General features: G+C 66.2%; 736 protein-coding genes, 13 tRNA genes, 2 rRNA genes and 1 riboswitch (2 of these 752 running past the window's edge). Of the genes, 316 read left to right on the forward strand and 435 right to left on the reverse strand.

Annotated elements, in window-relative coordinates; genetic code table 11:
• Positions 1-569, reverse strand: partial view of a transcriptional regulator GcvA gene (gene gcvA / locus K3M67_RS09750; protein WP_285831378.1) — the 5' portion only. 334 nt of this gene lie to the left of the window's left edge; 569 of the gene's 903 nt are visible here — the first part of the coding sequence; it begins with the start codon at positions 567-569; its stop codon lies beyond the left edge, outside the window.
• An 88-nt stretch (positions 570-657) separates the two neighbouring features.
• Between gcvA and K3M67_RS09755 the strand changes: the two genes are divergently transcribed.
• Genes K3M67_RS09755 through purU form a run of 3 tightly spaced genes read left to right on the forward strand, consistent with a single transcriptional unit; the run spans position 658 to position 4,001 of the window.
• Complete coding sequence (locus tag K3M67_RS09755) at positions 658-1,686, forward strand: 2-oxoadipate dioxygenase/decarboxylase family protein (RefSeq protein ID WP_285831379.1); 1,029 nt, start codon at positions 658-660, stop codon at positions 1,684-1,686.
• Between the two features lie 2 nt (positions 1,687-1,688).
• Positions 1,689-3,101 (forward strand): succinylglutamate-semialdehyde dehydrogenase, encoded by a 1,413-nt coding sequence (gene astD / locus K3M67_RS09760; RefSeq protein WP_285832922.1) that lies wholly within the window; start codon positions 1,689-1,691, stop codon positions 3,099-3,101.
• Positions 3,102-3,134: 33 nt separating this feature from the next.
• Positions 3,135-4,001 (forward strand): formyltetrahydrofolate deformylase, encoded by an 867-nt coding sequence (purU, locus tag K3M67_RS09765; protein ID WP_285831380.1) that lies wholly within the window; start codon positions 3,135-3,137, stop codon positions 3,999-4,001.
• Between the two features lie 11 nt (positions 4,002-4,012).
• Here the strand turns inward: purU and K3M67_RS09770 are convergent, their stop codons facing one another.
• The 6 genes from K3M67_RS09770 to K3M67_RS09795 all read right to left on the reverse strand — a co-directional run bounded on the left by K3M67_RS09770 (position 4,013) and on the right by K3M67_RS09795 (position 8,873).
• Positions 4,013-4,177, reverse strand: coding sequence for a hypothetical protein (locus K3M67_RS09770; protein ID WP_157102592.1), 165 nt, complete (start codon positions 4,175-4,177; stop codon positions 4,013-4,015).
• Positions 4,178-4,371: 194 nt separating this feature from the next.
• A complete protein-coding gene (locus K3M67_RS09775) occupies positions 4,372-4,752 on the reverse strand; it encodes a VOC family protein (protein WP_285831381.1) in 381 nt (126 codons plus the stop codon).
• A gap of 382 nt (positions 4,753-5,134) precedes the next feature.
• Complete coding sequence (locus K3M67_RS09780; protein WP_285831382.1) at positions 5,135-5,350, reverse strand: DUF2093 domain-containing protein; 216 nt, start codon at positions 5,348-5,350, stop codon at positions 5,135-5,137.
• 11 nt (positions 5,351-5,361) lie between these two features.
• Positions 5,362-6,765 (reverse strand): NAD(P)H-dependent flavin oxidoreductase, encoded by a 1,404-nt coding sequence (locus K3M67_RS09785; protein WP_066862890.1) that lies wholly within the window; start codon positions 6,763-6,765, stop codon positions 5,362-5,364.
• A gap of 91 nt (positions 6,766-6,856) precedes the next feature.
• Positions 6,857-8,002, reverse strand: coding sequence for a glycosyltransferase family 4 protein (locus K3M67_RS09790; RefSeq protein ID WP_066862098.1), 1,146 nt, complete (start codon positions 8,000-8,002; stop codon positions 6,857-6,859).
• Positions 7,995-8,873 (reverse strand): alpha/beta fold hydrolase, encoded by an 879-nt coding sequence (locus K3M67_RS09795; RefSeq protein ID WP_066862095.1) that lies wholly within the window; start codon positions 8,871-8,873, stop codon positions 7,995-7,997. The genes K3M67_RS09790 and K3M67_RS09795 overlap by 8 nt, the downstream gene beginning before the upstream one ends.
• Before the next feature lie 37 nt (positions 8,874-8,910).
• Between K3M67_RS09795 and K3M67_RS09800 the strand changes: the two genes are divergently transcribed.
• From K3M67_RS09800 to K3M67_RS09830, 7 genes are all read left to right on the forward strand, one after another.
• Positions 8,911-10,308: a protein adenylyltransferase SelO family protein gene (locus K3M67_RS09800; protein ID WP_285831383.1), complete on the forward strand. Its 1,398-nt coding sequence runs from the start codon at positions 8,911-8,913 to the stop codon at positions 10,306-10,308.
• 142 nt (positions 10,309-10,450) lie between these two features.
• Positions 10,451-11,884: a succinylglutamate-semialdehyde dehydrogenase gene (gene astD / locus K3M67_RS09805; protein ID WP_285831384.1), complete on the forward strand. Its 1,434-nt coding sequence runs from the start codon at positions 10,451-10,453 to the stop codon at positions 11,882-11,884.
• Between the two features lie 85 nt (positions 11,885-11,969).
• Entirely contained in the window at positions 11,970-12,785 is an 816-nt protein-coding gene (gene cobA, locus K3M67_RS09810) for a uroporphyrinogen-III C-methyltransferase (RefSeq protein ID WP_285831385.1), read from the forward strand.
• A complete protein-coding gene (locus K3M67_RS09815) occupies positions 12,782-13,078 on the forward strand; it encodes a DUF2849 domain-containing protein (protein ID WP_066862086.1) in 297 nt (98 codons plus the stop codon). The genes cobA and K3M67_RS09815 overlap by 4 nt, the downstream gene beginning before the upstream one ends.
• A 2-nt stretch (positions 13,079-13,080) precedes the next feature.
• Positions 13,081-14,712 (forward strand): nitrite/sulfite reductase, encoded by a 1,632-nt coding sequence (locus K3M67_RS09820; RefSeq protein ID WP_066862083.1) that lies wholly within the window; start codon positions 13,081-13,083, stop codon positions 14,710-14,712.
• A gap of 143 nt (positions 14,713-14,855) precedes the next feature.
• Positions 14,856-15,296, forward strand: coding sequence for a DUF934 domain-containing protein (locus K3M67_RS09825; RefSeq protein ID WP_066862082.1), 441 nt, complete (start codon positions 14,856-14,858; stop codon positions 15,294-15,296).
• Entirely contained in the window at positions 15,289-16,080 is a 792-nt protein-coding gene (locus K3M67_RS09830) for a phosphoadenylyl-sulfate reductase (protein ID WP_066862079.1), read from the forward strand. Before K3M67_RS09825 ends, K3M67_RS09830 begins: the two co-directional genes overlap by 8 nt.
• A 106-nt stretch (positions 16,081-16,186) precedes the next feature.
• Here the strand turns inward: K3M67_RS09830 and ligA are convergent, their stop codons facing one another.
• The 18 genes from ligA to rimP all read right to left on the reverse strand — a co-directional run bounded on the left by ligA (position 16,187) and on the right by rimP (position 34,893).
• Positions 16,187-18,304 carry an NAD-dependent DNA ligase LigA gene (gene ligA / locus K3M67_RS09835; protein ID WP_285831386.1) on the reverse strand — a complete coding sequence of 706 codons (2,118 nt, stop codon included), beginning with the start codon at positions 18,302-18,304 and terminating at the stop codon, positions 16,187-16,189.
• 22 nt (positions 18,305-18,326) lie between these two features.
• Positions 18,327-18,701, reverse strand: coding sequence for a putative quinol monooxygenase (locus K3M67_RS09840; RefSeq protein ID WP_285831387.1), 375 nt, complete (start codon positions 18,699-18,701; stop codon positions 18,327-18,329).
• A gap of 65 nt (positions 18,702-18,766) precedes the next feature.
• Positions 18,767-20,431 carry a DNA repair protein RecN gene (gene recN, locus K3M67_RS09845; RefSeq protein ID WP_285831388.1) on the reverse strand — a complete coding sequence of 555 codons (1,665 nt, stop codon included), beginning with the start codon at positions 20,429-20,431 and terminating at the stop codon, positions 18,767-18,769.
• A gap of 146 nt (positions 20,432-20,577) precedes the next feature.
• Complete coding sequence (locus tag K3M67_RS09850; RefSeq protein WP_066862880.1) at positions 20,578-21,366, reverse strand: outer membrane protein assembly factor BamD; 789 nt, start codon at positions 21,364-21,366, stop codon at positions 20,578-20,580.
• 56 nt (positions 21,367-21,422) lie between these two features.
• A complete protein-coding gene (locus tag K3M67_RS09855; RefSeq protein ID WP_066862883.1) occupies positions 21,423-22,442 on the reverse strand; it encodes a sensor histidine kinase in 1,020 nt (339 codons plus the stop codon).
• A 162-nt stretch (positions 22,443-22,604) separates the two neighbouring features.
• Complete coding sequence (gene pnp, locus K3M67_RS09860) at positions 22,605-24,935, reverse strand: polyribonucleotide nucleotidyltransferase (protein ID WP_285831389.1); 2,331 nt, start codon at positions 24,933-24,935, stop codon at positions 22,605-22,607.
• A gap of 175 nt (positions 24,936-25,110) precedes the next feature.
• Positions 25,111-25,380: a 30S ribosomal protein S15 gene (rpsO, locus tag K3M67_RS09865; protein ID WP_066862064.1), complete on the reverse strand. Its 270-nt coding sequence runs from the start codon at positions 25,378-25,380 to the stop codon at positions 25,111-25,113.
• A gap of 16 nt (positions 25,381-25,396) precedes the next feature.
• On the reverse strand, positions 25,397-26,311 hold the full coding sequence (gene truB / locus K3M67_RS09870) for a tRNA pseudouridine(55) synthase TruB (protein WP_285831390.1): 915 nt from the start codon (positions 26,309-26,311) through the stop codon (positions 25,397-25,399).
• Positions 26,312-26,342: 31 nt separating this feature from the next.
• Positions 26,343-26,921, reverse strand: a complete 579-nt coding sequence (locus K3M67_RS09875) for a thymidine kinase (protein WP_285831391.1) — start codon at positions 26,919-26,921, stop codon at positions 26,343-26,345.
• A gap of 10 nt (positions 26,922-26,931) precedes the next feature.
• The gene (locus tag K3M67_RS09880; protein ID WP_066862877.1) at positions 26,932-27,825 is read right to left on the reverse strand and encodes an alpha/beta hydrolase family protein; all 894 of its coding nucleotides are present in this window, start codon (positions 27,823-27,825) and stop codon (positions 26,932-26,934) included.
• A complete protein-coding gene (locus K3M67_RS09885; protein WP_232313872.1) occupies positions 27,825-28,202 on the reverse strand; it encodes a type II toxin-antitoxin system VapC family toxin in 378 nt (125 codons plus the stop codon). Before K3M67_RS09885 ends, K3M67_RS09880 begins: the two co-directional genes overlap by 1 nt.
• Positions 28,203-28,207: 5 nt before the next feature.
• Positions 28,208-28,489 (reverse strand): AbrB/MazE/SpoVT family DNA-binding domain-containing protein, encoded by a 282-nt coding sequence (locus tag K3M67_RS09890; RefSeq protein ID WP_066862052.1) that lies wholly within the window; start codon positions 28,487-28,489, stop codon positions 28,208-28,210.
• Positions 28,490-28,520: 31 nt separating this feature from the next.
• A complete protein-coding gene (gene rbfA, locus K3M67_RS09895; RefSeq protein ID WP_066862049.1) occupies positions 28,521-28,922 on the reverse strand; it encodes a 30S ribosome-binding factor RbfA in 402 nt (133 codons plus the stop codon).
• A gap of 176 nt (positions 28,923-29,098) precedes the next feature.
• On the reverse strand, positions 29,099-31,714 hold the full coding sequence (infB, locus tag K3M67_RS09900; RefSeq protein ID WP_066862047.1) for a translation initiation factor IF-2: 2,616 nt from the start codon (positions 31,712-31,714) through the stop codon (positions 29,099-29,101).
• A gap of 84 nt (positions 31,715-31,798) precedes the next feature.
• A complete protein-coding gene (locus K3M67_RS09905; protein WP_066862045.1) occupies positions 31,799-32,476 on the reverse strand; it encodes a DUF448 domain-containing protein in 678 nt (225 codons plus the stop codon).
• A gap of 63 nt (positions 32,477-32,539) precedes the next feature.
• Entirely contained in the window at positions 32,540-32,776 is a 237-nt protein-coding gene (locus K3M67_RS09910) for a tautomerase family protein (protein ID WP_066862043.1), read from the reverse strand.
• Positions 32,777-32,782: 6 nt separating this feature from the next.
• Positions 32,783-34,354 carry a transcription termination factor NusA gene (nusA, locus tag K3M67_RS09915; protein ID WP_066862041.1) on the reverse strand — a complete coding sequence of 524 codons (1,572 nt, stop codon included), beginning with the start codon at positions 34,352-34,354 and terminating at the stop codon, positions 32,783-32,785.
• A gap of 14 nt (positions 34,355-34,368) precedes the next feature.
• Positions 34,369-34,893 carry a ribosome maturation protein RimP gene (gene rimP / locus K3M67_RS09920; protein ID WP_285831392.1) on the reverse strand — a complete coding sequence of 175 codons (525 nt, stop codon included), beginning with the start codon at positions 34,891-34,893 and terminating at the stop codon, positions 34,369-34,371.
• Positions 34,894-35,079: 186 nt separating this feature from the next.
• Here rimP and K3M67_RS09925 point away from each other — a divergent pair, with 186 nt between their 5' ends.
• From K3M67_RS09925 to K3M67_RS09935, 3 genes are all read left to right on the forward strand, one after another.
• Positions 35,080-36,213, forward strand: coding sequence for a PQQ-dependent sugar dehydrogenase (locus K3M67_RS09925; protein WP_285831393.1), 1,134 nt, complete (start codon positions 35,080-35,082; stop codon positions 36,211-36,213).
• Between the two features lie 62 nt (positions 36,214-36,275).
• Positions 36,276-36,410, forward strand: a complete 135-nt coding sequence (locus K3M67_RS09930) for a type II toxin-antitoxin system Phd/YefM family antitoxin (RefSeq protein WP_285831394.1) — start codon at positions 36,276-36,278, stop codon at positions 36,408-36,410.
• Between the two features lie 29 nt (positions 36,411-36,439).
• Positions 36,440-36,709, forward strand: coding sequence for a PIN domain-containing protein (locus K3M67_RS09935; RefSeq protein ID WP_353051175.1), 270 nt, complete (start codon positions 36,440-36,442; stop codon positions 36,707-36,709).
• Positions 36,710-36,786: 77 nt separating this feature from the next.
• Here K3M67_RS09935 and pyrG read toward each other — a convergent pair whose 3' ends face one another.
• From pyrG to tpiA, 3 genes are all read right to left on the reverse strand, one after another.
• On the reverse strand, positions 36,787-38,418 hold the full coding sequence (gene pyrG, locus K3M67_RS09940) for a CTP synthase (RefSeq protein ID WP_066862030.1): 1,632 nt from the start codon (positions 38,416-38,418) through the stop codon (positions 36,787-36,789).
• Between the two features lie 90 nt (positions 38,419-38,508).
• On the reverse strand, positions 38,509-38,889 hold the full coding sequence (gene secG / locus K3M67_RS09945) for a preprotein translocase subunit SecG (RefSeq protein WP_066862027.1): 381 nt from the start codon (positions 38,887-38,889) through the stop codon (positions 38,509-38,511).
• 145 nt (positions 38,890-39,034) lie between these two features.
• Positions 39,035-39,796 (reverse strand): triose-phosphate isomerase, encoded by a 762-nt coding sequence (gene tpiA, locus K3M67_RS09950; protein ID WP_066862025.1) that lies wholly within the window; start codon positions 39,794-39,796, stop codon positions 39,035-39,037.
• A gap of 202 nt (positions 39,797-39,998) precedes the next feature.
• Here tpiA and K3M67_RS09955 point away from each other — a divergent pair, with 202 nt between their 5' ends.
• On the forward strand, positions 39,999-41,948 hold the full coding sequence (locus K3M67_RS09955; protein ID WP_066862022.1) for a SurA N-terminal domain-containing protein: 1,950 nt from the start codon (positions 39,999-40,001) through the stop codon (positions 41,946-41,948).
• Between the two features lie 19 nt (positions 41,949-41,967).
• Positions 41,968-43,485 (forward strand): anthranilate synthase component I, encoded by a 1,518-nt coding sequence (gene trpE / locus K3M67_RS09960; protein WP_198162968.1) that lies wholly within the window; start codon positions 41,968-41,970, stop codon positions 43,483-43,485.
• Between the two features lie 15 nt (positions 43,486-43,500).
• Here trpE and K3M67_RS09965 read toward each other — a convergent pair whose 3' ends face one another.
• The 3 genes from K3M67_RS09965 to K3M67_RS09975 all read right to left on the reverse strand — a co-directional run bounded on the left by K3M67_RS09965 (position 43,501) and on the right by K3M67_RS09975 (position 45,187).
• The gene (locus K3M67_RS09965; RefSeq protein ID WP_285831396.1) at positions 43,501-44,226 is read right to left on the reverse strand and encodes an extensin-like domain-containing protein; all 726 of its coding nucleotides are present in this window, start codon (positions 44,224-44,226) and stop codon (positions 43,501-43,503) included.
• Positions 44,227-44,229: 3 nt separating this feature from the next.
• Positions 44,230-45,045 (reverse strand): NUDIX hydrolase, encoded by an 816-nt coding sequence (locus K3M67_RS09970; RefSeq protein ID WP_285831397.1) that lies wholly within the window; start codon positions 45,043-45,045, stop codon positions 44,230-44,232.
• Between the two features lie 66 nt (positions 45,046-45,111).
• Positions 45,112-45,187: transfer RNA gene (locus K3M67_RS09975), tRNA-Ala, on the reverse strand.
• A 239-nt stretch (positions 45,188-45,426) separates the two neighbouring features.
• On the opposite strand from K3M67_RS09975, the gene K3M67_RS09980 reads away from it, so the two are divergent.
• Together K3M67_RS09980 and K3M67_RS09985 are read left to right on the forward strand one after the other, a co-directional pair.
• Entirely contained in the window at positions 45,427-46,350 is a 924-nt protein-coding gene (locus K3M67_RS09980) for a DUF2171 domain-containing protein (RefSeq protein WP_066862013.1), read from the forward strand.
• A 113-nt stretch (positions 46,351-46,463) separates the two neighbouring features.
• Complete coding sequence (locus tag K3M67_RS09985; protein WP_066862006.1) at positions 46,464-46,802, forward strand: DMT family protein; 339 nt, start codon at positions 46,464-46,466, stop codon at positions 46,800-46,802.
• Between the two features lie 4 nt (positions 46,803-46,806).
• Here K3M67_RS09985 and K3M67_RS09990 read toward each other — a convergent pair whose 3' ends face one another.
• The 6 genes from K3M67_RS09990 to K3M67_RS10015 form a co-directional block, all read right to left on the reverse strand.
• Positions 46,807-47,058 carry a hypothetical protein gene (locus K3M67_RS09990; protein ID WP_285831398.1) on the reverse strand — a complete coding sequence of 84 codons (252 nt, stop codon included), beginning with the start codon at positions 47,056-47,058 and terminating at the stop codon, positions 46,807-46,809.
• A gap of 256 nt (positions 47,059-47,314) precedes the next feature.
• Entirely contained in the window at positions 47,315-48,346 is a 1,032-nt protein-coding gene (queA, locus tag K3M67_RS09995; protein WP_285831399.1) for a tRNA preQ1(34) S-adenosylmethionine ribosyltransferase-isomerase QueA, read from the reverse strand.
• Positions 48,347-48,370: 24 nt separating this feature from the next.
• Positions 48,371-49,120, reverse strand: a complete 750-nt coding sequence (locus K3M67_RS10000; protein WP_285831400.1) for a peptidylprolyl isomerase — start codon at positions 49,118-49,120, stop codon at positions 48,371-48,373.
• Positions 49,121-49,230: 110 nt separating this feature from the next.
• Positions 49,231-49,743, reverse strand: a complete 513-nt coding sequence (gene coaD, locus K3M67_RS10005) for a pantetheine-phosphate adenylyltransferase (protein WP_066861999.1) — start codon at positions 49,741-49,743, stop codon at positions 49,231-49,233.
• A 3-nt stretch (positions 49,744-49,746) separates the two neighbouring features.
• Positions 49,747-50,661: a polyprenyl synthetase family protein gene (locus K3M67_RS10010; protein ID WP_066861997.1), complete on the reverse strand. Its 915-nt coding sequence runs from the start codon at positions 50,659-50,661 to the stop codon at positions 49,747-49,749.
• Positions 50,662-50,665: 4 nt separating this feature from the next.
• Entirely contained in the window at positions 50,666-50,920 is a 255-nt protein-coding gene (locus K3M67_RS10015) for an exodeoxyribonuclease VII small subunit (RefSeq protein ID WP_066861995.1), read from the reverse strand.
• Between the two features lie 214 nt (positions 50,921-51,134).
• Here K3M67_RS10015 and K3M67_RS10020 point away from each other — a divergent pair, with 214 nt between their 5' ends.
• Positions 51,135-51,518, forward strand: coding sequence for a hypothetical protein (locus tag K3M67_RS10020; protein WP_066861994.1), 384 nt, complete (start codon positions 51,135-51,137; stop codon positions 51,516-51,518).
• A gap of 258 nt (positions 51,519-51,776) precedes the next feature.
• Here the strand turns inward: K3M67_RS10020 and K3M67_RS10025 are convergent, their stop codons facing one another.
• Positions 51,777-52,196, reverse strand: coding sequence for a putative quinol monooxygenase (locus tag K3M67_RS10025; protein WP_285831401.1), 420 nt, complete (start codon positions 52,194-52,196; stop codon positions 51,777-51,779).
• A 67-nt stretch (positions 52,197-52,263) separates the two neighbouring features.
• Here K3M67_RS10025 and purL point away from each other — a divergent pair, with 67 nt between their 5' ends.
• From purL to K3M67_RS10045, 4 genes are all read left to right on the forward strand, one after another.
• Complete coding sequence (gene purL, locus K3M67_RS10030) at positions 52,264-54,453, forward strand: phosphoribosylformylglycinamidine synthase subunit PurL (protein ID WP_285831402.1); 2,190 nt, start codon at positions 52,264-52,266, stop codon at positions 54,451-54,453.
• Between the two features lie 115 nt (positions 54,454-54,568).
• Complete coding sequence (locus tag K3M67_RS10035) at positions 54,569-54,724, forward strand: GIY-YIG nuclease family protein (protein ID WP_232313847.1); 156 nt, start codon at positions 54,569-54,571, stop codon at positions 54,722-54,724.
• A gap of 147 nt (positions 54,725-54,871) precedes the next feature.
• Complete coding sequence (locus tag K3M67_RS10040) at positions 54,872-55,276, forward strand: hypothetical protein (RefSeq protein ID WP_285831403.1); 405 nt, start codon at positions 54,872-54,874, stop codon at positions 55,274-55,276.
• A 118-nt stretch (positions 55,277-55,394) separates the two neighbouring features.
• Positions 55,395-57,032, forward strand: a complete 1,638-nt coding sequence (locus tag K3M67_RS10045; RefSeq protein WP_285832923.1) for a glycoside hydrolase family 43 protein — start codon at positions 55,395-55,397, stop codon at positions 57,030-57,032.
• Here the strand turns inward: K3M67_RS10045 and K3M67_RS10050 are convergent.
• Complete coding sequence (locus K3M67_RS10050) at positions 56,990-57,763, reverse strand: methyltransferase domain-containing protein (RefSeq protein WP_066861979.1); 774 nt, start codon at positions 57,761-57,763, stop codon at positions 56,990-56,992. The genes K3M67_RS10045 and K3M67_RS10050 overlap by 43 nt on opposite strands.
• Before the next feature lie 151 nt (positions 57,764-57,914).
• Between K3M67_RS10050 and K3M67_RS10055 the strand changes: the two genes are divergently transcribed.
• The 3 genes from K3M67_RS10055 (at position 57,915) to bfr (ending at position 60,015) form a co-directional block, all read left to right on the forward strand.
• Positions 57,915-59,156 (forward strand): DUF418 domain-containing protein, encoded by a 1,242-nt coding sequence (locus tag K3M67_RS10055; RefSeq protein WP_285831404.1) that lies wholly within the window; start codon positions 57,915-57,917, stop codon positions 59,154-59,156.
• Positions 59,157-59,215: 59 nt separating this feature from the next.
• Entirely contained in the window at positions 59,216-59,386 is a 171-nt protein-coding gene (locus K3M67_RS10060; RefSeq protein ID WP_066861972.1) for a (2Fe-2S)-binding protein, read from the forward strand.
• Between the two features lie 149 nt (positions 59,387-59,535).
• Complete coding sequence (bfr, locus tag K3M67_RS10065; RefSeq protein WP_066861968.1) at positions 59,536-60,015, forward strand: bacterioferritin; 480 nt, start codon at positions 59,536-59,538, stop codon at positions 60,013-60,015.
• A gap of 97 nt (positions 60,016-60,112) precedes the next feature.
• On the opposite strand, the gene K3M67_RS10070 is transcribed toward bfr, so the two are convergent.
• Positions 60,113-60,520, reverse strand: coding sequence for a (deoxy)nucleoside triphosphate pyrophosphohydrolase (locus K3M67_RS10070; RefSeq protein ID WP_285831405.1), 408 nt, complete (start codon positions 60,518-60,520; stop codon positions 60,113-60,115).
• An 82-nt stretch (positions 60,521-60,602) separates the two neighbouring features.
• On the opposite strand from K3M67_RS10070, the gene K3M67_RS10075 reads away from it, so the two are divergent.
• The gene (locus K3M67_RS10075; RefSeq protein WP_285831406.1) at positions 60,603-60,788 is read left to right on the forward strand and encodes a Flp family type IVb pilin; all 186 of its coding nucleotides are present in this window, start codon (positions 60,603-60,605) and stop codon (positions 60,786-60,788) included.
• A 139-nt stretch (positions 60,789-60,927) separates the two neighbouring features.
• Entirely contained in the window at positions 60,928-61,089 is a 162-nt protein-coding gene (locus tag K3M67_RS10080) for a Flp family type IVb pilin (RefSeq protein ID WP_019051700.1), read from the forward strand.
• A 61-nt stretch (positions 61,090-61,150) separates the two neighbouring features.
• Here the strand turns inward: K3M67_RS10080 and K3M67_RS10085 are convergent, their stop codons facing one another.
• The 5 genes from K3M67_RS10085 to K3M67_RS10105 all read right to left on the reverse strand — a co-directional run bounded on the left by K3M67_RS10085 (position 61,151) and on the right by K3M67_RS10105 (position 66,609).
• Positions 61,151-62,629, reverse strand: a complete 1,479-nt coding sequence (locus K3M67_RS10085) for a M48 family metalloprotease (protein WP_285831407.1) — start codon at positions 62,627-62,629, stop codon at positions 61,151-61,153.
• A 74-nt stretch (positions 62,630-62,703) separates the two neighbouring features.
• Entirely contained in the window at positions 62,704-63,648 is a 945-nt protein-coding gene (locus K3M67_RS10090; protein WP_285831408.1) for an acetyl-CoA carboxylase carboxyltransferase subunit alpha, read from the reverse strand.
• Positions 63,649-63,659: 11 nt separating this feature from the next.
• Positions 63,660-64,592, reverse strand: a complete 933-nt coding sequence (locus tag K3M67_RS10095) for a tyrosine recombinase (RefSeq protein WP_285831409.1) — start codon at positions 64,590-64,592, stop codon at positions 63,660-63,662.
• A gap of 2 nt (positions 64,593-64,594) precedes the next feature.
• The gene (locus K3M67_RS10100; RefSeq protein WP_285831410.1) at positions 64,595-66,415 is read right to left on the reverse strand and encodes a hypothetical protein; all 1,821 of its coding nucleotides are present in this window, start codon (positions 66,413-66,415) and stop codon (positions 64,595-64,597) included.
• Positions 66,416-66,420: 5 nt separating this feature from the next.
• Entirely contained in the window at positions 66,421-66,609 is a 189-nt protein-coding gene (locus K3M67_RS10105; protein ID WP_285831411.1) for a hypothetical protein, read from the reverse strand.
• Between the two features lie 97 nt (positions 66,610-66,706).
• On the opposite strand from K3M67_RS10105, the gene K3M67_RS10110 reads away from it, so the two are divergent.
• Positions 66,707-67,255, forward strand: coding sequence for a shikimate kinase (locus tag K3M67_RS10110; protein ID WP_285832924.1), 549 nt, complete (start codon positions 66,707-66,709; stop codon positions 67,253-67,255).
• On the forward strand, positions 67,246-68,352 hold the full coding sequence (gene aroB, locus K3M67_RS10115) for a 3-dehydroquinate synthase (RefSeq protein WP_285831412.1): 1,107 nt from the start codon (positions 67,246-67,248) through the stop codon (positions 68,350-68,352). The genes K3M67_RS10110 and aroB overlap by 10 nt, the downstream gene beginning before the upstream one ends.
• A 261-nt stretch (positions 68,353-68,613) precedes the next feature.
• Here the strand turns inward: aroB and rpmE are convergent, their stop codons facing one another.
• The 12 genes from rpmE to rpsB form a co-directional block, all read right to left on the reverse strand.
• Positions 68,614-68,838: a 50S ribosomal protein L31 gene (rpmE, locus tag K3M67_RS10120; RefSeq protein ID WP_066861944.1), complete on the reverse strand. Its 225-nt coding sequence runs from the start codon at positions 68,836-68,838 to the stop codon at positions 68,614-68,616.
• Between the two features lie 187 nt (positions 68,839-69,025).
• Positions 69,026-69,502, reverse strand: a complete 477-nt coding sequence (fabZ, locus tag K3M67_RS10125; RefSeq protein ID WP_066861942.1) for a 3-hydroxyacyl-ACP dehydratase FabZ — start codon at positions 69,500-69,502, stop codon at positions 69,026-69,028.
• Positions 69,503-69,508: 6 nt separating this feature from the next.
• Complete coding sequence (locus K3M67_RS10130) at positions 69,509-70,165, reverse strand: OmpH family outer membrane protein (RefSeq protein WP_066861939.1); 657 nt, start codon at positions 70,163-70,165, stop codon at positions 69,509-69,511.
• On the reverse strand, positions 70,165-72,813 hold the full coding sequence (gene bamA / locus K3M67_RS10135; RefSeq protein WP_066861937.1) for an outer membrane protein assembly factor BamA: 2,649 nt from the start codon (positions 72,811-72,813) through the stop codon (positions 70,165-70,167). Before bamA ends, K3M67_RS10130 begins: the two co-directional genes overlap by 1 nt.
• Before the next feature lie 87 nt (positions 72,814-72,900).
• Positions 72,901-74,034 (reverse strand): RIP metalloprotease RseP, encoded by a 1,134-nt coding sequence (gene rseP, locus K3M67_RS10140; protein ID WP_285831413.1) that lies wholly within the window; start codon positions 74,032-74,034, stop codon positions 72,901-72,903.
• Positions 74,031-75,188, reverse strand: coding sequence for a 1-deoxy-D-xylulose-5-phosphate reductoisomerase (locus K3M67_RS10145; protein ID WP_285831414.1), 1,158 nt, complete (start codon positions 75,186-75,188; stop codon positions 74,031-74,033). Before K3M67_RS10145 ends, rseP begins: the two co-directional genes overlap by 4 nt.
• A complete protein-coding gene (locus K3M67_RS10150) occupies positions 75,185-75,964 on the reverse strand; it encodes a phosphatidate cytidylyltransferase (protein ID WP_285831415.1) in 780 nt (259 codons plus the stop codon). The genes K3M67_RS10145 and K3M67_RS10150 overlap by 4 nt, the downstream gene beginning before the upstream one ends.
• 4 nt (positions 75,965-75,968) lie before the next feature.
• Entirely contained in the window at positions 75,969-76,709 is a 741-nt protein-coding gene (locus K3M67_RS10155) for an isoprenyl transferase (RefSeq protein ID WP_066861911.1), read from the reverse strand.
• A gap of 44 nt (positions 76,710-76,753) precedes the next feature.
• Entirely contained in the window at positions 76,754-77,311 is a 558-nt protein-coding gene (gene frr / locus K3M67_RS10160) for a ribosome recycling factor (protein WP_066861909.1), read from the reverse strand.
• A gap of 7 nt (positions 77,312-77,318) precedes the next feature.
• Positions 77,319-78,044: a UMP kinase gene (gene pyrH, locus K3M67_RS10165; RefSeq protein ID WP_066861907.1), complete on the reverse strand. Its 726-nt coding sequence runs from the start codon at positions 78,042-78,044 to the stop codon at positions 77,319-77,321.
• Between the two features lie 230 nt (positions 78,045-78,274).
• Positions 78,275-79,201 (reverse strand): translation elongation factor Ts, encoded by a 927-nt coding sequence (gene tsf, locus K3M67_RS10170; protein ID WP_285831416.1) that lies wholly within the window; start codon positions 79,199-79,201, stop codon positions 78,275-78,277.
• 111 nt (positions 79,202-79,312) lie between these two features.
• Positions 79,313-80,071 carry a 30S ribosomal protein S2 gene (gene rpsB, locus K3M67_RS10175; RefSeq protein ID WP_066861903.1) on the reverse strand — a complete coding sequence of 253 codons (759 nt, stop codon included), beginning with the start codon at positions 80,069-80,071 and terminating at the stop codon, positions 79,313-79,315.
• A gap of 231 nt (positions 80,072-80,302) precedes the next feature.
• On the opposite strand from rpsB, the gene K3M67_RS10180 reads away from it, so the two are divergent.
• Positions 80,303-80,554 carry a hypothetical protein gene (locus K3M67_RS10180; RefSeq protein WP_443018168.1) on the forward strand — a complete coding sequence of 84 codons (252 nt, stop codon included), beginning with the start codon at positions 80,303-80,305 and terminating at the stop codon, positions 80,552-80,554.
• Positions 80,555-80,557: 3 nt separating this feature from the next.
• Here K3M67_RS10180 and K3M67_RS10185 read toward each other — a convergent pair whose 3' ends face one another.
• Positions 80,558-81,286, reverse strand: coding sequence for a CDP-alcohol phosphatidyltransferase family protein (locus K3M67_RS10185; protein WP_285832925.1), 729 nt, complete (start codon positions 81,284-81,286; stop codon positions 80,558-80,560).
• A 208-nt stretch (positions 81,287-81,494) separates the two neighbouring features.
• Positions 81,495-82,229, reverse strand: coding sequence for a phosphatidylserine decarboxylase (locus K3M67_RS10190; protein WP_066861897.1), 735 nt, complete (start codon positions 82,227-82,229; stop codon positions 81,495-81,497).
• A gap of 160 nt (positions 82,230-82,389) precedes the next feature.
• Between K3M67_RS10190 and K3M67_RS10195 the strand changes: the two genes are divergently transcribed.
• Together K3M67_RS10195 and K3M67_RS10200 are read left to right on the forward strand one after the other, a co-directional pair.
• Positions 82,390-83,613 carry an NADP-dependent isocitrate dehydrogenase gene (locus K3M67_RS10195; protein WP_066861894.1) on the forward strand — a complete coding sequence of 408 codons (1,224 nt, stop codon included), beginning with the start codon at positions 82,390-82,392 and terminating at the stop codon, positions 83,611-83,613.
• A 109-nt stretch (positions 83,614-83,722) separates the two neighbouring features.
• Positions 83,723-85,336 (forward strand): bifunctional GNAT family N-acetyltransferase/carbon-nitrogen hydrolase family protein, encoded by a 1,614-nt coding sequence (locus tag K3M67_RS10200; RefSeq protein WP_066862863.1) that lies wholly within the window; start codon positions 83,723-83,725, stop codon positions 85,334-85,336.
• A gap of 601 nt (positions 85,337-85,937) precedes the next feature.
• Here the strand turns inward: K3M67_RS10200 and nagZ are convergent.
• The 4 genes from nagZ to K3M67_RS10220 all read right to left on the reverse strand — a co-directional run bounded on the left by nagZ (position 85,938) and on the right by K3M67_RS10220 (position 90,222).
• A complete protein-coding gene (nagZ, locus tag K3M67_RS10205) occupies positions 85,938-86,951 on the reverse strand; it encodes a beta-N-acetylhexosaminidase (protein WP_285831417.1) in 1,014 nt (337 codons plus the stop codon).
• A gap of 85 nt (positions 86,952-87,036) precedes the next feature.
• Positions 87,037-87,753 (reverse strand): SPOR domain-containing protein, encoded by a 717-nt coding sequence (locus K3M67_RS10210; protein WP_066861890.1) that lies wholly within the window; start codon positions 87,751-87,753, stop codon positions 87,037-87,039.
• A gap of 19 nt (positions 87,754-87,772) precedes the next feature.
• A complete protein-coding gene (gene argS / locus K3M67_RS10215; RefSeq protein WP_285831418.1) occupies positions 87,773-89,500 on the reverse strand; it encodes an arginine--tRNA ligase in 1,728 nt (575 codons plus the stop codon).
• Between the two features lie 113 nt (positions 89,501-89,613).
• Positions 89,614-90,222, reverse strand: a complete 609-nt coding sequence (locus K3M67_RS10220) for a hypothetical protein (protein WP_066862861.1) — start codon at positions 90,220-90,222, stop codon at positions 89,614-89,616.
• A gap of 188 nt (positions 90,223-90,410) precedes the next feature.
• On the opposite strand from K3M67_RS10220, the gene ispH reads away from it, so the two are divergent.
• The 4 genes from ispH to K3M67_RS10240 all read left to right on the forward strand — a co-directional run bounded on the left by ispH (position 90,411) and on the right by K3M67_RS10240 (position 93,421).
• Positions 90,411-91,370: a 4-hydroxy-3-methylbut-2-enyl diphosphate reductase gene (gene ispH, locus K3M67_RS10225; RefSeq protein WP_285831419.1), complete on the forward strand. Its 960-nt coding sequence runs from the start codon at positions 90,411-90,413 to the stop codon at positions 91,368-91,370.
• A gap of 3 nt (positions 91,371-91,373) precedes the next feature.
• Positions 91,374-92,351 (forward strand): homoserine kinase, encoded by a 978-nt coding sequence (thrB, locus tag K3M67_RS10230; protein ID WP_285831420.1) that lies wholly within the window; start codon positions 91,374-91,376, stop codon positions 92,349-92,351.
• Positions 92,352-92,435: 84 nt separating this feature from the next.
• Positions 92,436-92,882 carry a ribonuclease HI gene (gene rnhA / locus K3M67_RS10235; protein ID WP_285831421.1) on the forward strand — a complete coding sequence of 149 codons (447 nt, stop codon included), beginning with the start codon at positions 92,436-92,438 and terminating at the stop codon, positions 92,880-92,882.
• A gap of 95 nt (positions 92,883-92,977) precedes the next feature.
• Positions 92,978-93,421, forward strand: coding sequence for a hypothetical protein (locus K3M67_RS10240; protein WP_285831422.1), 444 nt, complete (start codon positions 92,978-92,980; stop codon positions 93,419-93,421).
• Positions 93,422-93,470: 49 nt separating this feature from the next.
• On the opposite strand, the gene K3M67_RS10245 is transcribed toward K3M67_RS10240, so the two are convergent.
• Genes K3M67_RS10245 through K3M67_RS10255 form a run of 3 tightly spaced genes read right to left on the reverse strand, consistent with a single transcriptional unit; the run spans position 93,471 to position 95,754 of the window.
• Positions 93,471-93,647: a YegP family protein gene (locus tag K3M67_RS10245; protein ID WP_285831423.1), complete on the reverse strand. Its 177-nt coding sequence runs from the start codon at positions 93,645-93,647 to the stop codon at positions 93,471-93,473.
• Positions 93,648-93,670: 23 nt separating this feature from the next.
• Positions 93,671-94,774: an NAD(P)/FAD-dependent oxidoreductase gene (locus K3M67_RS10250; RefSeq protein ID WP_084439178.1), complete on the reverse strand. Its 1,104-nt coding sequence runs from the start codon at positions 94,772-94,774 to the stop codon at positions 93,671-93,673.
• On the reverse strand, positions 94,771-95,754 hold the full coding sequence (locus K3M67_RS10255; protein WP_285832926.1) for an alpha/beta fold hydrolase: 984 nt from the start codon (positions 95,752-95,754) through the stop codon (positions 94,771-94,773). The genes K3M67_RS10250 and K3M67_RS10255 overlap by 4 nt, the downstream gene beginning before the upstream one ends.
• A gap of 51 nt (positions 95,755-95,805) precedes the next feature.
• Here K3M67_RS10255 and K3M67_RS10260 point away from each other — a divergent pair, with 51 nt between their 5' ends.
• The 8 genes from K3M67_RS10260 to K3M67_RS10295 all read left to right on the forward strand — a co-directional run bounded on the left by K3M67_RS10260 (position 95,806) and on the right by K3M67_RS10295 (position 103,431).
• Complete coding sequence (locus tag K3M67_RS10260) at positions 95,806-96,279, forward strand: A24 family peptidase (protein ID WP_066861828.1); 474 nt, start codon at positions 95,806-95,808, stop codon at positions 96,277-96,279.
• A gap of 51 nt (positions 96,280-96,330) precedes the next feature.
• Positions 96,331-97,344, forward strand: a complete 1,014-nt coding sequence (cpaB, locus tag K3M67_RS10265; protein ID WP_066861824.1) for a Flp pilus assembly protein CpaB — start codon at positions 96,331-96,333, stop codon at positions 97,342-97,344.
• Between the two features lies 1 nt (position 97,345).
• The gene (locus K3M67_RS10270; protein ID WP_066861821.1) at positions 97,346-98,842 is read left to right on the forward strand and encodes a type II and III secretion system protein family protein; all 1,497 of its coding nucleotides are present in this window, start codon (positions 97,346-97,348) and stop codon (positions 98,840-98,842) included.
• 16 nt (positions 98,843-98,858) lie between these two features.
• A complete protein-coding gene (locus tag K3M67_RS10275; protein WP_066861818.1) occupies positions 98,859-99,518 on the forward strand; it encodes a CpaD family pilus assembly protein in 660 nt (219 codons plus the stop codon).
• Position 99,519: 1 nt separating this feature from the next.
• Complete coding sequence (locus K3M67_RS10280; RefSeq protein ID WP_066861815.1) at positions 99,520-100,803, forward strand: nucleotide-binding protein; 1,284 nt, start codon at positions 99,520-99,522, stop codon at positions 100,801-100,803.
• 61 nt (positions 100,804-100,864) lie between these two features.
• Entirely contained in the window at positions 100,865-101,863 is a 999-nt protein-coding gene (locus K3M67_RS10285; RefSeq protein ID WP_285831424.1) for a type II secretion system F family protein, read from the forward strand.
• Between the two features lie 17 nt (positions 101,864-101,880).
• Positions 101,881-102,870: a type II secretion system F family protein gene (locus K3M67_RS10290; protein WP_066861808.1), complete on the forward strand. Its 990-nt coding sequence runs from the start codon at positions 101,881-101,883 to the stop codon at positions 102,868-102,870.
• Positions 102,871-103,002: 132 nt separating this feature from the next.
• Entirely contained in the window at positions 103,003-103,431 is a 429-nt protein-coding gene (locus tag K3M67_RS10295) for a DUF2147 domain-containing protein (protein ID WP_285831425.1), read from the forward strand.
• Between the two features lie 85 nt (positions 103,432-103,516).
• On the opposite strand, the gene K3M67_RS10300 is transcribed toward K3M67_RS10295, so the two are convergent.
• From K3M67_RS10300 to K3M67_RS10310, 3 genes are all read right to left on the reverse strand, one after another.
• A complete protein-coding gene (locus K3M67_RS10300) occupies positions 103,517-105,118 on the reverse strand; it encodes a phytoene desaturase family protein (protein WP_285831426.1) in 1,602 nt (533 codons plus the stop codon).
• Entirely contained in the window at positions 105,115-106,281 is a 1,167-nt protein-coding gene (locus tag K3M67_RS10305) for an aromatic ring-hydroxylating oxygenase subunit alpha (protein WP_285831427.1), read from the reverse strand. Before K3M67_RS10305 ends, K3M67_RS10300 begins: the two co-directional genes overlap by 4 nt.
• Before the next feature lie 107 nt (positions 106,282-106,388).
• On the reverse strand, positions 106,389-107,384 hold the full coding sequence (locus K3M67_RS10310; protein WP_285832927.1) for a bile acid:sodium symporter family protein: 996 nt from the start codon (positions 107,382-107,384) through the stop codon (positions 106,389-106,391).
• A gap of 102 nt (positions 107,385-107,486) precedes the next feature.
• Here K3M67_RS10310 and K3M67_RS10315 point away from each other — a divergent pair, with 102 nt between their 5' ends.
• Positions 107,487-108,245 (forward strand): enoyl-CoA hydratase-related protein, encoded by a 759-nt coding sequence (locus K3M67_RS10315; protein ID WP_066857955.1) that lies wholly within the window; start codon positions 107,487-107,489, stop codon positions 108,243-108,245.
• Here the strand turns inward: K3M67_RS10315 and K3M67_RS10320 are convergent.
• Positions 108,242-109,141, reverse strand: a complete 900-nt coding sequence (locus tag K3M67_RS10320; protein WP_285831428.1) for a DMT family transporter — start codon at positions 109,139-109,141, stop codon at positions 108,242-108,244. The two genes, K3M67_RS10315 and K3M67_RS10320, sit on opposite strands and share 4 nt — an antisense overlap.
• Positions 109,142-109,168: 27 nt before the next feature.
• Here K3M67_RS10320 and K3M67_RS10325 point away from each other — a divergent pair, with 27 nt between their 5' ends.
• Entirely contained in the window at positions 109,169-109,756 is a 588-nt protein-coding gene (locus tag K3M67_RS10325; RefSeq protein WP_285831429.1) for a helix-turn-helix domain-containing protein, read from the forward strand.
• Between the two features lie 34 nt (positions 109,757-109,790).
• On the opposite strand, the gene K3M67_RS10330 is transcribed toward K3M67_RS10325, so the two are convergent.
• Positions 109,791-110,105 carry a hypothetical protein gene (locus K3M67_RS10330; RefSeq protein WP_285831430.1) on the reverse strand — a complete coding sequence of 105 codons (315 nt, stop codon included), beginning with the start codon at positions 110,103-110,105 and terminating at the stop codon, positions 109,791-109,793.
• Positions 110,106-110,177: 72 nt separating this feature from the next.
• On the reverse strand, positions 110,178-110,687 hold the full coding sequence (locus K3M67_RS10335; RefSeq protein WP_066858112.1) for a MarR family winged helix-turn-helix transcriptional regulator: 510 nt from the start codon (positions 110,685-110,687) through the stop codon (positions 110,178-110,180).
• Positions 110,688-110,812: 125 nt separating this feature from the next.
• On the opposite strand from K3M67_RS10335, the gene K3M67_RS10340 reads away from it, so the two are divergent.
• The 3 genes from K3M67_RS10340 to K3M67_RS10350 all read left to right on the forward strand — a co-directional run bounded on the left by K3M67_RS10340 (position 110,813) and on the right by K3M67_RS10350 (position 113,289).
• Positions 110,813-110,887: transfer RNA gene (locus tag K3M67_RS10340), tRNA-Gln, on the forward strand.
• 62 nt (positions 110,888-110,949) lie between these two features.
• Positions 110,950-111,960, forward strand: a complete 1,011-nt coding sequence (locus tag K3M67_RS10345; RefSeq protein ID WP_285831431.1) for an aspartate carbamoyltransferase catalytic subunit — start codon at positions 110,950-110,952, stop codon at positions 111,958-111,960.
• 105 nt (positions 111,961-112,065) lie between these two features.
• The gene (locus K3M67_RS10350) at positions 112,066-113,289 is read left to right on the forward strand and encodes a dihydroorotase (RefSeq protein ID WP_066858108.1); all 1,224 of its coding nucleotides are present in this window, start codon (positions 112,066-112,068) and stop codon (positions 113,287-113,289) included.
• Positions 113,290-113,343: 54 nt separating this feature from the next.
• Here K3M67_RS10350 and K3M67_RS10355 read toward each other — a convergent pair whose 3' ends face one another.
• The 5 genes from K3M67_RS10355 to K3M67_RS10375 form a co-directional block, all read right to left on the reverse strand.
• On the reverse strand, positions 113,344-114,033 hold the full coding sequence (locus K3M67_RS10355; protein WP_066858105.1) for an aspartate/glutamate racemase family protein: 690 nt from the start codon (positions 114,031-114,033) through the stop codon (positions 113,344-113,346).
• Positions 114,034-114,116: 83 nt separating this feature from the next.
• The gene (locus K3M67_RS10360; protein ID WP_066857941.1) at positions 114,117-115,538 is read right to left on the reverse strand and encodes an NAD(P)(+) transhydrogenase (Re/Si-specific) subunit beta; all 1,422 of its coding nucleotides are present in this window, start codon (positions 115,536-115,538) and stop codon (positions 114,117-114,119) included.
• A complete protein-coding gene (locus tag K3M67_RS10365) occupies positions 115,538-115,822 on the reverse strand; it encodes an NAD(P) transhydrogenase subunit alpha part 2 (RefSeq protein ID WP_066857938.1) in 285 nt (94 codons plus the stop codon). Before K3M67_RS10365 ends, K3M67_RS10360 begins: the two co-directional genes overlap by 1 nt.
• Before the next feature lie 108 nt (positions 115,823-115,930).
• Positions 115,931-117,055: an NAD(P) transhydrogenase subunit alpha gene (locus K3M67_RS10370; RefSeq protein WP_285831432.1), complete on the reverse strand. Its 1,125-nt coding sequence runs from the start codon at positions 117,053-117,055 to the stop codon at positions 115,931-115,933.
• A 33-nt stretch (positions 117,056-117,088) separates the two neighbouring features.
• Complete coding sequence (locus tag K3M67_RS10375) at positions 117,089-117,214, reverse strand: aa3-type cytochrome c oxidase subunit IV (protein WP_066857932.1); 126 nt, start codon at positions 117,212-117,214, stop codon at positions 117,089-117,091.
• 154 nt (positions 117,215-117,368) lie between these two features.
• Here K3M67_RS10375 and K3M67_RS10380 point away from each other — a divergent pair, with 154 nt between their 5' ends.
• Both K3M67_RS10380 and K3M67_RS10385 read left to right on the forward strand, forming a co-directional pair.
• A complete protein-coding gene (locus K3M67_RS10380; protein WP_066857929.1) occupies positions 117,369-118,817 on the forward strand; it encodes a sigma-54-dependent transcriptional regulator in 1,449 nt (482 codons plus the stop codon).
• Between the two features lie 47 nt (positions 118,818-118,864).
• Positions 118,865-119,497, forward strand: a complete 633-nt coding sequence (locus K3M67_RS10385) for a hypothetical protein (protein ID WP_285831433.1) — start codon at positions 118,865-118,867, stop codon at positions 119,495-119,497.
• Between the two features lie 6 nt (positions 119,498-119,503).
• Here the strand turns inward: K3M67_RS10385 and K3M67_RS10390 are convergent, their stop codons facing one another.
• The 3 genes from K3M67_RS10390 to K3M67_RS10400 are packed head-to-tail and all read right to left on the reverse strand — an operon-like array spanning position 119,504 to position 121,658.
• Entirely contained in the window at positions 119,504-120,307 is an 804-nt protein-coding gene (locus K3M67_RS10390; protein ID WP_285831434.1) for a hypothetical protein, read from the reverse strand.
• A complete protein-coding gene (gene cutA / locus K3M67_RS10395; protein WP_066857919.1) occupies positions 120,304-120,621 on the reverse strand; it encodes a divalent-cation tolerance protein CutA in 318 nt (105 codons plus the stop codon). The genes K3M67_RS10390 and cutA overlap by 4 nt, the downstream gene beginning before the upstream one ends.
• Positions 120,618-121,658, reverse strand: a complete 1,041-nt coding sequence (locus K3M67_RS10400) for a COX15/CtaA family protein (protein WP_285831435.1) — start codon at positions 121,656-121,658, stop codon at positions 120,618-120,620. Before K3M67_RS10400 ends, cutA begins: the two co-directional genes overlap by 4 nt.
• Positions 121,659-121,798: 140 nt before the next feature.
• Here K3M67_RS10400 and K3M67_RS10405 point away from each other — a divergent pair, with 140 nt between their 5' ends.
• The 5 genes from K3M67_RS10405 to K3M67_RS10425 all read left to right on the forward strand — a co-directional run bounded on the left by K3M67_RS10405 (position 121,799) and on the right by K3M67_RS10425 (position 129,182).
• Entirely contained in the window at positions 121,799-123,838 is a 2,040-nt protein-coding gene (locus K3M67_RS10405) for a hybrid sensor histidine kinase/response regulator (RefSeq protein WP_285831436.1), read from the forward strand.
• A 128-nt stretch (positions 123,839-123,966) separates the two neighbouring features.
• On the forward strand, positions 123,967-125,769 hold the full coding sequence (locus tag K3M67_RS10410; protein WP_066857910.1) for an IlvD/Edd family dehydratase: 1,803 nt from the start codon (positions 123,967-123,969) through the stop codon (positions 125,767-125,769).
• A gap of 155 nt (positions 125,770-125,924) precedes the next feature.
• Positions 125,925-127,502 (forward strand): aldehyde dehydrogenase (NADP(+)), encoded by a 1,578-nt coding sequence (locus K3M67_RS10415; RefSeq protein ID WP_285831437.1) that lies wholly within the window; start codon positions 125,925-125,927, stop codon positions 127,500-127,502.
• Positions 127,499-128,422 (forward strand): Gfo/Idh/MocA family protein, encoded by a 924-nt coding sequence (locus K3M67_RS10420; RefSeq protein WP_285831438.1) that lies wholly within the window; start codon positions 127,499-127,501, stop codon positions 128,420-128,422. The genes K3M67_RS10415 and K3M67_RS10420 overlap by 4 nt, the downstream gene beginning before the upstream one ends.
• Before the next feature lie 16 nt (positions 128,423-128,438).
• The gene (locus K3M67_RS10425) at positions 128,439-129,182 is read left to right on the forward strand and encodes a FadR/GntR family transcriptional regulator (RefSeq protein WP_066857901.1); all 744 of its coding nucleotides are present in this window, start codon (positions 128,439-128,441) and stop codon (positions 129,180-129,182) included.
• Positions 129,183-129,225: 43 nt separating this feature from the next.
• Here K3M67_RS10425 and urtE read toward each other — a convergent pair whose 3' ends face one another.
• The 5 genes from urtE to urtA all read right to left on the reverse strand — a co-directional run bounded on the left by urtE (position 129,226) and on the right by urtA (position 133,939).
• Entirely contained in the window at positions 129,226-129,942 is a 717-nt protein-coding gene (gene urtE / locus K3M67_RS10430; protein ID WP_285831439.1) for an urea ABC transporter ATP-binding subunit UrtE, read from the reverse strand.
• Positions 129,939-130,697 carry an urea ABC transporter ATP-binding protein UrtD gene (urtD, locus tag K3M67_RS10435; protein WP_066857895.1) on the reverse strand — a complete coding sequence of 253 codons (759 nt, stop codon included), beginning with the start codon at positions 130,695-130,697 and terminating at the stop codon, positions 129,939-129,941. Before urtD ends, urtE begins: the two co-directional genes overlap by 4 nt.
• Positions 130,694-131,722, reverse strand: coding sequence for an urea ABC transporter permease subunit UrtC (gene urtC / locus K3M67_RS10440; RefSeq protein ID WP_285831440.1), 1,029 nt, complete (start codon positions 131,720-131,722; stop codon positions 130,694-130,696). The genes urtD and urtC overlap by 4 nt, the downstream gene beginning before the upstream one ends.
• Positions 131,715-132,602: an urea ABC transporter permease subunit UrtB gene (gene urtB, locus K3M67_RS10445; RefSeq protein WP_066857892.1), complete on the reverse strand. Its 888-nt coding sequence runs from the start codon at positions 132,600-132,602 to the stop codon at positions 131,715-131,717. The genes urtC and urtB overlap by 8 nt, the downstream gene beginning before the upstream one ends.
• A gap of 122 nt (positions 132,603-132,724) precedes the next feature.
• The gene (urtA, locus tag K3M67_RS10450; RefSeq protein WP_066857889.1) at positions 132,725-133,939 is read right to left on the reverse strand and encodes an urea ABC transporter substrate-binding protein; all 1,215 of its coding nucleotides are present in this window, start codon (positions 133,937-133,939) and stop codon (positions 132,725-132,727) included.
• 138 nt (positions 133,940-134,077) lie between these two features.
• Between urtA and K3M67_RS10455 the strand changes: the two genes are divergently transcribed.
• A complete protein-coding gene (locus K3M67_RS10455; RefSeq protein ID WP_285831441.1) occupies positions 134,078-134,932 on the forward strand; it encodes a peptidylprolyl isomerase in 855 nt (284 codons plus the stop codon).
• Positions 134,919-135,914: a HupE/UreJ family protein gene (locus tag K3M67_RS10460; RefSeq protein ID WP_285831442.1), complete on the forward strand. Its 996-nt coding sequence runs from the start codon at positions 134,919-134,921 to the stop codon at positions 135,912-135,914. Before K3M67_RS10455 ends, K3M67_RS10460 begins: the two co-directional genes overlap by 14 nt.
• Here K3M67_RS10460 and qhpE read toward each other — a convergent pair.
• The 10 genes from qhpE to K3M67_RS10510 form a co-directional block, all read right to left on the reverse strand.
• Positions 135,848-136,573 carry a subtilisin-like serine protease QhpE gene (qhpE, locus tag K3M67_RS10465; RefSeq protein WP_084439004.1) on the reverse strand — a complete coding sequence of 242 codons (726 nt, stop codon included), beginning with the start codon at positions 136,571-136,573 and terminating at the stop codon, positions 135,848-135,850. The genes K3M67_RS10460 and qhpE overlap by 67 nt on opposite strands.
• Positions 136,566-138,269: an ABC transporter ATP-binding protein gene (locus K3M67_RS10470; RefSeq protein WP_285831443.1), complete on the reverse strand. Its 1,704-nt coding sequence runs from the start codon at positions 138,267-138,269 to the stop codon at positions 136,566-136,568. The genes qhpE and K3M67_RS10470 overlap by 8 nt, the downstream gene beginning before the upstream one ends.
• Entirely contained in the window at positions 138,266-139,258 is a 993-nt protein-coding gene (locus K3M67_RS10475; RefSeq protein ID WP_285831444.1) for a hypothetical protein, read from the reverse strand. The genes K3M67_RS10470 and K3M67_RS10475 overlap by 4 nt, the downstream gene beginning before the upstream one ends.
• A gap of 40 nt (positions 139,259-139,298) precedes the next feature.
• Entirely contained in the window at positions 139,299-140,402 is a 1,104-nt protein-coding gene (locus K3M67_RS10480; protein WP_285831445.1) for a YncE family protein, read from the reverse strand.
• A gap of 8 nt (positions 140,403-140,410) precedes the next feature.
• Entirely contained in the window at positions 140,411-140,773 is a 363-nt protein-coding gene (gene qhpC, locus K3M67_RS10485) for a quinohemoprotein amine dehydrogenase subunit gamma (protein WP_066857874.1), read from the reverse strand.
• Positions 140,770-142,218 (reverse strand): quinohemoprotein amine dehydrogenase maturation protein, encoded by a 1,449-nt coding sequence (gene peaB, locus K3M67_RS10490; protein ID WP_066857871.1) that lies wholly within the window; start codon positions 142,216-142,218, stop codon positions 140,770-140,772. The genes qhpC and peaB overlap by 4 nt, the downstream gene beginning before the upstream one ends.
• Positions 142,215-143,942 (reverse strand): quinohemoprotein amine dehydrogenase subunit alpha, encoded by a 1,728-nt coding sequence (gene peaA, locus K3M67_RS10495; protein WP_285831446.1) that lies wholly within the window; start codon positions 143,940-143,942, stop codon positions 142,215-142,217. Before peaA ends, peaB begins: the two co-directional genes overlap by 4 nt.
• Before the next feature lie 131 nt (positions 143,943-144,073).
• Positions 144,074-145,540 (reverse strand): agmatinase family protein, encoded by a 1,467-nt coding sequence (locus tag K3M67_RS10500; protein WP_285831447.1) that lies wholly within the window; start codon positions 145,538-145,540, stop codon positions 144,074-144,076.
• A gap of 16 nt (positions 145,541-145,556) precedes the next feature.
• A complete protein-coding gene (locus K3M67_RS10505) occupies positions 145,557-146,909 on the reverse strand; it encodes an agmatinase family protein (RefSeq protein WP_285831448.1) in 1,353 nt (450 codons plus the stop codon).
• The gene (locus tag K3M67_RS10510; protein WP_232313692.1) at positions 146,909-148,492 is read right to left on the reverse strand and encodes an agmatinase family protein; all 1,584 of its coding nucleotides are present in this window, start codon (positions 148,490-148,492) and stop codon (positions 146,909-146,911) included. The genes K3M67_RS10505 and K3M67_RS10510 overlap by 1 nt, the downstream gene beginning before the upstream one ends.
• Positions 148,493-148,724: 232 nt before the next feature.
• On the opposite strand from K3M67_RS10510, the gene K3M67_RS10515 reads away from it, so the two are divergent.
• The 9 genes from K3M67_RS10515 (at position 148,725) to K3M67_RS10555 (ending at position 158,394) form a co-directional block, all read left to right on the forward strand.
• Complete coding sequence (locus K3M67_RS10515; RefSeq protein ID WP_285831449.1) at positions 148,725-151,094, forward strand: TonB-dependent receptor; 2,370 nt, start codon at positions 148,725-148,727, stop codon at positions 151,092-151,094.
• Positions 151,095-151,248: 154 nt separating this feature from the next.
• Positions 151,249-152,166 (forward strand): YihY/virulence factor BrkB family protein, encoded by a 918-nt coding sequence (locus K3M67_RS10520; protein ID WP_285831450.1) that lies wholly within the window; start codon positions 151,249-151,251, stop codon positions 152,164-152,166.
• Positions 152,167-152,229: 63 nt separating this feature from the next.
• A tRNA-Trp gene (locus tag K3M67_RS10525) sits at positions 152,230-152,305 on the forward strand.
• A 171-nt stretch (positions 152,306-152,476) separates the two neighbouring features.
• Positions 152,477-152,683 carry a preprotein translocase subunit SecE gene (gene secE, locus K3M67_RS10530; RefSeq protein WP_285831451.1) on the forward strand — a complete coding sequence of 69 codons (207 nt, stop codon included), beginning with the start codon at positions 152,477-152,479 and terminating at the stop codon, positions 152,681-152,683.
• Between the two features lie 115 nt (positions 152,684-152,798).
• Positions 152,799-153,335, forward strand: a complete 537-nt coding sequence (gene nusG / locus K3M67_RS10535; RefSeq protein ID WP_066857858.1) for a transcription termination/antitermination protein NusG — start codon at positions 152,799-152,801, stop codon at positions 153,333-153,335.
• 275 nt (positions 153,336-153,610) lie between these two features.
• Positions 153,611-154,042 carry a 50S ribosomal protein L11 gene (gene rplK / locus K3M67_RS10540; RefSeq protein WP_066857855.1) on the forward strand — a complete coding sequence of 144 codons (432 nt, stop codon included), beginning with the start codon at positions 153,611-153,613 and terminating at the stop codon, positions 154,040-154,042.
• A gap of 4 nt (positions 154,043-154,046) precedes the next feature.
• Entirely contained in the window at positions 154,047-154,745 is a 699-nt protein-coding gene (gene rplA, locus K3M67_RS10545; RefSeq protein WP_066857852.1) for a 50S ribosomal protein L1, read from the forward strand.
• Between the two features lie 307 nt (positions 154,746-155,052).
• Positions 155,053-156,804 (forward strand): DEAD/DEAH box helicase, encoded by a 1,752-nt coding sequence (locus K3M67_RS10550; RefSeq protein WP_066858087.1) that lies wholly within the window; start codon positions 155,053-155,055, stop codon positions 156,802-156,804.
• 51 nt (positions 156,805-156,855) lie between these two features.
• Complete coding sequence (locus K3M67_RS10555) at positions 156,856-158,394, forward strand: cryptochrome/photolyase family protein (protein WP_285831452.1); 1,539 nt, start codon at positions 156,856-156,858, stop codon at positions 158,392-158,394.
• A 4-nt stretch (positions 158,395-158,398) separates the two neighbouring features.
• On the opposite strand, the gene ybaL is transcribed toward K3M67_RS10555, so the two are convergent.
• From ybaL to K3M67_RS10570, 3 genes are all read right to left on the reverse strand, one after another.
• A complete protein-coding gene (gene ybaL / locus K3M67_RS10560) occupies positions 158,399-160,045 on the reverse strand; it encodes a YbaL family putative K(+) efflux transporter (protein WP_285831453.1) in 1,647 nt (548 codons plus the stop codon).
• 105 nt (positions 160,046-160,150) lie between these two features.
• Positions 160,151-160,276, reverse strand: coding sequence for a hypothetical protein (locus tag K3M67_RS10565; RefSeq protein WP_269747226.1), 126 nt, complete (start codon positions 160,274-160,276; stop codon positions 160,151-160,153).
• Between the two features lie 54 nt (positions 160,277-160,330).
• Complete coding sequence (locus K3M67_RS10570; protein WP_285831454.1) at positions 160,331-160,717, reverse strand: hypothetical protein; 387 nt, start codon at positions 160,715-160,717, stop codon at positions 160,331-160,333.
• A gap of 196 nt (positions 160,718-160,913) precedes the next feature.
• Between K3M67_RS10570 and rplU the strand changes: the two genes are divergently transcribed.
• The 3 genes from rplU to K3M67_RS10585 all read left to right on the forward strand — a co-directional run bounded on the left by rplU (position 160,914) and on the right by K3M67_RS10585 (position 162,361).
• A complete protein-coding gene (gene rplU / locus K3M67_RS10575; RefSeq protein ID WP_066857843.1) occupies positions 160,914-161,213 on the forward strand; it encodes a 50S ribosomal protein L21 in 300 nt (99 codons plus the stop codon).
• Positions 161,214-161,245: 32 nt separating this feature from the next.
• Positions 161,246-161,515, forward strand: coding sequence for a 50S ribosomal protein L27 (gene rpmA, locus K3M67_RS10580; protein WP_009822431.1), 270 nt, complete (start codon positions 161,246-161,248; stop codon positions 161,513-161,515).
• A 273-nt stretch (positions 161,516-161,788) separates the two neighbouring features.
• Positions 161,789-162,361, forward strand: a complete 573-nt coding sequence (locus tag K3M67_RS10585) for a GNAT family N-acetyltransferase (RefSeq protein ID WP_066857840.1) — start codon at positions 161,789-161,791, stop codon at positions 162,359-162,361.
• Positions 162,362-162,437: 76 nt separating this feature from the next.
• Here K3M67_RS10585 and K3M67_RS10590 read toward each other — a convergent pair whose 3' ends face one another.
• Both K3M67_RS10590 and K3M67_RS10595 read right to left on the reverse strand, forming a co-directional pair.
• Positions 162,438-162,974: a GNAT family N-acetyltransferase gene (locus K3M67_RS10590; RefSeq protein ID WP_066857837.1), complete on the reverse strand. Its 537-nt coding sequence runs from the start codon at positions 162,972-162,974 to the stop codon at positions 162,438-162,440.
• A 112-nt stretch (positions 162,975-163,086) separates the two neighbouring features.
• Complete coding sequence (locus tag K3M67_RS10595) at positions 163,087-163,938, reverse strand: metal-dependent hydrolase (protein WP_066857834.1); 852 nt, start codon at positions 163,936-163,938, stop codon at positions 163,087-163,089.
• A gap of 54 nt (positions 163,939-163,992) precedes the next feature.
• Between K3M67_RS10595 and K3M67_RS10600 the strand changes: the two genes are divergently transcribed.
• From K3M67_RS10600 to K3M67_RS10615, 4 genes are read left to right on the forward strand one after another with little or no spacing between them, the layout of a single operon-like run.
• On the forward strand, positions 163,993-164,610 hold the full coding sequence (locus K3M67_RS10600) for a TetR/AcrR family transcriptional regulator (protein ID WP_066857831.1): 618 nt from the start codon (positions 163,993-163,995) through the stop codon (positions 164,608-164,610).
• A gap of 30 nt (positions 164,611-164,640) precedes the next feature.
• Positions 164,641-165,741, forward strand: a complete 1,101-nt coding sequence (gene obgE / locus K3M67_RS10605) for a GTPase ObgE (protein ID WP_066857828.1) — start codon at positions 164,641-164,643, stop codon at positions 165,739-165,741.
• A 31-nt stretch (positions 165,742-165,772) separates the two neighbouring features.
• Positions 165,773-166,903, forward strand: a complete 1,131-nt coding sequence (gene proB / locus K3M67_RS10610) for a glutamate 5-kinase (RefSeq protein ID WP_285831455.1) — start codon at positions 165,773-165,775, stop codon at positions 166,901-166,903.
• A 23-nt stretch (positions 166,904-166,926) separates the two neighbouring features.
• Entirely contained in the window at positions 166,927-167,823 is an 897-nt protein-coding gene (locus K3M67_RS10615; RefSeq protein ID WP_285832928.1) for an NAD-dependent epimerase/dehydratase family protein, read from the forward strand.
• 18 nt (positions 167,824-167,841) lie between these two features.
• Here K3M67_RS10615 and K3M67_RS10620 read toward each other — a convergent pair whose 3' ends face one another.
• Genes K3M67_RS10620 through radA form a run of 3 tightly spaced genes read right to left on the reverse strand, consistent with a single transcriptional unit; the run spans position 167,842 to position 170,267 of the window.
• Positions 167,842-168,363: a hypothetical protein gene (locus K3M67_RS10620; protein WP_285831456.1), complete on the reverse strand. Its 522-nt coding sequence runs from the start codon at positions 168,361-168,363 to the stop codon at positions 167,842-167,844.
• A 3-nt stretch (positions 168,364-168,366) separates the two neighbouring features.
• Positions 168,367-168,888, reverse strand: a complete 522-nt coding sequence (locus K3M67_RS10625; RefSeq protein WP_066857822.1) for a CvpA family protein — start codon at positions 168,886-168,888, stop codon at positions 168,367-168,369.
• 11 nt (positions 168,889-168,899) lie between these two features.
• Complete coding sequence (gene radA, locus K3M67_RS10630; protein WP_285831457.1) at positions 168,900-170,267, reverse strand: DNA repair protein RadA; 1,368 nt, start codon at positions 170,265-170,267, stop codon at positions 168,900-168,902.
• An 88-nt stretch (positions 170,268-170,355) separates the two neighbouring features.
• On the opposite strand from radA, the gene K3M67_RS10635 reads away from it, so the two are divergent.
• Genes K3M67_RS10635 through K3M67_RS10645 form a run of 3 tightly spaced genes read left to right on the forward strand, consistent with a single transcriptional unit; the run spans position 170,356 to position 173,936 of the window.
• The gene (locus tag K3M67_RS10635; protein ID WP_066857819.1) at positions 170,356-171,054 is read left to right on the forward strand and encodes an endonuclease/exonuclease/phosphatase family protein; all 699 of its coding nucleotides are present in this window, start codon (positions 170,356-170,358) and stop codon (positions 171,052-171,054) included.
• Positions 171,055-171,105: 51 nt separating this feature from the next.
• On the forward strand, positions 171,106-173,439 hold the full coding sequence (locus K3M67_RS10640) for a patatin-like protein (protein ID WP_066857816.1): 2,334 nt from the start codon (positions 171,106-171,108) through the stop codon (positions 173,437-173,439).
• A 29-nt stretch (positions 173,440-173,468) separates the two neighbouring features.
• The gene (locus K3M67_RS10645) at positions 173,469-173,936 is read left to right on the forward strand and encodes a hypothetical protein (protein WP_285832929.1); all 468 of its coding nucleotides are present in this window, start codon (positions 173,469-173,471) and stop codon (positions 173,934-173,936) included.
• A gap of 26 nt (positions 173,937-173,962) precedes the next feature.
• Here the strand turns inward: K3M67_RS10645 and K3M67_RS10650 are convergent, their stop codons facing one another.
• Positions 173,963-174,253, reverse strand: coding sequence for a 4a-hydroxytetrahydrobiopterin dehydratase (locus K3M67_RS10650; protein WP_285831458.1), 291 nt, complete (start codon positions 174,251-174,253; stop codon positions 173,963-173,965).
• A 99-nt stretch (positions 174,254-174,352) separates the two neighbouring features.
• Here K3M67_RS10650 and K3M67_RS10655 point away from each other — a divergent pair, with 99 nt between their 5' ends.
• From K3M67_RS10655 to K3M67_RS10680, 6 genes are all read left to right on the forward strand, one after another.
• Positions 174,353-174,748, forward strand: a complete 396-nt coding sequence (locus K3M67_RS10655) for a metallopeptidase family protein (RefSeq protein ID WP_285831459.1) — start codon at positions 174,353-174,355, stop codon at positions 174,746-174,748.
• Complete coding sequence (gene ccmA, locus K3M67_RS10660; protein ID WP_285831460.1) at positions 174,745-175,344, forward strand: heme ABC exporter ATP-binding protein CcmA; 600 nt, start codon at positions 174,745-174,747, stop codon at positions 175,342-175,344. Before K3M67_RS10655 ends, ccmA begins: the two co-directional genes overlap by 4 nt.
• Positions 175,341-175,988 (forward strand): heme exporter protein CcmB, encoded by a 648-nt coding sequence (locus K3M67_RS10665; protein WP_066857805.1) that lies wholly within the window; start codon positions 175,341-175,343, stop codon positions 175,986-175,988. The genes ccmA and K3M67_RS10665 overlap by 4 nt, the downstream gene beginning before the upstream one ends.
• Before the next feature lie 333 nt (positions 175,989-176,321).
• Complete coding sequence (locus tag K3M67_RS10670) at positions 176,322-176,579, forward strand: hypothetical protein (RefSeq protein WP_285831461.1); 258 nt, start codon at positions 176,322-176,324, stop codon at positions 176,577-176,579.
• Between the two features lie 102 nt (positions 176,580-176,681).
• Positions 176,682-177,578, forward strand: coding sequence for a DMT family transporter (locus K3M67_RS10675; RefSeq protein WP_285832930.1), 897 nt, complete (start codon positions 176,682-176,684; stop codon positions 177,576-177,578).
• Positions 177,579-177,646: 68 nt separating this feature from the next.
• Complete coding sequence (locus tag K3M67_RS10680; RefSeq protein ID WP_285831462.1) at positions 177,647-178,603, forward strand: cupin-like domain-containing protein; 957 nt, start codon at positions 177,647-177,649, stop codon at positions 178,601-178,603.
• A 21-nt stretch (positions 178,604-178,624) separates the two neighbouring features.
• Here K3M67_RS10680 and K3M67_RS10685 read toward each other — a convergent pair whose 3' ends face one another.
• Positions 178,625-178,903, reverse strand: a complete 279-nt coding sequence (locus K3M67_RS10685; protein WP_066858068.1) for a chorismate mutase — start codon at positions 178,901-178,903, stop codon at positions 178,625-178,627.
• A gap of 104 nt (positions 178,904-179,007) precedes the next feature.
• Between K3M67_RS10685 and K3M67_RS10690 the strand changes: the two genes are divergently transcribed.
• Together K3M67_RS10690 and K3M67_RS10695 are read left to right on the forward strand one after the other, a co-directional pair.
• Positions 179,008-180,036, forward strand: coding sequence for a polyprenyl synthetase family protein (locus K3M67_RS10690; RefSeq protein WP_066857793.1), 1,029 nt, complete (start codon positions 179,008-179,010; stop codon positions 180,034-180,036).
• An 88-nt stretch (positions 180,037-180,124) separates the two neighbouring features.
• Positions 180,125-180,904 (forward strand): TSUP family transporter, encoded by a 780-nt coding sequence (locus K3M67_RS10695; protein WP_066857790.1) that lies wholly within the window; start codon positions 180,125-180,127, stop codon positions 180,902-180,904.
• Positions 180,905-180,934: 30 nt separating this feature from the next.
• Here K3M67_RS10695 and K3M67_RS10700 read toward each other — a convergent pair whose 3' ends face one another.
• Positions 180,935-182,545: an ATP-binding protein gene (locus tag K3M67_RS10700; protein ID WP_066857786.1), complete on the reverse strand. Its 1,611-nt coding sequence runs from the start codon at positions 182,543-182,545 to the stop codon at positions 180,935-180,937.
• A gap of 148 nt (positions 182,546-182,693) precedes the next feature.
• Here K3M67_RS10700 and hrpB point away from each other — a divergent pair, with 148 nt between their 5' ends.
• From hrpB to K3M67_RS10725, 5 genes are all read left to right on the forward strand, one after another.
• Positions 182,694-185,135: an ATP-dependent helicase HrpB gene (gene hrpB / locus K3M67_RS10705; RefSeq protein ID WP_066857783.1), complete on the forward strand. Its 2,442-nt coding sequence runs from the start codon at positions 182,694-182,696 to the stop codon at positions 185,133-185,135.
• Positions 185,136-185,191: 56 nt separating this feature from the next.
• Positions 185,192-185,470, forward strand: coding sequence for an ETC complex I subunit (locus K3M67_RS10710; RefSeq protein WP_066857780.1), 279 nt, complete (start codon positions 185,192-185,194; stop codon positions 185,468-185,470).
• A gap of 180 nt (positions 185,471-185,650) precedes the next feature.
• On the forward strand, positions 185,651-185,896 hold the full coding sequence (locus K3M67_RS10715) for an acyl carrier protein (RefSeq protein ID WP_066857777.1): 246 nt from the start codon (positions 185,651-185,653) through the stop codon (positions 185,894-185,896).
• A 110-nt stretch (positions 185,897-186,006) separates the two neighbouring features.
• Positions 186,007-187,239 carry a serine palmitoyltransferase gene (gene spt, locus K3M67_RS10720; RefSeq protein WP_066857775.1) on the forward strand — a complete coding sequence of 411 codons (1,233 nt, stop codon included), beginning with the start codon at positions 186,007-186,009 and terminating at the stop codon, positions 187,237-187,239.
• A 121-nt stretch (positions 187,240-187,360) separates the two neighbouring features.
• The gene (locus tag K3M67_RS10725) at positions 187,361-189,352 is read left to right on the forward strand and encodes an ATP-binding protein (protein ID WP_285831463.1); all 1,992 of its coding nucleotides are present in this window, start codon (positions 187,361-187,363) and stop codon (positions 189,350-189,352) included.
• Here K3M67_RS10725 and K3M67_RS10730 read toward each other — a convergent pair.
• The 28 genes from K3M67_RS10730 to K3M67_RS10865 form a co-directional block, all read right to left on the reverse strand.
• Complete coding sequence (locus K3M67_RS10730) at positions 189,309-190,187, reverse strand: hypothetical protein (protein ID WP_066857769.1); 879 nt, start codon at positions 190,185-190,187, stop codon at positions 189,309-189,311. The two genes, K3M67_RS10725 and K3M67_RS10730, sit on opposite strands and share 44 nt — an antisense overlap.
• A gap of 83 nt (positions 190,188-190,270) precedes the next feature.
• Positions 190,271-190,915, reverse strand: coding sequence for a DUF938 domain-containing protein (locus K3M67_RS10735; RefSeq protein ID WP_285831464.1), 645 nt, complete (start codon positions 190,913-190,915; stop codon positions 190,271-190,273).
• Positions 190,912-192,486, reverse strand: coding sequence for an aminomethyl-transferring glycine dehydrogenase subunit GcvPB (gene gcvPB / locus K3M67_RS10740; RefSeq protein WP_066857763.1), 1,575 nt, complete (start codon positions 192,484-192,486; stop codon positions 190,912-190,914). The genes K3M67_RS10735 and gcvPB overlap by 4 nt, the downstream gene beginning before the upstream one ends.
• Positions 192,483-193,841 carry an aminomethyl-transferring glycine dehydrogenase subunit GcvPA gene (gene gcvPA / locus K3M67_RS10745; RefSeq protein WP_066858065.1) on the reverse strand — a complete coding sequence of 453 codons (1,359 nt, stop codon included), beginning with the start codon at positions 193,839-193,841 and terminating at the stop codon, positions 192,483-192,485. The genes gcvPB and gcvPA overlap by 4 nt, the downstream gene beginning before the upstream one ends.
• Before the next feature lie 114 nt (positions 193,842-193,955).
• Positions 193,956-194,327, reverse strand: a complete 372-nt coding sequence (gene gcvH, locus K3M67_RS10750) for a glycine cleavage system protein GcvH (RefSeq protein WP_066857760.1) — start codon at positions 194,325-194,327, stop codon at positions 193,956-193,958.
• A 65-nt stretch (positions 194,328-194,392) separates the two neighbouring features.
• Positions 194,393-195,544, reverse strand: coding sequence for a glycine cleavage system aminomethyltransferase GcvT (gcvT, locus tag K3M67_RS10755; RefSeq protein ID WP_066857756.1), 1,152 nt, complete (start codon positions 195,542-195,544; stop codon positions 194,393-194,395).
• A 173-nt stretch (positions 195,545-195,717) separates the two neighbouring features.
• A riboswitch (glycine riboswitch) is annotated at positions 195,718-195,818 on the reverse strand.
• A gap of 97 nt (positions 195,819-195,915) precedes the next feature.
• Positions 195,916-197,070: a deoxyguanosinetriphosphate triphosphohydrolase gene (locus K3M67_RS10760; protein ID WP_066857753.1), complete on the reverse strand. Its 1,155-nt coding sequence runs from the start codon at positions 197,068-197,070 to the stop codon at positions 195,916-195,918.
• Between the two features lie 91 nt (positions 197,071-197,161).
• On the reverse strand, positions 197,162-199,054 hold the full coding sequence (locus tag K3M67_RS10765; RefSeq protein ID WP_285831465.1) for a tetratricopeptide repeat protein: 1,893 nt from the start codon (positions 199,052-199,054) through the stop codon (positions 197,162-197,164).
• Between the two features lie 128 nt (positions 199,055-199,182).
• Positions 199,183-200,610, reverse strand: a complete 1,428-nt coding sequence (gene ftsZ / locus K3M67_RS10770; protein WP_066857747.1) for a cell division protein FtsZ — start codon at positions 200,608-200,610, stop codon at positions 199,183-199,185.
• 105 nt (positions 200,611-200,715) lie between these two features.
• A complete protein-coding gene (gene ftsA / locus K3M67_RS10775; RefSeq protein WP_066857744.1) occupies positions 200,716-201,999 on the reverse strand; it encodes a cell division protein FtsA in 1,284 nt (427 codons plus the stop codon).
• 5 nt (positions 202,000-202,004) lie between these two features.
• Positions 202,005-202,949 carry a cell division protein FtsQ/DivIB gene (locus tag K3M67_RS10780; protein ID WP_285831466.1) on the reverse strand — a complete coding sequence of 315 codons (945 nt, stop codon included), beginning with the start codon at positions 202,947-202,949 and terminating at the stop codon, positions 202,005-202,007.
• A complete protein-coding gene (locus tag K3M67_RS10785) occupies positions 202,942-203,892 on the reverse strand; it encodes a D-alanine--D-alanine ligase (RefSeq protein WP_285831467.1) in 951 nt (316 codons plus the stop codon). Before K3M67_RS10785 ends, K3M67_RS10780 begins: the two co-directional genes overlap by 8 nt.
• Before the next feature lie 115 nt (positions 203,893-204,007).
• Positions 204,008-204,907, reverse strand: a complete 900-nt coding sequence (gene murB / locus K3M67_RS10790; protein ID WP_285831468.1) for a UDP-N-acetylmuramate dehydrogenase — start codon at positions 204,905-204,907, stop codon at positions 204,008-204,010.
• A complete protein-coding gene (locus tag K3M67_RS10795) occupies positions 204,904-205,101 on the reverse strand; it encodes a hypothetical protein (RefSeq protein WP_066858057.1) in 198 nt (65 codons plus the stop codon). Before K3M67_RS10795 ends, murB begins: the two co-directional genes overlap by 4 nt.
• A complete protein-coding gene (gene murC / locus K3M67_RS10800; protein ID WP_285831469.1) occupies positions 205,101-206,528 on the reverse strand; it encodes a UDP-N-acetylmuramate--L-alanine ligase in 1,428 nt (475 codons plus the stop codon). The genes K3M67_RS10795 and murC overlap by 1 nt, the downstream gene beginning before the upstream one ends.
• Positions 206,525-207,691: an undecaprenyldiphospho-muramoylpentapeptide beta-N-acetylglucosaminyltransferase gene (gene murG, locus K3M67_RS10805; RefSeq protein ID WP_066857732.1), complete on the reverse strand. Its 1,167-nt coding sequence runs from the start codon at positions 207,689-207,691 to the stop codon at positions 206,525-206,527. The genes murC and murG overlap by 4 nt, the downstream gene beginning before the upstream one ends.
• Entirely contained in the window at positions 207,688-208,890 is a 1,203-nt protein-coding gene (locus K3M67_RS10810) for an FtsW/RodA/SpoVE family cell cycle protein (RefSeq protein ID WP_066857729.1), read from the reverse strand. The genes murG and K3M67_RS10810 overlap by 4 nt, the downstream gene beginning before the upstream one ends.
• 39 nt (positions 208,891-208,929) lie before the next feature.
• The gene (gene murD, locus K3M67_RS10815) at positions 208,930-210,324 is read right to left on the reverse strand and encodes a UDP-N-acetylmuramoyl-L-alanine--D-glutamate ligase (RefSeq protein WP_066857726.1); all 1,395 of its coding nucleotides are present in this window, start codon (positions 210,322-210,324) and stop codon (positions 208,930-208,932) included.
• Positions 210,325-210,328: 4 nt separating this feature from the next.
• Entirely contained in the window at positions 210,329-211,402 is a 1,074-nt protein-coding gene (gene mraY, locus K3M67_RS10820) for a phospho-N-acetylmuramoyl-pentapeptide-transferase (protein WP_066857723.1), read from the reverse strand.
• Entirely contained in the window at positions 211,402-212,793 is a 1,392-nt protein-coding gene (locus K3M67_RS10825) for a UDP-N-acetylmuramoyl-tripeptide--D-alanyl-D-alanine ligase (RefSeq protein ID WP_066857720.1), read from the reverse strand. Before K3M67_RS10825 ends, mraY begins: the two co-directional genes overlap by 1 nt.
• Before the next feature lie 34 nt (positions 212,794-212,827).
• Positions 212,828-214,270: a UDP-N-acetylmuramoyl-L-alanyl-D-glutamate--2,6-diaminopimelate ligase gene (locus K3M67_RS10830; RefSeq protein WP_066857717.1), complete on the reverse strand. Its 1,443-nt coding sequence runs from the start codon at positions 214,268-214,270 to the stop codon at positions 212,828-212,830.
• On the reverse strand, positions 214,270-215,973 hold the full coding sequence (locus tag K3M67_RS10835) for a peptidoglycan D,D-transpeptidase FtsI family protein (RefSeq protein WP_066857714.1): 1,704 nt from the start codon (positions 215,971-215,973) through the stop codon (positions 214,270-214,272). The genes K3M67_RS10830 and K3M67_RS10835 overlap by 1 nt, the downstream gene beginning before the upstream one ends.
• On the reverse strand, positions 215,973-216,623 hold the full coding sequence (locus tag K3M67_RS10840; protein ID WP_066857711.1) for a colicin transporter: 651 nt from the start codon (positions 216,621-216,623) through the stop codon (positions 215,973-215,975). Before K3M67_RS10840 ends, K3M67_RS10835 begins: the two co-directional genes overlap by 1 nt.
• Positions 216,620-217,582, reverse strand: coding sequence for a 16S rRNA (cytosine(1402)-N(4))-methyltransferase RsmH (gene rsmH / locus K3M67_RS10845; protein WP_066857708.1), 963 nt, complete (start codon positions 217,580-217,582; stop codon positions 216,620-216,622). Before rsmH ends, K3M67_RS10840 begins: the two co-directional genes overlap by 4 nt.
• Positions 217,579-218,076 carry a division/cell wall cluster transcriptional repressor MraZ gene (locus tag K3M67_RS10850; RefSeq protein ID WP_285831470.1) on the reverse strand — a complete coding sequence of 166 codons (498 nt, stop codon included), beginning with the start codon at positions 218,074-218,076 and terminating at the stop codon, positions 217,579-217,581. The genes rsmH and K3M67_RS10850 overlap by 4 nt, the downstream gene beginning before the upstream one ends.
• Positions 218,077-218,248: 172 nt before the next feature.
• Complete coding sequence (locus tag K3M67_RS10855) at positions 218,249-219,475, reverse strand: motility-associated ABC transporter substrate-binding family protein (protein ID WP_285831471.1); 1,227 nt, start codon at positions 219,473-219,475, stop codon at positions 218,249-218,251.
• A gap of 32 nt (positions 219,476-219,507) precedes the next feature.
• Complete coding sequence (locus K3M67_RS10860; RefSeq protein ID WP_285831472.1) at positions 219,508-219,816, reverse strand: hypothetical protein; 309 nt, start codon at positions 219,814-219,816, stop codon at positions 219,508-219,510.
• Positions 219,817-219,857: 41 nt separating this feature from the next.
• A complete protein-coding gene (locus K3M67_RS10865; RefSeq protein ID WP_066858051.1) occupies positions 219,858-220,853 on the reverse strand; it encodes a cysteine synthase A in 996 nt (331 codons plus the stop codon).
• 223 nt (positions 220,854-221,076) lie between these two features.
• Here K3M67_RS10865 and K3M67_RS10870 point away from each other — a divergent pair, with 223 nt between their 5' ends.
• Positions 221,077-222,024: a cell wall hydrolase gene (locus K3M67_RS10870; RefSeq protein ID WP_285831473.1), complete on the forward strand. Its 948-nt coding sequence runs from the start codon at positions 221,077-221,079 to the stop codon at positions 222,022-222,024.
• A 365-nt stretch (positions 222,025-222,389) separates the two neighbouring features.
• Positions 222,390-222,518, forward strand: a complete 129-nt coding sequence (locus K3M67_RS10875) for an entericidin A/B family lipoprotein (protein ID WP_066857699.1) — start codon at positions 222,390-222,392, stop codon at positions 222,516-222,518.
• Positions 222,519-222,629: 111 nt separating this feature from the next.
• On the opposite strand, the gene K3M67_RS10880 is transcribed toward K3M67_RS10875, so the two are convergent.
• From K3M67_RS10880 to K3M67_RS10910, 7 genes are all read right to left on the reverse strand, one after another.
• Positions 222,630-223,148, reverse strand: coding sequence for a DUF2239 family protein (locus tag K3M67_RS10880; protein ID WP_285831474.1), 519 nt, complete (start codon positions 223,146-223,148; stop codon positions 222,630-222,632).
• Between the two features lie 66 nt (positions 223,149-223,214).
• The gene (xth, locus tag K3M67_RS10885; protein ID WP_066857696.1) at positions 223,215-223,991 is read right to left on the reverse strand and encodes an exodeoxyribonuclease III; all 777 of its coding nucleotides are present in this window, start codon (positions 223,989-223,991) and stop codon (positions 223,215-223,217) included.
• 115 nt (positions 223,992-224,106) lie between these two features.
• Positions 224,107-224,433 carry an iron-sulfur cluster insertion protein ErpA gene (gene erpA, locus K3M67_RS10890; protein ID WP_066857693.1) on the reverse strand — a complete coding sequence of 109 codons (327 nt, stop codon included), beginning with the start codon at positions 224,431-224,433 and terminating at the stop codon, positions 224,107-224,109.
• Positions 224,434-224,512: 79 nt separating this feature from the next.
• Positions 224,513-225,244, reverse strand: a complete 732-nt coding sequence (locus K3M67_RS10895; RefSeq protein ID WP_198162852.1) for a M23 family metallopeptidase — start codon at positions 225,242-225,244, stop codon at positions 224,513-224,515.
• Between the two features lie 106 nt (positions 225,245-225,350).
• Positions 225,351-226,148, reverse strand: coding sequence for a ferritin-like domain-containing protein (locus tag K3M67_RS10900; RefSeq protein WP_198162855.1), 798 nt, complete (start codon positions 226,146-226,148; stop codon positions 225,351-225,353).
• A 23-nt stretch (positions 226,149-226,171) separates the two neighbouring features.
• Positions 226,172-226,633, reverse strand: a complete 462-nt coding sequence (gene bcp / locus K3M67_RS10905; protein WP_066858040.1) for a thioredoxin-dependent thiol peroxidase — start codon at positions 226,631-226,633, stop codon at positions 226,172-226,174.
• Entirely contained in the window at positions 226,633-229,323 is a 2,691-nt protein-coding gene (locus K3M67_RS10910) for a bifunctional [glutamine synthetase] adenylyltransferase/[glutamine synthetase]-adenylyl-L-tyrosine phosphorylase (RefSeq protein WP_285831475.1), read from the reverse strand. The genes bcp and K3M67_RS10910 overlap by 1 nt, the downstream gene beginning before the upstream one ends.
• A gap of 116 nt (positions 229,324-229,439) precedes the next feature.
• On the opposite strand from K3M67_RS10910, the gene K3M67_RS10915 reads away from it, so the two are divergent.
• Positions 229,440-229,625 (forward strand): hypothetical protein, encoded by a 186-nt coding sequence (locus K3M67_RS10915; protein WP_325232297.1) that lies wholly within the window; start codon positions 229,440-229,442, stop codon positions 229,623-229,625.
• Between the two features lie 93 nt (positions 229,626-229,718).
• Positions 229,719-230,048 (forward strand): hypothetical protein, encoded by a 330-nt coding sequence (locus K3M67_RS10920; RefSeq protein ID WP_066857679.1) that lies wholly within the window; start codon positions 229,719-229,721, stop codon positions 230,046-230,048.
• A 54-nt stretch (positions 230,049-230,102) separates the two neighbouring features.
• Here K3M67_RS10920 and ypfJ read toward each other — a convergent pair whose 3' ends face one another.
• The gene (gene ypfJ, locus K3M67_RS10925; RefSeq protein ID WP_066857676.1) at positions 230,103-230,981 is read right to left on the reverse strand and encodes a KPN_02809 family neutral zinc metallopeptidase; all 879 of its coding nucleotides are present in this window, start codon (positions 230,979-230,981) and stop codon (positions 230,103-230,105) included.
• Between the two features lie 144 nt (positions 230,982-231,125).
• On the opposite strand from ypfJ, the gene K3M67_RS10930 reads away from it, so the two are divergent.
• The 6 genes from K3M67_RS10930 (at position 231,126) to K3M67_RS10955 (ending at position 238,833) form a co-directional block, all read left to right on the forward strand.
• The gene (locus K3M67_RS10930) at positions 231,126-232,319 is read left to right on the forward strand and encodes a patatin-like phospholipase family protein (RefSeq protein WP_285831476.1); all 1,194 of its coding nucleotides are present in this window, start codon (positions 231,126-231,128) and stop codon (positions 232,317-232,319) included.
• Positions 232,316-233,107 (forward strand): 3-hydroxybutyrate dehydrogenase, encoded by a 792-nt coding sequence (locus tag K3M67_RS10935; RefSeq protein ID WP_285831477.1) that lies wholly within the window; start codon positions 232,316-232,318, stop codon positions 233,105-233,107. The genes K3M67_RS10930 and K3M67_RS10935 overlap by 4 nt, the downstream gene beginning before the upstream one ends.
• Before the next feature lie 652 nt (positions 233,108-233,759).
• Entirely contained in the window at positions 233,760-235,268 is a 1,509-nt protein-coding gene (locus tag K3M67_RS10940; RefSeq protein WP_285831478.1) for a S10 family peptidase, read from the forward strand.
• Between the two features lie 222 nt (positions 235,269-235,490).
• Positions 235,491-236,501: a DUF2279 domain-containing protein gene (locus K3M67_RS10945; protein ID WP_285831479.1), complete on the forward strand. Its 1,011-nt coding sequence runs from the start codon at positions 235,491-235,493 to the stop codon at positions 236,499-236,501.
• Between the two features lie 92 nt (positions 236,502-236,593).
• Complete coding sequence (locus K3M67_RS10950; protein ID WP_285831480.1) at positions 236,594-237,949, forward strand: amidohydrolase; 1,356 nt, start codon at positions 236,594-236,596, stop codon at positions 237,947-237,949.
• A 5-nt stretch (positions 237,950-237,954) separates the two neighbouring features.
• A complete protein-coding gene (locus K3M67_RS10955) occupies positions 237,955-238,833 on the forward strand; it encodes an alpha/beta hydrolase family protein (RefSeq protein WP_285831481.1) in 879 nt (292 codons plus the stop codon).
• A 45-nt stretch (positions 238,834-238,878) separates the two neighbouring features.
• Here K3M67_RS10955 and bdcA read toward each other — a convergent pair whose 3' ends face one another.
• Positions 238,879-239,592, reverse strand: a complete 714-nt coding sequence (gene bdcA / locus K3M67_RS10960; protein ID WP_285831482.1) for an SDR family oxidoreductase — start codon at positions 239,590-239,592, stop codon at positions 238,879-238,881.
• A gap of 71 nt (positions 239,593-239,663) precedes the next feature.
• Between bdcA and K3M67_RS10965 the strand changes: the two genes are divergently transcribed.
• Entirely contained in the window at positions 239,664-240,257 is a 594-nt protein-coding gene (locus tag K3M67_RS10965) for a TetR/AcrR family transcriptional regulator (protein ID WP_066857661.1), read from the forward strand.
• 6 nt (positions 240,258-240,263) lie between these two features.
• On the opposite strand, the gene K3M67_RS10970 is transcribed toward K3M67_RS10965, so the two are convergent.
• The 5 genes from K3M67_RS10970 to K3M67_RS10990 all read right to left on the reverse strand — a co-directional run bounded on the left by K3M67_RS10970 (position 240,264) and on the right by K3M67_RS10990 (position 244,181).
• Entirely contained in the window at positions 240,264-241,253 is a 990-nt protein-coding gene (locus K3M67_RS10970; protein WP_066857658.1) for a nucleotidyltransferase domain-containing protein, read from the reverse strand.
• A complete protein-coding gene (locus K3M67_RS10975; protein WP_285831483.1) occupies positions 241,250-242,113 on the reverse strand; it encodes an HprK-related kinase A in 864 nt (287 codons plus the stop codon). Before K3M67_RS10975 ends, K3M67_RS10970 begins: the two co-directional genes overlap by 4 nt.
• Positions 242,110-242,397, reverse strand: a complete 288-nt coding sequence (locus tag K3M67_RS10980; RefSeq protein WP_285831484.1) for an HPr-rel-A system PqqD family peptide chaperone — start codon at positions 242,395-242,397, stop codon at positions 242,110-242,112. Before K3M67_RS10980 ends, K3M67_RS10975 begins: the two co-directional genes overlap by 4 nt.
• A 62-nt stretch (positions 242,398-242,459) precedes the next feature.
• Positions 242,460-243,620 carry a glycosyltransferase gene (locus K3M67_RS10985; protein ID WP_285831485.1) on the reverse strand — a complete coding sequence of 387 codons (1,161 nt, stop codon included), beginning with the start codon at positions 243,618-243,620 and terminating at the stop codon, positions 242,460-242,462.
• 120 nt (positions 243,621-243,740) lie between these two features.
• Positions 243,741-244,181 carry a hypothetical protein gene (locus tag K3M67_RS10990; protein WP_066857646.1) on the reverse strand — a complete coding sequence of 147 codons (441 nt, stop codon included), beginning with the start codon at positions 244,179-244,181 and terminating at the stop codon, positions 243,741-243,743.
• 100 nt (positions 244,182-244,281) lie between these two features.
• On the opposite strand from K3M67_RS10990, the gene K3M67_RS10995 reads away from it, so the two are divergent.
• The 7 genes from K3M67_RS10995 (at position 244,282) to phoB (ending at position 251,590) form a co-directional block, all read left to right on the forward strand.
• Positions 244,282-245,568 (forward strand): ATP-binding protein, encoded by a 1,287-nt coding sequence (locus K3M67_RS10995; protein WP_285831486.1) that lies wholly within the window; start codon positions 244,282-244,284, stop codon positions 245,566-245,568.
• 91 nt (positions 245,569-245,659) lie between these two features.
• Entirely contained in the window at positions 245,660-246,724 is a 1,065-nt protein-coding gene (locus K3M67_RS11000; RefSeq protein ID WP_502958903.1) for a substrate-binding domain-containing protein, read from the forward strand.
• 7 nt (positions 246,725-246,731) lie between these two features.
• Positions 246,732-248,126 (forward strand): phosphate ABC transporter permease subunit PstC, encoded by a 1,395-nt coding sequence (pstC, locus tag K3M67_RS11005; RefSeq protein ID WP_066857643.1) that lies wholly within the window; start codon positions 246,732-246,734, stop codon positions 248,124-248,126.
• Positions 248,126-249,370 (forward strand): phosphate ABC transporter permease PstA, encoded by a 1,245-nt coding sequence (gene pstA, locus K3M67_RS11010; RefSeq protein ID WP_066857640.1) that lies wholly within the window; start codon positions 248,126-248,128, stop codon positions 249,368-249,370. Before pstC ends, pstA begins: the two co-directional genes overlap by 1 nt.
• A gap of 8 nt (positions 249,371-249,378) precedes the next feature.
• Complete coding sequence (gene pstB, locus K3M67_RS11015) at positions 249,379-250,167, forward strand: phosphate ABC transporter ATP-binding protein PstB (protein WP_066857638.1); 789 nt, start codon at positions 249,379-249,381, stop codon at positions 250,165-250,167.
• 22 nt (positions 250,168-250,189) lie between these two features.
• Entirely contained in the window at positions 250,190-250,885 is a 696-nt protein-coding gene (gene phoU, locus K3M67_RS11020) for a phosphate signaling complex protein PhoU (RefSeq protein ID WP_066857636.1), read from the forward strand.
• A gap of 3 nt (positions 250,886-250,888) precedes the next feature.
• Positions 250,889-251,590 carry a phosphate regulon transcriptional regulator PhoB gene (phoB, locus tag K3M67_RS11025; RefSeq protein ID WP_066857633.1) on the forward strand — a complete coding sequence of 234 codons (702 nt, stop codon included), beginning with the start codon at positions 250,889-250,891 and terminating at the stop codon, positions 251,588-251,590.
• 439 nt (positions 251,591-252,029) lie between these two features.
• Here the strand turns inward: phoB and K3M67_RS11030 are convergent, their stop codons facing one another.
• The 5 genes from K3M67_RS11030 to recR all read right to left on the reverse strand — a co-directional run bounded on the left by K3M67_RS11030 (position 252,030) and on the right by recR (position 255,198).
• Positions 252,030-252,782 carry a hypothetical protein gene (locus K3M67_RS11030; protein ID WP_285831488.1) on the reverse strand — a complete coding sequence of 251 codons (753 nt, stop codon included), beginning with the start codon at positions 252,780-252,782 and terminating at the stop codon, positions 252,030-252,032.
• A 174-nt stretch (positions 252,783-252,956) separates the two neighbouring features.
• Positions 252,957-253,259: a hypothetical protein gene (locus K3M67_RS11035; protein WP_066858021.1), complete on the reverse strand. Its 303-nt coding sequence runs from the start codon at positions 253,257-253,259 to the stop codon at positions 252,957-252,959.
• Between the two features lie 272 nt (positions 253,260-253,531).
• Complete coding sequence (gene def, locus K3M67_RS11040; RefSeq protein WP_066857627.1) at positions 253,532-254,062, reverse strand: peptide deformylase; 531 nt, start codon at positions 254,060-254,062, stop codon at positions 253,532-253,534.
• Between the two features lie 54 nt (positions 254,063-254,116).
• Positions 254,117-254,518, reverse strand: coding sequence for a VOC family protein (locus K3M67_RS11045; protein ID WP_285831489.1), 402 nt, complete (start codon positions 254,516-254,518; stop codon positions 254,117-254,119).
• An 83-nt stretch (positions 254,519-254,601) separates the two neighbouring features.
• A complete protein-coding gene (recR, locus tag K3M67_RS11050) occupies positions 254,602-255,198 on the reverse strand; it encodes a recombination mediator RecR (RefSeq protein ID WP_066857621.1) in 597 nt (198 codons plus the stop codon).
• A gap of 53 nt (positions 255,199-255,251) precedes the next feature.
• Between recR and fmt the strand changes: the two genes are divergently transcribed.
• Together fmt and truA are read left to right on the forward strand one after the other, a co-directional pair.
• Positions 255,252-256,160 (forward strand): methionyl-tRNA formyltransferase, encoded by a 909-nt coding sequence (gene fmt / locus K3M67_RS11055; protein WP_066857618.1) that lies wholly within the window; start codon positions 255,252-255,254, stop codon positions 256,158-256,160.
• A 4-nt stretch (positions 256,161-256,164) separates the two neighbouring features.
• Positions 256,165-256,920 carry a tRNA pseudouridine(38-40) synthase TruA gene (gene truA / locus K3M67_RS11060; protein WP_285831490.1) on the forward strand — a complete coding sequence of 252 codons (756 nt, stop codon included), beginning with the start codon at positions 256,165-256,167 and terminating at the stop codon, positions 256,918-256,920.
• Between the two features lie 31 nt (positions 256,921-256,951).
• Here truA and K3M67_RS11065 read toward each other — a convergent pair whose 3' ends face one another.
• Positions 256,952-257,671: a queuosine precursor transporter gene (locus K3M67_RS11065; RefSeq protein WP_285831491.1), complete on the reverse strand. Its 720-nt coding sequence runs from the start codon at positions 257,669-257,671 to the stop codon at positions 256,952-256,954.
• 84 nt (positions 257,672-257,755) lie between these two features.
• Between K3M67_RS11065 and K3M67_RS11070 the strand changes: the two genes are divergently transcribed.
• The 3 genes from K3M67_RS11070 (at position 257,756) to K3M67_RS11080 (ending at position 259,602) form a co-directional block, all read left to right on the forward strand.
• Positions 257,756-257,832, forward strand: a tRNA-Arg gene (locus tag K3M67_RS11070).
• Between the two features lie 464 nt (positions 257,833-258,296).
• A complete protein-coding gene (locus K3M67_RS11075) occupies positions 258,297-258,971 on the forward strand; it encodes a glutathione S-transferase family protein (protein WP_285831492.1) in 675 nt (224 codons plus the stop codon).
• A gap of 4 nt (positions 258,972-258,975) precedes the next feature.
• Positions 258,976-259,602, forward strand: coding sequence for a hypothetical protein (locus K3M67_RS11080; RefSeq protein ID WP_285831493.1), 627 nt, complete (start codon positions 258,976-258,978; stop codon positions 259,600-259,602).
• Between the two features lie 78 nt (positions 259,603-259,680).
• On the opposite strand, the gene ndk is transcribed toward K3M67_RS11080, so the two are convergent.
• The 3 genes from ndk to K3M67_RS11095 all read right to left on the reverse strand — a co-directional run bounded on the left by ndk (position 259,681) and on the right by K3M67_RS11095 (position 262,068).
• Positions 259,681-260,103: a nucleoside-diphosphate kinase gene (gene ndk, locus K3M67_RS11085; protein ID WP_066857605.1), complete on the reverse strand. Its 423-nt coding sequence runs from the start codon at positions 260,101-260,103 to the stop codon at positions 259,681-259,683.
• A gap of 82 nt (positions 260,104-260,185) precedes the next feature.
• A complete protein-coding gene (locus K3M67_RS11090; RefSeq protein ID WP_285831494.1) occupies positions 260,186-260,623 on the reverse strand; it encodes a DNA polymerase III subunit chi in 438 nt (145 codons plus the stop codon).
• Positions 260,623-262,068 (reverse strand): leucyl aminopeptidase, encoded by a 1,446-nt coding sequence (locus K3M67_RS11095; RefSeq protein ID WP_066857599.1) that lies wholly within the window; start codon positions 262,066-262,068, stop codon positions 260,623-260,625. The genes K3M67_RS11090 and K3M67_RS11095 overlap by 1 nt, the downstream gene beginning before the upstream one ends.
• A gap of 163 nt (positions 262,069-262,231) precedes the next feature.
• Here K3M67_RS11095 and K3M67_RS11100 point away from each other — a divergent pair, with 163 nt between their 5' ends.
• The 4 genes from K3M67_RS11100 (at position 262,232) to rsmA (ending at position 267,822) form a co-directional block, all read left to right on the forward strand.
• Complete coding sequence (locus K3M67_RS11100) at positions 262,232-264,517, forward strand: LPS-assembly protein LptD (RefSeq protein ID WP_502958878.1); 2,286 nt, start codon at positions 262,232-262,234, stop codon at positions 264,515-264,517.
• Positions 264,518-264,604: 87 nt separating this feature from the next.
• Positions 264,605-265,990, forward strand: coding sequence for a peptidylprolyl isomerase (locus K3M67_RS11105; RefSeq protein ID WP_066857593.1), 1,386 nt, complete (start codon positions 264,605-264,607; stop codon positions 265,988-265,990).
• Positions 265,968-266,990 (forward strand): 4-hydroxythreonine-4-phosphate dehydrogenase PdxA, encoded by a 1,023-nt coding sequence (pdxA, locus tag K3M67_RS11110; RefSeq protein WP_066857590.1) that lies wholly within the window; start codon positions 265,968-265,970, stop codon positions 266,988-266,990. The genes K3M67_RS11105 and pdxA overlap by 23 nt, the downstream gene beginning before the upstream one ends.
• The gene (gene rsmA / locus K3M67_RS11115) at positions 266,983-267,822 is read left to right on the forward strand and encodes a 16S rRNA (adenine(1518)-N(6)/adenine(1519)-N(6))-dimethyltransferase RsmA (protein WP_285831496.1); all 840 of its coding nucleotides are present in this window, start codon (positions 266,983-266,985) and stop codon (positions 267,820-267,822) included. Before pdxA ends, rsmA begins: the two co-directional genes overlap by 8 nt.
• A gap of 2 nt (positions 267,823-267,824) precedes the next feature.
• Here rsmA and K3M67_RS11120 read toward each other — a convergent pair whose 3' ends face one another.
• The 10 genes from K3M67_RS11120 to glmU all read right to left on the reverse strand — a co-directional run bounded on the left by K3M67_RS11120 (position 267,825) and on the right by glmU (position 277,202).
• Complete coding sequence (locus tag K3M67_RS11120; protein ID WP_285831497.1) at positions 267,825-269,372, reverse strand: M56 family metallopeptidase; 1,548 nt, start codon at positions 269,370-269,372, stop codon at positions 267,825-267,827.
• Complete coding sequence (locus tag K3M67_RS11125) at positions 269,369-269,737, reverse strand: BlaI/MecI/CopY family transcriptional regulator (RefSeq protein WP_066857581.1); 369 nt, start codon at positions 269,735-269,737, stop codon at positions 269,369-269,371. The genes K3M67_RS11120 and K3M67_RS11125 overlap by 4 nt, the downstream gene beginning before the upstream one ends.
• A 370-nt stretch (positions 269,738-270,107) precedes the next feature.
• Complete coding sequence (gene tatC / locus K3M67_RS11130) at positions 270,108-270,887, reverse strand: twin-arginine translocase subunit TatC (protein ID WP_066857578.1); 780 nt, start codon at positions 270,885-270,887, stop codon at positions 270,108-270,110.
• On the reverse strand, positions 270,884-271,315 hold the full coding sequence (gene tatB / locus K3M67_RS11135; protein ID WP_066857575.1) for a Sec-independent protein translocase protein TatB: 432 nt from the start codon (positions 271,313-271,315) through the stop codon (positions 270,884-270,886). The genes tatC and tatB overlap by 4 nt, the downstream gene beginning before the upstream one ends.
• Before the next feature lie 26 nt (positions 271,316-271,341).
• Positions 271,342-271,593 (reverse strand): twin-arginine translocase TatA/TatE family subunit, encoded by a 252-nt coding sequence (locus K3M67_RS11140; RefSeq protein ID WP_066857572.1) that lies wholly within the window; start codon positions 271,591-271,593, stop codon positions 271,342-271,344.
• A gap of 28 nt (positions 271,594-271,621) precedes the next feature.
• Positions 271,622-272,215, reverse strand: coding sequence for an SMC-Scp complex subunit ScpB (gene scpB / locus K3M67_RS11145; protein WP_066857569.1), 594 nt, complete (start codon positions 272,213-272,215; stop codon positions 271,622-271,624).
• Entirely contained in the window at positions 272,212-272,943 is a 732-nt protein-coding gene (locus tag K3M67_RS11150) for a segregation and condensation protein A (RefSeq protein WP_066858015.1), read from the reverse strand. The genes scpB and K3M67_RS11150 overlap by 4 nt, the downstream gene beginning before the upstream one ends.
• Positions 272,944-272,996: 53 nt before the next feature.
• Positions 272,997-274,820 (reverse strand): glutamine--fructose-6-phosphate transaminase (isomerizing), encoded by a 1,824-nt coding sequence (gene glmS, locus K3M67_RS11155; protein WP_285831498.1) that lies wholly within the window; start codon positions 274,818-274,820, stop codon positions 272,997-272,999.
• A gap of 118 nt (positions 274,821-274,938) precedes the next feature.
• Complete coding sequence (locus tag K3M67_RS11160) at positions 274,939-275,802, reverse strand: metallophosphoesterase (RefSeq protein WP_066857563.1); 864 nt, start codon at positions 275,800-275,802, stop codon at positions 274,939-274,941.
• Complete coding sequence (gene glmU / locus K3M67_RS11165) at positions 275,799-277,202, reverse strand: bifunctional UDP-N-acetylglucosamine diphosphorylase/glucosamine-1-phosphate N-acetyltransferase GlmU (RefSeq protein ID WP_285832931.1); 1,404 nt, start codon at positions 277,200-277,202, stop codon at positions 275,799-275,801. Before glmU ends, K3M67_RS11160 begins: the two co-directional genes overlap by 4 nt.
• Before the next feature lie 207 nt (positions 277,203-277,409).
• Between glmU and K3M67_RS11170 the strand changes: the two genes are divergently transcribed.
• Entirely contained in the window at positions 277,410-278,078 is a 669-nt protein-coding gene (locus K3M67_RS11170; RefSeq protein ID WP_066858012.1) for an HAD family hydrolase, read from the forward strand.
• Positions 278,075-278,836 (forward strand): enoyl-CoA hydratase/isomerase family protein, encoded by a 762-nt coding sequence (locus K3M67_RS11175; RefSeq protein WP_285831499.1) that lies wholly within the window; start codon positions 278,075-278,077, stop codon positions 278,834-278,836. The genes K3M67_RS11170 and K3M67_RS11175 overlap by 4 nt, the downstream gene beginning before the upstream one ends.
• A 26-nt stretch (positions 278,837-278,862) precedes the next feature.
• Here K3M67_RS11175 and K3M67_RS11180 read toward each other — a convergent pair whose 3' ends face one another.
• The 9 genes from K3M67_RS11180 to K3M67_RS11220 form a co-directional block, all read right to left on the reverse strand.
• Complete coding sequence (locus K3M67_RS11180; RefSeq protein ID WP_066858009.1) at positions 278,863-279,153, reverse strand: hypothetical protein; 291 nt, start codon at positions 279,151-279,153, stop codon at positions 278,863-278,865.
• 141 nt (positions 279,154-279,294) lie between these two features.
• Complete coding sequence (gene lpdA, locus K3M67_RS11185) at positions 279,295-280,695, reverse strand: dihydrolipoyl dehydrogenase (RefSeq protein WP_285831500.1); 1,401 nt, start codon at positions 280,693-280,695, stop codon at positions 279,295-279,297.
• A gap of 143 nt (positions 280,696-280,838) precedes the next feature.
• Positions 280,839-282,086, reverse strand: a complete 1,248-nt coding sequence (odhB, locus tag K3M67_RS11190) for a 2-oxoglutarate dehydrogenase complex dihydrolipoyllysine-residue succinyltransferase (protein WP_066857551.1) — start codon at positions 282,084-282,086, stop codon at positions 280,839-280,841.
• An 8-nt stretch (positions 282,087-282,094) separates the two neighbouring features.
• Entirely contained in the window at positions 282,095-284,890 is a 2,796-nt protein-coding gene (locus K3M67_RS11195; RefSeq protein ID WP_285831501.1) for a 2-oxoglutarate dehydrogenase E1 component, read from the reverse strand.
• 89 nt (positions 284,891-284,979) lie between these two features.
• Entirely contained in the window at positions 284,980-285,864 is an 885-nt protein-coding gene (gene sucD / locus K3M67_RS11200) for a succinate--CoA ligase subunit alpha (protein ID WP_066857545.1), read from the reverse strand.
• 99 nt (positions 285,865-285,963) lie between these two features.
• Positions 285,964-286,926: a malate dehydrogenase gene (mdh, locus tag K3M67_RS11205; RefSeq protein WP_285831502.1), complete on the reverse strand. Its 963-nt coding sequence runs from the start codon at positions 286,924-286,926 to the stop codon at positions 285,964-285,966.
• Between the two features lie 325 nt (positions 286,927-287,251).
• Entirely contained in the window at positions 287,252-288,364 is a 1,113-nt protein-coding gene (gene zapE, locus K3M67_RS11210) for a cell division protein ZapE (protein ID WP_285831503.1), read from the reverse strand.
• Positions 288,361-288,822 (reverse strand): PaaI family thioesterase, encoded by a 462-nt coding sequence (locus K3M67_RS11215; RefSeq protein ID WP_066857536.1) that lies wholly within the window; start codon positions 288,820-288,822, stop codon positions 288,361-288,363. Before K3M67_RS11215 ends, zapE begins: the two co-directional genes overlap by 4 nt.
• Position 288,823: 1 nt before the next feature.
• Positions 288,824-289,612 (reverse strand): succinate dehydrogenase iron-sulfur subunit, encoded by a 789-nt coding sequence (locus K3M67_RS11220; RefSeq protein ID WP_066857530.1) that lies wholly within the window; start codon positions 289,610-289,612, stop codon positions 288,824-288,826.
• Positions 289,613-289,812: 200 nt separating this feature from the next.
• Here K3M67_RS11220 and K3M67_RS11225 point away from each other — a divergent pair, with 200 nt between their 5' ends.
• The 3 genes from K3M67_RS11225 to K3M67_RS11235 are packed head-to-tail and all read left to right on the forward strand — an operon-like array spanning position 289,813 to position 292,443.
• A complete protein-coding gene (locus K3M67_RS11225) occupies positions 289,813-290,892 on the forward strand; it encodes a CDP-glycerol glycerophosphotransferase family protein (RefSeq protein WP_285831504.1) in 1,080 nt (359 codons plus the stop codon).
• A gap of 4 nt (positions 290,893-290,896) precedes the next feature.
• The gene (locus K3M67_RS11230; protein ID WP_066857524.1) at positions 290,897-292,000 is read left to right on the forward strand and encodes a CDP-alcohol phosphatidyltransferase family protein; all 1,104 of its coding nucleotides are present in this window, start codon (positions 290,897-290,899) and stop codon (positions 291,998-292,000) included.
• Entirely contained in the window at positions 291,997-292,443 is a 447-nt protein-coding gene (locus K3M67_RS11235; protein ID WP_285831505.1) for an HIT family protein, read from the forward strand. The genes K3M67_RS11230 and K3M67_RS11235 overlap by 4 nt, the downstream gene beginning before the upstream one ends.
• A 137-nt stretch (positions 292,444-292,580) precedes the next feature.
• Here the strand turns inward: K3M67_RS11235 and K3M67_RS11240 are convergent, their stop codons facing one another.
• Both K3M67_RS11240 and K3M67_RS11245 read right to left on the reverse strand, forming a co-directional pair.
• Positions 292,581-292,871 (reverse strand): RNA-binding S4 domain-containing protein, encoded by a 291-nt coding sequence (locus K3M67_RS11240; RefSeq protein WP_066857518.1) that lies wholly within the window; start codon positions 292,869-292,871, stop codon positions 292,581-292,583.
• Entirely contained in the window at positions 292,864-295,659 is a 2,796-nt protein-coding gene (locus K3M67_RS11245; RefSeq protein WP_285831506.1) for a helicase-related protein, read from the reverse strand. Before K3M67_RS11245 ends, K3M67_RS11240 begins: the two co-directional genes overlap by 8 nt.
• A gap of 224 nt (positions 295,660-295,883) precedes the next feature.
• Here K3M67_RS11245 and K3M67_RS11250 point away from each other — a divergent pair, with 224 nt between their 5' ends.
• Both K3M67_RS11250 and K3M67_RS11255 read left to right on the forward strand, forming a co-directional pair.
• Complete coding sequence (locus tag K3M67_RS11250; RefSeq protein ID WP_285832932.1) at positions 295,884-297,413, forward strand: M23 family metallopeptidase; 1,530 nt, start codon at positions 295,884-295,886, stop codon at positions 297,411-297,413.
• A gap of 66 nt (positions 297,414-297,479) precedes the next feature.
• Positions 297,480-298,262 (forward strand): nucleotidyltransferase family protein, encoded by a 783-nt coding sequence (locus K3M67_RS11255; protein WP_066857513.1) that lies wholly within the window; start codon positions 297,480-297,482, stop codon positions 298,260-298,262.
• A 7-nt stretch (positions 298,263-298,269) separates the two neighbouring features.
• On the opposite strand, the gene K3M67_RS11260 is transcribed toward K3M67_RS11255, so the two are convergent.
• The gene (locus K3M67_RS11260; RefSeq protein WP_066857511.1) at positions 298,270-299,580 is read right to left on the reverse strand and encodes a lipopolysaccharide biosynthesis protein; all 1,311 of its coding nucleotides are present in this window, start codon (positions 299,578-299,580) and stop codon (positions 298,270-298,272) included.
• A 167-nt stretch (positions 299,581-299,747) separates the two neighbouring features.
• Between K3M67_RS11260 and K3M67_RS11265 the strand changes: the two genes are divergently transcribed.
• The 3 genes from K3M67_RS11265 to K3M67_RS11275 all read left to right on the forward strand — a co-directional run bounded on the left by K3M67_RS11265 (position 299,748) and on the right by K3M67_RS11275 (position 301,789).
• Complete coding sequence (locus tag K3M67_RS11265) at positions 299,748-300,518, forward strand: phosphocholine cytidylyltransferase family protein (protein WP_285831507.1); 771 nt, start codon at positions 299,748-299,750, stop codon at positions 300,516-300,518.
• Between the two features lie 154 nt (positions 300,519-300,672).
• Complete coding sequence (gene fdxA, locus K3M67_RS11270; RefSeq protein ID WP_066857505.1) at positions 300,673-301,011, forward strand: ferredoxin FdxA; 339 nt, start codon at positions 300,673-300,675, stop codon at positions 301,009-301,011.
• A gap of 250 nt (positions 301,012-301,261) precedes the next feature.
• Entirely contained in the window at positions 301,262-301,789 is a 528-nt protein-coding gene (locus K3M67_RS11275) for a CarD family transcriptional regulator (protein ID WP_021317558.1), read from the forward strand.
• A gap of 102 nt (positions 301,790-301,891) precedes the next feature.
• Here the strand turns inward: K3M67_RS11275 and K3M67_RS11280 are convergent, their stop codons facing one another.
• The 10 genes from K3M67_RS11280 to K3M67_RS11325 form a co-directional block, all read right to left on the reverse strand.
• Positions 301,892-302,134 (reverse strand): hypothetical protein, encoded by a 243-nt coding sequence (locus K3M67_RS11280; protein ID WP_066857502.1) that lies wholly within the window; start codon positions 302,132-302,134, stop codon positions 301,892-301,894.
• A gap of 80 nt (positions 302,135-302,214) precedes the next feature.
• Entirely contained in the window at positions 302,215-302,718 is a 504-nt protein-coding gene (locus K3M67_RS11285; RefSeq protein ID WP_066857498.1) for an asparaginase domain-containing protein, read from the reverse strand.
• Between the two features lie 62 nt (positions 302,719-302,780).
• Positions 302,781-303,593 carry a pyrroline-5-carboxylate reductase family protein gene (locus K3M67_RS11290; RefSeq protein WP_285831508.1) on the reverse strand — a complete coding sequence of 271 codons (813 nt, stop codon included), beginning with the start codon at positions 303,591-303,593 and terminating at the stop codon, positions 302,781-302,783.
• Positions 303,594-303,601: 8 nt separating this feature from the next.
• Entirely contained in the window at positions 303,602-304,108 is a 507-nt protein-coding gene (locus K3M67_RS11295; RefSeq protein WP_066857492.1) for a type III secretion system chaperone family protein, read from the reverse strand.
• Positions 304,109-304,150: 42 nt separating this feature from the next.
• Positions 304,151-304,450 carry an accessory factor UbiK family protein gene (locus K3M67_RS11300; RefSeq protein WP_066857489.1) on the reverse strand — a complete coding sequence of 100 codons (300 nt, stop codon included), beginning with the start codon at positions 304,448-304,450 and terminating at the stop codon, positions 304,151-304,153.
• A gap of 40 nt (positions 304,451-304,490) precedes the next feature.
• Positions 304,491-305,039, reverse strand: a complete 549-nt coding sequence (locus K3M67_RS11305; RefSeq protein ID WP_285831509.1) for a TspO/MBR family protein — start codon at positions 305,037-305,039, stop codon at positions 304,491-304,493.
• A 24-nt stretch (positions 305,040-305,063) separates the two neighbouring features.
• Positions 305,064-308,168, reverse strand: coding sequence for an efflux RND transporter permease subunit (locus tag K3M67_RS11310; protein ID WP_066857486.1), 3,105 nt, complete (start codon positions 308,166-308,168; stop codon positions 305,064-305,066).
• Positions 308,169-308,172: 4 nt separating this feature from the next.
• Positions 308,173-309,216: an efflux RND transporter periplasmic adaptor subunit gene (locus K3M67_RS11315; protein ID WP_285831510.1), complete on the reverse strand. Its 1,044-nt coding sequence runs from the start codon at positions 309,214-309,216 to the stop codon at positions 308,173-308,175.
• A gap of 96 nt (positions 309,217-309,312) precedes the next feature.
• Positions 309,313-310,050, reverse strand: coding sequence for a TlyA family RNA methyltransferase (locus tag K3M67_RS11320; RefSeq protein ID WP_285831511.1), 738 nt, complete (start codon positions 310,048-310,050; stop codon positions 309,313-309,315).
• Positions 310,050-312,089, reverse strand: coding sequence for a protein-disulfide reductase DsbD family protein (locus K3M67_RS11325; RefSeq protein WP_285831512.1), 2,040 nt, complete (start codon positions 312,087-312,089; stop codon positions 310,050-310,052). The genes K3M67_RS11320 and K3M67_RS11325 overlap by 1 nt, the downstream gene beginning before the upstream one ends.
• A 77-nt stretch (positions 312,090-312,166) precedes the next feature.
• On the opposite strand from K3M67_RS11325, the gene K3M67_RS11330 reads away from it, so the two are divergent.
• Positions 312,167-313,834, forward strand: coding sequence for an alkaline phosphatase family protein (locus tag K3M67_RS11330; RefSeq protein WP_066857473.1), 1,668 nt, complete (start codon positions 312,167-312,169; stop codon positions 313,832-313,834).
• 34 nt (positions 313,835-313,868) lie between these two features.
• Here K3M67_RS11330 and epsC read toward each other — a convergent pair whose 3' ends face one another.
• From epsC to K3M67_RS11370, 8 genes are all read right to left on the reverse strand, one after another.
• A complete protein-coding gene (gene epsC, locus K3M67_RS11335; protein ID WP_066858001.1) occupies positions 313,869-314,876 on the reverse strand; it encodes a serine O-acetyltransferase EpsC in 1,008 nt (335 codons plus the stop codon).
• A gap of 89 nt (positions 314,877-314,965) precedes the next feature.
• Positions 314,966-316,297: an ATP-binding protein gene (locus K3M67_RS11340; protein WP_232313689.1), complete on the reverse strand. Its 1,332-nt coding sequence runs from the start codon at positions 316,295-316,297 to the stop codon at positions 314,966-314,968.
• A gap of 8 nt (positions 316,298-316,305) precedes the next feature.
• Positions 316,306-317,016 carry a response regulator gene (locus K3M67_RS11345; protein ID WP_066857466.1) on the reverse strand — a complete coding sequence of 237 codons (711 nt, stop codon included), beginning with the start codon at positions 317,014-317,016 and terminating at the stop codon, positions 316,306-316,308.
• A gap of 235 nt (positions 317,017-317,251) precedes the next feature.
• Positions 317,252-318,097, reverse strand: a complete 846-nt coding sequence (locus K3M67_RS11350) for a TorF family putative porin (RefSeq protein ID WP_066857463.1) — start codon at positions 318,095-318,097, stop codon at positions 317,252-317,254.
• 249 nt (positions 318,098-318,346) lie between these two features.
• Complete coding sequence (locus K3M67_RS11355; RefSeq protein WP_066857460.1) at positions 318,347-319,843, reverse strand: SulP family inorganic anion transporter; 1,497 nt, start codon at positions 319,841-319,843, stop codon at positions 318,347-318,349.
• 3 nt (positions 319,844-319,846) lie between these two features.
• Positions 319,847-320,545 (reverse strand): carbonic anhydrase, encoded by a 699-nt coding sequence (locus K3M67_RS11360; RefSeq protein WP_066857457.1) that lies wholly within the window; start codon positions 320,543-320,545, stop codon positions 319,847-319,849.
• A gap of 188 nt (positions 320,546-320,733) precedes the next feature.
• Positions 320,734-321,444, reverse strand: a complete 711-nt coding sequence (locus K3M67_RS11365) for a response regulator (RefSeq protein ID WP_285831513.1) — start codon at positions 321,442-321,444, stop codon at positions 320,734-320,736.
• A gap of 256 nt (positions 321,445-321,700) precedes the next feature.
• Entirely contained in the window at positions 321,701-322,216 is a 516-nt protein-coding gene (locus K3M67_RS11370) for a hypothetical protein (RefSeq protein ID WP_232313698.1), read from the reverse strand.
• Positions 322,217-322,454: 238 nt separating this feature from the next.
• On the opposite strand from K3M67_RS11370, the gene K3M67_RS11375 reads away from it, so the two are divergent.
• The 17 genes from K3M67_RS11375 (at position 322,455) to K3M67_RS11455 (ending at position 341,275) form a co-directional block, all read left to right on the forward strand.
• Positions 322,455-323,423: a magnesium and cobalt transport protein CorA gene (locus K3M67_RS11375; protein ID WP_285831514.1), complete on the forward strand. Its 969-nt coding sequence runs from the start codon at positions 322,455-322,457 to the stop codon at positions 323,421-323,423.
• Between the two features lie 673 nt (positions 323,424-324,096).
• Entirely contained in the window at positions 324,097-325,488 is a 1,392-nt protein-coding gene (locus K3M67_RS11380; RefSeq protein ID WP_066857448.1) for a sugar transferase, read from the forward strand.
• A complete protein-coding gene (locus K3M67_RS11385; RefSeq protein ID WP_285831515.1) occupies positions 325,485-325,811 on the forward strand; it encodes a hypothetical protein in 327 nt (108 codons plus the stop codon). The genes K3M67_RS11380 and K3M67_RS11385 overlap by 4 nt, the downstream gene beginning before the upstream one ends.
• A gap of 178 nt (positions 325,812-325,989) precedes the next feature.
• The gene (locus K3M67_RS11390) at positions 325,990-327,267 is read left to right on the forward strand and encodes a hypothetical protein (RefSeq protein WP_232313688.1); all 1,278 of its coding nucleotides are present in this window, start codon (positions 325,990-325,992) and stop codon (positions 327,265-327,267) included.
• A gap of 22 nt (positions 327,268-327,289) precedes the next feature.
• Positions 327,290-328,117, forward strand: coding sequence for a polysaccharide biosynthesis/export family protein (locus K3M67_RS11395; RefSeq protein ID WP_285831516.1), 828 nt, complete (start codon positions 327,290-327,292; stop codon positions 328,115-328,117).
• Entirely contained in the window at positions 328,114-329,532 is a 1,419-nt protein-coding gene (locus K3M67_RS11400) for an ATP-binding protein (RefSeq protein WP_066857437.1), read from the forward strand. Before K3M67_RS11395 ends, K3M67_RS11400 begins: the two co-directional genes overlap by 4 nt.
• On the forward strand, positions 329,529-330,887 hold the full coding sequence (locus K3M67_RS11405; RefSeq protein WP_066857434.1) for a GNVR domain-containing protein: 1,359 nt from the start codon (positions 329,529-329,531) through the stop codon (positions 330,885-330,887). The genes K3M67_RS11400 and K3M67_RS11405 overlap by 4 nt, the downstream gene beginning before the upstream one ends.
• On the forward strand, positions 330,884-331,789 hold the full coding sequence (locus K3M67_RS11410) for a P-loop NTPase family protein (protein ID WP_066857431.1): 906 nt from the start codon (positions 330,884-330,886) through the stop codon (positions 331,787-331,789). The genes K3M67_RS11405 and K3M67_RS11410 overlap by 4 nt, the downstream gene beginning before the upstream one ends.
• Entirely contained in the window at positions 331,786-332,592 is an 807-nt protein-coding gene (locus tag K3M67_RS11415; protein WP_084439003.1) for a WecB/TagA/CpsF family glycosyltransferase, read from the forward strand. The genes K3M67_RS11410 and K3M67_RS11415 overlap by 4 nt, the downstream gene beginning before the upstream one ends.
• The gene (locus K3M67_RS11420; RefSeq protein ID WP_066857428.1) at positions 332,585-333,892 is read left to right on the forward strand and encodes a polysaccharide biosynthesis protein; all 1,308 of its coding nucleotides are present in this window, start codon (positions 332,585-332,587) and stop codon (positions 333,890-333,892) included. Before K3M67_RS11415 ends, K3M67_RS11420 begins: the two co-directional genes overlap by 8 nt.
• Before the next feature lie 4 nt (positions 333,893-333,896).
• A complete protein-coding gene (locus tag K3M67_RS11425) occupies positions 333,897-335,273 on the forward strand; it encodes an O-antigen ligase family protein (protein ID WP_285831517.1) in 1,377 nt (458 codons plus the stop codon).
• Positions 335,266-336,207 carry a glycosyltransferase family 2 protein gene (locus tag K3M67_RS11430; RefSeq protein WP_285831518.1) on the forward strand — a complete coding sequence of 314 codons (942 nt, stop codon included), beginning with the start codon at positions 335,266-335,268 and terminating at the stop codon, positions 336,205-336,207. The genes K3M67_RS11425 and K3M67_RS11430 overlap by 8 nt, the downstream gene beginning before the upstream one ends.
• Complete coding sequence (locus K3M67_RS11435) at positions 336,204-337,166, forward strand: glycosyltransferase family 2 protein (protein WP_285831519.1); 963 nt, start codon at positions 336,204-336,206, stop codon at positions 337,164-337,166. The genes K3M67_RS11430 and K3M67_RS11435 overlap by 4 nt, the downstream gene beginning before the upstream one ends.
• The gene (locus tag K3M67_RS11440; RefSeq protein WP_285831520.1) at positions 337,163-338,131 is read left to right on the forward strand and encodes a glycosyltransferase family 2 protein; all 969 of its coding nucleotides are present in this window, start codon (positions 337,163-337,165) and stop codon (positions 338,129-338,131) included. The genes K3M67_RS11435 and K3M67_RS11440 overlap by 4 nt, the downstream gene beginning before the upstream one ends.
• Positions 338,128-339,276: an endo-1,4-beta-xylanase gene (locus K3M67_RS11445; RefSeq protein ID WP_285831521.1), complete on the forward strand. Its 1,149-nt coding sequence runs from the start codon at positions 338,128-338,130 to the stop codon at positions 339,274-339,276. The genes K3M67_RS11440 and K3M67_RS11445 overlap by 4 nt, the downstream gene beginning before the upstream one ends.
• The gene (locus K3M67_RS11450; RefSeq protein WP_285831522.1) at positions 339,273-340,358 is read left to right on the forward strand and encodes an acyltransferase family protein; all 1,086 of its coding nucleotides are present in this window, start codon (positions 339,273-339,275) and stop codon (positions 340,356-340,358) included. The genes K3M67_RS11445 and K3M67_RS11450 overlap by 4 nt, the downstream gene beginning before the upstream one ends.
• Positions 340,355-341,275 (forward strand): glycosyltransferase family 2 protein, encoded by a 921-nt coding sequence (locus K3M67_RS11455; RefSeq protein WP_285831523.1) that lies wholly within the window; start codon positions 340,355-340,357, stop codon positions 341,273-341,275. The genes K3M67_RS11450 and K3M67_RS11455 overlap by 4 nt, the downstream gene beginning before the upstream one ends.
• Here the strand turns inward: K3M67_RS11455 and K3M67_RS11460 are convergent.
• Positions 341,260-342,636: a glycoside hydrolase family 16 protein gene (locus tag K3M67_RS11460; protein ID WP_285831524.1), complete on the reverse strand. Its 1,377-nt coding sequence runs from the start codon at positions 342,634-342,636 to the stop codon at positions 341,260-341,262. The two genes, K3M67_RS11455 and K3M67_RS11460, sit on opposite strands and share 16 nt — an antisense overlap.
• A 228-nt stretch (positions 342,637-342,864) precedes the next feature.
• On the opposite strand from K3M67_RS11460, the gene K3M67_RS11465 reads away from it, so the two are divergent.
• The gene (locus K3M67_RS11465) at positions 342,865-343,233 is read left to right on the forward strand and encodes a YciI family protein (protein WP_285831525.1); all 369 of its coding nucleotides are present in this window, start codon (positions 342,865-342,867) and stop codon (positions 343,231-343,233) included.
• A gap of 262 nt (positions 343,234-343,495) precedes the next feature.
• Here K3M67_RS11465 and K3M67_RS11470 read toward each other — a convergent pair whose 3' ends face one another.
• From K3M67_RS11470 to K3M67_RS11500, 7 genes are all read right to left on the reverse strand, one after another.
• The gene (locus K3M67_RS11470) at positions 343,496-344,569 is read right to left on the reverse strand and encodes a nucleotidyltransferase family protein (RefSeq protein ID WP_285831526.1); all 1,074 of its coding nucleotides are present in this window, start codon (positions 344,567-344,569) and stop codon (positions 343,496-343,498) included.
• Complete coding sequence (locus K3M67_RS11475) at positions 344,556-345,665, reverse strand: phosphoenolpyruvate carboxykinase (ATP) (protein WP_285831527.1); 1,110 nt, start codon at positions 345,663-345,665, stop codon at positions 344,556-344,558. Before K3M67_RS11475 ends, K3M67_RS11470 begins: the two co-directional genes overlap by 14 nt.
• A gap of 679 nt (positions 345,666-346,344) precedes the next feature.
• A tRNA-Arg gene (locus K3M67_RS11480) sits at positions 346,345-346,421 on the reverse strand.
• Positions 346,422-346,458: 37 nt separating this feature from the next.
• Positions 346,459-346,950: a DUF1178 family protein gene (locus K3M67_RS11485; RefSeq protein ID WP_066857398.1), complete on the reverse strand. Its 492-nt coding sequence runs from the start codon at positions 346,948-346,950 to the stop codon at positions 346,459-346,461.
• Positions 346,947-347,777, reverse strand: coding sequence for a carbon-nitrogen hydrolase family protein (locus K3M67_RS11490; protein WP_285832933.1), 831 nt, complete (start codon positions 347,775-347,777; stop codon positions 346,947-346,949). The genes K3M67_RS11485 and K3M67_RS11490 overlap by 4 nt, the downstream gene beginning before the upstream one ends.
• Positions 347,778-347,782: 5 nt before the next feature.
• Positions 347,783-348,040 (reverse strand): glutaredoxin 3, encoded by a 258-nt coding sequence (gene grxC, locus K3M67_RS11495; RefSeq protein ID WP_066857394.1) that lies wholly within the window; start codon positions 348,038-348,040, stop codon positions 347,783-347,785.
• 63 nt (positions 348,041-348,103) lie between these two features.
• A complete protein-coding gene (locus K3M67_RS11500; protein ID WP_285831528.1) occupies positions 348,104-348,865 on the reverse strand; it encodes a ComF family protein in 762 nt (253 codons plus the stop codon).
• A 41-nt stretch (positions 348,866-348,906) separates the two neighbouring features.
• Between K3M67_RS11500 and K3M67_RS11505 the strand changes: the two genes are divergently transcribed.
• Positions 348,907-349,758 carry a class I SAM-dependent methyltransferase gene (locus K3M67_RS11505; RefSeq protein ID WP_285831529.1) on the forward strand — a complete coding sequence of 284 codons (852 nt, stop codon included), beginning with the start codon at positions 348,907-348,909 and terminating at the stop codon, positions 349,756-349,758.
• A gap of 26 nt (positions 349,759-349,784) precedes the next feature.
• Here the strand turns inward: K3M67_RS11505 and K3M67_RS11510 are convergent, their stop codons facing one another.
• A complete protein-coding gene (locus K3M67_RS11510) occupies positions 349,785-350,663 on the reverse strand; it encodes a metallophosphoesterase family protein (RefSeq protein ID WP_285831530.1) in 879 nt (292 codons plus the stop codon).
• A 71-nt stretch (positions 350,664-350,734) separates the two neighbouring features.
• Here K3M67_RS11510 and K3M67_RS11515 point away from each other — a divergent pair, with 71 nt between their 5' ends.
• Positions 350,735-351,631 (forward strand): diacylglycerol/lipid kinase family protein, encoded by an 897-nt coding sequence (locus K3M67_RS11515; RefSeq protein ID WP_066857380.1) that lies wholly within the window; start codon positions 350,735-350,737, stop codon positions 351,629-351,631.
• Between the two features lie 43 nt (positions 351,632-351,674).
• Here K3M67_RS11515 and K3M67_RS11520 read toward each other — a convergent pair whose 3' ends face one another.
• The gene (locus K3M67_RS11520) at positions 351,675-352,832 is read right to left on the reverse strand and encodes a GNAT family protein (RefSeq protein WP_066857981.1); all 1,158 of its coding nucleotides are present in this window, start codon (positions 352,830-352,832) and stop codon (positions 351,675-351,677) included.
• A 146-nt stretch (positions 352,833-352,978) separates the two neighbouring features.
• Here K3M67_RS11520 and K3M67_RS11525 point away from each other — a divergent pair, with 146 nt between their 5' ends.
• Positions 352,979-354,046: a fatty acid desaturase family protein gene (locus tag K3M67_RS11525; RefSeq protein WP_066857377.1), complete on the forward strand. Its 1,068-nt coding sequence runs from the start codon at positions 352,979-352,981 to the stop codon at positions 354,044-354,046.
• A gap of 184 nt (positions 354,047-354,230) precedes the next feature.
• Here K3M67_RS11525 and lptG read toward each other — a convergent pair whose 3' ends face one another.
• Together lptG and lptF are read right to left on the reverse strand one after the other, a co-directional pair.
• Positions 354,231-355,331, reverse strand: coding sequence for an LPS export ABC transporter permease LptG (gene lptG, locus K3M67_RS11530; protein WP_066857979.1), 1,101 nt, complete (start codon positions 355,329-355,331; stop codon positions 354,231-354,233).
• Between the two features lie 4 nt (positions 355,332-355,335).
• Positions 355,336-356,544, reverse strand: a complete 1,209-nt coding sequence (gene lptF, locus K3M67_RS11535) for an LPS export ABC transporter permease LptF (RefSeq protein WP_066857375.1) — start codon at positions 356,542-356,544, stop codon at positions 355,336-355,338.
• 129 nt (positions 356,545-356,673) lie between these two features.
• On the opposite strand from lptF, the gene K3M67_RS11540 reads away from it, so the two are divergent.
• Positions 356,674-357,168, forward strand: a complete 495-nt coding sequence (locus K3M67_RS11540) for a DUF2141 domain-containing protein (RefSeq protein WP_066857372.1) — start codon at positions 356,674-356,676, stop codon at positions 357,166-357,168.
• A gap of 9 nt (positions 357,169-357,177) precedes the next feature.
• On the forward strand, positions 357,178-358,146 hold the full coding sequence (locus tag K3M67_RS11545) for a diacylglycerol/lipid kinase family protein (RefSeq protein ID WP_285831531.1): 969 nt from the start codon (positions 357,178-357,180) through the stop codon (positions 358,144-358,146).
• A gap of 192 nt (positions 358,147-358,338) precedes the next feature.
• Here K3M67_RS11545 and grxD read toward each other — a convergent pair whose 3' ends face one another.
• From grxD to K3M67_RS11575, 6 genes are all read right to left on the reverse strand, one after another.
• A complete protein-coding gene (gene grxD / locus K3M67_RS11550) occupies positions 358,339-358,671 on the reverse strand; it encodes a Grx4 family monothiol glutaredoxin (RefSeq protein WP_066857367.1) in 333 nt (110 codons plus the stop codon).
• A 60-nt stretch (positions 358,672-358,731) separates the two neighbouring features.
• Entirely contained in the window at positions 358,732-358,965 is a 234-nt protein-coding gene (locus K3M67_RS11555; RefSeq protein ID WP_066857360.1) for a BolA/IbaG family iron-sulfur metabolism protein, read from the reverse strand.
• A 29-nt stretch (positions 358,966-358,994) separates the two neighbouring features.
• The gene (locus K3M67_RS11560) at positions 358,995-359,318 is read right to left on the reverse strand and encodes a DUF1476 domain-containing protein (RefSeq protein WP_285831532.1); all 324 of its coding nucleotides are present in this window, start codon (positions 359,316-359,318) and stop codon (positions 358,995-358,997) included.
• Positions 359,319-359,376: 58 nt separating this feature from the next.
• On the reverse strand, positions 359,377-359,988 hold the full coding sequence (leuD, locus tag K3M67_RS11565) for a 3-isopropylmalate dehydratase small subunit (protein WP_066857354.1): 612 nt from the start codon (positions 359,986-359,988) through the stop codon (positions 359,377-359,379).
• A gap of 109 nt (positions 359,989-360,097) precedes the next feature.
• A complete protein-coding gene (gene leuC, locus K3M67_RS11570) occupies positions 360,098-361,549 on the reverse strand; it encodes a 3-isopropylmalate dehydratase large subunit (RefSeq protein WP_066857351.1) in 1,452 nt (483 codons plus the stop codon).
• 100 nt (positions 361,550-361,649) lie between these two features.
• A complete protein-coding gene (locus K3M67_RS11575) occupies positions 361,650-362,336 on the reverse strand; it encodes a glutathione S-transferase family protein (protein ID WP_285831533.1) in 687 nt (228 codons plus the stop codon).
• 210 nt (positions 362,337-362,546) lie between these two features.
• On the opposite strand from K3M67_RS11575, the gene K3M67_RS11580 reads away from it, so the two are divergent.
• Positions 362,547-364,355, forward strand: a complete 1,809-nt coding sequence (locus tag K3M67_RS11580; RefSeq protein ID WP_285831534.1) for a DUF885 domain-containing protein — start codon at positions 362,547-362,549, stop codon at positions 364,353-364,355.
• A gap of 283 nt (positions 364,356-364,638) precedes the next feature.
• On the opposite strand, the gene K3M67_RS11585 is transcribed toward K3M67_RS11580, so the two are convergent.
• Positions 364,639-366,231 (reverse strand): isocitrate lyase, encoded by a 1,593-nt coding sequence (locus K3M67_RS11585; RefSeq protein ID WP_285831535.1) that lies wholly within the window; start codon positions 366,229-366,231, stop codon positions 364,639-364,641.
• Positions 366,232-366,372: 141 nt separating this feature from the next.
• Between K3M67_RS11585 and K3M67_RS11590 the strand changes: the two genes are divergently transcribed.
• On the forward strand, positions 366,373-367,782 hold the full coding sequence (locus K3M67_RS11590; protein WP_066857341.1) for a helix-turn-helix domain-containing protein: 1,410 nt from the start codon (positions 366,373-366,375) through the stop codon (positions 367,780-367,782).
• 396 nt (positions 367,783-368,178) lie between these two features.
• Complete coding sequence (locus tag K3M67_RS11595; protein WP_285831536.1) at positions 368,179-370,077, forward strand: acyltransferase family protein; 1,899 nt, start codon at positions 368,179-368,181, stop codon at positions 370,075-370,077.
• A 3-nt stretch (positions 370,078-370,080) separates the two neighbouring features.
• Here K3M67_RS11595 and K3M67_RS11600 read toward each other — a convergent pair whose 3' ends face one another.
• Entirely contained in the window at positions 370,081-370,974 is an 894-nt protein-coding gene (locus K3M67_RS11600) for an N-formylglutamate amidohydrolase (protein WP_285831537.1), read from the reverse strand.
• A 134-nt stretch (positions 370,975-371,108) separates the two neighbouring features.
• Here K3M67_RS11600 and cpdR point away from each other — a divergent pair, with 134 nt between their 5' ends.
• The gene (gene cpdR, locus K3M67_RS11605) at positions 371,109-371,486 is read left to right on the forward strand and encodes a cell cycle two-component system response regulator CpdR (protein ID WP_066857337.1); all 378 of its coding nucleotides are present in this window, start codon (positions 371,109-371,111) and stop codon (positions 371,484-371,486) included.
• 4 nt (positions 371,487-371,490) lie between these two features.
• Here cpdR and K3M67_RS11610 read toward each other — a convergent pair whose 3' ends face one another.
• Positions 371,491-372,822, reverse strand: a complete 1,332-nt coding sequence (locus tag K3M67_RS11610; protein WP_066857334.1) for a dicarboxylate/amino acid:cation symporter — start codon at positions 372,820-372,822, stop codon at positions 371,491-371,493.
• Positions 372,823-372,951: 129 nt separating this feature from the next.
• On the opposite strand from K3M67_RS11610, the gene K3M67_RS11615 reads away from it, so the two are divergent.
• Positions 372,952-373,026 (forward strand) — tRNA-Val (locus tag K3M67_RS11615).
• Positions 373,027-373,127: 101 nt separating this feature from the next.
• Positions 373,128-373,754, forward strand: coding sequence for a 5'-methylthioadenosine/S-adenosylhomocysteine nucleosidase (locus K3M67_RS11620; RefSeq protein ID WP_285831538.1), 627 nt, complete (start codon positions 373,128-373,130; stop codon positions 373,752-373,754).
• On the opposite strand, the gene K3M67_RS11625 is transcribed toward K3M67_RS11620, so the two are convergent.
• The 4 genes from K3M67_RS11625 to petA form a co-directional block, all read right to left on the reverse strand.
• Positions 373,755-374,291, reverse strand: a complete 537-nt coding sequence (locus tag K3M67_RS11625; RefSeq protein ID WP_066857328.1) for an adenine phosphoribosyltransferase — start codon at positions 374,289-374,291, stop codon at positions 373,755-373,757.
• A gap of 76 nt (positions 374,292-374,367) precedes the next feature.
• Positions 374,368-375,216: a cytochrome c1 gene (locus tag K3M67_RS11630; RefSeq protein ID WP_066857321.1), complete on the reverse strand. Its 849-nt coding sequence runs from the start codon at positions 375,214-375,216 to the stop codon at positions 374,368-374,370.
• Positions 375,217-375,230: 14 nt separating this feature from the next.
• Positions 375,231-376,523 (reverse strand): cytochrome b, encoded by a 1,293-nt coding sequence (locus K3M67_RS11635; RefSeq protein WP_066857319.1) that lies wholly within the window; start codon positions 376,521-376,523, stop codon positions 375,231-375,233.
• 11 nt (positions 376,524-376,534) lie between these two features.
• Positions 376,535-377,101 carry a ubiquinol-cytochrome c reductase iron-sulfur subunit gene (gene petA, locus K3M67_RS11640; protein WP_066857316.1) on the reverse strand — a complete coding sequence of 189 codons (567 nt, stop codon included), beginning with the start codon at positions 377,099-377,101 and terminating at the stop codon, positions 376,535-376,537.
• Between the two features lie 206 nt (positions 377,102-377,307).
• Between petA and K3M67_RS11645 the strand changes: the two genes are divergently transcribed.
• From K3M67_RS11645 to K3M67_RS11655, 3 genes are read left to right on the forward strand one after another with little or no spacing between them, the layout of a single operon-like run.
• Complete coding sequence (locus K3M67_RS11645; RefSeq protein WP_066857313.1) at positions 377,308-377,766, forward strand: tRNA (cytidine(34)-2'-O)-methyltransferase; 459 nt, start codon at positions 377,308-377,310, stop codon at positions 377,764-377,766.
• Positions 377,763-378,653, forward strand: coding sequence for an oxygen-dependent coproporphyrinogen oxidase (gene hemF / locus K3M67_RS11650; RefSeq protein ID WP_285831539.1), 891 nt, complete (start codon positions 377,763-377,765; stop codon positions 378,651-378,653). Before K3M67_RS11645 ends, hemF begins: the two co-directional genes overlap by 4 nt.
• A gap of 5 nt (positions 378,654-378,658) precedes the next feature.
• Entirely contained in the window at positions 378,659-379,258 is a 600-nt protein-coding gene (locus K3M67_RS11655; RefSeq protein WP_285831540.1) for a GNAT family N-acetyltransferase, read from the forward strand.
• Here K3M67_RS11655 and K3M67_RS11660 read toward each other — a convergent pair.
• Positions 379,240-380,034, reverse strand: coding sequence for a DUF7847 domain-containing protein (locus K3M67_RS11660; protein WP_066857304.1), 795 nt, complete (start codon positions 380,032-380,034; stop codon positions 379,240-379,242). The two genes, K3M67_RS11655 and K3M67_RS11660, sit on opposite strands and share 19 nt — an antisense overlap.
• Before the next feature lie 81 nt (positions 380,035-380,115).
• Between K3M67_RS11660 and lipB the strand changes: the two genes are divergently transcribed.
• From lipB to K3M67_RS11675, 3 genes are all read left to right on the forward strand, one after another.
• Positions 380,116-380,835 (forward strand): lipoyl(octanoyl) transferase LipB, encoded by a 720-nt coding sequence (lipB, locus tag K3M67_RS11665; RefSeq protein ID WP_285831541.1) that lies wholly within the window; start codon positions 380,116-380,118, stop codon positions 380,833-380,835.
• A gap of 63 nt (positions 380,836-380,898) precedes the next feature.
• Positions 380,899-381,189 (forward strand): hypothetical protein, encoded by a 291-nt coding sequence (locus tag K3M67_RS11670; RefSeq protein ID WP_066857298.1) that lies wholly within the window; start codon positions 380,899-380,901, stop codon positions 381,187-381,189.
• A gap of 103 nt (positions 381,190-381,292) precedes the next feature.
• Positions 381,293-381,985, forward strand: coding sequence for a hypothetical protein (locus tag K3M67_RS11675; protein WP_285831542.1), 693 nt, complete (start codon positions 381,293-381,295; stop codon positions 381,983-381,985).
• 97 nt (positions 381,986-382,082) lie between these two features.
• Here K3M67_RS11675 and queE read toward each other — a convergent pair whose 3' ends face one another.
• The 26 genes from queE to K3M67_RS11805 form a co-directional block, all read right to left on the reverse strand.
• Positions 382,083-382,730, reverse strand: a complete 648-nt coding sequence (queE, locus tag K3M67_RS11680; RefSeq protein ID WP_066857293.1) for a 7-carboxy-7-deazaguanine synthase — start codon at positions 382,728-382,730, stop codon at positions 382,083-382,085.
• 3 nt (positions 382,731-382,733) lie between these two features.
• The gene (queC, locus tag K3M67_RS11685) at positions 382,734-383,435 is read right to left on the reverse strand and encodes a 7-cyano-7-deazaguanine synthase QueC (protein WP_066857290.1); all 702 of its coding nucleotides are present in this window, start codon (positions 383,433-383,435) and stop codon (positions 382,734-382,736) included.
• A 47-nt stretch (positions 383,436-383,482) separates the two neighbouring features.
• Positions 383,483-383,887, reverse strand: coding sequence for a DUF3617 domain-containing protein (locus tag K3M67_RS11690; protein WP_285831543.1), 405 nt, complete (start codon positions 383,885-383,887; stop codon positions 383,483-383,485).
• A gap of 153 nt (positions 383,888-384,040) precedes the next feature.
• Positions 384,041-384,913: an Hsp33 family molecular chaperone HslO gene (hslO, locus tag K3M67_RS11695; protein WP_198162854.1), complete on the reverse strand. Its 873-nt coding sequence runs from the start codon at positions 384,911-384,913 to the stop codon at positions 384,041-384,043.
• A 127-nt stretch (positions 384,914-385,040) separates the two neighbouring features.
• Positions 385,041-385,970 (reverse strand): ornithine carbamoyltransferase, encoded by a 930-nt coding sequence (gene argF / locus K3M67_RS11700; RefSeq protein WP_066857283.1) that lies wholly within the window; start codon positions 385,968-385,970, stop codon positions 385,041-385,043.
• Positions 385,971-386,072: 102 nt separating this feature from the next.
• Positions 386,073-387,269 carry an aspartate aminotransferase family protein gene (locus K3M67_RS11705; protein ID WP_066857275.1) on the reverse strand — a complete coding sequence of 399 codons (1,197 nt, stop codon included), beginning with the start codon at positions 387,267-387,269 and terminating at the stop codon, positions 386,073-386,075.
• Between the two features lie 161 nt (positions 387,270-387,430).
• Positions 387,431-387,826: a flagellar export chaperone FliS gene (locus K3M67_RS11710; protein WP_285831544.1), complete on the reverse strand. Its 396-nt coding sequence runs from the start codon at positions 387,824-387,826 to the stop codon at positions 387,431-387,433.
• A gap of 17 nt (positions 387,827-387,843) precedes the next feature.
• The gene (gene fliD, locus K3M67_RS11715; RefSeq protein ID WP_066857269.1) at positions 387,844-389,259 is read right to left on the reverse strand and encodes a flagellar filament capping protein FliD; all 1,416 of its coding nucleotides are present in this window, start codon (positions 389,257-389,259) and stop codon (positions 387,844-387,846) included.
• 81 nt (positions 389,260-389,340) lie between these two features.
• On the reverse strand, positions 389,341-389,790 hold the full coding sequence (locus K3M67_RS11720; RefSeq protein WP_066857266.1) for a hypothetical protein: 450 nt from the start codon (positions 389,788-389,790) through the stop codon (positions 389,341-389,343).
• A gap of 56 nt (positions 389,791-389,846) precedes the next feature.
• Positions 389,847-390,995, reverse strand: a complete 1,149-nt coding sequence (locus tag K3M67_RS11725; protein ID WP_285831545.1) for a glycosyltransferase family 87 protein — start codon at positions 390,993-390,995, stop codon at positions 389,847-389,849.
• A gap of 8 nt (positions 390,996-391,003) precedes the next feature.
• Positions 391,004-392,140, reverse strand: coding sequence for a flagellar type III secretion system protein FlhB (gene flhB / locus K3M67_RS11730; protein WP_285831546.1), 1,137 nt, complete (start codon positions 392,138-392,140; stop codon positions 391,004-391,006).
• Position 392,141: 1 nt separating this feature from the next.
• Positions 392,142-392,924: a flagellar biosynthetic protein FliR gene (gene fliR, locus K3M67_RS11735; protein WP_066857259.1), complete on the reverse strand. Its 783-nt coding sequence runs from the start codon at positions 392,922-392,924 to the stop codon at positions 392,142-392,144.
• Positions 392,925-392,934: 10 nt separating this feature from the next.
• A complete protein-coding gene (fliQ, locus tag K3M67_RS11740) occupies positions 392,935-393,207 on the reverse strand; it encodes a flagellar biosynthesis protein FliQ (protein ID WP_066857256.1) in 273 nt (90 codons plus the stop codon).
• Positions 393,208-393,243: 36 nt separating this feature from the next.
• Positions 393,244-394,020, reverse strand: coding sequence for a flagellar type III secretion system pore protein FliP (gene fliP, locus K3M67_RS11745; RefSeq protein ID WP_443018151.1), 777 nt, complete (start codon positions 394,018-394,020; stop codon positions 393,244-393,246).
• 85 nt (positions 394,021-394,105) lie between these two features.
• Positions 394,106-394,369, reverse strand: a complete 264-nt coding sequence (locus K3M67_RS11750) for a FliO/MopB family protein (RefSeq protein ID WP_066857252.1) — start codon at positions 394,367-394,369, stop codon at positions 394,106-394,108.
• An 86-nt stretch (positions 394,370-394,455) separates the two neighbouring features.
• Complete coding sequence (fliN, locus tag K3M67_RS11755) at positions 394,456-394,791, reverse strand: flagellar motor switch protein FliN (RefSeq protein ID WP_066857250.1); 336 nt, start codon at positions 394,789-394,791, stop codon at positions 394,456-394,458.
• Positions 394,788-395,672, reverse strand: a complete 885-nt coding sequence (locus tag K3M67_RS11760; RefSeq protein WP_066857247.1) for a flagellar motor switch protein FliM — start codon at positions 395,670-395,672, stop codon at positions 394,788-394,790. The genes fliN and K3M67_RS11760 overlap by 4 nt, the downstream gene beginning before the upstream one ends.
• Positions 395,673-395,727: 55 nt before the next feature.
• Entirely contained in the window at positions 395,728-396,348 is a 621-nt protein-coding gene (locus K3M67_RS11765; protein WP_066857244.1) for a flagellar basal body-associated FliL family protein, read from the reverse strand.
• A 28-nt stretch (positions 396,349-396,376) separates the two neighbouring features.
• Positions 396,377-398,188, reverse strand: a complete 1,812-nt coding sequence (locus tag K3M67_RS11770) for a flagellar hook-length control protein FliK (protein ID WP_285831547.1) — start codon at positions 398,186-398,188, stop codon at positions 396,377-396,379.
• A gap of 2 nt (positions 398,189-398,190) precedes the next feature.
• Complete coding sequence (locus K3M67_RS11775; protein ID WP_066857236.1) at positions 398,191-398,616, reverse strand: hypothetical protein; 426 nt, start codon at positions 398,614-398,616, stop codon at positions 398,191-398,193.
• Positions 398,613-399,941 carry a FliI/YscN family ATPase gene (locus tag K3M67_RS11780; protein WP_285831548.1) on the reverse strand — a complete coding sequence of 443 codons (1,329 nt, stop codon included), beginning with the start codon at positions 399,939-399,941 and terminating at the stop codon, positions 398,613-398,615. Before K3M67_RS11780 ends, K3M67_RS11775 begins: the two co-directional genes overlap by 4 nt.
• Positions 399,938-400,570 carry a FliH/SctL family protein gene (locus K3M67_RS11785; protein WP_066857232.1) on the reverse strand — a complete coding sequence of 211 codons (633 nt, stop codon included), beginning with the start codon at positions 400,568-400,570 and terminating at the stop codon, positions 399,938-399,940. The genes K3M67_RS11780 and K3M67_RS11785 overlap by 4 nt, the downstream gene beginning before the upstream one ends.
• Positions 400,563-401,579: a flagellar motor switch protein FliG gene (gene fliG / locus K3M67_RS11790; RefSeq protein WP_066857230.1), complete on the reverse strand. Its 1,017-nt coding sequence runs from the start codon at positions 401,577-401,579 to the stop codon at positions 400,563-400,565. The genes K3M67_RS11785 and fliG overlap by 8 nt, the downstream gene beginning before the upstream one ends.
• The gene (gene fliF, locus K3M67_RS11795; RefSeq protein ID WP_285831549.1) at positions 401,572-403,314 is read right to left on the reverse strand and encodes a flagellar basal-body MS-ring/collar protein FliF; all 1,743 of its coding nucleotides are present in this window, start codon (positions 403,312-403,314) and stop codon (positions 401,572-401,574) included. Before fliF ends, fliG begins: the two co-directional genes overlap by 8 nt.
• 3 nt (positions 403,315-403,317) lie before the next feature.
• Positions 403,318-403,677, reverse strand: coding sequence for a flagellar hook-basal body complex protein FliE (gene fliE / locus K3M67_RS11800; protein WP_066857225.1), 360 nt, complete (start codon positions 403,675-403,677; stop codon positions 403,318-403,320).
• A gap of 13 nt (positions 403,678-403,690) precedes the next feature.
• Positions 403,691-404,950, reverse strand: a complete 1,260-nt coding sequence (locus K3M67_RS11805) for a sigma-54 interaction domain-containing protein (RefSeq protein WP_285831550.1) — start codon at positions 404,948-404,950, stop codon at positions 403,691-403,693.
• A gap of 316 nt (positions 404,951-405,266) precedes the next feature.
• Between K3M67_RS11805 and K3M67_RS11810 the strand changes: the two genes are divergently transcribed.
• The 3 genes from K3M67_RS11810 to mdoH all read left to right on the forward strand — a co-directional run bounded on the left by K3M67_RS11810 (position 405,267) and on the right by mdoH (position 409,735).
• Positions 405,267-406,082, forward strand: a complete 816-nt coding sequence (locus K3M67_RS11810; RefSeq protein ID WP_066857212.1) for a flagellin N-terminal helical domain-containing protein — start codon at positions 405,267-405,269, stop codon at positions 406,080-406,082.
• A gap of 220 nt (positions 406,083-406,302) precedes the next feature.
• The gene (locus K3M67_RS11815; RefSeq protein WP_285831551.1) at positions 406,303-407,787 is read left to right on the forward strand and encodes an OpgD/OpgG family glucan biosynthesis protein; all 1,485 of its coding nucleotides are present in this window, start codon (positions 406,303-406,305) and stop codon (positions 407,785-407,787) included.
• 61 nt (positions 407,788-407,848) lie between these two features.
• Complete coding sequence (gene mdoH / locus K3M67_RS11820) at positions 407,849-409,735, forward strand: glucans biosynthesis glucosyltransferase MdoH (protein WP_285831552.1); 1,887 nt, start codon at positions 407,849-407,851, stop codon at positions 409,733-409,735.
• 29 nt (positions 409,736-409,764) lie between these two features.
• On the opposite strand, the gene K3M67_RS11825 is transcribed toward mdoH, so the two are convergent.
• From K3M67_RS11825 to K3M67_RS11860, 8 genes are all read right to left on the reverse strand, one after another.
• Positions 409,765-410,496 (reverse strand): sigma-70 family RNA polymerase sigma factor, encoded by a 732-nt coding sequence (locus tag K3M67_RS11825; RefSeq protein ID WP_066857206.1) that lies wholly within the window; start codon positions 410,494-410,496, stop codon positions 409,765-409,767.
• A 14-nt stretch (positions 410,497-410,510) separates the two neighbouring features.
• Positions 410,511-412,631 carry a flagellar biosynthesis protein FlhA gene (gene flhA, locus K3M67_RS11830; RefSeq protein ID WP_066857203.1) on the reverse strand — a complete coding sequence of 707 codons (2,121 nt, stop codon included), beginning with the start codon at positions 412,629-412,631 and terminating at the stop codon, positions 410,511-410,513.
• A 9-nt stretch (positions 412,632-412,640) separates the two neighbouring features.
• Complete coding sequence (locus K3M67_RS11835; protein WP_285831553.1) at positions 412,641-413,459, reverse strand: lysozyme family protein; 819 nt, start codon at positions 413,457-413,459, stop codon at positions 412,641-412,643.
• 150 nt (positions 413,460-413,609) lie between these two features.
• Entirely contained in the window at positions 413,610-413,918 is a 309-nt protein-coding gene (locus K3M67_RS11840) for a hypothetical protein (protein ID WP_066857198.1), read from the reverse strand.
• Between the two features lie 22 nt (positions 413,919-413,940).
• The gene (gene flgM / locus K3M67_RS11845) at positions 413,941-414,219 is read right to left on the reverse strand and encodes a flagellar biosynthesis anti-sigma factor FlgM (RefSeq protein WP_066857196.1); all 279 of its coding nucleotides are present in this window, start codon (positions 414,217-414,219) and stop codon (positions 413,941-413,943) included.
• A 46-nt stretch (positions 414,220-414,265) separates the two neighbouring features.
• Positions 414,266-414,868, reverse strand: a complete 603-nt coding sequence (locus K3M67_RS11850) for a flagella basal body P-ring formation protein FlgA (RefSeq protein ID WP_502958879.1) — start codon at positions 414,866-414,868, stop codon at positions 414,266-414,268.
• A gap of 34 nt (positions 414,869-414,902) precedes the next feature.
• Complete coding sequence (locus K3M67_RS11855) at positions 414,903-415,412, reverse strand: flagellar motor protein MotB (protein WP_285831555.1); 510 nt, start codon at positions 415,410-415,412, stop codon at positions 414,903-414,905.
• Positions 415,409-416,077, reverse strand: coding sequence for a MotA/TolQ/ExbB proton channel family protein (locus tag K3M67_RS11860; RefSeq protein ID WP_285831556.1), 669 nt, complete (start codon positions 416,075-416,077; stop codon positions 415,409-415,411). Before K3M67_RS11860 ends, K3M67_RS11855 begins: the two co-directional genes overlap by 4 nt.
• A gap of 251 nt (positions 416,078-416,328) precedes the next feature.
• Here K3M67_RS11860 and flgB point away from each other — a divergent pair, with 251 nt between their 5' ends.
• The 15 genes from flgB (at position 416,329) to rplL (ending at position 427,969) form a co-directional block, all read left to right on the forward strand.
• The gene (gene flgB, locus K3M67_RS11865) at positions 416,329-416,697 is read left to right on the forward strand and encodes a flagellar basal body rod protein FlgB (RefSeq protein ID WP_285831557.1); all 369 of its coding nucleotides are present in this window, start codon (positions 416,329-416,331) and stop codon (positions 416,695-416,697) included.
• A gap of 2 nt (positions 416,698-416,699) precedes the next feature.
• Positions 416,700-417,110 (forward strand): flagellar basal body rod protein FlgC, encoded by a 411-nt coding sequence (gene flgC, locus K3M67_RS11870; protein WP_066857185.1) that lies wholly within the window; start codon positions 416,700-416,702, stop codon positions 417,108-417,110.
• On the forward strand, positions 417,107-417,766 hold the full coding sequence (locus K3M67_RS11875) for a flagellar hook assembly protein FlgD (protein WP_066857183.1): 660 nt from the start codon (positions 417,107-417,109) through the stop codon (positions 417,764-417,766). Before flgC ends, K3M67_RS11875 begins: the two co-directional genes overlap by 4 nt.
• Positions 417,767-417,811: 45 nt before the next feature.
• Positions 417,812-418,654, forward strand: coding sequence for a flagellar hook-basal body complex protein (locus tag K3M67_RS11880; RefSeq protein ID WP_285831558.1), 843 nt, complete (start codon positions 417,812-417,814; stop codon positions 418,652-418,654).
• 27 nt (positions 418,655-418,681) lie between these two features.
• Positions 418,682-419,425: a flagellar basal body rod protein FlgF gene (locus K3M67_RS11885; RefSeq protein WP_066857177.1), complete on the forward strand. Its 744-nt coding sequence runs from the start codon at positions 418,682-418,684 to the stop codon at positions 419,423-419,425.
• 81 nt (positions 419,426-419,506) lie between these two features.
• Positions 419,507-420,295 carry a flagellar basal-body rod protein FlgG gene (gene flgG, locus K3M67_RS11890; RefSeq protein ID WP_066857175.1) on the forward strand — a complete coding sequence of 263 codons (789 nt, stop codon included), beginning with the start codon at positions 419,507-419,509 and terminating at the stop codon, positions 420,293-420,295.
• Positions 420,296-420,303: 8 nt separating this feature from the next.
• Positions 420,304-420,984, forward strand: a complete 681-nt coding sequence (locus K3M67_RS11895) for a flagellar basal body L-ring protein FlgH (RefSeq protein WP_285832935.1) — start codon at positions 420,304-420,306, stop codon at positions 420,982-420,984.
• 14 nt (positions 420,985-420,998) lie between these two features.
• Positions 420,999-422,096 (forward strand): flagellar basal body P-ring protein FlgI, encoded by a 1,098-nt coding sequence (locus K3M67_RS11900; protein ID WP_285831559.1) that lies wholly within the window; start codon positions 420,999-421,001, stop codon positions 422,094-422,096.
• Entirely contained in the window at positions 422,096-422,440 is a 345-nt protein-coding gene (locus tag K3M67_RS11905; protein WP_066857164.1) for a rod-binding protein, read from the forward strand. Before K3M67_RS11900 ends, K3M67_RS11905 begins: the two co-directional genes overlap by 1 nt.
• Entirely contained in the window at positions 422,437-423,774 is a 1,338-nt protein-coding gene (gene flgK, locus K3M67_RS11910) for a flagellar hook-associated protein FlgK (RefSeq protein WP_066857161.1), read from the forward strand. The genes K3M67_RS11905 and flgK overlap by 4 nt, the downstream gene beginning before the upstream one ends.
• Before the next feature lie 18 nt (positions 423,775-423,792).
• Positions 423,793-424,638: a flagellin gene (locus tag K3M67_RS11915; RefSeq protein ID WP_066857157.1), complete on the forward strand. Its 846-nt coding sequence runs from the start codon at positions 423,793-423,795 to the stop codon at positions 424,636-424,638.
• A 126-nt stretch (positions 424,639-424,764) separates the two neighbouring features.
• The gene (motA, locus tag K3M67_RS11920; protein ID WP_066857154.1) at positions 424,765-425,628 is read left to right on the forward strand and encodes a flagellar motor stator protein MotA; all 864 of its coding nucleotides are present in this window, start codon (positions 424,765-424,767) and stop codon (positions 425,626-425,628) included.
• Between the two features lie 3 nt (positions 425,629-425,631).
• A complete protein-coding gene (locus K3M67_RS11925) occupies positions 425,632-426,681 on the forward strand; it encodes a flagellar motor protein MotB (RefSeq protein WP_285831560.1) in 1,050 nt (349 codons plus the stop codon).
• A gap of 327 nt (positions 426,682-427,008) precedes the next feature.
• Positions 427,009-427,524, forward strand: coding sequence for a 50S ribosomal protein L10 (gene rplJ / locus K3M67_RS11930; protein ID WP_066857148.1), 516 nt, complete (start codon positions 427,009-427,011; stop codon positions 427,522-427,524).
• Positions 427,525-427,594: 70 nt separating this feature from the next.
• Positions 427,595-427,969: a 50S ribosomal protein L7/L12 gene (rplL, locus tag K3M67_RS11935; RefSeq protein WP_066857144.1), complete on the forward strand. Its 375-nt coding sequence runs from the start codon at positions 427,595-427,597 to the stop codon at positions 427,967-427,969.
• Positions 427,970-428,122: 153 nt separating this feature from the next.
• On the opposite strand, the gene K3M67_RS11940 is transcribed toward rplL, so the two are convergent.
• The 6 genes from K3M67_RS11940 to pabB form a co-directional block, all read right to left on the reverse strand.
• Positions 428,123-429,238 (reverse strand): zinc-binding dehydrogenase, encoded by a 1,116-nt coding sequence (locus K3M67_RS11940; RefSeq protein WP_285831561.1) that lies wholly within the window; start codon positions 429,236-429,238, stop codon positions 428,123-428,125.
• Positions 429,239-429,318: 80 nt separating this feature from the next.
• Positions 429,319-429,993: a peptide-methionine (S)-S-oxide reductase MsrA gene (msrA, locus tag K3M67_RS11945; protein ID WP_285831562.1), complete on the reverse strand. Its 675-nt coding sequence runs from the start codon at positions 429,991-429,993 to the stop codon at positions 429,319-429,321.
• A complete protein-coding gene (locus K3M67_RS11950) occupies positions 429,977-430,129 on the reverse strand; it encodes a hypothetical protein (protein WP_285831563.1) in 153 nt (50 codons plus the stop codon). Before K3M67_RS11950 ends, msrA begins: the two co-directional genes overlap by 17 nt.
• 295 nt (positions 430,130-430,424) lie before the next feature.
• Positions 430,425-431,627: a pyridoxal phosphate-dependent aminotransferase gene (locus K3M67_RS11955; protein WP_285831564.1), complete on the reverse strand. Its 1,203-nt coding sequence runs from the start codon at positions 431,625-431,627 to the stop codon at positions 430,425-430,427.
• A 200-nt stretch (positions 431,628-431,827) separates the two neighbouring features.
• Positions 431,828-432,451 (reverse strand): aminotransferase class IV, encoded by a 624-nt coding sequence (locus K3M67_RS11960; protein WP_066857132.1) that lies wholly within the window; start codon positions 432,449-432,451, stop codon positions 431,828-431,830.
• A 31-nt stretch (positions 432,452-432,482) separates the two neighbouring features.
• A complete protein-coding gene (gene pabB / locus K3M67_RS11965; RefSeq protein ID WP_066857129.1) occupies positions 432,483-433,652 on the reverse strand; it encodes an aminodeoxychorismate synthase component I in 1,170 nt (389 codons plus the stop codon).
• A gap of 116 nt (positions 433,653-433,768) precedes the next feature.
• Between pabB and K3M67_RS11970 the strand changes: the two genes are divergently transcribed.
• The gene (locus K3M67_RS11970; RefSeq protein WP_285831565.1) at positions 433,769-434,152 is read left to right on the forward strand and encodes a DUF983 domain-containing protein; all 384 of its coding nucleotides are present in this window, start codon (positions 433,769-433,771) and stop codon (positions 434,150-434,152) included.
• Between the two features lie 48 nt (positions 434,153-434,200).
• On the opposite strand, the gene K3M67_RS11975 is transcribed toward K3M67_RS11970, so the two are convergent.
• Positions 434,201-434,638 carry an acyl-CoA thioesterase gene (locus tag K3M67_RS11975; protein WP_066857969.1) on the reverse strand — a complete coding sequence of 146 codons (438 nt, stop codon included), beginning with the start codon at positions 434,636-434,638 and terminating at the stop codon, positions 434,201-434,203.
• A gap of 254 nt (positions 434,639-434,892) precedes the next feature.
• On the opposite strand from K3M67_RS11975, the gene K3M67_RS11980 reads away from it, so the two are divergent.
• The 5 genes from K3M67_RS11980 (at position 434,893) to K3M67_RS12000 (ending at position 442,171) form a co-directional block, all read left to right on the forward strand.
• Positions 434,893-437,190 (forward strand): TonB-dependent receptor, encoded by a 2,298-nt coding sequence (locus K3M67_RS11980; RefSeq protein ID WP_285831566.1) that lies wholly within the window; start codon positions 434,893-434,895, stop codon positions 437,188-437,190.
• A gap of 22 nt (positions 437,191-437,212) precedes the next feature.
• Positions 437,213-438,556, forward strand: coding sequence for an alkaline phosphatase family protein (locus K3M67_RS11985; protein ID WP_285831567.1), 1,344 nt, complete (start codon positions 437,213-437,215; stop codon positions 438,554-438,556).
• A 373-nt stretch (positions 438,557-438,929) separates the two neighbouring features.
• On the forward strand, positions 438,930-440,177 hold the full coding sequence (locus tag K3M67_RS11990; RefSeq protein WP_285831568.1) for a YceI family protein: 1,248 nt from the start codon (positions 438,930-438,932) through the stop codon (positions 440,175-440,177).
• Positions 440,178-440,293: 116 nt separating this feature from the next.
• Positions 440,294-440,671, forward strand: coding sequence for a Rap1a/Tai family immunity protein (locus tag K3M67_RS11995; RefSeq protein WP_325232349.1), 378 nt, complete (start codon positions 440,294-440,296; stop codon positions 440,669-440,671).
• 129 nt (positions 440,672-440,800) lie between these two features.
• Entirely contained in the window at positions 440,801-442,171 is a 1,371-nt protein-coding gene (locus tag K3M67_RS12000; protein WP_285831570.1) for a class II 3-deoxy-7-phosphoheptulonate synthase, read from the forward strand.
• Between the two features lie 45 nt (positions 442,172-442,216).
• Here K3M67_RS12000 and K3M67_RS12005 read toward each other — a convergent pair whose 3' ends face one another.
• Entirely contained in the window at positions 442,217-442,375 is a 159-nt protein-coding gene (locus K3M67_RS12005) for a hypothetical protein (RefSeq protein WP_285831571.1), read from the reverse strand.
• Between K3M67_RS12005 and K3M67_RS12010 the strand changes: the two genes are divergently transcribed.
• A complete protein-coding gene (locus tag K3M67_RS12010) occupies positions 442,376-442,885 on the forward strand; it encodes a hypothetical protein (protein ID WP_285831572.1) in 510 nt (169 codons plus the stop codon).
• Positions 442,886-443,341: 456 nt separating this feature from the next.
• Here K3M67_RS12010 and dapE read toward each other — a convergent pair whose 3' ends face one another.
• Positions 443,342-444,499, reverse strand: coding sequence for a succinyl-diaminopimelate desuccinylase (gene dapE / locus K3M67_RS12015; RefSeq protein WP_502958904.1), 1,158 nt, complete (start codon positions 444,497-444,499; stop codon positions 443,342-443,344).
• Between the two features lie 63 nt (positions 444,500-444,562).
• Between dapE and K3M67_RS12020 the strand changes: the two genes are divergently transcribed.
• Together K3M67_RS12020 and K3M67_RS12025 are read left to right on the forward strand one after the other, a co-directional pair.
• The gene (locus K3M67_RS12020; RefSeq protein WP_066865371.1) at positions 444,563-445,006 is read left to right on the forward strand and encodes a cupin domain-containing protein; all 444 of its coding nucleotides are present in this window, start codon (positions 444,563-444,565) and stop codon (positions 445,004-445,006) included.
• Positions 445,007-445,011: 5 nt separating this feature from the next.
• Complete coding sequence (locus K3M67_RS12025) at positions 445,012-446,049, forward strand: S66 peptidase family protein (protein WP_285832936.1); 1,038 nt, start codon at positions 445,012-445,014, stop codon at positions 446,047-446,049.
• Positions 446,050-446,053: 4 nt separating this feature from the next.
• On the opposite strand, the gene K3M67_RS12030 is transcribed toward K3M67_RS12025, so the two are convergent.
• From K3M67_RS12030 to K3M67_RS12045, 4 genes are all read right to left on the reverse strand, one after another.
• Positions 446,054-446,638 carry a histidine phosphatase family protein gene (locus K3M67_RS12030; RefSeq protein WP_285831574.1) on the reverse strand — a complete coding sequence of 195 codons (585 nt, stop codon included), beginning with the start codon at positions 446,636-446,638 and terminating at the stop codon, positions 446,054-446,056.
• A 5-nt stretch (positions 446,639-446,643) separates the two neighbouring features.
• Positions 446,644-447,453: a 3-deoxy-manno-octulosonate cytidylyltransferase gene (gene kdsB / locus K3M67_RS12035; RefSeq protein WP_285832937.1), complete on the reverse strand. Its 810-nt coding sequence runs from the start codon at positions 447,451-447,453 to the stop codon at positions 446,644-446,646.
• Positions 447,450-448,295, reverse strand: coding sequence for a KpsF/GutQ family sugar-phosphate isomerase (locus tag K3M67_RS12040; RefSeq protein ID WP_285831575.1), 846 nt, complete (start codon positions 448,293-448,295; stop codon positions 447,450-447,452). Before K3M67_RS12040 ends, kdsB begins: the two co-directional genes overlap by 4 nt.
• Positions 448,296-448,751: 456 nt before the next feature.
• Complete coding sequence (locus tag K3M67_RS12045) at positions 448,752-449,753, reverse strand: NAD-dependent epimerase/dehydratase family protein (protein ID WP_066865382.1); 1,002 nt, start codon at positions 449,751-449,753, stop codon at positions 448,752-448,754.
• 147 nt (positions 449,754-449,900) lie between these two features.
• Between K3M67_RS12045 and K3M67_RS12050 the strand changes: the two genes are divergently transcribed.
• Positions 449,901-451,031, forward strand: a complete 1,131-nt coding sequence (locus K3M67_RS12050) for a GNAT family N-acetyltransferase (RefSeq protein ID WP_285831576.1) — start codon at positions 449,901-449,903, stop codon at positions 451,029-451,031.
• Positions 451,028-451,897 (forward strand): cupin-like domain-containing protein, encoded by an 870-nt coding sequence (locus K3M67_RS12055; protein WP_285831577.1) that lies wholly within the window; start codon positions 451,028-451,030, stop codon positions 451,895-451,897. Before K3M67_RS12050 ends, K3M67_RS12055 begins: the two co-directional genes overlap by 4 nt.
• Here the strand turns inward: K3M67_RS12055 and K3M67_RS12060 are convergent.
• The 3 genes from K3M67_RS12060 to bla (K3M67_RS12070) are packed head-to-tail and all read right to left on the reverse strand — an operon-like array spanning position 451,875 to position 454,456.
• Positions 451,875-452,942 (reverse strand): GNAT family N-acetyltransferase, encoded by a 1,068-nt coding sequence (locus K3M67_RS12060; protein WP_285831578.1) that lies wholly within the window; start codon positions 452,940-452,942, stop codon positions 451,875-451,877. The genes K3M67_RS12055 and K3M67_RS12060 overlap by 23 nt on opposite strands.
• A 44-nt stretch (positions 452,943-452,986) precedes the next feature.
• Complete coding sequence (locus K3M67_RS12065; RefSeq protein WP_066865527.1) at positions 452,987-453,352, reverse strand: Mpo1-like protein; 366 nt, start codon at positions 453,350-453,352, stop codon at positions 452,987-452,989.
• A gap of 45 nt (positions 453,353-453,397) precedes the next feature.
• Positions 453,398-454,456: a class A beta-lactamase gene (bla, locus tag K3M67_RS12070; RefSeq protein WP_066865530.1), complete on the reverse strand. Its 1,059-nt coding sequence runs from the start codon at positions 454,454-454,456 to the stop codon at positions 453,398-453,400.
• Positions 454,457-454,538: 82 nt separating this feature from the next.
• Here bla (K3M67_RS12070) and ung point away from each other — a divergent pair, with 82 nt between their 5' ends.
• The gene (gene ung, locus K3M67_RS12075) at positions 454,539-455,252 is read left to right on the forward strand and encodes a uracil-DNA glycosylase (RefSeq protein ID WP_066865393.1); all 714 of its coding nucleotides are present in this window, start codon (positions 454,539-454,541) and stop codon (positions 455,250-455,252) included.
• Positions 455,253-455,365: 113 nt separating this feature from the next.
• On the forward strand, positions 455,366-455,719 hold the full coding sequence (locus K3M67_RS12080; protein ID WP_066865396.1) for a glycine zipper 2TM domain-containing protein: 354 nt from the start codon (positions 455,366-455,368) through the stop codon (positions 455,717-455,719).
• 145 nt (positions 455,720-455,864) lie between these two features.
• On the opposite strand, the gene rpoZ is transcribed toward K3M67_RS12080, so the two are convergent.
• Entirely contained in the window at positions 455,865-456,209 is a 345-nt protein-coding gene (gene rpoZ / locus K3M67_RS12085; protein WP_066865398.1) for a DNA-directed RNA polymerase subunit omega, read from the reverse strand.
• Between the two features lie 122 nt (positions 456,210-456,331).
• Between rpoZ and K3M67_RS12090 the strand changes: the two genes are divergently transcribed.
• A complete protein-coding gene (locus tag K3M67_RS12090) occupies positions 456,332-457,534 on the forward strand; it encodes a phospholipase D-like domain-containing protein (protein ID WP_502958880.1) in 1,203 nt (400 codons plus the stop codon).
• A 30-nt stretch (positions 457,535-457,564) separates the two neighbouring features.
• Here K3M67_RS12090 and K3M67_RS12095 read toward each other — a convergent pair whose 3' ends face one another.
• From K3M67_RS12095 to ald, 6 genes are all read right to left on the reverse strand, one after another.
• Positions 457,565-457,933: a hypothetical protein gene (locus K3M67_RS12095; RefSeq protein ID WP_066865404.1), complete on the reverse strand. Its 369-nt coding sequence runs from the start codon at positions 457,931-457,933 to the stop codon at positions 457,565-457,567.
• Positions 457,934-458,105: 172 nt separating this feature from the next.
• On the reverse strand, positions 458,106-458,666 hold the full coding sequence (locus K3M67_RS12100; protein ID WP_285831580.1) for a hypothetical protein: 561 nt from the start codon (positions 458,664-458,666) through the stop codon (positions 458,106-458,108).
• Entirely contained in the window at positions 458,663-460,012 is a 1,350-nt protein-coding gene (locus K3M67_RS12105) for a sensor histidine kinase (protein ID WP_066865410.1), read from the reverse strand. The genes K3M67_RS12100 and K3M67_RS12105 overlap by 4 nt, the downstream gene beginning before the upstream one ends.
• The gene (locus K3M67_RS12110; RefSeq protein ID WP_066865413.1) at positions 460,005-460,718 is read right to left on the reverse strand and encodes a response regulator transcription factor; all 714 of its coding nucleotides are present in this window, start codon (positions 460,716-460,718) and stop codon (positions 460,005-460,007) included. The genes K3M67_RS12105 and K3M67_RS12110 overlap by 8 nt, the downstream gene beginning before the upstream one ends.
• Before the next feature lie 101 nt (positions 460,719-460,819).
• A complete protein-coding gene (locus tag K3M67_RS12115) occupies positions 460,820-461,650 on the reverse strand; it encodes a sulfite exporter TauE/SafE family protein (protein ID WP_066865416.1) in 831 nt (276 codons plus the stop codon).
• Positions 461,651-461,993: 343 nt separating this feature from the next.
• On the reverse strand, positions 461,994-463,109 hold the full coding sequence (ald, locus tag K3M67_RS12120; protein ID WP_285832938.1) for an alanine dehydrogenase: 1,116 nt from the start codon (positions 463,107-463,109) through the stop codon (positions 461,994-461,996).
• Positions 463,110-463,265: 156 nt separating this feature from the next.
• Here ald and K3M67_RS12125 point away from each other — a divergent pair, with 156 nt between their 5' ends.
• Positions 463,266-463,739, forward strand: a complete 474-nt coding sequence (locus K3M67_RS12125) for an Lrp/AsnC family transcriptional regulator (protein WP_285831581.1) — start codon at positions 463,266-463,268, stop codon at positions 463,737-463,739.
• Here K3M67_RS12125 and K3M67_RS12130 read toward each other — a convergent pair.
• A complete protein-coding gene (locus tag K3M67_RS12130) occupies positions 463,723-464,616 on the reverse strand; it encodes a peptidylprolyl isomerase (protein WP_285831582.1) in 894 nt (297 codons plus the stop codon). The genes K3M67_RS12125 and K3M67_RS12130 overlap by 17 nt on opposite strands.
• Before the next feature lie 147 nt (positions 464,617-464,763).
• Between K3M67_RS12130 and K3M67_RS12135 the strand changes: the two genes are divergently transcribed.
• A tRNA-Ser gene (locus tag K3M67_RS12135) sits at positions 464,764-464,854 on the forward strand.
• A gap of 91 nt (positions 464,855-464,945) precedes the next feature.
• Here K3M67_RS12135 and K3M67_RS12140 read toward each other — a convergent pair.
• Complete coding sequence (locus K3M67_RS12140) at positions 464,946-465,902, reverse strand: LysR family transcriptional regulator (protein WP_285831583.1); 957 nt, start codon at positions 465,900-465,902, stop codon at positions 464,946-464,948.
• Between the two features lie 110 nt (positions 465,903-466,012).
• Between K3M67_RS12140 and K3M67_RS12145 the strand changes: the two genes are divergently transcribed.
• Positions 466,013-466,765 (forward strand): 3-oxoacyl-ACP reductase family protein, encoded by a 753-nt coding sequence (locus K3M67_RS12145; protein WP_285831584.1) that lies wholly within the window; start codon positions 466,013-466,015, stop codon positions 466,763-466,765.
• A 193-nt stretch (positions 466,766-466,958) separates the two neighbouring features.
• Here the strand turns inward: K3M67_RS12145 and K3M67_RS12150 are convergent, their stop codons facing one another.
• The 3 genes from K3M67_RS12150 to K3M67_RS12160 form a co-directional block, all read right to left on the reverse strand.
• Positions 466,959-468,191, reverse strand: a complete 1,233-nt coding sequence (locus K3M67_RS12150; RefSeq protein ID WP_285831585.1) for a calcium-binding protein — start codon at positions 468,189-468,191, stop codon at positions 466,959-466,961.
• 263 nt (positions 468,192-468,454) lie between these two features.
• Positions 468,455-468,706, reverse strand: coding sequence for a hypothetical protein (locus K3M67_RS12155; RefSeq protein WP_285831586.1), 252 nt, complete (start codon positions 468,704-468,706; stop codon positions 468,455-468,457).
• A 21-nt stretch (positions 468,707-468,727) separates the two neighbouring features.
• Positions 468,728-469,003, reverse strand: coding sequence for an HU family DNA-binding protein (locus K3M67_RS12160; RefSeq protein ID WP_066859534.1), 276 nt, complete (start codon positions 469,001-469,003; stop codon positions 468,728-468,730).
• A 264-nt stretch (positions 469,004-469,267) separates the two neighbouring features.
• On the opposite strand from K3M67_RS12160, the gene K3M67_RS12165 reads away from it, so the two are divergent.
• The 8 genes from K3M67_RS12165 to K3M67_RS12200 all read left to right on the forward strand — a co-directional run bounded on the left by K3M67_RS12165 (position 469,268) and on the right by K3M67_RS12200 (position 479,986).
• Positions 469,268-470,938 carry an MFS transporter gene (locus K3M67_RS12165; RefSeq protein WP_066859535.1) on the forward strand — a complete coding sequence of 557 codons (1,671 nt, stop codon included), beginning with the start codon at positions 469,268-469,270 and terminating at the stop codon, positions 470,936-470,938.
• A gap of 109 nt (positions 470,939-471,047) precedes the next feature.
• Complete coding sequence (locus K3M67_RS12170; RefSeq protein ID WP_066859818.1) at positions 471,048-472,082, forward strand: LacI family DNA-binding transcriptional regulator; 1,035 nt, start codon at positions 471,048-471,050, stop codon at positions 472,080-472,082.
• Between the two features lie 53 nt (positions 472,083-472,135).
• Positions 472,136-472,738 (forward strand): TetR/AcrR family transcriptional regulator, encoded by a 603-nt coding sequence (locus K3M67_RS12175; RefSeq protein WP_443018159.1) that lies wholly within the window; start codon positions 472,136-472,138, stop codon positions 472,736-472,738.
• A gap of 381 nt (positions 472,739-473,119) precedes the next feature.
• Positions 473,120-473,515: a hypothetical protein gene (locus tag K3M67_RS12180; RefSeq protein ID WP_285831587.1), complete on the forward strand. Its 396-nt coding sequence runs from the start codon at positions 473,120-473,122 to the stop codon at positions 473,513-473,515.
• Positions 473,512-474,774, forward strand: coding sequence for an efflux RND transporter periplasmic adaptor subunit (locus K3M67_RS12185; RefSeq protein WP_285831588.1), 1,263 nt, complete (start codon positions 473,512-473,514; stop codon positions 474,772-474,774). Before K3M67_RS12180 ends, K3M67_RS12185 begins: the two co-directional genes overlap by 4 nt.
• A gap of 117 nt (positions 474,775-474,891) precedes the next feature.
• Positions 474,892-478,086 carry an efflux RND transporter permease subunit gene (locus K3M67_RS12190; protein ID WP_285831589.1) on the forward strand — a complete coding sequence of 1,065 codons (3,195 nt, stop codon included), beginning with the start codon at positions 474,892-474,894 and terminating at the stop codon, positions 478,084-478,086.
• Positions 478,087-478,097: 11 nt separating this feature from the next.
• A complete protein-coding gene (locus tag K3M67_RS12195; RefSeq protein WP_285831590.1) occupies positions 478,098-479,504 on the forward strand; it encodes an efflux transporter outer membrane subunit in 1,407 nt (468 codons plus the stop codon).
• A gap of 89 nt (positions 479,505-479,593) precedes the next feature.
• Positions 479,594-479,986, forward strand: coding sequence for a GtrA family protein (locus K3M67_RS12200; RefSeq protein ID WP_066859541.1), 393 nt, complete (start codon positions 479,594-479,596; stop codon positions 479,984-479,986).
• Positions 479,987-480,020: 34 nt separating this feature from the next.
• Here K3M67_RS12200 and K3M67_RS12205 read toward each other — a convergent pair whose 3' ends face one another.
• The 4 genes from K3M67_RS12205 to K3M67_RS12220 form a co-directional block, all read right to left on the reverse strand.
• Positions 480,021-480,614: a nitroreductase family protein gene (locus tag K3M67_RS12205; RefSeq protein WP_066859542.1), complete on the reverse strand. Its 594-nt coding sequence runs from the start codon at positions 480,612-480,614 to the stop codon at positions 480,021-480,023.
• 85 nt (positions 480,615-480,699) lie between these two features.
• On the reverse strand, positions 480,700-480,864 hold the full coding sequence (locus K3M67_RS12210; RefSeq protein WP_157102538.1) for a hypothetical protein: 165 nt from the start codon (positions 480,862-480,864) through the stop codon (positions 480,700-480,702).
• A gap of 382 nt (positions 480,865-481,246) precedes the next feature.
• On the reverse strand, positions 481,247-482,104 hold the full coding sequence (locus K3M67_RS12215; protein ID WP_285831591.1) for an SMP-30/gluconolactonase/LRE family protein: 858 nt from the start codon (positions 482,102-482,104) through the stop codon (positions 481,247-481,249).
• Positions 482,104-483,282, reverse strand: coding sequence for an aldose epimerase family protein (locus K3M67_RS12220; RefSeq protein ID WP_285831592.1), 1,179 nt, complete (start codon positions 483,280-483,282; stop codon positions 482,104-482,106). The genes K3M67_RS12215 and K3M67_RS12220 overlap by 1 nt, the downstream gene beginning before the upstream one ends.
• A 121-nt stretch (positions 483,283-483,403) precedes the next feature.
• On the opposite strand from K3M67_RS12220, the gene K3M67_RS12225 reads away from it, so the two are divergent.
• Positions 483,404-484,711 carry a sugar MFS transporter gene (locus K3M67_RS12225; RefSeq protein ID WP_066859545.1) on the forward strand — a complete coding sequence of 436 codons (1,308 nt, stop codon included), beginning with the start codon at positions 483,404-483,406 and terminating at the stop codon, positions 484,709-484,711.
• A gap of 96 nt (positions 484,712-484,807) precedes the next feature.
• Here K3M67_RS12225 and K3M67_RS12230 read toward each other — a convergent pair whose 3' ends face one another.
• Complete coding sequence (locus tag K3M67_RS12230) at positions 484,808-485,572, reverse strand: FadR/GntR family transcriptional regulator (protein WP_198162917.1); 765 nt, start codon at positions 485,570-485,572, stop codon at positions 484,808-484,810.
• 186 nt (positions 485,573-485,758) lie between these two features.
• Between K3M67_RS12230 and araD1 the strand changes: the two genes are divergently transcribed.
• The 13 genes from araD1 to K3M67_RS12295 all read left to right on the forward strand — a co-directional run bounded on the left by araD1 (position 485,759) and on the right by K3M67_RS12295 (position 501,507).
• Entirely contained in the window at positions 485,759-486,751 is a 993-nt protein-coding gene (gene araD1, locus K3M67_RS12235; protein WP_066859546.1) for an AraD1 family protein, read from the forward strand.
• Between the two features lie 5 nt (positions 486,752-486,756).
• Complete coding sequence (locus K3M67_RS12240; protein ID WP_066859547.1) at positions 486,757-487,683, forward strand: Gfo/Idh/MocA family protein; 927 nt, start codon at positions 486,757-486,759, stop codon at positions 487,681-487,683.
• A gap of 59 nt (positions 487,684-487,742) precedes the next feature.
• Positions 487,743-489,311 carry an alpha-N-arabinofuranosidase gene (locus K3M67_RS12245; RefSeq protein WP_285831593.1) on the forward strand — a complete coding sequence of 523 codons (1,569 nt, stop codon included), beginning with the start codon at positions 487,743-487,745 and terminating at the stop codon, positions 489,309-489,311.
• A 79-nt stretch (positions 489,312-489,390) separates the two neighbouring features.
• Complete coding sequence (locus tag K3M67_RS12250) at positions 489,391-490,449, forward strand: arabinan endo-1,5-alpha-L-arabinosidase (RefSeq protein ID WP_066859549.1); 1,059 nt, start codon at positions 489,391-489,393, stop codon at positions 490,447-490,449.
• A gap of 35 nt (positions 490,450-490,484) precedes the next feature.
• Positions 490,485-491,912 (forward strand): glycoside hydrolase family 43 protein, encoded by a 1,428-nt coding sequence (locus tag K3M67_RS12255; protein ID WP_285831594.1) that lies wholly within the window; start codon positions 490,485-490,487, stop codon positions 491,910-491,912.
• Positions 491,913-492,167: 255 nt separating this feature from the next.
• Entirely contained in the window at positions 492,168-494,978 is a 2,811-nt protein-coding gene (locus K3M67_RS12260) for a TonB-dependent receptor (RefSeq protein ID WP_285831595.1), read from the forward strand.
• 130 nt (positions 494,979-495,108) lie between these two features.
• Positions 495,109-497,121 carry an MGH1-like glycoside hydrolase domain-containing protein gene (locus K3M67_RS12265; RefSeq protein ID WP_285831596.1) on the forward strand — a complete coding sequence of 671 codons (2,013 nt, stop codon included), beginning with the start codon at positions 495,109-495,111 and terminating at the stop codon, positions 497,119-497,121.
• Positions 497,122-497,209: 88 nt separating this feature from the next.
• Entirely contained in the window at positions 497,210-497,881 is a 672-nt protein-coding gene (locus tag K3M67_RS12270) for a TetR/AcrR family transcriptional regulator (RefSeq protein WP_066859553.1), read from the forward strand.
• Between the two features lie 118 nt (positions 497,882-497,999).
• Positions 498,000-499,175, forward strand: coding sequence for an amine dehydrogenase large subunit (locus K3M67_RS12275; protein WP_285831597.1), 1,176 nt, complete (start codon positions 498,000-498,002; stop codon positions 499,173-499,175).
• Between the two features lie 2 nt (positions 499,176-499,177).
• A complete protein-coding gene (locus K3M67_RS12280) occupies positions 499,178-499,708 on the forward strand; it encodes a MauE/DoxX family redox-associated membrane protein (RefSeq protein WP_066859555.1) in 531 nt (176 codons plus the stop codon).
• 1 nt (position 499,709) lies between these two features.
• Positions 499,710-500,312 carry a thioredoxin domain-containing protein gene (locus tag K3M67_RS12285; RefSeq protein WP_285831598.1) on the forward strand — a complete coding sequence of 201 codons (603 nt, stop codon included), beginning with the start codon at positions 499,710-499,712 and terminating at the stop codon, positions 500,310-500,312.
• Between the two features lie 23 nt (positions 500,313-500,335).
• Positions 500,336-500,881: a methylamine dehydrogenase light chain gene (locus K3M67_RS12290; protein WP_066859557.1), complete on the forward strand. Its 546-nt coding sequence runs from the start codon at positions 500,336-500,338 to the stop codon at positions 500,879-500,881.
• Positions 500,882-500,970: 89 nt separating this feature from the next.
• The gene (locus tag K3M67_RS12295) at positions 500,971-501,507 is read left to right on the forward strand and encodes a cytochrome C (RefSeq protein ID WP_232313776.1); all 537 of its coding nucleotides are present in this window, start codon (positions 500,971-500,973) and stop codon (positions 501,505-501,507) included.
• Between the two features lie 117 nt (positions 501,508-501,624).
• Here the strand turns inward: K3M67_RS12295 and pip are convergent, their stop codons facing one another.
• Positions 501,625-502,566 carry a prolyl aminopeptidase gene (gene pip, locus K3M67_RS12300; protein WP_285831599.1) on the reverse strand — a complete coding sequence of 314 codons (942 nt, stop codon included), beginning with the start codon at positions 502,564-502,566 and terminating at the stop codon, positions 501,625-501,627.
• A 49-nt stretch (positions 502,567-502,615) separates the two neighbouring features.
• Here pip and K3M67_RS12305 point away from each other — a divergent pair, with 49 nt between their 5' ends.
• Complete coding sequence (locus K3M67_RS12305) at positions 502,616-503,788, forward strand: nucleoside hydrolase (RefSeq protein ID WP_066859559.1); 1,173 nt, start codon at positions 502,616-502,618, stop codon at positions 503,786-503,788.
• A 50-nt stretch (positions 503,789-503,838) separates the two neighbouring features.
• Complete coding sequence (locus tag K3M67_RS12310) at positions 503,839-504,597, forward strand: class I SAM-dependent methyltransferase (RefSeq protein WP_285831600.1); 759 nt, start codon at positions 503,839-503,841, stop codon at positions 504,595-504,597.
• A gap of 169 nt (positions 504,598-504,766) precedes the next feature.
• Here the strand turns inward: K3M67_RS12310 and K3M67_RS12315 are convergent, their stop codons facing one another.
• Positions 504,767-505,009, reverse strand: a complete 243-nt coding sequence (locus K3M67_RS12315) for a GIY-YIG nuclease family protein (protein WP_353051146.1) — start codon at positions 505,007-505,009, stop codon at positions 504,767-504,769.
• A 166-nt stretch (positions 505,010-505,175) separates the two neighbouring features.
• Here K3M67_RS12315 and K3M67_RS12320 point away from each other — a divergent pair, with 166 nt between their 5' ends.
• The 3 genes from K3M67_RS12320 (at position 505,176) to K3M67_RS12330 (ending at position 509,337) form a co-directional block, all read left to right on the forward strand.
• Positions 505,176-505,880 carry a 2OG-Fe(II) oxygenase gene (locus tag K3M67_RS12320; RefSeq protein ID WP_066859560.1) on the forward strand — a complete coding sequence of 235 codons (705 nt, stop codon included), beginning with the start codon at positions 505,176-505,178 and terminating at the stop codon, positions 505,878-505,880.
• Between the two features lie 179 nt (positions 505,881-506,059).
• Positions 506,060-508,840: a TonB-dependent receptor gene (locus tag K3M67_RS12325; protein WP_502958905.1), complete on the forward strand. Its 2,781-nt coding sequence runs from the start codon at positions 506,060-506,062 to the stop codon at positions 508,838-508,840.
• A gap of 77 nt (positions 508,841-508,917) precedes the next feature.
• Positions 508,918-509,337 (forward strand): response regulator, encoded by a 420-nt coding sequence (locus K3M67_RS12330; protein WP_066859562.1) that lies wholly within the window; start codon positions 508,918-508,920, stop codon positions 509,335-509,337.
• Between the two features lie 47 nt (positions 509,338-509,384).
• Here the strand turns inward: K3M67_RS12330 and K3M67_RS12335 are convergent, their stop codons facing one another.
• On the reverse strand, positions 509,385-509,918 hold the full coding sequence (locus K3M67_RS12335; protein ID WP_066859563.1) for a peroxiredoxin: 534 nt from the start codon (positions 509,916-509,918) through the stop codon (positions 509,385-509,387).
• A gap of 30 nt (positions 509,919-509,948) precedes the next feature.
• Complete coding sequence (locus K3M67_RS12340) at positions 509,949-510,338, reverse strand: VOC family protein (RefSeq protein WP_285831602.1); 390 nt, start codon at positions 510,336-510,338, stop codon at positions 509,949-509,951.
• Between the two features lie 99 nt (positions 510,339-510,437).
• Between K3M67_RS12340 and K3M67_RS12345 the strand changes: the two genes are divergently transcribed.
• The 4 genes from K3M67_RS12345 (at position 510,438) to K3M67_RS12360 (ending at position 513,484) form a co-directional block, all read left to right on the forward strand.
• Positions 510,438-510,950 carry a hypothetical protein gene (locus K3M67_RS12345; protein ID WP_285831603.1) on the forward strand — a complete coding sequence of 171 codons (513 nt, stop codon included), beginning with the start codon at positions 510,438-510,440 and terminating at the stop codon, positions 510,948-510,950.
• Between the two features lie 69 nt (positions 510,951-511,019).
• The gene (recF, locus tag K3M67_RS12350) at positions 511,020-512,090 is read left to right on the forward strand and encodes a DNA replication/repair protein RecF (RefSeq protein ID WP_285832939.1); all 1,071 of its coding nucleotides are present in this window, start codon (positions 511,020-511,022) and stop codon (positions 512,088-512,090) included.
• A gap of 105 nt (positions 512,091-512,195) precedes the next feature.
• The gene (locus tag K3M67_RS12355) at positions 512,196-512,726 is read left to right on the forward strand and encodes a CHAP domain-containing protein (protein WP_285831604.1); all 531 of its coding nucleotides are present in this window, start codon (positions 512,196-512,198) and stop codon (positions 512,724-512,726) included.
• Positions 512,727-512,803: 77 nt separating this feature from the next.
• Positions 512,804-513,484: a CHAP domain-containing protein gene (locus K3M67_RS12360; protein WP_066859568.1), complete on the forward strand. Its 681-nt coding sequence runs from the start codon at positions 512,804-512,806 to the stop codon at positions 513,482-513,484.
• A 42-nt stretch (positions 513,485-513,526) separates the two neighbouring features.
• On the opposite strand, the gene K3M67_RS12365 is transcribed toward K3M67_RS12360, so the two are convergent.
• The 7 genes from K3M67_RS12365 to K3M67_RS12395 form a co-directional block, all read right to left on the reverse strand.
• Positions 513,527-513,802 carry a DUF3297 family protein gene (locus K3M67_RS12365; protein WP_066859569.1) on the reverse strand — a complete coding sequence of 92 codons (276 nt, stop codon included), beginning with the start codon at positions 513,800-513,802 and terminating at the stop codon, positions 513,527-513,529.
• A 53-nt stretch (positions 513,803-513,855) separates the two neighbouring features.
• Positions 513,856-514,698 (reverse strand): S1 family peptidase, encoded by an 843-nt coding sequence (locus K3M67_RS12370; protein WP_066859570.1) that lies wholly within the window; start codon positions 514,696-514,698, stop codon positions 513,856-513,858.
• 4 nt (positions 514,699-514,702) lie between these two features.
• Positions 514,703-515,125: a DUF350 domain-containing protein gene (locus K3M67_RS12375; protein ID WP_066859571.1), complete on the reverse strand. Its 423-nt coding sequence runs from the start codon at positions 515,123-515,125 to the stop codon at positions 514,703-514,705.
• A 115-nt stretch (positions 515,126-515,240) separates the two neighbouring features.
• Positions 515,241-515,546 carry a hypothetical protein gene (locus K3M67_RS12380; protein ID WP_285831605.1) on the reverse strand — a complete coding sequence of 102 codons (306 nt, stop codon included), beginning with the start codon at positions 515,544-515,546 and terminating at the stop codon, positions 515,241-515,243.
• A gap of 102 nt (positions 515,547-515,648) precedes the next feature.
• Entirely contained in the window at positions 515,649-516,890 is a 1,242-nt protein-coding gene (locus K3M67_RS12385) for an SAM-dependent methyltransferase (protein WP_285831606.1), read from the reverse strand.
• A gap of 31 nt (positions 516,891-516,921) precedes the next feature.
• Entirely contained in the window at positions 516,922-517,668 is a 747-nt protein-coding gene (locus K3M67_RS12390; protein WP_285831607.1) for a molybdopterin-binding protein, read from the reverse strand.
• On the reverse strand, positions 517,665-518,384 hold the full coding sequence (locus K3M67_RS12395; protein ID WP_066859575.1) for a cytochrome b/b6 domain-containing protein: 720 nt from the start codon (positions 518,382-518,384) through the stop codon (positions 517,665-517,667). Before K3M67_RS12395 ends, K3M67_RS12390 begins: the two co-directional genes overlap by 4 nt.
• Before the next feature lie 313 nt (positions 518,385-518,697).
• Here K3M67_RS12395 and K3M67_RS12400 point away from each other — a divergent pair, with 313 nt between their 5' ends.
• Positions 518,698-519,207 (forward strand): outer membrane protein, encoded by a 510-nt coding sequence (locus K3M67_RS12400; protein ID WP_066859576.1) that lies wholly within the window; start codon positions 518,698-518,700, stop codon positions 519,205-519,207.
• A 69-nt stretch (positions 519,208-519,276) separates the two neighbouring features.
• Here the strand turns inward: K3M67_RS12400 and K3M67_RS12405 are convergent, their stop codons facing one another.
• The 3 genes from K3M67_RS12405 to K3M67_RS12415 form a co-directional block, all read right to left on the reverse strand.
• Entirely contained in the window at positions 519,277-519,699 is a 423-nt protein-coding gene (locus tag K3M67_RS12405) for a hypothetical protein (RefSeq protein WP_285831608.1), read from the reverse strand.
• An 80-nt stretch (positions 519,700-519,779) separates the two neighbouring features.
• Positions 519,780-521,039: a dual-specificity RNA methyltransferase RlmN gene (rlmN, locus tag K3M67_RS12410; protein WP_066859831.1), complete on the reverse strand. Its 1,260-nt coding sequence runs from the start codon at positions 521,037-521,039 to the stop codon at positions 519,780-519,782.
• 37 nt (positions 521,040-521,076) lie between these two features.
• Positions 521,077-521,577, reverse strand: coding sequence for an invasion associated locus B family protein (locus K3M67_RS12415; protein WP_285831609.1), 501 nt, complete (start codon positions 521,575-521,577; stop codon positions 521,077-521,079).
• 172 nt (positions 521,578-521,749) lie between these two features.
• Here K3M67_RS12415 and dnaN point away from each other — a divergent pair, with 172 nt between their 5' ends.
• Complete coding sequence (gene dnaN, locus K3M67_RS12420; RefSeq protein ID WP_066859579.1) at positions 521,750-522,874, forward strand: DNA polymerase III subunit beta; 1,125 nt, start codon at positions 521,750-521,752, stop codon at positions 522,872-522,874.
• 91 nt (positions 522,875-522,965) lie between these two features.
• A complete protein-coding gene (locus K3M67_RS12425) occupies positions 522,966-525,584 on the forward strand; it encodes an EAL domain-containing protein (protein ID WP_285831610.1) in 2,619 nt (872 codons plus the stop codon).
• 32 nt (positions 525,585-525,616) lie between these two features.
• Here the strand turns inward: K3M67_RS12425 and K3M67_RS12430 are convergent, their stop codons facing one another.
• The 5 genes from K3M67_RS12430 to bla (K3M67_RS12450) form a co-directional block, all read right to left on the reverse strand.
• Positions 525,617-526,732, reverse strand: a complete 1,116-nt coding sequence (locus K3M67_RS12430; RefSeq protein ID WP_285831611.1) for a TonB family protein — start codon at positions 526,730-526,732, stop codon at positions 525,617-525,619.
• Between the two features lie 55 nt (positions 526,733-526,787).
• Positions 526,788-530,387, reverse strand: a complete 3,600-nt coding sequence (locus K3M67_RS12435) for an error-prone DNA polymerase (RefSeq protein WP_285831612.1) — start codon at positions 530,385-530,387, stop codon at positions 526,788-526,790.
• Entirely contained in the window at positions 530,384-531,997 is a 1,614-nt protein-coding gene (locus K3M67_RS12440) for a Y-family DNA polymerase (RefSeq protein ID WP_285832940.1), read from the reverse strand. Before K3M67_RS12440 ends, K3M67_RS12435 begins: the two co-directional genes overlap by 4 nt.
• Positions 531,879-532,715 carry an ImuA family protein gene (locus K3M67_RS12445; RefSeq protein ID WP_285831613.1) on the reverse strand — a complete coding sequence of 279 codons (837 nt, stop codon included), beginning with the start codon at positions 532,713-532,715 and terminating at the stop codon, positions 531,879-531,881. Before K3M67_RS12445 ends, K3M67_RS12440 begins: the two co-directional genes overlap by 119 nt.
• Positions 532,716-532,790: 75 nt before the next feature.
• Positions 532,791-533,678: a subclass B3 metallo-beta-lactamase gene (gene bla / locus K3M67_RS12450; protein WP_285831614.1), complete on the reverse strand. Its 888-nt coding sequence runs from the start codon at positions 533,676-533,678 to the stop codon at positions 532,791-532,793.
• Between the two features lie 104 nt (positions 533,679-533,782).
• Here bla (K3M67_RS12450) and K3M67_RS12455 point away from each other — a divergent pair, with 104 nt between their 5' ends.
• Positions 533,783-534,652, forward strand: coding sequence for a LysR family transcriptional regulator (locus tag K3M67_RS12455; RefSeq protein ID WP_285831615.1), 870 nt, complete (start codon positions 533,783-533,785; stop codon positions 534,650-534,652).
• 166 nt (positions 534,653-534,818) lie between these two features.
• On the opposite strand, the gene greB is transcribed toward K3M67_RS12455, so the two are convergent.
• Positions 534,819-535,304 (reverse strand): transcription elongation factor GreB, encoded by a 486-nt coding sequence (gene greB, locus K3M67_RS12460; protein WP_285831616.1) that lies wholly within the window; start codon positions 535,302-535,304, stop codon positions 534,819-534,821.
• 80 nt (positions 535,305-535,384) lie between these two features.
• Positions 535,385-537,472, reverse strand: coding sequence for a lytic transglycosylase domain-containing protein (locus K3M67_RS12465; protein WP_285831617.1), 2,088 nt, complete (start codon positions 537,470-537,472; stop codon positions 535,385-535,387).
• A gap of 99 nt (positions 537,473-537,571) precedes the next feature.
• Here K3M67_RS12465 and dapA point away from each other — a divergent pair, with 99 nt between their 5' ends.
• The 11 genes from dapA to K3M67_RS12520 all read left to right on the forward strand — a co-directional run bounded on the left by dapA (position 537,572) and on the right by K3M67_RS12520 (position 550,571).
• Entirely contained in the window at positions 537,572-538,450 is an 879-nt protein-coding gene (dapA, locus tag K3M67_RS12470; protein ID WP_066859591.1) for a 4-hydroxy-tetrahydrodipicolinate synthase, read from the forward strand.
• Between the two features lie 42 nt (positions 538,451-538,492).
• On the forward strand, positions 538,493-538,975 hold the full coding sequence (gene smpB, locus K3M67_RS12475; RefSeq protein ID WP_066859592.1) for an SsrA-binding protein SmpB: 483 nt from the start codon (positions 538,493-538,495) through the stop codon (positions 538,973-538,975).
• Positions 538,975-539,568: a DUF2062 domain-containing protein gene (locus tag K3M67_RS12480; RefSeq protein ID WP_066859594.1), complete on the forward strand. Its 594-nt coding sequence runs from the start codon at positions 538,975-538,977 to the stop codon at positions 539,566-539,568. The genes smpB and K3M67_RS12480 overlap by 1 nt, the downstream gene beginning before the upstream one ends.
• A gap of 45 nt (positions 539,569-539,613) precedes the next feature.
• The gene (locus tag K3M67_RS12485; protein WP_066859595.1) at positions 539,614-542,040 is read left to right on the forward strand and encodes a hybrid sensor histidine kinase/response regulator; all 2,427 of its coding nucleotides are present in this window, start codon (positions 539,614-539,616) and stop codon (positions 542,038-542,040) included.
• A gap of 132 nt (positions 542,041-542,172) precedes the next feature.
• A complete protein-coding gene (locus K3M67_RS12490) occupies positions 542,173-542,529 on the forward strand; it encodes a response regulator (protein WP_066859596.1) in 357 nt (118 codons plus the stop codon).
• 493 nt (positions 542,530-543,022) lie between these two features.
• On the forward strand, positions 543,023-544,096 hold the full coding sequence (gene recA, locus K3M67_RS12495) for a recombinase RecA (protein WP_066859597.1): 1,074 nt from the start codon (positions 543,023-543,025) through the stop codon (positions 544,094-544,096).
• Positions 544,097-544,399: 303 nt separating this feature from the next.
• Positions 544,400-545,191 carry a transglutaminase-like domain-containing protein gene (locus K3M67_RS12500; RefSeq protein ID WP_066859598.1) on the forward strand — a complete coding sequence of 264 codons (792 nt, stop codon included), beginning with the start codon at positions 544,400-544,402 and terminating at the stop codon, positions 545,189-545,191.
• Between the two features lie 61 nt (positions 545,192-545,252).
• Positions 545,253-545,897 carry a hypothetical protein gene (locus tag K3M67_RS12505; RefSeq protein ID WP_285831618.1) on the forward strand — a complete coding sequence of 215 codons (645 nt, stop codon included), beginning with the start codon at positions 545,253-545,255 and terminating at the stop codon, positions 545,895-545,897.
• A gap of 480 nt (positions 545,898-546,377) precedes the next feature.
• The gene (locus tag K3M67_RS12510) at positions 546,378-547,613 is read left to right on the forward strand and encodes a TCR/Tet family MFS transporter (RefSeq protein ID WP_066859600.1); all 1,236 of its coding nucleotides are present in this window, start codon (positions 546,378-546,380) and stop codon (positions 547,611-547,613) included.
• An 81-nt stretch (positions 547,614-547,694) separates the two neighbouring features.
• Positions 547,695-549,254 carry a glutamine-hydrolyzing GMP synthase gene (gene guaA / locus K3M67_RS12515; RefSeq protein WP_066859601.1) on the forward strand — a complete coding sequence of 520 codons (1,560 nt, stop codon included), beginning with the start codon at positions 547,695-547,697 and terminating at the stop codon, positions 549,252-549,254.
• A gap of 144 nt (positions 549,255-549,398) precedes the next feature.
• Entirely contained in the window at positions 549,399-550,571 is a 1,173-nt protein-coding gene (locus K3M67_RS12520) for an aminotransferase (protein WP_066859602.1), read from the forward strand.
• Here K3M67_RS12520 and K3M67_RS12525 read toward each other — a convergent pair.
• The 3 genes from K3M67_RS12525 to K3M67_RS12535 form a co-directional block, all read right to left on the reverse strand.
• On the reverse strand, positions 550,526-551,038 hold the full coding sequence (locus K3M67_RS12525; RefSeq protein ID WP_285831619.1) for a hypothetical protein: 513 nt from the start codon (positions 551,036-551,038) through the stop codon (positions 550,526-550,528). The genes K3M67_RS12520 and K3M67_RS12525 overlap by 46 nt on opposite strands.
• Before the next feature lie 69 nt (positions 551,039-551,107).
• A complete protein-coding gene (locus K3M67_RS12530; RefSeq protein WP_066859606.1) occupies positions 551,108-551,893 on the reverse strand; it encodes an SDR family NAD(P)-dependent oxidoreductase in 786 nt (261 codons plus the stop codon).
• Positions 551,894-551,960: 67 nt separating this feature from the next.
• Positions 551,961-552,791, reverse strand: coding sequence for an alpha/beta fold hydrolase (locus K3M67_RS12535; RefSeq protein ID WP_066859609.1), 831 nt, complete (start codon positions 552,789-552,791; stop codon positions 551,961-551,963).
• Between the two features lie 128 nt (positions 552,792-552,919).
• Between K3M67_RS12535 and K3M67_RS12540 the strand changes: the two genes are divergently transcribed.
• The gene (locus tag K3M67_RS12540) at positions 552,920-553,903 is read left to right on the forward strand and encodes a GlxA family transcriptional regulator (RefSeq protein ID WP_285831620.1); all 984 of its coding nucleotides are present in this window, start codon (positions 552,920-552,922) and stop codon (positions 553,901-553,903) included.
• 125 nt (positions 553,904-554,028) lie between these two features.
• Positions 554,029-555,510 carry a DNA recombination protein RmuC gene (locus K3M67_RS12545; protein WP_066859611.1) on the forward strand — a complete coding sequence of 494 codons (1,482 nt, stop codon included), beginning with the start codon at positions 554,029-554,031 and terminating at the stop codon, positions 555,508-555,510.
• Between the two features lie 59 nt (positions 555,511-555,569).
• Here the strand turns inward: K3M67_RS12545 and lepA are convergent, their stop codons facing one another.
• Positions 555,570-557,375: a translation elongation factor 4 gene (gene lepA, locus K3M67_RS12550; protein WP_066859613.1), complete on the reverse strand. Its 1,806-nt coding sequence runs from the start codon at positions 557,373-557,375 to the stop codon at positions 555,570-555,572.
• 165 nt (positions 557,376-557,540) lie between these two features.
• Between lepA and K3M67_RS12555 the strand changes: the two genes are divergently transcribed.
• Positions 557,541-558,353, forward strand: a complete 813-nt coding sequence (locus K3M67_RS12555) for a CsgG/HfaB family protein (protein WP_285831621.1) — start codon at positions 557,541-557,543, stop codon at positions 558,351-558,353.
• Positions 558,354-558,404: 51 nt separating this feature from the next.
• On the opposite strand, the gene K3M67_RS12560 is transcribed toward K3M67_RS12555, so the two are convergent.
• The 29 genes from K3M67_RS12560 to rpsL form a co-directional block, all read right to left on the reverse strand.
• Entirely contained in the window at positions 558,405-559,448 is a 1,044-nt protein-coding gene (locus tag K3M67_RS12560) for an acyltransferase family protein (RefSeq protein ID WP_285831622.1), read from the reverse strand.
• A gap of 132 nt (positions 559,449-559,580) precedes the next feature.
• On the reverse strand, positions 559,581-560,117 hold the full coding sequence (locus tag K3M67_RS12565) for an SRPBCC family protein (RefSeq protein WP_285831623.1): 537 nt from the start codon (positions 560,115-560,117) through the stop codon (positions 559,581-559,583).
• Positions 560,118-560,152: 35 nt separating this feature from the next.
• Positions 560,153-560,809 (reverse strand): adenylate kinase, encoded by a 657-nt coding sequence (locus K3M67_RS12570; RefSeq protein WP_285831624.1) that lies wholly within the window; start codon positions 560,807-560,809, stop codon positions 560,153-560,155.
• A 50-nt stretch (positions 560,810-560,859) separates the two neighbouring features.
• Positions 560,860-562,224 (reverse strand): preprotein translocase subunit SecY, encoded by a 1,365-nt coding sequence (gene secY, locus K3M67_RS12575; protein WP_066859620.1) that lies wholly within the window; start codon positions 562,222-562,224, stop codon positions 560,860-560,862.
• Between the two features lie 192 nt (positions 562,225-562,416).
• Positions 562,417-562,950, reverse strand: coding sequence for a 50S ribosomal protein L15 (rplO, locus tag K3M67_RS12580; protein WP_066859622.1), 534 nt, complete (start codon positions 562,948-562,950; stop codon positions 562,417-562,419).
• Between the two features lie 158 nt (positions 562,951-563,108).
• Positions 563,109-563,285 carry a 50S ribosomal protein L30 gene (gene rpmD, locus K3M67_RS12585; RefSeq protein ID WP_066859625.1) on the reverse strand — a complete coding sequence of 59 codons (177 nt, stop codon included), beginning with the start codon at positions 563,283-563,285 and terminating at the stop codon, positions 563,109-563,111.
• Positions 563,286-563,290: 5 nt separating this feature from the next.
• Positions 563,291-563,992, reverse strand: a complete 702-nt coding sequence (gene rpsE / locus K3M67_RS12590; protein ID WP_084439096.1) for a 30S ribosomal protein S5 — start codon at positions 563,990-563,992, stop codon at positions 563,291-563,293.
• Between the two features lie 2 nt (positions 563,993-563,994).
• Positions 563,995-564,348: a 50S ribosomal protein L18 gene (rplR, locus tag K3M67_RS12595; protein ID WP_066859630.1), complete on the reverse strand. Its 354-nt coding sequence runs from the start codon at positions 564,346-564,348 to the stop codon at positions 563,995-563,997.
• 1 nt (position 564,349) lies between these two features.
• A complete protein-coding gene (gene rplF / locus K3M67_RS12600; RefSeq protein WP_066859631.1) occupies positions 564,350-564,883 on the reverse strand; it encodes a 50S ribosomal protein L6 in 534 nt (177 codons plus the stop codon).
• The gene (rpsH, locus tag K3M67_RS12605) at positions 564,883-565,278 is read right to left on the reverse strand and encodes a 30S ribosomal protein S8 (protein WP_066859632.1); all 396 of its coding nucleotides are present in this window, start codon (positions 565,276-565,278) and stop codon (positions 564,883-564,885) included. Before rpsH ends, rplF begins: the two co-directional genes overlap by 1 nt.
• Positions 565,279-565,290: 12 nt before the next feature.
• Entirely contained in the window at positions 565,291-565,596 is a 306-nt protein-coding gene (rpsN, locus tag K3M67_RS12610; protein WP_007707881.1) for a 30S ribosomal protein S14, read from the reverse strand.
• A gap of 52 nt (positions 565,597-565,648) precedes the next feature.
• Positions 565,649-566,221, reverse strand: a complete 573-nt coding sequence (gene rplE, locus K3M67_RS12615) for a 50S ribosomal protein L5 (RefSeq protein ID WP_066859633.1) — start codon at positions 566,219-566,221, stop codon at positions 565,649-565,651.
• Positions 566,221-566,532, reverse strand: coding sequence for a 50S ribosomal protein L24 (gene rplX, locus K3M67_RS12620; protein ID WP_066859634.1), 312 nt, complete (start codon positions 566,530-566,532; stop codon positions 566,221-566,223). The genes rplE and rplX overlap by 1 nt, the downstream gene beginning before the upstream one ends.
• Positions 566,532-566,900 (reverse strand): 50S ribosomal protein L14, encoded by a 369-nt coding sequence (gene rplN / locus K3M67_RS12625; RefSeq protein WP_007686569.1) that lies wholly within the window; start codon positions 566,898-566,900, stop codon positions 566,532-566,534. The genes rplX and rplN overlap by 1 nt, the downstream gene beginning before the upstream one ends.
• Positions 566,901-567,076: 176 nt before the next feature.
• Entirely contained in the window at positions 567,077-567,340 is a 264-nt protein-coding gene (gene rpsQ / locus K3M67_RS12630; RefSeq protein WP_009820639.1) for a 30S ribosomal protein S17, read from the reverse strand.
• 12 nt (positions 567,341-567,352) lie between these two features.
• Complete coding sequence (gene rpmC / locus K3M67_RS12635) at positions 567,353-567,556, reverse strand: 50S ribosomal protein L29 (protein ID WP_066859635.1); 204 nt, start codon at positions 567,554-567,556, stop codon at positions 567,353-567,355.
• Between the two features lie 3 nt (positions 567,557-567,559).
• The gene (rplP, locus tag K3M67_RS12640; protein WP_285831625.1) at positions 567,560-567,991 is read right to left on the reverse strand and encodes a 50S ribosomal protein L16; all 432 of its coding nucleotides are present in this window, start codon (positions 567,989-567,991) and stop codon (positions 567,560-567,562) included.
• A 21-nt stretch (positions 567,992-568,012) separates the two neighbouring features.
• Complete coding sequence (gene rpsC / locus K3M67_RS12645) at positions 568,013-568,708, reverse strand: 30S ribosomal protein S3 (protein ID WP_007686574.1); 696 nt, start codon at positions 568,706-568,708, stop codon at positions 568,013-568,015.
• Positions 568,709-568,712: 4 nt separating this feature from the next.
• Positions 568,713-569,099 carry a 50S ribosomal protein L22 gene (rplV, locus tag K3M67_RS12650; RefSeq protein ID WP_066859636.1) on the reverse strand — a complete coding sequence of 129 codons (387 nt, stop codon included), beginning with the start codon at positions 569,097-569,099 and terminating at the stop codon, positions 568,713-568,715.
• Positions 569,099-569,377, reverse strand: coding sequence for a 30S ribosomal protein S19 (gene rpsS, locus K3M67_RS12655; protein ID WP_066859638.1), 279 nt, complete (start codon positions 569,375-569,377; stop codon positions 569,099-569,101). Before rpsS ends, rplV begins: the two co-directional genes overlap by 1 nt.
• A gap of 5 nt (positions 569,378-569,382) precedes the next feature.
• Positions 569,383-570,219: a 50S ribosomal protein L2 gene (gene rplB, locus K3M67_RS12660; RefSeq protein WP_066859655.1), complete on the reverse strand. Its 837-nt coding sequence runs from the start codon at positions 570,217-570,219 to the stop codon at positions 569,383-569,385.
• A 10-nt stretch (positions 570,220-570,229) separates the two neighbouring features.
• The gene (locus tag K3M67_RS12665) at positions 570,230-570,547 is read right to left on the reverse strand and encodes a 50S ribosomal protein L23 (protein WP_066859658.1); all 318 of its coding nucleotides are present in this window, start codon (positions 570,545-570,547) and stop codon (positions 570,230-570,232) included.
• Positions 570,540-571,163 carry a 50S ribosomal protein L4 gene (rplD, locus tag K3M67_RS12670; protein WP_066859661.1) on the reverse strand — a complete coding sequence of 208 codons (624 nt, stop codon included), beginning with the start codon at positions 571,161-571,163 and terminating at the stop codon, positions 570,540-570,542. Before rplD ends, K3M67_RS12665 begins: the two co-directional genes overlap by 8 nt.
• Before the next feature lie 3 nt (positions 571,164-571,166).
• Positions 571,167-571,922, reverse strand: a complete 756-nt coding sequence (rplC, locus tag K3M67_RS12675; protein ID WP_066859663.1) for a 50S ribosomal protein L3 — start codon at positions 571,920-571,922, stop codon at positions 571,167-571,169.
• Positions 571,923-572,194: 272 nt separating this feature from the next.
• On the reverse strand, positions 572,195-572,503 hold the full coding sequence (rpsJ, locus tag K3M67_RS12680; protein ID WP_007686587.1) for a 30S ribosomal protein S10: 309 nt from the start codon (positions 572,501-572,503) through the stop codon (positions 572,195-572,197).
• Between the two features lie 205 nt (positions 572,504-572,708).
• Positions 572,709-573,899, reverse strand: coding sequence for an elongation factor Tu (gene tuf, locus K3M67_RS12685; RefSeq protein ID WP_066859665.1), 1,191 nt, complete (start codon positions 573,897-573,899; stop codon positions 572,709-572,711).
• 136 nt (positions 573,900-574,035) lie between these two features.
• Positions 574,036-576,108 (reverse strand): elongation factor G, encoded by a 2,073-nt coding sequence (gene fusA / locus K3M67_RS12690; RefSeq protein WP_066859667.1) that lies wholly within the window; start codon positions 576,106-576,108, stop codon positions 574,036-574,038.
• A gap of 157 nt (positions 576,109-576,265) precedes the next feature.
• Positions 576,266-576,736 carry a 30S ribosomal protein S7 gene (rpsG, locus tag K3M67_RS12695; protein ID WP_021227559.1) on the reverse strand — a complete coding sequence of 157 codons (471 nt, stop codon included), beginning with the start codon at positions 576,734-576,736 and terminating at the stop codon, positions 576,266-576,268.
• 18 nt (positions 576,737-576,754) lie between these two features.
• Entirely contained in the window at positions 576,755-577,126 is a 372-nt protein-coding gene (gene rpsL, locus K3M67_RS12700) for a 30S ribosomal protein S12 (protein ID WP_004208728.1), read from the reverse strand.
• 350 nt (positions 577,127-577,476) lie between these two features.
• Here rpsL and K3M67_RS12705 point away from each other — a divergent pair, with 350 nt between their 5' ends.
• From K3M67_RS12705 to K3M67_RS12715, 3 genes are all read left to right on the forward strand, one after another.
• Positions 577,477-579,765: a putative bifunctional diguanylate cyclase/phosphodiesterase gene (locus tag K3M67_RS12705; RefSeq protein WP_285831626.1), complete on the forward strand. Its 2,289-nt coding sequence runs from the start codon at positions 577,477-577,479 to the stop codon at positions 579,763-579,765.
• Between the two features lie 166 nt (positions 579,766-579,931).
• Complete coding sequence (locus K3M67_RS12710; protein ID WP_285831627.1) at positions 579,932-581,113, forward strand: M23 family metallopeptidase; 1,182 nt, start codon at positions 579,932-579,934, stop codon at positions 581,111-581,113.
• Positions 581,094-581,477, forward strand: a complete 384-nt coding sequence (locus K3M67_RS12715) for a bactofilin family protein (RefSeq protein ID WP_285831628.1) — start codon at positions 581,094-581,096, stop codon at positions 581,475-581,477. Before K3M67_RS12710 ends, K3M67_RS12715 begins: the two co-directional genes overlap by 20 nt.
• Positions 581,478-581,656: 179 nt before the next feature.
• Here the strand turns inward: K3M67_RS12715 and K3M67_RS12720 are convergent, their stop codons facing one another.
• The 9 genes from K3M67_RS12720 to yajC all read right to left on the reverse strand — a co-directional run bounded on the left by K3M67_RS12720 (position 581,657) and on the right by yajC (position 590,402).
• Entirely contained in the window at positions 581,657-582,040 is a 384-nt protein-coding gene (locus K3M67_RS12720; protein WP_285831629.1) for a YkvA family protein, read from the reverse strand.
• Entirely contained in the window at positions 582,040-583,548 is a 1,509-nt protein-coding gene (locus K3M67_RS12725) for a YifB family Mg chelatase-like AAA ATPase (protein ID WP_285831630.1), read from the reverse strand. Before K3M67_RS12725 ends, K3M67_RS12720 begins: the two co-directional genes overlap by 1 nt.
• A gap of 20 nt (positions 583,549-583,568) precedes the next feature.
• Complete coding sequence (locus K3M67_RS12730) at positions 583,569-584,243, reverse strand: RlmE family RNA methyltransferase (RefSeq protein ID WP_285831631.1); 675 nt, start codon at positions 584,241-584,243, stop codon at positions 583,569-583,571.
• Entirely contained in the window at positions 584,240-585,358 is a 1,119-nt protein-coding gene (locus tag K3M67_RS12735) for a Ppx/GppA phosphatase family protein (RefSeq protein ID WP_066859687.1), read from the reverse strand. The genes K3M67_RS12730 and K3M67_RS12735 overlap by 4 nt, the downstream gene beginning before the upstream one ends.
• Before the next feature lie 176 nt (positions 585,359-585,534).
• Positions 585,535-586,959, reverse strand: a complete 1,425-nt coding sequence (locus K3M67_RS12740; protein ID WP_285831632.1) for a M20/M25/M40 family metallo-hydrolase — start codon at positions 586,957-586,959, stop codon at positions 585,535-585,537.
• Between the two features lie 93 nt (positions 586,960-587,052).
• Positions 587,053-587,394 (reverse strand): Mth938-like domain-containing protein, encoded by a 342-nt coding sequence (locus K3M67_RS12745; RefSeq protein WP_353051176.1) that lies wholly within the window; start codon positions 587,392-587,394, stop codon positions 587,053-587,055.
• A 47-nt stretch (positions 587,395-587,441) separates the two neighbouring features.
• Entirely contained in the window at positions 587,442-588,440 is a 999-nt protein-coding gene (gene secF / locus K3M67_RS12750; protein WP_066859690.1) for a protein translocase subunit SecF, read from the reverse strand.
• Positions 588,441-588,459: 19 nt separating this feature from the next.
• Positions 588,460-590,058 carry a protein translocase subunit SecD gene (secD, locus tag K3M67_RS12755; protein ID WP_285831633.1) on the reverse strand — a complete coding sequence of 533 codons (1,599 nt, stop codon included), beginning with the start codon at positions 590,056-590,058 and terminating at the stop codon, positions 588,460-588,462.
• 8 nt (positions 590,059-590,066) lie between these two features.
• Positions 590,067-590,402 carry a preprotein translocase subunit YajC gene (gene yajC / locus K3M67_RS12760; protein WP_066859696.1) on the reverse strand — a complete coding sequence of 112 codons (336 nt, stop codon included), beginning with the start codon at positions 590,400-590,402 and terminating at the stop codon, positions 590,067-590,069.
• Between the two features lie 184 nt (positions 590,403-590,586).
• Between yajC and K3M67_RS12765 the strand changes: the two genes are divergently transcribed.
• A tRNA-Pro gene (locus K3M67_RS12765) sits at positions 590,587-590,663 on the forward strand.
• A 59-nt stretch (positions 590,664-590,722) separates the two neighbouring features.
• On the opposite strand, the gene K3M67_RS12770 is transcribed toward K3M67_RS12765, so the two are convergent.
• A complete protein-coding gene (locus K3M67_RS12770; protein ID WP_066859699.1) occupies positions 590,723-591,214 on the reverse strand; it encodes a hypothetical protein in 492 nt (163 codons plus the stop codon).
• 172 nt (positions 591,215-591,386) lie between these two features.
• On the opposite strand from K3M67_RS12770, the gene K3M67_RS12775 reads away from it, so the two are divergent.
• A complete protein-coding gene (locus tag K3M67_RS12775; RefSeq protein ID WP_066859701.1) occupies positions 591,387-591,941 on the forward strand; it encodes a glycoside hydrolase family 108 protein in 555 nt (184 codons plus the stop codon).
• Positions 591,938-592,204, forward strand: a complete 267-nt coding sequence (locus K3M67_RS12780) for a 3TM-type holin (protein ID WP_066859704.1) — start codon at positions 591,938-591,940, stop codon at positions 592,202-592,204. Before K3M67_RS12775 ends, K3M67_RS12780 begins: the two co-directional genes overlap by 4 nt.
• 7 nt (positions 592,205-592,211) lie before the next feature.
• Here the strand turns inward: K3M67_RS12780 and K3M67_RS12785 are convergent, their stop codons facing one another.
• Positions 592,212-593,090 carry a LysR family transcriptional regulator gene (locus K3M67_RS12785; protein WP_066859707.1) on the reverse strand — a complete coding sequence of 293 codons (879 nt, stop codon included), beginning with the start codon at positions 593,088-593,090 and terminating at the stop codon, positions 592,212-592,214.
• 113 nt (positions 593,091-593,203) lie between these two features.
• Between K3M67_RS12785 and scpC the strand changes: the two genes are divergently transcribed.
• A complete protein-coding gene (gene scpC / locus K3M67_RS12790) occupies positions 593,204-594,715 on the forward strand; it encodes a succinyl-CoA:acetate CoA-transferase ScpC (protein WP_285831634.1) in 1,512 nt (503 codons plus the stop codon).
• A 509-nt stretch (positions 594,716-595,224) separates the two neighbouring features.
• Here scpC and K3M67_RS12795 read toward each other — a convergent pair.
• The 10 genes from K3M67_RS12795 to coxB form a co-directional block, all read right to left on the reverse strand.
• Positions 595,225-595,668, reverse strand: a complete 444-nt coding sequence (locus K3M67_RS12795) for a hypothetical protein (protein WP_325233493.1) — start codon at positions 595,666-595,668, stop codon at positions 595,225-595,227.
• A gap of 154 nt (positions 595,669-595,822) precedes the next feature.
• Positions 595,823-596,692, reverse strand: coding sequence for an RsmD family RNA methyltransferase (locus K3M67_RS12800; protein ID WP_066859845.1), 870 nt, complete (start codon positions 596,690-596,692; stop codon positions 595,823-595,825).
• A gap of 10 nt (positions 596,693-596,702) precedes the next feature.
• A complete protein-coding gene (gene thrC / locus K3M67_RS12805; RefSeq protein WP_066859716.1) occupies positions 596,703-598,103 on the reverse strand; it encodes a threonine synthase in 1,401 nt (466 codons plus the stop codon).
• Between the two features lie 44 nt (positions 598,104-598,147).
• Complete coding sequence (locus K3M67_RS12810) at positions 598,148-598,813, reverse strand: SURF1 family protein (RefSeq protein ID WP_285831635.1); 666 nt, start codon at positions 598,811-598,813, stop codon at positions 598,148-598,150.
• A gap of 88 nt (positions 598,814-598,901) precedes the next feature.
• Positions 598,902-599,732, reverse strand: coding sequence for a cytochrome c oxidase subunit 3 (locus K3M67_RS12815; RefSeq protein ID WP_066859721.1), 831 nt, complete (start codon positions 599,730-599,732; stop codon positions 598,902-598,904).
• Positions 599,733-599,770: 38 nt separating this feature from the next.
• Positions 599,771-600,346: a cytochrome c oxidase assembly protein gene (locus tag K3M67_RS12820; RefSeq protein WP_066859724.1), complete on the reverse strand. Its 576-nt coding sequence runs from the start codon at positions 600,344-600,346 to the stop codon at positions 599,771-599,773.
• Positions 600,346-600,483, reverse strand: a complete 138-nt coding sequence (locus K3M67_RS12825; RefSeq protein WP_198162920.1) for a cytochrome c oxidase system small membrane protein — start codon at positions 600,481-600,483, stop codon at positions 600,346-600,348. Before K3M67_RS12825 ends, K3M67_RS12820 begins: the two co-directional genes overlap by 1 nt.
• Positions 600,480-601,400 carry a heme o synthase gene (locus tag K3M67_RS12830; RefSeq protein ID WP_285831636.1) on the reverse strand — a complete coding sequence of 307 codons (921 nt, stop codon included), beginning with the start codon at positions 601,398-601,400 and terminating at the stop codon, positions 600,480-600,482. Before K3M67_RS12830 ends, K3M67_RS12825 begins: the two co-directional genes overlap by 4 nt.
• A gap of 134 nt (positions 601,401-601,534) precedes the next feature.
• Positions 601,535-603,202: a cytochrome c oxidase subunit I gene (gene ctaD / locus K3M67_RS12835; protein ID WP_066859730.1), complete on the reverse strand. Its 1,668-nt coding sequence runs from the start codon at positions 603,200-603,202 to the stop codon at positions 601,535-601,537.
• A gap of 18 nt (positions 603,203-603,220) precedes the next feature.
• Positions 603,221-604,228: a cytochrome c oxidase subunit II gene (gene coxB, locus K3M67_RS12840; RefSeq protein WP_285831637.1), complete on the reverse strand. Its 1,008-nt coding sequence runs from the start codon at positions 604,226-604,228 to the stop codon at positions 603,221-603,223.
• A gap of 289 nt (positions 604,229-604,517) precedes the next feature.
• Here coxB and pyrE point away from each other — a divergent pair, with 289 nt between their 5' ends.
• From pyrE to K3M67_RS12870, 6 genes are all read left to right on the forward strand, one after another.
• Entirely contained in the window at positions 604,518-605,099 is a 582-nt protein-coding gene (gene pyrE, locus K3M67_RS12845; protein WP_285831638.1) for an orotate phosphoribosyltransferase, read from the forward strand.
• A gap of 3 nt (positions 605,100-605,102) precedes the next feature.
• The gene (locus tag K3M67_RS12850) at positions 605,103-605,834 is read left to right on the forward strand and encodes a pyridoxine 5'-phosphate synthase (protein ID WP_066859739.1); all 732 of its coding nucleotides are present in this window, start codon (positions 605,103-605,105) and stop codon (positions 605,832-605,834) included.
• A complete protein-coding gene (acpS, locus tag K3M67_RS12855) occupies positions 605,831-606,232 on the forward strand; it encodes a holo-ACP synthase (protein ID WP_285831639.1) in 402 nt (133 codons plus the stop codon). Before K3M67_RS12850 ends, acpS begins: the two co-directional genes overlap by 4 nt.
• Positions 606,233-606,261: 29 nt before the next feature.
• Positions 606,262-607,143, forward strand: coding sequence for a signal peptidase I (gene lepB / locus K3M67_RS12860; RefSeq protein ID WP_198162926.1), 882 nt, complete (start codon positions 606,262-606,264; stop codon positions 607,141-607,143).
• A 22-nt stretch (positions 607,144-607,165) separates the two neighbouring features.
• On the forward strand, positions 607,166-608,230 hold the full coding sequence (locus K3M67_RS12865; protein WP_066859744.1) for an AI-2E family transporter: 1,065 nt from the start codon (positions 607,166-607,168) through the stop codon (positions 608,228-608,230).
• 102 nt (positions 608,231-608,332) lie between these two features.
• Positions 608,333-608,662, forward strand: a complete 330-nt coding sequence (locus K3M67_RS12870; RefSeq protein WP_285831640.1) for a hypothetical protein — start codon at positions 608,333-608,335, stop codon at positions 608,660-608,662.
• A gap of 60 nt (positions 608,663-608,722) precedes the next feature.
• On the opposite strand, the gene K3M67_RS12875 is transcribed toward K3M67_RS12870, so the two are convergent.
• Together K3M67_RS12875 and rpsU are read right to left on the reverse strand one after the other, a co-directional pair.
• The gene (locus K3M67_RS12875; protein WP_066859750.1) at positions 608,723-609,301 is read right to left on the reverse strand and encodes an FKBP-type peptidyl-prolyl cis-trans isomerase; all 579 of its coding nucleotides are present in this window, start codon (positions 609,299-609,301) and stop codon (positions 608,723-608,725) included.
• An 80-nt stretch (positions 609,302-609,381) separates the two neighbouring features.
• Positions 609,382-609,588, reverse strand: a complete 207-nt coding sequence (gene rpsU, locus K3M67_RS12880) for a 30S ribosomal protein S21 (RefSeq protein ID WP_021226581.1) — start codon at positions 609,586-609,588, stop codon at positions 609,382-609,384.
• A gap of 225 nt (positions 609,589-609,813) precedes the next feature.
• Here rpsU and K3M67_RS12885 point away from each other — a divergent pair, with 225 nt between their 5' ends.
• Positions 609,814-610,572 carry a class II aldolase/adducin family protein gene (locus K3M67_RS12885; RefSeq protein WP_285831641.1) on the forward strand — a complete coding sequence of 253 codons (759 nt, stop codon included), beginning with the start codon at positions 609,814-609,816 and terminating at the stop codon, positions 610,570-610,572.
• Positions 610,573-610,603: 31 nt separating this feature from the next.
• On the opposite strand, the gene K3M67_RS12890 is transcribed toward K3M67_RS12885, so the two are convergent.
• Together K3M67_RS12890 and K3M67_RS12895 are read right to left on the reverse strand one after the other, a co-directional pair.
• Positions 610,604-614,185 (reverse strand): hydantoinase B/oxoprolinase family protein, encoded by a 3,582-nt coding sequence (locus K3M67_RS12890; RefSeq protein WP_285832942.1) that lies wholly within the window; start codon positions 614,183-614,185, stop codon positions 610,604-610,606.
• Between the two features lie 184 nt (positions 614,186-614,369).
• Positions 614,370-614,921, reverse strand: a complete 552-nt coding sequence (locus K3M67_RS12895; protein WP_066859757.1) for an outer membrane protein — start codon at positions 614,919-614,921, stop codon at positions 614,370-614,372.
• Positions 614,922-615,237: 316 nt separating this feature from the next.
• Between K3M67_RS12895 and K3M67_RS12900 the strand changes: the two genes are divergently transcribed.
• Both K3M67_RS12900 and K3M67_RS12905 read left to right on the forward strand, forming a co-directional pair.
• Positions 615,238-615,867 (forward strand): peptidase, encoded by a 630-nt coding sequence (locus K3M67_RS12900; RefSeq protein ID WP_066859760.1) that lies wholly within the window; start codon positions 615,238-615,240, stop codon positions 615,865-615,867.
• Complete coding sequence (locus K3M67_RS12905) at positions 615,867-616,556, forward strand: hypothetical protein (protein WP_285831642.1); 690 nt, start codon at positions 615,867-615,869, stop codon at positions 616,554-616,556. The genes K3M67_RS12900 and K3M67_RS12905 overlap by 1 nt, the downstream gene beginning before the upstream one ends.
• A gap of 62 nt (positions 616,557-616,618) precedes the next feature.
• Here K3M67_RS12905 and K3M67_RS12910 read toward each other — a convergent pair whose 3' ends face one another.
• Positions 616,619-617,071: a peptidylprolyl isomerase gene (locus K3M67_RS12910; RefSeq protein WP_066859766.1), complete on the reverse strand. Its 453-nt coding sequence runs from the start codon at positions 617,069-617,071 to the stop codon at positions 616,619-616,621.
• 146 nt (positions 617,072-617,217) lie between these two features.
• On the opposite strand from K3M67_RS12910, the gene mgtE reads away from it, so the two are divergent.
• Positions 617,218-618,657, forward strand: coding sequence for a magnesium transporter (gene mgtE, locus K3M67_RS12915; RefSeq protein ID WP_285831643.1), 1,440 nt, complete (start codon positions 617,218-617,220; stop codon positions 618,655-618,657).
• A gap of 26 nt (positions 618,658-618,683) precedes the next feature.
• A complete protein-coding gene (locus K3M67_RS12920; RefSeq protein ID WP_285831644.1) occupies positions 618,684-619,082 on the forward strand; it encodes a DUF1489 family protein in 399 nt (132 codons plus the stop codon).
• A 76-nt stretch (positions 619,083-619,158) separates the two neighbouring features.
• Here the strand turns inward: K3M67_RS12920 and K3M67_RS12925 are convergent.
• A tRNA-Thr gene (locus K3M67_RS12925) sits at positions 619,159-619,233 on the reverse strand.
• Positions 619,234-619,349: 116 nt separating this feature from the next.
• On the opposite strand from K3M67_RS12925, the gene K3M67_RS12930 reads away from it, so the two are divergent.
• Positions 619,350-619,499, forward strand: coding sequence for a hypothetical protein (locus K3M67_RS12930; protein WP_285832968.1), 150 nt, complete (start codon positions 619,350-619,352; stop codon positions 619,497-619,499).
• 14 nt (positions 619,500-619,513) lie between these two features.
• Here the strand turns inward: K3M67_RS12930 and K3M67_RS12935 are convergent, their stop codons facing one another.
• A complete protein-coding gene (locus K3M67_RS12935; RefSeq protein ID WP_285831645.1) occupies positions 619,514-621,295 on the reverse strand; it encodes an aminopeptidase P family protein in 1,782 nt (593 codons plus the stop codon).
• Positions 621,296-621,405: 110 nt separating this feature from the next.
• Here K3M67_RS12935 and K3M67_RS12940 point away from each other — a divergent pair, with 110 nt between their 5' ends.
• Both K3M67_RS12940 and K3M67_RS12945 read left to right on the forward strand, forming a co-directional pair.
• Entirely contained in the window at positions 621,406-623,478 is a 2,073-nt protein-coding gene (locus tag K3M67_RS12940; RefSeq protein WP_285831646.1) for a S9 family peptidase, read from the forward strand.
• Positions 623,478-623,870, forward strand: a complete 393-nt coding sequence (locus K3M67_RS12945; protein ID WP_285831647.1) for an acyl-CoA thioesterase — start codon at positions 623,478-623,480, stop codon at positions 623,868-623,870. The genes K3M67_RS12940 and K3M67_RS12945 overlap by 1 nt, the downstream gene beginning before the upstream one ends.
• Positions 623,871-623,917: 47 nt before the next feature.
• Here K3M67_RS12945 and paoC read toward each other — a convergent pair whose 3' ends face one another.
• The 3 genes from paoC to paoA are packed head-to-tail and all read right to left on the reverse strand — an operon-like array spanning position 623,918 to position 627,722.
• Positions 623,918-626,122 carry an aldehyde oxidoreductase molybdenum-binding subunit PaoC gene (paoC, locus tag K3M67_RS12950; protein WP_285831648.1) on the reverse strand — a complete coding sequence of 735 codons (2,205 nt, stop codon included), beginning with the start codon at positions 626,120-626,122 and terminating at the stop codon, positions 623,918-623,920.
• On the reverse strand, positions 626,119-627,075 hold the full coding sequence (locus tag K3M67_RS12955) for an FAD binding domain-containing protein (protein ID WP_066859789.1): 957 nt from the start codon (positions 627,073-627,075) through the stop codon (positions 626,119-626,121). The genes paoC and K3M67_RS12955 overlap by 4 nt, the downstream gene beginning before the upstream one ends.
• Positions 627,072-627,722, reverse strand: coding sequence for an aldehyde dehydrogenase iron-sulfur subunit PaoA (gene paoA / locus K3M67_RS12960; protein ID WP_285831649.1), 651 nt, complete (start codon positions 627,720-627,722; stop codon positions 627,072-627,074). The genes K3M67_RS12955 and paoA overlap by 4 nt, the downstream gene beginning before the upstream one ends.
• 334 nt (positions 627,723-628,056) lie before the next feature.
• Between paoA and K3M67_RS12965 the strand changes: the two genes are divergently transcribed.
• Positions 628,057-628,131, forward strand: a tRNA-Gly gene (locus tag K3M67_RS12965).
• A gap of 610 nt (positions 628,132-628,741) precedes the next feature.
• Here the strand turns inward: K3M67_RS12965 and K3M67_RS12970 are convergent.
• The 21 genes from K3M67_RS12970 to mnmA all read right to left on the reverse strand — a co-directional run bounded on the left by K3M67_RS12970 (position 628,742) and on the right by mnmA (position 649,536).
• Positions 628,742-629,023: a phage integrase central domain-containing protein gene (locus tag K3M67_RS12970; protein ID WP_285831650.1), complete on the reverse strand. Its 282-nt coding sequence runs from the start codon at positions 629,021-629,023 to the stop codon at positions 628,742-628,744.
• 1 nt (position 629,024) lies between these two features.
• The gene (locus K3M67_RS12975; protein WP_285831651.1) at positions 629,025-629,273 is read right to left on the reverse strand and encodes an Arm DNA-binding domain-containing protein; all 249 of its coding nucleotides are present in this window, start codon (positions 629,271-629,273) and stop codon (positions 629,025-629,027) included.
• A gap of 169 nt (positions 629,274-629,442) precedes the next feature.
• A tRNA-Phe gene (locus K3M67_RS12980) sits at positions 629,443-629,518 on the reverse strand.
• A 49-nt stretch (positions 629,519-629,567) separates the two neighbouring features.
• Entirely contained in the window at positions 629,568-629,762 is a 195-nt protein-coding gene (locus K3M67_RS12985; protein ID WP_285831652.1) for a DNA gyrase inhibitor YacG, read from the reverse strand.
• A complete protein-coding gene (locus K3M67_RS12990) occupies positions 629,752-630,741 on the reverse strand; it encodes a ribonuclease (protein WP_285831653.1) in 990 nt (329 codons plus the stop codon). Before K3M67_RS12990 ends, K3M67_RS12985 begins: the two co-directional genes overlap by 11 nt.
• A gap of 62 nt (positions 630,742-630,803) precedes the next feature.
• Positions 630,804-631,376, reverse strand: a complete 573-nt coding sequence (locus K3M67_RS12995) for a Maf family protein (protein WP_285831654.1) — start codon at positions 631,374-631,376, stop codon at positions 630,804-630,806.
• Between the two features lie 12 nt (positions 631,377-631,388).
• Positions 631,389-631,607: a translation initiation factor IF-1 gene (infA, locus tag K3M67_RS13000; protein WP_003049127.1), complete on the reverse strand. Its 219-nt coding sequence runs from the start codon at positions 631,605-631,607 to the stop codon at positions 631,389-631,391.
• A gap of 57 nt (positions 631,608-631,664) precedes the next feature.
• On the reverse strand, positions 631,665-632,954 hold the full coding sequence (locus K3M67_RS13005; protein WP_066861052.1) for an adenosylmethionine--8-amino-7-oxononanoate transaminase: 1,290 nt from the start codon (positions 632,952-632,954) through the stop codon (positions 631,665-631,667).
• 32 nt (positions 632,955-632,986) lie between these two features.
• Positions 632,987-633,583: an OmpA family protein gene (locus K3M67_RS13010; RefSeq protein WP_285831655.1), complete on the reverse strand. Its 597-nt coding sequence runs from the start codon at positions 633,581-633,583 to the stop codon at positions 632,987-632,989.
• Positions 633,580-635,391 (reverse strand): cation:proton antiporter, encoded by a 1,812-nt coding sequence (locus K3M67_RS13015; protein ID WP_285831656.1) that lies wholly within the window; start codon positions 635,389-635,391, stop codon positions 633,580-633,582. The genes K3M67_RS13010 and K3M67_RS13015 overlap by 4 nt, the downstream gene beginning before the upstream one ends.
• A 114-nt stretch (positions 635,392-635,505) precedes the next feature.
• Positions 635,506-635,922 carry a DUF4168 domain-containing protein gene (locus K3M67_RS13020; protein WP_285832943.1) on the reverse strand — a complete coding sequence of 139 codons (417 nt, stop codon included), beginning with the start codon at positions 635,920-635,922 and terminating at the stop codon, positions 635,506-635,508.
• Positions 635,923-636,140: 218 nt separating this feature from the next.
• Positions 636,141-638,195: a M13 family metallopeptidase gene (locus tag K3M67_RS13025; RefSeq protein WP_285831657.1), complete on the reverse strand. Its 2,055-nt coding sequence runs from the start codon at positions 638,193-638,195 to the stop codon at positions 636,141-636,143.
• A gap of 109 nt (positions 638,196-638,304) precedes the next feature.
• Positions 638,305-638,934, reverse strand: coding sequence for a dethiobiotin synthase (bioD, locus tag K3M67_RS13030; RefSeq protein ID WP_066861040.1), 630 nt, complete (start codon positions 638,932-638,934; stop codon positions 638,305-638,307).
• Entirely contained in the window at positions 638,931-640,055 is a 1,125-nt protein-coding gene (locus K3M67_RS13035) for an 8-amino-7-oxononanoate synthase (protein WP_285831658.1), read from the reverse strand. Before K3M67_RS13035 ends, bioD begins: the two co-directional genes overlap by 4 nt.
• 48 nt (positions 640,056-640,103) lie before the next feature.
• On the reverse strand, positions 640,104-642,044 hold the full coding sequence (locus K3M67_RS13040; protein ID WP_353051177.1) for an alpha/beta hydrolase family protein: 1,941 nt from the start codon (positions 642,042-642,044) through the stop codon (positions 640,104-640,106).
• Positions 642,045-642,136: 92 nt separating this feature from the next.
• On the reverse strand, positions 642,137-644,260 hold the full coding sequence (locus K3M67_RS13045; protein WP_285831660.1) for a sodium-translocating pyrophosphatase: 2,124 nt from the start codon (positions 644,258-644,260) through the stop codon (positions 642,137-642,139).
• A 259-nt stretch (positions 644,261-644,519) separates the two neighbouring features.
• Positions 644,520-645,434, reverse strand: a complete 915-nt coding sequence (thiL, locus tag K3M67_RS13050) for a thiamine-phosphate kinase (RefSeq protein WP_285831661.1) — start codon at positions 645,432-645,434, stop codon at positions 644,520-644,522.
• Between the two features lie 160 nt (positions 645,435-645,594).
• Positions 645,595-646,044, reverse strand: coding sequence for a transcription antitermination factor NusB (gene nusB / locus K3M67_RS13055; protein ID WP_066861028.1), 450 nt, complete (start codon positions 646,042-646,044; stop codon positions 645,595-645,597).
• Between the two features lie 85 nt (positions 646,045-646,129).
• Positions 646,130-647,419 (reverse strand): histidinol dehydrogenase, encoded by a 1,290-nt coding sequence (hisD, locus tag K3M67_RS13060; protein ID WP_285831662.1) that lies wholly within the window; start codon positions 647,417-647,419, stop codon positions 646,130-646,132.
• A complete protein-coding gene (gene hisG / locus K3M67_RS13065) occupies positions 647,409-648,071 on the reverse strand; it encodes an ATP phosphoribosyltransferase (protein ID WP_285831663.1) in 663 nt (220 codons plus the stop codon). Before hisG ends, hisD begins: the two co-directional genes overlap by 11 nt.
• A gap of 358 nt (positions 648,072-648,429) precedes the next feature.
• The gene (mnmA, locus tag K3M67_RS13070; RefSeq protein ID WP_285831664.1) at positions 648,430-649,536 is read right to left on the reverse strand and encodes a tRNA 2-thiouridine(34) synthase MnmA; all 1,107 of its coding nucleotides are present in this window, start codon (positions 649,534-649,536) and stop codon (positions 648,430-648,432) included.
• Positions 649,537-649,688: 152 nt separating this feature from the next.
• Between mnmA and K3M67_RS13075 the strand changes: the two genes are divergently transcribed.
• The 3 genes from K3M67_RS13075 (at position 649,689) to K3M67_RS13085 (ending at position 650,851) form a co-directional block, all read left to right on the forward strand.
• The gene (locus K3M67_RS13075; protein WP_066861014.1) at positions 649,689-649,988 is read left to right on the forward strand and encodes a hypothetical protein; all 300 of its coding nucleotides are present in this window, start codon (positions 649,689-649,691) and stop codon (positions 649,986-649,988) included.
• Between the two features lie 103 nt (positions 649,989-650,091).
• The gene (sciP, locus tag K3M67_RS13080) at positions 650,092-650,391 is read left to right on the forward strand and encodes a CtrA inhibitor SciP (RefSeq protein ID WP_066861011.1); all 300 of its coding nucleotides are present in this window, start codon (positions 650,092-650,094) and stop codon (positions 650,389-650,391) included.
• 205 nt (positions 650,392-650,596) lie between these two features.
• A complete protein-coding gene (locus tag K3M67_RS13085; RefSeq protein ID WP_013848281.1) occupies positions 650,597-650,851 on the forward strand; it encodes a GlsB/YeaQ/YmgE family stress response membrane protein in 255 nt (84 codons plus the stop codon).
• A 67-nt stretch (positions 650,852-650,918) separates the two neighbouring features.
• Here the strand turns inward: K3M67_RS13085 and K3M67_RS13090 are convergent, their stop codons facing one another.
• The gene (locus tag K3M67_RS13090; RefSeq protein WP_066861008.1) at positions 650,919-651,167 is read right to left on the reverse strand and encodes a GlsB/YeaQ/YmgE family stress response membrane protein; all 249 of its coding nucleotides are present in this window, start codon (positions 651,165-651,167) and stop codon (positions 650,919-650,921) included.
• 242 nt (positions 651,168-651,409) lie between these two features.
• Between K3M67_RS13090 and K3M67_RS13095 the strand changes: the two genes are divergently transcribed.
• The 3 genes from K3M67_RS13095 to K3M67_RS13105 all read left to right on the forward strand — a co-directional run bounded on the left by K3M67_RS13095 (position 651,410) and on the right by K3M67_RS13105 (position 657,216).
• Positions 651,410-652,579: an efflux RND transporter periplasmic adaptor subunit gene (locus tag K3M67_RS13095; protein ID WP_066861088.1), complete on the forward strand. Its 1,170-nt coding sequence runs from the start codon at positions 651,410-651,412 to the stop codon at positions 652,577-652,579.
• A gap of 115 nt (positions 652,580-652,694) precedes the next feature.
• On the forward strand, positions 652,695-655,862 hold the full coding sequence (locus K3M67_RS13100) for an efflux RND transporter permease subunit (protein WP_066861005.1): 3,168 nt from the start codon (positions 652,695-652,697) through the stop codon (positions 655,860-655,862).
• An 88-nt stretch (positions 655,863-655,950) separates the two neighbouring features.
• Positions 655,951-657,216, forward strand: coding sequence for a DUF445 domain-containing protein (locus K3M67_RS13105; RefSeq protein WP_285831665.1), 1,266 nt, complete (start codon positions 655,951-655,953; stop codon positions 657,214-657,216).
• 93 nt (positions 657,217-657,309) lie between these two features.
• Here K3M67_RS13105 and K3M67_RS13110 read toward each other — a convergent pair whose 3' ends face one another.
• Positions 657,310-657,891 (reverse strand): EF-hand domain-containing protein, encoded by a 582-nt coding sequence (locus K3M67_RS13110; protein WP_285831666.1) that lies wholly within the window; start codon positions 657,889-657,891, stop codon positions 657,310-657,312.
• 211 nt (positions 657,892-658,102) lie between these two features.
• Here K3M67_RS13110 and K3M67_RS13115 point away from each other — a divergent pair, with 211 nt between their 5' ends.
• The 6 genes from K3M67_RS13115 to ribH all read left to right on the forward strand — a co-directional run bounded on the left by K3M67_RS13115 (position 658,103) and on the right by ribH (position 662,825).
• On the forward strand, positions 658,103-658,798 hold the full coding sequence (locus K3M67_RS13115) for an energy transducer TonB (protein WP_502958906.1): 696 nt from the start codon (positions 658,103-658,105) through the stop codon (positions 658,796-658,798).
• 77 nt (positions 658,799-658,875) lie between these two features.
• Positions 658,876-659,373, forward strand: a complete 498-nt coding sequence (locus K3M67_RS13120; protein ID WP_066860995.1) for a hypothetical protein — start codon at positions 658,876-658,878, stop codon at positions 659,371-659,373.
• A gap of 5 nt (positions 659,374-659,378) precedes the next feature.
• On the forward strand, positions 659,379-660,362 hold the full coding sequence (ribD, locus tag K3M67_RS13125) for a bifunctional diaminohydroxyphosphoribosylaminopyrimidine deaminase/5-amino-6-(5-phosphoribosylamino)uracil reductase RibD (RefSeq protein ID WP_269747259.1): 984 nt from the start codon (positions 659,379-659,381) through the stop codon (positions 660,360-660,362).
• A gap of 59 nt (positions 660,363-660,421) precedes the next feature.
• A complete protein-coding gene (locus K3M67_RS13130) occupies positions 660,422-661,036 on the forward strand; it encodes a riboflavin synthase (RefSeq protein ID WP_285831667.1) in 615 nt (204 codons plus the stop codon).
• 70 nt (positions 661,037-661,106) lie between these two features.
• Entirely contained in the window at positions 661,107-662,390 is a 1,284-nt protein-coding gene (ribB, locus tag K3M67_RS13135) for a 3,4-dihydroxy-2-butanone-4-phosphate synthase (protein WP_285831668.1), read from the forward strand.
• A gap of 12 nt (positions 662,391-662,402) precedes the next feature.
• Entirely contained in the window at positions 662,403-662,825 is a 423-nt protein-coding gene (gene ribH, locus K3M67_RS13140) for a 6,7-dimethyl-8-ribityllumazine synthase (RefSeq protein WP_066860983.1), read from the forward strand.
• Between the two features lie 63 nt (positions 662,826-662,888).
• On the opposite strand, the gene K3M67_RS13145 is transcribed toward ribH, so the two are convergent.
• On the reverse strand, positions 662,889-663,983 hold the full coding sequence (locus tag K3M67_RS13145) for an alkene reductase (RefSeq protein WP_285831669.1): 1,095 nt from the start codon (positions 663,981-663,983) through the stop codon (positions 662,889-662,891).
• A gap of 69 nt (positions 663,984-664,052) precedes the next feature.
• On the opposite strand from K3M67_RS13145, the gene K3M67_RS13150 reads away from it, so the two are divergent.
• The 6 genes from K3M67_RS13150 to ssb all read left to right on the forward strand — a co-directional run bounded on the left by K3M67_RS13150 (position 664,053) and on the right by ssb (position 669,253).
• Complete coding sequence (locus K3M67_RS13150; protein ID WP_066860982.1) at positions 664,053-664,934, forward strand: DMT family transporter; 882 nt, start codon at positions 664,053-664,055, stop codon at positions 664,932-664,934.
• Between the two features lie 68 nt (positions 664,935-665,002).
• Positions 665,003-665,665, forward strand: a complete 663-nt coding sequence (locus K3M67_RS13155) for a COQ9 family protein (RefSeq protein ID WP_066860979.1) — start codon at positions 665,003-665,005, stop codon at positions 665,663-665,665.
• 87 nt (positions 665,666-665,752) lie between these two features.
• Positions 665,753-666,010 (forward strand): FeoA family protein, encoded by a 258-nt coding sequence (locus K3M67_RS13160; RefSeq protein ID WP_066860976.1) that lies wholly within the window; start codon positions 665,753-665,755, stop codon positions 666,008-666,010.
• On the forward strand, positions 666,007-667,881 hold the full coding sequence (gene feoB / locus K3M67_RS13165) for a ferrous iron transporter B (protein ID WP_285831670.1): 1,875 nt from the start codon (positions 666,007-666,009) through the stop codon (positions 667,879-667,881). The genes K3M67_RS13160 and feoB overlap by 4 nt, the downstream gene beginning before the upstream one ends.
• Before the next feature lie 141 nt (positions 667,882-668,022).
• The gene (locus tag K3M67_RS13170; RefSeq protein ID WP_285831671.1) at positions 668,023-668,595 is read left to right on the forward strand and encodes a hypothetical protein; all 573 of its coding nucleotides are present in this window, start codon (positions 668,023-668,025) and stop codon (positions 668,593-668,595) included.
• Positions 668,596-668,668: 73 nt separating this feature from the next.
• Positions 668,669-669,253: a single-stranded DNA-binding protein gene (gene ssb / locus K3M67_RS13175; RefSeq protein ID WP_066860968.1), complete on the forward strand. Its 585-nt coding sequence runs from the start codon at positions 668,669-668,671 to the stop codon at positions 669,251-669,253.
• 98 nt (positions 669,254-669,351) lie between these two features.
• On the opposite strand, the gene K3M67_RS13180 is transcribed toward ssb, so the two are convergent.
• The 3 genes from K3M67_RS13180 to K3M67_RS13190 all read right to left on the reverse strand — a co-directional run bounded on the left by K3M67_RS13180 (position 669,352) and on the right by K3M67_RS13190 (position 671,105).
• Positions 669,352-670,230: a UTP--glucose-1-phosphate uridylyltransferase gene (locus K3M67_RS13180; protein ID WP_066860965.1), complete on the reverse strand. Its 879-nt coding sequence runs from the start codon at positions 670,228-670,230 to the stop codon at positions 669,352-669,354.
• 88 nt (positions 670,231-670,318) lie between these two features.
• Positions 670,319-670,762, reverse strand: a complete 444-nt coding sequence (locus K3M67_RS13185; protein WP_066860962.1) for a hypothetical protein — start codon at positions 670,760-670,762, stop codon at positions 670,319-670,321.
• Between the two features lie 169 nt (positions 670,763-670,931).
• Positions 670,932-671,105, reverse strand: coding sequence for a DUF1674 domain-containing protein (locus K3M67_RS13190; protein WP_066860959.1), 174 nt, complete (start codon positions 671,103-671,105; stop codon positions 670,932-670,934).
• A gap of 87 nt (positions 671,106-671,192) precedes the next feature.
• Between K3M67_RS13190 and htpX the strand changes: the two genes are divergently transcribed.
• The 6 genes from htpX (at position 671,193) to K3M67_RS13220 (ending at position 676,855) form a co-directional block, all read left to right on the forward strand.
• Positions 671,193-672,116, forward strand: coding sequence for a zinc metalloprotease HtpX (htpX, locus tag K3M67_RS13195; protein ID WP_285831672.1), 924 nt, complete (start codon positions 671,193-671,195; stop codon positions 672,114-672,116).
• Positions 672,116-672,430: a hypothetical protein gene (locus tag K3M67_RS13200; RefSeq protein ID WP_066860953.1), complete on the forward strand. Its 315-nt coding sequence runs from the start codon at positions 672,116-672,118 to the stop codon at positions 672,428-672,430. Before htpX ends, K3M67_RS13200 begins: the two co-directional genes overlap by 1 nt.
• A 25-nt stretch (positions 672,431-672,455) precedes the next feature.
• Positions 672,456-673,790, forward strand: a complete 1,335-nt coding sequence (locus tag K3M67_RS13205; protein ID WP_285831673.1) for an RsmB/NOP family class I SAM-dependent RNA methyltransferase — start codon at positions 672,456-672,458, stop codon at positions 673,788-673,790.
• 54 nt (positions 673,791-673,844) lie between these two features.
• Positions 673,845-674,336 (forward strand): diguanylate cyclase, encoded by a 492-nt coding sequence (locus K3M67_RS13210; RefSeq protein WP_066860947.1) that lies wholly within the window; start codon positions 673,845-673,847, stop codon positions 674,334-674,336.
• A 90-nt stretch (positions 674,337-674,426) separates the two neighbouring features.
• The gene (rpe, locus tag K3M67_RS13215; protein ID WP_066860944.1) at positions 674,427-675,089 is read left to right on the forward strand and encodes a ribulose-phosphate 3-epimerase; all 663 of its coding nucleotides are present in this window, start codon (positions 674,427-674,429) and stop codon (positions 675,087-675,089) included.
• Between the two features lie 14 nt (positions 675,090-675,103).
• Positions 675,104-676,855 carry a heparinase II/III family protein gene (locus K3M67_RS13220; protein WP_066861082.1) on the forward strand — a complete coding sequence of 584 codons (1,752 nt, stop codon included), beginning with the start codon at positions 675,104-675,106 and terminating at the stop codon, positions 676,853-676,855.
• 22 nt (positions 676,856-676,877) lie between these two features.
• On the opposite strand, the gene K3M67_RS13225 is transcribed toward K3M67_RS13220, so the two are convergent.
• On the reverse strand, positions 676,878-677,267 hold the full coding sequence (locus K3M67_RS13225) for a gamma-glutamylcyclotransferase family protein (protein WP_285831674.1): 390 nt from the start codon (positions 677,265-677,267) through the stop codon (positions 676,878-676,880).
• Between the two features lie 342 nt (positions 677,268-677,609).
• Between K3M67_RS13225 and K3M67_RS13230 the strand changes: the two genes are divergently transcribed.
• Complete coding sequence (locus tag K3M67_RS13230; protein WP_066860937.1) at positions 677,610-677,795, forward strand: PspC domain-containing protein; 186 nt, start codon at positions 677,610-677,612, stop codon at positions 677,793-677,795.
• Positions 677,796-677,922: 127 nt separating this feature from the next.
• Here K3M67_RS13230 and K3M67_RS13235 read toward each other — a convergent pair whose 3' ends face one another.
• Both K3M67_RS13235 and K3M67_RS13240 read right to left on the reverse strand, forming a co-directional pair.
• Positions 677,923-678,060: a hypothetical protein gene (locus K3M67_RS13235; RefSeq protein ID WP_198162945.1), complete on the reverse strand. Its 138-nt coding sequence runs from the start codon at positions 678,058-678,060 to the stop codon at positions 677,923-677,925.
• A gap of 69 nt (positions 678,061-678,129) precedes the next feature.
• A complete protein-coding gene (locus K3M67_RS13240) occupies positions 678,130-678,870 on the reverse strand; it encodes a DUF72 domain-containing protein (protein ID WP_066860934.1) in 741 nt (246 codons plus the stop codon).
• A gap of 131 nt (positions 678,871-679,001) precedes the next feature.
• Here K3M67_RS13240 and K3M67_RS13245 point away from each other — a divergent pair, with 131 nt between their 5' ends.
• Positions 679,002-679,238, forward strand: coding sequence for a DUF2061 domain-containing protein (locus tag K3M67_RS13245; protein WP_066860931.1), 237 nt, complete (start codon positions 679,002-679,004; stop codon positions 679,236-679,238).
• A gap of 6 nt (positions 679,239-679,244) precedes the next feature.
• Here the strand turns inward: K3M67_RS13245 and K3M67_RS13250 are convergent, their stop codons facing one another.
• The 11 genes from K3M67_RS13250 to recJ all read right to left on the reverse strand — a co-directional run bounded on the left by K3M67_RS13250 (position 679,245) and on the right by recJ (position 691,415).
• Entirely contained in the window at positions 679,245-679,913 is a 669-nt protein-coding gene (locus K3M67_RS13250; RefSeq protein ID WP_066860928.1) for a peptidylprolyl isomerase, read from the reverse strand.
• A gap of 93 nt (positions 679,914-680,006) precedes the next feature.
• A complete protein-coding gene (locus tag K3M67_RS13255) occupies positions 680,007-680,306 on the reverse strand; it encodes a hypothetical protein (RefSeq protein ID WP_285831675.1) in 300 nt (99 codons plus the stop codon).
• Between the two features lie 105 nt (positions 680,307-680,411).
• Positions 680,412-681,101, reverse strand: coding sequence for a response regulator (locus tag K3M67_RS13260; protein WP_285831676.1), 690 nt, complete (start codon positions 681,099-681,101; stop codon positions 680,412-680,414).
• A complete protein-coding gene (locus tag K3M67_RS13265) occupies positions 681,098-683,767 on the reverse strand; it encodes a DUF4118 domain-containing protein (RefSeq protein ID WP_285831677.1) in 2,670 nt (889 codons plus the stop codon). The genes K3M67_RS13260 and K3M67_RS13265 overlap by 4 nt, the downstream gene beginning before the upstream one ends.
• Positions 683,764-684,366 (reverse strand): potassium-transporting ATPase subunit KdpC, encoded by a 603-nt coding sequence (gene kdpC / locus K3M67_RS13270; protein ID WP_285831678.1) that lies wholly within the window; start codon positions 684,364-684,366, stop codon positions 683,764-683,766. The genes K3M67_RS13265 and kdpC overlap by 4 nt, the downstream gene beginning before the upstream one ends.
• A gap of 13 nt (positions 684,367-684,379) precedes the next feature.
• Complete coding sequence (kdpB, locus tag K3M67_RS13275) at positions 684,380-686,410, reverse strand: potassium-transporting ATPase subunit KdpB (RefSeq protein ID WP_285831679.1); 2,031 nt, start codon at positions 686,408-686,410, stop codon at positions 684,380-684,382.
• A gap of 13 nt (positions 686,411-686,423) precedes the next feature.
• Entirely contained in the window at positions 686,424-688,127 is a 1,704-nt protein-coding gene (gene kdpA, locus K3M67_RS13280) for a potassium-transporting ATPase subunit KdpA (RefSeq protein ID WP_285831680.1), read from the reverse strand.
• 16 nt (positions 688,128-688,143) lie between these two features.
• The gene (gene kdpF, locus K3M67_RS13285) at positions 688,144-688,233 is read right to left on the reverse strand and encodes a K(+)-transporting ATPase subunit F (protein WP_066860912.1); all 90 of its coding nucleotides are present in this window, start codon (positions 688,231-688,233) and stop codon (positions 688,144-688,146) included.
• A gap of 103 nt (positions 688,234-688,336) precedes the next feature.
• Positions 688,337-689,185: a TorF family putative porin gene (locus K3M67_RS13290; protein ID WP_285831681.1), complete on the reverse strand. Its 849-nt coding sequence runs from the start codon at positions 689,183-689,185 to the stop codon at positions 688,337-688,339.
• Between the two features lie 285 nt (positions 689,186-689,470).
• Positions 689,471-689,545: transfer RNA gene (locus K3M67_RS13295), tRNA-Glu, on the reverse strand.
• A 103-nt stretch (positions 689,546-689,648) separates the two neighbouring features.
• On the reverse strand, positions 689,649-691,415 hold the full coding sequence (gene recJ / locus K3M67_RS13300; RefSeq protein ID WP_285831682.1) for a single-stranded-DNA-specific exonuclease RecJ: 1,767 nt from the start codon (positions 691,413-691,415) through the stop codon (positions 689,649-689,651).
• A gap of 150 nt (positions 691,416-691,565) precedes the next feature.
• Between recJ and K3M67_RS13305 the strand changes: the two genes are divergently transcribed.
• Positions 691,566-693,674, forward strand: coding sequence for an autotransporter assembly complex protein TamA (locus K3M67_RS13305; protein ID WP_285831683.1), 2,109 nt, complete (start codon positions 691,566-691,568; stop codon positions 693,672-693,674).
• Positions 693,674-697,885: a translocation/assembly module TamB domain-containing protein gene (locus tag K3M67_RS13310; RefSeq protein WP_285831684.1), complete on the forward strand. Its 4,212-nt coding sequence runs from the start codon at positions 693,674-693,676 to the stop codon at positions 697,883-697,885. Before K3M67_RS13305 ends, K3M67_RS13310 begins: the two co-directional genes overlap by 1 nt.
• A gap of 10 nt (positions 697,886-697,895) precedes the next feature.
• Here the strand turns inward: K3M67_RS13310 and metW are convergent, their stop codons facing one another.
• Together metW and metX are read right to left on the reverse strand one after the other, a co-directional pair.
• Complete coding sequence (gene metW, locus K3M67_RS13315) at positions 697,896-698,489, reverse strand: methionine biosynthesis protein MetW (protein WP_066860899.1); 594 nt, start codon at positions 698,487-698,489, stop codon at positions 697,896-697,898.
• On the reverse strand, positions 698,486-699,622 hold the full coding sequence (gene metX, locus K3M67_RS13320; RefSeq protein WP_285831685.1) for a homoserine O-acetyltransferase MetX: 1,137 nt from the start codon (positions 699,620-699,622) through the stop codon (positions 698,486-698,488). Before metX ends, metW begins: the two co-directional genes overlap by 4 nt.
• A 66-nt stretch (positions 699,623-699,688) precedes the next feature.
• On the opposite strand from metX, the gene K3M67_RS13325 reads away from it, so the two are divergent.
• The 4 genes from K3M67_RS13325 to K3M67_RS13340 all read left to right on the forward strand — a co-directional run bounded on the left by K3M67_RS13325 (position 699,689) and on the right by K3M67_RS13340 (position 703,779).
• Positions 699,689-700,648 (forward strand): 2-hydroxyacid dehydrogenase, encoded by a 960-nt coding sequence (locus tag K3M67_RS13325; protein WP_285831686.1) that lies wholly within the window; start codon positions 699,689-699,691, stop codon positions 700,646-700,648.
• A gap of 260 nt (positions 700,649-700,908) precedes the next feature.
• The gene (locus tag K3M67_RS13330) at positions 700,909-701,223 is read left to right on the forward strand and encodes a hypothetical protein (RefSeq protein ID WP_285831687.1); all 315 of its coding nucleotides are present in this window, start codon (positions 700,909-700,911) and stop codon (positions 701,221-701,223) included.
• A 536-nt stretch (positions 701,224-701,759) separates the two neighbouring features.
• Positions 701,760-702,869: a histidinol-phosphate transaminase gene (hisC, locus tag K3M67_RS13335; RefSeq protein WP_285831688.1), complete on the forward strand. Its 1,110-nt coding sequence runs from the start codon at positions 701,760-701,762 to the stop codon at positions 702,867-702,869.
• Positions 702,870-702,873: 4 nt separating this feature from the next.
• Entirely contained in the window at positions 702,874-703,779 is a 906-nt protein-coding gene (locus tag K3M67_RS13340) for a prephenate/arogenate dehydrogenase family protein (protein ID WP_285831689.1), read from the forward strand.
• Here K3M67_RS13340 and K3M67_RS13345 read toward each other — a convergent pair.
• From K3M67_RS13345 to ftsE, 4 genes are read right to left on the reverse strand one after another with little or no spacing between them, the layout of a single operon-like run.
• Entirely contained in the window at positions 703,740-704,462 is a 723-nt protein-coding gene (locus K3M67_RS13345) for a lysophospholipid acyltransferase family protein (RefSeq protein WP_066860879.1), read from the reverse strand. The genes K3M67_RS13340 and K3M67_RS13345 overlap by 40 nt on opposite strands.
• A 12-nt stretch (positions 704,463-704,474) precedes the next feature.
• A complete protein-coding gene (locus tag K3M67_RS13350) occupies positions 704,475-705,005 on the reverse strand; it encodes a YdcF family protein (RefSeq protein WP_285831690.1) in 531 nt (176 codons plus the stop codon).
• A complete protein-coding gene (locus K3M67_RS13355) occupies positions 705,002-705,907 on the reverse strand; it encodes a cell division protein FtsX (RefSeq protein WP_285831691.1) in 906 nt (301 codons plus the stop codon). Before K3M67_RS13355 ends, K3M67_RS13350 begins: the two co-directional genes overlap by 4 nt.
• Positions 705,907-706,617 (reverse strand): cell division ATP-binding protein FtsE, encoded by a 711-nt coding sequence (ftsE, locus tag K3M67_RS13360; protein WP_066860870.1) that lies wholly within the window; start codon positions 706,615-706,617, stop codon positions 705,907-705,909. Before ftsE ends, K3M67_RS13355 begins: the two co-directional genes overlap by 1 nt.
• A gap of 156 nt (positions 706,618-706,773) precedes the next feature.
• On the opposite strand from ftsE, the gene K3M67_RS13365 reads away from it, so the two are divergent.
• Positions 706,774-707,631, forward strand: coding sequence for a zinc-ribbon domain-containing protein (locus K3M67_RS13365; protein ID WP_066860867.1), 858 nt, complete (start codon positions 706,774-706,776; stop codon positions 707,629-707,631).
• A 22-nt stretch (positions 707,632-707,653) separates the two neighbouring features.
• On the opposite strand, the gene K3M67_RS13370 is transcribed toward K3M67_RS13365, so the two are convergent.
• Both K3M67_RS13370 and K3M67_RS13375 read right to left on the reverse strand, forming a co-directional pair.
• The gene (locus tag K3M67_RS13370) at positions 707,654-708,556 is read right to left on the reverse strand and encodes a pirin family protein (protein ID WP_502958881.1); all 903 of its coding nucleotides are present in this window, start codon (positions 708,554-708,556) and stop codon (positions 707,654-707,656) included.
• Positions 708,556-708,855: a BolA family protein gene (locus tag K3M67_RS13375; RefSeq protein WP_285831693.1), complete on the reverse strand. Its 300-nt coding sequence runs from the start codon at positions 708,853-708,855 to the stop codon at positions 708,556-708,558. Before K3M67_RS13375 ends, K3M67_RS13370 begins: the two co-directional genes overlap by 1 nt.
• Before the next feature lie 45 nt (positions 708,856-708,900).
• On the opposite strand from K3M67_RS13375, the gene K3M67_RS13380 reads away from it, so the two are divergent.
• Positions 708,901-709,518 carry a J domain-containing protein gene (locus K3M67_RS13380; protein ID WP_066860858.1) on the forward strand — a complete coding sequence of 206 codons (618 nt, stop codon included), beginning with the start codon at positions 708,901-708,903 and terminating at the stop codon, positions 709,516-709,518.
• On the opposite strand, the gene K3M67_RS13385 is transcribed toward K3M67_RS13380, so the two are convergent.
• A complete protein-coding gene (locus K3M67_RS13385) occupies positions 709,519-709,800 on the reverse strand; it encodes a DUF1294 domain-containing protein (protein WP_285831694.1) in 282 nt (93 codons plus the stop codon).
• Positions 709,801-710,017: 217 nt separating this feature from the next.
• Here K3M67_RS13385 and cobS point away from each other — a divergent pair, with 217 nt between their 5' ends.
• The 5 genes from cobS (at position 710,018) to K3M67_RS21970 (ending at position 714,641) form a co-directional block, all read left to right on the forward strand.
• Positions 710,018-711,025, forward strand: a complete 1,008-nt coding sequence (gene cobS / locus K3M67_RS13390; RefSeq protein ID WP_066860852.1) for a cobaltochelatase subunit CobS — start codon at positions 710,018-710,020, stop codon at positions 711,023-711,025.
• Positions 711,026-711,058: 33 nt separating this feature from the next.
• Entirely contained in the window at positions 711,059-711,481 is a 423-nt protein-coding gene (locus K3M67_RS13395) for an OsmC family protein (protein WP_285831695.1), read from the forward strand.
• Positions 711,478-712,260 carry a tyrosine-protein phosphatase gene (locus K3M67_RS13400; protein ID WP_285831696.1) on the forward strand — a complete coding sequence of 261 codons (783 nt, stop codon included), beginning with the start codon at positions 711,478-711,480 and terminating at the stop codon, positions 712,258-712,260. Before K3M67_RS13395 ends, K3M67_RS13400 begins: the two co-directional genes overlap by 4 nt.
• Complete coding sequence (cobT, locus tag K3M67_RS13405; protein ID WP_285831697.1) at positions 712,257-714,083, forward strand: cobaltochelatase subunit CobT; 1,827 nt, start codon at positions 712,257-712,259, stop codon at positions 714,081-714,083. The genes K3M67_RS13400 and cobT overlap by 4 nt, the downstream gene beginning before the upstream one ends.
• Before the next feature lie 87 nt (positions 714,084-714,170).
• Positions 714,171-714,641 (forward strand): GreA/GreB family elongation factor, encoded by a 471-nt coding sequence (locus tag K3M67_RS21970; protein ID WP_066860841.1) that lies wholly within the window; start codon positions 714,171-714,173, stop codon positions 714,639-714,641.
• Positions 714,642-714,706: 65 nt separating this feature from the next.
• Here the strand turns inward: K3M67_RS21970 and K3M67_RS13415 are convergent, their stop codons facing one another.
• The 3 genes from K3M67_RS13415 to K3M67_RS13425 all read right to left on the reverse strand — a co-directional run bounded on the left by K3M67_RS13415 (position 714,707) and on the right by K3M67_RS13425 (position 716,218).
• The gene (locus K3M67_RS13415; protein ID WP_066860839.1) at positions 714,707-715,198 is read right to left on the reverse strand and encodes a Dps family protein; all 492 of its coding nucleotides are present in this window, start codon (positions 715,196-715,198) and stop codon (positions 714,707-714,709) included.
• Between the two features lie 110 nt (positions 715,199-715,308).
• Complete coding sequence (locus tag K3M67_RS13420; RefSeq protein WP_285831698.1) at positions 715,309-715,875, reverse strand: TMEM165/GDT1 family protein; 567 nt, start codon at positions 715,873-715,875, stop codon at positions 715,309-715,311.
• A gap of 16 nt (positions 715,876-715,891) precedes the next feature.
• Positions 715,892-716,218 carry a hypothetical protein gene (locus K3M67_RS13425; protein ID WP_066860833.1) on the reverse strand — a complete coding sequence of 109 codons (327 nt, stop codon included), beginning with the start codon at positions 716,216-716,218 and terminating at the stop codon, positions 715,892-715,894.
• A 189-nt stretch (positions 716,219-716,407) separates the two neighbouring features.
• On the opposite strand from K3M67_RS13425, the gene rpmG reads away from it, so the two are divergent.
• Complete coding sequence (gene rpmG / locus K3M67_RS13430; protein ID WP_021226203.1) at positions 716,408-716,575, forward strand: 50S ribosomal protein L33; 168 nt, start codon at positions 716,408-716,410, stop codon at positions 716,573-716,575.
• Between the two features lie 197 nt (positions 716,576-716,772).
• On the opposite strand, the gene K3M67_RS13435 is transcribed toward rpmG, so the two are convergent.
• Together K3M67_RS13435 and K3M67_RS13440 are read right to left on the reverse strand one after the other, a co-directional pair.
• On the reverse strand, positions 716,773-718,635 hold the full coding sequence (locus tag K3M67_RS13435; protein ID WP_066860830.1) for a PhoX family protein: 1,863 nt from the start codon (positions 718,633-718,635) through the stop codon (positions 716,773-716,775).
• Between the two features lie 157 nt (positions 718,636-718,792).
• Positions 718,793-719,155 carry a response regulator gene (locus tag K3M67_RS13440; protein WP_198162944.1) on the reverse strand — a complete coding sequence of 121 codons (363 nt, stop codon included), beginning with the start codon at positions 719,153-719,155 and terminating at the stop codon, positions 718,793-718,795.
• Positions 719,156-719,215: 60 nt separating this feature from the next.
• On the opposite strand from K3M67_RS13440, the gene K3M67_RS13445 reads away from it, so the two are divergent.
• The 5 genes from K3M67_RS13445 to K3M67_RS13465 are packed head-to-tail and all read left to right on the forward strand — an operon-like array spanning position 719,216 to position 722,473.
• Positions 719,216-719,503: a DUF3572 family protein gene (locus K3M67_RS13445; protein ID WP_066860824.1), complete on the forward strand. Its 288-nt coding sequence runs from the start codon at positions 719,216-719,218 to the stop codon at positions 719,501-719,503.
• A complete protein-coding gene (locus K3M67_RS13450; protein WP_066860821.1) occupies positions 719,500-720,156 on the forward strand; it encodes a hypothetical protein in 657 nt (218 codons plus the stop codon). The genes K3M67_RS13445 and K3M67_RS13450 overlap by 4 nt, the downstream gene beginning before the upstream one ends.
• Positions 720,153-720,617 (forward strand): RidA family protein, encoded by a 465-nt coding sequence (locus K3M67_RS13455; protein ID WP_066860818.1) that lies wholly within the window; start codon positions 720,153-720,155, stop codon positions 720,615-720,617. Before K3M67_RS13450 ends, K3M67_RS13455 begins: the two co-directional genes overlap by 4 nt.
• Positions 720,618-720,621: 4 nt before the next feature.
• Positions 720,622-721,347 (forward strand): glycerophosphodiester phosphodiesterase family protein, encoded by a 726-nt coding sequence (locus K3M67_RS13460; RefSeq protein ID WP_066860815.1) that lies wholly within the window; start codon positions 720,622-720,624, stop codon positions 721,345-721,347.
• Positions 721,340-722,473, forward strand: a complete 1,134-nt coding sequence (locus K3M67_RS13465; RefSeq protein WP_066860812.1) for a GNAT family N-acetyltransferase — start codon at positions 721,340-721,342, stop codon at positions 722,471-722,473. The genes K3M67_RS13460 and K3M67_RS13465 overlap by 8 nt, the downstream gene beginning before the upstream one ends.
• Position 722,474: 1 nt before the next feature.
• On the opposite strand, the gene K3M67_RS13470 is transcribed toward K3M67_RS13465, so the two are convergent.
• The gene (locus K3M67_RS13470; protein WP_066860809.1) at positions 722,475-722,771 is read right to left on the reverse strand and encodes a hypothetical protein; all 297 of its coding nucleotides are present in this window, start codon (positions 722,769-722,771) and stop codon (positions 722,475-722,477) included.
• Between the two features lie 209 nt (positions 722,772-722,980).
• On the opposite strand from K3M67_RS13470, the gene K3M67_RS13475 reads away from it, so the two are divergent.
• Positions 722,981-724,252: a multidrug effflux MFS transporter gene (locus K3M67_RS13475; RefSeq protein ID WP_066860806.1), complete on the forward strand. Its 1,272-nt coding sequence runs from the start codon at positions 722,981-722,983 to the stop codon at positions 724,250-724,252.
• A gap of 45 nt (positions 724,253-724,297) precedes the next feature.
• Here K3M67_RS13475 and K3M67_RS13480 read toward each other — a convergent pair whose 3' ends face one another.
• Positions 724,298-725,878 (reverse strand): amino acid permease, encoded by a 1,581-nt coding sequence (locus K3M67_RS13480; protein WP_066860803.1) that lies wholly within the window; start codon positions 725,876-725,878, stop codon positions 724,298-724,300.
• Positions 725,879-726,012: 134 nt separating this feature from the next.
• On the opposite strand from K3M67_RS13480, the gene pgeF reads away from it, so the two are divergent.
• Positions 726,013-726,774 (forward strand): peptidoglycan editing factor PgeF, encoded by a 762-nt coding sequence (pgeF, locus tag K3M67_RS13485; RefSeq protein ID WP_285832945.1) that lies wholly within the window; start codon positions 726,013-726,015, stop codon positions 726,772-726,774.
• Between the two features lie 103 nt (positions 726,775-726,877).
• Here pgeF and K3M67_RS13490 read toward each other — a convergent pair.
• The 3 genes from K3M67_RS13490 to K3M67_RS13500 form a co-directional block, all read right to left on the reverse strand.
• Positions 726,878-726,954: transfer RNA gene (locus tag K3M67_RS13490), tRNA-Met, on the reverse strand.
• A gap of 110 nt (positions 726,955-727,064) precedes the next feature.
• Positions 727,065-727,179 (reverse strand): 5S ribosomal RNA (rrf, locus tag K3M67_RS13495).
• Positions 727,180-727,326: 147 nt separating this feature from the next.
• Positions 727,327-730,077 (reverse strand): 23S ribosomal RNA (locus K3M67_RS13500) (it continues 44 nt past the right edge of the window).

Raw genomic sequence — 730,077 nt, forward strand, 5'->3', positions numbered from 1 at the left:
AACAGGTCGGCCGGCGTGCGCAGCGGATGGGCCGCCAGCCAATCAGGCGCGCAGACCGGCACCGCTTCCTCACGAAACAGGAAGTCCATCGAGACACCCGGCCAGTCCGCGGCGACACCGAAATGGACAGCCGCATCAAATTCTTCATGGCCAAAGTCGAAGGGTTGCGAGCGGGCGGCGAAGTCGATCACCAGGTCGGGATGGCGCGCGGTCAGCAGAGGCAGGCGCGGCGCGAGCCAGCGCATCCCGAAACTGGGCAAAGTCGCGACCCGGAGCGCGGTTTGCGACGGCCGGGCCGACGCCCTGGCCGTAGCGCGGCGGATGCTGTCGAGCGCGGGCAGCAATTCGTCCGCATAGGTCCGCCCCGCCTCGTTCAGGCGCACCCGCCGCCCGATCCGGTCGAACAGGGGTGTCTGGAGCATGTCCTCCAGCTGCGCGATCTGGCGGCTGACCGCGCTCTGGGTCAGGCCGATCTCCTCGCCTGCGCGGGAAAAGCCGCCATGGCGCACCGCCGCCTCGAAAGCGGTCAGCGTGTTCATCGGCGGCAGCCATTTGCGGGAAACGCTCATTCCAAACTCGCATCAATAGATGACAGGTCGCCATTTTGAATATGCTGACTATCCTGCGATAAGAGCGGTGTCATCCCGGAGCATGTAAATGTCGAATGAGAATACGGGCAGCATGGAGACACTGGTCGTCGCGACGCTGGGCGCCACCGCGGGCCGGCGGACCATGGCCATGCTGGCGATCGACCCCCTGCTGCTGGCCGAGCGCGGTGAGACGGTATCCCGCGCCGCCTTCGCCATGGCCCTGACCGTCGCGCTGTTCCACGACCTGCTGGGCCGGGTGCCGAGCGGCGCGGCCTATGTCGCCGACACGGTGGCACGCGGCGGCACGATCCTGTTCGACCATGGCGCGCTGCGCTCTATCCGCTTTGCCGAAGGCGCGACCGGCGCATTGCCCGGCGGCGAGGACGCCTTCACCCGCATCTTCCTGCCGCTGGGTTATGAGATGGCGGCCATCTATCCGCTCGACCGGCTGAAGATGACCGGCCGGGCCTATCGCCATATCGACTTGCCCGAGGCGATCCCCCAATTCTTCCTGTCCGAACTGCATGTCGACCGCTTCGACGCGGAGTTCGGCGCAGCGGCCCATCGCATATTCGACAGCAGCCGCGACCCGCTGGACGATCGCGCCAGGGCCGTCCTCGCCCGCTATGCCGCCCGCGAAGCTGTCCAGATCGGTGACGCGATCGCCGCCCTGCCGGTGATCCTGTCCGCCTTCGACCGGCAGCATGAGCCGCCCGCCTTCGACGATTACCAGCTACTCCTCTCCCGATCCAACGAAGCGGCCTGGATCGCGACCGAAGGCAATGGCTTCAACCATGCGACCGACCGGGTGCCGGACGTCGCCACCCTTGCCGACCGGTTGAAGGCCGAGGACCGGCCGATGAAGGAGCGCCTGGAAATTTCCGCCAGCGGCCGGGTGCGCCAGACCGCCTTCCGCGCCGACAGCGTCGAACGCCTCTTCGCCGATGGCGAACTGCGCCGGGTGCCAGGCTCCTTCTACGAATTCATCAGCCGCGACGTCGATCCCGAAACGGGCCGGCTCGACCTCGCCTTCGACACCGGCAACGCAACCGGCATCTTCGCCATGACCAGTGCGCTGTCGGGCGCTTCACGGTGACGATGATGCTCCAGTCCTTCGATCCGGCGTCACGCGAACTGGTCTGGGAAGGGCCGGTCGCGAATGCGGAGGATTGCCGCCGCGCCATCGCCGCCGCCCGCGCCGCCCTGCCCGGCTGGCGCGCGCTGCCCGTGGACGACCGCATCACCGTCGCCCGGCGCTATGCCGCGATCCTGGGCGAGCGGCGCGCGGCGCTGTCCGAACTCATTTCCCGCGAGACGGGCAAGCTGCTCTGGGAAAGCGACGCCGAAGTCGGGTCGATGATCGCCAAGGTCGACGTGTCGACCAAGGCCCATGCCGAACGCACCGGCGAGCGGAGCGCCGACATGCCGTTCGGCCGCGCGGTTCTGCGCCATCGCGGCCATGGCGTGATGGCGGTGCTCGGTCCCTATAATTTTCCCGGCCACCTGCCCAATGGCCATATCGTCCCCGCCCTGATCGCGGGCAATGCGGTGGTGTTCAAGCCATCGGAGATCACCCCCGCCACCGGCGCGGCGATGGCCGACGCCTGGGCGGCGGCGGGCCTGCCCGACGGTCTGCTGACCGTCTTGCAGGGCGGCCGGGCGACCGGAGAAGCGCTGGTCGCGGGCGACATAGACGGGCTGCTCTTCACCGGATCGGCGGGCGCCGGGGCGGCGCTGCGCCGGGCGCTGGTGGACCGGCCGCACGTCATCATGGCGCTGGAACTGGGCGGCAATAATCCGCTGATCGCCTGGGACTCACCCGAAGCCGCCGCGTCGATCATCGTCAACTCCGCCTTCGTCACCACCGGCCAGCGCTGTTCCTGCGCCCGCCGCCTGATCGTGCCCGAAGGATCGGTCGGGGACGCGATCGTCGAGGCGACCGCCGCGCTCGCGGCGCAACTGCCGATCACCGCCTGGAACGAGCCGGGCGAGGCCTTCATGGGGCCTCTCGTGTCCGACCAGGCCGCCGCAGCGGCGCATCGGGCGGTCAGCGACCTGATCGCGCGCGGCGCACAGGTGATCCGCCCGTTCGACGGAATCGAGGGCCATAGCGCCGCCTTCGTCACTCCCGCCCTGCTCGACATGACCGGCATCAAGGCGCCGGACGCGGAGATTTTCGCGCCGGTCCTGTCGGTCATCCGGGTGCCCGATTTCGACGCCGCGATCGCCACCGCCAATGCGACCAGCTTCGGCCTGTCCGCCGGCCTGATCTCGCAGGATGAGGCACTCTGGCGGCGGGTGGTCGAGGAAAGCCGCGCGGGCGTGGTCAATCGCAACCGGCCGACGACCGGGGCGGCGGGCAACATGCCCTTCGGCGGCCTCGGCGCATCGGGCAATCACCGCCCCAGCGCCTATTATGCCGCCGACTATTGCGCCTATCCGATCGCCAGCTTCGAGGCCGACGAAGTCGCAGCCGTGCCGGTTAACGGCTTGAACATCACACAGGCTTAGGGCAACGGCAGCGCATCATCCGCGGAGGGGCCGTTGCCAAATCCTGTCGTTCCATCCTGGGTTCTGACCCTGGTCTGCGCCGATCGCGTCGGCATCGTCGCCGCCGTCAGCCGCTTCCTGGCGGAGCGCGGCGGGTTCATCACCGACAGCCAGCAATATGCCGACCGGGAGGCCGACCTCTTCTTCATGCGCGTCGCGTTCGAAGCGACCGACGAGCGGATGCGCGATACCGACGGGCTGCGCGCGGACTTTGCCGGGATCGGCGAACAATTCGCGATGGGCTGGGTGCTGACCGCCGCCAGCCACCGGCCCCGGATGCTGATCGCCGTATCGAAGGGATCGCATTGCCTGGCCGACCTGCTGCATCGCTGGCAGACGGGAATGCTGGCGGTCGACATCATGGGGGTGGTGTCGAACCATCCCGACATGCGCCGCATCACCGAATGGCATGGCATCCCCTATCATGAGCTGCCCGCCAATGGCGACAAGGCGGCACAGGAAGCCGCGCTGCTCGACATTTTCGACCGCAGCCGGTCCGACTATCTGATCCTCGCGCGCTACATGCAGGTGCTGTCGGAGGAACTGGTCGAGCGACTGGCGGGACGCTGCGTCAATATCCACCACAGCTTCCTGCCCGGCTTCAAGGGCGCCCGTCCCTATCACCGCGCGCATGAGCGCGGGGTCAAGCTGATCGGCGCGACCGCGCATTTCGTCACCGCCGACCTGGACGAGGGGCCGATCATCGAGCAGGCGGTCGAGCGGATCGACCATCGCGCCACCGCCGACGACATGGTCCGCATCGGCCGCGACATCGAGGCGCAGGTGCTGGCGCGCGCCGTCGGCTGGATCGCCGACCGGCGCGTGCTGCTGAACGGCGGCAAGACGGTGGTGTTCCGGTAGGTTCCCGTCCGTTAAAGCCCCAGCCGCTCCCAGAAATCGTCCGCCTTGATCGTAGCGCTGGGCACCGGCTTGCGCTCGGCGCTCGCCCAGGACGAATGGGGCAGAAAGACATGGGCGGCCGCCGAGCGGGCGGGGCTGCGCTGTTGCCGGCGCGAACTTATGGTCTTGCGTGTCATCGTCTTCTCCTGATCAAGGGAACACGACACCTGGCGAAGTCGCCTGGGGAACCGTGCGCTTTAGCCGTTGGTGACGCGGAGCAAGCTGACATCCTTCAAAAGCCGCGAAGCGCCGGGCGCTCGCCGCTCTATCTAGTCATTCGGTAGAGAAAGTCCAAATAGCTTTGCTTGGCCAGGTGCCAGCCTGGCTTGGGTCAGGACAGCCGGTGCAGCGCGCACAGCTTGTTGCCTGACGGATCGCGCAGATAGGCAAGGTAGAGCTTGCCGAAGCCGCCTTCCCGCACGCCGGGCGGATCTTCGCAGGCGGTTCCACCGGCGGCAAGGCCCGCGGCGTGCCAGGCATCGGCCTGTGCGGGCGAGTCCATGGCAAAGCCGATCGTCCCGCCATTGGCATGGCAGGCCGGCTGGCCGTCGATCGGCCTGCTGACCATGAACAGCGCGCCCTTGTGCAGGTAAATCAGGCGCCCCTTGTCATCGACCATAGCGGCTTTGCCGCCCAGCGTCGCAAACAGCGAATCGTAGAAGGCCCGCGACGCGTCGATGTCATCGGTCCCGACCATGACATGGCTGAACATGCCTCTCTCCCCAAGTTTCTCAAAGTAAGCGCGGCCGCAGGACAGGCGGCAGCGAGGCGCGACGCTGAAGGCAGGAGACGATCGACGGTTCATCATGAACCGTCAGGAGAGGGATCAGGATATGACGCTATACAGGAACCAGCCGACGATCAGCAGGCTCGACACGATGCAGATACGATCACCAAAAATGTCGATACGAGACATTAGTAAACATCCTTCCACCCTTGGGCGATCTTTCGTCGCCTCTGTGGAAAGACTACATCAGTTTTACGGCAAGCGGAACAGCAAAATTGCGGCGGATCGCCCCGTTGGGACGGCGAACCGCTCATCCGTGCCTCTTGAAATGGTCAGGGCCTAACGCACCGCCCCAACGCTCGCCCTTTCAGCCCCAGGCCGCCCCGCGATGGCGCAGAAAGGCGCGAGTCGCCTCCTGCGCGCCGACATAGGCTTCCTGGAACTCGGCGCTCCAATATTTGAGGTCGTCGAGGTCGATTCGCGAGCCCGAGACGGCGCAGACCACGAACTGCCCCGGCCGCACGATATCGAAATGCGGTGTCTCATAATGAAGCACCGCCAGCCCCTGAATATCCGCATTCATCCCGGACGCCATCAGTCGCCGGTCAGGATGCGGTCGACCAGCTGCTTCACGGTCGGCACAAACCCGTTCGAGTAGAAGGGGTCCTGCTTGAAGCGATAGGCGGCATGGCCGGCGAACAACAGATTCTTGTCGAGGTCGCCGCCATGGACCGATTCCTGGAGCGACTTCTGGATGCAGAAGCTGCGCGGATCGGCGAGGCGGCCGGTCGAGTTGGTCTCACTGTCCATCCAGCTGGAGAAGGCGCATTGGCTGAGGCAGCCCATGCAGTCGGTCTGGTCCTTGCGGATTTCCGCCTTCTCTTCCTCTGTGACGAAGACGAGCGTATTGTCCGGCGTCTTGAGCGCGGAGGTGAAGCCCGCGCCGAACCATTCGCGGGCACGCTGAAGGTCACCGAGCGTCACCCAGAAATTCTTGCCCTTCACGCCGACGTCGAGCTGGTGGGTATGATCGCCCGCCTGTTCGGTGCTGAAGGGAATCTGCCGGTCCGAACGCGCTTCGAGCGAGCGCAGGAAAGGATTGCGGATCGCCGAGCTGTAGAAGCCGGTCGGCGAGAAACGGTGCAGCAGCACGTCGCCCGGTTCCAGCTGCATCAGCCGGTCTTTCCAGAGCTGCGGGATCGGGCTTTCCTGCGTCAGCAGCGGGCGGGTACCGAACTGGAACATGATCGCGCCCAGTTCGGGATTGTCGATCCAGTCGTTCCAGTCCTTGAGCGCCCAGACGCCACCGGCCATCACGATCGGCACATCGTCCGAAATGCCGCCTTCGCGCATGGTTGCGCGCAGGTCACGGACGCGGGGATAGGGGTCCTGCGGCGCGCGCGGGTCTTCCGCGTTGGAGAGGCCGTTATGGCCGCCCGCGAGCCAGGGGTCTTCATAGACGACCGCCGCCAGCCATTCCGATGCCTTGGAATAGGCGCGTTTCCACAGCGCGCGGAAGGCGCGGCCGGAGGAGACGATGGGGAGATAGCTGACATTGTAGGAGGCGGCGATCTCGCTGAGCTTGTAGGGCATACCCGCGCCGCAGGTGACGCCCGCGACCATGCCCTTCGTCTTTTCGAGCACGCCGTGCAGCACGCGCTGGGCGCCGCCCATTTCCCACAGCACGTTGATGTTGATCGCGCCCTTGCCGCCGGCGATCTCGAAGGCGCGCTTCACCTGCTCGACGGCACCGTCGATGGCATAGGCGATCAGTTCCTCATGCCGGTCACGACGGGTGCGACCATGATAGATCTGGGGGATGACGTTGCCGAAGCTGTCATAGCTGTCGGCGTTGACCGCAGACACCGTGCCGATGCCGCCGGCAGCCGCCCAGGCGCCCGAACTGGCATGGTTGGACACGGCAACGCCCTTGCCGCCTTCGACCAGCGGCCAGACTTCGCGGCCACCATAGACGATGGGCTTCAACCCCTTGAACAACGACATCTCCTGCGCAACGGCCCGGCCCCCTCGACCGGGTAAAAAGCGACCCTATAGCAGCTTTGGCTGTCTATGACGAATTTCGCGCGCCCTAGCGCAAAATCATGGGGCTGGCCAGTGCCTCCCCGTACAGGCGTGCATAGGCGTTTACCATCTGCTCCTCGACATAGTCGCGCTCCGCGCGCTGCCGGTTGGCGGCGCCCAGGCGCGCGCGCAGGTCCGGGTCGGCCGCCAGCGCGCCCAGCGCATCGGCCAGCCCCGCCTCGTCCGGCACGACCAGGGGGCGGTTTTCGGGCGCGACCATATTGGCGACGTCGCCCACATCCATGGACGCGACCGGCACGCCGGCCGCCATCGCTTCCACCAGCGAGATCGGAAACTGCTCGCTGTCGGAGGACAGGGCAAAGATGTCGAACAGGCCGACGAAGCGCCAGGGGCGGTCCATGAAGCCGGCGAGGTGGAGGTCGTCCAGACCATGGGCGGCGGCTTCGGCCAGGATGGCGTCGCGCTCCGGCCCCTCGCCCACCACCACAAGTTGCAGCCGGTCCCGATGCGCGGCGACCGCGCGGACGAGGCGCGGGATATTCTTGACCGGGCGCAGTCCGGCAAGCGTCCCGACCAGCAGCTTGCCGGGGGAGCGGACAAGGCCGGGAATGGCGTCCGGCGCGGGCGGCGCGGCGTAGCGGGCGACGTCGATGCCGTTGCGGATCAGATGGACCCTGCCCTCCGGTTGCTTCCACACCTGCCGGGCGATCCCCTCCAGCCGGGCCGAGGGCACGACCAGCGCATGGGCGTGGCGCAGCGCCAGACGGCGATAGAGATTGCGCCGGGGGTTGAGGCCCGCCGCCTCGTCGGCGTTGAAGCCATCTTCATGATGGACCAGCGGCGGCATCATGGACAGCGAACTGGACAATTGATGGGCCATGACCGCATCCATCGCCCCCCAATTGTAAGTCAGTATTAAATCAAATCTTTTCAGATATTTAGCTATATTCCGGAAGCGCACATAGCCGGGACGGCCGGCCATGGCCGGCGCATCGGGAAAGTCGACCGGAACATGCGCGCCGATCGCCGCGCGCGCGCCCATCGCATCCGGCGCGGCGCTGACGATGCTGTGCCGCGCCCGATCGCCCCAGATGTTCATCAGCCGGATGGCGCGGGCTTCCTTCCCCCCCAGGGTGAAGCTGCCATGGACGTGGAGGATATGGGGCCGGGGCTGGCCGGAACCATCAGCCATGGAGGACGCGGCTCAGCAGCCGGTCGATGGCGGCGACGCTTTCCGGCTCGTCGAGCGCGGGGGCGTGGCCGACATGGGGGATGGTCGCCAGTTCGGCGCTGTCGCCCATGTCCCGCACCATGCGTTCCGCGGTGGCGGCGCCGAGCAGGTCGGACCGTTCGCCGCGCAGCAGCAGCGTCGGGATGCCGGCGAAGGCCTGCATCACCGGCCACATGTCGACGCCCGCCTCGCTGCCCATGGCGCGGATGGGTTCGGCGATCTTCATGTCATAATCGAGCACCACGCGGCCGCCGCTGTTGAGGCGATAGAGGCGCTTGGCCATGGCGATCCATTGTTCCAGATCATAGCCGGGATAGACATCCGCATTGGCCTCCGCCAGCGCGCGGGCGGCATGGACCCAGGTCGGGTGCGACTGGCCGACGCCGACATAGGAGCGGATGCGCGCCAGCCCCGCATCGTCCAGCGTCGGGCCGACATCGTTGAGTAGCGCGCCCGCCAGCCATTCGCGCTGGGTAGCGGCGATCAGCATGGTGATGATGCCGCCCAGCGAGGTGCCGATCGCAACGAAACGGGTGATGGCAAGGTCGGCGAGCAGACGGCTGATGTCCTGCAAATAGGTGAGCGGGACATAGGTCATCGCGTCCTTGGCATAGGCGCTTTCGGCGCGACCGCGCATGTCCGGGCAGATCAGGCGCCATTCGCCCGCCAGCCGGCCGGCCAGCGGCTCGAAATCGCGGGCGTTGCGGGTCAGGCCGGGCAGGCAGAGCAAGGGCGGGCGCCCGTCATCGCCGCCCCCCTCGGCTGGATAGTCCCGATAATGAAGCCGCAGCCCGTCGGGTGACCACCAATATCCGTCCTTGTAGCCGGTCAAGCTTGATCCTTCCGCCCTCACTCCCTCATATCGCCATATGAACCAGACGCCGCAAGCCGCCAAATATCGTCCCGCCACCGAAATCGACGCGCTGATGCCGGACATTGCCGATCCGGTCGCCGCGGCGGACTTCCCGCAGACGATCCTGCGCTACCGCAATGACCGGGCGGCGGCGGCGGTGGGGCTGGACGGGCTGAGCGACGCGCAATGGATCGCGCATTTCGGGCGCTTCGCGCCGCTGGAGGGCAGCCTGCCCCGGCCGCTGGCGTTGCGATACCATGGCCATCAGTTCCGCCATTATAATCCCGACATCGGCGACGGGCGCGGATTTCTGTTCGCGCAAGTGCGGGACGACAGGGACCGGCTGCTGGACCTGGGCACCAAGGGATCGGGCCAGACGCCCTATAGCCGCTTCGGCGACGGACGGCTGACGCTGAAAGGCGGCGTGCGCGAGATATTGGCGACAGAAATGCTGGAGGCGCTGGGCGTCCACACGTCCAAGACCTTTTCGATCATCGAGACGGGCGAGGCGCTGGAGCGCAATGACGAGCCTTCGCCGACGCGCGGCGCCGCGATGGTGCGCCTGTCCCATTCGCATATCCGCATCGGCAGCTTCCAGCGGGCAGCTTTCCACGAAGACAAGGCGCTGTTGGAGAAGCTGACCGACTATGCGCTGACGCGGCTCTATGGCGAGACGCCGGGGGACAATCCGGCCGCGCAACTGCTGGGCCGGGTGGTCGAGCGGACCGCCGACCTGGCGGCGAGCTACATGATCGCGGGCTTCGTGCATGGCGTGCTGAACAGCGACAATATCAATGTGACGGGCGAGAGTTTCGACTATGGGCCTTGGCGCTTCACGCCGCTGTGGGACGCTGGCTTCACCGCCGCCTATTTCGACCATCAAGGGCTTTATGCCTTCGGGCGGCAGGCCGAGGCGATCCATTGGGACGTCGCGCAGCTGGCGGTGTCGCTGCGCCCGCTGGTGGAGGCGGAGCCGCTGATCGCGCAACTGGAGCGTTTCCCGACGCTCTATGGGGAGGCGATGCAACGCCGTTTCTGCTGGCGGATGGGCGTCGAGCCGGGGGCCGAGCCGGGTCCGATGATCGAGGCGGCGGTGCGCGGCATGGTGACGACAGGCACCGGGATCGACGTTTTCTTCCATGACTGGCGCGGCGGCACGGCGCGCGACGGCGCGTCCTATGGCGACGCGGCCTGGGCGCCCTTCCGCGTGGCGATCGCGGATTTCAGCGCGTTGCCCGGAGCGAAGGACCATGACTATTGGGCCGACGAGGTTCCCTGCTCCATGCATATCGACGAGGTCGAGGCGATCTGGAGCGCGATCGACAAGGAGGACAACTGGGGTCCGCTGCACGCCAAGGTCGCCGCGATCCGGCGCATGGGCGAAGCGCATGGGGATGCGCCGGCGGTGGCGTGACGCGGGCGCAGGCTTCACCCCGTTGAAGATAGTCCGTCATAGCCAGCGCAGCGGCGTATCAGGATAGAGCCATCGGCCTCCAGGACGCGCCCATCATCCCCCTCTTCTTTCGTTAACCAATTTCCGGCATATCATGGCGCAAATGTCCGCGTCGCTTACATCCCATGAACCCGCAACCGGCGCCCTGCTGTGGCAGGGCGAGCCAGGCGATGTCGATGCCGAGGTGGCGCGCGCCCGCGCCGCCTGGCCGCGCTGGGCGGCGCAGCCCATCGCCTATCGGATCGAGACGCTGCGACGCTTCGTCAATGTCGTTCGCCGCAACGAGGAGGCGCTGGCCGACCTGATCGCGCGCGAGACGGGCAAGCCGCTGTGGGACGCGCGCTCCGAGGTCGCCGCCGTCATGGGCAAGGTGGACATCAGCGTCGCCGCCTATTCGGAACGCACCGGGCAAAGGCGGCTGGAGGCGGCGCTGGGCGCGCGCCAGTCCGTGCGGCACAAGCCCCATGGCGTGATGGCGGTGCTTGGCCCCTATAATTTCCCGGCGCACCTGCCCAACGGCCATATCATCCCAGCGCTGCTGGCGGGCAATGCGGTGGTTTTCAAGCCGTCGGAAAAGACGCCGGCCGTGGGCGAGATGCTGGTGAAGCTCTATCATGAGGCGGGGGTGCCGATCGATGCGGTGCGGCTGCTGGTCGGCGGGTCGGACGCGGGCAAGGCGTTGGCCGCCCATGCCGATGTCGGCGGGATATTGTTCACAGGATCGGCCCAGACGGGCATCGCGATCAACCGGCAGTTCGCGGCGCAGCCGTCCAAGATCCTGGCGCTGGAGATGGGCGGCAACAATCCGATCGTCGTGTGGGACACGCCGGAAATCCATGCCGCCGCGACCATCGTCATCCAGTCCGCCTTCCTGAGCAGCGGCCAGCGCTGCACCGCCGCCAGCCGGCTGATCGTCCGGGACAGCCTGGCCGACGCGCTGATCGCGGAGGTCAAGAAGCTGGCGGACCGGCTGATCGTCGACCATCCCCATGCCGACCCCACGCCCTATATGGGTCCGGTGATCGACAATCAGGCCGCCGACGGGCTGACCGAAAGCTTCCTCTGGCTGATGAGCAACGGCGGCCGCCCGATCAAGCATATGGTCCGGCCGCAAAAGGGCCTGCCCTTCCTGACGCCGGCGATCATCGACGTGACCGGCATGAAGGAGCGGCCCGACGTCGAACTGTTCGGACCCTTGTTGCAGGTGATCCGCGTGGCCGAGTTCGGCGATGCGATCGCGGAGGCGAACAACAGCCGCTATGGCTTGGCCGCGTCGCTGGTCGGCGGGTCGCCCGAACAATATAGCCAGTTCTGGTCGAACATCCGCGCGGGCGTGGTCAACTGGAACCGGCCGACCAACGGCGCTGCGTCCAACGCGCCGTTCGGCGGGGTCGGCGTGTCGGGCAATCACCGGCCAAGCGCCTATTATGCCGCCGATTATTGCGCCTATCCGGTGGTGTCGGCCGAGATCGAGACGCCGCGCGCTTCCATCGGCGTGGGGCTGAAGGACATCGATGTCAGCGCCATGGGCGACTGACCGCCGGGCCCGCAAAAACTTTTCCTAATCCCCGCCATACCCATTCTGAATTGAACTCGCGCGGCGCTTTCGCCATGTGGCGACCATGGCTGACAATGCACCTGCTACCGTTCACCTGGTGGGCGCGGGACCGGGCGATCCGGAACTGCTGACCATCAAGGCCGTGCGCCTGATCCGCGACGCGCGGGTCATCGTGCATGACGGGCTGGTTTCCGACGAGATATTGGCGCTGGCCGGGCCGCAGGCGGAACTGATTTCCGTCGCCAAGCAGCGCAGCCGCCATTCGATGCCGCAGGACGCGATCAACGCGCTGCTGGTCCGCTGCGCGCTGGCGGGCGAGCCGGTGGTGCGGCTGAAGGGCGGCGATCCCTTCATTTTCGGCCGCGGCGGCGAGGAAGTGGACGCCTGCCGCGCGGCGGGCGTGCCGGTGGAGGTGGTGCCGGGCATCAGCGCGGCGATCGGCAGCGCGGCGGCCGCGCAGCTCCCCCTCACCCATCGCGAGGCGTCGAGCGCGGTCACTTTCGTCGCGGGCCAGTGCAAGGGATTGTCCGACCAGGACTGGTCGGGACTGGCGGGGAAGGGCCGCACGCTCGTCATCTATATGGGCGTCGCGACGGCGGCCGACATTGCCGACAAGCTGATCGCAGACGGCGTGTCACCGGCGATCCCGGTGGCGGTGCTGGAAAATGGCACGCGCGCCGACATGCGCAGCTTGCGCACCCTGCTCGCCGACCTGGGCGACATGGTGGCGCGGGAGAAGGTCGTCAGCCCGGCGCTGATCGTGGTCGGCGACGTGGCGGCCCATGCGCTGGCGCGTGACGTGCTGATCGCGTGTCGCGATGCAGCCGGGACTATGGAAGGCGCGGCAACGACTGCGCCGGATGGGAAAAGGGTAGAATGAAGATATTGACGGGCAATGACCTGGTGAGCGGCGACGTCATCTGGTGGGCGGGCGACGGCTGGTCGCGCCAGGTGGGCGACAGCGTCGATGTGGGCGAACATGGCGACGACCTGGCCCGCACCGAGGAAGCCGCGCTCCGCGTGGTGGGCGCCTATGTGATCGACGCGACCGTCACGCAGGACGGCGTGCGCCCGGCCCATATCAAGGATCGCATCCGCGCGCTGGGGCCGACCGTGCGTCCCGACCTGACCCTGAAACCGAATGACGCCGATGCCGGCAACTGGGTGATCTGACCATGTATCGCTACGACAGCTACGACCAGTCCATCGTCGACGCCCGCGTCGAGGAGTTTCGCGACCAGGTGCAGCGCCGCCTGACCGGCGCGCTGACCGAGGACCAGTTCAAGCCGCTGCGGCTGATGAACGGCCTCTATCTGCAACTCCACGCCTATATGCTGCGCGTCGCCATCCCCTATGGCACGCTGAGCGGCAAGCAGATGCGCAAGCTGGGCGAGATCGCGGCGAAATATGACCGGGGCTATGGCCACTTCACCACGCGCCAGAACCTGCAATATAACTGGATCAAGCTGGCCGACGCGCCCGACATCCTCGCCGAGCTGGCGACGGTGGAGATGCACGCCATCCAGACCAGCGGCAATTGCATCCGCAACATCAGTTCCGACCAATATGCGGGCGTGAGCGCCGACGAGGTGGCGGACCCCCGCCCCTGGGCCGAACTGCTGCGCCAATGGTCGAGCTTCCACCCGGAATTCACCTATCTGCCGCGCAAGTTCAAGATCGCGGTGGTCGCCAGCGACGAGGACCGCGCGGCGATGCGGCTGCACGATATCGGCCTGAAGCTGGTCGAGCGTGACGGCGTCATCGGTGCCGAAGTCTATGCCGGCGGCGGCATGGGCCGCACCCCGATGGTCGCCCCGCTGATCCGCGACTTCGTGCCGGAAGAGGAGATCATCTCCTATCTGGAAGCCTGCCTGCGCGTCTACAACCGCTATGGCCGCCGCGACAACAAGTATAAGGCGCGGATCAAGATCCTGGTCCATGAGATCGGCGTCGAGGAATATAAGCGGCAGGTCGAGGAAGAGTTCGCCCATATGCGGACGCTGGGCCTCAACCCGCCGAGCGAGGAACTGGACCGCATCCGCGCCTTCTTCGCCGCACCCGCCTATGAAACGGGCCTGAGCGGAGAGATCGACCGCAGCGATCCGGCCTTCGCCTTGTGGGTCGACCGGCAGGTCGCGGCGCACAAGGCGCCCGGCTATGCGATCGTCAATATCAGCCTGAAGCCGCTGACCGGAATCCCCGGCGATGCGTCGGCCGAGCAGATCGCGCTCGTGGCGGACCTGGCAGAACGCTATAGTTTCGACGAACTGCGTGTGACTCATGCGCAGAATCTCGTCCTGCCGCATGTTCGGAAGGCCGACCTCCACGCCATCTGGCAGAAGCTGGACGAAGCGGGGCTGGCCGAGGCGAACCTGGACCTCATCACCGACATCATCGCCTGCCCCGGCCTCGATTATTGCGCGCTCGCCAACGCCCGCTCGATCCCGCTGGCACAGAAGATCGCGCAACGCTTCGCCGATGCCGAGCGTCAGGCGGAACTTGGCGAGTTGAAGCTCAAGATTTCAGGCTGCATCAACGCCTGCGGCCACCATCATGCCGGCCATATCGGCATATTGGGCGTCGACCGGAAGGGCGTGGAGAATTTCCAGCTGCTGCTCGGCGGGTCGGGCGCGGAGGATGCTTCGCTCGGCCAGATCACCGGCCCCGGCTTCTCCGAGGACGGCGTGGTCGACGCGATCGAGAAAGTCACGGACATCTACCTGGCCCAGCGCGAAAGCGGCGAACGCTTCCTCGACACCTATCGCCGCATCGGCATGAAGCCGTTCAAGGAGGCGATCTATGGTTGAGTTGTCGTCTCGAAAAAAAATCTTTGTCGTTTCCGCGAAGGCGGAAACCCATCTCCTGAGCGATCCCCAGCCGCAAGGTCAGGAGGTGGATTCCCGCCGCCGCGGGGATGACGGGATGGGTCAAATGGACGGAGGCTTTTAGGATGGTTGAATTTCTGTCGTTCCGCGAGGGCGAAGCGGGCCAGGAACCGGCGGTCACGGTCGAATCCTTCACCGGCCAGTCCAACGCCACCGCCGTCCGCATCGAACCGGGCGAGGATGCCCGCGAACTGCTGCCCTATCTCGACCGGCTGTCGCTGGTCGAGGTGAACTTCCCGGCCTATGGCGACGGGCGCGGCTATTCGGCCGCGCGCATCCTGCGGGAAGCGGGCTATCAGGGCGAATTGCGCGCCGTGGGCGACGTGCTGGTGGACCAGATCAACGCGATGCGCCGCTGCGGCTTCGACAGTTTCCACCCCGTCAAGGCGCTGGATGACGCCGCCGTGGAGCGCGCGCTCAACCGCTATGCCGACGTCTACCAGAAGGCGATCGACGGCCGCAGCCCGGTGTGGGCGAAGCGGCACCCGGAGAAAATAGATGGCTGAACCTGCCCGCCAGATTGATGTGATCGATGCGCGCCCCGCCTTTACCCAGGGGCAAGCCGACGCGCTGAACGCGCGGTTCGAGGGCGTCGATACGCTGACCATGCTCAAGACCGTGTTCGCAGAAGGCCTCGCCGGCAATGTCGCCGTCGTCTCCTCCTTCGGCACGGAGAGCGCGGTGCTGCTCGATCTGGTGGCGAAGGCGGACCCGACCGTGCCGGTGATCTTCGTCGACACGCTCAAGATGTTCGCCGAGACGCTGAACTATCGCGATACGCTGATCGCGCGGATGGGCTTCACCGACAGTCGCACGGTGACGCCGCTGGCGGACGTGATCGCGAAGAAGGACGAAACCGGGCTGCGCTGGTCCTACGATCCGGACGGGTGCTGCGAAATCCGCAAGGTCGAGCCGATGAAGCGCGCCAAGGATGGCCTCGACGCCTGGATTTCGGGCCGCAAGGCGTTCCAGTCGGTGACGCGCCAGAACCTGCCCCGGTTCGAGGTGGAGGATGGCCTGCTGAAGCTCAACCCGCTGGGCGACTGGACCAAGACCGACCTGGAAGCCTATTTCGCCGAGCATGACCTGCCGCGTCACCCGCTGGAAAGCCAGGGCTATCTGTCGATCGGCTGCGAACCCTGCACGTCCAAGGTGCTGCCGGGCGAAGACCCGCGCGCGGGCCGCTGGCGCGGCTGGGACAAGGTGGAATGCGGCATCCACTCGCCGGTTTCGCCGATCCCGGTGCCCGTCGCCGACCCGGACGATCCGGCGAACATGCCGGTCTTCTGAGGGGACGGGATTTACGCTACCCGGCTTGGGGAAAGGTCGCCTTTGGCGGCCTTTTTCCTGGCCGCCCTTACCTGCTTCACGTGCCCCAAAGACCCGGGAGTCCGGCTTATCCCGCCGCCTTCACGATTTCCGCCCATGCCTCTTCTGTGATGACTTCGATGCCGAACGCCGTCGCCTGCTTGAGCTTGCTGCCCGCCCCCGGCCCGGCCACGACCAGATCGGTCTTCGCACTCACTGATCCCGCCGCCTTCGCGCCCAGCCGTTCGGCCTGTGCCTTGGCCTCGTCGCGGCTCATGGTTTCGAGCTTGCCGGTGAAGACGACAGTCTTGCCCGTCACCGCGCTGGCGGTGGTTTCCACGACATAATCGGGTGGCGACACTTCAGAGAGAAGATCGTCCCAGACCGCCTGATTATGCGGTTCATGGAAGAAGTCGGCCAGCGCATGGCCCACCGCCGCGCCGACATTTTCAACGCCGATATGCTCGGCGATCGCCTTGTCGCGCTTCGCCTGTGTTTCGGCCGGGTCGGCCATGTCGCGCAGGGCGATGATCTCCTGCGCCAAGGCGCGGATGCCGGCGAGCGTCGTGTAGCGCTTGAGCAGGTCACGCGCCGTGACCGCGCCGACATGGCGGATGCCCAGGCCAAAGAGCAGGCGCGCGGCGTCCGGCGCGCGCTTGGCCTCGATCGCGGCGAGGAGATTATCGACCGACTTTTCCTTCCAGCCTTCGCGCGCCAGAAGATCGGCGCGATGCCGTTTCAGGCGGAAGATGTCGGCCGGCTCGGTGATCCACCCAAGGTCGAGAAATTCCTGGATGCTTTTTTCGCCCAGCCCTTCGATGTCGAGCGCGGCGCGGCTGACGAAGTGGCGCAGCCGCTCGAACCGCTGGGCCGGGCAGATGAGGCCGCCGGTGCAGCGATAATCGACTTCCTCCTCCTCGCGCACCGCTTCGGAGCCACAGACCGGGCAATGGGTCGGGAAGGGAAAGGCCGCTCGCACTTCGTCGCGAGTCAGATTGTCGACCACCTGCGGGATGACGTCGCCCGCGCGCTGGACGATGATGCGGTCGCCGGGGCGGACGCCCAGGCGCGCAATCTCGTCAGCATTGTGCAACGTGACGTTGGAGACGACCACGCCGCCCACGGTGACGGGGGTGAGGCGACCGACGGGGGTCAGCTTGCCGGTGCGGCCGACCTGGATGTCGATGGATTCGAGCGTGGTCTGCGCGCGTTCGGCGGGGAATTTATGGGCGATGGCCCAGCGCGGGGCCTTGGCGACGAAGCCGAGGCGCTGCTGCCAGTCGAGCCGGTCGACCTTGTATACGACGCCGTCGATATCGAAGGGCAGGTCGGCGCGCGCGGCCTCTATGCCCCGATAATGGGCGATGAGAGCTTCGAGGCTGTCGACGCAGGCGAGCATGTCGGAGACGGGCAGGCCCCAGGAAGCGATCGCCTGCATGACGCCCAGTTGGGTGTCGGCGGGCAGTGCGCCATGGGCGCCCCAGCCATGGGCAAGGAAGCGCAGCGGGCGGCTGGCGGTGACGGCCGCGTCCTTCTGGCGCAGCGACCCGGCGGCAGCGTTGCGGGGGTTGGCGAACTGGCGCGCCTTGTCCGGGTCGTCGGCTTCGGCGAGGAGGCGCTGGTTGAGCGCCACGAAATCGGCCTTCGCCATATAGACCTCTCCGCGCACTTCGAACAGGTCGGGGATATTGGAGCCGGTCAGGCTCTGGGGAATATCGGCGATGGTGCGGACATTGGCGGTGACATCCTCGCCGGTCGCGCCGTCGCCGCGCGTCGCGGCGAGGACCAGTTCGCCCTTTTCATAGCGGAGCGAACAGGAGAGGCCGTCGATCTTCGGCTCGGCGGTGAGCGCGAGCGGCGCATCGTCGGGCAGCGCAAGGAAGCGGCGGACGCGGGCCAGGAACTCTGCGATGTCCTCGTCCGAAAAGCCGTTGTCGAGGCTCATCATGCGGACGGCGTGCGGCACCTTCTTCAGCGCGGAGGTGGCGGCGGCGCCGACCTGGGCATTGGGCGAATCGGCGCGGATCAGGTGCGGGTAGGCAGCCTCCAGCGCGTTGTTTTCGCGGATCAGCGCGTCATAGGCGGCGTCCGTGATCTCCGGCGCGTCCTGGTCATGATAGAGGCGGTTATGCTTCGCCACTTCGCGCGCCAGGCGCATCAGGCGGTTGGCGGCTTCGGCTTCGGTGAGGGTCGCGGGGTCGGTCATGGGGGATGCTTTAGCGCCGGCTTCAGATTCCCGCCACCGGCACGGTATCGAACCGTTGCCCGAAGCCCGCGATGATGGGCCGCGCCTGGGCGATGGCGGCGCGGACGGCAGGGAGTTTGAGGGAGGCGGCATGGCTTTCGCGGCTGTCCCAGACTTCGGTGATCCAGATCGCGTCGGGATTGGCGCTGTCGAACGCCACGACATAGGAGAGGCAACCGGGCATCGCGCCGGTCGCTTCCGCGAGGATGGCGGCCAGTTCGTCGCGCTTGCCGGGAAGGCTCAGCATCTGGCCGATCAGGCCGTAGCGGGGCTTTGCCTCCTGCGCTGCGGCGGGGATGGCGGTGGCGGCGATCGCGGCGGCGGCGAGGCCGAGCATGTCTCTGCGATCATGGGTCATGCGCCTTCCCTTTTCCTCATGGGCCGTTCGTTTCTCGACTTCGCTCGAAACGGACGGCCGTCTCTCTAAACCCGCTCCAGCAAGCGTTCCGCCTGCGCCCTTGCTTCCGCCGTGATCTCCGCGCCGGAGAGCATCCGGGCGATTTCCTCGCGCCGTTCGGCTTCGTCCAGCGCGTGGACGCCGGTGCGGGTGACGGTGCCGTCGCTGGACTTGGCGATCAGCATATGGCCCGCGCCGCGCGCGGCGACCTGCGGACTGTGGGTGACGACGAGGATCTGGTTGCTGCGGGCGAGGCGCGCGAGCCGCTCCCCGATGGCGTCCGCGACTGCGCCGCCCACGCCCCGGTCGATCTCGTCGAAGATCAGCGTGTCCGCCCCGCCCCGTTCGGCCAGCGCGACCTTGAGCGCGAGGATGAAGCGGGACAGTTCGCCGCCGCTCGCGATCTTCGCCAGCGGGGCGAAGGGCGCGCCGGGGTTGGTCGAGATTTCGAACTCGACCCGGTCCATGCCCTGCGCGCTCCACTGCCCCTCGTCCAGTTGCGCGACGACGGTGCGGAAGCGGGCCGCGTCCAGTTTGAGCGGCGCCAGTTCGCCCGCCACGGCGGCGTCGAGGCGGCCGGCGGCCAGTTGGCGTTCGGCCGACAGCGCCTGCGCGGCGGCGCGATAGGCGGCGGCCTTCTTCGCGACCTCCTTTTCCAGCGCGGCGATATGCTCCTCCCCGCCCTCGATGGCGGCGAGTTTCGCGGCCATCTCGTCGCGCAGGGCGGCAAGATCGTCGGGCGCGACCTGATGCTTGCGGGCAAGGCCGCGCAAGTCGAACAGCCGCGTCTCGATCGCGTCGAGGCGGGCGGGATCGAAGCTGAGCGCTTCGGCGGCCTCGGCAAGCCGATCCTCCGCCTCCCCCGCTTCCACCACGGCGCGGTCGAGCGCTTCGAGCACGGCGGTCAGCAGCGGCTCTTCCCCGGCGATGCGGTCGATCCGGCGCGCGGCCTGGCGCAACTGGGCCAGGCCACCGTCGGAGCCGGCCAGGCAATCGGCAACGGCGGAGAGGTCGTCGGCGAGGCGCGCGCCCTTCTGCATATTGGCCCGCTCCTCGGCCAGCGTCGCTTCCTCGCCGGCTTCGGGCGCGAAGGCGCGCAGTTCCTCGACCGCGTGCGTCAGATAGTCGCGGTCGCGCGCGGCGTTGGCGACGATCGTGCGCGCTTCGGCGAGCGCGGTCGCCGCCATGCGCCAGGCGGCATGGCCGGACGCGACCGCTTCGGCCTCGCACCGGCCATAGCTGTCCAGCAGCGCCCGGTGGCCGCGCGGGTTCAGGAGGCCGCGATCGTCATGCTGGCCATGGATTTCGACCAGGGCGCTGCCAAGGTCGCGCAGCAGCGCCGCCGAACAGGGCTGGTCATTGACGAAGGCGCGGCTGCCGCCATCGGCCTTCACCAGCCGGCGGATCAGCAGCGGCTCGCCCGGCTCTATGTCGATGCCATTATCCGCCAGCAGCGCGGTGGCGCGATGGTCGGCGGCCGGCGGCTCGAAGCTGGCGACGACGCTGGCCTGCGCTTCGCCATTGCGGACGAGGCCGCTGTCGGCGCGCGCGCCCAGCGCCAGGCCCAGCGAATCGAGCAGGATCGACTTGCCCGCCCCCGTCTCTCCGGTCAGCACGGAAAGGCCCGCGCCGAACTCCAGGTCCAGCGCCTCGATCAACACGACATTGCGGATGGCGAGCGCGGTCAGCAAGACACCAGACTCCCCCCTCCTTTACAAGGAGGGGCCGGGGGTGGGTGCGCCGCGTCAGCGGCGCTCGATAACATGAAGGCCGGACGCGCGCTCCGCTCGCGACCCACCCCTAACCCCTCCCTGGAAGGGACGGGACCATGTTGGATTCAAGCCTTGCCGCCATGTTCCTGCATCAGCTTGTAGCTGCGTTCATACCATTTGGTGCCGGGATAGTTGCGGCCCAGCACGGCGGCGGCCTTCTGCGCTTCGGCGGGGATGCCGAGCGAGAGATAGGATTCGACCAGTCGCTCCAGCGCTTCGGGCGTGTGGGTGGTGGTCTGATATTTGTCGATCACGGTGCGGAAGCGCAGCGTGGCGGCGAGCCACTGGCCGCGACGCTGATAGAAGCGGCCGACCTCCATCTCCTTGCCGGCGAGGTGATCGTTCACCAGATCGACCTTCAGCCGCGCGTCGGCGGCATAGCGTGTGTCGGGATAGCGGCGGATCAGTTCGCCCAGCGCGTCCATCGCCTGGCTCGTGATCTTCTGGTCGCGGGTGACGTCGGCAATCTGCTCATAATAGCAGAGCGCGATCAGATAATAAGCGTAGGGCGCGTCCTTGTTGCCGGTGTGGATCGACAGGAAGCGCTGCGAGGCGGAGATCGATTCCGCATAGTCGCGGTTCATATAATAGCTGAAGGCCGACATGAGCTGCGCCCGGCGCGCCCAGGGCGAATAGGGATGCTGGCGCTCCACTTCGTCGAACAGGGCAGCGGCGAGCTTGTACTGGCCGCGATCGAGCCGCGCCTTGCCGCTGTTGTAGAGGGTCGACACGTCACGGGCGACATAGAGGGTGTCGGCCTTGTTCTTCGATGTCGAGCAGCCGGTCAGCACGGGCGAGGCGATCAGGACCAGGGTGGTGGCCGCGCCTATGCGCGTCAGGGTTTTCGTCAGCATGGGCCGGGTCATAGCCGAGCGGATCGCCGTCGCCAAGCGGCAGAATGGCCGGGCGTTCAACCGGCCATGCGAAGCGGCAGGTCGAGCCGCGCGACAGCCCCCTTCGGGCTTCCCGGTTCCAGCATGAAACGCCCGCCCAGCTGCGCCGCGAGCGCATGGGCGATGCGCAGACCGAGGGATTCGCCCTGCCCCGGCTCGAAACCGGATGCGATCCCCTGCCCATCGTCGGCAATGCGCAGCGCGAGTCCGTCCTCCCGCCTCGTCAGCGTCACTTCTATGCGCCCCGGCCGGTCGGGCAGGCCATGTTCGATCGCGTTGGCGACCCCTTCGGCGACGATCAGCGCGAGCGGCACGCAGACCTCCGGGTCGAGCGCGAGATCGGCGGGCGCGTCGAGGTGGAGGCGAATATCGTCGCGGCCGCTGGCGTCGAGCAGGTCGGCGGTCAGCGTCGCGAGGAAGGCGCGCATGTCCTGCCCCTTGCGCTCAGGATCGTAGAGCGCGCGGCTGATCCGGCCGACCAGCGCGAGCCGGGCGGAGGCATCGTCGAGCGCGCGCCGGGCGACATCATGATCGACATGGCGCCGCTGGAGCGAGAGCATGGCGGCGACGACCTGAAGATTGTTGGACACGCGATGCTGAAGCTCGTGAAACAGCAGTTCGCGATTCTCCGCCAGCGCCCGGCTGCGTTCGCGCTCCACCGCCAGATTATAATTGGCCCGCTGCATGAAGTGGATGAGGATGATGTCGACCACGACCACGGTGGTGTAGAAGAACAACGCCACCGCCACCGCAGGATCGAGCGCCAGCCGGTGGAAGGGCGGGATGAAGAAATACCAGGACAGGAGGCCGCACAGCAGAGCCGCGAAAATGCCGGGTCGCACGCCGAACAGGAAGGACGAGAGGATGACCGCGGGAAAGAAGGTGACGAAGGGATAGCCCTGCGGCAGCAGCGGTTCGGCAGCCATGCGCAGCAGCATCGCCGCGCCGCAGAAGATCAGCGTCAGCCCATAGGCATAGACCGGCCGATCGAGGACGAGCGGCAGGCGTTCGACAAAGCGCTCATTCCTCCGCTGCATCATGATCCCCGGACAAGTGTCGTTACAGTATCAAAACTTTAGGCGAGCGCATTGATCGAAATCAGTCGATCCTCGCACCACCCCAAAAAAAGGGCGTCCGGATCAACCGGACGCCCTGATTTTTATCGCTTCGTCGCGGGCCAGCCGGCCCACGGCAGCGGATCAGTCCTGGGTCAGGAAGTCGGGCAGACCGGCGCTGGAGCCGTCGTCGTCGCCCTTGCCGCCTTCGTTGCGCGGGCCACGGTCACGGCGCGGGCCGCGATCGCCGCCCCGGTCACCACCGCGACCACCACGGTCGCCGCCGTCACGGCGCGGGCCGCGACCACGGTCGCCGCGATCCCCACGGTCGCCGCGCGGTTCGCGCGGTTCGCGGGCCGGACGGGTGTCTTCCAGTTCCTCTCCGGTTTCCTGATCGACAACGCGCATCGACAGGCGAACCTTGCCGCGCGGATCGATCTCGAGAACCTTGACCTTCACTTCCTGGCCTTCCGACACGACGTCGGTCGGCTTTTCGACGCGCTCATTCTTCATTTCGGAGACGTGGACGAGACCGTCCTTGCCGCCCATGAAGTTCACGAACGCACCGAAATCGACGATGTTGACGACCTTTCCGGTGTAGACCTTGCCGACTTCCGCTTCCTCGACGATGCCGAGAATCCACTTCTTGGCGGCTTCGATCTGGGCGATGTCGGACGAGCTGATCTTGATGATGCCCTCGTCGTCGATGTCGACCTTGGCGCCGGTTTCCGCGACGATCTCGCGGATGACCTTGCCGCCGGTGCCGATGACGTCACGGATCTTCGACTTGTCGATCTGGATCGTCTCGATGCGCGGGGCATGGGCCGACAGCTCGGTGCGGGTCGAGGACAGCGCCTTGCTCATCTCACCCAGGATATGGGCGCGGCCTTCCTTGGCCTGGCGCAGCGCGACTTCGAAGATTTCCTGCGTGATGCCGGCAACCTTGATGTCCATCTGCATGGTGGTGATGCCCGCTTCGGTACCGGCCACCTTGAAGTCCATGTCGCCCAGATGATCCTCGTCGCCCAGAATGTCGCTGAGGACAGCGAAATTCTTGCCTTCCAGGATCAGGCCCATGGCGATGCCCGACACCGGACGCTTCAGCGGAACGCCCGCGTCCATCATCGACAGCGAACCGCCGCAGACCGTCGCCATCGACGACGAGCCGTTGGACTCGGTGATGTCGGAGAGGACACGGATGGTGTAGGGGAACTCGTCCTTGGTCGGCAGGACCGGGTGCAGGGCGCGCCATGCGAGCTTGCCATGACCGACTTCGCGACGGCCCGGCGCGCCGAAGCGGCCGACTTCACCAACCGAATAGGGCGGGAAGTTATAGTGCAGCATGAAGCTTTCATAATGAACGCCGACCAGGCCGTCGATCATCTGCTCGGCGTCCTTGGTGCCCAGCGTGGTGGTGCAGATCGACTGCGTTTCACCACGGGTGAACAGCGCCGAACCATGGGTGCGCGGCAGGAAGCCGACCATCGCCTCGATCGGGCGGATCTGGGTGGTGGTGCGGCCGTCGATGCGCTTGCCGTCCTTGAGGATGGCGCCGCGCACGATTTCCGCTTCCAGCTTCTTGGTCAGCTTGATGCCGGCCATCACGGTCTGGGCGTCGAGACCTTCCTCGGTGAACCAGGCCTTCGCCTTGGCGCGGGCTTCGTTCAGGGCGTTGGAGCGGGCCGACTTGTCGGTCAGCTTGTAGGCGGCCGTGATGTCCTTGCCGATCAGCTTCTTCAGCTTCTTCTTCAGGTCATCCAGGTCATCGCCCTTGGCGACGGCCCACGGATCCTTCGCTGCCTTCTCGGCCAGCTCGATGATGGCTTCGACGATCTTCTTCGACGCTTCGTGCGCGAAGAGGACGGCGCCGAGCATGACGTCTTCCGACAGCTCCTTGGCTTCGGATTCGACCATCATCACGGCATTGTGGGTGGCAGCGACGACCAGGTCGAGTTCGCCGGTCTTCACTTCGTCGAGCGACGGGTTCAGCTGATATTCGCCATCCTTGTAACCGACGCGGGCGGCGCCGATCGGACCCAGGAACGGCACGCCCGACAGGGTCAGCGCGGCCGACGCGGCGATCATCGCCACAATGTCGGGCTCGCTTTCGCCGTCGAAGCTCAGAACCTGAGCGATGACGTTGATTTCGTTATAGAAACCTTCAGGGAACAGCGGGCGGACCGGACGGTCGATCAGACGGGAAACCAGCGTTTCCTTTTCCGTGGCGCCACGCTCACGCTTGAAGAAGCCGCCCGGAATGCGACCGGCGGCCGAATATTTTTCCTGATAGTGGACGGTCAGCGGGAAGAAGTCCTGCCCTTCCTTCACCGACTTGGCGGCGGTCACGGCGCACAGCACCACGGTTTCGCCATAGGTCGCCAGCACGGCGGCGTCGGCCTGACGCGCGATACGGCCGGTTTCGAGGGTCAGCGTCTTGCCGGCCAGCTCGATTGATACCTTCTTTACATCGAACATAGATTTTTCCTTCGCCCGCGCGGCCCTATTGCCGGGCGGGGCCTGTGTTGCGGACTAACCGGCCCGCTGCGGTGTCGGGGCATCGTCTGGCCCCTTGAATGAAACAGGGCGCCGAATTGCGCCCTATTCCAGAATCGGAAACGGCCCCGAATGGGGCCGTCCCTTTGTAGCAGGCTTACTTGCGCAGGCCCAGCTTGGCGATGAGGTCGTTGTAGCGACCCGCATCCTTCTTCTTGAGATAGTCCAGCAGCGAACGGCGCTTGTTGACCAGCATCAGCAGGCCGCGACGGCTGTGGTTATCCTTGTGATGACCCTTGAAATGCTCGGTCAGGTTCGAGATGCGCTCCGACAGGATCGCAACCTGGACTTCCGGCGAACCGGTGTCGCCTTCGACGCGGGCATGTTCCTTGATCAGCGCTTCCTTGCGCTCAGCAGTAATCGACATCGGCTTCCTTTCTGATTTAGAGATTAAAGCCGCGCACCACCCGGATTTCCGGGCCACTGGCCTCCACCAGCGCGACGGGCGTTTCGCCCTCCATCGCCAGTAACAAACCGGTATGCGGTTTCCCCACGAGCACCTTCCCCTGTCGGAGAGCCAGCGCGTCATCGGGAGAGACTGCGAGAGCCGGGATGTCGTCCAGCCCCGCCGTCAACGGCAGCATTAGCCCACCGATGCCGCCGCCCCTAGCAGCTTCGTCCAATTTGTCCAGCGAAATCGCGGAATCCAGGGTGAACGGCCCGGCCTTCACCCGGCGCAACATGGTGACATGGCCGACCGTGCCGAGCGCCAGAGCGATGTCGCGGGCAAGCGAACGGATATAGGTGCCCTTGGACACATGGGCGGTAAGGGTGATCTGGCCCAGCCGTTCGTCGTTTCCGTCCTCGCGGGGATGGCAAAGCCGCAGACCGTGGATCGTCACCGATCGCAGCTTCATCTCGACCGCCTCCCCCTTGCGGGCGAGGTCGTAGGCGCGCTGGCCGCCGATCAGGATGGCGCTATAGGCGGGCGGCGCCTGCTCGATGGGGCCGGTGAAGCGCGGCAGGATCGCTTCCACCTGCGCCAGCGTGGGCCTGTGATCGCTCTCCACAATCACCTTCCCCTCCAGATCGAGCGTGTCGGTCTGGACACCGAAAGCGACAGTGAAATCATAGATCTTGTCGCTGTCGAGCATCCGGCCCGCCAGCTTCGTCGCCTCCCCGATCGCGATCGGCAGCACTCCGGTCGCCAGTGGATCGAGCGTGCCGCCATGGCCGACCTTCCACTTGCCCGCTCCGCCCAGAATCTCCCGCTGGATGCGCAGCGCGCGCTTGACCGCGCTGACCGCCTGGGTCGAACCGAGGCCATGGGGTTTGTCGAGGATGATCCAGCCGTGCATGGCGCGCCTGTAGAGCGGCGAGCCGCCGCTGTCAGCCCTGCATCTGCTCCACGAAATGGCGGCGGCACAAGGCGAGGTAGCGGTCATTGCCGCCAATTTCGGTCTGGTCGCCCTGCCGGATCGCCCTCCCCTGCCCATCGACACGCAGGTTCATGATCGCCTTGCGCCCGCATTCGCAGATCGTCTTGATCTCGCTCAGCGTGTCGGCGAGGCCCAGCAGCGCGGCGCTGCCGGGGAAGAGCTGGCCCTGGAAATCGGTGCGGATACCGTAGCAGAGGACCGGAATATTGAGCCGGTCGCAGACACCGCCCAATTGCCAAACCTGCGCCTCGCTCAAAAACTGCGCCTCGTCCACCAGCACGCAGGACAGCGACGTCGCGTCATGCTGCGCGGAGATGGCGGCGAGCATGTCGGTTTGGCTGTCGAACAGATGCGCCGGCGCCTCCAGCCCGATGCGCGACACGATCCGCCCCTGGCCATAGCGATCGTCCACCGCCGCAGTCCAGAGCATCGTGTCCATGCCGCGTTCGCGATAGTTGAAGTCCGATTGCAGCAGGGTTGTCGATTTGCCAGCATTCATCGAGCTGTAGTAGAAATAAAGCTTCGCCATCGGCGTTGGATTAGCGGATTGTGGGCGCGACGCCAGCGAGGAAACGAACCAGCGCATCGGCGAGCGCGATCCGCTTGTCGGAGAAGCCATGATCGGTCGGCCAGACCATCAGCCGGGCGTCGGGATTGGCGCCCTGCGCGTCGGCGGCGACCTTGCGCGCCATGGCGCCGATGCCCCGCTCCGCGCCGATGATGGAGAGCGGGCGGCGGCCATAGCCGGCGAGGCGACGGCCGAGGTCGAACTTGGCGCCGTCGGCCCTGATCTCGCCGGTCAGGCTGTCATAGGTCGCGCCGGCCAGCGGCGGCAGGTCGCCTGCCACCTCCGCCTTCCAGTCCGCCTCGCCTTCCGGCGTGGCGAGCGCGGCGACGGTCTGCGCCGGATCCCAGGGATCGATCAGGAACAGTCCCGCGACGCGCGGTTCGGCTGCGGCGGCATCGGCGGCCATGAAGCCGCCCATGCTGTGCCCCGCCACCACGATCGCGCTGGTGTCGATGCGATAGCGGGCCACGGTCGAGGGCTGTTGCAGGAACTGGAGCGCGGCGAAGGCATCTTCCGAGGCATTGCCGAAGGAGAAGCGGCCGGGGCTGCCCCAGCTGCCGCGATAATGGAGGGTCAGGACGTTCCACCCGGCGCGACGCGCGGCCTGGGCAAGGTCCAGATTCTGCTCATTGCCCGGAAAGCCGTGAAGCAGCAGCAGGGTAGGATGGATGCCCGCACCGGCGGCGGTATAGAGGACGGCGTTCATCGCGCCATCCTGCGCCGGGATGACGAAGGCGCTCATGCCGGCGGGATAGGCGGCGTCGGGCCGCGGATCGGTGACGACGGCGGGATGGATGGCGGGGTCTTTTGCAAGGGCGGGGGCGGCAACCGCACAGGCCAGGATCATGACGGAGGGAAAACGCATCATTTCGGAACCTCGATTGCTACAGGCGGATCGGCCAGCTTGCGGAAAGCCTCTCCATCAAACGTCACGAATGCTTCGGCACCGTTCGCGCCAAGAACATGAATGGCATCGGCAATGTCCGCGCCGGCGCGAAACTGCGCCACGGCCCATCGAACGCCGTTGCCCTGCTCCACCTCGACATTCGGCAGGTCCATGATGTCGGACAAAATGTCGGCCAACGCCAGACGCCCCACCTTATACCGGCCACCCAGCAGCCAGGCCGTTTCAAGCATGACGGTAAGGGGAATGAAGATGCCTTCGGCGATCAGGGCGTCCGCGATCTCGGCCTGCCGAACATCATCCCGGACCAAGGCCCGAGCCAGGATATTCGAGTCCACCGCCTTCAACGATCGCTATCCTCGGCCGCCTTGCGCCAGCACTCCGCGATCGTCTCGTTCATTTCCTCGATCGTCACCGTCGGGCCATCATAATGGATGCGCGCCCGGATGCCGGCCATGATCTCTTCAAAGCTGCGGCCGGATTTGCGGTGCTGCGGCTTCAGGAATACGCCGCCGCCCATGGGCACGACGTCCAGCACCTGCCCCGGCGCAAGCCCGAGCTGGTCGCGTACATCCTTGGGGATGACGACCTGACCCTTTGCCGACAATGTGGTCTTGCCGCTCATCACGGTAAGATGCGTCTTACCGTTGCCCGAGTCAATCTTCGCCCTCGTCCTGCGCCAGGTCGCGGGCGACCTTTGGGTCGCGGAGCAGCTTGTCGATATGGCTGCCCTCGTCGAAACTCTCGTCCGCCAGGAATTTGAGCCTGGCCGCATATTTGAGGCGGATGCGGTGCGCGACTTCGCGCTGGAGATAGGCGGTGTTCGTGCGCAGCGCCTTGAGCACCGCCTCCTCATCCTGGCCCAGCAGCGACTTTATGAAGACGGTGGCGTGGCGCAGGTCGGGCGACATGCGGACTTCGGTGACGCTGACGACATGCCGGGCCAGCACATCGTCATGCACGTCGCCGCGCTGAAGAATGTCGGACAGGACATGGCGCACCTGCTCGCCCACGCGCAGCAGGCGGACGGAGGGGCCTTCGGGTTGTTGTTGAGCCATAAATCATCCCTCCCGCTTGCGAGTTCCGGGTGAACCGTGCCCGCATGGTCAGGTCGGTCCGGGATACTGACCGACCCGGACCGGGCCGGGGATGGGCTCCTCCCACCGGCCTCTGCAATTCAGGAGAGGGCGAGCCCACCCCCTGCCCCCTCCCGCGCGCGGGAGGGGGCCATGGATTACAGCGTGCGCTGGCGTTCCTCGACCTCGAACAGTTCGAGCGTATCGCCGACCTTGATGTCGTTCGTGTCCTGAAGCACGGCACCGCACTCCATGCCGGCGCGGACTTCGGACACATCGTCCTTGAACCGGCGCAACGACGCGATGTGGGTGCGCGACACGATGACATCGTCGCGGGTAAGGCGCGCCGACAGACCCTTGCGGATGATGCCGTCCATGACGAGCAGACCCGCCGCCTTGTCCTTCTTGCCCGCCGGGAACACCTGGAGCACCTCGGCACGACCCACGATCGTTTCGATGCGTTCCGGCGCCAGCTGGCCGGCCATTTCGCCGCGGACTTCCTCAAGCAGGTCGTAGATCACGTCATAATAGCGCAGCGAGATCTTCTCGCGCTCCGCCAGCTGACGCGCCTTGGCGTTGGGACGGACGTTGAAGCCGATCAGCGGCGCGCGGCTGGCGGCGGCCAGCGTCACGTCGCTTTCGGTGATCGCGCCGACACCCGAATGCAGGATGCGGACCTTGATCTCGTCGGTCGAGATGCGGTTGAGCGACGTCACGATCGCTTCGACCGAACCCTGCACGTCGCCCTTCACCACCACCGGATATTCGATGACGGTCGTGTTCAGCGCCGAGAACATATGTTCGAAGCTGGTCGGGGCAGCCGTGGTGCGCTTCTTGGTCGCCTGTTCCTGACGATAGGCGGCAACTTCGCGGGCGCGGGCTTCATTCTCCACGACGGTGAGCTGGTCGCCCGCCATCGGGACGCCGGAGAGACCCAGAACCTCGACCGGGGTCGAGGGACCGGCGGTCTTCACCTGCTGTCCTTTGTCGTTGATCATCGCGCGGACCTTGCCGCTTTCGGACCCGATGACGAAGGTGTCGCCGATCTTGAGCGTGCCCTTGCGGACCAGAACGGTCGCGACCGCGCCGCGACCCTTGTCGAGCTGCGCCTCGATCACATTGCCTTCGGCGGCGCGATCGGGGTTGGCGGTCAGTTCCATGACCTCGGCCTGCAGCAGGATCTTTTCGATCAGTTCGTCGAGGCCGGTCTTCTTGAGCGCCGAAACCTCCACGTCCTGGACGTCGCCGCCCATGTCCTCGACCACGATCTCCTCGCTCAGCAGGCGCTCGCGCACCTTCTGCGGATTGGCTTCGGGCTTGTCGCACTTGTTGATCGCGACGATCATCGGGACGCCAGCTGCCTTGGTATGGTTGATGGCCTCGATCGTCTGCGGCATCAGGCCGTCATCGGCCGCCACCACCAGGATGACGATGTCGGTGACGTTGGCGCCGCGGGCGCGCATTTCCGAGAAGGCCTCGTGGCCCGGCGTATCGAGGAAGGTGATGACATCACCCCCCTTGGTCTTCACCTGATAGGCGCCGATATGCTGGGTGATGCCGCCGCTTTCGCCCGCGACCACGTCGGTCCCGCGCAGCGCGTCGAGCAGCGAGGTCTTGCCATGGTCGACGTGACCCATGATGGTCACGACCGGCGCACGGGGCTTCAGCGTTTCAACAGCGTCGACTTCGCCTTCCATGCCGATTTCGACGTCGGCATCGGACACGCGCTGGATGCGGTGGCCGAATTCCTCGACCAGCAATTCCGCCGTATCCTGATCGATCGGCTGGTTGAGCGTGACAGCGGTCCCCATCTTGAACAGGGCCTTCACCAGGTCCGCACCCTTTTCGGCCATGCGGTTGGCGAGTTCCTGCACCGTGATGCTTTCCGGCACGATCACGTCGCGCGACTGCTTCTCACGCTGCTGGGCGCCGCCGGCATAATGAGCGCGACGCTCCTTTTCGCGGGCGCGCTTCAATGCGGCGAGCGAGCGGGCACGGGCGCTGTCGTCGTCCGCGAGCGCGCGGGTGACGGTGAGCTTGCCGGCCTGACGGCGATTGTCCTCGCCCTTCTTGGCGCGATCGGGCTTGGCCGGTTCGGGACGCTTGATCGGGGTGACGGGCGTGAAACGGCGCGGCGGCGGCACGGCCGACCCGGTGGTCGCCGGCTTCTGTTCGGCAGCGGCAGGCGCGGCTTCCGCCGGAGCGGCGGCGGCCGGAGCCGGCGCGGCTTCCTCGACCGGAGCGGCCGGCGGGTTAGCGGCGGTATCGGCGGCCCTGGTGGCTTCCTCCGCCTGACGGGCGGCTTCGGCCTCGGCGGCTTCGGCAGCGAGGCGGTTTTCCTCGGCGCGGCGCTTCTCTTCCTCGGTTGCGGCCAGACGCTGGGCATCCTCGCGACGACGCGCTTCCTCAAGCGCGTTCATGCGGGCTTCCTCAGCCTCGCGCAGCAGCTTGGCCTGCAATTCCTGACGCGACATCAGGCTCTGCGGCGGTGCCTGGCGCACCGGAGCGGGCTGCGGCGCACGGGCCTGCGGCGCGGGTGCGGCGGGACGCGGCGCGGCGGGCGCGGGGGTCGGGTCCGTCTGGGGCGCAGCCGCAGGCGCGGCACCGGTCGTCTCACCGGGCTTGCCCAGGATGCGGCGCCGCTTCACCTCAACCACGACCGTATTCTTGCGGCCATGGCTGAACTGCTGCTGCACCTGGCCGGATTCCACGGTCCGCTTGATGCCCAGCGGCTTGCGACCCAGAACCGGCTTGTCTTCCTTGCTGTCACTCATACGATCGAACTTAACCCTTCACTTCCGCTCCGGCCGGAAAGGCCCGCCGGCGCCCTTATTTCTCGATGCTGATCCGGCCAATGCTCATTCGAGCCGATGCTCGTCAGGGACGGCCGGCGCATCAGCGGAGACATGCTCCCCATGCACAGGCGCCCCGTTAGCGCAACCCAGATAGCTTTCCAAGCGGCCTATGGCCGCGCGCAGGCGCGAAGCAGCCCGCGAGTCGGTCACCGCAATATGGACGACATTATCCCGCCCCATTGCCATAGATAGGGCATCGCGGTCCACAGGCAAGGTGATGCCGGCCAAATCACTGCCCTCCGCTTCCCGGCCGACCCGCAGGGCCTGGTCCAGTTTGCGGTTGCCGTCGGCCGCCGCATCGGCGGCGTGGAGCAGCAATTGGACCTGCCCCTTGCGGCAGGCGACGTCGATCTTTTCCGATCCGGTGAGCAGCATGGACGCGCGCGCCTCCAGCCCCAACCGATCGAGCAGCGCCTTGCGCAGGCCCGACTCGATCATCTCCGGCAGGGTATCGGGAATCTGGAGCGTGCCGTCCTTGAAGGAACGGGCGAGCGCGGCCTTGAGCTTGCCCTTGGCGAGAGCGGTTTCCAGTTCGGCGCGGCGGACGCCGATCCACGCGCCCCGCCCCGGCGCCTTGGCGCGGAGATCGGGAAGCACCTGCCCCTCCGGCCCCACGGCCAGGCGGATCAGCATGTCGGGATCGGCGCGGTCGCCGGTCAATATGCATTTGCGTTCGGTCATGCGCGCTCCTCCGCCAGAACGGAAGAAAGGGCAAGTCCAACGCTGTGGTGAGCGCCTATTCTCTCATCGGGGAGTGACCGCAGCATTGGCGTCCTCCCTTGGTGAAGAGGGCGCGTCGCGGTCGGCGAGCAATTGCCCGCCGGCTGCGTAATTTTCGGTCGAGATTTCCGAGATCACGATCTGCACGGCAGCCGCCGGCTTCCCCAGCCGCTCCACGAGCGACCGGGTGACGTCAGCGACGATCGCGGCTTTCTGCTCGCGGGTCGCGCTGCCGGCCAGGCGGATGTCGACAAAAGGCATGGTGGCTCAGGCTTCCTCTTCGAACCAGTGGGCGCGGGCGGCCATGATGATCTCATTGCCCTGTTCGTCGGAGAGGCCATAGGCCGCCAGGATGCCGCCCTTGTCATCGCTGCTGCTGTCCGACTTGCGGCGGCGCTGGTCGATACGCTTCTTCTGCACCAGCTCGTCGGTGGCGAGGTCGGCGAGATCGTCGAGCGTCTTGATGCCCGCCTTGCCCAGCGTGACCAGCATCGCTTCGGTCAGATGCGGCATGTCGGCCAGCGCATCCTCGACGCCCAGCGCCTGACGCTCTTCGCGCGCGGCGGCTTCGCGACGGTCGAGCGCTTCCTGCGCGCGGCTCTGCAACTCGGCGGCGAGATCTTCGTCGAAGCCCTCGATCCCGGCCAGTTCCTCGACGCTGACATAGGCGACTTCTTCCAGCTCGCCGAAGCCTTCGGCCACCAGCAGCTGCGACAGTGTCTCGTCCACGTCCAGTTCGTTCTGGAACAGTTCGGAGCGGGCGACGAATTCCTTCTGGCGCTTCTCGCTGGCGTCGGCCTCGGTCATGATGTCGATCGCCTTGCCGGTCAGCTGGCTGGCGAGGCGGACATTCTGGCCGCGGCGGCCGATGGCGAGGCTGAGCTGATCGTCGGGAACGACGACTTCGATGCGCTCTTCTTCCTCATCGATGACGACGCGGGCGACCTGGGCGGGCTGAAGCGCATTGACGACGAAGGTGGCGGTATCTTCCGACCAGGGGATGATGTCGATCTTTTCGCCCTGCATCTCCTGCACGACGGCCTGGACGCGGCTGCCCTTCATGCCGACGCAGGCGCCGACCGGGTCGATGCTCGAATCGCGGCTGATGACGCCGATCTTGGCGCGGCTGCCCGGATCGCGGGCGGCGGCCATGATGGTGATCACACCGTCATAGATTTCGGGGACTTCCTGCGCGAACAGCTTCTTCATGAATTCGGGATGCGCGCGGGACAGGAAAATCTGCGGCCCGCGATTTTCGCGGCGCACGTTCAGCACGACCGAACGAATGCGGTCGCCGACGCGGACGACTTCGCGCGGAATCTGCTGGTCCCGGCGGATCACGCCTTCGGCGCGGCCCAGATTGACGACGACATGGCCGAATTCGACCGACTTGACGACGCCGGTGATGATCTCGCCCACGCGGTCCTTATATTCTTCATACTGGCGCTCGCGCTCTGCGTCGCGGACCTTCTGGAAGATGACCTGCTTGGCCGACTGGGCGTCGATGCGGCCCAGGTCGATGGCGGGCAGCGGATCGACGATGAAGTCGCCGATCACGGCGTCCTTCTTCAGCTTCTGCGCCTGCTTGAGGTCGACCTGCTTGAAATAATCCTCGACCACCTCGACCACTTCGACGACGCGCCACAGGCGCAGGTCGCCGCTGTCCGGGTCCAGCTTCGCGCGGATGTCGTTCTCCGCGCCGTAGCGGGCGCGCGCGGCGCGCTGGATCGCATCTTCCATCGCCTCGATGACGATGGCCTTGTCGATCATCTTTTCCGATGCCACCGAATTGGCGATGGCGATCAGTTCGGCCTTGTTGGCGGAAATGGCGTTGGCCATGACGTTATGAACCCTTATTCTTCGGTTTCAAACTCGTCCGCCCCATCGGAGGAGAGCGGCATACTAGCAGCAATCAGCCTGTCGGTCAGCACCAGCTTGGCGTCGCCCACAAGCGCGAAAGGAATGGAGACGTCACCCGCCTTGGCGTCGGCGAAGAGGATATCCTCGCCCTCCACGCCCTTGAGGATGCCGCGAAAGCTCTTGCGACCCGACACGATCTCCGTCGCGCCGATCTTCGCCTCATGCCCGGCCCATTCGAGGAAATCGTGCAGGCGGGTGAGCGGCCGGTCGATGCCGGGCGAGCTGACTTCGAGGCGATAGGCGTCCTCGATCGGGTCGGCTTCGTCCAGCACGTCCGACAGGCGGCGCGAGATGGTCGCGCAATCCTCGATCACGAGCTGCCTGGTCGACGGATTTTCGGCCATGATCTGGAGCGTATATTCGTCGCCCGACCCGAACAGCCTGACGCGCACGAGGGCAAAGCCCAGGGCCTTCACCTCGGGTTCGATCAGCGCGGTCAGTTCGGCGATGTCCGCCATGCAGTCTCCAGACAAAATATGCAGCTTCTTTCGCGCCGCAGGCTCTCCGCCTGCGACCCTGACATGTTTGACGATGTAAGGAAGCAAGGGCGATATAGGCATGGTACGGGAAATCTGCAACATTATTCGTCTCGGATCATTTCACCCGCATAATCCCGCGCCGCAGCCCCGACATGGAGACGAAAGATGCGCCATTTGACGCTCGCCGCCCTGCCCCTCCTCCTGATCGCCTGTTCGGGCGAGGGCGCCAACAGTCAGACGCCGGCGTCGGCCGAAAAGCCGTTCAAGACGTCCGTCATCGCCGATTTCGATTCGCCCTGGGCCATGACCTTCCTGCCCGACGGCCGCGCGCTGGTGACGGAAAAGAAGGGCGAGATGATCCTGTTCGATCCGAAGAACGGGACCAAGATTCCGGTCGCGGGCATCCCCGCTGTGGACAGCGCGGGACAGGGCGCGCTGATGGACGTGGTGCTGTCGCCGACTTTCGGCACGGACAAGGCGGTCTATTTCAGCTTTTCCGAAGAACGCGACGGGCTGAAGGGCGTGGCGCTGGCCAAGGGCGCGTTCAATCAGGCGAGTGACGGCACGACCAGGCTGGACGGCGTGCAGGTGATCTTCCGCGCCAACCCCTATGTGACGGGCAACGGCCATTATTCCGGCCGCATCGCCTTCTCGCCGGACGGCAAATATCTTTTCTTCACCAATGGCGAGCGCCAGAAATTCGATCCGGCGCAAGACCCCAAGGCGACGCTGGGCAAGGTGCTGCGCCTGAACCCGGACGGCACGCCCGCGGCGGGCAATCCTCTGGCCGCCAAGGGCTTCAACCCCGCCATATGGTCCTATGGCCATCGCAACCTGTTGGGCATCGCCTTCGACAAGGATGGACGGCTGTGGGAGCAGGAAATGGGGCCGAAGGGCGGCGACGAGGTGAACCTCATCAAGCCGGGTCTCAACTATGGCTATCCCAAGGTGTCGAACGGCGACCATTATGACGGCCGCGACATTCCCGATCACAAGGCGGGCGATGGCTATGAAGCGCCCAAGCTGAGCTGGAACCCGGTGATTTCGCCGGGCGGGCTGATCCATTATTCGGGCGACCTGTTCCCGCAATGGAAGGACAGCCTGTTCATCGGCGGGCTGTCCAGCCAGAGCCTCGTCCGGGTGAAGCTGGACGGCGAGACGGCGGAAAAGGCAGACCAGTGGGACATGGGCGCGCGCATCCGCGAGGTCGAGCAGGGACCGGACGGCGCGCTGTGGCTGCTGGAGGATGGCGACGACGGATCGCAGGGGCGGATGCTGAAGCTGACGCCGGCGGGGTGACGGCTTGAATGGGACCATCGAACGGTCCATCTTCAGCGGCAATCGCAACGGGAACGGTGCCGATGAAGGTTTCCGTGACCGACGCCAAGGCGCAAATGACCGATCTCTTCCGCCGCGCCGAAGCGGGGGACGAGGTCATCCTTACCCGTCACGGCCATCCTGCCGTGCGCCTGGTTCCGGTCAAGATGCGTGCCTGACCGTCCTTCGACAGCAAGACGACATCGCTATCTCGGCGGCAACCCTTACGAAGATGCTCATCGTTGCAGGCCAGCGGGGCATAGCAGCCGAGGCTGAAACGCCTATTGCCGGTCTGGACGTCGAAATCGTTCCCGTGACCCCCGCTTCCGCGCGGCGCGCCGCTGCCGCCTATGCCCGATGGGGCAAGGACGTGCATCCCGCCAGCCTCAATTTCGGCGACTGTTTCGCCTATGAGCTGGCCAAGACGCGCGGCTGTCCATTATTGTCGTGGGCGGCGATTTCGCGCAGACAGACGTGATGCCGGCCCTCTGATCCTCCCGCATTCCGACGGCGCAGCCCGAGACCAAAAACGGGGCCATCCGGCCCCGTTTCCATTTACACCAGCCGGCTCTGCTTGACCGCCGCCTGAATGAAGCTGGCGAAGAGCGGATGCGGGTCGAAGGGCTTGGATTTCAGTTCCGGGTGGAACTGCACGCCGACAAACCAGGGATGGTCGGGCCGCTCGACGATTTCCGGCAGCGTGCCGTCCGGCGACATGCCCGAGAAGATCAGGCCGCCCTTTTCCAGCGGCTCGCGATAGCCCGCATTCACCTCATAGCGGTGGCGGTGCCGTTCGCTGATCTCGGTCGCGCCATAGACGCCCGCAACGACGCTGTTACCGTCGAGCCTGGCGGGATAGGCGCCCAGGCGCATCGTGCCGCCCAGGTCGGTTTCGGCGGTGCGCTTCTGCAGGCCTTCCTTGCTCATCCATTCGGTGATGAGGCCGACGACCGGCTCGGACGTCTCGCCAAACTCGGTGGTGGACGCGTCGGCGATACCCGCCGTGTTGCGCGCGCCCTCGATGCAGGCCATCTGCATACCGAGGCAGATGCCGAAGAAGGGCACGTTGCGTTCGCGCGCGAACTTGACCGAGGCGATCTTGCCCTCCGACCCGCGCACGCCGAAGCCGCCGGGGACGAGGATGCCGTGCATCGGTTCGAGGCTGGCGACGAGATCCTCGCCCTTCTCGAACAGCTCAGCGTCGATCCACTTGATATTGACCTTCACCCGGTTGGCGAGGCCGCCATGGTGCAGCGCCTCGTGCAGCGACTTGTAGGCGTCGAGCAGGCCGACATATTTGCCGACCACGCCGATCGTCACTTCACCCTCGGGATTGAGCTGGCGATCCATGATGTCGTCCCAGCGCGCCATGCTGGGCGCGGGCGCATCCTTGATGCCGAAGGCGCGCAGCACTTCCTCGTCCAGTCCTTCGGCATGATATTGCTGGGGCACGGCGTAGATGCTGCTGGCGTCCAGTGCGGGGATGACCGCTTCGGGACGCACGTTGCAGAAAAGCGCGATCTTGCGGCGCTCGCTTTCGGGCAGCGGATGTTCGCAGCGGCACAGCAATATGTCGGGCTGGATGCCGAGCGAGGTCAGTTCGCGCACGCTGTGCTGGGTCGGCTTGGTCTTCAGCTCGCCGGCCGCCGCGATATAGGGCACCAGCGTCACATGGACGAAGATCGACTGGCCGCGATCGAGGTCGTTATGGAGTTGGCGAATCGCCTCCATGAAGGGGAGCGATTCGATGTCGCCCACCGTGCCGCCGATTTCGCACAGGACGAAGTCGAGATCTTCGGTGTCGGCCAGCGCGAAGGCCTTGATCTCGTCGGTGACGTGCGGGATGACCTGCACCGTCGCGCCCAGATAGTCGCCGCGCCGTTCGCGCTGTATGATCGTCTGGTAGACGCGGCCCTGCGTCACATTATCCGACTGACGCGCCGAAACCCCTGTAAAACGCTCATAATGGCCAAGGTCGAGGTCGGTTTCCGCCCCATCGTCGGTCACATAGACCTCACCATGCTGATACGGGCTCATCGTGCCCGGATCGACATTGAGATAGGGATCGAACTTCCGGATGCGAACACGGAAACCTCGCGCCTGCAACAGAGCTGCAAGCGAAGCGGCCATCAGGCCCTTGCCAAGCGAGGAGACCACGCCGCCGGTGATGAAAATATACCGCGCCATGGGAGTGGAGGCTTAGCCTTTCGGAACAACAAAGGGCAAGCGCGCGAATCCACGCGCGCTTAAAAAAAGATCGAAAGATCGGTGAGGTGGTTAGTTGGCGAGCGGAACCGCGCCGTTGGCCGCCGGGGTCGGCGCCGCAGCCGCATTGCTGGCCGCACCGGCCAGCGGATCAGCATTCGCCGGCGCCGGGGCGCCCTGCGTCGCCGGAGCCTGACGCACCAGCGAGGTATCGATGTCGCTCGGCGCATGGCGCACCGAGGCGATGACCGCCATGACGATCGACAGCAGCACGAAGATGCTGGCGAGCACGGTGGTCGACCGGGTCAGGAAATCCGCCGCGCCGCGCGCCGACATCAGCCCCGCCGGGCTGCCGCCCACGCCCAGGCCGCCGCCTTCCGACTTCTGCATCAGGATGACGGTGACCAGCAGGGCGGCGATGATCGCCTGCACGACGAGGAGGAAGGTGAACATTGGGCTGTTTCTGTCCGGTGAAGGAGTGCGTTGGCGCGCACATAGCGATGATGGGGCGCGGGGGCAACCTTGTCCGCCCTTCCCTCCTCACACCGACATCCGTTCGCTTCCCGACTTCGCTCGAAGCGAACGGATGTGTCGATCATCAGGCCGCGGCCGCCATGCGCTGGTCGGCCGCCTCGATGATCGGGGCGAATTTCGCCGCGGTCAGGCTGGCGCCGCCGACCAGGCCGCCATCGACGTCGGGCACGGACATGAGTTCGACCGCATTGTCGCCGTTCATCGAGCCGCCATAGAGAATCCGCACCTTGTCCGCCTCTTCGCCGATCCGGCTCCTGAGCGCGGCGCGCAGGGCGGCGTGCATGGAGGCGACCGCCTCGATCGTGGGGATGCGTCCGGTGCCGATCGCCCAGATGGGTTCATAGGCGACCGCCAGCCAGTCGGCCGACGCGCCTTCGGGCAGCGATGCGAGCAGCTGCGCCGACACCACTTCCTCCGCCCGACCGGCGTCGCGTATGTCGATCGTCTCGCCGACGCAGAGGATGACGTTGATGCCCGCCTTGTGCGCGGCGACCGACTTGGCGGCGATGTCGGCATTGGTCTCGCCGCGCGCCTCGCGCCGTTCGCTGTGGCCGGTGATGACCCAGGTGGCGCCCGCCTCCGCCAGCATTTCGGCCGAGAGCGATCCGGTATAGGCGCCGCTCATGTCCATATGGCAGTTCTGCGCGCCGATGAACGCCGCGCCGCGCCGCTCCGATCCCGCCATGATGAGCGTGGCGGGCAGGCAGAGGCCCACCTCCACCGCCGGATGCGCCGCGGCCACCCGGCCGATCGCCTCCACTTCGCCCAGATGCGCGCGCATCCCGTTCATCTTCCAGTTGCCGACAACCAGCTTCCGCCTGTTCATCCGCGTGATTTCCCTTGTGGTTATTGCTGCACGTCGCCCCCGCGCCTCCGTCACCGGGCTTGCCGCCCCGCGTCTCCCCGGAAGAACGGGAACTGGAGAAAGCCGATGAACGGCGCTCACGCATTTGTCCAGTGCAAGCCTTGCCGCCGCGCCGTTCCGCCCTTAAAGCGGGCCGCCACACAGCCGCAGTACCGGGTCCCCCATGCTTTCTGTCTTTCGCAGCTTCATCCGCTCCAAGTTCGGCGCGCTCTTCGCGATCCTCTTCCTGGGGGTCATCGCCGCCGCCTTCATCCTGGGCGACCTGACCAGCGGCCAGTTCGGCAACAGCCTGGGCGGGGGCGGCACGGCCGCCTCGGCAAAGGGCCACAAGCTGAGCCAGGGGGAGTTTCAGGACCGGGTGCAGCGCGTGTTCGAAAATGCGCGCCGCTCCAATCCAGGCCTCCAGATCGCCGATTTCTTCGCGCAGGGCGGCGCGGCACAGGTCTATGACCAGCTTGTCGCATCGCTGACGCTGCGCGCCTTTGCCGACGATCAGGGCGTGCATATCTCCAAGCGGCTGGTCGACGCGCAGATCGCGCAGATCCCCGCCTTCCAGGACGCGGCCGGCAATTTCAGCCAGGAGAATTTCCGCCAACTGCTGATCCGCGAGCGGCTGACCGAACAGGCGCTGCGCGACGATATCAGCCGCGAGATCCTCCAGCGCCAGCTGCTGGCCCCGATCGGCCTGGGCGCGCGTCCTTCCGAAACGCTGGTGCTGCCCTATGCGTCGCTGCTGCTGGAAGCGCGCCAGGGCACGGTCGCCGCGATCCCGGCGGTCGCCTTCCTCGACGAGAAGAGCCCGACCGACGCGCAGCTGGCCGATTATTACAGGAAGAACAGCGCCCGCTTCACCATCCCCGAACAGCGCCGCATCCGCTATGCGGTGGTCGACGCCGCCCGCTTCGCCCAGGCGTCGCAGCCGTCCGAGGCGGAGATCGCCGGCTATTACAACCAGAACAAGGCCGCCTATGCGGCGAAGCAGAACCGCAGCATCGAGCAGCTGGTCCTGCCGACGCAGGCGGGTGCGAAGGCGATCGCCGATCAGGTGAAGGCCGGCAAGACCCTGGCCGTCGCCGCGCAGGGCGCGGGCCTTGCGGTGTCGACCGCCGCCGACCAGAGCCGCGAGGCGCTGACCGCATCGGCCAGCAAGGCCGTGGCCGACGCCGCCTTCGCCGCCAGGCAGGGCGAACTGGTGGGACCGGTGCGCGGATCGCTCGGCTGGCTGCTGCTGCGCGTCACCGCGATCAACGAGACGCCGGCGCGTCCACTGGCCGCCGTGCGCGGCGAAATCGTCGAGACGCTGCGCGCGCAGAAGGAAAAGCAGCTGCTCGCCGACTTCACCGGCAAGCTGGAGGACCAGATCGCCGATGGCGGCACCTTCGAGGAAGTGGTGAAGGATAATGGCCTGACGCTGGCGACCAGCCCGGCGCTGCTGTCGACCGGCAAGCAGGTCAGGGACCAGGCCTATGTGGTGCCCGCCGACATCCAGCCGCTGATCGCCCCCGTCTTCGCGATGAGCGCCGACGATGACGCGCAGCTGGTGCCGATCACCCCGGACAAGCGCTATGCGCTGGTCGCGCCGGGCGAGATCATCGCCGCCGCACCCCCGCCGCTGGCCGAGGTGAAGCAGCTGGTGCTGGCGCAGTACAAGCTCAACGCCGGCAACCAGAAGGCAAAGGCGCTGGCCGAGCAGATCCAGGCGAAGGTCGCCAAGGGCGCGAAGCTGGCCGACGCCATCGCCCAGGCCGGCGTAAAGCTGCCCGCGCCGCAGGTGCTGGGCGGCCGCCGCGCCGACATCATGCGCGGCGAACAGCGCCCGCCGGCCGAGGTCGCGATCCTCTTCTCGATGGCGGCCAACACGGTCAAGACCCTGCCGATCGGTCAGGATCGCGGCTATTTCGTGGTCCAGCTGAACAAGATCGAGCGTGGCGACGCCAAGGGCCAGCCCCAGCTGCTGGCGCAGGTACGCGACCAGCTGGGCGAAGTGATCGGCCAGGAATATGGCCAGCAGTTCGAGCGCGCGGTCGAAAAGCAGCTGGACGTTACGCGCAACGCCAATGCCGTGGCGCAGGTGCGCCAGGCGCTGGCCGCGACCAACAGCGGCGACCAGTAAGATGGCGGCCAAAGGGGCAATGGGCATCGGGGGCTTGGACGGCGTGACGAGTGCGCGCGCGGCTCTGGCGCGGGGCGAATCGGCCCTGGTGTGGCGGCGGCAGATCGCCGACACCGACACGCCGATCTCCGCCGCGCTCAAGCTGTTCGAGTCCGATCGCGGCGATTATCTGCTGGAATCGGTCGAGGGCGGCGCGGTGCGCGGCCGCTACAGCCTGATCGGCCTAGCCCCCGACCTGGTCTTTCGCGCGCACGGCCAGAGCGCCGAGATCAACCGGCAATGGGCGACCGACCGCGACGCCTTCGTGCCCGAACAGGCCGGCGCGCTCGATGCGCTGCGCGCGCTGGTGGCGGAATGCCGGGCGGAGATGGACGCCGCGCTGCCCGCTGCGCTCGCCTGCCTGGTCGGCTATTTCGGCTACGAAACGGTTGGGCTGGTCGAAAAGCTGCCCCGCCCGGCGCCCAATCCGATCGGCGTACCCGACATGCTGTTCGTGCGGCCGACCGTGATCCTGATCTTCGACCGGCTGGCCGATCAGCTCTATATCGTCTCGCCGGTGTGGAAGGGCAGCTTCGCCGATGCCGAAAAGGCGATCGAGGCGGCACTTGAGCGGATCGACGCCACCGCCGCGCGCCTCGCCGCGCCGCTCCCCCCCCTGCCCGCACCGGCCGACATCGCTGACGTGGAAGTGACGCCCGTGCTGGAACCGGGCCGCTATGCGCAGATGGTGGACGCGGCCAAGGACTATATCGTCGCGGGCGACATCTTCCAGGTGGTGCTGGCCCAGCGCTTCACAAGTCCCTTCACCCTGCCGCCGATCGCCCTCTATCGCGCGCTGCGGCGGATCAATCCGTCGCCCTTCCTCTATTATCTCGACCTGCCAGGCTTCGCGCTGATCGGATCGTCACCGGAAATTCTCGTCCGCGCCCGCGATGGCGAGGTAACGATCCGCCCGATCGCCGGCACCCGCCCGCGTGGCAAAAGCGCGGTCGAGGACGCCGCCAATCGCGAAAGCCTGCTCGCCGATCCCAAGGAACGGGCCGAGCATCTGATGCTGCTGGACCTGGGCCGCAACGATGTCGGCCGCGTCGCCGCCGCCGGAACGGTGACGGTCACGGAAAGCTACAGCGTCGAATTTTACAGCCATGTCATGCACATCGTGTCCAACGTGGTCGGCCGCCTCGCGCCCGACAAGGATGCGATCGACGCACTGTTCGCGGGTTTTCCGGCGGGCACCGTTTCGGGCGCGCCCAAGGTCCGAGCCTGCGAGATCATCGCGGAACTGGAGCCGGAAACGCGCGGCGCCTATGCCGGCGGGGTCGGCTATTTCGGGCCGGACGGCAATATGGACAGTTGCATCGTGCTGCGCACGGCGGTGCTCAAGGACGGGATCATGCACGTCCAGGCGGGCGCGGGCATCGTCGCCGATTCGAACGCCGACTATGAGCAGCGCGAATGCGAGGCCAAGAGCGGCGCGCTGCTAGCCGCGGCGCGCGAGGCGGTGAGCGTGGCGCGGGATGCCGGGTTCGGGCAGTAAGTCACACGGCCTTCGTTAGCGACACGCCCGCCATCCCATCGCGCCGCGTTCCGCCTGGTCGAGGTGGAAATGATCGCGATGGGCGGCATTGTAATCAGGTGACAGCACCGTCGAGAACAGGTCGCACGCCCCGTCGCGCACTGCGCGCAGGAAAGCCGCGTCCTTCCCCTCCCCCTTCCAGTCGTTGACGAGGCTGACCTGCCGCCCGTCCGCCAGCACGAAGGCCGCCACGTCGATCGCGTCGGCGGTGGCATGTTCGCTGAAATCGCCCTGGCTGCGGCCGTACATGCGGCGACAGCTATAGCTGCCGAAATGGCGAATGCTGCGGACCGGCTGGCCATAGATGCGCTGGGCGGCGGGCTGTACCACCTGCCATTCCCACAACCTGAACGCGGCCGCCACCGGACAGGACGGCGCGACTGACGCGGGCGACAGGGCGATGGCGTCCGCTTCCCCTTTCAGCCGCACCGCGTCGGCATAGGCGCACTGACCGTCGCCGCCCGGCTTCATCGCCACATAATCGACGCCGGCCCGGTCGAGCAGTGCCCGGCACCGGGCCGTATCGCCGGTCAGCGCGGCCAGCTTGCGCCCGGTGAAAAGCCCGACCGGCTGCGCGAGGTCGAGGTCGGTCCAGGGCAGATCCTGCGGCCGCTGGCGCAGCCAGGCATGGCCGAGGAACAGCAGCAGCAGCGCGCCACCCAGCAGGACGACACGACGAAGGGTCAGATGAAGTTTCCGCATCCCCTAAGCACGCCGGACCTGCCGCATGGGTTCCGACGTAACCGGATAGCCGAGATGATCGGGGATGCAGAGATGCGCCTCCCCGTCCCGCTCCTCCTTCCATGGCCGCACCTTCTCGACCGGAAAGGCCGCCGCATGGGCCACCAGATCGGCGTGGGAGGCGAAGGGCGCCAGCCGCTCCAGATTGCGCCGGGTGGGAAAGATGATCCTTCCCTCGCCCGCGTCGCAGCGCGCCAGCACCTCGGCCGCGCTGCTCCAGAGGAGCCGCACATTCTCGGTCGAATCGACGCTCGCCATCTGCCCCTCCGGCGCGCGGGCCAGGTAGAAACGCGTGTCGAACACCCGCGCGGCCCGCTCGAAGGGCGCGGGGTGCCAGCGCGCGAAGGGGGTCAGCGCTTCGAACGCGATGCCCAGGCCATGCCGGTCCAGCAGATCGCCGAGCGGCCTGCCGTCATGCAAGCCATCGCGCAGCCGCAGCACCGATGCGGCGTCCACCAGCCCGGCCAGACCGATCCCCAGCCCCGCTTCCTCGATCGTCTCGCGAATCGCGGCGATGCGGGCGGCCGCCTCGTCCGGCGCCAGGTCATGGTCGAGCCGCGCGGCCAGCGCATGGTCGGCCTCGTCCACTGCGCCGCCGGGAAAGACCAGCGCGCCGGCGGCGAAAGCCATGGTCGACGCCCGCTCCACCATCAATATTTCGGGTGGCAATATTGCGGGCGGCAATATTTCGGGGGACAATATCGCGGAGGGCGCGGCCGGCCGGTCGCGCAGGATCACCACCGTCGCGGCGGGACGGCCCGCATCATCTTCATCTGTCATGGAAACCGCTCTAGGCGCTTGCCGCACGGGCGGTAAAGTCCTTCGGATCAACCCCGGTGAGGAGGTTGGTGGAGCCTAGGGGGATCGAACCCCTGACCTCGTCATTGCGAACGACGCGCTCTCCCAGCTGAGCTAAGGCCCCTGAAGGAGCGCTGCCTATAGGCGAGGCTTTTGGGCCTTGCAACGGTCTTTTGCCGAAAAAATCGCGGCCATTGCTGATCTCGATCAAGGGGCAGGAAGCGCCCGCGATTCCCGCGCGGCGAGGCGGTGTCTCAGCCAGACATTACTCCTGCGTAACGCCCGGAACGATGGCCCCGCCCGGCCATTGATGCCCCGACGACGCCGATAATGCGTCGCCAGGACAGACCAAGGAGAAGGACGATGGGTTATCAAGGCGGACGCCGCTATGGCGAGGATCGCTATTCGGCCGGCTGGGACCGCGGAGACCGGTATCGGGCACAGGGCGACCGCGATGATCGCAGCTCCCGCTACGGCACGCGCGGCCAGTTCGGCGGCCCGGACTATCGCCGACCCCCGGCCGACTATGATTATGAGGAACGCGGCTTCCTCGACCGCGCGGGCGACGAGGTTCGCAGCTGGTTCGGCGACGAAGAGGCCGAACGCCGGCGCGAATATGACGAATATTACAACCGCCCCTATGGCGACCCGCGCGACCAGTCGAGCCGGCTGGGCTATGCGTCGGCGGCGCGCAGCGACTATCTGCCCAATCGCGGCCATGCGCCCTATACCGGCGAACGCAGCGGCTTTGGCAGCGAGGATCATGGCCAGCGCATCCGCGCCTATGGGCCGACCCAGGACTATGGCGCGCATCATGACAGCAACTATCACAGCTGGCGCCAGCAACGGATCGACGAGCTCGACCGCGACTATGCGGAATATCAGCGCGAACATCGCGACCGCTTCAACAGCGAGTTCGGCAGCTGGCGCACCCGCCGCAGCGAACAGCGCCAGGCGATCAGCCAGGTGCGGGAACATATGGAAGTGGTCGGCAGCGACGGCGAGCATGTCGGCACCGTCGACAAGCTGCGCGGCGACCGCATCATCCTGACCAAGAATGACGAGGATGCGGGCGGCGTGCATCACTCCATCCCGTCCAGCTGGATCAAGTCGGTCGATGCGACCAAGGTGACGCTGGAAAAGACCGCGAGCCAGGCGCAGGACGCGTGGCGCACCGAGCGGGAGCAGAATGCCCTGTTCGGTGATCGTGACGAGGATCGCGGTGGCTGGAGCAGCGAGGGCACGGCGAGCAGCACGACCGGCTATGGCGGCAACCGCTATCGCTGATCGCGGATGATGAATGGAAGGCCCGGTCGGCATGACCGGGCCTTTTCCATGCCCGCTTGCGCGCGCGGGCCGGACAGTGCCAAAGCGTCGACCCCGTCCCGTGCGAGAGATTGATGCCGACCCTGATCCTGCTGGCCCTGTCCAACCTGTTCATGACCGTCGCCTGGTACTGGCATCTGAAGGGCGGCATGAACAAGCCGATTCTGCTGGTCATCCTGATCAGCTGGGGCATCGCCTTCATCGAATATTGCCTGGCGGTGCCCGCGAACCGCATGGGTTACGCGCAGGGCTGGAGCGCGGGCCAGCTTAAGGTCGCGCAGGAGGCGATCGCGCTCATCATCTTCGGCGGCTTCATGGTGACGGTGCTGGGCGAGCCGCTGCACTGGCGCCATCTTGCCGCCTTCGCCTGCATCATGGGCGCGGTGGGATTCCTGTTCGTGGGCCGGGGCTGACCGTTCAGGGGGCTGCGCGCAATGGCTTTGGCGCAGAACCGGCGGACGGCTCCGGTCGATCGCCATGCACGCCGCCATAGGTGCTGAACTGCTCCAGCGGCAGCGCCGTCCCGCAAAAGGCGCATTCCGCGACCATCCGACCGACGATCCAATGCTGCCGCGTGCAGGCCGGGCAGCGGTTGGTTTCCCCGCTATGATACAGAGGGATGAATCCCCTGGCGAATGACGGCCGCGCCGTCCCGAATGCAATCTGCATATACCCTCCTCCTCTGAACGCCTGAGAGCTTCAACGCGCGAGACGGAAAAGGTTTCACTTGCGAACCAGATATTCCGCGCGTGCCGCCATGGCGGCACTATACGCGCGAATCGCGCGTGTCCGCGTGAGAAAAGCGCTCTGCCTCTTCGTGAGTATGGCCGAACCGGTCGAACGGGCGAGCGGAGCCGCTGTCAGCGAACCCGCCGGCGGGCGACAGCGGTCTCCGGGCAGGAATGCGACGGCTTGCGCTCGCCCGTCACCTCGGCAGGAGCAGGCTGGAATCCCCGTAGGAATAGAAGCGATAGCCCGTCGCGATCGCGTGGGCGTAGACCTCTTGCATCCGTTCGCGGCCCATCAGCGCGGACACCAGCATGAAGAGCGTCGACTTGGGCAGGTGGAAATTGGTCATCAGCCCGTCCACCGCGCGGAAGCGATAGCCGGGCGTGATGAATATCCGCGTCTCGTCGGCGAAGGGGCGCAGCAGGCCGTCCTCGCCGCACGCGCTTTCAAGCAGGCGCAGCGACGTCGTGCCCACCGCGATCAGCCGCCCCCCGGCTGCGCGCGCGGCGTTCAGGCGCTCGGCTGTCGCGGCGTCGATCCGGCCCCATTCGGCGTGCATCCGGTGATCGTCGGTATCGTCGGCCTTGACCGGCAGGAAGGTGCCCGCGCCCACATGCAGCGTCAGCGTTTCGGTCCTCACGCCCGCCGAGCCGATCGCGGCCATCAGGTCGGGGGTGAAATGCAGCGCGGCGGTGGGCGCGGCGACGGCGCCATCCTCGCGCGCGAACATGGTCTGGTAATCGCGGCGGTCGCGGTCGTCGGTCGGGCGCTTGCTGGCGATATAGGGCGGCAGCGGCATCCGGCCCGCCCGCTCCAGCAGGACTTCCACCGGCTCCTCGCCCTCGAAATCCAGCGTCACCCCGCCATCCTCGTCGCGCGCGCCCGCGATGGCCGTGACGCCCGCACCGAAATCGATGCGGTCGCCCGCGCGCACCCGCTTGGCGTTGCGCAGGAAGGCCTGCCATTGCCGCAGCCCCTGCCGCTTGTGCAGGGTCGCGCCGATCCTCGCCTGGCCGCGCATCCCCTCCAGCTGGGCGGGAATGACCCTGGTGTCGTTGAACACCAGTACGTCGCCGGCGCGCAGCAGCGACGGCAGGTCGCGCACGACATGGTCCTGCATGGCGCCGTCGCCGGGCACCAGCAGCATCCGCGCGCTGTCGCGCGGGGAAGCGGGCCGGAGCGCGATATTCTCCGCCGGCAGGTCGAAATCGAACAGGTCTACGCGCATGGCTGGACGGCCGGACGAACCGGCTTATTTCCGCTTCGGCGCAGGCGCGGCGGGCGTGTCGATGATCGATGGCGCCGACGACGGCGGCGGCGCGGGCAGCGCAGTGACCGGCGGCTTGCCGTCGCTTTCGATCGACGCCTGGAGGATCAGGGTCGGGTTGGCCGGCGGTTCGCCCTGGGCGATCGCGTCGACATATTGCATCCCTTCGATCACGCGGCCGAAGACGGTATATTTCTTGTCGAGCTGCATCCGGGGCAGCAGCACGATGAAGAACTGGCTGTTGGCGCTGTCCTCGCTCTGGGCGCGGGCCATCGACACCGTGCCACGCAGGTGGGGCATCGGGTTGAATTCGGCCTTGAGGTCGGGCAACTGCGAACCGCCGGTACCGTCGCCCTTGGGATCGCCGCCCTGCGCCATGAAGCCGGGGATGACGCGGTGGAATTTCAGGCCGTTATAAAAGCCCTGACGCGTCAGCTCCTTGATCCGATCGACATGGCCCGGCGCGATGTCGGGACGCAGCTGGATACGCACGCGGCCGCCGCTCGACAGGTCGAGATCCCAGATATTCTGCGGGTCGGCCGGCACGGTGGCGGGCGGCAGCTTGACCGTCGGGTCGGAACCCAGCGACTTGGCGTTTTCCTGCGCGCGCGCGGCGGCTTCCGACTTCTTCAGATCCTCTGCATTGCCGCCACCGCCGCCCTGGGCATAGGCGAGGCCGGACGCGGTGAGGGCGAAGCCGATCGCCACGGTCTTGAGCGCGCGAGTGAAACGCATGGGGTAAGACATTCCTTGATCTCTTGTCGCCTGGGGGCAAGGCGCCCTGATAGCGCGCTGATCGCGATTGGCAACTGAACGCAGGCTGAAACGGGTTCAGGCGGCGTTTTTCAGCCCTGCCCCTTGCGGCCGAGCTGCGCGACCCGCGCCACCACCTCGTCGCGCACGACGGGGCCGACGAACTTGTGGATCGGGCCGCCATACAGGGCGATTTCCTTGACCAGCCGCGACGCGATCGGCTGGAGCGAGACGTCCGCCATCAGGAAGACGGTTTCGACCCGGCCGTTGATCTGCTGGTTCATCCCCGCCATCTGATATTCATATTCGAAGTCCGCGACAGCGCGCAGGCCGCGGATGATGACGCTGGCCCCCTGCGATTCGGCAAAGTCCATCAGCAGCGAATTAAAGCCTGTGACGACGATCTCCGCATCGATGCCCGCACATTCGCGGCGCACCATCTCCAGCCGCTCCTCGTCAGAGAACATGGGCGACTTGGCGATGTTGGTGGTCACGCCGATCACCAGCTTGTCGACCAGCTTCGCGCCGCGCCGGATGATGTCCATATGCCCCAGGGTGATGGGATCGAACGTGCCGGGATAGACGCCGATGCGCTGTTTCGTCATGGCCTAGCGGTCCCTTTCCACGATATAGTCGGCAATGGCGCGCAGCAGGTCGGCCTCCGCGCCGAAATTGTGAAGATGCGCCTTCGCCTGGGCGACCAGCATGTGCGCCCGTTCCCGCGCCGGCTCGACGCCGAGCAGCGAGACGAAGGTTTCCTTGCCCGCCGCCGCATCCTTGCCAAGCGCCTTGCCGGCCAGCGCCTCGTCCCCCTCCACGTCGAGCAGGTCGTCGGCGATCTGGAAGGCGAGGCCGATGTCGCGGGCATAGCCATGCAGCCGGGTGCGCGCATCGTGCGGCAGGCGGGCCATGATCGCGGCGGCATCGACACAGACGGCGATCAGCGCGCCGGTCTTGAGATTCTGGAGCCGCGTCACGGTAGCGAGGTCGAAGCGGGTCGTTTCCGCTTCCAGGTCCATCATCTGCCCGCCGGCCATGCCCGCCGGGCCGCTGGCGAGCGCCAGTGCCTTCACCAGTTCCACCCGCACGAAGGGGTCGGGATGGGTCTCCTCGTCGGCGAGGATCTGGAACGCCAGATCGTGCAGGCAGTCGCCCGCCAGGATCGCCGTTGCCTCGTCAAAGGCCTTGTGAACGGTCGGCTTGCCCCGGCGCATGTCGTCATCGTCCATCGCCGGAAGATCGTCATGGATCAGCGAATAGACATGGATGCACTCGATCGCGAGGCCGACCCGGAGCGCCGAGTCGCGGGAAATGTTGAACAGGTCGCTCGCCGCCTGCACCAGCAGCGGGCGCAGCCGCTTGCCGCCGCCGATCGCGGCATGGCGCATCGCTTCATAAAGGCGGCGGCGCGGATCGTCGGGTACCGCCAGCAGCCGGTCGAAAGCGGCGTCGATCTGCTGCGCGACGATGGTCGCGCGCGTCGTCACCAGTGCGGCCGCGGAGACGCCCCCTCCCCCCTTCATGCGATCAGTCCGCGCCGAAAGGCTGCGCGCCGGTCACTGCGCCGCTGGCATCGACCGTCAGTCGGCTGATCCGCGCCTCGGCCGCCTGGAGGCGATCGGCGCAGCGCTTGCGCAGTTCCTCGCCCCGCGCATAGAGCGAGATCGACTCGTCCAGCGGCACGTCGCCGCTTTCCAGCCGGCGGACGATCTGTTCGAGCGCGCGCAGCGCATCCTCGAACGACAGGGTTGCGGGATCGGGGTTGGAAATGTCCTCAGCCATGCCCCTGCATTGGCCGCGCCCCGTCCGCCGGTCAAGCCCGGCGCAGCCAATTATGACCGATCGCTCCGGGCCGACCGGCAATAAGGCGTTCGCCCCTTGCCCGGTCCGCCTGCCTCGTCATCAAACAGTCATGACGCCATATCAGGGGGCATGGCGGGAAAACCGCTATTTTGCGTTGACGCACCATGTCGCCCATGCACATAGAAGGACCGCTATGAAATCTCATCTCCCCCTGATCGCCGTTGCCGCCGTCGCGCTGCTGTCCGCCTGCAACAAGAATGACGAACCCGAAGTCGTGGGCGGCCCGGCCGACCCCATGGCGGCCCAGCTCGCCAACGCAGCGCCGGTCGAACTGCCGCCGTCGGTCAAGGCCAACAAGCAGTTCCGCTGCAAGGACAACAGCCTGTTCTTCGTCGACTTTATGAGCGACGAAAAGACCGCGATCCTGCGCACCGAAAAGAACGGCGCCCCCACCGCGCTGAAGGCTGCCGAAGCCGGTCAGCCCTTCACCGCCGAGGGCGGCTATGAAATCAAGGGTTCGGGCGACGACGTCACGATCACCGTGCCGGGCAAGGGCGCACAGGCCTGCCACGTCTGAGACGGGGCTTCCCTTTTGGTTCAAGCGGGCCGGACCTTCCCCAAGGTCCGGCCTTTTTCTTGGGCGGGATCGGGACGCGATTTGGCGACGAGAGTCGATCGCCCGCAACGCCGGACCTAATCCGGGATCGGCCCTCTTCGTCGGCTGCGCCAGAAAGCGGGCTCCGGATCAGGGCGGGCCTGAGGAGCATGTATGGCAGCAAGCGACCATTAGCGGACTTTGACGGCTTGCTTAGCTCGCTCAAAGAGCTGACCCGAATTAGGTCGAACGTGACTCAGCGACATCATAGACCCGCAAATTACGGTCCCCAATGCCGAGGCTTGGCCAAGCGGCTCGCCATTCATTGAGATGGGAAGCGGCAAAGTGCCGGTCGAGCGCGGTCTGATCGACCCACATTTCTTTTACATGGATGAGACCCGGCTCGAAGACGTCTTCCGCGTAACCATACTCTATACAGCCTTCCTCAGCGCGACTAGCATCAGCCATTCGCTTCATAATCGGGCGAGCGGCCTCCATATTTTGGGCAGGCAGGCGAACGGTTCCTACGATAAGCAACATGACGCGGATGTATACTGGCAGTGAAACGATGGAAAGACTGTCCGAGTTGGTCGTCTCTCGATCTGATAGCCGCCTGTCCGCAAACCACCCCTTCTCGCCATGCGCGGCACGCTTCGCCAATCATCCGAAGCCCCATCCTGCACGCCCACCATTGTGATTCGCGCACGCCCTCGCTAAAGGCGCGCTCATGTCCAGCACCGCCACCCAGATCACCCCGGAAGTCGTCGCCGAACATGGCCTCAGCCCGGAAGAATATGACCGCGTCCTGCACGCCCTCGGCCGGGTACCGAACCTGACCGAACTCGGCATCTTCTCGGTCATGTGGTCGGAACATTGCAGCTATAAATCCAGCCGGATTCACCTGAAGAAGCTGCCCACCACCGGCCCGCAGGTCATCTGCGGCCCCGGCGAAAATGCCGGCGTGGTCGACATCGGCGACGGCCAGGCCGCCATCTTCAAGATGGAGAGCCACAACCACCCCAGCTACATCGAACCCTATCAGGGCGCGGCGACGGGTGTCGGCGGCATCCTGCGCGACGTGTTCACCATGGGCGCGCGCCCGGTGGCGAACATGAACGCGCTGCGCTTCGGCCGCCCCGACCACCCGAAGATGAAGCATCTGATCGCGGGCGTGGTCCATGGCATCGGCGGCTACGGCAATTGCGTGGGCGTGCCGACCGTAGGCGGCGAGGTGAATTTCCACCCCGCCTATGACGGCAACATCCTGGTCAACGCGATGACCGTGGGCGTCGCCGACACCGACAAGATCTTCTATTCGGCAGCCAGCGGCGTCGGCAATCCGATCGTCTATGTGGGGTCGAAGACCGGCCGCGACGGCATCCATGGCGCGACCATGGCCTCGGCCGATTTCGGCGACGACGCCGATGCCAAGCGCCCGACCGTGCAGGTCGGCGACCCGTTCACCGAAAAGCTGCTGATCGAGGCGTGCCTGGAACTGATGGCGTCCGACGCGATCGTCGCGATCCAGGACATGGGCGCGGCGGGCCTCACCTCCTCCAGCGTCGAGATGGCGTCGAAGGGCGGCGTCGGCATCCAGCTCAACATGGACGACGTGCCGCAGCGCGAAACCGGCATGACCGCCTATGAGATGATGCTGTCGGAAAGCCAGGAGCGGATGCTCATGGTGCTCAAGCCCGGCCGCGAAGCGTTCGCCGAAGCGATCTTCCGCAAGTGGGAGCTGGACTTCGCGGTCATCGGCCATGTCACCGATACCGGCCGCATGGTGCTGGTCCACAAGGGCGAGACGGTGTGCGACATTCCGCTCGCCCCGCTGGCCGACGACGCGCCGCTCTACGACCGTCCTTCGATGCCGAAGGACGACTACAAGCGCTGGGCCAATGTCGCGCCGCTGGGCGAGATCGCCGAGAGCGCGGATATCGGCGCCGATCTGGTGACGCTGATGGCGTCGCCCGACATCGCCAGCCGTCGCTGGATCTGGGAGCAATATGACCATATGGTCGGCGCCGACACGGTGCAGCGTCCCGGCGGCGACGCCGCGGTCGTGCGCGTCCATGGCACGCGCAAGGGCATCGCGATCAGCACCGACTGCACCCCGCGCTACTGCTATGCCGATCCCTATGAGGGCGGCAAGCAGGCGATCGCCGAATGCTATCGCAATCTGAGCGCGGTCGGATCGACCCCGCTCGCCGTCACCAACTGCCTCAACTTCGCCAACCCGCAGCGCCCGGAGATCATGGCGCAGCTGACCGGCTGCCTCGACGGCATGGGCGACGCCTGCCGCGCGCTCGACTTCCCGATCGTGTCCGGCAATGTCAGCCTCTACAATGAATCCAAGGCGACTGGCGGCGGCTCGGCGATCCTGCCGACACCGGCGATCGGCGGCATCGGCCTGCTCAAGGATGTCGACGTGATGGCGACCGTGGCGTTCAAGAATGAGGGCGACGCGATCTGGCTGATCGGCGGGCCGGACGGCGCGTTGGGCACTCACCTCGGTCAGTCGATCTGGCTGCGCGAGATTGCCGGTCGTGAAGCGGGCGACGCCCCGAAGGTCGATCTCGCAGCCGAGCGGACCCATGCCGACACCGTCCGCGCGCTGGTCGCGGCGGGCCAGGTCAACGCCGTGCATGACGTCGCCGATGGCGGCCTGCTGGTGACGATCGCGGAAATGGCGCTCGCCGGCGGGATCGGCGCGACGCTGGAGGTGGCGCTGACCACGGCTTCGGCCTTCGGCGAGGATCAGGGCCGCTATGTCGTCGCGGCCCCGGCCGGCGTCGAGATTGCCGGTGCGGTGAAGATCGGCACGACCGGCGGCGACAGTGTCGCGGGCGTCCCGCTCGACATGCTGCGCACCGCGCATGAAGGCTTCTTCCCTGCGCTGATGAACAACGAACTCTAACGACACTCGTCGTCCCCGCGCAGGCGGGAACCCACTTCTCGTCGCGCAACCGGAGTGCAGAAGGCGCGCTGGGTTCGCGCTTTCGCGGGAACGACGGAGAGGGTAGCCTTGTGCGATGCGCATCCGCCAGCATCGCACAGGTGTGGTTCCCGGCTTCCCGCAGGACTATGGCGTCAGGCAGCTGATGTGGTTCGAGCAGCATGGCTCGATGGATGAAGCGATCCTGCGTGAAAAGCGGCTCAATGGAACCGCGCCTGGAAGATGGCGCTGATCGTAGAGTTGAATCCGCATTGGGACGACTTGACGATTGGCCTGGGTTTCGAGCGGTTGCCTGACTGACGCGCGATCGTTCCCGCTTGCGAGGAGGGCGCTGTGATGATGCTGTGCCGCGCGCCATCATAACAACGGAGGGCGAGACATGACCACCGGCTATTCCGGCACCCCGCTGGCCAGGAAGCTCAGCCTCAAACCCGGCCTGCGCGCCTGGTGGGAGGATATGCCCGCCAGCGTCGCGGCGGAGATTGGCGACAGCGGCGTCATTCCCCTGCCCGCACCGGAAGCGCCGATCGACGCCGCCCATATCTTCGTCAGCGACCGCGCGACCATGGCGGCCCGGATCGCGGCGCTGCGGCCCCTGCTCGCGCCCACCGGCTTCCTGTGGGTCAGCTGGCCCAAGAAAGCGTCCAGGGTGCCGACCGATATCACGGAGGGCGTCATCCGCGCGGCCGTGCTGCCCACGACCGACCTGGCCGATGTGAAGGTGTGCGCCGTCGATGCCGTCTGGTCCGGCCTCAAGCTGATGATCCGCAAATCGGCGCGCTGACGCTCCTGTTTTTGATAGCGCTATCAGTTCCACTCTCCTATGCTCGCGCGAAAGGAAAGGGAGAGGGATTTTGCGCACAGCGTCACGCGCGGTCTTTTGGTTGCTCGCCACCATCGCCATGCCGGTCGTCACGGAACCGGCGGTTGCCGGACCGGCCCGGTTCGACGATTTCCGCTATGACGGCCGCGCCCAGGAGCAGGTGACGCCCGGCCCCGGCGACTATCGCAATCCCATCCTGTCGGGCTATTATCCCGACCCGTCCATCACCCGCGTCGGCGACCGCTATTATCTCGTCAATTCCTCCTTCGCCCATTATCCTGGCCTGCCGATCTTCACGTCCACCGATCTCGTGAACTGGCGCCAGATCGGCAATGCGATCGACCGCCCCGACCAGTTCGACTTCTCCGGCAAGCGCATCACGCTGGGCATTTTCGCGCCCGACATCTCCTTTCACGACGGCCTGTTCTACCTGGTGGGAACCTGCGTGACATGCGGCGGAAATTTCGTCATGACCGCGCCCGATCCGGCCGGACCATGGTCGAAGCCCAGCTGGCTGCCCTTCGAGGGGATCGACCCGTCCATCTATTGGGAGGGCGACCGCGCCTTCATCGTCAACAACCGGGCGCCGGCGGAGCCGGCCCGCTATGACGGGCATCGCGCCATCTGGGTGCAGGAATTCGACTGGCGCAACCTCCGCATGACCGGCCAATCGACCCAGATCGTCAATGGCGGCGTCGACATCGCCCGCAAGCCCGCGTGGATCGAAGGCCCGCACCTGCTGAAGCGAGAAGGCTATTATTACCTGATCGCGGCGGAAGGCGGCACCGGCGACCAGCATAGCGAGGTGGTGTTCCGGTCCCGCGGCCTGCGCGGTCCCTACACCCCCCATGCCGGCAACCCCATCCTCAGCCAGCGCAGCCTGGACCCCGCACGCCCGCATCCGGTGACGTCCGCCGGCCATGCCAAGCTGGTGCAGACTGAGGATGGAGACTGGTGGGCGACCTTCCTCGCCACCCGCCCCTATGGTCCCGACCTCTACAATATCGGGCGCGAGACCTTCCTTTTGCCCGTGACGTGGCGCGACGGCTGGCCCCATATCCTGCCCGAAGGCCAGCCCATCCCCTATGCGGCACCGCGCCCGCGCCTGCCCGCGGGCTCCACCGGCACGCCGCCAACGAGCGGCGATTTTTCCTATCGCGATGACTTCAGCAGCCCGCGGCTCGGCCCCGCCTGGATCGGCGTCCGCACGCCGATGCGCCCCTTCTACCGGCTGGAGCAGGGCGCTCTGGTGCTGGATGGCGCGACCGCCCTGGGCGACCTGTCGGCCGCACCTGCCTTCATCGGGCGACGCCAGCAGCACCATGTCGCGACCGTCTCGACCCGTCTCGACTATCGCCCCGATGCCGAAGGCGACCGGGCCGGGCTGATGGCGGTCCAGTCGGACCGCAACTTCCTCTTCTTCGGCATCATGCAGAGCGACGGAGCGCCCCATATCGTCCTGATGGCGCGGGAAGGATCGGACAGCGACCGGCTGATCGCCTCCGCCCCGGTCGATCCGTCCATGCCCCTCACCCTGTCTCTCGCCATGGATGGCGGCCGGATGCGCGCCAGCTATGCAAGCGGCGGGGCGGAGAGCGTCCTCGCTTCCGATGTCGATATCCGATTCCTCAGCACCAAGCTGGCCGGCGGCTTCGTGGGCACGATCATCGGCCCCTATGCCTGGAACGCGCGCGTCACCCGGCCGAGCAGCAACTGATAGACGTCGCGGCCGCCCGCCGCGTCATAGGCGGCCATGACCCGGCGCAGCGCGGTCGGCCCCAACGGGCGATGCCCTTCGCCGGGCACCACCGCGCCGATCCCCTTGAGATGGGCCAGCAGCGCGCGCGCGCCCTTGCCCTCCAGCGCCACCGTCTCCGCGAAGGCGAAGGCATCGTCCTGCCCCGCCAGCATCGCGCGCAGGGCATCCAGCGAGGGATAGTCCGGCACCCCGCTTGCCAGCCCGGCGGCGTCATGGGCGGCCCGCCAGGCGGCGAAGCTGCCCCGCCCCATGGTCGAGAAGATCAGGCTGCCCCCCGGCCGCAGCAGCCCCGCGAGCCGCGCGATCGCGGCCGGCAGGTCGTCGAACCACTGGAAGGCGAGGCTGGACAGGATCAGGTCGAACCATGGCCCGTCGAAGGACGGCGCTTCGCCATCCATCGTCAGGAATGTGCCCGCGATCCGGCCGTGCGACGCGGCCTGTTCCAGCATGGCGGGCGAAATGTCGGTCGCGATCAGGTCCGCGCCTGGCCAGCGCGCCTGTATCTCGCGCGTCAGCAGACCCGTGCCGCACCCGATTTCCAGGATACGCGCCACGCCGCCGGGCCGCTGCCGCCGGGCGAGGTCGGCCACCAGCGACGCGGCCAGCCGCTGCGGCCCGGCATGAGCCTCATAATGCTCGGCCGCCGCACCGAAGGCGTCGCTTATCCGTCGCTTGCGGCCATCGTTCATGGCTGGCGCATTTTCCGTTCACCGTTCACGGTCCACGCCTTGGAAAATGCGGCCACAAAGAACAAGAGCCTTTCCACCTTTTGTGGAAAGGCTCTAGGCGGATGGCAGAGCCTCGGCGCTCTGACCAGCCCGTTCAAGGAAACGCCGCCGCATGACCGCATCCCCCCGCATTCCCGCCATGGACGTGCTGCGCGGCTGCGCCGTGATGGCCATCATGTGGATGAACATCACCGCCTTCGCCCTGCCGCAGAACGCCTATTTCAACCCCGCGGTGGCGGGGCCGCTCTCGGCCGGCGACATCGGCTTCTGGGCGGTCAGCCTGATCTTCGTCGATGGCAAGATGCGCGGCCTGTTCGCCCTGCTGTTCGGTGCATCCATGCTGCTGCTGATCGACCGGGAGGAGATGGCGGGCCGCGATGGCCGGCGGACGCAGATGATTCGCGCCTTCTGGCTGTTCGTCATCGGCTGCGCCCATTTCTTCCTGCTCTGGTGGGGCGACATATTGCGCGTCTATGCGATCGTCGCCCTCTTCGCCCTGCCCTTCGCGGGGCTGGAGCCGCTGGCGCTGGTCAAGCGCGCCTTCCTCTTCTTCCTGTTCCAGTTCCTGCTGCTGGCCGCGTTCATCGGCAGCCTCTATCTGTGGGGCCATGCCGCCGCCGGGGCGGACGCCAGCGCGGCGATGCGCGAGGGCTTCACCGGCTTCATGGCCGCCCTGTCCGATCCCGCCGACCCGGCAACCCAGGCCGAAATCGCCACCTATCGCAGCGGTTTCACCGCCATCCTGCACATGAAGCTGGCCGCCTTCCCCGGCGACTGGCTGTGGGGACTGCTGTTCAACGCGTTCGAGACGCTGGGCTTCATGCTGCTCGGCATGGCGATGCTGAAGGGCGGCTTCCTGACCGGAAACTGGGATATGGAGCAATATCGCCGGACTGCCCGCCATTGCTTCCTGATCGGGGTGCCGCCGATGGCCGCGCTGGCGCTCTGGGTGTGGTGGAGCGGATTCGCGCCGCTCCCCACTTATGGCGCGGCGCTTGCCTGGTCGCTGCCCTTCCGCATCCCGCTGACGGTCGGATGGGCGGCGCTTATCCTCTGGCTGCTGGCGCGGCACCGGGACAGCGCGCTGGTCGGCCGGATCGCGGCGGCGGGACGGATGACGCTCAGCAATTATCTGGGCGCCAGCCTCGTCATGACGGCGATCTTCTATGGCTGGGGGCTTGGCCTGTTCGGCCATGTCCGGCCGGCGCTGCTGCCGTTGTTCGTGGTCGGCGCCTGGGCGGCGATGCTGCTCTGGTCGCAGCCTTATGCGACTCGCTTCGCCATGGGACCAGCCGAATGGCTGTGGCGCAGTCTCAGCCATGGTGCAGTGCAAAAGATTCGCAGGAGCAACTGATTACTATTGCGACCTATTATCACCTGCGCTATCTCTCCTTCATCAGGAGAAGAGCCGCGATGGTCGTCTGCGTTTGTAATGCCATTCGAGAAAAGGATCTGCGGGAAGCCGCGCGCGATGGCGCCGATACGCCCTGCAACGCCTATGCCCGTTTCGGCCGCCGGCCCAAATGCGGCCAGTGCGTATCCTTCGCCCGCACCATCATCGCGGCGGAACGCGCATCCGCCTGATAAAATTGCAAATCAAGCGCACCAGCCAATCGCGAAGCCGACGCAATAGCGCAGCAAAAAAGCCCTGATTTTCAAGGGTTTTCGACTTAACAGATGCCTGCATTAGGCTTATAATCCCGGCGTTCCCGAAACAGCCGGAGTATAGCGCCATGAAAGGCGACCCGAAGGTCATCGACTTTCTGAACGAGGTCCTCAAGAATGAGTTGACCGCGATCAATCAATATTTCCTCCACTATCGGATGCTCAACCATTGGGGCATCGAGAAACTGGCCAAGTTCGAATATTCCGAATCGATCGACGAGATGAAGCACGCCGACAAGGTGGCGGAGCGCATCCTGTTCCTCGACGGCCTGCCCAATTTCCAGCTGCTCGGCCGCCTGAAGATCGGCGAGACGGTGGAGGAAATCCTCAAGGCCGACCTCGAACTGGAATATGAGGCGCTGCCGGTGCTGAAGGACGCGATCGCCTATTGCGAATCGATTCGCGATTATGTCAGCCGTGACCTGTTCCAATATATCCTCGAAAGCGAGGAAGAGCATGTCGACACGCTGGAAACCCAGTTCGAGATGATCGAGCGCATGGGCATCCAGAATTATATCCAGTTGCAGAGCAAGGCTGCGGAGGACTGACCAGCCCTTCCGGCTTGGTCCGACCGCGTCGGATCACGCCCCTGCGACTCATGCCCGGGCGAGGCCACCTTCCGGCGGTGGGCCTCGCCCTTTTTCGTTACAGCAGCGCTTCCAGCAGTCCGATCAGCGGCAGGTCCGCCGGCGGCATGTCCAGCCCGTACATCTGCGCGGGGCGCGCCCATTTGAGCGCCGTCGCATGGCGCGGCTCGGGCTGTCCCCGCCATTTGCGGCAGACATAGAGCAGCAGCAGCAAATGGCGATCGCCCAGCGGCTCGCTGGCGAACGTCGCGGGTGCCAGGCAGCTGGCATGGGTCTCGATGCCCAGTTCCTCCTCCAGCTCGCGCACCAGCGCCGCCTCCGGCGTTTCGCCCGACTCGACCTTGCCGCCGGGAAATTCCCACAGGCCCGCCATGGACCCGCCCGGCGGACGCTGCTGCAACAGCACGCGGCCATCGGCATCGATCAACGCCACGGCAACGACGAACAGGGGAGAAATGGGCGTCATATCGGTCCGGATGAGAGGGCTTTGTTAACCCTGGCTGCTTTACACGTCTGTCGGGGACTGTCTGTAGCGAACTGGGGAAATGATGCGCGGGCTTTTCGAAATCATCACCCGTCGAGGGCTGTTGCGGTGCGAACGCGGCGCGACCGCGGTCGAATATGCCCTTATCCTCGCCATGGTCGTACTCGCCATGATTACCGCACTCACCAGTGTCGCCAACAAGACGATCGGGATGTGGAACAACGTCGCGACCGAAGTAACGAAGCATTAACCATCAATATCTGACAGCTTCGTTCATCCCATTAAGCCTTTTTCAACCGAGCTGTTCTAATTCCGTCCTTGCTGACCACGAATTACCAAGCGGGGCGGCCGGGTAGTTTAACGGAATAATCCATTCAAGGAGACGTCACATGCAGTTCATCCGCAAGATGCTGAAGAATGAAAAGGGTGCCACCGCGATCGAATACGGCCTGATCGCCGCTCTGATCGCCGTCGCCGCCATTGGCGCGATGACCAGCCTGGGCTCCAAGCTCAGCAACACCTTCGACAACGTCTCGGGCAACCTGAAGTAAGCCCTGGGACAATTGACGAGAAAAGGGGCGGCGGACGCGAGTCCGCCGCCCCTTTTCGTTGTCACCAGCCGATGATCTTCACTTTTTGCCCCGGTCGCAGCGCGGCATTGGCGGCCAGCCCGTTGATCGTCCGGAAACGCTCCACGGGATAGTCGCTATAGGCCATGCGGCGGCTGAGCGACTGGACGGTGTCGCCGGATTTGACAGTCACCAACTGGACGCGACGCGGCCGGATCGCCGCCGCCTCCTGGCTCGACAGGCGCTGAAGCGATTGCACCATCGGCGTAAAGGGGCCGATGCCCTGCCCTGCCGGCGTCAGCAACAGGAAATGATAGGCGCGCCCACCACCAAAATCATAGGCGAAGACGGTCGCGTCGACCTGGCTCGACTGGGTCGAGGCGCGTACCGTGCGCCAGGCGGCGGGGATGCCCCCAACCGTCGTGCGGCTCACCTCACCTGCGGGCACGCCGCCATCGCTGCCGCCCAGCCGGGCGAAGACGCTGTCGACATAAGCCGCCAGATTGCCCGAATAGGGCGCGGCGCCGAACTGCGCCTGCCCGCCCGATCCGGTGATCGACACGGCGTCCGTACCATTTTCCATGCCGAAGCCGCTGGGCGCCGTGAAACTCAAACGCAGGTCCGGATGGCGAAAGCGGTTGCCCTCGATCACGCCCTGCCGGGGATCATCGCCATAGAGGACGCCGTTCACGGCATTGAGGAAGGCGTCGCGATTGCGCACCGTGCTGCCGGCGCGAGTCGCGGCCGCCGCCTGTGCCGCCCGGTCCACGCGTGAGGCCGGGTCGGGGTGCGTGCTGGCCCATTCGGGCATGGACCGGGCGCTGCCGGCCAGTTGCGCGTCCAGATTGCTCTGCGCCGCCAGCGAGGCAAGCATTTCGGAGAGGGCGCGGGGATCATAGCCGGCCGACGCGAGATAGCGGATGCCGAGGTCGTCGGCCTCATATTCCTGGCTGCGGGAAAATTTGAGGGTCAAAAGCTGGCTGCCCGTGCCGATCCCCTTCTGTACCAGCCCGGCCAAGCCCGAATCGCCCAGCAACGCGCCGGCCAGAACGCCCAGCAGCGCCCCGCCGATGGCATTGCGCTGTGCGGCCTGCTGGCGCCGCTGGCCATGCTGGGCGGCGACATGACCGACCTCATGACCCAGCACGCCCGCCAGTTCCGCCTCGTCATTCATCAGCGCCATCAGCTGGCGCGTGACATAGACATAGCCGCCGGGGATGGCGAAGGCGTTGTTCACCGGGCTGTTGAGCAGGGTAACGGTGAAATCGCTCTGCGCGTTGGAAAGGCCGGACTGAACCGCGATCCGGCGCCCGACCGTCTCCACATAGCGCGCCTGCGGCCCGGCATAGGCGCCACCAAATTCCTTGAGCAGTTCGGGGTGCTGCTTCGCGCCGCTCGCCTTGTCCTGCTGGCTGATGGACGACACGGTGCGAATCGCGCGCTGCTGCCCGATCACCACCGGCGCGCTCAACCCCATCGCCAGCACCGCCCCCGAGCAGCCCAACGCAATCTTCCAGTTCATAAACCCTCACCCTTCGACGTTACCGGCACGTAACGAGCGAAAATGGCGGGCTGTTCCCGAAAAAGCGAGGGAAGTCAGACGCCGATGGCGAGGAATTTGTCGGCGCGGTCGGTACGCAGCGCCTGCGCGCTCATGCCATCGAGCGAATCCAGTTCCGCCTCGATCGCCGTGCCGAGGCTGGCGATCGCCTGCACGGGATCGCGATGCGCGCCGCCCACCGGCTCGGCCACGATGCGATCGATCACGCCCAGCAATTTCAGATGCTGCGCCGTCACCTGCATCGCGGTCGCCGCGTCGCTCGCCTTGTCGGCGGTCCGCCACAGGATCGATGCGCAGCCTTCGGGCGAGATCACCGAATAGACCGCATGTTCAAACATCAACACGCGATTGGCCGCCGCCAGCGCGATCGCGCCGCCCGATCCGCCTTCGCCCACCACGGCCGCGACCATCGGCACGCCCAGCGCCAGACAGGCTTCCGTCGACCGGGCGATGGCTTCGGCCTGGCCGCGCTCCTCCGCCTGCACGCCCGGAAAGGCGCCCGACGTGTCGACCAGGGTCACCACCGGCAGGCCGAAGCGATCCGCCAGCTCCATCAGGCGGATGGCCTTGCGATAGCCTTCGGGTTTGGCCATGCCGAAATTGTGGCGCACGCGGCTGGCCGTGTCGTCGCCCTTCTCGTGACCGATCACCATGACCTTGCGCTCGCCCAGCGTCGCGAAGCCGCCGATGATCGCCTGATCGTCGGCAAAGGCGCGGTCGCCGGCAAGCGGCATGAAATTGTCGAACATGCCCGCGACATAGTCCTTGAAATGCGGACGGTCGGGATGCCGCGCCACCTGGGTCTTCTGCCAGGGCGTCAGCTTCGCATAAGTGTCCTTGAGCAGCTTCGCCGCGCGCTGTTCCAGCGTCGCGATCTCGCCGTCGATGTTGATGTCCCCCACGCTGGCGGTGGCGCGCAGTTCGACAATGCGCGCTTCCAGCTCAGCGATCGGCTTCTCGAATTCCAGAAAGCTTACCATGGCGCCACGCGTTACGGTGCTGGCGCTTCGCCGTCAACGCGGCGATGCGCGTTCCTTGTCGGCATGGTCGCGAGCGGATGGCGTCGGTTGACCAGCTCGACCAGCCGCCGGCTGTCGACATGGGTGTAGATCTGGGTCGTGCCGATGTCGGCATGACCCAGCATCGCCTGCAAGGCGCGCAGGTCCGCCCCGCCTTCCAGCAGATGGGTCGCGAAGGCGTGGCGCAGCACATGGGGGCTGACCCGTTCGGGCGCGATGCCGGCGGCGGCAGCCAGCGCCTTGACCAGCTGATAGAGGCGGATGCGGCTCAGATGGCTCTTGCCCGACGGGAACAGCCAGGGGCTGTCCGCCGCCACATGGGGCAGCCAGGCAGCGACGGCGGCGCGCGCGCGGTCGGAAATGGGCACCAGCCGCTCGCGCGCGCCCTTGCCCTTGAGGATGAGGAAGGGCCGGTCGGCGGCCAGCGCCCGGCGCGGCAGCGATACCAGCTCGGTCGCGCGCAGGCCCGATCCGTAGAGGAGTTCGATCAGCGCGGACAGGCGCAGGTCGAGCGGCGCGGGATGCTCCACGTCGATCCGCTCGGCGATCAGCGCGAAAAAACGGTCGACTTCCGCGGTGGACAATATCCTGGGCAGGGATCGCCGCGTCACCGGGCGGGGCAAGGCGGCGGAGGGATTGTCGGCGCGCAATCCTTCCTCTTCAAGAAAACCGTAGAAGGCCCGCAAAGCGGACGTCTTGCGCGCGACGGAGGACGCCGCCAGTTCCGCCCAGGCCGCCGCCAGCGTGCCCAGCCCGTCGCGGGTGGCGCCCGCAAGGCCGCCCAGCACGTCACCCGCACCCGCCAGGTCAGCGCGATAGGCCAGCAGCGTGTTGCGCGACGCGCCGCGCTCCGCCGCCATCATTTCGAGGAAACGGTCGACCAGGGCGGCATCCTCCTGCCCCATGGTCAGATGCGGCTGATCGCCTCGGCGGCGATCATCCGCGCCTCCGGGTCCAGCCCGACCCGGTGGAGCGCGGCGACGACATGATAGAGATGTGCGGGCGGCAGGTGAGTCCAGTCCTGCCCCTGCATCCCCACCGCGACGAGCAATGCCACCGTCGCCTTTTCGCCCCGCTGCGCCGCCGCGCCGATGGCGCGCGCCCAGCGGCTGTTGGGGGCGAGCGCCACGCCATTGTCCTGCGCCAGCGCGGCGCCATCCTGCGGCGACAGGCGCGCCAGGCCGGCGAGGGCGGCGATCAGCATCCGCCCCTTTTCCGGCCCGACCTCGCCGACATAGGATGATACGCGGCCGGAACTGATATCCACCACCGGGCTGGGTGCGCCGACGGCCAGCAGCGCCCAGAATTGCGACGCGCCCTCGCCGTCCAGTCGGCCGATCGCCTGCGCCCAGCGCGCGGCATTACGGTCATAGCCGGCGGTCAGCATGGCGGCGACCAGATTGGCGGCATCCTGCGCCGAAGCCTGCGCGACCGGCAGCGCGGCGGCGGCACGCGCGGTGGCGATCAGGCCGACATAGTCGGGCTTCGCGCCATCCTGCCACCAGCTCTGCATCCCCCCGATCCGGTCCGCCACTGTCGCGCCCGCATAGGCGGCGCGCAGCGCCTCGATCTTGTCCGCGATATCGGCGGGCGCATCCCCGTCACTGCCCAGCTGGCCATAGAAGCCGACCAGCGCCGCATTGGAAAACACTCCCAGCCGCGCGGCAATATCCACCCCCGGCTGCCGCCGCAGCGCCGTCAGCGCCGGCGCGCGCGCTTCCCAGGCGCGGACATGCTGCCCCGCCGTGGCGTAGAGATCCTCGGGTATCTCGACGTTGAGCGCGGTCGCCAGGCCATAGCGCCAGGCCGTGAGCCGATCGACGCCGTCCCATTCGATCTTGACCGAGCGGCGGGCATTGAAGCCGGTGCCGACGACCTTTTCCGCCAGCCGATAGTCGATGCCGCGCACCACCCCGCGGCGCTGCGCCTGGTTGAGCGCGCCGCTCGCCATGCCCTGATCGCCCGACAGCGCCGGGCAGATCGCGCGGGTCATGTCCCAGCCCGGCTCCTTGGAGAAACGTAGCGCCCCTTCCGACAGCGGGCACAGGCCCGCCGGGTCCGCGCTCGCCAGATAGGTCTGCATCGCGATGGCATAGAGGCGCGGGCTGTAGCGGTCGGAATCGACGCTCTGCATCATCAGCCGGGCGCTGTCCGCCTCGCCCATGCGCAGCAGCAGCCAGGCGCGCTCCGCCGCCCAGTCCGCGCCGTCGATGCCGCGCGGCGTGTCGGTCGCGCTCAGCAAGGCGCGGCGCAGCAGGATGGAGGCCCAGCGCGACACGATCGGCGCATGGGTCTGCCGCATCAGCGCCGCCAGATATTGCCCCGATTCCCGGCCGAAGGCGTCCGGCTCGAAACCGCGTGTCTGCGGCGTCAGCGGGCCGATTCGGTCGAGCGAGCGCCGCGCCGTGTCGGGCAGGTCATATTTGGCCTTCTGCGCCGCCAGTTCCTCGGGGGTCAGTTCCGCCTCGGCCGCGTTCGTCGCGTCGGCCGCCAGCGACAAGTCCGGCAACCCCTGGTCGGGCAGCGGCTGGACCATCGGCGCGGCGGGCGATCCGGGCGCGGGCTGCGCCGGTCGCGCAGGCTGCGGCGCGGCCGCCGGGGCTTCGGGCGCATCGCCGAAGCCGGGGGGCAACAGCGATTCGGGCGCCTGCTGCGCCACCACGGGCAAGGTCAGCGCAAGCGCGAAGCTGCCCAGCGCCCATTTGGCATTCGCCCGCGGCCAGCGCATCCGCCTTACTGACCCAGTTTCTCGGCGGGGATGATCTTTTCGACGCGCTGCTGCGGCTTTTCCCCGCCGCGCGACCAGAAAAAGGCGAGCAGGGCGGCGACCAGCAGGACAAGGACGATGGGAATGATCGGCAGGCGGCCGCCGCGGCGACGCGAACTGCCTTCGAAACTGCTATAGTTGCGATTATTCTTCATAGGTCCTTGGCTTAGCTGGCCGGGCCTGCAAGGCCGGGTGAACAAAGAAAAGATGCGATTTGCCTCTGCGACGGCTGGCTGTATAGCCCCCCTCGCCATGCAGCGAAACAGCAAAATCCCGGAGAGCCAGGCCCGGCGCGGTCCCATCGTATTGGTGGGCATGATGGGCGTGGGCAAATCGACGGTCGGCCGCCGGCTGGCCGCGCGCCTCGGCCTCAGCTTCGTCGATGCCGACGAGGAGATCGAGAAGGCCGCCGGCATGAGCGTGACCGAGATTTTCGAACGCTATGGCGAAGCCTATTTCCGCGACGGCGAGCGGCGGGTGATCGCCCGGCTGATGGACGGCGCGCCCAAGGTGATCGCGACCGGCGGCGGCGCCTTCATGCAGGACGAGACGCGCAAGCTGATCCTGGAACAGGCGACGGCCGTGTGGCTGGACGCCGACATCGATGTGCTGGTTGACCGGGTGGGCCGCCGCGAAAGCCGGCCACTGCTCAAGAATCGCGATCCGCGCGTGGTGCTGACCGAACTGGCGGCGGTGCGCAACCCGGTCTACGCGCTTGCCCCCATTCATGTGAAGAGCATCGCCGCCCCGCACGAAGTCGCGGTCGAGCGGATCATGGAGCAATTGACGGCATGGCATTAGTCCGCGTCGCGCTGGACGCGCGCAGTTACGATATCGTCATCGAACAGGGCGCGCTGGATCGCGCCGGCGAAACGCTCAAACCCTATGCGCGCAAGGGCCGGCTGGTGGTCGTGACCGACGCCAATGTCGCCGCGACCCAGTTGCCCCGGCTCGACGCCAGCCTTCGCGCGGCGGGCATCACCGTCGAACCGATCATCCTGCCGCCGGGCGAACAGACCAAGAGCTGGCGCTATCTGGAACAATTGCTCGACGCACTGCTAGCCCTGGAGATCGAGCGCGGCGACCATGTGATCGCGCTGGGCGGCGGCGTGATCGGCGACCTGGTGGGTTTCGCCGCCTCGATCCTGAAGCGCGGCTGCCATTTCATCCAGCTGCCGACCACGCTTCTGGCGCAGGTCGATTCGTCGGTCGGCGGCAAGACCGCGATCAACGCAAAGGCGGGCAAGAACCTGATCGGCAGCTTCTACCAGCCCGCCCTCGTGCTGATCGATCCGTCGACGCTCGACAGCCTGCCGCCGCGAGAAACCCGCGCCGGCTATGCCGAGGTGGTCAAATATGGCCTGATCGACGACCCGGACTTCTTCGCCTGGTGCGAGAGCGATGGCCATCGCCTGCTGGCGGGCGACCCGCAGGCGCGCACTTATGCGATCGAACGCAGCGTCAGCGCCAAGGCCGCGATCGTCGCCGATGACGAGCGCGAGACGTCGGGCCGCCGCGCGCTGCTCAACCTGGGCCACACCTTCGGCCACGCGCTGGAGGCGGACACCGGCTTTTCCGACATGCTGCTCCATGGCGAAGGCGTCGCGGCGGGCATGGCTCTCGCCTTCCGCTATTCGGCGCGCCTTGGCCTCTGCCCGCAGGCCGACGCCGATCGCGTCACCGCCCACCTCCAGGCCGTGGGCCTTCCACACGACCTCGCCACCGCCCATGTCACCGCCGACGGCGCGGCACTGGTCGGCCATATGCTGCACGACAAGAAGATGGCGGCCGGCACCCTGCCCTTCCTCCTGGCGCGCGGCATCGGAGCGACCTTCCTGTCGAAGGATGTCGTGCTGGATGATGTGACAGCGTTCCTGGACGAGGAACGGGCCGCCTGATCGCCTCAAAGCGCGCCCCTCGAAGGCGCAAAGCCGCGGTGCAGGAAGCGGACAGAGGCCGACAGTCAGGCGCGGTGCGACGCCGCACGAAAGCGGCCATCCCTTTAATTACCGTCATCCGAGCGACAAGGAGGAAGGATTTTATATCCGCCTGCACGGGGATGACGAGACGAGTGATGCGCGTCCGCTCACCACCATCATCGCGACAAACAAAAAGGGCGCCTCGCGGGCGCCCTTTCCGTTTCAACCATCGAAGGCCGATTACTTCTTCAGCGTCAGCCCGCCGAAACGCTTGTTGAAGCGCGCCACCTGGCCGCCGGTGTCCAGCTGGCGGTTGCCGCCCGTCCAGGCCGGGTGCGACTTCGGGTCGATGTCGAGCGCCAGCGTGTCGCCTTCCTTGCCCCAGGTCGAGCGGGTCTGGAAGGTGGTGCCGTCGGTCATCTGGACCGTGATCAGGTGGTAGTCGGGGTGGGTATTGGCCTTCATGGCGATATGCTCCTTCGATGGCCGGTTTCCGACCGGCCGGATGCGTGAAAATGCGAAGGCGCGCCGTTAGCGGTTTGCGCGCGGATTGGCAAGAATAAAGGCGTCATCCCGGCGAAGGCCGGGATTTACGGCCAAGACGCGGCAGCCGCCCTGCGACCCCGGCATTCGCCGGGGGGACACGCAGCCCTCAATCCTTGGGCGGATCGGTGATCATGGCGACGAAATTGGCTTCCGACGCCAGTTTGCCGTCGATCATTGCCTTGCCGCTGAACTTGCAGATGGCGCCGCGATTCTGCGTCACTTCGACATGCAGGTCGAGCAGGCAACCCGGCTCCACCGGCGAGCGGAATTTCGCGCCGTCGATGCTCATGAAATAGACGAGCTTGCCCGAATCGGCCAAGTTCATCGATTCCACCGCCAGCACGCCCGCAGCCTGCGCCATCGCTTCCACGATCAGCACGCCGGGCATGATCGGCCGGGTCGGGAAATGCCCCTGAAAGAACGGCTCGTTCACCGACACCGCCTTGATCGCGTGGATCGACTGGCTGGGCACCAGCGAGACCACGCGGTCGATCAGCAGCATCGGATAACGGTGCGGCAACGCGGCCATGACCCGACGGATATCCATCGGGCCACGCGCGGTCGATTCAACCTCTCCCGTCATCGTCTATCAGCGCGACTTGGGCGCCTGCGCCGGGGCTACCGGAGCGGCAGCGGCCGCACCGGCCTGACCCTGACGGCCCGGCTGCCAGCCGGCCGGCGGGGTGATGCCGACGCTGGGCACCAGCGCATTGAGTTCGGTCACGACCGACTGGGTGATGTCGACGGTCGGCTGGTAGGAGACGGTCGCCTCGGGCGAAAGGACCAGGTCGACCTTCGCCTTGGTCATCGCGGCCTTGAGCGCGTCGGAGAGCTTCGCGGTGATCTGCTCCTCGACATAGGCGTTGGCGATCGCGATCGGCTGGCCCATGCGCTGCAGTTCGGCCTGCGCGGTCTGCTGCGACTGCTGGAACTGCTGATACTGGGTCTCGATCGCCGGGGTCGGCTTGCCGCCGGCGGCCTTGAGCGCGGCCTGGAGCGCGTCGCCCTTGGTCTTGAGGTCGGTGTCGATCGCCGTCTTGCGCGCGTTGAACGCGTCGATCTGCGGCTTGTAGGTGGTCTGCATCTGGGTGCGCGCGGTGGTGTAGGCAGCGCTGGTGCCCACGGCGCGCTGCAGGTCGGCGACGGCGATGCCGGTCTTCGACTGGGCGGCGGCCGGAACGGCGGTCAGGGCCAGAGCGGTCATCGGCGCGAAAACGAGCGCCGCGGCTTTAACGATGGTCTTCATCAGAATTGGGTCCCTACATTGAAGGTGATGAGCTTGTTGTCGTCCCCTGGTTCCTTGAGCAGGGCCTTGGCGATGTCGATGCGGAACGGGCCGAAAGGCGAGTTCCAGTTGACGCCGAAGCCCACCGACAGACGCGGCTTGAGCGTGTCGCCGAGATATTCTTCCACGAAATTGCCGCCGGCAAAGCTGTAGTTGACCGGACAGACCGGCGCATAGGGCGTGCCGTCCGCCTTGACGGTCGTCCCCGATCCCGACGTCGGCGAGCAATAGCCGGCAAACTGGATCGTTTCGGGATTGCGCAGACCCGCTACAGCGCCGGCATCCATGAAGATCGAAGGGCGCAGGCCCATTTCGCGTGCACCCGAACCCAGCGGAATCTCCACCTCGGCGCGGGCGAGATAGTAGATCTTGCCGCCCAGCGCGTCGTCCGAGACATTGTTGTTGCTGTTGTTCTTGATGTAGTTGCCGGTGGCCGTGCCGTCGGAATCGGTTTCCGCCTGGAGGTAGAAGCGCTTCACGCGCGGACCGACACCGCGAATGTCGAAGCCCCGGAACTGCGGTTCGCCCAGGAAGAAGCGATCGACCAGACGGATCTTGTCCACCAGGTCGCCGGCCGCGTCGCGACGCTCGCCTTCCAGGCTGTGGATATAGCCGCCCTCGCCCGACAGCGAGAAGATGAAGCCGCTACCCAGCGGGAAATATTTGGCGGCGCTGATGCGGGTCTTCACATATTTGACGTCGCCCCCCAGCCCGGCAAAATCCTGGCTCAGCACGATATTATGGCCGCGCGTCGCCCGGATACGATTGTCGCGCGTATCGTAGATCAACGAATAGCCGAGCGAAGAGGTCGTGCGCTTGCCGATGGCGTCGCAGAGATAGCGGCCGGCCAGCAGCGGGTCGCATTCGGTATCGCCGTCGCCGTCCGTGTCGGAATAATAGGTGTCCTGATCCAGCGTCGTATTGTCGAAGTTCAGCTGATAGCGCAGCGCCAGCGACATATATTCGGTGATCGGCACGCCCGCGCGCAGCTGGAAGCCGGTCGACGTATTTTCATAGGTCGTGTCGCGGTCATTATTGGTCAGATAGCGGAAGCTGTTGAGGTCGCGGCGATAGATGTCGCCGCCCAGCGCGATATTCTTGTCCATGAAATAGGGTTCGGTGAAGCCCAGTTCGATGGATTTGGAATAGGCCGAATAATTGACCGAGGTGCGCAGTTCCTGACCCTTGCCGCGGAAGTTGCGCTGGGTGATCGATGCCGCGACGATGAAGCGCTCCAGCGACGAGAAACCCGCCGAGAGCGACAATTCGCCGGTCGATTTCTCCTGGACGTTGGTTTCCAGCACGATGCGGTCGGGCGCGGAGCCGGGCTTCTGCTCGATGTCCAGCTTTTCCTGGAAGAAGCCCAGCGAGTTGATGCGGTCCTTCGAGCGCTTGACCAGGAAACTGTTGAACGCGTCGCCTTCCGCCAGGCGGAATTCGCGGCGGACCACCTTGTCCTGCGTCAGCGTGTTGCCGTTGATGTCGACCCGCTCGACATAGACGCGCGGCGCGTTGGCGATACGGAAATTAATCCCCATCGTCAGCGATTCCTTGTCGCGGTTGAAATCCGGCGACACGTCGGCGAAGGCATAGCCGAACAGGCCCGCCGTCTCGCTCAGCGTGTCGACCGTGTCCTCGACCTGCTTGGCATTGTACCAGTCGCCCTTCTTCATCGGCAGGCGCTTGGTCAGGCTGTCCCCCGACAGGTCGCGAATGTCCGATTCGACCTTCACGTCGCCAAACTTGTAGCGGTCGCCTTCCTCGACGACATAGGTGATGATGAAGTCCTGCTTGTCGGGCGTCAGTTCCGCAACCGCGGAGATGACGCGGAAGTCGGCATAGCCTTCGGTCAGGTAGAATTGGCGCAGCTTCTGCTGGTCATAGGCCAGCCGGTCGGGATCATAGCTGGTGCCCGAGGAAAAGAGGCGGAACCAGCGCGACTGCTTCGTCACCATCTGGCTGCGCAGTTCGCCGTCCTTGAACTTGTCGTTGCCGATGATGTTGATCTGGCGGACCTTGGACTTGGGCCCTTCCGAGATTTCGAACACGATATCGACGCGGTTCTGGTCGAGCTGGACCATCTTCGGCTCGATCGTCGCGGCGAAGCGACCCTGGCGGCGATACAGCTCGACGATGCGGGCGACGTCGGCGCGCACCTTGGACCTGGTATAGATCTGGCGCGGGGCCAGTTTTATTTCGGGACGGATCTTGTCGTCCTTCAGGCGCTTATTACCTTCCAGGACGATGCGGTTGATGACGGGGTTTTCCTTCACCTCCACCGTCAGCGCGCCATTGTCGTTGCGGATCTGGACGTCGGCGAACAGCTCCGTCTCGTACAGGTCGCGCAGCGCCTGATCCAGGCTCTCCTGCGTGTAGGGCTGGCCGGTGCGCAGCTTGGTGTAGGAAAGGACGGTGTCCGGCTCCAGGCGCTGGGTGCCCGTTACCGCGACGCTGCGCACGGTGCCCTGCGGCGCGACGGCGGGCGCGGTTACGGCGGGCGCCGGGGCGGCGGCGTCCTGCGCCATGGCCGGGGCCATCGGCAGGCCCGCGATCATCGTCGTCGCCAACAGGGCCGCGACGACCGGGCGCTGCCTGTTGCTGCTGTTCATCGCTGTCACCCGCTTCACCTCAAACTCGAATAAAATGTTTCCGCCGCAACAGACGACGCCAAACGGCGCTTCCCTGCCCGATGCGCGTCAGCCGATCAAGCCGGAGAGGCTCTTCCAAAGGCCGAAAGACGATAAATCGTTGAAAGTCACCAGCAGCATCATCGCCATCAGCAGCGCCAGACCCGACCGATAGGCCCATTCCTGGGCCGCTGCGCTCACCGGCCGCCGCTGCACCGCCTCGATCCCGTAAAAGAGCAGATGCCCGCCATCCAGCATGGGAATTGGCAAGAGATTGATGAACCCCAAGTTAATCGAGATGAGCGCGGCGAAGAAGATGAAGCTTTCCAGCCCCAGCGTCGCCGCCTGTCCCGACACCTGCGCGATCTTCAGCGGCCCGCCCAGTTCCTTCACCGACCGGCCGCCACCCAATATCTGGCCCAGCGTCTCGACCATGGTGCGGACGATCTGCCCGGTCCGCTCGATCGCGACCACCGGCGCGCGCAACAGGCTGACCGGCTCGATCACCGGGGCGCCGGGCGCCAGGCCAAGCCGCCCGATATTGAACCTGTTGCCGAACCCGTCATCCTCGCTGACGCTGCCGATCATGCCCTGCTTGACGATACGCTGGCCGGCACGGTCGATCACGATCTCGACCGGCTCGCCCGGCCGGATCTGGGCATAGAGGCGGATGTCGTCGAAGGTGGCCATCTCGCGGCCGCCCAGCGAGACGATGCGGTCGCCCGCGACGATGCCCGCCACCGCCGCCGCGCTGCCCGCCTGCACCTGCCCCGCCACCGCAGGCGTGCGGCTTTCGCCATGGACGAAGGCGAAGGTCGCCAGGATCAGGATCGCGAACAGGAAATTGATCGCCGGCCCCGCCGCGACGATCGCCGCGCGCTGCCACAGCGGCTTGGCGGGGAAGCTTTCCGCCCGTTCCTTCGCCGGCATTTCCAGCCAGGCCGGATCGGTCATGCTCGCCGCGTTCATGTCGCCCTTGAAGCGGACATAGCCGCCCAGCGGCAGCGCCGCGACGCGCCAGCGGGTGCCACGCCGGTCCACCCAGGCGAACAGTTCCGGGCCGAAGCCGATGGAAAAGGCCTCCGCCTTCACCCCGCACCAGCGCCCGACCAGATAATGGCCCAGCTCATGCACGAAGACGAGCGGCCCTATGACCGCCACGAAGGCGAGCACGGTCATCAGGAAACCGGGATTCTGGATCAAGCCGTCAATCTTTCCATCACTTCGCGCGCCTGTCGGCGCGCCTGCGCGTCGGCGGCCAGCACATCATCGATCGCCGATGGCCGTGCCGCGCTATAACGCTCCAACACATCCTCCACAATCATGGCAATATCAAGGAAGCCGATGCGGCCGTCCAGGAAGGCCGCGACCGCGACCTCGTTGGCGGCATTGAGGATGGCAGGTGCCGCGCCGCCCTCGGTCGCCGCCGCGCGGGCCAGGCGAAGGGCAGGAAAGCGTATCGGATCAGGCGCTTCGAAGTCGAGCCTGCCGATCCGCGCGAGGTCGAGCGGCTGGCAGGGCGTCGCGATCCGGTCGGGCCAGGCGAGCGCATGGGCGATGGGGATACGCATATCGGGCGAACCGAGCTGTGCCAGCGTCGAACAGTCGCGATATTCGACCATCGAATGGATCACCGACTGGGGGTGGACCAATATCTCGATCCGGTCCAGCCCGACCGGGAAGAGATAGGCCGCCTCGATCAGCTCCAGCCCCTTGTTCATCATCGTCGCGCTGTCGACGCTTATCTTCGCGCCCATCGACCAGTTGGGATGGGCCACCGCCTGGGCCGGGGTGATGTCAGCCATCTCGGCCCGGCTACGGGTGCGGAACGGGCCGCCGCTGGCAGTCAGGATGATCCTGGAGACGGTATCCAGGCTGCTGCCTGCAAGGCACTGGAAGATAGCATTATGTTCGCTGTCCACCGGCAGCAATGTCGCGCCCGCGTCGCGCGCCGCCTTCATCATCAGCCCGCCGGCCGATACGAGCGATTCCTTGTTGGCCAGCGCCACCGTGCCGCCAGCCTTGAGCGCCGCCATGGTCGGCTTGAGCCCCGCGCAGCCAACGATCGACGCCATCGTCCAGTCCGCGCCGCGCGCCGCCGCCTCGACCAGCGCATCCTCGCCCGCCGCCGCCTCGATCCCCGAACCGGCCAGCGCGTCCTTTAGCGCGCCGTAGAGCCGCTCCTGCCCGATCACCGCGACCTGTGCGCCCGTCGCGCGCGCCTGCGCCGCCAAACCGTCCACATCGCTGTTGGCGGTCAGCGCGACGACGCGATAGGCATCGGGATCGCGCCGGACGAGGTCCAGCGTCGACAGGCCGACCGATCCGGTGGCGCCAAAGATCGAAACGTTCTTCATCCGCCCTGCCCCAGCACAAGATAGATCAGGGCCGCGAGCGGCGCGGCGGCGACCACGCCGTCCAGCCGGTCCATCACCCCGCCATGGCCCGGCAGCAGCGTGCCGCTGTCCTTCACGCCCGCCCGCCGCTTCATATGGCTTTCCAGCAGGTCGCCCAGCTGCGCCGCCACCGCCAGCAGCCCGCTCGCCGCCGCCAGCTGGATCGGCAGGCCCGCGAAGCGGTGCAGCAGGAAACCCAGCACCAGCGCCGCCAGCACGCCGCCAGCCAGCCCCGACCAGGTCTTGGACGGGCTGATGCGCGGCGCCAGCTTCGGTCCGCCAATCGAACGGCCGGCGAAATAGGCGCCGATGTCGGTCGCCCACACCAAGGACAGCGCCCAGAAGGCGAGCAGCAAGCCATAGGCATAGGGTTGTTCCGCCCGCAGGAACTGGAGCGCGGTGATCGGCACGCAGATATAGGGGATGCCGAGCGCCAGCTTCATGTTGCGGCTGGTGAAGGCCACGAAGAAGAAGCCCGCCGCCCCGGCCATCAGCACCGGCCAGTCGATCCCGGCCGCCAGCGGACAGAGCAGCGCCAGCGGGATCGACACGGCGAACATCGCCGCCTTGCGCTGGTCTGCGCTCGCGCCGGTCAGGTCGCCCCATTCGCCTTGCATCAGCACGCCCGCCACCACCAGCAGCAGCCAGAACAGCAGTCCGCCCGCCAGCAGCGCGCCGAGCGCCACCGCGATCAGCGCGACGCCGACAATGGTGCGGGTGCGCAATTCGCTCGTCATAGGATCACAATCCGCCGAACCGGCGGTCCCTCAGGCGGAAGGCGTCCAGCGCCTGCCCCAACGCGCGCCCGTCAAAGTCGGGCCACAGCATGTCGGTGAAATACAGCTCGGCATAGGCCGCCTGCCACAGCATGAAATTGCTGAGCCGCTGCTCTCCGGAGGTCCGGATCAGCAGGTCGAGCGGCGGCAGGTCGGCGGTGTCCAGTTCGGCGTCGATCGCGGCGATGCCAATATCCTGCGCCGCCAGTTCCCCCTTTGCCACCCGATCGGCCAGCCGCTGCGCCGCGCGCACCATCTCGTCCTGGGCGCCATAGTTGAGCGCGATCGCGATCACCGGGCCGCTGTTGGCCGCGGTGCGCGCCATCGCATTCTCGATCAGTTCGACCAGCGCGGGTTCGAGCGCGCGATAATTGCCGATCACCCGCAACCGCACCCCATTGGCGTGGAACTCGTCCAGGTCCGACTGGATGAAATGGCGCAGCAGCCCCATCAGGTCCGACACCTCGGTCGCCGGCCGCTTCCAGTTCTCCGACGAGAAGGCGTAGAGTGTGAGGCATTCGAGGCCCATCTCCTGCGCCGCGCGCGCTACACGGCGCACCGCCTCCACGCCGGCGCGATGGCCGGCGATGCGGGGCAGCAGCCTTTTCTTCGCCCAGCGGCCATTGCCGTCCATGATAATGGCGACATGACGCGCGCCATGGGCCGGCGCGGCGCTGGGCAGATCGGACTTGGCTTGTGTGGCCATCAGAAGGACATGCGTGCTTTGGCCGCGAAAGGAAAGCCCCCGGCTTACTGGCCGAGGATTTCCTTTTCCTTCGCGCTCGCCGCCGCATCGATATCCGCGATGGTGGCGTCGGTCAGCTTCTGGACTTCGGTTTCCAGCCGCTTGCGCTCGTCTTCGCTGATCTCGCCCTTCTTTTCGTCGGTCTTCAGGCTGTCCATGCCATCGCGGCGGACGTTGCGCACGGCGACGCGGGCGCCTTCGGCATATTTGCTGGCGAGCTTGGCCAGTTCCTTGCGGCGCTCCTCGGTCAGGTCGGGGATCGGCAGGCGCAGCGTCTGACCGTCGACGATGGGGTTGAGGCCCAGGCCCGCCGAGCGGATCGCCTTGTCGCACGGGCCGACATTGCTCTTGTCCCACACCTGGACCGACAACATGCGCGGTTCGGGCGCGGAGACGGTCGCGACCTGGTTCAGCGGCATGTGCGCGCCATAGACCTCGACCGTCACCGGATCGAGCAGCTGGATGTTGGCGCGGCCGGTGCGCAGGCCCGACAGGTCGCCCTTCAGCGATTCGAGCGCCCCCGCCATGCGGCGTTCGAGGTCGGCTTTGTTATATTGCGGCATGATCTTCTCAACGCTCCTGATTTTTCACGATCGTCGCGACACCCTGCCCGGCCAGCACGGTCGCCAGATTGCCGGTTTCGCGGATGTTGAACACGACGATGGGGATATTATTCTCGCGGCACAACGCGATGGCGCTGGCGTCCATGACCTTGAGGTTATCGTTCAGCACCTGGTCGAAGCTGATCTCGTCATAGCGGACGGCATCGGCCACCTGCTTGGGATCAGCATTGTAGACGCCATCGACGCTGGTGCCCTTGAACAGCGCGTCGCAGTTCATTTCGGCCGCGCGCAGCGCCGCAGTGGTGTCGGTGGTGAAGAAGGGGCTGCCCGTGCCCGCCGCGAAGATGACGATCCGGCCCTTCTCCATATGGCGCTCGGCCTTGCGGCGGATGTAAGGCTCGCACACCGACGCCATCGGGATCGCCGACTGGACGCGGGTGTCATAACCCAGCTTTTCCAGCGCATTCTGCACCGCCAGCGCGTTCATGACGGTGGCCAGCATTCCCATATAATCGGCGCTCGCCCGGTCGAACCCCTTGGCCGCGCCGGCAAGGCCGCGAAAGATATTGCCGCCGCCCACGACCACGCACAGCTCGAAGCCGGCATCCTTGGCCGCGGCGATCTCACCCGCGACACGGGCCACGGTTTCCGGCTCGATGCCGAACTGCCCCTGCCCCATCAGCACTTCGCCGGACAATTTCAACAGGATGCGCTTGTAGGCGGGCCGGGTCATGCGGGGCAAGAATCCTTATAAGTGGCAGGGAAAGCGGCCGGACATTAGAGGGGCGAAACCGGGATGCCAAGGGGCGTTTGTCGCCGACAGCGCCCTCTTCATAGGGAAAGGTCCGGCAACGCCGCAAGGCCGGGGTGGGCAACCGACGCCGCCGACGAATAGCGCCAACGAAAAAGGGGCGCCCCTTGAGGACGCCCCTTCCCTTTTCCGTACCGCTTGCGCGGGGGCGATCAGACGCCGGCGGCCGCCGCGACTTCCGCCGCGAAGTCGCTGACTTCCTTCTCGATGCCTTCGCCCAGCTGGAAGCGGACATAGTTCTTCAGCGTGATCGACGCGCCGGCATCCTTGGCGGCCTTGGCGACGACGTCGGCGACCGGCGTCTTGTTGTCCATCACGAACAGCTGCGACAGCAGGGCCTGTTCCTTGGCGAACTTGGCGACCGCGCCATCGACCATCTTGGCGACGATTTCGGCGGGCTTGCCCGATTCGGCGGCCTTTTCGGCAGCGATGGCACGTTCACGCTCCAGCAGCGCCGGGTCGATGTCGGCGGCCGACAGCGCCAGCGGGAAAGCGGCGGCGATGTGCATGGCCAGCTGCTTGCCCAGCGGCTCCAGAACGTCGGCGGGCGCATTGCCTTCCAGCGCGACGAGCACGCCGATCTTGCCCAGGCCCGGCGCGGCCGCGTTGTGGACGTAGGGAACGACGACGCCTTCGGTCACTTCGACATGGGCGACGCGACGGACATTCTGGTTCTCGCCGATGGTCGCGATGTTGGCGACCAGCTTTTCGGCGACGGTGCCGCCCGACGGATAGGCGGCAGCCGACAGCGCCTCGGCATCGGCCGCGCCGGTTTCCAGCGCGACGGCCGAAACGGTGCGAACGAAGTCCTGGAACTGTTCGTTCTTGGCAACGAAGTCGGTTTCGCTGTTCACTTCGACCGCGACGCCCTTGGTGCCGGCGACGACGACGCCGACCAGGCCTTCAGCGGCGGTGCGGCTCGACTTCTTCTGCGCGGCGGCGAGCCCCTTGGCACGCAGCCAGTCGGTCGCAGCCTCGATGTCGCCATTGGCTTCGGTGAGCGCCTTCTTGCAGTCCATCATGCCCGCGCCCGAACGGTCGCGCAGTTCCTTGACGGCGGCAGCGGTAATCTCGGCCATGTTTCGGCTCCTAATAGTGGATGTTTCAAATAAGCGAGGCTTAGACAGGCGTTAGGGCGCGTCCCCGAAGAGCGCGCCCTAGCCTGTCATTCTTGCAGTCTTGCGACGCTGTTAGGCTTCGGCGACGACCTCTTCGGCCATCGGCTCGTCCAGCGCGCCCAGATCGACGCCCGAAGCCTGCTGCGCACCACGGTTGCCCTTGGTGGCGGCGGCGGCAATGGCGTCGCAGTAGAGGCGGATGGCGCGGCTGGCGTCGTCATTCGCCGGAACCGGGAAGGCGATGCCGTCGGGCGAGACGTTCGAATCGAGGATCGCGACGACCGGGATGCCCAGCGTGTTGGCTTCCTTGATCGCCAGTTCTTCCTTGTTGGCGTCGATCACGAACATGACATCGGGGATGCCGTTCATGTCGCGGATGCCACCCAGCGACAGTTCCAGCTTCTCGCGCTCGCGGGTCATCTGGAGGACTTCCTTCTTGGTGAAGCCGTGGGTGTCGCCCGACAGCTTTTCCTCGAGGGTCTTCAGGCGCTTGATCGAACCCGAAATGGTCTTCCAGTTGGTGAGCATACCGCCCAGCCAGCGATGGTTGACGAAGTGCTGGCCCGACTTGCGGGCAGCGTCCGCGATCGGATCCTGCGCCTGGCGCTTGGTGCCCACGAACAGCACCTTGCCGCCGGCGGCGACGGTCGCCGACACGAAGTCGAGCGCGCGGCCGAACAGCGGCACGGTCTGCGACAGGTCAAGGATGTGGATGCCGTTGCGCTCGCCGAAGATGTACGGCTTCATGCGCGGGTTCCAGCGGTGGGTCTGGTGGCCGAAATGGGCGCCAGCCTCGATCAATTGGTGCATGGTGACGACAGGTGCCGCCATAATATTTCTCCTTCCGGTTGCTACCTCTGGGAATCAGGAACCCGCCAAGACCTTCAAGGCCGGACAAGGCACCGGATATGTCGATTCCCATGTGGAATGGGCGCGCACTTAGACGCGAAAAAAAGCAAATGCAAGGGTTGACGCCGTTCTTCCATGAGAACATAAAGGGAACAGACGGAACAAATACGGTCAACCGCCGTTCATGCCGTCATAGTGAGCCATGCCGTGCAAATGGCAAGACAGAAAGTGATCGCCATGTTCACTCTTGTTGCTGCGACCCTGTTTTCCGCCGCCTTCCTGCTGGCGGTCGCCACCATCGCCTGGATGTTCGCGGCCTATCATGACAAGATGGTGGCCGCCCTGCTGTTCCAGCCGATCCCGCAGACGCCGCAGGTCTACCATATCCGCGTCAGCCGCCCGCGCGTGACCCACGGCCTGCGCAAGGCCAGCCTTCCCCTTCCTGCCGGCGGCCTGACCGCCTGACCGTCAGGCGGCGCCCGCCGCCGCCTCACGCTGGCGCCTGACCTTGGCGTAGGACAGGATGCCGAAGGGGATGAGCGCGATATAGCCGGCGCACAGGATCAACAGGGTCAGCCAGGGGTCCGTCACCAGCAACGCCGCCATCAGCCCCGCCACCGCGATCGCCTCCAGCCGGATGCGCTTGCGCAGCCGCAGCGCCGACCAGCTGTAGGTCGCGATGTTGGAGATCATCAGGAACGCGGTGAAGGCCGTCCAGGGCGCGACCACATACCAGGCGCGGAAAAACGCCTCGCCCGTCACCAGCCAGAGATAGAGCGGCACGAAGGCCAGCCCCGCGCCTGCGGGTGCGGGAACGCCGGTCAGGAAGCCCGCCGATTTGTGCGGCTGCTCGTCGGCGTCGATATTGGCGTTGAAGCGCGCCAGCCGCAGCGCGCAGGACAGCGCATGGGCCAGCGCGAAGATCCAGCCGAATTTCGGCATGGCGTGCAGCGACCACAAATAAAGGATCAGCGCCGGGGCGACGCCGAACGCGATCGAATCGGACAGGGAATCGAGTTCCGCGCCGAACCGGCTCTCGCCGCGCAGCAGCCGCGCGATCCGCCCGTCCAGCCCGTCCAGCACACCCGCGAACAGGATGGATAGCACCGCCCGCTCCCAATCGCCCGAAATGCCGTAGCGCACGCCGGTCAGGCCGAAGCACAGCGCCATCGCCGTCACCGCATTGGGCGCCAGCATCCGCAGGGTGATACCCCGCCGCAGCCCCGGCGGCACCGCGCGACGCTGGCGGCTCATGGCGCCACCGTCACGGCGCTGGCCCCGACCGAAGTTTCCGTCTGCCCCGAGCGTGTCGAAGGGCTCTTCCTCGCGGACGCATGGCGCGAGGAAAGAGCCGGGGCTTCGACTGGCGCGGCCCGAACGGCGACAGAGGCAAGGTCCATCAGGATCACTGCTGGATGCCCGCCACGACGCGGCGGTCACCGATCTGGCCCAATATGGTTTCGCCCGCGACGGTACGCTGGCCCAGGATCACGCGCGGCGCGGTCCCGGCGGGCAGATAGACATCGACGCGGCTGCCGAAACGGATGAGGCCGATGCGCTGTCCCGCCGCGACCATGTCGCCGGGCTTGACGAAGGGCACGATACGCCGCGCCACCAGGCCGGCGATCTGGGTAAAGCCGACGCGCAATCCGTCATGCCGCTCGACCAGGATATGCTGGCGCTCATTATCCTCGCTCGCCTTGTCCAGGTCCGCGTTCAGGAACTTGCCCGAAATATAGACCACCGACTTCACCGTCCCGCCGATGGGGGTGCGGTTGATATGGACGTCGAACACGCTCATGAAAATGGACACGCGGATCAGCGGCTGGTCGCCCAGTCCGTTGGCGCCCGCCATCTCGCGCGGCGGCGGCACGCGCTGGATCAGCGTCACCAGGCCATCGGCGGGCGCGATGATCGCGCCTTCGTCCTGCGGCACCGCCCGTACCGGATCGCGGAAGAAGGCGAATACCCAGATCGTCACCATGACCATCAGCCAGCCCAATATCTCCCATCCCACCAGGAACAGGAGGCCGGTGATCGCAGCGGCGATCAGGCCGAACTTCATCCCCTCCGGATGGACCGAAGGGAAGCGCCATTTGACATTGCCGCCAGCGGCAATCGTGATCTCGTCATTCTCCATGGGCACCGTCTTTAGGGAGAGACTGTTGCGCTGACAACGACCGATCCCGGTCGGGGGTCCATCGGCGGCAGATTCATGGCCCTGGGCAGTTGAACATTGCCGCCGCTTTCCTTAGGGGCGTCCCATAATTCCACCCAAGAGAAGAAGGCGAATAGGCGCTATGGCGAAGATCAAGGTGAAAAACCCCGTCGTGGAGATCGACGGCGACGAAATGACCCGGATCATCTGGGAATGGATCCGTGAGCGCCTGATCCTGCCCTATCTCGACATCGACCTCAAATATTACGACCTGTCCGTCCAGAAGCGCGACGAGACCAACGACCAGATCACGATCGATTCCGCCAACGCGATCAAGCAATATGGCGTCGGCGTGAAGTGCGCCACCATCACCCCCGACGAACAGCGCGTCGAGGAATTCAACCTCAAGTCGATGTGGAAGTCGCCCAACGGCACGATCCGCAACATCCTGGGCGGCGTCGTGTTCCGCGAACCGATCGTCATCTCCAACGTGCCGCGCCTCATCCCCGGCTGGACCAAGCCGATCGTCGTGGGCCGTCACGCCTTTGGCGACCAGTATCGCGCCACCGACTTCCGCGTGCCCGGCGCCGGCAAGCTGCGCCTGGTGTTCGAGGGCAATGACGGCGAAGTGATCGACCGCGAAGTGTTCGACTTCCCCGGATCGGGCGTCGCGATGGCGATGTACAATCTCGATGATTCGATCCGCGACTTCGCCCGCGCTTCCTTCAACTATGGCCTCAACCTGAAGTGGCCGGTCTATCTCTCGACCAAGAACACCATCCTCAAGGCCTATGACGGCCGCTTCAAGGATCTGTTCCAGGAAGTGTTCGAGACCGAGGGCTTCGCGCAGAAGTTCAAGGACGCCGGCATCGTCTATGAGCATCGCCTGATCGACGACATGGTCGCCTCGGCGCTCAAGTGGAGCGGCGAATTCGTGTGGGCGTGCAAGAATTATGACGGCGACGTCCAGTCGGACCAGGTGGCGCAGGGCTTTGGCTCGCTCGGCCTCATGACCTCGGTCCTGCTCTCGCCCGACGGCAAGACCGTGGAAGCCGAAGCCGCGCACGGCACCGTCACCCGTCACTATCGCCAGCACCAGCAGGGCAAGGCGACCTCGACCAATCCGATCGCCTCGATCTTCGCCTGGACCGGCGGCCTCAAGTTCCGCGGCAAGTTCGACGACACGCCCGATGTGGTGCGCTTCGCCGAAACGCTGGAGAAGGTCTGCATCCAGACCGTCGAAAGCGGCGCGATGACCAAGGATCTGGCGCTGCTGATCGGCCCGGAACAGGCCTGGATGACCACCGAACAGTTCTTCGAGGCGATCCGCTCCAACCTCGAAACCGAAATGGGCAAGTGGAACTGAGGGCACGGAACTGATCCGGCCCCTTACGGTTTCAATACGGTAACGGAACGAGGCGGCGCCGCATCCCGGCGCCGCCTTTTTCATGGGCAGGAACGAACGGGAGACGATTGTGACGACCACCGCGAAGAAGCGCCTCGAAGTCCGCGCCGCCGTGCCGACCGACGTGCGCGGCATCCAGCGGCTGATCGCCCGCGCCTATCCCGGTATGCCCAATTATTCGCTCGCCACCATCCGCGGCCAGATCAACAATTTTCCCAATGGCTGCTTCGTCGCCCTCTATGACAACAAGGTGGTGGGCTATTGCGCGACCATGCGCGTCAGCAAGAGCATGGCCTTTTCCCCGCATGACTGGGAAGAGATCACCGCCAACGGCTTCGGCACCCGCCACAGCGCGGCGGGCGAATGGCTCTATGGCTATGAAATGGCGGTCGATCCCAAGCTGCGCGGCCTGCGCATCGGACAGCGCCTCTACGACGAGCGCAAGGAACTGGCGGAGGAACTCGACCTGCACGGCATCGTCATCGCCGGCCGGATGCCCGGCTATGCCCGCGCCAAGCGCCGCGTCGGCAGCCCGGCCGACTATCTCGACAAGGTGATCCAGGGCAAGCTGCGCGACCAGGTCATCAGCTTCCAGCTCAAGAACCAGTTCGAACCGCTGGGCGTGCTCGAAAACTATCTGCCCGAGGACAAGCAGTCGGACGGCCACGCCGCCCATCTGGTTTGGCGCAACCCCTATGTCGATCCCGACGAGGCGCCAGAAATGCGCGTGCCGCGCGGCGTCGAGAGCGTCCGCCTCGCCACCTGCCAGTTGCAGGCCCGCGCGGTGCAGGATTTCGACGAATTCATCCGCAACATCGAATATTTCGTCGATGTCGCCGCCGATTATCGCTCGGACTTCATCGTCTTTCCCGAACTCTTCACCCTCCCCCTCCTCTCCTTCGAGACGAAGAAGCTCAATCCGGTCGAGGCGATCGACAGGCTCACCGGCTACACCCCGCGCCTGACGAAGGAACTGACACGGATGGCGCTGGAATATAATATCAACATCATCGGCGGATCGCATCCCACCCGCGCCGATGATGGCGACATTCAGAATATCGCCTATGTCGCCCTGCGCGACGGATCGGTCCACACCCAGGAAAAAATCCACCCGACGCCGAACGAAGCCTTCTGGTGGAACATCAAGGGCGGCGACGCGCTGGACGTGATCCAGACCGACTGCGGCCCGATCGGCGTGCTCATCTGCTATGACAGCGAATTTCCCGAACTGGCCCGTCGCCTGGTCGACCAGGGCGCGCGCATCATCTTCGTGCCCTTCTGCACCGACTCGCGCCTGGGCTATATGCGCGTGCGCTATTGCGCGCAGGCCCGCGCGATCGAAAATCAATGCTATGTCGTGATGTCCGGCAATGTCGGCAATCTCCCGAACGTCGACAATATGGACATTCAATATGCCCAGAGCGCGATCCTGACGCCCTGCGACCTGCCCTTCGCCCGCGACGGCATCGCGGCCGAATCCACCGAGAATGTCGAAACGCTCACCATGGCGGACGTGAACCTCGCCGACCTCAGCTGGGCGCGGGCGGAAGGCACGGTCCGCAACCTGCGCGACCGGCGCTTCGACCTCTACCATATCGACTGGGACAGCAATCCCGACCACGGCCATGCGCCCAGCGGCGGCCCGGTCCCGGCGGGCGGGCATAATTCACCGGGCGGCGGGTAAGGGGCACATCCGTTCGTCCCGTGCGGTACGGATCGATCCTGACGGTGTTGAAACGACCAAAGTCGGTCATTCAATTGCAAATAAATCTGTTCCAGAACCGGACTAAGCAGGATTTCGTTCCGGTCCATATAGGGGGTCAGGAACAGCCCACGCAGAAGGCAAATCTGAAAAGTTACCCCACAGGTTCCACTTTCCATTAGCCGGATCAAACGATGCTAGTCCCCATTGGGGCGGATCAGGCCAGCCAAACCAATCCCGATCAATCAAAAACAACACTTCATTGCCGAACTCGGCAACGAACCCCGTTCCCATCTTTCGCGCCCAATCGTGGTCGTCTCCGAGTGCAGATACCGCGGGCCAGTCGTTCAAGCCCGCGCGCCGCCAAGTAAGTGGCCAGCTTGCGCGTTCGCGATACCCCTTCTTCATAGAACGAGATCGCAAAAAGCCCAACTTCCATGGGTTTGATTCCCAAAACATTTGCGATTGGGCCTCTCGTGTCCGGTTCGCCTCCATTATGCTCCGAAAGCGTACGGGCTGCTACCCACCCCTTCTCGTCGTTGCATTACAGCCCCATCCGCAACAGCCGGCCCTGCCGCCGGGATCAGGCCACCACCGGAGCCAGCAGTTGGTCCCGCGTCGCGAGCAGTTGCTCCAGCGGCGGCTGCTCGCTGCCGCGCGTCACGCTGGCCATGGCGCGATCGAGCCGGGCCCTCGACGCCGGGTCGATCTCCGGCAGGGCCGCCGCAATCCCGACCATGTCGTCCATCCGTCCCCAGCAGTTGAGCGCCAGGTCGCATCCGGCGGCGACGACACCCGCCGCCAGTTCGGCGATGCTGCCGCGGAGCGCCTTCATGTCGAGGTCGTCCGACATCAGCAGGCCGGTAAAGCCGATCCGTTCGCGGATGATCTCCCCGATCACGGTCGGGGAAAGACTGGCGGGCCGCTCCGCGTCCCAAGCGGTGTAGACGACATGCGCCGTCATCCCCATCGGCGCGTCGCGCAGCGTGCGGAACGGCGCGATGTCGGTTTCCAGCGCGTTGAGGTTCGCATCCACCACCGGCAATTCCAGATGGCTGTCGACCAGCGCGCGGCCATGGCCCGGCATATGTTTGACGATGCCGACCACCCCGCCCTCGGCCAGCCCCTCCAGCACGGCGCGGCCCAGAGCCGCCACCCGCATCGGCTCCGCACCCAGCGTCCGGTCGCCCATGATGTCGCTCGCGCCCTCCTGCCGCACGTCGAGCAGGGGCAGCGCATCGACGGTGATGCCCGCTTCCGCCAGCGTCAGCGCGATCGCCCGCGCATTGGCGTGCGCGGCCGCGATCGCGCTGGACGGCGCGACATCGTAGAGCCGGTCGAACAGCGCGCCGGGCGGGAAGCTGGGCCAGACCGGGCCTTGCATCCGGGTGACGCGGCCGCCCTCCTGATCGATCATGATCAGCAGGTCGTCGCGTCCATGGAGGGACCGAAGATCGTCTGTCAGGGCGCGCAGCTGCGCCCGGTCGACGATATTGCGCTTGAAGAGGATATAGCCCGCCGGCTCCGCCTCGGCGAAGAAGGCGCGCTCGTCGGGGGTCAGGGTTTCGCCGGCCAGGCCGAAGATTACGGGCTTCATGCGCCCGATCCTAGCGCCGCCCGCGCCCCCTGTCGAAGCGCAAATGGCGGGGCGACCATAACCAGCGGTCGCCGCCGGCCCTCGTTCAGTTCACCACCATGCAGCTTTCGCCCGCGACCTTGAGCTTGCCGCAGATCATGCTCGCCTGGGCGCCCGCGCTGGCGCGCAGGCGATAGACGGTGCCGCCGCCGACCTGCGCCTCTTCGATCGTGGTGGCGAGCGGGGCGAGATAGGCGAAGCGCTTGGACAGGCGGCTCCAGCCATCCTTGGCCACCGCCGCGCTGCCATAGGCGCCGAGCTGGATCGTGCCGCTGCTGGCGGTCGCGCGGGGCGCCGTGGCCGGCCGGGCGGCGGTTTCGTCGGCGACGCGGGCCGACACACTCTGCCCGGCGCGCGGGGCGACGGCGGGCCTGGCATTGGCGGGCGCGGGCGCGGTGCCGGTGATCGGCGCCTCGGGCACGCGGCTCGGATCGATCCGGCCGTCACGCGCCACGCCTTCGCTCGCGGCATAGCTGGCGTCGCCCTCACCGTCGAACTTCTTGGCGTCGGCCTCCTGCGCCGGGATCTTGTAGTCCCCTTGGGGCGCCGCGATCAGCTTCCCTTCGCCGGCCGCGCCGCCGCTGCGGTTCTGCACCCACCAGACGCCGGCCACGACAGCGCCGATCAGCGCCAGCCCGACCAGGATCAGCCCCAGCAGGCGCAACGGCGACAGCCGTTCCTCCTCCTCGTCCATGGCCGGCTCCAGCCAGGGCAGCCGATCCTCGTCATCCAGATCGAGTCGACCGCGCGCATAGTCGCCCATCGTCAGAAAACCTCGCTTGTCACTGCATCTCGGTCAGGGCGGCCACGCCCATCAGGGCCAGGCCGTTGCGGATAATCTGCCCTATTCCCTGGGCCAGGAAAAGGCGGCTAGCCGTAATCGCCGGTTCATCGGCCAAAATGACACGCGCGCGCGGATCGTCATTGCCCATGTTCCACCAGCCATGGAAGGCTGATGCCAAGTCATTGAGATAGAAAGCGATCCTGTGCGGCTCACGAGCCTGCGCCGACCCTTCTACCACGCGGGGGAACTGCGCGGCGAGCTTGACCATCGCCAGCTCCGCCGTCCCAAGAAGGGACAGGTCGGGCGCGGGCAGGTCGATCCCAGCCTCCTGCGCGCGGCGGCCGAGCGAGGAAATGCGCGCATGGGCGTACTGGACATAGAAGACCGGGTTGTCCTTCGATGCCTCCACCACCTTGGCGAAATCAAAGTCCATCTGCGCGTCCGCCTTGCGCGTCAGCATGGTGAAGCGGACGACATCCTTGCCTACTTCCTTGACCACGTCCGCCAGAGTCACGAAATTGCCGGCGCGCTTGGACATCTTCACCGGTTCGCCGTCGCGCAGCAGGCGGACCATCTGGATCAGCTTGACGTCGAAGCGTGCCCGCCCTTCCGTCAGCGCCGCGACGGCGGCCTGGATGCGCTTCACCGTCCCTGCGTGGTCCGCGCCCCAGATGTCGATCAACTGGTCAGCGCTCTCGGCCTTCTGGTAATGATAGGCCATGTCCGCGCCGAAATAGGTCCACGACCCGTTCGACTTCTTGATCGGCCGGTCCTGATCGTCGCCGAATTTGGTCGAGCGGAACAGCGGCAATTCCACCGGCTCCCAGTCGTCGGGCAGCTCGCCCTTGGGCGCTTCCAGCACGCCGTCATAGACCAGGTCATGCGCGCGCAGCCAGGCTTCGGCTTCGTCCGGCTTGCCCGCCGCCTGCAATGCGGCCTCCGACGAAAAGATATCGTGATGGATGCCCAGCAGCGCCAGGTCGCTGCGGATCATGTCCATCATCCTCGCCACGGCGAAGGTGCGGAACGTCACCAGCCAGTCGCCCTCCGGCGCGCCCACGAAGCGGTCGCCATATTCGGCCGCCAGCGCCTGCCCTACCGGGACCAGATAGTCGCCCGGATACAGCCCCTCGGGAATCTCGCCGACATCCTCGCCCAGCGCCTCGCGGTAGCGAAGATGCGCCGACCGGGCGAGCACGTCCACCTGGCCGCCCGCGTCATTGATATAATATTCGCGGATCACCTTGTGCCCGGCATATTCGAGCAGCGTGGCGAGCGCGTCGCCCACCACCGCGCCGCGGCAATGGCCCATGTGCATCGGCCCGGTCGGGTTGGCCGAGACATATTCGACGTTGACGGTGACGCCCTGGCCGAAGTCGGAACGGCCATAATCCGCCGCGTCGGCGTGGATCGCAGCCAGTTCCGCGCGCCAGGTGGCGTCTGTCAGGGTCAGGTTGATGAAGCCGGGACCGGCGATGGCGGCGCTTTCGACCTCATCCAGCGCCTGGAGCCTGGTAACGATCGCATCGGCCAGCGCGCGCGGATTGGTGCCGGCGGGCTTGGCCAGCACCATTGCCGCATTGGTGGCCAGGTCGCCATGCGACGGATCGCGCGGCGGCTCGACCGTCACCGGCTTGCGGTTGAGCCCGGCGGGCAGTACGCCATCGGCCTCCAGCGCGTCGAGCACGGCATCGAGATGGGCGGTGAAACGGGTATAAAGGGACACGGGCAGTTCCTCGAAAAGCTGTAGACCCGTTCGGGCCGAGCCTGTCGAAGCCCCGTTCTTTTAAGAAGTACGGCCCTTCGACAAGCTCAGGGCGAACGGCATTGGGTTCGCTCTCAGCGGGTCGCGTTATATCGGAGCTGGTCCTGGGTCAGGTTGAAACCCACGAGCAGCTCGAAACTGGTTCGCTGCAACGCCGCCTTGACGTCGGGCTGGGCGAAGGGATCGATTGCGGCGTCGGCATCGCCGGCCTTGCGCTTCTGCGTGATCTTCTGCTGGATGTCGGCCGGCAGCGTGGCGGCGGCCTTGTCGACATAGGAACCGGCCTTGGCCTGCGCGCTGGCACGATATTCGCCCGCCGCGAAGTTCAGCGTCACCTGCCCCACCCGCTTGGCGACCACGGCATTGCCGCCGCGCACCACGGCCGAGAAATAGGGCAGCACCACCTGCCGCGCCGCGCTCGCGTCGCTGCGGCGCCCGTTCACGGTGAAGCTCGCCTCGGTGTAGAATTGCGCGCCGTCCGCGCAGGTCGAACGCAGGTTGGTGATATTCGCCACCACGTCGATCGCCGCGGCATCCGTGCTGCCCGCCGGATTGAACAGGGTGATGTCACCGGTCTGGGCCGGTATCGCCGCCGTCGGACAGGCCGACCGCACAGCGACGATGCCGCCCGTCGCGTCGATCTCGCCCCGGCGCGAACAGCCTGCAAGGGCCAGGGCCAGCATCGATGTCAGGGCGATATGGGACAATTTCACAGGCAGATATTCCTTCGCACGCCTTTTCAGCCCGATGGCCATCGGGCCAGAAGCTTTGCGCTTCCTTATCCATCCCCCGCGCGCCACGCAACCGCCCATCCCCTCCAACCGCAAGGAAGCGGCTTTCCTCCGGAAGAACATTCGCCTAAGCGGCAGACATGACCGATGCGCCCGCAGCCCTGCCGCCCATGACCCTGCTGATCGCCGCCCCGCGCGGCTTCTGCGCCGGGGTCGACCGCGCGATCATCATCGTCGAAAAGGCGATCGAGAAATATGGCGCGCCTGTCTATGTCCGCCATGAAATCGTCCACAACAAATTCGTGGTCGACGGCCTGAAGGCGAAGGGCGCGATCTTCGTCGAGAGCCTGGATCAGGTGCCCGACGGCGTGCCCGTGGTCTTTTCCGCCCATGGCGTGCCCAAGGCGGTACCGGCCAAGGCAGAACGGCGCGGCCTCGACTATCTCGACGCCACCTGCCCGCTGGTCAGCAAGGTCCATCGCCAGGCCGAACGCCAGGTGGACGCAGGCCGCCACATCCTCTTCATCGGCCATCATGGCCATCCGGAGGTGATCGGCACCTTTGGTCAGGTGCCAGAAGGCACTATGACCCTGATCGAAACGGTCGAGGATGCCGAGGCCTTCGCGCCCGCCGACCCCGACAACCTGGCCTTCCTGACCCAGACGACCTTGTCGGTGGACGACACCGCCGCGATCGTGGCGGCGCTCCAGCGCCGCTTCCCGTCCATCAGCGCACCCAAGGGAGAGGACATCTGCTATGCCACCTCCAACCGCCAGACGGCGGTCAAGGCCATCGCCGCGCGGTGCGACGCCCTTTACGTAATCGGTGCGCCCAACAGTTCCAACTCACTTCGGCTGGTGGAAGTGGCGCAGCGCGAAGGCACGCCCGCCCGCCTGATCCAGCGCGCCGACGAGATCGATTTCGACTGGCTGGCGCATGTGGGCACGCTGGGCCTGACGGCGGGCGCTTCCGCGCCCGAAGTGCTGGTGCGCGAAGTGGTGAACCGCATCGCCACGCGCTTCACCGTCGTCGAGGAGCAGGTGGAAACGGCGCGCGAAAGCATCGCCTTCAAGCTGCCCCGCGGACTGGAGACGGCCTGAGCCATGGCAGTCTACACCCACGTCCCCGCCGAGGATATCGACGCCTTCCTCGCGCGCTATGACGCCGGCCGACTGGTATCGGCCAAGGGCATTGCCGAAGGGGTGGAGAACAGCAATTATCTGCTCGAAACCACCGGCGCCGACGGACATGGTCATCGCTATATCCTGACCCTCTATGAAAAGCGGGTGGACGAGGCCGACCTGCCCTTCTTCATGGACCTGCTCGACCATCTGGGCGCGCGCGGCTGTCAGGTTCCGCGCTTCATCGCCGATCGCGAAGGCCGGCGGCTCCAGCAATTATCGGGCCGCCCCGCCTGCCTGATCGAGTTCCTGACCGGCATTTCCGTCACCGAACCCACCCCCGGCCAGGCGCGCGCCGCCGGCGTGGCGCTGGGCGAACTGCACAAGGCGGCGCAGGGCTTTGCGGGCGAACGCCGCAACGCGCTCGACAAGGATGGCTGGCACGCGCTGGCGGCCCGATGCGGCGACGATTTCGACGAGATCCAGCCCGGCCTCGCCGCGCGTGTGGCGCAGGAACTCGCCTTCCTCGACGCCCATTGGCCCGCCGACCTGCCCCGGTCGGTGATCCATGCCGATCTGTTCCCCGACAATGTGCTGATGCTGGGGGAGGAGGTGACGGGCCTCATCGACTTCTATTTCAGCTGCACCGACATCCGCGCCTATGACCTGGCCGTCACCCACAGCGCATGGGTGTTCAGCAATGACGGCGCGACCTGGTTCGGCGATCGCGCGGCGGCGCTGGGTGCGGGCTATGCCCGGTCCCATGGCCTGACCGAGGCCGAGCGCGCCGCCTTCCCGATCCTGTGCCGGGGCGCGGCCCTGCGCTTCCTGCTGACGCGCGCCTATGACTGGATCAACACGCCGGCCGATGCGCTGGTGACGCGGAAGGACCCGCTTGCCTATCTGCGCCGGCTGGACTTCTACGCGAAGGCCGATCCGGCGGAATTGCTGGGCGCCTGAGAAACAACATCCGTTCGCTTCGGGCGAAGTCGAGACGCGTCAAGCGCCGTTCTAGACACGCGCGACCCGAACGGAGGAGACATTATGACCGACCTTCCGACCGTAGACATTTTCACCGACGGCGCCTGCAAGGGCAATCCCGGCCCCGGCGGCTGGGGCGCCGTGCTGCGCTTTGGCGACACGGAGAAGGAAATCTCCGGCGGCGAGGCGCAGACCACCAACAACCGCATGGAGATGATGGCCGCGGTCGAGGCGCTCAACACGCTCAAGAAGCCGTGCCGCGTCACGCTCCACACCGACAGCAAATATGTGATGGACGGCATCACCAAATGGGTCTTCGGCTGGCAGAAGAAGGGCTGGAGGACCGCCGACAACAAGCCGGTCAAGAATGTCGAGATCTGGCAGGCGTTGCTGAAGGCGGCGGCGCGCCATCAGGTGACGTGGAAATGGGTGAAGGGCCATGCCGGCCACCCCGAAAACGAACGCGCCGACCAACTCGCCTGCGCGGCAGCAGAGACGTTCCGGAAATAGGACGGACCACCGGCGGGCCGGAAGGACCAAAGGCCAAAGCCCGCGCGGCTCCGGACTCTGCTGGCGGGCGGCCTTCTGACTGACAGGCTTTGCGCATGGAACTCAAATTTGTGAAGCGCTCGGGCAAATATGACGAGTTGACCATCCTTCGAGACGAGGGTGCGTCAGAGACGATCCCATGCCCGAAACAAGGCATCATTCCTCACGACATGGTCCATTATGCGGTGGAAAGCGTGCTCGCCCATGGCGGCTTCCTGTCGCTGTTGAAAGACGGTCAGGCAGCGGATTTCACGGCGGGCGGCGAGGACAATGAAGCCGCCGTGGAGCGACTGGTCGAAGCATTGCAGGCTGAAATGTGGGGCGGGCACGTGTCGGCGGCGGATTTGCTCGCCACCTATCGGCACGCCTGCGATGCACGGGGCCATGGCAGCGTGCCAATATCCGGTAATGATGTCGAAGCCATACGCGTCCGGCTTGACGAGTTGACGGCGCGATGGGCGGCGCTTGCGGTGAACGAAGGGCTCTCCTTGCGCTTCTGATGCGCGCCCCCATGCACGGGGAACGACCAGCGCGCGTCCGACGCCCCGCTTATTCCGCCTCTTCGACCGGCGCGCCGGGGCCGTTCTTCAGGATGGAATCGATCGCGTTCTTCGCGCCAGCCTTGGAACTGTAGCCTTCGGTCCAGAAGATGACCTCGGCATTATATTTGAACTTGGCGACGAACTCGCCGGCCTTGTTCTTCTCGATCACGAACTTGTGGGCCATGTCCATTCTCCCGGCTTGTTGCGCTACCGAAACCGACCCGGACCATAGGCAGCCGCGTCAATGCTGGCAACCGCTTCCGGCATCGCCGATCCGGTCAGCAGCGCAGCCCCCAGCAGCGCCGCGGCTGGCGCGGTCTGGATGCCGAACCCGCCCTGCCCCGCGAACCAGAAGAAGCCGGGCGCGACCGGATCGAAGCCATAGACCGGCGCACGGTCGGGCGCGAAGCTGCGCAGCCCCGCCCATTTATGCTCGATCCGTCCGATCCGCCAGTCGACCGCCTCCTCGAACCGCGCGATCGCCTCGGCCACGGCCAGTTCCTCGGGCGCGGCGTCGCAGGGTGGCGATGGCGTCTCGTCATGCGGGGTCAGCCAGATGCGCCCCGGCCCGTCCGGCTTGAAATAGAAGCGCGACCGCAGGTCCATGATCAGCGGCAGGTCGGGCGAGGGCAGGTCGGGCACCTGGAGTTGCACGACCGTCCGTCGCAGCGGCGCGATGCCGACCGGCGCCACGCCGCTCAGCCGCGCCACCGCGTCGGCCCAGGCGCCCGCCGCATTGACCAGCACGCCGCATCCGACCGGCCCGTCGCGCGTCTCGATCCGCCAGCCGCCGTCCGCCGCCCGCGCGCCCAGCAGCGCCGCGCCCAGCCGCACCTCGCCACCCAGCCGGCGGAAGCGGCGCAGGCAGGCCTGATGCAGCGCGGCCACGTCGATGTCCTGGCAGCTCGCCTCCATCACCCCCAGCGTCCAGTCCGGGCGCAGTCCCGGCACCAGCGCACACGGATCGACCGGGCGGAGATCGACCTTCCCCGCGAACTGCGCGATCAGCGCGTCGCGCAGCGGCGCGTCCTCCGCGCGCCCAACATGCAGCGTCCGGCGCGGCGACAGGAAGCTGCCCTCATGGAAATCGGGGTCCGGCGCAGCCAGCAGCGGCCCCGACGCGGTCGTCAGCGGCTGTACCACCGGGCCGCCATAGCTTTCCTCCCAGAAGGCGACCGACCGCCCGGTGGCATGATAGCCCGCGCGCTCCTCCATCTCCAGGATCAGCACCCGCGCATCGGCGGCGAGCAGCGCGCCCAGACTCGCGCCGGCCATGCCGCCGCCCACGATCACGATGTCGAAATGGGTCAATTCGCAATCTCGTCCCGCGCAGTCTCGTCCAGAAAGGCCTCGATCCGGTCCAGAGCGTCGCACCGAACCGGGTCCAGCTCGCGCAATATCTCGTGCGCGGCCTCCCGCCCATAGATATGCAGTCGCGCGTCGGGAAGCCGCGCCGCCACCTGCCGGATCGCAGCGGTCGACACCAGCCGATCGGCCTCGCTCGCCAGGATCAGCAACGGACAGGCGACCTGCGCGACCCCCGGCCCCTCGGCCAGCGCCCGAGTCGAATCGAGCGCCTGCGCCACCCAGTTCCAGCTCGGCGGCCCCAACGCGATGTCCCGACTATGGTCACGCCACCATAGTTCGTCGGCATAGCGGGCGGGATCATGGGTCAGTCTTTTCTGGCGCATCCGCCGTTGCCGCTCGCTATCCTCCTTCTGCGTCCAGGCGCGCCGGTCGCCCCGTCCCATGGCTACCATCAGCCGCGCGACCGCCACCGCCAGCCAACGCGGCATCGGCGCGCTGTGCAGCCCCAGCATCGGCGCGACCAGCACCGCGGCGTCGGGCGGCGGCATCCCCTCCGCCAACGCGCGCAGCAGCATATGGCCGCCCATCGAATGGCCCAGCATCACCGCCGGCCCCTGCCCTTCGGCGCGCCAATCGTCCGCCAACGCCCGAAAATCACTGATATAATCGGCAAAATCCCCGACATGGCCGCACATCGGATCATCGGTCAGCCGTCCCGATCCGCCCTGCCCGCGCCAGTCGAAGCTGGTCACGGCCCAGCCGCGCCGCGCCATATGATCGATCACCTCCAGATATTTCTCGATCATGTCGCCACGGCCGTTCAGCAACAGCATCCGTCCGCGCGTACCCGAGCCCAGCCGGTAGCGGCGGATCGCCCAGCCATCGGACGCCTGCCAGTAATCCAGCCGCCCGCCCATCGGCCAGGCGCGCCGATCGAAAGCGGCGGCGGGAGGGTAAGCGGAGCGGAAATCGGGCGAATCCATGCCGTCCATGGTTACGGTTTGGTAAGCCATGCGGTCTAGGGAATAGTGCCCATGTTGGGGGAATATTTCCGGCTGGCGCTGATGATCGCCCTGGGCGCGCTGCTGATCGCGGCGGCGATCACCGATCTGCGTTCGCGCATCATCTCCAACCGCCTGAACCTGGCCGTGGCGCTGCTGGCGCCACTCTGGTGGCTCGCGAGCGGGCTGGACCCGTGGCCCGGCATGGCCCTGCAACTGCTGGCCGGCGCCCTCGTCTTCATGGTCTTCGCCGCGCTCTTCGCGATCGGCATGATGGGCGGCGGCGACGTCAAACTGCTGGGCGCGCTGGCGCTCTGGTTCCCGTGGCAGGCGATGCTCAGTCTTATCGTGCTGATGGCACTGCTGGGCGGCCTGGTCACGTTGGTCACGCTGCTGCACCATCGCTGGGCGAAAAGGCCCGGCCAACCCGAAATACCCTATGGAGTCGCCATCTCGATCGCAGCCCTGTGGCTGATTGGCGAACGATATCTTAACCATTTTGCTTGATGAGTGGAGCACTGGGGGCAGTGCTGCCGCTTGAGGGAGGCGAGTTTCGTCATGGATGCTAAGAAGATCGTGCTGCTGGTAGGCGCGCTGATCATAGCCGTTACTACAGCCCTGCTTGCGCGCAGCATGTTGAGTTCATCCAGCGCGCCACAGGTCAATGCCGCCGCCATGCCGGCGGAAGCGGACCTGCCGCATGTGCTGGTCGCGACCAAGGCGCTGCCGGTCGGCACCATCCTGGATGCGGAAAGTTTCCGCTTCCAGCCCTGGCCCAAGGATCTGGTCGAACAGGCCTATTATCTGCGCGGCCAGGCCGATCCGGCCAAGCTCGCCGGCTCGGTCGTGCGGACCGCCATCTCGGCGGGCCAGCCGCTGACCCAGGGCGGACTCGTCAAGCCGGGCGACCGCGGCTTCCTGGCCGCCGCGCTCGGGCCGGGGATGCGCGCCGTCACGGTGCCCGTATCGGCGCAAAGCTCGGTCGCCGGCTTCGTCTTTCCCGGTGACCGGATCGACCTCGTCCTGACGCAGAGCGTGTCGGGCGGCGGCGACGGCGCCCCGCTCAAGGTGTCCGAAACCATCCTGCGCAACCTGCGCGTGCTCGCCACCGACCAGCGCATGGATGCGATGGGCGCCGACGGCAAGCCCGTGGTTCAGACCTATTCCAACGTCACGATCGAAGTGACGCCCAAGATCGCGGAGAAGATCGCGGTCGCCCAGACGATCGGTTCGCTGTCCATGTCGCTGCGCTCGATCGCCGACACCGCATCGGAACTCGACGCCGCCATCGCGGGCACCGATGTCGACCTGCCCGACGGCGCCAGCCCGACCTCGGAAAAGGCGATACTGACCAAATTGGCCTCGCGCCCGGTCGATCGCGGCTCCACCTATTCCACCGGCGCCGACGTGTCGCGCTACCAGCGCAGCTCGGTCCCGGCCAAGGCCGAAGCGCCCGTGCCGGCCATGGCGGCCGCCAACGGCGCGCCCATGGGCACCGTCGCCTTCAGGGGGCCGGTGATCCGCGTGGCACGGGGCACCAACGTGACCGAAGTTCCGGTCGGGGGGAAGTAAGATGAAGATCCTGCATCATCGCGCCATGCGCGCCGCCGCCCCCGCCATTGCGCTGGGCCTGGCCGCCGCGACGCTCGCCACGCCGGTCACGGCGCTCAACGCGGCTCCTTCCGCCAGGCAGGACAGTGCGATCCTGATGTCGGTCGGCGGCAGCCGGGTGGTCAACCTGCCGGCGCGGATGTCGGACGTGGTGATCGCCAACCCGGAGGTGGTCGACGTCCATGTCCGCTCGCAGAACCAGCTCTACCTGATCGCCAAGAAGGCCGGTGAAACCACCGTCTTCGCCACCGCGCCCAACGGCAAGGTGCTGTTTTCCGGCACCGTGCGCGTCGGCAACAACATCACCAGCGTGGACGACATGCTGCATGTCGCGATGCCCGACGCGAACATCGCCGTGAACAACATGAACGGCATGGTGCTGCTGACCGGCACGATCAAGGCGCCCGAAGACGCGGCCGAGGCCGAACGCCTCACGCAAGCCTTCGTCGGCAAGGAGGTGACCGTCGTCAGCCGCCTGCGCATGGCGACCCCGCTCCAGGTGATGCTCCAGGTCAAGATTTCCGAAGTAACCAAGGATATCGGTCACAAGATCGGCACCAATTTCACCAGCATCGACCGCTCGGGCGGCAAGGTGCTCGGCAGTGTCGGCGGAGGCCTGCGCGATTTCGCTCAGTTCAATGCAGATGACAATAGCTGGGAATTCACGACCCCGGTGGACGGCGGCTACAGCCTTGGCGGCGTCGCACGCATCCTGGGCATGGACATTGCCGGCGCGCTGGACCTCGCCGAATCGAGTGGCCTCGCCACCGTTCTGGCGCAGCCCAACCTGACCGCGCTATCGGGCGAAACCGCCAGCTTCCTGGCGGGCGGCGAATATCCCTACACCGTCAGCAACGGTACCCAGGGCAACAGCATCGAATTCAAGCAATATGGCGTGCAGCTGGCCTTCACGCCCACGGTGCTGGCCGACGGCCGTATCTCTCTGCGCGTCCGTCCGACCGTGTCGAGCCTCGACTTCTCGATCAACGCCAATGTCCCCGCGCTCAAGAGCCGCACCGCCGAAACCACGGTGGAGCTGGGTTCGGGCCAGGCCTTCATGATCGCGGGCCTGCTCAACAACGAGGCTGCGAACAATATCAACAAGGTGCCGGGCCTGGGCAACCTGCCGATCCTGGGCAGCCTGTTCAAGTCGCGCCAGTTCCAGCGCAACGAGACCGAACTGGTGATCGTCGTCACCCCCTATCTGGTGAAGCCGGTCAATGCATCCGACATCCATTTGCCGACCGACGGCTTCCGCAACGCCAATGTGGGCCAGGGCCTGTTCCTGCAACAGGGGCATGACGGGGTGAGCGGCGCCCGGCCGGCCATGCCCAGCCGCGCCCCCGGCGCGCCGATGCCCACGCCCGGCCCGGAAGCGTCCCTGCCCGCGGCCCCGCTGGCCCGCGCCGACCGGAAATCGGGCAAGAATGCCAGCGCCGCCCCCGGCTTCAGCTTCTGACGGAAGGATGAAAGACATGACTTCCCCTCTCCAGACCCGTCTGTCGATCAGGACGCTGGGTGCGCTGGCCGTGCTGGCGCTGCCGCTCGCGGGCTGCATGACCGACAGTCCCAATCGCAGCGTCGAATCCGTCCACCAGCCGGTGGTCAGCTACGCCAGCTATACCTTCGACGTGCAGGCCGGCCCCGGCGACACGCTGACCCCGGTCGAGGCGGGCCGCCTCGCCGACTGGTTCGCCTCGATCCGCCTTGGCTATGGCGATCAGGTGGCGATCGTCTCCGACGCCTATTATGGTCCCGCATTGCGTGAAGGCATCGCCGATGTCGTGGCGCGCCACGGCCTGCTGGTGGGCGAGGACAGCTCGGCGGTCGCCGGCGCCGCGCCGCAGGGCAGCGTCCGCCTGATCGTGCGCCGCGCGTCCGCCAGCGTGCCGGGCTGCCCGGACTGGAGCGACAAGCAGGAAGCCGACATGAACCTGGGCGCCTCGGCCAATTATGGCTGCGCGCTCAACGGCAACCTCGCCGCCATGATCGCCAATCCGGAAGATCTGGTCCGTGGCCAGAGCAGCGACAGCGACCTGCGCACCGCCACCTCCAACCGCGCGATCTCCACCTATCGCGACAAGCCGCCGACGGGCGCAGGCGAACTCAAGCAGATAACCGCGGGAGCCCAGTAACATGAACGCACCCTGGAAACCCGGCGCGGGCCTGCGCGATCCGTTCCACGCCTTCGTCTGCGACGATCATAGTTTCGACATGCTGCGCGCGGTCACTGCCGAAATGGGCTGGGCACCCGAAAAGGTGAACAAGGGCGGGATGCGCAACGCGGTCCAGAGCCTGTCGATCACGGCATCGCCGCAGATCCTGTTCGTCGACATGTCCGAAAGCGGCGATCCGCTCAACGACATCAACAGCCTCGCCGAAGTGTGCGAACCCGGCACGGTGGTGATCGCCGCCGGCCAGGTGAACGACGTGCGCCTCTATCGCGATCTCATCGCCAGCGGCATCCAGGACTATCTGCTCAAGCCCTTCGGCGCCGACCAGTTGCGCGACGCGCTGGCGCAGGCGCAGGCGGTGTTCATGGCGCCGCGCGACGCGGGACCGGAACGCCCCCATTGCACCATGGCGGTGGTGGGGACGCGCGGGGGCGTGGGCGCCTCCACCGTCGCGACCTCGCTCGCCTGGATGCTGTCGGAAAAGAAGAAGCGCCCGACCGCCCTGCTCGACCTCGACGTCCATTTCGGCACCAATGCGCTGGCTATGGACCTGGAACCGGGCCGTGGCCTGACCGACGCGATCGAAAATCCCAGCCGCATCGACGGGCTGTTCATCGAACGCGCGATGGTGCGGGCCAGCGACACGCTGGCGATCCTGTCGGCCGAAGCGCCGATCAGCCAGCCGATGCTGACCGACGGCGGCGCCTTCTACCAGCTGCTGGAGGAATTCCGCCTCGCCTTCGAATGCAGCGTCATCGACCTGCCGCGCAACATGCTGATCCAGCATCCGCACCTGATGAGCGACGTCAATCTGACGCTGGTCGTGACGGAACTGACGCTGGCGGCGGCGCGCGACACGATCCGCATCCTGTCCTGGCTCAAGACCAACGCGCCCCAGTCGCGCGTGGTGGTCGTCGCCAACCGCGTCCATCCCGGATCGCCGGAAATCAGCCGCAAGGATTTCGAACAGTCGATCGAGCGCAAGGTGGATGTCCTCATCCCCTTTGACCTGCGCATCGCGTCGCAGGCGGCCAAGCTCGGCAAGACGCTCGCCGAAACCGCCAAGGGCAGCAAGGTCGGCGCGGCCTGCGCCACCCTGCTCGACGAAGCGCTGGGCGCGGCGGAGGCCGATGACGGCGGTGCCATCAAGCCGACGGCGCGCAAGGGGGACTCCCTGCTCGGCAAGATCGACTTCAAGAGCATGATCCCGTCGCGCCGCAAGGACAAGGCCGCGCTGGAAGATTGACGGTGCGCCGCCGCCCGGCGGCCGCCCCTGAAGGACAGGCCCACGAAGGACAGGCAAAGAGATGGACGGCAATTTCCTGTTGATAACGGTGCTGGTGGCGACGATGCTGGGCCTCGTCCTGGTCGCCTTCGCCGGTCCGTCGCCGGACAAGGCGCGCAAGCGCCGTGTCGCCCTGATCCGTGGCCGTCACAGCGAATCGGCCGAGGCACTACTCGAAGCGCGGATGCGCAAGGCCATTTCCAACCGGCCGACCGGCACCGAAGCCAAGATGCTGGTGTCGCTGATCCCCAATCCGGACAATCTGGCCAAGCGCATCAAGATGACCGGCCGGAAATGGACGCTCAGCCAGTATATGACGGCCTGCGCCGTGACCTTCCTGGTCATCACCGCCTTCCTGATGCTGCGCGGCTTTCCCTTTCTCTTCGCGATGATGGTGGGCCTGGCCGCGGGCCTGGGCCTGCCGCACTGGTGGGTCGGTCGCCTGATCGCCAGGCGGATCAACCAGTTCACCGTCAAATTGCCCGATGCGCTCGAACTGCTGACGCGCGGCCTGCGCTCGGGCCTGCCGATCGCCGAGACGCTGGGCATCGTGTCGAGCGAAATTCCGGGGCCGGTGGGCGAGGAATTCAAGCTGATCACCGAACGCATCAAGATCGGCCGGACCATGGAGCAGGCGCTTCAGGAAACCGCAGATCGCCTCGGCACGCCCGAATTCCAGTTCTTCGTCATCACCCTGTCGATCCAGCGGGAAACCGGCGGCAACCTCGCCGAAACCCTGTCCAACCTCGCCACCGTGCTGCGCCAGCGCGCCCAGATGAAGCTCAAGATCCGCGCCATGTCCTCCGAATCCAAGGCATCGGCCTATATCATCGGCGTCCTGCCCTTCCTGGTGTTCGGCATGATCTGCTACATCAACTTCAACTATATGAGCCCCTTCTTCACCCCCGATCCGGCGGGTATTTTCGGGCTATCGCTGATGCAGGTGATCGGCATCGGCGGCATGTGCTGGATGGCGATCGGCGCCTTCATCATGGCCCAGATGGTCAATTTCGAGATTTGATGGGGAGCGATTAGATCATGGACGCACCCACCCCCGCCGGCACCCTGTTCGGCATGACCGCCACCGATTTCGGCACCCTGCTTGCGGGCCTTGCGACGCTCGCCGTCCTCTTCGCCCTCTATGCCGTGATGACGGTGCGCGACCCGATGGCCAAGCGGGTCAAGGCGCTGAACGAACGGCGCGAACAGCTCAAGGCCGGCATTACCGCCTCCACCGCCAAGCGCCGCGCCAAGCTGGTGCAGAAGAACCAGACGACGGACCAGATGCGGTCCTTCCTCTCCAGCCTGAAGGTGTTGCAGGACGACCAGCTCAAGGACGCGCAGATCCGGCTGGCGCAGGCCGGCATCCGGTCGAAGGATCTGGCGGTCGCCGTCATCTTCGGCCGCATGATCCTGCCGATCGTAATCGGCGGCGCCGCCGCGATCCTGCTCTATGGCGTGGGCATCGAACCCGAATGGGGACCGGTAAAGCGCTTTTTCGCCTTCGCGGTCGCGCTGCTGCTCGCCTACAAGGCGCCCGACATCTATATCGACAACAAGGTGCAGAAACGGTCGGCCGCGATCCGCAAGGGACTGCCCGATGCGCTCGACCTGTTGGTCATCTGCGCCGAGGCGGGCCTGACCGTCGACGCCGCCTTCAACCGCGTCGCGCGCGAACTGGGCAAGGCCTATCCCGAACTGGGCGACGAGTTCCAGCTGACCGCGATCGAACTGTCCTTCCTCACCGAACGGCGCATGGCGTTCGAAAATCTCGCCACCCGCGTGAAGCTGGATGCGGTCAAGGGCGTGGTCACGACCATGATCCAGACCGAGAAATATGGCACTCCGCTGGCCAGCGCGCTGCGCGTACTGTCGGCCGAGTTCCGCCACGAACGCATGATGCGCGCAGAGGAAAAGGCCGCCCGCCTGCCCGCGATCATGACGGTGCCGCTGATTCTCTTCATCCTGCCGACCCTGTTCGTGGTCATTCTGGGTCCGGCCGCCTGCTCGATCAGCACCGCTTTCTGAAAAATGGGTCGCGGCCGGGGCGCTTGCCGTAGCGTCCCGGCGACCCCGCCACCGTCCGAGCGATAAAGCGCTGGAATGACCGGTTTTCCTCCTCTATTTCCGCTAACGTAAGAGGAAAGAAGAGAGGATCGCATGACCATCATCCGCACCACCGCCGGCCTTACTGCCGTCGCGCTGGCCAGCCTCGCCGCCCTGCCCGCCCAGGCGGCGCAGCCCGTCACCGGCCGCTGGGCCACGGTGGACGGCAAGGCGATCGTCCACATCGCCCCCTGCGGCCGCCAGCTTTGCGGCAGGATCGAACGGATCGTGAAGCCCACCCCCGGCCGCCCGCAGACCGACATCAGGAACCCCGACCCTGCGCTGCGCGCCAAGCCGCTGGTCGGCCTGGCCCTGCTTTCGGGCTTCACCGACGCCGGCGACATCTGGAAGGGCACGATCTACGACCCGGAAAGCGGCAAAAGCTACAGCAGCAAGGTCAGCCGCAACGGCGACGGCACATTGAAGGTGCAGGGCTGCATCGCCTTCTTCTGCAAGACCCAGACCTGGACGGCCGTGCGATAGGACGAAGGCCGGCTGGCGAGCAGAAGCGGACAGTCAAGCGCGGTGCGATGCCGCTCGAAAGCGGCCATCCCATATTACCGTCGCTCTATCGCCACCGCCGCCAGATCGCGCCGTCCCTCAACACTTCCCGCGCCGCATTATGCCCCGGCGCGCCGGTGACGCCGCCGCCCGGATGGGTGCCCGCGCCGCACATGTAGAGGCCCTTCACCGGCCCGCGATACGCGCCATGGCCCAGCACCGGGCGCGCCGCCCACATCTGGTCCAGCGTCAGGTTGCCATGCATGATGTCGCCGCCGACCAGCCCGAATTTGCGCTCCAGGTCCAGCGGCGAGTGGATCTGGCGCGCGATCACGCTCCTGGCAAAGCCGGGCGCGTGTTCCTCCACCGTCGCGATGATATGGTCGGCCGCCGCCTCCCGCTCATCGTCCCAACTGCGTCCGTCCGGCAGTTCGGGGGCGAATTGCTGGCAGAAGAGGCTCGCCACATGGCATCCCTCCGGCGCCAGGCTGTCGTCGATGGTCGACGGGATCAGCATCTCGACGATCGGCTGCCTTGACCAGCCGTCCCGCTTCGCGTCCAGAAAGGCGCGGTCCATATAGTCCAGCGTCGGCGCGAGGATGATGCCCGACCGGTGATGCTCCCCCGCGCCCGGCAGGCAGGTGAAGTCAGGCAGCGCGGACAGCGCCACATTCATGCGGAACGTACCCGACCCGGCCTTGAACGCGCCGATGCGCCTCACGAAATCGGCCGGCAGGTCACTCTCCACCATCATCCGCTGGTAGAGCAATTTCGGCCCGACATTGGCGATCACCACGCCCCCCATCACCTCTTCGCCGCTCTCCAGCCGCACGCCGACCGCGCGCGCGCCATCGACCAGGACGCGCTCGACCGGCGCCTCCAGGCTGATCTCCACGCCCATCGCCTGCACCACTTTCGCCATGATCTGCGTGATGGCGCCCATGCCGCCGACCGCATGGCCCCATGCGCCCTTCCTGCCGTTCACCTCGCCGAACACATGGTGCAGCAGGACGTAAGCGCTGCCCGGCGTGTCGGGGCTGGCATAATTGCCGACCACGGCATCGAACCCGAAGGCGGCCTTCACGGCGTCGCTTTCGAACCATGAATCGAGGAAACCGCGCGCCGACTTGGTGAACAGGTCCAGCACGTCGCGCTGCTGCTCCAATCCCAGGCCAGCCACCCGCCGCCCCTGCTTCACCGCCTCGACGACCATCCCAAGCCCGTCGCCGACATTGGGCGGGCTTTTCAGCACCAGCTCGCGCAGCACATCCGCCACCACTTCCAGGGCCTCGTAATAGGCGGGCAGCGTCGTGGCATCCTTCGCGCTGAACTTGCGGAACTCCGCCTGCGTCCGCTCCAGCCCGCCCCCCAGCTTGAGGTAGCCGCCATCGGGCTGGGGCAGGAAATTGCTGATCGGCCGCTCGATCACGCGATAGCCATGTGTCGCCAGCTTCATGTCGCGGATGACCTTGGGATTGAGCAGGCTGACCGTGTAGCTGGCGGTCGAGTTGCGGAAGCCGGGATGGAACTGCTCCGTCACCGCCGCCCCGCCCACGACATCGCGCCGCTCAAGGATGCGAACCCTATATCCTGCCCGCGCCAGATAGAAGGCGCAGACCAGACCATTATGCCCGCCCCCGATGATGACGGCATCGTAGGATTTGCTCATGCCAGCTTGCTCCACCCCATCCCCGGCGCGTGATGCTGCCGCGCCTCCGGGATCAGATCGCGCACCCGTCCGCAAAAATGGCGCAGCGCGACTTCCTGTTCGCTCAATGGACCGACGGTGAAGCTGGCCGACGCCATCCCCGCCTGCACCCGGCCGACCAGCTCCGTATCCTCGGCATTGACCTGCCGGTTGATCCGCCAGTTGAGGTAGCGCGCCGCTTTCATGTCCCGGCGGTCATCGGGCAGGGCGTAGCTGATCTCGCGGATCAGCGTCTGCGTCGGCGAAACCGGCAGCCACTGCATGAAATCGACCTGGTCGGGATAGATGTCGAAGGCGAAATTCGGCCAGAGCTTGAAATAGGTCCACAGCCGCTGCCGATCGGGCGGCAGGTGCGGCACCGGGGGCAGGAAATGCTGATAGGCGCGTTCGGACAGGTTTGCCGAAGGACGGTCCAGAATCGCCCCCCACATCTTGTCGGCATGGGGGGACGCCTCGACGCCATAGCCATCGCCCATCAGCCGTTTCAGCCCCGGATGCGCGACCGCGATATGCAGCCCGTCGGAATAATTGTCGCCGATATTCTTCCAGTTCACGGCCCGCGGCCGCACCGTCACCCGCCCCAGCGCGCGGAGGTCCGCGAAGCGATAGGGAGCGATGTCCTGTGCATAGGGCGCCATCATCTGCGCCACCGACGGCCCGCCATCATCCTCCAGCCGCACGAACAGGAAGCCCTGCCAGCTCTCCACCTCGACCGGGACCAGTCCATGATCGGCCAGGTCGAACCCCGCGCCATAGCTGGCCTTCATCGGCACGCCGGTCAGCCGCCCGTCCGTCTCATAGGTCCAGCCATGATAGGGACAGACCAGCTTCTTCGCGCAGCCGCTGGCCTCATCGACGATCCGCGCGCCCCGGTGGCGGCAGACATTGGTGAAGCCGCGCACCACCCCGTCATCGCCGCGGATGATCAGCACGCTTTCGCCGATATAGTCCAGCCTTTGGAAATCGCCGGACGCGGCGAGGTCGCTTTCATGGGCGACGATCTGCCAGGACGGGCGGAAGATGCGGTCCACCTCCACCCCGAAAAATTCGGCGTCGGCATAGGTCCAGGCCGGCAGGCTCCATCCCGCATCCGGGTCCGTCCGGTCTTGTCCCGCCTGCTCCACCTGCGTCGCCCCTCAATTTTACGTATGTATAATATTAGGCGTGCAAAAAGTCGATTCAGCTGTCCATTTCGCTGTCATTTTTTTGCCCGTGGACCGCTGGCCGACGCTCATTCAGCGGGCGCAGGCTTTGCTTCGACCAGCGCCTGCGCGCCATAGCGCCGCGCCAGCAGGGCGCAGGCCATCAACTGGATCTGGTGGAAGATCATGATCGGCAGCAGGATCGGGCCGACCACGCTTGCCGGGAACAGCACGCCCGCGATCGGCACGCCCGACGCCAGGCTCTTCTTGGACCCGCAGAATTGCAGCACGATCGCGTCTTCCCGCGACAGGCCCAGCATCCGCCCCAGCGCCAGCGTGAAGAGCAGGATCACCGCCAGCATCGCGATGCCGATCCCCGCCAGCACCAGCAGTTCCTGGCTCGATACTGTCGACCATAGCCCCTCCACCACGGCGGCGGAGAAGGCGGCATAGACTACCAGCAATATCGACCCCCGGTCGACCCGACCCAGCATCGCCTTGTGCCGCGCCACGAATCCGCCGATCCACGGCCGCATCAGATGGCCGACGACGAAGGGCAGCAGCAATTGCAGCACGATCCCCTCGATCGACGCGAGCGAGACCAGGCTCCCGCCCCCAACCCCGCTCCGCTGCATCAGCAGCGCGACCAGCAGAGGCGTCAGGAAAATGCCCAGCAGGTTGGAAAAGGAAGCGCTGACCACCGCCGCCGCCACATTGCCCCGCGCGATCGCGGTGAAGGCGATGGAGGATTGCACCGTCGATGGCAGCAGCGTCAGGAACAACAGCCCGGCCCGCATGTCCGCGGGCACGAACCCGAATCGCGCCACGATCAGCCCCAGAATCGGGAAGGCGAGGAAGGTCGTGCCCAGCGTCGCCAGATGCAGTTTCCACGCCCGCGCCCCGCTCCAGATCGCTTCGCGCGACAATTTGGCGCCGTGCAGGAAAAAAAGCAGCACGATGCCGGCATCCGCCACCGCGCCCGCAATATCGCCCCCCCGCCCCCGCGCCGGCAGGACCGACGCTAGGGCAACGGTCGCGACCAGCAGCAACAGGAAGGGATCGAGAGCTTGGCGCAGGCGGTTCATCATCATGTCCGGGCGATCGGCGATATCGCGAGGGGGATAGACGGGGCGCCCGGCCTGCGCCAACAACTTCCCCTTGTGCATAGACAAGGAGAGGCTGCCGCCATGAGCGAGCATATCGCGATCATCGAGGACCAGGGCATCATCGAAATCCACATCGACCGCGCCGACAAGAAGAACGCGCTGACCGGCCCCATGTATCGCGCCATGACCGCCGCTCTGGCCGATGCCTCCGCCCGCGCGGACATCGGCGCAGTGCTGTTCGCGGGCCGGGGCGACGCCTTCTGCGCGGGCAACGACCTCAAGGATTTCATGGCCGGGCCGGAGGGCGGCGCGGCCGCCTTCGACTTCATCCGCGCCATCGCCGCCTTCGACAAGCCGATCGTCGCCGCTGTCCAGGGGCTGGCCGTGGGCGTCGGCACGACGATGCTGTTCCACTGCGACCTGGTCTATGCCGCCCCCGACGCGCGCTTCGTCATGCCCTTCGTCAATCTGGGCATCGTGCCCGAAGCCGGCTCCAGCCTGCTCGCGCCCGCAACCATGGGCCATGCCAAGGCGGCGGCGATGCTGCTGCTGGGCGAACCGATGGACGCCGACAGCGCCGATCGCGCCGGCCTCGTCACCGCGATCGTGCCCGGCGACGCCCTGCTCGACCATGCTCGCTCCAAGGCGACGGCGCTGATGCGCAAGCCGCCCCAGGCGCTCGCCGCCACGCGCCGCCTGATGAAGGGCGATCCTGCCGCGCTGACCGCCCGGATCGAGGAGGAAGCCCGCCTGTTCCGCCAAACCCTCGCCTCTCCGGAAGCCCAGGAAGCCTTCGCCGCCTTCTTCGAAAAACGCGCCCCGGTGTTCCGGCGGGGCTAATCCGGCTTCCGCCCGAAGCGGATCTCGCTCACGATCACCGCCGCGACGATCAGCAACCCGCCCAGCAGCGCCATGGGCGGCAGCCGCTCGCCCGCGATGCGGCCGATGATCCCGGCCCATACCGGCTCGCCCGCATAGATCAGCGTCGCCCGCGTCGGCGACACGCTGCGCTGCGCCCAGTTCATGACGAACTGGATCAGCGCCGTCATGGCCCCCAGGCCGCAGGCCGACAGCAGCACCGTCCAGGAAAAGGGCGGCACGCTCTCCCCCGCCGGAACCATGCAGGCGAAGGCGAGCAGGGCCGTCACCGCCAGCTGCACCAGAGTCACCCGCGCGACATCGACCTTGCCCGCCCACAGGCTGATGAAGATGATCTCCAGCGCGATCGCCAGCGTGCTGACCAATGTCAGCGCCTCACCCTTGCCCAGGGCCAGCCCCTCGCCCGGCGCGGCGATCAGCATCAGGCCGATGAAGGCCAGCGCCACACCGATCCAGCTCGCCAGACGAGGCGGCCGCCGCAGGATGATCCATTGCAGGATGGGCACCAGCGGCACATAGGCGGCGGTGATGAAGGCGGACGTGCTGCTGCTGATCGTCTGCAATCCCCAGGTCTGGAGCGAATAGCCGACGAAAATGCCGACCCCGATCATCAGCCCCGCCAGCAACTCCCGCGCAGTCAGCCCGCGGAGCGCCGGCAGGGCGAAGGGCAGCGCCATCAGCGCCGCAGTACCGAACCGCAGGCCGACGAAGAAGAACGGCCCGGTCATCTGCACGGCATTATGGACGATCAGGAAGGTGCCGCCCCACAGGATCGTCACGCCGATGAGCGCAAGTTCGGGGCGGCCGATCATCAGGTGGTTCCGGCCGGGCTTGTCCAGGGCAGCATTGTGCAACATAATGCACAACGCCCTATGAGCACTATATTGCACAGTCAAGATGCGCCGGCGCCAGCCGATGCCCCGGAACGCCCCGACGTACTGGCCCATGTCGCCGGTAATGTTCGTGCGTTCCGCATCGAACGCGGCTTCAGCCAGGAGGCGCTGGCGGCGCTGGCCGGGGTCAGCCGACGGATGATTTCCGGTATAGAAAGCGGCGAGGCCAATGTGAGCCTCTCGACGCTTGACAGGCTCGCGCAGGCGCTGGGAGTCAGTTTCTCAGCGCTGGTCCGCCCGTCCGGGATGCGCGACAACAGCCGCATCGACACTCTCGCCTGGCGCGGCGGCAACCCCGACAGCCGCGCCACCTTGCTCGGCACCGTGCCCGCCACGCGGGAAGCGGAACTCTGGACCTGGTCCCTGGGTGTGGGTGAAACCTATCGAGCCGAGGCCGACGCCGCCAACTGGCATGAAATGCTCTATGTGGTGGAAGGCGCGTTGACGGTGGAGATGGAAGGGGCGACGCCCAGGAAGGTGACGGCCGGCGACTTCCTGATCTTCAGCAGCGACCGCCCCTATCGCTTCGCCAATCATGGAACGACGCCGGTCCGCTTCGTCCGCAATGTCGTCTTCTGACGTTGCTTCTGACGCCAGCGGGCGTCATCCAGCCTCATTCATTCCTGAGATCGCTGCCTGCCTTCTCCAGCGATTCGCCGACATCCCGCTTCGCTTCGCCTGCCTCGCGCCTGGCGTCATCCGCCGCCTCGTCTGTCGCGGCTCCGATTCTGTCGGCGCCATTGTCAATCGCCCGGCCTGCATCCTCAAGCCCATTGTCGATCTTCGCGCCGGCACGGTCGACCGCGCTGGTCACGTCGTTGCCGATCGCCGATCCGGCATTTTCCAGATTGTCCTGCGCCTTTTCCGAGCAGGCGGACAGGCCGGCCGCAGCCAGCACTGTCAGCCCGGCGAGAAGGGATTTACGCATATTTGGCTCCTCTTGCGCGTATCGTGGAGCCGCTTAAAGCGCAGGAATGACGATAAGGTTGCGTCAGGGCAATCACCCCCCGCGCAGGCCGAACACCATGGATCGATCGCCTTCGGGGATCAGCCCTTCGAGCACGCGCCAAAAACCGGTGACGGACCCCTGCCCCGCCTGGGCATAGGCCGCCGCCATCTTCTCGCGCAGCGCGCGGAACAGGTCCGCCTCCAGCGCCTTTCCGGCCGGGCTGAGCCGCAGCAATTTCTGCCGCCGGTCGCTCGGCCCCGTCCGCGTCTCGATATAGCCGCGCTCGACCAGGTCGTTCAGCACCCGCCCCAGCGACTGTTTGGTGATCGCCAGCAGCCGCAGCAATTCCTTGACCGTGAGGTCAGGCTGGCGCGAAATGAAATAGAGCGCGCGATGATGCGCCCGCCCCAGCCCTTGCGCCGCAAGCCCCTCGTCGATCGAACGGGTGAGCGCGGAATAGCCGAAATAGAGCATCTCGATCCCCCGCCTGATCTCATCCTCGCGCAGGAAGAGCGGGGAGGCAGGGGAAATCTGGGTGGAAGGCGCGTTGGAAACCGACATGGGGGGCTTATGATCCGGCGAAAGGGCGAAACGCATATTGGCGTCATCAAACTAGCATGACTAGGCTTTCCTTTCGCCGATCACACGTTATATGGCGGTCCGCGTCGACGATCCGTCGACCCTGCTGGGGCGTAGCCAAGCGGTAAGGCAGCGGTTTTTGGTACCGCCATGCGGAGGTTCGAATCCTCCCGCCCCAGCCAGTTTCCCGACCATCCTTCCGCCACCTTGCCCTCCCCGCGACGCTGGCCTAAAGGCTCGGCTCATGCCCGACATCTTCATTCCCGACGCGTCGCCCCAGTCCCCCGGACCGGAGTTGACCGGCAAGGCGCTGTTCCCGCATCGGCACCTGCTTTCGATCGCCGATCTCAAACCCTGGGAAATCCGCTTCCTGCTCGATGAGGCCGAACATTGGGCGCAGGCCAACAAAGGCCGCGCGCGCAAGCATGATGACCGGCTGGCGGGCATGACCCAGATCAACGCCTTCTTCGAAAACAGCACCCGCACATTGCTGTCGTTCGAGATCGCCGGCAAGCGGATGGGCGCCGATGTCGTCAACATGCACGCGGGCCAGTCCAGCGTGAAGAAGGGCGAGACGCTGATCGACACCGCCATGACCCTGAACGCCATGGCCGCCGACGTCATCGTCATCCGCCATGCCAGTTCAGGCGCGGTGGCGCTGATCGCGGACAAGGTCGACTGCCCGGTCCTCAATGCGGGCGACGGCTGGCACCAGCACCCGACCCAGGCGCTGCTCGACGCGCTCACCATCCGCCGCCGCAAGGGCGGGTTCGAAGGACTGGTGGTCGCCATCTGCGGCGACGTGCTGCACAGCCGCGTGGCGCGTTCGAACATGCTCTGCCTCGCCGCGCTGGGCGCGCAGGTGCGCGCGGTCGCCCCGCCCACGCTGCTGCCGCCGGAGGTAGAGATGCTGGGCGCGACACCCTATACCCGCATGGACGACGGGCTGGATGGCGCCGACGTGGTAATGATGCTGCGCCTCCAGAACGAGCGTATGGATGGCGCCTTCATCCCGTCGGCCCGTGAATATCATGCCCTCTACGGCCTGACCCCCGAGCGGCTCGCCATTGCGAAACCCGACGCGCTGGTCATGCACCCCGGCCCCATGAACCGGGGCGTGGAGATCAGCAGCACCGTGGCCGACCATCCCGAACGATCGGCGATCACCGAGCAGGTGGCGATGGGCGTCGCGGTACGCATGGCCTGTCTGGACGTGCTGACGCGCGGTGCGCGCGGCGTGGAGGGATGGGCTTGACCATCTCGACGAACAAGCTGGAGGGATGAGCTTGATGGCTCCGAACAATTCTTCTCGTCCTTGCCGCCTGCGCGGGGATGACCTTGTCCATAAGAGGTGCGGCGCGTGACGAAGATCGCCATCATCAACGGCCAGCTGGCCGATCCGGCGGCCGATGCGCTCACGCCCGGCGCCGTGCTGATCGAAGGCGACCGGATCGTCGCCAGCGGCGCGATCCACGTCCCATCCGATGCAGAACAGGTGGATGCGCAGGGGCTGGTGGTCGCGCCCGGCCTGATCGACCTCGGCGTCTTCGCCACCGACAAGCCGGCCTTCCATTTCGGCGGCATCACCCGCGCGGCGCTGATGCCCGACCAGCGCGCCCCGCTGGACGAGGTTGGCCTGATCCGGCAGGCGGCGCGCGCGGGCAAGCCCGATTTCTGGGTCCACCCGATCGCGGCGGCGACTCGTGGCCTTCAGGGTGCCGAAATGGCGGAGATCGGCCTGATGCAGGCGGCGGGCGCGAAGGCAGTCGGCACCGGCCGCCAGTGGATCGCCGATTCGGGCGTGATGCTGCGCGTCCTGTCCTATGCCAGCGGCCTCGGCCTTACCCTGATCGCCCATGCCGAGGATAGCGGCCTGACCGCCAAGGCCGTGGCGACCAGCGGCGAGACCGCGACGCGCCTCGGCCTGCCCCATGCCCCGGCCTGCGCCGAAGCGATGGCGATCGCGCGCGACATCATGCTGGTGCGCGAAACCGGCGCGTCGATCCATTTCCGGCTGGTGACGACGAAGGCGGGTTTCGACCTGATCCGCGCGGCCAAGGCGGAGGGACTGAAGGTCACCTGCGGCATCAGCCCCGCCTATCTTTTCCTCAACGATCAGGCGGCGACCGACTTTCGGACCTTCGCCCGCCTGTCGCCGCCGCTGCGGTCCGAAACCGACCGGCAGGCCAGCCTGGCCGCGGTCGCCGACGGGACGGTCGATGTCATTACCTCCAGCCACGACCCGCGCGGGCCGGAAGACAAGCGCCTGCCCTTCGCCGACGCCGCGCCCGGCATGGCGGGGGCGGAAACACTGCTGGCCCTGTCGCTCAACCTGGTGCGCGACGGGCATGTGACGATCAACCGGCTGATGACGCTGCTCTGCGCCAATCCGGCGCGCATCCTGGGCGTCAATGCCGGCAGCTTCGCTGCGGGGAGCGCCGCCGACCTGATCTTCATCGATCCCGACACGCCCTGGATCGTGGATTCGGGCAAGATGGCGGCCGCCGCGGGCAATACGCCCTTCGACCGGCTGCCGGTGCAGGGCCGCGCGCGGCGGATCATGAAGGGCGGCGCATTCCTTTAGCCGCTTTCCCGGGTGAGAATAGGGGCGGCCTGACGGATCAGCCGCCCGCCACCCTCATCCCAGTATGAAGTCGACCCCCGCCTTGGCGTGGATGCTGGTGCAGTCGTAGATCGGCACGACATTGGCCTTCACGTCGACGATCAGTTCCAGTTCGGTGCAGGCCAGCACCACCGCCTGCACATGCTGCTTGGCGATGTCGGTCAGTTCCGACTTCATATAGCGCTCGGACTCGCGGCTGATCTTGCCCACGGTCAGTTCGTCATAGACGATGCGGTCGATCCGCTCCGCCATCTCCATGTCGGGCGGCAGCAGCGACACGCCATGCGCGACCAGCCGCTGGCGGTAGAATTTCTCCACCATCACGTTGCGCGTGCCGATCAACGCCGCTTTCTCGACGCCGTCCGCCTGCATCTTCTTCCCCACCCGCTCGGCGATATGGAGGATGGGGATGCCGACCGCGCTCTGCACCCGGTCGTAGACACGGTGCATACTGTTGGCGCAGATCAGCAGCGCACCCGCGCCCGCCGTCTCCAGCCGGCGGGCCGCGTCGATCAGCTTGACGGCGGCATTGTCCCAATCCTCTTCGGTCGCGCAGCCGGCGACGGACGCGAAGTCGAGACTTTCGATCAGCAGCGGCGCACTGTGCTGGCCGCCCAGCGCGCGATGCACGGCCTTGTTGATGATCTCATAATAGCGGGCGGTGGAGGTCCAGCTGAGACCGCCGATCAGGCCAAGCTTGTGCATATGTTCCCCGCAATCCCCGACATGAAAAAGAGACGGACGGGCGCCCCGCCCTGCCGTCCCTTCATGGTTAAGGGAAGCGATGCTTAGTGGGCAAGCCCCTTCACGATCTCCTCGACCATCTTCTTGGCGTCGGCCAGCAGCATCATGGTGTTGTCCATGTAGAAGACCTCATTGTCGACGCCGGCATAGCCCGCGCCGCCCATGGAGCGCTTCACGAACAGCACCGACTTGGCGTTGGCCACGTCCAGGATCGGCATCCCGTAGATGGGCGACGTCTTGTCGGTCTTGGCCGCCGGGTTGGTCACGTCGTTGGCGCCGATGACGAAGGCGACGTCGGCCTGGCCGAACTCGCTGTTGATGTCCTCCAGTTCGAACACTTCGTCATAGGGGACGTTCGCTTCGGCCAGCAGCACGTTCATATGGCCGGGCATACGGCCCGCGACCGGGTGGATCGCATATTTGACGCTGACGCCTTCCTTCTTGAGCAGGTCGCCCATCTCGCGCAGCGCGTGCTGCGCCTGGCTGACCGCCATGCCGTAGCCCGGCACGATGATGACGCTGTCCGCCTGTTTCATCAGGAACGCCGCGTCTTCGGCGCTGCCGCGCTTGTAGGGACGATCGACCGCCGCCGCGCCGCCGCCCGACGGGCCGCTTTCCGCGCCGAAGCCGCCGGCGATCACGCTGATGAAGCTGCGGTTCATCGCCTTGCACATGATGTAGGAGAGGATCGCACCCGAACTGCCCACCAGCGCGCCGGTGATGATCATCGCGGTATTGCCCAGGGTGAAGCCCATGGCGGCGGCGGCCCAGCCCGAATAGCTGTTCAGCATCGACACCACGACCGGCATGTCCGCGCCGCCGATCGGGATGATCAGCAGGAAGCCGATGACGAAGCTGAGCGCGGTCACGGTCCAGAAGATCCAGGGCGACTGGTCGGTCACGAAATAGGCGATGAGGCCCAGGATCGCGGCCAACGTGCCCAGGTTGATGATATGGCGGCCGGGCAGCATGATCGGCTTGCCCGACATGTTGCCGTTGAGCTTGAGGAAGGCGATGACCGACCCGGAGAAGGTGATCGCGCCGATCGCGACGCCCAGCCCCATCTCGATCCGGCTGGCATTGTGGATCTCGTCCGTCAGCGGATCGAGAATGCCGAAGGCGCCGGGATTGAGATAGGCGGCAGCGCCCACCAGCACGGCGGCCATGCCGACGAGGCTGTGGAAGGCGGCGACGAGTTGCGGCATCGCCGTCATCGCGATCCGCCGGGCGATCAGGAAGCCGATGCCGCCGCCAACGATGATGGCGCCGACGATCTCGGGCAGGCTGACCACATCATGGGTGTAAAGCGTGGTCACGACCGCGATGGCCATGCCGACCATGCCCATGCGGTTGCCGCGTCGGCTGGTGGCGGGGCTGGACAGCCCGCGCAGCGCCAGGATGAAGAGGATGCCGGCGATCAGATAGGCGAGCGCCACGAAGGGAGAGACAGGAGCCAGCTCGTGCATCACTTGCGCTCCTTCTTCTTGTACATCGCCAACATGCGTTCCGTGACCGCGAAGCCACCGAAGATGTTGACCGATGCGAAGACCACCGCGACCAGCCCCAACACCTTCGCCGCAATGCTGCCCGCCTCCGCCGACGCGACCAGCGCGCCGACGATGATGACCGAGGAAATGGCGTTGGTGACCGCCATCAGCGGCGTGTGGAGCGCGGGCGTCACCGACCAGACCACATAATAGCCGACGAAGCACGCCAGCACGAAAATCGACAGGATGGAAATGAAGTCCATCGTTCCTACTCCCTGTTCGTCCCGCCTCGCTGCGACCGGACGTTCCCGCGCGGCCCGCCCCCTCGGCAGACCCACGCCCCTATAGTCAGTTCGGGACCAAGCCCGCGATCAACTTGACAGCAACCGCTCGTTCACCACTTTCCCGCCCTGCGTAAGGCGGATCGCGTTGCCGATTTCCTCGTCCAGCACCGGGGCATTCTTGTCCTTGTCCCAGAAGGCCGACAGGAAATTATAGAGGTTGCGCGAGAAGAGCGCCGAGGCGTCGGTCGCGAGTCGGGAGGGCACGTTGCGATGACCCACGATCCGGACGCCGTGGCGCTCGACCACTTCGCCCGCTACAGCGCCCTCGACATTGCCGCCCTGCTCGACCGCCAGGTCGACTATCACGCTGCCGGGTTTCATCGTCGCGATCTGCGCGTCGGTGATGAGGCGCGGCGCAGGACGGCCTGGGATCAGGGCGGTGGTGATGACGATGTCCTGCTTGGCAATATGGGCCGACACCAGTTCGGCCTGCGCGGCTTTATATTCGTCGGACATTTCGGTGGCATAGCCGCCGCTGCCCTCGCCCTCGATGCCCGCGACCTTCTCCACGAAGATCGCCTTGGCGCCGAGCGATTCAATCTGCTCCCTGGTCGCAGCGCGGACGTCGGTAGCGGACACCTGCGCGCCCAGACGCCGCGCGGTGGCGATCGCCTGGAGGCCCGCGACGCCCACGCCCATGATGAAGGCCTTGGCCGCCGACACAGTGCCGGCCGCCGTCATCATCATCGGGAAGGCCTTGCCATATTCGGCGGCGGCATCGAGCACCGCCTTGTAACCGGACAGGTTCGACTGGGACGAGAGAATATCCATCGACTGGGCGCGGGTGATGCGGGGCATGAACTCCATCGCCAGAGCCTCGAACCCGGCTGCCGCATAGGCATCGACCCGCGCGCGCTCGCCAAAGGGGTTGAGCCCCGCCGCGATCCAGGCGCCAGACTTCGCACCGGCCAGGCTTTCGGGCGCCGGTCCCTGCACGCCCAGGATGATGTCCGCGCCCGCGACCGTCGCGCCCCGATCGGCCACCGCCGCGCCCGCCGCCGCATAGTCGGCGTCGGCGATCGACGCCGTCAGCCCGGCGCCGGCCTCGACGGCGACATCGGCGCCCAGCGCCTTGAACTTCTTAACCGTCTCGGGCGTCGCGGCGACCCGTCGTTCGCCCGCCGCCTGTTCTTTCACGATTGCTATTTTCATGTTGTCGCACCCCTCCCGGTCACGATCGTCAGTTCAGCCCGAAATCAGCAGCACCACGATAGCCGCCACGATCACGCTGGCGATGGTTCCCCACTTCATCAGGCCGACAAAACCATGATAGGTTTCGTTCGCGCTCTGGATATGTCCTTCGTTCGACATATTCGCTCCTCTTCCTGTGCTTTTCGCGGCCCACCTCTTATCCTGTCACCTCCCCCCCCTCAACCCGGCGACCGACAAGAAAATCTTTCGCAGTTAAGCACGCCTTTACCGCTGTCCCTTAGCGTCGGTCGCCTGTTGCATTTGAGGGGTAGAGATGGCGCGCGACGGCGTACCGATGCTGATGCTGATCGACGACGAGCCGGCTCAACGGCGACTCGTTTCCGCCCTCGCATCCCGCGCCGGATGGCGCACCATCTTCGCGCAGGACGGCGAAACCGCCATCGCGATGCTGGGAACGCAGGACGGGATGCGGCTCGACGCCATCATCCTCGACCAGTGGAGCCCCGATTTCGACCCCTCCGGCCTGATCCGCGAGATTCGCGCACGGCGCCCGGCGCTCCCCATACTGGTCCTGACCGCGCATAATCATGTCTCCAGCGCCGTCGACGCCATGCGCGCCGGCGCGACAGATTATCTTTCCAAGCCGATCGCGCCCGAACGGCTGCTCGCCGCGCTGAACGCCACGGTCGCCGAAGGCGGCGCGACCGGCGAACTGCGCCCCCTGACAGAGAAGATCAGCGCGCCCCTCTCCTTCGAGGATGTGGTCGGCGCCGCGCCCCAGTTTCGCGCCGCCCTCGCCATTGCGGCCAAGGCGGCGCGCGCCCGCGTACCCGTGCTGATCGAAGGGGAAAGCGGTGTCGGCAAGGATGTGATCGCGCGCGCGATCCACGCCGCCTCGCCCCGTCACAAGCAGGCGATGGTGACCGTCAATTGCGGCGCCATTCCGACCAACCTGGTCGAATCGGAACTGTTCGGCCATGAACGCGGCGCCTTCACCGGCGCCTTCGACCGGCATGTCGGCAAGTTCGTAGCGGCCGACATGGGCACGATCTTCCTCGACGAAGTCAGCGAGATGTCGCTCGACGCGCAGGTGAAGCTGTTGCGCGTGCTCCAAGACGGCGAAGTGCAGCCGATCGGCGCCCGTCGCCCGGTGCATGTCGATGTGCGCGTGATCGCCGCCACGAACCGGCGACTCGCCGAAGAGATAGAAGCCGGTCGCTTCCGCGAGGATCTTTATTATCGCCTCAACGTCGTCCAGCTGACCGTTCCGCCGCTGCGGGAGCGGATGGGGGACATACCGGCACTCTGCCGCCATCTGCTCGCCCGCATCGCGACCCAGCCGGGCCTGCGCAGCCTGGGCCTCACCGACGATGCGCTCTCGCTGCTGATGCAGCATCCCTGGCCGGGCAATGTCCGCCAGTTGCAGAACGCCCTCTTCCGCGCCGCCGTGCTGTGCGAGGGCGATGCGCTCACCCCGCTCGACTTCCCCCAGATCGCGGTGCAGATCCGCGCCGGAGAGGTTGCGGATCGCATCGCCGCACGCCCGCGCGCGATCACCCCGCCCCATCGCGACGGCGCGGGCATCACCCTGTTCGAGGGCGACGGCCATGTCCGCCAGCTGGCGGAGATCGAAGCCGACGTCATCCGTCTGGCGATCGGCCATTATCGCGGTCGCATGACCGAAGTCGCGCGGCGGCTGGGCATCGGCCGGTCCACCCTCTACCGCAAGCTCGCCGAACTGGGCATCGACAGCGCCGCCTGACCGTGTGCGGCGTTGAATTCTGCCCCCGCCTATGCTTTGGACGGGGCATGAAACATGTCGCCCTCGCCGCCTGCCTGCCCATCCTGCTGCTTGCCGCCTGCGGTCGCACCGAACCCGTCGCGGATATGCCGACCCAGGAGGAACTGGCCGCCGCCGCCAATGCCGCGGCCGCCAATGCGATCGCCAGCCAGCAGCAGGACGATGCGCCGGAAAGCCGCAACTATGTGAATGTCGAACGGGGCTTCTCGATCACCCTTCCCGAAGGCTGGGTGATGGACAAGAGTGCAAGCACGGCCGATGGCATCGTCTATCAGGACCCCGGCGCCGGGGCCGACGTGCGTGTCTTCTGGCAGAAGAATGACGGCGACCAGACGTTGCAGCAGATCGTGGAGTCGGTCAGCAACGGCGCGGAAGGCGTGGATGGCGATTTCGTCGGCGACAATGAATATCGGGGAACCGCCAATGACGGCGAAGGCAATAATGTCGCCATACGCCTGCTCAGGCAGCCCGACGGTTCGATCGTGACGGCCACCTTCGTCTATCCCGAAATGCTGAGCGAACAATATCAGGGCATTGCCGACCGGCTGCTGACCAGCCTGCGCATCTTTGCGCCCCGCGACCAGGCCGAAGCGGCCGCCGGCGCGCCCGGCAATGCCGCCAACGCCGTCGCCGCCCCCTGATCCCGCTCAGCGCGCGACCTCCGCTTCCCGCAGATCGCGCGTTTCGGTGAGCGCCCTTGGTCCCAGCGTGAGTTCACGGGTCTGTTCCTCGACCAGCCCGCTCCGCGTCGAAAGACCATAGCGCACCGCCACCTGCACGCCGTCCCCTGCCAGCCTTTCTTCCAGCAGGACCTTTTCGCCCTGGCGGTCCTCCATCCGCAGCACGCCTTCGACATTGACCGGGCGCCCCAGCGGCGATCCCGCCATGGTACGCACGCCACGCCCGGCCGCCCCGTCCTCGACATCACCCCCGGCGAACAGGAACAGCGGCAGATATTCGCCGGCCAGCAGCGCCAGCCGTCCTTCGGCGGACAGGCCGGTGAAAAGCGCCTTCACCGCGCTGGCGGCGCGGTGTCGCGGCGATCCCGGATCGAAACCCTCCAGCATCCGCTCCTGCCCCTGGCTCACCACCGCCCAGACGTTGTCGATGTCGTCAAGCGCGATGATCCTGCCCCTGGCGTCCAGGCGGAAGGCCATCTCCACATCGATGAGCGGCGTCAGTGCGGCGCGGAAGGATTCGGTTGCGGCGGACGGCGCGTCACTGTCGATCTTTCGCAGCGTGGCGCGCAGCACATAGCCTTCGCCCGCCCGCTCGAACCGGAGGCGGCGCGTGGCGGAAAAACGGCTCTTCTGCCCGTCGACGGTGCGATCCTGCTCGATCCGGTAGACCAGGTCGCGCCCGACCGGCGGGACGAAGGGAATGGCGACCTTCTCCGCAGCCGCCGGCTGCGCCAGGATAATGCACAGCGCCGCCATGCCCCATATTCTCATCGCGTCTGCTCCCCGATCCAGCCGGCAAAAGCGGCCGAAGCCCGCGCATCCATCTGGATGATGGCGGGCCGTTCATAGTCGTGCAATTCGGCCAGCCGCGCCTGCAAGGCTGCGCCCTGCGCGACGCCGGTCTTGAACAGGACAGGGATCTCGGCCGCCTGTTCGATCCTGCCCTTCCATTCATAGATCGAGGTGCAGGGCGCGCCGATATTGGCGCAAGCCGCCAGTTTCTCCTCGACGATCTGGCGCGCCACGCGCCGGGCGTCCTCGGCTGATCCGAACAGCGTATAGACCAGCATGATCGCCTCGCTCATGCGCCGGGCCGTCCGATGGCATGGGCTCCCCAGGCGGCCGACGCCACCACCAGCGCACCCACCGCCTGGTGCAACACCGCCAGCGGCAGCGCGATCCCGCTGACCACCGTGGCGATGCCGAGCAACACCTGCGTTCCCACCGTGGCGTTGATGGCAATCGACGCGCCGCGATGCCCCGCCCGCCTGGCGCGCCGCGCCAGCAGGACCAGCAACGCCGCCACAACCCAGGCCCACCAGCGATGGATGAAGTGGACCAGATAGGGATCGGAGGAAAGCGTCGACCAGAAGGACCCCATCCAGCTGATCCCATCCGGCACCAGATAGTCGTTCATCAAGGGCCAGGTGCTGGAGACATAACCGGCATCCAGCCCCGCGGTGAAGGCCCCGAACAGGAGCTGCACGAACAGAGCGGTCAGTGCGAGCATCGCGAGGAGCCGCAGCCGTGCCGGCCGCGCTGCCCGATTGCGCGTCAGCGCCAGCAGGTCGAGCGCGGTCCAGATCAGGCCGCCGATGATGAAGAGCGCGGTCAGCAGGTGCACCGCCAGCCGATAATGGCTGACATCGGTGCGTACCGACAGGCCCGACTTGACCATCCACCAGCCGATCGCCCCCTGCAGCCCGCCCAGCGCCAGCAACGCGACGAGCCGCCAGCCATAACCGGCCGGAATCGCACGCTTCCATGCGAACCAGGCCAGCGGCAGGGCGAAGGCGATGCCGATCAGCCGTCCCAGCAGCCGGTGCGCCCATTCCCAGAAGAAGATGAACTGGAAATCGCCCAGACTCATGCCCCGGTTGATCTCCCGATATTCGGGGATCTGCTGGTAGAGGCGGAACGCCTCCATCCACTGGTCATGGGTCAGCGGCGGGATGGCACCGGTGATCGGCTTCCACTGGGTGATGGACAGTCCGGATTCGGTCAGGCGGGTGATGCCGCCCACCACCACCATGCAGAAGACCAGCGCGGCCACGGCGAGCAGCCAGCGAGCGATGGCGCGCGGCGCGGGCCGGGAGGACGAGCGAAAGGCGGATCCAGTCATCGGCGGTGTCATGCGCGCGCGCCTTGTCCGTTTCAAGAGTGCAGATGAGGACAAAAGGTCCGGGGGCGCACGCGCGGTGGAAACAATTGCGCACATGGACGTATCGGATCGACGATCTCAACGATAATATAGAGATGAGGATGAACCCCGTGTCCGGATTAGCCGAGAGAATCGCCGCGCAGGGACCGCTGGGCAAGCTCACCGCGGCCCTCGACGGCGCGTCGCCGCTCGGGCCGGTCGACGGCTGGTCGCCCATCCTCGTTTCCACAGTCCAGCTGATGCTGTCATCCCGGGCGGAAATCGTGCTCTTCTGGGGGCAGCAGCTCTGCGCCCTGTACAATGATGCCTATGCGCCCACCATCGGCGACAAACATCCGCATGCGCTGGGGCGTCCGGCGCGGGACGGCTGGGCCGAACTGTGGGACGATCTGGGGCCGTTGCTGCAATCGGTGCTGGAGCAGGGCAAGACGATCCACGCCAAGGATCGCCCCTTCTATATCGAACGCGACAAGGGACGCGGGGAGGAAGTGTTTTTCGACATTTCCTATTCGCCCGTGTTCGAAGCGGACGGCTCGATCGGCGGCGTGTTATGCATCGTCAGTGAAACCACGCGCCGCGTCCTGGCCGAGCGGCAGACGACAGCCGAGCGCGATCGGCTCTGGTCGCTGGCCCGCGACCCTTTCCTGATCACCGACACGAATGGCATCTGGCTCGCCGCCAGCCCGGCCTGGAGCGACATATTAGGCTGGCCGCTCGACCAGTTGGTGGGGAGCGACGCCCGATGGATCGAGCATCCCGACGACATCGCCCGGACGCGCGCGCAATTGGGCGACATCCTGTCCGGTGACGCGTCGCCCCGATACGAAAACCGCTACCGGACCACAGACGGTCTGTACCGCACCTTCAGCTGGACCTCCGTTCTTGACGGGGACCGTATCTATTGCGTCGCCCGCGACGTCACCGAGCATCGCGCCGAAGCCCGCGCCCGCGCCGAGGCCGAGGCCGCGCTGCGCCAGGCGCAGAAGATGGAAACGCTGGGCCAGTTGACCGGCGGGGTCGCGCACGACTTCAACAATCTGCTCCAGGTCGTCACCGGCAATCTGGAACTGCTGCAACGCAGCCTGCCGACGGACCCGCCGCGCCTCAAACGGGCCGCGGACAATGCCATGGCCGGAGCGGAGCGCGCGGCGATCCTGACCCAGCGCCTGCTCGCCTTCTCCCGCCGCCAGCCGCTCAGTCCGCAGCCCATGGACCCCAACCGGCTGATCGCCGGCATGTCCGATCTGTTCCAGCGGACACTGGGCGAGACGATAGAGGTCCGCAGCGTGCCGCAGGAGGGTGCCTGGACGATCGAGGTCGACCACAACCAGATGGAGAATGCGCTGCTCAACCTGGCGGTCAATGCGCGCGACGCGATGCCGGGCGGCGGCAAACTCGACATCGAAATAGACAATATCGAGATCGATTCCGCGCAGGCCGTGCGCGACGGCGAGATGCCGCCCGGCCAATATGTGCGGATCAGCCTGTCCGATAGCGGCGCGGGCATGGACGCCGACACGCTGCGCCATGCGGTCGAGCCATTCTTCACCACCAAGGATGTCGGGCGCGGCACGGGCCTGGGCCTGTCCATGGTCTATGGCTTCATCAAACAATCTGGCGGCCATTTGCAGGTCTATTCCGAACCCGGCCAGGGCACCTGCGTCAAGCTCTACCTGCCCCGCCATCATGGCGTGCCGCCGGTCGAGAACAGCGACGAGCCTACCCCTCCACAGACGATCGGCGGCACGGAGACGATCCTGCTGTGCGAGGATGACGACAATGTGCGCGCCTATTCGGCCGCTGTTCTGCGCGATCTGGGCTATCGGGTGGTGGAGGCCGGCGATGCAGCGCAGGCGCTCGGCGCGCTCGGCATCGCGACGCACCCGATTGACCTGCTCTTCACCGATGTCGTGCTGCCCGGCGGCATGAGCGGCGCCGATCTTGCCCGCGAAGCGCATATCCGCGCCCCGGACCTCAAGATCCTCTTCACCACCGGCTATGCCCGCAACGCCATCATCCACCAAGGTCGGCTCGAGGCGGGCGTCGAACTGCTCACAAAGCCGTTCACCTATTCCGAACTGGCGGCGAAGGTGCGCGCCATGCTGGACCGCCATCCGGGCCAGGCGGATCAGCGGCCCTGATCCGCCGCGCCTTGTCGTGCCGAATTTCCGCCTTTTCCGCGCCATGCATCCTTGAAATAGTATTTGTATGAGTATATCGGAGAGGCGAGCGCGCATAAGCGCCCCGTCTTTTTCGTCAGGATGCCCCAATGAGCGATTCGCCCAAGACTGCCCCCAAGCTGCGCAGCCGCGCCTGGTTCGACAACCCCGACAATATCGACATGACCTCGCTCTATCTGGAGCGCTACCTGAATTTCGGCTTGAGCCTTGAGGAACTGCGTAGCGGCAAGCCGATCATCGGCATCGCCCAGACCGGCAGCGACCTCAGCCCCTGTAACCGCCACCATATCGTGCTGGCCGAACGTATGCGCGAAGGTATCCGCGAAATGGGCGGCATCGCGCTGGAATTTCCGGTCCATCCGATCCAGGAAACCGGCAAGCGCCCGACCGCCGGCCTCGACCGCAACCTCGCCTATCTGGGCCTGGTCGAAGCCATTTACGGCTACCCGCTGGACGGCGTCATCCTGACCACCGGCTGCGACAAGACCACGCCCGCGCTGCTGATGGCGGCCGCCACCGTCAACATTCCCGCGATCGCCCTGTCGGTCGGCCCGATGCTGAACGGATGGCACAAGGGTGAGCGCACCGGGTCGGGCACGATCGTGTGGCATGGCCGCCAGTTGCTGGCCGCCGGAAAGATCGATGAGGAAGGTTTCATCAAGCTCGTCGCCTCCTCCGCGCCCTCGACCGGCTATTGCAACACCATGGGCACGGCATCGACCATGAACAGCCTCGCCGAAGCGCTGGGCATGATGCTGCCCGGTTCGGCGGCGATCCCCGCCCCCTATCGCGACCGTCAGGAAGCCGCCTACCGCACCGGCAAGCGCATCGTCGAAATGGTGCATGAGGATCTCAAGCCCTCCGACATCATGACGCTCGATGCCTTCCACAATGCCATCCTCGTCAATTCGGCGATCGGCGGGTCGACCAACGCGCCGATCCACCTCGCCGCCATCGCCCGCCACATGGGCGTCGACCTGCCGCTCAAGGATTGGGAGACGGTCGGGCACAAGGTGCCGCTGCTGGTGAACCTCCAGCCCGCAGGCGAATATCTGGGCGAGGATTATTATCGCGCCGGCGGCGTCCCCGCCGTCGTCAGCCAGTTGATCGAACAGGGGCTGATCCGCGAAGGCGCGATGACCGTCAATGGCAAAACCATGGGCGAAAATTGCAAGGGCGTGGAGATCGAGGATGAAAAGGTCATCCGCCCCTTTGGCCAGCCGCTCAAGGAAGAGGCCGGCTTCCTGGTCCTGTCAGGCAATCTTTTCGACGCCGCGGTCATGAAGACCAGCGTCATCAGCGAGGAATTCCGTCAGCGCTACCTGTCCAACCCCGACGATCCGGAGGCCTTTGAAGGCCCGGCGGTCGTGTTCGACGGGCCGGAGGATTACCATCACCGGATCGACGATCCGGCGACCGGCATCACCGCCGACACCTTGCTGTTCATGCGCGGCGCCGGCCCGATCGGCTATCCGGGCGCGGCGGAAGTCGTGAACATGCGTCCGCCCGCCTATCTCATCACCGAAGGCGTCAGCGCCCTGCCCTGCATCGGCGACGGCCGCCAGTCGGGCACCAGCGGCAGCCCTTCGATCCTGAACGCCTCGCCCGAAGCGGCGGCGATGGGCGGTCTTGCCCTGCTGGAAACCGGCGATCGGGTCCGCATGGACTTGAAGGCCGGCACGGTGAACGTGCTGATTTCGGACGAGGAACTGGAAGCGCGCCGGGCCAGGCTGGTCGCCGAGGGCGGGTATAAATATCCGGCTTCGCAGACCCCGTGGCAGGAAATCCAGCGCTCGGTCGTCGGCCAGATGAACACCGGCGCGATCCTGGAGGGCGCGGAGAAATATCAGCGTATCGCCCAGACCATGGGCCTGCCGCGCGACAACCATTGATATCGGCACCGAGCCATTGAATCAGGCGGGGCGGCACGCCATCTGACGGCCGCCCCATCCTCCCGATTTTTGCATCGCTTGTGCCGGAAAACGAACCGTCCTTTCCCGGCGCGATCGTCTAGCCAGACCTTTCTGAACCCCTTCAGGAGAAGACCATGTTCAACGGAGCCATCCTCATCGGCGCGAGCGAGCGCCAAGGCGGCGAGCCTTTCTACGCCATAAACCCGGCCACCGGCGCGAAGGGCGATGTCGCCTTCTCCAGCGCCATGCCCGCTGAAGTCGAGGAAGCCGCCGCGCTGGCCGACGCCGCGTTCGAAAGCTTCTCCACCCTGTCGCCCGAAGCCCGCGCAACCTTCATGGAAAGCGTCGCCGACAATATCGTCGCGATCGGCGACCTGCTGATCGAAACCGCCATGGCCGAAACCGGCCTGCCGCGCGCCCGCCTGGAAGGCGAGCGTGGCCGCACCGTCGGCCAGCTGCGCCTGTTCGCTTCCTATGTGCGCCTGGGCGACTGGCTGGACGCCACCATCGACAAGGCGCTGCCGGAGCGCGCGCCACTGCCGCGCGCGGACCTGCGCCGCGTCAACCATTCGGTCGGCCCCGTGGCCGTGTTCGGCGCGTCCAACTTCCCGCTCGCCTTCTCGGTCGCGGGTGGTGACACCGCCGCTGCCTTCGCCGCCGGCTCGCCCGTCGTCGTCAAGGGCCACAGCGCCCACCCCGGCACCGGCGAACTGGTCGCCCGCGCCATCCAGGCGGCGGTCAAGAGCTGCGGCCTGCATGAAGGCGTCTTCTCCTACCTGCCGGGCAACAACCGCGCGCTGGGCGGTTCGCTTGTCGCCGATCCCCGGATCAAGGCGGTCGGCTTCACCGGCTCGCGCGGTGGCGGCACGGCGCTGATGAAGATCGCCGCCGAACGCCCTGAACCGATCCCGGTCTATGCCGAGATGTCGTCGATCAACCCGGTCGTTCTGCTGCCCGGCGCCCTTGCTTCGCGCGCCGAAGCGATGGGCACCGCGTTCGTCGGTTCGCTGACCATGGGTTCGGGCCAGTTCTGCACCAACCCCGGCCTGGTGATCGCGCTCGACGGCCCGGATCTCGACACGTTCGTTGCCGCCGCCGCTGCCGCCCTGTCGGGCGCCGCGCCGCAGGTCATGCTGACGCCGGGCATCCACGACGCCTATGAAAAGGGCGTGGCCGCCCTCGCCGGCGCGCCAGGCGTCACCACCGTCGCCCGCGGCACCGATCCGGAAGGCTGCAACCGTGGCCAGGCCGCCTTCTTCTCGACCGACAGCGCGACCTTCTCGTCCAACCCGGTCCTCGCCGAAGAAGTGTTCGGTTCGTCGTCCGTGCTCATCCGCTGCTCCAGCATCGAAGAGATCATCGCGACCATCGCCGGCCTGGAAGGCCAGCTGACCGCAACGCTCCAGATCGGCGAAGGCGATGAAGGCGACGCGGCGAAGCTGCTGCCTACCCTGTCGCGGAAGGTGGGTCGCATCCTGACCAACGGCTGGCCCACCGGCGTCGAAGTGACCCATGCTATGGTCCATGGCGGTCCCTTCCCGTCGACGGCCGACGGCCGTTCGACATCGGTCGGCACGCTGGCGATGATGCGCTTCCTGCGCCCCGTCTGCTATCAGGACGTGCCCGACGCGCTGCTGCCCGCCGCGCTTCAGGACGCCAACCCCTGGGGCCTGACGCGCCGCATCGAAGGCAAGCTGGAAGTCGCAGCATGACGATCCGGGCAGGTCTGGTAGGCCTCGGCAAGATCGCGCGCGACCAGCATCTGCCCGCGATTCTGAAGGTCGACGGCATCGATCTGGTCGCCGTCGCCAGCCGCAACGCGCAGGGCGAGGGGGTGAATAACTACCCCGACCTCGGCGCGATGCTGGCGGGCGAGCCGGACCTCGATGCCGTCATCCTCTGTCAGCCGCCGCAGGTCCGTTATTCTGCGGCCCGGCAGGCGTTGCTGGCAGGCAAGCATGTCTTCCTGGAAAAGCCGCCGGGCGCGACCGTTTCCGAAGTGGAGGCGCTGACCGCCCTCGCCAAGGCGCAGGGGGTCACGCTCTATGCCAGCTGGCACAGCCGCTACGCCGCCGCCGTGGCGCAGGCCAAGGGCTGGATCGCCGAACGGACGATCCGGCGCATTTCGATCCAGTGGCGCGAGGATGTCCGCCACTGGCATCCCGGCCAGCCCTGGATCTGGGAAGCGGGCGGCTTCGGCGTGTTCGATCCTGGCATCAACGCCCTGTCGATCCTGACCGAGATCGTGCCCGAACCCGTCACCGTCCTTTCCGCCAGCCTCGAGGTGCCGGAAAACAAGGACGCGCCGATCGGTGCGACCCTGGCCATGGCGACGGCGTCCGGCGCGCCGATCGACACCGTGTTCGACTGGCGCCAGACCGGCCCGCAGACCTGGGACATCGCGGTCGAGACCGACACGGGCAGCCTGCTCCTGTCCGAGGGCGGCAACACGCTGCGGCTCGACGGCGAGGTGCAGCTGAAGGCGCCGGACGAGGAATATCCGGCCATGTATCGCCGTTTCGTCGGCCTGGTGGCGGACAAGGCGATCGACGCCGACACGGCGCCGCTGCGGCTGGTGGCGGATGCCTTCCTTTGCGGACGGCATTGCCCTACGGCTGCTTTCGAGGATTGATTTACAGGAGGCAGGATTGGGGAGCGAGCGCAAGGACGGACCGGAACGCAAGTTCGGATCGGACGAAAGCTCGCTCCGCATCCATCAGGCGATCGCCCGCGATCTGGGCACCGCCATATTGACCGGAAAGCACAAGCCGGGCGACCTGTTCGAGGGCGAGATCGAGGCTGCCGAGCGCCTCCATGTCTCCCGCACCGCCTATCGCGAGGCAGTGCGTATCCTGATCGCCAAGGGGATGCTGGAAAGCCGCCCCAAGGCCGGCACCCGTGTGCTGCCGCGCGCACGCTGGAACGTGCTGGACCCCGAAATGCTCGCCTGGATGTTCGCGGGCGAGCCGGACAGGGACTTCATCCGCGACCTGTTCGAACTGCGCGGCGTGATCGAGCCGGCGGCGGCCGAATTCGCCGCCCGCCGTCGCACCGACGGACAACTGGCGATCATGGACGCGGCCCTGGCGGAAATGGAGCGCTATGGCCTCTCCACCCCCGAAGGCCGGGCCGCCGACCAGCGTTTCCATAACGCGATCCTGGCCGCCACGCATAATGATGCGCTGGAGGCGCTGGCCAGTTCGGTGGGAGCCGCGGTCAGCTGGACCACCACCTTCAAGCATCGCAAGAAGCTGTTGCCGCGCGACCCGCTGCCCGACCACCAGGCCGTCCACCGCGCCATCGCCGCCCGCGACACGGCGGCGGCGCGCAACGCCATGGCGGAACTGCTGCGGCTTGCGCTGGCGGACATGGACATCGCCCTGTCAGAATAGGCGATCAGTTCATCCGTCCCCTGCAAGGAGCGGATGGACGTCCCTAAATCTGCACCAGATGCGCGACATCCTTCGCGCTTTCGTCGGCGATACTGCCCTGGCGGATGATCCGGCCATTCTGCATCGCGCTGTAGCGGTCGGCGAAGCGCCAGACGAAATCGAGATATTGTTCCACCACCAGCACCGTCATGCCCAGTTCGTCGCGGACATGGACCAGCGCCGCCTCGATCTGCTGCACGACATTGGGCTGGATGCCCTCGGTCGGCTCGTCGAGCAGCAACAGGCTCGGCTCCCCGGCCAGCGCCCGGCCGATGGCAAGCTGCTGCTGTTCCCCGCCCGACAGGAAGCCTGCCGCACGGGTTCGGATGTCCCAGAGCTTCGGGAAAAGATCGAAGATATGCTGCGGCACCTTCGCCGACCCTCTGCCCCGTCCGGCGAGCGCGGACAGGCCGGTCTCCAGATTTTCCATGACGGTCAGCTGCGGGAAGACATGGCGGCCCTGCGGCACGAAGCCGATGCCGGCGCGCGACCGCTTGTGCGCGGGGAAGCTGCCAATGTCCTGCCCGTCGAATCGGATCGTGCCGCCGACCGCCGGGCGTGTGCCCATGATCGCATGTAGCAAGGTCGTCTTGCCGACGCCGTTGCGGCCGATCAGTGCCATCACCTGCCCCCGCTCCAGCGTCAGGTCGACGTCCCACAGCACCTGGCTCTGGCCATAGGCGCTCGACAGGGCGGTGATTTCGATCAGCGGCGCGCTCATGCGGTATGGCCCAGATAGACGGCGGCGACTTCCGGGTCGGCGCGGACCTCGGCGATGCTGCCCTGCTTGAGGAACTTGCCCTGGTGCATGACGGTGACGGGGGCGGCGAGTTGTTCGACGAAGCTCATGTCATGGTCGATGACGAGGACGGTCCGGCTGACGCCGAGGCCATGGATCAGTTCCGCCGTGCGGCTGGTTTCCGCCGGGCCCATGCCCGCGGTCGGCTCGTCCAGCAGCAGCAGTTGCGCGCCGGTCGCCACGACCATCGCGATCTCCAGCCATTGTTTCTCGCCATGGGCGAGCGTCCCTGCCTCTACCCCGGCCCTGTGGGTCAGGCCGACGCTATCGAGCGCTTCCTCCACCGCCTGGCGTTCCTCCGCCGGGATGCCGGTGCCCAGGCTCTTCCACCAGCGCCGGTCGCGCCGTGCGGCCAGCGCCAGATTGTCGCGCACACTCAAGGTCGGCAGCACGCCGGGCGCCTGGAACTTGCGGCAGATGCCGCGCGCGACGATCTGCTGTTCGGGCAGGCGCTGAATCTCCTCGCCCCTGAAGATCACGCGGCCGGTGCTGGGGCGCACCCGGCCGATAATCGTGTCGCAGAGCGTCGACTTGCCCGCGCCATTGGGGCCGATCACCACGCGGGTCTCGCCCCGGTTGAGCGTCATGCTGAAATTGTCGAGCGCCTTGAAGCCGCTATAGTCGATAGTCACGCCATCGACGCTGAGCAGCAGGTCGGAAACGGCCGAACCGCTCATGCCGCCCTCCCCTTCGCGAGGCCCGCAAGACCCTGCGGCAACAGGGTAACGACGAAGATGAAGAGCGCGCCCATCAGGTAGAGCCACAGTTCCGGGAAGGCGCTCGATACCGCGTCGCGCGCAAGGTTGACCAGCAGGGCGCCGGCGATCGCGCCGGCCAGGCTGTAGCGCCCGCCGATCGCCACCCACACCACCATCTCGATCGAGGGCACGACACCGATCAGCGCGGGCGAGACGACGCCGGCATGGAGGGTGAAGAGCGCGCCGCCGATCCCGGCCAGCATCGCTGCGATCGCGAAGGCGACGACCTTGAAGGGCGTGGGGCTATAGCCAAGGAAGCGGACGCGATTTTCGCCATCGCGCGCAGCGCGGAGCAATATGCCGAAGCGCGAGCCGAGCAGCCAGCGCAGGCCGACGAAAGCCGCGCAGAGGATCGCCAGCGTCACCCAATAGAGGGTCGAGCCGGTGCCGGGGCTGGCAAGGCCCACGCCGAAGACCGAATAGAAGTCGGTGAGGCCGTTGAAGCCGCCGGTCACATCCTGCCGGCTGATGATGAGGGTGGAAAAGGCCAGCGCCAGCGCCTGGGTGATGAGCGCGAAATAGGTGCCGCCCACCCGCCGGTGGAACACGGCCCAGGAAAAGAGCGCGCCCGCCAGCGTGGGCACGATCAGGATCGCGGCGATGGTGAACAGGGGACTTGCGAACGGTTCCCACCAGAAGGGCAGGCTGTCCCGGCCGCTCCAGACCATGAAGTCGGGAATCTCGCCCTGCGGCAGATCGGCCAGCTTCATGTGCAGGGCGATGGCATAGCCGCCAAGGCCGAAAAAGACCCCCTGCCCGAGGCTTAATATGCCGCCATGCCCCCAGATGAGGACGAGGCCGAGCGCGAGGATGCCCATCGCCATGAAGCGCGCGAGCAGGTTGAGGTCATAGGCTGACAGGGCGAAGGGCGCGATAAGTCCCAGCGCCAGCAGCGCCCAAGGCAGGAACGGCTTTATCGGATCGAGGCGGGAGAGGTCAGGCATCGAGCTGGCGGGTCTTTACGGCGATCACGCCTTGCGGGCGGACCTGGATGAAGAGGATGACGAAGACGAGCAGCAGCATCTGTGCGACGCTGACATCGACGAAAATCTGCGCGAGCGCGGCGAACAGGCCGAGGATGATCGCGGACGCCGTCGTGCCCACGATGCTGCCGAGGCCGCCCATCACCACGACCAGGAAGGCCGGGATGATGTAGCTTTGCCCGACATTGGGCGTGACCGGGCCGAGCAGGGCCAGCATGACGCCGGCAAGCCCCGCGACGCCCGAGCCAAGGCAGAAGATGGTGAAGTCGACGCGCCTGACGTCGATGCCGCAGGCGGACGCCATCATCCGGTCCTGATTGACGGCCCTGACCAGCAGGCCGATCCGGGTCTTGAGCAGCAGCAGCGCAAGGCCGCCCAGCACCAGCGCGGCGATGAGGATTATGAAAAGTCGCGCTGACGGAAGCGTGACTCCCGCCAGGGTAAAGCTGCCCGTCAGCCATTCGGGCGCGCGCACCTCCACGCCGATCGCGCCGAACAGGTCGCGCGCGCCCTGTTGCAGGATCAGGCTGACGCCCCATGTCGCGAGCAAGGTATCGAGCGGGCGCGCGGACAGACGGCGGATCAGGGTCGACTGTATGAGGCCACCCATCGCCGCCGCGCCGACGAAGGCGACCGGAATGGCGAGGAGGATGCCCGCCGCGCCGGGCACGACGAGCAAGGTCATCCAGGCGAGATAACCGCCCAGCATCAGCATCTCGCCATGCGCCATGTTGATGACGCGCATCAGGCCGAAGGACAGCGCCAGCCCCAGCGCCGCCAGCAGATAGAGCGAGGCCAGCGAAGCGCCGTTGAACAGCTGGTTGAGGAAAAGGGCGTCCATGATCTATGTTTCCGTTCGCCCCGAGCGAAGTCGAAGGGCCTGCCAGAGCGAAGCGAAGGCATCTCGCTCCATCCGATAAAGGAGTTCGGCAGGCTCAGTCCGAACAGGGGTTCGGGGCATCGTTACAGCTTGCAGCTCTTGCCGGGGAAGGCGAGCGCGTCATAGGGTTCGGGCGCGATGTCCTTGCCGCTGTCGGCGATGATCTCGAACTGGCCGTCGCCCTTCAGCTTGCCGATATAGGCCTTCTGCACCAGGCTCTGGTTGGCGGCGAAGCTGACCGTGCCCATCGGCGTGTCGAAGCCGCCGAGCGTGGCCGCGGCCTTGCGCACGGCATCGGGATCGAAGCTCTTGGCCTTCTCCACCGCCGCCTTCCACGCGTAGACGTCGAGATAGCCATGGACCATCGGGTCGGTGATCGCGGCATCCTTGCCGAATTTCGCCTGATAGGCGGCGATGAACCTGGCGTTCGCATCCCCGGGCAGGCTCTGGAAATAATTCCAGGCGGCATAGCTGCCCTCGACCAGCGCCGCGCCCATCGCCTTGGCTTCCTGCTCGCCGATGGAGAAGGACATGACCGGCATGGTCTTGGTGCTGATGCCGGCCGCCTGCAACTGCTTGAAGAAGGCGACGTTGCTGTCGCCGTTCAGCGTGTTGATGATGATCGCCGGCTTGGCCTGTGCGATTTTCGCAATGACCCCGGAAAAGTCGGTGCCGCCCAGCGGCACATAGGCTTCGCCCAGCACCTTCATCCCGCCCTTCTCGATATGCTTCTTCAGGATCAGGTTGGCGGTGCGGGGATAGACATAGTCGGACCCGACCAGGAAGAAGCTCTTGTGACCCTGCGCCACTGCCCATTCTAGTGCCGGCAGCGCCTGCTGGTTGGGCTGCGCCCCCGAATACATGATGTTGGGCGAACATTCATTGCCCTCGAACTGCACCGGATACCAGAGCAGGTTCTTGGTCCGCTCGAACACCGGCAGCATCGCCTTGCGGCTGGCGGAGGTCCAGCCGCCGAACACGGTGGAAACGCCGTCGCTCTCGATCAGCTTCGACGCCTTCTGCGCGAAGGTGGAGGGATCGGACGCGCCATCCTCGACCAGGGCGTTGATCTTCTTGCCCATTACGCCGCCGGCCGCATTGATCTCCTCGATCGCCAGCATCTCGGCATTTTTCACCGTGATCTCGCTGATCGCCATCGTGCCCGTCAGCGACTGGAGCACGCCCACCGAGACGCTGTCGCCAGCGGGGGCGCCGGCATTGCCGCCGCCGCCCGAACAGGAGGCCAGCGCCAAGGCACCGGCAGTGGTGGCAAGCAAGAGCAGCTTGGAACGGATCATGATGTGAATGTCTCCCCTGGCTGGCCACATGCGGCGGCGCAGCAAATCGGTCCCCCAAAGGCTATGGAAAGGCGGCAAACCCCCGTATGCGTCATTTGACGTAGGCTTCAGACGGCCGGTTCCCGGTAAAAATGCGCCATGAACAACGGGGCAGACGTGATGGATAGTGCGGCAAGCGCGACCGGGCCGAACGCGCGACCGGCGCCGATGCGGTTCGGGGGAAAAGTCCTGCGCGACCCGCTCTTCGCCTTCCTATTGGCCGGGGTCGCATTGTTCGGCGGCTATCATGTCGTCCAGCGGCTGGAAAAGCCGCCGGTCATCTTCACGCCGGACATCGAGCAGGCGCAGGTGGCCGATTGGGAAACGCTGACCGGCCGGAAGGCGAGCGCTGCCGACCGCGCGAAGTTGAAGGCCGATTATATCGCCGAGGAATTGTTGTTCCGCGAAGCCATCGACCGCAACATGCACCTGACCGACGGGGAGACGCGCAAGCAGCTGGTCGACAAGGTCCGTTACCTGATCGCCGGTGCTCCGCCCGAACCGAGCGAGGAACAGCTGGTCAACCATTATGCCGGACATCTGGACCTGTACCGTGCCGAACCACGCACCAGCTTCACCCAGATTTTCCGGCAGCAAAAGCCCACCGACGTGGCCCTGCTGCTCGCCCAGCTGAATGCGGGCGAGACGATCGGCGGGGACGATTTCTGGCTGGGCCGCGATTTCCCGCGCTATGGCGATTCGATGGTGCGCGGCATTTTTGGCCAGGATTTCGTCGAGCAGCTGAAAGACGCTCCCGAGGGCCGCTGGTTCGGCCCCATCCAGTCGCCGCGCGGCTGGCATTTCGTCAGGAGGGGGGAACGCATCCCATCCGCCATGATCCCCTTTCCCGCGATCAGGGACCAGGTGCGGCAGGATTATATGATCGCCCACAGCAATGCCGCGATTCAGCAGGCGCTGGCGGGCCTCAAGGAAAAATTCGATGTGGCGCAATAGCCTCGCCATCCTCCTTCTTGCCCTGGCGACGCTGGCGCCCGGTACGGCGATGGCCGACATCTTCCTGTCCGCCGACTTCGCGCTGACCCGCGGCGAAGACCCGAACAGCTACGAATTCACCGCCGCCGTCCCCGAAGCCGTGGGCCAGCCCGCACCGCTCCGCCTGCCCGACGGATGCCGGCAGACCGGGATGAGCCGCCAGACCAGCGGCGGCCGCGCCCAATATGCCTATGAACTGGCCTGCGATCGGCCCTTTGTGGCGGGCGACGTCATCCAGACCCCCTGGAAGGCCGATGGCGGCCGCTTCGTCACCAATGTCATGGGCAGCCAGGTCGACCGCAGCCTGACCGGCGACGCCAGCGGCATCGCGGTACCGGTCGGCGAGACCGCCGCCACCGCGCGCTCGATCGGACAGATCGCCCCGGAATTTCTGGCGCAGGGCGTCTGGCATATCTGGCTGGGCTGGGATCATCTCGCCTTTGTCCTCTGCCTCGCGCTGCTCGCGCGCGGGCGCCCCCTGCTATGGCTGGTGAGCGCCTTCACTGCGGGCCACTCCCTCTCGCTCGCCATCGCCTTCTTCGAACTGGTGCGCGTGCCGGTGCCCCCGGTCGAGGCCGCCATCGCCCTGTCGATCGCCTTCATGGCGCGGGAGGCATTGCTGGTCGGCGCGGGGGAACGGGCCTTCGCCTTCAAGCGCCAACTGATCGTCGTGTCGCTTTTCGGCCTGCTGCATGGACTGGGGTTCGCCACGGCGCTGGGCGAACTGGGCGTGCAGGCGGACGAAAGGCTCCCCGCGCTGGTCTTCTTCAACCTCGGCGTGGAGGCGGGGCAATTGCTGTTCGTCGGCGCGATCGTGGCGACGCTGGCGGGGCTGCGCGCCCTGTCGCTGGCGGCCCCGGTGCGGAGCGCCGCCCTCTATGCGGTCGGCGCGATCGGCTGTTTCTGGATGGTCGAGCGGGTCATGGGGTTCGGCATCGCCTGACCGAGATGGCGGGCGACCTCCGGCCGTCCGCCGCCCGCCACAAGGCCGCTCATGTTCGCAACAGCGAAACTGACACCATGGAGGTTGCGCCGCTGCGGTACGCCGGGGATCGGCCTGGGATGGCCGGAGGCGTAGGCCAGCCCGTCCCGCACCCTATGCCGGTCGCGGGGACAAGCCCAATCCAGCGACACGCCCAGCACCTGCGGAAGACTGCCCGGATAGCAGGGCGTCCCATCCGCCTCGCGCGCGGCGACGATCAGCACGCCCGCCGCCAGCGCTCGGTCGGCCGCCGCCGCGAACAGGTCGCGATGCGCCGGGTTCATCGTGCCGAGGCTGAGGTTGATGAGGTCGACGCGCGCCGCCAGCGCCCGGTCGATCGCCGCCACCAGCGCACGCGCGGTCGTGCGCAGCGAGTCGTGAAAGACCCGGATCGGCAGGCACAGCGCATCGGGCGCATGGCTCTGGATCGCGGCGGTGACGGCCGTGCCATGGCCCAGGGCGTCACAACTGTCCATGTCGCTGTCGGACCCGTCCGGCGCGATGGCGAAACCGGGCAGCAGCCGCGCCGCGTCGATATGCGGATGGGCAGGATGCGCGCCGCTGTCGATGATGGCGATGCGGATCGGATCAGGTGCAGGATCAAGTGCAGCATCAGGCATGGGCGAGTTGCGCGCGCGCCATCATCCGCGCCGATCCCTGCTCCAGCCGGATGATGTGGTCCGCCATGTCGGCCAGCGCCGGCTTGTGGGTGATGACGATGATCGTCGCATCGGGCAGCGCCCCGCGCAGCCGGCCGGCGACAAGTTGCTCAGTCTCCCCGTCCAGCGCCGAAGTCGGCTCGTCGAGGATCAGGATGCCGGGTCGACGCAGCAGCGCGCGGGCCAGCACGATCCGCTGCCGCTCCCCGGCGGACAGCGCCGCGCCCCTTTCGCCCGCGCGGGTTTCATAGCCTTCGGGCAGTCGCGCGATGAATGCGTCCAGCCCCGCCGCATGGGCCGCCGCCTCGATCTCGGCCCGCGTCACATCGGGCATGGCAAAACCGATATTGGCGGCGATCGTGTCGTTGAACAGCCAGGGCGCCTGATCGACCAGGATGATTTCCCGTCGCAGGTCATCGAGGGCGTAGTCGCGCAGGTCGCGGCCATCGACCATGATCCGGCCGCTGTCGGGGTCGAGATAACGGACCATCAGGTCGGCCATGGTCGATTTGCCGACGCCGCTGGGGCCGAGGATGGCGCAAAGACTGCCGGCCGGGATCGTCAGGTCGACATCGTGCAGCACCGCGTCGCGGTCATAGCGCATCGCGACCCGATCGAACCGCATGTCCCCGGCCCGCACCAGCGGCACGGCATCGGCCCGCTCCACCACATCGGGCTTCGTATCGAACAGCTCGAAGATCCGTCCCAGCGATACCCGCGCCGAAGCGAGGCCGGAGGTCAGCCCCATCAGCGTCTGGATCGGCGACAGGAGGCGCATATGATAGGTCATGAAGGCGACGAGCGTGCCGATGCTCATGCCGCCCTCTATGATCCGCCAGCCGCCATAGAGGATCACCGCCGATGTCGCAGCCGTCATCAGCGTGCCGGGCAGCGCCCCGGTCATGAAGGACGCCACCTGCATCTTCAGCATCGCGCCGATGAAGGCGTCGTTCTTCGCCTTGAAACGCGCCACCTCATGCTCGCCCGCGCGCAACGAGGCGACCACGCGCATCCCCATGACCGTGTCGACCAGCAGGCTGCCAAGGTCCGCCCCCCGCTCCCGCATGTCGCGGGTGAGGGCGGTAAGGCGGCGCTGATAATAAGCGAAGGTCGCGAGGCTGGCCGGGACCAGCACGACGCTGACCAGGAACAGCCGCCAGTCGAGCCAGAGCATCATCGCGACGCAGCCGACGAAGAAGAGAAGGTTGCTGACCACCGAGAGCAGGCTGTCCGACGCGACCCGTTGCACGCCGCTGACATCGCTGTTCATCCGGGACACGAGATCGCCGAGCCGGAAGCTGCCATAGAAGCGCGGCGACAGGGTCTGGAGATGCCGCAACAGCGCCGCGCGGATGTCGTAGAGCATCGCCGCCGATAGCGCGACATAGCGATAGCTGGCGAGGATATTGACCGCAAAGCCGGCGATGGTGACGCCGATCATGATTGCCGCAATCTCGATCAACGCGCCCATGTCGCGCTTGAGCAGTGCCTGGTCGATCATCAGCTTGGACAGATAGGGCTGCGCGAGGCCCAGCGCAGTCGAGAGCAGGCTGATCGCCAGCACGACGAGCAGCGCGCCGCGATAGGGCCGTAGAAAAGGCGCGAGCCGCCGGTAGGTGCGCCAGTCGGCGACAGGAGGCTGTATCTGGGGTGTCATGCCGCCGCCTGCCGCGGCGCCAGGCGAAAGCCGTCGAGCAGGAAGCGCGGCTCGGGCATTCTGGCCAGCAATGCGGTGCAATGACGATGCCCCTCCATCAGCGCCTCATGCTGCGCACACCACCAGTCGCCCTTGCCCCCATTGGCATAGAATTGGGCGCACAACAGCAGATGCCGCCGCATCGCCGCGATCAACATGGATTGATAATGGCCGAGCAACGCTGCCCGGTCCCCGCCTTCGGCAATGGCGGTGACGACGGCAGCGGCAAGGATCGCCTCGCGCACCGATTGCGCGGTGCCGTCACCGCAGATCGGGTCGAAACCGAGCGCCACCGTGCCGCAGGCCAGCCAGTCCGCATCCTGGAGCGGCAGATGCAGGCGCGGCGCGGCGAGGAAGGGCGTGGACACCGCCCCCACGGCGTCCACGACCGGCGCGATCAGCGCGCTCTGCCCCAGCAGCGCCTCGATCGTGCCCCCCACCCCCAGCAGCCAGCCCGCCCCGGCCTGCGCCGGCACCAGATAGAGCCAGCCCCCTGCGACCGCCTCGATCCGCGCCTCGTCCCCGCAGGCGGGATCGCGCAACCTGACCCTGGCGGCCACCGCATGGCGCTCGCCGAAGAGGCGCATGTCGCCCAGTGGCAGGGGCGGCGCGGTGTGGATGGTGAAATCACCAGCGCCGGCACCCGACTGGCCGACGACCGGCAAGGCCGCCTGAACCTCCTCTTCCGACGCCAGCGCCGCGCCATGCGGCACCACCACCGGCGGTCCGCCCCACGCGACAACCCGCCGCTTGACGCGCGGGCGGTCGGCAAACAGGTCCGGCCGATCGAACACGCCACGGATCAGGCCCAGGGCCGGGTCGCTCAGCATGATCGTCGGCACGGACGGGCGGCGGATGTCCTCGATTGCGACCCGAAGGCCCGCGCCAGTCAATATATGCGCGCATCCGCTGGCGGCGATGCCGCTGCCCCGGATGGCGATGGACGTCATCGTTCCCCCGCCGAAATCTGGCAGAGCTTACCCGGACCCGTCATTCCACCGCGACCATGCCGGCGCCGGTGGTGTCATTGCCCAGATCCCAGGTGGTTTCCAGCTTCAGCGTCTTCGCGTCATAGACTTCGATGTCATAGCTGGCGCCGTAGATATAGAGCTTGGTCCCATCCATCGACATGCCGAAGCGGAAGCGCGAACGGCAGGGGAATTCGGCCTTGTCCACCACGGAGTTGGTCGCCATGTCCATGTGCCAGAATTCGCAGCGCTTGTTGCCGAGCTTGCCGTTGGTGACCACTGTATAGGCCTGCTTCCCGTCGGGCGTCATCTGAAGTCCCGCCATGCTTTCGGGCGCGGGGCCAATCGGCGTGAAGTCGAACTGGCGGCTGTTGAGATCGAAGCGGGCGAGGCCGAACATCTTGTTGTGGATATAGGGGTCGGCCGCGTTAAACAGCGACACGAACTGGCCGGGCGTGCGGATCGTGTCGATCGCACCGCCGAAACCGACATTCTCCAGCCCCGTCCCCTCTGGCTTGGCGAGGTCGATGCGGTCGACCACCTTGAGCGTCGCGGTGTCGAGGATCACCACCTTCTCGCCGAAGGCATAGAGGAACTTGCCGTCCGGCGAAATCTTGTACGCGGCCCGCCAGCCACCACCGCCACGCTCATCCTCCTTGTCCAGTTCGATCGTGCGAACGACCTTCTGGAGCTTCAGGTCGATCACACCCCAACTCGGCTTCCCGACGGTATAGCGGTCCATACCTTTGTCGAACCGGGTCAACATCGTGTAGAAATAGCGGCCGGTCGGGTCGGCCGTGCCGCCCCAGAAGCGATAGCGGGTGACGCCGTCATTCAGGCTGAACTTGTTGACCACCTTGCGCGTCGCGGTGTCTATCACCTCGATCCCGCTGGTGGTGATGGTTGTCACATAGATGCGCTTGCCGTCGTCGGACAACAGCATCGATGTCGGCAGGCCGGTATCGAGCTTGATCTTGCCCGTGACCGCCGCCTTGCCTTCGTCGAAGACCAGCAGTTCGTCGGGATAGGACCCCATGAACAGGGTCGAGGCGGACGCCGGGAGCGTGGCCAGAACGGAAAGCCCTGCGGCGAGCCCGGCGGCGAGGACAGTACGGAATGTCGGCATGGCGCGCCTCACGGGAAAACGAGGTCGAGGTTGCGCCAGTCCTTGGTGGCCGTGGCGCAGTTGCTGGCCCAGTCGGGCGAGTAGTTCACATGATCGGGCACCTGGACCGGCCAGAAGCAGGTGACATAGCAGTCGTAGATGTCGCGCTCGACCGGCTGGCACAGGCCCGCCGTGCCGCCGCCCGCATCCACTTCCCAGCCGGGCGAGAAGGACAGGGTGCAGCCCATCGGCACATGGGGGCGCGGCTGCTGCTGGAGGGCGACGACATCCTCCTCCATGTCGGCGGGCGACGCGAGCGCCGCCGCCTCGATCTGCGTCACCGCCTCGTCGATCGCGCGCGCCTTTTTGTTGATGGCACGAAGATGCTTCATGACAGGCCCTTTCGTTCAGCGAAGCGTTCGAGGAAGCCGGGGTTCTTCACGGCCAGCACGCCGTAGATGCGCAGGCAGGTGTCGGTCCATTGCCGGATCCAGTCGCAATAATGGAGGTTGGCGTGGCCGGTGTCGCCATAGCGCACGAAGGCTTCATGATGGCATCCACCGGCACAGAGCGGCCGCGCCCAGCAGCTCTGGCAGTCATATTTCGCCTCGACATGGCCCTTTTTCAGGAATTCGCCCTGCTTTACGCGGTCGATGCCGCTAGAGACATGTCCCATCACATGCGTGTCGGCGTCCGTGAAGCGGTGGCAGGGCGACAGATCGCCCGAAGGGCTGACGCCCATCAGGCCCAGGCCGGCGCCGCAGGGATGCGACTTGTTGACGCCGGAGATCAACTCGCTGATCGTTTCGCTGACATTGGTGAAGCCATGGGATTCGCCCCGCAGGGCATGGTCCAGCCACTCGTCCGCCAGCAGGGTGAACTGCGCCAGGACGCTGTCCATCCCATTGTCGTCCAGCGAATAGGCGCGCTCCTCGCCGGTCGTCACCGGCGCGAAGCCGACTTCGTGGAAGCCCAGATCGTCCTTCAGGTGGCGGAAGATACGGACGACGTCGGTCACGCCCTCCGTCAGCGTCACACGGGCGGTGATGGCGCGGGTCTTGTGATGGGCGATCAGCGTGCGCAGGCGCGGCTCGATCACCGCATAGCTGCCCTTGCCATTCTTGTAGACGCGATGCTTGTCCTGCACTTCGGGCGGGCCATCCATGGAGACGGTGACGCCGATCCGGTTGTCCGACAGGAAGGTCACGATCTCCGGCGTCAGCAAGGTGGCGTTGGTGGTGAGGCTGTAGGTAATCCCCTTCCCCGCCGCAGCCGTCGCGCCGTTGGCATAGTCCACCACTTCGCGCAGCAGCTTGAAGTTCATCAGCGTCTCGCCGCCGAAGAAGGTGATATGCACCGCCTTGCGCCCGACCGCCTCGGCGATCAGCAGGTCGACCGACGCCTTGGCCGTTTCCAGCGTCATATATTTGGGCTTGCCCGCCGGCGTGGCGATCTTGTCCGCGCCGAATTCATAGCAATAGGTGCACGCCAGGTTGCACTGGTTGGTGACGTTGAGCACCAGCGCCTGCAACGGGAAGTCGACAGGCGGCGCCTGCGGCATGACCGGGGCGGCGACGCCCAGCTGGATCAGGCGCGCGGCGCGCAGTTCGCGCACCAGCGCCTCCGCCTCGGCCGGGTCGCTGCCATCGCTGGTCAGTTCGCGGATCAGCGCGGCATGGGTCAATTCCCGCCCGTCGAGCCGGCCCAGCACCCGCTGCACATCGGCATCCACCTCGAAGATGGCCCCTGCGCTCACCAGATAGACGAAGGTGCTGCCGCCGGCCTCGAAGCCATGATATTCGGCGCGGGCATAGGCGGGCGCCTGCATGACGGTCATCGCGACACCTCCGGCTGATCCCATTTCTGATAGGCCGGGACGGTCACGACCATGTAGGACCGGGCGCTCAGCGGTTTGCCGAACTTGTCCTTTTCATGCCTGGCGGTGGCGACGACCCAGACCTCGCCATAATTGTTGCGGCCAAAGCGGCGCTGCGGGTTCGGCCCTTCGGTCGAGGGGGTGAAGAAGGCGGCGGGGCTGAGCGCGCCCACATATTTGGTATCGTCGTCATAATAGACCGACATGAATTCCTGCATCGCCCAGTCTGCCTCGACCGGACCAACGGCGATGTCGTCGGCGGTGTTGGGCTTGCCATCGAGGCCGTTTTCGTAGCCGATCGCCTCGAACTGCTGATAGCCCTTGGGGAATTTGACCCCGCCCAGTCGCGCCAGCGCGGTTTCGGGCGTCGCCTTGATATAGTCGATCCTGTGGAAGACCGGGTAAGCCTGTTCCAGCACCGCGCCGGCGATCGCCACGTCGCGCTGGCCGGATGCCGCGCCCGCCGCCACGTCCGCCGTCACCACCAGTTCCTTCGGGCTGGCCGACACAATCTTCGTCACGGCGACGCCCGCGCCCAGGTCGATGTCGGCCGCAGTGGGCGAAGCAGGAAGATTATGCCCCAGGATGCGCAGTCGCACGCCCTTCGTCCCCGCCTTCACCGGCCCCGGCGTCACCGCCAGGATCGCGGGCGCGGCGGTGGCGCGCACCAGCTTCACGTCATAGCCGAATTCCTGATAATCACCCCAGAACCAGCGGCCCTGCGCGCTCTGCTGGTCGGGCGCGAACCACATCGCCTCGCGCGCCGCGCTGCCCAGATCATCGGGCTTTGCCGCTGCGTTCCCCTTCGACGAGCCGCGCCAGCTGTAGCCGGCATAGACGATGCCGGTGCCACTGCGGCTAATCGTGCCGCCGTCGGTGAGCGAACGGAGCGTCGCGCTGGTCGTAAATTCGTCGGCAGCCTTGCCCGGCGCGACATCCAATTCGCCTATGAACCTGCCCTTGCCCGGCACCGAGGCGACCACCAGCCACTGGCCCGCCAGGCGCGGATTGCGCTGGCGCGCGCTCCAGGCGGCCCATTCGGGGGTGTGGAGGCCCGCGACCTTGGGCAGATAGGTCAGCGCATATTCGCCGCGCGTCAGCTTGTCCTTGGGATCGCGGCCAACGGGCTGCTCGCTGTCCTCGGCCGGACGGCGATATTGGGCGTCGGCCTGCGAATAGAGGGCGACGTGCAGATCCTGAAGCTGCTTCCATTCCAGCTTCGACCGGCGCCAGGACAGGGGCTGGGCATAGCTGTGGCAGGCTGCACAGGCGCCGCGCATCGTCTCGTTGGGAATATTGGTCTCGTCCAGCGTCCGCTTTTCGGGCAGATACATGACGGTCCGGGCTTCCTCCGGCGCCAGGCCGTGCGAGGAGGAAAGCGACTTGACGATCGCCCGGCTTTCCTCGGGCGTGATCGACAGGCCATTCAAACGCACCATGCGCTTGATCGCCTGCGCCCAACCCTCCGGCGTGGTGCGGACCCAGCTTATGCGGGACAGATTGCCCTTGTCGTCGCCGGTGTGGCAAGTCCCGCACTTTTCCTTGACCAGCGGGTCGGCGACGGGGATGCCCGCTTCCGTCTCCTTCATCGTCGCACCGTCCGGGCCGCCATCAGCCTGAGCGAACACGACCGACGCGGAGAATAGCGCAGCCAGGCCAAATTTCGTGACGGGAAGCCGCTTCACCCTGTATGTCCCCCTTGGCGTCCGGCCTCTTTGCCTGGACGCTGTGAAAGCCTAGGCAGGCGCTCGCGCGGCGCCATTGCCCAAATGACGTATGGCCCCATGGCAATCCGCCATGAGAATCTTGACGGCCGTCAGGATTTCTTTTTCGGACCGTAATAATCGTCCTGCCCATGTTCGGACGATACCGGGTTCCAGTAGCGCGGGGGCAGCCCCTTCTTGCGCATGGCGATGCCGGTCAGGCAGGCGTTCAGCAGATAATTGCTGTTGAGCGCGGTCTTGTAGCTGGTGTCGAGATAGGGCGCGACTTCGACGATATCGATGCCGGCAATATCATTTTCGGCACAGAGCCGCCGCATGATCGGCTGCGCCTCGCGCATGGTGAGGCCGCCCGGAACGGGCGTGCCGGTGCCGGGCATGAAGGCGGGATCGAGCACGTCGACATCGAAACTGATCCACAGCTTCTTCGCCTTCTGCCGCGCTTCGGCGATGGCGCGGTCCATCACCTTGTCCCAGCCCCATTTCTCGACCTCCACCATCGTGTGGTAGCGCATCCCCTTGTTGCGCATCCAGCCGAAGGTTTCGAGGTCGGGGCCGCGCGCGCGCAGTCCGACTTGGATATAATCCTGTGGCCGCACATGGCCTTCATGCAGCACGCGGTAGACGGGCGATCCATGGGTGATCCAGTGGACGCCGTTGCGGCCGACATCATAATGGCTGTCGAAATGGACGACGCTGACATTGCCCTTGCCATGCACGTCGGCGGCGGCCGCGACATTGGGATATTCGAGGCTGTGGTCGCCGCCGATGACGATCGGGATCGCGCCGGTCTGGGCGATTTCGCGGACCATTTCGCGCACATGGGCGACGCTGCGTTCGGTCGAGTTCTGGTCGATGGCGATGTCGCCATAATCGACGATCTCCAACGCAGAGCTGGGGTTGATCATCGCATACATGTCGTTGCCGCCCGCGCCGCCGGTCATGCGCAGAGCGCGCGGTCCGTCGATCGCGTTGCGCCAGCCCGACCCCATGTCGAGCGGGGCGCCGACGATCGCGACATCGACCTTGCCTGCCTTCAGGTCTTCCGGCGTCATCGCCACCGGCGCGCCCGCGAAGGTCGCAAAGCCGCCGCGGCGCCCGCCGATATAGCGGCCAAGGTCCATGGGGCCAGCGTCGCGCTTCGGGTCCATCACCAGCGGGCGCTTCGCCTTCCAGGCGTTGAACCAGGCGGACCGGGTGTCGAGCGGGATCGTCTTGGCGTCCCGCCCTTCCTTATATTCGACCTGCGCGTGGAGCGCCGCGATCGCGTCGATATAGGCGATCAGTTCCGCTGCCGGCATGGTGCGGATTCGATCGAACAGCGCGTCCTTTTCCACGTAGCGGCCAGTGCGCCCTTCCCGAATGAGCGCGACCTTTTCGGGCGCGATGCCGGACAGCTTCGCCATCACGTCAGCCGGAATTTCGACGGGCTTGGGTTCGCCCATAATGTCTTCCTGCGGGATCGGCGCGGGCGGGTTGGGCGTGTCGAAACCCGCCACCACGGCCGATGCGGCCGCCGCCGCCGCCATGCTCCATCCGCTTATCGCATTGATCGATGGCATGGCCGCCCTCCCCGGTTCAGCGCTTGGCGGTCTTGACCGGCGTCGCGCCCGTCTTGCGCATCGCAATGCCGGACAGGCAGGCGTGCAGGATATAGTTGGCGCTCATCCGGCTGACATAGGTCGGGTCCAGGATCGGCGCGGCGTCGAGCAGGTCGAAGCCCACCACCTTCGTCTGGGCGCAGATCTGGCGCACCATCGGGATCGCTTCGCGCATCGTCAGCCCGCCCGGCACCGGCCGGCCGGACGCCGGGGCATCGCCGGGATCGAGGACACTCATGTCGAAGGAGACGAAGACATTGTCCGGCCCCTTCTTCAGGCCGGCGACCAGATCATTCGTGACCGACTGCCAGCCCTTGTCCTGGATGGCGGCGGTCGGGACGATCTTCGCGCCCGCTTCCGCCAGCCGCTTCTGCACGGCGGGGCCGGCGTCTCGGCCATGCAGGCCGACGAGGGTCACATCACTGCCGCGCAGCAGATTCTGCTCCAGCAGGCGGGTGAGCGTCTGGTTGTCGGAGATCATGTGATCGCCGTTCAGTTCGGCATCGGCATGGGCGTTGAACTGGACCAGCGCGACCTTGCCCGCGCCATAGGTGTCGACCATCGCCGCGACATCCGGGAACATGATCGTATGGTCGCCGCCGACGATGAAGGGAATGGTGCCCACGCTCGCCATTTCGGCGATCATCGCGCGGATATGGTCGAGACCGCGATCGGGCGCCATATAGTCAGGCGTCAGGTCGCCATAGTCGGCGATGGAGAGGACCAGACCCGGATCGATCCCGCCATCGGCGTCGGCGCCGACCAGCCCGTCCATGCCACGCAGCGCCATCGGCGCGTGCTTGGCATCACGCCAGCCCGAGGAGAAGTCGAGCGGCACGCCGACAAAGGCGACCTCCACCTTGCCCGCGACCAGATCCTCCTTGCGGATCGCGACGGGCGCATCGGCGAAGGTCGGCACGCCGCTCTTCTGATACATATAGCGTTTCAGGCTGAACGGACCGTCGTCACGCTTCAGCTTGTCGAACATCTTGGGGCGCAGCGTGGTACCGGCATTCCAGCCGCGCGCCTGCGGATTGAGCGCGATCTCCGCCGGATCGCGACCGGCCTTGTACCGGCTGTCCTCGACCACCGCCATCAACGCGGTCGCATAGGCATCGACATCGGCGGCAGCGCGCCCGGCGAGCGCCACCTGAACCTTCTCGGGCGTCAGGCCGAAGCGCTCCAGCGTCGCGGGGTCGGACAGAAACGCCTTTTTCTCCGGCGCCAGGCTGGCGAGCGGATCGCTTCCTTGCGCCAGAGCGGGGCCGAACAGGGCTGCGAGCGCAAGGGCAAGCGCGGCGCCGCGCGCCGGCAGGGTGGAGCGTGCCATCAGTTCTTCTTCCCATAATAGGCGTCCAGGCCGTGATCGACGGAGACAGGGTTAAGATAGCCGGGCTTCAGCCCCTTCTTGCGCATGGCGATGCCGGCGAGGCAGGCGTTCAGCAGGAAATTGCTGTTGAGCGCGGTCTTGTAGCTGGTGTCGAGATAGGGCGCGACTTCCACGATATCGATGCCGGCAATGTCATTCTGGGCGCAGAGGTTGCGCATGATGGGCTGCGCCTCGCGCATGGTGAGGCCGCCGGGAACCGGCGTGCCGGTGCCGGGCATGAAGGCCGGATCGAGCACGTCGACATCGAAGCTGATCCACAGCTTCTTGGCATTTTCCCGCGCTTCCTTGAGCGCGCGGGCCATCACCTTGTCCCAGCCCCATTTCTCGACTTCGACCATCGTGTGGTAGCGCATCCCCTTGTTGCGCATCCAGCCGAAGGTTTCGAGGTCGGGGCCGCGCGCGCGCAGCCCGACCTGGATATAGTCGCTGCCGCGCACATGGCCTTCGGAGAGGACGCGATAGACCGGCTGGCCATGGTCGAGCAAATGCACGCGCCCGCGCCCGATGTCATAATGGCTATCGAAATGGATGACGCTGACATTGCCCTTGCCATGCACGTCGGCGGCCGCCGCGACATTGGGATATTCGAGGCTGTGGTCGCCGCCGATGACGATCGGGATCGCGCCGGTGCGGGCGATTTCCCCCACCATCTCGCGGACATGATCGACGCTGCGCTCGGTCGAGTTCTGGTCGATGGCTATGTCGCCATAGTCGACGATCTTGAGCGCGGCATTGGGATTGATCATCGAATACATGTCGTTGCCGGCCGCGCCGCCGGTCATCCGCATGGCGCGCGGCCCGTCGATCGCGTTGCGCCAGCCCGACCCCATGTCGAGCGGGGCGCCGACGATCGCGACATCGACCTTGCCCGCTTTCAGGTCTTCCGGCGTCATCGCCACCGGCGCGCCCGCGAAGGTCGCAAAGCCCCCGCCCCAGCCGCCGATATAACGGGTCAGATCGACCGGACCGGGATCGCGCTTCGGGTCGAGCGCGGCGGAACGCCGGACCTTCCACGCGTTGAACCAGGGTGATCGGGTGTCGAGCGGGATCGATGCCTGATCGCGCCCGGCCTTGAACTCGACCTGGGCGTGCAGCGCCTGCATCGCGTCGATATAGGCGCTGATCTCTTCGGCCGTGCCCTTGCGGATACGCTCGAACAGGGCGTCCTTCTCGACATAGCGGCCGGTGACGCCGCTTTTCAGGAAATCGACCTTCGCCTTGTCCACGCCGGCGAGCTTCGCCGCGATATCCTCGGGCAGTTCCAGCGGCTTGGGCCGCCCCATATCATCTTCCAGCGGCGTCTGCGGCGCGGGCGTGCCGGCGTTGGGAAGACGGGACGGCAGGTCGCCCGCGACCGCGGCGCCGATGGCCGCGATCCCGGCCATGCTCCACCCGGTGATGGCGCTCATAGACGGCATGTCATTCTCCGGCCCGGCGGCCCTCCATTGGGCGACGCGGGCATAGGCAGCGGGAAAGGGACGGAAATTCCCGCCGCTCCAGCCATGGGTAGGCGGCAGGAGCACCGCATCCCAATGGGGCATTTGACGTAGGACCGGCCCATGTGGGGAGAGACGGACAAGCTACGTCAAATGCCCCATGTTTGACTGGCTGCGCGCTCCATAGCCTGACCACCATGCCAGAAAAGCACGAGGCGGCGGTCCACGCCGCCCGCCGCGCCGTTGCCGCCGCACAGGCGGGACGTCCGATCCGGGAGGGGATCATGGCTGGAAAGACATTGGAAAAAAGGGGAACACCATGTCGTATCGCGCAAAGCTCAAAATGGGACTCTTGTCCGCGACGATCATATCCGGCGCGGCCGCGGCCATGCCCGCCATGGCGCAGACCGCCGCGGCCGCCGACGAGGGCGATGTGATCGTCGTCACCGGTACCCGCCGCAGCACCACGCTGATGGAAACGCCGATCAATATTTCGGCCGTGGGCGCGGAGGAGCTGGCGGCGCAGCGGATCGACGACATTCGCGACATCGCGGCCTTCACGCCGGGCATCACCATCACCGATACCGGTCCGCGCGGCGCGGGCACCATCATCATGCGCGGGCTGTCCGCCGACGACAGCAGCGCGGGCGGCAACAACAGCGACAATGCCATCGGCATCTATCTGGGCGACGTACCGCTCTACACCGACTACAAGCTGATCGACCTCGAACGGGTGGAGACGCTGCTCGGTCCGCAGGGCACGCTCTATGGCCTTGGCACGCTGGCGGGCGCGGTCCGCTACATCCCCAACCGGCCCGATCCGACGAAGTTCAGCGGCGAGGCCTATGGCCGCCTCTATGACGTCGCCCATTCGAAGGGCATGGGCTATGTCGGCTATGGCGTGCTCAACCTGCCGATCGTCCAGGACGCGATCGCTTTCCGCACCGTCACCGGCTATTATTACGACCCCGGCTTCATCGACTATCCCTATCTGCTGAAGGAGCCGGGCGTGTCCCTGCCGCAGCCGGGCGACACGTCGAACCCGATGGGCACCGACGCGCAGCAGAGCGCCAATTTCGCGGGCAAGAAGGATCTGAACTTCGAAAAGACCTTCACCAGCCGCAACCAGCTCGGCTTCGTCAGCCCCGACTTCCAGGCCTATTTCACCTACGCCTATCAGGAAACGAAAACCGACGGCCGCCAGGCCACCGGCGCGGGCGTGGTGGGCGAAGGCAAATATGAGGCGCCCTGGCGCTACAAGGAACCGTCGAAGCGCATGTCACACCTGATCTCGCTGGAGCTTCAGGGCAATGTCTACGACGTGGCGCAGGCGATCTTCGTTTCGGCCTACACCAACAAGAAGCAGCGCAGTTCGACCGACGTGACCGACCTGCTGCTCGACCTCGACTATGATTATGAACTGTTCCCGTCCTTCTCGGGCTATACCCGGTCGCGCGGCGCGGAAGAACAATATAACCAGGAAGTCCGCCTGGTTTCGACCCATGGCGGGCCGTTCAGCTGGGTGATCGGCGGCTTCTGGAACCGCCTCAACACCAGGTCCGACTATCGCGAGATCGTGCCGGGCTATCCCGCCTGGGCAGGCATCAACCGCCCCGACGAGGTCGAATATGCCTCCTACGTCAACACCAAGACCGACGAGAAGGCGGTGTTCGGCGAGGGCAGCTTCAAGATCACGCCGGAATGGCAGGTCACGGCCGGCGTCCGCTATTTCAAATATAGCGCCGACGTCATCGGCGGGACCGCGCTGCCGCTGTTCCAGGCCTATCCCAACATCAACTTCCGCTCGCGCGCCGGATCGACCAGCGACGACGGCACGGTGTGGAAGTTCAACAGCTCCTACAACATCACGCCGGACCTGATGGTCTGGGGCACCTATTCGAAGGGCTATCGCATCGGCGGCGTCAACCGCGTCGCGCCCTGCGTCCTGCCGCTGCCGGCCGGACAGAATCTGTGCGCCCTGCCGAGCGAACTATTCTATGGCCCGGACAAGGTCAAAAACGCCGAAATCGGTGTCCGCGCCCAGTTGTTCGAGCGCAAGCTGTCGATGAGCCTGTCGGCGTTCCGCGTTAAGTGGGACGGTATCCAGCTGTCGGGCCAGACGGTGAATGGTGCCATCGGCATCACCACCAATGGCGGCGCGGCGATTTCGAAGGGCGTCGACTTCTCCTTCAGCGCCAAGCCGATCGACGGCCTCACCATCCGGGGCAACTACAGCTATCTCGACGCGCATCTGACCGAGGACGTGCCGGCGCTGCTGTCGATCGCGGGCGGCGATCTGGTCGATGTCCTGGCAGGCGACCGCCTGCCCGGATCGACCAAGAACAGCGGCGCGATCGGCGTCAGCTACGACATGCCCATGGGCGACAATATGCTGAACCTGGGCTGGACCACCACCTATACCGGCGGCATCTACACCCGTCCGGGCCTGCGGGGCGGCGGCGAACGGCTGCCGTCCTACATGATGAGCCGCGCGAACATCACCTACAAGACCGACATCTATGAAATCGGCCTGTTCGCGAACAACATCTTCGACAAATATGCCATCACCGGCGTCAGCAACGACCTGACCCGTTTCGGCCTGGTCAATGACGGCATCATATCGCGCTATTATGCCCGGTCGGTCGCGCAGCCGCGCGTCATCGGCGTCGAGGGCCGCGTGAAGTTCTGATCGTCCGCGCATGACCGATCGCGGGGGCGCTCTTCCATTCGGAAGGGCGCCCCTTTTTTCTGCTCGTCATGTCGGGCGGCGGGCGGCATCCGCTGCCGCATGGAACCAGCCTTCCCCTTCGCGCGCTTGCCCCGATCAACGGCAAGGGGCGATGATGAGCATAAGGATAGCGCAACAGGTGCATGTCGATGCGCCGTGGAAGATCCCGCCACGTGCCTGGTGGGAGATATCGAAGCGCGTCTGGATCGCCACGTCCGCCAATCATCTGGGGCTGTTGTCGGCGGGCGTCGCCTATTACGCCTTCCTGTCGATCGCGCCGCTGCTGGCGGCGGTGGTGCTGACCTATGGCCTGATCGGCGATCCCGCGCTGGTGCAGCGGCACATGGCCGCCATCGTCACCGTGGTGCCCCGCGATGCGGCGACCATCATCAATGACCAGTTGATGGGCGTCGTATCGGCCGCCAAGGGCACGACCGGCCTCGGCCTGGTGCTGGCGCTGAGCCTCGCCCTCTATGGCGCCACCCGCGCCGCCTCGGCGATCATGGAGGCGCTCAACATCGTCTATGCGCGGAAGGAAGAACGCGGGATCATCGCCTTCTACCGCGTGTCGATCGGCATCACTTTCTCGGCCGTGCTGGTCGTCGTGTCGGGGGTCGTCACCGCGACGGTCATTGGCCTGATCCAGACGCTGCTCACCGGCTGGGGATCGGGGGTTCTCCTGGCGATCAAGGCGGTGACATGGGTCTGCGCGGGCCTGCTCGCCAGCCTGATCTTCGCGCTCATATACCGGTTCGGTCCGAACCGGCGCAAGGCGCAGTGGCAATGGCTGACGGTCGGATCGGCCACGGCCACGGTCTGCTGGCTGCTGGTGACTCTGGGCGTGTCCTTCTATGTCTCGCGCTTCGGCAACTACAACGAAACCTACGGTTCGCTGGGCGCCGTGGTGGTGCTGCAACTCTGGCTGTTTGCCTCTTCCTATGTCGTGCTGCTGGGCGCGCAGATCAACGCCGAGGCGGAGCGGCAGACCAGCGCCGACACGCAGGTGGCCGGGCCGATGCAAAAAGCCGCATAATGGCGCTTGCCCTCCCCTTCCTGCCACGCTAAAGCGCCCTCCTTCGCTGGCTAGGGCCAGTGCAGGAGTGTAGCTCAGTTGGTAGAGCGTCGGTCTCCAAAACCGAATGCCGTGGGTTCGAGTCCCTCCACTCCTGCCAAGCGAACTGGCCGCGAACCCTTGAATTGCAAAGGGTTCGCGGCTAAGTCCGCAGGCGAAATTGGTCGCGGAGCAAGCGGCCGCACCCCCGGACGCCAGACAGGGCGGGATCGGGAGGGCGGACTGTTGCTTCGCGAATTGGCGTTGGTATCGAAGTTTGAGAAGGCAGGCGATGGCGAAGGTTTCTCCCGGCGAATTCGTCAATCAGGTGAAGACCGAGGCATCCAAGATCGTCTGGCCGACCGGCCGCGAGACGGTCATGACCGGCGTTATGGTCGTCATCATGACCACGCTGCTGGGCCTCTTCTTCTTCGGCATCGACACGTTCTTCGGCGCGATCGTCCAGTGGCTGCTGGGCCTCGCCGCCGGTCGGGCCTGATATTGCCGGGCCTGGGTTCTTGATTGCCGCGATTTCTCAAGTGAAATCGCAGACGCGAGTTTGATTGGCGCGATTTCTCAAGTGAAATCGCTCTGTGGGAGTTTGAAACGGTAACATGGCGCGCTGGTACATCATCCACGCCTATTCGGGCTTCGAGAACAAGGTCAAGGAATCGATCCTGTCCGAAGCCGAGCGCATGGGCCTCTCCCAGTTGGTCGAGCAGGTCGAGGTGCCCACCGAGACCGTGACCGAAGTGAAGCGCGGCAAGAAGGTGCAGGTCGAGCGCAAGTTCATGCCCGGCTATGTCCTCGCCAAGCTGAACATGAACGACGACATCTACCACCTGGTGAAGAACACGCCCAAGGTGACGGGTTTCCTGGGTTCGAGCGGCAAGCCGCAGGCGATCAGCGAAAGCGACGCCGCCCGCTATTTCGGCGCCCAGAAGGAAGCCGAAGCCGCCCCCAAGCACAAGGTCAATGTCGATTACGAGATCGGCGACAGCGTCAAGGTGCTCGACGGCCCCTTCGCCAGCTTCAACGGCGTGGTCGAGGAACTGGATTTCGAAAAGAACCGGGTCAAGGTGTCGGTGTCGATCTTCGGTCGCGCCACCCCGGTCGAACTGGACTTCGAGCAGGTCGAACTGTCGAAGTAAGAGCCGCATCGCGGATTGCAAAAGGGTCGCCAGCCACCGGGCCGGCGGCCCTTTTTGCTGGAATTCTCACCGACCGGGGGCTGCGCCGGGGGTTCAGCTTCCTTTTTCGCAAGCCCCCTTCCCTTTGGACCGGAACATCGCTATAGGCCCGCGCTTCCGTGCTGCCCCCAAGGTGGCCGGACATGTGCGGGAGGCCTTTTTCGGAAGGCCGTTCGACCGCTAAACTTGAACCGGCGGATATGTTCGCAGATCCGCCAGCTACAGAGTGAGTGAACATGGCCAAGAAGATTACGGGCTATATCAAGCTCCAGGTGCCCGCCGGAGCCGCCAACCCCTCGCCGCCGATCGGCCCTGCCCTGGGTCAGCGCGGCGTGAACATCATGGAATTCTGCAAGGCGTTCAACGCCTCGACGGAAAAGATGGAAAAGGGCACCCCGCTGCCGACCATCATCACCGTCTATGCGGACCGCTCCTTCACCTTCGTGACGAAGCAGCCGCCGGCCACCTATCTGATCAAGAAGGCCGTCAACCTGAAGTCGGGTTCCAAGGAACCGGGCAAGGTCGTCGCCGGCAAGATCACCCGCGCCCAGCTCGCCGAAATCGCGCAGACCAAGATGGTCGACCTGAACGCGAACGACATCGACGCGGCGACGAAGATCATCGAAGGCTCCGCTCGCGCGATGGGCCTCGAAGTGGTGGAGGGCTAAGACCATGGCAAAGCTGACGAAGAAGGCGAAGGCCCTGGCCACTGCCATTGACAAGGAAAAGCTGCACGGCGTCAACGAAGCGCTGGGCCTGATCAAGACCCACGCGACCGCCAAGTTCGACGAAAGCGTCGAAATCGCGATCAACCTGGGCGTCGATCCGCGTCACGCCGACCAGATGGTCCGTGGCGTCGTCACCCTGCCCGCCGGCACCGGCAAGGACGTCCGCGTCGCCGTGTTCGCCCGTGGCGACAAGGCTGATGCAGCGACCGCCGCTGGCGCCGACGTCGTGGGTGCCGAAGACCTGCTCGAATCGATCCAGGCCGGCAACATCGACTTCCAGCGCGTGATCGCCACCCCCGACATGATGGGTCTGGTGGGTCGCCTGGGCAAGGTGCTTGGTCCCAAGGGCCTGATGCCGAACCCGAAGCTGGGCACGGTCACCCCGAACGTCGCCGAAGCGGTCAAGGCTGCCAAGGGCGGCCAGATCGAATTCCGCGTCGAAAAGGCGGGCATCATCCATGCTGGCCTCGGCAAGGCGAGCTTCTCGGCCGAAGACCTGCGCAAGAATTTCGATGCCTTCGTTGACGCGATCGTCAAGGCGAAGCCGTCGGGTTCGAAGGGCAAATATGTCCGCAAGATCGCCCTGTCGTCCTCGATGGGCCCGGGCGTCAAGGTCGACGTGGCGGAAGTCGCCTCGATCTGATTTTTGCGCTATAGATGATAGGCAGGCCTCCTTCCTCGGGAACGTGGGAAGGAGGCCTTCCTGTTTTTTGAATCATCCTCCCCTGTTCGGGGGCGATGGCGGCACGCAGTGCTGACGGAGGGGTGCTCCTCTCTCGACAGGGGGACACCCCTCACCACCCGCCAGGCGGGCGGTCCCCCTCCCCTGGCAGGGGAGGATTTTGGAACCGGAGGCCTGACCTGCCTTCGGGCTTCCCGTGCGGAAGCATGAACGGTCTTTCGTATCCGTCGGGAATGGCGGGTCGCTTTTACCGATGGAAAACAAAAATATGGCATTTGAAACTCTCCCCGCTCTCCTGTCGCAGGCGTTGACCGCCAAGGGCTATGAGGCGCTGACCCCCGTCCAGAGCGAAGTCACGCAGGAAGAAGCGCATGGGCGCGACCTGCTGGTGTCGGCGCAGACCGGATCGGGCAAGACCGTCGCCTTCGGCCTCGCCATGGCGGGCGAACTGCTGGGCGACGCCGACCGCCTCCCCATGCCGGAAAAGCCGCTGGCGCTGGTGATCGCGCCGACGCGCGAACTGGCGTTGCAGGTCAGCCGCGAACTGGAATGGCTGTACGGTGCCGCGCGCGCGCGCATCGCGACCTGCGTGGGCGGTATGGACGCCGCCAAGGAACGCCGCAACCTGAGCCACGGCACCCATATCGTCGTCGGTACGCCGGGCCGCCTGCGCGACCATCTGGAGCGCGGCGCGCTGGACCTGTCGGCCGTGCGATCCGTCGTGCTCGATGAAGCCGACGAGATGCTGGACATGGGCTTCCGCGAGGATCTGGAGGAGATTCTCGACGGCGCACCGGAAAGCCGCCGCACCCTCCTCTTCTCGGCCACCATGCCCAAGCCGATCGTGGCACTGGCCAAGCGCTACCAGCGCGACGCGCTGCGCATTTCGACCATGAGCGAAGAGCGCGGCCATGGCGACATCAGCTATCAGGCGGTGACGGTCGCCCCGTCCGACATCGAGAATGCGGTGGTCAACCTGCTGCGCTATCATGAGGCGGAAACGGCGATCCTGTTCTGCGCCACGCGCGACAATGTGCGGCATCTGCACAGCAGCCTGACCGAGCGCGGCTTTGCCGCCGTGGCGCTGTCGGGCGAGCATAGCCAGAATGAACGCAACCATGCGTTGCAGGCGCTGCGCGACAAGCGGGCACGGGTGTGCGTGGCGACCGACGTCGCCGCACGCGGCATCGATCTGCCCTCTCTGTCGCTGGTCGTCCATGTCGAGTTGCCGCGCGACGCCGAGACGATGCAGCACCGTTCGGGCCGCACCGGACGTGCGGGCAAGAAGGGCACCGCCGTGCTGATCGTGCCCTATCCGCGTCGCCGCCGCGTCGAATCGATGCTGCGGGGCGCGAAGATCCCGGTCGAATGGGGCAACCCGCCGAGCAGGGAAGCGATTCTGGAGCAGGACAATGCCCGGCTGCGCACCAGCCTGATGGAGAAGGCGGAACTGGACGAGGCCGATTGGGCGCTGGGCGCCGAACTGCTGGCCGAGAAGAGCGCCAAGGAAATCGCCGCCATGCTGGTCAGGAGCGCCCGCGCTGCGCTGCCGGCCCCAGAGGAACTGCTGGACCGCAGCGAGGCGCCCGTGCGCCAGGAAGGGCCGCGTCCGGGATTTGAGGACACGCAGTGGTTCCGCATGGACATCGGCCGTCGCCAGAATGCCGATCCGCGCTGGATCCTGCCGCTGATCTGCCGTCGCGGCCATGTGTCGCGCCAGGATATCGGCGCGATCCGCATCACCACCAACGAGACGATGTTCGAAATCCCGAAGGCGATCGCGAGCCGCTTCATCGCGTCGGTCAAGCGCACCGGCGAGGCGAATGACGAAGGCGCCGACGTGGCGTTCGAGGCCATCGACGGCGCGCCGCGCGAACAGGCGCGCGAGCATAAGCGCCAGGGCGCCCGTCCCAATGATCGCGGCCCGCGTCCGGGCGGTCCGGGCGGCTATGCCCCCCGTCCGTTCAAGGGCGGACCGAAGCGCCCGGGCGGCCCCGGCGGACCGCGCAAGCCGCGCTGATTCCCCTTCGGGCATGTAGGATAAAGGCGGGCCGTCGATCATTCCGTGGGGATGATCGACGGCCCTCTTCTTATTCCGGTCCTTGGCGACCAGCTGACACCCGACATCGCCGCGCTGCGCGATGCCGACAAGGCGGACAGCATCGTGCTGATGATGGAGGTGGCGGACGAAACCACCTACGTGCGGCATCACAAGGCGAAGATCGCCTTCCTCCTGTCCGCCATGCGTCATCATGCCGAGGCGCTGCGGGCGCTGGGCTGGACGGTCGACTATGTGCGGCTGGACGACCCCGCGAACAGGGGCAGCTTCACCGCCGAGGTCGCCCGTGCGATCGAAAGGCACCGCCCCCACGCCATCCATGTGACCGAGGCGGGCGAATGGCGGGTGCGCGCCATGCTGGAAGCGTGGGAAGAGTGCTTCGCCATTCCCGTGACCATCCATGAGGATGATCGCTTCCTCTGTTCCCATGCGGAGTTCGACACATGGGCGGCGGCGCGGCGCCAGTTGCGGATGGAATATTTCTATCGCGACATGCGCCGCAAGACCGGGCTGCTGCTGACCGAGGAAGGCGCGCCGGAGGGCGGACAATGGAATTATGACGCGGAGAACCGCAAGCCCCCGCCCGCACGCGACCTGCTGATGCCCCGGCCGATCCGCTTCCGACCCGACGCCGTGACACAGGCGGTGCTGGACATGGTGGCGGTACGCTTCGGCGACCATATCGGCCGGCTCGACCATTTCCATTTCGCGGTGACGCGGGACGAGGCGATACGACAGCAAAAGCGCTTCCTGGACGAAGGGCTGCCACGGTTCGGCGACTATCAGGATGCGATGCTGACCGACGAGCCGTTCCTGTGGCATTCGATCCTGTCGCCCTACCTCAACGCCGGGCTGCTCGACCCGCTGGAACTCTGCCGGGAGGTGGAGGCGCGCTATCGGGCGGGCAAAGTGCCCCTGAACGCGGCAGAGGGCTTTATCCGGCAGATTATCGGCTGGCGCGAATATGTGCGCGGCATCTATTGGCTTGAGGGGCCGGACTACGCCAAGCGCAATGCCCTGCGGGCGACCCGCAACCTGCCGGGCTTCTACTGGACCGGCGAGACGGACATGCACTGCCTGTCACAGGCGATCGGCCAGACCATCGACCATGGCTATGCCCATCATATCCAGCGGCTGATGATCACCGGCAATTTCGCATTGCTGGCCGGGGTCGACCCGCACCAGGTGCATATCTGGTATCTGGAGGTCTATGCCGACGCCTATGAATGGGTCGAGCTGCCCAACACGCTGGGCATGAGCCAGTTTGCGGATGGCGGCCTGCTGGCGTCGAAGCCCTATGCGTCGGGCGGCGCCTATATCAACCGCATGTCGGACTATTGCGGGGCGTGCCGATATGATGTGAAGCGCCGGGTGGGCGAGGATGCCTGCCCCTTCAACGCGCTTTACTGGGATTTCCTGGCACGCAACGCGGGCATGCTCGCGCGCAATCCACGGCTCGCCATGCCCTATCGCAACTGGGACCGGATGACCCAGGAAGACCGCGCCGCCACGCGGGATCAGGCGGCGCGCTTCCTCGATACGCTCGACTAGATGGTCACGCCACCCCGCACAAAGTGAGCATCCTGGCCGCCAGTTCGCGTTCACCCATCACCACATGGGGAACGCCCAGCGCCTCCAGATGGGCGACCTCCGCGTCGCTATGGGCGCGGGCGATGACCTGAAGGTCGGCGTTCAGGCGGCGCGCATGATCGTGGATGGCCCCGCCCTCATAGCCTTCGGGCACCGCGATCAGCAGGTGGCGCGCCTCGCGGATACCCGCCGCGAGCAGATGCCTGTCCTCCAGCGCGTTGCCCTTCACGACCGACAGGCCGGCCTCTTCGGCTTCGTCCACCCGATCCCCGTCGCCTTCCACGACAACGAAATGGACATGTGTTTCGACAAGGCGCCGGGCGATCAGCTTGCCCACCCGGCCGTAGCCGACCAGGATGACATGGCCGATGGCAGGCGGCGCCGGACGACCGGAGGGCTGGCCCGCGTCCGCGCCCTCATCCTCCTCCTCCTGCTGGTGCTTGCGCACGATCATCGAGAAGAGGATGGGATTGAGGAAGATCGACGCCAGCGCGCCGGCCAGGATCAGGTCGCGGGCTTGCGCCGGCAACACCCCCAGCCCCGCGCCCAGCGACGCCAGGATGAAGGAAAATTCGCCGATCTGGGCGAGGCTCGCCGCGATGGTGAGCGCGGTTACGTTGGGATGGCCGAAGGCGCGGACGATCCCCCAGGCGGCGATCGACTTGCCGATGACGATGATGAGAATGGTGGCGAGCAGCGGCAGGGGCTGCTCGACCACGATCGCCGGGTTGAAGAGCATTCCGACCGACACGAAGAAGAGCACGGCGAAGGCGTCGCGCAATGGCAGCGTCTCTTCAGTCGCGCGACGGCTCAGGGGGGTTTCGCCCAGGATCATGCCGGCGAAGAAGGCGCCGAGCGCGAAGGACACGTCGAAGGCGGCCGCCGCGCCGAAGGCAACGCCCAGCGCGATGGCGAGGACCGCCAGGCGGAACAGCTCGCGCGATCCGGTATGGACGACCCAGTGCAGCGCCCAGGGGATCACGCGGCGGCCCACGATCAGCATCACCGCGACAAAGCCCACCACCTTGAGCAACGTGCCGAGCAGCGGCCCGATGAGCGCGGACGCACCCGCTCCCTCGGCGCCGTTCATCACGCTGGCAAGCGCGGGGAGCAGCACCAGCGCAAGGACCATCACCAGATCCTCGACGATCAGCCAGCCGACCGCGATGCGTCCGCGCCGGGTTTCGACCAGGTCGGCGCCCTGCAAGGCGCGCAGCAGGACGACAGTGCTGGCGACGGACAGGGCAAGGCCGAATACCAGGCCGCCCATGACGGGCCAGCCCATCAGATGGGCAAGGCCCATGCCGAGCAGGGTCGCGACCGCGATCTGGACCAGCGCGCCGGGAACGGCGATGGCCTTCACCGACAGAAGGTCTTTCAGGGAAAAATGGAGGCCGACCCCGAACATCAGCAGGATGACGCCGATTTCGGCCAGTTCATTGGCAAGGCCGGCATCGGCGACGAAGCCGGGGGTAAAGGGACCGACCATGATGCCGGCGACGAGATAGCCGACCAGCGGCGAGAGCTTCAGCCGATGGGCGATCGCGCCCATGATGAAGGCGACGACGAGACCGGCGACGATGGTGCCGATCAGGGGTGTGTGATGGGGCATTTTTGCCTTTCGATCCGGTGGCCGGCCGTTGGGGCGTGCGTCCGGCGGGAAATGAGCAGGATATCGGCGCTCTCCCGACCTCCGTCGGTCATGGAGACGTGCTTTTCAGTCGACGACGATCATCATCGCGGCGAGGGCCATAGCGGCGGCGCCAAGGCCCGCCATGACGAGGGGCATGAACCACCAGGGCGGACGAGAGCGACGGCCGCGGCGCAGGCTCTTGCGAGGCATGGGATGACTCCTCTTGCGACCAGGTGCCCGCGCGTGACGGGCGGGTTCGATCCGTCAGAAGGAGGCGGGCGGCGCCCTGGCAAGATGCGCGCGCACGAGCGGCGGGCGCGGGAGGCGGGGGGCCGCCGGCGGGGCGGACAAGGCGGGCAGAAACCGCCAGACGCCCACGATCGCCATGATCGCCAGTCCCAGGATCGCCACCGGCGGCCACCCGTCGCCATCCGGGCGGATGGGCGGGACCGCCTGCGCGGCGGATGGAGCGCGGGCCTTGAGCACCACGTCGCTGGTCGCGGGATTGAAAGCGGAGCCGGTGGCGCGGCTGAGCGGCGGACCGAGCGGCGCGAGAGCCGACAGCAACGTGACGGCGATGAGGGTCCACAGGGCGGCCAGAATTGCGGCGCGGGGGATCGCGCCCCTTCCCTTCCGCCTTTTCCTGCCCATATGCTGCATCTCGCCGCCAAATCCCTTGGTTCCACAGGAGATAGGGGCGGACGGGCGTGAAAACCAGTGCCGAAACCGACCCGCATCGGTTGACAGGTGCGAGTCATTCCACTAACGGGCCACATTCCCGCGCGGGTCGACAGGATTTGTCCTCGAAGATCTGCGTAAAGCAGATTTGAACGAGAAGAGACAAGCCATGTTCGCTATCGTGCGCACGGGCGGCAAGCAGTATCGCGTCGCCGCCGGAGACAAGATCGTCGTTGAAAAGCTGGCTGGCGAAGCCGGCGACAAGGTCACGCTGGACGACGTCCTGCTGGCCGGTGAAGGCGGCGACCTGAAGGACGCTGCCAAGCTGACCGTCGCGGCGGAAATCATCGCGCAGGCGAAGGGCGAGAAGGTCATCGTCTTCAAGAAGCGCCGCCGCCACAATTATCGCCGCAAGAACGGCCACCGCCAGAACCACACGATCCTGAAGATCGTGTCGATCGGCGCCTGAGCCACTAGCTGAAGATTCGAGGAGTTTAGGTCATGGCACATAAGAAAGCTGGCGGTTCGTCGCGCAACGGTCGCGATTCCGAGTCGAAGCGCCTTGGCGTCAAGAAGTTCGGCGGTCAGGACGTGATCGGCGGCAACATCATCATTCGCCAGCGCGGCACCCGCGTGTATCCGGGTCGCAATGTCGGCATGGGCAAGGATCACACCCTCTTCGCCCTCGGCGAAGGCAAGGTGGTATTCCACACCGGCAAGCTCGGCCGCAAATATGTGTCGGTAGACGCAATGGCCGAAGCGGCAGAATAACGGACGACTGATGACGGGTCGTCCTTCGATAGGGGCGATCCTCCCGGCGTTCGGACCTTCCGTCTGATGCCGGTGTCCGAGGGAACAAGGGGCGCTCCTCACCTATGAGGGGCGCCCCTTTTCCGTTGGGCGAAATCTCCCTCAAAAATCCCTCAAGTCTTTGGAACTCAACGCCTTCTCGCGCGTCCTGCGGGCGGGGAATCATCCAGAGGCAAGTCGTCGTCAAGCCGTCATCATTGGCGGTTAACGGCGCGCAGAAGAGGAGAGACGAGAATGTTCGCCCGTACCCCCCGCCTGCTGCTGCGTCCCGGCTGGATGGAAGACGCGCAGGCCCTGGCCCTGGCCATCAACGACCCGGCGGTCGCGCGCAACCTGACGCGCGTCCCCAGCCCCTATGGGCCGGACGACGCCGAAGCCTTCCTGGCGCTGCCGCAACATCCGCGCCTGCCCCGACTGCTCGCCTTCACACGCACCCAGGGCGCGCCGCGCCTGGTCGGTGGATGCGGAGTCCATCTGGACGAGCAGGGCGCGCCCGAACTGGGTTACTGGATCGCCCGCCCCTATTGGGGGCTGGGGTTCGCGACCGAGGCCGCGCGCGCGGTGCTGGACATGGCGCGGGCGAACGGCATCCGCGACATAAAGGCCGGGCATTTCATCGACAATCCCGCGTCGGGCAACGTCCTGCGCAAGCTGGGCTTCCACTTCGCGGGACGAATCGAGAAACGCTACAGCCTGGGCCGCGACGCACTGGTCGATTGCCTGATGTTCGACGAAGGCGAAGGCGGGCGAATGAGCGCCGATCCCGCAATGGATCTCTATGGGGATGCGTTGCCGGTGGCGGCTTGAGCGCGACACCCTATCGATGATCGTCCTTCCCGCCATCGCGGGAAGGACGGCGTGACAATATGTCGCGACGATCCCCTTAGCGGGGAGGATGTTTGGGGCGGTCGAACACCCGTGTCGGCCTGCCCGCAAGTTCCGTATCGACCAGCGCATGGAAACCCAGCTTTTCCGCGACCTTGATGGACGCCAGATTGTCCGGGTCGATGATGCAGCGGAGCGAGGGCGCATCGAGATGGGCGTCCGCCCAGTCGAGAACGGCGTGCATCGCTTCAGTGGCGATGCCCCGGCCCCAGGCCTCTGGCGCCAGCACCCAGCCCGCCTCCGGCACGCCTTCCAGTTCGGGCAGGCCGCGTTCGGCGCTGAGCAGGCCGGCCTCCCCCAGGAAAGCGCCGCTGTCCCGCTCCTCGATCACCCACATGCCATAGCCCAGCATGGACCACATGCCGGCATAGCGCAGCAGGCGGAACCACACCGCCTGCGCGTCCTGCGTCACGCCGCCGATATGGCGCACCACGTCGGCGTCCCCCCATAATTTGCGGCAGGCGACATAATCCTCCACCCGATGCGGGCGGAGGATCAGGCGGATGGTTTCCAATGTCGGAGCGTCAGTCGTCACTTTATCCTCGCGGCGACCACTATATCCGTTCGGGCCGGGCCTGTCGAAGCCCTGCCCTGCCCGACGCAAGAAAAATCCTGCGCGACGGCCGTCAAGGCAGGCCTATCGCCCTTCAGGCGACCGAGGGCAAGGCGGCGGGCGGCCGCGCATCGGCATAGGGCGTATCGGCCAGAGCGATCAACGCGCGATCATCGACCCGCCAGGGATGGAAGCCGGGCAGGAAATAGCCGAGCCACGGACGCGCCACGCGACGCAATATGCCCGGCCGCACCAGCGCGTAATGGAGCAGCCCGCCCCAGGCGCGCCGTCCGGTGATGCCGTCCTGCCGCAGCAATTCCATCATCCCGCGGGCGCGATGATGGAGAAAATTCCTGGTTACGACCAGCATCATCAGCGACTTGACCCACCAGCGCCGGAAGCGCGTCCAGTCGCGCGTGGCGTGCATCCAGGTATCGCAGGCGACGCCCTTATGCTCGATCTCCTCGATGGCGTGCCATCGCCACAACGCGGCGATCTCCGGGTCGGCGCCGTCCAGATGGCGCGGGTCGCTCAGCAGTTCATGGGCGAGGATGGCGGTGAAATGCTCCAGTGCCATGGTCGCCGCCAGGCTGTCGATCGGGGGACGCCGCTTCGCCATGTCCAGCACCAGGGTCACGTCGGCGTCGAGGCGCGACACGTCATAGCCATGATCCGTCACCTGCCGGTTGAAGGCGAGATGCTCGCGGCTATGGACGACTTCCTGGCGGATGAAGGCGGCGATCTCGCCCGCCAGCCGGTCCGGCACGCCGTCGCGGAAGGCTCGGACGCTATCGATGAAATAGGCTTCGCCGCGCGGGAAGGTGATCGACAGGGCGTTGAAGAAAGCCGTGGCGATCGGATCGCCATTCAGCCAATGTCGGGATGCGGCGCGATCCCGCCCGAAGCGGCGATCACGCGGGGTAATGGTGAGTTCGGTCGGGGTCATGGGGACGCCTCCGTTGCTTACTTACACTGATGTAAATATGGACAACTGACATAGATGTCAATAAAGCGCGCACGCCTCAGCCCCGATGAAAGCCGCCTCGTCGCCGTCGAGGCGGCGCGCGACCTGCTGATCGAGGCGGGGCCGCAGGCAGTGACGCTGAAGGCCGTGGCCGGCCGGGTCGGGCGGACCCACGCCAACCTGCTGCATCATTTCGGATCGGCCGCGGGATTGCAGAAGGCGCTGGCCGCGCATCTGGCCGATACCATCACCACCAAGATCGGCGAGGCGGTGGATGCGGCGCGGCGCGGCGAACTGGCGCCGCGCATCATCGTCGACATGACATTCGACGCGTTCGACCGCGAGGGCGCGGGCGCGCTGGCAAGCTGGATGCTCGCGTCGGGCAATGAGGATGCGCTGGACCCGGTGGTGGACGCGATCCACCGGCTGGTCGACAAGCTGGCGGCAAGCGCCCTCAGCCCGAACATGGCCGAGCTGATCCGGGAGAACACGCTGATGCTGGTGCTGCTGGCGCTGGGCGATTCGCAGCTGGGGGGCGCCATGGCAGGGGCGCTTTGCCTGCCGCGCGAAAAGGCCCGCGAGATCGCAACCCGCAGCCTGACATTCGCGTTGATGCAGGAAGCCGCGACGATTGCCGCGCAGGCCAAGGTTTAACTTTTCGCGATTAGGCGTTATGGGCGCGCCATGCATTTTCTCGATCAAGCCAAAATCTATATCAAGTCCGGCTGGGGCGGCCCCGGCGCGGTCAGCTTTCGCCGTGAAAAATATGTCGAATATGGCGGCCCGGACGGCGGCAACGGCGGCAAGGGCGGCGACATCATCTTCGAGGCCGTGGCCGGCCTCAACACGCTGATCGATTTCCGCTACACCCAGCATTTCAAGGCGCAGCGCGGCCAGCCGGGCATGGGCAAGAACCGTTATGGCGCGGGCGGCAACGACCTGGTCATCAAGGTGCCGGTCGGCACCCAGATCCTGTCCGATCCCCAGCCGATCGAGGGCAGCGAGGACGAGGACGGCTATCCCGACTTCGAGGAGCAGGAAGTGCTCGCCGACTTCACCGAGGTCGGGCAGCGCGTCACCTTCCTGCGCGGCGGCGACGGCGGCCGGGGCAACCTGTCCTACAAGACCAGCACCAACCGCGCGCCGCGCCAGCATGGCACGGGCTGGCCGGGGCAGGAAATGTGGGTGTGGCTGCGCCTCAAGCTGCTGGCCGATGTCGGCCTGGTCGGAATGCCCAATGCAGGCAAGTCGACGCTGATCAACCAGGTGACGAACACCAAGGCGAAGGTCGGCGCATACGCCTTCACCACCACCAAGCCGCAGCTGGGCGTGGTGCTGCACCGCGACCGCGAATTCGTGCTGGCCGACATTCCGGGCCTGATCGAGGGCGCCGCCGAGGGAGCGGGCATCGGCGACCGCTTCCTGGGCCATATCGAGCGCTGCCGCGTTCTGCTGCACCTGATCGACGCGACCGGCGACGATCCCGTCGACGCCTTCCGCATCGTGACCGACGAACTGGCCGCCTATGGCGGCGGACTGGAAGACAAGCCGCAGATCGTGGCGCTCAACAAGGGCGACCTTCTGGGGAAGGAACTGATGGAGGACATCGCCGCACAACTGCGCGAGGAAGCGGGCGTGGAGGACGTGTTCATCATTTCCGGCGCGACCGGCGAAGGCGTCGGCGCGCTGATGGACGCCGTGCTGCCGATGCTGGATCAGGACGCCGAGGATGAAGAGGATGAGGATGGCGGCGAGGAAGGCGAAGCCACCTGGTCGCCGATCTGACCGCGAATAGGCTAAACGGATATTCAGTCCCGTGACCAACCCCCTCTCCGGTTTTCCCCCTGAACTTGTCCGTCGCCTGGTCATCAAGATCGGGTCGGCCCTGCTGGTCGATCCGGCCGGCGAGGTGCGCGTCGACTGGCTGCGCACGCTGGTCGCTGATGTCGCGATCCGCAAGGCGGCGGGGCAACAGGTCATCATCGTGTCGTCGGGCGCGATCGCGCTGGGCGCGCGGCGGCTGAAGCTGCCCAAGGGCGGGCGCGGCAGCCTGGAAGACGCGCAGGCGGCGGCAGCCACCGGGCAGATCGCCCTGTCGCAATGCTGGGCCAGCCTGCTCGCGGAAAAGGGCATTACCGCCGCGCAGATGCTGGTGACGCTGGACGATCTGGAGAACCGGCGGCGCTACCTCAATGCATCGGCGACGCTGGAGCGGCTGATGGCATTGGACGTCGTGCCGGTGGTCAACGAGAATGACAGCGTGGCGACGGCCGAGATCCGCTTCGGCGACAATGATCGGCTGGCGGCGCGTATCGGACAGGCGGCACGGGCTGACGCGGTTGCGCTGCTTTCCGATGTGGACGGGCTTTACACCGCCAATCCGCACGCCGATGCCAGCGCCATGCTGATAGAGACAATCGAGACGATCGACGCGCGGATCGCGGCGATGGCGGACGGCGGTTCGGCGTCGGGCATGGGTTCGGGCGGCATGGTGTCGAAGATCCAGGCCGCGCGCATCGCGACCGGCGCGGGCGCGCACCTGGCCATCATTTCGGGCAAGGTCGATGCGCCGCTGTCGCACTGGGCGAATGGCGGAAAGGGGTCGATTTTCCTGGCGGCGCAAGCGAAAGGCGCGCGCAAGGGCTGGCTGGCGGGTCGCCTGACGACGCGCGGGCGGCTGATCGTGGACGCCGGCGCGGAGAAGGCACTGGGCAAGGGCAACAGCCTGTTGCCCGCCGGCGTCGCGCGCGTCGAGGGCGTGTTCGATCGCGGTGACGTTGTCGACATCGTCGCGCAGGATGGCCGGGTGATCGCGCGCGGGCTGATCGAATATGACAGCGAAGCGGCAGGGAAGATCGCCGGTCGCCGCAGCGAGGAGATCCCCGTGCTGCTGGGCGAAATGCCACGGTCGGTGCTGGTCCATCGCGACCATATGGCGATGATCTGACCATGACCCCCTTCCGGATTGCAATGACCGGCGCGACGGGGTTCGTCGGCGCCGAAGTGCTGGAGCAGGCGCTGGGCGAAGGACTGCGCGTCAACGCGCTGACTCGCCGGGCGCAGCCGCCGCGCGCGAAGCTGAAATGGGTGCCGGGGTCGCTGGAGGATGCTGCCGCGCTCGACACGCTGGTGCGCGACGCCGACGCGGTGGTGCATATCGCGGGCGTCGTGAATGCGCCCGATCGCGACGGGTTCGAGGCCGGCAATGCGCGCGGCACCGTGGCGGTGGTCGACGCGATGCGCCGGCGCGGGATCAGGCGGCTAGTGCATGTGTCCTCGCTGGCGGCGCGCGAACCGAATCTGTCCGACTATGGCTGGTCCAAGGCGCTGGCCGAACGCCATGTGAAGGCGAGCGGCCTCGACTGGACGATCGTGCGGCCGCCCGCCATCTACGGGCCGGGCGACCGGGAAATGCTGGAGCTGTTCCGCATGGCCAGGCGCGGCATCATGATGCTGCCGCCGGGCGGACGGCTGTCGGTCATCCATGTCGGCGATCTCGCCCGGTTGCTGCTGGCGCTGGCGCAGGAGAAGGAAAGCAGCCTGACCCGCACCTTCGAGGTGGATGACGGCACGCCCGAGGGCTGGGATCACAAGGAATTCGGCGCAGCGATCGGCCGGGCGGTCGGGCGGGCAGTCAGGACCGTGGCGACGCCCGAATGGCTGCTGAACGTCGCCGCCCGCACCGACCGGCTGGTGCGCGGACGGAAGGCCAAGCTGACGCCTGATCGGGTCGATTATTTCTGTCACCCCGACTGGGTGGTCACGAAGCGCAAGCAGCCACCCAAGCGGCTGTGGCTGCCGCAGGTGCAGACGGAGGAGGGGTTGAAGGCGACCGCCGAAGCCTATCGGGAGAAGGGCTGGCTATAACGCCGGCCAGAACGTCCATCAGGGCAAGGCGGCGAGGCGGCGGACCCGCTCCCTGTCCTTGGGACGGCCAAAGCCGGTCAGGAGTTGCTGAAGCTCCAGCCGTTCAGGCATGAAGAGCGTCACCCCGTCGATCTGAACCGGGCAACGGGTTTCAGGCTGGACCGCGCGCCAGCCCTCCGTCGACCGATAGTGGAAGCCGGCCATGAACTCCACCGGCAACGGCGCTTCCAGCCAGATGCCGAAGATGGCGGAGCGGAAGATGTCAGAGCCTGTGTCCCGCTGACAGATCACGCCAATGGCGGGCAGGATGCGGGCGGCGTCGGCGACGCTCAGCAGCACGTCCACATCGGCGACCGTCCCGGCATCGGCGCCATGCAGGGCAACCGCCGCGCTGGCGATGATCCACCAAGGATCACAAGCGGCGGCCATCACCGTCCCGACCGCCTTCAGCGATGCCGCCAGCGCCGGATCGATCCCAGCCCCTGTGCGCTTTCCCGCGGCATTGAGTGCACCGACAGGCAAGGGCGGCTTGTTCGGCATCGCCTAATCGCGATCCTCCGCCGCAGGTTTCTTCGCGCGCTGCTCCGCCAGAAACTCACTGATCGCCTGGCCGCTCGCGTTGAGCAGCGGATAAGTGCGCGCATCGCTCAGCCAGTCAGGACGCCGGGCAGCGCTGCCGTAGAATGTGTCATAGACCAGGCTGAAGGCGAGGAAGACGAGCGTCGCGCCGATCAATCCCTTCACCGCGCCGAAGCCCGCACCCAGCACACGGTCCACCGGCCCGAGGATCGACTGGCGCGTGCGGCGGCCGATGGCATGGGCGATCAGCTTGCCGACGCCGAAGGTGACGCCGAAGACGAGGACCAGCGCCAGCATCGCCGCGCCGCTGCTGTTGCCGACGAAGGCGCTGAGCAGTTCGGCGGCCGAGGCGTGGAACAGGCGGATGGCGAAGATCGCCAGCACCCAGGCGATGAGCGAGAGGGTTTCCAGCACGAAGCCGCGCAGCAGGCCCAGCACGGCGCAGCCGCCGATGGCGAGCAGGACGAGAATGTCGATGGCGTTCATTGCCAGCGTGGCTATCCGCGTCCCAGCATCTGGTCAACCAGCTGGGCAAGGGTGCGAAAACCGCTGACCGCGATTCCCTTCACCCCGTCGGCGGCGGACGCCGGAATATAGGCGCGGTCGAAGCCCAGTTTCGCCGCTTCGCGCAGACGCAGCGGTGAATGGGCGACGGGGCGGATTTCGCTCGACAGGGCAATTTCCCCGAAGAGGACGATATCGGCGGGGACCGGCCGTTCCGACATGGCGGAGATAAGCGCCGCCGCGACGGCGAGGTCGGCCGCCGGGTCCGACAGGCGATAGCCGCCCGCGATGTTCAGATAGACTTCGCAGGTGGAGAAGCTGAGGCCGCAGCGCGCCTCCAGCACCGCCAGGATCATGGCGAGCCGGCCGCTGTCCCAGCCGACCACCGCGCGCCGAGGCGTCGCGCCACTGGAGAGGCGCACGACCAGCGCCTGTATTTCCACCAGCACCGGGCGAGTGCCCTCCAGCGCGGGGAATACAGTCGCGCCCGTCACCGTCTCGTCGCGGTTGGTGAGGAACAGGGCGGACGGGTTGGCGACCTCCTCCAGCCCCTCGGCGACCATGGCGAAAACGCCGATCTCGTCGGTGCCGCCAAAGCGGTTCTTGACCGCGCGCAGGATGCGATACTGGTGGCTGCGTTCCCCCTCGAAGGCCAGCACCGTGTCGACCATATGTTCCAGCACGCGCGGGCCCGCGATGCTGCCATCCTTGGTGACATGGCCGACGAGGATGAGCGCGGTGCCGCGCTGCTTGGCGAATTTGATAAGTTCCTGGGATGAGGCGCGGACCTGGCTGACGGTGCCGGGCGCGCCCTCGATCAGGTCGCTGTGCATCGTCTGGATCGAATCGATGATCAGCAAGGCGGGCGGCGCCCCCTCCCCCAGCGTCGTCAATATGTCGCGGACCGAAGTGGCGCTGGCGAGCTGGACGGGCGCGTTGCCAAGGCCGAGGCGCTGAGCGCGCAGGCGGACCTGATCGGCCGCTTCTTCGCCGCTGATATAGGCAACCGACAGCCCGCGCGAGGCGATGCGCGCTGCCGCCTGAAGCAGCAGGGTCGACTTGCCGATGCCCGGATCGCCGCCGATCAGCGTCGCGGACCCGGTGACGATGCCGCCGCCCAGCGCCCGGTCGAACTCGGCAATGCCCGTGCTGGTCCGCGGCGGCAGCTCGACCGCGCTGTCGAGGCCAACCAGGGTGATCGCCCGGCCGCCATTTTGCAGGTCATGGCGCGCGGAGAAAACGGTCTCGCCCGCTTCCTCGACGATGCTGTTCCATTCGCCGCAATCCTCGCACTGGCCCAGCCACCGGCTGGTGACGGTGCCGCATTGCTGACAGACGAATTTGCGTTTTGCCTTGGCCATGCTTCCGATATGCCGAGCCGACGCGAACATTGCAAGAACATCGCGGCTTGAGCTGGAAACATACAGCGCGCTGGCGCATTGATACGGCATGAAAACGATCCGTGTCGCCAGCTATAATATCCGCAAGGCCATCGGCACGGACCGGCGACGGGTGCCCGAGCGGGTGCTGGAAGTGCTGGCCGAGGTGGATGCGGATATCGTCGCCTTGCAGGAGGCGGACCGGCGATTCGGGGTGCGCTCCGCCGCCATTCCGCCGCTGCTGATGGACCAGCAGAGCAGCTATCGGCCGGTGCCGCTCAACGTCCAGGTGGACAGCATGGGCTGGCACGGCAATGCGCTGCTGGTGCGCAAGGAAGCCGAGATCGGCGCGCATGACGTGCTGCACCTGCCCTATCTGGAGCCGCGCGGCGCGACCATGGCGGAGGTTTCCCTGAAGGGCGCGGCGGTGCGCGTGTTCGGGATGCATCTGGACCTGTCGGGCCTGTGGCGGCGCAAGCAGGCGGCTGCGGTGATCCACGCCGCGGCGCAGGGCACGGCGATGCCGACCGTGCTGATGGGCGACCTCAACGAATGGAGTGCCGAGCGGGGCTGCCTGGCCGACTTCGCCCGCCACTACAGCTTTGCGCCATGCGGTCGCAGCTTCCATGCGCGGCGGCCGGTGGCGCGGCTCGACCGGATCATGCATTGCGGGAAGCTGACGCTGAAGGATTGCGGCGTGCATGAAAGCGCGGCGGCCAGGAAAGCGTCGGACCATCTGCCGATCTGGGCCGAATTTGCCCTTGGGTAGGCCCCGCTCCTTTTGGTTGCCATTCCTGCCGCCCTCTGCGATTCCTGCGCCATGAAGGAGAGGGAATTACGGCTGGCGCTGGTCTGCTATGGCGGGATCAGCCTGGCCATCTACATGCACGGCATCACCAAGGAAGTCTGGCGGCTGGCGCGGGCGAGCCGAGCCTTTCACGACAATAGCCCGCCCAGCGGCAGCAGCGAGGCGGTCTATCGCCAGATGCTGGAAGCGATCGAGGCGCACGGCGGCATCAGGCTGCGCGTCATGCCCGACATCATCGCCGGGGCGAGCGCGGGCGGGATCAACGGCATCTTCCTGGCGCAGGCGATCGAGACCGGCCAGTCGCTGGACCCGCTGACCGACCTGTGGCTGGACAATGCCGATGTCGACCGGCTGCTCGACCCGGACGCACGGCCGGCGCGGGCGCTGACCAAATTCTGGGCGACGCCGCTGGTGTGGATGGCGGCGCGGCGGCCGGGCGATGCGGTGGAGCGCACCGTCGCACCCGACACGCGCGAGGAGGTGCGGATGAAGCTGTCCCGCTTCATCCGGTCGCGCTGGTTCGAACCGCCCTTTGGCGGGGAGATATTCTCGACGATGCTGATCGACGCCTTCGATGCGATGGCGGCGGCCGAGGCAGGATCGCCACTGCTGCCCGAGGGCCATCCGCTCGACCTGTTCGTCACCGTCACCGACTTCGAGGGCCATCCCCAGAGCCTGAATCTCAACAGCCCGCCGCAGGTGATCGAGACAGAGCATCGGCTGTCGATCGGCTTCAAGGCGCGCGGACGGGGGAAACGGACCTTCGCCGATACGGCCGAGCTGGTCTTTGCCGCGCGGGCGACCGCCAGCTTTCCGGGCGCCTTCCCGCCCTTCACCGTGCGCGAACTGGACCGGGTGCTCAGGCGCCGCCATCGCGGCTGGCCGACGCGCGACGCCTTCCTGGCCCGCGCCCTGCCCCGCCATGCCGCGCGCGGGACGGCCGAGGACGCGGTGCTGATCGACGGATCGGTGCTGGCCAACGCCCCCTTCGCCCAGGCGATCGGCGCGCTGCGCAACCGGCCGTCGCGGCGCGAGGTCGACCGGCGCTTCGTCTATATCGATCCCAAGCCGGGCCATCGATCGATCCGGCTCAACAAGGAAGGCGAGCAGGAAGATGCGCCGACCGGCGAGAGCGCACCCCTGCCCGGATTTTTCCGCACCATCTTCGGCGCGCTGAGCGACATTCCGCGCGAGCAGCCGATCCGTGACAATCTGGAGGCGATCGACCGCCATAGCGCGCGCATCCGAAGGATGCGGCGCATCCTCGATGCGCTGCGGCCGGGCATCGAGGAAGAGGTGGAAAGCGCGATCGGCCGGATGCTCTTCCTCGACCGGCCAACGCCCGCCCGCCTTTCCGCCTGGCGCGCCAAGGCCCAGCAGCGGGCGGCGAGCGCGGCCGGCTTTGCCTATCCGGCCTATGGCCACCTCAAACTGTCGGGCATCGTCGAATCGCTCTGCGCGCTGCTGTTCCGCCTCAGCGGCGAGGACAGCGCGATGATGCGCGAAGCCTATCGCCAGGCGATCTGGGCGGAGATTCGCAAGGCCGGGGCGGACCAGCTGGCCGAGGAGAACGGATCGGCCTCCGCCCCGGTCGCCTTCTTCCGCGCGCATGACCTGGCCTTCCGCATCCGCCGCCTGCGCTATCTGGCGCGACGGCTGGCCGACACGCTGGAACTGGAGGCGGATGCCGACGATCCGGCGGTGCAGGCGATGCACGACGCCATCTATGGCGCGCTGACCCTCTATGCCGAATGCGAGGACAGCGATTTCCACGGCGCCGAGGTGGTCGCGGCTGCCAAGGCAGTACCGGCCGACGCCGCCGCCGCGCTGGACGCGGTGGCGCAGGCGCGCGGCCTGAAGGCGCGCGACGACGCGGCCGACCTGATGCTGGCGGAAGCCTTCGCGGGGCTGCCCAGGGTCGGGCGCAGGACGATGCTGCTCGCCTATCTCGGCTTTCCCTTCACCGACATTGCCACCCTACCGTTGCTTCAGGGTGACACTCTGGATGAATATGATCCGGTGAAGGTCGACCGCATCTCGCCCGAGGATTGCACGGCGATCCGCGCGGGCGGCGCGGAATCCATGCTCAAAGGCATAGAATTCAACAATTTCGGAGCCTTCTTTAGCAGGGTCTATCGCGAGAACGACTATCTCTGGGGCCGGCTCCATGGGGTCGAGCGGCTTCTGGATATCGTGAATTCGGCAACACCCGCGGCAAGCCGTCTTTCCCCCGTCTTGCTCGCCGATTATAGGCGTGCCGCGTTTCTGGCGATCCTCGACGAGGAAGAGTCGCGGCTGCCGCATGTTGCGGATTTGATCGCCAGCTTGCGGGAGGAAATCGGTTGAGCAGGCAGGTGGTGCTGGTTCCGATGGTGATGATGCTGGCGCTGGTCGCCGGCTGCCGTGCGTCGGACGAAGCCGCGCAGGCCGACAATGGCCCGACCGCGCCGCCCATCGCCGCCGTCGCCGACAATGCCGCGACGCCGGCCCCTCCTGCTCCGCCGGCCGAGGCGCCCAAACCCGGACCGGTGGTGACCGTCCGCGCCCAGCCCGCGCCTTACTTCCCGCTCGACCTGCCGCCCTCCGACGTCGCGGCGAGCGCGGCCCCCTTCCCGCGCGAAGTCACCGAGTTCATGGTGGCGCGCGATGGTTGCGACCATTTCCGGGGCGAGGAGCCCTATGATGCAGAGCGACGCGTCTATATCGAGGAAAGCATCGCCGAACTATGCCGGGGCACCGATGCGAAGCTGGCCATGCTGCGTCGCCGCTATGCCGGCGATCCGTCGGTCATCTCCGCGCTGCACGGCTATGATGACCGGATCGAGACCAGCACCCTTTACTGACCCCGGCCGGATCGGCACCGCCCCCCTCAGCCGAGCAGCGCATCGATCGCATGGGCGAGGTCTATGTCGCGCCGTGACAGGCCGCCCGCATCATGGGTGGTGAGGAGAATGTCCACGCGGTTGTAGACATTCGACCATTCGGGATGATGGTCGGCCTTTTCCGCGAGGATCGCGACGCGGGTCATGAAGCCGAAGGCGGCGTTGAAGTCGGCGAAGATGAAGCGGCGCGAGATACCCTCCGGCCCGGCCGACGGCGTCCATTCGGGCAGGTCGGCCAGCGCGACCGCCCGTTCCGCTTCGTTCAATCTGGCAATCATGGCCTCATCCTCGAAATTGCTTGTCTCCCGTGATTGTTTAGCGTGATTTCGGGGCTGGGGAATGTTCCATTTGCCGCGAAACCACTTTATGCCGCAGCCATGTCATCGCCCCGCTTCGCGCCCACCAAGGAAGAGATCGAAACGCTCGCGCTGGCAGCGCTCAATCGCCTGCCCGCACCATTCGACGAGCATCTCGCCAATGTCCTGCTGTTCGTGGAGGAATTCGCGTCGGCCGATATCCTCAAGGAGATGGAACTGGACGACCCGTTCGAGCTGACCGGCCTCTACAGCGGGCGCAGCATCGGGCAGGAGGCGCAGACCGGGGACATGCCGCCGACCGTCCATCTGTTCCGCCGGCCGCTGCTGGATGAATGGGTGGAGACGGGCGTACCGCTCGACGCGCTCGTCACCCATGTGGTGGTGCATGAGATCGGCCATCATTTCGGCCTGTCCGACATCGACATGCATGTGTTGGAGGACATGGTCACCCTATGACCGGCGCCGCGCTGCGCCTGGCCGATGTCGCCTGCCTGCGCGGCGGACGGATGCTGTTCCGGGGCGTGAGCCTGACGCTGAAGCCGGGTGGCGGCGCGCTGCTGACCGGGCCGAACGGCGTGGGCAAGTCCAGCCTGCTGCGGGTGATCGGGGGGCTGCTGCCCGCCTTTGCCGGGACGATCACGCTGTCGGGCGGCGTGGGCATGGCCGATGAGCGGCTGGCGCTGGACATGGACCTGCCGCTGGGCAGGGCGCTGGATTTCTGGGCGAAGCTGGATCGGGCCGAGCCGGATGCCGTGGCCGCGGCGCTGGAGGCGATGGCGCTTACGCGCCTCGCCGACGTGCCGGTGCGGATGTTGTCCACCGGGCAGCGCAAGCGGGCGATGCTGGCGCGCGTGATCGCCAGCGGCGCGGGCATATGGCTGCTCGACGAGCCGGGCAATGGGCTCGACATGGCGTCGCTGGACCTGCTCGGCCGGGCCGTGGCGACGCATCTGGCGGCAGGCGGGATCGTGGTCGCGGCGTCGCACCAGCCGCTGCCGATCGATGCGCCGGTGACGCTCGCACTCGCGGATCATCGGGCGGAGGCGGCATGAGGCTGCTGTGGCTGCTGGCGGCGCGCGACCTGCGCCAGGCCTGGGCATCGGCTGGACTGTGGCTGCCCGTCGCCTTCCTGTTGCTGGTCGCCAGCCTCTACCCATTCGCCGTCGGGCCGGATGCGGCGCTGCTGGGGCGAACGGGCGGCGGAATGTTGTGGATCGCGGCCCTGCTCGCCAGCCTGCTGCCGGTCGACCGGCTGGTCGCGCCGGACCGGGATGCAGGCGTGCTGGACCAGATCGCGTTGCGCGGCATCGGCGAGGAATGGGTGGTGATCGCGCGGCTGGCGGCGCACTGGCTGGGCTTCGGGCCGCCGCTGATGATCGCGACCCTGCCCGCCGCGGCGCTGCTCAAGCTCGACGCCGCGACCATCATGAAGCTGGAGATCGGGCTGGCTGTCGGGACGCCCGCTCTGGCGGCGCTCGGACTGCTGGTGGCGACATTGACCGCCGGGCTGCGCTCGAGCGGGGCGCTGGCCGGGCTGCTGGCGCTGCCGCTGGCGGTGCCGCTGTTGATCTTCGGAGCGGGGACGCTGGGCGACGGCAGCGGCGCGGCGTTGAAGTTCCTGGGTGCGGCGTCGCTGCTGCTGGTGGCGATCACGCCCTTCGCCGGGGGTGCCGCGATCCGGGCGGGCCGGGAATAATCCCTTCGCTCGGCGACGCACATGTCAGGATTGGGGCGCATCAAAAAACTGGGCCGACCCGTAGGGCCGGCCCAAGTCGGAGTCCCCTATAACCATAAGAGCCCCCGGGTCGCCCGATCACCTTAAGCAATTGCCGCGATTCTGATTGTACGTTTCGGACATACCCAAGTATTTTTCCGATTTTCGAACAATAATATATAACATAGAGCAATATTGTTGGGCATATTACTGATTCTGCAAGATTTTCATGGTTGGTAGGGTCCGTTGACGGTGACGCGCGAATCATGCAGTTTCCCCTACGGCAGCCGAGAAAACATTGGCGCCACGGAGAGGATGCCCATGAACCGAATTCACCCGAGTTCCGGAAAGCTTTTTCATGAGCTTTTAATTCGCTGTCTTGCCGAACAACATCAGCCCACCGAAGACGAGATAGAATTGGTTGCGGGCAAGATCTGGCAGGATAGCCATGGGTCGTTGACGGGCCAGCCATGGCCCGATGTCGCGCGCGGCAGCGACGCCCACCGCCAGATGATCGAAGCGGCCATGATGGCGCTTGGCACCCACGAACGAAGCGCGATCCCGCTCCAGTAGGACGGAAGGCCGGCGCTCGCTTGGCTGACGGGAGGCATGGCCGCACGCCGTCCGCCCTCTGCCGGCTCGACATTGCCCTGCCCTTCGGTCAAAGGCGGCGGCATGTTCGGCCTGTTCGCGTCCATCCTCTTCGTCCTGATCTGGTCCACCGGCTTCATCGTCGCGCGGGCAGTGGTCCCGCACGGCGCGCCGGAACTGGTGCTGGCGGTGCGGCTGAGCGCCACGACGCTGCTGCTGGCGGGCGCGGCGGCCTATGCTGGGCAACAATGGCCGCGCGGGCGGCGGCTCGGGCTGCATCTGGGCGCGGGCGCGATGCTGCACGGCCTGTACCTGACGGTCAGTTGGTGGGCGGTGAGCCATGGGATGCCGGCGGGGATCATGTCGCTGCTGGGCGCGACACAGCCGCTGATGGTGGCCGTCGCCAGCGTGGCGTTGCTGGGAGAGAAATTGCCCGGACGCGCCTGGGGTGGCCTTGCCATCGCGATCGCGGGCGTCACCTGCGTGTTGCTGCCCGCAATCGAGCGCAGCGGCGCGGGCGCGGTGCCCGTCGTCCCGGTCGTCGCCGGCATCTGCGCGATCATCGCGATGACCGGCGGCACGCTGATCCAGCGGGGCGCGATTGCAGGCGACCCGATCCTGATGTCGGGCGCGGCGCAGAATCTGGGCGGCGCGCTGGTCGCGATCGCGGCGACGCTGGTGGTAGGCGAATGGCGCTGGGACAATGATCCCATCCTGTGGGTCGGCCTCAGCTGGTCGGTGCTGGGGCTGTCGGCCGCGGGCCTGAGCCTGCTGGTGTGGCTGGTGCGGCATCAGGGCGCGACGCGCATGTCGATGTTGTTGCTGCTGGTGCCGCCATTGGCTGCGGTCGAGGCGTGGCTGCTGTTCGGGGAGAGGCTGGGGCCGGTGCAGCTGGTGGGCTTCGCGCTGGCGCTGGGCGGCGTGCTGCTGGGCCGGTCGCAGGGAAAGAAGGCGGCGGCGGCAGTGACCGAACCGGCCTGACCCGCCCCCCGTCACAGGATCGTCACATCCTGCAACATCGGCGTCATCATCCTGCGCTATCGGGCCGCATGAGCAAGCGCCCGCCTTCCCTTCCTACCCATGCCGCCGACATGCGGATGCAGATGGCCCTGCGCCAGATCGGTTTCGGCGGACCCGCAGCCCCTGCCCCGCGCGCCGTCGCGCCGCAGCCCCCGCCGCAAATGTCCGAGGACCGGCTGGCGCTGAAACGGCGGGACTGGCTGCTCGATGTGATGGAGGGGCAGCGCGCCTTGTCCCCCTATGCGTCGGGCCTGCTGACGGCGGAACATCTGTCGGGTGAGGATTTCCTGCACAATTTCTATGCGCCGGGGCGGCCGGTGGTCATCAAGGGGGCAATGGCGGACTGGCCGGCGCTGGCGCGGTGGACGCCCGATTATCTGACGGATGCGGTCGGCGACGCGGTGATCGAATATCAGGGCGGTCGCAGCGGCGCTGGGGATTATGAACTGGCGAAGGACCGGCACAAGAGGCGCGGGCCGTTCCGCGAATTCATAGCGCTGGTGCGCGATGGCGGCAACGACGCCTATCTCACCGCCTATAACAGCGCCGCCAATGGCCCGGCGCTCGGCCCGCTCCAGGCCGATCTGGGAACCATCGACGCCTATCTGACGCGCGCGCCGGGAATGCTGTGGATCGGTGGCGAGGGCGCGTTCACGCCGCTGCATTTCGACCTGACCAACAATCTGCTGGCACAGGTGACAGGGACCAAGCGCGTGATCCTGATCCCGCCGTCGCAGACTCCCCGGCTGGCGCACCGCACCCATGTGTTCAGCGATGTGGGCGACGTGACCGATGCGGCGCGGCTGGCGGTCCATCCGCAGGCGCGGGACGTGCTGCGCTACGAGGTGCTGCTGACGCCGGGCGACCTGCTGTTCATCCCGATCGGCTGGTGGCATCAGGTGCGGTCGGAGAGCTTCTCCACGATGCTGACCTATACCGGATTCCATTGGCCCAATGCCGGGCATGAGGGCTATCCGGCGGGGTAGGGTCGGGCCGAGATCGGCTTTTCAGCCCTCGCGCAGCCGTTCGTGGTGGCGGATCACCTCGTCTATGATGAAGCGCAGGAATTTCTCGGTGAAGTCCGGGTCCAGATTCGCGTCGAGCGCAAGCTGGCGCAGGCGGGCGATCTGGCGTTCCTCGCGGCCCGGATCGGCCGGCGGCAGGTCGTGAGTCGCCTTATACTCGCCAACCGCCTGGGTGATCTTGAACCGCTCGGCCAGCATGAACACCAACGCCGCGTCGATATTGTCGATGCTTTCACGATAGCGCGTCAATGTCTCGTCCACTTGGGCCTCCGGTTCCAGATGGCGCGCTTTTTGCCGCATCCGGGCCGGCGCGCAAGCTATTCCCGCTTGCCTTTAGCTTTTTGCATCGCCAGAGGACGCAGGTCATGACAGCACCCGCCCCCGGTAACGTCCATCCGATCGGCCGCGCGAAAGCGGAGCCATCGCTCACGCCCATCCTGAACCTGGTCGCCGACGGCATGAACCAGGTCAATGCCGTCATCCTCGATCGGATGCAGTCGCGCATTCCCCTGATCCCGGAACTGGCGGGCCACCTGATCGCGGGTGGGGGGAAACGGCTTCGGCCGATGCTGACGCTCGCCTGCGCCGATCTGGTCGGCTATGCGGGCAGCCGCCACTACAAGCTGGCCGCCGCTGTCGAGTTCATCCACACCGCCACGCTGCTGCATGATGATGTCGTAGACGGATCTGGCCTGCGCCGCGGCCGCAAGACCGCCAACATCATCTGGGGCAACAGCGCCAGCGTGCTGGTGGGCGATTTCCTCTTCTCCCGTTCGTTCGAGTTGATGGTCGAGGCCGAGTCGCTGAAGGTGCTCAAGATCCTGTCCAACGCGTCGGCCGTGATCGCCGAGGGCGAGGTCAACCAGCTGACCGCCCAGCGCAAGATCGACACCAGCGAAGAGCAGTATCTCGACATCATCGGCGCCAAGACCGCCGCCCTGTTCGCCGCCGCCTGCCGCATTTCCGCCGTGGTCGCCGACCGCAGCGAGGGCGAGGAGCAGGCGCTGGACGTCTATGGCCGCAACCTCGGCATCGCGTTCCAGCTGATCGACGACGCGATCGACTATGAGTCGGACGGGGCGACCATGGGCAAGGATGCGGGCGACGATTTCCGCGACGGCAAGGTGACGCTGCCGGTGATCCTGGCCTATGCGCGGGGGTCGGAGGAAGATCGCGCCTTCTGGAAGGCGGCGATCGCGGGTCACAAGATCAGCGACGCGGACCTCGCCCATGCGACCGGCCTGCTGCGAAAGACCGGCGCGATCGCCGACACTATGGCCCGCGCGCGCCATTATGGCCAGCGGGCGATCGACGCACTGGGCATGTTCGATGCCGGCAAGGCGAAAGCGGCCCTTACCGAGGCGGTCGAATTCGCGATAGCGCGCGCCTATTGAGGGGACGGGCCGTCCGGTTCGTTTGCTGTTCCGTTCGCTCGCTCGACAAGCTCGGGGCGAACGGGAAACAAGTTAGGCCCGTCATTTCATGATCCTGTCCCCCGAAACCATCGCCTTCCTCATGGCCGCCGCACTGATGGCGGGGTGCATCGATGCGATGGCGGGCGGTGGCGGCCTCATCACCCTGCCCGCGCTGATGGCGGCCGGCGTGCCGCCGGTGCAGGCGGTTGCGACCAACAAGCTGCAAAGCTGCTTCGGCACTTTCGGCGCCTGCGTCGCCTATGGGCGGCGGGGGCATATGGACCTCAAGACCTACAAGGGACCGGTGATCGCCGCCTTTGTGGGATCGGTGGGCGGGGCGTGGCTGTTGCAGCGGGTCGATCCGTCCATCCTGGCGGGACTGATGCCCGCGCTGCTGATCGCGATGGCCGCCTATTTCACCTTCTCCCCCAAGCTGGGCGACGCCGACCGCCATGCGCGGCTGGGCATTGCGGGCTTGTCGGGGCTGATCGGCATCGTGGGCTTCTATGACGGATTTTTCGGGCCCGGCGCAGGGGCTTTCTATACCACCATCTTCCTGGCGCTGGGCGGCCTGTCCATCCTGCGCGCGACGGCGCAGACCAAGGCGGCGAACTTCGCGAGTAATGTCGCCGGGCTGCTGACCATGGTCGCGGGCGGCCATGTGATCTGGATCGCAGGGCTGGCGATGGCGGCAGGGAGCCTGGTCGGCGGGCAGATCGGATCGCATCTGGCGATGCGTTTCGGATCGCGGCTGATCAAGCCGCTGCTCATCCTGATGTCGCTGGCGCTCACGACGAAGATGCTGCTCGACCCCAAGAACCCGATCCACATCTATCTGTTCGGCTGAACATGCCCCGCTCGCTTCGAGCGGAGGTAGTTATTCCGCCTGCAACAATGTCGCGACCCGGCGGCGCAGTTCGTCGACGGCAAAAGGCTTGGTCAACACTTCCATGCCCGGCGCGATATGACCGTGGTTGAGCACCGCATTTTCCGCATAGCCCGTGACGAACAGGATGCGCAGGTCCGGGCGCAGGGCGCGCGCGGCGTCGGCCACCTGGCGGCCGTTCAATCCACCGGGCAGGCCGACATCGGTGACGAGCAGGTCGATCCGTGACCTGGATTCGAGGATGCGCAGCCCTGCCGCGCCATCGCCCGCTTCCAGGCAATGATAGCCAAGATCCCCCAGCGCGTCCGCGACCAGCATCCGCACCGACGGCTCATCGTCGATGACCAATACGGTCTCGCCGGGATCCGCCTCCACCGCCATGTCGGCGGGCAGCACCACATCCTCCTCTTCCTCGCCGCGATGGCGGGGCAGGTAGATGCAGACCATCGTCCCTTCCCCGGCTTCGGAATAGATGCGGACATGGCCGTTGCTCTGGCGCGCGAAGCCATAGACCATGGACAGGCCCAGCCCCGTCCCCTGCCCGATCGGCTTGGTGGTGAAGAAGGGATCGAACACGCGGTCGAGGATCGCCTTGTCGATGCCTGTGCCGGTGTCGCTGGTGCAGATGGTTACATATTGGCCCGGGGTGAGCCCATGGTCGCGCGCGGTGCGATCGTCGAGCCAGCGATTGGCCGTCTCGATCGTGATCTTGCCGCCGTCGGGCATGGCATCGCGGGCGTTGATGCACAGGTTGAGCAACGCGTTTTCCAGCTGGTTGGCATCGACCAGCGCCGGCCAGAGGCCGCTGGAGGCGATCGTCTGAACCTCTATCTGCGGGCCGACGGTGCGGCGGACCAGTTCGGAAAAATCACCGAGCAGCCGGTTGATGACGGTCGGCCGGGGCGACAGGGTCTGGCGGCGGGAAAAGGCCAGCAGCCGATGGGTCAGCGCAGCGGCGCGGCGGGTGGCGCCCTGCCCCGCGGCCAGATAGCGTTCGACATCGGCCGTCCGCCCCTGTGCCAGCCGCACCCCGATCATCTCGAACGCGCCCGATATGCCGGCGAGCAGATTGTTGAAATCATGTGCGAGACCACCGGTCAGCTGGCCGACCGCTTCCATCTTCTGCGCCTGGCGCAGCGCGGCCTCCACTTCCTCCCGCTCGGCCAGCGCCTCCGTAACACGCGCCTCCAGCGTCGCATTCACATCCTGCTGCGCCTTTTCCGCCTGGATGCGGTCGGTGATGTCCTTGAACAGCACGGCCACCTGGCGATGTTCGAAGGGGCCGACGCGAAAGGAATGCACTTCCAGAAAATGGCCGGTCGCGACCAGTTCCCGCTGGAACCGGATCGGCTGGCCGCTGTGGAGCACGCCGCCATAGAGTTCGACCCAGCCGTCCGCCTCGTCCGGCACCATTTCGCGGACCTTCTGCCCCACGACATTGGGAATGCCGGCGTGGCGTTCATAGGCGGCGTTCGCCTCGATATGGATATAGTCGCTGAGCGGTCCGTGCGGACCATCGAAGAATTCGATGATGCAGAAACCTTCGTCCATCGTTTCGAACAGGGTGCGATAGCGTTGCGCATCCCCCGGCAGAGTCGCCATCCTTGTCGCCCTTTGCTGCCATGCGCGCCCCCGCAAACATGGTACGATCCCTTGTGGACGCGTAACGTGCTGCCGGGCAACTATTTCCCTGCACAATCGATTTTTCCGCGCCTTGCGATTTGAGCCGATTGGCGCGAGAGGAACGGCGATGACCGACCTGCCGATCCATGCCGTACTGCCGGACCTGCTAGCTGCGTTGCGCGCGGGGAGCAATGCCGTGCTGGTGGCGCCGCCGGGCGCAGGCAAGACGACCGCGGTGGCGCCCGCGCTGCTGGACGAGCCCTGGTGCGCGGGCCAGGTGCTGCTGCTGTCGCCCCGGCGGCTGGCGGCGCGCGCGGCGGCGGAGCGGATCGCCGAACTGATGGGCGAGCAGCCGGGCGGCACGGTTGGCTATGCGACCCGGATGGACAGCAAGGTTTCGGGCAAGACCCGGCTGCTCGTGCTGACCGAGGGCATTTTCGTGCGGCGGATACAGGACGACCCGGAACTGGCGGGCGTGTCGGCCGTGCTGTTCGACGAAGTGCATGAGCGCAGCCTGGACAGCGATTTCGGGCTCGCGCTGGCGCTGGACGCGCAGGGCGCGCTGCGGCCGGACCTGCGGATCGTACCCATGTCGGCGACGCTGGACGGTGCGCGCTTTGCGTCTCTGCTCAACGGCGCGCCGGTGATCGAGAGCGAGGGGCGCATCCAGCCGCTGGACTATCGCCATATCGGCCGCGCGGCGGAAAGGAAGATCGAGGATGAGATGGCGGCGGCGATCCGCCGCGCGCTGAGCGAGGAAGCGGAAGGCGACCTGCTCGCCTTCCTGCCGGGCGTGCGCGAGATCGAGCGGACGGCGGAGCGGATCGAGGGTGTGGCGGAAGTGCATATGCTGCACGGAAGCCTTGACCCCGGCGCGCAGCGGGCCGCGATCCGGCCTTCGCGCGAGGGGAAGCGCAAGGTGATCCTGGCGACCGCGATCGCGGAGACGAGCCTGACCATCGACGGTGTGCGGATCGTCGTGGACAGCGGCCTCGCGCGGCGGCCCCGCTACGATCGGGCAGCGGGCGTCACCCGGCTCGTCACCGAGCGGGCGAGCCAGGCGTCCGCGACTCAACGTGCGGGCCGCGCCGCACGGCAGCGGCCGGGCGTCGCCTATCGGCTGTGGGAAGCGGCCGCAAGCGCGGGGATGCCGCCTTTCGATCCACCGGAGATTTTGGAGAGCGACCTCAGCAGCCTGCTGCTGGATTGCGCGCTTTGGGGGGTGAGCGATCCGGGGGCGCTGCGCTGGCTGGACGCCCCGCCGGCGGCAGCGGTCGAGGAAGCCCGGCGGCGGTTGACCGTGCTGGAGGCGCTGGACGCGGACGGACGGATCACGCCGCATGGCAAGGCACTGGCGGCGCTGCCGCTGTCCCCGCGGATCGCCCATATGCTGGTGCGCGCGGGGGAGATGGGGCTGGCGGAAGTGGCGGCCGAGGTGGCGGTGCTGCTGGGCGAGCGCGGCATCGGCGGACAGGACACGGACCTGACGCTGCGGCGGCAGCGCTGGCGGCGCGAGAGCGGCAAGCGTGCGGATGCGGCCAGAGGGCTGGCGAAGCGGTGGGCGCGGCTCGTCGCCAGCGGGAGCGACAGCATGACCCCTGCGGATGCCACGGGCCTCTGCCTCGCGCTCGCCTTCCCTGATCGCGTGGCCAAGCGCCGCTCCGCCGATGGCGCGGACTGGGCGAGCGTCGGCGGGCGCGGCTTCCGGCTCGATCCGCTGTCGCCGCTGGCGCGCGAGCCATGGCTGGCGGTGGGCGAGGTGCAGGGCAGCGCCGCCGGCGCGCGCATATTGTCCGCCGCGCCGATCGACGAAGCCGGCGTGATCGGGCTGTTCGGCGCGCGGATCGCGGAGCATAGGACGGTGAAGTTCCGCCCCGCCAATGGCGGCATCGAAGCGCTGCGCGAACGGCGGCTGGGTGCGGTGCGGCTGTCGTCCGGGTCCGATGACCGGCCCGACCCGCAAGCGGTGGTCGCCGCGCTGGTGGACGGTGTGCGGCAGGGCGGCCTTGCCCTCCTGCCCTGGTCGGAAGCGGCGCAATCGCTGCGGATGCGGGGCGAATTTGCTGGGATCGAGGCGCTGTCCGACACCGCCTTGATCGAGACGCTGGACGACTGGCTCCCGCCGCTGCTGGCCGGCAAGCGACGACTGTCCGATATCGACCGGTCGCAGCTTTCGGCGGTGCTGGAGGGGCTGATCGGCTGGGACGGCAAGCAGCAACTCGACCGGCTCGCCCCACCCGACTTCCGGTCGCCCGCCGGGAGCAGTCATGCGATCGACTATGCGGCGGAGGGCGGACCGCGGGTCGAACTGCGGGTGCAGGCGCTGTTCGGCCTGTCGGAGCATCCGACCGTCGGCAGCCAGCGCATCCCGCTGGTCCTGTCGCTCACCTCGCCAGCCGGGCGGCCGATCCAGACGACGCGCGACCTGCCCGGTTTCTGGGCCGGCAACTGGCGCGACGTCGCCAAGGAAATGCGCGGCCGCTATCCGCGCCACCCCTGGCCCGACGATCCTGCCGCAGCCAGCGCCACATTGCGCACCAAAAATGCGGATGCCCGCCGGAGGTCTTGACTTCGCGGCAACCGCTGGTGCAACGCACCATCACGATTTTACGGAGTCCCATCGCGATGACCGCGCGCATCTATCAGATCCAGAAGAACGCCCTCCAGTCCGGCAAGGCGCTGACCCACAAATGGGTGCTGGAATATGCGCCCGCCGAAGCGAAGCAGGCCGATCCGCTGACCGGGTGGGCCGGCTCAGGCGACACGCAACAGCAGTTGAAGCTGAGCTTCCCGTCGCAGGAAAGCGCGGTCGCCTATGCGGAGAAGAAAGGCGTGGCTTACACTGTCATCGCAACTCCGCCCAAGACGCTGAAATTGCAGGCCTACGCCGACAATTTTCGCTGATCGGCGGCCTGCCCCCTTTTGCCGTCCCCGATGTGGGGGTCATCAGATGATGCCATCTGACTGAAAATCCCTATGCTTGCACATTCGGGCGCGATACTGCCCGATTGACGCCTTAATCGCCTGCCAAAGGGCGGGACGGAGCGGCGAGGGCCGCGCTTTGACGGAAAGAATTTCAAGATAATGACGGATCGCGCCGAGATTTTCGACAGCGTCGCAACGCAGATCGAACCCTTCAACAAAAAGGGTGTGGAGCTGGCCGAGGCCACGACCTTCGCCGGCGACCTGGAATGGGACAGCCTGACGGTGATGGACTTCGTCGCGGCGATCGAGGATGAGTTCGACATCATCATCACCATGAACATGCAGGCCGAGATCGAGACCGTCGGCCAGCTGGTGGATGCGGTCGCGAAGCTGAAGGCCGCCTGATCTGGAATTTGCCGTTCGCCCCGAGCGAAAGCGCGGAAGGCAGCCTCGCCTCCGCTCGACAGAGGGCTTCGACTTCGCTCGGCCCGAACGGTTTAGGGATAGCTGATATTATGACCGACGCCGCCATCGCCACCCAAACGCGCGACCTGTTTTCCAAGTTCGATCCGCTGATCGCCGAGCGCGAGGCGCTGCTGGCGACGGGCGTCCGCGACCCGTATGCGATCGTGATGGACAAGGTGCTCTCGCCAACGCGCGCGATCATCCAGGGCAAGGAAACCATCCTGCTCGGCACCTACAATTATATGGGCATGACCTTCGATCCCGACGTGGTCGCGGCCGGCAAGAAGGCGCTGGACGAGTTCGGCGCGGGCACCACTGGCAGCCGCGTGCTCAACGGCACCTATCAGGGCCACAAGGAAGTCGAGGACGCGCTCAAGGAGTTTTACGGCACATCGGGCGCCATGGTCTTCTCGACCGGTTATCAGGCGAATCTGGGCATTATCTCCACCCTCGCGGGCAAGGGCGACTATGTCGTGCTGGACGCCGACAGCCATGCGTCCATCTATGACGGCTGCGGCCTTGGCAATGCGGAGATCGTCCGTTTCCGCCACAACAGCGTCGAGGATCTGGACAAGCGCCTCGGCCGCCTGCCCGCCGATGCGCTGAAACTGGTGGTGCTGGAAGGCGTCTATTCGATGCTGGGCGACGTCGCTCCCCTGCCCGAAATGGTCGCCGCGATCCGCAAGCATCCCAACTGCATGATCCTGTGCGACGAGGCGCATGGCATGGGCTTCTTCGGCCCCAATGGGCGTGGCGCCTATGAGGAGCAGGGCGTCGAGGGCGAGATCGACTTCGTGGTCGGCACCTTCTCCAAGTCGGTCGGCACGGTCGGCGGCTTCTGCGTGTCGAACCACCCCAAGTTCGAAATCCTGCGCCTCGTGTGTCGTCCTTATGTCTTCACCGCGTCGCTGCCGCCCAGCGTCGTCGCGACCGCCGCGACGAGCATCCGCAAGCTGATGCACGCCGGCGAAAAGCGCGCGCACCTGTGGAAGAACAGCCAGCGGCTGCACAAGGGCCTCTCCGACCTCGGTTTCAAGCTGGGCAGCGAGACGCCACAGTCGGCGATCATCGCGGTCATCCTGACCGACCAGACGCAGGCCGTCGCCATGTGGCAGACGCTGCTGGAACTGGGCCTCTACGTCAACATGGCGCGCCCGCCGGCGACCCCGGCCGGCACCTTCCTGCTGCGCTGCTCGCTCTGCGCCGAGCATAGCGACGAGCAGGTCGGCCAGATCATCGCCATGTTCGAGGCGGCAGGCAAGGCGACCGGCGCTATCGGTTGATCGGCGACGCGTGCGGGAGTAGGGTGAGCCGAGTCCTAGCCGCGACGAAATGTTGCTTTCAGGGGGAAGCTTTGATCTGCCATATTCCTCCATCCCGCTCGTTCGACTAGTGTAACGGTCGATGGCTGACGGCGAATTTCTCGACGATCCGAGCGAACGGCTGCGTGCCCTGGTCCGGCGCGCCGTGCCATTGCTACTCGTCGCCCTGCTGATCGGATCGCTGGGCGCCCTGCTCTACACCGCCAGCAACGCCACGCGCGACCATCAACATGCGCTGGCCGAACAGCAGCGCAGCTTCGAGATCATCGCCCTGGCGCGCGGGTTCGAGGCGCGCATCGCCCGGTCCGAAGTGACGCTGGCCCGCTATGTCATCAGCCTGGACCCGGACACCGGGCGCCTGTTTCAGGACCAGTGGCGCGGCGCGGCGAGCCAGCTCAAGGCGCTCCATTACGCCACGCGCGGATCGGGCTGGCAACGCGGCAATGTGGAAGCGCTGCAATATGCGTTCCAGCAGCGCGGCAAGACGCTGAACGAAATCGGCCTGCGCACCACCTATGACCAGAAGATGGCGGCGCTCGCCCGCTTCCACCAGGCCGGAAAGTCGCAGGATCTTCGGCGCATCACCGCCCTGCTCGACCTGGTCATCAATGCCGAGAATGCGCGGCTGCGCCAACGCAGCCTGGCGGTGACGCTGGCGGGCGACCGTAGCGAATTGGTCGGCAAGACGTCGCAGCTGCTGGGGCTGGCGATGCTGGTCTGCATCCTCTTTGCCGCCTGGTTCGCCAATGTCGCCTATGGCGAGCGGCGCAAGGCGCGGCGGCAGGCCGAACTGGAAACCGAGCGCGCCGACCGGCTGGAGGACGCCGTGCGCGCCCGCACCGCCGAACTGTCCGACGCCTATGAACAGCTGAAGCAGGAATCGGCCGAGCGCGAGGCGGCCGAGGACAATCTGCGCCAGATGCAGAAGATGGACGCGGTCGGCCAGCTCACCGGGGGCATCGCCCACGACTTCAACAATATGCTGGCCGTCGTCGTCGGCGGGCTGGAACTGGCCAAGCGCAACCTGCGGCTGAAGCCCGACGAGGCCGGCCGGCACCTCGACAATGCGATGGAGGGCGCCAACCGTGCCGCCGCGCTGACCCGGCGACTGCTGGCCTTCGCCCGGTCCGAGCCGCTGCTGCCCAGCGCGGTCGATCCCGACAGCCTGCTGCGTGGCCTGGCGGACCTGGTGGACCGCACCATCGGCGACCAGATCATCGTGGATTTCACGCATGAAGCGCGCGGCTGGCGCATCTTCGTCGACCAGCATCAGATGGAAAATGCGATCCTGAACCTGTGCGTCAATGCGCGCGACGCGATGGAGGGGCGCGGCAAGCTGACCCTGTCCACCGACCGCGCGACGCTCAAGGCCGGGGAGATCGGCGAATGCATGGCCGGCGATTATGTCGTGCTGACCGTCGCTGACGATGGGTGCGGCATGACGCCGGAGGTTCTGGCGCGGGTGTTCGAGCCGTTCTTCACCACCAAGCCGGTCGGCAAGGGAACGGGCCTCGGCCTCAGCCAGATTTTCGGCTTCGTGCGCCAGAGCGAGGGCGAGATCCGCATCGAGTCCGAACCGGGCAAGGGCAGCAGCGTGCATCTCTACCTGCCGCGCTCGACGCAGGAACTGGAAGGGCTGGCGATGGACGACGGCGCCTTCGCCCGCACGCCGGTACAGCATCCGCCCACGCGCATTCTGGTGGTGGAGGATGATCCGCGCGTGCTGAACCAGACGATGGCGGCGCTCAGCGAACTGGGCCATTTGCCCGTCGCCTGCGATCATCCGTCAAAGGCGCCGCGGCTGCTCGCCAATAATGACGATATCGGCCTCATCATGAGCGACGTGCTGATGCCCGACATGACCGGGCCGGAGATGATCAAGGGCCTGCCGGCCCATTACCGCCACCTGCCGGTGCTGTTCGTGACCGGCTATGCCGGCGATGCCAGCGAAACCGCAGATTTCGAAGGCCATGCGGTGCTGCGCAAACCCTATACGCTGATGACGCTGGGCCAGGCGCTGGCGACGGCGCTCAACGGATCGCACCACCCCGGAACAGCCGCGGCAGCAGAGTGACCGCGCCCAGCAGCGGCCAGCGCCGCTGCCAGGGCTTGATTTCGATCTGCGTGCCTGCGTGGCGGTTGATCTTCCAGGCCAGATAATCGATGCCACCGGCATAGGTGAAGCTCGCCTTGGCCAGGCGGATCACGGAGAGCCGCTTGCCGCGCCGCTGGAGACGGCGCCAGAGCGCGGGCGCATCCACGGGCGACGGCGGCAGGCCGTCGGCCAGGGCGGCGTCGCCGAACCGGCGATAGCGGGCCGGATCGGCGTCAACGATCGAGAGCGAGCGCCCCTTCTTTTCCGCGCGCAATTCCGCATTGTAAGTCAGGGTAAAGCCGGCCTTCCACAGGCTGAGCGCGTCGCCCTGCCCTTCCGTCATCGGCCGGGCAAGCGACAGCAGCGTCGGCGCGGCGTGCGCCACGGCGGCGATGGCGCGCTGGCGGGCGAGGTCGTCGGAGGCCCAGAGCAGGCGCGATGGCTGGGCGAAGCGCGCCCAGACGGAGACATTGTCCGCCCCCGGACTGTTCAGGCGCACGAAGTCGGCTTCAGACAGCACCGCATATTTGGCGATCAGGCCATGATGTTCGAACGGGAAGACATTGGGCGGGATCAGCCGGTTGGCGCGCGCCAGCCAGCCCTTGCCATAAGCCACCGCATAGTCCGACACGATGAGATAGAAATCGAGCATCAGCCCGTCGAGATTCTTCTCCCGCAGGCAGGAGCCGTAGAACAGCACCGCGCGCGCGGCATCGGGATATTGGGACGCGAGCGCGCCTGCCATGGCGGCGGCGCGGGGATCCGCCGGCGCGGTCAGTTCGGCGGTGACGAGGGGGAGAAGCTGGCTGGGCATGGATGACTATCAGTTGATGATCTCGCCGTTGCGAGCGCCGCGACGAAGGATAGTGCCAGCCTTCGCAGGAGCAGGTCCTTGTTTCAATCCCGGCGTCGAAACAACAGCGACAGATTGTTGGCGGGCATTTCGACCAGCCGGTCGAAGGCCAGCCCTTCCGCCTCAGCCGCCACGATCACATCCTCCAGACGCCGCAGCCCCCAGTGCGGGTCGCGGGCCTTGAGCGAGGCGTCGAAGGCGCGGTTGCCGGGGGCGGTTTCCACCCCGTCGCGGAGATAGGGGCCGTAGAGATAGAGGAGGCCGCCGCGCGGCAGCGCGGCCCCTGCCCGTTCGAGCAGCCCGACCGTCGCAGTCCATGGACTGATATGGACCATGTTGATGCAGAGGATCGCATCGGCCTGCGCGATCGGCCAGTCACCTGTCGTGTCCAGCCGGAGCGGCGCGCGGAGTTTGGGCAGCCTTGCTTCGGCCCGCCAGGCCGCGATCGAGGCGAACGCCGCCGGGTCGGGATCGGTTGGCTGCCAGTCGAGATCGGGAAAGGCGACAGCGAAATGGACAGCATGTTCGCCACTGCCGCTGGCTACCTCCAGCACCAGACCGGAGGATGGCAGCTGGTCGCGCAGCACGCCAAGGATGGCGTCGCGGTTGCGTTCGGTCGCAGGGGCATATCGCTTGCCCGCCGCGACGGGGCCGGAACCGGGTTCCCACGGTTCCGGCCTGTCCGTCATTCGGCGGCCTGCGCCAGCGCGGCTTCTGTCCAGGTCAGCACCGGCTTGCGCGCGGCCAGCGTTTCGTCGAGGCGGCGGCGCGGGGCGTGATAGGGCGCGCCCTTGAGCGCCTCGTCCCCGGCCTTGGCGCGCTGCGCCAGGCTGCGCAGCGCCAGGATGAACTGGTCGAGCGCGGCCTTGCTTTCCGTCTCGGTCGGTTCGACCAGCATCGCGCCATGGACGACCAGCGGGAAATACATGGTCATCGGGTGGAAGCCCTCGTCGATCAGCCCCTTGGCGATGTCGAGCGTGGTGAAGCCTTCTGCCAGTCCCTTATCGCTGAACAGCGCTTCGTGCATACAGGGACCACTGGCGGCGAAGGGCGCGTCCAGCACATCCTCCAGGCTGCGCAGGATATAGTTGGCGTTGAGCACCGCATCCTCCGCCACCTGCCGCAGGCCGTCCGCGCCATGGCTGAGGATGTAGGTGAGCGCGCGGGTAAACATGCCCATCTGACCATGGAAGGCCGACATGCGGCCGAAACTCTGCGGCATTTCCTCGCCGACATTCTCCTCCTCGATCAGGTGGATGCTGCCGTCGGCCATGCGCGCGGTATAGGGGAGCGGGCCGAAGGGCGCGAGCGCTTCGGACAGCACCACCGGCCCCGAACCGGGACCGCCGCCGCCATGCGGCGTGGAGAAGGTCTTGTGCAGGTTGATGTGCATCGCATCGACGCCGAGGTCGCCGGGGCGGACCCGGCCGACGATCGCGTTGAAGTTCGCGCCGTCGCAATAGACGAACCCCCCTGCGGCATGGACCGCATCGGAGATCGTCTTCATGTCGCGCTCGAACAGGCCGCAGGTGTTGGGGTTGGTGATCATCACCGCCGCCACGTCCGGGCCGAGACGGGCCTTGAGCGCTTCCAGATCGACACGGCCGTCCGGGGTCGCGGGAATATCCTCCACCTTGTAGCCGCAGAAGGCGGCGGTGGCGGGATTGGTGCCGTGCGCGCTTTCGGGCACCAGCACGACCTGCCGCGCGTCGCCGCGCGCTTCCAGCGCGGCGCGGATGCAGAGCAGGCCGCACAGTTCGCCATGGGCGCCAGCCTTGGGGGTCATGGCAACGCCATGCATCCCGGTCAGCTTGATCAGCCAGACGGCCAGTTCGTTGATGACGCCCAGCGCGCCCTGCACCGTCGATTGGGGTGCGAGGGGGTGAACGTCGGCAAAGCCCGGCATCCGGGCGACCTTCTCGTTAAGGCGCGGATTATGCTTCATCGTGCAGGAGCCGAGCGGGAACAGGCCGAGGTCAATGGCATAGTTCTGGCGGCTGAGGCGCGTATAGTGGCGCACCGTTTCCGGCTCCGACAGGCCGGGCAGGCCGATGGAGTCGGTACGGGCGAGAGTGCCGAGGCGACTGGCGACCTTCGGCGCATCGGCCAGATCGACGCCGGTGGTGGCGGTCGATCCGATCTCGAAGATCAGCGCTTCCTCCAGCATCAGCGCACGATTGCCCGTGGCGGTCGCGGGGGAGCTGTCCAGTTCGTCGACGGCTTGCGGCGCGGTGGGGCGGCCTTCCTTCAGCATGGTCATGCCAGTTCCTCCTCAAGCGCCTTGGCAAGGGTTTCGATATCCTCAGCAGTTACCGTCTCTGTGACGGCGACGACCAGGCCGTGGCCGATCTCCGGCGCGGCCGGGAAGAGACGGCCGAGCGAGACGCCGCCCAGCACGCCCCTGTCGGCGAGGTTGCGGACGACGTCGCGCGCGTCCTTCGACAGGATCAGCGTGAATTCGTTGAAGAAGCTGTCGTTGAGCAAGGTCACGCCCGGCACCTGAGCCAGACGGTCGGCGGCCTGAACCGCAAGACCGTGGTTGAGCGCCGCGAGATCGCGCAGGCCCCGCTCGCCCAGCAGGGTCATGTGGATGCTGAACGCCAGCGCGCACAGGCCCGAATTGGTGCAGATGTTCGACGTCGCCTTCTCGCGGCGGATATGCTGTTCGCGGGTGGAGAGGGTCAGCACGAAGCCGCGCTTGCCCGCCGCGTCCACCGTCTCGCCGCACAGGCGGCCGGGCATCTGGCGGACATATTTCTGCTTGCACCCGAAGAGGCCGAGATAGGGTCCGCCGAACTGAAGGCCGACGCCGATCGACTGGCCTTCGCCGACGACAATGTCCGCGCCCATATGGCCTGGCGCCTTGATCGCACCGAGGGCTACCGGCTCCGTCACAACCGCGACCAGCAGCGCCCCGGCCGCATGGGCGGCGTCGGCGAGCGGGGTCAGGTCGGCGATGCGGCCCAATATGTCGGGATATTGCACGACGACGCAGCTCGTATCCTTGTCGATGGCAGCGATCAGCCCGTCGATGTCGGTCGCGGCGTCGAGCGTGGGCGCTTCATGCACCAGCGCGTCGCCGGTGAACTTCGCCATGGTGTTGGCGACCGAGACATAATGGGGATGCAGGCCGGACGAGAGCAGTGCCTTGCCCCGCTTGGTGATGCGACGGGCCATGCCGATCGCTTCCCAGCAGGCGGTCGAGCCATCATACATGGAGGCGTTCGCCACGTCGCAGCCCAGCAGGCGCGCCACCTGGGTCTGGAATTCGAACAGCACCTGGAGCGTGCCCTGCGCGATTTCCGGCTGGTAGGGCGTGTAGGCGGTCAGGAACTCGCCGCGCTGGATCAGATGATCGACGCTGGCCGGGACATGGTGCTTGTACGCACCCGCTCCCAGGAAGAAAGGCGCTTCCCCCGCCGACAGGTTTTTCCGCGCAAGCGCCGCCATGTGGCGTTCGACCGCCAGTTCGCTGGCATGATCGGGCAAGTCCGCGATCTTGCCGCTGAGGCGGGCTTCAGCGGGGACATCCACGAACAGGTCGTCGATCGACGTCGCGCCGATGACGGACAGCATCTCCTGACGGTCGGTGTCGGTAAGGGGTAGATAGCGCATGATTTTTTCCTGCGGCGTCATTCCCGCGAAAGCGGGAACCCAACTCCAGACCTTGCGCCAAGCGGGACGCCGGGGAGATGGGCCCCCGCCTGCGCAGGGATGACGATTAAGAGATCAGAGACTCGCCACGAATTTCTTGTAGGCGGCTTCGGTCATCAGGCCTTCCAGCTCGCTGGCGTCGGTGATGCGCAGCTTGAAGAACCAGCCATCTTCCTCGGCATCGCTGTTCACCAGCGCGGGTTCGTCCTCCAGCGCGCTGTTGCTTTCGACCACTTCGCCCGAGATCGGCGCATAGACGTCCGACGCGGCCTTGACCGATTCCACCACGGCGGCGTCGTCGCCCTTCTCGAAATTCGTGCCTTCGGCAGGCAGTTCGACGAACACGATGTCGCCCAGCTGTTCCTGCGCATAATCGGTGATGCCGACGGTGGCGATGTCGCCCTCCACGTCGATCCATTCATGTTCGTCGGTGAAATAGCGGCTCATGATGATACTCCCCGGAATGATTTGCTTGAAATCATGACCAACAAAAACGTCGGAAAGAATAAGGTTCAGGCCTTGCGGCGGTAACGATGCGGCACGAAGGGCATCGCGGCAACCGTGGCGGATATGCGCTTGCCGCGAACCTCGATTTCCAGCGCCGTGCCCTCCGCGCTGTGCGGCAGGCTGACCCAGCCCATGGCGATCGGCGCGCCGACGGTCGGCGCGAAGCCGCCCGACGTGACTTCCCCGACCTGCGCGCCGGCGGCGAAGATCGGCGCGCCTTCGCGGGCCGGCAGGCGCCCCTCGATCTTCAGCCCCACGCGCTTCGACCCCGGCCCATCGGCCAGTTCCTTGATTACGCGGGCATGGCCGATGAAGCCGCCTTCCTCGCGGCGGCGCTTCTGGATGGCGAAGCCCAGGTCCGCGCCGATGGTGCTGACGGCGGGCGACAGGTCATGGCCGTAGAGCGGTAGCCCGGCTTCCAGACGCAGCGAGTCGCGCGCGCCAAGGCCGATCGGCTTGACCTGCGGCAGGTCGCACAGCGCATCCGCCAGCAGGGTCGCATCCTGCGCCGGCACGCTGATCTCGAACCCGTCCTCTCCGGTATAGCCCGACCGGCTGATCCACAGCGGAACGCCGCGCCAGGCGAAGAGACCCGACTGCATGAAGATGAGGTCGGCGGTTTCGGGAATCAGCGCGGCAAGCGCCTCGCCCGCTTCCGGTCCTTGCAGCGCCAGCAGCGCCTGATCGTCCATGTGATTCATCACGACTTCGTCGGGCAGATGTTCGATCATCCAGCCGATATCGTCATATTTGGTCGCACCGTTGACGACCATGTAGATGGCGGCCCCATCGAAGGCGCCGTCGCCCGGCCGCGACACCATCAAATCGTCGAGAATGCCGCCTTCTTCATCCAGCAGCATCGAATAGCGCTGGCGGAAAGGCTTTAGCCCCTTTATGTCGCTGGGCAGCAGATATTCGAGCGCCTCGTCCACGCCCTCGCCCGAAAAGGCGATCTGGCCCATATGGCTGACGTCGAACAGACCGGCATGTTCGCGGGTCCAGGCATGTTCCGCCATGATGCCGTCATACTGGATCGGCATATGATAGCCGGCGAAACCGACCATGCGCGCGCCTCTGGCGCGGTGCCAGGCGTCGAGCGGCAGTTCCTGCAGCGGCAATTCTTCTTCGAGGTGGGCGACGTCATCAGTGCCGGACATGGAGCGGCCTTTCCGTGCGAGTTGCTGGCGACAAACGGCGCGGCCCGGAATCGGACCCGTCCTTTCTGCCACCCCCTCTGTCACGGAACCTGAGAGCTTTGACCAGCGGCCTTGCGGCCGACAAGCTTACCCCTTCGGTGGGACGGGAAGCCGTCCGCTTTCCAGAGTGCCTTGCGCGCGATGCGGTCCTTTGGCCTGAGAGATTCCGGGGCGGTTGCTCCTTCGGCGACGGGCAAGGCCTCAAAGGCTTCCCATGCTCTCCCGCATCGTGCCCCGCTGCCGAATCCACAGCACCGAGAGACAATTGTGCAATGCGTCAAAGGCGTGGCGGCGTCAATCGCAACTTCGCCTGCCCCCCCAAAAGGGCGAGATCAGGCGAGCACCCCGCCGAAAATCTCCGCATGGCGCTTTTCGGCATAGCGGTCGGTCATGCCCGCGATGAAGTCGGCGATGTGGCGGCTGCGGGTCGGTTCCTCCAACGCGCAGTCGTCGCGCCATTCAGCGGGCATCAGGGCCGGATCGGCCTGATAGGCGCGGAACAGGTCGGTGACGATCACCCGCGCGCGGTCCGCCGCCGCGAGCTGATCGGGATGATGATAGAGGGTCGCGTACATGAAGCGCTTCAGTTCGCGTTCCTGTGCCGCCAGTGCGGGCGAGAAGGCGACCAGCGTGCGACCGAGCGTCCGGACATCCGCGACCGTCTCGACGCCGGACTCCGCGATGTTCCGCCGGGTCGCCTCGATCAGGTCGTTGGCCATGACGCCGATCTGCTCACGCACCAGTTCGCGCAGCAGCCGGTCCTGCGGCACGTCGGGATAGCGGGCGCGCACCCGATCCCAGCTGTGGCGCACCAACGGCACGTCCAGCAACTGTTCGAGCGTCAGCAGCCCGGCGCGCAGGCCATCGTCTATGTCATGATTGTCATAGGCGATGTCGTCGGAAATGGCGGCAAGCTGCGCCTCCAGCGAGGCGTGGCTCGTCAGGTCGAGCGGAAACATCCCGTCCAGTTCCCGCATCGCCCAGCCCGGACTGGCGATCGGGCCATTATGCTTGGCCAGCCCCTCCAGCATTTCCCAGCTGAGATTGAGACCACGGAAGCGCGGATAGGGGCTTTCCAGCAGCATCAGTGTCCGAAGCGTATGGGCGTTGTGATCGAACCCGCCATGATCGTCGAGCGCGACCTCCAGCGCATCCTCCCCGGCGTGGCCGAAGGGGGGGTGGCCGATGTCATGCGCGAGACAGAGGGCTTCGGTCAGATCCTCGTTCAGCCCCAGCGTGCGCGCGGTGGTGCGCCCGATCTGCGCGACCTCCAGGCTGTGGGTCAGGCGGACGCGAAAATGATCGCCGTCGGGCGAGACGAACACCTGCGTCTTGTGCCGCAGCCGACGGAAGGCGATCGAATGGATGATCCGGTCCCGGTCGCGCTGGAAGACATCGCGCGGCCCCCGCATCTCCCCGCCCGGCTCGGCGTGGAGGCGGCCACGGCTGGCGGCGGGATGGCAGGCATAGGGCGCGAGCGTCGTCATGCGGTGCCTCTTAGAACAGGTTCGATCAATATTGAACGGCTACGGAGGAGGAATGACCTGGACTGATCGCCCCGCCCCTCGGGCGGACCGATCAATCGCCCGGCAATTTCTCGACCACTTCCCCGGCATCGCTCTTCCAGGCGAAAACGTCGGCGCCGGCAGCCTTCAGCTTGGCCTCCAGTTCCTTGGCGCGGGCGAAACTGGCGAAGGGGCCGACGAGCAGGCGATTGGTGCGGCTCCAGCTGGCGCTCCAGGCATCCTGCGGCGCGAGCGTCGCGTATTTCCGGCGCAGGCCCTTCATGGTGAAGCCGAGCGCCGACTTGCTCTGGCCGACGCCGACCTGGAGCCAGTTGCGCGACGGGTTGGCGGCAAGGCGCTTCTTTTCCTCGACTTCCTTCTTCGCCTTGGCGTCTGCCTCCGCCTTGGCCTTGGTGGCGGCTTCCTTCTTCGCCTTGTCCGCCGCCGCCTTCGCCGCGGCCTGACGCTCGGCGCGGCGTTGAGCCTGGAGCGCGGCGATCTCATTCAGGTCGACGGCGGCGACGCTAGCCTGCCGCTCGGTGTCGGGCACGTCGATCGCACGGATGATGTCGGCCAGCGTCCGCGTCGCCTCCGGGTTGGGCGAGGGCGGCACCGGGGTGATGGGCTGGACCGACGACGGCGCGGATTCCGTCGCCGGAGGCTGCGTTGGCGGAGGCGCAGCCGCCTGCGACGCTGGCGGCGCGGCCGGCGTCCCGGCCTGGGCCAGCGCGATCGCGTTGAGTTGCGAGCTGGCATTGGAGGGCTGCGGCGTCGGGCGCGGCGGACTGTCGAACGATTCAAAACCGGGCGCCGGCGGTCCCTGCACCGATGGGGAGGGCGTGGAGGGGATCGTGGGCTGGCGCGCGGAGGGCGGCGGCGCCATTTGTGCCGTCGCGGCGGCTGGTGTCGACGGAGCCGGACGCGCAGCGGACGGTGGGGGCGTCTGCGCCTGCGCGACCTGTGCCGGGGCGGTCGTCGGTACCGGCGGACGCTGGGCCGATGCCACGGCGCGGGAGGTGGGCAGACCTTCGGCGCGGGCGATCCGCGCCGCCGCGCGCTGCTGGCGACGCTGTTCGGCGCGGCTGAGCGGCTTGGCCTGGGCCGGCGGGATGGTGGCAGGCGCGGCCACGACAACGGCGGGAGGCTTCGGCGCGACCGCGACGCCCGGCGCGGGCGGCGTCCGCGTGATCGCGGCGATCGTCGTGCCAGTCTGCGCCGGGAATTGCCCGAAATGAACCGCCGCCGCCTTCTGCGACGCAGTCAGATAGGGCATTTTCTGCATATAGGGCGTGATCGCCGCGGCGAGTTGCGCGGGCATGGTCTCATCGGCGATCTTCTTCGCTTCGGCCTGCCGGTTGTTCATCGCGTAGATGAAGGCGCGATAGCGCCAGGCCGCACGGTCACTCTTGTAGAGCAACGGCTCCAGCATCCTGTCGGCCCCCTGCACCTGCCCCGATATGCCGAGCGACGCGGCATATCGACGACGCAGTTCGGCATCGTCGGGGGTGCGGGCGAGCGCCGCCTGATAGTCGCGCTGCGCCCCGGCCTGGTCGCCGGTCATGTCGCGCGCAAGTCCGCGATCAGCGAGGATGCCGGTGTCGGGATAGCCGAGGCGGGACGCCTGATCGAACAGCCGCGCGGCTTCGGCCGGATTCTGCAATTTCAGCATGACCCGCGCCAGTCCCGCCTTGATCCGGCCATTGCCGCTCTCGATCGCATCGGCCCGCGCGAAGAAGCCGGCGGCGCCATGGGGGTCGTCCAGCGCGAGCGCCGCTTCACCCGCCCCGATCAGCGCGGCGACATCGCGAGGATTACTCGCAAGCCGGGTGAGATGGGTGTTGAGATCGGCAGCGTCGGTCGGGCGCGCGATCTGCGCCTGATCGGTCTGGGCCAGGGCGGGACTGGCGGAAATCAGGCCACCGACAGAAACGGTGGAGACGAGAATCCAGGCAAGAGATTGTATCACATGCCCGCCTTAACCGATCCGGGGTGAATGGCAAATTGATGCCACAAAAAAGCGCGCCGGGCCGCTCCGGACGACCGATGGCGCGCTCATTTTGGCGGCGGCGCGCGGCGGAACCGCGCGGCCGATCCTTACTGGTTGCTCTGCCGGTTGAGGAAGCGCGGGATGTCAACCCCCGGCGCGCTCTCGTCGGAACTGGGCGCTTTCTCGCTGCCACGGGTCAGGCCCGCCATCCGCTCGAACAGGGTGCCGCCGGTGGCGACGCGCGGCGCGGGCTGGGCCGGCGCGGCCGGAGCGGGGGCGGGCTGTTCGGCATTGTCTGCGCCCAGCACCAGCTCATCCTGGTCCGGCCCCTCGTCGGAGAAGACGGCCGCGGGCCTCGCCGGGGCGGCCACGACGGGCTTTTCGACCGGCGCGGGGGCCGGCGCTTCGGGCACGTCCAGTTCCAGCGTCTCCGGTTCGGGCGCGGGTGCGGGGATCGGCTGCGGCGCGGGCGCGACGGCAGCCGGACGCGACGCAGGCTGCGGCACGGCGACGGTCGGGCGGCTGGCGAAGCTGAAAGGCTGGGTCAGGGGCGCAGCCTGGGCGCCGACATCGCTGTCGATGCCGGTCGCCACGACCGAGACGCGAATCTTGCCGTTCAGATTGTCGTTGAACGCGCTGCCCCAGATGATGTTGGCGTCCGGATCGACCAGTTCACGGATATGGTTGGCAGCCTCGTCCACTTCCATCAGGCGCATGTCGTCGCCGCCCACGATCGAGACGATGACGCCCTTAGCGCCGCGCATCGACACGCCGTCGAGCAGCGGGTTGGCGATCGCCTTCTCGGCGGCCTGGAGCGCGCGGCCATCGCCTTCGGCTTCGCCGGTGCCCATCATCGCCTTGCCCATTTCGCCCATCACCGAACGGACGTCAGCGAAGTCGAGGTTGATGAGGCCCGGCATGATCATGAGGTCGGTGATCGACCGCACGCCCTGTTGCAGCACCTCGTCCGCCATCTGGAACGCTTCCTTGAAGGTCGTGTTCGGATTGGCGATCAGGAAGAGATTCTGGTTCGGGATGACGATGAGCGTATCGACATGCTTCTGAAGCTCCTCGATGCCGCTTTCCGCCGACTTCATGCGGCGATTGCCCTCGAAGGTGAAGGGCTTTGTCACGACGCCGACGGTCAGGATGCCGCGTTCGCGCGCCGCCTTGGCGATGACGGGGGCCGCGCCGGTGCCGGTGCCGCCGCCCATGCCGGCGGTGATGAAGCACATATGCGCACCGTCGAGCGCCTGTTCGACCGACGCGATGGTTTCCTCCGCCGCCGCCTTGCCGATTTCGGGCCGCGAACCCGCGCCCAGCCCTTCGGTGATCTGCGGGCCGAGCTGGATGCGGCGTTCGGCCGGCGAGCTGTTGAGCGCCTGCGCATCGGTATTGGCCACGATGAAGTCAACGCCTTCGACCGAGGCGGCGATCATGTTCGCGATGGCATTGCCGCCCGCGCCGCCGACGCCGATTACCGCAATGCGCGGCTTCAGTTCGTCCACATGAGGCGGGCTGATCTCAATGCTCATATTTACTGCTCCCTCAGCTTCCTCGTCAGGAAGCAACACCGTCATTTGTTAACACCAGAAAATAGAGGATTTCACCAGCTATTTTCGTCTTTGCGTTCATTCATATCAATAGTTGGTCCGCATCGCGCGCATCATGCGCTGCCACCATTGGGGCGCGCCAAGACGATGCACGGTCTGCGGCGCGGGCGCCATCGTGCGGAGATCAACCGGGTTGGAAGCGCCGTAAAGCGCGAGTCCCGCCAATGTCGCGAAAGCCGGCCCACTATGCGCTTCGGGCATGGCGGACAAGCCCCTTGGCCGCCCGATCCGCACGGCCCGGCCCAAAGCACCCTGCGCATAATCGGCAATGCCCTTCATTTCCGCGCCGCCGCCGGTCAGCACGACCTGGCGCCCGGTGCTGTTGAAGCCCATGCCCGACAGCGCCGCATTCACTTCGGTCATGATCTGGTTCAGCCGTTCGCAGATGACGCCGACGAGCGCGGCGCGGGTGATCTTGCCCCCTTCCGCATTCGGCCCGGCTGCCTGCCCCGGCACCGCCACCTCGCCATGGGGCGGTGCGATCTCGATCATCTCGCGAAAATCGCGAGGGTTCTGCATCGCGGAACCGTAGAAGCACTTGATCCGCTCCGCCTGGCTGCGGCGGATGCCGAAGGCCGAGGCGATGTCGTCGGTAATGTCGGACGCGCCGAACGGAATGGAATGGAGGCCCACCAGCATTCCGCCAGCATAAAGCGAGACATTGGTGACGCCCGCGCCCAGTTCCACCAGCGCGACGCCGAGGTCGCGCTCCTCCTCCGACAAACATGCGAGGCCGGTCGCGATCGGCGAGGCAACGATCGAATTGACGTTGAGATAGGCGCCGCGCACGCACAGGTCGAGATTGGCGAGCGGCGCGCCGTCGGCCAGCACCACATGGATGTCGACGCCCAGAAGATCCGCGTGCATCCCCAGCGGCTTCTTGACCGGCACCTTGCCGTTGATGGTGAAGCAGGTCGGCTGCGCATGGAGGACGATGCGGCCATCGGGGTCGATGCCCTGCTGGCCGGTGGTGAGGAGGTCGTCAATGTCCGCCTGCTCGACGCGATAGCCGCCCATGTCGCGCTCGACCGTGACGACGTCGCTCACCAGGCTGCCGCCCGAGAAGCTGACCCAGACATCCTCGATATTGGTGCCGGCGACCCGCTCGGCCTGCTCCACCGTTTCGCGCACGGCGAGTTCCGTCCGCTCCATGTCGGCGATGAAGCCCCGGCGCACGCCCCGGCTTTCGCGCTGGCCCGTGCCCAGGATCGCGAGTTCGCCGGTGTCGGTGCGGCCGGCGATCAGCGCCGACACTTTCCAGGAGCCAATGTCGATCGCGGTGATGAGCTTTTCGACCTTGGGCTGCGCCATGGACCTTAGCCTTCCTCGCCTTCGTCCGGCGTCTTGGCGGCAGCGGCCGCCGCGCCCACCGGCTTTTCCTCGACCCGACCCTGCGGCAGGCGCAGCACGAACCGGTCGGGATCACGCATGTCGAACTTGACGATGCCCCGGCCGAGCAGCCGGTTGACCCCGTCCATCCGCGCGAAATTCACCAATGCGGATGCCGAATCCCTGTCGCCTTCCGGCAGGGAGAGGGTTTCCCCCGACTGAAAGCGCAGATCCCAGCGGCGGTTCCCGACCCAGGTCGCCCCGGCCAGCATGGGTTTCAAGGCAGGCGCATTTTCCATCAGCTTGTTGAGGCCGGCGGTCTGGAGATTGGCATTGGGGCCGACGACCAGGGGCAGGTCGGGCATGGCACCCGCAGACACCGACTGGAGCACGACCCCGGCCACGTCGATCAGGTGCAACTGGCCCTCATGCTGCCAGACGGCCACCGGATCGCGCTCGACGATGTCGACCACGAGAGTGTCGGGCAGGCGGCGGGAAATGCGCGCATCCTTGACCCAGCCGAGTTTCAGCATGTCCTCGCGGACCCTGGGCAGGTCCAGCGAAAGCATGGAGCGGTCCACCTGCCCCAGCGCGATATTGTAGACGGGCAGTTCGTCCATCCGTTCGACGCCGCGCACCTCGACCTTCTCGACCTCGAAGCCGGCGCGCGCGGCGATGTCCGCCGCCTGCTGCCGCACCATGCCGGGCAGGCCCATGAAGATGGCGATGGCGATCACCAGACCGCCGACGATGGCGACGATGACCCAGCTGGCCATGCGCTGGAGCGTGGCTTCGCTGACCGGCAGCAGTTCGATCAGCTGGTCGACCCAGCTGCGGCGCTTGAGCGTGCGGCCACGGCCGCCTTTCGTCGCCCTGCCCCTGGCGTTGCTCAGCCGCGCGGTGCCGCCGCGCCTGATCCGTGCTTCAGCCATCTTGCTTACCCCCGGCGCGGTTCAGCGCCTCCTCGACAATAGTCTCTACCAGCGTCGCATAGTCAATGCCCAGTTTCGCCGCCTGTTCGGGAACGAGGCTCAAGGGCGTCATGCCCGGCTGGGTATTGACCTCCAGCAGATAGAGGCCTTCCACCCCCTGATTATCATCCCAGCGGAAATCGGCCCGCGACGCGCCCTTGCACCCCAGCAGCTGGTGGGCGCGCAGCGCGATCGCCTTGCACGCCTCGCTGATCTCGGCCGGGATGTCGGCGGGGCAGACATGTTCGGTCATGCCATCGGTATATTTGGCGTCGAAATCATAGAAGCCGCTCTTGGGGCGGAGTTCCGTCACCAGCAGCGCCTCGTCGCCCAGCACGGCGGTGGTGAGTTCGCGGCCGCGAATATAGGGTTCGGCGAGCAGTTGCGGGAAATCCTGCCATGGGCCGACGGCATCGCGCGCGATCGGATTGCCGTAATTGCCCTCGGCCGTGACGATGGCGACGCCGACCGAGCTGCCTTCATTGACGGGTTTCAGCACATAGGGACGCGGCATCGGGTCTGCGACGAAGAGGCTTTCGCTCTCCACGATATGGCCGCCGGGCATGGGGATGCCGTGGGGGACGAGCGCCTGCTTGGTCAATTGCTTGTCGATGGCGATGACCGATGTGGCGAGGCCGCTATGGGTGTAGGTGAGACCCATCAGGTCCATCATGCCCTGCACCGTGCCGTCTTCGCCGGGGACGCCGTGGAGCGCGTTGAAGATCACATCCGCCTTCGTTTCGGCAAGGCGCGCGGCGACGTTGCGATCCATGTCGATCCGCGTGACCCGATGCCCGCGCGATTCCAGCGCCTTGGCGACGCCCTCCCCGCTCGACAGCGACACCGGCCGCTCCGCCGACCAGCCGCCCATCAGGACGGCGACATGCCAGGGACCACGGGTCATGCGTAACACTCCACACTAAAACCGTTCGGGCTGAGCTTTTCGAAGCCCCGCCCTTCACTTTTTAAAGAAGGAAAGCCCTTCGACAGGCTCAGGGCGAACGGATTGGGAGCATTGTTCACTTCGCCAACCCCACCCGCTGGATTTCCCATTCCAGCTCGACGCCGCTCTTTGCCTTGACGCGGCGGCGGACCTCCTCGCCCAATGCCTCGATGTCGGCGCTGGTGGCGTCGCCTGTGTTGAGCAGGAAATTGGTGTGCTTTTCGCTCACCTGCGCGCCGCCCAGAGCCAGGCCGCGACAGCCCGCTTCGTCCACCAGCGCCCAGGCCTTGTGGCCATCCGGATTCTTGAAGGTCGAGCCGCCGGTCTTGCTGCGCAGCGGCTGGCTTTCCTCGCGCGCGGCGGCAATGCGGTCCATTTCGGCCTGGATCGCAGCGGGTTCGCCGGGATGGCCGCGAAAGGTCGCGGACACCACGACCGCGCCATCGGGCAGGGTCGAATGACGATAGCTATAGCCAAGGTCGGCGTTGGACAGCGTCACCCGCTCGCCCGAACGAAGCACGACGTCGCATTCGGCCAGTATGTCGCAGGTTTCGCGGCCATAGGCGCCGCCGTTCATCCGCACGAAGCCGCCGACCGTGCCGGGGATGGAGCGGAGAAATTCGAGGCCCGCAATGCCTGCGTCGCGCGCGGTCGAGGAGACGAGGATGCCCGATGCGCCGCCGCCGCAGAGGAGCGTGGTGGCGTCAAGGCTCTCGACCTTCGCGAAAGCTTTGCCCAGCCGCACGACCACGCCCGGCACGCCGCCGTCGCGGACGATGAGGTTGGAACCGAGGCCGAGCGCCATCACCGGCATCGCCGGATCGAGCGCCGCGAGGAAGGCGGAGAGATCGTCCGCATCCTTCGGCTCGAACAGCCATTGCGCCGCGCCGCCCGCCTTGAACCAGACGAGCGGGGCCAGCGGAGCGTCGGCCTTGAGCGTGCCGCGAACGGCCGGAAGGGTGGTGGTCGCAGTCAACCGCGAATGCCCCAGAGGTTCATCCAGCTCTTCATCGCCTTCATGCCCGCTTCGTTGGCCTGGGTCGCGGCAAGGCCGGTTTCGACCTGGCGCTGCGCCGCCTCCACCATGTCGCGCGCGGCTTCGACGCCCTGCATCTGGACGTCGATCATGCGCTTCTGCATTTCGAGGCCAACGGCGAACAGCTCGAACATCAGGCGGTTTCCTTGACCTTTGCCGAGACGGCCGCCGCAAGGCCCGCGGCCCATTTGGTGATGTCGCCCGCACCCAGGCAGATAATCATGTCGTCGGGCTGGATATCGGCCGCGACCAGCGCGGCGAGATCGTCGGCGTCGGTGACGGTCGAGGCATGGCGATGCCCGCGTCGCTTGAGGCCGGCGACCAGCGCCGCGCTGTCCACGCCCTCGATCGGCTGTTCGCCGGCGGTATAGACCGGGGCGGCATAGACGATGTCGGCATCGTTGAACGCCTGCTGGAACTCATCCATCAGGTCGCGCAGGCGGGTGAAGCGGTGCGGCTGGACCACGGCGATGACGCGGCCTTTCGCGCCTTCGCGGGCGGCGGCGAGGACCGCCCTGATCTCGACCGGATGGTGGCCATAATCGTCGATGACGGTCGCAGTACCGCCGCCCACGGCGATTTCGCCCACCTTGGTGAAGCGGCGCTTCACGCCGCCGAACTTGGCGAAGCCGGTCTGGATGGTCGCGTCGTCGATGCCCATTTGCAGCGCCACACCGATCGCCGCCATGGCATTGAGCACATTGTGGCGGCCGGGCATCGGCATTTCGATTCCCTCGATACGGCGGATCGACCCGTCACGCTCGCGTATCTGCACGTCGAAGCGGTTGCCGCCGGGAATCGGCTGGACATTCTCGCCCCGAATGTCGGCCTGCGCGGAAAAACCATAGGTGACGATCCGGCGGTCCTGCACCCGCGGCAGGATGGCCTGCACTTCGGGATGGTCGAGGCAGAGCATCGCAGCACCATAGAAGGGCACATTGCCGACGAACTCGACAAAGGCGTCCTTCACCCGGTCGAACGAGCCATAATGGTCGAGATGCTCCGGATCGATATTGGTCACGACCGCGATCGTGCCGTCGAGACGCAGGAAGCTGCCGTCGCTCTCGTCGGCCTCCACCACCATCCAGTCGCTATTGCCCAGCCGCGCGTTGGAGCCATAGCTGTTGATGATGCCGCCGTTGATGACGGTCGGATCGACCCCGCCCGCGTCCAGCAGCGCCGCGACCATCGAGGTGGTCGTGGTCTTGCCATGGGTGCCTGCCACCGCGACGGTGGATTTGAGGCGCATCAGTTCGGCCAGCATTTCGGCGCGGCGGATCACCGGGATGCGGGTTTCCAGCGCCAGTTCGACCTCCGGATTGCCGCGCTTGATCGCGGTAGAGGTGACGACCACGGCAGCGTCGCCGAGATTTTCGGCCTTGTGGCCGATCATCACCTTGATGCCCTTCTTGCGCAGCCCTTCGACGACATAGCCCTCGGCCACGTCGGACCCCTGCACGCTGTAACCCAGATTATGCATGACTTCGGCGATACCGGACATGCCGATGCCGCCGATGCCGATGAAATGGATCGTGCCGATGTCGGTGCCGACACCCTTCATGCGGGAACTCCCTGGAGATTGAGGCTGGTCGGCGTAGGGCCGACCTTTACGGGATCATTCATGATCGGCGCCTTGCCGATGCTTTCGAGCAGGTCGGCCATGTCGCGCGCCGCATTGGGGCGACCGCAATTCCACGCGCGCTTCGCCGCATTCTGAAGCGCGCCCGGCTCCATCGCCATCTTCTGCATCTGCTTGGCGAGTTCGACCGCCGTGAAGCGCGCCTGCGGGATGGTGCGTGCGCCGCCCGCCTCGGTCATTTCCCTGGCATTGGCGGTCTGGTGATCATCCATCGCGCTGGGCAGCGGAATGAGGATCGCCGGGCGGCCCGCGCAGGTCAGCTCGGCGAGCGTCGATGCGCCAGCGCGCGCGATCACCAGATGCGACCAGCCGAGCTTTTCCGGCACATCGTTGAAATAGGTGGCGAGGTCGGCGGGAATTTCCATCTCCGCATAGACCTTGCGCACACGCTCGATATCTTCGGCGCGGCACTGCTGCGTCACCTGAAGGCGGCGACGGAGCGCGACCGGCAGCATCGACAATCCTTCTGGCACGACGCTCGACAATACGGTCGCGCCCTGGCTGCCGCCGATCACCAGCACGCGGAAGACGCTTTCGTCGGTCAGCGCGGGAAACTCCTCCTCGCGCAACTGCTTCACTTCCTCGCGCACGGGGTTGCCGACCAGATGCACCTTGGCGGCATATCTGTGCTTGAGGCGCTGGACGTCGGGATAGGCGGTGGCGATGGCGTCCACGCGCCCGGCGAGCAGGCGGTTGACCCGGCCCAGCACCGCATTTTGTTCATGAATGGCGGTCGGGATGCCGTCCGCCAGTGCGCCCAGCAACGCGGGCATGGCGGGATAACCGCCGAAGCCGACGACGGCGGTGGGGCGGAAGGTTTCATTGAGGCGACGGGCCATGGCGCGGCCGGCGAGGATCGCCTTCAATGCGCCCGGCCAGCTCGCCGGATTTTTCGTCATGCGCCCGGCCGGCATGACATGGACCTGTGCCTTATCGAAGATACCGGGAATTTTGGCGCCGCGCTCATCGGTGACGAGGGCGACATGATGACCGCGCGCTATCAGCTCCTCGGCCACGGCATGGGCTGGAATCATATGACCCCCCGTCCCGCCGGCGGCGAGGACGAAGTGACGGGAAATGCTCATCGACCACTCCATTTGACGACCGTGTGCCGACCCATGAAGGGGTTGCGCCGCGTGAATGCGAGCAGCAGGCCGACGCCGATACAAAGCGCCAGCATAGAGGAGCCACCGTAGCTGATAAAGGGCAGCGTCATGCCCTTCGACGGAAATATCTGCGCATTGACGCCCATGTTGATGATCGCCTGCAAGCCGAACTGGGTGGTGAGGCCCGCGGCGGCGAGGATGGTGAAATTATCTTCCTCGTCCAACAGGCGCAGCAGCACCCGCACCACGATGGCAAGATAGACGCAGGCGATGGCGATGCAGGCGAGCAGGCCGAACTCCTCGCCGATGACGGAGAAGATATAGTCGGTATGCGCTTCGGGCAGGCGAAACTTGTTCTGGCCGCCGCCCGGCCCGACGCCGGTGAAGCCGCCATGGGTGATGGTGCGGAAGGCAAGGTCGGTCTGGTCCGGGCCGGTGTCCATCTGCACGCCGATGCCCAGGAAGTCGTTGATCCGCTGCCGGCCATTTTCGTAGAACATGTAGACTCCGACCAGCCCCGCAAGGCCCGCGCCGCCGAGCATCGCGATCCAGCGCATTTCCAGGCCCGACAGCAGCAGCAGGCAGCCCCAGCAGGCCAGGAAGATCACCGTCTGGCCAAAATCGGGCTGCTGCATCAGCACCGCCGCGATCAGCAGCGTCATCGCGCCGGTCAACTGCATCACCGGCAGATTCTGGTCCTTGGCGCGCAGCGACAGCAGCCAGGCCAGCGTCACCACATAGGCGGGCTTGAGGAATTCCGAAGGCTGGAAGCGGAAGCCGGGCAGGTCGATCCAGCGCTTGGCGCCGTTCACCGTCGACCCCAGCAGCGGCACGAACAGCAGCATCAGGAAGAAGAAGGCGCACATGAAGATAGCCAGCCGCCGCGCCTGCGGCCGGGGCAGCATGGAGATGACCAGCATGATCGGCAGGCCGATGAATACCCACATGAGCTGGCGATAGAAATAGATGAGCGGGTTGACCGCGACCTGCGCGGTCGAGCGGTCGATCGCGGCGACGGGGGATGCGGCGGCGACGGCGACCAGCCCGATCGCCATCAGCGCGACGATCAGCGACAGGAGGACGCGGTCGATTTCCCAGAACCAGATGGCGAGCGCCGTCCGCTCGCGCGGGACGGTGCGGGTGCGAAAGCCCTTCACCAGTTCGCCAGCCCTGGACATGCCTGTTCCCCTTCTGCTCATCGCCGCCCCATGGCCTTCCTATTCCAGCGCGTTCACGGCCGCAGCGAACGCATCGCCGCGCGCCTCGAAATCGCGGAACTGGTCGAAACTGGCGCAGGCCGGCGACAGCAGCACGATGTCGCCCGGCCGGGCCACCCGCGCGGCGCGGCGGACGGCGGCGCTTAGCATCTCGCTGTCGTCCACCGCCATATGCGGACGCAGCAGGTCGGCGAACATATGGCCCGCTTCGCCGATGGTGTAGGCGTGGGCGACATTGGCGAAATGCGGAGCGCACTCGTCCAGATTGTCGGACTTGGCGACGCCGCCCAAGATCCAGTGGATACGGGGCTTGCCGTCGATCGCGGGCCAGGCGGCGAGCGCGGGCGCGGTCGAGGCGGCATTGGTCGCCTTGCTGTCATTGACGTAGAGGACGCCATTGCGGGTCGCCACGGCCTGCATCCGGTGGGGGAGAGAGGCGTAGCTGGCAAGGGCGTTGACGATGGTGTCCGTGTCGATGCCCAGCGCCTTTGCGACAGCGATCGCGACAGCCGCGTTCTGGGCGTTGTGCGGGCCTTGCAAAGCGGGCCAGCCTAGCTGTTCGACGGGGTCGATGTCGGACGAAGCCACCTCCACCACATCCTCCCCGCGGAGGCGAGGAACCATCTCCCCGGCGTGGATACCGGGCGCCAGGTCGGGAGATGGGTTGCCGCCTTGGCGGGAATGACGGACGATATGGGCGATGGTGCGGCTCGGCTCGTCCTCCGTAGCGATGACCGCGACATGCGCGGCCGACTGCATTTCAAACAGCCGCGCTTTCGACGCAATATAGCCCTCGAAGCCATTATAGCGATCCAGATGATCCGGCGTGATGTTGAGCAGCACCGCGACATCGCAGTCCAGGCTGTGGGTCAGGTCGATCTGGTAGCTGGACAGTTCCAGCACATAGACGCCCACGCCGTGCAGGTTCGGCTCCAGCGGCGGCTGGCTGAGGATCGGCAGGCCGATATTGCCGCCCATCACGGCGGGATAGCCGGCCTGCTCGATGATGTGATGGATCAGCGCGGTCGTGGTCGACTTGCCGTTGGTGCCGGTGATGCCCACGACCTTGTGCGGCGGCAGCGTCGGCCGTGCGAGCGCGAACAGTTCGATGTCGCCGATGATCGGGACGCCCGCCAGCTTCGCGCGCATGGCGATGGGATGCTTGTTCAACGGCACTCCGGGCGAAACGACCACCCCGTCGAAGCCGGCCAGGTCGATCTCCATCGGATCGCCCAGTTCCGCCTTTCCCTCCACCAGCGCACGGGCTTCCTCGCGACTGTCCCAGGCAACGACGCGCGCGCCGCTCGCCACCAGCGTGTCGACGGTGGCGAGGCCCGACCGGGCCAGCCCCAGCACGGCGTAGGTCTTGCCTGCAAAAGCGTCCGAAACGATCATCCGCTTACCTCAGCTTCAGGGTGGCGAGCCCGGCGAGCGCCAGGACGAAGGCGATGATCCAGAAACGGATCACCACGGTCGGCTCGGCCCAGCCCAGCTGTTCGAAATGATGGTGGATCGGGGCCATCTTGAACACACGGCGGCCGGTCCGCTTGTAGAAGAAGACCTGGATGATGACGCTCATCGCCTCCACCACGAAGAGGCCGCCGATAATGCCCAGCACGATCTCGTGATGCGCGGTGACGGCAATCACGCCGATCGTCCCGCCCAGCGCCAGGCTGCCGGTGTCGCCCATGAACACGGCGGCGGGCGGCGCGTTGAACCAGAGAAAGGCGAGGCCCGAACCGATGATCGCGCCGCACAGGATCGTCAGGTTGCCCGCGCCAGGCACATGGGGGATACCCAGATATTGGGCGAAGTCGGCGCGGCCGACCAGATAGACGATCGCCATGAAGGCCATGCAGGCGATGATGACCGGCATGGTGGCGAGACCGTCGAGGCCGTCGGTCAGGTTCACCGCATTGCCGAACGCGACGATGACGAAGGCGGCGAAGCAGAAATAGAAAGGCCCAAGTTCGATCGCGGGGCCATTGTAGAAGGGCACGTAGAGCGCGGTATTGCCATGCTGGTTGACGATCATCCAGGCGGCGATGCCGGCAATCAGGAATTCGAAGGCGAGCCGCATCTTGGCCGACAGCCCCTTGTGGCTGGCCTTCGTCACCTTGTCATAGTCGTCGAGGAAGCCGATCGCGCCGAAACCCAGCGTCACGAACAGGCAGGCCCAGACATAGGTGGAGCTGAGGTCCATCCACAGCAGCACGGAGATCACCATCGAGGTCAGGATCATCAGCCCCCCCATGGTGGGCGTGCCGCGCTTGGCCAGATGGCTCTGCGGACCGTCGCTGCGGATCGGTTGCCCCTTGCCCTGGCGCACCCGCAGCCAGCCGATGAACCGGGGGCCGATCAGCAGGCCGAGGATCAGCGCGGTCGCGATCGCTGCGCCCGCGCGGAAGGACAGATAGCGGATAAGGTTGAAGACCCCAGCGAAATCAAGGGTTTCGGCCAGCCAGTAGAGCATCAGTCATGGTCTCCGTCGCGGACGGCCTCGGCCAGGGCGGCGACCAGGCGGGACAGACCGACGCCGTTGGAGCCCTTGACCAGGATCGCGTCGCCCGCGCGCATTTCGGTTTGGATGAGGGGAATGGCGCTCGCCGTGTCGGGGACATGGGCATAGGGGATGGCGCCGTCGAGCGCGTCGGCCAGCGGCGCCATTTCCGCGCCGACCAGAATGGCGAAATCGACCTGCCCTGCCCGCATCGGATCGGCAAGGCCCGCATGAAGTTCGGCGCTGCGGTCGCCCAGTTCGCGCATCCCGCCCAATATGGCGATGCGGCGCTCGGCGCGCTCGCGTCCCAGCTGCCTGAGCGTCGCGACCATCGACAGGGGATTGGCGTTGTAGCTTTCGTCGATCAGCAGCGCTTCGCCGCCCGTAACCGGCAGGATACGCCGCGCGCCACGTCCAGGCAGGCCCGGCATTTCGGCCAGCGCGAGCCCGGCCGCCGCCAGATCGCCGCCGACCGCGTCGACCGCCGCCAGCACCGCCAGCGCGTTGGACACCCAATGGTCGCCGGGCGCCGCGACGGTAAAGCAGAGTTCGGCGTCGGGCAGCCGGGCCGTGACCAGCGTGCCGCCGCCGGGCGCCGCCACCGTCTCCAGCACATGGACATCCGCCTCCGCCCTGGTGCCGAAGGTCAGGATGCGGCCGGCATGGCGTTCCGCCTTACTGTAGAGGGTGGCGACATGGGGACTGTCATAGGGGATGATCGCCACGCCGCCCGGTTCCAGCCCCTCGAATATCTCCGCCTTGGCCTCGGCGATCTTGTCCTCGGTGCCGAAAAATTCGATATGGGCGGGCGCGATGGCGGTGACGATGGCGACATGGGGCCGCACCTGCCGGGTCAGCGCCGCCAGTTCGCCGGCATGGTTCATGCCCATCTCGAACACGCCATAGGCGCTTGTCCGCGGCATCCGGGCGAGGCTCAGCGGCACGCCTACATGGTTGTTGTAGCTTTTGACCGAGCGATGCACCTGCCCCGGCGCGGCGCGATCGAGGGCGAGGAAAAGCGCCTCCTTGGTGCCGGTCTTGCCGACCGAGCCGGTGACGCCGATCGCCTTGCCTGCCATGCGGCCGCGCGACGCCTTGCCCAGCGCTTCGAGCGCGGCGGCGCTGTCGGGGACCAGCACATGCGGGTGCGCGACCGGCTCGCTGACGATCGCGCCGGACGCGCCCTGGCCGAACGCCCTGTCGACGAATTTATGGCCGTCGGTGGTTTCACCCTTCATCGCGACGAACAGGTCGCCCTGCCCTACTTCACGACTGTCGAAAGCGACGCCCGAAACGGCGAACGGCGCCGACGCGGCGCCGCCTGTGGCCTGGGCGATCTCCTCGGAGGTCCAGAGCGCGGCCATCAACGCCAGCCTCCGGATGCAGGTGCGTGCCGCCTCACCCCGCGCACTCCCGCGCCACGGTCACGTCGTCGAACGGCAGGACGCGGTCGCCGATGATCTGGCCCTGCTCATGCCCCTTGCCGGCCAGCAGCACGATGTCGTCGGAACCGGCCCGGCCGATGGCCGCGGCAATGGCGGCGCGGCGGCCGCCTATTTCCTCGGCGCCCGGCGCGCCCGCCAGAACGGCGGCGCGGATCGCCGAAGGGTCTTCGGAACGCGGATTGTCATCGGTGACGATGACATGGTCGGCGAGTTCCGCAGCGACCTTGCCCATCAGCGGACGCTTGCCCGCGTCGCGATCCCCGCCCGCGCCGAACAGCGCGATCAGCCGCCCCTTCGTGTGGGGACGCAGCGCCTCGATCGCGGCCTTGAGGCCGTCGGGCGTATGGGCATAGTCGACATAGACGGGGGCGCCCGCCTTGCTGATGACGGCGCGTTCCAGCCGGCCACGCACCGGCTGCACCCGGCCGAGCAGTTCCAGCACCTTGGCGGTGTCGCCGCCGCACGCGATGACGAGACCGGCGGCGGTCAGCGCATTGGCGGCCTGATAGGCGCCGATCAGCGGCAGGTTGACCTTGTAGAGCTTACCGTCCGCCTCGATCTCCAGCGTCTGGCCCAACTGGGTCGGGGTGCGGTTGGCGAGGCGGAGAGCCTGCCCCTGCACCCCGACGCTCAGCACACGAAGCCCCCGCTTCGTAGCCCGCGCGATAACCTTGTCCGACCATGCGTCGTCCGCCCAGACGACCGCCGCGCCGTGGGGCGCGACCACTTCGTCGAACAGCCGCATCTTGGCGTCGAAATAGCTGTCCATGTCGCCATGATAATCCAGATGATCGCGCGACAGGTTGGTGAAGGCGCCGGCCAGCACCGGCAGACCTTCGGTGCGATACTGGTCCAGGCCATGGCTCGACGCCTCGAACGCGGCATGGGTGATGCCTTCGCGCTTGAGCCCCGACATGTTGGCCAGGAAGGTGACGATGTCGGGCGTGGTCAGACCCGTCGACACCTGATCGACCGAGGTGGTGACGCCCAGCGTGCCGATCGACGCGGACTTGTGACCCAGCATCCGCCAGAGCTGGCGGGCGAGTTCGACCGTGCTGGTCTTGCCGTTGGTGCCGGTGACGGCGACGGTCACGTCCGGGAAGGGCGCGAAATAGCGCGCGGCGAGCAGCGCGAACAGGCGGCGGGGATTGGCATGGGCGATGTGAATCGTGCCCTCGACCCTTGCGTCGGGCCGGGCGACCACGGCGACGGCCCCGGCCTTCACCGCGTCAGCGATGAAATCCTCGCCATTCACGCGCAGCCCCTGGAAAGCGCCGAAAATCGTCCCTGGCGCCACCTTGCGGTTGTCGATAGCAAAGCCCGTAACGGACGTGTCGAGGCCGGTGGTTTCACCGACCTCGACATCCAGCCCCTCGATAAGCGACCCGAGGCGCATTATTCTTTCTCCTTGTCGCCGTGCAGCAGCGGCATCAAATCCGAAATATCGACGTCCCGCCGCTCGTCCGGCATCACCCCCAGCATCGGGCCGGTGCGCTCCACCACGCGCTTGACCACCGGGGCGGCGGTCCAGGCGGCGGTGCGCAGACCGAAGGCGCCGGTTGCCTCGTCCATGATCGCGACCACGACATAGCGGGGATTGTCCATCGGGAAGGCAGAAGCGAAAGTCGTCACCAGCGAAGTCTTGTTGTAGCGCCCTTCCTGGGGCTTTTCGGCCGAACCCGTTTTGCCGCCCACCCGGAATCCCTTGGCGTCGGCGCTACGCCCTGTACCCGCCGACACGATCATCCGCAACAGTTGCCGCATCCGCGCGCTGGTCGCGGCGGAAAAGACCCGCCGTCCCTCCGGCACCTCGTCCGCGTCCAGCTTGCGGATCGTCGCCGGGCGCCACATGCCGCCATTGACCAGCGCGGCATAGGCGGTCGCCAGATGTAGCGGCGTCACCGCGATGCCATGGCCATAGGATACGGTCATAGTGGTGATGCGGCCCCAGCTGGACGGCCAGATGCCCTTCGCGCGCTCATTGAACTCGATCGGCGCGCGCTGGTCGAAATCGAGGCTGCGGAACAGCCGCTGCAACGGCGCGGCGCCCACTTCGTCGGCGATGCGCGCGGTGCCGATGTTGGAGCTGTGCACAAGGATTTCCGGCACGTTGATCCAGCGACCGAGCGAATGGTCGTCCTTGATGCGGAAACCCGCGACGGCGAGCGGCGCGGTCGCGTCATAGCGCTTCGCCATCGACGTCACCACGCCGCTGTCCATGGCGGCGGCGATCGACAGCGGCTTGAACGAGGAACCCAGTTCGTAGCGCGCCTGCACCATATGGTTGCAGAGCGGCGAGTCGCTGCACCGGGTACCCGCGTATTTCTGCACCTTGTTGGGATCGAACACCGGGATGGAGGCCATGGCGATCACTTCGCCCGTATTGGCGTCCAGGATGATCCCGCCCGCGCCCTTGGCGCGCTGCGTCACCATCTGGTTGTAGAGTTCGCTTTCCAGCGCGCCCTGCACCCGGCTGTCGATCGAGATGGCGAAGGGCTTGCCGCGCAGCGCGGGGTCGATCAGCCGGTCGTTGAAGGCCGCCTCCACGCCCATGCCGCCCGCGCCCTCGCTGTTGGGGGCAAAGCCCAGCACATGGGCCGCGAGCGTCCGCTGCGGATAGAGCCGCTCCTTTTCGCGCGGGAATTCGATGCCGATCTCGCCCAGGGCGTTCACCGCCGCCACCTGTTCGGGCAGGGCGCGCCGGCGCAGATAGGCCCAGCCCCGGCCGGTCAGCTTCCTGCGGAAGGCCGATTCGGATTCGTCGGGGAAGATGTCGTGCAGCTTGCGCGCCAGTTCATCCGGATCGCCGATCAGCTTCGAGGGGCGCACCGCGATCGAATAGGCGTCCATGGTCCGCGCCAGCGGCACGCCGTTGCGGTCGACAATATCCGCGCGCGCCGGCACGAACGGTCCCAGCACGCCGTCGCCGCCCGCCCCATGCGCAAAAATGCCGACCCACAGGAGCCGGCCGATCAACACCGTCGTGATTGCCATGAACAGGATGAGCAGCAACATCAGCCGGTTATGGGCGGTGGCGGTCAGGTTGACCCGTTGCTTGCCCGCCCGCGGCCCGCCCGGCTGGACGATGATCGTGGCCATCAGCGCGCCCCCTTCCGCCGCTCGCGCGCCGCTTTCGCGGTCAGATCGCCCAGGGTGCTGTCATCCAGGAGCTTGGCGTCGAGCATCGCCATACGTTCCGCCTTGCGCGCGATCGGATTGGGCTTCGACACATCGGCATCGGCCTTTGCCTGCTGCACCGGACTGGGCCTCGCGGGCTTGGGCAGCTTGTCGACATTGTCGGCGGCGTGCGCCTCCCGGATGACCGCGATCTCGCTGCGGATCTGGGTCGCAGCCGGGCTTTCCGGCGCCTTTTGCGGAGCGGACGGCAGATCGGCGGGGCTTTCGACCATCGCCACCATCACCGGCGGCGCGACATAGTCGGGGCCGTTCGGCTGCACCCCGTCCAGCTGCGCCAAGGCGCGCTCGCCCGCCAGATATTGCTGGGAGGTCGGCGTCGCATAGAGAAAGTCATGCTGGTTCCAGCTTTCCAGCTGACGCATCGAGGCGCGCGCGCTGAATTCTGTTTCCAGATAGCGGATCTCCGCCTTCGTCGCGGCGATCTGCGCGCGCACGCGCATCAGGTCGTTGCGCTCGGTCGCGACCTTCAGCGACACCATATAGGCCCCCAGCGCGCCCAGCGCGACCAGGATCACCCAGATCAGGCTCTGCAACCTCTTGACGGCGATCATGCGCGGGGACTCCGGCGGGAGGAATTCTGGGCAGGGGCAGACGTACGGACGGCGCTGCGCAGCGTGGCGGATCGGGCGCGGGGGTTACGCGCCAGCTCCGCCTCGCCGGGGCGCACCGGCTTGGCAGGCTTGGCGAAGGTCGGCTGCGGCCCGGCGGCGCGTTCGGGCAAATGGCGCGAGCCGGCCCCTTCGCCGCCGCTATGCTTGCGGAAGAACTGCTTGACGATGCGGTCTTCCAGGCTGTGGAAGGTGACGATCGCCAGGCGACCGCCCTCCTCCAGCAGCGCCTCGGCCGCCTCCAGCCCACGCTCCAGCTCCTCCAGTTCGCGATTCACATGGATGCGGATCGCCTGGAAAGTGCGGGTCGCCGGGTCCTTCTTGTCATGCGGCTTGTGGCCCAGCGCCTTGCGGACCACGGCAGCGAGCTGCCCGGTGCGTTCCAGCGGGCGCGCCTCCACGATCGCGCGAGCAACGCGGCGCGAGCGCGGTTCCTCGCCATAGCGGTAGATGACGTCGGCGATTTCCTCTTCCGGGGCGGTGTTGAGGAAATCGGCGGCGCTCATGCCGTCCTGGCTCATCGTCATGGCGAGCGGCCCGTCCGACTGGAAGGAAAAGCCCCGCTCGGCCCGGTCGAGCTGCATCGAGGAGACGCCGATGTCGAGCGTGACGCCTGCCACCCGATCAATCCCGCGTTCCGCCAGCAATTCGGCCATGCGCGAAAATTCGCCCGCGATCAGCGTGATGCCATGCGCGTCGGCAACGGCCTGCCCCTCACGGATAGCATCGGGATCGCGATCGAAGGCAAAGACGCGCGCCCCCGCGCGGGCCATGGCGCTGGAATAGCCGCCCGCGCCGAAGGTGCCGTCGACATGAATCTCGCCAGGGGCAATGGCGAGGGCGTCGAGCACTTCGTCGATCAGGACCGGTATGTGGGGGGCGGTCGCGGAGACGGCGCTCACTTGCCGCCCTCCGCCGCGCGGGCTTCGAGCCAGCGTTTAACCTTGTTGCGGATCAGCGCCGGGCGATCGGGGCTTTCGACCAGCGATTGCGGATTCCAGAGCTGGAAGTAACGGCCGACGCCGTAGAAGAAGACCGCATCGGTGATGCCGGCTTCTTCCTTGATATCGGGGTGGAGGAAGAAACGGCCGCCATCGTCGAAATTCACATCCTCGATCGTGCCGAGGCGATTCTCGCGCTCCAGATCGGCATTGAAGTCGCGACCCGACTCATAGGCCTGGCGCTCCAGCTTTTCGACTTCGTCGAACAGGAACTGCTTGTGCGACAGGCCGAAGCCGGTGGCGCAACCATTGTCGAAATGGACGGACAGGCACAGGCGATTCTCGCCGCCGCTGGCCTGCTTGACCAGCTTGCGCATCTCCAGGGGCAGCACGAAACGGCCCTTGCCGTCCGCGACGCTGAACGCGTTGCCCGAATAGAGAATGACGTCCGACACGCTGGAAACAGGCCCCTTTGATCCGGGACGCAGGCCGTCCTTCGCCGGAATCGCGAAGAAACCATCCGGCGCACAGGACTGCACAAAGCCTGACGAACCCCAATGCCGGTTTTTCTACCAAGCATGGAGCCGACTGAAAAGGGAAAAGTCGGGAGAGGATGGGAAAAGCCGGTCAAAAATGGGTTAGACTGTTTTCCTGTATCCTTTCCAGGCGATTTTCGCTTTTTGTTCCCGGCCTTTTCGTCGCAAATGGCCGGTCGAACAACATCGCACCCAAAATTGCCCAGCCTGTCCCAGCCAGAATCGCCCAGCGCAGGCCCGCAATCACGTCCGCCGGCGTCCGCATCCAGCGCCGTTCGCCGGGAATCGGTGCGCCGAGCCATTCGCCGAGCAAGGCGGGCGTGTCAGCCGTCCAGGCCCGCGGATCGAGCGGGCGGACGGGATCGGCCAGCCACAGCCGGTCGTCGATCAGGTCGGCGTCGCCCAGCAGCAGGACTTGGCCACGGCCGATCTTCCCAGATTGCGGGAGGACTTTCCCCATGGCAGCGCCGGACAGGGTGAGCAGGCGGCCATCCGGCAGGAAGTGGCGCACCTCCGCCGACGCCAGCGTGCCGGGATCGAAGCGCCAGTGGGTGAGCAAGGGCGCCAGCAGGCTGGCCGCAGGCGCCCGGCGGCGGTCGCCCAGCGGCAGGTCGGAGGGCCAGCGGAGCAATGGATCGGCAAGGACAAGGGCGGTGCCACCTGCCCTCACCCAATTGTCGATCGCGACCAGCTGCTCCGGCGCAAGCGCACGGGGCTGGGCGACGAGCAGCCTGCGCGCGCCCGAGCCGGCGAGAAGGCTCGGATCGTCCAGCGGCTCCACGGTGAAGCGGGTGCGCAGCACGGCGATGATGGGGACATCGCGCGGCGCCGCCCCAGCCTGTCCCGGCTCCGCCCAGAAGAGCGGCAGCGCGGTGAGGACGGCGAGCTTCGGCCGATCGGGGACGGGCGCGATGGGCCGTGCGGGACCAAGCCAGAGGAGCAGGCCCGCGAGCGCCAGCAGAGCAACCGCCGCCAGGCGCCCCTGCGCCAACGGAAGGGGAAAGCGGAGCCAGGCGCCGCCGAATGTTCCCATGACGGCCAGCGCCAGCAAACCCGGCAACGCCCCCATGTCGGGCATCCGGCCCGCTGCCAGGGCACAGAAGAGCAGCGCCGGCCCAACTACGCCCATCGCCACCCAGGCCAGGACGGCCGAGCCACGGCGCGCGAGCAACAGGCCGACCACCACCGCGACCGCCAGCACCGGAACGCCCCAATCCCAGGGATCGGCCTGCCCGGTTTCCCAGGCGCGCGCCAGACCCGCGGGCAAAACAGCCAGCATCGGCAGCCAGAGCCAGAGGAATCGCGTCAGCGCCGCCATCTTGGCGTCCCACGCCGGCCCTGCATCATGGATCAGCGCGGCTGCTGCTGCGCCGGGTCGCGGTCCATGGGCTTGTTGAGATTGGGATCGGGCTGAAGATCGGGAACGATCGGCGCCTGTTCGGGCGCGGGCTGTACGCCCAGTTCGGCCAGCGGCTCCTTGGGCGAGACGGCATTGGCGCTCAACGTCGGGACGGTCGGCGGCGGGAGGGCGGCGTCGTCGATCCGCGCCTTTTCGATCACGATATTCGCCAGCCCCACGAGCAGCACGACGCCGGCCAGGCCGGTCAGGCCGATCTGGACGCGCTGCAACCCTTCCTGACGGCGGGGTGTTTCAACCATATTCGCGCTCATTTTTTCTTCGCCGCGACCCATGTCGGCGTTCATGCAGTGTGCGCGAGCCAGGGGAACACCGTCAAGCCCTTCGATTCGAGCCATTGCCGGTTGTAGAGGGTCGAAAGATAGCGGAAGCCGGTGTCGCACAAGATGGTCGCGACCCGCTTGCCCGGCCCCAGCTGCCTGGCCAGCGCCACCGCGCCCGCGACATTGATGCCCGACGACAGGCCGAGGCACAGCCCCTCTTCGGCCAGCAGGCGGCGGACCCAGTGCAGCCCCTCCTCGTCCGAAATGCGGAATTGCGTGTCGATCGGCGCGCCTTCGAGATTTGCGGTGATGCGCCCCTGACCTATGCCTTCGGCGACCGAGGAGCCTTCGGCCTTGAGTTCGCCATGGGCATAATAATTATAGAGCGCCGCGCCATGCGGGTCGCTGAGCGCGATGGTGACATTCTCATCCTTCGCCTTGAGGCCAAGGCCGACGCCCGCGATCGTGCCGCCCGTGCCCGCCGCGCAGGTAAAGCCGTCGACGCGCCCTTCCATCTGGGTCCAGATTTCCTCGGCGGTGCCGACGATATGCGCCTTGCGATTGGCGATATTGTCGAACTGGTTGGCCCAGATCGCATTTTCCGTCTCTTCCGCGATCCGGCGGGAAGTGTGGACGAAATGACCGGGGTTGGAATAGGGCGCCGCCGGCACCGTCACCAGTTCCGCGCCCAATGCGCGCAGCGTGTCCATCTTTTCCCGGCTCTGCGTTTCGGGCATGACGATGATCGTCTTGTATCCCTTCGCATTGGCGACCAGCGCCAGGCCGATGCCGGTGTTGCCTGCCGTCCCCTCGACGATGGTGCCGCCGGGCTTGAGCAGCCCCTTTTCCTCGGCATCATTGACGATGAACAGCGCGGCCCGGTCCTTCACCGAGGCGCCGGGATTGGCGAATTCGCATTTGGCGAAAATGTCGCAGCCCGTTTCTTCTGAGGGGCCGGCAAGGCGGACGAGCGGCGTATTGCCGATCAGCGCGAGACTGTTGGAATGGAGCAGCATGGCGTCACGCATAGCGGAGGGCGCGTTGCTTTGCCAAGCAAGGGATTGCTGAACGGGGCCAAGGGACTGTTTCCGCCAGCGTTAACGCCTGGCCTGGCCGGCGTGCCATCGCGGCACAGCCGCGAAATGGGCAGCGAAGTGGAAAGCAATTTGGGGTAAGGGCGATGCTGCGCGGCGGCAGGTCGCGGAATTGTCAGGGTTTTGCAATGCGGCAGTGCCGGGGATGAAAGGGTGGAAGGCACAGGCCGGCATTGTCGCGCTGGCGCTGGCCGCGCTCGTCGCTCCGCGCCTGATCACCGCCGCCCCGCTCGACCTGCTGGACAGCGCGCCGGCGCCGATCGATCCCGCCGAACAGCCTGGCGACAATTTCCCCGGCTCCGCCTTCTTCTATGCCGAGGGCGCGTTCGATCCGGCGCCGGGCGTCGAGACGGTGCAAAGCCGGCATGTGCTGGGGCTGGACGCGGTCAAGGCCGCGCCCGCGGCGATCTTTCGCGGCATCACCGCGCTCGACGGCTACCGCGCGCTCAACTGCCTGACCAACGCGGTCTATTATGAAGCGGGCAACGAGCCGGAGGACGGGCAGCGCGCGGTGGCGCAGGTGGTACTCAACCGGGTGCGCAGCCGACTCTGGCCCGACACGGTCTGCGGCGTCGTCTATGAAGGGTCGGAGCGGCTGGACTATAAATGCCAGTTCACCTTCAGCTGCGACGGGTCGATGGCGCGGATGCCCGACGCCGCCGCCTGGGCGCGGTCCCGGCGGATCGCGCAGGATGCGCTGGCCGGGCAGGTCTATGCCCCTGTCGGCCTCGCCACCCATTATCATACGCTGGCCGTGCGACCGGACTGGGCGTCGGCCCTTCAGCCTGTCGCGGTGGTGGGAGCGCATATCTTCTACCGCAATCCCGGTTTCAACGGGACGCCGGCCGCCTTCACCGCTCTTTATCGCGGGCATGAAGCGATTTCCGGCCCGGCTCGGCGCGTCTGGCCGGAGAGGCCCGCGACGCCGCCCGGCTATTGGTCCCCAACGGGCGGCCCCGGCGCGCCCCCAGCGGCGGTCGCCCCGCTCCCGGCGCGGGTGGCGCCCTCGTCCCCCGCTATGGGCGAGGAGGACGGCCTGCCGGAATCCACCATCCGCCCCGAATATCGCAACAGCGGCCGTCCTCTGACCTGAGCTTGCGCGCATGACAGAGGGTCGGATCGCGGAACTTTTTTCCGGTTAACGCCTCGTAGGCCATTCAAATCGCTGAAATGTCTGAGAAATTAAAATCGAAGATTTTTCCCTCGGTCGGGAACCGATCTGCGATTTCGTGGGTTCTGCACACCGGATAGCAAATCTTTTGCCCCCCGCTCTTGCTATCCACAAAATATGAGCCCGGAACGTTTCTCCCCCCCCCGACGCGTTCCGGGCTCAGACTTTTTCAAATCCCTGAAATCTTTATTATTTCTGGCTTCGGAACGGAATGTTCCGGGACGGGTTCTCCTCTCGTAGCCGCCATGGCGTCGTCCTGTGCGGCTGGACCTTTGAGGAGATTTTCGATGACGAAGAAGATCCTGGCAGCGCTGCTGCTTACCGGTTCGCTGATGGTTGCCGCCTGCAACACGGTGGAAGGCGCGGGCCGCGACGTGCAGAGCGCCGGCAAGGCCGTGGAGGATGTCGCGGATTAACATTACGCGTCAGCATTGGAACGACCCCCTCCCTAGCATGGCCCGCCTCCCCGAGGCGGGCCTTTTTTTGCTGCCATGCGCGCTGCACCGTCGCCAGCAACGGGTGACGGATCAGGCGGAAAAGGCAGGCGCGGCGAGCGCGCGGGCGTGGTCGCGGATGCCCGCGGGCCAGCTGTCCGACAGCGATATATACAGTTGTTCGTCCCTGGCGTAGAGCGCCCGGATCGCCGCCTCATAGCCCGGCCGATCGCCCGCCATGGCGGTGAGGAAATGATAGGCGGCATCCATCGCGAAACGGGGGTCGGGCGCATCGGCGCTGGCCTTGCGTGCGGCATCCACCAGGCGCCGGAGCGCGGCCGAGGCGCCGCCCGGCTGGGCCGCCAGCCAGTCCCAATGGCGCGGCAGCAATGTCACCTCGCGCGGCTGGACGCCCAGTTTCGGGCGTCCCCGGCCCCGTGGTGCCTCCACCGGGCCGCGCAGATCGATGTCGACCTGGCGGCCGGTGCTGTCGTCGAACAGCAGGATGGTGGGCGCATCGTCGCCGACGGCGCGCAAGGCCTCCCGCATTTCCGCCTCGTCGCCGGTCGCGATCCAATAGTCGCCCGCAAAGGCGGTGAAAGTCCGTTCCATGCCGATCTCCTTCGGCATGGTTATTATTACCCGGATTTTATTGAGTCAATATTGCCCGGATAATAATTAGCGGGGGCGCAGTTCCACCCAGGTCGGCGCATGATCGCTGGCCTTTTCCCGGCCGCGAAATTCCTTGTCGACCTGCGCGTCGATCAGACGGTCGGCAGCGGCGGGGCTGAGCAGCAGATGGTCGATACGGAAGCCCGCATCGCGCGGCCAGGCGTTCATCTGATAGTCCCAGAAGGTCCAGACGCCGCCGGCGGGATGGCGGCTGAGGATCGCGTCGGTCCACCCGTCCCCGAGCAGGCGGCGGTAGGCGGCTCGGCTTTCGGGCTGCATCAGCGCGTCGTCCTGCATCGCCTTGACCGAATAGACGTCCACGTCGCGCGGAATGACATTATAGTCGCCGGCCAGGATGGCAGGCACTTCCTCCGCCCATATTTCGGCGGCGCGCGTCCGCAGCCGCTGCATCCAGCGCAGCTTATAGTCGAATTTCGGGCCGGGCTGCGGATTGCCGTTGGGCAGGTAGATGCTGGCGACCCGCACGCCCTTCACATCGGCTTCCAGATAGCGGCTATGCTCGTCCTCCGGCTCGCCCTCCAGACCCCGCCGCACCTCGACCGGCGTTTCCCCGCGCGCGAGGATGGCGACGCCATTGAACCCCTTTTGCCCGTGCCAGATGACGCCATAGCCGGCCGCCTCTATGTCCTTGACCGGGAAGGTGTCGTCGCTGGTCTTGATTTCCTGGAGGCAGGCGATGTCGGGTCGCGTTTCGTCCAGCCATTCCAGCAGGCGCGGCAGGCGCGCCTTGATGCCGTTGATGTTGAAGGTGGCGATCCGCATCCGACTTCCTTATCCAAACCGTTCAGGCTGCCAGCGCCCTGCCCTGCTCTTTAAAGAAGTAATGCCCTTCGACAAGCTCAGCGCGAACGGCGGCTGGAAAAACGGAAGACGGAAATCAGACCGAGAAGCTGGTCCCGCAGCCGCAGCCGGCGGTGGCGTTGGGGTTCGTCACCTTGAACGCCTGTCCGCCCAGGTCGGACACGAAATCGACCGCGGAGCCACGCACCAGGTCGATGCTGACATCGTCCACCACCAGGGTCACGCCATCCCGCTCGATCGACAGGTCGTCCGCCTCGACCGCGTCGGCCAGGCCGAAGCGATATTGGAAGCCCGAGCAGCCACCGCCTTCCACCGACAGGCGGAGAATGGCGGGCTTGCCCTGTTTTGCGGCGATCGCGGCGACGCGCGCGGCGGCGGAGGGGGTAAGGTCGATGTCGGCCATGCTGCCTAGATAGGATCAGGCAAAAGGCCCGGCAACCCATCGGGCGCCGGGCCTTTTGCGAATTTCAAGGATGAGGCGATCAGTCGGCGGCCTTTTCCTGCGCCTTGGTCGGGCCGCCCATGGCGACCGGCGGCTTGGTGTTCATCGCCACCAGATAGTCGGGACCGGCGACGAACGGGATCGGGTTGATCGCGGCGCCGTCGACGCGCACCTCATAATGGAGGTGGCTGCCGGTGGAACGGCCGGTCGACCCCATCAGGCCGATGATCTGACCGCGCTTCACATAGCTGTTGGCGGCGACGAGCAGCTTCGACATATGGCCGTAGCGCGTTTCCATGCCGCTGCCATGGGTGATCTGCACCAGATTGCCATAGCCGCTGGCCCATCCGGCGCGGCTGATGACGCCGTCGGCCGTCGCGTAGATGGGTGTGCCGATCGGGCCGGGAATGTCGATGCCCTTGTGCATCCGTGCGCCGCCGTTGAAGGGATCGGAACGGACGCCATAGTTGGAGGTCAGCGACAGCTTGGCCACCGGACGACCGGACGGGATATAGGCCGATGCCTTGGGCGTGCCATCGAGCCGCTGGAGGCTGGCGAACAGATTGGAGAAGGCAGGATCGGCCTTGCTGTCCTGCCCGGCGGCGGCGGCAGGCACCTCGCCATAGGGATCATCGTCGTCGGTGGATGCCTGGGCCGGGGCTGCGGCGCACAGGACGCCGGCAATGCCGATGGCTCCAAAAAATTTCACCAGCTTCGACGCGGACTGGAACATTTGCGATCCGCGCGCATTGACCGTGTTAAGAACCGACATGCAGACCCCGACTATGAGACCGGAGACTTGTGCCTCTCGGTGCTTCCCGTGTTATCTCTTTGGCGACCTGGATCGCCCCCGCTGTCTGCACAGTGCCGATCACGGATCAGGTTGCAAGCGGAGTGTAAAATTCTTCGGTTAAACCGGCCTGTCGACGCGCCGAGTCGTTGAACGGCGGCTTAACGACGCCGCGAAAATACTGTTTCACAAGGATTTGGTAATGATTGGGGGCGTCCAGCCCCAGTCTGTTCGTCGCCCAGGCGAACCATTTGGTCCCCGCCGAGACATGGCGAATCTCGTCGTTCATGATGCGCCGCAGCATCCGGGCCGACGCCATGTCCCCCGCCCCCTCGAACCGCTCGACCGTCGCCGGGGTGATGTCGAGCGCGCGCGCCTCCAGCACCATCGGCACGATGGCGAGCCGGGCGAGCGCGTCCCCCGCCGTCTCCTCCGCCGCCTGCCACAGGCCGTCATGCGCGGGCAGCGCGCCATAATGGCTGCCGACCTGCCGCAGCCGACGGTCGAGCAGCGCGAAGTGCATCGCTTCCTCCGCGCCGACCTGCATCCACTGATCGGTGAAGGCGCGCGGAAATGCGCCGCCGAACCGACCGATCAGGTCGAAGGCGAGGTCGATCGCGACAAATTCGATATGGGCGAGCGCATGGAGCATGGCGATGCGCGACCGTTCCGATCCGATCCTGCCGCGCCGGGGCATCCGGTTGGGGGGCAGCAATTCGGGCGCGTCCGGGCGTGCGGGCCGGTCGGGCATCGCGCCGTCGAAGCGATGCGCGAGCCGGCCCAGCCGCCAGGCCCGCGCCGTCGCGCGCGCCGCCATCAGCTTTTCATAGGGATCAGCGGTCAGCATGACATGGGCGCAGGCCGCGCCCACGCTGTCGATGGGCATAGGCTCGATCGAAACCGGCAGGGTCAAAGCGCTTGCACCGCCTCCAGCACGTCGGCGGCATGCCCCTTGACCTTCACCTTGGGCCAGACGCGCAGGATCGTGCCGTCGGCGCCGACCAGGAAGGTCGCGCGTTCGATCCCCATATATTTGCGGCCGTAGAGCGATTTTTCGACCCAGGTGCCGAAGGCTTCGCACGCATCGCCCGGCTCGTCGGACGCAAGGATCACGGTCAGGCCGTATTTTTCCGCGAACTTCTTGAGTTTCGCGGGCTTGTCCCTGGAAATGCCGATAACCGGCACCCCGGCGGCGGCATAGTCATCGGCCAGCGCGGTGAAATCCTTGGCCTCGTTGGTGCAGCCGGGCGTATCCGCCTTGGGATAGAAATAGACGACCAGCGGCTTGCCCCGATAGGCGTCCAGCGCGAAGTCTACGCCATCCGCGTCCTTGAGCGCCACGGTGGGGATGGCGTCTCCCTGTTCCAGCATCATCGGTCCTCCTGATAGGGCGCGGCGAGCGCAGCCCAGGCTTCGCCCACGCATATCCGCGCTCTGGCGTAGCTGGCAAGCAGCGCGTCCCAATCGGACGCCCCGCAGGCGCGGGCGACGAGCGGTCGGGTCGCCTCCGGCGGCTCGGTCGACTTTGGCGAGACGAGCCGGGATACCACCAGATAGCGGGTGATGAGGTCATGCGCGGCGATCAGGCCGGACGGCAGATGCCCGGCCGCGACCAGTTGCGCCAGCGCCTTGCCCAGATCGGGATCGAAGGCCATGCCATGGCGGAACTGAGTGATGTGGATGAGAAACTCCAGGTCCACCAGCCCGCCGGGCACCAGCTTGACGTCGAGATCGCTGGCCGGCGGCTTGTGCCTGGCGATGTCGCCACGCATCTTCACCGCCTGCCGCGCCAGTTCGTCGAAATCGCGCGGGCGCCGGAGCGTCTCGGCAAGGATGGCGTCGATCGCGGCGCGGGCCTGCGGCGAACCGAACACGGGCCGGGCGCGGGTGAGCGCCAGATGCTCCCAGGTCCAGGCCTCCTCGCGCTGGTAGCGGGCGAAGCTGTCGAGGCTGACCGCGAGCAGCCCCTGCGCGCCGGACGGGCGCAGCCTGGTATCGACCTCATAGAGCGGGCCGGACGCGGTGTGGACCGACAGGGCGTTGGTGATACGCTGGCCCAGGCGGTTGAAATATTGCGTCGCGCCCAAAGGCTTTGGCCCATCCGATTCGGTCGAGAAATCGCCGGTGAAGAGATAGACGAGATCGAGGTCGGAGGCATGGGTCAGCACGCCGCCGCCCATGCGGCCCAGCGCCAGGATCAGCATCTCGCCGCCGGGCACCCGACCATGCGCCGCCTCGAACTGCGCGACAGTGGCGCTGGCCAGCGCCTCGATCGCGGCTTCGGCGACCCGGCCATAGCCCTTGCCCGCCTCCAGCGGATCGCCGCCCCGGATGATCTGGGCGCCCAATGCGAAGCGACGGTCGCCCACGCGCTGGCGCACCCGGTCGAGCAGCGCCTGATAATCCTCGCCTGGCTCCAGCGCGCCAAGCTGTCGCGCCAGCTGGTCCACCGGCGGCGGCGGATCGAAGGCGGAGGCGTCGATCAGCCCGTCGAGCAGTTCGGCGCGGCGGCCGAGCGCATCGGCGAGCGTCGGCGCATGGCTCAATATCTCCGCCAGCAATTCGACCAGCGCGGGCCGCGCGGCCAGCAGCTTGAAGAAATTGATCGCGCTGGGCAGCCGGGCGATCATGTCGTCGAGCCGGTTGAGCGCGCGGCTGGGATCGGGCGCCCTGGCCAGCGAGCGCATCAGGCCAGGCAGCAATGCCTCCAGCGCATCGCGCGAGGGCGCGCTGCGCAGCGCGCGGATCGTGCCGCCGCGCCAGCGGGCGATGCGGGCCAGCGGCGTGTCGGGATCGGCGAAACCGATGTCGGCCAGCTGCGCCTTGAGCCGGTCCTCGTCCTGCGAGAGGGAGGCGTCCTCCTGTTCGGGGCCAAGGCGGTCATAGTTGCGGCCGACCCACTCGACATGCGGGCGCAGCAGGTCGAGCAGCGCCGCGCCATCGGACAGGCCGTGGAGCCGTGCGACATTGTCGAGGCTGTCGGCCGATTTCGACAGTTCGTGGGTCTGGCGGTCTTCCACCATCTGGAGCCGATGCTCGATCGTGCGGAACAGGATATAGGCCGCGTCGAGCCGGGCGGCGGCATCGGCGTCGATCACCCCCGCGCCGGCGAGCGCCGCCAGCGCCTGCCGCGTGTTGCCCGATCGCAGCGCGGGGTTGCGGCCGCCGTGGATGAGCTGGTGGACCTGCGCGAAGAATTCCACCTCGCGGATGCCGCCCCGCCCGCGCTTGAGATCATATCCCGGCCCGAACGCCTGCCCCTGCGCATAATGGTCGCGGATACGGCGGGATATGTCGACGATGGCGTCGATCGCGCCGAAATCAAGGCTGCGCCGCCAGACGAAGGGGCGGATCTGGCGCAGGAAATAGTCGCCCAGTTCCATGTCCCCCGCCGCCGGACGGGCGCGGATGAAGGCGGCCTGCTCCCAGCCGAGCGCGGTCGATTCATAATAGCCGATCGCCGCCTCCACCGGCAGCGCGATCGGCGTCGCCTCCGGCGAGGGCCGCAGCCGCAGGTCGACGCGAAAGACATAGCCGTCGCCGTCGCGATTGGTCAGCAGTTCGCTCATCCGCCGGCCGATGCGGACGGCGGCGTCAGCGACATCCTCCCGCTCGCCATGCGGCAGGGTGGCGGGATTGTAGAGGAGGATCGGGTCGATGTCGGACGAATAGTTGAGTTCCCGGCTGCCATGCTTGCCCAGCGCCAGCACGACGAAGCCGCGATGCTCGGCATCGGGATAGCGTTCCTGCATGGCGGCGGCGAGCGCTTCCTCCAGCGCCTGGTCGGCGAAATCGGACAAGGTGCGCGTAACCCGGTCCATGTCCCAGGCGCCCGCCAGATCGGCCGCCGCCACCGCCAGCGCGATGGCGCCGCGCCGACGCCGCAGCGAGCGGGCGATGCCGTCCTCAGGGCCGGCGACGGCCTGCGCCGCGCGGAGCGCCGCATCGAAATCGCCCGCCGCCAACTGCTCGGTCACGGTGGGAAAACGGTCCAGCGCGCGCGCCAGAAAGGGCGAATGGGCCCGGATGCGGGCCTGCGTTTCTGGCCAGTTCGTCACCATCATCTCTCCTTTCCAACGGCCTATCGCGCGCAGCCGCGACGAACGCCAGACACTTTTGGCCGGAAACGCATGACCAGAAACTTTTGGGCTGCCCGGCCGTTGGTGGGATCATGGACATGCAGCGCAAATCTCTCGGCCGATCGGCACCGGGGCGGAACGGGGACCGCGACCGCCTGGTCACGGTCGGCCTGCCCACGCCCTATGAGGGCGTCGGCAATGCGCTGCGGTCCACCTACGCGCCGCCGCGCGAGGCAATCCCGGACGACATGATGGCGCTGCTGATGAAGCTGGACCGGCACTAGCCGGGCAGTTGCTGGCGGCTCGCCAGCAAGGCTTTCTTTACCGCTTCGTGCGAGACTTTGCGGCAAAATCGTCGCAGGAAAGTCTTTCGTCCGATGCTGTATCGCAACTTTGCCATCGCCACGCTGATCGCCGCGCCGCTGATCGTGCTGGCCGTGCAGAATTTCCTGCCGACCCCTGCGCCCGCGCCGCAGGCGGAACAGGTTGCGCCGCCGCCCCCGCCCGTCCCCGTGCCGGTCGCTCCGCCCGTCGCAGCCCCCAGCGCGCCGGCGGTGGCCAGCGACCCTGCGGTCTTCGGCCAGCCGATTGCGGGCGCGGGCCAGCCCATGCTGGCCGGAGAGGGGCTTCAGGAAGCCCCGCCGGTGCCGCCGGGCGGCATTACCGAACCGGACCCTGACATGGCGGGAACGCCCAACGGGGAATGACCGCGGCCGGACCGCGCCCTTGCCGGAGCGTAAGATCGCACCCTTGCCTGATCGTCAGATCGCGCCCTTGAACGTGTCGCACTGGGCCGGATCGCCGGTCGACAGACCCTTGCGCAGCCAGGCCATCCGATCGGCGCTGGTGCCATGGGTGAAGCTTTCGGGCACCGGACGGCGGCCGGCCGCCTTCTGCAGCGTGTCGTCGCCGATCGCCTCGGCCGCGCGCATCCCTTCCTCCAGGTCGCCCGCCTCCATCAGATTGGTGTCGCGCGCCGCCCATACACCGGCATAGCAGTCGGCCTGCAACTCCATCTTCACCTGGAGGGCGTTGCCCTCGGCCTCCGACACGCGCTGCTGCGCCTTGCGGATGCGATCGGCCTCGCCAGTGACGGTCTGGATATGATGGCCGACCTCATGCGCGATGATATAGCCGATCGGGAAGTCGCCGGGCGCGTTGAAGCGGCTTTCCATCTCGTTGAAGAAATCGGTGTCGAGATAGATGCGCTGGTCGGCCGGGCAGTAGAAAGGCCCCATCGCCGATTGCGCCGCGCCGCAACCCGACTGGCCGTTCTGGCTGTAGAAGACGAGGGTCGGCGGCGGATATTGCTGTCCCTCCGCCCGGAAGATGTCGGCCCAGCGCCGCTCGGTCGATCCCAGCACCTTGAGCGAGGTGCGCTGCACGTCGCTCAGTTCGCCGGTTGCCGGGCGCTCCGTCTGCACCGGCTGCCCGCCGCCCCCGCCGCCGATCAGGCTGAGCGGGTTCACCCCCATCACCACCATGATGACCAGCACGATGACGATCCCGCCGCAGCCGAAGCGGCTGCCGATCAGGGGCAGCAACATGCCCAGGCCACCGCCCAGACCACCACCCAGGCCGCCGCCGCGCCCCTCCTGCACCTCGAAATGGCTGCTTTCCTGTTCGTCGTCGAGCCGCATCGCGCCCTCCCTTTCCGGCCTTGTGCCTACGCCATTCCATCGGAACGGGAAACCGTCCGAAGGCGACGAGGTTGCGACGGATCGTGATTTCTTGCGCGACATTAAGTTGGATTGGCGCGATCAAAGCTTATATTGCAGTGCGACATGGCAGATATCGAACCCCAACACGCCGAAGCCAAGCCCCTGCGCCGCGCCAGGACGCCGCTCCCCCTCCCCCGCGAAATCGCGCTGCTGCTCCAGGGCGGCGGCGCGCTCGGCTCCTTCCAGTCGGGCGTCTATGAGCGGCTGGACGAGCTGGGGGTGGACGTCAGCTGGGTCGCGGGCATCTCGATCGGCGCGGTCAACGCCGCGATCATCGCCGGCAACCCGCCGCACCGCCGGATCAGCCGGCTCAAGAAATTCTGGTACACCGTATCGGGCGGGATGCCCAACGTCATCCTGCCGGAAATCGACCATATCCGAGAGGCGGCGCACCTGACGGCGGCGGGCACGGTCGCGACCTTCGGCGTGCCGGGCATGTTCCGCCCCCGGCTCTGGCCCGCGCCGCTGATGCCCGCAGGGACGCCCGGCGCGATCAGCTTCTACGACAGCAGCCCGCTCAAGGAGACGCTCGACGCCTGCATCGACTGGGATCTGCTGAACGAAGGGCCGGTGCGCCTCTCGGTCGGCGCGGTCGACGTGGAATCGGGCAATTTCGCCTATTGGGACACGCGCGGCCCCGGCGGCAACACGCGGATCGACGCGCGCCACATCATGGCGTCGGGCGCCCTGCCCCCCGGCCTGCCGCCGGTCGAGATCGACGGGCGCTGGTATTGGGATGGCGGCATCGTGTCCAACACCCCGCTCGCCCATGTGCTGAACCACCAGACCGAGGACATGCTGGTGTTCCAGGTCGACCTCTTCCCCGCCGAAGGGCCGATGCCGCAGCAGATGACCGATGTCTATTCGCGCATGAAGGACATCCAGTATAGCAGCCGCACCCGCCAGGTGACGGACCAGTATCTGCGCCTACGCCGCGAGCATGGCGCGATCAAGGCGCTGCTCGACAAGCTGCCGCCCGAATTGCAGGACAGCGCGCAGGCGCAGGCGCTGCGCCAGTGCCTGGACCAGGGATCGGTCAACATCGTCCACCTCATCTACCGGTCGCGCAACTGGGAAAGCGGCGCCAAGGATTTCGAATTCTCCCGCTCGACCATGCTCGACCATTGGAGCCAGGGTCGCGAGGCAGTGGAGGAAGTCATGCACAAGGGCGACCTGATCGCCCGCAACATCCTGAACGGCAAGAGTTCCAGCTTCGATCTGGACGCCCCCGATCACCTCAAGGAGAAACAGGCATGAGCAAATCCCTGGCCGGCAAGACCGCCCTCATCACCGGGTCCACATCGGGCATCGGGCTGGCCTATGCCAAGGCGTTAGCCGGGGAAGGCGCCAATGTCGTCATCAACGGCTTCGGCGATGCCGCCGCGATCGAGCAGGAACGCGTCGGCCTTGAGGCGCTGTCGGGCGCCAAGGCGCTCTATTCGGGGCACGACCTGACGAAAGTCGACCAGATCGAGGCGATGATGAAGGAAGCGGCCAATGCGTTCGGCGGCGTCGACATCCTCATCAACAATGCCGGGATGCAGCATGTCGCCCCGGTCGAGGATTTCCCGCTCAACAAATGGGATCTCATCATCGCGCTGAACCTGAACGCCGCCTTCCACACCACCCGGCTGGCCATCCCGCACATGAAGGCGCAAAAGTGGGGGCGGATCATCCAGACCGCATCAGCCCACTCGCTGACCGCCTCCCCCTTCAAGAGTGCCTATGTGACCGCCAAACATGGCCTGGCCGGTTTCACCAAGACGGTGGCGCTGGAAGTCGCGACCTTCGGCATTACCGCCAACTGCATCTCGCCCGGCTATGTCTGGACCCCGCTGGTGGAAAACCAGATCCCCGACACGATGAAGGCGCGCGGGCTGACGCGCGAGCAGGTAATCAATGACGTGCTGCTGGCGGGCCAGCCGACCAAGCAGTTCGTGACGGCGGAGCAGGTGGCAGCGACGGCGCTCTATCTGTGCAGCGACGCGGCGGCGCAGGTCACGGGCGCGAACCTTTCGATCGACGGCGGCTGGACGGCGCAGTAGGAACCTGCTTCGACGCTTGCGTCACCCTGGACCCGATCCGGGGTAGCGCTTTTCTTCGCGCATGTTCCGAACGGAAGCGGGATGCGGGGCCAAGCCCGGCATGACGGATGAGAAATGGCTGCGAGCGGCCAGAAGCAGACTGTTAAGCGCGGCGCGACGTCGCTCGAAAGCGGTCATCCCGCATTACCGTTACCCATTTCGTCATTCCCGCGACCCGAAGGGCGGCCGCAGGCCAAAGCGGGAACCCATCTCCTGGCCGTGCGTCCAGCACGGCACTGCGGAGATGGATCCCCCCCTTCGCGGGCATGACGATGGAGAGCGGCCGTTACGCTACCCACCCTGCCCGGCCGCACCGCATCCACAACTATTTTTCCTGGTGGGATTATCCCCGATCCATCCTGCGGGATGGAGCCGATCCGTCGTTCACAGCCTTGCACCGACCGTTTTCCTTTGCGCCAAAAGTAACGCGGTGCAGGCGCGCACCGGTTGCAGCGAAAGCACTTTGGGCGCGCGTCGCGGAGGCTTCGGGGGTGCTTGGGCCGGAAACGCCGACAACGGCGTGAAATCGCCCCTGTCGCTTCAGTGGCGCGCGCCCTCTTTCCACCGCTCCCTCCGTCCGCTAGTCCGACAAATGTAAAACAAGGGGACTGCCATGCGTTTCACCACCAGCCTCGCCGTCCTGGCGCTGGCCCTTTCCGCCACCACCGCCCAGGCCCAGGACGAGGCCGGGAAGAAGGACGAAGCTGCTGAGAGCACCGTCCCTGCGCCCAATGTTTCCGTCACGAAGCACAAGGGTGTGTTCGGCGGCAAGGCGATCAGCTACACCGCGACGACCGGCGAAACCTACCTCAAGGACAAGGACGGCAAGCCGCTCGCGGCGATCTACGCCACCTCTTATGTCAAGGATGGCGGCGACAAGACGCGCCCGATCACCTTCCTTTACAATGGCGGTCCGGGATCAGGATCGCTGTGGCTGCACATGGGCGCCTTCGGCCCCAAGCGGGTCGTGCTGCCCGACGCGCAGGATGACGGCGCGCCGCCCTATCCGCTGGTCGACAATGCCGAATCGCTGCTGGACGTCACCGATCTCGTCTTCATCGACCCGGTCGGCACCGGCTTTTCCCACGCCATCGGCAAGAAAGACCCCAAGGATTACTGGGGCGTGTCGGCCGACGCCAAGTCGATCGCGGAGTTTATCCGGCTGTGGCTGAACGACAATGGCCGCTGGTCGTCGCCCAAATATATCGGCGGCGAAAGCTATGGCACGACCCGGTCGGTGGCGCTGATCAATGAACTGGAGGGCAGCTACAACGACGTCACGGTGAACGGCATCATCCTGATCTCGACCATCCTCGACTTCGGCGCCACGGCCGAGGTGCAGGGCAACGAGATGCCCTATATCATCAACCTGCCCTCGATGGCGACGACCGCCTGGTATCACAGGAAGATGGGCAATCCGCCCGCGACGGTGGCCGAAGCCGCGCAGCAGGCGCGCGCCTTCGCGATCGGCCCCTATGCCGCGGCGCTGCTCAAGGGCAACCAGCTGCCCGCCGGGGAACGCGCCAGCGTCCGCGCGGAACTGGCTCGGCTGACCGGCCTGTCCGAACCGTTCGTCGACAATGCCGACCTGCGCGTGTCGCCGGGCCGCTTCTACAAGGAGCTGTTGCGCGACCGGGGGGTGAGCATAGGCCGGCTCGACACCCGCTATACCGGCAAGGATTATGACCGCGCCGGCGAGGAGCCGGACAATGACCCCAGCTTCACCGCAATCGACGGCGCCTATACCGCGGCGATGAACAGCTATGCCCGCGACACGCTGAAATATCGCACCGACCGGTCCTATGTGACGATCGGCGGGGTCAGCGGCTGGGACTGGAAATTGCAGGGCCAGCGCGGGCGCGACGGCGAAGTCTATGCCAGTGTCGCGCCCTATCTGGGCAAGGCGCTGCGGGAAAATAGCGGCCTCAAGGTCTTTGTCGGCCAGGGCTGGTATGATTTCGCCACGCCCTTCTTCGGCGCGGAATATGCGATGAGCCGCACCGGCTTCGACGCGTCGCGCATCCAGTATCATTATTATGACGCCGGCCACATGATGTATGTCCGCCCCGACGACCTGCGCAAGCTGAGCGCGGACATCCGGGCGTTCATCACCGCGCGCTAGGCCCGGTTCGGCCCGTCCTTGCCGGGCGGGCCGGCACCCCATGCGCGCGCCGCGCGCCGAAGCGAGGCGCAGCGGTCGACAGGGCGCAGTTTCATCGAATTGTAATATAAGGAATTTGGGTTATCATCGCCCCATAACAGAAGGTCGCTCCGTCGTTGAATGGGGGACAAGATTGTGGGAATGGAGACTAGCCTTGGGCGCATCGGGCGATGTGCGTCAGGCATGGCGCTGATCGCCGCCATGTCCGTGGCAGCGCGGGCCAATGAGGGCGCGGGCCCGACGACGGAGACGCTCGACGCGATTTCCGTCATGGCCAACGCGGACAGCGGCGATGCGCCGATCCGGTTAGCGGCCGCGTCGGCCGGCTCCTTCGACCTTGCGGAACTCACACCGGCGCAGGACGCTGCATCCGCCGTGGCGCCGATCGCGGGACCGCCGGTCGATACGGACGAACCGGCGACGGACCCGGACCGCTATCGCTCGCTCGGCGGCCGCATCGGCGCCGCCAAATGGGAAACGCTGGGCCTGTTCGCCTATATCACCGCGACCCAGGCCTATTGGACCGACGACACCGAGTCCTTCCATTTCAAGGACGAAGGCTGGTTCGGGCGGAACACCAACAATCTGGGCATCGACAAGCTGACCCACGCCTTCAACGCCTATCTGTTCGCCGAATTCCTGGGCGCGCGCATCGCCCGCAAGACCGGCGACCGGGCGGCCGCGGCCCTGCCCGCCGCGATCCTGTCCACCGGCCTGCAACTTTATGGCGAGATATGGGACGGGCATAAGAGCGACAGCGGCTTTTCCTATCAGGACATCGTGTTCAACACCGCGGGCGCCGCTTTCTCGGTTTTGCGCCACAGCGTGCCGGGGCTGGAGGAAAAGCTCGACTTCCGGCTGTTGGTGAGGCCCAATTCGGAGGTCTACAGCTTCAAGGGCAAGCGCCATTATGAGCAGCAGCATTTCCTGTTGTCGCTGGAACTGGCCGGCTTCCGGAAGCTGAAGACCAGCCCATTGCGCTTCGTGGAGTTGCAGGCCGGCTATCGCGGCAAAAACTTCTTCGCGGCCGACCGCGCCGCCGGGATCAGGCCCAAGCGCGACATTTTCTTCGGCGTGGCGCTCAACATCAAGGAACTGTTCTTCAAGAACAGCCGGTCGCGGCTGGGCCGGGTGATCGGAAGCGGACTCAACTATTTCCAGCTGCCCTATACCGGCATCTACGATTATTACTGAACCGGGCCGGTGACGGCCGGCCCGGCCACAATCCCCCTTTTACCGGCGCAAAATCACCCTATGCTTCTGGACAGCAAGGGAGATTCACGCACATGCGCCACGCGCTCACGGCCATTCTGGCCGCCGTCAGCTTCACGTCCATCGCCGCCGCCCAGACCCCTCCGACCGAGGCGCCCGCCACCCCGACCACGCAGAGCGAGATCGGCGCGGCGATCGCCAAGGACATGGACGGGCTGATGACCCTCTATCGCGACCTGCACGCCAGTCCCGAACTGTCGTTGCAGGAAGTGAATACCGCGGCGAAGCTCGCCAAGCGGCTCAAGGCGCTGAAATATGACGTGACCGAGAAGGTCGGCGGCACCGGCGTGGTCGCGATGATGAAGAACGGCACTGGCCCGGTGCTGCTGATCCGCGCCGACATGGACGGGCTGCCGGTGGTCGAGCAGACTGGCCTTTCATTCGCGTCCAAGGTCCGCACCAAGACGCCCGAGGGCGTGGAGACCGGCGTGATGCACGCCTGCGGCCATGACACTCATATGACTGCCTTCATGGCGACGGCGAAACTGCTCGCGGCGCGCAAGGACCAGTGGAAGGGGACGCTGGTCATGATCCTCCAGCCTGCCGAGGAAGTGGGCAAGGGCGCACGCGACATGCTGGAGGATGGGCTCTACACCCGCTTCCCGCGCCCGACCCACGCCATCGCCTTCCACGACGCCGCCAATCTGGAGGCAGGCGTTGTCGGCTATACCCCCGGCTATGCGCTGGCCAATGTCGACAGCGTCGACATCGTGGTGAAGGGGCTGGGCGGCCATGGCGCCTATCCGCAGACCACCCGCGACCCGATCGTGCTAGGCGCGCGGATCGTGACCTCGCTCCAGACGCTGGTCAGCCGCGAGCAGGAACCGCAAGACCCCGCCGTCGTCACGGTCGGCAGCTTCCAGGGCGGCGCCAAGCATAATATCATCCCGGACGAGGCTAAGCTGCTGCTGACCATACGCAGCTATTCCGACGAGACGCGCGCGAAGCTCATCAAGGGGATCGAGCGGATATCGCGCGGGGAGGCGATCGCGGCGGGCGTGCCGGACGACCGGATGCCGGTCGTCACGGTGAAGGACGAGTTCACCCCCTCCACCTACAATCCGCCCGAATTCGCCGAACAGATGGCGGGCCTGCTCAAGACGCATTTCCCCGAAGGCCGCGTGGTCAAGACCCCGGCGGTGATGGGCGGCGAGGATTTCGGCCGCTTCTATCGCGCGGACAAGTCGATCAAGAGCTTCATCTTCTGGGTCGGCGGCGTGCCGGCGGACAAGATGGCGGCGGCGCAGGCCGGGCAGATCTCGCTCCCCTCGCTGCACAGCCCCTTCTGGGCGCCCGAGGCGGACAAGGTGATCGCCACGGCGAGCGAGGCGATGACGGTGCTGGCGCTGGATATCTTGAAGAAGGACTGACCGACATGGCGGAGCGGCACGGCCTATCGATAGCCATTCTCCTTGCGGGTCTGGCTGTCACCGCTCTACCGTCGCATGCACAGAGCCTGTCGAACGGCGAGCAATTTGCCCCCACCCGCCCGCCTGTATCGGTTCGTTACGGCTCAGCCCATTCGCAGATCATGAACTTTTGGCGCGCGTCAGGCCGCACCCCAGCACCATTGGTGCTCATTATCGAGGATGGTGGGTGGCCCACCCGCCAAACCGTCTCAGCCTATAAACTCGCCGCAACACTCGCAGACAGCGGAATTGCGGTGGCGGCGATGGGAACCAGGCCGCGTCGTCCGGTCGGCGTCCGCACTATCGTGGCCGACGTCAATAACATATTGCAATTCTTGGCCAGCCAGGCGGAACGGAGAGGCATCCGAACAGACCAGTTCGCGATCATCGGCGTCGGCAGCGGCGGCGCTCCGGCCGCTTTGATGGCTACCGAGCCGGGTTGGACTGACGGAACAGCGCTGGCATTTGAAAATTTGCGGGCATTGATACTGATTGACGCGGCCGGCTTGGACCCGGAATTGACCTTGCGGACCGCACGGCCAGATCGGCGCTTGAAAATTTTGGAAGCGCTCGGTGAGACGGAAGAAAAAAGAACGGCCAACTCCGCAATCGGCCATCTCGCGACACCCAATGTTCCTGACGCATTGCTTCTGCTGTCTGAAGAGAGACGAAATCGGCGCGGCGGCACCGACTTTTCTGCCTTGCTCAATGAGCATGGCGTCATCACTGAAGTTCGCGAAATGCCCCGAACAGATACCAGCAACAATCGAGGGATCTTCGGCAATCCGCTCAATCCGGCGACGCGGGGGCTTATCGAGTATCTGGCGCAGCGACTCGGTAAATAGCGTGGGAAGGGTCTGCCGTTTCCCACGCCCATAGCGCCTTGCAAATCAGGCCCCGAAGCCGCCGTCGATCGTGTGCAGCGCGCCGGTGATGATGCCCGCTTCCGGGCCGGCGAGATAGGCGGCGAGACCGGCAATCTCCTCGCCCGTGGCATGGCGCTTGATCGCCATGAAGCCGTGCATCATGTCCGCCATCGGGCCGTCGGCCGGGTTCATGTCGGTATTGGTCGGGCCGGGCTGGATGATGTTGACGGTGATGCCGCGCGCGCCGAAATCCCGTGCGAGGCCGCGGGCCATGCCCTGCAACGCCGATTTGGTGAGGGCGTAGGCCGCGCCGCCCTCGAACGGCATGCGGTCGCCATTGACCGAGCCGATCACGATGATGCGCCCGCCTTCGCGCATCCGCCGCGCGGCTTCGACGGCGGCGTGATAGGGCGCGCGGACATTGATGTCGATCATCCGGTCGACCGCGTCGGCGTCGAGCGTGAGCGGATCGCCCATCACCAGAGCGCCTGCATTCACCACCAATATGTCGAGCGGCCCCTGCCCCGCCACCACGTCGATCACCTGCTGGCGGTCGGCCGCATCCGACTGGATGGCGGTTGCGCCCGTTTCGCTCGCGAGGGTCTGCGCCGCGTCATGCGATCCGGCATAGGTAAAGGCGACCTGCGCGCCGTCGCCGGCGAAGCGGCGGACGATGGCGGCGCCGATGCCGCGGCTGCCGCCCAGAACAAGGGCTTTCCTGGAAGTGAAGTCGGTCATGTCGGTGTCCTTGAGATATTTGTAATGATCGCTATATAAATCATCGACAGGTAGGTTCAAGGATTTTTGTAGTGGTCGATAAAGAAAAATCGAAAGCCCGTGGCCGCCCCCGCGCGTTCGACCGGGATGCGGCGCTCGATCGGGCGCAGGCGCTGTTCCATGCGCAGGGTTATGAGGGCGTCGGCGTCGCCGCGCTGGCCGAAGCGATGGGGATCAATCCGCCCAGCCTCTATGCGGCGTTCGGCAGCAAGGCGGAGCTGTTCGACGAAGTGCTGGGCCGCTATGCCCGCAAGGCGTTGCCGGTCGACGATCTGCTCGCGCCCGGCAGCGATCCGGCGCAGGCATTGACGCGCCTGCTGGGCGTGGCCGCGAACGTCTACGCGGCCGATCCGCAGGCGCCGGGATGTCTGGTGCTGGAAGGCGCGCGGGGCGCCGATCGGCAGGCGGCGGCGCTGGCCTGCGCCTGGAAACAGGCGAGCCGCGAGCGGGTGCGCGACTATCTGCGCCCGATCCATCCGGGACAGGCCGATGTCGTCGCGGACTATATGATCGCGATCATGTCCGGCCTGTCGTCCGATGCGCGCGGCGGGATCGCGGCGGCGCGGCTGCTGGCGGTCGCGGACATGGCGGGGCTGGCGGTCGCGGCGATGTTGGCCAAAGACTGACGCACATTATTGCGGGCGATGCCCCTTGCGCCACTTGGTCCAGAGGTGCCGCGCCAGCATCAGCGGCGGCATCCGCAGCCAGTGGGAGCGGAGATAGAAAGCGAAGACCAGCGGCTTGGCGGTTTCCTGCCCCCAGCCGTTGCGGGCGAGCAGGCGCGCACGGACCAGCCGGTCCCGGAGGGTGAGCCGCGCGCCGTCGCCATAGAGGGCGGCGGCGAGGCGCCGGGCCTGACGGACATGGGACAGCAGGCCGTGCCGGACGGCGCGCGCTTCCAGCGCCGCCGGATCGGCATCGGACAGCAGGCAATATATGTCCCACAGGTTGCGCAGGCCGCCCTGCAAGTCGCCGTCGGCCAGCATGTGCGCCGCCGCGTGGATGATCCGGTCCTCGGGCGAGAGGATATATAATCCATCGGTTATCGCAACGGCGTCCGCGATCATCGCGGCGGCATCGGGCGTCTGGCGCGCGGTCAGCGGCAGCACGGTATGATGCACGTCGATCATCCGGTCCCGCTCCCGATGGATCATCGGCGGCAGTTCGTGCATCCACTGGCGATAATAGGCGTCGTCATAGGGATCGGGCTTCACCCATTCCCAGCCGGCCGCCATCATCGCCCTTTCCGCCACCGGCATGGCGTCGCGCGGCACGAGAATGTCGAGATCGCCGATGAAACGCCCCTGCCCGGCGCGCAGCCCGGCGGCGGCATAGGCCGTGCCCTTGAGCAGGATGGTCGGCACGCCGGTTCCGCGCAACGCATCGACGCAGCGATCCGCTTCCCACAGCGCCTGTCGCGCTTCCCGGTCGGTGTCGCGCCGGGCGTCGGCCAGGATCGGCGCGACCGCGCGTGGCACGGCGACTGGCTCCAACCGGTGCGCCAGGGTGCCGATCAGCCGCTCGGCGCGGGCGGCGGCGATCAGGCCGTTCCAGCCCGTGGCGTCCAGGCCCGCGACGGCGGCGGGATCGCGCAGCGCACGGACCAGCAGCACCGCGCTCATGCCATCTCTTCCCACAGGCGATCGACCATGGCGAACGCGGCATCGCCCGAAGGGAAGTCGATCGCGCGCGCGGGCACGGCCTGGACGAAACGGGTCAGCGCTGCGAAACCCGGTTCGCCGAGCGCCACATAATTGGTCGACGCCTGGGTCAGCCGCATGAAGATTTCCCCCTGCCCCACGGCGCGCACATCGGCGGCATGACCGAAACGGGGAAAGAGCAGAAGGCGCGGCATCCCGCCTTCGTCCATCCGGGCGACGGCGTCGCCCCGCGGCATCATATGGCGGATGTCGCCCTTCGCGGTCGCGCGCAGCAGCGGCCCCATCCGCGCGTCGCCGACCGCATCCGCGACGACGTCGATCGCACGATTCTTGAGCGATACTAGGCGCGGGAAGGGCAGGATCGCGCCACTGTCGAGATCGAGCAGGGCGAACTCGTCGCCCATGAAGCGCCAGCCGCGTTCCCCCAGCAGCGCCGCCAGCGTCGACTTGCCCGATCCGGATTCGCCGGTCATCACCAGCACGCGCCCGTCCTTCTCGACGCTCGACGCATGGAGCAAAAGGTGCCGCCGCCAGCCCAGCGCCATTTGCAGGTTCATCCCCATTTCGGCGGCGAGCAGGCCGTGCGCGAGGCTCATCGGCGCGGCATCGGCCAGGCCATGGTCGCCGGTGATGAAGATGGAGGGCCGTATCCAGCGGCGCGCGAGGCTGGTCGGCTGGAGCCGGACAGTGAAATCGGCGATGGCGTCCCCGGCCTGCGGATAGGCGGCGTAGAGGCGCGCCAACTGGTCGATCGGCGCGCGCCACGCCGATCCGATGCGGAAGCTGGCGGGGCCGATACGAAGCGTCAGCCTATGCCTCATGCCGGGCGCACCAGTCCGAGCGCGACCAGCGCGTCGAGATGCGCCGCGATCTGAGGCAGCGCGGTTTCGCGTGGGCCAAGGTCGAAGCTGTGGGCCAGCCGGTCATGCACCTCCGCCGCGCTGACGCACTCGCCGACCCGCATCTGGTCGAGAATCTCGGGCACCGGGCTGATGACCATATGGGTCTGGCCCGAACGGGGATGATAGAGGAGGACAAGATCGTCGAGCACGCAGGCGCGGGTCGCATCCCGCGCCTCCAGCCGATAATGTTCCGTCGCTTCCACTTGCCGGCGCTCCTGCTGCTCACCCCCTCCTAGCGCGGGAGAGTAGCCAAGTGCCTAACGTATCAGGGAAAGGCAGGCGATGGGATCGGTTGGCGTTCCGGCTGGCGCGCGATGGAGGCGAAGGCGCGGAGATAGGCGTCGAGTGCGGGCGCCAGACCATGGGCGCGCACCGCGCAGGACAATTGCGCGGGGGCGGCCGGCCGGGCCAGCGCCCGTTCGATGGCGCGGGCGAAGGCGGCGGCATCGCCGACCGGCACGGGAGGATGCTGGCCTGCCGCCGCCAACAGAGATCGGATATTGGGGGTGCTGTCGGTGGCGACGACTCCCGCGCCGCAGGCCATCGCCTCGATCAAGGTGGCGCACAGCCCCTCCCAGCGCGACGGCTGGAGGAGCAGGTCCGCCTCCCCCATCAGTGCGGCGATCCGATCGGGATCGCCGACATAGCCCAGGAAATCGATCCGGTCGGCAATGCCGAGATCGCGCGCCTGCCGCTCCAGCGCCGCCCGCAGCGGCCCGCGCCCCGCGATCGCCAGCCGCCAGTCGAGATGGGGCAGCCGCGCCAGGGCGGCGAGCGCCGTCGCCTGGTCCTTCTGCGGCGCGAGGCGGCCGACCATCAGCAGGCGGAAGGGCTGGTGCGGTTCGCGCGGCAGGCGCCGGTCGCGCGCCCGCTCCATCGCCGGCGTCACCGTCGGGCGCGGCAGCAGGCGCACGTCCCCGCTGTCCGTCAGCAGCGCACGGTCATGTTCGCCCATTACGATCGTCAGCGCCGACAGGCGGGTGATCGCCCGGAAGCGCCGGACCCGCGCCCAGGCGCCGAGCGCGGGCTGGGCCGGGCGGACGATCGGGTTGGAAATGCGCGCCACCGATCGGGTTGCCGTGCCGAGGCAGGCCAGCGCCGCCAGCATGTTGCTCTGGTTGCCCGCCGAATAGAGAATGTCGGGCCGGTGGCGGCGGACCATCGCGTGCAGCGCCGGGAACTGACCGATCATCGCGAGCCGACGCGTTCCGCGCGGCGCCGGCACGCGCCGGACGACCAGACCCGGATCGATCAGGTGCGCGTTCAGGCCATCCGTGCGCGTCATCCAGAGCTCGACCGCGACGCCGCGGGCGAGCAGATGGTTGGCGAGCAGGATGGCCACGCGATCCAGCCCGCCGTCGCCCGGTTGATAGAGATAGACCGCAACGGAAAGTGCGGGCGCCGATGGCGCGAGAGAAGGATGCATGTGCCGCGTCTGCCGTTGAACCGAACCGTTGCAGGTTCGACGGTGTCAACGCTCCCAAGCCGTACCGGTTCTGGTCGTTGCGCTGGCGAGCGGGCGCTGTCGTCGCGGAAAAAGGTCGGATCAGCGCGGCATTTGCAGGGAGGCGTAGCAGGTGAAGCCGCTCGTCCCCTGTTGCAGGCGGCGAATATAGTTGAGATAGGCCTGGTTCTGGTCGTAGCTGGTGCCAGGCAGCGGGCGACCGCGCAGCGCCTGTTTCACCTGTTCGCCGGTGAAGCTGCGCCCGGTGCCGGGAAAGGCGCCCGGCGTGCCGGCGGGCACGACCTGACCATTGGGGGCGATATAATTGCCCGCCCGGCCACCGTCGGGCACGGGGATGGTGCAGTTGAGCACCGAGGCGGCGGTGTTGGCGAGCGCAGGACGGATCGACACGATCGCGGAAGCCGCGACCGCGCCGCCCATCAGCAACTGGCGGCGCGAGGCAAGCGCCCCGTCGGCCGGATTTTCCGGCGCCGGCGCGGCCTGCGGCAGAATGCCGTCCTGATCGGGCGTCGTTTCGCTCATCTGATCCTGTTTCGCATCCCGCGCTTGCCAAAGCGTAAAGATTGCACGCTATTGCGGCGAGACATTGCAGCAAATGCGCGACAAATCCAGTGCGGTAACCATGAATCGACTCAGTATTTCCCAAATCACCGCTTCGCTCGCGATGCTGATGCTGGGCACCGGCGGCGCCTTGATGCTGGGCGCGCACCCGATCAGCATCGCCCTGCCGGTGCTGGCGGGTGTCATTGTGCTGATTATCACATCGGGAGATGCCGGCCTGCGCCCGGCGGCGCCCAGTGTGGTGCCGGACCAGCCCGACCTGATCGCCCATCCCGACTTCGCCAGCCTGCTGGAGGGTATTTCCGATCCGCTGATGCTGGTGGAAAAGGGGCGGATCGTGCGCGCCAATCGCGCGGCGCAACGCCTGCTGGGCGCGCATATCGAGGGCGAGGACGCCCGCATCGCCATCCGCCATCCCGCCGCCGCCGAACGGCTGGCGAGCCTGGCGCCGCTGGCCGAACCGATCATGATCGAGCTGGTCGGCTTGGGCACGCGCGACCAGCGCTGGCAGATGCGGGTGGCGCCGGTGGGCGCGGTCGCGGACATGCGCCGCCTGGTCCATCTCGTCGACCATAGCGGCACCCATGCGGCCGAGCGGATGCGCGTCGATTTCGTCGCCAATGCCAGCCATGAACTGCGCACGCCGCTGGCGGGCATATTGGGCTTCATCGAGACATTGGCCGACCCGGAACTGGGCAAGGATGTCGAGACGCGCAAGCGTTTCCTCCAGATCATGGACCGGGAGGCGCGCCGGATGCAGCGGCTGATCGACGACCTCATTTCGCTCAGCCGGATCGAATCGGAGAAATATCGCCTGCCCGACGCGCGGGTGGACCTGTCCGAACTGGCCGCCGAAGTGGTCAGCGTGTTCCGCTCCAGCCATGGCGAGCGGGGCCGCGAGGTGGAAATGGAGATCGCGCCGCATGTCCCTGTCGTGCAGGGCGACCGGGCGCAGCTGTCGCAGCTGCTCCACAATCTGATCGGCAATTCGGTCAAATATGGCCGCCCCGGCACGCCGATCCGGGTGATGCTGAACGAAGGGCCGAGCGGCATGGCGCGGCTGGTGGTCGCCGACGAGGGCGAAGGCATCGGTCCCGACCATCTGCCGCGCCTGACCGAGCGCTTCTACCGCGTCGATTCGGGACGCAGCCGGGCGATGGGCGGCACGGGCCTGGGCCTGGCCATCGTCAAGCATATCGTGGAGCGGCATCGCGGCCGCTTCGACATAGCCAGCACCCTGGGCAAGGGCACGACCATCACCGTGCTGCTGCCCCCGCCGGTCGAGGAAAGCCAAGGCAAGATCGACGAAAAAAAGCGCCCATCGGCGCTTTCCGACACGGTGTCATGAAAATGAAACCTGACTGTCACAAAGGCGCGATGGTCCGCGACTAGGGCGCTTCCTCAAGGGGGGCGGCGACATGCGACTCGCGGCCTTGATGATGGAGGTTTCCGTGACGAAGTTCGCCCTGCTCGCTGCTACGACCGCGAGCATTTTCAGCCTTGCCGCCTGCGGCGACCAGACCGGCGGCGCCGGCGCCACCCGCGACCAGATCCGCGCGGTCGGCTCCTCCACCGTCTATCCCTTCGCTACGGCAGTCGCCGAACTGTTCGTGCAGGGCAATGCCGGCATGAAGTCGCCGATCATCGAATCGACCGGCACCGGCGGCGGCATGAAGCTGTTCTGCGCGGGCGTGGGCGCCCAGCATCCCGACATCGCCGACGCATCGCGCCGGATGAAGAAGGCCGAATTCGAACAGTGCCAGGCCAATGGCGTCAAGGACATCGTCGAGATCCAGATCGGCGTCGACGGCCTTGCCTTCGCAGAAGCCAAGAACGGCCCCGGCCTGAAGCTGACCCCCAAGATCGTCTATGAGGCACTGGCCGCCAATCCCTATGGCAAGGGTCCGAACAAGGCGCAGACCTGGAAGGATGTCGACCCCAGCCTGCCGGCCATCGCCATCTCCGTATTCGGCCCGCCTTCCACCAGCGGCACCCGCGACTCGCTCGCCGAACTGATCCTGGAAAAGGGCTGCCAGAGCGACGAAGCGATGAAGGCGCTCAAGGAAAAGAATGAGGACGAGTATAAAGCGACCTGCACCCGCGTCCGCGAGGACGGCAAATATGTCGATTCGGGCGAGAACGACAATCTGATCGTGCAGAAGCTGGGCGCGAACCCCAATGCGGTCGGCGTATTCGGATACAGCTTCCTGGAGGAAAACAAGGATTCGCTGAAGGACGTGCCGGTCAACGGCGTCGAGGCGACCTATGAAACCGTGTCGACCGGCCAGTATCCGGGCGCCCGTCCGCTCTACATCTATGTGAAGAAGGCGCACATGACGGCCATCCCCGGCCTCCAGGGCTTCCTCAACAGCTTTGCCGCCAACTGGAACCCCGGCGGCGCGCTGACCAAGCGCGGCATGGTCGCGGCGCCGGAAGATGTGCGCAAGAAGAGCGCCGAAACCGTCAAGTCGCTGACTGTCCTCGACGGTTCGCAGCTGAAGTAAGGGCGACATGACCGGACCTGCAATCCTGCTGCTCCTGGCGGGCCTGGGCGCGATCGCCTGGGTCAGCGCCCGCGCCCGCGCGCTGCGGTTACAGACCGCCGCGCGCGCCACCGGGCGGCGCGACGCCGTGCATAGCCTGCCGGGCTATCATGGCTGGTATGTCGCGCTGTGGACGCTGCTGCCCGCCGGCATCTTCCTGGCCGTATGGGCCAATGTGTCGCCGGGACTGGTGACCCAGGCCGTGCTGGCCGACCCGGCGGCGCAGAGCCTGCCCCTCGACGCCTTCTCCCGCTCCGCCATCCTGGGCGAGGCGCGAGCGATCGCGACGGGGATGCAGGCCGGCGCCTTCAACCCGGCGTCGCAGGCGCTGGTCGAACCCTATCGCGCGGCGACCAGCAGCTATGGCGTCGGCGGCGCGGTGCTGGCGCTGATCCTGGCCTTTGCCGGGGGCGCCTATGCCTTCACCCGCGTCCGTCCCGACTTCCGGGCGCGCACGCGGGTCGAGCGACTGGTGATGGCGCTGCTGCTGCTCGCGTCGCTGCTGGCAATCGTCACCACGCTGGGCATCGTCGCCTCGCTGCTGTGGGAAAGTTTCCGCTTCTTCTCGATGGTGAACCCGCTCGACTTCCTCTTCGGCCTGAAATGGAGCCCGCAGTCGGCCGCCATGGGCTATGGCAATGAGGATGCGTTCGGCGCCGTGCCGCTCTTTTGGGGCACGATCTTCATCGGCGCGATCATCGCGATGATCGTGGCCATCCCGCTGGGCCTGATGAGCGCGGTCTATCTGACGCAATATGCCAGCCCCACCGTGCGCCAGTGGATGAAGCCGATCCTGGAGGTGCTGGCCGGCGTACCCACCGTCGTCTACGGCTATTTCGCCGCGCTGACCGTGGCCCCCGCGCTCCGCGACCTTGCCGTCTCGGTCGGCATCCATGGGGCCAGTTCCGAAAGCGCGCTGGCCGCTGGTCTGGTGATGGGCGTGATGATCATTCCCTTCGTTTCCTCCATGGCCGACGACAGCATCGCCGCCGTGCCGCAGTCGATGCGCGACGGCAGCCTGGCGATGGGCGCAACCACCAGCGAGACGATCACCCGCGTCCTCATCCCCGCCGCTCTCCCCGGCGTGGTGGGCGGCGTGCTGCTGGCCGTCAGCCGCGCCATCGGCGAGACGATGATCGTGGTGATGGCCGCGGGCCTGGCCGCCAACATGACGCTCAACCCCTTCGCAAGCGTGACTACGGTGACGACCCAGATCGTCCAGCTGCTGACCGGCGACCAGGAATTCGACAGCGCCAAGACGCTGGCGGCCTTCGCGCTGGGGCTGGTGCTGTTCATCGTGACGCTGCTGCTCAACATCGTGGCCCTGCGGGTCGTGAAGAAATATCGCGAGGCTTACGACTGATGACGGCCGAACGTCTCCCCACCGACTGGAAGTCGGACGTGATGCGCCGGCGGATCGCGCGGCGCTATGCCGCCGAGCGCCGCTTCCGCCTGCTGGGCCTGGGCGCGGTGGCGCTCAGCGCCGCCTTCCTCGCCTTCCTGCTCTTCACCATGATGGGCAATGGCCTGCGCGGCTTCACCCGGACCGAGATCGCGCTCACGGTCGATTTCCCGGCCTCCCCGCTGCTGCTCGATCCCGCCGCCATCACCGACGAGGCGCTCAACCAGGCCAACCTGCCGATGGTGACGGGCGAAGTCGCGAAAAAGGCGCTGGGCGCCGACGCCGACGCATGGCTGTCGCCCACCGCCTGGATCAGCATCCGCGACGCAATCAAGGCCGATCCGAAAATTCTCGGCCGCACCGAAACGATCAGCGTCCCCGCCTCGACCGCGGTCGACCTGGCCGCCAAGAGCGATGGTTCGCCCGAGGCGGAAGCAGCGGTCGAGCGGCTGAACAAGGCGGGCGTCCTGTCGACCGGCTTCAACTGGAGCTTCCTGTCGGCGAGCGACGGCACCGATCCGACGCAGGTCGGCATCTGGGGCGCGTTCAAGGGGTCGCTGCTGACGATGCTCGTCACCCTGGTGCTGAGCTTCCCCATCGGCGTCGCGACCGCCCTCTATCTGGAGGAATATGCGCCCAAGGCCTGGTGGACCGACATCATCGAGGTGTCGATCAACAACCTCGCCGCCGTGCCCTCGATCATCTTCGGCCTGCTTGGCCTGTCGATCTTCCTCAATTTCCTGCATCTGCCGCGTTCGGCCGCGCTGGTAGGGGGCATGACGCTGGCGCTGATGACCATGCCCGTCATCGTCATCGCCGGGCGCAACGCGATCAAGTCCGTGCCGCCCAGCATCCGCGACGCGGCGCTCGGCATCGGCGCAAGCCCGGTGCAGGTGGTGTTCCAGCATGTGCTACCGCTCGCCCTGCCCGGCATCCTGACCGGCACGATCATCGGCATGGCGCGCGCGCTGGGCGAAACGGCGCCGCTGCTGATGATCGGGATGCGCGCCTTCATCGCCACGCCGCCGGGCGGGATCACCGATCCGGCCACGGTGCTGCCGGTGCAGATCTTCCTCTGGTCGGACGAAGTCTCCAAGGGCTTCGTCGAAAAGACCTCGGCGGCGATCATCGTGCTGCTCGCCTTCCTGCTCGCGATGAACGGCCTCGCCATCTACCTGCGCAACAAGTTTGAAAAACGGTGGTAAAGACCCCCATGACAGAAGAACAGCAAAGCCTGGCCATCGCCAACCCGAAGATGACCGCGCGCGACATCAAGGTCTTTTACGGCCCCAAGCAGGCGATCAAGGGCGTGTCGATCGATGTTGGCATGGACCATGTCACCGCCTTCATCGGCCCGTCGGGCTGCGGCAAGTCGACCTTCCTGCGGACGCTGAACCGCATGAACGACACCGTCGCATCGGCGCGTGTCGAAGGCACGATCACGCTGGACGGCGAGGATATCTACGCTCCGTCGATGGACGTGGTGCAGTTGCGCGCGCGGGTGGGCATGGTGTTCCAGAAACCCAACCCCTTCCCCAAGTCGATCTACGAGAATATCGCCTATGGGCCGCGCATCCACGGCCTGGCCGCGGGCAAGGCGGACATGGACGTGATCGTCGAAAAGTCGCTGCGTCGCGCGGGCCTGTGGGAGGAAGTGAAGGACCGGCTGCACGACAGCGGCACCGCCCTGTCGGGTGGCCAGCAGCAGCGGCTGTGTATCGGCCGCGCCATCGCGGTCGAACCGGAAGTCATCCTGATGGACGAACCCTGCTCGGCGCTCGACCCGATCGCGACGGCGAAGATCGAAGAGCTGATCCACGAGCTGCGCGGCCGCTACGCGATCGTCATCGTGACGCACAACATGCAACAGGCCGCGCGCGTGTCGCAACGGACCGCCTTCTTCCACCTGGGCGAACTGGTCGAATATGGCGTGACATCCGACATCTTCACCAATCCGCGCCAGGAGCGGACCAAGGATTACATCACCGGCCGCTACGGCTGATCCGGCGCGAGAGAGACGAGACATGGCAGAACATACGATCAAGGCGTTCGATCAGGAAATGGACAAGCTGCGCGGCCTGATCGCCGAAATGGGCGGTCGCGCGGAGGCGGCGATCGAGAATGCGATGCTGGCGCTGCAACGCCAGGACAAGGTGCTGGCGGCCGACGTCGTTGCCGCAGACAAGCGCATCGATGCGATCGAAGCGGAGGTCGAAAAGCTGGCTATCGAAATCATCGCGCTCCGCGCGCCGATGGCCAACGACCTGCGGGACGTGATCGCCGCGCTCAAGATCGTGAGCGTGGTCGAGCGGATCGGCGATTATGCCAAGAATATCGCCAAGCGCGTGCCGCTGATCGCGACCAACACCCGCACGCTGGAGCCGATCTCGCTGCTGCCGTCCATGGGCCAGGTCGCTGGCGAGATGGTGCATGACGCGCTCAACGCCTTCGCCGCGCGCGACGCCGATCTGGCGCTGGCGGTGGTCGAGCGCGACACGGTGGTCGACGATTTCTACAACAGCATGTTCCGCACGCTCGTCACCTTCATGGTCGAAAATCCCAAGACGATCAGCGAATGTGCCCATCTGCTGTTCATCGCCAAGAATATCGAGCGGATCGGCGACCATGCGACCAATGTCGCGGAAATGGTCTATTATGCCGCGACCGGCCAGACCCTGCCCGAGCGCGAGCGCGGCGCCGACATTCAGCCGGAGGATTGATCCATGGCGCGAGCAAAAATGCTGCTGGTCGAGGATGACGCGGCGCTCGCCGAACTGCTCATCTGGCATTTCAAGCGCGAGGATTTCGACGTCGCCCACACGGTCGACGGCGAGGAGGCGCTGCTGATGGCGCAGGAAAACACGCCGGACATCGTGCTGCTCGACTGGATGGTCGAAAGCCTGTCCGGGATCGAAGTGTGCCGCCGCCTGCGCCGCATGAACGGCACCGCCAATATCCCGATCATCATGCTCACCGCGCGCGGCGAAGAAGAGGATCGGGTGCGTGGCCTCGAAACCGGCGCCGACGATTATGTGACCAAGCCCTTCAGCCCCCGCGAACTGGTGGCGCGCGTCGGCGCGGTGCTGCGCCGCGTGCGGCCGGCACTGGCCGGCGAGACGCTGACCTTCGCCGATGTCGAGATGGACACGGTGGGCCACAAGGTGCGCCGGGGCGGCCAGGTGATCCCGCTCGGCCCCACCGAATTCCGCCTGCTCAAGCATTTTCTGGAGCATCCCGGCTGGGTCTTCTCGCGCGAGCGGCTGCTCGACAGCGTGTGGGGCCAGGACAGCGACATCGAGCTGCGCACCGTGGACGTCCATATCCGGCGCCTGCGCAAGGCGATCAACGGCGACGGGCAGTTCCAGGACATCATCCGCACCGTCCGGTCGGCGGGCTATGCGCTGGATACCGAGGGGATGAACTGAGGCGGCGGCGCTAAACGCCTCTTAAGCTTCATGGAAGACATCGGAGCCTTGACCATCGGGCCAATGCCGTCCCATCTTTTCCAGTATCTGCCAACGCTGGCGTTGATCGCGATGATAGGTTTGCCGGCGACGCCCGATAACTGCGGGTCGGCAGATTCGCCATGATCTTCGTCAATTGGGCGATTCCCTGGCTGACCTTCCCGACGTGGCAGGAAAACCGCCAGCGCCAAGGTCTGCCAATTCCCACCCTTGGCAGACCTTGGCGCTGGCGCTTCTGAAGGGCGAATATCCGCTGTTCTGGTCGTGGAAGACAGGTCAACCCGCTCCGGTCCGCTGGGCTTTGCGGGCGACCGAAGTCATCGCGCTTCATCCAATCCTGTTTTGCTGTTCGTGTCGCTGATGTTCGGCGCGGGGATGCGGGGTTGAATCAGAAGCAGCTTCAACCGACCGCCGCGACCGTCATGGGATAGGCGTGGAGCTGCGGGAACACATCCTCCATCGGCTTCGCGTCGGGCAGGATGTAGACATAGCCGCCCTTCCTGCGAAAGAGCGGTCCGACCTGCGCGTAGAAGCGTTTGGGCACGTTGATGCAGCCGAAGGTGATGCGGTTGTCGGCGATGTCGGGGGAGAGCATCCGGTTGACGCGCTTTTCCTTGGGGTTGCCGGGCGGGATGGTGTGGAGCGCGACCGAGGTCGTATAGTCGACCCAGAGCACGCGCGTCTTGCCCGCTGCGACGCCAAAACGGGCGAGGAATCGGCCGGCAGGAGTGGTCTTTTCCGCTGGACCGATTTCCGCCAGCGACTTGGCGCCGACGCCGGGCGTGGCGTCGTCGCCGGCCATGATCCCGATCAGGACGGGCGCGTCGGCGATGCGGCTGCCCTTGGCATCGAACAACCAGATGCGCGCGGCCTGCTTGTCGATGATGACATAGGGCAGCTTGCCATTGTCATGCGCCGAACCGACCCAGCCCAGTACGCGCTGCGCGGCGGGTGTCGGATCAAACGTAATTTCGGTGGCATCGGGCTGCCTTTCCGGTTCGGCGGCCGGGGCACTCCCGGTCGCGTCCGCTGGCGCCGTCGCGACCTGATCCGGCGCCTTGCGTGGCTTCTTCGCTGCGAGCGCAGGCGGAGCGACGACAAGAGCGACAGCCGAGAGCATGGTTGCGATCGGCGCCCGCGATAGTCTGATCATCTTGGGAAAATACTCGCGTTAAAGGACCGGAGCGGGACCTGCAGGCTCCGGCCCTTCTGTCTGTCGTGCCTTCAGAGCGCGCTGCGTTAAATCGGACGCAGGACGCGCGCTCTAGTTGTCTGTGGTCGCATCGTTTCTTGTGCAAAACCGGTGCCCACTTTTGCGCACGATGCTTTAGTTGCGCGGGCGCTTGCGCTGCGCTTCGACCATGCGCTGCTCGACACTGTCGACGCGCGCACCCAGTTGGTCGATACGCTGGCCGTTCTGCTGCGCCAGTCCCGAAGCCGAGCGCGCTTCGCCCAGCGCCTGCTGCGCCGTGCCATCAGTCTGTTGCAGCTTCGCGTCCAGCGCATCGACGCGCTGATTCACGACGGCGACCTGTTCACGCACGAAACCCTTGGTGGCGCAGCCACTCAAGGCGACAGAACCGATCAAAATCAATGCCATCGGGGCAATTTTCGTCAAGGACGGCGACATCTTATTCTCCTGTAGGTCAAAATGACCGCCCATTGCCAAGCCGAGCGCGGTCGAAGCGACAACGCGATTTTGTCGGATTGTGCATCCCTTCGGGTGAATGGAGGGGCAGATTTCCGCCGATTTTTCGCAGTTGAACGGCCGGTTAACCAAGTAGGCAAGGCCAGTCCATTGGACGCCGCCTGCACTCGCCCCGCCGCAGAGGTTCCGAAATGCAAAACGCCCCGGCCGAAGGGGCCGAGGCGTGTTTTCGCTTCGATCGCGAGCCGTTTGCGTCAGGCGGCGCGACGCGCCTTGTTCAGCTTCTTGAGCAGCATGTCGCGCTTCAGGCGCGAGAGATGATCGATGAACAATATGCCTTCCAGATGATCCATTTCATGCTGGAGGCAGGTCGCGAGCAGACCGTCGAGCTGTTCCTCATGAATGCGCCCTTCCCGGTCCATCCAGCTGGCGCGGATCGTCGCGGGGCGCTCCACCTCCGCATACTGGTCGGGGACCGACAGGCAGCCCTCATTATAGACCGACAGTTCGTCGGACCCCTTGAGGATTTCCGGATTGATGAACACCATCGGCTTGCGGACCGGCGGCGCGCCCTCCTCGTCCGATTCGGGTTCCTGCAGGTCCATGACCAGCACCCTCTTGGGCACGCCGACCTGAATTGCGGCGAGGCCGATACCGGGCGCGTCGTACATGGTTTCGAACATGTCGTCGATCAGCCGCTGGAGATCGTCGTCGATCGCCTCGACCGGGGTCGAAATGGTGCGCAGGCGCGGATCGGGCGCCTCAAGGATCGGAAGGATTGCCATTGTCCGAACATAGATGGAACAGGGCGAAATATCAAGCGAGCGACCGCGCGACGACTACTCCCCCAGCCATGCGTCGATGGCGGGCTTGAGCGCGGTGGAGCTGAGTTCCACCAACAAAGCGCCGTCCGGCGAGCCGCAATAGGCGATCATGCCATAGCCCGCTTCGGGCCGCATATTGGCTGCGCGCAGGGCCCCGCCCAGGCCCGAGAGGCGCGCTGGCCGGCCTGGCGGGATCATAGAAATGGCTATCGCCCTGCACCCGTTCGAGATGGATCGGCCCACCCAGCGAGTAGGTCGCGCGCACCCGAAACCCGCGCGCGCCGTCCAGAAGGGCAAGGCATCGAAATCGCGCACCGGCGCGAAGGCCAGGCCCAGCGCCGCGCCATAGTCCGCCACCGCCCGTTCGATGTCGGCGACGGCGATGCCCTTGCGGTGCGTGCGGCTGAGGTCGATCATCGGGCTGTCCTTTCCGGCCGGTTGCCAGGCCCGGTGTAGCCGAGCGCGGCGGCGTGGAAAGCTGGCAGCTTTGGCAGGTCGTCCTATCCCACCGGCCGCCGCGCGCGCAGCGCCTGCGCCAGCGTGCCTTCATCCAGATAGTCGAGTTCGCCGCCGACCGGCACGCCATGGGCGAGCTGGGTCAGGCGGATGGGGAAGCGCTCCAGCCGCTCGGCGAGATAATGGGCGGTGGTCTGCCCCTCCAGCGTGGCGTTCATCGCCAGCACCACTTCGTCGATGCCGCCCTGCTCCAGCCGGGCGACCAGCGCGTCGATGGTCAAATCCTCCGGCCGCACCCCTTCCAGCGCGGACAGCCGCCCGCCCAGCACATGGAAACGGCCGGGAAAGAGGCGCGACTTGTCGAGCGCCCAGAGGTCGGGCACATCCTCCACGACGCAGAGCGCGCGCGCGTCGCGGCGCGGATCGGCGCAGATGCCGCAAGGGTCCACCGTGTCGACATTGCCGCAGACATGGCAGGTGACGAGCCGGTCGTTCACCGCCTCCAGCGCGCGCAGCAGCGGCTCCATCGCGCCCTCGCGCTTCTTGAGCAGGTGCAGCACCGCGCGCCGCGCCGAGCGGGGGCCAAGGCCGGGCAAGCGGGACAGCGCTTGCGTGAGCGCCTCGATTTCAGGTGAAGCCATATCGTGAGATAAGGGGTTGCAACTGGGAGAGACAAGGGGTTTGAGCATCCATCATGCGTATCATCTACATGGGCACCCCCGATTTCGCCGTTCCCGCGCTCGACGCGCTGGTGCAGGCGGGTCATGACGTCGTCGCGGTCTACAGCCAGCCCCCCCGCCCGGCCGGCCGCGGCAAGGGACTGCGCCCCTCCCCGGTCCAGACACGGGCCGAGCAACTGGGGATCGCGGTGCACACGCCGGTGTCGCTCAAGGAGGCGGCGGTGCAGGGCGCCTTCGCTGCGCTCGACGCCGATGTCGCGGTGGTCGCCGCCTATGGCCTGATCCTGCCGCGCGCGGTTCTGGATGCGCCACGCCATGGCTGCATGAACATCCACGCCTCGCTGCTGCCGCGCTGGCGCGGAGCGGCGCCGATCCAGCGGGCGATCCTGTCGGGCGACAATGTCACCGGCGTCACCATCATGGACATGGAGGCAGGGCTGGACACAGGACCGATGCGGGCCAAGCATGTCACCCCGATCGAGGACAAGACTGCGGGCACCCTGACCGCCGAACTGGCTCTTGCCGGGGCGGAACTGATGGTCGAGGTGCTCGACGACATCGCGCTCCACCCGCCGATGGCCCAGCCGGAGGAGGGCGTCACCTATGCCTCCAAGATCGACAAGGCGGAATCGCGGATCGACTTCGCGCGCGGCGCGCATCAGGTCGAACGACAGGTCCGGGCCTTCAACCCCTTCCCCGGCGCCTTCTTCGAATATCGTGGCGAGCGCTTCCGCATCCTTGCGGCCCATGTCGAGCATCATGCCGGGACGCCGGGCGAGATGCTGGACGACAGCCTGCTGATCGGTTGCGGCCATGACGCGATCCGCCCGACCCTGATCCAGCGCGCGGGCAAGGGCGCGATGACGCCGGGCGAATTGCTGCGCGGATATGAGATGCCGGCGGGCAGCCGGATCGACGCCTGAAACCATGACCCGCTTCGCCTTCACCGTCGAGTTTGACGGCCGCCCCTTCATGGGCTGGCAACGCCAGGCCCATGGGCCCAGCGTGCAGCAGGCCATCGAAGATGCGATCCTCGCCGTCACCGGCGAGCGCGCGGTGATCCATGCCGCCGGGCGGACCGATGCGGGCGTCCATGGCCTGGCGATGCGCGCCCATGCGGAGATCGCGAAGGAGATCGCCCCCTTCCGCATCATGGAGGCGATCAATGCGCGGCTGCGGCCGGCCCCGGTGGCGATCCTGGCGTGCGACGCCGTGCCCGACGACTGGCACGCCCGTTTTTCCTGCATCGGCCGGTCCTATGTCTATCGCATCGCCAACCGGCGGGCGCCGCTGACCTTCGAGCAGGGGCTGGCGTGGCGGGTGATCCAGCCGCTCGATGCGGATGCAATGCACGAGGCCGCGCAGATATTGGTCGGGCGGCATGACTTCACCACCTTCCGGTCGGCCCATTGCCAGGCGGAAAGCCCGGTCAAGTCGCTCGACCGGCTGGACGTGGCGCGCGACGGCGACCGCATCGCCATCCATGCGGCGGCCCGATCCTTCCTTCACCATCAGGTGCGGTCGATGGTCGGGTGCCTGACGATGGTCGGGATGAGGCGGTGGAGCGCGGACGACCTGCGCGCGGCGCTGGAGGCGAAGGATCGCGCGGCGCTGGGCCTGAACGCGCCGCCCGATGGCCTCTATTTCGTCCGCGCCGCCTATCCGGGCGAGGCGGTCCTATGAAGGCGCGCGTTGGCGCGCGCATCGACATTTTTCACAGGCTGGCCCTGAAGGGCGTGAAATTGGTGCCGGCATCGTAGACGTCCAGCCCTTCGCGCCGCTTGACGAAGCCCACCACGGCGTAGGTGACGGGGGTCAGGATCGCTTCCCAGCCGACCTTCATCGCCCAGTTGGTGACCATCACCGTCAACACCTGCGCGTCGCTCCAGTCGCCATAGAAGGCCAGCGGGTAGAAGATCAGGCTGTCCACCCCTTGCCCCACCACCGTCGATCCGATCGTGCGCGTCCACAGATGCCGCCCCTGGGTCAGCAGCTTCATCTTGGCGAGGACGAAGCTGTTGGCGAACTCGCCCGCCCAGAAGGCGCAGAGCGAGGCGAAGACGATGCGCCAGGTGCTGCCGAACACCGCTTCATAGGCCTTCTGGTCGGGCCAGCCCTCGGCAGGCGGCAGGGCGACCACCACCCAGCTCATCAGCGCCATGAACAGCATCGCGGCGAAACCCGCCCAGACGCAGCGGCGCGCGCGAGCATAGCCATAGACTTCGGTCAGCACGTCACCCAGCACATAGCCGAGCGGGAAGAAGAGGATGCCAGCGCCGAAGGTGAAGCCGCCCAGCGTCGATAGCTTGGCCGCGCCGATCAGGTTCGACAGCAGCAATATGGCGACGAATGCCGCCATGAAGAAATCGAAATAGCGCAGCGGGCGCGTACCCAACGCCCCGGCATCGACCTTGTGAACAGCCCCCTCGTTCATGCGGACATGCTTATCGCCTGGTCGGATGATTGCAAGCCGTGCTGTTGCAAGCCGTTCCCTCGCCCGCTATCGCGGCAGGCGCACGGCCCCGTAGCTCAGTTGGATAGAGCATTCGCCTTCTAAGCGAATGGTCGCAGGTTCGAATCCTGCCGGGGTCGCCAATAGAGAATGCGGCAATCGGACCAGTCGCACCGCCTTCGAATGGCTCACCATCTTGACCCGATGGACAGGGGTCCAGGCGGTCCTCTGGTTGAACGGTCATCATCCGTAAGATGCGTTCGGCCACGGCCGTGACCGGCTTATGATTACCGATATGAAGTGAGTCGTCCCTGCCGAACCGAACGGGAGCGGCCTTGGGCGAGGAACAGATGGGATTGAGGTATGTCTTGACGGCAATTGCCCCCGCATTGCCGCCAGCGTCCTGCGCCCGCGTTTCCCGCGCCTCGGCTATCGACCGGAATGACCTTGCTTCCGTGCCCTGAAGCCACCCCCTTTCGGGCCGAAGGGAGGGTCAGGCGCGAGCCTGGCCCTTTCCTTTTGTGGCGTTCATGCCGCGTCGGAGATTATCCCGGTCCCCATTATCGTCGCTCGACACCGGCTTCCCTGGCCGTCTAAGAAGACGGACATGATGAAGCTGTTCATTGGCAACAAGGCCTATTCGAGCTGGTCGCTGCGCGGCTGGCTGGCGTGCAAGCTGTCCGGCCTGCCCTTCGAGGAGGTGGTCGTCCCCCTCTATGACGAAGCCTGGGAAAAGAGGCGCGAGGGCGACGAGTTCGCGCCGTCGTCGGGCAAGGTGCCGATCCTGTGGGACGGCGACGACATCGTCGTTTGGGACAGCCTGGCGATCGTCGAATATCTGAACGAGAAGACCGGCGGCGACAAATTCTGGCCCGCCGATCCCGCCGCGCGCGCCATGGCCCGGTCCATGGCAGCGGAAATGCACAGCAGCTTCGCCGCGCTGCGCCGCGAGCACAGCATGAATATCCGCCAGATCTATCCCGCCGTTCCGCCGTCGGAAGCCGTGGCACAGGATATCGCCCGGATCATGCAGCTCTGGGCTGAGGCCCGCGCCCGCCATGGCGGCGACGGCGAATATCTGTTCGGGGCGTTCGGCGCCGCCGACCTGATGTTCGCGCCGGTCGTGACCCGCTTCATCACCTATCAGCTGCCGGTCGCCCGCTTCGCCGAAGCCTATATGCGCGCGGTCATCGCCCATCCGTGGATGCAGGAATGGATCGGCGGCGCGCAGGCGGAGGAATGGGTGATCGACAAGTTCGAAGTCCCGCCCCAGACGGCCTGAGCCGATGAGCGACAGCCCGGAGACTCGCAAGGAGGAAGCCGCCAGAATCCGCCGGCGCTGGATCACGCTGGGCGAATTGCTGGCGGTGGCCGCGGTACTCATCTCCGCCCTCACCCTTTATCTCAACTGGGCGGACAAGAAGGACGAGCGCGCCGACAAAGCGGCGCAGAGCCTCCGGGATTCCGCCCGTGCCGCCCGACTGGTACTGAATGGGCAGGCCGATGGCGACAGCCGGCTGACGCTCAAGCCGACCGATCCCGGTCAACTGGTGCAGAGCCAGACGATCCATTTCCCCACGGCGCTGGGCATCGCGCCGGTCGATACCACCGGCGAACCGCGGATCGAGGCCCGCTGGTTCGAGGACGCGCTGAAAAAAGCGCGCAATGCGGCCAAGCTGCCCGATGACAGCATCGGCGACGAGACATTGCCGGTGACAATCGTCACCCAGTTCGTCGTCAATGGCGACACGCGCAGCGACTCCGCCATCTATGCCATCGGCTATGGCATTGCCGGGAAATGGCTGTCGGGCCATCGGCTGACGCTGCGTGGCCTGTCGCTCGTCGGCCCCGCGCAAGGAGCAGGCGCCCAGGCCCAGATCGACGCCCGCTGGGCGCGCCAGACGAAGCGCTGAGCCAAGCCAGCCAACAAAAACCCGGCAGCCCCTGTGGGAGCGCCGGGCCTTCTTGCTCGTCCGGAGACGATATCGGTTTTAGCCGACGATTTCTTCGGGCTTGAAGAAATAGGCGATCTCGATCGCGGCATTTTCTTCACTGTCAGACCCGTGGACCGAATTGGCTTCGATCGATTCGGCCAGCTCCTTGCGGATCGTGCCTGCGTCGGCATTGGCCGGGTTGGTTGCGCCCATGATGTCGCGGTTGCGCTGCACGGCATTCTCGCCTTCCAGCACCTGCACGACCACCGGGCCGGAGATCATGAAGGCGACCAGATCGGCGAAGAAGGGGCGTTCCTTGTGAACGGCATAGAAGCCTTCGGCCTGTTCGCGGCTCATGCGGATGCGCTTGGAGGCGACGACGCGCAGGCCAGCTTCCTCCAGCATCTTGGTGACCGCGCCGGTCAGGTTGCGACGGGTCGCATCGGGCTTGATGATCGAAAAGGTGCGCGTGACGGCCATGGCCCTCGGTACTCCAATGGTGGGGGAATAAAGTTGCGCGCCCTTTAGACGCGCCGGTCCCGCGCCGCAAGAGGCTTCACCGCTACGGGCCTTGCACCCATTTGCGGCCTTCCTGCCGCCAGAAACGCGGTTCGACGCCGTCGGCCCTGCTCAGCGCGCGCCAACTCGCGCGCGCGCTCTCGATCGTGTCGGCGTCGAAAAAATAGAAGGCGCGCTCGAACCCAAGCACTTCCTCGCGCCAGATGCCGTCCGCCAGAGCGACATGCGCCGCGCCGTTCAGCGGGTTGCAGTCCCCGCTCAGCAGGATCGGCTGGTGCGCCTCGCCCCCATCGCCCGCCCGGCCATGCGCCAGGAAAGTTTCGGGCGGGCCGGCCCACAGACCCGCCGAAATCCGCTCCAGCCGGTCCGGCTCCTGCGCGACCACCAGCAGCCGCGCGCCCAGGCCAAGGATACGCGCCGCGATGGCGGGCATCACCTGGTCCACGGGATCGCGGCCGAGCTGGTAGAAATCGACCTGCATCAGGCTTCGAACTTGTCCGCCACCAGCCGGTCGATCAGGCGCACGCCATAGCCGGTCGCTCCCTTGTCCCAGGTGCCTCCGGGCTTGTCGGCCCAGACCATCCCGGCAATGTCGAGATGCGCCCATTTGACGCCATCCTCGATGAAGCGCTTGAGGAACTGCGCCGCGGTGATCGACCCGGCATAGCGCGGGCCGATATTCTTCATGTCGGCGATCGGGCTGTCGATCAGCTTGTCATAGGCAGCAGACAGCGGAAAGCGCCACAGCGGGTCGCCCACCGCCTGTCCCGCCGCGATCAGATCGTTGGCCAGGCCATCGTCGTTGGAAAAAATGCCCGCATATTCGCTGCCCAGCGACACGATCATCGCGCCGGTCAGGGTGGCCAGGTCCACGATCACGTCCGGCTTGTAGGTGCGCTGCGCCCAGGTCAGCGCGTCGCACAGAACCAGCCGCCCTTCGGCGTCGGTGTTCAATACCTCGATCGTCTGGCCCGACATGGATGTGACGATGTCGCCCGGACGCTGGGCATTGCCGTCAGGCATGTTTTCGACCAGCCCGCAGATGCCCACGACATGCGCCTTGGCCTTGCGCCCGGCCAGCGCCTTCATCGCGCCCGCGACCGCGCCCGCGCCGCCCATGTCCCACTTCATGTCCTCCATGCCCGCCGCCGGCTTGATCGAGATGCCGCCAGTGTCGAAGGTCACGCCCTTGCCGACGAACACCACCGGCTTTTCGACCGCGCCGTTGGTGCCGTCCCATTCCATCGCCAGCAACCGCGCCTCGCGCACCGAACCCTGCGCCACGCCCAGCAGCGATCCCATGCCCAGGCCTTCCATCGCCGCCTTGTCGAGAACGGTAATCTTCACGCCCAGCTCTTCCAGATGCCGGCAGCGTTCGACGAAGCTTTCGGGGTAGAGAATGTTCGCCGGCTCCGACACCAATTCGCGGGTGAAGGCGACCCCCGCCGCCACCGCCGACAGTTGCTCCCACGCGGCGTCCGCGCCGGCCGCGACCAGGGTCAGCGTCTTCAGCGTCGGCTTCGCCTTTTCCGGCTGACGCGTGCGATAAGTGTCGATGCGCCATCCGCGCAGCAGCGCGCCGAAGGCCAACTGCGCCGCCAGTTCGCCACTGGCGCCGCCGAAGAATTCGACCGCGGCATGGATTGCGCCGCTTGTCGCCAGCTTGCCCGTCAGCGCCGCGCCGGCCTTCTCGACATCCTGCGCACTGCCGGCGCCGATCCCCAGCAACAGCACGCGCAGCGTCTTGCCGCCTTCGGCGACAAAGCTTTCGAAGACCGACGCGGTTTCCCCGGTGAAGCGCGAAGACGCCGCGCCAGCCGCCAGCGTCGGCGCGGCGGCCAGTGGCAATGTGTCGAAGCCACCCTTGGGCACGGCAAAGACCAGGGTGTCCGCATCGGGACGGGTCGGGCTGAAGTGGATATCCATCTGGGCTCTTTTCCTCTTTTGTCGGCGGGCGGCGGGAACCGCGCTCTTGTCTGCCAGATAGTGCGCTTTCCCCGTCTGGCAAAGCGCTTCGACCGATTTTGCGGCCCGTCATGGATCGCGGGCGATTGCGGACAGCCAATCAGTGCGATAGGCGGGACGCCAGATGCGCCCGTCGATAAGGCCCCCCTGCTTGCAAAACGCCCTGTTCCCCATTTCCTTCCGCGCCGCATTGCTGGGCGGTGTCGCGTTCGCCGCCGGCCCGCAGGCGCTGGCGCAACAGCTCAACGAACCGCAGACGCCGATCAGCGCGCCTGACGCGCCGGTGCCGGACAGCGAGAACCAGCTCGGCTTTGCGGCCGACACGCTGCAATATGACAGCGACAGCGACGTGGTGACCGCAAGCGGCAATGTGCAGCTGCTGCGCGACGGCAACCGCCTGCGCGCCGACAAGGTCGTATGGGACCGCAACTCGGGCAAGGTGGAGGCGCAGGGCAATGTCTCCGTCACCGACCCCGAAGGCAATATCGCCTATGGCGACCGCTTCGACGTGACCGACACGCTCAAGGACGGCGCGGTCGACAATATGCTTCTGGTGCTCCAGTCCGGCGGCCGCCTGGCGGCAGTCAAGGGCGAGCGCGTCAACGGCGTCTACACGCTCCACCGCGCCGCCTATACCGGCTGCGCGGTGGAGGACAGCGATGGCTGCCCCAAGGAGCCGACCTGGCAGATCAATGCCGTCCGCGTGATCTACGATCCCACGCGCGAACGCGTGACGTACAAGAACGCCAATATCGAGCTGTTCGGCCTGCCGCTCATCCCCCTGCCCGGCCTGTCCCATCCGGTCGGCGACAATGGCGGCAGCGGCCTGCTGATGCCCAACCTGCGCTACGACCGCACCAACGGCTTCGAAATCGCGCTGCCCTATTATTACAAGCTGGCGCCCAATCGCGACCTGACCATCACGCCGCACGTCTACACCGACACGCTGCCGATGCTGGAGACGAACTTCCGCCACCTGACCGATCGCGGCGCCTACCAGATCACCGGCTACATCACCCATGGCAGCCGCGTCGCGACCAGCGACAGCGCTGCGGGCACCACACCGGCAGATTCGGAAAGGGATATTCGCGGCTATCTCGATGCCAGCGGCGCGATGCAGCTCAGCCCGGAATGGAGTGTCGACGGGTCGATCCGCGTGGCCACCGACCGCACCTTCCTGCGCCGTTACGACATCAGCCGCGACGACCGACTGCGATCGACCATCGGCGCGCAGCGCATTGGCGAGGACAGCTATTTCTCGATTCGCGGCTGGGCGGTGCAGACGCTGCGCCAAGGCGATTCGCAGGGACAGACCCCGATCGCGCTGCCGGTGATCGACTATCGGCTGCGGATGAAGGATCCGTGGCTGGGCGGCGTGCTGCAATTGCAGGCGAACACGCTGGCGATCACCCGGACCAGCGGCCAGGACACGCAACGCGCCTTCGCAGCCGCAGAATGGAATTTGCGCACGCTGACCGGGCTTGGCCAGGAAGTGACGTTCACCGGTTATCTGCGCGGCGACGTCTATCACAGCAGCGACAATCTGCTGACCTCGGTCGCCAGCTACGCCGGCGATCCGGGCTGGCAGGCGCGCGGCATCGCTGCGGCCGCCGTCGACATGCGCTGGCCCTTCGTCGGCGAGGCATTTGGCGGTGTCCAGCGAATCGCGCCGCGCGTGCAGATCGTGGCCGCCCCCCACCTTGCCAACCTGTCGCTGCCCAATGAAGATGCCCGCGCCGTCGACCTGGAGGACAGCAACCTCTTCGCGCTCAACCGCTTCGCCGGCTATGACCGGTTCGAGGACAGCTCGCGCGTCACCTATGGCCTGGAATATAGCCTGGAGCTGGCCAATTTCTCGCTCCAGAGCATCGTCGGGCAAAGCTATCGCCTCGACCGCCGCGAAAGCATCCTGCCCGACGGCACCGGCCTTTCCGACCGCACCTCCGACATCGTCGGGCGCACCACGCTCCGCTACAAGAATCTGGTGGCCTTCACCCACCGTTTCCGGTTGGACAAGGATAGTCTGTCGGTCCGCCGCAACGAGATCGACGCCACCGTGGGCAGCAAGAAGACCTATGCCATGGTCGGCTATCTGCGCCTCAACCGCAACGCCATTTCCGGGCTTGAGGACCTTCAGGATCGCGAGGAGCTGCGCCTGGGCGGTCGGGTGCAGTTCGCGCGCTTCTGGTCCGTCTTCGGATCGACCGTCGTCGACCTGACCGACGCGCAGGAAGATCCGGTCAGCGCCGCCGACGGATATGAACCCGTCCGCCATCGGCTGGGCTTCGCCTATGAGGATGATTGCCTGACGCTCGGCCTCACCTGGCGACGCGACTACCAGGCCAATGGCGACGCGCGAAAGGGCAATGGTTTCCAGCTACGGCTAGCTTTCCGCAATATTGGCATATAAGGATCACGCTTCCCGCGTCCCCGTCAGGGCTGGTTAAGGCGGATCGATACATCATGTATCGGACCGTATTGGAGATTATTGCCGACGATGCTGCCTGTCGTTTCCACGCCCAACCGCATGATCCGCGGCGTTCGTACCGGTTTGCGCGCCCTGCTGCTGTCGTCCGCGCTGATCGGCACCGGCATCCAGTCGGTCGCCGCCCAGACCGTCGATGATAGCGGCGATATCGCCGCGCAGCAGCTCAACCTGCCCAAGGACGTCACCGTCTTCGGCAAGAGCGATCCGAATGTCCGCAAGGCGACCGCGATCGTGAACGGCCGCATCATCACCGGCACCGACGTCGATCAGCGCCTCGCCCTCATCATCACCGCCAATGGCGGCAAGGTGGAGGCCGAAGAAAAGGAACGGCTGCGCGTGCAGGTTCTGCGCAACCTGATCGACGAGACGCTCCAGATCCAGGAAGCCGCCGCCAACGACATCAAGGTCGATCCGGCGGAGGTCAACCAGAGCTATGAGCGGGTTGCCGCCAATTTCCGCCAGTCGCCCACCCAGTTCGACGGCTATCTGCGCGAAAAGGGCAGCTCGTCCGCCAGCATCAAGCGGCAGATCGAGGGCGAACTCGCCTGGAGCCGCCTGCTCCGCCGCAATATCCAGCCCTTCGTCAACGTGTCGGAGGAAGAAGTGAAGTCGGTCATCGACCGCCTCAACGCCGCGAAGGGCAGCGACGAATATCGGATCGGCGAAATCTATCTTTCGGCGACGCCGGAAAATCGCGAGCAGATCGTCGCCAACGCCCGCAACATCATCCAGCAAATCCAGCAAGGCGGCAGCTTCCAGGCCTATGCCCGTCAGTTTTCCGAAGCGTCGACGGCCGCGGTCGGCGGCGACCTTGGCTGGATTCGCCCCGCGCAGCTCCCGGCCGAACTGGCGCAGGCCGCCGCGGAAATGCAGGTCGGCCAGATCGCCGGACCGATCGAGACGGTGGGTGGCGTGTCGCTCATCTACGTCATGGACAAGCGCAAGGTGCTGACCGCCGATCCCCGCGATTCGCTGCTCAGCCTGAAGCAGTTGTCGGTCCTCTTCCCGCAGGGCACGACCAAGGAACAGGCAAGCGCCAAGGCCGCGAGCTTCGCGGCCGCGATCAAGGAGATCAAGGGGTGCGGCCAGGCCAATGAGGTCGGCGCGAAGATCGGCGCCGACGTGGTCGACAATGACAATGTGAAGGTCCGCGACCTGCCGCCGCAGTTGCAGGACATATTGCTCAACCTGCAGGTGGGTGAATCGACACCGCCCTTCGGCTCGATCACTGACGGCGTGCGCGTCCTGGTGGTCTGCGGCCGGGATGATCCGGCCTCCGCGAACGCCCCCAATGCCGACCAGATCATGGCGCAGCTGGAGGAAGAACGGGTCAACAAGCGCGCGCGCATCTATTTGCGGGATCTTCGCCGCGATGCCGTCATCGAATATAACTGACGCGCCCCCCCTCGCTCCGTTCGCCGTTTCGCTCGGCGATCCGGCGGGGATCGGGCCGGAGATCGTCGCCAAGAGCTGGGTGATGCGGGAGGCGCGCGGCCTGCCGCCCTTCTTCGCGGTCGGCGACATCGCCTCGCTGCGCGCCGTGTGGCTCGGGCCGGTCGTCCAGATCGACAGTCCGGAGGAAGCCGCCGACGCCTTCGGATCGTCCCTTCCCTGCCTCCAGGTCGCGCAGGCGGGCGACATCGTTCCGGGCAGCCCCTGTGTCGATGGCGCCCGTACCGCTTTCCAGGCGCTGGAAGTCGCGGTCGGCCTGGCGCGATCGGGATCGGCAGGCGGCGTCGTCACGGCCCCGGTGGGGAAGGAACAGCTGTACGGGGTCGGCTTCACCCATCCCGGCCAGACCGAATTCATCGCGGAACGCTGCGGAGTTGCGCCGCACAATGCCGTCATGATGCTGGCCGGCCCGTCACTGAAAGTCGTGCCCATCACGATCCACATCCCGATCGCGGAAGTGCCCGCCGCCCTGACCATCGACCTGATCCGCAGCCGCGCGCTGACCACCGCCAAGGGATTGCAACGCAATTTCGGCATCGCCCGCCCGCGCCTCGCCGTCGCGGGGCTAAACCCCCATGCCGGCGAAAATGGCGCGCTGGGCCGCGAGGAAATCGACGTGATCCGTCCCGCCATCGACCTGCTGCGCGCGGATGGCCTCGACATTGTCGGGCCGCTGGCTGCCGATGGCATGTTCCATTCCCGCGCCCGCGAAACCTACGACGCGGCGCTGTGCATGTATCATGATCAGGCGCTGATCCCGATCAAGACGCTGAATTTCGACGAAGGCGTCAATATCACGCTGGGCCTGCCGATCGTCCGCACCTCGCCCGACCATGGCACCGCCTTCGGCATCGCCGGCACCGACAGCGCCAATCCCGGCGCGATGATGGCCGCGCTCCGGATGGCGGCCGAAGCCGCCCGCGCCCGCATCGCCCATGGCTGAGTCCCGTCCGGCGCTGCCGCCCTTGCGCGATGTCATCGCGCGCCATGGCCTCGCGGCCAGCAAGGCGCTGGGGCAAAATTTCCTGTTCGACGAACAATTGCTCGACCGCATCGCGGCCATCCCCGGCCCACTCAAGACGGCGCGCGCGTTCGAGGTCGGCCCCGGCCCCGGTGGCCTGACCCGCGCGATCCTGCGTGCAGGGGCGCAACTGGTCGCTGTCGAGCGCGACCAGCGCTGCCTGCCAGCCCTGGCCGAATTGCAGGAAGCCTTCCCCGACCAGCTGCGCGTCATTTCCGGCGACGCCATTCAGGTCGATGCCCAGAGCGAGGCCGGCGACGGCGCGCATGTGATCGCCAATCTGCCCTATAATGTCGGCACACCCCTGCTCGTCGGCTGGCTGTCGACCGACTGGTCGCCGCTACCCTGGTGGCAAAGCCTGACCCTGATGTTCCAGATGGAGGTCGCCGAGCGGATCGTGGCGAAACCCGGCACCGACCATTATGGCCGCCTCGCCGTGCTTTCACAGTGGCGCAGCGATGCGCGGATCGCGATGAAAGTGCATCGCAGCGCCTTTACGCCGCCGCCCAAGGTCATGTCGGCCGTGGTCCACCTGACCCCCAAGCCGGCGCCCGAGGATGTGCAGCTCAAATATCTGGAGCGGCTGACCGCTGCCGCCTTCGGCCAGCGACGCAAGATGCTGCGCCAGAGCCTGAAGGGACTGCCCGGCGCTCTGGCGGCGCTGGAGGCCGAAGGGATCGACCCGCAGCGCCGCGCGGAAACGGTGAGCGTCGAGGAATTTGTCGCCGTGGCCCGGCGTCTGGGCCAAGGCTGACTTCAGTCCTTCTCGCCATCGAGTTGGGCGATCTCCTCGTCAATGTCCCGTAGCGCCTCGGCCCGGTCGGCAGCCGGCATCCGCGTGGCGGCGATCTGGGCACGGGCAGACAATAATCCGGCCCGCGCGGCAGCCTTGCCCATGCGCGCGGCGTGCCGTGCCTGCGCCTCGATAGCCCGCTCGCAGATACGGACACGGATATGGCGGCGGCCATCGGAGTCGACCGTCTCGCGGTGACTGGTCATCTCGTTGCCGTCGCAGCCCTCACGGACATCGACGATCGGCACCATCCGGGCGATTTCCGCTTCCGTGGGAATGCGATGACTTTCGACCCGTCCATCGGCGTGGGTGACCATGATCCGCCCCTTCTCACTGCGCACCGTCACCGGCGGCGCAGGCGGCACTGGCGAAATGGGTGCGACCATGTCGGCGGCGGGCGGCACAGGCGGGACCGGTGGCAGCGGCACGGCCTGGGGCTGCGGATCGGCGTGCCCGAGCGCGGCCGGGACGGCAGGCACGGCTCGAACGGCTGGCACGGCGGCGACGGCAGGGGTGCTGGCCTGCGCCGGCTGGGCGACCAGATCGGTCAGGCGAGCGAGATCGGCGCCTTCGACCTTTTCGGTCAGCGCCGCCATCTGCTGCGCGGCGCGACTGCCCGATGCGGTGAGGGCAAGGCCGGTGGCGGTGACGAGCGCGACAGCCGCCATGCCCCAGCTGATCCGCCGCAGCGATGTTTCATGAGTCGACAACATTTTCAGCCTCCCTTTGAGCGTGGCGAGACGGGTGAGATGACAGGCGCCGGCGAACTGCCGACCGCCGGCGGCCTTCAAAATCGCGCGGCCATAGGCGTGGGCCTGGTCGCTGCCGTAGAGCGACAGGACACGCGCGTCGCAGGCGGTTTCCTGATCGGCGCGATAGGCGCGATAGGCCATCCAGGCGACGGGATTGCACCAGTGGATCGCCAGCAGCAGCAGTGCGATCATGTTGGCGGTCAGGTCGCCGCGTTCATGATGCGCCCGTTCATGCGCGATCGCCATGTCCTGCTCCTGCGGATCGTATCGCAGGGCGAAATCGGGCGGCAGCACGATGAAGGGACGGAAAATGCCGAAGGCAAGCGGACCCGACGCCTGGGGGCTGGTGATGATGCGGATGCGGCCTTCCATGCCGATCTCGGTCGATCCGGCCAATATGTGACGGCGGAAGCGGACATAGCCCACGGCCTGGATCGCCAGGAAGACGATCAGTCCAACGAACCAGATGGCAATGGCGATTTCCAGCCAGGGCAGACCCGGCGCGGTGTCGACTGCCGCACCGATCGGCGCGTCGTTGAAGATTGCGGGCAAGCCGGCCTGGTCGACCGCGACATGCAACGGCGAGGGATCGACTACATCGTCCGGCAGCGCGGGCATCAGCATCCGCGCCAAGGGTAGAAGCCAGAGCATATAGGCCGCCCCCGCCCCCAGCCAGCGCGCGACAGGTCTTCGCAGCATCATGACCAGCGCCATCAGCAAGGTGGTAGCGATCAGGGTTTCTGCCAGCCAGACGCTCATGATCTCAATCCTTTCAGGATTTCCTCAAGCTCGGCGATATCGTCCGCCGTCAACTGATCCTGCTGCGCCAGCTGGGCGACCAGCGGCGACACGCGCCCGCCGAACAGCCGGTTCACCAGCCGTCCGGATTCACCCGCGACATAATCGTCCCGCGCCACCAGCGGGCGGTAGAGAAAGCGGCGGCCATCCTGGTCGGCGGCGATCACATCCTTGGCCATCAGTCGCGACAGCAGCGTCTTGACGGTCTGAAGGCTCCAGTCACGGTCGGCGGCGACGCGGTCGGCGACGTCGTTGGCGGTCTGCGGCGCCTGTTCCCACAGCGCTTCCATCACCACCAGTTCCGCTTCGCTGATCTTCTCGCTCACTTGCCCGACACCCGACTCACCCGTTTGACAACCACAGACGTAGTCGCATCGATTACGAATGTAGTCAATAGAAGTTCGAGCGAGTGACAGCCTCGCCATTTCAACGGGAATCGGACCATGTCGGGAATTTTGACAAAGCGAACGCCCGGATGCAGCCCGTTAACCTTTGCGATGGCCGATTTTCCTGACCGGCATCATATTGGCACGGCGATTGCGACGCGATGGGCGTTCCCACCGTTCAACTACCGGGGGATGCCGGCAGGTCTCCGCAGGCATCCCCCACCCGGTTCGTCTCATGTCGTGGAACGGCTGAAGAGGCGTTCGCGGGCGGCGTTCGACCCCGCGCAAAGCCATCATCATCCGGGTCAGTTCAGGCCGACGCTTCCTCGGTAGCCTCATCCTTCGCCTGCTTGCGGTCGGTGAACCAGATGGCGATGATGGTGATTTCGTACAGCAGCAGCAACGGAATCGCGAGCATCAGCTGCGATACGACGTCGGGCGGAGTCAGCACCGCAGCCAGAATGAAAGCGGCGACGATCATGTAGCGGCGCAAGCTGATCAGTTGCGCGCGCGTCACGAACCCCGCACGGTTGAGCAGCATCAGCAGCACCGGCATCAGGAAGCTGATGCCGAAGGCCAGGATGAACTGCATGACGAGGCCGAGATAGGAGTCCGCGCTGGGCAGCGCCTCGACCGACAGGCCGCTGCTATTACCCTGGAACTCCAAGAAAAAATGAAAGGCGGTCGGCATCACCACGAAATAGGCGAGGCTCGCCCCCATGGCGAAGAGGAAGGGCGTGGCCAGGATGAAGGGCAGCAGCGCCTTTTTTTCCTTGGCGTAGAGGCCGGGCGCGACGAAGGCCCAGAGCTGGTTGGCAATGATCGGGAAGGACAGGCAGAAAGCGCCGAACACGGCGATCTTCACCTGAACGAAAAAGGCTTCGTAAAGCTTGGTATAGACCAGCTTGCCGCCGCCGTCGCCAAAGGCTTCCTTGAGCGGGTGGACAAGGATGGCGAACAATTGCTCCGAAAAATAGAAGCAGATCGCGCCTGTCAGGAAGAGCGCATAAACGCATTTGAGCAGGCGGCTGCGCAGCTCGATCAAATGATCCAGCAGGGGCGCCTTGCTGTCGTCAATATCCGTGATCATGCCGCTGCGTCATCCTTGCGCGCTCCGGCAGCGGGCGCTTCCGCAACATAGGGCGGGCCATCGGAGGCCGGGGTCGCCACGGGCGCCGATTCAGCAACATAGGGCGGCTCGTCGGCCAGCGGCGCGGATTCGGCCACGAACGGCGGCGTGTCGCCGGCATCCGGAGCGGGCAGGGCTTCGGCCGCAGTCTCGGCCGGATGCTCCGCCATGATCCGCTTGTTTTGCGCGGCCCACTTCTTTTCCAGCTCTTCCAGTTCGACTTCGCGCACCATGGCGTCGATCCCGGTGCGGAAATGCCGGGCCATGCCCTGCGCCTTACCCACGATCTGCCCCACCTTGTAGAGCGCGCGCGGCAAATCCTTCGGCCCGATCACGATCACCGCAATGATCACGATCACCAGAAGTTCGGTCGAATCGATGCCAAACATGCGGGACTATCGGCCTGTGCTAGCGATCAGGCCTTGGTCTTTTCGTCGGATGCGGTCGGCGTCGCGCTCGGCGCATCCTGTTCGGGGACGCGATGACCTTCGATCCGGGTGGCGGGCTTGGTCGGCGTGACCGCGTCATCATCGTCCGCCATGCCCTTCTTGAAGCTCTTGATGCCCTTGGCGACATCACCCATCAGACCGGAAATCCGGCCGCCACCGAACAGCAGCATGACGACCAGGAGCACGATCACCCAGTGCATCAGCGAGAAGGAACCCATTTTTCAATACTCCTAGTAGAAGGCCTTTCTAGGCGTCTTCCTCGTCATTTTCCACAACGGATTGGTCGGCGAGACCCTCCAGCGCCAAATCCACGGGATCAAGCAGCCCGGCGACACGCAAATCCTCGATCCCCGGCAGGTCACGGCGGCTGCTAAGGCCGAAATGTGACAGGAATTCTACGGTGGTTGCATAGATGAGCGGGCGTCCGGGCACCTCGCGCCGCCCCGCAGGCCGGACCCATCCCGCTTCCATCAGCACGTCCAGCGTGCCCTTGGCGACCTGCACGCCGCGAATCGCCTCGATCTCGGCACGGCTGACCGGCTCGTGATAGGCGATGATGGCCAGCGTCTCCATTGCCGCGCGGGACAGTTTGCGCGGCTCGTCCTTTTCGCGCCGCAGGATATGGGAGAGGTCCGGCGCCGTCTGGAAATGCCAGCGCCCGCCCCGCTCGACCAGATTGACCCCGCGCCCGGCATAATGGTCACCCAGCGCCGCCAGCGCGCCGTCGAGGTCGCCCGCATCGCCCACATGCAGCTTCAGCTCGGCGGGCGTCATCGGCGCCTCCGCCACGAACAGGGCAGCTTCGACGGCACGAAGGAAATCGTCGGGTTCCTGGATCATGACTGGGGTCCGACCGGCGCGGCGACGCGCAGGTAAATGGGTTGGAAAATGCCGTCCTGCTGGATGTCGAGCCGCCCCTGCCGCGCCAGTTCCAGCGCCGCGACGAAGCTGCTGGCCAGCGCCGACTTCGCCTTGGGCTGGTCCAGATCGCGGGGCAGGAAAGCCTCCAGCCGGGTCCAGTCCAGCGCCGCGCCCACCAGCGCGCCGACCCGCTGGATGGCCTCGTCCAGCGTCATCACCGGCCGCACCGCGATGGTGTGGACGACGGGCTGGGTCCGCGCGCGAATCTGTCCATAGGCCTGGATCAGGTCGAACAGACTGGCGCGCCACTGCGCCTTCCGGACCAGCCGCAACCCTTCGGGCTTGCGACGCGGGAAGACGTCGCGACCAATCCGGTCGCGCGCCATCAGCCGCGCGGCAGCGTCGCGCATCGCATGGAGCCGTTGAAGCCGCAGTTGCAGCCGCAGCGCCAGCTCCTCGGGGCTGGGATCGGGCTGTTCCTGGCGGGGCAGCAACAGGGAGGATTTGAGATAGGCGAGCCAAGCCGCCATCACCAGATAATCGGCCGCCAGTTCAAGCTTCAGCTGCCGCGCACTGTCGATGAAGGCGAGATATTGTTCGGTCAGCGCCAGGATGGAAATTTCACGCAGGTCGACCTTCTGCCCCCGCGCCAGCGTCAGCAGCAGGTCGAGCGGCCCTTCCCAATGGTCGAAGCTGACGGTCAGCATGTCCGGCCGCGGCGCCTGCGAAGCCGGGGCCGGCGGCTCGAACAGGTCTTCGGTCACTCCACCGTCACCGACTTGGCGAGGTTGCGGGGCTGGTCGACATCGGTGCCCTTGGCCACCGCCACATGATAGGCAAGCAGTTGCACCGGCACGGCATAGACGAGGGGCGCGATGAGCGGATGAACCTGCGGCATCTCGATCGTCGCCATGCAGCCTTCGCCGGCCAGGGCAATGCCCTCCGCGTCGGAGATCAGCACCACCTTGCCGCCCCGCGCCTGCACTTCCTGCATGTTGCTGACGGTCTTTTCGAACAGCGGCCCGCTCGGCGCGATGACGATGACGGGAACCAGCTCGTCGATCAGCGCGATCGGGCCGTGCTTCATCTCGCCCGCGGCATAGCCTTCCGCGTGGATATAGCTGATCTCCTTGAGCTTCAGCGCGCCCTCCAGCGCCATCGGATAGTCCGGCCCGCGCCCCAGATAGAGCACGTCGCGCGCCGGCGCGATCAGGTGCGCCATCGCCTCGATCTGACCGTCGCGGCTGAGTGCCTCGTTCAATGCGGCTGGCGCTTCGGACAGGTGCCAGACGATCTCGGCTTCCTCCTCCGGGGTCAGCTTGCCCTTGGCCCGCGCGAGATTGGCCGCCAGCGCCGCCAGCACGGCCAGTTGGCAGGTGAAGGCCTTGGTCGAGGCAACGCCGATCTCCGGCCCGGCATGTGTCGGCAGCAGCAGGTCCGCCTCCCGCGCCATGCTGCTGGTGGGGACGTTCACCACGACGGCGATGATCTGCCCCTCCGCTTTGGCATGGCGCAAGGCAGCCAGCGTATCGGCCGTCTCGCCCGACTGGCTTATGAAGAGGGCGAGCCCCCCCTGCTCCAGCACCGGCTCGCGATAGCGGAACTCGCTCGCCACATCGATGTCGACCGGCACGCGCGCGAATTTCTCGATCCAGTATTTGGCGACAAGACCGGCATAAAAGCTGGTGCCGCAGGCGACGATGGTGATGCGCTTCACCTGACCCAGATCGAAATCCATGTCGGGCATGGCGATCTGGTTGTCCATGCGGCGCAGATAGGAGCGCAGCGTCTGGGCGACGACCACCGGCTGCTCGAAAATCTCCTTTTGCATGAAGTGGCGATGATTGCCCTTGTCGATCATCGCGCCCGACACACCGGAAATCGTCACCGGCCGCTCGACGGGGTTGTTATCCTTGTCGAAAATCTCGGCGCTGTCACGCGTGATGACGACCCAGTCGCCCTCATCCAGATAGGCGATGCGCTGGGTCAGCGGCGCAAGCGCCAGCGCGTCGGAGCCGAGATAGGTCTCCCCGTCGCCATAGCCGACCACCAGAGGCGAGCCCAGCCGCGCGCCGATCAGCATGTCGGGATGGCTGCGGAAGGCGATGGCGAGCGCGAAGGCGCCATGCAGGCGGGGCAGCACCTGCGCCACGGCTTCCTTGGGACTGACGCCCTGCTCCACCAGTTCGCTCACCAGATGGGCAACGACCTCGGTATCGGTCTGGCTGTCGAACACGCGGCCGCGGGACATGAGTTCCTGCCGCAGCGGCTTGAAATTCTCGATGATGCCGTTGTGGACCAGCGCCACCTCACGCGTGGCATGGGGGTGGGCATTGCTGGTGGTCGGCGCGCCGTGGGTCGCCCAGCGGGTGTGGGCGATGCCGGTCATGCCGGGCAGCGGTTCGGCGGCCAGTTCCTTCACGAGGTTGGCAAGCTTCCCCTCGGCCCGGCGCCGTTCGATCGCGCCGTCATGGACAGTCGCGACGCCTGCGCTGTCATAGCCGCGATATTCCAGCCGCTTCAGGCCGTCGACCAGCCGGTCGGCTACGTCGTCCTTGCCGATGATTCCAATGATGCCGCACATGAAGAAGATGCCCCGTCGAACCCGATGAACCAGCGAAACCGCTCTTATAGAGTGGTTTCACCGCCATGCCAGTCATCGCGACCGCCCAGCAGCATCATGACGGGCGCACGAGGATATTTCAGCCCGGCCGGATGGTGATCATCCAGATGTCGGGCGGCGCGAACATCCGGATGGGAAAGCCGCTGGTGCCCACGCCGCCTGAAACGATCATCGTCCTGGCGCCCTCGCGATACAGGCCGCACGCATAGCGGGTGCCGTAGCGCGAGGGCACGTAGACCACGCCAACCAAAGGAAATGCGACTTGTCCGCAATGGCTGTGGCCCACCAGCGTCAGCGACGGCGCATCGGGTAGCCTCGGAAAAAGGTCGGCCCCGTGCGACAGCATGACCGGCGCACCGCCGATCCGGCGCATCGCCGCCAGCGTGTCGGGCACATCGGGCTTGCTGGTGTAGATGTCCTTGAAGCCGCCGATCGCCAGCGGCCCGCGCCGGACGGCCCGATCCTGCAACAGCGTCACGCCGATCCGGTCGAAAGCCGCCTGCCAGTCCGGCCCGCTCAACGCCCGCTGGTTCTTCCGGCTGCGGCTGTCATGATTGCCCAGCACCGCAACCACGCCAAGTGGCGCACGCAGGCCGGCAAAGGGCGCGATGCTCGCCTGCCCGTCATAGATCGCGCCGCCCTTGTCGTCGCCGACATAGTCGCCACCCAGCAGGATCAGGTCGGGCCGGAGCGCATTGATCTGTGCCACGATCCGCGCCATCCGCGCCGGGCTGTTGTCCGGGCCGGACAGGTGAGTGTCGGTCATGAGCGCAACCGTCATCGGCTTGCGGGGCGCATCGGCGGGGAACGGCAGCAATATCTCCGCCCGTCGCACCACCGGCATGGCGCTGGCGTTCAGGACCAGCCAAGCCGCAAAACCGATGATCGCCAGCAGCAGACACAGAAATCCCGCCAGCCAGGGATGACCACGGACGAAACTCATCCTTTGACAGCCGCCTTCTTCGCCTTCATCCGCGCGCGGAATGCCGCCGCCCAGCCGGCCTTGCCGACCTGTTCGGGCCGGACCAGACACAGCGAATCCGCCTCCACGGCCTGGGTCACGACGCTGCCCGCAGCTACGATCGCGCCGTCCCCGATAGTCGCGGGCGCGACCAGCGCGCTGTTGGAGCCGATGAAGGCGCCCGCGCCGATCTCCGTCCGGTACTTGAAATAGCCGTCATAATTGCAGGTGATGGTCCCCGCGCCGATATTCGCCCCCGCGCCCACGCTGGCGTCACCGATATAGGACAGGTGATTGGCCTTCGCCCCCTCGCCCAGCGTCGCCTTCTTGATCTCGACGAAATTGCCGACCTTCGCCTTGGGGCCGATCTCCGCCCCCGGCCGCAGCCGCGCATAGGGACCGATCTCCGCCCCGCTTTCGACGCGCGCGCCCTCCAGATGGGAAAAGGCATGGATCGTCACATCGTCCGCCACCATGACGCCGGGGCCGAAGACGACGTTCGGTTCGACCACCACGTCGCGGCCCAGCTCGGTGTCATGCGAGAAGAAGACCGTCTCCGGGGCGACCAGGGTCACGCCGTCGCGCATCGCCTCGATCCGGCGGCGCGCCTGCCACATCGCCTCTACCCCGGCCAGTTCGATGCGGCTGTTGATGCCCGCCACTTCCCACGCCTCCGTCTCGATCACGGCGCTGGTGGCGCCGGGCAGCATCACGATGTCGGGCAGATAATATTCGCCGGCCGCATTGTCGTTGCCGATCCTGTCGAGCAGGATGAACAGGTCGGTCGAGCGCACCGCCATCAGGCCGCTGTTGCAGAGCGTCACCGCCCGCTCGGCCTCGCTCGCATCCTTATATTCCACCATCTTCTCGATGATGCCCTGCCCATCGGCGATGATGCGGCCATAAGCGGCGGTATCATCGGGACGGAAGCCCAGCACCACCGCGCGCGGCTCGTCGCCCCGGCTCAACCGATCGAGCATCGCCCGCATCGTAGCGGCGCTCACCAACGGCACGTCGCCATAAAGAATCAGCACATCGCCCGCGAAACCCGCGAGCGCGTCATGCGCCTGCGCGACCGCATGACCGGTGCCCAGCTGCCGGTCCTGCACGGCGATCACCGCGCCCGTGCCGGCAACCGCCTTCTCCACCTGCTCGCGTCCCGCGCCGACGACCACCACCTGCCGTTCCGGCGCCAGTTGGGAAACGCTCGCCAGCAGATGGAGCAGCATCGGCCGCCCGGCGACCGGATGCAGCACCTTGTGCAGCGCGGATTTCATACGTGTCCCCTGGCCGGCGGCAAGGATGATGACGGCGAGCGGACGAGAGGCGGGGCTGGTCACGGCGTGCGGATCCTGTTGTTCCTGAGCGTCCGGCGTGATGATCGTCCCCACGGCAGGCCCAGCCCTCCAGGGTCGGAGCTTGCCGCTTCCCCATGCTTTCCCTTTCCGTGTGAAGGAGAAAGCGCCGCCCTTCGACTGGCTCGGGGCGAACGGAGAATGGTGCGACGATCACCCTCGCCGGGCGATTGCAGGACTGCTCTGCCATGTTTGGCTTGCCTTTGCCACCATGGTCGCGGCATGGCGATGGTCATGGCGAACATCCCCTTCGACATCATCGGCTTCGACCTGGACGGCACGCTCATCGACACCAGCGGCGACCTCGCTGCGGCGGTCAATTATGCCATCGGCACGATCGGCCGCCCGGCCTTTCCGGTCGCGGCCATCCATCCCTTCGTCGGGAAAGGGGCAAAGGTCATGCTCCAGCGCGCGCTGGACGCCTCGGGCGGCCATGACGAGGCGATCCTGGCGCAACTGCTACCGATCCTGCTCGATTATTATGAGCAGAATCTGGCCATTTACTCCGTTCCCTATCCCGGCCTGATCGCGGCGATGGATCAGCTTGCGGGGCTTGGCATCAAGCTCGCCATCTGCACCAACAAGGCGGAGCGCTTCACCATCCCGTTGATGCGCCAGATCGGCCTGTCCGACCGGTTCGCCAGCATCGTGGGCGGTGACACGGTCGGCATATCGAAGCCCGACCCCGCGCCGATCCGCGCCATGATCGAACGCGCGGGCGGCGGCCGGACCCTCTTCGTCGGCGACACGATCAACGACATTGCCGGCGCGCGCAATGCAGGCGTCGCCAATGTCGCCGTCAGCTTCGGCTTCCTTGACGGCCCTGTCGAGGACCTGGAGGCCGACGCCATCATCCATCATTTCGACGAACTGGTGCCGCTGCTGGAACGCTGGCCGGCATGACTCTCCGGCTCGAACGCGACGGTGCGGTCGGCCGTCTGCTGATCGACCGGCCCGCGCGACGCAACGCCATGTCCCAGGCGATGTGGGAAACATTGCCGCAGCTGGTGGGAGACGCGATGGGCGACCCCACGGTGCGCGTGCTGATCCTCGCTTCCGGCACGCCCGGCCTCTTCTGCGCCGGGGCCGACATAGACGAATTTGCCCGTTTCTCTGGCGCGGAGGAGTGGCGGGTCGCCAATCAGGCCGCAATCCGCGCCAGCCAATATGCGCTCGCCCATGCCGAAAAGCCGGTGATCGCCGCGATCGATGGCGATTGCATCGGCGGGGGATGCGGCCTTGCCATCGCCTGCGACCTGCGCGTCGCCGCACCAACCGCCCGAATGGGGATCACGCCGGCGAAGCTCGGCATCGTCTACTCGCTGTTCGACACGAAATTGCTGGTCGATCTGGTCGGCCCGGCGCGCGCGAAGCGCGTCCTCTTCACCGGCGCGCTACACGGGGCGGACGAAGCCCTGTCGATCGGCCTGATCGAGCAGATCGCCGTCGATCCGCTGACCACTGCCGACACCCTGGCCCGGAGCATCGCCGCAAATGCCCAGCATAGCGTGCGATCATCCAAGGCGATCATCCGCCGCATCCTCGACGGTCAGGCCGACGATGACACGACCACGCTGGCAATGTTCCGCGACGCCTTCACGCTGCCCGAATTTGCGGAGGGCGTGACGGCGTTCCGGGAGAAGCGGAGGCCCGATTTCTGAATATCGGTTGGAACCCCGTTCCGCCGCTACAGAATGCCGACCGCAGCGTCAGCCCAGATGACGCCGGCGACAGCCACCGCCGCGCCGACCAGCATCGCCCGCAACATCGGCGCAGATGTGACCCTGAACGACAATTCGACACATAGCCCCAGGCCGCCGAGCAACAGCGCCCAAGCGGCAAAATCCTCGATGCCCCAGACAAACTGCCGCGAAAAACGCATGGCGATCGCAGGCAGCACCCAGAGGCAGCACAGGACGGTCCAGAAGCTGCGTCGCCATCGGACGCCAGCTTCACCAGTTTTGATCGCGAAACGCATGAGCATGGCTCCCCGTTGAAGCACAGATCCTCTCACGCCCTTTCGGCAGGGACAACGGGCATATGACGCCGCCAAAGGAAAAGGGCCGCCGCAATGCGGAGGCCCTTCCTTTGTCTACCGATGGGTCGACGCGATAGGCGATCACATGTGGATCGGCTTGCCGGTCACAGCCATCGCCGCTTCCTTGATCGCCTCGCTGTGCGTCGGATGCGCGTGGCAGGTGTAGGCGATGTCCTCGCTCGACGCGCCGAACTCCATCGCCTGTGCCGCCTGCGCGATCATGGTGCCAGCAGGGACCCCGATGATCCACACGCCCAGCACCTTGTCCGTCTCGGCGTCAGCAATGATCTTCACGAAGCCGTCGGGTTCGTGGTTGGTCTTGGCGCGGCTGTTGGCCATCATCGGGAATTTGCCGACCTTGATCGCGCCGCGTTCTTTTGCGACTTCCTCGGTCAGCCCCACGCCTGCGATTTCCGGCTTGGTATAGACCACGCTGGGGATCACGTCATGATTGACGATGCCGGTCAGGCCCGCGATATTCTCGGCAACGGCAATGCCTTCGTCCTCGGCCTTGTGCGCCAGCATCGGTCCGGGGATGACGTCGCCGATCGCCCATACGCCCGCAACCTTCGTACCGAACTCATGGTCCGTCTCGATCTGGCCGCGTGCGTTCAGCTCCAGGCCGATCTTGTCGAGGCCGAGGCCTTCGGTGTTGGGACGACGGCCGATCGAAACGAGCACGACGTCCGCCTCGATCGTTTCCGCGTCGCCACCGGCAGCAGGCTCGACGGTCAGGGTCACGCCCTTCTTGCCGACTTGCGCACCCGTCACCTTGGTGCCGAGCTTATATTCGAAGCCCTGCTTCTTGAAGATCTTGTTGGCTTCCTTGCGGACTTCGCCGTCCATGCCGGGCAGGATCTGGTCGAGATATTCGACCACCGTCACCTTGGCACCCAGGCGCTTCCAGACACTGCCCAGTTCGAGGCCGATCACACCGCCACCGACGACGACCAGATGGCCCGGAACCTTGTCCAGTTCCAGCGCGCCGGTCGAGTCGACGATCTGACCGCCGGCATTGTCGACCGCAACGCCCGGAAGCGGCGTGACCGAGGAGCCAGTCGCGATGACGATGTTCTTCGCCGTCACCGTCTCGCCGCCGACTTCAACGGTGTTGGCACCGGTGAAGCTGGCCCGACCCTTGAGCCAGGTCACCTTGTTCTTCTTGAACAGGAACTCGATGCCCCCGGTCAGACCCTTGACCGCGTCCTTGCGCTGGCCCTGCATGGTGTCGAGGTCCAGGCTCATCTTGTCGATCTTGACGCCCAGCTTGGCGAGCGCACCGTTCGCGGCCTCGTCATAGAGTTCCGAGGCGTGCAGCAGCGCCTTGGAAGGGATGCAACCGACATTGAGGCAGGTGCCGCCCAGCGTCTCGCGGCTTTCGGCGCAGGCGGTCTTGAGGCCCAGCTGCGCCGCGCGGATCGCCGCGACATAGCCACCGGGGCCGGCACCGATCACCAGCACGTCATAATCGAAGTCTGCCATAACGATCTCCGTTCGCCCTTGAAGCGAGCCGAGTGTCTCGCTTCAACCTGTCGAAAGGGCATTACTTCTTCTTTTGTCCGTCCGAAACAGGAAGGACGGGGGCTTCGACAGGCTCAGCCCGAACGGGATGGGTCGGCTCGACCTTACAGGTCGATCAGCAGGCGGGTCGGGTCCTCGATCGCATTCTTGACTGCGACCAGGAATGTCACCGCTTCGCGACCGTCGATCAGACGATGGTCATAGCTGAGCGCGAGATACATCATCGGGCGGATCACGATCTGACCGTCGCGCACGACCGGGCGGTCCTCGATACGGTGCAGGCCCAGCACCGCCGACTGGGGCGGATTGATGATCGGGCTGGACAGGAGCGAACCGAACACGCCGCCGTTGGAGATGGTGAAGGTGCCGCCCTTCATATCTTCCATGGTCAGCTTGCCTTCCTTGGCCTTCTTGCCAAAGCCGCCGATGGTCTTTTCGATGTCGGCGACGCTCAGCGATTCCGCATTGCGGATCACCGGAACGACCAGGCCAGTCGGGGCCGAAACGGCGACCGAGATGTCGGCGAAATCATTATAGACGATCTCGTCGCCCTCGATCTGCGCATTGACGCCCGGAATGTCGCGGAGCGCCATGCAGACGGCCTTCGTGAAGAAGCCCATGAAGCCCAGACGGACGCCATGCTTCTTCTCGAACAGATCCTTATACTTGGCGCGCGCCTCGATGACGTTGGTCATGTCCACGTCGTTGTAGGTCGTCAGGAGCGCCGCATTGTTCTGCGCTTCCTTGAGTCGCTTGGCGACGGTCTGGCGCAGGCGGGTCATCTTGACGCGCTCCTGCTTGCGGCTCGGACCGGCGCCCGGGGCATCGGCAGCCGGCGCTGCCGCAGGCGTCGAGGCAGCCGCCTTAGCGGTGCCGGCGGCGACGGCGGCGGTGACGTCGTCCTTGGTCAGGCGGCCGTCCTTGCCGGTGCCCTTGATCTTGCTCGGGTCAAGACCATGTTCCAGCACCAGGCGGCGGACCGCCGGCGACAGGGTCAGGTTGCCGCCTTCTTCGTCGTCCGAAACGGGTGCCGATGCAGCTGCAGCAGGCGCCGCTGCCTCGGCCTTCGCAGCCGGCGCAGCAGCGGCCGGTGCCGGCGAAGCGGCCGCAGCCGCACCTTCGTTCACATAGGCCAGCAGCGCGCCGACCTCGACCGTATCGCCTTCCTTGGCGATGATATCGCCCAGCACGCCGGCGACAGGTGCAGGCACGTCGACCGCGACCTTGTCGGTTTCCAGGCTGACGATCGGCTCATCGGCCTTGACCGCTTCACCGGGCTTCTTGAGCCACTGGCCAACGGTTGCTTCGGTAACGGATTCGCCCAGCGTGGGGACTTTGACTTCGGTTGCCATGAGCTGTCTCAGCCTTTCTTCTGGCGGCGGATTTCTTCACGAACGCTGTGGCCCAGCGCATCGGCGACGAGGGCGCCCTGTTCGGCGACATGGCGCTTGGCCAGGCCCGTGGCGGGCGAGGCCGATGCCTTTCGGCCGGCATAGCGGGCGCGCATCGGCGCCTTTCCGGCCTTGGCCAGCGCTTCCTCGACATAGGGTTCCACGAAGAACCAGGCGCCATTGTTGCGCGGCTCTTCCTGGCACCACACGACCTCTTCCAGGTTGGTCATGCGCGCGATACGTGTCGCCAAGGCCTCGGTCGCGAACGGATAGATCTGCTCGATCCGAACGATCTGCACGTCCTTGTCGCCATGTTGATCGCGGGCTTCCATCAGGTCGTAGAAGACCTTGCCCGAACAAAGCACCAGGCGCTTCGTGTCCTTGTCGGACGCCCCATTGGGGTCCGACAGGATGCGCTTGAAATGCGTTTCGCCCAGGAAATCCTCGGCCTTGCTGACCGCCGCCTTGTGCCGCAGCAGCGACTTGGGCGCCATGATGATCAGCGGCTTGCGGAAAGGCCGCAGCATCTGGCGACGCAGGATATGGAAATAGTTGGCCGGCGTCGTGACGTTCGCGACCTGGATATTGCCTTCCGCGCAGAGCTGGAGATAGCGTTCCAGACGCGCCGAGCTATGCTCCGGCCCCTGCCCCTCATAGCCGTGCGGCAGGAGGCAGACGAGGCCGTTGGAGCGAAGCCACTTGGTCTCCGACGACGCGATATACTGGTCGAAGATGATCTGCGCGCCATTGGCGAAATCGCCGAACTGCGCTTCCCAGATGACCAGGCTCTTGGGGTCCGCCAGCGCGAAACCATATTCGAAGCCGAGCACCCCATATTCGGACAGCGGCGAATCCAGCACCTCGAAACGGCCATGCGGCACGGTCGAGAGCGGGATATATTTCGCTTCCGTATCCTGGTCGGTCCAGACCGCATGACGCTGGCTGAAAGTACCGCGCCCGGAATCCTGTCCCGACAGGCGCACCCCATAGCCTTCCGACAGGAGCGACCCGAAGGCCAGCGCCTCGCCGGTCGCCCAGTCAAAATTCTCGCCCGTCTTGAACATCTCGGCCTTGGCGTCGAGAACGCGCTTGAGCGTCTTGTGGACGTTATGCCCTTCAGGAACGGTAGTCAGCGTCTTGCCCAGACCGTCAAACAGCTTCTGGCTGATCGCAGATTCCACGCTCTGGCGCGCGGTTTCGGCGTCGGCGGGCTTGTGCAGCCCCGACCAGCGACCGGCGAACCAGTCGGCCTTGTTCGCCTTGTAGCTCTTGGCCGCCTCGAACTCTTCTTCCAGATGGTTGACGAAATCGTCCGTCGCCTTGGCAACGAAGGCATCATCGACCAGGCCTTCCGCCTTCAGCCGCGCCGCATAGACGTCGCTGACCGGGGGATGCTGGCGGATCTTGGCGTACATCTGCGGCTGGGTGAAGCCCGGCTCGTCGCCTTCATTATGACCGAAGCGACGATAGCACCACATGTCGATCACGATGTCGCGATGGAAGGCCTGGCGATATTCCATCGCCAGCTTGCAAGCGAAGGTCACGGCTTCGGGATCGTCGCCATTGACGTGCAGGATCGGCGCCTGGACGCCCTTGGCCACATCGCTGGGATAGGGCGAGCCGCGCGAGAATTGCGGGCTGGTGGTGAAGCCGATCTGGTTGTTCACGATGAAGTGGATGCAGCCGCCCGTATTATAGCCGGGGACGCCCGAGAAGCCGAGGCATTCCCAGACGATGCCCTGGCCAGCGAAGGCCGCGTCGCCATGGATCAGCACCGGCAGCACCTGGTCATGCTTGGCCAGATCGTCGCGGAAGGTCTGCTGCGCGCGGACCTTGCCCAGCACCACGGGATCAACGGTTTCGAGGTGCGACGGGTTGGGCACCAGCGACATATGGACCTTGATGCCGTCGAACTCGCGGTCGGTCGAAGTGCCGAGATGGTACTTCACGTCGCCCGAACCGCCGACATCTTCGGGATTGGCGGTACCGCCCGAAAATTCGTGGAAGATGACGCGGAAGCCCTTGGCCATGACATTGGCCAGCACGTTCAGGCGGCCGCGATGGGCCATGCCGAACACGATCTCGCGCACGCCCGACGAACCGCCATATTTGATGACAGCTTCAAGCGCGGGAATCATCGATTCGCCACCGTCGAGGCCGAAGCGCTTGGTGCCGACATATTTGCGGCCCAGGAACTTCTCATATTGCTCGCCCTGGATGACCTTGGCCAGGATCGCCTTCTTGCCCTCGGGCGTGAAGTGGATTTCCTTGTCCTTGCCTTCCAGCCTGTCCTGGAGAAAGCGGCGCTCCTCCACGTCGGCGATGTGCATATATTCCAGGCCGACATTGCCGCAATAATTGGCGCGCAGGATCGCGACGATCTCGCTGACCGTCGCATATTGCACGCCCAGCGTACCACCCAGATAGATCTTCTTGGAGGGATCGGTCAGGCCATGATATTCCGGCGTCAGGTCGGCCGGCAGGTCACGCTTGGCAAGGCCCAGCGGATCGAGGTTGGCGGCCAGATGACCACGCACGCGATAGGTGCGGATCAGCATCTGCGCGCGGATGGCATCGTCAGCGGCAGCCACCACATCGGCATCCGACACGGCCTTGCCCGCCGACTTGGCGGCGGCCTTCACGGCGACCTGCATCTGCGTGGGGTCCAGCGCCCCGGTCAGATCGTCGGTGTCCGTCAGCGGCCAGTTGTCGCGCGCCCAGCTCGGCCCGCGCTCGACCTCGAAATCCTGGTTTTCGTAACCCATGTCCCTACGTCCCATCCCAGCCGCGTGCAGTCGCGGATGCGGGAAAATAGCGGCCGGGGTGCAGCCCGGCCGCATCATCTATCGGCTGATCAGCCCTTCAGCACTTCGACCAGCGTCGAACCCAGCTCGGACGGGCTGGCAGCGACCTTGATACCGGCCGCTTCCATCGCCGCGATCTTGCTCTCGGCGTCGCCCTTGCCGCCCGACACGATCGCGCCGGCATGGCCCATGCGACGGCCCGGAGGGGCGGTGCGGCCCGCGATGAAACCGGCCATCGGCTTCTTGCGGCCCTTCTTGGCCTCGTCGATCAGGAACTGGGCGGCCTGCTCTTCCGCGTCGCCGCCGATTTCACCGATCATGATGATTGATTCGGTCGCGTCGTCGGCCAGGAACAGTTCCAGCACGTCGATGAAGTTGGTGCCGTTGACAGGATCGCCGCCGATGCCGACCGCGGTGGTCTGGCCCAGGCCCGCATTGGTGGTCTGGAACACGGCTTCGTAGGTCAGCGTGCCGGAACGCGACACGACGCCGACCGAACCCTTGGAGAAGATCGACCCGGGCATGATGCCGATCTTGCACTCATTGGGGGTCAGCACGCCGGGGCAGTTCGGGCCGATCAGACGCGACTTGCTACCCGACAGGGCGCGCTTCACGCGAACCATGTCGAGGACCGGGATGCCCTCGGTGATGCAGACGATCAGCGGGATTTCGGCGTCGATCGCTTCCAGGATCGAATCGGCCGCGAACGGCGGCGGCACATAGATGACCGACGCATCGGCGCCGGTCTTCGACTTGGCTTCCGCAACGGTGTCGAACATGGGCAGGCCGATATGGGTCGTGCCGCCCTTGCCGGGCGTCACGCCGCCAACCATCTGGGTGCCGTAGGCCAGAGCCTGTTCGGTGTGGAAGGTGCCGGTGGCACCGGTCATACCCTGGGTGATGACCTTGGTGTTCTTGTTCACCAGAATGGACATGCGTGTCCCTTTATCTTCTGTGGACGTGGCACTTGGGTCTAAAGCGATCCGCCCCAGGCTGCGCACTTACCTGGGACGGACCGGTGCAAGCTTGTGGGCTCAGGCGAGCGAGGGGTCGATGGCCTTGCAGGCTTCCAGCAGTTCCTTGACCGCATCGACCGACACCTGAAGGTTCGCCTTGGCTTCGTCGTTCAGCTCGATCTCGACGACCTGCTCGACGCCATCCTTACCGATGATGACCGGCACGCCGACATAGAGATTGTCCACGCCATACTGGCCGGTCAGGTTGGCGGCGCAGGGCAGCAGGCGCTTCTTGTCGCCCAGATAGGCTTCAGCCATGGCGATCGCGCTGGTGGCGGGTGCGTAGAAGGCCGAGCCGGTCTTCAAGAGCGCGACGATCTCGCCGCCGCCCGAACGGGTGCGCTGCACAATGGCGTCGATGCGCTCCTGCGTCGAGCGACCCTGCTTGATGAGGTCGGGCACCGGGATGCCGGCGACGGTCGAATATTCGATGACCGGGACCATCGTGTCGCCATGGCCGCCGAGCACGAAGCTGGTGACGTCCTTGGCCGAGACGTTGAATTCTTCGGCCAGGAAGTGGTTGAAGCGCGAGCTGTCGAGCACGCCCGCCATGCCGACGACCTTGTTGTGCGGCAGGCCCGAAAATTCACGCAGCGCCCACACCATCGCGTCGAGCGGATTGGTGATGCAGATGACGAAGGCGTCGGGCGCGTTGGCAGCAATGCCCTCGCCCACGGCCTTCATGACCTTGAGGTTGATGCCCAGCAGGTCGTCGCGGCTCATGCCCGGCTTACGGGCGACGCCGGCGGTGACGATGATGACGTCCGCACCCGCGATATCGGCATAGTCGTTCGAGCCAGTGATCTTCGCGTCGAAGCCTTCGACCGAACCGCACTGGGACAGATCGAGCGCCTTGCCCTGCGGCACGCCCTCCACCACGTCGAACAGGACGATATCGCCCAGACCCTTGAGCGCCGCGAGGTGCGCCAGCGTGCCGCCGATATTGCCAGCGCCGATGAGCGCGATCTTCTTACGGGCCATATGCAATCATCCTCCAAGTCATGACTACTGGAATTGCCGGCCCGCCTACGCCCTTCGGACGGGGGTTTCAACCTGCCAAAGGGCTGAGGGACAAATTATCTTTGCAATTCATTCGCAGTTGCATTAATGGAGATTTACACCCTGTCGCTCCGGGCTCCTACCCTGGTCCGCGAGCCTTCCCTGCAGAGGTATCCTGCCGGGCGCCTTTCTCCTCGGGGGCGCCCGGCCTGTTTTGCTTTATGAAAATTGCGTTCCGATGAACGACACGCGCAATATCCGGCGAGCAGATTCCTCCCGCCGATGAACTGACTTGCGATGCGAAAGCCTATTTTGGCCCGTGGCCCAGCGCCAGATAATCGTCTGACTGCATTTCCATCAGCCGCGATACGGTGCGCTCGAACTCGAACGCCCCATCCCCTTCGGGATAGAGGCGCGCCGGCTCCGCATCCGCCGCGGCCAGCAGCTTCACCCGATATTCGTAAAGCGAGTCGATCAGAGTCACGAACCGCGCCGCCTCGTTACGATTTTCGGGCCCCAACACCGGAATGCCCACGATGATGACGGTGTGATATTTGCGCGCGATGGCCAGATAGTCCGGCGCGCCGCGCGCCTCCACGCACAACCGCTTGAAGGAGAAGACCGCGACGCCCTTCAGGCTCTTGGGCACCTGCATGGTGCGCCCGCCCTGAACCACAATCTCCTCCGCCGGCACCCTGGCCCGGTCCTCGACCGGATAGTCGGTCAAGCGGAAAAAGGCCTCGGACAGCGCCTTCGTCGCCTCCGGCCCGTTGGGGCAGTGCCACAGCTTCGCGTCGCCCAGACGGTCGCGCCGGTAATCAACCGGCCCGTTCAGCGTCATCACGTCCAGCTTCGCCTTGATCAGGTCGATGAAGGGCAGGAAAAGCTGGCGGTTGAGACCATTCTTGTAGAGTTCGTCAGGCTCGCGGTTGGAGGTGGTGACGATCGTCACCCGCTTTTCCAGCAGCCCGGTGAATAGGCGCGACATGATCGCCGCGTCAGCCATGTTGTTCACGACCATCTCGTCGAAGCAGAGCAGTCGCGCCTCCTCGGCCAGCGACTCGACAACCGGCGGGATCGGATCGCCCGTCTCAGACTTGCGCGCCTCGGCAAGGCGGGCATGAACGTCCAGCATGAATTCGTGGAAATGGGCGCGCTTCTTGCGCTTCACTTGAACCGTGTCGAAGAACAGGTCCATCAGCATCGACTTGCCGCGCCCGACGCCACCCCACATGTAGAGGCCGCGCGGTGGCTCGGGCGCCTTGCGCAGCAGCTTCCAGAGCGTCGATCCGCGGGCTGGCGCCGCTTCCAGTTCCTGTTGCAGCCGGTCGAGTCGAACCGCCCCCGCCCGCTGGTCCGAGTCGGGCCTCAGTTCGCCGGCCTGGACCAGCGTGTCGTAGCGGGCGATCACGCTGCTCACCTGGCGGCAGGCGCCTTGCGGATAGTGGCGGAGGATGCTGCGACGGGCTGACCATCCTGGGTGATGAGCATCCGCAGGAAGAAGAGCCTCCCCGTCTCCCGCAGCATCTCCACGTCGGCAAACAGATCAGGCCCGACCTTGCCCGCGCCCAGATATTGCATGGACAGGTCGATGGTCACGCCATTGACCTGCGCCTTGTGCCCCATGACCCAAAGGCCGCCGAAATAGGCATGATCGGCAAACGCCGCCAGGAAGCCGCCGTGAAGCGTGTCGACTCGATTACGATGATTGGCACGCGTCTCCAGCCCGACCAGCGCCTTGCCCGGCGCATCACTGCGCATATAGCCGCGCCCGATCGCCTGGAGGAAAGTGTCGGGGTGCGGGTCCGACCAGGCGGCCCAGCCCGCCCACTTGCCTTCGGTCAGCGTGGCGCCGCCCGCTATGCCGTCACTCGCCAACTTACAGCTGCCGTTCGACCATCATCTTCTTGGTTTCGGCGATCGCCTTGGCCGGCGAAAGGCCCTTGGGGCAGACGTTCGCGCAGTTCATGATGGTGTGGCAACGATAGAGGCGGAAGGGATCTTCCAGCTCATCAAGACGCTCGCCGGTATATTCGTCACGGCTGTCCGCCAGCCAGCGATAGGCCTGGAGCAGGATCGCCGGACCCAGGAACTTGTCGCTGTTCCACCAATAGCTGGGGCAGCTGGTCGAGCAGCAGGCGCACAGGATGCACTCGTAGAGGCCGTCCAGCTTCTCGCGATCGGCGGGCGACTGGAGCCGTTCCTTGCCGCTCGGCGGCGGGCTGACGGTTTGCAGCCACGGCTTGATGCTGTTGTACTGGGCGTAGAAATGGGTGAAGTCCGGCACCAGATCCTTGATGACGTCCATGTGCGGCAGCGGCGTGATACGCACATCCTTGCCGGCACACTCGTCGATCGCGGTGGTGCAGGCCAGCCCGTTACGGCCGTTCATGTTCATCGAACAGCTGCCGCAAATGCCTTCGCGGCAGGAGCGGCGGAAGGTTAGCGTCGGATCATATTCATTCTTGATCTTCAGCAGCGCGTCCAGGACCATCGGACCGCAGGAGTCGAGGTCGATCTCATAGGTGTCATAACGCGGATTTTCGCCGGAGTCGGGATCGTAGCGATAGACCTTGAAGCTGCGGACGTTGGTCGCCCCTTCAGGCGCCTTGTGGGTCACGCCCTTGCCGCTGATCTTGCTGTTCTTGGGCAACGCAAATTCGGCCATCGCTCGTCGAGCCTCTTCGTCGATGTCTGTCTGTTGGGGGTCCGCATAACGAAAAATCTGCAAAGGTCCAGCACCGAGGACCATGTTTCTGCCCGCAAAGCCTTGTTGCAAATGGCTTGCAGATCAGCATGGCGGCCAAGTCCGCGTCTTGCTTCCTTCACCATCCGCGCTAGGGCGACGAAATCTGTGGGGAACTCCTATTGCCGATCGACATCGCCTTTCTCGCCATCGCCGAGGCCCAGCAACTCTATCATTGGCTGCCCGCCGCGCTGGAACTGGCGCGCCGGCCCGATGTACGGGTCAGCATCTTGTCCCCTTCGGACATGATATTGGCGCTGGTGACAAGCTATGATCCAGAAGGCCGCCTGAACATCGTTCGCCTGGCGCGGCCGCCATCGCGGCCCGACTCGCTCTTCCGCCAGCCCTCGCGGCTGGCGACCCTGCTGCTCAACTTGTCCACCATCGCCCGCTTCCCGACGCTCGTGACCACCGAGATCAGCAGCGCCTGGCTCCGCCGCATACCCGGCTTCCATCCCCGCCTCATCCTCATCAAGCATGGCGCGGGCGACCGGGAGGGCGGCTACAAGAAACGCCACGCCGATTTCGACCTGACCCTGGTCGCGGGCGAAAAGGATCGCCGCCGCATGATCGAGCGCGGCCTATGCACCGCCGAGACGGTCGCCGTCGGCGGCTATCCCAAGTTCGAACTGAAGGCGGCGCGGCAGCGCTTCTTCCCCGACGACAAGCCGCTCCTGCTCTACAATCCGCATTTCGATCCGGCGCTGTCGTCATGGATCAAGCACGGCCCCGACGTTCTGGCCGCGCTGGAGTCGCTGACCGGCTGGAACGTCATCATCGCCCCGCACACCAAGCTGGCACGCAAGGTGCCGGCGATCACCAGCAGCGCGCCGCACATCCGGATCGACATGGGCAGCCGCCGGTCGATCGACATGAGCTATACGATGAGCGCGGACGTCTATCTGGGTGACGTATCGAGCCAGGTCTATGAGTTCCTTATCGAACCGCGCCCCTGCATCTTCCTCAACCTCGACCGGCACGACGGGTCGGGCGATGCCTTCGCCCACTGGAAGCTGGGGCAGGTCATCGAGCGGGCCGACGCCCTGCCCGCCGCCCTCGCCCGCGCGAACGACTTGCAACCGGGCTATGTTGCTGCGCAAAAGGCGGCAATGCAGCAATCCATCGACCTGTCCCCGGTCCCCGCGTCGCAGCGCCAGGCCGACCTCATCCTGAATTTCGCGACAGCCCCCAAGGACTCATAACGCCATGAGCCAGACGATCACCACCACCCTCGGCCCGGTCCGCCTGCTCGGCGAGAATGCGACGCCGATCTGGGGCATGTCCAATGCCGAGCGCAACCGCCGCATGGCGGAAAGCGCGGCGAAGAACGGCAGCATACTCGCGCCAGGGCATGAACTGCTGTTCAACCTGGCCTATGCCTTCGACCCTTTGCTGCTGCGCCTCGCGCTCGAAACGCCGGGCACGCTGTTCGCCTGGGGACGGACGCCCATTGTCGGGCAGGTGCCGGTGGGCAGCGATCCGCTCGCGGCGCCGACGGTCATCGACCTGTCGGACGGCCGCAAGCTCTACAATCGCCAGCTTCGCAAGCTGGAACAGCCGATGGTGCGCGAACTCACCCCGGGCACCCGGCGCGAGATCGAGCGGCGCAGCTATTTCGGCGCCTACAAGGGCGTCACCGACCTGCTGACCAAATATCTCTGGCCCGAACTGGCGCTGGTCCTGACCCGCATCGCCGCGCAGCTGCGCATGACGCCCAACATGGTGTCGGTGATCGGCGTCACCCTCTGCCTGGTCGCAACCTTCCTCTTCGCCAAAGGGATGTACTGGACCGGATTCCTCAGCGGCTTCATCTTCATGGTGCTGGACACGGTTGACGGCAAGCTCGCCCGCTGCACCATCACCTCGTCCAAATGGGGCAATGTGATCGACCATGGCGTCGACCTGGTCCACCCGCCCTTCTGGTGGTATTTCTGGGGCACCGGCCTCGCCTATTGGGGCCTTGCGCTGTCGCCCGGCACCTTCGCCTTCATCATGACCGCCGTGATCGCCGGCTATGTGCTGCAACGGCTGATCGAGGGGATGTTCCTCAAGGACTTCAAGATGGACATCCATGTCTGGCAGCCGTTCGACAGCCAGTTCCGCCTGATCACCGCACGGCGCAACCCGAACATGGTGATCCTGTTCGTCGCGCTGCTGGCCGGGCGGCCCGACATCGGCCTGATCGCCCTCGCCTGGTGGACCATCCTTTCGCTGGTCGTCCATGCCGTGCGGCTGGCGCAGGCCTATGCCGTGCAGCGCAGCGGCAAGCCGATCGTCAGCTGGATGGATGAAGCGGAGGCGGCGCGATGAACGCGACAATCGAGAAGTTCGGCTGGCCAGCCACGCTGGTCGCGGCGTTCGAGCACTGGCTGGTCCTGCTCCGCCCGGCCCAGCCGACGCTGGGATCCCTGGTGCTGGCGGCGAAAAGTGACGCCACCGCCTTCGGCGACCTGCCGGCGGCGGCCCATGCCGAACTCAAGACCGTGACCACCGTGATCGAGGCGGCGCTGGGCAAGGCGGTGGGCTACAGCAAGATCAACTATCTGATGCTGATGATGGTCGACCCGCATGTCCATTTCCATGTCATCCCCCGCTATGAAGGGACGCGCAGCGCGGCTGGCGTGACCGTCGCGGATGCGGGCTGGCCGGGCCAGCCGGAGCTTGGCGCGGCGGTAAGACTGGACAGCGAAATGGACAGCTTGCGCGCGTTCCTCCAGGAGGGGTTCGAAAAGGAAATCACCAAGAGCGCCTGAAATTCGATATAACATATTGAATTTCAATAGTCTTTAGACCCGTCTCGGCGAACGGGAACGCGGCGTCTCGCGAGCGTGTTTTGCGCATTTTTGAATCGAAGTGCGTCAAATCATGGTTCGACGATCATCCGCCACGGTCAGCCGCCGACCGTCAATTCCTCATAACAGGCCTGCGCCTCGGGCGCTGGGCCGCGCCGGGCCGGCAGCTGGATCACGCGGACCACCCGCACGCCGCTGGGATGGGGGAAGGTGATGAGGTCGCCCGCGCGCACGGGCGCGTGGGAGCGCTCCACGCGGCGGCCGTTGAGGCGGATATGCCCGTCCTCGGCCAGCTTCTGCGCGGTCGACCGGCTCTTGGAAAGGCGCGCGAACCACAGGAATTTGTCGATCCGCAGCGCCGGTCCATGGCCGGAGCCCGCGTCAGCCATTGCGGCCCAGCAACTCGGCGAGGCCGGCAAAGGCGTTGTTGGCGGGCGCGGGGCTGCCGCCGGCCGAAGCGGTGCGCGGCCGACCGCCCTCCTTCTGGCCGCCATCCCTCTGTCCGCCCTCCTTGCCGGGGCGACGGTTGCCGCCCGGCTTGCCGCCGCGCGGCTGCTGACCATGCTGGGGGCGATCGGTGCGCGCCTTCTGCCGGCCCTTGAACGCCCAGTTGGCGCCCGCGGCAGGCGCGGCGGCGGCGACCACGTCGTCCCCGCTCTCCGTCGCCTCTGTCACTTCAACCGCTTCCGTTTCGGACGCCGGCGCCGCGGCCGGGGCGACCGGGCGGAAACCGGCAAGGCGCATCAGTTGCAGGAAGGAGGGTTCGCTGAGACCCAGCGAAACGATCTGCGGGCTGAGCGCCGTGAAGGCTTCATTCTTCGCGATCGCCTCATGCGCGGCGCGGGCCATGCGTTCGGCCATGTCGATCCGCAGCATCTGATCGCCAAAGCCGCGGAAACCGGCGATTCGCGCACCCATCCGCGCCGGCTTCTCGCCCGCCGGGATCAGCGTGAGGCCGGGGCCCGGCAGCGGCAGGCAGGGCTTGGCGATGCGCGCCGCCAGCAGCGCCGATCGCCAGCGCGCGGCGCCGGGCTTGAGCAGGCCATGATGATAGATATCGAGCACGCCGATATCGATGCCCGCCTTGCGCAGCAGATGGCGCTGATCCTTGTCGAGATGGCCCAGCGCCGAATCGAGTTCGGTCCGCGCGATCACGCCGCCAGCATCGGCCAACTGCGCGAAGACCGCGCGCACCACCGGCGGCACGGCCGGATCGGCGGCGCTTTCGACCATCTTGACCAGCGGCAGCAGATGCTTCTGCTTCTGACCCTCGAACCAGGCGGCGAGGCGCGCCACGACCTGCTTCTGCACATCCTGGCCGAGGCCCAGCAGCGCACGATCAAGCCGGATTTCGGGCGCCAGCAGGGTCGGCCCCGCCAGCAGGGTCGCCACCGGCGTCTCGCCCCAGGCGATGCCCGGCGCCTGTCCCGCCTCGTCCAGCAGCGCAAAATCCGCATCCGCCGCAGCAACCAGTTCGTCAGCCTTCACTCGCAATACCTTTCCAAGGCGCCGTTCCGCGGCCGCCAGCAACATCTTTCGGTCCTGATGCCGCGTAGCGGGATCAACCGAGAATCGGAAGCCGTCAAGTCGTCCGATCGTCTCGCCATCGACACAAACGCTCCCGTCCGGCTCTACCGTGACCGGCAGGGTGCTGGCATTCTGGCCGATGTCGCGCAGCAGAACGGAGGTGCGCCGGTCGACGAATCGCTGCGTCAGCGCGGCATGGAGCGCATCCGACAACTTCTCCTCCAGCGCGCGGGTCCGCTCCGCCATCTCGGCGGGATGGGCCAGCCAGTCGGGCCGGTGCGCGATGTAGGACCAGGTCCGCGCCGCCGCGATCCGGCCCGACAGCGTGTCGATGTCGCCCTGCACCGAATCGAGCCGGGCGAGATTCTGCGCGAACCAGTCGCGCGGGATATGGCCGGTCCCTTCGGACAGGAAGCGCCAGATGCGGCCGACGGTGCGGGCATGATGCTCCGCGCCCAGCTTCTGGAAATCGGGCAGGCCGCTGGCCGCCCATAACCGTTCCACCTGCCTCTGCCCCCTGGCGCGTTCGATGACGAGGGGATCGTCGGCCAGCCGTTTCAGCACGGCATGGTCCACCGCTTCCGGAGCGGCACGCAGTTCGGGGCGCTCGGGCTTCTGTTCCAGGTCGAAGAGCAGATGGTCGAGCCGGTCGGTGCGCGGCGTGCCGTTGCGCCAGAATAAGTGTTCCACCGGCGGGAAGCGGTGCGCCTCGATCGCTTCGATCTCCTCGGGGGTGAAGGCGGCGTCGCCATCTTCATGGCCCAGGCTGCCGAAGGTGCCATCCTTGTGATGCCGGCCGGCCCGCCCGGCGATCTGCGCCATCTCGCTGACGGTCAGGCGCCGGGTGCGCCGGCCATCGAACTTGCGCAGCGAGGCGAAGGCGACATGGGCGACATCGAGGTTGAGCCCCATGCCGATCGCGTCGGTGGCGACCAGATAGTCGACCTCGCCATTCAGGAACATCTGCACCTGCGCGTTGCGGGTTCGGGGCGACAGGGCGCCCATCACCACCGCCGCGCCGCCCCGGAACCGGCGGAGCATTTCGGCCACGGCGTAAACCTCCTCCGCGGAGAAGGCGACGATGGCCGAGCGCTTGGGCAGGCGGGAGAGCTTCTTCGCGCCGGCATAGGAGAGGGTGGAAAAGCGAGGGCGGCCGATGATTTCCACGTCGGGCACCAATGCCTTGACGACGCGGCTGATGGTCGCGGAGCCAAGGATCATCGTTTCCTCGCGCCCACGCGCGCGCAGCAGCCGGTCGGTGAAGATATGGCCGCGCTCAGGGTCCGATCCCAATTGCGCCTCGTCCAGCGCGACGAAGGCGAAATCTTCCTTCGTGCCGCTTTCCCGTCCTCCACCGATTGTTTGTGCGGCTCCGGCCTGCCGGCCTGCGCCGATCGGCATGGATTCCGCCGTGCAGAGGAAATAGCGCGCTTGCGGCGGCACGATCTTTTCCTCGCCGGTGACGAGCGCAACCTGTTGCGGCCCCTTGATCGCGACGACGCGGTCATAGACCTCGCGCGCCAGCAGGCGCAGCGGAAATCCCATCATGCCGCTGCTATGGCCGCACATCCGCTCGACGGCGAGGTGGGTCTTGCCGGTGTTGGTCGGTCCCAGGACGGCAGTGACGGAAGAACGGGCGAACTGGGCCATATCCGCCCTATGTCGGGGATGGAACGGCACGGGGCAAGGAGATTCGGCGGTTCCCGCCGCTTTGCCGAGCCTGTCGGGCCGGCGGCACGATTCGTCGCACGACCGAGTCGATGCGCCCCATCTTAAATTGACTTTAACCCTGCCCGGTTCACAACGGCCGCCCCGACGCATAGAGCGGGAATGTCGGGTCGGCGGTGACGATATCACCCTTGGGGGTCGCGGGTTTGTTTCAGGATAGCCAGTTCGGGTCTCAGCAGGGCGGCGCGTCCATATCCCTGTGGCTCGCGGACTCGCTGCGCCGCGAAGCCCCGGCGCGGCCGCAGGACTGGCGCAGCCGGTTGCGCGACTGGGCCGACGAAGTGGACCTCGTTCCCGACCTGGGCCAGCGCATCGGCAGCCTTACCTGGTTCCGTGGCCTTGCCACCTGTTTCGGCCTCTGCGCCACCGCCCTCTACCTGTCCCCCGGTTTTCAGCCCGTACCCGGCGCGCCCGGCCCGACGCTGAGCGACGCGCATTATGACGAGGTGCGCAGCCAGATGATCACGCCGCTGGCGCTGGGCGCGGACAGTGGCCGGCACATGGGACCGACCGATGCGGTGCAGCCGCTGCGCCAGACGCCCGAGCGCCCGCAGATCGAACTCAACGCCCAGGTCGGCAGCAGCGACACCCTGCCCCGCGCCCTGTCGCGCGCAGGGGTCAGCGGCGGCGATGTCGCGACCGTCATGGCGATGGTCGGCGGCGACATCGGCGCGGGCGTGAAGCCGGGCACGCGGCTCGACATCGTGCTGGGCCGCCGCGCCAGCCGCGACCGCCCCCGGCCGCTCGACAAGCTGGCCTTCCGCGCGCGGCTCGACCTCGGCGTCGAACTGACCCGCAATGGCAACGTGCTGTCGGTGAAGCGCATCCCCATCCGCGTCGACAATACGCCGCTGCGCATCCAGGGCGTGGTCGGCGAAAGCATCTATCGCTCGGCCCGCGCGGCTGGCGCCCCGCCCAAGGCGGTGCAGGCCTTCCTGCGCGTCATCGCCGGCCAGGTCGACCTGGGCGGTATCGGTGCGGGCGACCGTTATGACATCGTCACCGAATATCGCCGCGCCGAAACCGGCGACGTGGAGGTCGGCGAGCTGCTTTATGCGGGCCTGAAGCGCGCGCGCGGCAAGGCGATCGACATGCTGAAATGGACCAGCAACGGCCGCACCGAATGGTTCGAGGCGTCAGGCGTCGGCGAACGGCGCGGCGTGCTCTCTTCGCCGGTGGCCGGGCGCATGTCGTCGGGCTATGGCCAGCGCCGCCATCCGATATTGGGCTATACGCGGATGCACGCCGGCATCGATTTCGCCGCCCGCTACGGCTCCCCCATCTATGCCGTGACCGACGGCGTCGTCGGCTTCGCCGGGCGGCATGGCGGTCATGGCAATTATGTCCGCATCCAGCATGGCGGCGGCCTCGCCACCGGCTATGCCCATATGAGCCGCATCGCCGCCGTGCCGGGCCAGCGGGTGCGGCGGGGCCAGGTGATCGGCTATGTCGGATCGACCGGCCTGTCGACCGGGCCGCATCTTCATTATGAGCTGTATCGCGGCGGCGCGACGGTCAATCCGCTGTCGGTCAAGTTCACGACGACGGCGCAGCTGGCCGGTCGAGACCTGACCGCCTTCCGCGCGCGGCTGGCCCAATATCGGAGCCTGCGCGTGGGGCTGCATGACGGTTTCGCACAGGCGCCGTCGGCCGTGCCGGTGGCGAAAGGCAAGTAGATTTCCGTTCGGGGCCGGGATGCAAAAGCCCTTCCCGCCTCTCCGCCACTCCGCTAACGCGCGGCGATGACAGGTTCCGTTACCGCCATCCTGCTCGCAGGCGCGCGCCCCATTCCCGATCCGCTGGCGCTGGCCGCCGGCGTGCCGGTCAAGCCGCTCGCCCCGGTCGCGGGCGAGCCGATGATCAATCGCCCGGCGCGGGCCTTGCTCGACCATCCCGCCATCGACCGGCTGATCGTCCTGACCCAGCGGCCCGACGTCTTTGCCGCCGATCCCGCCACCGCCTGGCTCGCGGCGCATCCGCGCGTCACCTTCGAGACGGGGGGGCAGGGAATCGCCTCCTCGCTGCTGGCGCTGATGGCGGCGGACGACCTGCCCTTCCCGTTGCTGCTGACCACGGCCGACCATGTGCTGCTCGACACGGCGATGCTGGACCAGTTCGTGGGCGAAGCGGCAGGCGCGGACATTGCCGTCGCCATGGTGGAGCGGGCGACGCTGCTGGCGCGCTATCCGCAGTCGCGGCGCACCTGGCTGAAATTTCGCGACGGCTGGTGGTCGGGCGCCAACATCTTCTGGTTCGGCAGCACCAGGGCGCGCCCGGTCATCGCACTGTGGCAGGAGGTGGAGCAGGACCGCAAGAAGGGCTGGAAGATATTGTCCGCCTTCGGCCCGGTCGCGCTGATCGGCGCGCTGCTGCGCATATCGACACTGCGCGGCGGGATCGCGCGGATCGGCCGGCGCTTCGGCCTTGCCGCGCGGCTGGTGGCGATGGACAGCCCCGAAGCCTGCATCGACGCGGACAAGCCCGCCGACGTAACGCTGATCGAATCGATCCTCGCCCGGCGTTAGACAGACTCTAGCCGCCGCTTGTCACGGCCCGGCGGCTGGCGAGGCCCATCATCGTGAAGCCGGCGAGCGATGCTGCGATATTCGCCATCGCCGCACCCTGCGTGCCGTAGAGCGGCAGCAGCGCGGATTGCAGGCCGAGCAGCAGCAGGGTCGAAACGAAGGATATCCGCAGCGACAGGCCAGCCCGGTCAGTCGCCATCAGCAGCGGGCGGTAGCTGACCCCGATCAGGTCGATGCAGGCGGCGACGCCCAGCATCAGCAGCAGCGGATAGGCAGGCAGGAATTCCCGTCCCGCGATCAGCCCCAGCAAAGGATGGCCAATCATCAGGATCAGGCCGATGATGACCGCGCCGACCACCAGCGCCAGGCGGTTCGTCCGCCGGAACAGGGCGCCCAGCGCTTCGCGCCCGTGGCTGCTGGTCCGCGAGAGTTCGACGAAGATGCTGCGCGACAGGAGGCTGGAAATCTTGGTCAGCGAATTGGCGAGCTGGTTGGCGAGGCGATAGAGACCCGCCCCGGTCGGGCCGACGAAGGCGCCGACGATCAGCACCGCGACCTGCTGCCCGATGGAGGACAGGCTGGTCTGGAGGTTGGTGGCGGTGAGGAAGCCGATGATGCCGGGATTTTCGGCACGCGCATCCAGCGCACGGCCTGCGCGCCAGTCGCCGATCCGCCCGCGCCCGACCCGGAACGCCAGCCACCAGTAGCTCAAGGCGCAGAGCAATTCGGCAAAGGCCCAGGCGATCAGGAAGCCGGTGATGCCGGGCATGAGCGCCAGCGCGACCAGCGCGCCGATCATGCGGCCGACAGGGATCATGGTTTCGGCGAAGGCAGCCGAATCGAACCGGTCGAACAGGCGCAATATGCCGGTGGGGCTGGATCGGATGGTGATCATCATCACCATGCAGAACAGCCAGACCTGCCAGCCCATGCCCGGTCCCAGTTCCAGCGCCCGGCCGAAGAAGAGGATGATGGCCGCCGCGATTCCACCGCCCGCGACCGCCGATGCAAGGTCGATCAGGATGCAGAAGCGCAGCACGCGATTGAGCGCGTCGCCATCGTTCGCGGCGAGATGGGGCTGGCCATAGCGCACGACGATCTGCCAGCTGTCGAAGCTGACCAGCGCCTTGATGACGTTGGCGGCGCTCAGCACCAGCGCGAAGCGGCCGAAATCGGCGACGCCGAGCGTGCGGGTGACGATGGCGAGATAGGCGAGGCTGAGCACCGCGCCCACGCCCTTGCCGCCCAGCAGCCAGCCGGTATTGGCCAGGATGCGGGCGAAGCCGTCGCCCGCCGCGCCCGATCCGCGCTTGAACATCACTATGACTGCCGGCCTTTCCGTCATGGCATCGCAGAGGCATGGCATCCGTTCGTCCAGGCTCGGCCCGAATGGCGCGCTGCTCTCCATGCGCGCTTTAGGCGAGCGCCGGGTCGAGTGCAAACGCCGCCTTTTTTTGGGCAAAATTGCCCGTTAACAGCGCGCCCATGACCATCAGCAAAGCCATCATCCTGTCCGCCGGCCAGGGGTCGCGCCTCCTGCCGCTGACCCGCGACATTCCCAAATGCCTGATCGACTTCAACGGCCGCAGCCTCATCAGCTGGCAGGTCGCGGCGCTGGCGGCCAATGGCGTGACCGACATCGTCGTCGTCACCGGGTTCCGCACCGAGCGGGTCGAGGATCATGCGCTCCAGATCTACCGCGAAAGCGGCGTGCGCATCCGCACCGTGTTCAACCCCTTCTTCCAGGTCGCCGACAATCTGGGCACCTGCTGGATCGCGCGCGAGGAAATGCACCGGGACTTCATCATCCTGAACGGCGACACCATCGTATCGGACGAGATCGTCGCCCGGCTGATCGCAGGCGCGCAGGACGCAATCACCGTCACCGTCGACGTCAAGGCGAAGGGTGAATATGATGATGACGACATGAAGGTGAACCGCGATGCCAGCGGGCGCCTGCACGCCATCGGCAAGCGGCTGCTGCCGCCCGACACCAACGCCGAATCGATCGGGATGCTGGCCTTCACCGGCGAAGGTCCGGCGATCTTCCGCAACCAGATCGACCAGATGATGCGCACGCCCGAAGGCGTCGAACGCTGGTACCTCCGCGCGATCGACATCATCGCCAAGGGCAATCGCGTCGGCACCGTCTCGATCGAGGGGCTGGACTGGCAGGAGGTCGACTTCCCGCAGGATGTGGAGGCGGCCAAGGCGCTGACCGCCGCATGGGTGGCCGAGGGGCGCTACGCGAAATAGGATGGACGGGCCGATCCGGCGTCCTGCGACGCTGCACTTCCGCCCGCGCCGCCCAAAACCGGCCCTACATCCCCGGCAACAATATCCTCATTGACCTTCGCGCGCGGCAGGCATAGCAGGACCGCGCTTTTCCAAACGATAGAGTGCCCAGACAATGACCTATGTCGTGACCGACAACTGCATCCGCTGCAAATATATGGATTGCGTCGAGGTCTGCCCCGTGGACTGTTTCTACGAGGGCGAGAACATGCTGGTCATCAATCCCAACGAGTGCATCGACTGCGGCGTGTGCGAACCGGAATGCCCGGCCGAGGCGATCCTGCCCGATACCGAGAACGGCCTGGAAAAGTGGCTGGAGCTGAACACCAAATATTCGGCCGAATGGCCCAACATCACGGTCAAGGGCGAAGCCCCGGCCGACGCCGAGGCGATGAACGGCGTCGAGAACAAGCTGGAGCAGTTTTTCTCGCCCGAACCCGGCTCCGGCAACTGATCCGGGCGGCCGCGCGCCGCTCCTTATTGCGTCCCATATTGCGGTGCACCCCCAGACTTTGTGTCCAGGGGTGGTAATTTTGTTACGAATCTGCTAAATAACGCCGCAACGGCCGGAATGCCCCCCTTATTCCGGCCTTGGAGAATAAGCTTCATGTCCTGACGGGTCGCGCCGCGGACTTCCCGGCAGATGGCCTTTGTGCATCTGCTCCGCGACGTCCCGTTCCCCGGTTGAATTGGAAAGGTATCAAATGGCTGCCAAGGCGCTGTCCTTTGACGTTGGTGATTATGTCGTTTATCCCAAGCATGGCGTAGGCCGCGTGATCGAGCTGCAGAAAGAGCAGATCGCGGGCATGGAACTGGAGCTCTATGTGCTCCGGTTCGAGAAGGAGCGCATGACGCTCCGCGTTCCGACCAACAAGGCCGAAGGCGTCGGGATGCGCAAGCTGTCCTCCAACAAGACGCTGGAGGAAGCGATGGAAACCCTGAAGGGCAAGCCCAAGGTGAAGCGCACCATGTGGTCCCGCCGCGCGCAGGAATATGAAGCGAAGATCAATTCGGGCGACCTAGTGTCGATCGCCGAAGTGACGCGCGACCTGTTCCGCGCCGACGACCAGCCCGAGCAGAGCTATTCGGAGCGCCAGATCTTCGAAGCGGCCTCCAGCCGCCTTGCCCGCGAACTCGCGGCGATGGAGGAGACGGACGAGCCGAGCGCGCTCAAGAAGATCCTGCGCATCCTCAACGAAGCCGCGCCCAAGCACGTCAAGGTCGAAGGCTGACCATTCCGCCGAGCCGACCACGGCAGGCCGATAAAGGAAAAGGGGCGTTCCGATCGATCGGGACGCCCCTTTTTACTGTTATTCCGGTGGGCCGGTCGGAACCTACTCGCCCTTGACGCTGCCAGCGGCGTCCTTGGCCGCGTCGCCGACATCGCTGGCGGCCTGGCCGACCTGGGTCGCGGCCGTCGACACCGCATTGTCCTTGTTCGTTTCGCTGCTGATCAGGAAGAAGGCGGCCACAGCCACCACGACCACCAGCAGCAGCACCGCCAGCGTCATGCCGCCGCCGCTGCGCTTCTCGATCACCGTCGTCGTCGTTGCCGGACGCTCCTGATAATCGGCCATATGTCACTCCTCCTCGTCACGCCACCCGGCCGGTTCAATGCGCGAATGCGGGGCAATGTTCCGGGGAGGATCGACCGGCATCAGTCCTGGACGGGGACGAAGGCGCCCTTGGCGCGATCCTTCACCACCTGGTCGGCGCGGAACACCGATCCGCTCATGGTGATGTAGACGCCCGGCTCGGCGACCTGCGCGGTGGCGAAGGCCATGCCGAGGTTGAAGCTCGCATCGCTTTCACCGAAACGCGCCGGGGCAAGCGCGCCGACCAGCACGATCGTCTTGCCCGCAATGTCCTTCAACTGCTTCGCCGTCTCGGTCATGGTGTCGGTGCCATGGGTGATGACGATATGGCGTTCGGATGCGGCCGCGACACGGGCGTAGATCAGCGCCCGGTCCTGATCGTCCAGTTCCAGACTGTCCTTGCGGGTCACTTCCTCTATGCGGAAAGGGCGCTTCACGCGGGCGACCTCCAGCAGCTTGGCCATCACCGTCTCGCCGACCTGATAGTCGGACAGGGCGTCGAAATAGATTTTGTCGATCGTGCCGCCGGTGGTGAGCAGCAGGATCGGGGTTTCGGGGGACAGCATAAGGGGACTCCGGGGTCGATTTTCGGGCGCTTTAGCTGAAAAGCGTCCGGGCCGGAACGCCCTTATTCCCCGCGCGCCATCGCTTCGCCCCGGTCGCGCGCAGCGTCAAGCGTATCAGTCAGCAGCACCAGCAGCCGGTCGTCGGCGTCGAGGACATTCAATCCCTCGCGCGTCATGCCGCCGGGACTGGCGACCTGATCGGCGAGCGTCGCCGGGCTTTCCGCCGCGCGGCCGGCCATCTCGGCCGATCCCCGCACCGTCGCCAGCGCCATGCGCGCGGCCTGGTCGGCAGGGATGCCGATCGCTTCACCCGCGCGCGCCAGTGCGTCGACGAAGCGGAACAGGAAGGCCGGGCCGCAACCCGACAGCGCCGTCACCTGATTGAACAGGCCTTCGTCGGCGATCCACTCAGCGAGGCCCAGCGGCTGGATCAGGGCGTCGATGTCGCCCCTCGCCTCGGCCGATGTCGCCATGTCGGTAAACAGCGCGATCACGCCCTCTCCCAACCCCACGGGCAGGTTGGGCATAGCCCGGACGATGTCGCCCGCGGCCGGAAAGCGGCGGCGCAGTTCGGCGAGCGTCGTACCGGCCAGGATCGAGACGAGCCGCGTGTCCGCCGCGCAGAGCGGCGCCAGCGCGGCCGCGACATCGCCGATCTGATAGGGCTTCATGCCCAGCAGCACGGTGGTGCCCGCAGGCAGCGCTGAAGGATAGTCGGTCACGACGGCAACCCCGTCGGCCACCGGCCGGCCACTGGGCCGCAGCACCGTGACGCGCGCGGGGTCGAGACCGCAATCCAGCCAGCGGATGAGCATCTGCCCCGCCATGTTGCCGCAACCGACAAGGAACAGATGATCGGGCCAGACAATCGACATGGGGCGTCTCAGGCTTCGCCGCGCGTTTCGATGAGGCTGGCGGAAATCGCCTCGCTGGGCGACTTGCCACCCCAGAGCACGAACTGGAACACCGGATAGAAGCGTTCGCATTCGTCGATGGCGGTTTCGACCAGCAATTGCGCCTGGTCGAGCGTCAGCGTGCCGCCCGCACCCAGCAGCGCGCCGTGGCGGAACAGGACGATGCCGCTCGACGACCAGAGTTCGAAATGGCCGATCCACAGCTGTTCGTTGATCAGGCCCAGCGTCTCATAGATGGTGCCGCGCTTTTCCTCCGCCACCCGGATGTCGGGCAGGGCCAGGAGCTGGAGCACCTGATCCTCGTCACGCCAGATGCCGCGCAGTTCATATTGCGCCCATGAACCCTGCGTGTTCGCGACGATCTCATCCTCGCCGACCTGCTCGAAGCTCCAGCCATGCGCCTCGAAATAGGCCGCCAGCATGTCGATCGGGGCCGCTTCCTGGCCGCCATGTTCAAATTCGTCGCTATCCATCATCGCCGGGCCTTATCACCGCATAGGGCGAAAGGACAGATAGGATCAGCCTGCGTCACCCGGCGCGGGCTTGGCCGTCCTGGCGCCTTTGGCGACAGGTTCGCCCGCCTTGCCTTCCAGCGCGTCGAGCCGGGCCTTGAGCAGTTCGACCTCCTCCCGCGCTGCGGCGGCCATCGCCTTGACCGCGTCGAATTCCTCGCGCGACACGAATTCCATGCCGCCGATCCATTCCTTCGCCCGCTCGCGCGCGTTGGATTCGAACTCGCGCGTCATGCCCGCCACCGTGCCGGCGGCGCCGTTCACCAGCTTGGCCAGATCGTCGAAAAAGCGGTTCTCGCTCTGCATTGCTCTATCCTCATTGCGGCGCGTCGGGCGCGCCAGACATTCATATCTGGGTCTTGAGCGCCGGAGCGACAAGGGTCTCGGCCTCAGGGTTCAGGCGGCCGATCTCATAATTGAGGAAGGAGGCGAAAGCCAGCCAGCAGAGATAGGGCAGCAGCAACAGGCCCGCGAAGCGCCGGATGCGCCAGAACAGCGCGATCGTTGCGGCCACGACGAGGATGAGGGCCAGCAGCAACGCCAGCGAGCCGCCGACCTGGTGCCAACGAAAGAAAAGCGGCGACCAGGCGAGGTTCATCAGCAACTGGACCAGGAACAGCGCGATCGCGGCGCCCCGCCCCCTTGCCCTGCGTGCGTCCAGCACGATCGCGAAGGCCAGCGCCATCAGGATGTAGAGGATGGTCCACGCGACGCCGAAGGCCCAGCCGGGCGGCATCAGCACGGGCTTTTCCAGCGCGTCGAACCAGCGATTGCCATAGCCGCTATTGGCGAGCCTGCCCGACAGGAAGCCCAGAAAGACGATGGCGGGCACCGTCACCAGCGCCCAGCGCAGATAGGCGAGACGCAACTGACCCTGGGACGCAATCTGGTTCATCGACGGCAACAACCCCCACGCATGTCACTCGGCTGGTTCGGGCGAATCCTTGAGCGCCGATTCCAGCTTGCGGCTAACGGTTTGCGGAGAAACCGTGCGCTTGGCAACGCGGGAATAGAAGATCGGGATCAGGAACAGGGTGATGAGCGTCGCCAGGCTGACGCCGAACACCACGACCACGCCGATCGAATGGCGTGCCGCCGCCCCTGCCCCGCCCCGGATGACCAGCGGCACCGCGCCGATCACAGTCGCGATCGAGGTCATCAGGATCGGCCGCAGGCGGCGCGTCGCGGCCTCGCGAATGGCCTGCGCGATCTCCAGCCCCTCGTCGCGCAGCTGGTTGGCGAATTCGACGATCAGGATGCCGTTCTTGGCCGCCAGCCCGACCAGCATGACTATGCCGATCTGGCTGTAGAGATTGATGGTCCCGCCGGTGATAGCCAGCCCGATGACGCCGCCGGCCACCGCCAGCGGCACGGTGGCGATGATGACGCCGGGATGGATGAAGCTTTCGAACTGGGCCGCCAGCAGCAGGAAGACAATGACGATGGTAAGGCCGAACACGAGCCAGATCGCGCTGCCCGTCTCGCGCAGCGACTGGCTTTCGCCGCGATAGCCCAGCGCCAGCACTTCGGGCGACTGGCGCGCCTGCTCCTCCAGCCAGCCGAGCGCTTCGCCGAGCGAAGTACCCGGCGCCAGCGCCGCCGTCAGGGTGATAGCGCGCAGCTTGTTGTAGCGGTTGAGCTGGCGCGGCCCCGCCACTTCCTTGACCGTGACCAGCGTCGACAGCGGCACCAGAACGCCGGTGCGCGACCGCACATGGATGCGCTCCAGATCCGCCAGCGTCTCGCGCCCTTCATCCTCCGCCTGGACCAGCACGCGATATTCCTCGCCCCGGTCGACATAGGTGCCAACCCGGCGCGACCCCAGCAGGCTTTGCAGCGCCTGGCTGACATCATCGACCGAAACCCCCAGGTCGCCGGCGCGGGCGAGGTTGGTTTCGATCCGCATCTGCGGCTTGCTTTCCTTGTAATCGCTGTCGAGGTTGATGAGTCCGGGATAGTCCGCAGCTGCCATGACGATGCGGTTTCGAGCGGCCACCAGGCCTTCATAGGTGGATCCGGCCAGCACGATATTGACCGGCAGGCCACGCCCGCGCCCCAGCCCCGATCGCGGTGCGGCATTGCCGCGCACGCCGGGCTGGTCGGCGATCACCTTGTTGATGACGGTCGCGACCTGCGCGGTGGTGATGGTACGATCCTCCCACGGACGCAGGAAAGCGATGATGTTGCCGCCGTTGAAATCGTCGGTCGCGCCAAAGCCGGCGGGCGTGCGGATGACCAGGTTCTGAAGCGTGCCATCCTTGCGCAGATAGGCGAGGTCATCCTCGATCTTGCGCATATAGGCCATCATGCGATTGAAGCCGGTGCCTTCGGGTGCGCTGATCTGGGCTTCGACCACGCCCGTATCTTCGGCCGGGGCGAGTTCGCTGGGCAGGCGGGTGAAGAAGAAACCGCCGATCGCAAGGAAGATCAGCACGCCGGCCAGCGGCAGCAGCGGCCGGCGCAACACTGCGTCGAGCCAGCGGGCATAGCCGTCCTCCAGTCGCTGGAAGCGGGCATCGACCCAACGCGCCAGCCGGCCGCGCTCGGCGGTCCTGAGCAACTTGGAACAGAGCATCGGCGCGAGGCTGAGCGAGATGAAGCCGGAGAAGGCGATCGCCGCGATCATCGCGATGGCGAGTTCGCGGAACAGAAGCCCGGTCTGGCCGGCGAGGAACATGACCGGCACGAACACGGCGCAGACGACGAGCGTGGTGGAGATGATCGCAAAGCCCACCTGCCGGGTGCCGAGATAGGCGGCGACCAGCGGGTCTTCGCCCTGTTCGATGCGGTGATAGACATTTTCCAGCACGACGATCGCGTCATCGACCACCAGCCCGATCGCCAGCACGAAGGCGAGCAGGGTCAGCAGATTGATCGACAGGCCGAGCAACCACATCACCGCGCAGGTGGCGAGCAGGCAGATGGGCACGGTGATGGCCGGGATGATGGTGGCGCGCACCGAGCCGAGGAACAGGAAGATGACGAGGATGACGAGCAGCGCCGCTTCGATCAGCGTGTCGTAGACATTGTCGATCGCGCGTTCGATGAAGAGGGATTCGTCGGTGCCGATGGCGACCCGCATCCCCTGCGGCAAGGTGGGCTTCAGTTCCGCGATCAGCGCCTTGGCCTTTTGCGCGACATCGAGCGTGTTCGCGCCCGACTGGCGGATGATGCCGATGCCGATCGCCGTCCCCTGGTTGGAGCGGAAGCTGCTGTAGGGATTTTCCGCGGCTTCCTCGATCCGGGCGACGTCGCCGAGCTTTACCTGATAGCCGTCCGTCCCGCGGCCGACGACAAGTTGCGCGAACTGGTCGGGCGTGGCGAAGGGGCGTTCGACGCGCAGGGTCTGGTTCTGGTCCCGCGATTCGAAGCGGCCGGCCGGCAATTCGACATTCTGGCTGCGCAGCGCCGTTTCGACATCGGCCGGCGTCAGTCCGAAGGCGGCGAGCCGTTCGGCGTTGAACCAGACCCTGGTCGAAGGGCGCGCTTCCCCGCTGATATTGGCGCGGGCGACTCCATCGATCGCGGCGAAGCGATCGACGACGTTGCGGTCGAGATAGTCGCTGATCTGGATGGGCGACCAACCGGGCCGCGAGAAGGCGATGAAGAGGATGGCGCGCGCGTCCGAATCCACCTTGCGGATTTCGGGCGCCAGAGCGTCCTCCGGCAAATCCTCCGTCACCGATCCCACGCGGTCGCGCACGTCGTTGGCGGCGCTGTCTATGTCGCGCGAGGGGTCGAATTCGATATTGATGTTGGACGTGCCGTCCTGCGAGGTCGAGGTGATCGTCTGGATGCCCTGCACCCCGGCCACCGCATCCTCGATCAACTGGGTGATGCGGGTTTCAACCACCGATGCCGCCGCGCCGGTATAGCTGGTTTCGACTGACACGATCGGTGGATCGGTGTCGGGATATTCGCGCACCGACAGGCTGATGTAACCGACGACGCCGACGATGCAGAGCAGCACCGCGACCACGGCGGCGAAGACCGGGCGGCGGACGGACAGGTCGGACAGTTGCATGGCTTCAGCCCGCTGCCTTGGCGGGACCGGGCTTGTCGCCGGCCAGCCGCACCGTCACCCCGTCGGTCAGCTTGACCACGCCTTCGGTCACGACCTTCTGCCCGGCCTTCAGCCCCCCGGTGATTTCGACGAGGCCGTTCTGGCGGATGCCGGTGTCGACCTTCACGCGCTTTGCGGTGCGATCCTCCAGCACGAACACGAAACGCTCATCGCCATCGCCGACAACGGCCAGTTCGGGCACCGCGAGCGACTGGCGCTGGCTGGCGAGGACGCTGACGGTCAGCAACATGCCCGGCTTCAGCGCATGATCGGGATTGGGCAGGATGGCGCGCACCCGGATGGCGCGGGTGGCGGGATCGATCACCGGGTCGATGGTGGCGATCATGCCGGCAAAGGGCCGATCGGGCCATGCGGCGGAGACCGCCTTGATCGGCATCCCTTCCCGGAGCAGCGACAGCCGGGTTTCGGGAATGGTGAAGTCCAGCTTGATGCGGCTGATGTCGCTGACCGTGGCGATCGCGGTGCCGGCGGTGACGATCGCGCCGGGCGATACGGTGCGCAGGCTGACCCAGCCGGCGAAGGGCGCGCGGATGACGCGGTCGCCGATCGAGGCGCGGGCCAGGTCGGCATTGGCGCGGGCGGAGTTGGCAAGCGCGGTCTGCTGGTCGAGCGTCGCCCCGGTGGCGAAGCCGCGCGCCTTCAACGCCTGGATGCGCTGGAGCTGCTGGCTCGCCTGAAGCGCGGTCGCCTCGGCCGAGGCGAGTTCGGCCCTTTCCTGCCCCACGGCGAGGGTCGCGATCACCTGCCCCTTCGCCACGAAGCCGCCATCCGCGAAGTTGAGGGCGGTGATCCGCTCCGTCACCGGCGCGGACAGCACCACCTGTTCATTGGCCAGCGCGGTGCCCACCGCTTCGAGCGTGTCGGTGAAGCTGACCCGCGCGATCGGACCAGCCTCCACCAGCGGCACGGCGCGCGGTTTCTGCTGTTTTTCGCCATTGCAACCGGCGAGGCAAAGGGCTGTGAGAATGATAGGCAGAAACGGGCGCATGGCAGAGGGCTATCGGGCCTTTCAACGCGACACAAGCTGACCGTTGGTCGCGTCATGTATCAATATGTATCGGGGCGGAAAACGAACATACGTCCATTATCCACCAAGCCGGGCATGGATAAGAAATTCGACATTGCCCTGCGGCCCGGTGATCGGGCTTTGCGTCACGCCTTCGACGGTCCAGCCCTGACTGCTCACCCAGTCCCGCACCTCCGCGCAGACCCGTTCATGGACGGCGGGATCGCGCACCACGCCATTCTTGCCCACCTCCTCGCGCCGTGCCTCGAACTGCGGCTTGACGAGCGCGAGCAGATGGGCGCCGGCGCGGGCGAATGTCATCGGCCGCTCCAGCACCTTGGCCAGGCTGATGAAGCTGGCGTCGCACACGATGATGTCGACCGGCCCGGCGATGTGGGCATCGGTCAGGATGCGGGCGCTGGTCTGTTCATGGACGATGACGCGGTCGTCGGAGCGCAGTTTCCAGGCGAGCTGGTTGGTGCCGCTATCGACCGCATAGACCTTCGCGGCGCCGTGGGTCAGCAGCACGTCGGTGAAGCCGCCGGTCGAGGAGCCGACGTCGATCGCCACCATGCCGGTCACGTCGATCGCGAATTGCTCCAGCCCATGGGCCAGCTTGATGCCCCCGCGCGACACCCAGGGATGATCGCGGCCGCGCACGTCGAGGTCCGTTCCCTCGGGCACCTGCTGCCCCGCCTTCTCGATCTTCCGGTCGCCGAGATAGACGAGGCCGGCGAGGATGAGCGCCTGGGCGCGGGCGCGGCTTTCGGCGAGGCCGCTGTCGACGAGCAACTGGTCGGCGCGGATCTTGGCCATCAGCGCACCAGATCCGTCAGCGTGGCGGGAGTCAGCAATTGCGGCAATGTCAGGGCCTCCCTGCCCGGCGCATACCAAAGGTAGAGCGGAACGCCCGAGCGGCCCTGGCTTTCCAGGAAGCGGGTGATGGCGGGATCGGCGTTGGTCCAGTCGCCGACCATCACCGTGACGCCGGCCTGTTCGAAGGCGGCGCGGGTTTCGGCGCGGTCGATGGCGGCGGCCTCGTTCGCCTTGCAGGTCAGGCACCAGTCGGCGGTGAAATAGAGGAAGACCGGCTTGTTGGCGGCGCGCAGCTCGGCCAGTTTCTGGACACCGAACTGGACACTAGTTTCGCTCTTTTCGGCGACGACCGGGGCGCGGCTCGGCAAGGCGAGGCTGCCGCTGGCCAACAGCGCCGCGGCCGCCAGCGCGGCGACCAGCCCGCCGCCCTTGCCGAGCCGCTGCCGACCGCCGAGCCACCAGAGGAGCAGGGCCAGCAGCAAGGCCGCAGCAAGGCCGATCGTCATGCCCGGCACGCCGCGTTGCTGCCCCAGCAACCAGGCAAGGCCCAGCGCGGTCAGGAACATCGGAACGGCAAGCATCTTCTGGACGCGCCCCATCCAGGCACCCGGCCTTGGCAAACGATTGCGGAGGGCCGGGAGATAGGCGAGCAGCAGGAAGGGCAGCGCAAGACCCAGCCCCAGGCCGACGAATATGGCGAGCGCGGCGGGCAAGGGCAGCAGCAGCGCCGCCCCCATCGCCGCCGCCATGAACGGCCCGGTGCAGGGGGTTGCGACGAAGGCGACCAGCGCCCCGGTCCAGAAGGAACCGGCAAGACCGCCCTTCCCCGCGAGGCGATCGCTCCCGCCATAGGCGCCAAGGTCGAACAGGCCCGCCAGATTGAAGGCGATCGCCGTCACCAGCAGCAGCAGCGCGAGGATGATGCGCGGATCCTGCAACTGGAACGCCCAGCCGACCGCCCCGCCTGCCGCGCGCAGCGCCAGCAGGAGCGCGCCCAGCGCGAGGCAGGTGAGGATGATGCCGGCGGTGTAGGCCAGCGCCTCGCGCCGCACCGTGCGTTCGTCCCCGCCCGCCTTGGCCAGCTTCATCGCCTTGAGGCCCAGAATCGGGAAGACGCAGGGCATGATGTTAAGCAACAGCCCACCCAGCAGCGCCCCGCCCAGCGCGGCAAGGATCGCGCCCGCCTGTCCGCCAATGGCCTGTCCGCCGCTCGCCCCCGCCACATGTCCGGGCCGGGCGGTCAGGAGGAAGCCGACATGGTCGCCGGTGCGCAGAACGGCCTGCACCATGCCGCCCTTCCCGCCTTCGGCCGCGTCCGTTTCGATCAGCAGCCGGTCGCCGTCGCGCGTCACCGTCTGCGGCGCGGCGTAGCGGGCCAGCCCTTCGGCCAGCGGAAAGAGGTGGATGTCGCTCGCCCTCGCGCTCGCCGGGAAGGGCACCGACAGGCGCACCCTGCCGTCCTTCACCTCATAGGTCGCCTCTGACCCCAGCGGCCGGGGCAGATGGATGCGCCAGCCGTCGAAGCGCGTGCGATCCGATGCCGCGACCATCCCGTCCCCCGCGACCAGATCGAGCGTCAGTTCTCCGCTTTCGGGCACGCACACCTTGTCGGTGCAGGCCAGCCATTGCGCCCTGGCCCGGACCGGCAGCCGCGTGCCGGGCGCGATGCCGGCCGCGACCTTGAGCGTCGCGAGCACCGCATAGGGGCCTTCATAGACATGGTTCATCAGGCCCGAGATGACCAGGGTTTCCGGCACCGGATAGCGCAACCGCCCGATGCTGACGCCCTTGGGCAGGGTCCATTCGACGGTCATGCCGAGGCCCGCGTCGCCGGGATTTTCCCAATAGCCGTGCCATCCCGCCTCCGGCGTCATGGCGAAGGCGATGGTCGTGCCCGCGCCGGGCGCGGGCGCGGCGCTTTCGGCGACCAGTCGCGCGGCGATATGCGCCTTGCCGCCCCCGAACGCACCCTGCGCGTGCGCGGCGGGCAGGCTCGCCAGCAGGGCAAGCGTCATCAATATGACTTGAAAAATCCGCATCGGGCCTCTGGTCGCGTGGATGCATGGGGGCTAGGTCGCTCCCTATCCGCCGTCAAGGCATGAGAAGGTTATAGAATATGTTCAAACGCGTCGCCGCCGCCCTGTTGCTCGCCAGCGCCATGCCCGTCATGGCGCAAACGCCCGCCCCCGCCCCCGTTGCCGCGACCGTCGCGCCCGTCGCTGCCCCCAAGCTGATCGTCGCGATCAGCATCGACCAGTTTTCCGCCGACCTTTTCAGCGAATATCGCCAATATTACAGCGCGGGCCTCAAGCGGCTGACACAGGGAGCGGTCTTTCCGCGCGGCTACCAGAGCCATGCCGCGACGGAGACCTGCCCCGGCCATTCGACCATCCTGACCGGCAGCCGCCCGGCGCGCACCGGCATCATCGCCAACAGCTGGTTCGATCTCGGCACGGGCCGTGAGGACAAGGCGATCTACTGCGCCGAGGATGAAAGCGCGCCGGGCAGCAACAGCGACGCTTATGTCGCCTCGCCCGTCCATCTGAAGGTACCGACGCTGGGCGGCCGGATGAAGGCGGCGAACCCCGCCACCCGCGTCGTGTCGGTCGCGGGCAAGGATCGCGCGGCGATCATGATGGGCGGGCCGACCGCCGACCAGGTCTGGTGGCTGGGCGGCGCGCAGGGCTATGTCAGCTACAAGGGCGTCCCCACCCCGCCGCTGGTCGCGAAGGTGAACCAGGTGTTCGCCCAGCGCCTGGCCCAGCCGAATCCCGGCTTCGAACTGCCCGCCCAGTGTGCGGCCAAGGATTTTCCGGTGCAGGCGGGCAATCGCACGGTCGGCACCGGCCGCTTCGCGCGCGACGCGGGCGACTATAACGGCTTTCGCATCTCGCCCGAACAGGATGCGATGACCCTGGCTTTCGCCGCCGCCGCGATCGAGACCATGGGCCTTGGCAAGCAGACCCAGACCGACATCATCTCGATCGGCCTGTCGGCGACCGATTATATCGGCCACACCTATGGCACCGAAGGCACCGAAAGCTGCATCCAGGTCGACCGGCTGGACCAGGAACTGGGCGCCTTCTTCGACCGGCTCGACAAGGATGGCATCGACTATGTGGTGGTGCTGACCGCCGACCATGGCGGCCATGACCTGCCCGAACGCCATCGGCTGAACGCCATGCCGATGGAAAGCCGGGTCGACATGGCGCTGACGCCCAAGGCGCTGTCGGCCGCCGTCGCCGAGAAGGCCGGCCTGCCGGGCCGGAAGGTCATCTGGGGTGACGGGCCGGCGGGCGACCTCTATTTCGACAAGGGGCTGACCGCCGCGCAGCGCGCGCGCGTGGAAGCCGAGGCGCTCAAGCTGCTGCGCGCCCATCCGCAGGTCGAGACGGTGTTCACCAAGGCCGAAATCGCCGCCACCCCCTCTCCCTCCGGCCCGCCCGAAAGCTGGAGCCTGATCCAGGAAGCGCGCGCCAGCTTCGATTCCGAACGGTCCGGCGACCTGCTGCTGCTGCTCAAGCCGCGCGTCATGTCGATCCCCGAACGGGCGGTGATGGGCGCGGTCGCCACCCACGGCTCGCCCTGGGACACAGACCGTCGCGTGCCGATCCTGTTCTGGCGCAAGGACATGCGCCATTTCGAACAGCCGCTGGGGGTCGAAACGGTCGACATCATGCCCAGCCTCGCAGCGCTGATCGGCCTGCCCGTGGCGAAGGGCGAAATCGACGGGCGTTGCCTGGACCTGATCGCGGGTGCGGGCGACAGTTGCGCACCGGAATAGCAGAGCCCGCTCGCTTCGGGCGAACGGAAATCGCCTAGATATTCTCCCCGATCCCGTCCGTGCTGTCGCGCAGGGCATGGACGCGGTGGGGAGCGGACACTTCGACGCGGCTCGTCACCTCATATTGGGCCTTGGCCTGGCGGACGTTGCTGTCCGCCGGGACGCTGTCGGTCAGCCAGACATTGCCGCCGATGACGGAGCGGCTGCCGATGATGATCCGGCCCAATATCGTCGCCCCGGCGTAGATGACCACGTCATCCTCGATGATCGGGTGGCGCGGCCATGCCTTTTCGAGCCGCCCCTTCTCGTCCGCGGGAAAGCTGCGCGCGCCGAGCGTCACGCCCTGGTAGAGCCGCACCCGATCGCCCACGATCGCCGTCTCCCCGATCACCACGCCGGTGCCATGGTCGATGAAGAAGGACTGGCCGATCGTCGCGCCGGGATGGATGTCGATCCCCGTCTCGCCATGCGCGATCTCCGAAATGATCCGCGCGACCAAGGGCGCGCCCAGCGCGTGGAGCCGATGCGCGAGCCGGTGATGGATGATCGCCAGCATGGACGGGTAGCAGATCAGCACCTCATCCACGCTGCGCGCGGCCGGATCGCCCAGGAAGGCGGCCTCGACATCGCTGTCGAGCAGCGCGCGCAAGGCCGGCAGGCTCTGCGCGAAACCGCCGATGATGCGCGCCGCCTCGCGATCGACCGCCTGCACCGGCTCATCCTTGAGCGCGTAGAGAAGTTCGAGCCGGATCTGGCCGTAGAGGCGGCTGAGCACCGTCTGGAGCGTTTCGGCGACAAAGGCGTCCTCATTGTGAAGGCGCACGAAACTGGGGCCGAGGCGCAACGGGAAGAGCGCGCCGCACAGCGATTGCATGATCTTCGTCAGATTGGCCCGCGACGGGAAGCCCTCCGCGCCATATTCGGCATGATGCTGCTGCGCCTGTCGCCAGCGGCGGCGCGCGGCCCCCAGCTCCGTCACCAGTTGCCCGATATCCCAATATCCCTCGACGATGCTGTCGTCTTCCGGTCCGTCTGCAATCATGTCCGCCTCACGCGCTTGATGGATCGGGCATAGCCCCTGCGCGGGCATGGCGGTAAACGAGTTTTGCTTGGGGACGGACAGCTTCTCTTTTAGCGGGCCGAGGAAGCGCCGCGCGTCGCGGATCGCGGCAGCGGCAGGCAGATTTCGGCACGCAGGCCGCCTTCGGGGCGGTTCGCGAGGAGAAATTGCCCGCCCTCCGCCGCCACCGCCTTCTGCACGATGGCGAGGCCGAGGCCGAGGCCGCGCGTGTTGCGCTGGCGCGCATCGTCGAGCCGGGCGAAGGGCCGCAGCACCTCCTCCAGCCGGTCGCGCGGGATGCCGGGGCCGTCATCATCGACGCGGATCAGCACCTCTCCACCCTGGCGCTGCAACGAAACGCGGGCGCGGTCGCCATAATGAAGCGCATTTTCGATCAGGTTGCGGACGGCGCGGCGCAAGGACAGGCCGCGCACATCCATCTCCAGATGCGCCGGCCCTTCATAGCTGACGTCGGCGCCATGGTCCTGGAAGGCATCGACAACGGTTTCGATGCTGACGGCGATGTCGGTACGTACGGGCGGCTCGGGATCCTGCCCCCCGCCCAGGAAGGCGAGCAGCGATTCAAGCATGGCGCCCATTTCCTCCAGGTCGCCGGCCATGGCCTCCTGGATTTCGGGGTCGTTCACCGCCTCCAGCCTCAATTGCAGGCGGGACAGGGGCGTGCGCAGGTCATGGCCGACCGCCGCCAGCGTCTCGGTCCGTTCGTCGATCAGCCGATGGATGCGCGCCTGCATGGCGTTGAAGGCGACGATCAGGTTGCGCACGTCGCTGGTGCCGGCTTCCGGCACGATCACCTCCACCCCCCGTCCGATCCGATGGGTGGCGTGGGTCAGGTCGCGCAGCGGCCCCAGGGTGCGGCGGATCAGCAGCCAGCCGGCGACGAGCAACGCAATGACGGGGATGAGCGCCAATCCCATGCGGCCGATGGTGAAGGCCCATTTGCCGCCACTGTGGTGCATCCCGAAATAGAGCCAGCTGCCGTCGGGCAGCTGCAACCCGCCATTAATCTCCGAATGACGCCCTGGCGAGATCCGGAGCCACAGGCCGGATTTCTCCAGGCTCGGTTCCCAGGCGACGATCTGCCGCCGCATCCGTTCCAGTTCGGGCGACAGCGGCGGCGGGGGCGGCGCGGCGGGCGACCAGTGGACGTCGTAGCGATCGGTGGTCAGCTGGATGCCAAGCGCGCGCCGCTCGGTCGGCGGCTGTTCGGCCAGCAGCTTGCGCGCGATGACCAGATGTTCGGCCAGGCGGCGGGCCTCATCGTCCTGCAACGAGAGCTGGCTGGCGCGCTCGTAGATCAGCGTGCCCACGGCAAATTCGAGCGTGACGGTCAGCAGCAGGATCGCGAAGAGCCGGCCGACCAGCCCCAGCGACCCCCGCACATGCGGTCTCAAGCGCGGCTGACTTCGGCGTTGAACATATAGCCCACGCCCCGGACGGTGGTGATCGGCGCGCCCTTGTCCTCGGTCGACAGCTTGCGACGCAGGCGGCTGACCAGCACGTCGATGCTGCGGTCGCTGCTGTCGCCCATGCGGGTGCGCGACAGTTCGATCAGCCGTTCGCGCGCGATGACGCGTTGCGGATGGCTGAGGAACGACCCGAGCAGGTCGAACTCCGCGCCGGTCAGGTCGACGATCGCGCCGGTGGGCGAGCGCAGTTCCCGGCGGGGGAAGTTGACGGACCAGCCGTCGAAGCGCGCCTCGCTCTCGCGATGTTCGTCCGGGCCGCGCTCCACGCCGACGCGGCGCAATATGGCGCGGATGCGCGCGATCAGTTCGCGGGTGCCGAAAGGCTTGGGCAGATAGTCGTCGGCGCCAAGTTCCAGCCCGACGATACGGTCGGTCTCGCTGCCCTTGGCGCTGATGAAGATGATGGGCACGTCGCTCTTGCGGCGGATCTGGCGGCACAGGTCGATGCCGTTGGTGCCGGGCAGCATGACGTCGAGCACGACCAGGTCGACCGGGCCGGCGTCGAAGGCGACCCACATTTCGGGGCCGGAGGAGGCGGGGCGCACCTGATAGCCATGTTCCTGAAGCGCGCGGGCGGTCAGCGTGCGCAGCGGCGGATCGTCTTCGACCAGGATGATCGACGGAGCGGTCATGGGAGCGTCAGCGCACGAAAGGTCATGGCCGGGAGATAGGGCTGGCCCGATCGGGGGTCAACCGCGCGCCGGCAGCGAAACGGCCGATCGCTACAGCAGCAACAATTTGTCACGGCGGGGACTAGTGGTCCGATTCTGACATTTGCAACCATCCCAGCCGCTAGCGGGAGGCAAATGTCAAAATCAATCCGCGAGAGAGGCGCCGGACCCGGCGAACCGGGTCCGGCGTTCAGGATCAGAAGGCGGCCGAGAGCGAGAAGACGACCGTGCTGCGCGCGATCGACTTGCCGAAGTCCTTGCTGTCGGCGACCATGAAGTTGGGGCGCAGATAGTTTTCCTCGACGCGGGCGATGTCGGTGTCGACATAGGAGACGCCGACGGTCAGCGGCGTGCCCGGGATGGCGACGTCCGCACCGACCAGCCAGTCCAGATATTTGCCGGTCGGCGCGACCGAGGTGCCGTTCGGGCCAAGGCCGCTATTGCCGTTCGACCAGCCCAGATGCGCCTTCAGCGTGACCGGGGTGTTGGGCACGGCGCCGCTGACGTCGCCCCAGACGTAGAAATTGTCTTCCTTGTCGCCCGGATCGAAGACGGTGCAGGCCGCGTCGCTGCACCATTTGCCCAGCGCTTCCTGCTTGGGCGCATAGGCAACGCCGACCAGACCCTTGACCGGACCGAACTGGTGCGACAGCTTGACATAGGGTTCGGCGAAATCGGTTTCATCCGCGCCCGACGGATACATGTACCAGGTCAAGCCGACATCGACCGTCGTGCCTTCACCGAGCGACGCCGAGTAGCCGGCGATCAGATCGAGTTCCATGTTCGCGCCGCCGAAACGGCCCCAGCCGCCCAGGTTCGATCCCCAGGTGCCGACATAGAAGCCGCTTTCATGCGTAGCGGTGATGCCACCCTGGATCGCCATGCCCCGGTCGGACTGCGACACGCCACGGAACCGATAGTCGGACACGAGGCCAACGCTGCCGGTGACGGTGACGGGGCTGGTGGGTTCTTCCTGTGCGAAAGCCGGTACGCTGGACATGAGCGCGAGGGCGGCACAGGCGATTTGATACTTCATGAACATTCCCCTTTACGAAAGAATGTTCCGTCCTGCTTCCACCCGCCCGGAAGTCTGTCGTGCGCCCCGGTATCAGTGGATGCGCCAATGAATATGCAATGCGGCCAGAATAGAAAACCGCTTTTTCTCGCATTTGCGAAATGAAGTCAGCCCCTGTTGCGCGGATGCAACAACCGTCCGGTGCCGGAAACGGAAAAGCCGCCGTGCCGGGGGATGGCACGGCGGCTCCGGCAGTCGCCTGGACGGGGGTGAGGATCAGGCGACGAGTTGGCGCATCCGTCCGGTTGCGCCGAACAGTTCGACCGGGGCGCCCGCGCCGCGACGGCGATCGACCCACTCGCGCAGCATTTCCGCGCAAGTATGGTCGATATGGCCCAGGCGCTCGACATTCAGGATGACGAGGCCGGCGGCGGGCAGCGATTCGAGCTTCGCCGACAGCTTGGGCAGGCTGAGGAAGGTCGCGGAACCGCGCAGCGCGACTTCATGGGCATCGCCGCGGCTTTCCTCCTCCATGTTGAGGCGCAGGCGCCTGGCATGGGGCAGCAGCTCGATCAGCGACAGGCCGATGCCCACCAGCACGCCAGTCAGCAGGTCGGTCGCCACGACACAGATCAACGTCGCCGCCCACACCAGGGCCGGAAGCGGGCCATAGAGGTGGAACAGATGCTTGACGTGGGCGACACTGACCAGACGAACGCCGGTGATGACGAGGATGCCCGCCAGCGCGGCCATCGGAATCTCGCGCAGCAGCCAGGGGAGCAGCGCGACGAAGCCGAGGATCCAGATGCCATGCAGGATCGCCGACAGGCGGGTCTTGGCGCCGGCCTGCACGTTGGCGGACGAGCGGACGATGACGCCGGTCATCGGCAGCGCGCCGGCGAAGCCGCACAGCAGATTGCCCACGCCCTGGGCGCTCAGTTCCTTGTTGTAGTTGGTGCGAACGCCGTCGTGCATCCGGTCGACCGCCGCCGCCGACAGCAGCGTTTCGGCGCTGGCGATGAAGGCGATGGCGATGGCGGTGGTGATGATGGCCGGGTTCATCAGCTGGGCCAGCAGCCCGGCTTCGGGAAGGCTGACCGCCGCGACGATCGATTCGGGCACGACCACGCGCGCCACCGGCAGGTCGAGGATGAAGGCGACCAGGGTGGCCAGCACGACGCCGACCAGCGCGCCGGGCACCAGCTTCATCGATGCGGGACGGAACTTTTCCCAGCCCAACATGCCGAAGATAGTGACGAGACCGACCGCGAAGGCCGTGGCCGCGCCGCCATTCGACAGGCCCAGTATCTGGCCCGGCATGGCGATCAGGTTATGCAAGCCGCTCGACAAGGGCTTGTCGTCGAACAGCACATGGAACTGGCCGACGACGATCAGCACGCCGATGCCCGCCAACATGCCATGGACGACGGCCGGCGAGATGGCGCGGAACCAGCCGCCCACCCGCGCCAGCCCGGCGATCACCTGGATGGCGCCGGCCAGGATCAGGATCGGACCAAGGGCCGACAGCCCCTGTTCGCGGACGATTTCAAAGACGATGACGGCAAGACCGGCGGCGGGACCGCTGACCTGGAGCGGCGAGCCCGCGAGCAAGCCGACGACGATGCCGCCGATGATGCCGGTGATGAGACCCTTTTCCGGCGGCACGCCGGAGGCCACGGCGATGCCCATGCACAGTGGCATCGCCACGAGGAAGACGACGATCGACGCCGTGAAGTCGCGGCTGAAATTGCCGCCGGAAAGAGCCTTCAACATGTGTTACTCCGCCGCTTGGGCAAGGACCGTCTCGCCCGCGAGGCGACGGCCGTGGGGAAGCGCGATCGGCATGGGCTGGCCTTCGCGCAGGGGCAGGAAGCGGCCGGTATCGCCGTCGAGGCCAAGCACCTGGCCGGCATGAATGTCGACATACCAGCCGTGCAGGGCGATCTCGCCGCGCGCGATGCCCGAGGCGACCGACGGATGAGTGCGCAGATGGGCGAGCTGGGCGACGACATTTTCCAGCGCCATGTTGCGGAGCTTTTCCGCATCGCTCAGATCGTCGGGATAGCTTTCGCGGCAGACCTTCTGCGCGGCGTGGCTATGACGCAGCCAGGCGGCGACATTAGGCATGGTGGTGAGATCGGCGTTGGTGGACAGCGCCTTCATCGCGCCGCAATCGCTGTGGCCGCACACGATGATGTCGCGCACGCCCAGCACCATCACCGCATATTCGACGGTGGAGGTGACGCCGCCATTCTGGGTGGCGTGCGGCGGCACGATGTTGCCCGCGTTGCGGCAAACGAACAGGTCGCCGGGCTGCGCCTGCATGATGTGTTCGGGCACGATGCGCGAATCAGCGCAGGAAATCATCAGTGCCTTGGGGCTCTGGCCATGGCTGGCCAGCTGGTTGTAGAGCGCGCTTTCGTTCGGGAAGACCTTGGTTTCGAAGCTGAATACGCGACCGATAAGCTCGTTCATGGAGTCTATCCTCTTCTCTGTTGCTCTATGCGGTTGCCGGTCAGGGGGCGGACCGGCGCAGAGTGAAGAATAGGATCGCGGTTTTGCTGCGGCGCAGCGGCTTTGTTAAATAATATGTCTGGCTAATAAACGGTGCCAAAGACGCGCCGAACCGCTGAAACGCTCCATTTCCGCGCGAAACAGGGGCGTCAGCGCCGGTCGACCACCGCGCTGAACATATATCCGACGCCGCGAACTGTAACAATCGGCGCGGCACGCCCGCCCTCCCCCAGCTTGCGGCGAAGGCGGCTGACCAGCACGTCGATGCTGCGGTCGGAGGAGGGGGCGTCGCGCACGCCGGCCATTTCCATCAGCCGCGCGCGGGCGATGACGATCTGGGGATGGTCGAGGAAGACGGTCAGCAACGCGAATTCGGCAGCGGTCAGGTCTACGGGAAAACCCTGCGGGTCGCGAATCTCCCGGCGGGCGAAATCGACGATCCATCCCTCGAACACGGCCCGGCTCTGACGGCGCAGGCCAAGCGCGCGCTCCCCCCTGCCACGCCGCAAGACGGCGCGCAGCCGCGCGGCAAGCTCCCGAGTCGAATAGGGCTTGGCCATATAATCGTCGGCGCCCAGCTCCAGACCGACCACGCGGTCGACCTCCGAACTGTTGGCACCGACCAGGATGATCGGCACGTCGCTGCGCTCGCGCACGTCACGACACAGGTCCAGCCCGTCGGGACCGCGCAGCGCCGCGTCCAGCACCAGCACACCCACCGGCACGCTGGTCAGGGCGTGGAAGACGTCGTGCGCCGACCCTGCGGGCAATGCGCGAAATCCGCTCTGTTCCAGATATTCGCGGACATTGCGCCGCAAATCCTGCTGGGTTTCGGCGATCAGGACCAGGGGCGGATTCATGCGGCCAGCGTCCGCGCACCATCCCCTGCCGCAGCGATCGGGCAATGCGCCTGGCCGTCAAGGCCGGAGCCTGCGTGGAAAACGGCCGATAAAATACTCGCAATGGTTGACGCCAGAGCGGGGGACATGAACGCTTCTCCTTTGCGGCCCGCACCATCCCGGCCGCAAAGCCGGACGACCGTGTCAGGTTAGGCGCGCTCAATGTCTGCGTAATTGGCTCGACGTAACAAATTGTTGCTGGCGACATTGTCGCCTGTCACTGGGCCGCCAGCAGGGCGCGCGCGCTCCGCGCCTCGCCGGTGGCATGGGCGATCAACGCGGCCAGCCAGAGCGCGTCTCCCGCCGCCCGATGCCGTTCCACCCCCTGCGCGTCGGCATAGGCGACCGCCGCGCCGATCCGCGCCTCGTCGATCGCCCGCTCATCGAACAGCGTCGAGACATGGTCGATGCGAAAGGGCGAAGCTGCGCCGGCGGCAGCCGCGAGGGTGTCCAGCCAATATTGGTCGATCAGACTGTCGGCGATCACCCGCCGCCCCCGCGCGGCGAGGGCCAGTTCGGCGAGCACGGCCTCGACCGGCCATCCCTCCGAATCGATGCGGCTGAGGCTGAGGCCATGCAGCGCCTCGGCTTCGGCCGTCCAGTCCCAGCCCGCCCAGCTGTCATGCGGCCGGATCAACCAGCTGCGCGCGGCGCCATCATCCGCCATCCCCACCTCGATCGGGAAGGAGCGCCCATGGCGCGGCAGGCAGGACGCCTCGAAATCGATTGTCATTATGGTCACGTTTCAGGCTCCGGTCCTGCGCGCCGCCGGCCCTCTCCCAGCCTGTGCCGCGCGCATCGTCTTGCGCGCCCCCATTTCCACCCCAACTATGTCAGGCAAAAGTCAGCCGCCGCCCTGATGGCCGAAAATGACATGAGCGGACATGCCGACGCGGCGAACCGCAGGTCGCGCGGGACGGCGCCGCCCGCTTCTGCTAATCGACGGAAACAACAGCGAAACAGAAGAGATCATGACCGTCATTGCCGCCTATCTCTACCGCAACGGCCAATGCGTGCGCCCGGTGTCGATCGACGAGCGGATCGCCTGTTCGGCGGACAAGTCCGAATTCGTCTGGATCGGCCTCGCCGATCCCAGCGACGACGAAATGCACCGATTGCAGCGCACCTACGATCTGCATCCGCTCGCGGTCGAGGACGCGATCAAGGCGAACCAGTTGCCCAAGGTCGATCTGTATGGCGACCAGCTGTTCGTCGTCGCCCGCACCGCCTATCTCGAAGCGGACGCCATCTCCTATGGGGAGACCGCGATCTTCGTGGGTCACAGCCATATCATCAGCGTCCGCCACGGTTCGGCGCGCGCCCATCTCACCCTGCGCCACGACCTGGAGGCGGTGCCTGCCCGCCTGGCGCAGGGCGTCGACTATGTGCTGCACGCCATCCTGGACTTCATCGTCGACGGCTATCTGCCGATCATCGAGGGGATCGAGGATGAGGTGCTGGCGATGGAACAGCAGATGATCGACCATTTCCTGGGGCGCGACGACATTACCCGCATCTTCAACCTGCGCCGCCAGCTGATCCGGTTCCAGCGCATCCTGGTACCGATGCAGGAGGTGGCGACCAAGTTCGTGAAGGTCGAACTGCCATGCATCGACGCGGAGGCGCGGGCCTATTTCAGCGACGTGCGCGACCATGTGCGCCGCGTTCAGGTGATGGTCGACGATCTGCGCGAGGTGCTGAGCAGCGTGTTCGAATCCTCCAACCTGCTGGAGCAGCAGCGCACCGGCGCCATCACCCGCCAGCTTGCCGCCTGGGCTGCCATCCTGGCGGTGCCGACCGCGATCGCGGGCATTTACGGCATGAATTTCGAGCATATGCCCGAACTCAAGACGCGCTACGGCTATTTCGTCGTGCTGGGGGTGATAACCGTCATATGCAGCCTGCTCTACGCCCGCTTCAAACGGCTGAAGTGGCTGTAGCAGCCGGATCGAGCCGTGTTTTGCAACGTCAGTGGACTTCGTCCCGTTCTGACGCGGTTACTATCTTGTAAAACTGGAAAATTCCGAAAAAATCAGTTATTGTTCGATCGCATCGAAAAAATTCGGAATACAGGCCTGAATTGGCCAGGGTGAGGACGGAAGAAGCGCATATGATAGGTGTTCCGACCGATCCGAGTGAAAGAATTGTCGATTCTGGCCCAGGCCCGATGCCGGCACGGTGCGATCCTTTGCCGGGCGAGCATCCGCTCGTCACTCCCGTTGCAGACCCGTTGCCGGCGTTCGTCAGGGCCGAACGCATGGTCCAACATCTGTCGCGTTGGGCGGGGCCAACCGCGCTGTCTGGCGCCGTCCTCCTTCTGGGATACTGGCTGCTGAGCTGATTCGCACGGGCTACAGCCGCGCCTTGTCGCAGCGCAGCGCAGTGATGGTCTTACTCCGGTTATCGCACTTGTGGGGCGCCACGTCGCCGATCGCCTTCAAGTCGTCGGAAAAGCCCTTCCGGGCGTCTATAGTGGATTGCCAGCCGCGAAAGATTGTGGCGTGCTGCTACGCAACATAAATCAAAATAACGCACGCGTAACAAATGCCTTCATTCCGGTCGCCCATGGAAACATGGATCGGGCATGACGTCATGACGCAAAAAGGGTTGTAGATGTCGAAAATCGATCTTGCGATCAAAGATATCCCCCGTTTCCATCCCACCACAGCCGCAAGTCTCCGGAACATCCGACTGGCGCTGTGCCTGCTACTGTTGGCGACAGACATGGTGGCATTGGCTACCGGATTTGCTCTGGGCCTGCGCGCGGCGGGCCTCCCTACACTGTCGAGCGCACTTTGGCAGTCCATGGCAGGTGGCATGATCGTTTATGGGATACTGGCCTTTCATAACCAGGCGTTCCATCCGCGATGCCTTACAGGCATTACCAGCTCCTGCCGCAGCGCGATCATGGCACTGGCCGGCACGCTGCTGATCTTCCTCCTGGTCGTGTTCTCGCTCAAGGCGACCGACAGTCTTTCCCGCCTTGGCGTGACATCGGGCATCCTGTGCAGCGCCACGCTGCTGATCGTCCAGCGAATGATGATCGTGCGCGCGGTGCGCCGCCATTTCGGCGACGGCCTGTTCGCGCAGCTGCTGATCGTCGATGGCGGCGTCCTTCCCGACAATGTCCAAGGCTTGACGGTTATCGAAGCCGATGCCGCGGGCCTGCGCCCCGACCTCGACGATCCCTACATGCTGCATCGGCTGGGGGTAATCCTGGAGGAATTCGACCGCGTGGTGATCGCCAGCGCGCTCGATCGCAAGGACGACTGGGCCCAAATGCTCAAGGGCGGCAACATCTCCGGGGAAATCATCGTTTCCGACCTGGATTCGATGGCGCCGCTCGCAGTCCATAATTGTCGCGGGATGCCTACGCTGGTCGTGTCCCGCGGGCCGCTGAACTTGGCCAACCGGGCCAAGAAGCGCCTTCTCGACATCATCCTGACGGTCCCGGTGCTGATCGCGCTGGCCCCGATGATGGCGGCGGTGGCGATCCTCATCAAACTCGACTCGCCCGGCCCGATCTTCTTCCGGCAGGAGCGGATCGGGCGTGGCAACCGCATCTTCCACATCCTGAAATTCCGCAGCATGAGGGTGAACCAGGCGGGCCAGGACGGCGCGACATCGACCCGCCGCGACGATGATCGCATCACGCGCGTCGGCGCCTTCATCCGCAAGACCAGCATCGATGAACTGCCCCAGCTCATCAACGTGCTGATGGGTGAAATGAGCCTGGTCGGTCCTCGCCCCCATGCGCTGGGATCGACGGCGGAAGATCAGCTGTTCTGGCAGGTCGACCGGCAATATTGGCATCGCCACGCGCTCAAGCCCGGCATCACCGGCCTGGCGCAGATCCGGGGCTTCCGCGGCGCGACCGAAACCCGGCGCGACATCCTCAACCGGGTGGAGGCGGATCTGGAATATCTGCACGGCTGGAGCCTGATGCGCGATATCGCCATCCTGGTGGGCACGCTCAACGTACTGGTCCACCGCAACGCATATTGAGCGCACCGCAGCGCCGGGCGGAACGCGACGAACGGTTGGCGCGAAGCCCCGCATTCCTACCTTTTGTTAATATCCGCGCGATATCCCGCCTGCATCAGGAACAGGCGGGATTTTTTTGTGTCATGCAGAACCGGAAGTCTGGCGTGATCGTTGCAGTTCGTTCGGCTGAGGAAATCAGCCCGAAAATCCATATTCCCGCCCGTCGTCGCGCTACGCCGGTGCTTGCCGATCGCCTGGAAAACATCGTGCAGATGGTTTCGCGCTGGGCGGGCGTCACCGCCTTGATCGCCACTTTGGCTGCAATCGGATGGGTGATTCTCTAGATCCAAACAGCGCTCGCTAGATTGCTCCCAGATTAACAAGTCCGACATGGCGGGTTCCGGCCTGTAACCCGCACATTTCGGACGATCCGAACCGTTGCTTTGCCGCGACCAACGGTGTGTGGCCATGTGTGCAGGCGGCGGAAACCCGACTAGCATGGGCTCATTGCTGCAACGCAACATGAGTCGCATTTTGGCCCCATCAGATCATCCGCAACTGCGGACGCACTTCGTCATGCCCGGCACGGGTCGCCTGGAGCGTCGAACGCGCGTCCTGCGCACCATATTCGTCACGGCCGCAGCCCTGACGATCACCCCTCCTGTCGCGTTCGCGCAGGACAATATCGGATCCAACGGCGCACTCGAAGAGCGACGCCTGGTCGACTATGGCTTCAACCTCACGGCCGGGCTGGACCTGCTCTATGACGACAATGTCTATCGCGTCGACGACGCGGTGGCCGACCCGAAGAGCGACCTGATCGTCACGCCATCGATAGAGGCGCGGTTCGGGCGGCCGGTCGGACGACATGACATCCTGTTTCGGGCCAAGCTGGGCTATGACCGTTTCCTGTCGGAACAGCAGCGCAGCAAGCTGCGCGTCGATACGGAGGCCAAGGCCGACCTGCGCTTCGGCGCCACCTGTGTCGTCACGCCCCGCGCCGCCTACCGGCAACAGCGCGCCGATTATGGCGATCTCAACACGGCGACCGAGAATCTCCAGCGCTTCACCTCCTTCGGGGCCAAGCTCAGCTGCGAGCGGCCCGGCCTGTTTCCCGTGGCCGCCTATAGCCACGACCTGACGCGCAACGCCGACCAGTTCGACTATGCCGACCAGACCAGTGACAGCTTCATGGGCGGGATCGGCTACAACAAGCCGAGCCTAGGCACGATCACCGCTTATTATGCGCGGGTCGACAGCAAGCGCGACACGCTGGGAATCGAAAACCGGATCAACAGCTGGGGTCTGCGTTTCCAGCGGTCGGTGTCGCCGCTGACCCAGATCGACGCGGACCTGCGCTGGCTCGACGTCGACAGCGATTCGGCCGCGGTCGGCAGCTATGACGGGCTGGGCTGGAAGGTCAGCCTGTCGACCAACGCGGTTCCGCGCCTCAAGCTGACCGCCACGACCGAACGGAGCATCGTCAACGACAGCCTGATAGCGGCCGGCTTCGCCATCGAGACCGCCTATCGCGTGCAGGGCGACTTCGCCATTTCCGAACTCACCTCTGCCGGTCTCTACGCGGAATGGGAACGGCGGAAATTCCGGCAGGACGCCGCGCTGCGCCCCTTCACGATCAACGCCGACCGTAACCAGCGGCTGGGTGGCGTGCTGAGCCGGAAACTGTCGGACCGTGTCGCGCTGACGCTCGACGCCCAGCATTATCGGCGCCGGACCGACACCGACATTTCCCAGTTCAGCGGCACCCAGGTGACGCTGGGCGCGGCGATCAAATTCTGAACCATCCAGGGAGCAAAGACCTGTGAAAACAGCCAAGACCCTGACCATCTTGCAGGCGGCGGCCCTCGCCGCGCTGCCTGCGGCCGCCATTGCCCAGGCCGCTGCACCGGCGAGCACGACGGCGGCCGTCGCCCCCGCCGCGCCACAACCCGGCGCCGCGGCCGGCTATCTGCTCGGCCCGGACGACGAGGTGAAGATCGCCGTGTTCGGCCAGCCCGACCTGTCCACCACGACGCGGGTGAAGGCGGATGGCACGGTCCTGCTCGCGCTGATCGGCCCCATTCAGGCGAACGGCAAGAGCACGACCCAGCTGTCGCAGGACATCGCCGCCGGCTATGCCGCCGGCGGCTATCTGACCAAGCCGTCGGTCAGCGTCGAAGTCAGCAATTATGTCAGCCGCTTCGTTACCGTGCTGGGCAATGTGCCGCAGGCAGGCAATTACCCGCTCGACCGGCCCTATACGGTGGCATCGATGCTGGCCAAGGCGGGGGGATCGACCAAGGACGGCGCCAACGCGGTCATCCTGACGCCCGCCGAGGGCGGCGCGCCGGTGCGTATTTCGCTGGCCGACATGTCGGCGGGCGCCAACCGGCCGCTGAAGCCGGGCGACACGCTGTTCGTGCCGCAGGCCGAGAAAGTCTATGTCTATGGCCAGGTGCAGCAGCCCGGCGCCTTTTCCTTCGCGCCGGGGCAGAGCTTCCGCCAGGCGCTGGCATTGGCGGGCGGCCCGACCCTGGCAGGGTCCACAAAACGCATAAAGGTTCGCCGGGGGGGGAAGGAAATTCAGGCCGATCTGGACGATCCGGTGCAGCCTGAAGACGTCCTCATCATCCGGGAGAAGCTGTTTTGACCGCGATAGATCAAGGCATATTGCAGGAACGGACCGGCCTTCTGGGCCGCTTCCTCTCGTCCGCCCTCGGCGATACGCGACGGCGCAGCGACCGGCTGATCCCCGACGAGGTCCAGCTGGAAGCGGACATGCGCGCCGTGCCGGGCTTCCACCACGCCTCGTCCGAACAGGAGACCGATGACGCGCAGCCGCGGCCGCTGTCGATGAGCGCCATGACCGCGCCCATCCGCCCGATCAGCCTGCGCCGCGACAGCATTTACGCCGCCTTCAACACGGCGATGCCCGTCACCGACCGCCATGGCCTGGCCGGGCGCAACAGCGAGCTGGAAAAGCTGGTCGAGGCGATCGTCGTGCAGCGCAAACATGCGGTGGTGTTCGGCACGCGCGGATCGGGCAAGACCTCGCTCGCGCGGGTTTTCGGCGACCTGGCCGACGAGGCGGGCTGCGTTGCCCTCTACGCCTCCGCCAATGGCGATTCGGATTTCGATGCGCTGTTCCGCCCGTTCCTGCCCGAACTGCCGATGAGCGCGGCCGGACGCGAGCGGCTGAAGACCATGCTGGCCGATCGGCTGGACGTGGCAAGGCTGGCCGCGCTGCTGGTCGAGGAAGTGCGCGAACGATCGATCCTGATCATCGACGAATATGACCGGGTGGAATCCGATGGCGCAAAACAGGATGTCGCGGCGCTGCTCAAGCTGCTGACGGACATTCATTCCCCGGTGCAGGTGGTGCTGGTGGGCATCGCCAGCGACATTGACGGACTGATCGCGGCCCACCCCTCGCTGCGTCGCCATCTGGTGCCGCAGCGCGTCAGCCCGATACCCCGCCCCCAACTGGAACGGCTGCTCGCCAGTTGCGCGTCCAACGCGCGGCTGACCATCGACCCCGACGCGCTGGAGGCGCTGGCCGCCGCCGCGATGGGATCGCCCTATCATGCCCGGCTGTTCGGGATGCACGCCGCGCTGGCCTGCGAAGGGGCGGGGCGGGATCATGTGACGCTGGCCGACGCCGAACAGGGGCTGGCCGATGCGCTGACCGGCTGGGCGGAAATGAGCGAGCCGACCCACGCCCTGTTCCGCCGCATCCTGTGGGAAGCGGGCGCCAGCCGACGCATGATCGGCCTGGCCGCGGTAGTGGCAGCGCAGATGCTCGCCATTTCCAGCGATCGCCTGGCGCGCCTCGGCCATGAAGTGCTGGGCGGCGGGTCGATCAACGAAGGACAGGCGCGCGACGCCATGGCCCGGCTGCAACCCGCGCTGGTCACGACGCCCAATGGCGAATTGTGGATGTTCGAGGACACGCTGGCACCGCAATTCCTGCTGCTGATGGCCAAGCAGCAGGTAACGGCGGCTCCGCCAGAACAATCCCCGGCCGAGGAAATGCGCGCATTGCTGCGAGGAGTGGACGGGCTATGAGCATGAATCCCATCGATCTGCTGGCCGCGCTCCAGGCGCGCTGGCGCACCGCCGCGACGATCGGCGCCGTGCTGTTCGCGCTTGTCGCCGCCTTTGCCTTCACGCAGCCGCGGCAATATATGGGCACGGCCTCGCTGCTGCTCGATCTGTCGCAGACCGACCCGACATCGACGACGAACGACCAGGGCAGCCGGGTCGATACCGAAAGCATCATCGGCACCCAGACCGACGTGATCCGCAGCGCCAAGGTGATCAACGCCGTGGCGAAGGAAGCCGGGTTCGTCGACGCCCTGCCCGCCGACATGCCGGCCGACGCCCGCCTGCAACAGGCCGCCGCGATGGTGCGCGCGAACCTCATCATCACCACCGGACGGCAGAGCAACGTGCTGCAACTCCAGTATCTGGACCCCAGCCCGCAAATCGCGGCCAAGGTCGCGAACCTGGTCGCCAAGATCTACATGCGCGAACAGGTGGAGCTGCGGGCCTCGCCCGCGCGCGGATCGGCCAAATGGTTCGACGAGCAGACGCAGGAAGTGCGCCGCCGCTACGAACTGGCGCAGAAGAAGCTGTCCGACTTCCAACGCGCTCATGACATCATCGGCATCAACCGCATGGATCTGGAAGCCGAAAAGCTGAAGAACATGTCCTATCAGCTGACCCAGGCGCAGGCCGAGGCGGCCGCCGCGCGCTCCAAGGCGCGCGCCGGCAGCGTGTCGGACATCGAAGGGTCGCTGATCGTCCAGAATCTGCAGGAACAGGTCGCGGCGCAGTCCGCTCGCGTGTCGGAACTGGGCAAGACCCTGGGCCCGAACCACCCGACCATGGCCGCAGCGAGTGCCCAATTGTCGGAATTGCAGGCGAAGCTGGGCGCCGCCCGCGCCAGCCAGGCCGGCGCGGTCAGCGCCAACAGCGTCGCCGCCAACGGCCGCGAGGGCGACCTCAAGGCCAACATGGCCGCGCAGGAAGATCGCATGATCCGCATGTCGGACGTGCAGGACCAGCTGATGGTGCTCCAGCGCGACGTGGATGCGGCGCGCCAGACCTATGACACGGTGCGCCAGCGCTTCAACGAGGCGGCGCTGCGGAGCCAGATCTCCCAGCCCAACGCCAGCCCGCTGGACGAGGCGGCCGTGCCGCTGCTGCCCGCCAAGCCAAACATCCCCTTGTGGCTGGTCGCGGGCGTGGCGCTGGGCCTGGTCGGCGGCGTAGCGGCGGTCATCCTGATGGAGATCGTTAACCCCCGCGTCCGCTCCGCCTCCGGTGTCGCCCGCGCCACCGAAGTCGACGTCATCACCGAACTGATGCCCGCCCCTGTCCGGGCCGGGTGGTTCCCGAAGCACAAGGAGGCTGCATGAGACTGCGTTCCACGGCAGGCGCCCCGCCGCAGATGAACCCCGGCGGCACCGCCGCTTCCCGTCCCCGTGCCCGCGACAGCAAGGGCTTTGCCCGCCTCGCGGTGGAGCATGGTTTCATGGCGGAGGCCGATGTCGCCCGGATCGAGGCCCACGCCCGCGCCGAAGGACTGGCGCTGCATGATGCGGCCGTCGACCTGGGGCTGCTGGACAGCGAGGATGCGGCCATGCTCGCCGCCTTGCAGGGCGGCTTCGCCCTGCTGCCGATGGGCGACCCGCGCGTTGACCCGCTGGTGGCAGCGGCCTTCGACCCGGCCGATCCCTACGCCGCAAAGATCCGCACCATCCGCTCCAAGATGCGGGCCGTCGCCAAGAATGGCGATCCCACCGCGCTGCGGCTGGCCGTCCTGTCGGTCGATGCGGGCGATGAAGGCGCGATCGTGGCGGCCAACCTGGCCGTCGTGCTGGCGCAGATGGACGGACCGACCATGGCAGTCGACGTCGACATGGAGCGACCCTCGCTCGACCGGCTGTTCCGGGTCGCCAACAAGGCAGGGCTGGCCGAACAGCTGATCGGCAGCGCCGCCTTGCTGCCCGCCGCCAAGACGGCGGTCGACGGGCTTTGGCTGATGACCGCCGGGCGTGCATCGGGCAGCGCATCCAGCCTGGTGACGCGGGGGCCACTGGCCGAAACCGCGAGCGGCTGGGGCCTGCGGGACATGACGATGCTGTTCTACCTGGCCGAACGCAAGGGCGACCAGACGCCCTATGGCAGCATCCTCGCCGGCTTCGACGCAGTAACGCTGATCGTGCGGCGCGGAGAAACAGGGATCGCCGCCATGCGCCGCGTCATCGACGAACTTGATCGCCATGGCGTGCCGATCGCCGGGACGGTGATCGCATGAACGATCTGGCTGCCAACAATCCGCTGCCCTGGCCGGAGGGCGCGCGAGCAGAGTCGTCGATCGCGCATGTCGGCGGCATTCCCGTTTCCACCCTGTCGCTCGACGCCCTGATCGGCAAGATGCTGCGGGAGGCGCCGTTGCGCCGGTCGCTCGACCAGCCCGCCTGGCTCGTGTTCGATTGCAATGGCCAGGGCCTGTCGATGAACGCCACCGACCGGGCGTTTCGCGCCGACCTGGCGCAGGCCGACCTGATCCACGCCGACGGGCAGGTCGTGGTCGCCGCCTCCCGGTGGCTCGACGGCCCGGCCATCGCCGATCGGTCGAGCACCACCGACATGTTCATCGACAGCCTGCAACCCGCCGCAAAGGCCGGCGTCAGCTATTATCTGCTCGGCGGAACGGAAGAGGTGAACGACCAATGCGCGCGGCGGATCACCGAAATCGCGCCGGGGCTGAACCTCGCCGGACGCCGCAACGGATACTGGTCGGCGCAGGATGAGGATGCGGTGATCGATGCGATCAACGCGGCTGCGCCCGACGTCCTCTGGGTCGGCACGGGCAAGCCGCGCGAGCAGGCTTTCTGCGTGCGCAACCGGCACCGGATCAAGGCGGGCTGGATCGTCACCTGCGGGGGGCTGTTCAACTATGTGACCGGCGATTATCCGCGCGCCCCGATGTGGATGCAGGAACGCGGGCTGGAATGGCTGCACCGCATGGTGACGCGCCCGCGCCAACTCGCCTGGCGCTACATCACCACCAATCCCCATGCGCTCTGGCTGATCTGGAAGCATCGCCATGGCTGAAGCGCCAGCGGCCGAAAAGCTGCCAGCCGGGGAGCGACCCGCGACGGGTAGTGCCCAGCGGCTGGGCGGCGTGCTCGGCCGCTTCGGCTTGGCGAGCCTGTCCTCGGCGATCGTGTCGGTCAGCCATCTGGCCGTCCAGCTCTTTTCCATTCACCATCTGGGGACGGCGGCGATCGGCACGCTGGCCTTCCTGCTGGTCATCATCCAGTTCGGATACGGCCTGTCCAACGCGCTGGTCTCGACGCCCTATACGATCGCGGTCAACCAGGGCGAGGAAGCGGACGCGCGCCGTTTCGACTTCTTCTTCCCGGTCAACCTGCTGCTGGCGGCCAGCCAGGGACTGATCTGCGCGGGCATCGCCTGGGCCACCGCCTCCCCCGCCGCCGCCCTGCTGTTCGGGCTGGCTGGCACCTTCTCGCTGATCCGCTGGTTCGGGCGCTCCAATGCCTATGCCCATCATGCGCCGATGCGCGCGGCGCGATCCGACCTCGTCTATGCGGGCACGATCCTGATCGGCCTGACGATCGCGACGCGCACCGGCGCCAGCCTGCCCACCATCGGCGCGATGCTGGTGGCCGCCAGCCTGATCGGGATGCTGCCCTTCGGCTTCGCCTTCCTGCGCCGCCATGGCGCGATGACGCCGGGCCGCGCGCTGCGCGCCTACCGCCCGGTTTGGCGCGAACAGTCCGCCTGGACGCTGGTGGGCGTATTGTCCACCGAGGCGACATCCAACGCGCACAGCTATATCGTCACCCTGCTCGCAGGCCCGGCCGCCTTCGCCCCGGTCGCCGTGGGGATGCTCTTCTTCCGCCCGGTCAATGTCTGCATCACCGCGCTGACCCAGCTGGAGCGGCCGCGCATGACCCGTGCCGTCGCGCGCGGCGACCATGATGCGGCGATCAAGTCCGAACGCCTGTTCATGGCCGCTTTGGTCCTGCTCTGGATCGGCACCTGCGTCGTCGCGGCGATCGTGCTGGCCGCCTTCCCCGGCCTCATCATCAAGCCCACGCTCGATCATCAGGCGGTCGTCATGGCGGTCGCGCTCTGCGCGCTGCTGTCCCTGGTCCAGTGCGTGCAGACGCCGATGAGCGTGATGACCCAGGCGCGCCGCGCCTTCCGCCCGCTCGCCGCACAAAGCCTGCGCAGCTGCGGGGTCGGCATCGTCGCCGTCACACTGATCGTGCTCGGCGCCGATCCGGTGCTGTCGATCGGCGGCGTGGTGCTTTCGCAGCTGGTGATGATGCTCGGCATCTGGCGGCTCGACCGCCAGTGGCGGCGCGCCCGGCGCACGGAGGACTGAGGCCATGGCGACAAGCTGGCGCCGCATCGGCCAGACCCCGACCATCGCCACTGCCGCCCCGACCACGGATGGCGCCGGCGACCGGATGGTTTGGGTCGCCCAGATATTCTACTTCGTCTTCCTGATGATGGTCTTCATCGGTCAGCAGCCCTTCGCGTCGCGAACCCAGGACGAACTGGTGGCGATGGCGCAGGCCAATGACGGGTCCGATCTGTTCAAGCAGGCGCTGTTCATCGGCTTCGCGCTGCTGCTGACGGCAGTGCAGGTCATCCGCAAGCAGCCGCTGCGCTACCGGTTCAGCTTCTGGCCCCTCGCCATCATGCTGGGCTGGTTCTTCATCACCTGCCTCTGGGGCGTCGATCCCTTCGTGTCGTTCAAGCGGGCGATGCAGCAGTTGATCGTGATCTACATCACCTTCTGCGCGCTGTCGCTGATCGGGCCGCAGCGCCTGTTCGACGCCTTGCGCGCGGCCCTGATCGTCTCGTTGCTGATCTGCTGGATATCGTTGCCGCTGACGGCGGCCGCGGTCCATCCGCCGACCGAGAGCGACAAGGCGCTGATCGGCGCGTGGCGCGGCTTCTTCTTCCACAAGAATATCGCCGGCGCCGTCATGGCCCTGACCTTCATCGTCTGCGGCAATGCCTGGATCGACCGGCGCAAATGGTATTATGCGCTGTTTGCGGTCATGGCTTTCGTCTTCGTGATCGGCACGAAGAGCAAGACGTCGCTGGCGCTGTGCGTAGGTATGCTGGCGATCAGCAACGTCTATCGCGCGCTGAGCGGCAATACGCAGAAGCGGGCGATCCTGCTGCTGATGCTCGGTTTCGGCATGGTCGGATTCCTGGCGCTCTACATCGCCTACCAACCGACGGTCGAGCGACTGTTCGCCGATCCCACGGCCTTTACCGGGCGTGTGTCGATCTGGCGGGTGGTGTTCGACTATCTGGCCGACCACCCCTATCTGGGGGCGGGCTTCGGGGGATTCTGGCAGGTCGGCGCGCAATCGCCCGCGCACGACTATTTGAACCAGCAATTCCAGATGCTGACCGCCCATTCGCACAATGGGTATCTGGAAATCTGGGTCACGACCGGGCCGCTCGGCCTCCTCATGCTGCTGCTCAGCTTCCTTGCCCTGCCGGCCTACTGGTTCCTGACGGGGTCGACCCGCGAGAACCAGCATCTGATGGTGCCGGCCTTCGCCATATGGGTCTTCGTCATGTACCAGAATCTGCTGGAAACTTCCTTCTTCGACAAAGATCGCCAGGTCTGGGTGATCTTCCTGGCGGCCGTCGCGACCGCGCACGCGACGTTCAAGGCGCGACCGCGCCCGGCCTGGAATCGCCGCCATCTGGCGCGCAACGAGGAGGCCGCCCATGGATAGGGCAATCGGGAAAATCGTCATCGGCATCGCCACCTGCAACCGGCCGCAAGGCCTGTTGCGCACGCTCCGGTCGATCGCGCAGCAAGATACCTGCCTCCATCTGGAAATCCTGGTCGCGGACAATGACGCCACCCGCCAGGAAGGGATGGCCGTGGTCGAACGGATCGCAAGCGAGGGCTATCGCTGGCCGATCCGCGCCCTGCTAGTGGCGGAACGTGGCATTCCGCGCGTCCGCAATGCGCTGGTGGCGCAGGCGCTGGGCGATCCGGCCGTGACCCATGTCGCGATGCTGGACGATGACGAGGCCGCCTCCCCCGGCTGGATCGAGGCGATGGTCGACGCCGCCCGGCAATGGAATGCCGATGTCGTCGGCGGCGCCGTGCTGCGCGAGATGGACGCGCCCGTGCCCGGCTGGGCGGCGCCCCACCCGCTGCTCCAGCCCAAGATGCGGGGCCAATCCGGCCGGGTCGACCTGGTCGACAGCACCGCCAATGTGCTGATCGCCGCATCCGCGTTGCACGCCATGGGGAGCGCCCCGTTCGACGAGCGGATGGCGCTGACCGGCGGGTCGGACAAGCAGCTTTTTTCCCGGATGCAGCGCGCCGGCCATCGTTTCGCCTGGTCGGAGGAGGCGGTCGTGACCGAACTCATCCCCGCCAGCCGGGTGACGCAGAAATGGCTGCTGATGCGCGGTTATCGCATCGGCATGACGGACATGATGGTCGAGCGTTTCCACAAGGGACGGATGCGCGCTTTGTTGAGCGAAGCGCCCCGCATCCTGGGCGGCGCGGCGTCGGGGGCGTTCGGCGCCCTGCTCACGCGCGACCGGGGCAAGCGCGTCCAGCGGCTCGGCCGTCTTTATCGCGCGGCCGGCAAGATCGCCGGCCTCGCCGGTTTCCATTATGAAGAATATCGAAAGGTGCATGGCGCATGAGCGATGCGACGCATCAGTCTGAACGCCCCTTTTACTCGGTCGTCATCCCGCTCTACAACCGGGCGGACATCGTCGGCGCGACGATCCGGTCGGTCCTGGCGCAGGACTGGCAGGATCTGGAGATCGTCGTGATCGATGACGGATCGAAGGACGATCCGCGTCCGGTGATCGACGCGATCGGCGATCGGCGCGTCCGCTACATCCGGCAGGACAATCAGGGCGGCGGCGCGGCGCGCAACCATGGCATATTGGCAGCGGACGGCCATTATATCGCCTTCCTCGATTCCGACGACCTGTTCCTGCCCGGCAAGCTGTCGATCATGGCGAAGGCCTTGGCGGGGGACGATGGCCGCACAGTCCTTTATTCGCGGATGAAGGTGGACCGGGGCGTAGACCGCTACTGGATACGCCCCGACCGCGGCATCCGCGAGGGCGAGGATGTCGGCGAATATCTGTTCTGCGCCAACCAGTTCATGCAGACATCGACCATGGTCGTGCCCACCGACCTGGCGCGACGCGTGCTGTTCGACCCGGCGCTCAAGAAAGGGCAGGACCTCGACTTCTGCGTCCGTTTGCAGGGCGCGGGCGCGCGTTTCCGCATGATCGACCAGCCGCTGACCGTCTGGCTCGACGCGACCGAGGCGGGGCGCACATCCTATGTGAAGGGCTATGAAACCTCGCTCGACTGGCTGGAGCGGTGCGGCCACATGCTGACCGTGCGGGCGCGGCGTGGCTATCGCGCGACGGTGCTGGCCTATCATATGGCGCCGATCCGGCCGGTGGCGGCGATCCGCGACCTGGCGGTGGGACTGGTCGCGGGCGGCGTGCCTCCGAAGATCATCGCCCGTCAGTTGCTGCGATCCTATCTGCCCAAGCCGCTCTACCGGTCGCTGGTCAATCGCTTCGTCCTGCATTTCGGCAAGGCGGAGGCCGCGCGCCGCCCGCCGCAACCCTCATGAAGCTGGTGGACCTCGCCCCCGCCCGCGCCGCCACGACGGCTACGCCGATCTTTTCGGTCATCATCCCGAGCTATGAGCGGCGCGAGCAAACGGTCGCCGCGACCGTCTCCGCGCTCGAACAGAGTATCGCGGATATCGAGGTGATCGTCGTCATCGACGGATCGACCGACGATACGGAGGCTGCCCTGCGCGGCATCGACGATCCAAGGCTGACCGTGATCGTGCAGCCCAATCGCGGCGCAGCAGGGGCGCGCAACACCGGCATCGACCATGCGCGCGGCGCCTATGTCGCCTTCCTCGACTGCGACGACCTGTTTTTGCCCCATCATCTGTCCGATCTGTTGGTGCTGCTGCAACATGGCGAGAATGTCGTCGCCTATGGGCAGGTCGTCGCCGACCGGGGCGCGGGCCGCCAGTTCCTGAAACCGCCCCGCGCCATCGCCAGCGGCGAGACCATGGACCGTTACCTGATGTGCGAACGCGGGTTCGTGCAGACCAGCAGCATGGCGCTGAGCCGCGCACTGGCGCGCAGGGTCCGCTATCGCGAGGATGTGGGCTTTGGCGACGATACCGACTTCGCCATGCGCCTGGCGCTCGCCGGCGGTCGCTTCCTGATGACGGAACGGCCCGGCACGATCTGGACCGACCGGCAGACCGGAGACCGGCTTTCGCAGGTGCGCGACAATATCGGCAATCTGACATGGCTGCGCGACCTGCGCCCGCATATCTCGGCCAAAGCCTTTTCCGCCTATCTGGGCTGGCACGCGGCGAAGAGCATCTGGCCGGTCAGCCACCGCAGGGCGATGGGCTATTATCTGTCCGCACTGGTCCGGGGCGCGTTCGGGCCGCGGCTGGCCGCGACGATCCTACTCCAGATCGTCATGCCCGACCCGCTATATCGTCGCCTGTCGGATCGGTGGATCGACTTTTCCCACATGCTCGCGGGCAAGGGACCGCGGCTGTGAGGCGACGGGAATTCCTGGCCGGCTCGCTCGCCCTGTCCGCCTGCGCGCCGATGCCGCCAAGCCATGCGCGCGACGGTGCCGCGACCGAAAGCATCGCAGCCCGCGCCCGCCGGTCAGGCCGCAGCTTCGGCGCGGCGGTCAAGTCGCGCCTGTTGCGCGAAGACAAGGCCTTCGCCGCCGCCGTCGCACGCGAATGCGACATGGTGGTCCAGGAATATGAGTTGAAGCGCGGCACGACCGAGCGAAAGCGCGGACGGTTCGATTTCAGCGGCGCCGATCAGATCCTCGCCTTCGCGCAGCGCAATCGGATGGCCGCGCGCGGCCATGCGCTGGTCTGGTACGCTGCCAATCCGCCCTGGCTCCAGCCCGCGCTGGAAGCGACCGACCGCGCGGGGCGCGAGCGGCTGATGACCAGCTATATCGACGCCGCAATGCCGCGCTATGCTGGCCGGATCACGGAATGGGACGTGGTCAACGAGCCACTGGAACCCAAAGACGGCCGCGCCGACGGGATGCGCCAGAACAGCATGTGGATGCGCGGGCTGGGCGAGGACTATATCGACATCGCCTTCCACCATGCGCGCGAGGCGGATCCCGGCGCGACGCTGTTCCTGACCGATTATGGGGTGGAGCATGATTCCCCCCGCTGCGAACGGCGGCGCACCGCAATGCTGAAACTGCTGGACCGGCTGATGGCGCGCAACGTGCCCATCGACGCGATCGGCATCCAGGGCCATCTCAAGCCCTTCCGAGAGGGGTTCGATCAGACAGTGTTCGGCCGCTTCCTGCGGCAGCTGAGCGATTATGGCCTCAGCCTGTCGATCACCGAGTTCGACATCGCCGACAGGGGCGGACCGCCCAATCCCGACAAACGCGACCGGGAGGTAGCGGCGGTGGCCAAGGCGGTGCTGGACGTCGCCTTCGACAATCCGGCGATGCAGGCGCTGCTCTGCTGGGGCCTGTCGGACCGTTATAGCTGGCTGTCCAATTTTCCCGACTATAAATGGCCCGATGGACAATTGTCCCGCGGCCTGCCCCTCGACGACAAGATGCGCCGCAAGCCGCTCTGGGATGCGATCGGCGCCGCGTTCGATGCAGCCCCCGCCGCGCGGCGACAAGCCAACCTTCGGAGACATGACGCATGAGGATTTCTTCGCTCACCGGCCTGCGTGGCGTGGCGGCGGTTTCCGTGCTGCTCTATCATATTCCGCACAACCCGGCCTTCGCTGCCTTCGCCATGCCGATCTTCTCGCGCGCCTATCTGGCGGTCGACCTGTTCTTCATCCTCAGCGGATTCGTCATCTCGCTGGGTTATCATGAGCGGGTGATGGGTCGGCCAGGATGGGCCAGCTATGTTGACTTCCTGATCAATCGCATGGCGCGCGTCTGGCCGCTGCACCTGATCGTGACGCTCGTTTTCATGGGGCGCATCCTCCTCAATGTGTCTGGCAATCAGGCGATCGACCTCGACGCTCCCAATGTCGTCAGCAACCTGCTGATGGTGCAGAGCTGGGGCTGGGGCACGGAACCGATCGCCGGCAACAGCTGGTCGGTCAGCACGGAAGTCGCGGCCTATCTGCTCTATCCGCTCATCGCGCTGATCGCTTTCTCCCGCTGGGCCTGGGTACAGGGCATCGCCGCCGTCGCGCTGCTGGCGATGGTGGCAGCGTCCGGACTGGGATCGAGCGGCCCGCTCGACGTCAACGACAGCGACACGGTGCTGACCCTGCTGCGCTGCCTGGCCGGCTTCTCGCTCGGCGTGCTCGCCTATCGCGTCGCCGACCGGCGCTGGTGCCGGGCGCTCATCGACCGGCCGGGCGGCTTTGCCGCCGTCTGCGCGCTGATCGGCGTCGCGCTCTGGTTGCCGGGCAAGGTCGACCTGCTCGTCGTCTGCCTGATGCCGGCACTGGTCCTGAGTTGCTATTATGACGGCCCGGCCGCGCGCGCCGCCATGTCCAACCCGGTCAGCTTCCACCTGGGCCTCATCAGCTATTCCATATACCTGTGGCACCCGCTGGTCCGCGATGTGGTGGCGCGGGTCATGACGATGGCGCATGGACGCGGCATCACCGGCATGGACGGGCTGTTCGTCGTGGCGATGCTGGTGGCGACCTGGCTGCTCTGCTGGGCCAGCTATGCGCTGGTCGAGCTGCGCGGGCATCGGCTCGTCAAATGGCTGCAGCGGCGCGCACAACGGCGCCTGGACGTCAGGGAAGCGACGATTTGACCGCTCCCGGCAAGCCGATCTGGATCGCGATCCCAACCTTCCGCCGTCCCCGGCAACTGCGTCACCTGCTCGAAACATTGCCCGCGGTGGTCGCCGGGAAGGACGCGATGCTGCTGGTCGCCGACAATGACCCCGAACGCCAAGAGGGTGCGGCGGTCGTGCGCGACCTGATCGAATCGGGCTATGAGCTGCCGGTGACGCTGCTCCCCGTGCCGGAGCCGGGCCTGTGCGCCGTCCGCAACGCCATCGTGGCGGCCGCGCTCGGCGATCCGGCGATGCGCTTCCTCGCGATGATCGACGATGACGAATGGCCCCAGCCCGGCTGGCTCGACGCCCTGCTCGCCTGCCAGGCTGGGGTGGACGCCGACGTCGTGGCCGGCCCGGTCGATTCGATGTTCGTCGGCCCGGCACCGCGCTGGGCGCATGAAACGCTGGTGTTCCGCGCAGAAGAGCGGCCGGCGGGCGTGACGGCCATGCTCTGGGCCAGCAACAATCTGCTCCTTCGCCGCGCGGCGCTGGAGATGCTGGAGCGCCCCTGGTTCGATCCGCGCTTTAACCGCAGCGGCGGCGAGGACCTGGACTATCTGGCCCGACTGGCCCGCGCCGGGGCGCGCTTCGGCTGGGCGCCCGATGCGCGCGTCAGCGAATGGGTGCCGCCCGAACGGGCACGCCTTGGCTGGGTTTTGCGGCGCATGTGGCGCATCGGCTGCACCGAAACGCTGGCGCGGCGGAAGGAGACGCCATTGCCGGTCCTGCTGATTCGCTCCGTCGGCATCGTGGCGCTTCGCACGGCGGGCCTGTCCGCCCTGTTGCTGCCCGGCGCGCATCGTGTCGACATCGCCGGGCAGTGGATCAAGAGCTGGGGCCGCCTCTACGCGCTCGCGGGCGGCGGCCACAAGGCTTATGGCGCGCTGTAGATCTTGAAGCTGCGGATGATCATGTCGCCCGACCCGTCGGTAAACGCGCTGTCGGTCTTAACCGCGACATCCATGATGGGGTACCAGCGGAAACCCTGGAAAGGATTGACCGACTGGTAGGTTTCCTTCCCGTCCACGAACCAGGTGATATAGTCGCGCTGGATATCGACCGCGAAACGGTGGAAATCCTCCGAATAGCCCTTGATGCCATAGGCCTGCTCGGTCTGGATCACGACGCCGCGCTGGAACGACCGGACCCCGCCGGAACCGCCATGGATGGTCTGGCCGACATGTCGGTCGAAATCCCAGTAGCTCTGATAGCCAAAGCCTTCATAGATATCGATTTCCGGCGGCCAGCCGCTGGTCGACACCAGCCAGAAGGCCGGCCATGTGCCGCGCCGGTTGGGCATCCGCGCATCCCATTCATATTGGCCATAGCCAATCTGCGAGGCGAGGAAATTGCGTCCGTCGAGCACTGACGCGCCATATTTCCAGCTCTGCCCTTCGTAGTAGATCGGGGTCGCCAGCTTCTGCGTGTGCAGGACCAGTCCCTTGCTGCTCCAGTAGACCGGCCCTTCGATGCCAGGCCAGATCGAGGAATCGAGATAGAGTCCGGTTTCGCCATTGGCGACCTGCGTGCGGCCATGGGACAGCGATGTCGCCCAGCGATCCCAGCCGCCATCGGGCGACCTTTTGTGCGTGTCCTTGAGCAGTTCGAACTGAAGCGTTCCGGTCGGCGCGAACGTACGCGCGGCGCGGAAGGTGCCGGTCGCCTTGGCCGTCACCGTCGCGGTGCTGGAGGCGGTGACGGTACCGACCGACTGGCCCTGCAACCCGCCCCAGGGCGCCTCGCGCAGCTTGAGCTGGAAGAACTGCCCCTCGGCCGCGCCGATGATCGGGACGGCGACCGTCTGCGTCAGCGGGTCGCCGGGGCGGAAGATCACGACCGTGTCGACCGTCTGGTAATGATAGCCCGACAGCGCCCGCAACGTGCCCGACCCATTGACCGTGACGACCCGCGCGATCACGGTGTTGGGCGTTGCGCGATCGAGGGTGATCGGCACATAGGCGGTTCCGGTGCCGGGACGGAAGGTCGCATTGCCGATCGACAGGGTGGCCTTGTCGGGCAATTTGGTGCCGTTCGCAAAGTCGAAGGTGGAGAAGCTGGACGTCGTTGCCGTGCTGCCAACACTCGCAATGCTCGTCTGCGTCGATGACGTCGTCGTGCTATAGTTAACGGTATTTAAACTATTTGCATCGATACTTGTCGTCGAAGTCAAAATCGTGGCTGCCCCGGCTGCGATGACGCAGAACACGGCAAACCCGGCTCCGATGGCGGAGCCGACCTGTTTGCTGTTCATGATAAAACCCCCTGCGGTTCATCCTGAAAATCCGCCAGGCACATTAACAAAGCCTTGCGGACGAACACGGTTCACCGCAATCTCGGGGAAATTGCGACGAGCCGCTTTCGGGCGACCATTGCCGCCGGATGCACCGCCGCTCGCAACCCGTTGCGTGCGGCAGGCTGACGCTTCCTTGGGCGTTGCAAGGCCCGGATGGCAGTCGGGCGATCATGCAGGAGACAGGTGTTGCGGGTCATGGTGCTGGTCAAGGCGACCGAGGACAGCGAAAAGGGCGTGTTTCCCGAAGCGTGGACGTCGCAGATGATGGCAGCGATGGGCCGGTTCAACGATGCGCTGCGCGCGGCCGGTATCCTGGTTATGGCGGACGGGCTTCAACCTTCCTCCGCCGGCAAGCGGATCGCGTTTGACGGGGTTGGGCGCAGCATCATCGACGGGCCGTTCCCGTTGCCCTCCGAGCTGGTCGCGGGCTTCTGGCTCTGGGACGTGAAGGACATGGACGAAGCGGTCGCCTGGGCGAAACGCTGCCCCAATCCAATGCCAGGACCGTGCGAAATCGAGATCCGGCCGCTCCACGACCTGCACGCCCCGGAGTGAGATACGCCCGATACCGCCAGTCATCATCGTGAAGACACCGCGTTCCATGCCGAGGACAAGCCCAGAATGGTCGCGAGCCGCGGCTGGAGCCCTCATCTGCAAAACAGAAAAGGACGCCGGCCGCTTTGTCCCTCCACCGAGCAGCAATGTTTGGCGTCAGTTTCTCCTCGGCCGCCGCCAGCACGCGCCATAGGTGCCCGCCCAGATTTCTGCATGTCCGCTTGGCTATGCCGGGCCTCTATCTGTTGGACGAGCAGTCGAGCTAGATCTTCCCGACTTCCGTCCAGCTCAGGAGCCGCGTGACACTCTCTCGCCTGGGCAGCCATCCCGGCCGAGCCGCATCGTTACCCGAAGCACTGGAAGCCTTCTCCCTCCACTGACGCCGGGCGGCGAGATATTGAGGATCGAGCAGCGACAATATGGTGAGCGGCAGCGCGCTTGCCGGCCAGCATATCTGTACCATGCGCCGCCAATATTGCAGCCTCGCCCGAACGTCGATCAACCCGTCGGGCACTGGGAGATCGAGCATTTCGCGCGCAGTCAGCAACTGAGTCCTTGCTGCTGCCCTGGCATAGCCCGCCGCGAACAGCCCATCCAAACGCGCCCAATCCGTCGCACCAAATCCGGCGGCAAGACCCTGCATGTCCAGCAAGTGACGCAGGTCGACCCTCCCGCGCAGATAGTCCCTCCCTTTCAACTGATCGTGCAACAGCAGGATCGCCATGCCTGCAACAGGAGAGGGCAGACAGGCTACTCCCCGCGGCAGATGGCAAGGCGTGCCATCTATTGCCAGATCATCATGAGCCAGGCGCAAGATACTCGCCCCGCCATATTCTGTGTGCAGGTCGATGGTGCCCGAATCTTCGGGGCGCATGAGCACCACCGGAATCTCCGGTCGGACGATCGGCGTATCGGGCCGATACCCCGCTCCAACCAACTGCGCGATGGCCTCATGGAACCTGTCCGCCGGAACCATCATGTCCAGATCGGTGATCAGGCGATCGGCCCGCCCACCCGCTGCAACGTCCGCCAGCCAGGCCGTCCCCTTTAGCAACACAGGACGCACGCCCACCCCGTTCCAAAGCGCCACGGCTTCATCAAGTTGCAGAAGCAGGCGTCTGTTCCGCTCCTCATTACGTGTTTGGATGAGCTGAAGAAACTGCTGCACATCAATCGGCAGCGAGGAAAACCGTCCTGCCGCCTTCAGTCGGCTCGCCAGCATGGGCGTACAGAGCGAGCGGTTGGCCAGGCCTATGATCCCAACCCAATCCTCCCCAGCTGGAAGCTCGCCCTTCAAACATGAAAGCAGACTCCGAAGCGCCTCAAGCCGCTTCATTATCGCTCATTCGCCGGAGCAGCGCGCCCGCATCGTCCAACCCTGCATAATGAAGCTCGTAGCAGCGCGCACCGCCGACAGCGCGGATCATCACGTCAAGCGCCCTGTGGCTCATGCCGTCGCCATGCGATGTCGCCTCTTCCAGCAGATGCCTGAGTGCCAAAGATGATTGCAGGGGCGCGAGTTGCGCAGGTCCGGCAGCACGTCGGCGCAACCTGACGATCCATCCGATCTCCGCCAATCCGTCCCCCGCAATAACGCGTGGCGCAGGAAAGCGAACCCGTCTTCGATCGGCGCGAACGTGCATCGGCAATGCCCCAAGACCGCCATAAACCGATGCCAGCAATTTCCACCCGCCCGCCTTGACCGAAGGCAGGAAAGGCAGCCCCTGCACCCGGCCGTCTCCGCTCACGACAACAATATCGTCTCCACCATAAGCAAAACCCTGCCCGGTCAACCAGGACGTCAGGGTCGTCTTTCCAGCGCCCGGCTCTCCCAGGATCAGCATTGCCTTGCCATTCCGGTGCAGACACCCACCATGAACCCCCAGCAGCCAACCAGGACTGCCCAATATATCCTCGGCCATACGCGCCTTGATGACTGGCCCCGTCTGCGCCGCCTCCATGATCGTCGCCGGCGCGCCATCCCGGCTGAGGCAGGCCATGCCGTCATCATGCCACAGATCGTAGACAACATCGAAAAGCCCGCAGTCAGCCTGCAGATGGGCGAACAGCGGCGACACGCGCGCCGCAAGGCCCCTATCATGATAGCGCAGCAGGAACTTCCTCCCCCCGATGGATACCTGCTGTACGATCAGGGAATGGGAAGCAGGCGGCGGATCACAGGCGCTCACCAGCCCGCGCAGGGACCAGCTGGTTAACACCTTGCGCAGCATGGCTAGGGGCTCAGTAATTCCCCGATCCAGCACTTCCTGCGCCAGTTGGGCGAACGGCACGCCATCTTCAAGGCGACAGGCGACATACCCAGCGACCTGATTGACGCCCATCAACTGCTGGCTGGCAACCGAAAAAATTAGGGGTTGGCCGTCGATGAAGACGATAGACGTGCCCTCCGACAGACGCAGCCGCATCTTCACCGCTCAGCCTTCCCCCCCAGCCGGTCACCAATATCAGATTTTTGGCCGCCGCCCCGGATTTCCTGGGCCGGTACCGGGACCGTCATTGATCGGCGGATTACCGGGCGGCTGAGGATCCAGACCATTGCCAACACCGTTATTGCCCTTCGGGCCACCGCCGCCGCCGCCGCCGGATTTCGCGATTGCTTCTGAAGACAGGGATGTGGACAGCAGCACCGTGACGGCGGGTGGGACCGTCGCTGCAAACCGCCCGCAGGTTTTCAGAAACTCGCGCCTGTCCTCGGCGCTGGAAGTCCGATCTGGTTCCTCTGGCAAAGCAGCCTCCGTACAAATAGGGACTGCAAATCTATCATTGGGCGGTCAACGATCGCACTGCTATCCGGGACTACATCTTTCGGGGTAGCTCCCCAATGTCTGAAAGGACTTGCGCCAGCTTCCGCTGTTTTCGGCGTCCGTCACAGCGCATCATCGTCTTGGAAATTGCCAGGAAATGGAGATCGGATCATCATCGAGACGATCCTGTTGCCGCACGTCATGTACCGTAGGCGCTGCCGCCCCCTCAACCTCGTTCACCAAAGGGCCGTTGCCGCCAAATTTGCGCGACTCATCTTGTCGATGTCTGCGCAGACATCGTCCCTTTCAGGAAAAGGCCGATATGATGTCTGAAGATGAAGGTGAATGGTGCACCCAACAGGATTCGAACCTGTGGCCTTCGGATTAGGAATCCGACGCTCTATCCTGCTGAGCTATGGGTGCACGCAGGGAAGCGCTCTATTGCGCGTCGGGCTTCGGGTCAATTCTTGGCGTGCGGGGGAATGACGGGAAAAGGCAGGGGCGCCACCTCCACGCCTTCGTCGATCAGCGCCTTGGCCTCGGCCGGGGCCACCTCGCCATGGATGCTGACGCGGTCCTGTTCGCCGTAATGCATCGCCCGCGCCTGTTCGGCGAAACCGCGCCCGACCCAGGTGGAGCCTTCCAGCGCCTTGCTCTGCGCCTGTGCCATCGCCTCGACCAGCGCCTGCATCTTCGCCTGGTCGGCGACGTTCATGACGGGCGCGACCGGGCCCGCGGGCACGGGCGCGGGCGTGGCGGGCGCCCGATCGGGACGACTATTGCCCTTCGCCCCCACGGCGGGGGCCATCACCGCTTTGGATATGTCAACGTCGCCACAGATCGGGCACGCAAGCAACCCGCGCACCTGCTGCGCCTCATAATCGGCGCTGGAGCCGAACCAGGCCTCGAACACATGGCCCTGGGCGGCGCATTTGAGATCGAACACGATCACGAAATCGTTACTTCCTTCGGTATGGGCCGGCGATTGGCGAGCGCCGGCACGCGCCCGCGAACGTCCCCTATGCGCGTCATGTCGAGGTCCGCAAGCCCCAGCCCGGCCGTCTCGTCCATGTCGAGCAGCACCTCGCCCCAGGGATCGATCACCAGACTATGGCCATAGGTGGTCCGCCCGTCCTGATGCATCCCGGTCTGGGCCGTGGCGATAACGTAGCAGCCCGCCTCGATCGCGCGAGCGCGCAGCAGTACATGCCAGTGCGCCTGCCCCGTGGGCACGGTGAAGGCGGCTGGCGCCAGCAGGATCGTCGCTCCGGCATTGGTCAGCGCGCGATACAGATCCGGGAAACGCATGTCATAGCAGATGGAAAAGCCCATCCGACCCCAGGGCGTATCGGCCGCCACGACCTGCTCGCCCGGCCCATAGACGGAGGATTCGCGCCAGCTTTCGCCGGTCGCCAGGTCCACGTCGAACAGATGAATCTTGTCGTAGCGCGCGCGAATCGCGCCACTGTCGTCGATCAGGAAGCTGCGATTGGCCCAGCGCCCGTCGGCCCGCTCGCCTTGCAGCGGCAGCGACCCGATATGCACCCACAGCCCTTCACGCGCTGCGGCCTCGCGCACCGCGGCCAGCACCACGTCCTCGGCCTCATTGCGAAGCGTCGCCGCCGCCCGCCCCCGGTCCCGGTCCAGACAGCCCGCCATTTCCGGCGTGAACAGCATGTCCGCGCCTTCGGCCTTTGCCCGCTCGACCATCGCCACGATCGCCGCGGCATTAGTGGCAGGATCGACCCCGCTGGTCATCTGGAACAGGGCGGCGCGCATCGTCGTCATGCCGCCAGCAAGGCGTCCAGCTTGCCCTCGCTGTCCAGAGCACGCAGGTCGTCGCTGCCGCCGACATGCTGTCCGTCGATGAAGATTTGCGGCACGGTCGTCCGGCCGGGCGCGCGGCTGAGCATCTCGTCGCGCTTCGGCCCGCCCATGGTGATGTCATATTCGTCGAAGGCTACGCCCTTGCCTTCCAGCAACGCCTTCGCCCGCGCGCAATAGCCGCACCAGGCCTTCGTATAGATTTCGACTTTCGCCATGAATATCTTGCTCCTTGCAGGATCGAAATTGGGTGAACGCACGGCTTTGTCAATCGGCACCGCTCATTCGACGTCCGCGTCGGGAAGCACCCGCGCCCAGCAGAGCAGCCGCACCTCGGCCGCCCCGCCGCGCTTGAGCGCCCGCGCGCAGGCGGCCGCCGTCGCCCCGCTGGTATGGACATCGTCGATCAGCAGCACCCGCCGGCCCTTGAAACCATGCTCCTCCGCCAGCGCGAAGGCGCCGCGCACAGCCCTCTCCCGTTGGGCCGGGTTCATGCCGCGCAGCGGGGCCGTCCGCTTCACGCGCTGCAGGGCCCGCTTGTCGACCGGCCACCCCGTCAGCCGGCCCAGATGATCCGCGATCAGCGCAGACTGGTTGAACCCCCGGTGCCACAATCGCCAGCGGTGGAGCGGCACCGGCACGATCAGCAGTGGCATTTCGCGCGCGTCCCCCACATGCCGCAGCATCTGCCGCAGCATCTGCCGCGCGATCAGCCGGGCGAGGCCGATGCGCCGTCCATATTTGAGCCGCAGCGCCACCGTCCGCGCGACATCGCCATAGGCCAGCACCGCCCGCGCGCTGTCCCAGGGCGGCGGTTCGGCCAGGCACGCCCCGCACTCGGCCCCGTCCCCCATCTCATGGGGAAATGGCAAGCCGCAGCGCGCGCAGCAGGGTTCGCCCAGAAAAACCATCCCGCTCCAGCAGGACAGGCAGAAGGCGAAATCCGCGCCCACGATGGCGCCGCAACCGGGACAACGCGGCGGCAGCGCATAATCGACCGCAGGCTGCAAGGCGCCCTTGAGAAGCGGGAGGAGCGACATCATCTGCCTTGTCCGCACTTCGCGCCCGATGCACAAGGCCCGCCATGGACTCCCGCCCCGACATTTTCGACCGCGCCCGCCGCGCCCGCCACCGCGACCGGATGCTGCCGGCCTTCGCCGATCACGACTTCCTATATCGCGCGATGCTGGACGAACTGCTCGATCGCCTTCGCGACGTGCAGCGCGATCTGCCTGAAGCGCTGGTGATCGGCTGCCCCGACGGCAGCGCCAGAGCCGCGCTGGAAGCGATGGGCAAGCGCGTCGCCTGCGCCGACCCCGGCTTCCTTGCGGCAAGGGCCGCGGGCGGCGTCCAGGGGGACGAGGATGCCCTGCCCTTCGCCGACGACAGTTTCGATCTGGTGATCGCCTGCGGGACGCTGGACAGCGTCAATGACCTGCCCGGCGCGCTGATCCTGATGCGCCGCGTGCTGCGTCCCGACGGCCTGATGCTGGCGGCCTTCGCGGGCGCGGGCAGCCTGCCCCGCCTCAAGGCCGCGCTGCTCGCCGCCGAAGGCGACCGGCCGGGCCAGCATGTCCATCCGCAGGTCGATGTGCGGTCCGCCGGCGACCTGCTGAGCCGCGCCGGCTTCGCCATGCCGGTCGCGGACGGAGACATGCTGACTATCCGCTATGGCGATGTCGTCCGCCTGATGCACGACCTGCGCGGCATGGGCGCGAGCAATGCGCTGGCGACCCGCCCCCCGGGCCTGACCCGCGACGTGCTGATGCGTGCGGCAGGTCATTTCAGCGACGCCGCCGACCCGGACGGCCGCACGGCCGAGCAGATCGCGATCGTCTATCTATCGGGATGGAAACCCGACCCGAGCCAGGCCGGGCCGGCGCGGCGCGGTAGCGCCACGGTGTCGCTGGCGGCGGCCCTCAAGGGGAAGGAGTGACCCGCTGCTGACGTCGCAGACGGCCGTCAACCCAACCCTCGCCTCGGCTCCATTTTTCCGACCGTCGGCGGGTCCACGACTTCCCGCGCCGCCCATGCCCCGCCATCGTGCCGATATTCGACATGGCTTGCCCGGCGGAACGCGGCGCCGTCCCACACGATCACCTGCAATTCCATCTCGTTGTTGCGGCGGACATGGAGCCAGTTGAAGCTTTGCGGTTCGTTGTTGCGCAACCGGGTCGAGGTGGCGGTGCCCGCCTGGATCACCAGCGCACCGCCGCTATGCGCCACCATCTTTCGCGCGGCTTCGGCATAGGTCCGGTGAAAATGGCCCGCCAACGCCAGATGCACCCCCGCTTCGCAGGCGGCCTTGACCGCGTCATCATGCCGTCCGACCGCTTCGCTCCATTCGTTGCCGTTGCCGATCGGCATGGCGAAGAGGGGATGGTGTGTGACGAGGATTCGGGTCTTGTCCGGCGGCACGCAGGCGAATTTCTGCCGAAGCATGTCCATCTGATCATGGTTGATCCGCCCGTCCTTGATCGTCAGCGACCGCGCCGTGTTGAGGCCGAGAATCGCCACCTCCCGATCTTCGTAGAAGGGGCAGAGATCGTTGCTGATATAGCGTTTGTAGCGATCCAGCGGCGCCGCGAACCGCCGCACCACATCATAGAGCGGCACGTCATGATTGCCCGGAATGACGAGGATCTTCAGCCCCGCCGCACGAAGCCGTCCCAGCCAGACGGCCGCCTGATGGAATTGTTCGACCCGCGCGCGTTGCGTGAAATCCCCGCTGATGACGACCAGGTCGGGGCGGCGATCCTCCAGCCAGGCGGTGGCGGCGTCCACGATCTTGGGATCATGCGCGCCGAAATGAATGTCGGACAGATGGGCGATGCGAGCCATCCCCACGTAACGAATGGACGGCAGGGCGGTTTCCGATGGACCCGAAATCACTTACGCGGTGTTATTGCGGCATGGAAACGAAGCCCCTCCCCAAGGACGCCATTCTCGTCGTCAACGCCCATAGCCGCCGTGGCCAGGACGATTTCGCCCAGGCCAGGGAGAAGCTGGAGGCAGCCGGAGTCCGCCTGATCGCCGCCCATGCGGTCGAGGAACCGGACCGGATGAACGCCACCGTGCGGCAGGCGGTGGCCAGCGGCGCCCCCATGGTGATCGTCGGCGGCGGCGACGGTTCCATGTCGGGCACGGTGGACGAACTGGTGGGCAAGGATTGCGTGTTCGGCGTGCTTCCGCTCGGCACCGCCAACAGCTTCGCGCGGACCTTGGGCCTGCCGCTCGACCTGGACGGCGCGGTCCGGGCGATCGCCACCGGGCAGCGCCGGCGCGTCGACCTCGGCATGATCGAGCATGATTATTTCGTCAATGCGGCCTCGCTCGGCCTGTCCCCGATGATCGGCCAGACGGTGCCGCACAAGCTCAAGCGCTATCTGGGGCGCGCGGGCTATCTGCTCTGGGCGGTGAAATGCTCGGTCGGCTTCCGCCCCTTCCGCCTGACGATCGACGATGGCGGGACGGAGCGGCGCATGTGGTCGACCGAGGTCCGCATCCTCAACGGCCCCTATCATGGCGGGGTCGAACTGTCCGACCATGCCGATGTCGATACGGGCGAGATCGTGATCCAGGCGGTCGTCGGGCGCAGCAAGCCGCGCCTGGCCTGGGACTGGTACGCCAAATTCTTCAAGCTGCGCGACCGGGACGCCCATACCGAGGAATTTCACGGCCAATCCTTCCGCGTCGCGACGCACCCGCCCCAGCGCATCTCGATCGATGGCGAGGTGCTGGCGAGAACGCCGGTGACGGTCAGGATCGCCCCCGGCGCGATCGAGGTCGCGGTGCCGGGGGAGAATTAGGAGCGTCCGCCCTCCGCATCCCCGACGCCCCGGACAATCGTGCTTACAGCCTCTTTTCGTAGATCTGGTACACCTTGTTCACCGTGCTGTTGATGGCGTCGGCGATGGCGTTCATGCCCTGATTGTCGTCCAGCACCCAGCCGATCTCGCCACGGGTCGAGCCATAATGAGCGATCGCCTGCCGGCGGATGGTCTCGATCATCATGAAGGCGAGCTGGCTCGCCATGCGCGACGATTGCAGGCGCTGCACCACGCCCATCAGCGGCACGCGCATGGTGCGGGCGTTCGGCTTTCTCAACCATTTGAGCAGCCTGATCCAGCCGAACGGAAAGAGCGAGCCATTGAGCGGCGCAATCGCTTCATTAAGATCGGGCAACGTCATCATGAAGGCGACCGGTTCGCCGTCCAGTTCCGCGATCATGATCAGATCCTCGAACACGATCGGCTTCAGCTTCTTGCCGGTGTGCGCGACCTCCGCATCGGTGATCGGCACGAAACCCCAGTTATTGCCCCACGCGTCGTTCAGGATAGCGAGGATGATCGCGGCTTCCTGATCGAACCTGGTCTTGTCGACCTTGCGGATGCGGATGCGGGCATTCTTCTCGCCCGACTGGACGATGCGCTGGATCAGCGGCGGAAAATCCTTCGTGATGTCGAGTTCATAGGTCTTGAGCTGCTTGACCGGGATATAGCCGGAACCCTCGATCATCGCCTGATAGGCAGGGCTGTTATGCCCCATCATCACCGTGGGGGGATGGTCATGCCCCTGGATTAGCAGCCCCGGCTCCTCCCAGATGGAGAGCGAGATCGGCCCCAGCACGCGGGTCATGCCCTTGGCGCGGAGCCACGCCTCCGCAGCCGCGATCAGCGCCGTGCCGGTTTCCGCATCTTCCGCCTCGAACAGGCCGAAATTGCCGGTACCCGGCCCCATGCCCTGCTCGACCGGCTGGGCGAGCGCGAGACGGTCGATATGGGCGGAAATGCGGCCGACCACGCGGCCGTCGCGCCGGGCGAGGAAATATTGCGCTTCGGCATGGCCGAAAAACGGGTTCTTGCCGGGCGTCAGCAGTTCCTTCACCTCGCCCTTGAGCGGCGGCACCCAGTTGGGGTCGTTGGCGTATAGCCGCCAGGGCAGGTCGATAAAGGCCTTGAGATCGGCCTTGCCGGAAACAGGAGTGATGACCAGATCGGATTGCGCCACTATCGCCGCCTTCAAAAGGATGATGCCGTGCAGTTCGACGCTTGTTTGCGGAATGTCAATCACGCGCGCGAAGCCGGGGCGTAACCGGGTGAATATGTCATGGTGCTGCCATGATCTCAGCGCATTTGGAGGCTAGGACCGCCCGCATGACAGTGCATGATCCCATTCTTGCCGCCGCGCAACGGGCGCGCGCGGCGATCCCCGACGACAGCGCGATGCTGCGCGCAGCGGCCGATCTGTCGCGCGCGTTCGCCACCGCCAATCCCCGCATCTACTGGCCCGACATGCTGGCCTCCGCCCTTGTCGGCTGGGCCGCGCTGGCCGGCGCGATCCTGGTCCAGAATGTGGCGGTCGCGATCGCCTGCGGCATCGTGGCGATGCTGGCGCTCTATCGCGCGGCCAGCTTCATCCATGAACTGACCCACATCCGCAAGGGCGCGTTGCCCGGCTTCCGCTTCGGCTGGAACCTGATCGTCGGCATTCCGCTGATGATCCCGTCCTTCCTCTATGAAGGCGTGCATACCCAGCATCATGCGCGGACCCGCTATGGCACGGCGGATGACCCCGAATATCTGCCGCTGGCGCTGATGAAGCCCTGGTCGCTGCCACTGTTCATCCTGGTCGCGTCGCTGGCGCCAGTCGGTCTCATCCTGCGCTTCGGCCTGCTGACGCCGCTGTCGCTGCTGATCCCGCCGCTGCGCGCCAAGGTAGTGGCTGAATTTTCGGCCCTGTCGATCAACCCCGCCTATCGCCGCCGCGCGCCGGAGGGCGAATTCGCGCGCATGTGGCAATGGCAGGAAGCAGGCGCGAGCCTGTTCGCGCTGGCGCTGGTGGCGAGCGTCTTCGCCTTTGGCTGGAAGCCGCTGCTGGTCTACATGGCCGTCCATTCGGCGATGACCGTCATCAACCAGTTGCGCACGCTGGTCGCGCATCTGTGGGAAAATGAGGGCGAGGCCATGACCGTCACGGCGCAATATCTGGACTCGGTCAATGTCCCGCCGCCAGGCTATCTGCCCGCGCTCTGGGCGCCGGTGGGCCTGCGCTATCATGCGCTGCACCATCTGTTGCCCAGCGTGCCCTACCATGCGCTGGGCAAAGCCCATGCGCAGTTGATGGCGACGCTGGAGATGGATTCGCCCTATCGGAAAGGCAATTATACGGGGATGCTGCCGCTGGTCGGCAAGATCGCGCGCAGCACCATGACCGCGCGCTGACAGGCCGGATCGAGCGGCCGGGCCGTTCGATTATTTTCCAGTTGCGACTTGAAACCTGAGAAAGCGCGCCCATATCGCGGCTGTTCCGGTCACTTTCCCCTCCCCCTGAGGACCGGGACGCCCCCTATGAACGCCCTGGCGACGCCCCTTGGTCGCCGGGGCGTTTTTCGTTTGGGCGTCCGGATCATTCCTCCGTGCGGAACAGTACGGTCTCGCCGACGAGCAGGAACAGGAAGAAGGGCGCCCACGCAGCCAGAACCGGGGGATAGGCCCCCAGATTGCCCATCGCGAGCGAGAAATTGTCGGCGACGAAATAGGCGAAGCCGAGCGCCATGCCCATCACCGCGCGCACGAACAACTGCCCCGATCGCGCCAGGCCAAAGGCCGCGACCGATCCCAGGATCGGCATCAGGAGCGCGGATAGCGGACCGGACAGCTTGTGCCAGAGGCTCCCTTCCAGCTCTGCGGTCGGCCGGCCCGCGTCATGCAGGTCGGCGATGGCGGCCTCCAGTTCGCGGAAGGTCAGGGCGTCGGGATCGACCTTGGCCAGGGTGAACTGGTCGGGACGAATGTCGCGCCCGAACCGGACCGTGCCGACATCGCGCATCGTGCCGCGCGCCACGTCGAACTGGCGCGCGCCATCCAGCACCCAGCTTTTCGATGCGGGATCATAACGGCCCCTGGGCGCCTGGACGATGGTGGTCAGGCTGTTGTTGACCCGGTTGTAGATCTGGACATTGCGCAGCTGCACCGCCGTCCCGCGCCCGGCGACGATCGCCGCATTGACGAGATTATTGCCATCGCGCACCCACGGATTGGTCTTGACCCCGCTGTCGCGCGGGATCGGGCCGTAGTCCACGGCCTCCCACGCACTGAGCGCAGCCGTCGACCGAACCACGATCCGTTCGTTGAAGACGAAGCTGATGGCCGACACGCCCAGCGCGGCGACGACCAGCGGCGCCAATATCTGGTGTGCGGAGAGGCCCGCCGCCTTCATCGAGATGATCTCGCTATTCTGGTTCAGGGTCGCGAGCATGACCAGCGTGCCAAGCAGCACCGAGAAGGGCAGGAACCGCGCAACGATCTGCGGCGCCCGCAGTCCGACATAATGCCATAATTGCGCGTCGCCATTGCCCGGATAGGCCAGGATGTCACCCGAATTGCCCAGCAGATCGAGCGTCTGGAGCACGACCACAAGCAGCGCCAGCACCGCGAAGGTACGGGTCAGGAACAGCCGCATCATATAGAGGCTGATCTGGCGCGAGGGAAAGAAATCGAGGTTCATGGGGTCAGGCGGCTCCTTCCGCCGGGGCGCGCCGCCGGCCGACACGCACCAGCCGGGCGATCTGCTTGCCCAGTTTGGCGAAGGCGACTTCCAGCGCCGCGATCGGCTGGCCACCGGGCCGATGGGCGATCACATGATACATCCACAGCACCAGCGCGGACGCGAGCAGGAACGGACCCCACAGCGCCAGGATCGGATCGACCTTGCCCAGCGCGCCGACGCTTTCGCCATATTGGTTGATCTTGTGATAGGTCACGATGAAGACGATCGACAGGAAGACCCCGAGCGCCGAGGTCGATCGCTTGGGCGGAATGGCGAAGGCGAGCGCCGCGAGCGGCAACAGCATCATGAACACAACCTCGACCATGCGGAAATGGAAATTGGCGCGCACTTCATTGCGCAGCTTGTCGGGCGTCGCCTGGTTCTTGCCGATGACCACCAGTTCGGGAATCGTCTTTTCCCGGTCGACGTCGCGCCCGCGAAATGCCTCGATCTGGGGCAGGTCGATCGGCAGGTCATGGCTGGAAAAGGACAGGATTCGCGGCGTCTTGTAGCGCGGCGCCTCGTTCACCAGCACGCCGTCGCGCAAGCGGAAGATGATGGTATCGGGATCGTCGGTCGCCAGGAACGTGCCCTGCGCCGCCGTGACCGCGACCGACTGGCCATCGCGACTGGTCGCGCGGACGAAGATGCCCTGGAGGTTGCGTCCTTCGTCCAGGCTGCGCTCGATCCGCAGCGTCATGCGCTTGCCGAGGCTGGTGAACTCACCCACCTTGATCGACGCGCCGAGCGCGCCCGAGCGAAGCTCGAAGCGCAGCGCTTCATAGGCGTGACGCGACAGCGGCTGGACGAAGCCGACAATGCCGAAATTGATGAGCGCCAGCGCGATCGCATACATATAGGGCACGCGCAGCAGCCGGCCGTAGGACAGGCCGACAGCACGCATCACGTCCAGTTCGGAGGACAGGGCCAGTTTGCGGAAGGCCAGCAATATGCCGAGCATCAGCCCGATCGGAATGCCGAGCGACAGATATTCGGGCAGCATGTTGGCGAGCATCCGCCACACGACGCTGACCGGCCCGCCTTCCGCCGCGACGAAATCGAACAGGCTCAGCATCTTGTCGAGCACCAGCAGCATCGCGGCGATCACGAGCGTGCCGAGCATGGGCACCGCGATCAGGCGGGCGAGATAACGGTCGGTGGCGGTCAGCATTCTCTAAGTCGTCGTCCCATCACCATGTTTTGGCCGCAAACCCATCTCATATGCGAGTCAGGTAAAAAGCGGGGCGAACAGGGGCTCGCCGTCCGGTCCATTCGGGTGGCTATAGCTTCCAGGAGTCTGATGGTCATGTTGAAAGTTGCAATGGGTATGATGTCGGCAGCAGCGATGGTCGCTGCGGTTCCGGCGCTCGCCCATGGGCAGGAAATCGCCAACAATCTCGAACGCTGCGGCACCGATGCCAAGGGGCCGGCGGTGCTGGTCGACGTGCGCGGCTTCGCCGCCGCCACCGGCAAGGTTCGCGTCCAGTCCTATCCCGGTACCAAGGCCGCATGGCTGACCAAGGGCGAATGGCTCAGCCGCATCGATGTGCCGGTGCGGCCCAGCAACGGCACGATGCGTTTCTGTATGCCGGTGCCTCAGCCGGGCAAATATGGCATCGCTGTGCGCCACGACCGCGACGGCAATGGCAAGACCGACATTTCGCGCGACGGCGGTGGCTTTTCGAACAATCCGTCGATCAGCGTCTTCAACCTGGGCAAGCCGGGCGTGGACAAGGCCGCCTTCTATGCCGGCACCGGCGTGACGAAGATCACGATCAACCTTCAATATATGTGATCCAAAGCCATGGTCTGCGTCGCGCTCCTGTCCAATCCGAAGTCCACGGGCAACCGGCAGACCCTCCCCCGCGTGCGCAGCTATTGCGCCAGCAACCCCGACATCTTCCATTATGAGGTGGAGCATGTCGACCAGATCGGCCGGGCGTTCCAGACGATCGCCCGCGTCGATCCGGCCGTCATCGTCATCAATGGCGGCGACGGGACGGTGCAGGCATCGCTGACCGAACTCTATCAGGGCGAGCATTTCAAGGGCCGGGTGCCGCCGATCGCGGTGCTGCCCAACGGCAAGACCAACCTGATCACGCTGGACCTTGGCATCCATGGCGACCCGATCAAGGCGCTGGAGCGGATCGTCGCGATCGCCAAGTCGGGCGTCGACGACCATGTCGTGGCCCGCGAATTGATCGCCCTGTCCGACGGCCGGGCGGAAACCCGGCCGGTGCTGGGCATGTTTCTGGGGGGCGCGGGCCTGGCCGACACCATGCTCTATTGCCGCAACCAGATTTATCCTCTGGGCCTTTCCAACGGCCTCAGCCATTTCATCACTGCGATCGCGGTGATCGTGTCGCTGCTGTTCGGCATCCGCGCGCGCTTCCTGCCGCCGTCGAGCAAGCCGGTCCGTATCTCGCTGATCCGCGACGGCGAGCTGGCCGGACGTTTTTCGGTGCTGATCGTCACGACGCTGGAGCGGCTGCTGCTGGGCGTGCAGCCGGGCGGCAGCCGACGGGGCAACATGAAGCTGATGGCGGTCGACCAGAGCCTGCCAGCCTTGCTCCGCCTGGTCTGGGCCAGCCTGTTCAAGCGCGTGGGCAAGGCGCAGATGCAGGGCATCCACCTGGAACAGGGCGACATCATCCGCATCGAGGGCGACCATAGCAGCGTCATCCTGGACGGCGAGCTGTTCGAGGCTTCGGAAGGCAAGCCGATCGTCCTGCGATCGACGCAGCCGGTGCCCTTCCTGCGACTGGCAGCCTGAACCGGCTGGCGAGCGCGGCGTCACAAGAGGGCGGTACCAGACTATCCCTGCCGCAAAATTCAGCGCCGGGCTGTTATGGGGAACAGCGGAACACGCCCGGCATCGCGCTGGCGAGGGGGCGGCCGCACCCTGCGCATGAAAAAGGCGGCCCGCCATAGCGGACCGCCATCCTGTTCCCGGCAGCCGGCCCGCTCAGTTGGCGGCGGCGACGCCCTGGTCGGTCATGAGCTGCTGCAACTCGCCCGCCTCGTACATTTCCATCATGATGTCGCTGCCGCCGACAAATTCACCCTTCACATAGAGCTGGGGGATGGTCGGCCAGTCGGAAAAGGCCTTGATCCCCTGACGGATCGCCTGGTCCTGCAACACGTCGACCGTGTCATAGGATACGCCGAGATGCTCAAGGATCGCGATGGCGCGGCTCGAAAAGCCGCATTGGGGGAAAAGCGGCGTGCCTTTCATGAACAGCACCACATCATTGCCGTTCACGATCTCCGCGATCCGCTGTTGCACGGCGTCGGTCATGTCCTTGGGTCCAATCTTTCTGGCGTCACCGTCGCGGGCGCGCGAATGTCTTACGGGGTTCTAGTTGGGAACGGCGGTGGTGAGTTGCAAGGCGTGAAGCACGCCCCCCATCCGCCCGCCGAGCGCGGCATAGACGGCGCGCTGTTGCGCGACGCGGTTCATGCCGCGGAAACTTTCCGCAACGACGCGCGCGGCATAATGGTCGCCGTCCCCGGCCAGGTCGGTGATTTCGACCTCAGCATCGGGAATGGCGGCACGGATCATGTCCGCAATCTCGTCGGCGGCCATTGGCATGGATGCGCTTCCTTACCTATTCGATTAGGTTATTGGGCTTCGATGAACATGCGTCGGGCGATCACCGCCTGCTCGTCCAGCGCCGCGCGCACGCCGGCTTCGTCGATGTCGATCCCGGCCGATGTCATGTCACCCACCAGCTTGCGAATGACGTCCTCGTCGCCCGCTTCCTCGAAATCCGCCTGCACGACCGCCTTGGCATAGGCATCGGTTTCTTCCGGGGTCAGCCCCATCTTCCCCGCGGCCCATTCGCCCAGCAGCCGGTTGCGGCGGGCCTGGATGCGAAACTGCATTTCCTGATCATGGGCGAACATATTTTCGAACGCCTTTTCGCGATCATCGAAAGTGGTCATGCGTCAGTGCCCCGTTACGTGCCTTGGTTACTTCCAATTGATAGGGAGTCGTGCCGGATTACGCAACGGTGGCGGGGACGATCCAGGGGCGTTCCTGTGCCACTTTCGCTTCATAGCTGTCGATCACATCGGCATCGTCCAGGGTCAGGCCGATTTCGTCCAGACCGCCGAGCAGGCAATGTTTGCGGAAAGGATCGATCTCGAACGTGAAGCGGTCCTGGAACCGGGTGGTGACCGTCTGAGCCTCCAGATCGACATGGATCGGGTCCGGAGTCCCGTTGATGCCGCGGGCCACCTCCATCAGACGATCGATCGCCTCCTGCGGCAGCACCACGGTCAATATGCCGTTCTTGAAGGCGTTGCCCGAGAAGATGTCGGAGAAGCTGGGAGCGATCACGACCTTGATCCCCAGGTCGCCGAGCGCCCAGGCGGCATGTTCGCGGCTGGAACCGCAGCCGAAATTGTCGCCCGCGATCAGGATCGGGCTGCCCGCATAGTCCGGATCATCGAAGACATTGCCGGGCTCCTTGCGCAGCACTTCGAACGCGCCCTTGCCAAGGCCATTGCGGGAAATCGTCTTGAGCCAGTGCGCCGGGATGACGATGTCGGTATCGACATTCTTCATCCCGAACGGATAGGCCCGGCCGTCGACGGTCGTCAGTTTTTCCATCAATGAACCTTCTTCGTCTCGGCCGCCGGGGTGTCCTCGGCGCGGCCCAGGGTCGCCGCCATCGCCGCGCTGGCCAGAGCGCCCAGCGTCAGCAGCCAGAATATCTTTTTCACAGCGCCATCCCCTCTTTGTTATTCAGCAATTCGCGCACATCGGTCAGCCGGCCGGTGATGGCCGCCGCCGCCGCCATGGCGGGCGACACGAGATGGGTGCGCGATCCCGGACCCTGACGGCCCATGAAATTACGGTTGCTGGTCGATGCGCAGCGCTCGCCGGCAGGCACCTTGTCGGGGTTCATTCCGAGGCAGGCCGAGCAGCCCGGCTCGCGCCATTCGAACCCGGCGTCGAGGAAGATTCGGTCCAGCCCTTCCTCCTCCGCCTGGCGCTTGACCAGGCCGGAACCGGGCACGACCATGGCGTGCTTGATGCCCGGCGCGATATGGCGCCCTTTCAGCAGCGCGGCGGCGGCGCGCAAATCCTCGATCCGGCTGTTGGTGCAGCTGCCGATGAAGATATGCTCGATCGCGACATCCTGCATCCGCTGGCCGGCGGTCAGGCCCATATAGTCGAGCGACTTCTGAGCGGCGGCCTGCTTGGACGGATCAGCGAAGCTCTGCGGATCGGGAACCAAGCCAGTCACGGGGACGACATCTTCCGGGCTGGTGCCCCAGGTGACGGTGGGCACGATGTCGGCGGCGTCGATGACGACCGTCTTGTCGAAGACGGCGCCTTCATCGGTGGCCAGCGTCTTCCACCAGGCGACGGCCGCGTCGAAGTCCGGGCCCCTGGGGGCCATGGGACGGCCCTTGAGGTAAGCCACGGTCTTTTCATCGGGCGCAAACAGGCCCGATCGCGCACCTGCCTCGATCGACATGTTGGCGACGGTCAGGCGGCCCTCGATCGACATGTCGCGGAATACCGAGCCGCGATATTCCATGACATAACCGGTGCCGCCCGCCGTGCCGATCGTCCCGCAGATGGCCAGCGCCACATCCTTGGGCGTCACGCCGGGGGCCAGTTCGCCGTCGACCACGACGGCCATGGTCTTCGACTGTTTCAGCAGCAAGGTCTGGGTGGCCAGCACATGCTCGACCTCGCTGGTGCCGATGCCGAAGGCCAGCGCGCCCAGCGCGCCGTGCGAGCTGGTATGACTGTCGCCGCAGACCAGGGTCGTGCCCGGCAGGGTAAAGCCCTGTTCGGGGCCGACGACATGAACGATGCCCTGCTCCGCATCGGCGTCGCCGATCAGGCGGACGCCGAATTCGGGCGCGTTCCGCTCCAGCGCGGCAAGCTGCTGCGCGCTTTCGGGATCGGCGATCGGAATGCGATTGCCGGCCGCGTCGCGGCGCGGGGTTGTGGGCAGATTATGGTCCGGCACCGCCAGGGTGAGATCGGGCCGGCGCACCGTCCGGCCGGCAAGGCGAAGCCCCTCGAACGCCTGCGGCGACGTCACCTCATGAACGAGGTGGCGGTCGATATAGATGAGACAGGTGCCGTCGGGACGACGCTCGACAACGTGCGCGTCCCAGATCTTCTCGTAGAGAGTGCGTGGTTTAACCATAGTCCCTTCCCCCTAGACCCGTCCGGCGAATCGGGAAAGGGGGTGGACGACCGAAATCGGCTGTTTTTCCTTTCAGCCGGGCAAGAATGTTACAGTGCGGTCACACCGCCCGAAAGTCCTCCACTATCCGACCGGCCGCTCCGATCTCCGCCTCATGGCTTTCCTCGCGCCAGGTTTCGGCCAGCGCGTGCCCCTCCCATTGCTGCATGGCGGGATGGGCGAGCATATGGTCGACCCAGGCCTGCGCTGTCCGACCGACATCCAGACCATAGGTGCGAACGCGAAAGGCCACGGGTGCGTAGAAAGCGTCGAGCGCCGTGAAGACGCTACCGGCGAGATAGGGGCCGCCGAACCGGTCCAGGCCCTGCTCCCACAATTCGCGCAGGCGCGCGATATCCTTGTTGAGCGCGGGCGAGTGCATGTGCGGTTCGACCCGGACGCCGACATTCATGGTGCAATCGCTGCGCAAGGTCGAAAAGCCGCTGTGCATTTCGGCGACCGCGCATTGGGCGAAGGCGCGCGCAGCCTCGTCCGCCGGCCAGACGCCCGGATGGCGATCACCGAGATAGAGAGTGATGCCGAGCGAATCCCAGACCGTGCGGTCCCCGTCGACCAGCACCGGCACCTGACCGGTGGGCGAAAAGCTGCGGAAGGCGGCATAGTTGGTGGCCGAGGCGAACGGCTCGATCCGGTCTTCGAAAGGAATGGCCAGCGCCTTCATCAGCACCCACGGACGCAGCGACCAGCTGCTATAGTTACGGTTTGCGGTGATGAGCGTGTAGGTCATGCGGTTCCTCCCTCGGAAAGCTGCACGCGCGCCATATCGCATCGGGCACCCAGGCAATAGCCGCGATGATCCATGATGCTGACAAGCCGGGCTTATGGATGGCTGCGACCCCTTGTCGCGACGGGCCTAGCCAAGCTGTTGAACGCACGTCAAAAGAGCAGATCGCGGGCGGCGCCCCCTGCCGCCCTTCCCCATCCATGGAGTCCTCCCGTGAACCGACGCCAGTTCCTCGCCACCAGCGGCGCGACCGCCATCGTCGCCGCCTGCCCCGCCGTGCTCGCCCAGACCGGCACGCCCGATGCGCGATTCCGGGCGATGCTCGATGGCTTCTTCTACGAACGGCTGGAGGATTCGCCCGAAAGCGCGACGCGGCTCGGCCTCGACACCGGCCCGCGCGCCGCGCTGCGCGGGAAACTGACCGATACCAGTGCTGCCGGGGTAGCCCGCGACCTGGCCCGGACCAAGGCGCAGGCCAAGCAGTTGTCCGGCATGGACCGGGCTGCACTGAGCGCGGCGAGCCAGCTCGACTATGATGTCGTCGCCTATCAGCTGGACCGTGCGGTCGGCGGCGAGCGCTTCGGCTATGGCGAGACGGCGGGACGGTTCGCTCCCTACATCCTCTCCCAGCTGACGGGCAGCTACCGTGAAGTGCCCGACTTCCTCGATTCGCAGCATCGGGTGAAGGATGCGGCGGACGCCGACGCCTATCTGTCGCGCCTCGAAGCCTTCCCCGCCGCAATGGACGGCGAACTGGACCGGCAGCGGGCGGATGCCGCCAAGGGCGTGTTCGCGCCGGACTATATTCTCGACACGACGATGAAGATGCAAGCGGCACTGCGCGATCAGCCCGCCGCGCAGACGGTACTGGTCGCCAGTTTCGCGAAGAAGCTGGCGGCCGCCGGCCTGCCGCCCGAACGCACCGCCCAGGCGGAAAAGATCGTGGCGGAGCGGATCTTTCCCGCCGTCGACCGCCAGCGTGAACTGGTGCGGCAATTGCGCGCCAAGGCCAGCCATGACGCGGGCTGCTGGCGCCTGCCCGATGGCGAAGCCTTTTACGCCGCCGCCGCCGAGGCGGCGACCACGACCAAGCTGACCGGCGACGAAATCCATCGGATGGGCCTGGACCAGGTCGCCGACATCTCCGGCCGGATCGACGCGATCCTGAAGGGCGAAGGGATGAGCCAGGGCAGCGTCGGCGACCGGCTGGTGGCGCTCAACCAGCGGCCCGACCAGCTTTTCCCCAACACCGATCCGGGCCGCGAGGCGCTGCTGGCGCAATTGAACAGCCAGATCATCGCCATGCAGAAGCGGCTGGGCGAGGCATTCCACACCGTGCCCAAGGCGCCGGTCGAGGTGCGCCGCGTGCCGGTGACGATCCAGGCGGGGGCGCCGGGCGGCTATTATCAGAATGCCTCGCTCGACGGTTCGCGGCCCGCCATCTATTTCATCAATCTGCGCGACACGTTCGACCGGCCCAAATTCGGCCTGGCGACATTGACCCATCATGAGGCCGTGCCGGGGCATCATTTGCAGGTGTCGGTGGCGCTGGAATCCGATTCCATCCCGATGATCCGGCGGCGCGGCTTCTACAGCGGCTATTCCGAAGGCTGGGCGCTCTATTCCGAGCAACTCGCCGACGAAATGGGAATGTTCGAGGGCGATCCGCTGGGCCGGGTCGGCTATCTCCAGTCGCTGCTGTTCCGCGCTACCCGCCTGGTGGTGGACAGCGGGATGCACGCCAAGCGCTGGAGCCGCGAGAAAGCGACCGACTATCTGATCGCCACCACCGGCATCGCGCGCGGACGCAGCCAGGGCGAGATCGACCGTTACACGGTCTGGCCGGGCCAGGCGTGCAGCTACAAGATCGGCCACACCGTCTGGAACGACCTGCGCGAGGAAGTGAAGAAGAAGCAGGGGGCGGCCTTCGACCTCAAGCAATTCCATGAAGTGCTGACGCTGGGCGCGATGCCGCTCGACATCCTCAAGCAGACCGTGCGGCAGCGGACAGGAGTCGCGTAACCACCTGCCCGGATGGAAGCGCCCGGAAAAAAGACGGCCCGGTGGTGCGCCACCGGGCCGTCCAGGTCCTTCCACCCAAATCGCGAGGGAGTGTCGACGTCCCCGCGAACTGGCTGTCTTCACGGCCCCGGCCGCGAAACTGCATGTCTTTCACTTCCGGTGCGAAAGCGAAACCCATCTCCCCTGTCGCGCATCAGGACATCGCCGGGGAGATGGGGCGCTTTGCGGACTGCACGCCGCGAAGCTGGATACGCCTTGAACGGGTTGAGATTTTGCGGTCTGGTCAGGCCGCGAACTGGTTCATCGTATTGTGCGCGCCACCGGCCTTGAGCGCAGCTTCGCCGGCGAAATATTCCTTATGGTCGTCGCCGATGTCGGAGCCGGCCATGTTCTGGTGCTTGACGCAGGCAATGCCCTGGCGGATTTCCTCCCGCTGGACCTGCTTGACATAGCCCAGCATCCCTTCCTCGCCGAAGTAGCGCCTGGCGAGATTGTCGGTGCTGAGCGCGGCCGTATGATAGGTCGGCAGGGTGATGAGGTGATGGAAGATGCCGGCATCGCGCGCCGAGTCCTTCTGGAAGGTGCGGATGCGCTCGTCCGCCTCCATGCCGAGGTCGGTGCCGTCATAGTCCACGCTCATCAGCTTCGAGCGGTCATAGGCGGAAAGGTCGCGGCCCTCCTTCTCCCAGGCGTCGAACACCTGTTGCCGGAAGTTCAGCGTCCAGTTGAAGCTGGGTGAGTTGTTGTAGACCAGCTTGGCGTTGGGGATCACCTCGCGGATGCGGCTGACCATTCCGCCGATCTGGCCGATATGCGGCTTTTCCGTCTCGATCCACAACAGATCGGCGCCATTCTGGAGCGCGGTGATACAGTCGAGGACGCAGCGATCCTCGCCGGTACCGGCGCGGAACTGGTAGAGGTTCGACGGCAGGCGCTTCGGCTTCATCAGCTGCCCGTCGCGGCTGATGAGGACATCGCCATGGCCGATCGCCGCCGGATCGACGGACTCGCAGTCGAGGAAGCCGTTATAGAGGTCGCCGATGTCGCCCGCCGCGCGGGTGAAGGCGATCTGCTTGGTCAGGCCCGCGCCCAGCGAGTCGGTGCGCGCGACGATCACGCCGTCGTCGACGCCAAGCTCCAGGAAGGCATAGCGGACCGCGCGGATCTTCGCGAGGAAGTCCTCATGCGGCACCGTGACCTTGCCGTCCTGGTGGCCGCACTGTTTTTCGTCCGAAACCTGATTTTCGATCTGAATGCAGCAGGCGCCGGCCTCGATGAACTTGCGGGCGAGCAGATAGGTCGCCTCGGCATTGCCGAAACCGGCGTCGATGTCGGCGACGATCGGGACCACATGGGTTTCGAAACCGTCAATCTGCTGTTGCAGCTTCGCCGCCCTGACCTCGTCCCCTTCCCCGCGGGCCTTGTCGAGATCGCGGAACAAGCCACCAAGTTCGCGGGCGTCGGCCTGGCGCAGGAAGGTGTAAAGCTCCTCGATCAGCGCCGGGACGCTGGTCTTTTCATGCATCGACTGGTCGGGCAGCGGGCCGAATTCGCTGCGCAGCGCCGCGACCATCCAGCCGGACAGGTAGAGGTAACGGCCCTTGGTGGTGCCGAAATGCTTCTTGATGGAGATCATCTTCTGCTGGCCGATGAAGCCGTGCCAGCAGCCCAGCGACTGGGTGTAATTGGCGGGATCGGCATCATAGGCGGCCATGTCGGCGCGCATGATCTTCGCGGTGTAGCGCGCGATGTCGAGGCCGGTGTGAAAACGGTTCTGGACCCGCATCCGCGCGACGGATTCCGGGGCGATACCGTCCCAATGGGCCTGGCCGCCGATCAGCGCGTCGGCCTTCGCGATTTCACTTTGATAGGTCATGTGTCCATCCTTGGGTGAGCGGGAATGGACAGCGAAGTAGACAGGTAAACCGCCTTTGCGCACCCCCGCCAAAGTCCAGTTGTCGATCTTTACAAAAGTCTGCTGTAAAGTTGTAAAGGTTGCACAAAGGGGTATGAGTCGTTGGCCAAGGATCGCCCGGTTTACATGGGACCGCGCCTGCGCAGGCTGCGGCGCGAGCTGGGGCTGACCCAGGCGGACATGGCCGCAGACCTGGAGATTTCCGCCTCCTATGTCGCGCTGCTGGAACGAAACCAGCGGCCGCTGACCGCCGACATGCTGCTGCGGCTGGCGCGCACCTACAAGCTGGACATGGCCGAAGTGGCGGGCGACGGCGGCGCGGAACAGACCGCGCGGCTGCACGCGGTGCTGAAAGACCCGATGTTCGCCGACATCGACCTGCCGGCGCTCGCGACGGGGGACGTAGCGGTCAATTATCCCGGCATCACCGAAGCGCTGCTGAGGCTCTATACCAGCTATCGCGAGGAGCATCTGGCCCTGGCCGATCGCGGGGCGGATCGCGGCGCGGGGCCGGATCGCCAGGAGGATGTCGCCGATCCGGTAGCGGAATCCCGCCGCTTCCTCGCCGCGCGACGCAACAGCTTCCCGTTGCTGGACGATATGGCGGAGAAGCTGGCGGCCGAGGCGGAGGCTGAGGGCGGACTGGCCGGCTGGCTCAAGGCGCGGCACAATCTGCGCGTGCGGCGGCTGCCGTCCGATGTGATGGCGGGGTCGATGCGGCGGTTCGACCGGCATCGCGACGCGGTGTTGCTGGACGATGCGCTGGACGGCGCGAGTTCGCAATTCCAGCTCGCGCTCCAGATCGCCTATCTGGAAATGCGCAAAGCCTTCGACACACTGCTCAAGGACGGCCAGTTCAGTGGGACGAGCAGCCAGCGCCTCGCCCGGCGCGCGCTGGCCAGTTACGGCGCGGCGGCGATCCTGATGCCCTATACCGCCTTTGCGAGGGCGGTTGAGGCCAAGCGCTATGATGTGGAGGCGCTGGCCCGGCAATTCGGCGCCAGTTTCGAGCAGACCGCGCACCGGCTGACCACGCTCCAGAAGCCGGGGCAGGAGCGCATCCCCTTCTTCTTCCTGCGGGTCGACCCGGCGGGCAATGTGTCCAAGCGGCTTGATGGCGCAGGCTTTCCCTTTGCGCGCCATGGCGGCTCCTGCCCGCTCTGGTCGGTGCATCGCGTGTTCGAAACCCCTCGCGAGGTGGTGACGCAGTGGCTGGAACTGCCCGACGGCCAGCGCTTCTTCTCGATCGCGCGCACCGTGACGGCGGGCGGGGGCGGCTGGGGCGCACCGAGGGTGGAGCGCGCAATCGCGCTGTGCTGCGCGGCGGAGTACGCCCATCGGCTGATCTATACCCAGGACGCGGCGCCGGTGGACCCGACCCCGATCGGCGTGACCTGCCACCTGTGCCACCGCGCCCAGTGCATGGCACGGTCCGCCCCGCCGATCGGCCGCGAGATGTTGCCCGACGACTATCGCCGCACGCGCGCGCCCTTTGGCTTCGGCGACGGGTGATGGACGGAGAAGAAAATGGGGGAGAGCGCGATGTCCGCGCTCAATCCCCCAACCATGCCTCGCCCTGCCGGTTTTGCCGGCAGCATCCTCTCCAAGAAACTATTATCAGGCTCGGCAACAGCACAATCTGTCTAGCGCAGTGATGCGACAAAAAAAAGGCCGGTCCGAAGACCAGCCTGAAAGTTTTTAGGAGAGGATGCCTGAAAGGCACACCCCCTTTGCCAACCGGCCGGCGGGTTCGCAAATGCGAAGGAAAAAACAGTAGTTGCATGAAATGCAATCGCCAGCGCAACGACCCAGGGTGACGCTACGGCAAGCTGGGCCCGTTACGGGCACGCGAATCGCGCGGCATCGCGGGGGCGATTCGGGTAAAGAGATTGTCAGGGCTTTGCCCCTATGCCCCGCCCGATGCACGGGCCGACATCGACACAGCCAGCCCTGGACGCCGCGATTCGCCATCGCCGCGACATTGACGGACTGCGCGCGCTCGCCATCCTGCCGGTGCTGCTGTTCCATGCCCATGTGCCCGGCTTTTCGGGCGGCTATGTCGGCGTCGACATCTTCTTCGTCATTTCCGGCTATCTGATCACCGGCATCATCGCGCGTGAGGTGGATGAGGGGCGCTTCTCGCTCGCCCGCTTCTACGAGCGCCGCTTTCGCCGCATCCTGCCGGCCTTGACGCTGATGATGCTGGCGGTGCTGGGCGCTGCGGCCTGGCTCTATCTGCCGGGCGACCTGGAGGGCGTCCCGAAGTCCGCGCTGGCCGCCACCGCCTTCGCCTCCAACCTCTGGTTCTTCGCCGACACCGGTTATTTCGCCGGGGGCGCGGATACGAAGCCGCTGCTCCACACATGGTCGCTGGCGGTCGAGGAGCAATTCTATATCGGCTTTCCGATCCTGCTGATGCTGCTGGCGCACCTTGCACCGCACCGGCGGACGGCCCTGGTGGCGACGATCGCGGCCGGGTCGCTGGCGCTGTGCATCGCGATGCAGCGCGACGCGACCGGCTTCGCCTTCTACCTGCCGCCGACGCGCGCCTGGGAATTGCTGGCGGGCGCACTGCTGGCGCTGGGTAAGGTCGCCGAGGCTCGGGCGCGCTGGCTGCGTGAGGCGATCAGCTGGACGGGCGTTACCGCCATCGCGATCGCGGTCGCGACCTATGATCGCGGCACCCTCTTCCCCGGCATGGCGGCGCTGCTGCCGGTGGCGGGGACCGCCGCCCTGCTTCATGGCGCCCCGGGGACCAGCGTCGGACGGCTGCTCGCCCTGCCGCCGTTGGTCGGCATCGGCCTCCTGTCCTATTCCCTCTACCTCTGGCACTGGCCGCTGATCGTCTTCACCGAATATGCGACGGACCTGCCGCTGGAAGGTTGGACGCGGGTGGCCGTTGTCGCCGCCGCCTTCCTTGCCGCCTTCCTGTCCTGGCGTTTCGTCGAGCGGCCCTTCCGCGACCCGCGGCGGGTGTCGGCGCGGGCGATCTTCACCCTGACGGCGGCGGCGACGGTTCTGCTGTGCGCGCTGTCGCTGGCGCTGATCGCCGCCGGTCCCTGGCCGTCTCGCTTCGCCCCGGCCGTGCTGGCGCAGATCGCCGGACGCCAGGACATCAGCCCGGCGCGCGAGCGGTGCCACGACAATTTCGTGCGGGGCGCGGCGCCCTGTATCCTGGGCGCCGACGCGCCGCCCGACGCCCTGCTGTGGGGCGACAGCCATGGCGTGGAACTGGCCTATGCGCTGGCGGAACGCGCGCGGCGGGAGGGACGGTCGCTGATCCAGCGCACGGCGTCCAGCTGCCCGCCGGTGCTGGACCATGAAGCGACGGATGCGCGCTGCGCCGCCGCCAATCGCGCCGCCTTCGCCGCAATCCGCGCCGATCCCCGGATCCGCCGCGTCTATCTGGCCGCCTTCTGGGGCAATGGCGATTTCGACAATCCCGCCTTCGTCGCCCGGCTCGACCGCACGATCGCGGCGCTGCGGGCCGAGGGGCGGGACGTGACCATCATCGGGCCGGTACCGCCCCAACCCTTCGACGTGCCGCGCCGGCTCGCCCATCTGGCCCGCACGGGCGCAACGCAAGGCGCGACCGGGGTCGCGCGCGCGACCGTCGAAGCGCATACGCGCCGCCTGCGCACGCTGTTCGTCGCATGGCAGGCGCGCGGCGTGGCCTATATCGATCCGATCGCAGCGCTTTGCAGCCGGTCCCGTTGCGCGATCGAACGGGACCGCAGGCCGCTCTATTTCGACACCCATCATCTGAGCGTCGCGGGCGCCCGGCTGGTGATCCGTGCGCGGCCTTAACGCCTATTCGGCGGCGAGCGCGCAATCCTCGCGCGGCAGCTCCAGCGCCAGCGCCTCGACAATATCGGTCATCAGCCCGCGCATGCGCTCGACGCCCGGCCCCGGCCGGTCGAGCGTTGCGTCCAGATAGAGGCTGCGATCGATCTCGATCTGGATCGCATGGAGCCCGCTTCCCGGACGGCCATGCCGGTCCAGCAGATAGTCGCCGGCATAGGGATGATTCTGCGCCGTCGCCACGTCATGCGCCTGCCCGATGTCGGCGACGAGGGCCATCAGCCGGCTCGACGCGCTGCGGCCGAAACGATCGCCCAGGACCAGGCCGGGCGCGCGCCACCCCGGCGCGGTCGGCGGCAGCGGCGGCATGGAATGGATGTCGAGAAGGATGGCGTGCCCATGTGCACCGCGCGCGGCCTGCATCAACCGGGCCAGCTCCCCATGATAGGGACGGTGGACCTGGTCGATGCGCCGCTGCACCTCCGCCCAGGCGAGCGGTCCGCGCCACAGATCGTTCGCGCCCGGCAGGCGGCGCGGCACCAGGCCGAGGCCGCCGCGCAGCTTGGCGCTGCTGTGGAGGGTGACGCCGCGCGGCAGGTCGCGCAGCATCGCCGGGTCGACCTCCCGCTCATGCCGGTTGAGATCGATCATCGCCCGCGGCGCGCGCGCGACCAGCGTGGTGAAGCCGCGCCCGATCAGGGGCTGGATCAGCAGATCGACCCAGCGATCCTCCAGCCGCCGCAGCACTTCCGGCCCCACCCGCGCCTGCGCCAGCAGTTCCGCCGGATAGTCCCGCCCGGCATGGGGCACCGACAAAATGACCGGGCGATCGGGGATCGTCGGCCCGTGCAGGCGGAAGGGAGCGTTCGATGAAGCGGAAAATCGCAGCGCGCCGTCGTCCAATGCGGTTCCTTTCGCCGGCGCGCCAAATTTGGTTACCCGGGTGGATAATATTTACACCTTGTCGCATATAAGCGGGCTTCGCGCCAGCCAAAGGGGTGGGATGCGCGCGTGAGGTTACAGGACGAAACCGGGCGATGATTCGCATATTGTTGGCAGAAGATGACGAAAGTATGCGGACCTATCTGGCCCGCGCGCTGGAAAAGTCCGGTTATGACGTGGTGCCGGTCGCGACCGGGCTGGAAGCGCTGCCTTATATCAATTCGGACCGGTTCGACCTGCTGCTGACCGACATCGTCATGCCGGAAATGGACGGCATCGAACTGGCCCAGCACGCTGCGTCCGTCGCGCCGGACATGCGGATCATGTTCATCACCGGCTTTGCCGCCGTGACGCTGAAGGCCGGCAAGGCGGTGCCGCAGGCCAAGGTTCTGTCCAAGCCCTTCCACCTGCGCGACCTGGTGCTGGAGGTCGAACGGATGTTCGGCAGCGAGAGCGTGTCAGGCCGGAACTGAAGGCTCAGTCCGGCACCACTTCCTCCATGTCCGGGGTCGGATCGAGCGGGATGCCCGCCATCGCGGCCTTGAACCGCTCCCGGTCCAGCCCCTTTTCCCAGGCCGACACGACCACCGTCGCCACGGCATTGCCGATGAAGTTGGTGAGCGCCCGGACCTCGCTCATGAAACGATCGACGCCCAGGATCAGGGTCATCCCCGCGACCGGCACCGACGGCACGATCGAAAGCGTCGCCGCCAGCGTGATGAAGCCCGCGCCGGTGACGCCCGCTGCGCCCTTGGACGAGATCATCGCCACCAGCAGCAGCAATATCTGCTCCTCCAGGCTGATATGGACATTGCAGGCCTGTGCGATGAACAAGGCCGCCAGCGTCATGTATATATTGGTGCCGTCGAGGTTGAAACTGTAGCCGGTCGGCACGACCAGCCCCACCACCGACTTGCGGCAGCCGGCCCGCTCCATCTTCTCGATCAGGCTGGGCAGCGCCGCTTCGGACGAGGAGGTGCCCAGCACCAGCAGCAGTTCCGCCTTGAGATAGCGGATGAGGTGGAGGATGTTGAAGCCCACCAGCCGGCAGACCGCGCCCAGCACGACCAGCACGAACAGCAGGGCCGTCAGGTAGAAGGTCGCCACCAGCCCGGCCAGGTTGGCGAGCGTGCCGACACCATATTCGGCGATGGTGAAGGCCATCGCCCCGAAGGCGCCGATCGGCGCGGCCTTCATGAGCAGGGCGACCAGCTTGAACACGGCATGGCTGGCGGATTCCAGCACCGTCATGAGCGGCTCCGCCTTTTCTCCGATCATGGTGAGCGCGATGCCGAACAGGATCGCCACGAACAGCACCTGGAGGATGTTGCCGTCCGCCACCGCAGACACCATGGTCGAGGGGATGATGCTCATCAGGAAGCCGGTGAGCGTGCGTTCATGCGCCTGATGGGCATAGTCGGCGACCTTGCCGGCATCGAGCGTCGCCGGATCGATATTCAGCCCCGCGCCTGGCTGTACGATGTTGGCGACGATCAGGCCGACGATGAGGGCGAGGGTGGAGAAGGTCAGGAAATAGCCGAACGCCTTGGCCGCCACCCGGCCGATCGCGCCCAGCTCCTTCATCCCCGCGATGCCGGTGACGATGGTCAGGAAGATGACCGGGGCGATTATCATCTTCACCAGCTTGATGAAGGCTTCGCCCAGCGGCTTCATCTGCTTGCCCGCGTCGGGCCAGAAATGCCCCATCAGCACGCCCAGCGCGATCGCTACGAGAACCTGGACGTAAAGCTGGCGGTAGAAGGGCAGGCGCGGGGTCGTCTGAATCGGCGAGGATGGCGATGGCAGCATGGATATTGGCGTCCCCCTGTTTGCGCCGCAGCATATGGGCCACCCCTGCCCTGTCCAGAAGAATATCGACCCGATGCAATTTCCCGCTTGCGCGAGTCACATAGCCCCGTTATTGGCCCCCTCCACGGCGGGCGTGTAGCTCAGTGGTAGAGCACTGTGTTGACATCGCAGGGGTCGCAAGTTCAATCCTTGCCACGCCCACCATGACAAAGCCCGTCGCTTCCTTTCGAAGCGGCGGGCTTTCTCTTTTGCGGCGCGGCGGGACGCGCGCTAAGGCTCGGCCCGGACGATCGGGGAATGCACCAATGATGCCGGGCTGCGAGACGATATCAGGCAAGCGGATACTGTTCGTGATGGCGGTGGAGGCCGAATATGGCCCGCATCTGCGCGCGCGATTCATTCCGCTGATGACCGGCGTAGGACCGGTGGAAGCCGCGCTGGCGACCGGCGTCGCCTTGCACGACATGGCGCGGCAGAACGCCCTGCCCGACCTGGCGGTCTGCCTGGGCTCGGCGGGATCGCGCACCTGCCCGCTGGGCGACATCTATCAGGTAGCCAGCGTTTCGTGGCGCGACATGGACGCCTCGCGCCTGGGCTTTGCCAAAGGGGTAACGCCCTTTGTCGACCATCCCGTCGACCTGCCGCTGGCAACCCCGCTCCCCCTGCCCCTCGCGCGCCTGTCCACCGGGGCGAACATCGTCGGGGGCGAGGATTATGCCGCGATCGACGCCGACATGGTCGACATGGAGACCTTCGCGGTGGCGCGGGCCTGCGCCCGTTTCGGCGTGCCGCTGATGGGATTGCGCGGCGTGTCCGACGGACCGGGGGAGTTGGACCATATCAACAGCTGGATGGAATTGCTGGGCCTGCTGGACGAGCGGCTGGCGGCGGCGGTGGACCTGTTGCCCGCCGCTCTCGCGCATCCGGGCTGATCAGTCCCCGTCGAAGCGGATCAGCGCCTGCGCCGCGACGCCATCGGCCTCCAGCGCCGCCCTGCCACCCAGATCGGGCAGGTCGACCGCAAAGAGCGCCATCAGCACGCTGGCGCCCTGTTCGCGCAGCAGTTGGGCGGCGGCGATCGCGGTGCCGCCGGTGGCGATCAGATCGTCGACCAGGATGACGCGCGCGCCGCGCGGTACCTGCCCTTCATGCATTTCCAGCCGGTCGGTGCCATATTCCAGCACATAGTCGATGCCGACCGTCCTGCCCGGCAGCTTGCCCGCCTTGCGCACCGGCACGAATCCCTTGCCCAGCGCGAGCGCGAGCGCCGCGCCCAGGATGAAGCCGCGCGCCTCGATCCCGACGATCAGATCGGGGTCGAGCGGGCGCGCGATCGCCGACAGGCGATCGACCAGCTCGGAAAAACCCTCCCCGTCGGCGAGCAGGCTCGTCACGTCGCGGAACAGGATGCCCGGCTTGGGAAAGTCGGGGATGGTGCGGATAAGGGCGGTCAGGCCGTCGATGCTCATGGGAAGCCTCCATAGAGAAAGGGCGCGGTTTCCTCAAGAAACCGCGCCCCTCCCTTTTTCTCCGGTCCGGCTTCCGTCAGGCCGCCTTTTTCTTGTCCGCCCAGATATTCTGATAGGACATATAGGCCAAGCCCGTCGCGATCAGCAGGAAGACGATGGTAGCAAGGCCCGCGCGACGGCGGTTTTCCAGCTTCGGCTCGGCCGTCCAGGTCAGGAAGGCCGCGACGTCCTGCGCCATCTGGTCCACGGTCGACTTGGTGCCGTCGCCATAGGTCACCTGGCCATCGGCCGACAGCGGCGGCGCCATGGCGAGGTTGAGGTTGGCGAAATAGGGGTTGTAGTGCAGCCCTTCCGGCGTCTTCGAATCCGGGAACTGCTTGAGCAGTTCGGCAGGTTGCGCCCGATAGCCGGTCAGCAGCGAATAGACATAGGCGCTGCCATGATGGCGGGCCTTGGTCATCAGCGACAGGTCCGGCGGGATCGCATTGTTGTTCGCCGCCGCCGCCGCGACATTGTTCGCGAACGGCTTGGGGAAATAATCGGCCGGCACCGGCTCGCGGGTCGAGGCCTCGCCCGTGGCCGGATCGACCGACGGGGTCTTGATCGCCCACTGCTTGGCGATGGCCTTCACCTCGGCCTCGTTATAGCCGAGCGCTTCCAGGTCGCGGAAGGCGACGAACTTCAGGCTGTGGCAGGCCGAGCAGACTTCCTTGAACACCTGGAAACCACGCTGCAGCTGCTGCTTGTCATATTTGCCGAAGGGGCCGTCGAACGAGAAGGCGACATGCTTGGGAGCCAAGTGAAATTCATGCTCCACCGTGGGCTGGGGCGGCTCGGTGACATAGGCCACCGCGCCCACCAGGAAGGAAACCAGCAGCCAGCCCGCGAAGAAGAGGCCGACGAGAAATGCGCCGATGCGTACCATATCTGTCTACCCCCTTATTCGGCCGGGACCGCGACGGGTTCGCCGTCGGTCTTGCCATATTTCGCCAGCACCGATTCGGTGATCGAGCCGGGCAGCGGCAGCGGCTTTTCGAAGCGCGAGATGAGCGGCAGGATGATGAGGAAGTGAGCGAAATAATAAGCCGCCGCCACTTGGCTGATCATCACGAACGGCTCTTCCGCAGGGGCGCCACCGCAATAGCCCAGCACCGCCACGTCCGCGAGCAGGATGTACCAGAATTTCCGGAAGGTCGGACGATAGCGGCCCGAACGCACCGGCGAGGTATCCAGCCAGGGCAGGAAGAAGAGCAGCAGGATCGACGCGAACATCGCCAGCACGCCCAGCAGCTTTGCGGGGACGAAGAAGAAGTCCACCGTGAAGGCGCGCAGGATCGCGTAGAAGGGCCAGAAATACCATTCCGGCACGATGTGCGCGGGGGTCGAGAGCGGGTTCGCCTCGATATAATTGTCCGGATGACCCAGGAAGTTGGGCGCGAAGAACAGCAGGACCGAGAAGATGATAAGGAAGACACCCGCGCCGAAACCGTCCTTCGCGGTGTAATAGGGGTGGAACGGGACGGTATCCTGCGGCCCCTTCACTTCCACGCCGGTCGGGTTCGAGGACCCCGGAATATGCAGCGCCCAGATGTGCAGGATGATGACCCCCGCGATCACGAAGGGCAGCAGGAAGTGCAGCGAGAAGAAGCGGTTGAGCGACGCGTTTCCGGGAGCGAATCCGCCCAGCAGCCAGGTCTGGATCGGTTCGCCCACCACCGGGATCGCGCCGAACAGGCCGGTGATCACCTTCGCGCCCCAGTAGGACATCTGGCCCCACGGCAGCACATAGCCCATGAAGGCAGTCGCCATCATGAGGAGGAAGATGACGAGGCCGAGCAGCCACACCATTTCGCGCGGCGCCTTGTAGGAGCCGAAATAGAGACCGCGGAAGATGTGGAGATAGACGACGATGAAGAAGAAGCTGGCGCCGTTGGCATGGGCATAGCGCATCAGCCAGCCCGAATTGACGTCGCGCATCGTCTGTTCGACGGTGCTGAAGGCCACCAGGTCGTTGGCGCCATAATGCATCGCCATGATGACGCCGGTGACGATCTGGATGACCAGCGCGAGGCCGGCCAGCACGCCGAAATTCCAGAAATAGTTGAGATTGCGCGGGACGGGATAGCCCGCACCGATCGCGTTGTAGACGAGGCGCGGCAGCGGCAGCTTCTCGTCCATCCACTGCATCGCCGGATGCTTGGGAGTATAATGCTCAGCCCAGGGAAAGCTCATGGTTTCTTACCTCAGCCTACGAGAATGGCGGTGTCGGAAGTGAAGCTGAACTTCGGAACTTCCAGATTCTTGGGCGCGGGGCCTTTGCGGATGCGCGCGGCGGTATCGTAGGACGAACCATGGCATGGGCAGAAATAGCCGCCATATTCGCCCTTGTTCTCGCCCTCGCCCGCGCCCAGCGGCACGCAGCCCAGATGGGTGCAGACACCCATCGTCACCAGCCACTGCTTCTTGCCGTCGACGGTGCGTTCCTCCAGCGTCTGCGGGTCGCGCAGCGTGGAAGCGTCCACCTTGTCGGCTTCGGCGATTTCCTTGGGGGTCAGCTGCCGCACGAACAGCGGCTGGCTGCGGAAGGTGGTCTTTATCGCCTGCCCCGGCTGGATCGCCGACAGGTCCACTTCCGTCGATGCGAGCGCCAGCACGTCCGCGCTGGGGTTCATCTGGTCGACCAGCGGCAGGACGACGGCGACGGCGCCGACTCCTGCGAAGCTCACCGCAGCGATGTTGATGAAATCGCGGCGGCGCACCCCTTCTCCGCCGGATAGACCTTGGCCGTCAGAATGCTCTACGCTCGCCATGCACCTCTACCCTTGCAAGACTTCCCTGTCACACCGGAATGCCGTTACCGGCGCTACTTATCAAGGGATTTGGGTCGTCAGCCGCAGCTGCCCCCGCCTACCCCCCGGCGTGGTTCGGGGAGCCTGATAACCGCACATTGCGCGCTTTGCCAACCGCAATGTTACTTAAACTGTTGCAAATCGCGTCCGTGCGGTAAGGCGCGGCCATGCGTATCGCCCTTTACCAACCCGAGATCGCGGGCAATGTCGGCGCAATCCTGCGGCTGGCGGCCTGTTTTTCGGTCCCTGTCGACATCATCATGCCGACTGGATTCGCCTTTTCCGACACCCGCCTGAAGCGGGCGGCGATGGACTATGGCGAGGCGGCGGACGTCACCCGCCACGTCAATTTCGCCGCGTTCGACGCCGCGCGCCGGGCCGAAGGCCGCCGCCTGCTGCTGATGAGCGCCCATGCCTCGCAGCGACTGCCCGATGTGCAATTTCGCGCCGACGATGTGTTGATGATGGGATCGGAAAGCGCCGGCGTGCCGGAGGATGTCCGCGACCTGGCCGATATTCGCGTCCGCATCCCCATGGCGCCGGGCTTCCGGTCGCTCAACATCGCCGTGTCGACGGGCATCGCCGTCGCCGAAGCCCTGCGCCAGACCGGAAGGTTCCCGCAATGACCGCCAGCAATCCCGTTCCCACCGTTCCCTTCGCCCTCGACGCCCGGCAACAGGCCGCGCGCAGCTGGTTCGAATCGCTGCGGGACCGCATCTGCGCCGAGTTCGAGGCGATCGAGCGCGAAGCCGGCAGCGACGCCCGCTTCGCCTTCACCGCCTGGGACCGCGAGGCCGACGGTCAGGCGCCCGGCGAGGGTGGGGGCGGCGTGCGCGGCGTGATGAAGGGCAAGGTCTTCGAGAAGGTCGGGGTCAATGTGTCGACCGTAGGCGGCGAATTCGCGCCCGGATTCGCCCAGACCATCCATGGCGCGGCCGACAATCCCGCCTTTTTCGCCACCGGCATCAGCCTGGTCGCGCACATGGCCAACCCCCATGCCCCCGCCGTCCACATGAACACCCGCTATCTGGTGACCACCAGGAGCTGGTTCGGCGGCGGCGCGGACCTCAACCCGCCTTTGCCGCGCGACGAGGATACGGCGCATTTCCACCAGGTGCTGAAGGCCGCCTGCGACGCGCATGACGCGGATCATTATCCCCGCTTCAAGAAATGGGCGGACGATTATTTCTTCATTCCCCATCGCGGCGTGCATCGGGGCGTGGGGGGCATTTTCTACGATCATCTGGAATGCCCCGACGATGCCGCCTTCGACGCGAATTTCGCCTTCACCCGCGATGTCGGCGACGCCTTCCTCGCCGCCTTCCCGCCGATCGTGCGGCGGCGCATGGGGGAAGGCTGGACGGACGCGGACTATCGCACGATGCTGGAATGGCGCGGTCGCTATGCCGAGTTCAACCTGGTCCATGACCGGGGCACTTTGTTCGGCCTCAAGACCGGCGGCAATATCGACGCGATCCTGATGAGCCTGCCCCCCATGGCGAGCTGGAGCTGACGCGCATGGCGCTGATGCCGGTCGATCCGGGCATGGTGGCGACGATCGTCACCCATCTGGAGATGCGTGATCGCCCCCGGCCCGCGCCGATCCCGCCAGCGCCGCTGCGGCTGGTGCCGTGGAAGCGGCCGGAACTGGATGCCTATCGCGCGCTGTTCCGCCGGGTGGGCGCGCCCTGGCTGTGGTTTTCGCGGCTGGTCATGGCCGATTCGGCGCTGGCGGCGATCCTCCATGACCCGGCGGTGGAGGTCTATGCCGTCACCGATCCGCGCGGCACCGAAGTGGGCCTGCTCGAATTGGACTTCCGCTCGCTGCCCGATTGCGAACTCAGCTTTTTCGGGCTGGTGCCCGAACTGAACGGCAAGGGACTGGGCCGCTGGCTGATGGCGCAGGCGAAGTCGCTCGCCTGGCGCAAGGGGGTGGAGCGGTTCTGGGTCCATACCTGCACGCTGGACAGCCCGGCGGCGCTGGGCTTCTATCTGAGGTCAGGGTTCGTGGCCTATGGGCGGGAGATCGAGACCTTCGCCGATCCGCGGCTGGCGGGAATATTGCCGCGCGACGCCGCGCCGCATGTCCCGCTGCTGGATCAGGCGGCGACCGCCTGACGATAGAGGCGGGCGAGCATCACCAACATATAGACCTGGATCACCGTCGACACGAGCGCCCCGGCGATGCTGCCGGCCAGACGCGCGCCTTCCGGTCCGGCCACCAGCCCGCCCAGCACGCCGACCACCGCCTGCGCCGCCGCGCTCGCGATCGCGGACAGGATCATCACCAGGAACAGAAACCCCAGCAACCGCCAGAAATGGCCGCGCGTCAGCTGCCATGCGGCGCGCAGCGATTCCACCACCCCGGTCCGCCCGTCGATCACCACCGGGTTGAGCAGGACGAAACGGACGCTGGCGAAAAAGACCAGGATCGCGCCGCCAAAGCCGAGAAGCAGGCCCATCGTGGCGCCGAGCGGCTTCGAGGCGAGCGAGAGGACCACGCCCAGGAGGATCGCCATGGTCACGGCCACGACCAGCGCGCCGGCGATCACCAGCGCGGTGCCGATCAGCACCGGCAGGCGCGCGAAGCTCAGCCGCAGCGCCTCCCCCACGCTGATCCCGGGACGCAGCGCCAGCGCGAACAGGGCGAGCGACCCGAACCAGATGAGGATGACCGTCAGCAGCATCGCCACGGCAAAGCCGGGCGGCATGGCGGGGATCGTGTCCGCCTTCGGATCGGCGAACCAGGCCGCCAGTTCGGGCGGGGTCATTTCCTGGAGGATGAGGCCCGGCAGCGCCACGAACAGCAGCGCCACGGGAAAGAGCAGCGACGCCTCCCGCGCGACGAAGGCGACCGCTTCTTCCCACGCCTTGCCGATCGACATCGTCGTCATATCTATGTGCCTGCCTGTGCTTTCCGGAAATTATGGCGCGAGACTTGATCGCTCGCCCGCCCCAAGTCAAGGAAGCGCCCCATGTCCGATCCCGTTTCCGATGCCACGCCCCCGCCCCTTCCCTTTCCCGCCCGACTCGAATGGCGCGTCGAGACCGCGCCGCTCGACTATCCGCCCGCGCTGGCCGAGATGGAGGCGCGCGCCGCGGCCATTTACGAAGGGCGCGCGCAGGAACGGGTCTGGCTGCTGGAACATCCCCCGCTCTACACCGCCGGGACCAGCGCGAACCCAGCCGAACTGCTCGACCCGCGCTTTCCCGTGCATGATGCGGGGCGCGGCGGGCGCTACACCTATCATGGGCCGGGGCAGCGGATCGGCTATCTCAACATCGATTTGCGGGAACGGGGCAAGGATGTCCGCAACTTCGTCCATCATCTGGAAGGCTGGATGATCGCGGCGCTGGGCGACCTCGGCATCGCGGCGCGGCGGGCGGACGGGCGGATCGGCATCTGGACCGACGACCGCCAGGGCCGCGAGGCGAAGATCGGCGCGCTGGGCATCCGGGTGCGGCGCTGGGTGACGCTCCACGGCTTTTCGATCAACGTCGATCCCGACCTGTCCCATTTTGGCGGCATCGTGCCGTGCGGGATCAGCGAATATCCCGTCACCAGCATCGCCGCATTGGGCGGAAATGCGTCGATGGCCGCGCTGGACGCCGCTTTGAAGGCCCATTTTCCCGCCTTTCTCAGCCGCTTGGCGCGCTGCGGCGCGGGGGTTGAGCAATGCGGGACAGGCGGCTAGGGTCGCGGCTTTCGCTTGGCGGGGGGCTGCCGGGCATTGGAACAGGCTTTCAAGGAGACCCGGATGCGCCTGACTGCACGGACCATCTGCATCGCTGCGCTGCTGCCTCTTGCCGCCTGCGGGGGCGGTGACAAGGGCGGCAACAGCGTGCAGATGAAGGACATGGAGGTGGTGGACGGTACCGCCACCGACGCCATGACCGACCTGGATGGCGTGCAGAGCGAAGGTACAGCCCTGGCCCTGCCCGGCGGCAACGCGTCCGCCAACGGCAGCGAGCCCGCCAAGCCGGCCGCACCGGCGGCACCTGCCGAAAAGGCGCCGGTCCAGGACGACGAAGTGCTTGCCGATCAATAGGAAGCTCCGCTAGCAAGGCCGGACGTTTCAGCGGCGATACAGTCGTCGCGGGGAATGATAACGGACGCGTCGATCGACGCGCCCTGCCTGAGAGGTTTTGTCGATGAAGGTCCGTTTGCCGTCGCGCCGCGCGCTGTTCAGCCTGGCGATCGCCATCGCGCCTGTCGCCGCCCCGCCCGCCGCCGCGCAATTCTACTGGTCGCCGCCCGACATGAGCGCGCCGCCGCTGACCGATACGACCGCCGCCACCGCGCTCGGCCTGCCGGGCGCGACGCCGGCGGAGATCAAGGCCGGGCTGGCGTGGAACATGCGCGCCGCGCTCAACGTCGCGGCGCTGCAATGCCAGTTCGAACCGACGCTGCTGACGGTGGGCAATTACAATGCGATGATCGCCCATCATGACGCGGAACTGGACGCCGCCCAAGCGACCCTGCTCGGCTATTTCCAGCGCACCGTAGGCAAGGGCCGCGCCGGCCAGTCCGCCGCGGACATGTATAACACCCGCATCTATTCGGGCTATTCGACCGTCCAGGCGCAAAAGGGCTTCTGCCAGGAGGCCGCCGTCGTCGGTCGCCAGGCGATCTTCGCCGACCGCGGCACGCTGAACGAGGTCGGGCGCGTCGGCCTGCCCTCGATCAAGAAGGCGCTGGTGCTGGCAGGCGAGCAATTTTACGGCACGCCGGGCTATGACTATGTCGTCGCCCTGCCCTCCTTCGATCCGAAATGCTGGAAGAAGGGCGTGCTGCAACCCCTCTGTCATCAGGCATGGAACGACCGGACCGGCGTGAAGCCCTGACCCGCGCGGGCGCGCGCAACGGCTCGGACGAAGCGGGCGGGTTCAGCGACGTGCCCCCCCCTCTCCCGTTCGGGCCCAACCTGCCGAAGCCCGCCGCCTAGCGCAGCCCCAGATATTTATGCGCCTGCACGGTCAGGCGCCATTGCGGGCGGTCCATGACCAGGGCGATTGCGGCGCGGGCATTGTCGGGCGCATGGGCGTCGTCCAGCGGCTGGAGGAGATGATGGTCGAAAGCCCACTCCGCCATGGCGTCGACATCGGCCAGGCTGTGCCCACCGCCCGGCTGCGGCCAGACCAGCTTGAGTTCATTGCCCGAACGCTGCACCACTTCGCTCCCGGCCTTGGGGCTGATGCAGACCCAGTCGATGCCGGGATGGACCGGCAGGGTGCCGTTGCTCTCGATCGCGATGGTGAAGCCGCGCGCATGAAGCGCGGCGACCAGCGCATCGTCCACCTGCAACATCGGCTCGCCGCCTGTCAGCACGATATAGCGGCCCGCGCCGCCCGCGCCCCAGAAGCCGAGCGCGGCGTCGGCCAGCGCATCGGCATCGGCGAACCTGCCGCCGCCAAGGCCGTCGGTGCCGACGAAATCGGTGTCGCAGAACCGGCAGATGGCTTGGCCACGGTCCTGCTCGCGCCCGCTCCACAGGTTGCAGCCGGCGAAGCGCAGGAATACCGCGCGCCGCCCCGCCTGCACCCCTTCCCCTTGCAGGGTCAGGAACATTTCCTTGACCGCATAACTCATCGGCTATGCCTTTGGCGGCTGCACGGCATAGATGGTGGGATCGGGCAGCCCCGCTTCCTCGAACCCTTTTGAACGCAGGCGGCAGCTGTCGCACAGGCCGCAATGCTTGCCGTCGGGCGTGGGATCATAGCAGGACCAGCTGATCCCGGCATCGAGACCGAGACGGTGGGCTTCGCGCGCGATGTCGGCCTTGCTCATATATTGGAGCGGCGTGTTGATGCGGATCGGATGCCCCTCCACCCCCGCCTTGGTGGCCAGCGTCGCCATCTTCTGGAAGGCGTCGATGAACTCCGGCCGGCAGTCGGGATAGCCCGAATAATCGAGCGCGTTGACGCCGATGAAGATGTCGCTGGCCCCGGCCACTTCGGCCAGGCCCAGTGTCAGCGACAGGAAGATGGTGTTGCGCGCGGGCACATAGGTGACGGGAATGTCGCCACCCACGCCGCCCTTGGGCACGGCGATGTCAGCGGTCAGCGCCGATCCGCCGAAAGCGGTGAGATCGAGCGGCAGGACGATATGGCGCATCGCGCCGAGCGATTCGGCCACGCGCGCCGCCGCATTGAGTTCGACACGGTGGCGCTGATTATAGTCGATCGACAGGGCAAGCAGATGATAGCCCGATTCGCGCGCCAGCCCGCCCGCGACCATCGAATCCAGTCCGCCCGAAAGCAGGACGACGGCGAATTTTCCTTGATTGGCAACCATGGTTTTCGCGCTACCCCCCGGACAGCCGCAGCGCAAGCATCAGGCGGTCAATGGCAGGCGCCGATGCGCCGACCTTCCATCGCGAAGGCGAAGGGTGCTCCGTCCGCCACGCCCTGGGTGCGGATCTGCACCAGCCGCGAGGTTTCCACGCGCAGGTCGGTGCGGCCATTGCCCGCCCCCGCGCAGTCATAGGTCACGCTGGCCGCATGGGCGCTGTCGCTGACGACAAAGCTGTCGCAGAGCGGGCCGGGATGCTGCGGCTGCATCAGCTGGCGCAGGTCGGCGACGCACAGCTTGCGCGTTTCGGCGCCCTCGCCCCGGCCGCGCAGTTCCCATTCGCCCGTTTCCAGCGCGCGCAGGGCCAGCAGCTGCGGCATGGTCACCGCGCCGGCCCAACCCGTCATCATCAATGCCGCCGCGACGCCCAGCGCCCGCAGTCCTGCCTTGCCCATGATCCCTGTACGATCCCGCCAAAAAGGGTGCGCGACGGCCAGGCCGCGCGCAATCCCATCATCCATCCCGCACAAATGCGGCATTTTGATAGCGCGAAGCCGCGCCATTGCCTCAATTACAAATATCGTCAGCGTAACGACAGCGGGCGTTCGTCAGGTGAAACTGTCGACCGCGAGGGGGAAGATGCGCGAGCAGAAAGCGCAATCGACGCCGATCACGCCCCGCTCGTCCGCCATTTCCGCCCGTTCTTCCGGCGGAAAGCGGCCGATGACGCTGCGGATATGCGCCAGGTCGCAGCGACAACCCTTCGCCAGCGGCGCAGGTTCGGTAACGCGCACTTCCTCCTCTTCATGGAAGAGGCGCCAGACGATGTCGGGCAGCGGCAGATCCGCGTCGGTCAGTTCCTCATCCTTCAGCGTGACCGCCAGCGCCTGCACATGCTCCCATTCGGGATGGTCGTGGCGGACATGCAGCCGTTCGCGGCCGACCTCGCCCTCGGGCAGGTGCTGGAGCATCAGGCCGGCCGCGAAGCAGCCTTCGCCCGCATCATGCCGGGTGGCGATGCGGATGATGCTGGGGATCTGTTCGGACTGGAAGAAATAATGTTCGGCCGCATGGGCGAGCGATTCGCCCTCCAGCGGGACGATGCCCTGATAGCGCTCGCCGGTCACCGCCTGGTCGAAGGTGATGGCGAGATAGCCCTTGCCGAACAGACCGAAGAGAGAGGGATTCGGCCCCAGTTCGGCCAACCGGTCGGCGTCGAACTTGGCATAACCTCGCAGTTCGCCATTCTTATAATCGGCAACGAGCAGGCTGACGACGCCATTTTCGGTCTGCGCCTGGAGCGTGAGCTGACCGTCGGCCAGCTTGAGCGTGCTGCCCAGCAGGGCCGCCAGCACCAGCGCCGAGGCAAGCACCCGCTCGATCGGCGGCGGATAGGCATGGGCGGCAAGCACGTCGTCGAGAACCGGGCCAAGCCGCACCAGGCGACCGCGCGCATGGCGGCCGGGAATGGTGAAGCCCATGGCCTGGTCGATGGAGGCGGCAGAAGTCACGATACAGCTCCGGTCGGCCGGCACGAACAGCGCGCCGGCGTGAATAGGCATCCAGCGATGCGGACAGGACGCCTAGATAGGAAGCCCGCCCGAAAACTCAACCAAGCCGCCCGAGCGCCCAGAGCAGAACCGACTTCTGGGCGTGGATGCGATTTTCCGCCTCGTCCCAGATCAGCGACTGCGGGCCGTCGATTACGTCAGCCACCACTTCCTCGCCACGATGGGCTGGCAGGCAGTGGAGGAATTTGGCATCCGCCTTCGCCCCGGCCATCAACGCGGGCGTCACCTGATAGGGCATCATCGCCGCCAGTTTCTCCTCGGCGTGGGACTGGCCCATGGAGATCCAGGTGTCGGTGACGACTACGTCCGCGCCGGCGACCGCTTCGGCCGCATCGCGGGTCAGGGTGATGGTCGACCCGGCGGCGCGCGCCGCCTCCGCAAAGGCCGGATCGGGATCATAGCCTTCGGGAATGCCCATGCGAACATCGAACTTCATCAGGCCGGCGGCCTCCACGATCGAATGGAGGACGTTATTGCCGTCTCCCAGCCAGGCCCACTGGCTGCCGGGCAGCGCCAGCCCATGCTCCACCACGGTAAGCAGGTCGGCAACGATCTGGCAGGGATGCGAAAGGTCAGTCAGGCCATTGACGACCGGGACGCTGGCATAATGCGCCATTTCCTCGATCTTCGCATGGTCGTCGGTGCGGATCATGATCGCGTCGGCCATGCGGCTCAAGACGCGCGCGGTGTCGGCGATCGTTTCGCCGCGCCCCAACTGGCTGGTCGCGCCGTCAAGGATCAGCGACGTGCCGCCCAGCTGGCGGATCGCCATGTCGAAGCTGACGCGGGTGCGAGTGCTGTTCTTCTCGAAGATCATCGCCAGCGTGTGCCCGGCGAGCGGCGCATCGGCGTCCACAGTGCCCTTGGGCTTGCCCGCGCGCGCGGCCTTCCGATCGATGGCATCCGCGATCATCGCGGCGATGGCATTGCCGCCCGCGTCGGAGAGATTCAGGAAATGCTTGGTCATGTCATTGCCCCCTCAACCGTTCGGGCTGAGCTTGTCGAAGCCCGCTCTTTCCCGTGAAGAAGAGCGGCCCTTCGACAGGCTCAGGGCGAACGGGGGTTGGTGTCAGGCCGCCTTGGCCTCCGCGAAGCTCCGCGCGCCGGCGGAAATCTTCTCGATGGCTTCGGCGATATGGCTTTCCTCGATGACGAGGGGCGGCAGGATGCGCAGCACATTCTGCCCGGCCGACACGGTCAACAGGCCATGATGGTCGCGCAGATGGCCGACGAAGCTGCGGGCGTCATAGCCGTCCTTCATCTTGACGCCCAGCATCAGGCCCATGCCGCGCACATCCTCGAACATGTCGTCATGATTGGGGATGAGCTGTTCCAGCGCGGCGCGCAGGCGCGCGCCCATGGCGTTCACATGGTCCAGGAACCCGTCGGCCAGCACTTCCTCGATCACCGTCAGGCCCACCGCCATGGCCAGCGGATTGCCGCCATAGGTGGTGCCATGGGTGCCGAAGACCATGCCCTTGGCCGCGTCCTCGGTGGCGAGGCAGGCACCCAGCGGGAAGCCCGCGCCGATGCCCTTGGCCACCGCCATGATGTCCGGCTTCACGCCATATTGCTCGTGCGCGAAGAAGGTGCCGGTGCGGGCGTAGCCGCACTGCACTTCGTCCAGCACCAGCAGCAGGCCATGCTCGTCGCACGCCTTGCGCAGGCCAGTCAGGAATTCGCGCGTCGCCGGGGTGACGCCGCCCTCGCCCTGCACCGGTTCCAGCAAGAAACCGGCAGTATTGTCGTCGATCGCCGCCAGCGCGGCGTCGAGATCGTTGAAGGGCACCACGGTAAAGCCGGGCAGCAGCGGTTCGAAGCCGTCGCGCATCTTGGGCTGGCTGGTGGCCGAGATCGTCCCCAGCGTCCGCCCGTGAAAGGCGTTGTCGAAACTGATCAGCTTGTGCCGGTGCGCCTCACCATTGGCATAATGATAGCGGCGCGCGGTCTTGATCGCGCATTCGACCGCTTCGGCGCCCGAATTGGTGAAGAAGACGGTGTCGGCGAACGTGTTGTCGACCAGTTTCTGCGCGAACTTCTCGCCCAGCGGCATCCCGTACAGGTTCGACACATGCATCAGCGTCGCGGCCTGATCGGCGATGGTCTTGACCAGTTTCGGATGGCCGTGGCCGAGCAGGTTGACGGCGATGCCGCTGGCGAAGTCGAGATAGCGTTCGCCGCGCTCGCCGATCAGATAGCAGCCCTCGCCTCGCACCGGACGCACATCGCACCGGGGGTAAACGGGCATGAGCGGCGTAATCGACATGGGCCTTCCCTTTCTGGACTGATGTATCATCGTCTGGTGCGCGGACTTGCGCGAAACGCAAAAAGGCGGCCCCCGCCGGGCCGCCCTTTGCGAGCACCGCCTATACAGGCGCCATGTGGGGGGTGCAACCCCGCAGCATGGCCACCCAGGGGCGATTGGCCTTAGCCGATCTGGTTCCAGGCTTCGGCGATTCCCGCGACCATGGCGCGGGCCTGGTCGACCGGATCGGCCGACCGTTCCTTGGCGCCGACCAGCAGCAACCGGCGCGCTTCGCGGTAGATCTGCGCCAGGCCGACCGCAACATCGCCGCCCTTGTCGAAATCGAGGCTGGATTCGAGCGCGAACAGGATCGACATGGCGCGGGCCTGCTTGTCCGACACCTTCATCCGGTCGCCATTGCGTTCGGCCAGCGCCGCCGCGTCCATCGCCAGCAGCAGCTCGTCGAACAAGATCCTGACCAGCCCGTGCGGGGTGGCGCCTTCGGTCCGGCTGCCCGAATGGACCGCCGCATAACGCCGTGCCGCCGCGCCGCCTGCATAACCCTGATTGTAGAACATCGTCTTGTCGTCCCGAATTAGCTGTCGCTGTTGTTCCAGACCTCGATCTGCTGTTCGAGGTAGCTTTGCGTGGCCTTGAGCGCGCTGAGGCGCGTTTCCATCGCCGCATAGATGGTGGTCAGATGGTCCTCATAATCGGCCATCTGAGTGTCGAGCTTTTCGAGCTGCTCGGTAAATTCGTCCGACAGCGCCTCATAGCGTTCCTGCGCCAGGGTGAGCGGCCCGTCATCCTTCTCGATATTGTCGCGCACCGTGTCCATCAGCGCGGACAGGCCGGGATTCGCCGTGGTCGACACCTTGGGATTGACCATGTTGGTGACGCCTTCGGGGTCGTTCTCCAGCGCGCTCGCCAGCCGGTCGGTGTCGAGGCTCAGCGTGCCGTCGCGATTGGTCGTGACGCCGATGTCGGCCAGGGTCTTGTAGGTCCCGGTCGAATTCAGCTCGGTCGAGGTGAGCGCCGCCAGCTGCCGCTTCATGTCGCGCACGCCCGACACGCCGCTCAGCACCCCGGCGTTCGATGAATCGGTGCCCGCCGCAGTCGCGGTGTTCAGCGCCGACATCAGCGTGTTGTAGGCGTCGACGAATTCCTTGAGCAGATCGGACAGGCCCGCCGTCGGCTGCGACATGGACAGGGTCACGATCGTGCCGGGCGACGCCTTGTTGAGGTCGATCCGCAGATAGTCGATGGCGCCGTCGACGGTGTTGCTGGCATATTCATATGCGACGCCGTCCAGCGTGATCTTCGCGTTCTGCGGCGCCGACGAACCGGTCATGGTGGCGCTGTCGGTGCCGCTCCACCCCAGGCCGGCGAGCGCGCTGCCGCTGTCGTCGGCCGCGACGCCGATGCTGAAATCATTGTCGGCCCCGGTTTCGCCCTTGAACACCAGGCGGGTGCCCGACGCGTCGGTGACGACACGGGCGGTGACGCCGCTGTTGGCCGCGTTGATCGCCGAGGCGAGACCGGCATAGCTGTTGTTGGTCGAATCGATCGTGATCGTCGTCGTTCCGCCCGACGCGGTCGTGATCGTGAAGCTGCCGGTGCCGATCGCCGTGCTGCCGGTCGCGCCGCTGACCGCGCTGGAGGACAGCACCCGCGCCGTGGCGAGCTGCTCCACCGTCAGCTGCGCGGGCAGGCCCGCCGGGCTGCCGCCGCTCAGCAGGCTGACGGACGCGATGCTGCTGTCGTTGGAGGAGGCCGTGCCGGTATAGTCCGTGCCAGAGAGGACTTCAGTCAGCGCGTCGGCGAAGGTATCGAGCGAGCTGATCGCCGAGGCGAGCGCGGAGATGCGCGAGCTGTTGAGCGACTGGCGGCTGGTGATCGCCGACTCCTTCGGCTCGCGCGTCGCGCTGACCAGGCTGGATACGAGCGCGGAGGTGTCGATCCCCGATCCCGCGCCGAGCGCCGTCAAGATGCTGCTGCCTACCGAAGTCATGGGCCGTCCTTTCAAGAGGGTAGAACGGCGGTAGCGACCAGAGCTTTAGGAAAGATTTTCGTCCCGGAAAAACAGGCTGGCTCAGCTGCCGGATGCAGCGATCTGCTCGACCGTCGCGCGCGTCGGATGCGCCTGCGCGACATGGGCGTAGGCGGCGCGCTCGACGATCCGCTTGGCGAGGACGGCGGCATGTTCGACCGCTTCCTTGCTGGCGGGCGGCAGCGGCACCAGCACGATCGGCCGGGGGATCATCGCCTGGATCGCACCCGCGGCGGCGTCCACGTCGGTTGCTCCAGCGTCCAGGTCAGCCAGTATCTCGGCGATGCGGGCATGAACCTCGACATATTCGGCGACGCTGGCCAGTTCCTGGCTGGCGCTGGAGGTCTGGGCCACGGGCGCCCGCCGCTCCTGCGTCGCCGAGTCCGTGGATCGGCTGGCCTCCACGGGCTGGACGACGGGCACGGGCGAGGGCGCGCGGACGACCGTCCGGTCGACCGGCGACAACTCAGTACGAGATACATAGTCGTCCATGACGCACCACTTTCATGCGTCCCCGTGAACAGAGTACGGACAGGCCCGGCTAAACTTTAATTCACCAGACGAAATTTTTTCCCTGAGCCGGAAAGAAGGGCCGCGACGATCGGCACAAGGGCGGGTCCGGGCAGGCCGGCCATCCCCGCAACCAGTTGAAGCAAGGGCAAAAGGAAGAGCAGGATGGGAAGGATGCGCCCTTGCCCGGCGACCAGCAGAAAAACGGCCATGGTGGCAAGGGCCAGCGTGTCGTAGGACAGCATATAGGGCGTCGCCGACACCGCGCAGGCCAGGAACAGCAGATTGGCCGACAGATCGCCAGCGGCAGGCCGGTGACGGAAGCGCAGCCAGACCAGCAGCGCCGCAAGCAGCGCCAGCGCCACCTGGAAGGCGCTCGCCACCGGGACGGGCATGCCGGCGACGCGCAGGTTCATGAACAGGGTCGGCATGAACGGCCCGGCCAGATGATCGGGATCGCTCAGCACCAGCGACTGGTTGGCGATGCCGGTCTGGACGTAGATGCGCCAGATGTCCGGCCCCCAGAGCAAGGCGACGAGGGCGGCCAGCGCCAGGCTGGAGACGGCGGCGGCGGCGAAGGCGCGCCAATTGCGGCTGGCGAGGAAGAGGATGGGCAGCAGCAGGGCGAGCTGCGGTTTCACCAGCAGCAGGCCGACCAACGCGCCGGCGAGGACCGGCCGCTCCTCCCGCCAGCGCAGCACCGCGAGCAGGATGGCGGCGGCGAACAGCGCAAACTGGCCGGACAGGATGGCGATCAGCGCGGCCGGCGAGGCCAGCAGCAGCAGGACGAGCCGCCTTTCCTCGCTCCAGAGCCGTAACGCGACAGCGAAGGCGACAGCTCCGCACAGCGTCCAGAGCGCGAGCGCGGGCAGATAGGGCAGCCGGCCGAAGGGCGCGGCGACCAGCAGCGCGACCGGGGGATAGGACCAGATCTGGCCCGGATAGCCGCCGCCCACCACCCGCCCCAGCGCTGCGCGATAGGTGTCCATGTCGTAGTAGACTTCCGGATGCGCTTCCCAGGCCGCGCGGCCGTACATCCAGATATTGAGGAAATCACGACCCACCACCAGCGAGGTGCCATCGCGCGGAATGCCCTGCCCTGCCGTCAGGGTTAGAAGATAGGCGGGCACGAAGACCAGCAGCAGCAGGCCTGCCGCGACCCACAGGATGCGCAGCCGGTCGGCCATCGCCGCGCTTACAGCTTCTTCCCGTCGGCGTCGAAGCGCAGGTCTTCGGGCACGGTGATGAAGGGCCGGTCCATCTCGCTCGCCATGCGGTTTTCGACCCGGAAGACGAAGGCGAGTACGGTCGCGACGGCCATGTAGAGGCCTTCATTGACGATCTGCCCGGCGCGCGAGGTGAAGTAGATGGCGCGCGCGAGATCGGGAAATTGCAGCACGGTCACGCCATTGGTGTCGGCGAGGTCGCGGATGGCGGCGGCGATCGCGTCGCACCCCTTGGCCACCACCACCGGGGCCGCATCCTGCCCCGGCTTGTAGCGCAGCGCCACCGCGAAATGGGTCGGGTTGGTGATGATGACGCTGGCCTCCGCCACCGCCTTGCGGGTGGAGCCGCTCAGCACCTCGAACTGGCGACGACGGATATGGCCCTTGAGTTCGGGCGAGCCTTCGCTTTCCTTATGCTCGTCCTTCACCTCCTGCTTGGACATGCCCAGGCGCTTGGCGCGCTGCATGATCTGCGCCGGAACGTCGATACCCGCGATCAGAAAGAGGCCGCCCGCCATGACCAGGCAGGTGAAGATGAAGATGTTGCCGACATCGGCGATGGCGGGCGCGATGCCGGCCTTGCCGAGTCCGGTGATCTCGGTCAGCCGGTCCCAGATCAGCCAGACGCCGATGCTGCCCAGCAACCCGACCTTGGCAATCGATTTCAGCAATTCGATCAGCCCCTGCATCCCGAAGATGCGCTTCAGGCCCGACAGCGGATTGAGCTTTTCCGGCTTGGGCGCGAAGGCGCCGGGACGGAAGCCGAGCGATCCCAGCAGTGCGGGCGCCGCGATGGCGGCGAGGAAGGTCGCCAGCATCACACCCGCGACCGGCAGGGCAATGCCCGCGAGCAGGTCCATCCCGCGTTGGGCGGGGGAGAAGTCAGTGATATCCTCGCGCCGGAAGCGCAGCGCCTCCACCAGCATGTCGCGCAGCGCCTCGATCAGGGCGGGTCCGATGACGGCAAGGCAGCCGATGCCCGCCATGACGACCAGGGCGGTGCCCAGTTCGCGCGACTGGAGGATGTCGCCCTTCTTGGCGGCATCCTGCAATTTCTTCTGTGTCGGCTTTTCGGTCTTTTCGCCGCCCTCGCCGCCGCCCGCCATCTCAGCGGCCCTCCGAGATGAAGCGCGCTTCTTCCAGGCCCGCCTTGAGCGCGGCGGTCATGCCCTCGGCCATGATCGGCGCGGCGATCGCCAGAAGCACCAGCCCGGCCATCATCGCGACCGGCATCCCGACCGCGAACAGATTGAGCGAGGGCGCGGCGCGCGACAGCATCCCCATGACGATCTGCACCAGCACCAGCGCGAAGGCGACCGGCAGGGCCACGGTGACGCCCATGCCCATCAGCGAACCGCCAAATTCGATGAGCCGCCAGACGGTGTCGTTCGACAGCATCGCCGCGCCCGGCGGAACGGCGGTGTAGCTTTGCACCACGAAGCTCGCGAGCAGCAGATGGCCGTCCATGCCGAGCAGCAGGAAGGTGGCGAGGATGGAGAGGAACTGGCCCAGCACCTGGGTCGACTGGCCCGAGGAGGGATCGACCATCGCCGCGAAGTTGAGGCCCATGGCGTTGCCGATCGTCTCCCCCGCGACGAAGGCGGCGGCATAGCCGATCTGGACGGCGAACCCCATGGCGAGGCCCGCCAATATCTCGCCCATGACCAGCATCACGCCCTCGAAGCTGGCGACGCCGTCCTGCGGCAGGGTGATGGAGACGCTGTTGAGCGCGGCGAGGCCGAGCGCGAGGGCGAGGATCAGGCGCAACTGGAGCGGCACTGCGGGCGCGCCGAAGACGGGCGCGGCAATGAAGGCCGCGCCGGGCCGGATCATGGCGATGAGCCAGATCCAGAGCTGCGTCTCCACCCCCGCGAAGCCCGGCGCGATCATGGCCGCCGCCTCATTGCAGAAGGTCCGGGATGCGCTCGAAGATTTCGCGGGTGAAGTCGGCGATCAGCACCATGATGGAACCGCCGAACAGGGCGAGCATCCCGCCCACCACGATGATCTTGGGAATGAAGCTCAGCGTCTGTTCGTTGATCGAGGTCGCCGCCTGCACCATGCCGATGACAAGGCCCACGATCAGCGCCGGGATCAGCACGGGCGCGGCCGCCAGCGCCGTGATCCACAGCGCCTGCTGGGCAAGGCCCATGAAGAAATCGGCGTTTTCCATGGGATTAACCCATTACACCCGTTGAAGGAAACTGGCTCATGTCGCGAACGACCCCGCCAATGACCCCATGGTCAGCGCCCAGCCGTCCACCAGCACGAACAGCAACAGCTTGAAAGGCATGGAAATGATGGTGGGCGACAGCATCATCATGCCGAGCGCCATCAGGGTGGACGCGACCACCAGGTCGATGATGAGGAAGGGCAGGAAGATCATGAAGCCGATCTGGAAGGCGGTCTTGAGTTCGCTGGTGACGAAGGCCGGCAGCAGGATCGTGAAGGGGATGTCGGCGGGCGTGCGGAAGGCGGGCGCCTCGGCGAGGTTGGCGAACAGCTTGAGGTCGCTTTCGCGGGTCTGCCTGGTCATGAAACCGTGCAGCACCTTGCCGGAGCGGCCGACCGCTTCCTCGATGCTGATCTGGCCCTTGCCATAGGGATCGAAGGCCTGGGCGTTGATCGTGTCGATCGCCGGGCGCATCACGAACAGCGACAGGAAGAGCGCAAGGCCGACCAGCACCTGGTTGGGCGGGGTCTGTTGCAGGCCGAGCGCCTGGCGCAGCAGCGACAGGACGATGATGATGCGGGTGAAGCTGGTCATCATGAGCACGAGCGACGGCAGCACCGTCAGCAGGCTCATGAGGATCAGGATTTGCAGGGAAAGCGACAGCGGGCGGCCGTCGCCCGAAATCTGCCCCATGGCGCGGCTCAGCGCGCCGCCATTGTCGACCGGCGCGGCGGGCGCGGCCTGGGCGAAGGCGGGGACGGAGAAGAGCAGCGCCAGGACAATAACGGCCGTCACGCCCGCAAGAGCGGGGATCCATCTCCCGAGCGTCGGTCCTGGTCGCAAGTCGGGGAAGCGGATTGCCGCCTTCGCGAGGATAACGGGAAAGGGAGAAACAGCCTTAGCGCCCACGATAGGGGTCGCCTTCCGCGATCTTCTCGATCCGGCCGCGGGTGACGGCGAGGAGGATCTTCTTGCCCTCGAACTCGACCACGGCGAGCTTGCCGAAGGCGCCCATCGGCAAAGCCTCCAGCAGTTTGAGGGAGCGATCCCCCTGCCCCGCCATCATGCCGGGCTGATATTTGCGCCACAGCCACAGCGCGCCGAAGGCCATGCCCCCGACCAGCGGCAGCAGGATCAGCAATTTGACGAAATACCAGAACATGAAGGCCCGCCCGCGACTATGGTTAACGCACGCCTGCGATCCGCAGTTTCACGGGCGAAGGCAAGTGCAAAATCAACGCCCTGCGATCAGCCGCGCCGTTCGATCCCGGCGAGGCGGTTCTCGGTCGCGGCGATGTCGACGATGCGGATGCCATAGCGGCCGTTGACCGTCACCACCTCGCCCTTGGCGATCAGCGCGCCATTGACCATGATGTCGAGCAGGTCGTCGGCCTGGCGGTCCAGTTCGACGATGCTGCCTTCCGCCAGGTCCATCACTTCGGCGAGGCGCAGCGAGGTGGAGCCGACCTCCACCGACATGCGTACCGGAATGTCGGCCAGCAGCTTGAACTGGCGGTTGCTGGTCATCCGGCCCACGGGGTCTTCCCCGCGCTCCATCCGCGGCGCTTCGGTCATGTCGCTCATTGATCGGGTTCCTGTGCAATCTTTTCAATCTGGAAGGCGGCGCGGCCGTCCTGTTCACCGATCGTGCCATGGGCGACGATGCGGTTTCCGACGATCAGCGGCAGCGAGCGGCCGATCGTCACGGGGATCACGTCGCCGGCCTTGAGCTGCATCAGGTCGGCGATCGAAAGGTTGGGTCGCGCCAGCACGGTGCGGGCGGGCAGGCGAATGTCGCGCATCCGGCGCGCGATGCGGGCCTGCCAGACGGGATCGGCATGATCCTCATCGGCAGGAATGTTGGTGCCGGTCAGCTGTTCGACGGCGCGCAGGGCGGACAAGGGAAAGAGAAGGTCGATCGGCCATTCCTGATCGCGCGTCAGGCTGATCAGGAAGCGTTGCAGCACCATCTGGTCGGCCGGTTGGGCGGCGGCGGCATAGCCAACTCCGGTTTCGCGCAGGATGAGGCCAGGTTCGAGCGGCAGCACGTCATCCCAGGTCTCGACCAGCCGCGCGACGAGCGCTTCGGAGATGCGGGCGATCAGCCGGTCCTCGGTCGGCGTGAACTCCCCGCGCACGGGCAGCGGCCGGTTGCCGATCCCGCCGTAGAAACAGTCCACCAGCGTCGAGATCATCGTCGCATCGAGGCGCAGCAGCATCTGCCCCTTGAGCGGGTGCAGCCGATAGAGCGAAATGCTGGTGAAGGCGGGAACCTGCGCGGACCAGAGGGCGAAGTCCAGCACGCGGGCATCCTGCGCCTCGACATTGGGGCGCACCCCCGCGATCGGCTCGATCAGCGCGCGAATGCGCCGGCCGAGCTTGTCGCCCAGCCGGTCCAGCCCGGACAGCATCACGGGCGCCTGCGATTCCCCGCGCCCGAAGGCGTAGGATTGAACGTCGGTCATCTTGGTCCCCTGCCCGCATCGGATCAGGGGACATCCCGATCCTTTTCAGGCAACCCTATTGAATAACGAAATTGGTAAAATAAACGTTATCGACGCCGCCATAGCCGGTCTTCTGCTTCAAAATATCGTTGATGATCGTCTTGATCCGACCCTGGAGCGCCTGCTTGCCCTTCGGCGTCGACAGCATCTCCTCGGGCTGCTGCGCGAGCATCATCAGCACCTGGCTGCGGATCGCCATCTCATGGGTCTTGATCGCCTCGACCACGCGCATGTCATAATAGGTCGATACCGCGACCGAGATCTGGGCGAAGGCGTCGGTATCGGACATGTTCGACGTGAAGGGCGTCTGCAACTGGAAATAGGTCGCCTGATAGGCCGCCGGATTGGCCGGGGTGGGGAGGTCGATACCCTTGCCATGCGCGCCATGCGCCGCCGCGCCGCCCTCGCCATGGGGCACGGCATGGGCCTTGGCGATGTCCTCGGCATTTTCGCCCGCCAGCACCAGCACCGGCTTGTTGGGATCTTCCTTCGGGCCTTCCGCCTTGGGGGCGAAGAAGCCCGCGGCATAGAGGCCGCCCGCCGCGCCCGCGCCGCCGACGACGATGCCCACGACCAGCAGCAGGATCATCTTCATGCCCCCGCCCTTCTTCTTCTTGGCCTTAGGCTCGTCGCTCATGCTTCAGTCCCCTGGAAAGTCGCGCCGGTCACGCATAGCGCGCGCGCGGCAGGTCGCCGGCGTCATCGCCAGCCCGGTCATGGTTAAGAACGACCGGATCGCTCGCCCCTTTATGGCCGGGCGCGATATTTTCACGCTGCTGCCCGCGACCGTGCATCTGCGACTGGGCTTGGGACTGAGACTGAGACTGGCCGGCGCTCTGGCCATGATGAGACTGGGATTGCGGCTGAGATCCGGGCTGATTGCCGGCCTGATCGGATCGCGCGGCTTCGGCGACCGGAGGCGCGCGTTCCACCTTCACCTCGCTGATCCGCACCGCCGACAGGCCCGCGTCCAGCTTCAGCCGGTCGCTGTCCTGCCGCAGCGCCTGTTCCGCCGCCTCGGTCGCCGCCATCAGACTGACGGCGACGCCGTCCTCGCCCTGGCGGATGTCGACCTGGATCGGGCCAAGCTGATGGGCGTTGATCTGGAAACGGCCCTGCGCGCCATTGGCCGACAGGCCGGCAATGTCGCGGGCTAGGCCGTCGATCCACTGGCCCGACACCCCCATGTCCACCACCTGCGCGCCGAGCGAGGCGGACAGATCGACGGTCGGCTGCCCGAGGACAGGCTGGGGCGTGGCGATGGTCGGTTGAGCGCCGCCGGACGACAGGAGCGGACGGTCATTTGCGGGCAAGGCAGGCTGCTGCGCGGCGACATCCCGCGCGGGATCGCTCGCCGGGATTGCCATCGGCTCGGCCGATGCCGCCGGGGTCGATGCGTGGTCCCGACCCTTCATATGATCGCGCACCAGCTGCAACAGCGATACCGCTTCCCCCCTCACCGGCCTTGTGGCGGCGATGGGGGCTTCCGGAGCGGCGGGAGCTTCCGGAACGACGGGAGCGTCCGGAGCAGCGGGCAGTGGCCGGTCGGGCGCTACGGCCTCTTGCGCCGGTGGAGAAAGCGCGGACGGGCCAGCGCTCACCATGGCCTTCCCGCCATCGCCTTGTAGCGCAGGTCCAACGACGCGGATGGCAGGCTCACCCACCGCACCGGGGAATGCAGCCGCCGAAACGCCAGCGGGCGCCGGGGGCGTTTCCGGCGTGATCGGGATCGTCGTCGTCACGGGACCAGGCGCGGGTGGCGCCATCGACACGACCAGGGCGGGCATGTCAGGCGACGCAACGGGGACGGGCAGGACATCCTCATCCTTCGTGTCGCTCGCGGCCTCGACATCAACCGGCGGCGCGTCTGTTTCGGTATCGTCATGATCGACCGGCATGTCCGCACCAGCTGAGACCATGTGTTCCACCGTCACGGCCTTCGCCGGGACGCCCGGCGCCTGAGCCATCCGGCCCGAGGCATCAACCATGGCCGGCTCGCGCGGTGCGACGACTTTGGCGGACGAATCGCTGGGCAGCGCAGTCGCTACTTCAGGATCGGGACGGCCCTCATCGGGAGCCGACCCGGAAGCAGCGATCGCGCCAGTGGGCGCACCCTCTGCTGCATTAACCCCTATATCCAGTTCCGCATCCAGCTCCGCATCCGGCCCGGCTATCGGCAGCGGCGGCGCGATCGACGCGGCCCCGCCGGTCAGCGGCAGCGCGGAGATCGCTTCGGGACGGGAGGCAAGCGCCAGAGCCGCATCCGGCTCCGGCTCCGGCGACGGTGTCGCACCATCCGCTGCGGCGAACAGGGCGGGCGACGGGGCTTGCGGGCCTTGCGCGGCAGGCGCGGCATTGACCCCGTCCATCAACGCAGCGAAATCGGGCGCGCCCTCGACGGGCTGCACCCCCGATGCTGAACCAGCCGACAGCGCCGACGGGAAGAGCAAGGCCTTGAGACTGGTCAGCATGGTCATGGTCAGGCGTCCCCCGTCCGCTGCATCCGGCGATAGCGCGGGAGGGCAGCCAGCTTGTTCTCGCGCCATTCCTCCAGGTCCGCGCGGGCGCGATCCTTCAGGCGGCTGGCGATTTCCTTTTCGCGATTGGCGGCGACGGTCAGGCCTTCCTTGGCCTCGACATTGCGCCGCGCATCGTAGAGCGCGCCGTCGAGCTGGCGGCTGGCCTGCTCCAGACGGGTCGCCAGTTCCTGCATCGCCGCAAAGGATGCGCCGGTCGCTATCCCCTCCCCTCCGAACAATTCGCCGCGCACCTTGCGCAGCCGTTCGAGATTATGGGCGATGCCGTTCGCTTCGTCGCGCGCGCGCGCGGTGTCCGCGACGGCCATGGAATGTTGGACCGCGCGCACGCGCAGCACGCGCTGGCGGCGATTGACCAGCCCCTTCATGCACTGAAGCCCGCAATGAGCGCGGCGGCGCTGGTGTCGAGATCGATGCGGCTCTTCTGATCCTGACGGATGAAGTCGAGGATTTCCTGACGGCGGCGGACAGCCTCGTCGATCACGGGATCGTTGCCGGGGCGGTAGGCGCCCATCAGGATGAGGTCGCGATTTTCCTCATAGGCGGCCCAGAGGCGGCGATAGCCGGCGGCGGCCACGCGATGTTCGTCGGGCACGACGTCGGCCATCACGCGCGACAGCGACTTGCCGATGTCGATGGCGGGGAAGATCGCCTGTTCGGACAGATGGCGCGACAGCACGAAATGGCCGTCCACGATGGCGCGGGCGGCGTCGACGATCGGATCGTCGGTGTCGTCGCCATCGGCCAGCACGGTGTAGAGCGCGGTGATCGAACCGCCGCTGCGGCTGTCCACGCCTGCCCGTTCGACCAGGCGCGGGATCAGCGCGAGGGCGGAGGGCGGATAGCCCTTCATGGCGGGCGGTTCGCCAAGCGCCAGCCCGATTTCGCGCTGGGCATGGGCGCAGCGGGTCAGGCTGTCGATCAGCAGCAGCACCTTCTTGCCCCGCGCGCGGAAATATTCGGCGATGGCGGTGGCGCGCGCGGCGGCGCGCAGGCGCAGCACCGGGGGATGATCGGCGGGGACGGCGACGACGACGCTTTTGTTCATCGTGTGCTTGAGCTTGGTTTCGAGGAAATCGCTGACCTCGCGGCCACGCTCGCCGATCAGGCCGACGACGACGACATCGGCTTCGGCGCCGGCGATCATCTGGCCCATCAGCACCGACTTGCCGACGCCCGACCCGGCAATGATGGCGATGCGCTGGCCGCGCCCGGCGGTCAGCAGCGCGTTGACGGCCCGCACGCCAAGGTCGAACGGCTCGGTCACGCGCCCGCGATCCAGCACATTGCCCTTCACGCCGTTGAGCGGCCAGGTGCCGCCGGCGATGATCGGTCCCTTGCGGTCGAGCGGCTGGCCCATGGCGTCGATGACGCGGCCGATCAGCCCGTCGCCCACCTGCACCATGTTCGCCTGGCTGTCCGGCTCGACGCGGATGCCGTTTTCCAGCGGCGCGTCGGCATCGAGCGGCACCAGCAATGTGCGGTCGCCGCGAAAGCCAACCACTTCGGCGCGACAGACCGACCCGTCGCTCGCCAGCACGCGCGCGCCGGACCCGATCGGCCGGCGGAAGCCGCTGACCTCCAGCATCCCGGCATCATGGCTGACCAGCCGGCCGACATGACGGGGCGCGCGATTCTGGACCTGAAGATGGTCGAACAGGGTTTCGGCCTGGGCGAGCGCGGCGCGGATCATGCCTTCCCCTCCATGTCGTCCATCAGCGCGCGCAGGCGCGACAGGCGCACGTCCGGGCCGTCCTCGACCCAACCGTCGGCGGTTTCGAGGCGGACACAACCACGATGCATGGTCTTGTCCGCGACCATCGGCACGCCGATCGCCTCGTCCCTAAGCAGTTCTGCGTCGTCGGGATGAACGTGCAGCGCGCTGCGGTCCTGATTGCTTTCGATGAAGGCGGCGACCGTGTCGCAGCGCTGGACCAGACGCTCCATGTCGATCTCGACCTCGCCGACGATCTGTTCGACCAGACGGACGACGGTGGCGGAGAGCATGGTCGAGAGCATCCCGCTCGGCGCGGGCGCCAGCAGTTCCAGCGCCTCTGCCAGCCGGGTCCGGGCGTCTGCGTCGGCGGCCTGGGCCTCGCCGGTCACGCGGCACCCCTCGTCGAAGCCAAGGGTGAAAGCCTCCATTCGGGCTTCCTCGATCAGGTCGACCTCGGGAACGTCCGGGACCGCGCGCATCGCGGCGGTCTGCTGTCCGGGCGGCGCGGTGTAGAGGCTGCGAAAGCCACCTTCGGCCGGGCGAAAACCCGCGACCGCGACCGGCGCGACATCCTGCACGGCTTCCGCGCCCCATATCCTAGACAAAGTCGTTACCCTTTCCGCCCAGCATGATGGTGCCCGCATCGGCCATGCGGCGGGCGGTGGCGATGATGAGCTTCTGCGCGTCGATCACCTCGGCAAGGCGGATCGGGCCGCGTTCCTCGATCTCGTCGGCGATCGCCTGCGCGGCGCGGGCAGACATGCAGCTGAAGATCTTGGCCTTGAGCATGTCATTCGCGCCCTTCAGCGCGACCACCAGCACTGTGCTGTCGATCGTCCGCATCAGCGTGCCCAGATTCTTGTCATCCATGTCGATCAGGTTATCGAAGACGAACATCTCCTCCTCGATGGTCTGGGCGATCATCTTGTCGCGCTTGGCGACGGCCTTCATGATCCGCTGCTCATTATCCTTGCGGACATTGTTCATGATCGCGGCCGCCTCGACCGTGCCGCCGCGCTGCGACGCCGCGCCCTGCTTGCTGGCCGGGCCGCGCAGCAGCAATTGCTCCAGATCCTCCAGCGCCTCGTTCGACACGGGGCCGAGCGTGGCGATGCGATAGACGATCTCTTCCTGATATTCGGCCGGCAGCAGTTGCAGCACGTCGGCGGCGACGGGCGCCTCCAGATGGGCGAGCACGATCGCCATGATCTGCGGATGCTCCGCCTCGATCAGGGCGGCGATTTCCTTCGCGTCCATCCATTTGAGCATTTCCAGCTGGGTGGAGCGGGTCGGCGGTGTGATGCGCGCCAGGATGGTTTCGGCGCGCTCCTCGCCCAGCGCCTTGGTCATCGCGCCGCGGATATGCCGGGTCGCGCCATAGCCGATGGTGGTGCGCTTCTTCGCCTTGGTGACGAAATGGTCGAGCGCCTCGTTCACCTCCTCGGGATCGACATCCTGGACGTCATACATGGCGTAGCCGAGCTGGCGGACTTCGTCCGGCTCCAGGCGCGAGAGGATCTGCGCGGCTTCATCCTCGTTGAACAGCATCAGCAGGACGGCGGCGGCGGCGCTGCCTTTCAGCGCCTCGGGACGGCCGGGGACGATCTCAGGCATTTTCCTTCTTCCCCTCCTTGAGCAGGTCGCGGACGACCAGCGCGGCGCGATCGGGGTCCTGCTTCACGAAATTGCGAATGAGGTCGGCGCGCTGGGCGTAGTCGTAGGTGGACGAGATCATGTCGAGCGTTACCTTCGGTTCGGCGCCGTCAGGGCTGGCGGCGGCGGCCTGCTTGGTCAGTTCGCTGGAAATCTCGCGGCCGATGCGCTGGCCGGTTTCGGCGGTGTCGACGGCTGCCGCTTCCTGGGCGACGGCGCGGCGCTTGAGCAACGGACGACCGATGCCGAAGATCAGCAGCAGCGCGACCAGCAGGGCGGAAACGTTGCGCACCAGCGGCGACATCCAGTCCGCCTCATACCAGGGGGCTACGGGCGCCTCTTCCTTGAGGAAGCTGCGCGAGGACAGCGCAACCACGTCGCCGCGCGCCTGGTCGAAGCCGACCGCGCCCTTCACCAGCGCTTCGAGCGCCGCGATTTCCTGCGGCGTGCGCGCCTTGCCATCGGGGGCGGTATCGAGCGCCACGGCGACCGACAGGCGCTTGACCGTGCCGACGGCGTCCTTGGTGACGGACACTTCGCGGCCCAGCTCGAAATTGCGGTTGAACGTCTCTTCGGTCTTCATCAGCGGGTTGGGCGGCGTGCCGGGCTGCTGCTCGGCCGTCTGCCCCTGCGCCACCGCCTGCCCGTTGGGATTGGTCTGGGTGACGGTCGGATTGACCGGCGCCTGATTGCTGAGCGCGCCGGGAATGCCGCTCGCCTCGCCGGTACCCTGACCGCGCGGGTCTGACGCCCAGGTGCCCTGTTCGCTGCGCAGCCGCGCCTCATCCTGCGGATAGGTTTCGCGGGTCGCCTGACGCTCGGCGAAATTCAGTTCGGCATGGACCTCGGTCGAGAAATTGCCGGTTCCCAGGATCGGCGTCAGCAACGCGGTCACCGACTGGCGATAGCGATCCTCGATCCGGGTCTGGATCGCGATCTGGCGGTCATCGGCGGAGTCGCCGTCATTGTTGCTGAGCAGGCGACCATTCTGGTCGACCAGGGAAATATCGTCCGGGCTGAGTTCCGGGATCGAGGAGGCGACGAGATGGACGATCGCGCTGACCTGCTGATCGGTGAGGGTGCGGCCATTGGCCAGGCGGAGCATCACCGAAGCGGAAGGCTTGCTGCGGTCGCGCAGGAACACGCTGGGCGCTTCGACCGCCAGATGCACCTTGGCGCTTTCGACGCTGTCGATCGCCTCGATCGTGCGGGCCAGGTCCATCTCTCGGGCCGAGCGGAGCTTTTCGCCCTCGACCGCGCGCGACGCGCCCATCGGCAGGCTGTCGATCATGCTGTTGCCGTCGGGCGCGCTCTTGGGCAGGCCCTGGGCGGCGAGCATCATCTTCGCCTTGAAATAATCATCCTCGGCAACGGTCATCGCGCCGGAATTGTCGAAGCCATAGGGCACGCCATTCTGGTCGAGCACCTGGGCGACCGCCGACTTGTCGGCATCGGGCAGGCCGCGGAACAGGTCGCGCTGTGGCGGTTCGCGCAGCGCCATCCAGGCCAGGCCGGCGACCGCGACGGTGCCGAGCAGGCCGAGCAGCGGCAGGCTCTTCGCCACGGCGGGCTGCTTCATGAAGCCGGTCACGCGCGCCTTGAGCGCGTCCATTCCCCTGGCGCCGCCAAAGGACGAGCCGGCAGGGAGAGCAGGCGCTGCGGCGCCGACGGTGGTGGAGAGTGCGTTCTCGCTCATGGATTACACCGGCATACTCATGATGTCCTTGTAGGCGGACAGGAGTTTGTTGCGGACCTGAAGGGTCGCCTCGAAGCTGACCGACGCCTGCTGCTTGGCCAGCATGACGGCGGCGATGTCGGTGGTCTCGCCCCGCTCGAACGCGGCGGCGGCCTCACCGGCCTGATTCTGGAGCCCGTTCACCTGGTTCAGCGCGCTGTTGAGCGCCTCGGTGAAACCGCCGGGCGCGGTGCCCTGCGTGCCGGTGGCGCCGGTCGCGCCGCCGACAGTGCCGGCCTGGCTGACGTCGCGCAGCGCGGCGTTCTTCTGCAGGATGGCGTTGCGGATCGCCATCACGCTGTCGGTGGGGGAAATGCCGTTCATCGGTCAGCCTCCCTCAAGCAGCCAGCTCGCGCATTTCGGCGAGCCGATAGCGCAGCGTGCGTTCGGAAATGCCCAGCTTGCGGGCGGCGGCGGCGCGGTGGCCATCGGTTTCGCGCAGGGCGATGCGGACCGCTTCCAGCTTGGAATGGCGGGTCACGTCGCGCAGCAGGATCGGTTCGGCGGCGGCCAGCGGCGCCGCCGGGACGATGCGCAGCGGCTGCGGCGTGCCGGAGATATGCAGGTCGCTCGCGTCGATGCGATCGCCGTCGCGCAGCACCAGCGCGCGCTGCAACACATTGCCCAGTTCGCGGGCATTGCCCGGCCAACCATGGGCGGCGAGCTTGTCGAGCGCAGCGGCCGTCGGCCACACGAACCTGTCCTTTGCCATATCCTGCTGGCGCAGCAGCATGGCAGCGGCGATGGCGCCGATGTCACCCCGACGCTCGGTCAGCGGGCGCAGTTCCAGCGGCATGACGTTGAGGCGCCAGTAGAGATCCTCGCGGAAGCGGCCGCCGGAGACTTCTTCCGCCAGATTGCGGTTGCAGGCGGCTACGATGCGGACATTGACCGGCACCGGATGAGTCGCGCCGACCGGCAGCACTTCACCTTCCTGGAGCGCGCGCAGCAGCTTGGCTTGCAGCGCCAGCGGCAGCTCGGCGATTTCGTCGAGGAACAGGGTGCCTCCATCGGCTGCCAGGAACAGACCGTCGGAGGACTGGGCGGCGCCGGTGAAGCTGCCCTTCCGGTGGCCGAACAGCATGGCTTCCATCATGGTTTCGGGGAGAGCGGCGCAATTGACCGCGATAAAATCATGAGCGGCCCGGCCGGACTGGGCATGGAGGAAGCGCGCCATGCCTTCCTTGCCGGTGCCGGTGTCGCCCTGGATCAGGACCGTGGCGTCGCTGCGGGCAACGCGAGCGGCGAGGCGCATCAGATGGGCGCTGGCGGCGTCTCCCACGGCGGGCACCGAAGCGGGCCGCGCCAGTTCCGCGATCAGCGCGAAGGCGAAGCCCATATCTTCCAGGCCGAAGGCGACGCGTGCCGGCAGGCCGTTGGCGGCGGCGACCAGCGAAGGCGCGCCATCGATCAGGTTGATGAGGATGTCGCGATGGGTGGCATGGCCGATCTCGGTCGCCAGCAGCACGCGGCGGCCATCCTTGTCGCGCGGGCTGGCGGCGTCGACGACCCGAACCATGTAGCAGGCATTTTCGAGCCAGTGCTGCAGGCCCGGAACGAGCGCGCAGACCCCACGGCTCACGTCAAGCGATGACATGAACGATACCCCACATTTTGGCTGGTTTGTACCCCCGTACGCCCCACGCCCCTTCGATGGTTAATTTCTATCTATCCGTGGTTATTAGATGGTTAACGCGGCAATCCGTCTGCCGCTAACCGGCAATTTTTTTCCGCTTCCCGGCAAAAATTTCCGCCCATCCCTCTACGCGCGTACGCCAAGACGCTGATTTTGCTCTTTTTCGGAAAAAAATCAGGACAGCGCTAAAAAGACGATCCGGCCCGCCGTTATCCCCTTTCGAGGCCGCAAGCGCCCTGATGGCAGCGACCTGATAGTGATACGGAAAGGGAATATCATGACTGTTATCGGAACCAACACGGCGGCGCTGCGCTCGGCCAATGCCTCGTCCTCGGCCAGCAAGGCGCTGAGCACCGCCATGGAGCGCCTGTCGACCGGCAAGCGCATCAACAGCGCCAAGGATGACGCGGCCGGCCTCGCCATCGCTTCGAGCATGACCGCCCAGATCCGCGGCATGACCCAGGGCGTCCGCAACGCCAATGACGGCATCAGCCTGGCGCAGACGGCCGAAGGCGGTCTGGGCGAAGTCAGCAACATGCTGCAGCGTATGCGTGAACTGACCGTCCAGGCGCTGAACGGCACCAACGACGCCGACGCCAAGAGCAACATCCAGGCAGAAATCTCGCAGCTCGCCACCCAGATCACCGACACGCTGGCGAACACCGAATTCAACGGCACCAAGCTGTTCGACGGTTCGACCGCCACGGTCGACATCCAGGCCGGCGCCAACGCCGCCGACGTGGTGACGATCACGCTGGACGACGTGGCCGGCAATGCCGACGTGACCGCCGCGCTGGCCGTCGACGCCACCACCGCGACGACCGCCGACCTCGCCACCTTCGACGACGCGCTCGAAGCGATCGCCACGACCCGCGCCAACCTGGGTGCCGTGCAGAACCGCCTCGAATCAACGGTCAACAATCTGACCAACAACATCACCAACCTGACCGACGCCAAGAGCCGCATCGAGGACGCCGATTTCTCGTCGGAAACCACCGCGCTGGCCAAGCAGCAGATCCTGAGCCAGGCGTCGACCGCGATGCTGGCCCAGGCCAACCAGAGCCAGCAGGGCGTGCTGAAGCTGATCGGCTAAACCAGGACCGGATTGGTCGGCTGAGGTCTTGGTCACCGCCAGCCGCCCAAGTGGCCCCCGGCGCATCAACAGTCCCCACCGCGCCGGGGGCGACACCTTCGATCGAACGACCAGAAATCCGAAGCCTCCGTCCCCCCGGGCGGAGGCTTCATCGCATTACGGCAATGGTTCAGGGATACAGGGCTTGGCTTGATCGTTTCCGCCATCCATGATCGATCCCATGACCAAGATAGACCGGCGCGCGATGATCGCCGCCTCCGGCGCCGCCCTCCTCCTTCCCTCCGCGCTGCGCGCCCAGCCACGGGCCGAGGCTTTTTCATGGGAAGGTCTGGTCGCGCGGGCGCAGCAGCTGGCGCGCGCGCGCCATGCGGACACGCCCGCCCATCCCGGCGCGGCGAGGGTGGATTATGACGCGCTGCACGCGGCACGCTTTCGCGACGACCGGACCCTCTGGGGCGACCTGCCGGGCGATACCGGCGTCCGCTTCTTCCCGCTGTCCAACACCGCGCCACAGTCGGTGCAGATCGCGATCGTGGAGCGGGGGCAGGCGACGCCGCTGCGCTATGATCCCGCCATGTTCGACGCACCGGCGGGCAATGCCGTCGCCGCGCTGGGACCGGACGCGGGCTTTGCCGGCTTCCGCATCATGAACGCCCGGCGCGACGGCGACTGGCTGTCCTTCCTCGGCGCCAGCTATTTCCGCGCGCCCAGCCCGCAAAAGCAGTTCGGCCTGTCCGCCCGCGCGATCGCGATCAACACGAGCCTGGGCAAAGAGGAATTTCCCCGCTTCACCCATTTCTGGCTGGAGCGGACCGGCGACAGCAGCGTCACCATCTATGCGCTGCTCGACGGCACTTCGATCGCAGGCGCCTATCGTTTCGTCAGCAGCCTGGGCGCCGATGGCGTGCAGCAGGACGTTACCGCCGCCCTCTTCCCGCGCACGGCGATCCCGGAGCTGGGGCTGATGCCGATGACCAGCATGTTCTGGTACGACCAGGCCAATCGGGTCCAGGGCACCGACTGGCGGCCGGAAATCCATGACAGCGACCTTCTGTCGATCGCCAGCGCCGACGGCACCGCCCATGCCCGGCCGCTGGTCAACCCGTCCGCCCCGCTGGTCAGCGCCTTTGCCGAGCGTGATCCCAGGGGCTTCGGCCTGCTCCAGCGCGACCGGGATTTCGACCATTATCAGGATGACGGCGTCTATTATGACCGGCGCCCGTCGCTCTGGGCGACCCCGGCCAGGCCGCTGGGCCCGGGCGAGGTGCGGCTCTATGCCTTTCCCACAGACAGCGAATATACCGACAATGTCGCGGCCTACTGGACGCCGGCCGTCGCCGTAAGGCCAGGCCGGCGGATCGACGCCCGCTATCGGCTGGACTGGAGCGCCGCGACGGCACCCGCCTCGACCGGGCTGGCGGTCGTCCAGAATATCTGGCGCGGGCGCGGCGGAGAGGCAGGCAGCGATCGGCTGGTGGTCGACTTTTCGGGCGTGGCGGCGGGCAGCAAGCCGGACATCTGGAGCGACATCAAGGGCGGCACGCTGCTCAAGAGCGCCGGCTATCCCGTGCTCGGCAAGGCCGGATGCTATCGCGTCGTGCTCGACCTGCGGCGAAACGGGGCCGGTTCAGCCGATATTCGCCTGCAATTGCGTGTCGGCAATCGTGCATTCAGCGAATATGTGCATTACCCTGTCGGCGCGTGAGGGGAACCGTCGCCGTAACGAACGGTTCTGACGCCTGGGTCAACAGCAAGCAGGTCTGAACATGGGGAATGGAGGCGCAAGGTCGGCGGGGCCGACCGGCGAGGACGAGCCATTGGCGCGGGCCTTCGAACAGGTGCCGCCCGAAAGCCCGCTGGCCATGCCGGAGCAGGAGTTCGAGACCGCCCCGCCGCTGATCGCGCCGCGCCGCTTCAATATCGACCTGTGGGCGCGGCGGCTGCTGGTTGTGCTGCTGGCGCTGATCCCGGCCGCCATGGCCGCGCATGAGATGCGCCGGTCGATCGGCCTTGACGGCATCAGCGCCATGGAGGGGGTCTATCTTGCCCTCTTCATCTCGCTGTTCGCCTGGATCGCCTTCGGCTTTGCGACCGCGACCATCGGCTTCCTCCTCCAGACCGTGGGCAAGGGGCGCAGCGTCGCCCCCCGCCCGCTGCGCGCGTCCGAACCGCTGCGCGGCAAGACCGCCATCCTGCTGCCCGTCTGCAACGAGGATTTCCTGGGCGTGCTGGGCCGGCTGTCGATCATGGAGCGCAGCTTGGCGCAAGTGATGGGCGGCGAACGGTTCGAATTCTTCATCCTGTCCGATTCCAACGCCGAGAGTGGCGAGACGGAAAAGCGCGCCTATCAGGAAATGCGCACATCCTTCTCGCGCCCAGTCCATTATCGTCGCCGCGCGCTCAATATCGGGCGCAAGCCGGGCAACATCGCCGAATGGGTGCAGCGCTTTGGCGGCGGGTACGACTATATGGTCGTGCTGGACGCGGACAGCGTGATGAGCGGCCAGACCATGGCGCGGCTCGCCGCCGACATGGAGCGGCACCCGCATGTCGGCCTCATCCAGACCGTACCCACGGTGATGGGCGCATCCACCCTGTTCGCGCGCTGGCAGCAATTCGCCAGCCGCCTGTTCGGGCCGATCTCGGCCGCGGGCATGATCTGGTGGGCGGGTTCGGAAGGCATGTTCTGGGGCCATAATGCGATCGTTCGGGTGCGCGCCTTCGCCGAAAGCTGCGGCCTGCCCGAACTGCCCGGCCGCGCCCCCTTCGGCGGCCACATCATGAGTCACGACATGCTGGAGGCGGCGCTGCTGCGCCGGCGCGGCTGGGACGTCCACATGGTGACGGCGGACGACAGTTTCGAGGAATTTCCCCCCTCCATGCCCGATCTCTTCACCCGCGACCGCCGTTGGTGCCAGGGCAATATCCAGCATGTGCCATTGCTGTTTCGGATCGCCGGGCTGCATCCGGTCAGCCGGTTTCAGCTGCTCGTGGGCGCCAGCGCCTATTGCACGTCCCCCATGTGGCTGGCGCTGATGCTGGTGGTGCTGGGCGGCGCGGCGAGCGGTCTATGGCCGCCGGCGGCGGTGCTGCCGTCGGGCGGACTGCTGACGGTGACGGCGCTGCTGCTGTTCGGGCCGAAAATCTTTTCGATCATCTGGGCGATGGCGGACCCGGCGCGGCGCATCGGCTTTGGCGGGGCGGCGCGCATGACGCGCGGGGTGATCGCCGACATCATCCTGTCGATCCTGATGGCCCCGGTCGCGATGCTGACCCAGACGATCAACCTGTTCGGCATATTGATGGGGCGCAAGAGCAGCTGGAACGGCCAGACCCGCGACCGCGACGGCATGGCCATCACCAGCGCGATCTGGCTGTTCAAATGGCATCTGCTGCTGGGCGCGGGCCTGACGGCGCTGGCGGTGAAGGCTGGCGGCCTGGGCTGGACCATCCCGGTGGTCGCAGGCCTTTTTCTCGCGCCGCTGCTGGCGGCGATCACCGCGCGCAAGGATCTGGGGCGCAGGGCGGAGGAAAGCGGCCTGTTTCAGGTCGCCGCCCCCTGGTGGCGGACGCAAAGCTACCGCCCGCTCCGCTTCCGCTGGCCGACCAGCGACGGTCGGCGCGTGGGACCGGTGGCGGCGAACGACGAATAGGATCAGTTGGACAAGTTCGATCCGGACGATCAATCGTCCCAGTCGCGCAGTTTCTCGCGCAGCTTGTCGAGTGCGGCCTTCTTGATCTGGCACACACGCGCCGCGCCGATGTCCAGCGTCTGGCCGATTTCCTCCAGGTTCAGTTCCTCGACGAAATAAAGTTGCAGCACCAGCGCCTCGCGCTGGGGCAGTTCGCCGATGCAGGCGGCGAGCGCCTTCTTGAGCGACTCGCGCTCCATGATGTCGTCGGCGCGATCCTCGACGTCGGCAAACCACATGGATTGGTCCGAATAGACCTCGTCCATGCTGGTGTGCTGGACCATCTCGACGCTGTCCGCGACCTCGCGATAGGCGGCCGGTTCCAGCCCCATCTCCGCCGACATTTCCGCTTCGGTGGGAAGGCGGCCGAGCTTCTGCTCCAGCCGGCTGCGAACCTTGGCCAGTTCCTTGCGCCTCGCCATCGCGGAGCGGCACAGCGTCGCCTGCCGCCGCAGATGATCGATCATCGCGCCACGAACGCGCAACTGCGCATAGGAAGCGAAGCCCAGGCCGCGATCCTCGAACCCGTTGGCCGCCTCGACCAGCGCGACCATGCCGATCTGGAGCAGATCCTCCACCTCGATCGCGGTCGAAACGCGGCCATGGACATGCCAGGCGATCTTGCGGACGAGCGGCATATATTGGCGCGCCAGCCGCTCCGGGCTGTTCTCCCCCGGCTTGGCATAGGTGTGGGCGCCGGCCTGAATCTTGTTCATGTACATGGCTCAGCCTTTCCTCAGGCGACTCGTTCGCGCTGCGGCAACGGATCGTGGCGCGGCGCCGGGCGAGGATCATTCCCTACCACCGCAACCACTTCCACTCCCTTACCGTCGGGAATTTCCAGGAAGGACAGCACCGGCGTTTCGGGCAGGTGCGGCTTGAACAGGCGGGCGAGCGCCCGGCGCGCGACGGGCGAGGTGACGATCGCGAAATTGCGCGCCTGGCCCAGCATCGGGCGCGCGGCATGGACCACCGATTCGACGATGCGGTTGGCAAGACTCGGCTCGATCGGATGCCTGGCGTCGCCTGCGACGCGCATGGCCTGCGCCAGCATCGCCTCCAGGTCGCCGTCGAGGGTGATGACCGGCAGCGGCATCTTGACCGGCACCAGCCCCTGGATGATGAGCGCGCCGATGCGCTGACGCACGGCCTCCACCAGTTGCTCGGGACTCATGTCCGGGCGCGCGCCATCGACCATCGCCTCGCAGATGCGGCGGAAATCCTTGAGCGCGATGCCTTCGGACAGAAGCGCGCGGCACAGCGCGCTGATCTGCGTCAGGCTGAGCAGCCCCGGCGTCAGCCCGTCGACCAGCTGCGGCGCCACGTCTTTCAGATTGTCGAGCAGCTTGCGCGCCTCGTCCAGGCCGAACATTTCCGACGCGTTCATGGCGATCAGCTGGTTGAGGTGGGTGGCGACCACCGTCGGCGGATCGACCACGGTATAGCCCGCGACCACCGCCTCGCTGCGCTTCGCCTGCGAAATCCAGACGGCGTCGAGGCCGAAGGTCGGGTCTTTCGCCGCACGGCCCTGCACCGTGCCCTCCAGCGCGCCGCTGTCGAGCGCCAGCAGGTCGTCGGGCCAGATCTCGTCCTCGCCCACGACCACGCCGGCGATGGTGATGCGATACTGGTTCGGTTCCAGCGCCAGATTGTCCTTCACGCGAACCATCGGCACGACGAAGCCCAGTTCCTTGGACAATTGGCGGCGGATGCCGGTGATGCGCGCCATCAGCGGCGCGCCCTTGCGCTCGTCCACCAGCCCGATCAGGCCATAGCCGATCTCCAGACCCAGGATCGCGCCGTCGGACACGTCGTCCCATTCGATCAGCGCAGGATTGGGGGCGGGCGGCGGCGGCACCGGCTCGGCGGCCTTCTTGTGGCTCGCCTTGCGCAGCTGCCAGGCGATGCCCCCGGCGACCGCCGCGGCGGGCAGGATGATCATGTGCGGCATACCGGGCAGGATGCCCAGGAAACCTAGGATGGCGGCGACCGGCACCCATGCCTTGCCCGTACCGAACTGGCCCGCGATCTGCCCGGACAGGTCGCCTTCGCTCTTGACGCGGGTGACGATTGAGGCCGCCGCGATCGACAGCAGCAGCGCAGGGATCTGCGCGACCAACGCGTCGCCGATCGCCAGGATGATGTAGGTCTGCGCGGCTTCGCCGATGGCGAGGCCATGGCTGACCACGCCCAGGATGATGCCGCCGACGATGTTGATGACCAGGATCAGGATGCCCGCGACAGCATCGCCCTTCACGAACTTGCTGGCACCGTCCATCGAACCATAGAAGTCCGCCTCGGTCGCGACTTCCTGACGGCGGGCCTTGGCTTCATCCGGCGTCATCAGACCGGCATTCAGGTCGGCGTCGATCGCCATCTGCTTGCCCGGTAGAGCGTCGAGGGTGAAGCGCGCGCTGACTTCGGAGACGCGGCCCGCACCCTTGGTGATGACGACCAGGTTGATGATCATCAGGATGGCGAAGACGAAGATGCCGACCACATAATCGCCGCCGATCAGGAAATGACCGAAGGCTTCGATCACCTGCCCCGCGGCATCCGCCCCTTCATGCCCCTGCACCAGCACGACGCGGGTCGAGGCGACGTTGAGCGCCAGGCGCAGCAGCGTCGCGAACAGCAGCACGGTGGGGAAGCTGGAAAAGTCGAGCGGCTTGGCGGCATTGAGCGCCACCATCAGCACGGCAAGGCTGATCATGATGTTGGTGATGAAGCCGATGTCGAGCATGACCGCCGGCACCGGCACCATCATGAACAGCACGACCATCAGCGTCGCAAAGGGGAGCACGGCGCCCTTGGCGGCACTCATCCAGATCTTCGCTTTGACTTGGGCAGGAGACATGATCGGCCGTTACCTTCCGAGGGTGGCAAGCATGAGATAGGCGAGGCGTGCGGTCTGCGGCTGCGGCTTGACCATGATGTCAGGCTGCTCGCTCAGGCGCTGGGTTTCGATCCGCACATAGTCGGCGGGCTGCACGGTCTTCGCGCCCGAAGGCAGCGCGGCGTCGGCATATTGAACCGGGCCGCCCAGGTTGTCCGAGCTTTTCTGGAGCTTGGCGGCAAAGCGGTCGCGAATTTCGGAGAAACTGCGGGCATTGCCGGCACGGTCGTAGAAGATGGAGCGGTTGGCGCGCGCAGCCGACGGAAAGAGCGACGCGGCGCTGGCGTCAGGCGCGCGGTCATGGACCGACAGGAATTTGCTCGCGCCGCCGACACCCAGGAAATGGGCAAGGTAGAGATCGACCGGCTCGGCTTCGCGGCCCAGCCTCGCTTCCAGATAGGCCTTGTTGTCGGCGGCATGTTCGGCCGCCATCACCGAAGCGGTTTCGGGATGCTTGCGCAGGTCGAGGATCTGCTGACGCAATTCGGGGTCGGACACCTGATAGCGGCCGTTGCTGCCCCGGCTGATGGCGTCGGACGCCCAGCCCAGCCCATATTCACTGCCATGCTTGTCGATAACGGCGAGCCAGCTCTGGTCGATGAACTGATAGAGGCCGGTCGCAGAGGAGGTCGATGCGCGGGCAGTCGGGTTCAGGCTGGATTCGATCTTCGCCTGTCCCAGCAGATAGCTGAAGTCGACACCGGTGCGACGGCTCGCCATCGCAATCGCGTTTGTCACGCGATTGCCGGTCGATCCCGACGTTGCCGATATGTCTGCGAAAGCCGACACTGTTCCCAAAATCCCCACTTGCTAGCGAGGACATTAGAGCAAGGCTTGTGCCAAGATTTGGTTAACGCGGCAGCAAGAAAATGCGGCCGGTACAACGAAAAACGGCGCCCGCAGGCGCCGCTTCAGGATCGAAGCGAAAAAATTTCGGCGTCAGCGTCCGTAGGTCAGGGGCGCGACCTGCGCGCCATGCGCGGCCAGGATCGACAGGCGCTGGCCTGCATGGTCGGCCAGCAGGTTGACCCGCACGCGCGCGCTTTCGAGCAGGGGCAGCAGGGCATCGAGCCGCTGGGCCACCGCCGCTTCGGAGCGCCAGGCGCCGATCGCGCGCACCGCCGAAGCCGCCTTGCCGACCCGGTTGCTGGCCTGCTCGATCGCGGCCACGTCATGGCCGCCGAGCACAGCGCGCAATTCCTCGAAGGCGTCGAACAGATCGTCCAGTGCGGCAAGACCAAGCGGCATGGCGGCTCTTTCCTTCCCGGCCTTATCCGGCGGTCGGCAGGTCGAGCGCGATCATGCGCTCGGCAATGGCGTTCGCGTCGACCGGATAATTGCCCGATGCGATCGCGGCCTTGATGGCGGAAATCCGGTCCGTGTCGACCGGCGCGCCTTCGGCGGCCATGCGCGCGGCCGGGCTGGCCGACGCCGACGCAGCCGACGCGCCCGCCGAGCCGGTCGCCGACGAAGCGCGCGCCTTGCCGCCTTCCCGCAGGCTCGTCGCGCCGATCGCGCTGCTGATGCTCTGGCCCACAGAGTTGATCATTGGGTAAAATCCTTCACTCGTCCCTGAAACCCTATAACGGACAAGTTCAAAAACTATTAAATCCGGGAATACGCACAACCCCCATTTCCACGACCTGGGCGAAAATGGGCGCGCTTTTCTTGTCCTCACGCACCCTTATCGTCTGGCCCACGGCGCCATCCTCATCCGCGACCATCATGCGCGAGACACTGAAGACAGCATTGCCGGCCATCAACTGGACGGGATCGCCCTTGCGCACGACATTCTCCCTGGAGGCGGCGGCAGGGACGGCGGCGCGCGTGATGCGGCTGGCGGCGGCATTGCCGGGCAAGGGGCCCGACGCGGCGGTCGCCGCACCCGACACCAGCGGCACGCGGATGCGCCAGCCCAGCGCCTCGCACTTGACCAGCGCCGCGCCGAACACCGGCCCTTCGACGGTCGGGGTGGCGGGGCAGGCGGCCAGGCGAAGGCGGCGATCGACCGGCGCGGCGGGGCCGCCCGGCTCACCCAGATTGGCGCCGACGGTCATGGCGACCAGACTGTCGATGCGATCGAGATTCTCGAATTTCTGCTGCGCCAGCGCAGGCTGCGCGCCATTCAGCCCGAGGGCGGCGAGAAGGAGGAACGACACTCGAAACACAGCACGTCTCCCAAAAAGGCAAACAGTCATGCCGTGAATTCAGCAATTTTCGTGCCAGTCGCCTTCAATGGCGCTTGAGCGCGCCCGGCGCGATGCGGATGATCTGGCCCTGCCCGGCCGGGTCCTCCGCCTGGTCGAGGCCACGGATCAGCAGCCGGTCCTGCGCGATTCCCTGGGCTTGCAGCGCCCGTGCGACCGCGCCCAGCCGGGCGGCGGCCAGATCCCATTCGTCGAAGCGCCGGCGCGACGCATCCGCGCCATGGCTGCGTATTTCCACCCCGCCCGGCGCTCCGGCGAAGCGCCGCGCCATGCTGGCAAGCCGCGCCTCCCCGCCTGCGCTCAACAGCGCCTCCCCCGGCACGAACAGCTCGGCGGCGCGCAGTTCGACACCTTGCCGCATGGCCCGTCCGCCAAATTGCTGGCTGACCTGCGCCAGCATCGCGTCGCGCCGCGATCCGCTGGCCTGGAGCAGCACGAAGAAGGCGAGCAGCAACAGCAGCAGGTCGGCAAAGCTCACAGCCCAGCGATTGCGCCGGGCGGTCGCGGACGATGATGCATGGACAGGCGCGGTCATGCGACTTCGCGCATCGACGCGCGGCGCAGCGGCGCATTTTCGCGCCGGGCGATCGCCAGCATCCGGTCCGCCGCCTCGCACTGCCACGCGAGTTCGCGCCCGGACAGGTCGGCGAGACGCGCGGCGATGGGCGCGGCGATCAGGTTGGCGATGACCACGCCGTAAAAGGTAGTGAGCAGCGCCAGCGCCATCGACGGGCCAAGCGCGGCGGGATCGTCCATCGCCGCGAACATGCCGACCAGGCCGATGATCGTGCCGGCCATGCCCAGCGCGGGCGCGGCGTCAGCGATCGACAGCCAGACCTTGTGGACGGCGCCGTGGCGCTCCGCGCGATCGGCCACCGCCTGCGCGGCCCAAAGCGCGAACGCTTCGGTCCGGTCGCAATTGGCGAGCTTGCGCGCGGCCTCCGCCAGGAAGGGGTTGGCGGTCTTTACCCGGTCGGTGCAGGCCAGGCCGCGCAATTGCGCCACCTGGTCGATCTTCAGCATTGCCGCGCGCGCCGCATCCCGGTCGCGCAACGGATCGGCCCCCAGCAGCGGGCGCAGCGCCGCGATCGCGCGCGCCGACGCGCCGGCGCCATTCTGGAACAGCGTCACCAGGCCGATCCCGCCCAGCATCGCCGCCAGCGTCAGGGGATCGAACAAATGGCTGAAAATCGCGATCATGGCCGTCCCGTCCCTTACCGTCGCACCGGCGGCGGCAACAGCCTGCCGCCGACCGGCAAAAATTTGCCGCCCTTGCCGCCCTTTCCCGCAACAGCCCGGTTTTCCGCAAATTTCCCGCCTGCCGATGCGTCACCCACGCAAATTGGCACGGCTCTTGCTGATCACAGGCTGGATCACCCGCAGGAGACGCCATCAGGCATCAGAACGGCGGGCCACAGGAAACTTTTAGAGCCTTTTGAGGGCAAACGGACATGGCGGTGGAAGAAAATCTGTTCGGGATACATGGAAAGGCGCTGGCGCTTCGCTCGCAGCGCCTCTCCCTGCTCGCGTCCAACATCGCCAACGCGTCCACACCCGGCTACAAGGCGCGCGACATCGATTTCGAAGCCGCGCTGAAAGAAGCCACCACGCAGGCCGGCAGCTCCGCCGCCGACGTGTCCAGGGCCGTCGATGACGCGATGGGCTATCGCGTGCCGCTGCAACCCAGCCTGGACGGCAATACCGTCGAACTGAGCACCGAGCAGACGCTGTTCGCCGAAAATGCGGTCAAATATCGCACGACCCTCTCCTTCCTGGAGGGCCGCATCAACACCATCAATCGCGCGCTGAAGGGAGAATGAGCATGAGCGGCTCAAATCCTATGAACGTCTTCGACATCGCCGGCCGCGCCATGAGCGCGCAGTTGGTGCGGCTCAACGCCACCGCCTCCAACATGGCCAATGCGGGCAATGTCACCGGCAGCGCGGGCGAAGCCTATCGCGCGATCAAGCCGGTGTTCGAATCCGTCACCGATACGCCGGGCGTATCGACCGTGAAGGTCAAGAATGTCGTCACCACCAATGCCGAGCCGACGAAGCGCCACGACCCCAATCATCCGCTGGCCGACGCCAATGGTGATGTCTGGGAAGCCGCGGTCGATGGCAATGCCGAACTGGTCGACATGATCGAGACCGCGCGCATGTACCAGAACAATGTCCAGGTCCTGAACACGGCCAAATCCCTGATGCTCGAAACCATAAGGATCGGCAAATGACGACGACCTCCACCGTCACCGACAGCGCGGGCCTTTCGGTCTACAACCCGAACGCCACCGTCGGCACGGGCAGCGCCACCATGGACCAGTCGAGCTTCCTGACGCTGCTGACCGCGCAGATGCAGTATCAGGATCCGTTCGAGCCGGTCGACAACGCCCAGATGGTGTCGCAGATGGCGACCATCACCAATTCGTCGGGCATCGCGGAAATGAACGCGACGCTGAAAAGCCTGGCGAGCGAGCTGACCGGTACGCGGTTGGGCGATGCGGCCAGCTGGATCGGCAAGTCGATGCTGGTCCAGAGCAATATCGCCGCGCCCGACGCGACCGGCACCTATGCCGGCCAGATCACCCTGACGGACGCCGTGGACGGCGCCACCATCGACCTGATCGATGCCGACGGCAATGTCGTCAAGACGATCGACATGGGCGCGCAGGAAGCCGGCGACGTCACCTTCTACTGGGACGGCAAGGATGATGCGGGCGAAACCGTCGCCACCGACGCCCTCCAGGTCAAGGTCAATGGTGCCACCCCCAGCCGGGTCGCGACCTGGGCCACCATCGCCGCCGTCCAGTCACCCGCGGACGGCTCCTCCTCAAAGCTCATCACCGCGCTCGGCACCTACAGCCCGTCCGACGCGATAAGCCTGATGTAACGCCACCCCTCACACCCTTTTCCTTTTCACCCAAGGAGCAACGCCATGTCCTTCTACATCTCCCTGTCGGGCCTCAAGGGCGCGCAGACCGACCTGTCGACCATTTCCAACAACGTCGCCAATGTGAGCAGCACCGCCTTCAAGAAGAGCAAGGCGCAGTTCGGCGACATCTTCGCCGCCGCGCCGATGCAGACCACCAGCCAGGTCGCCGGCCAGGGCGTGCGCGTGCAGGGCGTCGCCCAGCAATATACCCAGGGCACCATCGAAACCACCGACAAGACGCTGGACCTGGCCGTCACCGGCGAAGGCTTCTTCACCGTGCGGGGCGAGGACGGCAATGTCAGCTACACCCGCAACGGCGCCTTCTCGGTCGACGAGGACCGCTATGTGGTCGACACCACCGGGTCGCGCATCCAGGTGTTCGCGGTCGATCCCACGACCGGCGACCCCACCACGGCCACGGCCGGCGCCACCCCGGCTGACCTCACCGACCTGCAGGTTCCCACCACCCTTGGCGGGCTCGCGGACGGCGCGCAACTGACCAGCGTCGGCGTGTCGAAGGAAGGCCTGGTCTCGGCCGTCTATGCCGATGGCAGCACCGTCTATCTGGGCCAGGTCGCCATGGCCTCGTTCAACAGCCAGGAAGGCCTGCGTCAGGAGGGCGACGCCCACTGGACCTCGACCGTGGCCAGCGGCGACCCGATCCTGGGCACCGCCAACCAGGGCCTGTTCGGCGCGGTCAATTCCGGCTCGCTGGAACGCTCCAACGTCGACATCACCGAGGAACTGGTCAACCTGATCGCCGCGCAGCGCAACTTCCAGGCGAACAGCAAGGCGATCGAGGCGGCGAACACGCTGACCACGACCATCGTCAATCTCCGCACCTGAACGACGCAGGGTTAGAAGGAAGCGCCCATGGACCGGCTCGTCAACACGGCACTTACGGCAATGCGCGGCGCGATGGCGCGGCAGGCGTCGGTCGCGAACAATCTCGCAAACGTCAACACCATCGGCTTTCGCGCCGAAATCGCCAATGCCGAGACGCGCTGGATCCAGGGCGAAACCTTCGACACCCGCGCCCAGGCGTCGGAACAGGTGATCGCCGCCGACATGGCGCAAGGCGCGGTCACCGCCACCGGCAATCCGCTGGACGTGGCGATGAACGGCGACGCGCTGCTCGCGGTTCAGGGCGCGGACGGCAGCGAAGCCTATACGAGGCGCGGGGACCTGCGCGTCACCGACAGCGGCCTGCTCACGACCGGCGACGGCCTCGCCGTGCTGGGCGAAGGCGGCCCGATCATCCTGCCGCAGATGGACAGCGTGTCGATCGCGCAGGATGGCAGCATCTGGGGCGTGCCGCAGGGCGGCGACCCGGCCAATCCGCAGCAGGTCGACAAGCTGAAGCTGGTCAGCGCCACCGGCTCCAGCATCGCCAAGGGCACGGACGGCCTGTTCCGCGAAGTGAATGGCGGCGCCCTGCCTTCCGATCCCATCGCCACCGTCACCGCAGGATCGCTCGAAGGATCAAACGTCAATTCGACCCAGGCGCTGATCCAGATGATCGAGGCGAGCCGGGCCTGGGAAACCCAGGTCAAGATGATCGATACCGCCAAGCAACTGGACGATGGCGGCGCCTCGCTGATGCGCCTCGACAGCTGAATCAGATGGTTAATATTGGCACGCATCTTGCTTTTATGAGCGCATGAGCACCCTTTGGGGATGCCGCACGGAGATTGAACGATGAGCAACGCCGCCCTTCATGTCGCCCGCACCGGCCTCGACGCGCAGAACACGAAGATGCGCGTGATCGCCAACAACCTGGCGAACGTCAACACGACCGGCTTCAAGAAGGACCGCGCCGATTTCGAGACGCTGGCCTATCAGCAGATCGTCGCGGCGGGCGCCAATTCGGACAGCGAGAACAAGTTCGCCACCGGCCTCAATCTGGGGTCGGGCGTCTCGCTCCAGGGCACGAGCAAGATCAACACCCAAGGCACGCTCAACCAGACCAGCAACGCGCTGGACATGGCGATCGAGGGATCGGGCTATTTCCAGGTACAGCAGCCCGACGGCTCCACCGCCTATACCCGCGCCGGCAATTTCAGCGTCACCGCCGAAGGCACGATCGTGACCAGCGACGGCCTGCCGCTGATCCCCCAGATCACCGTGCCGCAGGGCGCGACATCGGTCTCGATCGGCAATGACGGCACCGTCTCGGCCACCTTGCAGGGGGAAAGCGAACCCAGCCAGCTCGGCCAGATCGAACTGGCCAGCTTCATGAACCCGGCCGGGCTTCAGTCGACCGGCGGCAACCTGCTGGTCGAAACCGCCGCCAGCGGCACGCCGCAGGTCGGCGTCGCGGGTCTCGAAGGCCGGGGCGTCATCCGGTCGGGCTATCTGGAGACGTCGAACGTCAACATCGTCGAGGAGCTGGTCGACATGATCGAGACCCAGCGCGCCTATGAGGTCAACTCGAAGATGATCAAGGCGACCGACGAGATGCTCCAGTACGTCAACCAGAATATGTGAGCGGGATGATGCGTCTCTCCCTCGCCACCATCGCCGCCGTCTCGCTGATCGCGCTCGCCGCCTCTCCGCTGGAGGCCGCCAGGAAGAACAAGCGCGACGTCGAGCGCGACTATTACACGCCCGCCATCGCGCAGCCGGCCGCGCCGCCCGCCAACGGCTCCATCTTCCAGGCGTCGATGGGCTATACCCCGCTGACCAGCGGCGCGCGCGCCACCGCGGTGGGCGACATCATCACCATCGTTCTGGTCGAACGCACCCAGGCGACCAAGAGCACCAGCGCGGACACCGCCCGCAACGGATCGGTGGGCCTGACGCCCCCGACCACCGGCATCCTGTCCAAGCTCTTTTCCGCCAGCGACGTGGCGGCGGGCGGCCAGAACAGTTTTACCGGCAAGGGCGCCGCCAGCCAGTCCAACGCGCTGACGGGCGAAATCACGGTGACGGTCGCGGCGGTCTATCCCAACGGCACCATGCTGGTGAAGGGAGAGAAGGCGCTGACCCTCAATCGCGGCGACGAATATATCCAGCTGAGCGGCCTCGTCCGTCAGGCCGACATCGCGCCCGACAACCGCATCGCCTCGACCCGCGTGGCCGATGCCAGGATCATCTACAAGGGCAAGGGCGAGATCGCCAATGCCAGCCGCCAGGGCTGGTTGCAGCGCTTCTTCTCCGCGATCAGCCCCTTCTGAGGAACAGAAACATCATGAACCGCCTGTTCCGCCTTCTTCTTGCCGCGCTGGCCCTCGCCGCCACCCCCGCCCAGGCCGAGCGGGTCAAGGATCTGGGCGGCTTCCAGGGCGTGCGCCCCAACCAGCTGACCGGCTATGGCATCGTCGTGGGGCTGGCGGGCACCGGCGACGACAGCATCCAATATGCGACCGAGGGCATGAAAGGCGTCGTCTCGCGCTTCGGCCTCACCCTGCCGCAGGGCGTCAACCCGGCGCTCAAAAATGCGGCGGCGGTGCTGGTGACGGCGGACCTTCCCGCTTTTTCCAAACCCGGCCAGCGGCTCGACGTCACCGTCTCCGCGCTGGGCAAGGCCAAGTCGCTGCGCGGCGGCACGCTCATCATGACCCCCCTGCGCGGCGCGGACAATGAAATCTACGCGATGGCGCAGGGCAACCTCGCCGTCGGCGGCCTTGGCGTTTCGGGCGCGGACGGCAGCCAAGTGTCGGTGAACATTCCCTCGGCCGGGCGCATTCCCGGCGGCGCGACCGTGGAACGCGCGGTCGCGACCGGGTTCGACACGGCCCCGACCCTGACCTTCAACCTTGCCGAAGCCGACCTGACGACCGCGCTGCGCGTGGCCGACGGCATCAACCGCGCCTTTGGCGATCGCCGCGCCCGCGCGATGGACGCCGTGTCGGTCGCGATCGACGCCGAACCGGGCGCGGAACAGCGCATCCTGATGATGGGCATGATCGAGAATATCGAGATTTCGCCCGCCGAAGCCCCGGCCAAGGTGATCGTCAACGCCCGCACCGGCACGGTCGTCATCAACGGCGCGGTCCGGATCCATCCGGCCGCGGTCGCCCATGGCAAATTGACCGTCAGCGTCAACGAAAGCCCCCGCATCATCCAGCCCGCCCCCTTCAGCCGGGGCGAGACGGCGATGGAGCCATCAAGCAGCATCAGCATCGACGAACAGAAAAAACCGATGGTGAATTTTAAAGGTGGGGCGTCGCTGGCCGATATAGTCAAGGCGGTCAACGCCATCGGGGCTTCCCCGGCGGACATGGTCGCGATCCTCGAAGCCTTGAAACAGGCGGGCGCAATGAAAGCGGAGCTGGTGGTGCTGTGATGCAGGTAGCGACGACATCCTCCGCCGGCGCCAGCGTCGCCGGCAACTCGAACAAGGCCGCACTGGAAAAGGTCGCGCAGCAGTTCGAGGCGGTCTTTCTGCGCCAGATGATCGGCGCGATGCGATCGGCGAGCCTTGCCGAAGGCATCGGCGATTCGAGCGCGACGCAGCAGTTTCGCGACATGGCCGACGCGCGCACCGCCGACGCCATGGCCAGCAAGGGCGCGATGGGCATCGCCGAACTGCTGCTCAGGCAGTTTGGCGACCGCGTCGGTGACAGCCCCTCCCCCAGCGCGCCTGACGGCCCGACCCCGGCGCCCGGTACGCTGGACGACGCCGCATGAGCGACCTCTTCATCATCGGGTCTTCTGGGACGAAGGCCTATCGCACCATGATGGCCGCCATATCGGAGAATATCGCCAACGCCAGCACCGCCGGCTATGCGCGCCGCACGGTGACGACCGCCGAATCGGGCGCATCGACCGCCACCATGTCGCTCTATATCGCGCGCGCCAATTTCGGCGGGACGCAGGTGATGAGCGTCGACCGGGCAAGCGATCCCTATCTGGACGCCACGGTCCGTTCGACCGGCACGGCGCTGGGCAGCGCGACGGCGCGGCTGCGCTGGCTGACCGACACCGAAACCGCGATGAACGACAGCGGCACCGGCATCGGCCAGCTGATGACCGGCATGTTCCAGAATATGGAGAAGCTGGCGGCCAGCCCCACGGACACCTCGCTGCGCGTCACCACGCTCGACAGCATCAGCCGCGTGACGCAGGCGTTCAACCAGACCGCCGCCGACCTTGAACAAGTGTCCGAGGGCATCGCCACCGAAGCGACCGCCTCGGTCGACACGATCAATCGCTCACTGTCCGCGCTCGCAGACATCAACAACAGCCTGCTGCGCGCCCAGCCCGGCACATCGGCCTATGCGCAGCTGCTCGACAGCCGCGATTCCGCGCTCCAGGACCTGTCCGAAAATCTGAACGTCACCATCAGCTTCGGCGCGCATGACAGTGCGGAGGTCAGCTTCGGCGGCCAGACGCTGGTCAGCGGCAACAGCGCGGCCAGCCTGGCGGTGGCCGCCAACAGCGACGGCACGCTCGCGCTCAGCCTGTCCGACGGCACGGCGCTGACCGCGCCCGCCAGCGGGACGCTGGGCGGCCTCTTCTCCGCCGCGCAGACGGCGACCGATCGCCGCGAGAGCCTCGACACGCTGGCCGAACAATTCGTCACCGACATGAACGCCTGGCACGCGCAGGGCGTGACGGACGGCGGCACGGCTGGCGCTCCCCTGCTGTCCTACGGCGGCAGCGCGGCGAGCATGGCGGCGCTCATCACCGATCCGGCCGAGCTGGCACTCAAATCCTCCGACGGCACGCTCAACGGCAATCTGCTCACGGTCTCGTCGACCCTGCGCGGCAATGGCAGCGTCGAACAGAGCTGGACCTCGCTGGTGTCGACCCACGCGAACCTGCTGGCGGCGACCCAGGCCGAATATGATACCGCGACCAGCCGCAACGACCAGGCGGTCGCCGCGCGCGAAGCGGTGAGCGGCGTGGACCTGGACATGGAGGCGGCCGACCTGCTGCGCATCCAGCAAGCCTATTCGGGCTGCGCAAAGGTGCTCCAGATCGCCAAGGAAACCATCGATTCCATCCTGAACATCATCTGATCGGCGAAGGGCTGACCCATGGTAGGCATCACCAACAAGATCATGCTCGCGGAAATGCGCCGGCAGCAGAAATTGTCGCAAAGCATCGTCGACGGGCAGACCGCGATCTCGACCGGCATCACGCTCAACAAGCCGTCCGACGACGCGCTCGCCTGGGTGCAGGTGTCGGACATCGGCCGGGCGCAGGCGCAGCAGGCCGCGTGGCAGGCCAATGTCAGCTACGGCACCACCCGCGCCGCCAATGCCGAAGCCAATCTGTCGGAAATCAACAATCTCCTGACCCGCGCGCAGGAACTGGTGACATCGGCCCGCAACGGGTCGCTCAACGACACCAGCCGCGCCGCGATCGTCGAGGAAATGACGACGATCCGCACCACCATCGGCGAATTGTTGAACCAGACCGACTATCAGGGCACGCCCGTGTTCGACGACGGACAAAGCACGCTGGTGCCCGTCAGCCGCGGCCTCAACCTCGCCGTCGTCGCCACCCGGCAGGAGGTGTCGGAGGGAATCGACGTCAGCGGCACGCCGATGTCGATCGACGCCATCCTGGCCCAGAGCATCGCCGCGATCGACGGCGGCGTCGACAGCGAGATCGCGACTTCGCTCGACGGGGTCAAGGCGGCCCAGAGCCACATCACCGTCGAACTGGCGCGGCAGGGCGTGCGCAGCGACCGGCTGGAAGTGGTCGGCACCCGGCTGACCGACATCGACCTGACCCTTACCGAGCGACGCGCCGACCTGGAATCGACCGACCTTCAGGATGTCATTTCGCGCGTGCAGGCGCAACTGCTCCAGCTCGAAGCGGCGCAGTCGGCCTTCGCCCGCATCAACCAGCAGACGCTGTTCGACCTGATCAGCTGAGCGGCGGAAAAAGGCGGCTCCGGTCCTAAAGCCGACGCTAACCAGTCCGTATTAACCAGAAACGGACCGGCGCTGTCGAAGGCGCTGACGGAGCCACCGCCTCCGGGCGATATATCGGGGATTTTCATGTTCGCAGTCATCGGCCTCGTCGTGCTCATCGTGATGGTGTTCGGCGGCTTCATCTTCACCGGCGGCGACATCGGCCCGGTGCTCCATGCCCTGCCGCACGAAATGCTCATCATCGGCGGCGCGGCCGTCGGCGCGCTGATCATCGGCAATTCGGGCGCGGACCTGAAGGCGCTGGGCGGGGGCCTGGCCAAGGTGTTCAAGGGGCCGCAATACAAGAAGCAGGATTTTCTCGACTGCATCTTCCTGGTCAGCAAGCTGATGAAGACGCTGCGGGTCGAAGGGCCGGTGGCGCTCGAACCCCATATCGAGGATCCGGGCAGCTCGACCATCTTCTCCGAATATCCCAGGCTGATGAAGGACAAGACGCTGATCCACCTGATCAGCGACACGCTGCGCCTGGTCGTCGTCTCGTCGGGCACGCTCGATCCGCACGCGGTCGAGGAGGTGATGGACAACAGCCTCAAGACCCATCATCACGAAGCGATCAAGCCCGCCGACAATCTCCAGGGGCTGGCCGACGCGCTCCCCGCGCTGGGCATCGTCGCGGCAGTGCTGGGCGTGGTCAAGACCATGGGGTCGATCGACCAGCCGCCCGCGATCCTGGGTGCGATGATCGGCTCGGCGCTGGTCGGCACCTTCCTCGGCGTGCTGCTCGCCTATGGCATGGTCAACCCCTTCGCCAATCGGTGCCGCAGCGTGATCGAGGCCGATGGCGCCATCTATCATGTGGTCAAGCAGATCATCATCGCCTCGCTGCACGGCCACCCGCAGCCGCTGGTGATCGAGGCCGCGCGCTCCAGCCTGACCCATGCGAACCAGCCGGCCTTCGCCGAGGTGTTCGACGGCATGAGGGGCAAATAAGCCATGGCGGACAAGAAGCGCGGCGCGAACGAGCCGGAACCGCGGCCGATCATCGTCAAGAAGATCATCGTCGATGGCCATGGCGGTCATCATGGCGGCGCCTGGAAGGTCGCCTATGCCGACTTCGTGACCGCGATGATGGCCTTCTTCCTGCTGATGTGGCTGCTGGGCGCGACCACCGAAAAGCAGCGCAAGGCGCTGGCCGACTATTTCACGCCTACGCTGGTCGAATTGAAGATGGCGTCGGCGGGTTCGACCGGCCTGTTGGGCGGCGACAGCCTGACGGGCAAGGAAAATTACCCGACCACCGGCGGCCAGGGCAATCTTTCCATCACCATCCCGCGCGATGCGACCGGCACCAAGGACCAGGGTGGCAAGGCGATGCGCGCCGCCGACCGGCAGAAGTTCGAATCGATCAAGAAGAGCCTGGAAGAGCGTATGATGCGCAAGGGGCTGGGCAAGCTGCGCAAGAATGTGCGCTTCACCGAAACCCGCGAAGGGTTGCGCATCGACCTGATCGACGAGGCTGATTTCGCGATGTTCGCGATGGGCACCGACCGGCTGCTGCCCGAAGCGCGCACGCTGGTGAGCGAAGTCGCCACCGTCCTCCAGACCATGCCCAACGCCCTGATCGTGCGCGGCCATACTGATGCCCTGCCCTATGCGGCGGGTCGCACGATGAACAATTGGCGCCTCTCCTCCGCCCGCGCCGAAGCCACGCGCCAGGCGCTTGCCGATACCGGCATCGGCAATGACCGCTTCGCCCGGATCGAGGGCGTGGCCGACCGCGAGCCTTTCATGAAGGCCGACGCCTATGACCCGCGCAACCGGCGCATGTCGATCATCCTGGGCTGGAGCCGCGGCGGCAACGACGCCGGCGACGAAGAGATGGACGCAGCGACCAAGGCGGCGATCAAGGAACGCGACGACCCGATGCGCGTGGCGCGGGAACAGGCGACGAAACTCGACATGGGCGGCACCGGCCTGCCCGCCGGCGCGGCGCTCATCAACCCCAGCGCGCCCGGCACGTCGAGCAAGCCGGGCAAGCATTGACGCCCGGAAACGGCGTCAAGGCGCGCAAATTCCGCGTGACATAGGGTGCCCTTTCGACTAAGGGCCGCCCAGCGGACCCCGGCAGCAATGCCGGCGGTCTTCCGTCCGAGACAGCTGGTGAAGGGAATATGCCCTTCTTAATGTCCAGCCTAGACGGGGAAAAGTTCTTCACCGAACGGGCGCCTGCGTCCGATTCGGGTCTGCCTGTTTCCTTTTGGGCGCGGGCCAGTCGATCTCTCCCCTTCGGACTTGGTGCCCCGGGCCGCAACGCCCGGGTTTTAGTCGTTCGCCGATGCCAAGTCGGCGGACATGAAGTGGAGTAATGGCATGGATCGTAATCAGAAAGCTGAGGTCGTTTCCGCGCTGAACGCAGAGCTGGCAGAAGTTGGCGTGGTCGTCGTGACCCGCAACCTCGGCATGACCGTCGCCCAGTCGACCGTCCTGCGCCAGAAGATGCGCGAAGCCGGTGCGTCCTACAAGGTTACGAAGAACCGCCTCGCCCGTATCGCCCTTGATGGCACCGCCTACGGCTCGATCAGCGACCTGCTGACCGGCCCCGTCGGCCTCGCCACCTCGGCCGACCCGGTCGCAGCCGCCAAGGTTGCGGTCGAATTCGCGAAGACCAACGACAAGATCGAGATCGTTGGCGGCGCGATGGGCGAAATGCTGCTCGATGCGGAGGGCGTCAAGGCCCTGGCGTCGATGCCGTCGCTGGATGAACTGCGTGCGAAGCTGGTCGGCCTTCTGGTCGCCCCGGCTACCAAGCTCGCAACCGTCACCCAGGCGCCGGCCGCGCAGCTCGCGCGTGTCTTCAACGCCTATGCGGAGAAGGAAGCGGCCTGAGCCGTTCCCCATCCGATTTTTTTGACCCTCATCTGACGGGGCGCATCGCCCCATATAAGGAAATTGACAAATGGCAGACATCAACGCTCTGGTCGATCAGCTTTCGGCCCTCACCGTCCTCGAAGCCGCTGAGCTGTCGAAGGCTCTGGAAGAAAAGTGGGGCGTTTCGGCCGCCGCTGCCGTCGCCGTCGCCGGCCCGGCCGCTGCCGCTGCCGCTCCGGCCGCTGAAGAGCAGACCGAATTCGACGTCGTCCTGACCGGCGACGGCGGCAAGAAGATCAACGTCATCAAGGAAGTCCGCGCCATCACCGGCCTGGGCCTGACCGAAGCCAAGGCTCTGGTCGAAGGCGCTCCGAAGGCCGTCAAGGAAGGCGTGAACAAGGACGAAGCCGAGAAGATCAAGAAGCAGCTGGAAGAAGCCGGCGCCACCGTCGAGCTGAAGTAATCGGCTCCGCCTCGCGGCAGAAAAGCTCGCGAGGCGAACCGATCCGGTTCCAGCCGGAGAATGGGGCGGCGCCTTCGGGTGGCCGCCCTTTTTCTTGCGCGGCGCAGATGGCGCACCCTCCGCATGGCGCGGCGGCCACCCCGAGTCCCGGGCCTAGCCGTTCGGGACGATCAGATATTTCTCCCCCGTGCGCCGCGCATTGTAGGCCAGCACCGCGTCCCGCGTCAGCGCGTCCTCGAGCGAGAGTCGCGCCTTGTAGGGGCTGGCGAAGGTGGTGGTGAGATTGTCGCGCACCCGCTGGCGCATCCGCTCCACCGTCTCTCCGCCCGCACGCTGGAGGAAGGGGAAGAGCAGCCAGCCCCCCACGGTCCAGCTGAAACCGAAGCTGCGGTTGAGGATCGTCGGCGCCATGTCGAGCGCGCCATAGATATAAGCCTGCTTGAGCGTGTCGGAACCATAGCGGCTATAGGCGCCGTTCTTGCTGGCAGCCTGCTCCATCGCGTGCAGGATCTGGCCCACCAGCGCACCGCCGCCGATCGCGTCGAAGGCGATGGTGGCCCCGGTCGCCTCGATCGCGGACTGGAGCTGCGCCCGAAAATCCTCGCGCGAACTGTCCAGCACATGCTCGGCCCCCAGCGCCTTCAGCGTTTCCGCCTGCGCCTGGCTGCGGACGATATTGACCAGCGGGATCTGGTCCTCCCGGCAGATACGCACCAGCATCTGGCCGAGGTTGGACGCGGCGGCGGTGTGGACGATCGCCTTGTGCCCGTCACGCCGCATCGTTTCGACAAAGCCCAGCGCGGTCATGGGATTGACGAAGGCGGATGCGCCCTGCTCCGCGCTCGCCCCATCCGGCAACGCCATGACGGATCGTGCATCGACCAGCCGATATTGCGCGAACATGCCGCCCGGCACGCATGTCACCAGCTTGCCGATCAGCGCCTGCGCCTCGGGGGCATCGCCGGCCGCGATGACCGTCCCCGCACCCTCGTTACCGACCGCCATCGCCTGCCCGATCCGTGCGGCCATGGCGCGGCGCGCAGCATCGGGCATCTGCGCCACGATCCGGCCCTCGCCGTAATCCGCATTCCCGACATCGGCCGGGCCGAACAGCAGGCCAAGGTCGGACGGGTTGATCGGCGCGGCCTCGACCCGGACCAATAGCTCATGCCCGGTGGGCGGCGGCAGGCTTTCCTCGGCCAGTTCGACGGTCAACCGGCCATCCTCGGCCAAGGTGGACAGGATCTTGAGGCCGCGCGTGTCGCCCATCGGGATGCTCCTTATCATGTGAGGACCAGGAGGTAGGCAGCCGGGCGGCGAAGACAAGCTGGCAGAAACGCGCGGTCGGGTCAGGCCGACGGTTTGTCCCGATACTGCGCCGGGAACATCGACCGCAAGGCCGCCAGCTTGGGCTTGTCCCAGCGCAGGATATAGGGATGCAGCGGGTTCTTGCGCATGAAGTCCTGATGGTCGCGCCCTGCATCCTGGAAGCCGGTAAACGGCTCCACCCGCGTCACGATCGGGTCGCGCCACAGGCCGGACTGGCCGAGCTGGACCAGATAGGCCCGCGCCGCCCGCTCCTGCTCCCCATTCAGCGGGAAGAGCGCGCTGCGATATTGGGTGCCATGGTCCGGCCCCTGATGATTGAGCGTGGTGGGATCGGCGATCACCGAAAAAAAGATGCGGAGCAGGCTGCCATAGCTGATCTGGGCCGGGTCATAGGTGACGCGGACCGCTTCGGCAAAGCCGGTATCGCCGCCGCTCACGGCCGCATAGTCGACCCGGCGGCCCTTGGGACCACCGGCAAAGCCCGATACGGCGAGCTGGACGCCTTTGACGTGGGAGAATACCCCCTCGACGCCCCAATAGCAGCCGCCAGCGAAAACCGCCGTTTCGAGCCGGCGCGAGGGCGCGGCATCCACCTTGGGGACAGGCGCCTGGACGGCGCGTTCGGCGTGCAGCGGGGAAGCGGCGGCAAGCGCCGCGAGCAAAAGAAGGAACGGAGCCTTAGAGCGCCGCGTCATGGGTCGAGGTCGCCGCGATCGCGGTCGAGCTGAGCACCGGCTGCTCTTCGGGCTGGAGCAGGAACATGCCGACAGCGCCGATCGCGAACCCGCCCATGAAGCGCAGGAACAGGTCGGATTTGAGGAACGCCATCATGGCCAACGCCTTTCTACCATAGTCTGCCGGTCGTGCCGGCTCTCCGGCTATGTCCATGCGCCTTGCCCCTTACTGAACGGTCCGGGCTGCGGGAGCAGCTTTCGACCAATGTGGGCAGGTGAACGACGAACGAAGCCTGTTATTCAGTTTTTATACGCAACGGGCATATAGACCGCCCTGCGACAATCGCAAGACGGCGTGCGGGGAAAAAGACCGTTTCCATTTTTTGCCGGGACAGAAAAACCGGCGATTTCGCGCCGGTTTTTCCTGCATCGCCCAGCGAAGCGTCGCCGGCTTATTTCAGCGCGGCGCAGGCTTCCTGAATCCGCGTGCAGGCCTTCTTCAGCACTTCGTCCGAGGTCGCATAGCTGATGCGAAAGGCGGGCGAGAGGCCGAAGGCGGCGCCATGGACGGCGGCGACCTTGGCTTCGTCCAGGAAATAGCCGATCAGCGCCTCGTCGCTGTCGATGACCGCGCCCTTGGGCGTCGTCTTGCCGATCACGCCGCTGGCGTCGGGATAGACGTAGAAGGCGCCTTCGGGGGTCGGGCAATCCAGGCCAGGCGCGTCGTTCAGCATGGCGACGACCATGTCGCGGCGCTTGCGGAACACGCCGTTGCGCTCCTCAAGGAAATCCTGCGGCCCGGTCAGCGCGGCGACGGCGGCTGCCTGGCTGATCGAGCAGGGATTGCTGGTCGACTGCGACTGGAGCTTGCTCATCGCCTTGATGATCCATTCCGGGCCGCCGGCGAAGCCGATGCGCCAGCCGGTCATGGAAAAGGCCTTGGAGCAGCCATTGACCGTCAGCGTGCGGTCATAGAGTTCCGGGCACACCTGCGCGATGGTAGCGAACGGGGTCGATGCGTACCAGACATGCTCATACATGTCGTCGGTCATCACCAGCACATGCGGATGACGCAGCAGCACGTCGGCCAGCGCCTTCAGCTCGTCCGCCGAATAGGCCGCGCCGCTGGGGTTGGACGGCGAATTGAGCATCACCCACTTGGTGCGCGGGGTGATGGCGGCATCCAGCTGCGCGGCGGTGATCTTGTAGCCCTGGCTCGCCGGGCCTTCGATGAACACCGGGGTCCCACCCGCGAAGTTCACGATGTCGGGATAGCTGACCCAGTAAGGGGCCGGGATGATGACTTCATCGCCCACATCGACGGTCGCGACCAGCGCGTTGAACAGTGTATGCTTGCCGCCCGAATTGACGCTGATCTGGCTGCGCTTGTAGGTCAGGCCGTTGTCGCGCTTGAACTTGAAGGCCACGGCTTCCTTGACGTCGGCGGTGCCGTCCACATCGGTGTAGCGGGTCAGGTTGTTGCGGATCGCGGCGATGCCGGCTTCCTTCACGAAATCGGGCGTGTCGAAATCGGGTTCGCCGGCCGAAAGGCCAATCACGTCCACGCCTTCGGCTTTGAGCGCGTTCACGCGGGCGCTCATGGCGAGCGTGGCGGACGGCTGGATGCGACCGAGGGCAGCGGAAGTCTGGCTCATGGCAATAATCTTTCTCCAGAGCGATTTCGAAGCGGGCGAAACAGCCCGCCGACTCGAAAATCGCGACCCAAAATAAGGAATCCTGAACGCCCGCAACATATGCGGACGCGGCGTCCCTTAGTGTGCAACGGACGCAGGGGCAACCGGCCAGATAGGCGTTAATGGCTTTACGGCAGAATAGCGCGGCTATCGCGCCCCAATCAGCGCGCCAATGTCGCGGCGACCATGCCCCGCGCCGCATTGCCGATGAAGAAGCCGTCCTCCAGATCATGGGGACGCAGGTCGCCCTCCACGGCCTCGCCCATCTCGATCAGGCTCTGCCGCAGGATTCCGGGCAACAAGCCGCGCGACAGCGGCGGCGTCACCAGCTTGTCGCCCCGCTCGACGAACAGGGTGGAAAAGCTGCCCTCGGTCAGATAGCCCGCCGCATCGGTCATCAGCACCTCATAGGTTCCCCCGCGCGTCAGCGCGTCGCGATAGAGCGATCGATCGGTGGTCTTGTGAAGGAGGCGCAGGTCATCCGCCGGGGCATTGCGCGGCACCACGGCGACCGGGACGATCGCCTGCGGCCAGCTTCGATGGTCGCGCACCTCGATCGCCAGCGCCCCTCCGCGCGAGATCAGCAGCCGCACCCGGCTCGCCCCGCGCAGGCGGAAGGTGGCGGCCTGAAGCTCGTTGCGCACGTTATGACGATCAAAGGCGAAGCCCAGCGCGTCGGCGCTGGCCTTCAACCGCGCCAGATGCAGCTCGAGCAGCCTGATCCCGTCATGGGGATCGAATGCCATGGTTTCGAGCAGGTCGAACCGTCCATCAGCCACAGACATCGTTATTGTTTCAAGCCCCTGCACATCATCGTCACGCCAGTGAGAGAAAGCGCCCCTTGGCCAGACACTCCGCCCATTCGGCTGCCCCTTCCGAGTCCGCGACGATGCCCGATCCCAGCCCCAGCCGACCGACTCCGCTCCCTTCTTCGACGCAAAGCGTGCGGATGGCAACATTGAAGGCGGCGTCGCCCTCCGGATCGATCCAGCCCATCGCGCCGGTATAGACGCCGCGCGGGAAAGGCTCGACCGCGTCGATGATCTCCATCGCCCGCACTTTGGGCGCGCCGGTGATCGACCCGCAGGGAAACAGCACGCGCAGTACGTCGACCGGAGACAGGCCGGGCAGCACCCGCGCGCGCACCGTCGACACCAGCTGGTGGACGGTGGGATAGGTCTCGACCTTGAACAGGTCGGGCACCGTCACGCTGCCTGCCGCCGATACCCGCGACAGATCGTTGCGCAGCAGGTCGACGATCATCAGATTCTCGGCCCGCTGCTTGGCGTCCTGCTCCAGCCAGCGGGCGTTGGCGGCGTCCTCGTCCGCATCGGCGGCGCGGACGGCCGTGCCCTTCATAGGCCGCGCGGTCAGCTGGCCGCGCACCTGGGTGAAGAAAAGTTCGGGCGAGAAGGACAATATGGTCCGCGCGCCATCCCGGATGACGCCGCCATAGCCCGCCGCCGCGCGCGGACGGATCGCCGCATAGAGCGCCATCGGGTCGCCAGCCAGCGCGACCTCGCACGGGAAGGTCAGGTTGACCTGATAGATGTCGCCCGCGCGGATATAGTCCTGCACCCGGTCGAAGGCGATGCGATAGGCGGCCTCGTCCACCAGCGGCCGCAACGGACCGACCGTGGCCCCGGCGGCATCGGGCAGCAGTTCCGGCAATCCTCCCGGCGCGATCATCCGCACCCCTTCATACAGGCCGAACCACAGCAGCGGCGCACCGCCCAGGTCCCGCTTCCGCGCCACGGGGGCCAGCCGCTCCTCCAGCGCCAGGCCGGCCTCATAACGCATATAGCCCGCGACGTGCAGCCCCGCCTCGCGCGCCTCGGCGATGCGGTCGAGCGCGGGCTGCACCTGCGCAATGTCATGCGCGGCGACGATGGCGACCGGATCGCGATACAGCCGCGCAGGCGCCGCGCCGCGCAGGCGCGCATCGTCGAACAGGCAGAATGGCTCATCGGGACCGGGCAGGCGCATGGCGCTTCTTAACAGGCTTTGCGCGCAGCGGAAGGGCGCGCGCCCGTGACGTTCCGTTCCATGCCCGGTCGGATGGCCCGTTGCATCCGCGGTGCGAAGCCCCTAGCCCGGAATCCATGAGCGACCCGGCCCCCGACACCCATGGCGATCGCCCGATCGGTCCCGCGATCGGCCACGGCCTGCGCGGTCGCTGCCCGGCCTGCGGCCAGGGCCGGCTGTTCGCGCATTTCCTGAAGGCGGCGCCGACCTGCACGGCCTGCGGCCTGCGCCTCGACCTGCACCAGGCGGACGATTTCCCCGCCTATATCGTGATCCTGCTGCTGGGGCATTTGCTGGTCCCCCTGATGATCGAGGTGAATTCAGCCTTCGCGATTCCGATGGGCTGGCAGGTGCTGTTCTGGCCGGGCCTCGCGATCCTGCTGGCGGTGGCGATGATCCAGCCGGTCAAGGGCGGCGTCATCGCCTTCCAGTGGAGCCGGCGGATGGCGGGGTTCGGATAGGCCGGATCGGACCGGTCGATTCACGCCGGCCCGATTATGCCGGCCCGATCATTCCGGTCGGCGCAGGAAATTCAGCTCCATCGCCTCGCGCAGCGTGTCGTCGATCAGGCGGCGCCCTTCGGCGCCATGGGTGACGACCGTCGTGTCGCAGGTGGCAACGCAAACGCCCTTCTGGAAACCGGCCGAACTGATCGTCCAGCTGGTGCGGCCGATATGGCCGATCGCGCAATGGACCTCGAACGGATAGGGAAAATGCGATTCCTCGATGAAGTTGAGGTTCACGTTGGCCACCAGCCAGCGCACCCCCTGTTCCTGCGGATGGCGCCCCATGTGATGGTGGAAACGGATGCGCGCGGTTTCGAAGATGCCCGAAATGGCCACATTGTTAATGTGACCCATCGTATCCAGATCCTGGAAGCGGGTGTCGATGCTGGTGACGAAGCGATAGGCTTCGGGACTGAACCGCCAGGATTCGGGTTTGGCCATGTCCTGCTTTCCCATTGGAATTTTCTGTCACATTTCCATAGCCATCATCGCCAGTGATGCAATCGCGTCGGCGAAAATGGCGAGACTGCGACCTTTTTGACACAAGGATCGGGCGCGACGCGAGAATGATTGTGACGATAGTGTCACAATAACGTCGCCATTTCGTCAAGCCACTCTCACCGCAGTGCAACATCGCGCGCCTAAGGCCCCGCCGAACCAGTCATCTCATCCGGGTTCCAAGGGGGATTTTCACCATGCGTCCTGTCAACGCCCTATTGCTCGCATCGACCATGCTCGCCGCCGCGCCAGCCTTCGCCCAGGATGTTCTGCCCGCACCTGATGCGGCGGCGGACAGCGCCGAAATCATCGTGTTCGGCCGTGGCGAAACCCGCCAGGTGCAGGAAATCCAGTCGCGCGACATCGTGACCCTGACGCCCGGCACCAATGCGCTGAAAGCGATCGAGAAGCTGCCCAGCGTCAATTTCCAGTCGGCCGACCCGTTCGGCAATTATGAATGGTCGCAGCGCGTCACCATCCGCAGCTTCAACCAGAATCAGCTTGGCTTCACCTTCGACGGCATTCCGCTGGGCGACATGAGCTATGGCAATCATAACGGCCTGCACATCACCCGCGCCATCAGCAGCGAGAATATCGGCAGCGTGCGCGTCAGCCAGGGCGCGGGTTCGCTCGGTACGCAGGCGACCGGCAACCTCGGCGGGACGGTCGAAACCTTCTCGATGGACCCCACCGGCGCCTTCGGCGCGCAAGGCAACCTGACCTATGGCAGCAACGACACGATCCGCGCTTTCGGCCGGATCGACATGGGTAGCGCCGATGGTATCCGCGGCTATGTCTCCTACGGCTATGGCTCGACCGACAAATATAAGGGCCAGGGCGTTCAGGACCAGCATATGGGCAATGCCAAGGTCATCATCCCGATCGGCGAGGCGAAGATCGACGGCTGGCTCAGCTACTCCGACCGTCGCGAACAGGATTATCAGGACATGTCGATGGGCATGATCCGTCGCCTCGGCTGGGATTGGGACAACACCTATCCGGACTATGCCCGCGCGATCGACTATGCCAGCCGCCTGAACGATGTCGACCTGATCAGCAACAGCGGCGGATCGCCCTTCCCCGATGGCCGCTACGACTATAGCGGCGCAACGGTGGCCACCGGCCAGACCTACCCCGGCAATGTCACCAGCGCCGACGACGCCTATTATGACGCGGCGGGCCTGCGCAAGGACTGGCTGGGCGCGATCGGCTTCACCACGCCGCTGGGCGAGACGGCCAGTTTCAAGATCAAGGGCTATTATCACAACAACAGCGGCATGGGCCTGTGGGCGACGCCCTATGTCCCCAGCCCCAACGGCGTGCCCATGTCGGTACGCACCACCGAATATGAGATGGACCGGATCGGCGCCTTCGGCAGCGTCGACTATACGCTCGGCATCCAGAATCTGAGCGTCGGCGCATGGTATGAGAATAACAAGTTCAACCAGGCCCGCCGCTTCTACGCCTTTGCCAGCCGCACCGAACCCGGCCTCAGCTTCCGCGACTATCCGCAAGATCCCTTCGCCACCCAGTGGGAATTCGACTTCACCACCGACACTTTCCAATATCATGTCCAGGACAAGATCGACCTCGGCATGGTCACGATCAACCTGGGGTGGAAGGGCTTCGAGGTCACGAACGAGGCTGAAGCGGTCGTGTCGTCGTCCTTCCCCGAAGGCAAGATCAAGGTCGAGGACTGGTTCCAGCCCCATGCCGGCTTCGCGGTCGAACTGACGCCCGAAGCGGAAATCTTCGGCGGCTTCACGCAAGTGACGCGCGCCTTCGCCAGCGCCACCACCACCGGCCCCTTCTCGACCAACCAGACCGGCTTCGACGCGATCAAGGATGATCTGAAACCCGAAACGTCCGACACGTTCGAACTGGGCCTGCGCTACAATACGCCCGTGTTCAACGGCACGGTCGGCGCCTATCTGGTCAATTTCAGGAACCGGCTGCTCGCCGTGCAGGTCGGCTCGGCGATCCAGGGCAACCCGTCGGCGCTCCAGAATGTCGGCGGCGTGCGCGCGATCGGCGTCGAGGCGGCGGGCGACCTCAAGCTGGGCGGCGGCTTCGGCCTCTACGCCAGCTACAGCTATACCGACGCCACCTATCGCGACGATGTCGTGAACGGCGACGGCACGCTGGTCGCGGCGATCAAGGACAAGACCGTGGTCGACAGCCCCAAGCATATGGCGCGCGGCGAACTCAACTATGATGATGGCCAACGCTTCTTCCGCGTCGGCCTCAACTATATGTCGCGTCGCTACTACAGCTACACCAATGACGCGTCGGTCCCCGGTCGGCTGATCGTCGATGCCTCGCTCGGCTATCGCTTCACCGACAAGGTGGAAATCCAGCTGAACGCCACCAACCTGTTCGACAAGCGCTATGTCGGCACGATCGGCTCGGGCGGCTTCGGCAACAGCGGCGACGCCCAGACGCTGCTGGTGGGCGCGCCGCAGCAATTCTTCGCCACGCTCAAGACCGGTTTCTGAGCCCGGCATCGGAGACGCACATATGAAGAAGGCCGCGCTTTTCCTGTCCGCACTCGCTACGCTCCTCCCGACGATGGCGAGTGCGGAGCCCGTCCTGCTGATCTCGATCGACGGGCTGCGCCCCGGCGACGTGCTGGACGCGGACAAGCGCGGCCTTGCCATCCCCCATCTGCGCCGATTCCTGAAGGACGGCGCCCATGCCAGCGGCGTGACGGGCGTGCTGCCGACGCTCACCTACCCCAGCCACACGACGCTGATGACCGGCGCCGCGCCCGCCCGGCACGGCATCGTCGCCAACAACAGCTTCGATCCGACCGGCATCAACCAGGGCGGCTGGTACTGGTATGCGCAGGACGTCAAGCTGCCGATGCTGTGGGAGGCCGCGCGCAAGGCGGGCCTGTCCACCGGCAATATCCACTGGCCGGTCAGCGTCGCGGCGAAGGGCGTGACCTGGAACCTGCCGCAAATCTGGCGCACTGGCCATCCCGACGATGCGAAGCTGCTCGACGCACTGGCGACGCCCGGCCTGAAGGCGGAACTGGAGGCCAGGATCGGCCAGCCCTATGCCATGGGCATCGACGAAAGCCTGCCCGGCGACCAGCTGCGCGGCCGCTTCGCCACCGCACTGATCGCCGCGCACAAGCCCGATTTCCTGACCGTCTACCTGACCGCGCTGGACCATGAACAGCATGAGCAGGGACCCGACACCCCGCAGGCTAAAGCGGTGCTGGAAAAGATCGACGCCATCGTCGGCGACCTTGTCGCAGCGGAACTGAAGGCGCATCCCGACGCGGTGGTCGCGCTGGTCAGCGACCATGGGTTCGAAGCGACCCACAGCGCGCTCAACCTCTATCGCCCCTTCATCGACGCCGGCCTCATCACCCTGGGGAAGGATGGCAAGGTCGCCTCCTGGCTCGCCATGCCGTGGATTTCCGGCGGGTCGGCCGCAATCATGCTCGCCCGCCCGGACGACCAGGCGCTGGCGGCGCAGGTGAAGATCGTGCTCGACCGGCTCGCCGCCAATCCCGCCAACGGCATCGCCACGGTCGCCGACCGGGCGCAGGTCGCTGCCATGGGCGGCAACCCGCAGGCCAGATTCACCCTCAATCTCAAGCCCGGCTTCGTCACCGACATCTATCGCGGCCCGACCGCCCCCATCGTCGCACGCAGCGCGGTCAAGGGAATGCACGGCTATTTCCCCGGCCCGGCCAATCTCCGCTCCACGCTGATGCTGATGGGCAAGGGCGTGGCGCCGGGCAAGGATCTGGGCGAGGTCGACATGCGGGCCATCGCCCCCACCCTCGCCAGGATCATGGGCGCGACGCTGACCGGCGCGGAACAGCCGCCGCTCGACCTCGGGCGCTAGGACCGGACGTGGAGGACGGGGGAGGATTGCGGAATGGCTTCTTGCACATCGTCATTCCCGCGACCCGAAGGCCGGCCGCAGGCCAACGCGTGCAGCCATCTCCACCTCCGCGGGGACGACGAGATCGGGTGGGTTGAGACCCTATCCGTTTCCGACATCCCGGCATAAGCTGGGATCGCCCTTCTCTTTGACGCATGTCGCCAGAAAAAGTGAAATGCCAGCCGTCGCCGGCAGGACGGGAATGCGCGCCTCCAGACCGTTAAACCTCGCCCCCGAACCGACCTCAAGCCGCAACCCATCGTTTCCGCCTGAGCTAATGGACTTCATTCCGCGCGCGCCATAATTTCGCCCCCTGTTCAACCGGGGTTCCTTCATGCCGCAACGCTACAGTCTCACCGCCATCATCCTGCACTGGGCGATCGCCGCCCTGCTCGCCTTCCAGATCGCGGTCGGCTGGGCGCTGGAGGATCTGGGCGCGCGCGGCTTCTCCCTCTACCAGCTACACAAGTCGGTCGGCATGACGATCCTGGCGCTGACCCTCGCCCGCATCGCCATCCGCTACTGGAAGCCGCGCCCCGCAAAGCTGGAGGGCGGCTGGCAGGGCGCGCTCGCCTCGGGCGTGCATGTCGGCCTCTACGCCTTCATGCTGGGCGCGCCGCTCACCGGCTGGGCGCTGGTGTCCACCGCCCGGGTCAAGGTGCCGACCCTGCTCTTCGGCATGCTGCCCCTGCCCCATCTTCCCCTCCCGGCTGGGAGCCACGCCGTTGCGGAAAATGGCCATGGCCTGCTCGCCTGGATCGGCATCGCCCTCGTGCTGCTCCATGTCGCGGGGGCGCTGCGTCATCATGTGATGATGCGCGACGGCCTGATCTGGCGCATGGTGCCCGGCCGCTCGACCGCGCTGCTGCTGGCGTTGCCCGCGCTGATCCTGGTCGGCTTCGTCGCCGGCCGCGCGATCCTGCCCGCCCCGCAGGCCGCGCCCGTACCGGCACCGGTCGCGGAAGACGTCGACACCGAACCCGACACCAGCAACGTCGCCATGGCGCAAGCCGTCAACGCCGCCGCCGCACCCCCCGCCACCGCAGCGGCCAACGCCATCGAAGCCGCCACGGAGCAACCCGTTGGCCCGCCCCCGGCCTGGACCGTTCAGCCCGGCGGCCGCATCGGCTTTTCGGTCGGCAATGATGGCGACACGATCAGCGGCAGCTTTGCCCGATGGACCGCCCGCATCGTCATGGACCCCGACCATCCGGAAAGCGCCGACATCCAGGTGTCGATCGACATGGCCTCTGCCAGCGTGGGCGACGCCTACAAGGACGGGATGTTGCCGGGCGACGAATTCTTCGCCACCGCCGCCCACCCGACCGCGACCTTCGTGGCGAAGGGCGCCGAAGCGACCGGCCCCAACCGCTATCGCGCCAGCGGCACTCTGACCCTCAAGGGCGTATCGAAGCCGCAGGCGATCCGCTTCGCCCTGTCGGGCAAGGACGCCACCCGCAAGGTGTCGGGCAGCGCCACCATCGCCCGCAGCGCCTTCGGCGTCGGCAATGGCGACAGCAGCACCGGCCTGACGCCGCAGGTGGCCGTCACCTTCGACTTTGCGGCCCGACGGAAGGACTAATCCCGCCGCGCACTGGCCCGGCGCCCATGGAAGGGCTATGGGTGCGACCCGGACAGGCGTGGTTCAGCATCGCCTTGTTACGGGCGGGCAACAACGACAATTTGCAGGATAATATGATGCGCGCGCTCCCGATCGCGTTGGCGGCAGCCGCCCTCGCCGCCACGCCCGCCCCTGCGGCCCGCCCTTCGGCGCCCGCTTCGGGTAGTGGCGCCTTCATGTTCGAAACCGGCGCGACCCTGCTTTCCAAATGCCGCAACAAGGCGCCCGAATATGGGCTGGCCTGCACCGCCTATATCGTCGGCGTGGTGGACGGCATTCGCAAGGACGCCTTCATCGGCCGGGGCCGCCCGGTCTGCTGGCCCGACCGCATGGGCGCGGACGAGGCGCGCCGCATCATCGTCGCCTATCTCGAACGCTGGCCCGACCAGCGCAAGGCGCCCGCCTCCGTGCTGGTCAGCGTGGCCCTCAACGAGCGCTATCCCTGCCAGAAATAGAGGGCGCCGATCAGCCTGATCGGGACAAATCATTGCGCATTTCCATGGTCGAAATGGTACATTCTTGCCTTGCCGCCCGCAGGCGCGTAGGTGCGGCGCCTATTTTATCTTGTGCGAAGGAGACTCGACGTGGCGGCGAAGTGGACGCCGGATAGCTGGCGGAGCCAAAAGGGCATCCAGATGCCCTTTTATCGGGATGCGGGGGCGCTTGCCTCGGTAGAGGCCCAGCTTGGCCAGTTTCCGCCGCTCGTCTTTGCGGGCGAGGCGCGCAACCTGAAGGCCGACCTGGCCAAGGTCGTCAATGGCGAGGCCTTCCTGCTCCAGGGCGGCGACTGCGCCGAAAGTTTCGCGGAGTTCCATCCGAACAATATCCGCGACACCTTCCGCGTGCTGCTCCAGATGGCGGTCGTCCTGACCTTCGCGTCGAAGCTGCCGGTGGTGAAGGTCGGCCGCATGGCGGGCCAGTTCGCCAAGCCGCGCTCGGCCGATACCGAGACGATCGGCGGCGTGGAGCTGCCCAGCTATCGCGGCGACAATGTCAACGACATCGCCTTCACCGCCGAATCGCGTGAGCCGGACCCGGAACGGATGATCCGCGCCTACAACCAGTCGGCCGCGACGCTCAACCTGCTGCGCGCCTTCTCGACCGGCGGCTATGCCAGCCTGGAACGGGTGCATGGCTGGATGCTCGATTTCATGGGCCGCAGCCCCTGGGCCGCGAAGTTCGAGGCGATGGCCGACCAGATCGGCCAGGCGCTCGACTTCATGCGCGCCTGCGGCCTCCATGCCGACACCGTGCCGCAACTGGGCGGGACCAGCTTCTACACCAGCCATGAAGCGCTGCTGCTGCCGTTCGAACAGGCGCTGACCCGGCAGGATTCGCTGACCGGCGACTGGTATGACACCTCCGCGCACATGCTGTGGATCGGCGACCGCACCCGCTTCGAAGGGTCGGCCCATGTCGAATATCTGCGCGGCATCGGCAACCCGATCGGCATGAAGTGCGGCCCCAGCCTCGAGCCGGACGCGCTCCTCCGCCTGCTCGACATATTGAACCCGTCGCGCGAGGCAGGGCGCATCACGCTCATCACCCGCTATGGCCATGACAAGATCGAGGCGGGCCTGCCCAAGCTGGTGCGCGCGGTGCTGCGCGAAGGCCATCCGGTGGTCTGGTCCTGCGATCCGATGCACGGCAACGTCATCAAGGCGGCCAATGGCTACAAGACGCGGCCGTTCGACCGCATCCTGGCCGAAGTGCGCGGCTTCTTCGCCGTCCACCGCGCCGAGGGCAGCTTCGGCGGCGGCATCCACGCGGAAATGACCGGCCAGAACGTCACCGAATGCACCGGCGGCGCCATCGCCATCACCGACGAGGGGCTGGCCGACCGCTACCACACCCATTGCGACCCGCGCCTCAACGCGGCGCAGAGCCTGGAGCTGGCCTTCCTGCTGGCCGAGATGCTCAACGAGGAACTGAAGGAACGCCGCGCCGCGGCCTGACGAACGAGCCGGGGCCGGATCGCAACGATCCGGCCCCGATTGCTTTCAGGTGGCCTGGATTGCCGCCGGACGGACATTCGGGTGGATTGCGTAACGGCCGCTCTCCGGGTCGCGGGAATAACGGAACGGGTGGATAGGCGACTGACTGGTTTCAAGATTTAGCCGCGCATTGCAGACGTTCAAGATCGATGCGATCAACGCCATATGATGGCTCTTGATGATTTTACCTTACCTATGATCGGCCACCCAGCATGGGGAGCCAGACAAGGTTATGGCAGCTTTTTGACCTTCGAGTTTGGTGATCCCAAACTAACGGTTCAAGAATGGCGCTCGGAGCAGCAAGGATTTCGACGGCAGGCCTACGTTCAGGGGCGGTGGCACATTTGGATTTATTGCTGCGAATGGCGTGTATTGATTAATGGTCAGCCAATCGCGTGGAGCGAGGATAGCCGAGATGATATTTTCCGCGCCACTGCCAACCTCGATGGGCAGAAACTGACCAATATTTCGGTATTCCCTGCCGCTGGCCGATCCAGATTTGAATTTGATCTCGGTGCCGCTCTTGAAACGTGGGCAGTCGGCGATGATCCAACTACCGAACAATGGTTTATCTATGGGCCAGATGCCGTCTTCGCCTTTCGCGCAGATGGTCAATATAGCCTGCACCCAGCGGATACGCCGCCTGACATGAAACGATGGAAACCGCTCACCTAAACGTCTGCTATCAGACTCTAATCTGTTCACCACCTATGACCTGCATTGGTCGCTTCCTGCCATTCCTACAATCGTCATGCCGGGCTTGACCCGGCATCCCGCTTTTCTTCGCTCAAATGAAGAAGCGGGATCCCGGCTCAAGGCCGGGATGACGGTGAAGGATGGTCGTTTGCGGAAATCCGCAACTCCATCCCTCGCCCCTGCGCCCTCGGCAAAAACCCTTCCAATGTAGGATCTTCTCTGATCTATCCTGGCGGATGGAACAGCCTGCCGCTCCCCTGCCGCCCTTGCTGGCGCCGTGCCGCATCGCCCGGTGCCGCGCCGCTGCCGCGCGGGCGGAGCGCAGGCGCGTCGGGGACGCGTCGCGGGCGCTTTGCGGAGGCTTTTCCGGCAAAATTGCGACGTCGGTGTGAACTTCGCGGGACGAGCGCCGGCGTCCGTCGAACGGCGAAAATCTCAGCCGCGCGCCAGCGCCCGTTCCACCACCAGCGCATAGATGCGCGTCAGGTCGCGCAGATCCTGCACCGCCACCGCCTCGTCCAGCTTGTGCATGGTCGCATTGTTCAGGCCGAACTCCACCACCGGGCAGAGACGCGACAGGAAGCGCGCGTCGGACGTGCCGCCGGTGGTGGACAATTCCGCCTCCACCCCGGTCACGTCGCGGATCGCGCCGCGCACCAGGTCGGACAGGGCGCCCGGCTGGGTCAGGAAGGATTCGCCGCTGATCCGCGCCTCCACCGTGCCGCCCTCGGTCGCCGCGATGGCCTTGATCCGTTCGATCAGCGATGCGCCGCTATGCTGGTCGTTGAAACGGATCGAGATGCGCGCCGTCGCCTTGCCGGGGATGACATTATGCGCGGCATTGCCGACCTCCAGGTCGGTGATCTCGATATTGCTGGGCTGGAACCAGTCGGTCCCCTCGTCCAGCACCTCCGCCTCGATCGCCGTCAGGATGCGTACCAGCCGGGGGATCGGATTGTCGGCCAGATGCGGATAGGCGACATGGCCCTGGCTGCCCGCGACGCTGATCCACATGTTGACCGACCCGCGCCGGCCGATCTTGACCACGTCGCCCAGCCGCGCCGACGATGTCGGCTCGCCCACCAGGCATAGGTCGGGGCGCAGGTCGCGCGCCGCCATCCGGTCCATCAGCGCCAGCGTGCCATGGACCGCCGGACCTTCCTCGTCGCCGGTGATGATCAGGCTGATCGTGCCGGGCAGGTCGTCGGGCAGGTCGGACAGCGCCGCCACGAAGGCGGCGATCGATCCCTTCATATCCACCGCGCCCCGGCCGTAGAGCAGGTCGCCGCGCATTTCCGGCGCGAAGGGGTCGCTGGTCCAGCCCGGCCCGGGCGGCACCACGTCCAGATGCCCGGCAAACGCGAAATGCGGTCCCGCGCCCGTGGTGCGCCAGGCGAGCAGATTTTCGACCGGCCCGTCGGGCGCGGCCCCCGTGACGAAGCGGTCGACAGTGAAGCCGAGCGGCGCCAGCATTGCCTCAAGGGCCGTAAAGACTTCGCCGGTGGCGGGTGTTACCGAAGGGCAGGCCATCAGGCGCTGGGCCAGGGCCACGACGGTGTCATGGGGCATATCGGGGTCTTTGGGGCTGGTCATGCTCATGCCGCCGCGTTAGCGAAAGCCGTGCCCGTTGGCCAGCGGCAGAAGGAGGATGAGGCCATGCCTCGCATCGATCTGGACAGCATCGCCCCGGTAAACAGCACCGGCTACCCGAACGCCCATGCCGGCATGGTCAGGGAAAGATGGGTCCGGCGGCTGGGTCCGGTGAGCGGACTGTCCGATTTCGGGGTCAGTCATGTCGTGCTGAAGCCCGGCGCGGCCTCTTCCCACCGGCACTGGCATGAGGATGAGGATGAATTCATCGTGGTGCTGGCGGGCGAGGCGGTACTGGTCGAGGACGACGCGCGGACCCTGCTGCATCCGGGCGACATGGCGGCCTTCCCCAAGGGCGAACCCAACGGCCATCATCTGGTCAATGAAAGCGGCGCGGATTGCGTGCTCCTCGCCTTCGGCCGTCCGCCATCGGGCGATTGCCATTATTCGGACGTGGACATGCTATGGTCGGGCGGAGCCTACCGCCACAGGGATGGGAGCAGCTATTGACGGGAATGATGGAACGCCGCGCGTGGATGAAGAGCGCGGCCATGGCCGCCATGCTGGCGGCGGCGCGGACGCCCGCTTCGGCGGCCACCACAGGACTGATCCTGCCGCCCCGCCTGCGGCAGGGCGATATGGTCGGCCTGATCGAGCCGGCGGGCTTCACCGACGATGCGTTCGACCTCGACCTGGTCAAGGAAACGATCAGCGCCATGGGGCTGCGGCCCAAGCCCGCGCGCCATCTGGCGGACCGCCACGGCTATCTGGCGGGCACCGATGCCGATCGGGCGGCAGACGTGAATGCGATGTTCGCCGACCCGGAGGTGCGCGCGGTGTTCGCGGTGCGCGGCGGCTGGGGATGCGCGCGCATCCTGCCGCTGCTCGATTTCGCCACCATCCGCAAAAATCCCAAGCTGCTGGTCGGCTTTTCCGACATTACCGCGCTGCACCTGGCCTTTGCGGCGAAGGCGGGTTTCACCACCATCCACGGCCCCAATGCGTCGAGCAGTTGGGGCAGCTATAGCTGGGAGGCCTTCCGCTCGGTCGCGTTCGACGCCGGGACGCCGACCTTCGCCAACCCGCAGGGGCATGAGGACCGGCTGGTGCAGCGCGCGGGCCGCATCCGCACCTTTCGCCCCGGCACGGCGCGGGGCAGGCTGCTGGGCGGCAACCTCACCGTGCTGGCGGCGCTGATGGGGACGCCATGGCTGCCCGATTTTTCCGGCGCGATCCTCTTCATCGAGGATATCAGCGAGCAGCCCTACCGGATCGACCGGATGCTGACCCAGTTGAAGCTGGCCGGTATGCTCGACAGGCTCAAGGGCGTGGTGTTCGGCCAGTGCAGCGATTGCGGCCCGGCCGGCGCCAGCTATGGCGGCTTCACCCTGTCGCAGGTGCTGCAACAGCATCTGGAACCGCTCGGCATTCCCGCCTTTCAGGGCGGCCAGTTCGGCCATGTCGCCAACCAGTATAGCCTGCCGCTGGGCGTGCAGGCGGAAATGGATGCAACGGCGGGCACGATCCGGCTGCTGGAGCCGGCGGTGGCCTGAGCGGTCAGGGACGTTCGTCCCAGCGGACCAGCCGGACGGCGCCATCCGCTTCGACGATGAACTCGCCGAACGCCCCGGTCCGCAGCTTGCGCGGTGGCAGGCCCAGCGCCAGGAGGGCGAAACGGGCCGCGCCATTGCTGGTGACGAGCAGGTCGACCCCCTCGCGCTGCTCGGCGAAGACGGCGCGCCAGGCGGCAAGGCGTGCTTCTGCGTCGACGATCCAGCCGTCGGGCGCGACGCCCTGCTCTTCCCACAGCGCCAGCGCCGGCGCGCCGATCCGCGCCGTCACCTCGGCTTCGGACCGCCCCTCGTCCGGACCATGATCGATCTCGCCCAGCCAGTCGCGCGCACCGTCAGGCGCATGACCCGTCGCCGTCGCGATCGCCTGCGCCGTTTCGCGGGCGCGCAGCAGCGGGCTGGACAGCATGCGGCCGATCCGAATGCCCTCCCCGGCGAACCAGCCACCCAGCCTTTCCGCCTGGGCGCGGCCGCTCTCCACCAGCGGAATGTCGGTGCGCGATCCGATCCGGCGCGGCTCCTCGCCGCTGGTGAAGGTATTGCCGTGGCGAATGACGAAGATACGGCGCATGGCGGTCAGAGCGGCGGCGTGGGATCGCCATGCTCGGCGATCAGCCGTTCGACGCGGTCGATGTCGGCCTCGGTATCGATGCCCGAACTGTCGAACCGCGGCGGATCGACCGCGACGGTCATGACGGGGATGCCCATTTCCAGCAGCCGCAACTGCTCCAGCCCTTCGAGCGTTTCAAGCGCGGTCGGCGGGCACGCCTCGAAGCGGCGCAGCGCGTCCAGCGCATAGCCGTACAGGCCGACATGGCGCCACACCGGCGAGAGCGGCTGGCTGGCGCGCAACCTGTCCTCGTCGCGGATCGCCGGAATGATGGTCTTGGAAAACCAAAGCGCCCGGCCGTCAGGCGCGCGCGCGCAACTGGTGCCGCTGAAGGGCGAGCGCGTCTTGTGATCGCGCAGCGCGTCGAGCGCCGCCCAGTCGAGCGCGATCACCGGCGTGGCAACCTCAGCCCCGTGCTCCAGCGTCGCGATGACCGCGCCGAGCGCGCCTTCCGGCTGGAAGGGCGAGTCCCCCTGGAGATTGATGACGAACTGCGGCGCCTGCGCCCTGGCCAGCGCCGCGGCCAGGGCCCGGCCCGATCCGGTCGCAATCGCGCTGTCGGTCATGATCGCCGGGCAGCCGACAGCCTGCGCATGATCGGCGATTTCCGCGTCATCGGTCGCGACCACCAGCGCGACATCGCTGCGGCCCGCGATGGCCGCGCGGGCCATCGCGATAGTGCGATGCAGCAGGCTGCGGCCGGCGATCAGCCGTAGCGGCTTGCGCGGCAGGCGGGTCGATCCGGCACGCGCAGGAATGACGACAAGATGGTTCAGACGACCCCGGCGTGCAGCAGGTCGTGCATGTGGAGCGCGCCCTTCAGCCGGCCATTTTCACACACGAAAAGCAGCATGATATTACGCTCATGCATCATGTGCAGCGCTTCGGACGCCAGTTCGTCGGGCGCCACCGACTGGGGCGTCGTGGTCATGAAACGGCCGACGGATTCGGTCAGATTCTGCTTGCCCGTGACGGTGCGACGCAGGTCGCCATCGGTGAAGGCGCCGATCAGGCGACCGCTTCGGTCGATGATCGCCGTACCGCCCAACCGGCCGCGCGTCATTTCGATCGTCGCGTCCAGCAGCGATGCGTCCTCGCTGACCTTGGGCACATTGTCGCCCGTCGCCATGAGTTCGCGCACCTTGAGCAGTTGCGCGCCGAGGCGGCCATTGGGATGGAATTTGTAGAAATCGTCGGCGGAGAAACCGCGCATCTCCATCAGCGAAATGGCAAGCGCGTCGCCAAAGGCCATCTGTACCGTGGTCGACGTGGTCGGCGCCAGCGCATTGGGGCAGGCTTCCGGCACGTCCGGCATCAGGACGCAGATATCGGCCGCCTGCGCGACCGTGCTCTGAGACCGGGCGGTCATGCCCAGCAGCGGAATGGCGAAGCGCTTGCAATATTGGATGATGGGGCCGAGTTCGGTGGATTCACCCGAATGGGACAGCATCAGAACGACGTCGTCCGGAGTGACCATGCCGAGGTCGCCATGGCCCGCGTCAGCGGGATGCAGGAAGATGGCGGGCGTGCCGGTCGAGGTGAGGGTCGCCGTCATCTTGCGCGCGACGATGCCGCTCTTGCCGATGCCGGTGACGATCACACGGCCCCGGACATTCATCAACACGCCGACGAGGCGGAGAAAATTCGCGGCGAAATCCCGTTCGCTGAAGCGGGCTTCCAAAGCATGAAGGCCGCTGGCGGCGATCGAAAGGCTTCGACATGCGGATTCGACGATACGTCCGCCGGAGCCGAAAGGCACGATCTTAGATGGTGATGTCGACACTCGCTTGCCCTTTTTTCCGCCTGTTCCCCGAGCCTCCACTCAAAGGAACCGGCGGCGACGAACCGCCGAATTCGGCGTGTCGTCTTTCCACGTTTCGCGACCTCCTGCCGGCCTGTAGCCAGATCAGTGCGCCTGTCTACGCCGTTTCAGCAAGTTATGGCAATCCATTTTGCAGATGCGAAGGGTCGCGCCGGCAAAAAATACCGACGCCAACATTTTGGAAACACGGCAGAGCGACCGAGCATGACGACGAGCCGCGCATCTTTTTTGCCGCTCATGCGTGGTGCAGCATCACCCCGCCCGGTGATAGGCCCGATACCATTCGACAAAGCGCGGCACGCCCGACTCGATCGCGGTGGTGGGGGCAAAGCCGATATCCTGCGCGATGGCGCTGATGTCGGCGAAGGTGGCATGGACGTCTCCGGGCTGCATCGGCTGGAAGTCGATTTCGGCCTTGCGGCCGATCGCATCCTCCAGCACGGCGATGAGGTGCATCAGTTCCTCGGGCCGGTTGTTGCCGATATTGTAAAGCCGGTGCGGCGCGCGACTGCCGCCCGCCTTGGCCGCGCCGTCATCGGCGGGCGGATGATCCAGGCAGCCGATGATGCCGGTGACGATATCGTCGATATAGGTGAAGTCGCGCTGCATCCGGCCATGGTTGAACACCGGGATCGGCTCCCCGGCCAGGATTTTCGACGTGAAGATCCACATCGCCATGTCAGGACGCCCCCAGGGGCCATAGACGGTGAAGAAGCGCAGGCCCGTCATCGGAATGCGGAAAAGATGGGCATAGGTTTCGCTCATCAGTTCGTCGGCCCGCTTGGTCGCCGCGTAGAGCGAGACGGGGTGATCGGCCCGATCCTCGACCCGGAAGGGCAGGCTGTCATTGCCGCCATAGACCGATGAGGAGGAGGCATAGACAAGATGCCGCACCCGCCTCTCCCGCGCCAGTTCGAGCATATTGACATGCCCCGCCAGGTTGGAACGGACATAGGCGTGCGGATTGATGAGGGAGTAGCGCACTCCCGCCTGGGCGCCCAGGTGGACAATCGCCTCGATCACCTGGTCGTGCAGCGCAGCCTGAACCGCGTCCATGTCCGCAAAGTCCAGTTCATGGAAGGTGAAGAGCCGGCCATGAGCCTGATGCAGCGCATCGAGCCGGGCGCGCTTGAGCGATACGGGATAATAATCATTGAGATTGTCGATGCCGACGACGGCATGACCCTGCGCCATCAGCCGGTCGGCGACGTGCATACCGATGAAGCCGGCTGCGCCGGTGACAAGAATCGTCATGCCATTTCTCTCCGTTCAGGCGTCACCCTCGTCTCGTCCGAACAGACGGTGGATGTAAAGCCCCCGTCGGTCGTATCGCCCGAATGCGCCATGCACCGCTCATTCAGGCTTAGGCTTTCCCTAATCTTTCCCATCTAAGGCCGGGCCATGGACATGGCTGCCCATCCTTCCCCGTCTGCCTTCCCCGCCCCCGTGACGGCGTATAGGACGCGCTGGGCGGCGCTGGCGCAGGAAGCGGCGGAAGCCAATGCCTTCTATGCGCCCGACATGCTGGGCGCTGCGCTGGATCATCTGGCCGGGGATGCTGCGGTCCATCTGCTTGAGGCGCGCGGGGATGATGGACTGATCGGCCTGCTGCCCGTCGTCACGCGAACGCGCCATGGCCGGCTGCCGATCGGATGCGTGTCCAACTGGATACACGATCATTGTTTTTTCGGCGCGCCCATGATCCGGCGGGGCCGGGAACTGGCAGCCTGGCGCGATTTCATGACGCAGCTGGACGCGGCACCCTGGGCACGCGGCTTCCTGCATCTGGAGGCGCTGGACGCGGCAGGGGCCAATGCCGCTGCGATCGAGGCGCTCTGCGTCGAGCAGCGACGCGGGCGCCGCGAAATTCATCGCTACGACCGCGCCATGTTGCGATCGGACCTGGATGCGGACAGCTATTGGGAAAGCCAGGTCCGTTCCAAGAAGCGCAAGGAGTTGCGGCGGCTCCAGAAGCGGCTGGCCGAACTGGGCGTGGTAGAGCAGAGACTGCTGACCGATCCGGCGGACCTCCCGCTATGGTGCGACGCGTTCCTGGCGCTCGAAGCGTCGGGCTGGAAAGGCGCGGCAGGGTCCGCGCTCGCCTGCAAGGCCGGAGACAGCGCCTTCTTCCGCGCCGCCTGCGCCGCCGCCATCGCCGCACGCCGCCTGCATTTCCTGCGGCTCGACCTGGACGGACGGCCCATCGCCATGCTGGTCAATTTCCGTCATGGCGAAGGCGGCTTCTCCTTCAAGATCGCGATCGACGAAGCACTGGGCCGTTTTTCCCCCGGCGTGCTGATCGAGATCGCGAACCTGCACGCGGTTCAGGGCGATCCCGAGATCGGCTGGATGGATAGCTGCGCCGCCGCCGATCATCCGATGATCGACAGCCTGTGGGCCGAGCGCCGGACCATAGTCCAATATCGTATCGCCCTTCATGGCAGGGGGAGGGTACGGTTGCAGAGAAGCGCCGCCTTCGCCCTCGCCAACGCCGCCGAACGGCTTGCCCAGATTGTGAAAGGACAGGGATGACCGCCCACAGCCTCATCGCGGCCGGCGACGCCGCCACCTTCCCCGACAGCGCGCGCGCGACCTTCGCCGCCGCCTATCCCGACCAGCCCGTCAAGCTGACCCACGGGCTCGTTGGCCACGGTCTCCTGACCCTTGACGCGCTGGCCGTTCTGGCGGAGCGGATGCCGGCATCCTCGGTCGAATATAATCTGGGCAAGCTGCCGCTGGGGGTGCGCCCGGAAGACACACCCTCGAACGGGCTCACGCTGGGCGAAACGATCCGCACGATCGAGAGCAACGGCAGCTGGGCCGTGCTCAAGAATGTCGAGCGCGACCCGGCCTATGCCGCGCTGCTCGACGATGCGCTGGCCGAACTGGCGCCGATCGTCGCGGGGCAGACCGGGCCGATGCTGCACCGGGAAGCCTTCATCTTCCTGACCTCGCCCGGCAGCGTCACGCCGTTCCACATGGACCCGGAGCATAATATCCTGCTCCAGATCATGGGGACCAAGACCATGACCGTCTTTCCCGCGCGTGACGAAGCGTTGGTGCCCGCGCAGAAAAGCGAGGATTTCCACAATGGCGGGCATCGCAATCTCGTCTGGCAGGACGGGTTCAAGGCACGCGGCGCGGCCTTCGCGCTTGCGCCGGGCGACGCCATCCATGTGCCCGTGAAGGCGCCGCATTTCGTGGAGAACGGCCCGGCCGTCTCGGTCAGCCTGTCGGTCACATGGCGGTCCGAACGGTCCGTCGCGGAAGGCGAGTTGCACAGCTTCAACGCGCTGCTGCGACGGCGCGGCCTGCCGACCGGCAGGGTCAGCGCGCGGCCGGAGACGCAGGGATTGCGCCGCTTCGTCTATCGCGTCATGCGGAAGCTGGGCGCCTGAGCAGCCGGCGCAGCAGCGCCTCCGCCTCCAGCCGGGGCGTGAACCGTTCCAGCACCCACCATTCCAGCCGTTCTTCGCAGGTGGAGAGGCTCTGCTTGTAGCGATCCTTGCCGGCCAGGAAGGAATAGCGCCCCAACCCCTGTCCCGCATAACGCCCCACGGCGGCGGCGTGGCAGAGCAGCCCCGGCTTGTCCTTCGTCCCGCGCGGCTCGGCAAAGGCCGACTGATAGTTCATCGCCACGCCGCGATGCACGAAATTGACGAGCAGACCGACCGCATCCCCGCCGTCGGTGAAGCGCAGCAGTTCCACCTGCCCGTCCGGCAGGCCGCGCGCTGCCAGTGTGGCGACGAAAGCGCGAAAAGCCGCATCGTCCCATGCATTGTCGGCGTGGCGCCCCTGATTGAGCGCCGCCATCTCGGCGATCCAGGGATCGATGTCCGCCGACGTGCCGACCGCGACCTGGGGCAGCACCCCGCCCCGATCCTTCATCGCACGGCGTATCTGGCTGCGCGTATTGACGCTGAGCAAGGAGAGATAGTCGCCCCCGGCGGCGCGGACAGCGTCGAGGTCGACCTGATAGACGGGCGAGGTATCGGCACGGATGCGACGACGGGCGCGCAGGTCAAGCAACGGCGTGCCCGGAAGGACGCCGCTCAGCAGCAGGGCGCGCCAGTCGCGGCGGCGAGCCAGCGCATCGGCCGCCACGGCGGACGCGTCGACCTCGCGGCCCGCCTCCGTGAGAAGGCCGTTATATTCCACATAGGGCCGATCGGCCGCCGGATCGCCCGACTGGTTCAGGGCGAGCGTCGCGACCGGTCCCAGCAGGCGCGGCCGCATGGCATGGCCGACCAGCGCCAGCGCCACGTCGCGCGCCTCCCCGTCCGTCACGGCCAGCAATTCGGGATGGACGGCGTAGCTGTCGAGCCAGGTGCCGACCCAGGTCCAGCCGAGGAAGAAGGAACCGGTCGACCGCGCCTCCAGCGCCTGCCAGCGCCGGGCAAGAGCCGCCCGATCGGGCCGGGAAAAAGTCGCGACGAGAGCCATGGCGCCCCTTGTCGCAGAGCGCCCGCCCGGGTCAAGCGGCTGAATCAGACGCAGATTCGCCGGGCAGGATCTATCGTGCCGTCGGGACGCACCCCGGCGCGAGCCAGGTCGCGCTGCATATGGCCGGTCAGGAAACGCTGCCACATAACGAAATCGGCGCGCAGCGACCAGAAGGGATAGCGAAAGGTCGCGGGCCGGTTTCGCTCGATCAGGCCATGGCCGAGCCAGGCGAAGCCATAGCCCGCCAGCGGCAACGCAGCCGCGATCCACCAGCGCCCCGTCAAGGGGGCGGCCGCCGCGAGTCCGATCACCAGGCTGGTGCCGGCATAATGCAGTACCCGCGTGCCGGGCCGCGCATGTTCCTGCAGATAATAGGGCCAGAAATCGCGGAAGCGGTTGATGCTGGTCACGGTCATCCTCTCTGACCGCAATCGTAACGACTTTCCTGATGTCTGTTAAGACTTATGCGCCAGACCGTGCGCTCTTTCAGGAGCATAGAGGAAATAATCATAAGCCGCGCGCGCCGCCTCGGCGATGATCCGGTCGCGCGACCGGTGGCCCTTGCTGTCCTTCATGACGAAGACGGCGACCGCAAAGCGCCGGCCGTCAGGCAGGCGCACCACGCCGACATCGTTGCCGGTGCCGTTCAGCGACCCGGTCTTGTGCGCGACCGCCGTGCCGGGCGGCAACATGCCGACGATCCGCGCCTTGCCGGTCTCGCAATGGGCCATGATGGTGAACAGCCGCTGGGTACTCGCCGCCGACAGGGCGCGCCCGGATGCATAGGCGGTGATGAGGTCGAGCATCGCCGATGGCGTGGACGTATCCTTGGGGTCCATGGCGAAATTGAGGTTGGGCAGGTCGCGAATGTCGCGCGTGACGAGCAGCGGATCGGCCCGGCGCGCCGCTTCGGCATTCTGGCGGAAGCTGCCCGACAGGGGATTGATGCCCATGGCGCGATAGAGAAGGTGGGCCGTGTCGCTGTCGACGCGCAGCCCGTTGACGCCCAGTTTGGCGACAAAGCCGGTGATCGCCTGCGGACCGCCCGCGCGCGCGACCAGAACATCGGTTGCATTATTGTCGCTCTTTTGGAGCATCAGTTCGAGCAGCCGGTCGACCGACAGCGACGCGCCGGGACGCGAGAACATCCAGGCGATGCCGCCCTCGCTCGCCAGCGCCGGGTCGAGCGCCAGCTGATCGTCCAGCCGCAATTCGCCCGCGTCGACCAGCGCGAAAATCCGCCCCGCCACGGCGACCTTGTAGGCGCTTGCCATCGGGAACAGCGTGTCGCCGTTCAGCGCCTGCGTCTCGCCGGTCTGAAGGTCGCGTACCGCAATGCCGACACTGCCGTCTGACAGCGTCGCGAAGCGCGCGAATTCGGCAAGCAGCTTTGCCTCAGCCGTCTGCTGGAGCACCGGCTTGGGTGGCGGGCCGAAGGCATCGGCGCTGGGCAGCGGCGTGAAGAACAGGCCGAGAGCGGCCAGGGAGGCAGTCAGACGAAGCAATTGCGGCATGGCCATCTCCTCGCGCAATGCGGCGACCAAGGCAAGCCCTGGATGGTTGACGCCGGCCGCCGCGCGCATCATCACCGCGACCATGAGCGACATGATCAAGCTGCACGAAAGCTGGCGTTTGCCGCTGGCCGAGCAATTTTCCGCCCCACACATGCTGGCCCTCAAGACCTTCCTTCAGGGCGAAAAGGCGGCGGGCAAGCGCATCTTCCCCAAGGGCGGCGAATATTTCCGCGCGCTCGACCTCACGCCGCTCGACCAGGTGAAGGCCGTGATCCTGGGGCAGGATCCCTATCATGGCGAAGGCCAAGCCCATGGCCTTTGCTTTTCGGTGCAGCCCGGCGTGCGTACCCCGCCCTCGCTGGTCAACATCTATAAGGAAATGCAGGCCGACCTGGGCATCGCGCCCGCCCGCCATGGCTTTCTGGAGCATTGGGCGAAGCAGGGCGTGCTGCTGCTCAACAGCGTGCTGACGGTGGAAATGGGGCGCGCCGCGTCGCATCAGGGCAAGGGCTGGGAGTTGTTCACCGACGCGGTCGTGCGGCTGGTCGCACAGAAGGAGGATCCGGTCGTGTTCCTGCTCTGGGGCGCCTATGCCCAGCGCAAGGCGGGCTTTGTCGATCAGGACCGCCATCTGGTGATCAAGTCGGCCCACCCGTCGCCCCTGTCGGCGCACAATGGCTTTCACGGCTCACGCCCCTTTTCCAGGGCCAACGCCTTTCTGGAGGCGAAGGGGCGCGGAGCGATCGACTGGGCATTGCCGGAGAGCGGTGCGGAGCAAAGGGCACTGTCCCTCTAAGCCGTCGCTTCTGAAGCTGAACAGGGGATAACAGTCCGGTTCAGGATGGGAACAAGGACGTACTGCCATATCTCCGCCTGTAATCAAGGATTTCGGGTCTGGAGGAGAAACTGATGACCATAAGCAAAGCCATTTTGGCCACCGCCCTCGCCGCCGCCACGCTGACGGCCGTCATGCCGTCGGTGTCCTACGCAGATGACGGCCATCGTCGCTGGAGCCGCGAGCGCCACTATCGCGATCATGACCGGCATGACCGCCGCTATGCCCAGCGCAGCGACTATCGCGACGACAACCGTTATCGCTGCCGCAAGTCGGGCGGCACGACCGGCCTTCTGCTGGGCGGCGTCGCAGGCGCCCTTCTGGGCCGCGCGGTCGACACTCGGGGCGATCGCGCGCCCGGCACCATCATCGGCGCTGGCGCGGGTGCACTGGCCGGCCGGGCGATCGACCGCAATTCGAGCTGCTGACGGAACAAGGCACCGGACGGCTCCCGACAGGGCCGTCCCGCCTCTCCCTGGCAATCATCGTTCCGGCGCCCCTTGGCCGGACATGTCAAGGCCCGGTCCTGCTTGCGCAGGCCGGGCCTCATTCCCTCTCCGAACTTGTCAGAAATCAGCCGTCGTAGTCGCCGCCGATGTTCTGGTTGCGCGGCGGCGCAGCAGCGGTCAGGCGCAGCGCCTCCGCCGACTGGGCAATCGAGCCGATCTCGTCAGGGGTATCGTCATCATCGATCTGCACCTTCTGCAGCGACGCGACGAGCGAATCATGCAGATCGTCAGGCAGGACCGTCTCTTCCGCAATTTCGCGCAGGGCGACGACGGGATTCTTGTCGCGGTCGCGATCGAGCGTCAGCTCGGCGCCGCCGGAAATCTCGCGCGCGCGCTGGGCGGCGAGCAGGACGAGGTCAAAACGGTTGGTAACCTTGTCGACGCAATCTTCGACGGTGACGCGGGCCAAACGGGCCTCCTGAAACAGCGAATGGAAATTGAACCCCGGCGCCTAGCAGTGCCGTCGGCGAGAGTCAATGAAAAGGCCATAAAGCCATGGCGTGGCGCGCCCAAAAGGGGCATGAAGAGGCTATGGCGACCGTCAAGCCTGCCTGCCCATCCCGCGACGCGGAGGAGATTCGCGTCACGTTGGCCGGCAATCAGTTGCGCCTGATCGTCGAGGGGGCGGCGTTGCGCGCGACGCTCATCGACCTGATTGGCAGCGCCCGCCACAGCCTCAAACTCTATTATTATATCTTCGCGCAGGACGGCAGCGGCACGATGGTGCGCGACGCGCTGATCGCGGCGCGCGCGCGCGGCGTGGCGGTGACGCTGATGGTCGACGGCTTCGGCTCCGGCCATGCGCCCGACAGCTTCTTTGCCCCGCTGGTGGAGGCCGGCGCCCGGTTCGGGCGGTTCGGTACGCGCCGGTCGACCCGATATCTGATCCGCAACCATCAGAAAATGGCGATCGCCGACAATCAACGCCTGCTAATCGGCGGATTCAACGTCGAAGACGGCTATTTCGGCATCCCGGCCGAGGATTGCTGGCGCGACCTGGGGCTGTGGGTCGAGGGCGACCAGGTCGAGGCGATGACCCGCTGGTACGGACAGCTCTGGCGCTGGGTATCGACCCGCAAGCAGCGATTCCGCACCTTGAGGTACATGGTGCGCAGTTGGCCCGCCATGCAGCATCATGATCGGGCCACCCCTTTCCGCTGGTTGATCGGCGGCCCCACGCGGCGGCTCAGCCCCTGGGCGCAAGTGGTGAAACATGATCTGGAGCAGGCCCGCCGCGTGGACATGATTGCGGCCTATTTCTCGCCGGGCCGCGGAATGCTTAAGCGCATCGCCCGTGCAGCCCGGCGCGAGGGCGCCAGGATCATCCTGCCGGCCAAGTCCGACAATGGCGCCACCGTAGCGGCCGCGCGGCTCCTATATGGGCCGCTGCTCAAGCGTGGCGTGGAAATCCGCGAATATCAGCCGTGCAAGCTGCACATGAAGCTGCTGGTCATTGACGATGCGGTTTTCATCGGCTCCGCCAATTTCGACATGCGCAGCCTGTTCCTGAACCTGGAGGTGATGCTCCGGATCGAGGACAAGGGATTTGCTGCAGCGGTGCGGGATTTCATCGCGCGGGAGGCCGGCGAGAGCCGCCTCATCACGATGGAACAGCATCGGGCCAGCCGCACGTTTCTGACCCTTGCCAAGCAGTGGATCAGTTATCTTCTGGTGGGCGTGCTCGACTATACGGTCACGCGCCGGCTCAACTTCCGCGATCCCGACGCGGATTGACAGGGAGGGACGACGCCCCTCCCCAAGCATTTAGCGACCGGCGGCGGGCAGGACGCGAACTTCACCGACAGGATAGCCCTTCTCGGCCATTTCCTTGGCATAGTCACCGCGAGCATCGGCCAGTTCGGCGCGATATTCCTCCCAGGCGTCGCGATTATCTTCGGCATCCGACGAACCGCGCAGGTCCTTGGTCAATTCCTTGCGCGCCTCGGCCAGATCGGTCTGGTAGTTGAACCAGTAGTCATTCTCGACACCCGCGATCGGCGCCTGGTAGACGAGTTGATCCTCGACCTGCGCCAGTTGCTCCTCGTAGCTTACCGGGCCTTCAGGGCTTTGCGCCAGCGCGGCGACGGGGGTCAGGCCCAGCAGGGCCGCGGCAAAAAGCTTCGAACGGTTCATGGGTTCTTCTCCTCTTTGCTGATCTGAACCATGTGCTGCACAACGCCCCAGCCCCCGCGCTTTGCGCCTGAACGGATGTGCAGAATGGACGAAGCGACCGCGCGCAACGACGGGCCGAGCGCCCCCAGACGGCCCGGATAGACATTTTCAATATTTATATCAGAGGCTTGATCTATCTGACGACCAGATAGAAGCTGGCGGGCGCCGAGCCGCCATTTTCGATCACGATATTGAAACGATCGGTGAAGATAGGCATCCAGGCGCAATCGACCTGCGGCCCGCCGACCGGCTTGGCGCAGAGCGTCGCGCCGTCCGCGCCCTGGACGCGGATGGACAGGTTTGCGGCGCGCGCTGCAGGTGCGACGAAAATCTGTGCGCGCTGCCCGCCCAGAAACAGTTGCCGCATGACGAGGCTTGCGCCCGGCACGAGCGAACCGCGCCGATAGGCCGGCCCCAGGGCGCGCCCGCGAAAGTCCGGCGTCGTCCCGGTGACGCCATGATCCCTCGCCTCCCGCGTCCAGCGCGCGGCCAGATCCTCCTGCCCCTCCGCCGGCTTGGCGCCCAGCGCGACGAGGCTCTGCACCCGGTCCAGCAAGGCGGCATGATCGCCACTCGACTGCGCCGCCTCGCCCTCCAGCAGCGTGCGCAAGATCGGATCGTCCGGCAGCATGTCGGTCGCGGTGGCGTGCGGCGACGCCGCCAGCAACAGTCCCGGCAACAGCAGCCCGATCATGATTCATCCTCCGGCTGCACGACGAAGCGCGCGCCGGGCGCGGCGTCTTCCACATAGAGCGACAGGCCATGCCGCTCCGCGATCGCCAGCGCAAGGGACAGGCCCAGGCCATGGCCGCCGTCCGGCGCTCCGTCGAGCCGGACGTACCGTTCGAAAATGCGATGCCGATCGGCACGAGGGATGCCGGGGCCATCATCCTGCACGACGATATAGGGCCCCGGCGACAGTTCGAGCGACACAGTCCCGCCGCTCGGCACATATTTGAAGCCATTGTCGAGCAGGTTGGACATCAGCCGCATCATCTGCATGGGGTCGGCGCGGAACAACACTCCCGGCGCGATTCGCGCATGGAAGCCAATGCCCAGTTCCTCTGCGCTCGCGCCATAGAGGTCGGCCAGACTCTCGGCGATGTCGCTCAGATTGACCTCCGCCAGACCGCGCATGTCGCCGCGCATCGCCTGCGTCCCGGCAATGTCCAGCAGCGAATCGAGCAGGCGGACGACGCCCCGGATCTCGGCCCGCGACTGATCCAGCGTCCGCAGCAGCATCTCGTCCTGCGTCGCCTCCATCGCCTTGAGGATGCGGGTATCGAGATGCATCAGCGGCGTTCGTATCTCATGCGCAGTCTGGTCGGACACGGTCCGTTGCGCCTCGACCAGCCGTTCGACCTGGTCCAGCATCGCGTTGGTGTTGGCAGCCAGTTCGGCCAGTTCGTCATTGTTCCCGGCGCCAGGCGCCCGCGCCGCGATGTGGCCGGCGCGAACCGAGGCGAATGTAGCGTTCACCGCCTCGACCCGCGCGCGCAGCCGGCGCGCGGCGAAATGCCCGGCCACGAGGCTGAGCAAGGCGATCAACGCACCAGCCGTGGCGAAGGCCATGGCCAGACGCGCCAGCAACGCCTGTCCACGATAATCGCTGCGCCCGACGACCAGCCGGGCATCAGGTGCGAGCCGCGTCGCCCGCGCGAACATCCGCTCGCCGGCCGGCAGCGCGACGAAGCGGGCTTCCGATACTTCGGGCGCGATGGCCGGCCACCGGTCGAGATTCCCGGCCAGGGGATGGCCATCGGCGTCGGCGAGAAGATACCAGACCCTCTCGCCATCTTCCCGCTGGACAGCCAGGCGATCGGCGATGCGCGCCCGCAATTCGTCATCGCCGCTGCTCACATAGATATCGGCCAGTCCGGCCAGATCGGTGTCGACCTCCCGCCCCAACATCGTGCGCGCGTCATTGTCGACGATCTGCCGGACCACCAGAAACAGGACAAGGGTCGACACCAGGCTGACCAGCAGCGCCGACAGCGTGACCCGGCCGAAGACCGACCGGAAGAGACCGGGCCTAGCCAATCGCCTGCCCGTTCCGCGCGATCAGCCGATAACCGGTGCCCCAGACGGTTTCGAGCACGGGACTGTCGAATCCATCCTCCAGCTTGCGGCGCAGGCGCCCGACATTGACGTCGACGACATTGGTCTGGGGATCGAAACTGAGTTTCCAGACATGGCGCAGCAGCATTTCGCGCGTCACCACTTCGCCCGCATGGTCCATCAGGTAGCGGAACAGCTCGAATTCCTTGGGCGACAGCGGCAGATGACGCCCCTGACGAAAGGCGGTGCGGGCCTTGACATGGCATTCCAGGTCGCCGAACAGCAACACCGGATCATGGCTGCTGCGGCGGCTGGCGCGGCGCCAGAGCGCGCGGACGCGGGCGACCAGTTCATCCGGCTCGAACGGCTTGGCCAGATAATCATCGACGCCGCTTTCCAACCCCTCGACCCGATGCTCGCTGCGGCCCAGAGCAGACAGCATCAGGACAGGCGCCCCCACCCCCGCCACGCGCATCCGGGTCACGACGTCGATGCCGGACAGATAGGGCAGCATCCGGTCGAGGATGATGACGTCATGATGCCCGCTGCCGGCGCGATGCAGGCCCGCCTGCCCGTCCTCCGCCTGCTCCACCACCATGCCGGCGCCGCTCAATATGGCGGCAATATTGACGCGCGCAGCAGCGTCATCCTCCACCAGCAAGACGGAAATCTGATCGGACTGCGGCATAACTCCCCCGACTTAGCCATAAAGACAAAGGCCGCCAGTGACAAAGGCTGTTAGCCTGTCACCGGCGGCCGACGAATGTCCGGCCGATCAGGCGGATGCGATCACATCTTGAGGCCGGCGCGCAGCATCAGCGTACCGATGATCAGAAGATAGACGCCAAAGATCTTCTTCAGCGGGCCAGCCGGCAGGCTGTGCGCGGCAGCGACGCCGAGCGGCGCGGTCAGCATCGACATGGAAGCGATCGCGACGGTTGCCGGGATATTGATATAACCCAGCGAACCCCAGGGCAGGCCACCCTCCTTGAGGCCGATGATGGCAAAGCCGATGGTGGTGGGAATGGCGATCAGCGTGCCGATGCCCGATGCAGTGGCGATGGCGCGGTGAATGGTGCGGCCGCACAGCGTCATCACCATGATGGCGATGGTGCCGCCGCCAATGCCCAGCAGCGAGGAAAAGGTGCCAAGCCCGCCGGCGATGCCGACCCGGACGATACCCGACGGCATCGTGTCGCTCAGCACCTTGCCGCTGACCTTGGGCAGAAGGAAATTGAGCGACATCAGGATCACGCCGCCGCCGAAGATCATCTTGAGCGTGGTGCCATCGACATGGCTGGCGAGCAGGACGCCCGCGCCGCAGCCCAGGATGATCCAGGGTGCCCAGGCCTTGAGCACCTCGAACTCCACCGCGCCGCGCTTGGCGTGGGACATGAGGGACCGGATAGAGGTAACGATGATGGTCGCCGCCGACGTGCCGATCGCGACATGGGCGATAGCGTCCTTGGTGCCACCCAGCAGCGGCAGGACGACCAGCAAGGCCGGGACGACGACGAAGCCGCCACCGATCCCGAATATCCCCGCGGCAAAACCAGCAAGCAGGCCGGCGCCGAGCATGGCGACGAGCGGAACCAGCCAGGTCATGATGTCACCGTGCATCACCGCGCCCCTTCCTGCCCGTTGCAGCCAGCAGGCATGTTGCTGCTTTCACCTCGGCGGATCAAGGCGGCGAATGTGGGGTAATCGACCATGACGTTAGACCATGCCTCTCTTCGGCGAAACCAAGCTGCATGGGGGCATGTGCTCATGTCCCCCTGACCGGCTAGACGAACGGAGGGGCGGAACCCGCACCTTGCTTCTCCCAAACTCTTGCGACCTTGGGAAACAGCGCGCGCCAGTGCGGCGGCGATAAGGCAAAAAAATGGCGCCAGCCCCAAGGGAGGGCTGGCGCCGCTTGTGTCCGGCGCTTGTCAAAGCGCCATTAAATGCGAACGGCGGCGGATCAGGCGACCGCTTCTTCCGCAGGCGTGTAGGCCAGGCCCAGATCCTCCGCGACCGCCTGATAGGTGACCTTGCCGTCCCAGACGTTGAGGCCCGCGCGCAGGTGCGGATCGCGGCGCAGCGCTTCCTTCCAGCCCAGGTCGGCGATGCGCAGTGCGTGCGGCAGCGTGACATTGTTGAGCGCATAGGTGCTGGTGCGCGCCACGGCGCCGGGCATGTTGGCGACGCAATAATGGACTACGCCGTCGACGACATAGGTCGGTTCGGCATGGGTGGTGGCATGGCTGGTCTCAAAGCAACCGCCCTGGTCGATCGCGACGTCGACCAGCACGGCGCCCTTCTTCATGGTCTTGAGCATTTCGGCGCTGACCAGCTTGGGCGCAGCGGCGCCCGGGATGAGCACCGCGCCGATCACCAGATCCGCCTCGGCCACGCATTCGGCCAGGTTGGCGCGGTTGGAGAAGCGGGTCTTGGCCCGCGCCTCGAAATACATGCCAAGCTTTTCCAGCACTTCGGGGCTACGATCGAGGATGGTGACGTCAGCGCCCAGGCCCGCGGCCATCTGCGCCGCGTTGAAGCCGACGACGCCGCCGCCGATCACCACGACCTTCGCCGGCAGCACGCCCGGCACGCCGCCCAGCAGGACGCCGCGGCCGCCATGCGCCTTTTCCAGCGCCGTCGCGCCCGCCTGGATCGCCATGCGTCCGGCGACCTGGCTCATGGGCTTGAGCAGCGGCAAACCGCCCGAGGCGTCGGTCACGGTTTCGTAGGCGATGCAGGTGGCACCCGACGCGATCAGGTCGCGGGTCTGTTCCGGGTCGGGGGCGAGGTGGAGATAGGTGTAGAGGATCTGGCCAGGGCGCAGCATCGCGCGTTCGACGGCCTGCGGCTCCTTGACCTTCACGATCATCTCGGCCGTGGCGAAGATTTCAGCGGCGGTGGCGACGATCTGCGCGCCCGCCTTCTCATAGAGCGCATCGCTGGCGCCGATGCCTTCGCCCGCGCCGGTTTCCACCAGCACGCGATGGCCGCTCGCGGTCAGTTCATGCACGCTCTCGGGCGTCAGGCCGACGCGATATTCGTGATTCTTGATCTCTTTGACGGTGCCGACGATCATCATGACTCTCCGGAAAAACAGGTGGCGCGCCGCTGCGCGTCCTCATGACCGCAGAATAGCGCAGATGGATCAGCGAATGTTCCCTGATTTTCCCGGTTTGCCTGATTGACGCGGGATGTTATCCTGATCTCGAAGCAATTTTCAGGATTTCATTGCATGGATCGGTTCGATGTCGCGTTGCTGGAAGCGTTGCAGTCCGACTCGCGCCGATCGATGGCGGACCTCGGGGAGCGCATCGGCCTCTCCGCCTCCGCCTGTCACCGGCGGATCAAGGCGCTGGAGGATACCGGGCTGATCGCGGGCTATGCGGCGCGGCTCGACCCCGAAGCGCTGGGACTGACACTCCACGCCTTCGTCGAAATGTCGCTCACCAGCCAGAGCCGCGAAACGATGGATCGGTTCGAGGCGGCAGTGGCGGACTTCCCCGAAATATTGGAATGCCATCTGATGGCCGGACAGGCCGACTATCTGCTGCGGGTGGCGGCCGCCGACCTCAAGGGATTCGACGCCATCCATCGCGACTGCCTTGCCCGCCTGCCCGGCGTGTCAGCGATCCGCACCAGCTTCGCCATCCGCCGCATCCGCGACTGGCAGGGCTATCGCCTGCGCGGCCTCAAGGCGCTGCCCTGACCGGAACCGGCGCGTTGCACAGGTCGACGCCCCCCGCGGGCCGGTCGTAGAAATCATCCTTCCGGTTGGCCCGCAGGCGCAGATAATCAGCAAAGCTGGGCGATGCGACGTCCATCATCTGGAAGCGCGGCCGCTCCGCCTCCGGCAATTCGCTGGCAAGGCGGACCGACTGGATCGGCACCTTATGCTCCTGTGCCGTGTAGAAGCCGATCTCGCCGGTGCCGCGCGGCAGGCTGGACAGGAGCGCCATGCCGTCGATCACCCGGCCGACCACCGCGATATTGCGGTCGAGCTGGCGTGGCGCCTGACCGATGACGGTATAGAGTTCCGCCCCCGTGCCCGCATCGGGCGAATTGTTGCGCCCGACGCCCACAAAGCCATAGCAGTGGGGCAGCCATGCCGCCGATCCGTCCATCGCAACCGGCCAGCCAGCAACGAAGCCGGTCGCGGACGCATAGGGATCGGCATAGGGCAAGGGCGTCACGGCGAGGCGGCGGTTGGCGAGCGGGATCGCATAATCAGCGGGACTTGTGGGCGAAAGGCCAGGCGGAATGGGCTTCTTTTCCGTCGAATCGCCCCATTGCACGACATAATTATCCTGCACCCGGTTGATGCTGGTGCCGTCCCACCAATGCGCCTTGGCGAGCGCCTGGATATTGGCGACATGGCGCGGCGAGAAGGCAGGCGCGAGTTGTATCACCACGCGCTTGTCGCCTTCGATCGTCATCACCAGCAACTCGTCTAGGGGAATGGCGCGCCAAGCGGCGGCGGGCGCCTGCGCCACCACCGCCGCCGGCGTGGCGGGTGGATCGATGGCGAAGGCGGGAAAGGCGATCAGGGCGGCAAGCGGTATGGCGGCGCGAAAGCGATGGGTCATCTTCCGATCAAACAGGCCGCGCAGGATAATGTAAAGCCTTGTGCAATGCCCCTTGCCTCGCCGCGCGACGCGCGATAGGGAGCCGCCTCCAGAGCGATTGGATAAGAACCCGATCCACGCCGCTTACAGCGACGATCAGGTTCATGCGGAGCGGTGGCCGAGTGGTCGAAGGCGCTCGCCTGGAAAGTGAGTATACGTCAAAAGCGTATCGAGGGTTCGAATCCCTCCCGCTCCGCCACCACCAATGACCACGATTTCCCAGCAGTCCACGGCATTCAAGAAATGCCTTGGAAAGCACAGGATGTCGTGCCGGACTCCGACTGGTTGCGTCAACAACCCTGATCCTGCGCGCTTCCTGAGCCAAGGCGCCCCGCGAAGCGTTCCGCCAGCCTCTGTACCTTGAACCCATGGGCCAGCCAGTCCACGAATGCGCGGGTCTTGGCGGGCAGGAGCGTGCGCGAGGCATAATAGACCGAGATGGCTCCGGCATCGGCATAACAGTGCGGGACCAGTCGGATCAGCGCACCGCTCTCCAGGGCAGGCAGCACGTCCGGCATGGCCAGCATCGCCACGCCCAGCCCCAGCAATGCCGCCTCCCGCATGGCGCTGGGATCATTGACGATGATGCGCTCCGTCAGGGTGGCGGCCATTTCCCGCCCCGCCGCGTCGCGCATCGCCCAGTGCCGTACGCGCCCGGTCTGGAGCGAGCGCATGACGATTCCGTCGAGCGAGGCCAGCCCGACCGGATCGAGCGGAGCGACGCGCCCCTCCATATAGGCGGGAGAGGCGACCGCCACGATATGGGCCGGCGCCAGCGTCCGGGCCACGATGCCGGGCGACAGGTCGAACCCGCCGCCGATCGCCGCGTCATAGCCCTCGGCGATGAGGTCCACGGCGCGGTTCTGGAAATGCCATTCGGGCTTGATGCGGGGATAGCGCGCGAGAAAGCCGGGCAGCATCGGCAGGACATGGGTTACGCCGAAGGTCGGCGCCATGCTGATCCGGAGTGTGCCCGCCGGCTCGCCGCTATCGGTGGCGATGCCGGCGATCGCCGCCTGGATGCCCTCCAGATTTTCGGCGATGGCCAGGCGGAAGACCTCGCCCGCCTCGGTCAGGGTCAGCTTTCGGGTGGACCGATGGAAGAGCCGCACGCCCAGGTTGCGTTCCAGCATGGCAACGTTCCGGCTCACAGCGGCCGGGGTCAACGCGAGCCGCCGCGCAGCCTCGGAAAAGCTGCCATGCTCGGCGCTGCGGATGAAGGATTCCAGATTGGCGAGCGTTTCCACGGCGCCCGTTTCAACTGACCATTGAAGATAATGCAAGACAATACCGGATAATCGAAAAGGAATATCTGCGCCATCTTCGCTCCATCACTTGATTTGAAGGAGCACATGACATGACTGAGCCTAACCAACCCCTCGCCGGCAAGGTCGCCCTCGTTACCGGCGGATCGCGCTCGATCGGCGCGGCCATCGCCCGCAGGCTCGCCGCCGACGGCGCTGCAGTCGCGCTGACCTACAGCGCTTCGCCGGACCGCGCGGCGCAGATCGTCGCCGAGATCGAGGCTGCCGGCGGCCGCGCCATGGCGATCGAAGCCGATGCCGGCGACCCGGCGGCGGTGCGCGCTTCCGTCACCGGCACCGTCGAGGCATTTGGCGGCATCGACATCCTCGTCAACAATGCCGGCGTTGCGGTCAACGCGCTGATAGAGGATGTGAGGTTCGAGGATTATGAGCGGATGCTCGCGGTCAATGTGACCGGTGTCTTCGTCGCCACGCAGGAAGCGGTCCGCCACATGAAGACGGGCGGACGTATCATCCATATCGGCTCGTCAATGACGCGCTACGCCGCTTTCCCGACCGCCTCGGTCTATACCCTGAGCAAGGGCGCCGTGAGCGGGTTCAATCGCAGCCTGGTGCGCGACCTCGGCCCCAGGGGCATCACCGTCAACACTGTCCATCCCGGCCCGACCGACACCGACATGAACCCGGCGGACGGCCCGGTCGCCGCCATCGTCGGTCCAGGCGTGGCGATCGGCCGCTACGGCCAGCCGCGCGAGATCGCGGCCGTCGTCGCCTTCCTCGCCAGCCCGGAGGCGGCCTTCGTCACCGGTGCCGACATCATGGCCGATGGCGGCCTGACCGCCTGACCGCCTGACGCCAGACAGCGCTCAAGCGGAAAAGGACATCGGCTTCGTTGCGGTCGACTTGTCCAGAATTCCGCCGCCATCCTCGCCACGGCCTCATGCCCGAAGGTCATGATCTGACCGGCCATATTGATCCGAATGACACTGCAAAACATGCTCCTGGCGCGCCCCTCCTGCGAGGAGCGCGCCATCGGCATCAGGCGAAAATGAAGTCGGCTGCCGAAATATGTGCGGTTGTCAGGGTTGTACCCAGGCTCGCGACGTCGATGCTGAACGCAGCCCCCGCGGAGGTCACCACATCGAGGATGACGTGCCCCGCCGCGCCGTCATGCGCAAACACGGTTCCCAGTCCGCCGCCGGATGCGAATTTAGTCACGCCCAGCTTTTCCAGAACGATGCGATCGGACCCATTCTGAAAATCGACGATCCGGTCGCCGCCGTCCAGCGCACCGGCACCTTTGAAGACGAACCAGTCCGCGCCGGCGCCACCCCACAATGCGTCGCTACCAGCCTCGCCGATCAGCTTGTCGAAGCCGCCGTCGCCATAAAGCTGATCATTACCAAGACCGCCATAGATCAGGTCATCGCCTTCGCCGCCATACAATATGTCATGGCCATTTTCGCCATTCAGCGAATCCGCATCATTGCCGCCATAGACAAAATCATTCCCGGATCCGGCCTGGAGATTATCGCGACCATCGTCTCCGTAGAGCCGGTCCACACCCCATTCGGCAACAAGGATATCATCGCCGCTGCCGCCACTCAGATAATTGTCGCCGTCGCCACCATCGACACGGTCATTGCCATTGCCGCCATAGACTTGGTCGTTGCCCGACTGACCCTTCAGCTTATCGTTGCCGTCTTCACCATAAATCCTGTCGTTGCCGGAACCGCCGCCCACAGCCTGGTTCGTCAGCTTGCCCGTCGCGGGATTGATTTCGTTTAGGAAACCGTCATCGCCTGCTCCCGCATAGATGAGGTCATCGCCGACGCCGCCATCAATATAATCCCGACCACCGCCGGACCGAATGATGTCGTTCCCGGCATCGCCCAGCAACTGGTCATGGCCATCTCCCATCACCAGCTGATCGGCGCCATCGCCACCGGACGCGATGTTATTGCCCGATTCACCATAAAGATAATCATTGCCGAGGCCACCATCGAGCCTGTCATTGCCGGCGCCACCATAGAGAATGTCGTTTCCTGCGCCGCCTTCGATATAGTCATTCCCCAAATCGCCCCAGATTTCATCGTCGCCATCTAGGCCTGAAATCGTGTCGTCCTGTGACGTGCCCTTGATGCTGTTCTTCAAGTTCGTGCCTATAAGCGTAGCCATTCGCGACCCCTTGCTTCCAATCATGCCGGACATCATCAGTCGATAAAGCCGACGCATTAATATTTTTATGTCTTCTTGCGTGCGGCAGAACAAACCGTGCGACAATCCTGCCGCACGGCGTGCCTGCCACCGCCTCATCACCTAGAACGGGGATGTCGGCTCTAGTAAGTCGGGGAGGGGGCCGCTCGACGTGATTTCGGGGCGCTTAGGCGTCCTCGCATTCGCCCGTACTCGGGCACGGGAGAGGAAGGCCTTTCATCGGCGGTATTGTTCGAGCAGGAAGGTTCCGCCCGGCGAATGCCGGGGGCCGAAGGGATACGCACTGCGGGTGCGATTGGCGGCACGCAATCGCCGCTCTAGCCCCTTTCGATCATGTCCATGAAATCCCTGGCAGCCTCTCGGTCAGCCGGGTCGTCGAACGTCGTCCCGACATCGGGCGCGGCGCCGAGCAGGAACAACAGCGCCCAGAGGGCGAAGCGTCGACCCTGGCTCTCTTCCAGGCCAAGGTCGACGCGCATTCGCTCGATGCCGGCAGCCATCGCTCCGGGGGCCACCGCATTCAAATCGGTGGTGCCGAAATAGCGATGGATCTGGTCATCGAAATTCATGGGAAGCGACAGCCTCCCGGATCAGCCGTTCAGCCGGTCCTTGACCGCCTTGGCGGGCGTGAAGGTCAGCTTCTTCGACGCAGCAATCTCGATCACGGCGCCGGTGGCGGGATTGCGGCCCTGGCGCGCGGGGCTGTCCTTGACCTTGAACTTGCCAAAGCCGTTGAGCGAAACTTCGTCACCCTTGGCGGCAGCGTCCGCGATGGCGCCGACCACGCTGTCGACCAGCTTGCGCGCCTCGGCCTTGCTGATGTCGTGGGATGCGGCGACCGCTTCGGCAAGATCGGTGTTGTTCATGAGGATATAAGCTCCTGATTATGGAACGCCTGGAAATAGCGGCCTGTTGTCGGTACGTCCACGGCCTAATGACATTGTGCGGGCGTTGGCGCCGACGGACGGATCACAACCGCCGTCCGGACACGCCTGTTCCAGGCAGAACGCCGATCCGGTTGACGCCCCTGCCATCAACAATCTCGACCTCACCCTGAAATATGGGCATGGTGCCCAGATGTCGGGACCGCGGCAACGACGCCTGCGAAAGACACGACCAGAGGAGAGGCCATGGCGACGAGCGACGAGGGCAGCCTGCCGAAACATCACCGGGCGACACAGGGGGAAAAGCTGGTGATAGCCGCCTCCTCGCTGGGGACGGTGTTCGAATGGTATGATTTCTATCTCTACGGCCTGCTCGCCACCTATATTTCCGCCCAGTTCTTCTCCGGCGTGAACGAGACGACCGCCTTCATCTTTGCCCTCGCCGCCTTTGCCGCGGGCTTTGCCGTGCGGCCGTTCGGCGCGATCGTCTTCGGACGGATCGGCGACCTGGTCGGTCGCAAGAACACGTTTCTGGTCACGATGGCGATCATGGGCCTGTCGACCTTCGCGGTCGGCCTGCTGCCCGGCTACGCCGCGATCGGGGTGACAGCGCCCATCATCCTCGTCATCCTGCGGCTGCTTCAGGGACTGGCGCTCGGCGGCGAATATGGCGGCGCGGCGACCTATGTCGCGGAACATGCACCGCATGGGAAGCGCGGCCTCTACACCAGCTGGATCCAGACCACCGCCACATTCGGCCTGTTCGCGGCGCTGCTGGTGGTGATCGGCTTCCGCTTCGCGCTGGGCGAGCAGGCATTCGCCGCCTGGGGCTGGCGCCTGCCCTTCCTGATCTCCATCTTCCTGCTGGGCGTGTCGATGTGGATCAGGCTGCAACTGAACGAAAGCCCGGTCTTCCAGAAGATGAAAGACGAAGGCACGACGTCGAAGGCGCCGCTGACCGAAGCCTTCGGCCGATGGTCCAACCTGCGCTGGGTGGTCATCGCGCTGTTCGGGGCGGTCGCGGGCCAGGCGGTGGTTTGGTATGCGGGGCAATTCTACGCCCTCTTCTTCCTCGAAAAGACGCTGAAGGTCGACGGCGCGACCGCCAATATCCTGATCGCGGTGGCGCTGGCGCTGGCGACCCCCTTCTTCGTCGCCTTCGGCTGGCTGAGCGACCGGATCGGTCGCAAGCCCATCATCCTGGGCGGCTGCGCGCTGGCGGCCATCGCCTATTTCCCGTTGTTCGCGGCCCTGACCCACGCCGCCAACCCCGCCCTCGCCGCCGCCCAGGCCGCTGCGCCGGTCACGATCGCGGTCGACCCGCTGCAATGCTCCTTCCAGTTCGACCCGGTGGGCCGCAACAGGTTCGACCAGTCGAGCTGCGACATCGCCAAGGCCCAGATGGCCAAGGCCGGCATCAGCTACGCCAATGCGGAAGCGCCCGCCGGCCGTCCGGCCGTGGTCAGCATCGGCAGCACCCGTCTGAATGCGCCCGATCCCGCCCGGCTGGAAAGGGCGGAGAAGACGGCGGCGATCGCCGCTTTCCAACGGCAGCTGGACGCCGCCCTTACCCAGGCGGGCTATCCGCAAAAGGCCGAAAAGGCGCGGATCAACAAACCCGCCGTGGTCGCCATCCTCTGGGCGCTCGCCATGCTCGTGACGATGGTCTACGGCCCGATCGCCGCGATGCTGGTCGAACTTTTCCCCAGCCGCATCCGCTACACCTCCATGTCCCTGCCCTATCATGTCGGCAATGGCTGGTTCGGCGGCTTCCTGCCGACGACGGCCTTCGCCATGGTCGCGGCGACCGGGGACATTTATTACGGCCTCTGGTATCCCGTCGTGATCGCGGCTGCGACGGCGGTCATAGGGTTGCTCTTCCTGCCGGAGACCTTCCGCCGCAACATCGACAGCTGAAGCATCGGCGCTGAGCGGCAAAGACATGATCCCGGCGCGCCCGATCCATTTGTGTTGCCACCGGAGGCCCCCTAAGAAGGGCCACCACAGCAGGATGATGACGGCGCGCATGGATGATCTACAATTTGATCCGGGCGGAAGCGAGCCGACCATCGCCGATGTCGCCGCCATCGCCGGCGTGTCCATCCGCACGGTTTCGCGGGTCATCAACAACAGTCCCAAGGTCAACAAGGATACGCGGGAACGCATCCAGGCGGCGATCCACCGCCTGAATTTCAGGCCCAGCCTGCGGGCGCGAGCGCTTTCGATGGGGCGCTCCCTGCTCATCGGCATGGTGCATCATGACCGCAACGCCCTGGTGCTCGACACCATCCAGCGGGGTGTGGGCCGGGAAGCGACACGGCGCGGCTATGAAGTGATCAGCCATGCGGTACCGATGACCGAAGCCGACGGGATCGCCCATGTGCTGGATTTCGCGCGCCGATCGCGGGTCGACGGCCTTGTCGTCCTGCCCCCGGTGTCCGGCATCCCCGGCCTGCCCGATGCGCTCAGGGCGGAACGCGTCCATGCCGTTGCGCTCTCCTCGGTACCGATCACCGGCTATGGCACCGTGCTTCTTTCTCCGGAGCGAGCGGCGGCGGGCGACGTCGCCCGCTATCTCCTGTCGCTCGGCCATTGCCGGATCGCGATGATCACCGGGCCACGGGCGATGGTTTCCGCCCGGGAACGCCGCGTCGGCTTCATCGAGGCGCTGGAGGAAGCGGGCACGCCGCTGCTGGCGGAGGCGGAGGGCGACTATGGCCTGGCCGCCGGGATCGAGGGTGCCCACGCTCTCCTCTCCCTGCCCACGCCGCCGACCGCGATCTTCGCCGCCAATGACGTCATGGCCGCCGGCGTGCTCAAGGTCGCGGCGGAACGCGGCATCGCCGTTCCGTCCATGCTGTCGGTCGTGGGCTTCGACGGCAGCCTTCTGGCCGAAATGCTCACGCCCTCGCTCACCACGATCGTGCGCCCCTTCGGCGAGATGGCGCAGATCGCCACCCGCCATCTGATCGACCTGATAGAGGGGGAGCCACCGGTCGAACCGGATATCCCGCCCCTGCGCCTGCGGGAATCGCAAAGCAGCGCGCCGCCGCCTGCCTGACATACGCCACTGGACTCTTGGGGCGGCGTCACTATATACCGCTCGGTATGGAAATGGCGACACATAGCGGGAGAGGCCGTCCCAGGGAGTTCGATCCCGAGCAGGCGCTGGCGGCGGCGCTCGAGGTCTTCTGGCGTCGTGGTTATGAGGGCGCGTCCCTCGCCGAACTGACCGAGGCGATGGGCATCACCAAACCCAGCCTCTATGCCTGCTTCGGCAACAAGGAATCCCTCTTCCGCAAGGCGCTTGACCTCTATGAGCGCGACAAGCTCTGCTATGTGAAGTCCGCGCTGGAGGAACCCACGTCCAAGGCGGTGGCCGAGCGGCTGCTGCGCGGGGCGCTTGCGATCCAGACCAATGCCAGCGATCCCAGGGGCTGCCTGGGCGTCATCAGTTCGGTAGGCGGCACCGCCCATGCCGAATGTATCCGCGATGAGGTGCACGCCCGCCGCGCCTCCTCGGACCGCGCGATGGTCGAAAGGTTCGAGCGCGCGCGCGACGAAGGCGACCTGCCCGATCATGTCGAGCCGCAGGCCCTGGCCTGCTATCTCTCCGCCGTCATGCAGGGCATGGCGGTCCAGGCCGGCGCTGGCGTGCCGACCGAACGACTGGAAACGCTGATCGACACGACCCTGTCCATGTGGCCGGGCCGCTGAGCGAATTTATTTCGCTGTCGTAGCGGTATTCCCCTTGAAATGGCCGCGCCGCAAATAAAATACCTCTCGGTACAAAAAGAGGTTGACCAGCAAGGTCGCGTTAATATATACCAATCAGTATAGAACTGGCTGGGCGCATGTCCCAGGGAGGTCATCATGCGACATAATCTCAAACATTCCCGCTGTTGCTGACAGCGGCATAAGGGGCGGCCTGCCGGCGACGGAGGCAACCTGATCCACATTCCCGATCCTTCCATTGCCGCGCCCACCGGCGCGCGCAGGTGGGATCGTTCGCGCAAATTTCGGGCGCAAGGCACGGGACGCGGCGGCGCGGCTCCGGGCGTAGAGACGCGTCCTCTTCAAACGGGGAAGGAAAAGGCAATGGCTTTCCTTGATTTCGCACAACCGTTGGCCGGCCCGCAAATGGCGGTCGGCTCCAGCATCGTCCCGCCCGCCAGCGCAACGGATTTTTCCGCGCAGGAGTGGCAGATCGTCTCCCTCGCCCGCACGGACGGGCTGCGCTCACTTCAGGGACCGGGCCGTTTCGCCCGCCTGCGTCGCTGGATTTTCGGCGAGGAAACCAACCTGACCCTTGCCAGCGACCGGCTGGAGGCGCTGCGCCGCCTGGCCGTCGAGGCCTGGCACAAGGGCTATGCCGTCTCGCTGTCCGGTCTCGCCGCCTTCCGCGCGGCAGGCTTTTCCACCGCCCAACTCGAGCTTCTGCTCGCCACCATCAGCGCGGGCCGCACGGCTCGCGGCACCCGGAGTTTCGCATGAACCAGCACACGAAAATCACTGCCGACGCCGAATATTCGGACGCCGGCATTGGACCGAAGCGGCGATGGTCCCGCCGCCATGGCGGCATCGCCGCCGTCGCCGTCATTGCTCTTTTCGGCGCAGGCTGGAAGCTGCTCGACCAGCCTCAGGCCCAGGCGTCGGCCTCCCCGCTGGCTGCGGTCGGCGTGTCCGCGCCGCTCGCCCGCAGCGTGACCCAGTGGGACGATTATGTCGGCCGCTTCGCCCCCAGCCAGACAGTGGAAATCCGCCCGCGCGTGTCGGGTGCGGTAACCGCCATCCATTTCCGCGACGGCGATTTCGTCCGTCAGGGACAGCTGCTCTTCACCATCGACCAGCGCCCCTTCCTGGCGGCCCTTGCCGAAGCGCGGGCGAGCAGCGCATCGGCCCGAAGCGCGCTGCTGCTGGCGCAGAATGACTATGCCCGCGTCCAGCGGCTCAGCGGTGACGAGGCCGTATCGGCCAGCGAAGTGGATGCGCTGCGCTCGCGGCTTCAGGCCGCACAGGCCTCGCTCGCGGGGGCGCAGGCGCGCGAGCGGCAGCGTGCGCTGGATGTCGAGTTCACGCAGGTCCGCGCCCCCATTTCCGGCCGCGTCTCCGACCGCCGCGTCGACATCGGCAATCTCGTGTCCGGCGCGGAAGGCAATGGCGCTTCGCTGCTGACCACGGTCAACAAGCTCGACCCCATCTATTTCAACTTCGATGCGTCCGAAGCGCTCTACCTCAAGTCGCAGCGCGACAAGGGCGCCGGCGGCGCGGTCGAGGTCCGTTTGCAGGATGAGGCCGACTATCGCCACAAGGGCCGGCTCGACTTCACCGACAATGGTCTCGATCCGCGCTCCGGCACGATCCGCATCCGCGCCATATTCGACAATCCGGGCAATTTCCTGACCCCCGGCCTGTTCGGCAACATGCGCCTCGCCAATGGCGGCAAGGTCAATGCCCTGCTGGTTCCCGATGAGGCGATCCAGTCCGATCAGGCGCGCAAGACCGTGCTGGTGGTGGGACGGGATGACAGCGTGACGGCGAAGCCGGTGGAGCTTGGCCCGATCGTCGACGGGTTGCGGATCATCCGCTCGGGCCTCGCGCCCGATGACCGGGTGATCGTGTCCAACATCCAGGCGGCCATGCCCGGCGCCAGGGTGGCGGTGAAACCCGCCGCGATCCGCCCGACACCAACCCCGGTCACGCCGGTCGACAGCCCGGCCCCGGTGGCGGCGCAGGCAACCTTCGCCCGGTAATTCATTTAAGCCCCTCCCCTGAAGGGGAGGGGATATTCGAAGACAATCCCAAGCCCGCGATCCGGCCCCCGCCGGATCGCGCGGCATCCCTTTCGCTCGCTCGCAAAGGACGCTCCGATGCGTTTCTCCCGTTTCTTCATCGACAGGCCGATCTTCGCCGCCGTCATAGCGGTGGTCATCACCGTGGTCGGCGCGCTCGCCTTCATCGGCCTGCCGGTGTCCCAATATCCCGACATCGTGCCCCCCACGGTCACGGTCTCCGCCCAATATCCCGGCGCATCGGCGGAAACGGTCGCATCGACCGTCGCCGCGCCGATCGAGCAGGAAATCAACGGCGTCGACGACATGCTCTACCAGAGCAGCCAGTCGACCGGCGACGGCAAGGTGGTCATCACCGTCACCTTCAAGATCGGTACCGACCTCGATGCCGCGCAGGTGCTGGTGCAGAACCGCGTCGCCGTCGCTATCCCACGCCTGCCGGAGGAAGTGCAGCGCCTCGGCGTCGTCACCCGCAAGACCACGCCCGAATTCCTGATGGTCGTGAACCTGCAATCGCCCGACGGCACGTTCGACCGCAATTACCTGTCCAACTATGCGCTGACCCAGGTACGCGACCGGCTCGCCCGGCTCGACGGCGTGGGTGACGTGCAGCTCTTTGGATCGCGCGACTATGCGATGCGGATCTGGATCGACCCGGACCGTGCCGCCGCGCTGGACCTGACCGCTGGCGAGATCGTCGCGGCGCTCCGCGCCCAGAATGTCCAGGTTTCTGCCGGTTCGATCGGCCAGCCCCCCTATGATCGCGGGGAAGCCTTCCAGCTCGGCGTCGAGATGCAGGGCCGCCTGACCGAACCGCAGCAATTTGCCAACATCGTCATCCGCACCGATGCCGACGGCCGTCAGGTCCGCGTGGCGGATGTCGCCCGCGTGGAACTGGGCGCGCAGGATTATGGCATCAACACCTATCTTTCGAACAAGCCCACCGTCGTCATCGCCGTGATGCAGCGCCCCGGTTCCAACGCGCTCGACGCGGCGGAGAAGGTGAAGGCGGAAATGGACCAGCTGTCCCAGCGCTTTCCCAAGGGGCTGGAATATAGCGTCATCTACAACCCGACCGAATTCATCAGCCAGTCGATCGACGCCGTCTACCAGACGCTCATCGAAGCGGTACTGCTGGTCGTGCTGGTGATCCTCGTCTTCCTCCAGAACTGGCGCGCGGCGATCATCCCGATCATCGCCATCCCGGTCTCGCTGATCGGCACGGCGGCGATTCTCGCGGGCCTTGGCTACAGCCTCAACAACCTGTCGCTCTTCGGCCTCGTCCTCGCCATCGGCATCGTCGTCGACGACGCCATCGTCGTCGTCGAGAATGTCGAGCGCAATATCGAGCATGGCATGTCGCCGCTCGAAGCCGCCCGCACTTCCATGGACGAAGTGTCGACCGCGCTGATCGCGATCGTGCTGGTGCTGTGCGCGGTGTTCGTGCCGACGCTCTTCATCACCGGCATTTCCGGCGCTTTCTACCAGCAGTTCGCCGTCACCATCTCGACCGCGACGATCATCTCGCTGATCCTCTCGCTCACCTTGTCGCCCGCCGCCGCCGCGCTGCTGCTCAAGGCAAAGCATGGCCCGCGCGACCGGAGCGGCGATCCACTCTGGCGGCAGAAGCTGGGCGTGGCCGTCGATGCGTTCAACCATGGCTTCGACCGGATGAGCGCGGGCTATGGCCGCCTTACCCGCTTCCTTGTCGCGCGCCCGAAAAAGATGCTGCTGACCTATGCAGGCCTGATCGCCGCCACCATCGCCCTGTTCTGGGTGACGCCCGGCGGCTTCATCCCCGCGCAGGACCAGGGCTATTTCCTGGCCGTCGTCCAGCTGCCCTCGGGCGCCTCGCTCGAACGCACCGACAAGGTGACGCGCGAGGTGGCGGAGAAGATCCTGCCGGTGAAGGGCCTGCGCGGCGCGGTGATGTTCGCCGGCTTCCATGGTCCCTCGCAGACGCAGGCACCCAACAGCGCGGCGATCTACTTCCCCTTCAAGAGCTTTGCCGAGCGCAAGGCGGAAGGCGTCACCTATGCCGGCATCATGGAACAGGCGAACAAGGCCGTCGCCGGTTATGACAAGGCGCGCATCCTGCTCGTGCCCCCGCCGCTCATTCAGGGTATCGGCTCGGCCGGCGGCTATCGCATGATGCTGGAGGATCGCGAGGACCGCGGCTATGCGGAACTCAACAAGGTCGCGGGCGAAATGATCGCCAAGGCGAACCAGTCCCCCAGCCTCGCGATGGTCTACACCCTGTTCGACGTCGGCACGCCGCGCGTCTACGCGGACGTCGACCGGCGCAAGGCCGACCTGCTGGGCGTGCCGCCCGAACGCATCTTCGAAGCGATGCAGGTCTATCTGGGGTCGGCGTTCGTCAACGACTTCAACCTGCTGGGCCGCACCTATCGCGTGACAGCGCAGGCCGATGCCGATCATCGCGGCACGGTGGCCGACATCGCCAACCTCAAGACCCGGTCGAACAGCGGCCAGATGGTGCCGATCGGCTCCGTCTCGACCTTCAAGGACAAGACCGGCCCCTATCGGGTGGTTCGCTACAATTTGCTGCCGGCGGTGGAGATCGACGGCGACACGGCCCCCGGCTATTCCTCCGGCCAGTCGCTGACCACCATGGAGAAGCTCGCCGCCGCCGCGCCTGCCGGTTATGGCAGCGAATGGACGGGCGTTGCCTATCAGCAGAAGATCGCCGGCAACACCGCCGGACTCGTCTTCGGCATGGCGGTCTTCTTCGTCTTCCTGGTGCTGGCGGCGCAATATGAAAGCCTGACGCTGCCGTTGTCGATCATCCTGATCGTGCCGATGTGTCTGTTCGCGGCCATGCTGGGCGTGAACCTGCGGGGACAAGACAATAATATCCTGACGCAGATCGGTCTGGTCGTGCTGATCGCTCTTGCCGCGAAGAACGCCATTCTGGTGGTCGAATTCGCCAAGCAGGCGGAAGAGGAACAGGGCCTGTCGCCGGTCGAAGCCGCCGTTCAGGCTGCCCAGACCCGCCTGCGCCCGATCCTGATGACCAGCTTCGCCTTCATCCTTGGGGCAGTGCCTCTGGTGATCGCGACCGGAGCCGGCGCGGAACTGCGGCAGGCGCTGGGCACGGCGGTCTTCTTCGGCATGGCCGGCGTGACGGCGTTCGGACTGCTCTTCACTCCCACCTTCTATGTCGTGTGCCGCGCGCTTGGCGATCGCTTCGCCCGCCGCCGGCGCGGAGCCGGTGACAATGGCGCCGAGCCTGCATTGCAGCCGGCCGAATAAGGACAAAAGCCATGACAAGGAACTTCATCGCCTTGCTGCTCGGCGCCAGCGCCCTCACGGCCTGCGCCGCCGGGCCGGATTACAAGGCGCCTGCCACCCCGACCACGGCCGCCGCCCCCTTCATCGGGGCGGCCACCCCCGCGGTCGTTCAAGCCCCCGCCGACGATCATTGGTGGCGGCTCTATAACGATCCGCTGCTCGACGGGCTGGTCAAGGATGCGCTGTCGGCCAATACCGACATCCGCGTCGCCGTCGCCCGGCTGGAACGCGCCCGCGCCCAGCTGCGCGGCGCACGCTCCGACCGGCTGCCCGGCACCACGCTCAGCGGATCTCCGACCTATGGCCGCGTCTCGCAGGCCCAGACCCTGCCCGGCATGGATCGGGAAAACTGGACCGTCGATATGGGTCTGGACGTCGCCTATGAGGTCGATCTGTTCGGCCGGGTGAAGCGCAGCATAGAGGCCGCGCGCGGCGACGCCGGTGCGGCGCAGGCCGACACCGATGCAGTCCGCGTCGCCGTCGTCGCCGACACCGTGCGCGCCTATGTCGACGCCACCGCCTCGGCCCAGCGTATCGCCGTCGCGCAACAGACGGTCGATCTGCTCGACCAGTCGCTCCGCATTTCGCAGGCGCGCTTCGATGTCGGCCGGTCCGACCGGCTCGACGTCATTCGCATCACCTCGCTCCGCGACCAGCAAAAGGCGCTGATCCCGTCGCTGGTGGCGGATCGCAACGCGGCGCTGTTCCGCCTCGCCACGCTCACCGGCCGCACCCCGCAGGATCTGCCCGCGACCGTGCGCGACGCGAAGGTCACACCCGACCTCAGCCAGCCCATTCCCGTGGGCGACGGTCAGGCGCTGCTCGCCCGTCGCCCCGACGTGCGCGCGGCCGAACAGCGGCTGGCGGGCGACACGGCGCGGATCGGCGTGGCCACTGCCGCGCTCTATCCCCGCATCACGCTCGGCGGATCGATCGGCAGCACGGCGATCGGCGGCGGCAATATCCTGGGCGGCGGCCCGCTCAACTGGCTGCTGGGACCGCTCATCAGCTGGGCCTTCCCCAATCAGGAGGCCAACCGCGCCCGCATCGCGGCGGCGCGGGCGGATGGCGACGCGGCGCTGGCGACCTTCGACGGCACCGTGCTGCGCGCGCTGGAGGAAACCGAAACCGCCCTCTCCACCTACGCCAACGCCCTGCAACGGCGCGCCGCGCTCCAGACCGCACGTGACGAAGCGGCCCGCGCAGCCCGCATCAGCACAGCGCGTCAGCGGGAAGGGCAGATCGACTTCCTGACCGTGCTCGACGCGCTGCGTACCCAGGCGGCGGCCGACGCCGACCTCGCCGCCGCCAACCGCGCCGTCGCCTTCGCCCAGGTCGACCTGTTCCGGGCCTTGGGCGGCGGCTGGACCGCCGCCTGAAGCGACAGGACTGTTCGCCGTCCCGCCCGCATGATAGTCCCTTGTAAGGGCACCGGGCGGGGCGGCATGACAGAAGAAAGCGCGATTGCATGATGCCGCTGCCCGTCTCGCGCGCACGCATGGTCGAACTGTGGCGCTATTACCAGATGGGCCTGCTCAACACCGCCTTCGGCCTTGGTGCCTATGCGCTGCTGGTATGGCTGGGTCTCAACATGTTCGTGGCCCAGCTTCTCGCCCATATGATGGGCATGGCGTTCAACTATATCAGCTACAGCCGCCACGTCTTTCGCGACGCACGCCCGGCCAAGCTGCGCTTCATCCTGTCCTACGGCGCAAATTATCTGCTGGGCCTGGGTGCGCTTGCGGCGCTGTCGCGCGTCATCGCCTCACCCTATGGCGCTGGCTTTCTGGCGGCCGGGATCGTGTCTGTCGTCAATTATTTCGCCCTGAAGCATCTGGTCTTCCGCTCCAGGGCGACATGATCGGACAGGCCTCGCGCGGCGAACCTCTCCCGTCTCAGACCGTAAAATTGCCGGCGACGGCAAAGTCTTCGATCGGCTTGCGGCCACTCGGCACCTCGCGCGCCTGCAAGGCTTCCGGAAGCGTCGTCTTGTCCGCCTGCCGCCCGATCGCCACCGCCGCCTCGATGCGGAAACGGTCCGGCACGGCCAGTTCCCGGCGCGCTGCGTCGAAATCGACGCCGGTCATGCCATGGGTGTGATAGCCCAGCCGCGTCGCCTGTAGCGCCAGAAGCGCCCAGGCCGCGCCCGCATCGAAGCTGTGGCTGTGCGACGGCTTGAAATCGTCCGATCCGGGCGCCGCCATCTGCGTGTCGGACAGGATATAGACGATCACCGACGCATTACGCACCCAGCTCTGGTTGAACGGCAACAGCACCCCCAGGAACCGGTCCCAGTCGGCCGTGTCTCGATGGGCATAAAGAAAGCGCCAGGGCTGGTAATTGAACGCCGAGGGCGCCCAGCGCGCGGCATCGAAGATGGTATCAAGGTCTGCCTGCGGCAATGCCGACGCATCGAATGCGCGCGGCGACCAGCGCTCCAGGAACAGGGGATCGACGGCGCGAGTCACCGTGCGGGGGTCGGTAGCCATGATGTCTCCTCGTGAATGATCGGCTCGGCCGCTCTATGCCGGACGACGCCCCTGATCGCGAAGAGAAAATATGGCAACTCTGCGTTTAGCGCGCACTCTCGCAGGAGCATAGTTCGCCTTCCCGATCGGCAAGGCGCGGCGCATCGGCATCCTTTTCCAGCAGCACGACGGTCGGTTCACGCAGCAAGGCCTGCGTCAGGCGGCTCCACCAGCTTCCAGCGGGCGCATCATCCATCCGGGGTTCGATCATGGCTCTCCTTCTCGCCGACTCGCGCAGCTTACTATCAATATGATAGACAAAGAGCGCACAAGCAATGCTGCTGCGTGGCAGAGAAATGCTTGCCGGGAGGCAGCGCCATGGTCGCCGGAGCGGCGCGCGCGATGGCCGGACTACCCGACGGGACGATCGACATGTGCGGAGAAAATCGACCCGGACAGCCGGCGACGCGTGCAGTTCGCCACCAGGCTGGCCGGGATCGCAACATTGTCCGACTTGGAGAGGACATGACAACGTTGTCCAGCCTCCTTAAGTGATTCCCGTTCCCAGCGCAACAGCATTTCTCATGCCGCCCGAAAACAGAAGGGCGCGGCCATCCGAAGACGGCCGCGCCCTTCGCGCATTTGATCGGGAATCAGCCCGCGAACAGGTTGGTCGGCAGCCCGCGCACGCCGCACTCCACCTCGAAGAAGCCGCCATCATAGGCGGTCGGATCGACAAGACCCACCGTCGCCGAACTCACGAACATGCGATCGAGGTCCGGTCCGGCGAAGCAGATATTCGTCACCTGCCGGGCCGGCATCGCGATCGCGCGGTCCAGCCGGCCTTCGGGGGTGAAGCGGCTGATCCGGCTCCCGCCCCAGTGGGCGACCCAGATATGCCCCTCCGCATCCACGGTCATGCCGTCGGGATAGCCATCCTCCTCGCCGAACCGGATGAAAGGTTCCCGACCGGTCGCGCCATCCTCGGTCCGGCGGAATCGATACATCTGCTTCTTCGCGGTATCGCTATGATAGAGCCACTGGCCGCAGGGCGAGAAGGCCGGGCCGTTGGGCACCCGATAGCCGCTGTCGATGACGCGCCAGCTGCGATCGGGCGCGAGACGGTAGAGCGCGCCGCGATCATGTTCCTCGGCCATATCCATCGTGCCGCACCAGATATGCCCCTGCGCGTCCGCCTTGCCGTCGTTCATGCGGCTGCCGGGAAAATGCGGTTCGGGATCGCCGAAGGGCGTGATGGTCAGCGGATCGAGGCTGATCTCGGCGAAGCCGCTCTGGAAGCCGCCGACAAAGCCGCCGATCGCCCGTTCTGCCACCCAGCCCAGCGGCTCGGGCATCGCCCAGCGCTCGATCGCCCCGCTTTCCAGCGACAGCCGGTTGAGCGCGGGAGCGAGAATATCGACCCAATAGACGGCATTGTCACGCGCGGACCATAGCGTGCCCTCGCCCAGACTGTCCGCGACATCGCGATCGATCAGGCGCCACGCCGCCATCAGCGCTTCACCGACAGGCGATAGACCATCGCGTGATGATAGGGCTTGCCCGGATCGACGCGCGCGGACAGGAAATTGGCCTTGTTGGGGGAATCCGGGAATTTCTGCGGTTCCAGCGCAATGCCGTCGCCCATGCGGTAGAGATGCCCGCCCTTGCCGACCAGCGTCCCATCCAGGAAATTGCCCGCATAGAATTGCACGCCCGGCTCGGTCGTCAGCACCTCCAGCACGCGGCCCGACACCGGGTCTTCCAGCCTGGCGGCCAGTTCCGGCACCTTGGTCGCGCCCTTGTCCAGCGCCCAATTATGGTCATAGCCGCGCCCGGCGACGATCTGCGGGTCGCGCCCGTCGCGGATGCCGTCCGCCACGCGACGCGGCGAACGGAAATCGAACACGCCCCCCTCGACCAGCTTGAGTTCCCCGGTCGGGATCAGGTTGGCGTCCACCGGCGTATAGGCCTTGGCCGGGATCGTCAGCAAATGGCCGAGCGCGCCATCGGGCGACCCCTCACCTGCCAGGTTGAAGATCGCATGGTTGGTCATGTTGACGATGGTCGGCTTGTCGGTCTTCGCGTCGAAAGCGATGCCCAGGTTGCCGGCCTCGTCCAGCGTGTAGGTGACGGTCACGTCCAGCTTGCCGGGATAGCCCGAATCGCCATCCGGGCTGCTCAGCGCCAGCACGGCGGTCGCGGTCGGCCCGCTCTTGATCGACACGATCTTCCAGACCTTCTTGTCGAAACCCTTGCCGCCGCCGTGCAGCGAATTGACCTTGTCGTTGACCGGCAACTGATAGCGCTTGCCGTCCAGCGTGAACGCGCCGCCCGCGATGCGGTTGGCGTATCGGCCCACGGTCACGCCGAAATAATTGGGATGGTCGACATAGCCGGCCAGGTCGTCATAGCCGAGCAGCACATCGGCTTGCCTGCCGTCCTTGCCGGGGCCGGACAGCGACTGGAGCGTCGCGCCATAGGTCAGGATCTTCGCCGACACGCCCGCGCCGTTGCTGAGCGTGATCGTCTCCACCGCCGCGCCATCGGCAGTACCGGCGGGCGCGCGGCTAGCCTCGGCGGCCATTGCGGTCCCGCTTGCGAGGACCGCGCCCGACATCGCCGTCCCGCTTGCGAGGGTGAGGGCCAATGCGTATGACAACGCTGTTTTCAAATCGACGACCTTTCGCATGGACTTCCTCCCGATGACGCGCGCCCATTGACGGGCGGTTTCGGGGGATATACTCCGACAAATTCTGCGGGCGCAACCCTTGATGGGCGTCCGCCGCTGGAACTGCACTGGAGAAGGATGAATGGCAGGACCGATCTCGTCAGGCGCTGCGCCCGTCGCAACGCATAATCCCGGCACGCGCTACGGCCCCGCCCTAGCACTGCTCGCCAGCCTCTTCTTCATGTGGGGCTTCATCACGGTCATCAACAACACGCTGCTGCCGCATCTGCGCAGCGTGTTCGAACTGAGCTACACCCAGACGACGCTGATCGAATCGGTCTGGTTCATCGCCTATTTCTTCGCATCCATCCCATCGGCCAAGCTGATCGAGCGGGTCGGCTACCAGAAGTCGATGGTGATCGGCCTGCTCGTCATGGCGGCGGGCGCGCTGGGCATGACCGTCGCGGCGTCCATCCCCTCCTATGGCGTGACCCTTGTCATGCTGTTCGTGATCGCCAGCGGCATCACCCTGCTCCAGGTCGCGGCCAATCCCTATGTCGCGGTCGTCGGCAAGCCCGAAACCGCCTCGTCGCGCCTCAATCTGGTGCAGGCGATGAACTCGGCCGGCACCATGCTGGCCCCCATGTTCGGCGCCTATCTGATCCTCGGCCGGTCGAAGGGCGGCACCGCGCAGGGCGAAGTCGTCCTGACGCAGGCCGAACGTCTGGCCGACGCCCAGTCGGTGATCCTGCCCTATGTGCTGGTCGCCATCGTTCTGGCGGTTCTGGCGGTCGTCATCGCGCGCTTCCCGCTGCCCGCCATGGGCGCGGCCACGCAGCGCCACAACAAGGAAGAGCGCAAGAAATATTCGCTCTGGGCACATCGCAACCTGGTGTTCGGCATCCCCGCCATCTTCATCTACCTGATCGCGGAAATCGGCGTCGCCAACCTGTTCATCAACTTCGTCAGCCAGCCGCAAATCGCCAACCTGACGCATGAACAGGCGGGCAATTACCTGACCCTGTTGTGGGGCGGCATGATGGTCGGCCGCTTCGCCGGATCGGCGATCATGCAAAAGTTCGACGCGGGGCATGTCCTCGCCGCCTTCTCGATCGGCGCCTTCATCGTCATGCTGGCCACGGTCTTCACCACCGGCCCGGTCGCCATGTGGTCGCTGATCCTGGTCGGCCTGTTCCATTCGATCATGTTCCCGACCATCTTCACCTTGGGCATCAAGGGCCTCGGGCCGCTGACCGAGGAAGGATCGGGCCTGCTCATAATGGCGATCGCCGGCGGCGCGCTGGTGGTGGTGCAGGGCTGGCTGGCGGACCATTATGGCCTCCAGACCAGCTTCCTGCTGACCGCCGTCTGCGAACTCTACATCCTCTTCTATGCGCTCTGGGGGTCGAAGACGACCAACGCCCTGCCGGACCAGCAGATCGCGGAATAAGCCGAGGGTCGCACTTCGGACGGCAAAAGGGCCGGAGCGGGGATGTCCGCTCCGGCCCTTTTTCAATGCAAAAACCCTGCCCGTGCTGGAAGGGCCTCAGCGCGCCATCGCGCTCGCCGTATCCTCCAGCGCCAGGTCGACCAGCACGCCCATCGCCTCCGCCGCGGCCTGCGGATCGCCCGCCGCGATCGCGTCATAGACACGGACATGGTCGGGGATCGGGTTGCGCGGCAGGGCGCGGGCGCGCTGCTTGAACTGGGTGGTCCAGTTCACCGCCGCGCCGATGCTGGCGGTCAGCACCAGCAGCGCGTCGTTGCGGGTCGCGTTCAGGATCGCATTGTGGAAATCCCGGTCCGCCGCCCGCCCGGCCTCCGTCGCCAGCGTATGGCGGCGCATGGCGGCGAGCGCATCCTTCATGATCTTGAGGTCGTCCTTGTCGCGCCGTTGCGCCGCCAGCCGCGCCGCGGCCGGTTCGACGATGGCCCGCAGCTCGAACAGGTCGCGCACGAACTGGATGTCCGGCTCCCCGGCAAAGGCCCAGGCCAGCACATCGGGATCGAGCAGGTTCCAGCGGGTACGGGGCAGCACGCGCGTGCCTGCCTTGGGCCGGCTCTCGACCAGCCCCTTGGCAGTCAGCACCTGGATGGCCTCGCGATAGGCGCTGCGCGACACCTCCAGTTCCTCGGCAAAGGCGACTTCGCCCGACAGCGTGTCGCCCGGTTGATATTGCCCCGACAAGATCGCAGTGCCCAACTTGTGCGCGATGGCGCCGTGCAGCCGTCGCCCCGGTCCCCGCGCCGCCCGATCCTTGCCGTCCTTTTCCGTCTCATCCCTGTGCAAAGACGGATTTTCCTTCACCATTCGGCTTCCTCCCACCTCCATCCACTGAGGCACAGACCAGCCTAGAATACAATCATTGCCTTTACCATCGCCGTGTAATATGTCGGAGTAATTCGGAGATTCACCGCTGCGCCAGCCCTTCGCCGGCGCAGCGCTTCGCTTATTGTCGAGCAGCGCCAAAGGTCGGCGTGCGGGAGGAGAGTTTTCATGACATTGCGTCTGTTGCAGCATCGTTCGGACTCTGGCGAACGGGCGGTCATCGCCGCGCAGGGCGACGCCGCCCATTTCGTTCCGGGCTTTGCGACCATCCGCGCGCTGGCGCTGCACGCGATCGCGCAGGGCATCAGCCTCGCCGCCGCCGTCGAAGCCGCCGGCCAGGGCGAGACCGTGGACATTGCCGCCGAATATGACGCCAATCGCCTGCTCGCCCCGATCGACCATGAAGACGGCGCCCATGTCCAGCTGACCGGCACCGGCCTCACCCATCTGGGTTCCGCCGAAGGCCGCGACAAGATGCACCGCGAAGCCGCCGCCGCCGAAAAACAGACCGACTCGATGCGTATGTTCCTGGAAGGGCTGGAAGGCGGCAAGCCCGCCGCTGGCCAGGTCGGCCAGCAGCCCGAATGGTTCTACAAGGGCGACGGGTCGCAGCTTGTCGGCCCGACCGACCCGCTCGTCATGCCCGCCTTCGCCCAGGATGGCGGCGAGGAACCCGAACTGGCCGGCATCTACCTGATCGGCGAGGACGGCACGCCTTATCGCCTTGGCCTCGCGCTCGCCAACGAGTTCAGCGACCATGTCACCGAACGGCACAATTATCTCTGGCTCGCCCACTCCAAGCTGCGTCAGGCCGCGCTCGGCCCGGAACTGCTGGTCGGCGAACCGCCCGAACATATTGAGGGTGCCAGCCGCATCCTGCGCGACGGCGAAGTGATCTGGGAAAAGCCCTTCCTGTCGGGCGAGGGCAATATGTCGCACAGCTTCGCGAACCTGGAACATCATCATTTCAAATATGACCTGTTCCGCCGCCCCGGCGACGTCCATGTCCACTTCTTCGGCACCGCGACCCTGTCGTTCAGCGACGGCGTTCAGACGCAGGAAGGCGACGTCTTCGAAATCATCGCCGCGCCCTTCACCCTGCCGGTGCGCAACCCGCTCAAGCGCGCTGCATCTGTCCAGGTCGCTGTCAAGACGCTCTGACATCCATGGACCCGATCCGGATCGCGATCGTCGGCATCGGCAAGATCGCGCGCGACCAGCATGTCCCGGCGATCCGGGGCAACAGCGCCTTCAGCCTGGCGGCCACCGTCAGCCCGCATGATGCGGGCCTCGACGGCGTGCCGCACCATGCCAGCCTGGACGCGCTGCTTGCCGAAGGGCCGGCGGTGGATGCCATCGCGCTCTGCACGCCGCCCCAGGTCCGCTATGATCTCGCGGCTCAGGCGCTGGCAAAGGGCATCCACCTCTTCCTGGAAAAGCCGCCGGGCGCGACCCTGGCGGAAGTGGAAGCGCTGAAAAACCAGGCCGACAAGGTCGGCGTCAGCCTGTTCGCCGCCTGGCACAGCCGCTTCGCCGCCGGCGTCGCCCCGGCCCGCGCCTGGCTTGCCGAGCGGCGGATCGACAAGGTGTCGATCGTCTGGCGGGAGGATGTCCGCGTCTGGCATCCCGGCCAGGCCTGGATCTGGCAACCCGGCGGCCTTGGCGTGTTCGATCCCGGCATCAACGCGCTGTCGATCGTGACCCATATCCTGCCACGCCCCTTCTTCCTGAAGGACGCCACGCTGACGCTGCCGCAGAACCGAGCCGCGCCGATCGCCGCCGACCTGCTGTTCCGCGACACGGCCGGCGCGCCGATCCACATGGACCTCGACTGGCGCCAGACCGGCCCGCAAAGCTGGGACATCATCGTCGAAACCGACGCCGGCACGCTGAAGCTCGCCCAGGGGGGCGCCGTGCTGCATGTGCCGAGCGGCACGGAACATGGCGAGGACGTCGAATATGCGGGATTGTACGCCCGTTTCGCCACGCTGATCCGGGGCGGCCGGTCCGACGTCGACACCGCCCCGCTGCGACTGGTGGCCGATGCCTTCCTGCGCGGCACGCGCCAGACCACAGACCCCTTTCACGACTGATTATCCACAGGCTTGTTCACAATCTTATTCACAATTTCATCCACAGGGAGAGGACGGACATGATCAAGACCCTGCGCCGCACCACCGTTGCGCTGCTGCTCTGCGCGAGCGCACTGGCCGGGCAGCCGGCCAATGCCGACACCGACGGCAAGCCGACCACCGCCACCATCCACGCCGACCAGCCCGGCGCCATCTATGACAAGGCGATCTTCACCCAGTTCGCCGAACATCTGGGCACGGGCATCTATGGCGGCCTCTATGTCGGCAACGACAAGTCGATCCCCAACACCAACGGCTTCCGCAACGACGTGATCTCCGCGCTGCGGAACCTGTCGGTGCCGGTCATCCGCTGGCCGGGCGGCTGCTTCGCCGACGAATATCACTGGCGCGAGGGCATCGGCCCGAAGAAGGACCGCCCGGTCAAGATCAACACCCATTGGGGCGGCGTGACCGAACCCAACAGCGTGGGCACCCATGAATTTTTCGAGCTGATCCGTCAGGTCGGCGCCCAGGCCTATGTCGCCGGCAATGTCGGCAACGGCACGCCGCAGGAAATGGCCGAATGGGTCGAATATATGACCGCGCCCGCCGGCACCCTCGCCGACCTGCGTGCGAAAAATGGCCACAAGGAACCCTGGGCCGTCCCCTATTTCGGCGTCGGCAACGAATTGTGGGGCTGCGGCGGCAACATGCGGCCGGAATTTGCCGCGGATGAAACGCGTCGCTACGCCACTTTCGTCAAGGCGCCCGCCGGCACCAGGATCATGAAGATCGCCGCCGGTGCGAATGTCGACGACTATAACTGGACCGAAACGATGATGCGGGTCGCGGGCGACAAGCTCGACGGTCTTTCGCTCCATTATTATACCCTGCCCCAGGGCGGCTGGCCGCCCAAGGCCGACCCGGTCAATTTCGACGAGACGCTGTGGGCCGACACCCTGGCCAAGGCCGTCCATATGGATGAGCTGATCACCAAGCACAGCGCGATCATGGACAAGTACGACCCCAAGAAGCGGGTCTTCCTGGCCGTCGACGAATGGGGCACCTGGTACGCCCAGGATCCGGGCACCCATCCGGGCTTCCTGCGCCAGCAGAACACGCTGCGCGACGCGCTGGTCGCGTCGGTCCATCTCGACATCTTCGCCAAACATGCCGACCGCGTCCGCATGACCGCGATCGCGCAGATGGTGAACGTGCTTCAGGCGATGATCCTGACCGAAGGCAAGAAGATGGTGCTGACGCCCACCTATCATGTGTTCGAGATGTACAAGCCCTGGCAGGATGCAACGGTGCTGCCGATCGAACTCAAGACGCCCTGGTACAACAAGGACGAATTCACCATGCCGGCGGTCAGCGGATCGGCGGTCAGGGCCAAGGACGGCAAGGTCCATGTCGGCCTGTCGAACCTCGACCCGAACCAGTCCAACACCGTCACGGTGAAGCTGGACGGCCTCAACGCCGCCACCGTGACCGGCCGGGTGCTGACGGCACCGGCGATCAATTCGCACAACAGGTTCGACGCGCCCGAAACCGTCAAGCCCGCCGCCTTCACCGGCGCGCAGGTCAGCGGCGGCACGCTGACCGTGACGCTCCCGGCCAAGTCGGTGGTCGTGCTCGAACTGCAATAAGGCTTTTCGCCGACTGGGCGGGCGGTCCTTGCGGGCCGCCCGCCCTTTTTTTCATCGATCTGACCGGGGAGAGGACCGCATGGCGCGGCAGACCATCACGACGATACTGGGCCTTGCCCTGCTTGCAGCCACCGGCGCCGCCTGCGCCCGCCAGCCGGCCACCCCTGCTCCGGCCGCTGCGACGCTCAACGATCGCCTGACCGGCGACCTCGTCCCCACCCACGATCCGGTCATCGCGCGCGAAGGCGATGTCTACCATGTCTTCAGCACCGGCCATGGCGACCGGCTGATCGAAACGCGCACATCGACGGATCTGGTCACATGGACCGCGGGCAGTCCCGTCTTCACCGCCCTGCCCGACTGGGCGAAGCAGGCCATCCCCGGCAGCAACGGCATGTGGGCGCCCGACATCAGCTTCGTGAACGGCCGCTACCGGCTTTATTATTCGGTCTCGACCTTCGGCTCGAACCGCTCGGCGATCGGTCTCGCCACCAGCCCGACCCTGGACCCCGGGGCGAAAAACTACGGCTGGCGCGACGAAGGCCTGGTCGTCATGTCGACCAGGGACGACGACTATAACGCCATCGACCCCAATTTCATCATCGATCGCGAAGGGCGCCACTGGCTCTCGCTCGGCAGTTTCTGGACCGGCATCAAGCTGTTCGAACTGGACCCGAAGACCGGCAAGCCCAAAGACCCGAAGGCCAAGCCCCTATCCATCGCCCGTCGCCCCGCTCCGGCCGGCGGCCCGGCTCCGGTCGAGGCGCCCTTCATCGTCGAGCATGGCGGCTATTATTGGCTGATGGTCAGTTACGACTATTGCTGCAAGGGCGTGAACAGCACCTATTATACTGTCATGGGCCGGTCGAAGGAGATCACCGGCCCCTATCTGGGCAAGGACGGCAGCCCGCTGATGGAGGGCGGCGGTACCATCTTCCTGCGCGCCGACCTTCAGGAACAGCAGCGCTTCCGGGGACCCGGCCACGCCGGCTGGCTGCATGACAAGGGCGGCAAGGCCAAGGAAGACCGGGACTATGTCGTCTATCATGCCTATGACCGCCAGGCGAACGGCGCCCCAACCCTGCGCATCGCGCCGGTGCGCTGGGGGGCTGACGGCTGGCCCGTCGCCGATTATTGATCCATTAGTCCGACAATCTCCAGGAGAGACGCCCGATGCCCTTCGCCCTTTCGCGCCGCAGCTTCATCGGCAGCGCTGCCGCCCTGTCGGCTGCGCCCACAATCGCCGGCGCTGCTTCGGACGCCATGGTTGCGCCCGTCCCCGCCAACCCGCTGGTCCGGCAGCGCGCCGACGCGCAGGTCTTCCGCCACGATGACGGCTTCTACTATCTGACCGGCTCGGTCCCCGAATATGACCGGCTCGTGCTGCGCCGGTCGAAGACGATCGCCGGCCTCGCCACGGCCGAAGAAACGGTGCTGTGGCGCCATGAAAAGACCGGCCCCCGCTCCGGCTTCATCTGGGCGCCGGAGCTGCACTGGATCGACGGCCGGTGGATCATGTATTTCGCCGCCGGTCCCAGCGGTGGCGGCGATGATGTGTTCCGCATCCGCACCTATGCGGTCGTTTGCGACGGCGCCGATCCCATGGCGGGCAAATGGAGCCTGCTGGGCGAATTCCAGACGCCCTGGGACAGCTTCAACCTGGATTCGACCAGCTTCGTCCACAAGGGCGTGCGCTATTTCGCCTGGGCCCAGCGCGAACCGGGCATAGAGACGAACAGCAACCTCTACATCGCCCCGCTCAAGACTCCGCTGACGCTCGCCGCCAGGCCGACGCGCCTCACCATTCCCACGCTGGACTGGGAAGTGCGCGGGTACAAGGTCAACGAAGCGCCCGCCGTGCTGCACCGCAATGGCCGCCTGTTCATGACCTATTCGGCCAGCGCCACCGACGCCCGCTACTGCCTGGGCCTGCTGACGGCGGACGAGAACGCGGACCTGATGGATGCCCGGAGCTGGACCAAGTCGCCCCAGCCGGTCTTCGTCACCAACACGCAGACCAGCGTCTACGGTCCCGGCCACAACAGCTTCACCTTGGACGAACAGGGCCGCGACATCCTCGTCTATCATGGCCGCGACTATGAAGCGATCCAGGGTGACCCGCTGTTCAACCCGGACCGCCATACCCGCGTCCAGCGCCTCTACTATACCGCCGACGGCACCCCCGATTTCGGCGTGCCGGTGGGCAACGGCCCGCTGCCCGAACGCTTCATCTCGGCCGCCAGCCCGCAGGCGCTGCTGGCGCATGACGCTATGCGGCTGATCGGCGGCAATCCCTCGCTGGCCCAGACCCAGTTCCGCCAGACGCCGGGCCGCGCCGGCAAGGCAAGCGTCATGCTCTCCCCCATCCTCCTGCCCGGTCATTATCTGGTGGCCGGCAAGGATGGCTCGGTCACGGTCCAGAAGGACCAGAACAGCGCCGACTTCGCGCTGCGCAGCCAGTTCGTCCGGCTGGAGGACAAGGCGAGCGGCCTGCTTCGCTTTGCCGCCATTTCCGCGCCCGGCAAGGCGCTGGGCCTTGCGGACGGAGAGATTCGCCTGGTGCGCAGCCGCGACGCCACCGCTTATTGGCGCGCCGACTGATCCCATCCAAGTCCGACAAAATATCAATGCCATGGGGGCCGTTCGCTATCGGGCGAGCGGCCCCTTGCGCATGGAAACGCGACCATCGCCCTTAGGGAAACCAAGGCTTTCCCGACATGCAGCATAAATGTCACTCGCGTCCCAATTCATGGGACCATAGCACCATTTTCCGCTTGCGATTCATTTGTCGGAGCAATAATTAGTCCGAGTAATTCACGCATGGCGTATGCGCCAGCTCCAGGGGAGGATATCCAAATGGCATTCAAGCCGATCGCACTCGGTTCCGCTTCCATGTTCGCGCTGATGCTCGCGGGCGCCGCCCAGGCGCAGACCGCGCCCGCCGCAGCGCCGCAGGCTGAAGAAGAGGCAGCCGACATCGTCGTCACCGGCGTCCGCGCCTCGATCGTTGGCGCCATCAACGTCCGCAAGGAAGCTGTCCAGATCGTCGACTCGATCGTGGCCGAAGACGTCGGCAAACTGCCCGACAACAATGTCATCGAAGCGCTCCAGCGCGTCACCGGCATCCAGGTCACGAACCGCACCGGCGGCGAAGCGGCGGCGATCTCGATCCGCGGCCTGCCCGACGCGCTGACCACGCTCAATGGCCGCAACATCTTCACCGCCTCAGGCCAGGCTTTCGCGCTTCAGGATCTCTCGGCCAACCTCATCCGCCAGGTCGATGTCTACAAGACCCGCGCCGCCGACCAGATCGAAACCGGCCTCGCCGGCCAGATCGACGTCAAGACCCGCCGCCCCTTCGACTTTGACGGGTTTGCCATCTCGGCGCTGGCGCGCGGCATCTATAACGAGGAGGCCGACACCTATAATCCCAACGCCGCGCTGCTGGTCAGCAACCGCTGGGAAACCGGCATCGGCGACATCGGCATCCTCATCAACGGCAGCTACACCCGCACCAAGTTCCGCGACATGACCACGACGGCGGGCGCGATGGTACCGTTCGCCACCGAAAATCCGCCTGCGGGATCGGGCTTCACCCCGCTCCAGCGCATCTTCTCCGGCTGGCAGCCTGGCCAGGAGCGCGGCCTTCCGACCGCGGCCGGTTCGACGCTGAACATCAACGGCGTCGACGTGCCCTATTATCTTTCGCGCGATGCGATCTTCAGCTCCGATCTCTACGGCAAGCGCGAACGCCCGGCGTTCAATGTCGCGGTCCAGTGGGCGCCCAACGACAGTTCGGAATATACCGCCGAAATGTTCTACAACGGGTTCAAGGGCAGCACCTTCAACAGCCTTCAGTTCAGCTTCGCCGACTGGTGGGGCAGCCTCGGCCCGAACCCCGGTTCGACCTTCGAGCTGTATGACGGCACCAACATCATAAAGTCGCGCCGCGCTGGCGACGTGTTCGGCTTCAACAGCGGCGACTTCAGCACCAACAAGACCGACTCCTACGTCTATGCGCTGAACGGCAAGTGGAATGTGGGCGAACGCGGCAAGATCGTCGCCGACCTCGCCTATCAGACCAGCACCAACAAGACGTCCTTCATCGCGATGCGCACCACCCGCGTCGCCAAGTCGATCGACGTCGATTTCAACGCCGGTGGCGGTATCCCCTCCTATCATTTCGATGATGACGCGCTGCTGGCCGACCCCAGCCAGTGGACCATCGGCGAATTCTACGACAACGCCAACAAGTCGAAGGGCAGCGCGCTGACCTTCATGCTCGACGGCGATTATGAATGGGACGAAGGCTTCATCCGCAAGATCAGCGGCGGCTTCCGTTACGACGATCGCAAGGCCCGCGATTCGGTCCGCACGCAGGACGCGGGCGGCCTGGGCGCGAACCTGTCCACCCTGCCGGCCGACGCCCTGTTCACCAACAGCGGCTTCTATGACGGCCGCGCCGACATTCCCACCAGCTGGGTGCTGGCCAATGGCTATTGGCTGTCCAAGAATGCCGACACCATCCGCCAGCTCTACAAGAATGATCCGCGCTACGCCGACCGCATTCTGCTGTCGGACCAGATGACGATGACCGACGTGTTCGACATCAACGAAGTCACTCTGGCCGCCTATCTTCAGGCCGATGCCGAAGTCTCGATCTTCGGCCGTCCGCTCCAGTTGCAGGCAGGCGTGCGTTTCGTCGCGGTCGACACCAACTTCACCTTCGTCGATCGCTACAGCACTCCGCCGCTGGTGACGCAGGCGGCATCGGGCACGGAGCGCTTCCTGCCCAGCTTCACCGCGCGTTACGATATTTTCGACAATCTGCGCCTGCGCTTCAACTATGGCGAAACGCTGCGCCGCCCCGGCTTCGCCGACCTCAACCCCAACTACACGGTGACCGGCGACCTCACCAATGTCGGCTACGGCACCGGCGGACGCGGCAATCCGGCGCTGCGGCCGACCACGTCCAAGAATTTCGACCTTGCGCTGGAATGGTATTTCGAACGCAGCAGCGCGATCTACGCCACCCTGTTCCGTCGCGAGATCGACGGGCTGGTCGTGCCGATCACGTCGCTGACCACCGTCCCAGGCTCGGGCCTCAACACCAACAGCTTCCTCATCACCCGCCCCGAAAACGCCTCGGACGGCGTGCTCAAGGGCGTGGAGCTGGGCCTGACCTATTTCCCGACCTATCTGCCCGGCCCGCTCAAGGGGCTTGGTTTCCAGGGCAGCCTGACGATCCTGGACTCCAAGCAGAATATCCCGCTGGTCGACATCAACGGCAATGTCACGGGGCAGACGACATCGTCCTTCTTCGGCGTGTCCGACCTCAGCTACAATGCGACGCTGGCCTATGAGCGCGGCCCGATCGGCGCGCGTCTCTCCTATGTCTGGCGCAAGGAATTCCTCGCCAACAACGAAGCACGCCTGTTCGCCAACCCGATCGGCGTATGGCGCGCGCCGGAAAAGAGCCTGGACTTCCAGCTGACGGCCAAGATCAACGACAGCCTCGGCCTCACCTTCGACGCGGTCAACCTGACCCGATCGAAGATGCAGACCTACTACAAGTTCGAAGATGTCGGCGGCCCGGACAAGTTCAACCTGGGGACCACACTGCTGGCGCGCACCTTCGCGCTGGGTGTCCGCTACACGTTCAAATGAGTGCCCGATGGGGCGCGGTGTCTCCTCACCGCGTCCCGTCATCATGGCGGCCGCTCCGGGAAATCTCTCCAATTCCCGGAACGGCCGCCATATTTGTTTGCACATGATCGGGAGACCAGGGATGCGCGCGATGAGGATTCTGCTGCTGGCGGGCGCCGCCATGATCGGGATCGGCGCCGCCCCGCCCCCGTCCTCGATGGACATGGACGCCATCGCCGCCCGGCGCTTCGGCAATGACGCGCCCTGGTATCGCGATCGCATCCCCTTCTTCGAGTCCGCCGATCCCAGGATCGACGCCGTCTATTATTATCGCTGGCAGATTTTCCGCGCGCATCAGCGCGACCTCGGCGCCGAAGGCTACATCTCGACCGAATTTCTGGATGATGTCGACTGGCAGCGCCATCCCTATGCCAGCCTCAACGATGCGACCGGCTTTCATCTGGGCGAAGGGCGCTGGCTGAACGATCGGCGCTTCGCCGACGACTATATCAATTTCATGTATGGCGGCGGCAACGACCGCCATTTCACCGATCATATGGCGGATTCGGTCTGGGGCCGCTACCTGGTCGACGGCGACCGTGCCGGGGCGTTGCGGCACCTTGCCGTCATGAACCATATCTACCGGCTGTGGGACGAGAAGTTCGACTTCGACAAGGGGCTGTATTTCGTCGAACCGCTGCTCGACGCGACCGAATATACCGTCTCCTCGATCGACGCCTCGGGCGGGAAGGACGGGTTCCGCGGCGGCGACGCCTTCCGCCCCTCGGTCAACAGCTATATGTTCGCCAATGCCCGCGCCCTGTCCCGCATGGCCGAAATGGCCGGCGACCGCGCGATGGCCGCGGACTATGCCGCCCGCGCCGACGCCCTGCGCAAACGCGTGCTCGACGACCTGTGGAGTGAAAAACTCTCCCATTTCATCGACCGCCACCAGTCGCGGAAGAATCCATTCGTCAGCTATTGGCAACCGATCCGCAACCGCGAGTTGGTCGGCTATCTGCCGTGGATGTTCGATCTGGTCCCGGACGATGCGCGATATGCGCAGGCATGGCGCCATCTGCTCGACCCCGCCTCGCTGGCCGGGGCGGCCGGGATGCGGACGGTCGAGGCCGGCTACGAATATTATATGCGCCAGTACCGCTATCTCGGCGCCGACCCCGAATGCCAGTGGAATGGCCCCGTCTGGCCCTATCAGACGACCCAGGTGCTGCACGGCATGGCCAACCTGCTCGATCATTACCGCCAGCCCGGCCCCGTCACCCGCAGCGCCTATATGCGCCTGCTGCGCCAATATGCCGCGCTCCACTATCAGGGGGACAGGCTGGATCTGGAGGAGGATTATCACCCCGAAACCGGCCGGCCGATCGTCGGCCTCGATCGCAGCCATCATTATTTCCATTCGGGCTTCAACGACCTGATCCTGACCGGTCTGGTCGGCATCCGTCCCCGCGCCGACGATGTGCTGGACGTGAACCCGCTGCTCCCCCAGGCCGGCGACCCCCAGGCGCTCGACTGGTTCCGGGTGCAGCATGTCCCCTATCATGGACATGACATTGCCGTGACCTGGGATGCGGACGGCAGCCATTACCGGCGCGGCAAGGGGCTGTCCGTCGAGGTGGACGGCCGGGAAGTCGCCCGCCGCGACACGCTTGGCCGCATCGAAGTCCCGGTCACGCGCGCCGCCGCGCCCGCAATTCACCGACCGATCAACCACGCCGTCCAGCTCGTGCGCGGGCAGTTCCCGATCGGTTCGGCCTCCAGCAACGGCGACGTCGAAAATGTCCATGACGCGATCGACGGGCGCGTCTGGTTCTTCCCCGAACTGCCCAATGGCTGGTCGTCTGCTCCTTCCCCCGCCCGCCAATGGTATGCCATCGATCTCGGCAGACCCGTCGACATCGCCCGCGCCGAACTCGCCTTCTTCGCCGACGGCAAGGGCTTTGCCGTGCCGGAAACTTACCGCCTCCAGGCGTGGATCGACGGCGACTGGCGCGACGTCGCGACGCCGAAGGGGCGCCCGGTCGCCAACGGCGTCACCGGCCTGCGCTGGTCGGCACGCCGCACCAGCAAGGTCCGCCTGCTCTTCGCCCAGCCAAGCGGCAAGGCGGTCCGCCTGGTCGAATTCAAGCTGTTCGGGGCATAGACAACGGAGGAAGGGCCAAAACCCTCCATCCCGGACCATCCTCTCTGGCCACCGCACGAAAGGAATGATACACCCCGAAATAAGTCAAATGACGCAGATACTCGCCCCTTCCCGTCCCGGCATCTATGCCAAGGGCACCGAAACCGTCGACGCCATCCTCAAGGCGGCGCTGGACGTGCTGATCGACGAGGGGGCGGATGCCTTCACCATCCGCCGCATCGCCGCGCGCTGCGACATGAAGGTGGGCAATGTCAGCTATCATTTTCCGCGCAAGGAAATGCTGATCCAGGTGCTCCTGGACGAGCTGGTCGACAGCTATGGCAAGCTGCTCGAGGAGGTCGTGCGCAAGCCCGGCCTGACTGCCGAGGAACGGCTGAAGCTGGTCATCATCCTGTGCCTCGACGATATCGGCTCGAAGCGGACCACCCATCTGTTCACCGAATTATGGGCGCTGGCCAATCACAACCCCTTCGTCGCCGACCGCGTCCGCGCCTTCTATGAGCGCGTCCATGGCGTGATCGGGGGATATGTCGCCGCTATAAACCCGACGCTCAGCGCGGAGGATGTCCGCACCGTCGCGCTGTTCATCAGCGCGACGATGGAGGGCGCCACACCCTTTCTGGGCCATGGCAAGCCCTGGGCGGACAAGATGCCGGCCTTCACCGCGCTCGCGGTCCAGTCGCTCGTCACCCTCGCCCGCACGGCCACCTCGGCGGACATCGCTGCCCTCGCGCCGGTGCGAGAAACCGAACCGGCCTGAACGACGGGCCGGCCCCGCAACATTTTTTGTTGCTACGTCATTTCTCCCCCTTGACCAAATCTGGACAGCCGTCAAACCTTGTCGCCGACGCAGCAGGCACCAAGGGGGATCAGCCAGCATGTCGACCACCAGTCGCAGGATTTTCGCCGCCACGCTTTCCGCCATGCTGCTGGGCAGCGCCGCCGTGGCGGCGGCGGCGCCCGCCGACACCAGTGTAGCGCTGGAACCCGAAGAATCCGACGTCCTGACCATCGACCCGCCCAAGCCGACCTGGTTCTTCGTCGATGGCGGCTGGGACATGCCGGGCACCAGCATCTTCGACGGCGAAAGCGGCAAGATGAAGGGCATGGTCGAAACCCGGCGCCTCGCCGACATGGCGATCGATCCGGCCGGCAAATATTATTATGTCGCCGAAACTATCTGGTCGAAGGTCGATCGCGGCACGCGGCAGGACATGATTACCGTCTATGACAGCAAGACGCTGAACCTGGTCACCGAAATTGCCCTCCCCGGCCGCATCCTGATCGGATCGCGCAAGAATAATTTCATCGTCAGCGACGATGGCAAGACCGCCTATGTCTACGATTTCAGCCCGACCTCGGGCGTGAACATCGTCGATCTCGCCAGGAAGAAATTTACCGCCTCGATCGAACTGCCCGGCTGCGCCAGCCTCATCCCCAATCCGGGCGTGGGCTTTTCGGCGCTCTGCTCGGACGGCTCGCTCGCTACCGTCGCGGTCAAGGGGACGAAGGGCGACATCACCCACACCGCCCCCTTCTTCGACGCGACCAACGACCCGATCTTCGACAATTTCGCCTATGACCGGAAGACGAAGACAACCACCTTCCTCACCTATACCGGCCAGGTCTTCACCGCCCGGATCGGCGCGACGCCCACCGTCTCGGCGCCCTTCTCGATCCAGGCGGCGGCCGGCATCCGCCCCGGCGAAACCAGGCCGCTCGAACTCAACTGGTATCCCGGCGGCCGCCAGCCGATGGCGCTGCACCGTCCGACCGGTCATCTCTTCGTGCTGATGCACATGGGCGAATACTGGTCGCACAAGGCGTCCGGTGGCGAAATATGGCAGGTCGACGTCGCCGCCAAAAAAGTGGTCAAGCGCTTCGTGCTGAAGGAGCCGATGAACAATATCGAAGTGTCCCAGACCGAAAAGCCGCTCCTCTACCTGAACGGAGAGAAGGGCGAGGCGCTGGTGCTCGACGTCGCCACCGGCGAGGAAAAGCACAAGATCGAGAAAGCGGGCGGCGGTATCATCACCGTCCTGGAGCCGAACTGACCATGGCCGCGCAGGCGCTGGACCTCTTCGGCCTGACCGTCTCGATCGCCGTCGGCCTGCTGTTCCTCGTCGCCGGCGTCGCCCAGTGGCGGCACCGCGCGTTGCTGCCCGGCGTGATCGCCAATTACCGCCTGCTGCCCGTCGCGCTGGTCGGCCCAGCCGCGATCGCGCTGCCTCTGGTGGAAGTGGCGACCGGCGTCGCCCTGCTCATCGGCCTGCACCCCCTGCCGGTGCTGGTCGCCGTGGGGCTGCTGCTGCTGTTCGCCGCCGCGATGGCGATCAACATCGTGCGCGGCCGCGGCCATATCGATTGCGGCTGCGGCCATGGCGCGCTGCGCCACCCGATCGGCTGGCCACTGGTCGCGCGCAACGTCGCGCTCGCGTCGCTGCTGGGCCTGCACCTGCGGCCGGCGTCGCCCTTCGCCGCCATGGATGTCGCCACGGCGCTGGCCGGCGGCGTCGCCATCGCCCTCCTCTGCCTGCTGCTCCAGTCGCTGACCGCGCTTGCAGCCTCTCCCGCGCATCGGAGATAATATGCTCACCTCGCTCATCATCTCCCAGATCATCTCCTGGATCGTCATCCTCGGCCTCGTCGTCGCGCTGCTGGCGCTGGCGCGGCAGGTGGGCGTGCTGCACATCCGCGTCGCCCCCGCCGGCGCGCTCGCCACCAGCGGCGGGCCGTCCGTCGGCACCACCACCGGCCCGATCGCCGCGCGCGACCTCGACGGGAATCCGGTGACGATCGGCGGCCACGCCCATGGCGCGAAGCTGCGCCTGCTGCTCTTCGTCTCAGCGCAATGCCCGCTCTGCAAGGCGGTGATCCCGATGGCGACCAGCTTCGCCAGGGCAGAGCGCGTCGCGCTGAGCTTCATCGGCGATGACGATGCCGACGCGCAGCGGGCGATGATCGCGCAGCACGGTCTGGAAGGCCACCCCTTCATCAACGGCCCCCAAGTCGGCCAGGCCTATCAGGTCGCCAAGCTGCCCTTCGCCGTGCTGCTGGACGAAGAGGGCGCGATCCTGTCCAAGGGGCTGGTCAACAGCCGCGAACATCTGGAGAGCCTGGTCGTCGCCCATGAAATGGGCATCCGCACGGTGCAGGATTATATCGGCAGCCTGAAGGCGCAGGCCGCGTAAGAACAGGATTGGGGGCAAGACAGATGACGAAGTTCAACGCCGACGCCTTGGGGGAAAAGCTGCTGCGCCGGTTCGCGGGCGGCTCCTCGCGCCGATCTATGCTCACGCGCCTGGGGGCCGCGCTGGTCGCCGCCCCCGCCTTCCCGCTGCTCCCCGTCAGCCGCGCCGAAGCCGCCAAGCCCGACCGCTCGCCCGAAGCCAAGACCTTCTTCGCCCGCACGGCGCAGACGAAGGATGACACCAAATGCGACTATTGGCGCTATTGTGCGATCGACGGGGCGCTCTGCACCTGCTGCGGCGGCGGCATCCACAGCTGCCCGCCGGGGTCGGAGCCGTCGCCCGTCTCCTGGGTCGGCACCTGCATCAATCCGGACGACGGCAAGGCCTATCTGATCGCCTATCGCGACTGTTGCGGCAAGCCGGCCTGCGGCCAGTGCGCCTGCGACAATACCGATCGCGAAACGCAGCTTTACATGCCGCAGCTCAACAATGACGTCATCTGGTGCTTCGGCACCAGCAGCATGGATTATCACTGCTCCACTGCGGTGATGGTGGGCGCCGCGAGCTGAGAAGCGATTGGCCGGGCGTTGTCCGCCGTCGGACCGTTTCGGTCGCAATGATGGGTGGAGATGAAAGGGAGCCGGCACGGATAGCGAATATGCCGACCAGGATGCCATCACGCCAACTCGGTCCCCTCCTCTGCGCCGCGCTGCTGCTCGCCGGCGGAACCGCCGCGCTGCGCGCCGCCCTGCCGCCCATGGGTCCGCTCCCTGCCGCCATCACCGATCCGGCGATGGCGCGCGCCGACTATGTCGAACAATGCGCCGGCTGCCATGGCGTCGCGGGCAGCGCGGCCCCCGCCCAGCTGCCTGAACTGCGCGGCCGGGTGGGCTGGTTCCTCTGCACGCCGCAGGCCCGCGCCTATCTCATCCGCCTGCCCAATGTCGCGCACAGCCGGATCAGGGATAATCAGCAGCTGGCCGACATGATGAATTATGTCGTCTTTGGCCTGGGCGGGGCGAGCGCACCGTCGGGCGCAGCCCCCTTCACGGCCGAGGAAGTCGCGCGTGAACGCCGGCAGCCGCTGTCCACCACCGCGCTCAAGGCCGAACGCGCCCGCCACGTCGAAACCGCGATCCGCCACTGCAACGCCCCCACCTCCCTCCGCCTCCTCTATCCGGGCCAGAAGGGATAGGGCAGGGATTGGCGGCAGGTTTGGGTTTGAATGGACTGACAGCCTTACGCTTCCGCCTTGCAACGGCAGATCATGTCCGCTCCTGCTGGGCTTCCCGACCAATCCGAAGGAAGATTTCTACCCCGCAAACCCATCCGTCGCGCGGATCAGCGCATCCAATATGCCCGGCTCATTGTAGGCGTGCCCCGCGCCCTCGATCATCTCGAAGCGCGCCTGCGGCCAGGCGCGATGCAGCGCCCAGGCCGTTTCCGCAGGACAGGCCATGTCGTAGCGGCCCTGCACGATGACGCCGGGAATATCGCGCAGCCGGCCCGCATCGCGGATCAGTTGCCCCTCCTCCAGCCAGCCGCCATGGACGAAATAATGATTTTCGATCCGCGCGAAGGCGAGCGCGAAATCATCCGCATCATGGGTCGCCGACAGCGCCGGGTCGGGCAGCAGGCGGATCGTCTCGCCTTCCCACAGGCTCCAGGCGCGGGCTGCGGCCAAGCGCGCCGCGCGATCCTCGCCGGTCAGGACGCGGCGATAGGCCGCGACCATGTCGCCCCGCTCCGCTTCGGGGATCGGCGCGACGAACCGCTCCCATTTGTCGGGATAGATGCGGCTGGCGCCCTGCTGATAATACCAGTCGATCTCCTGCCTGCGGATGGTGAAGATGCCGCGCAGCACCAGTTCGGTCACACGCTCCACATGCGTCTGGGCGTAGGCCAGCGCCAGGGTCGATCCCCAGCTGCCGCCGAACACCAGCCATTGCTCCACCCCCGTCATCGCCCGCAGCCGTTCGATGTCGGCGACCAGGTGCCAGGTCGTGTTGGCGTCGAGACAGGCGTGCGGTGTCGATCGGCCGCACCCGCGCTGGTCGAACAGCAGCACGTCATAGCGCGCGGGATCGAACAGCCGGCGATGATCGGGCGCAATGCCCCCGCCCGGCCCGCCATGCAGGAAGACCGCCGGCTTGGCGCCCGGCGTGCCGACCCGTTCCCAATAGAGGCTGTGGCCGTCTCCTACGTCAAGATGACCAGTGGCATAGGGGGTGATCGGCGGATAGAGGCTGTGCATCCCCCGTCCTAACAGGTGGCGGGGCGTAGCGGAATGGGGGCAGGCAGACATGCGATGGATGATGGCGATATGGGGCGCACTGGCGCTGGCGATGGCCGCGCAGGGGGCGAGCGCGAAACCCGCCGCACCCGTGGCGGCCAAGCGGCTGGTGATCGTCGATGATGACATGATCGGCCTCAACGGCGTGCCGCTGCTGCTGCTGCAGAGCCCGGGCGTGGAGGTGCTGGGTATCACCACGACCAGCGGATCGGTCTGGCGCGACACTGCCACCGCCTATGCGCTGCGCACGCTGGAGATACTGGGGCGGACCGACGTGCCGGTGGTGCCGGGCGCAACGCTGCCACTGCTCAACAGCGCAGAGGCGACCAGGCGCTGGGAAGGCCTCTATGGACGGCTGGTCTTCAAGGGGCCGTGGACCGACTATTGGCCGGGCGACACGATCCAGGAGCATCCGGGCGCCGGCGATCCGACCCGCGTGCCCGATCTCCCCATCGGCAATCCGACGACGAAGCCCAGCTCAGAGATCGCCGCTGCCTTCCTGGTGCGGATGGTGAAGGCGCATCCGGGCGAGATCACCCTGTTCGCCACCGGCCCGATGACCAATATCGCGATCGCCCAGAGCCTCGACCCCGGCTTTGCCGCCAATGTGAAGGAAATCGTCTATATGGGCGGCAGCCTGGCGCCGCATCAGCGGTTGCAGGGCGCATCGGCCGAGCAGTTCGCCCGCGAATTCGTCAATTCGCCCCGGCGGGAGTTCAATATCCGCTGGGACCCCGAAGCCGCCAGGATCATGGCCCATGCCCCATGGCGGAAGATCACCATGATCCCGGTCGATCCGTCCACCGGCACGCAATGGACCCGCACCTTTCTCGATAGCCTGAAGCCCGCCGGGACGGTATTGACCGACCTGTTCCAGACCGGCCTCGCGCCCGGCTTTCCCATGTGGGACGAGATCGTCGCCATGGTGTGGCTGAACCCGGAGATCGTGACCAGGGACGAAACCTTGTGGATCGATTTCGAGACCAGCCAGACCGCGGCCTATGGCGATACATTGTCCTGGACGCAGGCCTATCGACCGCATCTGGGCGAACAGGCGCAGCGGGTCATCCTGTCGGTCGACCGCACGAAGATGGAGGGGGCGATGGCACGGCTCTACATGCGCCCCGTCCACGCTTCGACCAACGACAGGAAGCGATCGACCGACGCCGGGGCGGGCCGTTGAACCCCACGCGCGGCGGGCGCATGATCGCCCTCCTTGCAGGAGGGGAAATCATGCGCCTGACGTTCGCACTTGTTCTGACGACATTGGCGATCGCCGCCCCGGCCGTCGCCGCCCCATCGCCCGATTATGCCGCCGCGCTGGCGGACCCGAAGCGCCCGGCCGAGGCCAGGGCGCTGGACGACAGCCGCAGGCCCGCCGAAACGCTCGCCTTCCTGGGGCTGAAGCCCGGCATGAAGGCGGCCGACATCATGACCGGATCGGGCTATTGGGCGGAGATCATGGCCGACGCCGTCGGGCCGAAGGGCAAGGTGACGGCGTTCGAGCCCAACCAGTTCTACACCCAGCCCGACGAGCAGCTGAAATGGAAGGCGCTGGTCGCCCGCCGACCCGAAGTGAACTGGGCGCGTTATCCGTTCGAGGCGTTCAGTGCGCCCGCAAACAGCTTCGACTTCACCATCATCAACCTCAGCTACCATGATCTCTACTGGCAGTCGGACAAATATGGCATCCCGCGCACCGATCCGGCGGCCTTCGTGAAGACGCTCTACGCGGCGACGAAGCCCGGCGGGATCGTCGGGATCATCGACCATGTGGGCGGCGCGGGCGACACCCGCGCGGTCGTGGACAAGCTGCACCGCATCGACCCGGCCGTGGTGAAGACCGATTTCGCCGCCGCCGGCTTCGTGCTGGAGGCGGAAAGCCCCCTGCTCGCCAATCCGGCGGACGATCACATGAAACTGGTGTTCGATCCGGCGGTCCGCGGCAAGACCGACCGCTTCCTGTTCCGCTTCCGCAAGCCGAAGGGGTAAGCAACCCGCCTGGCATCGATCCGCTCTTGTACCGGAAGGGACCAGTTTTGCCGTTCGAGCCTTTTTGTTTCATCACCCGTCCGCTTTTCCGTCACCCCAGCGAAGGCTGGGGTCTCAGGCGATCAGAGGATGAGATTTGAAATATCCCGCCAATCGGGATTGCTCTCCTCTAGGCGCCGGATTTCCATTCGCGCTTCCGCCCCATTAGTGCCTTCTCACGGGCAATGGCGTGTGTGATGTCATCATGGGGTCCTGCCAGAACGAGTAGCGTGAGGCCGTATTTTTTGCAGACAGCAGACCCAGTGCCGTTGCGATGCTGTTCGACGCGCGCAGCAAGGCTGGCCGTGACGCCTATATACAGGACGCCTCTCGCCTTGTTCGTCATAATGTAAGAGTAGCCGCCTTGCGCCATTCCCTATCGTTGCGCGCATCCGCCTGAGATGCCAGCTTTCGCTGGCATGACGAAATAACATGCCGGCCCTTGCGTTAAGACGCTCGTAAACCCGACCGTCCGCTTTCCACCCCCTTTGTCCGTCCCGATCCGACCGCCCGCTCCCGCTTTGGCCGCAAGGCGCGGGATGACGCGGCATCGCGTCGCTGCCATCCTGCCGCGCATGAACCTCGACGACCTTGACCGGCATGGCGCGGCGCGCCTGCCCGCGCTGCTCTCCCCCGACCAGTGCGCCGCGATCATCGCGTTGTGGGACGATCCCTCCGCCTTCCGCAAGGAGGTGGTGATGGCGCGACACGGCTATGGCAGTGGGCGCTATCGCTATTTCGCCTATCCGCTGCCCGATCCGGTCGCGGCGCTGCGCGAGGCGCTGTGGCCCGCGCTGGCGCGGCACGCCAATCGCTGGGCGGCGATGCTCGGAACGGGCGACATCTATCCCGCGCGTCACGCCGATTTCCTCGCCCGCTGCGCGCTGGGCGGGCAGGACAAGCCGACCCCGCTGCTGCTGCGCTATGAAGCGGGCGACTGGAACGCGCTGCACCAGGATGTCTATGGCCCGCATATCTTCCCGTTGCAGGCGGCGATCCTGCTGTCGCAGCCGGAGCATGACTTCAGCGGCGGCGCCTTCCTGCTGACCGAACAGCGGCCGCGAATGCAGTCCCGACCCGAAGTCGTGCCGCTGGCCCGGGGCGACGCCGTGATCTTCCCGGTGCGCGACCGGCCGGTCATGGGCGCGCGCGGCGTCCATCGCGTGCAGATGCGCCATGGCGTCAGCCGCCTGCTGTCCGGCACGCGCTACACGCTGGGGATCATCTTTCACGACGCCGCCTGACGTCCCACCCGTTCCGGTCCAGCCAGCCCCGGTTCAGCCACCCCATTACATTTTGCGACAAATTTGTCCGGCAAATGCCAGAATCCTGCGACAAGTGGCGGCTATGCAAATAGGGGTAACAAATCTGTCCCTGGGGGGTTTTCGTGCGCCGTTCCGTATCCGTCTTTCTGCTGCCCTTGATGCTGGGCGTAGCGCCCGGCGCGCTGATGGCCCAGCCGCAGCAGCAACAGCCCAGGGGCGCTGCGCAGGAGGCGAGCGACGAGGGCGAGGAGATCATCGTCACCGGCCAGCCGCAGCGCGGCGCGGTGATGGGAGAGATCGAGCCGGAACAGCAACTGTCCCCCGCCGACGTGCGCGCGCTGGGCGTCACGTCGATCAACGACCTCATCACCGAATTGTCGCCCCAGACCAACGGCACCCCGGTCGTGCTGCTGAACGGCAAGCGCATCTCCAGCTTCGCCGAAATTCGCGACCTGCCGACCGAAGCGGTAGCGCGGGTCGACATATTGCCCGAGCAGGTGGCGCTGAGCTATGGCTATGCGCCGACGCAGAAAGTGGTGAACATCGTCCTGCGCCAGCGTTTCCGTGCCGAGACAGGCGAGATGGAGTTGGGCACGACCACCGAGGGCGGGCGCGAGAATGGCGAGTGGGAAGCGGGCATCCTGCGCATTCGCGGCGACAACCGCTTCACCCTGAACCTGGAATATAGCCGCGCCGCCCGCCTGCTGGAAAGCGAGCGCGACATCACCACCACCCCGGCCAATCGCCCCTATGCGCTGGCGGGCAATATCGGCTCGACCACGCTGGGGGCGGAGATCGACCCGGCCCTGTCGGCGCTGGCCGGCCAGACCGTGACGGTGGCCGCCGTGCCGGCGATCGCGGCTGGCGGCGCACCGACGCTGGGCGATTTCGTCGCCGGCGCCAATGCGGCGGCCGTGACCGATCTCACCCGCTATCGCACGCTCAGCCCCGCGACCGAGAATTTCTCCGTCAATGCCACGCTCGCCCGCGCGCTGGGCGGCGTGTCGGCGACACTCAACGGGCGGCTGGAACTGTCGGAAAATGACTCGCTCCAGGGGCTGTCGACGGCGGCCCTGGGTCTCGATGCCGGCGGCCCCTTCTCCCCCTTCGGCCAGGACGTCACCCTCTATCGCTATCTGGCGCAGGCCGGCGCGCTGGGGCAGCAGATCCGCGGCACCACCGGCCATGTCGGCCTGACGCTGAACGGGCAGATCGGCCGCAAATGGCAATGGTCCTTCACCGGCAATGGCGACCTGTCGATCACGCGGACGCGCACGGATCGCGGCGTTGCGACCGACGCGATCCAGGCGGCGCTCGACGCGGGCGATCCAAACGTCAATCCCTATGGCGACTTCGCGTCCGGCCTGCTGTCGACCCGCCTGACCGACACGGCGCGCGCCAAAAGCCAGGCGGTGAGCGCCGACCTGCTGGTGAGCGGCGCGCTGCTGCGCCTGCCCGCCGGCGACGTCATGACCTCGATCCGGCTGGGCGGATCGGCCAACGGCTTTGAAAGCCGCTCGATCCGCTCGGGGGTCGAACGGCCCACTGACTATAGCCGCCAGATCGGCAGCGGGCAGATCAGCATCGACCTGCCGCTTACCAGCCGGTCCAGGGGCGTGCTGGGCGGCGTCGGCGACATCGGCGTCAACCTGAATCTCGCGGCGCAGCAATTGTCCGACTTCGGCACCCTCTCGACACTCGGCTATGGCCTGCGCTGGCAGCCGGTGAAGGCGGTGCAGATCCTCGCCTCCGCCAATCAGGACCGGGCCGCGCCCACCGGCGCGCAGATCACCGATCCGCTGATTTCCACGCCCAACGTTTCGGTCTTCGACTATGCGACCGGGCAGAGCGTGTTCGTGACGCAATTGTCGGGCGGCAACGCCTCGCTGCGCGAAAGCGTGCGCGACCAGTTCCGCCTGAGCGCCACCGTCAAGCCGTTCGAAAAGCCGAACCTGACCCTGACCGCCACCTATCTCAACAGCCGCACTAGCAATCCGATCGCCGCCTTCCCGACGCCGACGCCCGACATCGAAGACGCCTTCCCGCAGCGCTTCCTGCGCGACGCCGACGGCAATCTGGTGCAGGTCGATGCGCGGCCGATCAATTTCCTCCGGTCGCGCAGCGAGCAACTGCGCTGGGGCTTCGACCTGTCCATCCCGCTCAAGTCGCGTATCCAGAAGCTGATGGAGGCATGGCGCGCTTCGGGCGGCAAGCCCGAGGATCGGCCGCCCGAATTACAGGCGCTGTTCGGCAATCGCCAGCCGCGCCCCGGCGGGCAGGACGGCGCCCCCCCGCCGGGCGAGGGCGGCGACCGACCGCGCGGCGAAGGCAATAATGCCGGACCGGGCGGACAGGGACGGCCGGGCGGCGGCTTCGGCGGTCCCGGCGGCTTTGGCGGCGGACGGGGACAGGGCGGTGGCGGTGGCCGCCTCAGCTTCAGCCTCTATCACACCTGGCATCTGGAAGAGAGCATCCTGATCGCGCCGGGCGTGCCCGAACTCGACCTGCTGAACGGCGACGCCACCGGATCGTCGGGCGGCCAGCCGCGGCATGAGGTCAAGGCGCGGATCGGCTATATGAACAATGGCATCGGCGCGCGGCTGGGCATCGACTGGGAAAGCGGCACCCATGTCGATGGCGCGCTTGGCGGCGCATCGCGCCTCGAATTCGGCAGCCTCGCGACCGCGAACCTGCGCCTCTTCGCCAATCTGGGGCAGATGCCGCAACTGACGAAGGACATGCCCTTCCTGCGCGGCGCGCGCGTGTCGATCGGCATCGACAATATCTTCAACCAGCGGCGTGAGGTGCGCGACGCGACCGGGGCGACGCCGCTGCGCTACCAGCAGGATTATCTCGACCCGCTGGGCCGCACCGTCTCGATCAGCTTCCGCAAGCTGTTCTTCCCCAATTTCGGGGCGGGCAACCGGCCGCCTGGTTAAATCCCCGTTAGGGACGCCTAAAGCCCGTCCTTCCCCAGCCGTTATGGTCAGTCGTAACGCCGCTTTGGAGACGGACGATGAAACCCATCAGGCTTGTGGTCGTCGATGATTCGCTGACCATCCGCGCCATGATCGAAACGCTGCTGGAAAAGGACCGCCGCGTCGAAGTGGTCGGCATCGCCGGCAATGGCGAGGAAGCGATCGAGATGATCCGGCGCGAAAAGCCCGATGTCGTCACGCTCGACATCGCCATGCCGGGGCGCGACGGCATGGCGGTGCTGGACGAGATCATGGACATGGACCCATGCCCCGTCATCATGCTGTCCAGCCTGCTGCGCGACGGCGCGCCGATCGTCGCCGAAGCGCTCGACCGGGGCGCCGCCGCCTGTTTCAACAAGGCGATGATCGTGCGCGAGGCCAAGCGCTTCCTGAGCCTGATCCGCACCGTCGGACGCGGCCTTGCGATCGTGGAGGAACCGGTCGCGATCGCCGCCTGACGCGGCGACCGGCGGGTTCGATACAGATGAGCAGCGGTGACGGGGGATTATTTCCCCTTCATCGCCTCCACCGCCGCCAGCGTGCTCTTCACATGGCCGGCATAGTTCATCTCGCTATGGACGAAGGCGATACGCCCCGATGGCGCGATGACATAGGAAGTGCGGTCGGTCATGCCCGGCCGCATCTTGAGCGCCACGTCATAGCCCGACACGATGCCCGGCCCGGCCGATGCGACCGCGAACTTGCCCGCACATTCCTTGGTCGAGAAAGCGACCAGATCGTCGACCGGGTCGGCGGACATGCCGATGACGGTGGCGCCCGCCGCCTTGAACTTCTCGATATTCTCGGCAAATTCGCGCGCTTCGGCCGAACAGCCCGGCGTGAAGGCCTTGGGGAAGAAATAGAGCACCACCGGCCCGCGCTTCAGCTGGTGCGACAGGGTCAGGGTGAAGGTCTTGCCCGCCTGCGCGCCGCGCGTGGTGAAGTCGGGCGCCTTGGCGCCCACGGCGAGCGCGGCCATGGCGGCGCCGGGCAGGAGGACGGTGGCAGCGGCAGCGAGGAGGATAGACAGGCGCTTCATCAGGATGCTCCAATAATCATGCGGCCAAAATCAGACAGAAGGCGGGGGCTGTTCCCACAATTCGATCGCATTGCCCTCCGGATCGTGAATGCGGGCAAAACGGCCGACCTGCGGATCGTCCCATTCCGGCCTGGTGATGATCTCAACGTTGGCGGCGCGCAAGTCCTCCAGCAGCCCGTCAAGGTCCGACACGCGAAAATTGAGCATGAATGCCTTGTCGGCCGCGAAATAATCGCTGTCGGCCTTGAACGGGGCGAACACCATCGGCCCGCCCTGCGGCTGCCAGATCCACTCATTGGGCGTGTCGCCGGGATCGACCACGCAGCCGCCGCCGACATTCAGATGCGTGCGATACCAGGCGGCCAGCGCCTCGGGATCGCGCGAGCGGAAGAACAGGCCGCCCATTCCCAGCACCGGCATGGCATCGACTCCCCTTGGCTATGCCCCGCTGCACTAGCATGGCGGCCACGCCAAGTCATGCGGCGGGAACCGCAAGGCGCCCGGCTGGGTTTTCGCTCCATGCGAAAGATCGTCCCGCTCCTGCCGCTGCTCCTGCCCCTGTTGGCAGCGACCGCCTGCAACCGACAGGATGATCGGCAGGACCAGCAGCCCGGCGTCGTCGCGAACATCCTCGACCAGACTATGCCCGAAGTGGAGGACGGGCCGACGCCCGCCAACGCCATCACGCCGGTCGAACCGCCACCGGCGATCGACACGCCACCGCCGCCCGCCGCGCCCGGCGGCCTCATTCCCGTCGCCTTGCAGGGCAGCTGGACCGGCATCGACGAACGCTGCGGCGACCGCACCGCCGACCTTGAGCTGACCGTCGCGCCTGACCAGCTGGTCTTCCATGAAAGCGTCGGCACGGTGAAGGCGGTGCGGACGGGCGAGGATCGCCGGGTCGCGGTGGATGCGGCCTTTACCGGCGAGGGACAGAGCTGGACGCGGACGCTCCTGATGCGGCCCTCGGCCGACGGCCGGACGCTGACGATCATGAACGACGGCACGGCAGTGGTGCGCAAGCGCTGCTGATCCGGTCCGCTCGGCCAGGAAAGCCGCTTGCCGCTTTCCCCCGATCCAACTCCCCGCTACAGCCGCGCGATGATCGGCCGCCTGACCCTGAGCGATTTCCGCAACCATGCGGATGCGCTGATCCTGCCCGATCATGCCTTCATCCTGCTGACCGGCGACAATGGCGCGGGCAAGACCAACATATTGGAAGCGGTGTCGATGCTGGCGCCGGGGCGTGGCCTGCGCGGCGCGCCGCTCCGCGCCATGGCGCGGCAGGACGGCGGCGGCGGCTTCGGTGTCGCGGCCGAGGTCGACGGGGTGGTGCTGGGCACCGGAGTCGCCCCCGCCAGTCCCGACCGGCGGCAGGTGCGGATCGGTGGCGTCGCCGCCTCCGCCAATGCGCTGGCCGATCATCTCTCGATCGTCTGGCTCACCCCGGCGATGGACCGGCTGTTCCTCGACAGTCCGGGCGGGCGGCGGCGCTTCCTCGACCGGCTGACGCTGGCGCTGCATCCGGGCCATGCCGCGCACAGCGCGCGCTATGATGCGGCGATGCGAGCGCGCAACCGGCTGCTGACCGACGTGCGCCGCGCCGATCCGGTCTGGCTGACCGCACTGGAAGCGCAGATGGACGAGCATGGTGCGGCGCTTGGCCACGCGCGCGCCGACCTGGTGGCGCGGCTCAACCATGTGCTGGCCGACCAGCCCGACGAACCCTTCGCCCGACCGCTGATCGCGATCGAGGGCGACGAGGCGGGCGACGAGCCGCTCGCCCCCCGGCTGGCGCGCGAACGGCGGCGCGATGCGGCGGCGGGGCGCACCCTGTCCGGCCCGCATCGGCATGACCTCCACGTCACCCATGTCGCCAAGGGGCAGGCGGCCGCCCTCTGTTCGACCGGGGAGCAGAAGGCGCTGCTGCTCTCGATCCTGCTCGCCCATGCCGCCCTGGTCGCCGCCGACCGGGGACAGCCGCCAGTCCTGCTGCTCGACGAAGTGGCGGCGCATCTCGACCCGTCGCGACGGGCCGCGCTGTTCGACCGTCTGGCCGCGACCGGGGGACAGGTGTGGATGACGGGGACCGAATCCAGCCTTTTCAGCGATTTGACATCGGCCACCCGCCTCACCGTAACCGCCGGACACGTCTTTCGTTCCGCAACATAACGCATCGACAAAACGACTCGTCGCCCCGCGCTTGTCGGTTCGTCCGCGCTCTGCCCTAAGAGCCTCAACGGGGTTAAGCTCTTAAAAAGTCGGGGTCGCAATCGGATGTTCGTAAGTCTTCGCGCGGTTTTCGCGGCATCTGTCCTTGCACTTTCCACCCTGATCGCCCTCCCCGCCAGCGCCGGCACCTTGCAGTGCGCGCCCTTCGCCCGTCAGATGTCGGGCATCGACATCCACGGCAACGCGAACAGCTGGTGGGGCCAGGCCGAAGGTCGCTACGCCCGCGGCCATGAACCGCGCGTCGGCGCCGTCCTGTCCTTCTCGTCCAGCCGTTCGATGCCGGTCGGCCATGTCGCCATGGTCAGCAAGGTGGTGAGCGACCGCGAAGTGCTGCTGACCCACGCCAACTGGTCCTATCGCGGCGGCATCGAGCGCGATGTCCGCGCCGTCGATGTCTCGCCCAACAATGACTGGACCGACGTGCGCGTATGGTATGGCCCGATCGGTGGCCTGGGGCTGCGCTCCAACCCGGCCAACGGCTTCATCTATGCCGACGCGCCGAAGGTTTCCGACCAGCCGGTCCGCATCGCATCGGCCGAAACCGCCGGCGGCGCTGCCCTGCGCGCTGCTTTCTAGAGCGTTTACCTTTTCCCAATCATCCCGGTTCTAGGATCGTCCCCGGTGGGGCGATTCTTGACATTGCGGGATCGCAAATGGTTCGAAAGACGATCTGGGCAGCCGCCTTGCTGCTGTCCGGGCTTATGGCTGCGCCTGCCTTCGGCGCGGCGATGTTGCAATGCGTGCCCTATGCCCGCATCGTGTCGGGCGTGGAGATACGCGGCGACGCGCTGACCTGGTGGGACCAGGCCGAGGGGCATTACAAGCGCGGCCATGAGCCGAAGAAGGGCGCGGTGCTGGCGTTCCGCCCCCATGGCCCGATGACGCTCGGCCATGTCGCCGTGGTCAGCCGGATATTGGACGACCGGCGCGTGCTGATCCGGCACGCCAACTGGTCGGCGCCCGGCGCGATCGAGGAAGATGTGCTGGCGATCGACGTATCGGATGACGGCGACTGGAGCCAGGTCCGCGTCTGGCACAGCCCGACCGGGCAAATGGGCGCACGGACCAATCCGACCTATGGCTTCATCTATCCCGCCCGGGCGAAGCTGCGCGATTTCACCCCCGACCCGTCGCTGGGCGACAGCGTGCGCTTCGCGACGCTGGGCGGGGATGGATGGGCCGGCCAGACGGCGCCGGCGGCAAAGGCGCCCCGGCAGACCGCGCCCAGGCTGGAGACCGATCTGCGCGTCGTGGCATTTGCCGACAGCGCCCCGGCGGAACGGACGCTGAGCGCGATCATCGCCGATGTGAAGCGCGGCACGATGATGAACTGAAAGAGAAAAGGGCGCCCGTCGATGGCGCCCCTGTCCCGTCGATTATTCGGCGTCGGCGGCCTTGTCCTCGGCGCCTTCGGCCGGCTTCTCGAACCAGGCCTCAACCTCGCCGTTCAGCTTGATCGTCAGCGGATTGCCATGGCGGTCGCGGGTCTTGCCGGCGGCGACGCGAATCCAGCCTTCGGAAATGCAATATTCCTCCACATCCTTGCGCTCCCGGCCCTTGAAGCGGATGCCGATGCCGCGCTGAAGCACGTCCATGTCGAAATGGGGGCTGCGCGGATTGGTGGACAGATGGTCGGGAGGCGTATCGCTCATGGTCGGATTCCTTGAAATGCTGGGCCGCGCCTAGCGTCTGCGGCCATGGGTCGTCAACCGCCGCGCGGGCCATCGACATCGCAGAAGATGCGCCGGATGACCCCCTGGTCCAGCCAGGCGGCGAAACGATTTTCCGCATCGGCGACGCCCGCGAAAGGATAGGCGACCGGGCGCTCGTCGATGGCGCGGCTGGCGCTGGTGAGGCGGGCGACGGCATCGGGCGCCGTGGTCAGGATGCGGCCGCGCCGGTCGGTCGAAGCGCTGTTGACGCCGATCACATGCCCGTCCTCGGCGAAGATCGGGCCGCCGCTGATCCCCGACAGGGTGCCGTCGCCCTCCGGGATGCGCGCGCGCTCGGCCCAGGCCAGCACCGGCTGGGTCAGCTCGCTCCGCCCCCGCCGCGCGCTCGCCGCGCCGATCAGTTCCGATACGACCAGCGTCGGCTCGCCCGCGGGAAAGCCCATATGATAGCCCGGCGTGCCCGGCTGCGGCGTGTGGTCGGACAGGGGCAGAGCATCGGGACTGGGCAATCCGTCGCGGACCAGCGCGGCGTCCGCCTCCCGGCTTTCGACCACCCGCGACACCGGGCTGGCATAGCGGCCATCCTCCAGCCCGATGCGGTTGCAGCCATGGGTGACATGCTCGGCGGTCAGCCAGGCGCCGTCCCGGTCGACGGCGAAGGCGGTGCCCATCGAATCGGCCGGGCCGCCGGGCCGGTCCTCGATCACGAACTGCTCGTCGCCCCATTGCGGCAGCGGACGGCGCGGCGAACGCGGATCATATTGCTCGACCTGGAGCGGCGGCGCGATGTCCTGCCCGAACCAGACCACGAGCAGCAGCGCGCCCAGCGCGAAGGGCAGACAGCCGCACCCTCCCCGCGCCTTGGAACGCGCCATCGGTTCAGCCCGCCACGGCCGCGGCGGTGAGGCAGGCGATCGCCGCCTTCATCATGGCCAGGAAGATCGCGGCCGATCGCTCGTTCGCCTCGATCCGGGCGGACAGCGTGCCGAGCAGGAAGTCGACCAGGCGGAAGGCGATGAGTTGCAGCACCAGCGTGACGCTGCCCCAGATAAGGATGTCCCAGATATTGACCGATCCCGCCAGGCAGAAGCCCAGCGGCACGGCCAGCCCGATCGCCGCCCCGCCAAGGGAAATGGCCGCGGCCTCGTTCCCGGCGCGGATCAGCGCGAATTCGTCGTGCGGAGTTATCCACAGGTAGATGGCAAGCGCCGCCAGCCAGACGAGGGTGGCGGTGCCAAGGTGCAGCAGCAGGATGGGCAGGCCGGACAACAGGCTCTGGATCACGGGCATGGGATCGGTCATGCCGGTGCAATGCCGGAAACCGCCTCCGGGTTCAATCGGCGCACATCATTCCCGGTCGGGCGTGGAGCCGGGACTCGCCTTGGCGCGCCCCGACTCCTCCAAACCGACCGAAGCGTCAGCGGCAGATCCGCACCCGCACATTGCGGTCGCGATAATAGTCGTAGCGCCAGTCGGTCCAGCAGCGCTGGCGGTAGGCATAGCGCCGGTCATAGCCGCGATGGCCCCGCCAGTCGCGACGGTCGCCACGCCAGTGCCGCCGGTCGTCCCAGCGCCGGTCGTCCCAGCGCCGACCTTCCCAGCGACCATCCCGATCACCGCGCCAGCCGTCGCGATAGTCGTGGGCCTGGGCCGGAACCGCCGCCGCGCCAAGGCCGGCAGTGGCCAGGGTCAGCGCCGCCACGCCCTTCCAGAAAAATCTCATGTCGCTCTCTCCTCTTCCACCCCCGCGCGGGGGCATGAGAGGGAGAATGCGCGTCACCGACTGAACCGGCCGCGAACATGGCTGTCAGCCATGGTTAAGGGATCAGCGGCCGCGCAGGGCCGCTTCCGCCTCCAGCATATATTCACGGGTGATCGGCAGGCTGTGGCGGTCGCGCACATACTGGACCTGGTAATTCACCATGCCGCCATGTTCGAACACGGTCGCCGCGCCGGCCAGGTAGAAGGTCCAGAGGCGGAAGAAACGTTCGTCATAGAGGGCGACGATATCGGCCTTGTGCGCCAGGGTCCGCTTGTACCATTCGCGGATGGTCAGGCCATAATGGATGCGCAGCACCTCCACGTCCGTCACCATCAGGCGCGTGCCCTCGCTGCCGCGGATCATCTCCGACAGGGCCGGGATATAGCCGCCGGGGAAGATATATTTCTGGGTGAAGGCATCGGTGATGCCCGGCCCGTCCACGCGCCCGATCGTGTGGATCAGCATCACCCCGTCGGGTGCCAGCAAGTCGCGGCACTTGTTGAAGAAGGTGCGGAAATGGGCGGTGCCGACATGCTCGAACATGCCGACCGACACGATCCGGTCGAACGGCCCATCCATGTCGCGATAGTCGATCAGCTCGAACCGGACATGATCGGCGACGCCTGCCTCCTCGGCGCGTTGGCGCGCCACCTTCAGCTGCTCTTCCGACAGGGTGATGCCGGTCACGTCGACGCCGCAGGTGCGGTGGAGGTAGAGCGCCATGCCGCCCCAGCCGCAGCCGATGTCCAGCACCTTCATGCCCGGCTTCAGGTGCAGCTTGGCGGCGATATGCGCCTTCTTGTCCTCCTGCGCCTGCTCCAGGCTGATCCCGGCCTCATTGTCCGCATCGGGATAATAGGCACAGCTATATTGGCGGTCGCGGTCCAAGAACAGGGCGTAGAGCGCGCCCGACAGGTCGTAATGATGGGCGACATTCGCCTTGGACCGCGACTTGTGGTTGATGCGCCAGAGCTTCTGGCGGACGCTCTTGAAGCTGCGGTTGAGAAAGGACTTGGCGTCGATCGAGCGCCCCTGCTCCCAGGGATTGTTGGCGCGGATCATGGACACGAATTCCATGATGCCGCCACCCTCTATGCCCACGCGGCCGTCGATCCAGGCTTCGGCCATGCCAAGGCGCGGGTCGCGGATGATGTCGAGCGGCACGCGCCCGTCCCTGAAACGCAGCGCCAGATTGGGAAAGGCCGGATCGGGCCGACCGACCGTGAAGCTGCCGCCAGTATGATAGTAAACCGTCAACTGGCCACGGCGAACCAAATGCTTGAGAACACGTTCAAACAATTTCATGCCGCTACCCTGTCATGTCGTTTTGCGAGCGTCAAATGCCGGCATACCAGTCATAACCGGCATGGTCCTCCCAATAGCCGCCCTTGCCCTTGCCGATCGCGGCCAGGCTCTCGACCGCCTCGATCCGCATCAGATATTTGGCCTGCTTGTAGCCCAGTTGCCGCTCGACCCGCAGCCGCAGCGGCGCGCCGTTGGCGACCGACAAGGGCCGGTCGTTGAGCGCGAAGGCGAGGATGGTCTGCGGGTGAAAGGCGTCGATCAGGTCGATGCTTTCATAATAGGGTTGCCCGCCGCCCATGCTGTCGGCGCAGTGGAAGACCAGATAGCGCGCCCGGTCTCGCAGCCCGGCACCGTCGAGGATCGTCCCGAGCGGCACCCCCCGCCATTTGCCGATCGCGCTCCAGCCCTCGACGCAGTCATGGCGGGTGATCTGCTCGCGATGGGGCAGCCGTCGCAAATCAGCCAGCGGCAGCGACAGCGGCCGCGCGACCAGCCCGTCGACCCGCAGCCGCCAGTCGGCGAAGCCGCCGCGCCACAGCGCCTTGTAGGCCGGCGTGTTCGGATTGGCCGTGCCGTTGGCGCGAAAGACGGGGGATATCTGGTCGGGGCGGAACTCCCGCGCAAGCGCGTCGCGCGCCATCAGGCTGCGCTGCGCCCATTTGTGGAAATTCTCGGCCGAGAACAGGGCCTCGCGAAAGCCCTCGTTCCGGACCAGTCGGTCGCAGCCGGCGAGCGAGGCGGTGGCCCCCAGCAGCAGCCCGCGGCGGGTAAGGATCATCGCCCTTCCCCCGGCAGGCGGTAGCGCCCGGTGATGATCGAGCGCAGTTCGTTCAGCGGTCCGGCAAGCAGCACCATGAGGATATGGACGAGGAAGAAGGCGACCAGCGCGAAGGCGGCGAGGAAGTGGAGCGACCGCGCCGACTGCCGCCCGCCGAACAGATCGACCAGCCAGGGCCAGGCCGCGTTCATCCCCGGCGACATGGTAAGGCCAGTCAGGATGACCAGCGGCAGGAGCAGGAAGATCACGCCGATGTAGCTCGCCTTCTGGAGGATATTGTAGCGCAGCGCCGCGACGCCCGTCGGGAAGCGCAGCCGGGCATGGTCCCTGATGTCCCGCCAGACATGACGCGGCGCCAGTTCGCCCCTACGAAAGGCGAGGTCGTCGGCGACATGCCGGTTGGCGAGGCTCCACACCATGTAGAGCAGCAGCGCGAAGGCGAAGATCGGCGCGGCGGCCAGATGCCAGTGGCGCGACAGCGCCAGGCTATAGTGGCCCGGCAAGGTGATCCAGCCGGGAAAACGCTCCAGTTCCAGCCAGGCATGGTCGAAATTGGCGCCATAGTGCCCCCAGTAGAGGCGGGGATGCGCGTTGAAGATGCCAAGGCCGCTGGTGAACAGCACATAGAGCAGCAGCGCGTTCAGCCAGTGCCACAGCCGCGTCGACAGGCGGTGGCGCCTGACGATCATGCCTGCGGTGTCGGGCCGGCTGTCCATGTCGCGATCCTATCGGATATTTGCCGCCCGTCCATAGGCGTCGCCGTCGGGCGATCGCAGCACGTGATGTAACCGTTTTGCAACACAAGCATCGAAATTGATTGAAATAAAGATCCGCCCCCTTTGCAACTCTATCTGGCGATCCTAGATGGCCACTGCGCGGTCATGATGCAGATCGCGCTCTTGGCTCTCAGATAATGGAGAGAAAAGAAGCAGGAGGAATCGTGAGAATAAATTCATGATTGCTTGGCATCAAACCTGAACGCCGGATTAATACCTAAATCGCGGCGACAAGATAAATATCGAGGACTTTATGAAGACTGTGATTTTCGCAGCGATTGCTGCTGCCACCGTTGTTTCGGCTCCTGCCTTCGCTCAGGACGCTGCGCCCTTCACCGGGCCGCGCGCGGGCGTGACCATGGGCTATGACAAGATCGGCGGCGAAGAAGGTTTCGCCTACGGCGTCACCGCCGGTTACGACCTGGCCCTCGCGCCGCGCATCGTCGGCGGCGTCGAAGTCAGCCTGGGCGACAGCACCGTCGATGACAGCGGCCTGGATGTCAGCCGCGATCTGGCTGCCTCGCTGCGCGCCGGCTATGTCGTGACCCCGCGCGTCCTGGCCTTCGGCAAGGTCGGCTATGCCACGACCCGTTTCGAGGTCGCCGGTGACGGCGCCGCTCTCGAAGGCGTGCGCTACGGCGGTGGTCTGGAATTCGCCGCGACCCCGAACACCTACATCTCGGCTGAATATCAGCGCACCGAATATGAGCAGAACATCGGCGGCCGCGATGCCGCGATGGTCGGCGTCGGCTTCCGTTTCTGATCAAGCCTTTCTGATCCCTCTCAAGATCAGGTAAAGCGAAGGGCGGTCCTGCGAGGGGCCGCCCTTCTGCTATGCGGGAAGCGCCATCCGGTCCGGCGCCACCCATTCCCGCCGCGCCGCCGCCGACATCAGGCGGTCCTGCGACCAGTAACCGAACAGCCAGTCCTTGTCGCCAAGCGGCGAGGCCATCAGCGCGGAATGGGCGCAAGCCGGCGTCACATCGCGCGGCAGACCGGCCAGCAGGCAACGCGCCATGTGCAGCGACGCCTGGGTAATCGTCTCATGATAGCCGGCCGTGTCACTGTTCACCCCGCCCACGCTTTCATTGTAGCGCCGGATCATGTCCGGCATGTCCTGCTCGGGCTGCACATCGGGCCGCCTGAGCATCAGCCAGAGCGCGGTCGCGAAGTGCGCTTCATGGGTCCAGCGCGCCTTGGGCAGGGTGCAGGCCAGAAAGCCCTGCGCCAGCCGGTCGATCTCGTCGTCGGTCATCGTCTCTTTCCCCAAAAGAAAACCCCGCCGTTTCGGGCGGGGTCTCGTCTGCGCTTCACGCGCCTGTCGTCAGCCCCGGATCATCCAAGCGCGGCTTGCTTCTCGTCGGCCAGGCGGCGCATATCCGCCTTGCTCTTCTTCTCGCTCGCCGATTTCAGCTGGCCGCAGGCCGCCATGATGTCGCGCCCGCGCGGCGTGCGTACCGGCGCGCTGATGCCGCCTTCGAACACGATGTCGGAAAAGCGCCTGATCCGTTCCGGGGTGGAACACTCATAATCGGTGCCCGGCCAGGGGTTGAACGGGATCAGGTTGACCTTGGCCGGCAGCTTGTAGTGGCGCAGCAGGCGCACCAGTTCGCGCGCATCTTCGTCGCTGTCATTCTTGTCCTTGATCATCACATATTCGAAGGTGATGCGGCGGGCGTTGTTGGCGCTGGGATAGTCGGCGCAGGCCTGAAGCAGCTCCTCGATCCCGAACTTCTTGTTCAAGGGCACCAATTCGTCGCGCACTTCCTTGGTCACGGCATGAAGCGAGACGGCGAGATTGACGCCGATTTCCTCGCCCGCGCGCGCCATCATGGGGATGACCCCGCTGGTCGACAGGGTGATGCGGCGCTTGGACAGGGCCAGGCCGTCGCCGTCCATCACCACCTTCAGCGCGTCACGCACATGATCGAAATTATAGAGAGGCTCGCCCATGCCCATCATCACGATGTTGGTCAGCATCCGGCCGTCCGACGTGTAATGCGACGCCTCGTCCGACTCATCGTCATTGGCGCTGGCCATGTTACCACGCGGCCATTCGCCCAGCGCGTCGCGCGCCAGCATCACCTGGCCGACGATCTCGCCGGGCGTCAGGTTGCGCACCAGCCGCATCGTGCCGGTATGGCAGAAGCTGCAATTCAATGTGCACCCGACCTGGCTGGACACGCACAGCGTGCCCCGATCCGCATCGGGAATGAAGACCATTTCGTAATCCTGCCCGTCATCCGACCGGAGCAGCCATTTGCGGGTGCCGTCGCTCGACACCTGCGCCTCCACCACCTGCGGGCGGCCGACGACGAAGCGCTCGGCCATCCAGCCGCGCATCGGCTTGGCGAGGTCGGTCATCGCCTCGAAATCGGTGACGCCGCGATGATAGAGCCAGTGGAACAGTTGCTTGGAGCGCAGCTTGGCCGCCTTCACGTCCAGCCCCGCTTCCTCCAGCGCGCCCTTGATCTGCGGGCGCGACAAGCCCATCAGGTCGACCCGCCCATCCTCGCGGGGCGTGACCGCGCGGGGCACGGGCACAGGGTCGATATGGCCGGGAATCGGCATCAGGGGGCTGGCGACTGTCTGCATGGCCGCGCACATAGTCGATTTTCAGCACATTTTCAAATCAGCGCAGTTTCGCGCATCCCAATGCCGCCGCGTCGACCGCCGTCGCCGCGCCGCGCAGGGCATAGCTGTCGGCGAAGGCACGCCCGTCCGCGCCCACCGTCTGCACGCTCATGCTGCTGGCCGATCGCATGGCGGCGATGATCTGCGCGTCGGTGCGCGCGTCCGGTGCCCAGGCGTCGACCTGCCCGGCGACCAGGGTGAAGCGGCGCTCGCCAACACTCAATGTCACCGCCGCCTGGGCCGCCCGCGCGCGGCTCAGGCGGATATGCACCTGCCCGCGCACCCGCTGGCGGGGCCAGTTGCCGACCGACGCGAAGCCCCTGCGCGCCTGCCCGCGCCGCACGACCGGCTCGGCGATGGCATAGCATCGCGGCCCGTTCCGACCGGCGCCGGGATCGCGAAACGCCCCCCACCCCTCGAAAATGCCGAGCGAATCACGCGCCATGGCGGGCGCGGCGCACAGCAGGAGCAGGGTTGAGAGGAATAAGGCGCGGCGCATTGTTCCGGCAAAGCCCAAGCCGTCCCCATTTGCAACCCCGTCGCCTGACGAAAGGGTGAAGGCGGCGCTTGCAGGGGCCGCAACAGCGGTTATGAAGAAGCATCCATCATTGTCGCCGGGATTCGACTTCGATCGCGGCATTTGCACAAAAAGAAACGGACAGAACAGGGACATGAAGGCCACCATCGAACGCGCAACGCTCCTCAAGAGCCTGAGCCACGTCCAGTCGGTGGTCGAACGGCGGAACACCATTCCCATCCTGTCCAACGTGTTGATCGAAGCGTCGGCCGACGGCGCTATCAAGCTGATGGCGACCGATCTCGACCTTCAGGTCGTGGAAAGCATATCGGCGCAGGTCGAACAGCCCGGCGCGACGACCATCTCCGCCCACACCCTGTTCGACATTGCCCGCAAGCTGCCCGAGGGCAGCCAGGTGTCGCTCCAGGCGGCCGAGGGCAAGATGCTGATCCAGGCGGGCCGCGCCCGGTTCAACCTGTCCACCCTGCCGCGTGACGATTTCCCGGTGATCGCCGAGGGCGACCTGCCGACCAGTTTCGAACTGCCGGCCGAAACGCTCAAGCAGATCATCGACAAGACGCGCTTCGCCATCTCGACCGAAGAAACGCGCTATTATCTGAACGGCATCTATTTCCATGTGTCGGAAGATGCCGCTTCGGGGGGCCAGCCTGTGCTCAAGGCCGCCGCCACCGACGGCCATCGCCTCGCCCGCGTCACCGTGCCGCGACCCGACGGCGCCGAAGGGATGCCCGGCATCATCGTACCCCGCAAATGCATCGGCGAACTGCGCAAGCTGCTGGACGAGGTCGAAGGCTCGGTCGCCATCGCCCTTTCCGCCAGCAAGATCCGCTTCGGCCTGGGCAGCGCGATCCTGACCAGCAAGCTGATCGACGGCACCTTCCCCGATTATAGCCGCGTCATCCCGACCGCGAACGACAAGCTGCTCAAGATCGACCCGCGCAGCTTCGAGGAAGGCGTGGACCGCGTTGCCACCATTGCCACCGAAAAGACCCGCGCGGTCAAGATGAGCCTCGACCGGGACAAGATCACCCTGTCCGTCACCAGCCCCGAAAATGGCACGGCGGCCGAGGAAGTGCCCGGCGCATTCCAGGGCGAAGGCTTCGACATCGGTTTCAACGCCCGGTATCTGCTCGACATATTGGGCCAGATCGACAGCGACCTGGTCGAATTGCACCTGGCCGATGCGGCGGCGCCGACGCTGATCCGCGAAAGCGACGCCAGCCCCGCGCTTTACGTGCTGATGCCGATGCGCGTGTAGCGCTTTTCGCGGCACTGTCTGTCTCGTCGTCGCCTTTATTGGCGGCGGCACAGTAATTCTCTGTCAACGACTGCCGATTAGAAGAAGGCGCATGTCCCCCATGCGTGCTTCCCTGTCCGATGGCCTGACGAGTCCCATCACCCTGATGATGGCGCTTGGCCTGGCGCGCAGCGGCACGGAAGTCGCGGCCTCCTGGATTTCCGGCGCCTTCGTCCATATCGCGCGCCTGTGGCCGCTGATCCTGCTCGCCAAGATCTGCGTGCTCGCGCTGCTGAACCTGCCCTTCTATCGGGCGGGCGACGTATATCAGGCGATCATCCTGGCGACGATGCTGCTGGTCGACGGCACGCTGATGCTGCTGCCCCACCGCGAACGCTTCCAGCGGCTGATGCCCCATGTCCAGAACTGGCTGATGCTGCCGCTGGTCTTCCTGTCGGGGTTGAGCTTCAGCCTTTGGCTGAACAGCGAGCCGTTGGCGGCGTCCGACGCCATCTTCCTGGCGGCGGTGCCCGAACTCGCGGTGGCGCTGCTCGCCGTCTGCATCTTCGGCGACAGGCGCCTGCTGGGGATCAGCTATTTTCTGGGCGCGCTGCTGGTGTCGGTGGTGGGAAAGACCGGCATCACACAGATCGGCCTGTTGACCAGTTGCGTGTGCGTGATGGCGATCGCCACCATCCGTCAGGCGACGGCGGATCGCGACCGGGCTATCGAGCGCCACCGGCTGGACATGCGCGCCCAGCGCGCCGACCGGCTGCTGCGGGAACATGAGCGCAGCGGGCGCGGCTGGTTCTGGGAAACCGACCGGCAGGGCTGCCTCACCTATATTTCCGACACGCTGGCGCAGACGCTGGAGGCGCCGAGCGGCGGGCTGATCGGCCGCCCCATCACCGACATCATCCGCCAGGGCGACAAGCAGCAGGGTGATGGCGAGCGCACGCTGGGCTTTCACCTGTCCGCCCGCACCGGCTTCGCCGACATCGCCGTCTGCGCCGCACTGGCCAGGGAAGAGCGCTGGTGGTCGATCTCGGGACAGCCGGTCTTCAACGAATATGGTCAGTTCCACGGCTTTCGCGGGTCCGGGACCGACCTCACCGAGATGCGCCGCAGCCAGGCGGAAGTGACCCGGCTGGCCCAGTTCGATTCGCTGACCGGCCTCGCCAACCGCATCCAGATGCTGCGATCACTGGAGCAGGCGGTCGCCGAACGCCGCGGACGACCTGGCGATTGCGCCTTGCTCATGCTCGACCTCGACCGGTTCAAGAGCGTCAATGACACGCTGGGCCATCCCGCCGGTGACGCGCTGCTGCGCCAGGTCAGCCAGCGGCTCCAGCGGGTGGTGGGCGACATGGGGCTGGTGGGGCGGCAGGGCGGCGACGAATTCAAGATCCTCCTGCCCGGCCATCATGAACAGGCGACGCTGGCGCAGCTGGCCCAGACCGTCATCACCGCCATTTCGCAGCCCTATTCCATAGAGGGGACGGCGGTGGTGATCGGCGTGTCGATCGGCATTTCCTCCTGCCCGCAGGACGGCGTCACCGCCGACGCGCTGATCCGCAATGCCGATCTCGCCCTCTATGCGGCGAAGGGCAATGGCCGGGGCGTCCATCGTTTCTATTCATCGGACATGCACGCCGATGCGGAGGACCGGCGCAAGCTGGAGGAAGATCTGCGCCATGCGCTGGCCGCCGATGGCCTGCACCTGGCCTACCAGCCGGTGGTTTCGTCCAGGACGGAAGAGATCACCGGCTATGAGGCGCTGTTGCGCTGGGACCATCCGACCCGTGGTGCTATCTCACCGGCCCTGTTCATACCCATTGCGGAGGATAGCGGCCTGATCGCGCCGATCGGCGAATGGGTGCTGCGCACCGCCTGCCGCGATGCCGCGCAATGGCCGGAGGGCATCCGGGTGGCGGTGAACGTGTCGCCGACCCAGTTCGCCAATCCCGGCTTCCCCTCCACGGTGATGAACGCCCTCGCCGCGGCGCAACTCGCGCCCGAACGGCTGGAGCTGGAGATCACCGAGAGCGTCTTCCTGAACGACGACGCCGGCACCGATCTGATGTTCGCACGGCTGAAGGCGCTGGGCGTCAGGCTGGCGCTCGACGATTTCGGCACCGGCTATTCCTCGCTCGGCTATCTGAAGAAGGCGCCGTTCGACAAGATCAAGATCGACCAGAGCTTCGTGCGCGGCGCGGCGATCAAGGGCAACCGCAACAGTGCGATCATCAAGGCGATCGTCAGCCTGGCCGAGGCGCTGGGCATGGACACCACCGCCGAAGGCGCGGAAACGCAGGACGAACTGGACCTGATCCGGCAGCTGGGCTGCAGCCATATCCAGGGCTATATCTATGGCCGTCCCAAGCCCGCCGACGCCGTGCTTATCGCCCATCGCGGCGGCAATGTCGGGGCCGCGCCCAGCGGCTTCCAGTCGAGCCGGCCCGAACGCAAGTCGATGCTGCGCACCGTCGCGGTCCATCATGACGGCCATGTCTATACCGGGCGGGTGCGCAACATCTCCGCGACCGGCGCCCTGATCGACGGGCTTTGGAACGTGCCGCCCGGCACGATATTCGCGATCGAACTGGGCGACCGCGTGATGGTCGACGCCACCGCGCGCTGGTCGAAGGACGACCGGATGGGCGTGGAATTCGCAAGGCCGGTCGACATCGCCACCCTGCGCCAGCCGCCGCCCCGCTCGCTGGCATCCTGACGACCGGCTGCGGACGACGACTCTGATCCTATCTAGTCGGGAAAGGCGGGCGTATCGCCATTGTGGCTTCCATCTTCCTTGCCGATGACAAAGCGGACCAGCTCGATACAGCCCGTCGCGCCGGAGGATGAAGCAACCTTGCGCGCCGCGCGGATCATCTGCATGGCCTGTTCGCCGAAGGCTGCGCTCGGTTCGCTGGCGATTACGCGGCTGTTGCCAGTCTCGCCCCAAGGCGCGACATCATAGGCGACCACCGCCCATCCCTCGATTGCGCGACGACGATAGGCGGGGGGATATGTCAACCGCGGCGCTATCGCCCAGGGCCGGTCGCTGGCGCAACTGGCGTCTACGGAACGCTGACCAGCGGGAGGGGCGGGCGCAGCCACGGTCGCGGGAGAACGCCAATAGGGATAGAGACAGCCCGTGCGTGCGCCGCCAGTGAAGCGCGATGCGTTCATCGCCTTGATCGAAGCGGCATCCAGCGCCCGATTGCCCGTACCCTCGACGATGCGCGCCCGGATGGGTCGACCCTTCGCATCCAGATCATAACCGACCATCGTCCAGTCGCGCGCGCCCGGCGTCGCGGGCAGGGCATCGAAATCCGGGAATTGCCGGTTGAGCGGCGCAGGGCGGGGCGCGGCCATGCAGGTGGAATTGGCGGGGGCCATGCGCTTCCAGGCGGCGGACGGCAAGGCACCCGAAATCGGCGAGAGGCTATAGGCCATCAGATCGGCGACCGGCGCCTCGTCAAGCGGGCTCGCCTGCGAACGATATTCCAGGTGGCAATCGGTGCGCGCCCGTCCCGCCGCAAAGCGCGAGGCGGCCAGCGCCGCGCCGACATCGTCGGCCGTGGCGGCCAATCGCTGCCCGCCGTTATTGGCGATCGACAGCGGGCGGCCCTGTTCGTCGATGCGGAAATGATAGCTTTGCGTCGGGCTCGGCCGGGCAAAGCCGATGCTGACGAAGGGCTGCTGCAAGCGGACGACGCTGACTGCCCCGTCCGTGCAGCGCGCCTCTCCGGGGATCCAGCGGATGAGTTGGCGCGTGCCGTCCGCAAAGGGAGGCGGAGGGGGGACGGAATGTACCGGCGTCGCTATCAGCGTCATGCAGATGGGAGCGACGGCAACCAGGATCGGCAACGGCTTCATGGATAGGAGCCTATGCTCCTTGCATGACGCCAGCAAGACGGCAACTGCCTGCCTTTCAATGGAAATCCCGCGATCCGGGCAAGATCCGCACGTTGCGCGGATGGCTGGCGGCGCGCGGGTGCGGACGGGAGTCCTGGGCTTCCGGCTGCATCAGCCGGTTCAATTCCCCGCTGCGATCATGCACGCGGGTCGCCATCAGATGGACGACGCCCTCCTTGCTGCGCTGGATCTCGCCTTCCACCAGCATCAGCCGGCTGGCCATGACGGGACGGCGCTGCATTTCGAACAGCCGCGCCCACAGCAGGATGTTGGTGATGCCGGTCTCATCCTCGATGGTGATGAAAACCGCATTGCCCTTGCCGGGCCGCTGCCGCACCAGCACCACGCCCGCCACCTTCGCGCGCGCGCCATTTTTCGCGGCACTCGCCTGCGCGCAACTCATCACGCCCTCGGCGGCGAAGACCGGGCGCAGAAACTGCATCGGATGGCCCTTCAGCGACAGGCGGGTGACGGCATAGTCGGTCGCCACCTGCTCGGCGACGGGCATGGCGGGAAGCTGCGCGTCCGGCTCCGCGCCCAGTTCGCGCGCCTCCCCGTCCCGCACCCGCGCCGCCGCGAACAGCGGCAGCTCGTCCGACGGCGTGCGCCGCGCCTCCCATAGCGCCGTGCGCCGGTCCTGTCCCAGCGACCGGCAGGCGTCGGCATCGGCCAGCAGCCGCAGCGCCCGCGCCGGCAAACCCGCCCGCCGCGCCAGATCCTCGATGCTGGTGAACAGCCCGCCGTCCGCGCGCGCCGCCACCAGCTGCTCCGCCCAGCTTTCGCGAAACCCGTCGACCTGGCGAAAGCCCAACCGAAGCGCCAGCGCCCGCCCGGTTCCTTCTCCCCGCTCGCGCCGCCGCAACCGCAGCAGCGGCTCCAGCCCATTGTCCCACGCGCTCATATTCACATCGACATCATGGACGGCGACGCCATGCTCACGCGCGTCGCGCACCAGCTGCGCGGGCGCGTAGAAGCCCATCGGCTGCGAATTGAGCAGCGCGCAGGCGAAGACCGCCGGCTGGTGGCACTTGATCCAGGCCGACACATAGACCAGCCGCGCGAAGGAGAGCGCATGGCTTTCGGGAAAGCCATAGCTGCCGAAGCCCTCGATCTGCTTGAAGCAGCGCGCGGCGAATTCCTCCGTATAGCCGCGCCTGGTCATGCCGCTGATCAGCTTCTCGCGAAAATGATGGATGGTGCCCAGATTGCGGAAGGTCGCCATGGCGCGGCGTAGCTGGTTGGCTTCGGCATCGGAAAATTCCGCCGCTATGATCGCCAGCTTCATCGCCTGCTCTTGGAACAGCGGCACGCCGAAAGTCTTGCCCAGCAGCTGCTTCAATTCGTCCGCCGGACCATGGCCGGGGCCGGGCGAGGGATAGTCGATCTTCTCCTCGCCGCAGCGCCGGCGCAGATAGGGATGCACCATGTCGCCCTCGATCGGACCGGGCCGCACGATCGCGACCTGCACCGTCAGGTCGTAGAGGGTGCGGGGCTTCAGGCGCGGCAGCATGTTGATCTGCGCCCGGCTCTCCACCTGGAACACGCCGATGCTGTCTCCCTTGCACAGCATGTCGTAGACGGCCGCATCCCCGGACTCCAGGTCCACCGCCAGCTGATGGTCGCCCAGCCCCTGCTCGCGCATCAGGTCGAACGCCTTGCGGATGCAGGTCAACATGCCGAGCGCCAATATGTCGACCTTCATCAGGCCCAGCGCGTCGATATCGTCCTTGTCCCACTCGATGAAGCTGCGGTCGGCCATGGCGGCATGGTGCAGCGGCACCGTCTCGTCCAGCCGGTTCTGCGTCAGCACGAAGCCGCCGACATGCTGCGACAGGTGCCGGGGGAAGGGCGCGTCGAGCAGCTGGCCGACCAGCGCGCGCAGCTGCACCATCTGTGGATTGTCGAGCGCGAAGCCGGCCTCGCCGACACGCTTTTCGTTCATGTCGCGCGAATAGCTGCCCCAGATGGTGCCGGACAGGCGGGTGACGACATCCTCCGACAGGCCCACCACCTTGGCCACCTCCCGGATGGCGCTGCGCGACCGGTAATGGATGACGGTCGCCGCAATACCGGCGCGATGGCGGCCGTAACGCTCATAGATATATTGCATCACCTCCTCGCGCCGCTCATGTTCGAAATCGACGTCGATGTCGGGCGGTTCATCCCGCTCCTCCGACACGAAGCGGGAAAAGAGCAGGTCATGGCGTTGCGGATCGACCGACGTGACGCCCAGCAGGAAACAGACCATCGAATTGGCCGCCGACCCCCGCCCCTGGCACAATATTCCCTGCATCCGGGCGAAGGCGACGATGTCGTGGACGGTCAGGAAATAATAGGCATAGTTGCGCGCGCCGATCAGCCGGAACTCCTCGTCCAGCAGCCTGCGCACCGCAGGGGGGATGCGCGGCCCGTAGCGGGCATGGGCGGCGCTGATCGTCAGTTCTTCCAGCCATTGCTGCGCGGTCCAGCCTTCGGGCACCGGCTCGTGCGGATATTCGTAGCGCAACTGCCCGAGATCGAAATGGACCCGCGACAGCAACGTGATGCTTTGCGCCACGGCGTCCGGGCAGGCGCGGAACAGGCGCGCCATTTCTGCGGGGTCATGGACATGCCGCTCGGCATTGGCTTCCAGCCGCCGCCCCGCCCCCGCCAGGGTCACGCCCTCGCGGATGCAACTGAGCACATCCTGTAACGGCCGCTGCGCCGGGCTGGCATAGAGCGCATCCATGGTGGCGAGCAACGGCACCCCCGTGCGCGCGCCCAGCGCCATGAAGTCGGCCAGCCGCCGCGCATCGCGCCCGTCGCGCCGCAGCGCCGCCCCCAGCCAGACCCGGTCCGGCGCAAGCCGCGACAGGCGGGCCAGCAACGCTTCCAGATCGTCGGGACGCGGCGGCGGGACCAAGCTCAGATGCCCCTGCCGGATCGCCTCGCCATGGGCGCGATCCTCATGTTCATACTCGACCGGATTGTCATGCGCCTGCTGCGGCGTCGCCGTGGAACGGGGCATCACGATCAGCAGCAGATCGTCCAGATAGGCGGTCAGATCCTCATAATATAGAATGCAATCGCCCTTCACCGATCGCAGATTGCCGACCGTCAGCAATTTGGTGAGTTCGCCCCAGCCGCGCCGGGTCGCAGGATAGGCGACGATATCGGGCGTCCCATCGGAGAAGACCAGCCGTGCGCCGGCCACGACCCGCAGATCCATCTGGCAGGCGGCCTCCTCTTCCGCCGTCAATTCGAGCGCCTCGCCCCTCTCCTTCTTTTCTTCCAGCAATGCCGCCCGCGCTCGCACCGGCGCATCCCGTCTCGCCTTCCACGCCCGCACCACCCCCGCCACCGTGTTACGGTCGGCAATGCCGATGCCGGCCAGGCCCAGTTCCATCGCCCGCGCGACCATCTCGGCGCCATGCGATGCGCCGCGCAGGAAGGAAAAGTTGGTCGCCGCCACCAGTTCGGCAAAGGGCGGCGCGGCTTGCCGCGATGGGAGATGGGGCCGCTCGCCCTTCGCCTTTTCCCGCGCCGCCTCGATCGCGTTCCATTCGCGCCGGTCGATCGATTCGGGCTTTGTCGGGTCGGGATAGCCCTTACGCCGATGTCCCGTCTCGCCGCTCATGCGAACAGGCCGTGGATATACCAGCCCGGATGCGCCTCCTCCGCCCCATACAACCCGTGGCGGAAGATCCAGTAGCGCCGCCCGCGCGCATCCTCGACGCGATAATAATCGCGGGTGCGGCCACTGCTTTCTCCTTCGATCGCGCCATCCTTCGCTTTCCACCATTCGGGCGCGATCCGTTCCGGGCCCTCGAAGCGGATGATGTCGTGCAGCGTGCGCCGCCAGCGGAAGCGATGCGGCGGGCCGTCGGGCACCTGCGCCACCACCTCGATCGGCTGGGGCGGGTCGAACAGGTGGAGCGGGCGCATCGGCGGATCGCCCGGATCGCCCGCCACCTCCCGGCTTTTTGGCCAATTTTCCGGCGCGCGGCTTTCCACCGCCGGCAGCGCGAGTTGCGCCTGTTCGGGAATATGGCTGTCGCTGGCCGCAAGCCGCTGGATGCGCGCGCGTCCGGCGCGGATCGACAGCCGGTCGACCAGCGCGGCCACGCTATCCTCGCGCCGCGCCTCTCCCCCTTCCAGCGCCAGTTGCGTGGGCGCCAGCCTCTCCGCCTGCGGTACGGTGAGGCGCAGCATGTCAAAGCCGAAGCCCGGATCGATCGGGTCGGACAGCGCGTCGATCCGCTCGCGCATCAGCCGCAGGATGGCGGGCGCGTCGCGCACCGGCAGGCTGGTCTCGACCCGCAACGGGAAGGCGAGGCCGTCGCTGCGGAAGAAGACCGCCTCGAACCGCCGCCCGCCCTCGCCGCGTTCGGCCAGCCGCTCGCCCGCCTCGGCGGCCATCTCCTCCAGGATCTTGAGCGCATAGGCGGTGCTGCCCAGCGGTTCGGCAAAGCGGCGGTCGATGCGGACGGCGGGGCGCGGACGGCGGGGACTGAGCGGGCGATGCCCCATCCCCAGCAGCGCGTGCAGCGCGTCGACCGCCGCTTCGCCGAACCGCGCGGCGAGCCCCGCGGCAGGCCGGGCCGCAAGGTCGCCCACCGTGCGCAGACCCGCCCGGCGCAGCGCCACCGCACTGTCCGCCTCCAGCCCCAGCGCCTCCACCGGCAGGCGGCGCACGGCGGCATCCTCGTCGGGCGCGGGCGGGCCGGGAAAGCGGGCAAGCGCATGGGCGGCCTCCGGGCTTCCCGCGATGGCGTGGCGCACGCGCAGCCCATGCCGCGCCAGCCGCGCCGCCGCCTCGGCGGCGAGCGCCTCCTCCCCGCCCCACAAATGGCCGCAGCCGCTGATGTCCAGCATCAGCCCGTCGGCGCCGTCGGGCGCGGCATTGGGTGTGTAGCGGGCGCAGCCGTCGCACAGCCGTTCCAGCCAGTCCTGATCGGCATGGGGATCGGCATCGAAAACGCGCAGGTCCGGCTCACGCGCCCGCGCATCCGCCAGCATCATCCCCGGCGTCAGGCCGATCGTCAGCCCGTCGGCATCGACCGCCGCCAGCCGCATCGCCCCGCGCACCGCCTCCACGACGATGGCCGGCCCATCTCCGTCCGCCCCGTCAGCCCCGACCGCCCACAGATCGGGCCGCATGATCCGCAGCCGGTCGATCGGCAGGAAGGGGAAGCTGAGCGCCAGATAACGCCGCACCGGCGTCGCCGCTTCGCTGTTCTGCATCATGGCGTTCATCGCCCGCGTCTCCGAATATCCCCCGCTCCCTGTCCCATATCAGCCGCCATGCCTGCCCGTCCGTCCCCGCCCGGCGGCGCAGCAGGGTGAGGGCGAAGCTGGTCTGGCCCGGCGCATTGCCGGGCAGGGGCGCAGAGGGCGCGGCGGCCACCCGCCAGCGCGTTTCGGCCGCGCTCGGCGCCGGCTCGGCATCGATGCGCAGCACCAGCGCCGTGACGCCCGATCCCTCCGCCGCCAACGCCAGCCGCCGACTAGCGGTCAGGTCGAGCAGGGGCGCCCGCCCCCGCAATTCGATCAGCAACGCACCCAGCGACGGACAGCGCAGCGCATCCACCGCCGCGCGCAGCAGCATCGCCTCGTCCGCCATGACACCGAGCAGCAGCCGGTCGGGGTCGATCCCCAGCGCGGCGAGGCCCGGTCCATAGGGATGCCCCCCCGCCTTCCCCGCCGCCACGGTGCGCAGCCACAACAGGGGGGCGTCGCCACTCGCCTGCCCGCACCAGAGCAGGGACAGGCCGGCCGCCGCCGCCGCGTCCGCGTTCTCCCCGAACAGTTCATGCAGCCGCCCGCGCGGCAGGCCGCCGCCCAGCGCCGCGTCCAGCCCGTCATGCCCGCTTGGAAAGCGGGCGCAGGGCTGCGCCGCTGGCGCGCGGTCCAGCGATGCGATATGCCGCTTCAAGGCGGCGAGGCTGTGCAGCGACTCGCTCATGATATTTGTTCCTGTTATGTTCTTATCGTCCACAGGAACGGCACAAGTCAATGCGGGCCTGAACGCCCGCGCCTGTTACTCCTGCAATTTCTTCTCTAGTGCCGCTTCCGCGCGGGCCACATAGTCGCGGCAGGCGCCGGGATCGACGAAGGGGTTGGGCGTGCGCGCCCGCGCCAGCCTGGCCAGCCGATCGGCATTGCCATCGCGCGGATGCGAGGCGATCAGCATGTCGCAGGGCATCGCCTTCACCCGCCCGAAGCTGGTGCGGAAGGCATCGACGAAGCGCCGATGCGCCGGATCGGCAAAGCGCCAGCCGTCGGCCGCGATCGGATTGAGGCTGGCGGCGAAGACGATCGTCCGGCAATCCTTCCCCTCGCAGCTGTTCCAGCTCCAGCTCATGCTGCCCAGCGTATGGCCCGGCGTCGCATGGGCGGTGACGGCGACGTCGCCCAGCCGGGTAACCTCGCCGTCGCGCACCGTCCGCAATGTCTTGACGCCCGGAAACCGCTCCAGCCAGGCTGCCTGCGGGTCTTCGGGATCGCCCCCACCCTGCCGCAGCACGGTGGCGGCGGGCGCGCTGGCGATCACGGTCGCACCGCTGTCCCGCGCCAGCGCGGCAATGCCGCCGGCATGGTCGAAATGCGGTTCGGTGCTGAGGATCAGCTTCACCTGCCTGATCGAAAAGCCGAGCTGGCGGATCTTCGCCTCGATATCTCCCACCGCCTGCGGCACCGCGCCGTCGATCAGGATCAGCCCCGCGCCGGTGCGGATCAGCGCCACGTTCAGCCCACCAAAGCCGACCAGATAGGTCTTCCCATGGAGCCGCACCGGCGGCTGCGGCGCCAGCCAGCGCTTCGCCGAATCGGGCGCGATCGGACGCGTCAGCGGATCGTCCGGCTTGCCCGCGCCCATCGCCATCATCCCAGCCAGACTAATAGTCAGCACCGCCATATTCCGCATCATTTCGCCTCCTCCTTGGTATGAAGGAAAAGCTGCCGTGCAGTGGCCTCAACGACAAAGCATGATTTCTCGACAGAGCCATTAGCCTGGCTTATGTCTGTAGCTCTATGGACCGCGCCCAATTGCCCCTGAACGCCCTGCGCGCCTTCGAAGCGGCGGCACGGCACCTCAACTTCACGAAAGCCGCGATCGAACTCTGCGTCAGCCAGGGCGCGGTCAGCCAGCAGGTGGCGCAGCTGGAGGCGCGGCTCGGCGCCCCGCTCTTCCGCCGCCTGCCGCGTGGCCTCATGCTGACGGACGAGGGCCGCGCCCTGCTCCCGGTCATGGCCGACGCGCTCGACCGGATCGGCGCGACCCTGGGCCGGATCGAGGGTGGCCGCCCGAGCGAGATATTGAATCTCGGCGTCGTCGGCACCTTCGCCGGCGGCTGGCTGCTCGACCGGCTGGAGGATTTCGCCCGCGCCTGCCCGCATGTCGACCTGCGGATCATGACCAACAACAACCGCGTCGATCTGGCGGGCGAAGGGCTGGACCTCGCCATCCGCTTCGGCGACGGCGCCTGGCACGGCACCCATGCCGACCCGATCCTGCGCGCGCCGCTCACCCCGCTCTGCACGCCCGAAGTCGCGGCGCGCCTGCCCGATCCCGCCGCCCTTGCCCGCGAAACCCTGCTGCGCTCCTACCGCGCCGACGAATGGCCGCGCTGGTTCGCCGCCGCCGGCGTGCCCTGCCCGCCGCTGCGCGGGCCGGTATTCGACAGTTCGATCCTGATGGTGCAGGCGGCGTTGCGCGGTCTCGGCGTCGCGCTTGCCCCGCCCGCCCTGTTCGCGGGCGACCTGCACAGCGGGTGGCTGGTCCAGCCCTTCGCCGCCTCGGTCGATCTGGGCGGCTATTGGCTCACCCGGCTCATGTCCCGCCCCGACAGCCCGGCCATGGCCGACTTTCGCCACTGGCTTCTCGCCGCCGCGGGGCGCTGATGGTTCGCGGAAAGGCTCCCGCTTCCGACGACCCCGCCACGCCATCCGTGATGAAAAATCACGAATACGCCCAATTGATGCCGTCGAGGCATGAAAAGCGCGCGATCGCCACAACTGTCCAACTCGCTGTCCAGAATCGTGCGCGCCAGCAGGACCGTCCCGCTGCTCACCCCGGATAGGTGATCGCCATCACCTCATACTCCTTCTCGCCCGCCGGCAGCCTGACGCGGCGCAGATCGCCCACCGCCGCCCCGCGCAGGGCGCGCGCCATCGGCGATCCCCAGCCGATCCGTCCCGCATCGACATCGGTCTCGTCATTGCCCACGATCGTCACGGTGCGATGATTGTCGTCCTCGTCGGCGATGGTCACGGTCGCGCCGAAATAGACCCGGTCCTTGTCGGGCTGCTGCCGGGGGTCGACGACCTTGGCGTCCTTCATCTTCTTCGACAGGCGCTTCAACTGGCCGTCTATCTCCCGCATCCGCTTGCGGCCATAGAGATAGTCGCCATTCTCGCTGCGGTCGCCATTGCCCGCCGCCCAGCTCACCACCTCCACGATCGCCGGCCGCTCGACCCCCAGCAGATGGTCATAGTCGGCGCGCAGCTTCGCAAAGCCTTCGGGGGTGATGTAATTGGGATAGGGGGTGGTCATCCCGCTGCTTTAACGCCCGGCATCCCTTCCGTCATCCCGGACGTGCGCCGGGATGACGTGGGGCGCGGCGGCGCCATGGCTCAACCGGGCGTAGGCTTGCCCAGATAGCGGCTCAGCACCGCGCTCGTCCCCCGGAACTTCGCCCGCTCCGGGTTCATCGCCTCATAGACCACCGCATTTTCCAGCACGCGCTGCACATAGTTGCGCGTCTCGAAGATCGGGATCTGCTCGATCCAGCGCAGCATGTCTGCCCCGGCGATGCGCGGGTCGCCATTGGCGGCGATCCACTTGTTCACATTGCCCGGCCCGGCATTGTACGCCGCCACCGCCAGCGGATAGCTGCCGCCATAATAGTCCAGCATCCGCTGGAAATAGCCCGACCCCAGCATGATGTTGTAGCTGGGATCGTCGAGCGAGGACGGGTTGTAGCCCAGGCCCAGCTTGCCCGCCTGCTCGCGCGCTGTGCCGGGCATCAGCTGCATCAAGCCGCGCGCGCCGGCATGGCTGACGATCTGCTTGTCGAACTGGCTTTCCTGCCGCGCGATCGCATGGACCATGGTCCAGTTATATTGCGCCGTCGGCGGCACCGGCACGCGCGGGAAGGCGCTGGTGCCATAGCCGGTCAGGCCGCTCGACACCGCGCGCCGGCCCACCATCACGCTCATGTCGGTGCGACCGATATGCTGGGCCAGTTCGGCGGCCAGATAATGGTCGGTGTCGCTGTCGGCATTGTTGGCGATGGCGCGCACGAACTTGCTCTGCTCGCCCCAATAGCCCATCTGACCCAGCGCTTTGACCGCGCGCACGACCGACCTGCTGTCGAAGGCGGCGCGCTCCGCCGCGGAGATCGGCACCGGCCGCTCGACCGTGGCGGGGGCGGGAATCGGCCGGCCCAGCCGCTCCAGCGCCAGCTGGCCGTAAAACTGGTCGGGATAGACGCCGGCCTGGGTGAAATAGCTGTTGGCGCTGGCCGCGTCCCCGGCCTGGAGCGCGGCGCGGCCGGCCCAATAATAGCCCTTGGACCGGGTCTGGGGCGACTTGGCCGCATCGGCATAGCGGCGGAACATCGTCACCGCGTCGGTCGGGCGATTGAGATTGTAGAAGGCGGTCGTGCCCGCCAGCCAGGCGAGGCTGGTATAATCGTCGCGCACGCCGATCGGCTGCTCGCTCAGCGAGACGCCGGGCGGAACCGCATCGTCGATCCGGCTGGCGATGCCATAGGCGAAGCTCCACTGGCTGTCGTTCGCCGCGGCCCGCGCCTGGTTCAGCAGCACCTCATAATATTTCTCGGCATTGGCCGGGCGATAGGTCAGCGCCGGGCGGTTCGCCAGATATTGGCGCGCGCCCACCCAGTTGCCGGTATCGCGCATCCAGATCGCCTTGTCGGCGACGAAGCCCGCATCGCTGGCACCGGCCGGTTCGGCCGCCTGCATCAGCGCGATCGCGTCGGGCGCCTTGCGCCGCAGCGCGATCCGCGCCTGGAACACCGTCCGCCGCGCCGGGCTGACATAGGCGATCATCCGCATCGCGCCGTTGATGTCATTGGCCCACAGCAGCGCATCGGCGCGCTGGTCATGGTCGGCACTCGTCAGGCCGGAGCCGAACAGCGAAAGCAGCCGCGCCTCGTCCGCGACGTTCAGCGGCCCGCCGATCCAGGCGGTGCGCGCGGCGACCCGTGCCTCGTCCATCCGCCCCAGTTGCATCAGCGCCATCGCGTTGCGGGCATGGCCGGTCGCGCTGCGCGCCGGGAAGCGCGCGAAAAAGGCCGCCACCTGCGCCGGGCCGACGGTTTCGGCGCTGATCCCGGTCTCGGCCAGCCGCCGCATCCGGTCCTCGCCCGGCCAGCCGGGATTGGCCAGGATGAAGCTGGCATAGGTCGCCGCGCCCAGCCCGTCGCTCTGCTGCAACGCGCGCCACTGGCTGATCGTGCTCGCGATGCTGCCGTCGCTCGGCTGCCCGATTCGCGCCTGTACCTGGTTCCACTGCGCGGGCTGGCCATATTCGGGCGGCACAGGCTGCACCATCGCGCCGCCCGGAGACGCGGGGGCGGTCGCCGGGATCGGCCCTTCTGTCTGCGCACCCGCACCGGCGGTCATCAGCAACAAGGCAATAATCGGCATCCGGATCAGGTAACTTTCGACATGGGGAGAGGCGCACATGCTGGACATAATCGCATTTGCATCCTTATCAGGCCCTGAATGACGCGCTATAGCGCGCCGCTTCACCGATCATGCCCCGGCCGCCCGGAGATTTGAAGGAGTTTTATCATGTTTTCGGGCTCGATTCCGGCTCTGATCACCCCGTTTCGCGATGGCGCCGTGGATGAAGCGGCCTTCCGCGCCTTCGTCGACTGGCAGATCGCGGAAGGATCGAGCGCGCTCGTGCCCTGCGGCACCACCGGCGAAAGCGCGACGATGACGGTGGAGGAGCATAATCGCGTCATCGCCATCTGCGTCGACCAGGCGGCCGGCCGCGTGCCGGTGATCGCGGGCTGCGGCTCCAACGACACGCGAATCGCGCTGGAGCATATGTACGCCGCCCAGGCCGCCGGCGCCAACGCCGCGCTGGTGGTCGCCCCCTATTACAACAAGCCGAATCAGGAGGGCGTCTATCGCCACTTCGCCTATCTGGCGGAGCGCTGCGACCTGCCCATCCTCCTCTACAATGTGCCCAGCCGCACCATCACCGACATCGGCGTGCCGGTGATCCACCGCCTGTCGGAGGAGTATCAGACCGTCGTCGGCATCAAGGACGCCACCGGAAATCTCGGGCGGGTCACCGCGCAGCGCTTGGCCTGCCGCCCCGACTTCTGCCAGTTGTCGGGCAATGACGAAACGGCGCTGGGCTTCAATGCGATGGGTGGCAAAGGATGCATCAGCGTCACCGCCAATGTGGCCCCGCGCCTGTGCGCGGAGTTCCAGGCGGCGATCGCCGGCGGCGACTGGGATGGTGCCTTGGCGCTCCAGGATCGTCTCTACCCCCTGCATGACGCCCTGTTCAGCGATTCTTCACCCGGCCCGGTCAAATATGCACTCACGCGCGTCCGTCCCGACATGCCCGGCGATGTCCGCCTGCCGATCACCTGGCCGTCGGAATCGAGCCGTGCGGCGGTCGATCGCGCGCTGGAGATCGCGGGTCTGGTTTGATCGGGGCGGCGCCCTATATATGAAGTGAGCAATTAGACCATCATGGCCCGCCCCCGCCCAGAAACCTTCGACAAGAAGAAGATCGTCGCCGAGAACCGGCGCGCCAAGTTCGAATATTTCCTGGAGGATGTGTTCGAGGCCGGCATCGCGTTGCAGGGCACCGAAGTGAAGTCGCTGCGCTTCGGCGAAGGCAATATCGCCGAAAGCTATGCCGAGGTGAAGGGCGATCAGGTGTGGCTCGTCAACAGCAACATCCCCGAATTCAGCCATGGCAACCGCTTCAACCATGAATCCAAGCGCCCCCGCAAGCTGCTGCTGCACGAGCGGGAAATCGCCCGGATGCACGGCGCGGTCGAACGCAAGGGCATGACGCTGGTGCCGCTGGCGCTCTATTTCAACAGCCGCGGCAAGGTGAAGGTCGAGCTGGCTCTGGCCAAGGGCAAGAAGACCCATGACAAGCGCGAGACGATCAAGGAACGCGACTGGAAGCGCGATCAGCAGCGCATCATGAAGGCGCATGGCTGATGGATAACAGGCTCACCCGCTGGTGGCACGCCAACGCGCCCACCCGCGAGTCGCTGGAACAGAGCCGGGTTCTCGCCCCCGTCGCCCATCGCGTGCTCGAACCCTCGCTCTGGCGCTTCACCCGCCGCTCGGTTCCGCGCGGCGTGGCGCTGGGCCTGTTCGTCGGCATCTTCCTGCTGATCCCCGGCGTGCAGATCGCGGGCGCGGCGCTCTTCGCCCTGCCCTTTCGCGCCAATATCCCGGTCGCGGCGGCGATGACCTTCCTTTCCAACCCGGCGACCACGCCCCTGATCCTCATGGCGTCGGTATGGCTCGGCAACTGGATATTGGGGCGCAGCGCCGACGCCTCCGGCTTCATGGCGTTGGTCGACAAGCACGCCTCCCTCAGCGACTGGTGCGCCTGGCTCTTTTCCGAGGCCGCCCCCGCCATGCTGCTGGGTCTCTTCCTGATTTCGCTCGTCAGCGCGATCATCGGCCATGTCGCCGCCGACTGGTTCTGGCGCCGCCGCATGGGCCGCAAATGGCAGGCGCGCAAATTGAGGATTGGCAAGGTCCACAAAAGCAGCGCATTGGAGGAGGCCGCCAGCGTCTGACGCCGGGGGTTTTGGTTCCGAAGCGATGCAGGGGGTTGGCCGGCCATGGCCGCACGGCTGAAAAAGGATGACGAAGCGTGGCTGGCGAAACCGGCCTCGCCCTTCGCGCTGCCGCTGCTGATCGGCGCGGCGCTGCTGTCGGCCGGCCTCGTCTTCTACGCGGCGGGTAGCGCGCCGCTGGCCGCGGGCTTCGCCGCGAGCATCCTCACCATCGCCGCGCTGATGAGCTGGTACCACCGCCTCAACCCGGCGCCGCTGTCTGATCGGGAGGCGACACCGGACTGGACCGTGGCCCGCGCGGCGGCCGACGCCTCCAACATCGCGATCGCTGTCACCGACCGCGCCGGCCGGCTGGTCTGCGCCAGCGATCTGTTCGGCGAATGGTTCCCCGGCTATCCGACCCCGCCGGGCGTCACGGGCGACGCCGTCCTGACCGAAAGCCTGTCCGACACCGCCCGCGCCGCCTGGCGCGATGGCGATGCGAAGCTGGAGGGCATGACGCTGGGCGCGATGCGGCTCGACGTCGACATCGCCCGCACCGGCCGGTCGGAGGATTATCTGCTCTGGCGCTTCACCCCCGTCCGCCAGCCGAGCGCGCTGGACGATGTCCACCGCTTCCTGACCGGGGAGGCCGGGCGGCAACTGGGCGAAGCGGGCATCATGGCCGTGATGATCGGCGGCGAAGGCCGCATCCGCGCCGCCAACGGCGCCTTCATGCTCCGTGCGGCGGGCCGGATCGACGCCAATATCACCGGCCGGGATTTCGCCGCGCACATGCGGGTGGACGACAAGGGCCGGCTGTTCCTGGCGCGCGAGGAAAATGGCGGGCTGCCGCTGCGCCTGCTCCAGGTGCCGCTGCGCCGCGCCAGCCAGCCCGGCGGCGCGCAGACTTCGGCGCAGGACGGCCCGATGCTGCTGCTGCTGATCGACGAGCCGGCGGGCGGCGGGGGCACCTCCGCCCTCTCCTATATCGAAACCCTGCTCTCGCTGCTGCCTTTCGGCCTCGCCATGGCGGACCGGGACGGTCGCATCCTGTTCGTCAACAAGGCGTTCGCCCGCGCTTCCGGTCTCAAGTCGGGCACCAAGCCCAGCTATCCCGGTGACCTCGTCGTGCGCGAGGACCAGGCGGCGGTAGCCGACGCGGTGCGCCGCTTCGCCGTCGGCCCGCAAATGTCGGGCGACATCGCGGTGCGGATGCGCGAACAGCCCGACGAGCCGATCGCGCTCAGCCTGGCCGGCGTGCGCGGCCTGGGCGAAGCGGCGGTGCTGCTCAGCCTCAAGGACAATAGCGAGGAGAGCAAGCTCAAGCGCCAGGTCGCGCAGGCGACAAAGATGCAGGCGATCGGCCAGCTCGCCGGCGGCGTCGCCCATGACTTCAACAATATCCTGACCGCCATCATCGGCCATTGCGACCTGATGCTGATGCGCCATACGCCGGGCGACAGCGACTATGACGATATCCAGCAGGTCAAGTCGAACAGCAACCGCGCCGCCGGCCTGACCCGCCAGCTGCTCGCCTTCTCGCGCCAGCAGACGCTGCGTCCGCAGATCCTGCAACTGCCCGACATCGTGTCCGACGTGTCCAACCTGCTGAAACGGCTGCTGGGCGAAAATGTGCGGCTGGAGGTCAGCCATGGCCGCAATCTGGGCGCCGTGCGCGCCGATCCCGGCCAGCTCGAACAGGTGATCGTCAACCTCGCGGTCAACGCCCGCGACGCCATGCCCGAAGGCGGCACGCTCAATATCCAGACCTATGCCGTGCCCGCTTCCAAAGTGCGCGAGATGCGGCAGCAGATCTTGCCGGTGGGCGACTATACCGCGCTGCGCGTCTCCGACACGGGCCTCGGCATCCCGCCCGACATCTTGTCTAAGATCTTCGAACCCTTTTTCACGACCAAGGAACTGGGCAAGGGCACGGGCCTCGGCCTCTCGACCGTCTATGGCATCGTCAAGCAGTCGGGCGGCTATATCTTCGCCGAATCCGAACTGGGGCGCGGCGCCAGCTTCGTCATCTACCTGCCGGTCTATGCCGGCGCCGACGCCGACCATGTCGTCCCCGCCCAGACGCCCGCCCGCCGGGCCGAAACCTGGGGCACCGGTACCATCCTGCTGGTGGAGGACGAGGACATGGTCCGCGCCGTCGCCGAACGCGCGCTGGCGAGGCAGGGCTACAAGGTGCTGACCGCCAATGACGGCGAACAGGGGCTGGAGGTGCTGGCCACCCATGACGGCATCGACCTGCTCATTTCCGACGTGGTCATGCCGAACATGGACGGTCCCGCCATGGTGACGCAGGCGCGGCGGACCCATCCGCTGCTGCCGGTGCTGTTCATGTCGGGCTATGCCGAGGAACAACTGCGCAAGTCGATCGACATCGCCCATGTCGCCTTCCTGCCCAAGCCCTTCTCCGTCAGCCAACTCGCCGAAGCCGCCCGCGACGCCCTCGCCATGCGCCCCGCCCCGGCGGAATGAGGCCGCAGGCGCTCGCGGGCCGCCGATTGCGCCGGTCCGGGACGGGCTTCTTGCTCCGGATCAAGGTGAAGGGGCTGGGCAAGCGCCTGGCAATGGGTTAGCGAGTCGTCTGGACAGACAGGGAAACAGGGCATGTCGGACGCAAAATCCATCCTCATCGTCGAAGATGAGGCGATGATCGGCATGATGCTGGAGGATTATCTCGACACATTGGGCTACCGGCTGCACGCGCTCGCCGCCACCGTCGACGAAGCCTGCGCCCATGCGCGCGAGGGCGGCTTCGACGCCGCCCTGCTCGACTGCAACCTCCAGGGCGAAAAGAGCTGGCCCGTCGCGGACATATTGGCGCAGGCCGACATCCCCTTCATCTTCGCCACCGGCGGCATGGCCGACGACCTGCCCACCGGCTACGCCGACCGCCCGACCCTCGCCAAGCCCTTCACCATCGGCGCCGTCGAACGCGCGCTGGGCAAGGTGCTGGGGGCGTAAGGCTCAGGCCCGCGACCGGACGGTCGGGTGGCGACCACTAGCAGACGCCAGCGCGTTGATGCTAAGCATCACGAATGACGAACGGATCGTTCCTATCGTACTATCGATATGTCATAGCGGTTCATGTCGGGCTTTTCGGCTATCTCATTTATACGCGCGGTTTTTCCCGCTTCGTTACCGATGAACTGCCGCTGCGCATGGCGATCTTTGCTGCTCTAACGGCTGCGGTCTATTGGTGGTGGAAACGCAGGAAAGGCAGACGTCCGCTAGCCACCCTGTCCGTCATTCCAGAGAGCCGACCGCCCCAACGCCCGCGCCCCTTCGCAAAGAAGAGGTAGCCCCTCCCGCGCAGCCTGCTAGGGTGCCGCCACGAACCGGAAACCGGAACGGATAGGAAATTTCCGTTCCCCTCTTGTTCTACCGGAACAAACAGGATACATCATCGCCAAGGCGCCGAAGACTCGACGCGATCCGCTTGACAGGGGATAGGCCGATGACCGCAATGCTCCAACTCATCGATTCCAAGAAGACGGGGACAATGGACAGACAGAAAGCATTGGAGGCGGCGCTCGCCCAGATCGATCGCGCCTTCGGCAAGGGCTCGGCCATGAAGCTGGGCAGCCGGGAAAAGCTGGAGATTGAGGCGATCTCGACCGGCTCGCTCGGCCTCGACATCGCGCTCGGCATCGGCGGCCTGCCCAAGGGCCGCATCATCGAAGTCTATGGCCCGGAAAGTTCGGGCAAGACCACGCTCGCCCTGCACGCCATTGCGGAGGCGCAGAAGAATGGCGGCACTGCGGCCTTCGTCGACGCCGAACATGCGCTCGACCCCGTCTATGCCAGGAAGCTGGGCGTCGACATCGACGAACTGATCGTGTCGCAGCCCGACACCGGCGAACAGGCGCTGGAAATCGTCGACACGCTGGTCCGTTCCAACGCCATCGACGTGCTGGTGGTGGACTCGGTCGCCGCGCTGGTCCCCCGCGCCGAAATCGAGGGCGAGATGGGCGACAGCCATGTCGGCCTCCAGGCGCGCCTCATGTCCCAGGCGCTGCGCAAGCTGACCGGTTCGATCTCGCGGTCCAAATGCATGGTGATCTTCATCAACCAGGTACGCATGAAGATCGGCGTGATGTACGGCAATCCGGAAACCACGACCGGCGGCAACGCGCTCAAATTCTACGCCTCGGTCCGCCTCGACATCCGCCGCACCGGCCAGATCAAGGATCGCGACGACATCGTCGGCAACGCGACCCGGGTGAAGGTGGTCAAGAACAAGGTCGCCCCGCCCTTCAAGCAGGTCGAATTCGACATCATGTATGGCGAGGGGATTTCCAAGATCGGCGAGATTCTCGACCTCGGCGTGAAAGCCGGGATCGTCGAGAAGTCGGGCGCCTGGTTCTCCTATGACTCGGTCCGCATCGGCCAGGGTCGCGAAAATGCCAAGACCTATCTCAAGGAACATCCCGAAATGGCGGAGCGTCTGGAAAAGGCGATCCGCGGCAAGACCGAGCAGGTCGCCGAAGGGATGATGACCGGACCCGATGCGGAGGATGATGGCGAATAAGCGCGGACAGGCGCCCTGGCCGGATCAACCGGGGCGCGGTTCGCCGGGTTCGCCCGCCTTGCGCATCACGCACTGAAAAGGCCCGTCGCGCCACGCTGCGCGGCGGGCCTTTTACCGTCCGCCGTATAACCCGCCGCACGCGCCACGCCGTGCCTCTCGCCCCATCGCCTTGCTCTGGCCAAGCCCGCCGAAGCCCCGCACTTTCTCGCTCGCCAAGCCCGAAGCGCTTGCGCCGGGCCTGCGCGCCCACGATGCTTATGCGACGGGACGAATCGCCCCGCGCTCCAGTCCGGACCCCATATCATGCGCCTCGCGATCGAAGCGATTCTCGACTATGACTTTGCCGAACCCAGCGACGTGCTGCTCGCGGTGGAGGCGGCCGCCCTGCCCGACCAGCGGGTGATCGAACAGACCCACATCATCGACAATGCCGGCCCCCTCACCAACAAGGTCGGCGGCAGCGGCGTCGGCCGCCGGACCTGGACCCGCACGGGCACCGGCCGGATGCTCAGCACCTATCGCGCCACCGTGGATGTCGATCGCGCGCCCGTCGACCTGGCCAGCCTCTCCAAAAGCCCGCTGCCCAGCCTGCCGGAGGATGTGCTGCCCTTCATCTGGCCGAGCCGCTATTGCGAGGCCGACCGCTTCGGCAGCTTCGTCAGCGGCCATTTCGCCAATCTGGAGGGGGGCGCGCTGGTCGACGCGCTGCTCAACTGGGTGCATGAGAATATCGCCTATGTGCCGGGCAGTTCGGGTATCGCCACCACCGCCGCCGACACGTTCGTGGCGCAGCAGGGGGTCTGCCGCGACTTCGCCCACCTCACCGCCGCGCTGATCCGATCGCGCGACATTCCCGCGCGGCTCGTGTCGGTCTATGCGCTTGATCTCGACCCGCCCGATTTCCACGCCGTGGTGGAGGTATGGCTCGACGGCGCCTGGCACATGGTCGATGCCACCCGCCTCGCGCCGGTCGAAACCATGGTCCGCATCGCCGTCGGGCGCGACGCCACCGACATCGCCTTCATGACCATCTTCGGCGGCGCGCAGATGAATGCCCAGTCGATCCGCGTCAGCCGCGTGGCCGATCCCGGCTGACCGTTCAGCCGACGGACAGCCGGACACGGCTATGCCTCATATCGTCGCAGGAGGAACGGACATGATCGGGACCAAGGCACGCTGGATGACCGGAGCGCTGGTGAGCGCGGGCCTGCTCGTCGGCAGCATCGGCGCGGCCGACGCTCGGCCACGCTACGGCTACGACCGGGGCTGGAACGGCGGCTGGGACCGGCACCACCGCCACCGCGGCGACGGTTTCGGCCTTGGCGATGCGATCGGGGTCGCGGCACTGGTGGGCGCGGTCGCGATCGTCGCCTCCTCCATCTCCAAAAACAAGAAGATCCGCGATCCCCGCACCGGCGGCGAATATGACGCGCCGCCGCGCAGCCCCGACACCGACTATGGCGCCGATGCCCGCACTGGCACGCTGCCCCCCGATGCCCCGATCCGCGACGACGCCGACTTCTCCGACGTGGCCAGCGCCAACGCGCAGGACGATGCGATGACCGACGCCTGCGCCGTCGCCGCGCGCGACGAAGCCCAGGGCCAGAACGGTGGCTATGCCGAGATCCGCAGCATGGATCAGCCCCGCACCTCCCAGGACGGCGCCACCAATATCGACGGCGAGATCGAAACCCGCGCCAGCTATCGCGCGACCGACGGCACCACCCGCCGCTTCACCTGCACGATGAGGGACGGCCGCGTCGCGCAGGTCTACATCAGCCGCGACGTAGCGCTACACTGATCTCAGGTAGGACGCGCCGCCTTCCTGCTGGTCCAGGCGATCACGGCCCGGCCATCGCCAGCAGGAGCCGGAATGCAGGGGATGGGTGGGAGCGGAAGGGCGGCTTTGCCTATCCCCTCCCGTTTAGGCGAAAGGCGACGACACGTGTTCGCGCAGCCAGTTAATCCCAGCGCCGTGAACTGTTGCGACATTGCGCTGAGCCAGACCCACCGGCCACCCCACGAACAGTCGAACATTCGTCCGATGCGGATTTTCTCTGATCCATCCTGTCGGATGACTAGCCATCGCGCCTCCCAGTCCCTTTCATCCCGTCGCATCATCGACGCGTGACCGCAGCGTCACTGTCGCCGCGCTGCCGTCGCGTGGCGGGCGCTTCGCGAGCGCCTTCCCGCCGCCATGGGCCGACAAGGCCCGACGACAGTGTGAACTTCGGCGGCGTGCCTCTTGGCAACCCCTTCCCGTCGCGATAGCGCCACCGCCATGTCCGCACCGCCCTTGCCCCGTCGCACCGCCGCGATCGCCTTCATCCTGGTGACGGCGCTGCTCGACGTGATGTCCATGGGCATCGTCATTCCGGTGCTGCCGCAGCTGATCGAGACATTGTCCGGCTCCAGCACCAGCGCCGGCCTGTGGAACGGGCTGTTCGTCGCGCTCTGGGCGGGGATGCAGTTTCTCTGCTCGCCCGTCATCGGCTCGCTGTCCGATCGGTTCGGGCGACGGCCGGTGATCCTGATCTCGGTCGCGGGCCTCGCGCTCGATTATGTGCTGATGGCGCTCGCGCCCAATCTCTGGTGGCTGGCGCTCGGCCGCATCCTGGCGGGCGTCACCTCGTCCAGCTTCACCTCCGCCTTCGCCTATATGGCCGACATCACCCCGCCGCAGGGCCGGGCGCGCGGCTATGGGCTGATCGGCGCGGCGTTCAGCGCCGGTTTCGTCGCCGGGCCGCTGCTGGGCGGGGTGCTCGGGGAAATTTCCCTCCGCGCGCCCTTCTGGGCGGCGGCGGGCCTTTCCGGCCTTGCCTTCCTCTACGGCCTCGCCATCCTGCCCGAATCCCTGCCGGCGGAAAAGCGCATGGCCTTCAGCTGGCGCCGCGCCAACCCGTTCGGCGCGCTGCGGCTGCTGCGCTCCCACCCCGAACTCTCCAGCCTCGCGCTCGTCAATTTTCTCCTCTATTTCGCTCATCATCTCTTCTCGGCCGTGTTCGTCCTCTATGCCGGCGACCGCTATGGCTGGGGCGCGTGGCAGGTCGGCACGCTGCTGGCACTCGTAGGCCTGATGGACATGGGCGTGCAGGGGGCGCTGGTCGGCCCGGTGGTGAAGCGGCTGGGCGACCACAGCACCATGGTCATCGGCCTCGCCTTCGGGGCGATCGGCGTCGCCGCCATGGGGCTGGCGCCGACCGGCGGACTGTTCGTCGCCGCCATGTTCCCCAATGCGCTCTGGGGCCTCGCCATGCCGACGATCCAGTCGCTGATGACGCGGCGCGTCTCCGAAAGCGAACAGGGACAGCTCCAGGGCGCGAACAACAGCGTGGGCGCGATCGCGGGCATCGTCTCGCCGCTCTTCTTCGGCGCTGTCTATTCCGCCTCGGTCGGCGCCCGTCCGCTGCTGCCTTTCATCGGCAGCGCCTTTCTGATCGCGGCGCTGGTCCTGGCCGGCGCGGCGCTGCTCGGCCGGGCCGCCAGCCGTGACGAGGATGCCCCCGCGCGCCCATGAGGCGGGGAGAACTGGACATATCGGGACAGGGCGACTAACCGGGCGCGAATCCCTTCCACCGCTCGACACAAAGGCGATTCGATGACGCTGCCCCTTCAGGATTCCATCCTCATCGTGGACTTCGGCAGCCAGGTGACCCAGCTCATCGCCCGGCGCGTCCGCGAAGCCGGCGTCTATTCCGAGATCGCCCCCTTCAACAGCGCGGCCGAAGCCTTCGAGCGGATGCAGCCCAAGGGCATCATCCTGTCAGGCGGCCCCTCCTCGGTGATGTGGGAGGACAGCCCCCGCGCCCCGCAGCATTTCTTCGATGCAGGCATCCCCATCCTGGGCATCTGCTACGGCCAGCAGACGATGATGCAGCAGCTGGGCGGCAATGTCGAAGGCGGCGAGAGCGGCGAATTCGGCCGCGCCTTCATCGAAGTGAAGCAGGGCTGCGCCCTGTTCGACGGCCTCTGGACCGAAGGCGAAAAGCATCAGGTCTGGATGAGCCATGGCGACAAGGTGACGAGCCTTGCCCCCGGCTTCGAGGTCGTTGCGACCAGCGAGGGCGCGCCCTATGCCGTCACCGCGAACGAGGAAAAGCGCTTCTACGCCACCCAATTCCACCCCGAAGTCGTCCACACCCCCGACGGCGCGAAGCTGCTCGCCAATTTCGTCCGCCATGTCTGCGGCCTCGCCGGCGACTGGACCATGGCCGAGTTCCGCGCCACCAAGATCGCCGAAATCCGCGCCCAGGTGGGCGAAGGCCGGGTGATCTGCGGCCTGTCGGGCGGCGTCGATTCCGCTGTGGCCGCCGTGCTGATCCACGAAGCGATCGGCGACCAGCTCACCTGCGTCTTCGTCGACCATGGCCTGATGCGGCTGGGCGAAGCGGAACAGGTGGTCAGCCTGTTCCGCGAACATTATGGCATCAAGCTGGTCCATGTAAACGCGGAAGACCGCTTCCTGGGCGGCCTCGCCGGCCTCACCGACCCGGAAAAGAAGCGCAAGTTCATCGGGGGCGAATTCATCGCCGTGTTCGAGGAGGAAGCCGCCAGGATCGGCGGCGCCGATTTCCTGGCGCAGGGCACCCTCTATCCCGACGTGATCGAGAGCGTCAGCTTCACCGGCGGCCCTTCGGTTACGATCAAGTCGCACCATAATGTCGGCGGCCTGCCCGAACGCATGAACATGAAACTGGTCGAACCCTTACGCGAACTGTTCAAGGACGAAGTGCGCGTGCTGGGCAAGGAACTGGGCCTGCCCGACATCTTCGTCGGCCGCCATCCCTTTCCCGGCCCCGGGCTCGCCATCCGCATTCCCGGCGAAGTGACCAAGGAACGCTGCGACATATTGCGCAAGGCGGACGCCATCTATCTGGAGGAAATCCGCAACGCAGGCCTCTACGACGCGATCTGGCAGGCCTTCGCCGTGCTGCTCCCGGTCCGCACCGTCGGCGTGATGGGCGACCACCGCACTTATGACAGCGTCTGCGCCGTCCGCGCCGTCACCTCGACCGACGGTATGACTGCCGACATCTACCCCTTCGACGCCGCGTTCCTCAGCCGCGTCGCGACGCGCATCATCAATGAGGTCAAGGGCATCAACCGCGTCGTCTATGACTATACGTCGAAGCCGCCGGGGACCATCGAATGGGAATAAAGCCGGCAAAGCGAATGTCCGGGGGACATTCGCCGGCTTTATTCGGCTGCGTAAGCAGCCGTGGGTGTCAGGTATAATGGCCGTCCGGGGGATCGCCATCCGGTCAGCTCGGCCGCGCAAGCGGCAGCAGCGGTGGAGCGTGACATGACCAGCGCCGCCCTCGGCCACCCCGTCTATCGGGACATGCCGACCACCATCTTCGAACATATGTCCGCCCGCGCGCGGGAAACCGGCGCGATCAATCTGGGGCAGGGCTTTCCCGAAGGCCCCGGCCCCCGCGCCGTCCTGCAAGCCGCCGCCGACGCGCTGCTGACCCGATCCAGCCAATATCCGCCGATGGCCGGTCTGCCCGAACTGCGCGCGGCGGTCGCCGACCATTATGACCGCCACCAGCAGCTCGATCTTTACGAGCAGGAGGTGATCGTCACTTCCGGCGCGACCGAGGCGATCGCGGCCAGCCTGCTCGCACTGGTGAAACCCGGCGACGAAGTGCTGATGCTCGCCCCGCTCTACGACGCCTATCTGCCGCTCGTGGAGCGCGTGGGCGGCGTCGCGAAAGTGGTGACGCTGACCCCGCCCGACTGGCGCGTGACCCACGACGCGCTGGCAGCGGCCATCACCCCGCGCACCCGCATCCTCCTCATGAACAATCCGGTGAATCCTACCGGCATCGTGCTGCGCGAGGCGGAACTGGCGCTGCTCGCCGACCTCTGCGTTGCGCATGACCTGATCGCCATCTGCGACGAAGTCTGGGAGCAAAGCGTCTATGACGATGTCGCCCACCGCCCGCTGATGGCCTTTCCGGGGATGCGCGACCGCACCGTCAAGATCGGGTCGGCGGGCAAGATCTTTTCCGTCACCGGCTGGAAGGTCGGCTGGATGTGCGCCGCCCCGCCGATCGCTACCCTGCTCGCCCGCGCCCACCAGTTCCTGACCTTCACGACCCCGCCCGGCCTGCAATGGGCCGTGGCGGAGGGGCTGGGCTACCCCGACGCCTGGTTCGCCGAGCAGCGCGCCGCCTATCAGGCCTCGCGCGACCGGCTGGCGGCCGGCCTCGTGGCGGCGGGCTATGTCGTCCAGCCCAGCGCCGCCACCTGGTTCCTGTCGATCGACCTGCCCGCATCGGGGATCGCGCTGGACGATGTGACCTTCTGCAACCGCATCATCGACGAAGCCGGTGTGGCAGCGATCCCGATCAGCGCCTTCTACCCCGACGCATCCGTCACCCATCTCGTCCGTCTCTGCTTTTCCAAGACGGACGCGATGCTGGATCAGGCGATCGCGCGGCTCGCCGCCTTCCGCGCGACGCTGGGCTGACGCACGATCATGGCGCCCAGGATCAGCATGGCGACCAGCAGCAGCGCCTGCGCGGCGAGGAAGGGCGGCTCCGTCCCGGTCGGCGCCAAGGCGTTGAGCGCCGGCACCTTCAGGAAGCTCTGCACGACCAGCACGAACAGGTTGAGCCACAGCGCCACCGTCGCGCTCACCGCGTAAATCGTCCGCGCCCGGCCGCGCAGCTTCAGGCCAAAGAGCGCGACGAAGGCGACGATCAGCACCAGCGTCGAAAGGATGCCCACCCCGATCGCCGGCGTGAACCCACGGAACGGAAAGAGGAAACCGGTCAGGCTGGTCAGCAGGGTGGTGACGAGGAACAAGGCCTGCACCCGCGGCAGGAACCGCCCCTTCGCCTGCGCCAGCAAGGCGACAAGGCCAGCGACGATGCCGACCAGGCTGATCGCGACATGCAGCGCGATGAAGGCTGGAATGGAAAGACCGAGGATCATGATGCTTCTCCTTGGGAAAACAGGCACTCCACCCGTCATCCCCGCGCAGGCGGGAAATGACGGAGAAGGTCAGGCCGTCTTGCGATAGCGCGCCGCTGCATCCTTCAGCGACAGATTGGGCCGCAACGCCGCCCGCGCGGCGAGATAGGCGTCGAGGTCGCCCCGGTCCGGCAGCGCCGGAATGGTGATCGCCTCGCCCATGTCCAGCCCGGCCAGCGCCGCATCGACCATCACCTCGACATCCATCACCATCTCGGCCGGAATTCCCGCGATCTGCTCCTCGGTCCAGATCGGCGTCCGGGTGATCCCCGGCAGCACTGCCTGCACCCGCACGCCCTTGCCGCCCAGTTCGACCTGCAACGCCTCGGTAAAGGCCAGCACATAGGCCTTGCTCGCCGGATAGACGGCAGTGAAGCCGTCGGGCATCAGCGCCGTGACCGACGTGATGTTGATGAGCGTCCCCGCCCCCGTCGCCGCAAACCGGGGCGCGACCGCGCGGGACAGCCGCGTCACGGCCAGGATGTTGAGGTCGATCAGGCCGGTCAGATAGGCCGGATCGGTCTCGACGAAGCTCTGTTCGCCAGCGATCCCGGCATTGTTGATGAGGCCCGTGATGGCGTCATCGTCGCGCAGCCGCGCCTCGATCCGGGCCAGGTCATCGGCCTTGGCCAGATCGGCGGCGATCACTTCGACGCCAACGCCGGCTTCGGCCCGCAATTGCGCCGCCAGCGCCTCCAGCTTCTCCGCCCGTCGGGCGACCAGGATCAGATTGGCGCCGCGCCTGGCAAAGCGATCGGCATAGACCGCGCCGATGCCGTCCGACGCGCCGGTGATGAGGATGGTTTCATTGGTCATGGGAAGTCTCCTGTGAAGAACCTCCGTCCGCTTCTCTACACGCTCGAAACGAACGAAGCCGGATTTGTCAGCCGTTGATGAAATCGAGCAGGTCGGCATTGAACCGATCCTGATGGGTGACCGTCAGTCCATGATCGGCCCCTTCATACACCATCAGCACCGCCTGCGTAACGATCTTGACTGTCGAGAGGGCAGAGGCGCCGATCGGGACGATCTGGTCGTCGTCGCCATGCAGGACGAGCGTGGGCACATCGACCTTGGCGAGGTCGGCGTGGAAATCGCTCTCCGAAAACGCGCGGATCGAATCGAGCTGCCCCTTCAGGCCGCCCATCATCCCCTGCCGCCAGAATTCCTCGCGAACCCCCTCGGAGATCACCGCGCCGTCGCGATTATAGCCGTAGAAGGGGATGGTCAGATCCTTGAAGAACTGGCTGCGATTGTCGAACGTGCCCTTGCGGATGCCGTCGAACACGTCGATCGGCAGCCCGCCCGGATGGGCCTCGGTCTTCAGCATCAGCGGCGGCACCGCGCCGATCAGCGCCAGCTTGGCCACGCGGCTCGTGCCATGGCGGCCGACATAGCGGGTGACTTCGCCGCCCCCGGTCGAATGGCCGACCAGCACCACATCGTGCAGGTCCAGAGCCGCGATCAGGTCGGCCAGATCGTCGGCATATTGGTCCATATTGTTATTGTCCCACGTCTGGTCCGACCGGCCATGGCTGCGGCGGTCATGGGCAATGGTGCGAAAGCCCTGATTGGCGAAAAACACCATCTGCGCATCCCAGGCGTCGGCGCTCAGCGGCCAGCCATGGGAAAAGACGATCGGCTGGCCATCGCGCGGCCCCCAGTCCTTGTAGAAGATGCGGGTGCCGTCCTTGGTGGTGACGAAATTGCTCATGATGAAAGTCCCTTCTGCATTGGAAGAGCGTCTCTCTCGCCCTGTGCTTGCAGTTTTAGGGGTAATGACGGAGGATCGGGATTGGCGGTCCCGACATTAAGCGGGCCGATTCCGACAAAGGCTGTCCCATGGACGCGACGCAGAACCCAAAGGCCGAAATCGGCATCCTCCTCTACCGCGACTGCCAGCAGGCGATGGTCCATGGCATGACCGACCTCATCGCCATCGCCGGGCAATTTTCGGGCCAGCATGGCGGCCCGCCGTTACGCGTCAGCCATTGGCGGATGCAGGCCGACGGCAGCTTCGCCCGCTGCCATGATACGCATGACGGGCGGCCCGGCGCACCGGACATCTGGCTCGTCCCCGGCCGCCTGTCCGGCGTGCCCGACGCGGAGGAAGCAGCCCCCTATGCCCGCTGGCTGCTGGACCGGCACGCCCAGGGCGCGACCCTCGCTTCCAATTGCGGTGGCGCCTTCCTGCTGGCGGCGACCGGCCTGCTTGATGGCCGGCCCGCCACGACCCACTGGTGGTTCGCCGAACCGTTCCGCGCCCGCTTCCCCGCCGTGAAGCTGGACTGCGACCGGATCGTCATCGACGATGGCGATCTCATCACGGCTGGCGGGTTGATGGCGTGGACCGATCTGGGCCTGCGGCTGGTCGACCGGCTGCTCGGGCCGACCGTGATGCTCGATACGGCCAAGTTCCTGCTGGTCGATACGGCCGGGCGCGAGCAGAAGCATTTTGCCCGCTTCATGCCGCGCATGACCCATGGCGACGAGCCGATCCTGAAGGTCCAGCACTGGCTCGCCGCGCGGGAGGCCAAGTCCGTCACCACCGCCGAGATGGCGGCGCAGGCGGCGCTGGAGGAACGCACCTTCCAGCGTCGCTTCAAGGCGGCGACGGGCATGACCCCGATCGAATATGTCCAGCATCTGCGCATCGCCACGGCGCGCGAGCATCTGGAATTCACCCGGCGCACCATCGACCAGATCGCCTGGAGCGTCGGTTACGAGGATTCCGCGGCCTTCCGCAAACTGTTCCACCGCCTCGTCGGCCTGTCCCCCGGCGACTATCGCACCCGCTTCGCCGCACCAAGCGCAGAGGCAGCCTGAGTATTTATATAGTTAGCTAACTATTGAAATACTTACTTATCGTTTCAACTGTCCATGTCGCTGTCGGACTTGCGGCTCGCCGCCCATGTCGCTAGGTTCCCGTTTCGTTCCCAAAAGGACCAGATATGGACAGCCCGGCCGCTCTTCTCCTCCTCGTCGCCCTCCTGATCGGCCTTGCGGTCGGCTGGCTGTTGCGGACCCGGTCGGCTGCCCCGCTCATGGCCGAAAAGGCCGATCTTGCCGCGAAGCTCGACACCGCGACGGCCCAGCGTAATGGCGCCATCGCCGAACTGGCGGTGGAAAAGGAACGGGTCGCGCAGGCCGCGACCCATGTCGCCCGCCTCGAAGCAGCGCAGGTCGCCGCTGACCAGAGGTTGGAGGCGGTGCAATCCGCTGCTGCCCGGCGTCTCGACGCTGTCCAGGCCGAGCGGGAGGCCGCGCTGCGCGATCTCGCCGCGCTCCAGTCCGACACCCAGGCCCGCACCCAGGCGTTCGAGCAGCAGATCGCCGCGCTCAAGGACGCCAAGGAACAGCTTTCCGCCCAGTTCAGCGAGATTGGCGGCAAGCTGCTCGACCAGGCACAAACCCAGTTCCTGACCCGCGCCGACCAGCGCTTCGCCCAGGCGAGCGAAAAGAGCGAGGCGCAGCTCAAGACCCTTCTCTCGCCCGTGGAAACCACGCTCAAACGCTATGAGGAAGGCCTCGCCCGTGTCGAGAAGGACCGGGTCGGCAGCTATGCCGAACTGCGGGAGGCGATCGCGCAGGTCCATCAGGGTCAGGGCCAGGTTCGCGAGGAAACGGCCAAGCTCGTCAATGCGCTCCGCGCCGCGCCCAAGACCCGCGGCCGCTGGGGCGAGCAGCAGTTCAAGAACCTCATCGAAACCGCCGGCCTCTCCCCCTTCGTGGATTTCCAGGAGGAAGTCTCCGTCACCGTGGAGGACGGCCGGCTGCGCCCGGATTTCATCATCCGCCTGCCCGGCGACCAGCAACTGGTGGTCGACGTCAAATGCTCGCTGGAAGCCTATCTCAACGCCGTCGACCAGGTCGATTCCGCCTCTCGCGAGCGCTATCTGGCGGACCATGCCCGCGCCGTGCGAACCCATGCCGACGCGCTGGGGCGCAAGGCCTATTGGGAACAGTTCGCCAAGGCGCCCGACTTCGTCATCATGTATGTCCCCGGCGACAATTTCGTCACCGCGGCGCTGGAGGCGGACATGGACCTGTGGGAACGCGCCGCGCGCAACCGCGTCATCATCTGCGGCCCCGCCACCTTCCTCCCCCTCGCCCGCACGCTGGCGGGCCACTGGCGCCAGGCGAAGATGCAGGAACAGGCGCAGCAGGTGGGCCAGCTCGGCAAGGAACTGTACGAGCGCCTGTCCGTCGCCGCGACCCATCTCAAGCGCCTCGGCTCCGGGCTCAACAGCGCCGTCTCCAACTACAACAGCTTCATCGGCAGTTTCGAGAGCCGCGTCCTCGCGACCGGCCGCAAGTTCCGCGACCTCGACATCGAGACCGGCGGCAAGGACATAGAGGCCATGGAACCGCTCGACGTGCTGGCGCGCGACCCGCAGGTGGACGAGGCGCGGGCGCTGCCGGCGGCGGAATGACGCCGCTCAGGCGCCCGTCTGATGCCGCCCTTGCAGCGGGCGGCCGATAGAGACGGGCATCAGCTCTCGTCGCCCATCCGCAGCGCGGCGATGAAGGCTTCCTGCGGAATCTGCACGCTGCCATATTCGCGCATCCGCTTCTTGCCTTCCTTCTGCTTCTCCAGCAGCTTCTTCTTGCGGGTGATGTCGCCGCCATAGCATTTCGCCGTGACATCCTTGCGCATCGCCGCGATCGTCTCGCGCGCGATCACCTTGCCGCCGATCGCCGCCTGGATCGGGATCTTGAACAGGTGGCGAGGGATCAGATCCTTCAACCGTTCGCACATGTGCCGCCCGCGCGCCTCGGCGGCGCTGCGGTGGACGATCATCGAAAGCGCATCGACCGGCTCATTGTTGACGAGGATGCTCATCTTGACGAGGTCGCCCTCGCGCGTGCCGATCTGGTGATAGTCGAAGCTGGCGTAGCCGCGACTGATCGACTTCAGCCGGTCATAGAAGTCGAACACGACTTCGTTGAGCGGCAGTTCATAGGTCACCTGCGCGCGGCCGCCGACATAGGTCAGGTTCTTCTGGATGCCGCGCCGGTCCTGGCAGAGCTTCAGGATGCTGCCCAGATATTCGTCGGGGCAGTAGATCACCGCCTCGATCCACGGCTCCTCGATCATCTCGATATGGTTGGGATCGGGCATGTCGGCCGGGTTGTGCAGATGGCGCACCGTCCCGTCCTTCATATGCATCTCATAGACCACCGAAGGCGCGGTGGTGATCAGGTCGAGATCATATTCGCGGGTCAGCCGCTCCTGGATGATCTCCAGATGAAGGAGGCCCAGAAATCCGCAACGGAAGCCGAAACCCAGTGCCGCCGATGTTTCCATCTCGAAGGAGAAGCTGGCGTCGTTCAGGCGCAGCTTCGAGATGGAGTCGCGCAGCTTCTCGAAATCATTGGCATCCACCGGGAACAGGCCGCAGAACACCACCGGCTGCACTTCCTTGAAGCCCGGCAGCGCCGCCTTGGCCGGATTCTTGACCGTGGTGATGGTGTCGCCGACGCGGGTCTGGCTGATATCCTTGATCTGGGCGGTGATGAAGCCGATCTCGCCGGGGCCAAGCTCGGGCAGATGCTCGATCTTGGGCCGCATACAGCCGACGCGGTCGATCAGATGCTCGGTGCCGCCGATCATGAACTTGATGTTCTGGCCCTTCCTGATGACGCCATTGACGACGCGCACCAGGATGACGACGCCCAGATAGGGGTCGTACCAGCTGTCGACCAGCATCGCCTCCAGCGGGGCGTCACGGTCGCCCTTGGGCGGCGGGATCTTCGCGACGATCGCCTCCAGCACCTCGTCGATGCCGATGCCCGATTTCGCGCTGGCCAGCACCGCTTCGGACGCGTCGAGGCCGATAACCTCCTCGATTTCCGCGCGCACCTTCTCCGGCTCGGCGGCCGGCAGGTCGATCTTGTTCAGGACGGGCACGATCTCATGGTCATGCTCGATCGACTGGTAGACGTTCGCCAGCGTCTGCGCTTCCACGCCCTGCGCCGCGTCCACGACCAGGAGCGCGCCCTCGCACGCGGCCAGGCTGCGCGACACTTCATAGGCGAAGTCGACATGGCCCGGCGTGTCCATCAGGTTCAGCTCATAGGTCTCGCCATTCTTCGCGACATAGTCGAGGCGCACGGTCTGCGCCTTGATGGTGATGCCGCGCTCCTTCTCGATGTCCATATTGTCGAGCACTTGCGCGCTCATCTCGCGGTCGGTCAGGCCACCGGTGCGCTGGATCAGCCGGTCGGCCAGCGTGGACTTGCCATGGTCGATATGCGCGATGATGGAAAAATTGCGGATATGGCTGAGATCGGTCATCGGCGCCCGATAGCAGCGATTACACGCCCTGTCAGCACGGCAGAAGCAGGTTCGCGCCGCAGTATGCAAGTCCTGTCCGCTGTGCTAGGATGTCGCTACCTTTTGCGGGGTCGCACCATAATCAGAAACGGCTGTACATATCCGCATCAAGGGGAAATTTTGGCAATGCTGAAGACCGTTTCCGCGCTACTCACGACGGCAGCCCTGGTCGCGACGCCGATCGCGGCGAATGCGCAGACAAATATGAGTTCATCCGGCCAGACCTACAAGGACGGCACCACCAAAGGCGCCTCCTCCGGTCGCCGCGCGCAGGAACGCGCAACGCGCGAAATCCCCCGCTGTACCCGGATGCTCGGCACCGTCGCGATCGTGGAGCCGGACAATCAGTGGTGGCGCGAACTGAACCTGGGCAGCCCGGAGGCGATCCTAAAGGTCTTCATCCAGCAGTCGGGCTGCTTCCGCATGGTCAATCGCGGACGGGCGATGGCGAGCCGCGCGATGGAACGCGCAATGGCCGATTCGGGTGAACTCCAGGCGGGGTCGAACCTGGGCAAGGGCCAGGTGAAAGCGGCTGATTATTATCTGGAGCCGGACATCGTCTCTTCGAACCGCAATTCGGGCGGCGGCGGCATCGGCGGCGCGCTCGGCGGCCTGATGGGCGGTTTCGGCGGCGCGATCCTGGGCGGCCTCAACATCAAGAAGAAAGAGGCCAACGTCACTCTCTCGATCGTAAACGCACGCACGACCGAGGAAGAGGCGCTGACCGAAGGCTATGCGCGCAAGACCGACATCGGCTTCGGCGGCGGCGCGGGCGGCGGCTGGTGGGGCGGTTTCGCCGCGGCCGGCGGCAGCGGCTACCAGAATACGGAGATCGGCCAGGTGATCGTGCTCGCCTATCTCGACGCCTATACCAAGCTGGTGACGCAACTCGGTGGGCTGCCCGCCAATGCGGCCGCGGCGGCGCCCGTCGCGCAATAAGACGACGATCGCAGAGTCATGAAGGCGCGGCTGGAAACGGCCGCGCCTCTTTCATGTCTGGCTGGGTGCGGCATCCGGCAAGGAAGCCCGCGCCGCGCTGCGCCGCTTCCACCAGGCCAGGATGGCCTCTCCGGCGGGACGTTCGACCAGGCGGTTGATCGCGGTCCCCAGCAGCAATGCGACGGCGAACGCCGCCGCAAAGCCGATCCAGGGACTGTAACCGGCCTTGGCGCATTCCAGCATGACGACGAAGCCGACATGCTGGTGGATTAGGTAGAAGGAATAGCTGATCCCGCCCAGCCAGACGAGCGGTCGCAAGCTGACGAAGCGGAGATAGCCATGGACGAGCGCCACGAAGGCGAGCAGCAGGATGCAGCCGACAATGGCGACATCCCAGCTCTCCATCGTCGCGATCGACAGCAACGCCAGCGCCGCATAGGGCGCCTGCTGCCGCAGCCTGCGCTGGCCGCGCCAGACCCGATAGGCCAGCATCCCGATGATGAAGAAGGGGGCATAGCGCAGCACCAGCAGCATGATGATGCGCTCGGGCATGTCGGGCCAAATCCAGAACAGCCAGCGCAGCATCAGCCAACCCGCCAGCAGCGGCTCCAGCCGCCGCATCCCGGTGAATTTCCAGATCGCGATCATGCAGAAATAGAAGGCGATTTCGACCGTCAGGGTCCAATAGGCGCCATCCACCTCCGGAAGGAAGGCGAAGCCCTGCAACATGGTGACATTGGCGAGGATCGCCACCGGCCCGATCAGCAGCTGAGTCGCCTGCGCCAGATATTCGATCGACAGCGTCAGCAGCATCGCCACGAGATAGGCGGGATAGAGTCGGGCAAAACGATTGACGACGAAATCAGCGACGGACCGGATTCGGTCCAGCGTGAAGAAGATGGCAAAGCCGGATATGGTGAAGAAGAGCAACACCCGGTAATTGCCGCCGGGAAAGCTGAACGGCACATGCGCGGCCTGCGGAAACAGCTCGTGGAAGCGGGTCGAATAGTGGAAGATCAGCACGCACAATGCGCCGATGCCCCGGAGCGCGTCCAATTCCGTCAAGCGGTTGCGGGAAGGCGGCGTTCCGACCATGCGCTCTCATAGCAACAGGACAGCAACGAATCCGTTACTATCGTGGTTAACAGCAACGTTCGATTCCGCGATTTTTTGCTGCTTCCTTTCCAAATTGAGACATTATGCCGCTGCGGACAGATCTTCGGCCGCTCAGCGTGGCGACTCGGCAGCCCGTTTCAGTCCCGCCAATTGTTCCGCCAGCACCTGATCCACCAAAGGCGCCATCTTCGCGGCGCCTCCCCGCAGATAGCCTCCGACGACATAGGTCATCGTGATCTTGACCCCCTGTCCAACCGGCTGGATGGCGAAGTCCAGTGCGCCGGTAACACCCTCGGTCTGGAGCGGCCCCAATCCCCCGACAAGCCGCAATTGCTTGCCAGGAACGGCATAGACGACGCGTGCATGTTCGATCGATCCCGCCGTCCCACTTTTCGCCGGGATGGTTTCGCAGAAACAGCCGCCCGCCTGTGGCACCAAGGTCATGTTGGCGGAATCGCCGCTATAAGTGTGCGCGTCATTCCACCACCGACCGGGCAACGCCAGCAAGGCGTAGACAGCCTCTGGCCCGGCCGCGATCTCGACGCTGGCTTGGGTCGCAAAACCATTCTCGCCCGCGCCCGTAACAGCAGAATGGGCCGGTGCGGCCATCGCCACGCCAGCCCATGCCAGTAACCTCGAAATGCCCATGGCTGCCTCCCCTCGTTCCCGGAGGGCAGTCTAGCTCAGGCGGCCTCGCCATCCAAGATGGCGGCAATGGCGGCGGTCACGTCGGCCATGTCGGCCATGCCGTCGACCCGCGACACGATACCGCGGCCCTCGTAGATCGGCAGGATAGGCGCGGTCTTGGCGCGATATTCGGCCATGCGGGTCCGCACCGTCTCCTCATTGTCGTCGGGGCGGCGCTTGAACTCGTGCCCATGGCACTTGTCGCACTCATTTTCGACCGCAGGGGTCTTGAACCGGTCGTGATAGCCTTCGCCGCAGGTCGCGCAGGTGAAACGGCCCGTGATGCGCTCGACCAGCGCATCCTCATTCACATCCAGTTCGATGACATGGTCGAGCGTGCGGTCGCGCGATCCCAATAGGGTGTCGAGCGCCTGGGCCTGCGCCTGCGTCCGCGGATATCCGTCGAAGATCACGCCGGTCTCGGGAGCCAGCGCATCGAGCGCCTCCCCGATGATGCCCGACACGATCTCGTCGGACACCAGCGCGCCCGCTTCCATCACGGCCTTCGCCTTGAGTCCGATCGGCGTCCCGGCCTTCACCGCAGCGCGCAGCATATCGCCGGTCGACAGCTGCACCATCCCGCGACTGTCCACCAGCCGCGTCGCCTGGGTACCCTTGCCGGCCCCCGGAGGACCAAGCAGAATGATATTCATTGCGCGCATTCTCCCCTGTTCGTGCGCTATTCAGAGTCTCGAAACGCCCCTCAGCGCAGTCGACCCTTCAGCTTCGCCTTCTTGATGAGGTCGCCATATTGGTGGGCGAGCAGATGGCTCTGGATCTGGGTCACGGTGTCGACCGTAACATTGACGACGATCAGCAGGCTAGTCCCTCCAAGGTAGAAGGGAATTCCCGCCCGTGCGATGGCGAATTCGGGCACCAGGCAAATGAACGCCAGGTAAGCCGCGCCGATGACGGTGATGCGCGTCAGCACATAATCCAGATAATGTTCGGTGTTCTTCCCCGGACGAATGCCCGGAATGAAGCCGCCGTTGCGCTTCAGATTGTCAGCCGTCTCTTCCGGGTTGAACACCACCGCAGTGTAGAAGAAGCAGAAGAACACAATGCCCAGGCCATAGAGCGCCATGTACACGGGGCTGCCGTGCGCCAGATACTGGTTCAGCGTCAGGACGAAATCGCCCAGCCTGCTCTCGCCCGCTACGGTCTGCCCCGCAAATTGCGAGATGGTGAGCGGCATCAGCAGCAACGAACTGGCGAAGATCGGCGGGATCACACCTGCGGTGTTGACCTTCAGCGGCAGATGGCTCCGATCGGCCTGCATCAGCCCCTGACGGGTCTGGCGCTTGGGATACTGGATCAGGACGCGGCGCTGGGCGCGTTCCATGAAGCAGATCAACAGGATCAGCCCGACCGCCATGACCATGATCAGGAAAATGAGCAGGCCGGAAATCGAGCCTTCGCTGCCCGACTTGAACAGATTGCTGAGCGTCACCGGCAGCTGGGCGACGATGCCGGCCATGATGATGAGCGAAACGCCGTTGCCGATGCCGCGCGAGGTGATCTGTTCACCCAGCCACATCAGGAACATCGTGCCGCCGATCAGCGAGACGACCGCCGTCAGCCGGAACAGCAGGCCGGGTTCGATCACGGCGGCGACGCCCGACTGGGCACCGAAGCTCTCTAGACCGACCGCAATGAAATAGCCCTGCACCGCGGTCAGGCCAACGGTGCCATAGCGGGTATATTGGTTCAGCTTCTTGCGGCCGCTCTCCCCTTCCTTCTTGATCGCAGCAAGCTGCGGCGAGAGGCTGGCCGCGAGCTGCACCACGATCGAGGCGGTGATATAGGGCATCACGCCAAGCGCGATCAGGCTCATGCGCGACAGCGAACCACCCGAGAAGGTGTTGAAGATATCGAGGATGCCGCCGTTGGTCTGGGCATAGAGCGTCGAAAGCGCCGTCGGATCAACACCGGGCAACGGCACGAAGCTCAGGAAGCGGAAGACGATCAGTGCGCCGAGCGTGAACCACAGGCGCTTCTTGAGGTCGGTCGCCTGGCTGAATTTCGCGAGGCTGAGATTAGATGCGAGCTGGTCGGCTCTCGATGCCATGGTGGCTGCCCTTCAAATCACTCTTGCCCGGGATGGAGGTCCGAGCCGGAATCGCATTCCCCTTAGCGGGGGCTTGGGGCGCTGTCGAACCGGGAATTGCCGCGGCTGCGACAAACAGCGTCCCCGATGCACATGACCCCGCCGACCCATATCGGGCAGCGGGGTCACGCTTGCAAGACTTGGCAGGCCGGATCAGGCCTTCGCTGCGGCCTTCTTGGCGGCAAGGGCGGTGCCCTTCTTGGCCTTGGCCTTTTCCGCCGCAGGAACCACCGCGATCACCTCGACCTTGCCACCGGCCTTCTCGACTGCGTCGATCGCGCTCTGCGACGCGCCGGCGACCAGGAAGCTCAGCTTCGTGGTCAGTTCGCCCTTGGCGAGGAGGCGCACGCCGTCCTTGCCACCACGCGCCAGGCCGGCCGCCTTCAACGCAGCATGATCGACGGTGGCGCTAGCGTCCAGCTTGCCGGCGTCGATCGCCTTCTGCACCGCGCCCAGGTTCACGATCGCGTAATCCTTGGCGAAGATATTGTTGAAGCCGCGCTTCGGCAGACGCATGTGGAGCGGCATCTGACCGCCCTCGAAGCCGTTGATGCTGACGCCCGAACGCGCCTTGGCGCCCTTCTGGCCGCGACCGGCGGTCTTGCCCTTGCCCGAGCCGATACCACGGCCGACGCGCATCCGGCCCTTGCGGCTACCGGCATTATCGTTGAGTTCGTTCAGTTTCATGTTTTGTGCACTCGCTTTCGCTATGTTCGCGCGAAGGCCCGATCCACCGGGATCGGGCCAAAGCCCCCACTAAAGCTGGAGCCTTGTGAGGCTGGGCGGCTTCCATCACGGAGTCGCCCAATTGCCAGAGATCCCAGCTTCCGCTGGGATGACGGTCTTTACTCGACCACCTGCACCATATGGGGCAGCTTCTTGATGGCACCGCGCACTTCCGCGGTATCTTCCAGCTCCACCACGCGGTGCATCTTGCCAAGGCCCAGGCTGATCAGAATCTTCTTCTGGTCGGCCGGGCGACGGATCGGCGAACCGATCTGCTTGATCTTGATTTTCGCCATGTCTGTTACTCCGCAATCGCTTCGGCGTCAGCCTGCGCGACGTCGGCCGAGGCACCACCGCGACGCAGAAGGTCGGCGACCTTCTTGCCACGACGCTGCGCCACCGACTTGGGGCTGGTCTGTTCGCCCAGCGCCGCGAAGGTCGCACGGATCATGTTATAGGGGTTCGACGTGCCGTTCGACTTGGTCACGACGTCAGCGACGCCGAGGCTTTCGAACACGGCGCGCATCGGACCACCGGCGATGATGCCCGTACCGGCCGGGGCCGAACGAACCGTCACCTTGCCGGCGCCGAAGTGGCCGAGGCCGTCGTGGTGCAGGGTGCGGCCTTCCTTCAGCGGAACGCGGACCATCGCCTTCTTGGCGGCGGCGGTCGCCTTGCTGATGGCTTCGGGCACTTCGCGCGCCTTGCCATGGCCGAAGCCCGCACGGCCCTTGCCGTCGCCGACGACGACCAGAGCGGCGAAACCGAAGCGCTTACCGCCCTTGACGGTCTTCGAGACGCGGTTGATGTGAACCAGCTTCTCGATCAGCTCTTCGCCCTGCTCCTCGTCCCGATTGCCGCGACGGTCGTCGCGACGGCCACGGCCGCCACGTTCGCCACGGTTGCGATCCCCGCCACGGCCACGGCCACGGCCACGACCTTCGGTCTGAGCCTCGACGCCCTCGACGGGTGCGACGACTTCGTTGGTGTTTTCGTCAGCCATGATCAGAACTCCAGCCCGCCTTCACGGGCGGCATCGGCCAGCGCCTTGACGCGGCCATGGAACAGGAAGCCACCGCGGTCGAACACGACCTTGGTGACACCGGCGGCGGTCGCCGCGGCGGCGACGCGCTTGCCGACATCGGCAGCGGCTTCGGAAGTTGCGCCGGTCTTGCCGCGCACATCCTTGTCCAGGGTCGATGCTGCCGCGACGGTCTTGCCGGCGACGTCATCAATGACCTGCGCGTAGATGTGACGACCCGAACGATGCACGCTGAGGCGGGGCTTGTGGCCCGCAACGGCCTTGAGGGCGGTGCGAACGCGGCGACGACGCCGCGCGAAGAGGGAAAGCTTTGCCATCTTACTTCTTCTTCCCTTCCTTGCGGAAGATGAACTCGCCGGCGTACTTGATACCCTTGCCCTTATAGGGTTCGGGCTTGCGCCAGCGGCGGATCTCGGCGGCAACCTGACCCACCTTCTGCTTGTCGATGCCGGTGATCTCGACCGTGGTGTTATCCGGGGTCTTGATCTCGATGCCTTCCGGCACAGCGAAGTCGACGTCGTGCGAATAGCCGAGCTTCAGGTTCAGAACCTTGCCCTTGGCGTCCGCACGATAGCCGACACCGGTGATGAGCAGCTTCTTCGTGTAGCCCTCCGTCACGCCGGTGATCAGATTGGCGATCAGGGTGCGCTGCATACCCCAGAAAGCGCGGGCGCGCTTGCTGTCGTTGGCAGGCTTCACCGCGATCGAACCATCTTCGATGCTGTAGGTGACTTCGTCGGCCAGCGGCAGCGACAGGGTGCCCTTCGGCCCCTTAACCGACAGCTCGCCATCGGCGATCGACGCGGTGACGCCCGCGGGGACGGCAACCGGCTTCTTACCAGTGCGGCTCATCAGAACACCTCCGCCAGCACTTCGCCGCCAACATTCTGCTCACGCGCTTCCGCGTCAGACAGAACACCCTTGGGCGTCGAGACAATGGTGATGCCGAGGCCATTGCGGATTACCGGCAGTTCCTTGGAACCCGAGTAAACGCGGCGACCAGGCTTGGACACGCGGGCGACATGCTTGATCGCCGGCTGGCCCTCGAAATATTTCAGCTCGATGCGCAGGCCGGGATGATTGCCGAGGACTTCCTCGGAATAACCACGGATATAGCCTTCGCGCTGCAGCACGTCGAGGACGCGGGCACGGAGCTTGCTGGCGGGGGACACGACGCTGTCCTTCTTCGCCTGCTGCCCGTTGCGGATGCGGGTGAGCATATCACCCAGGGGATCGGTCAATGCCATCTCAAATGATCCTTACCAGCTCGACTTGGTGACGCCGGGGATCAGGCCCTTGTTGGCCAGATCACGCAGCTGCACGCGGCAGAGACGGAATTTGCGGTAGTAAGCGCGGGGACGCCCCGTCAGCTCGCAGCGGTTCCGAACGCGGGTCGGATTGCCGTTGCGGGGGATCTCCGCCATCTTCAGACGCGCGATCAGACGATCGCTGTCATCGGCCGCGGTATCATTCGCGATCGCCTTGAGCTTCGCATAGCGGCCGGCATATTTCTTCACCAGCTTCTTGCGGCGCTCGTTCTTGTTGATCGAACTCAGTTTCGCCATGACTTAAGTTCTCTTCCTTAGCTTAAGCGTTTGGGAGAGAAGCGGGGCCTTTTCAGGCCGCCTGCTTCTCTTCGATCGGGAAGGGGAAGCCGAAGAGACGCAGCAGTTCGCGCGCTTCCTCGTCCGTCTTCGCCGTGGTGGTCACGATGATGTCCATGCCACGAACCTTGTCGATCTTGTCGTAGCTGATCTCCGGGAAAATCAGCTGCTCCTTGATGCCGAAGGCATAGTTGCCACGACCATCGAAGCTCTTGGGGTTCAGACCACGGAAGTCGCGCACGCGGGGCAGCGCGATGTTGATCAGACGGTCCAGGAATTCATACATGCGCTCGCGGCGCAGCGTGACCTTGGCACCGATCGGCATACCTTCACGCAGCTTGAACTGCGCGATGGACTTGCGAGCCTTGGTGATGACCGGCTTCTGACCGGCGATCTGCTCCATTTCCTCGGCGGCCTGGGTGACCTTCTTCTTGTCCTGGGTCGCTTCGCCCACGCCCATGTTGAGCACGATCTTCTCGATCTTGGGCACTTCCATGACGTTCTTGTAACCGAACTTCTCGGTCATCGCCTTGGCGATCTCGGCGTCATACTGCGCCTTCGAGCGCGGGATGTACTTGTCGCTCATTACAGCACCTCACCGGACTTGACGGCGACACGGACCTTCTTGCCGTCGCGGTCCTCGAAACGGACGCGGGTCGGCTTGCCATCCTTGTCGGCGACAGCGACGTTGGAAATGTGCAGCGGCGCCGGCTTGCGATCGATGCCACCCTGCGGGTTGGACTGATCGGGCTTGCGGTGACGCGCATGGACGTTGATGCCTTCGACGAGGACCTTGTCCTCCTTCGGCAGCACCTGCAGGACGGCGCCGGTGCGGCCCTTGTCCTTGCCGGCCAGGACGACGATCTTGTCGCCCTTCTTGATCTTTGCAGCGCTCATTACAGCACCTCGGGGGCGAGCGAGATGATCTTCATGTGCTTCTTGGCGCGCAGTTCGCGAACGACCGGGCCAAAGATACGGGTGCCGATCGGCTCCTCGTTCTTGTTGATGAGCACAGCGGCATTGCCGTCGAAGCGAATCACGCTGCCATCAGCGCGACGCACGTCCTTGGCGGTGCGCACGATGACGGCGCGATGCACGTCACCCTTCTTCACCTTGCCACGAGGCGCAGCTTCCTTGATCGAGACGACGATGATGTCGCCTACGCTCGCGAAGCGACGCTTCGAGCCGCCCAGCACCTTGATGCACTGGACGCGCTTGGCGCCGCTGTTGTCAGCGACGTCAAGATTGGATTGCATCTGGATCATGGATCCGGTTCCTTCTTATTTGGCCTACCGGGACAATTCCCGGCGGTTCCGAATTTCGTGCATAGAGACTCGAACCGAGCCTTTGACTCTACGCGAAGCGCGGGCCTGTACCCTTTCCCGAAGGAAAAGGCCAGCCCCGCGCCGCATTTTTAGGTCAAAGGCTCAATGAGCCTCCCTCAGGCCGCCGTTTCCGGCGACTTGTGGGTGTCCACGCGCTCGATGACCTTCCAGGTCTTGAGCTTGGAAATCGGAGCGGTCTCTTCGATGCGGACCGTTTCGCCTTCCTTGTAGACATTGCCCTCATCATGGGCATGGTACTTCTTCGACAGACGGATGATCTTGCCGTAGAGCGCATGCTTTACCTTGCGCTCCACCCGAACCACCACCGTCTTGTCGGTCTTGTCGGAAACCACCGTTCCCGTCAGCACGCGCTTGGGCATCGTGTGTTTCCTTTACTTCGCGGCCGAGCGGGTACGCTCGGACTGCAGGGTCTTGATCTGCGCGATCGACCGACGGACTTCACGCACGCGGCTGGGCTTTTCCAGCTGGTTGGTGGCCGCCTGGAAACGCAGGTTGAACTGCTCGCGCTTCAGGTTGTTGAGTTCGGTCGACAGTTCGTCGTCCGTCTTGGTCTTGAGGTCTGCGACGTTCGCCACGGCTTAACCCTCCAGGTGCGAGGTGTCGCCGAGGCGGGCGACGACCTTCGTCTTGATGGGCAGCTTCATCGCGGCGCGCGAGAAGGCCTCTGCTGCGAGCGGACCGGGCACGCCGTCCAGTTCGAACAGGATGCGGCCCGGCTTGACGCGAGCAGCCCAATATTCGACCGAACCCTTGCCCTTGCCCTGACGGACTTCGGCCGGCTTCTTCGACACCGGCACGTCGGGGAACACGCGAATCCACAACCGGCCCTGACGGCGGATATGGCGGGTGATCGCGCGGCGAGCCGCTTCGATCTGACGTGCGGTGACGCGCTCGGGTGCCAGAGCCTTGAGGCCGTAGGAGCCGAAATTCAGAGCCGAACCGCCCTTGGCGTCGCCCTTGATCCGGCCCTTGAAGGCCTTGCGGAACTTCATTTTCTTCGGTTGCAGCATGACGCTATTACCTTCTTATCTTCAGCGCGCCGGGCGCACGCCGGAGGTCTGAGCCTCCAGCATCAGCCGGTCGGTGGCCATCGGATCATGACCAAGGATTTCACCCTTGAAGATCCAGACCTTGATGCCGCACACGCCATAGGCGGTATGGGCTTCGGCTTCGGCATAGTCGACGTTCGCGCGCAGCGTGTGCAGCGGAACGCGGCCTTCGCGATACCATTCGACGCGCGCGATCTCCGCGCCGCCCAGACGGCCGCCGCAGGTGATCTTGATGCCTTCGGCGCCCAGACGGAGAGCCGACTGCACCGCGCGCTTCATCGCACGACGGAAAGCCACGCGGCGTTCCAGCTGGTCGGCAATGCCCTGCGCAACGAGCTTGGAGTCAATTTCCGGCTTGCGGATTTCGACGATGTTCAGGCTGACGTCCGAAGAGGTCAGGCCGCCCAGCTTCTTGCGCAGCTTTTCGATGTCCGCGCCCTTCTTGCCGATGATGACACCGGGACGGGCGGCGTAGATCGACACGCGGCACAGCTTGGCCGGACGCTCGATAACGACCTTGGAGATCGCGGCCTGCGGCAGGTTCTTCATGATATACTGGCGGATCTTCAGATCCTCCAGCAGCAGGCGACCGTAGTCGGCGCCTTCCGCGAACCAGCGGCTGTCCCAGGTGCGGTTGATCTGCAGACGCAGACCGATCGGATTGCTCTTGTGACCCATGTGCTTACGCCTCCGCCTCTTCTGCAGCTTCACGCACGACGATGCGCACGCGGCTGAAGGGCTTCAGAATCCGGGTCGACTTGCCGCGGCCGCGAGCGTGGAAGCGCTTCAGGGTGAAGCTCTTGCCCACCGATGCTTCCGCGACGACCAGTGCGTCGACGTCCAGATTGTGGTTGTTTTCCGCATTGGCGATGGCCGAAGCCAGCACCTTGCGCACGTCGACCGCCATCGCCTTCTTGGAGAAGGCGAGGATGTTCAGCGCGTCCTCGACCTTGCGGCCGCGGATGAGCGTGGCGACCAGGTTCAGCTTCTGGGCTGAACCACGGATCTGCGTGCCAACGGCCAGCGCCTCATTGTCGGCGACGCGACGGGGAGCCTTTTGCTTGCTCATTAGCGCTTGCCCTTCTTGTCGGCAGCGTGACCGGGGAAGTAGCGGGTCGGGGCGAATTCACCCAGCTTGTGACCAACCATTTCCTCGTTCACGAGGACCGGAACATGCTTGCGGCCATTATAGACGTTGAACGTCAGGCCAACGAACTGCGGCAGGATGGTGGAACGGCGCGACCAGGTCTTGATCGGACCGGTACGGCCACCGGCGTCCTGCGCCGTTTCCGCCTTCTTCAGAAGGCTGAGGTCCACGAACGGACCTTTCCAGACGGAACGAGCCATCTCGCTTACCTCTTCTTCTTCGCGTGGCGGCTACGGATGATGAACTTGTCCGTCGCCTTGTTGTGGCGGGTGCGCGCACCCTTGGTCGGCTTGCCCCAGGGCGTGACCGGATGACGGCCGCCCGAGGTCCGGCCTTCACCACCACCATGCGGGTGATCGACCGGGTTCTTCGCCACACCGCGCGTCAGCGGACGCTTACCCAGCCAGCGATTACGGCCGGCCTTGGCAAGGTTGGTGTTGGCGTTGTCCGGGTTCGACACGGCACCGACAGTGCCCATGCAGTCCGAACGGATGTAGCGCTGCTCGCCCGAGGACAGACGGACCATCACCATGCCACGATCGCGACCGACCAGCTGGGCATAGGTACCCGCCGAACGGCAGAGCTGACCGCCCTTGCCGGGCTTCATCTCGATATTGTGGATGATGGTGCCGACCGGCATCTGGCCGAGTTCCATCGCATTGCCCGGCTTCACGTCGGTCTTCTTGCCCGCGACGACCTTGTCGCCGGGAGCCAGACGCTGCGGCGCCAGGATATAGGCCTGGGTGCCGTCGGGATAGTTGACCAGCGCGATGAAGGCGGTGCGGTTGGGGTCATATTCCAGACGCTCGACCGTGCCCTCGACGTCCCACAGCCTACGCTTGAAGTCGATGATGCGGTAACGCTGCTTGTGACCGCCGGCGATGCCGCGCGAGGTCACATGACCCTTGTTGTTGCGGCCACCGGTCTTGCGCTTGCCTTCGGTCAGCGCCTTGACGGGCTTGCCCTTGTGCAGGCCGCTGCGGTCGACGAGGATCAGGCCACGCTGGGCCGGGCTCGTCGGGTTATAGTGCTTCAGTGCCATCTATCCCGCCTCAGATACCGGTGGTGACGTCGATGGGCTTACTGTCCGCAGTAAGCGTCACGATCGCCTTCTTCACGTCCGAACGCTTGTAGGGCTTGCCCTTCCAGCGCTTGACCTTCCCCTTCTGCACCAGCGTGTTGACCGACTTGACGGTCACGCCGAACAGCGCCTCGATGGCAGCCTTGATCTCCGGCTTCGACGCATCGTTGGCGACCTTGAAGACCACCGCGTTGTTCTCGGAGAGAAGGGTCGACTTCTCGGTGATGACCGGTGCGACAACGACGTCGAAGTGACGGTTGTCCACGGTCGCGGCTTCTTTCTTAGCCATTGAAACGGGCCTCCAGCTTTTCGACCGCGGCGCGGGTGAGCACCAGCGAGTCGGCCTTCAGGATGTCGTAGACGTTGGCGCCAACGGCCGGCAGCAGGTTCACGCCGACGATGTTGGCCGAAGCCTTCGCGAAGCTGACGTTGACCGCATCGCCATCGATGAACAGCGCCTTGGTCAGGTTCAGCTTGGCGAGATGCGCGACCAGAGCCTTGGTCTTGCCCTCTGCCACGTCGAGCGTGTCGAGAACGATCAGCGAACCGTCCTTCGCCTTCGACGACAGCGCCATCTTCAGGCCGAGCGCACGCACCTTCTTGTTGAGGTCGTGACCGAAGTCACGAGCGCGGGCGCCGTGCGCCTTACCACCGCCGATGAAGACGGGCGCCTTGCGATCGCCGTGACGAGCGGTACCGCCGCCCTTCTGGCGACCGAACTTCTTCCCGGTGCGGGCGACATCCGAACGCTCGCGGGTAGCGCGGGCCGGAGCGCGACGCTTCTCCAGCTGCCAGGTGACGACGCGGTGCAGGATGTCGGTGCGGGGCTCGATACCGAAAACGGCATCGTTCAGCTCCAGCTCGCCGGCAGCCTGCGCGTCGAGGGTCTGTACATTGACCTTCATGGTTTAGCCCTCCTGGCCTTCGGTCGCTTCGGGAGCGACTGCTTCTTCAGCAGGCGTCTCGGCCGGAGCATTGTTGCTGTTCGCGGCAGCCTTCAGGCTGGCGGGATACGGAACGTCGGCGGGGCGCTTGACCTTGACGGCATCGCACACGGTCAGCCAGGTGCCCTTGGCGCCCGGAACCGAACCCTTGACGAACAGCAGGCCGCGCTCGACGTCCGTGCGGACGATTTCGAGGTTCTGCTGGGTCCGCTCGCGGTCACCCATGTGACCCGCCATCTTCTTGTTCTTGAAGACGCGGCCCGGATCCTGGCGGTTACCCGTCGAACCATGGGCACGGTGGCTGATCGACACGCCGTGGGTAGCGCGCATACCGCCGAAGCCCCAGCGCTTCATGGCACCGGCAAAACCCTTACCCTGGGTATGACCAGCAACGTCGACCAGCTGGCCAGCGATGAAGTGATCGGCCGCGATCTCGGCGCCGACATCGAGGAGCGCGTCCTCGGCGACACGGAACTCGACCAGGCGCGCCTTCGGCTCCACTTCCGCCTTGGCGAAGTGGCCGCGCTGCGGCTTGGCGACATTCTTGACCTTCGCGACGCCCGCGCCGAGCTGAACCGCGACATAACCGTCACGATCAACTTCCTTGCGAGCCACGACCTGATTGCCCTCAAGGGCAAGAACCGTAACGGGAATATGACGTCCGTCCTCCTGGAACAGACGGGTCATCCCGACTTTCTTAGCGATCACGCCTGTGCGCATCACCGATTACTCCCATAGAGGCCCGCCTTAGCAGCGGGCGTATCCAACGAAAAAACCGCTCAGGATTTCTCCTTCGCGGCCCAACCCAAATATAGATCACCCCGTCCGGGTTGGATGCCACCCCCTGCTCGGGAACGGCGACGGGGGACCAGGACCACGCGCCTTTCCGGTTCACCGGAGGGCCGTGCGGTATCCCTTGTGTCGTTTGAGCTTCCGGATACCCGGAATGCCCGATACCCTGCCCTCCTTTCGGAAAGCAGGGACTTGTCGGCTTAGGCCAACTTGATCTCGACGTTCACGCCGGCAGCCAGGTCCAGCTTCATCAGCGCGTCGACCGTCTGCGGCGTCGGCTGCACAATGTCAAGCATACGCTTGTAGGTGCGGACCTCGAACTGCTCGCGCGACTTCTTGTCGATGTGCGGACCACGGTTGACCGTGAACTTTTCGATGCGCGTCGGAAGGGGAATCGGACCGCGGATAAGGGCGCCGGTGCGGCGGGCGGTGTCGGCGATGTCGCCGGTCGCCTGATCGAGCACGCGATGATCGAACGCCTTGAGGCGAATGCGGATGTTGCTGTCCATAGTTCCTGTACCGATGCGAAAGAGCCAAAAACCGGAGCATTTTCAAAACCAGCCGGAGCAGCCGATGATTTACAAAATGCGCCAACAAAAAATATCCGCCCCGTCCATTGCCTTTCTAGCTCATGCGAGCCGGAGAAAGACGATCCGGGGCGGCTAAAATCCTCAGCGGCGCGAATCGGACGATTCGCGCCGCTGCGGTCCTATATTACTTCGAGATCGTGCCGACAACCCCTGCGCCGACGGTACGACCGCCTTCACGGATGGCGAAGCGCAGACCCGAGTCCATCGCGATCGGAGCGATCAGCTTCACGCCGAGCTTCACGTTGTCGCCAGGCATAACCATCTCGGTGCCCTCGGGAAGGATCACTTCGCCGGTCACGTCGGTGGTGCGGAAGTAGAACTGCGGACGATAGTTCGCAAAGAACGGCGTGTGACGGCCGCCTTCTTCCTTCGACAGGACATACACTTCAGCGTCGAACTCGGTGTGCGGGGTGATGGTGCCCGGCTTCGCCAGAACCTGACCACGCTCGACTTCTTCACGCTTCGTACCGCGAACCAGCGCGCCGATGTTGTCGCCCGCACGACCTTCGTCGAGCAGCTTGCGGAACATTTCGACACCGGTGACGGTGGTCTTGGTGGTCGGCTTCAGACCGACGATCTCGACTTCTTCACCAACCTTGATGATGCCGGTTTCGACACGGCCGGTGACGACGGTGCCGCGACCCGAGATCGAGAACACGTCTTCGATCGGCATCAGGAACGCCTTGTCAACCGGACGCTCCGGCTGCGGGATGAAGCTGTCGACGGCAGCCATCAGCTTCAGAACGGCGTCGTGGCCGATTTCAGGGGTCTTGTCCTGAAGGGCAGCGGCAGCCGAACCGGGGATGACGGGGATGTTGTCGCCGTCGAAATCATACGAGCTGAGCAGCTCGCGGATTTCCAGCTCGACCAGCTCCAGAATTTCCGGATCGTCGACCAGGTCAACCTTGTTCATGAACACGACGAGCTGCGGCACGCCGACCTGGCGGGCGAGCAGGATGTGCTCGCGAGTCTGCGGCATCGGGCCGTCGGTCGCCGAAACGACGAGGATCGCGCCGTCCATCTGGGCGGCACCGGTGATCATGTTCTTGACGTAGTCAGCGTGACCCGGGCAATCGACGTGCGCGTAGTGACGGGCTTCGGTCTCATACTCGACGTGGGCGGTCGAGATGGTGATGCCGCGCTCGCGCTCTTCGGGAGCCTTGTCGATGTTGGCATAGTCGACGAAGGTCGCACCGCCGGTTTCGGCGAGGACCTTGGTGATGGCGGCGGTCAGCGAGGTCTTGCCATGGTCGACGTGACCGATCGTGCCGATATTGCAGTGCGGCTTGTTCCGCTCAAACTTAGCCTTAGCCATTTTTTCCTACCTTCTAATCAAATCCGATGTGGTTTGACCGCTCGGCCGCGCCTTGCGAAGGCGCGTCCATAGCAGCAAATTTCGATATTACCAGCCCCTAACCGACCCGCTCGCACGGGCCGGCCAGAGAAAGTCGTCAGGCCATCTTCGCCTTGACTTCGTCCGCCACATTCTGCGGCACTTCGTCATAGTGCGAGAAGATCATCGAGTAGTTCGCACGCCCCTGGGTGAACGAACGCAGCGAGTTCACATAGCCGAACATATTGGCCAGCGGGACCATCGCCTCGACGACCTGCGCGTTGCCGCGGCTGTCCGTGCCCTGAATCTGACCACGACGGCTGTTCATGTCGCCGATGACGTCGCCCAGATATTCTTCCGGGGTGACGACCTCAACCTTCATGACCGGCTCGAGCAGCGTGATGCCGGCCTTCTGGGCCGCTTCACGCATCGCCGCGCGACCGGTGATTTCGAAAGCCAGCGCCGACGAGTCGACGTCGTGATAGGCGCCGTCATAGAGGTTGATTTCGAAATCGATGATCGGGAAGCCGATCAGCGAGCCGGTGGCCGCCGTTTCGCGCATACCCTTTTCGATCGCAGGGATATATTCCTTGGGAATATTACCGCCCTTGATCTCATCCTTGAAGATGATGCCCGCGCCGCGTTCACCCGGCGTCAGCTTCACCTTGATGCGGCCGAACTGGCCGGTGCCGCCCGACTGCTTCTTGTGGGTATAGTCGACGTCGACGGCCTTCTTGAGATATTCGCGATAGGCCACCTGCGGCGCACCGACATTCGCCTCGACCTTGAACTCGCGCTTCATGCGGTCGACCAGGATTTCGAGGTGAAGTTCACCCATGCCCTTGATGATGGTCTGACCCGATTCGTGGTCGGTCGAGACACGGAAGGAGGGATCCTCGGCAGCCAGACGGTTGAGGGCAACACCCATCTTTTCCTGGTCGGCCTTGGTCTTGGGTTCGACCGACAGTTCGATGACCGGCTCGGGGAATTCCATCCGCTCCAGGATGATCGGCTGGCGCTCGGCGCACAGCGTATCACCGGTGGTGGTTTCCTTCATGCCGGCCAGCGCGACGATGTCGCCGGCATAGGCCGCATCGATGTCCTCACGCGAGTTCGCGTGCATGAGGAGCATACGACCGATCTTTTCCTTCTTGTCCTTCACCGAGTTCAGATAGGTGCCCTTGGTCAGGGTGCCCGAATAAACGCGCAGGAAGGTCAGCGAGCCGACGAACGGGTCGTTCATGATCTTGAACGCCAGACCCGAGAAAGGCGCGTCGTCCGCAGTCGCACGGCTGTCGGGTTCTTCGGTGTCGGGGTTGATACCCTGCACGTCGGGAATGTCGAGCGGCGAAGGCAGATAGTCGACGACCGCGTCGAGCAGGGGCTGAACACCCTTGTTCTTGAACGCCGAGCCGCACAGCACCGGCACGAACGCCTGGCCGAGCGTACCCTTGCGGATCAGCTTCTTCAGCGTCGCGACGTCGGGCAGGTTGCCTTCCAGATAGGCTTCCATCGCCTCGTCGTCCTGTTCGACGGCGAGTTCGATCAGCTTTTCGCGATATTCGGCAGCCTTGTCAGCCAGGTCGGCCGGAATTTCCTCATAGAAGAATTCGGCACCCAGGCTTTCATCCTTCCAGATGATGGCGCGGTTTTCGACCAGATCGACCAGGCCCTTGAAGTCCGATTCGGCACCGATCGGCAGATAGAGGACGGCCGGAACGGCGCCCAGGCGATCGATGATCGTCTGCACGCAATAATAGAAGTCGGCGCCGGTGCGGTCGAGCTTGTTGATGAAGCACATCCGCGGAACCTTGTACTTGTCCGCCTGACGCCACACGGTTTCAGACTGCGGCTCAACGCCGGCAACGCCGTCGAACGCGGCGACCGCGCCGTCGAGCACGCGCAGCGAACGCTCGACTTCGATCGTGAAGTCGACGTGGCCGGGGGTGTCGATGATGTTGAGGCGGTGATCGTTCCAGATGCAGGTGGTCGCAGCCGACGTGATGGTGATACCACGCTCCTGCTCCTGCTCCATCCAGTCCATGGTCGCGGCGCCGTCATGGACTTCGCCGATCTTGTAGGACTTGCCGGTGTAGTAAAGGATACGCTCGGTCGTGGTGGTCTTGCCGGCGTCGATATGCGCCATGATACCGAAATTGCGATAGCGTTCGAGCGGATGGCTGCGGGCCATGATGCTTCTCCGTTGCCGGTGCGCCGGCGGTTGGGGATTCGTTAATTCTGCGCGTGGCCCCTAAACCAATCCGTCCGCCATGGGTAGCCACCCATGACGAACGGACCGATTTTGGAACCCATATGACGAAGCGGGCACTTGCGGCGCCCGCTCGCCTTTACCAGCGGTAGTGCGAGAAGGCGCGGTTCGCTTCCGCCATGCGGTGCGTGTCTTCGCGCTTCTTCACGGCATTGCCGCGGTTATTGGCAGCGTCCAGCAGCTCACCCGAGAGGCGCGCGGCCATCGTGGTTTCGCTGCGGTTGCGCGCGGCGGTGATCAGCCAGCGGATGGCCAGCGCCTGGGCGCGCTCGGGGCGCACTTCGACGGGGACCTGATAGGTGGCACCACCGACGCGGCGGCTCCGAACCTCGATGCCGGGCTTCACATTGTTCAGCGCATCGTGGAACATGCCGATCGGATCCTTCTTGGCGCGGGTCTCGACGGTTTCGAGAGCGCCATAGACGATCGATTCAGCAACGGCCTTCTTGCCGTCCTGCATGATGCTGTTCATGAACTTCGACAGCACGATATCGCCGAACTTGGGATCCGGCAGGATGACGCGCTTTTCGGGGCGACGACGACGTGACATATTTCTGGTCTCCCCTTCTTACTTCGGACGCTTCGCGCCGTACTTCGAACGGCTCTGCTTACGATCCTTGACGCCCTGGGTATCCAGAACGCCGCGCAGCACATGGTAGCGCACACCGGGAAGGTCGCGCACGCGGCCGCCGCGGATCAGCACAACGCTGTGCTCCTGAAGGTTGTGGCCTTCACCCGGAATGTAGGTGATGACTTCGCGCTGGTTGACCAGACGCACCTTCGCCACCTTACGGAGAGCCGAGTTCGGCTTCTTCGGGGTCGTGGTATAGACACGGGTGCAAACGCCGCGCTTCTGCGGGTTGGCATCCATCGCAGGGACCTTCGACTTGGTCTTCTGCAGCTCACGGCCCTTGCGGACCAGCTGGTTGATTGTTGGCATGAAGCCCTTCACCTTTTTCAGTTACTTTACCTGGGCATCCCCGCGTTCCGCACCGCCTGGAGGAAGATTCCCGCAAACAGCAAAGGCCCCGGTAGGCATACGCCCCCTGGAGCCGCAAGAGCACCCGGCAATGTTCAGCTCTAGTGTCGCCCAATCTTATGTCGCGAGGAGACGAGTCTTCGCACGGCAGGCCTCTGGGCGAGCGGCGCTATAGCGATGCCTGGACCAAGGGTCAAGAAGACTAGGGGCGAACGCCGCAGATGGACCGACCAATGTCGCCAATTCAAAGGGTTAGGGAATTGGTAACTGTAACAGGTTAATCCTTCCGCCAGCGGAACATCAGGTGAGACGTGAACCTTTTATCTTCCCTTACCGGCGAATTCCGCGACCCTGCAAGGGAATCGGCCTTTCAGGCCGAACGGCTGCCGGAATATAGCCGCCATGCCCGACTGCTGTTCCAGTTATCCGCGCTGCTCAACTGCCTCTTCCTGCTGAGCGACTGGCGATTTGCGGGGACGCCGCATTTCTGGATAGCCGTGCCCGCCCGCATTTGCGTCATCCTCTGGTCGCTTTTCTGCCTTTCGCTGTGCCGCAGGATGACGAGCTTCGGCGCGGTCGAACGGATTTGCTTTGCCTGGCAGGTGGTGACGGCCGTCGGCGTCGCCTTCCTGGTCAGTTCGCGCAGCGACATCGCCGTCTTCGTCCTGGTGATGCTGCCGCTGGTCTTCTACCTCGTCGTGCCGACCAGTTTTCGGGGCAATGTCGGCGGTGGCCTGGGTTGCGGGGTGCTGCTGCTGATCGGCTATCTTGCGCCGGCGCCCTTGTCCCCGACCATGCCCGGCATGATGATGGCGGTGCTGATGCTCCATTGCGGCATGTGGATCGCCATCGCTCGCAACAATCGGTTGCAGCGGCAGGAGTGGATGGCCGGCCGACTGGCGCGCGCCGCGCAGGATGCGCTCGCCGACAGCCGAGACACGCTGGAACGCATGTTCATGGCCGTGCCCCTGCCACTGCTCGTCACGCGCCGCGACGGCAGCGTGGTGCGAATGAACCGGGCCGCGGCCGACAGTTATATGTCGGGGCAGGACGTCTCCTTGGACAATGTCAACCGGACCTATGTCGACCTGCCGACGCGCGACGAACTGCTCGACCGACTCCAACGCGGCGAGACGATCGACAGTTTCGAATGCCGCCTTCGCCGCGGTGACGGGGCGATCCGCAACGCGCTACTGTCGTCGCGCCCGATCGTCATCGACGGCGAGTCCTGTTTCGTGACCAGCGTTGTCGACATCACCGAGCGGAAGGAAGCCGAGCGGCATCTGGAGCAGCTGGCCATGTCGGACGCGCTGACCGGTCTTGCCAACCGCGCCCATTTCATGGCGGCGGTGACCCAGGCAACGACCGCATTGGGCGAAAGAATGCCCCTCTCGGCGGTGCTGCTCATCGACCTGGACGAGTTCAAGCGCGTCAATGACACGGCTGGCCATGATGCCGGCGACGCCCTGCTCTGCGCGGTCGCGGGGCGACTGCGCCACGCATTGCGACCCGGCGACCTTGTCGCGCGCATGGGAGGCGACGAGTTTGCCGTGCTGTTGACCCGCCTGCCCGGCGCCGACGCGCTCCAGCCGATCCTTACGCGCATCAGCGAGCATCTCCATGCCCCGCTCAGCTATCGCGGCAGGCCGATCGAGAGCCGGGTCAGCATCGGTGTCGCATTATTCCCCGATCATGGCGACGACGGCGCCGCTCTCATCAAACATGCCGACATAGCGCTCTACCATGCCAAGAACAGCGGCCGGGGGCGCGCGACTCTGTTCGGCCCGGAATTGCTCGACAGCTGGGAACGGGAAGCCGCGATGCTGGACCGTGCGCGCCACATCTTGGCCAACGAACGTCCGGTTCCCTGGTACCAGCCCAAGGTCGCGCTCGACACCGGCGCACTACAGGGCTTCGAGGCGTTATTTCGCTGCCCCACCGGCATGGGAGACATCATCATGCCCGGCGATATTTCCGTCGCATTCGAGCATCCCGAACTCGGGCCTGCGATCACCGCGCAGATGGTCGACGGTATCGTCACCGACTGCCGGCGCTGGCGCGACGCGGGCCTGTCCTTCGGCCATATCGCGTTCAACGTATCGGGCGCGGACCTGAACGACGACGCCTTTGCCGACCGCCTGCTGGAGCGTCTGGAGCAGGCTGGCCTGCCGCCATCCATGATCGAACTTGAAGTGACGGAATCGGTGTTTCTGGGCCGGAATGCCGACCGGGTAGGCCGCATCCTGCAACGATTGAGCGAGACGGGCGTCGCCATCGCCCTGGACGATTTCGGCACCGGATACGCCTCCCTGTCGCATCTCAAGCAATTTCCGATCGACGTCATCAAGATCGACCAGCGCTTCGTGCGCGACCTGGAAACCGATCCGGACGATGCCGCTATCGTCCGAACGGTACTCAATCTGGCATATAGCCTCGGCATCCGCACAGTCGCGGAGGGAGTCGAAAACCAACAGCAGCTAGATTATCTGCGGGCCGGCGGCTGTCACTTCGGACAGGGCTTCCATTTCGGCGCCGCCATGCCGGCGGTCGATGTCGAAGCCTGGCTACGCGCTGACGCTAGCGCGCGCAGCCTGACATGATGCAGAAAAAAATGAAAAATATCGCTGACATCGCGGAACTAAATTCCGTTTACGTCATTTCATCGCGCTGACCTTTCGATTCGTCACGAGTCCGGGGAACCGGATTCGCGCGACAGGCAATGCTTTGCTACCGGCTCGACTCACAAGATAGAGTCGCGGGGTCGCATTGTCGCAACAAAAGAAGAAGGGGCTCGCCGGCCTCCGGGACCGGCTTGATGCCCTCTGCCCTGAGCGGGAGATTTTCCTGCGATCCGGCGGCCAGGTCAAATTCATCAGGATTTCGCGCCGCGCGCAGATCGGTGCCGCTTGCCTGGCAACCGCAGCGTTGCTCGGATGGGGTGGCGTGACCCTGTCGATGCTGGCGGACAATGCTGCAATTGCGCAGCAGCGCGCCGCGCTGGCGCAACAGGGCCGCTCGGTCGCCACCGCCGCCAGCAAGGTCGAAGGTTATCGCGAGTCAGTAGAGGAACTGGCCCAGGATCTCGAAGCGCGCCAGGACTTCATGGACGATCTTTACAAGACCCATTTCGGCGCCGAGGAAGCCAAGGCAGCCGGAGCGGATCTGGTCGGCCCGGAAAAGAGCAGCGAGAAGGACGGCATCGCGGGAAAGATCAGCATGGCGCCCGAGGCCGCGCCGCTTGTCCAACTGGATGAGCGCCAGCGCCGTTTCGCCATGCTGCTGACCCGCGCGGTCGAGCGCCGCGCCGACAAAGCCGCCGCCGCCATCCGCAGTTTCGGCCTCAACCCCGACAAACTCGCCCGCAGCGCCGCGCGCGCCCAGGGCGGCCCATTCGTTCCCTGGAAAGGTGACAAGGGCGCAATGACCGGCGAACTGGAGCATCTGGCCGATGCCATGGCGCGGATGGAGTTTCTGGAGCGCAGCCTGCTGACGATCCCGTCGGGCAAGCCCACTACGACGCCGATGCTGTCCAGCTCCTATGGCTATCGGCGCGACCCGTTCAACGGCCATGCCGCCTTCCATGCCGGACTCGACTTCCCCGGCCGGAGCGGTCAACCGATCAACGCCGCGGCCGACGGCAAGATCAGCTTCGTCGGTCAACGCCAGGGCTATGGCAATGTGGTCGAGGTCGAGCATGGCAATGGCATCATGACCCGCTATGCCCATCTGTCCGGGTTCGCCGGCCGCGTGGGGCAGAAGGTCGTGCGCGGGGACATGATCGCGCGCATGGGCTCGACGGGCCGCTCGACCGGCCCCCATCTTCATTTCGAGGTCCGGCTGAACGGCCAGGCCGTTAATCCCCGCCCTTTCCTCGAGGCCCGCAAGGATGTTCTCCAAGTCCAGAAAATCGCCACGGCCCGTTTCGCCGATGTCGGCAACCGGGGCTAAGCATACCCCCTTCTCGCTGATCGGCAGCGACGTCACGATCACAGGGAACCTGTCTGCCAGCGTCGACCTGCATGTCGACGGCGCGGTAGAGGGCGACATATGCTGCGCGTCCCTGGTGCAGGGACCGGACAGCCGCATCACCGGCCATGTCACCGCGCACAGCGCCCGCCTCGCCGGCCTGGTCGACGGATCGATCACCGCGCAGGACCTGGTGGTCGAAAGCAGCGCCCGGATCACCGGCGATGTCAGCTACGTCTCCATCTCGATCGAGGCCGGCAGCCGGATCGAAGGCCGCTTCAGCCACCAGGCCAAGGACGCGCCGACGGCCGAACTCAAGCTGATCGCCAACGACAGCGCCGGTTGAGCGGCTCGTCCCCTAACCATATTTGTCACTGGAAGCGCCCATTCCGCAGCGCTACCGCTCGCGCCCTCAACTCGATCGGAGGAGGCGCGCGATGGAACATCCCGACTTCTGGCCGGATATTCGCCGTTTCCTGCTGGGTTTCGCTGGCGGCGGAATGATCATCGGCATCTACACGCTGATCAGCGTCCGGCCCGTTCCCTGATCGCCCAGACCGACAGGATCGTCAGGCCGGCCACCCATAGCAGGATGATGAAGATCGCCCCCGCCCTGCTGGCCGGCCGCTTCTCCAGGCGATCGGCCTCTTCGCGGCACCGCGCCATCAGCGCAGCCGGGATGCAGGCGATCGCCAGGGCTATGCCCAGCGGCACGATCAGCAGATCGTCAAGCAGTCCGATCACGGGAATGAAGTCGGGGATCAGGTCGATCGGACTGAGCGCATAGGCCGCAACGAGCAACGCTATGCCGCGCGCAAGCAAAGGGGTATCCGGGCAGCGCGCCGCGATCCACAGTGCCACGGCATCCCGCTTCAGCCGCTTCGCCCAAGTCTTGAGCGTGACCAGCATCAGTTCACCGGCGCGCGCCGACGATAGCTGAGCGCTTCCGCGACATGTACGCGCCCCACCTGCTCCGCATTGGCAAGATCGGCAATCGTCCGGGCCACCCGCAACACGCGCGTGTAGCCGCGCGCCGATAGCTTCATCGCGGCGGCGGCCTGCGCGAGCAATTGCCGCCCCGCCTCATCGGGGCCAGCCACATCCTCCAGTCTCTCCCCATTCACCTCCGCATTGGTGCGCAGACCGCTGCCCGCATAGCGCGCCGTCTGCACCGCCCGTGCCGCGGCGACCCGCGCCGCGACCTCGGCCGATCCTTCGGCCGGCGGTGGCAACACCAGGTCGGCCGCCGTCACGGCCTGCACCTCCACATGCAGGTCGATGCGGTCGAGCAGAGGCCCAGACACCTTGGCCTGATAATCCGACGCGCAGCGCGGCGCACGCGAACAGGCCAGAGAGGGATCGCCCAGATGCCCGCAACGGCAGGGGTTCATGGCCGCGATCAATTGCACCCGCGCCGGGAAGGTCACATGCGCGTTGGCCCGCGCCACCGTGACCTCGCCCGTCTCCAGCGGTTGCCGCAGCGAATCGAGCACGGTGCGCTGGAATTCGGGCAGTTCGTCGAGGAACAGGACGCCCAGATGCGCCATGCTGACCTCGCCCGGCCGCGCCTTCAGGCCGCCACCCACCAAGGCGGCCATCGAGGCGCTGTGATGCGGGTTGCGGAAGGGGCGCGCCCGGCTGATCCGACCGCCCTCCAGCGTGCCGGCAACGCTCGCCACCATCGAGCTTTCCAGTGCCTCGGACGGCGTCATTTCCGGCAATATACCCGGCAGGCAACTCGCCATCAGCGACTTGCCCGCGCCCGGCGGCCCCACCATCAAGAGGTTATGACCACCGGCTGCCGCGATCTCCAACGCGCGCTTGGCAACCTCCTGCCCCTTCACCTGTTTCAGGTCGGCGGTCCGCACCGGCGCCTCGACCGCGCCCGGTTGGGGCGGAGACAGTGCAGAGGTGCCCTTGAAATGGTTAAGCAGGCTCAGCAGGTCCGGCGCGGCCACCACCTCCACCTGCCCTGCCCAGGCGGCTTCGGCCCCCTGCGCCGCCGGGCAGACCAGCCCCATTTCCTGCCCGCCCGCATGGAGCGCGGCAAGCAGCACGCCGGGCGAGGGCGCGGTCCGCCCGTCCAGACCCAATTCGCCCACCACTACATAGCCCGCCAGCGTCTCGGCATCGATCACCCCCATCGCTCCCAGCAGGGCGAGCGCGATCGGCAGATCGAAATGGCTGCCTTCCTTGGGCAGGTCGGCCGGCGACAGGTTCACGGTGATCCGCTTGGGCGGCAGCGACAGGCCGATCGCGGCGATGGCGTTGCGCACGCGCTCCCGGCTTTCCGCGACCGCCTTGTCAGGCAGGCCGACAAGGATGAAATTGGGGAGGCCGGGGACCAGCTGACACTGCACCTCCACGGCGCGCGCCTCCAGCCCCAGATAGGCGACCGTCGAAACCGTAGCGACCAATGATCCCCCTTAACGGCCGCTCAGGCCTGATCGTCTGCCCGTCCCTTGAATCCCTGCGCCACGACATACCATTCGACGCTGCCCTTGCGGCTGGCCGGCGGCTTGGCGTGCTTGATCGTCGTGAAATGCTTCTTGAGCACCGCCAGCAACTCGGCGTCCGTGCCGCCTGCAAAGACCTTCGCGACGAAGGTGCCGCCCTTGCGCAGATTTTCGACCGCGAACAGCGCCGCCGCCTCGACCAGGCCCATGGTGCGCAGATGGTCGGTCTGGGCATGGCCGACCGTGTTGGCCGCCATGTCCGAAATCACCAGGTCCGGCTCCTGCCCCAGCGCCTCGCGTAGCAGGTCCGGCGCCTTGTCGTCCATGAAGTCCATTTCGAACAGGGTGACGCCGGGAATCGGATCGGTCGGCAGCAGGTCGATCCCGACCACCGCCGCTTTGGGCGCCATCTTGCGCACCACCTGCGCCCAGCCGCCAGGTGCGACGCCCAGGTCGACGACCGCGCGCGATCCCTTCACGAAATGGAATTTCTCGTCCAACTCGATCAGCTTGAAGGCGGCGCGGCTGCGCCATCCTTCAGCCTTCGCCTTGCGGACATAGGGATCGTTGAGATGCCGCTCCAGCCAGCGCACCGACTGCGCCGTGCGCCCCTTGGCCGACTTGACCCGCACTTTGCCCGCGCCCGCGCCTCTCACATCACTCTCCCGTCGCGGTCCATCAGCCCGCGCAAAATGCCCTCGCGAATGCCCCGGTCGGCGACGCCCAGTCGCTCGGCCGGCCAGATGTCGAGGATCGATTCCAATATGGCGCAGCCGGCCACGACCAGATCGGCCCGTTCCGTGCCGATGCAGGGCAGCTTCTGCCGCTCGGCCAGCGCCATGCCCGACAGCCGGTCCGAAATGGAGCGCATCGATTCGCATGGAACGATCAGCCCGTCGATCGCCTGCCGGTCATAACGGGGGAGGTTGAGGTGCAGGCTGGCCAGTGTCGTCACCGTGCCCGAAGTGCCGAGCAGGCGGATACCCTCGGCATCGCGCGGCAGCCGACGGGCCAGCGGCGAGAAGGCATCCGCCACCCGCGCACGCATCCGGCCATAGGCCGCCAGTCGCTCCGCCGGATCGCCATGGTCGAACGCCTCGCTCTCGGTCAGCGACACGACGCCCCAGGGGGCGCTGACCCAATCCACGATATGCGGCGCGCCATCCCCATGGGCATCGACCAGCACCAGTTCCGTCGAGCCGCCGCCAATGTCGAAGATCAACGCCGGGCCATGTCCCGGCTCCAGCAGCGCATGGCAGCCCAGCACCGCCAGCCTTGCCTCTTCCTGCGCGCTGATGATGTCGAGCGCGATGCCGGTTTCGCGATAGACGCGCTGGATGAACTCGGCCCCGTTGGACGCCCGGCGACACGCCTCGGTTGCAACCGAACGGGCGAGCGTCACATGGCGGCGGCGGAGCTTGTCGGCGCACACCGACAGAGCGGCAATGGCGCGATCGATCGCCGCGTCGCTGATCCGGCCGGTCGACGCCAGCCCCTCGCCCAGCCGGACGATGCGCGAAAAGGCATCGACGACGATGAAGCCATCTGCCGAAGGCTTGGCGATCAGCAACCGGCAATTATTGGTGCCCAGGTCGATCGCGGCATAGGAGCGCCGTTCGCGCGCGCCATGAAGCGCGAATCCCCGCTGCTTCGACGGGGGAGGAATGGCCGCAGCCTTGCTCCCTTCGCCCGGACCGGAGCGGGCGCTTTTGCCCGCATAACGGCCGGTCGGGCCGGAACTCTGCGGCGATGGGCGGCTCTGCTGCACCATGCCGTAACTCACTTCTGCTTATCGCCAGTCCCAAAGACGGGACCGGAACTTGCCAACATGCTTAAGCAGATACGGGCAGATGCGCAAGGAGGGGGGAGCCGCCCACCGCAAGCGGCTCCCCGCCTGTCTGAAGTGAGGCGGCTTGGAAGACGCGCTTCAGCGCATGTCCGGAGGTCTTACCGGGTATAGGCCTTGACCAGCCGATAAAGGAAGGCCCGGCCGTCAAGCAGCGACTTCACGCGGATGCGCTCATTGAGACCATGGACGCCCTGCCCGTCCGGGTCCGCGAACATACCGGACACGCCATAGGTCGGGATGCCCGCCGCATTGGTGAAACGGCCGTCGGTCGCTCCGGTGGCGAGGCGCGGAATTACGGGCACGCCCGGCCACATTTCCCTGGTCAGCGCTTCGATCGGTCCCATGATCTGCGGCGTCAGTTCGGGTGCCGACGACTTGGGCTGGGGCGGATCGGCCAGGTCGACCTTCACCCGGGGATCGGCCGCAACCTCCTTCAACCGCGCCAAAACGGATTCGACGCTCTCGCCTGGAATGATCCTGCAATTGACGTTCGCCGTCACGGATTGCGGCTGGGCGTTGGGCGCATGGCCGCCAGAGACCAGCGTCGGAATGCAGGTGGTCCGCAGCGTGGCGTTCCAACTCGCATTCTCGGCCGACACGGCGGCATAATCCGCCTCGCTTGCCGTGCCCGCACCGATCGCCGCCATCGCCGCCGATACCTTGCCGGGGTAAAGCGGCGCCGAAGCCCCAAAATAGGCTTTGGCGGCCGGGGTCAGGTTCACGGGAAAATCATAATCGTTCACCCGTGCAAGCGCAGCAGCCATCCAGCCGATCGCATTGAAACGCGGCGTCTGGCGCGAACTATGCCCGCCCGGCGCGGTCGCGCTGAAGGCGAAGTCCTGATAGACTTTCTCGCCCGCCTGCACTCCCTGACTGACCGGCTTTCCGCTCTCGTCCAGCGACCCGCCGCCGCCTTCGTTGAGCGCCCAGCCGGCCTTCAATGCGTCGGGCCGGTTCTTGAGCAGATATTCGACGCCGTTCAGCGCCTTCTCCGTTTCCTCGCCGCAGGTCAGCGCCAGCTTGATCGTGCGTTTGGGCTTGTAACCCTCCTGCTTGTAGCGGACCATCTGGTCGGTAAAGGCCGCCGCCATCGCCTTGTCGTCGGAGGTGCCGCGGCCGTAGAAATAGCCCCCTTCCTCGATCAGGGTGAAGGGATCGCGCTGCCAGTCGGCGCGCTTGGCCGCCACGACATCAATATGGGCCAGCAGCAGTACTGCGGGCAGCTTCGCATCGCTCCCGCGCAGGATGGCCGACAGATTGCCTTCCTTCGGATGGGTGGGATCGACAATTATCTGGACATCGTCGGCGGCATAGCCCGCCGCCTTCAGCCGCGCCCCCATCCGCTCGGCCGCGAGCGTGCAGCTCCCGTCCGGCCAGCTGGAATCGGTTTCCACCAGTTCCTTGTAAAGCGCCCGGAACGCGGCCTCGCCCCCACGCGCCTGCGCATCGGCTGTGGCCGCATGGGCGCTGGTCGTGACGAGAAGCGCAGCCAGCAGAGCGGCAGCGGGACGGCGAAATGGCATGAAAAAGCCCCCTTGGTTCAAAGAGGGTGCGACATTGGCCAAAGCGCCGCGAGAGGGCAAGGCGCTATCATGCACGCCCTATCCGACGGGATTTCAAAGCGGCAGCAACGCCGCCACGATCTGCCGTTCCTCGGCGCGCAGCACGCCCCAGGCGCGGGCCGCCGCGCGGCTGTCCATCGCCTCTACGCCCATGCCCAGCGCCTCAACCGCGCGGACGAAGGCGCGCGGCGGCTGGCGCAGACCGCCGCCGGTCCCAAGCAGCAGGAATTCCGGACGCGGGTCGATGGCGAACAAGTCCCCCAGCGATTCCAGTGTCAGCGCATCGACTGCCGGAGCATTCGTCCAGGCCAGCGCCCGCACCGGGCTGAGGAGCAGGCCGTCAGGGAACACATCGTCCCGTACCCGGAAGCCCCGGCCCTGAAAGCCGGTGACGATCGGCCCTTGTCCGCCATCATCACGGCGCAGCTTGATCCCCGCGTCGGTCAGGGGCGCGCTCCGTCATCACGGCTTGCCTCTCTGGGGCCCACGCGTTCGGCGGTTCCGGCATAGCCCTTCTTCGCCGCCTTCTTTTCCGCCGCCTGCGGGGTCAGGCCCAGCGTGATCAACAGCGAAGACGAAACATAGACCGACGAATAGGTACCGACGATGATGCCCAGCATCATGGCGGCGGTGAAGCCGCGCAGCACATGGCCGCCGAACAGCAACAACGCGCCCAGCGCCAGCATGACCGTCACCGACGTCATGACCGTGCGCGGCAGCGTTTCGTTGACCGACAGGTCGATCAGCGCCTTCATGTCCATCTTGCGATATTTGCGCATATTTTCGCGGATGCGGTCGTCGATCACCATCTTGTCGTTGATCGAATAGCCCACGATCGTCAGCACGGCGGCGATGATGTTGAGGTCGAATTCCAACTGGGTGACGGCAAAGAAACCCAAGGTCATCAGCACGTCATGGACGATCGCGACGAAGGTCGAGACGCCGAACTGCCATTCGTAGCGGAACCAGGAAAAGATCGCGATGCCGACGATCGCCAGCACGACGGCGAGCACGCCATTCTGGATCAGTTCGCCCGACACCTTACCCGACACCGTATCGTAGCGGGAGAAGGTGACGCCGGGAAACTCGGCGGTCATCGCGTTACGGGTCTTTTCGACCACGGCGTTGGCCGCGCCCGCGCCGCCTTGCTCGGGCAAGGGCAGGCGAATCTGCACGGTCTTGGGATCGCCGAATTGCTGGAGCGAGCTTTCGCCCACGCCCAGCCGTCCGATGGTCGCCCGCACCCTGTCGGTCTCGACATTCTGCGGGAATTTCGCCTCGATCATGAGGCCGCCGACAAAATCGACGCCCAGGTTGAGACCCTTGTAGGCGGTCGCCCCCACGGCCAGCACGGTCAGCAGCGCCGTCAGCGCGAAGGCCCAATGGCGGATCGCGACGAAGCCGATATTGGTGTTGTCGGGGACAAGCTTGAGCAGTTTCATGTCTTTCTCTCCCGCCCCGTCAGATATGGATTTCGGTCGGGCGCGTGGTGCGGACCCAGCGCGCGGCGAGCAGGCGCGTGAAGGTCACGGCAGTGAACACGCTGGTCGCGATGCCGATCAGCAGCACGATGGCGAAGCCCTTGACCGGGCCGGAACCCAGCGCCAGCATGATGCCGCCGGCAATGGCGTGGGTCACGTTCGCCTCGAAAATGGTACGGCTGGCTTCCTTGTAGCCGAACTCGATCGCCTGCACCACGCCGCGGCCCCGCCGCCGCTCCTCGCGGATGCGCTCGTAGATGAGGACGTTGGCGTCGACCGCAGTACCGATGGTCAGCACGAAACCGGCGATGCCCGGCAGCGTCAGCGTCGCCCCCAACATGCCCATCACGCCCAGGATCACCGCCACGTTGATGGCGACGGCGATGTTGGCATAGATGCCGAAGCGGCCATAGCTGAGGAACATGAAGCCCGCGACCGCGACCACCGCGATGATCGAAGCGATCATGCCGGCGCGGATCGAGTCCGCTCCCAGGCCGGGTCCGACCGTGCGTTCCTCCACCACGGTCAGCGCGACCGGCAGCTTACCCGACCGCAGGGCGATGGCGAGCTGATTGGCGCTTTCGACGGTGAAGCTGCCTGCGATCTGGGCGCTTCCACCCAGGATCGGCTCGTTGATATTGGGAGCCGACAGCACCTTGCCGTCCAGGATGATGGCGAAGGGACGATTGACATTCTGCGACGTCACCTGGCCGAATTTGCGGCCGCCCGATCCGTTAAAACGGATGTTGACGATCGCCTCGTTGCTCTGGCCGTAGCCTTGGGTGGCGTCGGTCAGATCCTCGCCGGACACCATCACTTGGCGCTTCACCGCGATCACCGGCACGCCGCTCGGATTGTTTGGATAAGGCAGGACTTCGCTGCCCACCGGCGCGCGGCCCTGCGCCACTTCGGCCGGGTTGGCCGTGGTGTCGACCAGCTTGAATTCCAGCTTGGCGGTCTGGCCGAGCAGATCCTTGAGCGCCTTGGGATCCTGAAGACCTGGCACCTGCACGACGATGCGGTTGCCACCCTGCTGCTGGATGGTCGGCTCGCGCGTGCCCATTTCGTCGATGCGCTTGCGAATGACCTCGGTCGCGACTTCCATCGCGCTCTTGACCGCATTGTCGATGCCCGCATCGGTGGGCGTGATGACAATGGTGGAGCTGTTCACCACCTCGACATTGAAATCGCGCTGCCCGGTCAGGCCCGCGCCCTGCGTCAGCGGCCGGATGCGCTCGACGGCGGCATCCACCTGGGCGGGATCGCGCACCATGAAGCTGAGCTTCCCGTCGCGGCTGGAGATATCGCCGATCGCGATCCTGGGATCGCCACGGCGCAATTCCGTGCGAACCTGCTCCTCCATGTTGGTCAGCCGCTGCTTGGCAACGTCCTGGGTCGATGCTTCGAGCAGCAGATGGCTGCCGCCCGCCAGGTCGAGGCCGAGATTGACGCGCGTCTGCATGAAGCCGGGCAGCTTCGCGACGGTCGCGTCGGGCAGGAAGCTGGGCACGGCGCACAGTACGCCGATGACCAGGGGCAGGAGGATCGCGGCGACCGCCCAGCGCGAAAAGTTCAGCATGACGCCGCTCAGTCGTTCGCGGGCTTGGCGGTGGCCGGGTCGATCACGTCGGTCAGGGTCGACTTGACCGCCTTCACCTTCATGCCGGGGGCCAGTTCGACATCGGCGTAAATCTCGTCGACCCGCACGACCTTGCCGACAAGACCACCGCCGGTGACGACCTGATCGCCCTTCTTCACGGCGTCGATCTTCGCCTTATGCTCCTTCATCTTCTTCTGCTGCGGACGGATAAGCAGGAAATAGAAGACCACGAAGATCAGGACCAGCGGCGCCATCTGCACCAGGACACTGGCGCCGGAGGCTTGCCCGCCCGCGGTCTGGGCAAAGGCTGGAGTAATGAACATGGGTGGGACTGCCTTATTTTCTGTCGGTCGCGGATGCCGGTCGGCACCCACGGATCAAGGGCGGGCGGCTAACACAGATGCGCCGGGCGAGGCAATATGATTAGGGATTCGGCCCGGCCGTGAAAAGAGCTGCGATTGAGCGCTTGCAACTTCGCTCGCGTGCTTCTAAAGGGCGCCCTCCGGTCGGGACGTAGCGCAGCCTGGTAGCGCATCACACTGGGGGTGTGGGGGTCGGAGGTTCGAATCCTCTCGTCCCGACCAAAATCACGGAAGCATGGTTAAAGCACAATTTTAGCAGTGCTCCATGCGCCTGCCATCGGTCATTGCGCAGGTCTGCAGGGCTTTCCTTGATACTGATGCCGCACGACCTTGTATTCGGCTCCGGTCCATCGCGTCACCGGGAAGCAGAAGCCCGGCCCGCCAATCTCTATGTCCGGCCATCCGTTCGACGCTTTGATCGCAAGGATGGTGGGTAAGCCAGGACTGCTGGTCATGAGCCGCCATGTCCCGTCCGCCTGCTTGCTGACGAGTGAAAAACCCGTGCCTGTCATCCCGAAACAGAAGTTGCTCCCCTCCGAAATGATCGCCTCCGGCCGCCCGTCACCGTTCAAGTCCCGAAAATCGTCGATCTGCCCCGGCGTGTAGGCAGCGCTGCCCGGATCGTCGCAATTTCTCCACTTCCCCGCTTCGAGCCGGAAGCCCGCCGCGATGAACGCCGCCTTTACATCGACGGGCGATGGCGCCGCCTGCGCAAGGGCTGGAGACCAGGTCCAGAGAATCGAGATGGCCGCTGCAACTGTCCGTAGGCGCATGAGTCCCTCCCGTTGCGGTCGGCATGATAGCATGTGTCGCAGCGCGCATCACGCGCCAACGGCATCCGGCCAACCGCTCGCCTGCGCTTGTCGGGCCGCCGCAATTTTACGCTGTCCTACAGCGAACCATATGGGATAACTAGGCCGCCTCTTTCGACAGCAGGAGGCCATTATGGACATAGACGACCTGATCGACGAGGTCATTGCCCGCGAAGGCGGATATAGCGATCATCCAGCCGATCGCGGCGGGCCGACGAACATGGGCATTACCCAGGCTGTGGCCCGCGCCAACGGCTATACCGGCGCCATGCAGGCATTGCCGCGCTGCGTCGCGGAAAATATCTACCGTCGGCTCTATTGGGAACGGCCCGGATATGCCTTTGTGGCGGAGACGAGTTGGTCGATTGCAGCGGAATTGTTCGACACGGCGATCAATATGGGCGTCGCCGCCGCAACCGGCTTTCTCCAGCGCGCGCTCAACGCGCTGAACCGCAACCAGAAGGATTATCCCGATCTGAAGGTCGATCGCAGCCTGGGCGCCCGCACCCTGGCCGCCCTTCGCGCCTTCCGCGCGCTGCGTGGAGCGGCGGGCGACAGGGTGCTGCTCAAGGCGATCGAGGCGCTCCAGGGCGAGCGCTATATCGCGCTGGCCGAAAGCCGGCCCGCCAACGAGGTCTTTCTCTATGGCTGGCTGGCGAACCGGATCGGTTCAGGAGAAATGCAATGACCAAGGCCAGAGAGGAGGACGGCGACATCTGGACGGCACGGGCGCGCCCGGCCTTCCTGTACGTCATGTACATGCTGCTGCTCTGGTCGGTGCCGATGGGTCTGATCGCGGGCGTCCAGCCCCAGACGGCGGCGGCGATCATCGCGGGAATGCGCGCCTATCTCAATGCCTTGCCCGAACCGCTCTATGCGCTCTTCGGCACCGGTTATCTGGGCTACACCGCCGCCCGCGCCTGGGGCAAGGCGAAGGGGGTGGAACGATAGCACCCCTTTACCCTTCCGCCGGGAAATGGGCCTTGATGAAGTCCAGCACCAGCCGCACGCGCGGCGGCAGGCGGCGATGCGACGGGTGAACCGCGAAAATGTCGAGCGGGGCGATCATGCTGCCGGGCAGCACCGGCACCAGCCGTCCCGCCGCCATGTCCGCGACCACGCGGATTGCCGGAAGCAGCGCGATGCCAAGGCCACTAAGCGCCGCGCGATGCACCGCCTCGCTATTGTCCGAGCGAAAGGCGCCCGCCACAAGCCGTTCCCGCCCGTCGATCATCCAGCGCGCAGGCCGATCGCCATAGGCATAGGCGATGCACTGATGCGCGCCGAGATCGTCCGCGCTGCCCGGCGCGCCATGGCGCGCAAGATAATCGGGATGGGCGACCAGCCGCCGCGACAATGCCCCCAGGGGATGCACCACCAGACTGTCATCGCCGATCGGCCCTACCCGCAGCGCCAGGTCCAGCCGATCCTCCACTACGTCGCGCTGCCAGTCGGTCATCGCGCAGTCGATCTGCAATCCGGGATGGCGCACGATCAATTCCCCCAGCCGCTCGACATAATGCAGCCCCAGCGCGGTCGTCAGCCCAATCCGGACCAGCCCACGCGGCTGGTCCCGGGCCGGACCGAAATCCGCCTCCGCCGCGTCCAGCGCATCGAGCATGGCGCGGGCGTGGACGAGCAGCCGGTCGGCGTCCGCCGTGGGAACCAGGCGTCGTGTCGAACGATGGAACAACGGCAGACCGAAATGCGCTTCCACTTGATCCAGCCGCCGGGCGATCGTGGTATGACTGGCGTGCATCTCCTGCGCGACGCGCGAGAAGCTGGGCATTTCATGGAGGCGAACGAATGTCCGCATCGCGATCAACAGATCAGACATTTGAACGCCGTCCGCACAATATTTGTGCGGTGAATCCTTATTGTCTTCCTGCCTGAAAAGCCAGAACGGAAGGCGCGAAGCGGCCCGATTGACCGCAGGAGTGAGAGGACGACATGACCAATCGCATCGCCCATGGCGCCCTGGCGTCGAAGCGGCGGTCCGCCGAGGACGCCGCCGCCCTGATCCATGATGGCATGACCGTGGGGATGAGCGGCTTCACCGGATCGGGCTATCCCAAGGCGGTGCCGCTGGCGCTGGCCAGGCGTATCACGGCCGCGCATCAGGCGGGCGAGCATTTCCGCGTGAAAATCTGGACCGGCGCGTCCACCGGCCCCGAATTGGACGGCGCGCTGGCCCAAGCGGACGGCGTCGAATTCCGGCTGCCCTACAATAGCGATCCCATCGCCCGCGAGCGCATCAATCGCGGCGAGATGCACTATTTCGACATGCATCTGAGCCAGGTCGCGCCGATGGCGTGGCAGGGCTTCCTGGGCGAGCTGGACATCGCCGTGATCGAAGTGACCGGCGTCACGGCGGACGGCGCCCTCATCCCTTCCGCGTCGGTCGGCAACAACAAGACCTGGATCGACCGCGCCAAGGGCGTGATCCTGGAGGTCAATCGTTGGCAGAATCCCGCGCTGGAGGGGATGCACGACGTTTATTACGGCACCGCCCTGCCGCCCCATCGCATACCTATCCCACTGGTGCGCGCCGACCAGCGCATCGGCCAGCCGACCTTCCGCTGCGATCCCGACAAGGTGATCGCGCTGGTGGAAACCGACGCGCCCGACCGCAACGCCCCCTTTTCCTCACCCGACGCCACCGCCCATGCGATCGCCGGCCATCTGCTCGATTTCCTGAGCCATGAAGTGCGAAGGGGACGGCTGCCCGCCTCGCTGCTGCCGCTGCAATCGGGGGTCGGCAATATCGCCAACGCCGTGCTGACAGGGCTGATCGACGCCCCGTTCGAAAATATGGTCGCCTATACCGAGGTGATCCAGGACGGGATGCTGGACCTGCTCGAATCGGGCAAGCTGCGGATGGCCAGCGCCACCGCCTTCTCGCTGTCGCCGGAAGCCGCCACCCGTCTCAACGCCGACATGGCTCGCTTCCGCGACAGGATGATCCTGCGACCGCAGGAGATCAGCAACCATCCCGAACTGGTCCGGCGGCTGGGCTGCATCGCGATGAACGGCCTGATCGAGGCCGACATCTACGGCAACGTCAACAGCACCCACCTCATGGGATCGCGCATACAGAACGGCATCGGCGGATCGGGGGACTTTGCGCGCAACGCCTATCTGTCGGTTTTCATGACGCCCTCGACCGCCAAGCGCGGCGCGATCTCGGCGATCGTGCCCCATTGCAGCCATGTCGATCATATCAATCAGGATGTGCAGGTGATCGTGACCGAGCAGGGCCTGGCCGACCTGCGCGGCCTTGCTCCGCGCCAGCGGGCGGACGTCATCATCGCCAACTGCGCCCATCCCGATTTCCGGCCGATGCTGGCGGACTATTATGCCAGGGCGCTAAAAGGCAGCTTCGGCCTGCAATCGCCGATGCTGCCCGGCGAGGCGCTCGCCTGGCACCAGCGCTATATCGATACCGGCACGATGCGGAGTTAGGCGCGGGGCCGGCATTGCTTTCAACCGACCCCGGCCCGCATCATGCCTTGCGAGGCTGCCCGGCGCACGGGCAGGCCCGCCCTTCCATGATCATTTGCGCCAGACATGAGAGGGGCCGCCGAGACCAAGCTCGACGGCCCATCATTGACATGGTCAGCGGCCGGAAGTGCCGCCCAAGGGAATGTGTGTCGCGCTATCGCCCGCCAGCAGACCGGATCTGAGATAGGTGCCTGTATGTCGGCGCTCAGGGCCTGCGATCGAGGATCGACGCCAAGGCGTCGCTCAGCCGCGCATTTCCCGAATGGACTTGACCGACCCCATTGCTGAACCATGAGACATCGGATCACCTCCTTTCGCTATATTGAGCCCTATGGCCGGCGTCGGATCACCCCTTCATCCGTCCATGAAGTGAAATGTGAATCAGACGGACCCTATCTTCAAGCCTTGTATTTTTCTTTTTTGGAATCATAATTCTTCGTCCGCGCGGCACGGCTTGGCCAGTTTTCTCCTCAGCCCCGGCAATCCTCGACCACCCGCGCCACCTCTGCCCAGGCCGGGACAATCAGCGGGCTCAAGCCCTGCACTTCGACGCCGATCTTGCCACGGCTATAGGCCATCTGATCCAGCGCGCTGTCGGTAGCGGCCCTCGTCGCGATCACCTGCGGTTGCGCGCCTGCATCGAGCGTGGCGGGCCAACTGACCGCGCCATAGCTGGTGCGGATCACCATCGCTCCCTGTCCGGCACCGGCGCGTAGGGCGGTGATGCGGCGGCTCGCCGGGTCGCATCGCAGCGTGAAGAGCGACTGCCCCGCGGACCCGAACAGGGCCGCGCTGCCGCCGGCATCCTGACGATAGCTCCAGCTGCCCGGCGTGAGCGCGCGATCCTCCCACGCGAGGGCAGGCGGGGGAGGCGGCGCGGGCGAGGCCTGTGGCGCCGGAGGCGGCGCAGGCAAGGCGCGCGCCGGCGCAGGGGTTCGACTCGGCGGCCCGACACAGGACGCAAGCAGAACCAGCAGGGACGAGGCGGCAAGGGCGGGTGAAAAGCGCATGGGGGCCGTCATGCCGGACCATGCGGGACCGCTCAACCCGAAAAGGTCGAAGCGATGCTCAGCGCCGCCAGCGCGCCCAGATGGCGGTCGGCAGGGCGATGCCGCGCGCCTCCTCCCGCACCGCCAGTTCGCCCGCCTCGACCGTGCCGGGCAGGTCGGCAAAGGCCTGGCGCAGCAATTCGCCGATCGCCAGCGCCGACATGCGGACGGCATAGACGGTCAGGAACAGAAAGCGGCTATCGGCATCGAGCAGCGCGCGGCAATTGGCGATGAGACCGGGCAGATCCTCCTCCAGCCGCCAGACCTCGCCATCGGGGCCGCGGCCATATTTGGGCGGGTCGAGCAGGATACCGTCATAACGGCGGCCACGCCGGACTTCGCGGGCGACGAACTTGGCGGCGTCCTCGACGATCCAGCGGACGGGCTTGTCCTCCATGCCCGACAGCGCGGCGTTGGCGCGGGCCTGGGCTACCGATTTCTTGGACGCATCGACATGGACCATGCGCGCGCCGCCGGCCGACAGCGCCAGCGTGCCGACGCCGGTATAGCCGAACAGGTTCATGACCTCGGCGTCGGGCTTGTCGGCGATGGCGCCGCGCAGAGTATCCCAGATCGGCGCCATGTCGGGAAAGAAGCCGAGATGACGGAAAGGGGTGCAACTCGACTGGAAGGTCACTTCCTTCCAGTGCAGCGGCCAGCCTTCGGCCGGGACCGGATTTTCATAATACCAGCGGCCGCCGCCATCCTCGTCCGAACCGGGGATGAATTCGCCGTCGGCTCGCCAGTCGGTGGTCGCGGGCTTCCACATCGCCTGCGGTTCCGGGCGGATGAAGCGGAAACGGCCATAGCGCTCCAGCTTGCGGCCGTCGCCCGAGTCAAGCAGGCCGTAATCCGACCAGGGTTCGCCGATGAGGGTCTTGAGTTCCAACCCCGCCTCGTCAGCCGCGCGGCGTCGCGCGTTCGGCGACATAGGCGGTGATCGCCTCGAACGTGCCGGGCAGCCGGGCGTAGCTCTCCTCGCGCGAGAAGAGATCACCCACGCGCGGCGGCAGCGGCGGACGGGTGCCGGTAGCGCGCTCGACAGCGTCGGGGAATTTCGCGGCGTGCGCCGTCGCCAGCGTCACCACAGGCACGGACGCGTCCACACCCGCCCCGCGCGCGGCGGCAAGGCCGATGGCGCTGTGCGGGTCGATCACCTGTCCGGCCGCGTCATAGGCCCAGCGCATCGCCATGGTCATGCCGTCGGCGTCGATGCGCGAGGAGGTGAAGAGCCGCGAAGCGCCTTCCCGCTGCGCGTTGGTGAGGCGCATCGCCTTGCTCGCCTCGAACCCGCGCATCTGCTCCGCCAGCGCGAGCCCGTCGCGTCCGCCAGCGTCGAACAGCAGCCGCTCGAAATTGGAACTGACCTGGATGTCCATGCTGGGGGTCGCGGTCGGGACGACCTGGCCCTGGCTGTAATCGCCTTCGGCCAGCGCACGATGCAATATGTCGTTGACGTTGGTGGCGACGATCAGCTTCGCGACCGGCAGGCCCATCTGCGCCGCGACATAGCCGGCGAACACGTCGCCGAAATTGCCGGTGGGGACGGAGAAGGCGACTTCCCGGTCCGGTGCGCCCAGCCGCACGGCGGCGTAGAAATAATAGACGACCTGCGCCATCAGCCGCGCCCAGTTGATGCTGTTGACGGCCGACAGGTTGAAACGGCTCTTGAAATCGGCGTCGTTGAACATCGCCTTCACCAGCGCCTGCGCATCGTCGAAGCTGCCGTCGATGGCGATATTGTAGACGTTGGGCGCCAGCACGGTGGTCATCTGGCGCCGCTGCACGTCGGAGACGCGGCCTTCGGGATGGAGCATGAAGATGTCGATCTTCGCCCGGCCCGCCACAGCGTCGATCGCCGCCGACCCGGTGTCGCCCGACGTGGCGCCGACGATGGTCAGGTGATCGTCCCGACGCGACAGGAAACGCTCGAACAACTGGCCGAGCAGCTGGAGCGCGACATCCTTGAAGGCGAGCGTCGGGCCATGGAACAGCTCCAGCACCCAATGCTGATGGTCGAGCTGGACCAGCGGCGTCACGGCCTGATGGCTGAAGCGGCCATAGGCAGCGGCGCAAAGCTCCCGCAGTTCGTCTTCGGCAAGTGAGCCCGCGACGAAGGGCATCATCACCCGTACGGCGGTTTCGACATAGGAAAGGCCGGACAGGGCGCGAATCTGGTCCGCGGTGAAGCTCGGCCAACTGGTCGGCAGATACAGGCCGCCATCGGACGCCAGCCCAGCCAGCGTCACATCCTCGAACCCGAGCGCAGGCGCGCTCCCCCTGGTGCTCTCATATTGCATAATGGGAAAGCGCGGTAGCGATACGCGGCCCGAGGAGCAAGCGTTTAGGCGGCGTTCGACGCGTTCCGGCGGCGCAGCGCGAGAATATAGATAATCACCGCGACCGCCGCGAAGAAGAACCATTGCACTGCATAGGCGAGATGGTTGTTGGGCAGGTCGGCGGCACTGGGCGGCGCGACGGGCTTGAGGCCGGGAGGCGCCTGCCGCGCGATCAGCATCGGACGCAGCGGGGAAGCCTTGCCGCCCATGCGCGTAAGCAGCGCGCGATGGTCGGGTTCCTGGCTGATCCAGCCTTCGACCTGGCCGCCCGTCCAGGCGGGCTTGTCGTCCGGCTTCTGCCCGACGCCGACGGCGACCAGCACCCCCGGCCCTTCCGCGCCCGTCGAACAATGGGCGATATGGCGATAGCCGCTGCTGCCGTCTGCGGCGCGGCCGGCCTCCACCTGCCATTGGACCACGGTCAGGCAATGGACCGAGGAGGGGCGGAAGAGGATCGCGGGATCCACCGGCGCCAGTTTCGGGAATGCGATCGCGAGGCGGCCGGGATTGGCTGCGGCGAGGGCCAGCGCCTCCGCCTTCCCGGCACGGCGCTGGAGCTGCCAGGCGCCCAGCGCGATCATCGCCAGCACTGCCAGCGCGACCATGATGGTCGGAACGATCGGAAGCCGTGCGGATTGCGGGCGATCGGTGGGGTCGGGCGGGAGGGACATGGCGGTCCTCAATAGCTGTACGAGCGCGAAAAGAAAACGGCCGGAGCATCACCCCGGCCGCTATTCAAGTCAGGCTTCGACCGGCGGCTCAGCCGCCATGGACCGGCGCGCCCCAGCCGCCCCAGACATAGATGGCGACGAACAGGAACAGCCACACAACGTCGACGAAATGCCAGTACCAGGCGGCGGCCTCGAAGCCGAAATGCTGGCGCGGTGTGAAATGGCCCTTATAGGCCCGGACCAGGTTCACGGCCAGGAAGATGGTCCCGACCAGGACGTGGAAGCCGTGGAAGCCGGTCGCCATGTAGAAGGCCGAGCTATAGGGATTGCCGCCGAAATCGAAGGGGGCATGGGCATATTCATAGGCCTGGATGCACGAGAAGATCGCGCCCAGGATGATGGTGCACCACAGCCCCTTGATCAGGCCGTCGCGGTCTCCGTGGATCAGCGCGTGATGCGCCCAGGTCACCGTGGTGCCCGAGCAGAGCAGGATCAGCGTGTTGAGCAGCGGCAGCTCGAACGCGTTCATCACCTCCACGCCCTTGGACGGGAACAGCCCTTCGATCGGCGCCAGTTCGCTCGGGAAGAGCGAGAAGTCGAAAAAGGCCCAGAACCAGCCGACGAAGAACATCACTTCCGAAGCGATGAACAGGATCATGCCATAGCGCAGATGCAACTGGACGACCGGCGTATGGTCCCCCGCATGGGCTTCGGCGACGACATTGCTCCACCAGCTGAACATGGTGAAGAGCACACCGGCCATGCCGATCAGGAATATCCAGCCGCCGCCCGGCCCCATCGCGTCGGGATGCATCCACATGATCGCGCCCGATGCCATGACCAGCGCCGACATGGAGCCGAAGAGCGGCCAGATGCTGGGTGGAAGGATGTGATAATCGTGATTCTTTGCGCCTGCCATGACCTGCTCTTCCCTGCTCCTGTTCTTGGCTATTTTCCTTAGCTTGCCTTCTTGCCCTGCTCAACAGGGTAGAAAGTGTAGCTGAGCGTTATCTGTTGCGTGTCCCTGTTGTCCGGATCGTCCAGAATCCTGGGATCGACATAATAGAGGACCGGCATCCGCACCTCCTCACCCGGTTGCAATGTCTGCTGCGTGAAGCAGAAACACTGGATCTTGGTGAAATAGGCGCCGGCCTGTGTCGGGGTGACGTTGAAGCTGGCGGTGCCGGTGACCGGCTTGTCCGACAGGTTCTTCGCGACGAAGATCGCCATGTCCTTCGCGCCGACGGTCACGGTGTCGGTCCGGTGTTCCGGGTAGAATTGCCACGGCATTCCCGGCTGGACATTCGAATCGAAGCGGATCGACATGGTGTGGCCGACCGCCGCACGCACCTGCCCGCCCGCTTGCGCCCGCTGGGTCGTTCCGCCAAAACCCGTCGTTTCGCAGAAGATGCGATAGAGCGGCACGGAGGCGAAGCCCAGCCCCAGCATCGCCAGCCCCACCAGCGCCGTTGCGACCAGCGTGCGCCGATTGCGCCGGTCCCGTTCGAAGGGCGAAGGGGGCAGCGTCGCCATCAGATCTGATGGCTCGCGCCGATCTTCGCCAGTGTGATGGCGAAGAAGAGGATGACGAGGAAGCCCAGCAGCAGGCCGGTCACGATCGCCCGCGATTTCTGTCGCGCGCGCACCTGATCCTGTTCCTCCGGCGTCACGCCAGCAGCCAGCGGTCGACGACCACCGCCCCGAACAGCAGGAAAAGATAGAGGATCGAATATTTGAACAGCCGCTTTTCCGGCGCCATGCGCGTGGGATCGCTTTCGCGCCGGCGATAGACCTGGAACGCCAGGGCGGCGAAGACCGCCGTGCCGAGCAGGGCGGCGGTGCCATAGATGGCCCCGGTCAGTTGCAGAAGCACCGGCGCCATTGCCGCGACCGCCATGATCGCGGTGTAGAGCCAGATCTGCCGACGCGTGGCCACCTCACCCGATACGACGGGCAGCATGGGGATGCCGGCGGCGGCGTAATCGGTCTTCACGAACAGCGCGAGCGCCCAGAAATGGGGCGGCGTCCAGAAGAAGATCAGCATGAACAGAGCGACGGGCAGTGCGCTGATGTCCCCCGTCACGGCCGCCCAGCCGATCACCGGGGGGAAGGCGCCGGCCGCGCCGCCGATCACGATATTCTGGGCCGTGCGGGGCTTGAGCCAGATAGTGTAGACGAAGACGTAGAAGAGGATCGAGACGGTCAGTACCGCGGCGGCGAGCCAGTTGGTCGCTACGCCCATCAGCAGGACCGAGAAGAAGGAGAGGCCAACGCCGAAATGCAGCGCCGCCTGCCGGTCCATCCGGCCGGCGGGCAGCGGACGGTTGGCGGTGCGCTTCATCTTGGCGTCGATGTCCGCTTCCCACCACTGGTTCAGCGTGGCGGCCGCGCCGGCGCCCAGCGCGATGCAGAGAATCGCCGTAAAGGCCAGCACGGGATGGATGTGCCCCGGCGCGGCGAGCAGCCCGCACAGGCCCGTAAACACGACCAGCGTCATGACGCGCGGCTTTGTGAGCGCGACGAAATCCCGCCAATGGGCGGGCATTACCGGCTTGCTCATCCCGGACATGATCGGCGAACTGGCCATAAGCTCCTCTTGTATCAGTCGCGCGCCCCTTAAAGGCGCGCGCCGATTCCCGCAACGGACAGACGGTCCCACCCCCCGGCGCCCGTTCCCAGCGCGCCGCACCCGGCCGGAGCCGAGGCGGCGCCCTGCGGCCATCAGTCGACGACCGGCAGCGTTTCGAACTGGTGGAAGGGCGGCGGGCTGGACAGCGTCCATTCCAGCGTCGTTGCGCCTTCGCCCCAGGGATTGCCCTCCGCCCGGCGGCCGGCGAACAGCGACCAGAAGACGTTGACGAGGAAGATCAGCACGCCGACCGCCATGATCTCATAGCCATAGGTTGCGATCTTGTTCCAGTAAGCGAAGGCTTCCGGATAGTCGGGATAGCGGCGCGGCATCCCGCTCAGGCCCAGGAAGTGCATCGGGAAGAACAGCATGTTCACGCCGACGAAGAACACCCAGAAATGCAGCTGACCGAGGAACTCGTTATACATCCGGCCCGACATTTTCGGGAACCAGTAGTAGAAGCCCGCAAAGAGCGAGAAGACCGCGCCCAGCGAGAGGACGTAATGGAAGTGCGCGACGACATAATAGGTGTCGTGCAGCACGTCATCGACGCCGCCATTGGCCAGCACCACGCCGGTGACGCCGCCCACGGTGAACAGGAAGATGAAGCCCAGCGCCCAGACCATCGGGGTCTTGTAGCTGATCGACCCGCCCCAGATCGTCGCGATCCAGGAGAAGATCTTGATGCCGGTGGGGACGGCGATGACCATCGTCGCGGCGGTGAAATACATCTTCACATTCACGGACATGCCGGTGGTGAACATGTGGTGCGCCCAGACGACGAAGCCGACCACGCCGATCGCGACCATGGCATAGGCCATGCCGAGATAGCCGAACACCGGCTTGCGGCTGAAGGTCGAGATGATCTGGCTGACGATGCCGAAGCCCGGCAGGATCATGATATAGACTTCCGGGTGACCGAAGAACCAGAAGAGATGCTGGTAGAGTTCGGGATCGCCGCCACCGGCCGCATCGTAGAAGGTGGTGCCGAAATTGCGATCGGTCAGCAGCATGGTGATCGCGGCGGCGAGAACCGGCAGCGCGAGCAGCAGGAGGAAGGCGGTGACCAGCACCGACCATACGAACAGCGGCATCTTGTGCAGGGTCATCCCCGGCGCGCGCATGTTGAGGATGGTGGTGATGAAGTTGATCGCGCCCAGGATCGAGCTGGCGCCCGCAATGTGGAGCGACAGGATCGCCATGTCGACGGCGGGACCGGCCGAGCCGCTGGTCGAAAGCGGCGCGTAGACGGTCCAGCCGGTGCCCGCGCCGTTGCCGGTGCCGCCGGGAACGAAGGTCGAGCCCAGGAGCAGGGCGAAGGCGGGGATGAGCAGCCAGAAGCTGATATTGTTCATCCGCGGAAAGGCCATGTCCGGCGCGCCGATCATGATCGGCACGAACCAGTTGCCGAAGCCGCCGATGATCGCGGGCATCACCATGAAGAAGACCATGATGAGGCCGTGGGCGGTGATCAGCACGTTCCACAGATGATAGGCCTGGTCCATCGTCGCCGACGAACCTTCCAACTGCTGCGCCCAGGCGTGAAGATACTGGATGCCCGGCTGCGCCAGTTCGGCGCGCATCAGCCCCGAAATCGCGCCGCCGATAAGGCCGGCCAGGATCGCGAAGATCAGATAGAGGGTGCCGATGTCCTTGTGATTGGTGGACATGAACCAGCGCTGGAAGAAGGCCGGCTTGTGATCGGCATCATGATGATCGTGGGCATGATCGCCGTGATGATCTGCGGTGATGGTGGTCATGGCGTTCCTACCCCTGCATCAAATCTTTTTTGCGCCATCGGCCGGAGCGGCCTGGGCGGTCGTTGCCGCCTCTTCCTTTTTCAGCGAACCGCCCTGCGAGCGCACCCACTGGTCGAACTGTTCGGGCGGCAGCGCCTCGATCGCGATCGGCATGAAGCCGTGGCGCGCGCCGCACAGTTCCGAACATTGGCCATAATAGACGCCCGGCTTCTCGATGGTGAAGCTCTTCTCGTTCAGGCGGCCCGGCACGGCGTCCATCTTCACCCAGAGCGAGGGCACGGCGAAGCTGTGGATGACGTCGGCGGCGGTGATGATCAGCTTGACCGGGCGGCCGGCGGGCAGAACCAGCCGATTGTCGGGCGCCAGCAGATAAGGCTCGCCATTGGCCCTGGCCTTGTCCTCCGGCAGCATGTTGGACACGAACTCGGCGATACCGGCGTCGGGATATTCATAGCCCCAATACCATTGATAGCCCGTAACCTTGACGGTCAGCGCATCCTTGGGCGCGGGCTTGTACTGGTCGGCGAGCAGGCCGATGGACGGCACCGCGATCGCCAGCAGGATCAGCACCGGCACGACCGTCCAGATGACTTCGATGAAGGTGTTGTGCGATGTCTTCGACGGCACCGGATTGGCGCTGCGGCGATAGCGGACCATCACATAGAGCATCAGGGCCAGCACGAGGATGGAAATGATGGTGATGATCGGCAGCAGCAGCACGTCATGCAGCCAGCGCGCACTGCGCCCGGTTTCGGTAAATTGTTCCTGCAGCGTGATTTCGCCCGGACGGGGCATACCGATGCCTTCGGTCGGTTTCATCCGCGGCGGGGCCGCGACCTTGGCCACGGGGGCAGCTTCGGCGGCCGGCGCGGCGGCGTTCGCCGCCGATTCGGCGGGCGCCGCGGCATTGTCCGCAACCGGCGCAGCGACGGCGACGTCATCCTGTGCAAAAGCGTGGCCGTTCATCGCGACGGCGGGCGCAAAGGCCAGCAAACCGGCGAGAACGAGCGATTTCACCTTTTTCATAGCCTCTTCATACCCCTAACCCCTTGGCGCCGCTGCAGCGAAGCCGCACATTGCGTGCATGGACTTCGCCCGGTCGGTTCTGACGCGGCTTATAGGCAGGGTTTCCGCCCGCCTCAAGCACAGATGGAGCAGATTTTCTTCGCTGTTGCAACGCATCCCCTGCCCGCCTATTTCGCAGGTCCGCGCACAGGGGCGCGGACGGGACGCGCAGGCGCGCGCCTTTTGATGCAGGGCAGTGGGCCGGGACGCGGACAGGCGCCGGGGCCACGCGACAGGATTAGTGAACGGCATGACTGACGAGGAAGTATTGGCGGAATTCCGGGCAGCGGGCGCGCTGCTCGAAGGGCATTTCATCCTGTCGTCGGGTCGCCGCAGCGCCAATTATCTGCAATGCGCGCGGGTGCTGATGAACGCCGATCGCGCCGGCAAGCTGGCCCGCGCCACGGTGCAGAAGCTGCCACGCGAATTGCGGCAGGAGATCGACCTGGTCGTTTCGCCGGCCATGGGCGGCCTCATCATCGGTCATGAAATCGGTCGCGCGCTCGACAAGGACGCCGTGTTCCTGGAGCGCCCCGAAGGGACGTTCGAGCTGCGCCGCGGCTTCGCCATATCGCCCGGGCAGAAAGTGCTGATGGTCGAGGACGTGGTGACGACAGGCCTCTCCTCCCGCCAGGCGATCGAGGCGGTCGAAAAGGAAGGCGGCATCGTCGTGGCCGAGGCCGCGCTGGTCGACCGTTCGGCCGGCGAGGTCGACCTGGGCGTGCCCTTCTACCCGCTCGTGTCGATCAACTTCCCTGTCTATGACGAGGATGCCGTGCCGCCCGAACTGGCGGCGGTGCCGGCGATCAAGCCTGGCAGCAGGAAGCAGTAAGCGATGAGCGCTGCCCCCCTGCGCCTTGGCGTCAACATCGACCATGTGGCGACCATCCGGAACGCGCGCGGGGGCGAGCATCCCGATCCGGTCAAGGCCGCGCTGCTCGCGGTGAAGGCCGGGGCGGACGGCATCACCGCCCATCTGCGCGAGGATCGGCGCCATATCCGCGACGCGGATATCGCGATGCTGATGGCGGCGCTGGACGTGCCGCTGAACCTGGAAATGGCGGCGACGCCGGAGATGCTGGAAATCGCGCTCAAGCATCGCCCGCACGCCGCCTGCATCGTCCCGGAAAAGCGCGAGGAGCGCACTACCGAGGGTGGTCTCGACGCGGCCGGGCAGATCGGGGCGCTGACGCCGATCGTCGCCCGGCTCAACGACGCGGGCATCCGCGTGAGCCTGTTCATCGAGGCCGACGCCGCGCAGATCGAGGCCGCGATCCGGCTGGGCGCGCCGGTGGTGGAATTTCACACCGGCGCCTATGCCCATCTCGACGGATCGGCGCGCGCGGCGGAACTGCGGCGGATCGCCGACGCGGCGGCGCTGGCGGCCAAGAACGGCATCGAACCCCATGCCGGCCACGGCCTGACCTTCGACAATGTCGCGCCGATTGCCGCCATCCCGCAGGTCGCCGAGCTCAATATCGGCCATTTCCTGGTCGGCGAGGCGATCTTCGGTGGGCTGGAGGGCAGCATCCGCGAAATGCGGCGGCAGATGGACCTGGCCCGTTGATCATCGGCCTCGGCTCCGATCTCTGCAATATCGAGCGGATCCAAAACTCGCTCGATCGCTTCGGCGAGCGGTTCGTCCAGCGCGTGTTCACCGATGTCGAGCAGGCCAAGGCCAACCGCCGCCCCTTTACCAGGGCCGGGACGCTAGCCAAGCGTTTCGCCGCCAAGGAGGCCTTTTCCAAGGCGGTCGGCACCGGGTTCAAGGCGGGCGTGTTCATGAAGGACATCGGCGTGGTCAACGCGCCGTCCGGCGCGCCGACGCTCGCGCTGACGGGCGGCGCGCTGGCGCGGCTGGAAGCCATGGTTCCGGCGGGACGCAGGCCGGTCATTCATCTGACGCTCACTGACGATCATCCATGGGCGCAGGCCTTCGTCATCATCGAGGCACTGCCCCTGTGAGCGACAATCCTCCCAACGAAAGCCAGCCCGTGACGGCCATCGACCTGCCTGACGACCAGCCCGCCCCCGATATGCCGGACCAGGCCGAAACGAAGCCGGCGGTCAACTGGTGGCATGAGGTGAAAAGCATCACGCTGCTGATCCTGGCGGTGCTGGCCTTCCACAGCTTCGTCGCCAAGCCCTTCTACATCCCCAGCGAATCGATGATGCCGGTGCTGCTGACCGGCGACCGGCTGGTGGTGAGCAAATTTCCCTATGGCTGGTCCTATGTCTCGCCCAGTTTCCATCCCCTGCCCTTCCTGAAGGGCCGCATCCTGGGCCGCCTGCCCGAGCGCGGCGACATCGTCATCGTGTCGCCGCAAAACCGGCGCGAGGATTATATCAAGCGCGTGATCGGTCTGCCCGGCGACATCATCGAGGTGCGCGGCGGCCAGGTAATGCTGAACGGTGTGGCGGTGAAGCAGAAGGCGATGAAGCCGCTGCGCATCCCGGTGGACGGCAACGCTCCCTGTTCGCCGCTGCAATTCCCCGGTGCCCGCATCACCGGCAAGGACGGGCGCGATTATTGCGAACTGCCGGTGCGGCAGGAAATCCTGCCCAACGGCAGGAGCTACGTCACGATCGACATGGGGCCCAGCGCGCTCGACTGGTACGGTCCGGTGCGCGTGCCTGCGAACCATGTCTTCCTGATGGGCGACAATCGCGACAACAGCGCCGACAGCCGCGCCCCGCTGGAGGAAAATGGCCTGGGCGGGCCGGTGCCGTGGGAGGCGATCGGCGGCCGGGCGGAGTTCATCACCTTCAGCCTCGACGGCGATTCGACCTGGAACCCGCTGAGCTGGCTCCATGCCTTCCGCGGCGGACGCGCGGGGAACAGCCTGCGCCCGGAGAGCGTTACCGACCCGAAATAGACTGGCTGAAAGGGGTTCGGGTTTGAGCGACAGGCACCATCATGTCGAGGAACCCGGCCCCAGCGAAATGCGCAGCGCGCTGGTCCAGCATGAACTGAAACGCGCGGGCGTCTGGTTCGCGATCGGCATCGCGATCGCACTGGTCGTGCTCCTGGCCCAGCCGCTGATGCTCATCATGGGCGCGCTGGTGCTGGCGACGATGATGGACGGCGGCGCGCGCCTGCTGGGCCGGGTGCTGCCGATCGCGCGGGGGTGGCGCCTGACCATCGTGCTTCTGGGCGCGGTCGCCTTCCTCGCCTATACTTTCTACCTCACCGGATCGAGCCTGGCCGAGCAGGCGCAGGCGATGCGCGGCATCGTCGAGGCGCAGGTGGCGCGGATCGGCGGCTGGATGCAGCAATTGGGCGTCAGCACCACGCCCGATGACCTGAAAAGCCTGGCACAGCAGGCGATGAGCAGCATGGGCCGGGTGACGGCGGCGGTCGGCACCGCGGTGGGCGCGATCACCAGCGCCGTCATGATGCTGGTGCTGGCGATTTTCATCGCGGTCGAACCGAAGCTCTACGAGCGCGGCGTCGCCTGGATGCTGCCGATGGAAAAGCGCGCGCATTTCTACCGCATCGCCGACCGGATGGGATGGACGCTGCGGCGGCTGATGTTCGGGCGGCTGATCGGCATGGCGGTGGAGGGGGTGGGCACCTGGCTGCTGCTGTGGGCCGGCGGCGTGCCGATGGCGGGGCTGCTGGGCATCCTCACCGGACTGTTCGCCTTCCTGCCCAATCTCGGCTCGATCATATCGGGCATCCTCATCATCCTCGTCGGCTTTTCGGCGGGGACCGACACGGGGCTCTATGCCTTCGGCGTCTATCTGGCGGTGCAGGTCGTCGATGGCTATCTGATCGTGCCGATGGTCGCCAAGCGCGCGACCGACCTGGCGCCGGCGCTGGTGCTGGCGGCGCAGATCCTGTTCGGCGCGCTGTTCGGCATCATCGGCCTGTTCCTGGCCGATCCGATCGTGGCGATGATCAAGGTCTATCTGGAGGAGCGGTCCAAGGCGATGGCCGCCGGGCGCGACGCGGAGAGCTAGGCCAATCCCTTCCATTGGCATGTCCCGGGGCCGGGAACGTCCCGGCTGTCCGATGCTTGATCTCATGATAGCATGACACAGTTTTGAGAGAGGAGTCGCGCCATGACCATCGGCCTGGACAAGGAGAAGAAGCTGCATTTCGACCTCACCAATGTCGGAATGCGCGCCCAGGCGACCGCCGTAGGCTTGTTGCAGCTGTGCCGGGAACTGAGGAGCGCCGGCATATTGGACGATGCGGCGGTCGAGCGGATCAAGAACGCCATCGCATGCGACATAGAGGTGTCGGCGCCGCGATCGGTCGCCACGCCCGCCTATCGACACGACATCAAGGGACGGCTGGATCAGTTGTTCGCGGGCGAGGCGAAGATCGGCAGCGCCGATGCCCTTGCCTTCGGCGCGACGGCCGACACGGCCTGTCGCGATCCGGACTGAAAGGACAAAAGAAAAGGGGCCGACAAACGGCCCCTTCCTCGACTCATCCGGCTGCGTGGGTCACTGACCCGCTGGTGGCATCGCGCCGGGCTGCGGCATACCGCCCTGCTGCTGCATCATCTGCTGCTGCAACTGCATCAGTTCCGCCTTCGACTTGAAATCGTGCAGCGTCACGTCGAACACCAGCACCGAACCGCCGGGGATCGGGCCATTGTCGGCATCGCCATAGCCCAGCTGCGGCGGAATCCACAGGCGGTACTTGCCGCCCTTCTTCATCTTTTGCAGCCCTTCCGAGAAACCGGGCACGACGCCGTCGATCGGCATCGGCGCCTGCGGATTCTCGTCGAAGACCGTGCCGTCGAGCAGCGCGCCCTTGTAGCCGACCAGCGCGACGTCGGACGTGGTCGGGCTGGCGCCCGTGCCTTCCTCCAGCACTTTGTACTGGAGGCCCGATTCGGTCGTCACCACGCCATCTTCACCGGCATTCTGCGACAGGAAAGCCGCCGGCGACGCCGCGACACCCTGCTGCCCCGCCCATGCCAGGCCGCCCGCGGCCAGCGCGACGGCGGCAATGCCGACCCAGAGCCGCGTCAGCGACCCCTTGGCGATAGGACGAAGGGGAACAGCCGTCGTGGACATGGGCGTGCGCTCGCTAATTCAGGGCAGGAAAGTCGTCGGCAAACGGGGCCGCAGGATGCCGGCCCCGTCAGAACAGCGTCTTAACGGACGCCGTCGCGCTCGGCGCGCTTGCGCTCCATCTTGCGCGCGCGGCGGACTGCGGCGGCCTTTTCACGGGCGCGCTTTTCCGACGGCTTCTCGTAGTGACGACGCAGCTTCATTTCGCGATACACGCCTTCACGCTGCAGCTTCTTCTTGAGCGCGCGGAGGGCCTGGTCGACATTGTTGTCGCGAACGATGATCTGCATAAGTCCGTCAATCTCCAATCAAAAACGGGCGGTTCGCCGGGACATCCAGTCCTTCCCGACGGCCCGACCGAATAGCAAAGCCAGTGAGTCGTCGCAGGTCATCCTGCGCCATGTGGGCGGCGCCCTATCAGCAGAGTCGCGCAAATTCAACCCAAAAGGCCCGATCCTCGACTTTTGCGACGAGCGGGCGGATAGTGGCGCGATAAAAGACACAGGAGGATCGCCATGGCAACCACCGCGCCCAAGCCCAGCATGTCGCCCGAAGAATGGGAGGCGCGCCAGCAGCTCGCCGCCTGCTACCGCATCTTCGACCATATGGGCTGGTCGGAACTCATCTACAACCACATCACCCTGCGGGTGCCGGGGGAAGACAATGCCTTCCTCATCAATCCGTTCGGCCTTGGCTATCATGAGGTGACGGCGTCCAACCTGGTCAAGATCGACATTGACGGCCATGTGCTGGACGGCAGCGCCTATCCGGTCAACCGGGCGGGCTTCACCCAGCACAGCGTGTTCCACCGGCACCTGCCTGACGCCCATTGCATCATCCACACCCACACGACCGCCGGCATGGCGGTGAGCGCGTGCGCCGAAGGGCTGCGGCCGATCAGCTTCTATGCCGCCGCCTTCATCGGCCGCATCGCCTATCACGACTTTGAAGGCGTCACGATTCGGCCCGAGGAAGGCGAGCGGCTGATCGCGCATCTGGGGGACAGGCGGGTGATGATGCTGCGCAATCACGGAACCCTGGTGATGGCGTCGACCCTGCCCGAAGCCTTCCTGAAGCAGTGGATGCTGCAACGGGCGTGCGAGATCCAGGTGGCGGCGGGCGCGGCCGGGACGCCGATCGACATCCCGCCGGAGGTGATCGCGGTGCATCAGCGCGATCTGGCCGGGGTCCAGCTGCCGGTCGGGCCGGGCGTCCCGGATTTCCAGTCCATGGTGCGGGTGATCGACCGGATCGATTCGAGCTGGCAGCGGTAAAGGCCGACGCCCGGCCCTTTCGAGCGAAGGGTCAGGCTTGCCCGAATCCCCCGCCGCCCGGCGTTTCGATGACGAAGGCATCGCCCGCCTGCAGTTCCGCCGTCGCCGTGGAGCCGAGCGGCTCGACGCTGCCGTCGGCACGCTCCACCCAGTTGCGCCCCGGCGCCCCCGGCGCCCCGCCGTCAAGGCCGAAGGGCGGGACGATGCGGCGATTGGCGAGGATGCCGGCTGTCATCGGCTCCAGGAAGCGGATGCGGCGCACCCCGCCATGGCCGCCGCGATGCCGCCCCGCCCCACCGGAATCGGATCGGATCGAAAATTCCTCCAAGAGCACCGGGAATCGGGCTTCGAGGATTTCCGGGTCGGTGAGGCGGCTGTTGGTCATGTGGGTCTGGACCATGTCGACGCCGTCGAAATCGGGACCGGCGCCCGAGCCGCCCGCGATCGTCTCATAATATTGATGGCAGTCGTTGCCGAAGGTGAAATTGTTCATCGTCCCCTGCGCACCGGCCATGACGCCGAGCGCGCCGAACAGCGCGTCGGTCACGACCTGGCTGGTTTCGACATTGCCCGCGACCACGGCGGCGGGATGACGGGGCCGCAGCATCGATCCTTCGGGCACGATGATGGTGACGGGCTTCAGGCAGCCGTCATTCATCGGCACCGCCTCGTCAATGAGGGTCCGCACGACATAGAGGACGGCAGCGCGCACGACCGAGAGCGGGGCGTTGAAATTGCCCGGCAGCTGGGCGGAGGAGCCGGTGAAGTCGATCGTCGCCGCATGGGATTTCCGGTCGATCTCGACAGCGACATGGACAGTTGCGCCATTGTCCATCGGATAGGCGAAGCGGCCGTCGGACAACCGGCCGATCAGGCGGCGGACGGCCGCTTCGGCCTGGTCCTGGACATGGGCCATATAGGCCGCGACGGTATCCACGCCATAATCGTTGCTGATCCGTAATAATTCTGCCGCCCCCTTGGCGCAGGCGGCGATCTGGGCTGCAAGGTCGGCGATATTCTGGTCGATGTTGCGCGCGGGCCAGGGACCGGCGGCGAGCAGGTCGCGAATCGCGGCTTCGCGAAAATCGCCCCGGTCGACCACCAGCAGATTGTCGAGGATGACGCCCTCTTCCTCCACCGACCGGCTGTCCGGCGGCATCGATCCGGGGGTGATGCCGCCGATGTCGGCATGATGCCCCCGCGCGGCGACGTAGAAGGAGGGCGCGGCCCGCCCGTCGACGAACACCGGCATGACCACGGTGACGTCGGGCAGATGGGTGCCGCCGTCATAGGGGGCGTTGAGCGCATAGACATCGCCCGGCCGCATCCCCCGGCCGTCACGCGGCAGGCCGTCCGCATCAGGCCCGCGCCGGCGCAGGATGGCGCGAATGCTGTCCCCCATGCTGCCCAGATGCACCGGCATGTGCGGCGCATTGGCGACCAGATTGCCCTGCGCGTCGAACAGCGCGCAGGAAAAATCCAGGCGTTCGCGAATGTTGACCGACGAAGCGCTGTGCTGGAGCGCGGCGCCCATTTCCTCGGCGATGGCCATGAACAGGCCGCCCATCACCTCCAGCCTTACCGGATCGACCACGCCGGCTTCGGAGTCGGTTTCCGGCATCGTGCGCGGCCGATGGCGGGTGAGGATGAGGTTGCCGATCGCGTCGACCCGCGCGCGCCATCCCGGCTCGACGGCGGTGGTCGAGACCGGATCGATGATGAGCGCGGGACCGTCTATTTCGCTGTCGGCGGACAGGCCCGCCCGGTCGTAGACGGGCGCGGGGACGCCGGCATAGTCGATTGCCGCCAGCGGCGCCGCCGCTTCGTCGGCAAGCATGACAATGCCGTCCATCGCTTCCCGCGTCGCGGCGATCGCCTCGACCCGCGCCATGTCGACAAGGATGCGGCCCTGCCCGGCGAAGCCGAAGCGGGCGCGATGCTGGGCAAGGAAGTCGGCGCGCATGGCGTGCATGTCGGCGAGCGGCACATCGAACAGGCTGTCGGTGCGATCATAACGCAGCCGCAGCAGGGTTTCCGTCCGGTCGGCCTGCGGCAGGTCGGCGTGGGCTTCGGCGGCGAGCGCGTCGACGGCGGCCTGCAGGTCGGGCATCGCCGCCGGATCGAGCGGCAGGGCCAGCGTCCGCTCGCGCACCGAGCGGCGGTCGGCCAGCCCCATGCCATAGGCGGACAGGACACCGCCCAGCGGATGGATCATCACCCGGTCCATGCCCAGCGCGTCGGCGACCAGACAGGCATGTTGCCCACCCGCCCCGCCGAAGCTGGCGAGCGTGTAGCGGCCGACATCATGGCCGCGCGCGACCGAAATGCGCTTGATCGCATTGGCCATGTTGGCGACGGCGACGGCGATGAAGCCCTGCGCCGCTTCCTGCGGGGTCATGCGGCGGCCGGTTTCCGCCCGCACCTGCGCGCAGAGGGCGGCAAAGCGCTGCGCGACCACGTCGCGATCGAGCGACTGGTCGCCTGCGGGTCCGAACAGGCTGGGGAAGAAGTCGGGCTGGATCTTGCCCAGCATGACATTGCAGTCGGTGATGGTGAGCGGACCGTCGCGCCGGTAGCAGGCCGGTCCCGGCACCGCGCCCGCCGATTCTGGCCCGACGCGGAAACGGCCGTCGACGAAGGTGCAGATGGAACCGCCGCCCGCCGCGATGGTGTGGATGCGCATCATCGGCGCGCGCAGGCGCACGCCCGCCACCCGCGCTTCATTGTCCCGCTCATAGGCGCCGGCATAATGGGACACGTCGGTCGAGGTACCGCCCATGTCGAAACCGATGACGTCATGGAAACCCGCCTGCTCCGACGTGCGGGCCAGGCCGACGATGCCGCCGGCGGGGCCGGAGAGCACGGCATCCTTGCCCCGGAACAGCGCCCCATCCGTCAGGCCGCCGTTCGACTGCATGAACAGCATGTCGCTTTCATCGCCCAGCGCCGCCTTCAGCCCATCGACATAGGCGCGCAGCACGGGAGAAAGATAGGCGTCGGCGAGCGTCGTGTCGCCGCGCCCGATCAGCTTGATGAGCGGCGCGACGTCATGGCTGGCGCTGATCTGGGTGAAGCCGATCTCGGCCGCGATGTCCGCCAGCCGCCGTTCATGCGCGGGATGGCGATAGCCGTGCATCAGCAGGATCGCGACCGCGCGCAGCCCCCGGTCATGGGCGGATTGGAGCGCCGCGCGGGCGGTCGCCTCGTCCAGCGGGGTCCGGATCGCGCCATCGGCCATCAGCCGCTCGTCGATTTCGACCACATCGGCATGGAGCGGTTCGGGCAGCATGATGTGGCGGGCGAAAAGGTCGGGCCGTTCCTGCGTACCGATGCGCAGCGCGTCGCGAAAACCGCGCGTCACCGCGAGCAGCACCGGCTCGCCCTTGCGTTCCAGCAGGGCGTTGGTGGCGATGGTGGTGCCGATGCGCAGGGCGCAGGGCGGGACCGGGCCGTCGCCCGCGCCGGTCAGCCGGCGCACCGCTTCGACCGCCGCGTCGGCATAGCGTTCGGGATCGCTGGAAAGGAGCTTGGCGGTGTGCAGCCGCCCATCGGGGTCGCGCGCCACCACATCGGTGAAGGTGCCGCCGCGATCGATCCAGAAATGCCAGGTCATGGCCGACGTGATGGAGAGGCCGCCCGCGCTTTGCAAGATGCAGGGCAGTACAGCAAGCAGGCTCAAGGGGAATGCGGAACGGCAGCAGTCCTAATGCCGTTCCGCACCCCAACTCCCGCCACGGGAGGTGACCGATGAGGGGCGGGACCGGCCTGGCCTCGTCCCGCCCCCTATTCGCCAGGTGTCAGAATTTCGCGACGACGCCCGCCATCGGGCGGATCGAGCGGAAATTGCCGAGCGTGTCGGCCTGGACGCGCAGGCGGATATTGCTGCGTTCAGATGAACCGCCCATGTCCGCCGGCGACAATTCCACGCCGGCGCCATAAGTGGTGCCGTGGAAATCCGGGCTGTCCGGGCCGAGCGCGTCGAAATTGACCCATTTATAGCCAACCTTGCCGAAGATCAGGCTGTCCTTGCCCGCCTTCACGCCAGCGCGGCCCGCCACGCCATATTCCCAGTCGATGTCGCCGGACACGCCCTTGGACGCGGTGCCTTCGACACCCAGCACGATCGGGCCGGCGACATTATAGTTCACGCCGGCGACACCCTCCACCATGCGGCCCTTGTAGCCGACGGGCGGGATGCCTTCCTTGCCGGTCTCGCTGTCGAAATTATGCACGCCGCCCATGACGCCGACATAGGGCTCGATGCGACGGGTGGAGTCGGCGTCCTGCGCCAGGGCGGCGGCGGGAAGCAGCGACGCGGCAGCGACTGCCGTGAAAACCAGTGTCTTCATGGGTATGACCCTTTTTATCTGTGGGGATTCAAGCGGCGGTGTGGACCCGCCGGGCCGCATGTCCGGCGCTGCAAGCGTCCGGGCGACGGAGAGGAAATGAGCGGGCCTGCCCGAAGGTTTCCTCAACGGATCGGGAAAATCGGGCAAATGTCGATTATGTGACGGAAAGAACACGGTTTCTGTCGCCCCGATGAACGGAAGGCGACTTTTCTGAACGGGGAATAAACGCTTGCGCACCATCCCCTCGCCCATTCACAACCAATTCAAACTGAGGGCGTTATTCCCGTCATCAGAAAGACTGTTAAGGAGACAGGCGATGACTGGAACCGCAAAAAGGTTTCTCGCCGTCATGGGCCTTGCCGGTGCGCTGGCCCTTGGCGGCTGCGCCTATGACGACGGCTATGGCTATGGCGGAGTGAGCGTAGGCAGCGGCTATTATGGCGGCGGCTATTACGACCCCTATTACAGCCCCGGCTATTATCCGGGCGGCTATGGCTGGTATGATGGCTTCTATTATCCGGGCAACGGCTATTATGTCTATGACCGGGGAGGCCGGCGTCACCGCTGGAATGATGGTCAGCGCCGCTATTGGGAAGGCCGCCGCGCCGAACGGCGCGACGATCGCTGGCAGGGCCGGGACCGGGACGGACGGCGCGACTGGCGCGGCAACGACCGGCAGGCGGATCGCGACGGGCGGCCCGGAAACTGGACCCGTCCGCGCCCGGACGCGGACGGCAATGTCGGTCGCGGTCGCTGGCGCGGCAATGATGGCGCCAATGCCGTCCGTCCCGCACCGCAACCCCGGCCCCAGATGAGCCAGCCCCGGATGAGCGAACCGCGCGCGCAGCGCGAATGGGGCAACCGGCCCTCGCCCGGCCCCCGTGCCGATCGCCCGATGCGGTCGGGCGGCGGCCGTGATCCGGCAGCACGGGTGCGCCCGGACTGATGCGGGGATCGATCAGGGCCGCCGCATGGCTCCCGCTCCTGCTCGTCGCCGCGTGCGACGGGCGGGAGGAGAGCGCAATCGACAATCTGGCGAATGGCGCCAATGCCGCGCAGGTGGAAAATAATGTCCGCGCCGAAGCGATGGCGCTGATGGAACCGCTCAATCCGCCCGCCCCCGGCACGCCCGGCGGCCTGCCGGTCGATCCTGCGCCGGTCGCCGAAGGAACGATCGACCCGGACAGCGCGCAGGGCGCGGCGCAGGTGGTGCAGGGCTATTATGGCTTGCTGGAGGAAAAGCGTTTCGAGGATGCGCAGGATCTGTGGAATCCCGGCAGCGCGATCGGAGGGCAGGATGACGCCCATTTCGAGGCGCGCTTTCGCGGATTTGGCGAGATTCACGCCAATGTCGGCGCGCCGTCCGAAACCGAAGGCGCCGCAGGCTCCGTCCATGTGACGGTGCCGGTGCAGGTCTATGGCCGGATCGCCGCCAACGGCAAGCCGTTCCATATGCTGCGGCAGGTCACGCTGCGCCGGGTCAATGACGTCCCCGGATCGACCGAGGAACAGCGGCGCTGGCACATCGAATCGATCGGCGCCTATGTGGCGCCGCCCGCGACGGACGACATCGACAATGGCGCGGAAGCGGCCAGGACCATTTCCATGACGGACGGAATGGCGCGCACGCCCTGAACGCAGGAACGCCCGGCCTGTCAAAGGGCCGGGCGTCCTTTCAGCCTTTCAGGCGGGGCAGGTCAGGCGACGGTCGCCTTGACGATCTTGCCCGGAGTCTTGGGCGGTTCGCCCTTGGGCAGCGCGTCGACATGCTCCATGCCCGACGTGACTTCGCCCCAGACCGTATACTGGCCGTCGAGGAAGGTCGCGTCGTCGAAGCAGATGAAGAACTGGCTGTTCGCGCTGTTCGGGTTCATCGCGCGCGCCATCGAGCAGACGCCGCGCACATGCGGCTCGCGGCTGAATTCCGCCTTGATGTCGGGCAGCTTCGACCCGCCCATGCCAGTGCCGGTCGGGTCGCCGCCCTGCGCCATGAAGCCGGGGATGACGCGATGGAAGACCACGCCGTCATAAAAGCCTTCCTTGGCCAGGGTGGTGATGCGCTCGACATGGCCGGGCGCGAGGTCCGGGCGCAACTTGATGACGACGTCGCCGCCGCTGTCGAGGGAAAGGGTGAGTGTTTCGTCGGCCATGGAAAATCCTCTCTTGCCGGGGAAGGAACAGATGAGCCCATATAAAGGCTAATGAGGCCGATGGAAGCGCTGTCTCCCCATTGCATTTCGGTTGTGCATCGGCGAAAGCGACAGAATGTTACAGGAACCGGACAGTAGGGGGCGCCATGAGCGAGCGCGGCGATGTGGCCGAACCCCTTGTGGACGGCGCAGAATTTGACGAAGCGATCGTCGAGGCGGCGGAAGCCAGCCACGACGAGGACGACCGGCTGAAGCCCGCCTACCTCACCGCCGTGCTCGACGCGGTGGAGGAAGGCGACAGCGAAAAGGCGCGCGACCTGGTGTCGCCGCTTCACCCCGCCGACATTGCCGACCTGCTGGAACTGACCCCGTCGGAACAGCGGGCGAACGTCGCCGCCGCGCTGGGCGACCTGGTGGGCGCGGAGGTTCTTTCCGAACTGAACGACTATGTCCGCGACGACCTGATCGGGGCGCTGGCGCCGGAGCAGGTCGCCGAATTCGCGTCGGAACTGGACACCGACGACGCCGTCGCGATCATCGAGGACATGGAGGAGGCCGACCAGCAGGCCGTCCTCGAGGCGATGGAGCCGGAAGACCGCGCCGCGATCGAGAGCGCCCTGTCCTATCCCGAGGAATCGGCCGGCCGCCTGATGCAGCGCGACCTGGTCGCGGTGCCCGAGCATATGACGGTCGGCCAGGTGATCGACTATCTGCGCGACAATGGCGACCTGACGCGCGACTTCTGGGAAATCTTCGTCGTCGACGCGACGCACAAGCCGATCGGCACCTGCCAGCTCAGCTGGATTCTCACCTGTCCGCGCGGCATCGCCGTGGCCGACCTGATGAAGCGCGAGCAGACGCTGATCCCGGTCGACATGGACCAGGAGGAAGTCGCGCTGCGCTTCCAGAAATATGCGCTGATCTCCGCCGCCGTCGTCGACGCGTCGGGCCGGCTGGTCGGCATGATCACGGTGGACGACGTCGTCCACATCATTTCCGAGGAAGCGGGCGAGGATATTCTCCGTCTGTCGGGCGCGGGCGAGGGCGACATCAACGAGCCGGTGATGGACAGCTATCGCGCGCGCGTCCGCTGGCTGCTGACCAATTTGCTGACCGCGCTGGTCGCGTCGACCATCATCGGCATATTCGAAGGCACGATCCAGAAGATGGTGGCGCTCGCCACGCTGATGCCGATCGTCGCGGGCGTGGGCGGCAATGCCGGCAGCCAGACCATGGCGGTCACGGTGCGCGCGCTCGCCACCAACCAGATCACCGGCTCCAACGCCCGGCGCACCATATTGCGCGAGATTCGCGTGGCCTTGCTCAACGGGGCGACGGTGGCCGTGGTGCTGGGGATCGGCGTGGGGCTGGTGTTCCAGAACATGGCGCTGGGCGGCGTGATTGCCGCGGCGATGATCACCAATATCGTCACGGCCGGCCTTGCGGGGGCGGCCGTGCCGCTGGCATTCGACCGGATGAACCTTGACCCGGCGGTCGCTTCGTCCATCTTCGTCACCATGATAACCGATTCGATGGGTTTCTTTGCTTTCCTGGGCCTCGCCACGGCCGCGGGATTGACCGGCTGACGAGAGCGCCCATCTTAGGGCGTCCCATGCCCCTGCACCTCACCAAGATCGCCTTCCAGAGCGAAAGCCCCGCCTCCCTGCGCGCCTGGCTGGAAAGCCATGCCGGAGAGGCGCGCCTGACCACCCGCTATCTGCCCAAGCGGCTGGAGGAACTGGATGGCGGGTCGCTCTACTGGATTCATGGCCATGCGCTGGTCGGGCGCAGTCCGCTGATGGGTTTCCAGGAAACGGGCCAGGGGCGCTACTGGATCCGGCTGGCGCCGACACTGATCCCCGTGCGCGCCAGCCCCAAACGCGCGCATCAGGGCTGGCGCTATCTGGAGGACAAGGATGCGCCGCCGGACCTGAATGGCGGCGAAGCCGACGATCTGGATGCGATGCCGTCCAGGATGCTGGGGGAACTGACGCGGCTGGGGCTGGTCTGAGCCGCAGCGCGCGCGCACGACATCACGATCCCCGAAAGGAGGATCGGGTCCGGCAAATATCGAAAAAGGGAAGAAATGGTGCTGCCGGCGAGGATTGAACTCGCGACCTCAGCCTTACCAAGGATGCGCTCTACCACTGAGCTACGGCAGCACTCTATTTCTGCTCCGGAGCGCCTGCGCGCTTCGGAGGTCGCGCCTATGGCCGCCCGCGCTTCCCATGTCAAGGCGACTTGCGGCAGATGATGCATTTTGCTTATGCGCGTCGCCATGGCTGAAACGAACGACGAGAAAAAGGCGCGGCTGGCGCAGGCTTTGCGCGACAATCTGCGCCGGCGCAAGGCGCAGAGCCGGGCCGGCTCAGAGCCAGCCCGGCGCCACGACGATGGCGATGCCAAGGGCGACGATCACGCCGATTGACAGGCCTGCCCGCTTCAGAGCGGCGCGCAGGCAGCCTGGAGCCAGGCAAATGCATCGCCCTCCAGCTGCGACCCCACGAGGTCCAGCACGGCGGCATGATAGGCGTCGAGCCAGGCGCGCTCATCACCGCTCAGCAAGTCGGTGGCGATCAGCGCGCGGTCGATCGGGGCGAAGGTCAGCGTCTCGAAGCCCAGCATGTCCTTTTCCGCGCCGGGGATCGCGCGTTCCTCCACCAGCACCAGATTTTCGATGCGGATGCCATATTCGCCGGCCTTGTAATAACCTGGCTCGTTGGAGAGGATCATGCCTGCCACCAGCGGCTCGTCGCCGCCGCCGAAGGTGGCGATCCGCTGCGGCCCTTCATGCACCGACAGGAAGCTGCCGACGCCATGGCCGGTGCCATGGGCGTAATCCAGCCCCTCGGTCCAAAGATATTGACGGGCGAGGGCGTCGAGCTGGCCGCCGCGCGTCCCTTTCGGAAAGACGGCGCGGGCGAGCGCGATATGGCCCTTCAAGACCAGGGTGAAACGATGGCGCATTTCGTCGGTCGGCGTGCCGATGGCGACAGTGCGGGTGACGTCGGTGGTGCCGTCGCGATACTGGCCGCCCGAATCGACCAGATAGAGGGTGCCGGTCTCGATCGGGCGATTTGTCTTTTCCTCGACGCGATAATGGACGACCGCGCCATTTGGCCCCGCGCCGCTGATGGTATCGAAGGACAGGTCTTCGAGCAGGCCGGTGTCCTTGCGGAAGGTTTCCAGCCGATCGGAGGCGGAGAGTTCGGTGAGGTTGCCCTTGGGGGCTTCGACCGCGATCCAGTGGAGGAAGCGGCTGAGCGCGGCGCCATCGCGCGCCTGCGCCGCCTTGTGGCCGGCGATCTCGGTATCATTCTTGATCGCCTTGGGCAGGACGGCGGGGTCTCGCAGCGACAGCACGGTCGCGCCGCCTTCGTCCAGCCCGTTGAAGATGGCGGCGACGGCGCGTTCGGGGTCTGCAACCACGGTCTTGCCCGCGAAATCCGCCAGCGCGGTGGAGAAGGTCGCACCATCATGCACGCGCACCGCATTGCCCAGATGCTGGGCGACGGCTTCGTCCATCTTCTCCGGCGCGACATAGAGGTCGGCGGTCGCATCGGCATGAACGATGGCATAGGCGAGCGCGACGGGCGTGCGCTCCACATCCTTGCCGCGGATGTTGAAGGTCCAGGCGATCGAATCGAGCGCGGATAGAATCACGGCGTCGGCCTTCTTCTCCGTCAGCCAGTCGGCCATGGCGGCGCGCTTCTCGGCGGCCGACTGGCCGGCGAAGCGATCGTCATGCACGACCAGCTTGGCGTCGCTGCGCGCCGGACGGTCGGGCCAGATGGCGTCGACGGGGTTGGTGTCGACCGCGACCAGCTCCGCGCCCTTCTCGGCCAGGGCTTGCGTCGCCTGCTCCACCCAGGCGCGGGTGTGGAGCCAGGGATCATAGCCGATCCGCGCACCCTGCCCGGCATGATCCTTCAGCCAGGCGGCGATCGACGTCTGGGGCACGCTTTCATATTGCCAGTGGGCGCCGTCGACCTGCTCGCGCACCTGGAGCGTGTAGCGGCCGTCGACGAAGATCGCCGCTTCCTCCGGCAGCACCACGGCGCTGCCCGCAGACCCCTGAAATCCGGTCAGCCACGCGAGCCGCTGGGCATAGGCGCCGACATATTCGCTCATATGCTCGTCGGTCAGCGGCACCACGAAACCGTCCAGCCGCTGGCGCACCAGTTGCGCGCGCAAAGCCTTCAGGCGATCTTCATAACTGGACATCGAACTTCCCTTGGATCATTCCGGCCTCTTGCACCGGCCATAATGCCGACAACATAGAGGGACGGGCGCGCTTATTCCAGCGTCCGCCCCGTCTGACCCATGGATAGTTGATGACCGATCACATGCAGCCTGCCTCCCTGCCCCCCATCGCCGAATGCCGCCCGCACAGTTTCACGCGTCATGGCATCACCGTGGACGATCCCTGGGCCTGGCTGCGCGACCCCGGCTATCCCGATGTGCAGGACAAGGATGTGCTGGCCTATCTGGAGGCCGAAAACGCCTGGTTCGAAGGGGCCATGGCGCCGCACAAGCCGCTGCTCGACACGCTGTTCCAGGAAATGAAGGGCCGGATCAAGGAGGATGACCAGTCCGTCCCGCAGAAGGATGGCGACTATGTCTATTGGCGCGCCTTCGAGACGGGAGCGCAATATCGCAAATGGTATCGCAAGCCCGTGGCTGGCGGCGAGGATCAGCTGATCCTTGACGAACCGGCGCTGGCCGAGGGGCATGACTATTTCCGGCTGGGCGCGATGTCGGTCAGCCCGGACGGCCGCTACCTCGCCTACGCCATCGACACCAACGGGTCGGAACGGTTCGAGGCGCGGATCAAGGATCTCTTCTCCGGCGAGATATTGCCCGAAGTGATCCCCGATACGCTGTCGTCCTTGGTGTGGACGGCCGACAGCAAGGGGCTGCTCTACGGCCTTGCCAACGAGAATTGGCGGACCGACAATGCGCGGCTGCACTGGCTGGGCCAGAGCGTCGAGAGCGACGTCGAGCTGTTCCATGAGGATGACGAGGGGTTCCGAGTCTCGATCGGCCTAACTTCATCGGAAAAGTGGATCGTCATCGCGACCGGCGATCATGTCACCAGCGAAGCCTGGCTGGTGCCCGCCGACGATCCGACCGCGACGCCGCTGCTGGTGGCCGCGCGCAAGGCCGGACGCGAATATGATGTCGATGAGCATGAAGGCACGCTCTACATCCGCACCAACGACAGCCATCCCAATTTCCGGCTGGTGAAGGCGACGCTGGACGCGCCCGACCAGTGGGACGAGGTGATTGGCGCGGACGCGCATTTCTACCTGACCGATTTCACTTTGTTCAAGGGCTTCTACGTCACCGAAGGGCGGCAGGACGGCCTCGACCAGATCGAACTGCGCGATTACGCGACCCACACGCCCAAGCGCATCCCCTTCCCCGAAGCCAGCTATTCGGCGAGCCTGGACGACAATCCCGAATATGACGTGACCAAGCTGCGCATCGGCTATGAATCGATGGTCACGCCCGACACCATCTACGACTATCATCTGGCAACGGGTGAGTTGGAGGTGCTGAAGGTCCAGGAAATCCCGTCGGGCTATGATGCGAGCCGCTATGCCGCGGAGCGGCTTATGATCGCGGCGCGCGACGGCACGCAGATTCCGGTGTCGATCGTCTACCCGAAGGATTTCCCGCGCGACGGCAGCGCACCGCTGCACCTTTATGGCTATGGCGCCTATGGGCTGGCGATGGAGCCGGGCTTTTCGACCAGCCGCCTGTCGCTGCTGGATCGCGGCTTCGCCTTCGCCATCGCCCATATTCGCGGCGGCGATGACCTGGGCCAGCAATGGTATCTGGACGGCAAGCTGGACAAGCGCGTGAACACCTTCACCGATTTCGTCGATGTGGCGAAGGGGCTGATCGATCTTGGCTATTCGTCGAAAGGCAGGATCAGCATTTCGGGCGGATCGGCCGGGGGCGAACTGATGGGCGCGGTCATCAACAGCGATCCCGACCTGTGGGGCGCGGTGGTGGCGCATGTGCCGTTCGTCGACGTGCTCAACACCATGCTGGACGAGACTTTGCCGCTGACGCCCGGCGAATGGCCGGAATGGGGCAATCCGATCGAGGATGAGGCGGCGTTCCGCACGATCCAGTCCTACGATCCCTACACCCATGTCCGCGCGCAGGACTATCCGCCGCTGATGGTGACGGCGGGTCTCAACGACCCGCGCGTGACCTATTGGGAACCGGCCAAATGGGTGGCCAAGCTGCGTGCGACCAAGACCGATAAGAATATCCTGCTGCTCAAGACCAATATGGGCGCGGGCCATGGCGGCAAGTCGGGCCGGTTCGAAAGCCTGCACGAAACGGCGGAGGAATTCGCCTTCATCCTGTGGCAATTGGGCGTGGAGGGCTGATGGCGTCGAGTTTCACCAGGCAGATCACCGCCCTGCCCGAGCATATCGACGAGCTGGGCCATGTGAACAACGCGGTCTGGGTCCAGTGGATGGAGCAGGTGTCGGTCGAACATTGGCGGCAGGACGCCGATCCTGCCCATGTCGAAGCCTATATCTGGGTCGTGACCCGGCATGAGGTCGATTATCGCGGCAATGTGACGCAGGGCGAAACGGTGACGGCGCGCACCTGGATTCCGGAAGGACCGCGCGGCGCGCGCTTCGACCGGCTGATCGAGTTCACCGGGCCGGACGGCAAGGTGAAGGTCGCGGCCAAATCCACCTGGGCGATCATCGACAAGGCGTCGGGCCGCATCCTGCGCGTCCCGGCGGAGGTGGCGGCGAACTTCGTTTGAGAACCACCCCCGTTCGTTTCGAGCGAACGGGGGTAACGAGATATGGCTCAGGCCACCTGCACCTTGAGCAGCTTGTCGATCGTCAGCGGATAGTCGCGCAGCCTGATCCCGGTGGCGTTGTAGATCGCATTGGCCACTGCCGCGCCAGCGCCGCAGATGCCCAGTTCACCCACCCCCTTGGCCTTCATCGGCGAGCTTTTGTCGTCCAGCTCCTCGATGAACAGAACATCCTGTTCGGGAATGTCGGCATGGACCGGCACCAGATATTCGGCCATGTCGTGGTTCACGAAGAAGCCGAAGCGGGTGTCGACGTCCAGCGCCTCCATCAGCGCGGCGCCCGCGCCCATGGTCATGGCGCCGATCACCTGGCTGCGCGCCGATTTGGGGTTGAGGATGCGGCCGGCGGCGAAAGCGCCGCCCATCCGGCGGATGCGCACCTCGGCCGTGTCGACATCGACCCCGACCTCGCAGAAGTGCGCGCCGAACGTCGCCTGGGCATAGCGTTTGTCGAGGTCGCCATACTCCATGCTGTCTTCCGCCCAGACGCCATCGCGCCCTGCCAGCGCGGCGAGGGTCTGCGACTTGTTGCCGAGTTTGACGAGACCATCCTCGAACTGCGCCTGATCGGCGGCATAGCCCGCCTTTTCCGCCAGCTTCGCCCGCAGCGCCATGGCGGCGGCATAGACGCCCGCCGTGCTGCTGTTCGCGCCCCACTGACCACCCGAACCGGCCGATTCAGGAAAGCGGCTGTCACCGAGGCGCACCGTCACATGATCCAGCGGCACGCCCAGCATCTCCGCCGCGGTCTGGCCGATGATGGTGTAGCTGCCGGTGCCGATGTCGGTCATGTCGGTTTCGACGATCACCCGCCCCTGAGCGTCCACACCCATGCGCGCGCCCGATTTGGTGACGAGATTGTTGCGGAAGGCGGACGCGACGCCCATGCCGACCAGCCAGCGGCCGTCACGCACCTGCCCCGGCTTCGGGTTGCGCTTTGCCCAGCCGAAACGGTCGGCGCCTGCACGCAGGCATTCCACCAGCTTGCGGCTGGAGAAGGGCCGTTGCGGACCGGCTTCGGGATCATATTGCACATCGTTGCGGATGCGCAGCTCGACCGGGTCGACACCTGCCGCTTCGGCCAGTTCGTCCATCGCCACTTCCAGCGCCAGCAGGCCCACCGCCTCGCCCGGCGCGCGCATGGCGTTGCCTTCGGGCAGGTTGAGCGTGACGAGCCGGTGCGCGGTCATGCGGTGCGCGCCGCGATAGAGGAGCCGCGTCTGCTGCGCCGCCGTTTCCGCGCCGCCGCCGGGCAGGTCGCCCGACCAGACTTCATGCGCGATCGCGTCGATCACCCCGTCCCTGTCAGCGCCCAGCCGGATGCGCTGGATCGTGGCCGGGCGATGGGTGGTGTTGTTGGGAATCTGGTGCCGGGCGATGGCGACCTTGACCGGCCGGCCCACCTGCCTGGCGCCCAGCGCCGCCAACAGCGCGTCGGCGCGCAGGAACAGCTTGGCGCCAAAGCCGCCGCCGATATAGGGCGACACCAGCCGGACATTCGCCTTGGGAATGCCGAGCGTCCGGGCGACTTCGCTCACGCCCCAGGCGATCATCTGGTTGGAGGTCCAGAGGGTCAGCCTGTCTCCGTTCCAGGCGGCGGTGGTGGCGTGCGGCTCCATCATCGCATGGCTGTGGTCGGGCGTGGTGTAGGTCCGCTCGACCTTCACCGCCGCCTTCGCAAAGGCGCTGTCGAAATCGCCCGCTTTGGTGTCGGACGGGCCGCCAAAGCCTTCGGGCGGGATCACCCCGTTCACCCGCTCGGCCGCCAGGTCGAACTTGCCGCTTTCCGGCGCATAGTCGATGCGCACCAGCCTGGCGGCATCGCGGGCATTTTCCAGCGTGTCGGCGATCACCAGCGCGACCGCCTGCTCATAATGATCGACCTGCGGCCCGCCGAGCAGCGGCGCGGTGTTCATGCTGCCCTTGCCAAGCTTGCCGGCATTGGCGTGGGTGACGACGCCCAGAACGCCGGGGGCAGCCTCTGCCGCGCGCAGGTCCATCGCGGCGATCCGGCCCTTCGCGATGGCGGAGCCGACGATCCAGCCATAGGCGGCCTTGGGCGCGGCATCGTGACGCTCATAGGCATAGGGCGCCGTGCCCGTAACCTTGGCCGCGCCGTCGATCCGGTCATGGGGGATGCCGATCACGCGGCCCTTGTCGATCGGATTGATGCCCGCTGGCGCGTCGAACTTCATGCCCGTGCCTCCCGCTGGCGGTAGAGCGACGCGAGCGTCCGTTCGACCAGTGTCTTCTTGAAGTCGTTATGATGCGTCGTGCGGGCGCCGGCGAGCGCAGCTTCGGCCACCACCTTCGCGCCGCTCTTCGCGGCAGCATCCGCCTCCTCGACGCGCCACGGCTTCGCGCCGATGCCGCCAAATGCGAAGCGCGCGCTGCCATCCTTGCCGAACACCGCCGCCACCGACACCAGGGCGAAGGCATAGGAGGCGCGGTCGCGCACCTTGCGATAGACATGGGTGCCGCCGACCGGCTTGGGCAAAGTGACCGAGGTTATGATCTCACCCGGCTTGAGCACCGTTTCCTTCTCCGGCGTGTCGCCGGGCAAAAGGTGAAAGTCGGCGATCGGGATGGACCGCTTCGCGCCATTGGCGTCAATGGTGTCCACGTCGCTGTCCAGCAGTCGCAGCGCCACCGCCATGTCGCTGGGATGCTGGGCTATGCAGGCGTCACTGACGCCCAGGATGGCGAGGCTGCGGCTCATCCCCTGCATAGCGCCGCAGCCGCTGCCGGGCTTGCGCTTGTTGCAGGGCATCCGCGTGTCGTAGAAATAGGGGCAGCGAGTGCGTTGCAGCAGGTTGCCGCCGGTGGTCGCCTTGTTGCGCAGCTGGCCCGATGCGCCGGCGAGCAGCGCGCGGCTGAGGACCGCATAATCGCGCCGCACGCGCTTGTCGGCCGCCAGATCGGTATTGCGCACCAGCGCCCCGATGCGCAGCCCGCCATCGGGCGTCTCCTCGATCCTGTCGAGGCCCAGATGATTGACGTCGATCAGATGGGCCGGCGTCTCGATCTGCAATTTCATCAGGTCCAGCAGATTGGTGCCGCCGGCGATGAAGCGCGCGCCCTGGACCGATGCCGCTGCCTTGGCGGCCGCTTCGACGCTGGTTGCGCGTTCGTAGGTGAAGGGCCTCATGCAGCCTTCTCCCCGCGCCCGGATTGGCCGGAAACGTCGCGCATCGCGGAGATGATGTTCGGATAGGCGGCGCAGCGGCAGATATTGCCGCTCATCCGCTCGCGCAGTTCGATGTCGCTGATCGCCACCCGGTCCAGATCCTCCGTCACATGGCTGGGGATTCCCGCATCGATCTCGTCCAGCACCGCCACGGCCGAGCAGATCTGCCCCGGCGTGCAATAACCGCATTGATAGCCGTCATGGGTGACGAAGGCGCGTTGCATCGGGTGGAGCGCTTCGGGCGTGCCCAGCCCCTCGATCGTCGTCACCTTCTCGCCATCATGCATCACGGCCAGCGTCAGGCAGCTGTTGATGCGGCGTCCTTCGACCAGGACGGTGCAGGCGCCGCACTGGCCATGGTCGCAGCCCTTCTTCGTGCCGGTCAGATGCAGATGCTCGCGCAGGGCATCCAGCAGCGTCGTGCGCGGATCGAGTTGCAGATGCGCTTCGCGTCCGTTGACGGTAAGTTCGACGGGACTCATGCGGGTTCCTTTGCTGCTCCGGAGCGGCGCGTCGGCGGCCGCCGCGTTCGAGAGGACGGGCGCCGATGCGGCAAGGACGGCGCTGCCCCGCAACAGGCCGCGGCGCGTCAAATGATCGGACGTCATGGATGGTCCTCCCTGCTGATCTGCTGGTCATTACGAAGCGCGTCGGCAAATGATCCCTCTGCAGGCACAAACATTGCCTCCGGACGACAGATTAGCAGAAGCGCGGCTGACGCCCAACGCCCAAGATGACGGTGGAGCGCCGTGATTCGTCGTTGAAACCAGCGAGCAGCGCCGCCGCGCGATCTTTTCACAAGCGAAAAATGGCGGAAAACCGAGACTTTTTGCGGCCGCGAAAGAGAATTTCAATTTTGTGCAATTCCCCCCTTGCCGATCCCGGAAAGCGCTGCTAGTTCCCCGCCACCCGCCGAGAGGGACACACTCTCCGGCCGCCAGAGCGGGCGTAGCTCAGGGGTAGAGCACAACCTTGCCAAGGTTGGGGTCGAGGGTTCGAATCCCTTCGCCCGCTCCAGTTTTTCCAACATTTTCGTGACTCAGAGGCCTTCGGGCCGCCCTACCGGGTTACCGCATCGCGACGTGCCGCAAAAGCGCGCTACACGCTAACGTCTAACCATCGGCGGAGTGGGTCCTCCGCCGATGGCCGGTGCCGCAAGGGCTCGAGCTATTGAACCTTTACCCGTGGCGGAGAGGTTAGGATCTTGGCGATCAGGACGCGCCTGCCCGCGCTGCTTGAATATGAGCCTGCCGCACCGTGCGGGGCCACTCGCCAAAAATCGACGCCCGAGACAGGCACCCCGTAGGAATCATCACCCTGCAAATTCCGCAGCGGGTCCTCAAGGACGGTTTGGTATGACTCCGCCTCAAGCAGAGAATTGCCCTCGGATTTGATTAGCTCAATGATCGCCACAAGTGCGGTGTGTAATGCGCTACGGCGGCGGCCCTGGCGCACCAGCCTGGTTCGGCCCGGTCATAGAACTGGAGCACGCTTTTATAGACCTAAAATGGACCGGTTGCGCCTGACGGCAAGCGGCACGGAGCCCCACTCTAGCTTCGCCTGAAATTGGCCTTGAGAACCCTACCGCCTGTCTGCAATTCATCGAGATAGTTCGACCAGTGCAGCATCATCCTGATCCGCTCCTCCCAATGCGTACCGCGCGCGTAGCCGTCTCATACCGCCAGCGCACCTCAACCGTGCGGAGGACTTCCAGCAGTTCGGGTACGGTGAGGTCTGCGATGGGCCGGTTGCCAATAAGCGGATAGGCGAGGTCGAGCAGCCAGCGCATCTTCTGAAGCGTCTTGGTCGCACGCCCCTCGATCTCGAGGCGGGCAAGCCATTCATCGGCTATCGCCTTGAAGGTCTCTTCCGATTTGGCCTTCGCCTCGCGAACCTTGGCCTTCCGCACTTCAGCCGGGTCTTGCCCGTCTGCCAGCGCTCCTCGCGCCGCCGTTTTCTTCTCGCGAGCCTTGGCGAGACACTTCGGGGTAGCTGCCGAAGGAGAGCGTCTTCTGTTTTCCGAGGAAGCTGCAGTTCATCCGCCAGAGACGGCCGCCCATCTCCTTGACCAGAAGATACAAGCCCAAGCCATCGGTCAGCTTGCAGGACTTATCCTTTGATTTTGCTGCATTTGTTGCCGTGACGGTGAGGACCATCATGGTATCTCCGAAATGGCAAATTGCCGGATACCATGAAAATACCATGATCAGTGTGTGGCTGACAGTGCACCCCCGGGGACGTGCGGGGACGATGGGTTATTCAAAACCGACGTTTTCCGCCATTTTCTGGGTGGCTCTGGATGCTGCTGGATGAGGAAAAGAGAACAAATGGTGCCCGGGGACGGAGTCGAACCGCCGACACTGCGATTTTCAATCGCATGCTCTACCAACTGAGCTACCCGGGCACGGGTTCCTGGCGGAGGCGTCCGCCGGATGGAGGCGTGCCTATAGGCGTCAATCCGGCTCGCTGTCCAGCCCATAATTGCCATTTTTTTGCGCGGCTTCGTCGGCTGGCGGACCGGGTACGCGATAGCCTTCGCCGAGCCATTGCAGAAGGTCGCGGTCACGGCAGGCGGGGCCGCAAAAAGGGCGGGTTTCCGGGCACGAAGGCTGGCCGCAGACCGGACAGGACGCGGGCTTAGGCGACATGGCCGCCCGCCAGGGAAAGCGCCGCGTCGGCGCTCAGGATCACCGCGCCGCCCCGGCGGCGGGCGAGAAGCTCGACCCAGTCCTGCCGCTTGCGCAACAGGTCGATGATCGCCGGCGCGGCGGTGATCGTCGCGGCCCCGCCCTGGCCATGCCGTTCCGCGCGGCGCAGCAGCGCGAGCGCCGCCGTCAGCACCGGATCCTCGCGCAGCAATTCCATCAGGTTGGCGCGTTCGCGACGGCGGATGACCTGGAGGAAGCCGAAGCCGTTGACCGCGGTGCGCTCGAAGGGAAGCGGCAGATATTTGTCGATCTGCGCGGCGGCGATCATCCGCTCATCCTTGTTGTTCATCGTCGGCAGGTCGATGCCGATCGACCCGCTCAGCCCCATGCGGCGGATCGCCTGGGCGGCAAGCTTGGCGCCCTTGGGACCGAGCTGGGCGGGCGGCAGCGATCCATCCACGTCGATCAGCAACATGGCGGGAGTGAGGTAAAGCCGCAGCGCGGCGGCCTCCGTGCCGACCTCGCCCGTCATCGCCTCCTCCATCAACTCGCTCCAGCCATGCGCCTCTAACCGATCCTCTTCATGCGCGGGGCACGGAATCACGGGCACGCCGGTGGCGCGGATGCGCTGGAGCAGGCTGGGTCCGGCATGGGGCTTGACGCCGGGCGCTGGCACGCGGCCCTTGGCCCGCTTGGGACGGCCTTCCTCGGCAATCGCCTCGCGCAGGATTTCGACCAGCACATTGCCGCCCTCCGCCAGCCTGGGCGGGATCGGCTCCAGCAGCACCTCCTCGCCCGAAGTCAGGCGGACGATACCGCGCTTGCGGGGAATGATGGTGGCGGTCAGACGTCCCTGCACGACCGCGCCGGCACGGGCATCACCGCCGTCCCGCTCGATCAGCGCCTCGACCAGCTTGCCATGCTCGATCAGCGCCGCGCGGGCTTCGCCGATACCTTCTTCATAGAGCCATTCGGCCATAATGCTGTTCCTGTTGGTGGGGTTGCCGAGCAGGGAAATCTGCCCTTTCCCTTGCAATCCCTCTAGTCCAATGGGTAGCCCGCTGCCTTCAACAGCGCGCGGGTTTCGTAAAGCGGCAGGCCCATGATCGCGCTGTGGCTGCCCTGGATGGCGCGGATCAAGCCCGCGGCGTGGCCCTGGATCGCGTAGCCGCCGGCCTTGCCGCGCCATTCGCCCCCGGCGACATAGGCGTCGATCTCCGCCCGCTCCAGCCGCTTGAAGGTGACGATATTATCCGCCAGGCGATGCCGCGCCCGCCCATCCGCGTCGATCAGCGTGATCGCGCTGAATACCCGGTGGCGGCGGCCCGACAGCAGGGCGAGGCAGGCGCGCGCCTCGTCCTCGCTTTCCGCCTTGGGCAGGATGCGGCGCCCGGCGGCGACCACGGTGTCGCCCGACAGGATGAGCGCGCCCGGATGGCGCGCGGCGACGAGCGCCCCCTTGTCCGCCGCCACGCGCGCAGCATAGGCTGCGGGCGTTTCATGCTTCAGGGGGGCTTCGTCGATATCGGCAGGATCGACCGCGTCGGGGACGACGCCGATCTGGCCCAGAAGGTCAAGCCGCCTGGGGGACGCCGAAGCAAGGATGAGCCGCATCAATCCAGCGGCTTATTTGAAGCGGTAGGTGATCCGACCCTTGGTCAGGTCGTAGGGGGTGAGTTCGACGAGAACTTCGTCACCCACGAGCACGCGGATGCGATTCTTGCGCATCTTGCCGGCCGTATGGCCGAGAATTTCGTGATCATTTTCCAGCCGCACGCGGAACATGGCGTTGGGGAGAAGCTCCACAACCTGTCCGCGCATTTCAAGCAGTTCTTCTTTAGCCATATTATCCCGAATTCGAAAAATCGCGCCGCCATAGCGCCAAATCGCACAAAATGAAAGTCAGGGTTGCACACCGAACTTTTCACCGGCGGCATGGAGCGCCGCGAAGATCATGTCGAGCTGGTCGGCGTCGAGACAATAGGGCGGCATGAGGTATATGCTGTTGCCCAGCGGCCGCAGCAAGAGGCCATGTTCCAGAAAGAAGGCGCGCAGCCGCGGGGCAAGGTCGGAAAGATAGCCAGCGTCCGGCGCGACAAGGTCGATCGCGGCGATGGCGCCCAGCTGGCGCGGGTTGGCAAAGGCGGGATGCGCCGCCAGCCGCGCGAGTCGCGTGGCCATGCCATCTGCCAGGGCGGCGATCCGGCCCAGCACATCCTCTTCCCGCCAGATGGCGAGATTGGCGGCAGCGGCGGCGCAGGCGATCGCATTCGCCGTATAGCTCGACGAGTGGTAGAAGAGGCGCGCGCGATCGGTCGAAGAATGCGCGTCGAAGATCGGCGCGGTGGCCAGCGTTGCGGCGAGCGGGATGGCCCCGCCGGTAATGCCCTTGGCCACGGCCATGATATCGGGCACGACACCGGCCTGCTCGCAGGCGAAAAGCGTGCCGGTGCGGCCCCAGCCGGTCATCACCTCGTCCGCGATAAAGAGCACGCCGTGCTTGCGACAGATCGCCGCCATTTCCCGCAGCATGTGCGGCGGATAGATCAGCATCCCCCCTGCCCCCAGGATCAGCGGCTCGACGATGAATGCAGCGGGCTTGTCCGCGCAGGCGGCCTCCAGCGCGTCGAGGCAGACCTGCTCCCCGCCCGGCGCGGGGAAAGGAACGGTGCCGACATCGAACAACAGGGGCGTCCAGGCGGCGTTGTAGACGCCGCGCTCGCCGATCGACATGGCGCCGATCGTGTCGCCATGATAGCCATGTTCAAGGACGAGGATGCGGCTGCGCGCCTCGGCGAGGCCATCCAGCGCCAGATTGTGCCAATAGCCGAGCGCCATCTTGAGCGCGACTTCGACCGCGGTCGAACCGCTGTCGGAATAGAAGACATGGGCGAGTGCGGGCTGGCCATCGAAGCGCGGCGCGAGGTCGATCAGCCCGCGCGCGACCTCTTCGGCCGGCCCATGCGTGTAGGCGGCGAAGATCAATTGGTCGAGCTGGGTCGCCTGCCGCCCGATGGCGGCGGCGATGCGCGGTTCGCAATGGCCATGGGTCGTCACCCACCAGCTGGAAATGCCGTCGATCAACGTGCCGCCGTCGGCGAGGTGCAGCAGCGCCCCCTCTGCCCGGACCACATGGGGGATCGGCTCGTTCAGGCCATGCTGGGTGAAGGGATGCCAGACAGGAGAGGTCATGACGTGCCTTTAGGCCAGCGGAGATGGGAAGGCTATGGCTTCTCCGCCGGCTTAGGCTCCACAGGAGGCGGGACGATCACGGCGGGAAGCGCGACATGCACCTCGACCCGGCGGTTCTTCGCCCGGCCTTCGGGATCGTCGCTGCCATCCTCCCGCCCATTGGGGGCGATCGGCCGGGTTTCGCCGAGCGCGACCAGGCTGATGCGCCCCCTGGCCACGCCCTTCTCGACCAGATAGTCGCGCACCAATTCCCCCCGGATGCGGGAGGCGACCCGGTTGTCGCCGTCGCTGCCGCGCGAATCGCTGTGACCGCGCAGGGTTACGGGGCCGCCGGCCTTCATCGCGGGCGTCGCCAGCAGCCGGTCGAGCGCCGACCTGGCGGCATCGTCCAGCGCCATCGGGGCTTGGCCGAACCCGATCACCGCGTCCACCGGCTCGATCGCGGGCACATCAGGCTTGTCGATCACCTCGGGACGCAGGATCGAGCGTTGCGGCTCGACAATATTGGCCGCTGCATTGGCTTCGATCGCATTGGCTGCATCGGCTATCTCACCGGCATCCTTGTCCGTAGGGGCGTGGCACGCGGCCAGCGCACACAGCAGAAGGGGCGTGGGAGCCAATCTCCTCATTCTTGCTCTCCTTTCGGCCATATGTCGGCGGGCGGCACATAGGACAGGACCGTGTCGCCGGGTTGGGGCGTCGGCCGCGACGCGTGGGTGAAGAAACGCAGCGCGCCATTCCTGCGCACCAGCAGCAGCATGTCGCCGCCTTCGGCCAGGGAGGCACGTGCGGCCTCAAAGTCGAACTGCTCGCTGATCCGGGTCTTGCGGAAGGTCCAGCCCTGTTCCTCGCGCTGCATGATGTCCTCCACGCCATGGCCTGAGGAAAAGAGCGCGCGGCCGCGCAGCGATTCGGGCAGGGCGCGGGGGTCTTCATCGTCACTGGCGTCGCCCAGCTGATGGACATTGTCGCGGCCGATTTCAGGCGCGAACTCGTTGCAGACCAGCGCATTATAGGCTTCGTTATCGGTCGTCGCCGCCAGCACCTGGAACCGGGCGAGGTCGAGCCGTTCCTCGGTCGCTTCCGACAATATCTCGCCATGATAGGTCGGGATGCCGGCATGGCGAGCCGGCGCCAGTCGCTGCCAGCTATTGTCGGCGATCATCACCGGCACCTCCAGCGCTTGTAACTGCGAAGCCAGGCCCAGGCTGAAGGGAGTGGCGCCCACCAGCAAAAGCCCCTTTTCCTGCGCACCCGTGACCTTCAGCAGGCGGGCCACCGGCTTGATCGAAAAGCCATGGCAGACGATCGTCGCCACCACCACCGCGAAGGACAAAGTGACGAGAATCGAGCCGTCGCCATAGCCAAGGCGATCGAGCCGCAGCGCGAACAGGCCGGAAATGGCGACCGCCACGATGCCGCGCGGAGCGATCCAGGCGACCAGCAGCCGCTCGTTCCAGGGGACGGGCGAGAAGGCGAGGCTCAACAGCACGGTGATCGGCCGGACCAGGAACAGGAGGGCGAAGAGGAAGCCGAGGAAGCGCCATTCGAACTGACGCAGGACAGCGAGGTCCAGCGAGGCCGACAGGATCACGAACACGCCCGAGATGAGGAGGACCGTGACATTTTCCTTGAAGGGCTGGATGTCGCGCAGCGAATCCAGCCGCATGTTCGCCAGCGCCACGCCCATAACCGTGACAGCGAGCAGCCCGGTTTCCTGCTGGATGATGTTGGACAGGACGAACACCCCGATCACCGCGACCAGCAGCACCGGAGCCTTGAGATATTCGGGCACATGGCCTCGCGGGAAGATCCAGCCGATCGCGCGCGCCGCGATCCAGCCCAACAGCCCGGCGACGATGGCGGCGGCGATCAGGGAGACGATGACGGTGGCAAGCGAACTCCCCTCCCCCGATCGGCGCAGATATTCATAGGTGACGACGCCCAGCAGCGCGCCGGTCGGATCGTTGACGATCGCTTCCCATTTCAGGATCGCGCGCGGCCGTGCGGCGACATTGGACTGACGCAGCAGCGGCAGCACCACGGTCGGCCCGGTGACAACCAATATGCCCGCGAACAGGATGGCCACCGGCCAGACGAGGCCGGCGATATAATAACAGGCGAGCGATCCCAATGCCCAGCCGATCGGCGAACCCAGGAGCACCAGGCGCGTGACCGCACCGTCGGTCTTGCGCAATTCGCGAAAATTGAGACTGAGACCACCCTCGAACAGGATCAGCGCGACCGCAACCGACACCATCGGCTCCAGCAGGTCGCCGAAGACATGCTCGGGATTGATAAGGTGGAGGACGGGTCCGCCAACTACGCCTGCCGCCAGCATCAGGGCGATGGCGGGCCAGCCGGTCCGCCAGGCGATCCATTGCGCGCCGATCCCCAATATGCCGATCAGCGCGATGGAAAGTGCCTGTTCCTGCATGGTGTTAGGATAGACAGGCGATCAAGGGCGCGTCACCCCCGATATTTTTACGCATTGGGGAACAAAGAGGAAGGCCGGGCGTGGCGATGTCGCCAAGCCCGGCCCCGGGGAACATTATTGCTGCGGCGGCTGGGCCGGTTGCGCGGGCGCGGCAGGGTCTGCCGGGGCAGGCGCCGGGGCGGCCGGGGCGGCCGCCTGGATGCGCTGCTGCAGCGCCGGATCGGCGGCGGCTGCCTGGCCAATCTGATTGAACTTTTCGGGCGGGATGCCCGATGCCTGCAGTGCCGCGACCATCTTGGGCTGCTTGTCCGCGTCGGGGATGGACGAATCCTGCTGGATCTTCGTCACTTCCACCGCGGCGGCGGCGAACTGCTTGATGTCGGCGTCACTGAAATTACTGGCGCCGGCAGCCGGAGCGGCCGGGGCCGCAGGTGCGGCGGCCTCGCTCTGGGCGAGGGCGGGATAGGCGGCGAACAATGCGATCGAGGCGATGCCCGCCTTGAGGAAACCGGTGGTGTTGAGACCCGTCAACATGCTTCTCCTTGTGATCAAGTTGCTGATCAGACGGCCAAGCTGTGAAATGCGTTCCGAGCGGGAAAGGGCGGAACGGCGAGTCGTGGGATTCAAAAGATGGCTGGCGCGCGCACATCGGTTCGTCGGCGGCAAGCGGCATCCTGCCGCACCACCAATTATTTCGCTATCATAATGAAAATCGGGCCGGATTCGGATGAACCCGGCCCGACCGATTCCTACCAGATTTTCACGCGGTCCTTGGGCGCGAGATGGATCTTGCCGCCCGGCGCGGGCTTGAAGGCGTCATACCAGGCGTCGAAGTTGCGCACGATGTCGGCGCGATATTGCGACGGCGCGTGCGGATCGGTCACCAGTCGCTGACGCAGGTTCGCCTCGCGATAATTGCGCCGCCACACCTGCGCCCAGCCGAGGAAGAAGCGCTGGTCGCCGGTCAGCCCGTCGATCACGGGGGCCTTTTTCCCGCCGAGCGAGGCGTGATAGGCATCGAGCGCGACCGCCAGGCCGCCCAGATCGCCGATATTTTCGCCCAGGGTGAACGCGCCCTTCACATGCGCGCCGGGGAAGGGTTCGTAGGCGTCATACTGCTTGACCAGCTTGTCGGTCAGGCCCTTGAAGTTCGCGACGTCCTGATCCGTCCACCACTGGTTGAGCTTGCCGGTCTCGTCATATTTCGCGCCCTGATCGTCGAAATGATGGCTCAGTTCATGGCCGATGACCGCGCCGATGCCGCCATAGTTGACAGCGGGGTCGGCATGGGGATCGAAGAAGGGCGGCTGGAGGATGGCGGCGGGGAAGACGATCTCGACCATGCCGAAATTGGCATAGGCGTTGATCTCCATCGGCGTCATGCCCCATTCCCAGCGATATATGGGCTTGCCGAGCTTGCCGACATTATAGTCGAATTCGAACGCATTGGAGCGCAGGGCATTGCCGAACAGGTCGTCGCGCCTGATCTCCAGCCCGCTATAATCCCGCCACTTGTCGGGATAGCCGATCTTGGGGGTGAAGGCGGCCAACTTCTTGTGCGCGCGGGCCTTGGCCTCGTTGCTCATCCAGGGCAGTCCGTCGATGCGGCGGCCCATGGCGCCGAGGACATTCTTGACCAGCTGGTCCATCGCCGCCTTGGTTTCGGGCGGGAAATATTGGGCGACATAGGCCTTGCCCACTTCCTCGCCCAGCGATTCCTTGAGGAAGGTGACTCCGCGCTTCCACCGCTCCTCGCGCTCGGGCGTGCCGGACAAGGTGGTGCCGTAGAAGGCGAAGTCGGCGTTTGGGATGCTGTCGGGCAGATAGTCGGCATAGGCGTGCAGGCTGGACAGCAGCAGTCCGTCCTTCAGCACCTGCAACGGCGCCTTGGCGATCAGCGCCGCTTCGCCGGTCACGGCGCTGGGCTGGGCGACCAGCAATTGCGCTGGCTGGAGATTGTTGGCGGCATAGAAGGCCGCGAAATCGAAGCCGGGCGCGGCCTTTTGCAGGTCCGCCAGCGCCATCTTGTTATAGGTCTTGTCGGCGTCGCGGCTGTCGATCTGGGTCCAGTGGACCTTGGCGATCTCCGTCTCGAACGCCATCAGCGCAGCGGCGCGCGACCGGGCATCGGGTTCGCCGGCCAGCGTCAGCATCTTTTCCAGATGGGCGACATAGGCGGTGCGGATCGCCGCCATCTTCTCGCCCTGGTCCAGATAATAGTCGCGGTCGGGCAGGCCCAGGCCGCCCTGCATCATCGAGAGGATATAGGTTTCGGGATCCTTGTCGTCCTGCCCGACATAGAAGCGGAACGGGCCGCGAATGCCGGAACGGGCAGCCTTGGCCGCAACCTTGGCATAGCTCGCCAGGTCGTTCACGCCCTGGATCTCGGCCAGCCACGGCTTGATCGGGGCCAGCCCCTTCGCCTCGACCGTGACGCCGTCCATATAGGCGGCATAGGCGTTGCCGATCTTGCTGTTCGGGTCGGCCTGCGCCGCTTCGAGAATGCCCTTGGTGCGGGTGCGCGACAGGTCGTCCAGCGTGTTGAACGCACCATAGTTGGACTTGTCGGCCGGGATCGGCGTGTTCTTCGCCCAGCTGCCATTGGCATGATCGTAGAAATCGTCGCCCGGCTTCACCGACTTGTCCATGCCGGCGGTGTCGAAGCCGAATGTGCCATAGGTGGGCTTCACGCCGGTATTGCGGGCGGCGCTGCTCGCGGGCGACGGAGCCGCCTGATCGGCATGGGCCATGGTGGCGGCCAGGGCGAGCGCGGTCGCGGCGGCGCCCAGGAGGAGGTTCTTCATCAAAGCGTCCCTTGCTTGTGACAGGTCGGGCGACCGCATGATGCGCCCGGCATGGGCAGGACTTGAACGCCCGTCAAAGAGCGATGTCCATGTCGTTGGTCGAAAATTATCAGCGGTTGAAAGGATCGGAAAGCGCAATGTGCGCCGCAAAGGCGCGGGCCAGGCCGGCGGGATCGAGCGGATCGAGATGCGGCAGGCGGCCGAGCGAGGAAATTCCCGCGATCCGCGGGATGATCCGCTCATTTTCCGCGTGCGGATCACCGATGAAGGCGATGCCGGCGATGGGCACTCCGCGCGCGCGCAGCGCCTCTATGCTGAGCAGGCTGTGGTTGATCGTGCCGAGGCCGGTGCGGGCGCAGAGGATGACCGGCTGGCCCCAATGGGCGAACAGGTCGGCCATCAGCAGCGTTTCGGTGACAGGGACCAGCACGCCCCCCGCCCCCTCGATCACCAGCGGCCCATCGACCTGCGGCAGGGTCAGGCGATCGAGGTCGATCTCCACCCCGTCGATCCGCGCGGCGAGATGCGGCGATGCAGGCGTGTTGAGCCGATAGGCTTCCGGCAGGATGCGGTCCGGCGACAGGCCCGACAGGGCGGCGACCGTTTCCTTGTCGCCTTCGGGATCGACCCCGGCCTGGATGGGCTTCCAGTAATGCGCGCCCAGCGCGCCCGCAAGGCCGGCGGCGAACACGGTCTTGCCGATGCCGGTGTCGGTGCCGGTGACGACGAGGATGGTCATTGCACCACCCGCTGCAATTCGCGGCCCAGCGCGGCCACGTCGGCGCGGCTGGCATTGAGGGTCAGCGAGATGCGCAGCCGGCTGGTGCCGGGCGCCACGGTCGGCGGGCGGATGCCGCGCACGTCGAACCCTGCCTCCTGCAAGGCGGCGGCGGCGGCCATGGCGCGGCTGTCCTCGCCCAGGATCACAGGCAGGATCTGGCTACGCGGGGACGGCAACCCCAGCGGCGCGCAGATCGCCTCCGCCGCGTCCTGGCGCAGCGTCATCAGCCGCTCGCGCAGGTCGCCGGCCCGCTCGATCCGATCGATCGCGGCCGACACCGCGACCGCCATCAGCGGCGAGGGCGCGGTCGAGAAGATGAACGCGCGGGCGCGGTTGATGAGATAGTCGATATGGATGCGCGAACCGCAGATGAGCGCGCCCTCCGCCCCCATCGCCTTGCCGCAGGTGTGAAGCGTGATGACGTTGTGCAGCCCGTCGAGACCCGCCGACAGGCCACGTCCGCCGGGGCCGAAGACGCCGGTGCCATGCGCCTCGTCCAGCAACAGCATCGCATCATGCTGCGCAGCAAGACGTGCGAGATCGGCGAGCGGCGCCAGGTCGCCATCCATGGAATAGAGGGTCTCTACCGCGATCCAGATGCGCCCCTTCCCCCCGTCCGTCCGGAAGGCGGCGATGCGATCCGCGAAGCTCTGCACGTCATTATGCGCAGCGAAGACTGCGGCGGCCTTGCTCATACGGATGCCATCATGGGCGCTGGCGTGGATCAGTTCATCGGCGACGATCAGGTCGCCGCGCTGCGGCAGGGTCGAGAAGAGCGCGAGATTGCCGACGAAGCCGTTGGCGACATAGAGGGCCGCCTGGGTGCGGAAGAAGTCGGCCGCCTTGGCCTCCAGCCCTTCATGCTCGGGCGCATTACCGCGCAGCAGGCGCGAGCCGCCCGACCCCAGCGGCACGCCGCGCGCCACCGCATCGGCAACGGCCTGCGCGATCATCGGATCCCCCGCGAGACCCAGATAATCATTGGATGCGAAATCGCGTCCCGCGCGGGGGGAGAGGCGACGCAGCCGCCCGCGCTGCTCCAGCGCGGCAAGCTGGGAACGGAAGGGTTCGGCAGTCATGGCGCGCGCTATAGGCCCGGCGGAAAGACGCGGCAAGCGCGCCCGGTGTCAGACCGGATTATGCGCCTGGAGGAAGGCATCGAGCTTTTCGAGAAATTCCAGCCGGTCGGCTTCGCGTGAAAAGAAATGGTCGGCCAAAGGCTGTTCGACATAGATATAATCGCGCCCCGCCACCTTGCCGGCGCCCTTCAGCTTCTCCGCCATTTCCCGCGACTGCCCCACCTGAACGCGGCGATCCTTCCTGCCGTGCATCAACAGGATGGGTGTCGAGAATTGCGCGGCGAAGTTGATCGGCGACACAGTCGCGAAATCGGGCGCCTGCTCCTTCATCCAGTCCTTGCGCGTGCCGTGGTTCAGGAAGCGGCTGTCATAGCGCATCATCGCCCCAAGGTCCGACACGCCGGCATAGGAAACGGCGCAGCGATATTTTGCGCCATCGCGCTGGGCCGCACGCATCGCCGCGTAGCCGCCATAGGAGGCGCCGACCATGCAGACCCGTTTGGGATTGGCCAGCCCCTCCTTCACCGCCCAGTCGACCGCATCGTTGAGATCATCCTGCATCGCGAGTCCCCACTGGCCCTCGCCCTTTTCGGCAAAGGCTGTGCCATAGCCCGAAGACCCCCGATAATTGGGCTGGAGCACGGCATAGCCGCGCCAGGCGAGGAACTGCACCCACCAGTCCCATTCCTCCACGTCACGGGCAAAGGGACCGCCATGGGGCATGAGGATGAGCGGCAGATTTTTCGGGTCCTTGGCCGCCGGCAAGGTCAGGACAGCGGCGATCTCCAGCCCGTCGCGCGCCTTGTACCGGATCGTTCTGACCGGCGAAAGCCGGGCCTTGCCGGGGAAGCGATCGCTGACGCGGGACAGGACGCTCATCGCACCGGCCGCCGTATCATAATAATAATAGGTGCCCGGCTGATCGGGCGTGCCGACATGGACGATCATGCGCTGGCCGTCGCGGCTGGTGGACATGATACGGGCGCGGCGATCACCGACGGCCTTGTCGATGTCCGACTGGATCTTGGCCAGATTGGCATCGAACCAGTGTACCGCTGGGGCGTCGGCCGTGTAGCGCACGCCGGCCAGCCCCGTCCCGGCCGCGTCCTCCTCGATCCAGTCGATGTCGAAGCCGGGCGCGGCAAAGAGCTTTTGCCCCAGTTCGAGCGTGGAGAGATCCAGTTCGTAGAGCGCGTCGGTGCCTTCGCGATCATCGCTGGCGATCGCGCGGCCCGGATCGGCGGTGAACAGCAAGGGCACCACCAGCGATTCGTCGCGCCGCCGGTCGGCCCGGTCGACCACCCTGAAGCTGGACCTGCCATCGGGACGGTAGAGCAGCTTGGCTGTCCGGCTGCTGTCATTATAGCCGATGCCCATTCGCACATTGCCCTGGGCGTCGGCGTACCAGCCACGCACGAATTGACGGGGCGCCACGATGCTACGCATCCGGCCGGTCGTGACATCGACCTCGTCCACCTTCGGCCAGAAGCCGGGATCCGAATAATAGATCGAGGTCTGGTAGGACAGCAGGATGCGGGGACTGCCGTCGCGCGCGATCCAGATGACGTCGTCGGCATTTTGCGCGGCCACATTCTTCGCCAGCATGTTCACCTTGCTGCCGTCGCGCTTCACGCTGACGACACGGCTCAGATACCAGGGCATACCTTCGACCTGGGTTTCATTGCCGACGCCGGCGATCAGCCAGTCGTCATTGACCCATTTCCACCAGTTGAGATCATTTTCCCCCAGACCGAGCGACCGGATACGCTCGGGGCCTTCATGGACATCGGCGATGACGAGCCGCTGTTCGCCGCCGATGGCAACCCGGCTGGCGATGTGCAGGCCGTCGGGAGACAGGCGAGGCTGATCCATCAAAGGCAGCGCGGCGAAATCCCGGATGGTCCATTGCGGCGCGGGCGGCGTCTGCGCCGACACCGCCATGCCCCACAGGCCGGCGACCCCCGCCACCAATCCGACAACGCCCTTCATCATGCCCCCACAAACATATCGGCCCCGTCCTTCTGATAGGACGAGGCCGATCGTGCGTCACCTGAAATCGTCAGTTAATCAATACCTTGCTTCTACCCTCCATGCGCCAGGGCAGCGAGCAGCAGCAGGGCGACGATATTGGTGATCTTGATCATTGGATTGACCGCCGGGCCGGCCGTATCCTTGTAAGGATCGCCCACCGTGTCGCCGGTCACGGCTGCCTTGTGCGCCTCGCTGCCCTTGCCGCCATGATGGCCGTCCTCGATATATTTCTTCGCATTGTCCCACGCGCCGCCGCCGCTGGTCATCGACAGGGCGACGAACAGCCCCGAAACGATGACGCCCAGCAGCAACGCGCCGAGCGCCGCGAAGCCGTTGGCGACCCCGGCCACTGCCGCGATGGCGAAATAGACGGCGATCGGCGCCAGCACCGGCAGCAGGCTGGGGATGATCATCTCCTTGATCGCGGCGCGGGTGACGAGGTCGACGGTACGGGCATAGTTGGGACGCGAGGTACCTTCCATGATGCCCTTGTTGGTGGCGAACTGGTCACGCACGTCCTTCACCACGTCGCCCGCCGCGCGGCCCACCGCGGTCATGCCCATCGCGCCGAACAGATAGGGCAGCAGCGCGCCCAGCAGAAGGCCGACGATCACATAAGGGTTGGACAGGCTGAAATCGACCGGCGCGGTGAGGCCCAGCGCGCTGTTGTAGTATTTCAGATCCTCCGTATAGGCGCCGAACAGCACCAGAGCGGCAAGGCCCGCCGAACCGATGGCATAGCCCTTCGTCACCGCCTTGGTCGTGTTGCCCACGGCGTCGAGCGCGTCGGTCTTCACCCGGACGCTGTCGTCCATATGGCTCATTTCCGCGATGCCGCCGGCATTGTCGGTGACGGGTCCGTAGGCATCGAGCGCCACCACCATGCCTGCCAGCGCCAGCATCGCGGTCGCGGCGAAGGCGATGCCGATCAGCCCCGCCTGGCTGTGCGCGACGATGATGCCGACGACGATTACCAGCGTCGGCAGCGCGGTCGCCTCCAGCGACACGGCCAGCCCCTGGATGACGTTGGTGCCATGGCCGGTTTCGGACGCCTTCGCGATGCTGCGGACCGGGCGATAATTGGTGCCGGTATAATATTCGGTGATCCAGACTATGAGGCCGGTGACGGCCAGACCCACCATCATCGACCAGAAGAGCGCCATGCCGGTATAGCCCCCCACCCCGTCGAGGTCGGCGCCGAACACGGCGTTCATGTCGCCCAGCACATAGGCGGTGACGCCGTAAATGGCCGGGATCGACAGGATCGCGGTTGTCCAGAAGCCCTTGTAGAGCGCGCCCATGATAGACTGGCTGGCGCCCAGGCGGACCATGTAGGTGCCGATGATGGAGGTGATGATGCACACCCCGCCCACGATCAGCGGCAGGGCCATCAGCTTCAGCAGGAACGCGTTGTCGACGCCGCTGACCAGCAGCGCGATCAGCACCATGGTCGCGCCTACGGTGACGACATAGGTTTCGAACAGGTCAGCGGCCATGCCGGCGCAGTCGCCCACATTGTCGCCCACATTGTCGGCGATGACGGCCGGGTTGCGTGGATCATCTTCCGGGATGCCCGCCTCCACCTTGCCGACCAGGTCCGCGCCGACATCGGCCGCCTTGGTGAAGATGCCGCCGCCCAGGCGCGCGAAGATGGAGATGAGCGACGCGCCGAAGGCCAGCGCGACCAGGCTGTCGATCACCAGGCGATCGTCGGGCGCATGGCCGGCCGGGCCGGTCAGATACCAGAAGAAACCGCTGATCGCGAGCAGCGCGAGGCCGGCGACCAGCATCCCGGTGATCGCGCCGGCCCGAAACGCGACCGTGAGGCCGCTTTGCAGCGTGCCGCGCGCGGCTTCGGCGGTACGGACATTGGCGCGCACCGAAATGTTCATGCCGATAAAGCCCGCCGCCCCCGACAGGATCGCGCCGATCAGGAAGCCCACGGCCGAGGTCAGGCCCAGGAAGAGCGCGACGAGGACCGCGACGACGATCCCGACGATCGCGATCGTCATATATTGGCGACCAAGATAGGCCTTGGCTCCTTCCTGAATGGCGCCGGCAATCGCCTGCATCACGTCATTGCCCGGCGAGGCGGCCAGTACCTGTCGACTGGTGAAAAGCCCGTAGACTATGGCCAGCAGGCCGCACCCTATGGCGATATAGACTATCTCCATGCTTGTTCCTCTCCCCCTGTTGTTGCTGTCATCGGCCGCTCCGCAGGGAATGACGGGCAGGCGAAAGGCAAGTTTGCGGCGCGCAGGGGCGGACCGCCGGAACGAAGGGTCCGGCATCGGGCACCGCGTCAATCAGCAACATGGCGTCACGCATCCAGGCGCTCCAACCGGCTGAGAATAGGGTGGGATCAAGCTACAGGCCGGACGGCGCGCGTCAAGATAGGCGGGCCATGATGTGGATCAAGGCGCGGGCAATACCCTAGCCATGCTCCCATCCAAGCCGGTCGGGCAGCGGAATGACGGCGCCGTCGATCATCAGGGTGAGGCCCGACCCTGCCGCCACATGGCCGACCGGCACGGCGCGGACTGGCGGCGTCACGCCGCGCGGAAGGGCGAAGAGCAGTTCATAATCGTCTCCCGCACGGGCGGCGGCGATCTGAACCGATATGCTGGCGCCGCGCACCTTTTCCAGCGCGAGAGAGAGCGGGACATGATCGATGGTGATGGCGACGCCGCTTGCCTGCGCCATGCGTGCGGCGTCGATCAGCAGGCCGTCGGACAGGTCCATCATCGCCGTGGCGACGGGAGCGAGCAACGCGCCCTCGACCAGGCGCGGCCGCGGACGGCGATAGGCTTCGACCAGCGGGCCGGTAGCGGACGGATCGGCGCTGGCGAGATCGAGCCCGATGCCCGCGTCACCGACCGGGCCGGTGACATAGAGGCGGTCGCCCGCCCGCGCACCGGTGCGGGTGGGTACCGGTCCCGTCGCTTCGCCGATGGCGGTCAGGCTGTAGCTGCGCGCGGACCCTGCCGGCATCTTCACCGTGTCGCCGCCCAGCAGCGGCATGGCGTGGCGGTCCAGCGCCTCGCCCAGACCGGCGATGAACGCCTCGTCCCAGACGTCGTCGCCCGACAGGGCATAGTTCAGCAGACAGCCGACCGGCCGCGCGCCCTTGGCCGCGAGGTCCGACAGGTTCACCGCCGCCAGCTTCCAGCCGATATCGGCGGCGGGATCGGTCGGAAGATAATGGACGCCTTCCACCATCGTGTCGCTGGTGAGGATCAGGCGGCGGTCGCCCACCGGCAGGATCGCGACATCATCCACCAACCCCTGCGCGGCGGGGTCATGCGCAAGCAGGCGCAGCAGGGTCAGGAAGCGGAATTCGGCGGACATGGTTCGAACCTAGCGCATCCTCTACCATAGCCAAATCCTCCGCCATCCCCATGAAGGCGGGGATGAATCTCCCGCAAGATGCATCATCCGACACGATCTGGCGATGGAGCCCGGCCTGCGAGGCAAGGACCATGACCAGCGAAATTGTCGTCCAGCGGAATTACGACGTCCGCACATCCTTCGACACGCCGTCGAGCAGGCCGTTGACGAAGCCCGCCTCGCGCTTGTCGTAGAAGGCATGGGCGACATCGACATATTCGCTGATGACGGTGCCGGTGCCGACATCCTTGCGGGCGAGCAGTTCATATGTGCCCGCACGCAATATCTGGCGCATCGGCTTGTCGAGCCGGTCCAGACTCCAGCCGCTGGAGAGGCGGGCGGCGATCAGCGCGTCGATTTCGTCGCGGCGGCGGTCCACCCCGGTCACGACATCGTCGAAGAAAGGCTCTTCGGCCTGGGCGTAGGTCACATCCTCGATCGTGGCGCCGAGGCGATGCTGGTGAAATTCGTGCAGCAGGATATGGACGGGCGTGCCCTCCATTTCGAGCTGGTAGAGCGCCTGTACCGCGGCGAGGCGCGCGGCGGAGCGGGATTTGGAGCGGTCGTTCATCACTATGTCCCTACTCCGTCCGGTTCGAATTTGTCGAGAAGCGCTGCACGCGGGCTTCTCGACGATGCTCGAAGCGAACGGATTTTTATTTCAAACGAAGCGCCACCGAGGCGGCGTGCGCGGGCAGCCCTTCCGCCCGCGCAAGCGCGACGGCGGCCGGGCCGATCGCGCCGATCGCCCTGGCGTCGAGGCTGAGGAAGCTGGTGCGCTTCATGAAGTCGAGCACCGAGAGGCCCGACGAGAAACGGGCGCGGCGGCCGGTGGGCAGCACATGGTTCGGCCCGGCGACATAATCGCCGACCGCTTCGGGCGTCATCCGGCCGAGGAACACCGATCCGGCATGGCGGACCTGCGCGAACAGCGGTTCGGGATCGTCCACGGCGAGTTCCAGATGTTCGGGCGCGAGCCGGTCGACCAGCGGCATAGCCTCATCCAGGTCGCGGACCAGAATGATCGCGCCATTGGCGTCCCAGCTGGTGCGGGCGACGGCGCTGGTCGAAAGCGCCGGAATCTGGCGATCGACAGCCTGCGCGACGGCATCGGCAAAGGCGGCATCGTCGGTGAAGAGGATCGACTGGCTGGTCGGGTCATGTTCCGACTGACTGAGCAGGTCGGCGGCGGTCCATTCCGGGTCGTTCTTGCCATCGGCGACGACGACGATCTCGGACGGGCCGGCGACCATGTCGATGCCGACCACGCCATATAGTTGCCGCTTGGCTTCGGCGACCCAGGCGTTGCCGGGGCCGGTGATGACGTCCACCGGTGCGATCCGGTCGGTGCCATAGGCGAGCGCAGCCACGGCCTGCGCGCCGCCGACCCGCCAGATTTCCTCGATCCCGGCGATCTGCGCGGCGGCCAGAACGAGCGGGTTGATCTCGCCGCCCGGCGTCGGTGTCACCATGGCGATGCGGCGGACGCCCGCGACCTTGGCGGGGATGACGTTCATCAGCAGCGAACTGGGATAGGCGGCACGGCCACCGGGCACATAGAGGCCGGCGGCATCGACCGCGCTCCAGCGCGCGCCAAGGCGCACGCCCGCGCTGTCCACGCCGTCGCTGTCCTGCGGCTTCTGTTTCTCATGATAGACGGTGATGCGCGCGGCCGCGAGTTCCAGCGCGTCGCGCAGTTCCGTCGAAATGCCGTCGAGCGCCGCGCGAGTTTCCGCAGGGGTCACTGCCCAGCCGCTGACATCAAGGTCATGGCGGTCGAAGCGCCGGGTATAATCGGCGAGCGCGGCGTCGCCACCAGCGCGCACCGCCTTCAGGATCGCGGTCACGTCCCGCGACACATCCTCGTCCGCTTCCCGGCGGGCATCGACCAGCGCGGTGAAGGCGGACGCGAAATCGCCGTCGGTGGTAGAGAGCTTAAGCGGCATCCTTCACCCCCACGGCGGCGCGGAAGGCATCGACCAGCGGCGAGAGTTCGGCCGAGCGCATCTTGTAGGCGGCGCGATTGACGATCAGGCGCGCGCTGATCTGCATGATGATGTCGGTTTCGACCAGGCCATTGGCTTTCAGCGTCGCGCCCGAGGAAACCAGATCGACGATGCGGCGCGACAGGCCGAGCGAGGGGGCCAGCTCCATCGCACCGTTCAGCTTGACGCATTCGGCCTGCAAACCGCGCGCTTCATAATAGCGGCGGGTGAGGTGGGGATATTTGGTCGCGACGCGGACATGGCTCATCGCAGCCTGATCCTCGTCGCCCGCGTCGACCGGCTCGGCGACCGACAGGCGGCAATGGCCGATGTTAAGGTCGACCGGCGCGTAGAGTTCGGAATAGGCGAACTCCTCGACCACGTCGGAGCCGACGATGCCGATCTGCGCCGCGCCATGGGCCACGAAGGTCGCGACGTCGAACGCGCGCACGCGGATGATCGACACGTCGGGCCGGTTGGTGGCGAAGCGCAGCGCCCGGCTCTTCTTGTCATGAAACTCCGCCTCCGGCTCGATACCGGCTTTGGCGAGCAGGGGCAGCGCCTCATCGAGGATGCGGCCCTTGGGGATGGCGAAGGTGAGCGAGCGAGTCATGACGCGCGCGCCTTACGCGCGGGGGCGCGAAAGGGCAAGGTTTGCGGCGTTACGGCCATCTACCCGTCCATCTGCGTCCTTCTGTGGTCGTGACCGCAATGCCCGCAAATCCTTCGCGGCCATGTGGTGTGCCAAGCTATGAACTTTTTGCTGCTGGCAAAGGGTGATAGCCCGCAGTCGGGACATTTGAGCAGGAACATCGGAACGAAAGCATGGCCAAGCCAGAATGCGGCGACAAGCCACAAGCCATCAGGACCGACAATCCGCTCCATAAAAGCCGACCAGGTGGGAAAGGTGAAGAACACCAGCAACACCCAGCCGGTAAACAGCCAAGAGCGCGCGTACAATGACATGCCTATCAGGCCGCTTCCGCCATCGCCGCCTGGGTGCTGGCGATCCAGCCGCCGCCCAGCACGCGGTCGCCGGCGTAGAGGACCGCCGCCTGGCCCGGTGCGACGCCAAATTCCGGTGCGTCGAAGAGCAGGCGATCGCCGTCGAGGCGCGCGGGGACGGGCTTGGCCATCGAACGGACCTTGGCGGTTAAAGGCCCGGTGAAGTCGCCGCCCAGCCAGTTGATGTCGCTCAGCACCGCGCCCGACACCGCCAGCGCCGCCTTCGGCCCCACGATCACCCGCTTGCCCGCCGCGTCCAGCCGCACCACATAGAGCGGGTCGGGCTGGCCGCCAATCTCCAGCCCCTTGCGCTGGCCGACGGTGAAATGGATCATCCCCTTGTGCCGGCCGAGCACCCGGCCGTCGATATGGACGATGTCGCCGCCCTCGTCCGCGTCGGGGCGCAGTTTCCGCACGATCTTCGCATAGTCGCCGTCGGGCACGAAGCAGATGTCCTGGCTGTCGGGCTTGAGCGCGACCGACAGGCCAAGTTCAGCCGCGATCTCGCGCACCTGCGGCTTGGGCAGGCCACCCAGCGGGAAACGCAGATAGTCGAGTTGCGCCTGAGTCGTGGCGAAGAGGAAATAGCTCTGGTCGCGGGCGGGATCGGCGGCGCGGTGCAGTTCCGCACCATGCGCGCCCTCGACCCGCTGGACATAATGGCCGGTGGCGAGGCAGTCGGCGCCCAGGTCGCGCGCGATCTGGAAGAGGTCGGTGAACTTCACGCCCATATTGCACTTCACGCAAGGGATGGGGGTGCGGCCGGCCATATATTCGTCAGCAAAGTCGGCGATCACCGAATCACGAAAGGCCGTTTCATAATCAAAGACATAATGGGCGATGCCGATGCGGTCGGCGACCGCGCGCGCGTCGCGTATGTCCTGCCCCGCGCAGCAACTGCCGGTGCGGCCGACAGCGGCGCCATGGTCATAGAGCTGGAGCGTGACGCCGATCACTTCGGCGCCGGTCTTCGTGGCGAGCGCGGCGACAACGCTGGAGTCCACGCCGCCCGACATGGCGACGACGATGCGCCGCGCGTTTAGCGGCTCGGCAAGCTGGAACTGGGGCTGCATGGGCGCGCATATAGTGCAAGGCCGACCGATGCGCAAAAGTTAACAAAGTCTGCACCTGCGCGCGCCATTTGGCGGCCAGACGAGTCTGATTAAGCGACAAAGCGTGCGGCGGATTTACCGTCGGTTATCCATTCGCCGGTAGAAGCCTCTGCATGGATCTGAGCTTCCTCCGGTCAGGCGGGCTGACGCCCGCCACGAACAAGGTTCCAGGCTGGCCGCGCGCGCCGGTCTGGCCGTTCCTGCGCGCCGCGACTGCGGCTGCCCAGGCGGCCAGCCCGACGGCGCAGGCGGTCGCGGGCGTCCTGCGGGGGCAGGATGGGGAAGATGACTGGGTCCAGGAACTGGCCGAACTCTTCGCGCCACGTTCCGACGGCATGATCGAGGCCGTTCGACTTGCGGGCAGCTTCAACCCGTTGATCGCACGTCGTTTAGCTGGGGGGCAAGGAAGATGAAGGCTGTGTTTACCGTGGCGCTTTAGCCGATGTTCAGGGCTGAGGAAGATAAGGGATTCACTGCTGAATTCGGCAACGCCAATGCCGCACATTGAGGGTAAGAATGATCGAGAACCAGAAAATCAGGCCCGCTCAGGTTGTCGGCCCGCTTGGGGAGCCCCTAACCCTGGAGAGCTTGCCGCCCGCAGACACGACCCGCTGGGTCGTGCGGCGCAAGGCCGAAGTGGTGGCAGCGGTCAATGGCGGCCTGCTGACCGTGGATGAAGCGTGCAAGCGCTATAATCTGACGCTGGAGGAATTCGCCGGCTGGCAGCGCGCGGTCGACCGGTCGGGGATGCATGGCCTCCGCGTCACGCGCATCCAATATTATAAATCGCTCTACGAACGGCAGCAGAAATACTGATCCGATCGTCCCGTAGAGGAAGCCGAAAAGGCCGCCGGCGCGCTCCGGCGGCCTTTTTCGTTCGCCCGGGCGAAAGGCGCGCAACAACGGCGCAAAGCCCGGATGGTTTCCGGCCCGGAATCATTTTCACGACCATGGAACGCGACGCCTGCTCCTCCGTTGAACAGGCACCCAACCCGCAGGGGGCGTGGTCAAGGAGAGTAATATGGGCATCATCTTGTGGCTTGTTGTCGGCGGCGTCATTGGCTGGCTCGCCAGCATGGTCATGCGCACCGACGCGCAGCAGGGCATCCTGCTCAATATCGTGGTCGGCATCGTCGGCGCCTTCATCGGCGGCCTGATCTTCAGCGGTGGCTCGATCAACGATGGACTGACGCTCTACAGCTTCCTGGTGTCGCTGGTAGGCGCCATCATCCTGCTGGCGATCGTCAATCTGGTCCGCCGCGGCTCCGTCCGCTAAACCACACCAGACTACAAGCAAAAAGGCCGCGCCTGCCGAGGCGCGGCCTTTTTCATTCCCGCATCCGTCAACGCCGCGCGGCAAACCAGCGATAAATGGCCAGCACCGCGATCGACCCCAGCACTGCGGCGATGAAACCGGCGCTGTCGCCCGGCCGGTAGATTCCGGCGAGGCGACCGACAAAGCCCGCCAGCAGCGCGCCGGCGATGCCCAGTAAAATGGTGACGACGCACCCGCCGGGATCGCGGCCCGGCATCACCAGCTTCGCGATCCCGCCGGCCAACAGGCCGACGATAATCCATCCGAGCAATTCCATGGCGCGTTCCTCTCCCTACCCCCGCACCGGAGGCCATTGCGCCACAATCCGGTGATTCTGACAAGTCGATCCATTGTCGAAGAGGGAGAAACGCACGACCCGCCGTCTTTCCGCCCCTGTCCACCGTGCATTATGATTTTGCCCTGCCCCCTTGCACCGTGATATTGGGGGTTGAGCGAGGTGCTATATTTATATAATACAGTCCCTATCAGGGGCGAAGCGCCGGAGAGATGGAAATCGGCATGAATTACGAAACCCAATTGCTGGGCGACTCGGCGATGGTCATGGGCGAGGATGACACCCGCCGCAGCCGCAAGCGGCTGATGATCGGCGGCGGCATCGCAATCGCGCTGGTTGCGGTGGCCGCCTGGATTTCCATGCGCGGGGCCGAACCGGCAGCCGCGCCGGCCCCCGCCGCGCAGGTGCCCGTTGTGACGGTGACCAGCCCCGGCCAGTCGACTGTCGCGCGCACAGTGAGCGCGACGGGATCGCTGGCGGCGCGGGTCGACATGCCGGTCGGCGTGGTCGGCGAAGGGGGGATGGTCACGCGCGTGCTGGTGCAGCCGGGCGACTGGGTGCGCGCCGGCCAGGTGCTCGCGACCGTCGAGCGCTCCGTCCAGACCGAACAGGTCCGCTCGCTCGCAGCGCAGGTCGAAGTGGCACGCGCGGACGCGAAGCTCGCGCAGGCGCAGCTTGACCGTGCCAAGGCGCTGGTCGGGCGCGGCTTCATCAGCGCCGCCGACATCGATCAGCGTACCGCCACCCGCGACCAGGCCGAAGCGCGCGTGCGCGTCGCGGCGGCCCAGTTGGCCGAGCAGCGGGCACGGACCGGGCGGCTCGATATTCGCGCCCCCGCAGCCGGCCTCGTGCTGACACGCACCGTGGAGCCCGGCCAGATCGTCCAGGCCGGCAGCGGTGTGCTGTTCCGCATGGCCAAGGACGGCGAGATGGAGATGCAGGCGCAGGTGGCCGAAGCCGACCTCGCGACGCTGCGCCCCGGCAACGGCGCGACAGTGACGCCGATCGGCAGCCAGGCCCGCTTCGCCGGTCGCGTATGGCAGGTATCGCCGGTGGTCGATCCCCAGACGCGTCTCGGCATCGCCCGCATCGCCGTTCCCTATAATCCGGCGATCCGGCCCGGCGGCTTTGCGTCGGCGACGATCACCAGCGGATCGGGCAGCGCGCCTTTGTTGCCGGAATCGGCAGTGCAGAGCGATGCCAAGGGCAGCTATGTCTATATCGTCAACGGCAAGGGCCAGGTGGAACGCCGCGACGTGACCGTGGGCCAGGTGTCCGACGCGGGCGTGGCGGTAACGAGCGGCATCACCGGCACGGAAAAGATCGTGACCTCCGCCGGCGCCTTCCTGGCGCCGGGACAGAAGGTGAAGCCCGAACCGCTCAAGGCCGGCTGACGCACGGCGACGTGCCCTCCGGGGCGGTCGCCTGGAGCTTTACGCGCGCAGGACCGTCCGCGCGCCGCAGGATGAGGAGGGGCGCGGATTTCCGCGTCCGGCGAAGGAAGCCGTCATGAATTTCCGCAATATTTCCGCATGGGCGATCCGCAACCCGGTAACGCCACTGGTCCTGTTCGCCGCACTGGTGCTGGCGGGCATCGTCAGCTTCATGCGGATGGACGTGAACAATAATCCGGACATCAGCTTCCCTGCGGTCAGCGTGATCGTCAGCCAGCCGGGCGCGGCGCCGACCGAGCTGGAAACGCAGGTCACGCAGCGGATCGAAGCGGCCGTGCGCGGGATCAGCGGCGTCGACGAGATCACCTCCTTCGCGTCCGAGGGCCGGTCGCTGACCAATGTCCAGTTCCAGATCGGCACGCCGGTCGACCGCGCGGTCAACGACGTCAAGAACGCCGTCGATCAGATCCGCAGCGACCTGCCGGAGGGCATATTGGAGCCGCAGGTCCAGCGCATCGACGTGGACGGAGGCCCGATCGCCTATTTCAGTGCCGAGGCGACCGACATGACGCTGGAGGAACTGTCCTGGTATGTCGACAATACGGTCGCCAAGCGGTTGCTGTCGGTCAGCGGCATGGCGGCCGTCAACCGGGGCGGCGGCGTCAGCCGGGAAATCCGCGTCATCCTGGACCCGGCCAAGCTGCAGGCGTTCGGCATCACTGCCGCGCAGGTGAACCAGCAGCTCAACCAGGTGAACCTGAACGCCGCCGGCGGACGGACCGAGATCGCCGGGGCCGAACAGTCGATCCGCGTGCTCGGCAACGCGCGCGATGCGCGCGGCCTGGGCGCGACCCAGATCGCCATTTCCGGCGGCCGCACGGTCAAGCTCGCCGACATCGCCGACGTGCGCGACATGTATGCCGAACAGCGCAGCAAGGCACTGATGAACGGCCGGCAGGTGACCAGCTTCAGCATGGAAAAGGCCAAGGGCGCGTCGGACGTCACCGTCTATGACGATGCGATGAAGGTGCTGGACAAGCTGAAGAAGGAAAATCCCAAGGTCCAGTTCAAGCAGCTCTACACCAGCGTCGACTATACCAAGGAGCAATATCACAGCGCCATGGCGGCGATGATCGAAGGCGCCGTGCTGGCCGTGGTCATCGTCTTCCTGTTCCTGCGCGACTGGCGCGCGACGATGATTTCCGCCCTCGCCATTCCGCTCTCGGCCATCCCGACCTTCTGGTTCATGGACATGATGGGCTTCACGCTGAACGGCATCTCGCTGCTGGCGTTGAGCCTGGTGGCAGGCGTGCTGGTCGACGACGCGATCGTGGAGATCGAGAATATCGTCCGCCACATGCGGATGGGCAAATCCGCCTATCAGGCATCCATCGACGCTGCCGACGAAATCGGCCTCGCCGTGCTCGCAACCACCATGGCGATCGTCGCGGTGTTCCTGCCGGTCGCGCTGATGCCCGGCATTTCGGGCCAGTTCTTCATCCAGTTCGGCATGACCGTGGTCGTTTCGGTGCTGATGAGCCTGGCCGTCGCCCGCCTCATCACGCCGATGATCGCCGCCTATTTCCTGAAGGCCCATGGCGAGGAGAGCCATGGCGAAGGCTGGATGATGGACCGTTACATGGACGTGCTGCGCTGGTCGCTCAACGACCGAAAGGCGAAGGCGCGGCGCGCACGCGGCGGAATCGGCAACCGGACCGTCGCCTTCTTAATCGACCACCGGGTCTGGACGATGGGCTTCGGCCTTCTGGCCTTCCTGGCTACGATCCTCGCCTTTTCGACCCTGCCGATGACGTTCCAGCCGACCATCAACACCGATTTCAGCCAGGTGAAGATCGAGACGGTGCCAGGCAGCACACTGGAGCAGACCACCGCCATCACCCGCAAGGTCGCCGACATGCTGGCGGCCGACACGGAGGTCGTCGATGCCGCTTTTGCGGATATCGAGCCGACCACGGCCGACATCTTCCTGACGCTGAAGAAGGACCGGCCGATCAGTTCGGTCGACTGGGAGCGCAAGATCGCGCCCAAATTCCAGACGATCGCCGATGCGCGGGTCAATTTTCAGTCGCAATCGGGCGGCGGCTTCGGCCGCGACATCATCATGATGTTCGGGTCCGACGACCCGGAAAAGCTGGACCAGACCGCAAACCGCCTGGTCGCCGAAATGGCCCGCATTCCGGAACTGCGTGCGCCGCGGGTACAAGGCGACATGCAGCGGCCGGAAATCATCATCAAGCCGCGCCTCGACCTGGCCGCGAGCCTGGGAGTGACCACGGCGGCGCTCAGCCAGTCGATCCGCATCGCGACCATCGGCGACATCGACCAGAACAGCGCCAAATTCTCGCTGTCGGACCGCCAGATCCCGATCCGCGTGTCGATCGCCGAGGACAGCCGCAAGGATATCGCGACGATCGAGAATATGCCGGTTCCCACCGTCAGCGGCGGGTCGGTCCCGCTCAAGGTCGTCGCCGACATCAGCTTCGGCGCCGGCCCGACGCAGATTCGCCGCTACAACCAGATCCGTCGCATCGTCGTGGGCGCGGACCTCGCGCCGGGCATCGTCACCAGCCAGGCCACTGCCAAGATCAACGCCCTGCCGCTGATGAAGGACATTGTCGAAGGCCGCATCCAGGGCGTGCAGAAGATCGACGCCGGCGACGCGAAATGGCAGGCGGAAATGCTCACCAATTTCGTCATCGCCGTCATTTCCGGCATCATGCTGGTACTGGCGGTCCTGGTGCTGCTCTACAAGCGGGTGATGCCCCCCTTCGTCAACCTGGGGTCGCTGCTGCTGGCGCCGCTGGGCGGCGCGGTGGCGCTGCACCTGACGGGCAATCCCATCTCGATGCCGGTGCTGATCGGCCTGCTGATGCTGCTGGGCATCGTCGCCAAGAACTCCATCCTGGTCATCGACTTCGCGCTGGAGGAAATGGAGAAGGGCGTGCCCAAATATGAGGCGATCGTCGATGCCGGACACAAGCGCGCCCAGCCGATCGTCATGACGACGGTCGCGATGGTGGCGGGCATGGTGCCGACCGCGCTCGCCTTGTCGGGCGACGGCGCATGGCGCGCGCCGATGGGCATCACCGTGATCGGCGGCCTGATCCTGTCCACTGTGCTGACGCTGGTGATCGTGCCGGCGAGCTTCAGCCTGGCGATCGGCCTGGAAAGCTGGATCGGCCCGCGCCTGGGCCGGGGCCTGCTGACCTACAAGCCGGGCGACGACAAGGACGGCGGCGGGCAAGTGCAGCCCGCCGAATGAGGCCAGGGCCGGCGCGTCGTCCTATCGGCGCGTCGGCAAAAAAGAAGGACTTGCCTGAACGAAACGGCAGCGTAACCGTTGGAGGGTGATGACGCTGCTTCGCCTGTCCCGGCCCAAGGATGTCGCCGACCCCCACCCGGCGCGGCGGATGCGGCTGGTGGCGACGGGTATGCTGGTGGCGATGGCCGCACTGTTCATCGTAGCGCGCGCCACCGCCCATCTCCATCCCGCCATCGGCTTCGTCCAGGCATTCGCCGAAGCGGCGATGGTCGGCGGCCTGGCCGACTGGTTCGCGGTGACGGCGCTGTTCCGTCACCCCCTTGGCCTCCCGATCCCCCACACCGCGATCATCCCGCGCAACAAGGACCGGATCGGCGACACGCTGGCCGCGTTCCTGCGCGACAATTTCCTGACCCCGGCGGTCGTCGCGCGCCGGATGCGACACATCGACGTCGCGGCGGCTGCCGGGCGCTTTCTCGCCAGCCCATCGGGCGGCGACGGGCGTCTGCGCGAAGGCGCCTCGCGCCTGATCGCCGACATATTGGAGGCGTTGGACCAGGAACGGCTCGGTGGCATGGTCAAGGGCGCGATCGGCCAGCGACTGCGAGCCATCCACATGGGGCCGCTGATCGGGCAGGCGATCGAGGCGGCGATGCGCGACGGCCGCCACGCCCCGGTCATGGACGGCATCGTCCACTGGGCCGACCGCACGCTGGAAGCCAACGAGCATCTGATCCGCCAGATGGTGCATGAACGCGCAGGCAAAGTGCTGCGCTGGACGGGCCTCGACGAAAATCTCGCCGACGCGATCCTGTCGGGCCTGCGCAAGCTGCTGTCCGACATGGCGGAAGACCCCGGCCATCCGCTAAGGCTGAAGGCGGAAGAAGGCATGGCCAAGCTGGCCTTCGACCTGCAATTCGACCTCGAGATGCAAGCAAAGGTGGCCAAGGTGCGCGACGAGATCGTCGACAATCCGGCGATGCAGCGCTGGATCGACGGGCTGTGGGAACAGGCGCGCGCCGGCCTGCTGCGCGCGGTACGCGATCCGGGCAAGGCGATGGCCGGACGGCTGGGCGAAGCGCTGCGCACGCTGGGCGGCACATTGCAGCAGGAAGCGGGCCTGCGGCTCGTCATCAACCGCTTCGTGCGCCGGGCGGCCGTCGGCGCGACCGCCGGCTATGGCGATGCGATCGTCCGGCTGGTCAGCGACACGGTGCGCGGCTGGGACGCGGGCACCGTCACCCAGCGGCTGGAACATGCGGTCGGGCGCGACCTGCAATATATCCGGGTCAACGGCACGCTGGTGGGCGGCCTCGTGGGCCTTGCCATCCACGCGGTCGACACGTTGTTCTAGCCGTGAAGGCCGGGGCGCGCCGGGCCAAACGGCGCGCCCCGGCGGAACCGGCCACGCAGAGGAGAAAGGCGGCCGGTCCCTGGACGAACGGGCTTATTCGCCGGGCGGCGGTCCCTCCCCGGCCGGCGGCGGCGGGGGCAGCTCCTCGGCGGTCAGCAGCCCATCGCCATTGCGGTCCTGGTCAGCGAACATGGCGAGCGCGGGCGCAAGAAATTCGGCGCGGTCGATCTGGCCATCGTCATTGCCGTCTTCGGGCCAGGGCATGGCTCGGCCAGGCGGGGACGGCGGCGGGCCACCGGCTTCGGCGCGTTCGCGAGGCGGACGGCCACCGGGCGGCGGACCACCGGCGCCGCCCCGGCCACCTGCTCCACCAGGACCACCTGCACCACCCGGGCCGCCACGCTCCCGGCCTTCCGGCGTCTCGCCCGCGGCGACGGGCCGTTCGCGCTCATGGCCCATCATCCGTTGCATCGCCTGCACCGGCACCTGTCCGTCGCCGTCCTGATCCATCAATCCGAAGCGACGCTCCATATAGGCGGTCATTTCGTCGCGGCTGATCTGTCCGTTCTGGTCGGCGTCAGCGGCCCAGGGACCGCCTTGCCCACCCTGCGGCTGGGCGGCAAGCGGCGCCGCGGCGGCGACCGAAAGGGTCAGAAGAAGGGAACGCAATCGCATGGAGGCTCCTGAAGACATGATCCTGTTTCACCCGTCGTCGCACTCCCGCTTTGCCCCCATATGTCGCGATGCAGCCCGAATGTTGCGCAAGAATTTTATGTTGCAACATATCATTATTTGATGTTGTATCATTTCATCTCGCCCGAGAATCCGGCAGGACCGGCGGTCGCGGGAGAGGATGCACAGGCAGAGGAGCCGAACGATGCGACTCATGGCGTTGGGAACGGGACAAGGGCAGGCGGGTCAGCAGGATATGGGCGCGCGCTACGGCGCCGCGCGAAAGTCGCCGCTGGGACTGGGCGGAACGGTGGCGGTCCATGCGCTGGTAATCGGCGCCTTCCTGCTGATCCCCAGAGAGGTGATCGAAACCGCTTTCACGCCGCCGCCGCTGACGACGACCCATATCCCGCTTTCCCCACCGCCCGAGCCGATCGTGGAGCCGCAGGCCGATCCGAAGATCCAGGCCCGCCCCCGTCAGCAGCAGCCCACCGTCGCCGACCCGGTGGTGGTCCTGCCCAACGGCGATCCGCCCATCACCGTGACACCCGGATCGGGGACCGGGACCGATCCGGGACCGGCCATCATCCTTCCCCCCGTCGAACCGCCGCGCCCGCCAGTACTGACCGAGCCGTCGATCGATCCGCGCGCCATGGCCGCGTTCCAGCCGGACTATCCCGGCGCCATGATTCGCCAGGGACTGGAAGGCGCGGTGACGGTTCGCGTGACGATCAGCCCGGAAGGGCGCGTCACCGATATCGAGAAACTGTCGGCGACCGATGAAAGCTTCTGGCTCGCGACCCAGCGGCACGCACTGCGCAAATGGCGCTTCCGCCCGGCGACTCGCGACGGGGTTGCGATCAGTGCGACCAAATCGCTGACCGTGCGGTTCACGCTGACGGATCGGTAAGGTCCGCGGTCTCCGGCCTTCGGCGTCGCAAATCCTGCACCTCCTGCCCGGGAGGGTTGCAGGAGAATGGAGCAGGCATGGACCATTTTGCATCTGCGCCCGCCCTGTCCTATAAGGGCGGCATGGCGATCTTTCCCCGTCCCGTTTCCCCCAAGAGCGCGCTTGGCGACTTCTGGGGCTATTTCCGTCAGCAGCGCCAGCATAAATGGCCGCTGCTGGGCCTGTCCGTCGCGCTCACCTGGGTGATCGTGTGGACCTTCGTCATCGACGCGAACACCAATACGATGCCGACGCGCAACAAGATCATCTATGTCGAAAGCTGGGACGCGAACCGATCCGACGCGGCGATCATCCTCCAGCAAAAGATCGACTTCGCCAAGCGTGAGGCGGCGCTGCTCAAGCAGCAGAAGAAGATGCAGGGCTATGCCGACGCCTTCGGCATCGAATGGCGCGCGGAAGAGGCCCGCAATACCGCAAGGCGCAAGGAAGCGGTCAAGGCGATCGACGCACTGCTCGACGAGCGGCTGGCCAAGGCGGAAAAGGCCGCGCCGAAAGCGGGCGCCGCCCAGCCCTGACCGGCATGACTTCGCCCCGAGACGACACGCGCCTGATGGCCGCGGCCATCGCCCTGTCGCGGCGCGGGCGCGGCCTTTCCACGCCCAATCCCAATGTCGGTTGCCTTGTCGTCCGCGACGGCCAGGTCGTCGGACGCGGCTGGACCCAGAAGGGCGGCCGCCCCCATGCCGAGGCGCAGGCGCTGGAGCAGGCGATGGACCGGGCGCGCGGGGCTTGCTGCTATGTGACGCTGGAACCCTGTTTCCACCTGTCCCCACGCGGCCCGCGCTGCGCCGATCTGATGGCGCGCGCCGGGGTTTCCCGCGTGGTGATCGCGCTGCGCGATCCCGATCCACGCACCGATGGACAGGGCGCCGCCTGGCTACGCGATCGGGGCATTGCCGTCGAAATGGGGCTGATGGCGGACGAGGCGGCCGCCGCGATGGCGGGGTTCGTGTTACGCCAGACGCTGGGCCGACCGCATGTGACGCTCAAGCTGGGCCTCTCGCTCGACGGCCGGATCGCGCTCAGGGACGGGGCGAGTCGCTGGATCACCGGGCCGGACGCGCGCGCCCACGCCCACATGGAGCGGGCGCGGCATGACGCCATCCTGGTGGGTGGGGGCACGTTGCGCGCCGATGCGCCCCGCCTCGACGTGCGCCTGCGCGGGCTGGAGGATCGCTCGCCCCGCCGGCTGCTGCTGACCCGGAAGGATGCGCCCAGGGGCTGGACGCGGATCGGCGCGCCCGAAGAAATCGCCGCGCTCGACCGGGTGGACCATCTGCTGGTCGAGGGCGGCGCGGAAACCGCAGCGGCCTTTCTGCGCGCGGACCTGGTGGACCGGCTGCTCCTCTATCGCGCGCCGATCGTCATCGGCGCCGGGCTGGCGGGGATCGGCGACATCGGCCTTGCCGACCTGGCCCACGCTCATGACCGCTGGCGCATCGCCGAAACGCGTGCGCTGGGCGTCGACCGGCTGGAGGTTTACGAGCGGGTGCGGAGCGCCTAGATCAGCGCGCGACGCATCCCGTTCTGAAGGAACGGACGGAATTCAGGAACTGTCGCTTTATGTTCACCGGCATCATCACCGACATCGGCATCATCCGCAGCCATGAGCAGCGCGGCGACCTGCGGCTCGTCATCGGCTGCGCCTATGCCATGGACGGCGTCGCGATCGGCGCGTCGATCGCCTGTTCGGGCGCCTGCCTGACGGTGGTGGAAAAGGGCGAGGACTGGTTCGCGGTCGACCTGTCGGCCGAAACGGTGGCGCGCACCGCACCGCGCCTGTGGGAACAGGGCGGCCGCCTGAACCTCGAGCGCGCGCTCAAGGTCGGCGACGAACTGGGTGGCCATATCGTCACCGGCCATGTCGATGGCATCGGCTATCTGGTGTCGGCCGTCCATGAAGGCGATTCGACCCGGCTCGTCATCCGCGCACCGGCCGAACTGGCGCCGGCCCTCGCCACCAAGGGCTCGATCACCCTCGACGGCATCTCGCTGACGGTGAACAGCGTCGAGGACCAGGCCGATGGCAGCGTGCATTTCGGCCTCAACATCATTCCCCACACCGCCGCCGCGACGACGCTGAACGCGCTGCCCGAAAGCCGCGCGTTCAACCTGGAGATCGACGTGCTGGCACGCTATCTCGACCGGATGCAGAGCCTTCGCAACCGCACAATGTGATTGCGCCTTGCAATAATCACATTGCGGTGTGATATACGCCCCCTATCCCATCCGGGGAAGGAGTCGTTTCATGTCGTCTGCACTTCTCGATACCGTCCGCACCCTCGTCACCGACGGCGGCATGTCCCGTTCCGGCCTGGCCCGGGCCGCTGGCCTGCACGCCAATTCGCTGCGCAAGCTGGGCGAGGCGGACTGGAATCCGACCGCCGAGACGCTGGGCAAGCTGGAAGCCTATCTGCTGAAGCGCGAGGGCGGCACCGCGCTCGCCAGCCCCGAAGAGATCATCAACGAGGCCCGCAACGGCCGCATGTTCATCCTGGTCGATGACGAGGATCGGGAAAATGAGGGCGACCTCGTCATCCCCGCACAGATGGCGACCCCCGATGCGATCAACTTCATGGCGACCCATGGCCGCGGTCTCATCTGCCTGGCGCTGACCAAGGACCGGGTCGAGCATCTGGGCCTGGACCTGATGAGCCGCAACAACGGCACCCGGCACGAAACCGCCTTCACCGTGTCGATCGAAGCGCGCGAGGGCGTCACCACCGGCATCAGCGCCGCCGACCGCGCCCGCACCATTTCCGTCGCGATCGACGGGTCGAAGGGCAAGGCCGACATCGTGACGCCGGGCCATGTCTTCCCGCTGGTGGCCCGCGACGGCGGCGTGCTGGTACGCACCGGCCACACCGAGGCGGCGGTCGACGTGGCGCGGCTCGCGGGCCTGAACCCCTCGGGCGTTATCTGCGAGGTGATGAAGGATGACGGCACCATGGCGCGCCTCGACGACCTCATCCCCTTCGCCCAGAAGCACAAGATGAAGATCGGCACGATCCGTGACCTCATCGCCTATCGCCGCCGCCACGACCATATGGTCGAACGCCGCGCGGAAGCGAACTTCCAGAGCCAATGGGGCGGCGAATGGAAGGCGATCACCTTCTATAACAAGGCGACCCATACCGAGCAGATGGTGTTGCAGAAGGGGCATGTCGTGCCCGACCAGCCGACTCTGGTGCGGATGCATCAATTGTCGCTGCTGGACGATGTCTATGGAGCCAACGGCAAGCGCGCGGGCCTGCTCGCCCGGTCGATGGAAATCGTGGCGGAGGAAGGCGCCGGCCTCATCGTGATGCTGACCGGCAGCCAGCGCGACGATTTCCTGACCCAGAGCATCCGGTCCCATGCCGGCCAGAAGGTCGCCGGCATGGACGAACTGCGCGACTATGGCGTGGGCGCACAGATACTGGCGGAGCTGGGCGTGCATGACATGGTCCTGCTCAGCAACAGCCACCACAGCCTGATCGCGCTTGACGGCTATGACCTGTCCGTGGTTGGGCAGCGGCCGATCGAACTGTAAGAGGATATCAGCATGGCCAAGTTCCTGATCGTCGAAGCGCGCTTCTACGACCATCTCAACGACCTGCTGATCGAAGGCGCGAAGGCCGCGCTGGACGATGCCGGCCACAAATATGAGGTGGTGACGGTGCCGGGCGCGCTGGAGATTCCCGGCGCGGTGGCGATGGCGGCGGAAACCGGCCGCTATGACGGCTTCGTCGCGATCGGCGTCGTGATCCGCGGCGAAACCTATCATTTCGAAGTGGTGTCGAACGAAAGCGCGCGCGGCCTGATGGCGCTCAGCATGGACGGCATCGCCATCGGCAACGGCATCCTGACCGTGGAAAATGAGGAGCAGGCGCTGGTGCGCGCCCGTCCCGACCAGAAGGACAAGGGCGGCGAAGCGGCCAAGGCGGCGATCGCCATGCTGGCGCTGCGCGAAAAATTCGGCGCCTGATCCGGCCCCGAAGACTGGCAGGAAAAAGCCGGGCCGGACCCGATGTCCGGCCGGGCTTCTGATTCAGGCCGCCGCCTTTTCCTGCTCCAGCGTCGGATAGTCGGTATAGCCCTCGGCCGTTGGACCATACCAGGTCGTCATCTCCCGGGGCGGATTGAGCGGCGCGTCGGTCCGAAGGCGCTCGACCAGATCGGGATTGGCCATCAGCGGGCGGCCGAAGCTGATCGCGTCTGCCAGCCCGCTGGCCAGGTCCGCCTGCGCCCGCTCCGCGTCATAATCGCTGTTGAGCACCAGCGGCCCCTTGAAATGCTGGCGGATCAGCGGGGACTGGCGCGGGACGTCGGTGGCGCCGAAGGTGCCGTCCGGTCCGGGTTCGCGCAATTCCAGGAAGGCAATGCCGATCGCGTCGAGTACATCGGCGGCATGGGCAAAGAGGCTGGCCGGATCGCTGTCGTTCACCCCCTGCGAATCGCCGTTGGGCGACAGGCGCACCGACACGCGGTCAGCGCCGATCGCATCCACCACCGCCTGCGTCACCTCGCCCAGCAGGCGCACGCGATTTTCGACGCTGCCGCCATAGGCATCGTCGCGGAAATTGCTGTTGTCGCGAAGGAATTCGTCGATCAGATAGCCGTTCGCGGCATGGATCTGCACCCCGTCGAAGCCGGCGGCGATCGCATTGTGCGCAGCGCGGACATAGCTGTCGATCAGCCCCGGAATTTCCTCCAGCGCCAGCGGCCGCGCGGTCTCGTAGGGCTTCTTGCCCTCATAGGTATGCGCGTCGCCGGGCGCCGCGGTAGCGCTGGCAGACACCGGCTGCTCGCCGGTCACGCTGCTGTGGACGGCGCGGCCCATATGCCAGAGCTGGACGATGATCCGGCCGCCCTTGTCATGCACGGCCTGCGTCACCGGCTTCCAGGCGGCGACCTGCTCGTCGGACCAGATGCCCGGCGCATAGGGCCAGCCCAGCGCTTGGCGCGAAATGCCGGTCGCCTCGCTGATGATCAGGCCGGCCGAGGCGCGCTGTGCATAATAATCGGCCATGATCGGGGTGGGTACATGGTCGCGGGTGGCGCGACCGCGGGTCAGCGGGGCCATCAGCACGCGGTTGGGCGCGCTGACCGCGCCGAGTTGGACGGGATCGAACAGGGTCGTCACGAAATTCTCCCTCATCATGGTTGCAAAATGCAACGGGACTTGATGCGCAAAGCCAGCTAGGGAGCCGCCATGCCGACTTCAACCCCTGCCGCGACAATCATCATGCCGCGCGCCGCCTTTCCCGCCCTGATCCTGGCGAACCTGATCCTGCCGCTGGGGCCGGTGCTGGTGCGGCTCTCGGACGTCGGCCCGGTCGCTGCGGCCTTCTGGCGCCTCAGCCTCGCCTTGCCCTTCCTCGTTCTGCTGGCGCTGCCGGGACTGAAGCGCACGCCGCCCATGCGGCGTGAATGGATCGCCCTCGCCCTGTCCGGATTGGTGTTCGCGCTGGACCTCGCTGCCTGGCATATCGGCATTCTCTACACCAAAGTCGCCAATGCCACGATTTTCGGAAATCTGAGCGGCCTGTTCCTGCCCGCCTGGGCGCTGCTGGTGCTGCGCCAGCGCCCGACAGCGATCCAGGCCGCCGCGCTGGCGCTGGCCGGCACGGGCGCGCTGATGATGATGGGCGGCAGCTATGAACTGTCCATCGGCAATTTCCATGGCGACCTGCTCTGCCTGCTCGCGGGGATATTCTACACCGCCTATCTGCTGATCGTGCAGGGCGCGCGCGAACGGCTCGACGCCTGGTCGGTGCTGGCGGCGTCGAGCGCGGCAAGCACCCCGGTGCTGCTGCTCTGCGCGCTGGCGCTGGGCGAAACCATCATGCCGCACGACTGGACGCCGCTCATCCTGCTCGCCCTGTCCAGCCAGCTGGTCGGCCAGGGGCTGCTCACCTACGCAATCGGCTGGTTCTCGCCGCTGGTCCTGGGACTGAGCCTGCTGCTGCAACCGGCCGTGTCGGCGCTGCTGGGGTGGCTGCTGTTCGACGAGTGGCTGGGTCCGATCGACATGCTGGGAACGGCGGCAGTGGCGGCCGCGCTGGTGCTTGTGCGCCTGCCGGGACGCGCCTGATTTGCTGGCCGCGATTTCCGAGCCCTCCGCTGTTCCATCTGACGGGAAATCGCTCTAGGTTGCCCGGCATGAGCGACATCTCCGACCTCACCCTCGATGAAATCCGTGCCCTGCTGGCGCCCGGGCTGGCGCGCCACGCCGCCTTCGACGGCTGGCGACCCCAAGCGGTTGCGATGGCGTCGGCGGAGAAAGGCGTCGATGCCGAAATCGCCCAGCTCGCCTTCGCCGACGGCGCGGTCGACATGATCGACGCCTGGTTCGCCAGCATCGACGCCCGGATGAGCGACGCGCTCCCCGCCGAGGCGCTGGCGACATTGTCGATTCGTCGGAAGATCATCGCCCTGGTCGAAGCCCGGCTGGCGCTGCTGGCGCCCGATCGCGAAGCGTTGCGTCGCGCGCTCGCCATCCTCGCCCTGCCGACTAACGCCCCGCGCGCGGCAAAGCTGGCCTGGCGCGCGGCCGACATCATGTGGCGCGCCGCCGGCGACACCGCGACCGATTTCAATCACTACAGCAAGCGCACGACGCTGACTGCGGTCTATGCCTCCACCCTGCTGGTCTTCGTCGATGACGAGAGCGAGGACCATGCCGACAGCCGCGCCTTCCTCGCGCGCCGGATCGAGGGCGTGATGCGGTTCGAACAGGCCAAGGCCAAATGGAAGGGCATCGGCGGCGGCGAACGGCTCAGCCTGTCGCGCTTCATCGGTCGGCTGCGCTATCCGCCAGCATGATCTGCCGTCGCGGGGCCACGATTCCCGCTGGCCATTTCGTATCGGTATTGATAGTCACTCGCAGAAATAGCCTGTGAGTGCTTTCCCTTGCGTCTGACCGACCTGCCTTTGCGCCAACCCGCCTATGTCGACCTGATCGACTGGTCCGCCCTCTCCGCTATCGAGGGGCAGCGCCTGCGGGAATTCGGCCTGTGCGAGGGCGCTAGCGTCGAAACGCTGCACCATGGTGGCTTTTTCGGACGCGGGCCTATCGCCTGCCGGATCGGCCGCATGACCATCGCCATGCGCCGCAATCATGCTGCCGCCGTGACCGTCCGTACTGGACCGCAGGAGGGCGACGCATGAGCGGCCTGCCCCTGATCGCGCTGGTCGGCAATCCCAATGCGGGCAAGAGCGCGCTGTTCAACGCCCTGACCGGCGCGCGGCAGAAGCTCGGCAATTATCCGGGCGTGACGGTGGAGCGCAAGGCCGGCCGCTTGTCGCTGTCGGACGGCCGCCCGGTCGAGTTGGTCGATCTGCCCGGCACCTACAGCCTGGACCCGGCCAGCCCGGACGAGCAAGTGACGCGCGACGTGGTGATGGGCCGGCAGGTCGGCGAGAGACGGCCCGATGCCCTGGTGATCGTAGTCGACGCGGCCAATCTGGACAATCATCTGCGCTTCGCGCTGGAACTGATCGCGCTCGGCCTGCCGACGATCGTCGCGCTCAACATGGTGGACCTCGCCACCCGCGACGGGCTGGAACTGGACGCCGCCATCCTGTCGCGCGAACTGGGCGTGCCGGTCGTTTCGACCGTTGCAGTGCGCAAGCGCGGGCTCGATCATCTGCGCACCGAACTGGAAAGCCTGCTGAACGGCGCGCCGCGCCCCTATCCTGCCGGACAGGACCGGGATTTCGACGCGACCCGGCGCGAAGCTCAACGGATCGCGCGCGCCACGATCGTGCGCGAAACGCCCTCGCGTCGCCTCACCGCGGCGGTAGACAGGGTCGCTCTGCATCCCGTCTTCGGCCTCATCCTGCTGCTCGGCCTGCTCTTCATCATGTTCCAGGCGGTCTATGCCTGGTCGGAAGCGCCGATCGCCATGATCGAGGGCTTTGCCGAAGCGGCCGCCAACGCGGCCCGAGACGCCCTACCCGACGGCATTCTCCGCTCCTTCCTGGTCGACGGCGTCATCAATGGCGTGGGTTCGGTGGTGGTGTTCCTGCCGCAGATCCTGATCCTCTTCTTCTTCATCCTGATGCTGGAGGCGACCGGCTACATGGTCCGCGCCGCCTTCCTGATGGATGGGCTGATGGCGAAGGTGGGCCTTTCGGGCCGCGCCTTCATTCCGCTGCTTTCCTCCTTCGCCTGCGCCATTCCCGGCATCATGGCCACGCGCACCATCTCCGACCCCAGAGACCGGCTGACCACCATCCTGATCGCGCCGCTGATGACCTGTTCGGCGCGCCTGCCGGTCTATGCCGTCATCATCGGCGCCTTCATCCCGGCTCGCGACATTTTCGAGTTCGGGGGGGGCCTCGGCATCGGCCTCCAGGGCTTCGTACTCTTCTGCCTCTATGTCGCGGGCATCGTCGGCGCCATGCTGGTCGCCCTCGTCCTGCGGCTCACCGTCACCAAGGGCGCGAGCGGCGGCTTCCTGATGGAAATGCCCAAATATCAATGGCCGCGCCCGCAGGACATCCTGCTTGGCCTGTGGCAGCGCGCGATCATCTTCCTCAAGCGCGCGGGCACCATCATCTTCGCCTCGACCGTGATCCTGTGGCTCCTGCTCAGCTTCCCGCGCGTGCCGGACGGCGATCCCACCAGCCAGGTCGACCATTCGATCGCGGGCCGGATCGCGAGCGGCCTCAATGTCGTGCTCGAACCGATCGGCTTCAACCGCGACATTTCGCTGGCGCTGATCCCCGCCATGGCCGCGCGCGAAGTCGCCGTGTCGGCGCTCGCGACCGTCTATTCGATCGACGCGGGCGATGACGAGGCAGCGCTGGAACAGAGCCTGGGCGACCGGCTCAAGAACCAGTGGCCGCTGCCGACCGCCCTCGCCTTCCTTGCCTGGTTCATCTTCGCGCCCCAGTGCATTTCCACCATCGCGGTGACGCGGCGCGAGACCAATGGCTGGAAATGGCCGATGTTCATGGTCGGCTATCTCTTCGTGCTGGCCTATGTTGCGGCGGGCCTGACCTATTGGACCGCGACGGCGCTGGGCGTGGGATAAGGGGGATTGGCCGGCGACCGGAAAGGTCGTTCGGCACGCCCAGCCGCTCTCCAACCGCGGTTCGCGATTTTGCGGCGGATCAAGGCCGGGCGCTCCATGACGGGATAACGGGGCCGGACATCGACCCACGGACGTCCACCCATGCCCACCCTGCCCTTCCTTCTTTCCGTATGGGCGCTGCTGCTGACGCCTGGCCCCACCAACATGCTGATGGCGCTGTCCGGCGCGCAGGGCGGATGGCGCCGGACGGCACGGCTCGTGCCGGTGGAAATGGCGGCCTATCTGGCCGTCGTACTGCCGGTCGCGATGCTGGGGACGGAGGTCATGGCCGACTGGCCCCGACTGGCGCAGACGGTCAAGCTCGCGGCAGCGGCATGGGCGCTCCATCTGGCGCTGGCGCTGTGGCGCACGCCCATGGAGGGGGCCGTCGCACCCGCCGTGGACGCACGCCGGCTGTTCGTCACCACCCTCCTCAATCCCAAGGGGCTGATCGTCGCGCTGGCGCTCTTGCCGCCGCCGCGCGCACCGGCCTTCCTGCCGCATGTTGCCCTGTTCGCTGCCTCCATTTTCCTCTGCGCGCTGTTCTGGACGGCACTGGGCGGGCAATGCGGGGGCCGTGGCGACGGGCACCGGGCGCCCTGGCTCCGCCGCGCGGCCGCATCCTGGCTGGCGCTGCTTTCGGGCGGCCTCGCCCTTGGCGCGCTGGCGCATTGAACCTGCGCCCAAGTCCGTTCTGGACCTCCCAAAACAGGCCGCTATAAGGGCCGGCTAACGCGTTGGAGGAAACATGGCAGGCTCGGTCAACAAGGTCATTCTGGTCGGCAATCTCGGCGCCGATCCGGAGGTCAAGAGCTTCCAGAATGGCGGCAAGGTGTGCAATCTGCGCATCGCCACGTCCGAAAGCTGGAAGGACCGCATGACCGGGGAGCGCAAGGAGCGCACCGAATGGCATAGCGTCGCCATCTTTTCCGAAGGGCTGGTGGGCGTCGCCGAACGCTTCCTGCGCAAGGGATCGAAAGTCTATATCGAGGGCCAGCTGCGCACTCGCAAGTGGCAGGACCAGTCGGGCAATGACCGCTACACCACCGAAGTCGTGCTTCAGGGACTGGGATCGGTGCTGACCATGCTGGACGGCGCGCCGGGCGCCGGCGGCCAAGGCGGCGGCGGCGGCCGTTCGCAGGGCGTGAGCGACTGGAGCGGCGGATCGAGCGGCTTTGGCGGCGGCGACTATGATGATTTCGGCGGCGGTCAGGGCGGCGGCTTCGGCGGCGGACGCGGCTCGTCGGGCGGCGGCAATTTCGGCGGCGGCAGCCGTGGCGGTGCGGGCAGCCCCAATTTCGACAATGACCTGGATGATGAAGTGCCCTTCTGAGGCGCACGCTGCCAGGACATGAAAAAAGGGCGGCTCCCCCCCTCGGGGGCCGCCCTTTTTGCTGGCCGCCCGCCCTCCGGCGGGCCGCGATGGTCCGATCAGCGGGCCAGCTCTTCCTGGGCGAAGGCGCGGATATGATCCTTGAGATCGGCGCGCTCCAGCGCCAGCGCGAGATTGGCCTCGATATAGCCGGCCTTGGACCCGCAGTCGAAGCGGCGGCCGTCGAAGGTCACGCCGTGGAACGGCTGGCTCCCGATCATGGAGGCCATGGCGTCGGTCAGCTGGATTTCCCCGCCTGCGCCTTTTTCCTGGGTCTCCAATATCTTCATCACCTGCGGTTGCAGGATATAGCGGCCCGGCACGATCAGGTTCGACGGCGCGGAGCCGAGCGCGGGCTTTTCCACCAGCCCCTTCACCTCGGTCAGCGCGCCATCGCGGGCGCCCGGATCGATCACGCCATAGCTGGGCGTCTGGTCCATGGGGATTTCGAGCGCGCAGACCAGATTGCCGCCGACCTTGTCATAGGCGTCGACCATCTGCTTGAGGCAGCCACGGCCGGGCGCGCCCTTCATGAATTCATCCGGCAGCAGGATGGCGAAGGGCTCGTCGCCCACGATGTCGCGGGCCACCCAGATCGCATGGCCCAGGCCCAGCGGCTCCTGCTGACGCAGGAAGACCGCGTTGCCCGGCATCAGCCGCGTGCCGTCCAGCGCGGACAGATCCTTGCCGCGTTCGCGCTGGGTCGCCTCAGCCTCGTAGGCGATGTCGAAATAATCCTCGATCGCGCCCTTCCCCCGGCCGGTGACGAAGATCATCTGCTCGATCCCCGCCTCGCGAGCTTCGTCGACCGCATATTGGATCAGTGGCCGATCCACCACGGGCAGCAATTCCTTGGGTACCGCCTTTGTTGCTGGAAGAAAACGGGTGCCAAGACCGGCAACCGGAAAGATGGCTTTGCGAATAGGCTTGTGAGACATGCTGCTCCATTCTCGCTGCAACGCGAAAAACGCGTCTGGAATCGCGTGAAAGACCGTAGAGATATGCGCTTGCGCGCGCAACAACGCCTCAGACGGCGAGAAGTCTTTGCGCGACCTGTTCCAGCGCGGATATTTCCGTTTCGAGCTGGTCCAGGCTGACATGCACCTGATTGTTGCGCTGGTCGCGGCAGGCGAAACCGCCCGGTTCGGGCTGCTGGAAGCCCTGGATGATGAGCGCACGGAACCGGTCGATCCGCTGCATGTCGCGCTCGATCGCGGATATTTCGGTCAGCGCGCTGGCGTTGCGCCGGTCGCGCATCGCCACCATCGTGCGCAACTCGGTCATCAGCTTGGTCATGGTCGGCCGGGTTCGCGCGCCGATGGTGCGGACGTCCCCCATCGCATCGCGCAACATGCCGATCTTGGCCTCCAGGCTCTGCTCCAGCATGGTCCAGGCACAGACGAGCCGTCCCACCGCGCATAGCAGTGCCGCATCTTCCGGCGCATAGCCCGATACCGGCTTCACAGACATATCCGAAACAAGTTGCACACCCACGCCCGAAAACTCCTCTTATGGCCAAAGTCCTGCACAAAAGCGGAGGAAAAAGGCCAGAGCGGACGGACGCTCTCCCCGCACCAGCGGCACGGACCATCGGCAGACGTGCTAAATCGACGGCGAACCGAGTCGCGCACGCCAAGGGTCAGAAATCGATCGCGATTCCCTTTCGCTCCCAATCGCCATAGCGCACCGGGCTCAATTCCTCGTCATGGCGCGACGGGCTATCGATCGGGTCGGGCTGCGGCACAGGCGGGCTTTTGGAGAGATGAGCGGGCGGCTTTACATGCGCCGGGCGCTTGCCGTTGAAACGTCCCATAAGGCGGCCTTTCGATTGCGGGCGGGGCTTATCCACCCCATATTCATGCTGTCCGGGCTATCTGGGCCGCAAAGGAGCGAAGTGCAAGTGAGCGGAATGAAGACGACCATGTTGCTGGCGGCGCTGACGGCGTTGTTCATGGCGCTGGGCTATACGCTGGGCGGCAGCGGCGGCGCGGTAATCGCGCTGCTGGCGGCGGCCGGCATGAACCTGTTTACCTTCTGGAACGCGGACAAGATCGTTCTTCGGATGCACGACGCGCGCGAGGTCGACGCCGGTAGCGCGCCCGACTTCTATAATCTGGTGCGGGAACTGGCGCAGCGGGCGGGACTGCCGATGCCGCGCGTCTATATCATCGACCAGGATGCGCCCAACGCCTTCGCCACCGGCCGCAACCCCGAAAATGCCGCCGTCGCCGCGACCACCGGCCTGCTGTCTATGCTGAGCCGGGAGGAGGTGGCGGGCGTGATGGCGCATGAACTGGGCCATGTGAAGAATCGCGACACCCTCATCATGACGATGGTCGCGACGATCGCCGGCGCCATTTCGATGCTCGCCAATTTCGGCCTCTTCTTCCGCGGGTCGAACGAGGAGAATGGCCATGGCAACATCCTCGCCAGCTTGGCCGCGGTGATCGTCGCGCCCTTCGCCGCGATGATCGTGCAGATGGCGATCAGCCGCACCCGCGAATTTGGCGCCGACCGCGCCGGGGCGGAAATCAGCGGCAATCCCCATGCGCTCGCCTCTGCCCTCGCCAAGATTTCGGGCCGGGCCGAAATGATCCCCAATCCGGTCGCGGAGCGCAACCCGGCGGCGGCGCAACTCTATATCGTGCCGACCCATGTCAGCGAACTCTTCTCCACCCACCCGGCGACCGAAAAGCGCATCGCCGCCTTGCAGGACATTGCGCAGGAGATGGGCGCGCCGGCATTGACCGCAGCCCCGCGCGCGTCCGCCCTGTCACCCGCCCCACGACGCCGCCGCAGCGCGCTCGACCCGCACGGGCGCTGATGGTCGACGAGATCGGCGAGGTCGTAGTCGATGCGGCAGGCGTGGTGCTGCGCCATGCCGGCGGCCTGGTGGTCGACCTGACCGTCGAGCATGTCTTTTCCCGCCACACGGCGCGCTTCTTTCATGGGGTTGGCCGCCGGGTGATCGCGCTGGTCACGCTGGGCGGCAAGCGCATCCCTTCCTCGCTCCGCACCGTGCCCAAGGGCGTCCATGCACGGCCTCGCCGGTCGGACTGGCTGGCGCTCTGGATCGGCATCCTGTCCTGGATCGCCCTGTTCATGGGCATCGGCATCGGCGTCTCCCATTTTCTTTGAGGGCGAAAGCGCGTAGGGGCCGCTGATGCCCCGCCGCCCTGCCCCCCGTTCCGCCGCGCCCCGCGCCGACGATGTCCCCGGCTTTCCCGCGCGCCGCGCCGCTTTGCGGCTGCTGGACGCGGTGCTGCGCCGGGGCGATCCGCTGGAGCTGGCGCTGCATGGCGCCGCGCAGGGGCTGCCGCCCGCCGACCGCGCGCTGGTTCACGCGATCGCCGCCGAGGTGCTGCGGCACCTGCCCGATCTCGACGCGCTGATCGACGGCGCGACGAAGCAGGTGCTGCCCGACGATGCCAAGGCGCGGATGGTGCTGCGCATCGCGCTCGCGCAGGTGCTGCGGATGGACACCCCGCCCCATGCCGCGATCGCCACTGCCCTGCCCCTGGTCGATGGCGGCCCGCGCAAGCTGGTCCATGGCGTGTTCGGCACGGTGACGCGCAGTGCGCCCGCCCTCCCCGATCCGCCGACCCTGCCCGCACCGGTCGCCGAGCGCTGGGCGCGCCAATGGGGCGAGGCGATGCCGCAAGCGGCGGCGCGCGCCTACGCCGTGCGCCCGCCGGTCGACGTCAGCCTGCGCGATGCGAATGCGACAGCGACATGGACAGATGAACTGGGTGGCGCCTCCTTCGCGCCCGGCCATGTGCGCCTGCCAGCCAATCCCGATCAGGGCGGCGCGGCCATCCCAGACCTGCCGGGCTTCGCCGAGGGCGCCTGGTGGGTGCAGGACATCGCCGCCGCCTGCGCCGCGCGCCTGCTGGGACCGGGCACCGGCGAAGATGGGCCGCGCCATGTGCTCGACCTGTGCGCCGCGCCCGGCGGCAAGACGATGCAGCTCGCCGCCGCAGGCTGGCGCGTTACCGCCGTCGACCAGTCGAAGAAAAGGCTGGAGCGGCTGGCCGAGAATCTCGCCCGCACCGGCCTGTCCGCCGACATCGTGCAGGCCGACCTGCGGCAGTGGCAACCCGACGCACCGGTGGACGCCATCCTGCTCGATGCGCCCTGTTCGGCGACCGGCATCTATCGCCGCCATCCCGACGTGCTGCACCGCATCGGTCCGCGCCAGATCGCGGAACTGGCGGAATTGCAGGGTGAGCTGCTTGCCCGCGCCGCGGCGTGGGTCAAGCCGGGCGGGCGCATCGTCTACGCCACCTGCTCGCTCGAACCCGCGGAGGGCGAGGAACAGGTCGAACGCTTCCTGGCCGCCCATCCCGATTTCACGCTGCTGCCGGCCGAAGCGGGCGAACTGCCCACAGGCATGGCGCCGACGCCGCAGGGCTGGCTGCGCAGCCTGCCCGACATGCTGGACGCCCAGGGCGGCGTCGACGGATTCTTCGTCGCGCGACTTGCAAAGCGGGCCAACTAAGCCTTAACCATAAGGGCTCAGAATGGATCGTCCGTTTCACAAGGTGCGCCGCCCATGCGTCCGACCGAGCCATTGCCGCTGAACCATAGCTGGCCGCTCTATGCGCTGCGCGACCATCTGTCGCCGGTGCTTCTCGATCCGACCATCGCCCGCAACGATATCGCGCTGGCCGAACGGGGCCTAGGCCTCTGGTTCTGCGACCTCCAGGACAACCGTCTGAGCTGGACCGCCGGCGTCTACGACATATTCGGACTGGAGCGGGATCTGGACGTGCCCCGCCCGCTCGCCGTGTCGCTCTACGCTCCGGATTCGCGCGAGCCGATGGAGCGGCTGCGCGCCTATGCGATCCGCCACAAGCGCGGCTTCACCCTGGACGTGGACATCCAACAGGCCGACGGCATGGGCGCCTGCGCGATGCGGCTGATCGCCGCGCCGGTGGTGGACCGCGAAGGGAGCGTGGTCGCGCTCCATGGCGTCAAGCAGTTGCTGCCCCAGGGCGCGGCATCCTCGCCCCGCCTGGACCCGACGATTTTCGTCATGCTTTGAAGGCGGTTGCGCGGGCGCTGGCGAACAATCGCGACTCGTCCCCAAATCCCCGTTGCCCTTGCCCCCGGTGGCGATTAAGGCGAACGGTTAATGACCCGTCCGATCCTCATCTCGCCCTCCATCCTCTCCGCCGACTTCGCCCGCCTGGGCGAGGAGGTACGCGCCATCGACGAAGCCGGCTGCGACTGGGTGCATATCGACGTCATGGACGGCCATTTCGTGCCCAACATCACGATCGGCCCGGCGGTGGTGAAGGCGCTGCGCCCGCATACGAAAAAGACCTTCGACGTCCATCTGATGATCTCGCCGGTCGATCAGTTTCTGGACGCCTTCGCGGCGGCCGGGTCCGACATCATCACCGTCCATCCGGAGGCGGGGCCGCATATTCACCGCACCGTCCAGCATATCAAGTCGCTGGGCGTGAAGGCGGGTGTGGTGCTCAACCCCGGCACACCGGCCAAGATGCTCGACTATCTGATGGATGATGTCGACCTGATCCTGGTGATGAGCGTCAACCCCGGATTCGGCGGCCAGAGCTTCATCGAGAACCAGCTGCGCAAGATCGAGGCGATCCGCAAGATGATCGACAAGTCGGGCCGCGACATCCATTTGCAGGTGGATGGCGGCATCGACTTCACCACCGCGCCCAGGGCGATCGAGGCCGGCGCCGACGTGCTGGTGGCCGGCACCGCCACCTTCCGCGGCGGCGCGCAAGCCTATGCCGACAATATCCGGAAGCTGCGGGGCGGGTGAGCGAGCCCCGGCGCATCTCGGCCCGTTCCCGGCCCGAAGCGCCGTCCGCCGATGCCGGCGCCGACGGCATCGAGCAGGGCAAGCGCCTGATCCGCGTCGCGGATGACAAGGGGCTGTCCCTGGCCCAGCGGATCGCCAATCATTTCTACCTGCTGAGCTGGAAGACGCCGATCCACGGCCGCAAGCTCAAGGGCAAATATCCGCTCAAATTGCTCGCCGTGCCCGATGACGAGGTTCCGGGGGATGGACGCGCCGGGGCGGCGATCCGGGCCGGCTATTTCCTGTTCCGGGGGCAGAAGCAGCCGATCGCCACGCTCGACTTCGCCCGGCTTTCGGCCAGCCCCGCCTTTGCCGACTATCTGCACGGCTTCCGCTGGCTGCGCGATCTCGCCGGCAGCGCGTCGCGGGAGCAGGGCGCCCCGATCGCCGAGGCGGTGATGCGCAAATGGCTGGACGCCCATGCCGAAACCCCGAGCGAACCGGCCTGGCGCGCCGACAATGCCGGCTGGCGCCTGCTCTTCTGGACCGCCCACGCGCCGCTGATTCTTTCCTCCAGCGACCTCGTCTACCGATCGCTGGTGCTCAACTGCATCGCGCGCACCGCCCGCCATCTCGACCGGAGCGCCGACAAGGCGCCGATGGGCCTGCCGCGCCTTGTCGCCTGGAGCGCGATCCTGGCCGCCGCGCTGCTGATCCCCGGCGGGGAAGCGCGACGGATCTTTGGCGAAGCGGGCCTCAAGCGCGCGATCGAGAGCAGCTTCCATCCCGATGGCGGCATCGTCTCGCGATCCCCGCTGGCGCAGCTGGAGGCGATCATGGCGCTGGCCATGCTGCGCGCCGTCTATGACGTGCGGCGGGAAAAGGCGCCCGCCTGCCTGACCGACGCCCTTACCCGCGCAGTGCCCGCGCTGCTGGCCCTCACCCATGGCGATGGCGGGCTGGGCAACTGGCAGGGCGCGGGCGCGATCGCGCCGCAGACGGTCGAGGCGGTGGTGCAGGCCAGCCGGGTGCGCGCCCGGCCGCTGCGTCAGGCCCGCGACTGGGGCTATCAGCGGATCGCCGCCGGCACGACCGTGATCCAGATCGACGGCGCCCCGCCGCCGGTCGCGCGCCTCGCCGAAGCGGGCTGCGCCTCCACCGGCGCGATTGAGATCAGCGACGGGCCGGCGCGCCTGATCGTCAATTGCGGCGGTGCCGGGCTGGAAGGCGCGTGGATTCCCCGCGACCTGGCGCAGGGGCTGCGCACCACCGCGGCGCACAGCACGCTCGTCCTCAAGGACAGCAATTCCACCGCCCTGCTGCCCGACGGCACGCTGGGCAAGGGCGTGACCGAGGTCGAGCTAAACCGGCAGGAACTGGACAATGGCAGCCGGCTGGACCTCTCCCATGACGGTTATGTCCGCCGACTGGGCTATATCCATCGCCGCCTGCTGTTGCTGAGCGGCGACGGCAAGGAAATCCGGGGCGAAGACATGCTGACCCCGGCCGAGCGACGGCGCAGGCCCGGCAAGCAGCCGGTGGAACTGCGCTTCCACCTCGCGCCCGGGGTGGAGCCGACGCTGACGGCGGACAATCAGGGCGCCCTGCTCCGCCTCGATCTCGGCGCGCCCTGGCAGTTCCGCACCGGGACGGGCCTGCTCAGCGTCGAGGAAAGCCTCTGGGTCGATGGCGATGGCCGTCCCCATACCACCCGGCAGCTGGTCGTGACCAGCGAGGCGCTGCCCGGCGGCTCCAGCATCGGCTGGCTGCTCAAGCGGATGGCGTGAAGAGGGGCATCAGGCCGCCCGATCAGCCGCACAGATAGTCGCCGCTCTCGATCCGCGCCAGCCCGGCCGGATCGCGCGCATAGACATAGACCCAGGCCTCGACTGGCCCCGTCGGCCCCTCGACCACCATCCGCGCGCGCCGATATTCGTGCGGCGCGGGGGACAGCGGATCGCATTCCTCATAGCGATCCAGCCAGGCGAGGGTGGCATCGGCATCCTCCAGCGCCAACAGGTCGCCCGCCACCGGCCCGCCCGCGCCCGGCACGAAGCCCGGATAATCGGCGACCCGGTATAGCGCCCCGCCGATGCTGGCAGGCCCGACAAGCCGCGCCTCCGCCCATAGCCGCCGCGCCATCTGCCCGTCGAACCCGGCGCGAAGCGTCCCATAGACGAAGAGAAGGGGAGCACTCATGAAACCTCCGGAATTTTTCGCCACATTGCGGCAATTTTCCCCAAAAGGCAGAATTTTTTACACACGTTCAATTGGACTGGATCGAGGAAATGCGCGCAATTCCGCCAGAAACCGAAATTGGCACGCTCCCTGCAAAACTGCCGGCATCAAGGCCGGATGGTCCGGCCACTACATCAAGGAGTATCAGCCATGTCCATCGCCAAGTTCCAGAACGCCGCCCTCGCCCTCGTCGGCGCCGTCATGCTCGCCAGCCTGTTCGTCGGCGCAGCCGTCCCGGTGGTGCCGATCGCCTGATCGGCTCCGCCTCCCCATTCTAATATATCCAAGCAGAAGGCCAGACTCATGAACAACAGCTTCACCCTCGACCGCCGCAACGGCAAGATCATGGGCGTGTGCGCGGGCATCGCCAACCGCACCGGCATCGATGTCACATTGCTCCGCGTCGCGCTGGTTCTGCTGACGCTCTGCGCGCTGGGGCCGATTGGCGTCGTGGCCTATCTGCTCGCTGGCTGGCTGGCGGAGGGCTGATGCCTTCCCGGCCCGCGGTCGTCCCCATTCAAAGTCGCTGCAAAGTAAAAAGGCCGCCCTGGTTCAACCCAGGAGCGGCCTTTTGGCATCCCGAACAGTCGGGATGAAGATCGCGGTCAGACCGCGATCAGGCATAAAGCACCGAATAGAAAGTCAGCATCTGCACGCCGACCGCAACGGCCAGCACAGCGCCTTGAAAAGCCTGACGCATATTTTGCTCCATTGTTACAAGACTCGATCCCCCGTCCTGAGGGATGCGGGCCATTACGCCGGTCATATTCCTGTAACAATCGCAAAGGACGGCTTTCCGATTGCATCAAATGCAACAGCCCTGTTACCCCAAAGCCACCATCATCGCCTGGGCTGCGGCCGGATTGCGCGCCTTCGCGCCGCTGATGAAGAAGGTGAAGACGTCGCCCCGCTCCGCCTGCGCTTTCGCCCTGTCGGTCCAGCGGACAAGATCGTCGCGAGCATAGCCGGTCGGCTCGTCCTCGCTGGCACGCATCAACCGCATGTAGGAAAAACCGACATCATGGCCGGTGATCGCGGGATATTCGTCATGGTCGGCTAGGACCACCGCCGCCCCGGCCTCGCGCGCCAGTGAGAGAAAGGCCGGATCGTCGAAACTCTCGTGCCGCACCTCCAGCGCGTGGCGCAGCGGAACGCCCGCGACGCTGGCGGGCAGCAGTTTGAGGAAAGCGCCGAAATCGTCGGGATCGAACCGCTTGGTCGCCATGAACTGCCACAGGATCGGGCCCAGCCGATCGCCCAGTTCGGCGATGCCCTGCTCGACGAACCTGGCGATGGACTCGCCGGCTTCGGCAAGGACTTTCCGGTTGGTGCAATAGCGCGACGCCTTGACTGCGAACTGGAAGCCGTCGGGCACCGCACCAGCCCAGCCGGCGAAGGTCGCGGGCTTCTGGCTGCTATAATAGGTCGCATTGATCTCGGTCGCGGTCAGATGCTGCCCGACATAGGCCAGTTCGTCCTTCTGCCGCAGCCCCTGCGGATAGAAGCTGCCGCGCCATGGCTCATAGACCCAGCCGCCGATGCCTACCCTGATCCGTCCCGCCATCGCGCCGCTCCTCTGCCGCCTGTCCGGTCTGCCCACTTCTGATCGCGCCAGCCGATCAGAGCCAGCGGAAAAAGCGGGTGGCAATTATTGCGAACGACTCTTATTTGCAAATCAACCAAGGAGACGCCACCATGTCGCTCGACCTCATCAAGACCGGGACTTACCTGACCATCCACCTGACCGTCGGCTTCACCGTCGCCTATCTCATGACGGGGTCGGTCGCGCTGGCGGGTGGCATCGCGCTGATCGAACCGGTGATCAACGCCGTCGCATTCTTCTTCCACGAACAGGCTTGGAAGAAGATCCAGGCCCGGCCTCCCCGCGGCAGCGGGCGGGATTGGCTGCGCGGTCAGGCCGCCTTCGCCTGATATTGTCTATTTCGCTGTCTGCCGTTTCAGCCCGATCAGCCAGGGCTTGACGCCGCGCGTCGGCCGGGGCGTGCCATCCAGCCGGCGCGCGCGCAGGATCGCGATCGGCTTGACGATCATCTGCCCGCGCATCGGCCCCGACCCGCAACAAGTCGGAACGGCCAGTATCCGCCGCACCACGTCCATCCCGGCCACGACATGGCCGAAGGCGGCGTAGCCGATATAGTCGCCGCGCGCGTCCATGTTGGGCGTCGGGCCGATGGTGATGAAGAAATTGCCCATCGCCGAATTGGGCCGGTTGGGTCGCGCCATCGACAATGTGGCGTCGAGGTGGCGGATGCCCGTGCGGGTCGTCGGCTCGTGCGGGATCGGCGGCAGCGACCGGCGCGCATCGGTATCGATCCCGCCCTGGATGAGACCATATTTCGGATCGCTCTTGCGCCGCGCTGCCCGATAGAAGGTGACGCCGTCGAACCGCCCGTCGTCGACATAGGCCAGGAAATTGGCCGAGGTGCGCGGCGCACGCTTCTGGTCCAGCGCGACGATGATCCTGCCCACCGATGTCTCGATCGCGACGCGGGTAAAGCCGGGCGTGGGCCGGTTGGCGGGCAGCGCCGCCGCGGAAACCGGCGTTAGGCCCAGCAGCAGGACGAACAGGCAGAACAGGCGATGCATCGACGGACAGGCACTCGAAGCGGGCAAAAGGGAAGCCGCAGCCGTAGAGCCGCCGCAGGCGCCGCGCAACCGGCGCCACGCCCCCGCCCGGCGTCACCCGCCGTCGCGCGCCATCGCGTCCACGCGCGACCCTGTGACATGCCCCTCGGCCCAGCGTGCGGAAATGGGCACCGGATCGAATATGTGCCGCCCCAGCGCAACCAGCCCGGCGCCCGCGCTCAGACACAGGAAGCCGAACGCCGCGAGCAGATATTCGACCGGCGTCGCGCCATGCCGATGCGGCATCGGAACCAGCCTGCATAGAAGATGCACTGCGACACCGCCGACGATGGCAAGCAGCAGCCCGCCCGTCCGCAGCCCCAGATCCTGACCCCGCTTTCCGTGATTCGACATGCCGCTCTCCCTTGGTAGCGGCCCTCCATCTATCCAGCGGCGCATAGGGATTCGAGACGGGGCTAGCGCCCATCCCATAGTGTTTTCATAGCGAAGGCCGGCGGATCAGCCCTCGGCGATCAGCCGATAGCCGATGCCCAGCTCATTGACGATGAGCGCAGGCCGGGTCGGGTCCGCCTCAAGCTTCTGGCGCAGGTTGCGCACGACGATGCGCAGATAGTCGATGCGGCGGTCATGCTCCAGCGGCCAGGCTGCCTGCAATATCTTCTGGTGGGTCACGACCCGCCCCGGATGCAGCGCCATCTGGCCCAGAACGTCATATTCCTTGCGGGTCAGATGCACCTCCTCGCCGTCGCGGGTGACGGTCCGGTTCGCCAGGTCGATGACCACCGCGCCCGATCGCACCGCCGGCGGCGCGCCCTGCGCCTCGATGCGATCGCGGAGCGACGCGCGAAGCCGGGCGAGCACTTCCTCGCTGTCGAAGGGCTTGGTCACATAGTCGTGCGCGCCCAGGTCCAGCGCGGCGACCTTCTGGTCGGTCGCCTCGCGCGCCGACACGACGATGATCGGCGCGGGGCCGATGGCGCGGAGCAGCTGGATGATCTCCAGCCCGTCCCGGTCGGGCAGGCCAAGGTCGAGCAGGATCGCGTCCGGTTTCGCCCACCGGGCCTCCTCCAGTGCCTGCGCGGCGCTGGTCGCCTCCACCATATGGTATCCCGCGCGCGCCAGCGTGCCCTGCAACAGCCGGCGGATATGGATTTCATCGTCGACGACAAGAATCTGCTGCCCGCTCATAGATCGCTTTCCATCGCTGTCGCGCTCACCAGCAGTTCCTCCGGGAAATGGATGCTGAACGCCGCGCCGCGCCTGTCCTCCCGGTTCGCCGCGCGCACGGTCATGCCCATGCCTTCGGCAAATCCCTTCACGATGGCAAGGCCAAGGCCCGTGCCGCTGATCGACCGGTCCGATCCTTCCAGTCGGCGGAACGTCTCGAACACCTCCTGCTCGCGCCCCGGCGGCAGGCCCGGCCCTTCGTCCAGCACCGACAGGATCAACTCGCCATAGACCCGCTCGGCGCGGATCGTGATCGGCGTGCCGGGGTCGGCGTAGCGGCCGGCATTGTCGAGCAGGTTGAGCAGGCAATGGTGGAACAGCTGCGGGTCGACATTGACCAGCGGCAGGCTGGGCAGCACGTCCAGCCGGATCGGATGTCCTTCCAGCGACCGGCGCGCATCATGCGCCGCCGCGCCGACCGCATCGGTCAGGTCGACCGGCTCGACATGCAGCCGCAGCGCCCCGGCTTCGACACGCGCCATGTCGAGCAGATTGGCGACGAAGCGGTTGAGCCGCATCGCCTCGCTCTCGATCGTGTCGAGCAGCGGGTCGTCGATTCGCTTGCGCAGTTCCGCCGCTGCCCCCAGCACCGACGTCAGCGGGGTGCGCAGGTCGTGGCTGACCGAGGATAGCAGCGCGGCGCGCAGCCGGTCGCGCTCGCGCACCTTGTCGAGGTCGCGCATCTCCGCCTCCAGCCGCAGCCGTTCCAGCGCCAGCGCCGTCTGTTCGAGCAGGCTGCCGAGCAGCGCGAGCTGGTCCGACCGGATGGGGTCTCGCCCGTCGTCGCGGGCCAGGCCCAGCACCGCCAGCACGCGATCCCCGGCCTTGAGCGGCTGGAACTGCCAGTCCGACGCGGTCAGGCTCCCGGTTCCCCGTCCGGCGGCCTGTCCCGTGTCCCACACCCATTGGGCGGCGGCCAGCTCCATCGTTTCCATCCGCGCGCCCGCTTCGCTGGTCGCCTGCACCGTCAGGCCGGTGGCACCCATCTCCAGGATCACCACGCGCAGATTCAGGAGATGCGCGATCTCATGGCAGGCCGCGCCCATCACCTCGTCCAGGCTGCCCAGCGCGGTCAACCGCCGCAGATAACCGGCAAGCGCCGCATTCATCCGGGCGCTCGTCGCCGCCATGTCCGCCTGCGCCCGCACGCGCGAGGTCAGCTGGCTGGTGACGACCGCGACCCCCAGCAGCACGAAGATCGACACGATATTCTCGGGATTGCTGACCGTCAGCGTGCCAGTGGGCGGCAGGAAGAAGAAATTATAGGCGAGGCTGGACAGGATACCCGCGAACAAGCCGGTGCGCAGGCCGAACAGGCTCGCCGCCACCATGACCGGCACCAGGTAGAGCAGGCCGACATTGCCCAGGTCGAGGACGTGGAACAGGCCCGTCCCGCCCATCGTCACCAGCGCGACGAGCAGGATCGTCCACGCATAGCCCGATGGCGCGCCCCAGTCGCCCCGCCGGATCGCCGACAGCGGCCGGAAGCCGGGGCGCCTTCCGTCGAGCGGAAGGACATGGACGGCGACCCCCGGTGTCTCGCGCACCAGCCGGTCGACCACCGATCCATGCCGCCATTCGAACCAGCGCGATCGCATCGACTTGCCGACCACCAGCTGGGTGGCCCGCGCTTCGGCGGCATAGGCTTTCAGCCCCTCGACCACCGACGCGCCAGGCACCGTCGCCACAGTCGCGCCCAAGCTGGAAGCCAGGTTGAGCGCGGACGCGATCCTGCGCCTGTCCTCTTCACCAAATTGCTGCGCGCGGGGCGTTTCAATGTGGATCGCGCTCCACTGCCCCCGCGCCGCGTCGGAAATCCGCTTGCCAGCGCGGACCAGCTCTTCCGCGCCCGACAATTCGCTGACCGCCACCAGGATGCGCTCGCCACCCGCCCAGGTGCCGCCCAGCGCCTGCGCGCGCAGATCCTCCAGCATCTGCGCGTCGACCGCCTGCGCGGCGCGGCGCAGCGCCAGTTCGCGCAGGGCCGACAGGTTGGTCTTGGAAAAAAAGTGAGCGAGCGCGCGCGTCGCCTCCTGGGGCAGATAGACCTTGCCCTCCTTCAGCCGCTCGATCAGTTCGGCGGGCGGAATATCGACGACTTCGATCTCGGCCTGTTCCAGGATGTTGTCGGGCACGGTTTCCCGCACCCGGACACGGGTGAAGGAGGCGACGACATCGTTCAGGCTCTCGACATGCTGGATGTTGAGCGTCGAATAGACGTCAATCCCCGCGTCGAGCAGTTCCTCGACATCCTGGTAGCGCTTGGGGTGGCGGCTTTCCGGCGCGTTCGTATGCGCCAGCTCATCCACCAGCGCCAGCGCCGGACGCCGCTCCAGCAGCGCGTCGATGTCCATTTCGGTGAGGACATGCCCCTGATAGGCAATCGACCGGCGCGGCAGTATTTCGAGCCCTTGGGTCAGCGCCTGGGTCTCGATCCGGCCGTGGGTCTCGACCACGCCGACGACGACATCGGCGCCCGCTTTCTGTCGCGCGGCGCCCTGCACCAGCATTTCATAGGTTTTGCCGACCCCCGGCGCCGCCCCAAGGAAGATCTTGAGCCGGCCGCGGCCTTCCTGCGCGGCGGCGCGCAGCAAGGCTTCGGGGTCGGGCCGGTCGCGCTCGTTCAACGCGACGCGCGCTCGGGCACTGGCGGCAGCCGGTCAAGCTCCCGGTTGAGCGCCAATATATTCACATGATCCTCGCCCAGAAAGCCCAGCATGGGATGTTCGATATGACGGCGCACCAGATCGCGCAACCGCAGTTGCGAAACGCCGCGCACGTGGGCGATGCGGTCGACCTGCGCCAGCGCGGCGGCGGGCGACAGGTCGGGATCGAGGCCCGATCCGCTCGCCGTCACCAGATCGGCGGGGACCGGGCCGGTCACGCCCTCGCCCCGCCGCTTGTCGACATCGGCCTTGACCCGGTCGGTCAGGGCCTGCGCCGCCGGGCCGAGGTTGGAACCGGCCGAGGCCAGCCCGTCATAGCCCTTGCCCGCCGCCGAGGGCCGGGTCTGGAAATAGCGGTCGGACGTGAAGGCCTGGCCGATCACGGTCGATCCGATGATCGTCCCGCGCTCGTCCCGGACCAGGCTGCCATTGGCCTGCGCGGGCAGGACGGCCTGGCCGATGCCGGTCAGCGCCAGCGGATAGGCGATGCCCAGCAGGATGGCGAACAGGATCGTCATGACGATCGCGGGCCGCAGCGAGGAGAGGAAGTCTTTGCTCATGTCATGGCCTCCTTCAGGCCAGACCCAGGCCGGTGACGGCCAGGTCGATGATCTTGATGCCGGCGAAGGGCGCGATCAGCCCGCCCAGGCCGTAGACGGCAAGGTTGCGGGCCAGCAGCGGCCCCGCGCCCATCGGCCGGTAGGCGACCCCCCTGAGCGCCAGCGGCACCAGCAGCGGGATGATCAGCGCATTGAAGATGATGGCCGACAGGATCGCGCTCTGCGGCGTTCCCAGTCCCATCACGTTCAGCACCCCAAGGCCCGGATAGAGCGCCACGAACATGGCCGGGATGATCGCGAAATATTTGGCGACGTCATTGGCGACCGAGAAGGTGGTGAGCGCGCCGCGCGTCATCAGCATCTGCTTGCCCAGCCCCACCACCTCGATCAGCTTGGTCGGATCGCTGTCCAGGTCGACCATGTTGCCCGCCTCGCGCGCGGCCTGCGTGCCGGTGTTCATCGCAACGCCGACATCGGCCTGTGCCAGCGCGGGCGCGTCGTTGGTGCCATCGCCGCACATGGCGACCAGCCGCCCGCCCTGCTGCTCGCTGCGGATCAGCGCCAGCTTGTCCTCGGGCGTCGCCTGCGCCAGGAAGTCATCGACCCCTGCCTCGGCCGCGATCGCGGCGGCGGTCAGCGGATTGTCGCCGGTGATCATCACCGTGCGGATGCCCATGCGGCGCAGTTCGGCGAAACGTTCACGCACCCCGGCCTTGACGATGTCCTTGAGCGCGATCGCGCCCAGCAGCCGGCCGTCCTGCGCGACCGCCAGCGGCGTCATGCCGGCGCGGGCGATCTCGTCGGTCATGCGGCGCAACTCGGTGGCGGCGGCCGTCTCGCCCAAGCCCGGATTGGCCCGCAGGATCGAATCGACCGCCCCCTTCTGGATCAGCCGGTCGCCGATCCGGACGCCGGAAATGCGCGTCTGGGCGGTGAAGGGGATGACTTCGGCGCCTTCGGGCAGGGCGGTGGCGGACACATGGAATCGCTCGCGCGCCAGCAGGACGACCGATCGCCCCTCGGGCGTCTCGTCGGCCAGGCTGGCCAGCAGGGCCGCTTCGGCCAGCTGCTCCGGCCGTGTGCCGCCGACCGCGCGGAACTCCGACGCCTGCCGGTCGCCGATGGTGATCGTCCCGGTCTTGTCGAGCAACAGCACGTCGACATCGCCCGCCGCCTCGACCGCGCGGCCCGACTTGGCCAGCACGTTGAAGCGCACCAGCCGGTCCATGCCGGCAATGCCGATCGCCGACAGCAGGGCGGCGATGGTGGTCGGGATCAGCGTGATCAGCAGCGCAGCCAGGATCGCGACGGGAATGGTCCCGCCGGCATAGGCCGCGAACGCCGGAATGGTGCCGACCGCGATCAGGAAGATGATGGTGAGGCCCACCAGCAGGATGGTCAGCGCGATCTCGTTGGGCGTCTTCTGCCGTTCCGCTCCCTCCACCAGCGCGATCATGCGGTCAAGGAAGCCCTGCCCCGGATCGACCGTGACGCGCACCTTGATCTCGTCGGAAATGACGCGGGTGCCGGCCGTCACGGCGGAACGGTCGCCGCCCGCCTCGCGGATCACCGGCGCGGATTCGCCGGTGATCGCCGCCTCGTTCACCGACGCGACGCCCTCGATCACCTCGCCATCGGCGGGGATCAGGTCGCCCGTGGTGACGAGCACCAGGTCGCCCGCGCGCAACTGGCTGGCGGGCACGTCCTCCGTGCCGCCATTCTTCACCCGGCGGGCGGTCAGTTCCGCCTTGGTGGCGCGCAGCGACGCCGCCTGCGCCTTGCCGCGTCCTTCGGCCAGCGCCTCGGCGAAGGTGCCGAACAGCACCGTCAGCCACAGCCACAGCACCAGCTGAAGCTTGAAGCCGACCGCCAGCCCGTCGCCGCCGATGCCGAGCAGGACGGTCATCAGAAGCGCGACACAGGCGGTGACGAACATCACCGGGTTGCGGATCAGTTCCTTGGGATTGAGTTTCTTGAAGGCGTCGCCGATCGCCGGAACGATCAGTTCGGCCGTGAACAGGGATTTACTGGTAGCGCGTGCCATCCGGCGCCCCTTCTCAGGAAAGTTGGCCATGGATCATCGCAAGATGATCGGCGATGGGACCGAGCGCGAGGCTCGGCAGGAAAGTGAGGCCGCCGACAATGAGCACGATGCCCACCAGCAGCCCGATCCACAGCGGACCCGTGGTCGGGAAGGAGCCGGCGCTTTCGGGCACATGCTTCTTGGCCGCCAGGCTGCCGGCGATCGCCAGCATCGGTACGATCACGAAGAAGCGGCCCAGCCACATCGCGATCCCCAGCAGGCTGTTGTAGAAGGGCGTGCCTGCGGTCAGCCCGGCGAAGGCGGAGCCGTTGTTGCCGGTGGCCGATGTGAAGGCGTAGAGTATCTCCGAAAAGCCGTGCGGTCCCTTGTTGAGCGGACCGGCGAGACCGGCGGGCAGCACTGCGGCGATGGCGGTGAAGCCAAGGATGCAGAGCGGCAGCACCGCGATCGCCAGCACCGCCAGCTTGACCTCGCGCGCCTCGATCTTCTTGCCGACATATTCGGGCGTGCGCCCGACCATCAGCCCCGCGACGAACACGGCGAGGATGGCGAACAGCAGGAAGCCGTATATGCCCGCGCCGACGCCGCCGACCACGACTTCGCCCAGCTGGATGTTGAACAGCGGGATCATGCCGCCCAGCGCGGTGAAGCTGTCATGCATGGCGTTGACCGCGCCGCAGGAGGCGGCGGTCGTGACGACGGCGAAAAGGGCGGATGCGGCGATGCCGAAGCGGACTTCCTTGCCCTCCATATTGCCGCCGGGCACGCCCAGACTGTGCAGGATCGGGTTGCCCGCCGCTTCCTGCCAGTAGGTGACGGTCACGCCCGCCAGGAACAGGACCAGCATGGCCGACAGGATCGCCCAGCCTTGCCGCGTGTTGCCGACCGCCTTGCCGAAACACCAGGTCAGGCCGAAGCCGATGACGAAGATCGACAGCATCTGCACCAGGTTGGTCAGGGCGGTCGGATTTTCGAACGGATGGGCGCTGTTGGCGTTGAAGAAGCCGCCGCCATTGGTGCCCAGCATCTTGATCGCTTCCTGGCTCGCGACCGGACCGAGCTCCAGCGTCTGCTTCGCGCCTTCCAGCGTGGTCAGGTCGACCGAGGCGGCCAGCGTCTGCGGCACGCCCGACGCGATCAGGTAGACGCCATAGACGATGGAGATCGGCAGCAGCAGATAGAGCGTCACGCGGGTCACGTCGGCCCAGAAATTGCCGATCGTCTTCGCTTCCCGCCGCGCAAAGCCCCGGAAGAAGGCGAAGGCGAGCGCGATGCCCGTCGCAGCCGACAGGAAGTTTTGGATGGTCAGGCCCAGCATCTGGCTGAGGTTCGACAGCGCCGCCTCGCCCGAATACCATTGCCAGTTGGTGTTGGTGGTGAAGCTGATGGCGGTATTGAACGCGCCGTCGGCGCCCACGCCGCCATAGCCCAGGCCATTGAGCGGCAGCAGGCCCTGAAGCCGCAGCACCGCATAGGTGAAGAGCGTCAGGACGAAGTTGAACAGCAGCATGTGCACCGCATAGCGACGCCAGCTCTGTTCCTCGTCCGGGTCGATGCCGGCGAGGCGGTAGAAACCGCGCTCGACCGGCCCCAGCACGGCGTGCAGCGGCGTGCGCCGCCCTTCATACAGCGCGAACAGCCATGCGCCGACGGGCTTCGTCACGGCCAGCAACAAGCCGACGAAGAGAAGGATGAGAATCCAGCCCTGGATGGTCATCGGTCCGGGCTCCTTTCTAGAAGCGCTCGGGGCGGATCAGCACCGCCACCAGGTAGAGGAGGAGGCCAAGCGCGGTCAGCGCCGCGAGCCAGAGGTCAATCGTCATGGCCGCACCTCATGCGCCATCGCACAGACGGGCATAGGCCAGCGTCGCCGCCAGCAGCCCGGCCATGACCCCGATCCAGAGCAGATCCTGCATATGCGTCTCCCTAGAATGAAGCGGTCAGCGCCACGACCAGCGTGGGGTCGGCGATCGAGCCGGCGCCGTCCTGGCCCTTGCTGAAACTGGGTTGCAGATAGGCGGCCTCGCTGCGGCCGATGTCGGTGTCGACATAGGACAGGCCCAGCGTCAGGTTGCGCCAGGTCGCGTCCATGCCCAGCGACCAGTCCCAGTAGCTGCCGGTCGGCGCCACGCTGGTCGCATTGGGGCCAAGCCCACGATTGCCGTCGCTCTGGCCGACATGCGCCTTAGCGGTGAAGGGGGTGCCGGCGATCGCCATCGCCGCGTCGCCCCACAGATAGAGATTGTCGTCCTTCGCGCCCGGATCGGTATAGACGCCCGAAGCGGCGTCCGCGCCGGTCGCATACCAGCGGCCCAGCGCCTGTTGCCGGGGCGCATAGGCGACGCCCGCCGTCAGCGTCGCAGGACCGGCGGTGCCGCTGAGCTTGACATAGGGTTCGGCGAAGTCGGTCTTGTCGGCACCCGACGGATACATGTACCAGGTCAGGCCGACGTCGATCGCCGCGCCGTCCGCCAGCGGCAGCTTGTAGCCCGCGATCAGGTCCAGTTCCATGTTCGCCCCGCCGAACGTGCCCCAGCCCGCCAAGTTGGAGGCCCATGCGCCGGCATAAAGCCCGCTGCGATGCGCGACGGTCAGCCCGCCCTGCACCGCCATCGCCTTGTCGGTCTGGGAAATGCCGCGGAAGCGATAATCCGACGCCAGCGCCACCGATCCGCTGACGGTGACGTCGGACGGGCCGGGATCATCCTGCGCGAAGGCCAGAGGGGCATAGGCGGAAAGAAGAAGGACGGCCGCGAAGGCCGGTAGGCGTATCATGCAAATATCCCCCAACAGACGCGCCGCGAGGGTCCGGGCGCGATTCGTGAGGCCATTCAGATATTGCCGACCGCCATTAAGTATCGAGATGGAGCCAGGGCGATCTCCATAGTATTTGCATATAGTCGGCACGCAGGCCGACGGATCGCCGACGCGTGCGGGTGAAAGCGCCGCGCACCCGCTGGAACAATCGACGCTCGCCCGCCCGCGCGGCAGCGCATTGCGTCGGATCTGTAGATATCGGAGGATCTTGACTGCCACGCACTTCGCCATTGGAGACGAAGGTGGTGACCCCTACGGGAATCGAACCCGTGTTTCAGCCGTGAAAGGGCCGCGTCCTAACCGCTAGACGAAGGGGCCGTTCGTCGGCGCCGCCGTTGGGCAGCGCTGCGAAGCGAGGGCGCAATTAGGCGGCGACGGCAAAAGGGTCAACCCCCTAAAGACAAGAAAATGACAATCCCGCTCAATCGGCCCAGGCGGCGTCCTCCAGATGCAGCTCGGCGGCGGGGCGGTTGCCCCAGTCGTCGATCTTGGCCTTGCCCGCGACCCAGAGCCGCCGGTCGCGCGGCGCCCCCAATATCGCCTGGCCCAGGTCGGTTTCGGCCTGGCGGAAGGCGATGGTCTTGATCGAACGGCCATCCTCTCCGCTCATGATCGCGCGCAGGTGGCCATTGCCCACGACATCGGCCTTGATCACGCGCATAGGCCCGGCGGCGATCAGCGGCGCGGGCCAGCCGGCGCCATAGGGCCCGCCCTGTTCGATCGCGGCGACGAAGTCGGGATTGACCCCCGCCGGCGCCAGCACCGCGTCGATCAGCAGCGCCCGGTCGTCGCGCGCCCTGGCGACGGCGGCGGACAGGCGATCATCCAGATAGTCGGCCAGCGCGTCGATCCGGTCCGCCGCCACCGTCAGCCCGGCCGCCATGGCGTGGCCGCCGCCGGCAACCAGCAGGCCGCTGTCCTTGGCCGCCAGCACCGCCGCGCCCAGGTCCACGCCCGAAATGGAGCGGCCCGATCCCTTGCCCACGCCCGCTTCGTCGAGCGCGATGACGATGGCGGGCCGGCCCGCCTTTTCCTTGATGCGGCCAGCGACGATGCCGATCACGCCGGGGTGCCAGCCCTGGCCGGAGATCACCGCCACGGCGCGGTTGCCCTGGGCGGCGAGCAACGCCTCGGCCTGTTCCTGCACCGTCGATTCGATCGCTCGGCGCTCCTCATTATACTGGTCGAGCTGCGCCGCGATGCGCGCGGCTTCGGCCGGGTCTTCCGTCGTCAGCAGCCGCACGCCCAGGTCCGCCTGACCCACGCGCCCGCCCGCATTGATGCGCGGGCCAAGCGCGAAACCCAGATCATGGCACAGCGGCGCGCGGGTGAGGCGGCTGGCGTCGATCAGCGCCGCCAGCCCGATGTTGCGCCGCTTCGCCATCACCTTCAGCCCCTGCGCCACGAAGGCGCGGTTGAGGCCGCGCAGCTGCGCGACATCCGCCACGGTGCCCAGCGCGACGATGTCGAGCAGGTCCAGGATGTTCGGCTTGCCCCGGCTGGCGAACCAGCCCCTGGCATCCAGCAGCTTGAGCAGCCTGGCGCCCAGCAGAAAGGCGACGCCGACCGCCGCCAGATGGCCGTGGACGGCCGCGTCGGGATGCTCGTCCAGCCGGTTGGGGTTCACCAGCGCAAAGGCTTCGGGCAGTTGGGTCGCGCATTTATGATGGTCGACCACCACCACGTCGACGCCGGTCGCCCGCGCCATGCTCAGCGCCTCGAACGCCTGCGCCCCGCAATCGACGGTGACGATCAGGGTTGCGCCCTCGCCCGCCAGCCGCACCAGCGCCTCGCCAGACGGGCCATAGCCTTCCATCAGGCGGTCGGGGATATAGGGCTTCGCCGCCAGGCCCAGGTCGCGCAGCAACCGGATCAGCAACGCCGCGCTGGTCGCGCCGTCGACGTCATAATCGCCGAAGATGCGGACATCCTCGCCGCGCTGCACCGCGTCGGCTAGTCGCTCGGCCGCCGCGTCCATATCCCGGAACAGGCTGGGATCAGGCATGAACTGGCGAATGGTGGGGTTGCGATGCGCTTCCACCGCGTCGCGCGGGCAGCCGCGCGCCAGCAGCAATTGCGTCACCAGATCGTCGGGCAGATAGGCTGGGTCGCGCGCGTCGGCGCCGGCGCCCCGCCAGCGCCAGGGCTGGCCCGAAATGGATCGCGAGATATTGAGCGCAAATGTCATGCACCGGCTCTAGACGCTGGCGCGCGCGGAGGGAAGCATCCGCCCGCCGCGGCAAATCCCCTTCCGGCGGGAACCGCCGCAACCCCTTGAGCGTATTGCCAGTTTGCGAGCCTTCTATATGGCTGGCGGCGAAAGGGGCTTCGCAACCATATGAGCAGACGGCAGGCACATCATGTCCGGCGCATGTTGAGCCTGATCCTCCTGACGGGCTCGCCCCTGCCGCTGGTCGCGCAGACACCGCCCGCCCCATCCCCGCCGGCCCAATCCGAACCCGAAGAGCCGATCCTGCCCGACGACCAGTTCGAGGCGCGCCTGCCCGGCGTCGAAGGCGCCGACCCGAACGCCCCGCTGCCCTCGATCGATAGCTGGATCGACCAGCAGATGCCGCAGGCCTCGACCGCGCCCGCTGACCTGCCTCCGGCGACCGAGCCGGCCGAGGAACGGGAACTGGCCCAGCCGCTGCCGCCGCTCGACAGCGTCACCGTGCCGGCCAATGCGGCGGCGAATGACGATCCCGCCGCCAAATTGCCCGACATCCGCTACGCGACCAGCATCGAGGGCTTCGGCAAGACCGGGCTGGGCGACGAGTTTCGCGCCGAATCCGCGCTGATCGACGGCGATGGCAAGGCCGACACCGCCGCCATGGTCCAGGCGCGGGCGCAAGAGGACGAGAAGCTGGCGGTGCGCCTGCTCCAGTCGGAAGGCTATTATGACGCGACCGCGCTCGCCAGCCTCGACCAGACGGGCGACGGCACGCTCAAGGCGGTGATCTCCGTCACGCCGGGCCAGCGCTACCGGATCGGCGACATCGTCGTCACCGCAACCCCCACCGTCCCGCCGACGCTGGTGCGCGACAGCCTGCCGCTCCAGACCGGCGACCCCATCATCGCCGCCAATGTCGAGGGCGCGGAAGCCAATGTCGCGCTTAAACTGCCCGAAAATGGCTATCCCTTCGCGACAGTGGGCCAGCGCGACATATTGCTCGATCCCGCGACGGTGACCGGCGCCTATACGCTCCCGGTGGAGGTCGGCCCGCGCGGCAGCTTCCGCCGGATCACCACCAGCGGCGCGAAACAGGCGTTCGGCGCCGACCATATGGAGGTGATCCGCCGCTACCGGCCCGGCGACCTCTATGACAGCCGCAAGGTCGATGATCTGCGCAAGGCGCTGGTCGCGACCGGCCTGTTCGCCAGCGTCGCGGTCGATCCGGTCCGCACCAACGAAGCCGCGCCGGACGGCACCGAATATGTCGACCTCCATGTCGAGCAGGAGGCCGGGCCGCCCCGCACCCTTGCGGGCGAAGCAGGCTATGGCACCGGCCAGGGCTTCCGCGCCGAAGGGACATGGACCCATCGCAATCTGTTCCCGCCCGAAGGCGCGCTGATCCTGGGCGCGGTCGCGGGCACGCAGGAGCAGGGCGCGTCGGCGACCTTCCGCCGCTCCAACGCGGGCAAGCGCGACAAGACATTCCAGACCGGCATCACGCTCAACCACCAGAATTACGACGCCTATGAAGCCTATACAGCAGGCCTCAACATCGGCTGGTCGCGCCAGTCGACGCCGATCTTCCAGAAACGCTGGACCTACAGCTATGGCGCGGAAATATTGCTGACCAACGAACAGGTCGTGACCGATCTGCTGACGGCGGACAAAACGCGGCGGACCTATTTCATCGGCGCACTGCCGGTGCAGGTGGGCTATGACCGCTCCAACGACCTGCTCAACCCCACCAGCGGCTTCCGCGCCAGCCTGCGCGTATCGCCGGAAGGATCGTTGCAGGGCAATTTCTCGCCCTATGTGCGCAGCACCTTCGACCTCAGCGGCTATTATCCCGTGTCCGACAGCCTGGTGATCGCGGCGCGCACGCGGCTCGGCACGATCAACGGCGTGGACCGCGACGATGTCGCCCCGTCGCGGCGCATCTATGCCGGCGGCGGCGGATCGGTGCGCGGGTTCGGCTATCAGGAACTGGGGCCTAAGGATGTCAACGCCGACCCGATCGGCGGCCGGTCGGTCAATGAATTCGCGGTCGAGGGCCGCTATCGCTTCGGCAATTATGGCGTCGTCGCCTTCGTCGATGCGGGGCAGGTCTATGAAAGCCAGATCCCGCAATTTTCCGACATGCGCTATGGCGTCGGGCTGGGCGGCCGCTTCTACACCAATTTCGGACCCTTCCGCGCCGACATCGCCATGCCGATCAACCGGCAACCGGGCGAATCCAAATTCGCGCTCTATATCGGCATCGGACAGGCCTTCTGATGGCGCAGGACGACACCCCTCCCCCCGCTTCCGACACCGTGGTGATCCGCGAGAAGCGCCCGCTGTGGCAGAAGATCGCGTTGGGCGCCGTGGGACTGGTCGTATCGCTTGTGGTGCTGGTGGCGGGCCTGCTGTTCGGCCTCGACACCCAGCCCGGCAAGCGTTTCCTGATCCGCCAGATCGCGGCGCTCCAGCTCGAATCGGGGATGAACATCGAGGTCGGCCGGATCGACGGGTCGATCTACAGCGACATGGTGATCCACGACCTCGTGCTGCGCGACCCCAAGGGCGTGTTCGCGGTCAGCCCGCAGGTGCATGTCGTCTGGCGGCCCTTCCGCTACGTCAACAACCACATCTCGGTCAGCCTGCTGGAAACGCCGCTGGTCGTGCTGGCGCGTAGTCCGCAGTTCAATGTGGTGGAGAGCGATCCCAACGCGCCGATCCTGCCGGACCTCGACATCGACGTCGACCGCATGAAGATCGGCAAGTTCGTCCTTGCAAAGCCCGTGATCGGCCAGAAGCGCGCCATCGCGATCGACGGCGTCACCCATATTTCGGACGGCCGCGCCATCCTGTCCGCCGACGCCGTGGTCGACAGCGGCGACCGGTTGCAAGCCCGGCTGGACGCGGTGCCCGCGCAGAATCGCCTGGCCATGAGCGGCACCTTGACCGCGCCCAAGGGCGGGGTGATCGCCGCCATGTCGGGCCTGACCGACGGGTTCAGCGCCACGCTGGACGGCAAGGGCAGCTGGCAGGCGTGGGATGGCCGCATCGTCGCGACATCGCCCAGGGGTGAGCTGGCGAACATCGCGCTCGCCGCGCGCGACGGCAATTTCACGGCGAAAGGCCCGGTCCGCCCCGGTCTTGTCCTTGCCGGCACGGTCGACCGCCTGACCGCGCCGCAACTGGACGTCGACCTGTTCGCCGGTCTCAACGAGCGGCGCGTGAACCTGAAAGGCACGCTGCGTTCGCCCGCCATGGCCGCCGACGCGCAGGGGCTGATCGACCTTGGCAAGAGTCAGTTCAGCGCCTTGAAGATCAACGCCGCGCTGCTGACGCCCGGCGCGATCATGGAGAAGGTGAAGGGCAATGACGTGCGCGCCTCCGTCATCCTCGACGGCCCAATGGCGACGCCCTTCATCGATTATGACATCAGCGCGAAAAGCATCGCCTTCGACGCGACCGGCATCGAAAATCTGAAAGCCAGCGGCCGGGCGGTGATCGACGCGGACCGCATCCGCATCCCGGTGAACGCCACCGCGACCCGCGTGACGGGCCTCAATGCGGCGGCGGGCGGCCTGCTCCGCAATCTCCGCGTGAAGGGCGACTTCGCCTATGCGGCGGGCAAGCTCATCAGCGACAATCTGAAGATCGACAGCGACAAGATCGACGCCACCGCCATCGTCCTGGCCGACATCGACAACGCCCTCTATCGCGGCGCGCTGAAAGGGCGGGTCAACGACTACCGGATCGACGGCGTAGGCATCGTCAACCTCAACACCGACGTCGAACTGATCCCCGGACCCAAGGGCGGATTCGGCCTTGGCGGGCGCTTTGGCGTGCGAACGGCGCGTTGGGACAATGCCTCGGTCCGCGATTTCCTCGGCGGCAATGCGGTCATGTCCGGCCGCATCGGGATGACGCCGGAAGGCAAGTTCACGCTCGCCAGCCTCAAGGGCGCCGCGCCCAACTTCACCATTCACAGCGGCTCGGGCAGCTATGACACGGACGGGCAGGTCGCCTTCGACGCCACGGCGTCCTCCCGCCAATATGGCCCGCTGGCGCTCACCGTGCGCGGCACGATGGAGCGGCCGCAAGCGGTGTTGCGCGCGGCGCGGCCCAATGTCGGCGTGCAGCTGACCGACGTGGTCGCAAAGCTGAACGGCGAGGCGGCGGGCTACCGGCTCGAAGCGACCGGCGGATCGCCCTATGGTCCCTTCTTCGCCAATCTGCTGATCCGCACCGCAAGAGGGCCGCTGACCATCGACGTGACGAAGGCGCGCTTCGCCGGGGTCGACATGAACGGCCGCATCCAGCAGAGCGCCGCCGGTCCCTATACCGGGCAGCTGGCGATGAACGGCTCCGGCATCACCGGGGCGGTCCGGCTGGCGGCGGTGGGCAAGGTGCAGGGCGTGGACGTCAACGCCACCGCCAGCAACGCGAAGCTGCCGGGTGCGGCCGATATCGTCATCGGCCGCGCGATCGTGAACGCCTCCATGCTGCTGACCGATCAGCCGCAGATCAGGGCCGATGCCCAGATCGCCAACGCCGCCTATGGCGCCTATGTGGTGCGAAAGGCGCGGGCGCGGGTCGACTATCAGGGCGGGCGTGGCCGCGCCCAGCTGGTCGCCGACGGCTCCAGCGGCGTGCCCTTCTCGATCGCCGCCAATGCCGCGCTGCGTCCGACCCTCTATGCCGTGGCGTTGCAGGGTAAGGCCGCCAATATCGACTTCAAACTGGCCCAGCCCGCCATCATCCGCGTCGAACAGGCCGGCTACCGCCTCGACCCCGCAACCCTCGTGCTGCCGCAGGGCAAGGTCGATCTCGCCGGCCGCTTCGGCGACACGACCAGCGCGCAGGCGCGGTTCAAGGATTTCGACCTCGCCATCGCCAACATCGCCGCGCCGGGCCTCGGCATCGGCGGGCGCGCGACCGGCACGCTCGACTATCGACAGACCGGCAACGCCTTCCCGACCGCGACCACGCGCCTCGCGATCCGCGACTTCCGCCGATCCAGCCTGACCGCCGTGTCCGACCCGGTGTCGATGAGCGTCGAGGGCAAGCTGTCCCCGGCGGGCGGCGACCTGCGCGGCCTGATCCGCGAGGGCGACACGATGCTCGGCCGGTTCGTCGCCACGCTGGCCCCTCCGGGCGCGGGCGCGACCTGGGCCGGGCAGTTGCAGAACGCCCCGCTCGGCGGCGGCATCCGCTATGCCGGGCCGGCCGACGTGCTCTTCTCCTTCGCCGGCCTCGCCGACCAGCAGCTGACGGGCGGGCTCGCCGTCGCCGCCGACTTCAGCGGGCGGTTGAGCGATCCGCGCCTCAACGGCGTGGTCCGCGCCAATGCCCTCACCTATGAAAATGAAACGTTCGGCACCCGCCTGACGCGGATGAAGCTGGATGGCCGCTTCACCAACGATCATCTGGAAATCCGCGACTTCTCCGGCCGCGCCGGGGACGGCACGGTGCAGGCCTCGGGCAATGTCGGGCTGGCGGCGGACAGCGGCTTCCCGATGGACATCGCCGTGAAGCTCGACCGCGCCCGCCTCGCCCGCAGCGAGGCGATCACCAGCGTGGTCAGCGGCACGCTCAACATCACCAACAGCGCCGCAAGTGGCGGCCTCATCCGGGGCGACCTGTCGCTGCCGGAAACCCGCTATCGCGTCGCCTGGCAGGGTGGCACCGAAATCCGCCAGCTGACCGGCGTCCGCCGCAAGGGCGCGGGCGGCGACGCGCTCGACCAGCGACTCGCCGCGCGGCAGGCCGCCGCCAGGCCCGCCGACTGGAAGCTCGACATTCGCGTGCGCGCCGACAATGAAATCTACGTGACCGGCATGGGCCTCGATTCCGAATGGAAGACCAACATGCGAGTCACCGGCACCACCGCAGCCCCACGTGTGGTCGGCAAGATCGAGGTGATCCGCGGCCGCTACAGCTTCTCGGGCCACCAGTTCGACCTGTCGCAGGGCGTCATCAGCTTCAACGGGCCGATGATGAACCCCACGCTGGCGATCAAGGCGGAAACCCGGATCGACACGGTTACGGCGGGAATCCAGGTCGCCGGCAGCGCGCAGCAGCCCGACATCAGCTTCATCTCCACGCCCACCCTGCCGCAGGACGAAATCCTCGCCCGCATCCTGTTCGGCGACAATGTCGCCAACCTGTCTGCGACCCAGGCGATCCAGCTGGCGGCGGCCCTCAACGGCCTGCGCGGCGGCAGCGGCGGCCTCAATCCGATGGGCAAACTGCAAGGCGCGTCGGGCCTCGACCGGATCGGCATCGTCGGCGGCGACGAGGCGACGGGGCGCGGCACCAGCCTCGCGGTCGGCCAGCATATCTCCAACAATATCTATGTGGAGGTCATCACCGACTCCAAGGGCTTCACCGCCACCCAGCTGGAAATCGCCCTGTCCAAGACGCTCAGTCTGCTGTCGAAGACCGGCACCAATGCGGGGTCGTCGGCGAATCTGCGCTATTCGAAGGATTATTGATCCGTCGCGCTCACCGGCGCAGCAGGAACACCGCATGTTCGGCAAACAGGTTCGCATTGGCGTGGGTGGTTTCCCGGTCGCCCTTCAGGAACCACTGCCCGTCGATATGCCAGCCGCGCTCCTTCACCAGCGCGCGGAAATCGTCGACCGTCACATGGTGGATGTTGAGCGTGTCATACCAGGTATCGGGCAGCAGCCGCGTCACCGGCATCCGCCCGCCCCACATCAGCGACAGCCGCCCCCGCCAATGCGCGAAATTGGGGAAGGACACGAATGCCTGCCCCCCGATGCGCAGCAATTCCTCCACCACCTTGTCCGGCCGCCGCGTCGTCTGGAGCGTCTGGCTCAATATCGCATAGTCGAAACTGGCGTCGGGATAGTAGATGAGGTCGGTGTCCGCGTCGCCCTGCACCACGGACAGCCCGCGCCCCACGGCGGCGGCGACGTTGGACCCGTCAATCTCCAGCCCGCGCGCGTCGACCTGCGCCCGGTCGCGCAGCACCGCCATCAGCGCGCCGTCGCCACAGCCCACGTCAAGCACGCGCGCGCCCGGCCGCACCGTCCGCGCGATCAGGGCCAGGTCCGGCCTTAGCGTCTCGCTCATGCCCGCCCGCCCCGCAGGAATCCGTCGACCACCCGGTTGAGTTCGGGACATTCCAGCAGGAAGGCGTCATGGCCGAACGGGCTGGACAGTTCGACGAAGCTGGCCTGCGCGCCGCTGGCGTTCAGCGCATGGACGATGATCCGCGATTCCGCCGTGGGATAAAGCCAGTCGGTGTCGAAGCTCACCAGGCAGAAACGCGCCTTGCTCGCGGAGAAGGCCCGCGCCAGCGACCCGCCATGATCCTCGGCAATGTCATAATAGTCCATGGCGCGGGTGATGTAGAGATAGGAGTTCGCGTCGAACCGCTCGACGAAGCTCAGCCCCTGGTGGCGCAGATAGCTTTCCACCTGGAAATCCGCGTCGAAGCCAAAGGTCTTGGCATCCCGCCCCTGCAAGCGCCGCCCGAATTTCTCCGTTAGCCCTGCTTCGGACAGATAGGTGATGTGCGCCGCCATGCGCGCCACCGCCAGGCCCGCGCTCGGCACCTGTCCGTCGGCATAATAGTCGCCACCGCGCCAGTTGGGATCGGCCATGATCGCCTGCCGCCCGACCTCGTGAAAGGCGATATTCTGCGCGCTGTGCCGCGCCGTGGAGGCGATGACGACACAGCTTTCGACCCGCTCGGGGAAGAGCGTGGGCCAGGTCAGCGCCTGCATCCCGCCCATCGACCCGCCGATGACGGCGGAGAGGCGATCGACGCCCAGATGATCGAGCAGCGCGGCTTGCGCCCGCACCATGTCGGCGATGGTCAGCACCGGGAAGCGCATGGCGTGCGGCTCGCCGGTCACAGGATCGACGCTCGCCGGCCCGGACGATCCCATGCAGCTGCCGATGACGTTCGAACAGACGATGAAATGGCGCGCCGGATCGACCGGCCTGCCCTCGCCCACCAGCCGCCACCACCATCCGGGCTTGCCGGTGACGGGATGGTCGGACGCCACATATTGGTCGCCGGTCAGCGCATGGCAGATCAGGATGGCGTTGGACTTGTCCGCATTCATCGCGCCATAGGTTTCATAGGCGATGTCGACCGGACCCAGGCTCGCGCCGCTCGACAGGCGCAATGGTCCGGTCAGGCGGGCCTGCCGACGCAGGCCGAAACGGCTGTCTTCGCTCAAGGGGACGCTGGCCATGGTGGAGCGGGGCTAGGACCGCTGTCCCGCTCTGTCAATCTGGCGCATCAGCGGCATCGTCCCTAGATGGGCGGCATGACCCATGCTGAACGCCCGCCGATCGTCGCCTATGGCCCCCTCTACCCCTATCTGGACGATGAACTGGAGCGTCGCTTCACCGTTCATGCCGTAGCGGCCGGCGCCGATCCGGCCGCCCTGCCGCCGGCCGTGCGCGATGCGCGGGCGCTGGTCAGCTTCGGATCGGTCGGCGCGCCGGCCGACATCATGGACGCATTGCCAGGGCTGGAGATCATCGGCCTTTTCTCGGTCGGCTATGACAAGGTCGATGTCGATCATGCCCGCATGAAGGGCATCCGCGTCACCAACACGCCCGACGTGCTGACCGACGATGTCGCCGATCTCGCCGTCGGCCTGCTCTATGCCACGGTCCGCAACATTGCTGCCAATGACGCGCTGGTGCGCTCGGGCGGCTGGGCGCGTGGCGAAAAGCCGCCCCTGTCGGGCCGGGTGACGGGATCGCGCATCGGCATATTGGGCCTCGGCCGCATCGGCCGCGCCATCGCGGAGCGGCTGGAGCGGCAGGCGGGCGAAATCCTCTACCACAACCGGCGGCAGGCGCAGGATGCGCCGTATCGCTATGTCGCCGACCCGCTCGATTTCGCCCGGCAAAGCGATGTCATCATCGTCGCCACCTCGGGCGGGCCGGAAGCCGCGAAGCTGGTCGACACGGCGATGCTGGACGCGCTGGGACCGCGGGGCGTCATCGTCAACATCAGCCGGGGCAGCGTGATCGACGAGGACGCGCTGGTCGCCGCGCTGGCCGACCGGCGCATCGCCGGCGCCGGCCTCGACGTGTTCGCCCACGAACCCCATGTGCCGGAAACGCTGCTGACCATGGACCATGTCGTGCTCCAACCCCATCAGGGCAGCGCGACCGTCCACACGCGCAAGGCGATGGCCGACCTGGTGCTGGCCAATCTCGACGCCTGGTTCGCAGGTAAACCAGTGCTGACGCCGGTGGTATAGAGCGCCGACGAACCTCCCCAATACCGTCATTCCGCGGAGGCGGGGATTCATCTCCTCAACGAGACACTAGGCGCAAGGTCTGGAGATGGGTTCCCGCCTTTGCAGCGAATGACGGAAAGGGGTGGTTAGGGGACTGTCGGCTTTCAGGGAGATAATCGGCGATAGCTGCCGCTGCGCGAAGAAAAATCGTCCGGCAACAATCGCCCACTAGCTGACCTTCTACTATGCAGGTATGGGAAGGTATGACAGAATTTGAGAACTTGGACGACGACGTCTGGGACAGCGATTTCGCTAACGATCTCATCGGTTGCACACTTCTAGTTGGTCTGACGTTTGTCGATCACGATGAGCAACTCGTTCGGCGACAACAGATTTTCGGAACTGTTCTATCTGTCCAAGAGAGTGCGGGAATAGTGATCCGCCAAAACAATGGTGAGGATTTCACCATCGCCCCAGTTCTCGACGCGGTCGAGGCTGCCGACCCCGGCATATACCAATTGGCTGACGAAGATGACGTCGTTGAGGACCCAGACTTCACAGCACTTATTACAGTCCGCTCACCGCTTCGCAGCTAGGTGCCGATGTCCGCTTTCCACCAGATTTAATCATTCGGCCTTCGACTTGCCATCTGGATCAATGGCCGCTGTCAGCGATGCAGATGACAGTGATGAGCGGCAAAAAATGGTCGCTTCCGGACACACAAACCGCCCCGCCCCCGCTTCCGATCGCTCCCGCCCGATCCCCCTGTCCTATTCAGAAATTTCCTGATCTATCCTGCATGATGGATCACACCGCCCTTCCTTCGCGCCGGCCTCCGTTCACGCTGCTTCCGCGCCCTTACGTCCCTGTCCCAGTTGGAACCCGACCGACGCGTGGCGCGCGCACGACCGTGACCCACATGACGCGCCGGCGTGACCCAATGGGCGCGTCGCGGGCGCTTCGGGGGCGCGTCATTGGCAAAAATCCGCACTTATGCGTCGCGACACGCGACGACGGTGTGAACTTCGACGCCGTGACCCTGCCGGTCGGCACCATCGCCCAGCACCGGCCGAACCATCGACCGCGTCCCGCCGCTTTGCCTTTGCCTACAAAGCCGCTAAAGCCCCCCGCCATGACACAGATCGCTGCAAAACCCGCACCCAAGGACTGGATTCTCGGCATTCATGCCTATGTGCCGGGCAAGTCGGCGGCCGATGACGGCCGCCCGCTCATCAAGCTCAGCGCCAACGAAAATCCGCTCGGCACCGGGCAGGCGGCGCGCGCGGCGCTGATCGCCGCCACCGCCGACCTTGCCACCTATCCCGATCCGGGCGCGGCGAAGCTGCGGGAGGCGATCGGCGCGGCCCATGGCCTCGATCCCGCGCGGATCATCTATGGCACCGGCTCGGACGAGCTGCTCCACATCGCCGCCAGCGCCTATGCCGGGCCGGGCGACGAGGTGCTTTACGTCCGCTACGGCTTTTCCGTCTATGACATCGCCGCCCGGCGCGTGGGCGCGACCCCGGTGGAGGCGCCCGACGCCGACTATGCGACCGACGTCGACGCGCTGCTCGCCGCCGTGACAGAAAAGACCAAGGTCGTGTTCCTCGCCAACCCCAACAATCCGACCGGCACCATGACCAGCCGTGCGGAGATCGCACGGCTCCACGCCGGGCTGCGCCCGGACATCCTCTTCGTCCTCGACCAGGCCTATGCCGAATATCTCGACGCGGACGAGGATGATGGCGGCCTCGACCTAGCCCGCACCGCCAGCAACGTCCTGGTCACGCGCACCTTCTCCAAAATCTACGGCCTCGCCGCCGAACGGATCGGCTGGGGCTATGCCAGTCAGGATGTCATCGACATCCTCCACCGCATCCGCGCGCCGTTCAACGTGACGACGGCGGGCCAGGCGGCGGCGATCGCGGCGATCGGCGATACGGCATGGGTGGAACAGAGCCGGGCGCATAATGCACGGTGGCGCGAATGGCTGGCGGGCGAGGTCGCCTCCCTTTCCAACCACGGCCTGCGCGCGGTGCCGAGCCGGACCAACTTCCTCCTCATCCTGTTCGACGGCAGGCTGACCGCCGAAGCGGCGATGAAGGGGCTGTGGGACGAAGGCTTCGCCACCCGCTGGCTGCCGGGGCAGGGGCTGCCCAATGGCCTGCGCATCACCATCGGCACCGAAGCGCAGACCCGCGCCGTCGCGGCCAAGCTGCGCGCCATGGCGGAGGCGGCCTGACGCCATGCTGCCCTTCGCCCGCGTCACCATCATCGGCCTGGGCCTGATCGGCTCCTCGCTGGCCCGCGCGATCCGGGCCGAAATGCCGACCGTGCGCGTCACCGGCCATGATGCCGATCCGGCGGTGCGCGACACCGCCCGGCGCATCGACCTGTGCGACGACATCACCGACACGGCGGGCGCGTCCGTCACCGACGCCGATCTGGTCATCCTCTGCGTCCCCGTCCGCGCCATGGGCGCCGCGGCAACGGAGATCGCCGACGATCTGCCGGCCGATGCCATCGTCAGCGATGTGGGTTCGTGCAAGGCGGACGTGCTGGCGCAGCTCACCGCCGCACTGCCCGGCCGCACCGTCATCCCGGCGCATCCGGTGGCAGGCACCGAAAATAGCGGGCCGGAGGCGGGCTTCGCGACCCTGTTCAAGGGCCGCTGGTCCATCGTCACCCCGCCTGCGGGCGCCGATCCCGCCGCTGTCGAACGCGTCGCCGAACTGTGGCGGCGCGTGGGCGCCAATGTCGACACGATGGACCCGGCGCATCATGACATGGTGCTGGCGGTGACGAGCCACCTGCCCCACCTCATCGCCTATACCATCGTCGGCACCGCCAGCGATCTGGAGGATGTGACCCAGAGCGAGGTGATCAAATATTCCGCCGGCGGCTTCCGCGACTTCACCCGCATCGCCGCGTCGGACCCGACCATGTGGCGCGACGTGTTCCTGGCAAACAAGGATGCGGTACTGGACATGCTCCAGCGCTTTTCGGAGGATCTGTCGGCCTTGCAGCGAGCGATCCGCTGGAATGACGGCGACGCACTGTTCAACCTCTTCACCCGCACCCGCGCGATCCGCCGGTCGATCATCGAACAGGGTCAGGACGACGCCAAGCCCGATTTCGGCCGGTCGCACTGATTGAGCGCGTTGATCGCCGCATGGACCTTGGCTTCGGCCTCCTTGCGGTCGAGGCCGGTGGGGATGATCTCGCCCACCTTGTAGGTGATGGTGCCGGCGCGCTTCAGGAAGCGGCCGCGTGGCGACACCCGGCCGCTGTCCACGGCGATCGGCACCACCGGCAGGCCGAGCAGGCTGTAGAGACCGGCAAAGCCGGATTTGAGCGGCGGGGACTCGCCATGGGGCACGCGGGTGCCTTCGGGGAAGAGGCAGACCGCCCGCCCCGCCGCCGCCGCCGCCCTGGCCGAGGCGCGCAGCGCGCGTAGCGCGCTGGCCCCGGCAGTGCGCTCGATCGGGATGAGGCCATAGCGGCGGGCGATGACGCCCCACAGCGGAATGTCGAGCAATTCGCGCTTCGCCCCGATCGCCGGCCGATCGAACAGGCACAGCAGGTCGATGGTCTCGAACATCGACTCATGCTTGAGGATGTAGAGATAGGGTCCATGGGGCAGGTCGCCCTGCACCACCACCCTCTGCCCCAGCAGCCAGCGCGCGCTCGCGCGGTGGAAGCGGCTCCAGCCGGTGGCCACGCCCTGCACCGACGCCGGCGCGACCCAGCTCGACAGCAGCGCCCACAGGACGAAGCCCAGGCTGCCGCTGTAGAAGACGAGCATGAAGAGGAGGGAGCGGATGGCCGTTATCATGGGAATGGATTGTCAGATGCCGATCAGCGCGGCCACCCGCCGCAGCAGATATTTATTATATTCCCGCAGCAGCACCGTCAGGCTGGGGCGACTGGGCACCGCGTCATAGACGATGCTGACGCGACCGGGCAGCGCCTGGCGCAATTCCAGCGCGGATCGGCGCATATGCCAGTCGGTGGTGATCAGCCGCACGGTCTTGTAATCGCGCCGCTCCAGCCAGCGGGCGGTCTCGATCGCATTGGACCGGGTGTCGATCGCCTCGCGACCCAGCGTGATGCAGCAGGCGAAGAGCTGTTCGGGCGTCTGATATTGCGCCGCCAGCTCCACCGGACGGACCGAGCGGTCGACGCCGGAAATCAGCATCCGCTTGGCCGCGCCATCCTCCAGCAGGGCAATGCCCCGGTCGATCCGCCCCGCGCCGCCGGTCAGCACGACGATGGCATCGGTCTGCCGCCCGTCGAGCGGCTGGGGCAGGAAGATGGCGAACCAGGCGAAGCCCAGCATCCAGGCGAGCAGGGCTACGGCGGCGAGGCGGACGATCACAGCGATCGCCCCAGCGCGCGCAGCACCGTCCAGCGCGCGGTAAGCGTCGCCAGCGTGACGCCCATGACGGGCAGCATGGCGAGCACGACCCAGCCGCCTGGGGATATCTCCACCGCGCCCAGAAGGTCCGATCCCGCGGCCGAGAGGCGCAGGCCAATGAGGATGATGACCAGCACGGCAAAGGCGAAGCCCAGCGCGCTGCCGAGAAAGGCGTCCAGCCCGATGCGCCGCTGGAACAGGCGGGCGATCTGCACGTCTGTCGAACCCATGAGATGCAAAACGTCGATCGTGCCGCGATGGCTGTCATGCGCCCCGCGCGCCGCCAGCACGACGACCGCCCCGGTGGCCAGCGCCATGAGCGCCACCACCCCGACCGCCAGCCAGCCCAGCGCCGCCAGCAGGCCCGCAAGCGGCGCCAGGAAGGCGGCATGGGGTTCGATCCGCAGCCCCGGCGACAGGCGCGCCAGCAGGGTCCGCAGGCGACCGACTTTGGCATCCGCCTCGCCGGGCGTCAGCGTCACGTCGATCAAGGCCGGCACCGGCAGGTCGCCGCTGCTCACCCCGTCGCCCAGCCAGGGACGGAGTTGGTCAGCCAGCCGCGCCGGGTCGACGGGATCGGCCGCCCGGACATCCTGCGCGCTTCGGAGCGCCTGGAGCGTGCGCGCCGAGAGCCGGTCGCGCACCAGTGCGTCGGCCTCGACCACCTGCACGCTGGCGCGCCCCGCAAGGTCCGCGCTCATCGCGCGAACCGCGGCGCCCAGCCCCAGTCCCGCAGCAGCAGCCAGCACCGTGAGGAACATCATGATCGCGATGATCCACGGCATCGGTCCCGCAACCCGGCCGCCCGGCAGCAGGCGATGGCGCGCGGCGGCCGCAGCCTTGCGGTTGGCATGGCCCGCCATCAGTGCCGGTCCTGCGGCCGCGGCGGATAGCGCAGCATCCCGGTGGGGTCGGCGAGCCGGCCCTTGTCCAGCTTCATCATCTGCGCGCCCTTGACCTGGGCGATCAGCGGCAGGTCGTGGGTAGCCACGACGATGGTCGTCCCCAGCCGGTTGAGCGCTTCGAACAGGGTCATCAGGCGGCTGGCCATGTCAGCATCGACATTGCCCGTCGGTTCGTCCGCCACCAATATCTCCGGACGGCCGATCACCGCGCGGGCGATAGCGACGCGCTGCTGCTCCCCGCCCGACAGCGTCGCCGGGCGCGCCTGCCCGCGATCGCCGAGGCCGACCCAGTTGAGCATCTCGGCCACCGGGGCGTCGATCTCGCTCTCCTCCATGCCCGCGACGCGCAGCGGCAGCGCGATATTGTCATAAGCGGACAGATGCGGGACCAGCCGGAAATCCTGGAACACCACGCCGATGCGGCGGCGGAAGCCGGGCAGTCTTTTCCGGGGAAGCGTGACCACATCCTCACCGAACAGGCGGATGACGCCACGGCTGGGCCGCTGGGCAAGGTAGAGCAATTTGAGCAGCGACGTCTTGCCCGCACCCGAAGCGCCGGTCAGGAAATAGAATCCGCCGCTGGCCAGGGAGAAACTCACATCGGACAGCGTCTCGCTGTCCAGACCATAGCGCAGACCGACATTTTCGAACTGGACGATGGCCGTCATGTCTTGAGATCTGGCGCTGTCGCGCTCCCTGCTGCCCCGAAGCCCAGCCATGGCACAGCCGGCAGGCCGCCGTAAAGCCCGCGCCGCGCGATCGCGCGAGTCGCGCCATGATTGTTGCCGCTTGCGCGCGAGTCCCTGCCATGCCTATGAAGCGACATGATCCTGGTGTGCCCCAATTGTGCGACGCGCTATGTCGTACCCGACAGCGCCGTAGGTCCCGATGGCCGCCAGGTCCGCTGCGCGGCGTGCAAGCATAGCTGGTTCCAGGAACCCGCTGCGCTGGTTGTGCGGGAGGAAGCCCCGGCCGCTCCCCCGCCCGTCGCTCCACCGGCGCAAGCGCCCGAACCGCCGCCGCCAGCCTATGCCCCGGCGGCGGCGCAATCCACCATGTTCCAGGGCGAAGCGGGAACGCCACCGCCCGCCATGGCCGACACCGGTGCACCTGTGCCCGCTGCCGCGCCCGCACCGCAGGAGGAGGCTGCTTCCCCACCGGACGAGCCGGCCGACCATCGGTTCGACGACATCTACGCCGGCGCGCCGGTCGATCCGGTGGAGGAAAGCCGCTTCGCCCCACCCGCCCCCGCCAAGCCCCGGCGCAACGTGCTGAAGCTTTGGACCTATGCCGCCGCAGGCTTTTTCCTGCTCGTCGCGGCGGCCGGCGGCGCGCTCCATTATTTCGGGCCGCCCGCCTGGATGGTGGGCCTGGGCATCGTGCCGGAGGAGGGCGATCCCGACCTGCTCTTCTACCTGTCGAAGCCGGCAGAAAGACGCAAGCTGCCCACGGGCGAGGAATATTTCGCCTTCGGCGCGCGGATCGTGAACAGCGGCGCGCAGGCGCTGCCGGTGCCGCCGGTGCTGGTGCAGTTGCGCGACCGGCAGAACCGGCTGGTCTTCAGCTGGACCACCAAGGCCGACAAGACGCGGCTGAAGCCCGGCGAGGAAGCGTCGATCAACGAAAGCCGGATCGACATTCCGAAAAATGCCGAGAATCTGTCGCTGACCTTCGTGCAGTGATGCTTCCCTTCAGGGGGAGGCTTCAGGGATAGCTGACCGTCTTGGGCCGGCCTTGCGGGATGGGGATGAATTCCCGATCGTCGCCGGGAATGAGCGGAAAGCGCATCGCTTCCCAATCCTCGCGCGCCTGCATCAGCCGTTCCTGGGTCGACGAGACGAAATTCCACCAGACATGGCGGGGCGAGGTGAAGGCTTCGCCGCCGCAAAGAACGACGCGGCCGCCATCGACGCTCATCAGCGTGGCGGACGTGCCGGGGCGCAGGACATAGAGTGTCTGCGGCGCCAGCAGCAGGCCGTCCAGCGCGGCATCGCCGCCCGACACATAGAGGGCGCGCTCGTCCGCAGAGGGGTCGATGGCGATGCGGCCGCCCGGCGCGAGCTGGATATCGGCATAGACGGTCTGCGCATAGGTGGTGACGGGCGAGGTTTCGCCCCAGAGCGATCCCATGATGACGCGGGCGCGCACCGCGCCATCGTCTATCACCGGCAGGCCGCCCTCGCCGACATGCTCGAAGGCTGGGTCCATTTCCTCGAACCGGTCGGGCAGCGCCAGCCAGGTCTGGATGGCCGAAAGCTTGGATGCCTTGACGCGGTCCTCCTCCGGCGAGCGTTCCGAATGAACGATGCCCTTGCCCGCCGTCATCAGATTGACCGCGCCCGGCTCGATCAACTGCTCTGTGCCAAGCGAATCGCGGTGAAGAAAGGCCCCTTCATACATGTAGGTGACGGTGGCGAGGTTGATATGCGGATGCGGTCGGACGTCCACCCCCTGGCCCGACGCGATCAGGGCCGGCCCCGCCTGGTCGAAGAAGATGAACGGACCGACCATGGTGCGCCCCTTCACGGGCAGCGAGCGATGCACCTTGAAATCGCCCAGGTCATGGGTCGTCGGGGTGATCGTCTGGACGATCAGGTCCGTCACCATCAAGCGTCGCCCGGCGCGCGGGCCTTGATGGCGAGGGCATGGACCTTGTCGCGCAGCAGGTCGGCGAGCGCGGCGTTGACCAGTCGCTGGCGCGCGACGCGGTTCTGGCCGGTGAAGCGGTCCGATATGATGTCGACCGTGAAATGGCTCTCCCCCGACCCATCATGTCCTGCATGGCCGCGATGCTTTTCGCTGTCGTCGATGACGGCGAGATGCTGCGGGGACAGGGCGGCGCGCAGCCGCGCTTCGATTTCGGTGGCGATCGGTCCCGCCATTGGGCCTTTGAGGTCGGTGGTCATGTCGCCTATATAGGCTGCTTTGCCGACAGTTTCATCAGGACAATCTTGAGCAGCGAATCCTTCTCGACCCGTCGATTCAACCGTTTTCACGGCCGCGTGGAAAGCGACCGCCCCTGCGCGGTCGAGGGCTGCCCGGAGCCGGGCGAATTCCGCGCGCCACCGCTGGAGAATGGGCGCTCCAGTCAGGACGGCCCGCGCTGGCGCTGGCTGTGCCTGGAGCATGTGCGCCAGTTCAACCAGGGATATAATTTCTTCACCGGCATGTCCCCGGAGGAGATCGCCGCCGCGCAGCGCCCTTATGCGGGCTGGGAACGGGAGACGCGCGCCTTCTCCTCCAACGCCGCCAGTCCGCCGCCCAAATGGTCGGACTTCCAGGATCCGCTCGACGCGATCGGGGCGAGGTTCAGGGAACGGGTCGCCAAGGCGCGGGCCGACAATCAGATGCGGCAGGACGGCAAGTTCCTGTCGAACGAGGATCGTCGGGCGCTCTCGGTGATGGGCCTGCCGATCGACGCGGACCGCAGGGCGCTGCGGACGCGCTACACCGAATTGCTCCGCCGCTATCATCCCGATCATAATGGTGGCGACCGCAGCCATGAAGGCGCGCTTCAAGGCGTGATCGAGGCCTATGGCCACCTGAAGAAGGCCACTGTGTTCGCCTGATCAGATCAGGAACCAGCCGATCGCGAGGCCCGCCTGGCTGACGACGATCAGCTGCAACCAGGCGGAAAAGGGTTGCGTGCGCGTCTTGTGACGAAAGAGCCGGCGCGCCAGCAGAGCCCCCGGAGAGCCGCCCAGCAGCGCCAGGGTTAGCAAATTCGCCTCGGATATGCGCCGCCGGCCGGCGATCGCGCATCTCTTGTCCCATCCAAAGCAGAACAGGGTCCAGCCGTTGAGCAGCAGAAACGGGATGGCGAGGAAATAGGCTTCATTGCTCCAGTCCATCGTCCTTGGTTAGCGACACATGACCTGAAAATACATGGATCCTGTCGGCAGCGCCGCGCCGATCCCGGACGTGTGCCACCCAGCCATCCCGACCGGCGAGGATGCCAATTTGGCTGAAAGGGCAACTTGATCGCCGCGCATCAAGGCCCCACTCTATCGACATGGCCCGAGAATATCGGTTAGGGGCTGAATGACTCGCAGAAAGATTGAAGACGCCATGACCGAGATTTCGAACGTCCAGCCCGACACCCGCGCCGAAACACTGCTCGACGCGCCCGACCGGGAGGTGGATGCGCGCGACGTCTTCGGCATCGATGTCGACATGAAGATCCCGGCCTTTTCCCAGGCGGACGAGCGCGTGCCGGACCTCGATCCCGCCTATGTGTTCGATCCCGACACCACGCTCGCGATCCTGGCGGGCTTTGCCTATAATCGCCGCGTCATGGTGCAGGGCTATCATGGCACCGGCAAGTCGAGCCATATCGAGCAGGTCGCCGCCCGCCTGAAATGGCCGTGCATCCGCATCAACCTGGATGCGCATATCAGTCGTATCGACCTGGTCGGGCGCGACGCCATCGTACTCAAGGACGGCCAGCAGGTAACGGAGTTCCGTGAGGGGCTGCTCCCCTGGGCGTTGCAGCGGCCGGTGGCGCTGGTGTTCGACGAATATGACGCCGGCCGTCCCGACGTGATGTTCGTGATCCAGCGCGTGCTGGAAACGGACGGCAAGATGACGCTCCTCGACCAGAACCGGGTCATCCGGCCGAACCCGCATTTCCGCCTGTTCGCGACCGCCAATACGGTTGGCCTGGGCGACACGACCGGCCTCTATCATGGCACGCAGCAGATCAACCAGGGCCAGATGGACCGCTGGAACCTGGTGGTGGCGCTGAACTATCTGCCCGCCGCCACCGAGGCGCAGGTGGTGCTGGCCAAGTCCGGCGAATATGATCATGAAGGCGGCCGCAAGGAAGTCGAGAGCATGATCAAGGTGGCGGAACTCACCCGCCAGGGCTTCATCAACGGCGACATTTCGACCGTGATGTCGCCGCGCACCGTGATCAGCTGGGCGCAGAATGCCCTGATCTTCAAGAATGTGGGCTTCGCCTTCCGCCTGTCCTTCCTCAACAAGTGCGACGAGGCGGAGCGGGCGCTGGTGGCGGAATATTATCAGCGCGTGTTCGGGAAGGACCTTCCCGAGAGCGTGGCGACGCGGGCGAACTGACGTTCGCCCTGTCCGACGGCAGGGAGACAAGGCATGATCGTCGTCGAACGGATCGACCCCAATGGCGGCACCGCGCACCGGATCAGCATCCGGGGGCATGAGATGGTGGCGGACATGTCCGCTCCCGATGGCAATGATGCCGGCCCGGACCCGCATGACCTCTATGACTCGGCTTTGGGCGCGTGCAAGGCGATGACCATGCTCTGGTATGCGCAGAGGAACGGCATTCCGGTGGAGAATATCCATGTCGGCATCGTTCGCGACGCCAGCGAGGAGCGCAAGGGTATCTACAAGCTGACCACGCGGATCGCGCTGACCGGGCCGATGAGCGACGAGCAGCATGACAAGCTCATCGCCGTCGCCGCCAAATGCCCGGTCCACAAGCTGATGAGCGAGGTCGAGACGCAGATCGAGACGGTTGCCGTCCCGCGCATCGGCGAACCGGAACGGCCATGAGCGGCGAAGTCGTAATGGCCGGCGACCGGCTGCCACTGGCAAGCGCGTTCAATCTGCGCGATTTCGGCGGCCATGCGACCGCGGACGGGCGGACCGTGCGTCGGAAAATGCTCTATCGGTCGGGCACGATGGCGCTGCTGACCGACCGGGACGCAACCCAGTTGCGCGCCTTTGGCATCCGGGCGATCTGCGATTTCCGGCGCCCCAATGAACGCGAGGCGGAACCGACATCCTGGCATGGCGCGGACGTCGATTATTATTGCCGCGACTATCGCGAGACCAGCGGCGTGTTGGGCGAAGTCTTGCGCGCCGGCGCGGCCACAGCCGAAGATATGCGCGCGGCGATGATCGCGCTGTACCGCTCGATCGCGATCGATCATGCCGAATCCTATCGGGCGATGTTCCGTCAGATGCTGGCAGGACGACTGCCGATCCTGATCAACTGCGCGGCAGGTAAGGACCGCACCGGGGTCGGCGCGGCGCTGATCCTGGCGGCGCTTGGCGTACCGCGCGCAGCCATAGTGAAAGATTATCTGCTGACCAACGATCATGCCGACTGGGATTGGCGCCTCGCGCAAGGCGAATCGCGGCTGGCAGCCGCACGACGGGACCGCGCCGATGTGATCGCGCCGGTGCTGCACGCGGATGCGGCCTATCTGGATGCGCTGTTCGAGACGCTGGACGCCGACCATGGCGGAATCGATTGCTACATGGAGGATGTGCTGTGCGTTGACGCGCCGGCGCGCGAGGCGCTGCGCGAGGCATTGCTGATTCCATGACCGAACGTTCCCCCATCGACGCCTTCAAGGATGTGCTGTCCGGCGCGGCGCGTGCGATCACCCGCGACGCAGAAGTGGAGGTCGGCTTCACCGCCGATACCCCCCATGCCGCCGGCAAGGCGATCAAGGTGCCGACGCCCGGCCGTGCCCTGCCGGCCGATCAGGTGGCGCTGGCACGCGGTTTTGCCGATGCCTATGCGCTGAAGCTGCGCCACCACAGCGCGAAGATACACGCCGCCTCGGCGCCGGGGGAAGCCGTGGCGCGCGCCGTGTTCGACGCGGTCGAGCAGGCGCGGGTCGAGGCGATCGGATCGCGCGCGATGGAGGGGGTGCGCGCCAACCTCAACCATGCGCTCGACCTGCGCCTCAAATCCGATGCGATCCGCCGGGCGCGATCCGCCGACGAGGTGCCGCTGTCGACCGCGCTGGCGCTCAAGGTGCGCCAGCGGCTGACCGGGCAGGCCATCCCCAAGGATGTCGCGCCGGGCGTCGCCATGGTCGACCAGTGGATCGAGGACAAGGCCGGCAGCGATCTCGACGCGCTGGCGCTGGCGATCGACGATCAGCGCGCTTTCCAGAAGCTGACCACCGCCATGCTGGAGCATCTCCAGTTGATCGACGCCGATGTCCCGCCCGACGCCGATGAACCCGAATCGCAGGATGAGGGCGAGGACGAGGAAGAGCAGCAGGAGGAAGGCGACAGCGGCCAGGACGAGGCCGGCGACAGCGACATGAACGCCGAGGCGCGCGCCGAGGACCAGGGCGGCGACACAGAGGACGGCGAGACCGACTATAGCGACGAGTTCGATGCCGACAGCGATGAAGGCGCGGACGATATGGGCGAGGAAGGCATGATGCCGGTCCGCCCCAACCGGCCCATGTCCGACCTGCCGCCCGGTTTCGACTATAAGGCCTATACGCTCAAATATGACGAGGTCGTCAGTCCCGATGAACTGTGCGACGAGGATGAGCTGGTGCGGCTGCGCGGCTTCCTCGACCAGCAGCTGGTAAGTTTGCAAGGGGCGGTGACGAAGCTCGCCAACCGGCTCCAGCGACGCTTGATGGCGCAGCAGTCGCGCAGCTGGGACTTCGATCAGGAAGAAGGGCTGCTCGACGCGGCGCGACTGGCGCGGATTGTGATCGATCCCACCCGATCGCTGTCCTACAAGATCGAACGGGATACCGAGTTTCGCGACACGGTGGTGACGCTGCTGATCGACAATAGCGGATCCATGCGCGGGCGCCCGATCAGCATCGCGGCGATCAGCGCCGACATCATGGCGCGCACGCTGGAGCGTTGCGGGGTCAAGACCGAGATATTGGGCTTCACCACGCGGGCATGGAAGGGAGGCCAGGCGCGCGAGGAATGGCTGGCCGCCGGGCGTCCGCCGATGCCGGGACGGCTGAACGACCTGCGCCACATCGTCTACAAGAAGGCCGACGATCCCTGGCGGCGCGCGCGCAAGAATCTGGGCCTGATGATGCGCGAAGGGCTGCTCAAGGAAAATATCGACGGCGAGGCGCTGCTATGGGCTCATGCCCGGCTGATCGCGCGTCCCGAGGAACGCCGCATCCTGATGGTGATCTCCGACGGCGCGCCAGTGGATGACAGCACCCTGTCGGTGAACAGCGGTACCTATCTGGAGCGGCATCTGCGTCAGGTGATCGACTGGATCGAGAACCGGTCGCCGGTGCAGCTGGTGGCGATCGGCATCGGCCATGACGTCACCCGCTATTATCGCCGCGCCGTGACCATCATGGACGCGGAGCAGCTGGGCGGGACGATGGTGGAACAGCTTGCCGGGCTGTTCGACGAGGATTGAACCGCCGTTCGCGCTGATCTTGGCGAAGACGGGTGTGCGGGCTTCGGCCGGCGCGACCCGGACATTGATATTCAGGAGAGAGATGACGTGAGTGTCGCCTTTCGTCGCGAAAGCGATGACGAGCATATGGAGCCGAAGTTCGAGCTGCCGATCCCGCCCGGTCCCAATTGGGTGACGGCGCGGGGGTTGCGACTGACGCGGGAGAAGGTGGAGGCGCTGGAGAGCGTCGATACCGCCGCGATGGACGAAGAGGCGACCAAGAAGCACAAGCGCGAACTACGCTACTGGCGGACGCGGCTAGCGACGGCCGAATTGCGGCCGGTGCCCGATAGCGACAGTGTCGCCTTCGGCACGCGCATCACCTACCGGTTGAACAAACAGGAAAAGACGGTGGCGATCGTCGGCGACGACGAGGCCGATCCGCATCAGGGGCGAATCAGCTTCTCCTCCCCCCTCGCCCGCGCGGTGATGGATGCGGAAGTCGGCGAGAAGGTCGATTTTGCCGGGAAGGCAGAGGCTGTGGAAATCATGGCGATAACGGTGATCGGGGAGGACTGACCTTCCCCCGGGCGTGAAAAACCCGCCGGTTCGCACCAGCGGGTTTTCATCGCCATCGCGGCGGCTTACGCCCCGCGCGCGGCCTCGAACAGGAACCAGGCGCGCTGCTCGGCCTGGTCGGTCCAGTCGTCGACAATGCCTTCTGTCGCATTGTCGCCGGCTTCGGTCGCGGCAGCCTTCACCGCGCGGAAGGTTTCGACCAGCGCCAGATTGTCGTCGCGCAGTTCCTTCAGCATGTCGGCCGGGCTGACGAAATCGGCGTCATTGTCGGTGACGCTCTGGCGCCGGGCGATGTCGCCGATGGACCGCAGCGTCGTATTGCCGGTCTTGCGCACACGCTCGGCGATAAGGTCGGTGACCGCCAGAATCTCTGCGGCCTGCTCATCGAACATGAGATGATAGTCGCGGAAATGCGGACCCGAAACGTGCCAGTGGAAATTCTTGGTCTTGAGGTAAAGCGCATAGCTGTCCGCCAGAGCGCCGTTCAGCGCGTCGGCGACCGACTTGACGGCGTTGCTCTTGAGGTCGGTCGGGGTCTTCAGATCGGGGGCGGTCATCCAATATCCTCCTGTTCGCGGATTTGATTTCGGACATATAATGATCGCGCGCCGAATAGGTGCCATTTTTTCGAATCGCAAATGCCGATCAGGCTGATGAAACGGATCGATCAGAGCAGGCTGGTCGCCGACAAGGCCAGCATCGCACCGGTGACGAGCAGCACCACCCCGCCCGCCCGGCGAATCGCGCGCAGCGGCAGGAGGGCGAGCAATTGCCCGCGCAGCAGCACGACCGGCACCAGCGCCGCGATCACGCCGATGGCGCCCCCGATCCCGGCCAGCGCCGGGTCGCCGGTGCGGGTGGCGATCCCCAGGATCAGGAATTGCGGGCCATCGCCGAACCCCAGGATGAAAAGGCCGAGCGCCGTGGTGAGGAAGGCGCCTGTCGGCCAGCCGTCCAGCATGTCGGGCGTGGAAACCCGCCAGAGCAGGCCGACGCCCAGAAACAGGATGGCGAGCGCCAGGAAAAGCAGTCGCGCGTCTGCGCCCAGCATCGGGCCGATCCAGCCGCCGGCGCAGGCCGATATGGCGGCATTGGCGATGGCGGCGGCGATGATGCCGACGATCACCGCACCGTCACGGTCATAGCGGGTCGCGAGCGCGAGGACGAGCAACTGGCTCTTGTCTCCCATCTCGCCGAGCAGGCAGCCGAGCAGGGCGATCAGCAGGGCGTCCATTAGGCGAGCGAAACGATCAGGCGCGGAGCGGGACGATGGCGGGCGATGCCGCGCGCGGGATCATCGGGACGATCAGGCTGACCGGCATCTCCGCGCCGATAGCCTCACGCAGCAGGTCGAGATAGGACAGCACCACCGGGCCGAGGCCATGCAGCGAGAGCGCCGATTCGAGCGTGCCCGCCAATCCCTCCACCGTATCGAGATGGAAGGCGCGCGCGATATGACGGATCTGGTCCACCTCATCATGGAGGCGCATCAGGGAGAGATGACCGCGCTGCCCCGCCAGCGCGTCGACCCGACGCAGGAGGTCCGTCAAAATGGCCGAAATCGGGTCATGCCGCATGGAGAAGCCCTCCTGTCCGTGATCCTCGCAGGCTAGGCGCAGGACGGTTAAAGCTACGTAAAGCCTAGGCCGAGCCTTGACAGGAAACCGAATCTGCCCCATGGGCCGCTGCTGAAACGGGGCGGTCCGCCACTCACCAATGGCGAGCCGCTTTTCTTTTTACGCAATTTACGACCAGGGAATAGGGCCATGGCCAAGCCGGCAACCGTCAAGATCCGTCTCGTCAGCTCGGCTGACACTGGCTTCTTCTACGTCACGAAGAAGAATCCGCGCACCAAGACCGAGAAGCTGAGCTTCCGCAAATATGATCCGGTCGCGCGCAAGCATGTCGAATTCAAGGAAGCCAAGATCAAGTAAGCCGCTGCGGGCTTTTCGCCCGCGCGCCTGATCATCCGGCTTTCGGAACATGCAAAAGGCCCGTCCCTCCGGGGAACGGGCCTTTTGCTGTTGGTCCCGATTTGCCAGCATGGCGGCCCCAACGAAAATGGGGCGCCCCCTTACAGGAGCGCCCCATTCCGCCCCCTTTCGCCAAGGAAGGGGGGTTATCAGTGCGGTCAGTTGCCGACCGGCTGGGCGTCGGTGCGGCGCACGACGATGGTCGAGGAACGCGGCTGCTGGCCCGCCACCGGCCAGTTGCCCGTGGGATGCTGGATATTGACGAAGAAGGTCTTGAGGTCGGGCGTGTAGGCAAGCCCGGTGATCTCGCAGCCCAGCGGCCCGACCAGGAAGCGCTTTGATTGCTTGGTCGTCTGGTCGATATGGAACATCGCATTATGGCCGAAGGCCTGATCGATGGTGGTGCCGGTCACGCCCGAATTGCCGGGGACGCTATGGTCGGTCTGGACCCACAGGCGCCCCTTGGGGTCGATGCGGATGCCATCGGGGCTGGAGAAGGTATCGCCCTTGATATCGCCTACCAGATTGGCGCCACCCGGAGCCAGCTTCGGATCGCCCGCCTGCAGGAAGATTTCCCAGCTGAACTTCATGGCCAGCGGCGAATTGCCGTCTTCCTTGAACTTGATGATGTGACCGTGAAGATTGGTGACGCGCGGGTTGGCAGGGTTGGTGACGCGACGGCCGCTATTGTTGGTCAGCGTCACGAAGATCGCGCTGTTGTCGGGCGCGACCGTGATCCATTCCGGGCGGTCCATGACGGTGCCGCCGGCGACGCGCGCCGCCGAGATGCAGTTGACCAGCACTTCGGCCTGGTTGTTGAAGTCGACCGGGGTCGGCGCCAGCGGCGTGGTACTCTGGCTGGTATTGCCCGGATCGGAGGCGCCGACGGTCAGGCCGTTCTGGCCATGCACCATCGCGCGCCATTCGCCGGTGCCGTCCGCATTGAAGCGGGCGACATAGAGGGTGCCATGGTCGAGCATGTCGATGTTCGCGGCGCGATTGCTGGCGCTGTAGGCGCGGTCGCACACGAACTTGTAGATGCAGCCCGGCGTGCCGTCATGGCCCATGTAGATGGCGACGCGATGGTCGCTGTTCGCCATATAGGCGGTGTTTTCATGATCGAAGCGGCCGAGCGCGGTGCGCTTGGTGGGAACGGCCAGTTCCTGATAGGGGTCGATTTCGACCACCCAGCCGTAATTTTCCTCCGGCTGGGTCGGATCGAGATAATTGTCGGTCGATTCCTCGCAGGTCAGATATGTGCCCCAGGGGGTGCGGCCGGACGCGCAGTTGTTGAGCATCCCCTTGATCGTGGGCGACAGCAGACCCGACGCCGGGCCGCTCGCCTTGTAGCTGCTGTTGCCGGTGTAGCGCTTGTTGAAGCGCGACCCGGCCTTGACCGCCCATTTGCCGTCCGTGCCCTTGGCGATTTCGACCACGCCAATGCCGACAGCCGACAGTGCCAGCGCCTTCTGGCTGGCGGTGGCAGTGGCGGCGTTGTAGCTGCCCGCCATCAGGATGTTGAAATCGGGATATTCGAAATTGATCGCGAGCAGGCCGCCACTGTTGGCATCGGTGCCCGACAGTTCGAAAAATTCCATGCCGTCATGATTGCCGCCGGCCCATTTCTCGGCGTCTGCCGGCGTCGGGTAGCTACCCGAATAGGGCGTGCCGGCCTCGATCGAATCACCCGCCTTCAGCAGCACGTCGACGGTATAGCCCGACGGCACCGTAACGGTGTCGTTCTGGTTGGCGGCGACCGACGCGAAGTTGATCGCATAGCTGTCCGTCGGCGTCGGGGTAGGCGTCGGAGTGGGCGTGGGGCTGCTCGAATCGTCATCGTCGCCGCAGGCCGCGAGCGCGCCCAGCATCGGCAGGATGGACAGGCCAAGGAGGCCGTTCTTCAGCACCGTGCGGCGCGCCGGATTGGCGGCGACGATCGCTTCCAGGCTGTTGTCGCCGAGTTCGATGCTGGACTGCGCGTCGCGATAGGGCGCGCGCGCCTCGTCGGTCAGATGAGACATGGATGATTACCCCTGTATGATCCGGCTGTCGGCGGAGCGCCGCGCCTTGGCGCAGGGGGTTGGCAGAGGGGAATGACGGCCACGCTTCCGAATGAAGGCGTCGCGATGAAAGCTGCATGACAGACCGGTGACCAAACTGTCGCCTTCGTTACGATCGCTACAGCAGCGCGTTCACCTGCTCGATGAAGCGCAGCACGGAAATCGGCTTCGACACATAGGCGTCGGCACCGGCGCCGCGGATCCGCTCCTCGTCGCCCTTCCCCGCATAGGCGGTGACGGCCATGATCGGCACGGTCGAAAGCCGCTCGTCGGCCTTGAGCGACAGGATGAGGTCATAGCCGCTGACATGGGGCAGATGGATGTCGGTGATGACCAGGTCGGGCAGGAAGTCGCGCGCCTGTGCCAGCACGTCGCGACCGTCGCGCAGCGGCAGCACGTCATGCCCATGGGCGCGCAGCAGGTCGCAAAAAAGTTTGAGATTAAGTTCGTTGTCCTCGACAACGAGCACACGCTTTGCCACCAGTCACCCGCAATTCCATATGAAGCGAGCCCCCGACCGCTTCCCCGCCAAAGGCCCATCATGCGACCCGACAGCCCGAATCGCAAGCCGGATAGCAGCGAAGACCCTGCGATGCTCGCCCTGCTGGCGCTGGGATGGACGCTGGCCGACGGCGCGCGGGCCGACCGGCTGCTGGCGCTGACCGGACTCGACGCCGGCGCGCTACGCGCCGGCGTGAGCGACCGGGCGATACTGGGCGCGGTGCTCAATTTTCTGGCCGACCATGAGCCGGACCTGATCGCCTGCGCCGAAGCGATCGACACCACGCCCGCCGCGCTGATCGCGGCGCAGGAGACATTGAGTCAATGACCCGCCCCCTCATCATCACCGACTGCGACGAGGTGCTGCTGCACATGGTCGTGCCGTTCCGCCAGTGGCTGGACGAGACGCACGCGGTCCATTTCGACATGCACGATCGCGGCTTCGCCGAAGCGTTGCGGCACAAGGACAGCGGCGAGGTGCTGGAACGCGAACGGGTCTGGTCGCTGCTGGTCGGCTTCTTCGACACGGAAATGCACCGGCAGGCGCCGATTTCCGGGGCGGTCGAGGCACTGGGGCGGCTGTCGCGGATCGCCGACATCGTCGTGCTGACCAATATCGGCGAGCGACATCATGGCGCGCGCGTCGCGCAACTTTCGGCCCATGGGCTGGATCTGCCCGTGCATTGGAACCAGGGCGGCAAGGGCCGACCGCTCGCCCGCATCGTGGCGGAACGGCAACCGAGCGTAGCATTATTCATCGACGATCTGGCCGAACATCATGACTCCGTCGCCCGCCACGCCCCCGACGTATGGCGACTGCACATGGTGGGCGAACCGGAAATCGCGCCCGGCGTGCCCGCCGCGCCCCAGGCTCATGCCCGGATCGACAATTGGGTCGACGCAGAGCGCTGGATCGTCGCGCGGCTCGCCGAAGGCCCCGCCCCTTTTCCCCTTCTTCCCCTTGATGGAGCCACAATATGAGCATCGAAGCCCGTCTCGCCGAACTCGGCATCACGCTGCCCCAGCCCGCTGCGCCCGTCGCCGCCTATGTTCCGACGGTAGAGGCCAATGGCCTGCTGCACATCAGCGGGCAAATCGCGCTGGCACCCGATGGCCTGATGACAGGCCGCCTGGGCGAGGATCGCGACCTCGACTATGGCGTCACCGCTGCGCGCGTGTGCGGCCTCAACCTGATCGCGCAGATGAAGGCCGCGCTCGGCACTCTCGACCGGGTCGAGCGGATCGTGAAGCTGGGCGCGTTCATTTCGAGCGCACCGACCTTCACCGACCAGCCGAAGGTCGCCAATGGCGCATCCGAACTGATGGTTGAGGTGTTCGGCGACGCGGGCAAGCACGCCCGCAGCGCCGTGGGCGTGCCGGTGCTGCCTCTGGGCGCGGTGGTCGAAATCGACGCGATCGTTCAGGTCGGGGCGCAGGCCTGACGATTTGCGCGCGTCCGGCCGCAGGCTCGACTTTCTCACCGCCCGCCCCTTTGCCCATCGCGGGCTGCACGGGCCGGAAGCGAGCGAAAATGGCATGGCGGCGTTCGACGCCGCCATCGCCGCCGGTCTCGGCATCGAATGTGACGTGCGGACAAGCCGGGACGGCGTCGCTTTCGTCTTTCACGACGCCAGGCTGGAGCGGATGGCCGGGCTTCAGGAGAACGTCGATTCGCTGGATGCTGTCCTTCTTGACGCGATCGCGCTGCCCGATGCCGGTTCGATCCCGCGGCTGTCCACGCTGCTGGAGCGGTGCAGCGGCCAAGTGCCGCTCCTTGTCGAGATCAAGGCGGACAAGCGACATGTGGCCGATCTTTGCGAATCGGTCGCGCGCGAACTTGCAGGTACGGATGCCGGACTGGCGGCCGTCATGTCCTTCAATCCCCATGCAGTCCGATGGTTCGCCCGTCACCGGCCGGAGACGGTCCGCGGGCTGGTGGTCACGCAGCAGGGCAAGGGTCGACTGCGGGGCCGGTTCGAGCGCACCCTTGCACTTTGGCTGGCGAGACCCGATTTCATCGCCTGTGACATTCGCGACCTGCCATCGCCCTTCGCGACCCGCGCCCGCAGAGGGGGACTGCCTGTGCTGACATGGACCGTGCGCAGCGACGAAGAGCGTACCCGCGCGGCGCGCCATGCGGATCAGATCATTTTCGAGCGCCCGCATGACTGAAGTTGTCGCGCGCGTTGCCGCCGGGGTTGCCGACCTGCCCAGGGATCAATGGGACGCCTGTGCCGGAACGGGCAATCCCTTCGTCAGTTGGGACTTCCTGACCGCACTCGAACGATCGGGCAGCGTTGGGACGACAAGCGGCTGGCAGCCGCTGCCGCTCGTCATAGAGGGGCCGGATGGGCGGATCGCTGCCGCCGCGCCGCTCTATGCCAAGAGCCACAGCCAGGGCGAATATGTATTCGATCATGGCTGGGCCGATGCCTGGGAACGAGCAGGCGGGCGCTATTATCCCAAGATTCAGATCGCCGCCCCCTTTTCCCCGGTACCTGGTCCGCGCCTGTTGTTGCGTGATCCCGATGCCGCGCCTGCGCTGATCGCGGGAATAGAGACATTGGTGGAGCGCAACGGGCTGTCGTCAGCCCATGCGACCTTCATCGCGCCGGGCCAGTTGGCGCTGTTCGAGGCGGCCGGCTGGCTGGTCCGCGAGGACAGCCAGTTTCACTGGACCAACCGGGGCTATGCCGGCTTCGACGATTTTCTGGCGGACCTGTCCAGCGAAAAGCGCAAGAATATCCGCAAGGAGCGTCGGCGCGCGGTCGACGGGCTGGAGATCGTCCATCTGACGGGCGGCGACCTGACCGAAGCCCATTGGGACATGTTCTGGCATTTCTACCAGGATACCGGCGCGCGCAAATGGGGGCGGCCCTATCTGACCCGCGCCTTCTTCTCGATCCTGGGCGAGACGATGGCCGACAAGGTGCTGCTCATGCTCGCGCTGCGGGAAGGGCAGCCGATCGCAGGCGCGCTCAACCTGATCGGCGCGGACACGCTTTATGGCCGCTACTGGGGCTGCTCCGAAGACGTCCCCAACCTGCATTTCGAGCTATGCTATTATCAGGCGATCGATGCCGCCATCGCACGCGGGCTGCACAAGGTGGAGGCGGGCGCTCAGGGCGGGCACAAGCTGGCGCGGGGCTATGCGCCGGAACCGACATGGTCCGCGCATTATATTCCCGATGCGGGCTTCCGACGCGCAGTAGCCGAGTTTCTGGCGGCCGAGCGAACCGATGTGCAACGCGACCGGCAATGGCTGGCCGGACGAACGCCGTTCCGAAAGGGTAATTAGCTCAGGCAGCGCGCAACTGCGTCGCGGCGAGGACGGCACGCGCCTGGCGCTGGGCCTCGGCAATCTCGCGCGCGGTCATTTCCTCGGCGATCTCGGCGCGCATCGACTGACCTTCCTCGCTGCCGCGCAGCGCGGCCAGGTTGAACCATTTATGTGCCTCGATCAGGTCGATCGGCAGGCCGCTGGTGCCGCAGCTATAGGCAACGCCCAGGTCGAAACAGTCGTCCGCCGATCCGCCCGCAGCCCGCGACCGGCGGGCCTCCATCAGAAATTGCGCGCTCTTGATACTGTTGCCCATGATACCGATCCCCTGACTTCCGACTAACTCAATGGATGACCCTTTGGTTTTTCATGAAATGCAGCTTGGCCCGGCAGGCGATAAAAAATGGTTAACGTCTCGCTAGGCATATTGGGGACTGGATATGGTCGGTCGGGATGGCGTCATGCGCCGCGCAGCGGCCGCGATAAAGACTGGCATCGCTGCGCCTTAGACCGCATAGGCTCTGCATGTCCCAGATCCCTACCCCCGGCGCGGCGCCGCGCGCCAAGGATATCGGCTTCCGCGAATTCGTGCTGCTGTGCGCCTGCCTGATGGCGATGAACGCGCTGTCGATTGATCCGATGCTGCCCGCACTGCCAGAGATCGGCCGCGATCTGGCCATCCCCTATCCCAATGACCGGCAACTCGTCATCAGCGTCTATTTCATGGGACTGGGGGTCGGCTCCCTGCTGTTCGGCATATTGTCTGACAGGTACGGGCGAAAGCGGGTTCTGGGCAGCGCCATGGCGCTGTTCATCGTCTCTTCCATCGCTTGCGCCAGCGCCCGGAGTTTCGAGATGATGCTGGCCGGTCGCGCCTGCGCCGGATTCTTCGCGGGCGCCAGCCGCGTGATCACCGTCGGCATCATCCGCGACCAGTTCAGGGGCGACGCCATGGCGCGCGTCATGTCGCTGATCTTCGCCGTGTTCATGCTGATTCCGGTCATAGCGCCCAGCTTCGGCCAGGCGATCCTTTGGGTCGCCCCGTGGCGCTGGATCTTCTGGGTTCTCGTCATTCTCGCCAGCCTGATCCTCTGCTGGATGCTGGCACGGATGCCCGAAACATTGCGCCCGGAAAACCGCGTCCAGATTACGCCAGGCGCGCTGCTCCATACGATCGGCACCGTCGTCCGTACGCGCAGCTCGATCGGCTACATGCTGGCGAGCGGCGTGGTGATGGGTGGTCTGATCGGCTTCATCCTGTCCATCCAGCAGATATTCTTCGATGTCTTCGACGCACAGCATATCTTTCCGATCGGCTTCGCGATGATCGCCGGCTGCATGGGCATCGGCAGTCTGATCAACAGCCGCCTCGTGTCCCGCTTCGGCGCCCGCCGCATGAGCCAGAGCGCGCTGCTCGCCTTCATCCTCATCGCCGCGGTCCATCTGGCGGTGATCCTGGCCGGACAGGAGACGCTGACCACCTTCATGGCCTTGCAGGCGATGACCATGATGACGGTCGCATTCACCGCATCCAATTTCAGCGCGATTTCGATGGAGCCCTTCCACAAGGGCGCGGGCGCAGCTTCCTCCTTCCAGGCATTTCTGACGACTGCCGTGTCGAGCCTGCTCGGCAGCATCGTCGGCCGTGCCTTCGACGGCACCACCCTGCCCTTCACTGTCGGATTGCTGGTCTTCGGCTCGCTGTCCTTCCTGATCGTCGTCTGGGCGGAGCGGGGAAAATTGTTCACCCGGCCGCACCATGGTGCGCTCCGCGAATCCGACATCGACTTTCACTGACATAAAAAAACGGGGCGGTTTCCCGCCCCGTTCGATCCAGGAAGCTCAGGCGTCCTGTCCGCCCGGCGTATGCGCCCCCGGCATCGGCGGGACCGGCTGCGGCGGGATGCCCGCATCGTCTTCCGGCACATCCACCACGCCGCGGCCGACATGGCTGCGCTTGCGGCTATAGGCAAAATAGACGACGAGCCCGACGGTCGCCCAGCCCACGAACATCAGCTTGGTTTCGACGCCCAGGCTCCAGAACAGATAGGCGCAGCCCGCAATCGCGATCGGCGCGGTGACGTTGACCGCAGGCGTGCGGAACGGACGGGCCCGGCCTGCATCCGTCTTGCGCAGGACCATCACCGCAATCGACACCGCCGCGAAGGCGAAGAGCGTGCCCGAGTTGGAGATGTCAGCCAGGATGCCGACCGGGAAGAAGGCTGCGAACAGCGCGACGAAGATGCCGGTCAGGACGGTGATGACATGCGGGGTCTTGTAGGTCGGATGGACCTTAGAGAACATCGCGGGCAACAGGCCGTCGCGGCTCATGACGAAGAAGATGCGGGTCTGGCCGAACATCATCATCAGTATGACTGACGGCAGGGCAAGACCGGCTGCCAGGCCGAGCAGGTTGCCGATCTGCGGCCAGCCGATTTCACGCAGGGTCCAGGCCAGCGCCTCCTTCGAGCAGGTAACGGCTTCCGTGCCGGCGGCAGCCAGCGCCGCGCACTGCTGCGACAATTCGACCGAACCCGGGGCCAGTGCGATGCCACCTTGCGCGATCGGAATGCCGCCACCCGTCACCGGCTGCGCGCCGACAGTGCCGATCACGCCGGCCGCGACCAGCATGTAGAAGACGGTGCAGATACCGAGCGAGCCGATCAGGCCGATCGGCATGTTGCGCTGCGGGTTCTTGGTTTCCTCGGCCGCGGTCGAAACGGCGTCGAAGCCGACATAGGCGAAGAAGATCGAGGCCGCTGCCGCCGAGATGCCGGAGAAGCCGAGCGGGGCGAAGGGGGTGAAGCCATCCATGTTCATCACCGGCACCGACAGCACGATGAACAGCGACAGCGCCGCCACCTTGATCGCGACCAGCACCGCGTTGACGGTGGCGCTTTCCTTGGTGCCGATGACGAGGAGCCAGGTGACGAGCGCGGCGATGAGCATCGCCGGCAGATTGACCATGCCGCCGTCGAACGGGCCGCGTGTCAGCAGGTCGGGTATGTCGAGATGGAATGTGTGCTCGATTAGCCCCACCACATAGCCAGACCAGCCGACCGAAACCGCGCCGGCAGCCACCGCATATTCCAGGATCAGTGCCCAGCCGACCATCCAGGCGATCAACTCACCCATGACCGCATAGCTGTACGTATAGGCCGACCCGGAAACCGGGACCATCGCGGCCATTTCCGCGTAGCAGAGCGCCGCCACGGCGCAGACGAAGCCGGCGATGACGAAGGAGAGCATCATGCCCGGCCCCGCCTTTTGCGCGGCTTCGGCCGTCAGGACGAAGATGCCGGTACCGATCACGGCGCCGATGCCCAGCATGGTGAGCTGGAATGCCCCCAGCGAGCGATGCAGCGATTTCTTCTCTGCCGTCGCCAGGATGGCGTCCAGAGGCTTAACGCGCCCGAATATCATGAAGACCTCTTGTTTCCCTAGTCCGGCACGTCACCGGACGTACCCCTTTTGCTTATGGGAAGCGGAGACTATCGCCTAATCCGGCGCGCGCAAGTATGTTGCGCGGCCATGACATGAAAGTGGAAAGGGTCGACGTGGTCGAACTGCTGAAGGCACGGGCGTTTGGGAATTTGCCGCACGGTTTTGCGGGACGGACGGGCGGCGTGTCGACCGGTCTCTACGCGGGGCTCAATGTCGGACTTGGCTCGGATGACGATCGGGACGCGGTCCGGCGCAATCGGGATCTGGCGCGAGATGCTGTTTTGCCTGGCGTGGAGCTGGTTACGGTCCGCCAGATCCATTCCGCTGACGTCGTGCGGGTGAGCCACGGCTTTGCGGACGATGCAAGACCGGCGGCGGACGCACTGGTGACCGACCAGCCTGGCCTGTTGCTCGGAATATTGACCGCCGACTGCGTACCGGTGCTGTTCGCCGATGTGGAGGCGGGCGTCGTGGGGGCGGCCCACGCAGGGTGGAAGGGCGCTATCGGAGGGGTGACCGACGCGACGCTGGCTGCGATGGTGTCGCTGGGCGCGCAGCGGGAACGGATAGGTTGTGCGATCGGTCCTTGCATCGGCCGGCCATCCTACGAAGTGACAATGGATTTCGCGCATCGCTTCACCGACGCCGATGCGGAGAATGATCGCTTTTTTTCCGAAGGGCGGCCCGGGCATCTTCAATTCGACATAGCGGGCTATGTTGCCGCGCGCCTTGCGGCGTCGGGCGTAGGGCGGGTGGAAATGCTGGACGAAGATACCTACAGCCAGCCGGACCGCTTCTTCAGCTATCGGCGCTCCTGCCATCTGGGCGAGCCGGGTTATGGTCGTCAGATATCGATGATCGGTTTGCCACGCTGAATTGCGCGGGTCGAGTGCTCCTGGTGGCGGGCAATAAAAAACCCGCCACTGGGGCGGGTCTTTTCAAGATTGCAACTCTCTGCGGAGATCTGCAATTTCATTTTGGTTGCGGGGGCAGGATTTGAACCTGCGACCTTCAGGTTATGAGCCTGACGAGCTACCGGGCTGCTCCACCCCGCGACGTTGTTCTGCCTGAGGAGGCAGTTTTTTGCAGCAAAAAGGGGCGGCCTGTTTTACGGGCCGCCCTTTTTGGGATGTGAATGGGTTTTGAACAAAGCGCGAGCTTCAATGCCTGGCGACGCCCTACTCTTCCGGGGCTTGAGCCACAGTACCATCGGCGCAGTCAGGTTTCACGGCCGAGTTCGGGATGGGATCGGGTGGGTCACTGACGCTATGGTCACCAAGCAATGGAGCTGGCGCTTTGTTGGGTATAATCGATGCCCGTGCGGGTTGTGTTGAGATATCCTGGCTGGCTTAACGACCGCCATGTTTCGACAGGTTTTTTCAAGGCTGTCGTTGATGGTGGGACTCTGCGGTTCATTTCTGAACCGTTTAAGCGCGAACAGAGCAATTAGGATCGGTTAGCTCCATGCGTTACCGCACTTCCACATCCGACCTATCAACGTCGTGGTCTACGACGGCTCGATGAAATCTTATCTTGAGGGAGGCTTCCCGCTTAGATGCTTTCAGCGGTTATCCCGTCCATACATAGCTACCCAGCTGCGCCCTTGGCAGGACGACTGGTACACCAGAGGTATGTTCAACCCGGTCCTCTCGTACTAGGGTCAACTCCTCTCAAATTTCGACGCCCACGGCAGATAGGGACCAAACTGTCTCGCGACGTTCTGAACCCAGCTCACGTACCACTTTAATTGGCGAACAGCCAAACCCTTGGGACCTGCTCCAGCCCCAGGATGTGATGAGCCGACATCGAGGTGCCAAACGATTCCGTCGATATGAGCTCTTGGGAATCATCAGCCTGTTATCCCCGGCGTACCTTTTATCCGTTGAGCGATGGCCCTTCCACGAGGGACCACCGGATCACTATGACCGACTTTCGTCTCTGCTCGACTTGTCAGTCTCGCAGTCAGGCGGGCTTATGCCATTGCACTCTAACAGACGGTTTCCAACCGTCCTGAGCCCACCATCGCGCGCCTCCGTTACTCTTTAGGAGGCGACCGCCCCAGTCAAACTACCCGCCACAGAGGGTCCCTGCACCGGATAACGGTGCGAGGTTAGACATCAGAAAACAACAGGGTGGTATTTCACCTATGGCTCCACGACAACTGGCGTCATCGCTTCAAAGCCTCCCACCTATGCTACACAGTTCTTTCCTAATGCCACTCTGAAGCTGCAGTAAAGGTGCACGGGGTCTTTCCGTCTAACCGCGGGTACTCCGCATCTTCACGGAGAATTCAATTTCGCTGAGCATATCCTGGAGACAGTGGGGAAGTCGTTACGCCATTCGTGCAGGTCGGAACTTACCCGACAAGGAATTTCGCTACCTTAGGACCGTTATAGTTACGGCCGCCGTTTACCTGGGCTTCAATTCAGAGCTTGCACTCCTCCTCTTAACCTTCAGGCACCGGGCAGGCGTCAGGCCCTATACGTCGTCTTGAAGCCGACTTAGCAGAGCCCTGTGTTTTTGCTAAACAGTCGCTACCCCCTGGCCTGTGCCCCCCATCAAAAGTTGCCTTAAGATGGGGCCTCCTTCTTCCGAAGGTACGGAGGCAATTTGCCGAGTTCCTTCAGGATACTTCTCTCAAACGCCTTGGTATACTCTACCATTCCACCTGTGTCGGTTTAGGGTACGGTCTATACGGTGGGGCTATTTCCTGGGACAACTTCCCTGCCCGGACCAATCCAATAAGGCCGAACAAGTTACGCCATCCGTCACACACCACCAGGCCCACGAATATTAACGTGGTTCCCATCGACTACCCCCTTCGGGCTCGTCTTAGGGGCCGGCTTACCCTGCTCAGATTAGCTTTAAGCAGGAACCCTTGGAATTTCGGCGACAGTGCATCTCACACTGTTAATCGCTACTCATGTCTGCATTCGCACTTCCGATACCTCCACGGTCGGTTACCCTCCCGCTTCAACGGCCTACGGAACGCTCCGCTACCGCTCAGTCAAAAGACTGAACCCTAAGCTTCGGTGCACGTCTTGAGCCCCGTTACATCTTCGCCGCAGGATCTCTTATTTAGACCAGTGAGCTGTTACGCTTTCTTTAAAGGATGGCTGCTTCTAAGCCAACCTCCTGGTTGTTTTGGAAATCCCACATGCTTTCCCACTTAGACGTGACTTGGGGACCTTAGCTGTAGGTTAGGGCTGTTTCCCTTTTGACGACGGACCTTAGCACCCGCCGTCTGTCTGCCGGACTAGACTCGTTGGTATTCGGAGTTTGGTTAGTATTGGTAGATCTCGCGACCCCCGCAACCATCCAGTGCTCTACCCCCAACGGCAATCATCCGACGCTCTACCTCAATAGATTTCGCGGAGAACCAGCTATTTCCCGGCTTGATTGGCCTTTCACCCCTAAACACAACTCATCCGATAATTTTTCAACATTAAACGGTTCGGTCCTCCAGTGCGTGTTACCGCACCTTCAACCTGGTCATGCCTAGATCGCCGGGTTTCGGGTCTAATGCATCATACTCATGGTCGCCCTATTCAGACTCGCTTTCGCTGCGCCTACACCTAACGGCTTAAGCTTGCATGATACACTAAGTCACAGACCCATTATGCAAGAGGTACGCGGTCAGGTCTCAAGGACCCTCCCACTGCTTGTAGGCATCCGGTTTCAGGTACTGTTTCACTCCCCTCATCGGGGTGCTTTTCACCTTTCCCTCACGGTACTGGTTCGCTATCGGTCATGTACGAGTATTTAGGCTTGGAGGGTGGTCCCCCCATGTTCAGACAGAGTTTCACGTGCTCCGCCCTACTCAAGTCCTGATGTTTCGCTTTCACATACGGGGCTGTCACCCGCTATGGCGCCACTTTCCAGAGGCTTCTGTTAACTAAACACCAGGCACTGGCCTGGTCCGCGTTCGCTCGCCACTACTAACGGAATCTCGGTTGATGTCTTTTCCTCCGGGTACTGAGATGTTTCAGTTCTCCGGGTTCGCCTCACCAAAGCCTATTTTATTCAGCTTAGTGATACCTCTCCCATTTAACACTGATCCAGCAGAAGCTGGCGCAGTCTTAAATGGTGAAGGTGGGTTGTCCCATTCGGAAATCGCGGGATCAAAGCTTGCTCACAGCTCCCCCACGCTTATCGCAGCGTGCCACGTCCTTCATCGC

The sequence above is a fragment of the Sphingobium sp. V4 genome, assembly GCF_029590555.1.
Taxonomy (GTDB): Bacteria; Pseudomonadota; Alphaproteobacteria; order Sphingomonadales; family Sphingomonadaceae; genus Sphingobium.

Excerpts from the sequence above, each read along its gene's own strand:
- K3M67_RS11660 (WP_066857304.1), bottom strand. The coding sequence starts at position 380,034 with ATGACGACGATGTCGATCGGCAAGGCGTGGGAAGAAGCGGTCGCCTTC.
- murD (WP_066857726.1), bottom strand. The coding sequence starts at position 210,324 with ATGATCGTTTCGGACGCTTTTGCAGGCAAGACCTACGCCGTGCTGGGG.
- K3M67_RS10045 (WP_285832923.1), top strand. The coding sequence starts at position 55,395 with ATGCCGGTCGTCACGGAACCGGCGGTTGCCGGACCGGCCCGGTTCGAC.
- K3M67_RS11725 (WP_285831545.1), bottom strand. The coding sequence starts at position 390,995 with ATGGCCGACCGGCTGCGCATCCTGTGGGTCGCGGCAGGCCTGCTGCTG.
- K3M67_RS11690 (WP_285831543.1), bottom strand. The coding sequence starts at position 383,887 with ATGGGCAAGGCAGGACTGCGGGCGCTGGGCGTCGCGGCGGCATTGATG.
- K3M67_RS10650 (WP_285831458.1), bottom strand. The coding sequence starts at position 174,253 with ATGATTGCCAGATTGAACGAAGCGGAACGGGCGGTCGCGCTGGCCGAC.
- K3M67_RS11760 (WP_066857247.1), bottom strand. The coding sequence starts at position 395,672 with ATGACCGACGTTCAATCCTACGCCTTCGGGCGCGGGGAATCGCAGGCG.
- rpsB (WP_066861903.1), bottom strand. The coding sequence starts at position 80,071 with ATGGCGGCACCTGTCGTCACCATGCACCAATTGATCGAGGCTGGCGCC.
- K3M67_RS10860 (WP_285831472.1), bottom strand. The coding sequence starts at position 219,816 with ATGGTTGAAACACCCCGCCGTCAGGAAGGGTTGCAGCGCGTCCAGATC.
- K3M67_RS13355 (WP_285831691.1), bottom strand. The coding sequence starts at position 705,907 with ATGGCGGGCCATGCCAACCGCAAGGCTGCGGCCGCCGCGCGCCATCGC.
- K3M67_RS11105 (WP_066857593.1), top strand. The coding sequence starts at position 264,605 with ATGCTGCCTGTCGTTTCCACGCCCAACCGCATGATCCGCGGCGTTCGT.
- K3M67_RS10010 (WP_066861997.1), bottom strand. The coding sequence starts at position 50,661 with ATGAAGGGGGGAGGGGGCGTCTCCGCGGCCGCACTGGTGACGACGCGC.
- K3M67_RS10480 (WP_285831445.1), bottom strand. The coding sequence starts at position 140,402 with ATGCCGACATTCCGTACTGTCCTCGCCGCCGGGCTCGCCGCAGGGCTT.
- K3M67_RS10665 (WP_066857805.1), top strand. The coding sequence starts at position 175,341 with ATGAGGCTGCTGTGGCTGCTGGCGGCGCGCGACCTGCGCCAGGCCTGG.
- K3M67_RS10725 (WP_285831463.1), top strand. The coding sequence starts at position 187,361 with ATGGCTGACGGCGAATTTCTCGACGATCCGAGCGAACGGCTGCGTGCC.
- K3M67_RS12040 (WP_285831575.1), bottom strand. The coding sequence starts at position 448,295 with ATGAATGTCCGGGGCCGTGTGATCGTCACCGGCATCGGCAAGAGCGGC.
- nagZ (WP_285831417.1), bottom strand. The coding sequence starts at position 86,951 with ATGAAGCCCGTAATCTTCGGCCTGGCCGGCGAAACCCTGACCCCCGAC.
- K3M67_RS11540 (WP_066857372.1), top strand. The coding sequence starts at position 356,674 with ATGGTCATGTTGAAAGTTGCAATGGGTATGATGTCGGCAGCAGCGATG.
- araD1 (WP_066859546.1), top strand. The coding sequence starts at position 485,759 with ATGACATTGCGTCTGTTGCAGCATCGTTCGGACTCTGGCGAACGGGCG.
- ndk (WP_066857605.1), bottom strand. The coding sequence starts at position 260,103 with ATGGCCGTCACGCGCACCTTTTCGATCATCAAGCCCGATGCGACCCGT.
- K3M67_RS13035 (WP_285831658.1), bottom strand. The coding sequence starts at position 640,055 with ATGACTGCCGAACCCTTCCGTTCCCAGCTTGCCGCGCTGGAGCAGCGC.
- K3M67_RS10210 (WP_066861890.1), bottom strand. The coding sequence starts at position 87,753 with ATGGGCGACTATGCGCGCGGTCGACTCGATCTGGATGACGAGGATCGG.
- K3M67_RS11880 (WP_285831558.1), top strand. The coding sequence starts at position 417,812 with ATGTCCTTCTACATCTCCCTGTCGGGCCTCAAGGGCGCGCAGACCGAC.
- K3M67_RS10515 (WP_285831449.1), top strand. The coding sequence starts at position 148,725 with ATGTCGTATCGCGCAAAGCTCAAAATGGGACTCTTGTCCGCGACGATC.
- kdpB (WP_285831679.1), bottom strand. The coding sequence starts at position 686,410 with ATGGCACGCGCTACCAGTAAATCCCTGTTCACGGCCGAACTGATCGTT.
- K3M67_RS11450 (WP_285831522.1), top strand. The coding sequence starts at position 339,273 with ATGAGGATTTCTTCGCTCACCGGCCTGCGTGGCGTGGCGGCGGTTTCC.
- K3M67_RS11000 (WP_502958903.1), top strand. The coding sequence starts at position 245,660 with ATGGAGGTTTCCGTGACGAAGTTCGCCCTGCTCGCTGCTACGACCGCG.
- K3M67_RS11230 (WP_066857524.1), top strand. The coding sequence starts at position 290,897 with ATGAGCCAGACGATCACCACCACCCTCGGCCCGGTCCGCCTGCTCGGC.
- K3M67_RS12390 (WP_285831607.1), bottom strand. The coding sequence starts at position 517,668 with ATGATCCTTACCCGCCGCGGGCTGCTGCTGGGGGCCACCGCCTCGCTC.
- rpsC (WP_007686574.1), bottom strand. The coding sequence starts at position 568,708 with ATGGGTCACAAGAGCAATCCGATCGGTCTGCGTCTGCAGATCAACCGC.
- K3M67_RS11670 (WP_066857298.1), top strand. The coding sequence starts at position 380,899 with ATGCGCCTGACTGCACGGACCATCTGCATCGCTGCGCTGCTGCCTCTT.
- K3M67_RS10315 (WP_066857955.1), top strand. The coding sequence starts at position 107,487 with ATGAGCGAGCATATCGCGATCATCGAGGACCAGGGCATCATCGAAATC.
- rpsE (WP_084439096.1), bottom strand. The coding sequence starts at position 563,992 with ATGGCTGACGAAAACACCAACGAAGTCGTCGCACCCGTCGAGGGCGTC.
- K3M67_RS10555 (WP_285831452.1), top strand. The coding sequence starts at position 156,856 with ATGATCGACGGCCCTCTTCTTATTCCGGTCCTTGGCGACCAGCTGACA.
- K3M67_RS11290 (WP_285831508.1), bottom strand. The coding sequence starts at position 303,593 with ATGTCGATTGTCTGGCCCGATCATCTGTTCCTTGTCGGTTGCGGCAAC.
- K3M67_RS10280 (WP_066861815.1), top strand. The coding sequence starts at position 99,520 with ATGAACGCACCCTGGAAACCCGGCGCGGGCCTGCGCGATCCGTTCCAC.
- K3M67_RS10370 (WP_285831432.1), bottom strand. The coding sequence starts at position 117,055 with ATGAAAATAGCAATCGTGAAAGAACAGGCGGCGGGCGAACGACGGGTC.
- argF (WP_066857283.1), bottom strand. The coding sequence starts at position 385,970 with ATGACCAAGCATTTCCTGAATCTCTCCGACGCGGGCGGCAATGCCATC.
- K3M67_RS11295 (WP_066857492.1), bottom strand. The coding sequence starts at position 304,108 with ATGATGGATAGCGACGAATTTGAACATGGCGGCCAGGAAGCGGCCCCG.
- K3M67_RS10275 (WP_066861818.1), top strand. The coding sequence starts at position 98,859 with ATGACTTCCCCTCTCCAGACCCGTCTGTCGATCAGGACGCTGGGTGCG.
- rpsH (WP_066859632.1), bottom strand. The coding sequence starts at position 565,278 with ATGGCATTGACCGATCCCCTGGGTGATATGCTCACCCGCATCCGCAAC.
- K3M67_RS12430 (WP_285831611.1), bottom strand. The coding sequence starts at position 526,732 with ATGAAGCCGTTGCCGATCCTGGTTGCCGTCGCTCCCATCTGCATGACG.
- K3M67_RS11360 (WP_066857457.1), bottom strand. The coding sequence starts at position 320,545 with ATGAACGAGCTTATCGGTCGCGTATTCAGCTTCGAAACCAAGGTCTTC.
- K3M67_RS09780 (WP_285831382.1), bottom strand. The coding sequence starts at position 5,350 with ATGAATGCGGATATTCAGGGGCTGGCGGTGCTTCATTATGAGACACCG.
- K3M67_RS12020 (WP_066865371.1), top strand. The coding sequence starts at position 444,563 with ATGCCTCGCATCGATCTGGACAGCATCGCCCCGGTAAACAGCACCGGC.
- rpsG (WP_021227559.1), bottom strand. The coding sequence starts at position 576,736 with ATGTCACGTCGTCGTCGCCCCGAAAAGCGCGTCATCCTGCCGGATCCC.
- lptG (WP_066857979.1), bottom strand. The coding sequence starts at position 355,331 with ATGAACCTCGATTTCTTTCCCTCGCGCCAGATCAGCCTCTATATGATG.
- K3M67_RS12325 (WP_502958905.1), top strand. The coding sequence starts at position 506,060 with ATGCTGGGCGTAGCGCCCGGCGCGCTGATGGCCCAGCCGCAGCAGCAA.
- K3M67_RS11635 (WP_066857319.1), bottom strand. The coding sequence starts at position 376,523 with ATGAGCTTTCCCTGGGCTGAGCATTATACTCCCAAGCATCCGGCGATG.
- K3M67_RS12165 (WP_066859535.1), top strand. The coding sequence starts at position 469,268 with ATGGCGACGAGCGACGAGGGCAGCCTGCCGAAACATCACCGGGCGACA.
- K3M67_RS13190 (WP_066860959.1), bottom strand. The coding sequence starts at position 671,105 with ATGGGACGTTTCAACGGCAAGCGCCCGGCGCATGTAAAGCCGCCCGCT.
- K3M67_RS10420 (WP_285831438.1), top strand. The coding sequence starts at position 127,499 with ATGACGATCCGGGCAGGTCTGGTAGGCCTCGGCAAGATCGCGCGCGAC.
- K3M67_RS12525 (WP_285831619.1), bottom strand. The coding sequence starts at position 551,038 with ATGATCCTCGGTCTTTCCATTCCAGCCTTCATCGCGCTGCATGTCGCG.
- sciP (WP_066861011.1), top strand. The coding sequence starts at position 650,092 with ATGATCGAGAACCAGAAAATCAGGCCCGCTCAGGTTGTCGGCCCGCTT.
- epsC (WP_066858001.1), bottom strand. The coding sequence starts at position 314,876 with ATGATTGCAGACGGACCGGAAGACGACAGCATCGTCGAGGGATATTGG.
- grxD (WP_066857367.1), bottom strand. The coding sequence starts at position 358,671 with ATGACCGACGCCGTGCAACAGCGGATCGCGGAGATCGTGAACGGCAAT.
- K3M67_RS10295 (WP_285831425.1), top strand. The coding sequence starts at position 103,003 with ATGACCATCATCCGCACCACCGCCGGCCTTACTGCCGTCGCGCTGGCC.
- K3M67_RS12500 (WP_066859598.1), top strand. The coding sequence starts at position 544,400 with ATGCGCCTCGCGATCGAAGCGATTCTCGACTATGACTTTGCCGAACCC.
- K3M67_RS12815 (WP_066859721.1), bottom strand. The coding sequence starts at position 599,732 with ATGGCAGGCGCAAAGAATCACGATTATCACATCCTTCCACCCAGCATC.
- K3M67_RS10520 (WP_285831450.1), top strand. The coding sequence starts at position 151,249 with ATGAGCATAAGGATAGCGCAACAGGTGCATGTCGATGCGCCGTGGAAG.
- kdpC (WP_285831678.1), bottom strand. The coding sequence starts at position 684,366 with ATGAGCAAAGACTTCCTCTCCTCGCTGCGGCCCGCGATCGTCATGACG.
- bfr (WP_066861968.1), top strand. The coding sequence starts at position 59,536 with ATGAAAGGCGACCCGAAGGTCATCGACTTTCTGAACGAGGTCCTCAAG.
- K3M67_RS12535 (WP_066859609.1), bottom strand. The coding sequence starts at position 552,791 with ATGAGCAATTTCGTCACCACCAAGGACGGCACCCGCATCTTCTACAAG.
- K3M67_RS10570 (WP_285831454.1), bottom strand. The coding sequence starts at position 160,717 with ATGGGCAGGAAAAGGCGGAAGGGAAGGGGCGCGATCCCCCGCGCCGCA.
- K3M67_RS12735 (WP_066859687.1), bottom strand. The coding sequence starts at position 585,358 with ATGGTGCAGCAGAGCCGCCCATCGCCGCAGAGTTCCGGCCCGACCGGC.
- xth (WP_066857696.1), bottom strand. The coding sequence starts at position 223,991 with ATGCGGATCGCCACCTTCAACATCAACGGCATCAAGGCGCGCCTGCCG.
- K3M67_RS12330 (WP_066859562.1), top strand. The coding sequence starts at position 508,918 with ATGAAACCCATCAGGCTTGTGGTCGTCGATGATTCGCTGACCATCCGC.
- bcp (WP_066858040.1), bottom strand. The coding sequence starts at position 226,633 with ATGCTGGAACAGGGAGACGCCATCCCCACCGTGGCGCTCAAGGACGCG.
- K3M67_RS11175 (WP_285831499.1), top strand. The coding sequence starts at position 278,075 with ATGACTCTCCGGCTCGAACGCGACGGTGCGGTCGGCCGTCTGCTGATC.
- rplA (WP_066857852.1), top strand. The coding sequence starts at position 154,047 with ATGGCAAAGCTGACGAAGAAGGCGAAGGCCCTGGCCACTGCCATTGAC.
- rplL (WP_066857144.1), top strand. The coding sequence starts at position 427,595 with ATGGCAGACATCAACGCTCTGGTCGATCAGCTTTCGGCCCTCACCGTC.
- K3M67_RS12540 (WP_285831620.1), top strand. The coding sequence starts at position 552,920 with ATGGACGCGACGCAGAACCCAAAGGCCGAAATCGGCATCCTCCTCTAC.
- recJ (WP_285831682.1), bottom strand. The coding sequence starts at position 691,415 with ATGACATTTGCGCTCAATATCTCGCGATCCATTTCGGGCCAGCCCTGG.
- K3M67_RS11970 (WP_285831565.1), top strand. The coding sequence starts at position 433,769 with ATGAGCGACCCGGCCCCCGACACCCATGGCGATCGCCCGATCGGTCCC.
- yajC (WP_066859696.1), bottom strand. The coding sequence starts at position 590,402 with ATGTTCATTACTCCAGCCTTTGCCCAGACCGCGGGCGGGCAAGCCTCC.
- msrA (WP_285831562.1), bottom strand. The coding sequence starts at position 429,993 with ATGACGCGGCGCTCTAAGGCTCCGTTCCTTCTTTTGCTCGCGGCGCTT.
- queC (WP_066857290.1), bottom strand. The coding sequence starts at position 383,435 with ATGGTTGCCAATCAAGGAAAATTCGCCGTCGTCCTGCTTTCGGGCGGA.
- K3M67_RS12360 (WP_066859568.1), top strand. The coding sequence starts at position 512,804 with ATGGTTCGAAAGACGATCTGGGCAGCCGCCTTGCTGCTGTCCGGGCTT.
- K3M67_RS12715 (WP_285831628.1), top strand. The coding sequence starts at position 581,094 with ATGTCGGCAACCGGGGCTAAGCATACCCCCTTCTCGCTGATCGGCAGC.
- K3M67_RS11380 (WP_066857448.1), top strand. The coding sequence starts at position 324,097 with ATGTCGAAAATCGATCTTGCGATCAAAGATATCCCCCGTTTCCATCCC.
- K3M67_RS13395 (WP_285831695.1), top strand. The coding sequence starts at position 711,059 with ATGATCGTCGTCGAACGGATCGACCCCAATGGCGGCACCGCGCACCGG.
- K3M67_RS11950 (WP_285831563.1), bottom strand. The coding sequence starts at position 430,129 with ATGATGGCGTTCCTCAAATCCGACCTGTTCCTGCGCTTCATGGGCGGG.
- glmS (WP_285831498.1), bottom strand. The coding sequence starts at position 274,820 with ATGTGCGGCATCATTGGAATCATCGGCAAGGACGACGTAGCCGACCGG.
- K3M67_RS11470 (WP_285831526.1), bottom strand. The coding sequence starts at position 344,569 with ATGAAGCGGCTTGAGGCGCTTCGGAGTCTGCTTTCATGTTTGAAGGGC.
- pnp (WP_285831389.1), bottom strand. The coding sequence starts at position 24,935 with ATGTTCGATGTAAAGAAGGTATCAATCGAGCTGGCCGGCAAGACGCTG.
- cobS (WP_066860852.1), top strand. The coding sequence starts at position 710,018 with ATGACCGAGATTTCGAACGTCCAGCCCGACACCCGCGCCGAAACACTG.
- K3M67_RS10075 (WP_285831406.1), top strand. The coding sequence starts at position 60,603 with ATGCGCGGGCTTTTCGAAATCATCACCCGTCGAGGGCTGTTGCGGTGC.
- K3M67_RS10640 (WP_066857816.1), top strand. The coding sequence starts at position 171,106 with ATGAAGGAGAGGGAATTACGGCTGGCGCTGGTCTGCTATGGCGGGATC.
- rimP (WP_285831392.1), bottom strand. The coding sequence starts at position 34,893 with ATGGCGGACATCGCCGAACTGACCGCGCTGATCGAACCCGAGGTGAAG.
- K3M67_RS10825 (WP_066857720.1), bottom strand. The coding sequence starts at position 212,793 with ATGGCCGCGCTCTGGACCTCCGAGGAGATCGCCCAGGCCACAGGCGGC.
- K3M67_RS11805 (WP_285831550.1), bottom strand. The coding sequence starts at position 404,950 with ATGTCATCGCTTGACGTGAGCCGTGGGGTCTGCGCGCTCGTTCCGGGC.
- leuD (WP_066857354.1), bottom strand. The coding sequence starts at position 359,988 with ATGGAAAAACTGACGACCGTCGACGGCCGGGCCTATCCGTTCGGGATG.
- fabZ (WP_066861942.1), bottom strand. The coding sequence starts at position 69,502 with ATGACGGGAGAGGTTGAATCGACCGCGCGTGGCCCGATGGATATCCGT.
- nusG (WP_066857858.1), top strand. The coding sequence starts at position 152,799 with ATGGCGCGCTGGTACATCATCCACGCCTATTCGGGCTTCGAGAACAAG.
- K3M67_RS12210 (WP_157102538.1), bottom strand. The coding sequence starts at position 480,864 with ATGATCGAACCCCGGATGGATGATGCGCCCGCTGGAAGCTGGTGGAGC.
- K3M67_RS13120 (WP_066860995.1), top strand. The coding sequence starts at position 658,876 with ATGGACCATTTTGCATCTGCGCCCGCCCTGTCCTATAAGGGCGGCATG.
- K3M67_RS11510 (WP_285831530.1), bottom strand. The coding sequence starts at position 350,663 with ATGGCTCGCATCGCCCATCTGTCCGACATTCATTTCGGCGCGCATGAT.
- rpsS (WP_066859638.1), bottom strand. The coding sequence starts at position 569,377 with ATGGCTCGTTCCGTCTGGAAAGGTCCGTTCGTGGACCTCAGCCTTCTG.
- thiL (WP_285831661.1), bottom strand. The coding sequence starts at position 645,434 with ATGTCCGCCGAATTCCGCTTCCTGACCCTGCTGCGCCTGCTTGCGCAT.
- K3M67_RS11315 (WP_285831510.1), bottom strand. The coding sequence starts at position 309,216 with ATGCGCCCGTTTCTGCCTATCATTCTCACAGCCCTTTGCCTCGCCGGT.
- ftsE (WP_066860870.1), bottom strand. The coding sequence starts at position 706,617 with ATGACGGCCATCGTCCAGTTCGAAAATGTCGGTCTGCGCTATGGTCTG.
- K3M67_RS13415 (WP_066860839.1), bottom strand. The coding sequence starts at position 715,198 with ATGACCGCCCCCGATCTGAAGACCCCGACCGACCTCAAGAGCAACGCC.
- tuf (WP_066859665.1), bottom strand. The coding sequence starts at position 573,899 with ATGGCTAAGGCTAAGTTTGAGCGGAACAAGCCGCACTGCAATATCGGC.
- bla (WP_066865530.1), bottom strand. The coding sequence starts at position 454,456 with ATGCCGCAATTGCTTCGTCTGACTGCCTCCCTGGCCGCTCTCGGCCTG.
- K3M67_RS12780 (WP_066859704.1), top strand. The coding sequence starts at position 591,938 with ATGACCAAGGCCAGAGAGGAGGACGGCGACATCTGGACGGCACGGGCG.
- fliE (WP_066857225.1), bottom strand. The coding sequence starts at position 403,677 with ATGAACGGCATTTCCCCCACCGACAGCGTGATGGCGATCCGCAACGCC.
- K3M67_RS12230 (WP_198162917.1), bottom strand. The coding sequence starts at position 485,572 with ATGGTGAAGGAAAATCCGTCTTTGCACAGGGATGAGACGGAAAAGGAC.
- lipB (WP_285831541.1), top strand. The coding sequence starts at position 380,116 with ATGTCCGATCCCGTTTCCGATGCCACGCCCCCGCCCCTTCCCTTTCCC.
- hrpB (WP_066857783.1), top strand. The coding sequence starts at position 182,694 with ATGACCGACCTGCCGATCCATGCCGTACTGCCGGACCTGCTAGCTGCG.
- K3M67_RS10615 (WP_285832928.1), top strand. The coding sequence starts at position 166,927 with ATGACCGGCGCGACGGGGTTCGTCGGCGCCGAAGTGCTGGAGCAGGCG.
- K3M67_RS11505 (WP_285831529.1), top strand. The coding sequence starts at position 348,907 with ATGGACTCCCGCCCCGACATTTTCGACCGCGCCCGCCGCGCCCGCCAC.
- K3M67_RS13340 (WP_285831689.1), top strand. The coding sequence starts at position 702,874 with ATGCTGCCCTTCGCCCGCGTCACCATCATCGGCCTGGGCCTGATCGGC.
- flgB (WP_285831557.1), top strand. The coding sequence starts at position 416,329 with ATGGCGGTGGAAGAAAATCTGTTCGGGATACATGGAAAGGCGCTGGCG.
- K3M67_RS10930 (WP_285831476.1), top strand. The coding sequence starts at position 231,126 with ATGGCAGATATCGAACCCCAACACGCCGAAGCCAAGCCCCTGCGCCGC.
- K3M67_RS12940 (WP_285831646.1), top strand. The coding sequence starts at position 621,406 with ATGACCGATCACATGCAGCCTGCCTCCCTGCCCCCCATCGCCGAATGC.
- K3M67_RS12920 (WP_285831644.1), top strand. The coding sequence starts at position 618,684 with ATGCCCCTGCACCTCACCAAGATCGCCTTCCAGAGCGAAAGCCCCGCC.
- K3M67_RS11280 (WP_066857502.1), bottom strand. The coding sequence starts at position 302,134 with ATGGCCGATTATCAGGAGCGTCCGGCAACGACGACGACGGTGATCGAG.
- K3M67_RS12830 (WP_285831636.1), bottom strand. The coding sequence starts at position 601,400 with ATGGCCAGTTCGCCGATCATGTCCGGGATGAGCAAGCCGGTAATGCCC.
- rplX (WP_066859634.1), bottom strand. The coding sequence starts at position 566,532 with ATGAGCGCTGCAAAGATCAAGAAGGGCGACAAGATCGTCGTCCTGGCC.
- K3M67_RS11410 (WP_066857431.1), top strand. The coding sequence starts at position 330,884 with ATGAGACTGCGTTCCACGGCAGGCGCCCCGCCGCAGATGAACCCCGGC.
- rplK (WP_066857855.1), top strand. The coding sequence starts at position 153,611 with ATGGCCAAGAAGATTACGGGCTATATCAAGCTCCAGGTGCCCGCCGGA.
- rpsN (WP_007707881.1), bottom strand. The coding sequence starts at position 565,596 with ATGGCGAAACTGAGTTCGATCAACAAGAACGAGCGCCGCAAGAAGCTG.
- K3M67_RS10710 (WP_066857780.1), top strand. The coding sequence starts at position 185,192 with ATGACCGCGCGCATCTATCAGATCCAGAAGAACGCCCTCCAGTCCGGC.
- K3M67_RS10935 (WP_285831477.1), top strand. The coding sequence starts at position 232,316 with ATGAGCAAATCCCTGGCCGGCAAGACCGCCCTCATCACCGGGTCCACA.
- K3M67_RS11080 (WP_285831493.1), top strand. The coding sequence starts at position 258,976 with ATGAGCGACAGCCCGGAGACTCGCAAGGAGGAAGCCGCCAGAATCCGC.
- bioD (WP_066861040.1), bottom strand. The coding sequence starts at position 638,934 with ATGACCATCCTCGTCGTCACCGGCACCGACACCGGCATCGGCAAGACC.
- K3M67_RS12205 (WP_066859542.1), bottom strand. The coding sequence starts at position 480,614 with ATGGCTACCGACCCCCGCACGGTGACTCGCGCCGTCGATCCCCTGTTC.
- K3M67_RS11775 (WP_066857236.1), bottom strand. The coding sequence starts at position 398,616 with ATGAAGGGGCTGGTCAATCGCCGCCAGCGCGTGCTGCGCGTGCGCGCG.
- K3M67_RS13115 (WP_502958906.1), top strand. The coding sequence starts at position 658,103 with ATGGCGTTGGGAACGGGACAAGGGCAGGCGGGTCAGCAGGATATGGGC.
- K3M67_RS12885 (WP_285831641.1), top strand. The coding sequence starts at position 609,814 with ATGGCAACCACCGCGCCCAAGCCCAGCATGTCGCCCGAAGAATGGGAG.
- cpdR (WP_066857337.1), top strand. The coding sequence starts at position 371,109 with ATGATTCGCATATTGTTGGCAGAAGATGACGAAAGTATGCGGACCTAT.
- K3M67_RS11440 (WP_285831520.1), top strand. The coding sequence starts at position 337,163 with ATGAAGCTGGTGGACCTCGCCCCCGCCCGCGCCGCCACGACGGCTACG.
- radA (WP_285831457.1), bottom strand. The coding sequence starts at position 170,267 with ATGGCCAAGGCAAAACGCAAATTCGTCTGTCAGCAATGCGGCACCGTC.
- K3M67_RS10870 (WP_285831473.1), top strand. The coding sequence starts at position 221,077 with ATGAAAGGGTGGAAGGCACAGGCCGGCATTGTCGCGCTGGCGCTGGCC.
- K3M67_RS11940 (WP_285831561.1), bottom strand. The coding sequence starts at position 429,238 with ATGGGCGACACGCGCGGCCTCAAGATCCTGTCCACCTTGGCCGAGGAT.
- K3M67_RS10300 (WP_285831426.1), bottom strand. The coding sequence starts at position 105,118 with ATGAGCAAATCCTACGATGCCGTCATCATCGGGGGCGGGCATAATGGT.
- astD (WP_285832922.1), top strand. The coding sequence starts at position 1,689 with ATGATGCTCCAGTCCTTCGATCCGGCGTCACGCGAACTGGTCTGGGAA.
- K3M67_RS12900 (WP_066859760.1), top strand. The coding sequence starts at position 615,238 with ATGACTGGAACCGCAAAAAGGTTTCTCGCCGTCATGGGCCTTGCCGGT.
- kdpA (WP_285831680.1), bottom strand. The coding sequence starts at position 688,127 with ATGACCATCCAGGGCTGGATTCTCATCCTTCTCTTCGTCGGCTTGTTG.
- pyrH (WP_066861907.1), bottom strand. The coding sequence starts at position 78,044 with ATGACCCGGCCCGCCTACAAGCGCATCCTGTTGAAATTGTCCGGCGAA.
- K3M67_RS13005 (WP_066861052.1), bottom strand. The coding sequence starts at position 632,954 with ATGACCTCTCCTGTCTGGCATCCCTTCACCCAGCATGGCCTGAACGAG.
- fliR (WP_066857259.1), bottom strand. The coding sequence starts at position 392,924 with ATGATCGCGCCGGGCTTCGCGGGGGTGGAGACGCAGCTCTGGATCTGG.
- K3M67_RS12175 (WP_443018159.1), top strand. The coding sequence starts at position 472,136 with ATGGCGACACATAGCGGGAGAGGCCGTCCCAGGGAGTTCGATCCCGAG.
- K3M67_RS13025 (WP_285831657.1), bottom strand. The coding sequence starts at position 638,195 with ATGAAGAACCTCCTCCTGGGCGCCGCCGCGACCGCGCTCGCCCTGGCC.
- K3M67_RS12335 (WP_066859563.1), bottom strand. The coding sequence starts at position 509,918 with ATGAAGCGCCTGTCTATCCTCCTCGCTGCCGCTGCCACCGTCCTCCTG.
- K3M67_RS11705 (WP_066857275.1), bottom strand. The coding sequence starts at position 387,269 with ATGTCGATTACGCCGCTCATGCCCGTTTACCCCCGGTGCGATGTGCGT.
- rbfA (WP_066862049.1), bottom strand. The coding sequence starts at position 28,922 with ATGGCTCAACAACAACCCGAAGGCCCCTCCGTCCGCCTGCTGCGCGTG.
- K3M67_RS10990 (WP_066857646.1), bottom strand. The coding sequence starts at position 244,181 with ATGAGCGAAACGACGCCCGATCAGGACGGCATTCTGCCGCAGGCCGCG.
- K3M67_RS13375 (WP_285831693.1), bottom strand. The coding sequence starts at position 708,855 with ATGACCACCGACCTCAAAGGCCCAATGGCGGGACCGATCGCCACCGAA.
- sucD (WP_066857545.1), bottom strand. The coding sequence starts at position 285,864 with ATGTCCATTCTGGTGAACAAGAACACCAAGGTCATCACCCAGGGTATG.
- recA (WP_066859597.1), top strand. The coding sequence starts at position 543,023 with ATGACCGCAATGCTCCAACTCATCGATTCCAAGAAGACGGGGACAATG.
- cobA (WP_285831385.1), top strand. The coding sequence starts at position 11,970 with ATGGCTGACAATGCACCTGCTACCGTTCACCTGGTGGGCGCGGGACCG.
- rnhA (WP_285831421.1), top strand. The coding sequence starts at position 92,436 with ATGACCGACCTTCCGACCGTAGACATTTTCACCGACGGCGCCTGCAAG.
- K3M67_RS13090 (WP_066861008.1), bottom strand. The coding sequence starts at position 651,167 with ATGGAATTGCTCGGATGGATTATCGTCGGCCTGTTGGCCGGCGGGATC.
- rplV (WP_066859636.1), bottom strand. The coding sequence starts at position 569,099 with ATGAGCAAGCAAAAGGCTCCCCGTCGCGTCGCCGACAATGAGGCGCTG.
- K3M67_RS13445 (WP_066860824.1), top strand. The coding sequence starts at position 719,216 with ATGCGACCCGACAGCCCGAATCGCAAGCCGGATAGCAGCGAAGACCCT.
- K3M67_RS10625 (WP_066857822.1), bottom strand. The coding sequence starts at position 168,888 with ATGAACGCCATCGACATTCTCGTCCTGCTCGCCATCGGCGGCTGCGCC.
- ligA (WP_285831386.1), bottom strand. The coding sequence starts at position 18,304 with ATGACCGACCCCGCGACCCTCACCGAAGCCGAAGCCGCCAACCGCCTG.
- K3M67_RS10600 (WP_066857831.1), top strand. The coding sequence starts at position 163,993 with ATGTCAATAAAGCGCGCACGCCTCAGCCCCGATGAAAGCCGCCTCGTC.
- K3M67_RS11975 (WP_066857969.1), bottom strand. The coding sequence starts at position 434,638 with ATGGCCAAACCCGAATCCTGGCGGTTCAGTCCCGAAGCCTATCGCTTC.
- K3M67_RS11305 (WP_285831509.1), bottom strand. The coding sequence starts at position 305,039 with ATGAACCAGATTGCGTCCCAGGGTCAGTTGCGTCTCGCCTATCTGCGC.
- K3M67_RS13250 (WP_066860928.1), bottom strand. The coding sequence starts at position 679,913 with ATGCATCGCCTGTTCTGCCTGTTCGTCCTGCTGCTGGGCCTAACGCCG.
- K3M67_RS11325 (WP_285831512.1), bottom strand. The coding sequence starts at position 312,089 with ATGCGGATTTTTCAAGTCATATTGATGACGCTTGCCCTGCTGGCGAGC.
- frr (WP_066861909.1), bottom strand. The coding sequence starts at position 77,311 with ATGCCGCAATATAACAAAGCCGACCTCGAACGCCGCATGGCGGGGGCG.
- tatC (WP_066857578.1), bottom strand. The coding sequence starts at position 270,887 with ATGATCACGGATATTGACGACAGCAAGGCGCCCCTGCTGGATCATTTG.
- K3M67_RS13435 (WP_066860830.1), bottom strand. The coding sequence starts at position 718,635 with ATGTCTCATCTGACCGACGAGGCGCGCGCGCCCTATCGCGACGCGCAG.
- rlmN (WP_066859831.1), bottom strand. The coding sequence starts at position 521,039 with ATGCAGACAGTCGCCAGCCCCCTGATGCCGATTCCCGGCCATATCGAC.
- ribD (WP_269747259.1), top strand. The coding sequence starts at position 659,379 with ATGACTTCGCCCCGAGACGACACGCGCCTGATGGCCGCGGCCATCGCC.
- ypfJ (WP_066857676.1), bottom strand. The coding sequence starts at position 230,981 with ATGCGGCTCGACGACGAACAGGAAAGCAGCCATTTCGAGGTGCAGGAG.
- pdxA (WP_066857590.1), top strand. The coding sequence starts at position 265,968 with ATGCCGTCATCGAATATAACTGACGCGCCCCCCCTCGCTCCGTTCGCC.
- grxC (WP_066857394.1), bottom strand. The coding sequence starts at position 348,040 with ATGGCGAAAGTCGAAATCTATACGAAGGCCTGGTGCGGCTATTGCGCG.
- K3M67_RS10995 (WP_285831486.1), top strand. The coding sequence starts at position 244,282 with ATGAATCGACTCAGTATTTCCCAAATCACCGCTTCGCTCGCGATGCTG.
- K3M67_RS10085 (WP_285831407.1), bottom strand. The coding sequence starts at position 62,629 with ATGAACTGGAAGATTGCGTTGGGCTGCTCGGGGGCGGTGCTGGCGATG.
- K3M67_RS10050 (WP_066861979.1), bottom strand. The coding sequence starts at position 57,763 with ATGAACGATGGCCGCAAGCGACGGATAAGCGACGCCTTCGGTGCGGCG.
- K3M67_RS09840 (WP_285831387.1), bottom strand. The coding sequence starts at position 18,701 with ATGACCCATGATCGCAGAGACATGCTCGGCCTCGCCGCCGCCGCGATC.
- K3M67_RS12125 (WP_285831581.1), top strand. The coding sequence starts at position 463,266 with ATGGATCGGTTCGATGTCGCGTTGCTGGAAGCGTTGCAGTCCGACTCG.
- K3M67_RS11220 (WP_066857530.1), bottom strand. The coding sequence starts at position 289,612 with ATGGCCGAATTTGCGTTGCCCAAGAACAGCAAGATCAGCGGCAAGGGC.
- fliG (WP_066857230.1), bottom strand. The coding sequence starts at position 401,579 with ATGCCTGAGATCGTCCCCGGCCGTCCCGAGGCGCTGAAAGGCAGCGCC.
- K3M67_RS11525 (WP_066857377.1), top strand. The coding sequence starts at position 352,979 with ATGACAGTGCATGATCCCATTCTTGCCGCCGCGCAACGGGCGCGCGCG.
- rpsL (WP_004208728.1), bottom strand. The coding sequence starts at position 577,126 with ATGCCAACAATCAACCAGCTGGTCCGCAAGGGCCGTGAGCTGCAGAAG.
- K3M67_RS10700 (WP_066857786.1), bottom strand. The coding sequence starts at position 182,545 with ATGGCGACTCTGCCGGGGGATGCGCAACGCTATCGCACCCTGTTCGAA.
- K3M67_RS12030 (WP_285831574.1), bottom strand. The coding sequence starts at position 446,638 with ATGCGCCGTATCTTCGTCATTCGCCACGGCAATACCTTCACCAGCGGC.
- smpB (WP_066859592.1), top strand. The coding sequence starts at position 538,493 with ATGGCCCGCCCCCGCCCAGAAACCTTCGACAAGAAGAAGATCGTCGCC.
- K3M67_RS10095 (WP_285831409.1), bottom strand. The coding sequence starts at position 64,592 with ATGGGGCAGGAGGATGCCGCCCTGGTCGACCGTTTCCTCGAAATGATG.
- K3M67_RS12665 (WP_066859658.1), bottom strand. The coding sequence starts at position 570,547 with ATGGCTAAGAAAGAAGCCGCGACCGTGGACAACCGTCACTTCGACGTC.
- K3M67_RS12295 (WP_232313776.1), top strand. The coding sequence starts at position 500,971 with ATGCCGACCAGGATGCCATCACGCCAACTCGGTCCCCTCCTCTGCGCC.
- K3M67_RS09970 (WP_285831397.1), bottom strand. The coding sequence starts at position 45,045 with ATGACAGATGAAGATGATGCGGGCCGTCCCGCCGCGACGGTGGTGATC.
- K3M67_RS12560 (WP_285831622.1), bottom strand. The coding sequence starts at position 559,448 with ATGGTCGGAACGCCGCCTTCCCGCAACCGCTTGACGGAATTGGACGCG.
- flhA (WP_066857203.1), bottom strand. The coding sequence starts at position 412,631 with ATGTCTCCTGCCCAAGTCAAAGCGAAGATCTGGATGAGTGCCGCCAAG.
- K3M67_RS10180 (WP_443018168.1), top strand. The coding sequence starts at position 80,303 with ATGGCAAGACAGAAAGTGATCGCCATGTTCACTCTTGTTGCTGCGACC.
- lptF (WP_066857375.1), bottom strand. The coding sequence starts at position 356,544 with ATGCTGACCGCCACCGACCGTTATCTCGCCCGCCTGATCGCGGTGCCC.
- K3M67_RS09755 (WP_285831379.1), top strand. The coding sequence starts at position 658 with ATGTCGAATGAGAATACGGGCAGCATGGAGACACTGGTCGTCGCGACG.
- K3M67_RS12385 (WP_285831606.1), bottom strand. The coding sequence starts at position 516,890 with ATGAAATTGTTTGAACGTGTTCTCAAGCATTTGGTTCGCCGTGGCCAG.
- K3M67_RS10040 (WP_285831403.1), top strand. The coding sequence starts at position 54,872 with ATGACCACCGGCTATTCCGGCACCCCGCTGGCCAGGAAGCTCAGCCTC.
- fliD (WP_066857269.1), bottom strand. The coding sequence starts at position 389,259 with ATGACTTCGGTAGGCAGCAGCATCTTGACGGCGCTCGGCGCGGGATCG.
- K3M67_RS10550 (WP_066858087.1), top strand. The coding sequence starts at position 155,053 with ATGGCATTTGAAACTCTCCCCGCTCTCCTGTCGCAGGCGTTGACCGCC.
- K3M67_RS10690 (WP_066857793.1), top strand. The coding sequence starts at position 179,008 with ATGACAGCACCCGCCCCCGGTAACGTCCATCCGATCGGCCGCGCGAAA.
- fusA (WP_066859667.1), bottom strand. The coding sequence starts at position 576,108 with ATGGCCCGCAGCCATCCGCTCGAACGCTATCGCAATTTCGGTATCATG.
- rpsJ (WP_007686587.1), bottom strand. The coding sequence starts at position 572,503 with ATGGACAGCAACATCCGCATTCGCCTCAAGGCGTTCGATCATCGCGTG.
- K3M67_RS10655 (WP_285831459.1), top strand. The coding sequence starts at position 174,353 with ATGTCATCGCCCCGCTTCGCGCCCACCAAGGAAGAGATCGAAACGCTC.
- fmt (WP_066857618.1), top strand. The coding sequence starts at position 255,252 with ATGCGTATCATCTACATGGGCACCCCCGATTTCGCCGTTCCCGCGCTC.
- K3M67_RS10035 (WP_232313847.1), top strand. The coding sequence starts at position 54,569 with ATGCGCATCCGCCAGCATCGCACAGGTGTGGTTCCCGGCTTCCCGCAG.
- K3M67_RS10945 (WP_285831479.1), top strand. The coding sequence starts at position 235,491 with ATGGCGCTGATCGCCGCCATGTCCGTGGCAGCGCGGGCCAATGAGGGC.
- K3M67_RS09910 (WP_066862043.1), bottom strand. The coding sequence starts at position 32,776 with ATGCCTTTTGTCGACATCCGCCTGGCCGGCAGCGCGACCCGCGAGCAG.
- K3M67_RS11925 (WP_285831560.1), top strand. The coding sequence starts at position 425,632 with ATGGCGGACAAGAAGCGCGGCGCGAACGAGCCGGAACCGCGGCCGATC.
- K3M67_RS11075 (WP_285831492.1), top strand. The coding sequence starts at position 258,297 with ATGATGAAGCTGTTCATTGGCAACAAGGCCTATTCGAGCTGGTCGCTG.
- K3M67_RS10410 (WP_066857910.1), top strand. The coding sequence starts at position 123,967 with ATGAGCGATTCGCCCAAGACTGCCCCCAAGCTGCGCAGCCGCGCCTGG.
- rplD (WP_066859661.1), bottom strand. The coding sequence starts at position 571,163 with ATGAAGGTCAATGTACAGACCCTCGACGCGCAGGCTGCCGGCGAGCTG.
- K3M67_RS11980 (WP_285831566.1), top strand. The coding sequence starts at position 434,893 with ATGCGTCCTGTCAACGCCCTATTGCTCGCATCGACCATGCTCGCCGCC.
- K3M67_RS13245 (WP_066860931.1), top strand. The coding sequence starts at position 679,002 with ATGTCGCTCGACCTCATCAAGACCGGGACTTACCTGACCATCCACCTG.
- K3M67_RS10190 (WP_066861897.1), bottom strand. The coding sequence starts at position 82,229 with ATGGAGAATGACGAGATCACGATTGCCGCTGGCGGCAATGTCAAATGG.
- K3M67_RS13400 (WP_285831696.1), top strand. The coding sequence starts at position 711,478 with ATGAGCGGCGAAGTCGTAATGGCCGGCGACCGGCTGCCACTGGCAAGC.
- K3M67_RS13230 (WP_066860937.1), top strand. The coding sequence starts at position 677,610 with ATGAACAACAGCTTCACCCTCGACCGCCGCAACGGCAAGATCATGGGC.
- fdxA (WP_066857505.1), top strand. The coding sequence starts at position 300,673 with ATGACCTATGTCGTGACCGACAACTGCATCCGCTGCAAATATATGGAT.
- secF (WP_066859690.1), bottom strand. The coding sequence starts at position 588,440 with ATGAAACTGCTCAAGCTTGTCCCCGACAACACCAATATCGGCTTCGTC.
- scpB (WP_066857569.1), bottom strand. The coding sequence starts at position 272,215 with ATGATCCAGGAACCCGACGATTTCCTTCGTGCCGTCGAAGCTGCCCTG.
- K3M67_RS12570 (WP_285831624.1), bottom strand. The coding sequence starts at position 560,809 with ATGAATATCATTCTGCTTGGTCCTCCGGGGGCCGGCAAGGGTACCCAG.
- K3M67_RS13085 (WP_013848281.1), top strand. The coding sequence starts at position 650,597 with ATGGGCATCATCTTGTGGCTTGTTGTCGGCGGCGTCATTGGCTGGCTC.
- K3M67_RS11260 (WP_066857511.1), bottom strand. The coding sequence starts at position 299,580 with ATGTTCAAGCGCGGATCGGGCGCGGCGGGCGACGGCTTCGCCCGCATC.
- rpmG (WP_021226203.1), top strand. The coding sequence starts at position 716,408 with ATGGCCAAGCCGGCAACCGTCAAGATCCGTCTCGTCAGCTCGGCTGAC.
- K3M67_RS12195 (WP_285831590.1), top strand. The coding sequence starts at position 478,098 with ATGACAAGGAACTTCATCGCCTTGCTGCTCGGCGCCAGCGCCCTCACG.
- K3M67_RS10795 (WP_066858057.1), bottom strand. The coding sequence starts at position 205,101 with ATGTTCGAGCTGTTCGCCGTTGGCCTCGAAATGCAGAAGCGCATGATC.
- rpmE (WP_066861944.1), bottom strand. The coding sequence starts at position 68,838 with ATGAAGGCCAATACCCACCCCGACTACCACCTGATCACGGTCCAGATG.
- K3M67_RS12485 (WP_066859595.1), top strand. The coding sequence starts at position 539,614 with ATGGCCGCACGGCTGAAAAAGGATGACGAAGCGTGGCTGGCGAAACCG.
- K3M67_RS11160 (WP_066857563.1), bottom strand. The coding sequence starts at position 275,802 with ATGAGTTTCGTCCGTGGTCATCCCTGGCTGGCGGGATTTCTGTGTCTG.
- K3M67_RS12810 (WP_285831635.1), bottom strand. The coding sequence starts at position 598,813 with ATGTCCCTCCCGCCCGACCCCACCGATCGCCCGCAATCCGCACGGCTT.
- phoB (WP_066857633.1), top strand. The coding sequence starts at position 250,889 with ATGGCGCGAGCAAAAATGCTGCTGGTCGAGGATGACGCGGCGCTCGCC.
- K3M67_RS13170 (WP_285831671.1), top strand. The coding sequence starts at position 668,023 with ATGCCCACCCTGCCCTTCCTTCTTTCCGTATGGGCGCTGCTGCTGACG.
- hslO (WP_198162854.1), bottom strand. The coding sequence starts at position 384,913 with ATGGGCTTCACCATTCCCGGCCGCCATGCGCGCGGTCGCCTGGTGCGG.
- urtD (WP_066857895.1), bottom strand. The coding sequence starts at position 130,697 with ATGAGCGGTTCGGCCGTTTCCGACCTGCTGCTCAGCGTCGATGGCGTG.
- K3M67_RS12445 (WP_285831613.1), bottom strand. The coding sequence starts at position 532,715 with ATGAGCGAGTCGCTGCACAGCCTCGCCGCCTTGAAGCGGCATATCGCA.
- K3M67_RS12425 (WP_285831610.1), top strand. The coding sequence starts at position 522,966 with ATGTCCCCCATGCGTGCTTCCCTGTCCGATGGCCTGACGAGTCCCATC.
- K3M67_RS11750 (WP_066857252.1), bottom strand. The coding sequence starts at position 394,369 with ATGTTCTGGTATTTCGTCAAATTGCTGATCCTGCTGCCGCTGGTCGGG.
- K3M67_RS12280 (WP_066859555.1), top strand. The coding sequence starts at position 499,178 with ATGGCCGCGCAGGCGCTGGACCTCTTCGGCCTGACCGTCTCGATCGCC.
- rplO (WP_066859622.1), bottom strand. The coding sequence starts at position 562,950 with ATGAAACTGAACGAACTCAACGATAATGCCGGTAGCCGCAAGGGCCGG.
- K3M67_RS10470 (WP_285831443.1), bottom strand. The coding sequence starts at position 138,269 with ATGACACCCCAGATACAGCCTCCTGTCGCCGACTGGCGCACCTACCGG.
- K3M67_RS13155 (WP_066860979.1), top strand. The coding sequence starts at position 665,003 with ATGAGCGACATCTCCGACCTCACCCTCGATGAAATCCGTGCCCTGCTG.
- phoU (WP_066857636.1), top strand. The coding sequence starts at position 250,190 with ATGGCAGAACATACGATCAAGGCGTTCGATCAGGAAATGGACAAGCTG.
- K3M67_RS12315 (WP_353051146.1), bottom strand. The coding sequence starts at position 505,009 with ATGGCGCAAGGCGGCTACTCTTACATTATGACGAACAAGGCGAGAGGC.
- K3M67_RS11390 (WP_232313688.1), top strand. The coding sequence starts at position 325,990 with ATGAGTCGCATTTTGGCCCCATCAGATCATCCGCAACTGCGGACGCAC.
- purL (WP_285831402.1), top strand. The coding sequence starts at position 52,264 with ATGTCCAGCACCGCCACCCAGATCACCCCGGAAGTCGTCGCCGAACAT.
- def (WP_066857627.1), bottom strand. The coding sequence starts at position 254,062 with ATGGCAATCCTTCCGATCCTTGAGGCGCCCGATCCGCGCCTGCGCACC.
- K3M67_RS12775 (WP_066859701.1), top strand. The coding sequence starts at position 591,387 with ATGGACATAGACGACCTGATCGACGAGGTCATTGCCCGCGAAGGCGGA.
- qhpC (WP_066857874.1), bottom strand. The coding sequence starts at position 140,773 with ATGAAGCATCTTCGTGCCATCAACAAAAAGGCGCGCGCGATCGACGAG.
- K3M67_RS10830 (WP_066857717.1), bottom strand. The coding sequence starts at position 214,270 with ATGCGCCTCGGGTCGCTTATCGAGGGGCTGGATGTCGAGGTCGGTGAA.
- K3M67_RS10715 (WP_066857777.1), top strand. The coding sequence starts at position 185,651 with ATGACGGATCGCGCCGAGATTTTCGACAGCGTCGCAACGCAGATCGAA.
- K3M67_RS11610 (WP_066857334.1), bottom strand. The coding sequence starts at position 372,822 with ATGCTGCCATCGCCATCCTCGCCGATTCAGACGACCCCGCGCCTGCCC.
- K3M67_RS13425 (WP_066860833.1), bottom strand. The coding sequence starts at position 716,218 with ATGCGGCATGACCCGATTTCGGCCATTTTGACGGACCTCCTGCGTCGG.
- mnmA (WP_285831664.1), bottom strand. The coding sequence starts at position 649,536 with ATGCAGCCCCAGTTCCAGCTTGCCGAGCCGCTAAACGCGCGGCGCATC.
- coxB (WP_285831637.1), bottom strand. The coding sequence starts at position 604,228 with ATGAAAAAGGTGAAATCGCTCGTTCTCGCCGGTTTGCTGGCCTTTGCG.
- K3M67_RS11560 (WP_285831532.1), bottom strand. The coding sequence starts at position 359,318 with ATGACCACTTTCGATGATCGCGAAAAGGCGTTCGAAAATATGTTCGCC.
- K3M67_RS10400 (WP_285831435.1), bottom strand. The coding sequence starts at position 121,658 with ATGACTGGATCCGCCTTTCGCTCGTCCTCCCGGCCCGCGCCGCGCGCC.
- K3M67_RS10155 (WP_066861911.1), bottom strand. The coding sequence starts at position 76,709 with ATGGCCACACAAGCCAAGTCCGATCTGCCCAGCGCCGCGCCGGCCCAT.
- K3M67_RS10900 (WP_198162855.1), bottom strand. The coding sequence starts at position 226,148 with ATGCCCATCGACAGCGTGGGCGCGGCCTGCGCCCATGTCATGCTGACC.
- K3M67_RS13150 (WP_066860982.1), top strand. The coding sequence starts at position 664,053 with ATGCCGACTTCAACCCCTGCCGCGACAATCATCATGCCGCGCGCCGCC.
- pip (WP_285831599.1), bottom strand. The coding sequence starts at position 502,566 with ATGCACAGCCTCTATCCGCCGATCACCCCCTATGCCACTGGTCATCTT.
- K3M67_RS12395 (WP_066859575.1), bottom strand. The coding sequence starts at position 518,384 with ATGGACAGCCGGCCCGACACCGCAGGCATGATCGTCAGGCGCCACCGC.
- K3M67_RS12545 (WP_066859611.1), top strand. The coding sequence starts at position 554,029 with ATGGACAGCCCGGCCGCTCTTCTCCTCCTCGTCGCCCTCCTGATCGGC.
- ftsA (WP_066857744.1), bottom strand. The coding sequence starts at position 201,999 with ATGGCGCAGCCCAAGGTCGAAAAGCTCATCACCGCGATCGACATTGGC.
- thrC (WP_066859716.1), bottom strand. The coding sequence starts at position 598,103 with ATGCAATATGAGAGCACCAGGGGGAGCGCGCCTGCGCTCGGGTTCGAG.
- rplC (WP_066859663.1), bottom strand. The coding sequence starts at position 571,922 with ATGCGCACAGGCGTGATCGCTAAGAAAGTCGGGATGACCCGTCTGTTC.
- K3M67_RS12270 (WP_066859553.1), top strand. The coding sequence starts at position 497,210 with ATGACGCAGATACTCGCCCCTTCCCGTCCCGGCATCTATGCCAAGGGC.
- K3M67_RS11555 (WP_066857360.1), bottom strand. The coding sequence starts at position 358,965 with ATGCCAATGGCCGCCGACGAGATTGCGGACATGATCCGTGCCGCCATT.
- K3M67_RS12740 (WP_285831632.1), bottom strand. The coding sequence starts at position 586,959 with ATGCCATTTCGCCGTCCCGCTGCCGCTCTGCTGGCTGCGCTTCTCGTC.
- K3M67_RS11780 (WP_285831548.1), bottom strand. The coding sequence starts at position 399,941 with ATGATCCGCGCCGCGCTCGCCCAGGCCGAAACCCTGTTCGACCATCTT.
- ribH (WP_066860983.1), top strand. The coding sequence starts at position 662,403 with ATGGCCAAGTTCCTGATCGTCGAAGCGCGCTTCTACGACCATCTCAAC.
- K3M67_RS11655 (WP_285831540.1), top strand. The coding sequence starts at position 378,659 with ATGGCGCTGATGCCGGTCGATCCGGGCATGGTGGCGACGATCGTCACC.
- K3M67_RS12180 (WP_285831587.1), top strand. The coding sequence starts at position 473,120 with ATGGCTTTCCTTGATTTCGCACAACCGTTGGCCGGCCCGCAAATGGCG.
- K3M67_RS12200 (WP_066859541.1), top strand. The coding sequence starts at position 479,594 with ATGATGCCGCTGCCCGTCTCGCGCGCACGCATGGTCGAACTGTGGCGC.
- K3M67_RS12055 (WP_285831577.1), top strand. The coding sequence starts at position 451,028 with ATGACCGCCCACAGCCTCATCGCGGCCGGCGACGCCGCCACCTTCCCC.
- flhB (WP_285831546.1), bottom strand. The coding sequence starts at position 392,140 with ATGGCGGGCGGCGGCGAGGGCGGCGAAAAGACCGAAAAGCCGACACAG.
- kdpF (WP_066860912.1), bottom strand. The coding sequence starts at position 688,233 with ATGACGATTGACCTCTGGCTCGCGGCGCTGACCGCGCTTGGCCTCCTC.
- K3M67_RS11375 (WP_285831514.1), top strand. The coding sequence starts at position 322,455 with ATGACCGTCATTGCCGCCTATCTCTACCGCAACGGCCAATGCGTGCGC.
- K3M67_RS12930 (WP_285832968.1), top strand. The coding sequence starts at position 619,350 with ATGGCTGAAACGAACGACGAGAAAAAGGCGCGGCTGGCGCAGGCTTTG.
- K3M67_RS11850 (WP_502958879.1), bottom strand. The coding sequence starts at position 414,868 with ATGACTGTTTGCCTTTTTGGGAGACGTGCTGTGTTTCGAGTGTCGTTC.
- K3M67_RS12990 (WP_285831653.1), bottom strand. The coding sequence starts at position 630,741 with ATGGCCGAATGGCTCTATGAAGAAGGTATCGGCGAAGCCCGCGCGGCG.
- K3M67_RS12375 (WP_066859571.1), bottom strand. The coding sequence starts at position 515,125 with ATGACCGATCCCATGCCCGTGATCCAGAGCCTGTTGTCCGGCCTGCCC.
- K3M67_RS12995 (WP_285831654.1), bottom strand. The coding sequence starts at position 631,376 with ATGCGGCTCATCCTTGCTTCGGCGTCCCCCAGGCGGCTTGACCTTCTG.
- ctaD (WP_066859730.1), bottom strand. The coding sequence starts at position 603,202 with ATGACCACCATCACCGCAGATCATCACGGCGATCATGCCCACGATCAT.
- mdh (WP_285831502.1), bottom strand. The coding sequence starts at position 286,926 with ATGGCCCGTAAGAAGATCGCGCTCATCGGCGCTGGCAATATCGGCGGC.
- K3M67_RS13470 (WP_066860809.1), bottom strand. The coding sequence starts at position 722,771 with ATGGGCAACAGTATCAAGAGCGCGCAATTTCTGATGGAGGCCCGCCGG.
- K3M67_RS13200 (WP_066860953.1), top strand. The coding sequence starts at position 672,116 with ATGGTCGACGAGATCGGCGAGGTCGTAGTCGATGCGGCAGGCGTGGTG.
- K3M67_RS12975 (WP_285831651.1), bottom strand. The coding sequence starts at position 629,273 with ATGATGGTCCTCACCGTCACGGCAACAAATGCAGCAAAATCAAAGGAT.
- K3M67_RS12465 (WP_285831617.1), bottom strand. The coding sequence starts at position 537,472 with ATGTCCAGCATGTGCGCCTCTCCCCATGTCGAAAGTTACCTGATCCGG.
- gcvPA (WP_066858065.1), bottom strand. The coding sequence starts at position 193,841 with ATGCGCTATCTACCCCTTACCGACACCGACCGTCAGGAGATGCTGTCC.
- K3M67_RS11255 (WP_066857513.1), top strand. The coding sequence starts at position 297,480 with ATGACAGGTTCCGTTACCGCCATCCTGCTCGCAGGCGCGCGCCCCATT.
- K3M67_RS09985 (WP_066862006.1), top strand. The coding sequence starts at position 46,464 with ATGCCGACCCTGATCCTGCTGGCCCTGTCCAACCTGTTCATGACCGTC.
- K3M67_RS09815 (WP_066862086.1), top strand. The coding sequence starts at position 12,782 with ATGAAGATATTGACGGGCAATGACCTGGTGAGCGGCGACGTCATCTGG.
- K3M67_RS09990 (WP_285831398.1), bottom strand. The coding sequence starts at position 47,058 with ATGCAGATTGCATTCGGGACGGCGCGGCCGTCATTCGCCAGGGGATTC.
- K3M67_RS10840 (WP_066857711.1), bottom strand. The coding sequence starts at position 216,623 with ATGATCGCCGTCAAGAGGTTGCAGAGCCTGATCTGGGTGATCCTGGTC.
- infA (WP_003049127.1), bottom strand. The coding sequence starts at position 631,607 with ATGGCTAAAGAAGAACTGCTTGAAATGCGCGGACAGGTTGTGGAGCTT.
- K3M67_RS13455 (WP_066860818.1), top strand. The coding sequence starts at position 720,153 with ATGAGCATCGAAGCCCGTCTCGCCGAACTCGGCATCACGCTGCCCCAG.
- K3M67_RS11840 (WP_066857198.1), bottom strand. The coding sequence starts at position 413,918 with ATGCCGCTTGGTCTTGCCGCACTGGACGATCTGTTCGACGCCTTCGAG.
- rpsU (WP_021226581.1), bottom strand. The coding sequence starts at position 609,588 with ATGCAGATCATCGTTCGCGACAACAATGTCGACCAGGCCCTCCGCGCG.
- K3M67_RS11090 (WP_285831494.1), bottom strand. The coding sequence starts at position 260,623 with ATGCAGGTCGATTTCTACCAGCTCGGCCGCGATCCCGTGGACCAGGTG.
- K3M67_RS10695 (WP_066857790.1), top strand. The coding sequence starts at position 180,125 with ATGATCCTGTCCCCCGAAACCATCGCCTTCCTCATGGCCGCCGCACTG.
- K3M67_RS12285 (WP_285831598.1), top strand. The coding sequence starts at position 499,710 with ATGCTCACCTCGCTCATCATCTCCCAGATCATCTCCTGGATCGTCATC.
- K3M67_RS09930 (WP_285831394.1), top strand. The coding sequence starts at position 36,276 with ATGAAGGTTTCCGTGACCGACGCCAAGGCGCAAATGACCGATCTCTTC.
- K3M67_RS10835 (WP_066857714.1), bottom strand. The coding sequence starts at position 215,973 with ATGGCCACGATCATCGTCCAGCCGGGCGGGCCGCGGGCGGGCAAGCAA.
- secG (WP_066862027.1), bottom strand. The coding sequence starts at position 38,889 with ATGTTCACCTTCCTCCTCGTCGTGCAGGCGATCATCGCCGCCCTGCTG.
- K3M67_RS13105 (WP_285831665.1), top strand. The coding sequence starts at position 655,951 with ATGACGCTGCTTCGCCTGTCCCGGCCCAAGGATGTCGCCGACCCCCAC.
- K3M67_RS11675 (WP_285831542.1), top strand. The coding sequence starts at position 381,293 with ATGAAGGTCCGTTTGCCGTCGCGCCGCGCGCTGTTCAGCCTGGCGATC.
- K3M67_RS10940 (WP_285831478.1), top strand. The coding sequence starts at position 233,760 with ATGCGTTTCACCACCAGCCTCGCCGTCCTGGCGCTGGCCCTTTCCGCC.
- K3M67_RS10255 (WP_285832926.1), bottom strand. The coding sequence starts at position 95,754 with ATGGATTCGCCCGATTTCCGCTCCGCTTACCCTCCCGCCGCCGCTTTC.
- K3M67_RS13235 (WP_198162945.1), bottom strand. The coding sequence starts at position 678,060 with ATGGCCCGCATCCCTCAGGACGGGGGATCGAGTCTTGTAACAATGGAG.
- K3M67_RS10895 (WP_198162852.1), bottom strand. The coding sequence starts at position 225,244 with ATGTCGGTTCTTAACACGGTCAATGCGCGCGGATCGCAAATGTTCCAG.
- spt (WP_066857775.1), top strand. The coding sequence starts at position 186,007 with ATGACCGACGCCGCCATCGCCACCCAAACGCGCGACCTGTTTTCCAAG.
- K3M67_RS10985 (WP_285831485.1), bottom strand. The coding sequence starts at position 243,620 with ATGCATCCTTCTCTCGCGCCATCGGCGCCCGCACTTTCCGTTGCGGTC.
- K3M67_RS11915 (WP_066857157.1), top strand. The coding sequence starts at position 423,793 with ATGGTAGGCATCACCAACAAGATCATGCTCGCGGAAATGCGCCGGCAG.
- fliF (WP_285831549.1), bottom strand. The coding sequence starts at position 403,314 with ATGAGCGAGAACGCACTCTCCACCACCGTCGGCGCCGCAGCGCCTGCT.
- nusB (WP_066861028.1), bottom strand. The coding sequence starts at position 646,044 with ATGAACGACCGCTCCAAATCCCGCTCCGCCGCGCGCCTCGCCGCGGTA.
- K3M67_RS10330 (WP_285831430.1), bottom strand. The coding sequence starts at position 110,105 with ATGCGTAAATCCCTTCTCGCCGGGCTGACAGTGCTGGCTGCGGCCGGC.
- nusA (WP_066862041.1), bottom strand. The coding sequence starts at position 34,354 with ATGGCCAACGCCATTTCCGCCAACAAGGCCGAACTGATCGCCATCGCC.
- K3M67_RS13110 (WP_285831666.1), bottom strand. The coding sequence starts at position 657,891 with ATGCGATTGCGTTCCCTTCTTCTGACCCTTTCGGTCGCCGCCGCGGCG.
- K3M67_RS11300 (WP_066857489.1), bottom strand. The coding sequence starts at position 304,450 with ATGCAGAGCGAGAACCGCTTTTTCGACGATCTGGCCAAGCTGGTGAAC.
- K3M67_RS13015 (WP_285831656.1), bottom strand. The coding sequence starts at position 635,391 with ATGCAGGAACAGGCACTTTCCATCGCGCTGATCGGCATATTGGGGATC.
- urtB (WP_066857892.1), bottom strand. The coding sequence starts at position 132,602 with ATGGACGCCCTTTTCCTCAACCAGCTGTTCAACGGCGCTTCGCTGGCC.
- K3M67_RS11885 (WP_066857177.1), top strand. The coding sequence starts at position 418,682 with ATGGACCGGCTCGTCAACACGGCACTTACGGCAATGCGCGGCGCGATG.
- K3M67_RS10150 (WP_285831415.1), bottom strand. The coding sequence starts at position 75,964 with ATGACGAGCGAATTGCGCACCCGCACCATTGTCGGCGTCGCGCTGATC.
- K3M67_RS10055 (WP_285831404.1), top strand. The coding sequence starts at position 57,915 with ATGACCGCATCCCCCCGCATTCCCGCCATGGACGTGCTGCGCGGCTGC.
- K3M67_RS11875 (WP_066857183.1), top strand. The coding sequence starts at position 417,107 with ATGACGACGACCTCCACCGTCACCGACAGCGCGGGCCTTTCGGTCTAC.
- K3M67_RS13325 (WP_285831686.1), top strand. The coding sequence starts at position 699,689 with ATGGGCGGCATGACCCATGCTGAACGCCCGCCGATCGTCGCCTATGGC.
- K3M67_RS09830 (WP_066862079.1), top strand. The coding sequence starts at position 15,289 with ATGGCTGAACCTGCCCGCCAGATTGATGTGATCGATGCGCGCCCCGCC.
- K3M67_RS12565 (WP_285831623.1), bottom strand. The coding sequence starts at position 560,117 with ATGGGCATTTCGAGGTTACTGGCATGGGCTGGCGTGGCGATGGCCGCA.
- K3M67_RS12250 (WP_066859549.1), top strand. The coding sequence starts at position 489,391 with ATGGCGCGGCAGACCATCACGACGATACTGGGCCTTGCCCTGCTTGCA.
- K3M67_RS11460 (WP_285831524.1), bottom strand. The coding sequence starts at position 342,636 with ATGAACAGCAAACAGGTCGGCTCCGCCATCGGAGCCGGGTTTGCCGTG.
- K3M67_RS11265 (WP_285831507.1), top strand. The coding sequence starts at position 299,748 with ATGACCATCAGCAAAGCCATCATCCTGTCCGCCGGCCAGGGGTCGCGC.
- truB (WP_285831390.1), bottom strand. The coding sequence starts at position 26,311 with ATGCACGGCTGGATCATCCTCGACAAACCCCATGGCCTCGGTTCGACC.
- ftsZ (WP_066857747.1), bottom strand. The coding sequence starts at position 200,610 with ATGAGCATTGAGATCAGCCCGCCTCATGTGGACGAACTGAAGCCGCGC.
- K3M67_RS11620 (WP_285831538.1), top strand. The coding sequence starts at position 373,128 with ATGATGCCGGGCTGCGAGACGATATCAGGCAAGCGGATACTGTTCGTG.
- dnaN (WP_066859579.1), top strand. The coding sequence starts at position 521,750 with ATGAAGGCCACCATCGAACGCGCAACGCTCCTCAAGAGCCTGAGCCAC.
- rpe (WP_066860944.1), top strand. The coding sequence starts at position 674,427 with ATGACCCGTCCGATCCTCATCTCGCCCTCCATCCTCTCCGCCGACTTC.
- K3M67_RS10880 (WP_285831474.1), bottom strand. The coding sequence starts at position 223,148 with ATGGAACGGACTTTCACCGCCTTTGCGGGCGACTATTGGATCGCGACC.
- rplF (WP_066859631.1), bottom strand. The coding sequence starts at position 564,883 with ATGAGCCGCACTGGTAAGAAGCCGGTTGCCGTCCCCGCGGGCGTCACC.
- feoB (WP_285831670.1), top strand. The coding sequence starts at position 666,007 with ATGAGCGGCCTGCCCCTGATCGCGCTGGTCGGCAATCCCAATGCGGGC.
- gcvH (WP_066857760.1), bottom strand. The coding sequence starts at position 194,327 with ATGAGCCGCTATTTCACCGACGAACATGAATGGATCGACGTGGAGGGC.
- K3M67_RS11045 (WP_285831489.1), bottom strand. The coding sequence starts at position 254,518 with ATGATCGACCTCAGCCGCACGCACCGCAAGGGCATCGCCGTCGCCGAC.
- tsf (WP_285831416.1), bottom strand. The coding sequence starts at position 79,201 with ATGGCCGAGATTACCGCTGCCGCCGTCAAGGAACTGCGCGACCGTTCG.
- K3M67_RS11330 (WP_066857473.1), top strand. The coding sequence starts at position 312,167 with ATGTTCAAACGCGTCGCCGCCGCCCTGTTGCTCGCCAGCGCCATGCCC.
- greB (WP_285831616.1), bottom strand. The coding sequence starts at position 535,304 with ATGACCACCCCCTATCCCAATTACATCACCCCCGAAGGCTTTGCGAAG.
- K3M67_RS12415 (WP_285831609.1), bottom strand. The coding sequence starts at position 521,577 with ATGCGCCGCGCCTTATTCCTCTCAACCCTGCTCCTGCTGTGCGCCGCG.
- K3M67_RS10185 (WP_285832925.1), bottom strand. The coding sequence starts at position 81,286 with ATGCTGGCGCCCAATGCGGTGACGGCGATGGCGCTGTGCTTCGGCCTG.
- K3M67_RS10390 (WP_285831434.1), bottom strand. The coding sequence starts at position 120,307 with ATGAGAATATGGGGCATGGCGGCGCTGTGCATTATCCTGGCGCAGCCG.
- trpE (WP_198162968.1), top strand. The coding sequence starts at position 41,968 with ATGGGCATCGGGGGCTTGGACGGCGTGACGAGTGCGCGCGCGGCTCTG.
- peaB (WP_066857871.1), bottom strand. The coding sequence starts at position 142,218 with ATGACCGTCATGCAGGCGCCCGCCTATGCCCGCGCCGAATATCATGGC.
- K3M67_RS11320 (WP_285831511.1), bottom strand. The coding sequence starts at position 310,050 with ATGGCCAAGATCCGCGCCGACCAGTTGCTCGTCGACAGCGGCCTCGCC.
- scpC (WP_285831634.1), top strand. The coding sequence starts at position 593,204 with ATGACCAATCGCATCGCCCATGGCGCCCTGGCGTCGAAGCGGCGGTCC.
- K3M67_RS13465 (WP_066860812.1), top strand. The coding sequence starts at position 721,340 with ATGACTGAAGTTGTCGCGCGCGTTGCCGCCGGGGTTGCCGACCTGCCC.
- K3M67_RS09880 (WP_066862877.1), bottom strand. The coding sequence starts at position 27,825 with ATGCGTTTTCCCTCCGTCATGATCCTGGCCTGTGCGGTTGCCGCCCCC.
- K3M67_RS10345 (WP_285831431.1), top strand. The coding sequence starts at position 110,950 with ATGCCCGACATCTTCATTCCCGACGCGTCGCCCCAGTCCCCCGGACCG.
- K3M67_RS11900 (WP_285831559.1), top strand. The coding sequence starts at position 420,999 with ATGAACCGCCTGTTCCGCCTTCTTCTTGCCGCGCTGGCCCTCGCCGCC.
- K3M67_RS12130 (WP_285831582.1), bottom strand. The coding sequence starts at position 464,616 with ATGACCCATCGCTTTCGCGCCGCCATACCGCTTGCCGCCCTGATCGCC.
- K3M67_RS10080 (WP_019051700.1), top strand. The coding sequence starts at position 60,928 with ATGCAGTTCATCCGCAAGATGCTGAAGAATGAAAAGGGTGCCACCGCG.
- K3M67_RS12190 (WP_285831589.1), top strand. The coding sequence starts at position 474,892 with ATGCGTTTCTCCCGTTTCTTCATCGACAGGCCGATCTTCGCCGCCGTC.
- K3M67_RS11770 (WP_285831547.1), bottom strand. The coding sequence starts at position 398,188 with ATGACCATGCTGACCAGTCTCAAGGCCTTGCTCTTCCCGTCGGCGCTG.
- K3M67_RS12310 (WP_285831600.1), top strand. The coding sequence starts at position 503,839 with ATGCGCCTGACGTTCGCACTTGTTCTGACGACATTGGCGATCGCCGCC.
- rpsO (WP_066862064.1), bottom strand. The coding sequence starts at position 25,380 with ATGTCGATTACTGCTGAGCGCAAGGAAGCGCTGATCAAGGAACATGCC.
- astD (WP_285831384.1), top strand. The coding sequence starts at position 10,451 with ATGTCCGCGTCGCTTACATCCCATGAACCCGCAACCGGCGCCCTGCTG.
- K3M67_RS13260 (WP_285831676.1), bottom strand. The coding sequence starts at position 681,101 with ATGAGCGGGCAGCAGATTCTTGTCGTCGACGATGAAATCCATATCCGC.
- rplE (WP_066859633.1), bottom strand. The coding sequence starts at position 566,221 with ATGAGCGACAAGTACATCCCGCGCTCGAAGGCGCAGTATGACGCCGAG.
- urtE (WP_285831439.1), bottom strand. The coding sequence starts at position 129,942 with ATGAGCGCGCCGCTGATCGAAATCACCGCCCTGTCGAGCGCCTATGGC.
- bla (WP_285831614.1), bottom strand. The coding sequence starts at position 533,678 with ATGATGCGGAATATGGCGGTGCTGACTATTAGTCTGGCTGGGATGATG.
- K3M67_RS12405 (WP_285831608.1), bottom strand. The coding sequence starts at position 519,699 with ATGACCGACGACGAGATCGACCGGCTGGCGCAGGGCTTTCTGGCCTGC.
- K3M67_RS10810 (WP_066857729.1), bottom strand. The coding sequence starts at position 208,890 with ATGTCCAGGGCTGGCGAACTGGTGAAGGGCTTTCGCACCCGCACCGTC.
- K3M67_RS11490 (WP_285832933.1), bottom strand. The coding sequence starts at position 347,777 with ATGCGCGCCGCCCTGTTCCAGATGACCAGCGGGGTCGATCCTGCCACT.
- gcvT (WP_066857756.1), bottom strand. The coding sequence starts at position 195,544 with ATGTCCGGCACTGATGACGTCGCCCACCTCGAAGAAGAATTGCCGCTG.
- leuC (WP_066857351.1), bottom strand. The coding sequence starts at position 361,549 with ATGGTTAAACCACGCACTCTCTACGAGAAGATCTGGGACGCGCACGTT.
- odhB (WP_066857551.1), bottom strand. The coding sequence starts at position 282,086 with ATGGCAACCGAAGTCAAAGTCCCCACGCTGGGCGAATCCGTTACCGAA.
- K3M67_RS11420 (WP_066857428.1), top strand. The coding sequence starts at position 332,585 with ATGGCTGAAGCGCCAGCGGCCGAAAAGCTGCCAGCCGGGGAGCGACCC.
- K3M67_RS10060 (WP_066861972.1), top strand. The coding sequence starts at position 59,216 with ATGGTCGTCTGCGTTTGTAATGCCATTCGAGAAAAGGATCTGCGGGAA.
- K3M67_RS11355 (WP_066857460.1), bottom strand. The coding sequence starts at position 319,843 with ATGTTGAAGGCTCTTTCCGGCGGCAATTTCAGCCGCGACTTCACGGCG.
- lepA (WP_066859613.1), bottom strand. The coding sequence starts at position 557,375 with ATGACCGATCTCAGCCATATCCGCAATTTTTCCATCATCGCGCATATC.
- K3M67_RS10735 (WP_285831464.1), bottom strand. The coding sequence starts at position 190,915 with ATGACGGACAGGCCGGAACCGTGGGAACCCGGTTCCGGCCCCGTCGCG.
- K3M67_RS12490 (WP_066859596.1), top strand. The coding sequence starts at position 542,173 with ATGTCGGACGCAAAATCCATCCTCATCGTCGAAGATGAGGCGATGATC.
- K3M67_RS10915 (WP_325232297.1), top strand. The coding sequence starts at position 229,440 with ATGCAGCGCAAATCTCTCGGCCGATCGGCACCGGGGCGGAACGGGGAC.
- bamA (WP_066861937.1), bottom strand. The coding sequence starts at position 72,813 with ATGAACAGCAGCAACAGGCAGCGCCCGGTCGTCGCGGCCCTGTTGGCG.
- K3M67_RS10780 (WP_285831466.1), bottom strand. The coding sequence starts at position 202,949 with ATGGCTGAAGCACGGATCAGGCGCGGCGGCACCGCGCGGCTGAGCAAC.
- K3M67_RS11100 (WP_502958878.1), top strand. The coding sequence starts at position 262,232 with ATGCGCCCGTCGATAAGGCCCCCCTGCTTGCAAAACGCCCTGTTCCCC.
- K3M67_RS10070 (WP_285831405.1), bottom strand. The coding sequence starts at position 60,520 with ATGACGCCCATTTCTCCCCTGTTCGTCGTTGCCGTGGCGTTGATCGAT.
- paoA (WP_285831649.1), bottom strand. The coding sequence starts at position 627,722 with ATGACGTCCGATCATTTGACGCGCCGCGGCCTGTTGCGGGGCAGCGCC.
- K3M67_RS11765 (WP_066857244.1), bottom strand. The coding sequence starts at position 396,348 with ATGAGCGACGAGCCTAAGGCCAAGAAGAAGAAGGGCGGGGGCATGAAG.
- cpaB (WP_066861824.1), top strand. The coding sequence starts at position 96,331 with ATGGATGCTAAGAAGATCGTGCTGCTGGTAGGCGCGCTGATCATAGCC.
- K3M67_RS12080 (WP_066865396.1), top strand. The coding sequence starts at position 455,366 with ATGACCATAAGCAAAGCCATTTTGGCCACCGCCCTCGCCGCCGCCACG.
- K3M67_RS13385 (WP_285831694.1), bottom strand. The coding sequence starts at position 709,800 with ATGGACTGGAGCAATGAAGCCTATTTCCTCGCCATCCCGTTTCTGCTG.
- K3M67_RS12890 (WP_285832942.1), bottom strand. The coding sequence starts at position 614,185 with ATGACCTGGCATTTCTGGATCGATCGCGGCGGCACCTTCACCGATGTG.
- K3M67_RS11625 (WP_066857328.1), bottom strand. The coding sequence starts at position 374,291 with ATGAGCATCGACGGCCTGACCGCCCTTATCCGCACCATCCCCGACTTT.
- K3M67_RS10875 (WP_066857699.1), top strand. The coding sequence starts at position 222,390 with ATGACGAAGAAGATCCTGGCAGCGCTGCTGCTTACCGGTTCGCTGATG.
- K3M67_RS12480 (WP_066859594.1), top strand. The coding sequence starts at position 538,975 with ATGGATAACAGGCTCACCCGCTGGTGGCACGCCAACGCGCCCACCCGC.
- K3M67_RS11545 (WP_285831531.1), top strand. The coding sequence starts at position 357,178 with ATGGTCTGCGTCGCGCTCCTGTCCAATCCGAAGTCCACGGGCAACCGG.
- K3M67_RS12955 (WP_066859789.1), bottom strand. The coding sequence starts at position 627,075 with ATGAGGCCCTTCACCTACGAACGCGCAACCAGCGTCGAAGCGGCCGCC.
- K3M67_RS13045 (WP_285831660.1), bottom strand. The coding sequence starts at position 644,260 with ATGGAGATAGTCTATATCGCCATAGGGTGCGGCCTGCTGGCCATAGTC.
- K3M67_RS11415 (WP_084439003.1), top strand. The coding sequence starts at position 331,786 with ATGAACGATCTGGCTGCCAACAATCCGCTGCCCTGGCCGGAGGGCGCG.
- K3M67_RS11955 (WP_285831564.1), bottom strand. The coding sequence starts at position 431,627 with ATGAGCCAGACTTCCGCTGCCCTCGGTCGCATCCAGCCGTCCGCCACG.
- K3M67_RS12060 (WP_285831578.1), bottom strand. The coding sequence starts at position 452,942 with ATGGCTCTCGTCGCGACTTTTTCCCGGCCCGATCGGGCGGCTCTTGCC.
- rpmA (WP_009822431.1), top strand. The coding sequence starts at position 161,246 with ATGGCACATAAGAAAGCTGGCGGTTCGTCGCGCAACGGTCGCGATTCC.
- K3M67_RS12025 (WP_285832936.1), top strand. The coding sequence starts at position 445,012 with ATGATGGAACGCCGCGCGTGGATGAAGAGCGCGGCCATGGCCGCCATG.
- K3M67_RS12090 (WP_502958880.1), top strand. The coding sequence starts at position 456,332 with ATGGCGACCGTCAAGCCTGCCTGCCCATCCCGCGACGCGGAGGAGATT.
- metW (WP_066860899.1), bottom strand. The coding sequence starts at position 698,489 with ATGAGCGAGACGCTAAGGCCGGACCTGGCCCTGATCGCGCGGACGGTG.
- K3M67_RS11370 (WP_232313698.1), bottom strand. The coding sequence starts at position 322,216 with ATGACAATCGATTTCGAGGCGTCCTGCCTGCCGCGCCATGGGCGCTCC.
- flgK (WP_066857161.1), top strand. The coding sequence starts at position 422,437 with ATGAGCGACCTCTTCATCATCGGGTCTTCTGGGACGAAGGCCTATCGC.
- K3M67_RS11500 (WP_285831528.1), bottom strand. The coding sequence starts at position 348,865 with ATGATGTCGCTCCTCCCGCTTCTCAAGGGCGCCTTGCAGCCTGCGGTC.
- K3M67_RS09875 (WP_285831391.1), bottom strand. The coding sequence starts at position 26,921 with ATGGCGAAGCTTTATTTCTACTACAGCTCGATGAATGCTGGCAAATCG.
- K3M67_RS11630 (WP_066857321.1), bottom strand. The coding sequence starts at position 375,216 with ATGGTACGCATCGGCGCATTTCTCGTCGGCCTCTTCTTCGCGGGCTGG.
- K3M67_RS11195 (WP_285831501.1), bottom strand. The coding sequence starts at position 284,890 with ATGGGTTACGAAAACCAGGATTTCGAGGTCGAGCGCGGGCCGAGCTGG.
- K3M67_RS09955 (WP_066862022.1), top strand. The coding sequence starts at position 39,999 with ATGCTTTCTGTCTTTCGCAGCTTCATCCGCTCCAAGTTCGGCGCGCTC.
- K3M67_RS10130 (WP_066861939.1), bottom strand. The coding sequence starts at position 70,165 with ATGAAGACCATCGTTAAAGCCGCGGCGCTCGTTTTCGCGCCGATGACC.
- rpsQ (WP_009820639.1), bottom strand. The coding sequence starts at position 567,340 with ATGCCCAAGCGCGTGCTGACGGGAACGGTGGTTTCCGACAAGACCGAC.
- K3M67_RS11515 (WP_066857380.1), top strand. The coding sequence starts at position 350,735 with ATGGAAACGAAGCCCCTCCCCAAGGACGCCATTCTCGTCGTCAACGCC.
- K3M67_RS10380 (WP_066857929.1), top strand. The coding sequence starts at position 117,369 with ATGGCGCGCGACGGCGTACCGATGCTGATGCTGATCGACGACGAGCCG.
- ung (WP_066865393.1), top strand. The coding sequence starts at position 454,539 with ATGAGCGACATGATCAAGCTGCACGAAAGCTGGCGTTTGCCGCTGGCC.
- K3M67_RS10090 (WP_285831408.1), bottom strand. The coding sequence starts at position 63,648 with ATGGTAAGCTTTCTGGAATTCGAGAAGCCGATCGCTGAGCTGGAAGCG.
- K3M67_RS12305 (WP_066859559.1), top strand. The coding sequence starts at position 502,616 with ATGCGATGGATGATGGCGATATGGGGCGCACTGGCGCTGGCGATGGCC.
- obgE (WP_066857828.1), top strand. The coding sequence starts at position 164,641 with ATGCATTTTCTCGATCAAGCCAAAATCTATATCAAGTCCGGCTGGGGC.
- rplJ (WP_066857148.1), top strand. The coding sequence starts at position 427,009 with ATGGATCGTAATCAGAAAGCTGAGGTCGTTTCCGCGCTGAACGCAGAG.
- K3M67_RS10455 (WP_285831441.1), top strand. The coding sequence starts at position 134,078 with ATGAACAACGGGGCAGACGTGATGGATAGTGCGGCAAGCGCGACCGGG.
- K3M67_RS12555 (WP_285831621.1), top strand. The coding sequence starts at position 557,541 with ATGCTGAAGACCGTTTCCGCGCTACTCACGACGGCAGCCCTGGTCGCG.
- K3M67_RS11825 (WP_066857206.1), bottom strand. The coding sequence starts at position 410,496 with ATGTACATGAACAAGATTCAGGCCGGCGCCCACACCTATGCCAAGCCG.
- K3M67_RS10220 (WP_066862861.1), bottom strand. The coding sequence starts at position 90,222 with ATGCTGGCCCTGGCCCTTGCAGGCTGTTCGCGCCGGGGCGAGATCGAC.
- K3M67_RS13180 (WP_066860965.1), bottom strand. The coding sequence starts at position 670,230 with ATGTCTCACAAGCCTATTCGCAAAGCCATCTTTCCGGTTGCCGGTCTT.
- urtC (WP_285831440.1), bottom strand. The coding sequence starts at position 131,722 with ATGCCTGACCTCTCCCGCCTCGATCCGATAAAGCCGTTCCTGCCTTGG.
- K3M67_RS12045 (WP_066865382.1), bottom strand. The coding sequence starts at position 449,753 with ATGACGATTCTTGTCACCGGCGCAGCCGGCTTCATCGGTATGCACGTC.
- K3M67_RS09925 (WP_285831393.1), top strand. The coding sequence starts at position 35,080 with ATGCGCCATTTGACGCTCGCCGCCCTGCCCCTCCTCCTGATCGCCTGT.
- K3M67_RS11405 (WP_066857434.1), top strand. The coding sequence starts at position 329,529 with ATGAGCATGAATCCCATCGATCTGCTGGCCGCGCTCCAGGCGCGCTGG.
- K3M67_RS09890 (WP_066862052.1), bottom strand. The coding sequence starts at position 28,489 with ATGAGCGGCAAGACCACATTGTCGGCAAAGGGTCAGGTCGTCATCCCC.
- K3M67_RS12520 (WP_066859602.1), top strand. The coding sequence starts at position 549,399 with ATGACCAGCGCCGCCCTCGGCCACCCCGTCTATCGGGACATGCCGACC.
- lpdA (WP_285831500.1), bottom strand. The coding sequence starts at position 280,695 with ATGGCAGACTTCGATTATGACGTGCTGGTGATCGGTGCCGGCCCCGGT.
- K3M67_RS10670 (WP_285831461.1), top strand. The coding sequence starts at position 176,322 with ATGCCCATGAACCGAATTCACCCGAGTTCCGGAAAGCTTTTTCATGAG.
- K3M67_RS10950 (WP_285831480.1), top strand. The coding sequence starts at position 236,594 with ATGCGCCACGCGCTCACGGCCATTCTGGCCGCCGTCAGCTTCACGTCC.
- K3M67_RS10970 (WP_066857658.1), bottom strand. The coding sequence starts at position 241,253 with ATGAGCGCGGTGCTGCTGGTCCGTGCGCTGCGCGATCCCGCCGCCGTC.
- K3M67_RS12365 (WP_066859569.1), bottom strand. The coding sequence starts at position 513,802 with ATGAGCGATACGCCTCCCGACCATCTGTCCACCAATCCGCGCAGCCCC.
- K3M67_RS11235 (WP_285831505.1), top strand. The coding sequence starts at position 291,997 with ATGAACGCGACAATCGAGAAGTTCGGCTGGCCAGCCACGCTGGTCGCG.
- K3M67_RS11855 (WP_285831555.1), bottom strand. The coding sequence starts at position 415,412 with ATGACCGCGCCTGTCCATGCATCATCGTCCGCGACCGCCCGGCGCAAT.
- K3M67_RS12935 (WP_285831645.1), bottom strand. The coding sequence starts at position 621,295 with ATGTCCAGTTATGAAGATCGCCTGAAGGCTTTGCGCGCGCAACTGGTG.
- K3M67_RS12895 (WP_066859757.1), bottom strand. The coding sequence starts at position 614,921 with ATGAAGACACTGGTTTTCACGGCAGTCGCTGCCGCGTCGCTGCTTCCC.
- K3M67_RS12875 (WP_066859750.1), bottom strand. The coding sequence starts at position 609,301 with ATGTCCACGACGGCTGTTCCCCTTCGTCCTATCGCCAAGGGGTCGCTG.
- K3M67_RS12145 (WP_285831584.1), top strand. The coding sequence starts at position 466,013 with ATGACTGAGCCTAACCAACCCCTCGCCGGCAAGGTCGCCCTCGTTACC.
- K3M67_RS11310 (WP_066857486.1), bottom strand. The coding sequence starts at position 308,168 with ATGCAACTGTCCGACCTGTCCGTCCGCCGCCCGGTCTTCGCCGCCGTG.
- K3M67_RS12720 (WP_285831629.1), bottom strand. The coding sequence starts at position 582,040 with ATGCTGGTCACGCTCAAGACTTGGGCGAAGCGGCTGAAGCGGGATGCC.
- hisG (WP_285831663.1), bottom strand. The coding sequence starts at position 648,071 with ATGACTCGCTCGCTCACCTTCGCCATCCCCAAGGGCCGCATCCTCGAT.
- K3M67_RS10285 (WP_285831424.1), top strand. The coding sequence starts at position 100,865 with ATGGACGGCAATTTCCTGTTGATAACGGTGCTGGTGGCGACGATGCTG.
- K3M67_RS10475 (WP_285831444.1), bottom strand. The coding sequence starts at position 139,258 with ATGACGTCCATCGCCATCCGGGGCAGCGGCATCGCCGCCAGCGGATGC.
- K3M67_RS12820 (WP_066859724.1), bottom strand. The coding sequence starts at position 600,346 with ATGGCGACGCTGCCCCCTTCGCCCTTCGAACGGGACCGGCGCAATCGG.
- K3M67_RS11430 (WP_285831518.1), top strand. The coding sequence starts at position 335,266 with ATGGATAGGGCAATCGGGAAAATCGTCATCGGCATCGCCACCTGCAAC.
- K3M67_RS10290 (WP_066861808.1), top strand. The coding sequence starts at position 101,881 with ATGGACGCACCCACCCCCGCCGGCACCCTGTTCGGCATGACCGCCACC.
- ybaL (WP_285831453.1), bottom strand. The coding sequence starts at position 160,045 with ATGCCCCATCACACACCCCTGATCGGCACCATCGTCGCCGGTCTCGTC.
- K3M67_RS10595 (WP_066857834.1), bottom strand. The coding sequence starts at position 163,938 with ATGACCCCGACCGAACTCACCATTACCCCGCGTGATCGCCGCTTCGGG.
- K3M67_RS11595 (WP_285831536.1), top strand. The coding sequence starts at position 368,179 with ATGCCCCGCCCGATGCACGGGCCGACATCGACACAGCCAGCCCTGGAC.
- K3M67_RS13225 (WP_285831674.1), bottom strand. The coding sequence starts at position 677,267 with ATGAGTGCTCCCCTTCTCTTCGTCTATGGGACGCTTCGCGCCGGGTTC.
- K3M67_RS09980 (WP_066862013.1), top strand. The coding sequence starts at position 45,427 with ATGGGTTATCAAGGCGGACGCCGCTATGGCGAGGATCGCTATTCGGCC.
- K3M67_RS12100 (WP_285831580.1), bottom strand. The coding sequence starts at position 458,666 with ATGATCGGGCTGCTGTTGCCGGGACTGTTGCTGGCGGCGTCGCCGCAC.
- K3M67_RS12155 (WP_285831586.1), bottom strand. The coding sequence starts at position 468,706 with ATGAATTTCGATGACCAGATCCATCGCTATTTCGGCACCACCGATTTG.
- secE (WP_285831451.1), top strand. The coding sequence starts at position 152,477 with ATGGCGAAGGTTTCTCCCGGCGAATTCGTCAATCAGGTGAAGACCGAG.
- murC (WP_285831469.1), bottom strand. The coding sequence starts at position 206,528 with ATGAAGGGTGTCGGCACCGACATCGGCACGATCCATTTCATCGGCATC.
- K3M67_RS11985 (WP_285831567.1), top strand. The coding sequence starts at position 437,213 with ATGAAGAAGGCCGCGCTTTTCCTGTCCGCACTCGCTACGCTCCTCCCG.
- K3M67_RS10355 (WP_066858105.1), bottom strand. The coding sequence starts at position 114,033 with ATGCACAAGCTTGGCCTGATCGGCGGTCTCAGCTGGACCTCCACCGCC.
- K3M67_RS12785 (WP_066859707.1), bottom strand. The coding sequence starts at position 593,090 with ATGTCTGATCTGTTGATCGCGATGCGGACATTCGTTCGCCTCCATGAA.
- thrB (WP_285831420.1), top strand. The coding sequence starts at position 91,374 with ATGGCAGTCTACACCCACGTCCCCGCCGAGGATATCGACGCCTTCCTC.
- K3M67_RS09820 (WP_066862083.1), top strand. The coding sequence starts at position 13,081 with ATGTATCGCTACGACAGCTACGACCAGTCCATCGTCGACGCCCGCGTC.
- K3M67_RS10955 (WP_285831481.1), top strand. The coding sequence starts at position 237,955 with ATGGCGGAGCGGCACGGCCTATCGATAGCCATTCTCCTTGCGGGTCTG.
- K3M67_RS10460 (WP_285831442.1), top strand. The coding sequence starts at position 134,919 with ATGTGGCGCAATAGCCTCGCCATCCTCCTTCTTGCCCTGGCGACGCTG.
- aroB (WP_285831412.1), top strand. The coding sequence starts at position 67,246 with ATGGCATTAGTCCGCGTCGCGCTGGACGCGCGCAGTTACGATATCGTC.
- K3M67_RS11140 (WP_066857572.1), bottom strand. The coding sequence starts at position 271,593 with ATGGGTTCCTTCTCGCTGATGCACTGGGTGATCGTGCTCCTGGTCGTC.
- pstA (WP_066857640.1), top strand. The coding sequence starts at position 248,126 with ATGACGGCCGAACGTCTCCCCACCGACTGGAAGTCGGACGTGATGCGC.
- K3M67_RS10335 (WP_066858112.1), bottom strand. The coding sequence starts at position 110,687 with ATGTCGGTTTCCAACGCGCCTTCCACCCAGATTTCCCCTGCCTCCCCG.
- dapE (WP_502958904.1), bottom strand. The coding sequence starts at position 444,499 with ATGACCAGCCCCAAAGACCCCGATATGCCCCATGACACCGTCGTGGCC.
- K3M67_RS11180 (WP_066858009.1), bottom strand. The coding sequence starts at position 279,153 with ATGCGTTTCGCGATCAAAACTGGTGAAGCTGGCGTCCGATGGCGACGC.
- ispH (WP_285831419.1), top strand. The coding sequence starts at position 90,411 with ATGACCGATGCGCCCGCAGCCCTGCCGCCCATGACCCTGCTGATCGCC.
- ribB (WP_285831668.1), top strand. The coding sequence starts at position 661,107 with ATGTCGTCTGCACTTCTCGATACCGTCCGCACCCTCGTCACCGACGGC.
- tatB (WP_066857575.1), bottom strand. The coding sequence starts at position 271,315 with ATGTTTGGCATCGATTCGACCGAACTTCTGGTGATCGTGATCATTGCG.
- K3M67_RS09790 (WP_066862098.1), bottom strand. The coding sequence starts at position 8,002 with ATGGCTGATGGTTCCGGCCAGCCCCGGCCCCATATCCTCCACGTCCAT.
- K3M67_RS12255 (WP_285831594.1), top strand. The coding sequence starts at position 490,485 with ATGCCCTTCGCCCTTTCGCGCCGCAGCTTCATCGGCAGCGCTGCCGCC.
- K3M67_RS12370 (WP_066859570.1), bottom strand. The coding sequence starts at position 514,698 with ATGGCGCGTTCCAAGGCGCGGGGAGGGTGCGGCTGTCTGCCCTTCGCG.
- K3M67_RS12245 (WP_285831593.1), top strand. The coding sequence starts at position 487,743 with ATGATCAAGACCCTGCGCCGCACCACCGTTGCGCTGCTGCTCTGCGCG.
- K3M67_RS09770 (WP_157102592.1), bottom strand. The coding sequence starts at position 4,177 with ATGACACGCAAGACCATAAGTTCGCGCCGGCAACAGCGCAGCCCCGCC.
- K3M67_RS12010 (WP_285831572.1), top strand. The coding sequence starts at position 442,376 with ATGATGGCTCTTGATGATTTTACCTTACCTATGATCGGCCACCCAGCA.
- K3M67_RS13205 (WP_285831673.1), top strand. The coding sequence starts at position 672,456 with ATGCCCCGCCGCCCTGCCCCCCGTTCCGCCGCGCCCCGCGCCGACGAT.
- K3M67_RS10620 (WP_285831456.1), bottom strand. The coding sequence starts at position 168,363 with ATGCCGAACAAGCCGCCCTTGCCTGTCGGTGCACTCAATGCCGCGGGA.
- K3M67_RS10110 (WP_285832924.1), top strand. The coding sequence starts at position 66,707 with ATGCAGCGAAACAGCAAAATCCCGGAGAGCCAGGCCCGGCGCGGTCCC.
- K3M67_RS12110 (WP_066865413.1), bottom strand. The coding sequence starts at position 460,718 with ATGCCGCAGTCCGATCAGATTTCCGTCTTGCTGGTGGAGGATGACGCT.
- K3M67_RS10675 (WP_285832930.1), top strand. The coding sequence starts at position 176,682 with ATGTTCGGCCTGTTCGCGTCCATCCTCTTCGTCCTGATCTGGTCCACC.
- K3M67_RS11435 (WP_285831519.1), top strand. The coding sequence starts at position 336,204 with ATGAGCGATGCGACGCATCAGTCTGAACGCCCCTTTTACTCGGTCGTC.
- K3M67_RS12225 (WP_066859545.1), top strand. The coding sequence starts at position 483,404 with ATGGCAGGACCGATCTCGTCAGGCGCTGCGCCCGTCGCAACGCATAAT.
- cutA (WP_066857919.1), bottom strand. The coding sequence starts at position 120,621 with ATGAGCGAGGCGATCATGCTGGTCTATACGCTGTTCGGATCAGCCGAG.
- K3M67_RS10910 (WP_285831475.1), bottom strand. The coding sequence starts at position 229,323 with ATGGTGACGAACTGGCCAGAAACGCAGGCCCGCATCCGGGCCCATTCG.
- urtA (WP_066857889.1), bottom strand. The coding sequence starts at position 133,939 with ATGATCCGTTCCAAGCTGCTCTTGCTTGCCACCACTGCCGGTGCCTTG.
- K3M67_RS11810 (WP_066857212.1), top strand. The coding sequence starts at position 405,267 with ATGACTGTTATCGGAACCAACACGGCGGCGCTGCGCTCGGCCAATGCC.
- mdoH (WP_285831552.1), top strand. The coding sequence starts at position 407,849 with ATGGGGAATGGAGGCGCAAGGTCGGCGGGGCCGACCGGCGAGGACGAG.
- rplP (WP_285831625.1), bottom strand. The coding sequence starts at position 567,991 with ATGCTGCAACCGAAGAAAATGAAGTTCCGCAAGGCCTTCAAGGGCCGG.
- K3M67_RS13365 (WP_066860867.1), top strand. The coding sequence starts at position 706,774 with ATGATCCTGGTGTGCCCCAATTGTGCGACGCGCTATGTCGTACCCGAC.
- K3M67_RS10000 (WP_285831400.1), bottom strand. The coding sequence starts at position 49,120 with ATGCGTTTCACTCGCGCGCTCAAGACCGTGGCGATCGGCTTCGCCCTC.
- K3M67_RS09905 (WP_066862045.1), bottom strand. The coding sequence starts at position 32,476 with ATGACCGAACGCAAATGCATATTGACCGGCGACCGCGCCGATCCCGAC.
- K3M67_RS10100 (WP_285831410.1), bottom strand. The coding sequence starts at position 66,415 with ATGCGCTGGCCGCGGGCGAATGCCAAATGGGCGCTGGGCAGCTTCGCG.
- secY (WP_066859620.1), bottom strand. The coding sequence starts at position 562,224 with ATGGCATCGAGAGCCGACCAGCTCGCATCTAATCTCAGCCTCGCGAAA.
- K3M67_RS13100 (WP_066861005.1), top strand. The coding sequence starts at position 652,695 with ATGAATTTCCGCAATATTTCCGCATGGGCGATCCGCAACCCGGTAACG.
- K3M67_RS12435 (WP_285831612.1), bottom strand. The coding sequence starts at position 530,387 with ATGAGCGGCGAGACGGGACATCGGCGTAAGGGCTATCCCGACCCGACA.
- K3M67_RS13010 (WP_285831655.1), bottom strand. The coding sequence starts at position 633,583 with ATGAGGAGATTGGCTCCCACGCCCCTTCTGCTGTGTGCGCTGGCCGCG.
- pyrE (WP_285831638.1), top strand. The coding sequence starts at position 604,518 with ATGACTGACGAGGAAGTATTGGCGGAATTCCGGGCAGCGGGCGCGCTG.
- K3M67_RS12770 (WP_066859699.1), bottom strand. The coding sequence starts at position 591,214 with ATGCGCCTACGGACAGTTGCAGCGGCCATCTCGATTCTCTGGACCTGG.
- K3M67_RS12160 (WP_066859534.1), bottom strand. The coding sequence starts at position 469,003 with ATGAACAACACCGATCTTGCCGAAGCGGTCGCCGCATCCCACGACATC.
- murG (WP_066857732.1), bottom strand. The coding sequence starts at position 207,691 with ATGAGCATTTCCCGTCACTTCGTCCTCGCCGCCGGCGGGACGGGGGGT.
- ccmA (WP_285831460.1), top strand. The coding sequence starts at position 174,745 with ATGACCGGCGCCGCGCTGCGCCTGGCCGATGTCGCCTGCCTGCGCGGC.
- K3M67_RS11275 (WP_021317558.1), top strand. The coding sequence starts at position 301,262 with ATGGCTGCCAAGGCGCTGTCCTTTGACGTTGGTGATTATGTCGTTTAT.
- K3M67_RS11990 (WP_285831568.1), top strand. The coding sequence starts at position 438,930 with ATGCCGCAACGCTACAGTCTCACCGCCATCATCCTGCACTGGGCGATC.
- qhpE (WP_084439004.1), bottom strand. The coding sequence starts at position 136,573 with ATGCCTGATGCTGCACTTGATCCTGCACCTGATCCGATCCGCATCGCC.
- pstB (WP_066857638.1), top strand. The coding sequence starts at position 249,379 with ATGACAGAAGAACAGCAAAGCCTGGCCATCGCCAACCCGAAGATGACC.
- mraY (WP_066857723.1), bottom strand. The coding sequence starts at position 211,402 with ATGCTCTACTGGCTGGCCGAAACCCTTGATTTCGCTGGGGTCTTCAAC.
- K3M67_RS12355 (WP_285831604.1), top strand. The coding sequence starts at position 512,196 with ATGTTCGTAAGTCTTCGCGCGGTTTTCGCGGCATCTGTCCTTGCACTT.
- K3M67_RS13240 (WP_066860934.1), bottom strand. The coding sequence starts at position 678,870 with ATGGCGGGACGGATCAGGGTAGGCATCGGCGGCTGGGTCTATGAGCCA.
- K3M67_RS11240 (WP_066857518.1), bottom strand. The coding sequence starts at position 292,871 with ATGGCTGACGCGGGCTCCGGCCATGGACCGGCGCTGCGGATCGACAAA.
- K3M67_RS10320 (WP_285831428.1), bottom strand. The coding sequence starts at position 109,141 with ATGTTGCACAATGCTGCCCTGGACAAGCCCGGCCGGAACCACCTGATG.
- flgC (WP_066857185.1), top strand. The coding sequence starts at position 416,700 with ATGAGCGGCTCAAATCCTATGAACGTCTTCGACATCGCCGGCCGCGCC.
- K3M67_RS13370 (WP_502958881.1), bottom strand. The coding sequence starts at position 708,556 with ATGGTGACGGACCTGATCGTCCAGACGATCACCCCGACGACCCATGAC.
- K3M67_RS12170 (WP_066859818.1), top strand. The coding sequence starts at position 471,048 with ATGGATGATCTACAATTTGATCCGGGCGGAAGCGAGCCGACCATCGCC.
- infB (WP_066862047.1), bottom strand. The coding sequence starts at position 31,714 with ATGAGTGACAGCAAGGAAGACAAGCCGGTTCTGGGTCGCAAGCCGCTG.
- K3M67_RS12440 (WP_285832940.1), bottom strand. The coding sequence starts at position 531,997 with ATGATGCAGAACAGCGAAGCGGCGACGCCGGTGCGGCGTTATCTGGCG.
- K3M67_RS12985 (WP_285831652.1), bottom strand. The coding sequence starts at position 629,762 with ATGTCGCCTAAGCCCGCGTCCTGTCCGGTCTGCGGCCAGCCTTCGTGC.
- K3M67_RS10375 (WP_066857932.1), bottom strand. The coding sequence starts at position 117,214 with ATGTCGAACGAAGGACATATCCAGAGCGCGAACGAAACCTATCATGGT.
- K3M67_RS13475 (WP_066860806.1), top strand. The coding sequence starts at position 722,981 with ATGTCCCAGATCCCTACCCCCGGCGCGGCGCCGCGCGCCAAGGATATC.
- metX (WP_285831685.1), bottom strand. The coding sequence starts at position 699,622 with ATGGCCAGCGTCCCCTTGAGCGAAGACAGCCGTTTCGGCCTGCGTCGG.
- K3M67_RS09775 (WP_285831381.1), bottom strand. The coding sequence starts at position 4,752 with ATGTTCAGCCATGTCATGGTCGGGACCGATGACATCGACGCGTCGCGG.
- queA (WP_285831399.1), bottom strand. The coding sequence starts at position 48,346 with ATGCGCGTAGACCTGTTCGATTTCGACCTGCCGGCGGAGAATATCGCG.
- K3M67_RS11035 (WP_066858021.1), bottom strand. The coding sequence starts at position 253,259 with ATGTCGCCGTCCTTGACGAAAATTGCCCCGATGGCATTGATTTTGATC.
- K3M67_RS11065 (WP_285831491.1), bottom strand. The coding sequence starts at position 257,671 with ATGAACGAGGGGGCTGTTCACAAGGTCGATGCCGGGGCGTTGGGTACG.
- recF (WP_285832939.1), top strand. The coding sequence starts at position 511,020 with ATGATCGGCCGCCTGACCCTGAGCGATTTCCGCAACCATGCGGATGCG.
- K3M67_RS12905 (WP_285831642.1), top strand. The coding sequence starts at position 615,867 with ATGCGGGGATCGATCAGGGCCGCCGCATGGCTCCCGCTCCTGCTCGTC.
- K3M67_RS10365 (WP_066857938.1), bottom strand. The coding sequence starts at position 115,822 with ATGGACTTCATTTCCATCCTGTCGATTTTCGTGCTGGCGTGCTTCGTC.
- K3M67_RS11585 (WP_285831535.1), bottom strand. The coding sequence starts at position 366,231 with ATGACCTATCAAAGTGAAATCGCGAAGGCCGACGCGCTGATCGGCGGC.
- recR (WP_066857621.1), bottom strand. The coding sequence starts at position 255,198 with ATGGCTTCACCTGAAATCGAGGCGCTCACGCAAGCGCTGTCCCGCTTG.
- K3M67_RS11245 (WP_285831506.1), bottom strand. The coding sequence starts at position 295,659 with ATGGCCCAGTTCGCCCGTTCTTCCGTCACTGCCGTCCTGGGACCGACC.
- K3M67_RS11995 (WP_325232349.1), top strand. The coding sequence starts at position 440,294 with ATGCGCGCGCTCCCGATCGCGTTGGCGGCAGCCGCCCTCGCCGCCACG.
- K3M67_RS13305 (WP_285831683.1), top strand. The coding sequence starts at position 691,566 with ATGAGCAGACGGCAGGCACATCATGTCCGGCGCATGTTGAGCCTGATC.
- hisD (WP_285831662.1), bottom strand. The coding sequence starts at position 647,419 with ATGCCGCTTAAGCTCTCTACCACCGACGGCGATTTCGCGTCCGCCTTC.
- K3M67_RS12510 (WP_066859600.1), top strand. The coding sequence starts at position 546,378 with ATGTCCGCACCGCCCTTGCCCCGTCGCACCGCCGCGATCGCCTTCATC.
- flgG (WP_066857175.1), top strand. The coding sequence starts at position 419,507 with ATGAGCAACGCCGCCCTTCATGTCGCCCGCACCGGCCTCGACGCGCAG.
- K3M67_RS09855 (WP_066862883.1), bottom strand. The coding sequence starts at position 22,442 with ATGCAGCGGAGGAATGAGCGCTTTGTCGAACGCCTGCCGCTCGTCCTC.
- K3M67_RS11345 (WP_066857466.1), bottom strand. The coding sequence starts at position 317,016 with ATGACCGCTCCGTCGATCATCCTGGTCGAAGACGATCCGCCGCTGCGC.
- secD (WP_285831633.1), bottom strand. The coding sequence starts at position 590,058 with ATGCTGAACTTTTCGCGCTGGGCGGTCGCCGCGATCCTCCTGCCCCTG.
- K3M67_RS10260 (WP_066861828.1), top strand. The coding sequence starts at position 95,806 with ATGTTGGGGGAATATTTCCGGCTGGCGCTGATGATCGCCCTGGGCGCG.
- K3M67_RS12220 (WP_285831592.1), bottom strand. The coding sequence starts at position 483,282 with ATGCGAAAGGTCGTCGATTTGAAAACAGCGTTGTCATACGCATTGGCC.
- K3M67_RS10360 (WP_066857941.1), bottom strand. The coding sequence starts at position 115,538 with ATGCACGAGCTGGCTCCTGTCTCTCCCTTCGTGGCGCTCGCCTATCTG.
- K3M67_RS10105 (WP_285831411.1), bottom strand. The coding sequence starts at position 66,609 with ATGAAGAATAATCGCAACTATAGCAGTTTCGAAGGCAGTTCGCGTCGC.
- K3M67_RS11860 (WP_285831556.1), bottom strand. The coding sequence starts at position 416,077 with ATGATCGCGATTTTCAGCCATTTGTTCGATCCCCTGACGCTGGCGGCG.
- K3M67_RS10760 (WP_066857753.1), bottom strand. The coding sequence starts at position 197,070 with ATGACGACGCTCGCGCCCTATGCCTGCCATCCCGCCGCCAGCCGTGGC.
- K3M67_RS11170 (WP_066858012.1), top strand. The coding sequence starts at position 277,410 with ATGGCGAACATCCCCTTCGACATCATCGGCTTCGACCTGGACGGCACG.
- K3M67_RS12530 (WP_066859606.1), bottom strand. The coding sequence starts at position 551,893 with ATGACCAATGAAACCATCCTCATCACCGGCGCGTCGGACGGCATCGGC.
- K3M67_RS12050 (WP_285831576.1), top strand. The coding sequence starts at position 449,901 with ATGGACATGGCTGCCCATCCTTCCCCGTCTGCCTTCCCCGCCCCCGTG.
- bdcA (WP_285831482.1), bottom strand. The coding sequence starts at position 239,592 with ATGACCGACTTCACTTCCAGGAAAGCCCTTGTTCTGGGCGGCAGCCGC.
- truA (WP_285831490.1), top strand. The coding sequence starts at position 256,165 with ATGACCCGCTTCGCCTTCACCGTCGAGTTTGACGGCCGCCCCTTCATG.
- K3M67_RS10645 (WP_285832929.1), top strand. The coding sequence starts at position 173,469 with ATGATGCTGGCGCTGGTCGCCGGCTGCCGTGCGTCGGACGAAGCCGCG.
- K3M67_RS12850 (WP_066859739.1), top strand. The coding sequence starts at position 605,103 with ATGAGCGCTGCCCCCCTGCGCCTTGGCGTCAACATCGACCATGTGGCG.
- queE (WP_066857293.1), bottom strand. The coding sequence starts at position 382,730 with ATGAGTTATGCGGTCAAGGAAATGTTCCTGACCCTGCAAGGGGAAGGG.
- K3M67_RS10270 (WP_066861821.1), top strand. The coding sequence starts at position 97,346 with ATGAAGATCCTGCATCATCGCGCCATGCGCGCCGCCGCCCCCGCCATT.
- K3M67_RS13310 (WP_285831684.1), top strand. The coding sequence starts at position 693,674 with ATGGCGCAGGACGACACCCCTCCCCCCGCTTCCGACACCGTGGTGATC.
- K3M67_RS11720 (WP_066857266.1), bottom strand. The coding sequence starts at position 389,790 with ATGGACGACTATGTATCTCGTACTGAGTTGTCGCCGGTCGACCGGACG.
- hemF (WP_285831539.1), top strand. The coding sequence starts at position 377,763 with ATGACCGCCAGCAATCCCGTTCCCACCGTTCCCTTCGCCCTCGACGCC.
- K3M67_RS10635 (WP_066857819.1), top strand. The coding sequence starts at position 170,356 with ATGAAAACGATCCGTGTCGCCAGCTATAATATCCGCAAGGCCATCGGC.
- K3M67_RS12265 (WP_285831596.1), top strand. The coding sequence starts at position 495,109 with ATGAGGATTCTGCTGCTGGCGGGCGCCGCCATGATCGGGATCGGCGCC.
- coaD (WP_066861999.1), bottom strand. The coding sequence starts at position 49,743 with ATGACGAAACAGCGCATCGGCGTCTATCCCGGCACGTTCGATCCCATC.
- K3M67_RS12290 (WP_066859557.1), top strand. The coding sequence starts at position 500,336 with ATGACGAAGTTCAACGCCGACGCCTTGGGGGAAAAGCTGCTGCGCCGG.
- rplN (WP_007686569.1), bottom strand. The coding sequence starts at position 566,900 with ATGATCCAGATGCAATCCAATCTTGACGTCGCTGACAACAGCGGCGCC.
- K3M67_RS12185 (WP_285831588.1), top strand. The coding sequence starts at position 473,512 with ATGAACCAGCACACGAAAATCACTGCCGACGCCGAATATTCGGACGCC.
- paoC (WP_285831648.1), bottom strand. The coding sequence starts at position 626,122 with ATGAAGTTCGACGCGCCAGCGGGCATCAATCCGATCGACAAGGGCCGC.
- K3M67_RS12910 (WP_066859766.1), bottom strand. The coding sequence starts at position 617,071 with ATGGCCGACGAAACACTCACCCTTTCCCTCGACAGCGGCGGCGACGTC.
- cobT (WP_285831697.1), top strand. The coding sequence starts at position 712,257 with ATGACCGAACGTTCCCCCATCGACGCCTTCAAGGATGTGCTGTCCGGC.
- guaA (WP_066859601.1), top strand. The coding sequence starts at position 547,695 with ATGACGCTGCCCCTTCAGGATTCCATCCTCATCGTGGACTTCGGCAGC.
- K3M67_RS11710 (WP_285831544.1), bottom strand. The coding sequence starts at position 387,826 with ATGTTCTACAATCAGGGTTATGCAGGCGGCGCGGCGGCACGGCGTTAT.
- tpiA (WP_066862025.1), bottom strand. The coding sequence starts at position 39,796 with ATGAACAGGCGGAAGCTGGTTGTCGGCAACTGGAAGATGAACGGGATG.
- K3M67_RS10405 (WP_285831436.1), top strand. The coding sequence starts at position 121,799 with ATGAACCCCGTGTCCGGATTAGCCGAGAGAATCGCCGCGCAGGGACCG.
- mgtE (WP_285831643.1), top strand. The coding sequence starts at position 617,218 with ATGAGCGAGCGCGGCGATGTGGCCGAACCCCTTGTGGACGGCGCAGAA.
- K3M67_RS11365 (WP_285831513.1), bottom strand. The coding sequence starts at position 321,444 with ATGAATCCGCCCCTGGTCCTGATCGCCGAAACCCAGCAGGATTTGCGG.
- K3M67_RS10565 (WP_269747226.1), bottom strand. The coding sequence starts at position 160,276 with ATGCCTCGCAAGAGCCTGCGCCGCGGCCGTCGCTCTCGTCCGCCCTGG.
- K3M67_RS09800 (WP_285831383.1), top strand. The coding sequence starts at position 8,911 with ATGAACCAGACGCCGCAAGCCGCCAAATATCGTCCCGCCACCGAAATC.
- K3M67_RS12340 (WP_285831602.1), bottom strand. The coding sequence starts at position 510,338 with ATGCCGGTGCTGGGAATGGGCGGCCTGTTCTTCCGCTCGCGCGATCCC.
- rsmA (WP_285831496.1), top strand. The coding sequence starts at position 266,983 with ATGGCTGAGTCCCGTCCGGCGCTGCCGCCCTTGCGCGATGTCATCGCG.
- K3M67_RS11645 (WP_066857313.1), top strand. The coding sequence starts at position 377,308 with ATGCGTATCGCCCTTTACCAACCCGAGATCGCGGGCAATGTCGGCGCA.
- K3M67_RS12260 (WP_285831595.1), top strand. The coding sequence starts at position 492,168 with ATGGCATTCAAGCCGATCGCACTCGGTTCCGCTTCCATGTTCGCGCTG.
- gcvPB (WP_066857763.1), bottom strand. The coding sequence starts at position 192,486 with ATGACCATGCTGAAGGAAGGCCGCCCCACCGCGCCGCAAGCCGTCGAC.
- K3M67_RS11285 (WP_066857498.1), bottom strand. The coding sequence starts at position 302,718 with ATGCTGTCCCCCGAAACCCCGATCCTGCTGCTCACCACCGGCGGCACG.
- K3M67_RS10680 (WP_285831462.1), top strand. The coding sequence starts at position 177,647 with ATGAGCAAGCGCCCGCCTTCCCTTCCTACCCATGCCGCCGACATGCGG.
- K3M67_RS09850 (WP_066862880.1), bottom strand. The coding sequence starts at position 21,366 with ATGCTGACGAAAACCCTGACGCGCATAGGCGCGGCCACCACCCTGGTC.
- ssb (WP_066860968.1), top strand. The coding sequence starts at position 668,669 with ATGGCAGGCTCGGTCAACAAGGTCATTCTGGTCGGCAATCTCGGCGCC.
- pabB (WP_066857129.1), bottom strand. The coding sequence starts at position 433,652 with ATGCGCCTGCCCGGTCCCGATGAGCCATTCTGCCTGTTCGACGATGCG.
- K3M67_RS12320 (WP_066859560.1), top strand. The coding sequence starts at position 505,176 with ATGACGCGGCATCGCGTCGCTGCCATCCTGCCGCGCATGAACCTCGAC.
- flgM (WP_066857196.1), bottom strand. The coding sequence starts at position 414,219 with ATGATCAACTCTGTGGGCCAGAGCATCAGCAGCGCGATCGGCGCGACG.
- rplR (WP_066859630.1), bottom strand. The coding sequence starts at position 564,348 with ATGGCAAAGCTTTCCCTCTTCGCGCGGCGTCGTCGCCGCGTTCGCACC.
- K3M67_RS12870 (WP_285831640.1), top strand. The coding sequence starts at position 608,333 with ATGACCATCGGCCTGGACAAGGAGAAGAAGCTGCATTTCGACCTCACC.
- K3M67_RS12275 (WP_285831597.1), top strand. The coding sequence starts at position 498,000 with ATGTCGACCACCAGTCGCAGGATTTTCGCCGCCACGCTTTCCGCCATG.
- K3M67_RS10240 (WP_285831422.1), top strand. The coding sequence starts at position 92,978 with ATGGAACTCAAATTTGTGAAGCGCTCGGGCAAATATGACGAGTTGACC.
- K3M67_RS13420 (WP_285831698.1), bottom strand. The coding sequence starts at position 715,875 with ATGGACGCCCTGCTGATCGCCCTGCTCGGCTGCCTGCTCGGCGAGATG.
- K3M67_RS12005 (WP_285831571.1), bottom strand. The coding sequence starts at position 442,375 with ATGGCGTTGATCGCATCGATCTTGAACGTCTGCAATGCGCGGCTAAAT.
- K3M67_RS09965 (WP_285831396.1), bottom strand. The coding sequence starts at position 44,226 with ATGCGGAAACTTCATCTGACCCTTCGTCGTGTCGTCCTGCTGGGTGGC.
- K3M67_RS10975 (WP_285831483.1), bottom strand. The coding sequence starts at position 242,113 with ATGAGGCATAGGCTGACGCTTCGTATCGGCCCCGCCAGCTTCCGCATC.
- K3M67_RS12115 (WP_066865416.1), bottom strand. The coding sequence starts at position 461,650 with ATGCACGGTGACATCATGACCTGGCTGGTTCCGCTCGTCGCCATGCTC.
- pstC (WP_066857643.1), top strand. The coding sequence starts at position 246,732 with ATGACCGGACCTGCAATCCTGCTGCTCCTGGCGGGCCTGGGCGCGATC.
- K3M67_RS10730 (WP_066857769.1), bottom strand. The coding sequence starts at position 190,187 with ATGCCCAGCCAGCTTCTCCCCCTCGTCACCGCCGAACTGACCGCGCCG.
- K3M67_RS13095 (WP_066861088.1), top strand. The coding sequence starts at position 651,410 with ATGAATTACGAAACCCAATTGCTGGGCGACTCGGCGATGGTCATGGGC.
- pyrG (WP_066862030.1), bottom strand. The coding sequence starts at position 38,418 with ATGGCGCGGTATATTTTCATCACCGGCGGCGTGGTCTCCTCGCTTGGC.
- K3M67_RS10785 (WP_285831467.1), bottom strand. The coding sequence starts at position 203,892 with ATGACCCGTGGTCCCTGGCATGTCGCCGTCCTGATGGGCGGCTGGTCG.
- motA (WP_066857154.1), top strand. The coding sequence starts at position 424,765 with ATGTTCGCAGTCATCGGCCTCGTCGTGCTCATCGTGATGGTGTTCGGC.
- K3M67_RS12095 (WP_066865404.1), bottom strand. The coding sequence starts at position 457,933 with ATGAACCGTTCGAAGCTTTTTGCCGCGGCCCTGCTGGGCCTGACCCCC.
- petA (WP_066857316.1), bottom strand. The coding sequence starts at position 377,101 with ATGGCGAGCGTAGAGCATTCTGACGGCCAAGGTCTATCCGGCGGAGAA.
- K3M67_RS13255 (WP_285831675.1), bottom strand. The coding sequence starts at position 680,306 with ATGTCGAATCACGGAAAGCGGGGTCAGGATCTGGGGCTGCGGACGGGC.
- fliQ (WP_066857256.1), bottom strand. The coding sequence starts at position 393,207 with ATGGAAAACGCCGATTTCTTCATGGGCCTTGCCCAGCAGGCGCTGTGG.
- K3M67_RS12215 (WP_285831591.1), bottom strand. The coding sequence starts at position 482,104 with ATGGCGGCGTGGCGCCTGATCGATCGCGATGTCGCGGACAGTCTGGGC.
- K3M67_RS13450 (WP_066860821.1), top strand. The coding sequence starts at position 719,500 with ATGACCCGCCCCCTCATCATCACCGACTGCGACGAGGTGCTGCTGCAC.
- K3M67_RS10920 (WP_066857679.1), top strand. The coding sequence starts at position 229,719 with ATGCTGTATCGCAACTTTGCCATCGCCACGCTGATCGCCGCGCCGCTG.
- fliN (WP_066857250.1), bottom strand. The coding sequence starts at position 394,791 with ATGAGCGACATGACCGAAGCGCCGCGGATGGAGCGCGGGGAAGACCCC.
- K3M67_RS13130 (WP_285831667.1), top strand. The coding sequence starts at position 660,422 with ATGTTCACCGGCATCATCACCGACATCGGCATCATCCGCAGCCATGAG.
- K3M67_RS10385 (WP_285831433.1), top strand. The coding sequence starts at position 118,865 with ATGAAACATGTCGCCCTCGCCGCCTGCCTGCCCATCCTGCTGCTTGCC.
- K3M67_RS11120 (WP_285831497.1), bottom strand. The coding sequence starts at position 269,372 with ATGAGCGTCTGGCTGGCAGAAACCCTGATCGCTACCACCTTGCTGATG.
- K3M67_RS13480 (WP_066860803.1), bottom strand. The coding sequence starts at position 725,878 with ATGATATTCGGGCGCGTTAAGCCTCTGGACGCCATCCTGGCGACGGCA.
- K3M67_RS10855 (WP_285831471.1), bottom strand. The coding sequence starts at position 219,475 with ATGGCGGCGCTGACGCGATTCCTCTGGCTCTGGCTGCCGATGCTGGCT.
- K3M67_RS10415 (WP_285831437.1), top strand. The coding sequence starts at position 125,925 with ATGTTCAACGGAGCCATCCTCATCGGCGCGAGCGAGCGCCAAGGCGGC.
- K3M67_RS10500 (WP_285831447.1), bottom strand. The coding sequence starts at position 145,540 with ATGCCATCGATCAATGCGATAAGCGGATGGAGCATGGCGGCGGCGGCG.
- K3M67_RS11815 (WP_285831551.1), top strand. The coding sequence starts at position 406,303 with ATGACCAAGATAGACCGGCGCGCGATGATCGCCGCCTCCGGCGCCGCC.
- K3M67_RS12505 (WP_285831618.1), top strand. The coding sequence starts at position 545,253 with ATGATCGGGACCAAGGCACGCTGGATGACCGGAGCGCTGGTGAGCGCG.
- K3M67_RS10195 (WP_066861894.1), top strand. The coding sequence starts at position 82,390 with ATGGCGAAGATCAAGGTGAAAAACCCCGTCGTGGAGATCGACGGCGAC.
- K3M67_RS11030 (WP_285831488.1), bottom strand. The coding sequence starts at position 252,782 with ATGATCAGACTATCGCGGGCGCCGATCGCAACCATGCTCTCGGCTGTC.
- K3M67_RS09825 (WP_066862082.1), top strand. The coding sequence starts at position 14,856 with ATGGTTGAATTTCTGTCGTTCCGCGAGGGCGAAGCGGGCCAGGAACCG.
- K3M67_RS10015 (WP_066861995.1), bottom strand. The coding sequence starts at position 50,920 with ATGGCTGAGGACATTTCCAACCCCGATCCCGCAACCCTGTCGTTCGAG.
- K3M67_RS11895 (WP_285832935.1), top strand. The coding sequence starts at position 420,304 with ATGCGTCTCTCCCTCGCCACCATCGCCGCCGTCTCGCTGATCGCGCTC.
- K3M67_RS13210 (WP_066860947.1), top strand. The coding sequence starts at position 673,845 with ATGCGTCCGACCGAGCCATTGCCGCTGAACCATAGCTGGCCGCTCTAT.
- rplU (WP_066857843.1), top strand. The coding sequence starts at position 160,914 with ATGTTCGCTATCGTGCGCACGGGCGGCAAGCAGTATCGCGTCGCCGCC.
- K3M67_RS10245 (WP_285831423.1), bottom strand. The coding sequence starts at position 93,647 with ATGGCCCACAAGTTCGTGATCGAGAAGAACAAGGCCGGCGAGTTCGTC.
- K3M67_RS12240 (WP_066859547.1), top strand. The coding sequence starts at position 486,757 with ATGGACCCGATCCGGATCGCGATCGTCGGCATCGGCAAGATCGCGCGC.
- K3M67_RS13185 (WP_066860962.1), bottom strand. The coding sequence starts at position 670,762 with ATGTCTGTGAAGCCGGTATCGGGCTATGCGCCGGAAGATGCGGCACTG.
- hisC (WP_285831688.1), top strand. The coding sequence starts at position 701,760 with ATGACACAGATCGCTGCAAAACCCGCACCCAAGGACTGGATTCTCGGC.
- K3M67_RS10585 (WP_066857840.1), top strand. The coding sequence starts at position 161,789 with ATGTTCGCCCGTACCCCCCGCCTGCTGCTGCGTCCCGGCTGGATGGAA.
- K3M67_RS11960 (WP_066857132.1), bottom strand. The coding sequence starts at position 432,451 with ATGTCTGTGGCTGATGGACGGTTCGACCTGCTCGAAACCATGGCATTC.
- ald (WP_285832938.1), bottom strand. The coding sequence starts at position 463,109 with ATGATCGTCGGCACCGTCAAAGAGATCAAGAATCACGAATATCGCGTC.
- K3M67_RS12455 (WP_285831615.1), top strand. The coding sequence starts at position 533,783 with ATGGACCGCGCCCAATTGCCCCTGAACGCCCTGCGCGCCTTCGAAGCG.
- K3M67_RS12945 (WP_285831647.1), top strand. The coding sequence starts at position 623,478 with ATGGCGTCGAGTTTCACCAGGCAGATCACCGCCCTGCCCGAGCATATC.
- K3M67_RS11095 (WP_066857599.1), bottom strand. The coding sequence starts at position 262,068 with ATGGATATCCACTTCAGCCCGACCCGTCCCGATGCGGACACCCTGGTC.
- K3M67_RS12345 (WP_285831603.1), top strand. The coding sequence starts at position 510,438 with ATGCGAAAGATCGTCCCGCTCCTGCCGCTGCTCCTGCCCCTGTTGGCA.
- K3M67_RS10145 (WP_285831414.1), bottom strand. The coding sequence starts at position 75,188 with ATGAAGAACGTTTCGATCTTTGGCGCCACCGGATCGGTCGGCCTGTCG.
- erpA (WP_066857693.1), bottom strand. The coding sequence starts at position 224,433 with ATGGCCGACATCGACCTTACCCCCTCCGCCGCCGCGCGCGTCGCCGCG.
- K3M67_RS10865 (WP_066858051.1), bottom strand. The coding sequence starts at position 220,853 with ATGCTGCTCCATTCCAACAGTCTCGCGCTGATCGGCAATACGCCGCTC.
- K3M67_RS11350 (WP_066857463.1), bottom strand. The coding sequence starts at position 318,097 with ATGTTCATGAAGTATCAAATCGCCTGTGCCGCCCTCGCGCTCATGTCC.
- K3M67_RS12380 (WP_285831605.1), bottom strand. The coding sequence starts at position 515,546 with ATGAGATTTTTCTGGAAGGGCGTGGCGGCGCTGACCCTGGCCACTGCC.
- rpmD (WP_066859625.1), bottom strand. The coding sequence starts at position 563,285 with ATGGCGAAAATCAAGATCAAGCAGATCGGTTCGCCGATCCGTCGCCCG.
- K3M67_RS11575 (WP_285831533.1), bottom strand. The coding sequence starts at position 362,336 with ATGACCTACACGCTCATCACCGCAAACCGTAACTATAGCAGCTGGTCG.
- K3M67_RS13040 (WP_353051177.1), bottom strand. The coding sequence starts at position 642,044 with ATGAAGGGCGTTGTCGGATTGGTGGCGGGGGTCGCCGGCCTGTGGGGC.
- K3M67_RS10310 (WP_285832927.1), bottom strand. The coding sequence starts at position 107,384 with ATGAACCGCCTGCGCCAAGCTCTCGATCCCTTCCTGTTGCTGCTGGTC.
- K3M67_RS13075 (WP_066861014.1), top strand. The coding sequence starts at position 649,689 with ATGGATCTGAGCTTCCTCCGGTCAGGCGGGCTGACGCCCGCCACGAAC.
- rplB (WP_066859655.1), bottom strand. The coding sequence starts at position 570,219 with ATGGCACTGAAGCACTATAACCCGACGAGCCCGGCCCAGCGTGGCCTG.
- K3M67_RS10505 (WP_285831448.1), bottom strand. The coding sequence starts at position 146,909 with ATGGCACGCTCCACCCTGCCGGCGCGCGGCGCCGCGCTTGCCCTTGCG.
- K3M67_RS10020 (WP_066861994.1), top strand. The coding sequence starts at position 51,135 with ATGAAATCTCATCTCCCCCTGATCGCCGTTGCCGCCGTCGCGCTGCTG.
- K3M67_RS11150 (WP_066858015.1), bottom strand. The coding sequence starts at position 272,943 with ATGCTGACCGTCAGCTTCGACCATTGGGAAGGGCCGCTCGACCTGCTG.
- K3M67_RS13290 (WP_285831681.1), bottom strand. The coding sequence starts at position 689,185 with ATGATACGCCTACCGGCCTTCGCGGCCGTCCTTCTTCTTTCCGCCTAT.
- dapA (WP_066859591.1), top strand. The coding sequence starts at position 537,572 with ATGTTTTCGGGCTCGATTCCGGCTCTGATCACCCCGTTTCGCGATGGC.
- K3M67_RS11905 (WP_066857164.1), top strand. The coding sequence starts at position 422,096 with ATGCAGGTAGCGACGACATCCTCCGCCGGCGCCAGCGTCGCCGGCAAC.
- K3M67_RS12400 (WP_066859576.1), top strand. The coding sequence starts at position 518,698 with ATGAAGACTGTGATTTTCGCAGCGATTGCTGCTGCCACCGTTGTTTCG.
- K3M67_RS13345 (WP_066860879.1), bottom strand. The coding sequence starts at position 704,462 with ATGATAACGGCCATCCGCTCCCTCCTCTTCATGCTCGTCTTCTACAGC.
- K3M67_RS11425 (WP_285831517.1), top strand. The coding sequence starts at position 333,897 with ATGGCGACAAGCTGGCGCCGCATCGGCCAGACCCCGACCATCGCCACT.